607 protein-coding genes, 4 tRNA genes and 10 pseudogenes (1 of these 621 running past the window's edge) are annotated in these 922,746 nt (G+C 71.5%); 324 read left to right on the forward strand and 297 right to left on the reverse strand.

The genetic code is table 11. The features are described from left to right. Positions 1-762: 762 nt before the first annotated feature. From WMF29_RS21675 to WMF29_RS21685, 3 genes are all read left to right on the forward strand, one after another. Complete coding sequence (locus WMF29_RS21675) at positions 763-999, forward strand: hypothetical protein (RefSeq protein WP_437330647.1); 237 nt, start codon at positions 763-765, stop codon at positions 997-999. A gap of 235 nt (positions 1,000-1,234) precedes the next feature. Next, a complete protein-coding gene (locus WMF29_RS21680) occupies positions 1,235-2,695 on the forward strand; it encodes a hypothetical protein (protein ID WP_437330648.1) in 1,461 nt (486 codons plus the stop codon). A gap of 143 nt (positions 2,696-2,838) precedes the next feature. Continuing rightward, positions 2,839-7,437 carry a HEAT repeat domain-containing protein gene (locus WMF29_RS21685; protein ID WP_437330649.1) on the forward strand — a complete coding sequence of 1,533 codons (4,599 nt, stop codon included), beginning with the start codon at positions 2,839-2,841 and terminating at the stop codon, positions 7,435-7,437. Positions 7,438-7,456: 19 nt separating this feature from the next. On the opposite strand, the gene WMF29_RS21690 is transcribed toward WMF29_RS21685, so the two are convergent. Continuing rightward, positions 7,457-7,882 (reverse strand): hypothetical protein, encoded by a 426-nt coding sequence (locus tag WMF29_RS21690; RefSeq protein ID WP_437330650.1) that lies wholly within the window; start codon positions 7,880-7,882, stop codon positions 7,457-7,459. A gap of 151 nt (positions 7,883-8,033) precedes the next feature. On the opposite strand from WMF29_RS21690, the gene WMF29_RS21695 reads away from it, so the two are divergent. The 5 genes from WMF29_RS21695 (at position 8,034) to WMF29_RS21715 (ending at position 13,087) form a co-directional block, all read left to right on the forward strand. Continuing rightward, entirely contained in the window at positions 8,034-8,720 is a 687-nt protein-coding gene (locus WMF29_RS21695) for a DUF1349 domain-containing protein (RefSeq protein WP_437330651.1), read from the forward strand. 600 nt (positions 8,721-9,320) lie between these two features. Then, positions 9,321-9,674: a hypothetical protein gene (locus WMF29_RS21700; RefSeq protein ID WP_437330652.1), complete on the forward strand. Its 354-nt coding sequence runs from the start codon at positions 9,321-9,323 to the stop codon at positions 9,672-9,674. 130 nt (positions 9,675-9,804) lie between these two features. Further along, entirely contained in the window at positions 9,805-11,097 is a 1,293-nt protein-coding gene (locus WMF29_RS21705; RefSeq protein ID WP_437330653.1) for a cytochrome P450, read from the forward strand. A gap of 305 nt (positions 11,098-11,402) precedes the next feature. Beyond that, a complete protein-coding gene (locus WMF29_RS21710; protein ID WP_437330654.1) occupies positions 11,403-11,975 on the forward strand; it encodes a hypothetical protein in 573 nt (190 codons plus the stop codon). A gap of 290 nt (positions 11,976-12,265) precedes the next feature. Further along, positions 12,266-13,087 carry a GNAT family N-acetyltransferase gene (locus WMF29_RS21715; protein WP_437330655.1) on the forward strand — a complete coding sequence of 274 codons (822 nt, stop codon included), beginning with the start codon at positions 12,266-12,268 and terminating at the stop codon, positions 13,085-13,087. A 15-nt stretch (positions 13,088-13,102) separates the two neighbouring features. On the opposite strand, the gene WMF29_RS21720 is transcribed toward WMF29_RS21715, so the two are convergent. After that, entirely contained in the window at positions 13,103-14,941 is a 1,839-nt protein-coding gene (locus WMF29_RS21720) for a M2 family metallopeptidase (protein WP_437330656.1), read from the reverse strand. Positions 14,942-15,225: 284 nt separating this feature from the next. On the opposite strand from WMF29_RS21720, the gene WMF29_RS21725 reads away from it, so the two are divergent. Then, positions 15,226-15,612 carry a VOC family protein gene (locus tag WMF29_RS21725; protein WP_437330657.1) on the forward strand — a complete coding sequence of 129 codons (387 nt, stop codon included), beginning with the start codon at positions 15,226-15,228 and terminating at the stop codon, positions 15,610-15,612. Here WMF29_RS21725 and WMF29_RS21730 read toward each other — a convergent pair. Further along, positions 15,591-16,028: an HNH endonuclease gene (locus WMF29_RS21730; RefSeq protein WP_437330658.1), complete on the reverse strand. Its 438-nt coding sequence runs from the start codon at positions 16,026-16,028 to the stop codon at positions 15,591-15,593. The two genes, WMF29_RS21725 and WMF29_RS21730, sit on opposite strands and share 22 nt — an antisense overlap. 7 nt (positions 16,029-16,035) lie before the next feature. Then, entirely contained in the window at positions 16,036-16,323 is a 288-nt protein-coding gene (locus WMF29_RS21735) for a hypothetical protein (RefSeq protein WP_437330659.1), read from the reverse strand. Positions 16,324-16,464: 141 nt separating this feature from the next. Between WMF29_RS21735 and WMF29_RS21740 the strand changes: the two genes are divergently transcribed. From WMF29_RS21740 to WMF29_RS21755, 4 genes are all read left to right on the forward strand, one after another. After that, positions 16,465-16,863 carry a PEGA domain-containing protein gene (locus WMF29_RS21740; protein ID WP_437330660.1) on the forward strand — a complete coding sequence of 133 codons (399 nt, stop codon included), beginning with the start codon at positions 16,465-16,467 and terminating at the stop codon, positions 16,861-16,863. 63 nt (positions 16,864-16,926) lie between these two features. Further along, positions 16,927-18,009, forward strand: a complete 1,083-nt coding sequence (locus tag WMF29_RS21745) for an NADH:flavin oxidoreductase/NADH oxidase (RefSeq protein WP_437330661.1) — start codon at positions 16,927-16,929, stop codon at positions 18,007-18,009. Between the two features lie 119 nt (positions 18,010-18,128). Further along, a complete protein-coding gene (locus WMF29_RS21750) occupies positions 18,129-18,704 on the forward strand; it encodes a Uma2 family endonuclease (RefSeq protein ID WP_437330662.1) in 576 nt (191 codons plus the stop codon). 62 nt (positions 18,705-18,766) lie between these two features. Continuing rightward, the gene (locus WMF29_RS21755) at positions 18,767-20,314 is read left to right on the forward strand and encodes an Hsp70 family protein (RefSeq protein WP_437330663.1); all 1,548 of its coding nucleotides are present in this window, start codon (positions 18,767-18,769) and stop codon (positions 20,312-20,314) included. Positions 20,315-20,426: 112 nt separating this feature from the next. On the opposite strand, the gene WMF29_RS21760 is transcribed toward WMF29_RS21755, so the two are convergent. The 5 genes from WMF29_RS21760 to WMF29_RS21780 form a co-directional block, all read right to left on the reverse strand. Then, positions 20,427-21,722 (reverse strand): PAS domain-containing protein, encoded by a 1,296-nt coding sequence (locus tag WMF29_RS21760; RefSeq protein WP_437330664.1) that lies wholly within the window; start codon positions 21,720-21,722, stop codon positions 20,427-20,429. 534 nt (positions 21,723-22,256) lie between these two features. Beyond that, positions 22,257-23,195 (reverse strand): AEC family transporter, encoded by a 939-nt coding sequence (locus tag WMF29_RS21765; RefSeq protein ID WP_437330665.1) that lies wholly within the window; start codon positions 23,193-23,195, stop codon positions 22,257-22,259. Positions 23,196-23,275: 80 nt separating this feature from the next. Then, positions 23,276-23,473 carry a hypothetical protein gene (locus tag WMF29_RS21770; RefSeq protein ID WP_437330666.1) on the reverse strand — a complete coding sequence of 66 codons (198 nt, stop codon included), beginning with the start codon at positions 23,471-23,473 and terminating at the stop codon, positions 23,276-23,278. A 108-nt stretch (positions 23,474-23,581) separates the two neighbouring features. Beyond that, positions 23,582-25,570, reverse strand: a complete 1,989-nt coding sequence (tkt, locus tag WMF29_RS21775; RefSeq protein ID WP_437330667.1) for a transketolase — start codon at positions 25,568-25,570, stop codon at positions 23,582-23,584. A gap of 361 nt (positions 25,571-25,931) precedes the next feature. After that, positions 25,932-27,647: a hypothetical protein gene (locus tag WMF29_RS21780; RefSeq protein ID WP_437330668.1), complete on the reverse strand. Its 1,716-nt coding sequence runs from the start codon at positions 27,645-27,647 to the stop codon at positions 25,932-25,934. Between the two features lie 637 nt (positions 27,648-28,284). On the opposite strand from WMF29_RS21780, the gene WMF29_RS21785 reads away from it, so the two are divergent. Together WMF29_RS21785 and WMF29_RS21790 are read left to right on the forward strand one after the other, a co-directional pair. Then, positions 28,285-29,271: a response regulator gene (locus WMF29_RS21785; protein ID WP_437330669.1), complete on the forward strand. Its 987-nt coding sequence runs from the start codon at positions 28,285-28,287 to the stop codon at positions 29,269-29,271. 63 nt (positions 29,272-29,334) lie between these two features. Further along, positions 29,335-35,355: an AAA family ATPase gene (locus WMF29_RS21790; protein WP_437330670.1), complete on the forward strand. Its 6,021-nt coding sequence runs from the start codon at positions 29,335-29,337 to the stop codon at positions 35,353-35,355. Between the two features lie 63 nt (positions 35,356-35,418). On the opposite strand, the gene WMF29_RS21795 is transcribed toward WMF29_RS21790, so the two are convergent. Both WMF29_RS21795 and WMF29_RS21800 read right to left on the reverse strand, forming a co-directional pair. Beyond that, the gene (locus tag WMF29_RS21795; RefSeq protein ID WP_437330671.1) at positions 35,419-36,540 is read right to left on the reverse strand and encodes an acyl-CoA dehydrogenase family protein; all 1,122 of its coding nucleotides are present in this window, start codon (positions 36,538-36,540) and stop codon (positions 35,419-35,421) included. 177 nt (positions 36,541-36,717) lie between these two features. After that, the gene (locus WMF29_RS21800; protein ID WP_437330672.1) at positions 36,718-37,326 is read right to left on the reverse strand and encodes a LysE family translocator; all 609 of its coding nucleotides are present in this window, start codon (positions 37,324-37,326) and stop codon (positions 36,718-36,720) included. A gap of 500 nt (positions 37,327-37,826) precedes the next feature. On the opposite strand from WMF29_RS21800, the gene WMF29_RS21805 reads away from it, so the two are divergent. The 4 genes and pseudogenes from WMF29_RS21805 to WMF29_RS21820 all read left to right on the forward strand — a co-directional run. Continuing rightward, positions 37,827-38,582 carry a Uma2 family endonuclease gene (locus tag WMF29_RS21805; protein ID WP_437330673.1) on the forward strand — a complete coding sequence of 252 codons (756 nt, stop codon included), beginning with the start codon at positions 37,827-37,829 and terminating at the stop codon, positions 38,580-38,582. Between the two features lie 44 nt (positions 38,583-38,626). Further along, the gene (gene gstA, locus WMF29_RS21810) at positions 38,627-39,232 is read left to right on the forward strand and encodes a glutathione transferase GstA (RefSeq protein WP_437330674.1); all 606 of its coding nucleotides are present in this window, start codon (positions 38,627-38,629) and stop codon (positions 39,230-39,232) included. Between the two features lie 65 nt (positions 39,233-39,297). Beyond that, the gene (locus WMF29_RS21815; RefSeq protein ID WP_437330675.1) at positions 39,298-40,005 is read left to right on the forward strand and encodes a DUF4336 domain-containing protein; all 708 of its coding nucleotides are present in this window, start codon (positions 39,298-39,300) and stop codon (positions 40,003-40,005) included. Between the two features lie 102 nt (positions 40,006-40,107). Next, positions 40,108-40,248, forward strand: a pseudogene (locus WMF29_RS21820) (transcriptional regulator); the annotation flags it as partial. A gap of 68 nt (positions 40,249-40,316) precedes the next feature. Here WMF29_RS21820 and WMF29_RS21825 read toward each other — a convergent pair. Next, the gene (locus tag WMF29_RS21825) at positions 40,317-41,777 is read right to left on the reverse strand and encodes a serine/threonine-protein kinase (RefSeq protein WP_437330676.1); all 1,461 of its coding nucleotides are present in this window, start codon (positions 41,775-41,777) and stop codon (positions 40,317-40,319) included. Positions 41,778-42,778: 1,001 nt separating this feature from the next. Between WMF29_RS21825 and WMF29_RS21830 the strand changes: the two genes are divergently transcribed. Together WMF29_RS21830 and WMF29_RS21835 are read left to right on the forward strand one after the other, a co-directional pair. Continuing rightward, positions 42,779-45,103, forward strand: a complete 2,325-nt coding sequence (locus tag WMF29_RS21830) for a response regulator (protein ID WP_437330677.1) — start codon at positions 42,779-42,781, stop codon at positions 45,101-45,103. A 231-nt stretch (positions 45,104-45,334) separates the two neighbouring features. Then, positions 45,335-46,168, forward strand: coding sequence for an alpha/beta fold hydrolase (locus tag WMF29_RS21835; protein WP_437330678.1), 834 nt, complete (start codon positions 45,335-45,337; stop codon positions 46,166-46,168). A gap of 30 nt (positions 46,169-46,198) precedes the next feature. Here WMF29_RS21835 and WMF29_RS21840 read toward each other — a convergent pair whose 3' ends face one another. Then, positions 46,199-47,467 (reverse strand): sulfotransferase family protein, encoded by a 1,269-nt coding sequence (locus tag WMF29_RS21840; protein WP_437330679.1) that lies wholly within the window; start codon positions 47,465-47,467, stop codon positions 46,199-46,201. Between the two features lie 133 nt (positions 47,468-47,600). Between WMF29_RS21840 and WMF29_RS21845 the strand changes: the two genes are divergently transcribed. Further along, positions 47,601-48,230 (forward strand): class I SAM-dependent methyltransferase, encoded by a 630-nt coding sequence (locus tag WMF29_RS21845; protein ID WP_437330680.1) that lies wholly within the window; start codon positions 47,601-47,603, stop codon positions 48,228-48,230. A 66-nt stretch (positions 48,231-48,296) separates the two neighbouring features. Here WMF29_RS21845 and WMF29_RS21850 read toward each other — a convergent pair whose 3' ends face one another. Continuing rightward, positions 48,297-49,514: an MFS transporter gene (locus tag WMF29_RS21850; protein WP_437330681.1), complete on the reverse strand. Its 1,218-nt coding sequence runs from the start codon at positions 49,512-49,514 to the stop codon at positions 48,297-48,299. Positions 49,515-49,704: 190 nt separating this feature from the next. Here WMF29_RS21850 and WMF29_RS21855 point away from each other — a divergent pair, with 190 nt between their 5' ends. Continuing rightward, positions 49,705-50,505: a DeoR/GlpR family DNA-binding transcription regulator gene (locus tag WMF29_RS21855; protein WP_437330682.1), complete on the forward strand. Its 801-nt coding sequence runs from the start codon at positions 49,705-49,707 to the stop codon at positions 50,503-50,505. Positions 50,506-50,593: 88 nt separating this feature from the next. Here WMF29_RS21855 and WMF29_RS21860 read toward each other — a convergent pair whose 3' ends face one another. Then, positions 50,594-51,157, reverse strand: coding sequence for a glycoside hydrolase family 11 protein (locus WMF29_RS21860; RefSeq protein WP_437330683.1), 564 nt, complete (start codon positions 51,155-51,157; stop codon positions 50,594-50,596). A gap of 46 nt (positions 51,158-51,203) precedes the next feature. On the opposite strand from WMF29_RS21860, the gene WMF29_RS21865 reads away from it, so the two are divergent. Continuing rightward, the gene (locus WMF29_RS21865) at positions 51,204-51,455 is read left to right on the forward strand and encodes a hypothetical protein (protein ID WP_437330684.1); all 252 of its coding nucleotides are present in this window, start codon (positions 51,204-51,206) and stop codon (positions 51,453-51,455) included. A 431-nt stretch (positions 51,456-51,886) separates the two neighbouring features. Here the strand turns inward: WMF29_RS21865 and WMF29_RS21870 are convergent, their stop codons facing one another. Next, complete coding sequence (locus WMF29_RS21870; RefSeq protein ID WP_437330685.1) at positions 51,887-53,503, reverse strand: cellulose binding domain-containing protein; 1,617 nt, start codon at positions 53,501-53,503, stop codon at positions 51,887-51,889. A gap of 416 nt (positions 53,504-53,919) precedes the next feature. Between WMF29_RS21870 and WMF29_RS21875 the strand changes: the two genes are divergently transcribed. Both WMF29_RS21875 and WMF29_RS21880 read left to right on the forward strand, forming a co-directional pair. After that, positions 53,920-55,317: a sigma 54-interacting transcriptional regulator gene (locus tag WMF29_RS21875; protein ID WP_437330686.1), complete on the forward strand. Its 1,398-nt coding sequence runs from the start codon at positions 53,920-53,922 to the stop codon at positions 55,315-55,317. Between the two features lie 587 nt (positions 55,318-55,904). Next, positions 55,905-57,203: a glycosyl hydrolase family 18 protein gene (locus tag WMF29_RS21880; RefSeq protein WP_437330687.1), complete on the forward strand. Its 1,299-nt coding sequence runs from the start codon at positions 55,905-55,907 to the stop codon at positions 57,201-57,203. An 83-nt stretch (positions 57,204-57,286) separates the two neighbouring features. Here the strand turns inward: WMF29_RS21880 and WMF29_RS21885 are convergent, their stop codons facing one another. Continuing rightward, entirely contained in the window at positions 57,287-58,087 is an 801-nt protein-coding gene (locus WMF29_RS21885; protein WP_437330688.1) for a hypothetical protein, read from the reverse strand. A 270-nt stretch (positions 58,088-58,357) separates the two neighbouring features. Here WMF29_RS21885 and WMF29_RS21890 point away from each other — a divergent pair, with 270 nt between their 5' ends. After that, complete coding sequence (locus tag WMF29_RS21890; protein ID WP_437330689.1) at positions 58,358-59,776, forward strand: protein kinase domain-containing protein; 1,419 nt, start codon at positions 58,358-58,360, stop codon at positions 59,774-59,776. Between the two features lie 68 nt (positions 59,777-59,844). Continuing rightward, a complete protein-coding gene (locus WMF29_RS21895) occupies positions 59,845-60,870 on the forward strand; it encodes a hypothetical protein (RefSeq protein ID WP_437330690.1) in 1,026 nt (341 codons plus the stop codon). Between the two features lie 357 nt (positions 60,871-61,227). Here WMF29_RS21895 and WMF29_RS21900 read toward each other — a convergent pair whose 3' ends face one another. Next, entirely contained in the window at positions 61,228-61,872 is a 645-nt protein-coding gene (locus tag WMF29_RS21900; RefSeq protein WP_437330691.1) for a cadmium resistance transporter, read from the reverse strand. Between the two features lie 183 nt (positions 61,873-62,055). On the opposite strand from WMF29_RS21900, the gene WMF29_RS21905 reads away from it, so the two are divergent. Together WMF29_RS21905 and WMF29_RS21910 are read left to right on the forward strand one after the other, a co-directional pair. Further along, positions 62,056-64,518 (forward strand): heavy metal translocating P-type ATPase, encoded by a 2,463-nt coding sequence (locus WMF29_RS21905; protein ID WP_437330692.1) that lies wholly within the window; start codon positions 62,056-62,058, stop codon positions 64,516-64,518. A 228-nt stretch (positions 64,519-64,746) separates the two neighbouring features. Continuing rightward, a complete protein-coding gene (locus WMF29_RS21910; protein WP_437330693.1) occupies positions 64,747-66,690 on the forward strand; it encodes a hypothetical protein in 1,944 nt (647 codons plus the stop codon). A 117-nt stretch (positions 66,691-66,807) separates the two neighbouring features. On the opposite strand, the gene WMF29_RS21915 is transcribed toward WMF29_RS21910, so the two are convergent. From WMF29_RS21915 to WMF29_RS21935, 5 genes are all read right to left on the reverse strand, one after another. Further along, on the reverse strand, positions 66,808-68,517 hold the full coding sequence (locus WMF29_RS21915) for an RICIN domain-containing protein (RefSeq protein ID WP_437330694.1): 1,710 nt from the start codon (positions 68,515-68,517) through the stop codon (positions 66,808-66,810). 34 nt (positions 68,518-68,551) lie between these two features. After that, positions 68,552-69,676 (reverse strand): NAD-dependent epimerase/dehydratase family protein, encoded by a 1,125-nt coding sequence (locus WMF29_RS21920; protein ID WP_437330695.1) that lies wholly within the window; start codon positions 69,674-69,676, stop codon positions 68,552-68,554. 443 nt (positions 69,677-70,119) lie between these two features. Further along, positions 70,120-71,496, reverse strand: coding sequence for a DUF1552 domain-containing protein (locus WMF29_RS21925; RefSeq protein ID WP_437330696.1), 1,377 nt, complete (start codon positions 71,494-71,496; stop codon positions 70,120-70,122). 1 nt (position 71,497) lies between these two features. After that, positions 71,498-73,012 carry a DUF1592 domain-containing protein gene (locus tag WMF29_RS21930; RefSeq protein WP_437330697.1) on the reverse strand — a complete coding sequence of 505 codons (1,515 nt, stop codon included), beginning with the start codon at positions 73,010-73,012 and terminating at the stop codon, positions 71,498-71,500. 641 nt (positions 73,013-73,653) lie between these two features. Further along, positions 73,654-74,715, reverse strand: a complete 1,062-nt coding sequence (locus WMF29_RS21935) for an MBL fold metallo-hydrolase (RefSeq protein ID WP_437330698.1) — start codon at positions 74,713-74,715, stop codon at positions 73,654-73,656. Positions 74,716-74,797: 82 nt separating this feature from the next. Here WMF29_RS21935 and WMF29_RS21940 point away from each other — a divergent pair, with 82 nt between their 5' ends. From WMF29_RS21940 to WMF29_RS21955, 4 genes are all read left to right on the forward strand, one after another. Beyond that, the gene (locus WMF29_RS21940) at positions 74,798-75,721 is read left to right on the forward strand and encodes a LysR family transcriptional regulator (protein WP_437330699.1); all 924 of its coding nucleotides are present in this window, start codon (positions 74,798-74,800) and stop codon (positions 75,719-75,721) included. 275 nt (positions 75,722-75,996) lie between these two features. Beyond that, positions 75,997-76,968: a hypothetical protein gene (locus tag WMF29_RS21945; protein WP_437330700.1), complete on the forward strand. Its 972-nt coding sequence runs from the start codon at positions 75,997-75,999 to the stop codon at positions 76,966-76,968. Positions 76,969-77,297: 329 nt separating this feature from the next. Beyond that, a complete protein-coding gene (locus tag WMF29_RS21950; protein WP_437330701.1) occupies positions 77,298-78,335 on the forward strand; it encodes a hypothetical protein in 1,038 nt (345 codons plus the stop codon). Positions 78,336-78,372: 37 nt separating this feature from the next. Continuing rightward, complete coding sequence (locus tag WMF29_RS21955; protein ID WP_437330702.1) at positions 78,373-79,701, forward strand: hypothetical protein; 1,329 nt, start codon at positions 78,373-78,375, stop codon at positions 79,699-79,701. Between the two features lie 98 nt (positions 79,702-79,799). On the opposite strand, the gene WMF29_RS21960 is transcribed toward WMF29_RS21955, so the two are convergent. Together WMF29_RS21960 and pucL are read right to left on the reverse strand one after the other, a co-directional pair. Further along, positions 79,800-81,011 (reverse strand): PAS domain S-box protein, encoded by a 1,212-nt coding sequence (locus WMF29_RS21960; RefSeq protein WP_437330703.1) that lies wholly within the window; start codon positions 81,009-81,011, stop codon positions 79,800-79,802. A gap of 59 nt (positions 81,012-81,070) precedes the next feature. Beyond that, the gene (gene pucL, locus WMF29_RS21965; RefSeq protein WP_437330704.1) at positions 81,071-81,916 is read right to left on the reverse strand and encodes a factor-independent urate hydroxylase; all 846 of its coding nucleotides are present in this window, start codon (positions 81,914-81,916) and stop codon (positions 81,071-81,073) included. A gap of 211 nt (positions 81,917-82,127) precedes the next feature. On the opposite strand from pucL, the gene WMF29_RS21970 reads away from it, so the two are divergent. From WMF29_RS21970 to WMF29_RS21980, 3 genes are all read left to right on the forward strand, one after another. Then, complete coding sequence (locus WMF29_RS21970; RefSeq protein WP_437330705.1) at positions 82,128-83,636, forward strand: cobalamin B12-binding domain-containing protein; 1,509 nt, start codon at positions 82,128-82,130, stop codon at positions 83,634-83,636. 241 nt (positions 83,637-83,877) lie between these two features. Next, positions 83,878-85,101, forward strand: a complete 1,224-nt coding sequence (locus WMF29_RS21975; RefSeq protein WP_437330706.1) for a sensor histidine kinase — start codon at positions 83,878-83,880, stop codon at positions 85,099-85,101. Then, the gene (locus tag WMF29_RS21980; RefSeq protein WP_437330707.1) at positions 85,098-86,288 is read left to right on the forward strand and encodes an ATP-binding protein; all 1,191 of its coding nucleotides are present in this window, start codon (positions 85,098-85,100) and stop codon (positions 86,286-86,288) included. The genes WMF29_RS21975 and WMF29_RS21980 overlap by 4 nt, the downstream gene beginning before the upstream one ends. A gap of 25 nt (positions 86,289-86,313) precedes the next feature. Here WMF29_RS21980 and WMF29_RS21985 read toward each other — a convergent pair whose 3' ends face one another. The 11 genes from WMF29_RS21985 to WMF29_RS22035 form a co-directional block, all read right to left on the reverse strand. Then, positions 86,314-89,025: a glycoside hydrolase family 15 protein gene (locus tag WMF29_RS21985; protein ID WP_437330708.1), complete on the reverse strand. Its 2,712-nt coding sequence runs from the start codon at positions 89,023-89,025 to the stop codon at positions 86,314-86,316. A gap of 371 nt (positions 89,026-89,396) precedes the next feature. Next, on the reverse strand, positions 89,397-90,533 hold the full coding sequence (locus tag WMF29_RS21990) for an ABC transporter permease (protein ID WP_437330709.1): 1,137 nt from the start codon (positions 90,531-90,533) through the stop codon (positions 89,397-89,399). Between the two features lie 45 nt (positions 90,534-90,578). Continuing rightward, on the reverse strand, positions 90,579-92,105 hold the full coding sequence (locus WMF29_RS21995) for a sugar ABC transporter ATP-binding protein (protein WP_437330710.1): 1,527 nt from the start codon (positions 92,103-92,105) through the stop codon (positions 90,579-90,581). Between the two features lie 71 nt (positions 92,106-92,176). Beyond that, positions 92,177-93,214, reverse strand: coding sequence for a sugar-binding protein (locus WMF29_RS22000; protein WP_437330711.1), 1,038 nt, complete (start codon positions 93,212-93,214; stop codon positions 92,177-92,179). Between the two features lie 189 nt (positions 93,215-93,403). Continuing rightward, complete coding sequence (locus WMF29_RS22005; RefSeq protein ID WP_437330712.1) at positions 93,404-98,464, reverse strand: AAA family ATPase; 5,061 nt, start codon at positions 98,462-98,464, stop codon at positions 93,404-93,406. A gap of 360 nt (positions 98,465-98,824) precedes the next feature. After that, positions 98,825-100,051: a vWA domain-containing protein gene (locus tag WMF29_RS22010; protein WP_437330713.1), complete on the reverse strand. Its 1,227-nt coding sequence runs from the start codon at positions 100,049-100,051 to the stop codon at positions 98,825-98,827. 56 nt (positions 100,052-100,107) lie between these two features. Continuing rightward, complete coding sequence (locus tag WMF29_RS22015; protein WP_437330714.1) at positions 100,108-101,820, reverse strand: hypothetical protein; 1,713 nt, start codon at positions 101,818-101,820, stop codon at positions 100,108-100,110. A 404-nt stretch (positions 101,821-102,224) separates the two neighbouring features. Next, positions 102,225-103,106 carry an ABC transporter ATP-binding protein gene (locus tag WMF29_RS22020; RefSeq protein ID WP_437330715.1) on the reverse strand — a complete coding sequence of 294 codons (882 nt, stop codon included), beginning with the start codon at positions 103,104-103,106 and terminating at the stop codon, positions 102,225-102,227. Continuing rightward, complete coding sequence (locus WMF29_RS22025) at positions 103,103-103,933, reverse strand: ABC transporter ATP-binding protein (protein WP_272095890.1); 831 nt, start codon at positions 103,931-103,933, stop codon at positions 103,103-103,105. The genes WMF29_RS22020 and WMF29_RS22025 overlap by 4 nt, the downstream gene beginning before the upstream one ends. Before the next feature lie 5 nt (positions 103,934-103,938). Beyond that, complete coding sequence (gene ntrB / locus WMF29_RS22030; RefSeq protein ID WP_272092815.1) at positions 103,939-104,736, reverse strand: nitrate ABC transporter permease; 798 nt, start codon at positions 104,734-104,736, stop codon at positions 103,939-103,941. 69 nt (positions 104,737-104,805) lie between these two features. After that, positions 104,806-106,125 carry a CmpA/NrtA family ABC transporter substrate-binding protein gene (locus tag WMF29_RS22035; RefSeq protein ID WP_437330716.1) on the reverse strand — a complete coding sequence of 440 codons (1,320 nt, stop codon included), beginning with the start codon at positions 106,123-106,125 and terminating at the stop codon, positions 104,806-104,808. Positions 106,126-106,495: 370 nt separating this feature from the next. On the opposite strand from WMF29_RS22035, the gene WMF29_RS22040 reads away from it, so the two are divergent. The 7 genes from WMF29_RS22040 (at position 106,496) to WMF29_RS22070 (ending at position 114,900) form a co-directional block, all read left to right on the forward strand. Further along, positions 106,496-107,350, forward strand: a complete 855-nt coding sequence (locus WMF29_RS22040; protein ID WP_437330717.1) for a fibrinogen-like YCDxxxxGGGW domain-containing protein — start codon at positions 106,496-106,498, stop codon at positions 107,348-107,350. Positions 107,351-107,488: 138 nt separating this feature from the next. After that, positions 107,489-108,388, forward strand: a complete 900-nt coding sequence (locus WMF29_RS22045) for a hypothetical protein (protein WP_437330718.1) — start codon at positions 107,489-107,491, stop codon at positions 108,386-108,388. Next, positions 108,388-110,265, forward strand: coding sequence for a hypothetical protein (locus WMF29_RS22050; RefSeq protein ID WP_437330719.1), 1,878 nt, complete (start codon positions 108,388-108,390; stop codon positions 110,263-110,265). The genes WMF29_RS22045 and WMF29_RS22050 overlap by 1 nt, the downstream gene beginning before the upstream one ends. Before the next feature lie 140 nt (positions 110,266-110,405). Further along, positions 110,406-111,017, forward strand: coding sequence for a 50S ribosomal protein L11 methyltransferase (locus WMF29_RS22055; RefSeq protein WP_437330720.1), 612 nt, complete (start codon positions 110,406-110,408; stop codon positions 111,015-111,017). 149 nt (positions 111,018-111,166) lie between these two features. Then, positions 111,167-113,290: a hypothetical protein gene (locus tag WMF29_RS22060; RefSeq protein WP_437330721.1), complete on the forward strand. Its 2,124-nt coding sequence runs from the start codon at positions 111,167-111,169 to the stop codon at positions 113,288-113,290. Beyond that, positions 113,287-113,949 carry a hypothetical protein gene (locus WMF29_RS22065; RefSeq protein ID WP_437330722.1) on the forward strand — a complete coding sequence of 221 codons (663 nt, stop codon included), beginning with the start codon at positions 113,287-113,289 and terminating at the stop codon, positions 113,947-113,949. The genes WMF29_RS22060 and WMF29_RS22065 overlap by 4 nt, the downstream gene beginning before the upstream one ends. A 6-nt stretch (positions 113,950-113,955) precedes the next feature. After that, positions 113,956-114,900, forward strand: a complete 945-nt coding sequence (locus tag WMF29_RS22070) for a formylglycine-generating enzyme family protein (RefSeq protein WP_437330723.1) — start codon at positions 113,956-113,958, stop codon at positions 114,898-114,900. Between the two features lie 61 nt (positions 114,901-114,961). Here the strand turns inward: WMF29_RS22070 and WMF29_RS22075 are convergent, their stop codons facing one another. After that, complete coding sequence (locus WMF29_RS22075; RefSeq protein WP_437330724.1) at positions 114,962-115,981, reverse strand: hypothetical protein; 1,020 nt, start codon at positions 115,979-115,981, stop codon at positions 114,962-114,964. 336 nt (positions 115,982-116,317) lie between these two features. On the opposite strand from WMF29_RS22075, the gene WMF29_RS22080 reads away from it, so the two are divergent. From WMF29_RS22080 to WMF29_RS22100, 5 genes and pseudogenes are all read left to right on the forward strand, one after another. Then, the gene (locus tag WMF29_RS22080; protein ID WP_437330725.1) at positions 116,318-116,713 is read left to right on the forward strand and encodes a VOC family protein; all 396 of its coding nucleotides are present in this window, start codon (positions 116,318-116,320) and stop codon (positions 116,711-116,713) included. A gap of 136 nt (positions 116,714-116,849) precedes the next feature. Further along, entirely contained in the window at positions 116,850-118,571 is a 1,722-nt protein-coding gene (locus WMF29_RS22085) for a serine/threonine-protein kinase (protein ID WP_437330726.1), read from the forward strand. Between the two features lie 4 nt (positions 118,572-118,575). Then, positions 118,576-119,454 (forward strand): hypothetical protein, encoded by an 879-nt coding sequence (locus WMF29_RS22090; protein ID WP_437330727.1) that lies wholly within the window; start codon positions 118,576-118,578, stop codon positions 119,452-119,454. Further along, positions 119,454-120,314 (forward strand): formylglycine-generating enzyme family protein, encoded by an 861-nt coding sequence (locus WMF29_RS22095; RefSeq protein ID WP_437330728.1) that lies wholly within the window; start codon positions 119,454-119,456, stop codon positions 120,312-120,314. The genes WMF29_RS22090 and WMF29_RS22095 overlap by 1 nt, the downstream gene beginning before the upstream one ends. A gap of 308 nt (positions 120,315-120,622) precedes the next feature. After that, positions 120,623-120,772: pseudogene (locus WMF29_RS22100) on the forward strand (hydrolase); the annotation flags it as partial. A gap of 115 nt (positions 120,773-120,887) precedes the next feature. On the opposite strand, the gene WMF29_RS22105 reads toward WMF29_RS22100, so the two are convergent. Next, positions 120,888-122,366 carry a sigma 54-interacting transcriptional regulator gene (locus tag WMF29_RS22105; RefSeq protein ID WP_437330729.1) on the reverse strand — a complete coding sequence of 493 codons (1,479 nt, stop codon included), beginning with the start codon at positions 122,364-122,366 and terminating at the stop codon, positions 120,888-120,890. A gap of 280 nt (positions 122,367-122,646) precedes the next feature. Here WMF29_RS22105 and WMF29_RS22110 point away from each other — a divergent pair, with 280 nt between their 5' ends. Beyond that, the gene (locus WMF29_RS22110; RefSeq protein WP_437330730.1) at positions 122,647-124,281 is read left to right on the forward strand and encodes an endo alpha-1,4 polygalactosaminidase; all 1,635 of its coding nucleotides are present in this window, start codon (positions 122,647-122,649) and stop codon (positions 124,279-124,281) included. Positions 124,282-124,346: 65 nt separating this feature from the next. On the opposite strand, the gene WMF29_RS22115 is transcribed toward WMF29_RS22110, so the two are convergent. After that, positions 124,347-129,284: an MG2 domain-containing protein gene (locus tag WMF29_RS22115; RefSeq protein ID WP_437330731.1), complete on the reverse strand. Its 4,938-nt coding sequence runs from the start codon at positions 129,282-129,284 to the stop codon at positions 124,347-124,349. Positions 129,285-129,476: 192 nt separating this feature from the next. Beyond that, positions 129,477-130,358, reverse strand: coding sequence for a hypothetical protein (locus WMF29_RS22120; RefSeq protein ID WP_437330732.1), 882 nt, complete (start codon positions 130,356-130,358; stop codon positions 129,477-129,479). Between the two features lie 467 nt (positions 130,359-130,825). Here WMF29_RS22120 and WMF29_RS22125 point away from each other — a divergent pair, with 467 nt between their 5' ends. After that, positions 130,826-131,623 (forward strand): hypothetical protein, encoded by a 798-nt coding sequence (locus WMF29_RS22125; protein ID WP_437330733.1) that lies wholly within the window; start codon positions 130,826-130,828, stop codon positions 131,621-131,623. 356 nt (positions 131,624-131,979) lie between these two features. Beyond that, positions 131,980-132,924 carry a bifunctional methylenetetrahydrofolate dehydrogenase/methenyltetrahydrofolate cyclohydrolase gene (locus tag WMF29_RS22130; protein ID WP_437330734.1) on the forward strand — a complete coding sequence of 315 codons (945 nt, stop codon included), beginning with the start codon at positions 131,980-131,982 and terminating at the stop codon, positions 132,922-132,924. A 55-nt stretch (positions 132,925-132,979) separates the two neighbouring features. On the opposite strand, the gene WMF29_RS22135 is transcribed toward WMF29_RS22130, so the two are convergent. Together WMF29_RS22135 and WMF29_RS22140 are read right to left on the reverse strand one after the other, a co-directional pair. After that, positions 132,980-134,635: a protein kinase domain-containing protein gene (locus WMF29_RS22135; protein WP_437330735.1), complete on the reverse strand. Its 1,656-nt coding sequence runs from the start codon at positions 134,633-134,635 to the stop codon at positions 132,980-132,982. 162 nt (positions 134,636-134,797) lie between these two features. Beyond that, positions 134,798-135,613, reverse strand: coding sequence for a hypothetical protein (locus WMF29_RS22140; RefSeq protein WP_437330736.1), 816 nt, complete (start codon positions 135,611-135,613; stop codon positions 134,798-134,800). Positions 135,614-135,944: 331 nt separating this feature from the next. Between WMF29_RS22140 and WMF29_RS22145 the strand changes: the two genes are divergently transcribed. Then, entirely contained in the window at positions 135,945-139,610 is a 3,666-nt protein-coding gene (locus tag WMF29_RS22145; protein ID WP_437330737.1) for a hydantoinase B/oxoprolinase family protein, read from the forward strand. 52 nt (positions 139,611-139,662) lie between these two features. On the opposite strand, the gene uxuA is transcribed toward WMF29_RS22145, so the two are convergent. Next, on the reverse strand, positions 139,663-140,736 hold the full coding sequence (gene uxuA / locus WMF29_RS22150; RefSeq protein ID WP_437330738.1) for a mannonate dehydratase: 1,074 nt from the start codon (positions 140,734-140,736) through the stop codon (positions 139,663-139,665). A 70-nt stretch (positions 140,737-140,806) separates the two neighbouring features. Beyond that, positions 140,807-142,414, reverse strand: a complete 1,608-nt coding sequence (locus tag WMF29_RS22155) for a pectinesterase family protein (RefSeq protein ID WP_437330739.1) — start codon at positions 142,412-142,414, stop codon at positions 140,807-140,809. Between the two features lie 184 nt (positions 142,415-142,598). Here WMF29_RS22155 and WMF29_RS22160 point away from each other — a divergent pair, with 184 nt between their 5' ends. Next, on the forward strand, positions 142,599-145,343 hold the full coding sequence (locus WMF29_RS22160) for a bifunctional acetate--CoA ligase family protein/GNAT family N-acetyltransferase (protein ID WP_437330740.1): 2,745 nt from the start codon (positions 142,599-142,601) through the stop codon (positions 145,341-145,343). Between the two features lie 132 nt (positions 145,344-145,475). Here the strand turns inward: WMF29_RS22160 and WMF29_RS22165 are convergent. Then, a pseudogene (locus WMF29_RS22165) lies at positions 145,476-145,679 on the reverse strand (DUF2169 domain-containing protein); the annotation flags it as partial. Positions 145,680-146,100: 421 nt separating this feature from the next. Here WMF29_RS22165 and WMF29_RS22170 point away from each other — a divergent pair. From WMF29_RS22170 to WMF29_RS22180, 3 genes are all read left to right on the forward strand, one after another. Then, positions 146,101-146,433, forward strand: coding sequence for a hypothetical protein (locus tag WMF29_RS22170; RefSeq protein ID WP_437330741.1), 333 nt, complete (start codon positions 146,101-146,103; stop codon positions 146,431-146,433). Positions 146,434-146,758: 325 nt separating this feature from the next. Further along, positions 146,759-148,135, forward strand: coding sequence for a DUF5939 domain-containing protein (locus WMF29_RS22175; RefSeq protein ID WP_437330742.1), 1,377 nt, complete (start codon positions 146,759-146,761; stop codon positions 148,133-148,135). A 236-nt stretch (positions 148,136-148,371) separates the two neighbouring features. Continuing rightward, on the forward strand, positions 148,372-149,316 hold the full coding sequence (locus tag WMF29_RS22180; protein ID WP_437330743.1) for a protoglobin domain-containing protein: 945 nt from the start codon (positions 148,372-148,374) through the stop codon (positions 149,314-149,316). Here the strand turns inward: WMF29_RS22180 and WMF29_RS22185 are convergent. Continuing rightward, complete coding sequence (locus WMF29_RS22185) at positions 149,313-149,843, reverse strand: HD domain-containing protein (RefSeq protein WP_437330744.1); 531 nt, start codon at positions 149,841-149,843, stop codon at positions 149,313-149,315. The two genes, WMF29_RS22180 and WMF29_RS22185, sit on opposite strands and share 4 nt — an antisense overlap. Next, positions 149,821-150,075: an SLOG family protein gene (locus WMF29_RS22190; RefSeq protein WP_437330745.1), complete on the reverse strand. Its 255-nt coding sequence runs from the start codon at positions 150,073-150,075 to the stop codon at positions 149,821-149,823. Before WMF29_RS22190 ends, WMF29_RS22185 begins: the two co-directional genes overlap by 23 nt. A 163-nt stretch (positions 150,076-150,238) precedes the next feature. On the opposite strand from WMF29_RS22190, the gene WMF29_RS22195 reads away from it, so the two are divergent. Continuing rightward, complete coding sequence (locus WMF29_RS22195; RefSeq protein WP_437330746.1) at positions 150,239-151,210, forward strand: helix-turn-helix domain-containing protein; 972 nt, start codon at positions 150,239-150,241, stop codon at positions 151,208-151,210. Positions 151,211-151,264: 54 nt separating this feature from the next. On the opposite strand, the gene WMF29_RS22200 is transcribed toward WMF29_RS22195, so the two are convergent. From WMF29_RS22200 to WMF29_RS22220, 5 genes are all read right to left on the reverse strand, one after another. Continuing rightward, positions 151,265-152,248, reverse strand: coding sequence for an MBL fold metallo-hydrolase (locus tag WMF29_RS22200; RefSeq protein WP_437330747.1), 984 nt, complete (start codon positions 152,246-152,248; stop codon positions 151,265-151,267). Between the two features lie 368 nt (positions 152,249-152,616). After that, on the reverse strand, positions 152,617-154,392 hold the full coding sequence (locus WMF29_RS22205; RefSeq protein WP_437330748.1) for a CotH kinase family protein: 1,776 nt from the start codon (positions 154,390-154,392) through the stop codon (positions 152,617-152,619). 367 nt (positions 154,393-154,759) lie between these two features. Beyond that, positions 154,760-155,167 carry a Kazal-type serine protease inhibitor family protein gene (locus tag WMF29_RS22210; protein WP_437330749.1) on the reverse strand — a complete coding sequence of 136 codons (408 nt, stop codon included), beginning with the start codon at positions 155,165-155,167 and terminating at the stop codon, positions 154,760-154,762. A gap of 564 nt (positions 155,168-155,731) precedes the next feature. Beyond that, positions 155,732-156,487 (reverse strand): response regulator transcription factor, encoded by a 756-nt coding sequence (locus WMF29_RS22215; RefSeq protein WP_437330750.1) that lies wholly within the window; start codon positions 156,485-156,487, stop codon positions 155,732-155,734. A gap of 411 nt (positions 156,488-156,898) precedes the next feature. Then, entirely contained in the window at positions 156,899-158,068 is a 1,170-nt protein-coding gene (locus tag WMF29_RS22220) for an alpha/beta hydrolase family esterase (protein WP_437330751.1), read from the reverse strand. A gap of 320 nt (positions 158,069-158,388) precedes the next feature. Here WMF29_RS22220 and WMF29_RS22225 point away from each other — a divergent pair, with 320 nt between their 5' ends. Then, on the forward strand, positions 158,389-159,210 hold the full coding sequence (locus tag WMF29_RS22225) for a polysaccharide deacetylase family protein (RefSeq protein WP_437330752.1): 822 nt from the start codon (positions 158,389-158,391) through the stop codon (positions 159,208-159,210). Positions 159,211-159,247: 37 nt separating this feature from the next. On the opposite strand, the gene WMF29_RS22230 is transcribed toward WMF29_RS22225, so the two are convergent. Continuing rightward, positions 159,248-161,560 (reverse strand): glycoside hydrolase family 15 protein, encoded by a 2,313-nt coding sequence (locus WMF29_RS22230; protein ID WP_437330753.1) that lies wholly within the window; start codon positions 161,558-161,560, stop codon positions 159,248-159,250. Between the two features lie 542 nt (positions 161,561-162,102). Here WMF29_RS22230 and nudC (WMF29_RS22235) point away from each other — a divergent pair. Beyond that, complete coding sequence (nudC, locus tag WMF29_RS22235) at positions 162,103-162,912, forward strand: NAD(+) diphosphatase (protein WP_437330754.1); 810 nt, start codon at positions 162,103-162,105, stop codon at positions 162,910-162,912. Between the two features lie 43 nt (positions 162,913-162,955). On the opposite strand, the gene WMF29_RS22240 is transcribed toward nudC (WMF29_RS22235), so the two are convergent. Next, the gene (locus WMF29_RS22240) at positions 162,956-164,032 is read right to left on the reverse strand and encodes an ABC transporter substrate-binding protein (RefSeq protein ID WP_437330755.1); all 1,077 of its coding nucleotides are present in this window, start codon (positions 164,030-164,032) and stop codon (positions 162,956-162,958) included. Positions 164,033-164,268: 236 nt separating this feature from the next. Further along, entirely contained in the window at positions 164,269-164,820 is a 552-nt protein-coding gene (locus WMF29_RS22245; RefSeq protein WP_437330756.1) for a ferritin-like domain-containing protein, read from the reverse strand. Positions 164,821-164,884: 64 nt separating this feature from the next. On the opposite strand from WMF29_RS22245, the gene WMF29_RS22250 reads away from it, so the two are divergent. After that, a complete protein-coding gene (locus WMF29_RS22250; protein WP_437330757.1) occupies positions 164,885-165,781 on the forward strand; it encodes a LysR family transcriptional regulator in 897 nt (298 codons plus the stop codon). A gap of 24 nt (positions 165,782-165,805) precedes the next feature. Here WMF29_RS22250 and WMF29_RS22255 read toward each other — a convergent pair whose 3' ends face one another. The 3 genes from WMF29_RS22255 to WMF29_RS22265 form a co-directional block, all read right to left on the reverse strand. Further along, positions 165,806-166,297, reverse strand: a complete 492-nt coding sequence (locus WMF29_RS22255; RefSeq protein WP_437330758.1) for a nucleoside deaminase — start codon at positions 166,295-166,297, stop codon at positions 165,806-165,808. Then, the gene (locus WMF29_RS22260; RefSeq protein ID WP_437330759.1) at positions 166,294-167,802 is read right to left on the reverse strand and encodes a cytochrome P450; all 1,509 of its coding nucleotides are present in this window, start codon (positions 167,800-167,802) and stop codon (positions 166,294-166,296) included. The genes WMF29_RS22255 and WMF29_RS22260 overlap by 4 nt, the downstream gene beginning before the upstream one ends. Before the next feature lie 900 nt (positions 167,803-168,702). Further along, complete coding sequence (locus WMF29_RS22265; RefSeq protein WP_437331273.1) at positions 168,703-169,143, reverse strand: hypothetical protein; 441 nt, start codon at positions 169,141-169,143, stop codon at positions 168,703-168,705. Between WMF29_RS22265 and WMF29_RS22270 the strand changes: the two genes are divergently transcribed. Beyond that, complete coding sequence (locus tag WMF29_RS22270; RefSeq protein WP_437331153.1) at positions 169,049-169,351, forward strand: helix-turn-helix domain-containing protein; 303 nt, start codon at positions 169,049-169,051, stop codon at positions 169,349-169,351. The genes WMF29_RS22265 and WMF29_RS22270 overlap by 95 nt on opposite strands. Before the next feature lie 524 nt (positions 169,352-169,875). Here the strand turns inward: WMF29_RS22270 and WMF29_RS22275 are convergent. From WMF29_RS22275 to WMF29_RS22285, 3 genes and pseudogenes are all read right to left on the reverse strand, one after another. Continuing rightward, positions 169,876-170,721: an acyltransferase domain-containing protein gene (locus WMF29_RS22275; protein WP_437330760.1), complete on the reverse strand. Its 846-nt coding sequence runs from the start codon at positions 170,719-170,721 to the stop codon at positions 169,876-169,878. 125 nt (positions 170,722-170,846) lie between these two features. Next, a pseudogene (locus tag WMF29_RS22280) lies at positions 170,847-172,142 on the reverse strand (acyltransferase domain-containing protein); the annotation flags it as partial. Continuing rightward, on the reverse strand, positions 172,117-173,580 hold the full coding sequence (locus WMF29_RS22285) for a methyltransferase domain-containing protein (RefSeq protein ID WP_437330761.1): 1,464 nt from the start codon (positions 173,578-173,580) through the stop codon (positions 172,117-172,119). The pseudogene WMF29_RS22280 and the gene WMF29_RS22285, both read right to left, overlap by 26 nt. A 208-nt stretch (positions 173,581-173,788) precedes the next feature. On the opposite strand from WMF29_RS22285, the gene WMF29_RS22290 reads away from it, so the two are divergent. From WMF29_RS22290 to WMF29_RS22305, 4 genes are all read left to right on the forward strand, one after another. After that, positions 173,789-176,902, forward strand: coding sequence for a class I SAM-dependent methyltransferase (locus tag WMF29_RS22290; RefSeq protein ID WP_437330762.1), 3,114 nt, complete (start codon positions 173,789-173,791; stop codon positions 176,900-176,902). 654 nt (positions 176,903-177,556) lie between these two features. Then, entirely contained in the window at positions 177,557-178,462 is a 906-nt protein-coding gene (locus tag WMF29_RS22295; RefSeq protein WP_437330763.1) for a PLAT/LH2 domain-containing protein, read from the forward strand. Beyond that, positions 178,459-178,941, forward strand: a complete 483-nt coding sequence (locus WMF29_RS22300; RefSeq protein WP_437330764.1) for a hypothetical protein — start codon at positions 178,459-178,461, stop codon at positions 178,939-178,941. The genes WMF29_RS22295 and WMF29_RS22300 overlap by 4 nt, the downstream gene beginning before the upstream one ends. Before the next feature lie 84 nt (positions 178,942-179,025). After that, positions 179,026-179,481: a hypothetical protein gene (locus WMF29_RS22305; RefSeq protein WP_437330765.1), complete on the forward strand. Its 456-nt coding sequence runs from the start codon at positions 179,026-179,028 to the stop codon at positions 179,479-179,481. Between the two features lie 466 nt (positions 179,482-179,947). On the opposite strand, the gene WMF29_RS22310 is transcribed toward WMF29_RS22305, so the two are convergent. From WMF29_RS22310 to WMF29_RS22440, 27 genes are all read right to left on the reverse strand, one after another. Beyond that, a complete protein-coding gene (locus tag WMF29_RS22310) occupies positions 179,948-180,355 on the reverse strand; it encodes a hypothetical protein (RefSeq protein ID WP_437330766.1) in 408 nt (135 codons plus the stop codon). A 120-nt stretch (positions 180,356-180,475) separates the two neighbouring features. Next, positions 180,476-180,877: a hypothetical protein gene (locus tag WMF29_RS22315; RefSeq protein ID WP_272092897.1), complete on the reverse strand. Its 402-nt coding sequence runs from the start codon at positions 180,875-180,877 to the stop codon at positions 180,476-180,478. A 36-nt stretch (positions 180,878-180,913) separates the two neighbouring features. Continuing rightward, positions 180,914-181,297: a hypothetical protein gene (locus WMF29_RS22320; protein WP_437330767.1), complete on the reverse strand. Its 384-nt coding sequence runs from the start codon at positions 181,295-181,297 to the stop codon at positions 180,914-180,916. Between the two features lie 38 nt (positions 181,298-181,335). Further along, positions 181,336-182,424, reverse strand: a complete 1,089-nt coding sequence (locus tag WMF29_RS22325; protein ID WP_437330768.1) for a pentapeptide repeat-containing protein — start codon at positions 182,422-182,424, stop codon at positions 181,336-181,338. A 12-nt stretch (positions 182,425-182,436) separates the two neighbouring features. Beyond that, a complete protein-coding gene (locus WMF29_RS22330; RefSeq protein ID WP_437330769.1) occupies positions 182,437-184,110 on the reverse strand; it encodes a hypothetical protein in 1,674 nt (557 codons plus the stop codon). A gap of 17 nt (positions 184,111-184,127) precedes the next feature. Beyond that, positions 184,128-186,101: a hypothetical protein gene (locus tag WMF29_RS22335; RefSeq protein ID WP_437330770.1), complete on the reverse strand. Its 1,974-nt coding sequence runs from the start codon at positions 186,099-186,101 to the stop codon at positions 184,128-184,130. Positions 186,102-186,115: 14 nt separating this feature from the next. Beyond that, positions 186,116-187,927 carry a hypothetical protein gene (locus WMF29_RS22340; protein WP_437330771.1) on the reverse strand — a complete coding sequence of 604 codons (1,812 nt, stop codon included), beginning with the start codon at positions 187,925-187,927 and terminating at the stop codon, positions 186,116-186,118. Then, positions 187,924-188,817, reverse strand: coding sequence for a tail fiber domain-containing protein (locus tag WMF29_RS22345; protein ID WP_437330772.1), 894 nt, complete (start codon positions 188,815-188,817; stop codon positions 187,924-187,926). Before WMF29_RS22345 ends, WMF29_RS22340 begins: the two co-directional genes overlap by 4 nt. Before the next feature lie 76 nt (positions 188,818-188,893). After that, positions 188,894-189,817 (reverse strand): phage tail protein, encoded by a 924-nt coding sequence (locus WMF29_RS22350; RefSeq protein WP_437330773.1) that lies wholly within the window; start codon positions 189,815-189,817, stop codon positions 188,894-188,896. Next, positions 189,814-191,049, reverse strand: a complete 1,236-nt coding sequence (locus tag WMF29_RS22355; protein WP_437330774.1) for a hypothetical protein — start codon at positions 191,047-191,049, stop codon at positions 189,814-189,816. The genes WMF29_RS22350 and WMF29_RS22355 overlap by 4 nt, the downstream gene beginning before the upstream one ends. After that, the gene (locus tag WMF29_RS22360; protein ID WP_437330775.1) at positions 191,039-194,050 is read right to left on the reverse strand and encodes a putative baseplate assembly protein; all 3,012 of its coding nucleotides are present in this window, start codon (positions 194,048-194,050) and stop codon (positions 191,039-191,041) included. Before WMF29_RS22360 ends, WMF29_RS22355 begins: the two co-directional genes overlap by 11 nt. 10 nt (positions 194,051-194,060) lie before the next feature. Then, positions 194,061-194,294 carry a hypothetical protein gene (locus tag WMF29_RS22365; protein WP_437330776.1) on the reverse strand — a complete coding sequence of 78 codons (234 nt, stop codon included), beginning with the start codon at positions 194,292-194,294 and terminating at the stop codon, positions 194,061-194,063. A gap of 56 nt (positions 194,295-194,350) precedes the next feature. Further along, positions 194,351-194,746 carry a GPW/gp25 family protein gene (locus tag WMF29_RS22370; RefSeq protein WP_437330777.1) on the reverse strand — a complete coding sequence of 132 codons (396 nt, stop codon included), beginning with the start codon at positions 194,744-194,746 and terminating at the stop codon, positions 194,351-194,353. A 1-nt stretch (position 194,747) separates the two neighbouring features. Then, positions 194,748-195,143 carry a PAAR domain-containing protein gene (locus WMF29_RS22375; RefSeq protein ID WP_437330778.1) on the reverse strand — a complete coding sequence of 132 codons (396 nt, stop codon included), beginning with the start codon at positions 195,141-195,143 and terminating at the stop codon, positions 194,748-194,750. Positions 195,144-195,151: 8 nt separating this feature from the next. Beyond that, entirely contained in the window at positions 195,152-195,847 is a 696-nt protein-coding gene (locus tag WMF29_RS22380) for a phage baseplate assembly protein V (RefSeq protein ID WP_437330779.1), read from the reverse strand. Then, positions 195,844-196,872 (reverse strand): phage late control D family protein, encoded by a 1,029-nt coding sequence (locus WMF29_RS22385; protein WP_437330780.1) that lies wholly within the window; start codon positions 196,870-196,872, stop codon positions 195,844-195,846. Before WMF29_RS22385 ends, WMF29_RS22380 begins: the two co-directional genes overlap by 4 nt. Then, positions 196,872-197,546, reverse strand: coding sequence for a CIS tube protein (locus WMF29_RS22390; RefSeq protein WP_437330781.1), 675 nt, complete (start codon positions 197,544-197,546; stop codon positions 196,872-196,874). The genes WMF29_RS22385 and WMF29_RS22390 overlap by 1 nt, the downstream gene beginning before the upstream one ends. 2,026 nt (positions 197,547-199,572) lie before the next feature. Continuing rightward, the gene (locus WMF29_RS22395; protein ID WP_437330782.1) at positions 199,573-200,037 is read right to left on the reverse strand and encodes a phage tail protein; all 465 of its coding nucleotides are present in this window, start codon (positions 200,035-200,037) and stop codon (positions 199,573-199,575) included. Between the two features lie 59 nt (positions 200,038-200,096). Further along, positions 200,097-200,285 (reverse strand): DUF6760 family protein, encoded by a 189-nt coding sequence (locus WMF29_RS22400; RefSeq protein ID WP_437330783.1) that lies wholly within the window; start codon positions 200,283-200,285, stop codon positions 200,097-200,099. Then, on the reverse strand, positions 200,282-200,653 hold the full coding sequence (locus WMF29_RS22405; RefSeq protein ID WP_437330784.1) for a phage tail assembly protein: 372 nt from the start codon (positions 200,651-200,653) through the stop codon (positions 200,282-200,284). The genes WMF29_RS22400 and WMF29_RS22405 overlap by 4 nt, the downstream gene beginning before the upstream one ends. A 24-nt stretch (positions 200,654-200,677) precedes the next feature. Then, positions 200,678-201,118, reverse strand: a complete 441-nt coding sequence (locus WMF29_RS22410; protein WP_437330785.1) for a phage tail protein — start codon at positions 201,116-201,118, stop codon at positions 200,678-200,680. A gap of 55 nt (positions 201,119-201,173) precedes the next feature. Further along, the gene (locus WMF29_RS22415; protein WP_437330786.1) at positions 201,174-202,823 is read right to left on the reverse strand and encodes a phage tail sheath family protein; all 1,650 of its coding nucleotides are present in this window, start codon (positions 202,821-202,823) and stop codon (positions 201,174-201,176) included. 408 nt (positions 202,824-203,231) lie between these two features. Further along, positions 203,232-203,972 carry a DUF4255 domain-containing protein gene (locus WMF29_RS22420; protein ID WP_437330787.1) on the reverse strand — a complete coding sequence of 247 codons (741 nt, stop codon included), beginning with the start codon at positions 203,970-203,972 and terminating at the stop codon, positions 203,232-203,234. Between the two features lie 77 nt (positions 203,973-204,049). After that, on the reverse strand, positions 204,050-206,266 hold the full coding sequence (locus tag WMF29_RS22425) for an AAA family ATPase (protein ID WP_437330788.1): 2,217 nt from the start codon (positions 206,264-206,266) through the stop codon (positions 204,050-204,052). A gap of 306 nt (positions 206,267-206,572) precedes the next feature. After that, a complete protein-coding gene (locus WMF29_RS22430) occupies positions 206,573-207,868 on the reverse strand; it encodes a hypothetical protein (protein ID WP_437330789.1) in 1,296 nt (431 codons plus the stop codon). 98 nt (positions 207,869-207,966) lie between these two features. Further along, complete coding sequence (locus WMF29_RS22435; protein WP_437330790.1) at positions 207,967-209,430, reverse strand: eCIS core domain-containing protein; 1,464 nt, start codon at positions 209,428-209,430, stop codon at positions 207,967-207,969. Positions 209,431-209,841: 411 nt separating this feature from the next. Then, a complete protein-coding gene (locus tag WMF29_RS22440) occupies positions 209,842-210,324 on the reverse strand; it encodes a hypothetical protein (protein WP_437330791.1) in 483 nt (160 codons plus the stop codon). 544 nt (positions 210,325-210,868) lie between these two features. Between WMF29_RS22440 and WMF29_RS22445 the strand changes: the two are divergent. Continuing rightward, positions 210,869-211,090 (forward strand): annotated as a pseudogene (locus tag WMF29_RS22445) (JAB domain-containing protein); the annotation flags it as partial. A 282-nt stretch (positions 211,091-211,372) separates the two neighbouring features. On the opposite strand, the gene WMF29_RS22450 reads toward WMF29_RS22445, so the two are convergent. Together WMF29_RS22450 and WMF29_RS22455 are read right to left on the reverse strand one after the other, a co-directional pair. Next, the gene (locus WMF29_RS22450) at positions 211,373-211,729 is read right to left on the reverse strand and encodes a hypothetical protein (protein ID WP_437330792.1); all 357 of its coding nucleotides are present in this window, start codon (positions 211,727-211,729) and stop codon (positions 211,373-211,375) included. Positions 211,730-211,893: 164 nt separating this feature from the next. Then, complete coding sequence (locus WMF29_RS22455; protein WP_437330793.1) at positions 211,894-212,142, reverse strand: hypothetical protein; 249 nt, start codon at positions 212,140-212,142, stop codon at positions 211,894-211,896. 144 nt (positions 212,143-212,286) lie between these two features. On the opposite strand from WMF29_RS22455, the gene WMF29_RS22460 reads away from it, so the two are divergent. Beyond that, a complete protein-coding gene (locus WMF29_RS22460; RefSeq protein ID WP_437330794.1) occupies positions 212,287-213,225 on the forward strand; it encodes an SAM-dependent methyltransferase in 939 nt (312 codons plus the stop codon). 70 nt (positions 213,226-213,295) lie between these two features. On the opposite strand, the pseudogene WMF29_RS22465 reads toward WMF29_RS22460, so the two are convergent. The 6 genes and pseudogenes from WMF29_RS22465 to fabD all read right to left on the reverse strand — a co-directional run. Beyond that, positions 213,296-230,764 (reverse strand): annotated as a pseudogene (locus WMF29_RS22465) (SDR family NAD(P)-dependent oxidoreductase); the annotation flags it as partial. Between the two features lie 83 nt (positions 230,765-230,847). Next, the gene (locus WMF29_RS22470) at positions 230,848-245,409 is read right to left on the reverse strand and encodes an SDR family NAD(P)-dependent oxidoreductase (RefSeq protein ID WP_437330795.1); all 14,562 of its coding nucleotides are present in this window, start codon (positions 245,407-245,409) and stop codon (positions 230,848-230,850) included. A 27-nt stretch (positions 245,410-245,436) separates the two neighbouring features. Further along, positions 245,437-259,164, reverse strand: coding sequence for an amino acid adenylation domain-containing protein (locus tag WMF29_RS22475; protein ID WP_437330796.1), 13,728 nt, complete (start codon positions 259,162-259,164; stop codon positions 245,437-245,439). Positions 259,165-259,215: 51 nt separating this feature from the next. Then, positions 259,216-284,451, reverse strand: coding sequence for an SDR family NAD(P)-dependent oxidoreductase (locus tag WMF29_RS22480; protein WP_437330797.1), 25,236 nt, complete (start codon positions 284,449-284,451; stop codon positions 259,216-259,218). Next, positions 284,451-301,868, reverse strand: coding sequence for an SDR family NAD(P)-dependent oxidoreductase (locus WMF29_RS22485; protein WP_437330798.1), 17,418 nt, complete (start codon positions 301,866-301,868; stop codon positions 284,451-284,453). The genes WMF29_RS22480 and WMF29_RS22485 overlap by 1 nt, the downstream gene beginning before the upstream one ends. 79 nt (positions 301,869-301,947) lie before the next feature. Further along, complete coding sequence (gene fabD, locus WMF29_RS22490) at positions 301,948-304,368, reverse strand: ACP S-malonyltransferase (RefSeq protein ID WP_437330799.1); 2,421 nt, start codon at positions 304,366-304,368, stop codon at positions 301,948-301,950. A 645-nt stretch (positions 304,369-305,013) separates the two neighbouring features. On the opposite strand from fabD, the gene WMF29_RS22495 reads away from it, so the two are divergent. From WMF29_RS22495 to WMF29_RS22510, 4 genes and pseudogenes are all read left to right on the forward strand, one after another. Beyond that, a complete protein-coding gene (locus WMF29_RS22495) occupies positions 305,014-306,237 on the forward strand; it encodes an IS701 family transposase (protein WP_437330800.1) in 1,224 nt (407 codons plus the stop codon). 78 nt (positions 306,238-306,315) lie between these two features. Beyond that, a complete protein-coding gene (locus tag WMF29_RS22500; protein WP_437330801.1) occupies positions 306,316-306,846 on the forward strand; it encodes a group II intron maturase-specific domain-containing protein in 531 nt (176 codons plus the stop codon). 118 nt (positions 306,847-306,964) lie between these two features. Then, positions 306,965-307,234 (forward strand): annotated as a pseudogene (locus WMF29_RS22505) (ATP-binding protein); the annotation flags it as partial. 485 nt (positions 307,235-307,719) lie between these two features. Beyond that, on the forward strand, positions 307,720-308,355 hold the full coding sequence (locus tag WMF29_RS22510) for a Uma2 family endonuclease (RefSeq protein WP_437330802.1): 636 nt from the start codon (positions 307,720-307,722) through the stop codon (positions 308,353-308,355). 85 nt (positions 308,356-308,440) lie between these two features. Here WMF29_RS22510 and WMF29_RS22515 read toward each other — a convergent pair. Continuing rightward, positions 308,441-308,515, reverse strand: a tRNA-Glu gene (locus WMF29_RS22515). Positions 308,516-308,984: 469 nt separating this feature from the next. Between WMF29_RS22515 and WMF29_RS22520 the strand changes: the two genes are divergently transcribed. The 3 genes from WMF29_RS22520 to WMF29_RS22530 all read left to right on the forward strand — a co-directional run bounded on the left by WMF29_RS22520 (position 308,985) and on the right by WMF29_RS22530 (position 314,179). Then, positions 308,985-311,162 carry a TonB-dependent receptor plug domain-containing protein gene (locus WMF29_RS22520; RefSeq protein WP_437330803.1) on the forward strand — a complete coding sequence of 726 codons (2,178 nt, stop codon included), beginning with the start codon at positions 308,985-308,987 and terminating at the stop codon, positions 311,160-311,162. Then, a complete protein-coding gene (locus WMF29_RS22525) occupies positions 311,159-312,241 on the forward strand; it encodes an HmuY family protein (RefSeq protein WP_437330804.1) in 1,083 nt (360 codons plus the stop codon). The genes WMF29_RS22520 and WMF29_RS22525 overlap by 4 nt, the downstream gene beginning before the upstream one ends. Positions 312,242-312,415: 174 nt before the next feature. Beyond that, positions 312,416-314,179 (forward strand): hypothetical protein, encoded by a 1,764-nt coding sequence (locus WMF29_RS22530; RefSeq protein ID WP_437330805.1) that lies wholly within the window; start codon positions 312,416-312,418, stop codon positions 314,177-314,179. Between the two features lie 22 nt (positions 314,180-314,201). On the opposite strand, the gene WMF29_RS22535 is transcribed toward WMF29_RS22530, so the two are convergent. From WMF29_RS22535 to WMF29_RS22545, 3 genes are all read right to left on the reverse strand, one after another. Next, complete coding sequence (locus WMF29_RS22535) at positions 314,202-315,026, reverse strand: CBS domain-containing protein (RefSeq protein WP_437330806.1); 825 nt, start codon at positions 315,024-315,026, stop codon at positions 314,202-314,204. A gap of 459 nt (positions 315,027-315,485) precedes the next feature. Further along, on the reverse strand, positions 315,486-315,929 hold the full coding sequence (locus tag WMF29_RS22540; protein ID WP_437330807.1) for a hypothetical protein: 444 nt from the start codon (positions 315,927-315,929) through the stop codon (positions 315,486-315,488). A gap of 584 nt (positions 315,930-316,513) precedes the next feature. Then, positions 316,514-317,452, reverse strand: a complete 939-nt coding sequence (locus WMF29_RS22545) for an alpha/beta hydrolase (RefSeq protein WP_437330808.1) — start codon at positions 317,450-317,452, stop codon at positions 316,514-316,516. 167 nt (positions 317,453-317,619) lie between these two features. On the opposite strand from WMF29_RS22545, the gene WMF29_RS22550 reads away from it, so the two are divergent. From WMF29_RS22550 to WMF29_RS22560, 3 genes are all read left to right on the forward strand, one after another. After that, on the forward strand, positions 317,620-319,026 hold the full coding sequence (locus WMF29_RS22550) for an FAD-binding oxidoreductase (protein ID WP_437330809.1): 1,407 nt from the start codon (positions 317,620-317,622) through the stop codon (positions 319,024-319,026). 125 nt (positions 319,027-319,151) lie between these two features. Next, positions 319,152-320,024, forward strand: coding sequence for an alpha/beta fold hydrolase (locus tag WMF29_RS22555; RefSeq protein WP_437330810.1), 873 nt, complete (start codon positions 319,152-319,154; stop codon positions 320,022-320,024). A gap of 149 nt (positions 320,025-320,173) precedes the next feature. Next, positions 320,174-321,409 carry an MFS transporter gene (locus tag WMF29_RS22560; RefSeq protein ID WP_437330811.1) on the forward strand — a complete coding sequence of 412 codons (1,236 nt, stop codon included), beginning with the start codon at positions 320,174-320,176 and terminating at the stop codon, positions 321,407-321,409. A 36-nt stretch (positions 321,410-321,445) separates the two neighbouring features. On the opposite strand, the gene serA is transcribed toward WMF29_RS22560, so the two are convergent. Next, complete coding sequence (serA, locus tag WMF29_RS22565; RefSeq protein ID WP_437330812.1) at positions 321,446-322,705, reverse strand: phosphoglycerate dehydrogenase; 1,260 nt, start codon at positions 322,703-322,705, stop codon at positions 321,446-321,448. 192 nt (positions 322,706-322,897) lie between these two features. Between serA and WMF29_RS22570 the strand changes: the two genes are divergently transcribed. After that, entirely contained in the window at positions 322,898-324,064 is a 1,167-nt protein-coding gene (locus WMF29_RS22570) for a S1C family serine protease (protein ID WP_437330813.1), read from the forward strand. 83 nt (positions 324,065-324,147) lie between these two features. On the opposite strand, the gene WMF29_RS22575 is transcribed toward WMF29_RS22570, so the two are convergent. After that, on the reverse strand, positions 324,148-325,524 hold the full coding sequence (locus tag WMF29_RS22575) for a DUF1552 domain-containing protein (RefSeq protein WP_437330814.1): 1,377 nt from the start codon (positions 325,522-325,524) through the stop codon (positions 324,148-324,150). Further along, a complete protein-coding gene (locus WMF29_RS22580) occupies positions 325,521-327,221 on the reverse strand; it encodes a DUF1592 domain-containing protein (protein ID WP_437330815.1) in 1,701 nt (566 codons plus the stop codon). The genes WMF29_RS22575 and WMF29_RS22580 overlap by 4 nt, the downstream gene beginning before the upstream one ends. Before the next feature lie 536 nt (positions 327,222-327,757). Between WMF29_RS22580 and WMF29_RS22585 the strand changes: the two genes are divergently transcribed. From WMF29_RS22585 to WMF29_RS22600, 4 genes are all read left to right on the forward strand, one after another. Continuing rightward, positions 327,758-328,579 carry an alpha/beta hydrolase gene (locus WMF29_RS22585; protein ID WP_437330816.1) on the forward strand — a complete coding sequence of 274 codons (822 nt, stop codon included), beginning with the start codon at positions 327,758-327,760 and terminating at the stop codon, positions 328,577-328,579. Positions 328,580-329,109: 530 nt separating this feature from the next. Continuing rightward, positions 329,110-330,897, forward strand: a complete 1,788-nt coding sequence (locus WMF29_RS22590) for a hypothetical protein (protein WP_437330817.1) — start codon at positions 329,110-329,112, stop codon at positions 330,895-330,897. 112 nt (positions 330,898-331,009) lie between these two features. Further along, a complete protein-coding gene (locus WMF29_RS22595; RefSeq protein ID WP_437330818.1) occupies positions 331,010-332,380 on the forward strand; it encodes a sigma 54-interacting transcriptional regulator in 1,371 nt (456 codons plus the stop codon). A gap of 102 nt (positions 332,381-332,482) precedes the next feature. Next, entirely contained in the window at positions 332,483-333,706 is a 1,224-nt protein-coding gene (locus tag WMF29_RS22600) for a GNAT family N-acetyltransferase (protein WP_437330819.1), read from the forward strand. Positions 333,707-333,806: 100 nt separating this feature from the next. On the opposite strand, the gene WMF29_RS22605 is transcribed toward WMF29_RS22600, so the two are convergent. Next, positions 333,807-334,760, reverse strand: a complete 954-nt coding sequence (locus WMF29_RS22605) for a LysR family transcriptional regulator (protein WP_437330820.1) — start codon at positions 334,758-334,760, stop codon at positions 333,807-333,809. Positions 334,761-335,031: 271 nt separating this feature from the next. Here WMF29_RS22605 and WMF29_RS22610 point away from each other — a divergent pair, with 271 nt between their 5' ends. The 3 genes from WMF29_RS22610 (at position 335,032) to WMF29_RS22620 (ending at position 338,620) form a co-directional block, all read left to right on the forward strand. Next, on the forward strand, positions 335,032-336,285 hold the full coding sequence (locus WMF29_RS22610) for an acyl-CoA dehydrogenase family protein (RefSeq protein ID WP_437330821.1): 1,254 nt from the start codon (positions 335,032-335,034) through the stop codon (positions 336,283-336,285). A gap of 671 nt (positions 336,286-336,956) precedes the next feature. Continuing rightward, positions 336,957-337,535 carry a superoxide dismutase gene (locus WMF29_RS22615; RefSeq protein ID WP_437330822.1) on the forward strand — a complete coding sequence of 193 codons (579 nt, stop codon included), beginning with the start codon at positions 336,957-336,959 and terminating at the stop codon, positions 337,533-337,535. Positions 337,536-337,807: 272 nt separating this feature from the next. Continuing rightward, positions 337,808-338,620 (forward strand): phytanoyl-CoA dioxygenase family protein, encoded by an 813-nt coding sequence (locus tag WMF29_RS22620; protein WP_437330823.1) that lies wholly within the window; start codon positions 337,808-337,810, stop codon positions 338,618-338,620. Positions 338,621-338,654: 34 nt separating this feature from the next. Here WMF29_RS22620 and WMF29_RS22625 read toward each other — a convergent pair whose 3' ends face one another. Next, positions 338,655-339,152 (reverse strand): SRPBCC family protein, encoded by a 498-nt coding sequence (locus WMF29_RS22625; RefSeq protein ID WP_437330824.1) that lies wholly within the window; start codon positions 339,150-339,152, stop codon positions 338,655-338,657. Next, positions 339,149-339,514 carry an ArsR/SmtB family transcription factor gene (locus WMF29_RS22630; protein ID WP_437330825.1) on the reverse strand — a complete coding sequence of 122 codons (366 nt, stop codon included), beginning with the start codon at positions 339,512-339,514 and terminating at the stop codon, positions 339,149-339,151. Before WMF29_RS22630 ends, WMF29_RS22625 begins: the two co-directional genes overlap by 4 nt. Positions 339,515-339,831: 317 nt before the next feature. Between WMF29_RS22630 and WMF29_RS22635 the strand changes: the two genes are divergently transcribed. Then, positions 339,832-340,497 (forward strand): dihydrofolate reductase family protein, encoded by a 666-nt coding sequence (locus tag WMF29_RS22635; RefSeq protein ID WP_437330826.1) that lies wholly within the window; start codon positions 339,832-339,834, stop codon positions 340,495-340,497. A 195-nt stretch (positions 340,498-340,692) separates the two neighbouring features. Continuing rightward, the gene (locus WMF29_RS22640) at positions 340,693-341,478 is read left to right on the forward strand and encodes a hypothetical protein (RefSeq protein ID WP_272092956.1); all 786 of its coding nucleotides are present in this window, start codon (positions 340,693-340,695) and stop codon (positions 341,476-341,478) included. 62 nt (positions 341,479-341,540) lie between these two features. On the opposite strand, the gene WMF29_RS22645 is transcribed toward WMF29_RS22640, so the two are convergent. From WMF29_RS22645 to WMF29_RS22655, 3 genes are all read right to left on the reverse strand, one after another. Continuing rightward, on the reverse strand, positions 341,541-342,920 hold the full coding sequence (locus WMF29_RS22645) for a serine/threonine-protein kinase (protein WP_437330827.1): 1,380 nt from the start codon (positions 342,918-342,920) through the stop codon (positions 341,541-341,543). A 96-nt stretch (positions 342,921-343,016) separates the two neighbouring features. Beyond that, positions 343,017-344,291 (reverse strand): hypothetical protein, encoded by a 1,275-nt coding sequence (locus WMF29_RS22650; RefSeq protein ID WP_437330828.1) that lies wholly within the window; start codon positions 344,289-344,291, stop codon positions 343,017-343,019. 215 nt (positions 344,292-344,506) lie between these two features. After that, positions 344,507-348,541, reverse strand: a complete 4,035-nt coding sequence (locus tag WMF29_RS22655) for a protein kinase domain-containing protein (RefSeq protein ID WP_437330829.1) — start codon at positions 348,539-348,541, stop codon at positions 344,507-344,509. Positions 348,542-348,749: 208 nt separating this feature from the next. Between WMF29_RS22655 and rph the strand changes: the two genes are divergently transcribed. The 7 genes from rph to WMF29_RS22690 all read left to right on the forward strand — a co-directional run bounded on the left by rph (position 348,750) and on the right by WMF29_RS22690 (position 359,189). Further along, positions 348,750-351,362 (forward strand): rifamycin-inactivating phosphotransferase, encoded by a 2,613-nt coding sequence (gene rph / locus WMF29_RS22660; RefSeq protein ID WP_437330830.1) that lies wholly within the window; start codon positions 348,750-348,752, stop codon positions 351,360-351,362. Beyond that, positions 351,359-352,447: a hypothetical protein gene (locus tag WMF29_RS22665; protein WP_437330831.1), complete on the forward strand. Its 1,089-nt coding sequence runs from the start codon at positions 351,359-351,361 to the stop codon at positions 352,445-352,447. Before rph ends, WMF29_RS22665 begins: the two co-directional genes overlap by 4 nt. Before the next feature lie 57 nt (positions 352,448-352,504). Then, entirely contained in the window at positions 352,505-353,077 is a 573-nt protein-coding gene (locus WMF29_RS22670) for an RNA polymerase sigma factor (protein WP_437330832.1), read from the forward strand. Continuing rightward, positions 353,074-353,964, forward strand: a complete 891-nt coding sequence (locus WMF29_RS22675; RefSeq protein ID WP_437330833.1) for a hypothetical protein — start codon at positions 353,074-353,076, stop codon at positions 353,962-353,964. Before WMF29_RS22670 ends, WMF29_RS22675 begins: the two co-directional genes overlap by 4 nt. Positions 353,965-354,293: 329 nt before the next feature. Continuing rightward, complete coding sequence (locus WMF29_RS22680) at positions 354,294-355,760, forward strand: hypothetical protein (RefSeq protein WP_437330834.1); 1,467 nt, start codon at positions 354,294-354,296, stop codon at positions 355,758-355,760. Positions 355,761-355,936: 176 nt separating this feature from the next. Continuing rightward, positions 355,937-357,109 carry a peptide-N-glycosidase F-related protein gene (locus WMF29_RS22685; RefSeq protein WP_437330835.1) on the forward strand — a complete coding sequence of 391 codons (1,173 nt, stop codon included), beginning with the start codon at positions 355,937-355,939 and terminating at the stop codon, positions 357,107-357,109. Between the two features lie 289 nt (positions 357,110-357,398). Beyond that, positions 357,399-359,189, forward strand: a complete 1,791-nt coding sequence (locus tag WMF29_RS22690; protein WP_437330836.1) for a trypsin-like serine peptidase — start codon at positions 357,399-357,401, stop codon at positions 359,187-359,189. A gap of 146 nt (positions 359,190-359,335) precedes the next feature. Here the strand turns inward: WMF29_RS22690 and WMF29_RS22695 are convergent, their stop codons facing one another. From WMF29_RS22695 to WMF29_RS22705, 3 genes are read right to left on the reverse strand one after another with little or no spacing between them, the layout of a single operon-like run. Continuing rightward, entirely contained in the window at positions 359,336-360,157 is an 822-nt protein-coding gene (locus tag WMF29_RS22695; protein ID WP_437330837.1) for a hypothetical protein, read from the reverse strand. After that, positions 360,157-361,149 (reverse strand): hypothetical protein, encoded by a 993-nt coding sequence (locus WMF29_RS22700; protein WP_437330838.1) that lies wholly within the window; start codon positions 361,147-361,149, stop codon positions 360,157-360,159. Before WMF29_RS22700 ends, WMF29_RS22695 begins: the two co-directional genes overlap by 1 nt. Next, positions 361,139-362,653, reverse strand: a complete 1,515-nt coding sequence (locus tag WMF29_RS22705) for a serine/threonine-protein kinase (RefSeq protein ID WP_437330839.1) — start codon at positions 362,651-362,653, stop codon at positions 361,139-361,141. The genes WMF29_RS22700 and WMF29_RS22705 overlap by 11 nt, the downstream gene beginning before the upstream one ends. 475 nt (positions 362,654-363,128) lie before the next feature. On the opposite strand from WMF29_RS22705, the gene WMF29_RS22710 reads away from it, so the two are divergent. Together WMF29_RS22710 and WMF29_RS22715 are read left to right on the forward strand one after the other, a co-directional pair. Further along, on the forward strand, positions 363,129-364,430 hold the full coding sequence (locus WMF29_RS22710; protein ID WP_437330840.1) for an extracellular catalytic domain type 1 short-chain-length polyhydroxyalkanoate depolymerase: 1,302 nt from the start codon (positions 363,129-363,131) through the stop codon (positions 364,428-364,430). 536 nt (positions 364,431-364,966) lie between these two features. Then, on the forward strand, positions 364,967-365,731 hold the full coding sequence (locus WMF29_RS22715; protein WP_437330841.1) for a CAP domain-containing protein: 765 nt from the start codon (positions 364,967-364,969) through the stop codon (positions 365,729-365,731). A 188-nt stretch (positions 365,732-365,919) separates the two neighbouring features. Here WMF29_RS22715 and WMF29_RS22720 read toward each other — a convergent pair whose 3' ends face one another. Beyond that, positions 365,920-366,480: a hypothetical protein gene (locus tag WMF29_RS22720; protein WP_437330842.1), complete on the reverse strand. Its 561-nt coding sequence runs from the start codon at positions 366,478-366,480 to the stop codon at positions 365,920-365,922. Positions 366,481-366,677: 197 nt separating this feature from the next. Here WMF29_RS22720 and WMF29_RS22725 point away from each other — a divergent pair, with 197 nt between their 5' ends. The 4 genes from WMF29_RS22725 to WMF29_RS22740 all read left to right on the forward strand — a co-directional run bounded on the left by WMF29_RS22725 (position 366,678) and on the right by WMF29_RS22740 (position 370,272). Continuing rightward, the gene (locus tag WMF29_RS22725; protein ID WP_437330843.1) at positions 366,678-367,748 is read left to right on the forward strand and encodes a lactonase family protein; all 1,071 of its coding nucleotides are present in this window, start codon (positions 366,678-366,680) and stop codon (positions 367,746-367,748) included. Positions 367,749-368,000: 252 nt separating this feature from the next. Beyond that, the gene (locus WMF29_RS22730; protein ID WP_437330844.1) at positions 368,001-368,555 is read left to right on the forward strand and encodes a hypothetical protein; all 555 of its coding nucleotides are present in this window, start codon (positions 368,001-368,003) and stop codon (positions 368,553-368,555) included. A 279-nt stretch (positions 368,556-368,834) separates the two neighbouring features. Further along, positions 368,835-370,031, forward strand: coding sequence for a hypothetical protein (locus tag WMF29_RS22735; protein WP_437330845.1), 1,197 nt, complete (start codon positions 368,835-368,837; stop codon positions 370,029-370,031). Positions 370,032-370,047: 16 nt separating this feature from the next. Further along, positions 370,048-370,272, forward strand: coding sequence for a hypothetical protein (locus tag WMF29_RS22740; RefSeq protein ID WP_437330846.1), 225 nt, complete (start codon positions 370,048-370,050; stop codon positions 370,270-370,272). Positions 370,273-370,347: 75 nt separating this feature from the next. On the opposite strand, the gene WMF29_RS22745 is transcribed toward WMF29_RS22740, so the two are convergent. Beyond that, the gene (locus WMF29_RS22745; RefSeq protein WP_437330847.1) at positions 370,348-374,340 is read right to left on the reverse strand and encodes a chemotaxis protein CheB; all 3,993 of its coding nucleotides are present in this window, start codon (positions 374,338-374,340) and stop codon (positions 370,348-370,350) included. A gap of 350 nt (positions 374,341-374,690) precedes the next feature. Next, positions 374,691-375,869, reverse strand: a complete 1,179-nt coding sequence (locus WMF29_RS22750; protein WP_437330848.1) for a lysylphosphatidylglycerol synthase transmembrane domain-containing protein — start codon at positions 375,867-375,869, stop codon at positions 374,691-374,693. Positions 375,870-376,185: 316 nt separating this feature from the next. Here WMF29_RS22750 and WMF29_RS22755 point away from each other — a divergent pair, with 316 nt between their 5' ends. Continuing rightward, a complete protein-coding gene (locus WMF29_RS22755; protein ID WP_437330849.1) occupies positions 376,186-377,478 on the forward strand; it encodes a PAS domain S-box protein in 1,293 nt (430 codons plus the stop codon). 53 nt (positions 377,479-377,531) lie between these two features. Here the strand turns inward: WMF29_RS22755 and WMF29_RS22760 are convergent, their stop codons facing one another. The 4 genes from WMF29_RS22760 to WMF29_RS22775 form a co-directional block, all read right to left on the reverse strand. Beyond that, positions 377,532-378,452: a hypothetical protein gene (locus WMF29_RS22760; protein WP_437330850.1), complete on the reverse strand. Its 921-nt coding sequence runs from the start codon at positions 378,450-378,452 to the stop codon at positions 377,532-377,534. A gap of 156 nt (positions 378,453-378,608) precedes the next feature. Beyond that, the gene (locus WMF29_RS22765) at positions 378,609-379,427 is read right to left on the reverse strand and encodes a HugZ family protein (RefSeq protein ID WP_437330851.1); all 819 of its coding nucleotides are present in this window, start codon (positions 379,425-379,427) and stop codon (positions 378,609-378,611) included. A gap of 59 nt (positions 379,428-379,486) precedes the next feature. Next, positions 379,487-381,310, reverse strand: a complete 1,824-nt coding sequence (locus tag WMF29_RS22770; RefSeq protein ID WP_437330852.1) for a radical SAM protein — start codon at positions 381,308-381,310, stop codon at positions 379,487-379,489. 26 nt (positions 381,311-381,336) lie between these two features. Further along, entirely contained in the window at positions 381,337-382,620 is a 1,284-nt protein-coding gene (locus WMF29_RS22775) for a glycoside hydrolase family 1 protein (protein WP_437330853.1), read from the reverse strand. 58 nt (positions 382,621-382,678) lie between these two features. On the opposite strand from WMF29_RS22775, the gene WMF29_RS22780 reads away from it, so the two are divergent. Together WMF29_RS22780 and WMF29_RS22785 are read left to right on the forward strand one after the other, a co-directional pair. Then, the gene (locus WMF29_RS22780; RefSeq protein WP_437330854.1) at positions 382,679-383,443 is read left to right on the forward strand and encodes a tetratricopeptide repeat protein; all 765 of its coding nucleotides are present in this window, start codon (positions 382,679-382,681) and stop codon (positions 383,441-383,443) included. A gap of 433 nt (positions 383,444-383,876) precedes the next feature. Next, positions 383,877-385,127 (forward strand): zinc-dependent alcohol dehydrogenase, encoded by a 1,251-nt coding sequence (locus tag WMF29_RS22785; protein ID WP_437330855.1) that lies wholly within the window; start codon positions 383,877-383,879, stop codon positions 385,125-385,127. 41 nt (positions 385,128-385,168) lie between these two features. Here the strand turns inward: WMF29_RS22785 and WMF29_RS22790 are convergent, their stop codons facing one another. Together WMF29_RS22790 and WMF29_RS22795 are read right to left on the reverse strand one after the other, a co-directional pair. Continuing rightward, positions 385,169-386,068, reverse strand: coding sequence for an STAS domain-containing protein (locus WMF29_RS22790; RefSeq protein WP_437330856.1), 900 nt, complete (start codon positions 386,066-386,068; stop codon positions 385,169-385,171). Positions 386,069-386,096: 28 nt separating this feature from the next. Further along, positions 386,097-386,606, reverse strand: coding sequence for a hypothetical protein (locus WMF29_RS22795; RefSeq protein ID WP_272092988.1), 510 nt, complete (start codon positions 386,604-386,606; stop codon positions 386,097-386,099). Positions 386,607-386,977: 371 nt separating this feature from the next. Here WMF29_RS22795 and WMF29_RS22800 point away from each other — a divergent pair, with 371 nt between their 5' ends. Next, positions 386,978-387,997 carry a cation diffusion facilitator family transporter gene (locus WMF29_RS22800; RefSeq protein WP_437330857.1) on the forward strand — a complete coding sequence of 340 codons (1,020 nt, stop codon included), beginning with the start codon at positions 386,978-386,980 and terminating at the stop codon, positions 387,995-387,997. A gap of 28 nt (positions 387,998-388,025) precedes the next feature. Here the strand turns inward: WMF29_RS22800 and WMF29_RS22805 are convergent, their stop codons facing one another. Together WMF29_RS22805 and WMF29_RS22810 are read right to left on the reverse strand one after the other, a co-directional pair. Continuing rightward, positions 388,026-393,737, reverse strand: a complete 5,712-nt coding sequence (locus WMF29_RS22805; protein ID WP_437330858.1) for a sensor histidine kinase — start codon at positions 393,735-393,737, stop codon at positions 388,026-388,028. Positions 393,738-394,038: 301 nt separating this feature from the next. Next, entirely contained in the window at positions 394,039-395,931 is a 1,893-nt protein-coding gene (locus WMF29_RS22810) for a phosphoenolpyruvate carboxykinase (GTP) (protein ID WP_437331154.1), read from the reverse strand. A gap of 503 nt (positions 395,932-396,434) precedes the next feature. Between WMF29_RS22810 and WMF29_RS22815 the strand changes: the two genes are divergently transcribed. From WMF29_RS22815 to WMF29_RS22850, 8 genes are all read left to right on the forward strand, one after another. Then, positions 396,435-397,256: an SAM-dependent methyltransferase gene (locus tag WMF29_RS22815; RefSeq protein ID WP_437330859.1), complete on the forward strand. Its 822-nt coding sequence runs from the start codon at positions 396,435-396,437 to the stop codon at positions 397,254-397,256. Between the two features lie 12 nt (positions 397,257-397,268). After that, positions 397,269-398,375 carry a tetratricopeptide repeat protein gene (locus WMF29_RS22820; protein WP_437330860.1) on the forward strand — a complete coding sequence of 369 codons (1,107 nt, stop codon included), beginning with the start codon at positions 397,269-397,271 and terminating at the stop codon, positions 398,373-398,375. Positions 398,376-398,390: 15 nt separating this feature from the next. Further along, positions 398,391-398,657, forward strand: a complete 267-nt coding sequence (locus tag WMF29_RS22825; protein WP_437330861.1) for a hypothetical protein — start codon at positions 398,391-398,393, stop codon at positions 398,655-398,657. Between the two features lie 172 nt (positions 398,658-398,829). Then, positions 398,830-399,930, forward strand: a complete 1,101-nt coding sequence (locus tag WMF29_RS22830) for a tetratricopeptide repeat protein (RefSeq protein WP_437330862.1) — start codon at positions 398,830-398,832, stop codon at positions 399,928-399,930. Positions 399,931-399,947: 17 nt separating this feature from the next. Further along, complete coding sequence (locus WMF29_RS22835; RefSeq protein WP_437330863.1) at positions 399,948-400,238, forward strand: hypothetical protein; 291 nt, start codon at positions 399,948-399,950, stop codon at positions 400,236-400,238. Between the two features lie 42 nt (positions 400,239-400,280). After that, entirely contained in the window at positions 400,281-405,638 is a 5,358-nt protein-coding gene (locus WMF29_RS22840) for a trifunctional serine/threonine-protein kinase/ATP-binding protein/sensor histidine kinase (RefSeq protein ID WP_437330864.1), read from the forward strand. A 143-nt stretch (positions 405,639-405,781) separates the two neighbouring features. Further along, the gene (locus tag WMF29_RS22845; RefSeq protein ID WP_437330865.1) at positions 405,782-407,761 is read left to right on the forward strand and encodes a protein kinase domain-containing protein; all 1,980 of its coding nucleotides are present in this window, start codon (positions 405,782-405,784) and stop codon (positions 407,759-407,761) included. A 193-nt stretch (positions 407,762-407,954) separates the two neighbouring features. Beyond that, complete coding sequence (locus WMF29_RS22850) at positions 407,955-410,681, forward strand: protein kinase domain-containing protein (protein WP_437330866.1); 2,727 nt, start codon at positions 407,955-407,957, stop codon at positions 410,679-410,681. Between the two features lie 156 nt (positions 410,682-410,837). Here the strand turns inward: WMF29_RS22850 and WMF29_RS22855 are convergent, their stop codons facing one another. Then, positions 410,838-412,799, reverse strand: coding sequence for a DUF6345 domain-containing protein (locus tag WMF29_RS22855; RefSeq protein ID WP_437330867.1), 1,962 nt, complete (start codon positions 412,797-412,799; stop codon positions 410,838-410,840). Between the two features lie 229 nt (positions 412,800-413,028). Between WMF29_RS22855 and WMF29_RS22860 the strand changes: the two genes are divergently transcribed. From WMF29_RS22860 to WMF29_RS22905, 10 genes are all read left to right on the forward strand, one after another. Further along, entirely contained in the window at positions 413,029-414,141 is a 1,113-nt protein-coding gene (locus tag WMF29_RS22860; protein ID WP_437330868.1) for a polyprenyl synthetase family protein, read from the forward strand. Further along, complete coding sequence (gene mvk / locus WMF29_RS22865; protein ID WP_437330869.1) at positions 414,138-415,106, forward strand: mevalonate kinase; 969 nt, start codon at positions 414,138-414,140, stop codon at positions 415,104-415,106. Before WMF29_RS22860 ends, mvk begins: the two co-directional genes overlap by 4 nt. Continuing rightward, positions 415,103-416,110, forward strand: a complete 1,008-nt coding sequence (mvaD, locus tag WMF29_RS22870; protein WP_437330870.1) for a diphosphomevalonate decarboxylase — start codon at positions 415,103-415,105, stop codon at positions 416,108-416,110. The genes mvk and mvaD overlap by 4 nt, the downstream gene beginning before the upstream one ends. Next, positions 416,107-417,108, forward strand: a complete 1,002-nt coding sequence (locus WMF29_RS22875) for a hypothetical protein (RefSeq protein ID WP_437330871.1) — start codon at positions 416,107-416,109, stop codon at positions 417,106-417,108. The genes mvaD and WMF29_RS22875 overlap by 4 nt, the downstream gene beginning before the upstream one ends. A 497-nt stretch (positions 417,109-417,605) precedes the next feature. Further along, positions 417,606-418,526: a hypothetical protein gene (locus WMF29_RS22880; protein ID WP_437331155.1), complete on the forward strand. Its 921-nt coding sequence runs from the start codon at positions 417,606-417,608 to the stop codon at positions 418,524-418,526. 119 nt (positions 418,527-418,645) lie between these two features. Further along, positions 418,646-419,908: an AAA family ATPase gene (locus WMF29_RS22885; RefSeq protein WP_437330872.1), complete on the forward strand. Its 1,263-nt coding sequence runs from the start codon at positions 418,646-418,648 to the stop codon at positions 419,906-419,908. Next, positions 419,905-420,702 carry a hypothetical protein gene (locus WMF29_RS22890; RefSeq protein WP_437330873.1) on the forward strand — a complete coding sequence of 266 codons (798 nt, stop codon included), beginning with the start codon at positions 419,905-419,907 and terminating at the stop codon, positions 420,700-420,702. Before WMF29_RS22885 ends, WMF29_RS22890 begins: the two co-directional genes overlap by 4 nt. Before the next feature lie 312 nt (positions 420,703-421,014). Further along, positions 421,015-424,917: an RHS repeat-associated core domain-containing protein gene (locus tag WMF29_RS22895; protein WP_437330874.1), complete on the forward strand. Its 3,903-nt coding sequence runs from the start codon at positions 421,015-421,017 to the stop codon at positions 424,915-424,917. A 473-nt stretch (positions 424,918-425,390) separates the two neighbouring features. Beyond that, complete coding sequence (locus WMF29_RS22900; protein ID WP_437330875.1) at positions 425,391-426,953, forward strand: hypothetical protein; 1,563 nt, start codon at positions 425,391-425,393, stop codon at positions 426,951-426,953. Between the two features lie 307 nt (positions 426,954-427,260). Continuing rightward, positions 427,261-428,028, forward strand: coding sequence for a phosphoenolpyruvate--protein phosphotransferase (locus WMF29_RS22905; RefSeq protein ID WP_437330876.1), 768 nt, complete (start codon positions 427,261-427,263; stop codon positions 428,026-428,028). 88 nt (positions 428,029-428,116) lie between these two features. Here the strand turns inward: WMF29_RS22905 and WMF29_RS22910 are convergent, their stop codons facing one another. Then, complete coding sequence (locus WMF29_RS22910; RefSeq protein ID WP_437330877.1) at positions 428,117-429,205, reverse strand: hypothetical protein; 1,089 nt, start codon at positions 429,203-429,205, stop codon at positions 428,117-428,119. 236 nt (positions 429,206-429,441) lie between these two features. On the opposite strand from WMF29_RS22910, the gene WMF29_RS22915 reads away from it, so the two are divergent. Beyond that, positions 429,442-433,593 carry a PAAR-like domain-containing protein gene (locus tag WMF29_RS22915; protein WP_437330878.1) on the forward strand — a complete coding sequence of 1,384 codons (4,152 nt, stop codon included), beginning with the start codon at positions 429,442-429,444 and terminating at the stop codon, positions 433,591-433,593. A gap of 15 nt (positions 433,594-433,608) precedes the next feature. On the opposite strand, the gene WMF29_RS22920 is transcribed toward WMF29_RS22915, so the two are convergent. Continuing rightward, positions 433,609-434,547: a hypothetical protein gene (locus WMF29_RS22920; protein ID WP_437330879.1), complete on the reverse strand. Its 939-nt coding sequence runs from the start codon at positions 434,545-434,547 to the stop codon at positions 433,609-433,611. Between the two features lie 310 nt (positions 434,548-434,857). Between WMF29_RS22920 and hisC the strand changes: the two genes are divergently transcribed. Together hisC and WMF29_RS22930 are read left to right on the forward strand one after the other, a co-directional pair. After that, a complete protein-coding gene (gene hisC / locus WMF29_RS22925; protein WP_437330880.1) occupies positions 434,858-435,949 on the forward strand; it encodes a histidinol-phosphate transaminase in 1,092 nt (363 codons plus the stop codon). Further along, complete coding sequence (locus WMF29_RS22930; protein WP_437330881.1) at positions 435,940-437,112, forward strand: tetratricopeptide repeat protein; 1,173 nt, start codon at positions 435,940-435,942, stop codon at positions 437,110-437,112. The genes hisC and WMF29_RS22930 overlap by 10 nt, the downstream gene beginning before the upstream one ends. A gap of 35 nt (positions 437,113-437,147) precedes the next feature. Here the strand turns inward: WMF29_RS22930 and WMF29_RS22935 are convergent, their stop codons facing one another. From WMF29_RS22935 to nuoE, 8 genes are all read right to left on the reverse strand, one after another. Then, positions 437,148-438,101, reverse strand: a complete 954-nt coding sequence (locus tag WMF29_RS22935) for a hypothetical protein (protein ID WP_437330882.1) — start codon at positions 438,099-438,101, stop codon at positions 437,148-437,150. Between the two features lie 310 nt (positions 438,102-438,411). Further along, complete coding sequence (locus tag WMF29_RS22940) at positions 438,412-439,938, reverse strand: NADH-quinone oxidoreductase subunit N (RefSeq protein ID WP_437330883.1); 1,527 nt, start codon at positions 439,936-439,938, stop codon at positions 438,412-438,414. Further along, positions 439,935-441,950, reverse strand: a complete 2,016-nt coding sequence (locus tag WMF29_RS22945; RefSeq protein WP_437330884.1) for a complex I subunit 4 family protein — start codon at positions 441,948-441,950, stop codon at positions 439,935-439,937. The genes WMF29_RS22940 and WMF29_RS22945 overlap by 4 nt, the downstream gene beginning before the upstream one ends. Continuing rightward, positions 441,947-444,511 carry an NADH-quinone oxidoreductase subunit L gene (gene nuoL, locus WMF29_RS22950; protein ID WP_437330885.1) on the reverse strand — a complete coding sequence of 855 codons (2,565 nt, stop codon included), beginning with the start codon at positions 444,509-444,511 and terminating at the stop codon, positions 441,947-441,949. The genes WMF29_RS22945 and nuoL overlap by 4 nt, the downstream gene beginning before the upstream one ends. A 1-nt stretch (position 444,512) precedes the next feature. Next, entirely contained in the window at positions 444,513-444,824 is a 312-nt protein-coding gene (gene nuoK / locus WMF29_RS22955; protein ID WP_272093012.1) for an NADH-quinone oxidoreductase subunit NuoK, read from the reverse strand. Further along, positions 444,821-445,456, reverse strand: coding sequence for an NADH-quinone oxidoreductase subunit J family protein (locus WMF29_RS22960; RefSeq protein WP_437330886.1), 636 nt, complete (start codon positions 445,454-445,456; stop codon positions 444,821-444,823). Before WMF29_RS22960 ends, nuoK begins: the two co-directional genes overlap by 4 nt. Beyond that, positions 445,453-446,805, reverse strand: coding sequence for an NADH-quinone oxidoreductase subunit NuoF (nuoF, locus tag WMF29_RS22965; RefSeq protein WP_012236856.1), 1,353 nt, complete (start codon positions 446,803-446,805; stop codon positions 445,453-445,455). The genes WMF29_RS22960 and nuoF overlap by 4 nt, the downstream gene beginning before the upstream one ends. A 4-nt stretch (positions 446,806-446,809) precedes the next feature. Continuing rightward, positions 446,810-447,292 carry an NADH-quinone oxidoreductase subunit NuoE gene (gene nuoE, locus WMF29_RS22970; RefSeq protein ID WP_437330887.1) on the reverse strand — a complete coding sequence of 161 codons (483 nt, stop codon included), beginning with the start codon at positions 447,290-447,292 and terminating at the stop codon, positions 446,810-446,812. Positions 447,293-448,022: 730 nt separating this feature from the next. Between nuoE and WMF29_RS22975 the strand changes: the two genes are divergently transcribed. Next, positions 448,023-449,453 carry a zinc ribbon domain-containing protein gene (locus tag WMF29_RS22975; protein ID WP_437330888.1) on the forward strand — a complete coding sequence of 477 codons (1,431 nt, stop codon included), beginning with the start codon at positions 448,023-448,025 and terminating at the stop codon, positions 449,451-449,453. 21 nt (positions 449,454-449,474) lie between these two features. Then, entirely contained in the window at positions 449,475-449,930 is a 456-nt protein-coding gene (locus WMF29_RS22980; RefSeq protein ID WP_437330889.1) for a DUF2752 domain-containing protein, read from the forward strand. Between the two features lie 55 nt (positions 449,931-449,985). Here WMF29_RS22980 and WMF29_RS22985 read toward each other — a convergent pair whose 3' ends face one another. Then, entirely contained in the window at positions 449,986-450,552 is a 567-nt protein-coding gene (locus WMF29_RS22985) for a hemerythrin domain-containing protein (protein WP_437330890.1), read from the reverse strand. A gap of 159 nt (positions 450,553-450,711) precedes the next feature. Beyond that, positions 450,712-451,776, reverse strand: a complete 1,065-nt coding sequence (locus WMF29_RS22990) for a serine/threonine-protein kinase (RefSeq protein ID WP_437330891.1) — start codon at positions 451,774-451,776, stop codon at positions 450,712-450,714. 308 nt (positions 451,777-452,084) lie between these two features. Here WMF29_RS22990 and WMF29_RS22995 point away from each other — a divergent pair, with 308 nt between their 5' ends. Beyond that, the gene (locus WMF29_RS22995) at positions 452,085-452,639 is read left to right on the forward strand and encodes an exonuclease domain-containing protein (RefSeq protein ID WP_437330892.1); all 555 of its coding nucleotides are present in this window, start codon (positions 452,085-452,087) and stop codon (positions 452,637-452,639) included. Positions 452,640-452,667: 28 nt separating this feature from the next. On the opposite strand, the gene WMF29_RS23000 is transcribed toward WMF29_RS22995, so the two are convergent. Together WMF29_RS23000 and WMF29_RS23005 are read right to left on the reverse strand one after the other, a co-directional pair. Further along, positions 452,668-455,136, reverse strand: coding sequence for a hypothetical protein (locus tag WMF29_RS23000; RefSeq protein ID WP_437330893.1), 2,469 nt, complete (start codon positions 455,134-455,136; stop codon positions 452,668-452,670). 33 nt (positions 455,137-455,169) lie between these two features. Then, entirely contained in the window at positions 455,170-457,143 is a 1,974-nt protein-coding gene (locus WMF29_RS23005) for a hypothetical protein (protein WP_437330894.1), read from the reverse strand. On the opposite strand from WMF29_RS23005, the gene WMF29_RS23010 reads away from it, so the two are divergent. Next, on the forward strand, positions 457,142-457,834 hold the full coding sequence (locus tag WMF29_RS23010) for an HAD family hydrolase (protein WP_437330895.1): 693 nt from the start codon (positions 457,142-457,144) through the stop codon (positions 457,832-457,834). The two genes, WMF29_RS23005 and WMF29_RS23010, sit on opposite strands and share 2 nt — an antisense overlap. 16 nt (positions 457,835-457,850) lie before the next feature. On the opposite strand, the gene WMF29_RS23015 is transcribed toward WMF29_RS23010, so the two are convergent. Both WMF29_RS23015 and WMF29_RS23020 read right to left on the reverse strand, forming a co-directional pair. Further along, positions 457,851-459,104 (reverse strand): AAA family ATPase, encoded by a 1,254-nt coding sequence (locus WMF29_RS23015; protein ID WP_437330896.1) that lies wholly within the window; start codon positions 459,102-459,104, stop codon positions 457,851-457,853. A 681-nt stretch (positions 459,105-459,785) separates the two neighbouring features. Continuing rightward, the gene (locus tag WMF29_RS23020; RefSeq protein WP_437330897.1) at positions 459,786-460,625 is read right to left on the reverse strand and encodes a helix-turn-helix domain-containing protein; all 840 of its coding nucleotides are present in this window, start codon (positions 460,623-460,625) and stop codon (positions 459,786-459,788) included. A 140-nt stretch (positions 460,626-460,765) separates the two neighbouring features. Between WMF29_RS23020 and WMF29_RS23025 the strand changes: the two genes are divergently transcribed. Continuing rightward, positions 460,766-461,851 carry an aldo/keto reductase gene (locus WMF29_RS23025; RefSeq protein WP_437330898.1) on the forward strand — a complete coding sequence of 362 codons (1,086 nt, stop codon included), beginning with the start codon at positions 460,766-460,768 and terminating at the stop codon, positions 461,849-461,851. A gap of 87 nt (positions 461,852-461,938) precedes the next feature. Here the strand turns inward: WMF29_RS23025 and ileS are convergent, their stop codons facing one another. Next, on the reverse strand, positions 461,939-465,802 hold the full coding sequence (gene ileS, locus WMF29_RS23030; RefSeq protein WP_437330899.1) for an isoleucine--tRNA ligase: 3,864 nt from the start codon (positions 465,800-465,802) through the stop codon (positions 461,939-461,941). Between the two features lie 98 nt (positions 465,803-465,900). On the opposite strand from ileS, the gene WMF29_RS23035 reads away from it, so the two are divergent. Continuing rightward, entirely contained in the window at positions 465,901-466,494 is a 594-nt protein-coding gene (locus WMF29_RS23035; protein WP_437330900.1) for a Uma2 family endonuclease, read from the forward strand. 34 nt (positions 466,495-466,528) lie between these two features. Here WMF29_RS23035 and WMF29_RS23040 read toward each other — a convergent pair whose 3' ends face one another. From WMF29_RS23040 to WMF29_RS23060, 5 genes are all read right to left on the reverse strand, one after another. After that, on the reverse strand, positions 466,529-467,146 hold the full coding sequence (locus tag WMF29_RS23040; protein ID WP_437330901.1) for a thiamine phosphate synthase: 618 nt from the start codon (positions 467,144-467,146) through the stop codon (positions 466,529-466,531). Positions 467,147-467,177: 31 nt separating this feature from the next. After that, positions 467,178-467,495, reverse strand: coding sequence for a tetratricopeptide repeat protein (locus tag WMF29_RS23045; protein ID WP_437330902.1), 318 nt, complete (start codon positions 467,493-467,495; stop codon positions 467,178-467,180). Between the two features lie 106 nt (positions 467,496-467,601). Then, on the reverse strand, positions 467,602-468,873 hold the full coding sequence (locus WMF29_RS23050; protein WP_437330903.1) for a glycosyltransferase family 4 protein: 1,272 nt from the start codon (positions 468,871-468,873) through the stop codon (positions 467,602-467,604). A 290-nt stretch (positions 468,874-469,163) separates the two neighbouring features. After that, a complete protein-coding gene (locus WMF29_RS23055; RefSeq protein ID WP_437330904.1) occupies positions 469,164-470,429 on the reverse strand; it encodes a glycosyltransferase family 4 protein in 1,266 nt (421 codons plus the stop codon). Between the two features lie 298 nt (positions 470,430-470,727). Continuing rightward, the gene (locus WMF29_RS23060) at positions 470,728-471,510 is read right to left on the reverse strand and encodes a thiazole synthase (RefSeq protein WP_437330905.1); all 783 of its coding nucleotides are present in this window, start codon (positions 471,508-471,510) and stop codon (positions 470,728-470,730) included. Between the two features lie 123 nt (positions 471,511-471,633). Between WMF29_RS23060 and WMF29_RS23065 the strand changes: the two genes are divergently transcribed. From WMF29_RS23065 to WMF29_RS23080, 4 genes are all read left to right on the forward strand, one after another. Then, positions 471,634-472,332, forward strand: a complete 699-nt coding sequence (locus tag WMF29_RS23065; RefSeq protein WP_437330906.1) for a hypothetical protein — start codon at positions 471,634-471,636, stop codon at positions 472,330-472,332. Further along, complete coding sequence (locus WMF29_RS23070; protein ID WP_437330907.1) at positions 472,319-473,308, forward strand: matrixin family metalloprotease; 990 nt, start codon at positions 472,319-472,321, stop codon at positions 473,306-473,308. The genes WMF29_RS23065 and WMF29_RS23070 overlap by 14 nt, the downstream gene beginning before the upstream one ends. 17 nt (positions 473,309-473,325) lie before the next feature. Beyond that, positions 473,326-474,516 (forward strand): HRDC domain-containing protein, encoded by a 1,191-nt coding sequence (locus WMF29_RS23075; protein ID WP_437331156.1) that lies wholly within the window; start codon positions 473,326-473,328, stop codon positions 474,514-474,516. Positions 474,517-474,687: 171 nt separating this feature from the next. Continuing rightward, positions 474,688-476,448, forward strand: a complete 1,761-nt coding sequence (locus tag WMF29_RS23080) for a mechanosensitive ion channel family protein (RefSeq protein WP_437330908.1) — start codon at positions 474,688-474,690, stop codon at positions 476,446-476,448. On the opposite strand, the gene bioB is transcribed toward WMF29_RS23080, so the two are convergent. From bioB to WMF29_RS23120, 8 genes are all read right to left on the reverse strand, one after another. Then, entirely contained in the window at positions 476,390-477,439 is a 1,050-nt protein-coding gene (bioB, locus tag WMF29_RS23085) for a biotin synthase BioB (protein ID WP_437330909.1), read from the reverse strand. The genes WMF29_RS23080 and bioB overlap by 59 nt on opposite strands. Before the next feature lie 130 nt (positions 477,440-477,569). Beyond that, positions 477,570-478,622 (reverse strand): type IV pilus twitching motility protein PilT, encoded by a 1,053-nt coding sequence (locus tag WMF29_RS23090; RefSeq protein ID WP_272093052.1) that lies wholly within the window; start codon positions 478,620-478,622, stop codon positions 477,570-477,572. A 123-nt stretch (positions 478,623-478,745) separates the two neighbouring features. Then, positions 478,746-479,444, reverse strand: a complete 699-nt coding sequence (locus WMF29_RS23095) for a thiamine biosynthesis protein (RefSeq protein WP_437330910.1) — start codon at positions 479,442-479,444, stop codon at positions 478,746-478,748. Beyond that, positions 479,441-480,826, reverse strand: a complete 1,386-nt coding sequence (gene thiC, locus WMF29_RS23100) for a phosphomethylpyrimidine synthase ThiC (protein WP_437331157.1) — start codon at positions 480,824-480,826, stop codon at positions 479,441-479,443. The genes WMF29_RS23095 and thiC overlap by 4 nt, the downstream gene beginning before the upstream one ends. Before the next feature lie 159 nt (positions 480,827-480,985). Next, complete coding sequence (locus tag WMF29_RS23105; RefSeq protein ID WP_437330911.1) at positions 480,986-481,432, reverse strand: ExbD/TolR family protein; 447 nt, start codon at positions 481,430-481,432, stop codon at positions 480,986-480,988. 5 nt (positions 481,433-481,437) lie between these two features. Beyond that, positions 481,438-481,854: an ExbD/TolR family protein gene (locus WMF29_RS23110; protein ID WP_437330912.1), complete on the reverse strand. Its 417-nt coding sequence runs from the start codon at positions 481,852-481,854 to the stop codon at positions 481,438-481,440. Between the two features lie 111 nt (positions 481,855-481,965). Then, positions 481,966-482,682: a MotA/TolQ/ExbB proton channel family protein gene (locus tag WMF29_RS23115; RefSeq protein ID WP_437330913.1), complete on the reverse strand. Its 717-nt coding sequence runs from the start codon at positions 482,680-482,682 to the stop codon at positions 481,966-481,968. A gap of 251 nt (positions 482,683-482,933) precedes the next feature. Next, the gene (locus WMF29_RS23120; RefSeq protein WP_437330914.1) at positions 482,934-483,725 is read right to left on the reverse strand and encodes an energy transducer TonB; all 792 of its coding nucleotides are present in this window, start codon (positions 483,723-483,725) and stop codon (positions 482,934-482,936) included. 266 nt (positions 483,726-483,991) lie between these two features. On the opposite strand from WMF29_RS23120, the gene WMF29_RS23125 reads away from it, so the two are divergent. Together WMF29_RS23125 and WMF29_RS23130 are read left to right on the forward strand one after the other, a co-directional pair. Then, positions 483,992-487,174 (forward strand): TonB-dependent receptor, encoded by a 3,183-nt coding sequence (locus WMF29_RS23125; protein WP_437330915.1) that lies wholly within the window; start codon positions 483,992-483,994, stop codon positions 487,172-487,174. Positions 487,175-487,204: 30 nt separating this feature from the next. Beyond that, on the forward strand, positions 487,205-488,200 hold the full coding sequence (locus tag WMF29_RS23130; protein WP_437330916.1) for a hypothetical protein: 996 nt from the start codon (positions 487,205-487,207) through the stop codon (positions 488,198-488,200). A 128-nt stretch (positions 488,201-488,328) separates the two neighbouring features. Here the strand turns inward: WMF29_RS23130 and WMF29_RS23135 are convergent, their stop codons facing one another. The 3 genes from WMF29_RS23135 to WMF29_RS23145 all read right to left on the reverse strand — a co-directional run bounded on the left by WMF29_RS23135 (position 488,329) and on the right by WMF29_RS23145 (position 491,347). Continuing rightward, positions 488,329-489,630, reverse strand: a complete 1,302-nt coding sequence (locus WMF29_RS23135; RefSeq protein ID WP_437330917.1) for a hypothetical protein — start codon at positions 489,628-489,630, stop codon at positions 488,329-488,331. Positions 489,631-489,707: 77 nt separating this feature from the next. Beyond that, positions 489,708-490,373, reverse strand: coding sequence for a class I SAM-dependent methyltransferase (locus WMF29_RS23140; protein ID WP_272093065.1), 666 nt, complete (start codon positions 490,371-490,373; stop codon positions 489,708-489,710). A gap of 8 nt (positions 490,374-490,381) precedes the next feature. Further along, complete coding sequence (locus tag WMF29_RS23145; RefSeq protein WP_437331158.1) at positions 490,382-491,347, reverse strand: NAD-dependent epimerase/dehydratase family protein; 966 nt, start codon at positions 491,345-491,347, stop codon at positions 490,382-490,384. Positions 491,348-491,446: 99 nt separating this feature from the next. Between WMF29_RS23145 and WMF29_RS23150 the strand changes: the two genes are divergently transcribed. Beyond that, positions 491,447-492,373: a lysophospholipid acyltransferase family protein gene (locus WMF29_RS23150; RefSeq protein ID WP_437330918.1), complete on the forward strand. Its 927-nt coding sequence runs from the start codon at positions 491,447-491,449 to the stop codon at positions 492,371-492,373. Between the two features lie 54 nt (positions 492,374-492,427). On the opposite strand, the gene WMF29_RS23155 is transcribed toward WMF29_RS23150, so the two are convergent. The 9 genes from WMF29_RS23155 to WMF29_RS23195 form a co-directional block, all read right to left on the reverse strand. Next, complete coding sequence (locus WMF29_RS23155; RefSeq protein WP_437330919.1) at positions 492,428-493,414, reverse strand: S66 peptidase family protein; 987 nt, start codon at positions 493,412-493,414, stop codon at positions 492,428-492,430. Next, positions 493,404-498,764 (reverse strand): hypothetical protein, encoded by a 5,361-nt coding sequence (locus tag WMF29_RS23160; RefSeq protein ID WP_437330920.1) that lies wholly within the window; start codon positions 498,762-498,764, stop codon positions 493,404-493,406. Before WMF29_RS23160 ends, WMF29_RS23155 begins: the two co-directional genes overlap by 11 nt. A gap of 178 nt (positions 498,765-498,942) precedes the next feature. Continuing rightward, entirely contained in the window at positions 498,943-500,655 is a 1,713-nt protein-coding gene (locus tag WMF29_RS23165) for a serine/threonine-protein kinase (RefSeq protein ID WP_437330921.1), read from the reverse strand. A gap of 92 nt (positions 500,656-500,747) precedes the next feature. Beyond that, positions 500,748-501,764 (reverse strand): hypothetical protein, encoded by a 1,017-nt coding sequence (locus WMF29_RS23170; protein WP_437330922.1) that lies wholly within the window; start codon positions 501,762-501,764, stop codon positions 500,748-500,750. Beyond that, on the reverse strand, positions 501,764-502,825 hold the full coding sequence (locus WMF29_RS23175) for a tetratricopeptide repeat protein (protein WP_437330923.1): 1,062 nt from the start codon (positions 502,823-502,825) through the stop codon (positions 501,764-501,766). Before WMF29_RS23175 ends, WMF29_RS23170 begins: the two co-directional genes overlap by 1 nt. A 78-nt stretch (positions 502,826-502,903) precedes the next feature. Continuing rightward, on the reverse strand, positions 502,904-503,212 hold the full coding sequence (locus WMF29_RS23180) for a hypothetical protein (protein WP_437330924.1): 309 nt from the start codon (positions 503,210-503,212) through the stop codon (positions 502,904-502,906). Positions 503,213-503,268: 56 nt separating this feature from the next. Beyond that, the gene (locus WMF29_RS23185; RefSeq protein ID WP_437330925.1) at positions 503,269-504,339 is read right to left on the reverse strand and encodes a DUF4190 domain-containing protein; all 1,071 of its coding nucleotides are present in this window, start codon (positions 504,337-504,339) and stop codon (positions 503,269-503,271) included. 66 nt (positions 504,340-504,405) lie between these two features. Beyond that, positions 504,406-505,584, reverse strand: coding sequence for a hypothetical protein (locus WMF29_RS23190; protein WP_437330926.1), 1,179 nt, complete (start codon positions 505,582-505,584; stop codon positions 504,406-504,408). Positions 505,585-505,784: 200 nt separating this feature from the next. Continuing rightward, a tRNA-Leu gene (locus WMF29_RS23195) sits at positions 505,785-505,871 on the reverse strand. Between the two features lie 325 nt (positions 505,872-506,196). Here WMF29_RS23195 and WMF29_RS23200 point away from each other — a divergent pair. The 9 genes from WMF29_RS23200 to WMF29_RS23240 all read left to right on the forward strand — a co-directional run bounded on the left by WMF29_RS23200 (position 506,197) and on the right by WMF29_RS23240 (position 514,849). Continuing rightward, positions 506,197-507,528 (forward strand): dihydroorotase, encoded by a 1,332-nt coding sequence (locus WMF29_RS23200; RefSeq protein WP_437330927.1) that lies wholly within the window; start codon positions 506,197-506,199, stop codon positions 507,526-507,528. Further along, positions 507,525-508,991: a 30S ribosomal protein S12 methylthiotransferase RimO gene (gene rimO / locus WMF29_RS23205; RefSeq protein ID WP_437330928.1), complete on the forward strand. Its 1,467-nt coding sequence runs from the start codon at positions 507,525-507,527 to the stop codon at positions 508,989-508,991. The genes WMF29_RS23200 and rimO overlap by 4 nt, the downstream gene beginning before the upstream one ends. A 109-nt stretch (positions 508,992-509,100) precedes the next feature. Further along, positions 509,101-509,493 carry a hypothetical protein gene (locus WMF29_RS23210; RefSeq protein ID WP_437331159.1) on the forward strand — a complete coding sequence of 131 codons (393 nt, stop codon included), beginning with the start codon at positions 509,101-509,103 and terminating at the stop codon, positions 509,491-509,493. A gap of 142 nt (positions 509,494-509,635) precedes the next feature. Continuing rightward, positions 509,636-511,117 (forward strand): sigma-54-dependent transcriptional regulator, encoded by a 1,482-nt coding sequence (locus WMF29_RS23215; RefSeq protein ID WP_437331160.1) that lies wholly within the window; start codon positions 509,636-509,638, stop codon positions 511,115-511,117. A gap of 163 nt (positions 511,118-511,280) precedes the next feature. Then, positions 511,281-511,865, forward strand: coding sequence for a type IV pilin protein (locus WMF29_RS23220; RefSeq protein WP_437330929.1), 585 nt, complete (start codon positions 511,281-511,283; stop codon positions 511,863-511,865). A 156-nt stretch (positions 511,866-512,021) separates the two neighbouring features. Continuing rightward, positions 512,022-512,627 carry a type IV pilin protein gene (locus tag WMF29_RS23225; RefSeq protein WP_437330930.1) on the forward strand — a complete coding sequence of 202 codons (606 nt, stop codon included), beginning with the start codon at positions 512,022-512,024 and terminating at the stop codon, positions 512,625-512,627. A 78-nt stretch (positions 512,628-512,705) separates the two neighbouring features. After that, positions 512,706-513,308: a type IV pilin protein gene (locus tag WMF29_RS23230; RefSeq protein ID WP_437330931.1), complete on the forward strand. Its 603-nt coding sequence runs from the start codon at positions 512,706-512,708 to the stop codon at positions 513,306-513,308. A 60-nt stretch (positions 513,309-513,368) separates the two neighbouring features. Then, positions 513,369-513,866: a hypothetical protein gene (locus WMF29_RS23235; protein WP_272093088.1), complete on the forward strand. Its 498-nt coding sequence runs from the start codon at positions 513,369-513,371 to the stop codon at positions 513,864-513,866. Beyond that, on the forward strand, positions 513,863-514,849 hold the full coding sequence (locus WMF29_RS23240) for a hypothetical protein (protein ID WP_437330932.1): 987 nt from the start codon (positions 513,863-513,865) through the stop codon (positions 514,847-514,849). The genes WMF29_RS23235 and WMF29_RS23240 overlap by 4 nt, the downstream gene beginning before the upstream one ends. A 454-nt stretch (positions 514,850-515,303) precedes the next feature. Here WMF29_RS23240 and WMF29_RS23245 read toward each other — a convergent pair whose 3' ends face one another. After that, positions 515,304-517,718, reverse strand: a complete 2,415-nt coding sequence (locus WMF29_RS23245; protein ID WP_437330933.1) for a PEGA domain-containing protein — start codon at positions 517,716-517,718, stop codon at positions 515,304-515,306. A gap of 254 nt (positions 517,719-517,972) precedes the next feature. Further along, complete coding sequence (locus tag WMF29_RS23250; protein ID WP_437330934.1) at positions 517,973-520,777, reverse strand: hypothetical protein; 2,805 nt, start codon at positions 520,775-520,777, stop codon at positions 517,973-517,975. 160 nt (positions 520,778-520,937) lie between these two features. On the opposite strand from WMF29_RS23250, the gene gatC reads away from it, so the two are divergent. From gatC to WMF29_RS23285, 7 genes are all read left to right on the forward strand, one after another. Beyond that, entirely contained in the window at positions 520,938-521,249 is a 312-nt protein-coding gene (gene gatC / locus WMF29_RS23255; protein ID WP_012236913.1) for an Asp-tRNA(Asn)/Glu-tRNA(Gln) amidotransferase subunit GatC, read from the forward strand. 5 nt (positions 521,250-521,254) lie between these two features. Continuing rightward, positions 521,255-522,805 carry an Asp-tRNA(Asn)/Glu-tRNA(Gln) amidotransferase subunit GatA gene (gatA, locus tag WMF29_RS23260; protein ID WP_437330935.1) on the forward strand — a complete coding sequence of 517 codons (1,551 nt, stop codon included), beginning with the start codon at positions 521,255-521,257 and terminating at the stop codon, positions 522,803-522,805. A gap of 16 nt (positions 522,806-522,821) precedes the next feature. After that, entirely contained in the window at positions 522,822-523,418 is a 597-nt protein-coding gene (locus WMF29_RS23265; protein ID WP_437330936.1) for a GNAT family N-acetyltransferase, read from the forward strand. Positions 523,419-523,496: 78 nt separating this feature from the next. Next, entirely contained in the window at positions 523,497-524,669 is a 1,173-nt protein-coding gene (locus WMF29_RS23270; RefSeq protein ID WP_437330937.1) for an NAD-dependent epimerase/dehydratase family protein, read from the forward strand. Between the two features lie 20 nt (positions 524,670-524,689). Then, a complete protein-coding gene (locus tag WMF29_RS23275) occupies positions 524,690-525,946 on the forward strand; it encodes a lysophospholipid acyltransferase family protein (RefSeq protein ID WP_437330938.1) in 1,257 nt (418 codons plus the stop codon). 29 nt (positions 525,947-525,975) lie between these two features. Then, positions 525,976-527,166, forward strand: a complete 1,191-nt coding sequence (locus WMF29_RS23280; protein ID WP_437330939.1) for a tRNA pseudouridine synthase B — start codon at positions 525,976-525,978, stop codon at positions 527,164-527,166. Between the two features lie 236 nt (positions 527,167-527,402). Then, positions 527,403-528,674, forward strand: coding sequence for a hemolysin family protein (locus tag WMF29_RS23285; RefSeq protein ID WP_437331161.1), 1,272 nt, complete (start codon positions 527,403-527,405; stop codon positions 528,672-528,674). Positions 528,675-529,048: 374 nt separating this feature from the next. Here WMF29_RS23285 and WMF29_RS23290 read toward each other — a convergent pair whose 3' ends face one another. Then, the gene (locus WMF29_RS23290; RefSeq protein ID WP_437330940.1) at positions 529,049-530,119 is read right to left on the reverse strand and encodes a formin; all 1,071 of its coding nucleotides are present in this window, start codon (positions 530,117-530,119) and stop codon (positions 529,049-529,051) included. Between the two features lie 828 nt (positions 530,120-530,947). Between WMF29_RS23290 and WMF29_RS23295 the strand changes: the two genes are divergently transcribed. Continuing rightward, on the forward strand, positions 530,948-531,823 hold the full coding sequence (locus WMF29_RS23295) for an alpha/beta fold hydrolase (protein WP_437330941.1): 876 nt from the start codon (positions 530,948-530,950) through the stop codon (positions 531,821-531,823). Between the two features lie 40 nt (positions 531,824-531,863). On the opposite strand, the gene WMF29_RS23300 is transcribed toward WMF29_RS23295, so the two are convergent. The 5 genes from WMF29_RS23300 to WMF29_RS23320 all read right to left on the reverse strand — a co-directional run bounded on the left by WMF29_RS23300 (position 531,864) and on the right by WMF29_RS23320 (position 538,920). Beyond that, positions 531,864-534,236, reverse strand: a complete 2,373-nt coding sequence (locus WMF29_RS23300; RefSeq protein WP_437330942.1) for a Tex family protein — start codon at positions 534,234-534,236, stop codon at positions 531,864-531,866. A gap of 55 nt (positions 534,237-534,291) precedes the next feature. Further along, on the reverse strand, positions 534,292-535,575 hold the full coding sequence (hutI, locus tag WMF29_RS23305) for an imidazolonepropionase (RefSeq protein WP_437330943.1): 1,284 nt from the start codon (positions 535,573-535,575) through the stop codon (positions 534,292-534,294). Beyond that, positions 535,572-536,687 carry a beta-N-acetylhexosaminidase gene (nagZ, locus tag WMF29_RS23310; RefSeq protein WP_437330944.1) on the reverse strand — a complete coding sequence of 372 codons (1,116 nt, stop codon included), beginning with the start codon at positions 536,685-536,687 and terminating at the stop codon, positions 535,572-535,574. Before nagZ ends, hutI begins: the two co-directional genes overlap by 4 nt. 184 nt (positions 536,688-536,871) lie before the next feature. Beyond that, positions 536,872-537,885 (reverse strand): zinc-dependent alcohol dehydrogenase family protein, encoded by a 1,014-nt coding sequence (locus tag WMF29_RS23315; RefSeq protein ID WP_437330945.1) that lies wholly within the window; start codon positions 537,883-537,885, stop codon positions 536,872-536,874. Between the two features lie 51 nt (positions 537,886-537,936). Continuing rightward, positions 537,937-538,920 carry a DMT family transporter gene (locus WMF29_RS23320; RefSeq protein ID WP_437330946.1) on the reverse strand — a complete coding sequence of 328 codons (984 nt, stop codon included), beginning with the start codon at positions 538,918-538,920 and terminating at the stop codon, positions 537,937-537,939. Positions 538,921-539,066: 146 nt separating this feature from the next. Here WMF29_RS23320 and WMF29_RS23325 point away from each other — a divergent pair, with 146 nt between their 5' ends. Beyond that, positions 539,067-540,137, forward strand: a complete 1,071-nt coding sequence (locus tag WMF29_RS23325) for a CAP domain-containing protein (RefSeq protein WP_437330947.1) — start codon at positions 539,067-539,069, stop codon at positions 540,135-540,137. Beyond that, a complete protein-coding gene (locus WMF29_RS23330; protein WP_437330948.1) occupies positions 540,134-541,318 on the forward strand; it encodes a GspE/PulE family protein in 1,185 nt (394 codons plus the stop codon). Before WMF29_RS23325 ends, WMF29_RS23330 begins: the two co-directional genes overlap by 4 nt. A gap of 39 nt (positions 541,319-541,357) precedes the next feature. Here WMF29_RS23330 and WMF29_RS23335 read toward each other — a convergent pair whose 3' ends face one another. The 7 genes from WMF29_RS23335 to WMF29_RS23365 form a co-directional block, all read right to left on the reverse strand. Continuing rightward, positions 541,358-542,749: a GH1 family beta-glucosidase gene (locus WMF29_RS23335; protein ID WP_437330949.1), complete on the reverse strand. Its 1,392-nt coding sequence runs from the start codon at positions 542,747-542,749 to the stop codon at positions 541,358-541,360. A gap of 18 nt (positions 542,750-542,767) precedes the next feature. Then, positions 542,768-543,826 carry an ABC transporter ATP-binding protein gene (locus WMF29_RS23340; protein WP_437330950.1) on the reverse strand — a complete coding sequence of 353 codons (1,059 nt, stop codon included), beginning with the start codon at positions 543,824-543,826 and terminating at the stop codon, positions 542,768-542,770. A 2-nt stretch (positions 543,827-543,828) separates the two neighbouring features. After that, a complete protein-coding gene (locus WMF29_RS23345) occupies positions 543,829-544,788 on the reverse strand; it encodes an ABC transporter ATP-binding protein (protein WP_437330951.1) in 960 nt (319 codons plus the stop codon). After that, on the reverse strand, positions 544,778-545,734 hold the full coding sequence (locus WMF29_RS23350) for an ABC transporter permease (protein ID WP_437330952.1): 957 nt from the start codon (positions 545,732-545,734) through the stop codon (positions 544,778-544,780). The genes WMF29_RS23345 and WMF29_RS23350 overlap by 11 nt, the downstream gene beginning before the upstream one ends. A 21-nt stretch (positions 545,735-545,755) precedes the next feature. After that, positions 545,756-546,733: an ABC transporter permease gene (locus tag WMF29_RS23355; RefSeq protein WP_272093122.1), complete on the reverse strand. Its 978-nt coding sequence runs from the start codon at positions 546,731-546,733 to the stop codon at positions 545,756-545,758. 48 nt (positions 546,734-546,781) lie between these two features. Then, complete coding sequence (locus WMF29_RS23360; protein ID WP_437330953.1) at positions 546,782-548,497, reverse strand: ABC transporter substrate-binding protein; 1,716 nt, start codon at positions 548,495-548,497, stop codon at positions 546,782-546,784. A gap of 756 nt (positions 548,498-549,253) precedes the next feature. Continuing rightward, positions 549,254-551,650 carry a right-handed parallel beta-helix repeat-containing protein gene (locus tag WMF29_RS23365; RefSeq protein ID WP_437330954.1) on the reverse strand — a complete coding sequence of 799 codons (2,397 nt, stop codon included), beginning with the start codon at positions 551,648-551,650 and terminating at the stop codon, positions 549,254-549,256. A 1,095-nt stretch (positions 551,651-552,745) separates the two neighbouring features. On the opposite strand from WMF29_RS23365, the gene WMF29_RS23370 reads away from it, so the two are divergent. Further along, the gene (locus WMF29_RS23370) at positions 552,746-553,615 is read left to right on the forward strand and encodes a hypothetical protein (protein ID WP_437330955.1); all 870 of its coding nucleotides are present in this window, start codon (positions 552,746-552,748) and stop codon (positions 553,613-553,615) included. A gap of 174 nt (positions 553,616-553,789) precedes the next feature. Continuing rightward, positions 553,790-555,331, forward strand: a complete 1,542-nt coding sequence (locus WMF29_RS23375; protein WP_437330956.1) for a Glu/Leu/Phe/Val family dehydrogenase — start codon at positions 553,790-553,792, stop codon at positions 555,329-555,331. A gap of 101 nt (positions 555,332-555,432) precedes the next feature. Here WMF29_RS23375 and WMF29_RS23380 read toward each other — a convergent pair whose 3' ends face one another. Continuing rightward, positions 555,433-557,421, reverse strand: coding sequence for a sigma 54-interacting transcriptional regulator (locus WMF29_RS23380; protein ID WP_437330957.1), 1,989 nt, complete (start codon positions 557,419-557,421; stop codon positions 555,433-555,435). A 235-nt stretch (positions 557,422-557,656) separates the two neighbouring features. Here WMF29_RS23380 and WMF29_RS23385 point away from each other — a divergent pair, with 235 nt between their 5' ends. Both WMF29_RS23385 and WMF29_RS23390 read left to right on the forward strand, forming a co-directional pair. Continuing rightward, positions 557,657-557,971 carry an Mpo1-like protein gene (locus tag WMF29_RS23385; protein ID WP_437330958.1) on the forward strand — a complete coding sequence of 105 codons (315 nt, stop codon included), beginning with the start codon at positions 557,657-557,659 and terminating at the stop codon, positions 557,969-557,971. Positions 557,972-558,314: 343 nt separating this feature from the next. Continuing rightward, on the forward strand, positions 558,315-559,133 hold the full coding sequence (locus WMF29_RS23390; protein ID WP_437330959.1) for an SDR family NAD(P)-dependent oxidoreductase: 819 nt from the start codon (positions 558,315-558,317) through the stop codon (positions 559,131-559,133). Between the two features lie 18 nt (positions 559,134-559,151). Here the strand turns inward: WMF29_RS23390 and WMF29_RS23395 are convergent, their stop codons facing one another. Both WMF29_RS23395 and WMF29_RS23400 read right to left on the reverse strand, forming a co-directional pair. Beyond that, entirely contained in the window at positions 559,152-561,011 is a 1,860-nt protein-coding gene (locus tag WMF29_RS23395) for a response regulator (RefSeq protein WP_437330960.1), read from the reverse strand. A gap of 207 nt (positions 561,012-561,218) precedes the next feature. After that, positions 561,219-562,142: a ferritin-like domain-containing protein gene (locus WMF29_RS23400; protein WP_437330961.1), complete on the reverse strand. Its 924-nt coding sequence runs from the start codon at positions 562,140-562,142 to the stop codon at positions 561,219-561,221. A 477-nt stretch (positions 562,143-562,619) separates the two neighbouring features. Here WMF29_RS23400 and WMF29_RS23405 point away from each other — a divergent pair, with 477 nt between their 5' ends. Together WMF29_RS23405 and WMF29_RS23410 are read left to right on the forward strand one after the other, a co-directional pair. Next, complete coding sequence (locus WMF29_RS23405) at positions 562,620-564,179, forward strand: HAD-IG family 5'-nucleotidase (protein ID WP_437330962.1); 1,560 nt, start codon at positions 562,620-562,622, stop codon at positions 564,177-564,179. 49 nt (positions 564,180-564,228) lie between these two features. Further along, positions 564,229-564,555, forward strand: a complete 327-nt coding sequence (locus WMF29_RS23410; RefSeq protein WP_437330963.1) for a hypothetical protein — start codon at positions 564,229-564,231, stop codon at positions 564,553-564,555. 42 nt (positions 564,556-564,597) lie between these two features. On the opposite strand, the gene WMF29_RS23415 is transcribed toward WMF29_RS23410, so the two are convergent. Next, positions 564,598-565,533 carry a formylglycine-generating enzyme family protein gene (locus WMF29_RS23415; protein WP_437330964.1) on the reverse strand — a complete coding sequence of 312 codons (936 nt, stop codon included), beginning with the start codon at positions 565,531-565,533 and terminating at the stop codon, positions 564,598-564,600. Between the two features lie 12 nt (positions 565,534-565,545). Here WMF29_RS23415 and truD point away from each other — a divergent pair, with 12 nt between their 5' ends. The 8 genes from truD to WMF29_RS23455 all read left to right on the forward strand — a co-directional run bounded on the left by truD (position 565,546) and on the right by WMF29_RS23455 (position 573,237). Beyond that, positions 565,546-566,808, forward strand: coding sequence for a tRNA pseudouridine(13) synthase TruD (gene truD, locus WMF29_RS23420; protein ID WP_437330965.1), 1,263 nt, complete (start codon positions 565,546-565,548; stop codon positions 566,806-566,808). A gap of 57 nt (positions 566,809-566,865) precedes the next feature. Next, positions 566,866-567,633 carry a MotA/TolQ/ExbB proton channel family protein gene (locus WMF29_RS23425; RefSeq protein WP_437330966.1) on the forward strand — a complete coding sequence of 256 codons (768 nt, stop codon included), beginning with the start codon at positions 566,866-566,868 and terminating at the stop codon, positions 567,631-567,633. Then, positions 567,633-568,136, forward strand: a complete 504-nt coding sequence (locus tag WMF29_RS23430; RefSeq protein WP_272093147.1) for an ExbD/TolR family protein — start codon at positions 567,633-567,635, stop codon at positions 568,134-568,136. Before WMF29_RS23425 ends, WMF29_RS23430 begins: the two co-directional genes overlap by 1 nt. 19 nt (positions 568,137-568,155) lie before the next feature. Next, on the forward strand, positions 568,156-569,175 hold the full coding sequence (locus tag WMF29_RS23435) for an energy transducer TonB (RefSeq protein WP_437330967.1): 1,020 nt from the start codon (positions 568,156-568,158) through the stop codon (positions 569,173-569,175). 68 nt (positions 569,176-569,243) lie between these two features. Further along, positions 569,244-569,717 (forward strand): cyclic nucleotide-binding domain-containing protein, encoded by a 474-nt coding sequence (locus WMF29_RS23440; RefSeq protein WP_012236950.1) that lies wholly within the window; start codon positions 569,244-569,246, stop codon positions 569,715-569,717. A 106-nt stretch (positions 569,718-569,823) separates the two neighbouring features. Then, a complete protein-coding gene (locus WMF29_RS23445; protein WP_437330968.1) occupies positions 569,824-570,522 on the forward strand; it encodes a hypothetical protein in 699 nt (232 codons plus the stop codon). Between the two features lie 256 nt (positions 570,523-570,778). Then, complete coding sequence (purF, locus tag WMF29_RS23450; protein WP_437330969.1) at positions 570,779-572,218, forward strand: amidophosphoribosyltransferase; 1,440 nt, start codon at positions 570,779-570,781, stop codon at positions 572,216-572,218. Positions 572,219-572,250: 32 nt separating this feature from the next. Further along, the gene (locus tag WMF29_RS23455) at positions 572,251-573,237 is read left to right on the forward strand and encodes a hydroxymethylglutaryl-CoA lyase (RefSeq protein ID WP_272093153.1); all 987 of its coding nucleotides are present in this window, start codon (positions 572,251-572,253) and stop codon (positions 573,235-573,237) included. 55 nt (positions 573,238-573,292) lie between these two features. Here WMF29_RS23455 and WMF29_RS23460 read toward each other — a convergent pair whose 3' ends face one another. Together WMF29_RS23460 and WMF29_RS23465 are read right to left on the reverse strand one after the other, a co-directional pair. Beyond that, on the reverse strand, positions 573,293-574,939 hold the full coding sequence (locus WMF29_RS23460; protein WP_437330970.1) for a putative metal-binding motif-containing protein: 1,647 nt from the start codon (positions 574,937-574,939) through the stop codon (positions 573,293-573,295). Positions 574,940-574,950: 11 nt separating this feature from the next. Further along, positions 574,951-575,412 carry a hypothetical protein gene (locus WMF29_RS23465; protein ID WP_437330971.1) on the reverse strand — a complete coding sequence of 154 codons (462 nt, stop codon included), beginning with the start codon at positions 575,410-575,412 and terminating at the stop codon, positions 574,951-574,953. Positions 575,413-575,647: 235 nt separating this feature from the next. Here WMF29_RS23465 and WMF29_RS23470 point away from each other — a divergent pair, with 235 nt between their 5' ends. Further along, the gene (locus WMF29_RS23470; RefSeq protein WP_437330972.1) at positions 575,648-576,625 is read left to right on the forward strand and encodes a lamin tail domain-containing protein; all 978 of its coding nucleotides are present in this window, start codon (positions 575,648-575,650) and stop codon (positions 576,623-576,625) included. Positions 576,626-576,721: 96 nt separating this feature from the next. Here WMF29_RS23470 and WMF29_RS23475 read toward each other — a convergent pair whose 3' ends face one another. Next, the gene (locus tag WMF29_RS23475; protein WP_272093159.1) at positions 576,722-577,519 is read right to left on the reverse strand and encodes a peptidylprolyl isomerase; all 798 of its coding nucleotides are present in this window, start codon (positions 577,517-577,519) and stop codon (positions 576,722-576,724) included. A gap of 66 nt (positions 577,520-577,585) precedes the next feature. On the opposite strand from WMF29_RS23475, the gene WMF29_RS23480 reads away from it, so the two are divergent. Next, on the forward strand, positions 577,586-578,335 hold the full coding sequence (locus tag WMF29_RS23480; protein ID WP_437330973.1) for a DUF192 domain-containing protein: 750 nt from the start codon (positions 577,586-577,588) through the stop codon (positions 578,333-578,335). Between the two features lie 39 nt (positions 578,336-578,374). On the opposite strand, the gene WMF29_RS23485 is transcribed toward WMF29_RS23480, so the two are convergent. After that, positions 578,375-579,235: an MBL fold metallo-hydrolase gene (locus WMF29_RS23485; protein WP_437330974.1), complete on the reverse strand. Its 861-nt coding sequence runs from the start codon at positions 579,233-579,235 to the stop codon at positions 578,375-578,377. A gap of 131 nt (positions 579,236-579,366) precedes the next feature. Between WMF29_RS23485 and WMF29_RS23490 the strand changes: the two genes are divergently transcribed. The 6 genes from WMF29_RS23490 (at position 579,367) to WMF29_RS23515 (ending at position 586,932) form a co-directional block, all read left to right on the forward strand. After that, positions 579,367-580,866: a hypothetical protein gene (locus WMF29_RS23490; RefSeq protein ID WP_437330975.1), complete on the forward strand. Its 1,500-nt coding sequence runs from the start codon at positions 579,367-579,369 to the stop codon at positions 580,864-580,866. 386 nt (positions 580,867-581,252) lie between these two features. Continuing rightward, positions 581,253-582,119, forward strand: coding sequence for a formylglycine-generating enzyme family protein (locus tag WMF29_RS23495; protein WP_437330976.1), 867 nt, complete (start codon positions 581,253-581,255; stop codon positions 582,117-582,119). A 230-nt stretch (positions 582,120-582,349) separates the two neighbouring features. Continuing rightward, positions 582,350-583,207 (forward strand): 1-acyl-sn-glycerol-3-phosphate acyltransferase, encoded by an 858-nt coding sequence (locus WMF29_RS23500; protein WP_437330977.1) that lies wholly within the window; start codon positions 582,350-582,352, stop codon positions 583,205-583,207. Between the two features lie 223 nt (positions 583,208-583,430). Then, entirely contained in the window at positions 583,431-584,858 is a 1,428-nt protein-coding gene (locus tag WMF29_RS23505) for a serine/threonine-protein kinase (protein WP_437330978.1), read from the forward strand. Then, entirely contained in the window at positions 584,855-585,895 is a 1,041-nt protein-coding gene (locus WMF29_RS23510) for a hypothetical protein (RefSeq protein WP_437330979.1), read from the forward strand. Before WMF29_RS23505 ends, WMF29_RS23510 begins: the two co-directional genes overlap by 4 nt. A gap of 23 nt (positions 585,896-585,918) precedes the next feature. Further along, positions 585,919-586,932, forward strand: coding sequence for a hypothetical protein (locus WMF29_RS23515; protein WP_437330980.1), 1,014 nt, complete (start codon positions 585,919-585,921; stop codon positions 586,930-586,932). A gap of 55 nt (positions 586,933-586,987) precedes the next feature. On the opposite strand, the gene WMF29_RS23520 is transcribed toward WMF29_RS23515, so the two are convergent. The 5 genes from WMF29_RS23520 to WMF29_RS23540 form a co-directional block, all read right to left on the reverse strand. Beyond that, complete coding sequence (locus tag WMF29_RS23520) at positions 586,988-587,788, reverse strand: hypothetical protein (RefSeq protein WP_437331162.1); 801 nt, start codon at positions 587,786-587,788, stop codon at positions 586,988-586,990. Positions 587,789-587,806: 18 nt separating this feature from the next. Next, positions 587,807-588,505, reverse strand: a complete 699-nt coding sequence (locus WMF29_RS23525) for a DUF2914 domain-containing protein (protein ID WP_437330981.1) — start codon at positions 588,503-588,505, stop codon at positions 587,807-587,809. Between the two features lie 276 nt (positions 588,506-588,781). Continuing rightward, the gene (locus WMF29_RS23530; RefSeq protein WP_272093189.1) at positions 588,782-588,976 is read right to left on the reverse strand and encodes a hypothetical protein; all 195 of its coding nucleotides are present in this window, start codon (positions 588,974-588,976) and stop codon (positions 588,782-588,784) included. A 287-nt stretch (positions 588,977-589,263) separates the two neighbouring features. Beyond that, a complete protein-coding gene (locus WMF29_RS23535) occupies positions 589,264-589,497 on the reverse strand; it encodes a hypothetical protein (protein ID WP_012236968.1) in 234 nt (77 codons plus the stop codon). Between the two features lie 96 nt (positions 589,498-589,593). Beyond that, complete coding sequence (locus WMF29_RS23540; RefSeq protein WP_437330982.1) at positions 589,594-590,187, reverse strand: hypothetical protein; 594 nt, start codon at positions 590,185-590,187, stop codon at positions 589,594-589,596. 225 nt (positions 590,188-590,412) lie between these two features. Here WMF29_RS23540 and WMF29_RS23545 point away from each other — a divergent pair, with 225 nt between their 5' ends. Both WMF29_RS23545 and WMF29_RS23550 read left to right on the forward strand, forming a co-directional pair. Then, the gene (locus WMF29_RS23545; protein ID WP_437330983.1) at positions 590,413-591,681 is read left to right on the forward strand and encodes a serine/threonine protein kinase; all 1,269 of its coding nucleotides are present in this window, start codon (positions 590,413-590,415) and stop codon (positions 591,679-591,681) included. Continuing rightward, positions 591,678-594,917: a serine/threonine protein kinase gene (locus tag WMF29_RS23550; RefSeq protein ID WP_437330984.1), complete on the forward strand. Its 3,240-nt coding sequence runs from the start codon at positions 591,678-591,680 to the stop codon at positions 594,915-594,917. Before WMF29_RS23545 ends, WMF29_RS23550 begins: the two co-directional genes overlap by 4 nt. A gap of 195 nt (positions 594,918-595,112) precedes the next feature. Here the strand turns inward: WMF29_RS23550 and WMF29_RS23555 are convergent, their stop codons facing one another. Next, positions 595,113-595,928, reverse strand: a complete 816-nt coding sequence (locus WMF29_RS23555; RefSeq protein WP_437330985.1) for a hypothetical protein — start codon at positions 595,926-595,928, stop codon at positions 595,113-595,115. Between the two features lie 509 nt (positions 595,929-596,437). On the opposite strand from WMF29_RS23555, the gene WMF29_RS23560 reads away from it, so the two are divergent. The 7 genes from WMF29_RS23560 (at position 596,438) to WMF29_RS23590 (ending at position 610,542) form a co-directional block, all read left to right on the forward strand. Further along, entirely contained in the window at positions 596,438-598,795 is a 2,358-nt protein-coding gene (locus WMF29_RS23560) for a cyclic nucleotide-binding domain-containing protein (protein WP_437330986.1), read from the forward strand. A 289-nt stretch (positions 598,796-599,084) separates the two neighbouring features. After that, entirely contained in the window at positions 599,085-602,162 is a 3,078-nt protein-coding gene (locus WMF29_RS23565) for a vWA domain-containing protein (protein WP_437330987.1), read from the forward strand. Between the two features lie 11 nt (positions 602,163-602,173). Continuing rightward, positions 602,174-603,874 (forward strand): DUF4215 domain-containing protein, encoded by a 1,701-nt coding sequence (locus WMF29_RS23570; protein WP_437330988.1) that lies wholly within the window; start codon positions 602,174-602,176, stop codon positions 603,872-603,874. Then, entirely contained in the window at positions 603,858-606,440 is a 2,583-nt protein-coding gene (locus WMF29_RS23575; protein WP_437330989.1) for an NAD(P)-binding domain-containing protein, read from the forward strand. The genes WMF29_RS23570 and WMF29_RS23575 overlap by 17 nt, the downstream gene beginning before the upstream one ends. Positions 606,441-606,485: 45 nt before the next feature. Next, on the forward strand, positions 606,486-608,054 hold the full coding sequence (locus tag WMF29_RS23580) for a vWA domain-containing protein (RefSeq protein WP_437330990.1): 1,569 nt from the start codon (positions 606,486-606,488) through the stop codon (positions 608,052-608,054). Positions 608,055-608,160: 106 nt separating this feature from the next. Further along, on the forward strand, positions 608,161-609,429 hold the full coding sequence (mltG, locus tag WMF29_RS23585; RefSeq protein WP_437330991.1) for an endolytic transglycosylase MltG: 1,269 nt from the start codon (positions 608,161-608,163) through the stop codon (positions 609,427-609,429). A 441-nt stretch (positions 609,430-609,870) separates the two neighbouring features. After that, the gene (locus WMF29_RS23590; RefSeq protein ID WP_437330992.1) at positions 609,871-610,542 is read left to right on the forward strand and encodes a hypothetical protein; all 672 of its coding nucleotides are present in this window, start codon (positions 609,871-609,873) and stop codon (positions 610,540-610,542) included. A gap of 12 nt (positions 610,543-610,554) precedes the next feature. On the opposite strand, the gene WMF29_RS23595 is transcribed toward WMF29_RS23590, so the two are convergent. The 3 genes from WMF29_RS23595 to WMF29_RS23605 are packed head-to-tail and all read right to left on the reverse strand — an operon-like array spanning position 610,555 to position 615,406. After that, the gene (locus tag WMF29_RS23595) at positions 610,555-612,036 is read right to left on the reverse strand and encodes a cation:proton antiporter (RefSeq protein ID WP_437330993.1); all 1,482 of its coding nucleotides are present in this window, start codon (positions 612,034-612,036) and stop codon (positions 610,555-610,557) included. Next, positions 612,033-613,370, reverse strand: coding sequence for a cation:proton antiporter (locus tag WMF29_RS23600; protein WP_437330994.1), 1,338 nt, complete (start codon positions 613,368-613,370; stop codon positions 612,033-612,035). Before WMF29_RS23600 ends, WMF29_RS23595 begins: the two co-directional genes overlap by 4 nt. Then, positions 613,367-615,406, reverse strand: coding sequence for a mechanosensitive ion channel family protein (locus WMF29_RS23605; protein ID WP_437330995.1), 2,040 nt, complete (start codon positions 615,404-615,406; stop codon positions 613,367-613,369). Before WMF29_RS23605 ends, WMF29_RS23600 begins: the two co-directional genes overlap by 4 nt. A 156-nt stretch (positions 615,407-615,562) precedes the next feature. Here WMF29_RS23605 and WMF29_RS23610 point away from each other — a divergent pair, with 156 nt between their 5' ends. After that, a complete protein-coding gene (locus WMF29_RS23610) occupies positions 615,563-616,654 on the forward strand; it encodes a glucokinase (RefSeq protein WP_437330996.1) in 1,092 nt (363 codons plus the stop codon). Positions 616,655-617,042: 388 nt separating this feature from the next. After that, complete coding sequence (gene thrS, locus WMF29_RS23615) at positions 617,043-619,310, forward strand: threonine--tRNA ligase (protein WP_437330997.1); 2,268 nt, start codon at positions 617,043-617,045, stop codon at positions 619,308-619,310. A 129-nt stretch (positions 619,311-619,439) separates the two neighbouring features. Here thrS and pgl read toward each other — a convergent pair whose 3' ends face one another. From pgl to zwf, 3 genes are read right to left on the reverse strand one after another with little or no spacing between them, the layout of a single operon-like run. After that, positions 619,440-620,165, reverse strand: a complete 726-nt coding sequence (gene pgl / locus WMF29_RS23620) for a 6-phosphogluconolactonase (protein ID WP_437330998.1) — start codon at positions 620,163-620,165, stop codon at positions 619,440-619,442. Positions 620,166-620,188: 23 nt separating this feature from the next. Continuing rightward, entirely contained in the window at positions 620,189-621,262 is a 1,074-nt protein-coding gene (locus tag WMF29_RS23625; protein ID WP_437330999.1) for a glucose-6-phosphate dehydrogenase assembly protein OpcA, read from the reverse strand. Then, complete coding sequence (gene zwf, locus WMF29_RS23630) at positions 621,259-622,851, reverse strand: glucose-6-phosphate dehydrogenase (RefSeq protein ID WP_437331000.1); 1,593 nt, start codon at positions 622,849-622,851, stop codon at positions 621,259-621,261. Before zwf ends, WMF29_RS23625 begins: the two co-directional genes overlap by 4 nt. Positions 622,852-623,185: 334 nt before the next feature. Here zwf and WMF29_RS23635 point away from each other — a divergent pair, with 334 nt between their 5' ends. The 4 genes from WMF29_RS23635 (at position 623,186) to WMF29_RS23650 (ending at position 629,867) form a co-directional block, all read left to right on the forward strand. Further along, on the forward strand, positions 623,186-623,485 hold the full coding sequence (locus tag WMF29_RS23635) for a DUF433 domain-containing protein (RefSeq protein WP_437331001.1): 300 nt from the start codon (positions 623,186-623,188) through the stop codon (positions 623,483-623,485). A gap of 378 nt (positions 623,486-623,863) precedes the next feature. Continuing rightward, on the forward strand, positions 623,864-625,162 hold the full coding sequence (locus WMF29_RS23640; RefSeq protein ID WP_437331002.1) for a hypothetical protein: 1,299 nt from the start codon (positions 623,864-623,866) through the stop codon (positions 625,160-625,162). A 329-nt stretch (positions 625,163-625,491) separates the two neighbouring features. Further along, positions 625,492-629,301: a serine/threonine-protein kinase gene (locus WMF29_RS23645; RefSeq protein WP_437331003.1), complete on the forward strand. Its 3,810-nt coding sequence runs from the start codon at positions 625,492-625,494 to the stop codon at positions 629,299-629,301. 143 nt (positions 629,302-629,444) lie between these two features. Next, complete coding sequence (locus tag WMF29_RS23650) at positions 629,445-629,867, forward strand: hypothetical protein (protein WP_437331004.1); 423 nt, start codon at positions 629,445-629,447, stop codon at positions 629,865-629,867. A 120-nt stretch (positions 629,868-629,987) separates the two neighbouring features. On the opposite strand, the gene WMF29_RS23655 is transcribed toward WMF29_RS23650, so the two are convergent. Both WMF29_RS23655 and WMF29_RS23660 read right to left on the reverse strand, forming a co-directional pair. Continuing rightward, entirely contained in the window at positions 629,988-631,511 is a 1,524-nt protein-coding gene (locus tag WMF29_RS23655) for a hypothetical protein (protein ID WP_437331005.1), read from the reverse strand. Between the two features lie 442 nt (positions 631,512-631,953). Then, positions 631,954-632,631: a 2-hydroxychromene-2-carboxylate isomerase gene (locus tag WMF29_RS23660; protein ID WP_437331006.1), complete on the reverse strand. Its 678-nt coding sequence runs from the start codon at positions 632,629-632,631 to the stop codon at positions 631,954-631,956. Between the two features lie 91 nt (positions 632,632-632,722). Here WMF29_RS23660 and WMF29_RS23665 point away from each other — a divergent pair, with 91 nt between their 5' ends. Then, entirely contained in the window at positions 632,723-633,574 is an 852-nt protein-coding gene (locus WMF29_RS23665) for a lysophospholipid acyltransferase family protein (RefSeq protein ID WP_437331007.1), read from the forward strand. A gap of 84 nt (positions 633,575-633,658) precedes the next feature. On the opposite strand, the gene WMF29_RS23670 is transcribed toward WMF29_RS23665, so the two are convergent. Both WMF29_RS23670 and WMF29_RS23675 read right to left on the reverse strand, forming a co-directional pair. Continuing rightward, positions 633,659-634,252: a Uma2 family endonuclease gene (locus WMF29_RS23670; protein ID WP_437331008.1), complete on the reverse strand. Its 594-nt coding sequence runs from the start codon at positions 634,250-634,252 to the stop codon at positions 633,659-633,661. After that, on the reverse strand, positions 634,135-634,389 hold the full coding sequence (locus WMF29_RS23675; RefSeq protein WP_437331274.1) for a hypothetical protein: 255 nt from the start codon (positions 634,387-634,389) through the stop codon (positions 634,135-634,137). The genes WMF29_RS23670 and WMF29_RS23675 overlap by 118 nt, the downstream gene beginning before the upstream one ends. Before the next feature lie 413 nt (positions 634,390-634,802). Between WMF29_RS23675 and WMF29_RS23680 the strand changes: the two are divergent. Together WMF29_RS23680 and WMF29_RS23685 are read left to right on the forward strand one after the other, a co-directional pair. Then, a pseudogene (locus tag WMF29_RS23680) lies at positions 634,803-635,123 on the forward strand (sensor histidine kinase); the annotation flags it as partial. After that, positions 635,120-635,488, forward strand: coding sequence for a response regulator (locus WMF29_RS23685; protein WP_437331009.1), 369 nt, complete (start codon positions 635,120-635,122; stop codon positions 635,486-635,488). The pseudogene WMF29_RS23680 and the gene WMF29_RS23685, both read left to right, overlap by 4 nt. Before the next feature lie 84 nt (positions 635,489-635,572). Here the strand turns inward: WMF29_RS23685 and WMF29_RS23690 are convergent, their stop codons facing one another. Beyond that, positions 635,573-635,698, reverse strand: a complete 126-nt coding sequence (locus WMF29_RS23690; RefSeq protein WP_437331010.1) for a hypothetical protein — start codon at positions 635,696-635,698, stop codon at positions 635,573-635,575. Positions 635,699-635,732: 34 nt separating this feature from the next. On the opposite strand from WMF29_RS23690, the pseudogene WMF29_RS23695 reads away from it, so the two are divergent. Continuing rightward, a pseudogene (locus WMF29_RS23695) lies at positions 635,733-636,422 on the forward strand (DNA alkylation repair protein); the annotation flags it as partial. Between the two features lie 444 nt (positions 636,423-636,866). Here WMF29_RS23695 and WMF29_RS23700 read toward each other — a convergent pair. Both WMF29_RS23700 and WMF29_RS23705 read right to left on the reverse strand, forming a co-directional pair. Continuing rightward, the gene (locus tag WMF29_RS23700; RefSeq protein WP_437331011.1) at positions 636,867-637,415 is read right to left on the reverse strand and encodes a DUF892 family protein; all 549 of its coding nucleotides are present in this window, start codon (positions 637,413-637,415) and stop codon (positions 636,867-636,869) included. 95 nt (positions 637,416-637,510) lie between these two features. Further along, positions 637,511-639,838, reverse strand: coding sequence for an alpha/beta fold hydrolase (locus WMF29_RS23705; RefSeq protein ID WP_437331012.1), 2,328 nt, complete (start codon positions 639,836-639,838; stop codon positions 637,511-637,513). A gap of 291 nt (positions 639,839-640,129) precedes the next feature. Between WMF29_RS23705 and kdpF the strand changes: the two genes are divergently transcribed. Genes kdpF through WMF29_RS23735 form a run of 6 tightly spaced genes read left to right on the forward strand, consistent with a single transcriptional unit; the run spans position 640,130 to position 648,219 of the window. Beyond that, a complete protein-coding gene (gene kdpF, locus WMF29_RS23710; RefSeq protein WP_437331013.1) occupies positions 640,130-640,222 on the forward strand; it encodes a K(+)-transporting ATPase subunit F in 93 nt (30 codons plus the stop codon). Next, entirely contained in the window at positions 640,219-641,961 is a 1,743-nt protein-coding gene (gene kdpA, locus WMF29_RS23715) for a potassium-transporting ATPase subunit KdpA (RefSeq protein ID WP_437331014.1), read from the forward strand. The genes kdpF and kdpA overlap by 4 nt, the downstream gene beginning before the upstream one ends. Continuing rightward, entirely contained in the window at positions 641,958-644,153 is a 2,196-nt protein-coding gene (kdpB, locus tag WMF29_RS23720) for a potassium-transporting ATPase subunit KdpB (RefSeq protein WP_437331015.1), read from the forward strand. Before kdpA ends, kdpB begins: the two co-directional genes overlap by 4 nt. Before the next feature lie 20 nt (positions 644,154-644,173). Then, positions 644,174-644,746: a potassium-transporting ATPase subunit KdpC gene (gene kdpC, locus WMF29_RS23725; RefSeq protein WP_437331016.1), complete on the forward strand. Its 573-nt coding sequence runs from the start codon at positions 644,174-644,176 to the stop codon at positions 644,744-644,746. Between the two features lie 14 nt (positions 644,747-644,760). Further along, a complete protein-coding gene (locus tag WMF29_RS23730; RefSeq protein WP_437331017.1) occupies positions 644,761-647,487 on the forward strand; it encodes a DUF4118 domain-containing protein in 2,727 nt (908 codons plus the stop codon). A gap of 15 nt (positions 647,488-647,502) precedes the next feature. Then, positions 647,503-648,219, forward strand: coding sequence for a response regulator (locus WMF29_RS23735; RefSeq protein WP_437331018.1), 717 nt, complete (start codon positions 647,503-647,505; stop codon positions 648,217-648,219). Positions 648,220-648,397: 178 nt separating this feature from the next. Here WMF29_RS23735 and WMF29_RS23740 read toward each other — a convergent pair whose 3' ends face one another. Beyond that, entirely contained in the window at positions 648,398-650,977 is a 2,580-nt protein-coding gene (locus WMF29_RS23740) for a DEAD/DEAH box helicase (RefSeq protein ID WP_437331019.1), read from the reverse strand. Positions 650,978-651,300: 323 nt separating this feature from the next. On the opposite strand from WMF29_RS23740, the gene WMF29_RS23745 reads away from it, so the two are divergent. Continuing rightward, entirely contained in the window at positions 651,301-654,273 is a 2,973-nt protein-coding gene (locus tag WMF29_RS23745) for a PAS domain S-box protein (RefSeq protein WP_437331020.1), read from the forward strand. Positions 654,274-654,354: 81 nt separating this feature from the next. After that, positions 654,355-654,681: a rhodanese-like domain-containing protein gene (locus tag WMF29_RS23750; RefSeq protein ID WP_272093246.1), complete on the forward strand. Its 327-nt coding sequence runs from the start codon at positions 654,355-654,357 to the stop codon at positions 654,679-654,681. Between the two features lie 16 nt (positions 654,682-654,697). Here WMF29_RS23750 and WMF29_RS23755 read toward each other — a convergent pair whose 3' ends face one another. Together WMF29_RS23755 and WMF29_RS23760 are read right to left on the reverse strand one after the other, a co-directional pair. Then, positions 654,698-655,021 carry a hypothetical protein gene (locus tag WMF29_RS23755; protein ID WP_437331021.1) on the reverse strand — a complete coding sequence of 108 codons (324 nt, stop codon included), beginning with the start codon at positions 655,019-655,021 and terminating at the stop codon, positions 654,698-654,700. Between the two features lie 65 nt (positions 655,022-655,086). Then, entirely contained in the window at positions 655,087-657,519 is a 2,433-nt protein-coding gene (locus WMF29_RS23760; protein WP_437331022.1) for a protein kinase domain-containing protein, read from the reverse strand. 814 nt (positions 657,520-658,333) lie between these two features. On the opposite strand from WMF29_RS23760, the gene WMF29_RS23765 reads away from it, so the two are divergent. Both WMF29_RS23765 and WMF29_RS23770 read left to right on the forward strand, forming a co-directional pair. Beyond that, positions 658,334-659,545: an HD domain-containing protein gene (locus WMF29_RS23765; protein ID WP_437331023.1), complete on the forward strand. Its 1,212-nt coding sequence runs from the start codon at positions 658,334-658,336 to the stop codon at positions 659,543-659,545. 215 nt (positions 659,546-659,760) lie between these two features. Continuing rightward, entirely contained in the window at positions 659,761-661,839 is a 2,079-nt protein-coding gene (locus WMF29_RS23770) for a tetratricopeptide repeat protein (RefSeq protein ID WP_437331024.1), read from the forward strand. 597 nt (positions 661,840-662,436) lie between these two features. On the opposite strand, the pseudogene WMF29_RS23775 reads toward WMF29_RS23770, so the two are convergent. Further along, positions 662,437-663,065, reverse strand: a pseudogene (locus WMF29_RS23775) (ATP-binding protein). A gap of 82 nt (positions 663,066-663,147) precedes the next feature. On the opposite strand from WMF29_RS23775, the gene WMF29_RS23780 reads away from it, so the two are divergent. The 3 genes from WMF29_RS23780 (at position 663,148) to WMF29_RS23790 (ending at position 667,155) form a co-directional block, all read left to right on the forward strand. Further along, positions 663,148-665,889 carry an ATP-binding protein gene (locus tag WMF29_RS23780; RefSeq protein WP_437331025.1) on the forward strand — a complete coding sequence of 914 codons (2,742 nt, stop codon included), beginning with the start codon at positions 663,148-663,150 and terminating at the stop codon, positions 665,887-665,889. A 151-nt stretch (positions 665,890-666,040) separates the two neighbouring features. Then, the gene (gene nudC, locus WMF29_RS23785) at positions 666,041-666,877 is read left to right on the forward strand and encodes an NAD(+) diphosphatase (protein WP_437331026.1); all 837 of its coding nucleotides are present in this window, start codon (positions 666,041-666,043) and stop codon (positions 666,875-666,877) included. Positions 666,878-666,924: 47 nt separating this feature from the next. Next, positions 666,925-667,155, forward strand: coding sequence for a hypothetical protein (locus WMF29_RS23790; RefSeq protein ID WP_437331027.1), 231 nt, complete (start codon positions 666,925-666,927; stop codon positions 667,153-667,155). A gap of 207 nt (positions 667,156-667,362) precedes the next feature. On the opposite strand, the gene WMF29_RS23795 is transcribed toward WMF29_RS23790, so the two are convergent. Together WMF29_RS23795 and WMF29_RS23800 are read right to left on the reverse strand one after the other, a co-directional pair. Then, positions 667,363-668,832, reverse strand: coding sequence for an MATE family efflux transporter (locus WMF29_RS23795; protein ID WP_437331028.1), 1,470 nt, complete (start codon positions 668,830-668,832; stop codon positions 667,363-667,365). Positions 668,833-669,007: 175 nt separating this feature from the next. Beyond that, on the reverse strand, positions 669,008-670,105 hold the full coding sequence (locus WMF29_RS23800) for a Nif3-like dinuclear metal center hexameric protein (RefSeq protein WP_437331029.1): 1,098 nt from the start codon (positions 670,103-670,105) through the stop codon (positions 669,008-669,010). Between the two features lie 371 nt (positions 670,106-670,476). On the opposite strand from WMF29_RS23800, the gene WMF29_RS23805 reads away from it, so the two are divergent. From WMF29_RS23805 to WMF29_RS23815, 3 genes are all read left to right on the forward strand, one after another. Then, on the forward strand, positions 670,477-671,790 hold the full coding sequence (locus WMF29_RS23805; RefSeq protein ID WP_437331030.1) for a ferritin-like domain-containing protein: 1,314 nt from the start codon (positions 670,477-670,479) through the stop codon (positions 671,788-671,790). 19 nt (positions 671,791-671,809) lie between these two features. After that, a complete protein-coding gene (locus tag WMF29_RS23810) occupies positions 671,810-672,274 on the forward strand; it encodes a DUF3565 domain-containing protein (protein WP_437331031.1) in 465 nt (154 codons plus the stop codon). Between the two features lie 262 nt (positions 672,275-672,536). Continuing rightward, the gene (locus tag WMF29_RS23815) at positions 672,537-673,070 is read left to right on the forward strand and encodes a hypothetical protein (protein WP_437331032.1); all 534 of its coding nucleotides are present in this window, start codon (positions 672,537-672,539) and stop codon (positions 673,068-673,070) included. A 149-nt stretch (positions 673,071-673,219) separates the two neighbouring features. Here WMF29_RS23815 and lspA read toward each other — a convergent pair whose 3' ends face one another. From lspA to WMF29_RS23830, 3 genes are all read right to left on the reverse strand, one after another. After that, positions 673,220-673,711, reverse strand: coding sequence for a signal peptidase II (lspA, locus tag WMF29_RS23820; RefSeq protein WP_437331033.1), 492 nt, complete (start codon positions 673,709-673,711; stop codon positions 673,220-673,222). A 142-nt stretch (positions 673,712-673,853) separates the two neighbouring features. Continuing rightward, complete coding sequence (locus WMF29_RS23825; RefSeq protein ID WP_437331034.1) at positions 673,854-674,507, reverse strand: Vgb family protein; 654 nt, start codon at positions 674,505-674,507, stop codon at positions 673,854-673,856. Positions 674,508-674,545: 38 nt separating this feature from the next. Continuing rightward, entirely contained in the window at positions 674,546-675,859 is a 1,314-nt protein-coding gene (locus WMF29_RS23830; protein ID WP_437331035.1) for a helix-turn-helix domain-containing protein, read from the reverse strand. A gap of 97 nt (positions 675,860-675,956) precedes the next feature. Between WMF29_RS23830 and WMF29_RS23835 the strand changes: the two genes are divergently transcribed. From WMF29_RS23835 to WMF29_RS23845, 3 genes are all read left to right on the forward strand, one after another. Further along, positions 675,957-676,109 carry a hypothetical protein gene (locus WMF29_RS23835; RefSeq protein WP_437331036.1) on the forward strand — a complete coding sequence of 51 codons (153 nt, stop codon included), beginning with the start codon at positions 675,957-675,959 and terminating at the stop codon, positions 676,107-676,109. Then, positions 676,106-676,888, forward strand: coding sequence for a DUF899 domain-containing protein (locus WMF29_RS23840; RefSeq protein WP_437331037.1), 783 nt, complete (start codon positions 676,106-676,108; stop codon positions 676,886-676,888). The genes WMF29_RS23835 and WMF29_RS23840 overlap by 4 nt, the downstream gene beginning before the upstream one ends. A gap of 117 nt (positions 676,889-677,005) precedes the next feature. After that, the gene (locus WMF29_RS23845) at positions 677,006-677,317 is read left to right on the forward strand and encodes a hypothetical protein (protein ID WP_437331038.1); all 312 of its coding nucleotides are present in this window, start codon (positions 677,006-677,008) and stop codon (positions 677,315-677,317) included. Positions 677,318-677,456: 139 nt separating this feature from the next. Here the strand turns inward: WMF29_RS23845 and WMF29_RS23850 are convergent, their stop codons facing one another. Next, positions 677,457-677,642, reverse strand: coding sequence for a hypothetical protein (locus tag WMF29_RS23850; RefSeq protein ID WP_437331039.1), 186 nt, complete (start codon positions 677,640-677,642; stop codon positions 677,457-677,459). 608 nt (positions 677,643-678,250) lie between these two features. Between WMF29_RS23850 and WMF29_RS23855 the strand changes: the two genes are divergently transcribed. From WMF29_RS23855 to clpA, 4 genes are all read left to right on the forward strand, one after another. Continuing rightward, complete coding sequence (locus tag WMF29_RS23855) at positions 678,251-679,225, forward strand: hypothetical protein (protein ID WP_437331040.1); 975 nt, start codon at positions 678,251-678,253, stop codon at positions 679,223-679,225. 461 nt (positions 679,226-679,686) lie between these two features. Then, entirely contained in the window at positions 679,687-682,263 is a 2,577-nt protein-coding gene (locus WMF29_RS23860) for a glycogen/starch/alpha-glucan phosphorylase (RefSeq protein WP_437331041.1), read from the forward strand. A 272-nt stretch (positions 682,264-682,535) separates the two neighbouring features. Next, the gene (gene clpS, locus WMF29_RS23865) at positions 682,536-682,859 is read left to right on the forward strand and encodes an ATP-dependent Clp protease adapter ClpS (protein WP_272093285.1); all 324 of its coding nucleotides are present in this window, start codon (positions 682,536-682,538) and stop codon (positions 682,857-682,859) included. Continuing rightward, positions 682,856-685,177, forward strand: a complete 2,322-nt coding sequence (gene clpA, locus WMF29_RS23870) for an ATP-dependent Clp protease ATP-binding subunit ClpA (protein ID WP_437331042.1) — start codon at positions 682,856-682,858, stop codon at positions 685,175-685,177. Before clpS ends, clpA begins: the two co-directional genes overlap by 4 nt. 227 nt (positions 685,178-685,404) lie before the next feature. Here the strand turns inward: clpA and apaG are convergent, their stop codons facing one another. Then, the gene (gene apaG / locus WMF29_RS23875) at positions 685,405-685,788 is read right to left on the reverse strand and encodes a Co2+/Mg2+ efflux protein ApaG (RefSeq protein ID WP_044965505.1); all 384 of its coding nucleotides are present in this window, start codon (positions 685,786-685,788) and stop codon (positions 685,405-685,407) included. 193 nt (positions 685,789-685,981) lie between these two features. Between apaG and WMF29_RS23880 the strand changes: the two genes are divergently transcribed. Continuing rightward, the gene (locus WMF29_RS23880; RefSeq protein ID WP_437331043.1) at positions 685,982-687,034 is read left to right on the forward strand and encodes a rhomboid family intramembrane serine protease; all 1,053 of its coding nucleotides are present in this window, start codon (positions 685,982-685,984) and stop codon (positions 687,032-687,034) included. A gap of 59 nt (positions 687,035-687,093) precedes the next feature. Here WMF29_RS23880 and WMF29_RS23885 read toward each other — a convergent pair whose 3' ends face one another. Beyond that, positions 687,094-688,305 carry a hypothetical protein gene (locus WMF29_RS23885; RefSeq protein ID WP_437331044.1) on the reverse strand — a complete coding sequence of 404 codons (1,212 nt, stop codon included), beginning with the start codon at positions 688,303-688,305 and terminating at the stop codon, positions 687,094-687,096. Positions 688,306-688,464: 159 nt separating this feature from the next. Here WMF29_RS23885 and WMF29_RS23890 point away from each other — a divergent pair, with 159 nt between their 5' ends. Next, positions 688,465-689,094: a hypothetical protein gene (locus WMF29_RS23890; RefSeq protein WP_437331045.1), complete on the forward strand. Its 630-nt coding sequence runs from the start codon at positions 688,465-688,467 to the stop codon at positions 689,092-689,094. 34 nt (positions 689,095-689,128) lie between these two features. Here the strand turns inward: WMF29_RS23890 and WMF29_RS23895 are convergent, their stop codons facing one another. Continuing rightward, positions 689,129-690,295 (reverse strand): 1-aminocyclopropane-1-carboxylate deaminase/D-cysteine desulfhydrase, encoded by a 1,167-nt coding sequence (locus WMF29_RS23895; protein ID WP_437331046.1) that lies wholly within the window; start codon positions 690,293-690,295, stop codon positions 689,129-689,131. A 14-nt stretch (positions 690,296-690,309) separates the two neighbouring features. Continuing rightward, the gene (locus WMF29_RS23900) at positions 690,310-691,284 is read right to left on the reverse strand and encodes a ferritin-like domain-containing protein (protein ID WP_437331047.1); all 975 of its coding nucleotides are present in this window, start codon (positions 691,282-691,284) and stop codon (positions 690,310-690,312) included. Positions 691,285-691,478: 194 nt separating this feature from the next. Between WMF29_RS23900 and serC the strand changes: the two genes are divergently transcribed. Beyond that, positions 691,479-692,564 carry a 3-phosphoserine/phosphohydroxythreonine transaminase gene (gene serC / locus WMF29_RS23905; protein ID WP_437331048.1) on the forward strand — a complete coding sequence of 362 codons (1,086 nt, stop codon included), beginning with the start codon at positions 691,479-691,481 and terminating at the stop codon, positions 692,562-692,564. 582 nt (positions 692,565-693,146) lie between these two features. After that, positions 693,147-693,467, forward strand: coding sequence for a KGG domain-containing protein (locus WMF29_RS23910; protein ID WP_020737259.1), 321 nt, complete (start codon positions 693,147-693,149; stop codon positions 693,465-693,467). A 243-nt stretch (positions 693,468-693,710) separates the two neighbouring features. On the opposite strand, the gene WMF29_RS23915 is transcribed toward WMF29_RS23910, so the two are convergent. Next, complete coding sequence (locus WMF29_RS23915) at positions 693,711-694,655, reverse strand: fatty acid desaturase family protein (protein ID WP_437331049.1); 945 nt, start codon at positions 694,653-694,655, stop codon at positions 693,711-693,713. Positions 694,656-695,070: 415 nt separating this feature from the next. On the opposite strand from WMF29_RS23915, the gene WMF29_RS23920 reads away from it, so the two are divergent. Next, positions 695,071-696,123 carry an agmatinase family protein gene (locus WMF29_RS23920; RefSeq protein ID WP_272093295.1) on the forward strand — a complete coding sequence of 351 codons (1,053 nt, stop codon included), beginning with the start codon at positions 695,071-695,073 and terminating at the stop codon, positions 696,121-696,123. A gap of 169 nt (positions 696,124-696,292) precedes the next feature. Here WMF29_RS23920 and WMF29_RS23925 read toward each other — a convergent pair whose 3' ends face one another. Beyond that, positions 696,293-697,585 (reverse strand): M18 family aminopeptidase, encoded by a 1,293-nt coding sequence (locus tag WMF29_RS23925; protein ID WP_437331163.1) that lies wholly within the window; start codon positions 697,583-697,585, stop codon positions 696,293-696,295. A 296-nt stretch (positions 697,586-697,881) separates the two neighbouring features. On the opposite strand from WMF29_RS23925, the gene WMF29_RS23930 reads away from it, so the two are divergent. The 3 genes from WMF29_RS23930 to WMF29_RS23940 all read left to right on the forward strand — a co-directional run bounded on the left by WMF29_RS23930 (position 697,882) and on the right by WMF29_RS23940 (position 700,890). Continuing rightward, a complete protein-coding gene (locus tag WMF29_RS23930; RefSeq protein WP_437331050.1) occupies positions 697,882-699,018 on the forward strand; it encodes a quinone-dependent dihydroorotate dehydrogenase in 1,137 nt (378 codons plus the stop codon). Next, positions 699,008-700,156, forward strand: a complete 1,149-nt coding sequence (locus WMF29_RS23935) for a GNAT family N-acetyltransferase (RefSeq protein WP_437331051.1) — start codon at positions 699,008-699,010, stop codon at positions 700,154-700,156. The genes WMF29_RS23930 and WMF29_RS23935 overlap by 11 nt, the downstream gene beginning before the upstream one ends. A 68-nt stretch (positions 700,157-700,224) precedes the next feature. Continuing rightward, on the forward strand, positions 700,225-700,890 hold the full coding sequence (locus WMF29_RS23940; protein WP_437331052.1) for a hypothetical protein: 666 nt from the start codon (positions 700,225-700,227) through the stop codon (positions 700,888-700,890). Positions 700,891-700,938: 48 nt separating this feature from the next. On the opposite strand, the gene WMF29_RS23945 is transcribed toward WMF29_RS23940, so the two are convergent. After that, positions 700,939-702,240 carry a sigma 54-interacting transcriptional regulator gene (locus WMF29_RS23945; RefSeq protein WP_437331053.1) on the reverse strand — a complete coding sequence of 434 codons (1,302 nt, stop codon included), beginning with the start codon at positions 702,238-702,240 and terminating at the stop codon, positions 700,939-700,941. Positions 702,241-702,675: 435 nt separating this feature from the next. Here WMF29_RS23945 and WMF29_RS23950 point away from each other — a divergent pair, with 435 nt between their 5' ends. After that, positions 702,676-705,018, forward strand: a complete 2,343-nt coding sequence (locus WMF29_RS23950; protein WP_437331054.1) for a DUF1588 domain-containing protein — start codon at positions 702,676-702,678, stop codon at positions 705,016-705,018. Between the two features lie 8 nt (positions 705,019-705,026). Further along, complete coding sequence (locus WMF29_RS23955; RefSeq protein WP_437331055.1) at positions 705,027-706,301, forward strand: DUF1501 domain-containing protein; 1,275 nt, start codon at positions 705,027-705,029, stop codon at positions 706,299-706,301. 114 nt (positions 706,302-706,415) lie between these two features. On the opposite strand, the gene pbpC is transcribed toward WMF29_RS23955, so the two are convergent. The 5 genes from pbpC to WMF29_RS23980 all read right to left on the reverse strand — a co-directional run bounded on the left by pbpC (position 706,416) and on the right by WMF29_RS23980 (position 720,418). Further along, a complete protein-coding gene (pbpC, locus tag WMF29_RS23960) occupies positions 706,416-709,004 on the reverse strand; it encodes a penicillin-binding protein 1C (RefSeq protein WP_437331056.1) in 2,589 nt (862 codons plus the stop codon). Positions 709,005-709,007: 3 nt separating this feature from the next. Further along, positions 709,008-714,776: an MG2 domain-containing protein gene (locus tag WMF29_RS23965; protein ID WP_437331057.1), complete on the reverse strand. Its 5,769-nt coding sequence runs from the start codon at positions 714,774-714,776 to the stop codon at positions 709,008-709,010. 393 nt (positions 714,777-715,169) lie between these two features. Beyond that, on the reverse strand, positions 715,170-716,465 hold the full coding sequence (locus WMF29_RS23970; RefSeq protein WP_437331058.1) for a Kelch repeat-containing protein: 1,296 nt from the start codon (positions 716,463-716,465) through the stop codon (positions 715,170-715,172). Positions 716,466-716,763: 298 nt separating this feature from the next. Beyond that, a complete protein-coding gene (locus WMF29_RS23975; RefSeq protein WP_437331059.1) occupies positions 716,764-719,175 on the reverse strand; it encodes a GH116 family glycosyl hydrolase in 2,412 nt (803 codons plus the stop codon). A 259-nt stretch (positions 719,176-719,434) separates the two neighbouring features. Further along, positions 719,435-720,418 (reverse strand): hypothetical protein, encoded by a 984-nt coding sequence (locus WMF29_RS23980; protein ID WP_437331060.1) that lies wholly within the window; start codon positions 720,416-720,418, stop codon positions 719,435-719,437. Between the two features lie 518 nt (positions 720,419-720,936). Between WMF29_RS23980 and WMF29_RS23985 the strand changes: the two genes are divergently transcribed. The 5 genes from WMF29_RS23985 (at position 720,937) to WMF29_RS24005 (ending at position 726,061) form a co-directional block, all read left to right on the forward strand. Further along, positions 720,937-722,037 carry an ABC transporter permease gene (locus WMF29_RS23985; protein ID WP_437331061.1) on the forward strand — a complete coding sequence of 367 codons (1,101 nt, stop codon included), beginning with the start codon at positions 720,937-720,939 and terminating at the stop codon, positions 722,035-722,037. Next, positions 722,037-722,966 (forward strand): ABC transporter permease, encoded by a 930-nt coding sequence (locus tag WMF29_RS23990; RefSeq protein WP_373372181.1) that lies wholly within the window; start codon positions 722,037-722,039, stop codon positions 722,964-722,966. The genes WMF29_RS23985 and WMF29_RS23990 overlap by 1 nt, the downstream gene beginning before the upstream one ends. Before the next feature lie 136 nt (positions 722,967-723,102). Next, complete coding sequence (gene biuH / locus WMF29_RS23995) at positions 723,103-723,798, forward strand: biuret amidohydrolase (RefSeq protein ID WP_437331062.1); 696 nt, start codon at positions 723,103-723,105, stop codon at positions 723,796-723,798. A gap of 2 nt (positions 723,799-723,800) precedes the next feature. Further along, positions 723,801-725,390 (forward strand): ABC transporter ATP-binding protein, encoded by a 1,590-nt coding sequence (locus WMF29_RS24000; RefSeq protein ID WP_437331164.1) that lies wholly within the window; start codon positions 723,801-723,803, stop codon positions 725,388-725,390. After that, positions 725,387-726,061, forward strand: coding sequence for a cysteine hydrolase family protein (locus WMF29_RS24005; RefSeq protein WP_272093342.1), 675 nt, complete (start codon positions 725,387-725,389; stop codon positions 726,059-726,061). The genes WMF29_RS24000 and WMF29_RS24005 overlap by 4 nt, the downstream gene beginning before the upstream one ends. A 186-nt stretch (positions 726,062-726,247) precedes the next feature. On the opposite strand, the gene WMF29_RS24010 is transcribed toward WMF29_RS24005, so the two are convergent. Further along, positions 726,248-727,408 carry a BMP family ABC transporter substrate-binding protein gene (locus tag WMF29_RS24010; protein ID WP_437331063.1) on the reverse strand — a complete coding sequence of 387 codons (1,161 nt, stop codon included), beginning with the start codon at positions 727,406-727,408 and terminating at the stop codon, positions 726,248-726,250. A gap of 208 nt (positions 727,409-727,616) precedes the next feature. Here WMF29_RS24010 and WMF29_RS24015 point away from each other — a divergent pair, with 208 nt between their 5' ends. The 8 genes from WMF29_RS24015 (at position 727,617) to WMF29_RS24050 (ending at position 736,711) form a co-directional block, all read left to right on the forward strand. After that, the gene (locus WMF29_RS24015) at positions 727,617-727,928 is read left to right on the forward strand and encodes a cupin domain-containing protein (RefSeq protein WP_437331064.1); all 312 of its coding nucleotides are present in this window, start codon (positions 727,617-727,619) and stop codon (positions 727,926-727,928) included. Between the two features lie 249 nt (positions 727,929-728,177). Continuing rightward, on the forward strand, positions 728,178-729,068 hold the full coding sequence (locus WMF29_RS24020) for a hypothetical protein (protein ID WP_437331065.1): 891 nt from the start codon (positions 728,178-728,180) through the stop codon (positions 729,066-729,068). Between the two features lie 272 nt (positions 729,069-729,340). Continuing rightward, positions 729,341-730,423, forward strand: a complete 1,083-nt coding sequence (locus WMF29_RS24025; protein WP_437331066.1) for an ABC transporter ATP-binding protein — start codon at positions 729,341-729,343, stop codon at positions 730,421-730,423. Next, complete coding sequence (locus tag WMF29_RS24030; protein WP_272093347.1) at positions 730,420-731,145, forward strand: ABC transporter permease; 726 nt, start codon at positions 730,420-730,422, stop codon at positions 731,143-731,145. Before WMF29_RS24025 ends, WMF29_RS24030 begins: the two co-directional genes overlap by 4 nt. Beyond that, complete coding sequence (locus WMF29_RS24035; RefSeq protein ID WP_437331067.1) at positions 731,142-733,127, forward strand: Gldg family protein; 1,986 nt, start codon at positions 731,142-731,144, stop codon at positions 733,125-733,127. Before WMF29_RS24030 ends, WMF29_RS24035 begins: the two co-directional genes overlap by 4 nt. Beyond that, complete coding sequence (locus WMF29_RS24040) at positions 733,124-734,170, forward strand: DUF4340 domain-containing protein (protein WP_437331068.1); 1,047 nt, start codon at positions 733,124-733,126, stop codon at positions 734,168-734,170. The genes WMF29_RS24035 and WMF29_RS24040 overlap by 4 nt, the downstream gene beginning before the upstream one ends. A 170-nt stretch (positions 734,171-734,340) precedes the next feature. Continuing rightward, positions 734,341-734,970 carry a hypothetical protein gene (locus WMF29_RS24045; RefSeq protein ID WP_437331069.1) on the forward strand — a complete coding sequence of 210 codons (630 nt, stop codon included), beginning with the start codon at positions 734,341-734,343 and terminating at the stop codon, positions 734,968-734,970. Between the two features lie 4 nt (positions 734,971-734,974). Continuing rightward, a complete protein-coding gene (locus tag WMF29_RS24050; protein ID WP_437322485.1) occupies positions 734,975-736,711 on the forward strand; it encodes a serine/threonine protein kinase in 1,737 nt (578 codons plus the stop codon). 13 nt (positions 736,712-736,724) lie between these two features. Here WMF29_RS24050 and xerD read toward each other — a convergent pair whose 3' ends face one another. Continuing rightward, positions 736,725-737,615, reverse strand: coding sequence for a site-specific tyrosine recombinase XerD (xerD, locus tag WMF29_RS24055; RefSeq protein ID WP_437322486.1), 891 nt, complete (start codon positions 737,613-737,615; stop codon positions 736,725-736,727). A gap of 158 nt (positions 737,616-737,773) precedes the next feature. On the opposite strand from xerD, the gene WMF29_RS24060 reads away from it, so the two are divergent. From WMF29_RS24060 to rpmB, 3 genes are all read left to right on the forward strand, one after another. Further along, positions 737,774-738,637, forward strand: a complete 864-nt coding sequence (locus WMF29_RS24060) for an N-formylglutamate amidohydrolase (protein WP_437322487.1) — start codon at positions 737,774-737,776, stop codon at positions 738,635-738,637. A gap of 13 nt (positions 738,638-738,650) precedes the next feature. Next, positions 738,651-739,733, forward strand: coding sequence for a hypothetical protein (locus WMF29_RS24065; protein WP_437322488.1), 1,083 nt, complete (start codon positions 738,651-738,653; stop codon positions 739,731-739,733). A gap of 312 nt (positions 739,734-740,045) precedes the next feature. Continuing rightward, a complete protein-coding gene (rpmB, locus tag WMF29_RS24070; protein WP_061608570.1) occupies positions 740,046-740,270 on the forward strand; it encodes a 50S ribosomal protein L28 in 225 nt (74 codons plus the stop codon). Positions 740,271-740,593: 323 nt separating this feature from the next. On the opposite strand, the gene WMF29_RS24075 is transcribed toward rpmB, so the two are convergent. The 10 genes from WMF29_RS24075 to WMF29_RS24120 form a co-directional block, all read right to left on the reverse strand. Continuing rightward, the gene (locus WMF29_RS24075; RefSeq protein ID WP_437322489.1) at positions 740,594-741,643 is read right to left on the reverse strand and encodes a hypothetical protein; all 1,050 of its coding nucleotides are present in this window, start codon (positions 741,641-741,643) and stop codon (positions 740,594-740,596) included. Continuing rightward, positions 741,640-742,365, reverse strand: coding sequence for a DUF72 domain-containing protein (locus tag WMF29_RS24080; RefSeq protein ID WP_272093356.1), 726 nt, complete (start codon positions 742,363-742,365; stop codon positions 741,640-741,642). Before WMF29_RS24080 ends, WMF29_RS24075 begins: the two co-directional genes overlap by 4 nt. A gap of 89 nt (positions 742,366-742,454) precedes the next feature. Then, positions 742,455-743,402: a lysophospholipid acyltransferase family protein gene (locus tag WMF29_RS24085; RefSeq protein WP_437322490.1), complete on the reverse strand. Its 948-nt coding sequence runs from the start codon at positions 743,400-743,402 to the stop codon at positions 742,455-742,457. Positions 743,403-743,474: 72 nt separating this feature from the next. Beyond that, the gene (queG, locus tag WMF29_RS24090; protein ID WP_437322491.1) at positions 743,475-744,656 is read right to left on the reverse strand and encodes a tRNA epoxyqueuosine(34) reductase QueG; all 1,182 of its coding nucleotides are present in this window, start codon (positions 744,654-744,656) and stop codon (positions 743,475-743,477) included. A 71-nt stretch (positions 744,657-744,727) separates the two neighbouring features. Then, on the reverse strand, positions 744,728-745,303 hold the full coding sequence (locus WMF29_RS24095) for an RNA methyltransferase (protein ID WP_437322492.1): 576 nt from the start codon (positions 745,301-745,303) through the stop codon (positions 744,728-744,730). Then, positions 745,300-746,094: a tRNA (guanosine(37)-N1)-methyltransferase TrmD gene (gene trmD / locus WMF29_RS24100; protein WP_437322493.1), complete on the reverse strand. Its 795-nt coding sequence runs from the start codon at positions 746,092-746,094 to the stop codon at positions 745,300-745,302. Before trmD ends, WMF29_RS24095 begins: the two co-directional genes overlap by 4 nt. Before the next feature lie 40 nt (positions 746,095-746,134). Further along, positions 746,135-746,647, reverse strand: a complete 513-nt coding sequence (gene rimM, locus WMF29_RS24105; protein WP_272093361.1) for a ribosome maturation factor RimM — start codon at positions 746,645-746,647, stop codon at positions 746,135-746,137. 12 nt (positions 746,648-746,659) lie between these two features. After that, complete coding sequence (locus tag WMF29_RS24110; protein ID WP_012237070.1) at positions 746,660-746,911, reverse strand: KH domain-containing protein; 252 nt, start codon at positions 746,909-746,911, stop codon at positions 746,660-746,662. 1 nt (position 746,912) lies between these two features. Next, entirely contained in the window at positions 746,913-747,179 is a 267-nt protein-coding gene (gene rpsP / locus WMF29_RS24115) for a 30S ribosomal protein S16 (protein WP_012237071.1), read from the reverse strand. A gap of 401 nt (positions 747,180-747,580) precedes the next feature. Beyond that, the gene (locus tag WMF29_RS24120) at positions 747,581-747,763 is read right to left on the reverse strand and encodes a hypothetical protein (RefSeq protein WP_157906850.1); all 183 of its coding nucleotides are present in this window, start codon (positions 747,761-747,763) and stop codon (positions 747,581-747,583) included. A gap of 306 nt (positions 747,764-748,069) precedes the next feature. Between WMF29_RS24120 and WMF29_RS24125 the strand changes: the two genes are divergently transcribed. The 9 genes from WMF29_RS24125 (at position 748,070) to WMF29_RS24165 (ending at position 759,850) form a co-directional block, all read left to right on the forward strand. Then, on the forward strand, positions 748,070-749,506 hold the full coding sequence (locus WMF29_RS24125) for a DUF4350 domain-containing protein (protein ID WP_437322494.1): 1,437 nt from the start codon (positions 748,070-748,072) through the stop codon (positions 749,504-749,506). Next, positions 749,503-750,480, forward strand: coding sequence for an AAA family ATPase (locus tag WMF29_RS24130; RefSeq protein ID WP_437322495.1), 978 nt, complete (start codon positions 749,503-749,505; stop codon positions 750,478-750,480). The genes WMF29_RS24125 and WMF29_RS24130 overlap by 4 nt, the downstream gene beginning before the upstream one ends. A gap of 6 nt (positions 750,481-750,486) precedes the next feature. Next, positions 750,487-752,157 carry a DUF58 domain-containing protein gene (locus WMF29_RS24135; RefSeq protein ID WP_437322496.1) on the forward strand — a complete coding sequence of 557 codons (1,671 nt, stop codon included), beginning with the start codon at positions 750,487-750,489 and terminating at the stop codon, positions 752,155-752,157. 9 nt (positions 752,158-752,166) lie between these two features. Continuing rightward, positions 752,167-752,997 (forward strand): 16S rRNA (adenine(1518)-N(6)/adenine(1519)-N(6))-dimethyltransferase RsmA, encoded by an 831-nt coding sequence (gene rsmA, locus WMF29_RS24140; RefSeq protein WP_437322497.1) that lies wholly within the window; start codon positions 752,167-752,169, stop codon positions 752,995-752,997. A 241-nt stretch (positions 752,998-753,238) separates the two neighbouring features. After that, positions 753,239-754,663 (forward strand): F0F1 ATP synthase subunit beta, encoded by a 1,425-nt coding sequence (gene atpD / locus WMF29_RS24145; RefSeq protein WP_272093366.1) that lies wholly within the window; start codon positions 753,239-753,241, stop codon positions 754,661-754,663. A 7-nt stretch (positions 754,664-754,670) separates the two neighbouring features. Then, positions 754,671-755,228, forward strand: a complete 558-nt coding sequence (atpC, locus tag WMF29_RS24150) for an ATP synthase F1 subunit epsilon (RefSeq protein ID WP_437322498.1) — start codon at positions 754,671-754,673, stop codon at positions 755,226-755,228. Positions 755,229-755,427: 199 nt separating this feature from the next. Continuing rightward, positions 755,428-757,377 (forward strand): DNA primase, encoded by a 1,950-nt coding sequence (gene dnaG, locus WMF29_RS24155; protein ID WP_437322499.1) that lies wholly within the window; start codon positions 755,428-755,430, stop codon positions 757,375-757,377. A 118-nt stretch (positions 757,378-757,495) separates the two neighbouring features. Next, positions 757,496-759,415, forward strand: coding sequence for an RNA polymerase sigma factor RpoD (gene rpoD / locus WMF29_RS24160; RefSeq protein WP_437322500.1), 1,920 nt, complete (start codon positions 757,496-757,498; stop codon positions 759,413-759,415). Between the two features lie 87 nt (positions 759,416-759,502). Further along, the gene (locus WMF29_RS24165; RefSeq protein WP_437322501.1) at positions 759,503-759,850 is read left to right on the forward strand and encodes a hypothetical protein; all 348 of its coding nucleotides are present in this window, start codon (positions 759,503-759,505) and stop codon (positions 759,848-759,850) included. 42 nt (positions 759,851-759,892) lie between these two features. Here the strand turns inward: WMF29_RS24165 and WMF29_RS24170 are convergent, their stop codons facing one another. Both WMF29_RS24170 and bamA read right to left on the reverse strand, forming a co-directional pair. Further along, the gene (locus tag WMF29_RS24170; protein ID WP_437322502.1) at positions 759,893-760,675 is read right to left on the reverse strand and encodes a rhomboid family intramembrane serine protease; all 783 of its coding nucleotides are present in this window, start codon (positions 760,673-760,675) and stop codon (positions 759,893-759,895) included. Positions 760,676-760,888: 213 nt separating this feature from the next. Continuing rightward, positions 760,889-763,537 carry an outer membrane protein assembly factor BamA gene (gene bamA, locus WMF29_RS24175; protein ID WP_437322503.1) on the reverse strand — a complete coding sequence of 883 codons (2,649 nt, stop codon included), beginning with the start codon at positions 763,535-763,537 and terminating at the stop codon, positions 760,889-760,891. Between the two features lie 309 nt (positions 763,538-763,846). Here bamA and WMF29_RS24180 point away from each other — a divergent pair, with 309 nt between their 5' ends. The 3 genes from WMF29_RS24180 (at position 763,847) to WMF29_RS24190 (ending at position 769,158) form a co-directional block, all read left to right on the forward strand. Then, a complete protein-coding gene (locus WMF29_RS24180) occupies positions 763,847-766,249 on the forward strand; it encodes a DNA gyrase/topoisomerase IV subunit A (protein ID WP_437322504.1) in 2,403 nt (800 codons plus the stop codon). 2 nt (positions 766,250-766,251) lie between these two features. Further along, the gene (locus WMF29_RS24185; RefSeq protein ID WP_437322505.1) at positions 766,252-768,189 is read left to right on the forward strand and encodes a DNA gyrase/topoisomerase IV subunit B; all 1,938 of its coding nucleotides are present in this window, start codon (positions 766,252-766,254) and stop codon (positions 768,187-768,189) included. Between the two features lie 447 nt (positions 768,190-768,636). After that, positions 768,637-769,158, forward strand: a complete 522-nt coding sequence (locus tag WMF29_RS24190) for a helix-turn-helix domain-containing protein (protein WP_437322506.1) — start codon at positions 768,637-768,639, stop codon at positions 769,156-769,158. An 85-nt stretch (positions 769,159-769,243) separates the two neighbouring features. Here the strand turns inward: WMF29_RS24190 and WMF29_RS24195 are convergent, their stop codons facing one another. Together WMF29_RS24195 and WMF29_RS24200 are read right to left on the reverse strand one after the other, a co-directional pair. After that, positions 769,244-770,062 carry a carbon-nitrogen hydrolase family protein gene (locus WMF29_RS24195; protein WP_437322507.1) on the reverse strand — a complete coding sequence of 273 codons (819 nt, stop codon included), beginning with the start codon at positions 770,060-770,062 and terminating at the stop codon, positions 769,244-769,246. A gap of 63 nt (positions 770,063-770,125) precedes the next feature. Next, positions 770,126-770,818: a hypothetical protein gene (locus WMF29_RS24200; protein ID WP_437322508.1), complete on the reverse strand. Its 693-nt coding sequence runs from the start codon at positions 770,816-770,818 to the stop codon at positions 770,126-770,128. Between the two features lie 152 nt (positions 770,819-770,970). Between WMF29_RS24200 and WMF29_RS24205 the strand changes: the two genes are divergently transcribed. Together WMF29_RS24205 and ligA are read left to right on the forward strand one after the other, a co-directional pair. Continuing rightward, positions 770,971-771,456 carry an NUDIX hydrolase gene (locus WMF29_RS24205; protein WP_437322509.1) on the forward strand — a complete coding sequence of 162 codons (486 nt, stop codon included), beginning with the start codon at positions 770,971-770,973 and terminating at the stop codon, positions 771,454-771,456. A 13-nt stretch (positions 771,457-771,469) separates the two neighbouring features. Further along, positions 771,470-773,494 carry an NAD-dependent DNA ligase LigA gene (gene ligA, locus WMF29_RS24210; protein ID WP_437322510.1) on the forward strand — a complete coding sequence of 675 codons (2,025 nt, stop codon included), beginning with the start codon at positions 771,470-771,472 and terminating at the stop codon, positions 773,492-773,494. A gap of 33 nt (positions 773,495-773,527) precedes the next feature. On the opposite strand, the gene WMF29_RS24215 is transcribed toward ligA, so the two are convergent. Continuing rightward, a complete protein-coding gene (locus tag WMF29_RS24215; RefSeq protein ID WP_437322511.1) occupies positions 773,528-774,532 on the reverse strand; it encodes a DUF2804 domain-containing protein in 1,005 nt (334 codons plus the stop codon). 188 nt (positions 774,533-774,720) lie between these two features. On the opposite strand from WMF29_RS24215, the gene pruA reads away from it, so the two are divergent. Continuing rightward, entirely contained in the window at positions 774,721-776,361 is a 1,641-nt protein-coding gene (pruA, locus tag WMF29_RS24220) for an L-glutamate gamma-semialdehyde dehydrogenase (RefSeq protein WP_437322512.1), read from the forward strand. A gap of 40 nt (positions 776,362-776,401) precedes the next feature. Here pruA and WMF29_RS24225 read toward each other — a convergent pair whose 3' ends face one another. Next, complete coding sequence (locus tag WMF29_RS24225) at positions 776,402-776,677, reverse strand: hypothetical protein (RefSeq protein ID WP_437322513.1); 276 nt, start codon at positions 776,675-776,677, stop codon at positions 776,402-776,404. A 445-nt stretch (positions 776,678-777,122) separates the two neighbouring features. On the opposite strand from WMF29_RS24225, the gene WMF29_RS24230 reads away from it, so the two are divergent. Together WMF29_RS24230 and WMF29_RS24235 are read left to right on the forward strand one after the other, a co-directional pair. Further along, positions 777,123-778,637: a PPC domain-containing protein gene (locus WMF29_RS24230; RefSeq protein WP_437322514.1), complete on the forward strand. Its 1,515-nt coding sequence runs from the start codon at positions 777,123-777,125 to the stop codon at positions 778,635-778,637. 189 nt (positions 778,638-778,826) lie between these two features. Beyond that, positions 778,827-780,974, forward strand: coding sequence for a M3 family metallopeptidase (locus WMF29_RS24235; protein WP_437322515.1), 2,148 nt, complete (start codon positions 778,827-778,829; stop codon positions 780,972-780,974). Between the two features lie 117 nt (positions 780,975-781,091). On the opposite strand, the gene WMF29_RS24240 is transcribed toward WMF29_RS24235, so the two are convergent. After that, positions 781,092-783,893, reverse strand: coding sequence for a tetratricopeptide repeat protein (locus WMF29_RS24240; protein ID WP_437322516.1), 2,802 nt, complete (start codon positions 783,891-783,893; stop codon positions 781,092-781,094). 266 nt (positions 783,894-784,159) lie between these two features. Here WMF29_RS24240 and WMF29_RS24245 point away from each other — a divergent pair, with 266 nt between their 5' ends. Then, positions 784,160-784,348, forward strand: a complete 189-nt coding sequence (locus WMF29_RS24245) for a hypothetical protein (protein ID WP_437322517.1) — start codon at positions 784,160-784,162, stop codon at positions 784,346-784,348. A 14-nt stretch (positions 784,349-784,362) separates the two neighbouring features. Here WMF29_RS24245 and WMF29_RS24250 read toward each other — a convergent pair whose 3' ends face one another. Together WMF29_RS24250 and WMF29_RS24255 are read right to left on the reverse strand one after the other, a co-directional pair. Beyond that, positions 784,363-785,694 (reverse strand): serine/threonine-protein kinase, encoded by a 1,332-nt coding sequence (locus WMF29_RS24250; protein ID WP_437322518.1) that lies wholly within the window; start codon positions 785,692-785,694, stop codon positions 784,363-784,365. Further along, positions 785,691-786,914: an FHA domain-containing protein gene (locus tag WMF29_RS24255; protein WP_437322519.1), complete on the reverse strand. Its 1,224-nt coding sequence runs from the start codon at positions 786,912-786,914 to the stop codon at positions 785,691-785,693. The genes WMF29_RS24250 and WMF29_RS24255 overlap by 4 nt, the downstream gene beginning before the upstream one ends. 105 nt (positions 786,915-787,019) lie before the next feature. Here WMF29_RS24255 and pilB point away from each other — a divergent pair, with 105 nt between their 5' ends. The 6 genes from pilB (at position 787,020) to WMF29_RS24285 (ending at position 794,254) form a co-directional block, all read left to right on the forward strand. Next, positions 787,020-788,720 (forward strand): type IV-A pilus assembly ATPase PilB, encoded by a 1,701-nt coding sequence (pilB, locus tag WMF29_RS24260; RefSeq protein ID WP_437322520.1) that lies wholly within the window; start codon positions 787,020-787,022, stop codon positions 788,718-788,720. Positions 788,721-788,724: 4 nt separating this feature from the next. Then, positions 788,725-789,864 carry a type IV pilus twitching motility protein PilT gene (locus WMF29_RS24265; protein ID WP_437322521.1) on the forward strand — a complete coding sequence of 380 codons (1,140 nt, stop codon included), beginning with the start codon at positions 788,725-788,727 and terminating at the stop codon, positions 789,862-789,864. A gap of 206 nt (positions 789,865-790,070) precedes the next feature. Then, entirely contained in the window at positions 790,071-790,763 is a 693-nt protein-coding gene (lexA, locus tag WMF29_RS24270) for a transcriptional repressor LexA (protein ID WP_272093389.1), read from the forward strand. Positions 790,764-790,871: 108 nt separating this feature from the next. Then, a complete protein-coding gene (locus WMF29_RS24275; RefSeq protein ID WP_012237102.1) occupies positions 790,872-791,198 on the forward strand; it encodes a DUF4398 domain-containing protein in 327 nt (108 codons plus the stop codon). Between the two features lie 8 nt (positions 791,199-791,206). Then, the gene (locus tag WMF29_RS24280) at positions 791,207-792,355 is read left to right on the forward strand and encodes an OmpA family protein (protein ID WP_437322522.1); all 1,149 of its coding nucleotides are present in this window, start codon (positions 791,207-791,209) and stop codon (positions 792,353-792,355) included. 135 nt (positions 792,356-792,490) lie between these two features. Beyond that, a complete protein-coding gene (locus tag WMF29_RS24285; protein WP_437322523.1) occupies positions 792,491-794,254 on the forward strand; it encodes a hypothetical protein in 1,764 nt (587 codons plus the stop codon). A 279-nt stretch (positions 794,255-794,533) separates the two neighbouring features. Here WMF29_RS24285 and WMF29_RS24290 read toward each other — a convergent pair whose 3' ends face one another. Beyond that, on the reverse strand, positions 794,534-794,899 hold the full coding sequence (locus WMF29_RS24290) for a PilZ domain-containing protein (protein WP_437322524.1): 366 nt from the start codon (positions 794,897-794,899) through the stop codon (positions 794,534-794,536). A 268-nt stretch (positions 794,900-795,167) separates the two neighbouring features. Here WMF29_RS24290 and WMF29_RS24295 point away from each other — a divergent pair, with 268 nt between their 5' ends. Together WMF29_RS24295 and WMF29_RS24300 are read left to right on the forward strand one after the other, a co-directional pair. Beyond that, entirely contained in the window at positions 795,168-796,784 is a 1,617-nt protein-coding gene (locus WMF29_RS24295) for a TIGR02266 family protein (RefSeq protein WP_437322525.1), read from the forward strand. Between the two features lie 39 nt (positions 796,785-796,823). Continuing rightward, positions 796,824-797,786, forward strand: a complete 963-nt coding sequence (locus WMF29_RS24300) for a hypothetical protein (protein WP_437322526.1) — start codon at positions 796,824-796,826, stop codon at positions 797,784-797,786. Between the two features lie 257 nt (positions 797,787-798,043). Here the strand turns inward: WMF29_RS24300 and WMF29_RS24305 are convergent. The 9 genes from WMF29_RS24305 to WMF29_RS24345 all read right to left on the reverse strand — a co-directional run bounded on the left by WMF29_RS24305 (position 798,044) and on the right by WMF29_RS24345 (position 808,934). Then, positions 798,044-798,115: transfer RNA gene (locus WMF29_RS24305), tRNA-Val, on the reverse strand. 415 nt (positions 798,116-798,530) lie between these two features. After that, positions 798,531-799,730, reverse strand: a complete 1,200-nt coding sequence (locus WMF29_RS24310; RefSeq protein ID WP_437322527.1) for a pyridoxal phosphate-dependent aminotransferase — start codon at positions 799,728-799,730, stop codon at positions 798,531-798,533. A gap of 84 nt (positions 799,731-799,814) precedes the next feature. Beyond that, positions 799,815-800,924: an MlaD family protein gene (locus WMF29_RS24315; RefSeq protein ID WP_437322528.1), complete on the reverse strand. Its 1,110-nt coding sequence runs from the start codon at positions 800,922-800,924 to the stop codon at positions 799,815-799,817. Positions 800,925-800,959: 35 nt separating this feature from the next. After that, positions 800,960-801,739: an ABC transporter ATP-binding protein gene (locus tag WMF29_RS24320; protein ID WP_272093397.1), complete on the reverse strand. Its 780-nt coding sequence runs from the start codon at positions 801,737-801,739 to the stop codon at positions 800,960-800,962. A 36-nt stretch (positions 801,740-801,775) separates the two neighbouring features. After that, on the reverse strand, positions 801,776-803,536 hold the full coding sequence (gene recJ / locus WMF29_RS24325; RefSeq protein WP_437322529.1) for a single-stranded-DNA-specific exonuclease RecJ: 1,761 nt from the start codon (positions 803,534-803,536) through the stop codon (positions 801,776-801,778). A gap of 88 nt (positions 803,537-803,624) precedes the next feature. After that, entirely contained in the window at positions 803,625-804,869 is a 1,245-nt protein-coding gene (secF, locus tag WMF29_RS24330) for a protein translocase subunit SecF (RefSeq protein ID WP_437322530.1), read from the reverse strand. Positions 804,870-804,943: 74 nt separating this feature from the next. Then, positions 804,944-807,097, reverse strand: a complete 2,154-nt coding sequence (gene secD / locus WMF29_RS24335; protein ID WP_437322531.1) for a protein translocase subunit SecD — start codon at positions 807,095-807,097, stop codon at positions 804,944-804,946. A gap of 55 nt (positions 807,098-807,152) precedes the next feature. Beyond that, positions 807,153-807,587, reverse strand: a complete 435-nt coding sequence (yajC, locus tag WMF29_RS24340; RefSeq protein ID WP_437322532.1) for a preprotein translocase subunit YajC — start codon at positions 807,585-807,587, stop codon at positions 807,153-807,155. 204 nt (positions 807,588-807,791) lie between these two features. Next, positions 807,792-808,934 carry a transketolase gene (locus WMF29_RS24345; RefSeq protein WP_437322533.1) on the reverse strand — a complete coding sequence of 381 codons (1,143 nt, stop codon included), beginning with the start codon at positions 808,932-808,934 and terminating at the stop codon, positions 807,792-807,794. A 463-nt stretch (positions 808,935-809,397) separates the two neighbouring features. On the opposite strand from WMF29_RS24345, the gene WMF29_RS24350 reads away from it, so the two are divergent. From WMF29_RS24350 to infC, 3 genes are all read left to right on the forward strand, one after another. Then, positions 809,398-809,469 (forward strand) — tRNA-Val (locus WMF29_RS24350). Positions 809,470-809,502: 33 nt separating this feature from the next. Continuing rightward, the gene (locus WMF29_RS24355) at positions 809,503-809,856 is read left to right on the forward strand and encodes a hypothetical protein (RefSeq protein WP_437322534.1); all 354 of its coding nucleotides are present in this window, start codon (positions 809,503-809,505) and stop codon (positions 809,854-809,856) included. Positions 809,857-810,100: 244 nt separating this feature from the next. Further along, positions 810,101-810,820 carry a translation initiation factor IF-3 gene (gene infC / locus WMF29_RS24360; protein ID WP_437322535.1) on the forward strand — a complete coding sequence of 240 codons (720 nt, stop codon included), beginning with the start codon at positions 810,101-810,103 and terminating at the stop codon, positions 810,818-810,820. A 199-nt stretch (positions 810,821-811,019) separates the two neighbouring features. Here infC and WMF29_RS24365 read toward each other — a convergent pair whose 3' ends face one another. Both WMF29_RS24365 and WMF29_RS24370 read right to left on the reverse strand, forming a co-directional pair. Then, positions 811,020-812,558, reverse strand: coding sequence for a serine/threonine protein kinase (locus tag WMF29_RS24365; RefSeq protein WP_437322536.1), 1,539 nt, complete (start codon positions 812,556-812,558; stop codon positions 811,020-811,022). A gap of 183 nt (positions 812,559-812,741) precedes the next feature. Further along, on the reverse strand, positions 812,742-813,428 hold the full coding sequence (locus WMF29_RS24370; protein ID WP_437322537.1) for an SMI1/KNR4 family protein: 687 nt from the start codon (positions 813,426-813,428) through the stop codon (positions 812,742-812,744). 127 nt (positions 813,429-813,555) lie between these two features. Between WMF29_RS24370 and WMF29_RS24375 the strand changes: the two genes are divergently transcribed. The 6 genes from WMF29_RS24375 to WMF29_RS24400 all read left to right on the forward strand — a co-directional run bounded on the left by WMF29_RS24375 (position 813,556) and on the right by WMF29_RS24400 (position 819,610). Further along, positions 813,556-813,819, forward strand: a complete 264-nt coding sequence (locus WMF29_RS24375; RefSeq protein ID WP_162144007.1) for a hypothetical protein — start codon at positions 813,556-813,558, stop codon at positions 813,817-813,819. After that, positions 813,816-815,432 carry a hypothetical protein gene (locus WMF29_RS24380; protein ID WP_437322538.1) on the forward strand — a complete coding sequence of 539 codons (1,617 nt, stop codon included), beginning with the start codon at positions 813,816-813,818 and terminating at the stop codon, positions 815,430-815,432. Before WMF29_RS24375 ends, WMF29_RS24380 begins: the two co-directional genes overlap by 4 nt. A 67-nt stretch (positions 815,433-815,499) precedes the next feature. Next, complete coding sequence (locus WMF29_RS24385) at positions 815,500-816,945, forward strand: hypothetical protein (protein WP_437322539.1); 1,446 nt, start codon at positions 815,500-815,502, stop codon at positions 816,943-816,945. 28 nt (positions 816,946-816,973) lie between these two features. Continuing rightward, positions 816,974-818,347, forward strand: a complete 1,374-nt coding sequence (locus WMF29_RS24390; protein WP_437322540.1) for an FAD-dependent oxidoreductase — start codon at positions 816,974-816,976, stop codon at positions 818,345-818,347. A gap of 76 nt (positions 818,348-818,423) precedes the next feature. Next, complete coding sequence (locus tag WMF29_RS24395) at positions 818,424-818,990, forward strand: FMN-binding protein (protein WP_437322541.1); 567 nt, start codon at positions 818,424-818,426, stop codon at positions 818,988-818,990. Further along, positions 818,987-819,610 (forward strand): hypothetical protein, encoded by a 624-nt coding sequence (locus WMF29_RS24400; RefSeq protein ID WP_437322542.1) that lies wholly within the window; start codon positions 818,987-818,989, stop codon positions 819,608-819,610. The genes WMF29_RS24395 and WMF29_RS24400 overlap by 4 nt, the downstream gene beginning before the upstream one ends. A 221-nt stretch (positions 819,611-819,831) precedes the next feature. Here the strand turns inward: WMF29_RS24400 and glgB are convergent, their stop codons facing one another. After that, complete coding sequence (glgB, locus tag WMF29_RS24405) at positions 819,832-822,078, reverse strand: 1,4-alpha-glucan branching protein GlgB (RefSeq protein ID WP_437322543.1); 2,247 nt, start codon at positions 822,076-822,078, stop codon at positions 819,832-819,834. A 349-nt stretch (positions 822,079-822,427) separates the two neighbouring features. On the opposite strand from glgB, the gene WMF29_RS24410 reads away from it, so the two are divergent. The 3 genes from WMF29_RS24410 to WMF29_RS24420 all read left to right on the forward strand — a co-directional run bounded on the left by WMF29_RS24410 (position 822,428) and on the right by WMF29_RS24420 (position 824,734). Continuing rightward, positions 822,428-823,996 carry an aldehyde dehydrogenase family protein gene (locus WMF29_RS24410; protein ID WP_437322544.1) on the forward strand — a complete coding sequence of 523 codons (1,569 nt, stop codon included), beginning with the start codon at positions 822,428-822,430 and terminating at the stop codon, positions 823,994-823,996. 304 nt (positions 823,997-824,300) lie between these two features. Then, positions 824,301-824,504 carry a hypothetical protein gene (locus tag WMF29_RS24415; RefSeq protein WP_272093415.1) on the forward strand — a complete coding sequence of 68 codons (204 nt, stop codon included), beginning with the start codon at positions 824,301-824,303 and terminating at the stop codon, positions 824,502-824,504. Continuing rightward, on the forward strand, positions 824,501-824,734 hold the full coding sequence (locus WMF29_RS24420) for a hypothetical protein (RefSeq protein WP_437322545.1): 234 nt from the start codon (positions 824,501-824,503) through the stop codon (positions 824,732-824,734). The genes WMF29_RS24415 and WMF29_RS24420 overlap by 4 nt, the downstream gene beginning before the upstream one ends. Positions 824,735-824,807: 73 nt before the next feature. On the opposite strand, the gene mgtE is transcribed toward WMF29_RS24420, so the two are convergent. After that, on the reverse strand, positions 824,808-826,121 hold the full coding sequence (gene mgtE, locus WMF29_RS24425; protein ID WP_437322546.1) for a magnesium transporter: 1,314 nt from the start codon (positions 826,119-826,121) through the stop codon (positions 824,808-824,810). A gap of 261 nt (positions 826,122-826,382) precedes the next feature. After that, the gene (locus tag WMF29_RS24430) at positions 826,383-827,804 is read right to left on the reverse strand and encodes a chloride channel protein (RefSeq protein ID WP_437322547.1); all 1,422 of its coding nucleotides are present in this window, start codon (positions 827,802-827,804) and stop codon (positions 826,383-826,385) included. A gap of 229 nt (positions 827,805-828,033) precedes the next feature. Here WMF29_RS24430 and WMF29_RS24435 point away from each other — a divergent pair, with 229 nt between their 5' ends. Continuing rightward, the gene (locus WMF29_RS24435; RefSeq protein ID WP_437322548.1) at positions 828,034-829,002 is read left to right on the forward strand and encodes a sulfotransferase domain-containing protein; all 969 of its coding nucleotides are present in this window, start codon (positions 828,034-828,036) and stop codon (positions 829,000-829,002) included. On the opposite strand, the gene sat is transcribed toward WMF29_RS24435, so the two are convergent. Beyond that, positions 828,990-830,783 carry a sulfate adenylyltransferase gene (sat, locus tag WMF29_RS24440; protein ID WP_437322549.1) on the reverse strand — a complete coding sequence of 598 codons (1,794 nt, stop codon included), beginning with the start codon at positions 830,781-830,783 and terminating at the stop codon, positions 828,990-828,992. The genes WMF29_RS24435 and sat overlap by 13 nt on opposite strands. A gap of 129 nt (positions 830,784-830,912) precedes the next feature. Here sat and WMF29_RS24445 point away from each other — a divergent pair, with 129 nt between their 5' ends. Next, positions 830,913-831,767 carry a sulfite exporter TauE/SafE family protein gene (locus WMF29_RS24445; protein ID WP_437322550.1) on the forward strand — a complete coding sequence of 285 codons (855 nt, stop codon included), beginning with the start codon at positions 830,913-830,915 and terminating at the stop codon, positions 831,765-831,767. Between the two features lie 440 nt (positions 831,768-832,207). Here the strand turns inward: WMF29_RS24445 and WMF29_RS24450 are convergent, their stop codons facing one another. Next, positions 832,208-832,354, reverse strand: a complete 147-nt coding sequence (locus WMF29_RS24450; RefSeq protein WP_437322551.1) for a hypothetical protein — start codon at positions 832,352-832,354, stop codon at positions 832,208-832,210. A gap of 87 nt (positions 832,355-832,441) precedes the next feature. Here WMF29_RS24450 and WMF29_RS24455 point away from each other — a divergent pair, with 87 nt between their 5' ends. Further along, positions 832,442-834,328 (forward strand): chloride channel protein, encoded by a 1,887-nt coding sequence (locus WMF29_RS24455; protein WP_437322552.1) that lies wholly within the window; start codon positions 832,442-832,444, stop codon positions 834,326-834,328. Between the two features lie 38 nt (positions 834,329-834,366). Here WMF29_RS24455 and WMF29_RS24460 read toward each other — a convergent pair whose 3' ends face one another. From WMF29_RS24460 to WMF29_RS24470, 3 genes are all read right to left on the reverse strand, one after another. Further along, positions 834,367-835,557 carry a cation:dicarboxylate symporter family transporter gene (locus WMF29_RS24460; RefSeq protein ID WP_437322553.1) on the reverse strand — a complete coding sequence of 397 codons (1,191 nt, stop codon included), beginning with the start codon at positions 835,555-835,557 and terminating at the stop codon, positions 834,367-834,369. Between the two features lie 264 nt (positions 835,558-835,821). Beyond that, positions 835,822-836,238, reverse strand: coding sequence for a hypothetical protein (locus WMF29_RS24465; RefSeq protein WP_437322554.1), 417 nt, complete (start codon positions 836,236-836,238; stop codon positions 835,822-835,824). Positions 836,239-836,358: 120 nt separating this feature from the next. After that, complete coding sequence (locus WMF29_RS24470; protein WP_437322555.1) at positions 836,359-837,717, reverse strand: FAD-dependent monooxygenase; 1,359 nt, start codon at positions 837,715-837,717, stop codon at positions 836,359-836,361. A gap of 87 nt (positions 837,718-837,804) precedes the next feature. Here WMF29_RS24470 and WMF29_RS24475 point away from each other — a divergent pair, with 87 nt between their 5' ends. Beyond that, on the forward strand, positions 837,805-838,350 hold the full coding sequence (locus WMF29_RS24475; RefSeq protein ID WP_437322556.1) for a TetR/AcrR family transcriptional regulator: 546 nt from the start codon (positions 837,805-837,807) through the stop codon (positions 838,348-838,350). 101 nt (positions 838,351-838,451) lie between these two features. On the opposite strand, the gene lon is transcribed toward WMF29_RS24475, so the two are convergent. From lon to WMF29_RS24495, 4 genes are all read right to left on the reverse strand, one after another. Next, positions 838,452-840,851 (reverse strand): endopeptidase La, encoded by a 2,400-nt coding sequence (lon, locus tag WMF29_RS24480; protein ID WP_437322557.1) that lies wholly within the window; start codon positions 840,849-840,851, stop codon positions 838,452-838,454. Positions 840,852-841,086: 235 nt separating this feature from the next. Then, on the reverse strand, positions 841,087-842,904 hold the full coding sequence (locus WMF29_RS24485; RefSeq protein ID WP_437322558.1) for an LA_2272 family surface repeat-containing protein: 1,818 nt from the start codon (positions 842,902-842,904) through the stop codon (positions 841,087-841,089). Positions 842,905-842,953: 49 nt separating this feature from the next. Continuing rightward, complete coding sequence (locus WMF29_RS24490; protein WP_437322559.1) at positions 842,954-843,856, reverse strand: tetratricopeptide repeat protein; 903 nt, start codon at positions 843,854-843,856, stop codon at positions 842,954-842,956. Further along, positions 843,853-844,455, reverse strand: a complete 603-nt coding sequence (locus WMF29_RS24495; RefSeq protein ID WP_437322560.1) for an RNA polymerase sigma factor — start codon at positions 844,453-844,455, stop codon at positions 843,853-843,855. The genes WMF29_RS24490 and WMF29_RS24495 overlap by 4 nt, the downstream gene beginning before the upstream one ends. A 577-nt stretch (positions 844,456-845,032) precedes the next feature. On the opposite strand from WMF29_RS24495, the gene WMF29_RS24500 reads away from it, so the two are divergent. Further along, positions 845,033-845,464 (forward strand): hypothetical protein, encoded by a 432-nt coding sequence (locus WMF29_RS24500; RefSeq protein WP_437322561.1) that lies wholly within the window; start codon positions 845,033-845,035, stop codon positions 845,462-845,464. 56 nt (positions 845,465-845,520) lie between these two features. Here WMF29_RS24500 and WMF29_RS24505 read toward each other — a convergent pair whose 3' ends face one another. Next, positions 845,521-846,171, reverse strand: coding sequence for a glutathione S-transferase family protein (locus tag WMF29_RS24505; RefSeq protein ID WP_437322562.1), 651 nt, complete (start codon positions 846,169-846,171; stop codon positions 845,521-845,523). A gap of 69 nt (positions 846,172-846,240) precedes the next feature. On the opposite strand from WMF29_RS24505, the gene gcvA reads away from it, so the two are divergent. After that, positions 846,241-847,170, forward strand: a complete 930-nt coding sequence (gcvA, locus tag WMF29_RS24510; protein WP_437322563.1) for a transcriptional regulator GcvA — start codon at positions 846,241-846,243, stop codon at positions 847,168-847,170. 16 nt (positions 847,171-847,186) lie between these two features. On the opposite strand, the gene WMF29_RS24515 is transcribed toward gcvA, so the two are convergent. Then, a complete protein-coding gene (locus WMF29_RS24515) occupies positions 847,187-847,819 on the reverse strand; it encodes a TetR/AcrR family transcriptional regulator (protein WP_437322564.1) in 633 nt (210 codons plus the stop codon). Positions 847,820-848,163: 344 nt separating this feature from the next. Between WMF29_RS24515 and WMF29_RS24520 the strand changes: the two genes are divergently transcribed. Both WMF29_RS24520 and WMF29_RS24525 read left to right on the forward strand, forming a co-directional pair. Continuing rightward, complete coding sequence (locus WMF29_RS24520) at positions 848,164-849,645, forward strand: serine/threonine-protein kinase (protein ID WP_437322565.1); 1,482 nt, start codon at positions 848,164-848,166, stop codon at positions 849,643-849,645. A gap of 10 nt (positions 849,646-849,655) precedes the next feature. Then, a complete protein-coding gene (locus tag WMF29_RS24525) occupies positions 849,656-850,780 on the forward strand; it encodes a hypothetical protein (RefSeq protein WP_437322566.1) in 1,125 nt (374 codons plus the stop codon). Positions 850,781-850,883: 103 nt separating this feature from the next. On the opposite strand, the gene WMF29_RS24530 is transcribed toward WMF29_RS24525, so the two are convergent. Then, positions 850,884-852,332, reverse strand: a complete 1,449-nt coding sequence (locus tag WMF29_RS24530) for a PQQ-dependent sugar dehydrogenase (RefSeq protein WP_437322567.1) — start codon at positions 852,330-852,332, stop codon at positions 850,884-850,886. Positions 852,333-852,586: 254 nt separating this feature from the next. Here WMF29_RS24530 and WMF29_RS24535 point away from each other — a divergent pair, with 254 nt between their 5' ends. From WMF29_RS24535 to WMF29_RS24605, 15 genes are all read left to right on the forward strand, one after another. Beyond that, entirely contained in the window at positions 852,587-853,237 is a 651-nt protein-coding gene (locus WMF29_RS24535; protein WP_437322568.1) for a cytochrome c3 family protein, read from the forward strand. A 155-nt stretch (positions 853,238-853,392) separates the two neighbouring features. Continuing rightward, positions 853,393-856,428 carry a TAT-variant-translocated molybdopterin oxidoreductase gene (locus WMF29_RS24540; RefSeq protein ID WP_437322569.1) on the forward strand — a complete coding sequence of 1,012 codons (3,036 nt, stop codon included), beginning with the start codon at positions 853,393-853,395 and terminating at the stop codon, positions 856,426-856,428. After that, positions 856,425-857,768, forward strand: a complete 1,344-nt coding sequence (gene nrfD / locus WMF29_RS24545; RefSeq protein ID WP_437322570.1) for an NrfD/PsrC family molybdoenzyme membrane anchor subunit — start codon at positions 856,425-856,427, stop codon at positions 857,766-857,768. Before WMF29_RS24540 ends, nrfD begins: the two co-directional genes overlap by 4 nt. A 1-nt stretch (position 857,769) precedes the next feature. Then, a complete protein-coding gene (locus WMF29_RS24550; RefSeq protein ID WP_437322571.1) occupies positions 857,770-858,303 on the forward strand; it encodes a DUF3341 domain-containing protein in 534 nt (177 codons plus the stop codon). Further along, a complete protein-coding gene (locus tag WMF29_RS24555) occupies positions 858,300-858,932 on the forward strand; it encodes a c-type cytochrome (RefSeq protein ID WP_437322572.1) in 633 nt (210 codons plus the stop codon). The genes WMF29_RS24550 and WMF29_RS24555 overlap by 4 nt, the downstream gene beginning before the upstream one ends. Continuing rightward, positions 858,929-860,116, forward strand: coding sequence for a hypothetical protein (locus WMF29_RS24560; RefSeq protein WP_437322573.1), 1,188 nt, complete (start codon positions 858,929-858,931; stop codon positions 860,114-860,116). Before WMF29_RS24555 ends, WMF29_RS24560 begins: the two co-directional genes overlap by 4 nt. Further along, positions 860,113-860,505, forward strand: a complete 393-nt coding sequence (locus WMF29_RS24565) for a hypothetical protein (protein ID WP_437322574.1) — start codon at positions 860,113-860,115, stop codon at positions 860,503-860,505. The genes WMF29_RS24560 and WMF29_RS24565 overlap by 4 nt, the downstream gene beginning before the upstream one ends. After that, on the forward strand, positions 860,505-861,341 hold the full coding sequence (locus WMF29_RS24570) for an SCO family protein (protein WP_437322575.1): 837 nt from the start codon (positions 860,505-860,507) through the stop codon (positions 861,339-861,341). The genes WMF29_RS24565 and WMF29_RS24570 overlap by 1 nt, the downstream gene beginning before the upstream one ends. After that, the gene (gene coxB, locus WMF29_RS24575) at positions 861,338-862,426 is read left to right on the forward strand and encodes a cytochrome c oxidase subunit II (protein WP_437322576.1); all 1,089 of its coding nucleotides are present in this window, start codon (positions 861,338-861,340) and stop codon (positions 862,424-862,426) included. The genes WMF29_RS24570 and coxB overlap by 4 nt, the downstream gene beginning before the upstream one ends. After that, positions 862,423-864,081 carry a cytochrome c oxidase subunit I gene (locus tag WMF29_RS24580; RefSeq protein WP_437322577.1) on the forward strand — a complete coding sequence of 553 codons (1,659 nt, stop codon included), beginning with the start codon at positions 862,423-862,425 and terminating at the stop codon, positions 864,079-864,081. The genes coxB and WMF29_RS24580 overlap by 4 nt, the downstream gene beginning before the upstream one ends. Next, complete coding sequence (locus WMF29_RS24585; protein WP_437322578.1) at positions 864,056-864,718, forward strand: cytochrome c oxidase subunit 3; 663 nt, start codon at positions 864,056-864,058, stop codon at positions 864,716-864,718. Before WMF29_RS24580 ends, WMF29_RS24585 begins: the two co-directional genes overlap by 26 nt. Positions 864,719-864,744: 26 nt before the next feature. Then, positions 864,745-865,077, forward strand: coding sequence for a cytochrome C oxidase subunit IV family protein (locus WMF29_RS24590; protein WP_437322579.1), 333 nt, complete (start codon positions 864,745-864,747; stop codon positions 865,075-865,077). A gap of 315 nt (positions 865,078-865,392) precedes the next feature. Beyond that, on the forward strand, positions 865,393-866,100 hold the full coding sequence (locus WMF29_RS24595; RefSeq protein WP_437322580.1) for a hypothetical protein: 708 nt from the start codon (positions 865,393-865,395) through the stop codon (positions 866,098-866,100). A 216-nt stretch (positions 866,101-866,316) separates the two neighbouring features. Continuing rightward, the gene (locus WMF29_RS24600) at positions 866,317-867,384 is read left to right on the forward strand and encodes a hypothetical protein (RefSeq protein WP_437322581.1); all 1,068 of its coding nucleotides are present in this window, start codon (positions 866,317-866,319) and stop codon (positions 867,382-867,384) included. A 70-nt stretch (positions 867,385-867,454) separates the two neighbouring features. Then, positions 867,455-868,261: a ferritin-like domain-containing protein gene (locus tag WMF29_RS24605; protein WP_437322582.1), complete on the forward strand. Its 807-nt coding sequence runs from the start codon at positions 867,455-867,457 to the stop codon at positions 868,259-868,261. A 130-nt stretch (positions 868,262-868,391) separates the two neighbouring features. Here the strand turns inward: WMF29_RS24605 and WMF29_RS24610 are convergent, their stop codons facing one another. The 3 genes from WMF29_RS24610 to WMF29_RS24620 form a co-directional block, all read right to left on the reverse strand. Next, positions 868,392-869,399 (reverse strand): Rieske 2Fe-2S domain-containing protein, encoded by a 1,008-nt coding sequence (locus WMF29_RS24610; RefSeq protein ID WP_437322583.1) that lies wholly within the window; start codon positions 869,397-869,399, stop codon positions 868,392-868,394. 56 nt (positions 869,400-869,455) lie between these two features. After that, complete coding sequence (locus WMF29_RS24615; protein WP_437322584.1) at positions 869,456-870,064, reverse strand: TetR family transcriptional regulator; 609 nt, start codon at positions 870,062-870,064, stop codon at positions 869,456-869,458. Positions 870,065-870,221: 157 nt separating this feature from the next. Then, positions 870,222-870,734, reverse strand: a complete 513-nt coding sequence (locus WMF29_RS24620) for a GNAT family N-acetyltransferase (RefSeq protein ID WP_437322585.1) — start codon at positions 870,732-870,734, stop codon at positions 870,222-870,224. A gap of 524 nt (positions 870,735-871,258) precedes the next feature. On the opposite strand from WMF29_RS24620, the gene WMF29_RS24625 reads away from it, so the two are divergent. Beyond that, the gene (locus WMF29_RS24625; RefSeq protein WP_437322586.1) at positions 871,259-871,852 is read left to right on the forward strand and encodes a hypothetical protein; all 594 of its coding nucleotides are present in this window, start codon (positions 871,259-871,261) and stop codon (positions 871,850-871,852) included. Between the two features lie 436 nt (positions 871,853-872,288). Then, positions 872,289-873,581: a hypothetical protein gene (locus WMF29_RS24630; protein WP_437322587.1), complete on the forward strand. Its 1,293-nt coding sequence runs from the start codon at positions 872,289-872,291 to the stop codon at positions 873,579-873,581. 267 nt (positions 873,582-873,848) lie between these two features. Here the strand turns inward: WMF29_RS24630 and WMF29_RS24635 are convergent, their stop codons facing one another. Beyond that, positions 873,849-875,348: a phytoene desaturase family protein gene (locus WMF29_RS24635; RefSeq protein ID WP_437322588.1), complete on the reverse strand. Its 1,500-nt coding sequence runs from the start codon at positions 875,346-875,348 to the stop codon at positions 873,849-873,851. Positions 875,349-875,694: 346 nt separating this feature from the next. On the opposite strand from WMF29_RS24635, the gene WMF29_RS24640 reads away from it, so the two are divergent. Beyond that, positions 875,695-877,401, forward strand: a complete 1,707-nt coding sequence (locus WMF29_RS24640) for a protein kinase domain-containing protein (protein WP_437322589.1) — start codon at positions 875,695-875,697, stop codon at positions 877,399-877,401. A 210-nt stretch (positions 877,402-877,611) separates the two neighbouring features. After that, the gene (locus tag WMF29_RS24645) at positions 877,612-882,723 is read left to right on the forward strand and encodes a translocation/assembly module TamB domain-containing protein (RefSeq protein WP_437322590.1); all 5,112 of its coding nucleotides are present in this window, start codon (positions 877,612-877,614) and stop codon (positions 882,721-882,723) included. A gap of 64 nt (positions 882,724-882,787) precedes the next feature. Here the strand turns inward: WMF29_RS24645 and WMF29_RS24650 are convergent, their stop codons facing one another. Then, positions 882,788-883,285, reverse strand: coding sequence for a hypothetical protein (locus tag WMF29_RS24650; RefSeq protein WP_272093455.1), 498 nt, complete (start codon positions 883,283-883,285; stop codon positions 882,788-882,790). A gap of 97 nt (positions 883,286-883,382) precedes the next feature. Here WMF29_RS24650 and WMF29_RS24655 point away from each other — a divergent pair, with 97 nt between their 5' ends. Further along, positions 883,383-884,141, forward strand: coding sequence for a class I SAM-dependent methyltransferase (locus tag WMF29_RS24655; protein WP_437322591.1), 759 nt, complete (start codon positions 883,383-883,385; stop codon positions 884,139-884,141). Positions 884,142-884,159: 18 nt separating this feature from the next. On the opposite strand, the gene WMF29_RS24660 is transcribed toward WMF29_RS24655, so the two are convergent. The 5 genes from WMF29_RS24660 to rpsO form a co-directional block, all read right to left on the reverse strand. Further along, positions 884,160-885,221: a hypothetical protein gene (locus WMF29_RS24660; protein ID WP_437322592.1), complete on the reverse strand. Its 1,062-nt coding sequence runs from the start codon at positions 885,219-885,221 to the stop codon at positions 884,160-884,162. A gap of 85 nt (positions 885,222-885,306) precedes the next feature. Continuing rightward, entirely contained in the window at positions 885,307-887,223 is a 1,917-nt protein-coding gene (locus WMF29_RS24665) for a serine/threonine-protein kinase (protein ID WP_437322593.1), read from the reverse strand. Beyond that, positions 887,220-888,647, reverse strand: coding sequence for a pyruvate kinase (pyk, locus tag WMF29_RS24670; RefSeq protein WP_437322594.1), 1,428 nt, complete (start codon positions 888,645-888,647; stop codon positions 887,220-887,222). Before pyk ends, WMF29_RS24665 begins: the two co-directional genes overlap by 4 nt. A gap of 287 nt (positions 888,648-888,934) precedes the next feature. Further along, positions 888,935-891,208, reverse strand: coding sequence for a polyribonucleotide nucleotidyltransferase (pnp, locus tag WMF29_RS24675; protein ID WP_437322595.1), 2,274 nt, complete (start codon positions 891,206-891,208; stop codon positions 888,935-888,937). A gap of 557 nt (positions 891,209-891,765) precedes the next feature. Further along, positions 891,766-892,032, reverse strand: a complete 267-nt coding sequence (rpsO, locus tag WMF29_RS24680; RefSeq protein ID WP_012237174.1) for a 30S ribosomal protein S15 — start codon at positions 892,030-892,032, stop codon at positions 891,766-891,768. 356 nt (positions 892,033-892,388) lie between these two features. On the opposite strand from rpsO, the gene WMF29_RS24685 reads away from it, so the two are divergent. Continuing rightward, positions 892,389-893,951: a serine/threonine-protein kinase gene (locus WMF29_RS24685; protein ID WP_437322596.1), complete on the forward strand. Its 1,563-nt coding sequence runs from the start codon at positions 892,389-892,391 to the stop codon at positions 893,949-893,951. Between the two features lie 57 nt (positions 893,952-894,008). Here the strand turns inward: WMF29_RS24685 and ruvX are convergent, their stop codons facing one another. Further along, positions 894,009-894,434, reverse strand: a complete 426-nt coding sequence (gene ruvX / locus WMF29_RS24690) for a Holliday junction resolvase RuvX (protein ID WP_437322597.1) — start codon at positions 894,432-894,434, stop codon at positions 894,009-894,011. A gap of 138 nt (positions 894,435-894,572) precedes the next feature. On the opposite strand from ruvX, the gene hisS reads away from it, so the two are divergent. Genes hisS through WMF29_RS24705 form a run of 3 tightly spaced genes read left to right on the forward strand, consistent with a single transcriptional unit; the run spans position 894,573 to position 898,221 of the window. Then, positions 894,573-895,835, forward strand: coding sequence for a histidine--tRNA ligase (gene hisS, locus WMF29_RS24695; protein ID WP_437322598.1), 1,263 nt, complete (start codon positions 894,573-894,575; stop codon positions 895,833-895,835). 11 nt (positions 895,836-895,846) lie between these two features. Further along, on the forward strand, positions 895,847-897,613 hold the full coding sequence (locus tag WMF29_RS24700; RefSeq protein WP_437322599.1) for a hypothetical protein: 1,767 nt from the start codon (positions 895,847-895,849) through the stop codon (positions 897,611-897,613). Beyond that, the gene (locus WMF29_RS24705; protein ID WP_437322600.1) at positions 897,610-898,221 is read left to right on the forward strand and encodes a COMM domain-containing protein; all 612 of its coding nucleotides are present in this window, start codon (positions 897,610-897,612) and stop codon (positions 898,219-898,221) included. Before WMF29_RS24700 ends, WMF29_RS24705 begins: the two co-directional genes overlap by 4 nt. A 71-nt stretch (positions 898,222-898,292) precedes the next feature. Here WMF29_RS24705 and WMF29_RS24710 read toward each other — a convergent pair whose 3' ends face one another. Both WMF29_RS24710 and WMF29_RS24715 read right to left on the reverse strand, forming a co-directional pair. Further along, a complete protein-coding gene (locus tag WMF29_RS24710; protein ID WP_437322601.1) occupies positions 898,293-900,509 on the reverse strand; it encodes a hybrid sensor histidine kinase/response regulator in 2,217 nt (738 codons plus the stop codon). Positions 900,510-900,556: 47 nt separating this feature from the next. Continuing rightward, positions 900,557-902,959: a hypothetical protein gene (locus WMF29_RS24715; protein WP_437322602.1), complete on the reverse strand. Its 2,403-nt coding sequence runs from the start codon at positions 902,957-902,959 to the stop codon at positions 900,557-900,559. A gap of 212 nt (positions 902,960-903,171) precedes the next feature. On the opposite strand from WMF29_RS24715, the gene WMF29_RS24720 reads away from it, so the two are divergent. Next, positions 903,172-904,422, forward strand: coding sequence for an MFS transporter (locus WMF29_RS24720; protein WP_437322603.1), 1,251 nt, complete (start codon positions 903,172-903,174; stop codon positions 904,420-904,422). Positions 904,423-904,476: 54 nt separating this feature from the next. Here the strand turns inward: WMF29_RS24720 and WMF29_RS24725 are convergent, their stop codons facing one another. Further along, the gene (locus WMF29_RS24725; protein WP_437322604.1) at positions 904,477-909,663 is read right to left on the reverse strand and encodes an nSTAND1 domain-containing NTPase; all 5,187 of its coding nucleotides are present in this window, start codon (positions 909,661-909,663) and stop codon (positions 904,477-904,479) included. 810 nt (positions 909,664-910,473) lie between these two features. Then, complete coding sequence (locus tag WMF29_RS24730) at positions 910,474-911,370, reverse strand: hypothetical protein (protein WP_437322605.1); 897 nt, start codon at positions 911,368-911,370, stop codon at positions 910,474-910,476. A 179-nt stretch (positions 911,371-911,549) separates the two neighbouring features. Between WMF29_RS24730 and WMF29_RS24735 the strand changes: the two genes are divergently transcribed. The 3 genes from WMF29_RS24735 (at position 911,550) to WMF29_RS24745 (ending at position 914,540) form a co-directional block, all read left to right on the forward strand. After that, positions 911,550-912,980: an MATE family efflux transporter gene (locus WMF29_RS24735; RefSeq protein ID WP_437322606.1), complete on the forward strand. Its 1,431-nt coding sequence runs from the start codon at positions 911,550-911,552 to the stop codon at positions 912,978-912,980. A gap of 93 nt (positions 912,981-913,073) precedes the next feature. After that, positions 913,074-913,664 carry a Uma2 family endonuclease gene (locus WMF29_RS24740; protein WP_437322607.1) on the forward strand — a complete coding sequence of 197 codons (591 nt, stop codon included), beginning with the start codon at positions 913,074-913,076 and terminating at the stop codon, positions 913,662-913,664. A 273-nt stretch (positions 913,665-913,937) separates the two neighbouring features. Further along, entirely contained in the window at positions 913,938-914,540 is a 603-nt protein-coding gene (locus tag WMF29_RS24745) for a carbonic anhydrase (RefSeq protein WP_437322608.1), read from the forward strand. A 287-nt stretch (positions 914,541-914,827) separates the two neighbouring features. Here the strand turns inward: WMF29_RS24745 and WMF29_RS24750 are convergent, their stop codons facing one another. Continuing rightward, positions 914,828-918,412 carry an SNF2-related protein gene (locus tag WMF29_RS24750; RefSeq protein WP_437322609.1) on the reverse strand — a complete coding sequence of 1,195 codons (3,585 nt, stop codon included), beginning with the start codon at positions 918,410-918,412 and terminating at the stop codon, positions 914,828-914,830. Between the two features lie 37 nt (positions 918,413-918,449). Beyond that, positions 918,450-918,995 (reverse strand): DoxX family protein, encoded by a 546-nt coding sequence (locus WMF29_RS24755; protein WP_437322610.1) that lies wholly within the window; start codon positions 918,993-918,995, stop codon positions 918,450-918,452. Between the two features lie 76 nt (positions 918,996-919,071). On the opposite strand from WMF29_RS24755, the gene WMF29_RS24760 reads away from it, so the two are divergent. Together WMF29_RS24760 and WMF29_RS24765 are read left to right on the forward strand one after the other, a co-directional pair. Further along, positions 919,072-920,550 carry a PLP-dependent aminotransferase family protein gene (locus WMF29_RS24760; RefSeq protein ID WP_437322611.1) on the forward strand — a complete coding sequence of 493 codons (1,479 nt, stop codon included), beginning with the start codon at positions 919,072-919,074 and terminating at the stop codon, positions 920,548-920,550. A 166-nt stretch (positions 920,551-920,716) separates the two neighbouring features. Further along, the gene (locus WMF29_RS24765) at positions 920,717-921,943 is read left to right on the forward strand and encodes a serine/threonine-protein kinase (RefSeq protein WP_437322612.1); all 1,227 of its coding nucleotides are present in this window, start codon (positions 920,717-920,719) and stop codon (positions 921,941-921,943) included. A gap of 144 nt (positions 921,944-922,087) precedes the next feature. Here WMF29_RS24765 and WMF29_RS24770 read toward each other — a convergent pair whose 3' ends face one another. Further along, positions 922,088-922,462 carry a hypothetical protein gene (locus WMF29_RS24770; RefSeq protein ID WP_272093476.1) on the reverse strand — a complete coding sequence of 125 codons (375 nt, stop codon included), beginning with the start codon at positions 922,460-922,462 and terminating at the stop codon, positions 922,088-922,090. A 52-nt stretch (positions 922,463-922,514) separates the two neighbouring features. After that, positions 922,515-922,746, reverse strand: the 3' end of a protein-coding gene (locus WMF29_RS24775) for a hypothetical protein (protein WP_437322613.1). It continues 353 nt past the right edge of the window; only the last 232 of its 585 coding nucleotides appear in the window; the start codon falls outside the window, past its right edge — the gene reads right to left on this strand; it ends in the stop codon at positions 922,515-922,517.

Here is a 922,746-nt window from a genome sequence, read left to right on the forward strand (position 1 = left end):
GCCTCGATCGGCCCAGAGAGACACAAGCGCTTGCTTGCCGACTCTCCAGCTCCGTCGTTTCGGGGCCGGCTTTCTAACCGCCTGCCTCGAAGCTGTCAACCTTTTCTTTCGAGCAGGTCGACTTGTTACAACCACCAACAACCGAGCGGCCCAGGCCGGCAGCGCTTCCGCTGTTCGGCTCCCGCTCCGCCAGTTCGAGGGCGGGCTTTCTAACGACCCGCCTCGAACCTGTCAACCCTTTCTTTCGCGCTCTCTTTCGAGGAGTTTGAACGAGGAAGGTTGACTCGCTGATCGGGTTGCTCGCTCGTCGGACGCCGAACTCATCGTTCAGCATCGTCAGGCAAGCGGCCCAGAGCCGCAGCGCTTCCGCTGCTCAGCTGCTGGTCCGTCAGCTCGGGGCGGGCCTTTTAACGGCCTACCTCGAACCTGTCAACCCTTTGTTTCCACTGGATCGATCCGGTTCGCTTGCCGACCTGCCGTGGCCGGCCGGGCAAGCGATCCGAAGGCGCAGCGGTTTCGCTGCTCCAGATCTCGGCTTCCGCCTGCGTTTCCGCCGACGTGCGACGGTGAACTTATCTATGTTTCAGGAAGGTGTCAACGGGCCCGCGGCGCGGCCGGGCGGTCTCGTGCGCGCGGTATCGCCCGCGCCTCATGAGCCGGCCTCGTCACCTGGTGCGGCGCCGAAACGGTGCGGCGCCGAAACGTCCGAGGTACCGGCCGCCCGCCACGTCACGACAGGACCGCCCGGGGCGCGAGCACGTCGTGCCTGCTGTCGTGCCTGCTGGCGCGGCGCGCGGCGCGCCAGCCGCCGGACCCGGCGTGCGGGCCGAGCTGGCGCGCCACGACCTCGGCTCGCACGAGGACGTGACGCCGCAGGAGACCATCCCGGGCGAAAGCCCGCCGTGGGCGCTCACCGTGCGCGGGCCAGAGGCGCGTGAGCGCACCGTCGGCCGTCTGGAGCGCATACACCCGAGCGCAAAGGAGTACGCAAAGGACTAACGAGACCTTCAATGCAGCACGGCTGCGCGCACGTACCGCGCGCGTGCATCGTTTGCGCGACGCATCCTCCCCGACGCTGGCCTGACCTCTGCAGACACCGGCGACCCAGGTGGCACGGGGTAGGCGTCCGGGGGGAGCGGCCATGACAATGCGCATCGGTGCAATCGCGGTGGGCTCAGCGGTTCTCGCGCTGGGCTGTATGGACCTGGATCAACAAGAGCCGCCACGCGAAGGCGTGGCAGCTCTCCAGAGCGGCGCGCAGCCGGAGACGGCGCGCTTCATCGAGGGTGGAACGATACCGTACGTGCTCGGGTTCTCGCCGGAGACCGGGCAGATCCTCGGCGGCTCACACGAGCTCCTCATCCCGCTGACCGGGACGCGAGAGCCCATCGACGGCGCGAACCTGCCCACGAGCCTGCATCCGGAGCTCAGGGGGTCGTACGTGGCGCTGAACTCGAGCCTGCTGCAAGGCCAGTCCGGGGGCCCCTTCGCCTCGCAGTGGTGGCCGCAGAACAAGAACGGAATCGCCGACCGGTGGAACTCCGCGGTCAAGGACTACGGCGATCTGACGTCCGATCCAGACAACCTCTCGCCGGCCGAGAAGTACGATCTCCTGTTCTACGCGGGACAGGGCCGGTCCCTCGCTCCGCCCGCGGGCGCAATCGCGCTGGAGGGGGGCCGGGCCGAGGGGCTGCGCGCTCCCAGGGCGACGCAGGTGGCGGGGCCGACGACCTACTGGGAGCTCAAGAACCACGGCCTGTATCAAGGGGTGACCCCGGAGTACTGGTGGGGACACTGCAACGGCTGGGCGGCCTACGTCGTCGCCGAGGACGGCGGGCCGCCGCAGCACGACATCCGCGTGAAGCTCTCGGGCGGCAAGGTGACCACGTGCGCTTCGGTCGAGACGGGGTGCATCCTGTTCCGCACCGCCGACATCGAGGCGCTCATGACCGAGCTGTACCACAGCGACTCGGCCACGGTGTCCGGGCGGCGCTGCGAGACGCGGGAGGACCTCGTCCAGCGCGATCAGTACGGCAGGCCCGTCGATCCGGCGTGCCGCGACCTGAACCCCGGGACGATGCACATCGCCATGACGGGCCTGCTCGGGCTGGGCGCAAGCTCCATCAGCTCGCCGTCGAGCGCGCGGGCGCGGCGCGCGTTCGTCGTCGACTACACCTGGCACCGCGAGGTGTGGAGCTACCCGGTCACCTCGTTCGCCATCGACACGATGACGGAGGTGAGCGCGCAGGAGGCAGCGCGGCTCGTGTGTAACGGCGGGTTCCAGGGGGCGGATTGCTACAATTACCGGTTCAACCCGTACGCGAGGCGCTTCGTCCGCGTCAGCGGGCGCTACGGGATGGTCTCGGACGAGGTGAGCCCCGAGCAGCTCCTCCTGCCCCCCGCGCAGCGCAACATCCCGGTCCTGAACGTGGAGCTCCACTACGTGCTCGAGCTCGACGATCGGCTGGCGGTGCTCGGCGGCGAGTGGATCAAGAACCCCTCCCTGGTCAACGGCATCAACGGCAAGCAGCTGCACCCCGACTACCTCTGGCTCCCGGTGAGGGCGCAGGGCCCAGGGGAAGACGCCGACGATCTGGGCGGCTCCACGGACAACCCGTACATCGCGTACTCGCGCGCGAAGGCGCTGCTGAACCTGTCGCGCGCTGCCGTGACGGGGAGCAGGCCGTCGGAGTGACCCGGAGCGACCGCGCGCCGACGGCCTCGGTGACGAGGCGCTGGCCGTCGCGGTGACCGCGCGCCGACGGCCTCGGTGACGAGGCGCTGGCCGTCGCTTTGCCGGCGCCGCGCCGCCGCGCGCCGGTCTACGATGGCGCCGCCATGGTGCACCTGGACGAGACGTTCGCCGCGGCGCTCCGCCGCGCGGACGTGCGGTGGCTCGCCGAGCACGTCGAGCGCGTCGATGAAGCGCGCTGCAGCAAGGAGATGCTCCCCCGGCTCGTGAAGCACGAGGACGAGCGCGTGCGGTACCTCGGGCTCACGCGGATGGCCCAGGCCGCAGGGCGCGAGGGCAGCGCAGGGCGGCGAGAGCTCGCGGCGCTGCTCCCGCGCACGCTGGACAGGACGCCGGAGGTCGCGCTGCTCCTCGCCGGGCTTTACCGCGAGCTCTGGCCCTCCCTCCCGGATCAGCGCCTCCCGGCGTGGCGCGAGGCCTCGCTCCCAGCCGCCGTTCGCGTCGCGTGGCTCCGGACCGAGATCCTCACGCGGCCGGAGGCCGTCCGCGGCGAGCCCGCCGGCGAGCTCCTCTACCAGGCGCTCCACGCGCTCGATCCGGCCGAGATCCCCGCCCCCGAGACGCTCCTCCTCGAGCTCGCGGCGCGCCGCGAGCCGGTCCTCGCGGCCGCGGCGCTCGACCTCACGCGGCGCTGCCTGCACGCGGCGCTTCTCGCGCCGGAGCAGGCGCGCGCGGTGCTCGCCGCGCTGCTCGACGCGCCGGCGCCCGCGATCGTCGCCGCCGCCCTGCGCGAGCTCGCCGAGCCCTGGGCCGTCCTCGCCGGCGGGCCGCTCCAGGGCGCGCGCCTGAAGCAGCTCCTCGGCGGCGCCCCCGAGGTGGCCGCCGCCGCGCTGGAGACGGCGGCGCGCCACGGCGAGGGCGCCGCGCTCCGCGCGTTCGTCTCGCGCGAGGACGCGCCCCCGCGGCTCCGGCAGCGGGCGCTCACGCTCCTCGGCGAGCACGCGACCCGCGAGGACGTCGGCGCCATCCTGAACGTCGCGGCGGGCGATCCGCTGCTGCTCGGCCCGAGCGCGATCGCCTGCCTGCGCGCGCTGCACCGGCGCGGGCACTTCCCCGCCCCGGAGCACGCGGCGGCCCTGCTCGACCTCGCCCTCGCCGATCCCGCGATCGCCGCGGAGGACGTCGCGGCGATCGCCTTCACCTGCCGGCGCGCGCTCCTGTCGGCGCTCGCCGCGGCGCCGGGCAGCGACGCGAGCTGGCCGCGCCGCGCCGAGATCATCGTCGCCATGGCGCGGCAGGGCGCGGCGGATCTCCCGCTCGGCGACGCGCTCGCCGAGAAGCTCCGCGACGCGACCTCGCCCGCGCCCCTCCTGCGCGCGCTGGGCGCCCTGCGCCACGCGGCCGCCGAGGACGACGTGCTCGCCGCCCTGCCGCGCGCGCCCGCCGCGGCGCTGGAGGCGCTCGCCGCGATCGGCGGCCCGCGCACGGCGGACGCGCTCCGGGCCGCGCTCGGCCAGGGCGACGCGGCGATCGTCCCGCACCTCCGCGGCGAGCGCCATCGGGCCGTGGCGCTGCTCTGGCACCTGACGGAGGATCCGGCGGAGCGGCGCGCGCTCGTCGCCCGCCTGAACCCACGGGACCTGCCGGCAGAGATCGCCGCCGACCTCGGCGCGCCCGAGGCGGCGGAGCTCGCCGTCCTCCAGCGCGCGGTGAAGCGGTGCACGCCCGCGGACGCGCTCAGGGCGCTCGCGCGCGCGGGCGACGCGAGCGCCCTCCCGGCGATCGCCGATCTGCTGCTCCGGATCGCGGCGGACCTCGCCGCGGCGTGGATCCCCGGCGGGCCAGCCGAGCCGCCCGATCGCGACCTCGACACGGGCCCCGCGCGAGCCGCGGAGCCGGCGATCCCGGACGATGTCGCGGAGGCGATCCGCGGCCTCGGGCGGCGGCTCCACCAGCGCCGGAAGATCCGGCCTGTCTGCCTCCTCGGCGCCGCGAGCGAGCGCGCTGCCGGCGACGCGCTGCTCGCGAGCCTCGCCCTCGAGCTCCTCGACCGACCCGGCGTGTCCGCGGGCGAGCGCGCGCTCCTCGTCGACCTGCTGCGGTCGGCGCGCGGTCAGGCCGCGCGCTCGCGCGTCCCGCGCTTGCTCCGCCACCGCGATCCCCGCGTGCGCAAGCGCGTGATCGCGCTGCTCGCCGAGGACGGCGCCGAGGCGCTCTCGGCCAGCCTGACGCTCCTCACGGGCGCGGGCGACGTGCAGACGGCGCGGCAGGCGCTGCGCGCGCTCGGGGGCATGGGGGCGCGCTGGGCGTGCCCCGCCATCGCCGCGTGCCTGGATCACCCGAACATGAGCATCAAAAAGACGGCGGCCGAGGCGCTGGCGCGGGCGGGCGGGCCCGAGGCCGTGCCGAAGCTCGTCTTCTGGCTCGGCCGCCACGACAACCCGGGGCTGCGCGCGGCGCTCGAGGCCGCGCTGCGTTCGATCGTCGGGCCGGCCTGCGAGGCGACGATCCTCGCCGCCGCAGGGGCCGTGGAGGACGAGCGCGCCCGCGACCGGCTGCTCGACGCCCTGAGCGGCAAGCTGTCGGCGCAGGCGATCCGGGGCGGGCTCCGCCAGGGCTCGGCCGCGGCGGCGCGGCTGCTCGAGCGGGTGCTCGACGGCGAGATCGCCCTCGTCTCCGGGACCGCCGGCGAGCTCGCCGTGGAGCTCGAGGCGCACGGCCTCCCCGCCCGCGAGCGAGGGCGCCCGGGCGCGGCGCCTCCCCCGGACGACGCGGACACGCTCGCTGCCGCGCTCGCCCGCGATGGCTGGGACGACGCGACGGCGCGGCGCCTGCTCGAGCGGCAGGCGGCGCTGACGCAGCGGTGGCTCGCCGCCCTGCGGACGCTCACGCCGGAGTGGCTCCGCCTGGCAGCGGGCGAGCCGGCGCTGCGCGACGCGGCGCTCCGGCTGATCGCCCGCGTGTCCACCGCCCCGTGGTCGCCCGCCGAGGCGCGCCTGTACGCCCGGCACGCCGCGGTGCTGCTCGATGGGCTCGAGGCGGCGGCGGCCGATCTGCGCGACGGGCTGCTCCCGCTGCTCGAGGAGGCGGCGCCCGAGCTCCCGCGCGCCGAGGCGCTCGGCGTCGCGGCGCGCGTGCGCGGGCTCGCGCCGGCGCCGGGGGCGCGCCGTTCGCCGCTCGCGCTGCTGCGGCGGTGCGGGGCGATCCTCGGGCGCGCCGACGTCGATCAGGCGCTCGCGATGGCGCGCGCCGCCGCCGATCCGTGGACGGCCGAGCCGGCGATCCTGCGAGAGGCGTTCGGGGCGGCGGCCGAGGCGGGCGATGGCGAGGATCCCGAGGGCGCGGCCGCGTGGCGGGCTGCGCTCCGGGCCGCGGCGCTGGAGCCGGCGGCGCTCGCGGCGCTCCGGGCGGCGCCGCGCGGCGGCCTCGGCTCGCGCGCGCAGCTCGCCGCGCTCATCGAGGTGTTCCCGGCCGCGGCCCAGGCGGCGCGGCCGGCGCTGCTCGACTGGATGGAGGCGCTCCAGCCGATCGGCGCGCCGCCCTGGACCCTCGCCGAGCAGGCGGCCGCGCCGCGCGGCGACGCGCGGGTGCCCCGGCCGTCCGATCTCGACCAGCCGCGCTCGGCCGCGCTCCGCGAGCGCCTCCTGTCGATGCTGGCCGCGCCCGCGCCCGAGCTCCGGAGCAAGGCCGCCGTCGCGCTCCTCTCGTGGCCGGAGCCCGACGCCCGCGCCGCCGCGCTGCAGGCCTACCTGCGCGGCGACATGGATGGCGTGGACCGCCCGGGGCTGCCCTCCCTGGCGCCCTCGCTGCTCGATCTCTCCGAGGGAGAGCTCCGGGGCGACCCGGCCGACGAGGCGCGCCGGGAGCGCGCGGCGCGCCTCGCGGACCTGCTGATGCCGCCGGAAGCGGAGCGCCTGTTCCCGCAGCTGCTGTCGTGGTGGGAGTCGGGCGCGCCGGCGACGCGCGCGGCGGCGGCCCAGGCGATCCGCCGCGTCGCGCCCGACGCGCGGGCGGCGCGCCTGCTCGATCGCCTGCGGCAGGGCGCGTGGGGCTACCTCGATCTGATCGCGGGCGAGCGGCTGCTCCGGACGCCGGAGCTCGAGGCCGTGGCGGAGCGCCTCCGCGCCGAGGGGCGCGCCGATCTGGCCGGGCGGCTCTCCCTCGACGACGGCCCGCTCCGGCCGCCCGGAGGGGGACGCGCGGCCGAGGACGCGCGGGCGCTGGAGGCGCTGCGCGCGCGCCCCGAGCCGCACGCGTCCGAGGCGAGCGACCGGGGTCCGTCGCGGCACGAGCTCGTGCGGCTCGCGCGCGCAGGGGACGCGGAGCAGGCCCGCCGGGCGCTCTCGGCGCTGGCCGGGGCGCCCGACGCGGAGCTCGCGGCGCTGCTCGTGGAGCTGCTCGGCGATCGGCGCCCCCGGGTGCGGCTCCACGCGCACCGGCTGCTCCGCGACGCGGTGGATCGCGCCGCCTACCTGCGCGCGACGTGCGCGCTCCTCTCGGATCCGCTGCCGGACGTGGTCCGCTCGGCGATCCGGATCCTCTGTTTTGCGCCGTGGCCGCCCGCGCTCCCCGCGATCGTGGGCCTGCTCCTGCACCCGCACGCGGTCGTCCGCCGCGCGGCCGCGGAGGGACTCGGGCACGTGGGCGCCCCGGCGATCCCCGCGCTCAAGGACGCGCTGGGCCGCGCGCGGCCGGACCGGCGCGAGGTCTATGCAGAGGTGATGAGGCGGATCGAGGGGCGGTGATCGAGCCGGCCGCCGCTCCTCAGTTCACGCGCGGCCCCGGCGCATCCCCGGGCGTCCCTCCCGGCCCGAGCTCCCCTGCCCCGGGCGCGGCCGGCGGCGACACCACGCCGCGGTCGGGCTCACCGAGGACACACGCCTCCTTCCCCTCGACGACCCTGCAGCGGTAGTCGGCCGGACACTTCCCTCCGCACGGCTGGCGCACACACAGCCCCGTGGTTGCGTCGCACGCCGTCCCGGTTGGACACGCCGCGTAACACGTGTCGTACACCGCGCGGTTTGCGACGGTCGACCCGGCCGCACCGGCGAGGGCGACCGCGGCGTCCGCGTACCCGGTGCCGGTGACCCCGGCGCCAGAGGTCTCGTTTCGATGACCATCGCGACCGGGCGACGTCTGAACCGCCGTCGCACCGAGCAGGAACTCGGGCGGTCCGTGCCTCGGTTTCAAACATCCCGTCAGGATTCCAACCAAGCAGCAGGAGACCAGAAAGACGGTAATTCGCATGGAACCGAGATCCTCCATACACACCGAAACGATTCCACGACAATACAGGAGCACACTCCGGTACCATCGACGCGATGCAGGGGAGGGATACGAGGTGAGCGAACCTGTGCACCTAACGCCGTGGCCCACACCACTCCGCTGGGAGGTACCGCCCAGGAGCTGGAGCGCCGGGAAAGCGTCGAGCCTGACCGTCACAGCGGGCGGCAAGACCGACCTGTTCCTCGATCCGGAGCGCACCCGGGGCGCCCTGAACGCGCCGCGCCTGCTCGGGACGCCGCACGGGGATTTCCTTGCCAGCGCGCGGGTGACCGTGGGCTTCTCGGCGGTGCGCGACGCCGGCGTGCTGCTCCTCTGGGCGCACGAGCGCTCGTGGGCGAAGCTCTGCTTCGAGCTCTCGCCGGAGGGCACCCCGACGGTCGTCTCCGTGGTGACCCGCGGCCTGTCGGACGACCGCCGATCCTTCGAGGTCGACGCGGATCACGTCTGGCTGCGCGTCTCGCGGCTCGGGCGGGTGTGCGCGTTCCACGCCTCCACCGACGGGACGACATGGCACCTCGTCCGCAGCTTCTCGCTGGGCAGCACGGCGGAGCTCGCCGTCGGCTTCTCGGCCCAGTCGCCGGCAGGCGACGGCTGCACCGCGGCCTTCGACGACATCCGCTTCGCGCCGCGCCGGCTCGGCGACCTCCGCAGCGGAGACGCCGCGTACGGCGATGCGCTGGCGCGCGCGGGCCAGATGCCGCCGCTCACCGGGCTCGCCTTGCCGCTCCCGCACGTGCTGTGAAGCGCGGGCCGCGCGATGGCGCGCGGCCTCTTCCGGCGCGCTCCCCCGCGGCGCCCGTGCTCGCGCACGATCCGGCGTGACGGCCGGCGTCAGGGACAGGCGAAGGCGCTCCCGGGTGTCCCTGGCACGTCGCGTCTTGTCCCTGGCACGCCGGACCTCGTCCCTGGCCCGCCATACCTCGGCCCCGGGCCCGCCATGCCTCGGCCCTGACGGCGGTCTCCGTGTCGCCGGCGCCGACGCCGCAGGTCGCCAGGCCTCCGGTCGTTGTCCCTGGCCAAGATCTCCCTCTCCATATCGCTCGACTCCGTGTCCCTGGCGGCGTTCTCCAGGTCCTGTCGCCAGGCTCCGTGTCCCTGGCGACCTTATCCTTCGTCGATGTCGCTCGTTTCCCTGTCTCTCGGGATGTTCTCCGTGCCCCTGTCGCACGATTTTGCCCCGAGAGCGGAGATGTCTCGATATCTGAAGCGAGGCCAGTGACGCTGTAGCGTCGGGTGACAGACGCCCCGAGCATAGCTCTTGCTCGTGATCCCGACGAGGCTCGCGAACGGTGACCACCGGGGCGCCACCGCGACGAGTCTTCGTCGTAGAAAGAGGGGGAGTATGAGCAATCGTCGCAATCTCCAGAGCTGGCTCGGCATGGCGCTCGTGACAGGGCTCGTCTGCGTCACCGGCTCGGCGTGCATGGGTTCCGTGGATCCGCCGGGCGACAGCGAAGAAGCCGGCGAGACCGAGCAAGCGATCGTGAACGGCTTCATGGCAGGGACCAGGCTCGATTGCACGATGTCGGGCCCCACCCCGACGGGGAGGCGGTGGGCATATCTGATCGTCGGCAATGACCAGTCCACCTGTTACCGGACTCCGAACATCCATCGCTTCGACCTGGCGCCGGAGACCGCCATCCACTGTCACAACCTCGGCAGGAGCATCGGATGTGATTACATCCAGGACCTCTGATCCCGATCCCATCAGGCGGTCGCGCGCGGCGGGAGAGCCCGGCCGAGCGTGACCGCCGGGTCGAGATCGAGGCGGCGCCGTGCTCGCGGGCTGTTTCCCTCGCTCGCCGGACCCGGTACGCTCGGGATCGATGCTTGACGAGAACACCCCTCACGGGACGCCGGTCAGCGAGAGCGCGCGCCGGGTCGGCGCGCTGTTCCAGCCCTTCTCGCCGGGTTATGCAGACGACCCCGCGCGCGCGTTCTATCAGGCGGCCCACGGGGAGGCGCCGGTCGCTTACAGCGAGGCGTTCTCCGCCTACCTCGTCACGGGCCACGCCGAGCTCACGCAGGTGCTCCGCGAGCCGGTCCTGTTCTCTTCTGCGCACATCCTCGACCTGCCGCCGGATCTGCCGCCGGAGGTGGTCGCCGAGCTCAAGCAGGGCGTCTACGAGATGCCGCCGGCGCTCTTCAACAACGACCCTCCCGGGCACACGCGCGCGCGGGCCCTCTTCTCCAAGGGGTTCACGTCGGCGAGGGTCGCCTCCCTCGAGCCGGCGATCGCTCAGGCCGCAAACGAGCTGGTGCGCGCGATGGACCTCGGCGGCGGGCCGGTGGATCTGATGCAGGCGCTCGCCTTCCCGCTCCCCTTGCAGATGAGCGCCGCCCTCGTCGGGATACCGCTCGAGGACGCGCCCCTGCTCAGGGCCTGCCAGGACGAGCGGTTCACGCTCTACGATCCGGCGGCCGACACGGCGCGAAAGGTGGAGGCGGCGCGGCGGTTCGTCTCCTACGAGCGCTACCTGGCCGCTCTCATCGAGCGGCGCCGCGCCGAGCCCGCCGACGACCTCATCACGGCCCTGATCGGCGCCCGCGTCGACGGCGAGGCGCCGCTGTCGGTCGACGAGATGATCTCCCATATCATCGTCCTGTTCTTCGCCGGCTACGAGACCGTCGCGAGCCTGATCGGCTCGCTCGTGCTCCGCCTGCTCGAGGCGCCCGCGCTCTGGGACGCCATCGGCGGCGACGCGGCGCTGCTCCAGGCGGCGATCGAGGAGACGCTCCGGATCGACGCGCCCGTGCAGATGGAGCCGCGGCGCGCGACGGCGCCCGCGGTCGTCGGCGGCGTCGAGATCCCGGCGGGCGCCACGGCGTTCGCCTTCTTCGGGGCCGCCAACCACGACCCCGCGGTCTTCCCGAGCCCGGAGCGGTTCGACGTGACCCGCCCCGTCGCCACCCCGCGCGGGCGGCACCTCGGCTTCGGCTGGGGGGTCCACACGTGCATCGGCGCTCCCCTCGCGCGCATCGAGGTGAGGTGCGCCGTGCAGGCGCTGCGCGCGGCGTTCCCCGGCCTGCGCCTCGCCGCCGCGGCGCGGCCGAGCTACGCGCCCAGCCTGTTCTTCCGCAAGCCCACGGCCGTGCCGGTGACGCTCGGCGCGGCGTGACCGCGTCCCGGGGATCAGGAGAGCACCCTGCCCCTGCCCCGGTCCGCGCCGGTCGAGATCAGTCGATATCAGCCGGCGCCAGTGGACGTCAGCCGACGTCGGTCGACGTGGAGGCTCGCCGCCATGGCGCGCTCATGACCCAGCAGTTTCAAGCAGTTGGCGACAGATCGCGGCAGCAAAAAAACATGCTGAGCGTGTCGATCTCGGGTCCGCCCGTTCGTCGTGACGGTAGAACCAGGGCGCATCCGGTCAGTGCCGTCCGGACCACCCGCTTCGAACCAGCTCGACCCAGGAGGAGACACGACATGCGATCCATGATCACCGCGGACCCGGCCACCAACGACGCGAGGACGACGCAGGGGCAGCCGGATCACGCGCCGCCTTCCGATCGCCGGACGAGGACACGCAGCGCGGTCGTGAGGCGCGTCTCGATGGCAGCGTCCCTGTTCGTCGCCGCGTGCGGTGGCGGGGAGGACTCCGGCGATCCGGAGCCGACCGCGTGGAAGGACATGAGCTTCGAGCAGCGCGTCACGTACATGAACAGCGACGTCCTGCCGCGGATGAAGGAGGTGTTCGTGGCGTACGACCCGGCGTTCGAGACCATGGACTGCACGACGTGCCATGGCGCCGACGGGGCCACGCGCGCCTACGCCATGCCGAGCCCGGAGATCGCCGTGCTACCCGACACCGAGGAGGGGTTCCTCGAGTACGTGCAAGACCCGGAGCACCCCGAGCGCGCGGAGTGGAGCACCTTCATGTTCGAGAAGGTCGTGCCCGAGATGGCCAGCCTGCTCCAGCGCGTCCAGTACGACCCCACGACCGGCAATGGCGACTTCTCGTGCAACAACTGCCACACGCTGGGGTCGGTCAAGCCGTGAGGCCGTCCGAGGCAGGGACGAGCGGCGCGGACCTCGGCCCCCTCGCGCCCGTCGGCGCGACCCCGCTCTCCGGTCCGCGTCCTCTGGGATTGGCGCCTTCGCGCTGATTTCGTCGCATCCAGCGCCCTGATCCGTCAATCCAATCTCGATCGGGTCATCCTGCCCGGCCAGAGCGCCCTGCCGCTGCCGGGCCGAAAACCACAGCAGCGCCGCGGGCCCGCATGCTCGACGGCGAAAGCCCGACCGCCGGGCGCCCGGCCCTGTATATCTCGGTCCAGAGGAGGTCTCCCATGTCCGACCCGAACGACATCGCAGCGTGCAACGCGCAGTTCCTGGCCGCCTGGATCCACTTCAGCCGCTGCCTCCCCGGCCACCGGATCGAGCAGACGGACGGCGTCTCCGTCATCCTCTCGGGCACGGGCATGGCTCTGCTCAACATCGCCACGCTCTCCTCGCCGGCCGGCAATCGCACGGATCTGGAGCGCCGCGTGCGCATCGGCGCCGAGCTCGCCCGGACCGGCGGCGTTCCCTGGTTCTTCGCGCTGTCCGACAGCTGGGCGCCCGGCGGTGACGCGGACGCGAGCGCCGAGCTCCTGGCCGGGCTCGGCTTCCAGCCTGCGGTGTCGATCATGGGCATGGTGGCCGAGGCGCTCCCCACCCCGCGGCGGGAGATCGCCGGCCTGGAGCTCAGGCGCGTGGACGACGCCGAGACGCGCGCCGCCGTCGCCGATCTCAACTCCACCGCCTACAGCCTCCCGCTCCCCATCGGGCGCGCCGCCCTGGCCCACGAGGCGCTGTGGGACGACCGGGCGTTCGGGCGGGTCGGCTACGTGGGCGACCAGCCGGTCTGCTGCGCGGCGACGTTCATGGTGGAGGGGATCCGGTACGTGGGCTTCGTCGCCACCGCAGCCGAGCACCGGCGCAAAGGCTACGCCGAGGCGGTGATGCGCTGCTGTCTCGACGACGCGCTGAGCGCCACCGGCGCCCAGCGGACCGTCCTCCACGCGACGGACCTCGGGCGACCCGTGTACGAAGCGATGGGCTACCACGCGGTCACGCGCTTCGCCTTCTACACGCCGCCGCCGGACTACCTGCCGCCGCCGCAGGCCTGATCCCGCGCGCCCCGCCTACCACCCGCACGTCTTGCCGCGGTTCTGCTGGTCGAGCCAGTCCTTGAGCGGCCCGAAGTAGTCGAGCATCGCCCCCGCATCCATCCGCCGCGATCCCGTCACCACCTCGAGCGCGTCCGGCCACGGGCGGCTCCGCCCCATCTCCAGCATCCGCCGGAGGCGCTCGCCGGCCTTCTCGCTGCCGTAGATCGTGCAGCGGTGGAGCGGCCCCTTGTACCCCGCTGCCTCGCAGAGCGCGCGGTGGAACTGGAACTGGAGGATATGGGCGAAGAAGTACCGGATGTACGGGACGCTCGCCGCCACATGGTACTTCGCGCCAGGATCGAAGTCCGACTCGGAGCGGGGCACCGGCGGCGCGACCCCCTGGTACCTCTTCCGGAGCTCCCAATAGGCCTCGTTGTATCCCGCCGGCTGGATGTCCCCCGCGAACACCCCCCACCGCCACCGGTCGACCGCGACGGCGAACGGCAGGAAGGCGATCTTGCCGAGGGCCTCGCGGAGGAGGAGCGAGAGGTCGCTGGAGGCGGGGGGCAGCTGGTCCACGAGCCCGATCCGCTGGAGGTACTCCGGGCTGACCGAGAGCCCGATCGTGTCGCCGATGGCCTCGTGAAACGCGGGGTTCGGGCTGTCCCGGTACAGGAGCGGCAGGTGATTGTACGCCCGCTGGTAGAAGTTGTGGCCGAGCTCGTGGTGGATCGTCTGGAAGTCGCCGGCCGTGATCTCGATGCACATCTTGATGCGCAGATCCTCCTCGTCGTCGATGTTCCACGCGCTCGCGTGGCAGACGACGTCGCGATCCGCCGGCTTGACGAAGAGCGACCGCTCCCAGAAGGTGGCCGGGAGCGGCTCGAAGCCGAGCGAGACGAAGAAGCGCTCGCCCGTCTTCACCATCTCGATCGGCGTGTACCCCTTCGCCTGCAGCGCCGCGTCGAGATCGTAGATCGGCGCGGCGCCCTCGGGCTCCATGAGATCGTAGACGTTGCTCCAGTCCTGCGCCCACATGTTGCCGAGCAGATCCGCTCGTATCGGGCCCGCGCCGGGGACGACGTCCTCGCCGTACTTCGCGGCGAGCCGGCCCCGCGCGTAGCAGTGGAGCGCGTCGTAGAGCGGCTTGACCTGCCCCCAGAGGCGATCGACCTCCCGCGACAGCACGCCGGGCCGCATCTCGAATTTCGAGCGCCACGCGTCGCCTGTGTCCTTGAACCCGAGCTCGCGGGCGCCCTCGTTCGCCAGCTGGACGAGCCGCGTGAAATCGCCGCGCATGGGGACAGAGACCGTGTGCCAGCCGACCCACGCCCGCTTCAGCTCCTCGGGGTCGCGGCTCGTCGCGAGGATCCTGCTCAGCTGCTCGAGATCGAGGCACTGGCCGCTCGCGGGGCAGTACTTGCCCGCTCCGTACATCGCCTCCAGCCTCGACGCGATGGTCGCGACCTCCTTCGTCTTCGCGGGATCGGCGGGTGCGTAGAGCGTGAGGGACGTTCGCAGGAGCTCGAGCCGGCGGCGGACGTCATAGGGCAGATCGAGGGCGAGGTAGCGAGCGGCCCGCTTCGCGTAATCGGCCTGCACCCCGAGCAGCTTCGCGCTCGCCGCGGCCGACAGGATCTCGGTGTCGACGGTGATGTACGTCGCGGCCACCCACGCCGCGCGGTTGTTGTAGGTGCTGAGCTCGTGCAGCTCCGCCTCGGCCGCATCGATGAACCGCGCGGCCTCCTCCACCGCCGGGTCGGCGGGCTTCGGCGCCACGGGCTGCGTGGGCGGGGCGGGATCGGAGCAGGCCGCCGTGAGCGCGAGCATGCTGCAGGGCAAGGCGACGACGAACATCGGAATGCGCACCATTTCTCGCCGCTCCTCGATCGCGGACAGCTCCGGCGTAAAACCGTCCCTCCACCCCGGACGCGCAGAGGGCGCGGGGTGCGCTTCGGCGCCGCGATCCTGGTGGGGCTCCTAAGGCCGCTCGCCGGCTCCAGCAATCCTCTCGGGCGCGCCGCGGCGAGGGCCGAGAGTCGGCAAAGTCCGCTCGATCCGGCTCATCGCGCCAGGCCTGGAGGTGGCTCCTCGCCGCGAGATCGCTCAAGATCCACCGGAGATGGGCAACCGCCCACGGAAGGGAGGAAGCGAGCATGGCCGTCCAGCTCAATCACACCATCGTCCCGGCGCGGGACAAGACGACATCCGCCGCCTTTTTGGCCGAGATCCTGGGCCTCTCGGCGCCGGTGCCGTTCGGGCACTTCTTGACGGTGCGCCTCGACAACGACGTCACGCTCGACTTCATGGACACCCCTGGCGAGATCCGCTCCCAGCACCTCGCCTTCCTGGTCAGCGAGGCCGAGTTCGACGAGATCTTCGGTCGAATCCGCGAACGCCAGATCCCCTACTGGGCAGATCCCAGAGCGCAGCACCCCGGGGAGATCAACCACCATGACGGCGGGCGCGGGGTCTACTTCCCCGATCCAGCCGGGCACTTCCTCGAGATCATCACGCGCCCTTACGGCAGCGGCGGCGGATGACCGAGCGATCGCTCGGTCGGGGGAAAGAGCCCCTCCTCGATCAGGGAAGCTCGCAAGGTGACCGCGTCAGGGTGGTTGATGGCGAGCACGGCGAGGGTGGCGCGCCCGACCGGAGAGAGGCCCACGAGGAGCGGCCCATCCCAGCGGAAGTGCTTGTTCCACCTGTCCTTGCGCGGGTGATAAAGCCTGACGATCCGGCCCGACGCCGGATCGATCCCGGCGATGTTGGGGCCCTTGTGGCTGTTGCAGTAGAAGCACGCCAGCCCGAGGTTCTCCAGAACGGTCGGGCCGCCGTGCTTCTGCGCCACGATATGATCGATCTCGAACGGGATCGACGAGACCGATTGTGGGAGCTGGCAATATTCGCAGACGGCGTGTGCGCGTCGGGTGACGGACGCGACGAGCGCGGCGTCCATCCCGGGTCTACGCGGCGAGCCCGGCCCGCTTCAGCGATCGCCGCGCCTTCGAGTGCATGAGGTCGACGAGCCGCCCGATGCGGCAGTATCCATCGAGCTCGGCCTGCTCTTCCGCGGTGAGGTCGCCGAGCTGCGCCTTCTGGGCGAGCTCGTGCATCCGCGCGCGATCCTGCTCGTCGAAGGCGAGCTGCAGGATCGATCGGGCAGCTTCCGGGGAGAGATCATCTCGCTCGGGGCGGATGATGCGGCTGAGGATGGCGGTCTCCTTCCCGGCGCCGGCTCGCGGTGGCTGCATGGAGGGACGGTAGCACACCGCCGTCTCCGGGGGATCCCCCGGGTTGCGCGGCGCCTGGCCGCGGGCTGCCGCCGCGCGAGGTCGCGCGAGGCGTCGCCCTCACCATTTCCTCCCGCGCGTTTCCTGTCTAGCTTCGGGTCCATGCTTCGCACCTCCACCTTCCTCGTCACCCTCACCATCGCCGGCTGCGGCGGCGCCCCGAAGCCGCCGCAGGAGCCCCCGCAACCCGCGCCGATCGCGGCCGAGCCCGAGCCGGAGCCCGAGCCGCCGCTCGACGACGCGCCGATGCTCGACGTGATCGCCGCGCAGCCGACCGAGATCCTGCTGGACGGCAAGCCCATCGGGACGACGCCGATCTCGGGGCGCAAGGTCGCGCCCGGGTCGCACGAGGTGACGTTCGTGGACCCGGAGCGCGGCAACCGGACCATGATGGTGACGCTCGAGCCCGGCGACGCGAAGACGGTCCAGTCGGACCCGCCACCTTCCCTCGTGGAGGCGAGCGGCGGCGCGACGGGCGACAAGCAGGGCGAGAAAAAGTAGCGTCAGGCATCCCGCGGGGAGCGGAGGCGTGCAAAGCTGCGCCGGCTTGACAAGGAGGTCTCCGTGACGAGGTTATTTGAGCCCTTTCGCTTGAAGGACGTGACGCTGCGCAACCGCGTGGTCGTCTCTCCCATGTGCCAGTACTCCTCCAGGAACGGGTACGCGACCGACTGGCACCTCGTTCATCTGGGTTCGATGGCGAGGGGCGGAGTCGGCCTGGCGATCGCCGAGGCGACGGCGGTATCCCCGGAAGGCCGCATCAGCCCTAGAGACGCCGGTCTGTGGGAAGACGGGCAGATCGAGCCTCTCCAGCGGATCGTCGCGTTCGTCAAGGAGCAGGGCGCGGTCGCGGGGATCCAGCTCGCGCACGCGGGGAGGAAGGCGAGCGCCAACCGGCCCTGGGAGGGCGACGATCACCTCACGCAGGACGAGGGCGCCTGGGAGACGCTGGCGCCCTCGGCGAAGGCGTTCGGAGCGAACCTCCCCAAGGTGCCGAGGGAGATGTCGAAGGCCGACATCGAGCGCGTGAAGGGCGATTTCGTCGCCGCCGCGCGGCGGGCGCGCGAGGCGGGCTATCAGTGGCTCGAGCTGCACTTCGCCCACGGCTATCTGGCGCACAGCTTCTACTCGCCGCTCGCCAATGCGCGCACCGACGAGTACGGCGGGTCGTTCGACAACCGGATCCGCTTCCTGGTCGAGACGTTCGAGGCGGTGCGAAACGTCTGGCCGGAGCGCTTGCCGCTGACGATCCGCCTCTCGATCACGGACTGGGTGGACGGCGGCGTCACGGTCGAGGAGTCGATCGAGCTGACGAGGCGGCTCAAGGCCTCCGGCCTCGATCTTCTCGACGCGAGCCACGGGTTCGCCGTGCCCGATCTCTCGAAGATCCCCTGGGGCCCTGGCTTCTTGCTCCCGCACGCCGGGCGCATCCGGAAGGAAGCGGAGCTGCCGGTCGCCGCGGGGTGGTTCATCAACGAGCCCGAGCAGGCCGAAGCAGCCTTGAAGGAGGGCCAGGCGGACCTCATCGTGCTGGCGCACGCCCTCCTGGACGACCCGCACTGGACCTATCACGCGGCCAAGAAGCTCGGAGTGGAGCAGCCGAGCCGCGTCCTCCCGCCGCCCTACGGGCACTGGCTCAAGCGCTGAACAGGGGACGCTGGCCGTCCCCTCGTCCGCTCATGCGTCGGCCGGCGGCGGCGCGCGCGGCACGCCAGCGGTTCCCTCGCCTGTCGCCAGCCATCGGTCGCTGCGCTAAGGTGCGTGCCATGGGCGATGCCGCCGCCAGCCGACGCATGAGCGCCGCCGAGTACCTGGCGTGGGAGCGCGAGCAGCCCGCGAAGCACGAGTACCACCTCGGCGAGGTCTTCGCGATGGCCGGCGGCAGCCCGCGGCACAACTTCCTGTCGACCGCCGCGGGCGCAGAGCTCCGCGCGGCCGTGCACGGCAAGGGGTGTCACGTGCTCTCGTCCGATCAACGGATCTCGGCCAAGCAGGGAGAGCGCTACGTTTACGCGGACGCGGTCGTCGTGTGCGGCGTGCAGACCGAGCCAGGTGCCGGCGACGTCCTCTCGAACCCGACTGCCATCGTGGAGGTGCTCTCGCGCAGCACCGAGGCCTTCGATCGGGGCGAGAAGTGGGAGGGATACCAGCGTCTCCCCTGCCTGACGGACTACCTGCTCGTCTCACCGTGGCACGTGCGCATCGAGCACTATCGACGCGAGGGGGACGGCTCCTGGCGGTATCGCGTGCTCGAGCGTGGCGACACGATCTCCCTGGCGAACGGCGCGCAGGTCTCGGTCGATGCCATCTACGACGGAGCCTTCGCGCTGGAAGCCGACTGACCTCGCAGAGTTTCACCGCGGGCGGCCGGATGTGGCAGCATGGGGCCGGAGGAGACCCCACCTTGCGCCTCGGGATCGATTTCGGAACCACACGGACCGTGGTCGCGTGCTGCGATCGCGGGAACTACCCTGTCGTCAGCTTCCAGGACGCGGCGGGGGACACCGTGGATTTCTACCCCTCCGTGGCCGCCGAGCGGCGGGGGGAGCTCCGGTTCGGCTTCGACGCCCTGGCGGTCGCCTCGGACCCCGAGTGGACGGTGCTCCGGTCGTTCAAGCGCGTGCTCTCCGGCCCGCGCGCGTCGCCCGACGTCGAGGTCGAGATCGGCGGGACGAAGCTCCGGGTGCTCGATCTCTTGACCCTGTTCCTGCGGTCGCTCCGCGACGCCGTGCTGAACCGGTCGAACCGGCCCAAGAAAGACGACGACGGGCGCCTCATCTCGGTCGTGGCGACCCCGGCCAACGCGCACGGGTCGCAGCGGTTCGTGACGCTCGACGCGTTCCGCCGCGCCGGCTTCGAGGTCATCGCGCTCCTGAACGAGCCGTCGGCCGCCGGCTTCGAGTACACGCACCGCCACCGCAGCACCATCACGTCGAAGCGCGAGCACATCGTCGTCTACGACCTCGGCGGCGGGACGTTCGACGCGTCGCTCGTCCACATGACCGGGCGCAGCCACGACGCCGTGACGACCGCGGGCCTGAACCACCTCGGCGGCGACGACTTCGACGCCGCGCTGGCCTCGATGGCGCTCGACGCCGGCAAGATCGAGCGCGATGGCCTGCCGGCGCGCGCGCTCGCGGCGCTCGCGGACCAGTGCCGCGAGGCGAAGGAGCGGCTCAACCCGAACTCCCGGCGCATCGTGATCGACCTGGAGGCCTGCCTGGGCGACCTCTCGCCCGCCCGCGAGGTGACGATCGCGACCTCCGACTACTACGACCGGTGCGTGCCCCTCGTGGAGTCGACCATCGCGGCGATGCAGCCGGTGATCGCGCGCCTCGACGCCGGCGCGGGCGAGGCGCTCGCCGACATCGCGGGGATCTACGTGGTCGGCGGCGCGAGCTCGCTGCCCATCGTCGCGCGGACGCTGCGCGAGCGCTTCGGGCGCCGCGTCCATCGCTCCCCCTACCCCTCGGCGGCGATCGCGATCGGCCTGGCCATCGCCGTCGACGAGGACGCGGGCTTCGAGCTCTCCGACCGGCTCTCGCGCCACTTCGGGGTGTTCCGGGAGGGCAGCGGCGGGGACGAGGTGGTCTTCGACCCGATCTTCGACCGGGAGGCGCGCATCCCGTCGAGCCACGAGGCGCCGGTGGTCTCGCGGCGCGTGTACCGGGCGGCGCACAACGTCGGCCGCTACCGGTTCGTCGAGTGCGCGGCGCTCGACCGGCTCGGCGTGCCCCACGGCGACATCACGGCGTTCAACGAGGTCGTGTTCCCCTTCGACAGGCGGCTCCGCGATCGCGCGGCCGAGCTCGGCGGGGTGACCGTCGAGCGCATGGGCAACGAGGGGCCGCTGATCGAGGAGCAGTACGCGATCACCTCGCACGGGATCGTCGAGGTGACGATCACCGACGTGGAGGCAGGGTACCGGCGCGTCTACCAGGTCGGGGCGTGAGGGCGCGCTGGTACCGGGTTGCTCGCGATCGCCCATGGGGCGCTGGCAACGGGCACTCCTGATCGCACATCGAAGGGATCGCCTCCGCTCGACGACACGCGGGCCTGCCCGCTCACGCGCCCGGGGCGGCTTGCCCGCTCGCGCGACCGGGGCGAGGCGAGAGGGCATACGCGATGCCCGAATCGAGCGTGGACCGCACCAGGAGCCCGCCCAGATCCGCCCCGAGCTCGACGAGCGTCCGCGCGATCGCGGGCTGGATCCCCGTCAGGAGCACCTGCGCGCCCAGCAGGTTCACCGCGCGCGCCGTCCGCACAAGCGCGCTCGCGACCTGGGCGTCGATGGTCGGCACGCCCGTAACGTCGAGGATCACCATCGAGGCCTGGTGGGCGACGATGCCAGCCAGCAGGATCTCGAGCACCTGCTGAGCCCGCGGCGCATCGATGTTGCCGATGAGCGGCATCACCACCACGCCGCGCGCGATCGGCAGCAGCGGCGTGGAGAGGGCGCGCAGCCTGGCCTCCTGCAGGTGGATGATCTCGTCCTGAAGCCGCTGAGCCTCGGCCTCGGCCGCACGGCTTTCGGTGACCTCCACGGAGATGCCGCACACCGCATGCAGCCTGCCTCGTGAATCCAGCAGCGGGAACCTGTTCGTCACGAAGGAATGGACGCGGCCCTCGAGCAGGAGCTGCTCCTCTTTGACGAGCGGCGCCTCCGTCGCGATGACCTGCCGCTCCGACTGCGCAAAAGCCTCGGCGAGCTCCGAGGGCATGACGTCGCGATCGGCGCGCCCGAGCACCGCGTCGCGGGAGAGGCCCATGAGCCGCTCGAAGTGCCTGTTGACGAGCGCATAGCGGCCGTTCAGATCCTTGACGTACACGGCGCTGGGCGCGTGCTCCACGAGTGCGGTGACGAATGCCGTGCTGTCCTGGTACGCCTGTTGGGCGCGCATCCTGTCGGTCACGTCGAGGTTGATCCCGATCACGTAGCGCGCGTCGCCCACGTCGGCCGCCGACATCCTGGTCTCGGTCCAGACGGTGCGGTCCTCGGTGCGCTCGAGGCCGGCGTCGGCCGTGTTGTACGCGGTCGGCGCCATGATCACGCCTCCGCCGCTCCGGATCACCTGATCGAAGTGGGCAGTGTATCCGCCCGCCATGGCGACAGGGTCCTCGTACATATTATGCTTGCCGACCATGGCATCCTTCGACGGCACGGCCAGTATCTCGCGGTTCCGCCGGTTGATGTCCACAAGTACGCCGTCGGCGCCGTAGAGGGCCGACGGGACCGGCAGGTGCTCGAAGACGCCCTGATACAGCGCCGCCTGCGCCTCCGCGGCCTGGGCGCGCTGCTCCAGCGCCTTGACCTCGCAGCGGAGCCGCTCCAGCTCCGCCTGCAGTCCATCGATGTCCATGCCCCGCGGGATCATCGGATCTACCCTTTCAGCTCGCCAGTGGCCATCGCGCTCAGGTCGTGTACATTCACTATTACACGCCGGACACTTACATGTTCCGTCCAGCATTGCCAAGCCGATTTGCTGAGCTCGGCTTTCAGCGATTGGGCGCGTGGTGGCGCTCACACCTGCGCGGGACCTGCGCTCTGCGTCGAATTGGGTCGCGTCAGGTAGCTCGCTCGCGCCTGATGTAGGCACAGCGAAAACTCGCCTGCACCTGGCGGGGCCCCTCGCCTGGAGACCGGGCATCCCGGTCAAGCGGTTGCGCGCCGCACCGATGGCTGCGGATGAGACACCTGGGGAAATGCTCGAGTCGGGGAGATCCCACGGGCATTTCCACGGTTCGGGATCGCGTGGTCAAGGCCGCCGTGCGGATGATCATCGAGCCGATCTTCAAAGCTCATGGACGCGCGGTGGCGGTATGGAATTTCGTCTCGTTTGCGACAGGCATGCTCCAGAGATCGGTGCCTGATGAGCGGGGAAGCGGAGGGCGCGCTACGGGACGATCCGGCGCAGCGCCTCGACCAGGATCGGCAGGGTCGCCAGCGCGCCGAGCGTGGTCACGACCGCGGTGGCCGCGGCGAACTGGCCGTCGCAGCCGTACCGCGCGGCGACGATCACGGACACCATGGACGTCGGCATGGCGGACTGCAGCACCGCCACCTCGGAGGTGGGCCGCTTCAGGCCGAGCGCGACCGCGGCGCCGAGCGCGACCGCGGGCGACAGGAGCAGCTTCACCGCGGCGACGGCCGCGAGCGGCCGCACGCGGCCGCGGAGCGAGGCAAGGTCGAGGCTGAGGCCCAGCGCGAGGAACACGAGCGTCGGGGTCGCGCTCCCGAGCGCGCCGAGCGCGTGCTCCAACCACACCGGCAGCGGGATCGGCACAGCGTGGAGCGTGAGCCCGACGGCGATCGACAGCACGTTGGGGTGCAGGAGCACCGCGAGCAGGCCCCGCCCACCCCCGCCGCCGCCCCCGCCCATGCGCGCGGCGAGCGCTACGCCGAAGGTCCACAGGAGGAACGCCGTGACGATGCTGTCGACGAGGATCGCCGTCCCCGCCGCGCCGCCCGCGTCGCCGTAGAGGGCCAGCACGACGGGGACGCCGAGGAAGCCGGTGTTGGAGAAGCTGCCGACGAGGCCGGCGGCGCCCTGCGCGGCGCGCGGGAGCCCGAGCGCCCGCGCCACCGCGACCCCGGCGAGGGCGCACGCGAAGAGCGCGACCGTCGACGCGGCGACCGCGCCCCACGCGCCGTGACCGATGCCCGAGCGGCGGAGCACGGTGACGATCAGCGCGGGCGTGGTGACGTCGATGACCAGCCGCTGCAGCACGGCGGCGTCCGCCTGGCCGGCCCGGCCCAGCGCCCGCAGCAGCACGCCGACCCCGAGCACCGCGAAGAGGGCCAGGAGCTGCGAGATCAGGTCGCCCGACGGCACGGCCGGCTTTTAGCTCGGCGGGGAGCGGCGTCCAGCGCTCTCGTCCCTCACCCGGCCTTCGTGAACGACCAGCGCCCGCGTCATCGCGCGCCTCGCCCCGGTGTCCCGTAGGATGGCCGCGGCGCCGCGCCGCCGTCGGCCGCGGCAGGGCAGCTCTCCGCGGTCTCGCCGGTGCAGCACTCGGCCTGGTTGGCGCCGAACAGGGGGCAACGGCTGTTCACGCAGGCGGCGTGGCCATGGATGTAGGCGAGCGGCGAAGTGCAGAGCGGGCAGCGCACCGCGGCAAACTATAACGCCGGCCGGTCGGCAGCGGAACGGGAGATGGAAACCGCGCCGGGAACGCCGAGGAATATTGCTTCCCGGCGTTCCCTCGCTCCTTCAGGTGGTCAGGGCACGAGGTCCTGCACCGCCTGCACCACCGCCTGGGCGTTCATGCCCAGCCGATCCATCACGATGTCGCCGGGGGCGCTCGTACCGAAGCGGTCGATCCCGAGGGCGATCCCCTTGAAGCCGACCCACCGGTGCCAGCCGAAGGTGACGCCCGCCTCGATGGACACGCGCCGCGTGCACGCGGCGGGCAGCACGGCCTCACGGTAGGCGTGATCCTGGCGCGCGAACCGCTCCACGCAGGGCATCGAGACGACGCGGACGCCGGGCCCGATCCGCTTCGCGGCCTCGACCGCGTGCTGCACCTCGCTGCCCGTCGCGATCAGGATGGTCTCGAGCGCCGCCGTCTCCTTGACAAGGACATAGGCGCCGCGCCGGACGCCCTCGCGCTTCGCGGCGGCGTCGCCCGGAAGCAGCGGGACGGCCTGGCGCGTGAGCGCGAGGACCGTCGGGCCGTCGTTGCGCTCCAGCGCGGAGATCCAGGCGCCGGCCGTCTCCTCGGCGTCCGCCGGCCGGATGACGTCCAGATCGACGATGGCGCGCAGCCCGGCGACGGTCTCCACGGGCTGGTGCGTCGGCCCGTCCTCGCCCACGCCCACCGAGTCGTGCGTGAAGATGTAGATGACCGGCAGGTGCGACAGCGCTGCGAGGCGGACGCTCGGCCGCAGGTAGTCCGCGAACACGAGGAACGTCGCGCCGCTCGGCCGCAGGCCGCCGTGGTACGCGATGCCGTTCATGATCGCCCCCATGCCGTGCTCGCGGATGCCGGCGCGGATGTTCCGGCCGCCGGGGTGCTCCGGATCGAAGTCGGTGCTCGAGGCGATGTAGTTGAACGTCGAGCCGTAGAGGTCGGCGCTCGACCCGATGAGCGCGGGCACCGCCTCGGCGACCGCCTGCAGCACGGTCTCGCCGGCCTTGCGCGTGGCGACCTTGGTGCCGGCGGCGAAGGCGGGGACGCGCGCGTCGAGGTCCGCCGGGAGCTTCTTCGCGAGGCCGTCGTCGAGCTGGCGGGCGAGCTCCGGGTTCTTCGCGCGCCAGGCCTGGAAGGTCGCCTCCCACGCCCCGCGCACCTTGGCGAGCTCTTCCTTGCGCGTCGCGAAGAACTGCTTCACCTCCTCGCTGACGTAGAAGTGCTCCGCGGGCAGCCCCAGGTTCTTGCGGGCCTGATCCACGAACTTGGTGCCGCCCTCGCCGTGCGCCTTCTGCGTGCCGGCGACCTCCGGGATCCCCTTGCCGATGAGGGTGTGGGCGACGACGAACTTCGGCTTTCCGCTCTTCGACGCCCGCGCCTGGCCGAGCACCCGGTGGACGGCCTCCAGATCGTTGCCCTGCTCGATGTGGAGCACCTCGAAGCCGTAGGCCTCGAAGCGCTTCGCCGTGTCCTCGCTCTGGGTCTTGATGGCCATCGCGTCGAGGGTGACGTCGTTGGCGTCGTAGATGAGGATCAGGTTGTCGAGCTTGAAATGCCCCGCGAAGGAGGCCGCCTCGGCGGCCACGCCCTCCTGGAGGCAGCCGTCGCCGGCGAGGCAGTAGACCTGGAGATCGAAGATCGTGTGCTCCGGCGTGTTGTAACGCGCGGCGAGCATCTTGGCGGCCACCGCGTGCCCGACGGCGTTGCCCACGCCCTGGCCGAGCGGGCCCGTCGTCGCCTCGACACCCTCGGTGTAATGGTACTCCGGGTGGCCGGGCGTCTTCGACTCCCACTGCCGGAAGCGCCGGACGTCGTCGAGCGACACCGGATAGCCGGAGAGGTGCAGCCAGGCGTAGAGGAACATGCTGCCGTGGCCTGCGGACAGGACGAAACGATCGCGGTTCAACCAGTGCGGTTCGCTCGGATCGTGGCGGAGGATGTCGCCGTAGAGCGCGGCCCCGATCTCGGCGGCCCCTAGCGGTAGGCCGAGGTGACCGGATGAGCAGGCGTGGACGGCGTCCATGGCGAGGCCGCGGGCGATCGAGGCCGCGGCGGCGAGCTTGGCGAAATCAGGCATGGCGCGCACTCTAACCTACTTCGTCGCGAAGCGCGCCCCTTCGCGAGGCCCCTCACCCCGCCGCCCGGCGCCTGGAGCGGTCCGAGCGCGCCTCGGCGCTCGCGTGACTGTCCAGGCTTTCGTGGGATGCGCGGGAGCCGCGGGGCGGAAGGCGGAGATCTGGCCGGTCCGGTCATCGGCCGCCATGCGCAGACGCCCGCCGCGCGGCCCGCTGGGGCTCGCGGGCCCCGGCGGGTGCTCGCGTGGCGCCGCGCGGGGACGGACCCCGGGCGGTGTCACGCGAACAGCCGCCGCCCCGCGGCGCGGGACGCAATGGCGCCGGTGCGGTCGTCACCCCCTGGCGCAGGCGCGCTCGCGTGCGTCAGGGGGCCAAGACCGCGGCAAAGCCGTCCTTGCCCGCCGCGGTGAGCGGACCGGTGCCGAAGTCGGCTGTGCCCATGAAGTCGCCTACGAGCGCGATACGGCCGTCGCGATACGTCGTCATGCCTCGTACCGGGGCGCGCGTGTTCGTCGACTTGCGGCGCCAGAGCTCCGCGCCGGAAGCATCGAATTTGACGAGGGACTGCCCTCCCAGGGTGATGATGTTGCCGGCGGAGTCCGTCACCACGGCGTCGCTCGGCGCCTCTCGATGCCAGAGGTAGTCGCCGAGCGGGCTCAGCTTCGCCACGAAGTGCGTCCTGGCGGGGATTGGCCCACCGCCGAGATCCAGATTTCCCAGGCTGCGGCCCACGACAAGGACATTGTCCTCGGGGTCGACTGCGACATCCTTTGCCTCTCCTCCATCGTCCGAGAATGGCACCGGTCCGGACAGGAGCTTTCGCCAGAGCAGCGTGCCCGTAGGGGCTCGCTTCTCGACATGGAAATAGTAGGCGCAGGGACATAGCCCTTGGCCGTCCGCGTGCCCCATGGCCGCCAGGACGTTGCCGGCGCTGTCCATGGCGATCCCGCCTGGACTTTCGAAGCTCCGATGGGAGAACCCCCACATGTACTCGCCCGCCGCATCGAATGTCCTCACGGTCATGTCGGTGTCGACGGAGCTCGGGTAGACGAACAGCGCAGCGGAGGTGCCCGCGGCGCCCACCGCGATGCCTCGCAGGTTGATCGAGAGCGCGGAGCTACCGGTGATGTATCCGCGGCTGAAGATGTGGTTCCCGTCCGGATCGAGCTTGACGAAGAAGACGGCGGTCCGCGAGGAGTCACTGACCCAGGGGAGCGGGCCGCCTCCGAAGTCGACAGGCCGCGGCAGCCCGTCGAAGAGGGCGCCGCCATAGTTTCCGCCGAGGAAGATATTGCCGCTCGCGTCGAGCGCGATCTTGGTTCCTGCTTCCCCGTAGGGGATGCTGCCGAATCGTTTGCTCCATATCGCATGGCCTGCCGGGTCGAGCTTGAGCACGAACACATCCGTAGATCCTGCGCTCACGAGCGGCCCCGCCCCGAAATCGACCGTCCCCTCGAACGCGCCCGTCACATAGAGGTTGCCCGCGGCGTCCGTTGCGACGCCGTAGGCGGCGTCAGCTCCATCGCCGCCCAGAGCGGCGGACCACAGCGGAGGAGGCGAGCATTGCCCCGTGCCGTCGCAGTCCTCGTCGGCCTCCGTGATGCAGTCTTCGGCCGACGGCGTGACGTCGCCGGTGCACGGGCCATAGCCGGATCCGTCGGGCAGGCAGGTTTGAGCACCGGCGGTGCAGAGCCCTACGCCTTGCGTGCCCGGGGGCCCCGAATAGCAGCTCAGCTGCGACCCCGGCTCGCAAATAGCGGCGCTGCCGCCCCCGGTCGCTGGCCCTCCCCCCGCGCCTCCCTGACCTCCGCCCCCGGTCGCCGGCTCTCCCCCCGCGCCTCCCTGACCTCCGCCCCCGGTCGCCGGCTCTCCCCCCGCGCCTCCCTGGCCTCCGCCCCCAGTCGCCGGCTCTCCCCCCGCGCCTCCTTGCCCGCCACCACCGCCGGTCGCCGGCTCTCCCCCCGCGCCTCCTTGCCCGCCGCCACCGCCGGTCGCCGGCTCTCCCCCCGCGCCCCCCGCGCCCCCCTGGCCACCACCGCCTCCGGTCGTGCAGCCGACGGCCAGCGCCATCCCGAGCATCGCAGCCCCTCTTAGCCCCTGCCACACCCGAGCACCTCCGTGTCTCACGTGCTCCACCTTTCCGTTCCGGGTTGCTGACGACGGGTTCCCCGAGCGCTTCCCTCCCGGTTCTGGACGCGGGAGGAGCGCAGGCCACGATGCGCTAGGTGCGCCGACTCGCGCGCACATTCATCTCGCGAGAAGCCCAGGCGGGCAGGAGCACAGGCCAGCGGCCGGCAGCGCTCAGGGCGCCCGAGCGCGAGGAGCTCCAGCGGCTGGAGATGGGGATGGAGCGTGAGCGCCGAAAAAAGCGGAGGACTCCCCGCGAACGAAAGCAAGTGAGGCGAGCCGACACGGGACCTCGGAACGAGGCGGAAAGCGCCCATCTCATGCGTACTCATGCGTACGTAGATGAAAGGGAGGACCTGTGTGGCTCAGCCCACCCTCTCCGCCCACCCTACGACCCTCTCCGCTTCCGCCTACAAAAGGTATGTTAAGGCTGAACAGCCCGTGGTACGAACCGAAGAAGAGAAGGTGGAATGTTTCTTGTGACGGGGCCGCCAGCTCACCGTGTACGCATTTGCTCGCTCGCTATCCGCCGGGGCACGCCGACCGGGCGCACGAGGCTCGCTCGATCGTGCTGAGCCGGCAGAATCCCATGCAAGAGCAAGAAACTCCGCTCTCTGGGCTCGTCCTCATCGTGGACGATAGCGCCGACAACCTGGCCGTGCTGTCGAGCGCGCTCATTTCCGATGGCCTGGAGGTCGCCGTCGCGCGCGACGGTGAGGAGGCGATCGAGCTGGCCAGCCGGGCCCAGCCCGACCTCGTCTTGCTCGACGCTCTGATGCCCGGCCTCAGCGGGTTCGAGACGTGCCGGCGGATCAAGGCCGATCCGGCGACGCAGAGCATCCCCGTCATCTTCATGACGGCGCTCGCCGAGGCGAGGTTCAGGATCCAGGGCTTCCGCGTCGGCGCCGTCGACTATGTGACAAAGCCGTTCGAGAAGACCGAGCTCCTGGCGCGGGTGCACACCCAGATCTCGCTCCGGCGCGCAACGCGGGCTCTCGAGGAGCGGAATACGAGGCTCACGGAGGAGATCCGGGAGCGCGCCAAGGCGGAGGAGGCGCTGGCGCAGGCCGTGCAGCTGCTGCGCGACACGAACGAGCGGCTCTCGCAGCAGCTGGTGCAGAGCGAGAGCGCCGAGGCGGCCAGGGCGGCGCTGCAAGAGCAGATCATCGCGGCCCAGCGGGAGCGGCTCCTCGAGCTCTCCGCTCCGCTCATTCCGATGATCGATGGCGTCCTCGTGATGCCCCTCATCGGCACGGTGGACGTCGAGCGTGCCGGACAAGCGGTCGAGACAGCGCTGCGCGGAGCGAGCGAGCGCACGGCGGACACTCTCATCATTGACATCACCGGCATAAAAGCAGTAGATGAGACGGTTGCGCGCATGCTCGTGCAAGCGGCGATGGGGCTCTCGCTCCTCGGCACGCGGACGATCGTCACGGGCATCCGCGCAGAGGTGGCGCAAACGCTCGTGGCGCTCGACCTGCACCTCGATCAGCTCGTGACGAAGGCCACCCTGCAGTCGGGCGTGGAGCACGCGCTGCGGACACGCGGCCGCCGCCGGCACAAGCCCGAGCTCTGAAGTACCGGAGAATTCCGTCGTTCGCCGGGCGTCTCCGCCGACCCGAAGAGGAGCTGAACCGGGATGGATCTGAGAGACTACGTTGTGGGGGACGTGATGCACGAAGGGGCCGAGACCCGCGTGTGCCGCGCGGTCCATCGCCCCTCCGGCGACAGGGTGGTGCTCAAGCTCCCCGCGGCGGCCGCGCCGAGCTCGCGCGTGACGGGGCGCATCCTGCATGAGCATCACATCCTGACACAGCTCGGAGAGGTGTCGGGGGTAGCGCGGGCGCGGGAGCTCCTGCAGCGGGGCGGCACGGCCGCGCTGGTGATCGAGGACCCCGGCCTCCGGTCGCTGGATCTAGAGCTCGCCGAGCGCGGGCGCCTGCCGGTGGAAGCGGTGCTGAGGCTGGGAGCGCTCCTCGCTCGATCCCTCGAGGCCGTGCACGCGGCCGGCATAACGCACAAGGATATCAAACCACAGAACGTGCTGGTCGACGCGGGGTACGCGCAGGTCAAGCTGCTCGACTTCGGCATCGCCTCGTCGCTGCCGCTGGAGGCGACGGCGGCGAGCATCCCCGAAGGGCTCGAGGGGACACTGGCGTACATGTCGCCCGAGCAGACGGGCCGCACAGCGCGGGCGCTCGATCCCCGCACCGACCTGTACTCGCTCGGAGTGACGCTCTTCGAGGCGCTCTCAGGGCGGCTACCGTTCACCGAGCGCGACCCGCTCTCGCTGGTGCACGCGCACCTGGCCAAGGAGCCGCCGTCCCTCGACGAGGTCGTCCCCGATGCGCCTCCGGGCCTCGCGGCGATCGTGTCCAGGCTCCTCGCGAAGAACCCTGACCGGCGGTACCAGACGGCCAAGGGCGCAGCGGAAGACCTGGAGCGAGCGCTGCGCATGTGGCGCGAGCGCGGCGCGGTGGAGCGCTTCACGCTCGGGGACAAGGATTTCTCGCAGAAGCTGCGGCTGCCGGACGTCCTCGTCGGGCGAGAGCATGAGCGCGATCTGCTGGGCGCGGCCTTCGCCCGCGCCGCCGAGGGCGCGGCGGAGCTCGTGCTCATCGGCGGCCCGTCCGGCATCGGCAAGACGGCGCTCGTGCGCACCGTCTACCGGGACATCGCGCGCGCGGGGCGCGGGCTCCTGATCTCGGGCAAGCACGACCAGCTCGCGCGGTCGACGCCCTACGCGGCCATGGCGCAAGCGTTCGGGGCGCTGATGCAGCAGTGGCTGGCGAGCCCGAAGCCGACGCTGACGGCGTGGCAGGAGCGGATCAGGGCCGACGTGGGGGACAACGCCCGGCTCATCGCCGACGTGGTGCCGGAGCTCGACCTGATCATGGGCAAGCTCGCGCCGGTGCCGCCGGTGCACGGCGAGCAGGTGCTCGCCCGCCAGCGGCTGACCTGGCTGAACTTCGTGCGGGCGGTCACGACGCCGAACGCGCCGCTCGTGATGTTCCTCGACGACATGCAGTGGGCCGACAGCGCCACGCTGGAGATCCTGAGGACGCTGCTGACCGACGCAGAGCGAAGAGAGCTCCTCTTGATCGCGGCGTACCGCGACAACGAGGCGCCCCCCGAGCACCCGCTGTGGAGGCTCGTGGCGTCGGTCGAGGAGAGCGGGGCGAGGGTGTCGAGGATGTCGGTGCACCCCCTTTCGGCGGAGCACGTGCAGGCATGGACAGCGCGGGCGCTGAGCAGCGAGGCGGCGCGGGTGGAGCCGCTCTCGCGTATCCTGTGGCAAAAGACGCGAGGAAACCCGTTCTTCATGGAGCAGCTGCTGCTGTCCCTGCACCGGCAGAGCAAGGTGGCGCGGGACCCGGAGAGCGGCGCGTGGCGCTGGGGCCAGAAGGAGATCGAGCAGGCGCAGGTGACCGACAACGTCGTCGCCCTCCTGACGGACAAGCTGCTCGAGATGCCTGAAGCGACACAGCAGCTCCTGGGGCTCGCGGCGTGCGCGGGGCACGCTTTCCACCTCCACGACCTGGAGCGGCTCAGCGGATGGGAGCGCGCCCGGGTGACCGGCGCGCTGTGGCCCGCCCTGCGGGAGGAGCTGGTGGTGCCCGCCGATGGAGCCTACCGGACCGCGCAGGCGCTGGGAGAGGCCGGAGCCGGAACCGGAACCGGAACCGGAGAAGGAGCGCTCGACGCTGAATACCGCTTCTTGCACGACCGCGTGCAGCAGGCGAGCTACGAGCGGGCCCCGCCGGCGCAGCGCGTCCTGGCGCACCTGGAGATCGGCCGGCGGCTGTGGGCGCGGCATCGGGCGCAGGGGGGCACACCCCAGGAGCTCCTGGAGCTGGTGCGGCACCTCAACCTGGGCTCAGCGCGGATGGACTCCGCAGGCGAGCGCGAGGCGCTGGCACGGCTGAACCTCGAGGCCGCGCGCGCCGCGAAGGCGGCGAGCTCGTACCGGCTCCTCCTGAGCCTCGCCGAGGCCGCGCAGGGCTTGCTGGGCGATGACGCCTGGCGCAAGGACGCGGCGCTGTGCGCGGAGCTCGCGCTCGAGCAGATCGAGGCGGCCTTTCTGCTGCGGGAGTTCGACGACGTCGAGGCGCGGTGCGCGCGGCTGCTCGCCATGCCGCTGCCGGCGCTCACCAGGCTCTCGGCGCAGGAGCTCCGCGTCCGCAGCGCCCAGGCGGCGGGCCAGTTCGCGCGAGGGGTCGAGCTCGGGCTCGCCGCGCTCACGGAGCAGGACATCGCGTTTCCGGGCACGGACGAGGCGCGCAGCGCCGCGCTCCTCGAGGAGTCCGCCGAGCTGGATCGATGGTTCGAGCGCGACCCGGACGCGTTCGAGCGGATGCCCCTCGATCCCTCCCCGGAGCAGGTGCTCATCGATGCGCTGACGATGCACCTCATGGTGTGTGCGGCGATCGGCGGTCAACCGCTGCTGTCCGGGCTCGTGATCGCCCGCGCCGTGCTGAGGGTGCGAGAGCGGCGCGCGCTCACGCCCGTCTCTCCCTTCATCATCGTTTGCTTCGCGAACGTCTGGTCGCTCACCACGGGCATGTATCGTCGCGCTGCGTGCTGGGTCGGCCCTGGAGTGCGCGCGGCCGAGCGCGTCGCGTCGCCCTTTCTGGCAGAGTGTCTGTCTTTCCACGGGCAGTACACGGCCTACTCCCGCCCCGCGGATGAAATGGCGCCCATCTTCGAGCGGACCTGCGCGACCGGCCTGAAGGTCGGCTCGTTCCAGGGGGCGAGCTGGGGGCTGGAAGGCGACCTGTTCTATTACCGAGTGTGGCGTGGCCAGCCGCTCCGGCAGCTCGAGGCGCACCGGGCGGCGCGCTGGGGGTTGATGCAGCGCGCGGGGACCGCGCTCGGGACGCACTATTTCGAGGCGATCGCGTCGTGGTGCGACCTCTTGACGAACGCCGACGGCGCGGGGAGGCTCCTGTCGGGCGAGCCGCTCTCACGAGGATCGCGCTCCTTCCTGGCTGACGGAGACGGGATGGCAGCCGAGCTGGCTCGCATCCTCGAGGCGCACCTGTTCCTCGTCGCGGGCGCGTACCCGAAGGCGCTCGCGCGGGCACGGGAGGCCGAGCAGTTCCGCGTGTCCATCTTCGGCTTTCCCCCGGTCACGGACATACCGCTCTGGCTCGCGCTCGCGGCCGCGAGGTGCTGGCCGACAGCCGCGGACGCGGCGGAGCGGGCCGGGCTCCGCGAGGACATCGAGCGAGGCCTCGCGCGGCTGAGGTACTTCGCCGAGGGGAGCGCGGACAATTTCCTCCACAAGCTGCGCCTCCTCGAGGCCGAGCACGCCCGCGTGCAGGGCAAGACCGACGAAGCCATGGCCAGGTACGACGAGGCCATCGAGCTCGCGCGCGAGCAGCGATTCTTTCCTATCGAAGCCCTGGCCGCTCAGCTCTGCGCCGAGTTTCACCTCGAGGCGGGCAGGAGCCGTGTCGCCGCGCTGTACCTGCGCGAGGCCAGGGACGCCTATGCTCGCTGGGAGGCGCACGCCGTGGTGGCCCACCTGGAGGCGAGGTGGCCCGCCCTGCTCCGCGCGCCTGCCCGGCCCGCGACGGCGGAGCGCCGCCGCACGACGGGCGTCGCCACGCTGACCACCACGGGCGTCACCGGCGGCGCGCAGCTCGACGTGAACACCGCGGTGCGCGCGGCGCGGGCGCTGTCGAGCGAGCTCGACCCGGAGCGGGTCGTCGGGCGTCTGATGGAGCTCGTGCTGGAGAGCGCCGGGGCGCAGCGCGGCGTCCTGCTGCTCGGCGAAGGCGAAGAGCTCTCGGTCGTGGCGCGGCTCTCGGTGGAGGGAGGCCGCATCGAGACGGGCCTGTCCGAGCCGCTCTCGCAGAGCAGCGAGGTGGCGAGGACGGTGGTGCACTACGTGGCGCGCACGAACGAGCCGGTCGTGGTGGACGACGCCAGGTCGGACGCGCGCTTCGCGGCCGATCCGCACCTGGCCTCGCGCCCCGTGCTCTCGCTCCTCTCGCTTCCTTTGTCGCATCGAGGGCGCCTCCTCGGCGTGCTCTACCTCGAGCATCGAGAGGTGCCTGCGGCGTTCCCCGAGCGGCGGGTGGAGCTCCTGTCGGTGCTCGCCGCGCAGGCCGCCATCGCCGTCGAGAACGCCCTCCTGTACCGGGACCTGGAGGCCAAGATCAAGGAGCGCACCGTCGAGCTCCGCATCGCCAAGGAGGCCGCGGAGCGCGCCAGCCAGGCGAAGAGCGACTTTCTCTCCAGCATGAGCCACGAGCTGCGAACGCCGCTCAACGGGATCATGGGTTATGCCCAGATCCTGGAGCGAACCCCCGACGTCCCGCCGGCGTGGCGGGAGGGCCTGCGGGTCATCCAGAAGTCGAGCGAGCACCTGCTCTCGCTCATCAATGACCTGCTGCACCTGGCCAAGATCGAGGCGGGGAAGATGGACTCCGTCCTGACGGAGTTCCGGTTGCCTGCGCTCGTGCGGACCGTGGTCGACCTGTGCCGGGTGCGCGCCGAAGCGAAGGCGATCACATTCTCCCACGATCTTCGCGGCCCTGCGCTTCAGGCCGTCTGCGCCGACGAGAAGCGGCTGATGCAGGTGCTCTTGAACCTCCTCGGCAATGCCATCAAGTTCACCGAGCGGGGAGGCGTGGCCCTCCACGTCGAGGTGCTGGAGGAGACCGTCCCGGCAGGGCGGATGGTGCGGTTCCGGGTCGAGGATACGGGTCCTGGGATCGCCCCGGAGCACCTGTCGCGCATCTTCGAGCCCTTCGAGCAGGTGGGGGAGCAGAGCGCGAAGAGCGAGGGCACAGGGCTTGGCCTCGCCATCACGAAGAAGCTCGTGCAACAGATGGGTGGTGCGATCGAGGTGCAAAGCGAGGTCGGCGAGGGCAGCGTCTTTGCCGTGACGCTTCCGCTCGCCGAGGTGCAGCTCGCGACGAGCCCAGGCGAAGCCAGGGGGTGGGACACGATCGTCGGCTATCAGGGGGAGCGCCGCGCGGTGCTCATCGTGGACGACAATCCCGACAATCGCGCGGTGGTACGCGAGCTCCTCGGCCCGCTCGGCTTCGAGCTGCGCGAGGCGGACGGCGGTGAGGCGGCGCTGCGCATGGCGGCGCTGCGCGCGCCGGCGCTCATCCTGCTGGACGTGTACATGAAGGGCATGGACGGCTACGAGACCGCGCGTCGCCTCAGGCGCATGCCCGAGCTCCGGCAGGTCGTCATCCTGGCCTCGTCGGCGAGCGTATCCGAGGCCGAGCGGCAGCAGTGCGCCAGCGCCGGCTGCGATGACTTCTTGCCCAAACCGATCGTGGCGAGCGCGCTCCTCGACAAGATATCGCGGTTGCTTGGCATCGAGTGGCTTCGCCGCGATGAAGCCCCCGCTCGGGACGCGCCGGCGGAGGAGCCCGAAGGCGGCGGACACCTCGCGCCGCCTCCGGCCGACGAGCTGGCGATCCTGTCGGCGCTCGCGAAGAAGGGGCTCGTCCACAAGATCCTGGAGGAGGCGGAGCGGATAGCGCAGCACGACCCGCGTCTCAGACCTTGGATCGAGCAGCTCACGACGCTGGCACGCAGCTACCAGACCCGGAAGCTGCGGGACTTTGTCGGCGCGTACGGCCCAAACGGCGCGGGCGGCGCCGACGGCCGCGCGGATCCACAAGAATCGACGTAGCGAGCGGCCCAGGTCGGGCGATGGTGCCAAGGATGGCGGGCGAGAGCCGCCGGGTCGCCGTCGTTACCCCGACCTGGGGCGGGTCGCCCGCTCGAGCAGCCGCTGCACCGTCGCTGTCTGCAAGTCGCGCGTCTGGGCCGTGAGCGAATAGAGCATCGCCTCGCGGAAGAGGCGCTGCGCGGCGTGGTCGAGGAGGTTGGCGCTGCCTCCGGTCGCAGCGACCGCGGCGTGCGCGGCCCTGACGCCCAGATCGATGCACCAGGCGCGAACGCGGACCGCGTGCTCTGCCTGGCCCTCCGCCTCCGGCCGGTCCGCCCATGCATCGACCTCGGCGCGGGCGGACTCCCTCTCTTCCTCGAACGCCCGCGCGGCGTCCGCCAGGCGCGCGCTGCAGCGGCGCTCCGCCAGGTCCGCGAGCAGGGCCGCGGCGGCGCCGGCGGCGCCCAGGGAGAGCGCCGACGGCGTGAGCAGGCCCGCGGCGTCGCGGGCGGCCTGCTGCTCGCGCGTCAGGGTCGTGATCACCTGCTCGGGGCCGACGCGCAGATCGCGCAGCGTCAGCGACACCGTGGCCGAGGCGTTCATCGCGCTCAGGCGGAGCGGCGGCGATGCCTCGATGGAGTTCCCCGCCTCCAGCGGCGTCAGGACGTACATCAGGCGACCATCGGGGAGCGCTCCGGCGATGACCGCATCGTCGGCGATCCCATGGCCGGTCAACCAGGGCACGGTGCCGTCGAAGCGGAACCGGTCGCCGTCGGGCTCGACATTGACCATCGGCGGGCCCGGGCGGCGGACGTGCGAGAAGCCGACGGTGCAAAACCGCTCGCCGGCGGCGAAACGAGGCAGGGCGCGCGCCTTGAGCGCCTCGTTGTCGCCGCGCGCGATGAGCGGGCACGCGGCGGCGTGCTGCATGTGGACGAACGCCGTCACACCGCAGGCACCGGCGAGGATCTCCAGTACCTCGCGCGCGACCCGCGGCGGGGCGCCGTGGCCGCCGTAGCATGCGGGCGTCGCGGTCCCGAGGAGACCTGCGTCCGCGAGCGCGCGGATGTGCTCTCGGGGAACCGCCGCGGCCTGATCCGTGGCGTTCGCCGAAGGGGCGAGCACGAGCGTCGCGAGCCGGCGGGCGCGCTCGATCAGCGCGGCGGAGCCGGCCGTGGCAGGCGGCGTGGGCGATCCGGGGGACATGCGAAGGGAGTGTAGGCCGCGGCAGCGAGGCGACCCAGGAGATCGGCGCATCGCGGCCGAGGCACGTGCCCCCACCTGCTTGAAGGCTGCAGCCTCCTCGCAGCGGCGCCGAGGCGGCGCACCAGGGTCGAGGCGGACCGCGCGTCCCTGACGTGTTCATCCGGCGATTCGGGCGAATCAGGCGATCCGGGCGAAGAGCAGCGCGAGCGCGCACAGCATGATGCAGATGCCGAAGATCTTCCCGACGTGCCGCCCGTTCCCGAGGATCTCCACCATCACGCGGCCCGCCACGACATAGATCATGAAGCAGGCGAAGCCGATGGTGACGATCGGGACGCCCATCGCGATCACGCCGCCCGCCGCGCTCCGCCTCACGAACTGGGGAAAGAGGGCGGCGAAGAGCACGATCGCCTTGGGGTTGACGACGGCGAACATGAAGCCGTCGCGGACGTGCTGCCACGACGACCCGGACCGCGCCGCGACCTCACGGTCGCTCCCGGAATTGGCGATGCCCAGCAGCGTCCAGCCGATATAGAAGATGTACAGCGCCCCCACGAGCTTCATGCCGAGCAAGAGCGAGCTCGACAGGCCGCCGACCTCGAGGATCATGAGGTAGGAGGCGACCGCCTGCACGATCGTCGCCGCGATGTTTCCGGCCCCGGAGAGCGCCCCTGCCCCCCAGCCGTGGCTGGCGCCCTTGGCGAGCGCGAGCAGCATCGATGGGCTCGGGATGATGGACGCGACGAAGACGGCCATGCAGCAGGCCAGCAGCACCTCAGCGCTCACCCGCCGACAGGTGGATGCTATCGGGCTTCATCCAGTGGTCGATGGTGTTCCTGGCGACGTGGTCGAACCTGCTATGCAGCAGCATCGAGGCTCCTTCTGTGCTGGTGGGCGACGACTCCGCGGTTCCGGCGCCCGGCCGTCCGGGGCCGCAGCGACGCGCCGCGCGCTGTTCCGGGGCTGTTGAGCAAGCGTCGGACCAGCGGTGATCGTCGTCCGGTTTCGACGAGAAGGCCCGTCCCGGCGGCCAGAAACACACCTCGCCCAACCAGGGGTTCAGGGCGCACCGATAGGAGATAGGCAACACGTTGCCCGATCGAGCAACAGCCTGTCATGCGGCAGGAGCGAGCCGCCGCTCGGCCGTTGAGCTTCAGCTCTCCTGGGCAGCTCGCTCGCCCGACGGCCGAGGCTCGCGAGCGTCCTCCCTCACGAGCGGCTACGCGGACACGTCGAGGTACGCCGCGGACCTTGCTGCGGGGGGGATCCTCCGGCAGGCTTCCGGGATGACGTCCCTCGCCTTCGCGATGCCGGCGGAGATCGTCGACCCGAGCGTCGTCGCTCCGCCGGGCGATCTGTACAGCAACGAGCCGCCGATGGAGAGCTACCAGCACCTCGTCCAGATGATCCTGCTGCTCGAGAGCCTGGAGCTCTTCTGGAAGGACCGTGCCGACTTCTTCGCCGCGGGGAACCTGACCATCTACTTCAGCCCCAAACAGCTCAAGACCGAGCACTTCCGGGGCCCTGATTTCTTCGTCGTGCTCGGCACCGAGCGGAGGCCGCGCAAGAGCTGGGTCGTCTGGGAAGAAGACGGCCGGTATCCGAACGTGATCGTGGAGGTGCTCTCGGAGAGCACAGAGAGCACCGATCGCGGCCTCAAGAAGCAGATTTACCAGGACGTCTTCCGGACGCCGGACTACTTCTGGTTCCATCCGGAGACGCTCGAGCTCTCGGGCTTCCACCTCCTCGACGGTCAGTACGAGCCGCTCGCCCCCGATGCTTCCGGACGGCTCTGGAGCGCTCAGCTGGAGCTCTTCCTTGGCGTCGAGGAGGGGCAGCTTCGCTTCTTCACCCCCGAGGGAGAGCTCGTGCCCGCAGGCAAGGAGCTCGCGAAACGGGCCGAGTCCGCCGAGCAGCGCGCCGAGTCCGCCGAGCAGCGCGCCGAGTCCGCCGAGCAGCGCGCCGAGTCCGCCGAGCAGCAGGCAATGCGGCTGGCGGCGAGGCTCCGGGAGCTCGGCGTCGATCCCGACACGCTGAAGTAACGTTCGGATCCCGCGCTCCTCCGCCCCCTCCTGTGAAGAACGCGATGAAGCTCTATTTCAGCCCTGGCGCCTGCTCGCTCTCTCCGCACATCGCGCTGCGCGAGGCCGGCCTCCCGTTCGAGCTCGAGCAGGTCCACCTCGGCACGAAGAAGACAAGGTCGGGCGCCGACTTCACCTTGATCAACCCCAAGGGCTACGTGCCCGCGCTCGAGATCGAGGGCGGCGAGGTGCTCACCGAAGGACCGGTGATCGTCCAGTACATCGCCGATCGGAGGCCCGAGTCCGGGCTCGCCCCCCCGGCCGGCACCCTGGATCGCTACCGGCTGCAGGAGTGGCTGAGCTTCATCAGCACCGAGCTGCACAAGCAGTTCTCGCCGCTCTTCAAGCCGAGGGCGCCGGACGAGCAGAAGAACGCGGCGAGGGCGCTCCTCGGCCGGCGCTTCGCCTTCGCGGCGCGCCGCCTCGAGGACACGACGTACCTTCTCGGCGAGCGGTTCACTGTGGCGGACGCGTACCTCTATACCGTGATGACGTGGACGAGGTTCGCGGGCGTCGATCTCGGGGGATGGCCCGTCCTCGGCCGCTACAGGGAGCGCGTCGGCGCCCGCCCTGCAGTGCAGGCCGCCATCGAGGCCGAGCGGAGGCGGTAGGCATCCTTCGGTCCCTGGGGATACGCGCCTTGACGCAACGATCACGCGCGACTTTGCATGACGGCATGCTGCAGGCGATCGCCGAGGACGTGTGGGCGTACGAGAGGGACTTCCGGCTGCCGTTCGGCGATCTGCCAGCGCGCACGACGGTCGTGAGGCGCGCCGACGGCGGGCTCGTCATCCACTCGCCGCTGGCGTTCGATGACGACACCGCCCGGGAGATCGATGCGCTCGGCGAGGTGCGCGCCCTCGTCGCCCCGAGCTGCCTCCACCACGTCTTCTTGAGGGCCGCGACCGAGCGCTGGCCACGCGCCGGCGTGCTCGGGGCGCCTGGGCTCGAGAAGAAGCTCTCCGGCCTTCGCTTCACCCCGCTGCCCCGATCCGGCGTCGCGCCGGAGATCGGCGACGATCTCGACGTCCGCCTCATCGAGGGCGTGCCGTACATCGCGGAGCACGTGTTCCTGCACGCGCGGTCGCGGACGCTCATCGTGACGGATCTCCTCTTCAACGTGCATGAGGCCCGCAGCTTCGCCATGAAGGTCTTCCTCTGGGTCGGCGGCGTGTGGAGGAAGACCGCCCAAGACCACGTGTGGCGCGTGCTCATGAGGGACCGCGCCGCGGCGGCGCGCAGCGTCGCCGACGTCCTCGCGTGGGACTTCGAGCGCGTCGTCGTCGCCCACGGCGACGTCATCGAAGGCGAGGCGAAGGACCGGACGCGCAGCGCGCTCGCGTGGATCGGCGCCGGTGCTGGCCGGCTCCTGCCTGGGAGATGAGCGCTCTCAGGCGGCCGCCTGCGACGACGGCCCCCCGCGCCGGACGCTCGCGCATGCCGAGCCATGCGACGAGCGCCGCGAACGGGAGCAGGCTCGCGCCAGCCCAGCGACGTCACCCTGTCCGAGCTCGCGGTCGAGTCGTTCTTCCCCGCGGACCAGGCGACCGCGGAGGCGCTGCGCGCGACGTCGCGACGCCGAGGACAACGGCCCTCTGCAGAGGAATCGCATCGGACCCCGCTCTGAAGGCGCGCGCCGCGCGCGCATCGACCGGCCGCGCACTGCCCGCGCTCCCCTGGGCAGCGCTGAGAGCGCTACCGGTGCATCGCGATGTCGTTGCGGGGAAAGGGCTTGATGCGCCGGGTGTGCCGCCCGGTGGACGGGGCGGTCTTGATCCGCCCGGGGGATCGCGCGGGCCGCGCGGTGGGCTGCTTCTTCGTCGTCGACCGCGAGGCCTCGCTGGTGGGCGCGCGCTCGGGCTGCGCCGCCGCGGCCTGGACCGGCTCCTGGAGCTCCGGCGCGAGCAGCGGTCGGGGTGCCTCCACGACGCTGGCGAGGAGCGTCGCCTCGGTCGAGCTCGACAGCCCGGCGCCGCGGGGGGCGACGGCGGCGAGCGCGGCGTTGTCGGCTGCGGGCGCGGCGAACCGGACGCCGAAGAACAGGCTGGCGCCGGCCAGCACGGCGCCTAGCGCGGCTGCCGCTGCTATCCGCGCGGATGGCTTCTTGCGCTTCTTGCGGCTCGACGCCGTGCCCAGGACCGCCGTCGTGCCATCGCCGCCGTCGTCCTCGCAGAGATCCGCCTCCACGACCGGTATCGACGGGGACGTCATGACAGGGTTGCGCCGGGTGACCACGCCGTCCTGCGAGCTCACGGGCGGCGCCTCGACCACGCTCTCCGCGCCCGCCGGAGCCGGCGTCTCGGTGCCCCATTTGCGCGACGACAGCGCCCGCTCCAGCGCGTCGGCCATCTCCTTCGCCGACCCGAAGCGGGCGCTCGGATCCTGCTGAAGGGCCCTCGCCATCCATTCGTCGACGGCGGCCGGCACGTCGATCCGGTGCGCGCTGGGCGGCGTGAACCGCCCCCTGTGCACGGCGAGCGTGAGCGCCGCGAGCGTCTCTCCGGAGAACGGGGTCCGCCCCGTCATCGCATGATAGGCAACGACGCCGAGCGACCAGAGATCCGCACGGAAATCGAGATCCCGCGGGGTGACGAGCTGCTCCGGGCTCATGTAGAGCGGCGTCCCGACCACGTTCCCCGTCGAGGTGACCCGCAGGTCCCGGACCCGCTTGGCGATACCGAAGTCGAGCACCTTGACGAAGATCTCCCCGTCCACCTGGGTCAGGAACAGGTTGTCCGGCTTGATGTCGCGGTGGACGATGCCGAGCCGGTGCGCCTGCCCCAGCGCCTTGGCCGCTTGCGCCACGATACGCGCCACCTCGCCGAGCGGCAGCCGGCCCTGGCGGCTGATACGGACCCTCAGGTCCTCGCCGCGGAGGAGCTCCATCGCGATGTACGGCATGCCCTCCGCCGTCAAGCCGTGATCGAGGACCTGCGCGACGTGCGGGCTCGTGATCTGCGCCGCAGCGACCGCCTCTCGCCGGAACCGCTCGACGTAGCCCGGGTCGTCCACGTACTCGGGCGACATGAACTTCACGGCTACCTGAGCCTTCAGCGGAAGCCGATCGGCAACCCAGATGCTCCCCATCCCGCCGCGCCGGAGGATGCGCACGAGCCTCAGCGAAGGCGTCACCATCTGTCCGGTGTGCAGGGGCATACCTCTGCTACTCCTTCTCGCACTCGCACAGGCCCGAGCCGGTGGTTCCGTCAGCTCCAGCCGAAAACTCGCCCGAATGGCGTAAATAGATCACTACGACGCCTTCATTGCCTCTGCAAGAGAAACAAAGTGCTCTCCGCCACGTCCGTCACGTGTGTCAGCTCTAGTCAGCTCTAGTCAGTTCTAGTCAGTTCTAGGTGCGCGTCGCGCACCCGCGCACATTGAAGCCAACCCGTCTCTCACATCCCCCAGGAGCGCAGGGGCCGCGGAGCGCTCCTATGCGATACGGCCACGTGGACGGACATCCACCGTGCGCTGATGTCGGCGGATGAGCGCATGTCGAGCGCCAGGTTCGTCCAGCCGGTCGAGAGCGCCCGTCGCCGCGAGCGGCGGCGCCGAACAACGGAGTTGAAGGTAGGCCACCTGATCATCAGGTGGGGAGCGCGGGAACAAGCGTGCCTGTCGTGCGGCCATGGCCCGCGATCCGCTGCGGCTTCATCCATGGGCTCACCTCGCGGCGTCAGGTGAGCCCGCCGGCGGGGCGCGAGGGCTCATCGCCTCTTGACTTCGAAAAAAGTCTTTCATTTTGCCTCCACAACCACCGTCGGGGCAGCATGGAGGGTGGCGCTCGTGTCTTCGATCCAGCGCGGGAGTCACGAGGACGGGGCGAGACCCATTGGGGGTCGACATCGTCCGACATCGGAGGGCGGGCCTGTCCAGCTCCACGCGGGGCGCGCTCGCGCCTCCCTGGATCACGCGCCGCGACAGGCGGGTTGTCCCCTGGAGGAGGATTGAAGCCTCTCGTCTTCTGGGTGCCGGCTCACTGAAAGAGTTCACCCAGCCGAGGACGGCCTGGACGCCCACGGAGCTCGCGCGTACGCCGGCGGAGGAAATCCACCCGCGCCGAGACTGAAGCTGATGCGTAGGGGTGCGATAAAAAATGAAGCGCAGGTGTCATCCATGGTTGCGTCTACGCGCGCAGGCGTAGAATCGCCGGAACCATGAGCCGATCCCCCTCCGACAAGGACGCGCCCAAAAAGGCAACGGTCAGCCCCGTGCCGTCGCGAGGGACCCCGCCGGAGACGATCCCGTCGCGCGCCAGCGCCAGCAGCAGCAGCGCCCTGCCGTCGGCGCCGCCCCTGACACGGAACAGCGCCGGCAGCGGCAGCGCCCTGCCGCCGGCGCCCGCATCGAACCGCGGGGGCAGCACCCTCCCGCCTCCTCAGCAGCACGCGCCGCCCCCGGCGCGCGGCAGCCATTTCCCGGCCGACGCGCGCGTGCGGCGGGATCGACCGAGCGTCCCGCTCTCTCCGCACGGCGCGTATGCGTCGCAGGAGGCGCGCGGCTGGCGAGAGCGGCCGACCGCCGCGGCCGCCGCCGCGGCCCGCGCCGGCTATACCTTGCAGGATCCGTTCGATCGGTGGGACCCGTCCGAGGGCTCCCCCGCCGCGCCCGCGACCCAGCCGCCCGAACCGCCGAGCTCGCGGATCCCGGAGGCGTCCCGCCACGAAGACGCCGGCCGCGGCCACGCGCCGGCCTCGTCGCCGGGCAAGCGCACGGCGACCGGCGCGCTGCCCGCCGCGCACCAGCCGGCGGCGTCGGCCAGGCCGTCCGCGGGGCGCGAGCCGCAGCGGCTCCACGAGCCGCACGGCGGAGGCCACGATCCGTACACGCCCATCAACCAGATCCTCGGCTACACGCGCCTGCTCGTGGCGTCGCTGCAGGGCAAGGTCGCGCCGCAGCACATCGAGGACATCCGCAATATCGAGCTCGCGTCGCGCAAGCTGCTCACCATCGTGCAGGCGATGGAGAACGGCGACGAGGACGCGCCCTCGAGCGTGAAGGTCAGCATCCCCTCCCCGCACGAGGAGCCCGCTGTCCACGCCGAGATCGAGGGCAGCGGGCGCGGCACCATCCTCGTCGTCGACGACAGCCGAGGCAACCGCGACGTCCTCTGTCGGGTGCTGCAGAACAACGGCTACCGCACCGCGTCCGCCGAGGACGGACCCCGCGCGCTGGGGCTCGCCGCGCGCGAGCGCTTCGACGCCGTGCTGCTCGACGTGAACATGCCCGGCATCAGCGGCCTCGGCGTGCTCTCGGCCCTGCGCCAGAGCCGCTCGCAGGCCGAGCTCCCGGTGATCATGGTGACCACGCGCGGCGCGAGCGAGGACGTCGTCGAGTCGCTCAAGCTCGGCGCCAACGACCACGTGACGAAGCCGATCGACTTCGACATCCTTCTCGGGCGGCTCGACACGCAGCTCACGCTGAAGCGCTCGCGCGAGCAGCTCTCGCAGCTCGCGGCGGAGCTGTCGGTCAAGAGCGAGTTCATCCGCAAGACGTTCGGCCGCTACCTGAGCGACGACGTGGTGAACCGCCTGCTCTCCTCGCCCGAGGCCCAGCTCCTCGGCGGCGAGGAGCGCGAGGTGACCATCATGATGACGGACCTCCGCAGCTTCACGACGATGACCGAGAACATGCCGCCCGACGTCGTCATGCGGCTCCTGAACGGCTACCTCGGCGAGATGGCGCGCATCATCGTCGCGCGCGGCGGCACGATCATCGAGTTCATCGGCGACGCGATCCTCGCGCTCTTCGGCGCGCCGTTCCCGGCGGGCGACGACACCCGCCGCGCGGTCGCCTGCGCGCTGGAGATGCAGATGGCGATGGACGCGGTGAACGAGAAGAACAGCGCCGAGGGCCTGCCGACGCTGCAGATGGGCATCGCGCTCAACACCGGCCCGGTCGTCGTCGGCAACATCGGCTCCGAGGCGCGCACGAAATACGGCGTGGTCGGCGCCCAGGTGAACCTGACGTCCCGCATCGAGTCGTGCACGGTGGGCCGCCAGATCCTGATCGCGGACACCACGCGCCGCGCCGCCGGCGCGGGCCTCCTGCTCGGCCAGAGCCACGCGCTGGCCGTCAAGGGGTTCTCGAACCGTGTGCTGGTCCACGAGGTCCTGGGCCTCGATAACCCCGAGCGGCTCTACCTGCCCGAGCGGCGGGTCGAGATCCTCTCGCTCTCGTCGCCGCTGCCGGTCGTGTGCGCGCGCCTCGCGGGCAAGCGGGTGGAAGGCGAGCCGCAGTCCGCCTTCATCCTCGGGCTCTCGCCCTTCGGCGCCGTGCTGCGGCTGCATCCCCGGCCCGCGCCCTTCACGAACCTCCAGATCCACCCGTCCGGCCCGCTCGCCGAGCAGCTCGGCGGCGAGCTGCACGCGAAGGTGATCGAGCTCGACGCGCGCGCCGACGATGTCGTGCGCATCCACTTCACGTCGTCGCCGCCGGGGCTCGCGGCGTTCGTTCAGAAGCTGCACCGCGCCGAGGCATAGCGGCTCTCCCCACAGGCAGGCTCGTTCACATCGAACCCGTGCTCCTGAAGGGGCCGTATCGGCTCGGCGACCGGTTCTGCTCGGCTCCGAGGACATCGACCTGCTGTGACCCAGGGCGAAGCGCTCCTGGGAGAGCACCTTTGCTTCGAACAAGCGCCTCGCCTACGCTCGGCCCTCGCAGCGCAACACGGCCCCTTCACGCGGCTCCACACACCGAGGTAGCAGACCCCCATGCCTTCCCTGACCGTCGCGGGCCCTGCGGGCGCGCTCCACATCGTCGATCATCCGGCCGCCGTCCCTCGCCCCGACGCAGGCGCTGGTTCCTCGCGCGAGGCGCTGCCGGTCGTGCTCGTGCACGGGATGGTCGGCCACGCCGGCTTCTGGGAGGCGCCGCTGGCGCACACCTCCGGCCGGCGGCGCGCAGTGGCCATCGACCTCCGGGGGCACGGCGCGTCGGAGCCCCCGCCCGACGCGGACTACACGCCCTCCGCCTGCGCAGCCGACGTGCTCGCGGTCCTCGACGCCCTGGATCTCCCGCACGTCGCGCTCGTCGGCCACAGCTATGGCACGCTCGTGGCGCTCGCCACCGCGGCCGCCCGCCCGGAGCGGGTCGCGCGCCTCGTGCTCGCGGACCCGCCCCGCGATTTCACGCAGCTGCCAGCGGAGGTCCAGGCGCAGCAGTTCCCGCCCTACCTCGCCGCGCTCGCGGCGGACGGCTGGCGCGATATCGCCGTCGCGATGTTCAGCGAGGCGCTCGCGGGCAGCACGCCCGCGACGCGGGAGGTGGTGCTGGCGCGCCTCGCCGCCACGCCGCACGACCGGCTGCTCGGCATGACTCAGAGTTTGCTGCAGTTCGAGTCCGTGAGCGCGCTCGACCGCTACCTCGCCGCACCGGGCGCCCGCGCCCACGCCATCCTCGCCCCTTCGAACGCATGGCCGCAAAGCCTCCACGCGCTGAGGCCCGCGCTCACGGCGGTCGTGCTGCCGGAGACCAGCCACTGGCTGATGCTCGACGCGCCGGCAGCGTTCGCCGCCGAGCTCGAGGCCTGGCTCGACGCTGCCTGAGCCCCGATTGCGGCACTCCCGCTCTCCGGCTCAGCTCCGCCGCCCTCGCTTCCCCGCGGCGAGCTCGCCGAACCGCTCCAGGTAGCCGCCGAACCGGTCCAGCACCTCCCGCTCGGTGAGCCCGAACTCGTCGAGGGCGTAGCGATGGACGCCGCAGCGGTGCTGCGGGTGCTCGCGCATCCACGCCTCGATGCGCGCGGCGACAGCGCCGTCGAACCCGAGGCCGAAGCGCTCGTGGATGCGCCGCACCAGCCCGGCGGGATCCGCGGTCAGCTCCTCGTAGCTCGCGTCGAAGAAGCGCGCCGGATCGAGCCGCGCGCGGGCCTCGAGGAAGCGGTCCATCATGGCGCCGAGCAGATCGAGGGCCCTCGGGCCGACCGCGCGTGGCTCGACCCGCCGCTGGTGGATCGCGCGCGCGGCCGCGACGAGGCTGCAGAACGACGGGACGACCCGGAGCGGATCGCGGTGTGTCATCACGATGCACGCGTCCGGATACACCTGCAGGAGCGCGGCGATCGCCGGCAGGTGGAAGGGAGACTTGAGCACCCAGCGCCCCTCGGGGCGCCCCCATTGCAACACCTGCAGCTGGCGGCGGTGATGCCGGTAGTCCGGGACGAGGTCCTGCGCGAGCACCCACCTCCGGTACGACGGCGTCTCGGCGCGGACATAGGGGAGAAGGGTGTTCTGCATCAGGAACACGCACTCTTCCGGGCTGTCCGCGGAAAGCTCGTGGATGGTAGCAAAGATCGGACACATGGCGTGCGCGAGGCGGACGCGGCGCTTCGCCGCCGCGCGCCGGGGGTCGCGGGCCTCGTCCTCGGGACGGACCGGCGGCGACGGCGCGTGGAGCCGCCAGAAGCGCGGCGCGTGCGCGTCGGGGTGCAGCGTCATCAGGTTGTGCAGCAGCGTCGTGCCGGTGCGCGGATAGCCGACGATGAAGACCGGGCGCGGCGTGCGCTGCTCGGCGATCCGCGGCTCGCGCCGCACGTCCTCCCGCAGCAGCAGGCGATTCGCGATCTGGCGCTCGATCTCCTCGCCGAAGCCGAGCCTCCCGACCAGGGCCAGCTCGGCCTCGTCCTCGAGCGAGGCGGAGAGGACCCGCAGCCCCTCCCAGAACCAGCCCTCGCCGGGATCGGTCAGGCCCGTGCGCCGCCGGGCGCGCTCGGACAGGACGTCGACGTCCAGGGGGGCGAGCACGCGGAGCGCCGAGCGCCCCATCCGCGCCCCGACCACGTTGAGCGCGCGGAACGGCATCGACACGCGGTACGGATGAGGGGTCGATCTCGTGGGTCCGCGCATGCGCCTGCCTCAGGGTAGACGCGCGCCGCACGGAGGGATAGCGCCGACCGGGCGCACGCGGGCCGGGCGGCGGCCGCGCCGCGAGCGCCTCGCGGTCCTTTTCTGCGGGGCGCTCCCGGCCCACACTGCCGCCATGCACGACGACAGCGCCCCCCGGCTCTCCGCGCTCACCGAGAGGACCCTGGCTCACTACGACGATCACGCCCTGTCGTTCTGGGAGGGCACGCGCGATCACGACGTCTCGCAGAACCGCGCCGCGCTGCTCGCGGCCCTGGAGGGGGCAGGTCCGTTCACGATCCTCGATCTCGGCTGCGGCCCCGGGCGCGATCTCGCGGCGTTCCGCGCGGATGGGCACACTCCGGTCGGGCTCGACGGGTCCGCGCGGTTCGTCGAGATGGCGCGGCGACACGCGGGCTGCGAGGTGCTCCACCAGGACTTCCTGCGCCTCGACCTCGAGGCCGGGCGCTTCGACGGGATATTCGCCAACGCGTCGCTGTTCCACGTGCCGAGCAAGGAGCTGCCGCGCGTGCTCCGCGAGCTCCACGCCGCGCTCCGCCCGCGCGGCGTCCTCTTCAGCTCGAACCCGCGCGGCGACGATCGGGAGGGGTGGTCGGGCGACCGATACGGCTGTTATTGGTCGCTCGAGCGGTGGCGGGAGCACGTGACCGCCGCCGGGTTCGAGGAGATCGAGCACTACTATCGACCGGCGGGCCGGCCGCGCGAGCAACAGCCCTGGCTGGCGACTGTGTGGCGCAAGCGCTGATCCCTCGGCGCGAGCAGCTCGCGTTCAATCGCCCCGGATCGGGCGAAGACACGCTGGTGCCCGCGGTCAGTGCGCCCTGATCACCTGCGGGCGCGCGGGCGTGCGGGCGGCGGGGGCGCGGGACGCGGGCCCGCGGATGACCGCCGGGCCCAGCGCGACGATCACGAGGGCCAGCGCCACGACGAGGGCGAGGCCGCCGCGCAAGGTGAGGCGATCGGAGACCAGGCCGATGGCCGGAGGGCCGACGAGAAAGCCGCCGTACGACAGGGTGGCGAGCGTCGCCAGCGCCTTGCCGGGCGCGACGCCGGGGGCGCTCGCCCCGGCCCGGAAGACCAGCGGCACCACGACGGACAGGCCGGCGCCCACGCACCCGAACCCGAGCAGCATGGCGATGGGGGCGTTGGCGAGCAGCGCCGCGCCGAGCCCGCCCGCGACAACGACCCCGGCCGCGCGCACGACCCGATCGGCGCCGAACCGCTGCGTCAGCCCGTCCCCGGAGAACCGCCCGAGGAGCATCGCCAGCGAGAACGCGGCGTAGCCGGTCGCCGCGAAGGCCGCGGTGGTGTGGAGCTCGTCGCGGAGGTAGACGGCCGACCAGTTGGCCATCGCGCCCTCACCCACGGACGAGCAGAAGGCGACGAGGCCGAGCAGGAGGAGCCCTGTCGAGCGTGCGGCCCCGGGGGCGGCCGCGGTCGAGGGCTCGGGGCGCGCGTCGGCCGAGAGCGCCCTGCCCTCGCGCGCGACGGCCGCGGCGAGGACGGCGGCGACGGCGAGGAGGTGCGCCGCGGGCGACAGCGCCCGGTCGGCCGCGAGCGCGCCAAGCGCCGCCCCGATCAGCCCGCCGAGGCTGAACATGCCGTGGACCGAAGCGAGGATGGGCCGATCGGAGCGCCGCTCGACCTCGACGGCCTGCGCGTTCATCGCGACGTCCATGAGGCCGTTGCAGACGCCGAGCAGCAGGAGGGCCGCGACGAGCGCGGCGAAGGACGGCGCGAGCGCTGGCAGGGGCAACGCCGCGCACAGGAGCAAGGCCGAGACCCGGGTGATGCGCCGGCTCCCGAAGCGGGCGACGAGCGGCCCGGCGGCGCGGAAGGCGAGCATCGCGCCGCAGGCGAGGCCGAGGAGGGCGAGGCCGAGCAGGCCGTCGCGCAGCCCGAGCCGCTCGCGGACCGCAGGGACGCGCGCGGCCCAGGACGCGAAGGCGATGCCGTTCGCCACGAACATGACCGAGACGGCGCGCCGGGCGCGCGCGACGTCGTCAACGAGCGAGAGGGAGGCGCCCATCACGGCACCCCCCGCGCAGGACCAGGCGAGCCGCTGGCGCACAGCCGCGGCCCGGGGAAGGCCGTCCGGAGGACGGCGTTGAAAGTTGGAGGCTCCCCGGAAGGTTCGTGCATTTTCGTGAACATCAGGGAAAGATCATGGGGCCGGATCGGACCGGATCAAGCAACTTCGTGCACAAACAGGAACAACCGTGCAAAACAACGCAGACACCTCCGGCCTGATGGTGGCCGAGCGGCGCCAACATATTCTCGCGGTACTGGAACGTGACGGGAAGGTGGTGGCCGCCGAGCTGAGCCGTGCTTTCGGGGTCTCGGAGGACACGATCCGGCGCGATCTGCGCGAGATGGCGAACGAGGGGCTCCTGCAGCGGGTTCACGGCGGCGGCCTGCCGGTCTCGCGGGTGAACCCGAGCTTCCCTGCGCGCGAGCGGCAGCGGCCGAAGGCCAAGGAAGAGCTCGCGCGGGCCGCGGCGACCTTGATCAAGCGGGGTCAGGTGGTGTTCATCGACAGCGGGACGACCAACGTGGCTGTGGCGCGCCACCTCCCGCGCGATCTCGAGGCGACGGTCGTGACCAACAGCCCTCCTGTCGCCATCGCGCTCTCGGAGCACCCGCGGGTGGAGGTGGTCCTGCTGGGCGGGCGCATGCGCAAGGATCCGCTGGCCGCCGCCGACGGGGTGACCATCGCGGGGGTGCGCCAGATCCGGGCGGACCTCTGCTACCTGGGGGTGTGCACGCTCGATCCCACGTTCGGCGTCACCACGCTGGATCTGGACGAGTCGTACGTGAAGCGGGCGATGGTGGAGGCCTCGGCCGAGGTCGTCGCGCTGGTGACCGCGGACAAGCTAGGCACCGTGTCGCCGTACGTGGTCGCGCCGCTGAGCGAGCTCACATGGCTCTTCACCGAGCGCGGCGTGTCGAAGGAGGCGCTCGCCCCCTACCGGGCCGCGGGTGTCACCGTCACGCAGGACCTCGAGGCGGAGCAGGCCTAGTCCAGCGGGTCAGAGATCCTGCCACGATCTCTGGGAGGCGCAGGCTCGCTCTGGCCATGCCGAGCTCGAGGTCCCTGGACGCCTCTGCTCATTTTTTCACGACGAACTTCGCCGTCGTGAACTTGACTGTCCCGCTGTTGTTCTGGGCCTCGACCAGCAGCTTGATCTCGTGCAGATTCCCCAGGGAAAGGCCGAGCGCTTCCCACTTGGTGAAGTGTTCGGAGACGGAGATGGTGCCGCACGTGCGAGCCGTCCGCCGGATGCTGAAATATTGATCGAACGTCGCGCTCGCGCCCGTTATGGCCGGCTTGTTCACGCGGGTCTTCTTCCACACGTCGTAGGTCTCACCATCGGCAGTGAGCGTTCCTACCTCGTCCCGCGGCGTCCCGTCGGAAGAGAAACCTGCCGGCTTTTCGCTGCCCCAGTCGTCGAGGATGTAGAACTCGCGCAGCGGGTTGACGGTCCAGCCGTAGATGCCGATGTACGTCAAGCCGCCGTCCTCCTCCGTCTTGGTATGCGCGAACTCCGCCGATACGGTGCCGATCTGGGTGTGCTTCTGGGTCTGGTTGAAGTCGAGCCCGACGCGCGCCAGGAAATCCTCGACATTGTTCCATTCCGCGCTGAACGCGGCGTCGACGCCGTGCACGGTCATGCAGCCCTTCCCGCCTCCCTCCGCCCAGAGCTCATAACCGTAACCATTGCCCGCATTGCCTCGGCTGTTCGAGCAATACTCCCTGCCTCCGGTCAGGGGTGTCGCCGGCGGGCAGGTGTTCGCGCCGCTGCCCGTGGACCCGCCGCCGTCGCCGGTGGACCCGCCGTCGCCGGTGGAGCCACCTCCACCCGTCGCTCCGCCCGCACCAGGGGGCCCACCGCTGCTGCTGCTCGCGCCGCCGCTCCCCGTGACGCCGCCGCTAGCGGAGGCAGCGCCCGTGCCCCCGGCGCCCGGCTGACCCCCGCTTCCGCTCGCGCCGGTGGATCCTGCGATCGATCCGCCGCTCCCGCTTTCGTCCTTCCCTTCCCCGGAGCCGGAACAGCCGGTGAACGCCGCGGCAGCCAGGCAAGCGGCGAGTGTACCCAGCGACCAACGGGACGGAACGAGGATCTTCATGGTTGGAGCATGCCAGGGTATGCACATGTTGATCAAGCGAGGCGAACCGCTGGAAGGTTGGCTCGTCGTCGGGTCGCCGCTCTGGCAGAAGTTTCCAGAGCTATGGAAACATTCCCACCCGAGGTGCGCAGCCGTTCGGCGTAGGTGTCACCGGCGGTCGCGAACACCCGCGCGCCGCGCAGGAGCGCGACCTGCGCGGCGGCGAACCCCATCATCGCCCCGGCGCCGTGAACCAGGAGAGTCTGTCTCTATCCGAAGCGGGTGACCGTCGCTCTAAAGCACCGTGTCCCGACGGGGAATCGACGAAGAGCGGAAGCCAGCTATCTTCGCGTCGACCTCGGCGGACGACAGGATCGCGTCCTCGGCGAAGTAGACCCAGTCGACGTCCTCGTGGTATGTCCGCGAGCTGCCCTTCGCGGCGTCGAGCTCATCGTACCAGAGGTTGAAGAAGATGAATTGATCCACTTCTGGAGCGTACATGGAACCGTGCGTCGCGCGATGCACTCCATCGATGTAATAGCTGATGGACGTGCTGGTGACCTGGACAACGAGCGTGTGAAAGCCGTTGAAGTTCGCGGAGACCGAGTTCGAGACGTTCACGTCCGACGTCTCCCACGAGGTCAGCCACATCGTGCTCGTGTTGCCCTGGCCCCAACCGCCGTTGGGCATGTACTCGAAATCCTGCTCCGAGTAGTCCGGGTCGCCGGCGGCCCATTCGGTTAAGGTGAAGAAGGTCTCGACGGGCTTGTCGGCGTAAAAGCGCGTGCCGGACAGCGGGGTGTCGTTGAACTTGACCCTCGCAGCGTAGGTGCCGAAGCGGAACTTCTGGGCATTGGTGATCACCTCGGCCTGCGAGGTGGTCGCTCCGGTGCCGCTCGTGCTCGCCTTGAGACGCATCAGCTTGTTCGTGGAGCTCTGCGGGTCAGCGACCATCGACACGTTGGATTCCAGCCAGGCCGCGCCGCTCACGCCTGGCGCCCCCGACCAGCTCCGCACCGACCACCAGCTCGTGAAGTTGGCGTCGCTGGTCCCGTTGTAGCTGAAATCGTCGAAGAACTCGGCCGTGACCGCGCTGCCGGCCCGGGTCGTCGCGCTCGCCTGATTGGAGGCGGCAGACGCGCCGCCCGCGTTCAGGGCCGTGACCTTGTAATAGTAGGCGGTCGACGCAGCCAGGCCGGTGCTGTTGTAGCTGGTGGAGGTCACGCCGCTGGCGATGAGGTTCCCCGCGCCAGGCGTGAAACCCGACGTGGTCGATCGGTAGACGTCATAGCTCGTCGCACCGCTGCTCGCCGCCCAGCTCAGGGCGATCGCGCTTGCGCTCGACGCCGTGGCCGTCAGGGAGATCGGCGCCGGAGGCGGCGACACGCTGCCGCTCGGCGGCGTACCGCTGCGCAGGCCGCCCGTGGGCGCGGAGCCGGCGTCGTGCACGGTGATACGGCCAAAGTTGGAGAAGGTTGTCTGGCTTCCATACGAGTAATCGTCGGTCTCAACGACGTTCGTGTTGAACTCGATCCCGAGGTCGATCGGCTGGGTCGTCGCCCCCGCAGCCAGGCTTCCAGCGGCGCTGGTGAAGCCGATCTGCACGTAACGATCGGCGCCCGTGTAGGACACTGTCCCGGTCGTCAGCGTAATTCTGCTGCAGCCAGGGCTCCACCACCAGCACGCCGGGGTCACGGTCGTCGCGCTGTCTCTCGTGAACCAGTAGCGTATGACGATGCTGCTCAGCGGTATCGAGGCAGCGGTGTTGTTGCGAATTTTTATCCCGGCTTCGACGATGGAGTCGTTCGGCGCGGCGGCGTCATAGTTGCTGTATTGAACGGTAAAGTCGGCTGCTCCGGCGAGGCTGTCGCTCGAGTGACCGCAAGTCGAGAGCGCGACGAAGATGCTCAAGCACGCAAGGCGGAGGGCGCGAGCCCGCAAGGAGACGGCCATCCTTTCGAGGAACGTCGCACGTCGGCGCCGGCCAGTCCGTCTCGTCTGCTCGACGGCATGTAGATATATCGAGTTCATGATTGTCAATCGTGCTCCTTTCACGCCCGCATGGTCGAAAGATCGCGATGCGCTCGATCGCAACGATTCCTAACGATCGGACGATGTGCGTAGGACCGCCCCGAGCCTCGGTGCTTACGGGCCGATCCGCCGTCGCCTGGTCTGGGCGCGACGGCCGACTTCACCTTCAAGCACAGCGTGTGCCAGCAAATGCTGGATAACTTCACTATAGCTGCCCTCTGGATCTTCTTTGATCCATCGAGGCACGAACGTCACGCGGCCGTGACGTCGGCGCGGAGGCCTGCTGAGATGGAAGCATGCCTCCGTTGAGCGACGACGATGCCGCCTCCACCGAACTCCTGCCCGGGCCGGTGCGCCCCGCTGCGGCCGCGGCCGAGAGCTTCGCCCTCTCCGTCATGGCGGGCCCGGACGAGGGCCGGCGGTTCACGGTGGCGCCGGGGCTGCCCGCGCGCGTTCTCGCCGGCACGAGCCCCGCCTGCGACATCTCCCTCACCGATCGGCTCGTGTCGCGCCGCCACGCTGCCTTCGAGCTCGCCGGCGCCCGGCTCCGCGTCACCGACCTCGGATCGACGAACGGCACCTTCGTCCAGGGGATCCGCGTCGGCGACGCGTACCTCCAGGGCAGCGAGCTCGTCCGGATCGGCGAGACCGTGCTCCGCGTCGAGGCCCTCGGCGTCACGCAGGCGGCCGAGCTGTCGCCCGCCGTGCAGTTCGGCAGGCTCCTCGGCGCCAGCGAGGAGATGCGGCGGCTCTATCCGCTGTGCGAGCGCATCGCGGCCTCGAGCGTCCCCGTCGTCATCGAGGGCGAGACGGGGACCGGCAAAGAGGTGCTCGCGGAGGCGCTCCACGAGCAGGGGCCGCGGGCGGCCGGGCCGTTCGTGGTCTTCGACTGCACCGCGGTGCCGCCGACGCTCGTCGAGTCGGCGCTCTTCGGGCACGAGCGCGGCGCCTTCACCGGCGCGAACGAGGCCCGCCGCGGCGTCTTCGAGGAGGCGCACGGCGGCACGCTGCTGCTCGACGAGATCGGCGATCTCGATCTCGGGCTGCAGGCGAAGCTGCTCCGCGCGATCCAGCGCTCGGAGGTGCAGCGCGTCGGCTCGAACAGGTGGATCCGCGTCGACATCCGGGTGCTCGCGGCGACGCGGCGCGATCTGGAGCGCGAGATCCAGGCAGGGCGGTTCCGGGACGATCTGTTCTTCCGGCTCGCGGTGGCGCGGATCGAGCTGCCGCCGCTGCGCGAGCGGCGGGGGGACGTCACGGTGCTCGCGCACCACTTCTGGCGGCAGCTCGCGGGCCGCGGCGCGCCCTTCCCCCCGGGGTTCGGCGAGCGGCTCGAGGACTACGCCTGGCCGGGCAACGTGCGCGAGCTCTACAACGCCGTGGCGCGCCGGGTGGCGCTCGGCGAGGCCGCGCCGATCGAGACAACCCGGGCCGGGCTGGCCTCCCCGGGCGCGCCGGCTCCGCCCTCCACGCGCGGCGGCGCGGAGCCCGGGACATCCGGCGACATCATCGAGGAGATCCTCGCGCTGAACCTGCCCCTGCCGCGCGCGCGGGAGCGGATCGTCGATCACTTCGAGCGGCGCTACGTGCAGCGCGTCCTCGCGCAGCACGGGGGCAACGTCAGCAACGCGGCGGCCGCGTCGGGCATCGCGCGGCGGTACTTCCAGATCCTGCGCGCACGGCGCTCCACCTGACGCCCGCGGCGCCGGCGCGCGGGACGACAGGCGCGCGACAGGCCGCGGGTTAGCTCCAGGCGGCCCGAGAGCGCCGGATCGCCGGGGGCGATCCAGGAGTTCCCACGCTCGCGATCGAGGCGATCGCGGTGCGATCTCCCCGATCGCCCACGCGCGCCCCCCGCTTGCCGGACTCGATCGCCACGCGTCGGCTCCAGGAAGAGCTCAGCGACGGGCTGCCCCGACGCCGCGCGCCCATCGTCGGGGCCATGATCACGACTGGTACATCGCTTGCTCTTCCCTGAAGCAGCAGCGCAGTTGCATCGGGCCACGACGACCCGGCCGCGCTCGGTACCACGATGTCCCCATCAACGGGTGGTGATCGAGGGCGAGCCCAGCGGCGAGTCACGGCCCAGCGGCGCCGGATCGCAGCATGGCAATGCTGCGTTCGGCGAGACCACCATCGGCGATCGTTCATCTCTCGTCGAAGAAAGGCCACCATGTCTCTCCATCTTTCTAAGATTGCTCCCAAGCTTTCACTTCTCCTCGTCGCCTTCACCGCGAGCGGGCTCGGATGCCTTGCTTCCAGTCCGCCGGAGGAGCTCGAGGTGGATCAGAACGAGTCCGCCGCGTGCGCAGACTTTCCGGAGTGGCAGGAGGGTCAGCCGTATGCCGCGGGGGACATCGTGAATTACGAGGGGTCGGCCTACATCGCCAAGTACGACAATCCCGGCTACATCCCGACCGTCAGCACGTACTTCTGGGAGCCGTACTCCGGCTGCAGCGACAGCCCCGAGCCCACCGAGGGCTCCAGCCCCGAGCCCACCGAGGGCTCCAGCCCCGAGCCCACCGAGGGCTCCAGCCCCGAGCCCACCGAGGGCTCTAGCCCCGAGCCCACCGAGGGCTCGTGCAGCTATCCGCAATGGCAAGAGGGTCAGCCGTATGCCGCGGGGGACATCGTGAATTACGAGGGGTCGGCCTACATCGCCAAGTACGACAATCCCGGCTACATCCCGACCGTCAGCACGTACTTCTGGGAGCCGTACTCCGGCTGCAGCGACAGCCCCGGCGACGGCGACAGACCCCGCGCGGGCTTTGGGCTCCCCGAAAAGGTCGTCGCTGGCTACTACCCCAACTGGACGGAAGCGCCCGTCCGCATCCGGGACATCAACAGCAATTACAACGTGATCTATCTCTTTGCCGCGAAGCCCTTCGGAGGATCGCCCGGCACCACGGGCGCCGTCTACTGGGAGGCGCCGGGTGATGGCAAGGGAGCAGCGACGAACCTGAACGCCGACATCGAGTACGCACGGACGATCCAGGATCGCAGGATCATCCTCTCCGTCGGCGGCGCCCACAATGGTATGAGCTTCCCGACGCGCGCGAAGTCGCAGACGTTCGTCGATAGCGTGATCGGGATCTACGACAGCCTGGGTGGGTTCGACGGCCTCGACTGGAACACCTTCGAGGCCGATCAGGCCCCCGACACCTCCGAGATGATCTGGATCAGCCAGGAGCTGAAGCGGCGCATCCCCGGCTTCATCATCACCGCGCCTCCGGCCCCTTGGAACAGCCGCGACAAGACGTTTTGCCAGCAGATGGTGGACGCCGGCGCCTTGGACTACGCGGCCCCGCAGTACTACGATGGCCCCGATCTCGCCGAGCAGTCTTACATCGTGAACAGCGTGAACGAGTGGGTCTCGCTGCTCGGTCCGACGCACGTCGTCGTGGGGTTCGGGCTCTCGGACCGGCAATACTACATGTCGATCGACGAGGCGATCCCCACGTGGAATCAAGTCGAGAGCAACCACCCGGCGCTCCGCGGCGTGTTCGACTGGGAGATCCACATCGACGAGAGCAAGGGGTGGCAGTTCGCCAACGGCGTGGGACCTCTCGTCACGGACTGAAGCGGGATCGCGTGGAGCGCGCGGCGAATCCGCCCGCCGATCGCGGACAGCGCGCGCTCCCCTTGATTGAAGGAGATCTGCGCCTATCGGTAGAAGGCGACATCGTCGATCCAGAGTTCGAACGCCAGCTCCTTGTCGAAGAAGAACTCGATGGCCCAGAGCCGCTCCAGGGCGGGCGCGAGCAACTGCTTACCGTAGGGCTCCTGCTTGAGGCACTCCACCGGAATCTTGAAGTGCTTCCATTCGCTCTCCAGCATGACCGGCTTGTGGAAGTGATTGTTGCACTCCCCCTCTGCGTCGTTGCAGATGCCCCCCATGTGATAGGTCTGCTGATCGATGAAAAGCACTTTCATTTTCCTGGTGGAGCCCTCCTCGGCGCGGGCCCAGAACGTGAGGCCGCGGTACCCGGATGCGTCGTAGTAGGCCTCGTCGTCCAGATGGAAGCCGACGCCGGCTCCCCAGAGGATGAAGCCGTCATCGGCGCTCGTGTGCACGGCCTTGGTGCTGGCGCCGCGCGGAGGGTCAAGGGTGCTCACGAGGTCCGCCGGGTCCGCAGGATCCTGCCTTCCTTCCGGGGACTCGTCGTTGTCCTCGAACCAGAACCCTGCCCAAGGGTTCGCCCCGTTCCCCTCGGAGATCCGGGTGTCTCCGTCTTCCATGTCGTCGATCATCGACAGGTCGAGGGTCTCCCCGGGCAGCACCGCGAGGATCTCGCATGGATTCCCCGCGCCGCCGCCGCTCCCGGCCGCTGAGCCCGCTGCGCCGCCGCCTCCGGAGCTCTGGTCCTCGGGCTCGTAGATCTTGTCGAAGCCGAAGATCTGCGCACATCCGAGCCCGAGCAGCGCCATGGCACATCCGCCGGCGCACCGAACGAAAGCCAGCATCGTCTTCATTTTCATGGGGAATTTCGCGAGGTTTTGGTCGCGGAGGATATGAGGTTGGCCGCCGAAATGGAATGATGCCCCCATCAAGTCACACGGTTGTCACCGTTCAGTCAGCGAGCGACCACCGGCCATTCCGCTGCGCGATGGCGCAGACCGACGGGGCGCGTCCCAGATTTTTACTGGAACACTGTAAAAGGCGCTTCGATCCGTCAGTTCCCGAGTGCAGGCGTCGCGTACGCTGGTGTATAAGTTCGCCTGCTGGTGGAACCCATGTCGCTGAGTCTGGACGACGGGATGCTGTTTGCTGGCAGGTACCGCGTGGTGCGCGGAATCGCCAGCGGCGCGATGGGCGCGGTCTACGAGGTTCTGCACATCGAGACGGAGCGCCGGCGGGCGCTCAAAGTGATGCACTCGCACCTCGCCGACAACCCCGATTTCCAGGCCCGGTTCAAGCTGGAGGCGCGCGTCGCCGCGCGCATCCAGAGCGACCACATCGTGGAGGTGTTCGACGCCGGGATCGATGCTGAGACCGGCAAGCCGTTCCTCGTGATGGAGCTGCTCCGCGGCACGCTGCTCGACGCGCGCCTCCGCCACGCCGGGCGTCTGCCGCCGGAAGAGGCCGTCGCCTTCCTTCGCCAAACCGCCATCGCCCTCGACAAGACACACGCCGCCGGGGTCGTCCACCGCGACCTCAAGCCCGCCAACCTCTTCCTGGCCGAGACCGACGACGGGGCGCCCCGGATCAAGGTGCTCGACTTCGGCATTGCCAAGCTCGTCGTCGAAACGGCGACGGACTCGGCGGCGACCGCGGTCCTCGGCACGCCGCTCTACATGGCGCCCGAGCAATTCAGCGGCGAGTCGGTCTCGCGGGCTGCGGACATCTTCGCCCTCGGCATGATCGCGTACACGCTCCTCGTCGGCAAGGCGTACTGGCTGAACGACAGGCGGAAGTACGACAATGCGCTCGCTTTCGCGGCGCTCGCCGTGCACGGCCCGCAGGAGTCCGCGTCCGCGCGCGCGGACGCCGAGGGGGTGAAGCTGCCTCCGGCCTTCGACGCGTGGTTCACCAAGGTGACCGCCCGCGCCCCCGAGGCGCGCTTCGCCACCGCTTCGGCCGCAGTCGAGGCGCTCGCCGAGGTCTTCGACCTGCCCGCCGCGCCGGTGCGATCATCGCGCCTGCTCTCCGCGGAGACGCCGAGCGGACATGGCCCCCTGAGCTCCCGCTCATTGTCGCCGCCGAGCGACGTCCAGTTCCCGACCGAGGCCGTGATGACCGCGCTGCCCCCCACGAAGCAACGGAGCCGAGCCGCGATCACCGTCGCGGTGCTCGTCCTCCTCGGCGGCGGCGTTGGCGCCTTCGCCTCGCTGAGCCGCGGCGCGCTCCCTGCCGGCCGGAGCGCGGAGCTCGCGCAGACCGCGGGGGACGCGCGCTCGCCCGCCTCCGCGCCCCCTGAAGTCCATCCGACGCCGCCTCTCCCCGAGTCCTCGGCGACAGCCACAGCGCCGGACGTCGCGACGCCCGCCCCCGCGGCCTCCGTGCCGCTGGGCAAGGGCAGCCGCGCGCTCGCCCCCGCGACGGGGGCGGCGAGCGCGTCGCCGCCGCCGGCGCTCGGCGGCTCACGGCGCAGGCTCGCGCCAGCCCCGTCGGCCGCAGAGCCGAGCCCTGAGGTGCTGTACAAGCCGGACTGAGCACGATGGCAGGGCGGACACTTCTTTGCCAGGAGCGAGCGGGAACGATGGTATTTGGCGGCTCACTCATGCGCTTCTCTTGGTTCCGGTCCATCTGCCTTGGCGTGCTGGGCGTCGCCGTCGCGGCGCCGGCCAGCGCGCAGGCGCTCGCCGTCGCGGAATCGCACTTCGACCGCGGGCGCGCCGACATGCTGGCAGGCCGGTACGAGACCGGCTGCCCTGCCCTCGCCGAAAGCCAGCGTCTCGATCCTCGCCCAGGGCGGCTATTCACGCTCGCCGAGTGCGAGGCCAAATGGGGGCGTATCGCGACCGCGGTCGCGCGCTACAACGACTATCTCGCGATGGTCGATCGCATGAGTGAGGCCGAGCGGGTCAAGCAATCGGCGCGACAGAAGATCGCGCTCGGGCAGCGCAGCGCGCTCGCGCCGCTCGTGCCGCAGCTCACGCTGTCGCTGCCGCCGGGCGCGCCGGCGGGGACGCGCGTGCAGTGCGACGGCATGACGCTGGAGCAACCCTCGCTCGGCGTCGCGCTCCCCGTCGATCCCGGAGAGCACGTCGTGACGACGCAGGCGCCGGGGTGGCCCGCGACCGAGACGCGATTCACGATCGACCGGTCGGAGTCGAAGGCGATCGTGCTCGAGGTGAAGCCCCCGGCGGCCGCCAAGCCGCCGCCCACCAAGCCGCCGCCGGCCAAACCGCCGGCGCCAGCGCCGGCACCGGCGCCGGATCAGGGGCCCAGCGGCCTGCGGGTGGTCACCTATGTGGCGGGCGGGCTCGGTGTGGCCGGGCTGATCGTCGGATCGGTGACCGGGTGGATGGCGCTCGACGCGAGCCGCGTCGCGGCCGACAACTGCAGGGACGTGAGCCCCGACCGGGCGCGATGCCAACCCGACGGGCTCGAGGCTGGCAACCGCGCGAAGCAGCTTGGGTTGGTGAGCACGGTCGGCTTCGGCGCCGGTGTGGCGCTCGCCGGCGCGTCGGCGCTGGTCTTCCTGCTGGAGCCATCCCCGCGCCGCCAGCCGGCGCCCGAGGTGAGCTGGGAGCTGACGGCGGACCAGGCCGGCGGCGGCGTCGTGGTGCATGGCCGCTGGTGACGCGGCTCGCGCGCGCCGCCGCGGGCCCATGAGCCGGCCAGCACGCCACGCCCGGGATAGGTGATCGCTGCGTGGAGCTGTGTGCAAGGCTCGTTTGCGATTGTCATCATCGTCCCGACGAATCTCAACGGTTCAACCCCGCGGAGCAGTCCTCTCAGGGTTCTGTCTCGCGAGCGACGAGAGATTTCAACGCAAAGGCGCCAAGATCGCAAAGGCGCAAACCTGCACAAACGTTGTTTTTTGCGCCTTTGCGCCTTTGTGACTTTGCGTTCAAATCTCTCTCCGGATCCGTGGCCGGACTCCGCGTCGGTGGAACTGGCGCCTCTCACCAAGGTGAGCTCACGGCGCCCCCGGGCGCTATCCCGCACGGACAAGCACGAGGGCGTCGGACAGGATCCAGAGCCCGAGGCCGATCAAGACGAACGGCAGCGCCGCACGGCCGGAACGCCGGATGCGCGTGCCCAGGATCGGGTGGTTGACAAGGCGGTGTCCGAGCGCGCACCAGGCGCCGGTCATGACCGCGAACACGGCAGCATGAAGCGGGATGTGCGCTGGGGAGCTGGAGAACAGCGGGATATAAACGCCGAGGTTGTCCCCGCCGTTCGCGAGGGTCACGCTCGCCACGGCGATCACCTTGAAGCGCGACGCGCTGCCATGGGGCTCGCGCGCGCTGTCTGCTGCGTCTGCTTCGTCCGCTCCGTCCGCCACGCCTGCTTCCCTCGCCCTGGAGCCCCGCCGGAGCGCCCAGAGGCCGCGCAGGCCGAGCGCGAGGGGAGCCAGGCCGAGCAGGCCGATCCATCCGTCCGGCACGCGGACCGCGAGCAGCGCACACGCGACGCTCGCGATCACGAGCGCCGCATTGCCCAAGAACTGGCCGGCCACCACCTGAGCGGGGGTAAAGCCTGGATCCGCGAAGAAGGCCGAGAGAAGGAGGATGTCATCGATGTTCGTGGACACGAACACGACCACGCTCACCCCGAGGGTCGGAAGGATCTGCTCCATGGCGCGCCCGCGGTCGTACCACCTACCGCGGCGCGCGTCCGCTCGGCGGGGCGCTGGCGCCGCTCCGAACCGCCCGGCGCTGGAGCCCACCCGGGCCTGCGGAGGTAGACCGTAATCACCGGAGCGACGGCGCGTCTGCGCAGGCGACAGGAGACGAGCCACGAGCTCGTGTAAGGAGAAGCCATGGCGACGATTCCCCAGCCCGTGCAGCCGACCAGCGCGAAGGCCGCGCCCGCCGCGCAGGGCGCCCGGACGGAGCTTCCGGTGCAGGGCATGACCTGCGCGGCGTGCGTGCGCCGCGTCGAGAAGGCGCTGCGCGCCGCGCCCGGCGTCCAGGATGCGGCCGTCAACCTCGTGACCCGGCGCGCGACGATCACCTACGACGCACAGGCGACCACGCCGGCCGCGCTCGCCAGCGCCATCGTGGAGGCGGGATACGAGGTGCCCGAGGTCCCCCCCGCGGCCAGCGTCGCTGAAGCCGCGCCGATCACCGGCCTTGCCGCAGACCCGCAGACCAACGGCGCCCCCGCAACCCCGCCGATCGCCGGCGTCCGCGCGGCCTCCACGGCGCCCGAGCGCCTGGCAGCGACGGCGGACGCCCCACCGCCGCGCCAGCAATCGAGCGCGGCCGAGCGCGCCGCCGCCATGGACGCGGCCGAGGAGAAGGAGCAGCGGACGCTCCGGCGCGACGTCGCGATCGCCGCGCTGCTCACCGCGCCGCTGCTCGCCGTGGCCATGTCCCACGGCGCGATCCCGGCGCTCGACGGCGCCCCCGCGCGCTGGCTCTCGCTCGCGCTCGCGACGATCGTGGTCTTCGGGCCGGGGCGCCGGTTCTTTCGCCTGGCCTGGAGCGCGCTCCGGCACCGCGCCGCGGACATGAACACCCTCGTGAGCCTCGGGACCGGCGCCGCCTGGCTCTACTCGACCGCCGCGGTCGCGGCCCCCGGCCTCTTCCCGCACGCCGAGCACGGCCACGCGCCGCCCGTCTACTTCGAGGCCGCGGCCGCGATCGTCACCTTCGTGCTGCTCGGGAAGCTCCTCGAGACGCGCGCGCGGAAGCGGCTCGCCGACGCGGTGCGCGGGCTCGTGGCGCTCCAGCCGAAGACCGCCCGGCGCGTCCGCGGCGACGCCGAGGACGAGGTGCCCGCCTCCTCGCTCGGACCGGGCGACCTCGTGCGGGTGCGGCCCGGCGAGCGCATCGCGACCGACGGCGAGGTGGTCGACGGCGCGTCCGCGGTCGACGAGGCGCTGCTCACCGGCGAGAGCATGCCCGTCGACAAGACGGCGGGCTCGGCCGTGCTCGGCGGGACGCTCAACCAGAGCGGCGCCCTCACCTTCCGCGTCACGAAGACCGGCGCGGACACCGCGCTCGCGCGCATCGTCGAGGCCGTCGAGCAGGCGCAGGGGTCGCGCGCGCCGATCGCGCGCCTCGCCGACGTGGTGAGCGGCGTCTTCGTGCCCGTCGTGCTCGGCGTCGCGTCGATCGCCTTCGCCGCGTGGCTCGCGATCGACCCCACCGCCGCGGGGCTCGCCACGGCGGTCGAGCGGTTCGTCGCCGTGCTCGTGATCGCGTGCCCGTGCGCGCTCGGGCTGGCCACGCCGGCCGCCGTGGCCGTCGGGACAGGGCGCGGCGCGGAGCTCGGCGTCCTCGTCAAGGGCGGCGCGGCGCTCGAGGCGGCGAGCCGCGTCGACACGGTGCTGCTCGACAAGACCGGGACCCTGACGTCGGGCCGGCCCGAGCTCACGGACGTCGTGGACCTCGCGGGCCACGGCGAGGCGGCGCTCCTCGGCCTCGTGGCGGGCGCCGAGCGCGAGAGCGAGCACCCGGTGGCGCGGGCGATCGTCGACGGCGCCCGCGGCCGCGGGATCGGCGTGGCGCCCGCCTCGGCGTTCCGCGCGGAGATCGGCCACGGCATCGAGGCGCGTGTCTCGGGGCGCCCCGTGCGCGTCGGGACCGCGGCGTGGCTGCAGCGGGCGGGCATCGACACGGCCGCGCTGGAGGCCGAGGCAGATCGCCTGGCCGGGCTGGGCCGCACGCCGTCGTTCGTGGCCGTCGACGGGCGGCTCGCGGGGCTCGTCGCGGTCGCCGACCGGCCCACGGAGGAGGCGCGCCGCGCCGTCGTGGCCATGGCTGAGCTCGGCGTCGAGGTGGCGATGGTGACCGGCGATCGGGCGGGCGCCGCGCGCGCTGTCGCCGATGAGCTCGGCATCCGGGCCGTGTTCGCGGAGGTGCGACCCGAGGACAAGGCGAGGATCGTCCGCGAGCAGCGGGCCGCCGGACGCAGGGTGGCCATGGTCGGCGACGGAATCAACGACGCGCCCGCGCTCGCCGGCGCGGACGTGGGGATCGCCCTGGGCAGCGGCACGGACATCGCGGTGGCGTCAGCGGACGTGGCGCTGATCCGCGGCGGGATCGCGAGCCTGCCGGTGGCGCTCGGGCTCGCCCGCGCCACCCTGAGGACGATCCGGCAGAACCTGTTCTGGGCGTTCATCTACAACGTGATCGGCATCCCGATCGCCGCGGGGCTGCTGTACCCCCTGACCGGATGGCTCCTGTCGCCGGTCCTCGCCAGCGCGGCGATGTCGCTGTCGAGCGTGTCGGTGCTCGGCAACTCCCTCCGGCTCCGCGCGTTCGGTCGGCCGTAGACCGGCACGCGCGGGCTCGCGCTGGCGGACACAGCAGGAGCGGCGCGTTCCTGACACCTTTCAGTCCAACGCGGTAAAGCAAGAAGCCGACGAGCAGCGCGCTCATCGCGCTGTTATCCCGAGCAGCCAGCGCGTCGCTCCGCTTCACGCCCGCTCGCAGGGCGGCTACCCGGTGAGTGAATGTTCGGTGCCGCGGATGCACCGAAGCGTTAAAAATACGGAGGATCCATGAGAGCTTATCGCCAGCACATTGGCATAACCGTTGCTTTTGCCCTATCCCTCTCTGCCCAGGCCGCAGATGCCGCCGTCACCGTCGGGCTCATCGAGCCGACCAACGCGATCATCGAGGGCAGCACGATCCCGGTGCACGCGACGGCGTCGTCCCCCGAGGACATCTACTATGTCGAGGCGGAGCTCGAAGGACTCACCATCGAGCTCACGCCGACGGAAGGGGGGCATTTCCAGGGAGCGTTCGACCTCGGCGAGCTCGCGGGCGAGCTCGCCTACGGGCCTCACGTCGTGACGGTCCACGCGTACAACACGTTTGGCGAGGTGGCGAGCGCGCAGGGCACCGTGCACCGGTACGCGCCGCCGACGGTCGGATGGAACGCGCTCGCGCACGACACCCTCACAGAGGGCTGGCGCTTCGCCGCGAAGTGCGTCCCGACGCCGCCGTACACGTGCCAGAGCCTCCGGGCGACGTTCCACAGCGCCGAAGGACAGGTCACCCTTTCGGCGCACAACCCGCAGCCCGTGCCGGGGCACCTCTACCTCAAGGAAGAGCAGGCCTGGTATGGCTACCAGATCCCGTCGGGCAGAGCGTACACGCTCACCATCGAGGCCAGCGACGGCGTGGGCCCCACCATCACGAAGACCATCGGCCCCATCTACGTCGAGCGGAGCCCGAGGCTCACCGCCGTCCAGCGCGCGCCCGGCACCATCCTCGATTTCGACGCCGCGCGGATCCTCTTCCGCGATCAGTACCAGCGCCTCGGGATCTTCGAGCGCGCCACGCAGCAGGTGACGTGGGTCGCGACCATCCCGCAAGGAGATCTGCCGATCAGCGAGGTCTACGGGGCGCTCACGCCGTCCGGGTCCGTGCACCAGTCGACGACGGGCCACATCCTCGCCTGGGTCAACGGCGCCCGGCGCAACATCACGAGCGCGGCGCGCCTCGACGCGGTGAACGGCGACACCATCGTGTGGACGACGAACAGCGACGACTGGGCCGTCGCTACCTCGCTGTCGGCGGGGACGAACAGGACCCTCTGGCACATCGACGGGAGCAGGTCGCCGTTCCAGGCCGACATCACGCCTTCCGGCGGCATCTATTTCGGCACCTACGAGGATGCCTCCATCGTCGGGCCGAGCAGGCTGCGCCTCGGCGATCATGAGGGCAACCTGCAGCGGCCGATCACCGACGGGACGAACGTCGCCGGCCGCTGGTGGGACGGCATGACGAGCTCGAGCTACCTGTACACGGCGGATGGCGAGGAGGTGTTCCTTGGCGACTCGATCACCGGCACATCGGCCGGGCTGCTGGTTCACGCAGGCCACGCCGCCTTCCTGAAGAGCGACGGCGCCGTCAACCAGGTCTGGCTGCGGACCCCCGACGGCGAGCAGCATCAGATCAGCGACTTCACGGCGTCGAGCCAGTTCGATCAGGTGAAGCTCCGGGTCGGCCACGACGGCATCAGCGACACCGGCGAGGTCCTCTTCCTGAACGGCGGCAAGCGCTACCTCGGCCGGGCGGGGGGCGCGCCCGAGAGCATCGGCTCGGCGCTCGGACACGGTCGCTGGCTCGACGGGAGCTGGTATGTGACCATCGGCAACACGATCTTCCAGGTCTCGAGCGCGCAGGGCGCCGTCGCGCAGCTCGCCGCGCCGGGGAGCGCGGCGTTCGCGCCGGCAGAGGGCCTGGGCGGCGAGCGCGAGGTGCTGTCCACCTCGTTCGCCGTGGACGAGGTGCTCGATGAGCCGATGTGGGCTCGGGATCTGCACGAGCCGGACGCGCTGCCGGCGTCGGCCGACGCGGACACGGACGGCGGCTTCGCACCGGCCGCGGCCGGGTGCAGCGCCTCTGGATCGGCCGGCTCTGCGGGCAGCGCCGCCGCGCTCGCGGCGGCGGCCGCGGGCCTCGTGCTCGCCCGGCGTCGGCGCCTGCGGTCGTAGCGGCGCCGCGAGCCTCCCCCCGGCCCGATCGACCTCGATCGGGCCGGGCCGCCGCGCTCGTCGGCGCCGGCCTCGTCGCGGCCCCGGCAGGAAGCCGCGCCGCCGTTCATCCACCCATCACTCGGCAACCACAATCTGCCATCGCTGCTCCTCGCCGCTGCCGCCCGCCCGCTGCTCGATCGCGGCGGCGTCGGCGGTGGAGCCCTGGTAGACCCCGATCAGCTTGCCGCTCTTCTTGTTCCTGATCTGGAAATCACCGCCGCCCAGATCGATGAACAGCCATGCCTGGTTGTCGCCGTCATGGTTCTCCCACTGCACCAGCGCGACCCCGTCGCTCGTCGACTCGTCAGGCACATCCAGCACCTTGCCGCTCTTGACGTTGGTCAGCCGGAAGTAGCCCGATCCATTGTAGTTGAAGCTCCACTTCTGGCTGTCTCCTCCCCTGTCCGCGCTCTGGACGATGTCCGCCCCGTCCTCGCCGGACGCGCCGACGACATCCATCACCTTGCCGCTCTTCCTGTTGACGAGCTTGAAATTGTTCGTCGCCCCGGCGACGGTGCCGGCCGACGTGTCGATGGCCAGCGTGTTGTTCCAGCGCATGCTCATGGTGGTGTCCGACGGGAAGGAGATCGGCTGCCAGACATACGTCGAGTTGTTGACCGGCCCGCTCCAGGCCCCTGCCCACCGGTCTCCCATGTACAGGTAGGCCGTCCCGGAGCTGCCCTGGACCGGGAGCACGTAAGTCGACTGGGAATGGTAAGTCGTGCCGTCGCCGACGTTGGTCATCGCCGACCAGCCCCTGTCGAGGGAGCGGGAGGTCGCGTATTTCCCCTGGTTGGGCGACCAGCCCGTGGCGCCGGAGGTCAGCAGGAAATAGGTGCCGTTCCGCTTGAACAGCGCCGGAGCCTCCCGGTGCCCGCCGGGGAAGAGCGTTGCGAAGAGGCGGGCGACGGACAGGTAGTCGGGGGTCAGCTCGTAGAGGTTGAGATCGTAGTTCTCGTTCGTGGCGGAGATGAAATACGCCTTGCTGTCGTCATCGACGAAGAGCCCGCAGTCGCGGGACATGTACCCTGGCTTGCCGTGATCGGTCACCCCGCTTCCGGCGAGCGGCCGGAAGCTGCCGTGATACGTATAGTCGCCGTCCACGGTGCTCGAGCTCGCGACCGCGGCGCGGGCCTCGCCGTAGTTCACCCCGTTCTCCCAGTGCATCCACATCACGAACTTGTCCGTGGACGCGTTGTAGACGACCTTCGGGCGCTCGATGTTGGCCGGATCGAGGTCCTTGTCCGAGTCCATCGTCAAGACATGGTTCCTGAACTCCCAGCGCCGCAGATCGGTCGAGCGATAGCAGGAGACGGCATAGAACGTCCCGTCCGGGTTCCGGTTCTCCCCGAACCAGTAGTAATAGTCGCCCACCCGGATCACCCCTCCCCCGTGCGCCTGGATGGGTTTGCCCGAGGTGTCGGCCCACTGGATGCCGTTCACCAGGGGGCCGACCGCCGGCGGGAGCTCCGGTCCCCCACCCTCGCCAGGCGCCCCGCCGCCGCCGGACGACGAGCCGACGGAGGCGCCCGAGGTGCCGGGCGCCCCGCCACCCGAAGCGCTGGAGGTGCCGGGCGCCCCGCCGCCGCTGGACGCCGAGCCGACAGACGCGCCCGGCGCCCCGCCGCCGCCGGACACCGAGCCGACAGAAACGCCGACCCCCGGAGCCGCGCCGCCGCCCTCCGATGAGCCCCCAGGGAGCTCTTCCGAGCCGGAAGCGCAAGACGCGACGCCGAGCCCCACGACCAGCAGGCCCATCACCGGAGACAAGGAACCGAGACGCATGACGCCCTCCAGAAAGGGCGAGATCTCCGGGCCATCAACCGGACGAGTCAAGTCCTTCTCGCGCGCAGCGGCCTGGGTAATTTGATCCGCTCCCGTGCGATCTGCCAGTCTGCGCGCCGGCGAGATCTCGGCCGCGCGCTCGTGGCCCGATCAGGCCCGCGCGGCGGGGATCGCCGCCGCTCCGTGCGGGGGCGGCGATCTTGTACCTGTCGCGGGCCCAGGCGGCGATGTCGGCGACCTGCCGCTCGACGGGGGTCGCCGACCAGCCGAAGGTCTCGCGAAAGCGCGCGTCGTCGATGACATAGGGCACGTCCCACTGGTACGCCATCTCGGCCACCTCCCGCATGAAGGGCGAGAACAGGCCCACCGCGCGCAGCAGGATGCGCGGGAGTCGGGCCACCTCGACCTCGACGCCGAGAGCGCGCCCGAGGCGCTGCGCGAGCGCCCGCGTGCTCTCGGCCGGCGCCGTCGGCAGGTGCCAGACATGGCCCATGGCCTCTTCCCGCTCACCCAGCGTCACGAGGCCCCGCGCCACGTCCTCCACGTAGGTATACGAGTGAGGCATCTCGGGATCACCCATGCACTCCACGGCTTTTCCTGCGAGCGCGCGCGCGTAGAAGCGATCGCCCCAGGCCGACAGCGGCACGTTGGCGCCGAAGAAGTCGCTGGCGCGCCCGATGGCCACGCGCACGTCGCCGCGGCGCTGGGCCGCGAGGCGCGTCTCCTCGAGCTCGACGCGCAGCGCGCCTTTCCTGCTGCAAGGGCGGCGCGGCGAGTCCTCTCGCATGGCCCCGTCGGGCACGCCGTACATGTACAGGCAGTCGAGGGCCACGAGCTTCGCGCCCGCCCTGGTCGCGCCATGCACCGCGCCGCGCGCGATGGGCAGGAGCTGCGTGGCCCAGAGGTGGTAGGGCGGGTTCATGCAATCGTAGACCACGCTCGCGCCGCGCGTGGCCTCCTCGGCGAAGGCGAGGTCGGTGATGTCGCCGCACACCGACGTGAGCCCCGGCCGCTCCGGAGCGCGGCGGGTGCGCTGCACCAGGCGCACACGATGGCCCTGCGCCAGCAAGAGATCCGCGACCCGCGGGCCGATCTGGCCGGCGCCGAGCACGACGTGGAGGCGAGACGACGGGCTGGAGACGAGCGATGCGTTGTTCATGGGCGCCAGGATGAGTCTTGCAAACACGCAAGACAACGCCCAGGAACGCAACCCATCGCAGCAAAAATGCAAGACCTAGACGCAGGCCGCGCGTTCTGCGCGACCCGGGTCTCCCTGGGGCACAGGCGTTAACCAAGCTTCGCGCCGCGTTCTCCTACATCCGAACGTTTGCATGGTCGTGGTCGTGGTCGTGGTCGTGGTCGTGGTCGTGGTCGTGGTCGTGGTCGTGGTCGTCAACGGTAGGCCGTGAACGACCACGACCACGACCACGTAAACGTTCACGTAAACGTTTACGTGAACGTTCACGTAAACGTTTACGTTGGTGACCGGTGGTGGGGCGGAAGGCGGCGGGCTTCGTGCCCTGAGCGTGACCGAACGAGCCTCGTTAACGCCTGTGGGCTCCCAGGGCCTTGAAGGAGCCCGAGTGTGCCTCGGCGAGCTGGCTACGTCAGGCTGGGAAGCGCGCCGGTGCTGTAATTCGGGTCGCCGAAGGTCTTGTCGTCGGTCCCCATCGCGTTCGCTATCGTGACGAGCAGATCGTTGTGCTGGCGGGCAGAGCCGCCGTTCGCCAGATAGTCAACGAAGCGGCCCGTGCGGAAGACCCCGCCCCCGCTGCCGGCGAGCAAGAACGGGATGTTCGTGAGCGCGTGCTGCATCGACTCGCCGATCTCGGTGACCCACAGGACGACGGTATTGTCGAGGAGCGTGCGATCCCCTTCCGCGTACGAGTCGAGCTTCCCGAGCAGGTAGGCAAGCTGCTCCGCGAACCACGTGTGGATCTTCTCGTACTTCGCGTTCGTCGGCCACTGGTGGGAGATGGCATGGTGATTCTCGGTGAGACCGAGGAACGGGTAGAGGTGCTCGCTCTCGGCGTACGACCACTGGATCGTGGCGATCCGGGTGAGGTCGCACGCGAGCGCCGCGGCCATCATATCCATCTGGAGCTTGCCGATGACGGGCATGTTGTCGTCCTTCGAGAGGTCGATGCGGTCGCCCAGCGCCGGGGCCTGGCAGCTGCCCGTGGCCGGGGTGCCACCGCCGTTCGAAGAGCCGCCACCGCCCAGGCGCGCCTCGATGTCCTGGATCGACTGCATGTGCGCGTCGAGCTTGAGGCGATCTTCCTTGCCGATGCGAGGCCGCACGTCCGCGATGTCCTCGCGGAGGATATCGAACACGGTCCGCCGCTGCGCGCGGAGCCGATCCAGCGCGGTGGAGCCGCCCGGGTCCTGGCCCTGGCCAGGCACCGAGGCCCCGAAGAGCTGCTGGAACGTGTCGTAGGGGTCCTCGCGGGGGGGGACGGGCTGGTCCGGCCCGGCGTAGGAGAGCCGACCGCGCACCTCCGCGTCACGGACCTGGACGCCGAGCTCCAGGGACTTGAACAGCGTCGGGGGATTCAGCTTCTTCGCCAGGTGCTGATCGAGCGAGATCCCCGACGACCAGCCGGCGTTGGTGGACATGAAGCTCTTGAAGTTGCCCTTGAGCAGCGCCCGCCCCGTCAGCAGGCCCCCGATGCCCCGAGCGTGCTCGGAGCCGATGTTGGAGTTCACCACGACGTTCATGTTGATCCCGCGCAGCGGCATGATCTTCGCCTTGAACGGCGAGAGCGGCTGGAGCAGCGGGCTCAGCGTGTAGTTGGTCTCGGTGCCCGTGGGCATCCATTTCGACTCGCTGGTGCCGTTCGGCGTATAGAACACCACGAAGCGCTTGGGCGCGGTGGTCTCTTGCCCGCGGGCCAGCTCGGAGTTCAGCAGCGGGATCGTCGCGGTCGCCGCCAGCGCACCCTGGAGCATCCGCCGTCGAGAGATCATTCGCTGTCTCATGTCACTCCTCCTCTGCGATCGCGCTGCGGTACATGAACGCGTCGGTCTGCGTCGTCGCCACGATGAGCTCCACGAGGTCGCCCTCCGACCCGTGGAACCCTGCGCGCAGCCCGTCGAGCGAGCACTCGTCGTCGATGTTCTCGAAGCGCCCGGCCGTGTAGCGGAACCATTGCGTCGCGAGGCACTCGCGGACCTGCGCGCTCCCGGCGAGCTTCTCCGCCAGCTGGCGGACGCCGACGAACGGGCCGTCCATGTCGTCGGACGCGACCATCTCCCCGGAGACGTCGATGACCTGCCCGCCCTCCTCGGTGCGGTACGCGCCCACGGAATCGAAGTTCTCGAACGCGAAGCCGATCGGATCCATCAGCTTGTGGCAATTGGCGCACCTCTCGTTGGCGGCGTGCTGGTTGAACCGTTCACGCGCGGTGACGCCCTCGTCGCCCGTGGGCGGCGTGAGGTCGACATCGTTGGGAGGAGGCGGCGGGTCCTGGCACATGAACTTCGCGCGGATGGCCTTGCCGCGTAGCACCGGAGACGTCTGATCGGGGTGCGCGTGGACGGCCAGGAAGGCGGGCTGCGTGAGCACCCCTGCGCGCTGGTCCGGCGGGAGATCCACGAGCTGGGGTGTGGTCGAGCCGGGCGGGACCGTCACGCCATACAGCTCGGCGACGGGCTCGGTGGCAAAGCCGACGGGCAGCGTGAGCAGGCTCGACAGCTTGTGGTCGCCGGACCACAGCACGTGCTCGACGAACGCGGGAGTCTCCGCGCTCATCCCCGCGACGAGCTCGTCGTTGTACCCGGGGAACTTGCTCTCCTCCTTGACGATGGTCCCGAGCTTCCCGAGGTTGAGCCATTGCTTGTAGAACTCCGTGATGGCCCGGCGCGCCCGCGGGTGCTCCAGCATCTGGCGGGTTCGCTCGGCGAGCTGCTCGCGGGTATCGAGCAGGCCCGCCTCGGCGGCGTCGAGCAGCTCGTCGTCGGGGCCCGACGCCCAGATGAGGTACGAAAGGCGCGACGCCATCTCGTACGGGTCGAGGCGCACCCGCGACGAGGAGGCGTCCGAATCGTGACGCAGCTCCAGGCGGAACAGGAATTTCGGCGATTGCAGCGCGGCCCGGATGACGACCTCGATGCCCTCACGGAACGACCCGTCCGTGCGTCCCGCGGCGTAGGCGCGCATCAGTCGATCGACTTCCGACGTCTCGAGAGGTCGACGGTACGCGCGACGGCCGAAGTCCTGGACGAATTGCCGCGCGCACGCCTCCTCCTGGGCGACTTGCCCCTCGACCGCGGCCGGATCACACGGCACCAGCTTCGACAGATCGCCCGCGACGGCCTCGGCCGCGAGCGCCTCGGCGGCCAGGAGGTACTTCTCCGCGTGCAGCGCGGACACGGTCAGCACCGTCGCGTTGTTGTTGAAGCCTCCGGCGATCTCATCCGGGGGGAATTGATCCGCAGGGGTGAGGGACGTTCCGAGGAGATCTCGGACCGTGTTGTTGTATTCGAATCGCGTCAAGCGCCGCTGGGGTGCGAGGATCCGCTCGGCGCCGCACACCGGGGGATCTCCTCCTTGTCCGGACGTCGAACCGTCCCCCCCGGGGCCGGCCCCGGAGCTGGAGCTGGAGTCAGCCGCTCCGATCTGCCCGATACCGCACCCGGCCGCGGCCGCCAGCGCGAGCGTCGCTATGAGCGCATGACCGGCTCGCCAGCGACGATATCCTAAGTCAGCCATACCGTGACCTCCTACCGTCGGTCACAACCTACGGTGAAGCCTCGCCAGACGTCAAGCGTTGCTCCCACCAATCCACAGCGCGAGACGCCAGCGTTCAGCCGGCGTTCAATCGCCGGACAGCGGTCAACAACGGACCATCCGCCGGCGAAGTCTGATACTGCCCGAAGACTCCACTCCCGTCATATTATCGATGTCGATTGACAGCCACTTGACGCGGCACGCGCCGCGTCAGACCAGCAGGACCGGGCGCACTCCGGCCTTAAAAGCGAGGTGAGAGCGCGAATCCGTCGCATCTCTCCACGCCACCCACGCCGCGCGCACGAACAGTTATTGGAAGAATTCCCGCTCCGGCGCGGATTGATCACGAGCTGCCGAAGACCCTCCAATTGACCAGCGACTTCACACCCGCCGCGGGCGTCGTCGCGTCACGGGGTGGTGGAGATCTCGCAGATCACCTGGGGCGCTTCGTGCCCGTAGACGACACGCAGGCTCGGGTGGGCGCGGACGAGCTCGCGCAGGCGATCCAGGCTCTGCTGTCCCGCGGCTTCGTCGCTCGCCGAGGGCCCGCGCGGGCCGATGCCGCGCTCGAATGCCCAGGCGTAATGCGACGCATCGCCGACGAGCAGCACCGGGCCGGACTCGGCGTTGACCACGAACGAGAGGTGACCGCGCGAGTGGCCAGGCGTCGGGAGCGCCCAGAGCGCGCCGTCGCCCCACACGTCGATGGCCATGTCGAACGGCGGCATGGGGGCGCCGCGCGCGAACGAGAGCTCCGAGAGCGTCGCTCCTTCGGCGAAGTGCCCGTAGCCCAGGTGCCCCGCGAGATCGTCGGCCTCGCCCTCGCCGGTCACGATCTCCACGTCGCGCGGGAGCTCGCCGAGGCCGGCCGTGTGATCGCCGTGAACGTGCGTCAGGTAGACCTGACGCGGGCGCGAGCCGAGGCGCGCGAGCTGAGCGCCGAGCGAGCGCCCCGCAGGGAGCGTGAACCGCGTGCCCATCGCCCGGTGCAGCCAGCTCACCGGCGCGCGGACGTCGCCGAACGGATCCCGCTCGAACGGGGCGGAGAGGCCGGCGTCTATCAGCACGTCGCCGCGCGTGGGATGGCGGACGAGGTGCGCGTAGATCGGCAGCGGCTCGTGCTCTCGGGCGCGATCGAAGTCGACGTGGTCGCTGCGGAGCAACATCGAACGCGCTCCGCTGACCTCGCCCGTCTCGAAGGTACACAGGCGCACCCGCTGGCCGCGCGCGAACACGTCCTCCCACGCGGAGGCGCGCTGCGGGGGCACGGCGAGCTCCACGCGTGGGAGCTTCGACGGGCTGCCGAGGCCGGCCCAGATCACGAGCGCCGCCCCGATCGCGACGACGGCGCCGAGCCCCGCGCCGATCCGGCGAAGCCACGGGCGGAGGGACGTGGAGGGCCGGCGAGGCACGGTCGGCGGCTCGGGCGGCGTCATCGAAGGAGCTTCATCGAGCGGAACATCAGGCATGCCTCGGTTGTACGGCGCGCGGCCGCGCGCGGGTCATGCTCCGGCGTGATGCCTGATATGTCGTGCAGGATATGATCCGGCGATGCGGATCGAGGACGTCGATTTCAACGGGCTGCGCGCGCTCCACCACCTGCTCGAGACGCGGAGCGTGACCCAGGCGGCGCGGCGCCTCGGCACGACGCAGCCGAACATGAGCCGCTCGCTCGCGCGGCTCCGAGAGGTCTTCGGCGATCCCTTGTTCGTGTCCACCGGCCGCGCCCTCGAGCCGACGCCCATGGCGCTCGCGCTCCAGCCCGACGTGGAGCGCGCCCTGTCGGCGCTGCGCGCGGTCTTCGATCCCATGGTCCGCCAGAAGCGCGAGGACGAGCCGTTTCCGCTGCGCGTGGCGACGTCCGATTACGGCACCCTGGTCGTGCTGAGGCCGTGGCTCGCGCAGCAGGCCAAGGCGCCGCCGATGACGACGCTGCGCATCGTCCAGCCCTCGCTGGAGACGATCGGCGCTCTCGAGCGCGGGGAGGTCGACCTGGCGCTCGTCCCGAGGGTGGACATCGACGGGCTGGAGCAGTTCGTGTTCCGCCCCATCGTCGAGGACGAGCACGTGATCGTGACGCGGCGCGGGCACCCGCTCGCGCGGGGGCGCGCGACGTTCGAGCGATACCTCGCGTGCGGGCACGTCGTCGTGGGCAACTCGCTGCCGGGGCTCTCGCCGGTGCAGCGGGCGATCGCGCGGCTCGAACGATCGCGGGACGTGCGGGCGCGCGTGCCGTCGCTGCTGCTCGCGCTCTCGCTGGCAGCCGAGACCGATCTCGTCGCTACCCTGCCCGCGCGCATCGTCCGCGCCTCGGGGCTCCCGCTCACGACCCGACAGCTCCCTTTCGAGGTCGAGCCGTTCACACTTCACGTCGTGTTCCACCCGCGCTGGACGACTGACCCGCGCCATCGCACCATCCGGGAGAGCCTGATCTCCAGCTCCGCCGCGAGGGGCCGCTCCAGGGCGTCCGCATGAGCCCGCAACGTTCGTGCGGCTCGCTCCGCTGGCACGATTCGACCGGAGCAGGCGATAGCGCCACTCACGCGCTCCCCGGCCGCCGTGCAGGTCCGACTCCGATGCTGCTATGCTGGTGCATGGGTCAGCGTGTGGTCGCGGTGTTCGGCTGGCTTCTCGCGCTCCTGGTCGTTCCGTCCGGTTGCAATCTTTCGTCGGCACAGGCTCCTGCCGCGCTGCCCGCGCGCGCGACTCCGATCCATCGTGCGGCGCCGGCCCCTCGCGATCCGCCGGCCGTGATTGACCCGGACGATGATGCCGGTATCGCCGCGGCGCTCGCGGGCGGCGGGCTCGACGGATGGATGCACGGCGCGGCGCCCGAGGCCGGACTCTTCGTATTCACCTACCGGCTCCCGAACGACTTCTTTCGTTACGCTGACTTTCCGATGATCCCGGGGTCGGCCGAGGTCGCGCGGGAGCTCGCCGGGCTCCAGCGGCACGACCGGCTGCGCGTCTTCGGCAGCCTCGAGAAAAAGGGCGCTCAGCGCCATGTCCGCGCGCGCCGCATCGAGGTGATCACGCGGTTTTCCTCCGGCGTGGACGCCCCGCCCTATGCGCACGACCCGACCATCGACGCCGCGCTCCTCGGGGCGCGCGAGCTCGTGGGCCGTGTGCACGGCGTCGACGCCGACGGCCAGGTCCTCGTGGTCGAGCTCGCGGACAAGGTGGTGCCGGTCTTCGTGACCCGCCCGGAGCACGTCCGAGACCTGTGGCGCAATGACAAGATCCGGCTGCATTACGTGATCGCCGGGCGCCCCGATCGCCCGATCCACCTGCGGCTCGATCCGGGCGTCGACAAGCCCATCGAGGTGCTGGAGCGCATGCAAGCGGTCCATGGCCAGCCGATCGAGCTGGAGGGCGATCTCGTGCTTTTCCCGAGGAGCCCACAGATCAAATTCGATATCTGGGCGCTGCGCGTCGTCGACAGGGATCGGGTGGAGCGCGAGTATACGCTGGTCAATTTCGGCGATCCCGAGCTCTTCAAGGCGATCCGGGACAAGCTCGCGCGGCGCTGGGCGGCGTACCCCGGCGCGCCGGTGGACGCGCGCAACAAGTTCATCAAACCAGGCCTGCGCGTGCGCGCGAGGGGCGTGCTCAACGTGATCTCGCCGGCGCAGGCCAACCCGCAGATCTTGCTGTCGGCGGAAGGCGCGGTCGAGGTGCTCGGAGCTCCAGGAGGCGGCTCGCCCCCTCCTGTCGATCGATGATCGCTCGCGGGGCGAGCTGCCGAGGCGCTCCCCGGTCTCGCCAGTCCGTCCGGTGCGTCAGCTAGACCCGAGCACGGGACGCGATCGAGGGCGGTGGATGGAAGAAGGCAATCCCGCCTTCATTTTCCGCTTGCCCCCCGTTTCTCCAGACCACACTCTCTTCGGTGAAGGGGCGCCCGCGTGCGCCTTTTTCGGAGTGTGATCCTTCCCCATTTCGAGCGAGCGCTCCCTCCAGCTCGGGCCGCTCGCGACGTTCGTCCGTCGCGCTCCGAGCGCGCGCGTCCATGCCTCGTGTCCCGCCGGCCATGCTCTCGATCGGAGGTGTGCCCGTGAAGTCAGCGTTCGTCCTGCCGCTCGTCGTCGTGTCGTCGTGCCTCGCCTCCGCCGCTGCCGCCGCCGAGCAGGCGTGCGGGTACTCCAGCGCCGGCTGGAACGCGCCGAACGGCGCGGCCGTGTTCAGCGCAGGCTCGGGGCCGATCGGAGACGTCCTTAACGCCGTCGGCGAGTTCCGTACGCACTCCATGCTGTCGCATGGTCCCGGCCGGTGGGTGACGCATGCCACCATGAAGCAGCCGCGTGAAAACTCCTGGCCCGAGGTGTGCAGCACGCCCATCGTGACGAACGATCTGCTCGATGGGTATCCCGGGCTCGCGCAGGTCAACCAGGGCGGGATCTACCGCTTCCTCTACGGGAGCGGCGGGAGCGGCCCGGTCGCGCTGACCTATCAGGTCGGCGATCCCAAGCGGGCCGCGTCGATCGGCGAAACCATCTGGTGGGAGGTGCCCTACTACGCCGAGCGCTCGATCATCGACGAAGGGGTCGAGATCCCTCGGCTGAGCGTTCGCGGCGACCGGGTGCACTACTCGTTCTTCCAGTACCGCAGCACCGAGGGCACGCCCACCGGCGGGCCGGCGTGGAACAACGGTATGGTTTGCTCTTCATTTTTGGCCTACGCGCACTACCTCGACGGCCAGGGCGCCATCCCGCCGTACACGTACAGCCACGCCAAGCTCGCCAGCGCGGCCAACGCCCTTCACGACGGGGTGATGGACAGCTGCGAGAACAGCCTGGGGTTCTGGGGCTCGCTCGGCACCTCGCTCGCCTGCTTCACGGACGTCTGCGACAAGGCCGCCAATCAGGTCGCGAACTGCATGGCCTCGCACGCATGCGACACCGGCAGCGGCACCTTGTGGAGAGGAGTCCGAGACGATCCGAAGACCGTCGCCGTGTCCATCAGCCCCGACCGCATCGGCGGCTGGAGCGGGCACCCCTGGGGGACGCAGGCCGGCGCGACCGTCTGGTCCGCCGATACGAACCACAACGTCCAGTGGAACTCCGGAGGCAACGTCTACGGGTGCTGGTACTGACGGACGTTCGAGCACAATGACGTGAGGAGCTCCGGCCATGACGACCAGGATCGGCGAGCATCGGTCAAAGGCGCAATGGGTCGGTGGGGTGGTGCTCGCCGCCGCGCTCTGCTGGGTCCTGGTCTGGTCGGTCCACCCTTCCAGGGCGCCCGAGCCCGCGCCGGCAGCGCCGAAGGCGAGCGCGCAGGAGGCCCCGCCGAGCGCCAGACGCGCGGCGAGCGCCGCCGCGGCGAGCACGAGGGCGCCCGCGGAGGACCCGGCGCCCATCATCGACGAGATCGAGGTCGAGAAGCCGGAAGTGTGCGCCGGCGAGGAGAACCTCATCACCGTGCGATCGCATACCACGAACGGGACAGATGAATACCTCCACAGCGTCATTGGCACGCGCACCGGATCGCGGGTGCCGCTGCGCGTCTGGCCCGAGATGGACGGATCGTACGAGATGCCCACCATCTCCGTGTTCGGGCGGAACAACGCGGTGACTCGGATCGAGGTCCCGAGATACAGGGTCAACGCCTGCAAGCCGGAGCGGATCGTCGTCATCACCCACAGGCTCCTGCCGAGCACCCCCGGTGAATTCGAGCTCACGGCGCAGATCGTCGGCGTCGGGCTCAAGGACAAGCCCGAGGCGAGGCCGTTCAAGCCCGCGAGTTATGCCTGGGAGTTCGACGACGGCGGCTCGGAGAAGACGAAGGCGCCGTTCGTGACCCACAGCTATGAGCGCCGTCCGCAAACCGCGCTCGTCTCCGAGTTTCTCATCCGGGTGGAGGTCCAGAGCGAAGCGGGCGAGAAGCTCACCGGCCGTGCCCTGCTCCAGATCCCGAACATGATGTTTCAGGACCTCGCCGAGCGGGGGATCGTGACCATCGCGGCGACGCCGACGCCCCGCTTTCCCCGGCAGGACGGCCACGGCGTGGTCCGGCAGACCTTCCGCCTCTGGCATCACAGCGACGCGCCGGTCCGGATCAATACGGTCACGGCGGTGCGGCACTACGCGGGGGCGTCGAGCGCCTCACCGCTCGAGAAGACCTCGCTCGGCCTGGTCGAGATCCCCCCCGGGCAAGGGGTCGATGTGGACGTGAGGCTCGACACGGTGCGTGAACCGGATGTCTTCACCATCACGTACATCCTCGATGGGGAGACGGCGGAGGGGCACGCGGCGCGCGGGACGTTCTCGCTGATGAAGCCGCCGCCCGCGCCGACCAAGGAGTCGAGCACACCGGTCACGGAGCCCGTCCTCCTCGCCAAGATCAAGCGGGCGCGAGAGCTCCTGGCGCAGGAGTTCGTCACGGACGAGGACATCTGGCGGCTGGAGCGAGAGGGGAAGATGGCAGATCTCGACGGCTCGCCGCCGCCGGCGCCCTAGCCCGCTCCGAGCGCGCCGCCATGGCCGCGTCGACTCCTCTGCTACAGGGTTCGTGACCCGTCCGGCGCCGAGCGCGATCGTGAGCCCGAAGCCCCCGATCAGCGTGCCTCGGCCCGCCTCGATCCGCTGGCCGCGGCGGCGTCGGCGCCGTTCATCCGCTGGATGCAGAGCTTGAGGCCGGCGCGGAGGTTGCCCATCGTGATGATCCCCGAGAGATCGAGCCCCAGCGCGATCATCGTCTGCGCCACGTTCGAGCGGATACCCGTGATCACGCCCTCGGCGCCGAGGAGCCGTATCGCGCGGACCATCTCGATGAGGTAGCTCGCCGTCTTCGTGTCGACGGCGTCGACCCCGGTCAGATCGAGTATCGCGAAGCGCGCCCCCTTGCTCGAGATCGCGTCGAGGAGGCTATCCATCACCTCGGAGGTCCTCAAGCTGTCGACGACACCGACCATCGGGAGCGTCAGCACGCGATCCCAGACCTCGATGATGGGCGTCGACAGCGCGCGGATCACCTGCTGCTGGGCCTGGATCATGTCGAGCCTCGCCTGGAGCTCGACCTCCTTGCGCTTCGTGTCCGTGATGTCGAACGTCACGGAGACCGCGCCGTTCTGCGCGCCGCGCTCGTCGAAGATGGGGAGCAGCCAGGACCGCCAGGTGACGCCGTGGGCCTCGACCTGATTGTCCACGACCTCTCCCCCCATCACGCGCCGCATCCCGTCCACGGCCTCCTGGTTGGACCCGTAGAGGTCGAAGACGTTCTTGCCGATGAGCGCCCCAGCCTTCACGCCCGAGTTCTCGAGCCCCTTGCCGTCATGATGGGTGAACACCCCATCGCGATCGTACTTGCACGCGGCGATCGGGACGTGATCGAGGATGGCGCGCAGGATGATCGAGTCGTCCCGCGACGCTTCCGCCAGACGGCCGCGGTCGGTCACGTCCTGCCCGATGAAGAGCCTGCGCACCACCTGGCCGTCGGCGCCGCGCATCGGCTCGTGCACCCACGCGCACGCGACGACGCGCCCGTCCTTCCGCCGGTGCTCGGCGGAGAGCGGCGCGCCGCCCTGCCCGTCGCAGAGGCGTCCCCAGAGGTCGACGTCGGCGCCGCCCAGCGCCGTGTCCGCGAGGCGGCGGCCAATCACCTCTTCCCCGGTATAACCCAGCAGCCGCTCCGCCCCGGCGCTCCACGCGGCGATCTCGAGAGCATCGGCGTCGCCCGTGCACTCGACGGCGATGAACGGCCCGTTGAGGACCGCGTTCATGTAGCTCGTCGCGACATCGAGCTCGTCCGGGCCCGCCACCTGGTCCATGCGCCGCACTGTACCGGGCACGTCATCGGCATGTCGAGAAAAACGGCCACGCCCGACGGTCAGGTCCCTCGCTTCATCGTGGCCTCGATGAGCCCGTGCGGCTCGTCGACCGGGACGAATATCTCGTTGTCGTTGGCGAGCCCGAAGGGCGTGAGATCGACGAGCAGGCAGTGCTTGTTGGGGAGCGAGAGGCTCACCTCGTCGATGGCAGGACAGGCGGCGAGCACCGCCTCCCCCAGGTCATGAATGGTGTGCTGCACCGAGAGGCTATGTCGCTCCGCGAAGGTCTCGATCAGGGCGCGGCGGGCGCGCTCCCACGTCGCCGTGGGCGCCGGGTCGCGGCCGGCCGTGCGCCAGCGGGCCACCATGAGCGTCGAGAGGATGCGGTCCCCGGTCTCCTTGAGCGTCGTGTACTCGTCGCGCGGGAAGCCCGAGAACGCCGAGCCGGAGGTCTTGAGGACGAGGAGATCCGCGATGCCGGACGTGATCTCGACCCCGCCAGGAGCCGCGGAGATCTCCGCGGTCCGGCGCTCTCCTGCCGCGCGGAGGAACGCGTGAGGGTGCGGCGCGCCGCCCGCCTCGACGCGAGACCAGACGCTCTCTGCGATGACGACCGTCGCCCGCCGGGCGTGTGGCTTGCCGAGGAAGTGCTCGGCGAGCAGGGCGCCAAAGTCCTCGATCGGCTCGACCGGGTGGCCCTTGGCGAGCGCGTACACGGTGTTCTTCATCGTGTCCGTGGGCAGCACCTTGCTGTTGTCACCCTTCGTGTAAGCGTCGTCGAACTCGCCCTCCAGCTGTATATCGACCTGGACGTCGGTCAGCTCGTGCCGCGCGCCCGCGCGGCGGACCTTCACGAGCCGCACCCTCGATTTGCCGTAAGCGTTCCGCACCAACGAGATTGACATCGTTCTTCAGCTCCCGCGCCGGGCGACGACGCTCCCTTGCGACGCGGGAGAGACGGTAGCTTGAAGCACGACGCCGGCTCAAGCCTGGCGGGCCCTTCGGCCCGCGGCGCGCGACGACGCACCGGCGGCGGCCGCCCGCCGGTGCGCCGTCGGGCGAGCCCGTGCGATATCGCGCGTGCGGCGGCGATGGCGCGTCACCACATACGCCGGCATGGTGACCACAGAGCGTGACAGGGCGGCCGACGAGCTCGTCGCTCGCCGTGAATCGTTGAGGGACGCCGCGCTCGCCCGCCTCGAGGCCGCGTCCGTCGCGCCGCGCGCCTTCGGAGCGCGCGGCGAGCGCGAGGCGCTCTCGCGCTGCCACGTGGACCTGGCGGCGCACATCGACGCCCTCGCGGCGGCGCTCCGCGCGGCGGGCGCCCAGCAGCTCTGCGAGTATTGCGCGTTCACCGCGGTGTTCCTCGAGGCGATCGGGGTGCCCCGGCGCGCGCTCGGCGCCGCGCTCGACGCCCTGAGCGAGAGCATCGGCGAGCAGCTCGATCCGGCGCTCTCTTCGCTGGCGCAGGACGCGCTGGCCGCGGGCCGGGAGCGCCTCTGCGCCTCGCCCCTCGTGACGCCGGCCGCGCTGGCGGCCATCCCCGAGCCCCCGTGCGCCGCCGGCGAGGCCGGCTCGGCGGCGGAGGCCATCGAGCGCTCGGCGGCGCGCATCGCGCCGATGAGCGTCGCGCTCAGCTTCATGCGGCGCCCGGCGGACGCGCTCGCCGCCGGCGCGAAGCGCGCCCTCTGCCTCGACGACGCCAGGCGCCACGTCGCGCAGCTCGCCGCGGCGGTCGACCACGAGTCGCCGAAGCTCTTCAGCGCCTATGTGGAGTGGGCACAGGCGCTGCTGGTGCAGCACGGCCTCGACCCCGCCGAGCTCGTGGGCTACCTCCGCGCGCTCGACGACGTCCTCGCGCTCACGCTTCCGGAGCGCCTCGCCGAGGCGCCGCAGCGGTACCTGGCGGCGGCGCTCGAGCGGCTCACCTCGATGCACGCCGAGAATCCAAGCTTCGTCCGCCCGGAGGCGCCGCTCGGCGCCGTCGCGTGCAGCTACCTCGACGCGCTGCTCGAGCGGGACCGGAGGCGAGCGGTGCGGGTCATCCGCGAGGCGATCGACGCGGGCGCGCCGATCAAGGACATCTATGCTCACGTGCTGCAGCCGTGCCAGTACGAGCTGGGCCGGCGCTGGCAGCTCCGTCAGCTCAGCATCGCCGGAGAGCACTACTGCACGGCGGTCACGCAGATGATCCTGGGGCAGCTCTATCCGCTCGTCGTCAACACCGATCGCGCCGGCCGCCGCCTCGTGGCCACCGCCGTGGACGGGAACCTCCACGAGATCGGCGCGCGCTTCGTCGCCGATTACTTCGAAATGGCGGGGTGGGACACCTTCTATCTCGGGGCCAGCACGCCGGCCGAGCACGTGATCCAGGAGGTCGTCCAGCGGAAGGCCGACGTCCTCGCGGTCTCGGCCGCGCTCAGCGATCAGCTCTCGAGCGTCCGCCAGGTGATCGCCGCGGCGCGCGGCGACGACCGGTGCAGGGGCGTCGTCGTCCTGGTCGGCGGCCACCCGTTCCGCGTCGTCGACGACCTCTGGAGGCAGCTCGGGGCCGACGGCTCGGCGCCGAACGCGGAGCGGGCCGTCCGCACGGCGGAGCAGCTCCTCGCGGCGCGGAGCGCATGACCCCGCTCCGCGCGCTCGCGCGCCGGCCCCGCGGGGTGCGTTTCGCATAGCGAGCTCCGCGCCGGCCTGCCAATGACAGATCGCCTCCGCCGCGAGCGAGGGAGAGGCTCGGCCTCCGATGATTCCTATGGAACCGCGCAGGACGCAAAGCGCAGGAGAAAACGAAGGAGCGCCGCTCGCGGCCCCGCCGTCGGGACACGAGCTCAGCGGTCCGGTCGCAGAGCTCGCCGCCGCTTTCCTCATGGCCTCGACCGCGCTCGCGCTCGGCGTGTTCACGCCGGAAGGCGCGCCGAGGCTCACCAACCACGGCATGCGCCGGCTGCTCGGGGGGGCGGGCGAGCCGGGTCGCGCCGCGGCTCGCCTCGTCAGCCCGAGCTTCGCGCAGCTCGCCGCGGCCGGGCGCGGGGCCGAGGAGCCGATCTACAGCGGCATGCTGCACTTCGGGGATCTCCGGTCGATCGCGCACAGCCTCCGGGGCGAGGTCTGGCGGCTCGGCCACGACCTGCTGCTCCTCGCCGAGTTCGACGTCATCGAGCTCGAGCGCGTCGTCGCCGACGTGTCCGCGCTCAACTCGCGGATCACGAGCCTCCAGCGGCGGCTCGTCGCCGAGCAGAAGGAGCTCGAGCGGTCGCTCGAGCAGCTGCGCGCCACGCAGTCGATGCTCGTCCACTCGGAGAAGATGAACGCGCTCGGCAAGCTCGCCGCCGGCGTGGCCCACGAGATCAACAACCCGCTCGCCTTCGTCCGGAGCAACGTGCACACCCTGGGAGAGTCGCTCGATCGGCTGTTCGGCGCCTACGAGGCGCTCGAGCGGGCCGCCATCGGCGCGGGCTCGGACGACGTGAAGGGCCTGGCCGAGGCGCTCCGCGCGGAGCTCGAGCCCGATTTTCTGCGCGAGGATACGAGGGATCTCGTGAGAGGCACGCTGGGCGGCCTCGCGCGCGTGCAGAAGATCGTCGAGGACCTCAGGATCTTCACGCGGATCGACCGGGCAGAGGAGGAGCGCTGCGATCTGAAGGAGTGCCTGGAGAGCACCCTCGCGATCGCGGGCCCGGCGCTGAAGGACGGCGGCGTCCAGGTGACGGTCGAGTGGGCCGAGCTGCCGAAGCTGCGCTGCAAGCCGGCGGAGCTCAGCCAGGTGTTCCTGAACCTCCTCATCAACGCGGCCCAGGCGGTCGAGTGCCGAGGCCGGGGGAACGGTCGCATCGTGATCCGCGAGCGCGACGAAGAGCGCGGGATCGTCCTGGAGTTCGAGGACAACGGCGCCGGGATGACCCCTGACGTCCTCGGCCGGATCTTCGATCCGTTCTTCACGACCAAGCCTGTCGGGCTGGGCACGGGGCTGGGCCTCACCATCTCGCACAAGATCATCGTCGATCAGCACGGCGGCACGATCGCCGTCCGATCGACCCCCGGGGCGGGCAGCACCTTCACGATCACGCTGCCGAAGGAGCTCGACCGATGACGCGCGCCTCCGGCGAGCGGCGCGCGCTGCTCATCGTCGACGACGAGCGCGAGACCTTGAAGGCGCTCCGCCGCGAGCTCCGGCGCGACTACGATGTCCTCATCGCGGAGAGCGCCGAGCAGGGCCACGCGATCTTGCGCGAGCGGACAATCCCTGTCGTCCTCAGCGACCAGCGGATGCCGGGCACGACGGGCACGGAGTTCTACGCGCGGGTCAAGGCCGAATTCCCGGAGACCGTCCGCCTCCTCATGACCGCCTATGCGGACACGAGCGCCGCCATCCAGGCCATCAACGAGGGCGGCGTGTACCGGTTCATCTCCAAGCCATGGGATCCGCCGGCGCTCGCCGGCGTCGTGAGCGACGCGTTCGCCCAGCACGAGCGCATCAGCAGCTGCCAGCGGCTGCTCTCGAGCCTCAAGACGAGCGCCGACGCCCTCCACCTCGAGAACCAGCAGCTCGCCGAGGCGACCCAGAAGACCCATGAGCTCATGGGCATCGCCGCGCACGATCTGCGCAACCCGCTCGCGGCGATCCAGTGGTTCACGAAGATGCAGCTGGCGGGCGTCGGCGCGGGGCCCGAGGACACGCGGCGCTACGCCCTGAAGATCCAGGACAACGCCGAGTTCGCGCTGCAGCTGATCGAGAACCTGCTCGACATCACGACGCTGGAGCACGGGCACGGCGGGCTTCGCCTGCAGGAGGCCGACCTGAGAGGCATCGTCCTGACGGCGGTCTCCCTGAACGAGCACGGCGCCGGCCGGAAGGGGATCGCGGTGGACGTCGACGTGCCCGCGGATCTCCCGCTCGTCTGCTGCGACGTCGCGCGGATCGAGCAGGTCCTGAGCAACCTGCTCAGCAACGCGTTCAAGTTCTCTCACCCGGGCACGACGGTGACGGTGCGCGCGTGGAGGGTCGGCCAGGCGGTCGAGGTGATGATCGAGGATCAGGGGCTGGGCATCCGCCCGGACGAGATCAGCGGCCTGTTCGACAAGTTCCGGAGGACGAGCACACGATCGACAGGCGGCGAGAAGAGCACGGGGCTCGGTCTGTCGATCTGCAAGAACCTCGTCGAGCGCCACGGCGGCACGATCCGCGTGGAGAGCGAGCTCGGCCGGGGAACGCGGGTGTTCTTCACGCTGCCGATGAAGACGGGGCGCTCCTGCGAGCCGGAGCGCTCCGCGGCGTAGGCTCGCCGCGCGCGCCGCGCCTGAGTTACCAGCTCACGGTGTCGCTGAGCGTGAGCGTGCCGCCGGACGTGGGCGTGCTCATCGCGCGATTGCCGCCGCCCGGGAGGTTCTCCCAGGTCACGCTGCCGTCGGCGTTCTTGCGATAGTACTTGTACTGGAGCGCGCTGCTGGCCGGCAGGTTGACGCGGTTCGTCCACACGGGGTAACTGCGCGGATCGACCGGGACGCCGAGATCGGTGTTCCAGTTGCCGAGCGCCGCGGTGTTGCCAGTGACGTACATCTGCTGGCCGACCACCGTGGTCGCGGTGACGTTGACCGCGACGCCGGCCTCGCCGGACGCGGGCGGCACCACACACGCGTTGTAGCGGCCGCAGACCACCGACGGGATATCGACGATCCTGCCCGCCCGGATCGACGCCACCAGGCTGATGTACTCGCCCATGGCCCAGTTCAGGGGGCTCATGGACCGCGTCGAGGTGCCCGCCGAGACGTTGCCCGGCTTCTGGACGGACCAGCCGGTGACGTCCGTCGTCTCGCTCCACACCTGCTCCGGGATGAAGCCCTGAGGCGTCGAGAACGCCTTCACCGCGGTCAGGAAGGGGTTGCCGTCGGCGCCGACACCCGTGCTGGCGATCTTGAACATGCCGCGCTCGGCCGTGAAGATGGGCCACAGCCGGCCCCGGCCGCCGTTGCCGTCGAAGTTGCCGCCGTCGTTCTTCTCGCCATATCCATCGTAGTTGTAGCGGAACCAGGCGTCGCCCTTGCCGGCGATGGTCCGCTTCAGGATGGCGTCGTACTCGGGCAGCGTCGCGACGATCGAGGGATCGTCGGGCCGCTTCACCCCCATCCGCACGAGCTCGAGGAAACCGCCGTCGACGATGTAACGCTGGTCGTGCGTGCCGCCGCCGTTGCCGATCGTGAAGGTGGCCGCCGCGTCCGGCCCGGACACCGGGTTGTACACCTGCGGTCCGCTGCCGGTGTTGCCCCGCGCGGAGGGGTTGATGCGGATGTAATACCGGCCGTCACCGTGGTACCCCGTGGTCGTGAACGTCCAGCGGTCGACGCTCTGCTGCCAGTAGTCGGCGGCGGCCATGTAGCGCGCCGCGCTGGTGGTGTCGCCGTTCGCGCGGGCGATCGTGGCGGCGCAGACGAGGCCCGCGATCTCCGCCGCGATGGTCGACGGCGAGTACCCGGCGTTCTCCTCCCAGCGCTCCTGCTGCGTCCATGGGCCCGTGTTGACGATGTAGTCGGCGGTCCTCTTGATCTTCTTCCACAGCGGGTTGTAGACGGAAGGTCCGAGCCGCCAGGCGAGGATGATCGGCATCGCCTGCTCATCCATCTGCGTGCCTTGCCAGTACTGCCAGCCGCTGACCCAGGCGTTCTGCGGGAAGCGGCCGACGCGGCTGTAGCCCTGCGGGCAGCTCGGCGCGTCGTACTCGGCGACGCCGCAGTCGCTCGACTGCTGCAGGGTGTTGAACAGGTAGTTGACCACCGAGGCCCCGGTCGCGGTGTCGCCGGCCGTCACGAGCGCGCTGGCGAACTTGAACAGATCGCGCGCCCAGACCAGGTGGTAGCCGCCGTTGTTCCCATCGCCGTTGGTCTCGCCCCAGGGCGTGCCCATGCCCGCGATCATGGCGCCGTTCGACTTGTCCTGGATCGCCTTGAGCGACATCGCCGCGAGGTAATACTGGTCGTCGGCGGTGGCGCTCTGGCTGCTGAGCCCGGCGGCGTAGGTCTTCCACCCGTTGTCGTAGGTGGTTTGCAGGGTGCTCAGGGTGCTGCCGAGCGTCGCGTTCGCGGTGGAGGCCGCCTCGGTCTCGGTCGCGCCGAAGCCGAGCACGACGTCGAACGACACGCTGGTGACGGCGCTGGCGCCGAGGTCGATCCAGCCCATCTGCGCCACGTTGCCGCCGCTCGCCAGGTCGTTTCGCCAGGTCATGGTCCTGTCGACGTTCCCGCCGAGGAGGTCTGTCCAGCCGTCCGACTCGCCGACGAAGCCGCTCGACACCATCGGCGCGCCGCTCACCACCTTCCACGGGCGCGACGCGGCGAGCGCCGAGGCGCGGCTGCCCTCCGAGGCGACGAGCAGCGTGCGCCCCCCTGCCGCCACGGTCCTCGACGTGTCGCCGGCCCCGGAGTTGTCCATCGCCGGGTTGTGGAGCAGGTAGAGGTCGAACTGGGTGACGTTCCTGCCGCCCAGGGCGTCGAACTGGACGCGCTGGATCAGCGCGTTGCGCCCCGGATCGGTGAAGATCGTCTTGGTGATCCGCCAGTTGTGGGCGCTGTTCGTGGTCGTCGCCTGCCAGCGCATGGACCGCTTGTCCGGCTGGATCACGGTGAAGCTCTGCTGCTTCTCCTCGTCGACGAACGTCTTTGCCGTGTCCCCCACCAGGAACTGCAGATCGACGGTGTTCACGGTGTCGAGCACCGGATAGAACACCTCGGACACGATGCCGCGATGACCGGTGAAGTAGACCCTCGAGGCCGCGGTCGTCGAGGTGCCGAGGAACGACTTCTCAGCAGGTCCCCACACAGAGGGTACCCCGCCCCCCTTGGCGGCAATGCCAGCGCCGATGGCCTTCAGGGCCTCCCCCTTTGGCGGGGCCCTGCCGGCAGTGCCGAACGGAACAGCGGACTCCCCGGCCGTCGCCTCCTCTGCATCTGGTTCGAGCGCGCAGCCCGCGAGCCCGAGCGTCAGGTAAAGAATTGTAGTGCCACAAGAAATGCGCTTCAGCATCACGCCATTCCCTTTCCATCGGGTGGCCGTCGCGTGAAGACCGCTCCACGGCTACCGTAAGTCAGCGACTTGGTTGATGTTTTTACGTGATACTGGCGGATCGCGGCCCGGGCCCCCTGCGCTCACTTCGCTCCGGCTCCGCGTGGGACGCCAGCAATGCTGTAGCGTAGCACGCGATCTTCGCGCGCTTGCGCGCCGCTATGCCGAGCTCCTGGCGAGGACAGCGACGCTGCGCTTCACGCGCCGTGTCGGCGCGGATCCACGAGCACCGAGGCCATCATCCGCGGGTCGGCGATCGACGCAAACGACGCCGCGCCCATCGCGGGCTCGACGGAGCGCGGCGTCGACCTCGCCGCCGCGAGCTCACGACCTCACGAGCCAACCACCTTGCGCCGCGCCGCCGCGTAGCGCCTGACCAGCTCGTCCGCGATGACGCCGGTCAGGATGACGGCGCCGATGACAGCGAACTCGATCTGGGTCGGGACGCCCAGCATGTTGATGGCGTTGCGCAGCACCTGCATGAGCGCGGTGCCCAGGATGACGCCCAGCACCGCGCCCTCGCCGCCGCGCAGGCTGAAGCCGCCCAGCACGGCCGCAGCGATCGCGTAGAGCTCGTAGAAATTGCCGAAATCGACCGGCTGGGCCGAGTTGACCTCGAGAGCGAACAGCATGCCCCCGAAGCAGGCGAGCACCGAGCAGAGGACATACGCGAGGATCGTCATCCTGTCGGTATCGACCCCGCTGTAGCGGGCCGCCTGCTCGTTGCGGCCCAGCGCCATCAGATAGCGGCCATAGACGGTGCGGTTCAGGAAGATCGACGCCGCCACCGCGATCGCGAGGAACAAGAGGAACGGCATCGGGATGTCGAGCCACGTGATCAGCTCGAGCCGCGTCTTCACGCCGGTGAACGGGTGCACCGCGTAGGGGCTGAAGCGCCCCTCGGAGATCCACGACAGGAACGGCACGGGGATCGAGAGCGGGCTGCCGACCGACAGGTAGCGCAGCGACTCGAACCCGACGCCGAACCCCTGCGTCTGATCGCCGGAGATCCCGCGCGCGGTGCCCCGGTAGAGCAAGAGCCCGCAGAGCGTCACCACGAACGGCTGGAGCCGGAGCTTCGTGATGAGCAGCCCGTGCGCGAGCCCGATGCAGAGGGAGATGGCGAGCAGCACGGGCACCGCCAGCGAGGGCGGCCAGTGCTGCACCGAGAGGAGCCACGGCAGCATGCACCCGGCGAGCGCCACGACCGAGCCGATCGACAGGTCGATGCCGCCCGTGATGATCACGAAGCCCGCCCCGATGCTGAGGATGCCGAACAGCGCCGTCCTCCGGATCAGGTTCTCGAGGTTCTCCGCGAGGAGGAACCTCCCGTTCAGGAGCGCGGTGCCGAGCGACACCGCGAGGAGGAGCCAGAAGACGCCGAGCACCTTCCGCCGCGTGCCGTGCGCGAGCGGCGCGGCCGGCGCGGCGCCGCGCGCCCGGAGATCCTGTGTCGTCGTCACAGACATGCTCTCTGGCCTCGATGGTTCGTGGTCACGCCGCGTCACGCCGCGTCACGCCGCGGCGTCGCTGCCGGTCGCGAGCTGCATGATCGCCTCCTCGCTCAGCTCGGCGCGGCCGAGCTCGCCGGCGATGCGCCCCTCGTGCATCACCAGCGCACGATCGGACATGCCCATCACCTCTTCCATGTCGCTGGAGACGAACAGGGTGGCCATGCCGCTCGCTGCCAATCGCTCCATCAGCTGGTATATCTCGTGCTTGGCGCCGACGTCAATGCCGCGGGTCGGCTCGTCCAGGAGGAGCACGCGCGGCGACATCGACAGCCACTTTGCGATGACGACCTTCTGCTGATTGCCGCCCGACAGGTGCTGCACCGGCTGCACGTCGCTCGGCGTCCGCACGCCGAGCTCCCGGATCATCTGCGCCGACATCCGGCGCTCGCCCGCGCGGTCGAGGACGCCGTAGCGCTGCGCCCTGCCGAGGCTCGGCAGGCTCACGTTCGCCCGGATCGCCATCTCCAGGATGATGCCCTGTTGCTGGCGGTCCTCCGGGACCAGGCCAATCCCGGCGGCGATGGCGTCTCGCGGGGCGCGCGGCGTGATGGCCCGCCCGGCCACGCGGACGGCGCCCCCGGCCGCCGGCGTGACGCCGAACAGCGTCCGGAGCAGCGACGTGCGCCCCGCGCCGAGGAGCCCCGCCACGCCGACGATCTCCCCGGCGCGCACCGTGAAGGAGAGCGCGCGATCGGGGTGCCTCGGCGTCCGGAGGCCGGAGACCTCGAGCACCGGCTCGCCGGGCGGGTTCGGGACGTGCGGATAGAACTGCGAGAGATCGCGGCCCACCATCAATCTCACGATGCGATCGTGGCTCATCTCCTCGCCGCGCGAGAGCTCGCCCGCGTTCTCGCCGTCGCGCAGCACGAGCACGCGATCGCAGAGCGCCCTCACCTCGCCGAGGCGGTGAGAGATGTACACGACGCTGATCCCGCCCGCGCGGAGCTCCCTCACCACCTGGAAGAGCGCCTCCGCCTCGTGAGGGCAAAGGCACGACGTGGGCTCATCCATGATGAGCACCCGCGCGTTCGCGGAGAGCGCCTTCGCGATCTCGACGAGGTGCCGCTGCCCGAGCGACAGGCCGCCGACGAGCGCGCGCGGCGAGCACGCGAGGCCGACCCGCGCCATGATCGCCCGCGCCTCCCGCTCCATCCTGCCCTCGTCGATGAAGCCGCCCCGCCGCGGCTCCCGGCCGAGGTAGATGTTGGCCGCGACATCGAGGTTGTCCGCCAGGTTGAGCTCCTGGTGGATGAGCGCGATCCCGCGGGAGAGCGCCTCCCTGACGGAGCCGAGCGCGACAGGCCGCCCGTCAAAGACCATCTCGCCGGCGTCGGGCGCCTCGACGCCGGCGAGGATCTTCATGAGGGTGCTCTTGCCAGCGCCGTTCTCGCCGACGATCCCGAGCACCTCGCCGCGGCCGAGCGCGAGGTGCACGCCGCTGAGCGCGAGCACGCCGGGGAAGCGCTTGGTCAGGCCGCGCGCCTCGAGCAGCGGCGTCGTGTCCAGTTCGGGCGAGGAGGCTGTCATTCGCGTCGGCGCGTCGAGCGTCGCCGGCCCGGGGCGCGCGCCGCGCGGCGCCGCGCTGCCCGACGCCGGGTTCACTGTTGCTTGGCGGCCTTCTGCTTCAGATCAGCCCAGAACTCGTCCAGGTTGCTCTTGCGGATCTGACGGGCCGGCAGGGAGATGAACTTGTCCTGAGGCACGACGGAGTTATCCCCTCGCACGAGCGCCGCGAGCACGCGCACCGACTCCTTGCCATACATGTACGGATTCTGCACCACGGTGCCGACCACCTCGCCGTCCTGGATCGCGCGCAGCGTCGCGTCCTGCTCGTCGAAGCCGACGACCTTGATCGAGCTCATCTTCCCCGCCTGCTTGACCGCCTCGAGCAGGGCCGGCGTGTGGTACGCGTTCAGGCCGATCAGGCCCACGAGGTCCGGGTGCGCCGACATCATGTCTTCGGCGTTGCTCTTCGCCTTGGCGGCGTCGATCTGGTCGGTCAGGGTCGCGACGATGGTGTATTTCGCCCCCTTGATCTCCTGGTTGAGCGGGTCGCTCCCGGCGCTGCTGTCCGGGCGATCGAGCAGCTCGTCGAGCACGCCCTGGCGGCGCTTGCGGGCGTTGTCCCCCTCGAGCCGCCCGACCAGGATGGCCACCTTGCCGCCGCCGGGGATCGCCTCCTTCACGAGCTGCCCCGCCATCCGGCCAGCGACGTAATTGTCGATGCCGATGTAGACGATGCGCTCGCTCTTCGGAGCGTCCGAGTCCTGCGTGATGAGCTTTGTCTTCGCGGCCGCCTTGTTGAGCAGCGGGACCTGGTTCTCCGCGTCGATCGGGCTGATCGCGATGCCGTCGACGCCGCGGATCAGGAGATCCTCGACCCGATGCATCTGGTCGTTCACGTCGCTCGGCATCACGACGCTCACCTCGGCGTCGTACTCCTTCGCGCCGTCGATGACGCCCTTCTCGGCGATGGTCCAGAAGGGGGCGACGCCGTTCGTGATGTAGGCGAGCTTGGGCTTGCCCCCGGCCGCCGGCGCGCCCGCCGCCGGCGCGCCGCCGTTGTCGCAGCCCAGGGCCGTGAGCCCCGCCGCCACGCAGACCCCGACGATGAACCGACCGATGCTCTTCAACATGCGCTCTCCCCTCCACCCGACAAGAGCCGCCTCGCGCGGCGGATCTGGGCGCCTCGTGCCGACGCACGGCGCACGACGCAGCAGGCACCCCCAGCCAACTGGCCAGCTCATGATGCGCGATCCGCTCCAGACGTGTCTACACGATTCGACGCGGACATCCCTCCCGCGCCTCCATCCTCCCTAGCGCCCCTAGCGCCGCGTGCTCGGCGCGCTCATGCCGCCCGATCGGCCGACGGCGTAGGCGATCCCGCTCTGCAGCGTCCCGCGGATCACGATGCGCGACATGTCGATGTCGAGCCGGAGGAGCGCCTGCGCGACCTCGCCGCGGATGCCCGTCAACACCGCCTGGACCCCGAGCAGCCGGAGGGCGTTCGCGGCGTTGAGCAGGGCGTTCGCGACGCGTTGATCGACCCCCTTGATCCCCGTGACGTCGATGATGACGGTGCGGGTGCCGCTCCTCGTCGCGCCGTCGAGCAAGGTCGTGAGCACGTCGTGCGCGCGCTCCTCGTCCAGCGTGCCGATGAGCGGCATGACCATGACGTCGCTCGTGATCGGTACGAGCGGGGTCGACAGCTCGGAGATCTTCGCCCGCTGGAACCGGATCACCTCCTCTTGGAGCTCGGCCCGGGCCGCCTCGGCGCGCTCGCGCTCGCCGAGCTCGTGCAACAGGCGCAGGTTGGCGTCCCGGAGCTCGGCGCTCTGCGCGGAGAGGCGCACGTTGGCCAGAGAGAGCTCCTCCGTCCGCTCCTTCACCTCCTGCTCCAGCCGCTCGTTGGCCTCCCGGAGCTCGGCGCTCACGGCCGTGAGGTCCGCGTAGAGCAGCGCGTTCTCGACCGCCACGGCCGCCTGCGAGGACAGGAGCCGCAAGAGCTCGATGCGATCGGCGGTAAACGCGTGCTCCGCGAGGTGGTTCTCCAGGTACAGCACCCCGCTCAGCCGGCCCTGGTGCAGGAGCGGCAAGCCCAGGATCGATTTCGGCCGGCGCGCGCTCACGTGCGGATCGCCGGCGAGGCGCGGGTCGTCCTCCGCGCGGCCGATCACGAGCGCCTCGCGCGAGCGCGTCACGTAATGCACGACCGAGCGGGCCAGATCGAGGCGCGCCTCCAGGGGCATCGAGAGGCCCAGGCTCACCGTATCGGGGCCGACCGCGATCATCGCCTCGACCGTCAGCACCTCGCCGCGCGCGAGGATGAGGAACCCCCGGCTCGCCCCGGCGCTCTTGATCACACTGCGCAGGACCTGCTCGATCACCTTGTCGAGCACGATCGCGCTGGAGATGGCCTGCGCGGTGCTGAGGACCGTGGCGAGATCGAAGCTCTCCCCCGCGACGAGGCCCTGGAGCGCGGTGCCTGTCGGCGAGAGCGCCAGAGGCTGGCCCAGCGCCGAGGGGTCGGCCGGCGCGAGCTCCTCGCGCAGCGCCTTCGCCTTCTCGGTCGCCCCCCAGCGCTCGTACAGGTAAACCGCCCTTCTCAGGAAGATGTGCGCGAACTCGACCCTGCCCTGGGCGAGCCAGAACCTGCCGTAAAGCTCGTTGCCGAGCGCCTGGTTGTTGATGTAGTCGGCCTGCCGCGCGGCCTCGATGCCCCGCTCGTAGAGGTCCATCGCCTCGGCCCTCCGCCCCTCGACGCGGGCCTGCTCGGCGAGCAGCAGCAGGTGCTTGTGGAGCACGTTGTCCGGCCCGGCGTCGGCCCAGCGCTTCATCCGCCCGAGGAGCCGCAGCAGGCGCTCCTCGTGCTCCCGCCGCTCCGCGCCCTCGGCGCTCTCCCACGCGGCGATCCGCATGAGGCCCGCGTAGAACGTCGCCTCGGGCACCTTGGCGTGCGTCGGCAAGGCGCCCTCGATCACGGCGAGCTTCGGCATCAGATCGGCAAAGCTCGCCCTGTCGCCGAACAGGTAGGCATTCCGGATCTTGGCGTAATACAGCCACCCCATGTGGTAGGGCGAGCCGCCGTGCTTCGCCGCGTAGGCCGCCTCGTCGAACCCGTCGTCGTCGAAGCTGAGCCGGCCCCTCGTCAGCCCTTGCAGGCACCGGAGGGGCTGGATCACGCCCGCGAGGAGGATATCGATGATGTCATGGCTGCGGGCGCGCCGCAGGAACGCGAGGTGCGTCTCGGTGAGCTGCGAGAGCTCCGCGAGGTTCATCCCGTAGGTGAGCCGGTCCGAGCCGCTCTGGCTGATCATGTACCCCATGGCCGTCCAGTCGCCGGCCTGGAGCCCGAGGTCGTAGACCCGGTCGTAATAGGGATCTGCCCTCCGCAGCGGCTGCGTCCAGCTGTGCACGTCCGCGGAGAAGATGTGGTAGGTCTTCGCCCGGAGCACGAGGTTGTCGAGCTGGTCTGCGAGCTCGACGGCCATCTTGCCGAACCGATAGGCCGTCTCGTACTCGCCGAGCAGCGGGCCGACCACCATGCCGTACGCGACGTATCCGAACGCTGACATATCGCTGTTTCCGTGCTGCAGCGAGAGCGTCACCATCTTCACGATGGCGAGGTTCGCGAGCGTCTGGTCGCTCGAGTTGTAGGCCCCGAAGAACAGGTTCACGAGCAGCTCCAGCGTCACGGGGTGCTCGGGGTTCGTCGTCCTCGGGGCGTGGGCGAGCTCCTCGATGCTGCGCGCGCCGAGGAGGACGGGCACCGCCTCGAGCTCCCGCTCGAGGAGCGCGGCGACCTCCTCCCGGGCCTCGGGGATCGGACAGCCGAGGAGCCGGAGGCCGGCCTTCTGGACGAGGGTCGCCTCGTGATTGCGCCACTGGAGCAGGTACTGGTTCGCCTGCACGAGGAGGACGGAGACCTTGTCCATGGCCGTCCGGGCGCGCGCGAGCGCCGCGGCGCAGAGCCGCTCGGCCTCCTCGAAGGCGCCGCACAGCGACTCGACCTCGGCGCGCTCCCTGTGGAGCGCGAGGGCGAGCTCGTGATGGTCGTCGAAGCCGCCGTGGGGCAGAAACCCCATGCCCGCGCGGAGATAGCCGGCCGCCGCCTCGTAGGCGGTGGCGGCCTTGGCCCTCCTGCCGGCGGCGAGGTTGAGCTCGGCGGCCGTGGCCTGCTCCGCGGGCGAGGTCACGATGGGCGCCGCGATGTTGAAGTGGTTGACGATGTCGAAGAGCGCCTCGTCCCGAGCCGCGCCCTCGCAGCTGGCGAGCATGAGCCGCCCGATGCGGAGGTGGACCTCCCGCTTGTGATCCTCGCTGATGAGCGAGTACGCCGCCTGCTGGACGCGATCGTGCAGGAAGCGGTAGTTGACGCGCCAGTCGACGCCGGTCTGCGCCTCGTCGTCGGCCGCGTGCGCGAGGCGGTAGTCGGTGTCCACGGGCGCGATCAGGCCCTCTTGCAGGATCTTCCACAGCGCGGCCACGGTCTCGTGCGCGGGCCGCTCGCTGATGACCGCGAGCGTGCGCAGGTCGAACTCGTGCCCGATGCAGGCCGCGAGGCGGAGGACGCGCACGAGCTCGGGCTCGAGCTCCCCGATCTTGCGCGCCATGAAGTCGACGACGTTGTCGGTGACCGTGCGCCGCCGGATGCCGTCGAGATCCCATGTCCAGGCGCCCTTCTCGAAGCGGAGCAGGCCCTCCGTGTGGAGCGAGCCCAGGAACTGCCGCACGAAGAACGGGTTGCTCTGGGTCCGATCGAACACGACGCGGGCGAGCGGCTCGACGTCGGCGCGGGCCGCGGAGAGCGCGTCCGAGAGCAGCGCGATCACGTCGGCGAGGGCGAGCGGGCTCAGCTTGAGCTCGCGGAGCGGCGCGCCTGCCTTCTCGATCTCGCCGAGCGCGACGCGGAGCGGGTGAGCCGCGTAGACCTCGTTGTCGCGGAAGGCGCCGAGGAGGAGAAGGTGGCCGCGCTCCGGATCGGCGGCCAGGACCTGGAGCAGCTTGAGCGAGGCCGGATCGGCCCATTGCAGGTCGTCCAGGAAGAGGACGAGGGGGTGCTCGGCGGTCGCGAAGACGCGGACGAACGCCTTGAAGATCGCGTGAAAGCGGCCCTGCGCCTCCGCCGGCGGGAGCTGCTGGACCGGGGGCTGCTGGCCGACGATCCACTCGAGCTCCGGGATGAGGTCGACGAGGAGCTGGCCGCTGCTCCCGAGCGCGCGGGCGAGCGCCGCGCTCCAGCGCGCGAGCTGCTCCGGTCGCTCGGTGAGGATGTGCCGGAGGAGCTCCCGGAAGGCGCGCGCGAGCGAGGCGTACGGCGCCCCGCGGTTCAGCTGCTCGAACTTGCCCGCGGTGAAGTAGCCGCCTCGCTGGGCGATGGCCCTGTGCATCTCGTTCACCAGGGCCGACTTGCCCATGCCCGCGTACCCCGACACGAGCAGGAGCTCGCCCTCCCCGCCGGCGGCGCGCTCGAAGGCGGCGAGCAGCGCGCGCTCCTCCTCGGCGCGGCCGTAGAGCTTCTGCGGGATGCGCAGCGTATCCGGGATGTCGCGCAGGCCGAGCGCGAAGGGCGCCACGGCGCCGGACGTCGAGAGCTGGCGGAGGCACGCGTCGAGGTCGGCGAAGAGCCCGAAGGCGCTCTGGTACCGGTCCTCCGCGTTCTTCTCGAGGAGCTTCATCACGATCCGGGACACCGCGTCGGGCACGCCCGGGACCTGCTCGGGCGGCGGCACCGGCGTCCGCGCGATGTGGCCATGGATGAGATCCAGCGGGTCGCTGCCGGTGAACGGCAGGACGCCGGTGAGCATCTGATAGAGGGTCACGCCGAACGAGTAGAGGTCGGTGCGGCGGTCGATCACGCGGTTCATCCGGCCGGTCTGCTCCGGCGACATGTACGCGAGGGTCCCCTCGAGCGCCTCGGGGCTTATCGCCTGCTGCGTCTCGTGCGGGAGGAGCGTCGCGATGCCGAAGCCGACGAAGTGGACCTCGAGCGTGTCCGGGTCGACGAGGAGGTTCTGCGGCTTGATGTCCTTGTGAATCACCTTGCGGCGGTGGAACTCGTCGAGGACCCGGGCCGCAGAGCGGGCGATCGTCAACGCCGCCTTGAGCTCCAGCCGGCCGGCGCGCAGGAGGTCGTGGAGCGTCGTCCTGCTCGGCCTCTCGAGCACGAGCGCGAGGCCGTTCCTGTGCTTCTCGAGCCCGTAGGCCTTGACGACGCCCTCGACGTCGAGCGCGCAGAGCACGTTGTACTCGTGCCGGAGCGCCGCGAGCTCTCGCGCGCTCGGGAACTCGCTCTTCAGGACCTTGAAGACAGCAGGCTTGCGCTCGTCACCCCAGGTTCCTTCGAACACCTCGATGCTCGAGTCGACATAGATCGGCTGGCTCACGGAACAGGTCGCGGACAGCATCTCACCTCGCCGGGGCGCTGGGCGGGCCCGCCGGCGCTGCTGCTCGGGTCGAGCAGGCAGGACGGACGGTGTTCTCGCACAAGCGCACCATGGGCGGATTATGTCTAGATCGCTGCCTCCGAGTCACCACCGAAATCGGAACATTGATTCGTCCACGGTGATATTTTTCAGCATTTGTGCGCTAGACATCCAACTTGGACGGAGTCTGGCGTTCGCGCCCCGTCACCGAGCACGGCAGTGCGGCGCTGGCGCGGCGCTCCATGCGATGTGGGCTGGCTCTCGGAGGGCTGGAGGGGATCGATCACGCGGCGCGCCGGGAGGGTGCGTCACGGGCGCAGGTCACTGCGGCACCTCGACGGTGGGACAGCCGAACTCGACACGGACGCTCTCCGCTCCCATGGACTTCACGTGCTCGCACGTGGCGCCCTTGATCACGATGGTGGGCGGGGTGGTCGAATCGTCGTAATCCCAGCCGTCGTCGCCCGGCCTCGGCAGCACCTCGTCGTCGATGAAGACGTTCACCTTCGCGCGGTCCGGCGGCTCGGTCTCCAGCGAGAGCTCGCAGGTCCTCACCAGATCCCTCGTGATGCTGGTCAGCGTATCGCCGAGGCTCGCCGCGTCCACCACCTCGAAATAACGGGGCGAGGTCTCCGACGTGGCCGTGTCGCCCTCGACGGCGAGCTGGTCCAGCACGGCGGCATAGGCCGTCGCGCCGGGGATGCCGACGACGAAGGTCTTGATACCGGCCGCGCGCAGCTCCTTCACCCGCTGCACCGTGCGCGCGTCGTCCAGGCACACGTCCGTCAAGCCCGCGACGCAGCAGTTCGGCACGCCCGAAGGGCAGTCCCCATCCATGTTCGTGGTGCAGGTCGCGGCCTCGCAGGTCATGGCCGGATCCTGGTTGCAGTTGGGACCGCCGTCGGTCGCCAGGAGGACGTACTTGTCACCTTCGAGGGCGCCGCCGGCTCCCACGGTGAGGTACCCGAGGGCGCGCGCGAGGGCGTCCGCGGTCGGCGTCGCGCCGCCGGGGTCGGTGCCGTCCAGGAGGGTCTTGATGGCGGGGACCGATGTCCCGCCCGGCGCCACGGCCACGCTCAGGTCCTCCCCCGCCTCCATGCCGCAGTGATCGTCGGAGGGAAAGAGCTGAAGCCCGACGGACATCCTGTCCTGGATCACGTCGAGCGCGGTGCCGAGGGCGCCCTTCATCATCGTCCAGCGGTCGCTCGCTTCCCACGCTTTGGTCATGCTGTCGGAGCGATCGAGCACGATCACGAGGTGAGCCTGCCGCGGCTGAGCTTCGACCTGCTGGCCGCCGCAGTCGCCGCCGCCCTCCCCCCCGCCCGAGCCGGCGCCCGGCCCGGACGCGATGAAGCCGCCTCCGAGGGAGGGCTCCCCGCCCGTTCCACCGGAGTCCGTACCGCCGGAGCCGCCGTTTCCGGAGCCGCCGCCGCCCCTGCCCGTTCCGCCATCCGATACCGAACATCCCGACGCGAGCGCCCAGCCCAGGCACCAGAGCGATGTCAGGAACAAGGAGCGGGCGTAGATCCCGCGGTTCTTGCCGGTCATATCCATTCTCCTCGACACGAGTGAATCGACGCGAGTCAACGCGCCAGCACGCGGCGTCAGCCCGGAGGAATGCGGCAGATGCCGTTGTAACACTGCACGGTTCCGGCGTTGCAGCAGTCGGACGTCGCGCCGCAGAGCTGCCCGTACTCGGCGCATCGCGGCGGGGTGCCGCCCGCGCCGTCCGAGCCACCGCCGCCGCCGGCGCCGCCCGCTCCACCGGTCGCGCTCGAGCTCCCGGTCGCGCCCGAGCTCCCTGTCGCGCCTGACGGGGAGTCCGTCGTGCACGTGCCTGAAAGGGAGCCCGGCTCGTACTCGCACGTCGTTCCCACGCAGCAGTCGCCGTTGTTCGTGCAGGGTCCGCCCGCCGTGACACAGCGGGGCGTCGTCCCTCCGGGCGTGTCGTAACACTGGAGCTTGCCAGTCTCGCTATTCCGCACGCAGGGAGCGCCGTCGCAGCAGTCGTCGGCGGAGGCGCAGTCCTCGCCTGCCTGGCGGCAGGCCGTGAGCGCGTTGCACCGAGGCACGCCGAGGGCGTCGAGGCGGCAGTTGCTGGCGTGGCCCAGGTAGCTGCAGCAGTTGTTGGGAGCGCTGGTGGACGTATCCGAGCAATAGCTGTCCTTGAAGTGACAGACGCCGCCCTGGGGCGTGCAGCCGTTCGGGTTGCGGCAGCGGCCGATCTCCCCGTCCGGATCCCCCGACTTGTCGCAGACGACCCTGCCCGCGCCCGGTAGATCGGCGGTGGGATCGCCGCCGCAGCAGTCCTCGTTGCGCCGGCACAGGGCGCCGTTCACGCGACAGCCGCTCGGCGGCTGGCAGACGGCGATCCCGGTGGGGCCGTACGGCGCGCAGACGCGGCTGCAGCAGAAGCCGCAGCTGTCGCAGACCGCGCCGTCGATGCCGCCGCTGCTGCAGCGGCTCGCCGTCGACGGCTCCGCGCCGCAGTAGCCCGCGGGATCGGAGGTGTTCCGCTTGACGCACACGCCGGTACAGCAGTCGCTGTCGCCCTTGCAGACGTCGTTGCGCTGCACACAGAACGAGGAGTAGAGGACACAGCGGTTGTCTCGCCCGCAGAGCTTGGAGCAACACTGGCTGTCCTCGGTGCACGGGTTGCCGCCCGTCTGGCATGCGGTGGCGCCGTTGACGTCGCTGCACGTCCCGCCGACGCACATGCCGCTGCAGCACGCGGCGCCGCCTGCCGTGCAGTCGGATCCATCGGGGAGGCAGGCGGTCGCGCTGCACCTGCCCGAAGCGCAATTGAGGTTACAGCACTCCGAGGATTCCTCGCAAGCGGCGCCGGTCCCGAGGCAGACGCTGAGCGGAGAGGCGCAGGTGCTCGTCGCGCTGTCGCAGATCCCGGAACAGCAATCTCCGGAGCGCGCGCACGTGGCCCCGTAGGGCTCGCAGGTCGGCACCTCGACCCCCGTGTCAGGACCGCCCGCGCCGCCGACGCCGTCCGCGCCGCCGGCGCCCGCACCGCTGGCGAGCGCGCCGCCCGCGCCGCCCGCGCCCGCACCACCGACGCCTGTGCCCGCGCCGCCTTCTCCAGAGCCGCCCGCCGCGCCGGCGCCGCCCGTTCCGGTCATCCCGCCGCCGCCAGCGTTGGCCCCTCCGGAGCCGCTGGCCGAGGAGCTGCCCTCGGCTGCGCTGCTGGAGGGCCCTGACGTGGTGGCGACGCCACCTTCGCCTCCCGAGCCCGTGCCCTCGGACGAGCCGCAGGCGCCGGAGAGCCATACGATGCCGACAGCCGCGAAGAGTCGAGATACGCGCATACACTTTCCTCGCTTGATCGCTTGCCGCAACCGACGCAGTCGGAGGAAAGATACATTCGCGCAACTCCAGCTTGTCCGTATGGCTTTTGTTTCAGGGCGTGCGCCTCTCCCTCCATTTTTGTCGCAGGTGGTGAGCCTCGTGAGCCCTGCGCGCACAGGCGCGCGCAGGGCAGAGCTCGCGCTCGCCTGGCCGTGATGGGCTCTGCCCCGAACGGTCAGCTAGACAGCAATCCGCGCTTTGGTGAGGTTCGTCGCAAAGGGCCCTTCCACGAGGGAGCGACGCTGTGCAGGCCTCGAGAAGAGAGGGCATGCTCCGCGTCGTTCGGCTCGCTGCGGCTTACTTTCGTACTCCTCGCTCGCCTGCCTGGCGGCTGAGCCCGTATCCCACGAATCTGCACCCCGCTCTACGCCGATGTCCTCGTCCCCTTCCAGAGCGCGCTCCAGAACCGCCCCGTCTTCACGGCGCCTTCCGGGACGGACGCTCGGGCGCTCTCTGCGGCGGGCTTCTCCTTGTGGGCCTGGCCCTCGAGGAAGGTGATCAGCCGCTCTCGGAGGGGATAGTACATCGGGTCCTCCAGCACCTCCTGACGGTCCCGCGGGTGCGGGAACGGGACCTCCAGGATCTCGCCGACCCGCGCCCCCGGTCCGTTCGTCATCATCGCGATGCGGTCCGACAGGAACAGGGCCTCGTCGACGTCGTGCGTGACCATCAGCGCGGTCTTGTGGTCCTCCGCCCACAGGTTCATGAGCACCTCCTGGAGCTCGAACCGGGTGAGCGAGTCGAGCATGCCGAAGGGCTCGTCGAGGAGGAGCATCTTGGGCGACAGGGCGAAGGCACGCGCCAGCCCGACCCGCTGCTGCATCCCCGACGACAGCTCGCGCGGCTTCTTGTGCATGGACTCCTCGAGCCCCACGAGCTCGAGGTAGTGCGTCGCGATCTCGATGCAGTCCTTCTTGCTCTTCTGCCGGTGGACCTGCTCGACCCCGAGCAGGACGTTCTCGAGCGCCGTCATCCAGTGCAGGAGGCAGGGCGACTGGAACACGACCCCGCGGTCCGGGCCAGGACCCTGGATCTGCCTGCCCGCGAGGACGATACCGCCGCTCGTGATCTCGGAGAGGCCCGCGACCATCGACAGCACGGTGGACTTCCCGCACCCGGAGTGGCCGATGAGGGACAGGAACTCTCCCTTCCTCAGGTTCAGGTCGAAGTTCCGGAGGACGACCGAGGGGCCCTTCGGCGTGGGAAAGGTCTTCGTGATATTCCAGATCTCGAGGTACTTCTTCATGCGACCGCCTCCGCGCTCCGCGCTGCATCGGGCGCGCTCTCGCCCGCCCTGGGCCCGGCGCCCGGGCCGAGCAGGTAGCCGATCACCGCGCCGCGGATCTCCTTGAAGCGCGGGTCGTGGTTGAGGGCCTTGCGATCCCGAGGGCGCTCGAGATCGACGGTGATCCCGGGCCCCAGCGTGGCGCGAGGGCCCTTGCTGAGGGGCAGGATCCGGTCGGCGAGGAGGATGCCCTCGTCGACGTCGTTGGTGATGAGGAGCACGGTCTTCCGGGTGGCGCGCCAGATCCGCGCGAGCTCGTCCTGGAGCGTCGCGCGCGTGAGCGCGTCCAGCGCGCCGAATGGCTCGTCCATCAGGAGGACCTCCGGATCCATGGCGAGCGCCCGCGCCACCGAGACCCGCTGGCGCATGCCGCCGGAGAGCTGCGCCGGCTTCTTCTCGCGGGCCTCGGTGAGCTTCACCATGGCGATGTAGCGCTCGGTATGTTCCCGCTTCTTCTCTGTGGACCACGCGCCGAAGATCTGGTCGACGGCCAGGTAGACGTTCTCGTAGACGGTGAGCCAGGGCAGGAGTGAATAGTTCTGGAAGATGACGCCGCGGTCGGGGCCCGGCCCCTCGATCGCCTTCCCGTTCAGCTTGACCTCCCCGGTGTCCGGCCTGAGGAGCCCGGCGATGAGGGACATGAGCGTCGTCTTGCCGGCGCCCGAATAGCCGACCACGGCGACGAACTCGCCCTTCTCGATCTCCAGGTGGATGTCCCTGAGCACCTCGGTGCGGGTGTCCCCGCCGCCATAGCTCTTCCCGACGTTGCAGAGCTCGACCAGCGGCATGGACGTCACGCTCCCGCCAGCTTGAGCCGGCGCTCGACGAGGCTCATCAGGGCGTCCAGGAGGAAGCCGACGACCCCGATGGTGATGATGCACAGGATGATGTGCTCGTAGATGAGGCTGTTGTACTCCTGCCAGAGGAAGCCGCCGACCCCGGGCGAGCCGGTCAGCATCTCCACGGCGACGATGACCAGCCAGGCGATGCCGAGGCTGAGCCGGAAGCCCGTGAACATGTAGGGCAGCGCTGCGGGGAGCTGCACCTTGAACAGCGTCTTCATGCGCGACAGCCGGAGCACCCGGGCGACGTTCATGTAGTCCTGCGGGATCGATCGCACCCCGAGCGCGGTGTTCAGGACCGTCGGCCACATCGAGCACATCGCGATGGTGAAGACGCCGGCGGGGTCGGGCTTCTGGAAGAGCACGAGGCCGAGCGGGAGCCACGCGAGCGGCGAGACCGGGCGGAGGATCTGGATGATGGGATCGAAGCTCGACCTGAACAGCCTCGACGCGCCCAGGAAGAACCCGATCGGCGTCCCGAGGAGGATCGCCAGCGTGTAGCCCTTGGCGACCCGCTGGAGCGAGTACCAGGTGAAGCGGAGGATGCCCTGATCGAGCTCTCCCCGCTTCTCGAACGGCTCGAAGATATAAGGCCTGCTCACCTCCCATGTCTTGAGCGGAGAGGGCAGCGTCTGGGTCCACAGGCTGCTCGCGGCGGCCCATAGCCCGATCACGCAGGCCACCCCGAAGAGGGGCAGGATCATGTGGTCGACTCGAATCCTCGGAGAGATCGCCTTCGCCTCGCTCATGCAACACTCCTCTGCCGCTTCCGCTTCCGCCGCCGCGCCTCCCGCCGGCGCGGCGATGGCGATGCGGGTTCATCCCTTCAGGGCATGGACCGGGAACGACGTCGCGTACTTCTCCGGGTCCTTCGGATCGAACGTCACGCCGTCGAACAGCGTCTCCGGCGCGTCGCTCCGGCCGCCGTGGGCGACCCCGAGCTCCTTCATCGCCTCCTCGTAGAGATCGGGGCGCATGACCTGCTTGACGACGCCCTCGTAGTCCGGCTTCCCCTCGACCATGCCCCACCGGCGGAACTGGCTGAGCCACCAGAGAGCGTACTTGGGCTGCGGGTAGTTGCAGCCCCGCTCGCTGAAGATCATGTACTCCTTGTCCTCTTTCTTGCGCCCGTCGCCGTAGTCGTAGTGCCCCTGCAGCCGGCCGAGGATGAGCTCCGGCGGACAGTTGATGTACGTGGGCCTCGACACGATGTCCGCCTGCTCGGGGCGGTTATCGAGCTTGTCCAGCCAGACGCTCGCCTCGTGGAGCGCCTTGATCACCGCCTTCACCGTCTTCGGGTTCTTGTCGGCGAACTCCGCGGTGAACGCGCACACCTTCTCGGGGTGATCCCTCCAGAGCTCCTGCGTGGTGACGGCCGTGTAGCCGATCTGGTCGGAGATCGCCCTGGCGCCCCACGGCTCGCCGACGCAGAAGCCGTCCATCTTGCCCACCTTCATGTTGGCGACCATCTGGGCGGGCGGGATGGTCACGAGCGCGACGTCCTTGTCCGGGTGGACGCCGCCCGCGCCCAGGTAATAGCGGGTCCACATGGCGTGCGTTCCAGGCGGGAACGTCATCGCGAAGGTCATGGGCGCCCCCTTCTCCTTCGCCTCCTCGATGAACGGCTTGAGCGCCTTGGGATCCCCGGCCACCTTGCCCCGGAGATCGCTCTTCATCGTGATCGCCTGGCCGTTGCGGTTCAGCAGCCACGGGATGACCATGGGCTTCTTCGGCGATCCGAGGAGCCCCATCGTCGAGGCGAGCGGCATGCCGAAGAGCATGTGCGTCGCCTGGAGATCCCCGTTCGTGAGCGAGTCGCGGATCGCCGCCCAGCTCGCGCCCTTCACGATGGTCGCGTTGATGCCGTACTTCTTGAAGAACCCCTTCTCGTGGGCGATCACGAGAGGAGAGCAATCGGTCAGCGCGATGATGCCGAAGCGCAGCTCGGACACCTCCGGCCTGGCGGCGTCCGGTACCAGAGGCGCGGCGTTCGCCTCGGGCTTCGCCGACGCTTCGGACCGCGATTCGCAAGCGGGGAGGAGCGCGGCTCCCCCGAGCGCGAGCGCTCCGCCGAGGAAACGCCGGCGGCCCGGGGGCGCGGCGCTCGGGGCCTCACGCGAAGATTCTCGTCTCTTCATTCCAAAGATCCTTTGCCTGGATGGCCTCAGCCAACCACGGGCCCATGATTTGCCAAGGACGATGCATGGGCGCGTGTTTCTATGAAGTTTCTGTAGGATATTTTCTTCATTCACTTCGCGTTGTTGCGCTCGTCACGCTCGTCACGTTCTTCACGTTCGTCACGTTGGTTGCGTTCGTCACGTCGCCTTCATCTTCCGTTTCAATGCCTGCGGGACAGCGGCGCGCTCGTGCGCGCGGTCGGGGGGCGTCGCGAACGGACCGGTTGCTTGCCAGGCCCCGGGTGAGGCTGTAGCGTCCGCGCGGCGCAGGAGGAGCGCCACGCCGCTCCGGCGGGTGCGACGCGGCAGGCAGCAGGTCATGGGAGCGAGGATGACGAGCGGGTCCGCGACGTGGGTGGGAGCGGCGGCATGCCTTCTGGCGTGCGGGTGTACGGCCCTCGCCGGGCTCGATAGGCCCTACCACCTGGAGGCGGGCGGGGGCGCCGGTGGTGGAGGTGGGGGTGGCGAGGGCGCCGGCGGGCAAGACTGCGCCGAGGAGGCGAGCGCAGGGTGCGTCTACGACCGGTGCGGCGCCGTCCCCGAGAGCGCCCCGAGCGGCGTCTACGCGCTCGATCCCGACGGGCCCGGCCCACAGGAGCAGATCGAGGTCTACTGCGGTGAGCCGGTGGACGGCGATCGCTGGGCGCTCGTCTACAACAGCATCGGATCAGCGGACGGCGCGACGCTCCCGTTCTGGAAGATCCTGTACGCCGATCGGCTCGCCGCCAAGGGGACACCGTCGCTCGACGACAACCATTACCAGCCGTCGCTGTACATCGCCGGCCGGGAATACCGCGACGAGATCGAGGACATCGCAGGGACCGTCGCCGAGGTGATGCGCGCGACCGCCGAGGGCATCGACACCGGGGATATGCACCTCCTCACGCCGATACGCGTCGGCGGCGATGACCACCTCTTCTCGTGGCAATTCGCCACCGGGTGGTCGTCGCCGGATTTCGACGCGGACACCAAGGACGACGGCAATTGCGCGGGCGCCTATGCGGGCGTCACGCAGCACTACGGGGCCTGCTTCGTCTACAACCTCGGCGCGGACGACGATGATCCGATCGAGGACGAGGGCTGGGGCCCGCACGTCAGCACGCCGGACGCGACGTCGTACGGGCTCTCCGACGACGGGAGCGGTTATACGCGCGTGCAGCGGATCTCCCGCTGGACGCGCTGGTGATCGCGCCCCGCCGGCTCAGCGCACCGACGGCGCTCGCGAGCGACATCCGCGTTGAGCACGATTCATGACGCGGCTTCGCCCTTGACGTTCAATCATGGATTCGGCGACCTTTGCGTGACCTACGCTACAGGAGCCTTCATGCGCTACCGCTTTCCCATCATCGCGACGTTGACCGCTGTTTCCCTCCTGCTCGGCGGGAGCGCCCGCGCCGACGACGGAGAGGACGAGGTCACGCTCAAGAACGGCGGCACGATCCGGGGCACGGTCGTCTCCTCCGAGCCCGGGGAGAGCGTGAAGATCATCGAGCTGGGCGCGAAGGAGGTGCGCGTCATCCCGTGGGCCCAGGTGTCGGACGTGGAGCGCGGGAAGTTCGCGCCGAAGAGCGCCCCGCAGCCCGGGCCTGCGGGGCCGGGCTATGGCGCCGCACCACCTCCGAAGCCGATCCCGGCCCCCGAGCCGACGCTCGGCGCGCCCGGCGTGGTGAGGCTGCATGTCGAGAGCCCGCAGCCCGTGCGGGTGGTCACGGAAGGCGCCACGACCTACGGCGCTGTTCGAGGCTACGGCTTTGCCATCCAGGAGATCCGGCACGTCTGCGCCTCGCCGTGCGACAAGGTGATCGACGGCAGCGACGGGCGCCGGTTCTCGCTCTCGCCGGAGGATGTGCCGCCGCCGGATCCGTTCACGTTCGCGCAGATGACGGGCGACGTCACCCTCCGCGTGGAGCCCGGCAGCTACGGGCGCCGCACCGCGGGGGCCTGGCTGAACGTGCTGGGCGCCACCGCCGTGGTCACGGGCGGCACCCTGATGCTCTTGAGCGGCCTGAGCTCGGGGGCCGACGACTCGGAGTCCTCGAGCGACGTGGGCGGGAGCTTCATGACCGCGGGCCTCGTCTCGCTCATCGGCGGCGGCGCGGCGCTCGTCGGCGGCATCGTGCTGGTCGCGACGTCGGGCACGTCGGTCACGGTCGAGCAGCGCGGTGAGAAGCCGGCTGGCAAGGCGGCGCAGGTCAAGCCGCGCTACTGGCTGGGCGAGTTCTGATGCGCCGGCGCGGACGCCACGGGCTCCTCGCGCTCTGGCTCGCCGCGGGCTGCAGCCACGGCGCGACGCCCGCCGGCCCGCCGCGCAGCCCCGGAGAGCCCGCGGCGTCGGCGCCACGGAGGGCGTTCACGCTCGGCGATCGCGCCATCGAGGAGGTCGTGCGCGCCGTGAGCGCCGCGCGGCAGCTGTCGCCGCAGAGGCCGGTCGCCGTCGAGCGGCTCGACCACGCGCGGTTCGTGGAGCGCCTGCTGGACAGCCGAGACGAAGAGCCTTCCGCGGAGGGGTCGCTCAGCTCGGAGGCCGCGTTCCTGCTCGGCTTCAACTTCCTCCCGCAGCCCGGGCAGCGCGGCGGGCTCTCCACCGTCGACGAGGTGCTGAAGGAGCAGGTCGTCGGTTTCTACAGCCGCGCGGCCGACAAGGTCTTCATCCCCGACGTGGCGCTCGCGTCCGAAGACGACCTGATCGAGCAGCGCGCCGTGCTCGCGCACGAGGTGCAGCACGCGCTCCAGGCGCAGCATTTCCCCGACATGCCCGAGCCGAAGAGCTCGGACGAGGCCATCGCGCAGCTCGCGCTCATCGAGGGCGACGCCATGGTGGCGATGGGGGCGTGGCTCGGCGCCGAGGCGGGCGCGCCGGTGGGGCGCACGCTGCGGCGGATCGTCGAGGTGACGAGGCGCATCCCGCTCGCGAGCGTCACGCGCGGCGAGGCGAGCACCAAGCTCGACAAGGCGCTCGATCTGACGAAGAAGCGCCTCGAGTTCCCGTACCGCGACGGGATGCTGCTGGTCACCGACGTGTACCGCGCCGGCGGCTTCCCGCTCGTCGACAGGATGTACACGCGCCTCCCGCGCAGCACCGAGCAGGTGCTGCACCCCGAGAAGTACCTGGCAGGCGAGCCCCCGCGGCCGTTCGCCGATCCCCGGCCGCCGCCGGGCTACGCGCTGTCGGCCGCCGACACGCTCGGCGAGCTCGACACGCGCATCCTCCTCGAGCGCTGCGTCGCCGCGGAGCTCGCCGAGCGCGCGGCCGCCGGCTGGGCGGGCGATCGCTTCGGCGTGTTCGCCGGGCCGGATCGGCGCCTCGCGACGGCGTGGATCAGCGCGTGGGACACCGAGAAGGACGCGGAGGAGCTCGAGGCGGCGCTCGGCCAGAGCGCGGCCTGCTGGCACGAGAACGCGCTCGGGGTCGAGCGAGGCGACTACACGATCGGCGCCAACATCGCCGTCCGCCGTCAGGGCAAGCTCGTCGCGTTCGTGCGCGGCCTCCCCGAGGGCGTCGGAGCTGCGCTCGCGTCGCACCTCTTCACGCTCGCCGGGCCGGAGCCGAAGCCGACGCCGCTCACCGATCGCCCGATCCCGCCGCGCGTCCGCCTCCCCGAGCCGACGCCGGGCCGACTCGAAGGCGACGTGTACCGCAACGGCTGGCTCGACGTCGTCGGCCGCGTGCCGCAGGGGATGCTCGGCCACGTGGGCGGCGACGTCGAGCTCGTGGTCGAGCGGCCCGACGCGCTCGTGCGCGGCGGGATGTCGGTGTCCACGCGCATCACCAGCGACGCCGAGAACGAGAAGACCTTCGGCGAAGTGCAGGCGTCGTTCGTCCGCGATGTCGCCGAGCTCTCGATGCGGGTCGAGGCGCTCGGCGGCGGCCCGGTGACGACGGCGCTCGGCGCCGGCGTCGAGCGGGCGTGGCGGGTCGCCGGCACATCGATGGAGCTCCGGCTCGTGCTCGTCCCGATCTGCGCCGGTACGGGGTCGATCGTGTTCGTTCAGGCGTACGGCGATCCCTATGCGCGCAGCGTGCTCGACGGATGGATGGACAGCTTCCGCTGGACCAACGGGCGCAACCTCACCGCGTGCGATTTTCTCGATCCGAAGTAGCCGCCGGGTGACTGGAGCCGAAAGGAGACGGCGGCGGGCTCGACGACCTCACGCTGCCCGACGCCCGCCTGCCGCTCAGCCCCCTGCCCTCTCCGATCCGGGTGATGTTCGAGCCCCGCGGTGGCAGACTCCGGCGACGCATGAGCGACCGTCCGACCATCGTCGAAGTGCCGCCTCGCTTTCGCGTGATCACCGATTCGCGGGACGCGGAGGTCGACGAGCGCACCATCGTCCTCGGCCCGAGCCACGCGTTCGGCGACGGCCGGCACGAGAGCACGCGGATGTGCCTCCAGGCGCTCGCGTCGTTCGCGCCACGCAGCGGCTTCCGCCTCTTCGACGTGGGGAGCGGGACGGGGATCCTCTCGATCGGCGCCGCGAAGCTGGGCGGCGAGGCGATCGGGGTCGACATCGACGCCGCCGCGAACGCGATCGCGGCGGACAACGCACAGCGGAACGCGGTGGAAGCGCGCGTGAGCTTCTCGGCGACGTGGCCGGACGGGACGTTCGACATCGTCGTGGCCAACATCCTCCGCGACGTCCTCACGGCGCTCGCCCCTCGGATCGTGGCTCGCCTGGCTCCCCGCGGGACGTTGATCCTCTCGGGGCTCGTGTCCACCGACGTTCCGGAGATCGTGGCGCGTTATGCGCCGCTCCTCGCCGGGCGTCGACCGGAGATCTTCGAGCGGGGCGCGTGGCGCGCGCTCGTGTGGCGCGACGCCGAGCCGCGCGCCGATGCCGGAGCCACGGCATGATCTCGGCGCGGCGAGCGTCACCCGGATATCCGCGAACGACTCCATGACGGGAACCGGAGGAGAGGGATTGAGGAAGCAGCGCCGTCGCGCCCTCCCGCAGCGCGGCCGTTGACCCGGGGCGCGAGGGCGCGCGAACATCCGGCGATCCCTTGCCGCCCCTCCCTGCGACACGCCACCTCGCCGCGCTCCTCGCGCTCGCCGCGAGCGCCTGCTCTCGCGGGTCCACCCCCGGCACGGACGCCGGGCCTGGCCCGGCCGGCAGCGCGAGCGCCTCGGCCAGCGGCGCGGGCGCTCCGGCCGCTCCCCAGCCTCCGTCCACTGCCGCGCCGCTGCGCGCGCCGGTCCGCGAGGGCGGCGCCCTGTCCCGCGCCGCGCGCGAGGACGCGCTCTATGTGGCCGACGAGGACCACGGCGTGGTCCGCGTCGTGCCGCTGCCGCTCGACCCCGCCCGGCCCGGCGCAGGCGTCCCCACACCAGGCAGGCCCGCGCAGGTGCTCGCGCTCGGCGGGCGCGGCGAGCACGAAGCGCGCGTCCTCGCCACCGTCCGCGATCCGGGGCTACTGCTGATCTTCCAGGCGGATCCCGCAGCCGGCCTCGTGGAGGTGGGCCGCGTGCCGCTGCCCGCCGACGCGTGGGGCATCGCGGTCACGCCCGACGAGAAGACAGCGATCGTGACCTCGGCGTGGACCCACAAGGTCTCGGCCGTCGACCTCGAGACCAGGCAGACGCGGTGGACCGTCGACGTGGCGCGCGAGCCGCGGGGCGTGGCGGTGCTGCCCGACGGCAGCGCCGCGTACGTGAGCCACCTCGTCGGCGCCGATCTCACGAGGATCGACGATCTCGGTGGGGCGCCGAAGGTCCGGCGCGTCGCCCTGCCCGCCTCGCCGCTGCGCGCCCCGTCGGGCGAGCGCCTCGCCGCGTCGCTGGGGTATGCGCTCTCGCTCTCCGAGGACGGGCGGCGCCTGTTCGCGGCGCGGCACGCGCTCGGCGCCATGGGCCACGCCGCGTGGTTCGGCGCCGCGACGGTGGACGTGCTGATCACCGGCCGGGACGAGCCGCTCGCCCCGCCGCACCACGGCAACCTGCCGGTGCTCCGGTCGGCGTTCGCGGAGCAGGTGATCACCCCGGAGAGCGTGATCACCCTGCCGGGCGCGGGCGTCACGCCCGTCACGCAGCCGCGCGCCATGGCGTACCGCAAGCGCGCGCGCACGCTGCTCGTCGCGGGCGAGGGCGACGACCTCGTGCTCGAGGTGGACGCGACCGCGGTGGATCCGACGCTCGCGATCGTGAAGAGCTACCCGGTCGGTGGCGGCTACGATCCGCACCTCCGCGTGGCCGGCACGTGCGGCGCGCCGACCGGCCTCGCGCTCTCCGCGGACGAGGCGACGGCGTGGGTCTTCTGCCGCTCGACCGGCGACGTGGCGGCGCTCCGGCTGCACGACGCGGCGGCGGGCCCGGGTGTCACGGAAGCACTGTCGGCGCTCGTGCACCTCGCCGATGATCCGCTCGGCCCGGAGGTCGCGAAGGGCCGCCGGCTCTTCTACAACGCGCTCGACGCCACGGTGAGCGGCAACCTCGGCTGCGCGGGATGCCACCCCGACGGGCGCGACGACGGGTACGTCTGGCGCGAGGCCACCTTCAGCACGGCCGACGGCGAGCACGCGAACTTCGTCGGGCGGCCGGAGAACATCCCCGAGGTCGCCAAGAAGCGAGGGCTTCCGCGGCGCACCCCGATGCTCGCCGGCAACGTGGGCGCGGCCGGGCCGTACGGCTGGCACGGCGAGAGCGAGGACCTCGTGAGCAGGCTCCAGACGGGCATGGGGCTGCACCGCTGGGGCGGGCTGCCGATCGACCACACGCCGGCGGGGCTCGCGGCGCGGGCGACCTATCTCGCGATGTTCCTCCGCCGGGGCCTCGTGGCGCCGCCGCGCGCCGAGGGGGCACCGGACGAGCGCGTGAAGCGCGGCCGGGAGATCTTCCACAGCGAGGAGGCGAAGTGCTCCCGCTGCCACGTGCCCACGAGCGATTACACCGATCGCACGGCGTACCCGATGCCGAAGCGACCGCCGCCGCCGGGCTACGACGAGGATCCGGGCCCCGAGTACAAGACGCCGTCGCTGCGCTTCGTGGGAGGCCGGCCGCCCTACCTTCACGACGGGCGCGCCGGCACGCTGGCGGAGCTCATCGAGCAGAACGCCGACTGGATGGGCAAGACCAGCCACCTGTCGCCCGAGGACAGGGCGGCGCTCGTGGCGTTCCTGGAGACGTTATGAGGCCGCGCTCCGTGCTGCTCGCCCTGATGGGCGCTGGCGTGGCCTCCGTCATGGCCGCCGCGTCCGGGGCGCCCGGCGCGCAGCCCGGCGGCGCCGCAAAGGCCGCGGCAGGCGCCGCGACCGACGCCGGTGCGCCCAAGGCCGCGGAAGGCGCCGCGAAGGCCGCGGCGAGCGCCACGACCGACGCCGGCGCGAAGAACGCCACCGCGACCGATGCCGGTGCGACCGATACCAGCGATGAGCTGCCCCTCGACGCCGCGCCCTTCCCGCCCGAGCCGTCCAAGCAGCCCACGGCCGCCGAGTGGAAGGCGGCGCCTCGCGTCCGCCTCTCCCGCGCCGGCCCCGCGGCCGCGGGCTGCCGCGCGTACAGGGCGAGGGAGTGGCTGCGCATCCGCTGCCCGGAGCTCACCGTCTCGGCCATCTCGCTGCTCGGCGGGAAGTCCGATGGCGTGGCCTTCTGGATCGATCCGCCCCGCGCCGGCAGCGAGCTCCCGCGCGGGGGCGAGGTGATGTTCCCCATCCGCCGCGGCGATCGGCGGGTGATCCAGATCCTGACCTTCGGCCCGGGCTACGACGGGCCGTTCACCTTGTTGCCGGCGATCGTCATCCAGGAGCAATGGCTGGAAGACGAGCCGGCGCCGACCGTGACCGCCTCCTGAGAGACCATGCGATCCCACACCACGCTCCGCGCCATCTCCTCGCTGTTCCTCCTCGCCGCTGCGAGCGGCGTCCTCGTCGCCGCGTGCGGCGCCGCTCCCGCGGCTCCCGGCGGCCTGCCCTCCGGTCAGGCGCCCGCTGCACAGCCCACGACCACGAGCCCCGCCTCGACCGGGGCGGCGCTCGCCCCGGCGGCGCCGCCCCCGTCCGAGCCGGCGGTGGCCTCGGCGCCGGCGAGCGCCGGGCAGCCCGGCGCCGAGCCGACCGCCGCACCGGCCGAGGCGGCGAAGCCATCGGAGGGCTGCCCCGACGGCATGGCCCGGGTCCCGGGCGGCAGCTTCGTGATGGGCCCGCTCAAGGTGAAGGCCACCGTGGGCGACCTCTGCGTCGACAGGACCGAGGTCACCGCCGAGGCCTTCGCGGCGTGCGTCAAGGATGGCAAGTGCACGGATACATTGGCCAATTGCGCCAAGGAGGCGTCGACCTACGGCGTGGCCGGCAAGGAGAAGCAGCCGATGGTCTGCGTCGACTTCTCGCAGGCCCAGGCCTACTGCGCGGCGCGGGGCAAGCGGCTACCGCGCGACGACGAGTGGGAGTGGGCGGCCCGCGGCGGCGAGGAGGCTCGGCCGTATCCGTGGGGCGGGGAGGCCCCGAAGGATCAGCTCTGCTGGTCCGGCGGCGGCGCCGTGCGCAAGACCGCGTGCGACGTGGGGAGCTTCCCCGCCGGCGCCAGCCCGCAGGGCATCCAGGACCTGGCGGGCAACGTCTTCGAGTGGACCACCAGCGCCAACGACGGCAACGGCAAGATGCGCATCGCCCGCGGCGGCAGCTGGCGCGACGGCATCGCGCCGCTCGTCAGGACCGCGCGGCCGGGAGGCTTCGAGGCGACGTACCGCTGCGGGTTCCTCGGCATCCGCTGCGTCGTCGAGCCGGCGGCCCCGTCGACCAAGTAGGTCGCACCGCATCGAACGGCGCCCGGCTGGCTCGGAGGAGCAGCGGTCCGGCGCCGTCGCGCTACGTCGCGTTCGGCTCGGAGAGCCAGGCCGCCAGCGCTTCCGCCGAGAACGAGAGCACCACCTCCCCTACCCGGGTCTCTCGCAGCCGATCCAGCCGCTCGGCGAGCGCTGCAGTCTCCGCCTCGCTGAGCGGCCTGCCGAGCCGGAGCTCGCACATCCGGGCCGTCATCTGGAGCTGCCCGCGCTGCTCGCCATGCAGCAGTGCGCGTTTTTCCGCCTCTTTCGCCTCTTCCGCCTGCCTCTGCGCCTCTTTGAGCGCCGCCTCGCTCTCTTTGAGCGCCGCCTCGCTCTCTTTGGACACCGCCTCCCTCAGCGCCGCTTCCCTCCGCGCGGTGAACTGCTCATACCATTCGCGGGTTTCCATGATGAAATCCCTCTCCTCGGAAGGCAACCCCAGCAGGAGCTGCCCTGGCACCTCGAAGCTTAGCCGAACGAGCCACGGCAGCGCCACCCGGCGCTCCCACGCGTCATCGGGGAGCGCCGCGAGGTCGCGCAGCGCCGCTCGCCGTACGCGAGGCGAGCCGAGCAAGCGCAATAGCACCGTGCTCCTCACGCGCGGCAGCTCCGCGATCACCACCGCATGAATCCGCCACCCTGGCGCCGGGCCGACGTAGAGGCCCTCCGGACCAGCAGCGTCCCGCACGAACCCGAAGTCGCGCAACACCCCATCCGGACGCCCAGCGCACACGAGCCACGCCGATGGCAGCTCCAGCTCGCGCTCCATTCGCAGCTCGAGCGTATGATGCCACTGATAACGCTTGCGCATGCAGCCGTGGAGCTCGGCCGCGCCCGGCGCGCCGCTGAACACCTCCACCATCCCCGCCTCCGCCGCCATCGAGCGGAGCAGCCCGGGCTCGATCTCGGGGTGCGCTCGCAGCAGGTCCGGATCGGGCACGTGCCAGACATCGATTCGCTGGGCATCCCCGGCCGGCACCTCCACCTCGGTCTCGGCGGCCCCCACGAGCACGAAGAAGTCCCGAAGGATGTTCTTGCCGAGCTGATCGAGGCGGAAATACATGACGGCCGCCGATACCACACCAGAGCGCAAAAGGACATCTGTTGACACCCATGCCTCTCGTCGCTCCCGCGGAGTCCGGTGGCGTCGAATCCGCACGCAGAGAGCAGCGCTGTCGGTAATTACCAAGACCGGGTCAAGCCCATTTATCTATCGATCATGCCATCGAATTACCCATCGACAGATCAACCATTACCTGGCCACCCCAGAGCCCGTTCCGCTCTCTCGATCCCTCGCGCGAGCCCAACGGACCGCCGGGCTCGCGGGCGGCCGCTGCCCTGTCCGGCGCTCGCGCCTTGCCTTCCGGCCCGGCGCAGCGCACCTTCGCGCCCAGCGACCATGCCCAGCGACGATCCCTACGTGATGCCCTCCTACGTCAAGCTCCTCGTCGCCGACGCGGAGCGCTCCGCCTCGTTCTACGAGCTCCTCGGCTTCACCCGCGTCCACCAGGATCTGGTGTTCGTCCACCTGCGCTGGGCGCGCCACGCCGATCTCTTCCTCGTCGCGACGCCGCCGGGGGTCTCGCTCGCCGGGCAGCGCGGCCTCGGCGTCATCGTCTGCTTCAGCGCCGCCGGCGATCGCGGCATCGAGACCATCGCCGCGCGCGCCGCGGCGGCCGGCGCCGCCGTCGATGGGCCGCGCGACCAGCCGTGGCACACACGGGAGGTCGTCGTCACCGACCCCGACGGCTACCGCCTCTGCTTCGTCGAGCCGAGCACGCCCCTGCAGGGCTGACGGCCCGCGGCGAGAGACGAAGACGAAGACGAAGACGAAGACGAAGACGAACGACGTCAATCGACACGAGCCCGTCGCTCCATCTCCTTCACAGGGGTGGGCCCGGCGCCGGCGCCTCCCAGAGGCGGCGCCGGGCGTGCTCGTGTATCATCCCATCGGCATGTCGCCGGAGCCGTCGCAGCCCAGGCCCATCGGGCGATATCTGCTGTACAGCCCGATCGCGTCCGGCGGGATGGCGTCCGTGCACCTCGGCCGGCTCGTCGGCGACGCGGGCTTCTCGCGCACCGTGGCCATCAAGCGGCTGCACCCCGCGCTCGCCGAGGCGCCCGAGATCGCCGAGAGCCTGCGCGACGAGGCCCGCATCGTCGCGCGCATCCAGCACCCCAACGTCGTCGCCATGGTCGACCTCCTCCTCGCCGAGGACGAGGCGTTCCTGGTCATGGAGTACGTGCGGGGCGAGTCGCTCGCGCGGCTGCTCCGGGCGGCGCGCGCGCGCGGCGCGCCGGCGCCGGTCCCCATAGTCGCGAGCATCGCGTGCGGCGCGCTCCACGGCCTGCACGCGGCCCACGAGGCGTGCAGCGAGTCGGGCGATCCGCTGGGCATCGTGCATCGGGACGTCTCGCCCGAGAACGTGCTCGTCGGCGTCGACGGAACGGCGCGGCTGCTCGACTTCGGCATCGCCAAGGCGCGCGGGCGGCTCAGCACCACCCGCGGCGGGCAGATCAAGGGCAAGCTCGCGTACATGGCGCCCGAGCAGCTCCTCTGTGCCGATGTGACCCGGCGGACCGACGTGTTCGCGGCGGGCGCGGTCCTCTGGGAGGCGCTCGCAGGCTGCCGGCTCTTCGACGGCGGCGACGAGGGCGCCCTCATCCGGGCCGTGCTCGAGAAGCCGATCCTGCCCCCGAGCTCGCTCGCGGCGCACGTGCCGCCTGCGCTCGACGCCATCGTCCTCCGTGCGCTCGAGCGGAACGCGGAGGGCCGCTACCCGACCGCCCGCGAGCTCGCGGTCGCCATCGAGGACGCCGTGCCGCTCGCGTCGCCGCGCGCCGTGGGCGAGTGGGTGGAGGAGCTCGCCGGCGACGCGCTCGCGCGGCGGGCGGCCCGCGTCGCCGCGATCGAGAGCGCGTCGGCGGCGATCCCGAGCGCCCCCGCGACGCCGAGCGCGGGCGCGGCCGCGCTGGGCGGGCCGAGCGAGTCCAGCGGTGGGAGCGGACGTGAGTCCATCGCGAAGAGCCATCCGGGGCGTGGGCTGGCAGAGACCGCGCCCGCGATCCCGTCGAGGGCCCTCGATCAGGGGATGCTCGCAGCCGAGCACCCGCCCGGATCGGTGACATCCAGCGTGGTCTCGCTGGGACTCCCCGCGACGGACGGCACGCGGCGCGACGGTCCGCCCCCCATGGCGAGGAAGCGCGCGCGTCCGCGGCTCGCGCTGCTCGGCGCGCTGGTCCTCGGCGGCGCGGCCGTGCTCGCGGCGCAGTCGTGGAGCCGCGCCCCTCCCGGCCCGGAGGACGCCGCGCGCGCGGTCCACGCGCCCGCGGCGCAGCCGGCCAGCGCCTCGGCGGCGAGCGCGGCGAGCACCATCGCGGCAAGCCCGACGAGCGCCGCCGCGGCTGACCCGACGAGCGCCGCCGCGGCTGACCCGACGAGCGCCGCCGCGGCTGCCCCGGCGAGCGCCGCCGCGGCTGACCCGGCGAACGCGGTCACGCCGGCGCCCGCACAGCGCTCGGCGCGCCCTGCCGCCGGCACGCGCGCGCCCGCACCCGCGGCGCGCGCGACCCGCGCCGACGCCCAGCGCTGCTCCCCGCCCTATACCGTGGACAAGGCCGGCATACGCCGGCTCAAGCCTGAGTGCCTGTGAACCGATGATCCCTCCGTGTCCCACCCGCGCCCGGCTCGCGCTCTCCCTCGCCGCCGCGGCGGCGCTCTCGCTCACCGGCGCCCGCACCGACGCCGCGCCGGACAAGCAGGCGTGCGCCGCCGCTTACGAGCGCGCGCAGGGCCTCCGCCGCGACGGCCGGCTGATCGAGGCGCGCGACGCGCTCGTCGCCTGCTCGCAGCCGACGTGCCCGGCGGCCGCCGTGGCCGACTGCGGGCCGTGGCTCGCCGAGGTCGAGCAGAGCCTGCCCTCCGTGGTGGTCGCCGCGAGGGACGCGCACGGGCGAGAGCGCCTCGACGTGCGCGTGCTCGTTGACGGGCGCCCCCTCGCCGCGGCGCTCGACGGCAAGGCGCTGCCGGTGGACCCGGGCCCGCACACCTTCCGCTTCGAGCCCGCGACCGGCCCCGCCGTCGAGGAGCGCGTGCTGATCCGCGAGGGCGAGAAGAACCGCCCGCTCACCGTGATCCTGGGCGCGGCTTCGACCGGCGCGCCCCCCTCGCCTCGCCCGCTCGCCCCGGGCGCCGCGCCGCCCGCGGAGCCCTCGGTCCCGGGGCTCGTGTGGGCTTCCGGCGCCGTCGGCGTCGCGGGGCTCGCCGTGTTCGCCGTCGCCGGCGCCCTCTCGCTGAGCGCCGAGGCCGACCTGCGCGCCACGTGCGCCCCGCGCTGCACGGAGGCTGAGGTGCGCGCCATCCGGGTCCAGCACGCGGTCGCCGACATCGGCCTCGGCGTGGGCGTCGTCGCGCTGGGCGCCGCGGCGTGGCTCTACATGACCCGGCCGGCCGCGGCGCAGCCCTCGAAGGCCGGCGCGGCGGCGCTCTGGCCGTTCGTCGCCGGCAACGCCGCGGGCGTCGCGGGGTCCTTCTGATGCGCGCGTCGGCCCGCGCCCGCGGCGGCGCCGCCGCCCTGGCGGCGGCCCTCCTCTCGGCGTGCTCGCTCGTACGGCCGCTGCACGGCCTCACCTGCGAGCCCGGGGCCGGCAACGCCTCGTGCCTGTACGGCCAGCCCTGCGACGCCAGCGCCGACTGCACGACGGCCGCCTGCACCGAGGGCGTCTGCCAGTGCCCCGCCGGCATGGTGACGATCGAGAGCTCGTTCTGCATCGACCAGACCGAGGTGTCGAACGCCGCCTACCGCGCCTTCCTGGCCACGCAGCCGGACCTCGCGGCGCAGGAGCCGTTCTGCTCGTTCAACAGCACCTTCGATTTCGACGACACCGGGCCCGACGCGCCCCTCGTGTGCACGACGCGCCGCAAGGAGGACGAGCACCCTGCCACCTGCATCGACTGGTGCGACGCGCGCGCCTTCTGCAGGAGCCAGGGCAAGCGCCTCTGCGGCGAGCGCCACGGCGGCCCGCTGCCGTTCCGCGGCGACATGGCGCAGGGCGAGTGGTTCGACGCGTGCAGCAAGCACGGCGCGCTCGCATACTCCACCGGCGAGTTCGACGCTCTCCAGTGCAACGGCGACAGCACCGAGACGGTGCCTGTCGGCGACGACGCCAGCCTGGCGTGCGAGGGCGGCTATCTCGGCCTGCAGCACATGAGCGGAAACGTCCGCGAGTGGGAAGACGCGTGCTCCGACGACGTCGGCCCAGGCGACCTCTGCAGGACCCGGGGCGGGGCGTTCGACAGCGGGGGAGCGCTCGAAGAGCTCCGGTGCGACGCGCGCGACGAGCGCGAGCGCGCCGACACCGATCACACGATCGGGTTCCGCTGCTGCAGCGGGTAGCGCCGCGACGGCGCCGGCGGCCGCTCGCCCTCTTCCTTCGACGCCGAGAGGAGCGCGCGAGCTCGTCGAATAATACCCTCCGGAGGCGCCCGGCCGGCGGCGGTCCAGGACGAACCCGCGATCTTCGTCGCTCGACTTCGGGCCGCTCGAGGATCACAAGAGCCCCCGGCTCCCGGCAGTTTCGTCCAGGGACGTCCGATCGCGACCGCATAGGGTGACGACCGCGCCGGCCCGAGGGGGGGCGCGGACGCCGCTCATGATCGGCAAGGTCGTTCATTCGACCGTCAATGGCAGGAGCGATGAGAGATATGAACCAGTATCAAAAGCTGTATACACCCCAGGACACCGCCGTTGTCTTCATCGATCATCAGCCGCAGATGATGTTCGGCGTCGCCAACATCGATCGCGCGACGCTGATCAACAACGTGACGCTCCTCGCGAAGGTGGCGAAGGAGTACGCCTACACGATGGTCCACCACGCGCCCCAGTCCGCGGCGAAGCCGCAGATCGTGCCGAAGAAACCCGGCCACTGAATCCGGCCATCAGGCGGCCCGCAGGTGCGCTCCCCGAGGCTCACCGCCTGATGTCGTACTTGTCCAGCTTGTAGAGCAGCGCGCGCCGCGAGATGCCGAGCCGCTTCGCCGCGCGCGTCTGGTTGTTCCCCTCGGCGGCGAGGGCGTCCTCGATGCTCCTCTTCTCCAGCTCGGCGAGGCGCGCGGGCATCGTCCCGCCGTCGGCGGACGGCGGCGGCGCCCCCGTGCTCGCCGGGGGCGCGCTCGCGGGGGGCGCGGCGCCCTCGGCGCCCTCCACCACGGAGGCCGGCAGGTGCTCGACGTCGATGACGCCGCCCTCGGCCAGCACGACGGCGTGCTCCACCGCGTTGCGCAGCTCGCGCAGGTTGCCGGGCCACGCGTGCGCCTCGAGCGCCTGCATCGCCGCGGGCGCGAAGCGCGGCGCCCGCTCCCCCATGCGCCCGGCGACCTGCTGCGCGAAGCGGTGTACGAGCAGCGCGATCTCGGCGCGCCGCTCGCGCAGCGGCGGGACGCGGAGGACGAACGTGCTGATGCGGTAGTAGAGATCCTGCCGGAACCTCCCGGCCGCCACCTCGGCCTGGAGGTCCCGGTGCGTGGCGCACACGACGCGCACGTCGAGCTCGATCTCCTGCGTGCCGCCGATCCGGGCCACGCGCCGGCTCTCGAGCACGCGCAGCAGCTTGGCCTGCATGGCGAGGGGCATCTCGCCGATCTCGTCGAGCAGCAGCGTGCCGCCCTGCGCCGCCTCGAAGTAGCCGATCTTGCGGCGATCCGCCCCGGTGAAGGCGGCTTTCTCATGCCCGAAGAGCTCGCTCTCGAGCAGCGCCTCGGGCAGCGCCGCGCAGCTCAGCCGCACGAACGGGCCGCCTGCGCGCGGGCTGGCGCGGTGGAGCTGCTCGGAGACGACCTCTTTCCCCGCGCCCGTCTCGCCGAGCACGAGCACCGTCGTCTGCGCGCGCGCGAGGCGCTGCACCACCTGGAAGACCTTCACCATCGCCTCGTCCGCGACGACGAAGCCGGCGCCGGGGCCGGAGGGCGGGCCCTCCAGCGCCTCCGGCGCGGCCCCCGGCGGCGCCGCCTCGACGGGCGCCGGCGCCGCGATCGCGACGACGATCTCGGCCGGGCCGATGCGGATCACGTCGCCGCCGGCGAGGGCCCGCTCCGCCCCGCGCACGACGGCGCCGTTCACCGACGTGCCATTGCGGCTCCCGAGGTCGACGAGCGCGACGGTCTGGCCCCGCCGCGCGACGCGCGCGTGGTTGCGCGAGACGCGGGCGTCGTCGACCCAGACCGTGGACTCCGGCGCGCGGCCGACCGCGACCACATTGCCGTCGGTGAGATCGATCACCCGCGCCGCGCCATCACCGGCGCGGACGATCAGGGAGGCCTGACCCTGGGGCGTCCGCTCGCTGGGCGCGCTCTCCGCGGCGTCGAGCTCGGTCGCGACCTCGGCCGCGGCAGGCGGCGGCTCCGCGCTCGGCGGAGAAGCTGCCTGTCGACGAGGGTCTCGCTCCGCCATGCCGTTCGAAGGTTGCGCAAGTGTACGACGCTTGCGCAACCCGCGGCAACGGCAGCGCGCACCGCCGCGCGGAAGACGCGGAGCGCGCGCTGGTCCCCGCCTTGCAATGCTTCTGCGGCGCGCACGGACCAGCGCCGCTGCGGCGCGCGGAGATGCTGCGGGAGCCGCCATCGCCCGGGCCATCGCGGGGACCGGAGCGTCCGGAGACGCGTCGCGCCGACGACGCGTCGCGCCGACGTGCGCCTGGCTTCACCTACGACCAACACGACAGGAGACGAGCATGACTTATCCCATCCGACCGGCGTCCTCTCTCGCGATCTGCGGCGCCCTGCGCCATGCCCTCGTGAGCCTGGTCGCGACGCTCGCCGCCGCAGGGTGCGGCGCGGATTCGGGCTCCGACGCGGAGATCGCCTCGGCGGCGAGCGGCGACGCGGTCACCGGCGCGCTCACGATGACCTGCTCCAAGCTGACGGTGAGCCGGGGGAGCATCGGCGCCGGGCAGACGGCCGCCGCGCTCGCGACGGCGGATCTCACGGGCCAGCAGGACGTGTGGAGCAAGTACGTCGAGTTCGCGCCCGGCACGAGCGCGACGTGCGAGTACGCGCTCCCGTCGGGCACCTCGGCGGCGCAGCTCGCGTCCCTCGCGCTGGGCGTGAATTATCGCGGCCCCGCGAGGACGGCCATGCGCTGGACCTTCGAGGCGTGGGACGCGGCCGCCCGCGCCTGGGTCCCGGTCGGCGACAACGCGTTCGCGCGCGACTGGTCCTGGACGAGCGCGAGCCTGGCCCTGCCGGGGCCGCTCGGGCGGTTCGTGGCGGGCGGTACCCTCAAGATCCGGTACGCGACGAGCAGCTCCGCCGACAGCTCGATGCTCGACAAGCTCGTCCTCACGGGCACGACCAGCGGCGGCTCCACCGGCACCGGTGGCTCCGGCACCGGCGGCTCAGGCGCCGGCGGCTCCACCGGCACCGGCGGCTCAGGCTCCGGCGGCTCCACCGGCACCGGCGGCTCCGGCGCCGGCGGCTCTACTGGCACCGGCGGCTCTGGCGCTGGCGGCTCCGGTGCTGGCGGCTCAGGCGGCTCCACCGGCACCGGCGGCTCCGGCGCCGGCGGCTCCACCGGCACCGGCGGCTCAGGCTCAGGCGGCTCCACCGGCACCGGTGGCTCAGGCTCAGGCGGCTCCACCGGCACCGGTGGCTCCACCGGCGGCATCTGGGTCCCCGCGCCGGGGACGACGTGGCAATGGCAGCTCACGGGCACCATCGACACCAGCCTCGATGTCGCCATGTACGATATCGACCTCTTCGACGCCCCGCAGGCGAAGATCGACACGCTGCGCGCGGCCGGAAAGAAGGTGATCTGCTACTTCAGCGCGGGGAGCAGCGAGGACTGGCGCGACGACGCGTCGAGCTTCCCCGCCGCAGGGCTCGGCAATCCGCTCGACGGCTGGCCGGGCGAACGGTGGCTCGACACCCGCAACGCCGGCGTGCGCAACGTCATGAAGGCTAGGCTGGATCTGGCGGTGCAGAAGCGCTGCGACGGCGTGGAGCCCGACAACGTCGACGGCTACACCAACAGCCCCGGCTTCCCGCTGACGGCGGCGACGCAGCTCGATTACAACCGCTTCCTGGCCGCCGAGGCGCACGCGCGGGGGCTGTCCATCGGGCTGAAGAACGATCTCGATCAGGTGAAAGATCTGGTGGGGAGCTTCGACTGGGCCCTGAACGAGGAGTGCCACGAATACGGCGAGTGCGAGATGCTCACCCCGTTCATCCGCGCCGGCAAGGCGGTGTTCCACGCGGAGTACGTCGACGCCTCGAAGGCAAACGCCGTCTGCTCCGCCACGAAGCCGCTCGGGCTCTCGACCTTGATCAAGAAGCTCGACCTCGACGCCTGGCGCGTCGCCTGCCCCTGATCCACGCGCCGGCGCAGGGGCGCTGGCCGCGCACCCGCGGTCAGCGCCCTCGCCCGGTCAGCCCTTCACTCCCCCGCCACCTCGAGGAGCTGCGCTCCAGAGTAGCTCTGCTGTTCCGGCTGGTAGTACGGGTGCACCTCGGCGCCGCCGTCCTCCGCCCTGACAGGCATGGTCGCCTGCAATCGGTAAGCGAAGGCGACAGCGCGGCCCGCAGGGATCTCCTTCACATAGAGGATCAGCTGCTTGCCCGTGATCTCGAACTTCGAGAGCTGGCCCGCGGCGATGTACTCCTGGAGATCCTCGGTCAGGAGCTGGAAGCCGGGCGGCAGCCCGACGGTCACGAGGACCATGCTCTGCACCGAGTCCGTCTTGTTCTGGACGCTCAGCGACGCGGTCACGATGTCGTCCACGTACAGCTGGGTCTTGTCGTACGCCACGCTGACCGCGAGCGGGCCTCCCGCGTCGTTCGGGACCGCGGCCCACGGCAGGTTGTGGCGGCTCACCAGGTTGTAGCTGAGCTTCCCCTCCCCCGAGAACGAGAGCGCGACGTCGTGCGCGCCCGCGGTCGCGAGGTGCGTGAGGTCGACCGTCGTCATGACGTCGGCCTGGTCCTCGCGCAGGGAGACCGTGCCCGCCGCCGCGCCGTCGACCGCGACGGTCACCGTCCCCGTGGCGCCCTCCGTCCCCTTGCTCGCGGCGAGGAGCAGGGTGCGCAGGCTCCAGATCGTCGCCTGGGTGGAGCCGAAGTTGCCATTCGGGTCCTTCGACTGGGTCAGGAACTTCACGCCGCCGTCGGCGCTCGGCCGGTGGGCGCCCGCGGAGAGCAGCGCGTGGGTCGCGAGCGCGGTGGTCGTGACCTTGGCGTCGTTCCCGGACTCGTAGAACGAGGTCTGCGTGCCGCCGTCATCCCAGTAAAACGCATCTCCTTCCGCGGTCTTGCGCGCATCCAGGGCGTCGAGCACCTGGTCCGTCAGCGCCCCGGAGGGGTCGGCCACGGCGAGCGCGTTGGCCGCGATCGCCAGCGTGTACAGGTCGTCGGTCGCCGGCTTCAGCGAGCGGCCCAGGTAGGCGAGCCCCTTCCCGATCTCGGGCCCCGTGTACCCCGCGCTCGCGAGCGCCCAGAGCACGAAGGCGCTGTTGCGGAGCGTGCCCGTGTGGAAGCTGAAGAACTCGGTCTGGTCGCCTTCCCACGTGCCGTCCGCCTTCTGCTGCCCGGCGAGCCAGTTGACGGTCCGGGCGAGCATCGCCTCGTCCACGGTGTGGACCTTGATCATGTCGGCGAACTCCATGACGCCGAACGCGGTGACCGACAGGTACGGATGCCCGTCCTGCTCGCCGAACCACGAGAAGCCGCCGCCGGAGTGCTCGAACGTGAGCAATCGCTGGTACCCGGCCGAGATCAGCGACTCGGCCTTCATCTGGATCTCCGGGGTGATCTGGCCTGTCTGCTTCATGTACTGCGTGACGAGCACGTTGGGCCAGGTCGTCGAGGTGGTCTGCTCGAAGCAGCCATTCGGGACCTGGAGCATGCTGTCCATCCCGCTCACGACCTGCGACAGGAACGCGGGGTAGATCTCGAGATAGAGCTGGTTCGAGCCGGGGACCGCGTCCGCAGGGAACGACAGCGCGTGTTCGGCGCTGCCCGGCGCGAGCGTGCCAGACTGGCTCTCTGCGAACGGCTTCCCGTCCGGGACCACCCGCACGGTCCGGGCCACGGCGTCGGCGCCCGCGCTGCCCCGCGCGGTGACCGTGAGCGAGTTGACGCCCACCGTGTTCACCTTCACCGGGAACCGGACGCCGCGCACCTCGCCCGCCGCGAGGGACACCGTCGTCGACGTCGCGCCGAGCGGCGTGTACCAGCTCCCCGGCTCGAGGCTGAGATCGACCGTCTGCGGCGTCTCCAGGTAGTTGTAGACCGCGATCGGGAACTCGACCTCATCGCCGCGCGTGAGCGTCGCCGGGAAGCTCACGTCGACGAAGAAGTCCTGGAACACCTTGAAGCCGCTCTGGATGCCGCCGAGCTTGCCGTCCGTGGAGTTCGCCAGCGCCGAGAGCCGCCACTCGGTGATGCTGTCCGCGAGCGGGATGCTCAGGGTGGCCGTGCCGTCGGGGCTAGTGATCACGCTCGGGTTGACGTAGAGGGTCTCCGGGAACTCGCGCCGGACGCGCGGCCCGCCCCCGTTGTTGCCGCCGCCGGGATCCGGGGTCGGATTCCCGGCAGAGCCGCCGCCCGCTCCGGTTCCTCCGGTCGCGGCGCCATTGGCCCAGCCGCCGTCCGCGCCGCCGGGGATGCCCCCTTCTGCCCAGTCCTGCGTGGGCACCTGGACCCCGAGATCGCTGAACGCGAACGCGAACGTCGCGTCGTCCTGGCTCTGCTCCACCTCGTCGGGCCCCGACGATTGCAGCGTGAACCCGCTCCAGCTGGAGGCCACCCGGTACGCGTTGCCCCACACGTCGAAGGCGCGCAGGCGCTCGGCGACCCGGCTCCCCAGCAGCTCGACGTACGCGCCCCCGCTGCACTGGAACTGGGTGCCGTCGCAGCCGAGCGCCTTCAGCTCCTGCGCGGCGGCCGCGGTGGCCTCCGCGAGCCAGGGCTTCATCACGCCCTTCTGGCGCTCGTAGAACGGCGCGAGCTCCTCCGGCACCTTCGCCAGCACGGCGGGCCACGTGCGCTCCTGCAGGCCGGTGAGCGACGTGCCGGCGAGCGCGGCGAGCGAGGCCTGGGTCTTCACCTGCGCGGCCTCGGCCTTCTCGGGGTCCTCGCTCGCGGTCGCGTTGAACAACAGGTCCTGGAGGTTCGCGGCCGGGCCGTGGATCTCGTAGCTCGGCTTCGCGAACTCGTCCTCCAGCTCGAAGTAGGTGCGGAGCAGCCCGGGCTGGGCGTCGACGAGCGCGAAGACCGCCTGATCGACCACCTGGACGCCGAGCGCGGCGACCTTCGGGTTCCCCGCGTCGTCCTTGACCGACAGCCGCAGCGTCGCCGTCTCCCCCGGCGCATACAGGGGCTTGTCGGCCTCGACCTCGACGCTCAGCGCGGAGTCGCCGCGCGCAAACACGGTGCGGCCGGAGCGGACCAGGTTGCCATCGTCGTCGACCAGGTACGCCTCGACCCGGTTGCTGCCGAGCAGGCCGGCGTCGACAGGCATGCTGAAATGGGCGCGCCCGCCCTCGAGCTCGAGAGAGCGCATGTCGACGGCCTGGCCGTCGTTCAGCCAGTCGACGTAGACGCTGCCGGCCTCCTCGCTGGACTCGATGGTGACCTCGACCGTCTCGCCGGTCTCGTAGACGGCCCGGTCGGTGCGCACGAGGAGGTGCTCGCCGCCCGTCTGTGTGACGAACGAGAACTTCCGCGTGACCGCCCGCTCGCCCACCGTCGCCCGCACCTCGAACGCGCCGTCCGCCGTGGCGACCGGCGGCGTGAAGCTCACCACGGCCTGGCCGAAGGCGTCGGTGCGCGCGGTGAGCTGCGTGCCGTCGGGCGCCGTGATGACCGCCTCCGTGTCGGGGAGCGGCGCCCCGAGCGGGTCGGTGACGAAGAGAAGAAGGGTGTTGGGGATCCCCGGGACGAGCTCGCGCGCCTCGGGCACGAGCACGATCGAGGCCGCGTCGGCGGCGACCTTGACCGGGATCGCCTTCGTGACCTCCTGCCCCGCCGTGTCCGCGACGGTGACGGTGAGCGTCACGGCCGCGTCGCCCTGCTCCAGCGGCAGGCCCGCGAGGCTCCGCGGAAGCGTCAGGCTGAACCCGTAATGGCCCTCGGCGTCGAGCTCGCCCACGATGCGCTGGAACGTCGTCTGACCGACGTCCAGCGACGCCGCCTCGATGGTCACGCCGCCGCCGGCGACGTTCTTGCCGAAGAAATAGCGCGCGTCGATGGTGCCGGTCAGCGTGTCGCCCGCCGTGTACCACGGCCTGTCGGTCCTCACGGCGACCTCGAACTTGGGCAGCGCGTACTGCCCCACGGTCACGACCTTCTCCGTCGTGGTCTCCCCGCTCACGAGGCGCACCTTGAACTCGCCGGTGTTCACGATGGAGCCGATCCGGAACGTCGTCGCGGCGACGCCATAAGCGTCGGTCACGATGGGCTTCTTGAAGATCTTGTTGCCCTTGCCGTCCTCCACCTCGAACGTGATCGGCTCGCGGACGAGCGGCGCGTTGTTCCCCCGCTCGAGCGCGAGCGCGCGCAGGTGGATCGTCTGGCCGGGCTTGTAGAGCGGCTTGTCGGTGGTGAGGAGCAGCTTCGGGCCGGGGCCCTCGACGGTGACGCTCGCGGTGAGGGCCGCGTTGACGCCGAAGCCGAGCGCCTGCGCGGAGACGGGGTGCGCCCCGAGCGCGCCGGGCTCCACCTCGAACACCGCGGCGCCGAGCGCGTCCGTCGTCCCTCGGAGCGGCCGCGCCCCCTCGCCCACCGCGAGCTCGACATCCACCTTGGGCACCGGCTGGTGGGTGAAGGCGTCGGTCGCGCGCACGCGGTAGCTCGCGGTGCGGCCGCGAACCACGCGCGCCGGCCCCTCGAGCTGCACGTCGTAGGGCGGGATGACGCGGAGGAGGCTGCGCGTGACGAGCAGCCCCTCCTCCGACCCGTCGTCGACGCGGACGAGGTACCGCGCGAGGCCCGGCTGCGCGCTCACGGCCGGCGCCGGAAGGCGCGCCTCCGCGGTCGTCGCCGTCCCGCCCGCGATCTCCAGGTCGACATCGGTCGTGCCTTGTTCCTTGTCCGCGTCGAGATCGACGAGCGTGACGCGCAGGTGGCCGCTCGTCGCGCCGGCGGTCAGGTTGCGCACCGGGATCTGGAGGCGCAGATCGCTCCCGTCGATCACGCCCAGCAGCCTCGCTTCGTCGATCTCGAGCGTGCCGTTCCGGGGTTGATCGGGGCGACCGAGCGTCGTTGGCGGGGCCTCATCCGAGGAGCACCCCGCCGCGAACGCGCTCGCCAGCGCCAGCGCGGCGAGCAGGTGGGGAGAGCTCCAGCGTCGGCGGAGAGCATCGAAGCGTACGCGCATAAGTCCAAATCCTCCCGAGCGGCGCTGGCACATCCCCAGCGGCCGGCGCGTTGATTGCATACGACGTACCAAGATGTTTTACAGCCCACGAGCAGCAAATCCGCGGGAATAGACGCAGACCGCGCGCGGGAGATGCGCCACGCTGTGCCAAGGTTCTGGCTCACCGGCGCCTCCCGGCGCGCCGGTGTCCGTTCACATGGGGAACTCGGGCAGATAGCCGAGGTTCTTGTCGGGGTGCGCCGCGCGTGCGGCGTCGATGCTCTCGGCGCAGCAGGTCCCCTCGCCGGTGAGGGCGCCGTCGATGGCGAACTCGACCCGGAGCGGCCCCGCGTCTCCGGGGCGGGAAGGGACGATGTACCCGTCGACGCGCCGGAGCGCGGGCACCTCTCCGGCGGTCACCCGGGACTGACCCGGCAGCACGATCATGTTCTTGCCCGGGTACGCGCTCCGCGCCTCCGCGACGGTATCGGCGCAGCAAAAGCCGCCGGCGGTGGCCACGCCATCGTTGGCGAAGGTGACGTGGAATCGCCCTCCGAGCGAGCCCTCCTGCAGGATGTAGCCGTCGATGCCGATCAGCGACGGGTGCGCCGCGCAGCGGTTCACCTCGCCGCCGCCCCCGCAGCGCGCCGGGAGCGCGCACCCGCTGCAGACGACCTGCCTGGCCTTGCCGCACCGATCGACGGCCTCGAAGCCGCCGCACTCCTGGCCGCGCGCGGTGCAGAGCTCGCCGTCGGTCTCCGGCGTACACACCGGCCCACCCCCGCCTTCGCCGCCGCTGCCGCTGCCGCTGCCGCCTTCGCCGCTGCCGCCGCCCTGGCCGACGCTACTGCCTTCGCCGCTGCTACCGCCTTCGCCGCTGCTGCCGCCTTCGCCGCTGCTGCCGCCTTGGCCGACGCTACCGCTTTCGCCGTTGCTCCCGCCTTCACCGCCGCTCGCCCCGGCGCCATGACCGCTGCCGCTGCCGCTGCCGTCACCGCCGCTGCCGCCGTCGCCGCCGCTGCTGCCACCTCCGAAGTCTCGTACTGTCGTCGAACAGCCCTGCGCCGCAGCCAACCACAGAACGGCTGGCCCCATCAGCATTGCGTATCGAGCTCGCATCATCCCCATGATCTCGAGCGATAACACCACTTCAGTCACGGCTCAACGCAAAGCCTATGGCGCCTCGCCGGCGCGCGAGATCGCAAACGACCGCGCCCCGGCGATACATCCGCGCAGGATCGCGGCAACACGGTTTCTCACAGCGTCACGGCATTTCGAGGTCATGGTATCGCGCTGTCACGGAATCACGAGGGCACGGCAACACGGCGTCGCGCGGCCATCAGCGCTCTCGTGCGCGTCGACGACGCCGCTGCGACTCGACGACTCGATGAGCCGAGGATCGGCGACCACCTGCGTGCGATGGCGAGGCCGCGCGGCGCGCCCGGCCCATGGGATGGGGTCGACCGGTCACGAGGGTCCGCGCCGTGCTCCCCTGGACATCGGGATCCGACCGTCTCAGGTTCTCGCCCGAGCGCGAGGCGCTTCGCCGCCGAGGAGGGACCATGCAGTTCGACTTCGAGATGCCCGTGTTGGCCGACGGAGGCCTCGATGCGGGCGTGCTCGACCGCGTCCTGGTCGACCGGGAGCGGGGCGTGCTGACCCACGTGGTGCTCCGTTCTCCGCTGGCGAGCGAGGAGCTGCTGATCTCGATGGATCTCGTGCAGGGCACGACGGACGGGCACCTCCGCTTGCGGTCCGGCCGTGACGATCTGCTGGCGCTGCCTCGGTACTACGAAGGGCGGACGACCGCGCAGCCGCCGGGGCGCGTCGATACCTCGCTCGTGCCGCAGCCGCCCGAGCTGAGGCAGGAGCTGGAGGAGGCGCTCGGGGTCACGGACGATACGGTCGAGCTCGGCCCCGACACGCGGGTGATGACCGCCGACGAGGCCGAGGCGCAGCTCGTGGGCATCGGCGCGAACGATCCTGGCAACGACATCTCGCGGATCCGCGTGCGCGGCCCCGCGGGCGCCGAGGCCGACTTCCCCGCCTCCTGGATCGACGTGATGCGCGAGGACGTGGTGGCGCTGAAGGTGACCCGGGACGATGTCTTGCGCTCTCGTCCGGCGCCCAGACGCCGGGACGGAAACGTCGCGAGCCTCGAGGGGCTCTCGGGCATGGGCGGACGCGACGGCGACACGCCCGAGGAGGTGTTCGGAGCGAATTTCGTCGATGAGCTGCGCGGCAAGGGCGGTATGGTCCTCCGCGTGCCCGGCGCCGGCAGCCCCACCGAGGCGGAGGGCAACCGCGTGGCGGCGCCCGCGGTGGACACGGGCCCGGAGCAGCGGTCCTCCTCGCGATGAGCTCGTGAGCCGGGCGCGGCGGCGCTCCGGAGGGCTGGAGTCTCCGCCCCCGGCGCGCTCCCCTCCTCCGCCCCTGCAGGAGCCATGGCTGGGATGGGCACGTCGCGCGTCCAGCGCGGCGCGATACCGCCCTGCGGGGAACTCCATCCCACGAAGCGCCCGAGTCAACGATCGCGCATCGCGCCGGCGGGAATCGATGGGAATCGACGGGAATCAACGGAACCAGCGGGGGAATCGACGGAACCAGCGAAAAGGAACGTAAGAGTCGGCAGGGCTGGCAGCGCAGGCAGAGTCGAGAGTGTCGCCCCGCCGGAAACTTGACACCGATGCTCGCGCGTGCTCGTCTCCGCCCCAGGATGGACCCTCACCACATTCCGCCGAGCCCGGGCGCTCGCACGGCCAGCGTCCTCGATCCGACCGCGGTGGCGGAGACGTTCCGCAGCGGGATCCGGGCGGAGCTCGCGGCGCTGCCCGAGCCGCTGGTCCTGGTCGGTGTGCTCGCGGCGGATCACGGGCCGTCGTACACGTACGCGGAGTACACGCGCAAGGCGTGCGAGGACGTGGGGGTCCGCTTCGAGATCCGCCACGCGACGCGGCTCGACGCCGAGGAGGCCATCCGCGCGGCGAACGAGGACGCGCGCGTGCACGGGATGATGGTGTATTACCCGATCTTCGGCACGGAGCAGGACGTGTACTTGCGGGACAGCGTCGATCCCGCGAAGGACATCGAGGGGCTCCACACGTTCTGGGCGCGCTGCCTGTACCAGAACCAGCGCTTCCTGGACGAGGCGAAGACCAGGAAGGCGATCCTGCCGTGCACGCCGCTGGCGATCCTCAAGCTGGTCGAGGCGGCCGGCTTCTTCGGCGAGGGGGAGCGGCCGCTCGAGGGCCGGCGCGTGTGCATCTTCAACCGGAGCGAGGTCGTCGGGAGGCCGCTCGCGAGCATGATGGCGCACGACGGAGCCCACGTGACCTCGTTCGACATCGACGGTCCGTTGCTCTTCGTGCCCAGCGCCTCGGGCGACTCGCACGAGGTGCGCGAGACGACGGTGGACCGGGCGACCGCGCTGCGGCAGGCGGACATCGTGGTGACCGGCGTGCCCTCACGGAGCTTCCCGGTCGTGCAAGGCGCCGAGATCCGCGAGGGCGCCCTCTGCATCAACTTCTCCACCTTCAAGAACTTCAGCGACGATATCCACAGCAAGGCGAGCGTGTTCGTGCCCCGCGTCGGCCCCATGACGGTGACGATGGCGATCCGAAACAGCCTGCGGCTCTACAAGAACACCCACCCGGGCGGGTGAGCTCGCTCGCGGCGCCGGGCGCGAGCGCACGGGCTCCTCGCCGCGCAGCGGCCGGTCACATGTGGTCGGTGGGATCGTCCCGAGGGATCCGGGGCCTCGGGGGCAACGGCGCCCGTTTCCTGGCGGACGATGACGGCGCCGGCGGCGCGGGCGCGCTGGTCGGCGCCTCGGAGGCCGAAGGCGCGCCCGGCGCGGCCGTCGCGCTGTGGGAGGGCGGCGGCGCAGGCTCCGGTGATGCGGTTGACGGCGCGGCGGCGGGCAGCGCGGACGCGGAGGCAGGCGAGGCGGCCGGGTCGGGCGGCGACGTCGGTTCGCCGCCCGGCGCGGGTGCGCGAAGGACCGCATAGGTGACGAGCCCGAGGGCGAGCGCGCTCGCGCCCAGGGCCAGCGAGATCCAGGCGCGGCGGCTGTCGGCTCTCGTCGGGGCGAGGGTATTTCCAGCCGACGTCAACGTGCTGACGGCCCCCTGGAACGCCGGCGCAGCGCCCTCCGGGGCGCCGCCGCGTGGAGAGCCGTGGAAGGGGGGCCCTGCTTCGTTCGGCAGCGTGGGCACGGACGCGCTGGAGACGGCGCCCATCGTGCCGGGGCTCGGTCCCATCATTCCAGGGCTCGCCGCATCTGGACGCGGCCCTGTCGCATCTGGACGCGACCCTATCGCATCTGGACGCGCCCCTATCGCATCTGGACGCGACCCTGTCGCATCTGGACGCGACCCTGTCGCATCTGGACGCGACCCTGTCGCATCTGGACGCGACCCTATCGCATCTGGGCTCGCGGCCATCGTGCCGCCACGGACGGCGAGCAGCGGAGACGGGCCCTCCGCAGGAACCGACGGCTGGAGACGTCGGGTCTCCGACCGCGCCGCGGAGGCCGCCGCGCCGAACGCCTCGGCGAGCTCGCTTGCGCCCTGAAACCGATGCGCCGGGTCGCGCGCGAGCGCCCGCGAAAAGAACCCATCCACATCGGGCCCGAGCTCCGGCACGACGCTGGATGCGAGGGGGGCGTCCTCCGTGCAGATCGCCACGAACACCTCGCCGATCTCCTCGCCCGGGAATGGAAGACCGCCGGTGAGGCAGCGATAGGCGATCACGCCGACGGACCAGAGATCGCTGCGCCAGTCGAGGGTCTTGCTGCGGCGCACCTGCTCGGGGCTCATGTAGTAGGGCGAGCCGACGAGCGTGCCTGTCTTCGTCTCGTTGCCAGCCAGCAGCGTGCCCTGGGCCTTGGCGATCCCGAAGTCGAGGACCTTCACGAGCTCGTCCTCGTCCTGCCGCGAGAGAAAGAGGTTCGCCGGCTTGAGGTCGCGGTGGACGATCCCCATCTCGTGCGCGCGACGCAGGGCCTTGCACACCTGCGTGACGATGCCGAGCGTGGCCGCCATGGAGAGGCGCCCCTCCCGCGAGAGCCGCGTCTCGAGATCCTCGCCGTCGAGGAGCTCCATCACGAGGAAAGGCGTGTCGCCCTCGACCCCATAATCGTGCACGTGGACGACGTTCGGTATCTTGAGCTGCGCCGCGGCCCTCGCCTCGCGCTCGAAGCGCGCCCGCGCGGTGGACGAGGCAGCGTACTCGGGCGCCATGAGCTTGACCGCGACCGTGGCGTCGAGCTGGAGGTGCCGGGCCACCCAGATGGACCCCATCCCGCCCCGCGCGAGCGTGCGCTCGAGGCGGTATCTACCGGCGACGACGCTGCCTTCTGCGAGCGAATTCATGAGCCTCGGCCTCTCGCTGGGAACGCGCGCCCAGGGCTCAGGAGTCGAGCAGCCGGGGCGCCTCGCGCCCAACGAAGCAAACGAACGGGCCCACCGCAACAGGATCCGACCCGGACCGCGCGCCGCGTCCTTGCGCCTCGACCGGATCGCCGAGCTCGCGGCCTATTTGCGCCTCGGCCGTGTCGCCGAGCTCGCGGCGTCGCGCGGCGCCGTCGCGAGGGCGCCTCGCCCGGCGCCCTGCGGCGCGCGGAGATCGCTCGCGCGCGCCCGCCGCGCGGGAGGGCTGCCTTGCGACGTCAGCGCCTCCAGGGCGGCGCGCAGCTCGGCGCGCACGTGCGGGCCGAGGAGCTTCTCCGCCATGGCGCTCAGGCGTCCTGCGAACGCGGCCATGATGCAGCCCGCGCGCTGGTCGTCGCGCTCCGGCGCGCCCGAGCGCCGGTAGTGCCGCGCGTAGTCGCCCGTGATCGCCCCGAGATCGCCGCCGACGTGGACCGCCTGCCTCATGAAGAGCCGCGCGGCGCGCTCGTTGGTGATCGACGGCATCTGCGCCAGGGTCATGGCCACCTCGGTCCTGCCCACGGCGAGCAGCATGGAGACCACACGCTGGCGTGCGAGCTCGACGAGCCTCGGCGCGAGGGCGTGCTCGTCGAAGACGTGGACGCTCGCCGGCACGAGCGCTCCGCCTTCCGTGCCGAGCTCGCTCAGGAACGCGTTCAGCACCGGCGAGCGCGTCGGCGCGGCGCGCACGTACTCCCGGGCGCCGCCCGCGTTCGACGGGCCGCCCGGCGAGCTCGGGCCGGCGGCGGGCTTCGCGCGCGGCCCGGGCTGCGCCGACCGCCCGCGCCGTGCCCGCTCGAAGTGCCGGTCCGCCCTCCCCGCGCGCTCGTTCTCCGCGGCAGCGCCCGTCGCGCCGAGCAGCGCGGCCAGCCCCGCCGCGTGGGCGGCGGTGACGTGCGGAGGTGGTTGCTTGCTGGACATTCGAGCAGATCCTCTCGCCTGGAGAGCTCATCGAGCGCTTATCACGCCGCACGAACGGTTGTACAGCGCTGAACGTCGGTTCCCGGGCGGGCGCACGCGGCCATGGGGTCGTGGCGAGGCGGCACGCCGCGCGAGGTCACGGGGTCATGGCGCGGCGCCCCCCTTGCGCGCGGCGGGACGCTGCGAGCGTCCAGCGGCGTGGGCGGGCGCCCTCTCTCGACGGTCCCCGACGGTTGAAGATTGTTCAATGAAAACTTAGTCTTGCCGTCCTTCGGCTGGCAGAACGGCGCGGGAGCGCGGCGGAGGAGGCGTCCGGCAACGCGTGGGTTCCATGACCTCGACCTCGCACAAGTGGCAGTTCTGGATCGATCGCGGAGGCACGTTCACGGACGTCGTGGCCCGGCGGCCGGACGGCTCGCTCACCACGGCCAAGCTCCTGTCGGAGAACCCCGAGCAGTACGCCGACGCGGCGGTCGAGGGGATCCGCCGCCTGCTCGGCCTCGCGCCCGGTCAGGTCATCTCTCCCGCCGACGTCGAGTGCGTGAAGATGGGCACCACGGTCGCCACGAACGCGCTGCTCGAGCGCAAAGGGGACCGCACCGCGCTGGTCACGACGCGCGGCTTCCGCGACGCGCTGCGCATCGGCTACCAGAACCGCCCTCGCCTGTTCGATCGCCACATCGCGCTGCACGACCTGCTGTACGAGCGCGTGATCGAGGCCCGCGAGCGCGTCGGCGCGCGCGGCGAGGTGATCGAGCCGCTCGACGGCGAGGCGCTGCGCGGCCCGCTCTCGGAGGCGTTCGAGGCCGGCATCCGCGCCTGCGCGATCGTCTTCCTGCACGGCTACAGGTTCGCCGCGCACGAGCGGCGGGCGGCCGAGATCGCGCGCGAGGTCGGCTTCACCCAGGTCTCCGCGTCGCACGAGGTGAGCCCGCTGATGAAGCTCGTCTCGCGCGGCGACACAACGGTGGTCGACGCATACCTGTCGCCCATCCTGCGGCGCTACGTCGAGCAGGTGGCCAGCCAGATGCCCGGCGTGCCGCTCTACTTCATGCAGTCGAGCGGCGGTCTGACGCTGGCCGGCCGCTTCCAGGGCAAGGACGCGATCCTGAGCGGCCCGGCGGGCGGCATCGTGGGCATGGTGCGCACCGCGCTCTCTGGCGGGCACGAGAAGGTGATCGGCTTCGACATGGGCGGCACCTCGACCGACGTGTCGCACTACGCCGGCGAGCTCGAGCGCGCCTTCGAGACGCAGGTGGCCGGCGTCCGGATGCGCGCGCCGATGATGAGCATCCACACCGTGGCCGCGGGGGGCGGCTCGCTCCTCGGCTTCGACGGCGCGCGGCTGCGCGTGGGGCCGGAGTCGGCCGGCGCGAACCCGGGGCCGGCGTGCTACCGCCGCGGCGGGCGGCTGGCCGTCACCGACGCGAACGTGATGCTCGGCAAGATCCAGCCGGAGTTCTTCCCGCACGTGTTCGGCCCGGGCGCCGACGCGCCGCTCGACCGCGAGGTCGTCGAGCAGCGCTTCCGGGCCATGGCGGCCGACGTGCAGCGCGACACGTCGCGCCCGATCACGCCGGAGCAGCTGGCCGAGGGCTTCCTGCAGATCGCGGTCGCGAACATGGCCAACGCGGTGAAGAAGATCTCGGTGGCGCGCGGGCACGACGTCACCCAGTACACCCTGCAGTGCTTCGGCGGCGCAGGCGGCCAGCACGCGTGCGCGGTGGCCGACGCGCTCGGCATGCGCCGCGTCTTCGTCCACCCGCTCGCGGGGGTCCTGTCCGCCTACGGCATGGGCCTCTCGGACCAGAGCGCGATCCGCGAGGCGGCCGTGGAGCGGCGCCTCGACGAGGCGGGGCTCTCCGCGGCGCGCGAGGCGCTCGCGCGCATCGGCCGCGACGCGGAGGCCGAGCTCGTGGGGCAAGGGTTCTCGCCGGAGCGGGTGCGGCTCGTCCGGCGCGTCCACGTGCGCTACGAGGGCACCGACACCGCGATCGTCGTGCCCGACGGCAGCGCGGAGGCGATCCGCGCCGCCTTCGACGCGGCCTACCGCAGGCGGTTCGCGTTCCTGATGCCGGACAAGGCGCTCGTCCTGGAGAGCGTCTCCGTCGAGGCGATCGGGCCGGGCGAGGCCGCCGAGGAGCGGCCCGCGGAGGCGCGCCCGCACCGCCCCGAGGCCGACGCCCGGGCGCGGATGTACGCCGAGGGGGCGTTCCACGACGCGGCGCTGTACCGGCGCGAGCGGCTCGGGCGCGGCGCGGTGATCGACGGGCCGGCCATCGTCGCCGAGGCCAACGCGACGACCGTGGTGGAGCCGGGCTGGCGGGCGGAGATCACCGCGCTCGGCCACATGGTGCTCACCCGGGTGGCGCCGCGTCCCGAGCGGCGCGCGGTGGGCACCGAGGTCGACCCGGTGATGCTCGAGGTGTTCAACAACCTGTTCATGAACATCGCCGAGCAGATGGGCCTGCGCCTCCAGAACACCGCCCACTCGGTCAACATCAAGGAGCGGCTCGACTTCTCGTGCGCGCTGTTCGACGCGGAGGGCAGCCTGATCGCGAACGCGCCGCACATGCCGGTGCACCTCGGCTCGATGGGCGAGTCGATCAAGACCGTGATCGCGCGGAACCCGGGGATGAAGCCGGGGGACGTCTACGCGCTCAACGATCCGTACCGCGGCGGCACCCACCTGCCGGACGTGACGGTGGTCACGCCGGTGTGGGACGAGACGGGCGAGCGCGTGCTGTTCTACGTGGCGTCGCGCGGCCATCACGCGGACATCGGCGGCGTCACGCCGGGCTCGATGCCGCCGTTCTCCAGCACGATCGAGGAGGAGGGCGTGCTCCTCGACAACGTGAAGCTGGTCGAGGCCGGGCGGCTCCGCGAGGCGGAGATCCTGGCGCTGCTCGGCGGAGGGCCGTACCCCGCGCGCAACCCGCAGCAGAACCTGGCCGATCTGCGCGCGCAGATCGCGGCGAACGAGAAGGGCGCGCAGGAGCTCGCCGCGATGGTGGCGCAGTTCGGCCTCCCGACGGTGCAGGCGTACATGAAGCACGTGCAGGACAACGCCGAGGAGAGCGTGCGCCTCGCGATCGCGCGGCTCGACCCGGCGCTCCTCCACGACGGGCGCTTCTCGCTGCCGCTCGACAACGGCGCGACGATCGAGGTGGTCCTCCGGATCGACCGGGAGCGCCGCGCGGCGGTCGTGGATTTCACCGGCACGTCCGGGCAGATGGAGAACAACTTCAACGCGCCCCGCGCTGTGACGATGGCCGCGGTGCTCTACGTCTTCCGCACGCTCGTCGACGACGACATCCCGCTCAACGCGGGGTGCCTGAAGCCGATCGAGGTCGTCATCCCCGAGGGCTCGATGCTGAGCCCGCGCCCGCCGGCCGCGGTGGTGGCCGGCAACGTCGAGGTGTCGACCTGCGTCACGAACGCGCTGTACGGGGCCCTCGGCGTGCTCGCGAGCAGCCAGCCGACGATGAACAACTTCACGTTCGGCAACGAGCGGCTCCAGTACTACGAGACGATCTCGGGCGGCTCGGGGGCGGGCATCGAGATCGGCGGGAGCGGCGGCGGTGGCACGCGCGCCGAGCGCGGCTTCGCGGGGACGAGCGTCGTGCAGACGCACATGACGAACTCGCGCCTGACGGATCCGGAGGTGCTGGAGCACCGCTTCCCGGTGCGGCTGGATCGCTACGAGATCCGCGAGGGCTCCGGCGGGGCCGGGCGCTTTCCGGGCGGGAACGGCGGCACGCGCGCCGTGCGCTTCCTGGAGCCGATGACGGCGTCGATCCTGTCGAACGGGCGCTCGACGGCCGCGTTCGGCCTGGCCGGCGGGCGCGCGGGCGCGCCCGGGCGCAACCTGGTGGTGCGCGCGGACGGCTCGGTCGAGGTGCTGGGGCACATCGGATCGGTCCAGATGGGGAGCGGCGATGTGTTCGTGATCGAGACGCCGGGGGGCGGCGGGTACGGAGCGCCGGAGCCCGCGTGAGGGCGCGTTCGGCTGATGTCGCGGCGCCCTGCTCCCCTACCCGCTCATCCGCTCATCCAGCGGTGGACGGCTTGGCGGCGGGTCCGGGCGAGAGCTTGCACGTGGCCTCCCACAGCCCATTGAGGTACACGAGACCCAGCGCGCGGTCGTACAGCCCATATCCAGGCTTGCCGGTCTCGCCCCAGATCATGCGGCCGTGGTCCGGGCGCACATAGCCGTCGAAGCCGACGTCATGGTACGCCTTCACGATGGCGGCCATGTCGAGCGACCCTTCACAGGACAGGTGGGCAGATTCGAAGAAGGTGCCGTCCTCCTGGACCGCGACGTTGCGCAGGTGACCGAAGGGAATGCGGCCCATGCCGCCGAACTCGCGCACCAGCGATACGATGTTGTTGCACAGGTCGGCCCCGAGCGAGCCTGAGCAGAGCGTGATGCCGTTGGCCGGAGAGTCGACGGTCTTCACGAGGCGCATCAGGTCGTCCCGGTTCTTGACGATGCGCGGCAGGCCGAAGATCGGCCGGGGCGGGTCGTCCGGGTGCATGGCCATGCGGACGCCGACCTCCTCGGCGACCGGGATGATGCGCCGGAGGAAGTGTTCGAGGTGCGCCCACAGGGCCTCTTCGCCGACGTTCTTGTACTCGTCGAGGACGGCGCGGAGCTGCGCCGGCTTGTAGCTCGAGTCCCAGCCGGGCAGCGAGATGCCTTGTTCCGGGTCGATCTCGGCCACCGCCGAGGCGTCGAAGGCCAGGGTCAGCGAGCCGTCGGGCAGCTCTCTGGCCATCTCGGTGCGGGTCCAGTCGAAGACCGGCATGAAGTTGTAGCAGATCACCTTCACGCCGGCGGCCGCGCAGTTGCGGATGTTCTGGCAGAAATTGTCGATCAGCCGCTCGCGGGTCGGCTTGCCGAGCTTGATGTCCTCGTGCACCGGCACGCTCTCCACCACCTCGAACCGGAGGCCTGCGCCCTCGATGCGCGCCCTGAGCGCCTGCAGCCGCTCGACCGGCCACACCTCGCCCACCGGCACATCGTAAATAGCCGAGACGATGCCGTAGATGCCCGGGATCTGACGGATGTACTCGAGCTTCACGGGGTCGTTCTCGCCGTACCAGCGAAAGGTCATCTTCATCGTTTCGGTCCTTCCAGCGTCACGGGTCGTCCCGTGCAGATCTCGGGGTTCGAGGGGCCGCGCGGCCGGCTCAGCGAGGAGGGGCCCATCCGCCGAGCACGATCGCTGGATCGCGCATCATCGCCGCCTGCGCCGCGGAGATCTGGGTCGATCCGGCGATACGCCCGCTGGTGTCGATGAGGCGCCCGTCCGTGTCCCGGCTCTGGTACTCCCAGAAGCGGAGGGAGCGCGGAGGCGATCCGCCCGTGATCGTCCATCCTGCCCGCGAGATGTGGCTGCCGAGCGTGCAGTTGACGTATGCGACGTGGCTCGCCGGATACTGGCTCACGTCGATCCTCGCCAGCGTGCTCCCCGTGATGCCCGCGTCGCTGGTGATGCGCGAGTCGACGAAGACATAGCCGTAGCCAGCGTCGCCGTTGCGCGCCTGCACGACGTAGCCGGATCGACCGACGGTCTTGATCTCGCACCGGTTGAAATACGCCGCGCCCGTGCCCCACACGAAGTCGACGTTGCCGGCGATCGTGCAGTTGTCCGCGTAGATGCGCCCGGACCAGAGAAGCGTGTCCTGGAGGCTCAGGATGTCGGCGTCGCGCACGACGCACTTGTCGCAGTCCTGGATGCGCAGCGCCTCCGCCTGGGAGCCGCCCTGCGGCGTGAGGTTGTGGATGGTGAGGTTCTCGATGACGAGGCCGCTCACCTTGTCGGCGCCGACGAGCGCGCGCCCCCTGGTGCTCGGGTTCAGGTTGTTGTTGTTCGTGCCCGACAGGACCGTGCCTTTGCGGTCGGCCCCGCGCAGCGTGATGTTGTGTTTGTTCTCGAAGTAGACGACCCCGTGGTGGACGCCGCGCTGAACGGTGATGACCACGCTGTCCCGGTTGTTCGCCGGGATAGCGTCGAGCGCGCCTTGCACGGAGCAGAAGTCGCCGGAGCCGTCGAGCGCCACCTCGAGCGACGAGACGTTCGATGGGCCTGCGTCCGCCGTATCGAAGCGCCACGCCGTCGCGTCCGCGATCGCGAAGGAGCCGCCCCCCGGAGGGACGATGGCGCCGGGGTCGACCGTGACGTAATAGGTCTCGCCGTAGTCGAGCGCGCGCGCCGGCAAGGACACGACGGCATCGTTGCCGTCCACGTACACCGGGCGGGGTACGTTGAACGTCCGGCCGCCGATCGTGGCGCTCACGGTCATCGAGGACATGTCGACCGTCGCGACCGCCGCGCCTGGCCGGGCGGCGTTGAACACGCGAACGGCGCCCGCGCTGCCCAGCTTCGGAGCGCCGGGGAACGTGATGCGGAGCGGCGGATCCGGGCACAGCCCCCGGGCGCCTGGCGAGGGAAACAGCGCGCTCACGCCGGCCGGGAGGTCGACCGGGCCCGCGCCGCCGTCGCCTTGGCTCGCGCCGGTGCCCTCGCCGCCGCCGGCCGCGCCGGCACCGCCTGCTCCCGCGCCGGCGCCGCCCGCTCCCGCGCCACCCGATGCCGCGCTGCTGGTCGACCCGCCGCCGCCCGATGCCGCGCTGCTGGTCGAACTGCCTCCGGTCGATCCGCCGCTCGTCGAAGCGCCGGCGGTCGAGGCCCCGCTGGACGCCGCGGTGCTCGCGTCGTCCGCTGTCCCAGCGTCCTCGCAGGCGATGGCACACAGACCGAGGAGCCCGAAGAGAAAAAGTCGAGAGCGGATCATGGCGCCGGCGCAGGGTATCAAGGCGCCGCGCAGCCTGGCAATCTTCGCACAGGGCACGGAACGTGCTCCTGCTCTGTTCGCAGAGACTCCCCATGCACCCAGCCCGGCCGCGTGGCACGACGGCCATCGTCGTTCCGCGCAATGGTCCCTGTGGCGTTCGCCCCATCACCCCTCGAGGAGCTTCATGGCTGACTCCGTACCCATGACCGACCGTGCCCACGATGTCCTCCGTCAGGAGCCCCAGAGCCTCGACCCCATCTTCAGGCCGCGGAACGTCGCGGTCATCGGCGCGACCGAGAACAGCGGCGCCGTCGGCCGCACGCTCCTCTGGAACCTGATCAGCAACCCGTTCGGCGGCACCGTCTTTCCGGTGAACCCGAAGCGGCAGAGCGTCCTCGGCATCAAGGCCTATCCGAGCATCGCGGCCGTGCCGGCGAAGGTGGATCTCGCCGTCCTCGTCACGCCCGCCGCGAGCGTGCCGGGCCTCATCGGCGAGTGCGTGGACGCCGGCGTCCCCGGCGCGATCATCATCTCGGCCGGATTTAAGGAGATGGGGCCCCCGGGCATCCAGCTCGAGCAGCAGATCATGGAGCGCGCCCGCGGGAAGATGCGCATCATCGGCCCGAACTGCCTTGGCGTCATGAACCCGATCGGCGGGCTCAACGCGACGTTCGCGAAGGGGCAGGCGCGGCCGGGCAAGGTCGCGTTCATCAGCCAGTCCGGCGCGCTCTGCACGGCGGTGCTCGACTGGAGCCTCAAGGAACAGGTCGGCTTCAGCGCGTTCGTCAGCGTCGGCTCGATGCTCGACGTCGGCTGGGGCGACCTGATCGACCACCTCGGCAACGACCCCAAGACGAGCAGCATCCTCATCTACATGGAGTCGATCGGCGACCCGCGCGACGCGCGAGCGTTCCTGTCGGCCGCCCGGGAGGTGGCGCTCACCAAGCCGATCATCGTGATCAAGCCAGGCCGCAGCGAGGCGGCGGCGAAGGCGGCCGCCTCGCACACCGGCTCGCTCACCGGCTCGGACGAGGTGCTCGACGCGGCGTTCCGGCGCGTGGGCGTGCTGCGCGTGAACGACATCGCGGACCTGTTCTCCATGGCCGAGACGCTGGCCAAGCAGCCCCGGCCGCGCGGCAACCGGCTGTGCATCGTCACCAACGCCGGCGGCCCGGGCGTGCTGGCGACGGACGCGCTCGTCGCGAACGGCGGCGAGCTGGCGCCGCTCTCGCCGGAGATCCTGGGCGAGCTGAGCAGCTTCCTCCCCGCCGCGTGGAGCCGCAACAACCCGGTCGACGTGCTCGGCGACGCTGGCGCCGACCGCTACGCGAAGGCCCTGGAGATCTGCGCCAAGGGCCCGAACAACGACGGCGTGCTCGTCATCCTCACGCCGCAGGACATGACCGAGCCGACCCAGACCGCCGAGGCGCTGCGCAAGCACGCGCACGTCGAGGGCAAGCCGGTCCTCGCCAGCTGGATGGGCGGCGTGGAGGTGGAGGCGGGCAAAGCGATCTTGAACCGCGCCGGGGTCCCGACGTTCGAGTACCCCGACACCGCCGCTCGCGCGTTCTGCTCCATGTTCCGCTACGCGTACGCCCTCCGGGCGCTGTACGAGACCCCGAGCACGGACGAGCGGGCGCTGAACGTCGATCGCGAGGGGGCCAGGGAGCTCATCGCCGGCGTCCGCGCGTCGGGCCGGACGCTCCTGGATGAGGTGGAGTCGAAGCAGCTCATGGCGGCATACGGCCTCCCGACGGTGCCGACGGCCGTCGCGAGGAGCGCGGACGAGGCCGTCGCCACGGCCAGGGAGATGGGGTATCCGGCCGTCCTCAAGCTGTACAGCGCGACGATCACCCACAAGACGGACGTGGGCGGCGTGAAGCTCGATCTGCGCGACGACGACGCCGTGCGCAGGGCGTTCGAGGAGATCCACGAGAGCGTCTCGCGGCGGGCCGGCGCGGAGCACTTCCAGGGCGTGACGGTCCAGCCGATGATCTCGCTGAAGGACGCCTACGAGATCATCCTCGGCAGCTCGATCGATCCGCAGTTCGGCCCGGTGCTCCTGTTCGGGGCCGGCGGGCAGCTCGTCGAGATCTTCAAGGACCGCTCCCTCGGCCTGCCGCCGCTCAACGCGACGCTGGCCCGGCGCATGATGGAGCAGACAAGGATCTACCGCGCGCTGAAGGGCGTGCGCGGCCGCAAGCCGGTGGACCTCACGGCGCTCGAGCACCTGCTCGTGAGGTTCTCGCAGCTCGTGATCGAGCAGCGATGGATAAGCGAGATCGACATCAACCCGCTCTCCGTGAACTCGGAGGGCGCCATCGCCCTCGACGCCCGCGTCGTCCTGCACCCGCCGGGCACGCCGGAGTCCGCGCTCCCCAGGTCGGCGATCCGCGAGTATCCCACGCAGTATGTGACCGAGCTCAGGAGCAAGGACGGGCAGGCGTTCACGATCCGGCCCATCCGCCCCGAGGACGAGCCGCAGATGGTCGAGTTCCACAAGAAGCTGTCCGAGCGGACCGTGCGGCTCCGCTATTTCTACCCGATGCAGCTCGACCTGCGCACCGCGCACGAGCGGCTGACGCGCGTCTGCTTCGCGGACTACGACCGCGAGATGGCGCTCGTCGTCGAGAAGCCGCCCGCGGGCGGCGCGCAGCGGCAGATCATCGGCGTCGGCCGGCTGAGCAAGCTGCCAGGCACGCGCGACGCGGAGTTCGCCCTGCTGATCAGCGATGAGCACCAGAGGCAGGGGCTCGGTTCACGGCTGCTCGGCCTCCTCGTCCAGATCGGCCGCGACGAGGGGCTCTCCCGCATCAGCGCCGACATCCTGGCCGAGAACGTGGAGATGCAGCGCGTGGCGCAGAAGCTCGGCTTCCAGGTGACCCGCGAGATCGGGGACTCGACCGCGAGGGCGGAGCTGACGCTGTAGGCGCGCCCGCGAGGCGTCCTGCTCGAGGAAGCTGGAATCGCCGCCGAAGCGGTTCACGCGCACTACGCCGACATCTCCGGGGAACCCTACTTCTTCGAGGAGGCCAGCTACGCGTGGACGCGCGTGCTGCGCGGCCCATCGCCGCCTGGACACAAGCTCTTCACGCCCCCCGACCGCGAGCCGCGCGACGAGCGACGGTACGGGCCGCCCCTCCGGCGCATACGCATGTCCGGAGACGAGCACCTCGGGCCGCTGCTTGAATGACACAATCTCCGACGCGAGCGCGAGGGCACCGCCCTCGCCCGTGTACACGTCTGCCTCGACCACGGGCTCCTGCGTGGCGGCGAGCGGCGACTACTCGGGCCGCAGCTCGAACGTCGCCTTGCCCACCACGGTGAGCGCAAATCTGCGATGCCGCGGCTGCCACCCGATCTTCGACACAAGGAGGGCACAATCCGAGATCACATCCATGCCCGCACCTCACGTCCTGGCTCCACCTGGATGAGCGTCGGCGAGCAGCGCCGCCGATCACAAGCGCTTAGGTCGTCGCGCCGGCTGGCCCGCCGCGATCCCCCTGCCGATGTCCTGCATGTGCCTCCGGAGGGAGCAGAGGTCCCGTGGCGCGGAGGCCCCCCTGTGTCGCGCGCCGCAAGAACGCTCGCCGAACAGGTGACCTGCACAGGACCCCTCGCGCCCCGCGCCCGCGCTGGTGTAGCATCCGGCCGCCGCAATAGCGCGGTTGAGCTCAGGAGGAATCATGTCTTCTTGCATCCATCGGTATCTTGGTTTCGCCGCGATCACGGTTGGTCTGTTCGCGTCCTGGGGTCTCGGGTGCGTCGCAGCCGCCGAGCCCGATGAGACGACAGCGCGGAACGGAGAGCTGGAGGCCGTTCCGGAGGAGGAGCAGGTCGGCGAGGCGGAAGGGGCGGCGTCGGATTGCTCGGTGTGCCAGTATCGCTACTGCGATGTGACCGGCCCGGGCCGCTGCGCGAAGTACTCTTACTGGTACCACACCTGTCCCGGCCTCCCGAGCGGATGGGGTGGCCCGTGCAGCACCACATTCTACTCTTGCAACAATTCCTGTCCCTGAGAGGGCCCAGGCTCGGCGACTCGGCAGCTCGCCCGCCTGTCCCTCGAGCGATGAGCGACGCGCGGCCAGACAGCCGGTGACGTCGCGAGGACCGGGGGCGACGCCAGCGCTCTCAACGCGCGAGGAGGATATGCCGCTGGGTCCGATGCTGAACGCCAGCCGCGGACACCACCGCTCGGCGGGGGACGGGCTGGCAGCCACCACAGCCTGCCTTTGACCCCGGACCGACAGGGAGCGCCCGTGGGGACGTGGGGGGCGGCGCGTCCGGGCACGCACGTGGCGCTTCCCGCCGCCTGCGAGACATGCGCATGCTGGGGGAGCAGCCATGGACACCCACCGTCTGAAGAGCCTGTTCGAGCGGCTCAGGCAGCAGCACCCCGTGAACGCAGGCGAGATCGATGCGGTCGAGCGATGGCTCCACGACGCGCCGCTCGTCCGTCGCTACCGTATCAACCCCCACGTGGTCGCGGCGGACACCGCGCTGGACGCGCACGCGGTCATCCGCGTCCTGCTGCACGGCACCCAGACTGGCCTCTTCGACATGCACTGGGACGTCCACTGCAGCCATTGCAACATGCTGGCCCAGGCGATCGACGACCTCGCCACGGCGGCCGCCGTCTCGTTCTGCCCGATGTGCGAGTACTCCTTCGACGTCGACATGTCGGCGCGCGTCGAGGTGACGTTCTCGCTCGGCCGGTCCATCGAGGACCTCGGCTTCCCCCCCGTCTGCCCGCCGCCGTCGGCGCTCGATCCCCGCTATGGCATGACCGCCGCGCTCGGCGAGACCGCAGCGGCGACCGAGGTGCTCACCCCGGGCCGCTACCGCTACTTCTGCCCCTTGACCCGCGCCAAGGGCATCCTTCGCGTCGAGGGTGAGCCCACGGACGAGGTGCAAGCCGTCGCGATCTCGCAGCTCGCGGGGCCCCACTATGACGTGACGGAGCTCGCGGTGCGGCCCGGCCCGCTCAAGATCGCGCTCACCAACGTCGGCTGGCCGCAGTGCGGCTTCATCGTTCATCACGACGTCCTGAAGGACGAGCTCGATCCGGCCAGCCTGCCGCGGCGGCTCAGCGGGCTCGAGCTGCTCCACGTGCCGGAGTACCGGCGCTACTTCGGCGGCATGGTGCTGTCGGCGCGGGAGCGGCTGACGGTCCGCTCGGTCCTCGTCGTCTTCACCGATCTGTGCGGCTCCACGCGGCTGTACGAGCGGATCGGCGACGCCCCCGCGTACAACCTGGTGCGCGATCACTTCGACATCGTGATTGGCGCCGTCGAAGCTCAGGGCGGCGCGGTGGTCAAGACCATCGGCGACGCGGTCATGGCCACTTTCCTGGACGAGCGGTCCGCGGTGACGGCGCTGAGCGCAGCCATGCGCGGCATGCTCGGCCACAACGCCAGCCGGCCCGAGGGCGAGCGCCTCGTGCTCCGGGCGGGCATGAACCGCGGCCCGGCGTTGCTCGTCAACCTGAACCAGCGCCTCGACTACTTCGGCCGCACCGTGAACACGGCGGCGCGCCTTCTCGGCGTCTCTGCAGGCGGGGAGCTCACCGTCTCTGCGCCGCTCGCCGCCGACGCCGGGCTCGTCGGCCTGCTCACCGCCGAGGGCTGGACGCCGCCGCGCGCCTCGCACGTCGATCTGAAGGGGATCGAGGGGACCCGGACCGTGCATTCGGCGGGTTTTCCCGGCATGGCTGCGCGTTGACCCGCGCGCGTCTCCGACGCACCGGACCCGCTGGCTGTGCACGGACAGCGGCGCGCTCCGCGTCGTCCCGCCGATCGCGACATGGATCCACGCACGCCTTGCGCGGCGTCGCAGATCTTGCACGTGAGGAGGGGAACACCGCTGCCTCCACCACTCGCCGAGAACGAATACGACGGAGACATATCTACCTTGGCCCGCAGCGTGCTATCGCTCTGTCGCCGATTCAACGACCCATCATGGCCCAAGACAGCATATCGCCCCGTCCGCTCGAGCGCGAAGTCGAGTATCGCCGCACGCTCTTCCAGATCACCGACGAGGATCTCGCGCGCATGGCGGCGCTGCGGCCCCACGCCGAGAAGCGCACCGAGAGCATCGTCGACGCGTTTTACGAGTTGCTGCTCGCCTTCGGGCCGACGCGCGAGCTCTTCCGCGACGGCGACTCCCTGCGCCGCGCGAAGCGCATGCAACACGAGTATTTCCTGGGGCTCTTCACCGGCAAGCTGGACCGGGCCTATGTCGAGCACCGGCTGCACGTCGGCGCGGCGCACGCGCGCATCGGCGTCGAGCCCACGTGGTACCTCGGCGCGTATCGCCGGTACCTGCACCTCTTGCTCGAGGCGTTCTCCGAGGACATCGGAGATCCCGCCGAGGTCGTGCGCGCCTTCACGAGCGTCCAGAAGCTGGTCTATTTCGACGTCTCCCTGGCGCTCGACTCGTACTTCTCCACGACGTTCGAGATGTTGAGGCGCCATGAAGCGTCGATCCGCGCGATGTCCACGCCGATCATCCGCGTCCACGATGCCGTGCTGCTCTTGCCCCTGATCGGCGCCGTCGACGATCAGCGCTCGCAGCAGATCATCGAGACCGTGCTCCGGCGCGTGAGCGAGGAGCGAGCGCGGGTCCTCCTCCTCGACATCGCCGGCATCTCCACGGTGGACGCGCAGATCGCTCGACACCTGGTGAAGACCACGGCCGCCGTGCGGCTGCTCGGGGCGAGCGTGGTGCTCACAGGGGTCCGCGCCGGCCTGGCGAAGACCCTGGTCGAGATCGACGCGGACATGTCGGGAATGCACACGGTCGGAGAGCTGGCTGCAGGGATCGAGCTCGCGCTCGATATCGTGGGCATGGCGATCATGCCCAAACCGGAGCGACAGCGCACGGCGAATCCATCCGGGAGTTAGCGCGTGTGTCGGCTACGTTCCAGTCGCACGTGCCCTCGTTCAGCGATCCTCTCGAAGCAAGAGTCGAAGTGGATGAACAGGCTCCAGCGATCACGGCCGCCGCGCGCCGCGGCTTCCAGGAGCGCTCGTTCCTCCAGGTCCGGCGTGCGCACTCCCTTCCAGAGCTTGTCGGCCAGGGCGATGATGAGCTCCTCCAGCGTAGACGCCATCTGCTGCCAACGCGCGTGCGACAAGCACACTCTCGCGAGCGCCGGCGTGACCGAGGCCGCGAGGAGCATCCGCTCGCCTGCGGGTTCGTGCTCGCTGCCTGGCCCCGTGAGCTCTCGAGGGTGCTCGATCTTGCCGGCGTCATGGAGCACCACGCCAACCCGGACAAAGTCCTCGTCAATCGGAATGCCGTGCTCGCGGAAGAGGAGGATGAGCAGATCGGCTGCTTCCCCGACGAGCTCGACGTGTCGCAGCAAGTGAGGCGGAGCGCCCAGGGTAGCGAGCAGCGACCTGGCATCATCGCGTGAGGCGGGAAACATGAAATACCCTGCCCTTCACACGTCTGGATGACTTCTCGTCATAGTCTGCCTCGTTCTTCGCCATAGGCTCCACGGCGAGCCCTAGCTCGGCTGCGACGCGCCCGGCGAGGGCGTCCGCGCCCGGCGAGTCGCCGTGGATCACGGTCGCCCCCACCGGAAGCTTCGCCAGCTCGCGCCGGATCGCGCCCACGTCGGTCCACGCCACGGCGCCGGCGACGATCACACGCGTCATTCCGCCATCCTACCTTCGAAGCGCGTGGGGCGGGAACCTCAGGATGTACACCCCCGCCTGGCCCTCCCGGCGCAGCGCCTGCCCGCCGAAGCATCCCGCGCTGCGGGGCGACCGCCTCGCCGAGCGTCCTCGCGGCGAATTTCGCCCTATCCTCTCGACGAGCATGGGATCGAGAAGTGCAACCCGCCGTGCCCAGGGGCAGCCCGCGCGCAGGGTGAGCACGACGCCCCCTCCGGCCGGGAGCGTCTCGAAGGCATCCACCCCGCTCCTCGCCGGCTCGCCCGCGCCAGGGGCCGCGAGCTCCGCGCCGCGCGCGCCGGTCGACGTCGATGCGGTCGACCTGCCCGCGTTCGGCCTCGCCGACGATGTGCTGCCGTTCAGCGGCGACGTGCACGCACACCGCAAGCACCAGCTGCTCTACGCGAGCGCGGGCGTCCTGCACCTCGAGGTCGGCAGCGCCCACTGGATCCTGCCGCCGCAGCGCGCGGCGTTCATCGCGGCCCACGTCATGCACCGCGCGCACGCCGCGGGGCCCGTCGCGCTGCGGACGGTGTACCTGTCGCCGCGGCTCACCCAGGTGCCGCTGCCTTCCGGTGACCCGCAAGGCGAGGAGCGCGTCGACTGCCGCGTCTTCGCGGTGACGCCGCTCGCGCGAGAGATGGTCCTCCACGCGATGCGCTGGGGACCAGAGCACGGCGGGCGCGACGCGACCGCGTCGCTCTTCTTCAAGACGCTCGGGGCGCTGTGCCGGGAGTGGGTCGCCACGCCGCTCCCCTTCAAGCTGCCTGTCGCGCGCTCGCCCGAGCTCGCTCGCGCGATGCGGTTCGCGCGCGACCACCTCGGCGAGAGCCCGACCCTCGACGACGCCGCGCGTGCGGCGCGCACCTCGACGCGCACGCTGTCGCGGCGGTTCGTCGAGGAGGCGCGGACGACGTGGACCGAGTACCTGAGCACCGCCCGGATGCTGCGCGCGATGGAGCTGCTGGCCGGAGGCGGCGCCCGCGTCACCGACGCCGCGGTCGCTGTCGGGTTCGACAGCCTGGGGGCGTTCACCCGCGCGTTCGCCGCCTTCACGGGCGAGCGGCCGAAGGATTACCGGGCCCGCGCGCAGGCGAACGAGGCGAGCACGGGGTGAACCGGCGCGGCGCGCCCGGGCGAACAGCGCGCCCAGGCGGCCGCGCCGAGGCCTTCACTTGCTCGCGATCGCGTTCGCGAGCCCGTAGACGCCGTACTCGATCATGTAGGCGAGATCGTAGTCAGGGAACTCGGCGCTCGCGAGGGCCGCAATCTTCTTGTGGTGGCTCGGCGCCTCCGCCCCCGAGAGCTCGCTCTTCTTCTCGCCGAGCGAGGCGACGTAGCGCTCGATGATCGACTCCATCGCGGTGAGGTACGCCTTCTGCTCGTCCACCGCGGCGCGCACCGGGGCGCTCTGCCCCCGGCCGCCGTAAACGGTGAGCCCGTCGAACTCCAGCAGCTCGTCGAGCGCCGCGCGCCACGAGGCGAGGTCCGGCGACGGCTTGCCGTTGCGGATGCCGCCCTCGAGCCACGCGTGCGCCTTGTGGTGAACGAGATCGCCGACGACGAGCGCCCTCGCCGAGGGGACGATCGCGACGGTCTGCGTCGTCGAGACGCCGGCGTGCTCGAGCTCGCGCAGCTCGACCGCGCCGGCCTGCAGCGGGAGCGAGTACGCCCCCTCGAACGTCACGTCGACGACGGCCTTCGGTGGGTACGTCTCCTCGGTGAACATGCCCGCGCCGATCATGTACGCCTTCTTGTAGGCGTGGACCTCGTCGATCGCGCCCGCGGTGGCGCGGCTCGCGACGACCTTCGCGCCGATCTTCTGGAACTCGGACGCGCCGTTGAACTTGTCCGGATTCGGGTGCGTCACCACGACGTACGTGATCGGGCTCTGCGTCTCGCTGCGGATCTGCGCGATGGCGCTCCTGGCGTACGCTCCCGTGAACTGGGCATCGAACACGACGACCTCGCGCCCGGTGTCGTAGTAATACGAGCGCGTATCAAAGCCGGCGGCGTCCGACGTGAACGCGGCGAGCTTCGCGGCCGGCGCGCCGGCGGGGCCCTCTGCGGGCACGCTCGGGCCCGCGGCCTCCGAGGCGCAGGCGGCGAGGGCGGTGAACGAGGCGACGGCGGCGGCGCGGATGAGCTTCGACATGGGGGATTCCTCTCTCGATGGCATCGCGGGGCGTCCTGCCCCGGAGATGGGGAGAAGATGCGGAGATCCGCGCTGGCGCGCTTCCTCCCGCAAGCCAATGTTTTGCTCGTGCACGCCAGCGTCGATCGGGCCGTCATCGTCACCCGGACACCTGATCTGGGACGGGAACGACGCAGGGCACCGCGCTGCGACGCCGGTGTCACCGCTTCATGCCACGAACTCGCCTGTCTTCAGCGGTCGTGGCAGCGCTGCTCCTCATGGCGAAGGCCGCACGCCTTGGATGGTCGCCGACCCCGGCGCGAGGGCGACGAGGACGCCGAGCCCCGATCCCACAACGCGCCAGGAACTGCGAGGTGGCGGCTCGACCCTCACTGCTCGAGGTAGAGGGCCACCTCCGCTGTCCGTCCCTTGGCGTGGGCGATCAGCGTGGCGAGTCCGTTGTCGAAGTCCTCGGGCGTCATGAGGTGCGTGTGCCCCTCGATCTCGCCCTCCGGCCCGACGACGTACGGCGCGATCAGGTCGTGCGCCGCCTTGAACCACGCCTCTGAAGCGGCCGCCTCGTACTCCTCGGTGGCGGCCTGCGCCACGTAGCCGCGGTAGACCTCCAGATAGACCGGATCGTCGAGCAGGTAGCGGACGAGCGGCCATTGCTCGGTCACGTCGGCCATCGAGAGGGGCAGCGCCGTCAGCCCGATGGTCACGCCCGCGTCGGCGTCCGAGAACGCGAAGGTGTGATCCCAGGGGATCCACGTGAACTGCCCGCCCTTGTTCGGGTCCGCGTAGAGATAGTAGTTGTGCGGCAGGCGGCCGTACACGTCCCAGTCCTCGACCACCGCGTTCAGCGCGAACCAGTGCAGGAAACCGTCGACGTCGAGGCGCGCCTCGAGCCCCGCGCGCCAGGCGGCGGCGTCGGTCCGGTCGGCGTGCAGCGCGTCGAACAGCGCCCGCGCGTCCGAGAGATCGGTGTCGTCCTCGTTGTTCTCCTTGACGATGGTGTCGGGGTCCCACGTCTCCCACCGCGCGCCGGTGCCGTCGGGCTTGTAGAGGTTGCCCTTGTGGCCGCCGAAATGGGTGTCGAGGAACGACTCGTCCGACGGGAGCTCGATGCCGGTGTACAGCCCGAAATAGACGGGCCCTTCCCCGTGATCGATGAAGACCCGGTAGAACGCGGTCGCGGGCGCAGGGATACCCGCCTTGGCGAAGATGTCGGTGCCGATCTTCTCGCGCAGGAGCGAGGGATCCAGGTACCCGCTCGCGAACGACATCGAGTCGAACCCGTAGAAGCGCTGATTCTTGGTCTCGGGATACGCATCCTCGAATCGGTCGAAGTTGAGCCGCAGCGGCAGCTTCCAGTTGCCCGCGTTCCAGGGCAGGAGCAGGCTCGAGTTGCCCTTGAAGCGGATGCCGACGTGCTTCCACTGCCGATCCTCGGTGGCGACGTCGCACTCGACGTAGACAGGCGTGCGCGGGAGCAGCTCGACGCTGCTGTCGAGCCCCGGATCGCCGCCCAGCCCAGGGCCGGCCGGCATGCAGGCCAGCTCGCCCTCGACGTCGGTGCACGTCCCCTCGGTCTCGGTCCCGAAGATGTCGATCGTGCAGCCGGCGTCCGCCGCGAGCCCCTCGCAGGCGTCGATCCAGTCCTGCGGCGGCGTGAATTCGTCGGGGTCCTGCGGGTTCGGCTGGCAGGTCAGGCCGCCGGGGAGCTCCGTGCACGTCCCCGCCGTGTCGGATCCGAAGAGCGAGATCGTGCAGGCGTCGCCGGCCACGAGTCCATCGCAGGCCGTGACCCACTCCGGAGGCGGCGCGAATGGACCGCCCTGCGAGCCGAACTCGCCGGCCATGTCCGTCATGTCGTCGACCATCTGCTGCCACTGCTCGGGCGTGATGGTGATGTCGATACGGGGAACCCGGTCCTGCGGGAACGCGGCGGCGTAATCCGGCGGCTCCGTGGAGACGCCGCCCGCCTCGCCGCCTGCGCCGTCGCCGCCTGCGCCGTCGCCGCCCGCGCCCTGCCCTCCGGTGCTGCTGCTCGCGCCGGCGCCCGTCCCGGTCGCGCCGGGGTCGTCGGACGAGCCGCAGCCCACGAGAGGCGCGGCCGCCAGCGCGGCGAAAGGCAACAGGCAACGAAGAATTTTTAAGGTCATCGATCGCTCCTCAGCTCGCGTTTCGGCGCAATCTTATGTCAATCATGCATCGATTGCGTGACGAAACCTCACGCCAGAAGCGTGCGGCATGCCGTGATCAGCCAGATCGGCCCGGAGTGCAGGGCTGGGGTGCGGTGCAATTTTTCATATCAATTGCAACAAATTTTTCCATTGATGATGCAGTGGAGATTTCCACATGGAAGGAGGGCGGCGCAGGCGCGCCGCGCGCCCTCCCGCGGCGATCGTGCGGGCCCCTCCGCTCCCCGAGGAGAGCAAGGTAGGTCGACATCGACGCGGGAGGACGGCGAGAGCTATCGAGTCGACACCGCGGGGGGACGAGGCACATCAGGCCCCCCGCGGCGCGCGCTCACGGGAGCGCGCCGCACTTGCCGGGCGACGCGACCGAGACGCCTGCCGCGTTCGCGAAGCATGCATTGCTGTACGTCTTGCCGTCGCAGCCGCAAACGGGATTGTACTGCTGGGTGCACGCCTTCGGGATGGGCGCGCAGACGCCCGTCTGATCGCCCGCGCCGCACTGCGCCTTGATGTCGTAGTCACAGAAGAAGCCGCGCTCGCACGCGATCCCGGCGAGGCCGCCGCAGACGCCGCCCTGTGCCCCGCCGCCTCCCCTCACCTCACTGGACTCGGAGACGATCGATTCGGGCGCATCGTCGGCCACCTCCACCTGACAGCCCGCGGCGAGCGGGGCCATGGCGAGCGCGAGCCAGGCGACGGATGCAATACGACTGCCCTTGAACCAAGCCTGAACGTTCATGATGTTTCCTCCAATGTCGCCTCGCCGCTCCCGGCAAAGCGATGTTCGTGCGCGAGCCCCTCCTCTGGAGAGAAAGGGCGCCTTGCGCCGGGCGCGAGCGCGGCGCGTGATCCCTGTCATCCCCCCTGCCGATCGGTCGGCGAGCATGAGAGGCAACTCGACGCGACCTACGTGCGATGAGACATCGATCCGACGGTCGCATCGCTGCGGGGGCACAGCCTCCTTGGACAGTCTCCTTGGCAGGAGTCAGGCCACACGTCGGGCGGCGCGGTTTCCACCGCGTGCACGTCCGGCTGCGGCGTCAGGGGCCGCCCGGATCGGGCGAAAGCTGCGCAACATGAGCGACGGCTTGCGCAACCTGCCCTCGCAGCGTGGCCTGCGCGGCCCTCTCACGATCACCGACGGCGAGGTGAGCCACGAGCCAATCCAGTGCTGACGGAGAGCGCGTCCATCGCCGATGTGACCGTCGCGCCGCCGTATGCCAGGCGACCGTGAGGCTCGCGGTCTCCCGGCGAGCGCTCGTCGCTCTGCGGGCCGGCCAGCGGCGCGCGCTCGCGTCGCCCCTCAGCCCAGGAGCCCCCGCTCGCCCAGCCACAGCGTCGCGCCGGCGCGGCTGTAGATGCCGAGCTTGTCGTAGGCGTGGGCGATGTGATGCTGCACGGTCTTCTGGGAGATGTGAAGGACGACGGCGATCTCGCGGTTGGTCTTGCCGACCCCGACGAGCCGCAGCACCTCCAGCTCGCGCTCCGTGAGCGCCCTTCGTGACCGGGCGGGCCGAGCGCACTCGCCGCTCGGAGGAGCGCTCGGAACGGGATCGGTCGCGAGCAGATAGTTGTACGTCGTCCCGCGTCCCCCGGCGAGGCGATGGGTCCAGATCGGGTTGGCGCAATAGAGCTCCAGCATCTCCTTCGTGTACCCGATCACGAAATGCTCGAAATACGGGTGCCAGGCCGGGAGGTCGCGAACGCGAAATTCGACGCCGGCGTCCCGCAGCGCCGCTTCGGAGCGGCTGTCGGTCTCGGAAAAATAACGATGCCAGAGGGTCGGAATGGCCGTGACCAGCGAGGACATCTCCGGATCTCGGACGAAGCGCTTCAGCGGGCCATCGACGAGCGCCCAGCGCGCCGACTCGGCGCCGAGCTCGAAGAGGGCGTCCTTGCGGTCCGGATAGAATCTCCGAACGAGCTCGTCGTGGAACGTGAGGAACTCGGGCAGCGGAACCAGGCTGGTCGCCGTGATCGGCTGCCTGAACCACGGATGGCTCAGCGCCATGTCACGAAAGAGGCCGCGCCACGCTTCCGAGCCGAATCTCCGGCTCACCAAGGTTTTCCGCGTCAGGATTGTGGTTCCGCTGACCTTCATGGGAAGCTCGTTGGCGCCTCCCGCTGGACGACGAAGCCGCTCGGGAGGCAGGCTCCCAAAGTATCACTCGTCACGTCGAACGATCAAGGCGTCGGCCGCCAACGCGCGAGTTCGCGTGTCACGCCGCAGCTACGATCACGCGGTATTCGCACACCAGCAGCAGATTCTTGTGATGGCGCTGCAGGCCGACAGACCGCGCTGTGGATGCGCAGCGTCATGGCATCCCACAGTGGGTCATATCTCGATGTCAGCGGAGTCGCTCGAACGTGGAGGCGGGTGTGAGCAGGACGGCGACGATCGGGGGACGCCGTGCAGCGGAGTGGAGGGGACGCGCCGCGTCGAGCACGCAGAGCGCGCGTCAGAAAGCGGTTACGGCAGGGTGTGCCGCTTCAGGACCGGCCAGCCGACCGCGGCGTTGCCGTAGTCGTGACCCCCTCCCTGCTTCGTGCAGAGGGCCACTTCGACGCCGCCCTCGCAGTTCGAGAAGGTCGAGCAGCCCTTGCTGTCTTCGGCCGATGGCGAGCCCGTGCACTTGTTGATCTGGCCCCACTTCTCGAGGGTCGATTTCGCCCCGAGGAACGTGATGGGCATGCCGCTCACCACCGCGGAGTATCCACCGGCGTAAGGCACGATCGGATCCCCGGTGCTGCGGAACGAGATCACGGTGATGGGGCGCGACGGCTTGCAGTCGCCGATGTTCTCCTGCAGGAGATCGAAGGCGGCGGGCGCCACGGCGGCGAACGTGTCGGCCGCGTGGCAAGCGAGGTAGTGGGACATCCCGCCTCCCATCGAGAAGCCGACCGCATAGATGCGCTTGGGGTCGATGCAGGCGGTCTCCTGGATCTCGGCCACCATCGCCTTGACGAAGGCCACGTCGTCGGTGTTCTTCACGCAGCAGGGCCCCACGTTCCAGGCGCCGCCCGACGGGCCGGACAGCCCTGACGGGAAGGCCATGATCACCCCCTCTGGATCGGTCTGCGCCGGATACGGCGAGCCCGAGCGCTCCGACGGGCCAGAGCCGCCGAGGGGGTGGAGGTCCACCACGAGAGGCACCGGCTTGCTGCCGTCGTACGCGGCAGGGACATGCAGGACATAGCTGCGGTTCGAGGAGCCGATCGTGATCGTCTTGTTCGTGTCGCCGGCCCTCAGCGCGGGCGACGGGCAGGTGATGGCCTCGCCGCCACCCGCGCCGCTCGTGCTGGCGCCGCCACCCGCGCCGCTCGTGCTGGCGCCCCCACCTGCGCCGCTCGTGCTGGCGCCCCCACCTGCGCTGCTCGTGCTGGCGTCGCCGCCGGCGCCGCTCCCACCGGCGCCGTCGCTGCCGGTGCTGCTGCCGCTGGTCGAGCCCGTCGTGCTTCCCGACACGCTCCCGCTGCCGCTGCCCGAGGTGCTGCTCGTGCTGGCGCCCGCGGTGGGGCCGCCGCCGTCGCCGCCGGCGCTGGTGGTCCCGTCGCTATCGCCACCGCAGCCCCAGAGGGAGATGCCGAGCGCTCCCAGTACCAGAATCAGCTTCGGTAAACTCGTTCGTCCGTACGTCATTGGTCAGCACCTCTGTCCGGTGGGTTCAAGACCGCCATCCGGTGCTCGGGTCACGTCCTCGGAAGCGCCGGACAGCGCCGCCCTCGTCGTCCCGGCTCGCCGTCCGTCGTCACATGACCCGATGCACGTGGCAGTCATATCCGAGGCCGTTGGCTTGCGGCATGGGCATACCGGCCTATGCCTCGACGCCGTCGCAGCCGCTCGCCGTCCCGGGAGCATCTCCAGGCGTTCCTGGAAGGCGCAGAGCGCGCTGGTCTTCCCGGAAGGGCGCCGGAGGCCCGGGCACGGTCGATGATACGTCGACGTGTTCCGTGGAGATCATGCCCACGGACAGGGGCTGTGCGCGGCGCCCCGCGACGCGCCGACAGCAGGCGGTGCTGGCGTTCATCGTGGCGTGCCTCGCCGCCGTGCTCCTCTCCCCGGTCCACCTGACGCGGCGTCACCCGGGCGCCCTTGTCGTGTCCATCGAGTTCGACGACACGCTGGCGGATCAGCTCTCAGCGCGCTCCATCCTCGCCGAGCACAGGATGCATGCCACGTTCTTCGTGAACAGCGGCGCGCTCGATCGACCCGGCTACCTGACCGTCGCGCAGCTCCGCGCGCTCGCGTCCGACGGCCATGAGATCGGCGGCCACACCATCAATCACGTGCGGCTGCCCGGGCTCAAGGTCAGCGAGCAGCGCCGGCAGATCTGCGATGATCGCCGCGCCCTCCTCGCGCTGGGCTTCGCCGTGAGCGACTTCGCCTACCCCTGGGGCGCCCACGACAGCGTCAGCGTCGAGCTGGTGCGCTCCTGCGGTTACGACAGCGGAAGGCGCGCGGGCGGGCTCGCGTTCCCCTCGTGCATCGTGTGTCCACGGGCGGAGTCCATCCCTCCGCGCGACCCCACCGCCACCCGCGCGCCCGGCTCCCTCAGCCGCAGCCAGGGCGTCCCCACGATCCAGGCTATCATCCGCAGCGCGCAGCAGGACGGCGGATGGATACAGCTCATCTTCCACCATGTCTGTGACGCCTGCGGCAAGTACAGCATCTCCAGACAGGACTTCTCCACACTCCTGGACTGGCTCGCGGAGGAGCGCGACGCGGGCCGCCTCGTCGTCCTGACGGTGCGGCAGGTGATCCACGGCGAGGTGCCTCGCTAGGCTGCCTGTGGCGTGGACGAGGCGCCCCCGATGCGGATCAGTCGCGGAGCGGAGGAGCCGCGCTCGTCCCGCGAGGGGTCGCGTCCCCTCGGGCGGCGCCTCCGGCGCTGCTCATCGGCCGGCGGAAGAGCGCCGCGTCGTCGTGCGCGCGCAGGGCCAGGACGAGCTCGGCGTGCGCCCACCCGAGGGGCGCCGCAGAGCCGGTCGGCTGGCCGGCGCGGGGCCCGCGATCGAAGACCTGCTCCGGCAGCATCTGGGACGAGGTCGCGAAGCGCCCCATCGCGTCGAGGTAGGGGCGCATCCTCTTGCGCGCCGCCGCCGGCGAGCTGGGCTTCTCGAGCACCTTCGCGAGCTCGTACTCGGCCCTCTCGCCCGAGAGAATCGGCCATAACATGCCTCCTGTCCGCTCGCCGGAGAGCGGGTCGAAGCCATACCCGTCGCCGACATAGCGATAGAATCCCGGGCCGACCCCGGCGACCTCGACGCGCAGCGCGGCGTCGCAGGCCGTGAGCGAATCGGCGATGTTCGCCGCGAGCGCCGGGCGCACCCCGAGGACGACGAGCCTGAGGAAGCCGCAATCGACGATGTCGCGCTCCAGCCAGGAGCGCCCACGCAAGACGTAGCGTCGCTCGTCGTTCGGGTCCCTCGGGGCGTCCGGGCTGCCGGTCCCGTCGACGCGCACGAAATACCGCCCGTTCGCGGTGCCCCCCTGGGTGGTGAACGTCCAGCCGTCGATCTTCCGGGCCCAGCGCTCGGCCGTCTCTCTGTACCGGGCCTCGCGCTCGGGGTCACCCATCGCGCCCGCGATCTCCGCGGCATGGACGAGCGCTGTGCAGACGAAGGCCAGGGTCGACGGCGAGACGCCCGAGACCTCCTCCCATCGATCGAGCGGGGTCCAGGGGCCGAAGGCGACCAGGAAATCGGCGGCGCGGCGCGCGAGATCCCAGCACGCACCGGCCGCGACGAGCCGCTCCTCGACCACGTGATAACAGACGTCGATCGGCTGCGCGACCTGATCGAGCTCCAGGCCTCGCCAGTACGGCTCTCCGTCGGACCAGGTGTTCTGGTAGAATGAACCCTCCTTCGAGACATGGAGAGAGCCGAAATCCCAGGTGCCGTCCGACGCGGAGAGCTGGATACCTTTCATGAACCGCATCGCGGCCACGGGCGAGCGCGTGTCGCCTGCGGCGAGCAGCGCGAGCGCGATCTGGCTGAGATCACGCGGCCACACGAGGTGGTAACCGCCCGTGATCGTGCTCGAGGTCCTCGGCGAGATCGCGCTCGCCCGGTCGAGCCTGACGTCGCCCCAGGGCACGGACGGCGACGCGATGAAGGCCCCAGGGTGCGCCCTGTCCTCGAGGGACTTCATCACCGCCACGGAGCTCCGGTAGAGGCGCGCGAGGTCGGGCGAAGCGCTCCCGAGCGGGCGGAGGGACGCCTGATAGGCGCGCCACTGGGCGCGGTACCTGTCGAGGAGCGCGTCGGGGTCCTCGCCGAGCGACGCCTGGGCGGCGCGGTGGGCCTCGTCGATGTCGCGTCCGAAGCCGAGCGCCAGCGTGAGCTCGCAGACCCCGGGCGAGAGCGGCAGATCCAGCTCCCCGGTCAGCACGACGTCCCCGTCCCTCGCGTCGCGGTAGTGCGTGGTCAACGTGCGGTGGTTCTGCAGGTCCCGATAGCCGTCGCTCTCGGTCCCCGAGAAGCCGGCTGTGGCGTCGCGCCAGCGGATGGAGGTCACGAGGGCCTGGGCGAAGGGGCCTTGCCAGGCGAACAGCCCCGCTCCCGGCGCGCCTCCGGTGCTCGCCATCGCGCTGTCACCGAGCGGCGTGTTCCCCGCGCTGGGGTTGTGAAGGACGAAGAACCTGAGCCCTCGGACTTTCCTGGTGATCCTCAGGCGCTGCAGGACCACGTCCCTGTCGGGATCGGCGAAGATGATCTTCTCGATCCTGAACCTGCCGCCCGGATCTTCCGTGATCACCCGGAAAGCCGGCACGCCGCGCTCGATCCAGCGGACGCTCCGCCGCGCGTCTCGCCGCTCCTCGAAGAGGCCTCTGTCGGCCGCCGTGACGAGCAGCTGGCTGTCCCGCGTCTGCGGGGTATCGTTCGTCGGCCAGAACACCTCGGTCAGGATGCCGCTCGCTCCGGTGAACCATACATTGCTGATCGGGGCCGTGTCGGAGCGCGCCGAGTACTTCAGGTCCTCGTCGTAGCTCTCGTACGCGGCGCCGAAGAGATCCTTGGAGCCGTGAGACCAGCTTCCCGCGGACGAGGACCCGGGCGCCGCGCCCGAGGGCGTTGCGGCGCGCGCCACGCCAGCGAGCGGGAGCGAGGCGCCAAGGGCTGCGAACAGCAACGTTCTCCCGAGAATTCGCATGGACCGGCTCCGACCTGCGATGAACGCGCAGCGCGTCGGTCTCGAAGCGTGCAACGCCCGGTCCATTGACGCCCAGCCCACCGCCCTCAACGCATGGCCGACGCTCCTCCGCTGGGGTCATCGGCCTAGCGCGGGCGGTGTGCGTCTCCTGCGCGCGCCGGCGTGAGCACCGAGGTTCCCCTGGGGCAGCGCGTTCCGCCATCCCGCCCGCGCGCCGCCGCGAGGCAGGCCGGTCGCCGCTGTCGCGCGCGGTGAAGAAGGAAGGGCGCCATGACGCGGACAGCCGCGTGTCGGGCTCGACCTGGAGCGGCGTACCTGACGTGCTCGCGGGGCCAATAGGGAGGTTGTGACGGGAACTCCTGGATCGACAGGACGGGAGGCGGGTTGTCCGGGCATGGCAGTGAGAGCAATCCAGGTGCCGCGACGCGGAGCGCCTGTCTCCCGCCGTGGAGGGTGGTCCTGGGGCCGCTACACCGCGCGGCGCTGGCAGCGCTCGGCGAGCCTGGTACCCTGGCCCCGCGATGAGGGTCGACGAAGATGTCGTGGTGATCGTGCGCGGGCTGGAGGTGGTCGTGGAGCGCGCCGGCGGGCTGTTCCTCGGCCGGCGCGACACCATCGAGGCGTTCGCCGATCCACCCGTGTTCCTCGGCAGATTCGAGGGTCGCGGCTGGTACGCGGCGCTAGCCCGGCCCAGCGTCGAGCTTCCGGCCGAGCTCGCGTTCGCCTCGGCCCGCTCCCTCTTCTCCGAGCTGCCCGAGCCCACGTTGCACATCCTGGGGCGCGCGCTCGCTGGGGTCGAGTTCGACGAGACGCACCGCTACTGCGGGCGCTGCGGAACGGCCACCCGACAGGACGCCGCGGCTTCGGACGGGCGCGAACTCGGCGTCGGTGAGCAGACGCGGCGCTGCCCGAGCTGTGGGTTGAGCGTGCACCCGCGGATCGCGCCCGCCGTGATCGTGCTGGTGGAGCGCGACGATCGCGTGCTCCTGGCGCGCAGCGCGCGCTTTCCGCCCGGGCGCTTCAGCGCGGTGGCGGGCTTCGTGGAGATCGGCGAGTCGCTCGAGCAAGCGGCCGCGCGCGAAGTCGGCGAGGAGGTCGGCGTTCAGATCCGAGATCTGAAGTACTTCGACAGCCAGCCGTGGCCGTTCGGCCGCTCGCTGATGATCGGCTTCTCGGCCACGTATGCCGGCGGCGCGCTCACGCCGGATGGCCACGAGATCGTCGAAGCCGACTGGTTCTCGCGCGAGCAGCTGCCCGATCTCCCGCCCAAGGTCAGCATCGCGCGCCGGTTGATCGACGCCTTCGTCCAGCGCTCCGCGCCGCTGTCTTGAGCAACGGCGCACGCGAGGCCATCCCCTCGGCGACCGACGTCGCCTATTTCGCGGCCTGGTCGTTCGCGTAGGGGTTGAGCTCGTTCGTGTAGACGCGGCTCAGGGCGATCTCCCCCGGCTTGAGCTCGCCGCTCTTGACCATCCAGTCGATCCATACTTGAAAATCGCGCTCCGCGATCAAGCCGCCCTTGCCGGCGACGCCGTAGCTGCGCCAGAACTTGATGGCCGAGTCCTCCTCGTTCCGGCCGCGCTTTTTCATCAGCGCGATGCAGCGCGCCACCACCGTCTCGCGCGGGGTGTCCCGGGCCCACTCGATGGCCTTGGCCGTCGCCTCGACGAAGCGCCGCGCGGTCTTGGGGTTTTCCTTGATGAAGCTCGTCTTCATCACGTAGCTGCCCGCGGTGAACTTGCCGTAGAGCTCATAGTCCGAGAACAGCGAACGGATGCCGCCGCGCTCGAGCGCGCGATCGCGGTAGATGTCGCCGAGCGTCGCCACGTCGACCTGCTTCTCGCGGAGCAGCTGCTCGCCGTTCACCGGGGGAATGACGAGCAGCGTGACGCGCCGGGATTCCTCCGGCGTGAGCTGGCCTCGCGACAGAAACTCCTTGACCATGAACTCGCTGTGGGCGCCGAGCGTGTTCATCGAGATCGTCTTGTCCAGCAGATCGCGCGCGGTGCGCAGCGGGCTGTCGTTCAGCACGTAGAAGCCGCTCTGGCGTTGCTCGTCGACACCGTAGTAGCCCGCGACGGCGATGATGGGCGCCTTGGCCGCGATCAGCTTGATGATGGCGCCGTTGAAGGCGCCGCCGAAGTCGGTGTCGCCGGTGACCACGGCCTGCACGCTCTGGGGGCCGCTCACCGTGCTGCCGACGAACTGCAGGCGGATCGGCGCGAGGTAACCGAGATCTTCCGCGAGCTCGATCGGCGACACCGTGCCGTTGTTGCCCTGATAGCGGAGCTCGAGCGTCTCGAACTCGCTCTCCGATCCGGCGGCGGAGGCGCGCGAAGCGTCGTCGCGCGAGCAGCCCGCCGCGCCGCACGACACCAGCAGGGCGAAGAGGAGGACCGCACGCAACGCGGCGCGGAGCAGGCCGGCAGGGATGGGGCGCAGAGGAGCCATATCCGTTATATTAGATTAACATCCGTTATAGTACAAGCCCTCCTCTTGCCGGCGGACTCGCGCGTGCGTCAGAACGCATGGCCCTCGACGTGGCTTGCCCGGAGGGCTGCACGTAGGGAGGCGTGGAGTACATGCCGGGCGACAGCTTCCCCTCCCTCGACGGCTGCACGAGGACCCGTGTGCGCGGCGCGGCGACCGGGCTGGTGGGAGCCGCCGTGAACGAGCCGCGGCGCAGATCACGGCGCGAGGCCGAGCGCGCGGCGACCGAGATCGTGCGCGCCCTGCGTCGCCGCCAGCGCCTCCGCGCCCGCGAGCTCCGCGAAGGCGCGCGCGTGGAAGCGCTCCTCGGGCAGGATGCGCTCGAACACCGCGCGCACGTCGGGGGGCGCCTCCGGGTCGGCCGCGATGACCTCGATGCGCTCGAGGCGCATGCGCTCGGAGTGCGCGCCCACCGCGCACCCGGTCTCGAGATCGCGGACGATGTCGAGGGTCTCCTTCCAGTAACGCTCGCGCTTCGCGCCGATCTTCGGCTCGATCCCGCGGGCGGTGAGCAGGTCGCCCACCCAGACGGCGTGGCGGCGCTCCTGCCCGGCGATGACGCCGAGGATCCGGTGCGCGCGCGTTCCGGGCTCGGCGAACGCGTCGCGCAGCATCTCGATGCGGCCGGCCGCGGTGGCCTCGCCGCGGTATTGATCCAGCAGCCAGGCGACGAGCGCCTCCGGATCCTTCTTCACGGCCTCCCACCAGGCGTGGCTGTCTCGGAGAACGACGGGATTCGAAGCCTTCATGGCGGCCTCCTTCGACGCTCGATCTGGGGGACCGGACCATCGGCGTCGACTAGAATGATCGGATATGCCATCGGCTGGACCGATACTCGACGGCGACCTCCTCCGCGCCTTCGTGGCCTTCGCCGACACCCTCAATTTCACGCACGCCGCGCGGCGCGTGGGGCTCTCGCAGCCGGCGCTCTTCGAGCGGGTGCGCCGGCTCGGCGACGAGCTCGGGGCGCCGCTCTACGAGCGCACCGGCAAGCAGCTCCGCCTCACCGATCGCGGCCTGCGCGTGGCCGCGCACGCCCGCGACGCGGTCGCGCGGGCCGAGGCGTTCGCGCGCGATCTGCGCGGCGAGCCGCAGCGCGAGTCGGTCACGCTCGCCGCCGGCGAGGGCGCCTTCCTCTACCTGCTCGGCCCGGCCCTGGCGCGCTTCGCCGCCGAGGGGGCGAGCCTCCGCCTGCTCACGCTTGGCGCGCCCTCGGCCTGCGCGGCGGTGCGCGCGGGCGACGCGCACCTCGCGGTCGGCGTGCTCGATCTCGTGCCGCCCGAGCTCGTTGCGCGCGACGTGCTGCGCACGCCGCTCTGCGTGGCCATGCCGCGCCGCCACCGCCTCGCGCGCCGCCGCTCGCTGCGCCTCATGGACCTCGCGGGCGAGCGCCTCGTGCTGCCCCCCGCGGGCCGATCGCACCGCGATTTGATCGGCCGCGCCATCGCGCGCCTCGGCCACGAGGTCGATCCGCCCATCGAGGCCGACGGCTGGCCGCTCATGCTCCAGTTCGCGGCGCTCGGCCTCGGCGTCGCCGTCGTGAACGGCATCTGCGCGCCGCCGCGCGGGGTGATCCTGCGGCCCGTGCCCGAGCTGGGCACCGTGTGTTACCGGCTCGTCACCCGCCGCGGCGCCGAGCTGCCTCCGGCGGCCGAACGGCTGGCGGCGCGGATCGTGGAGATCGGCAAGGGCGCCGCGCGGGCAGGGTGATGGCCCGTCGGGGCGCGGAGCGGGCTACGACCGCTCCACGGCGCTTCGCAGGAGCGCCACGGCGGCCTCTCGCAGGACCGGCCCGTCCACGCGCACGGCGGGCGACGCGTTCGCCAGCACCTCGTGGCAGCGCACCGGCAGCGCCCGCCCGCCGAGCGCCGCGATGATGTCCTGCGTGCTGGCTGCGTAGACGATGCGGCTCACCCCCGCCCAGAACAACGCCCCCGAGCACATGGCGCAAGGTTCCCCGCTCGCGTACACGGTGCCGCCCTCGAGCGCTTCCGGGCCGTGCGCCCCCGTCGCTTCGCGGATCAACACCACCTCGGCGTGTGCGGTGCAGTCTCCCTGCCCTGCGTTGGCCGTGCGCCGCTGGTTGCTGCTCACCTGGAGCACCCGACCGCCTTGCACGAGCACCGCGCCGAACGGCATGTTGCCGGCGCGCAGGGTGTCGCTCGCGGCGTCCACGGCGAGCTGCATGAAGCCAACGTCCAGGGAGTCGCCTACGTGACGGGTCATGGTAAACCGACCTCACCGTTCACCGAGCTCGAGCGCTGGATCACGCCTGCGGGCGCGCGGCGCGCAGGCGTCAGACGGATACGGAGCTGACCGACCGGGCGTGCCATGCCGCCCATCATGAGGTCGAGCCATGCGCGCGGCCGGCGAAGCACCTCGATCCGGAAGTCGCGCAGGAGCACGGTGAGCGCGATCCCCAGCATCGTATAGGCGAGCGTCCGGCCAGGGCAGAGGTGATGGCCGAGCCCGAACGCGCCAAACCGCCGATCCTTGACCGCCGGGCTCTGGAAGGCGTCCGTCTTCATGTCGCCATACCGCTCGGGCTCGTAGCGAGCCGGATCGTGGTAGAAGGACGAGTCGCCGTTGACGAGCCCCATCGACATCCCGATGAGGCTGCCGGCCGGGATCACGTGGCCGCCCAGCTCCACCGGCCTCCGCGAGAGCCGCCAGAGGCCGCCGTTGCCATGGAGGCGCAGCGACTCGTTGATCGAGCGGAGCAACACCGGCATACGGCAGAGCGCGCCGAGATCGAGGGCTTGCCCATCCTGGAGGACGCGAGATTGCTCCTCGAGCACCGCCGCGAGCGCCCGCGGGTGCTCCAGCAGCTCCGACAGGCTCGCGGCGAGGCTCATGGCCGTGTTCGTGTGCGCGCCGAGCACCGCGCCCATCACGGCGAGCGCGGCATCGCGGAGCTGCTCGGGCGTCGCGGCCGTGGGCTCGTCCCCGAGGGAGCTCTTGATGACCGCGTGGAGGTAACCTTCCGGGTCGGCGCTGCCCTCGGCCGCCACGCGCCGCACCTCGCTCATGAAGATCGAGAGGATGCGCTCCCGCGCCTGCTTGCGGCGCTTCGCCGAGGGCGTCTCGATGGGCAGAAAGAAGCCCGTGAGGTTCAGCTCGCTCTCGAGGATGTGGAACTGGCGCGCGAGCTCGTCGCACAGCGCCTCGGAGATCGTGTCGCCGCACACGAACCGGCAAGCCATGTGCAGCACGAGATCGTTGGCGAGCGCGAGCGCGTCGATCTCGCCGCCGCCGGCGAGCCGCGCGCGCAGGAACCGCGCCGTGAAATCCGCGAGAGGGCCGCTCTGGCGACGCACGGACGCGCCGGAGAGCGCCCGGAGCACGTGGGGCTGGACCTCGACGAAGAGGTCTTCGCCGAGGATCCTGCCGGCGAGCCGCCGGTACGCGTCCACGAGGTTCAGCTCTTCACCCGCGTCGATGAAGCGCTCTGCGGCGTCCTTGCCACCGACGAACGTGAGCGGCAGCCCGAACAGCGATAGGGTGAATACATCGCCAAGCGCCTCGTGGCCTGCGCGCTGGAGCTCGGTCGGGTCGGCCAGCAGCGCGATCGCCGTGCCGATGCCCGGCACGATCGCCCCCAGCCGCGGCGGCCCCGCCCCGTTGGACCGGGACTCGGCGCGGACGAGCGCCCGCACGATCTTCCGCCGGGTACGGCCGGTGAGCGGCTGCGAAGCGCCGCTATCCACCTGCGATCGAGATGTATTTTGCATGCAATGGTGACTCCAACGCTCGCACAGGAGCGAGAGTTACGACCGCTGTGAAGGGAAGAGCCGAATGCCATGCTCGCCCATGGGCGTCATCTGTCCGCTGTCCCTTGGTGGTCCTCCCCCCACCCCCCATCGTGTCGCGCGCCCCTCACGGCACCACGTCTGTCTTCGTCCGATTTATCCGCCCTCAACGATTGAACAGGGCGAGACGACGAGGCAGCGACTGGGCTTGTGTGATGCCTTCACGGTCGCTGCGTCAGCTCATCCTCCCGCACCGCCCATGCGGTGTCAACGGCAGAGGCCGATCGCCTGCGGCGTCCTGCGGGGCGACCGGGCCCGACGCCGGTGTCGATCCGCGAACTCCCACGGCAAGGCTCAGGGCGCTGCCATTGCCCAGGCGGCCCGCGATCGGCGCCAGCGAGCCAGCCCCGGGTGAACGTCGCCGGCGAGAGATCCGGGGGCAAGCACCTCTACGTTCAACACCGCATTGCCGGACACGCGCTGCGCGGGCCCTGGGCTCGTGATCTTCGGGATGCCCGGAAGGCCCTCCCCGCTCCCTTCGCCCCCATGGCGTGAGCGGGGTGCCGGGAGGAGCGCGGCGGCGGCATTCGACCGGACGCTTGTTCCCGCACGCCTGGCGAGTCCGCTCGGCGGGGCTGACCCGAGAGCGCGCTCGACGTTGCCGAAGACGTGCAGGCGCGGCGCGCGCGGATGGCCTTCGGGATCCGGGTCCTCGCTCACATGGTCGACGCCACCGGTTGCCCAGACCGGCCCAGCCTGCTTGCAAGCTCTCGACTGTCGGAGCGTTCGTGCTACTACGGCGCCCCCGATGAACGCCTCGGACGCGATCAAGGAGCGGGTGGACCGCTTTGTAAAGGACATCCTGAGCTTGGTCGAACGAGTTCAGGAAGAGCACCGCGTCGCAGCGCACCGGACTGTGACGGCGATGCTGGCCGATCTGGGACGGCCAGCGACGAACGCCTCCTCGGAGCGCCGTCCGAAGCCCCGGAAGGTGCCCGCGCAGGCCAAAAGGAGCGTGGCGAGGCCTACGAGGAGCGGGAAGCAAGGCGCGCTCTCGAGAGCGTCGAGCTCCTCGACGACGGCACCGTCCGCGAGGAGGACCTCGGCACCGTCCGCGAGGACCTCGGCACCGTCCGCGAGGACCTCGGCACCGTCCGCGAGGACCTCGGCACCGTCCGCGAGGACCTCGGCACCGGCATCCGGCGCGGACCGAGCCACGGCTGGCACGATGACCGCGACGGGAGCCTCGACGAGCGATCGGGAGGCTGTGGTGCTCGAAACCGTTCGCTCCCTCGTGCGAGGGACGGCGACGGAGATCGCCACGCGCAGCGGGCTACCGAACGGGAGCGTGTACGTCGCGCTTCGCGCGCTCGTGGCTCGCGGCCGCGTGGCGAGAGCCGGGACAGCGAGGGGCGCCGAGTACAGCCTCGTCTCGTCGGGCGGGATCCGGCCCTTCAAGCGCGTGAAAGCTGCGGGGCCCACCAGCCCTGCGGAGATGGAACGGACCGCCGACGCCGAACTCGCGGAGTAGAAGATTCCACTCAGGTACGAGATCGTCGCGGCGCGTTGAAATCAGGTTGAGAGCCAGAGAGAATCAACAGGAAGGCGGGAAGGCAGGAAGAGAAGTCCACGAATTCTTCCTGACCTCCTCATGCCCTTTGGTTCGGAAGCACACCGCGTTTCCGCTCGGCGCCCGTCGCCCACACGGTTGACCGGGGCAGCGCGGTCCGGTTGCAAGCGGTGAAGGCGTCGGGCGCCTCCGTCACCGTACACGCGCGCTCGGCGGCCGACGCGATCGTCGGCAGTATTCCTGGCCTGGAGGGACTCTCGCTCGATCTCGACCCGCTCTGGAGCGAGGTGGAGCTGCTCGGCCCAGAATCCGGAGAAGGAGCGCTCGGAGACCCTAGGCCGGGGAGGTTCCAGTCCCCGGCCCCCCACAGATCCGGACGTGCGGGATTACCGCATCCGGCTCTTCGGTTCACGGGTTCGCTGCTCGCGGGAGGAGTGGGTGTGTGATGCGGGGCGGTGGGAGCGGGAAGCGCTCCAGCAGCTTCCTCATCCGTTCCCAGGACATGCGCGCACGCTGCGAGCGGCGAGATGCGCCGAGCGTCGCGGCCGGAAGCCGAAGGAGCAATCCAGGAAGTCTTGCTCGTAGACCGCTTCCAGCACCATGGCTACCGCGCGTTGTAGCACCTTGTCCTCGAAGGTTGGAATGCCGATCGGGCGCGTTTCCGTGCCGATCCCCTTCGGGATGTGGACCCGCCGCACAGGCGGCGCCCGGTATGTGCCGGACTTGGCTCGGTTCAGCAGCGACTGAAGGTTGTCCTCCAAGTTCGCGGCGTACACTTCTCCGACGCTGTGGCCGATGACCGCATCGGGCACGACCCTCCACGCGCGCCACTGGGCCGCGAGCGCGACCTGGAGGGCAAAGAACATGGGCTGCGCCACGTCCGACCGCGACAGGCGCGAGCGCGAGGCGTCCGCCTGCAGCTCGTCCCGCACCGACCAGCCGAGGGGCGGGCGGAGGGCGGCGTCGCAGCGCTCGATCGCCTCGCGGAACACCGGCTCGCTCGCGAGGAGCTCGCGCCCCATCCCGGCCCACGACGCCCCCTGCCCTGCGAAAACGAACACGATCTTGCGACGTGACCCCGGAGGGCATCGCCCGACGGTGAGCCCGGGGCGCACCTCGCCCGTGACGAAGGCGTCGAGCTCCTCGGCGAGCCCCGAGACGGAATCGGCGAGCACCGAGAGCCGGTGGTCCTGGTGCCCCCTCCGCGCCGCGGCCGTGTAGCAGAGATCGTGGAGCGCGAGCGGAGGGCGGCCCCGGAGCTGGGACGACACCGCTCGAGCGAGGGCCCGCAGCGCCTCCGGCGTGTGCGCCGAGAGCGGCAGGAGCGACACCTCCGCCCGGGCAACCGCGGCGGGCGCGGGGTCCTCGAGCGCGACGGGGCGGGCGTCGGCCGGGAACAGGCGGGGCCCAGCGCGGCGAGCAGCTCGGGGACGAGCGGATCCATCGCCGGACTGTGGGCCGCGAAGTCGACCTTGATCCGGTGGCCCGTGCGACCCTCGCGCTGGAGCGCGGCGAGCGCGTCGACGACCGCGGCCTCCTCGCCGGAGATCACGGTCGAGATCGGGCTGTTGTAGCCGGCGACACAGAGGCGCCCCGGGCGCGCGGCGCAGAGGCGCTCGGCCTCCTCGGCGTGCAGCTCCACGAGGGCCATCGCGCCGCTGCCGTTCAGTCGCTGCTGGAGCCTGCTCCTGTGGTGGGCGATGCGCAGCGCGTCCTCGAGATCGAGCGCGCCTGCCACGTGCGCCGCGGCGATCTCCCCGCCGCTGTGGCCGATCACCGCCGCGGGCTCGACGCCCCATGACCGCCACAGCGCGCCGAGCGCCGCCTGGACGGCGAAGAGCGAGAGCTGCTGCACGTTCACGTCGCGCAGCCGCGTGCGCGACGCCTCGGCGAGGAGCTCGTCGAGGAGCGAGAAGCCGGCGAGCCGGCGCAGCGCCCGATCGCAGCGCTCGATCACCGCGCGGAAGACCGGCTCCTGCAGCAGCAGTGTGCGCCCCATGCCCGGCCATTGCGAGCCGCTGCCGGCGAAGACGAACACCACCCGCCCGTGGTGCGCCGCCGCGTCGCCGGCCGAGAGCCCCTTCTGCGGGACCGCGGCGAGGTAGTTATCGAGCGCCGCCGCCGCCTCTGCGCGCGAGCTGGCCGTGACGGCCATCCGGTGCCGCCCCCGGCTCCGCGTCGCCCCGGCCCCCCGGACGTAGCCGTTCGCGCGCGCGTCGAACGCCTTCGAGCGCCCGTCGGGCGCCATGGCGCCGAACTTGGTCATCGCCACGGTGCTCTCGGGAATGAGGAGGTTGACGCCGCCCACGAGCGCCATCGTCGACTCGCCCGCCCGAAGGCTCTGACAAGCGAGGTGGATCGCGACGAGCGACGACGAGCAGGCGGTGTTCACCGTGAGCCTCGGGCCCTCCAGGCCGAGCCCGTAGGAGACCCGTGCGGAGATGATGCTGATGTCCTGCCCGGTCGCCGTGTGCTGCGTGATGTGCGAGGCCCTCCCGGCGGCGCACCGGGCGTAATCGCTCCACATCGCGCCCATGTAGACGCCGGTCTTGCTGCCGCGGAGCGCCTCCGCGGGCACGCCCGCGGCGACTGGCTGGATCGGTACGTCGCGGACCGGGATGTGGTGAGCGCGGCGGCGCGCCGAAGCCCTCAGCTCGGATACTCCTTGGCCCGCCAGGAGGCCGCGCCCAGCCGCGCGCTCCTGCGTGGTCTCACGTCCGCCTCGCTCACGCGTACCCCGCCGCCCCGGCACGCTGGAACCCTTCCTCGAGCTGCTCCTCCATGCGCCGGTAGAGCGCCAGCATCGCCGGCCGCCACGTCCACTTCACCGACTCGGGCCGCACCGCCGTCCGGTACGGCGTCTGCCGCGTGAACCCCGAGGGCAGCACCTCGCACGTGTGCCCGAGCTCCTGATACGCCGTAACGAAATCGTGCCCCCAGCAGCCGTTGTGGCACGCCGAGTACCCGGTCCAGGACGGCGTGTTCTCGAGGTGCAGCACGTGCCCCCGGCAGACGCGGAGCAGCTCGGCGAGGCGACCTTTCAGGTCCTCGGGGCGGGTGTGGAGCAGCGCCTCCGAGGTGAAGACGATATCGAAATGGCCATCCGGGTACGGCAGCGCCCCCGTCGGCGATCCGACCGTGACGTGCGCGGCCCGCCACTCGGGTGAGGCCCAGCCGAAGCCGGCCTCCACCATCGTCGGGCTCTGATCGAAGCCGTGCACGTCGACCCCCTCGATCTGGCTCAGGTTGAGCAGGTGCCGCCCCGGCCCGCAACCGAACTCGAGCACGCGACAGGGCGCGTGGTGCGCGACGTGGTCGGCGATCATCATCTCGGCGATGTGATAGAACGAGTGCCTCGTCTTGCGCCGGTCGTATTCCGACGCCCACTCGCCGCCGCTCTGATGCCAGTACGCGTAATTGGGAGGATGGCTCGACATGGCAGGGTCCCCTGAAAGGCTGGTGCGGAGCAGATGGCCAAGAAACATGGGTGAACACAGGACCTCGGACCGGCTGCTCCCCTTGAGCCACGCAGGCATCGAGTGGTTCGAGAGCATGTAGCAGTAGGCGTCCGGCTCGAAACGCGCGTGGAAGTCGACGAGGCCGTCCCGGGGCTCCGGCGCCACCTCGTCGAGGAAGCGGGCGGCCTGGCTCCAGCAGACCGGCATGATCCACGCGGTGGGCAGCATGTGCGTCGATCCCGGGTGCGCCTCGATGGCCGCCATCAGCGGCACGCTGCCGATCTCCAGCCAGTCGATCGGCCGGCGCGCGCGCAGGTGCGCGGCGACGCGCGCGTAGAAATCCGCGACGACGGGCGCGCCAGGCCGCGCCAGCAGGAAGTTGTTGGCGATGGTCCCGGCCGGCTCGCGGTACGTCACGAGATCATGCTGGTCGAGCAGCGCGGCGAGCGGCGTGACGGGCCGCAGGAGCACGCAGTCGGCGTCGATCCAGAAGCCGCCGTAGTGGCGGAGGAGATACGCGCGGATGTAATCGGCGCGGTGCGCGACATACAGCGCGTCGATGGGCAGATCGCGATCGCTCGTCCAGAGCCTGTCGAACGAGGCGCGATCGAGCACCCGCGCGCCCGCGTGGCGGCGGAGGCTGTCGAGGCAGAGCTCCACGTAGGGCGGACAGGGACCCTCCCAGTACGTCCACACGGGCGGCGCGTCGCGCCTCGACATGACCTCGCTCATCGGGGCGTCTCCTGCCTTACGGGCGCATCTCCGCCGCGGGGCTCTGGGCGGTGCACGGCACAATCTTGCTCGAGGAAGCGGCCGATCGCGTGCGCTACGAGCCGGCGGCGGTTCGCGGTCGGCATGATGCACGACACTAGCGGCGCACGCGCGTCGATGGCAAGGCTCGCCGGGCCCGCGGGCGAAGGGTCAGAGCTCGCACGGCCCCATGAGACTGAAGATTGTTCGTCCGGCGTGTCTCGGATCGGGTCTTGAATTATGTCGAAGGCATGTTATGGCAGTTTCCGTCAATCTGCCTGACGAGCGGATTCTCGCCGCGCCCCATAGTTCGTGTCTCGTTTCGAGTGAGCACATGCCCTTCCGGAACGTTTATGCCTGCCTCGTGCACGAGGACCGAGAGAGCGTCATCGACCTGATACGAAATCTCCACTACCTCGATCCTGCATCGGCAATCCTGCTCTACAACGGCGGCACGAACCGCAAGCTCCTCGGCGACGATTTCCCCTTCGAGCAGTACGGCGCCATGGTCCACCCGGCGCCGCGGCCGATGAAGTGGGGCTACCTGCATGGATTCGCCGTCGATTGCATGCGCTTTGCGCTGGAGTCGCTTCCGTTCGACGCGATGACGATCGTCGACTCGGACCAGCTCGCGACCAGGCCCGGCTACTCGGGCCACCTCGAGGCGTTCCTCGCTTCGCGACCGCGTGTGGGCCTGCTCGGCAACTCCCCCGCTCCTCAGGGTCCCGTCCCGACGACGCCGCCGGCGATCGCCGCCCGCCGCGAGATCGACCTCTGGCGGCGCTTTCTCCGGCGCTTCCCTGACGGGGAGGCGAAGTTCGTTCACTGGACGTTCTGGCCCTCGACGGTGATCACCGCCGCGGCCGCGCGCGACATCGTCTCGCTCTTCCATGACGTGGAGCTCCAGGCCATCTTGCAGCGCTCGCGCATGTGGGCCACGGAGGAGGTGCTCTTCCCGACGCTCACCGCGCTCCTCGGCTATGAGGTCGCCGAGAACCCGTGCAGCTACGAGTATGTCAAGTTTCGCGTCCAGTATTCGGTCGCGCAGCTCAACACGGCATTTGCCGATCCGCGCGTCTACTGGGTCCACCCCATCCCGAGGCGCTCGCAGGACCCGCTCCGGCGCCATATCCGGGCTCGCTTCGGCAACTACGGCGAGCCCGCCGCGGCGTTGCCTCCCGCGAACGCCGCGGCAGAGCGCGCTGGCAAGAACGGCCCCGCCCCACCCCCCGGGCCCGACGCTCTCTCGTGGGCGCAGAGCGCCCCCCGAGACAGACGCGATGTCCTCCTCGCCACGCGCGTCCTCGCCGAGATGCGGCCGATCGAAGGCTGGCTTTCGGACGACGAGGCAGATCTGCTCATCGCCGCCGCCGGCCGCGCCCTGTACGAATTCTCAGCCACCCACGCGTTGGTGGAGATCGGCAGCTATTGCGGCAAGGCCACGCTCGTGCTTGGCCGCACCGCACAGGCGATCCAGCCGGAGGCGCGGCTCTTCGCGATCGATCCTCACGACGGCAGAGTCGGCGCCCGCGACACCGGCCTGTCGGTCACGTCCCCGACGCGCGCGCGGTTCGATTTCACCGTCGCGGCCGCGGGCCTGGGCGAGCAGGTCGTGACGATCGAGAAGCGCGCACCCGAGGTGGCGTGGCAGGGGCCGGTGAGCCTGCTCCTCGTCGATGGCCTGCACGACTACGAGAGCGTACGCGAGGATTTCGAGCACTTCGAGCGATGGATTGCGCCGTTCGGGTACGTGGCCTTCCACGATCATGCCGGTTATTTTCCTGGCGTCATCCAGGTCGTCGACGAGCTCTGCGCATCCGGTTCCTATCGCCGGATCGGGGCCGTGGGGACCCTGGTCGTGCTCCAGAAGGCGCAGCCCGCGGGCGAGGCGCCGCGCCTGCTCCTACGCCGCCCGATCCTCGCCGAGATGAAGGCCATCGAGGGCTGGCTCTCGGAAGAGGAGGCCGATCTGGTCATCACCGCGGCCGCTCGCGCGCTCGAGGAGCTGCCAGCGTCGCACGCGATGGTGGAGATCGGCAGCTATTGCGGCAAGGCTACCGTCGTCCTCGGCCGCGTGGTCCAGGCCCTGCGGCCGGAGGCCCGCATCTATGCCATCGATCCGCATGACGGCCGCGTGGGCGCCCGCGACTGGCGGATCGTGAGCACACCGCCGACGCGGCTCAAATTCGACCGCACGATCGCCCACGCGGAGCTCGGCGCGTACGTCGTGCCCCTCCAGAGGCGCGCGCCCGAGGTGGCGTGGGCAGGCCCGGTCAGCTTGCTCCTGGTCGACGGGCTGCACGATGAGGCGAGCGTGCGCAGTGACTTCGCGCACTTCGATCCGTGGGTTGTCGAGGGCGGGTATGTCCTCTTCCACGATTACGGCGGTGGATATCCCGGGGTGACGCGGGTGGTGGACGCGATCCTCTGCGCAGGCGCGTACGTCCAGGTGCACGCCGAAGGCAGCATGATCCTGCTCAAGAAACGGGCTGCGCCGCTTGAAGCCGGGCCTCTGGCTGCGCGAGGTGTGGGATCGGAGGCACCCGCCGCAGCGCTGGATGCCCCGCCGCCGCCCGCTCCACCGCTGCGAATCGAGCTCTCGGACCAGCCGCTCGTCACCGCGATCATGCCCACGGCCGACCGCCGCCGCTTCATCCCTCACGCGATCCGCCACTTCCAGAAGCAGGATTACCCGAACCGCGAGCTCGTCATCGTCGATGACGGCGCGGATCCCGTGAACGACATCGTCCCCGACGATCCTTGCATTCGCTACCTGCGCTTGCCTTCCAGGCGGACGGTGGGGTGGAAGCGCAACTATGCCTGCCGCGAGGCGCGAGGCGAGGTGATCATCCACTGGGACGATGACGACTGGATGGCCGATAACCGGATCCGCTACCAGGTCGAGCGCCTGCTCGCCGAGCGCGCCACGCTCTCGGGCCTCTCGCGTATCCTCTATTACCAGCCCGCCTCCGGGAAAACGTGGCAATTCGTCTACGGCGGCGGGCCGTCACGGTGGTTCGGAGGCAATACGCTCTGCTACCGCAAGGCGCTCTGGGCGAAGAACCCGTTTCCGGACATCAACGTCGGCGAGGACGCGCGCTTTGTCTGGAGCGATCGGGCAAGTCCGATGACGGCGCTCGAGGACGACTCCTTCATCGTGGGCATCATCCACAGCGCCAATGTGAGCCCGAAGCGGGTGGGCAACAACGCCTTTCGGCCCCTCGCCCCCGAGCGAATTCGCACGGTGATGGGCGACGATTTCGAAGCGTACCGGGCGCTGCTCGCGAGCGAGCGCAGGCAATGAGGGTCCGGTGGACGTCAGGGTAGTCGCCGCACGGGCCTGCATTCCGGCAGCGAGCGCCCCTTGCCTGAAGCCTCTCTGAGCTCGCAGGGCTGATGCCGTCCGAGACGGACAGCGCTGACCGGTGTCCGGTGTGCGCCTCGCCCGACCAGCGCTCGGCATGGCGCCGCCAGGTTCGCACATAGACGCGCTCCCAGGCTCGCTCTCATCGATCCGGTCGTGTGCCACGTAGGAGGCCGGGCGCCAGCGGGTGAGAGCCAGGCGCACCCAGGCGCGCTGCGGAGATCTGAACGGTGATCCGGCACATCGCGGTCTCAGGTCCCGACGCCTCGAGGGCAAGGGCCATGACCAGGAGAGGCGGCTCAGGCCTTCCCTGTCGGCACCGCGCGACCGCCCACGTTGAACCCCAATGTCATGACGACGCAGAGTATGGAAGCAGCGCAACGTCATCCGGACCTGAAACTTCGCTTACCTTTCCAATTGACATGAGAAACCTGCCTGGAGTCTCATGGCCCGGGTCACCGGAGCCACGAAGGCCCCCAGGCGGCAATAGCCTCGCCTCATGGGAAGACGCAGGGGAGTCTACCCGGCCGGCGATGTGGCTGGACCCTCTTGCGAAAACGCTAGTACAACATTTGTACACAGGGCGAACACGCCATGACACAATACAAGATAACGACCGTAACCGGGACTATGCAGTATGCTCAGACATACTCGCATATCTTCGTTACCATCCACGGCAGGCAGGCGTCCTCCAAGGAGTACCCGCTCAAAGACCGCGAGGGGGGCGGCCCGCCCTTTCAACTCGGCCAGACCGACGTCTTCGACATTGACATCGACGAGGAGATCGGCGAGCCCATCTCCGTCACTGTCCGGACCGACAACGAAAATTCGAACGCAGGCTGGTGGCTGGTCAAGCTCACCGTTCAAGACGACATCCCGCGGACGCCGTGCGAGTTCCCGTGCAACGCCTGGATTGGGTCGGACGGTTCTCAACCCAATGATCCCAACACTCCATGGCAGAGGACGCTCGAGCGGAGCTACCCCATCCTCCTCGACTACTGTGAGCTCGGGGAGAGGCTCCCGAACGGCTGGAACGACGAGGGCGGCGCCTCCGCCACGTTCACGATCTATTCCAAGGACTACCGCGTGCGGCTACCGGTGTGCACGTGGCAGCTTGACGACCACAATCAAGTCATCAGTATGACAGTCGCTGCGACAGCGCAGCATCTCGATCGCAACGGCGTCGTCGATGAATGCACCTTGAACCTGGTGTTCACCGCGAACGGAGCCCTGCAGAGCGCTCAGGGCACCTTGACCGCCCGCGGCACCCCGCAATCGCTGAATCTCGACTGGAGCGCGCCGAAACCACCGCCCGCGATCCCTCTGGTCGTGCAGCTGTCCGGCAAGCTCTTCAACGACGCCGGTGGCTTCCTCGTTCAGCTCGGACCCAAGCCTGGCCAGCTCAACTTCCCCGCCATCATCAACCACGTGATCAACGAGATCGACGGGTGCATCTTCGTCCGAGGGCGAGACCAGGTGAATGGAGAGGCGAAGTCATGATCCACGTGAACATGGACAAACTGGGAGCCCTGCTCAACGCTGGCTACGGGTGGAATCAAGAAGACGGGAATGCCGCGAGCTACAACAACAATCGCTTCTACTACGTGGTGTGGAAGCCGGACACCTCGGTCTCCTATGGAGAAAAGGGTCTGTTCGTCTCGACGAGGATCGACCGGCCGGACACGCCGCCCACATCGGATTGTTGCGTACTGATGCTTTGGTTCGACGACCAGGGTACCCTTATCCAGGCGGGCACCCACATTAACCTGGACACCGGCAATCCAGCGACTAGCGTGAGCTGCTCGACCGTCACCGGCGCCAGCGCCGAGGATATCGCGGAAGACCTTCAGAAGGCCATAGCTGCTCAGATCCAGCAGTACTCGGGGGACCGGCCTGGCCGCGCGAACTACTCGAACGTGGTGAAACGCCACATTCTCGATGTCAACGCCTGCATATCGCTTGACAGCCCTCGGCTGTGAACTACACAGACCGAGACACACTGAGACCGAAGCACGACACACCTGAACCGAGACAGCAGAGCGAGAGAGAAGAAGGAGATCGACATGTTGGATCTGCGACCGATTGGTGACAAATCAGTTCCTGGTGCCAAGTGGCTGGTGGCGGCGGCTCAGGGCAAGCGCAGCCTTTCCGCCCAGATCATTAACAACCTCAACGAAGCCATCCAGGTGGTGAGCTATAGCCTGAACGGCGACGCTACGGACTGGATGGATGGCATGTCGCCTTATGACGGCGAGATCATCCCGCCTGACGGCAACAACGCCATCTGGGTCGGAAGCTACATCAACAGCGTCAGCTTCGATCATTTCGGCTTCACGATCAAGCTTTACTGCGCTGGCCAGACGGTCACGATCACGGGGAACAAGCCGAAGACTGGCGCCGCCACGATAACAGTTACACCGCAGAGTCCGCCAGGGCTTAATATTCCTACGCCCACGATCGCAAACGCGACTGGCAACTACCCCAATGGCACAGTGTCCATCAATCTTTCGACTACTTAGCAGCCTGAGCGATGAGCCGGCTCAAGGCCGGGAGGCTGGAAGCAGCTCGAATCTTCCCACCTGCTCTTGATCACCGATCATTTTCATCGGTAGCCTCCAGCATCTTCGACAGGGGCACTTCCCGCCGGCGCTCGTTGTGATGCGCAGGAGCCAGCCAGCCGGAGGCTGCGCTGGTGAGCGGAGCCGAGCGCCGCAGCTCGATGCGCTCGACCTGTAGGTGCTCCGGCTGGTTCTGCCGTCCGTGCGGGGTGATCCTTCGTCCGTCGTCTCCAGAGGAGCCGGGCAGCGCCGCCACCTTCAGGCGAGCTCGCCGTGCAGCGCCGGGCGGCTCCGCTGAGCCCGCGGGCAGCTGCACGGCGAGAGCGCCGGCCGGTAGAGCGCGAGCAGCTCAGGTGAGCTCAGGGAGCCGGAGGCGGCGCAGCCTCGGCGAGGCGGACCTCTCCATCGAGCGCGTCCCCTTGGCCTCTCATCCCGCTGGCGGCGATTCGGGCCGCGGCACCTCCTCCAGCGTTACCGAGACGACAACGGCGTCGGGCCGCCTGTCATCGACCTCGTAGGGGAGCACCCGGAGGACGTCCTTCAGGGTCTCCTCGGGTTGAGCGCTGAAATCGAACGCGCCGACCCACGGGAGGGACCACGACACCTTGACATACCCGTGCACCGACCCGACCCGCACGAAAGCGCTCGTGCCGGCCACGATCTCCTGGGATTCGCTGCCCCAGACCGCAACCGACTGCTTCTGGATGTCAGCGCCCTGCTTCCCCTCCACGTCTTTCGTCCAGATCCCCCGGAGGACGGCGCAGCCGTGCACCGTCAGAGTCTGATTTGTGTTGTTCTGAAAGATCACCTTCACGCTGCGATACGTGGTCGCCATTGCACCCTCCGGCGCGCTCGAGGCGCGCACTCCTTGTGTCCCACTCCTGCGAGCAGCGCGGGGCGCCGCTCGCCTCACCGAACCCTTGCTCCCCCGGGCCCCCCGTCGTCCCTCCGTCGCTCATTCGCCCCTGTCTGGCGGAGACCCCACCAGGCTCGGGACGAGCGTCACCAGGACAACAGGATAATCGGCCAGCTCCGTGTTGTAGCACGGAGCGAGGGACGCGAGCCTGTCCGGAACGGTGACATCGACCGCGAGGTTCTGCATGCCAGACAGCGGGACATGCCAGGTGATCTTGATGTACCCCTTCGTCGACCCGAGGTGCAGGTAGCCGTCCACGCCGGTGAACGCCTTCGACAGGCTCATCCACCTCTTCGAGCCCTGCTTCGGGATGACGTCCCCGCGGACGGGCGGCCCTGCCGGGCCCCACTCGCCGCGAATCAAGTTGAAAGATTCGATCGTCAAAAGCTCGTTGGTGCTGTTCTGCAGGATGAGATCGATGCTCTTCCGAATGGCAGCCATACGTACCTCCTCTGGAAGGTTCCCAGCCCGCGCGCCTCACCGCAGAGGGTCTCGGTGAGGAGGCAGCGTGATGAGCACGGCGACATCGGCCGGGTCGTCGTCGTTCGTGTAAACGGTGATGCGTCGCGCCACGTCGTCGTGTACGGGCTCGCAGCGAAGTTCGCCCACCCACGGCAGATGCCAATGAAGTTGAAAATATCCGGTCGTCGAAGCGAACCGAACGAATGCCTCGGTGCCGCGCCCTAGCGTGCTCGACTCGGTCCCAAAGGTGCGCGCGCTCTGCCGCGCGACGGTCTCACCATGGCTGATGGTCCGCCCGGCCGACCAGGCGCCGACGAGCACCTCGGCCCCCTCGACGGTGAGCGCCTCGTTGGTCGCGTTGAGCAGGATGACGCGAACACGGCGATAGATGAGCTGCACGTCGTTCCCCTGGAGCGGTTGAAGAGCGTTGTGGGTTCCTATCGAGATCGGGCGGCCGGCGCTGCCACGCCAAGCGCAGAGGCGAGGTGCGCGCCCTTGAAATCTGCGCCGTCGACCAGCGCGCCCGAGAGGTTCGCCCGGGTCAGGTTCGCGCGCGAGAGGCGCGCGCCCGAGAGGCGCGCACCCCTGAGGTCCGCGTCGCTGAGGAGAATGCCTTCGAGGAGACAACCCTCGATGTTTGCTCCCAGAGCAACGATCTGCGCCAGGCACGCGCCCTTCAGCGAGGCGCCACGGAGGTCGGCGCCCGAGAGATCGGCGCCCGAGAGATCGGCGAGGGACAGGTCGGCGCCCTGGAGATCGGCGCGAGAGAAGCGCGCCCGCACGAGCTCCGCCCTGTGGAAGACCGCGGAGCGAAGGTTGGCCTCGCGGAAATCGGCGCCGCGGAGGTGAGCCCGAGAGAGCTTTGCGCCCACGAGGCTCGCGCCGCGGAAGCTCGCCTCGCGGAGATCGCCCTCGCTGAGGTCGACCCGGTCGAGGCGGGCGCCGGCGAAGCTGAGCTCTCGAAAGTCCGCGCGCCGGAGGTCCGCGCCGCAAAGATCGACGCCGTCCATCGGCCATAGCGGGAAATAGCCCGCGCGGTGTGCGCTCACGAGGAAGCGGGCCCCGCCGCTCGCAAGCGCGCGCACCTGCTCCTCGACCGTCCAGTCGTTCTCCGAGAGCCCCTCGGGGTAGAGACGGCGAAGCCAGCTCGGGGTGTCGATGTCGCCGGACAAGCCAGCTTGCCCTCGGGACAGGGGCATCGGCTCGAGCGCGCGGACGCTCGTCACGGCGGCGTCGATGCTTGGAGCGTGCACCGCACCCGGGACCGCAGCGAGATCGGGCCCGGCGTCGAGCAGCACGAGCCTCTTGCCGAGGCCGAAGGCGGCGCCGACGGCGACGATCTCCGCGCCGCTCCGAGGGCGCACGACGACCACGGCGTCAGCCCCGGCGAACGCCGCGGCGAGCTCGCCCAGCGACGCGCGGCCGGCGTCGATGCGCTCGACGTCGTGAGCGAAGGCCGAGAGCCCCGCTTCGATCTCCGTCGCAAGAATCTCCGTCGCGCTCGCGACAAGGATCACGTTCGGCACGGCTTTCCCCTGTCACCAGATGCGTATGATCTTGAGGAGACGCATGCATCTGGGCAGCGAGCTTGCGCCCTCCGTCTCCTGCGTGAACTCGCCGTTGAAGGTGCCTGACTGGAGGGGGTAATACTCTGACGTGCTCGCCGTGACCTGATGCTCGTGGTCCGCTCCGGCGAGCTCCTCCGTTCCGTAGTAGGAGCTCTCGTTCGCTGTCCCCTCCGGCCCCGTGCGCTCGAGCTCGATGCTGACCGGATGCGTATGCTGGATGCCATGGCTGTGCATGGTCTGCCACTTGAATTGGTGTGTGTGCGCCGCTCCGCCGCCCACCTCCCCGGGCGCCTGATCGCCGGCGATCGGCAACACGAGCCTCTCGTTCAGATCGGGGACACGCAGGCCTGCGAGCTCGCTTCTCGCATCGACGACCTCCGAGCCATCGCAGAGCTGGAACCCCGCGGGGAGCCTGGGGCTGTTGCGCTCCTCCGGCCACAGGTACCAGTCGAGGATCGCGCCGATCGGGAGCTCCCGCTCGCCCTCTGTTTGCCTCTCTCCGTTCTGAAAGACGAGCCCGTCCTTCGCATAGATGACACCGTTGACGGTCAGCTCGCTCTCGGCGTCAGACGTGCCTATCCCGACGTGGCCGCGCTCTGCGGACACCACGAGCGTGGCGTCGGTCGTCTGAGCGTTCGCGCCCGAGATGAGCCGGATATCCCCCTTGGAGATCACCGCGAGCGAGCTCGCCTTGAAGGCGATCCCGTCGGAGAGATGATGGCTCTGCCCCGGACCGTCTTCCAAGATCCCAAGCTGCCCATCTTCCGGGAGCACCAGCGCGCAGCCGGCGTCGAGCGCGAGGGAGCCTTTGACGTGGAGCCTGGACCGTGGGTTCTCCGTGCCGATACCGACACACCCGTTGCTCGCCGCGGCGAGCAACGGCCGCCCGTCGCCGAACCTCACCACGGCGAGCAGCTTGTTACAAGGTTTGGCGACGACCTCCAGGCCCACGTTCGAAGGAGCCACGCCGCTGCCGACGCTCATCGAACCGTGGACGGCCACGGAGCCGAAGACGTCCATCTCGCTCGCCTGGAACTGGAGCTCACCAGGCTCTATCGCGGAGATATTCGTTCTATCGTCCCCCGTGCCAGCGGGGTTGAAGGTCACATGGTGGAGCCTCACGCCGCTGTATCGCCGTCCGGCTACGTCGATGGAGGCAACGTAACGTTCCTTCGACAAACCGATCGTCGCCAGCAGGATCTCGATCGATGGCTCCTCATGGCGATCGCGGCGGGTCGAGCGGGCGGAGACGCATCGGCAGGAGACGCGCGGCGCGACGACACACGCTCTGAACTCGAGCCCGCGCGCGTCGCGCGCCGGCGAAGCGGCGTCCTCGTGGTAGCAGATCGTGATGCGAAAATTCCACGGCGCGACAAAGGACTCCGGCCGCTGGACCGCACCAAAGTCGATCTTCACGGGCGCGGCGAGGGCGATCTCGCGGCCGAGCGAGTCCAGCGCGAAGCCTGGCTGCACCACGACGCCTTTCGGGTCCTCCGGGTCGAGGACGACGTCGAGCCCGCTCGCGATGCCCCATGTGTGGAGCGCCCGATTGGCCGCTCGGTAGCTGTCGATCTGATAGCGCTGCTCCTGCGAGAGATCGATCGCCCGGAGGAGCTTGTCCGCGGTGAAGCTAGGCCTCTCCATTCCCGACCCTCTCGTTCCTACTGGATCCGCATGAGCTTGAGCAGCTTGACATACGGCGGCGTGATGGCCGCTGGCCCGGTTCGATAGGGGCCCGTCGACCCGGGGGCGCGCGATCCGCCCTCGCTGCTGGCACCGGTCATCACGTTATCCGCTGGATCCACGAGAACGACCGGCGTGTGCTCGTGCGCGAGGATGCAGCTCGCCCCGGCCCCTGTCCCCTGGCCTGCGCCGTCGGCGCCGTGGTCGACCGTGGCCGAGCTGGTGTGCGAATGCCGAAAGATGTGCTGATGCGTGAGCTCGCCGAACGTGTGAACGTGCTGTGTACCGTCGTTGCCCTGGGTGCTGATCTGGCTCCCGTCCCACGCGCCGCGGACGAAGTAGCCCGTCAGGTCGGGGAGGGTCTTTCCGTCGAGCGATCTCCCCGGCGCGCTCACCTTGGACCCGTCGCAGACCGCATATCCCTCCGGGATCTGGCGCTTCGCATCCGGACGCCACCAGTCGATGATCCCTCCGATCGGCACCGCGATCACCGCCTCCTTCTGCTCCGTGCCATCGGGGAAGATGAACCCCTTCGACGCACGGATGGCGCCCTCCACGACGAGCTTCGGCTTCGAGCTCAGCTGGCCGTGCCCTCCGTTCACCTCGCTGAGCCTTACCGTGCCGTCCTCGGAGAGGTGAAGCGCCACCTGTCGCGCATCGGGCGGGCTCGCCGATGGCCGCGCCGTCAGCTCCATCGTCTTCTCGGTGCGCAGCTCGACACCGCCGCGCTCCTCGAAGCGGATCTCTGGCGCGATGGACGCTCTTGATTGGATTCCACCGCCGCCGGCAAAGACGACGTTGCCTCCTCCCGATTCACCGTCATCATACCGGTTCTGGTGCGTTTGCCCTGCCCTGGCTTCGGGGCGTGTCAGCCGAACGTCGCCGCCGGACACCGCGAGGCACTCCTCGGGGCTCTCCGTCCCGAGCCCGACGCGTGGCTCCCCATCACCCACATTGCACACGAGCAGGGCAGCCTCGCTGCCGCACGCGAATCGCGCGACGCGCGCCCGCTGGAACGTCCACGTCGCGTCCTCGGCATTCAGCTCTTCGCTCGTGGACACCGTCTCGCCCGGTCCGACGGCCTTGACGTCGGCCTGGACCGGATTTCCGGCGAGGTTCTGGGTGAAGATCCGGTCTCCGGGCGCGACGATCCGATCGATGGGGATGCGGATGGGAGCGCCGTTGCCGGGGACGGTGGCCGAGACGGCCTTGCCGCTGCTCCGTATCGTCCCAGGGCCGGCGAGCGGCGCGTTGGGGGCTCTCACCTCGAACACGGCCCTGTGGATCGTGGTGCCGATCGTGACCGGCCCTCTCACCGAGAGCTTGACGGCGGGGGCGCCTCCGCTCCGCGGCCGGAAGCGCACCTCGTCGGCGCTCGCGCGCAGCCCCGTCGTCGCGCAATCCTGGTCGCCCGCCGACCAGCCGACGATCCTCGGCTCCCTGTCGCTGGGGAGCAGCGCGTGCGCGAAGCGCAGCGCCCCGGCGCTCATGCTGACATAGCGCCGGCAGCGCGTCGTGAGGACCGGCGACGACGACGGATGGCTGAGCTCGGCGAGGACGATCTCTCTCTCTACGTCGATTTCGGCCTTTTTGTACCAGGAGAAACTCACTAGTTGGCGCGTCCACGGAACCCTGGTCTTGTTCGTGGCATAGACCGACTTCCTTGTGCTCCTGGCGACCAGGGTTGCGTCGTCCGGCGGAGCCGGGCCTGACCACGGATCGTCGACGACCAGGATGTGCTCGCTCCTATCGAACGCGATCCCCGGAGAAACGGTCACCATGCCGCTCTCGAGCGTCACGTCGAGCCCGACCGCGATGCCCCACGTGTGCAGCCCGAAGTCGTGCGCACAGCGGAGGGCGTCCACGTAGCCTTGCTCGGCGGTGTAATCGCCCACGGTGAGGATCTCCCCGGGGAAATAGTTGGGTCGGCGCAGCGACGTCTCATTCGCCATCAGGAGCACCTCGGTCACTTGATCCGTATGATCTTCAACAGGTCAAAGTGAGGCGGCAGAACCTCGTCGGAGCCACTACCCACCGGTGGAGAGCCTTCATCCTCTGCAGAGCCTGCTGCCACTGGAGGGCCCGTCTGCAGTTCGCCGGAGGGGATAGCGGATTCATCACACTCTAGCCCGCTCGTGGGATTGACCGTGACATCGATCATATGCGTATGCTTTCTTCCGCTGAGCCCGTTGGAGCCGCCGCCTCTGGATGGAGATGTGGTGCTCGCCTCGCCCGAGGCGAAGGCGAGCGGGCCGCCATGACCATGGTCAACCGAGTGCTTGTGCGGCGGGATGCCCAGCTTGTGCCGGTGAGCACCGTCCTCTGTCTTTCCGACCTTTCGGGCGTCCGTGGTGCCCAGGACGAAATAGCGCCGAAGGTCGGGGACCGCTCTCCCGTGGAGCGGGCTATCCTTATCGTAGACGGTCTCACCGTCGCAGAGCTGGAAGTTCTCGGGACATTGCTGCGTGGGGGAGCTCGGATCCGACCACCAATCGATCACAGTGCCGATGGGGAGCGTGGGGTGCGCGGTCGTTTGCGGGGTCTGCTGGGTTCCGATGAGGAAACCGCCGCGCAGCGACTGCACGGCTCCCTCGACGTTGAGCATCGCGTCGAGAGAAGCGCCAGCGTCGGGAGACGCGACCTGATCGCTCGGGTCGATATTCACCCTGTCAGGGAAGATCTCCAGAACCGAGCGTTTGCTCCCCGAGTCGCCTCCGGTCTGGAGCGTGATCGTCAGAGGCCAAGGGACGGCCACCTTCAGGCCGCTCTTGCGGAAGGTGACGGTCTCCCCCTTCGGGCCACGAAGCGAACCCTCTTCTCCAAAGAATATCGTCTTGTCGCCGTCGAGGAGGAGGTCCCCGTCAACCTCGAGCTTGGCCGTCGGCGCTTCGACGCCCACGCCGAGATTGCCCTCGCAGGTAAGAGCGAGCACCGGCTCGATCATCCCCGGCGAAGTGTTCGCTTCGGTCCCCACGAACAGGACCTTGTCCAGCGGACCGCCCGCGCCGGTGACGTCGAGCTGCGCCTTCGGCCAGTCGCGCGGCGCCGGACCGAGCAGGTTCTCCTCACCGGGCAGGCCGCCCAGAAGGGTGGGGCTGTCCAGGCCGAGCGCGTTCGACACGGTGAGCGTCCCCGTGATCTTCAGCGCGCCCGTGAACGAGACCTGGTCCGCGCTGACCTCCAGCGCCGAGGCGCGAGGCTCTTCCTTGTCGACGCTCGCGCAGAGGCTCGGGGGCTCGGGGTCCGTGCCGTCAAGCACGAAGGCAGCCTGGCCGACGCGCACGCCGCTCCACGCGCGCGTGTTGGGATCAATCTCCACCTTGCCGTCGTCGTCGATCGTCAACTTTCCGAGCACGATGCTCGCCTCGCGTTGAGCCTCGCCCTTCTCCACGAGCTTGATGCGCGGCTCGAGCAAGAACCGCTTGAACCCCTGCGCCTCGTACCGGGAGGAAGCTGAAGCAGGGTCCGGTCGCTCCGCCAGGGCGAGGAGCACGTAGAGCTCCGTCCCCCGTCGATGTCCGAGGTCGAGGCTCTTCGGCTTGTCGAGGAAGAGCGGACGCCCCTGGTCGTCGATCGCCATCCCGGGGTTCACGTTCACGGCGTTCTTCGGGCCCACCGTCAGCGAGAGCGTGAGCCCTCGAACGATGCCCGCGGAGTGAAGCGCAGCGTGGCGCTCCGCGATCAGCTGCTCGAAGTAGCGCTGGTCCGCGCGGAAGACCGCGGCGGTGAGCAGCTGGCCGTCGAAGAAGGCGATACGCTCGCACTCCGGCGATTTCACCCTCGCCCTCCGCCTCGCTGAGCGCCCTCGGCTTCGAGCTCCGCGACACGGGCGCTGAGCTCCTGGATCGACCGGATCAGCAGGGGCACGAGCTCCTGGTATGCGACCGTCTTCAAGCCCGCGGCGTTCTCCCCCACGATCTCGGGCACGACGCCCGCGACCTCCTGCGCGATGAGCCCCAGCCGGCGCCGGCGCGCGGGATCGGAGCGCCAGGCGAACGACACGGGATTCAGCTTGGCGACCCGAGCGAGGGCGCCATCGATAGTAGACACATCGACCTTCAGCGCGGCGTCACTGGGTGAAGATGTGGCCGATCCCGGGCCCCACGCGACGGATTCCCGTCCAGAAGTATCCGCGGTCGTGGGATTTGCATCTGGGTCGGTCGTGAATGAACCCAGAACAATCCCGATCGGCATTTCTATACCGTTCTCATCGGTCCACGCAGGATCCGTAGGCACCGGATCCCCGGATTTGACGTACGCCAGCAGAACACTCTCATTGATCAAGTGACCAGCTTGCAGGCTCTGCTCGTCGTCGGGGTCTTCGCCATACGCTATGTAAACAGTGTACTCCGCGCTAGCCTCTAGCTCGGGATCACCCAGATCCAAAGACTGAATCAGATCACCCACGGTCGCGTAGTCGAGGATCAGGGGTTTCCCCTGGTAATCGAAGGCCATGCCGAGAGACACATAGACACCACCATCCTGCACAGACAACTCAAGACCAGAGACGACACCCGGTCCGAACAAGAACAAGCTCTGCTGACGGACCAAATCACGAAGATACTTTTGCTCCCGATTGAAATCATCCTCGACGAGCAGCTCACCATCGTAATAATACGTACGCGTCAGCTGGTTGGTGGTTGCGAGGTAGTCAAATTTATCCGACATGATTCCTCTGAGCGGCGTCTGATCATGCTGGCGCTGAAGACCTGAGCGCTTCGGCCCGCGTGCACACCGGGATGGTTCAGCCGAGGCAGTCCGGCTTGCTCACATAGATGATAGAACAGTGCGCATGAACGGGCTTCTCCTCGTCCACAAACGAATTCATGGTACTTCTGAGCCGCGCCAGCTGCGCCTGGATCGGATACTTGTTTGCATTCAAATAGATCCCCACAACAAAACTATGTGGCCGCATCCCATCGAGCACGGGCAGGAGCACGGGCGGCATGACGATATTGTCGGGGTCTTCCGGCTTGGGCGAGGCGGTCTCTGCGAGCGTCGTGTTCGTGCCGAGCTCGACAGCCTGCGCCGGGGTCATATCGACCACATCGGTCTTGATCCATACTGTCTGTCTGCCATTTTGATCAACGACGACGTTGTCGAAAAATGCTTCCATGAGCCCCTTCAGCCCTTCCAGCGTCCCGCGCTTCCGGTAAAGAGGCATGATCCTTGAGAGCACATCTCGCCGCTTATCAACGCTCCAGTCGCGGATAGGCACGAGGGCGATCCACCCCGAGAGCCATTCCAGGAGCTGTGCCAGAGGTTCCAGGATGAGGCTCATTCGCTGCCGGCGCTTCGAGACGGAGAGGGTCTCCAGGGACTCCGGGGGGACGAAGGGGACGATGCCCAGGAGATGGTTCAGCACCTCCAGGACGTCCTCCGTCGGGGCCAGGGGAAACTGGGCTGTCTGCTCCGCGACCTCGATCGGAGGTAGAAGCTCCGTCGAATCAGGGAACAGGAACGACAGGCGTGGAGAGAGGATCGAGGGTAGCGCATCCAGGAGCGCCGCCATCCCTTGTTGCACGCCGGCCTCGCCCCCGTCCCTCCGCCCGAGCAGGCTCTCCACGATCATCAGGTAGCGCTCGACGAACGACGGTGAGCCGTCCTCGCCGCGGCTCGCGTGAACCGCGGGGAGCAAGCGCAGGTACTCGGATTCCTCATCGCTCACGTTCCACCTACCTTCGCAACCATCGTATTTTTGCCGATCTGACTGGCACCTACCATCATGCCATACGTGGAAGTCACGGCCTGGAGCGATAGCGACACGAGCCATGGAAAGCCCAGATCGCGAGCCGAGCGCAGCACGACCGTCGTCTGACCCACGCTCGCTTTCCCGACGCGCAGCCCGGTCATCCGCTCGATATATACACGGACCGGCTGGCTGGCATCGAGCCCGTCGACGCCCTGCAGGGCGGACGCGATGTCCTCGCTCGTGAGTGGGCGGCGGTACGGGTAGCCCTGCCCTGAAGGGCCTCCGATCAAGGGGTCGAGCAGCGCCGTGATGCGCTCCCACGCTCTGCGCAGCACGGAGGCCGGGTTCGTGTCGATGATGCTCGGGTCACTGTTGGTGGGCGTCTTCGTGACCAGGGCAGCGACCGTGGCGACCACCCGGGTCGGATCGAACTGCGGCCTCACGACGGACGCGCTCGTGCCGATGAGACAGCGTGGCGCAAGGTACCGGCCGATGACATCCGTCAGATCGCCGTACTTGTCATAATAATCAGAGTCAGATATCGGGTCGTAAAAGTCATAGATCGAAGCCAAACAATTGGACGAGTCAGACACGCTTGGCTCGCTCATGACGTAGGACAAATTGGCTCCGGAGACGATGGTCACCTCGACGCTCTCCCCGCGCTTTCGGACGATGGCGCGCTCCGCTCTGGACGCGGCCTCGGAGACGCCCGCGGTGCACTCCAGGGCAAGCGCCGCGAAGTCCTGCTCCGTGATCGCCCGGCACGGGGAGCGCCAGAACCCTGACAAGGCTGTATACAGATCGGCCGGATCGGGGTTCTTTCGGCCAGAGCTCGAGCGGAGGGCCCGCAAGAGCTCGGCGTACGAGGGATCGCGCAGCACCACGCTGCCAGCGAACTCCAGCGGATAGCCGTCCGCATCCGTCAGCACGTCCTGCTCCGCCTCTTGAAGCGTCTCGTCGAGGCCCTGCTCCGGCGTGCCGGCGGCGAGCAGCGCGAAATTGCGATAGGCCCCCGCCGGGACCCGATCGACACGGTAGGATGTCCCCTCCGCGATGAAGGCGAAGAGCTGAAGCAGCGTGATGCCTGGATCGGACGCGTTGTAGTCCGTCCAGTTCGAAGTCAGCGCGGGGATCGTCTCTCGAAGCCACCGGAAGATCTCCGCGTAGCGTTCGGGCGCGAGGTTCGGGAGCTTCCGATCAACCGCCACGGCGCACCTCGAGTCGGAGGGCGCCCGCCGCCGGTAGCTGGCGATCCGCCATCGTGAGGATGGCTCGCTGGATCGGGTCGCGCCTGGAGATCGCGATGTCGTGGATCCGGGCGACGCTGGGGATACCCTGCAAGCCCCGAGCGACCATGTCGCAGGTCACCGTCGCGCGGAAATCCCAGCCCGCTGGTTGCTTCTCGCCGCCGAGCGGCTTGAAGAAGTCGCTGAGGCGGCCGATCATCCTCGCGCGGACATCGGTCTCGTTCGCGCCCGGATCGAGCGACGCGCCGACCTCGACGTCGATGGCCACGTACTCGGGCTCCACCACCGTGATCGCATCGGCGACGGCGAAAAAGGCCCTCGCGCGCAGGTACGCTTCGACCTCCTCGATCAGAAACGACGCCGGCATGGGCTCTTCCGTGTCCTCGCGCGGCACGATCGCGACGATGAGCCGATCGCCCGTGGCGTACGCCGTGGCCCGCCCGACACTCGGCGACGACGCCAGCGCCAGGGTCGCGAAGTCCTCGGCGCTCATGGCCCTGTCCATCGCCTTGAGACGCTTCGGCCCGAGCCTCCGCAGGGTGTCGAGGTCGTCTGCGTCCATTCCGCCCTTGGCCGCGAGGACGTTGGTGACCGATTCGACGCCGGTGATCGCCTGCTCGAGCACGGTCAACTGTCCGGGGGGCAGGTTCCCGTAGGCGCCGCCGCCGCTCGAATAGCTCGCCGCGCGGATGTTGTTTTCGCCGAGCGGCGGGGCCATGCCGCGAATCCCATCCCCGAAAGAGAGCTCTCCGGTCGTGGGATCGAGCATGTAATGCCGGTCGTCCGCCTTCGAGAACGTGAAGGTGGTGACCTTTTCCCAGCGCCGCCAGGCATAGAGCTCCGCCGGCGCCGTGCCTGGCTGCCCTGTCACCTGCTCGCGTACCTCCACGACCTCGCCGTCGAGGATCGGCTTGCGCGGGAATTCGAGCACGAGCCCCGGCGCGGCCGTGCCCGAGCCGAGGACTTGGTTCGTCCACAAGAGGGCGTTTTCGGCCAGGACCGCGTTCGGCGCGACGCGCTTTATCCGCGGCAGCCACCTGGGCTCCCTCTGCGGCGCCGACAGCCGCAGCCATACCAGGGTCTTGTCGAACCGGGTGCTCTCGGTGATCCAGGTCGGGATCTGGATCTCGACCAACCCGCTGGTCGTGAAGCCGTCCGTGCGGTCCATGACCGTGAGCGGGCGGAAGGCGGTGCCGTCCCATCCCTCCCAGACAAGCTCGTCGTCGATCTGCTGCTCGACGCCCCGGCTCGGCGCGTCTTCTTCGAGCACGATGAAGAGCGACATCGTGCGGCCCAGCACATGACGGAGGAAGCTCGCCGGCGAAAACCCGAACGAGTACGACGACACCGGCTCGAGCTCGGGCCGATAAGGAGCGACGATCCCGAGCGGCATCTCCACGACGTCGAACGCGTTGTGAGCGATGGTCGTGTCCGGCCGGCCGATCAGCTCGTAGGAGAGCCATAGCGACGATATGTACGGCGGCGTGTAGGCCGGAGGGAGGTAGACGCCGAAGTTGATGTTCTTCGTCCGGAGATCGGTGAGCGCCGCGCTCTTGTCGGCGACATACTTGTCGAGCCACTCGTTGAGGGCATCCGCCTGCGGCGGGATCACCGAAACCTGCCCGGGCGATCCATAGCCGCCCGCCGCGATGCGCGCGCGCACCCAGCGGCTCTCGACGCCGTGGATCGATACGGGATCCATGGCCGGGCAGGTGAAGGTCACCGTCCCGCCCTGGGTGAGCGCGTTCGTCCCGTCATGCACCGTGAGGAGCGGTTGCCAGCCGGCATCGGTCCAGTACTCCCAGGCGAGCTGGACCGAGGGGCTCGGGGTGATGGTCTCCGCCTGGACCTCCAGGGTCACCGTGGCCCCGGCGCGCGAGAACACCTCCTCGGACGCGAGATAGAATGCGTCCTCGACCGCGGGGGTCTCGCCGAACGGGCGGCCGCCCATCATCAGGTCGACCGGTGTGTTGTTGGCGTACGCCGCCTCGGCCTTCTGCCGCTGCGAGCTCGCTGTCACCGAGATGCTGAAGATCTGCGGCAGGATCTCCGCATCGGCGGCGCGAACGCCGACGGTCTCGGCGGGCCTCACCGCGATCCAGAACGACGAGATACCCTTGACCTCCGCCGGAGACGCCTGGAAAAAGTCAACGAAGCTCGCCTCGATCACGGCATAACGCTCGGCATCCCCCTCGGTGTCGGAGCAATCCGGAGGCGAGTACGGTGAATCCGCCTGATCTGGTTCATCGGCCGCCACATCGGGCTCGACACCGAACCTCGGCCTGAGCTCGCGGCCTGCGCCGTCCGACCATCGGGCAAAGAAATACTGGAACAGATTGATGCCCTCGAGCCGGACACGCAGCTCCTTGAGGGCGATCCTGTGCTTGAAGAGCGCCTCGCTGCCCAGGTGAAGGGCGTGCTCGAACGGCTGGAGCTGGGGCTCCACGCGGTCCGCCTCCGAGAGGACGTCCTCGCGGAGGACGTCGCCGCGGTCGATCCATGCGTCCGCTGCCGGCAGGAGGGTGCACGCCGCCTCGAGCTCGGCCGGGAGCGCCAGGAGCTCGCCGGTCGTCTCGAACAAGAGCTCGGGGTCGGCGGCGGCGCCGACCTGCGTCCTCTCGGCGATGAGGACTGGCGCGTTCCCCTCGGCCAGCGTGAACGTCAAGACGACCTTGGCCGGGCGCGGCGCGCGCAGGTCCATGCCGAAGAAGCTCAGGAACGCGAGGAAGTGCTTGTCAGGGGCCCGGTTGAGCTGCGTGGCGAGCGAGGCGTGCAGCCGCGAGAGGAGCTTGAGGAGAACGAGCCCAGGATCGGTCGGGTCAAAGTAGCTCTGGCCTTCCGCCGTAGCTGGGTCCGGCCAGAGGAGGGACCACTCGGGAAGGTAGTAACGCGCGAGCCTGATGGCGTCGCGGTAGACGTCATCCGCGGAGCGGGCATCCAGCGTGTAAGGCTCACGGCGCATGGGCTGCGACTCAACTCTCCGGCAGGGCGGAGTGGAGCTGCGTGCCGTTGATCTTCTCCGCGGCGGCGCCCGGGGCGCGCGGCGGCTGCGACAGGACCTCCTCGAGCACCTGGATGGCGCCGCTGATGCGGAAGAGCGTGCTCTTGAGGTCATTCGTACGGACCTCCATGGCCGCGAGCTGCTTTTGCCCCGTCTCGAATTCTTCGCGAAGATCCCTGAGCCTCTGCTCCACATAGTCTCTCATGCCATCTCTCCGATTCTGGCTTGCGCCTGTCGTCACATCCGATCTAACGGTCGTGCTCACTTCTGGTTGAGGTAAAACGGGTAAACGAGATTTCCGCGCTGGTTCTTCGAACGCACGAGATAATCGATCGCGATGAGCATCACCCCCGGCCGCTTCGGGTCCATCGAGGCGCGGACGTCCTCGACCTCCACGCGCGGCTCCCACCGCTCCAGCGCCTGCTTCACGTGGAACGAGGCGAGGGAGAACGTCGCCGGGCTCTGCGGAGCAAAGACGAGCTCCCAGATCCTGCTGCCGAACTCCGGCTCCATCACCCGCTCCCCGGGCGAGGTGCCGAGGATCAGCTGGATCGATTGACGCACCTTGAGCTCGTCGGACGCGAGCTCCACCTTCCCGCCCGAGAGCGTCACGGGGAACGACCACCCTGCGCCGAGGAAGCTCTTCGACCCTTTCACGCTACCCTCCGACGAGGACGCTGCTCTGCGCAAGGACGGTCCCGGAAGGCAGCGGCGCAGGATCGTTGCAGGTCAGGGCGCGGTCGCCCGCTCGCGCGGCCGGGCGCTCTCCGAACATCACCGTCGCGCTGCCCTTGACGATCTGCGCCTGGTTCGTTGGCGGCACCGCGAACGTACCGCCGACCGGGATGTGAGGGGGGATGTTGGTCGCGGTCGATCCGAGGACGGCGGCCATCCGCCCCTCGATGAGGACGCTCGGGCAGAGGTCGCCGGTGATGATCCCATTGAACGGGAACGGCTGCGAGACAGGCACCGGGCCCGTGGGCGAAGGCACGAGGACGATATGCGTGTCGATCGCCTGCACGCGATCTCCTTGCTTGGCTGCCGGCAGTCCCATAGATCTCCTCAGTTGAGCCGGATGAGCGCGCCCTTCACGGCGACATCGCCCGTCGACGAGACTTCCACCTGAGCCTGCGCCGAGATCTTCACCGCCGCCGTCGCTGATAGCTCGATCTGCGTGGCCTTCAGCGTGATCTTCCCCGGCCCAGCGGACACGTCGATGTCCCCGCCCGCGGCGATGGTGACGCTCCTCTTCACGGCGTCGAGGACGACCTTGTCGCCGCTCTTGTCGATCACCTCGATCTTCTCGGCGCCAGGCTTGCAATCGAGGACGATCTTGCCACCGCTCTTGTCGGTCACCTCGATCCTCTCGGCGCCGGGCGTGTCGTCGATGCAGATCTGGCTGCCGCTCCGCGTCTTGATCATGCGCACGTCCTGCTGCTTCTGCTCGCCGGCGACGGGAGGGCGATCCTGCCCGTTCCACAGCGAGCCGATCACATAAGGCACGTTCAAGTTGCCCGCCTCGAAGATGACCAGCACCTCGTCGCCCTTCGCGGGAAGAAAATACGCACCGACGTCCTTGCCGGCGAAGAAGGATGCGACGCGACACCAGTTCGACGTGATCGTGGCGCCAAACAGCGGGTATTGCACCTTGATGCGCCCGAGCCTCTCCGGGTCGCCCGTCGTCTCCTCGACGATCCCGACGATCACGCCGGTCATGGATCGCTCATGGTGCGCATTGCTCCCCTGCCACGCGCTCATACGCCGGTCCTCCGCAGCGAGATGTTGGTCGTATAGCCATCCTGCTGCGTATAGATGTGCTTTGCCGCGGTCACGTAATAGAGGCCGCTGAAGCGGTCGCCGATGCCCTCGATCTCGACGTTCACCCCGGGCCGGAGCGCGGGGTTTCCGGTCGCGGACGCCTCGACCTCGATGAACCCCTCGATGTCGGCCTCGTACGTCGCCTCGGCGATGGCGCGCGCGCTCTTCTGGTCGAGGATCTCCGGGTCCATCGCCGACACGGGTGAGGCCGCGTAGGCGGCGGACAGCTCGTAGCCCGTCTTCTGGCCGCCCATGCGGAGCGACGCGGGGCCGGAGCTCACGGTCGCGACGATGGACTGCTTCTTCTTCGGATCCCAGCCCACGCGCGTCACGCGCGACCCTTGCTTGAGCGCCCGAGCTCGCACGGTCAGCGTCGTGAGATCCAGGCCGAGGCGCAGCTTCGTCGTCGGCGACTGGCCCGCGATGCTCCGGCGAAAGTAGAGCGTGCGCCCTGTCACAAAGAGCTCGAAATGGATCCGGGCCGCGCGCGCGGAGAGGAACGCGAAATCACTCTGATCGGCCTGGATCACGTACGGGTAGGTGACGCCGCTGTCGTCGGCGCGAATGTCGAGCCCGTTGTCGCGGGCGATGCGGGTCGCGATCTGGGTGTCGCTCGATCTCTCGAACGTGCGCGTCGTGGTCCCGAACTGGAGGCGGTAGAGCGCGTCATGGCCCTGGAGCTCGACGGCGCACTCGTCGCCGAAGACCATCTCCAGCGCGCCGAGGCGGCCTTCGAAGATGGGCTTCGTGCTCTCCATGCCGAAGCTCACCACGACAGGGTCGCCGATGCGGGCGGAGGTCAGATCGATCCCCTGAAAAACAGAGCGCTCGAAGTCGACGCTGCCGACCTCGACGGCGCACGTCGAGGGGAGGTTCAACTCCTGATCGACCTCGGCGCGGGCGAGCGCGGCGCTCATGCTGTCCGGGAGCGGCTTGCCCGCAACGGTGACCGAGACGACGCCCATTACCGATCCGCTCCGGCAGCGTTGCCGCCCTGAGAGAGTGCGTCGCTCTTCGGTAGATCGGCCGCGTCAGGGATCGCGAGGAGCGTCCCGATCTGCTCCGGCATCGGGAAGCGCAGCGGATCATCGATGTTGTTGGCCCTGGCGATCCAGAGCCATGCGCTGGCGTCCCCGAGCTCCCGGGCCGCGATGGCGTCGAGCCGCTCTCCCACCTTGACCAGGTGGAGCTTTGGGCAGTTATCGAGGCCGGCGTCCTTCTCCACCTCGCTCGGCAGGAGCTGCTCCTGAAATGTGACCGTGAGATCGGCGCGGACCGGGGTGCCGGTCGAGAGGAACATGGTGAAGTGCTGGTCGAGCTGGCTGACGATCCCCTGGTAAGAAAAACCTCCCCAGCTAAAGAGGCAGAGGGGCGGCCGGCGCTTTTCCCCCTCACCGACCGTCGGCCTCTGGAGCGCGGCGATGGGTTTGATCAACGCGCGCACGTCGGTGCCCTTTTCGTACGTATCAAAAAAGAGCTTCACGGTGAACGGCAGCCGCTCCAGGCGGTCGAACTGCAACGTTCCGGCCCTCCCCGAGTACAGGATCTGGGACGAGCTCGTGTATTGATCCGGGTTGTACATCACCTCGATCTGCTCGCCCGTATCGATATTCTTGATGATCGCTTTGCTCAGGGTCATCGCAGCCCCGTCCGCTCCTCGCGGTGGCGAATCCGCTTGTCCATCTCCGCCATCAGACGATCGACGAGCCTTCGCAGCTCCGCCTGCGAGGGCTGGTCGGCGAGCCGTGGCGCTCTCGAGGCAGCCGGTCGAGGCGCCCGCGCGCCTTCGAGCTCGGCCTGCATGTGCGGAAGAGAGAGCGCTGAGCGGGCGCGCGCAGCGGCGGGCGCGCTCTCGGTCGGGCGGGCAGCCGCGGGAGCCCCCCGGTGATCGAGCGAGGGCAAAGGACCAACCTGCAGGAGCTGCGAAGGATGGGTGAGTACGCGATCGGCAGGCGCGCGGAGCGCTGCCGTCGGTCGGTGCGACGCGTGGGCGTCGGCTGCCGGCGCGGCTACATGGGTGGTCGTCAAGGACAGAGGCCGGAAGGGTGCAGCCAACGTTCGCAGTGTTTGCCCCGTGCCGCCGAGACTGCCGTTCGAAGGGCCCGGGAGCGAGAGTGTGGTCGTGGAGGCAACGCGCACCGCCGCCGGCCGATGCCGAGAGACATGCTGGCTGAGGCGCCCGAGCGCCGCTCCAGCGCCGGCCGCGCTGCGCCCGAGCGCCGCTCCAGCGCCGGCCGCGCTGCGCCCGGGCGCCGCTCCAGCGCCGGCCGCGCTGCGCCCGGGCGCCGCTCCAGCGCCGGCCGCGCTGCGCCCGGGCGCCGCTCCAGCGGCCGCGAAGCGGATGCTGGGGTTCCCAGCTTCGCGCCAGGGAAACAAGGCTCGGCCCGCGCGCAACGCCGCCGCGAAGCCGCCGCCCGTCGTGCGCCCGAACGCTGGATGGGCGGCGCTCGTCCGGTATCCCCGAAGCGCCTCTCCGGTTCGAGATAGCCGGGAACCCCGCGCCCCTCGCTCCCCCTCCCTCGCGCGCCGGCGCACGGCAACAGCGTGAGGAGCTGCGCTCTTCGGCGCCGAGCGGACGGGGGCTGCGTCTGGGGCGCCAGGGAAGAGCATGAGAGACGCCGTGCTCTCGCGCCTGATGACGCCCTGTCTCGGGTAGGTCGCGGGCACGCTTCGAGCTCGGGGGAGCATCACGGAGGGAGGGCGAACGACGAGCTGAAACGGCAAGGCGAACAGCGCCGTCGCCAAGCGGCGTGGCGTGTCAGAAGGCGCTGTCCGCGTGGCTTGCTCCGTGACGATCGAGAGCAACAGCCGGAGAGGCGCTGCCAACGTTCGCCACGCCTGACGGGTGCCATACCGGCGCGGCGCCAGCGGGGAGACAGCGGGTACATGCCACGAACGCGCGCCGCGCATCTCCGGTCGCGCGTGCTCTGAAACGCGCCCCTCGTCGAGGGGCTTTCGCACGAGCAGCACGCCTGGGGGCGACGAGCCGAGGAGTGGCAAGCGCGTGAGCAGCAGGCGTGCGACGGTCCGGCGCAGAAGGGCCGCAGAGGCTCGCACGCGCCGGGGCTCCGGGGAGCGCCACGTTCGCGCCGCGAGGGTGGAGCGCAGCACGGTCGCCACGGCGCGCTGTAGGCTCACCGCGAGCGCAGCGCCCACGCTGCGGGCACCGTCGACCACGCTGCGGGCACCGTCGCTCACGCTGCGGGCACCGTCGCCCACGCTGCGGGCATCGTGGTGGGTCACCCCGGCTCGGCCACCCGTGGCGGCGACCCGAGGGCGCGCGTGCGAGGCACCGATCGCTGGCCGCAACCGCCGCCCGAGCCGCCCCACCTGCGGGCCGACCTCGTCCATCGTCCGCCGCCGCAGCGCGGCTCGCTCGTATCGCTCGGCCCGCGCTCCGGGCGAGCTCCGGCGGGCGCTCGCGCGGAGCGCGGCGCCGAGCGCCTGAAACACCGCAAGCTTGAGCGTGAGCCACACCGGCTGGATGACCGTGGATGCCCCGACGGCAACGTGGGTCAGGCCGAGCGGACGACGTCCGAGCGGCTCGCCTCGCCCGTACCGCTCGCGGATCTCGCGCGATGAGCGCATGGCGGCCCGAGCCGCGCTCGGCCACGCTGGACGATTGACCTGCTCGCGCTGAACCCGATGCAGCATCGATCAGGCCCCTATGCCTCGAAGATCCCGTCGTGCGCCAGCGTCAGCGACTGGAACAGCACCTGGTTCGAGGCTGTGTCGAACTCGGGACCTTCCCAAGCGATCGGGTAGGCGCTACGGAAGTGCCATTGCTTGAGGAATGCACCGGTCCGGTCCATGAGATGGACGGTCCCGTCGTAGCGGCTGAACTTCCCGGCGATGACCTGCTGGTACCAGCTCCATAGATTGTCCAACTCGGACATCCCGCGCCGAAGGACGAGATCCGTGTACGACGTGGGGCCGGGCAGCCGGTGCTCATGCGTGTTGACGCCGCCCTCGCGGCGCGACTCGACCGCCGTTTGGATCCGCAAGCCGCTGATGCTGCTGAACCCGCCCACGATCAGCGACCCGATCTCGACCTGAAAGTTGAAGCCCAGGTACGGATCCTTCCGAGCCGCGCGTCCGCCTGACGACGAGCCCCTGCCGCCGTTCGCCATACCGCCTCCCTCACGCCACGGTTACACCCAGGACCGAAGGCCGTCCGTTCGCCTCGCGATCAGAAGTCGAGCAGCGACCGCTCCTTCTTTTCGGAACCCATGATCTCCCGGTTGATCTTGCTCGCCTCTTCGCACCACCGCCTGCGCTCGCGGTGCTCGAGCCTGAGCAGCGAGTCATACTCCCAGTGAAAATAGTACGCGAGAAAGGCTATCTCCTCGTGCATCGCATCGAGGGGATAGCCCTTCATTGGTCCCGGGACGTGTCCACCTCGAGCTCGAACGCATGGTTGCATTTCGGACAGAGCACCTCGACTGCGTTTCGCCCCCGCTCGTTGATGCGGTTGTACATCTCCTGGAGAGCGGCGAAGTCCGCCGCGAACAGGCCCTCGATGACCTTGGGCGTGACGGTGGGCAGCGTGCCGAGCCGCGTCACGACGCGCGAGAGGAGGATGATGGAGAGGTAGCTCTGGTTCTGCTGAACGCGGCTGTCGCGCAGCGGCAGGATCTCATCGGCCGCGGTCGCGAGGCGCATGGTGCCTTCCTTGTGAAGATCGCCATTGTCGTCAGCGTAGCCGAGCTTCAAAATAAATGGGAATTCGGTGATTAGCGCGGTCATTTCGACCTCCTCTCTCTGGCGCTGTCATTGCGTGCGCTTGATGGTCTCCACCGCCACCTCGAGCGTCTCGATGAGGACGTCGCTCCCCTTGCCGTCGAGATCGCCCGCCTGGTACTTCGACGGCCAGGCCCCGACCAGGTCCCAGCGCGCGGCGTCGTTGCCGGCGTCATCGACGAGGATGATCGATATATTCCTCCGAGCGTTCGGCACGCCGGTGCCGGTCTGGCGGATGATCTGCCACCACTCGTAAAGCTCCATCGACGTCGTGATGCCGCGCTTGAGAGTGAGCGACCCCACCTTGGGATACCCGGAGAGCTTGCGCGTGAAGGGATCGGTGCCCTCGCGGTACTCGATCGGGTCCGACGACTCGTCCGGGATCGTCGCGCTTGCGAAGGCGGCGACCTGAATGCTCGCGATCTCGACGCGGAACCGATAGTTCCTGTAAGGGTCCGTTCTCTCCGCCATGATAACTATAGCCTCTCTTGATGCCCGGCCCCGGAGGGCTCCACATCAGGCTCGATCAAGCCGATGGTAGCGTCTGCTGTTGAATGCGGAGCACGACAAACTCCGCAGGTCGCACGGGGGCCACCTTGATGTCGATGTAGAGGAGCCCCTGGTTCCTCGTCGCCGGAGGGTTGTTCGACGCGTCCACCTTCACCTCGAACGCGTCCGAGTCCTTGGCGCCGAAGAGGCCTCCTGCCGTCCACACCTGGGTCAGAAACACGGTCACGTCGCGACGGACCGTGCCCCAGAGCTTCTGATCGTTCGGCTCGAACACGACCCATTGCAGGCCCCGGTAGAGCGACATCTCGATGTACGTCAGCAGCCTGCGTACGCTGATGTAGACGAGGCTCGGGTCCGTCGACAAGGTGCGCGCGCCGTACGTCACGATGCCGTAGGTCGGCAGGCTCCGTATGGCGTTGATGCCATCCGGGTTGAGGATACCTTGAGCCTTCTCCGTGACGAGCGCCGTGAGGCTCACCGCCGACGACAGCTTGCCGTCGCGGATACCCGCCGGAGCCTTGAACACGCCGACGCGGCTATCGGTCTCGGCATAGGTCCCTGCGATGGCCCCGGCGGGAGGGATCGTGATGCTGCGCGCCGTCGACGTATTGAAGAAATCGATCCATGGATAGTAGATCGCGCCGCGGTCCGAGTTGAGCGCGTTCTCCAGGTCGATGGCTGCGGTCGCTCCCGGGGGAGTTATCGGTTCGCCTCTCTTGAACGACCTGAGCGTCGGCGGGTCCAGCCAGAAAGGGGCGTCTGCGATCATGAACATGTCGCAAGGAGTCCGACCTTCGCAGTAGTTTATGCCCTGCTGAATCGTCGCTTGCTGCGTCTTGAGATCGTCCAACATGCCCGTGTCGGGCATCACGAGGAGGCTTGCGTCGGTGATCGGATCGAGCCTGGCGAGCGCGTCTTGGTAGTCGACCGGAGTGCCCGACGTGGAGTCAGCGCCCGTCACGAGCAACGCCGGGGCGAGGGCGGTCGGCGCCGGTGGCGTCTCGGCGTTGACCGTGACACGGATGAAGAGCGATTGGCCGTTGATCTTGGCCTCCAGCGAGCTAGGCTGCCCGTTCGCTCCCTTCTTGAGATCCTTGATGGTCAGCCCAGGGAACTCTTCAATGACGTAATAATCGACAGTGCGGGTGATCTTGGCAGAATCGAGGTTGTTGTTCTTGATGTAGCGAGTGATGAGACGCTCGAGGACAGTCTTCTTGCTGTCGTCTTGGTCCACCTTTGCGGCGGAGTAGAGGACGCGGACGCCGAAGGTGGGCGTGAGGGTCGTGCTGGGAGTGTCCTCCCAAGGGTAGTTTTCGATCGCGATGGCGAGATCGTTGCCCCACAGGCCCGGTGACGACGCCGTGAACTGGAGAGGCGCATGCACGACCGTCGCCGCGGCGAGGCCATCGCTCGCCTTCGCGCTCACGACGTACGCGTACGCGCCGCCCTCGGCGAAGAAATTGTACACCGCAAACGGGACGTTATAGCCCCACGTGAAGTTCCCGAATTTCGCCAGGAAAGCGTTCCAGCTATCGATCAGCGTGGGCTCGTCCGGCCCTTTTTCTGTCCATCCCACGAAGGCGGTGGTGCTGGTGCCGACGCCAGAGATCTGCTGTGGTCCCCGGATTTCTTCGATGTAGACGCCCGGATACAAGTAGTTGGACACGGGTTCAACCTTTCCAGAGACGATTCGGACGAAGGAGGTTGCCAGATCCTCTTCGACACACACCGCATCGCGACAGACATCGGCCTCTTCCCCATGGACTCTTCCCCACGGAGGGAACGGTGGAGGCCGCCTTCGAGGGCATCTCCCTCCACCTCTCTTTGAGGAGAGGGAGATGCTGGGAAGACAAGGTCGCGAGGGCGGAGTCCGCCAGCTGATCTCGGCTACCCCCCCCGAAGAGAGCCTGGACATTAGGTTTCCTTTGCCGGAGTTGTCAACGCGGTCTGAGGATGCCCGATCCGATCTTTCGTCACAATCATGGGGCCGGGTCTATCCGCCAGGCGATCGTTTTGTCACCCTCATGGGACCAGCAGTGCCTTGTGGAACGGTGATCTCGTCAACCTCATGGGATCACCCCGGCGATCGGGGATCTGTGTCGATCACCCACTCTTCCGGGGAGGGCGGGCTCCCCTCGGTGGGCGAGTTCACGTGGAAGGTGGACTGGACCTTGCGGACGAGGGCTCCCTGCTCCGTGGCGGCGCGCGGGATGCGCACGGGCGTCACCGTATAGAAGAGCGAAAGTCGGTAGGGTTTGTTCGGAAAACCCGCCCAGATTTGATGGATCTGCTCCATGCTCGGCCCGTCCGACAGGACGGGCAACCGTTCGTTGCCTGTAACGAACAGCACGCCGTTCGGGCTCTTGTCCTCGAGCACGGGGCAGTCGGAGAACAGCCGCTTGAGCTTGCTCACGAGCAGGAGCTCGTTCTCCGCGTTCTGGGCGTACGGGATCATCATGTAGGAGAGATCGACGGCGAGCGGCGCCGCGCGACGCACGAAGCCGGTCCCCGTTCTCACGATCGACGGGGGCTCGTTGATCAGGTAGGGATTGTTGGCTACCCGATACAGATAGACCAGGATAAGCGGAGAACGCCCCTGCCCTGAATCAGGCTCGTCCGAGGGAGAGTGATACTTGACCTCCACCCTGTCCACGTCCTCCAGGTCTCCAGGTCGGCGGCCGTGGTAGAGCGAATCGTGATCGTCATCAACCGGAGACGCCGGGCCCGGAGGATCGTTGAGAAATACGTTCTCGCGGATCAGCGTGCCCAGGCTCTCGCTCACCTGGCGGAGCACCCATCCTGCGGGATCACTCATGGTAAACCGCTCCCTCGTGCGCGCTCGACCGCGCTTCATGGCCGGCCGATCGATCTTCACCGGCTGTGGGCTGTGACCTAACCGAAAGTCTCGTCCTTCACCACCTTGCCCATCTTCTGGAATTCGAGCCGCGCCGCCCGGAAGAGGTGCCACATCCCCACCGCCGCTGCTTGCTCCGCCGCGAGCATCGCTGCGGCGAGCGCCACGTTCCGGATCGAGCCCCCGGCGAGCTCCAGCCGGGCGCCGAGACGCTCGAAGTCGACGTCGGGATCGAGCGGCGTCTCGGCAGGGAAAGCCCTCTTCCAGATGGCCGCGCGTTCTTTGGGGCTCGGGAACGGGAAGTCGACGATGAAGGACAGCCGCCGCATGAAGGCCTCATCCATGTTCTTCAAGAGGTTGGTCGCCAGGATCACCACCCCCTCGTGCGCGTCGATGCGCTGGAGCAGATAGCTCGTCTCGACGTTCGCATAGCGGTCGTGCGCGTCCCGCACCTCCGTCCGCTTGCCGAAGAGCGCGTCGGCTTCGTCGAAGAACAGGATCGCGCTCGTGGCCTCGGCCTCGTCGAACAGCTCGCCGAGGTGCTTCTCCGTCTCGCCGATGTACTTGCTCACCACCTGCGACAGATCGATCTGGTAGAGGTCGAGTTCGAGCTCGCTCGCGATCACCGCCGCGGCCATGGTCTTGCCCGTCCCCGGCGGGCCCGAGAAGAGGGCCGAGAGCCCCTTGCCCAGCGAGAGCTTGTCATCGAAGCCCCACGCGACAAAAACCTGGTTTCTCTGCTGCATGAACCGGCAGATGGCGCGGAGGAGCTCCCGCCGATCCTCGCGGAGGACAACGTCGTCCCACCGATGCACGAGCGGCACCTTGCGCGCGAGGAAGCTCTGCTTGCCGCCGTACCGGAGCCGGCACGCCTGGAGCACATCGGCCGTGCTCATGACAGCGCCCTGTCCACGCGTGAGACAGAGGGCGCGCGCCGCGGCGACAGCGCCGTGGATCTGCCCGCCGGTCAAGCGGAAGCGGCTCGTCAGCGCTGCGACGTCGATGGCCATCGCCGGCGCGTCGCCGGCGCGGAGCGCGGCGTTCCACAGCGCTGCCTGCTCGGCCATGCGAGGCCGGGGGATCTCCAGGCGAAGGAGCGGACGCCCGCCCAGCGCGCCCGCAGGCGCCCACGGCGCACGCTCCAGGAGGAACACGGGCCCATCGTGCTCGGCGATCGCCGCCGCCACGGCGAGCTCGAGCGCCTTCCGGTCCGCGGCGCCGAGCGCGCCGGATCCATCCCAGCAAAGCGCCGCGCTCCACAGCCTCGCCTCGCGCGCGACGAGCGGCAGCGCCGCGCGAAAGGGCGCGTCTCCCTCGGCGAGGAGCGCCTCGAGATCCACAACGAGCACGGGGACGCCGATCTCCCCGCAAAGAGCCTCGACGAGCGACGTCTTCCCCACGCTCTCCGGCCCCTTCAGCGTCACCACGGGCCACGTCTGCCCCCGATGCGACGCGGCGAGCCGGAGCAGGCTCTCTTTGGTCTCCTCGGGCAGGAGCAGCTCCTCGAGCCGCGCTTGAGGATGCACGAGCCGCACAGCGCGGCCGAGGCGCGGGTCGAGCTCCTCGCTGCCGAGCAGATACCAGATGATGCGCTCCTCCACCTCGAGCGGGGCGGCCAGGAGCGAGCCTTGCCGGGCGGCGGCATCGAGGCCGCGGAGCAGACCATGGCGCACGAGCGGGGCGCGCGGCGCGAAATGGCGTCGCGCGGCGAGGCGCTCCTCGAACGAAGCAGCGAGCAGGGAGAGCCCGATGTTCACCGTCGGGCGCTTGCGCGTGATATCATCGTTGAGATACGCAAAGAGGCGCTCGTAGCGAAGGTCTATCTCGGGCGCGAGCGCGAGCAGGAGCACATCCAGGTCGAAGCGCGTCAGCCCGAACCGCTCGGCGAGCGCCACGAGGCGAAGTTGGACGCCGCGCCTCCCGCTCTCCGCCGCGCGGCGCGAAAGCACGGCGGCCTGCCACTCGATCGCCTCTTTGACCGCGATCACCTCCGGCCCCTCGGGCCCGGTCGTCCAGTGGGGCTCGCCCGGCGCCCGCTCGAGCAGCGCGTCGATCTCGGCCTCGGAGATGGTAAGGCCGGGGAGCGAATCCTCCTCTGCCACGAGACGTGCCTGAGCGACGCCGAGGCGCACCATCCGATCGACGCGCTCGAGCTCGGCCATGAGGTGATCGAGCGACCGCGCGAAGGGCGCATCGCCCGCTGGGTCCGGGGCGCCTTCCGGCTCTTCTGCGATGTCGTGATGCGGCTCCAGCATAGAAGAGGCGGTCGTCGTTGGACGCGGGGCGGCTCGCTCCAAGCTTCTGGGCTCGCTCCGCGGCTCTCATCTTCACCCGGGTAGGGGGCGAGGCGCAATAGAGGGATCGGCAGAAGCGGCGCTGCCATGTCACTTTTCGGCTGGCCCATGATCCTGACGACCGGCTGGCCCCATGAGGCTGCATAAATGGGGCTCAAGTGGCCCCATGAGGCTCATGACAGACAGATTCCAAGATTGAGTGTCGAAGGCCCCTGCGTCATCATGGATCTTCGCCTGCAATCGCGGTCGAGGAGTACGGCTGTAGTACTAGTACCTCTCCCGCCGGACGAGCTCTATCGCTTTCTTCTTCGCTTCCTTGGGGGGGAGGACGAGGATCTCCTTGAAGAAACTCTCCTGCTGCTCACGCGGGAGCGAGTCGAGGAGCCTCTCAAGCATCTTGACGCTGGTCAGCAGCTCCTCGTCGACGACGGTCCGCTTGCCGCCATACTCTGCGGGCGCCTTCGCGCCGAACAGCTTCGACGCTTTCTGCCCGCCCGTGGCCGAGAGCTTCGTGGTTTGATCCTCGGCGCCGCTCGAGGCCGTATGCGCCGTGCCGTACATGTTCGCGGTCAGGGGGGCCGACCCTTCCAGGCCGACCATCAGGGCCATCGTGTCGCCCCTCACGTGCTTGTTCATGTAGATGTGGCCGTGCTGATTCTTCCTGGGGATGGCCACGAGCTGGCGCTTCCGGAGGTACTCTCCGGTCGCGGGGTCGATCGGGTGGCCGCCGGGGCCGATGATGTCCCCCTTCACATTGCGGTTCCCGATGCCCCCCAGCGGGACGTTCACGCCCCTGTGCCGGCGCAGACCCATCTGCGCGTGGAATGGGAGCTTCAGCTCCTCGACGCGCCTCGTCCCGTCCGCGCGCCTCTCGCCGACCTTCGTCGCGTGGGAGGCGAACCCGCGCCAGGCGCTCTTGTCCAGCACGTCGCGGCCATCCTGCGAAGGTCCGCGCCCCAGGTAGTCATAGAAGGCCTCGCCCAGGCCCTTCTTCTCCTGGATCTCGAAGAGTTGCCGCTGCCCGTGACCTAGGACGCTCGCCAGCGGCCACGGATATTCGGTCACCAGGCCCTCGGGCTTCGACAGATCGGGGTTGTTCCGCGTCGACATATCCACCCCGCCGAGCGCCATGGTCAGGTGAAGCCGTCGCATGAACTTCTGCTTCGCGAGCGTCATCTCCGCGGACGCCTCCAGCTTCTGCCTCGCACTGGCGCTCATGCTCTTGTCCGACCCCTTGGGATCGGCGAACATCGTCTGGAACATGACCGCGGGGTCAATCTCGTTGAGCTGGCGCGCCATGAAGTCCTCTTCGGACTCGGTGTACTCGCCGTCCGGCCCTTTTCTGCGCCCCTTCCAGGTCTCTTCATCCACCGCCCATCGGTCCTTGGCGGCCGCCGCTTGCCCGTCGGACAGCCGCTGGATCAGGTGCCGCGTCGCGCGGTTGCCGATCTTCGCCTGGAGCTGCAAGACCGGGTGAACCGGGGACGGGGCCGCCGGGGCGGCCGCTACCGCCGCCTTTCGAACGGTGGCTGCTCGGGCTGCTGCCGTCTGCTTCTGTGCCATCTAACGCACCTCGTCTCCAGGTTCGACGCTATTGAAGTGGTTCACGTTGATGCAGGAATCGTCCACGGTCCATCGACTTCGCCCTTGGTTGCATGCTGTCACACCGCGAGCTTGAATCCGCCTCGGCTGCGAGTGATACGCCGGTTCTTTATGGCCCGTTTCAACGCAACCTTGAGCGCTCCGGGCTTGAGCTGAGGAGTGCTGGTGCCTCGATTTTTGTTGATGTAGTTCAGGATGTCCTTGAAAGGGTGCGTCGGCCCGAGGGCTTTGATCGCGTCGATCACCTCTTTCTCCAGGGGGCTCACCTTCGTCACATTTGGCACGCTCGGATAGGGCGGCACGTTGTCTACGCGGTGCTTCGTCAGCTCGTTGGGGCCCCCCTGCTGCTCCGGCCAGGGGTGGTTGTTGCCCGCGATGTCCTTGCGGATGGGCTTGATGGTGATCTCCAACCCGGAAGCCAGCTTCTCCTCGCTCGGGTCGTACGGAACGCTCCCGCTCGGGCTGGGAGGCAGGACGGTGACCGTGTACTCTGCGCCGTGCTGGTAGCGGGAGTCGCCCAGCCGGCTTCCTGGCCTGATCTGATCCGCAATCTGCGCGAGGGCCTTGACTTTCCCTTCCACGCCACGGTGCCTCTTGTTGGCGTCCGAGCTCAGCACGGTCAGGTTCTGGTTCTCGCCCAGCCCGCCCATGTTGTCGTTGAGCAGGTGCCCCGCGATGTACCGAGGCTTCCCGCCCACGATCTTACCGACCTTCTTGATGATGGTCGGGGTGTTCGCGTTGGGCTTGGACCCATATTTCCATTCGCTTTCCGCGCCGACCTCCGCTTCCATCCTGGTGCCCCCGTAGTAGCGGCTTGGCTTTCCCCAGGTGGCTTTGACCGGGAACCGCTGGACGGCCGCGTCGGCTGGGGGGGTAACTCCCGGGGGCTGGTTGGGCTGCGCAGAGCGATCCCAAGAGTGTCCCTCTGTCCTCCCCACCACCGCAGACACCCACGGCCCGCCGGCCTCCCCCCGCGCCGCCCTGGCCCCCATCGCGTCGGCCTCGGCCTCCAGTGCCGGGTCATCATTGAGCGCCACCCCCTTCATCTGTGCCGTCGCCCGCACGCGCCCCGCCCGCTGCTGCACCACGTGCGCGAGCTCGTGCCCGAGCAGTTCCTGTCCCCGCGTCGTCTCCGGCGCCCAGTGCCCCGGCGCCACGTGGATGTCGCTCCCCTGGGTGTATGCCGCCGCCCCCAGCGCCGTCGCGCGCGGCGAGCCCGGGTGTACCCGCACGTCCGAGAAGCCGGCGCCGAAAGCACCCTCCATCTTCTGCTGCACCGCCTCCGGCAGCGGCCGGCCCGACGTCGACGCGGGCACGTCGCGCTCGGTCTCCGCAGGCGCTCGCCCGGCGGACAGCCGCTGGATCACGTGCCGCGTCGCGCGGTTGCCGATCCTCGCCTGGAGCTGCAGCACAGGGTAAGCCGCGAACGGGGCCGCCGGCGCCGCTTCTGGGACCGGCCTCCCAGTCGTCGGTGCGCGGTTCACGGCAGAAGCGCCTTCGCGACGGATGGCTTGCTTGCTCATGGGGTATCGGGAGCCTACCGGGGATAGGAAGGCAAACGGCTTGTCGAGTCAAGCGGCCTCGCCCGCAGCTACGATAGCGCTCGAGTCACGAGGTATCCAGCTCGCCCGTGCGCATATCCGCCGTGTCAACACAAATCCGTGCGCGCTCAGCACGCCAATATTCAGAGTGATGGGGCCGCCCCTCTCTCAGCGTCATGGGGCCAGCGAGACAGGCCAGGAAAGAAGAAGCGCATGTCTATTGGTTCTTCGCTCTCCTGGAGCTTCGAGGATTGCCCACCACCGCGCGCATCATCCAGCCTGCGCCGCCGTCTGAGAATCGACGGAGAGGTGCCCCGGGGGGCGGCTCCCCCGGGCCCCTCGCCGGAGGCGGACAGTGCGAGTTCCGCCTCCGGCTCTTCGGCGGATCCCCGGTCAGAGCTCGTCAGGATGTTCCTGTTCGTCACGACCGCCGACCGTGCTCTGGGCGAGCGCCTCGCTGGCCGGGGGCGCCTCCCTCGCGGACACGCCTGAAGGCCGCTCGCGCCAGCCGAGCTCCCTGTGCGCGAACCGCCGCAGCGTGCTGTATGTCACCTGCACGCCCTCGAGCGCCAATCGCTTCTGCACGCGGACCAGCTGTAACGGCTTTGGGCCCATGAGCCACCCTTCGATTTGAGCGCGGCGGCCTTCGAGCGTCTGCCACGCCGATGACGGCGGGGGGTGCGGGCGCGCCTGCACCTTCCGCGCGACCTCGGCGACGAGCTCGTCGCTTATATCGCTCTGCCGTTCGATCCCGCATCGGCGCGCTGTCTCGATGTACCGGAGCGCCGTTTTTCGATCGACCACGCCGGCGCGTGCGATCTGCCGGGCGCTCTGCCCTTCCTGCCAGCGATGGATTACGCCTCGTACATCCGTCATGCTCAGCTGTCTAAAGCTCATTTGTATCTCCCAAGAGCGGCGCGCGCGGACGGAGTCCCGTCTCAGAACCTCGACCGCCAGCGGTGCGCGTCAGTCCGCGTCAGCGCTGAATCACTTCTTGTGCCGCCCAGTTAGCAACGCGTTGAAGATCGCGCTTGCCGGGGTGAGATCAGCGATCGGCGTGGAGATTGCAAGCCGTCTAGAGTGTTGATCGCCACGCACATGGGACCAGCTTGCGGCGTTTTTTCACCCTTATGGGGCCAGTCGCGAGTTGGCCTGAAATGAGTTCGCCAGGGTCATGGGGCCGGCCGCTCGCCAGGATCATGGGGCCACCCTGGCGCGGATGACCCAGGGCTTGACGATCGAGAGCGAGGACATGGATCCGACCGGCGGCGCGGGTCGCCCTGTATGTTAGAGAAGATGCCGTCTACTCGGTCCGGCAGTCCGGCCTGTGGAGCTCAGGAGATCGTGATCAGGGCGAGCCCGGAGAGCTCGCTTTAGGCCGCCGTACGAGGAGGCGTTTCGAGAAAACAACCGCCCGGCTGGGGATCCGATGCCCAGTCCTGAGGACATCGAGCTCACGACGGCGACAAAGAGGGCTGCTGATCTAATGAGCATTCCCCTGGTCGACTGCATCATCATTGGAGATCGTGGCAGAGGCTTCAGATCCATGCTTGATCTCTGCACTCCGCCCCCCGACCCTGGCCGAGCGTCGTCTGCTCCTGTCCCCGACGAGGACGTGATCGTCCATGGCCGGGCGGCGTAGCGGTCTCGCAGGGCTCGAGCGCGTTCTTCGCGCGCTCCACAGCGGGGAACTTTCGCTGGATCGTACACCTCGCCCGGCAGGCTCGCAGCAGCGTCGCGCAGCGGGTCGAGGAGAGAGAGGGCGCCTAGTTCGCGAGGATTCGTCGCGCCGGCATCGAGCCAGAGCCACACGCAACAGGAGCCGGGCACACCGCGGCTCGCTCCCGGATACACCTGCACGACGAGCCCTCGAGCTCACCGAGATCTTTCGGCCTCCACTCGGCGATCGGCTCAACCAGTGAGTCTAGCTCCTTGTCCGCCCAGATCGGCGGAGCGAGGCCTCGTGGTACTCCTCGTACTGCCTGGAGCCCTCGCCGCTGGACACCTTGTTCTCGATCAAGAGGAGCGCCCGCTGGGAAAGGATGAGCAAGTCCGGCTCGCGCGACGATCCCGCGCCTTCCGGCCATCGCATCTCGCTGCGCACCGTGATCGGGCTCTTGAAGTCGGCCAGATCCGCTTCGAGCTCCTTACACCCCAGCCCGCGCGCGATCGCGAGCAGCACCGCCCTGCCTGCGCCGTGGTCAGCCGTCGGCGATCCGTAGACACGGATGTGGACCGCGGGGCCGTGCCTCGCCGAGAGGCGGCGCGGTGATAGCTCCACGCTTCGACGAAGGCCGGCGACGCCTCGCAGCGCGCCATGGCCCCGCAGGTCACGTCAACCACGAGGAGGCCACATGACCAAGCGTAGGTTTATGAATCTCTCGAACGTTGCTTCGATCTCCTTCAGCGCTTCTGTGCTCGCCGGCGCAGACGTGACCGACCCCCTCAGGAAGCTCGGCCGGCGATGAGGTCGAGGACCGCGAGCCCTTTGCGCCGCACATGGGCGCTCGCGGCGCGCCGCGTGGCCTCATCAACGACGACGCCGCGAGCGACGACGAATCGATGATCCGGGGCCACGGGCTCGTCGGATTCGGTGAGCACCGAAATTCCGAAATTCGCTTGCAGAGCCGCGAGCCGTCGAGCAAGAAGTCGGGCAAGAAGAGGACGGCGAGGAGCCCGAGGATCCACCATCATGGCTTCATCCACTCGCCCTCTAACGGCACACTACAAGCAACGCGCGTGCGCCGATCAATAATAAATCTTCATTCGATCGCAATCACAACATTGACGCACCATCCCAGTTGGCGTATCAGCAAGAGTCCCTATTAGGAGCGCACAATGACCGAATTCCTTCCGGGCCAAGGCACCCAATCTGACTGGCGGACGCAGATCCAGAATCAGTTTCGTCTGCTCTCGCTGCTGGTGCTTCCATCGAAGAACCGCGCCCATATCCTCTACGAGATCATGTCGACGGGCAACCTCCTCAACGAGAAGAGTCTATTTCTCAACTACGGCTACTGGAGAGATTCACCGGATACCCTGGACGCCGCGTGCGAGGCCATGGCCAAGCTCGTCGCGGAGACGGCGCGGGTCTCGCGCGGGGATCGCGTCCTCGATGTCGGGTTCGGGTTCGGCGACCAGGACATGTACTGGATGAAGCATTTCGAGCCGCGGCAGATCGTCGGGCTGAACGTGACCGAGATGCAGGTGGACATCGCGCGCCGCCGCGTCGCGGAGCGCGGCCTCTCGGATCGCATCGATTTGCGCGTCGGCTCCGCGACCGAGATGGGGTTCGAGCCCGCGTCGTTCGACAAGGTGCTCGCGGTCGAGTGCGCGTTCCACTTCCAGACACGGGAGCGCTTCCTCGAGGAGGCGTTCCGTGTCCTCCGCCCCGGAGGACGCATCGCGATGGCGGACATGACCGTATTCCCCTTCGAGGGCCCGTCCACGGTGGCCACGAAGCTCTCCCACTTCATGGTGCGGTCGCTGCAGCAGATCTGCAAGGAGAACATGTATAGTCGCCACGTCCTGCGGGACATGATGACCCGCATCGGATTCCAGGACGTGGAGATCACGGTCATCCACGACGATGTCGTCATGCCATTCTCGCGCTACATCGTGAAGCGCGTCCAGGATGACGAGATCAAGCGCCGGTTGCCCGCGTTCTCTCGTGCGCTGACCTTGAAGGGCGCGCAGGTGACGCTCGAGGGGAAGCACCCCGAGCGCGGGCTCGAATACGTGCTGATCTCCGCGACGAAGCCGCTCGCCGCTTCGTAGCAGCACGATGACGCGCGCTGCTACAGCGCGCAGGTTATGGGTGGCCGAGCGGAACGGCGCGGCCATCCAGCTACCCCCCCTCCTGCTCGATGATGGCCGGCAGATCCTGTTCCGATCGGGGGACGATCTGCGCTGGGCTCGACGGCCCGGGACGAGCGGCGCCTTCGAGGAGCCGGAGCGGCTCGAAAAGCCGCGCAAGATGCTCCTTGATGACGGCGAGCCCCGGACCCGAAAGCAGCGAGAAGTGATCCGCAGGGACCGAGACCACGTCGAGCCGGCTGGCGACGATGTCCCTCCAGGGCGCCACGTGGTCCGGCGCATCCGGACCAACACCCCTGGTCAGGCCGGAGCCGGCGCGGCCGGGATCGACGAAGCCCGCGGCCGCCTGGAAGTAAAGGACGTCCGATGCGTCGTAGCGAGAGGGCTTATATCCGTGCAGGGCCTGTCCTGTATATCGAGCCACGTTCACAGCGCCCTGCAGGAGAGTGTAGATCTCGTCCCTCGACCACCCTGCGCCCAGCCGCTCTGCGAGCAGGCTCGCCAGGTGGCCGAGCCGCACCTCCGGTGGCGTCCCTTGCAACTCCTCCACGGACACCAGGCCGTCGGCCCGGCCAGGGGCGAAGAGCATCGCGGCCACCGCGACATGGAGATAGTCATCGTCCATGAAGCCAGCGAACCACCGTTGCACCTCCGGGGTCGGCGGGTACGTGTCGAGCAGGATGACCCGGGCCACGCTCTCGCCTTGCCGGTGCAGCTCCCGGGCAAGCTCCAGAGCGAGGATGCCGCCAGAGGAATAGCCGCCGATGCAATAGGGGCCTCGAGGCTGCACCGACCTGATGCACGCGACGTAATGAGCGAGCATGTCCTCGAGCCGGTGGAAGGGCAGCCGCGTGCCGTCCACTCCCCGCGCCTGCAAAGCATAGACGGGGTAGTCCTCGCCCAGCGCCGCGGAGAGCGGCCGGAAGATCTGCCCGAAGCCCAGCGCGCCATGGCACCAGAACGACGCAGGTCGCGTTCCCGCCGGGTTCATCGGAATCAGCTCGGGTTCCAGCGGCATCACGTCGGAGAGAGAGCGCTTCCCTCCCCGCTGCCGTAGCTGCTCCGCCCACTGCCGCAACGTGGAGGCGCCCCCGTTCGCGGGCACCGGGACGTCCACGCCGAAGACCGATTTCACGCGGCCCGCGAGCATCGCGCCCGTGATCGAGTCCACACCGTAGAGCGAGAGCTCCCGATCCGGGCTCAGCGCGTAAGGAGGCAGCTTCAGACTCTGCGCCACGAGCGCCCCCAGATCCTCCACGAGGCGGTCGGCGTGAGCTCCGTTCGTCCCGTTGAGCCTCGGGGGAGGCCCCGCGTGCTCCTCCGCCTCGCCGTTGCCCCTCCTCGTCTGCTGCGATGGCTGCGACCAGAACGGCGCCTCGCCCTGGCCGATCCAGCAGACCCGCTGCTCGAAGGGATAGGCAGGCAGGTACATCAGCGGCGGCGTCCCTTCCGGATAGAGGAGCCGCCAGTCGACGTCGACGCCGCTCACCCAGAGCTGCGCGAGCTTGCGGAGCTTGCGCTCCTCGATCACGATCCGCAGGTAAGCCTCGCCCTCCCGGCCGTCGAGCAGGAGCCGCGAAGCCGCCGGGGTGGTCCCCACGTCGCCGCGGGCGAGATCGTCGATGCCCTCCTCGCCGCGCGCGAACGCGCGCAGCTTGGCCGCGGCGCTCGCCGCATCCGTCGCGATCAGCGCGAGGCGCGCGCCGAGCGGCTCCCTTCCGATCTGGAGGGTGTAGGCGACCGCATCGAGCGGTGTCTCCGGGCTCGCCTCGAGGAACGAGCCGATCCGCTCCGCATAGGCCTTCAGCCGGTCCTCGTCGCGACCGGACAGCACCAGGACGCAGGGTTGTCGAGGATCGGGCCGCGGCGCGACCTCGGCCCCGGCGAACGACTCCAGGATCAGGTACGCGTTGGCGCCGCCTGCACCGAACGAGGCCACCGCCGCGCGCAAGGGCTCTCCCTCGACAGCGGGCCGCCACGGCGCGCGCTCCCGCTGGACATAGAAGGGAGAGTCGTCCAGCCGGATGTTCGGATTCAACGGCTCGCTGTTCAGGGTGGGGACCAGCGTGCGATGGTGAAGCTGGTACGCGACCTTGGTGACCTGCGAGACCCCGGAGGCGGCCTCCAGGTGACCGATGCTGGATTTCACCGAGCCGAGCGCGCAGAAACCCCGCGCGACCGTGAAGCGCCGGAACGCCTGCTTGAGGCCCGCGATCTCGATCGAGTCTCCCAGCGAAGAGCCGTTGGCGGCCACCTCGATGTAGCTCACGGCGTCGGGGCGGACGCCCGCGCGCCGGAACGCCTCGACGATGAGGTCGGCCTGCGCGCTCGGGTTCGGGACCGTGGCGCCGTGGGTGCGCCCACCGTGGTTGACGAATCCCCCCTTGATGACGGCGTACACGCGATCGCCGTCCCGGAGGGCAAGCGCCAGGGGCTTGAGCAGCAGCGCCCCCACGCCCTCGCCGAGGGTGATGCCGTCCCCCTCGCCCAGGCTGCACGAGCGCTCCTTGCTGCCGAGCAACCCCATCTGGGAGAAGGTCACGTACTTCTGCGGGTGCAGGCTCAGGTTGACGCCCCCGGCCAGCGCCATGGCGCACTCTCCCCGCGCGAGGCTCTCACACGCCATGTAGATGGCCGTGAGCGACGACGAGCACGCCGTGTCGACGAGCATGCTGGGCCCCTTCAGGTCGAAGTAGTGCGACACGCGATTGGCGATGGCCGATCCCGGAAAGCACGAAAGCTGGGCCGCTGTCGCGCCGTCCGACGCGACGAAGGGATAATGCTGGTACATCGATCCCACGAAGACGCCGACGCCGGAGGTGGCCCCCTGCTGCACGAGGCGGAGCCGGCGGCGGGGATAACCGGCGTCCTCGAACGTCTCCCACGCCGTCTGCAGGAAGAGGCGGAGCTGCGGATCCAGCCGCTCGGCCTCCAGCGGCGAGATGTTGAACAGCAAGGGATCGAACCGATCGACGTCCTCGAGGAATCCGCCCCACTTGCTGCGGCTCGCGCCTCCGCCGTCGGGCCGGTAATAAGCGTCTCCGTCCCACCGGTGCGGCGGCACCTCGCCGATGCACGAGCGGCCCGCCTTGAGGTTCTCCCAGAGCGCGCGGGCATCGGCGCCCTCCGGGTACCGGCCGCCGATGCCGATGATGGCGATATCCCCGCCGCTCGCCGCGACCTGCCGGACGAGATCCGGCGCCGACTCGCGCCGGCGCTGCGAGGAGACCGGCGCGATGTCCTGGCCGCGCCCGGCCGCGACCTCTGCATCGACGTCGCCATCGACCTCCGCGACGGCCGCGGCGCTCGCGCGCGGCGCGAGGCCGAGCGTCCGGCGCAGCGCCTCCTCGTGGCTCTCCAGGAGATAGGTGGCCACCTCGGCCACGGTCCTCCGCTCGAACACCAGCGTGGAGGGCATGTCGCCGAGATCCTTCGCGAAGGCGTCGGCGAGCTCCATCGCCAGCAAGGAGTCCACGCCATAGGCGTCGAACCCGGCGTCGCGGTCGAGCTCGGATCTGGCGATCTTCAGGACCCGCGCGATCACCCCTTTCACGTACTCCTCGCAGCGCTCCCGGAGCTCGGGCGCGCTGCGCTCGGGCGCGGGAGCCGCCGCGGCCAGCGCGGCCAGCCGAGCAGGCGGCGGCGCGGCGTTCGCGGCGTTCGCGGCCGGCGTGATATCCCCGCGCGCCGCCGGAGCGCGCGCCGCGGCTCCGTTCGCCGCCGGCCGGTCGCCACGGGCCGCCGCGCCCTGATCGCCCGCCACGGGGACGAGCCCATCACTCTCGGCCACGAACACGCACTGGGCCATGTCCTCCACGGCGACCCCGGGCAGGCCGTGCCGCTGGATGCCCCGAAAGCCGCTCACCCCCAGCAGATCCGACCAGCGCGCGGTCGATAACAAGGGGGAGCTGGGCAAGCGCAGGGGCGCATCCTCGAACAGCCACCCCCCCTCGGTCAGGCCGAAGGTGAGCGTGGCGAAATCCTGGGGGCGCGTCGCCTCGTTGAGGACCAGGAGGCCATTCGCCCGGAGCAGCGCCCTGGCGCGGCCCAGCGTGTGCTCGATGCGCCGCGTGGCGTGGAGGACGTTCGTCGCAAGGACGATATCCACGCTGCCAGACTCGAACCCCTGGGGGCCCGGATCGGCCTCGATGTCCAGCACAGCGAAGCGCGCGAACGGGTACGCCGGAGCGAACGCCTTCTCCCCGTGGCGGACGAAATACGAAGAGCAGTCGGTATAAGTGTAGTGGACCCGGGCACCGAGCCGGGCGAGCGCGTCGAGCACGAACGCGCTCGTGCCGCCCGTCCCGGCGCCCACCTCGACGACGTGGATCGCCGTTCCGGGCTCCCGCGCGAGCCGCTCCTCGACATACGCGACGACGACCTCCGCGACGAGGCGGTTGTGAAAGTCCGTGACGGCGTTCCCTTGATAGATGCGCTTGACGCGATCCATGGATCCGCGCGGGAATAGCACCTCCGTCGCCTGCTTGCGCCCGGTGAGCACCGCCGGGTACTCAGCCAGGCAATCCCACACGAGCTCGATGAACGGGGCGACCTCGGGGTGGCGCGCCGCGAGGGCAGCACCGCCGCCGGAGATGGGCGCCATGGGCTCCGCGAGCGCGCGCACGACGTAGTCGTCGCCAGCGCGCTCCAGGTACCCGCCCTCGCAGAGCATGCGCAGGAGGGCGTGGAACAGGCGCTCATGCGCGGAGACGACGCCGAGCCGCGCCCGCAGGTCCGGCTCGGTCCAGCGCTCGCCGATCGCCAGGAAGACGCCCATCCACCGGAACATCTCGGCGAGCGCACGGCGCGCGCTCGCCCCGAGCGCCTCGAAGGCGGCGCGGAAGCGGTCGATCGCGCCCGCGTCGAGCGACGGCTGGAGCCCCCGGCGCGCGATCGCCTCGAGGACCGAGGGGACCGGCTCCGCCTGCTCGAGGAGCCTCCGGGTCGAATCCACGCCCACGTTGGCCAGCACCGCGGCGCTGGCCTTGATGGCCGCGACCTGGATCTGCTGCGAGGCCAGGATCGCCTCGATGGCCGCCATGCCCTCCTCGTCGCCGATCGGCTCGACGCCCGCTCTCTCCAGGCGCTGCACGAACTCCGGGTTGACCGCCCCGACGGAGCGCCAGTATCCCCAGTTGATGGTCTTGACCGGATAAGGCCGCTGCCGCGCGAGGTGGTGAGCGGCCGCGTCGGTGAACACGCTGCCGGCCGCGTAGCCGGCCTGCCTCGCGTTCACCTGGAAGGCGCTCGCCGACGAGAAGAACACCATGAAATCGAGCGGCTCGTCGGCGAACAGCGCGTCCACGATCAGGCTGCCGTCGATCTTGGGCGAGAGCTCGCGCGCGAACGTCGCCTCGTCCAGCTCCGCGAGCGAGCGCTGGTGGAGGACCAGGGCCGAGTGGACGACGCCGTGGATCGCGCCGAAGCGCGCCCGCACCTCCTCCACCGCGCGCCGCATGCTGTCGAGATCGGAGACGTCCGCCCTCAGGTACAGCGCCTCGCCGCCGAGCGCCTCGATCGCGGCGATCTCGCGGCGCCTGCCGTCGTCGAGCTCCCGGCGCCCGACGAGCGCCACGCGGGCGCGCACCCGGGCGGCCAGGTGACGGGCGAACGCGAGCCCGATCTGGCCCGCTCCGCCGAGGATCAGGTAGACCCCGCGCTCGCGGAAGGGCGGCTCGCTCGCGGGGAGATCCAGCGGGACGAGGCGCCGGGTGTAGCGAGCGCCGGCGCGGATCAGGACCTCCTGGGCTCGCGCCGAGCAGGGCTCGGCGAGGATTGCCTGTGCGACATCCCGGAGCTCGCCGGGCGAGGCGCCCTCACGGAGCGGCGCGCCGTCGATGTCCAGGCAGCACACCCGGACCGACGGGTGCTCCTTGGCGATCACCTTGGTCAGCCCGTACAGGGCGGCGCCGTGCGGGCTCACCGCGTCATCGCGGTGGAGCGGGATCGCCTGGACACCGACCGTCTTCAGCGAGAACGGCTCCCGGAAGGCGGGGTGGAGGCTGAGGGCCTTGTAGAAGCGGAACAGCGTCGAGACCCCGTGCGCCGCGCTCCGGCGGGACGCGGCGAGATCCGCGGCGACGCCGCCGCACGCCTCGCCCAGGAAGTACACGGTGTCCAGCTGGGAGACCGATCGCAGGCAGGCCTCGAACGAGGCGGTGTCCTCCACGTTCACCGTCCAGCGGCCGTCGCCGCGCGGCCGCGCCGCCATGCCCAGCTCGATCTCGATCACCCCCGCCCCGCCATGGGCCTGCACGAGGGCGTCTTTCAACGCCCCGGCGGAGGGGTGATGCACGATGATCGTCGCGGGCCCGGCGCTCGCGCCGCGCTCGATGTCCACGCGCCGGCCTCGCGGCGGCGGCGGCAAAGGCGCGGATTGCCACGCCGGCAGGAAGTAGAACGGCCCCGAGGGGCGCGGCTGCGTGGAGCGCGGCTGCGGCTGCGTGGGACGCGACAGCGGCCGTGAGGCCAGCCCGTGGACGCGGGCAGAGACGCGCCCGGACGCGTCCAGCAGCGTCATCCGGAAGGTCTGGCCGCCGTCGCCGCTGAGATGGGCGAACATGCGGGCGCGCGGCGGCCGGAGCAGCTCGACCCGCTCCACGGAGAACGGCATGACGGGGCTGCTCGGCTGCCCCTCCCTGGAGACCAGCGCGAGCGCGGCGTGAAGCGCGCTGTCCATGAGCACCGGATGGAGATGGTAGCGATCCAGCTCCGCCGCGGCGGAGGCCGGCAGCGCAAGCGCGGCCAGGGCCTCGCCGTCTCCGACCCAGACCTGCTCGACCGCACGGCAGTGAGGCCCGTAGTCCATGCCCATCTGCCGGTAGCGGGCGTACAGCGCCTCGCCCTCCACCCGATCGCGGCAGCGCGTCTGGATGGACTCGATGGCCTCGACCATCTCGCCCTCCTCGGCGTCCGAGGAGGCGCCGTCGAGGACGAGCTTCCCCTTCGCATGGAGGACGGGCGCCGCCGGATCACCTCCCAGGACCTCGAACATCGCTGCGCCGTCCTCCTCGCGGACGGCGAGGCGCAGATCCAGCCGGGCGCCCTCCAGCGCAGCGGGCCGCACCCAGTACACCTTGGCCAGCGCCACGCGCTGCGCTCCCCAGATGTGCCGCGCGGCGGCGAACGCCATCTCCAGGTGGGCGACGCCTGGGAGGATGGCGCGCGACGCCACCCGGTGGTCCGTGAGGAGCGGCGCGTCTGCGCCGAGCCCACCGCGGAACGTGAGCCCCTGTCCGAGGCTCGAAGCGCCGTCGAGGCGCGCGAGCAGCGGATGCTCGCGCGCGGGCTCCTTCTCCCTCGCCAGCTCGGCGGGGTCGAGATCGGCGAGCCAGTAGCGTTCCCGGGCAAAGGGATACGTCGGCAAGGGCATCCGCCGCGCCTTGCGCTCGGGAAAGAGGGCCTTCCAGTCGATGTCCGCCCCGGCGACCCAGAGCGCTGCGATCCGATCGAGGTGGCCCCCTTCGGCGAGCGCCGGGAGGCTCTCCTGCTCGACCCTGCTCCTGGCCGGGCCGTGGCGGCCCGCGGCCCGACCCCGGAAGGCGCCGGAGGCAGCGTCGGGATCGCGGCAGAACGCGGCGAGCTTCTCCTCGAGCTCGGCCGCGGTCGAGACGACCAGCGCGAGCCGCTCGGCCATGGGCTCGCGGCCCACCTGCAGGGTGTACGCGAGATCGATGAGGCGACCTCGGACGGCGCCACGGACGACCGCGCTCCCGCGCACAGCGGCGCCCTCCGAGCGCTCCGCCAGCGAGCGGGCGAGCCCGCGCACCGAGCTCCGGGAGAGCACGTCGGGGTCGAGATCGCGATGGAACCGCTCGCGGATCTGCTGGCCCACGCGGACGAGCGCGGGGGGATCGACGCCGAGCTCCTCGAGCTCGAGCTCGGGATCGACGTCGGCCGCGCTCACGCCGAGCGGCTCGGTCAGGATCTCGATCAGGGCGTCCTCGATCGCCCTCTCCGCCGCGGCGCCGCCCTGCGCCGCGCCGTTGCCGGCGGCGCTGTCTCCGGCCGGGCGCCGCACGAAGTCGAGGAGGCGCCCCGCGAGCTCCGCGAGCTGCGCTGGCTTGCGGGCCGACAGGATCACGAGCTGGGCCCGAGGGGCCGGCTCTCCCGGGCCTTCCGCCTCGGGCGCGTGCTCCTCGAGCAGGACATGCACGTTGTTGCCGCCCGCGCCGAAGGAGCTGATCCCGGCGCGGCGCGGGTAGCGGGCGCGCCCCTGCTGGCCGGGCACCTCCGGCGGCTGCCACGCGGCCAGCTCGCGCTGCACGTGGAAGGGCGACGCGTCGAAATCGATATTGGGGTTCGGCGGATCGGCGTGGAGCGAAGGGGCGAGCTGCCGGTGCTCGAGCTGGAGCAGCACCTTCGTCAGCGCGGCGATGCCCGCGGCCGCCTCCAGGTGGCCGATGTTCGATTTGACCGTCCCGAGGGCGCGAGAGCGGGCCGGAAGCCCTGGAAACGCCGCGACCAGGCCGGTCATCTCGATGGGATCGCCCAGGGACGTGCCGGTGCCGTGCGCCTCGACGTAGCTGACGCTCTCGGGCTCGAAGCCGGCCGCGCTCAGGGCATCCCGGATCAAGGCGCGGTGGGCCTCGGGGTTGGGCACCGTGTAGCCGCTGCTCCGGCCGCCGTGGTTGATGGCCGTCCCCTTGATCACGGCGTGGATGTGGTCGCCGTCTTCGAGGGCCCTGGACAGCGGCTTCAGCAGGACGGCGCCCACCCCTTCTCCGGGCACGTAGCCGTCCCCTCCCTGGCCGAAGCCCCGGCAGCGGCCGTCGGTCGACACCATGCGGCCCTGGGAGAGATACAGGTACTTCATCGGGTGGACGGTGACGTTCACGCCGCCGGCGAGCGCCATCTCGCACTCGCCGCGCCGGATGCTCTCGCACGCGAGGTGGATGGCGGTGAGCGAGGACGAGCACATGGTGTCCACGGCCAGGCTGGGCCCGCGCCAATCGAAGCAATACGAGACCCGGTTGGCGATGGAGGCGAAGATGGATGCCGGGAGGACGGTGCTGCGGCCGGCGCGCTCGGCGCCGAGGAGCTGGTACTGGCCCCACATCACGCCTGCGAACACGCCGACCCGCCGCTTCGCGAGCGCGCCTCGCGCGTACCCCGCGTTCTCCAGCGTGGCCCACGCGGTCTCCAGGAACAGCCGCTCCTGCGGGTCCATGAGCTCCGCCTCGCGCGGAGCGATGTTGAAGACCAGCGGATCGAACCTGTCGACGTCGCTGAGGAACCCGCCCCACCGCGTGTAGGTCTTCCCCAGCTTGCCCACCTCCGGATCGTAGTAGGCGTCCACGGGGAAGCGGTCCGCCGGCACCTCGGTGATGCAGTCCCTTCCGGCCGCGAGGTTCTCCCAGAAGGCGTCGAGATCGTCCGCCATCGGGTAGCGGCCGCTCACGCCGATCACCGCGATGTCGTCCGCCAGCGCCGCGACCGCGGCAGGGAGGCGCGCGCTCAGGCCGTTCGCGGGCCGGGCCGGCCCGGCGTCGCCCGCCTCCGTCCAGGTCTCGGGCGCGCCGCGGTGAGGCGCCGGCGGCTGCCCTGGCGCCAGGAACGCCCGAAGCCGCTCGGCGCTCCCCTCGGCGACCATCATCACGGCGGTCCGGGCGCGGAGGCCCCGCTCGAACGCCGCGATGCCGGCGGCCGTGCTCAGCGCCTTCATGCCCGTGGCCTGCCACAGCGCCTGCTCCGTCGCGGCGTCCACCCGCATCCCGCCCTCGGCCCACAGGGGCCACGCGAGGGAGAGGGAGCGCCCGTGCGCTCCGCTGGCCGCGCGGCCTTCGACGAGCTGATCGAGGAAGCGGTTGGCGAACGCATAGTCGCACTGGCCCGCGTTCCCGGTGATCCCCGCGGAGGAAGAGAAGGCGACGAAGAGGTCGAGCGGCTCGCTCCGGGTGAGCGCGTCGAGGTGCGCGCCTCCGTGAACCTTGGGCCCGAGGACCGCGTCCACGTGCTCGCGGGTCTTGCGCGGGATCAGGGCGTCACGGATGACCCCGGCCGCGTGAATGACGCCGTGGAGCTCGCCGAAGCGGGCCCTCGCGAGCTCGATCACGCGCGCCACGTCCTCTCTCCGGCTCACGTCCGCGACGACGTAGAGGACCTCGGCGCCCCGGGCGCGCAGCGCGTCGAGGCGCCGCTGCTTGTCCGCGTCGAGCGGCGAGCGGCCGCAGAGCACGAGCCTCGCGCGCGCCCGGTCGACGAGGTGCTCCGCGAAGCGCCAGCCGATGCCGCCCATGCCGCCGGTGATGAGGTGAACGCCGCCCTGCCGGAGCGGCAGACCTGCGGGGGCATCGCCGGGGAGCTCGATCTCCCGCAGGCGGCGGACCTGGCGCTTGCCCGCGTGGTAACGGACCTCGACGTCGTCAGGGGCCTCGATGAGCTCGGCGAGCAAGAGATCGGCCGCGCTGGCGAGGTCCTCGGGCAGGCCGATCGACTTGTAGACAGCGCGCGGGCTCTCGAGGCGCACGGAGCGCGCAAAGCCGCCGAACGCAGCGTCCCACGCCGCGGGGCAGCCGCCCCGGTCGAGGTGGGCGTGGAGCAGCGTGATCCTGCCCGCCGGAGCGCGAGCGAGCAGCGCCTGGGTCAGGGGAAGCACTGTGTGGAGACCGCGGGCGAGCCCGTCCTCCAGGGAGGCCGCCGGCCGGCATCCGTGGAGGATGTGGCCAGCAACGTCGCCCCGGGCAGCCAAGGCATCCAGGAGCAGCTGGCAGTCCTCGGCGCTGGCAGCGCGGATCTCGTAGCGATCGGCGCCGAGCGCGCGGAAGGCGGCGCCGAGGGAGACCTGGGTCACCGCCTGCCCCCGCGACGCGAGCGCCCGCGCGAGCGCCTCGTCGTCGGAGACGAGCAGGATCCGCGCGGGAGCGCCGGCGCGCGCGCCCGGCGACAGCGGCGCGTCTTCCCAGGTGGGCGCGAAGGCCAGGAGCTGAGCCGGCGCGTGCGCCGCCGGCTCCGGGCCCAGCGCCGGCTTCCCTGCCGTGTCCGAGGACAACGCGCTCGCCCACGCGCCGGCGTGGTGCTCCAGCAGGTGATCCGTGAGTTCCTTTACACTCTTGTACTCGAACAGGAGCGTCGGATAGAGCCGTTTCCCCAGCCTCCGCTCGAGATCGCGCACCATCTGCAGGAGGTTCGTGGACTCCAGGCCCTGATCGTAGAACCCGTCCTCCAGCGAGATCTCGTCGGCAGGCCGTCCCGAGGCGGACGCGACCATGTCGATGAGCTCTCGCTCCACGAGCGCCCGGGAGAGCGCAGGGCGCGCCGCCGGGGCGACCGCGCTCTCGCGCGGGGCGGCTGCGTCGGCCACGCGGCCTGCTGCGGGCGCAGGCGCGGGAGACGGCGCGACACGTGGCGCGACGGTGCCTGTCGCCGCGGCCGCCGCGCCGTCGGCCAGATCGAGCCGGGTCAGCGAGGCCTGGGACCGGATCCGCTTGATCGCGAGGTTCCTGAACCACGCGAGCGGATTGCCCGCCTCATCGAAGAGATCGATGTCGATGTGGAAGATGTCCTCCGAAGCCGGCCGCCGCGCGTCCTGGCCTCGGAAGAGGACATGGCACCGCTCGCCGGAGCCCCTGAAGGCGCGGAACGCCTCCAGGTAGATGGGGATGCAGGGCTTGGTGGCCGAGGGCGCGGAGGGATCGAGCTTGGCCGGGACCAGGGTCGAGCAGTCGAGGAAGGCGGGGTGGACGTGGAAGTCGCGGCGATGTCGGCTCGCCAGCTCACCCAGGTGGAGCTCCGCGAGGACGAAGCCGTCGCCCCGGTGGATCCTCCCGCGCCCCTTCATGAACTCGAAGTGCTGGATCTCCATGGCCCGGGCGACGGCGTAGGCGTCGTCCACGTCCAGGGACTGCGCGGCCTGCCGCCTGAGGCGGTCGATGTCGAGCGGCGGCGGCGCGTCGGCCTCGGCGTGGTGGATCTCGCACTCGAAGTTGTCTTCCCACTCGTCCGCGAGCGCGCGCCCGTCCCTGGCCTTGCGGCTCGCGGCCGTCGCGCGCCAGAAGCCCCCCCGCCGCTCCAGGTCGACGCGGATCTGCCGGTCGAAGGCGGCGCCGGTGGCCAGCGCGTTCTTGAAGAGGATGTGGCGCAGCTCCAGGCCGTCGCGCTGCAGACCGGCGCTCTCCGCGGCGCGGTAGATGAGGTCCAGGAAGGTCACGCCGGGCATGATGCGGACGCCGTGGACGCGATGATCCCGCACGATGTAATCGTCGTTGTTCATCGACGTCTCGAAGCGGATCCTGTCGTCTCCGCCGAGGTCGACGCGCCGGAGCGCGAGGAGGGGGAGCTCCCTGGCGGCGCGGTCGTCCGCGCCTCCATCGGGCCAGAAGCGGCGCCGGTCAAAGGCGGGCGCCGCCAGCGGCTGCCGTCGCTCCCGGGTCGCGGTCCCGGCCGGGAGCTCGCCGACGATCACATGGGCGTTGGTGCCGCCAAAGCCGAAGGAGCTGATGCCGGCCCGGCGCACTCCGCTCCTGGGGAGCCAGTCCTGGAGCGCCGTGTTCGGGTAGAAGGGCGAGCTCGCGAACTCGAAGCGTGGGTTGGGGGCGGAGCAATGGAGCGTGGGCGGGATCCGCCGGTGCCAGAGGGAGAGGACCACCTTGATGAAGCTGGCGATCCCGGCGGCGCTGAGGAGGTGGCCCATGTTGGACTTGACGCTGCCCACCGCGCAGAAGCCGCGATCCTGGGACGACTTGCGGAAGACCCGGGTGAGCGCCCGCAGCTCGATGGGGTCGCCGATCATGGTGCCGGTGCCGTGGGCCTCGACGTAGCTCACTGTGTCGGCGCCGGCGCCTGCCCGAGCCAGGGCCTGCTCGATCACCTGTCCCTGCGCATCCGGGTTGGGCGTGGTGACACCCATGGTCCGACCGTCGTTGTTCACCGCCGATCCCTCGATGACGGCGTAGATGCGGTCGCCATCGGCGAGCGCCCGATCCAGGGTCTTGAGCAGGACCGCGCCGCACCCCTCGCCGGGGACGAAGCCGTTGGCCCTCTCGTCGAACACATGGCACCTGCCGTCCGGCGACAGGGCCCCTGCCTCGCTCAGGCTGACGAAGGGCTTCTCATCGAGGAGGATGTCCACGCCGCCGGCCAGGGCCATGGTCGACTCGCCGCAGAGGAGGCTCTGGCAGGCCAGGTGAATACCGACCAGCGAGGACGAGCAGGCCGTGTCCACGACCAGGTTGGGCCCCTTCAGGTCGAGGAAATGGGCGAGGAGGGCGGCCACGAAGTTCTGCGCGACCCCGGGGATGCCGTTCTTGGCCGGCATCGTGATCTTGTCGGTGAAGTTCGCGGTGCGGGCGCCCATGAATACGCCCACCTGCTGGCCGGCCAGCTCTCTCTGCTCGTAGCCCGCGTCGCGGAGGCAGGTGACGCCGACCTCGAGGGCCTTCCGGATCAGCGGATCGACGAACGGCGCCGATTCCGGGGTCATGCGGAAATACTCGGGATCGAACAGCTCGATGCCGTCGATGAACCCGCCCCACTTGCTGATCGTCCTGCCCGGGCTGCGGGTAGCGTCGTAGTACCGCTCCGAGTCCCAGCGAGACGGCGGGACCTCGGAGATCAGATCGGCGCCGCTCTCCAGGTTGCGCCAGAAGGTCTCCTTGTCGGGAGATTGCGGGAAGTGGCACGCCACCCCGATGACGGCGATGGCCGGGCGAGGCACCGCCGTTCCCGACGTGGAGGAGCGATGCGCGCTCTCGACGAACGGGACGACGTCACGCGCGGAAGGCGCGGATACGGGCTGGGACGCGGGTTCGGCCGCAGGCGCGGATACGGCCGCAGGCGCGGATACGGCCGCAGGCGCGGATACGGCCGCAGGCGCGGGCTGCGCCGCTCCCGGGTAGCGCTCACCGAGGTACGCGCTCAGGCGCGCCAGCGTCGGATGCTCCAGGAACACCGAGGGATCGAGCGATGCGCCGATGTGCCGCTCCGCCTTCTTGACGAGATCCAAGAGCAGGATCGAGTCGATCCCGAAATCGGTGAACGACGTCTCCGGATCGAGCCGCACCTCGGCGATCCCGGTCGCCTGGGACACGATCCCCCGCAGGAAGGCCAGCAGCGCGGCGTCGACCCGCTCCGGCCGCTGCGCGCCGCCCGCCGCCGCCGGCTGCTCGGCGGCAGCGGGCACCGGCTGCTCGGCGGCAGCGTCGACGCGGAGCCAGCGCTCCATCGGGATCGTCCCCTCGACAAGCACGCAGGGCATCCCGGTGGGCTCGGCCTCGCGGGCCAGCGCGGCGTCCAGCAGCGCCAGGCCCTCGGCGGTGGTCAGCGGGGCGAGCCCGAGCCTGCTGAGGCGCGGGCTCCTGGGATCTCCCATGCCCGTCTCACCCCAGGCCGGCCACGCGAGGGACCGGTACACGTGCCGCCCCAGCGCGTGCTGGTGGGCCGCGAAGCCATCCATGAAGGCATTGGCTGCCGCGTAGTCGGCCGCCCCGACGGCCAGCGCGGGGACCAGGGCAGAGACCGAGGAGAAGAGCACGAAGCGCTCGAGCCCATCCCGCTCGAAGATCTGGTGAAGGACGGCGAGCCCCGCGACCTTGGGCTCGAGCACCCGCGCGATCGACGCCGCGCTCTTGTCGATGAACGCCGGACGCTCGTGGTCGGCCAGCCCGGCGCAATGGATCACGCCGCCGATCGGCCCCCACTCCGCCCTGACCTGCTCGAAGAAGCGCTCCAGCCGGGACCTGTCCGTCAGCGGCCCTGTATAGGTCCTGACCGAGGCGCCCCGCTGCTCCAGCGCCTGGATCCGCCGTTCCGCGTCGCTCCCGGCAGAGGGCCCTGTCGCGCGGCCGCCGTCGGACAGGGGGCGCAACCCCATCACCACGAGCCGCTTCACGCCCCGCTCCACGAGGTGGCGCGCCACCTCGGCGCCGATGCCCCGCGTGCCGCCGGTCACCACCCAGACCTTGTCGGGGCTCCACGCCCCGGCCGGCGACGGCGCCGCCGCGGCGCCGCTGTCCGCGCCCCGCTCGCTCAGGTAGGGCTGATGGCGCACGCCGCCGCGATAGCAGGCTTCGCCCTCCTCGGGCGGGAGCGACCACTCGCTCTCCACGAGCGACGGCAGGACGTCCGCGCGAGCAGCCGCCCGGTCCACGTCCACGGTGCGCGCCACGACGCCGCGGTACTCGGCGCCCAGCGCGCGCACGAGGCCAGCGAAGCTCGCGCCCGAAAGGCTGCCCCGGTCGGCTCGGAACGCCACGAGGCCCGAGGTGAAGTGCAGCACCCGGAACGCCGTGCGCTTCGCGACGAGGAGGCGCTGGAGGAAGGCCATCTTGCCGGCGGAGGCACCGCCATCGAGGTCCAGCGCGGGGTCGAGGTCCGATAGATCGATGAGCCCCGCCAGATCGGGGTGCGCGCCGAGGAGGCGCTCGGCGGCCTCGGCCCCCTGCCCCGCCGAATCAGGCCGGAACCACGCGCCGGCGCCCGATCCGGGGGTGTCCGTTCGCAGAACGATCTTCTGGAGGGAGCGATCTCCCCGGAACAGCCTCTCCGCGACGGGGTGCGTGGCCGCATCGGCCAGCACGACCACGCTGCCCGCGACCTCCGGCAAGCTGGAGGACGGGCGCGCCTGCTCGCGCCACCGCTTGTACAGGAAGGTCGCTCTCCGTCCGGCGGCGGTGTCGATGACCGGACCTCGACCGTCGGCGGGAGCGATCTCGGCGACCGGATGGGCCGGCGCCGGCGCCAGAGCAGGCTTGAGGAGCTCGCCCGCCACCCCGGGGCCGCCGGGGAGCCAGTAGCTCTCGCGCGCGAAGGGATAACTCGGCAGCGAGATCAGGCGGCCTGCCGGGCTCACGGCGAGCTGCCTCCACGGGACGTCCCCGCCCTCGGCCCAGCGCCGGGCGATCTCCTCCAGGCGCCCCGCTCCAGCGCCCCCGGAGCCCGCGCCGTCTGGCAGCGCGCGCGCCGGGGCCTTGCCAGCGCGACCCTGAAAGAGGCCGTCGGTGCCCCTTCGCGCGAACCGATCCAGCTTGTCGACGAGCTCGCGCCGGCTCGCGGCGACGAAGGCCAGGCGCTCCTCCATCGGCTCTCGCCCCACCTGCAGCGTGTGGGCGACGTCGCTCAGGGCCGGCGCCTCGCCCGCCTCGTCCCCGCGCCGCTCAAGGAACGCCTTCAGGTTTCCGGCGTGTGCTTCGAGCCGGTCCCGGCTCCGGGCGGAGAGGACGACGACAACGGGCGCGCCGTCGCGGCGCTCGTCCCGTGGCCTCGGATCCACGAACTCCTCGACGAGGACATGGGCGTTGGCCCCGCCGGCTCCGAACGAGCTCACGCCCGCGCGGCGCAGCGGCGGGTCGCCCGCCCCGAGCGACGTCCCCTCGGGCCAGGGCGACAGCTCCCGCTGCACGTAAAAGGGCGAGTCGGCGAAGCCGATCTTCTCGTTCAGCCGCTCGGAGTGCAGCGAGGGCACGAGCTGCTTGTTCTGGAGCTGCAGGAGCACCTTGGTGAGGCCGGCGATGCCCGCCGCGGCCTCGAGGTGGCCGATGTTCGACTTGACCGATCCGATCGCGCAGTACCCCTTGCCGTCCGTGTAGCGCCGGTACGCGCTGGTCAGGCCGGCGATCTCGATCGGATCACCGAGCGAGGTCCCCGTACCGTGCGCCTCGACGTAGCCGATCGTCCGCGGATCGATCCCGGTCGACCCCAGCGCGGCGAGGATCAGGTCCGCCTGGGCGTTCGGGTTGGGGACGGTATAACCGTTGGTCCTGCCGCCGGCGTTGATCGAGGAGCCCTTGATGACGCCGTAGATCCGGTCCCCGTCGGCGAGCGCCCTGACGAGGGGCTTGAGCAGCACGGCGCCCACGCCCTCGCCGTCCACGAAGCCGTTGGCCCCGGCCCCGAAGCTCTTGCACTTCTCGTCGGGCGAGAGCATGCGCATGTGCGTGAGGCGCAGGTAATGCATCGGATGCAGGATGAGGTTCACGCCCCCCGCGACCGCCGCCTCGCACTCGCCGCGTCGCAGGCTCTCGCAGGCCAGGTGGATCGCGGTCATGGAGGCGGAGCAGGCGGTGTCGACCGCCAGGCTGGGCCCCTGGAGGTTGAGGAAAAACGACACCCGGTTCGCGATGGACCAGTACGCCGACTGGGCGCCGGTCATGCGCCCGCGGGCGCAGGACGCGGCGCTGAGCCACTCGTAATTGCAGTTCATCACCCCCACGAAGACACCCACCTTGAACGCGTGCCGCGCGAGGGACTCGGTCGTATATCCGCCGTCCTCGAGGCAGGCCCACGAGGTCTCCAGGAACAGCCGCTCCTGCGGATCCATGTTCTCGGCGTCTTTCGCGGTCACCCTGAAGAACAGGGGATCGAACTTGTCGACGTCCTCGATGAAGCCGCCCCAGCGGGTATAGTGCTTTCCACCCACGCCGGGATCCGGATCGTAATGGTCCTCCCAGCGCCAGCGGTCCCGCGGGATCTCGTCGATGCAGCTCCTGCCGTGGCGCAGGTTGTCCCAGAACACCTCCAGCGTCGGCGACCGAGGATAACGGCCGCTCAGGCCGATCACGGCGATATCCCTGTTGGCCTTCTTCTGATGCAGAAGTCGGACGAGGCTCTCTCTCTTCGCGTCCATCATCAAATCCTGTGATCGAAGGGTCATCGCCATTCGCCTGAGGGGCCCCGGTCCAGCCGGCGGCGCTCCGCCTCGCGTTCCTGGCCGTCATCGAGGCTCGCCCGGACGGCCGAGGAGCCGTTCGTCGCACCCGCGCCACCCGCGCCGCCCGCGCCCCCGCCCTGCAGCCACCCCAGCAGGCGCTCGACCTCCGCGTCGGACATCCGCGCGACCTCGCCCGCGAGGTCCTCGGGCACAGCGCCGTCGAACCGCTCGACGGCCGCAGCCGGGGGGCTCGGGGCGCGCCGCCCGGGGGCTACGCCGGCGCGCTCCGGGGCGTCGGCGCGCTCCGGGCGCTCCGGGTTGGCGCGCGGCCGCACGGGCTCCGCGCCGCCCCCGCCGGCCCCGGGCGGCTCCGACGCGCGCAGGGCCGCTTCATGGTGGTCGACGAAGAACACCGCCAGATCCTCCACCGTCAGCTTCTCGAAGAGGAGCGTGGAGGGCAGCGCGCCGACCCGCTGCTCGAACCGCCTGGTCACGTTCAGCACCACCAGCGAGTCGACGCCGTACGCATCGAAGTTCCGATGATCCTGGATGGATTCCGGTTCGATCTTCAGGACATCGGAGAAGATGCCTTTCACGTACGTGCGGGTGCTCTCCAGGAGCGCGGCGCGATCCTGCCGGGCCTCGGCAGGCGGCTGAGCCGCGACCGCTGCTCGCTGCCGCGCCGGCCGCTCTTCCGCCCCATGGCCGTTGCCCTGCTCGCGCGCATGCCCGTTCACTGGCTCGCTCGCGCGCACCTCGTGACCACGCGCCGCTCCGTTGATCTCGCGCACCTCGCGCGCCCTCTCCGGCCTCTCCGGGGGGACCGCGGCGTGGGCCGCTCGGGCCGTCGGAGCCGGCGAGCCCGCGTCGAGCTCGACGACGCCGTCGCTCTCGACGACGAGGACGGCCTGGTCCTGCGCCTCCAGCGCGACGCCCGGCAAACCGAGCGCGCGGAGACCGCGGAAGCCGAGGCGCCCGAGGACCTCCCGCCAGCCGGCGATGCTGAGCAGCGGCGACCCCTTCATGCGCAGGGGCTCGTCCTCGAAATGCCACCAGCCCGGGGTGAGGCCGAAGGTCAACGTCGGATACTCCTGGACCCGGGTGACCTCGTTCAGGATCAAGAGGCCTCCGGGCCGCAACAGGCGCTTGCTCCACCCGGCCGTTCTCTCGATCTGCCGCGTGGCGTGGAACACGTTGGTCCCGAAGACGACATCGACATCGTTGCTCCGGAAGCCCTGGGCCTCTGGATCCTTCTCGAGGTCGAGCACCTTGAACTCCGCCGCCGGATGGCGGTCGCCGAAGGTCCGCTCGCCCTGGCGGACGAAGGCCGCGGAGATGTCGGTGAAGACGAGCTGCACCCGATCGCCGAACGACGCCAGCGCCTCGAGCACGAAGGCGGTGGTCCCGCCGGTCCCGGCGCCGACCTCGAGCACGCGGACGACCGCCGTGGGATCCTCCGCGAGGCGGAGCCGGCAATAGCGGGCGACAACGAGGGCGACCCATCGGTTGTAGTGATCGACGACCGGGCTGCCCTTGTAGATGTTCTCCACGAGCGACGTGGTCCCGCCCGGGAATAGGACATCCATGTGCCCTCGCCGCCCGGTCAGCACCTCTCCGTAGGCCGAGAGGCAGGCGGAGAGGAAGCGCAGCATGTCCTCGAGCCCCGGGTGCTCTTGAAGAAGCCGTCGAGTCGCCTGCTCCTGGTCCCATGCGTGGAGGGCATCGGGGAGGTCGGCCGCCGCGGTCACCGTCTCGCCGTCCACCCGCGCCCAGCCGGCCCGCTCGACGATGCCCAGCAGGGCGTCGAACAGGCGATGGTAGTGCGGCGCGATCTGGAGCCCTTCCCGCAGCGCGGAGACCTGGCGCCGCTCGCCCGCGCGGCGGAGCGCGCCCATCCCCTGAAGGGCCCGCAGCAGCGCCCGGGCCCCGAACGCCTGCAGCGCGCGGCTTGCCTCGCCGGAGAGCTCGAGGGCGCGCGCGTCGATGGATGGGGGCTCCAGGCGATCGAGCGCGGCCTCGATCAGCGAGGGCGCGGCCGGGGCAAAGGCCTGGTATCGCCGCTCCCACCTCACCCCCATCGCCTGCAGGAACCCGGGCTCGGCCTTGAAGGCCAGCACCTGCTCCAGCGGGCTCGCGGCCACCCTGACCACCGCCTCCAAACCCTCGTGGGTGTGGATGGGGTGGACGCCGAGGGCCGAGAGCCGCTGCCGGACCTCCTCGTTGGCCACCGCGCCCACGCTCCCCCAGAATCCCCAGTTGATGATCCTGACCGGAACGCCGGTTTGCTGGTGGAGGGCCAGGGCGAACGCGTCCTTGAAGACGCAGCCCGCTGCGTAGTTGCTCTGGCCGGCGTTGCACAGGAACGACTGCCCGGCAGAGAAGAACATCAGGAGATCGAGCGGCTCGTCCCGCAGCGCGCGGCAGAGAACGACGCTGCCGCGCACCTTGGGCCGGAGGACCGAGCGGAGGGTCTCCGCGTCCATGGTCATCAGCGTGCGGTCCGCGAGCACCATGGCCGCGTGGATCGCGCCGTCGATGCGGCCGAACCGCTCCCGGGCGCTGGCGACGGCCGCGCGCATGGACTGCTCGTCGGCGATGTCGGCCTGGAGCTGGAGCACCTCGCCGCCGAGGGCCCTTATCTCCTCGATCTGCTGCGCCGCGACGGCGCTCGGCGGCTTGCGGCCGAGCAGCACGAGGCGCGCGGCGAAATGCTCGGCCAGGTAACGGGCCAGCTCGATCCCGATGCCGCCGGTGCCGCCCGCGATGAGGTAGACGCCCGACCGCTTGAACGGCGCGTGCGGCGCCGGCGGCAGCGCCACCGGCTCCAGGATGGGCACGCTGCGCACGCCGTCGCGGTAGGCGACCACGCCGCCCGGAGCGCCGGGGTCACGCGCGATCGCCCGCCACAGCGCGCCGGCCCGGAGCGCCTCGCCGTCGCGCCGCAGCTCGGCGGCGTCAACGTCGACGACGTCGACGACGCCGATGCGCACGCCGGACAGCTCCTTGGCCGCCGAGCGGCAGAAGCCCACGAGATCGCCGCCGTGCGGCGCGACGCGCTCTCCTGCCCTGACCGGGTGGACGCGATCGACAACGACCTTGAAGAACATCCCCTCCGGCGCTGGCCGCAGGGCGAGGATCGCCCTGAGCAGGTGGAAGGCGGCGAAGACGCCGCTCTCCTGGCTCCGCTCCAGGGCCTCGAGATCGTCGAGCGCCGCGGGCCCGGCCTGCAGCCCACCCAGGAAGTAGATGCCCGCGATCGGCGCGTTCGCCCGCAGGCACGCCGCGAACGCCTCAGGGTCGCGCCGGTCCACCTCGAGGCGATCGGCGCCGGACAGCCTCGTCTCCCGGCTCAGCGTGACCAGAACGACGCGGCGATCGGGATGGACAGCGGCGATCGGCTGCGCCGCGTCGCCCCACGAGGGCGGCGCGAACACAAGGACGGCGCCCGGACCGGCGGCGTCGCGCGCCTCCTCGGCCGGCTCCGAGACCCAGCGTGGCCGGAAGAAGAGCCGCCCCAGCGGGTCCCTGGGAGCGCGCACGACGAGGCCCTGGAGCTCGACGCAGACGGCCCCGGAGACGTCGAGCAAGGACACCTTGTAACGGTCCTTCTCCGCCTGCCTGACGTGGGCATAGAGCCGCGCGCCCAGGGGACGGAGCACATCCACCCGCTCGACCGTGTACGGCAGCGCGATCGCCTGGCCCTCCCTGCCGTGAGACGCCGACAGGGCCATCGCGGTCTGCAGGGCGCCATCCATCAGCGCGGGATGGAGGCCGTAGCGGTCCAGCTCGCCGCGGAACGCGCCGTCGAGCTCCAGCAGCGCCAGGGCTTCCTCCCGGCTGGCCCAGACGCGCTTGATCACGCGGAAATACGGTCCGTAACGCAGGATCGACCCTTCGAGCCCGCGGTAGAACTGCTCTCCGTCGGCGAGCTCCGCGCAGCGCGCCTGGATGTCCTGGAGGGCGAGGCGCTCGCCCGAGGCCTCCGGCGCAGGCGCGGCCGGGTGCAGCTCGCCTTCGGCGAAGACGGTCGGCTCGTCGTCGCCCGACGCGATCTGGAACCGGTGGTGCTCGCGCTCGGGGTAGACGTGGAGCCGGACATCGACGGGCCCGGTGACCTCGAGCCGGTTGAGCCAGAACACCCGGCGCAGGCTGGCGCGCCCGCCGGGGAGCAGCCGGCTGGCCGCCGCGCTCGCCATCTCCAGGAACCCGACGCCCGGAAGGACCGCAGCGTCGTGGACGCGGTGATCCCTGACCACACGATCTCCCGGGTAGAACGTCTTCCGGAAGGTCAGCCCTGCGCCGAGGCTCTCCGCGAGGTCGACGCCGTCGACGAGGGGGTGCAGGCGCGCCGGCGCCTCGCGTTCGACCGGCTCGGGAGACAGCCAGTAGCGCGCCCGGGCAAAGGGATACACGGGCATGACGAGCCGGCGCCATGTGTCCTCCGGGAACAGCGCTCGCCAGTCGGGGTCGTGACCGCGGGTGTAGAGATCGGCCAGCGCGAGGAGCTTGCTCCGGTACGCGCCGCCCGCACCACCGGCGTCGCCCGAGGGAGCGCGGCGCAGCTCGCCCAGGAGGACGCTGGCGAGCTCCCGCAAGGCGGGCTCCGGTCTGGCCGGCTTCGCGCCGAGCTCTCCGAACACGACGCCGCCGTCGGCCTCGCCCCGGATCACCGCGCGCAGGCGCGCGGTCAGCTCTTCGCGGCTCGCGGCCGCGAACGCGGCGCGGACGTCGAAGTGGGCTCGCCCGACGAGCAGGGTATAGGCGATGTCGCCGAGCGCCTCGGCGGCGCCGGCGCCCTCCAGCCAGCGCAGGAGCTCGCGGACGCGCTGCTCGAGCGCGGCGCGGGTGCGCCCGGAGAGGGCGATCAGGAACGCGGGCGGGGCCGCGGACGGGGCCGCGCGCGGGCGGGCGGGCGGCTCCTCGAGCACCACGTGCGCGTTCGTCCCGCTCATCCCGAAGGAGCTGATCGCCGCCCGGCGGGGCCCCGAGGGGCGCCACGGCCTGAGCTCGGTGTTCACGAAGAAGGGGCTGTTCGCGAAGTCGATGTGCTCGTTGGCCCCGCGGAAGTGGAGGCTCGGGGGGATCTGCCCGCGCTCCATCGCGAGCACGGCCTTGATGAAGCCCGCCACGCCCGACGCGAGCGCCGTGTGGCCGATGTTGGTCTTCACCGAGCCGATCGCGCAGTAGCCCGTCTTTGACGTGAGCGTCCGGAACGCGTCGGTCAGCGCGTTCACCTCGATGGGGTCGCCGAGCCTGGTGCCGGTGCCGTGGGCCTCGACGAGGGTGATGGACTCCGGATGCACGTCGAAGTCGCGGTAGATCCGGGCCTCCAGCTCGGCCTGCGAGAGCGCGCTCGGCGCGGTGATGCCATTGGTGCGACCGTCCTGGTTGACCCCGGAGCCGGCGATCACCGCGCGGATGGGATCCCCGTCGCGGAGCGCGTCGTCGAGCCGCTTGAGGAGCACAACGCCGACGCCCTCGCCGGGGACGAAGCCGTCGGCGCCGTCATCGAAGGTCCTGCACCGGCCGCTCGGCGAGAGCATGCCTGCCTTGCCCGCGACCTCATGGAAGTGATGGGAGGTCATCAGGCAGACGCCGCCCGCGAGCATGAGGTCGACCTCGCCGCTCCAGAGGGCCTGGCAGGCCATGTGGATGGCGATGAGCGACGAGGAGCAGGCGCCGTTGATGGTGATGGCCGGCCCCTTGAGGTTGAGGAAATAGGCGATCCGGGCGGCGATGACCGAGGTGTCGTTGGCCCAGAGGGTCTGCGGCTCGTCGAGATCCTTCGGGGACATGAAGGCCTGGTAGTTGCCGTCGAGCGCGCCCGCGTAGACGCCGCAGCGCGCGCGATCGAGCGCCTCGGGCGTGTAGCCGGCGCCCTCCAGGGCCTTCCATGCCTCCTCCAGGAACAGCCGCTGCTGCGGGTCGGACAGCTCCGCTTCGCGGCCCGAGATCTTGAAGAAGAGGGGATCGAACTTGTCGATGTCGTCGAGGAAGCCGCCCCAGCGGAACTGCGCGGCCGATCCGCCGATGCGATCGGGATCCCACCGATCCTTCGGTACCTCGGTGATGCAATCCCGACCCGCCGCCAGATTGTCCCAGAACGCGTCCAGGTCGGGCGAGCCGGGGAATCGACCCGACAGGCCGATCACGGCGATGCGGCGCGATCTCGCAGCCGCCGGGGCCTGGTCTCGCGGTGCGGCTGCGCTGGAGAGCGCGGGCGGCGGCGGCGCGGCTTCACGCGGCGGCGCGGCCTCGCGCGGCGGCGCGGCCTCGCGCGGCGGCGCGGCCGGGCGCAGGGCGTCGCCGTGGGTCTCGACGAGGAACCGAGCCAGCGCGCGCACGCTCGTCCAGTCGAAGATCACGGTGGTGCGGAGCTTGACGCCGAACGCTTCGTTGAGGAGCCGGACGAGATCCACGCCGAGGATCGAATCCACGCCGTACTCGGCAAAGGGAGCCGAGGGATCGATCGACGCGACCGGCAGGTCCAGCGTGGCGGCGACGCACGCCGTGACACGCGCCTCCACCTCGTGGCCATCGACCGGGCGCCGGGGCGCCGGCGCGTCCTTCCGCGCTGGCACATCGCCTGGATCGGCCGCGGCCACGCTCTCCCGACGCGCGCTCGCGGCCTCCTCGGCGCTCGCGGGGCGCACGGCCGCCGCAGCGCCGTGCGACGGCCCCCTCGCGACGATCCCGTCGCTCTCGGCCACGAGCACCTGCTGCGGGATCACGTCGCCCCCGGGCCCCACGTAGCCGAGGGGCAGCACCGGCGAGAAGCCCGCCTGCTCGAGCAGCCGCCTCCAGGCGCTCCCATCGAGCAGCGGCGCGTGCGGAAGGCGCTCGGCTTCGTCCTCGAACGCCCACCACCCCTCGAGCAGGCCGAAGGTCATGGTGAGGAAGCCCTGGACCCCGGTGCCCTCGTTGGCGACGAGCCACCCGCGCGCCTTGAGCAGGGTCTTCGCGCGCCCCAGCGTCTTGGCGATGTCGCGGGTCGCGTGGAGCACGTTGGCGGCGAGGACCAGATCGAACTGCCCCGCGGGAAAGCCCTGCTCCTCCACGTCCTTCTCGATGTCGAGGACGCGGAACTCCACGAAGGGATAACGCTCTCCATACGCCCGCTTCCCGTGGAGGCAGAACGCCTTGGAGACGTCGGTGTACACGTAGCGCACGCGCGAGCCGAAAGGCTGCAGCTCGGCCAGGACGCCGGCGCTCGTGCCCCCGGTGCCGGCCCCGATCTCGAGGATGCTCACGCGCTCCCCCGGCGCCTCGCCGAGACGCTCGCGCACGAACGCCGCCGCGCTCTTCGCCACCATCCGGTTGAAGAGGTCGGCCGCGCCGTTGCCCCGGTAGATGCCCTCGACCAGCGCCATCGACCCGCCGGGGAAGAGCACGTCGGTCGCCGCGACCCGGCCGGTCAGGATCGCGGGGTAATGGCGCAGGCATTCCCACAGGAGCTGGACGTGGGCGCGCGCCTCGGGGTGAGCCTCCATCAGGCGATCTCGCTCGCCCTCGAGGGCAGCCAGGCTGCCGGCGGGGCGAGCCAGCGGAGCCGCCGGCCCGGCGTCGCTCCGCGCCTGTTCGGCCTCGTCGAGGAGGGCGAGCAGGGCCGAGAACAGCCGGTGGTGCGGCGGCGCGATGCCGAGCCGGTCCCGCGCCTCGACGGCGCTCGCGCGCGCGCCGGGCCCCCGGGAGAGGCCCATGTCCCGGAGCACGGCGGCCAGCGCGCGCTCGCCGAAGGCGTCGAGCGCGGAGAACGCCGGGCCGAGATCCGGGAGCTCGGCGCGCCGGCCCTCGTCCTCCAGCGCCGGGGCGAGGCGCGCGAGCAGCGGGGGCGAGCTCTCTGGCAGCAGCTCCAGGGAGCGGTCATCGGCGACGCCGAGCGCGCGGAGGACGTGCTCGTCCGCCGGTACGACAGCGAGCTGGGCGGCGCGCTCCGCGAGGAGCCGCTCCAGCGCGGCAAGGCCCTGGCCCGGCGCGATGGCGCCGTACCCCAGGGCGGCGAGGCGCTGGTGGCCGAGCGCGTCGCCGTCGTCCCAGTAGCCCCAGTTGACCACCTTGACGGGGTACGCGGCGGACCGGGCCAGGCTCGCCCCGAGCGCGTCCTGGAACACGCTGCCGGCCGCGTAGGCGGCCTGCCCCTTGTCCCGGGAGGAGGACTGGATCGAGGAGAAGAAGACAAGGAAACCCGGCGTGTGCTCGGCGAGCGCCGCCGCGAGCGCGCGGCTCCCCCAGAGCTTGGCCCCGAGCAGCTCGAGGAACCGCTCAGGCGACATGGCCGCGAGCGGCTCGCTCGCGAACAGGAAGGCGGCGTGGAACACCCCGTCGATCCGGCCCCAGCGGGCGCGGACCTCGCCCAGCGCCGCCGCGAGCTGCCGCTGGGAGCGGGCGTCCGCCTGGAGGTAGAGGACCTCTCCGCCGGCGGCCGACACGCGTTCCATCCGGCCGCGCAGGGCGGCGTCGAGCGGGCGTCGGCCGATCCAGACGAGGCGCGCGCCGGCCGAGGCGGCGAGGAACAGGCTGAGATCCATGCCGATCCTGCCCGCGCCGCCGACGATGCAGTAGACGCCGCTGCGCCGGAACGGCGAGCTCGCCGCGGGGGGCAAGGCGATCGGGCGGAGCACGCGGCGGTAGCACCGCCCGCCGCGGAAGGCGCGATCGTGCGCGTCGGTCGCCGCGCCGCCCAGGGCCTGCTGGATCGCGAGGGCGTCGGCCTCGGGCGTCTCGCCGTGCACGTCCACGCCCTGGACGAGCAGCCGGGGGAGCTCCTTGGCCACCACGCCGGCCAGGCCGTGGAGCGCGGCGCTCGGCGGATGAGCGAGCTCGCCGGGCAGCACGGCGTGCGCCCGCTCCGTCACAAGCGCGAGCCGCGGCGCCGGGCCGCTCTGCTCGCCCAGCGCCTTGATCGTGCGGAAGAATGCCAGTAGCCCCCGCGCGACGCTGCGATCGAGCGCCTCTTCCTCGAGGTCGTCGCCCGCCCGCCCCGGCCTGCCAGCCAGGAAGTAGGCGCGCTCCGCCGGCAGCAGGTCCTGGAGGGCGCGCTCGAGGGCGCCGGCGTCGCCGACGGAGACCGAGCGCCCCGCGGCGGGCACGCCTCGCCCGTCGCCGTCGCCGGTCAACCACAGCGCGCGGATCTCGTCGCGCGGATGGGCGCGCCGGATCGCCTCGGCCAGCCGCTCGCCCCCTTCCGACACGACGATCAGCACGCGCTCGGCGCCCGGGCGCGGCGCGCCGGACACCGCGGTCACGGGCTCCCAGCGCGCCTGGAAGAGGGTGTTCGGCGCGGCGGCCGCCTCCGCGGCGAACGCCGGCGCGGCGCCCCCCACCGCGGCGAGCTGCGGCGCCTCCACCGCGGCGAGCTGCGGCGCCGGCAGCGCGGCGACCTGCGGCGCCGGCAACGCGGCGACCTGCGGCGCCGGCATGTGCGGCGCGGGTCGAGCTTGCTGCACGGCCGCGACCTCTCGGCTCGGCGCCCAGTACCGCCTGGGGGCAAACGGATAGACGGGCAGCGGGACGCGCCTCGGCCGGACGGGCTCGCGCTCGTAGAGCAGGCGCCAGTCGACATCGATGCCCGCCGTCCAGAGCCAGGCCAGCTTGTCGTACTCGCGATCCTCGACGATGCACTGGAGGAACGTCCGGCCGGAGCGCCCTTCGATCAGGGGCGCGGCGAGGGCGTGTGGCCTCTTCGCGGCGCCCCGGTGGAGCCCTTCGCGCGCCTTGCCGTCGCGGGTGTCCTTCAGCGCCTCCAGGAGCTCGTCGAGCGACCGCACCACAAGGGCGAGGCGGGCCGGCATCGCCGCGCGGCCCACCTGCAGCGTGTAGGTGAGGTCCGCGAGGCTGAGCCGCGGCGGCCCCTCCGCCTCGCCCGCGCCGCCTTGCGGCAGCGCGCCTCGCGACGCGGAGAACCTCTCCGGATGGGTGGCCGCGAGGTGGCTGGACAGCGCCTTGACGTCCGTGAGCCCGACCACGAGGTCGGGCTGGATCTCGATCCGGTGCCGCTCGCGCAGGCGCTCGGCGAGGCGGACGGCGTGGACGGGCTCGAATCCATAGGAGCTCAAGGCCACGTCGAGCTCGATCTCCTCGGCCCGCACCGACAGGAGCTCGGCCACCACGTCCCGCAGGGCCGCCTGCGCCGCGGCGAGGACGCCGTCACCATTTGCGGCACCGTTTGCCGCGCCGTTTGCGGCGCCGGCCGGCAGGGCGCCGCTCCCGCGCCGCTCCAGGAGGTCGATGAACCGGCGCACGTAGTCGTCGAGGCGCTCCTCGTCTCTGGCCGAGAGCGCGAAGACGCGCGGGCGGCCGTCATCGGGGGTGACCCGGTTGTCGTGCTCCTCGAGGATGACGTGTGCGTTCGAGCCACCGGCGCCGAAGGAGCTGACGCCCGCGCGCCGCGGCACGGTCCGCCGCGCGCCGCCCTCCTCGAGCACCGGCCGTTGCCAGGGCGCGAGCCGCGCCTGGACGCGGAAGGGGGAGCCCTCGAAATCGATGTTCGGGTTCGGGGGGTCGGCGTGGAGCGACGGCGCGAGCTGCCGGTAATGCATCTGCAGCAGCACCTTGGTCACCCCCGCGATGGCCGCCGCGGCCTCGAGGTGACCCAGGTTGGACTTGGCGGAGCCGATCGCGCAGTACTGGCGATCTGCGGTTCCCTTCCGGTAGGCCCTGGACAGGCCGGCGATCTCGATGGGATCCCCGAGGGCCGTCCCCGTGCCGTGGGCCTCGATGTAGCTGATGCTCCGTGCGGCGACGCCGGCCTTGCGGAGCGCCTCCTCGATGCAGTCGCCCTGCGCCTTCGGGCTCGGGACCGTGAAGCCGCTCGCGCGGCCGCCGTGGTTGACGGCCGTCCCCTTGATGACCGCATAGATCCAGTCCTCGTCGGCCACGGCCCTGGCGAGCGGCTTGAGCACGACCGCGCCGACGCCCTCGCCGGGCACATAGCCCGTCCCTCCTTCTCCGAAGGTGCGGCAGCGCCCCTCGTCCGAGAGCAGGTTCCCCTGGCTGAGGAAGGTGTATTTGTTCGGGTGCAGCGACAGGTTGACCCCGCCGGCGATCGCCGCGGTGCAATCGCCCGCGCGGATCGCCTGGCAGGCCAGGTGGATCGCCGTGAGCGAGGAGGAGCACATCGTGTCCAGCGACACGCTGGGCCCGGCGAAGTTGAAGAAGTACGAGACCCGGTTGGCCACGGACGCGTAGAGCGAGCCCAGGGTGGGACCGGGCTGCCCGGGCCCCACGCCGGCGGAGAAGAGCTGGTATTGCCCCCACATCACGCCGGCGAAGACAGCGACCCTCTCGGCGGCGAGGCGATCTCCGCCGTACCCGGCGTCCTCGATCGCATGGTAGGCCGCCTGCAGGAACAGCCGCTCCTGAGGATCGAGGATCTCGGCCTCTCGCGGGGAGATATTGAAGAAGAGCGGATCGAACTGGTCGAAGCGCTCGAGGAACGAGCCCCACTTGCAGGGAGACGTCCCCTGCCGCCGCTCCTCGGGGTCAAAGTGAGATCGGTAGTCCCAGCGCTCGCCGGGTATCTCGATCACGAGATCGTGCGCCTCCGCGAGGTGGCGCCAGAACGCATGCAGATCCTCGCTCTGGGGGTAGAAGCCCGCGAGCCCGACGATGGCGATGTCGCCGGTGGCCCCGGGCGGCACCTCGACGCCGGACGCGGCCGGCGGAAGGCCCGGCGCGCCAGTCGGCTGGGCGCCCGGTGCCCGGCCCGAGGCGGCGCTCGCCGCCGCCGCGGGCGGCTCGTCCTCGGCGGGGTCCAGCGACAGGATCCGCTGGAGGCGCTCGGCCTCTCCTGCCACGACGAGGAGCCGGGTGAGGCCGGCGCCCAGCGCGACATGGAAGGCGCGCAGGCCGGAGGGGGTGTCCAGGGGAACGATGCCCGTCTGCTCGGCGAGCGCGGCCTCCGCATCCGCGTCCACCTGCATGCCGCCGTCGCGCCAGAGCGGCCAGTTGATCGAGAGGCTCCTGCCCGAGCGCTGGCCTCTCTGCCGCAGCAGCTCGCGGTGGGCGGCGTGGTGGTCGAGGAAGGCGTTGGCGTACGCGTAATCGCTCTGGCCGGCGTTGCCCCACGCCGCCGAGGTCGACGAGAACGAGACGAAGAAATCGAGCGGCTCGTCCCGGGTGGCCCAGTCCAGCGCGAGCGTGCCGAGCACCTTGGGGCCAAGGACCGCCTGCACCGCCTCCTTCGTCTTCGAGGGGATCAGCGCGTCCCGGATCAGCCCCGCGGCGTGGATGACCCCATCGAGGCGCCCGAACCGGGCCTTGATCGCGGCGACCAGATCGACCACCTCGCGGCGTCGGGAGAGGTCGGCCTGCAGGTAGACGGCCTCCGCGCCCTGCGCTGCCAGCGCGCGCAGCGCGGCCGCCTGGGCCTCGCCGAGCGGCGACCGGCCGACGAGCGCGAGCTTCACGCCCGGCTCACCGGCCAGGAGCCGGGCGAAGAGCAGGCCGAGCTTCCCCGTCCCGCCCGTGATCAGGTACACGCCGCCTGGCCTGGCGGGCCCGCCCGCCGCGGCAGGCGGGGTCCACGTGCGCCACCGCCGCGCCCAGTGGCGGCCGCCTTCGTAGCGCAGCTCGAGGGCGTCGTCGCCGCGCCCGAACGACGGCAGGACCGCGTCCAGCAGGCGCGCTGCCCCGCCGCCGCACGCAGGGTCGATGGCCAGGGTCCTGAACCTCAACCGAGGGTTCTCGCGGGAGAGCGTCCGGGCGAAGCCGCCCAGCGCGGCGAGGTGGGCGTGGTCTCCGTCGTCGCGCTCGACGTAGGCCAGGACCGCCTCGACCGGCTCCGCTGGCGAGCACGCGCAGAGCGCCTGGGCCAGCCAGAGGGCGGCGTGGATGCCGCGCTCCAGGCCGCGCGCGATCGCCTCGTCGTCGCCGGCGAACGGATCCTGCCCCCAGAGGAACAGGATCCGCGACGGCAGCCCCGAGCGCGCCTCGAGGCCGTGCACGAGGGCGTGGAAATCGTCGGGGGACCGCGGATCCACCTCGAACGTGTCGGGCGAGATCTCACGGAACCGCGCGCCGGGCCGGACGAGGACCACGGGCCCGGCGGGGTGCCCGTCGCGTTCCCGCCGCGCGATCAGGGCGTCCCGCGTCTCGGTGCCGGTGTCGAAGATCCAGAACGCGCCGGGCCGGAGATCGGCGGCGGCGGCGGGAGCTGGTCCCCACGCCGGCCGGGCGAAAACGACCTCGGCCGGCCGGGGCGGCGGCGGAGCGCGATCCGGCGGCGGGGCGCGATCCGGCGGCATCGCTGGCCGGGCGAACCGGTCGGCGTGGTGGCTCGCCAGGTACGCGGCGAGATCGGCGACGGTCGTGTGCTCGAACAGGAGCGTGGGATAGAGCTGCGTCTGCAGGCGCTTCTCCAGCATCCGCACGAGCCGCAGCAGGTCTGCGGAGTCGAGCCCCTGCTCGTAGAAGCCGACGTCGAGCGGGACCTCCTCGGCGCCCTCGCCATGGAGCCCGCCCAGCATGGCGCGCAGCTCCGCGACGATGGCCCCGCGCACGCCCGGCGCCGCGTCCGGGCCGCCCTGCGCAGGCGCCTGCGCCGCAGCCGAGCGCGTGGCCTCGTGGCCCACAGGCGCGGCGGGCTTGCCTCCCGCGGAGGCCTCGCCTCCTCCTGCGGGCGGCGCCGCGTCGAAGCCCGCCGCCGCGCCGGCCGCGGCGGTGGTTGGCGACGAGGCGCCCGGCCCGTCCTTCGCGGGCGCCGCCTCGACGGACGGCGCGAGCTGCTGGATGAGCTGCTTGAACCGGACACGCTTGGCAGAGAACCGGCCGTACGCGGCGACCTGCCTGCCGCTAGGATCGTAGAGCTCGATGTCTCCGTAACTCACGTGCTGCGAGGAGCTCCTGAGCTCCTGCTTCTTCATGTGGACGAAGCACGAGCCCCCCAGCCGATCCACCGCGCGGAAGACGTCGACATGGAAGGGAATGAACGGGACCTCGGTCGTCTGGCCCGGCGGCACGATGAAATACGGCGGGAACACCAGTGCGGAGTCGAGGAACGCCGGGTGGAGGTGGTACTCGTCGAGGTACTCCTTGCCGAGAGAGCCGAGCTCGAAGAAGGCCAGGAGGTAATCCTCTCCCTCGTCGACGTGGCCGCGGACCTTCATGAAGTCGTCGTGGACGATCTCCATGCGCCGCGTGGCGCTGTAGATCTCCTCGAGATCGACCCGGCGCCTCGCCCCTCGCTGCAGCGCCGCGATGTCAATTGTCTTTCCGAAGGGGGATGTGTCCTCCACGAGGTGGCATGACAGGTTGTCCGTCCATGCTCCGGAGGTGTCCTCTGCGCCGGCGTCCCGGCTCTGCACGACGACGAGCCAGCCGCCATCCGCTCGGTCCACGGTGACGAGGACCCGCTTCGGCGCGTCCGCGCCGGGCGCGACAGGGGTGCGGAAGAGCAGATCCCGGAAAGCCATCCGGTAAATGGGGAATCCGCGCTCCCGCAGGACCTTTGACAGGACCTCTATCCATGCGGCGCCGGGCAGGAGCCGCGTCCCGTGGACGCGGTGATCCCGGAGCATCAGGTTGTCGTGATGAACGGTGAGGTGGCACCGAAAGGGATTCATCGACTCGGATCTCCTCAGCAAAGCCGTTTATCGCCTTCCAGGCTGCCGCGCGTCGGGCTCGGCGCCTTCCACGGGCTCGAACTCGAGCTGGAAACGCGTGGGATCGCGCCGCGCCGGCGCGGCGGTCGCTTGCGGGGACGAGGGCGCGGCCGGGCTCTCTGGCCAGAAGCGGCGCCTGTTGAAGGCGGGAGCAGGCAGGCGCCGCCGCCCCTGCTGGTCCGAAGGGGCGAGCGCCGGATCCAGCTCGGCGACGATGGCGTGGGCGTTGGTGCCACCGAACCCGAACGAGCTGATCCCGGCCCTGCGGACGCCGCGACGAGGGCGCCACGGCGCGAGGCGCGTCGCGGGATAGAAGGGCGAGTCGGCGAACGCGAAGCGCGGATTCGGGGTCTCGCAGTGGAGCGTGGGTGGGATCTGGCGGTGGCGCAGGGCGAGCACGACCTTGATGAAGCTGGCGATGCCCGCCGCGCTCAGGAGGTGGCCGATGTTGGTCTTGACGCTGCCGACCGCGCAGAAGCCCCGCTCCTCGGTGGAGCGGCGGAAGACCTGGGTCAGCCCGCGGAGCTCGATGGGGTCGCCGATCAGGGTGCCGGTCCCATGGGCCTCGACGTAGCCGAGCGTCTCCGCGGCGGCGCCCGCGCGCGAGAGGGCCTCCTCGATGACCGCCGACTGCGCCTCGGGGTTGGGGGTGCTGATGCCCATGGTGCGCCCGTCGTTGTTGACCGCGATCCCCTCAATCACGGCCTCGATGCGATCGCCGTCGGCGAGCGCCCGGTCGAGGCGCTTCAGGATCACGGCGCCCGCGCCCTCCCCGGGGACGAAGCCGTTCGCCTTCTCGTCGAAGACATGGCACTTGCCGTCGGGCGACAGGGCGCGCCCTGCGCTGAGGACCAGATAGGGCTTCTCGTCGAGGAGCACGTCGACGCCGCCCGCGACCGCCATCTCGCACGCGTCCGAGGCCAGGCTCTGGCACGCGAGGGAGATGCCCACGAGCGCGGACGAGCAGGCGGTGTCCACGACCAGGCTCGGCCCCTTGAGGTTGAGCGCGTGGGACAGGTGCGCGGCGATGAAATTCTGCCCGCCGCTGACGATGCTGGCCTTGGACGCGTGCCTGGACCGCTCGGCGAAATTCGCGGAGCGCGCGCCCACGAAGACACCCACCTTGCGGCCGCCGAGCGCCTTGCGATCGTAGCCGGCGTCGAGGAAGGCCGTGACCCCCGCCTCCAGAAAGAGGCGGACCAGCGGATCCAGCATCACGGCGTCCGACTCGGGGAGGTTGAAGTACCCGGGATCGAACCCCTCGATGTCGTCCACGAACCCGCCCCACCTGCTGATGCTCTTGCCCTCCTGCAGGTCGGGGCTGTACAGGCGGCGCCAGTCCCACCGGGACAGCGGGACCTCGCGGATGCTGCACACGCCCGCGGCGAGGTTCTCCCAGAACGCCGCCGGGCTGGGCGCGCCGGGAAAGCGGCAGGCGAGGCCGATCACCGCGATCCGGGGCTGCCCGGAGGACGACGCCCCGAGGGAGGCGCGCGCTCCGGCGTCCGGAGCGGGCGCGATCGTGGCGGCGGGCTCCGCCGGCGCGGGCGCGGGCGCGGCGACGGGCTCTGCCGGAGCGTGCGCGCTCTGCGCTGTCGCATCCCGGGGAGGAGCGTCGGACGCCGCGACGGCCTGCGCCTGCGCCTGCGCAGGGACGTTGTCCGCAGGAGCCGGGCGCGGCGAGAGCCGGGCGCGGATCTCGGCCTCGAAGTGTTTGCGGAGGTGGCGAGCGAGATCGTCGAGGGTGCGGTGCTGCAGAAGCACGGTGGGCTCGAGCGCCACGCCGCCCAGCCATGTCTCGATCCGCTGGACGAGGCCGGCCAGGATGACCGAGTCCACGCCGAAATCCTCGAACGGCGTGTCCGAGCCCAGCTTGGCCACGGGGATCCGGAGCTCCGCGCTGAACACGCCCCTCAGCCCGTCGAGGACACGGCTCGCGCCGTTCTCGCCCGCGCGCGGCGCGATGTGGCTCGCGCCGTTTTCTCCCGCGCGCGCGGCGGGCGCGGCAGGCGCTGCGCCGAGCGTGGGTTGCTTCGCCTGCACCGGCTCCGGGCGCTCCACCTGCAGCCAGCGCTCCGCCGCCGCCTCCTCGGGGAGCTTCCTGCCGGCGAAGACGCAGGGCGTGCCGTGCAGCCGCACGGCCTGGTCAAGGAGCGAAAGCCCCTCGGCCGTGGAGTACGTCGGGAGGTCCCATTCCTCGAAACGCCGGGTCCCCTCGCCGACCATGCCGCCCCCCTGCCAGCGGGACCATTGAATCGATCGGACGTGTCGCTCGCCCGCGGCCGCGCGCTGCGCGGCGAAGACATCCATGAAGGCATTGGCCGCCGCGTAATCGAGGATCCCGGCCGAAAGCCGCGGTATCAGGGCGGCCACGGACGAGAACGTGACGAAGAAGTCGAGAGGGCTCGTGCTCGTCAGCTCGTGGACGAGCTGAAGGCCATCGACCTTCGGTGAAAGGACAGCGGCGATGTCGGCGATGTCCTTGTGAATGAAGGCGGGCGTGGAGGTCCGCATCTCGCCCGCGCAATGGACGACGCCTCCCAGCGGTCCAAGGTCGCGCTCGAGGCCGCCGAGGAAGCCCTGCAGCGCCTCGCGGTCGGTCAGCGATCCGACGTAGATCCGGACCTCGGCGCCGCTCGCCTCGAGGTCGAGCACGAGGGCCACCCTGGCCGCGGTGAGCGGATCGCGCGCCGGATCCGCGACGAGCGCCCGCCAGCGCTCGCGCGGCGGCAGCGGCTTGCGCCCCAGGAGCGCGAGCCGGCGCGCGCCGCGCCGGACCAGGTGGCGGGCCACCTCGGCGCCGAGGCCCTGCATCCCGCCAGAGACGAGGATCGGCCGCCCCGCCGCGATGGCCGAGGCGATGGGATCGCCGCCGCGAGGACCGCCGGACGAGGACACGGGCGAAATCCGGGGGACGAAGCGCTCGCCGTCCCGATAGCAGGCCTCGCCCTCGGGGGCGTTGGCCATGAGCTCGTGCCACAGGAGCTCGCCCAGGGACGCTCCGGAGAGCGCGCGCTCGTCGAGGTCGACGGTCCGGGCCCGGACGCTCCTGTACTCGGCGCCCAGCGCGCCGATCAGGCCCGCGAGCGCAGCGCCGGCGAGGGACGGCGCCTCGTTGCGGAAGGGCAGTCGACCGCGGGTCGCGTGCAAGAGCCGGAACGGCCCCGGGACGGCGAGCCGAACGAGCCGCTGCACGAACGCGAGCTTCCCGAGCTGGAGCGGGCAGCGCGCGACCGGCTCGCGATGGATGTCCGACAGGTCGATCAGCGCGGCGATCCCCCCGTGCTCGTTCCAGAGCGCCTGCGCGAGCGCGTCGGCCTGCGCGGGCGCGCCGGTGTCGAGCTCCATCTCCCCGCCGGGCTCCCCGCCGTGGAGCCCGGCCGCCGCCTCACGCGTGAGGACGACGCGAACGTCGCCGTGCCCCGCGCGCAGGGCCTCCGCCAGCGCGAGCGTCTGCTGGCTGGCGACCACGAGGACCGCGCCGTCCGGGCGCTCCGCGCCGCCGGCGACGCGCTCCGAGGGGCGCCAGACCTTCTCGAGGAACACGCCGGCGTGCGCCGGAGCGGCCTCCAGAGCGGCAGCTCCTCGCTCCCCGCCCCGGACCGCCGAGGGGGATGGCGCCGCCGCAACGCTCACCGCGCCCGCGGGCTCGTCCTGCAAGGGAAGCCAGTACCGCTCGCGGGCGAACGGGTACGTGGGCAGCGAGATCCTGCGGCAGGCTGACGGCCGTGGCAGCTCTTCCCAGGCGATGTCCGCGCCGGAGACCCACAGCCGGGCCACCTGCTGCAGCCGGCCCTTGCCGATCCATTGCGCGATCAGCGACCGGACGCCCTCGTCGTCCCCGGGGAGCAACGCGCGGTCGTCCGAGCGGGCGCGTCCCCGCAGCACCGCTGCGTCGTCGCCGGCCGCGAAGGCCTCGAGGCCGCGCGCGAGCGCCTCCCGGTCGCCGGCGATCAGCGCCAGGCGCTCTTCCATGGGCTCTCTGCCGACCTGGAGGGTGTACGCCAGGTCGGCGAGGTCGACGTCGTCGCCGCCGCGGAGGAACGCCGCGATGCGCGCGGCAACCGCGCGCAGCCGCCCTTCTTCGCGGGCGGAGAGCACGAAGATCTGCGGCCCTTCGTGCGGGGGGCGCGGCGCGACCTCCGGGGCCTCCTCCACGATGACGTGGGCATTCGCCCCGCCGGCCCCGAAGGAGCTGATCCCGGCCCGCCGGGGCAGGACCTGCGAGCGCCCGTCGACCTCGACGGTGGCACGCTCCCAGGGCGCCGGCCGCCGCTGGACGAAGAACGGCGTCGCCGTCCAGTCGATGTTCGGGTTCAGCGCCTCGGCGTGGAGCGACGGCGCGAGCTCGCCGTGTTTCATCTGGAGCAGGACCTTGGTCAAGCCAGCGACCCCGGCGGCCGCCTCCAGGTGCCCGATGTTCGACTTGAGCGACCCGATCGGGCACGAGAAGCCAGGCTCCGCTGCGCCCTGGAACGCCTGGTTCAAGCCCTCGAGCTCGATGGGATCCCCGAGAGGGGTCCCGGTCCCGTGGGCCTCGATGTAGCCGATGGACCGGGCCGGGATCCCCGCCCGCGCGACGGCGGCCTTGACCAGCGCGGCCTGCGCCTTGGCGCTCGGGACCGTATAGCCGCTCGACCTGCCGCCGTGATTGACGGCGACCCCCCGGATGACGCCGTGAATCGGATCTCCGTCGCGCAGCGCGTGCGAAAGGGGCTTGAGCAGCACGCACCCGACCCCCTCCCCCGGCGTGAACCCATCGCCGCCTTCACCGAAGCTGCGGCAGCGGCCGTCAGGAGCGGTCATCTTGAACAGCGAGTGCTGAAGGTACTTGTTGGGGTGGAGGGACAGGTTCACCCCGCCGGCGAGGGCCATGGCGCACTCGCCACGCCGCAAGCTCTCCACGGCCAGGTGGAGGCACGTCAGGGAGGAGGAGCAGAGGGTATCGACGCTGAGGCTCGGGCCGTTCAGGTCCATGACAAAGGAGACCCGGTTGGCGATGGACCCGTACCCCAGCCCCACCGCGACCGGCCGGCCCCTGAGCGTCGCCTCCACCCCGTAGAAGGGATACTCGCTGTACATGACGCCGGCGAACACACCCACGCGGCCGCCGTGCCTGCGCTGGAGGAGCTCGCGGGTATAGCCGGCGTCCTCGAACGTCGACCAGGCGACCTCCAGGAACAGGCGCTCCTGGGGATCCATAAACTCGGCCTCTCGCGGCGAGATCCTGAAGAACATGGGATCGAAGAGGTCGACCCCGCGGAGGAACCCTCCCCATTTGTTGTGGATCCGGCCGAGCTTGCTCCGGTCGGGATCGTACCAGGCGGCGTGATCCCAGCGATCCGCGGGGATCTCGGCGATGCAATCCTTGCCCTCGCGCAGGTTCTGCCAGAACTCGCGCAGATCGTCGGCGCCGGGATAGCGGCCAGCGACACCGATGATGGCAACGGCGGTGTCGTCGCCGGGTGCGACAGGGAGCGGCCCTGACGCGACCATCGCCACGCCGGCGACCGGCGCCGGCGCGGCAGCCGCGCCGGACGGCTCGACGCCGGTCAGGCCGAAGCGCTGGCGCAGCGCCTGGCCGTGCGAGGTGACGAGATGCCGGGCCACCTCCCGCATGTCGCGGTGCTGGAAGAACAGGGTCTTCGGCAGGCCGGCGAGGCCCTCCGCCGAGAGGAGCCGATACAGCCCCATGGCCATGAGGGAGTTCAGGCCGTAGTCCGAGAGCGGGGTCTTCGCCCGCACGTCGCGCGCAGGGATCTGGACCACCGAGGCGAAGAGCTGCGCGAGCCAGCGCTCCACCGCGTCGAGCAACCCGTCTTCCGCCTCCGAGCTCGCGCGCGTCACGGGCGCCGAAGCAGGGGCTGCTGCCACGGCGGGGGCCGCTGCCGCAGCAGGGGCCGCGCCGGCCGCGCGGGAGATCTCCCGCACGCGGAGCCGCTGGCCCCCGAACGGGTACGTGGGCAGCGGCACGCGTCGCGGCGGTCGCCGGTAGCAGCGCGACCAGTCCACCACGTCCCCGGCGACCCACCGGCGCGCGAGCGCCACGGGATCGTCCGACGCCGCGGCGGGCAGGGGCGCCGGCGTCCCGTCGACGCTGGCGGTGAACACCCCTTCCGGCAAAGGCGCCTGGCCGGCGGCAAACGCTGCCAGCTTGGCGCCCAGCTCGTCGAGGTCACGGGCGATGATGGCCAGCCGCTCGGCCATGTCGCGGCGCCCCACCTGGAGGGTATAGGCCACCCCGGCGAGCGAGAGCGCCGCGCCAGGTCCGGCGAGAAAGCCCTGGAGACGTCGCGCGTACTCGCGGAGCTGATCGCCTGTCGCGGCCGAGAGGATCACCCCATAAGGGCCAATCGACGCTTCGGCGGGTCGCTCTGCAGCGCAGTACTCCTCGATCACGGCGTGGCCCAGCGAGCCCGTGGCGCCGAACGCGTTGACGAGCGCGCGGCGCGGCCCGCTGCGGGGCTGCCATGCGGCCGGCTGCTCGGGCACCCAGAACGGCGCCCTGTCCCAGGGGATCATGGGGTTCAGCGCGCCGCTCAGCACGTGCGGCGCCAGCGTCTTGTGCTGGATCTGGAGCAGCACCTTGGCGAGCTGCGACATGGCCGAGGCCGACTCCAGGTGTCCGATGTTCGGCTTGATCGAGCCGAGGGCGACCCGGGGCGCGCTGCCTTGCCGCTCCCCGAAGACCTCGATCAGCGCGGCGATCTCCGAGGCGTCGGCGATGGCGGCGCCTGTCGCCGCGGCCTCGACGTAACTTACCGCCTCGGGCCCGAGGCCCGCGCGGCGCAGCACGTCGCGGATCGACGCGGCCTGCGCCTCGGCCGAGGGCATGCCGTAACGCGGGGTCGCGCCTGTGTGGTTGATCGCGGTGGCCTTGATCAGCGCGTGGATGTGGTCGCCGCTGCGCTCGGCGTCGTCCGCCGGCCGGATCAACACGGCGCCCACGCCTTCTCCCGGGATCCATCCGGTCGCGTCCTCTCCGAGCGCGTTGCCGAAGCCGCTCTCGGACACCATCCCCAGGCTGCAGAGCAGCCCCTGATGGTACGGGTGGGTCATCAGGTTGACGCCGCCCACGATCGCGGCCCTGCACTCGCCGCGCTGGATGCTCTCGCACGCGAGGTGCAGCGCTGTCATCGCCGACGAACACGACGTGTCGACAGCGACGCTGGGCCCCTTGAAATCGAAGGTGTGCGAGACCCGGTTGGCGATGGAGGAGTGGAGCGCCACGGCCCTGGCCACGTGGTCTTCCCGAAAGCCCTCCACGCCCTCGTTCTGGAAGTCGTTCCACATCACCCCGACGAACACACCCACCTTGCCGGCCTGGGCGTTCAGGCGCTCGGCCGTCGTGCCGGCCGCCTCGAGGCACGCCCACGCGGCCTCGAGAAACAGCCGCTCCTGGGGATCGATCGAGCGCGCCTCCGCGGGGGACATGCGGAACAGCAAGCAGTCGAAGCGATCGACATCGTCGAGGAAGCCGCCCGAGGAGCAGTAGATCCCGCCCTTGTCAGGCCCCGTGGCCTGGAGCGGCGCAGGGTCCCAGCGATCGGCGGGGGCCGGCCGGATGCTCCGCTCGCCGCGGCGGAGACGTTCCCACAGCGCGGCGGCGTCGGGCGCGCCGGGGTACCTCCCGCTCTGGCCGACGATGGCGATGTCCGTGCCCCAGGCGGCGCTGGCCGCGCCCCGGCTGCCGGCTCCGGGCGAGGCGCTGACAGGGAGCGCGCCCGCCGGAGCGCCGCGCACAGTCAACGCCTCGACCCCCTCGCGCGCCGGCGTCCCCTGCCCCGGCTGCCGCGCCCGAGGCAACGCGCCCTCGCGCTCGACGCGGCCGCCCAGCACGTTCAGGAGGAATACGTGCCTCGGGCCCAGCCCGAAATGAGGCCGGATCCGGTCGAAATCGACGGCGCCGACGGGCAGGAGCCCGATGCCGAACTCCGATTGCCGGAGCGTGAGCAGCTCGATCAAGCACCCTGTCTCGATGAGAACGAAGGGATCCGCGCTCGCTCCATAGACGGGCTCGATGGCGTCGAGCTGGGCGATGAAGAACAGCGAGAACCCGGATCGGTCGAAGTGCGGCCGGTTGTAATAGAAATGGGCGGTCCGCTCGATGGATGGATTCCCGTCGATCAGCCAGAGCTCGTGCCGCTCGGGGTGATGATAGTAGATCCCGGGGCCGAGCCCCTCGACGGCGCCCTCTTTGACGTGCAGGTATGTCTGTACGGCGTAGGTCGCGCCGGCCGAGGGATAGAGATACTTCGACTTTCCGTCGATCGTGGCCTGGCGGAGGAGCCCCAGCAGCCCGCTGAAGTCCGCGAGGGGGATGGGCTGGTCCTGGAAGTCGGTCCGGCACGAGCGCAGGCGGTAGTCGGCCTCGGGGACGCTGTCGCCAGGAAGCGCGATGACGCCGCGGTGCTCGCCCTGCCGGCGCAGGTGCGGCTTCTGCTGCTTGAAGGCCTCCCGCTGCTCCCTGGAGAAGAAGTCGGTCTTTTGCGGAGCGGGCGCGCTCGGCTCGGCCTCGACCGGCGCCGCCGGGGGCTCTGGTGCCGCGGCCGCCTCGACAGGCGCCGCGGGCGCGCCGCGCTCCTCCAGGAAGGCGGCGATGCCAGCCACGGTGGGCCGCTTCAGGAGGACATCGACGCTGAGCGACAGATCGAGCTGCTCGCGAAGGCGCTGCGCGATCCGCACCAGGGTGAAGGAGGTGGCGCCCAGGTCGAACAGGTCCTGGTGCGGGTCGACGTGCGCCACGTTCATCGCCTCCCTGAAGAAGCCGACGAGCTGGTCGACGAGGCGCTGCCCAGCGAACACGCGAGGACTCCCATTCTTCGCCGACGCCGCCGGCGCAGACTGCGCCGGTCGCGCCGACTGCACCGGTCGCGCCGGCAGCACCGGCTCGGGCGCAGGCTTTACCGGGGATGCGGCGCTCCGCGGCGAGGCCGCGGGCTGCGGCGAGGCCGCGGGCTGCGGCGCCGCGGCCCCGGCGACCTGCTCGGCCACGCTGGCGGCGATGCCCGCCATGGTGGGATGCTTCAGGATCGTCTCGACGGACAGGCTGACCCCGAAGGCCTCCCGGACCTTCTGGGAGACCCGCACCAGCGTCAGCGAGGTGGCTCCCAGGTCGAAGACGTCCGCCTCGGGAGCAAGGCCCTTTCGCCCGAGGGCCAGCTCGAAGAGGGCGACGATGTCGCGGAGGATCTTCTCCTTCACGGCGCCGGCGTCCGGCGGCGCCGCGGCCGCGTCGTCCTGCACCGGCCAGGGCAGCGCCGCCCGGTCCATCTTCCCGTGGGCCGTCACCGGGATCCCGGCGACCTGCACGAACTGATTCGGCACCATGTAGCGCGGCAGCGAGGATTCGAGGAAGCGCCGCATCACCTGGGGCGAGAACGACGCCCCGTCCCGGAGAACGACGTAGGCGACCAGCCGCGGATCACCCGAGTCGGCGTCCCGTACCGCGACGGCGGCCTCCCTCACCGCCTCGTGCCCGAGGAGCGCGGCCTCGATCTCCCCGAGCTCGATCCGGAGGCCGCGCAGCTTGATCTGCCCGTCCATGCGCCCGAGGAAATCGATATTCCCATCGGGGAGCCACGCGGCGCGATCCCCGGTCTTGTACATCCTGGCGCCCGGGCTCGGATCGAACGGGTCACGGACGAAGCGCTCCGCGGTCAGCTCGGGCCGGTTCAAGTAGCCGCGCGCGAGGCCCGCGCCGGCGATGTAAAGCTCGCCTGTCTGATCGGGGCGCACCGGCCGCTGCTGCTCGTCGAGGATGTAAAGGCGGATGTTGGCGATGGGACGGCCGATAGGGACCTTCCTGTCGTCCCTCAGGTTGCACTTCCAGAAGCTGACATCGACGGCCGCCTCGGTGGGGCCATACAGGTTGTGGAGCTGAGCGGAGAAGGTGGAGAGCGCCCTCTCCATTAAGGGATACGGCAGCGCCTCGCCGCTGAAGAAGACGTGCCGCAGTGACGCGCAGCCCGCCGCCCTGGGCTCGTCCAGGAAGAGGCGCAGCATCGACGGGACGAAGTGGCAGGCGGTCACCCCGTGCTCCTGGATGAGCCCGGCCAGGGCCGCCGGATCCCGCTCCGCGCCGGGCGCCGCGAGGACGATGCGGGCCCCGGTGATCAGCGGCCAGAAGAACTCCCAGACGGACACATCGAACGTGAACGGGGTCTTCTGCAGGACGCGATCAAGCGGCGTGAGGGCATAGGCTTCCTGCATCCAGTGGAGCCGGTTGCAGATCGCCCGGTGGGAGAGCGTGCACCCCTTGGGCATTCCCGTGGATCCCGAGGTGTAGATGACATAGGCGAGGTGCTCCGGCCGGACCTCGACGCGCGGGCTGTCGGCGGAGTACGAGGAGAGCCGGCTCGCCTCGGTGTCCAGGCACAGGCGCGTCCCGGTGAATCCGGCCAGCACGCCGGAGAAGCTCGACTGGGTGAGCAGGACAGCCACGCCGGCGTCCCGCGCCATGAACTCCAGGCGCTGCTCCGGATACGTGGGCTCGAGAGGCAGGTAGGCGCCACCTGCCTTGAGGATCGCCACGAGCGCCACGACGAGCTCGAGCGATCGCTGCATGAGCACGCCCACGATCTGGTCGGGGACCACGCCGTGCGCGCACAGGAAGCGAGCGCACCGATTGGCTTGCTCGTCGAGCTCACGGTAGCTGAGCGAGCGCCCGTCGATCTGCACGGCCGGCAGATCGGGTGTCCGGAGGACCTGCTCCTCGATCAGGCGGTGGAGGGCCCGATCCTCGGGATACGCGGCGCGGGTGTCGTTCCAGCGCGCGAGGCGCTCTCGCCACGCCTCGTCCGTGAGGCCGGCGAGGGCGGAGGGAGCGCTCTCGGGGGCGCGCTCTCGGAGGACGGCCGCGAGGTCCGCCCGATCCCAGACCTCGGGCGAGGTGGCGAGCTGCTCGAGCAGCCGGCCGTAAGCGGCGAACATCTCGGCCACCATGCGAGGAGGGAAGTGATCCTGGACGGCGTCCCAGTGGTACGCGAGCCTGCCGTCGGCCTCCACCTGCGCTGTATCGAGGACGACCTGCGGCGTCTGGGAGAGGCCGCACGCGTCGCAGAAGCCGACCGGCAGCCGGAAGTCGGCGTGCGGCATGAAGCCGGTGAACACGACCGGCAGCACGCGCGCGCCCTGTTCCGGGCGCCGCAGCGCGAGATCGCGCAGGACCCCGAAGCCGCCGAGGAGCTGATGGGCCCGGTCCTCCTCGATGCCGCGCTGATGGCGGCGGACCTTCTCCGCGAACGAGCGGCCCGACCGAGGCTCGTGGACGAGCCAGCGCAGGAAGGTGAAATCGCCGACGATCTCGTCGATTTCCGGGTGGATCGGGGGGCGCTCGTAATCGACCACGACCACGGTGAACGGCCCGGGCTCGGCCCAGGCCGACAGCACCTCGACATACGCCGACACGAGGACGGTCTCTGGCGACACGCCGAGCGCCCTCGCCCTGTCCGCGAAGGCCGGCCACGCGGCGAGCGTCGCCTGGAGCCGCGCGCGCTCCGACCGGACCGAGGCCGGGGGCCGCGCCCCGGGGAAGACGGGGCCGTTCGGGATGTGCGCGAGCTTGTGACGCCAGTATTCCCGGGACACCGCCCCTTCCGGGGACCGCTGGAGCCGCGCGACGGCCGCCACGTAATCCTGAAAGGTGATGGCCGGCCGCCGCAAGGGAGCCTCGGGCCGCTCGTAGAGGCGGAACCATTGCTTGAGGACGAGGAGGACGCTGTTGCCGTCGGCGATGAGCAGGTCGATCGCGACGTGCAGGCGCCAGCGCGTCGCGTCGAGCCGCGAGGCGGCGACCTCGAACAGGGGCCATCGGCCGAGGGGAAAGACCTGCTCGCTCGCGCGCCGTCGCGTCGTGGCGAGGGCGCTCTCCGGCGACGCGTCGCCGCGCAGGTCGACGGAGCGGATCTCGTAGGGCGGCACGTCCTCGAGCACGCGGCAGCGCCCGTCGGCGTCGATGACCGCCCGCAGCATGTCGTGGGTCGCCACGACCGCGCGGAGCGCGCGCTCGAGGCGCGGCACGTCGAGGCCCTCGCATTCGTACTCCAGGTAGAGCTGGCAGCTCACGCCGCCGTGCTCCAGGAAGGCCGTGCGGCCGACGAAGTACGCCTGTTGCAGGTCGGTGAGCCCGAAGGACTGGTGTCGCAGGGCGGGGTCGTGCGCCAGAGGCGGCGGCGCGGCGCGCGCGGGTACGGCGTCGGAGCGGGAGGGCGCCGCGGGACGATCCGCCGCCGGGCGCTCGGCGTGCCAGCGCTCGGGGTGCTCGGCGAGCTCACCGACGGCGCGGCCGTAGCGGTCGAACATCGCCTCCATCACGCCTGGCTCGAAGGACTCCGCGTCGTAATCCCAGCTCAGATAGAGCGCCCCGTCCCGCTCGAGGATCTGGTGATCCAGCGCGACCTGGGGTGTCTGCGTGACCGCGTACGAGACGCGCTGGAACCAGTCCTCGGCGTCGGCCGGCTTCGCCGCGTTGTCGAGCATCGAAGTGAACACCACCGGCAGCGTCGAGGCGCGATCGGCCTTGCTCCGCAGCCGGAGCTCCCGCAGGGTCCGCACCCCGCTGACCGTGTAGTGATCCATGTCGTCCCAGAGCTGGCGCTGGTGGAGTCGGGCCTGCTCGATGAGGCTGCGGCCCGCGGGCGGCTCGACCTTGAACAGGCTCGTCGAGATGAACGGCCCCACGATCTCGTCGATGCGCGGGTGGAGAGGCGGGCGGTTGAAGAAGGTCAGGACGAGGGCATAGGCCTCATCCCCGGACCAGCCGCTCAGGGTCTCTGCGAAGAGCGTGAGGAGCAGCGTCGTCGGCGAGACACCGGAGCTCCGCGCCGAGCTCTTGATCGCTCCCCACGCAGCGGGGGGCAACGACAGGTGCAGCCGGACTCGCGCCGAGGCCGCCGTCGCCGACGGGGAGCCCGCCCGGACCCGCATGGGCAGCTTCGGTCCAGACGGCATGTCCGCGAACTTGCCGAGCCAGTACGCGAGATCCTCCCGGAATCGAGGCGTTTTTTCGAACTCCTTGATCGCCAGCACGACGTCGCGAAAGGACACATCGAGTCCGGCGAGCTCTAGCCCGGGCTCGCGGTAGAGCTGGAACCACTGCCGCTGGAGCAGGTGCAGCCCCGCGCCGTCGGTGACCCACGTATCCAGGCTGAAGTGGATGATGGATCGGTCGCCCGGCAGCCGGGTGATCTCGATATCGAAGAGCGGCCACGACCCCGGCTCGTAGAGCTTGTGGGACAGCCGGAGCCGGACGTCGGCGCGGTGGCGCTCGATCTCGGCCGCCGCGGACCACCTGAGGTCGTGGACCGGGAAAGAGACAGGGGGGGCCGGCGGCATGATCTGCTGGCGCCCCTCGGGGAGGATCTTCGCGCGCAGCATCTCGTGGTGGGCGACGAGGCGCTGCCAGGCCCGCTCGAGCCGCGCGGCGTCGAGGTACTGCTCCTCGATCTCCATGTAGAAGTGGCCGCCCACGTGGCCGAGCGCGTCCCCGAGCTGCTTGCCCACCAGATAGGCTTCCTGGATATCCATCAGGGGAAAGGGCCGATGGCGGTTCTGCGGATCCGGCGCGAGGACGGGCGCGCGGGGCCCGGCGCCGTCGGCCGCTCCGCCGTGCTGCGGCGGGGTGCGCCGCAGCCTGTCGCGGAGGGCGCGGAAGACGCTCAGCTTCTCTTCTCTCGAGCGTTCGTCAAACATGGCGTCCGTCACAGCCTTCTCCATGCGGTAGAGTCGCCGCCCGCGGTCCGGGCGCTGCACACAAGCGCGATCACGTCAGACCATGCCTTCGAGCTCGGGGCGCGAGCGCAACACATTGAACAGCGCGTCGAGCTCCGCATCCCCGAGCGAGTCGAGCTCCGCGTCCCCGAGCGCTCCGAGGAGCCGCCAGAGCTCGTCATGACCCACGGCCAGCTCCGGCGCGCCGGGGCCGGGAGCGCCCTGGGCGCGGAGCACTTGGGCCTTGATCTCTGCGAGCGCGGGATCGCGCTCGATCATTCCCGCCAGCGAATCGATCGTCCCTGCCTGCGCCAGGACTGCATTGGGGAACGGCCGGCGCAGCCTCTGCTCCAGGTGGTAGCAGAGCTTGGCCATGGCAATGGACCCCACGCCGAAATCGACGAGGGCTTGATCCGCGGGCAGCGACCCGGCGAGGCCCAGGAAGTCACCGATGGTGCCCTGGAGGTAGGTCGTAATGGCGTCGAGGCTCGTCCCGCCCTGCGGCGCGCGCGGCGCGCTCGGGCTGGCCGCCGTGCCATTCACGCCCGTCACGGCGGGCGGGGCCTCCGGCGCGGGCGCGGAGACCGGCCCCTGCGTTATCCAGCAACGAGCCCCGCCGAAAGGATACGTGGGCAGGGTGAGGCGCTGGGGCGCTGAGCCTCCCTCGTACAACGCGGTCCAATCGACCGGCGCGCCGGCCACCCAAGCGTGTGCCAGCGCCGCGGCCGAAGACGCGGAGAGAGGCGCGCTCGCGGGCGAGGGGCTCGTGGCGAGGACCGCTCCGGCGGGGCTGATGCGGCCCCACCGGACTCGCTCCGTCTGCCGCCGCTCCCGGACGAACTGCTGGAGATCGGCGCGCAGGTGATCGAGATCGGGCGCGGCGACGGCGAGCCGCCACGGCATGGCCTCCCGGGCCGTTTGCAGGGTGAAGGCCAGATCCCGCAGGGAGATGTCCCCCGCGCCGTCGCGAGAGGTGATGGCATCCAGGAGCCGCTGCGCGTAGGCGACGAGGCGATCTCCATCCATGGCAGAGAGGACGAACAGTTGCTCACCTTGCGGCGCGGACATGGGCACGGGAGCGGACCGCGCCGCCGGATCGTCGAGCTCCTCGACGATCAGGTAGACCCCGGAGCCTCCCGCGCCGAACGACGAGATGCAGGCTCGCCGCGTGGAGGGCTCGGCGTGCCCGTCGACGACCGGCATGGGCCAGGGCTCGAGCGCGCCGGGGATCCTGAACAGCGACGCATCGAAGCCCACCTCCGGATTGACCGGATCGGCGTGGAGGGACGGCGCGATCTGCCGGCTCCGGAGCTGATGGACGACCTTGGTGAGCTGCGATATGCCGGCGGCCCCCTCGAGGTGGCCGATATTGGGCTTGATCGAGCCGAGGAGGCAGGGCCCCTGGCGCCGGCCTCGGCGGAGCACCCGGGTGAACGCGGCCAGCTCGGCGGCGTCGACGAGCGTCGAGCCCATGCCCTGCGCCTCGATGTAGCTCACCGAGCCGGGATCCACGTTCGCCCGCGCGAGGGCCCGCTCGAGCAGGTCGGCCTGCGCGGCGGGGCTCGGGGCCATGAACCCGCTTGTCTTGCCCGCATGGTTGAGCGCGCTGCCCTTGATGACGGCCAGGATCGGATCCCGGTCGAGCAGGGCCTGGCGCAGCGGCTTGAGCAGCACGGCGCCCACGCCCTCCCCGGGGACGAAGCCGTCGCCGCCCGCGCCGAAGCTGCGGGTCTGGCCGGTCGACGACAGCGCCTTGACCTGGCAGAGGTTCACGTAACGAGAAGGATGGGGATAGAGGTTGACCCCACCCGCGAGCGCCATCTCGCACTCCCCGCGCAGCAGGCTCTCGCACGCCAGGTGAATGGCTGTCAGCGACGAGGAGCATTGGGTGTCGATCGCCAGGCTCGGCCCCTGGAGGTCGAAGAAGTACGACACCCGGTTGGCGATCGCAGAGAACGAGGGATTGGAGAACACCCAGCGTCCCCGCGCCTGCTCCTCCAGGGCGAGCAGGTGGTAATCCCCCACGTTGACGCCGACGAAGACACCGACCGATCGCGACTGCGACCTCCGCCGCGCGTACCCGGCGCGCTCCAGGGTGGACCACGCGATCTCCAGGAAGAGCCGCTCGGACGGGTCGAGGCTCGCCGCCTCCGTGGGCGAGATCTGGAAGAACAGGGCGTCGAAGCGGCCGATATCGTCCAGGAAGCCGCCCCATTTGCAGTACATCCTGCCCGCGGCGGCCCTCCGGGGGTCAGCGTCGTAGTAGGCGCTCACGTCCCATCGATCGGCGGGGACCTCCCTCGTGCACTCCCTCCCGGCGCGGAGGTTCTCCCAGAGCTCCTCCGGCGAGCGCGCCTGGGGATAACGCCCGTCAAGGGCGAGGATGGCGATGTCGTCCGCGGCGCTCTCCGGAGCGAGCCGAGCGCCGCGCTCCTCGATCACGGGCGCCGCGGCGGCCGGCGCGCGCTCGGAGGCCGCCGGCGCGACGCCCTCCGCGTCCCGGCAGCGCTGGTCCACGACCGAGCGCTGGTGCTCCAGGAAGTAGCCGGTGAGCTCGGCGAGCGTCGTGTGCTCCAGGAAGAGCGTCGCCGGCAGATCCGGGTAGTCTCTGCTCAGCTCTCGCTTCAGCGTCATCATGACGAGCGAATCCACGCCAAGGGCGTCGAGCGGCGCCTCGTCCTCGATGCTCGCGGGATCCAGCTTGAGGGTCCGCGCCAGGACCCCGCGCAGCTCATCGCGGATCCACCGGGCGGCCGCCTCGTCGGAGCCGGCGCTGCGCCCGGGCGAGCGGTCGGCCCGCTGCGCGACCTCGCCCTGGCGTCCGACCCGCTGCGCCTCCGCGTGCGCGCTATCTGGCGCGAGCGGCGCGAGCGGCGCGACCACGACGCCGTCGCTCTCGGCCATCACCACGCATTGCGGGCCCTCAAGGGGCTCGATCCCGGCCTGGCCAAAGAGGTGGACGCGACGGAAGCCGGCCGTCTGCAATGCGGCGCGCCACCCCGCCGGGCTGAGCAGCGGAGAGCCAGGGAGGCGCCGGTCTCCGTCCTCGAAATGCCACCACCCCGCGGTCAGGCCAAAGGTCAGCGACAGGAACGTCTCCGCCCGGGTCACCTCGTTGAACAGCAGGACCCCATGGGCCTTGAGCAGGCGCTTGAGCCGCTCCAGCGTGCGATGAACGTTCCGCGTGGCGTGCAGCACGTTGCTCGCCAGGATCAGATCGAACGAGCCCGGGGTGAGGCCTTGCGCCTCCACGTCCCGCTCGAGGTCGACGACCTGGAACTCGAGGAACGGGTACGCCGCCCCGAACCGCCGCTCTCCTGCGCGAAGGAACTCGCGGGATACGTCCGAGTAGACGTAGCGAACCCGCACCCCCTCCGCCGCGAAGGCGTCGAGGGCGCGCGCGCTCAGGCTCCCCGTGCCCGCGCCCACCTCGAGGACCCGGAGCTCGGCGAGCGGCTCCGCGCCTGAGCGCCGGCGGACGTACGCACGCGCCGCCCACGCCGCCAGACGGTTGAAATGATCCGCGGCCGCGTTGCCCTGGTAGACGCCGCTCACCAGCTCGGACGAGCCGCCCGGGAACAGGACCTCGGCCCCGCTCTTGTGACCGGCCATCACGAGGAACAGATCGCGCACACACGCCGAGAGCAGGGCCGCATGCGCGCCGACGGGCGGCGTCCGGCAGAGCCGCTCGCGCTCGTCGGTGAGGCGACGCAGCCGCTCCCGGGCCTCGGCGCTGTCCACCCGGGCGGTCGCGATCACCTCGCCGCCGCGGAGCTCGACGAACCCCGCGCGCGCGAGGATCTGCAAGAGGACGTCGAGGAGCCGATCGTACGGCGCCACCACGCCGAGCCGCCGGAGCAGCGCGCCTCGACCGCAGCCCGCGCCGCGCCGCTCGAAGCAGCCTTCGCGCTGGAAGGCGGCCAGGAGGTCCCAGCGGGCGAGCTCGTCCACCTGCTGGAGGGCCTCGTCGAACGCCCGTGACGGCTCCGCGGCCATGGACTCGGACGCGGGCAGGACGAGCGGCTCCTCGAGCACGGAAGCGGCGCTGGCGGGGTAGACCTCGCGGCGCCGGAGGATGCCGGCGCGCCGCAAGGCGGCGCTCTCAGCCCGGAAGACCAGGATTTGCCGCGCCGGTGAGGCCACGATCCGGCCGAAGGCCTCCACGGCCGCGGGCACGGTGAGCGGATGAACGCCCTGCGCGGCGTAGCGCCGCTCGACCTCGGGCAGGTTGGCGGCCCCGACGAGCCCCCAGAACCCCCAGTCGATCACCTGGACCGGGTACGCGACGCGCGCGGCGAGCCCGAGGGCGAACGCGTCCTCGAACCAGCTCGCGGCCACGTAGTTGCCCTGGCCGGCGTTGCCGAACAGCGCCGCCGCTGCGGAGAAGAACGTCATGAAGTCGAGGTGCTCGCCGGCGAACACCTCGCCGAGCACAAGGCTCCCCTCGACCTTGGGGGCCAGGCAATCGGTGAACCGCTCCTCGGTCATCCCGGCGAGGAGGCCGTCCGCAAGCGTGATCGCGCCGTGCATGACGCCGTCGATGCGACCGAAGGCGGCCTTCGCCCGGGCCACGGCCGCCTTCATCGCGGCGAGGTCGGTGACGTCGGCCTGCAGGTAGAGGACCTTGCCTCCCCTGCCCTCCACCGCCGCGATCTGGCGCTCGATTTCGCGATCGAGCGGCCTGCGGCCGACCCAGACGAGGCGAGCGCCGACGGCCTGGGCCAGGTGGAGGCTCAGCGCGTGGCCCACGCCGCCTGTGCCGCCGACCAGGAAGTACACGCCGCCTCGCCGGAACGGCGGCGCCCGCGGTGGCACGGCGACGGCCACGAGCTCCTGCTCGTAGAGCACGCCGTCGCGGAGCAGCGCCAGGGTGCCCTGCCGGCTCCAGGGGAAGGCGCGGACTCGGTCAACGCTGCTGGCCACGCTGCTGGTCATGCTGCCGGCCACGCTGCCTGCGGTCGGCCTGGCGCTCTCCTCGCCGAGCGCGAGGTCCAGGCAGGCGATCTCCCAGTGCTCGCACTCCCTGGCCAGCACCTTCGCCAGCCCGTAGAACGCGGCGGCGAGGGGCGAACGGACGGGCCCTGCCTCGAGGTGGAAGGTCTCGTTCCCGACGACCTTGAGCTTCAGGGGGTTCACGTCGAAGCCGCGCCGGAAGAGCGCCTTGATCAGCCGGAAGAACGCGGTGATCGCGCGCGTCGGGGCGGCTCCGGCGGCGCCTTCCGCGCCCGCGAACGGCAGGACATAGACCAGCGCGCCCGGGCGGAGCCCCGCGAGCACGGCCTCGAGCGGCGCGTCCGAGCCGTCGCCCGAGCCGAGGCCGAGCGAGCGCACCTCGTCCCCGGCGTGCGCCGCGGCGAGGGCCCGCCGGAGCGGCTCAGCGGCCGGCGTGGAGACGATGAGCACGTCCTGCCGCGCTGGCGCCGGTGAGGCGCCGGTCGGGCCGTCGAACGACGCGGCGAGCGGGGCGCGCAGCGGTGTCCACACCGGCTCGTAGAACAGGTCCTGGCAGAGGTCGGGCCCGGGAGCGGCCTTCTCGACCGGCGGCCACGGGGCGCTGCCGGCCCAGTACCGCTCGCGGGCGAAGGGATAGGTCGGCAAGGCGACGCGCCTGGGCCGGCTCCCCGCGAACAGCACGTCGGCCGGCAGGGGCGCCCCCATCACCCAGGCCGCGGCGAGGTCGACAAGGTTCACCCCATTTCCGCCCGCTCGCGCCAGCGGGGCGTCGCGCCTCACCTGGGACGGCGCGGACCTGCCGCTCGGGTCGACCCGACCGTGGAACACCTGCCCCGACGGCGTGTACCCCCGGCAGAACCGGCGGAACACGGACGCCGCCTCGCCGAGCGAGCCGGCGATCACGGCCAGCCGGGAGGACATCACCTCGCGGCCCACGAGCAGCGTGTAGGCGACGTCGGAGAGGTCGCACGAGGGCGCCGCGTCGCGGCTCAGCGCCTCGAGGCGGTCGGCGAGCTGCTGCGCGTACTCGCGCAGGCGCGCCTCGTCCCGCGCGGAGAGCACGAGCAACCGCGGCCCGCTCCGGGGCGGCGGCGGGGGCGGCTCGGGGTACTCCTCCAGCACGACGTGCGCGTTGGTGCCGCCGAACCCGAACGAGCTCACGCCCGCGCGCCTGGGAACGGGGTCGCCGTGCTCGTCGAGGAGCGGCGACCACGGCCGCGTCTCCGTCGGCAGGTAGAACGGCGAGCCCTCGAGGTGAAGGTACGGGTTGGGCTCGCGCAGGTGGAGGTTCCCCGGCAGGGTCCGGTGCTGCATGGACAGCACGAGCTTGAGGAGGCCGGCGATGCCGGCCGCCGGCTCGAGGTGGCCGATCTGCGTCTTCACGGCGCCCAGGGCGCAGTACGGCCGCGCCGGCAGCGCCAGGCCCTGGCGCTCGGCGAGGCGGCGGAAGGCGAGCTTGAGGCCGTCGACCTCGACGGGGTCGCCCAGCTCGGTGCCGGTGCCGTGGGTCTCGATGAGGGTGACGGTCTCCGGGGACACGCCGGCCCGCGCGTAGGCGTCCACCAGCAGATCGGCCTGGGCCTGCGCGTTGGGGGCGGTCAGCGACGCGGCCCGCCCGCCGTGGTTGACCGCCGTGGCGCGGATGACCGCGAGGATCCGATCGCCGTCGAGGACGGCCCGCTCGAGGGGCTTGAGGAGCACCACGCCCACGCCCTCGCCTTTCACGAAGCCGTCGGCGCGCCGGTCGAACGTCTTGCAGCGGCCGTCCGGGGAGAGGATGCCGAGCTGGTCGGCGCCGATCACGCCCTCGGGCGAGCACATCAGGGTCACCCCGCCCGCGAGCGCGAGCGTGGACTCGCCGAGGCGCAGCGAGTGGACGGCGCGGTGGACGGCCACGAGGCTGCTGGAGCAGGCGGTGGTCACGACCTCGCTCGGCCCGTGGAGGTTGAGCAGGAAGGAGACCCGGTTGGCCAGCATGGCCAGGTTGTTCCCCGTGGCCGCCTGGGCCCCCCACGCGCCGCTCTCCTGGAGGATCCGGCTGTAATCGTCGTACTGGATCCCCGCGAACACACCCACGGGCTGGCCGCCGAGGTCCGAGGCCCGGTAACCGGCATCCTCGATGGCGTGCCAGGCGGCCTGCAGGAGCAGGCGGTGCTGGGGATCCATGAGCTCGGCCTCGGCGGGCGAGAGGTTGAAGAACCGCGGATCGAAGGCGTCGTGATCGGGGATGAACCCCCCCCACCGGGAGCGGGTCTTCCCGGGCTCGGTGGGGTCACCGTCGTAGGCGCGAAAGTCCCAGCGCTCGGGCGGCACCTCGGTGATGAGGTCCACGCCATCGCGGAGGTTCTCCCAGAAGGCGCGCAGATCGCGCGATCGCGGGAAGATGCCGCTCGCGCCGATGATGGCGATCGCATCGCCCTGGGCGCCGCCCCCCGGCGCGCGCGTGGCGGATGCGCTGCCCGCGATCGGGGCGGCCGGCTCGCCGCGAGGAGCCGAGGACCGGCCTCCCGTCGCTGCGTCGCGGGTGGTGTCGGGGGCCTTGCTCAGCGCCGGGAAGGTCGCGAGCAGGTGGTCCACCAGCCCGCGCACATCGGGGTGAGAGAAGAACACGGTCGGGCTCACGGTGACGCCGAGCCGATCGTCGATGCGCGCGGAGAAGGTCTTGAGGTCGATGGAGCCGAACCCGAAGTCTCCCAGGTTGACGTCGACACCCAGCCGCTCGGGCTCTAGCCCGATGATCTCCGCGGCCATCCGGCGCAGGACCTCCGTGAGCCTCTCCGCCGCGGCCGCCCCGGCCCGCGCGTCCTGCGCTGCCGGCGCGGGGGCCACGGCGGCCGGCGCGGGGGCCACGGCGGCCGGCGCGGGGGCCACGGCGACGGCGGCCGGCGGCGTCAGGCCGAGGAGGCGCTCGATCTTCGCGCGCTCGCCGGCCAGGACCATCACCTGCGCGGCTCCGGAGGCGAGGAGCCTGTCGAAGGCCGCGAGGCCCTCGTCGGCCTCGAGGTACCTCATGCCCGTCGAGCGCAGGTAGAGCTGCTCGCCGCGCGCGTCGAAGTGCATGCCGCCTTCCCGCCACAGGGGCCAGTTCACGGAGAGCGTCCGGCCACGGCGCCGGCCCGACTGGCAGAGCCGGGTCCGGTACTGCGCATAGGCGTCCAGGAAGCGATTGCCCACCGCGTAGTCGCACTGGCCGAAATCGCCGAGGACCGCGGAGGTCGACGAGAACAGGGCGAAGAAGTCCAGATCCTCGTCCTGCGTGACCTCGTCGAGCACGACGGTCCCCTGGATCTTGCTCCGCAGGGCGGCCGCAAAGTCGCGGTGCGGTTTGTCGCCGATCCGCGTCGCGTCGGTCCCGCCCGCGGCGTGGATCACCCCGTCGAGGCGGCCGGAGCGGCGCCGGATCTCGTCGATCACCCGTGCCATGCCGGCCCGGTCGGCGACGTCGACGCTCCGGTAGCTCACCGTGGCGCCCAGGCCCTCCAGCTCGGCCATGAGCGCCGGCCGGACGTCGGGCGAGCGTCCGGTGAGGACCAGATGCGGGCGTCCGGCGCGGGCGAGGTGCCGGGCGACCAGGGACGCCAGCGCGCCGGCGCCGCCGGTCAGCAGGTACACCCCGTCGCGCCGCCGCGCGGCGCCGTCCGGCGGCGGCGGGACCCGGAGCGGCGCGATCGCGCGCACGAGGCGCAGGTCGCCGCGGTACAGCACCTCGGCCGCAGCGGCCCGGCACTCGTCGGCCAGGGCGCCGTGCGCCGCCCGCGCGGCCGTCCCCTCCAGCCTCACGACGGTGAAGACGAGCTCCGGAAAGACGTGGCGCAGCGAGGGACCGTAGCCGGCCACGGCTTCCAGGAACGGGTTGGGACCGTCGAGCTCCGGGTACGCGAAGAGCACGCGCGAGAGGCCCCTGTGACCGGCCCGCGCCAGGGCGCCGAGCAGGTGGAACAACGAATGCACCCCGAGATCGAGGAGCGCCTCGCCGCGGGTGAGGATCTCCTCCGCCGCGGCCGGCGCGCCGCCGGCGAGGCTCCACTGGTGGACAATCCGCTCGGGCAACCGCCTCGAGGCCGCGAGGGCGGCCACCATGCGGTCGTAATCGCCCGCCGCGTCGATGCGGATCTCGAAGCCCCCGCCGTCCACCTCGCGGTACGCGGGACCCGGGCGCACGCGCACCACGGCGCCCGGCAGATCGCGGCCGCCCTGTCCGTCGCCGGCCTCGAGGCTCAGCGTGACCCCCCGCAGCGGCGCCCCGCGCTCGGCAGCGATCGGCGAGGGCTCCCAGTCGAACCCGTAATAGAAGCAGGGATCGCCGGGGGAAGCCTCCTCGCGGCTCGCCGCCGCGGGCGGCGCGGCGCCGACCGGCAAGAGGAGCGGGCCCGCGTCCGGGATCCAGCGAGGCTCGCGCGCGAAGGGGTACGTCGGAAGGGACACCTTGCGGGGCTCGCGGGAGCGCGGCAGGCGGTGCCAGTCCACCTCGCCGCCGGCCACCCAGACCCGGGCGAGCGCCGGAAGATCTCGGGCGCGAAGCATGGCCTGGACGTCGAGGGCCCCCGCCGTCTCGCCCTCGCCCTCCTTGGCGCCGGCGCGGCCGCGGAGCAGCGAGGCCGGAGCGCGACCCGCGAGGTAGGCGCCGAGCGCTGCGTGCAGCTCGCCGAAGTCGGAGACGACGAGCGCCAGGCGCTCGGCCATGGGCGTCCGGCCGGTCTGCAGCACGAACGCCGCGTCGTCGAGAGCAAGGCGCGGCGGCGCCGGCTCGTCCTGGCTCACGCGGGCGCCGGCATCACCTCCGGTGAGCGCCGCGACGAACGCGTTCACGCTCGAGCACCAGGACGCTGCGTGGAGCGTGAGGTCGGTGCCCAGGGCGGCGTTGAGGTGGTCGACGACGCGCCCCACGCCGGCCTGATCGAGGCCGTACTCCGAGAGGTCGTCGTCCGGATCGAGATCGGCCGGGGACACCGAGAGCGCGCCGGCGATCAGCGCGAGGGCCTGCGGGCGGATCGCGGCCGGCGAGCCCTTCGCCGCGCGGCGCGCAGGAGCGACGAGCTCCTCGACCTCGTCGACCTCCTCTTCCAGGAACGCCTGCCACCGCGCGACGTAGGCGCGGAGCCGCTCCTCGGTCTTGGCCGAGAGCAGGAACAGCTGGGGCTCCGAGGACGCCTCGGACGCGCGCTCGTCGCGGTGCTCCTCGACGATGACGTGGGCGTTGGCCCCGCCCGCGCCGAAGGAGCTCACGCTCGCGCGCCTGGGCCACGCCGTCCCCTCCCCGTCCCGCGCGATCGGCGTCCAGGGCTCACGCCGGGTCTGCAGGGAGAACGGCGAGATCGCCCAGTCGATCCGCGGGTTGGGAGGCTCCGCGTGGAGCGAGGGCGCGAGGGTGCGGTGCTCGAGCTGCAGCAGCACCTTGGTCAATCCGGCGATGCCGGCCGCGGACTCCAGGTGTCCGATGTTGGGTTTCACCGAGCCGACGGCGCAGCGGCCGTGGGCCCCGGTCCCGGACTGGAAGGCCCGCGAGAGCCCGGCGATCTCGATGGGATCCCCGAGGACGGTGCCCGTCCCGTGCGCCTCCACGTACCCGATGGTGGCCGGATCGATCTGGGCCTCCTCGAGGGCGCGGGTGATGAGCTCCGCCTGCGCGTTCGGGTTGGGGACGGTATAACCGCCTGTCTTGCCGCCCGCGTTGACGGCGGAGCCCTTGAGGACGGCGAGGATGCGGTCGCCGTCGGCCAGCGCCAGGGACAGGGGCTTGAGCAGGACTGCACCCACGCCCTCGCCGACCACGAAGCCGTCGGCGTCCGCGCCGAAGCTCTTGCAGCGATCGTCCCGCGACAACATGTCCACGAGGGTCAGCCGCGCGTAGTGGATCGGGCTGAGGAGGAGGTTGACCCCGCCGACAACGGCGGAGGTGCAGGAGCCCGCGCGCAGGCTCTCGCACGCGAGGTGGAGGGCGGTCAGCGACGAGGAGCAGGCGGTGTCCACCGCCATGCTGGGCCCCCTCAAGTTGAAGAAATACGAGACCCGGTTGGCGATCGACCAGAAGGACGAGTGCGCGTAGGTCAGCTTTCCCCGGGCGCAGGCGTAGCCGCCGAGCCACTCGTAATCGCGGTTCATGACGCCGACGAACACGCCTGTCTTCGGGGCCGCCCGGAGCAGCGCATCGTGGGCATAACCGGCGTCCTCGAAGAGGCTCCACACGACCTCGAGGAAGAGGCGCTCCTGGGGATCCATGCCCTCGGCCTCCTTGGGCGAGATGTTGAACAGGAGCCCGTCGAAGCAGCGCACCTCGTCCAGGAAGCCGCCCCACCTGGAGTAGCTCCGGCCCCCCTTGCCCTCCGCTGGATCGAAATGGGGGCGAAAGTCCCAGCGATCCGGCGGGATCTCCCGGATGCTCGAGATCCCCTTCTCGAGGTTGCTCCACAGCCGGCGAAGATCCGGCGCGCCGGGGTAACGGCCGCTGGCGCCGATGACGGCGATGTCTTCCCGCGCCGCCGGGAGGGCGCCGGCCCTCGCGGGCGCGGGTGCTTCGCGCGGGCTCTCTCCGGCAGCGGCGCCGCGCGGGCGCGCCGTATCCGCCGCGCTCTGCCGCTCGTCCGTGGCCTCGGCCCCGGACGGCGTGGCCGGTGCTGCGGCCCCGGACGGCGCGACAGGCGCTCGCTCGGGGACGGCACCCCTGCTCCGGAACAGGTCGCTCCGGGTGATCGTCTCGCCCGACGAGGGGCGCCCGAGCTGATCGAGGGCTCCGGCGTGGCGCTCGGCGAAGTACGCGGCGAGCGCGTCCACGGTGAGGTGCTCGAAGAGCAGCGTGGGGGCGAGGTGCCCGAGATCCACCTCGAAGCGGCGGAGCAGGTCGAGGTTGGCGATCGAGTCGACGCCGTAGGTCTCGAACGTGGCCGCGGGGTCGATCTTCCCGGGCGGGATCTGGAGGACCTCGGCGAAGATCGCCTTCGCATATGCGACGAAGCGCTCGCGAGGGGTCGCGGCCGCGGCCTGCTCGCCTGCCGCGGCGAGCGCGCGGCGCTGGACCTTCGCCTCGCGGGCCGCCGTGGGCTCGGCCGGAGCGGGCGCGGCCTTTCGCGCTTCCTCGCCCTGGCCCACGACCCCGAGCTGGCGCAGCACCTCGGGGGCGGCCCTCATCACCGCGACCTGCGGTGAGGAAGAGGCCATGATGCGCACCAGCGCCTCCATGCCGGCCTCGGGCTCGATCGACTGGACGCCCATCCGGGCAAGGCGCTCCCGGTAGGCCGGCGTCGCCGCGACGCCGACGCTGCCCCAGTACCCCCAGTTCACGACCTTCACGGGGACGCCGAGGTGCGTGCCCAGGTGGTGGGCGAAGCCGTCCTCGAACGTGGACGCCGCGGCGTAGTTGCTCTGGCCCGCGCCGCCGCCGAACGACTGGACCGAGGAGAAGAACAGGAAGAAGTCCAGGGGCTCGTTCCGGACGGCCTCGAAGAGGACCGCGCTGCCGCGGACCTTGGGCTCCAGCGCGGCCCTGAAGGTCTCCTCGTCCATGTTCACCAGCGACCGGTCGCGCATCACGATCGCCGAGTGGACGACGCCGTGGATGCGACCGAAGCGGTCCTTGGCCGCGGCCACCGCGCGCCCCATGCTGCCCGGATCGGCGGCGTCGGCCTGGAGGTAGACGGCCTCGCCGCCCAGCGCGTGGAGCTCGTCGAGGGCCCGCTGGATCTCCGGCGTCAGCGGGCGCCGGCCGAGGAGCACCAGCCGGGCCGAGGCCGCCCTCGCGAGCGTGCGGCTCAAGGTCAGCCCGATCCCACCCGCGCCCCCCAGCACGAGGTAGGTGCCGCGCTCCCGGAAGGGAGGAGCCTCCGGCGCGGGCAGCGCGACGGGCGACAGCGCGCGCACGTACCGCCTGCCCTCGCGGATCGCCACCTCCGCGACCTCGGCCTCGCCGGTCTCGGCGACGATGGCCGGGACCAGGGCGCCGAACCGCGCCCCGAGGTCCTCGCCGCGCCCGCCCAGCAGCGGGACGTCGAGGACGGCGAACTGCCACCGGGAGAGCTCCCTCGCCGCGGATTTGCACAGCCCGACGAGGCTCGCCGCACCGGGGTTGAGCACGGCCTCGCGACCGACCCGGAGCGCGTCGTTGGTTACCACCTTGATCTGCAAGGCGCGGTGCACGTGCGTCGCGTGGAGGGCGTGGAGGCGGCGGAGCAGCCGGAAGAGCGTGAGCACGCCGTGCTCCTGGCTCCGGTCCAGCGCGCTCAGGTCGGCAGCGGCGAACGGCGCAGGCGAGAGCCCACCCAGGAAGTAGATCGTGTCCACCGCGTCCAGGGCGTCGCCGGCGGCGCCGTCCAGGAGACGGGACAGCGCCTCCGGATCGTCGGCTCGGATGGACCAGGCCCCGGGCCCGAGCGGGCGATCCTCGGCGCCGAGCTGGATGCGGCGCACGGTTCCCGGCGGGAACGCGCTGCTCAGGGCGGGGATCCAGCCGGAGACGGCGGCGGGGTGGACGAGCAGCACCCCGCGCGGGGCCGCGGCCCTGGGCGGCTCCGGGAGCGGGCGCTCCTGGAATGCCGGCACGAACAGCGACGGCGTGCGGGCGTCGCGGTACTCGCGCACGGTCACGTCGTGGAGCAGCGCGCGCGTCACGCCGGCGTCGTCGAGGATCGCAACGTGGAACCGGAGCTCCCCGGCCCTCTGGACGTAGACGTGGCCCGGGGAGACGAGCGCGTCGAGCACCTCCACCCGACCGACCGAGAAGGGCACCAGCGTCCGGCCGGCGCCCTCCCCGCCCTCGTCCAGGAGGCCGGTCAGCGCCTGGAACGCCGCATCCACCAGGCAGGGATGCAGCACGACCCGGCGGTCCTCCCGGAACGCGGGCCCGGCGGCGGGCTCGAGCGCCAGCGCGCCGAGGACCTCGTCGCCCTTGATCCTGACGCTCTTCAGGCAGTGCAGGGTGGGCCCGTGGTGGAGCCCCGCGGCGCGGGCGCGCGCGCGCAGCGCCTCGCCGCTGGAGAGCCGGGCTCCGTCCTCGACATGGGCCACGGACAGCCGCGCCGGCGCCGGCCCCACGGCAGCCGGAAGCAGCGCGCCCCGCGCGTGGACGATCTGCCGGCCGCCGGCCTCGCTCCGGATCTCGAAGGAGCGCCTCCCGCTCGCCTCCGTGAGCACGACGCGGACGTCCACGGGCTGGTCGACCCAGAGCGGCTGGAGGAACACGACGTCCGCAGGCCACGTGGGCGCCGTGCTCGCGGCCGCCGGCGCGGCGCCGGGCGCCTCGACCAGCGCGGCCGCCGCTCGAGCCATCTCCAGGTAGGCCGCGGCCGGGAGGGCCGGCCGGCCGTGGAGCAGGTGATCCCGGACGATGGGCTCCTCGGGCCACAGGGTCCTCTGGAACACGACCTCCCCGGCCCCGAGGCGCGGGACGACGCGATCGATGAGCGGGTGCAAGGGCGCGACCAGGCCGGGCTCCCGCGGAACCGGGACGGGCACCCAGTAGCGCTCCCCGGCGAACGGGTAGACGGGCAGCGAGATCCTGCGCCGCCCCCGCGACCCGGGCAGCCGGTGGAAGTCCACGGCCACGCCCGTCACCCAGAGCCTGGCCAGCTTGTCGAGGGCGCCCTGGTGCAGCCAGCGCTCGATGAGCACCTCGGCGTCCTCGCCGCTGATCGCCGCCATCCACGGCGACGTGTTGCCCGCGGCGCTCCCGGCGACGAAGCCGCCGCCCTCGCCGGCCAGGAAGCGGTCCAGCGCGTCCACGAGCTCGCGCCGCGAGGACACGACCAGGGCGAGGCGCGCGGGCATCACCTCGCGGCCGGTCTGCAGGGTGTAGGCGGCGTCGGCGAGGAACCGGCGCTCCTCAGAGGGCGAGGGCCCGGCCTCCTCGCGCCTGGTCATGGCGTCGCGCAGGCGGCGGGCGACAGCGGCGAGGCGCTCCTCGTCCTGCGCGGAGAGCGGGATGAGCACCTGGCCCCCGGCCGGGTCGCTCCCCGGCGAGGGCGCGGCGCTCGCCGGGTCCTCGTGGGACTCCAGCAGGACGTGGATGTTGGCCCCGCCGGCGCCGAACGAGCTGACGCCGGCGCGGAGCGGCAACGCCCGCCCCTCGGCGTCCGTGGCCGGGCGCCAGGGGGCGAGCTCCTGCGCGACGCGGAACGGGGAGCCATCGAGGTGCGCGCGGGGGTTCAGCCGCGCGGCATGCAGCGAGGGCGCCACCTGCCGGCGCTTCATCTGCAGGAGCACCTTGGTGAGGCCGGCGATGCCCGCGGCCGACTCCAGGTGACCGATGTTGGATTTGACCGAACCGATCGCGCATCGCCCGGCTTCGCCCGCGGCGGGGCCGAAGGCCCGGGAGAGCCCGACGATCTCGATGGGATCCCCCAGCGCGGTCCCGGTGCCATGCGCCTCGACGTACGTCACCGTGCCCGGAGGCCACCCCGCCTGTCGCAGCGCGTCCTCGATGAGCGCGCCCTGGGCGGCGGGGCTCGGCACCGTGTAGCCGCTGGTCCGGCCGCCGTGGTTGATCGCGATCGCCTTGATGACGGCGTGGATGCGATCGCCGTCCGCGATCGCTCGGCCGAGCGGCTTGAGGAGGACGGCGCCCACGCCCTCTCCGGGGACGTAGCCGTTCGCGTGCTCCCCGAAGGCGCGGCAACGCCCGTCGGGCGAGGCCAGGTGACCCTGGCTCAGGAACAGGTGCTTGTTGGGGTGGAGCGTGAGGTTGACGCCGCCGGCCAGGGCGAGCTCGCTCTCCCCGCTGACCAGGCTCTGGCAGGCCAGGTGGATCGCGGTCAGCGAGGACGAGCACATCGTGTCCACGGCCATGCTCGGACCGCTGAGGTCGAAGAAGTACGAGACGCGGTTCGCGATGGAGGAGAACGACGAGCTCAGCGCGATCGGATGGCCGAGATCGGAAGGCGGAACGCCGTGGAGCTGGTACTGTCCCCACATCACGCCGGCGAAGACCCCGACGCGCTTCCCGCCGAGCTGAGCCCGGGTGTAGCCGGCGTCCTCCAGCGCTTGCCAGGCGATCTCCAGGAACAGCCGCTCCTGCGGGTCCAGCGTCGCCGCGTCGCGCGGGTTGATGTGGAAGAACATCGGATCGAAGCGATCCACGTCGTCGAGGAAGCCGCCCCACCGCGTGTACGCCTTGCCCGGCGAACCCTCCGCGAAGAAGGCGCTGTGGTTCCAGCGCTCGGCGGGGATCTCGGTGATGCAGTCCCTGCCGGCCTCGAGGTTCTCCCAGAAGCGATCGAGATCGGGCGCCATCGGGTAGCGGCCGCTCACGCCGACGATGGCCACGTCGAGCGGCGCCGGGCCCCGCTCCCGCGGCGGAGAGGCCGCGCGCGACGACGGCGCGCGCGTCGCCGTCGCGCGCGCCGCCGTCGCACGCACGGGATCGCGATCGGTCGCCGCGGCGGGCGGGCGGACCACCGCGGGCGGGCTCGCGGGCGTCTCTTCCCGGGGCGTGAGCGCGCTTCCCAGGGCGGCGCGGAGCTTGTCGGCCTGCCCCCGCAGGACGGCGAAGCTCGTGCCGCTGGAGGAGAGCCCCGCGAGGAAGGCCTGGATGCCGGCCTCCGCGGACAGCGGCTGCACCCCCTTGGTCCTGGCCAGGTGGGCCTCGACGCGCGGATCCACGCGCATGCCGCCGTCTCTCCAGAGCGGCCAGTCGATGGACAGGCTCTTCCCGGAGCGCTCTCCGCGCGCGCGCAGGCGGTCGCGCGCCTCGGCGAACCGGTCGAGGAAGGTGTTGGCAAAGGCGTACGCGCTCTGGCCGGGGTTCGCGGCGATCGCGGCGGTCGACGAGAACAGGACCAGGAAATCGAGAGCATCGCCCCGGGTCGCCTCGTCCAGGAAGACGGCGCCGAGGACCTTCGGGGCGACGACGGCCTCGAAATCCTGGCGGCTCCGGGTGACAGCGAGGCCGTCACGGAGGACGCCGGCGGCATGGAGCACGCCGTGGATCCGGCCGAAGCGCGCCCTGGCCGCGGCGACGAGCGCGGCGACCTGCGCGCGGTCGGCGATGTCGGCGCTGACGTAAATCGCCTGCCCGCCCAGCGCGGCGAGCTGCTCGAGCCGGGCGTCGATGTCCGCGCTCCGCTCGGAGCGGCCCGCCAGCACCAGGCGCGCCCGATGATGGCGCGCGAGGTAGGTCGCGAAGAGGAAGCCGAGCCCGCCGGCGCCGCCCGTGATCACATAGACGCCCTGGTCGACGGGGCGCGGGCCCTCCCCGGCGAGCGGGAGCGGGATCTCCCGCCACTGCCGCGCAGCGCGACGCCCGCCGGCGAGGCGGATCTCTGCGGCCGTGTCCGGATAAACGATCTCCAGCCAGAGGAGCTCGGCGAGCTCGGACGGCGAGAGCCTCGCCGGGGCGGCCACGCAGAGGGTCCGGCACGAGACGGAGCTCGGCAGCTCCGCGGTGACGGTCCTCGCGAAGCCGGCCACGGCGGCGTGCAGCGGCCGGGACAGGCCATCGATCTCGCCGTGGACATGGAGGACGCGGACCGCGTGCCCGAGGCGCCGCGCGACGAGCGCCTTGACCAGGGATAGCAGCGTGAAGAGGCTCGATCGCGAGAGCGCCTCGAGCGCGCTCGGCTCCTCGCCTGGCGGGGCGCTCGGCTCCACCACCACGACGGTCCGCGGAGCGAGCCCGCGCTCGACCAGCGCGCCGAGGAGCGCGAGGGCGTCGTCCTCGCGACCGAAGTCGAGGCGGTAGGTGGCCGGATCCACGGCCTCGAAGCGCTGGCCTGGCTCGATCAGGAGGACCGGGCTCGGCTCGCCGGCGCCGCCGGTCGCCTCCCGGAGCTTCCGCTCGAGGTGCGCCCGCAGCGCGGGATCATCGGCGAAGAGGAGGACCGGCGCGAACGGCTCCTTCGACGCGGTCCGCCGCGGCGCATCGCGCCACTCCGGCCGCAGGAAGAGCGTCTGTTCCTCAGCCTCCGACGCGGCGGACCGGGGCGTCTCGGGCGCGCCGAGCGAGCGGCCGGGGAACTCCCGCCGCAGGTGGGCGACGAGCGCGTCGATCGTCGGGTGCTCGAACAGCACGGTCGGGTAGAGCTGCTCGCCGAGGAGCGCCTCCAGCTCCCGCGCGAGGCTCAGCAGATCGGTGGACTCGAGGCCCAGCTCGTAGAAGCCGCTGTCGGACCGGACCTGCGCGGGCGGGACCCCGAGCAGCCCGGCGATCTTGCGCCGCAGCGCGTCCTCCAGGGGCGCCGTCGCGAAGGTGGAACCGGGCGTGTCGAGCGCAACGAGCGTGTCGGGCGTGTCGGGCGCGCCGGCCGCGCCCGCGGGGCCGGCGGCGTCCGGCGGCGGCGTCGCAGCGCTCGCCGTGGTCGGCGCCGCGGCGAGCCGGTCCGGGTGCGCGCGGCGGAGGTACGCGGCGAGCTCATCGATCGTCGCGTGCTCGAACAGGAGCGTGGGATAGAGCTGCTCACCGAGGAGCGCCTCCAGCTCGCGGACCAGATCGAGCAGATCGGTGGACTCGAGGCCCAGCTCATAGAAGCCGCGCTCCGTCGGGACGCTCTCTGGATCTCGCCCCAGCCGGCCGGCGACGAGCTGCCGCAGGCGCGCCTTGAGCGCCGCCGCGGCGTCCGGCGCGTGTTCGCGAGGGCGGGCCTCGGGCGGCGGGGCCTCGCCAGCGAGCAGCGCGGGCGCGCCTGCGTGGCCGGCCCCCTGGAGCCGGGTGATCAGCGCGCTCGACCGGATCCGCTTCGTCCCGAACCTGCTCAGCCGGGCGACCAGCTGGCCCTGCTCGTCGTGGAGGTCCAGGTCCACGTACATCAGATCGCCGAGGAGGTTCTCCGCGGTGCGGCGGAGCACGCGCACGTAGCAGGCGCGCCCGGGCGCCTTCGCGGCGCGGAAGGACCGGATGTAGATGGGCACCGCGGGCTTGTCCGCGGCCTGCTGCGCCTCCTTGACGAAGAGCGCCGGGACGAGCGTGGCCCCGTCCAGGAAGACGGGGTGGAACGCGAAATGCGGCAGGTACGCCTGGGCCGACTCGCTCAGCACCAGCCGGGCCAGCACGCCGTCCGGCTCGAAGAACACCTCGCCCAGGTTCTTCATGAAGACGCCGTGGCGGATATCGACGCTGCGAGCGAACGCGTATGCCTCGTCGAGATCGGCGACCCGGGAGGCGCGGCGCTCGATGGTGCCCGGATCGAGCGCCCCGGCGAGGGGCTCGCGCGTGATGTGCGCCTCGCACTGGCAGTGCTCTTCCCAGGCGTCCTCGACGATCCGGCCGCCCTTCACCTTGCGCGAGCGCGCTGCCACCTTCCAGAAGGCCCCCGCGCGTTCGAAGCGGATCTCGAGGTCGCGGTCGTACGCGTCCGCTGTCACGAGGGGCTTCGAGAACAGGACGTTGCGCAGCTCCACCCGCTCCAGCGCGTGTCCGCACGACTGCAGCGCCCGGCAGATCAGGTCGAGGAACGTGACCCCCGGCATGATCCGCACGCCGTGGACGCGGTGATCGCGGACGATGGGATCCTCGTTGGTGATGACCACGCGGAAGGGCGGCAGTTGCCCCTCCGACGCCGGCGCGCCGCGCGCCTCGACGCGGAGAAGCGGCGGTAGCGGCTCGCGCGTCTCGCGCTCGGCGACACGCGCTGCGCTCTCCGTCCCGCGCGCGGCGAGCGCGGGGCCCGCGCCGGCCGCGACCTTGTCGAGCCAGAAGCGCCGGAGGTTGAGCTGGACAGGAGGGAGCGGCTGCCGGAGCGCCCGGCCCGCCTCGGCAAGCCCTGGCGCGAGCTCCCCGACGATGACATGCGCGTTGGTGCCGCCGAAGCCGAAGGCGCTGATTCCCGCGTGGCGTCCGAGGTCGCCGCCTTGTTCCCATTCGCGCAGGCGGAGGTTGGGGAAGAAGGGCGAATCGGCGAAGCGAAAGCGCGGGTTCGGCGTCTCGCAGTTCAGGGTGGGCGGGATCTGCCGGTTCTGGAGGGAGAGCACCACCTTGATGAAGCCGGCCATGCCCGCGGCGCTCAGCAGGTGACCGATGTTCGTCTTGATGCTCCCCACCGCGCAGTAGCCGCGCGCGTCCGTGTCCTCGCGGAACACGCGCGTGAGGGCCTTGAGCTCGATGGGGTCGCCGATCATCGTGCCTGTGCCGTGGGTCTCCACGTACGTGACCGCCCGCGCGCTGATCCCTGCCCGCCGCAGCGCCGCGCTGACGACCCTGGCCTGGGCGTCGGGGTTCGGCGTGGTGATCCCCATGGTCCGACCGTCGTTGTTCACGGCCGTGGCCTCGATGACGGCGAGGATCCGGTCGCCGTCGGCCAGGGCCTGCGCGAGGGGCTTGAGGAGCACGGCGCCCGCGCCCTCCCCTGGCACCAGCCCGCTCGCCTTTTCATCGAACGCGCGGCACACCCCGTCCGGCGAAAGCGCCTGACTCTCGCTCAGCCGGAGATAAGGCTTCTCGTCGAGGAGCAGGTCCACGCCGCCGGCCAGGGCCATCTCCACCTCGCCCGACAGGAGGCTCTGGCAGGCCAGGTGAATCGCCACGAGCGATGACGAGCAGGCCGTGTCCACGAGCAGGCTCGGGCCGGCGAGGTCGAAGACGTGCGAGATGTGGGCGGCGATGAAGTTCTGGCCCGTGCTGGCCATGACGCTCTTCGTGCCCGTGTGGATGCGCTCGCCGTAGTCGCCGACCCGCCCGCCCACGAACACCCCGATCGCACGGCCGCCGAGCTCGCGCCTCTCGTACCCGGCGTGGCGGAACGCCTGCGTCGCGACCTGGAGGGCCTGACGGATCAGCGGGTCGACCGACGGCGCGTCTTCCGGCTTGAAGCCGAAGTGCTCCGGGTCGAAGAGCTCGATCCCCTCGATGAAGCCACCCCACTTGCCGGTGCTCTTCCCCGGCTCGAGCGTGGCGCTGTAAAAGCGCTCGACCGGCCAGCGCGACGGCGGGACCTCCGCGATACCGCTCTTCCCGGCCGCGAGGTTGCGCCAGTAGGTGTCCAGATCGGCGGCTCCGGGGAAGTTGCAGGCCATCCCGATGACGGCGATCCGATCCGGCCGCGGCGCTGCGGCGGCGCCCGCTGCGCCGGGGGCAGCGCTCTCCAACCGCGCCTGAAGCACGGGCGCGCTGTCGTTCGCGCCCCGGGGCGCCGCGCCTGCGTGGCCACCGCCCTCGGCGCCGCCCGAGCTACCCGCGGAGATCGCGCGGGTGATGGCAGGGCAGGCCTCGTCCAGCCAGCCGCACAGCCGCTCCAGCGTCCGGTGCTCGAAGAGCTGCGCCGGATCGAGGGCGACCTCGAACGACGCCTCGATGTGGTGCCGCAGCGACGTCAGGACGGTGGGATCGATGCCGAGCTCCTCGATGGGCGTGCTGGCGTCGAGCTCTGCCTCGGGGACCTTGACGAGGCCGGCGAGCTGGCCGCGCACCCACTGCAGCGTGGCGGAGCCCTGGCGCGCTGGCGCCGCCGCTGCATGCCCCGCAGACGCGGACGCGGCCGGCGGCCGGGCGGCGAGAGCGGCGGCCGAGGGCGCCGGGGCCGGCTCTTTCCAGGAGGATCCGAGCTGCGCGGCGAGGCGGGCGAGCGTGGGGTACTCGAAGAAGAGCGTGGGATCGATCTTGGAGCCCACCCGCTTCTCGACCTTGGCGATGAGCCCGATCAGCAGGACGGAGTCGACGCCGAGCTCTTCGAAGCGGGTGTTGTCGTGCAGCTCGTGCTCGGCCAGCTTGAGCTCGCGGGCGAAGAGCTCGCGGAGGCCGGCCAGCGCGCGCGACACGCCGTCCGTGGATGCGCCCTCGCACACCGGCGGGCTCGCCGGCCGCGCCGGATCGCCTTGCTGCGCGTGATTGCCTTGCTGCGCGTGATTGCCTTGCTGCGCGTGACTCCCTTGCCTCGCGTGCAGCAGAACGGTCGTATCGAAGCGCTCGGGATCGACCAGGCACGGGACGAGATGGGCGCTCCCCTCGTGTGCCATGGCCTGCTCCAGGAGCTCGAGCCCCTGCGCCTCGGCGTGGGGCAGGAACCCGAGCTGCCGGTAGATGGGGCTCGTGTGCTCGCCCAGGCCCACGCCCTCCCAGACAGGCCAGCTCAGGGCCAGGTAGGGGGCGCCATGGAGCGCGGCGAAGTGGTCCATGAACGCGTTGGCGGTGGCGTAATCGCTCAGGCCGGCGCCCAGCGCGGGGAGCACCCCGGCGACCGAGGAGAACAGCACGAAGAAGTCGAGCGCGTCCCGGGAGAACAGGCGGTGAAGGACCTCGAGCCCCTGGACCTTGGGCTCGAGGATACGGAGGAAGTCCGGGAGCGGCTTCTGGATGAAGGCGACGTTGCTCGACGGCGCCAGCCCGGCCGCGTGGAGTACACCGCCGATGGGGCCGAGATCGCGCCGCACGCCCGCGAAGAGCTCCTCCAGGCGGCGCTCGTCGACGAGGGAGCCCGACCAGGAGATCACGCGGGCGCCCCGCGCCTCGAGATCGAGTACGTGCTGCAGGGCGCGGCGAACCCTCGGATCGGCGCCGGGATCGCCGGCCACTCGCTCCCACTGGTCGCGCGGCGGCAGCGGGCGATAGCCCATCAGCACGAGCCGCCGCGCCCCCCGGTCGACGAGGAAGCCGGCGAGGAGCTGGCCAATCCCTCCGGTGGCGCCGGTGATCACGTAGACCTTGCGAGGATCGCAGGCGAGCGGAGCGCGCGCGCGCCCGCCGCCGGCGATCGGCTCGAGCCGGGGCGCGAGGCGCTGGCCGTCCCGATAAGCGATCTCGACCTCCGGACCGGGCTCACCCGCTTCCCGGAGCGCGCGCTCCGCGATCACCTCGGGCGCCGCGTCCGGCTCCACGTCCACGGTCCGCGCCCGGAACCGGCGGTGCTCCGCCGCGAGGGCGCGGACCAGCCCGGAGAACAGCGCGCCCGCCTTGCGGCTGGGCCGCCCGGAGACGCCGGCGAGGCCCCGGGTCAGGTGCACGTAGAAGAGGTCGCGGTGAACGCGCTCGGCGAGGATCTCGCCGGCGAAGGCGAGCTTCGGCGCGACCTCCGCGACGTCGCCCACCTCCGCCGCGCCAGCGTCGGTGAGGTCCACGATCCCCTCGATTGAGGGGCTCTGCCGGAGCGCCTCTCGCGCCGCGGATACGGCGGAGTCCACGTCCCACACGTCCTGCCCCGGGCGGCCGAAGCGCACCGGAAGGAGGTCCGGGAAGCGCGCGGGGAGGGGCTCGACCAGGGACGCCGTCTCCGGCGTCGAGAGCACGATCACCCGCCCGCCGGCCGCGGGACCGGAAGGACGGGTGCCCGCGCCGGGCACCGCGCCGATCCCATGGACGCCGTTGATCACATTGACGGCATTGATCCAGTTGATCCCGTCGCTCGCAGGCATCGTGGGTGGACTGGGGCGCCAGTTCTTCTCGAGGATCATGGCCCTGGACCCGGCGCGGGCTCCGCCCGCGGCGCCGGGGCTTGCCGGGACAGGAGGCCAGTAGTGTTTCTTCGCGAACGGCGTGAGCGGGAGCGGCACGACGCGGTGAGGCTCGCCGGCGTAGAGCTGCCCGAAGTCCAGCGGGAAGTCCTGGAGGTAGAGCGCCGCCACCTCGGCCAGGGCCTCTGCGTAGTGTTCCGGGTCCACGGAGGTCCCCGACAGCGACGCCAGCAGGACGCGGCCGCGCTGGAGCCGCTCCGGCTCCGGCTCGCACGGGTCTTCCTTCAGATCGCAGACCTCGTATCCGGGCCACGGCTCACCGGCTGCCACGGCTTGCAGGCCGCGGACCAGCTCGTCCCTGCCGGAGAACAGGAACGCGGCGCGGAGCGGGAAATGGGCGCGCCCGAGGAGCGCCGTCGCGCACAGGTCTCCGAGATCGACGCGCGACAGGCCCTCCCACCGGGCGAGATCGCGGATCTTCGCCGCCAGCGCGGCCTGGTTCTTGGCCGACACGGGGAGGAAATAGCGAGGGCGGCTCCGCGCCCTGCGCGGCGGCGCGCTCGGCCCTTCGGCGATGACCGCATGGACGTTGGTGCCGCTGAAGCCGAAGGACGACAGCGCCGCCATGCGGGGCCGGCCTGGAGGAGCATCCCAGTCCCTGTGCTCCGTGCTGATGTAGAATGGACTCTCGTCGAGCGCGATATGCGGGTTGATCGCCTCGACGTGGAGAGAGGGTACGAGCTGCTTTCGATCGAGGCAGCGCAGGACCTTGATGAGCGAGGCGATCCCGGCCGCGGCCAGCGTGTGGCCGATGTTCGTCTTCACCGAGCCGAGCGCGCAGTAGCTGCGCTTCGCGGTGAAGCTCCGGAACGCGTCGGTGAGCGCGTCGCACTCGATGGGATCGCCGAGCTTGGTCCCGGTGCCGTGAGCCTCCACGTAGCCTATCGCCTCGGGATCGATCCGGAACTCGGTGTAGACGCGGCGGATCAGCTCGGCCTGGGACGCTGCGCTGGGCGCGGTGATGCCGTTGGTCTTCCCGTCCTGATTGACGCCGATCCCCTTGATCACCCCGTAGACGGGGTTGCCGTCCGCGAGGGCGGCCTCGAGGGGCTTGAGCACGACGACGCCGACGCCCTCGCCGGGGACGAAGCCGTCGGCCCTCCTGTCGAAGGCCTTGCACTGCCGGTCGGGCGAGAGCATCCCCGCCTTGCCCAGGAGATCGTAAATGACCGCCGTCGAGAACGCGGCCACCCCGCCCACGACGGCGAGCTCGCTCTCCCCCTCGCGGATGCTGCGAAACGCCATGTGAAGGGCCGTCAGCGAGGACGAGCAGGCGGTGTCGACGGCCACGGCCGGCCCCTTCCAGTCGAGGAAGTAGGCCAGCCGCGAGGCCAGGATCGACGTCGCGATGCCCATGAGCTGGTAAGCGTTCGCGCTGCTCTGCTCGACGAGATGCAGATAGCCGCTGTCGGCGGAGCACCCCACGAAGACGCCGCAGCGCCGGCCCCGCAGCCGCTCCGGAGAGCAGCCCGCGTCCTCCAGCGCGTGCCACGCGGCCTGGAGGAAGAGGCGCTGCTGGGGCTCCATGAACTCGGCCTCCAGGGGCGAGATGTTGAAGAAGAGCGGGTCGAAGCCGCCGACGTCGTCGATGAACCCCGCGCGCCGCCTCCGGCCCGAGGCGTCGAACGGGTCGGGATCACGGAAGCCGGCGTGGCTCCGGCGCGGCTCGGGGATCTCGCGGATGGAGCTTCGCCCCTCGACGAGGTTGCGCCAGAAGGCGTCCACGTCCGCCGCCCCGGCAAACGTGGCGGCCATGCCCACCACGGCGACCTCGACGCCGGCATCGGAATCGGAAGAAGCAGGCTGCGGAGGCGGCGCGGACGGGGCGCGCGCCTCGGCGGCCGCGCCCTCCTCGGCGCCGGGGCCCGTGGCCTCCTGCTCCCGGCCGTCGGAGCGCGCCTTGAGCAGGCGATGCGCCTCGGCCCTCGAGATCTGCCCGTTCTTCAGCTGCTCGAAGATCACCCTGGGGTCGCGTTTCATCACGGGAGCTCCAAGAGGCGGCAGGCCTCGTTCACATCGAGCGCGCCGCTCTCCACGCCGCGGAGCAGGCGCCACAGGGGCTCGTCCCCCTCCGGCTCGCCGCCTCGCGGCTCGTCGACCGGCGTCGGCGCCGGCGCCGCGCCGTCGCCGAAGAGCGCCGCCGTATCGATCTTCGCGGCTCCGGGCAGGCGGACGTCGGCGGCGAAGCTCGAGAGGACATGGCCGGCCAGCTCGCGAACCGACGGATAGCTGTACGCGTCCGTCGTGCGGAGCGTGATCCCGAGCTGCTTGTTGATGCGGTCCACGATGCGGATGGACAGCAGCGAGTCGACGCCGAGCTCCGTGAACGGAGCGTCGCGGTCGATGCGCTGCCTGTCGGTCTGCAGGACCTCCCCGAGGCAAACGACGATGGCGCGCTCCACGTCCCGCCCGATCTGCGCGGCGCGCTCCTCGGGCTTGCCGGCCTCCGGCGGGCCCTGCCAGCGAGGCGGCGCGGCGCCGTCGCCGTTCGCGTGGCGGCCATGCGGCGCGTCCGGCTCGGCCCCTCCGGGGGCCTGCTCGACCCTTCCGGGGGCCCGGGCGTTCGCCGTCTGCTCCGCCTCCGCCCCCTCCGCTGCTCGGCGCGGCAGGCTCACCACGCCGTCGCTCTGCGCCACGATGACGTGCTGGGAGAAGCCGAGGACCATGCCGCCGGGCGGCCCGAGGCTCACGGGCGTCGTGAAGCCCTCCTCGCGCAGGAGCTGCTCCCACATCGGGGCGCTCAGCAGCGGAGACGCCGGCAGCCGCCGCGTGGCGTCGTCGAACAGCCACCAGCCCTTCAGCAGGCCGAAGGTGAGCATGTTGAACGGGTGGTTCTCGGTCACCTCGTTCAGCACCAGCCAGCCGCCGGCCTTGAGGAGCGCCTTGGCGTTCGTCAGCGCGACACGCAGCGCTGCTGTCGCGTGCAGCACGTTGCTGGCCAGCACCAGGTCGAAGCTCGCCGGCGAGAAGCCCTGCTGCTCGACGGGCCGCTCCACGTCGAGCAGCGCGAACGTCGCGAAGGGGTACGCGGGGCCGTAGGCGTCGGCGCCATGCCGCGTGAACGCCCGGGAGACGTCGGTGTAGACGTAGCGGACCTTGCTCGCGTACGGCGCGAGCGCCTCGAGGACAGGCTCGCTCGTGCCCCCGGTGCCGGCCCCGATCTCCAGTACCTGGATCCTCTCGTCCCCGCCGAGCAGCGGCGAGCGCTCGCGGACATAGGCGAGCACCACGTCGACGACACGCCGGTTGACGTAGTCCGTCAGGACGTTTCCCTTGTGGACCCCCTCGACCTTCTCCATCGACGCGCCGGGGAACATCACGTCGGTCGCGGCGACGGCCCCCGTCAGCACGTCGGGATACCGCTCCAGGCATAACCACAAGAGCTCGGCGTGGCGCCGGATCTCCGGGCGTCTCGCGAGCAGGCGCTCCTTCTCGTGCTCCAGCGAGGCGCGCTCGACGCGGGGGGCGCTGCGGACCGTGATCCGGCTCCCGCCGCCGTCAAGCTCGAGCCAGCCCGCCTCGGCCAGGTGGGCGAGCAGGACCGGGAACAGCCGTTCGTGGGCCGGCGCGATGCGGAGCGCTGCCTTCAGCGCCGCGAGCTCGTACCGCTCGCCAGACGCCCGGAACACGCCGAGCCGCTGGAAGGCTGCGAGCAAGCATCGCTGCCCGAGGCGGACGAGCTCGCCGAAGCCGTCGTGGAACGCGAGCAGCGCGCCCGCGGGAGCGGGGGGCGCTCCGATGCTGCGCCTGGCGTGCTGGAGCACGGGCAGCCCGCTCTCGGGGTAGTGCTGGCACTGCCGGCCCAGATCGCACCCGAGCTCCACCAACGCGTGCGGCTCTGCCTTGATGGGCATGACGCGCTCCACCCGGACGGTCAGGGCCTGCTCGACCGCGGCCATACCCTCGTCGGGCTCGATGGATCCGATCCCCATCGCGGCGAATCGCTCGCGGTGGCGGTCATCGGCGACCACGCCGACGCTGCCCCAGTAGCCCCAGTTGAGGACCTTGACCGCGGTGTCCAGCCGGCGCGCGAGGCCCAGGGCGAAGGCATCCTGGAACGTGCTGGCCGCAGCGTAGTTGCTCTGACCCGGGCGGCTCGCCTGCGACTGGGCCGAGGAGAAGAAGAGGATGAAATCGAGCGGCTCTCCGCGCGTGACCGCGCAGAGGACCTGGCTGCCCTGCACCTTGGGCGCGAGGGCCGCCCGCAAGGTCGCCTCGTCCATGCGCTCGATGGTCCTGTCCTCGAGCCGGAGGGCCGAGTGAACGACGCCATGGAGGGCTCCGAAGCGGGCCTTGCCCGCGTCGACGGCAGCGCGCAGGGCGACCGGATCGGCCACGTCGGCGCGGAGGTAGAGGGCCGCGCCGCCGAGGGCCTCGATCCGCCTCACCTTGCCGCGGATCTCCTCATCCTCCGGCCGGCGGCCGATCAGGATGAGCCTGGCCTTGTACCGCCGGGCCAGGTGCAACCCCAGGGTGTGGCCGATGCCGCCGGCCCCACCCACGATGAGGTACACGCCGCCGGGCCTGAAGGCGGATCGCTCGTTCGCGGGCACGCTCAGCGGCTCGATGGTCGGCACGAACCGCTGCCCGCCGCGCCAGGCGGCGACCTCCGCGCTCCCGTCCATCAGGGCGCCGAGGACGGCCTCGCGTGCCGCGCCCGTGAGCGGCTCGCCGGCCTCGCCGAGGTCGAGGTCGACGTACTCGACGCGGACCCCCGGGTACTCTCCGGCCAGCGACCGGCTCCATCCCAGCAAGGCCCCGCCGTAGAGCGCGTTGACCTCGCCCGGGAGCACGGGGAAGGCGCGGCTCGTGACCACCTGGAAGCGCAGCGGAGCGAGCATGAGCCCTGCCCGGCTCATCGCCTTGACGAGGCGGAACAGGGCGAAGAGCCCCTGGTTCAGGCAGCGATCCAGCGCTTCGCCGTCGTGGAGGTTCGCCTCATCCCGGGAGATCCCGCCCAGGAAATGAAGCGTGGAGACGAGCGAGGCGTCGCGCAGGGGTTGCTCCCAGGCGCCGGGGTCGGCCGTGTCGACCTCCCAGCTCCGCGCGTCGAGGCGGCGTGTCCGTGACCCGAGGCGCACGGCGAGCACGCGCTCCCCGCCGTAGACCTCGGTCAGCGCCGAGGCGAGGGCCTGCTCTGCCGGTGGGTAGACAACGACGACGGTCCTGCCCGCGTCACGGCCGCCGGCATCCGGCCGAGAGCCCTCGCCGGCGCGGCTCGGAGCAGCCACCCAGCGCGGCAGGAAGAGCGCGCAGCGCGCGCCTCGCCGGAGGGGCCGGGTGCGCAGCTCCTGCAGCTTCGCGCAGACCTGGCCCTCCTCGTCCAGGATCGCGAGGTGGTAGCGCCCCTCGGCGATCTTCCTCGCATAGAGGAAGCCGCTGCCCCGCGGCGCCCGGCTCACCTCCACACCGGCGAGCGACGCAGGCACGCTCGCCTCGATCCGGTCCTCTTCCAGAGAGGCGGCCACGTGAAGGGCGCCGGTCAGCAGGGCCGGATGCAGCCAGATCCTGGCCGGCTCCCGGGCGGCCGAGCGAGGCAGCTCGTAGCGGGCCAGCGCCTCGCCGTCGCCGACGTGCACGACCTGGATCACGCGCCGCTCGGCCTGCTCGTACAGCCCGCGGGGCTCGAGCGACGCATGGAAGGCCTCTCCATCGAGGCGCCTCGGGCAGCGGGCGATGACCGACGCGATCGCGATCTCGCCGCCGGTGCCCTCGCCGGGGGCGTCCACGGCGCCCTGGCCGGAGAGCAGGTCGCCTTCCTTCCCGTCCGCCTGGATGCGGAACGCGAGGCCCCCGTCCTGGCGGTGCAGCGCCACGCGGAGCCGGTGCACGCCGCCGTGGAGCGGCGGCAGGTCCCCCCAGCTCACGGCGCGCAGGCCGCTGCCGCTGCCGGGGCGCGCGTGCTCCAGCGCCACCCGCGCCATCTCCAGGAGCGCGAAGGGGCAGAGGAGCGTCTGGCCGGCGAGGCGAAGGTCCACGCCGGCGGCGCCCGAGATGTCTTTGACATAGGAAAGCCCCTCGCCGAGGCTCTCGGACAGCTCGAGCGCGTCGAGGAGCGGGTGCAGCGGACCGGAGCGGGGGGACAGGCCGGCGCCTCTCGCCGTGAACCAGTGGCGTTCCTGGGCGAACGGATAGGTCGGCAGCGAGAGCCGCTGGTAGCTCCCCTCGCCGAGGAGCGCCTTCCAGTCCACCGCGCCGCCGCCGACCCAGAGCTCGGCGAGGGCGAGGAGCTTCTCGCGGACGCTCTGCGGAGGCAGCGCCCGCGCCTCCCGCAGCTCGCCGACGAGCCGGCCGCCGCTCTCCTGCGGCGCAGCGGGCTGCGCCGTGCTCCGCGGGGACACGAAGCCCTCCGCGGCGCCCTCGCGCAGCGCGGCCCGGGTGGACTCGAGCAGGCCGCGGCCGTCGGAAGCGACGAAGACCGCGCGGTGCTTGAACTGCGGCTTCCCCGCGACCAGCGTGTACGCGACGTCTCCCAGATCGCTGTCCGCGCCGCCCTGCTCGAGCCAGCGGTCGAGATCGGCGATCTTGCGATGCAACGCGTCCTCGGTTCTCGCCGACAGGACGACGGGGTACCAGGGCCATGCCGCCCGGATCGGCGCTCGATCGCGCGCGGGCGGCTCTTCCAGGACCAGGTGGGCGTTGGTGCCGCCGATGCCGAAGGCGCTGATCGCCGCCCGGCGCGGGGCGCCGCCGATCGGCCGCCACGCTGTGCGCGCGGCGCTCACGAAGAACGGGCTGCTCGCGAAATCGATGTGCTCGTTCGCCTCGCGGAAGTGCAGCGACGGGGGGATCTCCCCGTGCTGCATCGCGAGCAGGATCTTGAGGAGCCCGGCCATGCCTGCGGCCGTGGCCGCGTGCCCGATGTTGGTCTTCACCGAGCCGATCGCGCAGTACTGCCGCTCGTCGGTGAACCGGCGGAACGCCCGGGTGAGCGCCTCCACCTCGATCGGGTCTCCCAGCTTCGTGCCGGTCCCGTGGGCCTCCACGTAGCCGACGGTCGCGGGGCTCACGCCGGAGCGCTCGTAGACAGAGACCTCGAGCTCGGTCTGGGACAGCGTGCTCGGCGCGCTGATGCCGTTGGTGCGGCCGTCCTGGTTGACGCCCGATCCCTTGATGATCCCCAGGATGCGATCGCCGTCGCGCAGCGCGGCGTGGAGCGGCTTCATGACCACCACGCCGACCCCTTCCCCGGGCACGAAGCCGTCGGCGCGGTTGTCGAAGGCGCGGCACTCGCCCGCGGGCGACAGCATGCTGCCGCTGCTCCAGAGGATGAACCAGTCGGCCGTGAGGTTGACGAAGATCCCGCCGGCGAGGGCCATGTCGCAGTCGCCGTCCATCAGGGCGCGGCAGGCCAGATGCACGGCCACCAGGGAGGACGAGCACGCGGTGTGCACGGCCAGCGCTGGCCCCTTGAGATCGAGGAAGTACGAGATCCGCGAGGCCAGGACCGAGACGTCGTTGCCCCAGACGCACTGCCCCTCTCGCCGGGCCCCCTCGTCGCGCAGCAGGCTGAGGTACTCGCCGCGGTCCGCGCCCACGAAGACCCCGCAGCGGGTCTCGGACACCGAGGCGTCGACATACCCCGCGTCCTCGAGGGCGTGAAACGCCTCCTGCAAGAACAGACGCTGCTGCGGATCGGAGAGATCGGCCTCCTTGCCAGAGATGTTGAAGAACGAGGCGTCGAAGCTGTCGATGTCCTCGAGGAAGCCTCCCCATTTCGAGTAGGTCTTGTCGACGTCGCGGGGATCGGGGTCGTAGAAGACGGCCGGATCCCAGCGGTCCCTGGGGACCTCGGTCACGGAGCAGACGCCGGCAGCGAGGTTCTGCCAGTAGGCATCCAGGCCGTTCGCGCCGGGGAACCGCCCCGACATGCCGATGATGGCGATGTCCGTGCTGACGACCCGGGGCGCGGGGCCGACCGCCGCGCCGTCATCGGCCTGCGTGAACATGGCCGGCGCAGCGAGGGAGCGCGCTGCGGACGTGGACGTGGACGCGGACGCAGGCGCGGGCGCCGGCACATCGCGCCGTGAGGGCCCGTGCCGGAACAGATCGTCCGCCGAGCGGCGTGGCGCCTGCTCCTCGGGGAGGCGCGCCGGCGGTTCGCCGTCGAGGCGAGCGACCTCGGTCCATCGCGCGGCGATCGCCCCTCCGTGCTCCTGCCACAGGAGCTCGGACAGGGCGTTCACGTCGGGGTAGTCGTAGAGCACCGTGGTCCGCAGCGCGGTCCCGAACGCCCCGTTGAGGCGGTTGACGAGATCCACGCCGATGATGGAGTCCACGCCGTACTCCACGAAGGGAGCGCTCGTGGGCACCTCGGCGACGGTGGATCCCAGGGCGAGCGCGACCTCGGCGGCGACGCGATGGGCGATGCGCTCCTTGACCGCCTCGCCGCTCCGCGCGCCCGCGAGGCGCCCCGTCGGCGCGGCGCTCGTGGCCTCGACGGGCCGAGCGCCTCGCTCGGAGGCGGCCGGCTCCGAGCGCTCGCGCGCGCCGAGCTGCCCGCTCGCCGGGCGGCGCGCCTCGCCGAGCACCCAGCCGTCGCTCTCGGCGGTGATGACGTGCTGGGTGGGGCGCAGCCCCTCGATCGACGTCGACTCGATCCCGATCCGCTCGAAGCCCAGGCCAGCGAGCAGCCCGCGCCACCCCTCGGCGTCCAGCAGCGGCGATCCGGGCACGCGCAGCTCGCTGTCCTCGGACAGCCACCAGCCGTCCAGCAGGCCGAAGGTGAGCGTGTTGTAGTCCTGGACTGCGGTCTGCTCGTTGACGATCAGCCAGCCGTGCGCGCGCAGGAGCCGCTTCACGCGGGTGATCGTCGCCCGCATGCTCCGCGTCGCGTGGAGCACGTTGGTCGCGAGGATCACGTCGAAGGAGCCGGGCGAGAACCCCTGCTCCCCGGGGTCTCGCTCGATGTCGAGGCGCTCGAACGCCACGAAGGAGTGCGCCTGCCCGAAGGTCTGCTCTCCATGGCGGAGGAAAGCGCGCGAGACGTCGGTGTACACGTAGCGGATCCTGCTCGCGAACGGCGCCAGCGCCTCCAGCACGACCGCGCTCGTGCCGCCGGTGCCCGCGCCGATCTCGAGCAGATCGAGGGTCTCGCCCTCGCCGAGGTGCGCGAGCCGAGCCCGGACGATCTCGACCACCCGGCGGGCGACGAGGCGGTTGAAGTGATCGGCGACCGGGTTGTTCCGGTAGATCCCCTCGACGCGCGCCATCGAGCCGCCCGAGAACAGGAGCTCGGTGGCGAGCGCCTCGCCGGCGAGGATCGCGGGCAGATGCTGGAGGCAGGTCGAGAGCAGCGCGACGTGCGCGCCGATCCCGGAGAAGGCCGGTCCGCTCGGCGCGCCCGGGGCCTCCACGGCGAAGGCAGGCGCGGCGCCGACCGTCACGCGATCGCCCTCGACCCGGACCACACCTTCGCGCGCGAGCAGGCCGAGCGCGGCCTCGAAGAAGCGGCCGTGCCTGGGCAGGATGCCGAGGTGCTCCCGCAGCGCCTCGCGGTCGATGGAGCGTCCCTCGGCGCGGAAGAGCCCCATGGCGCCGAGCTGCCGCGCCAGCGCGCGGCGCCCCCAGCGCTCGAGCTCGTCGAGCGCCTTCAGGGCGCGGCCTACCTCCTCCGCCGCGGGCGCCGCGCCCATCGCGGGCGTGGTCGAGAGGAGCGCCGGGTAGCGGCGAGGCAGGAGGATCACCTCGTGCCCCAGATCGACGCCCATGGCGGCGAGCACGTCGTCGTCGGCCTTCACGGCGAGCGCCTGATGGACCGGGCTGGAGAGGACCCGCAGGAGGGCCTCCATCCCCGCCTCGGGCGGCATGGCCTGGTATCCCAGGGTCACGAGCCGCCTGTCGTACTCCTCGTCGCCGGACTGCCAGTATCCCCAGTTGATGGTCTTCACGGGGAAGGGCGCGCGCGCGCGGAGGTGATCGGCGAAGGCGTCCTTGAAGGCGCACCCGGCCGCGTAGTTGCTCTGCGATTTGTCGCCGGTGAACGACTGGATCGACGAGAAGAAGACAAGGAAGTCCAGCGGCTCGTCCGCGAGGGCCCGGTAGAGCGCGACGCTGCCCTGCACCTTGGGAGAGAGGACGCGGGCGAAGGTGTCCGCATCCATCGAGGCGAGCGGCGCGCCCTGGTAGGAAAGGGCCGAATGGAAGGCCCCGTTCACGGCGCCGAAGCGGGCCCTGGCGTGGGCGACGGCGGCGCGCAGCGCGGCCGGATCGGCGGCGTCGGCCTGGGCGTACAGCACCTCGCCGCCCTCGGCTTCTACCGCGGCGATCTTCGCCTGGATGCCCGCGTCGAGCGGCGAGCGGCCCACCCACACAAGGCGGGCCTGGAGCTTCCTGGCCAGGAAGCGGCTGACATCGACCCCGAGGCGCCCTGCGCCGCCCAGGATCAGGTACGTCCCCCGGGGCCTCAGCGTCGGCGCGTCCGCGGCCGGCTCCGACAGCAGCGCCGGCGCGATGACGCGGCAGTAACGCTGCCCGCGGCGGATCGCCGTGACCGCCCCGTCCGGGTGCGGCGGCTCGTCGAGCACGGCGCGCGCGAGGCCGAGGAGCGCGCGGCTCTCCGCCGCGCCGCCCTGATCGTCGAGACCGAGATCGAGGCAGCTCACCATGAGCTCGGGAAGCTCGTGCGCGAGCACCCGGCAGAGCCCGTAGAGCGTCGCCCCGGCCGGGTTGGTGTGAGCCCCGGGCAGCACCGGGTAAACGTCGCTGGCCACGACGCACAACCGGCGCGGCCGGTCGACTGCGCGCCGGGCCGCAAGCTCGCGGACCAGGTGCAGCAGGGCGAAGGCGCCGTGCTCGAGGCCCTCCTCGAGCGCCTGGGCGTCCTCGACATCCCACGGCCGAGCGCGAACGCCGCCCAGGAAGATCACCGCGCTGAACGCCTCGCCGGGCATCGCGAGCTCGAGAGGCCCCTCGCCCGTCCGGCCGCGGCCGCCCTCGATCCTCCGCGCCACCACCCGATCGCGCCCGAGCAGCTCGACGAGCGCCTCCTTCAGAGGCGCGCCGTCCTGTGTATAGAGCACCAGGGTCCGCTCTGCCCACGGCGCGGGTGAGCCGGCCGCCGGCGCCGGAAGGGCGCGGGGGACCCAGCGGGGGACGAAGAGCATGCTATCGCCCCGCGCCGTGCCCGCGGCGCGCTCGCTCTCCGTGACGGAGATGCCGTCGAGCCGGGCGTCCCCCCGCCTGCTGTCGTCGAGGATCGTGGCCCGGTCGTCGCGCGCCCGCGCGGCGGGCGCCTCGGGCGGCGAGAACCAGTGTCGGTCCCGCGCGAACGCGTAGCCAGGCAGGGAGATGCGCCGCGGCGCCTCGCCTGGCGAATACAGCATCTCCCAGTCCACCTCGGCGCCGAGGACCCAGAGCCGGGCGAGCTTGGCCAGGTTCTGGCTCGCGAGGATCGCGTCGAGGAAAGCGCGGCCCTCCGTGCCGGAGACGAGGTGCAGCAGGTCGTCGTCTCTCCCCCGGACGCTCCCGTGGAAGAGCCCCTCGATGCGATCGCGGCCCGAGACGAACAGGCCCAGCTTGTCCGAGAGCTCCGCAATGTCCGAGGCGACCACCGCGAGGCGCGCGTTCATGGGCTCGCGGCCCACCTGGAGCGTGTAGGCCAGATCGGCGAGCGCGATCGGGCCCGCGGCGGGCGAAGGCAGCGAGGGCGCGCGCGCGGCCTGATAGCAGTCGCGCAGCGGCGCCTCGAAGCTCTGGCAGAGGTGCTGCGCCAGGGCGCGGAGCGAGTGGTGCGCGCCGAGCCCGTGGGGGGTGAGGTGCAGGTGGTATCGCTCGTTGATGCGGGAGGTGAAGACCGAGAGGCCCACGTGATCGAAGCCGATTTCCAGCAGGTCGCCCTCGGGCTCGATGTCGTCCGGCTCGTGGCGCAGGACCCCGGCGGCCATCAGCAGGAGATCCCGGCCCACGAGATCGGCGAGATCGGCGAGATCGCGGGACACCTCGGGCTCCGCGCCGAAGGGGACCCGGCGCAGGTGCTCGCAGAGCTGGGCGGCTTGCGCCCTGAGCCTCTCCTCGGATCTGGCGGAGAGCACCACGACGCGAGGAGCGCGCGCGTCCACCGCCGCGGCGCCGGGCCGCGCCTCGCTGGCCTCGAAGTCCTCGACCACGACGTGGGCGTTGACGCCGCCGAAGCCGAAGGAGCTGATGCCCGCGCGTCGCGGCGCGCCCTCGATCGGGTCCCACGGCACGGTCCGATCCAGGACGAAGAAGGGCGATCCTTCCAGGCGGATGTAGGGGTTCAGCTCCCGGAAGTGCAGGTTTCCCGGGAGCTTTTTGTGCTTCATCGCCAGCAGGATCTTGATGAGCCCGGCGATGCCCGCCGCGGTCTCCAGGTGGCCGATGTTCGTCTTGATCGAGCCGAGCGCGCAGAACGGCGCGTCGGGCGCGGCGGCGCCCTGCTGGGCGAACAGCGCCTCGAACGCCTTCTTGAGCGCTTCGATCTCGATGGGATCGCCCAGCTTGGTCCCGGTGCCGTGTGTCTCGATGTAGCTCACGGTGGCGGGGTCCACGCCCGCTCGCCGCCAGGCCTCGGCCACGAGCGCCGCCTGCGCGCTCGGGTTCGGAGTCGTCAGGGTGTTGACCCTGCCCCCGTGGTTGACCGCATGCCCCCGGAGGATGCCGTGGATGGGATCGCCGTCCTCGAGGGCCCTGGACAGGCGCTTGAGCAGGAGCATCCCGGCGCCCTCGCTGCGGACGTAGCCGTCTGCGTCCTTGTCGAAGGTCTTGCAGCGCCCGTCCGGGGAGAGCATGCCGGCCTTGCTCAGCGAGATGTAGAGCGTGGGACTGACGATGACGTTCACCCCGCCGGCCAGGGCGGTGTCGCACTCGCCGGCCAGGAGCGCATCGACGGCGCGGCAGACCGCCACGAGGGAGCTGGAGCACGCGCTGTCCACGACCTCGCTGGGCCCGTGGAGGTTCAGCAGGTACGAGATGCGGTTCGGCGCGATCGCGTGGCTGAGCGCCCCGGTAGCGAGGTGCGCCTCGGCCGGCACGAGGCATCTCGCCATCACCTCGCGGTAATCGGCGTTCCCGATCCCCACGTAAACGCCCGTCCGGCTGCCGGACAGCGACGACGGCCGGTACCCGGCGTGCTCGATGGCCTTCCAGGTGATCTCCAGCAGGATGCGCTGCTGTGGATCCATGAGGGCGGCCTCCCGCGGGGAGATCCCGAAGAACGCGGCATCGAACCGATCCACGTGCTTCATGAAGCCGCCCCAGCGGACAGCGGTCTTGTCGAGCTCCTCGGAAGAGGCCCAGTGCTCCTCCCAGCTCCAGCGGTCCCTGGGGATCACCTCGATGACATCGCGCCCCGCTTCGAGGTGCGACCAGAGCTCGTCCACGCTGTCGGAGGCAGGGAACACCCCGCTCATCCCGATGACGGCGATAGGCTCACGCTCCAGGGGGCCGGCGGCCATAGCCGGCTGGAAACGCCGTGGCGCGGCCTTGGCCGGCGGTGCGCCGCCGGCGACCCGGGGGCCCCCCTGGGCCGTCCCTTCGTTGCGCGGCTCGCCGCTGGCGCCGTCTCCGGCGCGCGCTGCCGGACCCGACCAGCGGGCCCGGATCGCGTCACCGTGGCTTCCGCACAACGTGCGGACGACGGAGCCGATGGTCCGGTGCTCGAAGAAGACAGACGGAGTGAGGTCCACCCCGTACGACGTGTTGAGCTGATTCGTCAGCTCCACGAACGTCGTCGAGTCGAATCCATAAGCGCTCATCTCCTCCTGCGGATCGATGTCTCTCGGCGCGATGCTCAGGATCGCGCCGATGATCTCCAGCAGCTCCGCCTGGAACCGCGCGTTCAGCGCGGCCTCCTCCGCCGCGGTCGCGCTCCGCCGCGGCGCCGATCGCGGCGTCGCGGCCGGGACGGTGGTGCCGACGCCGAGCGCCCTGTCGAGCCGCTCGGGCACGCCCTCCAGGACCAGGAAGGTCTCGTGGGGCAGGCGCAGGCCGCGGTCGAACGCGTCGAGGCCCGTCGCTGTCGTCAGCGGGCTCATCCCCAGCGTAAGCTCGAGCCGCTGTGCGGTCGACCGGTCCATCTGCATGCCGCCCTCCCGCCAGAGGGGCCAACCGATGGAGAGCGTCTTTCCGGTGCGCGCTCCCCGCGCCCGCTGCGCCTCCCGCCACACGGCGAACTCATCCATGAAGCGATTGGCGTACGCGTAATCGCTCTGCCCCACGTTCCCGAGCGCCCCCACGAACGACGAGAACATCACGAAGAAATCGAGCGGCTCGTCCCGGGTCGCCTCGTCGAGCGCCAGCGTCCCGAGGACCTTCGGCGCCAGCACCTCGGCCATGTCCTTGCGGGTCTTGGAGAGGCAGAGGCCGTCGCGGAGGACGCCGGCGGCGTGGATCACGCCGTCGACGCGAGAGAACCGGCGCTTGACCGCCTGGATCAGGGCCGCAGCCTGCCCGCTGTCGCTGATGTCCGCCTGGAAGTACGCGGCCTGTCCGCCGAGGGCATCGATCTCCTGCACCACGGCCTGCGTGCGCGGGTCCGGCGCCGAGCGCCCGCAGAGCGCGATGCGCGCGCGCGAGGTGCGCGCGAGGTGCCGAGCAAACAGCGCGCCCAGCCCACCTGCTCCGCCCGTGATCACGTGGACTCCCTCGTCCTTGAATGCACGCAGGGCGCCGGATCCTTCAGAGCTCAGGGCGGGATCGAGCGCGGCGAACCTCCGGACGAGGCGCCTGCTGCCCTCGAAGCGCACCTCGACCTCGTCTCCTCCATCCCACGCGCCGACGATCCGCCCGAGCCAGGCGTCCAGGTGGAAGGCCTCATGCGCCCCGACCGACAGGCCGACGATCTCGAGGCGGAGCCTGTCGCTCTCCTGGCGAACCGACCGCGCGAAGCCGGCGACGGCAGCGTGCACGTGGCCGGGATCGCGATCGCTCGAGGGGTAGACATAACGGACGCTCAGGGGCGCTCCGCCCTCGCGCGGGCGCATCTCCTGGAGGAGGGGCAAGAGCGAGTGGATGCCGCGGTCGAGCTTCTCGGCCAGGCTCTCCCGGGCGGCCTCCGCGCCCAGGGACCAGAGGTGGAGCACGTGGCGCGGCGCTGCCCCTCGCTCCCGGAGCTTCTCCGCGAGGAGACGGTAATGGTCTGCGCGCCGGGGCTCGATCGCGAAGGTGGTGTCATCCTCCTGGAGGAACGCTTCCCCCGGCTTCACCACCACGACGGGTTGTCCCCGCAGGTGCCGGGCGAGCGCGCGTCCCGCGCTCGGATCGCGGGCCAGAACGAGCACAGGCCCTTCGGGCGGCGCCCCTGCCGCGCTGCCGGCCTCCCGCCATGTCGCGTGATAGAAGCGGACGGCGTGGCTCGCTTCGGCGGCCGGCGGCGCTGCTGCGGCCGGCGGCGCTGCGGCCGGCGGCGCTGCTGCGGCCGGCGGCGCTGTGGTCGTGGCGCTCGCTCCGGACGCGGTCGCGGCGCTCGCTCCGGGCGCGCTCCGAGGCGCGGGCGCGTCGGGCAGCCAGTAGCGCTGCCGCTGCCACGCATAACGCGGCAGCGGGACGCGATGGTCACCCCCTGGGTAAAGGCCCGACCAGTCCAGATCGAGCCCGCGGCAGTAGAGCTCGCCCGCAGCGCGCAGCATCATCTCCCGTTCGTCTCTCCCCGCCTGCAGGAGAGGCAGCGCGACGCCCTGCGCCTTGACGCGCTGGAGGCTCCGCTGGATCACCTCCGCTAGCGCCGGTTCCGGGCCGATCTCGAGGAACAGCGCGTCCCGGCCGAGGGCGATGCCCTGGATCGCCTCGTCGAGGCGGCTCGGCTCGCGGAGGTTGCGCGTCGACGAGCGCGAGGCGTCGAGCGCCGCGCCTCCCACGACGCGAGCGGCCTCGTCGAGGCTCAGGGCACCCGAAAGATGCGCGGCGGCGATCTCCCCGAGCCCCTCGCCCACGACCGCCTCGGGCACGACGCCCCAGGAGCGCAGCAGTGCGACGAGGGCGATCTGCACGGCGAAGATGGCGGGGTGCGCGACCTCGGGGCGAGCGAGCCGCGACGCGTCCCCCTCGGCGAGGAGCTCCGCCACCACGCCGCAGCCATGGGCGGCGAGCGCCCGGTCGCAGGCCAGGAGCGCCTCGCGGAACACCGGGCTCCACCTGGAGAGGACACGCGCCGCGCTGGACGCGCCGGCCCCCGCGGCCTCGTACGACGGGAGCACGAAGACCACGCGCGGCGGCCCTTCCGCCGAGCTCCGACCCCGCGCGACCCCCTCGATCACGCGGCTGCCGTCGCGCAGGACCTCACCGAGCTTGCGGTCCGCCTCCGCCCCGCTCGCGGCCACCACGGCCAGGCGGCGGCGGTGATGGGCGCGCCGCCGCGCCGCCGAGGCGCACAGCGCGGGCCACGCGGCCCTCGCGAGGTGATCCCGGTAGCGCCCGACCAGGTCCGCAAGCGCCACCTCGGCGTGCGCCGAGATCGGCAGCAGCCGCGGCTCCTGCGGCTGCGGCTCCTGCCGACGCTCGCCCCCATCATCCAGGAGCTCTCGCTCCAGGACGCGACGATCGCCCGCGGACTCGAGCCCCTCCCAGCGCAGCGCCGCACCCTGCTCGAAGAGCCGGGCGGCCGCGCTCCGGATCGTCCGGTGCTCGTCCTCGTCGCGGCGCATCGATTCGAGGACCAGCGGGGGTTCCCCTGCGCCGTCGAAATGAGGCGGGATGTACCGGAGCAGCGCGGGATGGGGGCTCAGCTCCAGGTAGATCCGGTGATGGAGCGCGAGCGCGCGCATCGCCTCGTCGAAGCGCACCGGCGAGCAGATGTTGTCGCGCCAGTAGTGCCAGCCGAGCTCGCCCCCCTCGACCGGACCGGCGCGCACCGTGGAGATCATCGGCACCACGGCCTGCCCCGGCGACAGCCGCGCCGACAGCCTGTCCACCGCCTCGGCGAACGGCTCCACCAGCGGGCAGTGGGAGCTCATCGCGTTGAGCCGGTGGCAGTAGACGCCCCGGCTCTCCAGCGTGCCGAGGAGCTGCTGCAGCGCCGCGCGCCCCCCGCAGATCAGGCAGGAGCCCGGCGCGTTGCGCGCCGCCAGGTGGAGGGCGCCGCCGATCCCCTGCTCCGCGGCGATGCGCTCGACCTCCTCGAAGTTCGCCCCCACCACCGCGAGCGCGCCGTCCCCCGAGGCGACGGTGCGCTGGTAGATCGCGCCGAGCTCACGGGCGACCCGCATCGCGTCGTCCACGCTCAGGATCCCCGCGGCGTAGGCCGCCGCCACCTCACCCGAGCTGTGCCCCACCACCGCCGCGGGCTCGACGCCGAAGGAGCGCCACAGGTCGACGAGCGCGATCTGCACCGCGGTCAGCGCGGGAAAGGCGGCCTCGAGCGCGTCCGGGTCGGCCAGCGGGGACCGGGCGGCGTCCGCCCAGAGGACCTCGGTCAGCGACCAGCCCGCGGCCTCGCGCAGCGCGGCGTCGCAACGCGCCAGCGCCTGCTGGAACACGGGTTCTGCCATCCACAGCCGCTGCGCCATGCCCGCCCACTGCGGCCCGATCCCGGGAAAGACGAAGACCGGCCGGGCAGCGCCCTCCGGCGCGGCCCCCGGCGGTGCCTTCAGGGACGCGACGGACGCGAGGCGGGCGCTCAGGTCGGCGCGCAGCGCGTCGCGCGAGGCGCCTTCGGCCACGAGCCGGCACGGGGCGGCCCGCACGCGCGAGGCCGCGGCCCCGCAGAGCTCGCCGAGGGGGACATCGCGCGCGCCGCCGTCGAGCACGCGCAGCCACGCCCGGGCCTCCTCGGCCAGCTCGTCGGGCGTCGCCGCGGCGAGGGGCAGCAGGTGGGTTGGCCGCTCGGGCAGGCCTTCCAGGACCATGTGCGCGTTGGTGCCGCCGTAGCCGAAGGAGCTGACGCCGGCGCGCGGCGGTCCCTCCCCGCTCTCCGGCCACGGCGCGAGCCCGGTCACCACGCCCAGGCGGAGCGCGCCGAAGTCGATGTGCGGGTTCGGCGTCTCGTAGTTGCAGCTCGGCACGAGCGTGCGGCGGTGGAGGCACAGCACGGTCTTGATGAGCCCGGCCACCCCGGCCGCCGCTTCCAGGTGGCCGATGTTCGTCTTCACGGAGCCGATCCGGAGGCCGTCCTCCGCCGGGCGCCCGGCGCCGTAGACGGCGCCCAGCGCCGCCGCCTCCACGGGATCGCCCAGCTCCGTCCCGGTCCCGTGGGCCTCCACGTACTGGACCGAGCGCGGCGCCACGCCCGCCCGCGCGCAGGCCTCGCGCAGGACCGCCTCCTGCGCGCGCGGGTTCGGCGCCGTGAGCCCGTTGCTCGGACCGTCGTTGTTCACCGCGCTGCCCCGGATGACGCCGTAGATCCGATCCCCGTCGCGCTGCGCCCGCGACAGCGGCTTGAGCAGGAGAACGCCCCCGCCCTCGCCCCGCACGTACCCGTCCGCCCTCGCGTCGAAGGTCCAGCACCGGCCGGTGGGCGACATGACGCCGAGCTTGTGCATGCCGATCGCGGCGTCGGGCGCCAGCATCAGATTCACGCCGCCGATCAGGGCGAGATCGCACTCCCCGGCGCGGATGGCCTGGCACGCCAGGTGTGCGGCCACCAGGCTCGACGAGCACGCAGTCTCCACGGTCATGCTCGGGCCGTTCAGCTCGAGGAAGTACGAGACGCGGTTCGCCACGATGCAGTGGGAGGTCCCTGTGCTCGAGTAGGCCGTCACAGCCTCGATCCCGCGCCGGCTCTGGAGCGCGGCGTAATCGCCGAACAGGACCCCGAAATAGACCCCTGTGCGGCTCTCCTTGAGTGTCGCCGGGACGACCCCCGCGTCCTCGATGGCCTCCCAGCACAGCTCCAGGGCGAGGCGCTGCTGCGGGTCCATGTCCGCCGCCTCTCGCGGAGAGATCCCAAAGAACAGGGGATCGAAGCCGTCCACCCGATCCAGGAACCCGCCCCACCGCGAGGCGCTCGTCCGGTCAGGGGCGGCGCCCTCCTCGCCGCCTCCCGGCGCGGTCTCCCAGCGGTCGGGAGGCACGCTCCGGATCGCGCTCTCGCCGCGGCAGAGCGCGCTCCAGAAGGCGTCGATATCGTCCGCGCCGGGGAAACGGCAGCTCATGCCGATGATGGCAATGGGCTCGTCCTGCCGCTCTGGCGTCCCCTCGGCCGCGGCGCGCTCCTTCGCCGGCCCTCGGGCCAGGTGCGTGGCCAGGCTCTCGAGCGTGGGATACGACCACAGCAGCGTGAGCGGCAGAGCGCGATCGATCTCGGCGGACAGCCTTCTCAGGAGCGCGACAGCGCCGACCGAGTCGAGCCCCAGGGTGCGAAACGGCACGCGGGGGTCGATATCCTCTTTCGTCCGCCCGAGCAGCTCGGCGGCAGCTCGGCGGAGCGCGCCGACGAGCGCTGCTTTCTTGTCACTGGAGCGATCTTCTCTGTCACTTTCACGATCAAAGGATCCGCCGTCCATCACGACCTTTCCCTCGTCGGCGCCCGGGCGCGCGCCACCGCGCCCGCGGCGCCGCTAGCATCCCTGGCAATGGCCCCGCTCACGCAGCGTTCATGGCTGCGTACGGGCGCGCGGGCGCATAGCGCTGGGCCACGTGAGCGAGCAGCGCGGCCGTGGATTCCATCAGCCGGAGGGCGATGACGTCGGCGTGCCGGTTCCGCCAACTCTCGAGCTCCGTCCCTTTGACCCACTGGTTGAACGCGCCCAGCGCCGGGCTGCAATAGACCTGGAAGTCGACCTTGTTGCCCTCGTCGCCGCGCAGCGCGAGCTTGAAGGCGTGGTCGAGGTACCATTTGAAGACGAGGGCCATCCTGTGCTTGGGGTCGCGCTCGGCCCGCTCGATCTCTCGCGGGCTCTTCTCCCGCAGGAGCGCCCTCGTCTCTTCCCATACCTGCTGGAAGGAGCGCTTGAAGTACTTCTGCTGGACGTGGGTGCTCGTCTTCTCGTCGATCTCTTCGAGCGCGCCGTGGTGGCGATAGAGCTCGTACAGCTTGTTCGCCCTCGCCGCGAAGAACACGCCCTTCTTGAGGACCTGGACCTTCGCGCCGAGCTCGAACATGTCGCTGGCCGGCGCGTAATCCGTATCCTGTACGTGGACGCCCTGGAGCATGTCCTTGACGGCATCGCTCGTGCCGGCCTCCACCGTGCATTGATTGATCGAGCCCGTGACGATGTAATCGGCGCCGAGCACGAACGCCGCGAGCGCGGCCTCGGGCGTGCCGATCCCCCCGGCGGCGCCGATCCGGATCGTCTGCGCATAGCCATGCTGCTTCACGGCCTCGTCCCGCAGCCGGATCATCGTGGGGAGCAGGACGGCGGCGGCGCCGTGGTCCGAGCTCCCGGCGCAGTCCGCGGTCACGGTCAGGTCATCCGCCATCGGCAAGCGCCTGGCCATCTCGGCCTGAGCGGCGCTGATCTTGCCGGCGGCGAGCAGCCTCTCCACGATGCGCGCGGGGGCCGGGCTGCAGAACGCCTGGGCGATCTCGGGGCGCGACACCTTCGCGAGGACGCGGTTCTTGCGGAGGATCGCGCCGTTCGCGCCGAGCTCGAGCCCCTTGAGCCGGAAGCGCACCAGCGCCGGAGTGAGCTGGATGTACCCCGACGCCTCCACGTTCCTGATGCCGAGTCGGAGGTACAGGTCGACCATCTCCTCCTCGACCTCGGGGAGGGCGGGGTTCGACGGGAGGTCCACGCCGTAGCTCGCCTCTGCGCCGAGCTCACGCTCGATAAAGCCGACGGCGCTCTCGATCGCGGGCAGCGTCATCCCGGCGGTGCCGAGGAAGCCCATGAAGCCGGCCTTGCCCATGCGGACGCAGAGCTCCTTCGAGGAGATGCCGTCGCGCATGGAGCCCGCGATGCAGGCATAGCGGAGGCGGTAATCCGATCGGAACGACGCCGCGCCCAGGGACCCGGCCGTGACGCCCGAGCCCTCAGCGACGTCCGCCGCCGGCGCGATCGCGCGCGGCGCCGCGTGCGACGGGCGCTCGGCCGCCGGCGACGGGCGCTCGGCCGCCGGCGACGGGCGCTCGGCCGCCGGCGATGGGCGCTCGGCCACCGGCGATGGGCGCTCGGCCGCCGGCCCCGCCCCTGCGGGCCGCGGTGCCGAGAGCGGCGTGGCCTCCTGCTTGATCTGCTGGACGAGCTTCGTCAGGACGTTACCGGGCCCGATCTCCTTGAAGTCGGTCTCGCCGAGCCCCATGAGGTACCTGATGCTGTCGGTCCACTGAACAGAGCTCGTGATCTGCTCGGTGAGGAGCTGGGACGCTCGCCCGTCGACGTAGGGGCGCGCGGTGACGTTCGAGACGACCGGGATGCCCGGGTTCCGCAGATCGAAGCGCGCGATGTAGGCGGCGAACTCTTCCCTCGCCTCCTCCATCAGCGGGGAGTGGAACGCGCCGCTCACGTTGAGCGGCACATACCGCGCCCCCGCAATGCCGTCGAACACGGGCTTGGCCCGCTGGATCTCCTCTGCCGCGCCGGAGATGACGATCTGCGAGGGGGTGTTGTGGTTCGCGATGTGGAGCCGGCGGAGCCCGTGCCTCTGCAGCGCTTCGAGGATGTCGTCCTCGCGCAGGCCGAACACCGCGGCCATGCCGCCTTTGTCGGCCTTGCTCATCAGCTCTCCCCTCTTCTTGACGAGGAGGAGGCCGGTCTCGAAGTCGAACGCGCCCGCGGCGAGCAGGGCGCTGTACTCTCCCAGGCTATGGCCCGCCAGGTACGCTGGCCGCACCCCCTGGTCCTCGATCCGCTGGTAGTACGAGAGGGCGTTGATCGTGAACAACGCGGGCTGTGTGTACTGCGTCTGATTCAGCCGCTGATCGGGGTTTTCGAGGCACAGCTCCTTGATCGAGTAGCCGAGGATCTCGTCGGCGGCGCCGATGACGCGGCGGAACCGATCGAAGAGATCCGCTCCCATTCCCTTGCGTTGCGCTCCCTGTCCGGGAAAAACGAATACCGCCATCACCCCTCACAGCTGTGCAAAGCACTGGATGCATCATGACTGGCGCCTCGCACCAACGAGATCAGGCCTCGTGGCGCACCACCGCATAGTCTCCGGCGGCACCTCGCGGGCGCTACCGGGCGCGGCCGGGCGCGCGGCACCATCGACGCTGGACAGCGCCATGGGCCACAGCAATGTCTACTCCTTGGCCTGCAGACAAACCATCAAGCGAGCGTCGGAGCCGACACGCGCTGCCCACAGACGCTGCACGTCATGGTCGAGCCCTCAGGGCCGTTTCCCAGCTTACAACCACATGGCGCCTAACCTACAGCGGAAATCTCTCTATGCAAGGAACATATTCGCCAAACAGTTCGTCCTACAACGTGGGACACACTGCGACATTCAGCTCGGTCAGGTCTCGCGCATCTGTCGAGCGGCTGAGCTGCGTGGTGCGCAGCTTGCATCGATCCTGCGCCGCCACATTTCGCATCTTGGTCATAAATGCAACACAACTAACATAGTAGCGCAACCATATTTCGGCGCGATTTCCTCTCCTGATTTCTTCTGTATCCACGCGCGCCGAGGCCGTCGTCCGCATCGGGACCGTCGATAGCACTACTGCCGTGAATTTGGCCCCCGGGATCGTGGTCGTGCGATTGGGGGGGCATGAGCTACGAGATGGATGCGGCGGCCGAGGCACGGCTCGAAGCCTACTTCGCCCAGGTTGGGACGTGCCTGCGCGACAAGCGCAAGCGCGAGTCGTTCGCGATGTACGCGCTCGGCCTGCTCGGTGAAGGTGAGCGCAAGAGCGCGGAGCCGATAGCGGCGCGGACCTGTGGGGATCCTACGAGGGCGCGCGGCGCGCACGACAAGGTGCTCCACTTCTTGGGGCGGGCCGCGTGGGACGACCGTGCTGTGCGGCGCGTAGCTGCACGCTACGCGCTCGCGGCGATGAGCGAACGAGAGCCGGTAACGACCTGGATCATTGACGACACGGGCTTCCTCAAGCAGGGCAGCCACTCGGTCGGCGTGCAGCGGCAGTACACGGGCTCGGCCGGCAAGATCGCCAACTGCCAGGTGGGCGTCAGCTTGAGCGTGACGACCCGAACCGAGCATCTGCCGATCGATTTCGAGCTGTACCTGCCCACCAGTTGGACCGACGACCCGGAGCGACGAACAAAGGCAAAGATCCCTGAGAGTCTGCAGTTCCAAACCAAGATCGACCTCGCGCTGGGCATGATGGAGCGGGCCGTACGCGATGGGATTGCCGGAGACATCCTCCTGGCCGACAGCGGCTACGGTGAATCGCATGCGTTCCGTGACGCAGTGCGCCTGCTCGGCTTCGACTATGCCGTCGGGATCCACGGGCCCACCCAGGTGTGGCTTCTGGACGCGCAGGAACGCCGGCGCGGAGTCGCTATCGGCGTTCAGGAGCTCGGTGTTCAGCTCGGCCCGCGAGCGTTTCGACGCGTGACGTGGCGGGAGGGCACCGGCGGCAAACTCTCCTCGCGTTTCTGCTTTCGGCGCGTGAAGCCAGCGCAGGACGATGGGCTGACGCCTGCAGCCAAGGAACCTGTATGGCTCATGATGGAGTGGCTCGACGGAGAATCGAAGCCTACGAAATTTATCCTGACGACGCTGCCGCGAAGAATGAGCAAGAAGCAAATAGTTCGCATCGCCAAGGAGCGTTGGCGAACGGAACGTGTCTACGAAGAGCTCAAGGGGGAGCTGGGCCTCGACCACTTCGAAGGCCGGTCCTTCGTGGGTTGGCACCATCACGTCTCCGTTGTCCTCTGCTGCTACGCGTTCGTCGTCGCCGAACGTGTGCGGCATTTTCCCCCCTCGCAAGGACGGCAAGCTGCAGCCCACGCGATCGACATCGCGGCCTGAGCGGCACCTCGCCGATTCATTCATTACGATCCGCCTCGCTATAGCGCGCATTCTTGTTCGATAGCTACCCCGCTGCCCTTGCTGTTATCGGCCCAATCGACACCGTCGTCACCGGAGCAGCTCAAGCTCTGGCGTCTCGGAGACAAATCTGCGGCAGTAGTGCTAGAGGCGATCAAACACAAGGTGAGAAGCCTCACGACCCGCTCGACCACCTACCTGGCCCTGAAGGAGGTCCTGTACGCCCTCAACCCTGTGTTAAGGGGCTGGGCCACGTACTTCCGCTACGACGCGAGCAAGCGCACGCTGGCCTACGTCGATTACTTCGCCTGGTGGCGCGTCTTCCGGTGGCTGCGGAAGAAGCACCCCAAGCGAACGTGGAAGTATCTCAAGGGCCGGTATTGTGGTGGGGGGTGGACGCTTCAGGAGGGAGGGCTCGAGCTCTTTCGGCCGTCGCGCGTCAGGGTGGAGCGATACCGCTATCGCGGCACGCGTATTCTCCTGCCGTGGATGGATCCGGATGAGCTGGGCAACGTCGGCCGCTTCGCGAACAGCGCGTACGACGATCCTTCCTCCCTCGGGGCGCTCCAGGAGGATCTCGCCGTGACCTGACCTGGCATCGGGTGCTTGTGGAAAGCCGGATGCGCGGAGACGTGCACGTCCGGTTTGGCGGGCGGGAGGGGGAAACGGAGCCGGGGAAACCCGGCCACCGCGCCCCCTCCCGACCCGACATCTCTCCTACGATGGCCGCTACGCCGACCTGCTGTTCGAGGTCGTCACTCGTCGCTACGACGCGCAGAAGCCGATCCTGCTCAGCACGAACAAGGCGTTCTCCGACTGGGGCCAGGTCTTCCCACACGCCGCCTGCGTCGTCACGCTCGTCGACCGGCTCGTGCACCGGGCCGAGGTGATCGAGATCGAGGCCGAGAGCTACCGGCTCAAGGAAGCCAAGGAGCTGAACGCCTCCCGCATCAAGCAGCGCCGCGCCAAGAAGCACTGAACCGCCTCTTCACCGGTGAACTTCACCGGCGTCGGATGCGGGTCTCACCGGCACCGGGCGCGGATTTCACCGGTGAACTTCACCGAACCCCCGCGGATTGCCGCGATCATCAACAGTCAAAAACACGGACGCCACGTTTCGAGCGTGACCGAGCCTGGGTATCGATTGCCGTTCTCGTGCTGACCTCGTAAACTCGCCGGACAAGCAATGTGTCCCCCGCGGTTGCTGGTAGCACCCGGCGCGCCGTGGACGAACCCAGCCGCAACAAGGTCCTTCACGTCCGTTGTCTACTTGAGCCCCTTGGCGGGCCAAGGAACCGCTCGGCCCAGGACAAGTCGTCGCCCATCCGCTTCCCTTCAGCAGACAGGCCCGACGGGGTGCCAGCGCTGGGGACTGGGGCGCCGAGCTCCCCCGAGCTCGACCTCGGGGCGCCCTGCTCCGACGCCGACACGACGGCACGCGGAACGCTGTGCTACCGTGGCGAGGTGATCAGCCAGAGCGCACTCACCGGGATCGCGGTCGAGCGGAGGGTCACGTTCGCCGAGTGGACCAGTCTGCCTGAAGATGAACCGGGCGAGCTCGTCGACGGGCGGCTCGTGGAGGAAGAGGTGCCTGACGCCGTTCACGAAGTGATCGTGGCCTGGGTGATCAGGGTGCTCGGGGGCTGGCTCATCCCGCAGGGCGGGCTCGTGCTGGGCTCCGAAGCGAAGTACGCGGTGAGCGCTGTCTCTGGCCGTAAGCCCGACGCCTCTGCGTACATGCCTCGGAGCCGCAAGCCACCTCGGCGCGGAACGCTCCACGCTCCGCCCGACATCATGGTCGAGGTGGTCTCTCCTACCCCGCGGGACGCGCGACGCGACCGTGTCGAGAAGCTCCACGAGTACGCATCTTTCGGGGTGCGCTGGTATTGGATCATCGACCCGCAGGAAAGGACGCTCGAGCTCCTCGAGCTAGGAACCGATCGCCGCTACGTGCACGCGCGCTCGGCGGCCGACGGGATCGTCGGCAGTATTCCCGGCCTGGAGGGACTCTCGCTCGATCTCGACGCGCTCTGGAGCGAGGTAGAGCTGCTCGGTCCTGAATCCGGAGAAGGAGCTCTCGGAGACACGGAGGCCCGGTAGCGTTGCCGCGCTTCGTGCGGCATCTACCTGAACCTCCAGCCGACGCTCAGCGCGTCGCCAAGCTCTTGAAATTATTAATGAATTGCGTCCCCAGCGGGATTCGAACCCGCGTAGCAGCCTTGAAAGGGCTGAGTCCTGGGCCGGGCTAGACGATGGGGACCGGCGATTCGGCGCGGGACCCTACCGTCCGTCGTCGAGCAATGCAAGCCCAACTCGCGTCGCCCGTTGGGGTTTCCGTCGTCGGGCCCGCTCCCGCCCCGCGACCCCCGCAGCCGCGCGCGACCCCCGCAGCCGCGGCGCGCGCCAACCGCGCGGCCTCTCGTGGCGCACCGCAGGCCACCCGCCAACGCGTCGGTCGCTCGGCATCGCCGCTCGCCGCTCGCCCGCCACGAGCCTCCGTCCCGACGCGAGCTCCTCCCTTGCTCACGCTTCGCAGCAGCTTCGCAGCACGCCGTCTACCCCGCCCACGGCGCCCGCACGCCCCCCGAACCGCTGGACGACCGCCCTGAATCGGGCGACCATCCCCCACCCCACCTCACCCCATCGACCGAACGCCGCACAGGCCGAGCTCTCCCCATGCTGCCGTCCCCGCGCCTCGAGCCTGCCGTTCCGCTGTCCCAGGGAGGACCGTGCCCCGGCGTCGGCGCCTGACGCGCGCCGCGCTGCTCGCCTTCTGCCCGCTCCCGGCGCTCGTCCCAGCCGCGTTCTCGTGCCCTGCGCTCGCGCAGCTCCCTTCCGAGCAGCCCGCGGCCACGCCCCGTTCCTCTTTGCCTCTTCCCGCTCCTCCGCCTCCCTCTCCCGCTGCTCCTCCTTCCTCTCCACCGCCTCCCCCCTCGCCCGCCGCGCCGCCCCCCCTCGAGGTCGTCGTCACCGGCACCCGCACCCCCGAGAGCAGCCAGCGCGCCACGGTGCGCACGCGCGTCGTCACCCGCGACGAGGCCGAGCGCCGCGGCGCCACCAACGTCGGTGAGGCGCTCGACGGCGAGCTCGGCGTCCAGGTCAACCCGAGCGCCTACGGCGCGCTCGGCAACCCGAGCGCCATCCAGATCCAGGGCTTCGACCTCGACCGCGTCCTCGTCCTCGAGGACGGTGAGCGCGTCATCGGCGACGCCGGCGGCGCCATCGACCTCTCCTCCCTCCCGCTCGGCGACGTCTCCCGCATCGAGCTCGTCACCGGGCCGACAAGCTCGCTCTACGGAACGAGCGCCATCGGCGGCGTCGTCAACGTCCTCTCCGCGCCCCCCGAGCACCCGGGCTTCAGCGGCCGCGCCCGCCTCGAAGGCCGGAGCCGCGCCGGGCTCGTCCTCCATGGCTCGGGCGCCTACCGCGGCGAGCGCGCCTGGGTCAGCGCCGACGCCTCGTTCCAGCGGGAGGACAGCCTCTCCCTCGTCGAGCCCAGCGACAACCTCGCCGATCCCGGCGCGGGCGCCGACGCCCCCACCGTCCTGCCCGAGCGCTCGCAGCGCCTCCTCGGCCTGCGCGCCGGCGCCACGCTCGGCAAGGGCATCGACGTGCGGCTCCGCGCGCGATGGATCCACGACGAGCAGAACGGCGTCGAGCAGAAGGTGTGGCCCGTCCTGGGGGCCTACCTCTACGACCTCCCCGAGGTGACCGACCGCGTCACCCTGCACCTCGCCGAGACGATCGACCTCGGCGGCGGCTCGAACCTGCGCCTCGCCGCGGGCCGGCAATGGGCCCTCCGGACGAGCGGCCGCGATCTGCGCGGCTCGCCCGACGAGGAGCTGCGCGAGCGCTCGGGCGCCCTCCACAGCTACGAGGCGATCGCCACCATCGCCGACGGGCCGCGCACCTGGGTCGCCGGGGCGCGCGCCGAGGTGGAGACGCTCGACCAGGTGCTCGAGATCACCAAGGTAACCCCCTCGGGCACCGAGGAGACCCCGCCGATCGAGGAGGTGCCCGACACCCGGCTCGGCAGCGCCGCGCTCTACGGCCAGCTCGCGTGGAAGCTCACCGACGAGCTCACCCTCATGCCCGGCGTCCGCGGCGAGCTCCGCCTCCGCTACGGCGGCGTCATCGCCCCACGCCTCGCCCTCGCCTACCGGCCCGCCCCGTCCCTCACCCTGCGCGTCTCCGGCGGGCGGGGATTCCGCGCCCCCAGCGCGAAGGAGCTCGGCTTCTCGTTCGACCACTCGAGCCTCGGCTACATCCTCGAGGGCAACCCGGCGCTCGCCCCCGAGACGTCCTGGGGCGTGAACGGCGATGTCACGTGGATCCCCCGAGAGGGCCTCACGGCGCGCGCCGGCGCCTTCGCGAACTGGGTCGACAACCTGATCGACGTCAACCCGAAGCCCCTCGGCTCCTCCGCCGGCGTCGACACGTACACCTACATGAACATCGCCGAGGCGCGCACCGCGGGCCTCGATCTCTCGGCCACGCTCCAGGCCACACCGTGGCTCCGCATCGAGGCCGGCTACGCCTACCTCTGGACGCGCGACGACACGGCCGATCCCAGACAGCCGCTCTCCGGCAAACCGCCGCACACGGCGCAGGCGGCGCTCCGCGCCGATCTGCCGTTCCAGTTCGAGCTCGTCGCCCGCCTACGGACCATCAGCAGCGCGTTCGTCGAGAGAGACCCGAGCGAGGCGAGAGACGTGCGCGCCCCCGGGTTCACCACGCTCGACGCGCGGCTCGCGCGGCCGCTCTGGCCCTCGTCGCAGGCATATATCGGCGTCAGGAACCTGCTTGGCGCGCAAAAGGACCCTGATCGCCGCGGCGACCACCGGCCCCTCGAGGGGCGCACGTTTTACGTCGGCGTCCGCGCCGACTTACCGTGGGAGGACTCATGACGAGAGGATCGGTTGCGGCGGCGCTTCTCCTTCTCACCCCGGCGTGCGGCGACGGCGGGAGCTCCAGCGGAGATCCCGAGCCCCCGAACGACGGCGCGCTCCTCGAGGTCGACGTGCCGGCCGCCGGCCGCGTCTTCCTCCACCTCGCCACCCCGGAGATCGTGGTCCCGGAAGGCGACGGCGCGGCGTCCACCGAATGGGATCTCGCGCTCTCGGGCTACGACGTCTTCACCAACAGCGGCCTCAGCGGCCCCGGCGACGGCGGGGCCCTGCCTATCGGCCTCGACGACTACAGAGCGGGCGACCTGCCGAACACCCCCTTCCTGCTCACGGACGACTCCGGCGGCGCCTTCTCGCGCTGGTACGCCTACGACGGCGAGGAGCACGTCGCCTTCAGCCGCTACCACGTCCACGCGATCGAGCACGAGGGCCGGTACTGGAAGCTCCAGATCTCCTCCTTTTACGGGGAGGTGAACGGGACGCCGGTCACGGCGCTCTATCAGCTCCGCTACGCCGAGGTGCTCCCCGACGGCTCCGGCCCGACCGTCGAGATTCAGGACCTCGACGCGACAGCGGGCGGCATCGACGCGGTCGAGACCGAGCCGAGCGCTTGCCTCGACCTCGCGGGCAACCGGCAGCTGATGCTCACGCCGGAAGAGGCGCGCGCGTCGACCGATTGGAACGTCTGCTTCCGAAGATCGCTCGTCAGCGTCAACGGCGAGCTCGGCGGCCCCGGGACCACGCGCGCCGCCGACCTCCAGGCAGAGGCGTCGGCCTCCGAGGAGCTCGCCGACGTCAAGGCGCGCACCGCCGCGTCGGAGCAGGCGCGGTTCGACGCGGCCGACCACGCGGCCCTCACCGATCCCGCCGTCCCGTACCGCGGCGACCACATCGCGACCGCCTTCACGGGGCGGTGGCTCGAGCCCGGCGCGACGCCCCCCGCGCCGGCCAGGGACGCCGCGTGGCTCGTCCAGAGCGCGGACGGCGTATCGCGCTTCGTGATCGTCATCGAGCGCTTCGAGGGCGCAACGGAAGCATCGCCAGGTCGAGTGAGAATGCGCGTCAAGCAAGTGGAATGAGCGCGGCATGCGCCATCGCACACCCCGCCGAGGTCACGAGCGTGCGCAGCGCGTGACACCGCGCGAGGGCCCGCGCATACTGCGCGCGCGGTGAGGGAGGGCCCTTACCGACGCAGGAGCATGCTTATGTCAACGTCGCTTGCACCGGCATCGAGTGCCATCGATCCGTCTCGTGTGGACGGGAAGCCGGGCGGCGAGCGCCGGGCAACGCAGATGCGCGGTGGCGGTCTCCTCGCCGCGGGCGCGCTCGCCGCCCTCGTCACGGGCGCCTGCGGCGGCAGGGTGGTGGTCGACGGGTTCGAGCCGCCGCCCGACGGCTCCGACGGCACCGGCGGCTCCTGGAGCTCGGGAGACACCACGAGCGCCGCGCCGCAAGGCTCCTCCGGGGCCGGTCAAGGCGGGAGCGTCGGCGAGGGGGGGGCGCCACCGATTCCGCCCCTCGTCAAGGAAGAGCACAACAACGTCGGCGTCGACGGGTCCATCCCGGTCATCGTCCAGCCGGGCACCCTGGGCTTCACGGCCGTCGCCGAGATCATGGCGTCATCGCCGAGCTTCGATCCGATCGGGATCGAGAGCATCCGCGACCCCGACGGCAGGCTGCTGGCGGCCGACTACACCATCCCAGGCACGATGGCCGCGTTCTTCAATCAGGGCATCGGCACGGCGGCCGTCCCCCAGACTGGCGCGGACGCATCCTCGCCGCTCGCGCCGGGCGTCTACTGGGTCAAGCTCGGCAACGGCGGAGCCGGCCCCCTGGCAGAGCCGGCGCGCCTCACGGTGTGGCACCGCCAGACGCTCGACGGGCGCTTTCACGGCGGGAAGATCGACATCAACGGCTTCATCGCCGGCGACGCGGTCTCCGAGCAGTACATGCGGCGCGTGCTGACCTCTGCATACGAGGGGTACGTGGGCCTCGGCGTGGGCAGCATCAACGTCCACCACATCGGCTCGGAGTGGGAGTTCGTCGACGAAGAGGTCCTCCCCGGCGTGCTCGAGCAGACGGCCGGCGCCCCCGGCAGGCCGGCCCTCAACGTGATCGCGGTGACGGCGTTCGGGGGGAGCCTTGCGCAGGCGTCCGGCGTGACGCCCGCCGTGCCCGCGGTCGCGGTCGAGCACGGCACCCACCTGAGCGGCATCGTGGTCACGCTCTACGAGGAGCCATCTGTTGACACCGTGATCCTGCGCCATGAGCTCGGCCACCTCGCCGGGCTGTTCCACACCACCGAGTTCGACGCCGACTTCGGCGACCCGCTGGACGACACCTCGCAGTGCAGCGACGTGAATGCGCTGATGGAGCGCTGCCCGGATTTCGGGAATCTCATGTTCCCGACAGGGGGCGACTTCTCGGGTGCGTTGACGCCGCAACAGACGACGATCGTGCGGGCGAGCGCGCTCTACCGCGGGATCGTCGAGCAGGGCGGCGGGGCGGCCATCCCGCTCCCGGCCGACGCGGACACGCCGGCGAGCGGAGCGCCCATCGCGCCGCCGGCTCCGGGCGAGCGTGCTCGCTCGTTTGCGCCTGACCGCCTCGCCTCCACCGCCGCGCTCCCGCCGCACGCCGCGGCGCTGCTCGCGGGGCACTTCTGCGGCCAGAGCGCGGCCCGAGGCGCGGATTTCGACGAGCTGCTCCGCGCGGCCGGCGGCGCCGACCCCGATCGGCTGCTCGCTGTCGGCCGCGATCCCGGCGCGCCGGCGTACATGAGGGCGCGCGCCCTCACCGCGGCGGGCCGCGCCGCCGCGCGCTCCTCCGCCTCGGCGCGCGTGGTCGCCGAGCTCCAGGCCCTCGCCGCGGATCCGCGCCTCCCGCGCCGCGCGCGGCTCGGCGCTGTCCAGGGGGTCGCGTCCGCCTCGCCCGCCGCCGCCCGCGCGCTCGCCGCGCGCCTGACCGGCGACGCCGACAGGGTCGTCGAGCGCACGGCGACCCGCGCCGCACGGTGACGCCGCGCTCCCGCGGCGGGCGTCATCCCGCCCTGGATCTCGCGGCCATGGAGATGATGCCCGTCCCTGCGACGGCGCGCGCGAAGTCCAGCCCCGTCAGCACGCCGCGGAGCCGCCGCCCCTGCACCACCAGCACGCGCCGCGCCTGCGCCGCGTGCGCGGCGGCCGCGGCGCGATGGAGCGGCGTCCGGACGTCGAGGCAGACCATGGCCGGGCTCATCACGTCCTCGACCGGTGAATCGGAGAGCACGCCGTGCGCGAGCAGCGCCTCGGTCTGGGTGAACATCCCCACCGGCCACCCGCCGGGATCCACGACCACGAGCCCGCTCACCTGCGCCGTCGTCAGCCGGTCTGCGGCGAGCGCGAGCGGCGCGTCGAGCGGGATCGTGTACGCGGGCGCCGACATGAGCCCGGCGATCGGCGTCGGGTCCCGCGCCTCGACCAGGGAGAGCAGGAGATCCTTGGTGCTGAACACGCCGGTCAAGGCTTCGTCCTCGCGGACGAACACGCGATGGATACGGTGCTTCAGCAGCACGCTCGCCGCCTGGATGACGAGCGTCGCGCGCCCGACGGTGATGATGCCCGGGCGCAGCACGGCCCGCGCCGGGACGTCGGGCAAGGTGAGCAGCATTCCTCGGCTGTTCGTCTTCGTCTCGAACCTGCCGAGCCGGAGCAGGTCGGTGCGGGACAGCACGCCGATCGCGTGCGACGCCGCGTCCAGGATCGGAACGCAGGAAATCGCGCGCTCGCCCAGCGTGCGGTGCACCTCGGGCAGCGGCGTCGTGTCGGACGCCGCGATGACTTCGCAGGTCATGTAACGCGAGACGGGTGTCGCAAAAGACATCATGGCGAACATTCCTCGAGGACGCCGGCGAACCGGCGCGCTTCGAGGGAGCAAGAAGCGATCCGCCATGCGACGAGGGCTGCCGGGCCTGGCACACGCGCAGGCACCGCGCGTTGGCGCGCGATCTGCGCCGAGGTGTGCAACGGGCTGGGCAGCGGCTGGGCCGCCAGACCCAGGTGGGCGTGCCAGGCGGCGATGTCCTAAAATGCGACAGGTGGGGGCCCCGGAACGTGGCCATCAGCCGCATGGCCCCCCGGGGCGCCTGGCCTCCAGGAGCTGCGCGTTTGCAGCGAGCTCCCGGAGGCCAGGGTCCCGGTGACTTCCCCGGGGCGACCCGTCAGACGACCCGCTGCTCAGGCATCGGGGCGCGCAGGGGCTCCCTCGCCTTCCGAGGGCCCGTCACGCGCCGAGCCAGGGCCCGCGCTCGCCTTCGTCGCCGCGGATGGACTCCGGGCCCGTGGGCTAGAACCTGTTGCAGCCGCCGCCCCAGCCGGGGGCGAAGCCGCCGATGCCGGAGCCGCCGCACCCCGGCCTCCAGCTGTTGCCCCAGGGGCTCCAGCCGCAAGGCTTGAAGTTCCCGAAGTTGCCCCAGTTGTTCCAGCCCGGGTTGCCCCAGTTGTTCCAGCCCAGGTTGCCCCAGTTGTTGCCGCAGCCCGGGACGCCGCCCCATGTCCCGTTGGCCCAGCCCGGGTTGTTCCAGCCCCAGTTCGGGTCGGTGAAGCCGCCGGGGGCCCCGCAGCTCCGCGAGCCGCCGCACAGCGCCTGGGAGGTCTCCTCCACCGTCACGGCCTCGTCCGCGCCACTCTCGTCGACGCCCTCGTCGCCCACGCCCACCGCGCACCCGGTGGTCAGCGCCGCCATCGCCATCGCGACGCACATCAACCTGGTATTCAACAGCTCGATCATTTCTCCTCCTTGCCCTGCCCGCGACGTCTGCAAGACCGTCGCGCCAGTCGGGTTGCGGAGAGAGCAGCGCTCATGCCCGAGAGCTGGTGTGCAGAGCCTGCCGCCCAAGGGCGCGCGCGGCGGGCGCGAGGCAACGACAAACCGACATTCCTAAACAGCGCACGACCCCGCGGTGATCCGGCGCGTCCCCTCGCGCCGGATCACTGCGCAGAGAAGGCGCTTCCAGGCGCGCTCGGCGCCCGCCGGGAGCGCCGCGCGCGACGCGGCGGCTCCGGCAATAACACGCCTTTCGCGCGCTGCGGATTATTCGGCGCGGCGCGCCTCGACGAGGCGTCTCCGACGATGTCGATCCTCCGCGCCGACAACATGAGACAAGGAGCGATAGCGTCGCAGATGCATTGGCCGTCCTCAGGCGATCAGCGCCGCGCCGCTCGGCGCGCTCAGCCCATCTCCTCTGCGCTCGTGTACGCAGGAGTGCTCAAAAAAGACGCTCCGGGCATCCCGCGTTGCGAGCGTCAGGGGTCCTATCGAATCGGCCCATCCTCCGCCGACGGCGGGCGAGCGCGGCGGCGGCGCGGGGCCGCTCAGGGCGCGGCGATCCAGGTCTCCCAGGCTCGAGAGAAGTCGTCGGCGTGGATCTCGTGGCCGCGCTCCGGGTGCACCACGAGCTCGTGCTCCCAACCGTGCTGGGTCAGCACGTCGGCGAGGTTCTCGGCGCTCGCGATGGTGGAGGCGAGCTCGAGCGCGCCGACAGCGATGTAGATCGGCGGCCTCTCCTCGGAGAACAGATGCTCCTCGATGACCATGCGCCCCGCGCCGACGAGCGCCGCGCCGTCGACGGCGACGAGGCCTTCGAGCGCCACGTAGCTCGCGAAATAGCCGCCGTTGGAGAAGCCCATGACATAACGCCCGCCGAACGTCCCGCCGAGGATCCGCTCCATCAGCGCCTCTGCGCGCATCCACTCTTCGAGCAGGGCGGGCGCCGCGGCGTCGACGGTCTCGCGGCGCGTTGGCCAGCAGGAGTAGGTCTCCACGGACGGATCCCAGGTGCAGAGCCCTGGTCTCCCGCGCGGGAACACGGCGACGGCGCCGAGCGCCTCGGCGGCCTCCGCGGCGGTCGCCTGGAGGTCCACGGGCAGCGAGTCGGGCGCCATGGCCCCGTGCAGCACATAAAGGATCGGCGCGCCGCGGAGCGCGGTCTCCGGCACATGGAAGCAGGTGTGGTCGTCCAGGCCGATCCACCCTGCCGAGCACCAGTCCGTCTCGACCGGCTCCCAGCTCAGCGCCCCGCCCGCGCCGCCCCCACCGCTCCCGCCACCCTGGCCGCCCGCGTTCCCTTGCTCGCTCGCGCCCGACCCGCCGCTGTTCGCCTCGATCGGGTCCGCGGCGGCGCCGCCCCCGCCGCCCTCGGCGGCGCCCGCGGTGCTGGATCCACGCGGCGCCTCGCTGGCAGCGCGCTCGCACGCGGCCAGCGCGAGCACCGCCATGCTCGCCACGATTGCCGCGCGGTCCGCCCTGTCCATGCGCGCGTCCAAGATGCCCTGTCGGTCGTGGCGCCGCAACGCTCGCACGGCGCTGCGCCGCGAGGACTCCCGCCGGCGAAGCGGCCCGCTCGGCGCGCCGGCGCCGGGGTGAGGGCGAAGACCGCCTGCCCTTGCCCTCCCGGCGATGCCGCACTACCGACCCAGCCATGACCCCGCTTCCCGGCCTCCCCGGCCCCTTCCTCGCGGCCGTCCAGCGCGAGTTCCCCGCGGATTTCCTCTCGACGGACGCCGCCGATCTCGCGACGTTCGGCCGCGACTGGACCAAGGTCCACGAGCCCAGGCCCTCGGCCCTCGCGCTCCCGCGCTCCACCGACGAGGTCTCGCGGCTGCTCCGCCTCTGCTCCGAGCACCGCGTCCCGGTCGTGCCCTCCGGCGGCCGCACGGGGCTCGCCGCCGGCGCCGTGGCGGCGAAGGGCGAGCTCGTCGTGTCGCTCGAGCGGATGCGCAAGATGGGCCCGGTCGACGTCCTCGGCGCGACCGTGCGCGTCGAGGCCGGCGCGGTCACCGAGGCGGTGCACCAGCACGTCGCGCCGCACGGCCTCACCTGGCCTGTCGACTTCGCCTCGAAGGGGTCGAGCCAGGTCGGCGGCAACATCGCCACGAACGCCGGCGGCGTGAAGGTCATCCGTTATGGCCTCACGCGCCAGTGGGTCCTCGGCCTCACCGTCGTCACCGCGAGCGGCGCCGTGATCGAGCTGAACGGCGCGCTCGAGAAGAACAACACGGGGATCGACCTGCGCCAGCTGTTCATCGGCAGCGAGGGCACGCTCGGCATCATCACCGAGGCGACGCTCAAGCTCACGCGGGTGCCCGAGGCGCTCAACGTGTTCCTGTTCGCGGTGCCCGACCTCGCCGGCGTGCTCGCGCTGTTCCGCGAGGCCCGGACGGGGCCGTTCGTGGTGATGGCCTACGAGTTCTTCACCGAGAAGTGCCAGGCGCGCCTGCGCCGCCACCGGAACGTGCGCGTGCCGCTCTCCGCGCCGTCGGACTACTACGTGCTCATCGAGGTCGAGCGCGGCGAGCCCGAGGCGCTCGAGGCGTGGATCACCTCGCTGTTCGAGCGCGGGCTGGTCACCGACGGCACGCTCGCGCAGCACGGCGCGCAGGCCGCAGAGCTCTGGGCGCTCCGCGAGGGGATCAGCGAGAGCCTGTCGGCGACCGGGCTGCCGCACAAGAACGACGTGTCCCTCCCCATCCAGGAGCTCGAGGGCTTCTGCTCCGAGCTCGAGAGCCTCTTCGAGGCCCGCTATCCAGGGTGGGAGATCGCGCTCTTCGGCCACATCGGCGACGGCAACCTCCACATCAACGTGATGAAGCCCGACGACCTCACGCGCGAGGAGTTCCTGAAGCGCACCCACGAGGCGGATCACGCCATCTTCTCGCTCGTGAAGAAGTACCACGGCAGCATCTCCGCCGAGCACGGCATCGGCCTGCTCAAGAAGGATTACCTGCCCTACTCTCGCTCGGCCGAGGAGCTCTCGATCATGAGGTCGATCAAGCGGGCGCTGGATCCGCTGAACCTCATGAACCCGGGCAAGATCATCGACGTCTGAGCGCCCTCCGGCTCGCCCCCTCGCTCGCCACGCCCGCGGACCCCCATGGTGCAACAGCGATTCAACCCGTGACCGCACGGCAGCGCGCCGGCGGCCGTTCGATGGAATCAGCGCAAGGAGAGACGATGACCCTCGACGAATCCAAGCTCTCGCACCGGTTCACCGAGCACGGCGGCGTGCGCCTCCACTACGTCGAGGCGGGCGACGGGCCGCTCGTGGTGCTCCTCCATGGCTTTCCCGAGATCTGGTACTCGTGGCGCCATCAGATACCCGCGCTGGTGGAGGCGGGTTACCGCGTGATCGCGCCCGACATGCGCGGCTACAACCTCTCGGACAAGCCCGAGGGCGCCTCGGCCTACGGGATTAACGAGCTCACCGCGGACGTGGCCGCGCTCATCCAGGCTTCGGGCGCGGAGCGCGCCGCCGCGGTGGTCGGCCACGACTGGGGCGGCGGCGTCGCCTGGGAGTTCGCGGCGCGGTATCCGGCGCTCCTCGATCGGCTGGTGGTCCTCAACTGCCCTCACCCCGCGCGGCTGCTCGCCGGGTTCCGCACGGCGCAGCAGCTCCGCAAGAGCTGGTACATGTTCTTCTTCCAGCTCCCGAAGCTCCCGGAGCTCGCGGCCCGGAGGGACGGCTTCGCGTGGCTACGCGCGGCGGTGAAGGACGACCCGCGGCGTCCGGGCGCGGTGAGCGACGAGGATCTCGCCCATTACGTCGAGGCGTGGTCGCAGCCCGGCGCGCTCACGGCGATGATCAACTACTACCGCGCCCTCTTCCGTCCGACCAGCCTCCGCGGGCTTGGCAGGCCGCCCCGCATCGACGCCCCGACGCTGGTGATCTGGGGCGAGCACGATCGCTACCTCGGCTCCGAGCTCGCCGAGCCGGATCCGGCGCTGGTCCCGAACGCCCGAGTCGCGCGCGTCCCCGACGCGAGCCACTTCGTGCACTACGACAGGCCCGAGAAGGTCAATCAGCTCCTCCTCGAGTTCCTGCGCTGACGCGCTCGCTGCAGCGCGGTCGCGCCCCGCTGACGCGCTCGCTGCGGCGCGAGCGCGCGCGGCGCGACGCGACCGCCCGAGAGGCGCGTTTTCTGCCGCACGTACCCGTTTGACACGGCGGAGCGACCGATCGAACCTGGCGGGCGCTCATGCTCCGCCGCATCCCCGATCGCAACATCTGGCTCGTCTTCGGCGCGATTTTCCTCCTCGGTCTGGCGTACGGCATCGCCATCTCGCTCACGGCGGTCTTCCTCGATGCGCGCGGGTTCACCAAGACCGACATCGGCCTGCTCGCGTCGTGCTTCGCGCTCGGCATCGTCCTGCTCTCGCTGCCGATGGACACGCTCATCCGCCGGTTCTCGGCGAAGACCACGCTGATGCTCGCGCTGGCCGGGTACGCGGCCGCGGTCGGCGCCTTCCCCTTCCTGCCGAGCTTCGCCGCCATCGCCGCGGTGCGTTTCCTCGACGGGGCCTGCTCGGTCGGTATCTGGGTGAGCTGCGAGACGATCCTGCTCGCCCGGTCGGACAAGGACAACAAGGCGTTCGTCACGAGCCTCTACGCCGTCTCGATGGCGCTGGGCTACGTCCTCGGGCCGCTCTGCGCGCCGCACATCGTCGCGCTCTCCTCGATGCCCGCGGCGTTCCTCCTCTCGTGCGTGATCTCGCTGCTCTCGGCCGTCCTCGTGCTCGCGCGCCTCGACCGCGACCTGCCGGGCATGTCCGAGGCCCACGGGAAGGCCGGCGCGGCGAGCGCGGAGGATCCCTCGTCGTCCTCCGCCTCGATCCTCTGGCGCATCAAGACCGCGTGCTTCGCGACCTTCGCCTACGGGTATTTCCAGGCGTCGGTCGTGCTGTTCCTCCCGCTCTACCTGATGGCGTCCAAGGGGGTCACGCGCGATCAGACGATCCAGATCCCCGCCTACTTCGCGGTGGGCATGCTCCTCTTCACCAACGTCTTTGGCCGGATCGGCGACCGCCGCGGCCACCTCCTGCTCATGCGCGTGCTCGGCACGATCGGCACGCTGATGATCCTCGGCTTCGTGTACCTCGATCGTTACGACGCGATGTGCGTGGCCGTGTTCGTCGCGGGGGCGACGCTCGCGTCGATATCGCCGCTCAGCCTGGCGCTCCAGGGCGTCGTCACCGCGCCGCGCGACTACAGCCGCGCGAACTCGATCTACAACGTCTTCTACGCCGCCGGGATGCTCCTCGGCCCTCCCGCGTCGAGCGCCATTTACCAGGCCGCGGGCGGCATCGCGATGATCTACCACCTCGCGGTGCTGTGGGCCGCGTTCGTCGTGTTCACCGTCGTCTTCGCGGGCGACGACCCGGCCTCGCGGCGCAGCGCCGGAGAGCGCGTCAGCGTCCCGGTCTGGAATGAATAGCGCCGGGGCGCGGCGGCGCCCCGGCTCGACGCGGCTTCAGTAGAGCACGCGGGTGCGGATGCTGGTCTCCAGCGCCCCGATGCGCCGGCTCACCTCGGCGGACACGTCCTGCGACAGGTCCATGATCAGGTAACCGATGTTGGCGTCGGTCGACAGGACCTGGCTGTCGATGTTGGCGTTCACGTCCGACACGATGCGGTTCACGTCGCGGAGCACGCCAGGCACGTTGCGGTGGACGTTGAGGATGCGGTGCGTGCCCTTGAGCGGCGGGAGCTCGACGTTCGGGAAGTTCACCGCGCCCGTCGTCGCCCCGGTCGTCCCGAGCTGCGTCAGCGCGCGCGACACCTCGCGCCCGATGGCCTCCTGCGCCTCCTCGGTCGAGCCGCCGATGTGCGGCGTCAGGATCACGTTCGGGAGCTTCTGCAGCTCGGTCAGGAAGCCGTCGGAGTTCGACTCCGGCTCCTCCGGGTAGACGTCGATCGCCGCGCCCGCGAGGTGGCCGCTCTTCAGCGCCTCGGCCAGCGCCGGGATCACCACGACCGAGCCGCGGCTCGCGTTGAGCAGGTACGCGCCCTTGCGCATGTGCGCGAGCTCGGCGGCGCCGATCATCTCCCGCGTCTCCGGCGTGGCCGGCACGTGGAGCGAGACGAAATCCGACTCCGCGAGCAGCGCCTGCAGCGTCGGCAGCGCGCGGTTGTTGCCCATCGGGAGCTTCTGGGCGATGTCGTAGTAGACGACGCGCATGCCCATCGCCTCGGCGAGCACGCCGAGCTGCTGGCCGATGTGGCCGTAGCCGATGAGGCCGATCGTCTTGCCGCGGATCTCGTAGCAGGCCTTCGAGACCTTCTTCCAGGTGCCCGCGTGCACCTCGCGCGACCTGTCCCCGAGCTGCCGGGCCAGCATGATGGACTCGCCGATGATCATCTCGGCGACGCTGCGCGTGTTGCTGAACGGCGCGTTGAACACAGGCACCCCGCGCCGGTTCGCCGCGTCGAGGTCGACCTGGTTCGTGCCGATGCAGAAGCACCCGATGGCGATCAGTCTGTCCGCCTTCTCCAGCACGCGCGCGGTGACGTGCGTCTTGCTCCGGATGCCGAGCATGTCCACGCCCGCGAGCGCGGCGATGAGCTCGTCTTCCTTCAGCGCGGAGCTCCGCGTCTCGATCTCGAACGATCGCGACCGGAACAGCTCGTGCGCGCTCTGGTGGATGTTCTCGAGCAGGAGCACCTTGACGGGCTCCTTCGCGACAGGGGGGGTCGTCTGGAATTTCGTTGCTGAGGGCGTCATGGGCTTCATCCGTCAAGGCCACCTCTACCGCAACTTCGCCCTTTTGCATCCCAGGATCCGACCCGACGGCGACACGTTCAATGCGCGCCGATGCCAGGGCGCGACCGTCCCGCGCATTCGTTGCGCGCGGCAGACTGCCGCGCCGCCCCGCCGCGCGCCGCAGGGGAGACGCCCTGCCAATAGCAAGCTAGATTGCGCCGCATGCGCCACCGCAGACACGCTCGACTCCCTGCCGTCCTCGTCGTCGCCGCGCTCGCCGCCTCCCCTGGATGCAAGGGCAAGCCCGGCCCCAGCGGACCGTCCCCCAACGCGACGAAGGTCCCCGACGCGCCGACGGCGTCGGCGACGATCGACACGACGCCGCCGCCCGTCCCGCCCTCGAAGGGCGCGCTCATCGAGGACGAGCGCAACTCGATCGCCGTGTTCCGCGACGTCGCGCCCTCGACGGTCTTCGTGACCCAGCAGCGGCTCGTGGTGGACCGCTTCTGGGGTACCGCCGTCGAGGTGCCCGCGGGCTCTGGCTCGGGCTTCGTCTGGGACGCCGACGGGCACATCGTCACGAACTACCACGTCGTGGCCGGCGCGCAGTCGCTCGTCGTCCGGCTCCAGGGGGAGAAGACGTTCCCGGCGAAGCTCGTCGGCGTCGAGCCGCGCAAGGACATCGCGGTCATCAAGATCGACGCCCCGAAGGACATGCTGAAGCCGATCCAGGTCGCGCCCCTGCGCGAGCCGCTGGAGGTCGGGCAGAAGGCGATCGCGATCGGCAACCCGTTCGGCCTCGATCACACGCTGACGACCGGCATCATCAGCGCGCTCGGGCGCCAGGTCCAGGGCGTCGGCGAGGTGACCATCCGCGACATGATCCAGACGGACGCCGCCATCAACCCCGGCAACTCCGGCGGCCCGCTGCTCGACTCGAACGGGCACCTCATCGGGATGAACACGATGATCTTCTCGAAGAGCGGCAGCTCCGCCGGCATCGGCTTCGCCGTGCCGTCGACGACGATCGCGCGGATCGTCCCGCAGATCATCCGGACCGGGAAGGCCGAGCAGGTCGGCCTCGGCATCCAGCTCGATCAGTCCCGCCGCCTCGAGCGGCGCAACGGCATCCGCGGCCTCATCATCATGAGCGTCGTCCCGGGCGGCCCCGCCGACAAGGCGGGCCTGCACGGCCTCTCCGAGGGCGACCGCGGGCTCGTCCTTGGCGACGTGATCGTCGGGATCGACGGCACGCCCGTCGCGGACTACGACGGGCTGTACCAGGTGCTCGACGGCAAGAAGCCGGGCGACAAGGTGAAGGTCGACGTGCTCCGCGGCCCCAACGGCGAGAAGGCCACCATCGAGGTCGCCGTCGAGCTACTCGGCTGAGCCGCCCCCCTCCGGCTGCCCCCCTCCCGATATACCCGAGCGCTGGCGGAGCTCGCCCGCTGCGGGCGGGCTCCTCTCTTAGGCTAGGCAATGATCGTGTCGACTAGCCCGCCTTCTAGGCTCTCGTCGCCGAAGTCGTCGAGCGGGCCGCCCTGGCCGTTGGTGCAGCCGACGGCCGCGCCGATCGTGTTGAGCAGCTTGTTGACGGTGATCCGCTCGTCGATGAACTGGCCGGTCTTCAGGTAACCCGCGGCGCCGCCGGCGAGGATGTACGGGACCCTGGAGTAGGCGTGGTACTTGTCCGCGAGGTCGTTGAGCCACACGGCCACGCCGCGGTCGAGGAGCGTCCCCGAGCCGAGATCGTACGACGAGAGCCTGTCGAGCAGGTGCTTGAACATCCGCGCGTGGATCCGGTCGATCTGGTGGTGCAGCTCCTGCGCGCCCTCGATCGGCGGGCCGACCTCGCCGTCGCCGTCGATGCGGTGCGAGATCTTGTGGAAGCTCTTCTGCCGCACGCCGTGGATCGTGTACTCGGTCGAGTCGTTGCCGTCGCCGACCTGCAGGGTCGCCGCGCGCGTCGCGCCGCACGCCATCGCCAGCGCGATGATGTCCATCTGCATGCGGGTGACGGTCTCCACGTTGTCGTAGCTGCCGACGTTCGGGGAGATCGCCTCCATCTCCGCGACCCGCTCCGGCGGGAGCGCGCAGGCGAGCCCGACCTCGAGGTCGCGGATGCTGTCGAAGTGGAGCTGTAGCCGCTCGCGGTCGCCCTTGCTGAGGTCCTTCCGGCCCATGAGCGCCTGCATCTGCTCCCGGACCAGGTCGTTCACGCTGGCGCGGCGCGCGGCCAGCGCCTCCGCGGCCGCGGCGTCCACCTCGGCGAGCCCGAAGAGCTTCTGGTACGCCTTGTACGGGTCGCGCTCGGCGGCGCGCAGCTGCTTCGGCCCGCGGTACGAGAGCACCTCGTTGATGTAGCCGGCCATCCTGCCCGCGTAGAGCGTCAGCGGCTCGACGCCCGCCGGGTTGAGCTCGGTCGCGATGCGGTTGTCGATCGACTCGCCCATCGCCAGCGACTCGTTGCCCGCCGGATCCTCCGACACCTGCGCGGCCGTCAGGCACTGGTTGCCGCCGCCGGAGTGGCCGCAGCCGTTGCCCTGGAACGCGAAGCGGACGCCGCGCACCATGATCAGCCGGCTCGCGTAGTCCTTGAGCTCGCTCACCGCCCGGTCGGCGTCCGCGGCCATCGACTCGGCGGTCAGCGGGCCTGTCGCGCTGGGCCAGAACATCTCCGGCTCGTCGCCGACCTGCTGCGCCACGCCGTTCGCCTGGCGCATGAAGATCGCGAAGGGCGGCACGTCGCCCGTACCGGCCGCCGCGCGGCGCGGCGCGAAGGTCTCCAGGAACGGGAGCGCCACCGTGACGCCGAACAGGCCTCGAAGCACACGTCGTCGGGTGATCATGGCGCCTCCGCGGGAACGCGAGCGAGGAAAGGGGTGGAGGAGACGATCCGGACGATGAGCTCCTTGGTCGAGGCGCCGCCGCGCGACGCCTCGCCGAGCTCCTCGACGAGCGCCCGGTCCTCCGCGCGCACGCCGCGGCCGTGGGAGAACTCGATCCAGCGCTGCGCGTAGCACGCGTGCGCCTCGCTGCTCTCGGCGAGGAGCCGGCTGAACTCGACCGCATCCGCGTAGCTCCTCGGCTGGCCGCCGAGCGTGTAGACGTCCGCGGAGTCGACGGGCGCGCCATTGTCGGTCGTGCGGTACTTGCCGATCGCGTCGTAATGCTCGAAGGCGAACCCGGCGGGGTTGATGAGCACCCCGTGGCACGACGCGCCGCACGTCCCCTTGCCCGTGTGCGCCTCGACGCGCTCGCGGTTGGTCGCGAGCTCGCCCGGCGGCAGCGAGGTCGCGTTGTCGGGCGGCGGCGGCAGCGCCGCGCAGAGGATCCTGAGGTTCACGAACACGCCGCGGTGGATCGAGTCCGGCTGCCGCGCCGTCGCCTTGGCCGCGAGGAAGCCGAGGCGCGTGAGCAGCCCCGAGCGCTCCGCCTCGTCGAGCTCCACCCGCTTGAACTCGTCCGAGAAGTCGCCCTCGACGCCGTAGACCGCGGCGAGGTGATCGTTCACGAACGCCGTGCGCTCGGTGAGCAGGTCGGTGAGCCCGCCCTCCTCGTCGAAGACGACGTGATCCACGAAGAGCTCCGCCTCGCGCTGCATGTCGTCGCCCATCTCGGGGACGAACTCGGGGTAGAGCGCCTGGTCCTTGTTGAGGTCGTGGTACTGCTCGTAGTCGTAGAGCTGCCGGTGGAACGCGCCGACGACCTCGCGGGCGCGCTGGTCCTCGAGCATCCCCCCGGCGTAGGCGCGGACGGCCTCGCGGGTCGAGAGCTCGCCCGCCTTCGCCGCCTCGAGGAGCTCGTCGGAGGGCATCGTGTTCCACAGGGTGTAGGCGAGCTTGGTCGCGATCTCGTATCCGCCGAGCGGGATGAGCCCGCCCTCCGCCGGACCGGCGCCGATCTCGACGCGGTAGACGAAATGGGGGGACTGCAGAAACGCCTCGATCGCCGCGCGGACGCCCGCGGCGAACGGCTCCTCGCCCTCGAAGAGCTCCTCGCCGCGCTGGAACAGCGCGACGTACGCATCCCGCTCCTCGGCCGTGAGCGGGCGCCGGAACGCCCGCTCGCCGAACCGCTCGACGAACGCCTGCGCCCGCGCCTCCGGCGCGTCCGGCAGGTCCGCGGGCGCGATCCGATCGAGCTTGCCCTGGTCGGCGGTCACCATCGCCGCGAGCTCCTCGGCGGCGCGCTGGTAATCGCCCCAGAGGCCCGGCGCCACCAGCAGCGCAGCCTCGTTGTTGTCGAACACGCCGCCGAGCGGGTCGCTCGTGAACGACGCCGAGAGCCCGGGCGTGTCGTCGAGGCGCAGGAGGTCGCGCACCGTGTTCTCCCACTGCGCGTGGGTCAGCCGCGGGAACATGCTGCGCTCGGCGACCTCGGGCCCTGTCGGCCCGCCCGGAATGACGCCATCCCCTTCGCCTTCCCGCGGATCACCCACGGCGCCCGTACACCCCGAGATCAGGAGCGCAGCGACGCTCAGCTGCGCGCCGAGCAGCCGCCGCCACCGCGGGAAGGCGGTCAATCGACAAGCCAGTGAGATCATCGAGCTCTCCTGATGAGCAGATCGATTGTGTACGCAGGAGACACACCTCGGCCGCCATCGCGACGAGATGGTCAATCGATAAGCCGGTGAGGTCGCCGACCTCTCCTGAAGAAAGGCTCCGAACAAATCCGGACTGCACCAGGCAGCCGACGGTGGGCGCAGCGCCGGGTGCGACGAGGCGCCCTGCTGAAGCAGGGCGTCGCGGAGCAACGACGCGACGCGCCGACCATCGGCTGCCTGGCGACAAGAGGTTTCGTTCGCTCTAAGCCAAGCAGCTAGATCCAGTTATGTAGGAAATACACTTTACTAACAACCCAAAAAAAATCTTGGTCGATGGCAGATGCGCGGCGATCGCCCTGGAGCAGACAAATCCAACGGCACCCAAAACTCTTCTTACTCGTGTGTGTGATCTCCCATGCATGCCGGCCATGGCAGGAGATCTCGATGGCTGGCCAGGCCCGCCGAGGCGGGTGCGGTGTTGCCGCCGGGAAGTTCGCTGTTGCTGCCGCGCAGCGGGTTCAGCAAGCATCTCCGCGATGCGCCCCTCTCGCCTCCGCCGCTGCCACGCCTGGTCTGCGCTGGCGCTCGCGTCGCTCGCGTCGCTCGTCTCGCTCGCCGCGTGCGAGCGACGGGCAGCCCCGCCCGGGGGCGGCGCGGCGGTCACCGAGCAGCAGGCGCCTCCCGCCGCGCCTGCCGCGAGCGCGACGGCCCCCGCCGCCGCGGTCGAGTACCTCGAAGAGGTCACGGGCGGCGCGGACCGGAACGAGGCGCTCCCCCTCGTCATCGCGATTCACGGGCTCGGCGACCGGCCCGAGTCGTTCGCGGGTCTGCTGTCGGGCGCCGACTTCAAGGTGCGCCTCGTCGTGCCGCGCGGGCTCGCGCCGTACGGCGGCGGCTACTCGTGGTTTCCGCTCCAGCAGGCGCTCGCGAGCGATGACGTCGGACAGGGCATCTTGCGCGCGGCTGCCGCGCTCGCGGCGACGATCGAGCGGGTCGCCGCCGAGCGGCCGACGCGGGGAATGGCCATCGTGACCGGCTTCTCCCAGGGCGGCGCGCTCACGTTCGCGCTCGCCCTGCACCACCCGCGCGTCGTCGGCGCCGCCTTCCCCATGGGCGGCTGGGTCCCCCCCGCGGTGCTCGCGGGCGCAGGCGCAGCGGCTCCGGCGCTCGTCGCGCTCCACGGCGAGGACGATCGGCGCGTCCCGATCGGCCCGACCCGCGACGCGATCGCGGCGCTCGACGCGCGCGGCGTCAAGGCGAGGCTGGCGAGCTACCCCGGCGTCGGCCACACGGTGAGCGGCGAGATGCGGCGCGACCTCCTCCAGCTCATCCGCGACGCCGCCGCCGAGGTGCGCTGACGGCCGTCCGGGCACAGCTGCGGCGGGCCAACGATCATCTACCGGACGACGTTGACCCTGCCCTGACGCCGCGTTCGCCTCGACCTCGACACCGAGAGCGCGGGCGAGCACCGGACGTTGCCGTCGTGTGAATTCTCAAGCAGAGGAGTCAGGCAGGGGCCGAGACAGGCTCAGGAGTGATGACGTGCCTCATTCGCTCGCTCTGTCCGAGTCCAGCCGGAACATCGGCGACGATGCGCGCCGTCGCGCTCGCCGCGAACACAGCGTGTATGTCACGGAGCTGCGCGTCCTGACCGCCTTGTGCGCCGAACGGATGGATTACGTGTCCGGGTCACGCCGCGCTCCTCGGCGACAGGGCTCGATCAGCGCAGCCCCTCAGGAGACCTCGCTATTGCAAAAATGTAATACATCTCACATTTTTCCACGGCCCGTGCCCATGGATGGAGTGAGCCGCAGGTACAGCGGCGCCGCGCGTAGCGCCCCGGTCCATCTACACGGCGCGCGCGCCATACCCTACGTTGCGGGCCCGAATGAAACCGGATCCTTCCGATCGCTTCGCGCGGTGGCTCAGCCACCCTCGCTTCTTCACGGCTGTCTTGCTCGCCGCGCTCGCCCTGGCGCTGCCCACGGTGGCGATCGCCTTCTATGCCGATGACTACATCCTGTTCTGCTACCTCGCGAAGCTGATCCCTGGCTCGCCGCCCTGGTACGATCTCTACAACTTCTTCCCGGGCGCCCCGGAGGAGACACGGGCTGCCGTCTCCATCTCCGGGCTGCCGTGGTGGACCGATCCGGAGCTCAGGATCCACCTTGTCCGCCCCCTGGCGAGCGCGCTGTTCACGCTGGAGCGCGCGGTCTTCGGCGACACCCCGCTCGGATACCACCTCGTCTCGATCGCGCTCTATGTCGCCCTGGTCGCGGCCGCAGGCAGGCTGTTCCTGCGCGTGCTCCCGGGCGCGACCGCGGCGCTCGCGCTGCTGATCTTCGCGATCAGCGGGAACCACGTTCACCCGGCCGGCTGGATCGCGTGCCAGCACCTGCTGCTCGCGGCGCTCCCGGTGGTGCTCGGGCTGCTTGCGGTTCTCCGCTACCGCGAGGAAGGGTGGCGGCCCGGGCTGTACCTCGGCCCGCTCGGGCTCGGGATCGGGCTCCTCGGCGGCGAGGCGGCGCTCGGGGGGGCGGCGTACTGGATCGCCTATCAGGTCGCCGGTCCCGTGCCGCCGGGCCGCGCGGACGGCTGGCGCGCCCGGGCGGCCGGCGTGCTCCCGGCGCTCGGCCTCCTCGGGTACTTCGCCGCGTACAAGGCGTTCGGCGGCGGCGCCGCGCACACCGGCGGGTATATCGACCCGCTCACAAGCCCCCTCGCCTTCGTGGCCGCCGCGGCGGAGCGGCTGCCCATCCTGATCGGCGGCGCCCTCGTGGCCGTACCTGCGGATCTCTCCGTCCCGCTCCCCAAGCTCCCCTTCATCGCCGTCGGGCTCGCGGCGGCCGCCGGCGTCGCCCTCCTCTACCGCGCTTGCCTCCCGGCGGTCCCCGAGCGCGAGCGCGCCGCCCTGCGCTGGCTCGTCCCCGGGGCGCTCCTCGCGTTCTTCACGAGCCTCGGGGGCTTCCCCGGGTCGCGCCTGCTCCTGATGCCGGGCCTCGGGATCGCGCCGCTCCTCGCCGTCGTCGTCCTGCGCGGGCTGCGCCGCGCCGCCTCGCCCGGGGTCGCGTCATGGCCCCGCCGCGCCGGCGCCTGGTTCCTCGCCGCCGTGCACCTCGGGATCGCGCCGCTCCTGTTCCTCGCCGCCACCTCATCGAGCATCGATATCGCGCGCAAGGTCGAGGACATCGCCCGCAGCGCGGAGATCGAGGCGCCGCCACGCAAGCGGGTCTTCATCGCGGCCGCCTCGGATCCCATGGCAGCCATGTACCCTCAGGCGATCCGCGCCCTGGAGTCGCCCGAGTCGTTCTCCTGCTGGTCGATCCTCTCCATGAACAAGGGCACGCACCGCCTCACGCGCACGGGCCCGTCCTCGTTCTCCCTCGGGCCCATCGGCGGGACGATGCTGACCGGGGCGTTCGAGACCCTCTACCGCGCGCCGTCCTCGCCGATCGCCGCGGGCTACGAGGTCGGCCAGTGCGGCGCCACGATCCGGGTCGCCGAGGTCGCGGACGGGAGGCCCACGCGGCTCGAGGTCGATCTGGGCGCGCCGCTCGAGGATCCGGGGCTCGTCATCCTGGCGTGGCGCGACGGGAGGCTCCGCCGCGTCGCACCGCCCGCGGTCGGCGAGGCGGTGGAGTTCCCGTGGTCGCCGGGGCCGATCGGGTTCTTCTGAGCGCGGCGCTGGCCCCACGGACGCCGGGCGCGCGCTCGAGCCGCCCGGCGCGCGTTCGAGCCGCCCGAGCGCTGCGCGATGGCCCCCGCGCCCGCTGTGATACCGTGGCCGCGTGCCCAGCAGACCTCCGAGCAAGGCGGCCGAAGGCGGCCCCGAGACGCTGACGCACACCGGCTCGCCCGCGGATGACGGCGCGGGCGCGGTGCGCCGCTTCCGTCTGGAGCTCGTCGAGGGGCCGGCCCGGGGCGTCGTGTGGGATTCCTCCGCCGATCGGTGCTCGCTCGGATCGGACGAAGGCAACGACCTCGTCGTCGCGGACCCCACCGTCTCGCGGTTCCACTGCGAGATCCGCATCGACGAGGCCGGCGCGCGCGTCCGCGACCTGAAGAGCCGCAACGGCACGGCCGTCGACGGCGTCTCCGTCGTCGAGGCGTTCCTGCGTACCGGCAGCCTCATCCGCGTCGGCAAGACCGTGGCGCGCTTCGAGTTCGGCACGGAGCACAACCGCCTCCCGCTGTGGGACGAGGCGCGGTTCGGCGCGCTCTCGGGCGCGTCGGCCGCCATGCGCGGGGTGTTCGCGCTCCTGGCCCGGGCGGCGGAGCGCGACGTCACCGTGCTGCTCGAGGGCGAGACCGGCACCGGCAAGAGCCAGGCGGCCCGCTCGATCCACGAGCGGGGCGCGCGGCGGGAGAAGCCGTTCGTCGTCGTCGACTGCGGGGCCATCCACGGCAACCTGATCGAGAGCGAGCTCTTCGGGCACGCGAAGGGCGCGTTCACGGGCGCGGCGGAGCAGCGCGTCGGCGCCTTCGAGGAGGCGTCGGGCGGGACCATCTTCCTCGACGAGATCGGCGAGCTGCCGCTCGACCTGCAGCCGAAGCTCCTGCGGGCGCTCGAGGCGCGCGAGATCCGCCGCGTCGGGACGAACACGGCGCGGACCGTCGACGTGCGCGTCATCGCGGCCACGCACCGGGACCTGCGCTCCGAGGTGAACGCGGGCCGCTTCCGGGCCGATCTCTACTTCCGGATCGCGGTCGTGCGGATCCCGATGCCGCCCCTCCGGCAGCGGCCGGAGGACATCCCGGCGCTGCTCGACGATCTCCTCGCCGCGCTCCACGCGACGCCGGAGGAGGCCGCGGCGCTGCGGGAGCCGAAGGTCATCGCCCGCCTGAAGCGCGCGGCGTGGCCGGGCAACGTGCGCGAGCTCAGGAACTACGTGGAGCAGTACCTCGTGTTCCGCGCGCCGCCGCCCGTGAGCGAGCTCGCGCCGGTGAACGCCCCGCCGCCGGTCGACGCGAGCGTGCCGTACGCCGAGGCGCGCGACAGGGTCCTCTCGGACTTCGAGCGCCGCTACTTCGAGGCGCTGCTCCGCGCCCATGACGGCAAGGTCTCGCGGGCCGCGGCCGCCGCGGGGCTCGATCGGCGGTACCTGTACCGCCTTCTCCACCGGCACGGGCTGGGGCCGGAGCGCGATCCCGAGGGGTAGCGCCGCGGCGTCGGAAACTTGGACAGGGTTGGCGGGGGCCGGATAGGAGGGAACCATGCTCGATCCCGCGCCGTGGACGAACCGCTCCTACCGAGGGCGGGTATGCCTCTGAAGACGCCGCCCCTCGCCGTCCGCTCCCCCGCTCCGGTCGCCGACGCGGCGGCGGTGATCGAGATCGCGGCGCGCACCTTTGGCAATTACGCGAGCTTCCGCGCCGATTGCGCCGCCTGGTACGTGAACCACAGCCACTACGACTGGGACGCCTCGGCCGTCGGATTCCTCGGTGATGCGCTGGTCACCCACTGGGGCGTGTGGGGTTACCGGATGCGGATCGGTCGGGCGGAGGTGCGCTGCGGCGGCATCGGCGCGGTGGCCACCGAGGCGGCCCACCGCGGGAAGGGGCTCATGGCCCGCACGGCTCCGCACAGCCTCGACCGCATGCGCGCCCGCGGCTATCACCTCTCGATCCTGTTCGGGATCGACGACTTCTACCACCGGTTCGGCTACGTGCCGGCCTGGCCCGAGTCGCGGTGGCGCGTGAAGCTCGCCGACCTCCCGGCCACGCTGCCTCCGCCGCGGGGGCTCCGCCGGATCCCCGCGGCGCCCACGCAGGCGCTGGTGCGGCTGCACAACCGGTGGAACGCCGGCCTCACAGGCACGGCGGTGCGGCCGACCTTTCTGCGCTCGTGGAGCGGCATGCGCAAGGACGTCGAGGCCTGGTGTTGGGGCGCTGATCGAGAGCGCCCCGAAGGGCATGTCGTCGTCCAGGCGGGCAGGAACCGGCTCGTCTGCGCCGAGGCGACCGGCGCACCGGACGCTGTGCTCTCGGCGCTCGGGGCCCTCTGCCGGCGGAAGGCGCTCCCCGAGCTCCGCTTCGACACGCTCCCCTACCGCTCGGCGCTCGCCGCGCGGCTCCGGACCCTGAACAGCCGCTACGAGCAGCGGTATGCCGAAAGCGGCGCCGCGATGGTCCGGGTCGTCGACCTCCCGGGGTGCCTCGCGGCGATGGCGCCGGAGCTCGCGGCCCGGCTCGCCGCGTCCGAGCTCGCGGGCTACCGCGGCGCGCTCACCCTCGCCAGCCCGGAGGAGACGGCGACGCTCCGCCTCGACCGCGGCCGCGTCGAGGTCGTCCACGGGCGGAGCGCCGCTGGGGCGCGCAGCGCGGTCCGCGGCGGCTGGGCGGTGGCGCGGCTCCTCCTCGGGTCGGACGCGCCGGTGGAGGTGTGCGACGCGGGGAAGCTCCGGCTCACCGGAGACGCCGCCCGGCTCGTCCCGGTGCTCTTCCCGGCGCAGCACCCGCAGCTCACGCTGGCAGACAGGTTTTGAAGGGCGCCGGCTCGTTCCCCCTCACCCCACCTGATAAAAAGCCGGTGTAACCACATCGCATGTCGCAGCAGAGGGGGGTTACACCCGCGCCCGGGCAGGGTCACGGCGGCGCGGCATCGGCCTCGATGGGCCGGCTGGCCAGGAGGTCGTCCAGCAAGGCGCGCAGCGCCACCGATTGGCTGGCGGCCCGCGTATACAGGGCGGTCGCTTGGATCATCGGCAGATCGAGGTCCGGGAGCAGGCGTACCAGCGACCCTCGTTCCAGGTCGGGCAGCGCGAGGAACTCGGGTACGAAAGCGATGCCCAGCCCCGCCCTCGCGGCATCCCGCGTGACGATCATGTTGCCAGTGCTCATGCGCCAGGGGACACGCACGGTCTCCCCGCCGACTTTCCAGTGAACGAGCTCGGGCCGCGTGACGATGGCCGCATGCCGGGCGAGGTCGGCGGGCCTCTGGGGCACGTCGTGCTGCTCCAGCCAGGTCGGCGAGGCGACGATGACCATGGTGATATCGGCGAGCTTGTGGCTGATCAGCTCGCTGTCCTCGATCGCCCCCATGCGGACGGCCATGTCGTAGCCGCCATTGACCAGGTTGACGCGCCCGTCATGGAGATGCAGGTCGATGCGGACCGCCGGATAACGCCTCATGAACGAGAGCAGGCGGGGCGCGATCGCCGCCTGACCGTAGGCGACGGGCGCGGTGATGCGCAGCAGCCCCGAGGGAGCCGCGTGGAGGATCTTGACCTCGGCGGTCGCCTGCTGCGCCTCTCGAACGATGGGCTGGACCTTGTCGAAGAAGCGCCTGCCCGTATCCGTCAGGCTGAGCGCGCGCGTGGAGCGGATCAGCAGCGGAGCGCCGAGCCGCTTCTCCAGGAGCGCGAGGTTGCGGCTGAGGGTCGCCTTGGGCAGGCCGAGCGCCCGGCCGGCCGCGCTGAGCGAGCCTTCCTCGACGATGCGCACGAACATCGACAGACCGGACAGATCATCGGGCTCCCTCAACGTTCCACTCCTCGAACGCGGCCGTTCCAGGGCGCCCTCTAGCGCCGTCCCGGGCATCTTCGCATACTCCGGACGTGATCCCTAAGCGTGGCGGCGCCGGCGCGACGTCCCGCCTCGCGGCGATCCGCGCGGATGCACGGGCCGCGATCGGGGATCGCCTGTCTCCCCGAGGCCCCTGAAGACGCAGCGCGCACCTCGACGCGTTCAGAGAGGTCGCCGTGAACCAGGATCTCTCCGCGACCCCTCCGGCGGTGGATGCGATCCGGAAGATGGTGTCCAGCGAGCAGCAGCGCGCGCCAGGGAGAAGCATGCAGCCGATGGACAGCTTATGAATCTCGAACAGTCCTCGATCAGAGTTGCGGTCATGAAGGCCCCCGGCCGGATCAGCCCCGCCGCCAACGCGCCATCCCTCGAGGCTCTGGTCTCCGCTGCGCGCGAGCTCGTCCCGTGTCTCCGCGAGCGAGCCCAGCAAACGGAGATCGAGCGCCGCGTCTCGGAAGAGACGAACCAGCTCTTCCATCGCGCTGGCTTCTATCGGCTGATGCAGCCGGCTCGCTACGGCGGCTACGAGTACGGCTTCACCGCGCTCCTCGACGTGATCAGCGAAATCGGGCGAGGCTGCACCTCGTCCGCCTGGGCGTGCTCGCTGGGGGCGATCCATCAATGGCTGCTTGGGTTGTTCCCGGGGCAGGCGCAGAACGACGTCTGGAGGGAAAGTCCCCGGGCCATCCTGTGCGGCTCCTACTCGCCCGTCGCCGCGGCGCAGGCGGTGGATGGCGGATACCTGATCCAGGGCAAGTGGCGCTTCGCGTCCAACGTCGACAACTCACAGTGGGCCGTGCTGGGCGTCCAGTTTCCGAGGGAGAACGACGCCACCCCCAACGCTGGCTTCTTGCTCGTGCCCCGCTCCGACTGGTCAATCGAGGACGACTGGCACGTCGCGGGTCAAGCGGGCACCGGGTCCAAGACCGTGGTGCTCGACAAGCCGACCTTCGTCCCGGGTCACCGGAAGCTCACCTTTGCCGAGGCCGCGTCCGGCGCGCCGCCAGGGGCCGCTGTGAACCCCAACCGTATCTACAGCATCTCGTTCCTCTCGGCGATCCCCGTCTGCCTCGTGGCCCCGCTCCTGGGAACCGCCCAGGGCGCCATCGACGCCTTCATCGATCTCTGTGAGGACCGCGTCACGCGCGGCGGCATCGGCGGCGCGGGAGCGCGCCTGAGCCAGTTCGCCCACGTCCAGTCGCGCCTGGCCGACGCGGCGGCCGCCGTGGACGCGGCGAGGCTCGTCCTCGACCGCGACATCACCGAGGTGGAGCTGACAGCAGCCCAGGGGAGGTCCGTGAGCGTCGAGAAGCGCATCCGCAATCGGCGGGGCCACGCCTACGCGGCGAAGCTGTCGCACTCCGCCATCGATGCGTTGTTCTCGTGCGTCGGCGGCAGCAGCTTGGCGCTCGCTCAACCCATCCAGCGCATGTGGCGAGACGGCAACGCGATCGCCCAGCACATCACCCTCAACTGGGACGCCGTGTCCACGATGGTAGGCCAGCACATGCTGGGCCTCGAGCCGAAGGGGGCCTACTGAGAGTGACGTCGCCCGCGCCCTCGAGCTCGGGTCGCTCGCGCTGGTGCTCTCGGAGGCGCGCCACGGCGAAGGCGCGGCGCCGCTCGTTCGCGCCGGAGGAGCCCGCCTCTGCCATGCGGCTGCCAGCGTCATCGAGGTCGAGCAAGCGTTCTCAGCAATCGGATTGACGGCCCCTGTGATCGCGCTATGCCTGACCCGGCGACGGTGTCTCCGAGCAGGCCCATCGGGCACACCGGGTCGACCGCGGTGGGGGGACCACCGGTGCGGGAGGGCCGGAGGCGGGCATACGAGACCCGCCCGCGGCCGCTCAAGGATCACGTCCAGAGTATGCGGCGTTACCCGGAGCGACGCCAGACGGCGATCTGGAACGGCCGCGTTCGAGGCATGGAACAGGGCGCCATCTGTCGGGTCTGGCAGGCGAGCGGAACCGCGGGCCGGGAGGCCGCCTCTCCAAATGGATGGAAAACTGCCAACTCATTGGCAAGGCGCCACGCGCATCCACCGGGGCTGCTACGTTGCCGCCGGTTCGGCGACGTGGAGCGGCTGTCTGGCCGCGATGCGCGGACGTTCGATCCGTGGCCGGAGCGCCACCCGAAGGTCTTCACCGAGCTACTCACAACAGGCTGCGACGAGCGCGCAGCCGTCGACAAGCAACCCGAGGAACAGAGACCATGGCCTTCACTCTTCCCGAGCTCCCCTACTCCAGAGACGCGCTGGTTCCCCACATTTCGGCGGAGACGCTCGACTTCCACCACGGCAAGCACCACAACGCCTATGTCACGAAGCTAAACGAGCTCGTGGCAGCGGACCCGGCGCTCGCGGGCAAGAGCCTCGAGGATCTCGTCCGCACGACGTCCGGCGGGGTCTTCAACCAGGCAGCTCAGGTGTGGAATCACACGTTCTACTGGCACAGCATGAAGCCGCAGGGCGGCGGTGAGCCTTCCGCCGCGCTCCGTGCGGCGATCGAGGAGGCGTTCGGAAGCGTGTCGTCGTTCAAGGAGAAGTTCAGCGCCGCGGCCATCGGTCAGTTCGGCTCGGGCTGGGCCTGGCTGGTGAAGAACAGCTCCGGCAAGCTGGAGATCGTGCAGACGGGCAACGCCGGGTGCCCGCTCACGGAGGGCAAGACGCCGCTGCTCACGTGCGACGTGTGGGAGCACGCGTATTACATCGATTACCGCAATGCCCGGGCGAAGTACGTCGAGGCATGGTGGAACCTGGTGAACTGGGACCACGCCGCCTCGAAGCTGTGACCCACGCGCTCCGCGAAGGCGGCGTAGAGGCCGCCATGCTTCCAGGCGTCAGAGCGATCGGCCTGAGCTGACGCAGAGCGGGGCCGCGCGGGCGTCGGCCTCGTCAGGCGGAGATCGTTTGCCCGTCCCGCGCGCGTGGGCCGGGCGCCTGGAGCGCCGCATTCTCCTCCGAAGACGATGATTCCGGCAAAGGCGGGATGGGGATAAACCCGCCGGGAGCGAGCGCTGGGCTTGACGATTCCGCTCGAGCCATTCCAAGCTCGGCGCGAGTCATGAGCCACGCCCGCCGCACGAGCGCCGAGATGGATGAGCTTGCCCACGCGGCGCAGCGCGATGGGTTCTGCCTCATAAAGAACCTCATTCCGAAGCGCCTGCTGCTCTCGTGGCGTGAGGCCTTCGCGCCGCTCCTCGACGCCCACATCGCGCGTGAGGGGCACCTCAAGAACCGGGGGCCGGGTCGCTATTATGTGACGCTCCCGTTCAGGGCCCCCTTCGCGGAGCCGCGCATCTACGAAGACGAGACGATCCTGGGCGTGGTGGAGCGCCTCGTCGGCGCCGACATGACCATGGTCCAGCTCGCGACCGACACCCCGCTCCTCGGGTCCGACTACCAGGACGTCCACCGCGACGCGCCGCCGCTCTTCCCCGAGACGGGGAAAGAGACGCCCGCGTTCCAGCTCGCCGTCAACTTCCCCCTGGTCGACGTCACCGCCGAGAACGGCCCGATCGAGATCGCCCGCGGCACGCACATGCTCTCCAAGGCCGAGGGGATGCGGCGCCTCGAGCAGGGCGAGGTCGCGCTCGATCCGATCCCCATGGAGCTCGGTGACGTCATGGTCCGCGACGTTCGCGGCCTCCACCGCGGGACCCCGAACCGCTCGCGCGAGCCGCGGCCCATGGTCGTCATCGGCTACAGCCGCCGCTGGCTCTTCCGCCCGGAGGTCTCGATCCGGGTGCCCCGCGAGAGCCTTTCCCACCTGTCGAAGCGGGCGAAGCGCATGCTCGGCTTCAATCCCGTCGTCGAGTCGCTCGACGTGCGCGAGGAGACGGAGGAGACCGAGGTCTACCAGGCCTTCGCCTACTGACGCGCGACGCCGCTCGCCCCGTGGGGGATGACGCTCACGCCGCCCCGAACTTCTCGTCCAGCTTGCTGAGCTGGCTGGTGAAGCCTTCCTTCTGCATCTCGGTGAACTCGGGGCTGTGCATGGTGTCGAGCAGCACCACCATCTTCACGCGGTCGCCGAGCTCCGTGAGCTCGACCTCGATGTCGGCCTCGTAGGGCGGTACGCCGGGCAAGAAGTCGATCACGTTGCGGAGCACGAGCCGTGTCATGGGCCTGAGCTCGGCGAAGGTGGAGGCGACGGCGTGCGAGGGTGGCTGGCCGATCTCCGCCATGGCGCGGACCATCTCGGGCGTGGCGGCGATCATCTCGTAGCGCAGGGCGCCGCCCGGCCTCGCGTCGAGCTCCGCCACGGCGGCCCGAAAGTTTCGCGGCCCCCACCAGGACTCGAAGCCCTCGCGCGTGGTCCAGAGGTCCCAGACCTCCTGCAACGTAGCGCGATAGGTGCGCTCGACTCTGACTTTGGATCGGGCCTGGGCTTTGACTGCGCTGTTCATGGTCGCTTCCTCTTGGTTGGGCCGTCTTGAATGGCCGGGTTCTTCTGAGCTGACGCGCGCTTCTTCTCGAGCGCGGCACCGAAACGATCGAGGCGCTCCTCCCAGAGCTGCCGGTAGCGGCCGAGCCAGTCCTCGAGCTCGCGGAAAGGCTCGGGACGAAGGGAGTAGAGGCGCCGCTGCCCGTCGGGGCGCATCGACACGAAACCTGACTCCGAGAGGATGCGCAGGTGCCGCGACACGCCCGACTGGTGGATGCCGGCCTTCTCCACGACCTCGGCCACCTGCTGCTCGCCAGAGAGGAGAGCCTCGACGATGCGGCGGCGCGTGGGATCGGCCAGCGCCTGGAAGACGTCCAGTTGCATGCAGGTACATATACACCACAGTGCATACGTCGGTCAAGCGGAACCGTGCGAGGGGTTGCGCGCGCGGCCGGACCTCGGAGCGCAAGGCGAAGCTCGTCGAGGCCATCGAGCGCCACGAGAAGCGGCTCCAGCGGCGGTCCGCTCGCCCGGAACCTCCTAAATATTTGAATTAACAGCGCTTTCGTGTGACAACCGGCCAGCGAGAGAAAAAAAATTCGTCGGCGTGTCGATCCGGGCCCGGCTCGTTCGTCGCTACTTCAGAAGAACGGTCGTCAGGACGGTCGCAGGCGATGCCTGTGCCGGAAGGAGTTGCGTTCATGTCGAGGCTTCGTGTAAACGCGTTTTCGATCTCGATCGACGGTCATGGCGCCGGTCCCGGCCAGAATCTGGCCAATCCGATGGGTGTCGGAGGGATGGCGCTGCATCAGTGGGTCCTCGGCACGAGGACGTTCCAGAAGATGTCCGCCGACTACGCTGGCTCGCTGATCGGCGACACGGTCGGCCGGGCGGGCGTCGACGACGACTTCGCCGCGCGCGGCTTCGAGAACCTCGGCGCCTGGATCATGGGCCGCAACATGTTCGGGCCGCAGCGGGGCCCCTGGCCCGACGACGGTTGGCAGGGATGGTGGGGCAAGAACCCGCCCTACCACGTGCCCGTCTTCGTGCTCACGCACCACGCTCGTGAGTCCTTCACCATGGAGGGCGGAACGACATTCCACTTCGTGACCGATGGCATCCACGCCGCGCTGGAGCGCGCGAAGGAGGCGGCCCAGGGCAAGGATATCCGGCTCGGCGGTGGTGTCGCCACCGTTCGGCAGTACCTCACCGCGGGGCTGATCGACGAGCTCCACCTCGTGATCTCCCCCGTGCTCCTCGGCCGGGGCGAGCACCTCCTCGCCGGCATCGATACGGTGAGCCTCGGCTACCGATGCACGGAGCACGCCTCCACGGACCACGCCACCCACGTCGTCCTGACGAAGTAGCTTGATACCAGGGAGAAGAGCTCCTTCGTGAATCCACCCGGCGCGGGTGGGCGAAGATACGGCGCCGTCGCACAGGAAGGCAGCGCGCGACATGCGGAGACACGCGCCGGCTCGCGGTACGGGGCGCATCCACGTTGACGCCATATCCGTACAACGCTATCGCACCGCACCATGAATGGATACAGGTCAAAGGCATTGACGGCGATTCTGCTCCTCTCGTGCGCGGCGCCGCTCGGCTGCGGCGCGTTCATCGCGTCGCTCGGCCCCGAGGAGAAGGCTCAGCTCGACGAGTTCGCGAGGAGGTACAACGAGACGTCCGCCGCGTCGAAGAAGAGCCTCGACACGAACGAGGCGTATTTCAACGCGATCATCGTGGCCGCGAGCTGTGCGGACAAGACCAAGCTGGCGGTGGGCAACGAGTGGATGACCGAGACCGTCGATGGGAAGATGTACGTGGAGCAGGCGCGTGACAAATGCGCCGAGATGCTGACGGCGCTCCGCAAGAAGGACTCGGGAGAGCAGGGCTGCGGCTATGCCTCGCTCCGCGTGGAAGGCGGACAGCAGCGCCCCGGCATGGACTGGACAACCACCGTGAGCGGCGCCCTGAACTTCGGTACGAACGAGCGGACGAACCTCCGCGCCCAGGACGACGGCTCGCGCGAGCTCACGGCGTGCGACAAGGTGCCGGAGAAGGGCACGGCGCCCGCTCCCATCTGGAGGCCGGACCTCGTCAAGGAGGCCGAGAGGATGTGCGGGGAAGGCGCGATCATCCTCTACACGGGCACGGATTGGAAGACGAACGAGGCGTCGTCGACCGACGGGGACCACTACCTGACACGCTACCTCGACGCGGAGTGCTGGTACCCGAAGGGGACGGTCGGCAAGGACTACAAGGTGCCGGTGGACTGCGAATCTGGCGACACGCCGCCCGAGCCCAACAAGTCGTGCGTCACGTCGGCCGGGAAGCTCGTGGTGAGGTGAAATCGCCCTCGGCCGCCGCCGGCCTGAATTGAAATCTCAAACAGGCGCCCTCACGCAGCCGGCTAGCCCTCGTCGACCCCCGCGCGCACGGCTCTCGTGATGACGAGGCCGCGCCCGGGATGCCCTGCCGTCCATTCATTGAGGCGCAAGAGCTCTCCCCCCGCGACCCGCTCCCGCCCGTCCGGGCCCGTGACCGTCGCCGGCGCGGCGTGCAGCACCAGCGCGACCTGGACCGCAGGGCTCGGCCGCGGCCGCGACGCGAGGGTCGCATCGAGCGCGCGCACCGCCCCGACCAGCCGGGCCCGGGCGGCGCGGCTGCCCTCCGGATCGCCGGGGAGCGTCGTCGCGCCGACCAGCACCCCGCCGCCGTCGACCAGCGTGACCAGGCCCGCCCCGGCCACGGCGCGCCGCGCCGCCGCGAGCACCGCCTCAGCGTCGTCGAAGGCCGCCTCGTCGAGCTCTTCCTCTCCCTCGATCTGCACCGCGACGTGCAGCGCCGCCGCCGGGCAGACGCGGGCCTCGTCCCTCGCGGCGAGCAGCGCCGCGCGGAGATCCGCGAGGAGCTCGGCGACGCCCGGGTAGCGCGCGTCCGGCGACTTCTCGAGGCAGCGCGCGATCGCGGCGTCGAAGGCCCGCGGCACGGTCACGAGATCGCCCGCCCGGGGCGGCGGCGCGAAGAGCTGGAGCTCCTCGAGCTCGACGATGTTGTCGGCGTGGAACGCGGGCTGCCCGGTGAGCAGCTCGTAGAGCAAGAGGCCGAGCGCGTAGACGTCAGTCCGCGCGTCGACGGGGCGGCCGGCGATCTGCTCGGGGGCCATGCTGCCTGGCGTCCCGAGCACGCTGCTCTGCGTGAAGATCGGCCCGCGGCCGAGCCGCTCGGGCTCCAGCAGCTTGGCGATCCCGAAGTCGACGAGCCGCGTCGTGAACCACCCGTCCCTCGGGATCGCCATGACGTTCTGCGCCTTGACGTCGCGGTGGACGATGCCCACCGCGTGCGCGGCGGAGAGCGCGCCGCCGACCTCCTCGAGCACGGCGAGCGCCTCCGCGGCCGAGAACGCGCCGCGCGCGCGGAGCTCCTGCTTCAGCGTGCGGCCCTCGATCCATTCCATCGCGATGTAGGGCCTGCCGTCCGGCAGGTCGCCCACGCCGACGCTCGCCACGATGTGCGGGTGCGCGAGGCCCCGGAGGGCCGCGGCCTCTTGCTGAAATCGCTCAAGGATACGCGTACTTGCGGCGAGCCGGCGCCGGAGGACCTTGAGCGCGACGGGCCGGCCCGTCCCGATCTGCGTGGCCAGGTAGACCACGGCGAAGCCCCCGTGGCTCCGCGCCGCCTCCACAAGGAATTCCCCGGCGAGGGTGCCGGGAGCGAGGTCATCGGGCGCGCCCGGCTCCTCGTCGAGGAGGGTGGAGGCGGGATCGAGGGATCGGGTCGGTGCGGTCACTGCATCGCCGAGATCGCAGCAGCTGGCCCGAGAGCGCAAGCCCCACGGTGGCGCTTCCGAGCGCGGCTCCGGCCGGGCGACCGCCGGACGGCAATCTCACGGCTTCGTCGGCCCGCTGAGCTGCGTCGGAACGGCCTTGCGCTGGGCGGGAAGACCATCCGTGGGAGGAGGGTCCCCCTTGGGGACGCGAATGATGGGATCCGGCGGCTGCCTGGCGATGATGGGCGGCCTGCGAACGGCGACCGGGCCCGAGCCGTTCTCGTTGAGCTCCTGGCACCCCTTGGGGCCGAAGACGTCACACGGCTCGCGCAGGTACACGGTCACGGGGTTCATCCACCGCTTGGCGTCGCCGGCTTCGCCGGTGCAGGGGCCCGTGTACGTCCCGTCGACCGGCGCTCCCTCGCAGACGTTTGCGCGCCCCATCTCTGCAGCCCCGGGCACGCTAGCCGCGTAGCTCTGGCACGCGCCGACATGCTTCGCGAGGCACCCCGGCTGACCTCCCCCCGTGGATCTGGCGCACACGCGCCGCTGCATGTAAATGGTGTCGTCGTACTGCGGGCCCGCGGCGTGCTCTTGCGGATGACAGACGAACGCCTCCTTGTAGATCATATCGTCGAGGTGCGCTGTGGTCAGGCTCGGTCGGACGATCTTGCCCGCGACCAGCGTGACCTCGAAATCGGTGTTGAGCGCGCTCGCATTGAAGAGGTTGCCGAAGAACGCGCCCTCCCGCCAGGGATAATTCGTCTTCTCCGCCGCATCCACCTGGAGCATCCTGGTCGTCCCTGGCTTGTCCGAGGGCACACGTCCGCGAGCCGAGATATTGACCCGCACGCCGAAGGCGTTGTTCTTGGCGAGCAGGCAGGCCGAGACCAGCTCCTGGCAGCTCGCCCTCATGGCGTTATGCGCCTTGTCCCGCTCGGGCCACAGCGGATCAGCCCACGCAGGGCAGAGCCCCATGGATCCGGAATAAGAGAGAGGGCTGTCGGGCTGCGCGCGCGCAGCGCGCTCCTCCGCCGTCGGGGCCCATGCTCCCTCGTACGCCGGCGGGGTCCACTCGACGCGCTGTTTCGTGGCGAGGGCACACTCGACGAGATCCTTCATCACATCGCGCGCCCAGGGGTCGAGCAGGGCGTCATGGAGGGGGCCGGCGGCGAACGACGCGGTCGTCAGCGGATTGCGGTCGAGCGCCAGAAGGCTCTGCCGGTTGGTCGTCAGCAGGTTGTGGCCCAGGTGGTCGAGCGTCAGGTGGTTGGCGATCACCATGAGCGGCACGGGGACCGCGCTGTTCGCGCTCGTGGCGCCGGCCGCGAGCACGATGCCCGCGGTCAGCGACAGGGTGGCCACTCCGAGACAAGCCGTTCGTCGATTCATCGTTGCCCCTTTCCGGTCATCGAGTCGGAAGCACGTCTAAAGCAGGTCTTGGACACGTCAGCTGCACGTCCACGTCAAAGCACGCCTCGCGCCACGCCGATCGGCCCCGGAAACGCGCGCTCTCCTCTGCGTGGGCCGGGCGCGATGTGGCGCGCGCCGCGACAGCCGGCGGGGGCCTGTCGCCTGGGCGGCGACAGAGGGTGTCGGGAGGCCGCTCACGGGAGCTCGTGCCCGTCGAGCTGCGCCGAGAGGCGCGAGAGCCGCCCCTTCCAGAACCGTGTTCCCCAGGTCTTCTGCGTCGCCTCTCCGAGGAAGCCGCGGGCGTCCTCGCGCCTGCCGCTCTCCAGCGCGGCGGCCGCGGCGAAGCAGAGGACCTCGATGTGCTCGCTGAGGAGCGCGGCCTCCCGCACCTCGGCGACGAGCGCCGCCCACGCCTCCGCCGGCGCGCCCGCGCCCTCCACGACCTGCGCGCACAGGCGGACCAGGACCCGCGTGACCGGCGGGGCGGCGCCGAGATCGCAGCGGGTCCGCACCCAGTCGAGGTGGCGCCTCGCGTCGGCGAGCTCGCCGCGCGCGCACTGGATCCGCGCGACGAGCAGCGCGTAGTCCGGCATGGCGCTCGCCTCGAAGAACCGCTGCTGGAGCTCGAGGGCGCGGAGCGCGAGGGGCAGCGCCTCGGCGAGCTCGCCGCCCCAGTAGAGCAGCTCGGCGAGGTTATGGGCCGGGCCGCGCTCGAGGTACGCGTTGCCGAGCTCGCGCGCCAGCGCGACCGCGGTCCTGAGGTCGTTCACGGCGCCCTCCGGGTCCTCGCGCATCAACCGGATCGTCAGCCGGTTCTGGTAGGCGCCGCCGAGGTGCAGGCGGTCGCCCACGCGCTCGCAGCGCGCGATGATCTCGTCGAACCGGGCCTCGGCCTCCTCGAGCCGGCCGGCGTAGACCAGCGCGGGCGCGAGCAGCAGCAGGGCGATCACCTGGCTCTCGTGGTCGCCGAGCGCCTCGGCGCGCCTCGCCGCGGGCGCGAGGCGCGCGATGGCGTCCTCGAGCTCTTGCCGGCGGAAGTGCCCGCGCCCGAGGGCCACGTCGCAGCGCACGTCGAGGCCGGGATCCGCGCGCCGCTCCAGGAGGGGCACCGCGCGGTCCACGAGGGCCTGCGAGCCGGCGAAGTCGTCGCACCAGTCCAGGATGGTCGCCTCTTCGAGGAGCAGATCGGCGACCGCGGCGGCGTCCCCGGAAGCCTCGGCGATGGCCCGCGCGCCGCGGAGGTCGTCCGCGGCGTCGTCGAAGCGCTGGATGCGATAACGAACCTTGCCCCGGCCCGCGAGGGCCGCGCCCCGGCTCACGCGGCCTCGGAGCGCCGCCGTGGCCTCCGCAGGCGCCGCGCCCGCGCGCTCGGTCTCCTCGAGCGCCGCGAGGGCCGCTGTGTAGTGCCGCTCGGCGTCGACGTAGAGGTGCCGCCGCCGCGCCTCCTCGGCGAGCTCGAAGCAAGCCGCCGCCGCCTCGGCGTGCGCGCCCGCCGCCGCCGCGTGGCGCGCGATCCTGGCGAGCGCCGCGCCGCCCTCCCTGGGCGCCGCGAGCAGCCCCTGGAGCGCGATCCCGTGCAGCCGCCGCCGCTTCGCCGCGGGCACCTCCGCCTCGATCGCCCGGCGGAGCAGCGGGTGCGCGAACGCGAGCCGCCCCCCGTCGGCGGCGCGCAGCAATCCGCGGCGCAGGAGCCGCGACAGGCCGACGCCGGGGTCGAGATCCGCGCACGCGTCGACCGCGCGCTCGCGCGCCGCTTCGTCAAGGAGCTTTCCGATCTCGTCGATCGCGAGCTCGTCACCCGCGAGGGCGCAGACCTCCGCGAGCTCGGCGAGCGGCGGCGGCAAGCCGGCGAGCGCGCGCCGCGCGAGGCCGCTCATGACCGGCGCGGCCTCGCCCCGCGAGATCTCGTCGCCGGCGAGGTACCACCCCGGGCCGCCGCGCGCCTTTCTGATGGCGCCCGCCTGCCGGAGCGCGGCGGCCAGGTCGACGACGAAGAGCGGGACCCCCTGCGCGGCGCCGAGCAGGCTCGCGACGACCGGCTCCGGCGCGAACTCGACCGGGTGCAGCCGGTCGAGGAGCAACGCGCGCGCGGCGTCGGCGTCCAGCGGAGGGAGCGTCCGTTGCCGGGCGCGCGCCGCCCGCTCGCCGAGGAGCGGGCGCGCGGCGGCCAGCGCGGGGTGCGCCGCCACGATGACGGCGAGCGGCGCGCGCGCGCCCGCGAGGGTCGCGATCTCGATCGCGTCGAGGCCGCCCTGGTCGCCCCACTGCGCGTCGTCGACGACCAGCGCGAGCGGGCGCTCCCGCGCGAGCCGCTGGAGCGCCTCGCCGGCGGCCCGGGCGAGCGTCTGGCGGAGCGCGCCGGGCGCGGCGAGCATGGCCGCGACGGCGGGATCGGTCTCGGGCAGGGCGTCGAGCGCGAACGCGACGGCGGACCACGAGGCGAGGCCGAGCTCGGGGCCGAGCCGCGCGACGCAGGCGTCGCGGAGGGAGTCCGCCGCCGCGCCGGGGTCGACGCCGAGGCAGGCGCGGAGCAGCGCGCGGGCGAGCCCGGCCGGCTCGGCGAGGTCGGGCGGCCTCGCCGCGACCGCGATCGCGCGCGCGCCCGGCTCGGCGGAGAGCGCCGCGGTCACCGCCTCGCAGAGGCGCGTCTTGCCGTGGCCGACCTCGCCGAGCAGCGTGAAGAGGAGCGGCACGCCGTCGCGAAACGCCCCGCGCGCGTGCGCGACGACCTCGGCGACGAGATCGTCCCGCCCGCGGAGCGGCAGCGCGAGCGCCGGGGTGTCCAGCGCGGCGGAGCTCGCGCTCGGGGTGGCCTCGGCGCCCTCCTTGGCGGCCTCGGCACCCTCGTCGAGGAGGGCGGCGGCCTCGGGGGTGACCACCACCGGATCCGGCGCGCCGGGAGGCCAGAAGTCGGCGGGCCGCGCGAGCGCGGCCCCGGCGAACACCATCCCGCCCGCGCCCTCGCGCGCGTGGAGCTCGGCGACGTGCACCGCCGCCGAGGTCACGTCGTCCAGCGACGCGACGAGCCGCTGGGCCGCCTGGAAAGCGGCGCGCGCGCGCAGGCGGGCCGGCCCGGGAAAGGCGATGACGTAGAGGCCGTCCTGCACCCTGGCGAGCCGCCCGCCGAAGGGGGATGCGACGCCGACGACGCGGTCCATCGGCGCGTTGCCGCGCACCGCGACGAGCGCGACGGGGCTCCGCCGCGGCGGGGCGCGCCCGCTCGCCGCGGCCCCCTGGAGGGGCGAGGCGGCTGTCTGGAGCCCCGGATCGACCGCGTGGCGCGGCGAGGGGGCCGTGACGGCCGCGAGCGCCGCCCGCAGCGCCTCGCAGAAGGCGCGCGCCGACCCGAAGCGCTCCTCCCGCGCCTTGGCCAGCGCGCGCAGCAGCACCTCGTCGGCGCCCCGGGGCACGGGCGCGATCTCCGACGGCCGGGGCGGGCGCTGGGAGACGTGCGCGTGCACGACAGCCGACGCGTCCCCGGCGAAGGGCGGCCGCCCTGTGAGCAGCTCGAAGGCGACGATCCCGAGCGCGTACAGGTCCGCGCGGCCGTCGACGTCGCGCGCGTCGAGGCACTGCTCCGGGGCCATGTACAGCACGCTGCCGAGCCGGAGCCCCGTGTGCGTGACCTCGCTCCCCTCCTCCACCGCGCCGTTCGCCCCCGGCCGCGCGAGCCCGAGATCGAGGAGAGCGACCTCCGGCCCCCCCATCCGCCGCAGCATCACGTTCTCCGGCTTCAGATCCCGGTGGACGACGCCGGCCGCGTGCACCGTGTCGACCGCGGCGCCGATCGCGTCGACGAGCCGCATGGCCTCCGCCGGCGCGGCGGCGCCCGCCCCGGGGAGCGCCTCCATCCATCGCGCCAGCGTCTCGCCGTCGAGGAGCTCGAGGACGAGATAAGGAAAGCCTCCTTCCATCTCGCCCTCCCCGAGCAGCCGCGGCACCGCGGGCGGACCGACCCGGCGGAGCGCCGCCGCCTCGCGCGAGAACCGCGGATCGCCTCGATGGCGCGCGATCTTGAGCGCCACCGCGAGGCCGTCCTCGCGCCGCGAGGCCGCGAACACGCGGGCGAAGCCGCCCTCGTCGAGGAGGCGGAGCCCATCGAACCCCGGGACCCGGGGCACGACCTCCCCCGCCCCGGGCTCTTCCTTCGCGGCGCTCGCGGCCGTGCCGCCGTGCAGGGGGCACCCCGCGACGACACCGATCCTGCGGTGACAGAGGGTGCAGCGCATCCGAGGGGTTTCCTCCGGGGCGATGCTACTGCGCGCGTCGAGCCGCCGGAAGCATGGATGCCTCCCGCCGACCCGAAGAGGTCGCCATCCAGGGGTTTCGTCCGGTAGAGCCCATCCTGGTTCGCGTTATAGTGGCGCGCTTCGGCGGAGGGGGCGTGACGATCCGTCGAGGCGAACGAGCTGCTGACGCTCAGATGGAGGTGAACGGATGCGGACCTTTGTGCTTGGTCTCCAGGAGGTCGATCGAACGAAGGCCAAGTTGGTCGGGGGCAAGGGCGCGAACCTGGGGGAGCTCACCAGGATCGAGGGGATCCGCGTGCCCCCTGGCTTTTGCGTCACGACCGAGGCCTTCCAGCGGATCATGGGAGGAGCGCCGTCGATCGGCGGGTTGCTCGATCGGTTGTCGTCGCTCGCGGCGGAGGACCGGGACGGGATCCGGGAGCTCAGCGGCGAGCTGCGCCGGATCATCGAAGGGACGGCCATCCCCGAGGACCTGCAAGAGGCGCTCACCCAGGTTCTTTCGGGGCTTGGCGCGGGCGACGCCTACGCCGTACGGTCCAGCGCGACGGCGGAGGATCTGCCGGGGGCTTCCTTCGCGGGCCAGCAGGATACGTACCTGAACGTCATCGGGACGCAGGCGATCTTGCAGCACGTCCGCCGGTGCTGGGCATCGCTCTTCACCGAGCGGGCGGTGATTTACCGGATCCAGCATGGCTTCGATCACCGCAAGGTCCACATGGCGGTGGTGGTGCAGAAGATGGTCTTCCCGCAGGCAGCCGGGATCGTCTTCACGGCCGATCCCGTCACCTCGAACCGGAAGGTGTCGTCGATCGAGGCTGGCTTCGGCCTGGGGGAGGCCCTCGTCGCCGGCCTGGCCAGCGCCGATCGCTACAAGGTGCGGAACGGCCAGGTCATCGAGAAGGCGATCGCCAGAAAGACGCTGGCCACGCGTGCCCTGGAGGAGGGCGGCACCGAAGAGCGGGCGATCGAGCCCGAGCGGCAGGACGGGCAGGTGCTGACGGACGCGCAGATCCTTCGGATCGAGCGCCTGGGCCGGCAGATCGAAGGGCATTTCGGCCACCCCCAGGACATCGAGTGGTGCCTGGTCGAGGAGGAGCTCCACATCGTCCAGAGCCGGCCGATCACGACCCTGTACCCCATCCCCGAAGCCGGTGATCGAGGCAACCACGTCTACATCTCCGTCGGCCATCAACAGATGATGACCGACGCGATGAAGCCCCTGGGGCTGTCCTTGTTCCAGCTGACCTCGGGTGGCCGCATGCTCGCGGCGGGCGGCAGGTTGTTCGTCGATCCCACGAAGCAGCTGGCCTCACCGGCCAGCCGGGACGCCCTGCTGGATCTCCTGGGGCGCTCCCATCCGCCCCTCAGGGACGCCCTCTCGGCGCTCATCGAGCGGGGAGACTTCATCGAGCCCTTGCCCGACGAGCCGACGGCCTCGCGCCCCGGACAGGGCAAGCAGGCGCCGGGGCACTTCGACGCGCAGATCGATGACGACCCGGCGATCGTCGCGGAGCTGATCGAGCGCACCCAGGCCGCGCTGGCGGAGCTGAAGCGCGACATCCGGACCAAGACCGGAACGGCGTTGTTCGACTTCATCCAGGAGGACATCCAGCGACGGAGCGTGGCCATGTTCGGTCCGCAGAGCATGGGCGTGATCATGGCGGGCATGAACGCTTCATCGTGGATCAACGAGAAGATGATGGCGTGGCTCGGCGAGAAGAGCGTCGCCGATACGCTCTCCCAGTCCGTGTCGAACAACATCACGTCGGAGATGGGCCTGGCGCTGCTGGATGTCGCCGACGTGATCCGTCCTTATCCGGACGTCGTCGCTCATCTGCAGAACGTGAAGCACGATGGCTTCCTGGATGAGCTGGTCGAGCTCGACGGCGGCAAGGAGGCCCGGGACGCCATCCAGGCTTACCTCGACAGATACGGTATGCGATGTGCGGGGGAAATCGACATCACGAGGGCCCGCTGGAGCGAGGAGCCAGCGACCCTGGTCCCCTTGATCCTGAGCAACATCAAGAACTTCGAGCCTCATGCCGGCAAGCGGAAGTTCGAGCAGGGGCGGCGGGAGGCCTTGGAGCGAGCGCGAGCGCTGCTCGACCGGTTGAGGCAGCTGCCGGACGGGGAGCAGAAGGCCAGCGAGGCCCAGCGGATGATCGACCGGCTCCGGAGCTTCATCGGCTATCGCGAGTATCCGAAGTACGGCCTCGTCAATCGCTACTTCGTTTACAAGCAGGCCTTGCTGCGAGAAGCCGAGCGGCTCGTGCAGGCCGGCGTGATCCACGACGCCGAAGACATCTACTACCTCACGTTCGACGAGCTCCGCGAGGTCGTGCGCACCCATCGGCTGGACGACCGGCTCGTCGGCAAACGGAGAGCGGAACACGAGCTCCACAAGAAGCTGTCGCCGCCGCTCGTCATCACGTCCGACGGGGAAGTCGTGGCAGCTGCGCACAAACGAGCCGATCTCCCCGCCGGAGCGATCGTCGGCCTGGCGGTCTCGTCGGGCGTCGTCGAGGGACGAGCCCGCGTCCTCCTGGACATGGCCGATGCGGAGCTGGAGGCGGGGGACATCCTGGTCACCCCCTTCACCGACCCCAGCTGGACGCCCTTGTTCGTGTCCATCAAGGGCCTCGTGACCGAGGTGGGGGGCCTGATGACCCATGGCGCGGTGATCGCCCGGGAATACGGCTTGCCGGCCGTCGTCGGCGTGGAGAATGCGACCAGGTTGATCCGGGATGGACAGCGCATCCGCGTGCATGGAACGGACGGGTATGTCGAGATCCTGACATGAGATCCGCGGCGCTCGCGCTCCTCGTCGGGGCCGCGCTGGGCACCTTCGATCGTCCTGCCGATGCGGGACCGCGCACCTCATCGCTCGCGTGGGTGCGGATGCCCGGGGCCGAGGCGTGCATCGACGCGCGGACGCTCGCGCTCGCCGTGGAGCGGCGGCTCGGGCGGGTCGCGTTCGTGCCGCCCACCCTCGGCGAGGTGACGATCGAGGGGCGGATCGAGCGCTCGCAGGGGGCCGGCGGCTGGCGGGCGACGATCCGGGTGTTCGACGCGGGTGGGACGGCGATCGGGTCGCGGGAGATCGAGGCCGATCAGGTCGATTGTCGGGCGATCGACGATCAGCTCGAGCTCGTGATCGCGTTGCTCGTCGACCCCGACGCCTCGCTCGTGCTCCCCCGCGCCGCCGGCAGCCCGGCCGCGAGCGCCGGCGGGGGAGCGCCGGGCGCGGCGGAGCGGCCCGCCCCGCTGCCCCCGGCGGAGCGGCCCGCCCCGCTGCCCCCTACCGCAAAGGCGGCTGCCCCGCTTCCGGCGTGTCCGCCTGCTCCAGCGGCGCCGAGCGCCGCCTGGCGGGTGGGAGGCGCGGTGGAGGCCGTGGGCGGGCTCGGGCTCGTGCCCGGGCCCGCGGGCGTCGGGGTCGGGGTGCGCGCGCACGCAACGCCGCCGCGCGGGCCGGGCTTCGAGCTGGGCGGCGCGCTGTGGGCGAGCCCGGACGTCCGCGAGGCGCCCGGATCGCCGGCGTTCTCGCTCGCCTACGGGAGGCTGTCCGTGTGCCCCATCGAGATCGCGCGCGGCGGGACGGCGCTCTCGGGCTGCGCTGGCGCGATGCTCGGATCGCTGCGCGTCGAGGGGCTCGCGGTGCCGAGCAGGTTCCGCCACGAGCGGCTCGTGCTCGATCTGAGCCTCGACACGCGCGTGCGGCGGCGCTTCGTGGGGCCGCTGTTCGGGGCCGTCGGGCTCGGGATCGCGGTGCCGATCGTGCAGGACGTCTATTTTTACACCGATGCGGCGGGGGCGCGGCGCGAGATCTTCCAGGTGTCGCCGGTATCGGCGCTCCTGGACCTCGGCCTCGGCCTCGAGCTGCCTTGACCGGGCCGCGTCGATTCTTTCAAAACGCGTCCGCCGCGCGTCCACTCACCCCAGCGCATGTCCCTGCTCGCCACCGCGCGCGAACGCCGGCCGCGCGCGATCTCCGCGCCGGGAGGCCCGGTCCCGTCCTTCGAGCAGCTCTTCTTCGAACACGCCCCGTTCGTCTGGCGCGCGCTGCGGCGGCTCGGCGTCCATGAGGCCGACGCGGAGGACGTCTGCCAGGAGGTCTTCATGATCGTCCACCGGCGCCTCGCGAGCTTCGAGGGGCGATCGTCGGTCCAGACCTGGATCTACGGCATCTGCATCCGGGTCGCGGCCGACTACCGCAAGCGCGCCCACCGGCGCCGCGAGTCCGCGCGCGCCGAGCTGCCCGACCAGGAAGCGCTCGAGGATCAGCACGGGGCGCTCGAGGACCGTGAGGCGCGCGCGCTCCTCGACGCGTGCGTCCAGACGCTGGACGACGACAAACGCGCGGTGTTCGTGCTGTTCGAGCTGGAGGAGCTGCCGATGACGGAGGTCGCGGAGGCGGTGGGCTGCCCGCTCCAGACGGCGTACGCGCGGCTCTACGCGGCGCGCCGCGTGGTCGAGGCTGCCCTGCGGCGCACCACGGCCGGGAGGAGGATGCCTTGAGCAAATTGAAGGATCCGCCGCGGCTCGTCGATGCGTCCTCGGACACGACCGACGCCGTGCGCGCCGTCCTGCGCGCGGGTCGGCGCGAGCTCCCCGGGCCTTCCGACCTGGCCCGCCTCGCCGCGCGCCTCCCGCTCGGGCCGCTCCCGCCGCCGGGCGCCTCGCCGCCCCCGCCGCCTCCACCCGCGCCCGGGCACCTCACCGCGGCCGCCGCGGGGCCTTCCGTGGCCTCCAGCGCGCTCCTCGGCGCGCTCCTCGGGCTCGGCGTCGTGGGGGGCGTGTGGTGGCGCGACGCTGCCACGGCGCCGCGCGACGCCGCGCCCAGCGCCATCGCGACCGCCTCCGGGCCGAGCGCCGCCGCGCCCACGCCGACTCCCCCGCGGCTCGCGGAGCCCGGCTTCGACGGCGCCGGGCACGACGGCGCCGGACACGCCGGATCGGAGGCGGGCCGCGGCGCGGCGCATGCGCCCTCGAGCGCGGCCGCGCCGCGCGACGAGCTCCTCCCGCGCGCGAGCACCGCCGCGCCACGCGCCGGCGGGGCGGCGATCCCCTCGCCGGGCGCGCCGAGCGGCGACGCTCCCGCGAGCGCGGGCCCGCCTTCCGCCGGCTCCGCCGAGACCGAGGTCCAGCTGCTCCATCGCGCGCAGGACGCGCTCGCCACCGACGCTGGTTCGTCCCTCGCGCTCACGGTCGAGCACGCGCGGCGCTTCCCCACCGGCGCGCTCGCTCAAGAGCGCGAGATCATCGCCATCCGCGCCCTGCTCGCCCTCGGCCGCGCGGCCGAGGCGCGCGCCCGCGCCGCGAGCCTGCTCGAGCGGTTCCCCGGCTCCGCGTACCGCGGCAGGCTCGAATCGCTCGGCCTCGATGGATCCTCTCCAAAAGATTGAGCCGATCTCTCCACGTACCAGGTGACCGCACGATGCGGTCCTTTCGACGGAGAACCCCCATGTCGAGTCGCTTTTCCTCGCGCGCCTCGTTCCCGCGGCGCGCCGCGAACCTCTTCCTTCTCGCCTCGCTCGCGGCGACTTCGCCGCTCCTCGGCGGCTGCGGGATCGAGCTCCAGATTGGCGAAGAGCCCAGAGAGGGTGATGGTCCCGGCGCCGCGACGGGCACGGGCGGCTCCCCGCCGGGCGCCAGCACCGCGACGGGCACGGGCGGCGGGGGCGCCGCCTCGACGGGTACGAGCGGAGCTGGCGCCGCGGGCGGAGGCGGCGGTATGCTGCCCACCGGCGGCGGTGGCACGGGAGGCGGCGAAGGCGGAGGAGGGAGCCTCCCAGGCAAGCCGACCGTTCCGGAATGCGCGGACTCCGTCGCCTATCTCGCTCCAATCGAGGTGAAAACCCAGGCGCAGCTCGACGCGCTGCCGCTCATTCACAGCGCGGGTAACGTCGCGATCGCCGGCACCGTCGAGGACCTCCAGCACCTCAAGTGCCTGACCGGGGCGGACATCGTCGAGATCACGAGCGACTCGCTCGAGGATCTGACGGGGCTCGAACGGCTGCAGGTGGTCACGAAAGACCTCACCGTCAAAAACGCCCAAGCCTTGCGCTCCCTTTCAGGCCTCCAAGGACTTCGGCACGTGGGCCGCTACTTCAGCATCGCCGAGAACGCCGCCCTGCTCGATCTCCACGGCCTCGAGCTCTACGTCGAGGAATCGAACTACCTCGACATCGTCGGGAATCAACGGCTCGAGAGCCTGGACGGCCTTGGCATCACGGACGCGCGACAGCTCGCCATCATGGACAACCCGGCGCTCGAGAGCCTCGACGGTCTCCGAGTGGAGCGAGCCGCCAGCTTCTCGATCGTCAGAAATAACTCCCTCACGAACCTCGACGCCCTGTCGTCACTGACCGAGGTCCGCGATCAGCTTTACGTCAGCGAGAATCGCGAGCTGCTGAGCATCGCCGGCCTCCACGGTCTCACGCGCGGAGTCGAGGTAGTCATCGACATCAACGACAAACTCCGCGATCTCTCCGGCCTGCACAACATGAGCAAGATAAGCCTGCTTCGCGTGAGCAAGAACGATTCTCTCGAAAACATCGACGCGCTCGCGGGCGTCGAGTTAGACGAGCTCTATTTGCACCGCAACGCCTCGCTCACGAACATCGATGGCTTGCAGGAACTCACGAGCATCGGAGCCATTCTGATCCTCAACCAGCCGAGCATCACGTCCCTCCGAACCCTGAGCAACTTGACGCGAGCAGGCATCGTTACGATCCATGAAACGGGCGTAACGAACCTCGAGGGCCTCGAGAACGCCAAGATCGACGTGGAGCTCTCCGTCACCGACAACGCAAATCTCCAGAGCCTCACCGGTCTCAACCCCGACAATCACGTCCTCGAGACCGTGGGGGTCATGAGAAATCCGAACCTGAGCGACCTCACCGGACTCGAAATGATCGAGGCCGCGACCAGAACCATCTACATCATCGACAACGGTCGACTGGTCTCCCTCTCGGGCCTCGACAATCTGACCTCGGTCCCCTCGCTCCTGGTCACGCAAAATCCGGCGCTCACGAACATCGCGGCGCTCGGCTCGCTCGAGACCGTGGTCCAAAGGCTCTCGATCACGGACAATACGTCGCTTCCGAGCTGCCAGGCCTGGGCCGTCGCCGGTCAAATCGAACCCGGCACGGCCACCCTCGAGGTGAGGGGCAACTACCCGGGCGACACCTGCGACTGAGCCAAAAGACCAACAGATCCAACGCGTTCACTCGGCTGCGCAGGTTTGTCTACACCACGCTGGCGCGGCGGCGTAACCTGCGGCGCATGACCTTCGGCCGCACCCTGCGTCGCGCGATCCTATGCCTCTGTCCGTTGGCCCTGCTCGCCGCGTGCACGGAGGAACAGCCCTCTGACGTGGGCGCTGGCGGAGGCACCGGGACCTCCGAGAGCACCGGGAGCACGAGCGGAGCGACCGGGACCAGCGCAGGCGCTGGCGGCGCCGGCGCCGCTGGCGGCAGCGATGGCAGCGGCGGCAGTGGAGGAAGCGGTGGCGTGCCGCCGCGGGACCCCGAGGAGGTCCCGGTGCTTGAGAACGTCGTGTTCTACGACGGCTACGCCGAGAAGGTCGACGAGCCGATCCCGGACGGCGTGATCCGCCACAACAACTCGCTGGTTGCGACCAGGTTGACCGACGAGCTGCTCGCCAAGGTCCAAACCACCCTGAAGGTCCGCGTGGTCGTGGGAGCGCTGTGCGACAACTACGACCGACTCGGCTCGGTCAACCTGGCGCTGGTCCCCAAGGGCGCCCAGACCTACGTTCCCGGCGAGGTCGACCGGATCGAGGTCGCGCGGTTCGTCACGCCGTTCATGGACATGAACAAGCAGCCGACGACGGTCCCCTACGAATGGGAGGCCAGCAACCTCGTACCGATCTTGAAAGACGCCGACATCCTGGCCGATCACGATGTCTGGCTCGAGCTGGGCATCTTCGGCGTGCCTTACGCCGCGAACGACGAGATCCCCGGCTGCGCCGGTCGCAATGACACGCAGCTCGGATCGCTGCTGTTGTACACCGACAGCACGAAGGAGGCCCAGGACTTCAGCGTCCTGCTGCCGCTGGCGATCAGCGAAGATTTCAACAATTACGCGACGGGCGCCAGCGACAAGGTCGGCACGACCCGCAAGACCGTCCGCTTCGAGCTGCCGGCAGACACACAGAACGCGCAGCTCGTGCTGATCACGTCGAACCACGGCGCCAACGAGGGCGGCGAGGAGTATATTCGCCGCGAGCACTACGTGTACGTCGACGGCGAGCTGGCCTTGCAGTACAAGCCCGGGCGCACGTCGTGCGAGCCGTTTCGCAAGTACAACACCCAGGGCAACGGCATCTACGGGCGGTCCCCGCGGTCGGACGCAGCGTGGCAGTCGTTCAGCAACTGGTGCCCCGGCGACGCGATCGACACCCGGATCGTCCCGTGGGGGGCCGCGAGCGCCGGCATGCACGAATTCGTGATCGACGTCCCCGACGCGACCTTCGTCGGCGGGGAGGGCAATTTCCCGTTCTCGCTCTACGTGCAGGCTCAGTGAACTCGTCTCTTTGACTCTCTCGACGGCCCGCGTCGCGGCGCCGTCGTCGTGCTCGATGTCTCGGGCCGGGGCTGCAGATCGAGCTGTGGCCACGCAGGCCACACCCGCGCTGCGCGGTGCGACGGCCGCGCGACAAACTCGCCAAAGGCAGCGCGAATTCCGCGGCTCGCGGGCGGTACGTCGATTGCTTGGCCGGGCCTCGAACGCACAGCGACCCAGGCGCGTCGCTGCGTGTCAGCCCACCAGCGCCGCGGCGCCGCGCGAGAGCGCAGGAGCCATGGAGACGATCATGTCGAAGCACCTCTTCCGCACCGCACCGTTCCTCGGCATCCTGATCACCACCGGCTGCGCCGCGACAGCCGGCGTCGATGAGCTCGACGATGAGCCGGTCGGAGAGGCCGAGAGCGCGCTCGCCGCCGAGATGACGCTCAGCCCGAACCAGCGGATCGTCAACGCCGCAAGCCTCTACACCGTGAACCCGGACATCGCGGTGAGCCAGTTCGCCGAGGCGTCGCTGGGCGGCTACTGCAACGGCGTGATGATCGGCCCGAACGTCTTCTTCAGCGCGGCCCACTGCGGGGGCGGGCCGACGACCATCACCTTCCGGACGTACCGGAACGGCAGCACGGCCACGTCGGACACGGAGGCCTTCACGTGCGACGCGATGGAGCAGACGTTCAACGACACGGACGGCGTGCTCTTCTTCTGCTGGCCGAACGCCGCCGGCGAGAACCCGGGCGACAAGTATGGCTACGTCGATTTCGACGTGTCGCCGCCCGTCGTCGGACAGCAGATCTACAGCATCTCGGCGAACAACCAGCAGAACGGCAGCCTCCCCTTCGACACGCGCATGTACGCGAACGGCCAGGTCACGAGCGTCACAGGCGCGGGGCACTGGTTCACCCCGTCCTCGGCGCCGAACACCGGCGTCGAGATGAACGTCTGGGGAGAAGGGGGCATGAGCGGCTCGCCCCATTTCAACGCGGCGAACGGCAAGATGCTCATCGCCCCGCTCTCCACGGCGTGCTCCGCCGGGTGCTGGGGCCGCAACGCGCTCTCGATGCGCGATCTGCTCTACTGGGGGTACATCAACCCGAGCTTCGACCCGGCGGCCCAGGGCCCCACGGTCAACGTCTCGCTCGTCACGAGCCTCGGCCTCACCCCGGCCAACTACTACGGCTGGGCGGACAAGGAGCTCGACTGGGAGTTCGACATCCAGCGCGACCTCGAGCGGCTGCGCGGCGAGGCCCGGCGCGACTGGTACAACCTCGGCTTCGACAGCCAGCGCCGCAACGCGCTCTGGGACCTCACCGCGCTCGCGAGCCTCGACGTGGCGAACCGGTGGGCGCGCATCAACCGCACGACCGGCGCGGGCTACGTCGACGCGCTCTCGCACGGCAAGCTGAACCTGGCCGCGGGCAGCTACCGGATCACGCTCATGACCTACACGCAGGCGAGCCAGTACTCGAGCTCGCTGTGGGTGGGGCTGAAGAGCGGCGCGACGTGGGTCGGGGGCGAGTACGTGGCGAACACCGTGGGTTCGGGCTGGCAGATGCACACGTTCGAGGTGAACGCCCCGTCCGACGGGCTCACGCTCGGGCTCGGCGTGTACGGGACCGCGGACATCCTCGTGTCCGCGCCGAGCGTGGTGAAGAGCACCGCGGTCATGAACTTCGACACCTTCGACAAGCGCACGAACTGGCGCAACGACATCGACGGGAGCCGGGCGCAGGTGGTCCCTGACGGGCGGGTGACGGGCGCGCCCAACTGGGCGGTCCGCGTGACGCAGAGCGCGACGGGCTATCCGGTGCGCAACCGCCAGCTCGCGCTGGCGGCGGGGCGGCCGTACCAGATCTGCTTCGACGCGCGCAGGACCGCCTCGAGCGGGTCTTCCCAGGCCGAGCTCCGCGTCGTGAGCGGCGGCGCCCAGGTGATGTGGACGAGCTTCTCGCCCTCGAGCGCCTGGAGCACCACCTGCTCGGCGTCGTTCACCCCGCCGTCGGACGACAACAACCTGCAGATCCGCGTCACGACCGGAGATCCGGTCCTCGTCGACAACATCGCGATCACCGCGATGTGACGCGACGCCGGCACGACCACGACCACGACGACGACGGTGAGCGACGGTGGGGGGCGGGCTTCGTGCCCCGAGCCCTCGACCGCCTGGTGACGGGAGGCTTTGTCAGGCGCGATAACCTACCTGGGAACGGCCGAGTCGAATCACAGTCACGGGACGAACGCGATGTCGTCCACGAGCATGTCGAACACGGTCGACTTCGCCGTGTGGAACTCGATCGAGTAAGCGTGCGCAGCGTCGAAGGCCGGGGGCGCAGGCACACCCCAGCCGTCCGTGCTGAGGATATCGAACATGACCGTGTACTGCGCCCATTCGGTCGTGATGTCGATCCCCTCACCGAAGTGGTCGCCGCAGCCTGTGCCTTCACACACGCCGCCCTCGCGATCGGTGTTGCGGTCGGGGAAATTCACGTAGATGTGCGTCGGCGCTGCCGCCTTGGCCCAGAAGGTCAGGCCCGAGTAGGCAGAAGCGTCGTAGGTGAGCTTCGCGCCCCCTGGGGCGAGGTTCAGATCGAACCCCATGCCGGCCCCCCTCGAGACGAAGCCGCTCCCCGCGACGTGAGCGGCGTACTCGCTCGGGCCGTGCCCGGGCGAGACCGGTACGAACGGGCGGCCGGGCAGAGGGGTCTGCGTGCCGCCCCGGGTGCCGTCGTTGTACGTGTACCAGCTGCCGACACGGTCCTTGCACCGGACGATCGCGCCGTCGCCGTCCTCCAGGTCGTCGAGGAGCGCGGTGCAGGCAGGGAGCTCGGGCTCCGCGTCCGAGCCGCCCGATCCGCCGGCGCCGCCCCTACCCTCGTCCGAGCCGCCGGCGCCGCCCCTACCCTCGTCCGAGCCGCCGGCTCCCCCGGCCCCCCCAGCGAGGCCAAACGGATCGGGGTCGTACTCGCCGGGCGAGATGCCAAGGACGAGGCCGCACCCGTTCAGCACCACCGACGCGCAGAGAGCGACCGTGAGCACCTGGAAGCGCATCAGAAGCTGCCTTGTACGAGCGCTCCGCCCACCGCGGGCGAAAGCCCGAGCGACACGCCCTGGGTCGAGCTCTTCGCCGTGAGCCACAGCACGCCGCCGCCGGCGATGGCCGCGAGGCCGACGCCGAAGACCACGGTCGCGACGTTCGCGCGCGCCACGGCGCTGCCGCGGATGTCCATGCCGCGCCGATCGCAGCGGTCGCCGTTGCAGAACGGGCGCGACTCGTCGAACCTCGACTTTGCCGCGAAGCCGAGCGCCGCCCCGACGCCCACACCCACGACCCCTGCGCCTGCCGTGACGAGCGCGATCGTGCGGCGCCCATCCCCCGCGCCGCCCGCGTCCGTCGATGCAGGGTCGTCCTCCAGAGGGCGCACGACGAGGGTCGAGGTCACGCCGCCCGGCTTCACCTCGACCTGCGCCGTCCAGACCCGCTTGCCCGGCGCGCTCGCCTGGATGACGTGGGTCCCTGCGTCGACCGGCATGGGCACGCCCCACTGGCCGGGGCCGACCGGCGTGCCGTCGCGCTTCACCTCGAGGCCCGGCGTGCTCGCGGCCTCGACGACCACCGAGAGGCGAGAGACCTTCGGCTGGACGGCCGCCGCGCGCTCGCGCGCCTTCGCCTCCTTCGCGCGGTCGCCGCTCGCGTGCACCCGCGCGGCGACCTCGAGGAACTGCGCCCACGCGGAGGCCATCTTGCCGATGCGCTCGTAGCAATCGGCGAGGAAATAGCGGGTGTTGACGCTGTCGTAGAGGCGCAGGCTCTCCTCGTACTTGGGGCAGGCGCGCGACGCCTGGCCAGCGTCGACGAGCGCTCCCGCCTCGCGGAACAGCGCCACGGCGCCCGCCTTGTCCTCGGCCCTCGCCGCGCGCCCTCCCGCGATCGCCGCCGCCAGGCCGATGCCGATCGCGCAGAGGCGCGCGGCGCGCCCGCGCTTCGGTCGGCTCTTCGTCTGCGGCGGCGCCATCGTGTCGGCGAAGGTATCAGAAGACATCGCGCGAGAACGGGTCGGTGCTGGAGGGCCGCTTCACCTGCGGCGCGCCGCGCTTCGCCGGCTGCGCCGAGCCGCCCGGCCTCGCGGGCCTCTGCGCGGCGGGGGCGGGGGCGCGCGCCTCGGGCGGCGGCCTTTCGGCCGACGCGCCGGGCGCGGCGCTGGACGGCGCGGCACCGGCGGCCGCGTCCGGCGCGGCGCTGGCGGCCGCGGCGACGGCCGTGTCCGGCGCGGCGCTGGCGGCAGGCTCGACGGCAGCGTCCGGCGCGGCGCCCGGCTGCGCGGGACGCGGCTCCGGAACCGCGCCCTGCGGGCCGGCCGCCGACGCGGCCTCGCGCTCGATGTCGCGCGGGGCCCGGTCCGGCAGGCGCCAGAGGAGCAGGCCGCCGCTCACGACCGCAAGCCCGATCCCGATCGCGATCGAAGCGGCGCGCCTATCGCGCGACGCTGGCTTGCGGTTCGTCGTACCGAGCGGCGCGATCGTGAGCGCTCCCCCGTCGAGGGGCACGGTCGCCGCGGGCAGGGTCGCCCCGGCCGCCGTGACCGCCGGCGCCACGCGAGGAGCCCCGGGCGTCAGGGTCCCGGCCGGGAGCGCGCCGCGCAGCGCGCCGAAGAGGCGCTCGGCCGCCGCGCGCGCGTGCGGCGGGGCGAACGGCACGAGCGCGAGCGCGAGATCCGCGACCGTCGGGAACCGGCGATCGCGATCGCGCGCGATCGCCGCGAGGATCACCTGCTCCAGCGGCTCCGGGAGGTCCGGGCGGAGGGCGCGCGGCCTCTGCGGCTCCCCCTGCGTGACCAGGTAGACAAGCTGCGCGAGCTCCTGCGCGAAGAACGGCGTCCGCCCCGTGAGCAGCTCGAAGAGGACGACGCCCAGCGAATAGATGTCCGCGCGGCCGTCGACGTCGCTCGAGGAGCGGAGCTGCTCGGGGGACATGTAGAGGGGCGAGCCGAGCACTCCCCCCACCCGCGTCAACGCGTGGTCCTCCGCGTGCGTCATCTTGGAGATCCCGAAGTCGAGCACCTTGACGCACGGCGAACCGTCCGCGTTCCGCGTGACGAACAGGTTGCTCGGCTTCACGTCCCGGTGGACGATGCCTTGCGCGTGCGCCTCCGCGAGCGCCTCGCAGGCCTGGAGCACGAGCTCGACGGCAACGGGCACCGCGAGGCGGCCGCTCTCCGCGAGCACGGCGGCGAGGTCCCTCCCCTCGAGGTGATCCATCACCATGTACGGCGCGCCGCTCTCGAGCGTGCCGACGTCGGCGACGCGCACGACGTGCTGGCTGCGAACGCGCACGGCGGCGCGCCCCTCCCTCAGAAAGCGCTGGAGGATCTCCGGATCCCGCACGTACTTCGGCAACAGCACCTTGATCGCGACGCGCTCGTCGAGGGCGAGGTGGCGCGCGGCAACGACGAGCCCCATGGCGCCCCGTCCGAGGACGCTCTCCACGAGATACTTGCCGAGGAGGACATCCCCGGGGGCAATCGTGGTCTCGTCGGGGCTCGACATGGCAGGCCAGGGCAGCAGAAGGGCATCCACTATGCCACGCCATGGTCAGAGGCTCATGCAATTTTCCACTGCACCGGCCTCGGCCGGGCAGCGCTGCCATGGTTTGGCCCATGCTGCCCTGTCGCGGTCGCTCAACCCTGACTCGTCGCGACCCGCCGGGAGCAGAGCGACGACGACCCGATCTTCAGCGATGGCCGCGGCGCTGAAGGGCCCTTCCATTCCTTCCACCGATTGTTACGAAACGACACACCCCCACGGATTGTTACGAAACGACACGCCTCCTCGCCCAGCAATCGGGGCTTACCTCGACTACGCGCCTCGGCTTGCCTCAAAACATGATACAAATGCTCTCACACATGGAAGCCGCACCGCGGCAATTCACATCAGGATCGGAAGCGACAGTTCGGAGTTCGGTCCGTCGTGATTTCCGCTCTACTCGTCGACTGTTATTGACATAGCGATAGCGAGATAGCCAATGACCACCACCCTTCGATTCGTCGCGCCCGCCGCCGCTTCCCTCGCAACTGTATTGCTCGCGATTTCGCCGTCACTGGCGGCTTCGTGGCAGACCCGGGTCAACTACGGCGGGAACACGCCCATGGACCTCTACGTCCCGGACAAGGTCGACGCTTCGCCGGGGATCGTGGTCTCGCTGCACTACTGCAGCGGGAACGCAGGAAACGCTCATGGCTGGTTCCAGGGTCTGGCGGATCAGCACGGCTTCCTCATCATCACTCCGCAAGCAGGCGGCAACTGCTTTGACGCAACGCCCGCGCGCAGCGGTGAGCGAGAGGCCATCACCAAGATGGTCCAGTACGCCATCACACAGCACCACGCCGATCCGACCCGGGTCTTCGCTGCGGGGGCGTCCTCCGGCGCTTGCATGACGAACGCGCTCCTCGCTGCCTACCCCGACGTGTTCGCCGGGGGTTCGGTGCTGGCTGGTGTTCCCGCTGGCGCCTGGACGGGAGGCAACGCCTATGGCTGGACGACCCCTGCCAACAGGACCGCTGCCCAGTGGGGTGACATCGTGCGCAAGGCGAGCCCGAACTTCACGGGCGCACGGCCTCGGATTCAGCTCTGGCACGGAACGGCTGACACCACCCTCACCTACGACCCGAATTTTCCTGCCGAGATCGCGCAGTGGACGAACGTCCTGGGTCTGAGTCAGTCCGACAGCAAGACGAGCAGCTTCAAGGGCTCCTCGGACACCTGGAGTCGGGCCTCTTACACGAATGCTGCGGGGACGCTCGTCCTGGAGACGAACTCCGCGCAAGGCGCCCCGCACGATCTCTCGGGGCGAGGCTTGTGGGCCGACGCCGTGCGCTTCTTCGGGCTGGATATGGACCCTCCGTCCACCGGAGAAGGCGCGGGCGGCGGTGATGGCACCGGAGGCAGCGACGCGTCGGGCGGAGGCAGCAGCGCCTCCGGCGCAGGTGGCGAAGGTGGCAGCGCAAACGGCGCCACTTCAGGCGCAGGTGGCAACGCGAGCGGCAGCGCTGCTAGCAGCGGAGCGACTAGTAGCGGAGCGACCACCGGAGGCGCGGCGCAAGGCACCAGCGGAGCCACCACGGGCGGCTCGACGAGCAACGCGGGTGGAAGCACCGCTTCCGGAGACAGCGATCCGACCACGACAGGCGGCGACAGCGCGTCGGACGACGGTGGGTGCAGCTTCAACGTGGCCTCCAGGGGTCAGCTGCCCGGCGGCGCGCTCGTCGGATTGCTCGTGGCAGGGCTTGGCGCTCTGGCCCGCCGTCGTCGCCGATCTGCGGCGTAAGACGGACTCACCGTTCAGCTCCAGGGTCGACCGATGGATCCGGGAGCTCCCCGCCTCCTTTCAGGAAGGAAGCGGATCGCGTCGAAAGACGTCCTGTCAACCCGGCGCAGGTCCCGCAATCGGGGCTTGACGTTTCCGGGGCGTTTGGATTTCCTTCTCTCATCATGAAGACGGCTTTCACTCGCTTTCGACTCGTCGCATCGACGGCGCTCCTCGTCGCGGCCGCCGCGTCCTGCAGCAGCGAAGATGCCGGTCCTGGCACGCCAGGTTCATCGGGCGGCTCACCGCCAGCCGGCGGTTCGGGCGGGACGGGTGGAGCGGCCGCGAGCAGCGGCAGCGTGGGTTCAAGCTCGGGCGCCTCGAGCGCCCAAGGAACTGGCGGCAGCTCTACGGGAGGTTCGTCAGCGGTCAGCACAGGCGCAGGGGAAGGCGGCTCGGCAGGCACGGCATCGGGGGGTTCGGGAGGGTCGACGCCCGAGACGGGCGATCGCTCGCCGGAGGGCACCTGCGCGCGCTTCAACGCCGACACGGCCGACATGAGCGAAGGCACGTGGAGCGGCTCGCTCGATCCCGAGTGCGACCCGGGAGACATCTCTGCCGAGGGTCGAGCGAACGCGCTCCGGCTCTTCAACCTGTACCGCTGGCTGGCGGATTTGCCCCCGGTCGTGACCGAGCCCACCCGCGACGCTCAGGCCCAGGCCTGCGCGCTCATGATGGACGCGAACAACTCGCTCTCGCACGAGCCGCCGGAGAGCTGGAAGTGCTACTCGAAGACAGGCGCGGACGGCGCGAGGACGAGCAACATCTCGAGCGGCCCCGGCGTTGCGAGCGTTCAGGGCTATCTGATCGACCCCGGGAACGAGACGACCTTCGGCCACCGGCGCATCATCCTTGCGAACGATCTCGGTCCGATCGGCCTCGGCTCCACCGGCAAGAACGGCGCCTCCTGCATGCAGAACATCGGAGGGACGGGGCGCGCAGGCAAGGAGTGGACGGCCTGGCCTCCGCCCGGGGTGTTCCCGATGCAGGCGTATGCCGACCGCTGGAGCTCCCTCAGCGACACCGGCTGGTCGATTCAAAGCGAGGACATCGAGCTCGAGGACGCCGAGGTCACGATCACGAGCGGCGGAGCCCCTCTGGCCGTCGACGTCGAGCCGCTCCAGGGGCGCTACGGCTCCACGAACGCGATCCGCATCGTGCCGAACGGTTGGGACCCTGAAGCCGGCAACACCTACTCCGTGAGCGTCTCCGGAATCTCGGCGACCATCGCCTACGATGTCGTGTTCGTCGACTGCGAGTAGAGGCTCCTCGTCGACGCGGGGCAGTGGACCAGCGCCCGAACCCTGGTCGATTCCCTGGTCGCCACCCATCCCTCCACGGCGTCGCTGCTCGACGCGATCGAGGCCCAGGGGTCTTCATGGGGTGTATCCGACGGCAATTGACGGCGCGGCCGGTCAGCGCACGACAGGGAGGTCGAGAAGCAAGAGCATCATTTCGGGATCTTGACGTCGAGCTTGCCGAGCCGCGAGAGCAGCGGGCCCCGATCCTCGATGGCTACGCCGACGAGCCTCCGCGCCGACGCATCGTCGAGCTTCTGGACGGATTGCGCTGCGAATCGTGCCTCGTCCGCGGAGGAGACCTGAAAGATCAGGTGGTAGACGCCGCTGTTCGAGACCGCGAGCACGCGCTGCATCTCCCCCAGGCCGAGCAATCGGCAGATCGCGGCGGCAAGGAACCCCGCGGCAGCACGAGCGAGCGCGCCGCCGCGAAACGAGAGCGAGACGTGGTGCTCGCGTCCGTCCTTGCCGGCCTCCGCGACGGTATACACCACGGCGATGTCGGCGGACGTGATGAACGCATTGCCCTCGGCGAACGGGTCCGCGGGCGGGCCCTCCCCGGTGCGCCTGAGCGCGGTGTCCTTGGCGCGGCCGAGCCCGCGCGAGAGCTCGATCAGGTGGTCCGGCGAGAACATCCGACCGTAACGCGGCCGCTTCATCGCGAACCGGTAGATCAGGAACACCACGAGCCCGACGAGCAGCCATTTCAGCATCGGACCTTGCACCTCCGCGCCCAACCACCGAGACAGACCATCGTGCCGGTCCTAGCACGATTCGTCCACGGGGTTTTCACCTCTGCCGTCACCTCTCGCGCATCCGCGCCTCACGCCCTTGCGGCTCGTCGAGCTGCCGGATCCTGGACTGCCCCGGCTCGCGGAGGCGCGCCGCCCGGCGCGGGATCGGTGGCGCGATGCCGGCCCGATGGTGGATACTGGCGCTCGCCTCCAGCCTCTTCACCGCGATGACCCGAGCCGCCACCTACGTCTACGTCTCCAACGCCGAGAGCTGCGAGATCTCGGTGCTGCGCCTGGACCCCGCCGACGGGTCGCTGGCGCCGGTGCAGGCCGTCGGCATCGAAGGCCAGGCCGGCCCGCTGGCGGTCTCACCGGACCGGCGCTTCCTCTACGTCGCGCTGCGCACCGAGCCCCACGCGGTGCAGGGCTTCGCGCTCGATGCGGCGAGCGGGCGGCTCACGCCGCTCTCGACCGCTCCGCTGCCCGACAGGATGTCCCACCTCATCACCGATCGCAGCGGGCGCCATCTCTTCGGCGCCTCCTATGGCGGTCACATGACCAGCATCAGCCCGCTCGGCAGCGACGGCGCGGTGGGCGAGCCAGCTGCGGTGTCGCTCACCGGCCGCCACGCGCATGCCACGCTGGTGGACCCGTCGAACCGCTACGTCTTCGTCAGCGCCCTCGGCTCGGATGTGGTGGTGCAGTGGCGCTTCGACGCGGCCACTGGCCGGCTCACGCCCAACGATCCACAGGCGCTGCCGGTGCGTCCGCAGGCCGGCCCGCGCCACCTCGTGTTCTCTCCCGACGGGCGCTTCGTCTACCTGCTCAACGAGCTGGACGCGAGCGTCGACATCCTGGCCTTCGACGCCGAGCGCGGGACGCTGGCGCCGGTGCAGAGCCTCTCCACGCTGCCCGAGGGGTTCTCTGGCAAGCCCTGGGCGGCCGACCTGCACCTCACGCCCGACGGCCGCTTCCTCTACACGTCGGAGCGCACCTCCAGCACGCTGGCCGGCTTCAGCGTCGATGCGCAGACCGGCCGCCTGAGCCTGGTCTCGCACGCGTCCACGGAACAGCAGCCGCGCGGCTTCGGGATCGACCCCGGCGGCCGCTGGCTCGTCGCCGCCGGGCAGGTCTCGCATGCCGTGCGCGTGCACGCGATCGACCGCGAGAGCGGCCGGCTCACCTCCTCGACGTCGTACGCGGTGGGCCGCGGTCCTCACTGGGTGGAGATCCTGAGCTTCCCTTGATCTGAACGCCGCGCGCGATGGCCCCGAGCTGGCGGAACTGGCGCCGCGCGTGGCGGCCGCCAGGTCCCGGAGCGCGGAGAGGGCCAGAAGATCCGGCAAAAAGGCCGCGGCACACCGCTCGCACTACGTGCCCACCAGAACGCCGCGAGGTCCGACCTCGCGCTGGTCCCGCCGTTGCGGGACAGCGCGAGGCCCGGAAGCGGCGTGTTGGCCCGAGCCGGCGTCACGCGCCGCGCTCGGATGGAGGCACCCATGTCGGTTCATCATGCCATGTCCATGCTTCTCCCTGTCCTCGCGCTCGCCTGCTCCGCCGCGCAAGGCGGCGCCCCGGAGCCGCCGGAGAGCGCCACTCCGCAGCACGACGACGCAGCGGCGCCGGCCAGCTCGACAGGCGCGAAGAGCTTCGTCGACGCCGAGTCGTACTTCACGAGCTCGGCCGAGATCGACGCCTGGTACGGGCTGCTTCGCGAGCTGAACGACGACTTCGATGTCGTGTGCGGCGACACGTTCTGCGAAGGCGATTTCACGAACTACATGCCGCTTCGACTCCGTTGCTCCGTCGAGGAGCGCGCCGGGACGATAGGCAGCTGCGTGTGGGTCCTCGCCGCGAGCAACGAGGAGATCGTGCCTTCCACGGGCGATGTGGAGGTGGACGCGAGGATCTTCCTCTGCGAGATGCCCGTCGCCCCGGACACCGCCGTGACCGACCTCGTCGAGGCGCTCTCGGCGCCGTCAGGTCGGGCGATCAACGCGGCGCTCCCTGGAACGGACAGATCGCTCTACGACGGCCTCGTCGAGTGCCTCTGACCCGCCGTGCGCTTCGTAGGAGCTCCACGCTCACGCGAGGGCTCATGTCGCCTCGCCGACGGCGCGCCCGCGCCGCGGCGCGACCGGCGCCGGTGTCACGAAAACGACACGGATGAGCGCTATGACATGAAGGACGGATGAGCCGGGTGCATTCATGAGCCGGAGGCGCGCATCCACCGCTGCGCATCTGCCGGCCGTCCGTCGATCGCCGGATGTCCGGGGCCATCGCGGCCCGCCCCGTCCGGCGCGCTTCGGTCCGACTTGATCGAAAGGCTCGTCATGGCAAGCTCGCTCTCCACAGGCCGGCGCATGGGCGCCCGGCGCCGACATCTCACGTCCATCACCGCGCTCGGGCTCTCCCTGGCGCTCGGCGCCGCGGCCGCGTCGTGCGTCGCTCCAGAGGTCGTGTCGCCGGCCCAGGTCCCGGGCGCGGGCGGCGCCGGAGGCGGAGCCAACGAGGGCGGCGCCGGAGGCGGAGCCAACGAGGGCGGCGCCGGAGGCGGAGCCAACGAGGGCGGCACCGGAGCCGGCGAGGGCGGCGAGGGCGGCGCCGCTGGAGCGGGGGAGCAGGGTGGCGGAGGCGGCGGCGCCGCGCCGGGCAGCACGCGCGTCCTCACGTTCCACAACGACAACGAGCGCACGGGAGCGAACCTCGCCGAGACCACGCTCACCACCGAGAACGTGAACGCGCGCCAGTTCGGGCTCCTGTTCCGGCGCGCCGTCGACGACCAGATCTACGCGCAGCCGCTCTACGTGCCCGGCGTGGCCATCCCCGGCCAGGGCACGCGCGACGTCGTCTACGTCGCCACGATGAACAACTCGGTCTACGCGTTCGACGCCCGCGACCCGCAGGCCGGCGAGCCGCTCTGGCACGTCAACTTCAACGATCCGGCGAACGGCGTGACGCCGGTCGACCACCTCGACGTCGGCCAGGCGTGCGGGGTTTACCGGGACATCAGCGGCAACATCGGCATCCTGAGCACGCCCGTGATCGACGACGCGACGGGCACGATCTACGCGGTCGCCAAGACCAAGGAGAACGGCGGCGAGCAGGTCTATCGGCTGCGCGCGCTCGACCTCGCCACCGGCGCGGAACGGCCGAACAGCCCGGTCGTCCTCGAGGCCAGCGCGCCGGGCACCGGTGACGGCAGCGTGGACGGCACCCTCGTGTTCGACCCGGCGATCGAGAACCAGAGGCCGGCGCTCACGCTCGCGAACGGCATGATCTACATCGCCTTCGCCGGCTACTGCGACACCGGGCCTTACCACGGCTGGGTCCTCGCCCACGACGCGGCGACGCTGGAGCAGCGCGCGGTCTGGAACGACACGCCCGGCGGCTGGGCGGGCGGCATCTGGATGGCTGGACAGGGGGTGAGCGTCGACGCTGACGGCAGCGTTTACCTCCTGACCGGCAACGGCGCCTTCGACGGCGCCGAGAACTTCGGCAGCAGCGTCGTCCGGCTGTCTCGGCGGTGAGCACGCGATCGCGAGCGTGGGTATCTCGGTCGGCTGCAACGACGGCGAGACCGCCGACTTCGTGGTGACCTTCGACGGGCCGACTCCCCTCGAGGTCACCGCCGCTTGCGATACGAGCTTCGCGGTGAGCGGCGTCGTGTCCAGCCAGGCCACGCTCCGCATGGTCGGCGGCGGCGGTGACGACGGGCAGATCTCCTTCGAGTGCTGCGGCTCGAACGGCTGGTCGATCGCCTTCGAATGACCGTCTCCAGGGCGGCGCCCGGCCCTACCCCGCGGAGCAGCCCGGGCGCCGCGACATGGGCCCGGGTCGAGCGCATCAGGCGCCGCTCTCGCCCGTCACCGGCTCGCCTTCGGCGAGCAGCCGCTTGAGCGTGCCGAGATCGACGGGCTTCACGAGGTGCTCGTCAAACCCGGCTCCACGCGCCCTCTCGCGGTCGCCCTGCTGCCCGTAGCCGGTGAGCGCGATCAGATAGACGTTCTTGTGCTGGGGCTTCTCTCGAACGCGGCGCGCGAACTCGAGGCCGTCGATCCCCGGAAGCCCGATGTCCACGATGGCCACGTGCGGGAGCACCTCGTCCATGAGCTCGATCCCCGAGATCCCGTGATTCGCCGAATGGCACTCGAACCCGGCGCGCGTCAGGAGCGCGCAGAGCGCCTCGCGGCCGTCGTCGTTGTCCTCCACGACGACGATCCGCGATCTCCTGGGGAGCTTCCCGAGGAGCGAGCCGCGCGCCGCCTCCTGCTCGGATGGCGGCTCGGAGATCGGCAGCCGCACCTCGAACTCGCACCCTTTGCCCTCTCCCTCGCTCCGCGCGCTCACGGTGCCGCCGTGCTTTTCGACGAGGCCTCGGACGAGGGTGAGCCCCACGCCGAGCCCCCCCGCCGATCGGTCCAGGGTGCGGCTCGATTGCACGAAGAGCTCGAACACCGTGTCGAGCATCTCCTTCGGGATCCCGACGCCGTCGTCCTTCACGCGGACCACCGCGTGTCCGTCCATTCGCTTGGCCTCCAGGGTGACATGACCCCCTCGCGAGGTGTACTTCGCAGCGTTGTTGAGCAGGTTCACGTGAACCTGCTGGAGCCGCGCAGGGTCGCCCTCGACCCAGATCGGCTCGGGATCGACCACGACCGAGAAATCGACGCCGCGCGTGTCCATGAGGTTCTTGACCGCGTCGGCGGCGTCCTTCACCACCGTGCCGAGGTCGAGCACGCGCTTTCGAAGCTCGATCTTGTTCTGCGTGACGCGGCTCGCCTCCAGCAGATCGTCGAGCAGGCGCGCCATCTGCGCGGACTGACGCTCGAGGATCTGGACGACCTTCTCGTCGATCCCGGACGCGCCGGAAGGCGCGGAGCAGTCTTCCTTGAGCAGCGCCGTGGCGTGGACGATCGCGCCAAGAGGGTTCCGCAGCTCGTGCGACAGCATGGCGAGGAACTCGTCGCGCCTGCGCACGGCGTCCTTGATCTGCTCCTCCGATCGCTTTTGCGCGGTGACGCTCCTGAAGATCCCGATGATACCCACGATGTGGCGCGCCGCGTCGATGAGCGGGAGCCGCGTGACGAGGTCCCACTCCACGACGCCATCCTGCCGCACGCGCTTCTCCAGCTTGTAATGCTGCGCCTCGCCGGTCCGCAGCACCACCTCGTCCTGCTGGTGAACGGCGAGCGCCGCCTCGTACCCAGGCAGCTCGAAGCCTGTCTTGCCCGCCGCTTCGCCTGGATCGGAGAGGCCGAGGCGCTCCGCCATGGCGTTGTTCGTGCGAATGAACCGGCCGCGCGCGTCCTTGAAGTAGATCGCGTCGGGCACGCTGCGGAGCAGGCTGTTCAGGAGATAGCGCTCGTGGAAGAGCGCGTCCTCCGCCGCCTTCAGGCCGCTCACGTCGATGAGCGTGAGCACGACCCCCGCGATGGTGCCCTTGGCACGGTAGGGGAGGATGCGAAGAAAGAACGAGCGACCGTGCCGGTCGCGCAGCTCGCGCTCCACACGCTCCCCCGTCGCGAGCACGCGCTTGAGATCCGCGGTGAGCTCCGGGTGGTCGACCGCATACGTGAACGTCTCGATCGGCCTGCCGACGTCCTGCAAGAGCAGGTTGAAGCTCTCCGCGATCTGCGGCGTGAATTTCCTGATCTTGAGCTCCCTGTCGAGGAAGATGGTGCCGATGTCCGTGCTCGACAGGAGGTTCTCCATGTCGTTTCCGAGCTCGGTGAGATCGGCGATCTTCCGCTGGTACTCCGCGTTCACCGAGTAGAGCTCCTCGTTGACGCTCTGGAGCTCCTCGTTCGTGCTCTGCAGCTCCTCGTTGGAAGCGAGGAGCTCCTCGTTCGCGGCCTGCAGCTCTTCGTTGCTCGCCTCGAGCTGCTCGGTCATCGCCTGCAAGGTCTGCTTCGTGTAACCGAGCTCCGCCTCGAGCGCGCCGAGCTGCTCGCGCGACACGTCGTCCAGGTCGATCTCCTTCACCGGCATCGCCGCCCTGCGCGGCGCCCCGTCGATCGCGTCGAAGGTGATGAGGACGTGGGGCAAGGTGCCTCGTCGGCTCTCGACCCGGCGCATCGTGACCTGGTAGGTGCCTCCCTCCGCTTGCACCCCCTTGAACACGATCGCCGTGCGCTCCTTGATGACGCGCCGGAGGCCCCCCGTCAGCACCATCTTGAGGTCGCAGTCCAGCATCTCGAAGGCGTCGAGCCCCTGTCTGCCATCCTTGACCTTCAGGAACCGGCTCGCGCCGCCGAACGCGTGGACGAGCTCCCCTGTGTCATTGACGAGGAGGCTCGGAGGCATGAACTCGTCGAGCAGCGCGTCGTAGGTCCCGAGCAGGTACGACGCCGGGTGGCGCGCGACGGGCGCGGCGATCCCCGAGCGCGGGGCGCTCCGGACCTTCGGCGATACCGGCTGAAAGCGGGGCTCGACCTGCATCCGCCGGTCGCTGTACTTCCGGTAGATCCGCCATTGCTTGTCGACGATCTCGAAGTCGTGCCCGAGGTGCCCCGGCGTCTCGCTGGGCCCGAGGAAGACCACGCCCCCGCGGTTGAGCGCGAAGTGAAAGAGGCTCAGGACCTTCTGCTGCACCGCCGGCTGAAGGTAGATGAGCACGTTGCGGCAGCTGATGAAGTCGACGCGCGTGAACGGCGCGTCCTTGATCACGTTGTGGTGGGCGAAGACCACCGACTGGCGGAGATCGGGGACAACCTGGTAGCTGCGTCCGCGCCGGATGAAATACCGCTCGAGGCGCTCGGGCGAGACGTTCACCACCGCCTCTTCCTCGTAGAGCCCGCGCGTCGCGATCTCGAGCGATCCATGGTGCACGTCGGTCGCGAAGACCTTGAACGGGCGGTGGCCACCCCCTGACGTGAGCTCGTGGAGGAGGATGGCGAGCGAATAGACCTCTTCGCCCGTCGCGCAGCCGGCGACCCACACGCGGAACGGGGCGTCCTGCGGTCCCGCGCGCAGGAGCTCGGGGAGCACCGAGCGCTCGAGGATGCCGAACGCTTCCTCGTTCCGGAAGAAGCGCGTCACGCCGATGAGGAGATCACGGTAGAGCACGTCGAGCTCGCTCGACTTGCTCTTCAAGCGCTTGACGTACTGTTCAATGTCGTCCGTATGCGCGAGCTGGATCCGCCGCTCGATGCGCCGGGTGACCGTGCTCGGTTTGTAGTGCGTGAAGTCGATGCCGAACTGCTCCTCGAGCATCCTGTAGACAGCGCTCATCCCCTGATCGACCCTGACCGCGTCCCGCTCCGGGCTACGCCCCTTGGACCTCACGTGATCGAGGAGGACGCGCGGCATGTCCTGGGGAGGCAGGACGCAGTCGGCCACACCGGCGTCTCGCGCGGTCTTCGGCATCCCGTCGAACTGCGCGCTGTCGACGTCCTGCACGACGACCAGCCCGCCCGCGTCGTGGACCGCGCGGATCCCCCGTGAGCCGTCGCTGCCACCCCCGGAGAGGACCACGGCGATCGCCCGCGGGCCGCAGTCCTGCGCGAGGGATCGAAAGAACACGTCGATGGGCAGCGCGAGCTCCTGGTCGCGATCCCTCTCGCTCAGGAGGAGGCGGTCGCCGGAGATGATCATCTCCTTCTTCGGCGGGATCAGATAGACGTGATCGGGCTCGACCATCATGCCGTTCTCGACGAGGTGAATGGGCAGCTCGGTGCGGCGCCCGAGGATCTCGTCCATCAGGCTCTTGAAGTCCGGCGACAGGTGCTGGACCACGACGAAGGCCATCCCGCTCTCCTTCGGGATGTTCTCGAAGAAGTGCTCGAGCGCCTCGAGCCCCCCCGCCGAAGCGCCGATTCCTACTACGTAAGGCGCCACCTCTGGCCGGACTGTGCGGGTTCTTGTCTTTGTGGCATCGCGCACCTCGCGCTCGGTCGACATGACCGACCTCGACGGCAGCAAGCGTGCCCAGGCTGGGGCCGCTGGCGAGCGCCTTCACCTGGGCCAAAATCCGCCGAATTCAGCCGGCGGGCGGGCGTCGGATGTGTGGCAAATTGCCTCGCTGCGCGCCCCGTGTGAGTCTTGCGGCCTCGCAACGGCTCAGGGACGGCGGTGCTCGCGCGCAGGGAGCGAGGCTCCCTCTCAGGCGGGGTTCGTCAGAAGGTCGGTATCCCGGTGACGACGACCTTCTCCGGCCGGACGCCGCGGCGGACGAAGAAGTCGTCTCATCATCTCGTCGCCTCGCTTCCCGCCATGGGGGCGGGCGCGGGGCGGAACGCCGCCCGGCCGCCGAAGAACACGAGCAGGCCGAGCGCTATCCACACGAGCTCCTTGGCTCTCTTGATGAGGACGAAGGCGGCGCCCACCGTGGCGGCGGCGGGTACGCCGAGCGCGGTCAGGAAGGCGACATAGCCGGCGTCCTGCACGCCGAGCCCGGCAGGCACCATGAAGGCGGCGGCGCGGAGGAGCGCGAGGACGACCTCGAACGAGAGGACCTCGGGGAGCGAGACGTCGACCCCGAGGAGCCGGAGGAAGAAGTACGTCTCGGCGCCCTCGGCGAGCCACATCCCGAGCAGCAGCAGCGCCGCCGCCGCGAGCGCGGAGCGGCGCTCCCCGAGCGCGGCCGCATGCCGGTCGGCCGCGGAGAAGGCCGCGGCCCTCGCGTCGATATAGGCCTTCACGCGCTGGCCGGGCAGGCGCTTGAGCCACGCGAAGACCCGAGACGCGACCGTGCCCGAGAGGAGCGCGCCCGCGAGCGCGAGCGCCACGGCGAGCAGGCCGAGCCCCGAGAGGACCACGAGCCACGGGAGCCCCGGCCCGCCGATCAGGGGGCGCGAGGCGCGCTCCAGGTGGCCGAAGCCGAGCGCGATGGCGATCGCCACGTAGGCGGCGTTCGCGAGGACGATCAGCGCCCTGCGCGCCGCGATGCCGGCGACGGCCTGCGGCCCCGGGATCCCGCACCACCGGTGCAGCAGATAGAACGTGACCGACTCGGAGAGGGCAGCGCCGGCGGGGACGCTCATGTTGAGCGCCTCGGTCGACAGCGTGAGCGCGAGGTACCGGGAGAACGGCGCCGGCCGCCCGGACGCGGGGTTGCCCGTGTCGAAGACGCGCCGGCTCGCCTCGGCCTGGAAGAGCCGCGCGACGAGGTTAGGGACCAGGGCGAGCGCCATCATCGGCGCCCCCACCGAGGCGATGAGCGCCGCGACGCTCGGGAGATCCGCGCCGCGCAGCGTGCTCCAGAGCGCCGCCGCCGCGATGGCGACCCCGAGCCACCTCAGCGCGACGGCGCCCGCGCCCGGGCGGGCTCGCGCCCCGGGGACAGGCTCATCGTGGGCGTCACGGGCAGCGTCAGGGGCAGCGTCAGGGGCAGCGTCAGGGGCAGCGTCAGGGGCAAAGAGAGTCATCGCACGTTCGCGCTCCGGCGCCGGCCGAGGGCCTGAGGCCGAGGGCGCATGCTCGTATCGCGCAGGCGCGTCGCGCGCTGATGTCGTGGGCGCAACGCCGCGGCGACACGCCGCGGCACGCCGCGACACGCGCGGCCGTGCGTCGAGCTCGTCCGCTCCGGTCGACCGCGTCCGACGCGCTCGAGCAGCCGACGAACGCGCGGCGTGACGCGGGGATCGGCTATCTTCCTGGTTCGCTGGAGACGCGCTGGAGCGGAGAGCGGCTCCTCGGCGGGGTGGGAGGGGGGCGGCCGGAAGGATGGAAGGAAGAGCGAACGTGGCGACGGATCAGGACAGCATCGAGCGGCTCCGGGTGGAGAACGCCGGATTGCGAAAGGAGATCGACAGGCTCCATGAGCAGCTGGGGCGCCGGGAGGAGCGGACGCGGCTCATCCTGCAAGCGGCCGTCGAGGGGTTCCACGTCGTCGGGTTGAACGGCGAGATCCTCGACTGCAATCCATCCTTCGCCGGCATCGTGGGTTACGACCGGAGCGAGCTCCTGACGATGAACATCGGCGAGATCGACCCGCGGCCGCCGCACGAGGTCACCATGGTCATCGAGGAGATCAAGGCCAAGGGGTCGCTCCGCTTCCTCGCGAGGCACCGCCACAAGGACGGCCACATGATCGACGTCGAGGTCAGCTCTCACCTCGTCCAGAGCGGTGATGAGCAGTTCTTCTCTGCCTTCTCGCGGCCCCTCACGGAGCAGCTGAGGCGCGAGCAGGCGCTGCGCGAGAGCGAGCAGAAGTTCCGGGCGATCTTCGACGAGACCTCGATGTTCATCGGCCTGCTCACGCCGCACGGGGACCTGATCGAGTGCAACCGGACGATGGCCGATTTCACCGGGGCGCGGCCGGGCGAAGCGCGCGGCGGGCCGCTCTGGCAGGCGCCGTTCTGGGTCGGCGGAGCGAGCGCAGGGGAGCGGATCAAGGAGTGCGTCCGCCGGGCAGCGGCGGGCGCGCCGTCGTCGTGCGAGGTCCAGATCCACGGGCCCGGCGGGCGCGTGGCGACGCTCGACCTCAAGATGAAGCCGATCCTCGACACGCTGGGCCAGAGCGTCCTCCTGATCGCCGAGGGGTACGACGTGACCGAGCTCCGGCGGGCCGAGGCGGAGCGCGCGGCGCTTCAAGCGCAGATGATCGACGCGCAGGAGGCGACCATCCGGGAGCTCTCGACGCCGCTCATCCCGCTCGACGCGGGGATCCTGGTGATGCCCCTCGTCGGGCGGCTCGACCGGGTGCGCATCGAGCAGCTGCTGGAGCGCTTGCTCCAGGGGGTGGTGGCGCAGCGCGCGGTCACGGTGATCCTCGACGTCACCGGCGTGCCGGTGGTGGACGCCGAGATCGCGGACTCGCTGATCAGGGCGGCCCAGGCGGTCAAGCTGCTCGGCGCGGAGGTCATCCTCACCGGCGTCGGCCCCGAGGTGGCGCAGACGATGGTGAGCATCGGCATCGACCTCCGGGAGATCGTCACGCTGAGCTCGCTCCAGAGCGGGCTCCACCACGCGCTGGGGCGCTCTCGCCGCGGCGTCGGGAGGAGGTCGGGCGGCCCGCGGCGCCGCGACGGGTGACGGGCTGCAGAGCGCCTCCCCAGCGAGGTGTCGCCGTCAGGATCGCGCTCGGGTCAGCGGCGGATCGGCTCGGCGAGCCAGCGCACCAGCGCATCGCCGTCGAGATCGAGCAGGGCATCGTCGAAATCGCCCAGCCCGATGGCCTGTGCGCGCTCGACGATCGAGCGCTCCTCCTCGGCTGTGGGCCGGCGCCCGACCCGCCGCGCGAAGAGGCGGCCGAGCAGCTGGGCGATGGCCTGCTGCTCGGCCTCCCGCACGCGCTCGTCGAGCGCCTCTCTCATCCACGGTACGCTCCAGAGCAGGTCCTTCTCCGTTTCCCTGTCGTCCATCAGCATGACGATCTCCTTCCGCAGATTGTGCCCCCAGGGGTCGATGGCCGCCATGACGAGGAGCGCTGTATATAACTCGACCCGCTCCTCGCCGGTCGCCACCCGCGCGTGGATCTCCGCGACGACCTCCCGCATCGCGGCGGCGGAGGCGTCCCGGGCAAGCGGGGCGAACACGAGCCAGAACACGCTGCCGCGCGCCCTGAGCTCGGCGACCGTGCGCTGGTAGACCGCGTCGATGCGGAAGCGCGCGCCGCTGAACTGCCGCTCGCGCCAGGCGGTGCGGCGCGTCCCTGTCGCGGGCAGGCGCTGCCTGCGGCCCGAGAGGACCACGGCGACGCTCTCGATGGGCGGCACCGGCTCTCCGGGGGCCTCGCGCCGAAGCGCGGCGAAGAGGAAGCCGAGGTACTCGAACATCTGGTCGGGCACTTCGTCGCGCCACGCGAAGCAGAACTCGACGTGCAGCACGCGCGGCTCGTCGCCGACGCGCATGCGCAGCGCCTTGTCGAGGCGCCGCTCGAGCTTCGTGACCTGCGTGTCGATCCAGCCGAGGACCTCGACCGGCCTGCCCTCGGGGACAAAGACGCGCGTCAGGTCCCCGGGGCACCTCCGGGCGATGTGGCGCAACGTGATGTCGGCGTCTCCCATGCAGCGCGACCTCGGCAGATCGCGTACCAGGGAGCGAGTCGCCGAAATCAGCCGGGTGCCGGGGGGGCGCGGCGCGCTTCGGGGCTGGCGCCGCCATGGCGGACGGCGGCCTCCCCCGCGCCAGCGGCGGCAGGGCAACGCCCGCGCGGCGCGCCGCTAGGCGGTGCGGCCGCGCGCCTCGCGCACCAGCGACACCATCGCCTTCCGCACCTCGTCCGTCGTCGAGACCGGCGCGCCGAACGGGAGGCGCGCCGCCTTCGGCCCCGCCGGCGTAATGACATCCAGCTCGAAGCCGTAACGATCGACCGAGGTCATCGTCGCGCCGGTGGCGTCCTTGATGCCGGCGAGGACCTTCGCGTACGCGAGGACCGCGTCGGCGTGATCGGTGTTCATGTGCTCGAGGATGCCCGCGGCGTCGGCGGCGAGCGGATCGGGCTCGGCGGCCGCGTATGCGTCGGCCTCGACCCAGGACATGCGGCCGAAGCCGCCGACGTAGCGGATCGACACCGGGTCGAGCCGGTAGAAAGAAAAGTCAGTGAAATCGACGTAGTACGACGCGCGCGGGTGCGCCGCGAGGAAGCTCGTCCGGGCGGCGGCCGCCTCGGCGCCTTCGAGCGGGCGGCACGGGCCCATCAGGGTCACGCGGCCGAGCGCCAGCGGGTCGGCCAGGCCCTCGGCGGGCTCGGCGAGGAGCAGCGACGCCTCGGCGCGGACCTTGAGGTTGCCTGTGTGCTCGGCGAGCGCCGACAGCAGCAGCAGCGGGCGCCCGTGACCGTCCACGGTGACGGCGACGAGCGAGCCGTACGGATAGCCGGCGGGATCCCGCGCGAGCGTGCACAGCGTGGCGGCGCGGGCCCGCTGCGCCAGCGTGCGGCAGCGCTCGGCGTGGCTCGGCGCCTTCGCGCCCTGGAGCGGTGGATCCGCCGCCGGCTCCGGGCCGGCGCCGGGGCGGCCGTGGTCTGTGCTCGTCGACATGGAAGGGCGGGTAGCACGCCGGGAGGGCCGGAGGAACCGGGGCGCCGCGCCGCCCGGCGCTACGACGGCAGCACCCGGAGCCGCCCTCGCTGCGCTGCCACGTCGCGTCCGCCCGCCTCGGCCGCGCGCGGCGGCGCGGGCAGCGCCTGCGGCCACGCCGCGAAGTCCTCCGGGAGCGGCCCCGGGAGCGCCGGCTGCGCCGTCCGCTCCAGGAGCTGGAAGTCGCAGCGCGCGACGAGATCGAGCGGGAGCCCCTTGCCCGGCCCGCCCTTCGCGAACCACGCGCGCGCCGCCTGCACGTTGCGGATGAGCACGGCGTGCTGCGGGTCGCGCTTCGCCGCCGCCGTGAAGTGGTCCTGCATCGCCTGCCAGTCGCGCCGGCCCGCCGCGACGCACGCGAGCGCGTTGAGCGCGAGCCCCGGCAGCGGATGGCCGAGCTCCAGCGCGCGCGCGGCGTGCCGCTCCGCGAGGTCGAGCTGCCCCGCGTCGAGGTAGGCGACGCCGAGCTCCAGGTGCGCCGCGTGGTGGTCGCCGAGCCGCTCGAGGATCGCCGCGCGCTCCTCCACCCCCTCGCGGTAGAGCTCGCGCAGCCCCTTGTTCTTCTCGAACCAGGCGCTCATCAGCGCCGTGTCCTCCTCCGAGGCGTCGAACGGCGTCTTGAGCTCCTGGAAGTCGCCGCGGAAGTAGACGTCGCGCTCCAGCCAGCCGGCCGCCTCGGCGTCGTCGAAGTCGCGCGTGCCGGGGTAGATGGACAGGCACGAGAAGATGTACTGGTGCGGCCTCGCCGCCTCCAGGAACGCGAGCGTCTCGCGGAACGTCTCCGCCGTCTCGCCGCGGTTGCCCAGCATCATGTAGTAGCGGACCTGGATCCCGTACTTCTTCGCGAGCTCTGTCGACTCGATGATCTTCTTGACCGTGATCTTCTTGTCGATGTTCTTCAGGATGGACGGCGAGCCCGACTCGACGCCGAGGCTCAGGCGCTGGCAGCCGGCGAGGCGCATCTCGCGGAGCAGCTCCTCGCCGAGCACGTCGACGCGCGTGTCGCAGCTCCACAGGAAAGAGATCTTCCGATCGCGGATGCCGCGGCAGATCTCGATGACGCGCTTGCGGTTGGTCGTGAAGGTGTCGTCCTTGATCTGGACCATCTTCACCGGCAGCTTCGCCACGGCGGCCTCGATGGAGTCGAGCACGTAGGGCACCGACTGGCCCCGGAAGCCGCGGCCCCAGGTCGCCTCGGCCCCGCAGAACGTGCACGCCCAGGCGCAGCCGCGCGAGGTCATCACGATGTGCGTGGCGAAGTGGTCGTGCGGCGACGCGAGCGCGTCGAGCTCCTCGATCGCGGGCCGGGGCGGGCCGAGCTCGACCCGGCCGTCGACGCGGTAAGCCGTGCCGGCGACGCCGAGCGCGGGCCGGCCGGCCTCGAGGCGCTCGAGGAGCTCGAGGAACGAGTGCTCGCTCTCGCCGAGCGTCACCGTGTCGATCTCGGGGTGGTGCCGCAGCATCTCGGCCGCGAGCGGGGTCGCGTGCGGCCCGCCGACGACGATGTGCGCCCCGGGGTGGAGCCGCCGGATGCACCGGGCGGTGAGCGCCACGCCGCGCCGGTTGGCGGTCCAGCACGACAGGCCGAACACGTCCGCGCCGAGCTCGCGCACGACCCGCTCGACCTGCGAGAACGGGTACGACGAGAGGTTCAGCACCTTCACCTGGTGGCCCGCGCGGATGGCCTGCGCGCCCAGCGAGAAGAGCCCGTACGGGGTCTGGTGGAAGTCCGGGTCGAGGTCGCCCTCGCGGTACTCGGCCGGCGGGCCGTCGCCGCTCGCGTCGAGCGCCTCCCCGGGCGCGGGGATCTTCCAGGGCGGTGGGTAGAGCAGCGCGATGCGCATCGTTCCTGCCTTTCCGGTGCCGTCGATCACGCGGGCGCGGCGCCGCGCTCGCTCCGCGCGCCGCCGGGGCCGTCGGCGTCGATGCGGCGCGCGCGCGCGATCCGGGCGTAGAGCTCGGCGCTCGGCCGCGGGCTGCGCTCCTGGGTCACGCGGTCGACCTCGACGAGCCCGAAGCGCGGGGCGTACCCCTCGGCCCACTCGAAGCCGTCGAGCAGCGACCAGTGCATGTACCCGCGCACGTCGACGCCGCGCTCGATGGCCCGCGCGACCTCCGCGAGGTGCCGCACGAGGAACCGCGGGCGCTGGTCGTCGTCGGCGTCGGCGATGCCGTTCTCCGTGATGTAGATCGGGACCCGGGCGCGGGGCCACCAGGCGTCGAGCACGTGGCCGAGCCCCTCGGGGTAGATCTCCCACCCGAGATCGCTGACCTCCGCCCCCTCGGGGACGAGCCGCCGGAGGAACCCCGCGCGCGCGTGCGCCGGCGAGAAGCGGACGAGGTCGCGGCTGTAGTAGTTCACGCCGAAGAAGTCGTGCAGGCCGCTGTCGCAGACGGCGCGCGCGAAGGCGTCGTTGAACAGCCGCTCGAAGAGGGCCGCCCACATGCGGTCGGCGAGCCGCCCGAACCGCTCCGGCTCGATGACGCGCAGGTGGTGCGCCACGCCGACCGAGATGGAATGCCCGCGCCGGCCCGCGGCCTCGTGCATGGCGCGGTACATGGCGGCGTGGGCGCGGAAGAGGTTCTGGTGGGCGCGCACCGCCTCGACGGGCGAGCTCCGCGCAGGCGGCCAGACGCCGAGCAGGTGGGCCTGCAGGGCGAGCATGTTGGGCTCGTTGATGCTGATCCAGAGCTGGCACAGGTCGCCGAGCGCCTCGACGGCGCGCTCGGCGAAGCGCGAGAGGAGCGCCGGCAGATCCTGCGAGAGCAGGCCGCCCCGCTGCGCGACCCAGCGCGGCAGGGTGACGTGGTGGACGGTGACCATCGGGGTGATCCCGGCCTCCCGGTGCGCGCCGAGCACGTCCCGGTAGTGGTCCCACGTGGCCGGATCGAACTCGCCCGGCTCCCGCTCGACGCGGGCCCACTCGATGGAGAGCCGGTGCGCCCCCATACAGAGCCGCGCCTGGAGCGCGACGTCCTCGCGGAAGCGGTGCAGCTGGTCGCACGCGTCGTCCGGCGTATCGCCGCCGCGGACGCGCCCCGGCTCGCGCGCGAACGCGGCCCAGTCGCTCTGCGCGCAGTGCCCCTCGACCTGTGTGGCGGAGGCGGCAGTGCCGAACAGGAACCCGTCCGGGAAGCGCAGATCCTCACCCATGAGCGCGCATCCTACGCGAACTCGCGCCGGGCGGCTGCCTTCCGGAGCAGCCGTCCGTTTGCTCGACGCGCCGGGCGCCGGTACGCTCGGCCCGGTGTGCGCGGCGCGGTGCGTAGATGCGGGGGGCGCGCGCCGCCGAGCGTGGGCCCTCGCCGCCGCCTCGCTCGCCGCGGCGCTGCTCCACGGGGCCGCGCCGGCCCGGGCGGACGGGGTCGGCTGGGCGACGGCCCAGGCCGCCGAGCTGACGCGCCAGGCCGAGGCCCGCGCCGCGGCCGGCGAGGCCGACGTGGCGCTGCAGCGGTACCTGGAGGCGATCCGCTTCGACGCGACCTACGGCCCGGCGTACCTCGGGCTGGGCGCGCAGTACGAGCGGGCGGGCGATCCGCGCGAGGCGGAGCGCGCGTATACCGTGGGGCTGGACCACGTGAGCGGCTTCGTCGAGGGCCACCGCGCCAGGGCGGCGCTGCGGTCGCGCGAGGGGCGGCGCGAGGAGGCGATCGCCGACCTGGAAGCGGCGGCGGCGCTCCGCGGCGACGACGGCGAGCTGCTCCAGGAGCTCGCGGCCGCGTACGTGGCGGCGGGCGCGCTGCCGGCGGCGCTCGGCGTCGCGCGGCGGCTCTCGGCGCTCGCCGCGCGGAACGGCGATCGCGCCCTCGCGGCCACGGCGGCGACGCAGGCGCGCGCGCTGTCGGTGCTGGTCGGCGAGGCCGATCCCGTGCGCGCCGGCGGCGCCGATCGCGGCCCGGTCCGGCGCGCGCTCGCGCGGTACGCCGCGGGCCCTGCGCGGGGGAACGCCGCGGATCGGCGGCGCGAAGGGCGGTGATGCCACGACGCCGGCCCGGCGGCCGTATCGGGCGCGGGGAGCGGCCAGCGGCGCGGCTCGCTTGATCTCCTGTCGGACGGGCCGCCTGCGGCTGAGCCCCTCTCTCCAGGCCGGGGAGCCCGGATAACCGAGCTCGCCCGCGGCGAGCGGCCCCGGACGAGGCAGATTGTCACGTTCGCCCCGCCGCCCGAGGAGCAGCGCGCCGCGGATGCGACCAGCGCACCGGAGCCGGATCTCCCGGCGATGTCCCGCTGGCACCTCGGTTGCTGCAGCTCCTGTTGGAGCTCCGCGCCGCGGTTGCACGCGCAGGCTGGCACGGGATCGGCACGGATACCCCTCGTCCAGAACCTCGGCGCATCTCTGCAGAGCGCGGCGGCCTGCGCCTCTCGGCCGGCCGGCGCGCCGCCCCCCTGAAGGGAGAAAGCGAGAACCCATGAAGGCGGTAGTGTTTCACGGCATCGGCGACATCCGGATGGACGACGTCAAGGAGCCGAAGATCAAGGAGCCGACCGACGCGATCGTCCGGATCACGGCGAGCGCCATCTGCGGGACCGATCTCCACTTCGTCCGCGGCACGATGCCAGGGATGGTGCCGGGCACGGTCCTCGGCCACGAGGCGGTCGGCGTCGTCGAGGAGCTCGGCGCCGACGTGCGGAACCTGAAGAAGGGCGAGCGCGTCGTCGTGCCCTCGACGATCGCGTGCGGCTATTGCTCGTACTGTCGCGCCGCGTACTACGCGCAGTGCGACAACGCGAACCCGAACGGCAAGCACGCGGGCACGGCGTTCTTCGGCGGCCCCGCCATGTCGGGCCCGTTCGACGGGCTGCAAGCCGAGCTCGCGCGCATCCCGTTCGCCGGCGTCGGCCTCGTCAAGCTGCCGAACGGCGTCAGCGACGACCAGGCCATCCTGCTCTCCGACATCTTCCCGACGGCGTACTTCGGCGCCGAGCTCGCCGAGATCAAGCCCGGCGACACGGTCGCGATCTTCGGCTGCGGCCCTGTTGGCCTGTTCACGATCGCGAGCGCCAAGCTCATGGGCGCGGGGCGCATCATCGCGGTCGATCGCGTCCGCGACCGCCTCGAGATGGCGCGCGAGCAGGGCGCCGAGACCGTCGACTTCTCCGCCGAGGACCCGATCGAGGCCATCCTGCGCCTCACCGGCGGCATCGGCGTGGACCGGGCGATCGACGCCGTGGGCGTCGACGCCGAGCGCCCCCACGAAGGCCCCGCCCACAAGGAGGCGAAGCAGCAGGCCAAGGCGTTCGACCTCGAGGTCAAGCAGATCGCCCCCAACGCGCGGACCACGGGCGACGCCTTCCGCGCCGGCGACGGGCCGTCGCAGGTGCTGCAGTGGGCCGTCCGGTGCGTGGCCAAGGCGGGGACCATCGCCGTCATCGGCGTCTATCCGCAGACGTCGCGCACGTTCCCCATCGGAGAGGCCATGAACAAGAACCTCACCCTCCAGATGGGCAACTGCAATCACAGGAAGTACATCCCGAAGCTGGTGGACCTCGTGCAGACGGGGCAGGTGGAGCCCACCGCGATCCTCACCAAGAAAGCGCCCCTGGAATCGGCGATCGACGCCTACAAGGCCTTCGATCGGCGAGACGCCGGGTGGGTGAAGGTCGAGCTCCGCCCGTCGCGGGCGGGGGCGCCCGCCCACCTGGACCGCGCCGTCGCGTAGCCCGGCGCCGCCTCCGCGACGCTGAGCCTCGGCCGATGCGATCAGGCGGGCTTCGCTGCGCGTCGCGCTGCGGACGGGGCACGCTGCCGGACGGCGATCGCGGCCTTCAGGCCCGCCCGCAGGTCCCGGAAGGTCTCCACGCCCGACCAGTCGAGCCCGAGCCGCGTGAGCGCCTGCGCCATGGCCGGCGAGATGCCGACGAACGAGCACGCCGCGCCGAGCAGCCGCGCCGCCCGGACGGCCTTGAGCAGGTAGCCCGAGACGACCTCGTCCGTGACCGACACGCCCGTCACGTCGAGGATCACGCGGTCCGACGAGGTCTCCACGACGCTGTCGAGCAGGCTCTCCAGGATGAGCGACGATCGCCGGTGGTCGATGGTGCCGACGAGCGGCAGGACGAGCACGCCTTCCCAGACCTGGATCACCGGCGTGGAGAGCTCGAGCAGCGCCCGCTCCTGCTCCTCGACGAGGCGCAGCTTCCTCTGCAGCTCCTCGGTGCGCATGAGGGCCGCGCTCTCCGCCTGCCGCTTGCTCTCGAGGAGCGCCCGCTCGGCCTGCTTCTCTCGCGTCACGTCGCGCAGCTCGACGAGGATCAGCTCCTCGCCCGCGGCGCTCACCTTGCGCGCGAGCACCTCGAGGTCGACCGCGCGGCCGCCCTCGCGCGCGGCGCGGCAGGTGAACCGCTTGCGCGCGCCGCCGAGCACGTCCGGCCACGCCCGCCCGAGCGGCTCGAGCGGGTGCCCGCTCGCCAGCGCCCCCCCGCGAATCGCCAGCGCCTCCGGCCCGGCGAGGCCGTCCCCGAGCAGCTCCCGGATCCGCGCGTTCGCGAACGCGACATCGCCGGTTCCGGTGTAGACGAGGACGCCGTCGCGGATCGCGTCGAGCACGCCCCGCAACGCCTCGAGCGCCGCGCCCTCCCCCGGCGTGTCGCGCTCCGTCACGCCGGTGCCTCGCTCGCGGGCTCCGCGCTCACGCCGCCCCCGGCGGGTGGGCCCTGCGCAGCCAGGCCAGCGCCTCCTCCTCGGAGAAGAACGCGGCGATGTGCGCATCGTCCTCCGCGAACCGGCTGGCGGCGAACTCGTGGTTCTCGACGACCTGCTCCGCGCCTGGCGCGGCCTCCCTGGGCAGGAGCGTCGCGACCCGCTTCAGCCCGGCCGCGTAGGCCTTCGGCATGATCTCGTCTCGCTGCCAGTCGTTGATGCCGTCCCAGCTCGACTTGCAGTCGCGTATGTCGATGAGGCACAGCGGGCCCCCGCACTCCAGGAAGACATCGTAGAAATGACCGCCGATGATCTCCTTCATCTCCTCGTCGAGCGGCGTGCCATACCAGCGCGCCACGAAGACCCCGGGGATGCGGCCAGGCTTCTCGATACGGTGGATGCGCTCGCCAACGACGTTGAAGGTCTCCACGACGTCGCCGTCGTGCACGACGCGGATGCCGGTCCGGGTCTCGATGGGTCTCTTGAGTGTCTTCGTCATCGGAGCTCCCCCGCCCCCCTGCCACCCAGGTCCCCCGGAGCGCCGCAGGGGGCGTCTGGGTATACCTATCGAGCGCGACCTCTCCGTCGCAAGCGTCTTCGGGCCCCGGGCGCGCGAGCTGCCGGTGTCCTTGTGAGACAGCCCATGAACGAGGCAGCTCATATGAGCGAGGCAGCCCATGAGGTCGTTCAGCAGCTTGTGCTCCGCCATCGCGGCCAGGGCCGTCCCGTCGTCGATCGGAGACCTGCGGTTCAGGGATCAGGCCTCCGCGTTGGCGAACTAGAGCCCGAGGTCGAGACCGACAGGAGGTTGAGCAGGACCTGCTCCAGGCGGCATGACGGGCAAGGGCGTCGCGAGGTAGCCTCCCGGCCATGAGCGGACCACGTCCTGCCGCCCGCGCCGCCCGCCCTGACCCCGCCACCCGCCCCGACCCCGGCGTTGCGCCCGCCGGCCGCGCCGTCGTCGACCCCGGCGCCCCTGTCTCCGCCGACCGCCGCCTCGACCCTGCCGACCGCGCCCGCGCCGCGCTGCGGGCCGGGCGCATCGCGGCGCTGACCGCCGGCGGCCTCGCCCTCGGCAAGCTGCTCGCCGGCCAGCTCGGACAGTCGATGGCCGTGACCGCGAGCGCCGTCGACTCGCTCACGGATCTCTTCGCCTCCTCTGCGAACGCCCTCGCCATCCAGCTGGCGCACGCCGCGCCCGACCGCTCGCACCCGTTCGGCCACGCGAAGATCGAGACGCTCGCGACCGCCGGCCAGGGCCTGCTCATCGGCGGCTCGGGGGTCTACCTGCTCATCGAGGGCATCCGGCGGCTGCTGTCGCCCGAGCCGCTCCGCCTCGCCGCCGTCACGCTCGGCGCGATGGCCGCCGCCGCGCTCGTCACCGCGGCGCTCGTGGCCTACCTCGGCCGCGTCGCCGCGCGCACCGGCTCGAGCGCCATCCAGGCCGACGCCGTCCACTACCGCACCGACATCGCCGCGAACCTCGCGGTCTTCGCCGGCGTCGCCGTCACGTACGCGACGGGCTTCTCCCGCATCGACGGCGTCCTCTCGGTCGCGGTCGCCGTCTACATCCTCACGTCCGCGGGGACCCTCCTCCGGCTCGGCGTGCGCGACCTCATCGACACGAGCGCCCCGGAGGAGCGCGTCGGCGCCATCGCGGCCGCGCTCGACGCCATGCGCGAGCGCGGCGAGCTCCTCGGCCACCACGCGCTCCGCACGCGGATCGCCGGGCGCACGCTGTTCGTCGAGGTGCACATCGAGCTCTCGGGCGACCTCCCCCTCGCGCGCGCGCACGCGACCGGCGACCGCGCGCGCGACGCCATCCTCGCCATCGAGCCCGACGCGCAGGTGCTCGTGCACATCGACCCGGAGCGCGACGAGCCGGCGTGAGCGCCGTGAGCGCGCCTGGCAGCGCCGCTCAGCCCGGCAGGGAGCCCGGCTCGGCCCCGCGCGGCGGTCCGGCCCGCGGCAGCTCGACGAGGAACGTCGCCCCGGCGCCGAGCGCGCTCTCGACGCAGATCGAGCCGCCGTGCGCCTCCGCGATCCTGCGGCTGATGTACAGCCCGAGCCCCAGCCCGCCGTAGTGCCTGTCGGACACCGCGCGCTCGAACCGCTCGAATATCTGCTGCTGGCGCGCCGGGTCGATCCCGATCCCGTGATCCCTGATCGCGAGCCGCGCCGTCTCGGCCTCCTCCCCGACGGAGATCTCGACGGGATTTCCCGCGCCGAACTTGATCGCATTGGCGAGGAGGTTCGAGACGATCTGGTCGACCCGCGAGCGATCCCAGAGCCCCACGACGCGCCGGCCGCCGCCCCGCAGCGAGACCGAGCACCCTGCGCGCGCCAGATCCAGCTTGAACCGCGCGATCACCTCGCGCACGACCGCCACCAGGTCGACCTCCGCGACCTCGAGCGACAGCCGAGCCGCGTTGATCCGCGAGACGTCGAGGAGCTCGCTGTTCAGGCGCGTCAGGCGCGCCACCTGCCGCAGCGCGCGGTCGACCTGCCTGCGCATGGCCTGCGGATCCCAGGTGCGACCCGGCTGGAGGGCCCGATCCACGGCCTCGAGCGTGAGCGTGAGCGACGTCATCGGCGTGTTGAGCTCGTGCGTCGCCACCGTCAGGAACTCGTCCCGCACGCAGATGGCGTCCTGGGCAGCGCGGTAGAGCCGCGAATTGTCGATCGCGATCGCCGCCCGGCGCGCCACCTCCTGCACGAGCGCGAGATCGGCGTCCCCGTAGCGATGCTCCGGCACGCACGAGACGATGTTCAGCACGCCGATCCTCTGTCCCCGCGCCACCAGCGGCACGATGATCGAGCTCACCGCCCCGAGCTCGCGGATGAGCCTCGCGTGCCCGTCGTCCTCCGCGTATTCCCGGAGGACTTCGTCGGAGACGTCGGCGAACAGGAGCGGCTCACCGCCCCGCAGGGCCTTGAGCGCCGGGTGAGGCGAATCCCAGCCAGGCGGATACCGCCGCTGTAGCTCCGCGAGCAACGACTCCTTGGCAGGATCTCGGTGCGCCCAGGAGAGCCGGCGGATCACCCCGCCTTCCACGAGGTCGATGATGCACCAGTCGCAGAACGTCCGGACCGACAGCCGCGCGATGCACGACAGCGTCTCTCTGTCATCGAGCGACCCGGAGAGGATGTCCCCGGCCTCCGCCAGGAAGGCGGCGCGCCGCTCCGCCGCCTCGGCCGCGTTCCGCGCGGACTGCTCCCCGGAGAGCAGCCGCGCGTTCTCCAGCGAGATCGCCGCCTGTGTGGCGAGGAGCGAGAGGGCGGTGAGCCTGTCCTGCGTGAACGCGCCCGCGAGGAGATCGTTCTCGAGGTAGAGTATGCCCGCCACCTCGGCCCGCCTCAGGATGGGCACGCAGAGGAGCGATCGGGTCCTGCGCCGCGCGAAGTACTCGTCTCCGGAGAACTTGCCCGCATCGGCCGCCGCGTCGTGCAGGATGACGCGCTCCTTCGTGCGGTGTACGTAGCGGACGAGCGACGCGGGGACGCGCCGCGACACCTCCTCCGTCGAACGCGGGAGGACGGTCGTCGCCGCCGCGCGTTCTTCGAGGGCAGCCTCGGCCTCTATCGAGAGGCGCTCGCCCTGAACCAGGACGAGGCAAGCTCTCTGCGCGCCGCCCTGCTCGAGGACGACCGTGAGCAGCGTGCACAGCAGCTTGTCGAGGACGATGTCGCTCGAGATGGCCTGAGACGCCTTGATCACCGAGAGCAGGTCGATCTCCTCGGAGCGCGCCGCGAAGGTGGCGGCCTGGGCGAGCGTCCTCGCCTCCCAGAGGCGAGGATTCCGCTGCTCGATCCGCTGGACCTTGCCGTCCGCCCCCCAGCGCGCGTAGCAGGCGTGGGCCTCGCGGAGGTACGTCGCGGCGAATGCGTCGAGCCCCCGCGCCCGGTAGAACCTCGACGCGACCTCGTACGCGAGCGCCTCGCCGTGGACGAAGCCGCTCTCGCGCGCAGCGCGGATCGCCGCTTCGTAGAGGAGCTCGGCGTCGAGAGCCCGGCCCTCGAGGCGCGCGATCTCGGCGCCGACGAGCGCGGCCCGGCTGCCGAAGTTCTCTGGGCAGCTCGAAGCCCAGACCTCGATTTGCTCGCGGTGGGCTGCGAGCGCCGCGAGGTGCCGGCGCCGCTCGTCGTTCGACGCGGGCGACGCGGGCGCCCCCTCGCAGCACGCCGCCCGCGCGAGCGCGCCATAGAAATGGTAGTCGCTCACGTAGAAGAACGACTGCACCGCCCAGAGGAGCCGCTCCACCTTCGTCGCCACGGCGAGGGCAGAAGCGTAATCGCCGGCGTGGAAGTGCGCCTGGAGCTTGCAGATCCAGTACCAGCAGGCGGCGACCGAGAGGCGCGGATCGCTCTCCAGGTGCTGCTCGAACCTGGCCTCGTCAAAGGTCGCGTCGTTGAAGGAGGAGAAGCTGGGCGTCAAACCGCGGAGGCACCGGATGAGCTGCAGCTGCGCGATGACGCAATCGATGATGAGACCGAACCTCGCCTTCCGTACGAAAGCGAGCGCGCTCTCGGCTTCGTGCTGCACGTCCCCGAGCGGCTCCGCCTTGGCGAGCAGCATCACGATAGAGGCATTGCGGGCAAAGGCTGCGAAGGTGAGGTCACCGGTCTCGCTCGCCATGTCGAAGACGCGCCGCAGGAGCTCGATGCAGGTGCGCACGTGCCTCGTCCAGGGATTGACCAGGACTCCGAAGTCCAAGTAGACGCGGGCCTTGAAGCGGTCGAGCCCATGCTTGTCCACCAGATCGAGGCCGAGCTTGCCGAAGCGGTACCCCGCGCGGTAGTCGCCGAAGCGCGAGCCGAGGACCGCGCCGACTTGCACATAGCCGAAGCACGATCCGTCGCTGTTCCCATGCTCGAGGCTCAGGTTCACCATGCGACCGACGAGGAGGCTGTGCAGCTTCTGGTCGGTGAACAAGGCCGGCGCCTGGCCCCAGTTGAGGATGTCCATGATCGCGCGGATCGCCGGATCGGTCATCGGGGGCAAGTCCACGAGCGCCTCGATCGGCCTGCTCCCGAGCTGATCCCACATCCGCTCGTACTCCTTGCGGACTTCCTCCTCTGTCGGGTGCGGCGACCAGTCGACGCCGACGCGCCGCAGGACCTCGAGGCAGACCTCGACGGCGAGCTCGCTCCGATCCAGCGTCGTGTAGAGGTCCGCGCGCACACACGCGACCGCCGCCGCGTCGGCGAGGCTCCCTGCGCGGCGCGAGAGCATCGAGAGCCGCTCCTCCGCCGCCCCGAGCTCCCCGGTCAGGTACTCGCACTCTGCCCGGCGCAGCTCGAGCGCGAAGGCGAGCTCGTGCTGCCGCTCCCAGGGGTCGTTCTCCAGGAACGCGGCGCCGGCGACGAGGTAGGTGAGCGCCGAGGCGAAGGCCGCCGACGCCATGGCGCGCTTGCCGGCAACGAGGTTGAGCCTGGCGCATCGCTCTCGCTCTTCCCGTGACGTGATCAGCGGGGCGCCGCGGTCGAGCTGATTGACGATCTCGAAGATCTTCTCCTCGAGCTCCTCCGGCGCCGTGCGCGCGGCGAGCAGCCTGCCTATCCCGAGGTGCGCCTCCGCCCGCTCGCCTTCGGGGATGAGCGAATAGGCCGCCTCCTGCACCCGATCATGGATGAATCTGTACGAGCTGGGGAGGCGCTGGACGAGCCCCGCGGAGACGGCCTCCCACAGGTCCGCGTGCGCGTCCTGCTCCGAGCGCCCGTGGACCACCGCGAGGAGGGCGACCTCCGCGGTGTTTCCCAGGCAGGCGAGCTGCTGCAGCGCCCTCTGGGTGCTCGGAGAGAGCCGCACGAGCTTGCCGACCATCAGGTCGACCACGTTGTCGGTGAGGCCCTTTCCGCGGATCCTCGCCACGTCCCACCGAAACCTCTCGGCGCACTCGTCGAACGCGATCAGCCGCTCTTCGTGCAGCGCGGTGAGGAACTGGATCGCGAAGAAGGGGTTGCCGCCCGTCTTCTCGTGGACGAGATCCGAGAGCGGCGCGGCGTCCTCGCGACTGCAGTGGAGCGCGTCGCTGACGAGCGCGGCGAGGTGCTCGCGGGAGAGCGGGCCGAGCGCGATGTCCGAGATACGCGCGCCCTCCTTCCGCACCTGGTCGAGCGCCAGCACGAGCGGGTGCGAGGGGCTCACCTCGTTGTCGCGGTACGCGCCGATGACGAGGAGATGATGCGTCTCGGGGTGCGTCAACAGATCACGGAGGAGCCCGAGGCTCGCCAGATCGGCCCACTGGAGATCGTCGAGGAAGAGCGCGAGGGGGTGCTCCTGCCGGGCGAACACCCCGATGAAGTTCCGGAACACGACCCGGAACCGGCTCTGCGCCTCGGCCGGCGGGAGCTCGGCGACCGGAGGCTGCCGGTCGATGACGAGCTCGATCTGGGGGATCACCTCCACGATGAGCTGTGCGTTGCTCCCGAGCGCGCCGAGCAGGCGCTGCCGGAAGGCCGCGATACGGTCCTCGCTCTCGGCGAGGATCTCGAGCACGAGCTCCCGGAACGCCTGGACGAGCGTGGAATAGGGGATATCGCGCTTGTACTGGTCGAACTTCCCCGAGAGAAACAGGGCTCGTTCACGGACGATCGGCCTGTAGAGCTCGTGGACCAGCGTCGACTTGCCGATGCCCGAATAGCCGACGACCACGACGAGCTCCGGGGAGCCCGTGGCCACCACCCGCTCGAGCGCGCAGAGCAGCGCGGCCACATCGTCCTCGCGGCCGTAGAGCTTCTGAGGGACCTGGAACCGGCGGGAGACATCGCGCTCGGCCAGGGGAAACCGCTCGATCCTGCCGGTCGCTCGGCGCTGCGTCGCGCACCGATCGAGGTCGTGCTCGAGGCCGCGGGCGGTCTGGTAGCGATCCTCGGGCGTCTTGGCCAGGAGCTTCAGGACGAGCGCCGAGAGCACCTCGGGCAGCTCCGGCACCAGCGCCGAGGGCGCCGGCGGGGCGCGGGCGACGTGGCAGTGCACCCACTCGAGCGGGTCCCGCGCCTCGAACGGCAGGCGCCCGGTGAGCATTTCATAGAACGTCACGCCGATCGCGTAGAGGTCGGCGCGGCTGTCGATCGCCCGGTTCATTCGCCCTGTCTGCTCGGGAGACAGGTACGGCAACGACCCCTCGATGAGCCGTGGAGGCCCCGCCGGCGCCTGCTCGCGCGAAAAGCGGGACGCGAGGCCGAAGTCGGCGAGCTTGACCTGGCCGGTGGCTGGGTTGACGAGGATGTTCTGCGGCTTGAGATCCTTGTGGAGGACGTCCCGCTCGTGGATCGCCGCCACGCAGGCCGCGATGCGGACCGCGACGTCGAGGAACCGCTCGGCGTCCATGGGCGCGCCGATGAGGTGATCGAGCGGCTCGCCGCCGAAGTCCTCCAGGACGAGCGCCGGCAGCCCCTCGTGCGTCTCGAGGGCGAGCGGCGCCACGACCGCCTCGTGGTCGAGCAGCTTGCCGATCGCGTATTCCTGCTTCATCCGCTCGATGTCCTGCGGGCGGCTGCGCCTCGGGTCGAGGACCTTCAAGACCACCGGCAGGCCATCCGCGCTCCGGACCGCGCGCAGCAGGCTGACCCGCGGGCCCTCGTGAAGGGTCTCGGTGACCAGGTAAGAGGGAGCGCTCACGTCCATGGCGAGCCCCCTGCGGAAGATGCGCCACGAAGCGCTGGAGCCTGGCGGTCTGGCAGGACATGGCGGAAGCCGTCGACCCGGGCGCGGTCGAGCCCGCGCGCCTCGCCGAGACGACCCGACCCCGCCGGCGGCGTGAGCGCGTGGCGCCCGCCGGGCGCCGCGTTCCGGGTCACCGCCTCCGACGGTCGTGCCACCCAACGCCCCCTCTATCGATAGACTACCACGGGGGGAGGCACGTCCATTCCGAGGCGCGCCTCTCGGTGGGTGCTTGCCGCGCGGGCGCGCTCACCCGAGGAGGCCTCTACGCGCCGGGCTCGTCGATGTCGTCGTGGTCTTCGTGCTCCTCGAGGTAGCGCTCGGGCGCGAGCTCCCACCGCTCGGGCGAGCGCCAGAGCTGCGACAGGAGCAGCTCGCGCATCAGCAGGATCTCCTTGGGCAGCCGGTCGTAGAGCCGCTCGAAGAGCTCCCCGTGCGAGCCGAACTCGACCTTCCACGCCTCGCGGTCGACCGCCATCAGCTGGTAGAACTGCTCCTTCGAGAAGCGGTCCATGCCCCGCCACTCGATGTCTTCGTAGCGCGGCATCCAGCCGAGCGGGCTCTCCTCCGCGAAGCCGCGGCCGTGCACGCGGTCGACGATCCACTTGAGGACGCGCATGTTCTCCCCGAAGCCCGGCCAGAGGAAGTTGCCCTGGTCGTCCTTGCGGAACCAGTTCACCGCGAAGATGCGGGGCGGATTGACGATCTGGCGCCCCATCTGCAGCCAGTGGTTGAAGTAATCGCCCATGTGGTAGCCGCAGAAGGGCAGCATCGCCATCGGGTCGCGGCGCACCTGGCCGATGGTGCCGGCGGCCGCGGCCGTCATCTCCGAGCCGATCGTCGCGGCCGTGTAGACGCCGAAGCTCCAGTTGAACGACTGGACGACGAGCGGCACCGTCGTCGCCCGCCGCCCGCCGAAGACGATCGCGCTGATGGGCACCCCGTTCGGATCGTCCCAGCGCGCGTCGATCGACGGACACTGCGACGCAGGTGTCGTGAAGCGCGCGTTCGGGTGCGCCGCCTTGCGGCCGCAGTCCGGGGTCCAGTGCTTCCCCTGCCAGTCGATGAGCTCCGGCGGCGGCTCGTCGGTCATCCCTTCCCACCAGACGTCGCCGTCGGGCGTGAGCCCCACGTTGGTGAAGATCGTCCCCTTCCGGATGGTCGCCATCGCGTTCGCGTTCGACTTCTCCGACGTCCCGGGGGCCACGCCGAAATAGCCCGCCTCGGGGTTGATCGCATAGAGCTGCCCGTCACGCCCCGGCTTCATCCAGGCGATGTCGTCGCCCACCGTCGTGACCTTCCAGCCCGCGAACGCCTTCGGCGGGATGAGCATGGCGAAGTTCGTCTTGCCGCACGCGCTCGGGAAGGCCGCGGCCACATACGTCTTCTCGCCCTTCGGCGACTCGACCCCCAGGATCAGCATGTGCTCCGCGAGCCACCCCTGCTCCCGGCCGAGGACCGAGGCGATGCGCAGCGCGAAGCACTTCTTGCCGAGCAGCGCATTGCCGCCATAGCCGCTCCCGTAGGACCAGATCAGCCGCTCTCCCGGGAAGTGGACGATGTACTTGTGCTCCGCGTTGCACGGCCACGGCACGTCGGCCTGTCCCGGCGCGAGGGGCATGCCGACCGAGTGCAGGCAGGGGACGAAATCGCCGTCGCCGAGCGCCTCGAGCACCTTGCGCCCCATGCGCGTCATGATGCGCATGCTCGCGGCGACGTACGGCGAGTCGCTGAGCTCCACGCCGATGTGCGAGTAAGGCGAGCCGATCGGGCCCATGCTGAAGGGGATGACGTAGAGCGTGCGGCCCCGCATCGACCCGGCGAAGAGCCGGCGCAGCGTGGCCTTCATCTCCTGCGGCTCGGCCCAGTTGTTCGTGGGGCCGGCGTCCTGCTTTCGCCGGCTACAGATGAAGGTGCGGTCTTCGACCCGCGCGACGTCGCTCGGGTCCGAGCGCGCGAGGTAGCTGTCCGGGCGCTTCTCCGGGCTCAAACGGATGAGCGTTCCCGCCTTGACCATCTGGTCGCACAGCGCGTCGTACTCCTCCTTCGAGCCGTCGCACACGTGCACGTTGTCCGGCTGGCACAGCGCGACGACCTCGGCGATCCATTGCCTGAGCTTCTCGTTCGCGATCTTCGCCCGCAGGCCGGGGATCGACACCGGCGGCGGCGGCTCCGAGTGGAACGAGCTCTGGCTGTTTTGGCTGGCTGCTACGGACACTTGCGTACCCTCCTGGCTCTCTGGGTCGAACGCGCTCTGCAAAGCGCAGGCCCTGCCCGCCCTCGACGTCAATTCTGGCCGAAATGCGGCCGCAATGCTGCACTGATTCTTCCTGAGCACGGCCGCCCCAGCGCGGCCGCGCGCAGCCGGCGCGCCCCGGTGCATAGGGTGCGCCGGCCGCCCCGGTGATGCGCCTGCGTGACGCCGACCGCCGTCGCGGCTGTACCGCATGGACGATGCTGATCGCGGAGCGGGCAAGCTCGGCGCGAGCGCGCCCGAGGCGCCAGCGCCGCGCGCAGGGCCGGGCCGCGAGCGCCCGCGCACGTTCGATTGATCCCGGCTCGACGTCACGTTAAGGAACGAAACAAGCCATCGGGTCCGGGGGAAACGACGATGGATCGCCCCTGCGGCCGACGCGTGGACGCCGGCACAGGGCAGAGCGCATGTCAACCAATGGATCTCTCGTCGTCGTCGGAATCGGCATCCAGTGGGGCGGCCAGACGACCCTCGCAGCCCAGCGCGCCATCCAGCGCGCGGATCGGGTGCTCTTCGCGGTGGCCGACGCGTGGGCCGCGCGCTGGGTGCGCAGCCTGAATCCGGCGGCCGAGTCGCTGCCCTACGGGCAGGGCAAGACGCCGCGGCGGTCGATCTACGCGGAGATGGTCGAGCGCATCCTGGGAGAGCTGCGCCAAGGGCTCAAGGTGTGCGCGGTGTTCTACGGGCACCCGGGCGTGCTCGCGAGCGCGGCGCACGAGGCGGTCCGGCAGGCACGCGACGAGGGGTTCCCGGCCCGGATGCTGCCCGGCATCTCATCCATCGACTGTCTCTTCGCCGATCTCGGGCTGGATCCTGGCCGGGACGGGCTCCAGCTCTTCGAGGCGACCGATTTCCTCATCCGGGGGCGGGAGATCGACGCCCGGACGCCGCTCGTGCTGTGCCAGATCGGCGGGGTCGGCTGCGCGGGCGTCTTCGACCCGTCGGACGCCGCGCGCATCCGCCGCGGGCTCGAGAGCCTCTGCGAGCGCCTGTGCCAGACCTATCCGGCCGCCCATGAGGTGGTGATCTACGAGGCGGCCGCGCACCCGCTGGCCTCGCCTCGCCTCGACCGGGTGGCGCTCTCGGCGCTCTCGGCGGCTCCGGTGGACGACATCTCGACGCTGTACGTGCCGCCGATCGCGCGGGCGCCCGTCGACCCGGAGGCGCTGGAGCGCATCGGCTGGGACGGCGACGCCGGAGCCGGGGTGGATCCACCACTTGTGCACTGACGAGGTGACCTCATGACAGCGAATGAACGCACGAAGATCAAGAGCCTCGCCCAGAAGGCCGAGGGGCGGCGCAAGGAGGGCCAGTACACCGAGGCGATCCAGCTCTTCACCGAAGCGCTCGAGCTCGACAGCGGGTACGCGTGGGCCTACGCTCACCGGGGCGCCGCCCACGCGGCGCTCGACAACTGGAAGGCCTGCTGCGACGATTTCGAGACGGCGTTGAAGCTGAAGCCCGATTACGGATGGGCGTACGCGCGCTGGGGGGAAGCTCATCGGATGCATGCGAGCTACAGGCTGGGCAGGGCCGACACGCCCCCGGACTGGCGCGAGCAGCACGCGGCCATCGACCGCGGGATCGAGCTCCTCGAACGAGCTGCCGAGCTGTCGCCGGGGAGCGCCTGGACCTTCGCCCACCGGGGCGCGGCGTACACGTACAAGTACTGGCTCGAGGTGATGCCCAGGCTGGTGCCGGCCCTGGAGCTGGACAACCGCCCCGCGCCGGCGCCGGAGGCGCAGCGCTCCAGGGGCAGCGACGCCGCGTCACGAGCGCTGCAGGACCTCGACAAAGCGCGCGAGCTCGATCCGCGGTACGCGTGGGTCTTCGCGTTCAAGGCATGCGTTCTGGCCCTCCTCGCGCGCGAGCAGATCGAGATGAAGCCCGGGCTTCTCGAGGCGCGCGACTGCCTGCTCAACTCGCTCGCGCTCGACGTCGACAAGCGGCTGCCAGTCGACCGCGCCGCCGCAAAGCTCCTGAGCTGCGCGGGGACTTTCCGTGAGTCCGTCGCCGCAGGGCTCAACGGCGTGGCGAAGGATCCGTCGGATGTCTTCTCGCGCTACTTCGTCGCCGTCGGGCTAAAACACCTCAATGACCCCCTCGCGCCGGTGGTCATCGAGCACACCCGGAAGGTGCTCGAGTCGACCAAGAGCGAAATCGACACGATGCTTCACGGCCTGGACGTGCTCGAAGGCCGGGTGGACGGCAGGTCCATCGTGAGCAAGCGAAACAACCTGTCCGTCGAGGCAATCGCGCTCGTGGCCTTCGATCCCACGTGGAGCGAACTCCACATGAAGCCGCTCTCGCCGCTCGAAATTCGAGAGCTCCAAGCCAAGGACGACTGAATCATAGGAGAATTCATGGATCATCTCTTCGACCTGCTCACGGAGCTGAGCATCGACCCCTTCAAGCAGAATGAGCTGCTCACCGACGAGGAGCGGGCCGCGCTGGAGCAGCGGGGTTCGCCCGAGGTGCAGGCCGCGATCGCGGACGGCGCATGGACCCGATGCGCCGGTCTCTTCGATCCCGGCCCCGACCCGAACGAGGACGAGGATCCCGACCCCGCCGACCTCCGGGACCGGAGCCCCCACGCCTTCCAGAACGACCGGCACCACGCGGCGCGGTGATCCGGCCGCCAAGAGCGCGAGCTCAGCCCACGCGCGCGGAGGTGAGCCAGGCGAGATGGGCTGCTCCGCGTGCCCGTGCCGCGCGCTGGGTGCGCAGCCTGAACCCGGCGGCCGAGTCGCTGCCTTACGGGCGGAGCAGGGCCGCGGCGGCAGATCTATGAAGAGGGAGCTCATGACCAACAAGAGACGCACGAAGCTCATTAGCCTGGCCCAGCAAGGCGAGGTTCACCGCACGAACGGCAACTACACCACGGCGGTCCAGTGCTTCACCGACGCGCTCGCGATCGACGGCAAGTACGCGTGGGCCTACGCTCACCGGGGCGCGGCCCGCGCAGCCATCGACGACTGGGCGAACTGCTGCAAGGATTTCGAGACCGCGCTGAATTTGCAACCAGGATACGGTTGGGCCGTCGGACACTGGGCGGAGGCCTTCAGGACCCACGCGATCTACAACATGTCCGGGCAGAGCTGGGAAGAGCTGCACAGCCTCGTGGACAGGTCGATCGAGCTCTTCGATACGGCGATCACGCTCTCGCCGGGGAGCGCCTGGACCTTCGCCCACCGCGGCGCAGCGTACACATTCAAGTACTGGCTCGACATGATGCCGAAGCTCGCGCCGAAGCTCGGCCTGGACGCCACGCACGCGGCGCGGCGCACGGCGAGCCCCGGCGAGAGCGCCGCGGAGCGGGCGAGGGAGAGCTTTGATAAGGCGTGCCAGCTCAACCGGCGTTACGCCTGGGCGCACGCCTTCAAGGCGATCCTCCTCGGCCTCGTCGCCGGCGAGAAGCAGGGGACGGCGGAGGATCTCGACGAGGCGCGCCAAACCTTGCTCGAGGCGCTCCTGTTCGACGTCAACCAGCGGCTCGTGCTCGATCGCCCGCTCGCGACGCTCCTGCATCGCGCAGGAGATTTCGCGGGCTCGGTCGCTGTCGGGACGTCCGGTCTTCAGAAGGATCCGGAGGATATCGTCTCGCGCTACCTCGTCACCGTCGGACTCAAGCGGCTGGGCGACCCGCTCGCGCCGGCGGTCATCCAGCAGACTCGAAGGCTGCTCGAGTTTGCCAGGTCCGAGATCCAGGTGATGCTCCTCGGGCTGGATCTGCTCGACCAGCCCGGCAGCGAAGTCAGGGCGGTCGAGACGCTATCGCACGAGCGCCTGTCCGTCGAGGCCATCGGGCTCGTCGCCTTCGACCCCACGTGGAGCGCTGTCCGCGCGCTGTCCGCGCAGGCCAGCGGCAGCACGACAGACCCCGTCAAGCCCACCAAAGAGTGAGAGAGAGAGGAAGACTCATGGATCGTCTTTTCAAGCTGCTCACCGAGCTGAGCGTCGACCCCTTCGAGCACGCCGCGTTCACGACCGGCGGGCAGGACGCTGGGCTCACGGACGAGGAGCGCACCGCGCTCGTGCGATCGCGCTCGCCCGAAGCGCAGGCCGAGATCGCGGGCGGTGCGTGGAGCCGATGCGCCTGGATCGCCGACCCGGGCCCCGACCCCGACGAGGATCCCGACCCGCCGGGCCGAGAGGCGCAGGAGCCGCGGGCCGGATCTCGCCTCCCCGGCGGCGGTCGCGCGTGGATCTGAGCAGGACGAGGGTCACCTAACCCGTCGTGGTGGAGAAGGACGATGGACATCTGCGGCTGTGAGATCATCGAGCGGCTCCGGGAGGGTGCCCGCTCCACCGCCTACCGTGCGAGGCGGCGTTCGGACGGTCTCCCTCTGGTGCTCAAGGCCCTGAAGGAGCAGCATCCGTCGCAGGCGCAGATCGCGTCGCTCCGCCACGAGCACGCGATCCTGAGCGAGCTCAAGGACGTGGACGGCGTCGTGCGCAGCCACGGCGTCGAGGAGGACGGCGGGCGATATGCTCTCTTGATCGAGGACTTCGGCGGCACCTCGCTCAAGGCCATGAACGCCGCCGGGGCGCTCTCGCTCGAGCGGACCCTCGCGCTGGCCATCGACGTGGTGAGTGTCCTCGAGGCGATCCACCAGCGCCGCGTCGTCCACCGCGATCTCAACCTCTCCAACATCGTGATGAACCCGGCCGACGGGCGGGTGAAGGTGATCGATTTCGGCCTCGCCTCGGTGCTCCCGCAGGAGTCGACCTCGTTCACGAGCCCCGGCGGCCTCAAAGGCACGCTGGCGTACATGTCCCCGGAGCAGACCGGCCGGATGAACCGGTCGGTCGACTACCGGACAGACTACTACTCGCTCGGGGTGAGCCTTTACGAGCTGCTCACCGGGCGTCTCCCCTTCACGGCGGACGACGTGCTCGAGCTGGTGCACGCGCACATCGCGCGGCAGCCTCCCTCGCCGCGGGCGTCGAACCCGGCGATCCCCGAGGTCCTCGCGCAGATCGTGCTCAAGCTGATGGCGAAGAGCGCCGACGATCGCTACCAGTCCGCGCGCGGCATCCGCGCCGACCTCGCGGGCTGCCTCGAGAAGCTCCGCCAGCACGGCGCCGTCGATCCGTTCCCGCTGGGGCGACACGACCGCTCCGAGCGGTTCCACCTGCCGCGGAAGCTGTACGGCCGTGACGCCGAGGTCCAGGCTCTCATGGCGGCGTTCGAGCGGGTCGATCAGGGCGCGGTGCTCATGCTCGTGTCCGGGTACTCCGGCGTCGGAAAATCAGCGCTCATCCACGAGGTGTATCGCCCGCTCACCGCGCGGCGCGGCATCTTCATCGCGGGCAAGTTCGACCAGTACCGCGACGACGCCCCGCACGCCGCGCTGGCGCAGGCCCTCCACGCGCTGGTCGAGCAGCTCCTCACCGAGAGCGAGGAGCGCCTCGCGGCGTTCCGCGCGCGGGTGCGCGAGGCGCTGGGAGCAAGAGCGCGTGTCCTCCTCGACGCGTGCCCGAGCCTCGAGCTCGTGCTCGGGCCGCAGCCCGACGTGCCGGTGCTGCCGCCCACCGAGGCGCGCCAGCGCTTCAACCAGACCGTGCGCGACCTGGTCGCGGCCATCGCCACGCCGGAGCACCCGCTCTGCATCTTCTTCGACGACCTCCAGTGGGCCAACCTCGATGCCTTGAAGCTGCTGGGGGAGCTGTTCAACGCCGCGCAGGATGTGCCGCTCTTTTTGATCGGCTCCTACAGGGACAACGAGGTCACCGACGTCCATCCCCTGTCGCTGACGGTCCGGGAGATCGCGGCGCGCGGCGCGCGCGTCGAGCGGCTCTCGCTCGCACCGCTCGGGCTCGAGCACATGAAAGAAATGGCCGGCGACGCGCTCGGCACCTCGCCCGAGGAAGCCGCTCCGCTCGCCGATCTCCTGCTCTCGCGCACCGCGGGCAATCCGTTCTTCGTGTGCGCATTCCTGACCTCGCTGTATGCCGATGGGCTGATCGAGCGCAGCGCCGACGGCTTCCGGTGGGACCTGGACCGCATCCGGCAGCGCGGGATCACCGACAACGTCGTCGAGCTGATGGTGGCCCGGGTGCGGAAGCTCTCGCCGGCTGCGCAGGACCTGCTCAAGGTGGCGGGCTGCCTCGGCGGCATGTTCGACCTCGGCACGCTCGCGATCGCGGCGGATCGGCCGGTGGAGGAGGTCGGAGGCGACCTGTGGAGCGCGGCCACAGAGGGGCTCTTGATCCCGATGGATCGGGTCAGCTCCGCCGTGCAGATGGCGGCGGCGGGGCCCGGCCTCCGCTGTAGATTCGCGCACGATCGCATCCAGCAGGCCGTCGTCTCGATGCTGGACGAGAAGGAGGAGCCGCGCCTTCGCCGGGATGTCGGCAGGAGGCTCCTCGGGCGCTCGAGCGCGGAGGAGTCGGCCGGCCGGCTGTTCGACATCGTGGGGCTGCTCAACCAGGGGCGGGCGGCGATCGAGCAGCGCGAGGAGATCATCGATCTCGCCCGTCTCAATCTACAGGCGGCGCGGAGGGCGCTCCAAGCCGGCGCGGGGCAGCAGGCGCAGGTCTACGGTCAGGCGGGCATCGCGCTCCTCGGCGCCGAGGACTGGAGCGCGCACTACGAGCTCGCCCGCGACATCCACCTCGCCGCGGCCGAGGCCGCGTTCTCCCAGGGCGACTTCGAGGCGACGCAGACCCTGTGCGAGGTCGTCCGGCCGAGGGCCACCAGCGCGCTCGATGAGGTGAAGCTCCTCGACTTGGAGGGGCACGCCCTCTATTCGCAGCAGCGGCTCGCCGATGCGATGCGGGTATACCTTGAGGCGCTCCGGCGGCTCGGCGTCGAGATGCCGGAGAGCGCGGCTGCCGAGGACGTCGAGCGGGAGATCGCGCTCACGGCGGAGGCGCTCGGCGACCGGCCGGTCGAGGAGCTCGCCGACCTGCCGGAGTGCGGCGATCCGGCGGACCGGGCGAGGATGGCCCTCCTGAGCCACGTGATCAACATCGCCGTGATCACAGGGGCGAGGCTGTTCTCGATCGCGGTCTGCCGGCTCGTCCAGATGTCGCTGCGCTGCGGGGGCGCGCCGCAATCCCCCTTCGGGTATGCCTACTATGGCTTCCTCCTCCTCTCCCGGGACGAGCTCGATCGGGCCTACCGCTTCGGCCGGCTGGCGCTGCGGCTCGCAGATCGGTTGAGCGACAAGGGGTCGCGCGCGCACACCTATCTCTACAGCGGCTTCATGGTCATTCACGTGAAGACGCCGCTCCACGAGCTCTCGCCGCTGTTCTCGGACGCCTATCGCTTCGCGCTGGAGGCCGGCACGCCGTTCCAGGCCGCCAACGCGGGGGTGACGGTCTGCATGACCCGGCTGCTCGCCGGCGTCGACCTCGGGACGCTCGCCGCCGACATGGAGCAGTACGCGCACGGGATCGCGAAGCTCCACCAAACCATGGTCCTCGGCTGGATGCAGATCTACCAGCAGACCGTGCACAACCTGCGCGGCAAGACCTCCGATCAGGTCGTGCTCGCCGGCCCCGCGTACGTCGAGGCCGAGCGGGTCCCGCAGCAGCGCGCGGCCGGCGACATGGGGGCGATGTTCAACTACCATTTCTGCAAGACGCTCCTCTGCTACGTGTTCGGCGAGCACGAGCAGGCTGCGGCGATCGCGGAGGCCGCCGCGCCCTACGCCGCCATCGTCGAGCGGTCGACGTCGGCCGCGCCGTGGATGCTGGTCGAGTCGCTCGCGCACCTCGCGGTGTACGACCACGCCGACGCGGCCGCGCGCGAGCGGATCGGCGCGCTCGTGGAGCGCAACCTCGCCAAGCTCGAGAAGTGGCGCGAGCACTGCCCGGCCACCTACGAGCACAAGCTGCTCCTCATCCGCGCCGAGCGCGCGCGCGTGCTCGACCAGGACGACGTGGCCCGCGACGCCTTCGAGCGCGGCGTGGAGCTCGCGGGGAAGAGCGGCTACCAGCACGAGGCCGCCATCGCCCACGAGCTCGCCGGGCGCTTCTACCTCGCGCGGGGCGACCAGAAGCTCGCGCGGCAGCACCTGCGCGACGCGCACGAGGGCTACCTGCGCTGGGGCGCGGTCGCCAAGGCCAAGGCGCTGGAGAAGCAGCACCCGGGGCTCGTGCCGCACGTCGCCTCCGGCATCCTCGCGACGTCGAAGTTCTCGGAGACGGCCGGCCGCGAGCTCGACTTCAGCATCCTCGACCTGATCAGCGTCCTCAACGCCTCGCAGGACCTCTCGCGCGAGATCGAGCTCGACCGCCTCCTCTCCCGGCTGATGCAGATCCTGCTGGAGACGAGCGGCGCCGAGGTCGGGTACCTCCTCCTCGAGCAAGGCGGCCAGTGGGAGATCGAGGGCGAGAAGTCCGTCGATGAGGACGCCAAGGTCCTCCAGTCGATCCCGATAGCCGATCTCGCGCCCCGGGGGCGCCGGGGGCTGCCCACCTCGATCGTCTATTACGTCGCGCGCACGCAGGAGAGCGTCGTGCTCGACGACGCCGCCGCGAACCCTCGCTTCGGGCGCGACCCCCACATCACCGGGAACGCGGTCGGCTCGGTGCTCTGCTTCCCGCTCGGCCGCCCGGGAGGCCGGCGCGGCATCGTCTACCTCGAGAACAGCCTGGTCAAAGGCGCCTTCACGCCGGCTCGCATGCGCATCCTGCAGATGCTCTCGACCCAGGCGGTCATCTCGCTCGAGAACGCCGCGCTCTACAACACCCTGGAGCAGCGGGTCCAGGCGCGCACCCGGGAACTGCAGGCAAAGAACGAGGAGCTCGCGGCCACCTTGAAGCGCCTGCGCGAGGCCCAGGACCGCATGATCGTGCAAGACCGGCTCGCCTCGCTCGGCTCGCTCACGGCCGGCATCGCCCACGAGCTCCGGAATCCGCTCAACTTCGTCAACAACTTCGCCGAGCTCTCGGTCCGCCTCATCGACGACATCGGCGGTGACATCTCGACCCTCGCCCGGGGGCTCGACGACGGCCGCGAAGAGTACCTCATCGAGGCGCTCGGCGACCTGACGACCAACGTCAAAAAGATCGGCGAGCACGGCCGGCGCATGGAAGGCATCATCCGCTCGATGCTCGACCACTCTCGGGGCGAGCGCGGAGAGCGCCAGGCGGTCGACTTCAACACGCTCGTGACGACCTACGTCAACATCGGTTATCACGGCGCCCGCGCGCGCGCCTCATCGGCCGAGATCGCGATCGAGCTCGACCTCTCCCCTTCCATCGGCCAGATGAGCCTCGTCCCGCAGGAGATCAGCCGCGTCGTCATCAACCTCGTCGACAACGCCTGCTACGCCGTGCGGCGGAGAGACCCGGCGCGCGGACAGGGGCCCTCCCCTCGACTCCGGGTCACGACACGCGATCTCGGCGATCGTGTCGAGCTCCGTGTCCATGACAACGGCCCTGGCATCCCGGCGGGGATCCGGGACAAGATCATGAACCCCTTCTTCACGACCAAGCCGCCTGGCGAGGGCACGGGGCTCGGGCTCTCGATCTGTCATAACATCGTCGTCGAGGGCAACGGGGGCTCCCTGACCTTCGAGACGGAAGAAGGGGAGTTTACCGAGTTCATCGTGACGCTCCCGAAGCACGTGCCCGGCCCGGAGCTCGGCGCCGCATAGGCGCCCTGGTCAGGCCGCCGCGAGGCCCCTACATCCATCCTGCAGCGCGCGGACGACAGATGTAACGGATGTAGACGGAGCGCGCGGAGCAGCGCACGCTGTCATTGACTCCCCTACTCCACCGCTGTAACATGCGGCTCGCCATGGCAGAACCCATCATCGCCGAGAAGTACATGCTGATACGGCATATCGGCGGTGGCGGCATGGGGCAGATCTGGGAGTCGGAGGATTTGCGCCTTCAACGCCGTGTCGCGCTCAAGCTGATGAGCGCCGAACACGTGGAGTCACCGGAGTCGTGCGCCCGTTTCGATCGCGAGGCCAAGTCGATAGCGCAGCTCCGCAATCCGCACGTCGTGCACATCTACGATTACGGGGTCGACCGCGGGGTCGACGAGGAGCGGCCCTACATCGCGATGGAGCTGCTCGAGGGCGAGGATCTCCAGCGCCACCTCGATCGCGTGAGGCGGCTCCCGCTCCCGGCGGTCGCGTCGATCGTGACGCAGGCGGCGCGGGGCCTCGCGGCCGCGCACGCCGCGGGCATCGTGCACCGCGATCTGAAGCCCGGGAACGTCTTCCTCGCCCGGACCGAGGCCGCCGAGGTCGTGAAGCTCCTCGACTTCGGCGTGGTCACCATGCGGTCGAAGAGCGACGATCTGCGCCTCACCGGCGGCGGCGGCCTCATCGGCACGCCGACGTACATGAGCCCGGAGCAGATGCGCGGCGCCGTCGTGGACCACCGGAGCGACCTCTGGTCGCTGGGCGTCCTCGCCTACTGCGCGCTCACCGGCGAGCTGCCGTTCACCGCGCAGACGCTCGGCGGGCTGGTCGTGGGCATCTGCACGGAGCCCTTCCGTCCGGCGTCGAGCCTCGTCCCGGGGCTGTCGGCCGAGCTGGATCGGTTCTTCGAGCGCGCGCTGGCCAAGGATCCGACCCAGCGCTTCCGGTCGGCGCGCGAGATGGCCGCTGCGTTCGCCGCGCTGGCCGCCGGCAACGAGCGGCGCCCGGCCAAGATCCTGATCGCCGACGACGAGCCTGACGTCTCCGCCCTCATCAAGCAGTGCTTTCGTCGCCAGATCCGCGAGGGCATCTACAACTTCGTCTTCGCCGAGGACGGCGAGAGCGCGCTCGCCGAGCTCCGCAACCACCCCGACACGGATGTCGTCCTCACCGACATCAACATGCCCCGCATGGATGGCCTCACGCTGCTCCCCCACATCGGCGATGTGACCCCGCACGCGCGAGCGGTGGTCATGTCCGCCTATGGCGACATGCAGAACATCCGCGCCGCGATGAACCGGGGCGCGTTCGATTTCCTGGTGAAGCCGATCGATTTCAAGGACCTCGAGCTCACGATAGAGAAGACGCTGAAGCAGGTGTGCGAGCTGCGCGACAACAGCCGATCGAGCCGGGAGAACGACCTCCTGCGCACGTTCGCGAGCCCGCTCGCCGTCGAGCGGCTCCGCTGCCCCGACGGATTCGGGGCGTGCGAAGTCGCGGAGGGCACCGTCGCCTTCCTCGATCTGGCCGGCTTCCACGACGCGGCCCGGGGCAAGCGCGCGGAGGAGACGGTGCGAATGCTGAACGCGAACCTCGACGTCATCGCGCTCGAGCTCTCGATGCGGGGTGGGACGATCGACAGGTTCCTGGGCGACTGCGTCATGGCCCTCTTCCGCGGCCCCAATCACGTCGCGCGCGCGCTCGATGCGTGCTTGGTCGTGCGCGCGCAGCTCGAGACGCTCGCGCGCCGCGCCGGGGAGGCATCGGCCTTCGTCCCCGGCATCTCCATCGGTGTGGCGACAGGCGAGCTCATCATCGCCGAGGTCGGCTCGCGGGCCTGCCGGCGGCTCGACTGCACGGCGCTCGGCGAGGTCGTGAGCGTCGCCGCCCAGCTGGAGACCGCGGCCGAGCGGAATCAGATCCTCGTGAGCGGAGAGGTCCACGCGAAGGCCGCCGGCTTTCAGTGCGCGCCGCGCGGGCAGCGCGCCTTCGTGGGCGCCAAGGGGCCCGTGCAGGTCTTCGAGATCGTCGGCCGCGCGACCGCCGCGCAGGGGACCGTCGCGGGAGCTCAGAGCGACGTCCCCACGCTCGAGATTCGCTCCAGCCGAGCGACGTCGCCCTCCTGAGCGCTGGGTCCAAGGACCCGCTGCACGACCGGCTCGTGCAGCGCGACGAGGAAATGGAGGTGGAGACGAGGACGACGCCGACGTCGACGCCCTGCCGTGATCCAGCCCACGGAGGCGTTGACAAGGATAACCGGCTTTGCTCACATACCCAGTCCGCTCGGCGCATCGCGCGTCCCTGGGGACGGCCGGTAACATGGTGGGCACGGGTCAAGACACCTCGGACGCGGAGCCGACCCAGGCGGCGATCCTGGGCAAGTACCGGCTGATCGCGAAGCTCGGCCGGGGCGGGATGGGGGACGTGTTCCTGGCGATCGCGCGGGGGCCGGGGTCCTTCAACAAGCTCGTCGTTGTCAAGCGCCATCGCGGCGTGAGCGGGGACGGCGAGAAGGTCGTCGCCATGTTCCTGGACGAGGCGAAGCTGTCCGCCCGCCTCAACCATCCCAACATCGTCCAGACCTACGAGGTCGATCACGACGACGACGGCTACTTCACCGTGATGGAGTACCTGGAGGGCCAGCCGCTCAGCGCGCTCATGAGGGCGGTGGCCGAGGGGGAGCCGGGCGCCGCGGGCTTCACGCGCGGCGTCTGGGTCAGGATCGTGGCCGACCTCTTGAGCGGCCTCCACTACGCACACGAGCTCCGCGATTACGACGGTGCGCCGCTCGGCATCGTCCACCGCGACGTCTCCCCGCACAACATCTTCGTCACGTACGACGGCGCGGTGAAGCTGCTCGATTTCGGCATCGCCAAGGCGTCGATCAACACCGACCTCACCGAGACCGGGAAGCTGAAGGGCAAGGCCTCGTACATGGCGCCGGAGCAGGCCGTCGGCAGCGGGTCGACCGATCGGCGGGCCGACATCTTCGTCGCGGGGATCGTGCTCTGGGAGCTCCTCACGCGGGAGCGGCTCTTCGGGGGCGACGCCGTGAGCGCGCTCTGGAAGCTGGCGGCCGTGGACGAGATCCCGCGGCCCTCGCTCCTCCGGCCGGACATCCCGCCGGCCCTCGACGCCATCGTGGCGCGGGCGCTCGACCGCGATCCGGCGAAGCGGTTCGCGACCGCGCAGGAGATGCGCGCGGCGCTCGAGGACTACCTGCGCGCGGCGGGCGAGGACGTCGGGTCCGACGAGATCGGCGCGAGCATGCTGGCGGTGTTCGCGGAGCGCCGGGCGAGCATGCAGCGGCAGGTCAAGGCGTACCTCGAGCAGAGCGCGCAGGGCGTGGACCGCCCGAGCGTGCCCGCCGAGCCCCGCCCCTCTCGCGTGAGCCACTTCGAGGGCGCAGAAGGAAGGCGCATTCAGCCCGTGATCGCCCTCGACGAGGAGCGCGGGCAGCGGACCTCGGGGACGCCGGGCCCCGGGCGCCCCGCCTCGGACTCGACGAGCCTGAGGTCGAACCCCCGCACGGCCGCCGGGCCTCAGCAGCGCAGCTACTGGATCGGGGCGCTCGGCGCGGCCGCGCTCGTCGCGGCGGCGGCGTTCTCGACGCGCCGCCCTGGTGGGCAGGCGCCATCCGCCGGCTCCGCCGCGGCCGTGCTCGTCGAGCCGGACGCCGGCGCTCGCTGCACCGGGGTGCTCCGCGTCCGGATCACGACGGGCGACACAGGGACGGCCACCGACATCTCGCCGCCGTACAACTACGGGGTCTACGACTACCTGCGTCACCTCAACGACAGTCAGGGAGGGCTCCGGGGCTGTCCCATCGACGTCGACATGAAGGACGCGCAGTACGACCCCGCCAAGACGGAGGAGGTCATCGAGGCGTGGCGGCAGCAGCCCGGGTGGAGCGAGGTCTCCACGCTGTTCGTGTTCGGCACCGGGCCGACCACCCGTGTCGCCCCGAGGCTCACGGAGGAGAAGAAGCTCATCATTCCCGGCTCGTACGCAGGCTCGCTCGCCACGCCGGTGCCGATCTCGGCGGACGTGTCGCATGCCGAGTTCAACGCCCTGGGCCAGAGCGCCGCCGCGACAGAGCACAAGACGAGCCCCGGATACCCCTACATCTTCTTTCCGGCGACGGACTACTCGACCGCCATCCGCATCGGCATCAAGGCCGCCTGGAAGATCGCGCCCGGGCGCATCGCGATGGTGCACGACACGATAGACAAGTGTCTTTACTGCGTCGATCCGCTCGCCGCGGGCAAAGCCTACGTCGAGGAGCTGCCCGGGATGCTGCTCGGCGAGGATCTGATCGTCCCGCAGACGTCGTCCCTCGAGGATGAGGGGCGAATCGTCGACGCGGTGATCGGCTACGTGAAGCGCGAGATCGAGAAGAAGCGGGCGGACCCGTCGTATGTGCCGACGAGCTGGTTCTGGGCCGGCAACAGCGTCCTCCCCTCGTCCTTCGTCGGGAAGGGCGCGGCCGCGGCGCAGAAGCTCATCCAGCAGGCGTTCCCGGGGCCGGAGAAGCACCGCTGGCAGCTGCGCGTGATGGCGAACAACTGGGGTATCGGCGAGAGGACCCTGGCGGTCTGCGGGGCCGACTGCGCGGGGATCTTTTATGGGCTGTTCCCGGTGCCCGTCTACGGCGACACCCAGCACTCGAGCGGGATGGCGGAGATGCTGCGCATCCACAGGGCCTACCGGGAGAAGGACGGCCACCCGCTGGAGCTGTACCAGGACCAGCCCTACGTCCAGGGCCACGCCGCGGCGCTCATGTGGCGGGAGGCCGTCGAGCGGGCCATCGACGCCGGCCGCACGCACCCGACCGGAGAGGACCTGAAGGCGGCCCTCGAGGGCTTCCGGAACGTGGTGCTCGACGGGATGACGGCGGGGCCGATCTCGTTCAGCGCGAAAGACCATCGGCCGCAGGCAAACGAGTCGGTGTACACGATCGGCGGGGGCGCGGACGGGGGTGGAGTCGGGTTTCGGTTCGTCGATCACTGCTCGATCGAGCTCGACGCGAAGTGGCTCGGGTACTGAGCTGAGCCCGCGCCGCGCTGCCGGGAGTGGCAGAGAGGCCCGAGAGAATGGAACCGCCATGACGCCACGAGACGCCAAGATGTTTCTGTGTTTCTTGGCGTCTCGTGGCGTCCTTGGCGGTTCCTCTCTTTCCGCGACGAACCTCCCGCAACAGGGCTATGTCGGCCCAGAGATCCGCCAGAACCCGATCCTCGCTGCCCCCGTCAGATCCGGCCCGACCGGCCCCTTGCCCCAGAAATGGTCATCGTAGTTGGGCACCGTCCACCCCTGCCCGTACGCCCCCATCACCGCGTAGATCACCTCGTCGTCCGGCTGGACCTCGATCGCCGTCGTCACCCACGCCTGCCGCACCGGCGCCGGGCTCTCGTCGTCGAGCAGGTAGCGCGCGAACTTCGATCCTTCGGTCGTGTCGTCGAACGACTCCGTCGCATAGCCGAGCAGGAGGTGCAGCCCGTCGAACGCGCCCGCCCACCGGTAGCGCCACGCGCCGCCGTCGTCCTGGAGCGGGCCGCAGGCGGCCACCACCATCCACTCCAGGTTGGCGTTGCCCCAGCGGGCGTCGCTGAAATGGAGGACCCGGTCGTTCATCGCGCTGCAGAACATGAACCCGACGCCGTTCGCGTGCCCCGTGTAGAACGTGAGATCCACCGAATCCGCGAACGACGCGTCCTGGCCGCCCAGCGCCGGATCCTTGAAATCGACCTCCCACGCGCGCTGATCGCCCCAGTTGAAGCGGGACTCGATTCCTCCCTCCCGGAAGCCCTTCAACAGCCCATCGACGTTCGCCGCCGAGTGATCGAGGCCGCCGCAGAGCCCGACCCACTCGGCGCCCACCACCGCGCGGCCGTCGTCGACTGGCGGCGGGAGCGGCGGGCGCGCCGCGTCGAGCCCCGCCGCCGCGCGGCCGAACGAGAGGCCCCGCGATGCTGTCGCGACAAGACCGTCGGCGTCCGTGACATAGAGCGAGAGCGTGTCCGTCTCCCCGCGAAGGCCAGAGACGCCAGACACCTTCACCTGCGAGACGCCTTCTCCCCCTTCACCGACCGAGTCGAGCCCGTCGAGCGAGCGCGCCGACGATACCCACCTGTACGTGTACGGAGCAGTACCTCCGGTGACGCTCGCCTCCGCGAGCGCGGTCGCGCCGTCCACACGCACCGAGATCTCGGCCCTCGGAGCGTCTATGACGGCCGGCACGATCCGCTTGCGGACGTCCACCACCTCCCCGCCGACCGTCCGCCGTGCGCTGCACACATAATGGGGCAGGATCCGCCGTACCTCGCGGGACAGCGGCGGCGCGTAATAGACGAGCTCCGGCTCGGCCGCGATCACCGCGCCGCTGCCCAGCGCGTCGGCGCACAGCGCGGGGGCCTCGGAGGCCGGGACGATCGCGACGTCCTCCCCTCGCTCGAGCTCGCGCCGCGCGTAGATCAGGTGGGTCACGGCGCCCTCGCCGTCGAACGTCACGCGGACCTTGGCCCCGGGGCCGATCAGCCGGATCCCCTCGAGCTCGTCGCGAAAGCTCACCTGCGTGTCGAGCTCGGCCCGCGCCACATCACGCCCCTCCGCGTCGACCGCCTCGAGCAGCGAGTGGCCGACGGCGAGATCGCTCCCGACCGGCAGGCCCGCGGCGTCCAGCGCGGCCCACGCCCGCGCCGCCGCGTCCGGCTCCGGCAGGACCTGCAGCGCCGCGAGCGCCTCGAAATCGAGGGCGTCATCGCCCGCCGACGTGGCGAAGCCGCGCTCGTCGCGGAACCCGGGCGCGGGCGGCGCGTCGGCCTTCCTCGTGGGCAAGCGCTGGAATCGCGCGCCGTCGAGGTAGCGAATCGCGCCGTCGGCCACGAGCGCGGCGGCGCCTCCCCGCGCGGGATCCTCCGCGAGCCCGAGCGCGCCGGCGAGCGCCGACGCCCGCGCGACGTCGGCGCCGCCGCCGATCACGCGGTATGCAGGCAGGGATCGCGCCTCCCTGCCAGGCGACCCCGCAGCGGGCGACGCCGCGCGGAACACGCCGCGATCGGCGCTCTCCGGGAGATCCTCGCGGGCGTCGCGGCCGCTGCACCCGGCGACGCCGAGGGTCACGAGGAGAAAGACGCCCAACACCCCATCCGGTGATCTCTTCATCAAAGTCTCCCTTTCCCTGCGGCGACGGCGAGGCTCGGCGCGCAACTCCGCACGAGCGATCTCGCAGGGAGCCTCCGCGCGGCGCTCGCGGCCCGCGACGCGAGCACCACGCATTGCACGACCCAAGCCACCTCGGCCGCGCCGCTCCGCGGCGCGACTCTCCGCGCTCCGCGCGCTCTCGGCCGAGATTGACCGCCTCGCGTCCGCCTCCTAGGCTGCCGCGCATTCCATGACAGCGCACACGAAGGACGGAGAGAGCGCGCCCGGCGCCGGCGATCGGACGCTCGAAGGGACGGCGGATCCCGGCGCGCGCCTGTTCCTCGACTTCCTCTCCTCCATCCGCCCCCGCGTCGAGGCCGCGCTCGATCAGCGCTGGCGCGACAAGGCGGCCTCCGTGCAGCGCTACGGCCGCGAGGTCGCGGCCATGGTCTCCGAGGCGCGGAGCCTCACGCTGCGCGGCGGCAAGCGGTTCCGCGCGGGGCTGCTCATCGCCGCGTACCAGGGCGTCGCGCCGGACGCGCCGCTCGGCCCCGCGATCGACGCCGGCGTCGCGCTCGAGCTGCTCCAGACGTACCTGCTCATCCAGGACGACTGGATCGACTGCGACACCGTCCGGCGCGGAGATCGCACCGTCCACGTCGCGCTGACCGAGACGCTCGGCGATCCGCACCTCGGGGCCTCGTCCGCGATCCTCGCGGGCGACCTCACCTGGAGCTTCGCGCTGAGCACGCTCGCGGGCGCGGACGCGCCGCCGGAGACGACGCTCGCGGCCGTCCGGCTCTTCTGCAAGATGCACGAGGACGTCGTGATCGGGCAGCACCTCGACGTGGTCGGCCGGGCCGAGGACGTCGAGCAGATGCACGCGCTCAAGACCGGCAGCTACACGGTGCGGGGCCCGCTCGCGCTCGGCGCCACGCTGGCCGGCGCGCCGGCCGAGACCGTGGCGGCGCTCGAGCGGTTCGCGGCGCCCGTGGGCATCGCCTTCCAGCTGCGCGACGACCTCCTCGGCACCTTCGGGAGCGCCGCCGCGACCGGCAAGCCGGTCGGCAACGACCTGCGCGCCGGCAAGCGCACCGCCGTGCTCGCCTCGGCCGAGGGGCGCCTCGACGCCGCGGGCCGGAGCGCCGTCGAGCGCGCGCTCGGCCGCAAGGACGCGAGCGACGACGCCGTGGCGGCCGCGACGCTCGCGCTCGAGGCGTGCGGCGCGCGGCGCGCCGTCGAGGAGCGGCTCTCCGCCCTGTGCGGCGAGGCCGAGGTCCTCGCGCGCTCGCTGCCGGTGAGCGCGTCGGCCCGGCAGATCCTGTGCGGAGCCGCGAGCGCGCTCCGGTGGACCGGCGCATGACCGAGGCGCTCGGCGAGGCGTCCGGCAAGGTCATCCTGCTCGGCGAGCACGCCGTCGTGTACGGGGCGCCCGCGCTCGCCGCCGGCATCGAGCGCGGCGCCCGCGCGCGGGCGACCCGCTGCTCCGGCGCGAGCGCGCTCCGGCTGGGCGGGCGCGAGCTCCGCGCGGCGCCGGCCGAGGAGGACGTGGCGCGGGCGTTCGCGGCGCTCCTCGGGGCGCTGCCCGACGTCGGCCCGGTGCGCGTCGAGGCGGAGAGCGATCTGCCGCCCGGCGGCGGCCTGGGCAGCTCGGCGGCGCTCGGGGTCGCGATCGCCCGGTCGGTTGCCGGGCTAGCGCGCGCGCCCGTGGCCGCGGCCGCCGCCGTCACCGACGCCGCGGCCGCCTGGGAGCGCGTGTTCCACGGCAACCCGTCGGGCATCGACACGACGGCCGCGGCCCGCGGCGGCTGCTTCCGCTTCACCCGGGCGCACGGAGCGACCTCCATCGTCCCGCGCGACGACCTGTGGCTCTGCGTGGGCTCGACCGGCGTGTCGTCGTCCACGCGCAGCATGGTCGAGCTCGTGGCGAGGCTCTTCGAGCGCAAGCCCACGCTGGCCACGACGTCCATCGCCGGCATCACCGCGCTCGTCGAGAACGCGGCCCTCGCGATCGAGGCGGGCGACGCGGTCGGCCTCGGCCGCCTCATGGATCTGAACCAGATGCTCCTCGCCGGCATGTTCGTCTCGACCGAGGCGATCGAGGCCCTGTGCAAGCTCGCGCGCGAGGCCGGCGCGCTCGGCGCCAAGATCACCGGCGCCGGCGGCGGCGGCTCGGTCATCGCGCTGCTCCCGCCGCCAGGCGAAGGCGCGACGTCGAACGTCGCCGCGGACCGCGTGCTCGCCGCCTGGCGCGACGCGGGGTACAGCGGCTTCGTCACCCGCGTGAAGGCGGGCGTGACGAGGACGGAGCCACAGGAGCAAGCATGACCGTCGTGAGCCGGGCGACCGCGATCGCCCATCCGAACATCGCCCTCGCGAAGTACTGGGGCAAGCGGGCCGATGGCCACAACCTGCCCGCCGTGCCGAGCCTCTCGGTGACGCTCGCCGGGATGGCGACGACGACCGAGGTCGCCTTCGACGCGGCGCTCGATCGCGACGAGCTCCACCTCGGCGGCGCGGCCTTGCCGGCGGACGCGGAGGCGACGCGCCGGGTCGCAGGGCTGCTCGACCGGGTCCGCGCGGCCTCGGGGCGGCGCGAGCGCGCCCGCGTCGTCAGCCGGAACGACTTCCCCACCGCGGCGGGCCTCGCCTCGAGCGCGTCGGCGTTCGCCGCGCTCGCGCTCGCCGCGAGCGCCGCCGCAGGCCTGCCCACGGCGCCTGCGCTGGTGAGCGATCTCGCGAGGAAGACCTCGGTATCGGCCGCGCGCTCCGCGTTCGGCGGCTTCGTCGAGCTCCGCGCCGGCCGCCCCGGGGACGAGGCGCTCGCCGCGACGCCGCTCGCGCCCGAGGACCACTGGCCGCTCGCGGTCGTGATCGCGGTGACGCGCGAGGGCCCGAAGGACGTGGGCTCCAGCGACGGCATGCGGCACACCGCGATGACGAGCCCGTACTTCCCCGCGTGGGTGGACGCCGCGCCGTCGCTCTTCGACGCGGTCCGCGCCGCGGTCCTCGCCCGCGACCTCGCCGCGCTCGGCGCCGCGGCCGAGGCGAGCGCCCTGTGCATGCACGCCTCGAGCATCGCCGCCTCGCCGGGCCTGCTCTACTGGACCGGCGCCACCGTCGAGGTGATCGCGGCGGTGCGGAGGCTCCGCGCCCAGGGAACGCCGGCGTTCTTCACCATCGACGCCGGCCCGCACGTGAAGGTCTTCACGACGCCCGAGGCGCAGGCCGCCGTGGGCGCGGCGCTGCTCGCCGTCCCCGGCGTCCTCCGCACCATCACGGCCGTCCCCGGCGGCGGAGCCCGCCTCGCGCCCTCGTCCGGGGGCGCGTGATCGTCCGCGCGCCTGGCAAGCTGGTCCTCTCGGGCGCGTACGCCGTGCTCGAGGGCGCGCCCGCGCTGGTGGCCGCCGTCGATCGGTACGTCCTCGCCGACCCGGCGCGGCCCGCCGCGCTCGTCACCGAGGAGGTCCAGGCAGCGATCGACGCCGGCGCGCTCGACGCGGCGGCGTGGTTCGATGCGTCCGCGCTCCGCTCGGCGGCGCCTGAGCCGCCTCCGGCCTCCGCGGGCGCGCCGCCCCGCGAGGCGAGCCGCAAGCTGGGCCTCGGCTCGAGCGCCGCCATCCTCGTCGCGACGCTCGCCGCGCGCGCCGCGGCGGCCTCGGAAGCGCGGGCGGCGCGCGCGTTCAGCGAGGACCAGCGCGCGCCCGCGTGGGACCCCCGCGCGCTCTTCCTGGACGCGCTCGCCGCGCACCGGCGCGCGCAGGGCGGAGGCAGCGGCGTCGACGTCGCGGCGAGCGTCTACGGCGGCGTGCTCTGCTGCCGGCTCGGGCCGGGCGGCGAGCTCGACGTGGCGCCGCACGCCCTGCCGGGCGGGCTCGTGATCGAGGTCTTCGCCAGCGACGCGTCGGCGCGCACGAGCGCCATGCTCGAGCGCGTGCGCGCGCTCGCCGCCCGCGAGCCGGAGGCGCACCGCGCGCTGCTCGGCGCGGCCGCCGAGGGGGCGCGCGCCGCGATCGCGGCCGCGGACGCCCGCGCGCTCGTGGCCGCGCTGGATCGCCAGGTCGACGCGCTCGGCGAGCTCGGCGACCGCTCGGGCGCGCCGATCGTCACCCCCGCGCTCAGGCGCCTCCGCCCTGCCGCGGCCGCCGAGGGGGCAGCGCTCGCGCCGAGCGGCGCGGGCGGAGGCGACGTCTCCCTCTTCGTCGGCGGCGCGCCGCCCTCGACGGCATGGCTCGCCGCGGCGCGCGAAGCGGGCCTCGAGCGTGTGCCGATGTCGCTCGGCGCCCCCGGCGTCCACGTGCTGGACGCAGCCCGCCCGCTCCGCGCCTGAGCGCGCCCCCTCGCCGATCGTGCGCCGCGCGGTGCCGGAGCGCTTGGCACGGAGCCCGCTCTGCTCGCTCCCGGATCGACCGCGGCGCTGCGCTCGGGCGACGCACCGCGGTCCCCCATGAGGCCTTCGGGACGCGAACAGCAGGGAAAGCATGGACTTCGTGGAGCTGGCGATGCTGCAGCGCCGCCGTGAAAGCTTGAGTTTTCATGGTGATACCGCCTGGACGGCCGATGAGCGCGGTGAGCGCCGGGTCCTCCAAGGCGGGCTCCGCGGGCAGGTGGCTGCCAGCGCGGGCTCGGCGGGCGTGACCTGCGTTCACAGCGCGCTGAGACGCATCGGCGCGGGGGCGCGCGCAGGCGCGCCGGACCGCCGACCGTCGGTCGCGGTTCGGCCGCGGGGGGTGGTGAACGGGGTGAGGTGGCACGAGGACCACAGGACCAGGTGAGGAGGGGGGCTCCATGACGACGTGCGATCGAGAGCTTTGCCGATTGGAGGATGTGCTTGGCGCCAGCATGGCCGAGTCGAGGGCGATGCTGGCCGCGTTCGGCGTCCAGGTCGCACCGCTGCGGAGGCGCACCGCGAGCACGTACCTGGGGCGGGTGCTGGTCCATCCGTACAACCTGCTCGTCGTGGGGAGCGCGCTCCTCCTGAGCTTCATCGGCTGGAGCCCGCTGCTCCTGCTGCTCGGGCTCGGGGCGGAGCTCGTGATCCTGTGCGTCGTCCCCTGGCGCGGGTTCTTCCGGCGCAGCATCGACGCGCAGCTCGACGAGGTGGATCGGGCGGCCTGGTCGAGGGCGCGCGAGTCGCTCATCCGGCAGATGGACATCCGGCACCAGCAGGAGCTCGCGCGGCTCGATCGGCTGATCGATCGCACCCGCGAGAACATCCGGCGCCGCGGCGGCGCGATCCCGCCCCTGCTCGACGAGGGCTTCGGCCTGAGCCGCCTCATCATGAGCTACATCCGCCTCGCGATCGCGCACAAGGCCGGCCAGGAGTCGCTCGCGATGACCAACCACGGCGAGCTCATGGACACGATCCGCTCGCTCGAGGCGGTCCGGAGCACGTCCGCGGGGCGGACCCGCGGGCTGTCCGAGCGGCGCCTCTCGATCGCCTACCGCCGCGCCGAGTGCTGGAGCCAGACCCGCGACGGGCTCGAGGTCGTCTCGCAGAAGCTCGCCACCATCCTGGAGCTCATCCAGCTCATGCACGAGCAGTCGATGACGCCCGTCGATTCGCCGGCGACGTGCGCGGAGATCGACCGGTTCATGCGCGAGCTCGACGATCTCGACAACGGCGAGAGCACGCAGCGCGAGCTCGCGGAGCTCGACATGGACATGGACAGGGCGTTCGAGCTCGAGGAGCTCGAGGCCGAGCACATCCAGCACAGCCGCCCCCCGATGCGCCTCGTGGTGCGTTGAGCGGCGCGGATCGACGGCGCAGGCGGGCGCGATCGCTCGGCGACGCGGGGAAGCGCGCGGCGCTGCGCTCGGACCGCTGCGGTTGACGGCGCAGTGCGGCAGGCTAACGTCGGCGCGCGATGCTGAAGCTCAGGCGACTGCGGATCGAGAAGTTCCGGGGCGTGGCGCCGGGCACGGAGCTCCGGTTCTCGGACGGGCTCAACGTGCTGCTCGGCCAGAACGGGACCGGAAAGACGACGCTGCTCGAGCTGATCTCGATGGTGGTGAGGTCGGATTTCAGCAGCCTGGCTAGAGAAGAGTTCGCGGTGGAGTACGAGCTCGCGGTGCCGGGCAAAGCGACGGCGCTCGTTGCTGTCAGCAACAAAGAAGATACGAGCCTCCCAGAGACGAAGCCTCGCACCGCGTTCGGACTGACGGAGCACTGGCGCTCTGCTGCAGACATCACGATAGAGGAATCGTTATCGGGCCCCCGTCACCACGTTCGGTACGATAGCGATCTTGGACTCATCATCGGAGACGGACCCCCGACCGGGCGCGCTCGCGAGCTATCATGCCTGCAAGCGGGTTTCCTCTGGCTCTACATGCTGGAGGTAGCTGAACCCGTCGCGATATCCATACACCACGAGGTTCGGCGCGCGCGCACCGCGCGGCGATTCGACGAGTCACTGGAGCTATTCACGTGGCTCGTTGGTTCGGGCGATGCGCGCGGGATACTGCTCGTTCATCGAAACAAAACACTATTCGCCGAAGCCGAAGCCCGCGTCATTGGCGTGCCGCAAGCGCTCTCTAGGCGACTGGCGGAGAGGTACGAGCGGCCGAGGTCTGACTACACCTTCCAACACGCTGATCTCGCCTTCCTGACTACCATCAAGGAAACTATGAGGTTCGACGCCGCCGAGCTAAGGGTGGACGTGACCGAGCGGCAACAGTGGGGCGAAGATCACGAGATGGTGACGTTCGGGAATTTCGTGTTCCGGTTCTGGTGGGAGGGCGGCGAGTTCATCACCCACGCGCGCCTGAGCTACGGGCAGAAGCGCCTGCTCACCTTCTTCTACTATCTCGCCTGCAACGACGACATCGTCATCGCCGACGAGCTGGTGAACGGCTTGCACCACCAATGGATCACGGCGTGCGTCGATGCGATCGGAGAGCGCCAGGCGTTCTTGACGAGCCAGAACCCGCTCCTTCTCGACTACGTCCCCATCACCTCGCCCGAGCAGGTCCGCCATAGCTTCGTGCTCTGTCGCGGCGAGGGGCGCGGCGGCAGACCGGCCTGGACCTGGACGAACATGAGCGACGAGGACGCCGCGGAGTTCTTCGCCGCATACGAGGTCGGCGTCGAGCACGTGAGCGAGATCCTGCAGTCGCGAGGGCTGTGGTGAGCGACGAGGGGGCCCGCCTCGCGATCGTGATCCTCACGGAGGACAGCGGCGAGGACGGTCGCGCGACCGTCGAGGCGCTCGTCGGCCGGATGCTCGAGCTCGTCGTTCCCGGTTACGGGCGCCATCGGATCGACTTCCTTCCGAGCGAGCCGAAGGAGGAGGAGGCGATGCGCGGCAACGTCTGGAAGACCGACGGGAAGAACCCGCGCGAGCACGAGCGGCGCGTCCGGCTGCTCAGGTACATCGCGCGTAAGCTGTTATCGCCGAACACCTTCGTCGTTTTCCATCTCGACGGCGATCGGCCCTGGGCCGAGCGGAACACCAGCGAGAACCTCGACAAGTTCGATCGACGGGTCCTCACGCAGCTGCCGCAGGTCGCCGAGCGGGGTCGCGCGAACGCTCCTCGGACCAGGCTGCGAGCCAAGGACGACGCCGAGCCGCCTGCGCCCGTGCTGCAGATCGAGCGTCTCCTTCTCCTCTGCCCGTTCCGGAGCATCGAGGCATGGCTCTACCAGAACGTTCGGCGCGCGAGCGAGATCTGCCGCCGCGAGCACGGGGGCCGCCACGTCGGGGACATCGAGTCATGGGAGGGAAGGCGTGCGGAGCTCGACGAGCTGCCCGCGCCCGACCAAGCGCTGTGCCTGAAGAAGGCATACAACAGGGAGCTCGCATCCAACGGATTTCCCACACAGCTCGCCTACGACGTGAGGAAATCGTTCGCCGAGAGCGTGGATCGCATGGGCCGGTGCGGCGCGTTGCGCGCTGCGCTCGAGCGCACACGCGGCTGGGAATGATGCGGCCGCTGCACCAGCGGCGCTGATGAGGGCGAGGAGGACCTCGGGCGCACCGCGTCGCCGGCGCCACGGCCGCCAAGCTGCCACGCGCTTCCGCGAGCGCACGGCCGTGATACCCAGCCATCATGGGACAAGCCACGTTTCTCGCCCGGCGGCTCACGCCAAGCGGGTGCATCGTCGGAAGAAGAGCGAGCCCGACGTTCCCGTCTGATCCACCCCCTCCCCCACGTCAGCCGCCCCCGGAGAAGCCGTCCGAGCCATGCGGTCGCAAACGCCGTTGCCGTTTCGCGTCGCGCCGTCGAGCATGGCCGCATGCGAACAGCGCCTGCGCCGAACATCCCCGCGATCCCCGGCATGAACCCGGGTGTCTTCGTGATGGGCGGCGGAGGCGGAGGCGGCGGGTCCGGGGGGAAAGGCGGCGGAGGCTCGACGGGCGCGCGGGGAGCCGACGGGAGGGGCGGCGGCAGTGACGCGAACGGCGGCGGGAAGAGCGCGGGGTCGTGCGGCACCGGCTCGACCGACGGCGGCGGCTGCCCCAACCACCACGGGCCCGGTACGAGCGGCACGATGTCGCGCGGCGATCCGGTCGACGTCGTGACCGGCCGCGTGTTCACGCTGCCCGCAGTCGACCTCTTTCTTCCGAGCCCGCTGCCGCTCCGGATCGAGCGCACGTATTCCAGCACGTCGCGCGACCGTGACGTCGGCCTCGGACCGGGGTGGACCTTCTCGCTCGCGTGGCAGGTGATCGAGCGCCGGCGGTCGGTCCGCGTCATCACGTCCGACGGCGTGGAGCACGATTTCGGCAAGCTCGAACCGGCCGCCGGCGTGCTCGGCCCCCATGGCTGGCTCCTGCACCGAGAGGGCCTCGGGTTCCGGCTCGATCTACCGGACGGTCCGCGCCTCATTTTCGAGGTTCAGGTGCCGTCGGACGACGGCATGACCTACCGCCTCTCGGCGATCGCCGATCGCTGGGGCAACCGCATCGTCTTGGACCACGAGCAAGGCCATCTCGTTCAGGTGACCGACGCCACCGGACGGGTCGTACGCGTCGTCCGCGGGCGCGATGGCCATATTGCTGCTCTGGAGGCGAAGAACGCGCTCGAACAGGGGCGGTGGGTCCCGTTCGTCCGGTACTCGTACGACGCACACGGGCGGCTGACCGGCGCAGAAGACGCCGATGGCGAGCTCACGACGTACGCGTACGACGAGCGAAACCTGCTGACGTCCACCACGGGCCCGACGGGCCTCACCTTCTTCTTCCGCTACGACGCGGCGAGCCGATGCGTGGAGACCTGGGGAGAGGCTCCAGGCGCCACGGACATCAGCCTCGCGGAGGATGTCCCCGCGGTCCTTGCGGATCATGAGACGAAAGCGCGAGGGGTCCTCCACACGAAGTTCGAGTACGGGGATGACGGTTACTCCGAGGCCGTGGATTCGGTCGGACTGCACCGCTATTTCGGCAACGCGCACGGCCTCGTCGCCAAGGCGGTGACGCCGCTCGGCGTCTTCCTGCGCAGCTACGACGACCGCGGCTTCCTCACCTCGTTCACGGACGCGCTCGGGGCGACCACCACCTGGGAGCGCGACCTGTTCGGGCGTGAGACGAGGGTGGTCGATCCGCTCGGGCGCGTGACGACGATCCGCCGCGATCCGGCGGGCGAGATCCTCGAGGTCATCGGGCCTGACGGCGCCTCGACGCGCGTGCACCGCGCGGGCGACGAGCTGAGCTGGACCGACCCGCTCGGCGCAACGTGCATCGTGCGCTTCGACGCGCGAGGGCAGCCTGTCCGGGCGGAGTGGCCCGACGGCAGGACCATCGTCTTCGCGCGGGACGCGCACGGCAATGTGATCGAGCGCGTCGACGAGCTCGGGGCACGCACGCAGGCCGGGTACGACGCGTGGGGCCGGTGCGTCGAGATCCTCGACGCGCGCGGGGGGAGGACGGCGTTCACGTACTCGAACGCCGGCCGCCTGCTCTCCGTGCGTTCGCCTGACGGGGCCATCGAGCGGTATGCCCACGACGGCGCCGGCAACACCATTGCAATCACCGACGCCGAGGGTCGCACCACGCGCCTGTCCTATGGCGGCTTCCACAAGCTCTCGCGCATCGAGAAGCCGAACGGCGAGGTCGTGGAGCTCCGCTACAACCGCGAAGGGTGGCTCTCCTACGTCAAGAACGCCCGCGGCGAGATCTACCGCTTCACGCGGAATCCGGCGGGGCCCGTCGTGGAGGAGCACGCGTTCGACGGGCGCGTCACGCGCTACGGTCACGACGCGATGGGCCGCGTCGTGTGGTCGAGGAACGGCCTGGGCGAGCGCACGGAGTACGAGCGCGACGCCGCCGGGCGGCTCGTGCGGCGGGTGTTCGCCGACGGGACGGAGGAGTCGTTCGAGCACGACGAGAACGGAGACATCGTGGCTGCGGCGTGCCCTGCCGGGCTGTTCGTGTTCCAGCGCAATCCGAACGGCTGGATCGTGCGTGAAGAGCAGCACGTCGCGGGCGAGCGCGCCGACGTGCGGATCGACTACCGCCTCACGGGCGAGGTCGCCGGGCGCCGCACGTCGCTCGGGCACGCGGCGCAATGGACCCACGACTTCGCGCGCGGACAGGTGCAGCTCGCGCTCGACGGCGAGGTCGCCTCGGCGTCCCAGAACGACGTCCTCGGCCGCGAGGTCGCGCGCGTGCTCCCGGGCGGGACGAGGATCGAGGCCGCGTACGACGCGCTGGGGCGGCTTTCGGAGCGCAGGGTGATCGCGCGCGCGGCGGCGCCCGCGGTCGGACCAGGACAGCCCGCATGGGTCGGCCCGGTGCCGCCGGCCACCGTCCGCGCCGAGGCGTTCCGTTACACGAGCGACGGGCTCCTCGCGATGCGCTTGGACCAGCGCCGGGGCACCACGCAGTTCTCTTACGATCCGATCGGCCAGCTCGCGCGTGTCTTGCGGGAGGGCCGAGAGGAGGCCTCGTTCAGGTACGACGAGACAGGCAACGTGCACGACGTCACGCCCGGCGCGCCGGGGCGCCTGTACGGGCCGGGAGACCGGATCGAGCGCTGCGGCGCCGAGCGCTACGTCTGGGACGCCGAAGGGCGCCTCGTCGCGCGACGCGAGCGCCGCTCCTCAGGGGAAGAGGCGGTGACGCGCTACCGCTGGTCCGCCGCCGGCCGGCTCGACGCCGTGGAGCGGCCGGATGGGACGGTGGTCTCGTTCGAGTACGACCCCTTCGCTCGCCGGGTGGCGAAGCGGCTCTGGCGGCGCGAGGTGAACGGCAGGCGCACGCTCCTCGAGGCGACGCGCTTCGTGTGGGACGGCGGCGCGCTGGTCCACGAGATCAAGCACAGCGCAGCGGCCGGCGGCGCGCCCGTCGTCGAGGAGCGCACCTACGTCTTCGAGCAAGGCTCGACGATCCCGTTCGCGCACCGCGACGCGCGCACGGAGGGCGGCGTGCGCACGGTGTCGCCGTGGTGGCACTACGTGAACGACGACTCCGGCGCCCCGGAGGCGCTCATGGGCCCGGACGGCCGGCTCGGCTGCGAGCTCCTGCGCGCCCCGTGGGGCGCGGTCGCCGTGGCCGACGGCGCCTCGACGAGCACGCCCATCCGCTTCCGCGGCCAGTATGCCGACGAGGAGACCGGGCTGTTCTACAACCGCCATCGCTACTACGACCCGAAGCTGGGCCGGTACATCAGCCCCGACCCCATCGGCATCGAGGGCGGGCTCAACGCCTTCGCCTACGCCGCCAACTGCCCCACGTCCGCCGTCGACCCCGACGGGCTGATGTACTCCGTCATCAAGGACGCGAGGGGCAACGTCGTCGCCGAGGGGCACAACCTCAAACAAGGCGGAGGCGTCGGTGAACAGCATCCGGCGGTGCCGCTGCCCGATCGCACCTCCTGCGCAGAGATGACGGCGCTCACGAGCCTCGCTCGCAAGATGGGACCGAACACGAAGAAAGAGGACATCGCCAAGCTGTTCAACGAGGAGGGATACACCATCGAGACCTACGAAGGGACGAGAGATACCTACAAGCAGGGCGTCCGCTACGGTGCCAATCCCTGCCCAGCGTGCAAGAAGATGTTCAACGACATGGGCATCACAAAGGGCATCCTAGGACATGCGCCGAGAAAACCCGAGAAAATCAGGCCTTGGGACGGAGAAACGACCTACACACCCCTCTCCGAGCAGGTACTGCAGCAGGCGCAAAAGAGGAGACGATGAGAGATTCAATGCCTGACGGCCGAGAGCCTCCGGTGCATACGGCGGATCGACTGCGCGGGCCGGAGGGTGGGTACGCGCGGTCGCACGCTGGCCTGGCCGAGTTCTGGCGATGGCTTCAAGAGGACACCCTCGCCCGGTCCGCTTCCGAGCAAGACGCCGCTCTCCTCACGGCGCTCGACGGGTGGTTCGCGGACGGGCCGAGCTGTGCGCTCGTCGTCGGCGCAGATCAAACGAGGCGCACCGCGGCCCTCGCGCGATGGGCCCTCTCCATGGCGACGCGCAACAGCGCAGAGGTGATCTTTCTTCCGGTGAGCTCGTGCTTCGGAACCGCGGTGGAACGCGAAGCGCTCAAGGTGCTGTTCAGTCTGTTTCGAAGCTCGTGGTCAGCAGCATTCTCTCGACCACGCAGCCCCAATGAGCTCCGGTGGTCGATCGCCGGCGCATTGCGGTGGGACCTGGAGACGGAAGATCCTGTGTTGCTCGTGATCGTCGACGGCCTCGAGCGCGCGGCCGACTGGGAGCCTGAGAAGGGGGTACCGTTTCTGGACGAAGCCGGGTTCAGGGTGCGGTTCCTCGTGTCTGTGGGCGTGGAAGGTCCTCCCGCCCGGAGCTCAGACTGGCGTCAGCACCTCGAGTGGACCGAGGAGAGCTCCGCGGTGCTGCACGTGCCAGGGGACGCCACCGCCGCAGAAGCGGCGGTGCAGCAGGCGCGAGACACCCTGACCGGGAGCGGAGATGACGGGCGCGCGGCGGAGCGATGCCTCGACGCCCTGGCGACGGCGCTCGCGCCGGTATCGAAGGACGACCTGATCGCGGCGTTCGAGCTGTCCAGCGCGTCGATCGAGGCGCTCCACCGCGCGCCGCGTCCGGCGCGTGATCTCGTCGTCCACGCGGACGACGGGACCTATCGCTTCCGCGACGACGGGACGCGCACGCGCTGGGCTGCATCGGCAGACATCGCGTCGCTCGAAGACGGCATCGTCGCTCGGGGTCTGGCCAGCCTGCGCGCGGCCAGGGCCCTCGACAGCGGTGCGCTCACCTGGCCTGCTTACCTCGTCGAGTACCTGGGGGCCCACATGACGCGGCGAGCGCCCGCGCTGTCCGCCTTCATGGAGCTGGTCTCACCGGCGTGGCTCGCCACATGGATGGAAAGACCGGGAGGGCTCGTGGGGTTCGTCACGGACGCCCGCCGCGCGCGCACGGCTGCGGAAGATGCGCTGTTCAATGCGTCCACCGAACCGGAGCGTGCCGCGGCGTTGAACATCATCACGCGGTGCGCCGTCGTCGAGGGGGCGCTGTTCGCCAAGGAGGGAAGTCGACACGGACCGCGAGACTATCGCGCCCACCCCTATAAGGAGCCGAGCGTGGATCTCGCGAAGCCGACCGGCGCGGCGCGCGCGCGGGCGGTGGCGCTGGTCACGCTGGCAGGCACCCTCACCGGGGCCGAACGGGAGGCGGTGCAGGCGTGGGCGGACGAGGCGCGGGCCGCGCTCGATGAGGTCGGCGAGCTGGTGCCATGTCTGATCCCCTCCTTCGCCGGTATCCCGACAGAGGCCGATCCGGAGCTCACGCGCCAGCTGTGCGATGCCTCGCCCAACAAGGTCGGGTCTCTTCTCTCCGGTCCTTATCACGAGGCTGCCGCCGCATGTGCGGGGCTGGATCCGGAAGAAGCATTGCGCCTGGCGGACAGGACGGAGGGCGTCCTCCGGGTGACCGCGTTCGCGGCGATCGTGCCGCACCTGCCCGAAGCGCTCCGGGAACGCGCCGTGGCCGAGGTCATGGACGCCTACTGGAAGCACGGCGACAGCGACACGCTGCGCTCGGTGCTCGCCTGTGCGCCGTGGATGGCGCTGGACGACGCCGCGTGCGTGCTCTGCGCCGTGCTGGGGAATTGCTGGGAAGACGACTTCGAAAACCTCTTGATCGGCTGGGGCGGGCTCACGGATTTCGCGCCGCTGCTGCGCAGGCTGGGCGGCTCTGCGGCGATCGTCGGCGCTGCCTCTGCGATCGCGGAGGTGGGCCGCTGGCTGCCGTAGCGGCGCCTCGGGCCCAGGCCGTGTCGAGGCCGGCGCCGCGTCGCCGACGCCCGCCGGGTCACCGCCTCCGCGTCGCCGACGCCCCCCGGAAGCCCGTGCCGCGTCGCCGACGCCCGCCGGGTCACCGCGTCCGCGTCGCCGACGCCCGCCGGGTCACCGCCCCCGCGTCGCCGACGCCCGCCGGGTCGCCGCCGCGCTCCCGATCGCCGCCCCCGCATCGCCGCCGCCCACGTCGCAAAGCTGCCTCCCATGGCCGGAATCCTGCCCGCCTCTTTCGCGCCCGCGCGGCCGTGATACCCCCGCCATCATGGGAAAAGCCGCGTTTCTCGCCCGACGGCTGACGCCGAGCGGGTGCATCGTCGCAGGTACAAGGCTCGCCTCTCACCGAGAGGCGCTGAAATCGAAGAAGATCAAGCTCGCCCCCAAGGTCGACGCAGCGGTCCAGTCCGTCATCGCGCGCACCGAGGCCGTCGAGGCGCTCGGGAGCACCGACGCCACCATGACGGAGATCGATCGCGGCGCCGACCGGTGCATCTCCGCCTTCGGCGCCCAGCTCGACGGCGTCGAGCGCTCGTTCGACCACGACGACATCCTGCCGCTGAGCGATGACGAGGCCGCGCGCCGGGCCGACGCCGCGCTTGTGCGGTCGGAGGTGCTGTCGTCGGGTACGGGCTTCGTCAAGCTCGTGTACTCCCAGCAGTGGGTGCGCATGAGCGCGATGATCAAGGCGCTCGACGGCAAGGACGTGAAGGCCGCGGTGGAGCGCCTCGGACTCGCGGCCGAGGTCGATCGCCTCCGGCGCTGGACGGCGCTCTACGGCCAGAAGCTCGGCGTCACCGAGGCGAAGAGCGCGGACCCGGCGATCAAGGCGGTGGAGGCGTGGCACGAGGCCTACGGCACGCTCCTGGTCCAGGTCCACGCCGAGTACGACGACGACAAGGACGAGGCGCACGCGCTCCTCCGCGACCGCCTCCTGTCGCCTTACGAGGACGCGGCGGAAGAGGAGCGGCGCGCCGAGCGAGCCCGCGCCGCGAGCGCCAGCAGGAAGAAGAACGAGCCCTCCGTTCCCGCCTGATCGAGGCTCGTGAAACGATCCCACGGCGCCGACCGGGCGCGGGTCGCACGGCGGCGGCTTCCCCGGCGCGCCGCCGCACCAGGACTGATCACCGGGACGCTGGCGCCTTCGCGAGGACCTCGGCGTTCTCGACCCACGCCGCGAAGATGGGCAGCTTGCTGCGCCGGGCGAGGACGAGGACCAGGAACCGCATGGCGCAGCTGAAGCGTCGCGGGGGTGACATCAGGCCGAAGGAACGCGACGGCGAGGGTGCCTTTGCGCCCCCGTCGTCGAGGCGAAAGCGGATGACCTGCTCGAGAGGGCCCAGGCGAACGCGCCCGAGGGACGGACTCTCGAGCGCGCGGTCGGCGAGCTCGCTCGAGCGAGCGGCGCACGCGATGTCGATCACCGGCATGAACAGGCCCTCGTCGGCGGAGAAGCGCGCGCGCGGGTGCGCGTCGTCTTCCTGAAGAAGGGAGAGCGCGCGGTTGATCGTGCGCCCTAGCGTCGATCCGGCGGGCAACGTGGCCACGATGATCCTGACCTCGGGCTCGGCCGCGCGGAGCTCGACGACGAACTGGTTGTATGCGGCGTCGATCTCCTCGTCCGAGAGGCCCACGAGCTCGGCGTCCGTGGTGCGAGGGAAATGCACGAGCGCCTGCGTTGCCCGCGACTGCCAGACGGATTCGGGCTCGTCCGGGCTCGACCACACGCCGAAGCAGGGGACCTGAACGCCGTGATGAGATCGAGGGAACGGAGCGCGGGCCAGCGGAGGATCGAAGCGCGGGTGCATCGCGAAACCGCTCCACAGGGCGATCCTGTCCGGGTCCGCGCCGGACGGCGCGCCCAGGGGCCAGTCCACGCCGAAGAGGCGGCAGCTCTCCCGCTGGAGCGCCTCGGCCGAGCTCTCGGCGAGCGGCCCGGCCCAGGCGGCCCAGTACGCCGGGTCCAGGGTGGTCTCGTCGATCAAGCTCTCGCGCATGGCCTGCGCGAGGGGCGCCGCCGGCTCGCCGGTCCCAGCAGGCGCGATCTCGAGGGGAGCCCCTGCCAGCGAGGCGAGCCGCTGCCACGCGATCGCGCTCACGCCGGTCCACACGAGGCTCACGCCCGGCCGGTGCTCGACGTCGAGGCGAGGGCAGACGCGCACAGGCACGTGCGGCGCGTCGTGGTGGCAGACGGCGAAGGCGGTGGGCGGCATGGCGACAAGGGGAGTTTAATCGCGAACGCCTGCCTCGCGCCGAGCGAGCCCACGCCGCCGGCGCCAGGAAGAAGCACGAGCCCGACGTTCCTGCCCGGTCATCTCCCTCTCCCGCACGTCAGCCGCGCCCCCGGCGAGGCCGTCCGAGCCATGTAGCTTTCCCGGGCTACCGGACGGTGGGCTCGCGATTGCCGCGATTGCACACATTCGCGGGACCATGGGACCATCCTGTCACCATGGGAAAGGTCACCGCCCTCCACATGGACACCATCACCGAGAAGTCCGGTCACCAGATGACCGGGTTGGCGGTGAGCGTGTGTCTGACCCCGGCCGCGCCCAGCCCGTTGCCCATCCCCTACCCCACCATGGGCACGGTCTCGGAGGGGATCATCGACCCGTGCATGCGCACGAAGATCGAGGGCGCGAAGATCCTCACGGTCGGCGGCTGCATGAAGGCGTGTCACGGCAACGAGCCCGGCACGCTGAAGGAGGTGGTCAGCCTCAACACCGGCGGGCCTTGCTTCCCGTGGCTCGGCGCGCCGAACGTCATCATCGAGCTCGGCATGGCCGGCATCACCGGCAGCATGGGCCAGATGAACAAGAGCATCACCGTCGGCGCCGGCGCCAACGCGAGCGGCGCAGGCGGGGGCGGCGGCGGTGGCGGGGGCGGCGGCGGCGGCGCCGGGGGCCCGGGCGGCGGCAGCCCGCAAGGCGGCGGCAACGGCGGCGGGGGCGGCGGCGGGGGCAACGGCGGCGCCGGGCCGCCGAGCCCGCCTGCGCCGCCGGGCGCGGAGGGCCAGGCGGCCGCGGGCCACCCCATCGATGTCGTGACCGGGACGCTGTTCACGATCCCGTCAGCCGACTTCACGCTCACCGGGTTCCTCTGGGTCCAGTGGATCCGCACCTACAGCACCTCGGCCGTGCGCCACCGCTGCGGCCTCGGGTGGGGCTGGTCGCACGGCCTCGCCTGGCGCGCCGAGCGCAACGGCGATCGCCTCGTCCTCGTCGACGACCAGCAGCGCCGCACCGAGATGCGGCTGCCCGCGGCCGGTGAAACGCTGCTGCTCCCCCACGGCCGGAAGGTGCACCTCGACGGGGACGCGATCGTCGTCGATCTGGACGACGATCTCGCGCGGGTCCTCCGGCCCACCGCCGATCCGCGGGCGTACGCGCTCTCGGAGCTGCGCGACGCCTTCGGCAACAGGGCCACGATCGACTGGGATCAGGACGAGGTCGTGGCCATCACGGACTCGGTCGGCCGCCGCGCGGAGGTCTCCCGCGACGGGAACCTGCGCATCTGGTCCGTCGCGGTCGCCGACGAAGGCGGCAACGAGCATCGCCGGCGCCTCGTGACCTACGAGCTCGACGGGCGGGGCGACCTCGTCCGGGTCATCGACGTGGGCGGCGCGGAGACCCGGTTCAGCTACGACGACGAGCACTACCTGCGCTCGGAGACGCGCCCCGACGGCGTCGTCTTCCATTTCGTGTACCAGGACGTGGGCGGCGAGCGGCGCTGCGTCGAGACCTGGGGCGAGCTGCCCGGCGGCGACCTCCTCGCCGCGCTCGGCGCCCCCGAAGCGCACGTGGCCGGCGGCCCCCGCGGCATCTTCCACACGCGCGTCGCGTACGGGCCCGAGCCTCACCAGACGACGGTGACGGACGCGCTCGGCCACGTCCATCGCTACCAGGGCAACGCGCTGGGCCTCGTCGAGCGCTACGTCGACCCGCGCGGCTACGCCATGCTGTTCACGTACGACGGGGTCGGGCGCCTCATCGCCGTCACCGACGGCGCCGGGACCACGCAGCGGCGCCGCCACGATCTCGCCGGGCAGCTGATCTCCATCAGCGACGGCGGCGGCACGGTCCGGTACCAGACGGACGAAGAGCAACAGGGCGTCACCACCATCGCCCCGAACGGCCACCGCTCCACCGTGCGGCGCAGCCGGGGGCGCGTCGTCGAGATCGAGGACGCGCGCGGCAAGACGACGGCCGAGTACGACGCGCGCGGCAAGAACACGAAGATCACGTACCCGAGCGGCCTCGTCGACACGCTCGAGTACGACGCGCACGGCAACCTCGTCCGGTACGCGCAGGGGGAGCGCGTGTGGACCTACGTCTACGATCTCCTCGGCATGCCCGTGCGCATCCAGTCGCCCGGCGGCGCGGTGACGTCGCTCGAGGTCGACTCCTCGGGCAACATCGTCAGCGCCGTGGGGCCGAGCGGGCAGCGCACCGAGCGCGCCTTCGACGGGCTCGGGCTGTGCACGGCGACCTCGTACCCCGGCGGCGGCCGCGCGCAGTACCGCTACGTGGCCAGCGCGCTCGTCGAGCAGGTGCTGCCGGACGGCTCGCGCTGGACCATGGGCTACGACGCGCTCCTCCGGCTGAGCTGGATGCAGAACGCCGCGGGCGAGCGGCGCTCGTTCGAGTACGACGCCGCCGGCAACCTCGTCCGCGAGACGACGTTCACGGGGCTCCAGTACCGCTACGAGTACGACGGCGCGGACCGGCTCGTGTCGATCCTCCGCCCCGACGAGTCGATCGTGCGGCTCTCGCGCGACGGCGCGGGCAACGTCGTCGCGCGGGAGTACTCGTCGGGCCTCGTGGAGCGCTTCGAGTACGACGCCCTGGGGCGCGTCGCGCGCGCGACGAACGGCGCCTGCACGACGGAGCTCGCGTACGACGAGCGCGGCGCGATCCTGCGGGACACGCAGACGTGCGGCGGCTTCAAGTTCGTCACGAGCTACGACTACGACGAGGGCGGCCAGCTCGTGGCGCGCCGGTACTCGACCGGCTGGCGCGTGACGCTGGAGCACGACACGTACGGGCGGGTCGCTGCGATGGGCGTCGGCCATCCGGACGCCGCCGAGCGCTTCGTCTTCGAGCGCGACGAGCAGGACGGCGAGCGCGCCCGCCGGCGCGACGGCGGCGCCGGCGCCATCCTGACCCGGCGCAACGCCGAGGGCTTCCCCCTGGAGATCCAGGTGGAGGGCGCGCCGGGCGAGGTCGTCCGGTCCCGCGCCTACCGCTGGCACCCGACCGGGGCGCTGGCCTCCGTGATCGACAGCGAGCGCGGCGAGCGCCGCTACGAGCTCGACGCGCACGGGCGGCCCGTGGACGTGCGCGGGCTCGGCGCGACCGAGGCGTTCTCCTACTCGCCGCACGGCACGGCGATCGCGCGCGGCGAAGGATCGGTCGGCGCCGGCGGACGGCCGCGCGCGGCGGGCGACCAGGTCCTGACCTGGGATCGCCTTGGCCGGCTCTCGGGCCGGGACGCGCCCGATCCGCAGCGCACGTGGCGGTACGCCTTCGACGAGAACGATCGCCTGACCGAGGCCGTGCGCGGCGACGGGCTGAAGGTCCAGTACATCTACGACGCGCTCGGCCGCCGCGTGGCCGAGATCGTCGGCCAGGGGAGCACGTGGTTCGGCTGGGACGGCGACAGCATCGTCGAGGAGCGCGCCTCGGGCGGGCAGGTCACGCGCCGTGTCTTCGACGCGTCAGGTCACACGCCGCTGCTCGAGTCGCAGGGCGGCGCGGGCTTCCGCCTCGTGGCGACCGACGCCGCGGGGACGCCGTGGCTCACCCTCGACGCGGCCGGCGAGATCACCGAGATCGACCTGACCACCTGGGGCGAGGTCGCCCACGAGCGCGGCGAGCCGGGCGCGCTCCGCTTCGCCGGGCAGCGCGCCGACGAGCTCACCGGCCTGCACTACAACCGGTACCGCTACTACGCGCCCGACCTGCGCGTGTTCATCTCGCCGGATCCCATCGGCGTCTCGGGCTCGCTGCAGGAGATCGGCTTCGTCCCGAACCCGACGCTCTTCATCGACCCGCTCGGGCTGCTCACGATCATCACGGCCTCGAACGATCCCAAGCTCCACAACGCCTACTACTCGCAGTACGCGGCGAAGTACCCGGGCGCGACGATCCTCAAGCCGAACCAGGTCGTGCCTGGCAGCCTCAAGGGGGAGACCGATGTCGTCGTCGACACCCACGGCTGGCCGGGCAGCGTCGAGTGGGCGGGGAAGAAGATCTCGGGGGCGCAGCTCGCGGACAAGCTGAACGCCGCCGGGTTCAACGGGAAGATGCCCGGAGCGCGCGTCGAGGTCGTCACGTGCAACGGCGGGACGAAGCCGAACTTCATGGGCCGCAGCGTCGCCCAGGCGGTCGCGGACCGGACCGGAGCGACCACGTCCGGCGCGACAGCGAAGGGCGTCCCCGGCGTGGCCTCCGCCGGGGCGATGGGCAACGCGGGCGCCTCCGGCCTTGTCAGCGGAATGCCGACGGGACTCGGGTCCGGCAACGCCCCGGGTGGCCTGCACGTCAGCGGCGGCGGGCACCTGATCAAGGACATCAAGCCGCGCTGGTACACGTTCGGGCAGTGACGGGCGCCCTGCCGCTCAAGGTGCGTCGGGGGTTGCGCCCTCCAGCGCCTCCGGCGCCTCGATCCAGGCTGCGAGCCGCACCTCGTCCTGCGGCGACGCGCCCAGGACGACGACGAGGAACGGGCCGTTGCAGACGAAGGGGCGCTCGTACATATCGCCGCGCCCGAGGGTGATCGGCCCGGGCTCGCTCGGCGGGAGCGCGTCCCAGCCGAGGCGAAAGCGGACGGCATGGCGGGCGTCGCCGATCGAGGAACCATCCCCGCCAGCGAGCGGCTTGCCGATGAGCTCCTCCTGGACACGGATCGCGCACAGGTCGAGGGGGGGAATCCTTAGCGCGCAGTTCCGGTCGAACGGCTTCGCGCCGAACCATCGGCCGCGCCAGCTCCGCGACCTCCGCGCTGACGCGACGACCTCCGCGACAGCCGCCCCGAGCGTCTCAGGGCGCGGGCATCGCGCGATCACGACACGCTCATCGCCCTTGGCCTCGATCTCGATCATGAAATCATCCAGGTCCCGGTAGTGATGTATCCGGAGCTGCGCCGCGGCCCTGGACCACGTCACGTCGTCGACGTCCTTCCAGAGCCCGAAGACCGGCACGACACGCTCGCCGAAGAAGACCCCCTCACGCTGGCTGGCGAAGGGCGACACGAACGACGGGCGCACGAACGAGAACGCGTACGCTCCGAGGGCGTCGCCGGGCGCGCTCTCCGGCAGCGCGCCGTCCGAGATCGGGCCGAACCGGCGCGCGATCTCCTGCGCCACGTCCCGGAGCGCTTCATCTGCCCTGCCGACGCGCGTGACCAACCACGGCGCATCGACGGCGTTCGGCACGGCGACCGCCTTGCCCCCTCGCTCCTCCAGAGGGAAATCCGGGGAGAAGATCAGGTTCAGGCCTTCAGGGAGAGGAGAGGACAGCGACGGCACGAGTACGGTCGCAGGGCTCACCACGGGCATGGGGTCACCTCGTCCTGAGAACGCGTCATATCCATCGGCGATGCTCCCCGCTTTCGTGCACATCTCCGGAGCGCGCTGAGATGGACGCTCTATACCTGCGGCGCCACCGACGGCAAAGCTGACCTCGTGCCCGCCGCCGCGCGGCCGGAGCGCTCGGCGAACCGCGACCGCAGCGCCGGAGCGCTCGGCGAACCACGGCCGCACCGCCGCCCCGAAAACGCGCACGGCGAGGTGTTCCCGGTCCGGCGCGGGTAGTATACCGCTCTCCTCCTCTCTCATCGCCGCGCCCGCGACGATCGTGGACCAAGCCATGCCGCTGCCCGACTTCCTCCCTGCGCTGCTTCGTCCGGAGCTCGCCGAGCTCCACGCCTACACCCCGGTCGCAGGGCACTTCCCCGTGCGCCTCGACGCGAACGAGAGCCCGCCGTTGCTCTCGGCCGAGGCGCGGGCGGCCCTCGCGCGGGCTGCGGCGCCCGAGGACTGGGGCCGCTACCCCGACGCGCGCGCCCTCGATCTCCGCGAGGCCATCGCCGCCCACTGCGGCGCCGATCCCGACGAGATCGTGGCCGGCGTCGGCTCCGACGAGGTGATCTCGATCGTGCTCACCGCGCTCAGCCGCCCGCGGCAGGGCGCGGACGCGCCGAGCGTCGTCACGGTCAGCCCCACCTTCGTCATGTACAAGCTGAGCGCGCGCGCGCGCGGGATGCGCGTCGTCGAGGTCCCGCTCGACGCCGGCTGGGATCTCGACGTGGCGGGCCTCGCGCGCGCCGTCGATTTCGCGCGCCCCAACGTCGTCTTCATCGCCTCGCCGAACAACCCGACGGGCGCGCTCATGTCGGAGGACCGGCTCGAGGCGGTCGTCGCCGCGGCGAGGGACGCCCTCGTGATCGTCGACGAGGCGTACATCGACTTCGCCCCGCGCGACCAGCTCGCCCTCCTGCGCAAGCACCCGAACGTCGCCGTGCTGCGGACGCTCTCGAAGATCGGCCTCGCGTCGCTGCGGATCGGCTGGCTCATCGGCGCCCGGGAGCTCGTGGCCGAGCTCGACAAGGTCCGCCAGCCCTACAACCTGCCCACCCCGTCGCAGCGCGCGGCCGCCTTCGCCCTGCGAGAGCTCGGCGGCGAGCTCCGCCGCGCCGCCGCCGCCGTGAAGGCCGAGCGCGAGCGCCTCGCGGCCGGGCTCGCCGAGCTCGGCCTCGCGGTCGCGCCGAGCCACGCCAACTTCCTCTGGATCGGCACGCGCCGCCCTGCCGGCGAGGTCTTCGACGCGCTCGCCGCGCGCGGCGTCCTCGTGCGCAGCTTCCACGCGGCGGGCGGACGCCTCGCGCACCGGCTCCGCATCACCGTCGGCCTCCCGGAGGAGAACGATCGCCTCCTCGCCGAGATAGCCGCGTGCGCGTAGCCGTGCCGCCCTCCGCCGCGCGGCGCGCGCCGCGTGTGTTCCTCGCAGCGATCGCGTCGCTCGCGGCGCTCACGTCCATCGCCGGCTGCGGCGCGCCCCGGGTTGCGCGCTCGATCGACGGCCAGATCATCGAGGGTCGTTCCATCGCGGCGCAAGCCTATGCGCTGTACGCGATCGGCGCCGAGGCCGAGGCGCGCGGCGATCTCACGACGGCGCTGGAGGCGTACGAGCTGGCGGAGGACGGAGACCCCGACAGCGCGGACATCTGGACCCGTATCGGGTCCGTGCGCTGCCGGCTCGGGCGCGGGGAGGCGGCGGGCGCCGCCTTCGAGCGCGCCCGCGCGATCGAGCCCGACTACGAGCCGGCCTACCGCGAGCAGGCGCGCTGCGATCTCTCCGCGGGGCGGCTCGAGGCGGCGCTCGGGCGGATCGATCGGGCGATCTTGCTCGATCCGGATCGTGACGACGGCGCCCTGCTCCGGGCCGAGATCCTGCGGCGCCTGGGCCGAACGGGCGACGCGCGCCTCGCCTTGCGGGCGCTCGTGGTGCGGCGCCCGTGGTCGACGGAGGCGTGGCGCGCGCTGCACGCGGCGGCCGTCGAGGCGGGCGATCGCGCGGTGGCCGAGCAGGCTGTGCGTCGCCTGAGGGAGCTGGTTGCGCCGGGGGCAGCCGTCCCGGGGCGGCGGGTGTCGTCGGACGGGCAGCTGGCCGAGGTCGACGAGGCGCTCGTCCTGGGCCAGCTGCGCCGCGCCCGCCGCCTGGCGCGCGACGCGGATCTGACGCCCGCCGAGGTCGCGGTGCGCGCGGCCGCGCTGGGCCGCCTCGGCGAGGCCCGCGAGCAGGCCGAGCTCGTCTCGGCGGCCGATCCGGCGAGCGCCTCGGCGCTCGTGGCGCTCGCTGTGGCGGCCGATCTGAGCGGCGATCTCGACGCGCTGACCCGGGCCTGCGACGCCCTCGACCTGTCCACGGCGGCGGGCGGCCCCACGGTGGCCCCCTCGCGGCTCGCCCGTCTCCTCTTCGCCGAGCTGCTCTTCCGCCGCGTGGGCCGCGACGCCGCGCTCACCTGGCTCGGCCCGCCGCCCCCCGCGCTCGGCGCCCCGGACACGCTGTCGCAGGAGGTCGAGCGGCGCGTCCACCGAGAGCTCGCGAGCAGCGCGCCTTGATCGTGGCGGCGGGGGCGCGTGCCCCCGCCGTGTAACTAAGGCGAGGGCTTGGTGTGCGGCTTCTCGTTGTACTTCTTGAGGTCGAAGTTGAGCTCGAAATCGAGCGTGTTATCGCCCTCCTTGATCTCGATCTCCCTCTTCACGTCCTGATCGATGGCCGGCAGCAGGGCGGCGGTGAGCACCTTGCCCACGGGGATGTCCTTGATCTCGAACTTGCCGTCGAGCCCGGTCACGTCGTGTGTCGCGAACTTGAGCACGAAGACCTCGGCCTTGAGGAACGGCTTCGGCAGCTTGTCCACGAGGTGGTAGTAGCCTGGCTGCGGCGGGTAGAACTTCACCGGATCGCCCTGGGGCACGGCGACGAGGACCGCCATGAAGGGGGCTCCCTCGAGGTTCGGCATGTACGGCTCCAGGGGATCGAGGTTCGCGACCTCGAGCCGCTGTCCATAGGACATGACCACGGTCCGCTTCGAGAACGCGCACCCGTGGATGGTCACCTTCTCCGCCTCTTCGCGCTCCGGCACGTAGCCGCTGTAGTTGACGACGGTGACGAGCGCGTCGGCGACCCCGTTCTGCTGTCCCACGCGGAACAGCCGCCCGTAGGTCGCGGCGGCCTCGCCGCACTTGCCGATCGGAAAGCTGAGCCCTGTATCGGGCGGCGGGTCGCCCTTGATGGTGACGCGTCCTTTCAGCGTCCCCGTGGGCCCGCTGTACGGCGCCTGTCGCTTCGGGTTCATCACCTTCGCGACGTCCTCGGAGGTCAGCGAGATCTCGTGCGCCGCGCCCGCCCCGGCCTGCGCGCTCCCCGCAGCGCCGGCGCTCGCGCTCCCCGCCGCCGCCGCGGCCCCCGCGGCCGCCGGCGCTGCGCTCCCCGCGGCCACCGGCGCCGCGCTCCCCGCCGGTGTCGCGCTCCCTGCGGTCGCGCCGCCGCTCGCGTTCCCTCCCTGACACCCGAGCGCCCCGAGCAGCGCGACGCACGCCGCTCGCATTCTCTCATCGCCCGCTCTTCTCTGCAGCTTCTCGCCGGTTCGCATCGGCGCCGACTCTAGCAACTCGCGCGCCCCGCGCAGCACCGCGGTTTCACCGCCGAACGAACTGCGAGCGCCACGAGCGCCGGCGCCCCGTTGCCATACGAGTTGGCAGCGCTCTTCTCAGGCCAGCACCCGCGTTGCCGAGCGGGGGTTCACCCGCACAGGAGACGGGCCCAGATCGGCGTTTTCGGCGCGCAGGCGTACTCCCGTACGCCGAGCACCGAAAACGTCGAGGTGGGCCCGTATCCGAAGCGGGTGGACCCCTGCTCTAGCGGGAGGCGAGGACCGCGCGTACTGCGATCCCGAGCGAGGTCGTCGGCCAGATGCCGAGGACCATCACGAGCACCGCGGACACCACCAGGGCCGCGTTGACGTAGCCCGAGCGCATCGGCCGCGCGATCGGAGCGCCCGGCGCCGGCTCGCGCATGTACATGTAAACGAGCACCCGCAGGTAGTAGTACGCCGACAGCACGCTGTTGAGCAGCAGCGCCACGGACAGCGTGTACAGCTCCGCGCCCATCGCCGCCTTGACGATGTAGAGCTTGCCGAAGAAGCCCGCCGTCGGCGGCACCCCGGCCAGCGACAGCAGGAAGAGCGAGAACGCGAGCGCCGCCACCGGGTGCCGCTTGCCGATCCCGGAGAGGTCCTCGTAGCTCACCGCCTCGGCCCCGCGGCTGCCGCAGAGGATGAGCGTCCCGAAGGCGCCGACCGTCGAGACCGTGTAGGCGAGCAGGTAGAACATCACGCTCGCCTGCGCGTCCTCGCTCGCCCGCACCGTCGCCGCCACGCCCACGAGCAGGTACCCGGCGTGCGCGATGCTCGAGTACGCGAGCATCCGCTTCACCGACTCCTGCCGGCCCGCGATCAGGTTCGCGACCGTCATCGTGAGCAGCGCCATCACCGCCACGGCCGGCGGCCAGCCCGCGGCCCACGACGAGAGCGCCGGGCTGCCGAACGCCCCGAGCAGCACCCGCAGGAGCGTCGCGAACGCCGCGCCCTTCACGGCGACCGCCATGAACGTCGTGGCCGGCGTCGGGGCGCCCTCGTACGCGTCCGGCGTCCACATGTGGAACGGCACCGCGCTCACCTTGAACGCGAGCCCGACGAGCATCAGCGCCGCCCCGATGAGCAGCAGCGCCGGGTTCGGCGCCGCGGCCCCCTTCGCGCCCGCGATGGCCTCGCCGATCCCCGCGAGGTCGGTGTGCCCCGTCGCCCCGTAGATCAGCGCGCCGCCGTACAGCAGCAGCGCGGCCGCGAACGAGCCGAGCAGGAAGTACTTGATCGCCGCCTCGGTGCTCCGCGGCGACGTCCTGCGGAACCCGGTCAGCGCGTACGCGCCGAGCGACATCGTCTCCAGGCCGAGGAAGAGCGTCAGCAGATCCCCCGCGCCGGCGAGGATGATCGCCCCGATCGTCGAGAAGGTCAGCAGCGGGTAGAACTCCCCGCGGTCGAGCCGGTGCTCCGGGAGGTACCCCCCGGCGAGCAGCGCCGCGAGCGCGCCGCCCAGGCAGAGCACGAAGGAGAAGAACAGCGTGAACCGGTCCATGACCAGGTACGGGGCGAGCGAGTCGAACCCCTCCAGCGTCTCGGGGCCGACGAACCCGACAGCGCCCGAGAACACCGCCCCGGCGAGGAGCGTGATCGCGGTCCCGAGCGCCATGTCGGACGAGGGGCCGGAGCGGCGATCGTGCGACTCCTCGCGGCGGTGCGAGAACGCCTCCGCGAGCATCAGCAGCGCGCCGCCGAGCGAGACGACGATGAGCGGCGATACCGCGATGTACGGTCCGAGGATCATCGCGCCGCCTCCTCCGCGCGCGCCGCGAGCGCGCCGTCTCCTCGGCGCGCGCCCCGATCGCGCCGAGCCTGCTCGTCTTCATCCGCCCCCGCCGCGCCCTGACCGGATCCCACCGAGGGCGCCCCCTTCAGGAAGGCGGGGGAGAACGTGTCCTCGGGCAGGAGCTTCGCGTTCCGTTCGTCCGCGAAGAGGATCGCCTGCCCGGAGACGACCTTGAACTGGTTGTAAGTAGACAGGACCGACTCCTTCATCCGATCGAGGAAGATCGCAGGGAACAGGCCGATCACGAAGATCATGAGGATCAGGGGCGCGAGCGCGAGCCCCTCGCGGGGCGTCACGTCGGGCAGGTGCTTGTTCTTCGGGTTCGTGAGCGGCCCGAAGAACATCTTCTGCACCACGCTCAGCATGTAGACGGCGGCGAGGATGACGCCCGCCGCGGCGCCGATCGTGTGGATCCCGCTGAACGTCCCGAGGCGCTCGGACGCGTAGGTCCCCATGATGATCATGAACTCGCCGATGAACCCGTTCGTGCCGGGCACGCCGACCGAGGCGAACGTCACGATCAGGAAGAGCGTCGCGTAGGCGGGCATCACCTTGGCGAGGCCGCCGAACTCCGCGACCTCCCGGGTGTGGCGGCGGTCGTAGATCACGCCGACGAGGAGGAAGAGCGCGCCGGTGGAGACGCCGTGGTTCACCATCTGGAGCACCGCGCCCTGGATCCCGCTCGGCGTGACGCCGAAGAGCCCGAGCATCACGTAGCCCAGGTGGGCGACCGACGAGTACGCCACGAGGCGCTTCACGTCGGACTGCTTCCAGGCGACCAGCGCGCCGTAGATCACCCCGCCGAGGATCGCGATGCCGGCCAGGTTGGCCGCGAGGCTGGAGGCCGGGCCCGGGAAGAGGCCCATCGAGAAGCGCAGGTACGCGTACGTCCCGATCTTCAGCATCACCGCGGCCAGGATCACCGAGCCGCCGGTCGGCGCCTGCACGTGGGCGTCCGGCAGCCACGTGTGCACCGGCCACATCGGCACCTTGATGAAGAACGCGATCGAGAACGCCCAGAAGCAGAGCATCTGCGCGCCCCGGGGCAGCACCACGCGCGACAGCGCGAGGTAGTCGAACGTGTAGGCGCCCGTGAGCTTCTGGTTCGCCCACACGAGGTACACGATGCCCGCGAGCATCAGCATCGAGCCCGCCATCGTGTAGACGAAGAGCTTGATCGCCGCCTTGATCTTCTCGACGCCGCCCCAGATGCCGATCATCACGAACATCGGCACCAGCATCAGCTCCCAGAAGAGGAAGAACAGGAACAGGTCGAGCGCGACGAACGCGCCGAGCATCGCCCCCTGCAGGAACAGGAGGCAGAAGCAGAGCTCCTTGATCCGGTTCTTGATCGAGCCGAACGACGCGTACGCCGCGATGGGCGCGATGAACGTCGTCAGCAGGACGAGCCAGAGGCTGATGCCGTCGATGGCGACGTGCCACCGGATGCCCAGCGCCGGGATCCACTCCTTGATCGACTGGAAGTGCCAGCCCACGGTCATCGGCACGGTGAGCAGCCACAGCGACGCGAGGAAGCCCGCGCCGAGCACGGCCAGCGTGAAGCCCCGGAGCAGCGAGAGCAGCTGCCGCGGCACGAACAGCACCGCGGCGGCGCCAACGAAGGGCAGCCCGATGAGCACGTTGAGCAGCGACGGCCACTCGTCGGTCGTACCCGTCGCTTCCGCCGCGGCGCCTGACGGCCAGAGCCACTGCACGAAGAGCACCGTGAGCGCCGCGATGAGCCCGAGGCCGACCCGCTGCCACGGGGTGTACCCCGCGGCGGCGTGGGCCTCGCCGTGCTCGTCGCCGTGGTGGTCGTCGCCATGGTGGTCGTCACCGTGGCCGTCGTGGTGATCATCGCCGGCGTGGGCGTCTGCGGCGCCCTGCCCGCCGCCCGGCGGGAGGATCGCCCCCACGACGCCGGCAGCGAGCGCCGGCCAGTACTGCGTTACGAGGTCGAGCGCGCTCATTGCAGGCCTCTCGGCTTGATCAGGTCATGGATCTGCTCCGCCGGGGTCGCCCCCGGGGGCAGCGCGGGCACGTCCGGGCCCAGCAGGGTGGTCGGACCCGCGGGGGTCTTGCGGCTCGCCGGCCTGGAGAACGAGAAGGTCTCGGTCGCCTCGCGGTCGAACGCGTTCCGCACGCGGAGGACGACGTCCTTCGTCTCGCCGGGCTCGAGCTTCACCGTGACGTCGGTCGCCTCGGAGAACTCGCGCGCCGGCAGGCCGGGCGCCTCCCAGCGGTACCGGTAGCCGAGCCCCGGCGCCGCCGAGAGCCTCACCTCGCCGGACCGGCGCAGCTCCGCGTCGTCGACGTTCGCGTCCGCGTGCGGCTTGACGAGGAACCAGCCAACGCCGGCGAGGCCGACGACCATCGACGCGGCGTAGACCTGCACGCGGCCCGTCTGGAGCGCGCGCAGCACCGTGCCGAAGAACCCGACCAGCGCCGCCGAGAGCTTCGCGATGATGCCGTCGATGATCCACTTGTCGGCCATCGTGAAGATGTCGGCGATCGCGTCGACCATGCCCACCACCGTGGCGTTGTAGAGCTCGTCGATCCGCCACTTGTCGTAGATGAGCCGGTAGAGCCCAGGGAAGCCCTCGGCGAAGCGCCGCTCGGGCTCGCCGCGCTTGTTCCAGTACACGAGCATCGCCAGGCCGATGCCGGTGAAGCACGCCGCGACGCCGGGCAGCATCATCGGGAAGAGCAGCCCCTCCACCCCCTCGCGCACCGTCACCGCCCGCTCCGTCAGCGAGAAGACCGGCTCGAGCAGGTGCGCGAGCGGCGCGAACGCGTGGTTGTGGGTGAGGTGCACGAGCGGCTCCGCCATGAGGAAGCCGGCGAAGACCGACAGCGCCCCGAGCACGATCAGCGGGATCGTCATCGGCAGCGGCGACTCGTGCGGCTCCGGGCCCTCGAGCTTCTCGCCGTGCGCGTGCCCGTGGTGATCGTCGTGGTGGCCGTGCGGGTGCGGGTCCTTCCAGCCGCGCACGATCGTCCAGCCGCGGAACTCGCCGTGGAACGTCTGGAAGTACGCGCGGAACATGTAGAAGGCGGTCATCGTCGCGGCCAGGATGCCGACCCAGTAGATCGCCGGGCCGAGCCACTCGGGCCACTGCCACACCGGCTGCCCGCGCGTCGAGACCGACTCGATCCGGCCGGAGAAGGCGCGCCACAGGATCTCGTCCTTCGACCAGAACCCGGCGAACCCGGGGAAGCCCGCGATCGAGAGGCACGCGAGGAGGAAGGTCCAGCGCGTCAGCGGCATGTGGTTCTTCAGGCCGCCCATGTTGCGCATGTCCTGGGACTGGTCGGTGTCGTGGATGCGGGCGTGCATCGCGTGGATCACCGAGCCGGCGCCGAGGAAGAGGCAGGCCTTGAAGAAGGCGTGCGTGAGGACGTGGAAGAAGCCGGCGGCGAACGCGCCGACGCCCACGCCGATGAACATGAACCCGAGCTGGCTCACCGTGGAGTAGGCGAGCACCTTCTTCAGGTCGTTCTGGAAGAGCCCGATCGAGGCCGCGAACAGCGCCGTGGCCACGCCGGTCACCGCGACGACCGCCATCGCGAACGGCGACAGCACGAACACCGCCGAGAGCCGCGCCACGAGGTAGACGCCCGCGGTCACCATCGTCGCGGCGTGGATCAGGGCGGAGACCGGCGTCGGGCCGGCCATCGCGTCGGGCAGCCAGATGTAGAGGGGGATCTGCGCGCTCTTGCCGGCGCAGCCGAGGAACAGCGCGAGCGCGGCCAGCGTCCCCGCGTAGACGAGCACCGGCTGCGACGGGACGAGGAAGCTCAGGAAGCCGGGCACGGTGTCGACCGACATGTTGCCGATCGGCCAGATCTTCACCGCGGAGAGCAGGTTGCCCGCGTTCGCCGCGATGCCGTCGAAGTTCAGCGTGCCCGTGTAGTAGGCGAGCATCGCCATCGCCACGAGGAGGCCGAAGTCGCCGATGCGGTTCACGACGAACGCCTTCTTGCCCGCGCTCGCGTTCTTGTCGTCCTTGAACCAGAACCCGATGAGCAGGTAGCTGCACATGCCGACGCCCTCCCATCCCACGAAGAGGACGGCGAGGTTGTCGCCCATGATCAGGACGAGCATCGAGAAGATGAACAGGTTCAGGTACGCGAAGAACCGGTAGTACCCCGGGTCCTCGCGCATGTACGCGGACGAGTAGAGGTGGATGAGGAAGCCGACGCCGGTGACGACGAGGATCATCGTCCCGCTCAGGCCGTCGACGCTGAAGGCTGCGTCGATCGGGATCGACTGGCCCATCCGGCCGGTGATCGAGAACCAGCGCCAGGCGGTCCAGGTGAGCTTGCCGCCCTCGTGCGGCAGCATCAGGAACGTCGTGACGGCCGCCAGGAAGGCGCCGCCGAGCGCGGCGAGCGCCATCAGCCGGACCGCGTCCTTGCCGAGGCGCTTGCCGAAGAGGCCGTTCACGAACGCGCCGAGCGCCGGCAGGCCGAGAATGACCGCGAGCAGCGCGAACTCGGACGCGGGGAATAAGACTCTCAGGGCTTCCACGCTAACTCCTCAGGAGATCGGCGTCGTCCGAGCGCATCGTCTTCCGGATGCGGTAGAACGCGAGCACGATCGCGAGACCGACTGCGGCTTCCGCCGCCGCGATGGCGATGACGAAGAAGGTGAAGATCTGCCCGGCGTGATCGTGCGGGTGCACGCGGTTGTACGCGACGAGCGTGAGGTTCACGGCGTTGAGCATCAGCTCGATGCTCATCAGGAGGACCAGGAGGTTCCTGCGCAGCAGGAAGCCGATCGACCCGATCACGAACAGCACCGCCGCGACGACGAGGTAGTACTCGATGGGGACGGAGATCATGAGTGCGGCTCCTTCGCCGACAGGGTTCCCGCGAGGGCGCCCGGCTGCGCGGCCCCCTGATCGCCCGGCTCCGGCGACGCGGTGTCCGAGCCTTCGCCGGCGGGCAGCAGCGTCGGGTCGACCTGCTTGCCGCGGGCGACGGCGACGGCGCCGATCACGGCGACGAGGAGCAGCGCGCCCGAGAGCTCGAACGGCACGATCCCCTTCGTGAAGAGCTCGTGCCCGAGCGCCTCGATGGTCCCGAGCGACTCGGGGGCGGCCGGGATGGCCGCGACCCCGGGCTTCGACGCGCTCGCGACCAGGGCGAGCGCGCCGATGCTGCTCGCCCCGAGGACGCCGGCGCCGACGTAGCGCGGCACCGCGGTGCGGGCGTCGCGCGGCGACGTCGCCGACGGGCCGAGGAGCATGATCACGAAGAGGAAGAGGATGACGATCGCGCCCGCGTACACGAGGATCTGGATCGCGGCGAGGAACTCCGCCGAGAGCATCAGGTAGAGCCCCGCGATGCCGACGATCGACGTGAGCAGGCCCATCGCGCCGCGGATCGGGTTCCTGGCCGCGACCGTGGCCAGGCCGCCGAGCAGGACGAGCAGCGACGCCAGCCCGAAGAAGGCGAACTCGAAGATTTTCACGGCGTGAGCACCCCTGTCGACGAGCGGCCCTTGGTCTGGATGTACGCCTCGAACTCCTTGCGGAACTTCCGGAGGAAGCCGAGCGCGGGCATCGCCGTGCCCTCGCCGAAGGCGCAGATGGTGTTGCCCATGATGTTGTCGGCGATCTCGTGCAGCCGATCGAGCTCCTCGATCGTCCCCTCGCCGTGCACGATGCGATCGAGGATCCGGTGGATCCACGCGCTGCCCTCGCGGCACGGCGTGCACTGGCCGCACGACTCGTGGCGGTAGAAGCGCATCAGGTTGTGCATCGCGAGGACGGGGCACGCCTTGTCGCTGAGCACGATGGCGCAGCAGGTCCCGAGCATCGTCCCGAGCGCGCGGAACGTGTCCACGCCGAGCGGCACGTCGAGCACGCTCTGGCCGTGCCACGGGTGCAGCGGCGACTTGTCGCTCGGCGCGTTGACGACCTCGTCGGCGCGCAGGATCGGGCACGACGAGCCGCCCGGGATGACCCCGAGGAGCTTCCCGTGCTTCACGCCGCCGCCGTACTCGTAGATGAGGTCGCGGAGCGTGACCCCGACGGCCGCCTCGAAGATCCCGGGGTTGTTCACGTGGCCGCTCACGCCGAAGAGCCGGCAGCCGCCGTCCTTCAGGTGGTGCAGCGAGGAGAGCTTCGAGAAGTTCTCCCCCCCGAGCTCGAGCGCCGTGGGCACGGCCGCGATCGTCTCCAGGTTGTTCACGGTCGTCGGCATCCCGAACGCGCCGAACTGGGCGGGGAACGGCGGCTTGAGCCGCGGCTCGCCGCGCTTGCCCTCGAGCGAGTTGAGCAGCGACGTCTCCTCGCCGCAGATGTAGGCGCCGGCGCCGGTGTGGACGTAGACCTCGACGGGGTAGTCGATCCCGAACGGGCGCTTGCCGAGGTAGCCCTTCGCGCGCGCCTCCTCGATGGCGCCCCAGAGCCGCGCCTTCGAGAGGTGCAGCTCGTCGCGCACGTAGATGTACGCGGCGTGGGCGCCGATCCCGAAGCACCCGATGATGCACCCCTCGACGACGGCGTGGGGGTTCTTCTCCATCAGGGTGCGGTCCTTGAAGGTGCCGGGCTCGCCCTCGTCCGCGTTGATGACGAGGTAGTGCGGCCGCTCGGGCTTCGGGGGCCACGGCATGAAGCTCCACTTCACGCCCATCGCGAAGCCCGCGCCGCCGCGGCCGCGGATGTTCGCCGCCTTCATCTCCTCGACGAGCGCCTCGCGCGTCATCCCGAGGGCGCGCTTCGCCTGCTGGTAGCCGCCGCCCTTCTCGTAGACGGCGAGCTTGTGGCCGTCGGGCGTGTCGTAGTTCTTGGTCAGATAGCGCGTCAGCCGGAGCATCTCGTCACCTCGTCAACCGATCGAGGATCGCGTCCACCTTCTCGAGCGTGAGGCCCTCGTGGTAGTCGCGATCGACCTGCATCATCGGGGCGGTGCCGCACGAGGCGAGGCACTCTGCGGTGCGCAGCGTGATCCTCCCGTCCTTCGTGGTCTCGCCGGCGTGGATCCCGAGCCGCTTCTCGCAGTGGTGGAGCACCTGGTCCGCGCCGTTCAGCGCGCAGCTCAGCGTCCGGCAGACCCAGACCTGGTGCTTGCCGACGGGCTCCTTGTTGAAGAGCGTGTAGAAGGTCGCGACCCCCTGGACGTGCGCCGCCGAGAGGCCGAGCTGCTCGGCGACCCAGCGGAGCACGCGCTCGGAGACCCACCCCTCCTGTTCCTGGCAGAGGTGGAGCACGGGGATGCACGCGGCCTGGCGGTTCGGGTAGCGCGCGAGGATCTTCTCGAACTCGGTTCGCCGCTCGGCGGTCAGAGCAAATTGTTCGGTCATGTCGGCTGTTGGCACGGTCCGCTGGCTCCCTGGGCGCGCCGCGCTCGCGGCGTGCCCGCTTCCACATGCAGTCGGGACCCCGCAACGCGGGTCCCTTTCAACGAGGGTCCGCCCGGCAGACCGGGCGCACCCTCGTGCGCCTCCGATCTGGAGGCGCCTGCCGGAGGCGGACAGCCCCGCGCACCGGCGGCCGGGCATTCGGTTGTCCGTCGTACGGAGCCGTCCCGAGGCGCGGGCACGCTAGTGAGCGACGGTGGTCACTGTCAAGGCGCGCCGGGGGGAAACATAAAGCGGACCACACAAAGCCTTCCGCTGCCCAGAAACCGGACGGCTCCCCCCCGAGGTGCTCGTGCCCTCAGTCGTGGCCGTGGCCGTGCCCGCAGCCGTGGCCGCGGTCGTGCCCGCAGCCGTGGCCGCGGTCGTGGTCGTGGTCGTGGTCGTGGTCGTGGTCGTGGTCGTGGACGTAGACGCGGCCACCCGCCCCGCCCCGCCAGCCCCCGCCCCGCCAGCCCCCGCCCCGCCAGCCCCCGCCCCGCCCCCCTCCTGGAGCACGTGGCCACGCGGTACTCCCTGGGTTTTCTGACGAAGACCGCGTAGCCTGCGGAGAAGTCCGCAGCGTTCTTCGTCTTTCACTTGAGAACCGGAACGCGCTTCAACTACCCTCGGCGCCCATTACGACGCGCAGGGGCGCGGACATCCGTAGCAGCGAACCCCCCGCCGGAGGTGGTGCGTGTTCTGTCCGAATTGTGGGACGCAAAACTCGGAAACGGCGTCCACGTGCACGAAGTGCGGCTACAACCTGAAGAGCGCGGCCGCGCCGAAGTTCAAGGGCACCATGCTGATGAGTCAGCCGTCCTCCGGGGCGGGCGCGGCGGGTCCGCGCGGGCCGGGGGCGCCTCCGCCTCCCGCGCCTCCGGCCGGAGCGCCGCCGGGCATGGCCGCGATCCCGAGCCCGCCGCAGGGCCTCGCGGGCACGGTGGTCGGTGTCCCGCCGGCGGGGCTCGGCGCTTCGGCGGGGCCTCCTCCTGCCCCGCCGCCTCCCGGGATGGGCTACGGCTCGCCGCCCCCCGGCGGGCAGCAGCCGTCTGGCCCGGCCTTCGGCGGCGCGGCCGCGAGCCCGTCCGGCGGTTATGCGCCGTTCGGCCAGCAGCCCCAGGGCGTCAACCCGCTCGGCGGCACCATGGCGATCGACCAGCTGCCCGGATACGGCGCCCCGGGCCAGCCGCCCGGGGGCGCAGGCGCGCCGGCCGGCGCGTTTCCTCCGCCCGGCGGCTACGGGCAGCCCCCGCAGGGCGGCCCGGCCGGGAATCCTTTTGGACCGCCCCCGGGCCAGGACCCGATGGGCGGCCTCGGCGGCGCGCCTCCCGGCTACGGGCAGCCGCCCGGCTACGGGCAGCCGCCCGGCTACGGGCAGCCGCCCGGTTACGGGCAGCCGCCCGGCGGCTACGGGCAACCGCCTGGCGGCGCTCCTCCCGGCTACGGGCAGCCGCCCGGCGGCGCGCCTCCCGGCTACGGGCAGCCTCCGCAGCACGGCGCCAGCGGGTACGGTCCGCCTCCGGGCCAGGACCCGATGGGCGGCGGCTACGGCAGCCCTCCGGGCGGCAGCTACGGCGGCCCTCCGGGCGGCGGCTACGGCGGCCCGCCGGCTGGCGGCTACGGCAGCCCTCCGGGCGGCGGCTACGGCGGCTCGCCCGGCGGCAGCTACGGCAGCCCTCCGGGCGTGAGCGATCCCGGCTATGGCGGGTCGCCCGGCGGCGCTCAGATGTCGGCGCCCGGCCAGTTCGGCCAGGCGGCCAGCAACCTGGGCGTGTACGGCGGCGGCGGCTCGATGGCCCCGGGCGCGAAGGGTGAGACCCGCAACCCGGTCACCGTGTGTGTGATCGGGATGGTCTGCTTCCTCTACGCCATCTGGCAGATGTGGGCGATGCTCAACGAGCTCCAGCAGGCGACGAAGGACCCCGAGTTCAAGCCCTGGTACCTCTTCATCCCGTTCCTCAACTACTACTTCCTCTGGGTGAAGGTGCCGGAGCAGGTAACCCGGGCCAAGCAGATGGCCGGCTCGCGCAACCAGCAGGCCGAGGGCATCGTGCTCTACGTCTTCCTCCCGCTCTACGCGCTCGCGAAGGACCTCAACGAGGTCTGGGACCCGAACGCCGCCTGACCCGCGCCGCGGTCCTCCGCCGTGTCGCCGTCCAGCTCGACCGAAGCCAGTCCGCCCGCTCCGTCGGCCCTGTCCCGATGGAGCGCGGCGCACGCGCGCGGCCGCGCCGCACGACTGGGCACGGCGGCGGCGGTGCTCGGGCTCCTCGTCGCGTGCGGCGCCCCGCTCTGCCCGTTCGCGATCGTCACCCGTCACCCCTGCCCCGGCTGCGGGCTCACGCGCGCGACGCTCGCCCTCGCGCACGGCCACCTCGCGGACGCGCTGCGGCTCCACCCCCTCTCCCCGGTCATGGCGCCGCTCGTGATCGCCGCGCTCGCGTACAACGCGGCGATCTACGTGAAGGACGGCCGCATCGCGGCCGCCGAGGGGATGCAGGGCGCGTGGGTCACGCGGCTCGGCATCGCGCTCGCGATCCTGATGCTCACCGTCTGGATCGCGCGCTTCTTCGGCGCGTTCGGCGGCCCCGTCCCGGTCTAGCGCCGAACGCGACCGCGTCGCCCGCATGCCGCGCAGAGCGGCGGTCACCCGCTCTCTAACAACCGCGGACGCGGAGCGCTTCGCCCCTCCGCCGCGAGACCGGGCGCAGGGCGCGCACGGCGTGGGCGCCGCGCCGGGGCCAGCCGCGCTGCGAGCGCGCGAGCGGGGTGCCCGCGGGCACGCCGACGCGCAGCAGCACCTCGTAAGCGCGCTCCAGATCGCTGCCGATCACGTCGAGCTGCTCGTCCGTCAGGCCCCGCTTCGCCTTGGGGAACAGGACGTCCTCCTCCTCGTCGGCGTGGTGCGCGAAAATGTCCCGCAGGAGCCGGAGCCGCGCCTCGAAGCGCACATCGGTCACGCGCGTGCGCAGCAGGTTGTCGGCCGCGAAGCGCGCGAGGCCGTGCTTCTCGTAGGCGTCGTGGAGCGGCTTCCTGTCGCCGGCCATCCGCTCGGCACACACCGGGTAGAGGTACGTCTCCTCGATGCGTACGTGCGCGTCGATCATCCGGGAGAGCTGCGCGACCATCGATGTCCGGAGGCCCGGGCTGGGCTCGGCGGCGATGCGCGCCATCAGGGCGCTGACTTCGAGATGCTGCTGCTCCAAGAGATCGAGTGCGTCCATGGGGTTCCCCTCGCGTGAAGCTCACCGCCTCGCGCCGCCGCGCTTGAGCAGCGCGTGCACAGCCCCGGATCGCGGTGCCGGGCGGCGCGGTGCAGGCGGCACCGTCGTGGCAAGGAGCGGGCCGGCGCCGGGGCGCGCGGAGCGCGGGCGCTGCCTTGGCTACACCGGCACGCCGGCGAGGGCGTCGCGCATCGCCGAGGCGCTGGGGAAGCGGTGGTCGGGGTGCTTGGACAGGGCCCGCGAGAGCACCTCGTCGAGCACGCGCGGGACATCACGGCGCTCCCGCCGGAGGGGCACGGGCGCGGACCGCACGATCGCGACGAGCACGTCGAGATCGCCCCGGCCCCGGAAGGGGAGCTTGCCCGAGAGCGCGTAGTAGACGAGCAGCGCGGCCGCGAACAGGTCGCTCCGCTCGGTGATCGCGCGGCTCCGCATCGCCTGCTCCGGCGACATGAAGAGCAGCGTGCCGACGAGCGACCCGGGGCTGTCCGGCGTCACGCCGTCGCCCGTGTCGACGCCGGGCTCGTGCGCGAAGCCGAGATCGATGAGCTTGACCGTCGTCGCGCCCTCCCCTGCCCCTGCGCCCCGCGCCCCGGGCACGAGCAGGACGTTGCCGGGCTGGAGGTCGCGGTGGACGACCTTCGCCGCGTGCATCGCCGCGAGGCCGGCGAGGATCTGATCCGCGAGGGCGAGCGCGCGGCCGATCGGCAAGGGGCCGCGCTGCCGGACCTCCTCGCTCAGCGTGACGCCTTCGAAGAGCGGCATCACGAAGAACGGCCGCCCGTCCTCGAGGCGCCCCTCGCCGAGCACGGGGCAGACGTTCGGGTGGTCTATGCGGCGGGCGAGCCGCACCTCGCGGGCGAACCGGCCCTCGATCCCGGAGTCCCCCGCGTGCACGCGCCGGAGCGCCTTGAGGGCGACCGGCTCCCCCGTCGCGGCGCGGCGGGCCGCGTACACAGCGCCCATCCCCCCCTCGGCGATGAGCCGCTCGATGTGCAGTCCGTGCTCTGTACGACCGACGAGCGGGTCGACGGCCAGCCGCCCACACGCCGGGGCCCCCGTGGTGATCCCGCCTACCGCCCCGGCGCCACGCCCCGCCGGGAGCCCCTTCGGCGCCCCCCGCTCGCGGCCGGCGTGGCGGACGATCCCGGAACGAGGCAGCTGTCGCTCCTCGGCCGGATCGCGGCCCGCGTCGGCAGGGTCAGGCAGCGCCTCAGCGATCATGGACCTCTCCCTGGCCGAACCGGAGGAGCAACGCAGTTGGGAGCCAGGATCCACGTAGAGAACCTCGTCAGAAATTACCTGACGAGTGTCCATGGACCAGGCCCGCCAAGCAAGCGGATTGGGTGCCTAAACGACCAACGACGTGTGGGTGCACCTCCGGCTTATGTCCCGTTTCTACTCAGTTTTTGCCCGGACGAAGCGAACCGCCCAAGGCGTTTCCGGACGGTCGGGAAAATCCTGAAGGAAATTGCGTCCCGATCCCCGTTACCTTCGCAGCGCACTCATCACTACATGCCGAGGACGACGACGTGGCGAAGCGTCTTGATCTCATTCTCGTGATCGACGTGGAATCGACCTGCTGGGACGGCGACCCGCCGCCGGGCGAGGAGAACGAGATCATCGAGATCGGCGTGTGCCCGCTGGAGGTCGCCTCGTGCCGGCGCCGGGAGCGGCGCTCGATCCTCGTGCGCCCGGAGCGCTCGCGCGTGAGCCCGTTCTGTACGGCGCTCACGACGCTGACGCAGGCGGACGTCGACGCGGGCGTGTCGTTCAGGGACGCGTGCGCGACGCTCCGGAGCGAGCTCAAGGCGCAGGATCGCCTCTGGGCGAGCTACGGCGACTACGACCGGCGCATGTTCGAGCGGCAGTGCCAGTCGCGCGGCGTGCCGCTCCCGTTCGGGCCGAGCCACCTCAACGTGAAGAGCCTGTTCGCGGTGACGCACGCGCTGTCGCGCGAGGTGGGGATGGCCGAGGCCCTGGAGCGCGCCGGCCTGCCGCTCGCGGGCACGCACCACCGGGGCGTCGACGACGCCCACAACATCGCGGGCCTGCTCGCGCACCTCCTGCTGGCCGCGCGGCGGTGACGCCGGCGGCGCCGGCGACGCCGGGCGCTCAGGCGATCGGCGCCGCCTCGAGGGCCTCGGGCTGCGCCCCAGCGGCGTCCCGCGGCGGCGGCTCGCTCGCGGCTGCGCCTCCGGACGGCGCCGCTCGCTCGTCGTCGCCCGCGGCGGCCGCCCCGGCCGCGGCGGGCGGCACGGTCGCCGCGGCGAGGAGGTAAGCGAGGCCCGCGCCGAGCAGCAGGGCGCTGTAGCCGAGGTTCAGCGCGCACAGCGCCCCGAGGGCCATCCCGGTCGCGCCCGCGAGGGCGCAGAGCGCCCAGCACCACGGCAGCAACGCCGGCGAGACCGAGTCCACGATCTTGACCCCGAGCGGCGCGAGCGAGCCCGCGAGCACGCCGAACGGAACGAGGATCGCGATGGCGAGGATCGCGCGCGGGAAGGCCCCGAGCCCGAGGCCCCACCGCGCGAGCGGCACGAGCCCCACCGCCGAGAGCGCCGCGGCCACGGCGAGCGCCTCCGCCACCCTCCCGGAGACCGCCGTCGCGGCGCCCGGGGGCACCCGGGCGGTGAGGAAGCCGCCCACGCCGGCCGAGACAAGGAGGATCACGAGGACGGCGGGGAGCTCGTGCGCGGGCAGGTCGAGGAGGAGGAGACCATGCCGGAGCACGGCGAGCTCGACGAGCGCGAACCCCGCGCCGATCGCGGCGAAGAACGCGAGCGCTCTGGCGGGCGGCGCCGCCGACGACGCGAGCGCCGCGGCGTCGTGCGGCGCGAGGCGCGCGCGCAGGCGGCGCGCCGCGAGCGCCGGGAGCAGCACGCCGAGCGCGAAGAGCGCCGCGCCGACGGCGAGCAGCAGCGCGAGCGCGAAGAGCGCCGTTTGCCCGGCGCGGAGGGCCCCGACGTCGCCGAGCACCGCGGGCAGGCGGCGCGCCGGGACGGTGTACGCGAAGAACGGCCTGTCGTCGGTGGGCGGCGTCAGATCAGCCTCCGCGGCCGCGCCCTCGGCGCCGCGCGCGGCCACCGCGGAGGCCGAGGGCGCGTCCGCCGCGACGAGCAGGCTGCGGACAGGGGTCGCCGGGCGGTCGGGGGCGAGGACCTCCGAGAACTTGTGCTTGCGGCAGTGGCGGCGGAGGGCGTCGACGTCCTCGCGCGCGAGCGGCGTGCGCCGGGCGAGGAGCGCGGTCTTCTGCGCGGCGCTGCACGCGAAGAGGTGGTCCTTCGGCGCGGCGACGCCCGCGCCGCGCAGCGACGCGGCCACGAGGGAGAGCAGCCGATCGAAGTCCGCGTCCGCGCGGACCAGGACGAGCGTGCCCTCGGGCAGGAGGCGCGAGAAGAGGTCCCCGACGCCCTCGAGCGTGAGGAGCCGGCTCTCCGAGAGCGCGAGCGCGCCGGTCGTCGACGCCTCGACCGTGTCGGTCGACGGGATCACGATGTTCCTGAAGAGCAGCGGCGTGCGCCTGGCGAAGCTCCGCCCGTCGCTCACCACGAGGTGGACCTCGGGCTTGTCGAACAGGTTGCCGCTGAACGCGGCGTACTTCCCGCGCATCACCTCGAGGACGCCGCGGTCGCCCTCGACGGCGACCACGTCCTTCTGCCCAGCCTTGAGCGCGACGCGCACGTCGCGCCCGCCCCCGGCGCCGACGACGAGCGCGGGGCCCTGGTCCTTGTGCAGCGCGTACGCCATGTCCTCGGGCTGCGGCGGGGGCGTCGTCTTCGCGTCGAGGATCGGGCTCGCCGCGGCGCCGCCGAGCCGCATCAGCGCCGCGCCGGCCTTCGGTCGATCGACGGTGATCAGCGAGCGCTCGGTCCAGGCCTCGAGCTCGGTCCGGTCGGGCGACGCCCGGCGGATGCCTGCGAGCCGGAGCCACGGGGCGCCGACGTCGCCTGCGAGCAGCACGAAGGAGCCGAGCACGAACGTGGCGACGAGGCCGCCGGGCGCCCGCTCCTCGCCATCGCAGCAGCGCGACCCCAGGTAGAAGAAGATGCCCGCCACGGCGAAGAAGATCGCCGCCGCGAGCGCGGCGCGGGGCGCGCCTGCGCGGAGCGCGCCGGCCGCGGCCAGCCCGCCGAGCGCGCCGCCGGCGAGATCGAGCAGGTAGAGCCGGGGCATCTCGCGCGCCGCGTGCCGGATCGCGGCCGCGAGCGCGAGGCCCGCGAGCGCGAACGGGACCGTGGAGACCGCGTAGCACAGCGCGAGCCACGGGAGCGACCCCGGCGCGGGGACGGACAGGGGCTCGCGGTGCGCGAGCAGGATGACCGCGGCGAGGGTCGCGCCCGACGCGAGCGAGGCGAGGATCGCCATGCGGGCGAAGAGCGCCGGCGGGCGGGCGAGCGACGGGACGACGTAGAGCAGCGCGCCGCCCACGCCCGCGCCGACGAGCGACAGCGAGAGCGCGAGGAACGCGTGGGCCTCGCCGAACAGCGCCGCATAGATCCGCGCGAGCGAGATCTCGAGCAGGACCGAGGCGCACGCGAGGGCTGCGACGCCGCTGAAGAGGCCGCTCCGCTGGGGGACCCGCATGGGCCCGCTCCTACCACAGCGCGAAGCGGCCTTTCACCTCTCTCGACCGAGCGGGGCGAGCGGCCACGGCGCGAGCAGCGGCACAGGGCCGCTCCGCCGGCCCAAACGCGGCTCCGCCGCGCCGCTTTGCCTGAGCGCGCGCGCGCACTCGTCGACGGTGAGGCGGCGCGGCCCGTACGCCGAGGCGTTGGCCGCGTCGGCGTCCATCAGCCGGGTCGGCGTGTCGATCCCGAAATCGTCCGGGTGCCCCGGCTCGTCGAGCAGCACGTGGCCGAGCTCGTGCGCCAGCGCGAACGACGCGCGATCCGCGCGCAGGCCGGCGCGATCCTCGATGATCGTGTTCCGGATCGCCCCGCCATCGGCAAAGATGAACGACTCGCCGATCCGCCCGCCGCCCGCGAAGCTCGGGACCATCACGACGTCCACGGTCGCGGGGTCGCCGTCGTCGAACGCCTTGAGCAGCGCCCGCTCCTCGACCGTGCCGGCGATGGCGTCCGTGTCGCTGAAGTGCTGGAGGCCGTCGTTGAGGTCCACGGCGCCGATGCACGCCGTGAGCGTCGCGTCGGTGCTCAGCGCGCCCGCCGCCGGCGGCTCGATGGTCGCGAGCGCGCCGCCCGGCCGCCGCACGAGCACGTCGGTGGTCCCGTAGGCGCCCGCGCCGATCGCCGGGTTGTCGGAGAGCCGCACCGAGAACCCCGCCGCGCCGATCGCCTCGGCGACGGCCCGGGCCGCCGCGTCGGGGCGCGCGCGGGGCGCGATCGACGCGGTCACCTCGTGGCCGTCGACGCGCACCCGGATCGCGCCGCCGCTGGCCGGCAGGCCGTGGTCGCAGCCGATCGCGAGCAGGTGCGGGCGCGGCGGATCGACGAAGGTGACGTCGAGCGCCTCGGGCGGGCCGAAGCTCACGCCGCACGCACCCCAGAGGGCGTTCGCCCGCTCGACCTCCGCACGCGCGATGGCGAGCGCGCCCGCGTCGTCCCCGCCCATCGGCGGCGGGCCGCCGGCGCGGGGGCGCACCATGACGATCCGGAGGCGCGCGCGCGTGCGCCCGAGCGGCCCGAGCGGCGAGGTGCGCGGGCCGGCGATGCGGATCATCTGGACCTTCGGCCCGCCGGGCAGGGCGACGACGAGCGCCCCGCCGACCTCGCCCTTCACGGAGCGATCGACGATCATCGGGTGGTTGCGATCGATGTCGTCCGCGACGGCCCGCAGGGGGCGCGTCGATCCGCACACGAGGCCCGGCGGCACGTCGTCCGGGCACCGCACGTGGCCGAGCGGCACGTCGGGCAGGCGATCGATCACCCCGCCGGACGGCGCGGCGGAGTGGACGTCGAGGGTGAGCGGCAGATCCTCGGGCGCGCCGATGACGAGCAGCCGGATCGCGTCGGGATCGTCGAGGTTCGCGAACGGATCGTCGCCGAGCCGGTCCGGGGGCGTCCGCTGCAGCGAGGCGTGGGAGCGCGCCATGTCGATGCGCCGCCCGGCGCCGTCGATCGCGCGCACCTCGAACGCGCTGATCGTCCGCGCCTCGCCGAAGAGCGCGATCTCGCTGCGCCCGGCGCGGACCGCCTGGATCTCGACCCGGCGGGCGCCCGCGGGGATCGCCGCGCCGGGCTTGACCGGGCTGCCGTCGACGAGGAGCCGCAGGCCCGCCGGGATCGCCGCGGGCGCCTGGCTCGCCCCGCGCGGCGCGCGCAGCGCGAGGAGCTCCGGGGCGGGCGGCACTCGAGGCTGCTCGCCGTCCGGCACGCCGTCGGCGTCGTCGTCGTCCAGATCGACGGCGACGAGCGCGGGCTCGGCCGCTCGGGCGCTGGCCGGGCCGAGGAGCCCGCCGAGGAGGATCGCGAGTGCAGACAGCCGCCCATTCATGTCGTCATCGCCCTGCCCGCTCGCCCTCCCCGGCCAGTCTATCGCGACTCCGGCCGAGCGCAGCCGGCGCGGCGCGATGGGGCCGTCGGGAGCCTTCCGATGGCGGTGCGTCCCGCCCTGCGCCACGTGTCGCGTCATGGTCAGCGTCAGCGCCGTCATTTTCGGTGTCGACGGCACGATCCTCGACACCGTCGATCTGCACGCGGCCGCCTGGCAGCAGGCCTTCCGGCGGTTCGGCCGCGAGGTCCCGCGGGAGAAGCTGCGCAGCCAGGTCGGCAAGGGCGCGGACCAGCTGCTGCAGACGTTCCTCTCGCCCGAGGAGCTCGGCTGGATCGGCGCCGGCATCTCGTCGCTGCGCGACCAGATCTACGGGCGCGAGCTCCTCCCGGGCGCCCGGGCGTTCCCGTGTGTGCGCGAGCTGCTCCAGCGCGTCGCGCGCGACGGGCGCCGGATCGTGCTCGCCTCGCCGACGCCGCGCGGCGAGCTCGACGCGAGCGTCGAGCTCGCCCGGGTGGGCGATCTGGTCTCGTGGACGGTATCGGCCGACGACGCGGACAGATCGAAGCCGCGCCCCGACGTCCTCGAGGCCGCGCTCGATCGGCTCGGCAGCGTCGATCCTCGCGAGGTCGTGCTCGTCGGCGACACGCCGTCGGACGCCGAGGCCGCGGCGAAGCTCGGCCTCCTCTCGGTGGGGCTCCTCTGCGGAGGCTTCCCCGAGATGGAGCTCCTCGAGGCCGGGTGCGCGGCGATCTACCTCGATCCGGAGGATCTCCTCGCGCGCTACGACGCGTCGCCGCTCGCGCCGCCGGGGGAGCGGCTCGCGTCGTGACGGCGCTCGAGCGGGCTCAGGAGACACCGGGCGGGCGCCCGGCGCGCGCCTCCGGGGAGCGCTCGCTCTCCGGGCCGCCGAGCCGCTCCCGGAGCGCCCTCCGCCGCGGCTCGTCGATGGACGACGCGGCGGTCGAGCCGTCGCGGCGCTCCACCGAGTAGACGGCGTCGGGCGGCAGGAGGTCGAGGAGCGCGGGGCTCTCGGTCGTGAGCAGGAGCTGGCGCTGGGCGGACGCGCCGCGCAGGTACTCGAGGAGCGCAGGGAGCGCGGCGCGATCGACGCCCGCGTCCGGGTGCTCGAAGCCCGCGAACACGAGCGGGGGCTCCTGCGAGAGCGCCGTGACCATGGCGGCCAGCCGCAGCGTGGCGTCCGGCTCGTCCGCGGCGGCCCGCCAGCGCTCGCGCCCGTCGCCGTCGACGCCGTGGCGCAGCTCCGGGACCAGGTACCCGCCGGACGAGGACGCGCGGGCGCCGTCGACGTCGCCGATCACCTGGGACAGCCCCGCGAGGAACTGCTCCTGCCATCGCTCCTTCGCGAGCGCGCGGAGGACCGAGCCCCAGTTGTCGCCGCTCGCCTTGAGGCGCCGGGAAGCGCTGAGCTTCTGGGGCGAGCGCAGCGTGCGCGGCGCGAGGGAGTAGAGGACCGCCCGGCGCAGCTCGTCGAGCATCGGCGTGAGCGGTCCATCGGAGAGCAGCGGCAGGACGAGCTTCGTGCCGCTCACGGCGATGGGGGCGACGCCGCGGTACGCGAGCGTGCCGCTGCGCCCCTTGTCCTTGCGCGAGAACCCCTTCGGGCTGCCCTTCAGCCGATCGAAGGAGACCTCGGGCGCGTCGCTGCCGGCGTCGAAGACCTCGCGCAGCCCCGGCTTGACGAGCCGCGTGAGCGCGCTGCGCTGCCACCACGCGGCCGTCTCGCTCTTGACGCGCGCCTCGCCGTCCCGCTCGCCCGGCGCGAGCTGCACGAGCCAGAACCCGTGGCCCTCGGTCCTGGAGACCGCGACCCCGAGCGTGGTGAGCGCGCCGTCGCCGCGAGCGCCCGCCAGCGCGCCGCCGCCGCGCCGATTCGCCGCCGCCAGATCGAACGCCCCGTTGGCGCACTCGGCGAGGAACCGCACCGCGTCGAGCAGGCAGCCCTTCCCCGAGCCGGGCGGACCGACGAGCGCGGTCAGCGACCCGAGCGTGAGCTCGAGCCCGGGCCCGACGCTGCCGTAGTTGCTGACGTAGACGTGGGTGATCATCGCGGCGCGGAGCCTCGGTTCGAGGACGTCCACCCCCCTGCCGGCGCTGGGAGACCGCTGGCCAGGCGCGCCGGGGAGACCTTCCGGGACGCGGGAGAGACCTTCCGGGACGCGGGAGAGACCTTCCGGAACGATGGAGGGACATCCCGGAGCGTTAGAGAGACCCTCCGGGACGCGAGAGAAACGTTCTGGGTGGCTAGAGAGACCCTCCGGGACGCTCGAACGACCTCCGGGGACCCCAGAACGACCTCCAGGGACACGCCGCCGCGCTCCCGGGGTGCGTCGCGCCGCGCTTCCGGGACATGGCTCCCAGCTTTCGGGACATGGCGCCGAGCTCCAGGGACGTCACGTCGAGCTCCAGGGACGTCACGTCGGGCTCCCGGGACACCCGGACGGCGTGGGAGAGGTCCCTGGAACGCTACGTCCTTCGCGTCACGGGGAGAGCCTCCCGTCCGGGCAGGCCATCGCCCGTCAAGGGCCGGCGATACGCGGCCGTCGGTCTCGGTACCGTCCTGAAATTCTCCGATGCGCCCCACCCGACGAGGATCATCGAACGCCTCGCCAGCGATGTCCGCAACAAGATCCTTGCGGAAGGAGCACCGGCCCGCGATGCGAGGCGATCGCCCCCGCAGGATCGTAAGGCCCGGCACGTAATCGCGCCGGCGCCCCGCGATCCGCGCGCTCTCACCGAGCGCCCTGGAGCCCTTGGAGCGTTCACCCGCGGCTTCCGCCCGAGCCGCTGATCTCGCCGGTCGAGCGTCGCTTCATGAACGCCACCGGCGAGAGCCCCGCGAGCTCACGGAACTCCCTGACCAGGTGCGGCTGATCGCAGTACCCGCTCGCAAGGGCGATCTCCGACCACGACCCGCGGGCGACCTGCGCGTTCGAGACGACGCGCTGGAAGCGGGCGATGCGCGCGTACTGCTTCGGCGAGACGCCGACGGTCGCAACGAAGGCGCGCCGCAGGTTCCGCGGGCTGACGTGGAGCGCGCTCGCCGTCTCTTCCACGGTGACCCCTCCGAGCGAGAGCTTCCGGAGCGCGGCGCGCGCGACGGCCGCCGACGCGGGCTCGAACACGTCGGGACCGAGCATGCGGCCTTCGAGGGCGCGCTCGATCGCCTCCAGGCGAGCTCGCGCGGGGTCCAGCGTGACGCCGGTCCCGACCGCCACCAGCTGCTCGAGCAGGGCGTCGGCGCCTCGGCCCCAGAGATCGCGCGCAGGGACGATGCGATCGGCGAGCTCGTCCATCGGCACACCGAAGAAGGGGTACGCGCCGCCGGGTCGAAAGATCACCTGCACCGCGAGCAGGAAGCGCGGCACGCGCTTGTACACGGCGCGCGTCTTGGGCCCGAGGACGACGAGGTCGGCGCGGTCCGCGTCGAGCAGGCGAAAGACCAGCGACGTCGTGCCATCGGGCAGCAGGTCGAGGTTCGTGATCGGCGGCGCGCTGGCGCGGACGGCGACGACGAAATTGCGGAGCACGCGCGACGCCGGCGCGCCGACCTCCGGGCGCGGGGCGCGCCGCGCGATGCTCTGTTCGATCGATCCCAGCACGACGCGATCGTGCGCTCGCCCCGGGCCGCCATCAACCCACCCGGCCCCGTCCCGGCCGTTTCCTCCAAGATTGCACGCCGGCACGGGCGCACGGTGCGGTCCAGCGAGGGCTCTTCAGACGGGGCCCCAGGAGGACCACGATGAACCTGGATCACTACGTCACCCTCGGCCGCTCCGGCCTGCGCGTCAGCCCCCTGTGCCTCGGCGCCATGACCTTCGGCGAAGACCACGGCTTCGGATCCAGCGTCGAGGAGTCCGAGGCGATCCTCGATCGCTTCCTCTCGCGCGGCGGCAACTTCATCGACACCGCCAACGCCTACACCAGGGGCCACTCCGAGAAGATCATCGGCGACCACCTCGGCCGCCACCCGAGCAAGCGCGACCGGGCGGTGATCGCCACCAAGTTCACAGCCAACCTCTACCTCGGCGACCCCAACGGCGGCGGGGCCGGGAGGAAGGCCATCTTCGCGCAGTGCGAGCAGTCGCTGCGCCGCCTGCAGACCGACTACATCGATCTCTACTGGATGCACGTCTGGGACAAGCACACGCCCATCGAGGAGACGCTGCGAGCCCTCGACGATCTGGTGGCGGCCGGCAAGGTCCGCTACGTCGGCGTCTCCGACACGCCGGCGTGGAAGGTGGCGCAGGCGCACGTCCTGGCGGGCTCCCGCGGGTGGGCGCAGTTCATCGCGCTGCAGATCGAGCACTCGCTCCTCGAGCGCACGGTGGAGGGCGAGCTCATCCCCATGGCGCGCGAGCTGGGCCTCAGCGTCACGCCCTGGTCGCCCCTCAAGAGCGGCGTGCTCACCGGGAAGTACACCCGGGAAAATGCCGGCAAGCACAAGACCGATCGCGGCCCGTTCGTGCTCTCCGCGCTCACCGACGAGGCGTACGCGATCGTCGACAAGCTCGTCGAGATCGCCAGGGATCTCGACACCACGCCGGCGCGCGTGGCGCTCGCCTGGGTGGTGGCCCGGCCGGGCGTCACGTCCACCATCATCGGCGCGCGCACGCTGGCGCAGCTCGACGACAACCTCGCCTCCCTGGAGGTCAAGCTCGCGCCCGATCAGGTGGCCGCGCTCGACGCGGTCTCGGCGCCGGCGCTCGACTTCCCCGCCGGCTTCCTGCGCCTCGCCGGCGCGTTCATGAACGGCGGCACGACGATCAACGGCGAGAGCGCGCCGGCGTGGCCGATGGCGCCGAAGAACGACGGCGAGCGGTACTGACCGCGCACCGAGCGCCCGGGTGGGGGCGCTCGTACGAGCCTCCCCACCCTTCTCGGTGTTCCTCGCGGCAGAGCCCCCCCGGCGCCCTCACGCCGTCCGCGCGAGCGTTATCGCGAGCGCCTCGCCGTCGACGTTGACCTCGCGCCGCTCGGCCTGCCCCCACGCCGCGGGCGCCGCGCCCAGCACGAGCTCGGCGGCGAGCGCCTCCTGCATGAGCATCTCGCGCGCCGCCTCGGCGACCTTGCGGGCCCGCTCGCCGCCGTCGAGCGCGAGCCGGATCCGCTCGGTGAAGCCGAGGTCGAGCTCCTTCCGCATCCCCTGCACCCGCGAGAGGATCTCCCGGCCGAGCCCCTCGTCGCGGAGCGCGTCCGTGAGCGCCGTGTGCAGCACGACGACCCCCGCGCGGCCGCCGGCCGCCGCGAACCCCTCGCCCGCCTCGACCGCGACGTCGATCTCCTCGGGGCCGAGCTCGACCTGCTCGCCGTCGAGCGCGATCGCGATCTTGCCCTCGGTCGCGAGCGCCGCGCGGAGCGCCGCCGCGTCGGCCTTCGCCAGGACCTGCTTCGCGAGCTGCACCTTCTTGCCGAGCTTCGGCCCGAGCGCGCGGAAGTTCGGCTTGAGCACGTAGCGGACCGCGCTCCCCTCCTCGCCGGGCTTCAGGAATCGCACCTCGTGGACGTTGAGCTCCTCGGCGATGAGCGGCACGTGCTCGGCGAGCGCCGCCGCGAGCCCCTGCTGCGACAGCACGACGTCGGCCCGCGAGAGCGGCTGCCGCACCTTGAGCTTGTTCGCCGTGCGCACCTGCAGGCCCAGCGAGACGAGCTCGCGCACGGCGCGCATCTCGATCGCGAGCGGCTCGTCCACCGCGGCGGCGTCCGCCTCGGGGAACGCCACGAGGTGCACGCTCTCCGGCTGCGACGCGGGCCACGGCCGCCGCACCAGGTTCTGGTACATCGCCTCGGCGAGGAACGGCGTGAACGGCGCGCTCAGCTTGGCGATCGCGACGAGCACCTCGTACAGCGTGAAGTACGCGTCGCGCTTGTCCTGGGCCGCCCGCACGGTCCCCGGCGCGACCTCCAAAGTATCGACGATCGAAGGGGCCCAGAAGCGCGCGCGGCTCCGGCGGACGTACCAGTTCGAGAGCGCGTCCACGAGATCGACCAGGCGCTGCGCCGCCTCGTACAGCCGGTACTCGTCGAGGTGCGCCGTCACCTCCCGCGTCGAGAGCGCGAGCTCCGACAGGATCCACCGGTCGAGGAGCGACCGCTCCCGCGCCGGCCGGTAGCCGGCGCTCGCCGCGAGCGCCGCGGGCGACGTGTCCGCCGCGCCCGGGTTCCCCTCCGCGGGCGAGAAGCCGTCGATGTTCGCGTAGATGGTGAAGAACGAGTAGACGTTCCGGAGCTTGACCGCGAACTCCTTCTGGTACGCGCGGACGTTCGTGAGCGAGTGGCGCGTGTTCGTCCACGGCGGGGAGGACGCGTAGAAGAACCAGCGGAACGCGTCGGCCCCGGGCGCGGGCGTCGCCGGGTCCTCGATGAAGACGCGCTGGTCCTGCGGCAGCCTGGGCACGTCGTTGGGCATCACCGAGAGCGCCTTGTCGGCCGGCGAGAGGCCCAGGCGATCGAGGTCCCCGCGGGAGAGCGCGACGATGCGGCGCGGGAGGCGCTTGTTGCCCGTCGCCGGCCTGAGCTCCAGCGTCAGCGCCGCGCCCTCGCGATCGGCGCGGTAGACCCGCACCTTCGCCGAGTCGCCCGTGAGATCGAGCCCCTCGTAGTCCTCGCGCGCGATGACGGCGACGCCGTCCTTCGCCGCGCCGAGCCCGGCGCCTCCGCCGTCGGCCGCCGCGAACTCCATCCGGACGCGCTCGAGGATGACCTCGGGCGGCGTGTAGTTGCCCTTCGACTTGCTCTCCTTCTTGCCCTCGCGGTCGCAGACGTGCCCGAGCACGACGCACGTCTGGTACGGGTGCGGGTAGCTCCGGATCCGCGACAGGCCGAGCTTCTCCTGCGTGGCCTCGTCGAAGACCAGCGTCGAGACCATCAGCAGCGAGTAGAACCAGCCCCGCGTCTGATCGATCGCCTCGCTGATGAAGTCCGCCGGGAACGCGCGATCGAACAGCTCCTTCGAGCCCTCCGCGTGCGGGTAGCCCCACTGCGCGAACGGCATGCTCCCGCTGTCGAACCAGGCGTCGATCACCTCGGTCACGCGGCGCATCTCGCCGCCGCATGTCGGACAGGGGAACGTCACCTTGTCGATCCACGGCTTGTGGACGATGAGGTGATCGTTCAGGCCGGGGTCGGCCTTCTTGGCCTCGCGGAAGTGGTCGAAGGCGCGCGGGTTCAGCGCCTCGATCTCGGCGACCGAGGCCGGGGCGAGCTGGTGCTCCTCGTCGTTCGCGCAGACCCAGACGTTGAGCGGCGTCCCCCAGTACCGCTCGCGCGAGAGCGCCCAGTCCACGTTGTTGGCGAGGAAGTCGCCGAAGCGGCCCTCCTGGATGTGGGACGGGTGCCAGTGGACCGCGCGGTTGTTGGCGATCGCCTTGTCGATGTTGTCCCGGGTCCGGATGTACCAGGCCGGCCGCGCGAGCTGGATCAGCGGGTCGTCGTCCGCGCGCCAGCAGAACGGGTAGTCGTGGCGGTACTTCTCCTCGTGGACGAGCAGCCCTCGGGCCGCGAGATCCTTGATGATCAGCGGATCGGCGTCCTTCACCCAGAGGCCCGAGAACGGCGTGAGCCCCGGCTCGAACGTGCCGTCCGGCCGCACCGCGCAGAGCATCGGGACGTCGGCGCCCGGCTCGGCGAGCTCCGCGATCCGGCGCCTGTGCGCGTTGAAGTCGTCCTCGCCGAACGCGGGCGCGACGTGGACGATGCCGGTGCCGGAGTCGAGCGTGACGAAATCCGCGCCGAGGACGACCCAGTAGAGCGGCTCTGCCTTGCCGTCCTTCCTGCGCAGGGGGGCGTCGAACAGCGACCTCGCGAAGGCGTCGAACGGCGGGCGGTAGCGCTTGCCGACGAGCTCGCTCCCCTTGAGCTCGCGGAGGACGGGCAGGTCCCGCTTGAACTTCTTGGCGAGCTCCTCGCGCAGCGCCGCCGCCACGATGAGCTTGCCGGCCACGGGCGCCGCGCCGCCCGCGGGCGCGCCCGCGTCCACGACGACGTAGTCGAACTCGGGCCGGACCGCGGCGTAGCCGTTCGAGGGCAAGGTCCAGGGGGTCGTCGTCCAGGCGCAGAGCGCTGTGTCCGGCTCGTCGACGAGCGGGAACGCGACGAACACGCTGGGGTCGTCGACCGTCTTGTAGTTCGAGCCGACCTCGGCCGCGCTGAGCGCCGTCCCGCCCTGGGGCCACCACCAGCAGACGCGGTGGCCGCGGTAGAGGAGCCCCTTCCGGTGCAGCTGGGAGAGCGCCCACCAGACGCTCTCGACGTAGCTCCGGTGGTAGGTGACGTAGGCGCTGTCGAGATCGACCCAGAAGCCGATCTTGTCGGTCAGGTTCTCCCACGCCTCGGTGTACCGGAAGACCGAGTCGACGCAGCGCGAGATGAACGGCTCGACGCCGTACCGCTCGATGTCGGCCTTGCCGTGGATGCGCAGCTCCTTCTCGACCTCGACCTCGACCGGCAGCCCGTGCGTGTCCCAGCCGGCCTTCCGCGGCACGTCGTAGCCGCGCATGGTCTTGTACCGGGGGAAGACGTCCTTCACGGCGCGCGTGAGCACGTGGCCGTTGTGCGGCATGCCGTTGGCGGTCGGCGGGCCCTCGTAGAAGACGAACGTGCCCCGCGAGGGGCCGGTGGCGCGGGTCTCGGCGCGGAGCGTCTTCTCGAAGATGCGGCGCTGCTTCCAGAAGGCGAGGATCTTCGCCTCGTCGGCGGGGAAGTTCAGCTCGGTCGCCACCCTGTCGAACAGGGGCTCGTGCGGGCCGTCGGTCGGTTTCTTCGAGGACGCTTCGGACATGGCCCGGCCTAGTAGCAAGGCCCATTGCCAGCGTCGAGGGAAGCGCTGGGCCGGCGCGGAGCGCGCGCGACGAACGGCAGGGGTGCTAAGATCTGACGATGAGCGCGCAGCACCCGCTATTTCCAGGCAATGCGCCCGAGGTCGAGGCCGCGTTCCAGGCCGTGCCTGACGAGATGGTCGCCGAGATCCTCGACGGGGAGCTGCACACGTTTCCGAGGCCGGCGCGGCCACACACGCGTGCAGCGTCGCTCCTAGGCTCAAGTCTCACAGGCCCCTTCGATCGCGGTAGAGGCGGACCTGGCGGCTGGGTCATCCTCCACGAGCCCGAGCTCCACCTCGGACCGCGGCCCGACAAGGTCGCCCCCGATCTCGCCGGCTGGCGCCGCGAGCGCATGCCCGACGCGGTCGGGCCCGAGGACGCCCCCGCGCACTACGACATCGCGCCCGACTGGGTCTGCGAGGTGATCTCCCCGCGCACCGAGCGCGTCGACCGGGCCAAGAAGATGCGGATCTACCGCCGCGAAAGGGTCCGCCACGCCTGGCTGATCAACCCGGTCGCGCAGACGCTCGAGGTCTACAGGCTCGACGACGGCCGGTGGTCCTTGCTCGACACGTACGAAGGCGACGAGATCGTGCGGCCCGAGCCGTTCGACGCGATCGAGCTGCCGCTCGCCGACCTCTGGGCGCGGTAACCGCCGTCCGGCCCGGACGGCGCAGAGCCGCAGCTCACCCCGTGAGCGGCGCCGGCAGCGCGCCGCCGAAGTCGGCGCGGATGGCAGCCACCCCGTCCGCGCCCGCCGCGAGGCAGGCCGGCGCCGAGGCCGCGTCGATGCCGCCCAGGGCGAGGAGCGCGACGTCGCGCGAGGCCGCGGCCAGGCGGGCCCGCGCCTCGCGCAGCGCCGCGAGGCCGAGCGGCGGGCCCTTGCCGGGCGTCGCGAAGATCGGCGAGAGCACCGCGGCGTCCGCGCCGGCCTCGGCCGCCCGGAGCACCGCGTCGACGCTGTGGCACGCGACGGAGACGAACGCGCCGGCCCCGAGCAGGGCGCGCGCGTCGGCCACCGCGACCGAGCGGCGGCCCAGGTGAACGCCGTCCGCGCCGAGGAGGAGCGCCAGATCCACGCGATCGTTGACGAGGAACGAGGCGCCGAGCGCGGCGGTGGCATCGCGCAGCCGCCTGCCGAGCGCGTGGAGCGCCGCGCCGGAGAGCTCGGGATCGCGGAGCTGCACCGCCACGCGGGCGCGGGCCTCGGGGGGCAGGGCGCCGAAGGCCGAGAGCCGCGCGAGCAGGACCGGCTCCGGGACGTCCGCCGCCTGGGAGATCAGGGTCAACCTCGGGGTGAGCATGGCCGTCCTCCAGCGCGCCGGCGGCGGCGCCTCATCGCGCTCCGTCGCCCGGAGGGCGCTCTGCCGGGGCGACCGCCTCGCCGAGCGCCTCGAGATCCTGCCGGGCCATCCGGGCGAACCGGCTCGCAGGATACCGATCGACGAGGAAACGCAGCGTGTCGACCCGGGCACGGCGATCGCCGCTCGCCTCGAAGCGCTCGGCCAGCGCGTACAGGGCCTCGCTCGGGTCCTCGTACACGCGGCGATCCGGGTCGACCTCGCTCGCGCACTGGTAAGGAGCCTGCGCGACGGCGGCGAAGATCGCGATGGAGCCGAACGCCGCGCGGAAGCCGGTGAACACGAGCGGCATTCGCCGATGAACGAGCGCGAGCGTCAAGAGGACGCCGCGGGCGCGGCGACGCCGCTCCTCCGGCCGAGCCGCGCGGGCCCGCTCGCCCGGGCGGTCGGGAAGGAGGCTAGTTCAGGGAGACGCCCGTCCGGGCGGCGCCGTTCTCGAACCCGCCCTTCGAGGCCGGGGCGCCGAACGGCGCGTCGCCCGTGTCCTGACCGCCGGTGCTCGACAGGGGCTCGCCGCGGGCGCGCAGGAGCGACTCGTGGAGGGCGCGCGCGCTGTCATCCCAGTCGCGCCTGCCGGCGAGCTCCGCGATCCGCGCCGGGTCGTAGTCGGCCCGGGCGGCGCGGAGCAGCGCATCCATCAGCACGCCCCGGTTCCCCGGCGGGATGAGCTCGCCGAGCTCGGGGCTGCACAGGACGTCGGGGATGCCTCCCACGCTCGTCGCGACCACGCGGCGCCCCGAGGCGAGCGCCTCGAGCAGGACGTTGGGCGTCCCCTCGTGCTTGCTCGGGAGCGCCAGAGCGTCGCACGCGCCGAGCCACAGCGACACCTGGTCGTGCGGCAAGTAGCCGGTCACCGTCAGCCGCCCGCCCAGCCGGGCGGCGGCGGCCCTGCACGCCTGCTCCTCGGCGCCGCTGCCGACGAGCGCCAGCTCGATGTCCGGGTGGACCGGCGCGAGCCGCTCGAACGCCTCGATCAGATCGAGCACGCCCTTGTCGCGGCTCAGGTGGCCGACGAAGACGATCAGCCGCGAGCTCGGCGACTTGCCGAGCGCGGCGCGCGCCTCCGCGCGGTTGCGAGGCTGGAACGTCTTCACGTCGACGCCGTTCATGACGATGTCGATGCGATCGCGCGGCACGCCGAGCGCCGCGACCCCGTCAGCGAGCTTGCGGCTGACCGTGACCACCCGGGCGGCGCGCGTGAGCCCCCAGGCGAGCGGCCGTCGCATCCGCCGGTCGCGCGGGATCACGTCGATGTCCGAGCCGTGCGTCTTGATCACGGCCGGCACCCCGAGCAATCGCCCGAGACAGACCGCGGCAAAGCCGTCCGGATAGGCGAAGGCCCCGACGATGACGTCGGGCAACGGACCGCGCCCGATGAGCTCCGGGAGCATCGACGCCGCATACAGCGGGCCGTTCAGGGCGGGCGCGACCCTCGGCACATAGAGGTACCGCGGGTGCCGGACCGGCAGCCCGTCGATGACCTCCTCGCGCGGCGCGCTGGCGCCGACAGGCCACTTCGAGAGGCGCTCCATGCCGGGGAACCACGGGATCGTAGCGAGCACCCGGACGTCGCAGTAGCGCGACAGCGCGGCGAACTGCCGCCGATTGTACGGCGCCTCGTCCGGGTGAACCGCGTTCGGGAAGATCTTCGTGATCAGCAAAACGCGCATCCGCCGCAAGAGCTCCTCCTCTCCGAGCGAGCCGAGTCGGCGGGCACCTCTAAAAAGGACGTCGTTCGCGCTCGGTGTCGCATTCGGTCTAACCAGTCTCGCTCAGTCTCGCTCAGTCTCGTCAATCCCGCCAGTCACACTCAGTCTCGCCCATCTCGCCCATCTCGCTCAGCCACGTTCAGCGTCCCATTTTGCCTCGCTCAGCATCGCCAGGTGTCCCATTTTGCCTCGCTCAGCATCGTATTCGGCCGGGTCACCACCGATTCGGACTCACCTGGTACCGTATGTCGTTACACGTCCAGACCGGCTCGATGACCGACCCGCAGGTTGCCGTCGTCCCGTCCAGCGGCCAGCCCGGAGGACCCCGCGGGCGTCGACCACGCGCGCGCCCGGGACGGGGCGTCGCCCCCGCGCCGCCTGGCGATGAGCTCGTCGAACAGGCGGACGTGCGCGTCGACCATCGCTTCCAGGCTGAACTGCTCGGTGAACTTCGCGGGGCCGCGCGCGCGCGCGCGCTCGCGGAGCTCCCCGTCGCGGGCGACGCGCGAGAGGTGCTCGGCCAGCGCGCCAGGGTCCTTCGACGGGACGAGGAACCCGTCGACGCCGTGCTCGACGATCTCGGGGACGCCGCCGACGCGGCTCGCCACGATCGGCTTGCCGAGCGCGAGCGCCTCGAGCAGCGCGAGCGGCAGCCCCTCCCAGAGCGACGGGAGCACGTAGGCGTCGAACGCGGAGACCAGCTCCGGCACGTCCGAGCGATATCCGGGGAAGATCACCCGGTCGCCGAGCCCCGCGTCCCTGGCGCGCTGCTCCAGCTCCGCCCGGAGCGGGCCGTCGCCGGCGATGACGAAGCGCGCCTCCGGCGCGCGCCGCAGCACCTCGGGCGCCGCCTCGAGGAGGTAGCGGAGCCCCTTCTGCTCGATGTGCACGACGGCGCACCCGAACACGAACTCCCGCTCGCCGATGCCGAGCTCCGCGCGGATGCGCGCGCCCGCGCCGCTCTCGCGGGCGCGGGCGAAGCGCGCCCCGTCGATGCCGTTGTGGATGACCCGGACGGGCGCGCGGACCTTCACGTCATCGACAAGGATGCGCCTGAGGTCGTGCGACACAGCGACCATCTCGTCGGCGAGGTAGGCGTAGTAGCCGAACTTGCGCCGATCGAAGCCCTTCGCCCGGTTGATCTGGTTGTGCTCCGAGTAAAGGACCGCCGGCCGATTCCGGAGCAGGCGCGCGGCGAAGCCAGCGAAGATGAGCGGAGCACGGTTGTGGACGTGGACGATATCGACCGAGCGCTGGTGAAAGAAGCGCCGGATCCAGAGCAGCGCCTCCGGATCGCTCTTGAGGCCCGGCAGCACCGGCCGGAGATCCTTCGTGATCACGAGGCACTTCGAGCGCGGGAGCTTGACCTCCGAGAAGAGCCGCCCCTCGCCGTCGAGGCAGATCAGCGAGAGATCGAAGCCGTGATCGCCGAGGCGATCGAGGAGGCTCAGCACCACCTTCTCGAGCCCGCCGACCTCGAGGTTGTTCACGACCATGCAGACGTTGGGCTTGCTCATAGTCTCCTGAGCGGACCGTCAGGTCGCCGCGGTCGTCGTCGGAGCGCCGTGACGCGCCACGACAGCGTGTCGACCGTGCGATGAGCGTTCCGTGTCAATTTGGCTCAGGTAGGTGAGCGTATCATGACATGCGGATGCTGTTCGCTTGACTTGGCGTCGCAGCAGCGCCGTGCTGGACGTCGGAGTTGCTCGTTCATCATCCCTCATCGCGCCCGCGAGGGCTCCCGCATCTGTGGAATACGCCGGGAACGCGAGCGCGCGGGGCTCTGAGGTGCGGGGCCACACCCGCAGCGCCGCGCTACAGCGCGGCGATCTTGCCCTGCTCCGGCGACGAGGCCGTCGCATAGAGCTTCTTCGGCATCCGCCCCGCGAGATACGCCATCCGACCGGCCCTCACCGCGTCCTTCATCGCCTGCGCCATCAGGATCGGGTCCCGCGCGCCCGCGATGGCCGTGTTCATCAATACCCCATCACACCCGAGCTCCATCGCCACCGCGGCGTCGCTCGCTGTCCCGACTCCCGCGTCCACGATCACCGGCACCTTCGCTGTCTCTCGGATGATCATCAGGTTGTACGGGTTGCGGATGCCGAGCCCGCTGCCGATCGGCGCCGCCAGGGGCATCACGGCCGCGCACCCGATGTCTTCCAGCTTACGACAGACGATCGGGTCATCCATGCAGTAGGGCAGCACGGTGAACCCCTCCTTCACCAGGATCCGCGCCGCCTCGAGCGTCGCCTCGTTGTCGGGGAACAGCGTCCGTTCGTCGCCGATGACTTCGAGCTTCACGAGATCGGACAGACCGAGCTCGCGCGCGAGCCGGCAGGTGCGGACCGCGTCCTCGACGGTGTAGCAACCGGCCGTGTTCGGCAGGATCGTGACGCGCCCCTGCTGGAGCAGCGACATCATCGACCCCTCGCCCCGCTCCTTCAAATTGACGCGGCGGAGGGCCACCGTGACCACCTCCGCGCCGGACGCTTCGAGCGCGCGACGGGTCTCATCCAGGTCCTTGTACTTGCCCGTCCCCACGAAGAGGCGGGAAGTGAACGTGTGTCTGCCGATCGTCAACGCGTCGCTCGTCATCGCAGGCTCCTCGGGTCTCGACCCAGACGATCTGCTAGTCGGACCGGGACACAGGGTCCAGCGCGTCGACGAAAACCGGCGCTTCCGGCGCGCCTCGCTCGGCAGCATGGTATCTTTGCGCCCATGTCTCCCAGAGCTTTTGGCATAGCCCTCCTCGTCGCGTTGCCTCCAGCGCTCACGCTCACGCCCCTCCCGACAGCGGACAGCCGCGCGCAGGCCGACCAGGGAGGCGCCGGGGTGAGCCGCGGCGCGCTGCTGTCCGGTCCGCGCGCGGCGCAGGCGGCCGTGGCCGTTCAGCTCTCGCTGGACGAGCTCGTCGCCGCGGCCTCGTACGTCGTGGTCGCGACCGCGGTCGAGCAGCGCAGCCAGTGGGAAGAGCTCGGCGGGGGCAGGAGGATCGTCACCTATACCCGCCTGTCGATCGACCGGACGGTGGCCGGACAGCCCGACGGCGAGGTCTGGGTCAGGACGCTCGGGGGCGTGGTCGGGGACGTCGGACAGCACGTGTCGGGCGACGCGCAGATCGCGATCGGCGCGCAGGCGATGGTCTTCGTCTCCAGGGTGGGATCTGCCCTGGTCGTCTCCGGGATGGCCCAGGGCCACTACCCCGTCGTCAACGGCGAGGAGAAGCCGAGCGTCGCCGGCGGCTCCGGCGCGCGGCGCGTCGCCGTGCGGCGGCTCGCCGCGAGCCCCGACAGCGGGACCGTCCTGCCCCGGCCGGGCCCCGCGATCTCGGCCAGCGAGCGGCTCGTCGGGGCGACGCTCGACACGGCGATCGACGCGGTGAACCAGGCATGGAAGGCGAAGCATGCGCAGAAGTGACCTCGCGCCCCGCCCCGCGGGCGCGCGCCACCCCGCGCGGGCCAACGCCATCGCCGCAGCCTGCGGCGCGCTCGTCGCCGCGGCGCTCGCCTACCCCGGGGACGCCCTGGCCTACTGCCGCACGAGCGTCTGTCCGCCGGAGAAGACGCCGTCGGGCAAGGCGGAGACCGCGGCGGTCTGCACGCCGCCGCAGGGCTCCGACTGCGGCACCCCGCTCGCCTGGCCTGCGCCGTGCGTGAGCTACTCCCTCCAGGAGGACGCCTCCGCCCAGGTGTCGCTCCAGGAGGCGGAGGCGATCTTCGAGCAGGCGTTCGCGGCGTGGACGGAGGCCGACTGCGGCGACGGGGAGACCCCGCGCATGGAGGTCACCTACCTGGGCCCGGTCGCGTGCGCCGCGCACGAGTACAACAAGGTCAAGGCGAACGCGAACATCATCATGTTCCGGGACGACGGGTGGCCGTACGCCGACAGCGGGAACACCCTCGCGCTCACGACCGTCACCTACCACCTCAAGACCGGCGAGATCTACGACGCGGACATGGAGATCAACTCGTTGGCGCTCTCCCAGGGAGCCGACGGCCTCGCGTTCGACCTCCTGAGCATCGCCACCCACGAGGCCGGCCATTTCCTCGGGCTCTCGCACTCGATCGAGCACGACGCGACCATGTTCGCCAACTACCGCTCTTCGCTCCGCGACCTCTCCCAGGACGACCGCGACGGGATCTGCGCGGTGTACCCGCCCGGGGAGCCGATCGAGGGCTGCGACCCCACGCCGCGCCACGGCTTCTCTTCGCTGTGCGCCGCGGATCAGCCCGCGGTGAAGGAGCCGGGCGGCTGCGCCGCGGCACCGCGCGGCAACGCTGGCCAGGGCGGGCGCGGCGGAGGGCTCGTCCTCGCCGCGCTCGCGCTGGTCGGCGCGGCCGTACGGGCGCGGCGCGGCGCGGCCCCGCGGGCGGGCCGCGAGGAGGCCTGCTGAGCCAGAGCCCTTCCATCCTGGTCGAGCGCGAAGGCGAGCTCGCCCGGCTGGTCGAGCGCGCCGCCCGCGCCGACGCGCTCGCGGTCGACGTGGAGGCCAACGGGCTGTTCGCGTACCGGGCGCGGCTCTGCACGGTCCAGCTCGCCTTTCGCGAGGGGGACGAGATCGCGATCGGGGTGGTCGACGCGCTCCGGGTGCCTGTCGCGCCGCTCGCGCCGCTCCTCGGGGCCGCCGGCCCGCCCAAGGTGCTGCACGACCTCACCTTCGACGCGCGCATGCTCGCCGAGGCGGGCGCGCCGCTCGCGGCCGCGCACGACACCTCGGTCGCCGCGCGCATGCTGGGGTGCGCGGCGACGGGGCTCGCCGCGCTGCTCCTGTCGGAGCTCGACGTGAAGGTCGACAAGCAGCTCCAGCAGCACGACTGGGGGCGCAGGCCGATCGAGGACGCCGAGCTGCGCTACCTGGCCGACGACGTGCGCCACCTGCTCTCGCTCCGCGCGCGGCTCGCCGAGCGCAGCCGCGCCCTCGGGATCGACGAGGAGATCGAGGAGGAGTGCGCCTACAAGCTCGCGAGCGCCCTCGGGCCGCCGCGCGATCCGCGGCCCGCTTACGCGCGCATCAAGGGGGCCCAGGCGCTCGATCCGCAGGGCCGGGCGATCCTGCGGCGGCTCGTGGCGGCGCGCGAGGCGGCCGCCGAGGGGGCCGACGTGCCCTCCTTCAAGATCGTCGCCAGCGAGGTGCTGCTCGAGCTCGCGCAGCGGAGGCCCGCCAGCGCAGACGACGTGCGCGCGATCCGCGGGGCCGCGGCGGGCCGGGCGGCCGCGTGCGTCGCGGCGTGGCTCCGCGCGATCGAGCAAGGGTGCAGCGACGGCGACGTGCCCGAGGACGAGCGCGCCCTCTTCCAGCAAACCCGCCCGCCCCGGAAGGAGCTCGCCGCGCGGCGCGCGGTGGAGACCCGGATCGCGGCGTGGCGCAGGGCGGAGGCGAAGGCGCGGAAGGTGGACGAGCAGGTCGTGCTGCCCGGTCACTGCGCGCAGGATCTCGCGGAGATCGCGCTGGCGACGGCCCACGCCGGGGACGAGGCGATCGCCGCCGCGATCGCACGCATCCCGGGGCTCGGCGCGGGACGGCTCGCGCGCTACGGCCGCGCGCTCGCGGCGCTCGTGGCCGCGGCGCAGCCGGGCGAGCCGCCTGCAGCCGCGACGTAGCTCCGCGCGTCGGTTCCGGCTGTCGGTTCCGCGTGTCGGTCCGCATGTCGGTTCCGCGCGTCCGCGATCCTCGGCGGGATCTCAGACACATGGAGCCCGGTGCGAGCGAGCGCACGTGGCGCGCGCGCCGCCCGGTCGACAGAGCCGCCGGGCGATGGAATAGCAGGGCCCATGCCGTCGACCGATCATCCCGAGGGGCCGAGGCGGCTCCGCCTCTGGCCGCCGGCGAGGTGGCTCCGCGCTGCGTTCGCCTTCGCGCTCGTGTTCGGGTGCGCCCTTCTGGGAGCGAGCGCCGGAGAGCTGTCCCCTCCGCCGCCCCCGCCGTCGCCGCCGCCGCCCGCGGCGGGCGTCGAGGCCGGCCCTGAGCCGGAGGCGACCCCTGTCGCGCCCGACTCGCCTCGAGCCTCCATGCGCAGCTTCGTCGAGCTGTGCCGCGCGGGCGATTACGCCGAGGCCGCGCGCTACCTGGACGTGCCGCCGAGGGCGAGCGGCGCGGAGCTCGCGCAGAAGCTCAAGGCGGTGCTCGATCGGCACCTCTGGCTGGAGGTGGAGACGCTCTCGCCGAACCCGCAGGGGGACACGCAGGACAACCTCGGGGCCGGCGTGGAGCAGCTCGGCAAGATCCCGACGCGGACGGGGTCCCAGCCGGTGCGCCTCGTGCGGCGCACGACGCCCGACGGCGTGCGCTGGATCTTCTCGCGCGCCACGGTGGAGCGCGTCGACGAGTGGTACGCGCGGCTCGAAGATCGCTGGCTCCGCGATCACCTGCCGCCGGCGCTCCTGCGCCCCGGCCCGCGCGAGCTGCTCTGGTGGCAGTGGCTCGCGCTGCCGGTCCTCGCGCTGGCCGGCTGGCTCGTCGGCGCGGTGGTGAGCTACCTCGTCCGCGCCGCGCTCCGCCGCGTCATCGCCCGGACGGAGTCCACGCTCGACGACGTGCTCCTCGGGGGGGCGCGCGGTCCGTTCACGTTCGCGGCGGCGCTCCTGGTGATCACGGCCGCGCTCCCGTGGCTCGGGCTGTACCTGCCGGCCGAGGAGTTCCTCGGCCAGGTGCTGCGCGCCGGCGTCTTCGTCGCGGTCTTCTGGTTCGCCCTGCGCGCGATCGACGCCTTCGGCGGCCGCCTGCTCGCCGCCCCGGCGACGCGCGACAACCCGGCGGCGCGCTCGCTCGTGCCGCTCATGGGGCGGATCGCGAAGGTCTCGATCGTGATCATCGGCGTGATCGCCGTGCTCTCGGAGCTCGGCTACCCCGTGGCGAGCCTCATCGCCGGCCTCGGCATCGGCGGCGTCGCGCTGGCCCTCGCCGCGCAGAAGACGGTGGAGAACCTCTTCGGCTCGGTCGCGATCGGGATCGACCGGCCGTTCCAGGTCGGCGACTTCGTGAAGGTCGACGCGCTCCTCGGCACGGTCGAGAGCATCGGGCTCCGGTCGACCCGGATCCGCACGCTCGACCGGACCATCGTCACGATCCCGAACGGCAAGCTGGCCGATCTCCACATCGAGTCGTTCACGGCGCGCGACCGCATACGCCTCGCCTGCCTGCTGGGGATCGAGCGCGACACGTCGCCCGAGCAGCTCCGCGCCATCGTGGAAGAGTGCGAGCGGGCGCTGCGGGAGCACCCGAAGATCTGGCCCGAGGACGTCGTTGTGCGCTTCATCGGCGTCGGCCCGTCCTCGCTCGACGTCGAGGTGGTGGCCTGGTTCCAGACGACCGACTTCGCGGAGTTCCGGGACATCCGGCAGGCGATGCTGATCACCTTCCTGCAGACCATCGACATGGCCGGATCGAAGCTCGCCTACCCGACGCAGACGCTGCACGTCGGGCCGCGCGGAGAGGAGCGCCCGCAGCCGGAGGGGGCCGCGGCGGGGGGCTCGGCTAACGGGCGGCGCGCGCCGCGGCGGGCGCCATCGGCTGAAGCCCCGCCTTCTCGATGAGCGCGCGGTCCTCGTCCTCGCCGGGGTTCGGCGTGGTGAGCAGCCTGTCTCCGTAGAAGATCGAGTTCGCCCCCGCGTACATGCAGAGCAGCTGCGTCTCGCGCGAGAGCTCCGTCCGCCCGGCGGACAGGCGCACCATCGCGCGCGGCATCATGACCCGCGCGACCGCGATCATCCGGACGAACTCGATCGGATCGACCGGGGGGAGGCTCTCGAGGGGCGTCCCCGGCGAGCGCACGAGGGCGTTGATCGGCACGCTCTCCGGGTGGGGATCGAGGCGCGCGAGCTCGACGAGCATCTCGCAGCGGTCGGCGATCGACTCGCCCATGCCGATGATGCCGCCCGAGCAGACGGTGATGCCCGCCCGCCGGACGTTGCGCAGGGTGACGAGCCGCTCGTCGTACGTGCGCGTCGAGATGATCGATTTGTAGGCCTTCCGCGAGGTGTCGAGGTTGTGGTTGTAGGCGTCGAGGCCGGCCTCCTTGAGGCGGCGCGCCTGGTCGTCGGTGAGCATGCCGAGCGTGCAGCACGCCTCGAGGCCGAGGGCTTTCACGCCGCGCACCATGTCGAGGACGCGCTCGAAGGCGGGGCCGTCCTTCACCTCGCGCCACGCGGCGCCCATGCAGAACCGCGTCGAGCCGCCGTCGCGGGCGCGCCCCGCGGCGGCGAGGACCGCGCCGACGTCGAGCATGCGCTCCGGCCCGACCTCGGTCTCGTAGTGGCTCGACTGCGGGCAGTAGGCGCAGTCCTCGGGGCAGCCGCCCGTCTTGACGCTGAGCAGGGTGCAGAGCTGGACCTCGTGCTCGCCGTGGAACGCGCGGTGGACCGCGCGGGCGCGGTCGATCAGCTCGAAGAGCGGGAGGTCGTGCAGGGCGACCGCCTGCTCGACGGTCCAGTCGTGGCGGGGCGCGCCCGCCGGCGGGGCGTGCCCGGCCGGGCCGCCGCATCCATTCCTGTGCTCCGCCCCTTCTCGTTCGATCCCTTCGAGCATGGGCTCGCTCATAGCCGGGCTTGAGGCGCCGCCGCAAGCGAGGCGCGAAAGGGAGGGATTTCCTGGCCTCCTTGACGGCTTGGCGGCCCGAGACTCTGCTCTTTCGTGGCGGCTTGGTCCGCTCGTCGCTCTAGAGCGCGGTCACCGCCTTCGCCGTCTCCTTGGCGATCGTCCCCTGGGCGACGAGCTGCCTGAGGTGCGCGTCGAAGGTCTGCATGCCGTACGGCGTGACCCCCTTCTCCATCAGCTCGCGCAGCGAGGGGCTCCCCTCCGGCCGGCGGATCGCCTCGCGCACCGCGGCCGTGCCGACGAGCACCTCGGCGGCGAGGACCTCGCCCGCGCCGTCGCGGCGAGGGAGCAGGCGCTGCGCGACGACGCCGTGGAGACAGTCGGCCAGCCGCTCGCGCGCCTCGCTCGGGCTCTTGCCGAGCGCGATCAGCCGCCCGAGCGTGCGCGTGACGTCCGCCGCGCTGACCGCCGCGAGCACGAGGTGCCCGGTCTCCGCGGCGTGGAGCGCGAGATCGAGCGACTCGCCGTCGCGGAGCGCGCTGATCAGCACGACGTCCGGGTCCTGCCGCAGCGCGGAGCGCAGCGCGGTCGGGAAATCCGCGGTGTCGACGCCGATCTCGCGCTGGCTCACGCTGGAGCGGTTGTCCTCGTGCACGTGCTCGACGGGATCCTCCAGGGTGATGATGTGGCGCGGCACGGTCGCGTTGATGTGCCCGACGAACGCGGCGAGGGTCGTGCTCTTGCCGCTGCCGGCCGTGCCAGCGACGAGGATGAGGCCGTGATCGTGCTCCACCATCGCCCGGACCGCCGAGGGCACGCCCAGCTCCTCGAACGTCGGGATCTTGAGCGGGATGCTCCGCAGGATGATCGCGAGCGAGCCGCGCTGGCGATAGATGTTCACCCGGAACCGGCCGAGGCCCGGGACGACGTACGAGGTGTCGAGCTCCTGGAGCGTGGCGAGCAGCTCGCGCGACGGGCGCCCTGCGAGCAGCACCCGCGCGGCGGCCTCGCTGTCCTCGGGCCGGATCCTGTCGACGCGGAAGTAGACCATGTCGCCGCGCACCCGCGCGCCCGGCGGCTGACCGACCTTGAGGTGGATGTCGCTGGCGTGGGCGGCAAGCGCCTTGCCGAGGAGCTGATGGAGGAAGGCCTCGGAGGTGTACGGCGTCGTCACGGGGGGCAAGGTACCAAATTGGAACCCGACCGGCCCAAAGGGCGGCTGCACGAAACGAAAGCGCAGAGGGCGCCGCGCCGCCGCGCGGGACGGCCGCGGGAGCCGGGACCGCCGCGCGGGACGTCAGGGCCGCGGCGCCGCCGGGCCTCCCGCGGCGCCCGCGACGGAGCCCTCGGGATCCAGATCTGCAGGAATACGGAGAAGATCGACGAGCCCCCGCTCGGCGAGCGCGCGCGCCGCCGAGATGGCGAGCGCGCGCTGGTCCGAAGGGAGGTCGCGCCGGCCCGACAGCTCGACCAGGGCCGCGGCCGCGGCGCGCGCCCCGTCCGGGTCGAGCGGCTCGCGCGGGCGCGCTGGCCGCCCGGCGATCCCGAGGAGCGATTCGAGCAGGAGCGGGAGCGTCGGCCCGGACGCCGCGCGGGCGCGCTCGGCGAGCGGCCCGAGCGCCAGATCGGCGTCATCGGCGTACGGCAGCGCGCGCAGGGCCGTGAGCGCGATGTCGCCGCCGTCGTCGAGCGCGGCGAGGAGGCCGGCGGCGCCCTCGGCCTCGGCCAGCCGGGCGCACTCCAGCGGGTCGTCCCCCGCGGCGAGGCGCCAGCGCGGATCGGTGAGGCGAGGGCTCGGCGGGCGCGGCGCCTGGGAGGGCGACGCGGCGGCCGAGGCGGGCGCCTCAGCGGCGCGAGGGGCGCTCCCCTGCTCGCGGCGACAGCCGAGGGGCGCGAGCAGGAAGAGCGCGAAGGGTACGACGAAGGCGAGGCGCGCCGCGACAGGCGCCCTCCGCCGCGCGCGGCGGATGCCGTCGCGGCCCCTCCCCTGCCTCACGGCTGATCGAGGATCGAGAGCGACCGCTTCGTGGGCGCGTTCTCGGGCTCCTGCCGCGCGTTGTACTCGTCGACCACCCGGTTGATGTGCATCGAGCAGAACTTCGGCCCGCACATCGAGCAGAACTCCGAGGTCTTGAAGTACTCCTGAGGGAGCGTCTCGTCGTGCATCGCCTGGGCCGTCTCCGGGTCGAGCGAGAGCGCGAACTGCTGCTTCCAGTCGAAGGCGTAGCGGGCGCGGCTCAGCGCGTCGTCGCGATCCCGCGCGCCCGGGCGCTTCCGCGCCACGTCCGCGGCGTGGGCCGCGATCTTGTAGGCGATGAGGCCCTGCTTGACGTCCTCGGGGTCCGGGAGGCCGAGGTGCTCCTTCGGGGTCACGTAGCAGAGCATCGCGGCGCCCGCGAAGCCGGCCATCGTGGCGCCGATGCAGCTCGTGATGTGGTCATAGCCAGGCGCGAAGTCGGTGACGAGCGGGCCGAGCACGTAGAACGGCGCCTCGTGGCAGAGCTCCATCTCCTTCTGCACGTTCATCGCGATCTGATCGAACGGCACGTGCCCGGGGCCCTCGATCATCACCTGCACGTCCTTCTCCCAGGCGCGCTTCGTGAGCTCGCCGAGCGTCTTCAGCTCGGCGAACTGGGCCGCGTCGCTGGCGTCGTGGAGGCAGCCGGGGCGGAGGCCGTCGCCCGCCGAGATCGTGACGTCGTACTTGGCGCAGACCTCGAGCACCTTGTCCCAGTGGGTGTAGAACGGGTTCTGCTGGTGGTGCTCGATCATCCACTGCGCCATGATCGAGCCGCCGCGCGAGACGATGCCGGTGAGCCGGCCCTTCACGAGCGGCAGGTGCTCGAGCAGCACGCCCGCGTGGATGGTGAAGTAATCGACCCCCTGCTTCGCCTGGTGCTCGAGCATGTCGATGAGGTCCGCGGCCGTCATCTTGGCGGTCCCCTTGCACGCCTCGAGCGCCTGATAGATCGGCACCGTCCCGATCGGCACCGGGGAGTCGGCGATGATCGCGCGGCGGATGCCGTCGATGTCGCCCCCGGTCGACAGGTCCATCACGGTGTCCGCGCCGTACTTGATGGCGTAGCGCAGCTTCTCGAGCTCGCCGCTCACGTCGCTCGTCGTCTGGCTGTTGCCGATGTTCGCGTTCACCTTGCAGAGCGACGCGATGCCGATGCACATCGGCTCGAGGTTCAGGTGGTTCTTGTTCGCGGGGATGATCATCCGGCCGCGCGCGACCTCGCTGCGGATGAGCTCGGGCGCGAGCTTCTCACGGCGGGCGACGTACTCCATCTCCTCCGTGATGATGCCCTTCCTCGCGAAGTGCATCTGGCTCTGGTTCGGGCTCCCGGCGCGCTTGCTCACCCATTCGGACCGCAACATCGACGACCTCGCTTTCGAGGTGGCCGGTTTAGGTCGCGACGGCGCGCGACGCAAGCGCCGCGTCGCGCCTGGCCGCCCGGCCACGAGCCCGCGAGAATGCGCGCCTCTGCCGGCGCTCGCCCAGCGCTCGCAGCGCTCGCCGCGAGCGCGCGGCGGTCAGGGAGGCGGCGGTTCGGGGAGCTCGGTCATCATGCCGAGCGTCTGGGCGCCGGCGGCCTTCGCGCCGTCGAGCACCTCCACGACCGTGCCATAGACGGCGCCGTCGTCGGCGACGACGAAGACGATCCTGTCCTGCGGCCTGCTCTGGCGCTCGAGCAGCGGCCTGAGCTTGCCCACGAGCTCGGCGCGCTCGACCGGCTCGTCGTTCACCCGCAGCTCGCCTTGCGCGCTCACCCGGACGACGAGCTGGTCGGGCGGCGGCGGGGTGTCCTGCTTGACCTGCTCGGTGTCCGGCACGCGCACGCCGATGTCCTTCTCGAGGAGCGGCGTCACGACCATGAAGATGATGAGCAGCACCAGCACGACGTCGACGAGCGGCGTCACGTTGATGTCGGAGTTCAGGGGCACCACCGGCTTGATGACGAACTTCCTCTTCGCGCTCATCGCCGCTATCTCCCCTTCAGCTCCTCGACCGCCAGCGAGACGCTCTTCGCGCCCGACTTGCGCGCCGTCTCCATCACCCTGCGGACGTCGCCGAACGAGAGGCGCTGGTCCCCCTTGACCAGCACCTTGCGCCCCGGCTGCGCCGCGAACTCGCGCGCGAGCCGCTCGGCGAGCCCGGCGTCATCGTACCTGTCGTTCTCGACCCACACCGTCTTCTCCAGCGTCACGGAGAGGATCAGCGGGTCCACCTCCTTCTTCTCCTCGTCCACCTTCGCGGCCTGCGGCAGCTTCACGTCCTTGCCGCGCTGGAGCATCGGCGTGACGACCATGAAGATGATGAGCAGGACGAGGACGACGTCGACGAGCGGCGTGACGTTGATCTCGCTCTTGGGGCCCCTCTGCGGGCCGACACCCATCCCCATTGGAACGCTCGCTTCCCTTCTGGGCGCGTCACCGCGCGCCGCGCCGCAGGCGCGAGGCGCCGGGCGCCGCGCTCCGCGGAGAGGCGCGCGGGGTGTCGCGCGGGTCCCCTGTCAAGCAGCCTCTTCGGCGGCCGGCGCGAGGCGCCCGTCGAGCCGCTTCGCCACGACGTCGAGGAGCTCGTTCGACGACTCCGAGATGTCGATCGACCGGGCTTCGACCCAGCCCTGGAGATAGTTGTAGCCCATGACGGCCGGGATCGCGACGATCAGCCCGAAGGCGGTCGTGATGAGCGCCTCCGCGATGCCCGCCGAGACGGTGCCGAGGCCGCCGGAGCCGGAGGCCGCCATCTGCTGGAACGCCGTCACGATGCCCATGACCGTCCCGAGGAGGCCGACGAACGGCGCCGTGGATCCGACCGTGGCGAGCAGTCCATAACCTCGCTTCAGGCTGAGCACCTCGCGCTGCGCCTGCCGCTCGAGCGCCCGCGAGACCGACTCGAACACTCCCTCGCGCTCGTGCCCCTGCGCCGGCAGCCGCGAGGGCGCGTTCGAGGCATAAGCGCCGAGCCCGGCGCCGATGACGCGCCCGAGATAGCCGAGCTCGCCGCCCGGCCTGGCGGCGGTCCAGGCCCCCTCGAGCTCGCCCCGGGCGAGCATCGGCCCGACCCGCGCCGCGAACGCGCGGGAGGCTGCGCGCGACAGGAACGACACGACGAGGCGCTCGCCCAAGACGATCAGCGACGCAACGGACATGATGGCCAGCGCGAAGACAATCAGCTTCGCGAAGACCCCCATGTGGCCCCACAGCTCGATCAACGTGAATTGCATCGTCTCGCGCCTCCTGGCGCCCCATGTCGCGTGATGGTTTTGGTGATGCTGGAGCAGCAACTCTGGTGGTGCTGGAGCAGCAGCTCCGGTGATGCTGGAGCAGCAACTCCGGTGATGCTGGAGCAGCAGCTCGGGTGATGCTGGAGCAGCAGCTCTGTGGATACGGAGCGGACTCGGCAGCACCGCAGCGCGGACCCACCCGTACCCTCACATGCTCCAGCGGTTCAATAACACTCCTGCGCGTCCGGACGTCAAGGGAGCTTGAGCCGGATGGGGAACACGTAGTCCACCGAGACCGGGCGCCCCTGGTACATGACGGGGGTGTAGCGATGCGTCGCGAGCGCATCGAGGATCGCCCGGTCCATGTGAGGAAGCGACTTGGCCATCCGGCAGCCGGTCAGCGAGCCGTCCAGCTTGATAATGCACTTGACAATCGCGAGCCCCTCGACGCGCGCGGCGAGCGCCTCGCGCGTGTACTGCGGGTCCCGCCCCGCGATCTTCGAAGGGCGGGTCATTCCGGCGCCGAACGCCAGCACCACGTTCTGCGGAGGCGCCGTGCTGCCCAGCTGGCCGCCGACCTTGCCGCCCAGCTGGCCGCCCATCTGCCCGCCGACCTCGCCGCCGACGGTGCCCCCCTGAACGCCGCCCTGGACTCCCCCCTCGACGCCGCCCGGCTGCTCCGGCGCGTCCTCCTTGACCGGCTCCGGCTTCGGCTCTGGCTCAGGCGCCTTGGCCTTGGGCTTCTCCGGCATGTCGTAGATGGTGTCAGGCGTCTTGACGGGCTTCGGCTGCTCGATGCGCTCCACCTTCGGCGGGCGCTTCGCGCCGCCGCCCGGAGGAGGCGGCGGTGGCGGCGGCGGAGGTGGCGGCGGCGCCGGGGCGAAAAATGTGACCTCGACGTCCTTCGGCTTCTCGGTTCGAGGGCGTGTGGCCTGCCAGAGGATCGCTCCCGCGATCGCCACGTGGGCGATGATGGAGAGCGCCGTCCCCGTCCCTAGCCGCCCCTGGGTGGCGGTAGCGCGACCTAGTACCGAGTCGAACATGAGGGGTCGTAACTCCTAGGACTCGAGCCGATCGAGGTAGAGAAGCCGCGACGTATGGAAGCGTGCGGCGCCTACCCGGAGTGTACAAGCGCGCGAGTCCTACAAAAAAGTCTATTGTCTGGCGCGATTCCTGTCTAGGGTAAGGAAGGACTCGAGGGGCATACACTTCTGGAGGGAATTCCGTGAAGTTTCTCGAAAAGAGGCTGGAACACGGAGGGCGCTCACGTGCGCCGTTGGGGCCGTGGGCGGCGTTGCTGCTGCTCGCGATGACTTTGTTGACCGCGTACCCTGCGTTCGCGCAGACGGGCAGCGGCGTGCTCCTCGGGCGGGTCGTCGACGCGTCGAACAGGGCGCCGGCCGCCGATGTGGTCGTGACGGCGACATCGCCAGCGCTGCAAGGGGAGCAGCTGGTCGTCACGGACGGCACTGGCCAGTACCGTATCCCGAACCTGCCGCCGGGCGACTACACACTGCGCTTCGAAAAGGACGCGTTCAAGCCGTACGCGCGCGGCGGGATCGCGGTCCGCGCCGCGACGACCATCCGCGTCAACGTCGAGCTGCTCCCGGAGGCGCTGAAGGCGGACGAGATCGTCGTTGTCGGCCGCGCGCCGACGGTCGACGTCGGCTCGAGCGGCGTGAGCCAGAGCATCACCCAGGACTTCACCCGGCGCATCGCCATCTCGCCCCCCACGGGGAAGGGCGCCACGACGCGCTCCTTCGAGTCGGTCGCCGCGACCACGCCCGGAGCGCAGGCCGACGAGTTCGGCACGTCCATCGCCGGCACCTCCTCCCCCGAGAACCAGTACGTGATCGACGGCCTGTCGGTGAACGACCCGGCCTACGGGATCGTCGGCACGCCGCTCACGATGGAGTTCATCAAGGAGGTCAACGTGGTGGCCGGCGGGTACATGCCCGAGTACGGCCGCGCGACCGGGGGCGTCCTCGATGTCGTCACGAAGAGCGGCGGCAACGCCTTCCATGGCTCGGTCTTCTTCAACATCACGCCAGGCGTCCTCGAGGGCGCGCCCAAGGCGGTCCGTCGCCAGGGCGAGACCATCCAGACGGACGAGACCCTCTCGTCCATCCGCGACTACGGGTTCGAGGTCGGCGGCCCCATCCTGAAGGACAAGCTCTGGTTCTACGCGGGCGCCGATCTCGCGTTCAAGAGCAACTCGATGGAGCGCAACCTGTTCGCCACGCGCTACGACCCCACCACGTTCGAGCCGGTGACGGATCCCAGGACCGGGCTCAACGTCGTCGATCGGCTGCCGGGGACGCAGCGCTTCTACCGCGCCGAGGAGCAGACGCTGCAGTACCTCGGGAAGCTGACCTACCAGATCGATCCGGACCACAGCGTCGCGCTCTCGGTCTACGGCTCGCCCTCCACCTCGGGCGGCAACGGCACGTTCGGGTTCGACCCGCAGCAGGGCCTGACCGAGCTCTCGAACATCATCGGCGAGTACGGCGCGATGGCGCACGAGTACGTGGCGTCGTCCACGGACGTCGCGCTGAAGTGGTCGTCTGCGTTCAAGAACAAGACCCTGCTCCTCGACGCGACGCTCGGCTGGCACGGCCAGCGGAGCGCGCGGCTGCCTCCGGACGGCTCGGAGCTCGGGACGCGCAATGGCCTGGCGGGCGTGCCCCTCATGGTCTGGCAGCGGTACTCCCCGAACCGGTATTCGATCGACGATTTCGAGGAGCTCTCGCCCGAGGCCCGGGCCATGTGCAAGCCGCTGCGGGCGGAGAACGGCGAGATCGCCGCGCTGCCCTGCGCGGTGCGCCAGTACTGGCAAGGCGGGCCCGACTACATCGACGACGCCTCGCTCAACCGCTTCCAGCTGAACGCGAAGGTGACGAGCATCTTCCAGGGGCTCGGGCACCACGTGGTCAAGGCCGGCATCGACGGCGAGATCACGACGTACAAGCACATCAAGGCGTACGCGGGCGGCACCACCTACGTGGAGGAGGGAGACTGGAATGCCTCCCATGACGAGCGAGCGTTCGGCTTCCTGACGGGGCCGGACGGCCTGGCGACCAGCCCTGACGAGAACGGCTTGATCAAGGACTACGTGATCCAGGACAAGATCACGGTGTCGTCGCTCGGAGCGACGATCGGCGCGTTCGCGCAGGACAGCTGGAGCATCCTCGACCGGGTGACGTTGAACATCGGCGTTCGCTACGACGCCCAGTACCTGTATGCCAACGACGGCAAGCTCGGGCTGGCGCTCGCGAACCAGTGGTCTCCGCGCGTGGGCGTCGTCTACGACATCACGCAGCAGGGCCGGTCGAAGGTGTTCGCGAACTACGCGCGGTATTACGAGAGCGTCCCCCTCGACATGCTGGATCGCGCGTTCGGCGACGAGCGGTACATCCGCTCTTACCACGTGGGGGGCGCCGGCGGCTGTAACCCTGGGGATGCCGAGGACGCGACGGGTTATGGCGAAGGGCAGTGCCGGAACGACGACACCCGGGTCCCGGTCGGCGGGTCGCACGATCCGAACAAGAACTGGCTCACGCTCGGCGGCGGCAAGTCCCCGGTGGATCCGGATCTCGTCCCGCAGTCGTCGGACGAGATCGTGCTCGGCGGCGAGTACGAGGTGCTCCCGAACGCGCGGGTCGGCGCGACGTACACGAAGCGCTGGATGAACAACGTCATCGAGGACATGAGCCGGGACGAGGCGAACACCTACTTCGTCGGCAACCCCGGGAAGGGGATCGCCAAGGACTTCCCCGAGGCCACGCGCGATTACGACGCGCTGACCCTCTATTTCAACAAGACATTCTCCGACCTGTGGCTCGCCCAGGTCAGCTATACGCTGTCGTACCTGCGAGGCAACTACCCGGGGCTCTTCAAGCCCGAGACCGACCAGCTCGATCCGAACATCAACACGGAGTTCGATCTGGCGTCGCTCCTCGTCAACCGCGAGGGGGCCCTGCCCGGCGACAACACGCACGAGATCAAGGTCTACGGCGCGAAGGACATCGAGCTCCCGAAGGGCATGGACCTCGTCGTCGGCCTCACGTACAGGTCCCGCTCCGGCGCCCCCATCGACTACTGGGGAGCGCACTACCTGTACGGCCCTGACGAGTCGTTCATCCTGCCCCGAGGCGCCGGCGGCCGCCTCCCCTGGATCCACAACGTCGACGGCCACATCGGCTATTCGGTCAAGCTCGCGAAGGACAGCGAGCTCACCGTCAGCATGGATGTCTTCAACATCTTCAACTTCCAGCAGGTCGTCCAGGTGGACCAGCGTTACACGACAGCGTTCGTCGACCCCTGCGTCGGTGGGACGAAGGAAGATCTGAATCCGAGCAGCGGTCCGACGTGCGTGAAAGACCACAACACCGGCGAGCCGCTCGAGGCCAAGGCCGTGAACCCGAACTTCGGCAAGCCGACGCAGTTCCAGACGCCGCGGCAGTTCCGGTTCGGCGCGCGGGTGACGTTCTAGACGCGGCGCGCGCGGGAAAGGATGCAAGCGATGAAGAAGCGATGGCTTGTTTGGATGGCAGCGCTCGGGGCAGTCTCACCGCTCACGGCGATGTCTCCGGGCTGCTCGCAGCCCAAACCCGAGTGCACCGTGGCCACGGCCACCTTTTATCCGTACGCGACGAAGTTCACCCGGATCGGCGGGGATGCGGAGGGCCCCTGTGCTCGGAAGGATGGGACCGTCGAGCTGGTCGGGATGCAGACGTACAGCCCGGACGAGAACGGCGACCAGCTCCCCGACGTGGGCAGGAAGCGCGTCGCGATCCAGACGGCGGAGTTCGGCGACTGGTATCGCGGCGGCGCCACGATCGACCCGAACCCGGATCTGAACGCGTTCGCGCTCGGTGTCTTCGCCTCGCGCGAGCCGGATGACAGCGACATCTGCACGGTGCCGACGTTCGACCCCGCCGAGGTGGTGTTGCTGCCCGGCGGCGAGGGCGGCGCCGGTGGCGCTGGCGGAGCCGGCGGGGATGGTGACGGCGGCGCCGGCGGAGCAGGCGACGGTGGCGCTGGCGGAGCAGGCGGAGCCGGTGGTGCCGGCGACGGTGGCGCTGGCGGAGCAGGCGGAGCCGGTGGTGCCGGCGACGGCGGAGCCGGTGGTGCCGGCGACGGCGGAGCCGGTGGTGCCGGCGGCGCTGGCGACGGCGGCGCACCGCCGTTGGCGCTGGGATCGCACAAGCTCGAGTGGCGCAACCTGCGCGTGTACGTGACGCCCGCCAACCTCGCGAATCAATTCGAGGCAGAAGTCACGTACTCCGAAGAGAGCTGCTCGGCGACGTACAAGGTCGTTGGGCTCTGGCCGACGGTCGACTGTCAGATCTACACCCCGAACCCCGACCCCGAGGGCGATCCGATCCCCACGGGCAAGTTCGACAATGCCAAGTGCACGAATCCTAAGTCTGGGATCTCCCCGGATCTCAAGGTGAAGTGCGACACCAGCGTGGGCCTGTGCGTGCTCGACGCGGATAGCATTCCCGCCTTCAAATAGGCAGCCCGGCGGGCGGGGCGCCATCGCCCCGCCTGCGCTCCTCCGGCTCCCCTCCCCTCACCTTCCCCAGAACATCATCGCCCAGGGCATCCCTGGCCGTGCGCAGACGGCAGGCCAGGATCGCCGGCTCACGGCGCGGGTTTGACGGCCAGCCTCGCCAGCGCCGCGCAGCCGGCCCCGCTCGCGATCTCGAGCTTCGTCGTGAGCGCGCACAGGCGCGACGCCCGCCCGAGCGCCGCCGGATCGCCCGAGACGATGGCCCGCTTGGACTCGTATCCGGTCCGGACCGCGAGCATCGTCTGCGCGCGCGGGGGCAGCTCCGCGCGCCGCGCCACGATCAGATCGCCGAGCTTCGGGCCGGGATCGGCGGCCGGCGCCCACGTCCAGACCGACGCGATCAGCGCGTCCGCGAAGGCCGCGCGCAGCTCGTCGCCGCCGCGCGCGCCGTCGCACGGCAGCGCGGGACCGGTCGGCCCGACGTCGGTGGCGAGGAGCCTCCGCCCCGCGATCCGCCGGAGCAGATCGTTCTCCACGCCGGCGATCTTGCCGTCGTCGTCCGAGAACGCCCCCGCCTTGAACCGCACGGCGAGCGCGGCGCACTTCTCGTCGCGCTCCGCGCGCAGCCGCTGCTCCTCGCGGGCCCTCTCCTCGGCGCGCAGCCGCTCCTCGCGCTCGCGCGCCTCGCGGGCCTCCACCGCGGCGCACTGCTCGAGCCGCGCGGCGACGCGCCGCTGCTGCTCGCTCGCCGCGCGGCCGAGATCGTCCTCCGCGATGTCGCGGACCGCGCACACCTCCGGGCGCTCCAGGACCGCATCGACGCGCGCGCGGGCGGCGCGGAACCGCACGATCACCGAGAGCGCCGCGACGATCACGAGGGCCGACACCACGATCGACGCGATCCTCCGGTTCCGCCGCCGGCGATACGCCTTGGCGAGCGCGCCGCCGCCGCTCTCGTCGAGCAGCTTGCGGCAGCGGCCGATCATCGCCTGCCATTGCGCGATGTCCTCGGCGAGCACCTGGAGCGGCTCCGCGAACGGGCGATCGCGCCGGACCTTGTTCGCCAGCCGCTCGAGCCACATGCCGGCGTCGGGGGCCCGACCGTGGTCGGTCACCTCGGCGACGCCCTCGAGCAGCCCGCCGATGCGCCCGGCGTAGACGTCCCACGCGACGATGGCCTCGGACTGGCTGTCGCCGAGCCGCTCGATGGCCTCGCGCACGTCGGCCATCGGGAGGAGGCGCTCGACGTCCTCCCGGCGCACGCCCGCGAGCTTCGCGGCCTGATCGACGCCGCGCTGGAAGCCGCCGAGGAGCCCCTCCGGCGCCAGCTCGCGGAGCCCCTCCGGCACCCGGCTCGCCTGCATGCACGCGCCGGCGTGGTGCAGCGGCCCCATGGCGCAGGTCAGGAAGGTGCCGCCGAGCTTCACTTCCATCGAACCGTGGCTCTCCTCTCCACGAGATACCCTGGACAGCGCGGCGCGGAAAGGCTCGCCGCGCTGTCCACCGTGCATCACCGGCCGCTGCGCGAGACCTCGAGGTCCCAGAGCGCGTAGAGCACGTCGACGTCGTACTCGGTGTGTCGCCAGCCGGGGTGGAGCCGGTAGCTGCGCGGGAGCAGGCCAGAGCCCAGGATGGCGTCCGTCTGCTCGGCGAAGGTGTAAAGATACATCTTCACGCCGGTCAGCTCGGCGTCGGAGAGCGGGCGCGCGTGGCGCTCGTGGAGCCGGACGTTCGGCCTCCGCTCGACGATGCTCACCAGCAGGCGGCCGCCGGGGCGCATCGCGCCGGCGAGGTTCTTGAGCACGAGCGAGAGATCGTCGCAGAACTCGAGGGTGCCGAGCGCGAGGGCGACGTCGAACCGCCCCCAGGAGCGGGGGATCGGGAGGTGGTAGTCGTGCCGGTGATAGGCGCCGTGGGGCCGCTTCTTGCGCGCGATCTCGAGCATCCCCTCGGCGATGTCGAAGCCCACGACCTCGACGGACTGCGGGAGATCGCGCGTGAGGTGGCCCGGACCGCAGCCCGCGTCGAGCACGCGGGCGCCGTCTGTGACCACCTCGCGCAGGAACGCGCGCACGGGCTTCTCGTAGTGCTGGATGTCTTTCCAGGTGGAGACGTAGTCGGGCGCGAAGTCCTCGTAGTAGTCGACGAGCCGCTCGATCCGGGTCGCTCGCTTCATGACGCCTTTCAGGTGATGTCGTCGACCGCCTGGACGGTCTCCTGGATGTCGTGCTCGTGCGTGTAGCCGAGGATGTCGCGCGCCCGCCGGTCGTCGACCATGCACACGTAGCGGATGTGATCGAGCTCGGGGGCCGGGAACGAGGTCGCCCTGAACCGCCAGAGCCGCGGGATGATCGTCTGCATGACGAAGTGGGGAATCGCCGCGCGGGTCCGGCCGGTCATCTCGATGACGCGCGAGAGCGGCAGCGGCGCGGGCCCCGCGAGGTTGAAGATCCCGCGCACGCCGGGGCGCAGCGCCGCGAGGATCGCGGAGACCACGTCGTCCTGGTGGATGACCTGCACCATCGGGTCGAAGCCGAGGAGGGTCGGGATCACGTTGAGCCGGAGGTAGTTCGAGGGCGCGTTCCGCACGGAGCCGAGGATGTGGACCGGCCTGAGGATGACCGTCTCGGTCTGGGGGTGCTTCCAGAAGAACGACTGCGCCAGCATGTCGACCTCGATGAGGTCGCGGATCTCGCTGAACGACGCGCCGCCGAGCAGCGGGGCGTCCTCGGTGATGAACTGCGGGTTGTCGGGGCGCGGCCCGTAGGCGTTCGCGCTCGACAGCACGATGAGCTTGGGCACGTCGTACTGCGCGACGAACTCGAGCAGCCGCTGGAACCCAGCGAGGTTCCAGCTGTGGTGCTCCATCTGGCTCACCCGCGGATCGTGCATGACCCCGAGGTGGACCACCGCGGCGAGCTGCTCCTGGCGGAAGATGTCCTGCGTCTTCTTGCGGCGGATGTCGATCTGGTGATGCTCGATGTCCTTGGGGCGCCCCTCGAAGCTGCGCCGGTCGACGCCGATCACGTGCCGCTCGCGGTGGAGGCGCCGCGCCAGGCGCCGGCCGAGGCGACCACAAATGCCGGTGATGAGGATGGACCGGAGGGACGGATCGGTGTCCGCGGCGGGACGGCGGCCTCGACCGAGCATTCGTTCGCTCATCGGAGCGACGGTCGCTTCGAGGAGGCCGATGGTCAAGCCCTTCGTGCCGGTGCAGGCCCACGCGAGTTTTGCTATCGTCCGCCGCCCATGGCCAGCAGAACGACGCTCGCCAGGCTGAGCCACTTCGTCACCCACAGCGCGCTGCCGCTCGCGCGCGTCGGGGTCGACAGCCTGCGCGGCACGATCGACGACGCGACCATCCGGCTGCTCGGTCAGGACTTCGAGGACCGGCTCCGCCGGGTCACGCTGCCGCACGCGGCGGACGGGGTCGACCCGTTCGGGCTCGACCGGGAGTGGGCGAAGTACGCGGTCGGGGTCGCCGCGTTCTTTCATCGCTTCTACTTCCGGACCGAGGTGTTCGGCATCGAGCGCGTCCCGGCCGGCCGTGTGCTCCTCATCGCGAACCACTCGGGCCAGCTCCCGTTCGACGGCATGCTCATCGCGGCCTCGATGTTCCTGGACGCGGAGCCGCCGCGCGTGATGCGGAGCATGGTCGAGAAGTGGACGCAGACGCTGCCGTTCGTGGCGACCTTCTTCTCGCGCGTGGGCCAGGTGGTCGGCGTCCCCGAGAACGCGCGCCGGCTGCTCGACATGGGCGCGGCGATCCTGGTGTTCCCGGAGGGGACGAAGGGGATCTCGAAGGGGTTCTCCAGCCGCTATCAGCTGCTCGATTTCGGGCTCGGGTTCATGCGGCTCGCGCTCGAGACCGACACGCCGATCGTGCCCATCGCGGTCATCGGGGGCGAGGAACAGTACATCTCGCTCGGCAACCTCGAGTCGGTCTCGAAGGCGCTCGGCATGCCGACGTTCCCGATCATCCCACAGCTCCTGCTCCCCGGCGGCCAGCTGCCGCTGCCGACCCGATACCGGATCCACTTCGGCGAGCCGATGACGTTCCACGGCGACCCCGACGACGACGACGCGGTGATCCAGGAGAAGGTGGCGCTGGTGAAGGGTCGGATCCAGTCGATGCTGAACCGCGGCCTGAAGGAGCGGAAGAGCATTTTCTGGTGACGTCGCGATCGCGTGACGTCGCGATCGCGCGACGTCGCGATCGCGTGCGCGCGTTCAGGCGCCCGCTAGCGTGACCGCGGCGTCGGGGCCGTGAGCGAGGACGCGCGCGTGGCCGCCGAGGATGGCGGGCTCGTTGCGATGGCCGTGGCCGATCGGCAGCCCGGCGACGACGGGGATGCCCAGCGGGAGCAGCCTGTCGCGGAGGACCTCGTCCACCGTGATGCCGTCGGTGCCTGGCGCGCATTGCTCGAAGTCGCCGAGGACCACCGCCGCGGCGGGGGCGAGGTGGCCGCCGACCTCCAGCGTCGCCAGCATGCGATCGATGCGGTAGGGCCGCTCGGTGACGTCCTCGAGCAGGAGGATGCACCCCTCCGGGACCCGGAGCCGTCCCGCGGCGGCGCAGGCGTGGAGCAGGGCCAGGTTGCCGCCGAAGAGCGGCCCCTCGGCCACGCCGGCGCGCAGCGTGGTGAGGCCGTCGAAGCGGCGCTCCCCCAGCGGATCTTCGAGGGCGCGGATCAGCGCGGCGCGGGCGCGGGCGTCGCCGCGCCCGAGCGCGGTGACGTGGACGCCGTGGAGCGACGCCACGCCCGCGCGCGCAGCCTCGACGTGGAGGGCCGTGACGTCGGAGAAGCCGACGATCCAGCGAGGGTGCGCTGCGAGGACGCTCCAGTCGAGCCGGTGGACGAACCGGTTCGCGCCGTAGCCGCCGCGGGCCGCGAAGATGGCCCTGACGTCGGGGTGCGAGAGAGCGCGGGCGAGCTCGTCGCTGCGTCGGGCGTCGCTGCCGGCCAGGTAACCGGCCCGCGCGAACAGCCCGTGATGGGAGGGCGCCGACAGCGATGGCGGCCCGCCCCGCCGGCCGTCGTCGTCGAACGGAGGCCCCTCGCCCGCGTCGAAGAGGACGCGGTAGCGCTGGGCGAGCCAGCCGATGCCGACCCGCGCGAGGACGTGCTCGAACGGGCTGGAAGGGGCGATCACCGCGACGGTATCGCCCGGCCGGAGCGCCGGCGGCAGGGTCGGCGGGGGAGCGCTAGCGAGCACCAGGGTCGTCGTCGAGCAACTCCACGTCTTCCGCATCCGTGTCCACGTCGATCGCGTCGGAGCCAGGCAGGGGCGGCACGACGGGCGCCACGGGAGCAGCGGGCGCGACGGGGAGCGCGGGGGCCGAGAGGGATACCTCCTCGTGCGCTCGATGGGCCTCGCCGTTGTCGATGTCGCCGAGCGCCGGCGGCGCTGCATGAGCGTCGAACTCCGACCATTGCGCGGGAGCGGCTGGCGCATCGCCATACGCAGCCGGAGCAACGTGGATGACCTGGGTGGCGCTATCCAGAGGGAGCCTCTGGCCCTCGCGCAGGGCCACATCGACATGGGCAGCGCCGCCGCTCGCGTCGGCCGCGTCGGCGTGCGAAGCGACGCCGTGGGTCCAGACCTGCTGCTCCGGCTCGACAGGCAGCGCTTGCGGGGCGGCATCCGCCGGGTACGCCTCGGGAGCCGACAGCGCCTCCGCAGCCGGGTACGCTTCCGCGACCGGGTACGCCTCGGCGACCGGGTACGCCTCCGCGACCGGGTACGCTTCCGCAGCCGGGTACGCTTCCGCAGCCGGGTACGGTTCCGCAGCCGGCTGTGCCTCGGGAGCCGACAGCGCCTCCGCGACCGGCTGTGCCTCCGCAACCGACAGCGCCTCGGGAGCCGACAGCGCCTCCGCGACCGGCTGCGCCTCGGCGCCCTCGTGCGCCTCGGAGCCCGCGTAGCCGTTGCTCACCGCCGCCACCGCGCCGGCCTCGAGGCCGAGCGTCTCGAGCGCCGGCGCCCGGGGCGCGAGCGGCGGCTCGGTCAGCGGCGGGCCCGGCGCCCGGGTCGGGAGCGAAGGAGGCGGCGGGGTGCGCTTGAGCTTGCCGGTCTTGGCCCGCTCGAGGCCCGCTGTCGCGTCCGGATCGCCCGCCTTCATGCGGAGGACGCGGCGCCAGGCGTCCGCCGCCTCGCGCGCCTCGCCGAGCTCCTCCTCCCAGAGGCGCGCCACCTTGCGCGCGAGCTCCGCTCGCTGCGCCGGATCGCGGCCGCGGAGGATCTGGTCCTCGTACAGCTGGATCATGCCGCGGTGATCGCCGAGCTCCAGCAGGAGCCCCGACAGGTCGTTCATCACGTCCTGATCCGAGGGCGACAGGTCATGAAGCTTCTTCAGGTCCGCCGCGGCGCCCTGCCTGTCGCCGAGCACGTCGCGCCGCAGCCTGGCGCGACGCTGCAGGAGCTTGCGCACGAGCGGGCCGTCGAACACCTCGTCGAGCGCGCGGTCCAGCGTCGCGCTGACGCGGGGCAGATCGCCCACCTCGCGCCCGAGGGCCTCGAGCGCGTCGAGCGAAGCGTCGTCGACCTGCGCGAGCACGGCGTCGCGCAGCCAGCCGAAGGCGCGGTCGACGTCGCGGAGGTCCTGGTGCGCGATCGTGGCCGCGCGCCGCAGGAGCGCCGCCCGGGTGCGGCCGCCGTCGCGCGAGCCCTGGCCGCCGGCCGCGAGCGCCTCGACGAGGATCGTGCGCAGCGCCGTCGACCCCGACCGCTCGTCGTCGTCCCGCGCCACCTGCTCGAGCATGGCGATCGTCTCCTCCTGGACGCCGCCGCCGAGGGCCAGCTCGAAGAAGCTCCTCGCCCGGTCGATGGCGCCGCGCTCGCAGGCGATCTGGGCGGCGCGGACGAGCGCCGCGAGGCGATCGGCCGGCGTGCGGCACCGGCTCACCTGGCGCTCGAAGAGGTCGATGATGAGGCCAGGGGCCTCGGCCAGCGCCGCGAGCCGCTGGAGCAGCGGCTCGACCTCGGCGGTCGGCACGCTCGCGAGCGCGCCCTCGCCGTGGTGGATCGACTCCAGCGGATCGGCGCCCACGGAGACCCGGACCTCGGCCTGCCGCACGAGCTCGACCGCCCGGGTCGTGCCCGAGAGATCCCTGGCGAGGAGCTCGTGCGCGACGGTGAGGGCCTCGCGATCCTGGAGCTCCACCGCGATCGCCTCGAGCTTCTCCGCGAGGCCGGCGTCGGCGGTGCGCGAGCGCGCGAGCTCCATCGCCACGCGCGCGGCGTCCTTCTGGCGACCGACCTCCACGAAGCGCTCGAAGGCCCCGCGCAGGGCGAGCTCGCGCCCCGCGCGCGCGATCGACTCGTTCCAGGCGACCAGCTTGGTCGCGACGATCCCCTTCCACCCGACCCGATCGCCGAGCGCGACGTACGCCTCTCGGCACGGCTCGTCGCCCTGATCCGCGAGCCGCTCCAGGAGCGCCAGCGCCTCGTCGCTCCTGCCCAGCTGCTGGTCCAGGATGTCGGCGAGGCGCCGGGTCATCTGCGACGCCTCGTCGTCGTCGCCCTCCACCTCGATCAGGATCGCCATCAGGCGCGCGACCTTCGGCCAATCGTTCAGGCGCTCGGCGAGCCGCAGGAGCCGGGCGACCGCGTCGAGGTCGTCCGGCTCGACGGCGTGGACGATCTCGAGCGCCCGGACGGCGCCGCGCGGATCGTCGAGCGGGCCCTCGTAAAGCGCCGCGAGCCGCTGCGCGATGTCGACCTGGTCGTGGCCGTACACGAGCGCGAGCTCACGCTCGAGCGCGCCCGCGACCCCCCTCGGGTTGCCGCGCTGCTCCTCCAGATCGGCGATCCCCCGCAGCGCGATCCGGTTCTGCGGATCCAGCGTCGCCACGACCGCCTCGTAGCGCGCGATCGCGGCCTCGAGGTCGCCGGGGCCCTCCGCCAGCATGCGCGCCTCGCGCAGGGCGAGCGAGATCTTGCCGGGCTCGCTGTCCGTCAGATCGCCGAGCTTGCGGAGGAGCTCCGCGCCCTGCTGGTGATCGCCGCGCTCGCCGGCGTCCTGGGCCAGCCGCTCGATGGCCTCGGCGTCGTCGCCGTCGGCGAGCAGGAGCGTGAGCGTCGCGCGCTCCCCGTCGCGGTCACCGAGCTCGCGCTGCAGGGCCGCCGCGGCCCGTCGCGCCGCGACGCGCTCCGCCCTGTCGCCGAGCACCTCGGCCCGGCTCAGGAGGAACCGCACGAGCTCGGGCCGCCGGTGGGCGCGCCGGTAGAGGTCCTCGATCGCGGGGCCGGCGTCCGTCGCCGGATCGATCTCGATGGCGCGCTCGACGCGGTCGAGCGCGCCGTCGACGTCTCCGGCGCTGAGGAGCAGCTCGGCGGCCTCGACGAGGAGCGCCGGACGCGCCTTGCGGTCCGCGAGCAGCGCGCGCTCGCAGAGCGCCCTCGCCGCCTCGGCGAGCCGCCCCGCCGCGACGTAGGCCTTCTGCGCGAGCTCCCACAGCCTCGGTTGGCGCAGGAGCTCCGCGGCCTGGCCGTAGGCGTCGCCCGCGGCGCCCGGCTCGTCGAGCCGCATCCGGAGCTCGCCGAGCTTCTGAAGGAGCGGCCCGTGGGTCAGCTTCCCCTGGAACCAGGTCGTCGCGTCGGCGAGGACCCGCGCCGCGAGATCGAAGCGCTCGCCGCGCTCGAAGAGCTTGACGGCGGACAGGAGCGCCGCGCCGTCGTCAGGCGTGAGGCCCGCGATGCGCACCCACGCCTCCGCGGCCGCGATGGGGTCGCGGCGCTTCTGCTCGTGGAGCGCGACGAGCGCCCTCTCGAGCTCGACCCGCTGCGCGACGTCGGGCGTCGCGGCGGCGTCGTGCTCGAGCAGCGCGGCGAGGTCGTCCCACCGCGAGCTCCGCTCGAGCAGCCGCCTCAGCTCCGCCTGCGCCTGCGCGTCGCCTGGATCGAGCTCGGAGAGCAGCTTCCAGGCCTGGACCGCCGTGTCGACGTCGCGCAGCTGCGCCTCGCACAGCCCGGCGACGTCGCGCAGCTGCGCCTTCCTGCGCTCGATGGGCGCCTCGGGGACGCGCGCCGCCGCGAGCAGGACGTCCCGCAGCTCGACGAACATCCGCTTCTGGCGCAGCTGCTCCTCGACCTGCGCGAGCACGTCCGGGTTGGCCGGCTCGCCCTTGAGCACCTCGCGGAGCCTGGCGAGCGTCATCGGCTTGCGAACCTCGGCCGGCTCCTCTCTCGGAGGCTGCAGCGCATCCGAGGGAGCCGAGCCGCCCAAGGCGCCGGGCGCCGGCGCGGCGCCGGCCAGGCCGTACGCCTCCGCGGGGGCCGGCGCCGCGGCGTCCGCAGGCGAAGCCAGCGTGTCCGGCGCCGTCGACCCCGGCGCGGGAGCGAACGAAGACGCCGGCGCGAACGCGGCCACCGCCGGATCGACCAGCCCAGCGACGGCCGGCGACGAGAGGAGGCCCGAGGGGGGCACGGACGCGTGCGCATGGGCGGCTCCCGCGCTGGGCGGCACCGACGACCGGTGCGCAGGCGCGGCAGCCACGCCCATGGGCGGCGGGGGCGCCGACGGCAGCCGCGGGGGGGGCGCCACGGACGCCCGCTTGCGCGCCTCGGGGGCCATGAACCCGTTCGGGTTGACCTGGAGGTAGGCGAGGTAGCGCGGGCGGAGCTCCGCGATGCGGCCCAGCTGCTTCCCGTAGTGGTCGGCGAGCTGCATGGCGCGATCGTGCCCCGGCGCCGCGCGGAGGGCGTAGACCGAGTACGAGTAGCCGTACTCCCCGTCGTACGTCTCCGCGAGCGCCACGAAGAGCTCCGCGGCCTCGTCGCGCTCTGGCTGCGGCACCGGCTCGCCCGCCTCGATGCGGTCGACGATGGCGACGCCGAGCGCCTGGATGAGCCCCACGTCGTGCGGCACGAACGCGCGCGCGTTCCGCAGCGCCACCGTGGAGCCCGCGAGGTCGCCGGCGCGGCGCCGGATGTCGGCCTCGTCGCGCAGCAGGGCGAGCCGCCGCTCCGGGTCGTCGACGAGCGCCTGCTCCATCGCGAAGTACGGGATCGCCTCGGCGTACTGCTGCTGGGCCTTCAGCATCTCGCGGGCGGCGTAGATGGCGTAGACGTTGTGCGGATCGAGCTCCGCCAGGCGGCGCCAGTTCTCGAGGGCGCGCTCCGGCCGCGAGAGCGGCGGCTCGCTCCACAGCCGGCCGAGCTCCTCGTGCAGGGTCGAGACCTGCGCGCGCACCTCGGGCCGCTCGAAGAGCAGCGGCGTGAGCGCCTTGACGAGCCGCTCCAGGAGCGCGACGAGCGCCTTCTGATCGCCCTTGTCACGGTAGAGCTGCGCCAGCCGCTCCGCCGCGGTCCGCTGCGTCGGATCCTTGTCGATGGCGATCATGAGCGTCCGCGCGGCGTGGTGCGCGTCGCCGATGGTGGTCGACCACACGTTCGCGGCCTCGCTCAGCCAGTGCGCCGCGTACGATGGATCTGCGGTGGAGCTGCCGACGCGCTCGAGCAGCATGGCGTACGAGCGTGGGTCCTGCTCCCCGGCTCGGTGAGCATACGCCAGGGCTTCCCCGTCATGCGGATTCGTGACGAGCCGCTGGACGAGCGTTTCCATCTCCCGGGGATCCATCGGTGCGCGGCGAAGTTACACGTTAGCCTCCGGCTCGTACAGCGACTCTCGGCGTCCTTCGCGATCGGACGCCGCTGTCTCTCGCGCGACGGGACTCCATGGAAGAGCGGGCCTCCGGGGGCCGACGTCGGCCTCGCGCAGCGGTGCCGCGCGCGTGCCGTCATCAGTCGAATTTCACATACGGCTTGCGCGGCTGCGCTGTCTTTCGCTTCGGTATCGAAGCCGAGGGGACGCCCGTCGGCGCGGGCGCCGCGCTGGCGACACCCGCGGGCGACGGCGGCGGCACCGGCGCGGTCGCGGCGGCGGGCGGCGGCGCCAGAGCGGTCGTCGTGGCGGCGGGTGACGGCGCCGGCGCGGTCGTCGCGGCGGGCATCGGCGGCGGCGCCGGCGCGGTCGTCGTGCCGGGCGGCGACGGCGCCGGCGGCGGGGTCGTCGTGGCGGCGGGCGGCGCGTTGGCGCGCGCTATCGCGTCCGCGAGTACCCTCGCCTCCAGCGCTACCCCTTTCTGAAGACTGCGCGCGCCGCCGTCCGCGGGCCGGCGGAGCTCGCGCACGGCGAGCGCCATCACGATCAGGGACAGCGCGCCGGCGCCGACGGCCACGCGCGAGGTGCGCCTCCGTGGCGCGGAACGCAGCGTGCTCGGCGCCTGCGCCGCGTCGTCGCCCACGACCGCGAGCAGCTCGCTCGTGGCGCCGACCTCGGCGGGCTGAGCCGGGCCGAGGCGCTCGCGGTCGAGGCTCGGCCTGGCCTCGTCCATCGCGCGATCGAGCTCGGCGATGAACTCCTGGGCGCTCCGCGGCCGATCCTCGGGCCGCTTGGCCAGGGCGCGCTGCAGGAGCTGCGAGAGCGACGGCGGTATCCTGGCGTCCGGCGCGGCCTCGCTCGCCGGCACGGGCGACGACTTGATGTGCCTCGCCATCACGACGACCGCATCGTCGTCGATGAACGGCGGCCTCCCGACCAGCATCTGATAGAGCAGGACACCGAGCGAATACAGGTCGCTCCGCGCATCGAGCGGCCTGCCCTGCGCCTGCTCCGGCGACATGTACCGCGGCGTCCCGAAGACGGTGCCCGCCTGGGTCTCGAGGGCGTCGACCGGCCGCTCTGTCCCGGTCATCACCTTCGCGATGCCGAAGTCGAGCACCTTGCAGATCTCCTCGTGCTCGCCCGCGGGGGGCCTCGCCAGGAACAGGTTGTCCGGCTTGAGGTCCCTGTGGATGATCCCCTTGTCGTGCGCCTCGGCCAGCGACAGGAGCGCGTGCCGCGCGAAGCGGGCGGCGTCGCCCATGCGCAGCCGCCGCAGGCGCTTGAGCCGCTGACCGAGCGACTCGCCCTCGAGCAGCTCCATCGCGAGGTAGAGCGAGCCGCTGCTCGACGTCGTCCCCTCCATGGGCGAGCTCTGCTCCGCGGAGCGACCGCGGCCGAAGGCCGCGTCCGTCGCGTCGTCCACGACCTCGCCGAAATCGAACACGGTGACCGTGTGCGGCGACCGGAGGAGGCTCATCGCGCGCGCCTCGCGGGTGAAGCGCGCCTTCGCCTGCGCGTCGAAGGCCCTGTCCGACCGCAGGATCTTGATGGCCACGTCGCGGCCCATCGCCTCCTGGCGCGCGCGGTACACCGTGCCCATCGAGCCGGCGCCGAGCTTGCCCACGATCACGAACCGATCCGCGATCGTGATCCCCAGGAGCGGATCTCCGTCGGTCTCGGCGAGCACCTCGCGGCTCACGAGGGCCAGCCCGTCGTGGGGGCAACGAGGTAGCCTCGCGCTCTGGCCGCCCTGGGAACCGCGCTCGCCGGCGGGGGACGGGAGCTGGCTGGACGAGGTCCTCCCAGCGACGGCCGCGAGGTGGTGACAGCGCGGGCAAATCAGCGCCATGGCCCTGCTGGGCTCGTCGGGCGACCCGGGGGCGCTGGCTGGGAACTGGCCGTCAGCTGCACGAACTACCACCGCGATGGGGGGATCGTCCGTTACTTGGGCTCGCATCGCAAGGCCCACGACTCGCCTGTCGCTCGTGGGCGACAGCCGAAGAACGCGGCGTCGCCGCAGGACGCATCGCTGCAGCAGACGTCGCTACAGAATCGCTGCGTTTGTTCAGGATCCTTGATGCACATACCACTCCGACAGTCCTCGGGCGTGGCGCACGGAGCGCCGATGGCCGCAAGGCTGTCCCCGGACAGCAGCCTGATGCACGCGCGGACGGTCGAGCGTCCGTCGATCGCGAGCTCGGCGCAGCCGACGCGCTGCCTCACCTCGCCGGGCGTGTCCGGGCACATCTCCGAGCCACAGCACGGGATAGTGCAGCGGCCGCTCCCTTCGACCTCGACGCAGAGCCCGGACGCGCAGTCATCGTCCCGAGCGCACGGCTCGAAGTAGCCTCCGTCGCCCAGGGCGGCGGCCCGGCACGCCAGGGCCGGGCCGGCCGAGACGAGATCCGTCGTGAGCCGGCACGCCGCCCCGTTCGCGGCGCAGCTGGTGTCGGAGCAGCAGGCGTCGACGCAGGCGCCGCCGCTGCAGATGCCAGATCGGCAGTCGCCGGACGCGGCGCAGGGCGCGCCGGAGAGCTGCGTGCCCACGTCGGGCCGGCCGACCTCCCGGCCGATGCGACAGAGGCCGCTCCCTCCGCCGTCGGGGATCCAGCAGACCGCATCCCGGACAGGATCGCAGTCGCTCGAGCTGCAGCAGGCGCGCGAGCATACGCGCGGCCCTTCGCCGTCGAACAGCGCTGGATCGAGGCAGAAATCGAGCGCGCCGCAGTCCTCGTGCCGCGCGCAGCGCGCGCCCAGCGCGCGCTCCAGCTGCTCCTCGACGCAGGCGCCGTCCCTGCAGACGGCGCCCTCGGGGCACGCCGGCGGCCCGATCGCGCCCTCGTCCGCGCAGCGCACCTGGCCCAGCGTCCCGTCGACGAGGACCTCGCACCCGGCGCCGAGCGACACGAGCGCGGCGAGCCCGCGGAGCAGCCTCCGCAGCGCGGCGCCGTGGCGCATCAGAACTGCACCCGGAGCCGGGCTCCATCGGCGCCCAGCGACAGGCGGATCGCCTGCGCCCCTGCGCCGGCGCCGCGCGGCAAAGGCCGGTGGTCCTGATCCGAGAGCAGCGCGCGCGAGCCGACGGCCGAGGCCGCGCGAGAGGCTGGGCTCGCCGCGGGCGCCCCCGGAGACAGGTACAGGTAGAGCGCCGCTGCCCCGGAGAGGCCGGCGACCAGCAAGGCGACGTCCGCGGCGACGGCGCACCGGTGAGCGGCGCTCGCGTCGGCCTGCAGATCGGCGATGGAGACGCCGGCCCCGGTGCGCTCGTCGGCGCCGGGATCCCGCGCCACGGCGAGCGCGGCGAAGACGCCGCCGACCACGACCGACCCCGCGGCGATGCCCCCGCTGACGGCGAGCCAGGTCGCGCGCGGCCTCGCGCCGCCGACCGCCGCGGGATGGCGCGGCAGGCGCGGCAAATACGGCAGCGCCGTGGAGACCGAGGCGGCTTTCGCGGGCGCGGGCGGCGGCTTCGCGCCGGCGAGCTCCCGCTTCGCGCCCTTGAGCCGCTTGAGGACCGCGTGGACCTCCTCACGCGCCTTCGGGAGCGCCTCCATTCCGAGGTAGCGGCGGTAGTAGCGCTCGGCCTCGTCGATCTCGCCCAGCCGCTCGTGGATCATCGCCAGGTTGTAGATGAGCTCTTTGCCCTCGGGATCGAGCGCCACCGCGGCCTCCAGCTTCGCGATGGCCGCGCGGTACTCGCCGTGCTGGTAGCGCCGCTGCGCCTCGTCGTGCAGCGCGGTCGCTCGCTCGATGCGGAGCCGCTTCTCCTCCTCGTCGCGGGAGAGCGGCGGCGGGGCGGGAGGGCTCGGCCCGCCGCCCTGCGGCGGCTGCGCGGGCGGGGCGGCGGGCGCGACCACAGGCGCGCCGAGCGGCGCCGGCGAGGGCACCTGCGCGGCCAGCGCCGGCGGCGCGCCGTGGGCGACCGCCGCGGCCGCTGCGAGCGCGGAGGCGAAGCACACGACGATGCGCGCGGCCTCGGAGCCGATCGAGCGAGGAAGGCGCGCTGTGTGGCTCGTCACGGCCGCCCACCATAGCGTAACTTCCGCGCGGATAACGGCCTCTTGCGGCGGGCGGGGTGAAGGCCGCCGCCGCGGCGATCACCTGAGCTTGCAGCTGTACTCGCCGGCGAACACGAGCGCCCGCTCGCACCTGACGTCCACGGTGCGCTTCGCCGTGGTGAACTCGAAGGTCTGGCCGAACGGCGTCCGTTCCAGCCGCGTCATCTGCGCTCTGCAACCGTCGCTGGGGCGGCGCGGCTCCGGCGCGCTCGCGGCGCCGTCCTCGCCGCACGCGACGAGCGCCGCCCTCCGCTCGACGTCGGCGTTGTCGGAGACGACGTTGTAGACCGCCGAGACGCTGAACGCGACGCAGAGAGCGAAGAGGGCGAGCTGGCCGAAGCGCTTCACAGCCCGAGCTTACCCTGTCCGGCGCGCGAGGGGCTCGTCGCCGCGCGCGACCCGGCTCAGAGCCGCATGCCCGAGCCGGGCAGCGGGTTCCACGGCTGCCGGCGGGTCGTGTACTGGCCCCGCACGAACGCCCCCAGCACGGGCGCGATGTTGCGCGCGATGTCGTCGTCCCACTCGCCGCCGTTGATCCCGTCCTGCGGGGAGAGATCCGGCGAGAGCAGGAAGAAGCCCGGATAGAGCCGCCGCGGCATCTTGATCTGGTCGAGGTCCTCCTTGAAGAGATCGATGTCCACGCGCACGAGCCGCACGCTCCGGAGGGCCGTCTGCATCAGCGGATCGGCGAGCGCGCGGTCGACCCCGCGGCACGGCTCGCAGGGATCGCTCGTCGTCATCACGAGGACCTTCTCGCCCTGGGCGTATGCCTCCGCGCGCTGCTTGGCGAGCTCCTCGCTGAGCACGGAGACGTCGACGCCGATATCGACGATGGAGACCCCACCGACGCGCCGGTGGGTCGTGTGCTGAGGGACGCTGCCGCTCGGCTGCGCCGCCGGAGGAGGCGCCTCCGGCAGCGGCATCGACGGCGACGCGGTGCTCGCCGGCTCCGGCGAGGCCTCCCTCTCCGGGACGGCGGCGGCCGTCTCTCCGGTGCGATGGGTGCTCCACATCCACACGCCGAAGCCGATCGCCGAGCTCCAGCAGAGGGTGAGCAGGACGCCGAGCGCGAGCCCGACGCTGGCGAGCGCGTACCCCCTGCGCACGGTCGGGGCCTGCTCGATCTCGCGGCGCGCCGCCCAGCCGAAGGCGATCGCGGCGATCGCCCCGAGCGGCCCGAACAGCGCCGCGACGAGCGAGCTCACGGCCAGCGTGGAGAGCTGCCGTCGCTCCGGCGGGGGCGGCGGCGTGAGGTAGGGATCCTGGATGATCAGCCGCGCCGCCTGCGCGCGGCTCAGCTGGGCTGCAGCCGGCACGAGCGCGACGCGCGCCGCGACTGGGTCGCTGGGCGGCGCGCCGGCAGGCGGCTCGTTTTCGAAGGGCAGGGCGACCGTCTGCACGTCCTTGAGCGCTGCAGGCGGCTCGTTCGCATCGCGGTTCGGCGGTGGCTGAGTCGGGCCGAATGCGTGGCTCACGCTCTTCATCCTAGCGCCGGAGGCCGCGCTACGCCCGCCGCACGGGGCCTCTCGTCGCGTGAGCGCTCAGGGGATGCAGGTGCGCTCGATGACCCGCAAGACTGCGCGCTTCGTGCTCACACCGGTGCTCATGGGCTCCGTCCATGCGACGCCCACCCGCTCACCGGCGAGCGCGACGCTGGGAGAATCCTTTACGGGAAACACCCCATCCGACACCCGGATCCCTCGAGCAGAGGGCGCTCCGTCGGCGGCCAGCTTCACGAGCAGGGTTTGCCCCTCCACCTTGCCATCGTGGCCGACCCACGCCGCGAGGGCCCCGTCGCCGCTCGGCGCGAGCGCGCGCCACTTGCCCTTACCGACGACCCAGGGCGCCCCGCGCGGCTGCGCCTCGGCGTCCAGAGCGCGGGCGATCAAGGTGGCTCCCTCGCTCCAGAGCAGCAGCGCGCCGGCGCTGCCTGTCGCCACGAGCCCGAGCCGCTGATCCCTGTCCGGGGTCTCCTGAGCCGCGCCAGCCGGTCGGTCGCCGCCCTGTCGCTTCGCGACGAGGTGGGCATTCCCTTCCCTGCCCGCGGCGTCGAACCGCGAGGCCCGGATGCTCCCGTCCTCCTCGTCCTGCCAGGCGACGAGGTAGCCGCCGGACGCATCGGCAGCGACCGCAGGCCAGCGCGGCTTCTTGGCGCTTCGCGTGACCCCGACCGCCTTGAGCTGCGGCTGCGCAGGATCCACCGGCGCGAACTGGAACACCCCCAGGCGATGGCGGTCCGGCCCGAAGGGCGCCGCTGCGACAAGGGCGCCACCTGGAGCGGGCGCGAGGGCGACATGGTCGCTGACCTCCCTCCCGATCGCGCCGACGCGCTGGATCCCCACCGGCGGGTTCGTCTCCCAGCGGGGCCTCGCGTACGCGAGCCCCTCCGCGTCGAACCACGTGACCGCCCACTCGTCGCCCGAGGAGAAGATCCGGAGCCCTGCGTCTCGCGTGCTCGAGATCGCCCTCGCACGAGCGACCTGCCGGGCATCGCTATCGAAGCCGGCGAACGCGATCTGCGCGTCCCCTCCCTTGAGGTCCACGAGCCACACGGCCCCGAACGAACCGTCGGCGCGCCCGGCGATCCCCATCCCCTCGCGCAGGATGTAGGTCGCGATATCACCCGTCTTCGTCTTGCACCCCTCGAGGGAGCCGATGGGCACGAACTCCTGCACGCCGGTCCCGCGCGGCACCTCGGGCTCGGCCGGCGCAGTGGCCACCGCGGGCTCGGTCGGGGCGCTCGACGCAGCGGCGGCTGCGAGGACCGCCCCCGAGGCGCTCGGACCAGGGGCTGCACTCGCGGCTCCTCCCGCCGAGGGGGAGGAGCGGCGATCACAGGAACTGCCGAAGACGGCAAGCAGGGACAGAGCCACGACCTTGGCAAGAGTCATGGCTAAAGAAGCAGGACAAGAAGAGCGCTTGGTGCGAAGCAGAGGACTTGAACCTCCACGGGAGTTACCCCACTGGAACCTGAATCCAGCGCGTCTGCCAATTCCGCCAGCTTCGCGAGCGGGGACGGCATCACTACCTCACCCCCTCGCGATTCGTCAAGCGCTGTATCACGCCCCGAGCGTTTTTCTTCGCCGACCGTTCCGTCCGTTGTGCCTGTTGCGTTCGCCACGTCCGCCACGTCCGTTACGTCCATTACGTCCATCACGTTCGTCGCATCCGTCGCATCCGTCGCGTTCCCGTCCTTCGCCTTGCTCAGCCCTCCCTGGCTTCCTCCGGCTGCCAGCTGACCCTGGCGCGCGGTCTCCTTGCCGGATTGGTTCCCCCGCTGACGCCGCACCGGTGCACGACGAGGAGCGCCTGTGCTAGGGGAGCGCGCTCCCATGGCGGCCATCGGCTCACCTCCTCCTCTCCTTCTCTTCGTCGGCGTGCGCGCCGTCGACCCGGCCCAACAGCTCGACGACGTGATCGACGTCGTCGTGGAAGACGGCGTCATCACCCGGGCGGGACGCGGCGCAGCGACCGACGAGCTGCGCCGCGCCGACCGGGCCGAGATCATCCAGGGCGATGGGCTCCTGCTCCTCCCCGCGTTCGTCGACCTCCACGCCCACCTCCGCGAGCCCGGGCAGGAGTACAAGGAAGACATCGCCTCCGGGCTGGCCGCCGCGGCGGCCGGCGGCTTCGCCCACGTGTGCGCGATGCCGAACACGCGGCCCGTCAACGACACCCGCTCCATCACCGAGGCCATGATCGCGCGAGCCCGCGCGATCGGGGGGCCCGCGCTCCACCCCATCGGCGCGATCACGATGGGCCAGAAGGGCGCCGAGCTCACCGAGATGGCCGATCTCAAGGACGCCGGCGCCGTGGCGGTCTCCGACGACGGCCGCTGCGTGACGTCGAGCTCCGTCATGCGCCGCGCGCTCGAGTACGCGAAGACCTTCGATCTCACGATCATCCAGCACGCCGAGGACCACGCGCTCACCGACGGGGCGCAGATGCACGAGGGGGCGATCTCGACGCGGCTCGGCCTCCGGGGCTGGCCGCGCGTGGCGGAGGACATCATCGTCGCGCGCGACGTGCTGCTCGCCGAGGCCACCGGCGCGCGCTACCACGTCGCGCACATCTCGTCGCTCGGGGCGGTCCGCATCCTCCGCGAGGCGAAGGCCCGCGGCATCGCCGTGACCGCCGAGGTGACGCCCCACCACCTGACGCTCACCGACGCCGCCGTGCTCGGCTACGACACGGCGTGCAAGGTCAACCCGCCCCTGCGTGAGCAGGCGGACGTCGACGCGCTCCGCGAGGCGCTCGCGGACGGCACCATCGACGCGGTCGCCACCGACCACGCGCCCCACTCCACGCTCGAGAAGGACTGCGAGTTCGCCGAGGCGTCGCCCGGCCTCATCGGCCTCGAGCTCGTCGTCCCGGTCCTGCTCGACCTCGTCCGGCAGGGCGCCCTCCCCCTCGGCCGGCTCGTCGACGCCCTCACCCGCGCCCCCGCCCGCATCGCGCGGCTCGATGCGCCCACGATCAAGGCCGGCGCCCGCGCCGAGCTCTGCCTCGTGGATCCGAACCTGAGCTTCGTGCTCGACCCGGCGCGCCTGCGCTCGAAGAGCAAGAACACGCCGTTCCTGGGCCGGCAGCTCACGGGCCGCGTCAAGATGACGCTCGCCTCGGGGCGGGTCGTCTTCGTCGACGGCGAAGGAGCGGCGACATGAGCTCGCGCAAGGTCCATTTCGTCAGCCTCGGCTGCCCCAAGAACCGCGTCGACTCCGAGGTGATGCTCGGCGTCGCCCGCGCGGCCGGCTACGCGCACGTCGACGACGCCGCCGAGGCCGAGGTGATCGTCGTCAACACCTGCGGCTTCATCGGCGACGCGAAGAAGGAGTCGATCGACGCCATCTTCGAGATGGCGCAGCACAAGGAGCACGGCAGCTGCAAGCGCCTGGTCGTGGCCGGCTGCCTGTCGCAGCGCCACCCCGAGGAGCTCGCCCGCGAGATGCCCGAGGTCGATCACTTCCTCGGGTCGAGCGACATGCTCAAGCTCGGCCGGGTGCTCGCGGGCGACGCCGAGCGGATGCTCGTCGGCAACCCCGCGGAGTGGCTGATCCACGCCGGCGATCCGCGCACCCTCTCGACCCCCGGCGGCAGCGCGTACGTCAAGATCGCCGAGGGCTGCAACCGCACCTGCTCGTTCTGCGTGATCCCGGACCTGCGCGGCGCGCAGCGCTCCCGGCCCATCCCGGACGTGGTGCGCGAGGTGGAGCAGCTCGCGGCGGCGGGCGTCCGCGAGATCAACCTCATCTCGCAGGACACGATCGCCTACGGCCGCGACGCGGCCGGCCGCGCCGAGGACGGCGCGCGCGCGACGCTCGCGCAGCTCGTCGAGCGGGTCGCCGACGTGCCCGGCGTGCGCTGGGTGCGGCTCTTCTACCTGTACCCCGAGAAGATGACCGACGACCTCGTCGAGCTGCTCGCCGGCCACCCGCGGGTCGTGCCCTACGTCGACATGCCGCTCCAGCACGCCGCCGACGCGATGCTGAAGCGGATGCGGCGCGGCCACGGCGGCGATCGCCTCCGCCGGGTCGTCTCCACGCTGCGCGAGCGCGTCCCCGACCTCACGTTCCGCACCGCGTTCATCGTCGGCCACCCCGGCGAGACGGACGCCGAGTTCGAGGAGCTCTGCGACTTCGTGCGCTGGGCCGAGTTCGAGCGCGTCGGCGTGTTCCGCTACTCCGACGAGGAGGCGAGCCGCAGCCACGAGCTCGAGGGCAAGGTCCCCGCGCGCACGGCCGCGAGCCGCTACCGCCGCCTCATGACGCTGCAGCGCCGCATCTCGCACAAGAAGAGCGCCGCCATGATCGGCCGCGAGCTCGAGGTGCTCGTCGAGGGGACGAGCGACGAGCACGAGTACGTGCTCATGGGCCGCCACGCCGGTCAGGCGCCCGAGATCGACGGACAGGTCTACCTCTCCGGCGGCGAGGTCCGCCCCGGCGAGATGTGCCGGGTCCGGATCACGCAGGCGAGCGACTACGATCTCGTCGGCGAGCTGCTCGACGACGAGGAGAGCGGGCGCGGCGCCGGGCTCCCCCCGGCCGCGGATCTCGGCGCGGCCACGGCGAAGCGGCGCGTCGCCCTGCGCGTGCTGCAAACCGATGGGCGCGAGCGCCAACAGAATTGACGGTCCGGCGATCGGGTCGCGGCGCGATCGCTGAAAATCCGGCTGCATCAGGGCGCTCCGCGGCGGAGGGGGCGCGGCACATGGTGTGCTATGACGCCGTGCCGTGCCGATGCTCCGCCGCGCTGCGCTTCACCTCGCCGTCGCCCTCGCGATCTCGCTGCTCGCCGGTGCGGCGTGCCTGAGCCCGACGCTGCCGCTCCCCCCGCCCGAGCCGGCCGACACGATGCGGCCTGTCGCAGACCGAGATGGGGTGTGGCAGATCTCGGGCAACTGCAGCCCTGGCGCGCGCGTCAGCCTCTTCAACGAGCGGACGCAGCGGGGCGTGATCGAGGACGACACCGACAGGAACGGCCGTTACCTCCTCGAGATCGAGGCCGAGCTCTGCGACACCCTGCTCGTATGGCAGGAGCTGGAGGGCAACGGAGGCGACGAGAGCGAGGCGCAATCGTTTGTCGTCGAGGAGCGCACACCGCTCGGCGTCGTGAGCGACGCCTGCCCCTGAGGGCGCGACGAAGCCCCATGCACCGAAGTGGGATGGTGACGACGCGGCAACGTGACGACACGGTGACGTGACGACGCGGCGCGCCGCGCCCGATGGCCGCCATCGACGCGTGAGCGGAGCATCGTGATACGGTGTTGGCGTGATGGCGTCGATCCCGCCGAGCATCCCGCAGAACGCCACCCGGGTGCTGGTCGTCGATGACGAGCCGGGCCTCCGCCAGGTGCTTCACATTGCCTTCCACCGTCAGGGCTACGAGGTCGTCGTCGCGCCCGGAGCGCGCGCCGCCATCGAGGCCATCCGCCAGAACCCGCAGCCGTTCCCGCTCGTCCTCACCGACCTCGTGATGCCCGACGGCTCGGGGATCGAGGTGCTCACGGCCGCCAAGGCGCGGAGCAGCGCGACCGAGGTGATCGTGATGACCGCGCACTCCACGGTGGAGAGCGCGCTCGACGCGATGCGCCACGGCGCATACGACTTCGTGACCAAGCCGTTCTCGCCGGCGGAGCTCACGGCGCTCGCCGCGAAGGCGCTCGAGAAGAGCTCGATCGTCGCGGAGAACCAGCGGCTGCGCGCGCAGCTCGAGCGGCTCGATCTCCCGTCGCGCGAGCCGCTCGGCACGAGCGCCGCGATGCAGCGGATCGCCGAGCTGATCGCCAAGATCGCGCCGACGCGCACCACCGTGCTGCTCACGGGCGAGAGCGGGACCGGCAAGGAGCGGGTCGCCCGCGCGATCCACGACCAGAGCGATCGCGCGGCCAAGCCGTTCCTTGTGGTCAACTGCGGGGCGCTCCCCGAGGCGCTCATGGAGAGCGAGCTGTTCGGCCACGAGAAGGGCTCGTTCACGGGCGCCGGCGCGCGCTCGATGGGGCTGTTCCGGGAGGCCGATGGCGGGACGCTGCTCCTCGACGAGATCGGGGAGCTGCCGGCCGCGCTCCAGGTGAAGCTCCTCCGCGTGCTCCAGGAGCGGAAGGTCCGCCCTGTCGGCGCCGCCGCGGAGATCTCGGTGGACGTCCGTGTCCTGGCCGCGACCAACCGGGACGTGGAGGCCGAGGTCCGCCAGGGCCGTTTCCGGCAGGATCTCTACTATCGGCTGAACGTCATCCGCATCGAGCTGCCGCCGCTGCGCGAGCGCCCCGGGGACGTCTCGCGGCTCGCCGAGCGCTTCCTCCGCCGCTTCGCCGCCGAGCTCGGCAAGGACGTCCGCGGCCTCACGACGGACGCGGTGCGCGCGCTCGACGCCTACGGCTTCCCGGGCAACGTGCGCGAGCTCGAGAACATGATGGAGCGCGCGGTGGCGCTCGCCGGAGGGCCCACGATCGGCCTCGGCGACCTCCCGGGCGCCGTCGCCGGCCTCAGCGCGAGCCCGGCGCCGCTGCTCGCCCAGCTCCCGCCCGAGGGGTGCGCGCTCGACGAGGTGCTCGGCGAGGTCGAGCGCCGGCTCATCCTCCAGGCGCTCGAGCGCACCGGCGGCGTCCGCAAGGCGGCCGCCAAGCTGCTAGGCGTCTCGTTCCGGTCGCTGCGCTACCGCCTCGCCAAGCACGCCCTTGCCGCCGATGGGGAGGGAGACGACGACCCGGAGGGAGGATCCCGACGAGAATCGTCACCGCCGGGCGCCCTGCAGTGACGGTTTTCGTCACCGCCGCAAAAGAACACAACCCCACACCTCCGGCACCCTGCCCTCCTCACCTCAAGGAAAACCGAGGCAACTCATGAGCTTCTCGCGCAACTCGAAGACGGCGCCGCGCCGCGCTCTCCTTGGCACGTCACCTGCTGAAGGCTCAGGGCGCATGCGGAGCACGCGGCGACAGCGAAGTGCAGCGAGCCGAGCGTTCACGCTCGTCGAGCTCCTCATCGTCGTCGCGATGGTGGGTGTCCTCGCGGCGATCGCCATGGTCGGATACCGCAGGTACATGGACGCGGCGGGCATCGCCGAGCCGAAGGCGGTCATGCAGGGCATCCGCGGTGCACAGGAGGCCTACAAGGCCGAGATGCTCGTGTACCTGAATGTGTCTCAGGGATCGCTCGATGCCTGGTACCCTGCGGGGACGCTCAGCGATCGCAAGCGCGCGTGGGGCGGCGCTCACCCCCACGCGACGAACTGGCAGCTGCTCAACGTGACGACGGACGGCGCGGTCCGCTTCGGATACGCGAGCGTGGCCGGCGACGCCCCCCCCTTCAGCGTGACGCCACACTCAGGCTTCACATGGTCGGGGCTGCCCGCTGGCAACCCGCTGGCAGATCCGCAGTTCGCGCCGAACGGCCCGTGGTACGTCGTCCAGGCGGCCGGTGATCGCGACTCGGATGGGACGCTGGCCTTGCTCCTGACGACATCCACGATGTCAGGGATCTACTGGGAGAACGAGACGGAGTGACGGAGTAGAGGAGTTTTGCTCCGGTGAGGCGCAGAGAGCGCCTGTCCGTGGGAGAGGTTTTCGCGCTGCGGGCCGGCCGAGCCCGCACCAGGCGACATCATGGTCAGTCTCGGCAAAGCATCCAATTAAAGAAAGCATCACGGAGGATCGACACTCATGCGTGCAATCAAGCGATATGACAGGAGAGGCTTCACGCTCGTCGAGCTCATGATCGTCGTCGCCATCATCGGCGTCCTCGCCGCACTGGCGATCTACGGCGTGCGCCGGTACCTCGCGACCGCGAAGACCTCGGAGGCCAAGAACACGATCGGCGCGATCGCCCGCGGTGCCGCCGCCGCGTACGAGCGCGAGACAGCCGCCTCGGAGATCCTGACCCCCGGCGGCACGTCGACGGCCGCGAGCCACCAGCTCTGCGACTCGGCGACCGCGCCGGTTCCGGGCACCATCGCCTCCGTGCGGGGTACGAAGTACCAGCCGAGCGCCGCCGACTTCGCAGCGGGCTCGGCGACCGCAAGTTGGCCATGCCTGAAGTTCTCGATGTCGCAGCCGATTTACTACCAGTACCACTATCTCCGGGGTGCGAACAACACCGCCGTCACGGGCGCGCCTGTCGTGGGCGCCGGGCTGCTCGGCTTCGAGGCGAGCGCCGTGGGCGACCTCGACGGCGACGGCACGACCAGCGGCTTCGCGCGCGGCGGGACGATCACCAACGGGGAGCTGGCGCTGGCCACGCAGATCTACATCGATCAAGAGTTCGAATGAGCCATCGCGGCTGCCCGGCTCGCATGAGCCGGGCAGCCCTGGTTCACCGGCGTCGTCTACGAGCGGAAGGGGCGTGTTATGTGGGGCACGACATCGGTCCGTGGACGAGCCTTCACCCTCATCGAGGTCATGATCGTCGTCGCGATCGCCGGCGTGCTCGCCGCGCTGGCGATCTTCGGCGTGCGCAGCTACCTCGTCACGGCGAAGACGGCTGAAGCGAAGCAGACGGTCGGCGCCATCACCCGCACCGCGATCGCCCAGTACGAGCGCGAGCGCGACGTCTCGCAGATCCTGGCGGCCACGGGCGTCGCCTCGGCGAACACTCACCTCCTCTGCACCTCGGCGACGCCGGTCCCGCTCCTCTTCGCGTCCGTCGAGGGGAAGAAGTATCAGCCGGACGATGCGCCGGGCGCCGACTTCAACTCCGGCTCGACCCTCTCGGGCTGGCAGTGCCTCGGCTTCTCGATCAGCCAGCCCATCTACTTCCAGTACTCGTACCAGGTCGGCGGAAGCTACGTCAGCCAGGGCCTGCTTGGCGCTCCCATTCCCGGACCGGACGGCTTCGAGGTGGGCGCGGTCGGCGACCTGAAGGGCGACGGGCAGAGGTACACGATCGTCCGCACCGGGGAGGTGCGCGACGGCGAGATCGTGACCAGCACCATGATCTTCGACTCCGAGTGATGCGAACCGTGCCTCCCTCGCGCTTGTTCGATCGTGGAGGGGTGAGGTAGAGAGGAGCGCATGACCTGGCGCTCCTGGAGCGCGCTGGAGCTCAGCGCGGCCTTCGCGGTCGGCGGCAGCGTCCTCGCCGTCGCCGTCCCCGCGTTCTTCCGAAACCTCAGCGCGTCCAAGCTGAGCGAGCCCATCGAGGGGCTCGATCGGCTGGTGACGAGCGCGGTCGCCTACGCCGAGTCGCGGCCGCAGGAGATCAGCTTCCCCCCGTCCGCTCCGCTGACCCCGGCCCAGGTGCCGCGCGGCGTGCGCGCGGTCGATCCGCCGGAGTCGTGGGAGCACCTCACGTGGCGGTCGCTCGATTTCCGCTTCGAGGGGCCCCACGCGTTCTCGTTCCAGTTCACGAGCGAGCTCGACGCGTCGAAGGCCATGCGCTTCACAGCGACAGCGCACGGCGACCTCGACGGCGACGGCGTGCTGTCCACGTTCGAGGTGCGCGGCGAGCGGATCCCCGGGGAGCCGGCTCGCGTGCTGCCGGGCATGTTCGTGGACCGCGAGGTGGAATGATGGGGGACCTTCCCGCGCCCGGGGCGGGGCCTCCTCCGGCAGCCCGCTCGCTCCTCGCCCGCCTCGCAGGCGCGCGCGAGGCGCTCGTCGCTGTCGCGCTCTCCGCCGCCGCCGTCGCCATCGGGAGCGTGCGCGCGCCGGCCGCGGACCTGGAGCGGCGGGTCGCCGAGACCTCTGACGTGTACGTCCTGCCGCCGACGGACGAGGTGGTCGCCCTGTCGCTCGGCTACCGCTCCGCGCTGGCCGATCTGCTCTGGTCGCACGTGCTCGTTTCGCAGGGCATGCACACCATGGAGCGGCGCCGGTACGAGAACCTCACCCTGCTGCTCGACGCCATCAACGCGCTCGACCCGACCTTCCGCGACCCCTACCTGTTCGCGGACGCGCTCATCACGTTCCAGACGAGCGAGACGCCGCACCGCGAGGTCGTCAAGGCGCGTGAGATCATGGAGCGCGGGGTCCAGAACCGCCCCCTCGACGGCGAGATCTGGCTCGCGCTCGGCCAGTTCGTCGGCTTCATCGCGCCGGCCGCGTACCTGACCGATCCCGAGGAGAAGGCGCAGTGGCGCCTCGATGGAGCCCGGATGCTCGCGCGCGCCGCGGAGCTCGGCGGCGGCGACGCGAACATCAGCTGGCAGGCGCTCGGCGGCGCGGGCATCCTGGGGCGCGCCGGCGAGCGAGAGGCGCAGATCCGGTTCCTCCAGCGCACGCTCGCCGTCACCGACGACGAGGAGCTCAAGCAGAAGATCCGCGCGCAGCTCGACAAGCTCCTCGACGCGCGTGACGCAGAGAAGTACCGCCGGCGCCTCGACGGGTTCCGCGATCTCTGGCGGCGCGATCTGCCGTTCGTCAGCAACACCGCGATCCTCGTGCTGGGCCCCCCGCGCGACCCGGCGTACTGCGCCGGCGGCGCGCACGCGGACGAGCCGCGCTGCGCGACCACCTGGCGCGCCTGGGCGGAGCGGGTCGAGGGCGAGCGGTGAGCTGCCACGGGCGCTGAAGCGGCGCGCCGGACGCCGGCACGGCGCCCGGGAGTCCGCGGAGCAGGCGGAATGAACCGCCGGAGGCAGCGACGGCCAGCGCCCTGCTGCGCCTGGACTCGCTGAGAGCTCGTCCGGGTGTCCCTGGCGGCTCTCCTGACGTCCCTGGTGGCTCTCCCGGCGCCCCGGGCAGCTGGCCTTGGCGTTCCAGACGGCTTTCCTGGTGTCCCTGGCGCCTGGTCTTGACGCCCGGTGCGGCCTTCCTGGGTGTCCCTGGCGGCCTTCCTGGGCGCTCCAGGCGGTCTTCCGGAGCGTCCCGCCAGCTCTCCGGGCGTCCTTGGCGACCCTCCAGCGGTACTTGGCGGCTCTCCAGGCGTCCCTGCTGGCTCTCCCGGCGTCCCTGGCGGCTCTCCCGGCGTCCCTGGCGGCTCCCCAGGCGTCCCTGGTGGCTGGATGTTCATTCGAACTTGACGGCCGCGGTCTTCGTCTCGCCTGCCTTCAGCGTGACGGTGACCGACTTCTTCCCGAGATCCGGATGGATGAACATCACCGTGTGCGAGCCCGCAGGGACGCTGACGCCCACCTTGGGCGTGCTCCCCAGCGGCCGCCCGTCGAGGACCACCTTCGAGACCGGGATCGAGTTGATGTTCAGCGTCGCACCGCCGGCAGCAGCCGCGGGCTCCGGCGCTTCCGCCGGCGCTTCCGCCTTCGGCGCGGCGGCCACGGCCTCCGACTTCGGCGCGGCCGGCTCCGGTGCAGGCGCCGGCGCGGGCGCAGGCGAGGCGGCGGCCGGCTCGGACTTGCGCGCCTCGTCGAGCGCGATCCGGATCGTCTTCTCCGCCTGCCCGTCCTCGAACGAGATCGGCTGAGAGAAGTCGTTGTATCCCTTCTTCGTCGCCACGATCTTCCAGCGCTCGGACGCGGCGACATCCACCTTGACCGGCGGCTTCTTCCAGGCCGAATCGGGCAGCTTCTTCTCCGTGCCCTTGGCGCTCACCAGCTTGACCGAGGCGCCCGACGTGGCGAGCTCCAGCGTCACCTGCCCCTTCAGCACCTTGAGCGCGACCGCGCCGAGGTCCTTCATCTGACCCTGGCCGACGTCCACCGTCTGCTCCAGGGGCTCGAAGCGCTCGCCGCCGTCGAAGCGGATCTTGTGCTCCCCCGGCGGCACGCTGACCTCGACGGGCAGCGCGCCCTTCTCCTCGCCGTCGATGAAGACCTTCACGCCGGGCGCGCCCGACGCCTTCACGCCGGTCGTGGTCGACGCGCTGGACGACCGCTCCGCGCTGGCCGCGTCGAGCGTGATCACGACGACCTTCTCCTTGCCGCCCTCGACGATCTCGACGGCGTCGCGCGGCGGGAAGTCGGGGGCGAGGATCTTGACCACCTTCGAGCCGGGCTCGAGATCGCGCACGACGCACGGCACGGTGTCGCAGCGCTTCTGGCCGTCGAGGAAGATCTCGGCCCGGTCGACGGAGCTGCCGCCCGGGGTCTTCAGGTCGATCGTGAGCGCGCCCTTCTTCGGCACCAGCATGACCACCGCCAGGATGAGCACGGCGACCAGCGCGAGCCCGCCGAGGAGCACGCCCGCCTTGCCGGCGCCCTGCTGCACCACGTGGCGGGGGCGGATCTCCGTCGGCTCGTCCTTGCGCGACAGCGCGCGGAGCCCGAGGTCCGGCGGCATCGCCGGCGCGGGCGGGGCGCTCGGGATCGGCGGCGGCGCCGGGACGGGGGTGCGCACCCGCGAGGCCGACGCCGCGCCGCCTGAGCTCGCGACCAGCGCCGCGGCCGCCTTCGGGATCGACGGTGTGCCCGCCGCCGGCAGCGCGCTCGAGCGCCCATGATTGTAGTCGTTCCCCTGCTTGTCGTAGACGTGGGTCGACTCCTCGTCGTCGTCCCAGTTCATGTCGACCGCGGTGCCCTTGGCCGAGCGCGGCTTCGCGTCGTCACCCGCCTTCTGCGGCGGCTTCACCGACGGCAGACGCACGGGCGGAGGGACCACCGGAGGCAGCGAGGCCGGGGCCCCGCTGACGGGCGCCGGCGGCAGCGGGCTCTTCGACGGCAGGGCCGGGGCGCTGATCGCGGGCAGGGACGGCTGGCGCGACCGAGGCGCCACCACGGGCGGCAGGGAGCCCGTCTTGACCGACGGAGGCATCGGCGGCGGAAGCGACCCCGGGCTCGTCCCCTTCGTCGTCACGGGCGGCGGAAGCGACGCCGGACCGGCCCCCTTCTGCGTCACGGCCGGCGGCGGGAGCGACGGCGGCGGGAGCGACGCCGGACCGGCCCCCTTCGCCGACAAGGGCGGCGGGAGCGACGCCGGACCGGTCCCCTTCGGCGGCACGGGCGGCGGGAGCGACCCCGGGCTCGTCCCCTTCGACGGCACGGGCGGCGGGAGCGACGACGGGCCGGCCCCCTTCTGCGTCACGGGCGGAGGAAGCGGAGACGGCACGCCGCTCGGGAGCGTGGCCGCATGGTTCGGAGGCGGCGGCACCGCCGCGCCGACGAGGGTGCGCGACCGCGCAGGCGGCGAGGGAGGCACGAGGGCGGGGCTCGTGGCGGGCGACTTCTTCTTCGCGAGCCCCTCGAATACGTCCAGATCGCTGCCGCCCTTGTTGTCCGCCATGTTCGAGAACTCCTCAGGATATGCGGCGCCGTTCGCCACGGCGTCCCGGAAACGATCGCGCCTGCTCCGCGCGACGAGCGTGAACCCGATGTACAAGCGCTCGTCGCGGGCGAGCTCGGAGCGCGCTGCAATCGCCTGATCCGCTGCAGCGTACCGCCGGTCCGGTGACTTCGCGAGCGCCATCGGGAGGAGCTCGGCGGCGGCGAGGCGCCGCGCGCGCCGCGATCTCGCGCGGATCCAGCGCTCCACCGCCGGCGATGCGGCGCGCGACGTCCGCGGCGCGCGCGACGTCCGCGGCGCGCCGTAATGCGACGCTGCGCGCGATCCACCACCCGCGAATCGCGCGCGCGCCCCCGCCCGGCGAGCCCACGCAGATCCGCGCCGAGATGTCGCAAGCTCCGAAGGATCGCAATCGATGCACCGACCGCCGTGTATTAGTCCGTCGGGCCGTCAGCGCACAAGCGCCTACTGCACGTCAGGGAAGGGCCGGGGCGCCGCCACGCTCAGTGATCGCCGTCTGGCGTTTCCTCTTTCTTCGGCTTTTTGAAGTACCGCACGCGCTTCTGCTGCAGCGGGTACCAGACGCTGTGCGGAACGATCGGTGTGGATTCGAACATCCGGCCAGCGCCAGGCGCCTCGGCGCGCGTGAGCCGGACGGCGCGCGGACCTGACGGCGGGTGGACGGCGGCGCCGGAGAGATCGGTATCGCCGCCGAGGGCCACCGAGAGCGGCCGGGGAAGGTAGATGCGCGAGGAGCAGCCGAGCCCCGCCAGGAAATCCTGGAGCAGCTTGGCGTCGCGTGGGTCGACGAGCGCCGGGGGCGGCGCCGATGCGTCCGGCGCCAGCGCGGCGTCCGGCGCGCTGGACGGCCCGGCCGCGGCCCGCTCGACGTAGATCAGCATCCCGTCCTCGTCGTTGACGCCCAGCGCGGCCACGGCCTTCGCGCTGCCGAGCGCCCCCGTCGCGACCCGGACCGCGCCGCGCACCGGGGCTGTCGGCGAGGCGGAGAAGGACCCGGCCGAGTGCCAGATGCTCGATCCCTCGCCCTGCCCCGCGCCGTGCGTCGCGGCGCCGTCGCTGAAGACCGCCACGGTCGCGCCCGCCCCGGCCGGCGCGGGCGCCCCGGGCTCGCCCACCGGCGCGGCCGTGACGGTCCGCGGATCCACCTTGAGCACCCGCAACCGGACGTCGGGCCGCGCGGGATCGGGGCGGATCTCGGTGAGCGCGAGCGCGTAGGGGAAGCCGTGCTGCGGGAGCCCCTGGGTGCGCCAGGCGCCCTCCCCCGCCACGGCCGGCGCAGCGCGGGGTGCCAAGGGCGGCCCCGGCAACAGGTGGCGCAGGGTCATGTAGAAGAAGTCGCGCGCTTCCCGCCGGATATAGCGGGGGAAGTTCATCAGGCCCATGCCGCGGATGAGCCGGCGGCCGCGGAACCGGTAGCCCGAGAGCCCCGAGACGTCGCCCTCGGTCTCCCACTCCCCCTGGAGCGGGCGCCCCAGCGGCGGCAGCTCGCCGTTCGGCGCCACGCGATAGAACTCGAGCCCGCTGTGGCCAGCGTTCATGTCGAGCGCGATCCCGTAGGAGCAACGGGCCTGGATCATCGCCTGGGCCAGGGCCTCGGGGCTGACGTCGGCGCCGTAGAAATAGGCGACGAAGCGCTCGCGGGTCAGGCAGATGCCGGTCCTGACCGTGTGCGTCTTGTCGGCCCACCCGGGCGGCGTGCCGCCCCACCACGTCCGGCCGAAGGGATTGAATTTCTCGTCCTCGACCATGACCGTCATGTTCTGGCGGAACGACAGCATCCATTCGGGGACGGTCTCGTCCTCCGACCAGCTCCCGAAGACGGTGCTGCCGTCGCGCCGGACGGCCACCGTCGCGGCGTAGGGCTTCGGCGGCAGGTACATCACCCCGTCGGCCATCATGCCGAACTCGCCGTGCATCGCCTGGAAGCCGGCGTTCGACGCGGCGACCACGCGCTTCATGACCTCGGGCGTGCGCGGGATGAGCCCCGGCCCGGCCTCACCCGTCGCGCCCTTGGGCTCCACCGTGCCCGCCATCATGTGGAGCTCCACCTGGCGCGGGTCCCAGAGCGCGATGTAGACGCGCGTCGCCTTGCGCGAGCGATCCGTCCGGAGGAACGTGGTCATGAACGCCGGCGGGAGCCCGTCGAGCTGGCGCACGAAGGCGTCGCCGCCCTGCGGGTTCCACTGCCCCTCGCCCGGCAGCGGCGGCGTCACCCAGGGCTCGAGCGGCGCCGGCGGCCAGCCGATCTCGGGATCGATCGGGATCTGGCGGACAGGCGGATCCAGCTCGCTCTGGCCGAGGTCCGAGGCGATGTCCTCCGCGCCGGTGTCGCCCGTCACCGCCTCCTTGTTGCGGAGGACGAAATCGAGCGCCGTGAACGCCACGGCCTTGACCGTCTGCATCGCGGCGTCGCCGATCACGAGGCGCACCCGGTCGACCGCCCAGGTGACGAGGTTCCCCGGCCGCGCGACCTCGGACGCCTCGGCGCGGATCCACGCGGGCAGCGCCGCGTCGTCCGCGCCGCGCACCGGCAGGCGCGCCTCGCGGCCGCCCGCGCGGACGACGACCGCGCTGTCGTCCTCCAGGGCGACCGCGACGTCCCCCGCGTCCGGGCCGCGGTGGCTCCGCGGCTCCTCCGCGCGCGGCTCCTCGGCGCGCGGCTCTTCGGCGCCCGGCTCCTCGGGGTGCGGCTCCTCGGCGACGTCGATCGCGAAGGTCCGCCGGCCGATCCCGCGCAGCCGGCCTGTCGCCTGCCAGCTCGTGACGGCGTGCTGGAGCCGCTCGACGAGGGACCAGTCCGCGCCGCCCGAGAGCTCTTGCCCGTCCAGATCGAGCACGTGCACCGTGGGCGACGCGGCCTCGATCAGCGGGCGCGAGACGTAGGCGAGGGCCTCGCCGCGGAGCACGGGCTTCGACTCGTCCGCGCCGCTCGTCTCGGTGAGGTTGTGGATCGCCGAGACGTCGAGCAGGACGCCCTCCGGCGAGAGCCTCGCGTCGACGAGGTACAGGTCGGTGGGCTCCCCGCGCTCGCCGCCGGCGCGCACGCCGCGCGCGACCGCGCGCGCGTCGACGCCGAACGGGTGGAGGCCGCCGCGCGGCGGATCCACCCACACCACGTCGCCCGCCGCCGCGGCGACGCCCCGCTCCGCGAGCTCCGCGGCGAGCGCGGTCGAGCGGTCGCGGGCGCCTCGGCCGACGGCGGGCGACATCGCCACGGCCGCGCACGCGCAGAGGACGAGGATGCCGATGCGCTCGCGGGGCAGGAAGGGCGTTTTCGGGGACTGCATTCGCGAACAACGCGCGGAGGGGCGGGGCTCTTGCCCGGGCGGTCGAGAACGACCGGAGGCGCGCGCGGCAGCCGTTATCACCGTTTTTGTACCGCGGCCAGGTTCGGGGGCGCGCGGCGCTGGCGTCCGCCGAACCGGCGGTGCTACATCGGGCGCGCCCATGTCGAACGCTGACTCGCCCCCTCTCCGCCGCGACGAGGCGCTGACGATAGCGCGCCTCGCCCACCTCGACCTCTCCGCCGAGGAGATCGAGCGCCTCACAGGTGATCTCGGCAACATCCTCAGCTATGTCCGGCAGCTCGAGGAGCTCGACGTCTCGGCGGTGCCACCGACGGCGCACGTGCAGATCGAGCGGCTGCCGCTCCGCGCCGACGAGGAGGCGCCGAGCCTGCCGCGCGAGGTGGCCCTGCGGGAGGCGCCGCGGGTCGAGGACGACGGGTTCGCCGTTCCGGCGTTCGTGGACGAGGGGTGACGCCGATGGACACAGCGATCCTCGATCGATCCATCCCGGAGCTCGCGGCGCTCGTGCAGCGCGGCGAGGTGAGCGCCGAGGAGGTGGCCAGGGCCGCGCTCTCGCGCATCGAGCAGCGCGACGGCGCGCTGGGCGCCTTCCTCACCGTGCAGGGGGAGCAGGCCGTCGCGGCGGCGCGCGCGCTCGACGCGCGGCGCGCGCGCGGAGAGGCGCTCGGCCCGCTCGCCGGCGTGCCGATCGGGCTCAAGGACGCGCTCTGCACCGAGGGCGCGCCGACGACCGCCGGCTCGAAGATCCTCACGCGGGCAGCGGGCGGGGACGGCGCGTCCAAGGCGCCCGACCCGGCGCGCGGGTTCCGCCCGCAGTTCGACGCGACGGTCGTCGCCCGCCTGCGCGAGGCCGGCGCGATCCTGCCGGGCAAGTGCAACATGGACGAGTTCGCGATGGGCTCGTCGAACGAGAACAGCGCCTTCGGGCCGGTGAAGAACCCGTGGGACCCGTCGCGCATCCCCGGCGGCTCGTCCGGCGGCAGCGCGGTCGCGGTGGCGGCGGGGATGACGCCCGGCTCGCTCGGGTCCGACACGGGGGGCTCCATCCGCCAGCCGGCGAGCCTCACGGGCGTCGTCGGCATCAAGCCGACGTACGGCCGCGTCTCCCGTTACGGCCTCATCGCGTTCGCCTCGAGCCTCGACCAGATCGGGCCGTTCGCGCAGGACGTGAAGGGCGCGGCGCGCCTGCTCGAGGTGATCTCGGGCCGCGATCCGCGCGACGCGACGAGCCTCGACGCCCCGGTGGGGGCCTACGAGGCCGCGTGCGGCCGCGACGTCGCGGGGCTGCGCGTCGGGGTGCCCGAGGAGTACTTCGCGAAGGGCATCGACGCGCGGGTCGAGGCGAAGGTGCGGGAGGCCATCGAGGGCCTGCGCGGGCTCGGCTGCGAGATCAAGCCCGTGCACCTGCCGCACACGCGGTACGCCGTGGCGGCCTACTACATCGTCGCGACGGCCGAGGCGTCGTCCAACCTGGCGCGCTTCGACGGCGTGCGCTTCGGGCTGCGCGTGGAGGGCGACCGCGGGGGGAAGGCGGACCTCCAGGGCCTCTACGGCCGGACGCGCGGCGAGGGGTTCGGCCGGGAGGTGAAGCGCCGGATCCTGCTCGGCACGTACGTGCTGTCCGCGGGCTACTACGACGCGTATTACCTGCGCGCGCAGAAGGTCAGGACGCTGATCCGGCGCGATTTCGACGAGGCCTTCCGCGAGGTCGATCTCATCGCGGCGCCGGTCTCGCCGACGGTCGCGTTCCGGCTGGGGGAGCGGGTGGACGATCCGCTGTCGATGTACCTGGCCGACGTCTACACGCTGCCCGCCAGCATGGCGGGGCTGCCTGCGATCAGCGTCCCGTGCGCGACCGCGCAGGCGCCGGACGGCGGGCCTCCGCTGCCCGTCGGCCTGCAGCTCATCGGCCCCGCGCTGGAGGAGGCGCGGCTCTGCCAGGCGGCCTACGCGTGGGAGCAGATCTCCCCGGTGCGCGGGCTGCGCGCGTGCGTGTCGAACGCGTGACGAGCGGGGCGCGCCGATGAGCTCCGCGATCACCGTGGCGGCGGCCGGCCCCGAGCACCTCCCGGGGCTCGAGGCGCTCTTCGAGGCCGCCGGCACGCCCTGCTACTGCCGGTACTACCACTTCGGCGGCACCAACAACGAGTGGCTCGCGCGGTGCTCGGACGGCCAGGGCGAGAACCGCCGGGAGTTCGCCGAGGCGCTCGCCTCGGGCAGCGACGAGGCGCGCGGCGTCGTGGCGCTCGCGCCGGAGGCGCCGCGCGTCGTCGGGTGGCTCAAGGTCGCGCCCGCGGCGGCCGTGGCGAAGGCGTACGAGCGCCGCCTGTACCGCGGGCTTCCGTGCTTCGCGGGCGATCGCGCCGGCGTCTTCCTGATCGGCTGCGCCGTCGTGCACCCGGGCCACCGTCGGCGAGGCGTCGCGACCGCGCTCGTCGCTGGCGCGGTGGAGCTCGCGCCCGCCTGGGGCGCGCGCGCCCTCGAGGCCCTGCCCCGCCGCCCGAAGGAGCCGGTGAGCGACGAGGAGCTGTGGACCGGCCCGGTCTCCGCGTTCACGCGGAACGGATTCGCCGAGGTGCACACGTTCGAGCCGTATCCGGTCCTGCGCCGGGTGTTGTGACAGCGCCGCGGCGGGCCCCGGCCGGGGTCGCGCTTCGCTTGCGCGCGCCGGCCGACCAGGTAGTGTCGCGCCCCGCGCATGGCTCCCACGTCCGAGCACCCTGAAGCCGCGGCCCACGACGCCGCCGAGCGGAGCTCCGCCGCCGGCGCGGATCACGCGGAGCCTGCCTCCTCCGCAGGCGCGGCCACGACCGGCGGGAGCGAGCCCCCGGCGTCCGCGGCGGCGGAGTCCTCACCGACCAGCCGGCGCGCGCCGTCCAGCCCGAGGGGCCGGGTCATCGCGCTCACCGGCGCCGCGTCCTTCCTCGGGCGCAACCTGATCGGGATCCTCGAGGAGGACCCGCGCATCGCGCGCGTGGTGGCCATCGACATCAAGCGGCCGGACACGGGCGGCTCCAAGCTGCGCATGCACACGGTCGACCTGACGGAGCCCGCGTCGGAGGAGCGCGTCGCCGAGGTGCTCGCGGCCGAGCAGGTGGACACGCTCGTCCACCTCTGCTTCCTGTCGTCGCCCACGCCGGCGACCGCCTGGGCCCACGAGCTCGAGTCGGTCGGCACGATGCACCTGCTCCACGGGGCGCGCCAGGCGAGCCTGCGCAAGCTGATCCTCTGGAGCCAGACGATCCTTTACGGCGCGCACCCGACCAACCCCAATTTCCTCACGGAGAAGCACCCGCTCCGGGCGGACCCGGACGAGCGCTTCTTCGCGGACAAGATGGCCGCCGAGCGGGAGCTCAACGCCTTCGGCGCGAAGGCCAAGGGCACGACCGTCACCATCCTGCGGACCGCGCCGATCCTCGGCCCGACGGTCCAGAACTACGTCACCCGGTTCCTGGCGCGGCGCCTGGTCATGACGATGCTCGGCTTCGATCCGCTGTGGCAGTTCATCCACGAGGTCGACGCCATCGCCGCCTTCAAGCTGGCCATCGACAGCGATTTTCCCGGGACCTTCAACATCGTGGGCGACGGCGTGCTGCCGCTGTCCACGATCGTGCGCCTCGCGGGCCGGACGGCGGTCCCCGTGCTGCACAGCGCCGCCGGGCCGCTCGTCTCTGCGCTCTGGGCGGCGCACGCGGCGATCGCCCCGCCCGGCTTCCTGCGGTACCTGCGCTATCTATGCGTGGCGGACGGCGAGAAGGCGGCGCAGGTCATGGGGTTCCGGCCGGTCTACACGACGCGCGAGGCGTTGCTCGATTACACAAGCGCGCAGCGGCTGCGGGACGTGCGCCTCCTGCAAGAGACGCCTGCGTGACGCGGTTGGGGGGGTGAGCGATGGGCACGGAGCACGATCGAGAGCTCGAGGAAGCAGGGAACGGATCGCCGTCGACGCGCGGGCGCCCCGACAGGACGGGGCCCAGGCAGGTCGTGCCGAGCGCCGACATCGAGGACGACGAGGCCCGGTACCTGGCGCCGATCGGCCCGACGGAGCCCTCGGACGGGCGGAAGACGCAGTCGTCCGAGGGGCACGCCCCGGTCGTGCCGGTGACGACCGAGGAGCTCCAGCGCCAGATCAGGGAGCTCGAGGCGCGGCTCAAGCGGATGCTCGCCGGGGGCCCGTCGCCCGACGCGAGCTGCGCGGCGGGAGGTGAGCCCGAGACCGAGCGGAGCCCGCGCCAGGGCGGGGCGCCCGCGGCGTCGGCCGGCTTCGCCAGCGAGCCGCCGCTCTCCGAGCCCGGGACGGCGCGCGACGTCCTGTCGACCGATTTCTACCTGCGGCAGTGGGGCCGCGCCGGCCTGCGCCGCCGCTCGGAGGAGGTCGACGAGTTCGGCTTCGATCCCAAGTACGAGGCCCGGTACAGGTCGCTCTTCGACTTCCTGCACAGGTACTACTTCAGGATCGAACTCGAGGGCATCGAGCGCATCCCCGCCGAGGGGCGGTGCCTCGTCGTGTCCAACCATTCGGGCGGGCCCATCCCCTATGACGGGCTCATGCTGCGGGCCGCGGTGCGGCGGGAGCACCCGGCGCGGCGGGAGCTCCGCTGGCTGGCCGACGATTTCGTGTACTACCTGCCGTTCGCCGGCACGATGATGAACCGGCTCGGGGCCGTGCGGGCCTGCCAGGAGAACGCCGAGCGGCTGCTCGCGGGCGAGCGGCTCATCGCGGTCTTCCCGGAGGGCGTCAAGGGCAGCGGGAAGCTCTACAAGGAGCGGTACCAGCTCCAGCGGTTCGGTCGCGGCGGCTTCATCCGGCTCTGCCTGCGCACGCGCACGCCGCTCGTCCCGTGCGCCATCGTGGGGGCCGAGGAGACGAACCCGCTGTTCTATCGGGTCGAGCACCTCACGCGCGCGCTCGGCATCCCGTACCTGCCCATCACCCCGACGTTCCCCGCGCTCGGGCCGCTGGGCCTCGTGCCGGCGCCCACCAAGTGGAAGATCCGCCTGGCCGATCCCGTGCGGTTCGACGCGTACGGCCCGGAGGCGGCGGACGATCAGATCCTTGTGCGGCGCCTCGCGGAGCGCGTGCGCGCCACGATCCAGGGGCTCATCGACGAGACCCTGGCCACCCGGAAGTCGATCTGGTTCGGATGAAGCGAGCTGCCGAGGCGAATCCTCCCCCCATGCCCGAGAACACGACCGAAGGGGATCCGCCCGCCGACCCCGAGCGAGCGACGAGCAGGGGCGCGCGGCCGGAGGGGGTGCTGGTGATCGACAAGCCGCGCGGGCCGACGAGCCACGACGTCGTGGCCCGCCTGCGCCGCGCCCTCGGCGTGAAGCGCATCGGGCACGCGGGGACGCTCGATCCGATGGCGTCCGGCGTCCTCGTGGTGCTCGTCGGCGAGGCCACCAAGCTCGCCCCGTACCTGACCGCGCAGGACAAGCGCTACACGGCGCGCGTCGTCCTCGGCGTGGGGACGGACACCCTCGACGCGGTGGGGGAGATCACCGCGGCGCAGCCCCTGCCGCCGTGGCTCGACGCGGAGCTCGGCGCCCTTGCCGGGGCTGACGGGCCTCCCCGCGGTGAGGCGCTCGCGCGCGCGGCGCCGCGCATCGCCGCCGCGGTCGACGCGGAGCGGGCGCGGCGGGAGCAGGCGCCGCCGGCCTACTCGGCCATCAAGGTCGCCGGGCAGCGCAGCTACGCCCTGGCGCGCGCGGGCCAGGCGGTGGACCTGGCGGAGCGGGCCGTCGAGGTCCGGTCGCTCGAGGTGACCGGCGCCTCGCGCGGCGGGCCCGGCGTGCCGGCCGCGGATGCTGCGCCGGCCGAGGGCGCCGCGCCGGCCGAGGGCGCCGCGCCGGCCGCGGGTGCCGCGCCGGCCGCGGGTGCTGCGTCCGCCACCCTCGATCTCGAGCTCGGGGTGAGCAAGGGCTATTACGTCCGCTCGCTGGCGCGCGATCTGGGCGCGCACCTCGACGTCCCCGCGCACCTGTCCGCGCTCCGCCGCACGGCGAGCGGCAGCTTCACCGTGGAGCAGGCCGTGTCCCTCGATGCCGGCGCCGAGGTGCTGCGCGCGTCGCTGCGCCCGCTCGCCGACGCAGCCGCCGCGAGCCTCCCGGTCGCCCGCCTGACCGAGAACGGCGCCCGGCGCGCGCGCATGGGACAAGCGCTCACGGAATCCGACTTCTCGCTAGCTCCTGCGTACCCTGGCGCCTCCGTATGGCTCGATCCGGACGGAGTTGTCGTGGCGCTCGGCGCTGCCGAGGTCGCCGATGAGAACGCCGCTGATGGCCTTCCAGCACCATCACCGACTCGATTTTCCGTCCTGCGCGGCTTTTCTGGAGCGCCCGACATGCGTGGGAATGCTGCTAGATAAGAGAAACCCACAGCACACGGCAATTCCCTGGACTTCGGCAGATCTACGGCGCATGTCACTGGCAGCGCTCGGCAGGATCGGTCGAGCTGGGGAGTCCGCCTTCGGGCGAGAGCGGCAAGAACGCGTGGTTCCGTCATCTCCTGAGATTTCGCGTCCCGGTCCGGTTGCGCTCCCCTCGCCTGTTCCGTTACGATTCGTCCGTTAGGAGCCTCTGTTTGAGTCCCGATTTCGTTCCATTGCCAGCGCTCGGCGCTGCAGTTCTCTCCGCTGTACTTGGCTCGCTGTTCGTCGGTGCCGACACCGCACTGACGACGTTGAGCGCGACGAGGCTCGGCGCCCTGATTGAGCAGGCGACGGGCCCCACGAAGTCCGCCTACGAGCGGATTCGTCGAGAAGACGCCAAGCTCCGTTCCCGCTACCTGCTCGGCTGGGTCGTATCGACCAGCCTGACGGCCGCCTGCTTCGACCTCTTCTTCCGGCGGGTTGTCCCTGGTGCGGCGCTCTATCTCGGGCTGGCGACCACCATCGTCGTCAGCGGAGCCCTTTACGAGGTCAGCTCCACGCTGGGCCGCAAGCACGCCGATCGGGCCGCATCGATGGCGGTCCGCTTCTTGCGCCCTCTCGAAATCGCCATGCTGCCGCTCGCCGTACCGCTCGGCTGGATCGGCTCCAAGCTGGGGCCGCGGGATGGTGAGCAGCCGTCGGACCCGAGGGTTGCCGAGGCGGAGGTCGAGATCCTCGTCGATGAGGTCGAGCGCTCTGGTCTGTTCGGGCGGGAGCCGGCGGAGATGATCCGGAATGTGCTCGAGTTCGCCGATCTCACGGCGCGGGACGTGATGGTGCCGCGATCCAAGGTCGAGGCCATCGAGATCTCCACTCCGCTGGAGAAGGTGCTGGAGATCGTCACCGAGAGCGGGCACTCGCGGTATCCGGTCTACAAGGATCAGACCGACAACATCGCAGGTCTCCTCTACGCGAAGGACCTGTTCAAGGTCCTCGAGGAGCGCCGGCTCAAGAACACGACGCTCCGGGAGATCACGCGGAGCCCTGCCAATTTCGTCGCCGAGTCGCAGCCTCTCTCCTCTCTGCTCCGGGAGATGAAGAGCCGGAGACAGCACCTCGCCATCGTGGTCGACGAGTTTGGCGGGATGTCGGGGATTGTCACCCTGGAGGACGTGCTCGAGGAGATCGTCGGAGACATCCGGGACGAGCACGACGAGACGGACGACGGTGCCGCCATCCAGGATCTGGGCGACGGCCGCCTGGTCGCCGACGCGGCCGTGTCGATGAGCGATCTCTCGGCCTACCTGGGCGCCGAGCTCGACCGGGAGGGAAAGTACGATTCCCTTGGCGGGATGATCACGCAGCACGTCGGCAAGGTGCCCGAGGTGGGCACGGCCGTGAGCAAGTTCGGCCTGCGCTTCATCGTGCGAGACAGCGACGAGCGCCACATCGGCAAGGTCGAGATCGTCCGCCCCCGCGCCATGGGCGCCGGCGGCGCTGCCTGAAGCGGCGGGCCGCGCGGGAGGCATTGCCGAGCTGCCCGGCCCGGAGCGAGGGGGGGCGTCGCGCGGGACGGCGCGGGGCCCCGCCGAACTCGCCCAAATGACCAAGCTCCTCCGGCTTCGCCGGAGGAGCTTGGTCATTTGGGCTCAGACATCGGCCCATCCCCGCGCCGTCCCGCGCGACGCCCCCCCTCGCTCCGGGCCTACCGTCCGACCTCACGCGCCGCGGGCGGTGCTCCAGATCTGCCGCGGCCGAGCGGCGCGCGCCCGCACAGGAGACGGGCCCAGATCGGCGTTTTCGGCGCACAGGCGCACTCCGGTGCGCCGAGCACCGAAAACGTCGAGATGGGCCCGTATCCGCAGCGGGCGCGTGCCGCTCAGCGGGCGAGGGAGATTTTGTGGAGCTCGTTCGCGAGATCGTCGCCCTCCTTGATGAGGCCGGGCGTCTCTTCGACGGGGTTGTCCTTGTTGCCGTCGAGCGTCTTGCGGATGTCCGCCATCGCGCTGGCGAGCCTGAAGACCATCTGCTCGCTCGTGAGGCCTGCAACGGACTGAGGATCGACCGGGAGGGCCTGCAGATCGCCGCCGGCGATGTCGCCCTTCGTCCAGCGGGTGGCCTCCTTCTCGGCGGGCTTCAAGCCCTGCTGCGTGCGCTCGAGGCGGCTCACCGTGTACTTCGCCGGCCAGTCCTTGCCGAACGGGAACGGCGCCTTGTTGGGAACGAGCTCGGCCACCGTCTTGTCGCCGTCCCGGCGGAAGACCACCGAGAAGTTCACGACCGGCTCCTCCTGCTCCTTCCACGATTTCTCGACGGGAGCCTGCGCGGCGGAGAGGACGTTCTTGAGGCTGTCCTTGGTCTTGTTCAGATCCTGGACCGCCGTGGTGTAGGCGAGGAGCTGGCGCATCACCCGCCCCGGGAGGCTGCCGATCTGCTTGCCCTCCAGGTTGGTGGCATCGAACGGGACGTTGATGCCGCCCAGCTCGTTCACGAGCTCCGCGGGGAACTTCTTCCCCTCGAGCGCCGTCCGGCCGGCATCGAGCTTCTCCTTGAGCTCCGCCATCTTCTCGTTCGCGGCCTTCACGTCCTTCTCGAGCGCCGCGGCGCCGTCGACCGCGAGCTTGCCGCGATCGCCGCGCTCCTTCGCGCCGCCGATGGCGAAGCCCACGGCGATGCCGACGACCGCCGCGAGGCCGGCGTAGAGCGCCGTCTTCTTCGAGGCCTTCCGGCGCTCCTGCTCGACCTCCTCGCCGACCTCGACCTTGATGGTCTGCGCGGCCGCCGTCGGCTTGGGCGGGGGCGTCTGGATCACAGGACGCGGCGCCGGCGCGAACGGAGGCAACGGGATGCCTGGCGAGATCCCGGGCGGAGGCGCGATGCCCCCCACGGAGGGCATCGGCGGCCGCGCGCTCGGATGCGGCGAGGGCACGCCGATCGGGCCCGCGTTCATGTCGGGAGGCGGCCCCGATCCGGGCTGCGAGCCAGGCACGGGAAGGGGGACGGCCGCTCCCGGCGCCCCGCCTATCGCCGTTTTGCCAAGCCGAGCCTTCAGATCGATTTTGCTCTTCTTCTTTTCTTCAGCCATCGGCTCCTCGAGGACGGGATCGCTGCACCACTTCGCGCTGAAAACTCCAGCCCGCCCGAGGGAATCGACCCACCACGGCCCGAACCGGAGCTGCCGCTGTGCGAGCGGCAGCAGAAGACGACGCGGGCCGGCCTCCAGCAGACCGACATGGGAGCGGGGAGGGAAAGATCAGCAACACGACGGGAGCGCCGGGCGAGCGGACAACCCGCCGGGCACGTTAGCGGCGCGCTGCCTGGAATGTCAACGCGATGGCGATCGCAGCGCAGGATGTGTTTCGACAGGCGATCGCCAGGCCACACGGGCCACCCGGCCCCACGGCAGCCCCCGGCGGCCCGCAGCTGCGCCCTCGCCGGGCCTGTACCGTCGCTCCCGGCCCCCATCCTGCCCCATCACGCAGGCGACCGCCGGCAACCTGGCCCTCCGCGAAGGGACCGGGTAGGAAGCAGGGGGCTCATGGTCTCGTTCAAGTTCGGCGGGGGTCGGCCGCCGCGGCTCCGCTCTCCTTCCGGCAGCGGACCGCAGGCGCCGCCAGCTTCATCCACCGGCAACAGACCGCAGGCGCCGCCCGCGGCATCCTTTGGCGACGGGCGGCAGGCGGCACCCCCGCCTTCCAGCGGCGGGTGGCAGACGCCGCCCCCTCCCGCCTCCAGCGGGGGCCGGCGGGGGCCGCCCTCGCGCCGGCCGTCGCTCCGGATGGAGACCCGGCGGGTCACGAGCTTCGATGGAACCGACATCACCTACCGCGTGACGCCGCCGCCGTTCGAGGGGGCGAAGACGGTGGTCCTGGTCAACGGGCTGGGCGGGCCGTACCTCGCCTGGCGGGCGCAGGTCGAGTACCTCTCCGACCAGTACCGGTTCATCACGTGGGACTACCGCGGGATGTACGCGTCGAAGCGCCCTTCGCCGGACGTTCCGGAGGCCTATGCGGTCGCGAACCACGTCCGCGACCTGGAGGCGATCCTCGCCGTCGAAGGGATCCGGCACGGCTCGCTGATGGGATGGAGCGTGGGCGTCCAGGTGGCGCTGGAGGCGTTCCACAGGCTCCCGGGGTTCGCCGCGAACCTGGTGCTGCTGAACGGCACCTACCGCCGGCCGCTGGGGACGATGGGGCCGCTGCCTGGGCTCGGGCGGCTGTTCCCGCCGTTCGTGGCGCTCGCGGCGCGCGCTCACACGCTGGCGGCCCGGGTGACGGGCAGCGCCATGGCCCCGCCGGACGCGGTGCACTGGCTGAAGCGAATGGGGCTGCTCGGCAAGACGCTCGACAGCGAGGCGTTCGCCGAGCTCGTGCAGCCGTTCGGCCGGCTCGACACGGACGCGCTCTTCAGCAACCTGCGCGCGCTGGACGCCCACGACGCCGAGCACGTGCTCGAGCAGATCGACGTCCCGACGCTGCTCATCACCGGCGACCGCGACGCGTTCACCCCGCGGGCGCTGGCGCAGTCGATGGCACGCCGCATCCCGATGGCGGAGATCCTCGTGGTCCGCGGCGGCACCCACACCACCGCGGTCGAGTTCCCCGAGCTCGTCTCGCTCCGGATCGAGCGCTTCTTCGCCGATCACGGGTTCTAGCGCAGCCCGCCTGGCCCGGAGCCAGGCGGGCGCGCGCCGCTCACTTCCTCAAGAGGTCCGCGAACGGGTTGTTGCGGAAGCCGCCCGACGAGCTCCCCTGCCCCTTCGCTTGCTGCCCCTGCCCCTGGGCCGGCCGGCGGCCGTCGCCGCGATCGTTGCGGCCGCGCGCGTCGCCGCCGGCGGACGGGCCGCCCGCCTGGGGACGCGCGCCGGCGGGAGCGCCGCCCTTCTTCGCGGTGAGCGAGATGCGCTTGCGCACGAGGTCGACCTCGAGCACGCGCACCTTGATCTTGTCGCCCACCTTCGCGACCTCGTTCGGGTCCTTCACGAACCTGTCCGCCAGCTGCGAGACGTGCACGAGGCCGTCCTGGTGGACGCCGATGTCGACGAAGGCGCCGAACGCCGTGACGTTGGTCACCACGCCCTCGAGCTCCATGCCCGGCTTGAGATCCTCCATGGTCCGCACGTCGTCGCGGAACTTCGGCGGCTCGAACGTCGCGCGCGGGTCGCGGCCCGGCTTCTTCAGCTCGCTCAGGATGTCGTTCAGCGTGAACGAGCCGACGTCGCCGGCCTCGTACTTCTTCGGATCGATCCGCGCGATCGCCGCCGTGTCGCCGATGAGCGACCCGACCGGCACGCCGAGGTCCGCCGCGATGCGCTCGACGAGGCCGTAGCGCTCCGGGTGCACGGCGCTCGCGTCGAGCGGGTGCTCCCCGCCCCGGACCCGCACGAAGCCCGCCGCCTGCTCGAACGTCCGCGGGCCGACGCCGGGCACGTCGAGCAGCGCCTTGCGGCTCTTGAACGCGCCGTTCAGGTCGCGGTGCGCGACGATCTTCTTCGCGAGGCTCGGGCCGATGCCGGCGACGCGGGCGAGCAGCGGGGCGCTCGCGGTGTTGAGCTCCACGCCGACCCGGTTCACGCAGCTCTCGACCACCTCGTCGAGCTTCCGCGCGAGCAGCCCCTGGTAGACGTCGTGCTGGTACTGGCCGACGCCGATGCTCTTCGGGTCGACCTTCACGAGCTCCGCGAGCGGGTCCTGCAGCCTGCGGGCGATGCTGATCGCGCCGCGCACGGTGAGATCGAGATCCGGGAACTCCTCGCGCGCGACGTCGCTCGCCGAGTAGACGCTCGCGCCAGCCTCGCTCACCGGGACGCAGAACAGCTCGTTCAGGCCCTCCGAGGCGAGCACGTCCTTCACGAACGCCTCCGTCTCGCGGCCGTGCGTGCCGTTGCCCACGGCGACCGCGCGGAGCGGGTACTTGCGGCAGATGCGGCGCAGGTCCTGGCGCGCGCGCTCGAGCGAGTCGCCGCTCCCGACCAGGTAGATCGTCGTGTGCTCGAGGAGCTTGCCCGTCTCGTCGACGACGGCGCACTTGCAGCCGGTGCGCTGGCCGGGGTCGATGCCGAGCACCGCCTTCGTGCCGAAGGGCGCGGCGAGGAGGAGCTCGCGGAGGTTCTGGGCGAAGACCTCGACCGCGGCGCGATCGGCCTGCATCTTGAGGTCGACGCGCACGTCGCTCTGGACCGCCGGGAGCAGGAGCCGCTTCACGGCGTCGTCCGCGGCCTTCGTGAGCTCGCCGGCCCACGGCGATTTCGGCTTCAGCCCCACCGCGGCGTGGATCGGCGGGACGAGCGGCTCGGGCGCGAGCTCGATCGAGGCGCGGAGCACGCCCTCGGCCTCGCCGCGGCGGATCGCGAGGTAGCGGTGCGACGGGATGTTCGCGACGGGCTCCTCGAAGCTCCCGTACATGTCGAACTTCGTCTGCTTGGCCGCGTGCTCCTCGTTCTTCTGGACCTTGATGACGCCTTCCTTCGCGTAGGCCTCGCGGACGAGCTTGCGCACGTCGGCGTGCTCGGCGATGCGCTCGGCGCAGATGTCGCGCGCGCCGGCGAGGGCGGCCGCCGCGTCGGGGACCTCCTTCTCGGCGCTGACGAACGCGCGGGCCTCCTCCTCGGGGCTGCCGTCCCCCGGCTGCGACCACATGCGATCCGCGAGCGGCTCGAGGCCCCGCTCCTTCGCGATGATGGCCCGCGTGCGGCGCTTCGGCTTGAAGGGGAGGTAGAGGTCCTCGAGCTCGGCCTTCGTGTGGCAGGCGCGGATCTTCGAGGCGAGCGCGTCGGTGAGCTTGCCCTGCTTCTGGATCTCCGTGAGCACCGTGGCGCGGCGCTCCTCGAGCTCGATGAGGTAGGCGCGGCGCTCCTCGATGGCGCGGATCTGCACCTCGTCGAGCCCGCCGGTCGCTTCCTTGCGGTAGCGGGCGATGAACGGGACCGTCGCCCCCTCGGCGAGCAGCTTGGCCACCGCCGAGACCCCCTGGCGCGGGAGGCTCAGCTCCTCGGCCAGGAGCGGGACCGGATCGAACGAGCTGTCCGCGCGGCTCGGGACAGCGACAGGGCTCTGCGTCTCAGTCATGGGCGCGGCATACGCGCAGGGTGCACGCGCGTCCAGGCTTGACTTGCTGTCTGCCTCAGCGCCCCGCCGCGATGATGTCGCCGTCGCGCAGCACGGCCCGCGCGCGCGGCGCGCCCCAGGGCTGCACGATCGCGTTCTCGTGGGGCAGGTCCCACACGGCGAGATCCGCGCGCAGCCCCGGACGGACGGCGCCGCACACGCCGCCGAGGCCGAGCGCGGCCGCCGCCTCGCGCGTCGCGCCCAGGATCGCCTCGGCGACCGTGAGCCCGTAGAGCCGCACCGCGAGCGCGAGCGCGAGCGGCAGGCTCTCGGTCGGCGCCGTGCCGGGGTTCGCGTCGCTGCCCACGATCAGCGGGACGCCGGCGGCCCGGAGCGCGGCGACGGGCGGCGGCTCCTGCCGCAGCGTGAAGCTCGCGACGGGCAGCAGCGCGGCGGCGACGCCCGCCTGGGCGAGCGCCGCGATGCCGGCCGGCGCGACGTGCTCCAGGTGGTCGGCCGACGCGGCGCCGAGCGCGGCGGCGAGCTCGGCGCCGCCCACGTCCGCGAACTGCCCGACGTGCAGGCGCACGCCGAGCCCCAGCGCGCGCGCCCGCTCGAGGACCGGCCGCGCCTCGTCCACCGAGAACGCGCTCCGGTCGATGTAGGCGTCGACGTAGCGCGCGAGGCCGGCCGCGGCGATCGCGGGGAGCCAGGAGCGCGCGACGGTCGCCGCGTAGGCCGCGCGGTCGCCGCCGGCCTCCGGGGGCAACGCGTGCAGCGCGAGGTACGTCGGAACGACGCGGGGCAGCCGCGCGTCCCTCCCCGCCTCGGCGACCGCCTCGAGCTGCTTGCGCTCCGTCGCCTCGTCGAGGCCGTAGCCGCTCTTGGCCTCGACGGCGGTCACGCCGAGCGCGGCCATCCGGCGGAGGCGGGCCCGGAGCGTGTCCGCGAGCTCGCCGGCGGTCGCGGCGCGCGCCGCGCGCATGCTGGCGACGATGCCGCCGCCGGCCGCGGCGATCGCCTCGTAGTCGCCGCCGGCCATGCGGATCGCGTACTCGGCGTCCCGCGAGCCGATCCAGGGCGCGTGCGTGTGGCAGTCGACGAGCCCGGGCGTGACGACCCCCTCGGCCTCGATCGCGATCGGCACGCCGGCCTCGGGCCGCAGGATCTCCTGCCGCGGTCCGACGGCGTCGATCGCGCCGCCTCGCACCACGATCGCGGCGTCCTCGATCACGCCGAGGGGATCGCCGGCCGAGGCGCGGGACGGGTCGCAGGTGACAAGCCGGCGCGCCGTGATGGCGAACGGGCGCTCGGGGTGCTGCGCGGCCTCCGCGGGCGCGGCCCCCGGCGGCGCCGTCACGTCGCCGCCTCGGTGACGCGCGCGCGGCGCGCCCGCTCGACGTCCTCGAGCACCGCCCGGGACGCGGGCCCGCCGACGAGCTCGGCGAACGCCGCGGGCGAGGAGACCGGCCGCGGCGGGCACCGCCGGCGCAGGCCCAGGCAGCGCGCGGCCGCCTCGGCGCAGCGCTCGCGGAAGCGCGGCTCGCGCTCGGCCTTGCGCACGAGCGCCTCGTGCACGCGATCCTGCAGGTCCTCGCTGTGGCAGACGAGCAGCGCATCGCAGCCCGCCCAGACGGCCGCGGCGGCGGCCTCCTCGACAGCGTGGTGCGCGGCGATCGCGGCCATCTCGAGATCGTCCGAGAAGAGCACCCCCTCGAAGCCGATCTCGCCGCGCAGGAGGTCGGTGCAGATGGCGCGCGACAGCGTCGCCGGGACGCCCGGATCGAGCGCCTCGACGACGATGTGCGCCGTCATGAGCGACGCGACCCCGGCGCCGCAGGCGGCGCGGAACGGCGGCAGCTCGATCTCGTCGAGGCGGCCGCGCCCGTGGGCGATGGTCGGGAGCGCGAGGTGGCTGTCGAGCGCCGTGTCGCCGTGCCCGGGGAAGTGCTTGCCGCAGGCGAGCACCCCCTCCTCCTGGAGCCCCTCCAGGAACGCGACGGCGCTCCGCGCGACCGCGCCAGGATCGCGGCCGAATGCGCGATCGCCGATGATCGGGTTCGCCGGGTTCGAGTCGACGTCGAGCACCGGGGCGAAGTTCAGGTTGATGCCGACGGCCCGCAGCTCGGACGCGACGGCGCGCGCCGCGCGGCGCAGCAGCGGGAGGTCCGCGAGCTCGCCGAGGGAGCGCATCGACGGCAGCGTCAGGAACGGCGCGGGCAAGCGGGTGACGCGGCCACCCTCCTGATCGATGCCGATGAAGGGAGGCCGATCAGGGCCGCCCGCCGCGGCGAGCGCCTGGCAGAGCCGCGCCGTGGCGGCCGCGTCAGGGACGTTGCGCCGGAACAGGATCGCGCCGCCCCGCCGCCCCTCGGCGAGGGCCTTCAGGTACCGGGCCGGCGGCTCCACGCCGTCGAAGCCGCCCACGATGAGCTGACCACACAGGACCTCGAGCTCCAGATCGAGCCGCATCGTCCACCACCTCTCGCGCGGCGCAGGCGAGCGGCCGGCCGCGGAATCCGTTCGTAGACGACTCGTAAACGACTTGGGCCGACGAGGCTACTTCCGGGGGATGCCGGCGCACCGGAGGGGAGGCCGCGGCGCCGGAGGGATCGCCGCGGCGCCGGAGGGGCGCAGCCCGTCGCGGTCGGCTCCGTCAGAACCGGATCGCGATCTTCCCGAAGTGTGAGCCGCTCGCCATGGACTCGATCGCCTGGCGCACCTCGGCGAAGGGGACCACGCGGTCGACGACAGGCCGGAGCCCGCTCGCCGCGATCGCGCGGTTCATGTCCTCGAACATCGCGCGCGACCCGACGAAGATGCCCTGCGCGGTGATCTGCTTCATCAGGATGGGGAACAGGCCGACATCCCCCAGCGCGCCGCCCGTGAGCACGCCGATGAGGCTCACGCGGCCGCCGAACCGGACCGCGCGGAGCGAGCGGGCGAGCGTGCCCGCGCCGCCCACCTCGATCACGTGATCCACGCCTGCGCCGCCGGTGAACGAGCGCGCGGGCGCGTCCCAGTCGGGGTTCGTGCGGTAGTTGATGGTCTCCGACGCCCCGAGCGACCTGGCGCGCTCGAGCTTCTCGTCGCTGCTCGAGGTGACGATGACGCGGGCGCCCGCGAGCCGGGCGAACTGCAGCGCGAAGATCGAGACGCCGCCCGTGCCCTGGACGAGGACCGTGTCGCCCGCCTTGAGGTGGCTCGCCGCGAAGAGCGCGTTCCATGCGGTCACCGCGGCGCACGGCAGCGACGCGGCCTCCTCGTCCGTGAGGTGCTGCGGGACCTTGACGACCCCCTCCGCATCGAGCAGCACCCGCTCCGCGGCCACGCCCGGCAGCTCCCCGCCGAGCGCCGCCCGCGCCTTGTCCGCGGAGAGCTCCCCGTCGATCCAGCGCTGGTGGAAGGTCGGGCTCACGCGATCGCCGACCTTCACCCGCGTCACCCCGTCCCCCACGGCGACGACCTCGCCGACCCCATCGGAGAGCGGGATCAGCGGCAGCGAGAACTTCGGGTTGTAGAGCCCCTTCGCCACGAGCAGGTCGCGGAAGTTGAGCGACGCCGCCCTCATCTGGAGGACGACCTGCCCAGGCCCCGGCTCAGGATCCGGAAGATCGATCGGGCGGAGCGCGTCGAGACCGAACGAACCCTGGAGAGCGAACGCTTTCATGCAGATCCTCCTTGAGCGGAGCTCCGCTATCCCACGCGGGGTAGAGGCCGGTCAACGCGCCGGCCGCCGCGCGTCGCGCAGCGCCTGGGAAGCGAGCCACAGGCCGGCCGCCATCACGAGCGCCGTCCCGAGCAGCTGGTCCGCCGACGGGCTCTCGCCGAGCCAGGCGGCGGCGAGCACGTGCGACAGGACGACCCCGAGGTAACCGATCGCGCCGATGCGCGCCGCGCTGTCGAGCGCGTAGGCGCGCGTCATCGCGAGCTGCGCGAGGCCGCCGGCGAGCCCCGTCCCGATCAGCAGGAGGGCGCCGAGCGCGTCGGGCGTCCGCCAGACCGGGATCGACAGCGCGATCATCGCGGCGCTCGCCACGAGCGAGAAGTGCAGCGCGATCGCCTCGGGGCTCGCGCGCTCGCCGCCTGCGCCGATCCTGCGCAGCCAGATCATCGCGAACGCGGAGAAGACGGCGCCGAGCGTGGCGATGAGCGCGATCTGGCCCGCGATCGCGAGCCTCGGCGCGGCGACCAGCCCGACGCCCGCGAAGGCGAGCAGGGTCGCGAGCCAGAGGCGCGGGCTCGTCCGCTCGCCGAGCAGCCGCGGCGCGAGGATCGCGACGAAGATCGGGCTCGTCGCGCCGAGCGTGACCGCGTCGCCGAGCGCGATCTGCGGCGTGCCGAGCGTGTAGAAGCCGCAGAGCATCGCCCCGGTGCCGCAGAGCGAGCGCGCCCACGCGAGCCGCCGGTCGCCCCGACCCATGGTGAGCGGCGCCCGGCGGACGAGCGCGACGCCGAGCGCGGTGGCCGCGCCCACCATCGTGCGCGACGCCGCCACCTCGGGCCACGGCGCGTGCTCCGAAGAGAGCCGCGCGAGGACGTTCATCGCGGCGAAGAGCGACTGGGCCAGGAGCATCCACAGGACGCCCGCAGTCGGGTGCGCCGCGCGCCCCTCGCGCTCCGCGGCGAGGACGATCGCGGAGGCCCCGGGCGGGTGCGCGGCGACGGCGCCCTGCGACGATGACGACGTGCTCACGTAGCGCATCGCTTACCACCTCGACCTCGCCGCCGTACACGCCGCCGTGCGCCCGGAGGCGTCGGCGCTCCCGGGTGCGTGCGCGGCATCGAGGCGCTACGGTCGCAACGATGCGCGCGATCATCGGAGTCACAGGGAGAAGCAGGACAGGAGCGATGGATGGTCAGCGAAGACGCCGGTCCGGGGCGCTCTGGCTCGGGCTCGTCGCCGCGAGCGCCCACGCGCTCGGGTGCGGCGCGAGCGCCGCGAAGGAGCCGGCGGAGGGGCCCTCCGGGGGCAATGCCAGAGAAGGCGCGACGGAGGAGAGCGCGCGCCCCTCGGAGGGCAAGGCCGCCGGCGTGGAGGCCAGCCGTGAGGCCCAGGGCGCCCAGGCCCCGCCCGCGCCGGGCCAGCAGATGACCCGCGCGGAGGCAGGGCGGTACGTGCTCGGCCTCGTGAACCGCGATCGCTCGGCGCACAAGCTGCCGCCCGTCCGGTGGGACGAGACAGCGGCGCGCGCGGGGCGGCGGCACGCCGAGGACATGGTCCGGATCGGCTTCACCGGCCACTGGGGCAGCGACGGCTCGGTCCCGGAGGAGCGCTACACGGCCGCGGGCGGCGACGGGTTCCCGATGGAGAACGCCGGCTGCTTCGCCGACGCGATCCCCCGCGAGCTCGATCCGGATCCGCGCTTCTCCGCGGAGAGCCTCGAGCGCGTGCACCAGGCCTTCATGAACGAGAGGCCCCCGGCCGACGGGCACAGGCGCAACGTGCTCACAGCGTCGCACACGTCGCTCGGGGTCGGGCTGGCCAAGGCGAAGGGGTTCGACATCGCCTGCGTGGCGCAGGAGTTCGTCGACGACTACGGGACGTACCAGCCGCTGCCCAGGCGGGCGAAGATCGGCGAGCGGATCCGGGTGGGCGGCGAGCTCGCCGCGCCGGCGAAGATCGCGGGCGTCGGGATCTCGCGGGTCGAGGCGGGGAAGCCGATCAAGCCGGAGAAGCTGCTCAAGATGGGCGGGTACCCGATCCCGCCGCCCTACGCGACGTTCTTCCCGAAGGGCTTCAAGACGCCTATTCCTCTCCAGGTGACCGGCAATCGATTCGACATCCAGGTCCCGCTGGACGACCGCGGGCGGCCCGGGCTCTACGGCGTCAGCGTCTGGGCGACGTTCCCCCCCTCGGACGAGCTCAAGATGGTCTCGCTCCGCACGATCGACGTCGTCGGCAAGGGGGGCGCGCGATGAGCCAGAGCCGCCCCCCCACGGCGTCCGAGGAGCTCGACGCGGTCAAGGTGCTCGATCACCTGGTCCGCCGCGCGGTCTCGATGGGCGCGAGCGACATCCACGTCGAGCCGAAGCGCGACGGCATCCGCGTGCGCTACCGCGTCGACGGCGTGATGGTGGCGCAGGGGCAGATCCCGATCGAGATCGCGCCGTCGCTCACCTCGCGCGTGAAGGTGCTCGCGCGGATGGACATGACCGAGCGGCGCCTGCCGCAGGACGGCCAGTTCAGCCTGGAGCTCCACGGCCACCCGCTCATCCACCTGCGCGCCTCGACGTTCCCCGCGATCCACGGCGAGACGCTCGTGCTGCGCGTGCTGCTGAGCCACCAGCTCATCGCGCTCGACAAGCTCGGGCTCTCCGAGGGGGACCTGCCGCGGCTCGAGCGCCTCGCCGACCGGCCCTCGGGGCTGATCGTCGTGTGCGGGCCGACCGGATCCGGCAAGACCTCGACGCTCTACTCGCTGATCAAGGTCATGAAGACGAGCGAGCTGAGCATCGTCACGCTGGAAGATCCGATCGAGGTCGAGTTCGCCGACATCACGCAGGGGCAGACCAACCCGAGGCAGGGCTTCACGTTCGCGACGGGCCTGCGCGCGATCCTGCGGCAGGACCCGGACGTGATCATGGTGGGCGAGATGCGCGATCCCGAGACGGCGCAGATCGCGCTGCAGGCGAGCCTCACCGGGCACCTCGTGCTGTCGACGCTGCACACCTCCGACGCTGTCGACACGGTCGCGCGCCTCGTGGACCTCGGCGCGGAGTCGTGGATCGTGGCGAACGCCCTGCTCGCCGTGATCGCGCAGCGGCTCGTGCGCCGGCTCTGCGAGGAGTGCGCGGAGACGTACGAGCTCGAGACCGCCGTGACGGGCGAGGAGGACAAGGTCCTCATCGAGGAGGGCGCCGAGCTGAAGCGCGCCGTCGGGTGCCAGACGTGCCACATGACGGGCTACCGAGGGCGCATGGGGCTCTTCGAGATGCTGGAGCTCGACGACGACCTGCGGGATCTCGTGAAGGCGCGGGCGGGAAAGCGCGCGTACCGGGACGCCGCGCGGAAGGTAGGGCTCGTGCCGCTCCGCGAGGCCGGGCTCGCCAAGGTGAAGGAGGGGAGCACCTCCCTGGACGAGGTGCTCCGCGTGACGTGACTATAGCGGTGCGCCGCGCGAGCCGCGGCGCGCCGCCGGTCAGGTCGCCTGCGAGGAGCCGTCGTCGACCGCGTTGGCGGCGATGACGCCCTTGTACCAGAGCGCGCTGTCCTTCGGGATGCGCCGCTGCGTCTCGTAGTCCACCCAGACGATGCCGAACCGCTGCGAATAGCCGCGATCCCACTCGTAGTTGTCCATCAGCGACCACACGAAGTACCCCGCGAGCGGCGCCCCCGCGTCCATCGCGCGCCGCGCGGCGACGAAGTGATCGCGCAGGAACTCCAGCCGCCGCGTGTCCGGGATGCGGCCGTCCTTGTCGGGCTCGGTCGAGTAGGCCGCGCCGTTCTCGGTCACGTAGAGCTTCGGCACGCCGTACTCCACGTGCAGCCGGAGGAGCAGCCGCCGCAGCCCTTCCGGGTAGACCTCCCACTGCATCTCCGTCTGCTCGGAGAGGGGCGCGACGTGCACCGTCCTCGGCAGGTTCTGCTCCTCGGGCACCTTGCTGCTCCGCAGGACCGCCCGCGAGTAGTAGTTGAGGCCGAGGAAGTCGCACTGCGTGGCGATGATGTCGAGATCGCCCGGCTTGCACACGGTCAGCCCCTCCGGCGGGAGGTAGCCCAGCGCGATGTAGTCCTCGATCATGTCCGCCGGGTAACGCCGGCCGTACAGCGGATCGAGGAACCAGCGGTTGAAATACCCGTCGTAGTGGCGGCACGCGTCGTAGTCGGCGGCGCTCGGTGACGCCGGCATCGCGTAGTTCATGTTCAGCGTGATGCCCACCTCGGCGCCGGGGCAGTTCTGGCGCAGCACGGGCACAGCGAGGCCGTGGGAGAGCAAGAGGTGATGGCTCACCGTCAGGGCCTTCTTGAAATCGCGCCCGCCCGGCGCGTGGATCCCCTTCTCGTAGCTGAGGAACGCCGTGCACCACGGCTCGTTGTGCGTGATCCACTTCTTCACGCGATCGCCGAGCTTCCGCGAGATGACGTCGGTGAACTCCACGAACGCCTCCGCCGTCGAGCGGTGCTGCCAGCCCCCGACCTGGTCCTGGAGCACCTGCGGCAGGTCCCAGTGGAAGAGCGTCGCGTACGGCTCGATCCCGGCCGCGAGGAGGCCGTCCACGAGCCGGCTGTAGAAGTCGAGCCCCTTCTGGTTCACCGCGCCCCGGCCGTTCGGGAGGATGCGCGGCCACGCGATCGAGAACCTGTAGGCCATCATGCCCAGGCTCTTCATCAGCGCGATGTCCTCAGGCCACCGGTGGTAGTGGTCGCACGCGATGTCGCCGTTGGTCCCGTCGACGATCTGACCGGGCGTCTTCGCGAAGCGATCCCAGATGGACTCGCTGCGGCCGTCCTCGTTCGTAGCCCCCTCGATCTGATAGGAGGACGTCGCGGTCCCCCAGACGAAATTGTCGGGAAATCTCAGAGACGGCATGTCGATTTGTGGTTCTCCTTAGAGAGAGCCGGCCTCGACGGAGGCGGGCACCTTGCGATCGTAGAGCGCGGAGGGCGCGATGACGGAGCCGGGCGCGTAGAGGTGGCAGCGGACCCAGTGCCCCGACCCGACGTCGACGGCCCCCGGCATCTGCTCCCGGCACGTGTTCATCACGCTCGGGCAGCGGTCTGCGAAGGGGCAGCCCGGCGGCGGGTTGATGAGCTTCGGCGCCCCGGAGCGGGCCGGGAGCTCGCCGCGGATCGAGCCGTTCGGATCCGGAACGGCCGAGAGCAGGAGCTTCGTGTACGGGTGCGCCGGCTGCTGCATCAGCTCCTCGCTCGGCGCGCCCTCCACGATGTGGCCCGCGTACATCACCATCGTGCGATCCGCGACGTAGCGCGCGCTCGCGATGTCGTGCGTGATGTAGAGGTACGAGATGCCGCGCTCCTCCTTGAGCTTCTCCATCAGGTTCAGGACGCCCATGCGGATCGAGACGTCGAGCATCGAGATCGGCTCGTCCGCGAGGATCACGCTGGGATCCACCGCGAGGGCACGGGCGATCGCCACGCGCTGCCGCTGACCGCCCGACAGCTGGTACGGGTACTTGAGCGCGACCTCCGCGGGGGGGTTCAGATCGACCGTCTTGAGCAGCTCGTGCACCTTCTCCCGGAGGATCGCCGGGGTGGGCGCCTTGTTGTGGAGCAGGAGCGGCCGCTCGAGGTGGTAGCCGATGGTGTGCACCGGGTTGAGCGAGCCGAACGGGTCCTGGAAGATCATCTGCACCTGCCCGCGGTAAGCGAGCGAGGCGCGGGTCGGCTCCTCCTTCAGAACGTCGCGACCCTTGAACATGATCTGCCCGCTGCTCGGGGGCATCAGGCGCGCGAGGAGCCGTGCGATCGTGCTCTTGCCGCTGCCCGACTCGCCGACCAGCGCGATGACCTCACGCACTGCCAGCGAGAACGATGCGTCGTGAAGCGCCCGGAGCTGCTGCGCTCGCAGCCCGCCGCCGACAGGGAAGTACTTCCCCAGGCGCACCACGTCGAGGACAGGCGAGACAGAAGGTTGCGTCATCGTCATCGTCAGTAGAGGTGGCAGGCGCCGCGGTGCTCGGGCGCGATTTCACGAAGGACGGGCAGCTCGTTCTGGCAGGTCGCGAAGGCCTGCGGACACCGGGGGTGGAAGCGGCAACCGGGCGGCGGGTTGCGCATGTCGGGCGGCGACCCCGGGATGCCCTGCAGCTTGCGGCGCGGCCCCCGGACGGAGGGGAACGACCCGAGCAGCCCCTGCGTGTACGGGTGCTTCGGATCGCTGAAGAGGTCCTTGGCGCGGGCGGTCTCCGCGAGCTTGCCCGCGTAGAGGATGGCGATGCGCGTGGAGAACTCGGCGATGAGCGAGAGATCGTGCGTGATGAAGAGGATCGAGAAGCCGAGGCGCTCCTTGAGCTCGGCGATCTGCTGCAGGATCTCCTTCTGCACGACCACGTCGAGCGCCGTCGTGGGCTCATCCATGATGAGGAACGGCGGCTTGAGCGCCATCGCGATCGCGATCACCACGCGCTGGCGCATGCCGCCCGACAGCTGGTGCGGGTAGCTGTTCAGGCGCGACGAGTCGATGTTCACGAGCTTGAGCAGCGCGGCCGCGCGCTCCATCGCCTGAGCGGGGGTCACGCCGTCGTGCGCGATGATCGGATCCGCGATCTGCTCGCCGATCGTCAGCACCGGGTTGAGCGCGGTCATCGCGCTCTGGAACACCAGCGCCATCTTCCGCCAGCGGAAGGCGCGGAGCTGCTCCTCGTTCATCGCCAGGACGTCCTGCCCGGCGAAGTACACGTGCCCGCCCGTGATGACCGCCGGCGGACGGAGCAGCCGCATGATGGCCATCGCCACCGTCGACTTGCCGCTCCCCGACTCGCCCGCGAGGCCGAGCACCTCGCCGGGGGCGATGTCGAAGGAGACGTTGTCGACCGCGCACACCGGACCCGTCGGGGTGATGAACTCGACCCGGAGATCCTGAACCGAGAGAAGCGGACTAGGCGCCATGAGTCCTCACCACCGGCGTAGACGGACCCGCCGTGACCTTGCGGCTCCTGAGGAGACGCGACCAGGCTCCCTCCGCGCGGAGCCGCGGATTCGAGATCTCGTCGATCGCGTAATTGATGAGCGTGAGCGCGAACCCGACGAGCGCGACGCACACGCCGGTGGGCACGATGGTCCACCAGGCGCCCGTGAGGAGCGCGGCGTTGTTGCTCGCCCAGTAGAGGTTCGTCCCCCAGGTGACGGCGCTCAGGTCGCCGAGACCGAGGAACTCGAGGCCGACCTGGGCGCCGATGGCGTAGACCGTCGCGCCGATGAAGCCGGACATGAGGAGCGACGTCATGTTCGGCAGGATCTCCACGAAGATGATGCGCGCGCTGCTCTCGCCGCTCACGAGGGCCGCGGACACGAAGTCCTTGTCGCGCAGCGCGAGCACCTGCGAGCGGAGCACACGCGCGTTCCACGCCCAGCCCGTGAGGACGAGGACGAACAGGATCGTCAGCGGCCCGGCCGGCAGGTAGGCCGCGATGACCACGGCCATCGGCAGGCCAGGGATGATCAGGAACACGTTCGTGAGCAGCGAGAGCACGCTGTCGATCCAGCCGCCGAAGTAGCCCCCGGCCATGCCGATCGCCGCGCCGATCGCGATCACGGCGAAGCCCGTGGCGAAGCCGACGGCCAGCGAGGTCCGCGCGCCGACGATCGTCTGCGCGAGCACGTCCTGCCCCTGGCCGTTCGTGCCGAACAGGTGCTCGGCGGAGGGAGCCTCGTGCGGCATGCCCACGAACGCGTGCGGATCTTGGCCCACGATCGAGGGACCGAGCAGCGAGAGGAGCAGGAAGAAGAGCACAATGAGCGTGCCCGCCATCGCCTTGCGATTCGAGAGGAGCAGGCGGAGCCATCCCGCCGCACGGGAGCCGCCGCCCCCGCTGTTGCCTTGTTGCGCAGCCATCGCTTCTCCTGGACCCAGCCGTCAGCGCCCGCGGGCGCGGGGATCAAGAAACACGTAGATCACGTCGACCAGGAAGTTCGCCCCCAGCACGGCGAACGTGATGGTGAGGAATATCCCCTGCATGAGCGGATAGTCCTGGTTTCGAACCGCCTGGATGAGCAGATAACCTTGCCCCGGATACGAGAAGACGATCTCGGTCAGCAGCGAGCCGGCGAGGACGAAGCCGAGCGCCATGCCGAAGCCGGTGACGTTGGGCAGGAGCGCGTTCCTCGCGGCGTAGGTGAACATGACCCGCCACTGCGAGAGCCCCTTGGCCTGCGCCATCGTGATGTACTCCTCGGACAGCACGGTGACCATCGCGCTGCGCATACCGAGCATCCAGCCGCCGATGGTGGCGATGACGATCGACAGGGCGGGCAGGATCATGTGCGAGATCACGCTCCCGATGAACTCCAGGCTCCAGTCGGGCGAGAGCGTGTCGCTGTAGGCGTGGCGCAGCGGGAAGGCCCCGAGCACGAACCCGAGGATGTAGAGCGACACCATCGCGAGCCAGAAGTAGGGGAACGCGCCGAGGAACATCAGGACCGGCGGCATGACCGAGTCGAGCCAGCCGCCCCGCTTCCACGTCGCGATGATCCCGAGCAGCGTCCCCAGGCCGAAGCTGACGATCACGGCGGCGCCCGACAGGAGCAGCGTCCAGCCGAGGCCCGTCGCGATCACCTCCGTCACCTTCGCGGGGAAGTGCGCGACCGACGTGCCGAAATCGCCGACCAGGATGTGGCTCAGGTAGGTGAAGTACTGCTTGTAGAGCGGCTCACCCGTGAACCCGAACGCCTTCCGCAGCGCATCGATCGCCTCCGGCTGCAGCTGCCCCCGGAAGCGCACGAACATGGCCGAGGCTGGATCGCCCGGCATGGCGCGCGGAATAAGGAAGTTCAGGGTGAGCGAGGCCCACGCCGCGATGAAGTACAAGCCCAGCTGTCGCAGAAGGTAACGCACAGAAGCTCTCTCTTTTAACCTGCGCTCCGGATCAGGTCACGCCCAACTTCACTTCGGCTTGAGCTCGGTGAGGACCAGCAGGTACTCGGGCGGGTTGTTGGGCGACAGCTTCGCGTACGGGTTCTCCTTGCTGGGGAACCCCGTGAAGCGGCGTGTGTTGTACTCGCCCCAGGACGGCCCGGGGAACAGCGGGATCGAGGGCGCCGTCTCGGAGAAGATCTCCTGGAGCTGCTCGATGATCTTCTTCTGCTCCGCCGGATCGGTCGCGGCCTCGAACGCCTCGAAGAGGCTGTCGGCCTGCTTGGCGCCGAAGCGGTGCCAGTTGCGCGCCGACGTCTCGCCGACCGGCTTCGCGGTCGCGGTGCCGAGGAGGTCTCGGTAGAAGTTGTAGGGGGTCGGCTCCTCGTTCGACCAGCCCATCGACAGGTCGAACGTGCCCTTCTGGAGCGCCTCGAAGAACGCGCTGAAGTCGTACGTCTTCAGCGTCGCCTCGACGCCGATCTGCTTCACCTGCTGCGTGACGATCTGCGCCGCGCGCACCCAGTCGGACCAGCCCGTGACGACGTTGAGATCGAAGCGCAGCGGCTTCCCGTCCTTCACGCGGATGCCGTCCGCTCCCTTGGCATAACCCGCCTCGTCGAGGATCTGGTTCGCCTTGGCCACGTTGAACTTGACCCAGTCGCCCGCCTCGACCGTCTTCTGGCTGCGCCAGCGCTCGTGCGCGTCGCTCAGCGCCGTCGCGTCCGCCGGCCGCGTGTAGTTGTTCATCGCGACCTTGACGATCTGCTCGCGGTCGAGCGACATGCTGATCGCCTTGCGCACCCGCGCGTCGTCGAGGGGCTTCTTCGTCGTGTTCGTGTAGACGAACACGGTGCTGCCGACGAGCGGGAACCAGTAGTGGTGATTCGTCGGGTCCTTGCCGACGTAGACCTTCTCGATCTCCGGGACGAAGTTGCCGGCCCAGTCGACCTCGCCGTTCAAGAGCGCCAGGTTCGCCTGGTCGTTGCCCGGGTACGCCGGGAAGCGGAGCCCCTTGATCGCCGGCTTGCCCTGCTGCCAGTAGTTCGGGTTCCGGCCGAGCTCGTAGATCTGGTTCTGGAAGGTCTTCACCTCGGTGAAGGGCCCCGTCGCGACCGGGTTCTCGTTCGTGTACGTGACCGGATCCGCCACGTCCTTCCACTTGTGCTCCGGCACGATCGGCTGGTGGCCGAGGAAGACGAGCCCGGGGACGTACGGCCGCGTGAGCGTGAACTCGACCGTGGAGTCGCTCTTCGCCTCAACCGAGGTCAGCCACTTCCAGACGCCTTGCAGGTCGAGGGCGACGTGCTTCTTCAGGAGCCCGAAGGTGAAGGCCACGTCCTTCGCGGTGAACGGCTGGCCATCGGACCACTTGACGCCGGGCCGCGTCGTGACGGTGAGCGTCTTGTTCCCGTTGCCCCACTCGTACTTCGATGCGAGCCAGGGGGTGAACTCGCCCTTCATCGTGTTGTAAACGAGGAGCGGCTCGTAGATGCCAGCGACGGTTGGCCAGCGAACGTTGCCTGGTGCGAGCAGGGGATTGAAGTTCCGCACCCATGACGCTTGCTGCTCGATCGAGACGGTCAGGAAGGTGTCGGCGGCCGGCGAGGGCTTGCCCGGCGCCGTGCTGGCGCCGCCCGTGGACTCCTTGGTCGGTTCGGTCTTCCCGCACCCCGCTGTGACACCGACCGAAAGCAGCAACGTCGACAACACGAAGGTCCGACGCGGCAACAACCAGTTCCTCATGAGAATGCTCCTCGCGGGGCCCTCGTGGTTACGCCCGAGCGCCCACCGTCCCTCTCCCACTCCTCGATCTCCCTGGAAGCCACCACGCGGCAGAGCGGCTCGCCGGAATTCGACACCGCGACGCAGTGCGCCATACCAGCATCCAGACGTCGGCACTGTAGCCGTTTTCGCACAGCAGTGTCAACGGGGATTCGAGGTCGCTGTCAAGTTCTCGCGCCGCTTACTCAGGCGCGTTTTCAAGGGAGATGTCGTGGCGCGTCATGTCTCGCAGCAGCAACTCCGTCTCATGCTCATGCTCATGCTGTCATCACGCTTCATGAGGAATGATGGCCTAAGCACTGACACTGTTATTTTCTTTGGACGCAGCAAGAAAGTAAGCAGTCACGAACTGCGTCGCTTCACGCACATCAGGTGCGCCGCGGTCCACGCGCGTCCGGGGCAGGTCTATACAGACGTCCGCGGGCGATTACAAGACCAGAAATTTCCAACTTCGCGCCGGTGACGGGTGAGCACGCTTCCAGGGCGAGCGCGGACGCCCCCTGGGCGAACGGAGCGGGAAGGCCGCCTCAGGGAGGCGGGCGCGGGCGGAGCGTCGGGTGCGCTCAGCGCCGTAGTGCGGGCCGCGATTCGACGCCTGATGGGCTGGTCCTCTCCGCCGTGAGCCGCGAGTAGCACGTATCAGGAAAGGCTCCCTTCGATGTCATCCATGTTTCGCGCGCAGGCGCGGGGGGGCAGGCGGGCGGCCGCGAGCGCGCCTCAAGGGAGCGGGGGAGCGGACGCTGGCACGCGGAGCTCCCTGCCGAAGAGCTCTTCTGCGGTGCAGTCGTCGAGGAACGCGCTCTCCTTATCATCATCCCGCTTCAGCTCAGGTTCGGGCGAGCCTTGCACGACCAGCCCGAAGCGGTTGTCCAGGGCGCGAACCCGGGAGAGGCGACCCGAGCTCCGGTCGTACAGGATGCCGGCGCGCGCACAGCCTTCCACCCGCACGTCGTCGAGCGCGACGGTGGAGCCGGCGAGCGCGAGGACGCCATCGGCGACGAGCTCGTCGCGCCGCCTGCCCCGGGCGGAGCGGGGATCACCGGTCACCCCGTCGACGACGATCTGCGAGATCTCCGCCTCGGAGGCGAACAGCACGACGCCGGCCGTGCGGCTCCCGCGGACGATGGACGAGGCGAGGCGGATCTCGTACCCCGCGGCGGCGACGCCGATGCCCGTGCTGTCGTTGTGTGCTTCGTCGTCGTCCTCGCCGGATTCGCCGCCCGCGGTGCCGTCGATCAGGTTCCCGATGATCTCGACCCTGCTGCCGAGCACCTCCGTGCCGGCGAAGACGCCGACGGAGCGGTTGCCGCTCACGACATTGCCCTCGAGCACGGCGGTGGCGCCCCGGTGGATGACGATCCCCTGCCCCACCGGCGCGCGGCGGTCCGGCGCGACATGCCCCTCGACGAGGTTGCCTGTCACCGTCGCCTCGGACCCGTCATATCCCACGAGCAGACCGGTGCCCTCGTTGCTGCGAATGGCGTTCGACGCGAGCGTCACTCGGCCCTCCGCCACGGTCAGCCCGGCGCCGTCCCCCCAGCCGCCGTCGGCGACGGTGCCTTCGATGAGGTTGCCGCCGGCGATCAGCTCGGCGGACGAGTCGCCGACGTGGACCCCGGTTCCGCGGTTCCGGACGACCGCGCTGTCGTGGAGGCGCATCGCCGCGCCGCGGGCGACGGCGACGCCGAATCCGCCGAGCAGCGACCCGGTCGGGGCCGCCACCGTGCCCTGCACCAGGCTCCGCGTCATCGTCGCCGCGGTGCCCTCGCCGATGACGGCGACGCCGATCTCCGTGTTGCCGAGGACCACGCTGGAGTCGATCGCGACGCGCGCTCGCCTCGCCGCATACACGCCGACGCCGTAAGGCGGGTCGGAGCTCCCGGGGCCGGTCCCCTCGACGAGGACGCCGGAGAGGGTCGCGGACGCGCTGGCCGCCACGAGGATCCCGGACAGCTGGTTACCGACGACAGCCGTGCTCTCGATCGACGCCTCGGCGCCGTCCTGCACGACGATCCCCTGGCCGTCCGCCGGGTAGCGCCCCGTCGACACGGTCCCCTCGACGAGGCTGCCCACCACGGACGCCGTGGCGCCCGCCTGGAGCGCCGCCACGCCGGCCGCGCGGTTGCCCGTCAAGGCGCTCTCCTTCACGAGGAGCGCGCCGCCGGCGTCCGCAAAGGCGCCGATGCCGGCCCCCGCGCCGCCGTCGCGCGTCCCCTCGATCCAGCTCTGCGCCACCGAGACGCGGGCGCCATCGCCCGACAGGACGCCGGCGTGCGTGGCGTCCTTGATGTGAACGCGCTCGAGCGTCACGGCGCTCGCGCCGGTCGCCACGACGCCGGCGCCGTCTCCGCCGATCTCGATCCCCCGGAGCGTCACCTCCCCTGCGTCGAGCACGGCCACGATCGCGGGAGGACGCGTGGTCGAGCTCACCCCGCGGATCCGCACGCGCGAGGCGCACCGGCCGGCGATCTCGACCGGCTTCGTGACGACGACCGGCTCGTCGTAGGTCCCCTCCGCGAGCGCGATCGTCCCGCCGTCGGCGACGAGCCCGAGCGCCGCCTCGATCGTCGTGACCGGCCTCGCCTCGGATCCGTCGCCGTCCGCGCCGGAGTAGCTCGGATCCACATAGACGTTCCCGGACACGCGCGCGACGCTCCCCCACGGCCCGCGCCCGCAGCCGGCGGGGCCGTCGACCGGCACACACCCCGCTTCCGGCGTCGCGAACGTGCCTGTCGGGCACCTCGCCATGGCCGGCCTGCAGAGCCCGTCGTCGCCCGCGAGCTCCGGAGCGCAGCGCGGGATGCCTGCGGGAATACAGCCCTCATCGAACTTCGGGATCGTCCCCGCAGGGCATTTCGCCATCGATGGATGGCAGAGCCCGTCGTCCTCCACGAACAGCTCGGCGCACCCCTGGATGCCCACCGGCATGCACGCGTCCGCGGGGCCGAGGACGTGCCCGGGCGCGCAGCTCGGCGCCCGCGGCGCGACGCCCTCGCATGCGAGCGGGGCGACGGAGCTCTGCGAAGGGTCGCTGCACGCCGAGACGACCGATAGAAGGGCCGCGATGCTGGCGGCCAGGCAAGATGAACCCGCGCGCGTCGCGCAGAAGCGCATGCAATCCCCTCCTTGGAAAGCGCTGCCTCGCGGGCTCCGCTCCTCGGGCGAACAGCTCTCCAGAGCTCCCGCAGCAGCGCGGATACCGCGCGTAGCCTCCATGAACAGGCGCTCCGAGCGCCCGAGATCGTCGGTGAGCCCACGCCAGGATGACGAGGACGCCGCCTGTGCGCCTGTGCGCCCGAGCGGCGCCGCGCGAGCTCCTTTAGCGTAATGAATCCTACAACGGGAGATGCGCCCCTGCCAGGCAAAGGGCTCGTGATCGCGCCGACTTTCCCTTCCCTGCAGCGCCGCGGACGGCCACGCCGCGCCGGGTCTCCCGGCGTGGGCGCGCGCGCCTCGCTGACACCGAGGCTCGCGCGCGCGGCCGAGCGTGTGGGTCAGACGTCTTCTGTCGACCACGTCGAGCCGGCCGAGCGCGGCGCAGGGATGCCTCGCCACGGCGGCCGCTCCCGCTGCACCGCAGGCTCGCCGTCCGCGGCTGAAGGCGGCGGCCGCGCCGTCGTTCCGGACGACGTGGCCACGCGCGGCGCAGCGCAGAGCGCGGCACAGGCGCGCGACGACGACGAGGTTGCCGCAGGAGGAGCGCCGCACAGGGCCCTTGTCGGCCGAAGTGGGCTGAGCAGGGCGTGACCAGATGGCCGCAAGCGATGAGAACATCGCCGCCGACGAGCGCAGATGTCGAGTCTCCGCAGCCCTTGATTGCAGGGATCGACCAGGTCTTCGGAAATGCGGCTTGCCGAGCGCGATAAAGCCGCAAGTCGGGTCGTCCTCCCCCCGTCTCATGCCGTCCCGCCGCGCGCGAAGCGCGGGGGGCGCCCCGCGATGGGCGTCGACATTTGCCTTTCTCCAGCGCTCGAAAGGCTCCCACATCGGCGCTGCGAGGCGGCGTCGGCGCGCGCGGGGCGCGGCGGCTCCCCGGCGCGACGAAACGGGGCAGAACGCTCACCGGGCGCGGATTCAGACAATGCACTTTCGCCGTCGCCGACGCGGCAGGCTCTGCACACGCGCGGTCAGGCACGCAGCCTGCTCTCCACGCCGTTCAACATGCCGGCGCGGGCCCGAGGGCCGTAGCAGGGCATGGAAGGAGGACGGATGGTTCGCTCAATCGATATGAAGATGGCGCACGCGGCGATGCTCTTTTCTGTGTTGATGACCGGGTGCGCAGTCGACGCGGTGGCTCCGCAAGAGGCGGACTCGGACCAGGCTGACGTCGACGTGGCGTCGAGTGAGCAGGCGTTGGAGGCAGACGAAGCGACGGACGAGGAGACGCGGGGCGGCGGCCTGATCGGCGCGCCCGGGGTGCCGGGCAAGACCGATATCGGCCAGGGCCCCATCAAGGGCGGCCCGCTCCAGGGCCCCGGCGGCGTCGGACAGGGCCCCATCAAGGGCGGCCTCGGCGGCCCGCTCCAGGGCCCCGGCGACATCGGCCAGGGCCCCATCAAGGGTGGCCTCGGCGGCCCGCTCCAGGGCCCCGGCGACATCGGCCAGGGCCCCATCAAGGGTGGCCTCGGCGGCCCGCTCCAGGGCCCCGGCGACATCGGCCAGGGCCCCATCAAGGGCGGCCCGCTCCAGGGCCCCGGCGGCGTCGGACAGGGCCCCATCAAGGGCGGCCTCGGCGGCCCGCTCCAGGGCCCCGGCGACATCGGCCAGGGCCCCATCAAGGGCGGCCTCGGCGGCCCGCTCCAGGGCCCCGGCGGCCCGCTCCAGGGCCCCGGCGGCCCCGTTGGTCAGGTCGGGCAGATGGGCGGCCCGGTCGGGCAGATGGGCGGGATCCCCGGCCTCGGCGGCTACCCGGGAGGCCTGGGCGGCTACCCGGGGGGCATGGGCGGATTCGGGTGGCCGCTCGGCATGGGCGGCTATCCGTACGGCGGCTTCGGCTTCCCCGGCGGCTTCGGCGCGCCGCTCGGTGGCTTCGGCGGCGGTGGGTGCTGCGGCGGCGGTGGTCTCCCTGGCTTTCCCTGACGTCGTTCCCTGGGCGCGACGGCCACGCTGCCGCCGCGAGCCGTGGTGAATCGATACGAGGATCCGCCCGAACCTGCGGGGAGAGTCACATCAGCTCCCCGCGAGGCGGGCGGCCCGTCCGTCGACCCCGCGAAACGTTGGACCCCCGCCGCGCGGTCGAGGCAGCATACGGGGATGGAAGACGTCCCCCTCCTAGAGCGCGAACCGGAGACCAACATCTTCGGCGAATCCATGGCGGTGTTTCACACCGCCGCGGACCTCATCGGCCTGGCTCCCCGCATCCGGCTGGAGCTCGAGCAGCCCGACTACGAGCACATCTTCTACATCACCACGCAGCTCCAGGACCGCCTCGTCCCCTTCCGCGGAGAGGCGGCCGCCGCCTACGAGCGGCTCCCTGCGTCGGTGATCCCGAACCGGGCCGCGATCACCCCGCTCTTCAACGGCAAGCTCATCCTCCGCCCCGAGGCGCTCCGGAGCGGCTCGATCCACGTGCAGGACGGAGCGATCCGCCTCGGCGACCAGGGACTTTACCGCATCCAGCCCGGCGCGTTCGTGCGCTTCAAGGCCTATCGCGTCCAGCACAACCAGGCGCGAGGGCCTTACAAGGGCGGGCTGCGCTTCCACAAGGCCGTGTCGCTCGACCTGTTCAACGCGCTCGCCGCCGAGATGACGTGGAAGACGGCCATCGCCGATGTCCCGTTCGGCGGCGCCAAGGGGGGTATTCGCATGGATCCGCGCGAGCACAGCAAGGAGGAGCTCGAGGCGATCTCGCTCCGGTACATGTACCGGCTGAAGCAGCTCGTCGGGCCCAACGTGGACATCCCCGCGCCGGACGTGGGAACGAACGCCGAGGTGATGGCGTGGCTCCTGCGCCAGTACAGCGACGGCGAGCGCGAGCGGGTCAATCACCGCGGCGTCGTCACGGGCAAGGACGTGCGCATCGGCGGCTCCGAGGGGCGCGTCAAGGCGACCGGGCAGGGGCTCGCGTACTGCATCGAGGAGTGGTACGCGCAGCGCGGCGCTTCCCTCGCGGGGGCGCGCTTCATCGTGCAGGGCTTCGGCAACGTCGGCTCCGCCGCCGCCGAGATCCTGTGCCGGATGGGCGCGCGGTGCGTGGCGGTGCAGGACGCCGACGGCGCGATCTACGACCCGAACGGCATCGACGTCGGCGCGCTGATGACCCACGTCAACGAGAACCCGCAGAACCTCCGGCGGTCGGTCGCCGGCTACAGCGGCGCCCAGGCGATCGCGCGGGACGATTTCTGGAGCGTGGACGCGGACATCTGCATCCCGGCCGCGCTCGGCGACGCCATCACCGGCGAGGTGGCCGAGCGGCTCAAGGCGAAGCTCGTGGCCGAGGGCGCCAACCGGCCGACCACGACCGAGGGCGACAAGGTGCTCGCGGAGCGCGGCATCAGCGTCATCCCCGACATCATCGGCAACGCGGGGGGCGTGACCGTCTCCTATTACGAGTGGGTCCAGAACAAGCGCATGGAGCACTGGACCGAGGGCGAGGTGAACGCGCGGCTGGAGCGCGCCATCAAGAGCAACTACCGCCTGATCTGCGACATCGCGGAGGACCGGCCGCGCCGCTCGGAAGATCACGACTCGACCAGGCTCGTCCTGGGCAAGCGCCTGCCGATGCGGCTCGCCGCGATGGTGCTCGCGCTCAAGCGGATCGAGGCGCACTACATGCTCGAAGGGTTCTCCCAATGAGCTCGGCGAAATGACGAGAGCGGCGCGCGTCCGGCGCGCGTCCGGCGCGCGTCCGGCGCTCGATCGGTCGGTTGGGCGGCCGGACGCCCGCCCGGCGAGGGCTAACGAGCGACGCCGTACCCGAGCTTCTTGATGCCGTAGACCTTGATCTTGTGCTGGAGCGTCCGCAGCGGCAGCTCGAGGCGACGCGCCGCCTCCGTCTGGTTCCAGTCGGACGCGCGCAGCGCCTCGAGCAGGAGCTCGGCCTCGATCTGCTCCAGGCGCGTCTTGAGGCCGACCGTGGGGGCCGCCGCCTGCCCCGGATCGGACGCGCGCGAGGGCAGCGGCTCGGACGCGCGCTGGGAGAGGGCCGGCGCGACGCCGGGCTCGGACGAGCGCGAGACGTCGACGGCGCGGGAGGGCGTGGGCGGCGAGCTGGGAGAGGTCACCGCCAGGCGGATGCGCTCGGGGAGATCGCGCGCCATGATCGCCTCGCCCTCCGCGATCACCACCGCCCGCTCGATCGCGTTCCGGAGCTCACGCACGTTGCCGGGCCACGAGTAGCACTTCAGGAGGGCCAGCGCCTCGGGCGCGAGCGACTGGACCCTGCTGATGTTCGCCGAGTTCGCCTGCGCCAGGAAGCCCGCCGCGAGCGTCGCGATGTCGTCGCGGCGCGCGCGGAGCGGCGGGATGCTCAGCGTCATCGCGTTCAGCCGGTAGAGCAGATCGAGCCGGAACGTGCCCGCGTCGCACATCGCGTCGAGATCGCGGTGCGTCGCCGCGATCACGCGGACATCGACCTCCAGCTCCTTGGTCGCGCCGACGCGCGTCACCCGCTTGGTCTCGAGCACGCGCAGGAGCGCGGCCTGCGCGGCCGCGGGCAGCTCGCCGATCTCGTCGAGCAGGACCGTGCCGCCGGTGGCCGCCTCGAAGACGCCCTTGTGCTGCTGGCTCGCCCCGGTGAAGGCGCCGCGCTCGTGGCCGAAGAGGGTGCTCTCGACGAGCAGCGCCGGGATCGCCCCGCAATTCACGCAGATGAGCGGCTCGCCGCGGCGCGGGCTGCGGTCGTGGATGAACCTCGCGAGCACCTCCTTGCCCGTCCCGGTCTCGCCGCGAAGGAGCACCGGGATCGAGGAGCGCGCGGCCCGCAGCGCCACCTCGACGAGCGATCGCATGAGCGGGCTCTTGGTCGCGAGGAGGTGGCCGTCGGCCTCCCACTGGCTCTCCGGCGGCGCGCCCGGCGGGCCCGCCTCGTCGGGCGGCCGGGTGCTGTCGACCTTCGGCGCGACGTAGAACAGCGCGCCCTCCGGGGGCGCGTGGCGCACGGGCTCGGCGGGCGTGGCGCTCCGCGACGCCTCGTGGCTGACCTCGATGAGCTTGTCGATGGACGTCGCGGCGTCCGGGGACACGGCGACCCCCGAGACCAGCACGGGCTCGCCCTCGCGGCGCGCGACGATCGCCTTCGCGAGCTCCTCGGCGAGCTCGGGGGTGACCTCGGGGAGCAGGATCTCGAGGGTGTCGGCGCTGTAGAACGCGACGCGATCGACGGGCCTCAGCGCCTCGCGCACGCGGAGCCCCCAGTGGCGGAGGTGGCTCGCCTGCGCGCCGAGCGAGCGGACCACGACGAGCGCGAACTTGCGGCCGAAGAACCTGGACCGCACGATCTCGGCCTGGAGCGCGAAGCGGAGCGCGTCGGAGCCCTCCAGGCCGAACGGGGGCATCTCGCCCCCGGAGAGCACGTGGACCGACGCGACGATGCCGCCGAGCAGCACCTCGTCCCCGGCCTTGACCACACCGCTCTCGACCCGCTGCCCTGAAATGCGCGTCCCGTTGCGCGAGCCGAGGTCCTCGACCACGACCTCGCCGCCCACGAGCGTGAAGCGCGCGTGCCGCCGCGAGATGCTCCTGTCCCGGATCACCACGTCGGCCGGGGGCTCCCTGCCGACGACGACGCCGACGCCGGGGTTCATCGGAGCCATCTCGACGCCGTCATGATGATAGATGAGCAGGAGCACACGCCGCTTCTCCGAGCGCGCGCCCTGGAGGAGCTCACCTGTCTTGATGGACAGCGGCGCGGTCGTCGCCATGGGGCCGGTCCTGTAACCGCTCACACTGCCCAACTACGCCTCATTCCTTCCAACGGCAACCGGGAAGCGGCGGCGCCCCCGGCCTTCGACGAAGGCGCGCGGGGGCGAGCAGTCCGTCTGGCGCTCGCGGCGCTCGCGGCGCTCGCGGCGCTCGCCTCGCCGCGTGTCCGCGCCGCCGACGGGCGTTTTCGCTGCCCGCGCGCGCCTTCGTCGAAGGCCGGGGGCGCCGCGCGGGGCGTCCGCATGGTAAGGAGGTCGTATGCTCCACCTCAACGCCGAATGGACACAGGTGCTCCGCCGGTACAAAGAAGACCACCAGGATCCACGCAACCAGGCGTGTCACCAGGTCGGCATACCGCTGATCGTCGCGAGCTTCCCGGTGGGCGCGACGCTCATCGGCCTCCCGCTCGCGGCCGCGATGTTCACGACGGGCTGGGGCTTCCAGCTCGTGGGCCACTACTTCGAGGGAAAGAAGCCGTCGTTCGTGGACGACAAGCGGAGCTTGGTCATCGGCGTGCTCTGGTGTCTCGAGAAGTACGGCCTGCGCGTCTTCGAGGAGACGCCAGCCCCCTGACGCTCCTCGCCAGGTGCTTCCCAAGCGCGGTCCACGTGCACGGCTGTGACGTGGACAGATCGGCCTCCTGCCTCGGAAAACCATGGAACATGGTTTTCTCTGCCACTGTGCTGCATCGCGCAAAGCTTTCTTGACGTGATGAACGCACGGTCGTACCTGTGTCGCGGGCGGGCGACGACTCTTCCTCTCTCGGGTTCTCGGCAGGCACCGCGCCCGCCGGCGCATCGACGTCCGTCCAGCGCGTGCGCCTGTCCCGGCGAGCTCCCGGAGCGTCGTGAGCGGCCCACCGCAGGCGATGAGATGGACGAGGACGAGGAGACGGGGGATGGGGGCTGCGGGGAGCATGAGGGGGAAAGTCGCCGTGATCACGGGGGGCACCTCGGGGATCGGGCTCGCGACGGCATCCGCGCTGGCGCGGCAGGGGGCCCGGGTGACCGTGCTCTGCCGCCGGACCGGCTCCGACGGCGCGAGGAAGCTCGCCGCGCTGAAGGCGCTGGGCGAGGTCAGCCTCGTCGAGTGTGACCTCGGCCGGCTCGCCTCCGTACGCGCGGCGGCCCGCCAGGTGGCCGACCGGTGTCGGGTCGTTCACCTGCTCGTGAACAACGCGGGCGTGTTCCTGCGTGAACGAGCGGAGTCGGCCGACGGCCTCGAGATGACGTTCCAGGTGAACTACCTGTCGCATTTCCTGCTGTCGAACCTGCTGCTCGACCGGCTCAAGGCCGCGCGCGGCGCGCGCGTCGTCAACATGGTCGCGCCGGTGGACAGCATCCGGCTCGACTTCGACGATCTCATGTCGAAGCGCTCCTATTCGTTCCTCTCCGCCTCGGCGCGGTCGAAGCTCGCGCTCGTGCTCGCGGCGCGCCGCCTCTCGGAGAGGCTCTCGAGCACCGGAGCCCAGGTGCTCTGCTACTACCCTGGCCTCGTGCGCTCAGGGCTGTTCGAGGGGACATCGCGCGTCCTCAAGGCGCTGATCGACGTCGTGGGCGCGACCCCGGCGCAGGCCGCCGCGAACCTCCTCGCGATCCTGGCCGACACGGCGCCCACCGGGAGCCCCGCCTTCTTCGAGCGGACCAGGGCGAGGCCGCTCAAGGGAATGGCGACCGACGCCGAGGCGGCCTCGCGGCTCTGGGAGATGAGCTCGAGGCTCGTCGGCTTCACCTGAACGGACGCCCCACCCGGCTCATCGAGGTCCGCGCTTCTTGAGCTCCGCAGCGAGCGACGACTGCACGCGCTCGACCTCCCGGCCGATGGCCCGCACCGCCTCCGTCGCGCTCTCGAGCGTCCCCGCGCGCGCCTCCCGATCGAGCCGCGCGCAGAGCTCCTTCAGGCTGAAGGCCGCGAGCGCGTCGGCGCTCTCGTAGAGCGCCCAGGCGAGCCGCTCGAGCTCGCCGAGCGCGCCCTGCGCCGCGGCCTCGCGCATCGAGGCCACCCGGGTCGGGGCCTCCGTGAGGAAGAGCTCGATCACCTCGGTGACGACGTCGGGCTCGACGGCGCGCAGCCCGCCCCGCGTCCGCGAGGAGGCGGGCTGGCCGCGCTTCGACGTCGACGGAGGCGAGGGCGTGACCAGGGTCGGCGGAGCGAGCTCCACGCTCGGCGGCGCGCCGTCGAGGTGGGCGGCCTCGTAGGCGCCGGACCGCGACGCCGCGCCGGGAGGCCGCCGCGCGCGGTCGCCCTCGTCCTGCCTCGGCGGCTTCGATGAGGCCGCCGCTCGCGGCGACCTCGGCGGGTGCGCGCGCGCCCCGGCGGACATGTGCTCCGGCGGCAGCCCTGCGAGCAGCCGCAGGCTCGAATGCAGCTGCGCGCGCCGGATCGGCTTGATGAGCACGGCGTCGACCTCGGCGCGGCTGGGCGCCTCCCTGCCGGGGTAGGTCATGAGGCCGACGCGAACGGGCGCGATCGCGGGGTCCGCCTTGATGTGCTGGAGCAGCCTCAGCCCGTCGAGATCGGCCAGCTCGAGGTCGATCAGCACCATGTCGTAGTCGACGCCGGCGTCCGCCGCCTCGCGCAGCGCGGCCAGCGCGGCGGCGCCGCTCCCCGAGGTGCGGCAAGCGAGCCCGAGCTCCTCGATCAGCTTTCGCACCACCTGGCGCACCGAGCCGCTGTCGTCGACCACGAGCACCCGCTTCCCGGGCAGGTCGATGCGCGGGATGAGCGCGCGCTCCGCGCCGCGCGCGCGCCGCTCGAACGGCAGCGCGAACGAGATCCCATGCCGGCGCGCGTCGATGTCCGCGGGCTCGCAGAGCTCGCCGCCCATCGCGACGACCAGGCGCTTCGCGATGGCCAACCCGGACGCGATGCCGAGATCCCGCCCGGGCGCAGGCCGCGCTCCCCCGGCCGGCGCGCCCGATGCGCCCGGCGCCGCCGCGCCGTCCGCGCGCCCTGCTCCGCCCGTGAGGCGCACATCGAAGCGCACCCGCGCGCGCGATCGCTCGGGCGCGGCGTCGAGCCTGCCCTTCGCCTCGTCGTCGCGGGCCGCGTCCAGCGCGGCGCGCACCAGCACCTCGCCTCGGGGCGCCGCGCCGATCGCGGTCGCCACGACGTTCTGCAGGATCTGCCGCAGCCGCGCGGCGTCTCCGCGCACCGCCGCCGGCACGTCCGGGTCGACGTCGAGCACGAGCTCGGTCCCGCCGTCATGCGCGCGATCGCCGAGCAGCTCCGCCGCGTCCTCGATCGCCCGGCGCAGATCGAAGTCGGCGAGATCGACGTGCGGCCCGCGGCCGTCCGCCTGGCCGAGCGAGATGAGATCGTCGACCATCGAGAGCACCGCGTCGCCGCTGCTCCGGATGCGCCGCGCCCAGGAGCGCTGCTCCGGGTCGAGCTCGCTGTCGAGCAAGAGGCTGCTGGACCCGACGATCCCGCTGAGCAGCGCCCGGATCTCGTGCCGCATCTGCGCGACCGCGCTCGCCTCACCCTCTTCATGGGCGAGCGCCCACGGCCGCGCGGCCGGCTCCTGCGGCGTGAGCGCGCGCTCCGCGGACTCGCTGCTCCTCGTGCCGGGGCTGCTCTCTGGACCGCTCCGGCGCTGCTCTTTGCCTGCCATCGACGCCCCGCCACGCCTCGGCCGCCCGCCCCACGCGGACCCCACGACGCCGGAGCTTCAAGTGTACTGCTTACAATGCCCCGGAGAGAAGCTCGCCGTGCGCGCCGCGATGAGCGCTCCGCGCCATCTCCATGTCATCCACGCCATCCACGCCATCCACGCCATCCACGCCATTTGCGCAATGTCAGCGCGCGATGTCAGCGTCCGTCAGCTCCGGCGCCCCGCGTCCCGCGCCACGGCGGGGGCGCTCGGCGGCGTCTCCCGCGGCTCGCGAGGCGCGTGGGGGCGGCGCGCGTCCCCGAGCGCCGTCACGACGACGCGCTCGCGATCGACCGCCGCTTCCGCCGAGAGCACGCTGACGGCCGACGGGTCCTCGGACGACGCGAGCGCGCGCCGGCTGTGCCCGAACAGGCGCAGGAGCAGCTCCGGCGGGGCGAAGTCGAGGTCGCTCTCGTGGACGAAGAGCCGCCCGAGGTGCTCGGCGTAGGCGCTGGCGAGCACTTGGAAAGGGATCCTGTCGAAGGCGAGCGCGCGCCGGCGGCTCGCGGCCGCGGACCCGAGCAGCGCCGCGAAGAGGGTCGTGTAGATGGCGCGCAGCCTGATCCGCATCGAGGGCGGGCTGCGCTTCAGGGCCTCGCGCAGGAAGTGGACGTTGAGCGGGACGTGGAACGACTCGTCGCGCGTCAGGATCGTCAGCATCTGGCGCACCGCCGGGTACCGGGCTTCCCGCAGCACGAGGCGGTAGGTCGTCGAGCCGATGGTCTCGAACATGAGGTTCGTGAGCACGATCGTCTCCACCCGCCTCGCGCGGCCGTACAGGCGATAAAAGGTGCCGGTGACGCGGCCCATCGGCCGGACCTCGCCGCCGATGTGCGCGAGGAACTTCGTGAGCAGCTCGCGGTGCCACCCCTCCTCGTTGCCGTAGAGCCGCAGGCACTCGCCGAGCTCGGGGTCCCAGCCGCTCACCTCGTCGGCCAGGGCGTGCGCCTGCATGAGGCCGGACTCCTCGGCGCGGAACGCGGCGTTGAAGAAGGCGATCGCGGCCTGGCGCTCTCCCTCGCTCTCCCACGGGATCGGCCGGGAGAGGTCGAGCTCTTCCTCGTACATCCGCTCCGCGCGGCGGCGCAGCATGGTGAGCCACCACGAGGTGGGACGCTGGACGGGAGGCTTGCGGGAGATCGTCTGGGGCGCTGCAAAAAGCATCGGGCAAGGAGCCCGTCGGTGGCGGATGAGGAGCCGTCTCCTCGATCGCACAGGACGGGACGGGACGGGGCGGGCGGCACCATAGCGCAGTTGTTCGGCGCGGCGCACCCGGGTGCGCCGCGCGCGCGTCGCGAAGACGCGCGCCGAGGGCGGAAGGCAGCTTCGGGGTCGACGGCTCCCTGCGCGCTCGCGCGATCGCCCCGACGGGCGGCGCCGGGCGGACGACCCGGGGGGCATGTCGCTCGGGGGCACACGCCGTGCAAGTGCAACCGTGCGTGGCCCGACTCGACGCCGCGCGGCGCCGCGCCAGACCAAGCGACGCCCCCCGCGCAGAGCGAGACGCGCGTTCGTCGCCGTGGCGCCCTTTGTACGCCCCCCCGGGTGGGATACCATAGTCGACCCACTGTGTTCTTCGAGCAGCTCGAGCTCCCCCTCGGAGGGCTCTATCCCCAGACCGAGCCCACGCGCATCCCACGGACCCGGCGCGTCTTCGTCAACCGCAACCTCAAGCTGGCGGGGATCGACTGGGTCGGCTTCGACATGGACTACACCCTGGCGATCTACAACCAGACCGAGATGGACAACCTCTCGATCCAGGGGACCGTCACGAAGCTCGCCGCGCGAGGCTACCCCGAGGAGCTCCTGCGGCGCCTCCGCTATCCGATCCACTTCCCGATCCGCGGCCTGCTGATCGACAAGCGCTTCGGCCACGTGCTCAAGATGGACCGGTTCAAGGTGGTCCAGCGCGGGTACCACGGCCTCCGTGAGCTCACGAAGGACGAGCTCCGGTCGCTCTACCAGCACCGCAAGATCCGGCCGAACACGGCCCGCTACCACTGGATCGACACGCTCTACGCGCTGAGCGAGGCCACGCTCTACGCCGGCATCGTCGACGCCCTCGAGGAGCGCGGCGTCGCGCTCGACTACGCGCGGCTGTTCACCGACATCCGCGAGTGCATCGACGAGGCGCACCGGGACGGCACCATCCTCGACGTCGTCCTGTCCGACCTGCCGCGCTTCGTCGAGCGGGACCCGAACCTGGCGCAGACGCTCCACAAGTTCCGCTCGGCGGGCAAGAAGCTCTTCTTGCTCACGAACTCGCGCTGGCCGTTCACCGAGAAGATGATGACGTATCTGCTCGGGGACGCGATGCCCGAGTACCCGAGCTTCCGGCATTACTTCGACGTCATCGTCGTCGCCGCGCAGAAGCCGGCGTTCTTCCAGGAGCGCCGCCCGCTGCTCATCCGCGACGGCGCCGAGCCCCGCCCCGCCACGGCGCCGCTCGAGCGCGGCGCCATCTACGAGGGCGGCAACCTCAACGACTTCGAGAAGTTCCTGAACATCTCCGGCGATCGGGTCCTCTACGTCGGCGATCACATCTACGGCGACATCCTCCGCTCCAAGAAGGAGAGCGCGTGGCGCACGGCGATGATCATCCAGGAGATGGAAGCGGAGGTCGCCGCCCACGAGTCCTGCCGCCGCGAGCACATGGAGAGCGCCCTGCTCGAGGGGCGCCGCGAGGAGCTCGAGGACCAGCTGCGCTTCTACCAGCAGCGCTACAAGGACCTCACCCGCAAGATCGAAGAGGAGCAGCAGAAGAGGAACGGCGCGACCAACGGGGGCGGAGCGCCGCTGCTCGCGGAGGCGAACGGCGAGCACGTCCAGATCGACTACGCGACGTCGTTCTACGAGGCCGAGCGGGGCCGCACCAAGCGCGCGGTCGAGCGCATCCGCGGCCAGCTCCGGGCCGTCGACGCGGAGGTCGGCAAGCTGGAGCGCGAGATCGCCCGCCGCTTCCACCCCTACTGGGGCTCGCTGCTCAAGGAGGCGAACGAGACGTCCAGCTTCGGCGATCAGGTCGAGGAGTACGCCTGCATCTACACGTCCCGCGTCTCGAACCTGCTCGCCTACTCGCCGCTGCAGTACTTCAGGAGCCCGCGCGACCTGATGCCGCACGAGCTCTGATCGCCGAGGCCTCCGCGCCGGTGCGCGGGCGCCGCATGAGGAGATCGCCATGAGCACCGCCCGCCCCCGCCCGCTGTTCGTCGCGCTCGTCGCCCCCGCCCTCCTCGTCGCCGGCTCCGCCGGCTGCGGCAAGCGGGCCTGCTTTCACTGGACGGAGCTCGAAGGGGCGTGCCCGTCGAGCGACGAGGCGCGCGTGTTCTTCGAGAACCCAGGCTGCGTGAGCTCCATCGAGTCCATCGACAGCGAGGCGGATTTCGACGGCGAGCTCTGCTGCTACGACGTCACCACGATCGACATCGGCGACGAGGAGTGCACGACGGTGCAGGGGCCCATGTCCGGCGGCGCCGGCGGCGGACGCCCCCCCATACCCAAGTAGCCCGGGGCGCAGCGCGCGGCCTGCGGGCGCGCCTGCGCCGCGTCACTTGCAGCAGCGGAAGCCGGTCGAGTAGTCGTGGTACCCGGGCGAGTGCGCGGTGGTCTTGTACTCGCAGCCGTCGCCGTGCTTGGCGCTGTCGAGGTAGTAGCCGCCGCGGAAGGTGCCGCGCGGCGCGCTCGTCCACTCGTGCAGGTTGCCCACCATGTCGTTGACGCCGAAGCTGCTCCTGCAGCGGCGGAACGCGCCCGCGGGCGCCAGCGTGCCCGGGAGCTGGTTCAGGCGGTCGTCGTTCATGTTGGCCCACGTGAACGCCGACTGCGGGGCCTCGCCCCCCTGGCCGAAGTAGCGGTTGAACGACGAGACGCCGCTGTCGTTGCAGGCGCCGCGCTCCCGCTCGCGTCCGTAAGGGAACACCGTCGCGCGCTTGCCCTTGCACGCGGTGACCCACTCGTCGTCCGTGCAGAGCCGCTTGCCGGCGTTCTGGCAGGCGGCCTCGGCCTGATCCCGGCTGATGTACGCCTGCGGCTTCACGCCGCGCCGGCTCACCGCCTTCACCTTCAGCTTGCCGACCGGCTCGAATGGCGAGTGCCGGCGCTTTCCGCCGCCGGAGAGCAGCTCGACGGTGCTCGCCTCGAAGCGATCGATGCAGAACGTCCCGCGCACCGAGGCCATTCCCGCGGGGCACGCGGCGCGCGCGGCGGCGGCCGGCCGGGGGCTCGGCAGCCCGAGGACCGCGAGGCCGAGCGCCGCGACGCCCGCGGCGAAGAGCGGCGAGCGCGCGAGCGACAGGACGGGCCGGCGCGCGAGGGGGTGAGGCGGGAGAGGCGGTCGCATCGCGGAGAGGCCCAGACCCGGGGCGAGCTTCCGGCCATAGCCGATCCCCGGCGCGGCGGGCAAATTGCCGCAGCTCGCGGAGGCGGGCCCGGAGGCGCGCGTGTGCGCGCTGCTGGCGCTGGACGAGCGGGCGATTTCGGTCACGCTGCCGCTCCCATGACAGCCACCGCCCCGCCCGACGCGGGCGCCACGGCCGCGGGCTCGCGCGGCGACCTCCCCGCGCCCGCGGGCTCGCCCGGCGATCTTCCCGCGGCCCTGCTCCGGAGCTCCCCCGCCGACTTCGTCGTCGAGGAGCTCCCCGCCTACGCGCCGAGCGGCCGCGGCGAGCACGTGTTCGTGACCTTCCGCAAGACGGGGCGCACCACGCCCGACGCGGTCCGGGCCATCGCGCTCGCGCTCGGGGCCGACCCGGGCAGCGCCGGCTTCGCCGGCATGAAGGACCGGCACGCGATCACCACGCAGACCGCATCGTTCCAGCTCCCCCTCGCGCAGGATCCGGCGCCCCTGCTCGAGAAGGCCGAGCTGCCCGGGATCGAGGTCCTCGCGGTCGCCCGCCACGACAACAAGCTCAAGCCGGGGCACCTCCTCGGCAACCGGTTCCGGATCGCGCTCCGGGGCATCGCCCCCGCGGCGCTCCCGCTCGCCGAGCGCCGCCTCGCCGAGATCGGCCGCGCCGGCGTGCCGAACGCGTTCGGGCCCCAGCGGTTCGGAAGGAACGGCGACAACCCCGAGCGCGCGCTCGCGTGGATCTCGGGCCGGGAGCGCGGGCCCCGCGACAAGCGCGAGCAGCGGCTGCTCTTCTCGGCGCTCCAGTCGCTCTGGTTCAACGAGGTGCTCGCGCGCCGCGAGGCGGACGGCACCTGGAGCGCCGTGCTCCCCGGCGATCTCGCCAAGAAGCGCGACAGCGGCGGGCTGTTCCTCGTGCCGCTCGAGGGCCCGGAGCTCGCGGACGCCGAGGCGCGCGCCGCGGCGCTCGCGATCTCGGCGACGGGCCCGATGTTCGGCCGGAAGATGCGCTGGCCCGAGGGCGCCCCGGGCGCGCTGGAGCGCGAGGTGCTCACGGCGGCGATCGGCGACCCTCGCAAGCTCGACGCGTTCGCCCACGCCGGAGAAGGCACGCGGCGCCCGCTGCGCCTGGAGGTGGACGGCCTCGAGGTGTCCGCCATGGAGGCGACCGCCGGGGGCGCGGCGGAGAGAGCCACCACGCCAGAAGCCGCGGACGATCCCGATGTACGGCACGGAATCGTCGTCTCGTTTGTGCTACCGAAGGGCGGCTACGCGACGACCGTCCTTGGGCGAGTCTTCCGGCTCGTCGACGCCTCCGCCCCCCGGCCCCCCATCGGCAGGCCGGGGGCGGCGAGCGCCCCTCCTCCGGAGGAGGACGAAGTCGAGGAAGGGCAGCCCGCCGTCGATCCGTAACTGGTCTTCGAAGCGCGGCTCCCACCCACCCCCATCGGAAAGGCACCAAGGAACAAGATGAACCTCGTCGAGTGGCTGCAGCGCATCATGGTCGGATTCGGGGCCGCCTGGGTCATGTGGTTGATGATCGCCCTCAGCGTCGTCTCGGTCGCCATCATCCTGGAGCGCGCCTGGTTCTTCTGGTCGCTCCGCGACGACCTCACCGTCCTCGCGCGGGATCTCAAGACGTCCCTCGACGATTCTATCGAGGCGGCGCGGCGGCGGATGGACGCCTCGCCCTCGGCCGAGGCGGCGGTCGTCGCGGCCGGCCTCGCGGTGGCGCACCAGGGGCCCGAGGCGGCCGAGGAGGCCATGGCAGGCGCCGCGGCGCTCCAGCGCATGAAGCTGGAGCGGCGCCTCGCCTACCTGGGCACGCTCGGCAACAACGCGCCGTTCATCGGGCTGTTCGGCACCGTCATCGGCGTCGTCGGCGCCTTCGACGCGCTCGGCCAGGCGGCGAAGACGCCCGTGGCGCAGGCCACGTCGCAGGCCATGGCGCCGCAGGCGGTCATGTCGAGCATCGCCGAGGCGCTCGTCGCGACCGCGGTCGGCCTCGCGGTCGCCATCCCGGCGGTCGCCGCGAACAACTTCTTCCAGCGCATGATCAAGTCGACGCTCGCCAACACCGAGGCGCTGACGCGCGTCCTGCTCGCGCACCTCAAGATCGATCCGGCGTTCGCCGGGGCCGCGCCCGCCGCCGCCGTCGAGCAGCCGCGGGGCAAGGCCGCGAGGGCGTCGCGGCAGGAAGAGCACAAGAAGGGCGGCGCGGGCGAGGAGGAGCGCTGATGGCCGGCATGAGCCGCAACGACGATGACGAGATGATCAGCGGCATCAACGTCACGCCGCTCGTCGACATCACCCTCGTCCTCCTCATCATCTTCATGGTGACGGCCAAGATCATCGTCTCGCAGTCGCTCCCCCTCGATCTGCCGAAGGCGGCGCAGGGGCAGGAGGTGCAGCTCATCTTCGGTCTCGAGCTGCACGCGAACGGCGACACGCTCGCCGACGGCAAGAAGCTCGCGAGCGAGGACGCGATCCTGCCGATCGCGCGCGAGGCCCAGGCGAAGAACCCGGAGCTCCGCGCCGTGATCCGCGCCGACACGACGGTCCCGCACGGCCGGGTGATCCGCGCGCTCGATCTGCTGAAGCAGGCCGGCGTCTCCAAGATCGCGTTCGGCGTGACGCCGATCGCGCCCGAGCCCGGCGCGGCCCCGGGTACGGCGCCGGGCGCCCCTGCCGCGCCTGCCCCGGCGGCCCCCGCGCCCGCAACCCCGAGCCCCGCGCCGTGAGCGCGCCGAGCGAGACCTTATGAGCCAGGTCACGAGCGATCGCGCCGCGGGGGCGGTCCACGACGGCCGCCGCCGAGACGAGCGCGGCGGCGCCGAGCCCGGGGGAGCCAAAGATCCCTCGCCCGCCCTCGCCTCGCGCGCGCCGGGCCGCGCCGGCGATCGGCGGCGCGGCGCGGATCCGCTCGCCGCGGTGCTCGCCCTCGGCGACCGCGCGTCGCGCGTGGGCGCCTTTCTCGGGGTCACGCTGGCGGTCACGAGCCACGGCGCGGCCTCGGCCCGGGCCATCGTCTCGGGGTCGCTGCGCGACATGCGGCACGTGGTCGGGGAGATGCGCGCCGGCATCCACGACTACCTCTGGGCGATCTACGAGGTCGACGTCCCGCCGCCGAAGGTCGAGCAGCCCAAGCCGCCGGAGCCCGAGCCGCCGCCGCCGGCGCCCGAGCCCGAGCCCGTCCCCAAGGTCGCGCCGCCTCCCCAGGCGAACACCCCGCCGCCCAAGGACGACCCGTACGATCCGCCCCCCGCCGCCGCCGCGGCCGCGAAGGTCCTGACGAAAGAGCCGGATCCGGACGAGGTCCTCGACATGACCGATCGCGGGATCGCGAGCGGCGACGGGCAGGGCGTCGGCTACGGCCAGGTGGCCGGCGCGGGCACGGCGAAGACCCCCACGTTCAACCCGAACGCGAAGGTCGGAGGCGTCGTGGGCGGCAAGGGCACGGGCGACCCCGTCCCGCCCCCTCCCCCCGCGGGGCCGGACCGCTCCGCGCCGCCCGGGCTGATCGGCAGCAGCAACTGGAACTGTCCTTTCCCTCCGGAGGCCGACGTCGACCAGATCGACCAGGCGAAGGTCGTCCTCATGGTCACGGTGCGCCCCGACGGCAGCCCGCTCTCGGTCAAGGTCGTCAGTGATCCTGGCCACGGCTTCGGTCGCTCCGCGCGCATGTGCGCGCTCGGCCGCCGCTACAACCCGGGCAAAGATCGCTCGGGCGCCTCGATCGCCGCCACGACGCCGCCCATCACGGTGACGTTCACGCGCTAGCGGCTCGCCGCGAGCTCCCTTAAAATTCGCTCCGCGCCCTTCGCCTCGGTTATCCTCGTCGGCGGCTTGTGATCGTCCCCGAACGGATCGAGCAGCTCTCGAAGGTCCCTCTCTTCAAGGGCCTCACCCCGGCCGCGCTGGAGCTCATCTCGCGCGTCGCGAGCGAAGAGACGCACGCCCTCGGCACCAAGATCTTTCAGCACGGGGATCCGGGCGACAAGCTCTACATCCTGCTCGAAGGCAAGGTCCGGATCAGCCGCGAGATCGCCGGGATCGGCGAGGAGGCGCTCGCGGTGCTCGGCCCGGGCGCCGTGTTCGGCGAGATGGCGCTGCTCGACGAGGCCCCCCGCTCCGCCGACGCGCGCGTCCACGAGCGCTGCCGGTTGCTCACCGTGTCGAAGGACGCGTTCGAGGACCTGCTCTTCCTGCACAAGGAGCTCGCGTACGAGGTCCTCTGGAACGTCGTCCGGATGCTCGTCCAGCGGCTCCGCGAGACGAACAACAAGCTCACGTTCCTCTCCGTCTCAGGCAAATTCGAGTAGAGTGCCGGCCAGATCGCCCGGCGACCGTGGGCGCGCGCGCCAGCGCGGCGCGGCCTGCCGCACGGGGGGCGGCGTTCGGCTCGAACTCAACGTTCCTTGGAGGACCATGGCAGCCAGAATGAAGCACGCAGCGCTCGCCCTCGCGCTCTGGATGGGCGCCTTCGCAGGAGCCTGCGGCTCCAGCACGCCGCCGCCCGAGACGGCGGCGGACAAGAACGACTTCGACGGCGAGTCGAGCCCGGACGAGGGCAAGGCGACCGCCGACGCCGAGGGCGCGAAGCCCGCGAAGCCGGAGAAGGACGCGGAGGCGCAGGAGCACCAGGAGGAGCACGCGGCTCCCGCCAAGTCGACGCCGCTCCAGGCGACCAAGTTCGAGGCGGATCTGAAGAAGATCGGGATCAACCTCAAGAAGATCCCCGAGCTCGAGAAGCTCCCGGCGGGGCAGAAGAAGAAGGTGATGCCGCTGCTCCAGAAGGCGCTCGGCTACGACACCTGCGAGGGCTGCCACGTCGAGGGCGACTTCAAGAAAGAGACGCGGAACATGAAGGTCGCCCGCGAGATGTGGCGCCACTTCGTCGCGCCGCTCCGCAGCGAGAGCGGCGGAACCCTCTTCTGCGACAGCTGCCACGCCGGGAACGAGCACGTCCTGAACCGCAAGGACAAGAAGGCCCTCCAGGCGTTCATGGAGGAGGAGTACCAAAACAAGGTTTCTCGGGCGAACAAGGAGGACATGGAGTGCGGCACGTGTCACGGCGACGCCATGGAGACCAAGATCATCGAGAAACTCTGGAACATCCCGAAATGACGGGAGCCGCCTGGACGCCGCGCGAGGCGCTTGTCCAGCAGCGGGCCTGACGGAATCCGGCGAAGCCTCGTCGCCTTGACCGTCTGACGTTCGTTAGTTGACTTACATTTCAGCAGGAGCGGCCTCGAGGCCTGCCTGCGCTCCGATCTCGCACCAGCGTCCACCCCCCGCCTGCGCCGGCGCTCGGCCGCCTCATCATTGACGAGAGATCGCCATGACGGTGGGTCATGCACCGTTTTCGTACTAGATAGGCGGCATGTGCGGTGTGTTCGGAATCTTTGGCCACCCCGAGGCGGCCAACATGACCTACCTCGGGTTGCACGCGCTCCAGCATCGAGGGCAGGAGTCAGCGGGGATCGTCAGCAGCGACGGGGAGCGCCTCTTCGGTCACCGCGCCATGGGGCGGGTGCAGTCCGGCTTCGCTCCGTCCGATCTCGCGACGCTGCCCGGCGAGCGCGCCATCGGCCACGTCCGCTACTCCACCGCGGGCGGCTCGCACCTGAAGAACGCGCAGCCGCTGGGCGTCGACTACGCGCGCGGCTCGCTGGCGGTCGCGCACAACGGCAACCTCACGAACCATGAGGCCCTGCGCGATCGGCTCGAGGCGCGCGGCTCGATCTACCAGACCGCGAGCGACACCGAGTCGATCGTCCACCTCATCGCGATGAGCAAGAAGGAAGCGCTGCGCGATCGCATCGCGGAGGCGCTCATGGAGGTGGAGGGCGCCTACTCGCTGCTCTTCTTGACCGAGCGCGAGCTCATCGCCGTGCGCGATCCGCGCGCGATCCGGCCGCTCTGCCTGGGCGAGATGGCGAGCGCGAGCGGCGTCGCCCACGTGGTCGCGAGCGAGTCGACGGCGTTCGACCTCATCGGCGCGCGCAAGGTGCGCGACGTCGCGCCGGGCGAGATGCTGATCATCAGCGCCGACGGCGTGCGCTCCGAGTTCCCCTTCGCGCAGGAGCAGCGCAAGCTCTGCATCTTCGAGCACGTCTACTTCGCCCGGCCCGACTCGACCCTCCAGGGCGTCAGCGTCTACGAGGTCCGCAAGGCGTTCGGCCGGCGCCTCGCCGCCGAGCAGCCGGTCGAGCCCGGCGACGATCTCGTCGTGATCCCGGTGCCCGACTCGGGCGTGCCGGCGGCGATCGGCTTCGCCGACCGCGCGCGCGCCCCCTTCGAGATGGGGCTCATCCGCAGCCACTACGTCGGCCGCACGTTCATCGAGCCGCAGCAGTCGATCCGGCACTTCGGCGTCCGGCTCAAGCTCAACCCGAACCGGGCGGTGATCGAGGGCAAGCGGGTCGTCGTCATCGACGACTCGATCGTCCGCGGGACGACGAGCCGGAAGATCGTCAAGATGATCCGCGACGCCGGCGCGCGCGAGGTGCACGTCCGCATCTCGAGCCCGCCCACGCGCTGGCCCTGCTACTACGGGATCGACACGCCGACGCGGTCGGAGCTCATCGCGTCGAGCCACTCGGTGGACGAGATCTCCAGCTACCTGACGGCCGACAGCGTCGGGTACCTCTCGCTGGAGGGCCTCGTCGAGAGCGTGCGGTCCCTCGAGGCGCGGGCCGGGGACGCCGCGGGCGCGCGGCCGTCGGCGGACAGCTACTGCCACGCGTGCTTCTCCGGGAGCTACCCGATCTCCTTCACGCCGGCCGCGCCGAACCGGCAGCTACGGATGGTGAGCGGTTGACGCTGCCCCGCTCCGGCGCCGAGGGTCCTCCGATGGCCGAGGGCACCGCCGCTCACGAGAGCGCGGATCGCGCCGCCGCCTCGGCGCCGCTCTTCGCCCGCGTCGCGGACGAGGTCTCGATCTTCGAGGTGAGCCCGCGGGACGGGCTCCAGAACGAGGCGGCGATGATCCCGATCGACGGCAAGCGGCGGCTCATCGCGGCGCTCGTCGCCGCCGGTCTCCGCAAGATCGAGATCACGAGCTTCGTCTCGCCGAAGTGGGTCCCGCAGCTCGCCGACGCCGAGGAGCTCGCGCGGACGCTCCCGGCCGAGCGGGGCGTGACCTTCAGCGCCCTGTGCCCGAACGCGCGCGGCCTCGAGCGCGCGCTCGCTGTGGGCCTGCGCGAGATCGCCGTCTTCCTGAGCTCGAGCGAGGCGCACAACCGCGCCAACATCAACAAGTCGATCGACGACACGCTCTCGGTGTTCTCGGAGATCGTCCCTCCGGCGCGCGAGGCGGGCCTCGCCGTGCGCGCCTACGTCTCGACCGTGTGGGGCTGCCCGTACGAGGGCGACGTCGACCCTGCCCGGGTCGTTCGCATCGCGGAGCGGCTCATCGACCTCGGCTGCTACCAGGTCTCCCTCGGCGACACGATCGGCGTCGGCACCCCGCGGCAGACGCACGACATCGTCCGCCGCTTCCTCGACGCGATGCCGCCCGAGCGGTTCGCGCTGCACCTGCACGACACGCGCGGCACGGCGCTCGCGAACATCCTGGTCGGCCTGGAGCTCGGGGTGCGCGACTTCGACGCGTCGGTGGCGGGCGTCGGCGGCTGCCCCTACGCGCCGGGCGCGGCGGGCAACATGGCGACGGAGGACCTCGTGTTCATGCTGCACGGGATGGGCGTCCGGACCGGCGTCGATCTCGACAAGCTGATCGAGGCGGGGAACGTCGCGGAGCAGGTCATCGGCCGCCCGCTCCCGGGCAAGGTCCACCGCGCCGGCCCGTTCCGGCTGCGCCGCCAGCCGACCCGGGACTGAGCGCGGCCCAGCGGGGCGCCGAGCCGGCGCGCCGCGCTCGGCCGCGAGGCCGCCGTCAGTCGCCCGCGATGCACCCGAGGCGCGTGAAGAAGACGTGGTGCTCGCCGCCCTCGCGATCGTCGCGGAAGAGGATGCCCACGTCGCCCTCCGGCCCGAACGTCGCGACCGGGCCGATGCTGTCGCGGGGCGCGAAGGTGAGCCGCTGCTCCGCGCTGATCGGCACGAGATCCGCGTTGACCGTGACCGCGTAGAGCTCGTAGCCGTCGTTCTGGTCGCGGTCGTCCGAGTAGATCGCGAGCAGCCGATCGCCGAGCGGACGCAGGAACGGGTACCTGGAGCGGAAGGGCCCAGGGTCGGAGATGGGCGTGGGCGGCGTGAGGATCTGGCCGTCCTCCGAGACCGCCGCCGCATAGATGGCCTTGAGGCTCGCCGATTTGTCGTACCACGCGATGACGTAGCGATCGCGGTTCCAGACCACCGTCGGATAGACCGCGTCAGTCTCGCCGGTCGTCAGCGTGACGACCTCCGAGCGCGGATCGAGCTCGGCGGTGAACGTCCGGAACTGGATGAAGTGCGTGGCCGCGTCGCCCGTGGACCACGCGACCCCGATGCCGCCCTGGCCGGCCGCCGCGGACGGCGCCTCGTTGCCGAGGCCGTTCGACGCCTCCGTGAGCTGGACGTTGTCGCCGATCAGGTTGCCGTCGATGTCGATGCGCTGCGCGAACAGATCGAAGAGGCCGTTGCGCTCGTCCTGCCAGACGGGGATGAACTCCGCGTCGTTCCACGTGAGCGTCACGTTGACGGAGAAGCCGGGCGCCTTCGAGAGCCGCCGATCGCCGCCCTCCACCTTCTGGCCGTCCTCGTCGAGCAGGGAGAAGTACACCTCGTAGTCGCCGTCGCGCCGGTCCTGCCACGCGGCGCCGTACCGATCGCCGACCCACACGATCGGCCCGCCGGAGGCGTCGCCGTTCTTCGGCGTGATGACCTCCTCGCCCGGCGCGAGCGGCTGCCCGTCGACGCTGATCATCGAGCGGTACACGTTGAAGCCCTGCGTGGTCCCGGTGTAGAGCGACGCGTACGACGTCCCGCTCCAGGCGAGCCCGCCGGAGCCGGCCGGCGCGATGTCGCCAGAGATGCGGGTCGCGTCGGTGTCGAGCGGCACGAAGCGGGCCCCGTTGTCGACCGTGCCGTCGCAGTCGTTGTCGACGCCGTCGCAGATCTCGATGCCCCCAGGGAAGGCCGCGGCGCTCGCGTCGTCGCAGTCGTCGCCGCACGAGAGCGGCTCGCCGGGGATCGTGCCGGGCAGCGCCGCGCGGAAGCCATCGCCGTCGATGTCGAGCGTCGACGGCCCGTAGATGCACGCCCCGGTCGCGCTCTCGCACGTGTCCTTGGTGCAGGGGTCGCCGTCGTCGCAATCCACCGGCTCCAGCGCGACGCACTCCCCGCCGCGCCGCGGGGCCGCGCCCTCGGGCGAGGGCGCCGCGCCGCCGTCGGGCTGCCCCGCCTCGAAGAGCTGGCAGAACACGGGCTTGCAGAGATCCTCGATGCCGGGGCAGTCGGCGTCCACCTCGCACTCCGGCGCGGGCGGCGGGATGTTCAGCCCGGTCCGCGCCCCGCACCCCCCCGAGAGCGAGCCGCCGGCAAGGACCGTCCCGAGCAGGGCCGCCGCCAGCGCCGCCTTCCGGCGCGCGCGCCGACCCATGGCGTACCTCGTCACAGACATCCGCCCATCCCCGCGACGTCGATCGGCTCGCACACGAACCCGGGATCGCAGTTGACGTCGCCGCTGAGCGCGCAGAGCTCGACGCACTGGGTGCCCGAGCCGGTCACCACGCAGGCGAACCCGGCGCCGCACTGGCTGCCGCCGCTGCACGGATCGCCCTGCCGGCCCGGACCGGCCGGCGCGCAGTACGCGCCGTAGATCTCCTGCCCGCACGGCTCATCCGGATACTGCACGTAGATGAAGCACCCCTCTCCCGGGGCGCAAAAGCCGCTCGACTGATCGTACGGATCGCACGCGAAATCGGTGACCGGCGGCTCGGTGTCAGGACAGCCGGGGTCTTCGTACTCTTCGAGCGGATCCCTCCCGGCGTCGGAGCCGCCCCCCCCGCCGGTCGGGACCGGCGGAGCGCCGGCCTCGCCGCCGCCCCCGCCGTCTGCGGACGGATCGTCCACGATGACTGTCTGGCCGCAACCGACAGCGAGAGCGAGCCCAGGGAGCGGTACGCAGAGGAGTGTCAGGAGGAGCGAGGAGCGCCGTCGCATGTCGCCATGCTATCGATTCCTCGCGCGCCCGCCATGCATTTGACAGCGATGGCAGTGTCCTGACGCCACGACGAGCGGTGGATCGTTTCCCCCAGGCTGCAATCCCACTTGCCTGTTGGCCGGCACTCTGATGTATCTCTCAACAATGCACACGCGCAACCTGCTCACCATCGCACTCCTCGCAGCCCCCCCTCTGGCGCTCGCCCCCCTCATGGCGTGCGGCGGTGACGACGAGACGGGAGGAGGTGGAGCGAGCTCCTCCAGCACCACCTCGAGCAGCTCCGGCGAAGGCGGCGGCGGCGGTGAGGCCGGCGCCGGCGGGGAAGGCGGCGCTGGCGGCGCCGGCGGCGCTGGCGGCGGAGACGGCGGCGGCGGCGCGGTCCCCGGTGAGCCGGCCGGCCACCTGCTGATCTCGGAGATCGTCGTCAGACCCGGAGCGGCCGAGTTCATCGAGGTCTGGAACCCGACCGAGGCCGAGATCGACCTCACCAACTACTACCTTTCGGACAACAGCGTTTATTATGCCATCACCACGGGTACCGCCTGGGCGCCGACCGGCAGCGCAGGGACGGACTTCCTCGTCCAGTTCCCCCCCGGGACCATGATTCCTGCGGGCGGACGCCTCGTGCTGGCGAGCGATGACGGCTTCGAGCTCGAGTACCAGCGGTGCGCCGACTTCGCCCTGGACGAGACGCCCATCCCCTGCGGGGGGGAGGACGTGCCGCCCATGATCGCGCCGACGAACGGCGCCCTCGGGGCGCAATCGGGCGCGCTGCTCACCGACGGCGGAGAGATGGTGATCCTCTTCGAGTGGGACGGCACGGAGCGCAGCCCGCTCAAGGACATCGATTACGTCATCTGGGGCGAGGAGCTGGGGAACTCGGCGATGGCGTACAAGACCGGCAAGGCCGGCTATGCCGATGACACCGCGCGCGGCAGCCAGCGGCCGGCCGCTGCCGCCGGCAGCGGAGCGAGCCTGGTCCGCTGTAGCGATATCGAGTTCGGCGAGCTCTTGACCGAAGGCAACGGCATCAGCGGGCACGACGAGACGAGCGAGTGGCTCGACATCAGCTTCACCGTGGCGTCCACGCCGACGCCCGGCGAAGAGAACGACTGCCCGTGAGCGCGCGCCCTCCGAGCTCGGCTCCTCGCCGCGGGGCGGCGGGAGCCCGGGCTCGGCGCGGGGCGCCTCGACGCGATCACTGGCGCCTCGACGCGATCACTGCCGGGTGATCGTCACCTTCTTGATGACCGGCGGGGTGACCGGGCGTTCGCCCTTGACCTCGACGCCGGCCAGCTTGTGGACGAGCTCCTCGGGCCCGCACTCACCGAAGATGGTGTAGCCGTTGTCGAGGTGGAACGCCGCCGCGTCGGTGATGAAGAACTGCGCGGAGTTCGTGTTCTTGCCGCGGTTCGCCATGCACAGGAGCCCCGCGCGATCGTGGCTGCCGTCCTCCCAGACCTCGTCGGGGATGACGTAACCGGCCTCGCCGGTGCCGTTCTTCTTCGCGTCACCGCCCTGGATCATGAATCCCTTGATGATGCGGTGGAAGATCGTCCCGTCGTAAGCCGGCTTCTTCTCCCAGGTCCCCTCCGGCGTCTTCCAGGGCCTGATCCCTCGCGCCAGGCCGACGAAATTGGCGACGGTGATCGGCGCCTTGTCGTCCAGCAGCTTGCAGGACAGCGTGCCGAGGTCGGTCTCGATCGACGCGGTCAACGTCTTGCCCGGCGGGAGCCCCTTGGTGGCGTCGTCGAGCGTCCACTTGCCCTTGACCGGGTCGTCCTCGCTGGGCTTGACCTCGGCGACCGGCTTCGCGGTGACCTTGCGCTTCTGCGGCTGAGGGCGCTCCTTCTCTGCCGTCTCCGCCTTGCCTCCGGCCAGCCCCGTCGACGCAGGCGTGGTCTTCGGCTTCGGCGCTTCTTCGGCCGTGGGCTCCGGGGTCTTCGAACATCCCGCGAGGGCCGAGAGCGTGGCGAGGGCGGCGATGGACTGAATGGCGAGGGTTCGAGCGTTCATCGTGCGACGATTTCCCGCGTCGCGGTCCAGCGGTCAAGGACGAGCGTCGCCGTGGTAGGAAGCGGCATGAGCTCGCGCTGCGCCCTCGCGACCCGTCCGTTCACCTCCGCGACGTCCGCCACGTCCGCCTCGCTCGCCATTCCCGCCGTGCTCGCCTCGCTCGTTCCCGCCCTGGGCACGCTGCTGCTCGGGCTCGCCCTTGGCGCATGCGAGCGCCGCGTCGACGAGCCGCTCCCGCTCACGCCCAGCAGCAACGTGGGCGACGTCGCGCCTCCCGCGTCGACCGGGACGCCTCCCGCCTCGACCGGGACGCCTCCCGCCTCGACCGGGGGGCGGGAAGCCGCCCGCTGCATCCAGCCGACGCCGTCGACGCCGGAGCGACCGTCCCCGAGGCTCACGGGCCCGGATCCGGCGTGCCCCGACGACCCGACCGGCCCGTTCCAGCTCGCGACCGGCAAGGTGACCTTCCTCGAGGCCAAGGCCCCCGACGTCACCGTCGAGATCGCCAGGAGAGAGCAAGAGCGCATGCGCGGCCTCATGTACAGGACGAGCATGGGGGAGAACCGCGGGATGATCTTCGTCTTCCAGCAGCGGACCAATCACTCGTTCTGGATGCACAACACATGCATCCCGCTCGACATGCTGTTCATCGACAGCGACGGTACGATCGTGGGTATCGAGGAGAACACCCCGACGCTCAACGACTCGACCTTCGACGTCGGCTGTCCGTCGACGTATGTCCTCGAGCTGAACGCCGGCTGGGCGCGGCGCCACGGCGTCGTCGCGGGCCAGAAGGTGCGGCTCGACGGGATCTGACGCTCGCCAGGGCGGCGGCACCTCGGCCGGCGCGTCGAGCTACATCCCCGTGAACAGACCGAGCTGGCGCGGGGGAGCCGGCGGCCCGAGCGACGAGCGCGCCGCGCCGGGCGGAGGGGCCGGCGGCGCCGCCGCGTCGAGGACGAGCGGCCCCCGAGGCGGCGCGGCGAAGAGGCGCGCGCGCCGGCCGGCGAGCGCGTCACGGGCGGCGTCGAGCGCGAGGTCCGGGCGGTTGTTGACCTCCGAAAGGTGCATCAGCGCGACCGTGTGGGTGCCGCCGGGCAGGGCCGCCAGCAGCTCGCACGCCTGCGCGTTCGACAGGTGGCCCCGCGCCGAGCGGATCCTGCGCTTGAGGTGCTGCGGGTACGGGCCGGCCTCGAGCAACCCGGGGTCGTAGTTCGACTCGAGCATCACCACATCGCAGCCGGCGACGTGCTCCAGGAGCCCCGGAGGGACCTCGCCGAGATCCGTCACGAGCGCGGCCCGCCGCGCGCCGTCGTCGACGACGAGCGCGACCTGCGCCGCGTCGTGCGGCAGCGGCTTCGGCGAGAAGGTGAGCGCGCCGACAGCGAACGGCTCGCGCGACGAGAAGGCCCGGACGCGCTCTGGATCGCCGAGCTCCGCCGCGCGCGCGGTCGCCTCCGAGGCGTAGATCGGGATCTTGTGCTTCTTGTTGTACCTGGCGGCCACGCCCACATGGTCGGCGTGCGCGTGTGTGATGACGATCGCGTCGGGCAGCAGCCTGCCGTCCGCGCCGTCCGCGCCGCCCGCGGCCGCCGCCGAGAGGCACTGCTCGAGCACCCGCGGCCCGACGCCCGCGTCCACGAGGACCCGCGTGCCACGGGAAGCGAACAGCGTGGCGTTGCCTCCGCTCCCGCTCGCGATGATGGTGATCTTCATACCGGGCTCCGGGGACCGGACTACAGGCGGCTCTGTGACCCGTAGCGCAGGCGAGGGCTCGGCTGCAAGCGCGCCGAGCGGCGCGAAGCGCTCGCGACGGCGCTCGAACGACGCTACAGGGATTCCACTTCGTGGCGCCCTCCCCCCGCCCCTCCTCTGCCTCTTCCCCCGACACCGCCGCGGAGGTGCCGCTCGCCGCGCCGCGTGCCTCTGGCGAGAGCGGTGGCGCGCCGCACATCCCTGGCGAGAACGGTGCGCCGCGCGCCCCTGGCGAGAACGGTGCGCCGCGCGCCCCTGGCGAGAACGATGCGCCGCGCGCCCCTGGCGAGAGCGGCGGCGCGCCACACGGCGCGCGCGGCAAGCGGCGCCGCCGCGCCCTGATCGCGGCGCTCGTGGTCGTCGCCCTCATCGGGGCCGCCGTCGCCGCGCTCCTCGTGCTCGGTCCGCCCGCGCTCCGCCGGCGCATCATCGCCGAGGCCCGCGCGCGCGGCGTCGCGCTCGATCCTGGCGTGATCGACGTCGATCTCCGCTCGATCCGCCTGCGCGACGGCCGCTTCTCGCTCCTCGGGGTGCGCGGGGTCTCGGGCACGGTCGCGCGCGCCACCATCGAGCTGCGCGGGCTCTCGCCTGCGCGGATCGCGACGGAAGGCGTCGAGCTCACTCTCGTGGGGACCGACGCCCTGGAGGATCTGCCGGCGTGGGTCGCGCAGTACGGCCCGCGCGCGGCGGCGCTGCCGCTCACCACGGGCCGCCTCCGCCTCGGTCTCCGGGATCGCGACGGCGGACCGGAGGTGCTCGTGCTGGCCGACGGCGCCCTCGAGCGGCGCGCGGCCGCCCCGGTCGAGGGCGCCGCCGCGCCGCCCGGCGCGCCGCGGCCGGAGATCGGCGTCCTGAAGCAGGCCCGCGTGCTCGTCGCCGGCAAGGAGATCGCGCGCACCGACATCGCCTGGTCCATCGGCGCAGCCTCGATCTCCCTCGGCTTCGGCGGCGAGGACCTCGTCTCCGCGCCGCTCAGGGCCGAGCTCCGCCCACGCCCCTCGCCGAGCGCCTCGATCGAGCTCGCGCCGACGCCGCTCTCCGCCGTGGGCGCGCTCCTCGGCGTCGACGTCGGCGCCTCGACGATGGTCGTCGCCGGAACGCTCGAGCTGCGGCTCGCGGATGGGGCGGACCGGACCGCCCTGTCCGAGGCGCCGCTCGAAGGGCCGATCGCGCTCACGGTGAAGGGCTTCACCCTGCCCCACCCCAGGGAGCTCGACGGGCTCCTCTTCGGCAACACCACGACCGTCAAGGCGGACGCGAGCATCTCGGCGGACCGCCGGCGCGTCGCGCTGAGCGGCGTGGAGGTCGCGGCCGGCGCGCTGAAGCTCAAAGGAACGGGCACCGTCGAGCGCAGCGGCGCGGACGCCGCGATCGCGATGGATCTATCTGGATCCATCCCATGCTCGCTCCTGGCCGGCTCGGCTGCGATGTCGCACCTGACCGGCGCCGTGGGGCTGCTCACGCGCGACCTGGTGAGCCGCGCGCTCGCAGGCTCGGTGGCGGTCCAGGTCCACGTCGACGCGCGCGCGAGCCGGCTGACCGCCGCGCGTGTCACGCCGAGCGCGATCCTCCGTTGTAAGCTCCGCTTCTAGCGGGTCGCTCCACCGCGCCGGGTCCCGCGACCCGGAACCCAGAACCCGAATCCCGGGAGGAATGCACGGTAGGGCGCCAACGAAGCGGATAGCCCTGGAATTTTCTCTTCCTGGCATTCAAGGTCCCCCCGTCGCGGCTCGACGGTCGAACTGCTTTATGCTTTTCCCGGCGCTTTCGCTTCCGAGCACCGCTGTCGCGCCTTGCCGTCCCCTGCGGGAGCACTCCGTCCGAGAGCGGCGAGGATCGATGAGGGAGGAAGGCGGAGGGCGAATGTCTGTGTCGAGGACGATCCGACGCGATGAGCCAGGGCGCGGAGCACGGGAGGCGCGGCGCGCGCTCGACGCGCGACCGCCGTTCTGACACGTTGTTCGATGAGGAGCCCGCAATGCGCTCTGGAGCTCTCTTCCTCGCCGCTCGGCTCACCTCGCTGCTAGGGCTCGTGGCGCTCTTCAGCGCTGCCTGCAACGGCGGTCTCGGCGCCGGCATGGACGACGCCCCGGGCGGCGGGGGCGCGGCGGCGGCGTCGTCCTCGTCGGCCTCCGTGGCATCCTCGTCACCCTCCGTGACATCGGGCGGAGGCAGCGGCGCAGGCGACGGCGGGGGCCCCGGAGAAGGCGGCGGCGAGGGAGGCAGCGGCGGAACCGACGAGCAGGACTTCCCCCTCGACACGACGCCACCGGCGCCCTGCCCGCCCGACATGGCGGAGGTCGAGGGATACTGCATCGATCGCTTCGAGGCGCCGAACGTGGAAGGCGCCCTGCCGCTCGTCATGGAGAGCGCCGTCTCGGCGCACGCCTGGTGCGAGGAGCGCGGAAAGCGCCTCTGCACCGAGGACGAGTGGGACACGGCGTGCCAGGGCCCCGAGGCGTTCGTCTATCCGTACGGGAACACCCACGAAGCGGAGCGCTGCAACGACAACAAGACGTGGAGAGCGCCCGACGAGGGCGCGCTCAGCTCCTGGCCTTCGGATGGAGCGCTGGCCGAGGTCCAGGCGCTGTACCAGGCCGAGCCGAGCGGCTCGCGACCCGGCTGCGCGAGCGCGTTCGGCGTCCACGACATGACGGGGAGCGTCGAGGAGTGGGTGGTGCGCACCCAATACCACGTCAACGAGTATCCTCACGTCCTCAAGGGCTGTTACTGGTCCGGCTGCTTCGGCGGCGCGAAGCCGCGGTGCGGCTCCACGAACCCGGCGCACGGGGACGGGTTTCGCTTCTACGAGACCGGCTTCCGGTGCTGCCGCGACGTCGAGTGAGCGACCCGGCGGCGACGCTCCGGCCCGCACAGAAGCGGCCCGACGGCGCGGCGCGCAGCGGACGTCCGGCGCGAGCGCAGGCGCAGCGCCGCCGGTGACCGACGCGATCCCGCGCCGTGGCCTCGCGACAGGCAACCTGAACGAACCGCTTCCCCTCGGTCCGGCCGCACGCTAGGGCACCCTGAACGGTGCTGACCTTACCGAGAGAGCCTCGCCCCAGCCTTGACCTCGTGAAGGACGCGATCGCGGCGTTCGCGCTCAAGGGCCGCGGGCGCGCCCGTCCGGACGATCTCGACGCGCGCGATCCGGCGTTCATCGCCCGGGTGCTGCCGCTGCTCGGCTTCCTCTACGACGACTACTTCCGCTGCGAGACCGAGCTCGAAGAGCAGCTGCCCGACGGCCCCTTCCTCGCCGTGAGCAACCACAACGCGATGACGGGAATGCCCGATATGTACTGCCATATGACGGCGTTCTGGCGCCTTTATGGGCCATCGCGGCCGTCCTACGGGCTGATGCACGATCTCCCGTTCAACGTCCCGAAGGCCGGCGCCTGGCTCAACGCCTGCGGCGCCATCGCGGCGAGCCCGGAGAACGGGCGGCGAGCGCTCGCCCGGGGCGCGGCGGTGCTGGTCTTCCCCGGCGGCGATCTCGACGCGTGCAAGCCGACCTCGGCGCAGTACACGATCCGCTTCGGCCGGCGCCGCGGCTTCGTCCGGCTCGCCATCCGCGAGGGCGTGCCGATCGTGCCGATCGTGAGCGTGGGCGCGCACCAATCCCTCTACATCGCCACGGATGGGAGCAGACTGGCCAGGTGGCTCCGCCTCCCCGAGCTCGCGCGCTCGAACGTCGCGCCGCTCGGCCTCGCCCTGCCGTGGGGGCTCATTGTCGGCATCCCGATCCCCCATGTGCCCCTGCCGGTGAAGATCCACACGCGGGTGCTCCGCCCGCTGCACCTCGGGCTCCCGAGAGAGGCCGCGAGCGACCCGGACGAGGTCGAGCGCGCATTCGCGCGGATCGTCGCGCGCATGGAGGCCGGGCTGGACGAGCTCCGGACGGCGGGCAGGCACGGTCTGTTCCCGCGTGGTTGATGGGCCGCGCGGTTGATGGGCTGCGTGGTTGATGGGCCGCGCGGTTGACGGGCGAACCGCAGGAGAGTGGCGGCGCGGTGGCGCGCGTGGCGTCCGGAGCGCGCCCGGGGCCCGAGCGGGCAGCGCGCGACGCTCCAAAACCAGCGGGCGCGCGACAAAGGGCGCTGGGCCTCGCGCAGCGCTCGGAAAACCGAGTCCGTTCATGTAGGCTTGAGCGCCAGCCGTGACCCCCGACCGCACCGCGCAGCTCCTCGCACCGCTGGCCCAGCCGGGAGAGCTCATCGCAGCCAAGTACCGCGTCGAGCGGGTCGTGGCCATCGGCGGTATGGGCGTCGTACTGGCGGCGCGCAACGAAGATCTCGACCAGAAGGTCGCCATCAAGATCCTGCGCCAGGACGCCCTCGCGAACCAGGAGGCCGTCACGCGCTTCCTGCGGGAGGCGAGGACGGCGGCGCGCCTGTCGGGCGAGCACGTCGCGCGCGTGTTCGACGTCGGCACCACCGAGACCGGCGTGCCCTTCATGGTGATGGAGTTCCTGACCGGGCTCGATCTCCAGCAGGTCATCGATACCCACGGTCCGCTGCCCATCCAGGACGCTGTCGACTACGTACTGCAGGCCCTCGAGGCCGTGGCCGAGGCGCACGCGGCCGGCGTCGTCCACCGGGACATCAAGCCTTCGAATCTGTTCCTCGCCGAGCACACGGACGGCACACGGCACATCAAGGTCCTCGATTTCGGCATCTCGAAGGGGCAAGGCCTCGACTCGCCGGCGGAGCCGGGGCTCACGTCGACGAAGCAGGTGATGGGCTCGCCCGGATACATGTCGCCCGAGCAGATGATGGCGCCGAGGACGGTCGACGGGCGCGCCGACGTCTGGTCGTTCGGTGTGCTGCTCTACACGCTGGTGACGGGCGAGCCGCCATTCCAGGGCGAGACGGTCGCCGCGGTGATGGCGAACATCCTGCACCAGCCGGTGCCGCGGCTGCGCGACAAGCGCAGCGACGCGCCCGCCACGCTGGAGCGCATCGTCTCGCGCTGCCTGGAGCGCGACGTGAGCGAGCGGTACGCCAACGTCGGCAAGCTCGCGCAGGCCCTCGAGCCGCTCGGGTCGAGCTTCGCGAAGCTCTCGACCTCGCGCATCCAGAGCGCGATCGGCGCGGCGTCGCCGGCCGGACAGACGTTGCTCAACTCGCGGGCGGCCGAGGACAGCGACAGGCTGTCCGGCGCGTCATGGTCGCACACGAGCAACCGGCGCCGCTCGCGGCGCAGGCTGCTCGTCGCCGCCGGCGTGGCCGCGCTGGTGGCCAGCGCGGCCGGGGCGGGCATGTGGCTCGTCGCGAGCGTGCATGTGGCGTCGCAGGCGCCGAGCGGCGCCGTGTCACGCCAGCCCGAGCGCGCCGCGGCCGACGCGCTCGGGCCCGAGTCGCCCGCCGCAGCGCCGAGCGCTCCAGCGGCGACCGCCAGCGCCGCGACCGAGGCGTCGAGCCCGGCGGCGCCGCCGGCGTCTGCGCCGAGCGCGGCTCCCACGGGCAGCGCTGCGGCCGACGCGCGCCCGAAGGCGACCGCCTCCGGAGCGCCGCTCAAGCCGGGCCACGCGCCGAGACAGCCGAGGTCGATCAGCGAGGACGAGATGCTGAGGAGCCGCCATTGAGATCGTTACGAGCGCGACACGCGGGCGCATGGCTCGCGCTGCTCTGTGGGACCAGCCTGACCTCACCGCTCCTGGCGCAGCCGACCGCGGCGGACAAGGCGCTCGCCGAGGGGCTGTTCCAGGACGGCAAGAGGCTCATGGACGAGGGCAAGCTCCAGGAGGCCTGTCCGAAGCTCGCGGAGAGCCAGCGCGTGGATCCAACGGTCGGGACGCTGCTCAACCTGGCGGTCTGCCACGAGAAAGAGGGCAAGACGGCCAGCGCGTGGGCCGAGTTCACGGAGGCGTCCTCGCTCGCGGCGAGCGCCGGGCAGCAGGATCGCGCCCAGTTCGCGGCCAAGCGCGCGTCCGAGCTGGAGGCCAGGCTGACGCGCCTCGTCCTCGACGCGGCGCAGGCGACGCAGACGGCTCCCGCGATGACGATCACGCTGAACGGCAAGGAGCTGAGCGCCGCCGCGGCCGCGGGCTCGGGCATCCCCGTGGATCCGGGCACGGCGACGATCGAGGCAAAAGCGCCGGGCAAGCAGCCCTGGTCGCAGCGGGTGACGCTCGACCCCGGGCCCAGCACGACGCGGGTGACCATCCCGCCGCTCGCGGACGTCGCCGTTCAGGCGGCGAAGGCGGCTCCCCCTGCCCCGCCGCGCCCGCCGCCTGCCCGTCCGGAGGCCGCGAGGCCCGAGGCGACCGGCAACCCGATGCGCGCGCTCGGCTTCGTCGCTGGCGGCGTCGGCATCGCCGGGCTCGGCGTGGGGGCGGTGTTCGGGGTGCTGACGATACAGAAAGCGGGAGATGTCGAGGAGGGGTGCAGCGGCAGCTTCCGCTGCAGCCGCGCGGACGTCGAGGCGAACGAGAGCGCCCGGACGAAGGCGATGGTCTCGAACATCGCGATCGGCGCGGGGCTGGCGTGCCTCGGGGCCGGCGTCGCGATGGTGCTGATGTCCCCTCGTTCGCCGGAGCAGGCTGCCGCGGTAGAGCGCGTGTGGGTCGCGCCCAGCGTCGCGTCGGACGGGGGGCGCGTGGTGCTCGGAGGCCATTGGTGATGCGAAGCTCGACGTGCTCTGCCGTGACGCTGGCGCTCGCCGCGCTCGCGCCGGGCCTCAACGGCTGCGCGGAGATCGCGGGGCTCGAGGATCGCCGGGTGATCCAGCTGATGACGCTCGCCGAGAACCAGGCGGAGCCTCGCGCCATCGCGCTCGACGAGGAGGCGATCTACTGGACCAACGGGCGGAGCGACGGGAGCCAGGGGAGCTCCAAGGGCGGCGCGCTCCGGAGGCAGATCAAGGATGACTGGGAGGTCGTCGATCTGCTCAGGCCTTCCGACGAGGTGCCCGACGCGATCGCGCTGGACGCGACTCACATCTACTGGTCGAGCACCGACGCCGCCTTCGAAGGCGACTGCAACCCCGACGACGGGGATACCCGAGACAAGCTGTTGAAGCTACCGAAAGCAGCGCCGATTCCCGCTGCTGGCGGGGAGATGCTGTGGGGAAGCTGCGGCGCCGCGAGCGCGATCGCGCTGAGCGCCGACAACGTCTACAGCGCTCGGCCGAACGCCAACCGCATCACCTCGGTGTCCAAGCAAGGCGGTAGTCGAACGAACCTGACGGCGGGCGGCGAGCCGCTCTACGTCGCGATCGACGGCTCCCTCGTCTACTGGACCGATCCCAAGAACAAGACGCTCTCGGTCATCGACATCAGCGGGGATGCCCCCGAGAAGGAGCTCTTCTCGGAGCTCGAGCCGCCGGGGCTGCTCGTGCTGGATGAGGCCAACCTCTACTGGCTCCACGGAAACAACGTCATGCGGTATTCGCGGAGCGGAGCGGACGGAGACGTCGCAGGGCTCCTCCTCGACAAAGAGCTGCCGAGCCCTCCTACCGGCATCGCGGCGTATGGGGACTACCTTTACATCACCGTCAAGGAGGCAAAGAGCGTCTACCGGCTCCGCAAGGACGGCGCCGGCGGTCCGCAGGAGATCGCGGCGAACCAAGAGGGCCCGACCGGCATCGCCGCGGACCGGACTGGCGTCTACTGGACGAACTCCGTCTCGGGACAGATCGTCCGCTTCAACGACGAGTGACCCGCAGCCGCCAGCCAGGCGGCGTCCTCGCTCGGGCCGCTGGGCCCTCCAGGGCTCAATCGATCTGCAGGTGGTAGTGCGGCGGCCGCGACTCCTCGAGCGCGAACACGCCCCCGACCTCGTCGACCCCCTCGAGGAAGGCGCGCTTCTCCGCGGGCGTCATGTCCCGGTTCCGGATGTCGACGGCGCCCTCCCGGAGGTGCGCCGAGATGAACACGCCGCGATCGATCTGGGCGCGGATCACCCGCTCGAGGGCGGCGATCATGGCCTCCGGTGGGTGCTCGGCCGAGCGCTCCTCGTCGTAGGCGCTCTTGATCTCGCGCACCGCCGTCTTGTCCTTGTAGAGGCCGAGGACGTCGGCGCCGTGCCGGAAGAGCTCGTGCATCGCCTCGGCCTGTCGCGCGGGATCCCGCGTGCCGCTCGTGACCACGAGCTCCTTTCCGGTTCGCCGGAAGTAGGCGGACGCGATCTTCTCGACCTTCTGCTCCACTGCGGGCGCGAGCTCGACGCCGGGCAGGAGCACGTAGCGGCGCTCCTCGTCGGCCTCCGCCGGCGCCGCGCCGGGCGCCGGAGCCCGCGCGGGCGGCTCGGCGTCGGAGGGCTCGGCGTCGGGGGGCTCGACCTCGTCGTTCTCCTGGACGTGCAGCGAGAGCACCCTGGCGGCGGGGCCGTCGGGCACCCAGAAGCCGAACCCCGCCTGCGCACCGGGGGCGGTGACGGTCGCAGGCGGGCGTGGCGTCCCGACAAGCTCGGGCGCCGGCGCGGCCAGGGAGACGCAGCCGCCCGCTGCGAGCGCGAGGGCGATGACGACGGCGCGGCGAGCGCCCCGGAGAGCAGAAGAGCGCGAGCACAACATGCGAGCCACGGGCGCCTCCTACTTCGTGATCGTGAACGAGGCGCGCGCGAGCTCCTTGCCCGCCGCGTCGCTGACCGTCACCGCCCAGAGCCCCGCCGAGCGAGCCTTCCGCGTGGCAGCCCACGTACGGAAGCGCGGTTGCGCGCCGACCGCGAGGGGGATGCGCAGGGGCGCGCTGCCATCGGGCGGCGTGAAGGTGACGCTGATCTCCGAGGTGGCCTGGTCCTTGTTCGAGAGCTCGACGAAGGCGTAGAGGCGATCGATCTCCGCGCTCGCGAACGAGGTCGCCGGCTCGATCGGCTCGCGGCCGGCGATGCCCTTCGAGACGACGAGCCGCATCACCTGGAGCTCGGGCGCCCGAGCGGCGCCCTCCCCCACGCCGCCCTGCGCCGCGCCCGCGGCGGTGCGCCCCTCCTGAGCCGACCCCGACCTGCGGCGACGCTCCCGTGCCGGGCCACGGGCGGGCGACGCGTTCGCCGCGTCGCTGCGGCCCTCCTCCGCGGCAGCGCCGCTCGCGGCGGCCCGGGCCGCGTCCGGTCGCGCCTCGCCCGCCGCGGCTGCGCTCGCCTGCCCTTCGGCCCCGCCGCCCGGCCTTCCCTCTGCCAGGCGGTTCAGCGCGGGAAGCTCTTCCCGGGAGATCCGCGCGATCGCCTCGCTCGGATCGCTGCAACCGAGCCCCGCCCCGCCGAGAGCGGCGGCGGCGAGCGCCAGGACCATGGTTTTCCGTGTCGTTCCCCGGGTGTCCACACCGACGAGGTGCCACGATTCAGCGGAGGGGGCGAAAAAACGACAACCCGACGGCCAGCGGCCCCGCGGCTCGCGCCGGACTCACGAGGGATCGTCGCTGCACGCTGGACGCGGGGTCCGGGGCGCAGCCACCTCGAGGTTCCGAGATCTCATCAGGGAATTCCTGACATGTAGCAGCACCGCGTCGCGGCGTGCCGGCGCTCCGGTGGGAGCCCACGTCTGCGAGGCGCCTCGCGGCGCTCCGGGTCAGTGCTTCGGACGGGACCGGCGCGGACCGTTGGTCGACTCGCCCTCTGGCGTCGTACCGAAGCTGGTGATCGCGCTGTCTTCGATCATCAGGATGAGCAGGCCCCCGCTCGCGCCTCGTGCCGTCTTCGCCCGGGATCCCTGGCTTGTCTCCCGCGACGAGTGGTCCGAGCTCTCCGCTGCGATCCGCTTCATCTCCAACTCCTTCAAGACTTCAGTCCTGCTGTTCACGCCCCGGCCGGCTGACGTGCGTGGACTTCCGTGCACCGCGTCTGGGGCGAAAACCGAACCGGGCGCGAGAACGCCAATATTCGCAGAATAGTCACGGATTCGACTGAAAATCACCTGGAAAGCGCCACGCCCGGGAATTCGTTCCGGCAGAGGCTCAAGCGTTGGTTTCCACTTCTACTTCTACTTCCACCTGGATCTATCGAGATTTCATCGATATTTCAGCGGAGGTCGCGAGGTGGCGCGACAGGGATTCAGCGGCGGCCGAAGCCCGGCAGCTGGCGGGTCGCGGCCACCACCTCGTCGCAATCGATACAGCGCATGAGCCCGTCGACCAGCTCCATGCTACCGAGGCTGCCGCACTCCGGGCAGCGGTTGGCGAGCTGGTGCTTGCTCTCCTCGCAGAGCCGGCTCTGCTCCGCCTCGGCCTCCGCCTCGACACGGAAGATCTCGGCCGGCGTGCGCGCCTCTCGCTTTCGGTCGTCCATGGCGCGCAACGTATCATGTGCTCGGCGCGCGCTGCGAGCGCAGCGCGCCGCCCTCGCAGCGCGCACGGCCGCGCGGGCTCTCGGCCCCTCGATCGCTCACCGTGCGGACTCGATCATGCTCCGGAACGCCGACCGCGCCGACTGCACGGTCTCGTCGGGGCCGACGATCCTGAAGAACCAGTTTCCGCGATCCGGCGCCCTCACCGCCGCGCCGATGAGCCGGTAGTGGTCCTTCACCATCTCGACGGGCGATCGTTTGCGGGCGCCGGACTGCGGCCCGAGCGCGATCTTGTAGGTGCCGGCCACCTCGACCAGCTCGACAGGCATGCCGCGCACCTCGAACGACGCGCGTTCGGCCTTCGCCCCGACGTCGCCGTCGAACTGCGCGAACCACTCGTCGAAGCGCGCGTCGACGTCTCCTTTGCTCCCCAGACCGAACGAGAGGACCTGCACCTCGGCGTCCTCCTTGTCGTTCGCCGCCCTCGGCACCTTGTAGAGGGCCTTGCGCGAGCCGTCGCGCGGCACGTCGAGCGCGGCCCAGCTCCCCGGAACGTCCCACGCGAGCCGCGCGGCGGCGGGCGCGCTGGAGACGGCCGGCGGCGGCTCCGGCTCCGCCGGGGTCCTCGAGCAGGCCGAGACCGCGAGCGCCATCATCGCCGCTCGAGCGAACGACACCCGGCGTCGGAGCATGGAGGCGGTTCTACCACCGTGCCCTCCGTCGAGGCGCAGGATTTCGATATCCCGCGCGGCGGGGAACCGCGATCCTCTCCTCGGGCGACGAGCCGCCCGAACGGGGGACGTTGCGCTCGCTGGAGGACCCGGCGCGATCCGAGCCCAGGCTCAGGTGTAAGCCCTCGGCCTTGCTCGCACGTAGAAGAGACGCCCGGCCAGGGAGAGGGAGAGGAGACGGCGCGCATGGATCAGATCGGCGAGTACCTCGTTCGACGCCTCGTCGGCGAGGGCGGGATGGGCAAGGTCTACGAGGGCGAGGAGCGCCTGTCGCGCCGGCGCGTCGCGCTGAAGGTGCTCCGCCCCGAGCTCGCCCGGAGCGAGCAGGGGCGCCGGCTCTTCCTGAACGAGATGCAGATCCTCGCCCACCTCGAGCACCCGAACATCGTCCGGAGCCTCGCCAGCATCGAGGCCTCCGGCGAGCTCGTGATGGTGCTCGAGTACCTGGACGGCCAGACGCTGCGGTCCGTCCTTGGCGCCGCCGGCCGCCTCCCCTGGCCGGAAGCGGTGCGGATCACGGCCAGCGTGGCGAGCGCCCTCGCGGCGGCCCACGGGCAGCAGCCGCCCGTGATCCACCGCGATCTCAAGCCCGAGAACATCATGGTGCAGCGGGACGGCGGCGTGAAGGTGATGGACTTCGGCATCGCCAAGGTCGTGGAGGCGATGAACCAGACCAACACGCAGAGCGTCGGCACCCTCCAGTACATGAGCCCGGAGCAGATCGACGCGCGATCCATCGATCACCGCTCGGATCTCTACTGCCTTGGGCTCATCCTGTACGAGGCGCTCTCCGGCAGCCCGCCGTTCCAGTCGGCCTCGCCGCGGGAGCTGCTCAACCTGCAGTGCACGGCAGAGCCGCCGCCGCTCAGCGACGAGGTGCGGAGCGGGCTGCCCCGCGGCGTCGAGCAGCTGCTCTTCCAGCTGCTCGAGAAGGCGCCCGAGGATCGGCCGTACCTCGCTCAGGACATCGTGGATCGGCTGGAGCCGTTCCAGACCGCGGTGAGCGCGCCGCTCCGCGCCGGAGATCGCGTCCGCACGAGCGCGCCGCACCACGCCGGCGACCATGACCGCGAGATCGCCCCGCACCGCACTGGCGACCGCGACCGCGCGAGCTCGACGCATCGCGCTGGCGACCGCGACCGCGCGAGCTCGACGCATCGCGCTGGCGACCGCGACCGCGCGAGCTCGCCGCACCGCGCCGAGGACCACGACCGCGCGAGCTCGCCGATCGCCGCGCGCGTCACCGGCGGAGCGGACGCGCCTCGCGCCGATACGATCGCGCTCGTCGAGCAGATCGACAGGCCGCGCGACGTCCCGATCAGGCTCGCGATCGCGATCATCGTGACGCTGTCGGCGCTAGCGGGCCTCGGGACCTGCGCGCTGCGCTCGACGAACGGCGCGCCGGAGACGCCCGCCAGCACCGCGACGCCGACCTCCCCGGAGGGGGCGCGGTGAGGCGAGCATCGCCGGAGCAAGCGGGCTACACGGAAGGCGCGCCCCTCCCGGCCGTGGGCTGCGCCGCGCGATGGCGCTGCGGCGCAGGCGCAGTCGAAGAGCTGTGGCGGCTCGGCGGGGCGGACCAGGACGCTCCCGCTCCGGCAGGGCCCGAGCCCCAGGCCGTCGCGGCGCGCCTCCTGTCGCTCGGGAGCGCCGGCGTCGGGGGCTTCATCGACGGCGGCGTCGCCTCGCCGGCCGAGGGCGAGCGCGCCGCCGCGGCGAGCTCGGACGGCGCGCACATCTGGCTCGTGCGGCGGCTCGCGGGCGCGCCCCTCTCGGATTGGATGCGCGCGCGGCGCGGGCCCGTTCCCTTCCAGGAGGTGCTCGGGCTCGCCATCCAGGTCGCCCGCGCGCTCGCGGCGTGCGAGCGGGCCAGCCTGTTCCCCGGTCCGCTCTCGCCCGACGCGGTCCTCGTAGACGACAGAGGCCGCGTCACGCTGCCCGCGAGCGCGCTCGTCGCCGCCCTCGTCGGCGGGTCGCCGAGCCGCGGCGCCGCCACGGCGTCCCGCGGCGAGGGCGCGCGGGTGTCCTCGGAGATCCCGCCGCTCTGGACGCCGCCCGCGCAGGCCGACGGCGCGATCTGGGACAACGCCGCGAACCGGTACGCGCTCGGGCTCGTGCTCTACCGCCTGCTCGCGGGAGAGCACCCGTTCGCTGGCGCTGGCCTGCGGCACGCGCTCGGCGAGGCCGCTCGCGCGGAGCCGCCGCCGTTCATCGAGGGCGTCGCGACCTCGCTCCCCGCGGGCCTGCAGGGCTACGTGCTGCGGCTGCTCCATCCGGACCCGTCGGAGCGGCCGCCGCGCGCCGAGGAGATCGCCGATGCGCTGAGCGGGTTCCTCGACGAGCGCGCGCCGGCGCTTCCCGTGCACGCCGGCCGGACCTCCCGCCGCGCTGGCGCGGCCACCTCGGCGAGGACCGGCCCCGCGCCGCGCGAGCGCGCGCGCCCGGGCGACGCGGGCGACGCGGGCGACGCGGGCGACCACCGCCCGCCGCGCGGCTCAGCCGGCGCAGCGGCTCGGCTGTGGCGGATCGCGCCCCTCGGCGCCGGCGCGCTGATCGCGTCGGCCGCGCTCGCGCTCTCGCAGGGCGAGCCCGGTCCAGCGGCGCACCGCGCGGTCGCCGTCGCGCCGGTCGTGCCGCTCGCGCAGGCGCGGACGGCGGCGGAGGACTGCGCGGCGTGCCACGGCCGCCAGGCCGCGGAATGGCGCCGCTCGGTGATGGCGCACTCGGTGAAGAGCCCGCTCTTCAACGCCCTGGAGAGCCTCATCGAGGAGCAGGTCGGCCGCACCGTCGACTGCCCGAACGGCGCGGGCATCCTGCGCAAGGCCGATCCCGCGCGCGCCTGCCGCGACGGGCGGAGCGGCGTCGCGGTGACCGGCTCGGGCGGCGAGCACTGGTGCGTGAACTGCCACAGCCCGGCGGAGAACCTCGACGCCGCGATGCCCGCGTGGGACGGCCGCGCCGGCGGCGATCCCCGCGCGCGCCTCCCCGTGCGTGACCTGCTCACCCGGCGTGGCCTGGAGGGGATCTCTTGCAGCTTCTGCCATCAGGTGCACGGCCCGGTCGGCCCGCGCGGGCGCGCCGGGTACCAGGGCAACCCGACGTGGACGTCCTTCGTGACGGGCGCCGTCTTCGCTGCGCGCCCCGAGGACGGCCGCGGCCTGTTCGGGATCGCCAACAGCGGCTACGACCTCCGCCCCGAGGAGCTGCTGCTCCCCTCGGGTCAGGGCCCGGCCCCGCGCGCCGGGCTCCAGCCGACGAGATCGGCGGGCGCGATCGAGCCCGTGGTGCACGGTCGACCGTCGGCGAGCGCGAGGGCGTACCTGCGCTCCAGCGAGTTCTGCGGGGCGTGCCACGACGTGCGCCTCTTCGGCAGCGACAGCCTCGCCGCGGCGCGGGGCGAGCACTTCAAGCGGCTGCGCAACGCCTACACCGAGTGGTCGGACTGGGCGAGGTCCGAGGAGCGCGCGGGCCGCCCGGCAGCGACCTGCCAGGACTGCCACATGAGCACCTACCCGGGCGTCTGCGAGGCGGCCCCGGCGGCGGGCGCCGCGCAGGCGTCGCCGGGAGATCCCGAGTGCCCGCCCAGCACGCGCTTCGCCCCGCGAAGGCCTGGCGCGCGCCCGCGAGGCCGGATCGCGGATCACTCGACCGCTCCGGCGGACGTCGCGACCCATTACTTCTCCGGCGTGGATGTGCCGCTGTCGGACGAGTTCCCCGACGCGCTGATCGATGAGCCGTCGCTCGACGTGCACGGCATTCCGGCGGGCGCGCGCCGCCGCCGCGACCTCTTGCTCCGCCACACGTTCCGCTTCGAGCTCGGCGCCCCGCGCCGCGCCGGCGCGGCCGGGGATCGCGTCGAGATCCCGGTCGAGATCGAGAACACCGGCGCCGGGCACAAGGTGCCGGCCGGCTTCAGCCAGGAGCGCGAGTTCTGGGTTCACCTCGTGGTGAGGGATCGAGAGGGGCGCGTGGTCTACGAGGTCGGCCGGATCGACCGCGCCGACGAGGATCTGAAAGACAAGGTGTTCGCCCGGGTGACCACCGATCCAGACGCGAACAGCCCCTTCGCGCCGGCGGGCGCTCCAGGCGGGTTGTTCGGCGCGGACGTGCGCGACGGGTCTGATGTCCCCCTCTGGACCCCACCCCCACGGCTCGGCGGCACCTCGTTCCGGGGGCGGGGGCTCATCAACTTTCAGAACGGTTTTTTGCGCTGTGTCCGATGCATCGGCGTCGTGGCCGCAGACGGCACCTGCCAGGCCGGGCCCGGCCAGGGGCTGCACCACGCCGATCGGTTCGCGGACGGCGATTACGACCTGGACACGGGGGCTTGCGGCTCGAACCTGTCGGGGCAGAACGCCTTTCTCGAGACGTATTTTCCGGTCGGCGCGCTGGACGCGAGCCGAGGCGTCGTGAAAGGGCCGGACGCGATCATCGATACGCGCTCCGTGCCGCCCGGCGTGCCGATCCGGTACACCTACGATCTCCGCACCGGCCAGCGGCGCGGCCCGCTCCGGGCCGAGGCGAGGCTGCTCTTCCGGGCGTTTCCCCCGTTCCTGATCCGCGCCTTCGCCGCGTACGAGCGGGAGCAGGCGCGGCGCGGCCTGCGGCCGACCGGCCCGCTGGTCACCGACGCGATGCTCGAACGCCTCGAGATCGTCGAACTCGCGCGGGCCGAGGTCGAGATCCCCTGAGCCGAGGTCGCCGCGATGGAGCAACGGACGCAACAGACGCAACGGACGCAAACGATGCGACGGACGAGGCCGACACCTCGACGCGCCGGCCGACAAAAAGGGGCAAGCCCCTACCCCGGCCTGCGGGGTAAGGGCTTCGCTGGTCAGGCGCTGACGAGCTCAGCGCGCCGTGGTCATGAAAAGCGTCGCCGTCGATCAGGGAGGGGGCGGGGGCGGATCGGTCGAGATCGGATCCGGCAGCTTGGACAGCCTACCGATCCGGTAGGGGCGCGTGGAGGGGGAGTAGTAGCTCGTCGTCGACGACGTGACGCTCCACGTGTAGCCGAGCAGGACGTCCGTGAGCGAGTCGGTGTACACACGCACGTAGCCCGTCCCGGCGCCCGGCGCCATGTAGCCGCCGGTGCACTGCCCGCTCCACCGGCTGTCCCTGTACTTGCCCTCGGCGCACCCGTGCGACGAGCTGGTCGAGTCCGCGATCGGCACGGCGTACTGCCTCGTCCTCGAGTAGCGGGGGTTGATCTGCGGGAGGATCTCCTCCGCCGCGCCGGTGATGATCATCGTGTGGCCGGCGTAGGTGATGCCCGTTTCGCCGCGCACCTCGCCGATGGTGAAGACATCACCCTTCTGGATGTCGACCGCCCGTTCGACACGGCGGAAGTACGTCTCGAACCCGGCAGAGGTCGCGCCGACCTTCGGGCTCGCGGTGACGAGATCGAAATAGTAATCGGACGTCGGGCTGTTCTTGCCCCACATCGCATAGATGTCCTGCGGGGTGTACCCCATCGCCTTCTGCAGCGACAACGTGAAGAAGCACGCGGCCTTGGTCGAGCCGGTCCACGCCTTCGACTGGTCAGGGTCGTCCCAGTTCACGAAGCAATCGGGGTCATTGCCCCACTCGTTGACGACAGCGTTGTCGATGAACTCGACCGCCCAGTCCTCGGGGCCCTTCGCGCTCGCGGAAGCCGAAGCGAGCGAGATGAAAGACGCGGCAGCCAGGGAAGCAACAGCCAAACTCGTCGTGCGCCTACTCATACTTCTACCTCGTTGATTTTGAATGACATTGCATGTGCACACAAGAACAGATGCTAGTCATTTCATGCCGAACCCTCAAACGAACCCTGGCGCCGAAGATGCCGAGTCTAGCAGGATGGATATTCACTGTAATCGGCTTGGGTGTCAAGGCATTTTCGGGACGCTCATCCTTTTTCTGCACCTTCTCGAACGTGAAGTAAGACCATGTCGTCCCTTAAGACAGCGGATGCGCGACGGTGTGGAGCGACGGTATCCGACGCCATGACACGCCGGCCTCGTCTGCTCCTCCGCGTCGGCACCCGCGCCCGCGTTCTTCGCGCGGGTTGTGTTCCTTGCGCGCCTTGCGCGCCTTGCGCCGCTTGCACACCTTGCGCCGCTTGCTGGGTTCCCGTCGACCTCGCTCCGCGGGGCGGCTCGGGCCGTGATCGCACGGCGAGGGCGGGTCGGGAGGAGCGGCGGCCTGCGTGCTTCGACCAGGAGACCTGCTGATGCCCTCATCGGACCACACCCACGGCGGCGCGCGCGACGCCGGGTCTGACCGCCCCCAGCCGTGGCCGCCGGCGGTGTTCGACGCCCCCTTGCTGCGAGGGCTCGACGAGCGCGCCCGGCGCGAGATCTCCGGGGCGGGGCGGCTCCGCTCCCTGTCGCCGGACGAGGTCGCCTATCGCGCGGGCGACGCCGGCGACGCCTTCTTCGTGGTCGCGTCCGGGCGCGTCGCCCTGCGCGCGACACGCCGCGGAGACGATCACGATACCGAGGTGCGCACCGCCGCCGCGGGCGACGTCGTCGGCGAGGAGGCGGTCGTGGGGATGTCGCGCAGGACCACCGCAGTCGCGCTCGCCACCAGCGTGCTCGCCGAGATCCCGGTCCACCTGTTCCGCCGCGCCGCCGGCCGCTCCGGCAAGGCCGAGATCGCCGAGAGGCTCGAGCGCGCGCTGCGGAGGAGCGCGACACGCGACCTCCTCAGCACCCTCGCCTTCACGCGTGACCTGGACTCGGAGGACGTCGAAATTCTACTTGACGCAGTGAGTCATCGGCGCTTCGAGCGGGGTCAGGCCATCTATCGCACAGGCGATCCGGCCGCCGAGCTGTGGCTCATCGCCGAGGGGATGGTGCAAATTCAGACCGAGGACGGAGATCGGATTCATGTGCGCGCGTACCTCACCCGAGGTGATTTCTTTGGTGACGTCGAGCTCGACGAGAACCGCTGCCGGGCGGCGAGCGCCGTGGCCAGCGGCGCCACGGCGCTCCTGTCCGTACCGTCGAAGACGTTCGCCGCGCTCGCGCGGAAGCACCCTGATCTGATCCCTCGCCTCCGGCGCATCACCGGCGAGCACCACGAAAGGCAGGAGGCGGTCATCGCCGGCCATGCGCGCAATCACACGGCGCACATCTTCAGGGACCTCTATCGCCTTCAGGTCGCGCGGTCGCTCCTGGTCATCGATCTCGAGACGTGCGCCCGCTGCGGACACTGCGCGTGGTCGTGCGCCGACGTGCACGGGGTCTCTCGGCTCGTGCGCCGCGGAGACAAGGTGCGCGCGCGGGTGGACGACGCGGAGCCGGCCGCGCGGAAGGAGGCGCCGCGCAGCCTCCTCCTGCCGAACTCCTGCCAGCACTGTGAGAGCCCCGCGTGCATGATCGAGTGCCCCACCGGCGCGATCGGCAAGGACACCGGGGGAGAGGTGTTCATCCGGGACGCGCTCTGCACCGGCTGCGGCGCCTGCGCAAAGGCGTGCCCGTGGGAGAACATCGCGATGGCGGCGCGCCCCGCGGCCGCGCCGCGCCCGGGAGGCGCAGACTTCGCGGACATCGCCGTGAAGTGCGATCTCTGCCGCGACTACGACGGCCCCGCGTGCGTGAAGGCCTGTCCCACGGGCTCGATCTTCCGCGTCAACCCGGCGGAGGAGATCGCCGACGTGCGCGATCTGCTCGGCGGGGCGCGGCGCGAGCAGGAGCGCTCCGCCGCGCCACGGAGCGGCGCGGCGGTCGTCGCAGGCAGCGCGCTCGCGGCGGCCGGGCTCGGCGCGGCGGGGCTGTCGGCGCACGCGCGCGGCGGCGCGCGCCCGGGCGAGGGCGCCGCCTTCTCGGCGGGCGTCGCCGCCGCGGTGGGCATGGCGCTGCTCCTGCTCTACGCGGTCCCCAAGCGCGCCGGGCGATGGGCGTGGATGCGGCCCAGGCGGCACGGCGGCGCGGCCGAGGAGGGCGGCGATGCCGCGCCGGTGAAGAGCCGGCTCCGCCCGCAGCTGACCGGGCACCTCGCGATCGGCCTCGTCACGGCCGGCCTCGCGCTCGCGCACGCGCCGTGGCCCCGGTCCGGCCGCCCGACTCTGGGCGCGGCGCTGCACCTCGTGTTCTGGGCCACCGCGGCGGCCGGCGCCTTCACGGCGATCGCGTACCGGCTCGCGCCGCGGCGCCTCGCCCGGATCGAGCGCACCGCCGCGCTCCCCGAGGATTTCAGCGCCGCCCGGCGCGAGCTGCTCGACCGCTTCTACCGCGAGGTGAGCGGGCGCAGCGACCTGGTCAAGAAGATCGTCGAGAAGATCCTCGTGCCTTACCTGCAGAGCGCGCTCGGCCCGCTCGCGCTGCTCGCCTCGGGGCGCGGCCTGCGCGAGGAGGAGCGCGCGCTGCGCGCCCGCATCGACGCGGTCCTCGAAGGGCGCGGCGCGGAGCGGCTCGCCGGCCTGGCGGAGCTCATCCGCCTCGCCGTGGAGCTGCGCGCGCTCCCGGCCCAGCGCGCGCTCCTCGCCGCGCTCCGCGGAGGGCTGCCGGCGCACATCATCACCTTCGGCGTCGCCGCGGCGCTGCTCGTGCTCCACGCGATCACGGCGCTGAGCGTGCCTCGATGAGCGCGCACCGGACCGGGAGGTCGCGCACGCCGCCCCACACCGCCGCCGCGGCGTGCGACGGAGCGCCGAGATACCCCGGACTCGCTATGAAATGGTTGCGAGGCATGGCATTTCTTTGTGCGCCGCGCGCGCCTTCGCCGGTGCGGCGACGCGGGCGGCGACGCGCGCGGGTGTGCGCCGCGACCGCTTTTCGCGCATCACGCAACGCGCAGGCGAGAGGCCTGGACTTTGCCTTCTGCGCCCAGGTACAATTTTCCCGACAGCACCCTAGTGGAAGGTAGAGAAGCCGATGGCTGGTCCTTCGACCAAGTGGATGGGAGCGCTCTCCCGATCAGGCTCCGCCAGCGCGTGGGCGCCGAGAGCGCTGCTGCTCGTGACGCTGCTTACCGCGTCGGCCCTCATCGCCGGATCGTGCCATGGAGGCAACAACGCCGGTGAGCCGCCGCAAGGGGGGACGGACTGGCCCGACGGTGGGCCGGGAACGGGCGACCCGTGCGTCGACGGCGAAGAGATCGAGTGTCACGTCACCGTCGGCGAGCACGAAGGCGTGCTGACGTGCCTCGACGGGATCCGGCGCTGCGAGAACGGGCGTTACGGCAGCTGCGACGGGACGATGACGATGCGGAGATCGCCGTCCGGCTCGGCGCCGCAAGGGGGCGGTGAGAGCGGGTATCCCCACCCGCTCGCCAACTCCGACGCCTCCGACGGCGGCCTGTGCGCGACCAACCCGTGCGACCCGACGTGCCAGTCGTTCGAGGAGACGCCGGACGGGGGACCCATCAGCCTCGGGGGGACCGGCCCGACGTACACGTGGTCGGTCGGCGACATCAACGAGCTGCCCGATAACGTGGCGCGGCAGGGCACGCGCCAGCCGTGCACGACCAGCGAAGACTGCCAGTTCGACCAGTACTGCGACGACCCCGCGCGGGGCGCGTGCGTTCACGATCCGTGCGGGACCGGCGTGTCGCTGCTGGAGAATTGCAGCGGGTGCGCCAAGAAGGTCTGCGCCGCGAACCCGAACTGCTGCACCTATACGACCATACCGGCCGACTGCGGACACGACGCCTGCGTGGACACCCCCGGCGTCGCGAGCAACATGACCACGACCTGCGGCGACGCGTGCGTCCAGACCATCTGCGCGAACCATCCGCGCTGCTGCGATATCACGTGCCCACCATTGGATTGCGCTACCGTCATCGGGGCGGGTAGCTCCTGCGTCTACCCAGGCCGCTGCACCACACCCAGCACCGGCGCCTGTCCCCCGGGAACCACGCTGCTCGGCACCGGCCGCTGCACCGGGACGTGGAACTCGACCTGCGCGGGCTATGTCGCCACGGAGTGCGGTGGCAAGACGTGCAGCGCGACCGTGCCGAAATGGGACGCGAGCTGCGTTGCCCTGGCCGGGTCGCTGTGCGGCTCCACCTGCGACACCGATCCCGGCTGCGCGCACGACAAGTGTTACACCGGCGAACGGCTCGTTGCGTCGTGCAATCCGTGCGTGCAGAGCATCTGCGCGACGGTGCAGGGCGCGAGTTGCTGCTCGCCGACGGGCGAGTGGACACAGAGCTGCGTCGACCTCGTGGAGAGCGTCTGCGGCGAGACCTGCCCTCAAAAAGGCCTCTGCAAGTCGTACATGCCGAACGAGACGGACCCCACGTGCGCCCTCCCGGACCTCACGATCGGCGTGCCCTGCGGCGGGACGGTCCCGGTCTGCAACCGCGGCACCACGGCGGCCCCCGCAGGCATCAACATCCACCGTTATCCTGCGGGCGCAAACCAGATTCCGTCCTCCGCCCCGAACCGGGTCCTGAACGCGTGCAGCCCGAGCGGCGGCACCCTCGCCTGCACGACGACGCAGCCGATCGCCCCTGGCGAGTGCATCAGCGTGGCCGGCTGCACCGGCCTCACCGCGGGGATGGAGCTCGTCGTCAATCCCCCTGGCGCTGGGCATATCGCCGAGTGCCGGTGCGGCAACAACGGGAGCATCTATCAATCGGCCATGTGCGAGTCCCCCGCTTGCATTGCCACGGCCAGCGTGTCGCTGGTCAGGCCGGTCACCCTGTTCGTGGCGCTCGATCGCTCCAACTCGATGCGGCAAACGCTGTCGGGGACGGACGTCAGCGCGCTGCGGTGGGACCCGGCGAGGAACGCGCTCAGGGCCTTCTTCCAGGATCCGGCGTCGGCCGGGCTCGGCGTCGCATTCCGGTTCTGGCCGCACAACAATCCGGGCAACTGCGACACCTCCTCCTGCGGCGTCGCCCTCGGAGACGGCTGCAGGAATGCGCTCATCCCGTTCGACGGCACAGCGGCCCGGCGGCTGACCGAGGACCCCGCGCCGTGGGATCAGCAAGAGAACGCGCTCGTCAACGCGCTCTTCCCCGGCCCCAGCACCAGCGGCGATACGCCCATGTACCCGGCGCTGCAAGGCGCCACGACCTGGGCGATCAACTACAAGAACGCCCATCCCGAGGAGGAGGTCGCGGTCGTGCTCGTGACCGACGGCATCCCGTCGGACTGCGACACCGTCCCCAACCACATCGCGGCCCTGGCGCGAAACGCGTTCGCGAATTACGGCGTCCGCGTGCACGCGGTGGGCTTCGGCAACTCGAACACGGAGATCATCAACGCCATCGCGGATCAAGGCGGTGGACAGGCGTTCAACCTCAACGCCGGCGCGGGCTTGCAGACCACCCTCCTCAATGCGCTCGTCTCGATCCGCGGTGAGGCGCTGCCCTGCGACGTCACCGTCCCCACCGCGGGCGTCTCGGATCCCGCGTCGGTGTCCGTCGTCTACGAGACCGCCGCCGGCGTGGAGACGACGCTCACGCCCCGGGCCGGGATCGGCAGCTGCGGTACGGGCTGGTACTTCGAGTCCGGGAACACGAACGTGAAGCTCTGCCCGCAGACCTGCACCAACATCCGCGCGAACCCGGGCGGGAAGGTCCGGGCCATCGTGCCGTGCACGACGACGAGCGTCACGGCCATCACCACGAACTGGGAGCAGTACCACGGCGTCTGTCCGCCGGGGACCAAGACCCAGTGGGGATACCTCAGGTACAGGACGACGACCCCTGGCGACTCGAGCGTCGAGTTCTTCGTGAGAGCGGCGGATGACCCCGCCGACCTCGCCTCGGCGACCGTCAGGCTCGCCGCGACCGCCCACGCTGCGCCGACCGACACCCGGATCTGCGATGAGACCTCGGCGCCGCCGTGCGCGGTCGATCTCTTCGACGTGCTGCAAGAGTTGCCGGACGCTCGAACGGAGTACCTCGATGTCCGGATGAGGCTCAATCCGACGAGCAGCGGAGGGGGCGGCGTTCAGGTGCAGGACTGGGAGATCACCTATTCATGTCCGGATACAGAATGAGCCGAAGCACCATGGCAGCCGCGCTCTTGTGCGCGGCAGGGGTGGTCGCGGCGTGCGGCGGCGATGACGAGGCCGGGCGGCCGAGGCCCCCGGGGCTCTCGAGCGGGGCCGGCACGGCTGGAGGCGGCGACGGCGGCGGGGGCAGCGGGGGCGCCCCGCCGGGGGACTGCGGGAACGGCGTCGCCGAGCAGGGCGAGGCGTGCGACGGACCCGACCTCGGGGGCACGACCTGCCAGAGCCTCGGCTTCGATGCTGGCGAGGTCCGGTGCAGCCCCGAGTGCATCCCCGACGCCTCGGGCTGCACGGGCGTCGAGGTGTGCCAGGACGGGCGGGACAACGACGGCGACGGCGCCGTCGACTGCGACGATCCGGAGTGCGACGAGGCCTGCGCAGACATGTGCGCCGCGCCTGTGGCGCTCGCGGATCCCGGGGCCGCGACCGGCGACACCAGCGGCCACGCGGCCGTCCAGAGCAGCTGCTCGCTGGAAAGCCCGGGCGTCGCCTACACGTTCACCGCGACGACAACCGGGTTCCTCGACGTGGTGCTGACCCCGCACACGGACGCGCCGCTCGTCGCCGAGCTGCGCAACGCCTGCGACGATCCCGCGACCCGGGTCGAATGCGGCAGGCCCAGCGTCGGCGCGGGCATCGACAACCGGCTGACCGTGCCCGTCCGCGAGGGCGAGGCATTCTATGTGGTCGTCACCGGAGCGAACGCGGACCAGGCAGGGGCGTTCGAGCTCGGCGTGCGAAGCCGACAGACCGCCTGCGGGGACAGCATCCAGGATCCGACCGAGGAGTGCGACAACGCCCTCGGCCAACCGGACGACGGCTGCAACGATAGCTGCCAGCTCGAGGCGACCGAGGTGGAGCCCAACGACAACATCGCCACCGCCAACACCTACACCGTTCCGTTCTTCGCCGCGATTCATGCCCCGACCGATGACGATGTGGACGTCGATGTCGTGCGCGTCACCGTGCCGAGAGGGCCGACGGACCTGATCGCGGAGACCGCGGCCGTCACGAGCTCCGACTGCCTGACCGGCCGGATCGACAGCGTCATCGAGATCCTCGATGAGAACGGCGGGCTGATCGTGCGGCGCGACCGCGGGGACAACGGCCTTTGCGCCCGCGCCGTCGCGCCGTCGCTCGCCGCGGGCGATTACTATGTTCGCGTCTCATCCGTGCTCGGCTCCGGGGCGGCGACGTTCCCGTACCGCCTCGACGTGACGCTCGTCCACGAGGTGTGCGGGGATGGCACGATCAGCGCCGGGGAGCAGTGCGATGACGGCAACACGGACGCTCTCGACGGGTGCAGCGCCGGCTGCCGCTTCGAGCTCGACGAGACGGAGCCCAACGGCACCCCCGCGCAGGCCGACGCGTACGCCGACTCGTGGCTCGCGGAGATCTCGCCGGCAGGCGACGTCGACGTGATCGCCGTGAGCGTGCCGGGGCCTCGCTCGACGCTGTACGTGAACGTCGGCGATAACAATACCGAGGCTTGCCTGAGGGGGCAGATCGACAGCTACATCGAGGTTCTCGGCAATGACAGGACCACCGTGCTCGCGTCCGACGACGATTCGGGGGTCGGCTATTGCTCCTACGCCTCGCTCACCGACCTCGCCGCGGGCACTTACTATGTGAGGCTCCGCGCCGCGCCGCTCGTCCCCGATGCGACCTTCTTCTATCGATTGAATGTCACGCTCCTCTAGCCCGACCGGCGGAGGCCGCCGGTCGGCGGCGCCGCCATCCGGCGGCGCGGACGACGCGGCGCGCCCTCACGATCCCACGAGGACGCTCTACCGCGCCGATCTCTCCGATCCGCGCCAGCGCGCCGCCCAGCCACGGGAGGTCGTGCGGGGGCGCGCCGCGCGCCGCGCCGAGGCGACCTCCGACGTCACCCGCTTCCGGGGCGTGCTGCCGGCCACGCTCGCGGGCGCCGTCGCGACCGGCGCGGCGGCGCTGCTCTTCCCGCCGCCGGGGGGGCACGCGGCTCCGGGGCCGCTCTCGCTGCCCCACGCGCGCGCGCAGCTCGCGTGCGCGTCCTGCCACGCCGAGCAGGCGCCCTCCGCGCCGCAGGAGGCCGCCGCGGCGCGGGAAGCCGCGGCCTCGCGCGGAGCCGCTGCAGGCGCCCGCGTCGATCAGGCCTGCGTGGGGTGCCACGGCGCCCACGGGTCCACCCGCAGGAGCCACGGGCAGCTGCTCGCGAGCGGCGCGCTGGGCTGCGCCACCTGCCACCCCATCCACCGCGGCGATCAGGGCGTCGTGTTCGATCCAGCGAGGCCGCCGGTGCGCTTCGCGCCGGGCGCCGAGGTCGAGCTCCCGAGGTCGGCCTTCCGCCCGGGCCAGCCGGCCACCGTCGCGATCGTCACGGCCGGGAGCTGCGCGCCGTGCCACGACCTCGCCGCGCCGCGGGATCCCATCGCGCGCTGCCTCGTCGCGGCGCAGGCGCCGCTCGGCGACGCGCGTCCGATCACCTGCTTCGACGAGCACCGCCCTGCCCTCCCCGAGGACGCCGCGACCGGTCGCGCAGGCGGCGACACCAGCCCCGGCGGCCGCAACGCCGGTCGCGCAGGCGGCGACACCAGCCCCGGCGGCCGCAACGCCGGTCGCGCAGGCGGCGACACCAGCCCCGCCGGCGTCTGCAGCGGCCAGCACACAGAGGACCGCGCCCTCGCCTGGGACGCGGCGCGCGACGCCGCCACGGCCTTGCCCGTCGTGAAGGCCGGCGCCACGCCCGGCGCGCCCGCCCTGCTCTGGATGGGCGCAGGCCTCGCCGCCGCCGCCCTCGCGTTCACGGGCGCCCGCGGCGGCCACGCGCTGCGCGCTCGCCGCGCGCGGCGAGCGGCGCGCGACGCCGGGGGCGAGGACGCGATGCTCCGCCCCGCGGCGCGCGTGCGCCTGCCCCGGATCGACACGACCACCTGCCTCGGCTGCTACGCGTGCGTCGACGCGTGCCCGTACGACGTGCTCGCCGTCGAGAAGTACGTCGCGGTCGTGGCCCGCCCCGAGGCGTGCTGCGGCCTCACCCTGTGCGAGCAGCGCTGCCCGAACGGCTCGCTCACCATCGAGGGCGGCGCGCCGATCGCCGATCGCCCGCGCCTCGGCGACGACCTCGGCAGCCTCGACGTGCCAGGCCTGCACCTCGCCGGCGACGTCACCGGGCTCCCGCTCATCAAGAACGCCATCCACCAGGGCGCGCACGCCGCGACGCGCATCGCGGAGGACCTGCGGCAGGCCGGCCCGCGCGGCGCGAGCGGTCAGGAGCTCGATCTGATCATCGTGGGCGCAGGGCCCGCCGGGATCAGCGCCGCGCTCCGCGCCAAGGAGCTCGGCCTCTCGTTCGAGGTGATCGAGCAGGGCAGCGTGGCGCAGAGCATCCAGAGCTTCCCGCGCGGCAAGCTGGTCTTCGATCAGCCGCTCGACCTGCCGATGACCGGGAAGCTGTGGCTGAAGGAGTCGACCAAGGAGGAGCTGCTCTCCCACTGGCTCCGCATCGTGCGCAAGGAGCGGCTCCCAATCCTGCAGGACACCCGCATGGTGTCGGTCGCCCGCGCGGCCGGCGCCGGCGCGCCCGCCGTCGACGCGACGGCCGGCAGAGGCGCACCCGCCGAAGCGACGGCCGGCAGAGGCGCACCCGCCGAAGCGACGGCCGGCAGAGGCGCGCCCGCCGAAGCGAAGGCCACGGCCGGCTTCGTCGTCGTCACCGAGCCGCGCGAGGGCGGACCGCGCACCGAGCGCCACGCGCGGCGCGTGCTGCTCGCCATCGGCCAGCGCGGCTCGCCACGCCGGCTTCCGTTCGAGCTCTCCGCCGAGGTGGAAGGTCGGGTGTACTACCACCTCGCCGACGCCCGGAGCCTCGCCGGCAGCCGCGTGCTGCTCGTCGGCCTCGGCGATGTCGCCATGGAAGCCGCGATCGCGCTGTCGCGCCAGCCGGCCACCGACGTCACCGTCATCTACCGTGGCGCCGGGTTCCGCCGCGGGAAGACGCGAAACATCGAGGAGTTGCGACGGCTTGCAGCGGCGTCCCGCCTCTCGCTCCTGTTCGAGACCGACGTCTCCGCCCTCGCCCTAGATCCGGGCGGCGCGCTCGTGGCGACCCTCGCTTCGCCCTCGGGGGCCCGGGCGCATCCCTGCGACGCCGTGCTGGTCCTGATCGGGAGCATCCCGCCATGGAGCGCCCTCCGCGCCGCCGGCGTCCGGCCGACCGCGGAGCCGTCAGATCGTTCCGCGCTCGGCGACGTACAAGGGACCACGCCCGCGGTCCCCGCGCCGTGAGTCCGTCGTAAGCTCGAGGGGCCCAGGCCGTTCTCTGGAGGAGCCATGAAGCCGACCCACGTCGCCCTGTTCTCCGCCCTCGGCATGATGTTCACGAGCCTCTCCGTCTACTCCCTGGCGCCGTCCGGGGGCGGGAGCTCCGTCACGGCGGTCCGCGAGGTGATCACCGAGCCGCCCCGCCAGATCCCCGAGGTGACGGGCGGCGCCGTGGCGGCGGTCGATCCAAGCCGCTTCACCACAGGATCGAGGCTGATGCTGGAGGGGCGCGTCGGTCACGCCCGCCTGCCTCGCTCGGCGCAGGAGACGTTCCTGATGTTCGAGATCCGCGGCGACGGGGCGCCCGCGAGGTCGCAGGCGCAGGCGAACCTCTCGCTCGTCATCGATCGCTCCGGATCGATGAAGGGCACCCGCCTCACCAACGCCGTGCAGGCGGCGACGACGGCCGTGAGCCGCCTGAACGACGGCGACGTCGTGTCGGTGGTCACCTTCGACACGAGGACCAGCGTGGTCGTGCCGCCCACCACCGTCGGACCCGACACGCGCGGCCGCATCCTCGCGAGCGTGCGCGGCATCTCGCTCGGCGGCGACACGTGCATCTCGTGCGGCATCGAGGAGGGCCTCTCGCTGCTCGGTCAGACGAGCGGCGGCGTGAGCCGGATGCTCGTCCTCAGCGACGGCGACGCCAACCACGGGGTCCGCGACGTCCCCGGCTTCCGCGCGATGGCGCAGCGGGCGCGCGATCGCGGCGTCGCCATCACGACCATCGGGGTCGACGTCGATTACAACGAGAAGATCCTGTCGGCGATCGCGCTCGACTCGAACGGCCGGCACTACTTCGTCGAGAACGACGCCGCGCTCGCGCGCATCTTCGAGGCGGAGGCCGAGCAGCTCACGGCGTCCGTCGCGAGCGGCGCGGAGCTCGCGATCGACCTCGCGCCCGGCGTGGAGCTCGACCGGGTCTTCGATCGCTCGTTCCGGCGGGCCGGCGATCAGGTCATCGTGCCGCTCGGCGCGTTCGCGGCGGGGGAGGTGAAGACGGTCCTGCTCAAGGTGCGCCTCGGCGGCCTCGGCGGCGACGCGCGCGGCGACTCCCCCGTCGCCGACGTGGGCCTCACCTACCGGGACCTCGTCGCCAGGACCGACGCCCGGTGCGTGGGCAGGCTCGGCGTCGCGATCGCGGACCGCGACGCCGACGCGAGCGAGCTCGACGCGCTCGTCGCGGGTCGCGTGCAGCGCAGCGAGACGGCGGCGGCGCTGAAGCAGGCCAACTTCCTGTTCGAGCAGGGGCGGCTCGACGAGGCGCGCAGCAAGCTCGGCGCGCAGCAGGAGTCGCTCAAGAAGGCGGCCGACAAGGCGAAGGCCAGCGCCCCGGCGAACCGCGCGAAGGACGTGGCGTCCGATTTCGAGGGCCAGCTCGCCGCGCTGGAGCGGGCGGGCACGGACTTCGCCACGCCGCCGACGTTCGCCACGCCGCCGCCGGCCGCCGCCGCGGAGCCGGGCGGCTTCGCGCAGGCCCCGGCGGCAGCGGCGCCGCGACCCGCCCCGGCGCAGTCCCGCCAGGGCAAGAGCGCCGTCCGCCGCAACGAGGCGGAGGCCTTCGATCTGGCGCGCTGACGCGCGGCGCTCGGCGAGGACGGCGCGGATGGCGCGCTCCGGCCCCTGCCCCGCGGCGACGCGGGGCGTTGACACGCGTCGGGCTTTCGGGTTTTGACTGCCGGCGGTGGGCGTTCGACCTAGGGCGAGTCGGCCGGGAAACCGCCGGACGGGTGGCGACGGCGCGCAAGGCTCGCCGCCGCGCGACCCGTCGTCCACGCGCAAGGCGACCCCCGCGCGGCGCGCGCGGGGCGCGGGGCAGCGCTCGCCGGCGTCGCGGCGCCCTGCCCAGCCCCGGGCCGGGCGCGGGCGCGCGCTGCTCCTCGGGCTCGCGGGCGTGGTCGCGGCGGCGTGCGCCGCGCTCCTCGCGCTGGTGTTCGGCTTCGGGCGCGCGAGGGCGCCGGACCGAGGGCGCGTCGTGGAGATCAACTGGCCGGACGGGCTCGACGCGGGCGAGGCGGCCGCGCTCCTCGCGGCCGAGGGGCTCGTCGAGAGCGAGCGCGCCATGGCGCTCTACCTCGGCGCGACGGGCGGCACCGAGGCGTTCGTGCCGGGCCCTCACCTGCTCTTCGAGGGCGCGACGCCGCGGGAGCTCCGGCAGCTGCTCGCGCGCGCGGAGGGGCGCCCCACGGCGAAGCTCACGATCCCCGAGGGCTTCAGCCGCTTCGACATCGCCGCCCGGCTGGAGAAGCTGCGCATCGCCGGCAGGAAGACGTTCCTCGCGGCCACCGCCGACGGCGCGCTCCTCGACGCGCTCGGCATCGAGCGCGGCGGCGCCGTGGGCGCGGAGAGCGCGGAGGGGTACCTCTTCCCGGCGACGTACGAGCTCGCGCTGGACTCCGACGCGCGCGACGTGGCGCGGCGCCTCGTCGCCGAGTCCGACCGGCGGTGGAGCGCGCTCGCGGCGCAGGGGAAGGACGGGCTGGCGGCGCTCCAGGCGACGCTCGGCTGGGGTCGCCGCGAGGTGCTCACGCTGGCCTCCATCATCGAGAAGGAGGCGGTCGTCGAGGAGGAGCGGCCGCTCATCGCGAGCGTGTTCCTGAACCGGCTCCTCGATCCGAGCTTCCGCTCTCGGAAGCTGCAGTCCGACGCGACGGCGCTCTACGGCTGCGTCGCCTGGCCCGAGGAGGCGCCGTCGTGCGCAGAGTGGAGCGGCAAGCCCACGCCCGCCGTGGTGCGGGATCCGAAGAACCGCTACAGCACCTACGCGCACCCGGGGCTGCCGCCCGGGCCGATCGCCAACCCTGGGGCGCCGTCGATCGCCGCCGTGCTGGCGCCCGCGGCGACGAAGTACCTCTATTTCGTGGCCGCGGGCGGCGGCCGCCATCGGTTCAGCGAGAGCCTGGACGACCACAACGACGCCGTGCAGAAGCGCAGGGACGCGACGGCGCCGTAGGCGCGGCACACGGACGCAATCCAGCACACAAACTACGGCTTCCGGCGCGCGTCGGAGACCTTCCGACGCGCTCTGGAACCTTCCGTCGCGGTAACGAAGCCTTCCCGCGCGTTCCGGAGCACGAGATTTCGCGGACTTAGCGGCGCCCGCCGCACCGTCGGCGCCATCCGGCGCCCGCCGGGGGACGAATTTCCCGGCAAATTCCGCATCCCGCCCCGCGTCGGAAGCTTTCGGAGCGCGTCGGAAGCTTTCGGAGCGCGCCGGAAGCCTTCGGGCCGGCTCCGGACCCCTTCCCTCAAGCAACGGAGTCCCTCGCGCGCATCACGGCGGCTCTCCGCGCGCAGCGATCGGATCGTCGTTCCTCGCGTTGCCTCGGCCGCGCTCGCGCCGCGCCCCGCTTCCTGGATCTGCGCGCGCCGCGGTGTAGATTCGCGCGCCATCATGCGCCGTCCCGCTCCGTTCCTCCTCGCGCTCTGCGCTCCCCTCGCCTTCTCTGCCGCTGTCGCCGGCTGCTCGCCCCGCACCGCGCCCCCGGCCGAAGTGACGCAGGCCGCCTCCGCGACCGCCGCTCCGTCAACTCCCCCCGACCCCGCCGCTTCGGCCTCGAGCGCTGCTCCCACCGCCAGCGCTGCGCCCGCCGCCAGCGCTGCCCCCGCCGATGGCAGCGCCACGCCCGCCGCCAGCGCCACGCCCGCCGCCAGCGCCACGCCTGCCGCCAGCGCCACGCCTGCCGCCGGCGCCGCGCCCGATCCGGCGGCGCCGGCCGACGCCGGGCCGCTCCCGAAGGTCAAGGTCGCCAACATCGGCATGCACATCGGCGGCGGCCCGCACGACGACTTCACCAAGGAGCCGATCAAGCGCTCGGTCGCGCCCCACTTCGACGAGTTCCGCCGCTGCTTCGCGCTCGCCGAGGACCCGACCAAGGGAGGCGACTTCGGCATCGATCTCCGGATCGAGAGGGACGGCGGCAAGGCCGAGGTGCGCAAGCCCCGGACGGCGCTCAAGGGCAAGGCGTTCACGCAATGCGTGGTCGACGTCTTCGAGCGGATCGACTTCCTCAAGCCGAGGAAAGGCCCCACCGTGGTGAGCTACTCGCTCCGGTTCACCCCGTGACAGGGCCGCGGCTCACCCGTGGCGCCCGAGGTTCGGCAGCGACCCGCGCGAGGCCTCGACCGCCGTCTCGCCGGCGCGGTCGAGCGCGTACTTGAAGAGGATCGGGCCGAACACCTCGTTCAGCGCCACGCACCCGACGACGAGCGCGCGGAAGCCGGCGCCGAGGCTCGGGAACGCGCGCTCGATGGTCAGGCTGATCCCGAGCGTCAGCCCGGCCTGCGAGACCAGCCCGCACCACGACCACTTCCTCAAGAGCGGCGGATCGTCCGCCAGCCGGTTGCCGATGCGGTTCGCGACCCACGTCACCAGGGCGCGCGACGCGCCGAAGAGCAGCGCGACGGGCCACATCTGCCGCAGGAGCGGCAGGTCGAGGTGCGCGCCGGCCGTCGCGAAGAACAGCACGAACACCACGCTCGCCGCGTCCTCGACCGCGTGCACCAGCTTCTCGCCCTGCTTCGACAGGTTCGCCACGACGAAGCCGGCCACCACGAAGACGAGCAGCGCGTCGAAGCGGAGGTACCGCAGCACCTCCGTCGCGCCGAAGCCGAGCGCCACGAACACCAGGATGAGCTGGCGGCCGATCAGCCGCATGTAGGCCGCGAGCGCGAGGCCGAGCGTCGTGCCGATCGAGATGCTCCCCAGGATCTCGCGGCCGAGCAGCTCCATCTCGTGCATCGACATCGTCGTGCCCGGCTCGAGGAGCGGCCGCACCGTGGAGAGCGCGACCGCCGTCACGACGATGACGATGATGTCCGACGTCATCACGAACGCGAGCGTGTGCATCGCGACGGGGCCGGTCGCGCGCGTCTGGGAGAGGATCCCGAGCACGGCCGAGGGGCTGCGGGTCACCGCGATGACGCCCCACAGGACGGCCACGCCGAACGCCGCCGTGGTCGAGAGCTCGGCCGCGAACGGCACCAGCGAGCGCGCCGCGTAGAAGACGCCCGTCATCGCCACGAAGACGAGCGCCGTCTGGACGACGTTGTGCAAGAGGATGCTCTTCAGGCTCTTCTTGACGACGTCGATCCGCAGCTCGGCGCCGCCCGCGAGCGCGATGAGCGCCAGCGCCAGCGCGTTGACCCGCGAGATCTCCTCCACCGCGTGGTGGTCGACGAGCCCCAGGACGTGCGGGCCGGCGACGATGCCCGCGAGGATGTAGCCCGAGATGTGCGGCAGGCGGAGCGGCTCGACGAGCTCGCTCGCGAGCGTGCCCGCGAGCAGGAGGAAGCCGATCGAAGCGACGGCCCCTGCAGGCCCGTGTTCGTGAGGGACCGCGCGCGTCGTGGCGTAGAGCAGCCCGAACAGGATCACGAGCGCGACCGCGTGCGTGAGGTGGTTCAGCGGCCCCTTGGGGGCCGACCCGTGGTGGCGCGCGGAGGGCGCGCCGTGCTGCTCGGCGGGCGCGGCCGGATCGGCCGGCGCAGCCGGGCCGGCGGGCGTGACCGGGCCGGCCGGCGCGGCTGGCTCGACCTCAGGGAGTGCTGCGGCGCTCACGGTGACACCTCTTCATTCCTCATCCCTCCCCCACGCTGCGCCGCGGGCGACGGCGGGGCGCCCCTCTCGCCTCCCTCGCCCGGCGCGGCGTCGCGCCCGGCGCGGCCCAGGCCGCGGCCGAAGAAGAGCGACTCCCGCTCGGGCGCGGCGAGCTCGCCGGCCTTGCGGAGCGTGGCGCGCAGCGCCTGCGGCCCGACGAGCTCGCCGAACACGGCCGCGGCCGCCGCGGCGAAGAGGACGGTGTGCCCGACCGGGCCCGGGAAGCGCAGCGCGAAGGCGAGCCCGACGCTCATCGCCACCGCGCCGGACGAGAGCAGCCCGAGGCCGAGCCACGGCGACGTCTCGCGCGCGTCGGGCGACACGACGCGGAAGACGAGCCCCGTCGCGAGCTTGCCCACGAGCCTCGCCCCGAGCGCGATCGCCACGATCCAGGGCAGGAACGGCGCCGCCTTCGGGTTCACGTGCGCGCCCGCGAGCAGGAGCGCCGGCAGGATGACCGGCCGCTCGGTCGGCGCGACCATGGCGACGATCTCGTCGCGGTGCCGCGAGATGGCGGCGATCGTCACGCCCATCGCGAACGCCGCGAAGAGCGGCGACAGGCCGACCCGGGCGCTCGTGCCCATCGTCAGCAGCGAGGTGCCGAGCAGCACGCCCCAGCTCTGGATCAGGCGGAAATCGCTCCCGAGGAGCACCACCGCGATGAGCCCGAGCACCACGCCGATGAGCGCCGTCACGACCGTCCACCCCCAGAACGGGATCGGCCACTGGGCCGTCGCCTGCGGGACGAGCGCGAACGCGCCGCCCATCATGAGCAGCGGGCCGAGATCGTCGCAGTCGGCGATGTCGGCGATGAGATCCGAGAGCTTGCCGCTCGCGCTGTAGCGCTGCGCGACCCACAGCACCGCGTGCCGCGTCGTCTCGGCGGAGACGGCGCCCACGCCCGCCGCGAGCAGCGCGCGGTCGCCGCGCTCGAGCGAGGGAGCGCCGTACGCCGCCGCGAACCAGACCGCGGCGGCCACCGCGCCGCCGGTCAGGAGGCTCATGAGCACGCAGAGCGCCATGCGGGACGGCCGCACGCGGCGGCTGCCGACGAAGCCGAAGTCGAGGCCGACGACCAGCGCGAGCCAGCCGAGCGCGACGCCCGCCACGGGCTCGAACGCGGCGAGCGACGAGGGCTCGAGCAGCCCGAGCGCCGAGGGTCCCAGCACGAAGCCGAGCACGACGTACTCGGCGCCGGAAGGGAGGCCGATGCCCCGGAGCACGCGGCCGCTGACGAGCGAGCTGCCGAGGTACGACAGCACGAGGAGCCCCATCAGGAGCCAGACGGCGTTCACGAGGCGGCGCCCCGGTCGACCGGCGCGGGCGCGGCGCGCCGCGCGCCGCCGGAGGACGCCGGCGCGCGCCCGAGCTGGATCTCCGCGGCGACGAGGGCCTGCGCCACCGCGATGAGCCAGCGGCTGCGCACGTCGTCGCCGTCGCAGGCCATCGTGGCCCGGAAATGAGCGCCCCCCTCGTCGATCGCGACGAGCGCGGCGCGGGCCCGGCTGCCGAGGCCCGAGCCCGTCTTCAGGAGCAGCTCGCGCACCCGCTCGAGATCGGCGGCGGGGTCGACGCTGATCTCGACGGCCACGACCGGAGGGCGGCCGCGGATGCGCGTCGGGTGGAACAGGCTGAGCAGGTGCGGCACGCGAACGACGCAGCCGTCCTCGTCCTCGAGGCGCGCCTCGATCAGCGTCAGCTCGCGGACCCGCCCGGCGCGGCCGCCCACGTCGGCGATGTCGCCGACGCGCAGGCGCCGCCCGTAGATGACCGAAAGGCCCACGGCCGCCGACGCGATGAGCGGGGCGCTGGCGAGCCCGGCCGCCGCGAGCACGACGAAGCCGATCCGCGTGAGCGCCCCCTCGTCGGTGCCGGTGATGAGCGGGGCCGCGAGGAGCAGCGCGGCGACGAGGATGCCGAAGCGGACAAGGACGCCGGTGGCGACCGCGAGATCGGACGGAAGCCACCCGAGCGACGTCTCGCCCCGGCTCACGCTCCCGAAGAACAGCCCCACGAAGCGGATGAGGACGACGACCGCGAGCGTCGCGAGGATCGCGAGCACGAGCACCGGGACGCTCCGCGCGATGCGCCCCATGAGCTCCGACATGGGCGCGAGCACGAGGCCTGTCAGCTTCTCGCTGGTGCCGCGCGTGGAGGCGAACAGGGAGAGGGCGAAGAGGATCCAGATGTAGGCGATGCCCAGCCGGACGAGCACGCCGGCGGCGCCGAGCGCGACCGAGAGCGCGCCCTGCGACGCGGCGGGCCGGAGCATCTCGATGCCGCGGACGTGGAGCGCCGGGAGCCGCTCCGGGTGCTCGGCGACCCAGGCGTGCCCTCGCTCGACGAGCTCGCCGACCTTGCGGAGCAGGAGCAGCGCGATCAGCCCGGAGAAGACGAGCAGCGAGAACGAGAAGACGCTCGTCGCGAGGCGGCTCCGGCTCTGCTCCTTGGCGAGGACGTCGCGCACCGTGCCGGCGACCGCGGCGGCGTGGGCCGCGACCGTGGTGTGGCCCGCCGCCGCCGCGTCCTCGGGGCCGAGGTGGACGAGCGGGCGGTCGCCGACGTAGACGACCGCCACGCCGTCCTGCTCGTCGACGCGGACCTCGGGGACCGCCTTCTCCTGGGCGGCGCGCTCCAGCACGCGCGCCGCCTCGCGGGCGCGCTCCGGGGGAGAGAGGCTGCCCCGGTGCACGCGGAGGGCGAAGACCGTCCTGCCGAGCAGCTCGACGCGCGCCTCGGGCTGCTCGACCACGGGAGGCGAAGGCTGGGGCTCGGGAGCCACCGGCTCGCCCTGGTCAGCGGCCGGGGCCGGCGGCCCGACCGACGCGGACGCCGGCGCGACCGGCGCAGGCGGCGGCGCGGGAGGCCGCGCGACCGGGGCGGGCGCCAGCACGACCTCCGCGGACGCGGGCGTGGCCGGCTCGGGCGATGGCACGACCTGGACGAGCGGCGGCTGCACGGAAGCCGGCGCGGGCGCGAGCTGCGTGGGCTCGAACGCGGCCTGCGGGGGCGCGTGCTGCGAGGGCGCGGGGGCCACCTGCGACGGCGCGGACCAAGCCTGCGAGGGCGCGGGCCTGGCCTGCGAGGGCGCGGGGGCCACCTGCGACGGCGCGGACGCGGCTTGCGACGGCGCGGGCGCGGCCTGCGACGCCGCGGGCGCGGCTTGCGACGCCGCGGGCGCGGCTTGCGACGCCGCGGGCGCGGCTTGCGACGCTGCGGGCGCGACCCGCGAGGGCGCGGACGCGGCCTGCGCCGGCCCGGCGAACGCAGCGCCGGCGGGAGCGATGAGGCCGGCAAGCGCGACCAGGAGCGCGGGGAACAACCGCTGCACGCTGGCACTCTCGGCCGGAGACAGGCCGCCGGTCAAGCGGCGCAGGACGCGAGACGGCCTCGGCCGCCAGCCCGCGACAGGCGACGCGCGATCGCCTCGCGGTGGTCACGCGCGCTCGAGCCCGCCCGGAAACCTCGATCCCTCCGCGCTGGCTCGATGATGGATCGCCTTGCCGCCGAGGCAGGGCGCTGGCAGGGCGCCGGCGTGGCAACGACCAAGAGATCGGTGGCCCCGTCGCTGCTCGTCGGCGACATCGGAGGCACCAACACCCGGCTCGCGCTCTACAGCGCCTCCGGCGGCCGGCCCCTCTCCGAGGCCGTCTTCCGCAGCCGCGAGCACGCGAGCTTCGAGGAGATCGCCCTCCCGTTCCTCGTGCGCAGCGACGCTCCCCACCCCGCCGTCGCCGTGCTCGGCATCGCGGGCCCCATCAAGGACCAGGTCGCCACCGTCACGAACCTGCCCTGGCGCCTCGCGGAGCGCGAGCTGTCGCGCCGGCTCAAGATCGCGCGCGTGCTCCTGGCGAACGACCTCGTCGTCGGCGCCACGGGCTGCCTGCACGTCGCCCGCGCGTCCATCGAGCCGCTCACGGAGCGCAGGCCGCGGCCGAAGGGGAACAACGTGGCCGTCATCGCCGCCGGCACGGGGCTCGGCGAGGCCCGGCTCCTCTGGGACGGCGCCCGGCACGTCACGCTCCCGACCGAGGGAGGTCACGCCGACTTTGCCCCGCGCTCCGCGGTCGAGGCCGAGCTGTGGCGCTTCCTCGCCGAGCGCCACCCGGACCACGTGAGCTACGAGCGGGTCCTCTCCGGCGACGGGCTCGGCGCCCTCTTCGACTTCTTCGCCCGCGCCGCCCGCGTGCCGCGCGCGATCGAGCGCCGCCTCGCCGAGGGCGACCGCAACGCGGCGATCGCCGAGCTCGGTCTCGCCCGCGCGTTCCGGCCCGCCGCGCGCGCGGTCGACCTGTTCGTCGAGATCTACGGCGCCGAGGCCGGCAACCTCGCCCTGCGCGAGCTCGCGCTCGGCGGGGTCTTCGTCCTCGGGAACATCGCGAGGAGCCTCGTCACCCAGAGGCGCGAGCTCTTCATGAAGTCCTTCCTGAAGAAGGGGCGCCTCACGCCGCTCCTCGAGGGGGTGCCCGTCGCGGTGGTCACCGATCCCCTGGTCGGCGTGCGGGGCGCGCTCGCCTTCGCCAGAGGGCTCTCGGCCGCGGAGCGGCCCCGGGCCCGCGCGGCGTCCCGGCGGTCCTGACGCCCCGTGTCCTCGCGCCCATGACGGAGGCATGGAGTCGCGCGCGCGACTCCATGCCTCCTGTCGAATCGGCGCCGTCGGTCCAAGGCGGATGAGCGCGAGTTCGCCCCGAGGCACCGAGAGGCCATATCGCCCGGCGCCGCCTCGCGCCGGGCGCGCTCCGAACAGGAGCGGACGAGCTCCTCGCGCTCGGCCTCACGCGTAGCCTCACGGGTAGCCTCACGCGTAACCTCACGCGTAGCCTCACGGGTAGCCTCACGCGTAGCCTCACGCGTAGATCGAGCGGCCGCGCGCGGCCTCGCGGCGTTGACACGTTGGAGCCACGGTGCTTTAAGACCGCTCCACCTGACGCTCGTACAGTCGGGGAAAAGGAAAGAAAGGTCACGTCATGGCAACTTCGGTCATTCTACCTGATGGGAAGGCCCTCGCGCTCCAGGATGGCAACACGGCGTTCGACGCCGCCCGGGCCATCTCGCCGAGGCTCGCCGAGGCCGTCGTCGTCGCGCGCGTCGACGGGGTGATCCAGGACCTCCGCGTGCCCCTCCGGGACGGCGCGAAGCTGGAGTTGCTGAAGGCCGATACGCCCGAGGGCAGGGACACGATCAACCACTCGGCCGAGCACCTCCTGGCGACGGCCGTGCTGCGGCTGTTCCCGGGCGCCAAGGTCACGATGGGTCCGAAGAACCATGGTGACGAGTTCTATTACGACTTCGATGTTGCCGGTCGGACCTTCACTCCTTCCGACCTCGAGCAGATCGAGGCCGAGGTGAAGAAGCTCATCGAGCAGAAGATCAAGTTCGAGTGGCAAGTCGTCCCCAAGAAGGACGCGCTGGGCGTCTTCGAGGGGCTCGGGCAGAAGAACGAATACAAGACGGAGATCCTGTCCTGGATCCCCGAGGACAGCGTGTCGATCTACCGCTGCGGCGAGTTCGTGGATTTCTGCCGCGGCCCGCACCTGCCCCACGCGGGGTTCATCAAGGGGCTCAAGATCACGTCGTCCTCGGCGGCCTACTGGCGCGCCGACGCCACGAAGCAGTCGCTCCAGCGCGTGCGCGGCGTGGCCTTCCCCAACAAGGACGACCTCGACAAGTATGTGCGCCGCCTGGAGGAGGCGAAGAAGCGCGACCACAGGACGCTCGGGCGCGATCTCGAACTCTACCTCGTCTCCGAGCGCTACGACACCCACGCGTACTCCGAGAAGGACGAGATCGACCTCTACGTCGGCGTGGACGCGGAGGCGCCCCTCGACCGCGCGCTCGTGGAGCACGCCCTCGGCGCGGCGGCCTCGGCGTTCCCCGGGCGGACCATCCGGCGAACGGTGAAGTTCGGCGAGGCGCCGAAGGCGTCGGCGGACGGCGCGGGCGGCAGCAACGAAGAGGCGCGCCCGCGCCTGCACGTCCGGCTCCGCGGCGCGGCGGCGTCGGAGTCGAAGAGCACCTTCAGGGCCGCGGTGAGCGCCCGGAAGGACGCCGACGTCGAGGTGCACTTCGAGCCGCACTTCGTCGAGGAGATCGGGGCCGGCCTCGTCATGTGGCTCCCGAAGGGCGGGCTCCTGCGCACCATCATCGAGGACCAGTGGCGCAAGATGCACCTCGAGGAGGGCTACGACATCGTCTACTCGCCGCACATCGCCAAGGCGGACCTGTGGAAGACGTCGGGCCACTGGGACTTCTACCGAGAGGGGATGTTCTCCCCCATGTCGGTCGACGGGCACGACTACTGCTGCAAGCCGATGAATTGCCCGTTTCACATCCTCATGGTCAAGAGCCGGACGCGGAGCTACCGCGAGTTCCCGATGCGCCTCGCGGAGCTCGGGACCGTGTACCGGTACGAGGCCGCGGGCGTCATGCACGGCCTGATGCGCGTGCGGGGGTTCACCCAGGACGACGCGCACCTGTTCTGCCGCGCGGACCAGGTCGAGCAGGAGATCCACCGCGTGCTCCGCTTCATCCTGAAGATGCTCCGCACGTTCGGGTTCGAGCAGTTCGACATCAACCTCTCGACACGGCCGGAGAAGTACGTCGGCGGCCTGGAGGACTGGGCCAAGGCCGAGAGCACCCTCGCGGGGGCCCTAAAGGCCCTCGGCCTCGAGTACACGGTGGACCCGGGCGGCGGCGCGTTCTACGGGCCGAAGATCGACATCAAGCTGGTCGATGCGCTCGACCGCAGGTGGCAGTGCTCCACGCTCCAGTACGACTTCAACAACCCCGAGCGCTTCACGCTCGGGTTCGTGAACGCCAAGGGAGAGCTCGAGCAGCCGATCATGCTCCACCGGGCGCTCCTCGGCTCGATCGAGCGGTTCATCGGCGTGCTCCTGGAGCACCACGCGGGCGCCCTGCCGGCGTGGCTCTCACCGGAGCAGGCGCGCGTCGTCACGGTGTCGGACAAGCACAACGACCACGCCGAGCAGGTCACCCAGGCGCTGCGCGCTCACGGCATCCGGGCGAGCTTCGTCCGGAGCTCGGAGAAGCTCGGCGCGAAGATCCGCGAAGCGCAGGTCGAGAAGATCCCCCATATGCTGGTCATCGGCGACAAGGAGGTGGAGGCGAAGGGCGCCACGGTCCGGCTCCGTGACGGGAGCGACCGCGGCTTCATGAAGACCGAGGCGCTCGCGGAGTTCTTGCGCGAGCAGTGCGCGATCCCCGTCGTGACGTGACGTTCCCCCGCGGCGCCGTGGGGCCCCTCTCCAGGGCCCCCGGCGGCGGCGGCCTCGGTTGCCCGCCCGAACCGGCGGCGCGGCGCGCTGGACGCGCCGCGCTGCGCCAGCTCGGTCGCTCGCTGCTCGCTACCCGGCTTGCGCCGCGGCGGCGTCGAGCAGCCAGACGAGCCGCCCGGGCCCGCCGCGCACGACCCGCGCCGGCACCTCGTCGGCCGGACCGGGCCGCTTCGCCTGCGCCACGACCCCGCGCTTTCCCGTCCCGCGGGCCAGGAGCAGCTTCAGCCGCGCCTCCTGGATCACCGGCGCCGTCAGCGTGAGCCGCGGCTCCAGCCCCTTGTCCGGCTGCGCCGGGATCGCGGCGACCAGGCGGTCCTCGATGCCCGCCGCCCCCGTCCCAGGGAACAGCGAGGCCGTGTGCGCGTCGTCGCCTATCCCGAGCGTCATCACGTCGAAGGAGACAGCCGACGCGACCCCGAACCGCGCCCGCAGGAGCCGCTCGTACCGCGCCGCCGCCCCGGCGAGGTCCGGCGACTCGCCCTCCATGCGGAAGAAGCGCTCCTCCGGGATGGGGGCCGCCGCCAGATCCCGGCGCGCGGCGCCGTAGTTCGAGCGGGGGTGATCGGGCGCGACCGCGCGCTCGTCCACCCAGAACCACTCGGTCTGGGCCCACGGGAGCGAGAGCGCCGCGAGCCGCTGGTACGCCTCCGACGGCGTGCTCCCGCCCGACAGCGCGACGCGCGCGACGCCGCGCGCCTCGACCGCCGCCGCGATGGCGCGCGCGATGAGCTCCGCCCCGAGCCGCGCCAGCTCCGCAGCGTCCGCCGCGACGAGGGTCTCCTCACCACCGTTCATCTCGGTCCTCCTGTCGGCCCTCGTCAAAGGGCGCTCCACTTCGCCGCGGCGAGCACCGCCTCGCGCAGCAGCCGATCGCCCTCCAGCGAGTCGATCGTCTTCGCCAGCACCCACGTCTCGTCCCGGTAGCCGAGCGGGTGCAGGTGCTCCGCCGACCGCGCCCCCTCCATCGTCCACCGCACCGTGCCGGGCGCCTTGTCGAGCCGCACGCAGCCGAGCGTCAGCGGCTCGCCGCGCAGCGACGTCCACAGGCGCACGCCGTCGAGCCGCCGCCACGCCTGCGCGTCCGCCGGCGGCCCGTCGACGAGCGCGATCTCGATCGGCGCCCCGTCCGCGCCGCGGGCGCGGCCGACCACGCCGCCGCCGGGCTGCGCGGGCCCCCGCGACTCGAACGTCCAGCCGAGCCGCGAGCCCATCCAGCCGAGGAACAGCGCCGCCGGATCCGGCTTCGCCCCCGCGCTGCGCGCGATCTCCACCCGCCGGATCGCCCGGCACGCCTCCGGCATGTCGTCGAAGAACCGGGCCACGAGCTCGCGGAACGAGAACGTCCGCACGAACGCCCGGTCCGCGAGCGGCGCCCTCGTCCCGCGCGCGACCTCCGCGATGCGCTCGATGCACGTCTCGGCCGAGTCGAACACCAGCCGATTGCAGATCGGCGCGAGCGCGTCGCCGAGCACGTTCGGCGCGCCGGGCGCGAGCTCGACGATCACCGCCACGTCGGAGATCGTGAGCGCGCTCACGACCGAAGCGACGCGCTCGGCCGCGGCCACCCCGAACGTGATCTCCACGCGGTCGTAGCAGATCGGCACCTCGCCCGCGCGGCGGCACGTGGCCGACCAGTCGGCCTGGACGCTCGCCGGGTCGAGCCGGTCGTCGAGCGTGATGAGCAGGGTGCGGCCCGCGTGCGTCTCGGCGAGGTCCTCGGCTTGCTCCTTCAGGCGCTCGACCTCGGCGCGGCTCCCCACCGCCACGAAATTGAGGGTCGACGCGCGCGTCTTCGGCGCCGGCTCCGCCCACGACTCGTCGGGCGCCGACCAGAACTCGGCGAGCTCGGACTCGACCCGCTTGATGACCTCGGCGACGCGGCCCGCGCTCACGGCCGCCTCCACGCCCGCTCCGGGGCCTTCCCCCCGTCGCCCGCACCGCACACCGCGCGCGCATCGCCAGAAGACGACGGCTCGACGAGGGCATCGGCCTCCGTCGGGCCCCAGCTGCCCGCGGCGTAGCGCGCGATCGGCGCGCTCTGGGTCCGCCACCCCTCGAAGATCGGATCGACGAAGCCCCACTGCGCCTCGACCTCGTCGGCGCGCGTGAACAGCGTGGCGTCGCCGCGCAGCGCGTCGAGCAGGAGCCGCTCGTACGCCTCGGGCGTGCTGGAGCCGAACGCGGCGCCGTACCGGAAATCCATCGTGACGCCGCGGATCGCGATGCCGCCGCCCGGGATCTTCGCCGCGAACCGGAGCGAGATGCCCTCGTCGGGCTGGAGGCGCATCACGAGCGAGTTCGGCTCCTCGGTCGCGCCGGGGGCGCCCTTGAACAGGCCGTGCGGGAGCGGCTTGAAGTGCAGCACCACCTCGGCCACCCGCTTCGCCAGCCGCTTGCCGGCGCGCAGGTAGAACGGCACCCCGCCCCAGCGCCAGCTGTCCAGGTGGAGCTTCATCGCGACGTAGGTCTCCGTCGTCGAGTCCTTCGCGACGTCGGGCTCCTCCGTGTAGCCGGGCACCTTCTCGCCGCGCACCATGCCGGGCCCGTACTGCCCGCGCACCGTCGACGACAGCGCGTCCGGGCCCGCGATCGGCCGGAGCGTGCGGAGCACCTTCACCTTCTCGTCGCGCACCGCGTCCGCGTCCCACGACGACGGCGGCTCCATCGCGACCAGCGTGAGCAGCTGGAGCGCGTGGTTCTGCACGATGTCCCGCGTGATGCCGACCTTCTCGTAGAACTTGCCGCGGCCCTCGACGCCGATCTCCTCGGCCACGGTGATCTGCACGTGATCGACGTGCTGGCGCGACCAGAGCGGCTCGAAGATCGTGTTGCCGAACCGCAGGACGAGGAGGTTCTGGACGGTCTCCTTCCCGAGGTAGTGGTCGATCCGGTAGATCTGCGACTCCGCGAGGTGGGCGAGCAGGTCGCGGTTGAGGGCGCGGGCGCTCTCCAGGTCCTCGCCGAACGGCTTCTCGACGACGACGTGCTGGAACGGCGCGTCCTTCTCGTGCGACGGCGGCGCGACGAGGTTCGCCGCGCGCAGGCCGCGCACGATGGGCGCGAACTGGTCGGGCGCGACGGCCAGGTAGAAGACCCGGTTCTTGCGGGTGCCGCGCTCGGCGTCGAGCCGCTCGAGCTCCGCGGCGAGCCGGGTGTACGTCTCGGCCTCGTCGAACGACCCCTGGACGTAGCTGATGCCCTTCTCGAGCTCGCTCCAGGTGGCCTCCTCGAGCGGGCGCCGCGAGTGCTTCCCGACGGCCTCGCGCATCTCCTTCGCGAAATCCGGCTTCGGGCGCCGCGCCACGCCGACGACGGCGAAGCCGCCCGTGAGGAGCCGGCTGAGCGTCAGGTTGTAGACCGCGGGCAGCAGCTTGCGCCGGGTCAGGTCGCCCGAGGCGCCAAAGATCACGAGCGCGGCCGGCGAGGCGGTGCGCTCCTCGGGCATCCCTTCGCGAAGCGGGTTCTTCTCGGCTTGGGTCATGGTGGGTGAGCTCCGGTCGGTGACGGCGACGGGCACGATGCTCGCGCGCCTCCGCGGCGTAGGGTAGTCCGGATCGCGCCCGCGGGCGCGGGCGGAACGATGCGATGAAGATGCGAGGACGATGCGATGAAGATGCCGGAGGTCGCGCCACGCGGGGACGACCGCGCGCGGGCGTGCGGGCGGAGCGCCGCGCCCGCGCGCCCGCGCAGCCCGGCGCCGCGCCGAGCGTGCCCGCCGGCTCGCGGCGCCCTTCCATCCGATCGCGACCGGTACTAGGCTCCTCCGCGCGATGGCCGCGCCGGTGCTCCCGCGAATCCGCGTCCCCCACCCTCACGTGCGATGCGATAGCCAGGTGCTCGCCGGGAGCCCCCACGTCCTCGGGTCGCGCGTCCCGGTCCGGCGGCTCTGGGCGTGGCACCGCGGCGGCGCGTCGGTGGAGACGCTGCTCAAGCGCTACCCGAACCTCGGGCCCGCGCGCGTGCTCGACGCGCTCGCGTTCGCGTACGACAACCAGGACCTCATCGAGGCCGACATCGCGCGCGAGCAGCTGCTCTTCAAGAAGCAGGGCGGGCCCACGGTCGGCGCACGCCCCCTCGCCCAGCTGAACCTCCCCTTCGACGAGGACGAGGAGTAAGCGACGCCCGAGAGGGCGCGGCGGGCGAGGGACGGCGCGGCGGGCGAGGGACGGCGCGCGCGCCGCGCGTGAGGCGTCACGGGCGAAATGCCGTGCGCTCCATGTGAAACGCCTCGCGATATATATATGTGGAACGCCTCGCGCCACCTGCGGTGTAGACCGCCATCCCCGCGCGATGAGCTCAGCTTGATTCTTTACAGCCATCCTGACTTGGGGCAATGAGGGCCGTCAGTTGCTGGAGCCCGCGGTGCGGGGCTGCTCTGCATTGCGAGTGACCGTCGCGCAGGATCGCGGCTGTCCCAGCTTTCAAGGTCGCGGCTGCTGGTGTAGGGTCCGCGCTCCATGGGGTACCGATCGAGGTGCCGGAGGGATTCTGAGATGAGCGTCAATCGATGGAAGTTGTTCGCGATGCCCGTGGCCCTTCTCGGCCTGGCCTCGCCTCTCCTCGTGAACTGCGGCGGCAAGGGGTTCCCCGGCGCGGACAGCCTGCCCGGCCCGGCCGGTGACCTGGCGTCGGCCGCGAGCGGCTGCGACGAGCTGAAGAACGGCGGCATCGCGAACCTGAAGTTCGACGGCGGCGCCGAGGTCGAGGGCAAGATCAAGGGCTTCCTCGACGCGGCTGCGTCGCTCGACAAGCTCACCGCCAGCATGGAGGCGGATCTCATCGCCTCCTGCGGCAAGCTCGGCAAGGACCTCGGCATGAGCGACGCGGAGCTCAAGGCCGACCCGAGCGGCGGCAAGGGCGCCGAGAAGGTCTGCGGCGCGGTCTCCGCGAAGGTCAGCGCCGCCGTGAAGGCGAACGCCGACGCGAAGATCACCGTCCAGATCGACCCCCCGAAGTGCTACGCCGACATCACCGCCATGCAGAAGTGCCTCGGCGAGTGCGGCTCGCCGGTGCAGCCCGGCAAGCTCGAGGCGAGCTGTGAGGGCGGCGAGATCAGCGGCAAGTGCGACGCCGAGTGCAAGGGCAAGTGCAGCGTCGAGGCCGGCGCGGCGTGCACCGGCACCTGCAGCGCGAGCTGCTCGGGCAAGTGCGAGGTCGGCTTCAAGGGCACCTGCGGCGGCAAGTGCGACGGCAAGTGCGACGGCAAGGACTCGAAGGGCGCGGCGTGCGCCGGCACCTGCGAGGGCAAGTGCGACGCCAAGGCCGAGGGGTCTTGCTCGGGCACCTGCGAGGGCACCTGCTCCGGCTCCTGCGAGGTCAAGGCCGCGGCGAAGTGCTCCGGCTCGTGCTCCGGCGGCTGCAGCGCCGAGATCAAGGAGCCGAAGTGCTCGGGCGAGTTCAAGCCCCCGAGCGTCGACCCGAGCTGCCAGGTGCAGTGCACGGCGAAGACCGCCGGCGAGGCGAAGTGCGATGCGCCGAACGTCCGCATCGTGGCGAACGGCAAGGTGAACGCCGACGCGCAGAAGCTCGTCGCCGCGCTCCGGACGTCGCTCCCGGCGATCGCCAAGGTGCAGCTCGGCTCCGGCAAGAAGCTGGCGGCGGCGGTGTCCGGCGTCGGCAAGGCCGGCGTCGAGGTGAAGGACGTGGCGCTCAAGGCCGGCGGCAAGGCGGTCGCCTGCGTCGCGGCCGCGGTCGACGCGTCGGCCAGCGCGTCGGCCTCGATCGACATCAACATCAAGGCGAGCGCGAGCGTCAGCGGCTCGGCGAGCGGTTCGGCCAGCGGCGGGACCTGATCCCCGGCGCGGCCTGAGCGCGGACGCGGCGGCGGTCCCCTCCTGGGGGTCGCCGCCGTCGTCATTTCAGGCGCCGAATCCAGGCCCGCGGCGCAGGTTTGGGTGCGGGCTCACTTTTTCGGGCGCGGCGCGCGATGGTCGAGCTCAGCGCCAGGTTCGCCCCCCAACGTTGCAGGCAGGTTTCTTGGCCAGACAGCCGCGATGCGGCAAGCCGTCGAGGCGGCGTGCCTCCGGCAGGCGGCCGGGCCATTGCGCGCTGTCGCGGCGCTCGTCCGGAGTATCATGGTGCGTCGGCGAACGATGACGGGGTACTCGGAAGGGCAGGAGCGATGGTCGGCGATCCCTTGATCGAGCGCGGCGCCAGGATCGGCGAGTACACGATCGCCGATCGCCTCGGCGAAGGCGGCTTCGGCGCCGTGTTCCGCGGCCGTGACGGGGCCGGCAACGACGCCGCCATCAAGATCTTCAAGGATGTGAGCGCCCAGAACGCCGGGCAGCTCTTCGCCCAGCAGAACGAGATCGAGGCGCTGCTCCGCCTGCGCCACCCCTCGCTCGTCAAGCTCTCCTCGTACGGCGTCCTGGACGGCGTGGGCCTCTACCTCGCGATGGAGCTCGTGCAGGGCGAGACGCTCGACAGGTACCTCGCACGGATGGGCTCGCTCGACACGATCGAGGCGCTGCGCATCGCGCGCCGCGTGGCCGAGGCGCTCGCGCACTGCCACGCGCTCAACGTGCTCCACCTCGACCTCAAGCCGAGCAACATCGTCCTCACCGATCCGTACGAGCCCCGGCTCAAGATCCTCGATTTCGGCCTGGCGACGCTCACCGTGAGCTTCCAGCCCGAGCACGCCCGCGTCAACGCGGGCACCATCGCGTACCTGGCGCCCGAGTGCCTGAAGCGCGGCGCGCTCGGGCGCCCGAGCCCCCGGATGGACCTCTACGCGGTCGGCGTCATGCTCTACGAGCTGCTCGCCGGCCGGCTCCCGTTCTCGGACGGCACCGTCAACAGCGTCATCAACCAGAAGGTCTACGGCACGCTCGTGCCGCTCGCCCACGCGGCGCCCGAGACGCCGGCGCCCGTCGTCGCGCTGGTCGAGGAGCTCCTGGAGCGCGACCCGGCGCGGCGCTTCTCCAGCGCGGCCCGGCTCTGCGCGCGGCTCAAGGAGCTCTATTACGTCACGCTCCACGGCACCTCGCCGCCGCCGGCCGGGGCGGAGGCGGGAGCGCCCGAGCGCGACGCCGCCGCGCCGGAGACCTTCGACGACGCGCACGACGCGCCGTTCGTCGGCCGCGAGCAGGAGCTCGGGCGGCTCATCGAGCTCGTCCAGGGCGCGGTGCGCGGCGAGCCGCGGCCGGCCGTGGTGGTCGGCGACACGGGCGTCGGCAAGAGCCGCCTCGTCGCCGAGCTGCTCCGGAGCGCCGAGCAGGCGGGCACGGCGATCGTCGCGTACGGCCGGTGCAGGGAGCTCTCCGGGCTCGTGCCCTACTCCGCGATCCGCGAGGCGCTGACGCAGATCGCGCTCTGGCTCGAGCGGCACGGCGACAGCCGGGCGGCGCGCATCCGCCGGCTGGTGAGCCTCGTGATCGCCGACGACGCCGCCCTCCTCCAGGGGCTCGTGCCGGAGCTGACGCGCGCGGTCGGGCTCGCGGAGGAGGGCGGCGCCATCGGCCCGGGCGGCACGCGCTGGATCGCCGATCTGATCCTGCGGCTGCTCGGCGCGATCTCCGAGGAGATCCCGGTCGTCCTCGCGATCGAGGACGTGCACTGGGCCGACGAGGCGACGCAGGAGGTGCTGCTGCGCCTCTCGGATCAGCTCGGCGAGATGCCGGTGCTGCTGCTCGGCACGGCGCGGCCGCCGTTCGCTCGCGGCTCATCGATGCCTCCGCCCGGCTCGTCGCTGCCCCCGCCGGGCTCGTCCGCGCTGCGCGGCCCGCCGGGCTCGTCGCCGATGACGCCGCGCTCGGCGGGCTGGCTCGCTTGGAAGGACGTCGAGCGCATCGACCTCGGCCCGCTCCGGCCCGACGCGAACCGGGCGCTCCTCTCCGCGCTCGGCCGCGGCGCGGGGGACGACCTCGTGCAGGAGCTCGTGCGCCGCGTCCCGCTGCTCGCCGCGGGCAACCCGCTCTTCAACATCCAGGTCGTCCGCAACATGGAGACCGAGGGCTTCCTGCAGCGCAGCCGGAGCGGCGCGCTCGAGATCTCCCGCGCCGACGCGAGCTACCTCGCGCCCGCGTCGGTCTCGGACGTCCTCTCGCGCAGCATCGACGCGCTCGATCCCACGACGGTCCAGGTCCTCGGCGTCGCCGCGCTCATCGGCCGCCAGTTCCTGCGCGACGATCTGGTCGAGCTCGGGCTCTTCGACCCGGCGGAGGTCGACAGCGCCCTGCGCGACGCCGCGGCGCACTACGTCTGCCTCAGCGAGGACGGGGGCCTCACGTCGTTCTCGCACGACGCGGCGCGCGAGCAGCTCGCCGCCCGCGTGCCCGCCGAGGAGCGCCCCGACTACCACGGGCGCATCGCGCGGCGCATCGAGCTGCGCGGCGGCGATCCGGGGACGCTCGCGCACCACGTCGAGCGCGCCGGCGAGCTCGACCGCGCCGCGTCGGCGTACCTGCTCGCGGCGGGCGAGGCCGATCGGCTCCAGGATCCGCACGGCGCCAGCCGGCGGCTGAAGCAGGCGCTCGCGCTGCTCGAGCGGCTGCCGCTCGACCCGGCGCGGATCGAGCTCAGGGCCCGCTGCGCGCACGAGCTCGCGCGCGTGGCGTGCCTGCTCGGCAGCACGGCGGAGCCGCTCGATCTGCTGCGCCGCACGCAGGGGGCGCTGCCGGAGACGCCGCTCGTCACGGCGGCCCTCTCCAGCGCGCTGTCGCGCGTCCACTACGTGCGGGGCGAGTTCGCCGACGCGGTGGCGCACAGCCGCAAGGCGCTCGAGGCGATCGGCGCGAGCCCGGAGCTGCGCCCGTACCAGTGCCTGCCGGCGAACATCCTCGGGCGCGCGCTGTGCGCGGCCGGCAAGGTGGGCCCGGCGACCGAGCCGCTCCGCCGCGGCTGCGAGCTCGCGGAGGCGGCGGGCGAGTACGTCGAGCTCTGCCACTCGCGCGGCATCCTCTGCGTCGCGCTGAGCCAGTCCGGCCTCTACGCCGAGGCCGAGCAGAGCGCCGCGGACGCCGCGCGCCTCGCCGAGCGCCTGCGCGACCCGGTGCGGCTGCTCGGCACGTGGTTCTACCACGCGGTGCTCGCGGAGGGCCGGTTCGACTGGGATCTCGGGGTCCGGTCGACCGCGCAGCTGCTCTCGTACGCCGAGGAGCACGGCCTGAGCGGGCTCTACCTGTACATGGGGACGATGTACGCGGGCCGGCACCAGTTCCACATGGGCCAGCTCACGCGGGCCCGCGTGTTGATCGCGAACGCGGTCAACCTGAGCGGCGTCCTGGGCATCGGCATGGGGCGCGGCTGGGCGGAGGGGTACCTGGGCGACGTGTACTTCGTGCAGGGCCTGCTGCGGGAGGCGCTCGCCGCCTACGACCGGGCGATCGAGATCGGCTCGGCGGGGACGGGCGACGCGTACGCCGTGAGCCTCGGCCGGGTCGGCCGGATGCACGCGCGGGCGCTGCTCGCCAGCGACGCGAGCGACGCCGGCCAGGCCGGCGAGCTCGCCGCGTACGGCCGGGAGACGCTCGATCTCATCCGCGCGTCGGGCAACCGGACGCTGCTGGTGACGGCGCTCGAGCGGTACGCCGAGGCGCTCGACGCGCTGGGCGACGGGGGGGCTGCGCGCGGCGTCCGCGCCGAGCGCGCGGCGCTCGTCGAGGAGCTCGGCGTCACGGATCCGACGTTCTGGCCGCGCGTCCCGGCCGAGGCGGCGTTCCAGGGCCCCCCGCGGGCGTACTGGGCCGATCTGCCGCGCGAGGTCCGGAGCACGAACCCGAGCAGCGTCGGCACGACGCAGGTCGTGGGCGCGACGGTGGCGGAGCTCGCGGCGGCGGCGACGATCGCGGTCCCGGAGGAGGACCTCGGCGGGCCGACGATCGTGGCGATCCCGCGCCTCCGCCACGTCACGCTGCTGGAGACGCTGGCCTCGGTGGAGGGCTTCGTCCCGCGTTTCGACGGGCCGGAGGCCCCGCCGGTCGCCAAGTGACGGAGAGCGGGTGAGACGGCAGAGCGTCACACATTCAGCTGCTCGCCAGCGACGCGAGCGACGCCGGCCAGGCCGGCGAGCTCGCCGCGTACGGCCGGGAGACGCTCGATCTCATCCGCGCGTCGGGCAACCGGACGCTGCTGGTGACGGCGCTCGAGCGGTACGCCGAGGCGCTCGACGCGCTGGGCGACGGGGGGGCTGCGCGCGGCGTCCGCGCCGAGCGCGCGGCGCTCGTCGAGGAGCTCGGCGTCACGGATCCGACGTTCTGGCCGCGCGTCCCGGCCGAGGCGGCGTTCCAGGGCCCCCCGCGGGCGTACTGGGCCGATCTGCCGCGCGAGGTCCGGAGCACGAACCCGAGCAGCGTCGGCACGACGCAGGTCGTGGGCGCGACGGTGGCGGAGCTCGCGGCGGCGGCGACGATCGCGGTCCCGGAGGAGGACCTCGGCGGGCCGACGATCGTGGCGATCCCGCGCCTCCGCCACGTCACGCTGCTGGAGACGCTGGCCTCGGTGGAGGGCTTCGTCCCGCGTTTCGACGGGCCGGAGGCCCCGCCGGTCGCCAAGTGACGGAGAGCGGGTGAGACGGCAGAGCGTCACACATTCAAACCGCCTGGACGCATGCCTCGCGGACGTGGAACGCCGCCGCCGTCGCGACGGTCAACTGCAGGCCGCCACCCCGCGAGGGCGTCAGGGTTCGAACTGCGCGAGCACGACGTCGGGATATCCCCCCACGGCGCTCGTCAGCGTCGCGCCGCCGAAATTGACGCTACCGATCAACGATCCTGCGATCGTCGCGTTCCCGAAGCTGTCCAGCGCGATGGCGTCCGCGACCTGGTAGTCCGTGTCGCCGTAGTTGTCGCTCCAGACATGGGCGCCGGCGTCGTCGAACTGCGCGACGAAGATATCCATGTTTCCTGCGCTGGTCAGCGTTGAGCCACCGAAGTTGACGGCTCCGGAGGAAGCCACCACGACGCTCACGTTCCCGGCGCTGTCCACCGCGACCCCGCGGCCCTCGTCCCAACCCGTGCCTCCGTAGCCGTCGCTCCATTGGTCGACGCCGGCGGCGCTGAATTGCACCAGGAACACGTTCATATCGCTGCTCCACGGGTCGGTGAGCGTGGCCGTGTTGCTGCCGAAGTCGACGCTGCCGCCGAAATCGCCGATCACGACGATGTTCCCGGCGCCGTCGATCGCGACCTCATTGGCGCCCGCGTCGTCGTCGTCGCCGAAGCTCTTGCTCCACAGGTGATCGCCGTCGCTCTCGAACTTCGCCAGGAACGCGTCTCCCTTGTTCAGGTCGATGACCCAAGGTCCCCCGCTGTTCGCGGTGAACGAGCTGCCGCCGAAATTCACGGTGCCGGAGTACTTGCCCGAGACGACGACGCTGTCGTCGTCGGGGTCCACCGCGACGCCGTAAGACACCGCGATGGCCCCTTCGCTCATCACCCCGAAGAACTTGCCGAAGACCGGGCTGCCGTCAGCGCCGTCGAGCTTCGCCAGGAAGGCGTCCAGCTCGCCCCCCCAGCCGGTGTCAAGGCCAAGCGTGAGGAAGTACGAATAATAGCCGGCGATGAGCACGTCGCCTGCGGAGTCGACCGCGATGCTGTTGACGCCGGCAGTGTCGTAGTAATCGACCCCGCCGTAGACCTTGCTCCAGACGTGATCGCCGTCGCTGTCGAGCTTCACGACGAAGAGCGCGGTGCCGTCGCCGACGGAGAGCGTTCCTCCTCCGAAGTCGACGTCCTGGCTGGTGAAGCCGGCGATGTAAACGTTGTCTTCGCCATCCGCGGCCACGGAGACGACGTGCACTTCATCGAAGCTCTTGCTCCAGAGGTGGCTGCCGCCCTGATCGAACTTCGCCACGAAGCCAGCGGTGGTGGACGTGCTCAGCACGCCGCCGCCGGGGCCGTCGAAGTCCAGCAGACCCCAGTGGCTCATTCCGATGGCGAGGTGGTTCATCTGTCCGACAGTGATGACATTGTCCGAGCCATCCACCGCAACATCCCAGGCAGACTGGGCGGCGGGATCGCCGAAGGACGCGCTCCAGCCATACGACAGGGGCTGCGCCACGGTCGCGATTGCTTCCGAGGAGTCACTCGCCTCGCCGCCGGACGGCACGCTGCTGCACGCCGTGGTCGCAGCGGCTGAAGACACCAGAAGAGCCATGGAAAGCCACGTTAGTTCTCGCATGCGATAGTTCCTTCTCCCCATCTCCGCCGCGGGGTCCGGCAAGCACCAAAATTGTGCCCCCCATCACATATCAACCGAAAAATGTGACTGTCAATACATTCTGTCCCCACTTTCGACACGGGTATTCGGGCCGCCACTTGGGGGTCCGGAAAGGTGCCGTAGCGTAGGGGGGTGTCGTCACTGACACGATCGCGGCAAGAGAAGGGCATGACGCCAGCTCGCTGGCGTCTGGCCTGTGCGCCGAGGCCGAGCAGGGCGCCGCCGGCGCCGTACGGCCGGGAGACGCTCGATGCTCATCCGCGCGTCGGGCCACCGGATGCTGCTGGTGACGGCGCTCGAGCGCCACGCCGAGGCGCTCGACGCGCTGGGCGACGAGGGAGCGTACAGCGCCGCGCGGGCCGTGCGCGTCGCGGCGGGTCAGCGGGGGGCTCTGCGCGTGGCCAGGGCGCAGCGCGGCCGGCGCTCAGCCGTCGCCGGTGGCGCGCACCTTGCGCCGGTCGGCCCCCCTGGGGCGGGCGAGGGCCTCGCGCACGCGGGCGTGGTCGAGCGGGTCGCGGCCGTCGAGGGCGAGTTCGACGTGGTCCATGCGGTCGCTCCCCCAGAACAGCTCGTCGCCCACGAAGGTCGTCGGCACCCCGAACACGCCCCGGCCGACCGCGCGCTCGGTGCCCTGCCGGAGCGCCTCCTTGGCGGCGGGCGCCGAGGCCCGCTCGATGAGCGCGGCGGCGTCGAGCCCCTCGCTATCGAGCGCGCCCGCGAGCTCGTCGGGCGAGCCGAGGTCGATGCCCTGCCCCCAGCCGGCCCGGAAGATGGCATCGACGACCCTGCGCTGCTCCGCGCCGGCGACCTCGCGCAGCGACAGGCGCAGGGCGAGCAGCGGGTTGAAGGGGTGGTACCTGGGACAGGAGAGCTCGATGCCGTGCAGCCGGGCGTGGCGGAAGGCGTCCTTGTAGGCCCACTCCCGCTTCGGCGGGATCTCGGCGGGCCCGAGCTGGCCCCAGTGCTCGAGCAGGCCGGCGAAGAGCACCGGGTGGATGTCGAGCACGACACCGCGGCGGTCGCAGATCTCCTGGATCCGCAGCCATGCGAAGTAGGCGTAGCCCGAGATGTAATCGAAGTAGAAGTCGACGCGTCCGGCCATCGCGGGCCTCCGAGCGCTCGTGGACTGCGCGCTGCGCCCGAGGTCCTGGAGGAGCCCTGGCGCGGCGCCCTGGATGGTACCATGGCGGCCAGTGCGATCCCCCGTTCAGCCCGACGCGCGTAATGAACGTGACGCGCGCGGCGCGAGCGCAGCTGCGGCGCCGGCCGGCCCCGTCGAGGTCGTCCGCACGGCGCTCGCCCACGCCTGGGCGATGCTGTTCCTTGTCGTGCTGCTCCCCGTCGGGCTGCTCTGCTTCCCCTTCGATCCGCGGCAGCGGATGCACGATCGGCTCTCGGTCGTGTGGGCGCGCGGGGCGCTCTGGCTGGTCGGCGTGCGCGTCGAGGCCGAGGGCGTCGAGCACGCCCGGCCGGGCGAGCGGTACGTGATCGCGGCGAACCACCAGAGCACGCTCGACATCCTCGCGTTGCTCGTGGTGCTCCAGGGGCGCACGCCGCTCCGGTTCCTGGCGAAGCGCGCGCTGTTCCGCGTGCCGGTGCTGGGCTGGGGCATGCGCCTGTATGGCCACACCCCCGTCGACCGGCGGCGCGCCCGCGGCGCGCTCGCGGATCTCGGCGAGGCGCGGCGCAACGTGATGCAGCGGTGGTCGACGGTGTTCTTCCCCGAGGGCACGCGGAGCTCGACGGGCCGGCTCCTGCCCTTCCGGCTGGGCGCGTTCCGGACCGCCTCGGCCGCGGGCGCGCGCGTCCTGCCGGTGACCATCGACGGCGCGGGTGCGCTGCAGCCGAAGGGACGTTATGCCGCCGCGCCCGGCGTCGTGCGGGTCGTTGTGCACCCGCCGCTCGACGCGCCGGGGGCGTCGGCCGAGGCGCTTCACGCCTCGATGCAGGCGTGCAGGTCCGCCGTGGCGTCGGCGCTGCCGGAGGCGCTCCGGGAGGGGGCCGAGGCGGCCGCTCTCCCGGAACACTCCGAGCAGCGTCGCTGAGGCGAGCATCACGGCGGTCCAGGGCCTCCGGGTCGAGCTTCAGCTCTCCCGGGAAGCTCCCGGCAGCCTCCGACAAGAGCTAGCCTAGCCGCCGCCGGGCAGCTTGCCGAACCGCTGCTCGTACTCGGCCAGCCGCGCTGCGAGGAGCGTCGCCTCGTGCTGCGCCGCGCGTGCCCGCTCCTCGGCGGCCCGCGCCTGCTCCTCGCCCGTGGGCACCACGCGCCCTTCTGGGTCGAGCCAGCGCAGCCAGTCGGCCTCGAGGCCGTGGTAGGTGCCGCGGCGGACGCCGAGCCCGAGGTGCAGCCGCGGGCTCACCACGTCGCCGCCCGCGCCGGGCGCGACGGGCGCGTACGCCATCGTGGCGAGATCGAGCCCGTAGGCCTCGAGGACGCCCGTGAACGGATCGAACAGGTAGTACTCGGGCACGCGCAGGAGCTTCGCGTAGATCCGCATCTTGTCGGTGCGATCGACCTTCTCGGTGCTCTCGGAGAGCAGCTCGATCACCACGTCGGGCGTCCTTCCGTCCTCCTGCCAGACGACCCAGGACTTGCGCTCGCGCCTCACCGTGTCGAGCACCACGAAGACGTCCGGCCCGCGAAAGTCGTTCTTCTTCGCCTGGAGCTCGCTGAATAGACGGCCATGTTGCCGCCGACGTACACGTCGTCGCGCTCCTTCCACAGCAGATCCAGCGCCTCGATGAGGAGGTCCATCTGCTTGCGATGCCGCTCGGACTGAATCACTCCGTCGTCGTGCGGTAGCTCGTCCTCGCTGGGCGGCGGGATCGGGACGAACGAGGTGTCGCTCTGAAAGGCCATGCGTCGCTCCTCTTGGAGAGAGTACCGCTCGTCGCCCTCGCGGTCGAACGCATCGCGGAGCGCCCCCGTAGCACGGCTCCCCACCGGTCGCGACAGCGCTCCGCGACGATGACGATGCCAAGGCCACCAACGGCCCGCCGCCCCCGGCGCGGTCTGCGCCTTTCACCCCCCGCGCCGCGCCGACAGGCGCCCCCCGGAAGAACTCTGCATGACAAAATTCGGGACGAGCGCGCAATGGCCCACGAGGGCGCCCCGCGAGTCGCGAGCTCTTGGAGCGAATCGCGAGCTCTTCCAGCGAATCACCAGCTCTTTGGGCGAATCACCAGCTCTTCACTCCATCCTCTTGCAGCTGTCAGTGAAGCCCGTCCGCAGCGTCGCCACGGTCTCCCCGACCGCCTCGCGGGGGCGCCGAGCTCGACGTGGAGGACTGCGGCCCGGGGATCCCCGCGGCCAACCTGCCTCATCTGTTCTCGAGCTTTTACCAGGTGGAGAGAGCTGGCCAATCCGCCGGCGGAGGCACGGGCCTCGGGCTCTTCATTTGCAGGGAGATCGTCAGGGCGCACGGCGGCCAGATCTTCGTGCGCAGCACGGAAGGCAAGGAGGCGACCTTCACGGTCAGGTTGCCTCTGATCGAGGACGGACAAGCACACGACGGATGCGCTGAATCGACCCCGCTCTCCTGCGCTCACGCGCGGCCGGTCGAGCGGCGCTGCGGGGAGGGACCAGGCCCATGAAGGGGACGATCTTGGTGGTCGAAGACGACCTGGATTCGAGCAACATGCTCCGGGAGCTGCTGGGGATGGCCGACTATGCCGTCGAGTCGGCCGAGACCGCCGACGAGGCGATCGCCGCGATGACGGAGCGGCGCTACGACGCCGCGTTGGTCGATCTGACCGTGTCCGGCGCGACGACGGAGGAGCTGATCGAGCGGCTCAGGGGCGTGTCGGATCGACCGCCCATCGTGCTCTTCTCGGCGCGGACGCCCGATGATCTCCGGGCAGCGGCCGAGCAGCTCTCGGCGGCGGCCGTGATCCAGAAGCCGGCGAGCATGGGCGTGCTCCTCTCCACCGTGGCGCTGGTGATCCGCCCGCCTTCGTAGGCGGCGCCTGCGCGCGGGGCCGCGTCGCTCCTCCCTCCTTTTCTCCTCCTCGGCGGCGAGGCGCACTTGTGCCGGAACACGGCATCATCGCGGGTCAACGTCGCGCCGGTGGACAACCACCTCCTGCTCGAGGACGGCGTGGTGCACAGCGCGCGCGAAGCGGACCGAGATCGCGGCGCCGTCGAGCGGCGCGGCGGGCGAGCGCGCCATGGCGCACGATGGACAGAAGGGCTAGGTGTAGCCCATGGATGTCACCGAGGTGATGGGCGAGCTGGAGCGGCTCGGCACCGAGCAGAACCGCAAGGTGTACCGGCGCCACGGGATGACCGATCCGCTCTTCGGCGTGAGCTTCGCCCACATGAACGCGCTGGAGAAGCGGATCAAGCGCGACCACGAGCTCGCCGAGGCGCTCTGGGCGACGGGCAACGCCGACGCGAGGACGCTGGCGGTGACGATCGCCGATCCGGAGCGCTTCACCTGGGACAAGCTCGAGGCGTGGCTCGACGGCCTGCGCTCTCCGGTGCTCATCGACCTGCTCATGAAGCGGGTCGCGCTGAAGACGCCGTTCGCCCGGGACGCGATGGCGCGCTGGACCGCGTCGAACGACGAGTGGATCGGCCGCGCGGGCTGGACGCTCCTCGGCCTGCTCGCGACCGAGGACCCATCGCTGCCCGACAGCGTGTTCGAGGAGCGGCTCTCGGTGATCGAGGCGTCGATCCACCGGGCCAGGAACCGCGTCCGCGAGGGGATGAACAGCGCGCTCATCAGCATCGGCGCGCGGAACGAGCCGCTGCGCGGCAAGGCGCTCACGGCCGCGCGGCGCATCGGCAAGGTCGAGATCGACCACGGCGAGACGAACTGCAAGACGCCCGACGCGACCGCCTACATCGAGAAGATCTGGGCCAGAAAGCCGGCCGCCGCGCCTGCCGCGAAGCCGGCCAGGGGCGCCGCTGCGAAGCCCGCCAAGGCCGCTGCGAAGCCGGCCAGGGGCGCCGCTGCGAAGCCCGCCAAGGCTGCCACGAAGCCCGCCAAGGCCGCTGCGAAGCCCGCCAAGGCCGCCGCCGCGAAGCGAGCCCGCTAGTTCCACCCGCCAGGGGATCGGGGGAGAGATTTCAACGCAAAGACGCAAAGACGCAAAGTCGCAAAAAAGAGCAGATTCATTGTAGGGAGAGATTTCAACGCAAAGTCGCAGATGACAGATTCTTATGCATTTTTGCGACTTTGCGACTTTGCGTCTTTGCGTTAAAAATTCTCTTCACTCGCGAGACAGATCCCTGGCGGCATGTGTGACACGCGGAACCAGGGCGCGCGCTCGCAGCGGGAGGCCGCCCCCGCCACGCGATGCCCCGCGACGACACACGCGCCGTCCGGCGCCGGATCACGCCGGGTGCGCCGTCGTGAACAGCTCGCCTGGCGACCCGAGCAGCTCCTTGCGGGTGAGCCGCTCGACGACCTTGCGCGTGAAGATCAGGTGATCTTCTTCCTCGTGCAGGCGGCGCCGGAACGCCTGCCTCGCCTCGCTGTCGTCCGCCTCGTCGGCGAGCTCGAGCAGCAGCTGCCAGCCGGAGTTGTCGACGAGCTCCGCGGTGAGCAGCGCGTGGAAGAGGTGGGTCGGGTTCATGTCCCCGTCGAGCACGATCTGCTCGATGCCCCGCGACTCGACCGTGATGAGCCGCGACATGTCCGTCTCGGCGTGCGCGTCCCCGCCCAGCGCGCGGATCTGCGCCTCGAGCCACTCCTCGTGCTCCTTCTCCTGGTCCCGGTGCTCCTTGAGCTCGCCGAGCCGGGCCATCAGGAAGGGATCGGCCGCGCGCCCGATCTTCTCCACGATGGAGTCGTACAGCTTGACGCCTGCGCGCTCGAAGGTCAGCCGCTCGCTGAGCAGGTCGATGGCCTTGTCTCTGTTCGTCTGTGCAAGCTTCTTCATGCATCCCTCCGACCGGGGGCGCATGCGATTCGCAGGCCGCCGCGCGCCGCGCCCGCGAGGCGGGCAGCGCGCCGGCCGGGCGCGGCGCGCGGCGATCAGAGGTGCTCTGTCAGGTACTCGACGATGGCGCGGTTCGCGTAATGGCTCGCGGCCGGCGACCGGTAACCGTGCCGCTCGCCCGGGAACACCAGGGTGTCGAACCGCTTGTCCGCGGCCATCAGCGCCTCGATCATCTTCGCCGTGTGCGCAAAGTGCACGTTCTCATCCATGAGCCCGTGCATGAGGAGCAGCTTGCCGCGGAGGTTGCCCGCGCGCTTCGTGAGATCGGTCGCCTCGTACCGCGCGGCGTCCTTGTCGAGGAGGCCCATGTAGCGCTCCGTGTAGCCCGTGTCGTACAGCCGATCGTCGGTCACCGGTGATCCCGCGACGCCCACGTGGAAGCGGTCCGGCGCCATGAGGAGCGCGTCCAGCGCCATCCTGCCGCCGTAGCTGTGGCCGTAGATCCCGACGCGGCCCGCGTCGACGTAAGGCAGCGTCTTCAGGAAATCGAGGCCCGCGATCTGATCGGCGAGCTCGACCTCGCCGAGCCGCCCGTAGATGGCCGACTCGAACGCGCGCCCGCGGTTCGCCGAGCCGCGGTTGTCGAGCTGAAAGACCACCACCCCGCGATCCGCGAGGTGATTCCACAGCAGCCACGGAGACCACGAGTTGAAGACCGTCTGGACGCCGGGCCCCCCGTACACGCTCACCACGACCGGATAGCGGCGGCCGGGCTCGATCCTCCGCGGCGCGAGCAGCGCGCCGTAGAGCGTGTCGCCGCTCGCGGCGCGCACCTCGACGATCTCGGGGGCGCGCAGCTCGAGCTCCGCGAGCTCGCGATCCACGGGCGCCGGCAGCACGCCGACCTCGGCGTTGTCCGCGCCCCTCACCGCCCCTTTCCACGGGCGATCCAGGGCCGCGTGGAGCTCGACGTACCCCGGCCCCCTCGGATCCACGGTGATCTGGTGCATCCCCGGGTCGGACGTGAGCCGCTTCACCTCGCCGCCCGCGAGCTGCACGGTGTAGAGATGGCGCTCCGTCGGGCGCTCCTTGGTCGCCACGAAGCGCGCGAGGCCGCGCTCCTCGTCCGGCGGAAGGAGCGAGGTGACGTCCCAGTCGCCCTGGGTGAGCCTGGCGATCTCGGCGCCCGAGTCGGCGTCCCGCAGCGCGAGGTGGCGATGGCCGCCCTCGGCGGTCGACCAGACGAACCTCGGCGAGCGCTCGAGGAGCCGCATGTCGGCGAAGTCCACCCAGGTCGGCGAGGTCTCGACGACGACCTCGGCGGCCTCGCCCGAGCGCGGCCTCGCGCGGAGGAGCGAGAGGCGCTTCTGGTCGCGCGAGAGGGTCTGGAACCAGAGCGCCTTGCCGTCTTCCGCCCAGGCGAACCGGCCGAGGTAGCGCTCGTCTTCGCCGTCGCCCCCCTTCCACGTGAGCCATGTCGTCTTCTTGGTGGCGAGATCGAGGATGCCCGCCCTGACGCGGGGGTTCTTGCCGCCGACGCGCGGGTAACGCGCCATCATGAGATCTTCCTTGCCGCCGCGGAAGCCGAGGACTGGCACCTTCTCGACCTGTCGCTCGTCGACCTCCAGATACGCCACGCGGTCGCAGCCGGGGGAGATCCAGAAGCCGCTCGGCTCATCGAACTCCTCCTGACCGTTGAAGTCGCTCAGGCCGCGCGAGACCCCCTCGGGCGCCCCCCGGGTCAGCGCCGTCTCGCGGCGCGAGGCGACGTCGATCATGAAGAGCTCGCGCCCGCGGACGAACACGACGCGCTCGCCGCCGTCGCACACCTTCGGATCGATCTCCGGCTCGGGCGTGTCGGTGAGCCGCGCGATCGCGCCTTTCGGGTCGCGCGCGTCGCGCAAGAAGACGTCGCCGCCGAAGGGGATGAGGGCGACCTCCGCCCGCTTCGCCCACGAATAGGCCGTGATCCCCTTGGAGAACATGCGCTGTCGCTCGCGGCGGAGCTCCTCCTCGCGCGACAGCGGCTTCGCGTCCTTCAGCAGATCGCCCGAGGCGAGGAGCTGCCGAATCTCGCGCGATGTGGTGTCGAAGGCGAAGAGCGCCTGCTCCGGCCCGTCCGCCTGCCGCTGGAGGTAGGTGATCAGCTTGCCGCCGGGCGCGTACTGGATCGCCCTGGGCAGCCGCGCTCCGAGCGGCGGTTGCCGGCCGAGGTGGGCATACGTGATCCGGCTCGCCTCCGGGCCGGCGATGCGCGTCTTCTCCGGCAGGGCGGCCTGCTTCGCCGCCGCGGCGGCCCCGGCCGGGGCGGCCTTGGCGGGCGGGGCGGCCTTCGGCGGGGACGAGCCGGTGGGCGGGGCGCACGCGGCGACCGAGAGGACGGAGAGCAACCCAAAGCGCGCGGGGAGCAGCGGACGTCGCATGGCCGCTATCTCTCCCGTCGCCACGGAGATGTCAAACAGCGCTGCGCGCCGCGAGGCCAGGGCGCGCGGGCTCACCTTCGTCTTGATACTTTCTTGACGGCGCCCCTCCCCCATCTTGACGGCCCTTTGACCCGCGGAGCACTACGTTCAGTCCCGCTCGGCCGGCACGGACGAAAGCACGCTCGGTGCGGCCGATGAGGTCGCCATGGATATGGTTTACATGGGGCTGACGCTCCTCCTGTTCTCGCTGTTCGCAGGGCTCATCAAGCTCTGTGAGAGGGTTTGAGCGCCATGACCGCGTTCACCTGGATCTCGGGCATCCTCGCCCTGGGCCTGCTGTTCTATCTGCTCTTCGCCCTCCTCAAGCCGGAGAGCCTGTCATGACCGCCAGCGCGGCGCTGCAAGCCGCGATCTACCTGGCCGGCCTCATCGGCCTCTCCGTCCCGCTCGGCCTCTACATGGCGCGGGTCTACCAGGGAAAACGCGGCCTCATGGTCCGCGTGCTCGGGCCGGTCGAGCGGCTCATCTACCGCGCGGCGGGCGTGCGCGCGGATCAGGAGATGCGCTGGCAGGACTACGCCTTCGCTGTGCTCGCGTTCAACCTGGCCGGGCTCGTCGCCGTCTATGCCCTCCTGCGGCTCCAGGGCGCCTTGCCCCTGAACCCGGAGGGGATGGCCGCCGTCCCGCCCGATCTCGCGTTCAACACCGCATCGAGCTTCGCCTCCAACACGAACTGGCAGGCGTACGGCGGCGAGTCGACGCTCAGCTACCTGACGCAGATGGCCGGGCTCGGCGTGCAGAACTTCGTCTCGGCCGCGACCGGGATGGCCGTGCTCGTCGCGCTGATCCGCGGGATCACGCGGAAGACGGCGGACACCGTCGGCAGCTTCTGGGTCGATCTCGTCCGGAGCACCCTTTACATCCTCCTGCCGCTCTCGCTCCTGCTCACCGTCCTCCTCGTGTCCGAGGGGGTCGTGCAGGGCTTCGGGGGCTACCAGAGCGCGTCGCTGCTCCAGGCCGTCAAGGACCAGGGCGGCAGCGCGGTCGTTCATCAGGTGATCCCGATGGGGCCCGCGGCGTCGCAGATCGCGATCAAGCAGCTCGGGACGAACGGCGGCGGCTTCTTCAACGTGAACTCGGCCCATCCGTTCGAGAACCCCACGGCCCTCTCGAACTTCCTCGAGATGCTCGCGCTGCTCCTCATCCCCGCCGCGCTCTGCCACACGTTCGGCCGGATGGTGGGCGACAGGCGCCAGGGCTGGATGGTGCTCGCCGCGATGACGGCCATCTTCGCGGTCCTCCTCGTCGCCTGCATCGCCTCGGAGCAGGCGGGCAACCCCGCCCTCTCCGGCCTGGGCGTCGATCAGGCGGCGAGCGCGCTCCAGGCCGGCGGCAACATGGAGGGGAAGGAGGCGCGCTTCGGCGTCGCGAGCTCCGCCATCTGGGCGACCGCCACCACGGCGGCCTCGAACGGCTCGGTCAACGCGATGCACGACTCCTTCACGCCCCTCGGCGGGCTCGTGCCCCTCTGGCTCATGCAGCTCGGCGAGGTGGTCTTCGGCGGGGTCGGCTCCGGCCTCTACGGCATGCTCATGTTCGTCGTCATCGCCGTCTTCGTGGCCGGCCTGATGGTCGGCCGCACGCCGGAATACCTCGGCAAGAAGATCGAGGCGTTCGAGATGAAGATGGCGTCCCTCGTCGTGCTCTTCCCCGCGATCACGGTCCTCCTCGGCACCGCCATCGCGGTGATGACCGAGGAGGGGCGGAAGGGCGTCTTCAACCCCGGGCCGCACGGGTTCAGCGAGGTGCTCTATGCGTTCTCGTCCGGCGCGAACAACAACGGCAGCGCCTTCGGCGGCCTCGGCGCGAACAGCCCGTTCTACAACACCGCCCTCGGCGTCGCGATGCTCGTCGGCCGCTATGCGCTGATCGTCCCCGTGCTCGCGCTCGCGGGCTCGCTCGCGCGGAAGAAGCTCGTCCCGGCCGGACCGGGCACGCTGCCCACGCACACACCGCTGTTCGTCGCGCTCCTGACAGGCACCGTCGTGCTCGTCGGGGCGCTCACGTACGTCCCCGCGCTCGCGCTCGGGCCGATCGTCGAGCACCTGGAGATGACCCGATGACCATGGACCTTCATCGCACCGGCGATGCGAGCCCCCGGCGCGGCGCGCCTGCTCCCGTGCTCCCCGAGCTGTCGCCGCCTCCGAGGTCACGCCACCCGTCCCGCGACGTGGAGGGGAAGAAGACCGCGGCGAGGCCCCTCCTCGACCCCGCGATCCTGAGGCCGGCGATCGTCGCCGCGTTCCGCAAGCTCGACCCGCGCCACCAGGTCCGCAACCCGGTGATGTTCGTGGTGCTGGCCGGGAGCGCGCTCACCACGGCCCTGTTCGTGCACGCGCTCTTTCAGCGCGAGCGCGAGGGCGACGCGCCGGCCGGCTTCGTCCTCGCCATCTCCCTGTGGCTCTGGTTCACCGTGCTCTTCGCGAACTTCGCGGAGGCCATGGCGGAGGGGCGCGGAAAGGCGCAGGCGGACACGCTCCGCAAGGCGCGGCGCGACGTAGAGGCCGTGAAGCTCTCCGCCCCGGAGCGCGACGCGGCGCAGACCACCGTGCGGGCGTCGAGCCTCCGGCGAGGAGACCTCGTGCTCGTGGAGGCAGGCGCGATCATCCCCGGCGACGGCGACATCGTGGTCGGCGTCGCGTCCGTCGACGAGAGCGCCGTCACGGGCGAGAGCGCCCCCGTGGTGCGGGAGAGCGGCGGCGACAGGAGCGCGGTCACCGGCGGGACGCGCGTCCTGTCCGACTGGCTCATCCTCCGCATCTCCAGAAACCCCGGCGAGGCGTTCCTCGACCGCATGATCTCGATGGTCGAAGGGGCGAAGCGCAAGAAGACGCCGAACGAGATCGCGCTCGACATCCTGCTCGCCGCGCTCACCATCGTCTTCCTCCTGGCGACCGTGACGCTGCTGCCGTACTCGATCTACGGCGTCCGGGCGGCAGGACAGGGAGCGCCGATCAGCATCACCGTGCTCGTGGCGCTGCTGGTCTGCCTGATCCCCACCACCATCGGCGGGCTGCTCTCGGCCATCGGCATCGCCGGGATGGACCGCATGATCCAGGCGAACGTCATCGCCATGTCGGGCCGCGCGGTCGAGGCCGCGGGCGACGTGGACGTGCTGCTGCTCGACAAGACCGGCACGATCACGCTCGGCAACCGGCAGGCCACGGAGCTCATCCCGGCCGACGGGATCGGGGCGCAGGCGCTCGCCGACGCCGCGCAGCTCGCCTCGCTCGCCGACGAGACCCCCGAGGGGCGCAGCGTCGTCGTGCTCGCCAAGGAGAGGTACGGCCTGCGCGAGCGCGATCTCTCGACCCTCGGCGCCCGCTTCGTCCCCTTCACCGCGCAGACCCGGATGAGCGGCGTCGACAGCGGCGCGCGCGAGATCCGGAAGGGCGCCGTCGACGCGATCGAGGCCTACGTCAAGGAGAAGGGCGGCGCGGTCCCGCCCGCGGTGCGGGCGGCGACGGAGGCCATCGCCCGGAAGGGCGGCACGCCGCTCGTGGTCGCCGAGAACAGCGCCGTGCTCGGCGTCATCCACCTCAAGGACATCGTGAAGGGCGGCATCAAGGAGCGCTTCGGCGACCTCCGGCGCATGGGCATCAAGACGGTGATGATCACGGGCGACAACCCGCTCACCGCCGCCGCCATCGCCGCCGAGGCCGGCGTCGACGACTTCCTGGCGCAGGCCACGCCCGAGGCCAAGCTCTCGCTCATCCGCGATTACCAGACGGGCGGAAGGCTCGTCGCCATGACCGGCGACGGGACGAACGACGCCCCCGCGCTGGCGCAGGCGGACGTCGCGGTCGCCATGAACACGGGCACCCAGGCCGCGAAGGAGGCCGGGAACATGGTCGATCTCGACTCGAACCCGACCAAGCTCATCGAGATCGTCGAGATCGGCAAGCAGCTCCTGATGACGCGGGGCGCGCTCACGACGTTCAGCCTGGCGAACGACGTCGCGAAGTACTTCGCCATCATCCCGGCGGCCTTCGTCTCGACGTATCCTGCGCTCGGACGGCTCGACGTGATGGGGCTCGCCACGCCGCGGAGCGCCGTGCTCTCCGCTGTGATCTTCAACGCGCTCGTCATCGTCGCGCTCATCCCGCTCGCGCTCCGGGGCATCCGCTACCGGTCCGTCGGCGCGGAGCGGATGCTCCGCAGGAACCTGCTCGTCTACGGCCTCGGCGGGCTCATCGCGCCGTTCGTGGGCATCAAAGGGATCGATCTCCTCCTCTCCGCCCTCGGCCTCGCCTGAGGTCCCAAGGAAAGAACACCATGCTCGCGCACCTGCGACCCGCCCTCGTCCTCCTCCTCGCCCTCACCGGCCTCACGGGGTTCGCCTACCCGCTGCTCTCGACCGCCGTCGCGCAGGCCGCGTTCCCCCACCAGGCGAACGGCAGCCTCGTGCTCCAGGGCGGCCGCGTGGTCGGATCAAGCCTGCTCGGCCAGCCGTTCCACGATCCGCGTTACTTCTGGGGCCGCCCCTCGGCGACGAGCCCTGTCCCCTACGCGGGGCAGGCCTCTTCCGGGAGCAACCTCGGGCCCACGAACCCTGCCCTGGCCGAGGCGGTCAAGGCCAGGATCGAGGCGCTGCGCGCCGCGGATCCGGAGGCCGCCGCGCCGGTGCCGGTCGACCTGGTGACCGCCTCCGGCAGCGGCCTCGATCCGCACATCAGCCCCGCGGCGGCGGAGGTCCAGGTGCGGCGCGTGGCGCGCGCGCGGAACCTGGGAGACGACGAGGTTCGCCGGCTCGTCGCGCGGCACACCGAGGGGCGCTGGCTCGGGCTCCTGGGCGAGCCCCACGTGAACGTGCTGCTCCTGAACCTCGCCCTCGACGGCGCCCGCTGAGGAGAGCGCGAGCGGTGGCGGACGCACGCGACGACCGGCCGGATCCCGAGGCGCTGCTCGCCGCCGCCCGCGCGGAGGAGGAGGAGCGCGAGGGGAAGGGCAAGCTCAAGATCTTCTTCGGCGCCGCGCCCGGCGTCGGCAAGACGTACGCGATGCTGGAGGCGGCGCGGTCGCTCCACGCGGAGGAGGTCGACGTCGTCGTCGGGTGGGTCGAGACGCACGGGCGCGCCGAGACCGAGGCGCTCCTCGACGGGCCTCCGCCGCTGCCGCGCCTGCCGGCGATCGAGGTCGAGCACCGCGGCAGGACGCTGCGCGACTTCGACCTCGAGGCCGCGCTGGAGCGCCTTCCGAAGCTCCTCCTCGTCGACGAGCTCGCGCACACGAACGCGCCGGGGCTCAGGCACCCGAAGCGCTGGCAGGACGTCCTGGACCTCCTCGACGCGGGGATCGACGTCTACACCACCGTCAACGTCCAGCACATCGAGAGCCTGAACGACGTGGTGGCCCAGGTAACCGGCGTCGTGGTCCGGGAGACGGTGCCCGACTCGATGATCGAGCGCGCCGACGAGATCGAGCTCATCGACCTCCCGCCGGACGATCTCCTCGAGCGGCTGCGCGAGGGCAAGGTCTACCTCTCGGAGCAGATCGAGCGCGCGGCGAGCAACTTCTTCCGCAAGGGCAACCTGATCGCCCTGCGCGAGCTCGCCCTGCGGCGCACCGCCGAGCGCGTCGACGATCAGATGCGCGGCTACATGCGCGCCCACGGGATCCAGAAGACGTGGGCCGTCGCCGAGCGGATCGTCGTCTGCGTCGGGCCGAGCCCCATGTCAGCGCGGCTCATCCGGGCGACGCGGCGGATGGCCGGCAGCCTGAAGGCGGAGTGGCACGCGGTCTATGTGCAGACGCCGGCGCAGGCGCGGCTCTCCCAGGCCGACCGCGAGCGGGTCGACCGGAACCTCGCGCTCGCCGAGCGCCTCGGCGCCAGCACGGTCCAGCTCCACGGCGCGGAGGTGGCCGGGGAGGTCCTGCGGTACGCCAGGCAGCACAACGTCAGCAAGATCGTCGTCGGCAAGCCGACCCACCCTCGCTGGAAGGACTTCGTCTACGGCTCGCTCCTCGACGATCTCGTGCGCCAGAGCGGCGACATCGACGTCTATGTCATCCAGGGGACCGCGGTGGCGCAGCGGTCCGAGGTCGGGTCGCCGGAGCGGCGCCGCGTCGCACCGCTGGCGTACGCCCTCAGCGCGGGCGTGGTGGCGCTCTGCACGCTGCTCTCGTGGGTCATGCACCCGTTCTCCGATCTGGCGAACCTCATCATGGTGTACCTGCTCGGGGTCGTCTTCGTCGCGAGCCGCTTCGGGCGAGGCCCCTCGGTGCTCGCGTCGGTGCTCGGCGTCGCGGCCTTCGACTTCTTCTTCGTCAAGCCGTACCTGACCTTCGTGGTCAGCGATCTCCGGTACCTCGTCACGTTCGCGATCATGCTGCTCGTGGCGCTGATCATCGCCGGCCTCACCGTGCGCATCCGCCGCGGCGCCGAGAGCGCCGGCCAGCGCGAGCAGCGCACCGCGGCGCTCTACGCGATGAGCAGGGAGCTGACCGCCCTGCGCGACATCGACAAGCTCAGCCTCGCGGCGGCGCGCCACGTGCGCGACGTCTTCGAGGCGGATGCGGTCGTCCTCCTGCCCGGCCCGGGCGGCCGCCTCGCCGTCTGCGCGGGGACGGCGGAGGGCGTGGTCGCCGGCGAGCAGGAGCGGGCGGTCGCGGAGTGGGCGTATGCGCGCGGCAAGGTCGCGGGGGCCGGGACCGACACGCTCCCGAGCGCGGGCGCGATGCACCTGCCGCTCCAGGGGTCCTCCGGGCCGATCGGCGTCCTCAGCGTCCGGCCGCGCGGGTCGTGGCAGTCCCTCGACCTGGGCCGGCGCGAGCTGCTCGGCGCCTTCGCCACGCAGACTGCGCTCGCGCTGGAGCGCGCCCTGCTCGCGCGGCAGGCCCAGCGCGCGCAGCTCCACGCACAGGCGGAGGAGCTCCGCAACGCCCTCCTGAGCTCGGTCTCGCACGACCTGCGCACGCCGCTCGCCACGATCACCGGCGTCGCGGGCGCGCTGCTCGACGAGGGGGCCGCGCTCGACCCGGCGGCCCGGCGCGACCTGACGCAGACCGTGCTGGAGGAGGCGCAGCGGCTCGAGCGCCTCGTACGCAACCTGCTCGACATGACGCGCCTGGAGTCCGGCGCGCTCGCGGTGAAGAAGGAGTGGCTGCCGCTCGAGGAGATCGTGGGGGCAGCGCTGAACCGGGTCGAGGAGCGCCTCGAAGGCCGGGAGGTCTCGATCGAGCTCGACCGGGCGACGGAGCTCGTCCCGATGGATGGCGTGCTGATGGAGCAGGTGCTCATCAACCTGCTCGAGAACGCGCTCAAGTACTCGCCGGCCGGCAGCCCGATCGGGATCCGGGGGTTCACCGAGCGGAGCACGGCGATGCTCGAGATCATGGATCGCGGTCCAGGCCTGCCGCCCGGCGAGGAGGAGACCATCTTCGAGAAATTCCACCGAGGCCGCGGCCAGACGCAGCGCGGCCTCGGCCTCGGCCTCACCATCTGCCGCGGCATCGTGGCCGCGCACGGCGGACAGATCACGGCCGAGAATCGGCCTCATGGGGGCGCGGTCTTCCGCGTGACGTTGCCCATCGAGGGCCGCCCGCCGAACCTCGCCGCCCCGGAGCTGCCGGCGGCCGCCGGCGCTTGATATCGTGGGTGCGCGATGGCGGAAGCGTCTCCTCTCGTGCTGCTGATCGAGGACGAGCCGCAGATGCGCCGGTTCTTGCGCGCGATGCTGGCGGCCCGCGGCTACCGGCTCGTGGAGACGGAGACGGGCGCCGAGGGGATCGCCCAGGCGACGACGCGCAATCCGGATCTCGTGCTCCTCGATCTCGGGCTCCCGGACATGGATGGCCTGGAGGTGACCCGGCGGCTCCGGGAGTGGACAGCTGTCCCCATCATCGTGCTGTCGGCCCGCGGCCAGGAGCAGGACAAGATCGACGCCCTGGACGGCGGCGCCGACGATTACCTGACCAAGCCGTTCAGCGCGGGCGAGCTCCTGGCGCGGCTGCGTGTGGCGCTGCGCCATGCCGCCCACGCGGCACACGGGGCGAAGGCGGAGAGCTCGACCTTCAAGGTGCAGGACGTCGATGTCGATCTCGCGCGCCGGGTCGTGCAGCGGGGCGGCGAGGAGATCCACCTGACACCGATCGAGTACAAGCTGCTCACGACGCTGATCCGACACGCCGGGAAGGTGCTGACTCATCGCCAGCTCCTCGGTGAGGTGTGGGGCCCTGCCTACGCGGGGCAGACACACTATCTGCGCGTCTACATGGCGCAGCTCCGTCACAAGCTGGAGCGCGACCCGGCGCGACCGCAGATCCTGATCACCGAGCCCGGCGTGGGCTATCGGCTCAAGGGGACTCGAGTCGAGCCGTAGAGCGATAAACGGGTTGAAACCACGAGAAAAAGCAGGAGTTCACAGGGAGACGGGGAGGCGGGGAGCGAGAGACGGCAAGAGGAAGAAATTCATTTTTTCTTCCTCCCCGCCTCCCCGCCTCCCTGTGAAAATTCTCCGGGTTTCAACGCGATCGGTGCTCTGGCGAGGGAGCGCGCCCTCAGCTCGCGATGCGCCGGAGCACGATGACCGGCCGCCCCGCTTCGCGCGAGCGATCGATATCCACCTTGCAGTCGAGCATCCAGTCGTTGTGGTCCTCCGGATCGGCGATGATCTGCTGGACCACCCAGGAGCCGCCGTCCTCGGCGGGGTGGATGATCGTGTTGCTCGGGCTCCGGGCCGCCGGATCGGTGCGGATCGCGGCGTGCTCCGCGTAATAGCCACGGAGCGCCTCGTCCAGCCGCTCCGCCGTCCAGGGCGCCTCCTCCCCCTCCACCATCTCGGCGGCGACCTCGTAGTCGCGGCGGGCCAGCGCGCGCAGGAAGAAGAAGAGCTCGTTCCTCACGAGCACCGTGAACTCCTTGACGTTCCGCGTGACGTCGAACGCGGCCGGCTCCCCGGCGCCGCCCGGGGCCGCCGAGCGCGGCTGGAACGACGGGTCGCGCAGCCGCTCCCACTCGTCGAGCAGGCTCGAGTCCACGCCACGGATGAGCGCCCGGAAATAGGCGATCATGTCGATGGTGTCGCTGTCCTTCGCGTACTCGGGCACGGTCTGGACGAGCGCCTTGTACACCTCGGAGACGTACCTGAGGAGCAGCCCCTCCGCCCGCTCCAGGTTGTACTCCCGGATATACTCGCTGAACGACAGGTATTGCTCGTACATCTCGCGCGCCACGCCCTTCGGACGGATGTTCTCCTGCCCTACCCAGGGGTGCCGCCGCGCGAAGTCGTTGAAGGTCCCGTAGATGAACTCGCGGTTCGGCCTCGGATAATCGAGCTTCTCGAGCTCCTCCATCCGCTGCTCGTACTCCACGCCCGCCGCCTTCAGCTCCGCGAGCTTCTCTGTCTTCAGCCGATCGAGCTGCTTTTGCAGGATGAGATCGGGGTTCTCGAGGATCGACTCGACGAGCGTCAAGAGATCGAGCGGGTAGGTGCCGCTGTCTGGATCCAGCTTGCCCACCGTCTCGAGCACGTAGAGCGAGAGCGCGTGGTTCAGGGAGAAGTCTTCCTGGAGATCCGCGTTGATGCGGATGCGCTTGCCCGGCCCGTCTTCCCTGGGGACGAACTCGATGATGCGCGCCTCCACGAGCGAGCGGAAGAGGAGCATCGCCGTCCTCCCGTGCTGGCGCCGGACCGCCGGCCGATCATGGGTGCTGCGGATGAGCCGCTTCAGCGCCTGACAGCCGCCCTCCTCGCGCCCGAGCACGTTGACGAGCATGCCGTGCGTGACCTGGAACCGGGACACGAGCGGCTCGGGCGGCGACTGGATCAGCTTCTCGAACGTCTGCCGGTCCCAGTGCACATAGCCCTTCTCCGGCGGCTTCTTCCTGACGATCTTCCGCCGCTTGGCCGGGTCGTTCCCCGCCTTCGCCTCGAGCCTCATGTTCTCGATGACGTGCTCCGGCGCCTGGGCGACGACGCTCCCCTGCGTGTCGAACCCTTTCCGGCCGGCCCGGCCGCTGATCTGCTGGAAGTCACGCACGCTCAGGATGGCCGTCTTCTCGCCGTCGAACTTGCAGAGCTTCGTGAACAGCACCGTTCGGATCGGGATGTTGACCCCGACGCCGAGCGTGTCCGTGCCGCAGATGATCTTGAGGTGCCCCTGCTGGGCCAGCTTCTCGACGAGCAGCCTGTATTTCGGCAAGAGCCCCGCGTGGTGGAGCCCGATCCCGTGCCTGACGAAGCGCTGCACCTCGCGGCCGTAGGGGCTCGAGAACTTGAAGGGGCCCCCGAACGCGGACCCCGGCCCTGCGCCCGCGAGGGCGGCGGTGATCGCCCGCTTCTCCTCCTTGGTGCAGTAGTCCTGGCTCATCAGGTTCTGCGCCTCCTCGGCGCAGCCCCGCTGCGTGAAGCTCACGATGTAGATCGGCGCCTTGCCGCTCTTCACGAGGGTCGCGACGGTCTCGTGGAGCGGCGTCTCGCGGTACTCGAAGTCGAGCGGCACCGGGCGCACGGTCGACTTGACCACGGCCGTCTGCTCGCCCGTCAGGCGCGTGATCTCCTCCTGGAAGAACTCGGTGCCTCCGAGCGTGGCGCTCATGAGCAGGAACCTCGCCTGCGGCAGCGTGAGCAGCGGGATCTGCCAGGCCGCGCCGCGATCGCGATCCGAGTAGTAGTGGAACTCGTCCATGATCACGTAGTCGCAGAGCGCCTTCTCGCCCTCGCGGAGCGCGATGTTCGCGAGGATCTCCGCCGTGCAGCAGATGATGGGCGCGTCGCGGTTCACGGCCGCGTCGCCCGTCAACATGCCCACGTTCTCGGGGCCGAAGTCGTTGCAGAGCGAGAAGAACTTCTCGCTGACGAGCGCCTTGATCGGGCACGTGTAGTACGACTTCATCCCCTCGGCGATCGCCTTGAAGTGCATGGCGGCCGCGACGAGCGACTTGCCCGAGCCGGTCGGCGTGTTGAGGATCACGTTCTTGCCGCCGAAGATCTCGAGGATGGCCTCCTCCTGCGCCGGGTAGAGCTCGAGCCCCCGCTCGGCGACGTAGTCGAGGAAGCCGTTCAGCAGGTCGTCGGCCGTGAAGTCGTGAGGTGACGGCGGGAGGCGAGCGAGGAGCGGAGCGGTGGCTTGATCCATGGCGGCTGTCGGGCGCGCGCCCGCGGGCGCGCGCGCATCCATGCAGAAGCCTGGTTTCAGCGCGAATGCAAGCAAACTCCTCCATGTCCAGGTCGGATCGCCGACGACGCGCCGTCGGCACGGGAGCGACGCAGCGGGCGGAACCGACACCGCTGACGCGCTGGCGCGACAGACACGGCAGACGGAAGAGACGGAGCAGGCGCAGCAGGCTCCGTCCAGGCGATCCGGACGAGCAGAGGACGGAGGCGATCGGGTCGCCATGCCGCCCGCAGCGTCACGCGATCGTGATAGCGTGGCCGGACGAAACAGCAGGAGGGAACACCATGCACACACGGCCGATCGGGCCGGTGCATGGAGGATCGGGACGGGCGGGGATGGGGGAGACGGCCGGACAGCCAGTCTGGGCGACGCGATCGCCCAGCAGGGGAACCGCGCAGATCGACGCGTCGAGCGGGCGGATCCTGCGCGTCAGCAGCTCGCTTTGCCTGCTGCTTGGGTACTCGGAGGACGAGCTTCGCCAGAAGAAGCTGTCGGATCTCGCCCTGCCGGAAGACCGCACGGGCTCGCTCGCGGCGTGGCGCTCGCTCCTCGAAGCGGACGAGGAGGACCTCACGTTCGAGATGCGCTGCCGCTGCAAGGACGGCGGCGTCCGCTGGCTCCACGTGACCGGCGTCTTCGTCCGTGACGTCCGGCAGAGGCCGTATCGCGCGGTGGTGCTCGTCGAGGACATCACCGAGCCGAGGAACGCGGAGGAGCGGGCGCTCGCCGCGGAGCAGGCGCTGGCGGAGAGCGAGGCCAGGCTGCGGAACATCTTCTACAGCGACATGGCGCCGATGGCCTTCTGGACGCATGACGGACGCATCATCGAGGCGAACGACGCCTATCTGAAGCTCGTGGGCCACACGCGGGAAGAGGTCGCGGCCGGCCTCGTCCGCTGGGATGCCGACATGTCGCCGGAGGATCGCGCCGCCGGCGACCGCGCCCTGGCGGAGCTGCGGTCGAGCAGGTGGGCGTTCACGCCCTTCGAGAGGACCTATGTGCTGCGCGACGGCACGCGCCTCAAGATGCTGGTGAGCGGCTGTCTGCTGCCCGGGGAGCGGTACGAGGAGGCCGGCTTCGCGATCGTGCTCGACATGACGGAGCTCCGGCAATCGGAGGCGGCGGTCCGGAGGTGCGAACAGATCTTCCGCGCCATCGGTGAATCCATCGATTATGGCGTCTGGGTCAGCGACGCCGAGGGGCGAAACGTCTACGCCAGCAACGCATTCCTCAGGATGGCCGGGATGATGCAAGAGCAGTGCTCGAAGCACGGGTGGATCGAGACGCTCCACCCCGAGGATCGGCACAAGGTGGCGATCTTCGAGCGGTGCGTGCAGACGGGTGAGCCGTTCGAGGAGGAGCTCCGGTACCTCGGCCCTGACGGCGCCGTCCACCCCGTCCTCAATCGAGGCGTCCCGGTCCGCGACGAGCAAGGCAAGATCACCGCCTGGATCGGCATCTGTCTGGACGTCAGCCGGCTCAAGCGCACGGAGGAGGCGCTGCGCGAGAGCGAGGGCCGGCTCCTCGCGGCGCTCGACGAGGCGCAGCGGGTCCTCGCCGAGCGCGAGCGCCTGGAGGACGAGCTCCGCGCTCGCGAGCGGGAGCTCGCGTCGCTGATGGCGAACTCGCCCGACGTGATCTACCGCCTGGATCGCGGCCTGCGCTGCACCTTCATGTCGCCCACCTCGGCGACGGTGATGGGGTTCCCGCCGGAGCACTACCTCGGCAAGACGCCCCGCGAGAACGGGCTCCCGCCCGACGTTGTCGAGATGAGCGAGGCCGCGTGCCGCGAGGTGCTCGCGACGATCAGACCGCAGCGGATGGAGTTCAGCATCGGCGAGCGGAGATTCCGCGCCCGGGTCATCCCCGAGCTCGGGCCGAGCGGCGCCGTGGACTCGTTCATGGGGATCACCGAGGACGTCACCGCGGAGTGGCTGGCGGAGGAAGAGCGCCAGAAGCTCCTCGACAGCGAGCGCGCCGCGCGCGACGAGGCGGAGCGCGTCAGCCGGGTCAAGGACGACTTCGTCGCGACGCTCTCGCACGAGCTGCGCTCGCCCATCAACGCCATCCTGGGCTGGGCGCGCATCCTGCGGGGCCGGGTGCCCGAGCCGCCGACGCTCGCGCGGGGGCTCGAGGTCATCGAGCGCAACGCGCGGCTCCAGGCCGACATGGTGTCGGAGCTGCTCGACATGAGCCGGATCGTCTCGGGGAAGCTGCGGCTCGACGTGCAGCCTGTCGACCTGCCGTCGGTCATCCGGAGCGCGCTCGAGGCGATCCAGCTCGCGGCCGAGACGAAGGGGATCGCTGTCGCCTCGAGCATCGACCCCGAGGCGAGCTCGCTGAGGGGGGACCCCGCGCGGATCCACCAGGTCGTCTGGAACCTCCTGTCGAACGCCGTGAAGTTCACGCCCCCCGGCGGGCGGATCGACGTCGCGCTGCGGCGCGCGGGCGCGCACGCCGCGCTGTCGGTGACCGACACCGGGATGGGCATCGCCCCGCAGTTCCTCCCCCACCTGTTCGAGCGCTTCCGGCAGGCGGACGCGTCCTCGACGAGGAAGCACGGCGGGCTCGGCATCGGGCTCTCGATCGTCAAGCACCTGGTCGAGCTGCACGGCGGCACCGTGGACGTCGCGAGCCGCGGCGAGCATCTGGGCGCGACCTTCACCGTGAGGCTGCCGCTCGCCGGCGTCTCGCAGGAGGCGCCGGACGCGGCGGCGCGCCCCAGCGAGGCGTGCGTCGAGGCGCTGGCCGACTACCCGGGCGCGTCGCTCGCCGGCCTGCGGGTGCTGGTGGTCGACGACCAGCCCGACGCGCGCGAGGTCGCCCAGCGCGTGCTGGAGGAGTGCGAGGCGACGGTCACGACCGCCGGATCGGCCGCCGAGGCGCTGGCCATCCTCTCGCAGGAGCGGCCCGACGTCCTCGTCAGCGACCTCGGGATGCCGGGCGAGGACGGCTTCCAGCTCATCCGCAGGGTGCGGGGCCTCGGCGAGGCGCGCGGCGGGGCGACGCCGGCCGTCGCGCTCAGCGCGCTGGCGCGGGCCGAGGACAAGGCGCGGGCGCTCGGCGCCGGGTACCAGGCGCACGTCGCCAAGCCCCTGGATCCGGCGGAGCTCGTCGGGGTGATCGCGGCGCTCACCAAGGATCGAACGAATCGGACGAATCCGACGGAACAGACGGAACAGACGGAACAGACGGAACAGACGGATTCGGCGAATCGGACGGAGCCGACGAATCCGACGGATCGGACGAGCCGATGAGCGGCGGTTGCTCCGGGGGAGCTCCTTCGATTAGGTAGAAGCCTTTACGGCGCCGCCCCTGGCGGGATGGCGAGCAGGGCCATGGTCCAACAGATTTCCGTGAAAGAGCTCTTTCTGAAGCTGAAGGCGGGCGAGCCCGTGTACCTCCTCGACGTGCGCACGCCCGGCGAGCACGACATCGCTGCGCTGCCGGGCAGCACGCTGATCCCGCTGAACGAGCTCGTCGAGCGGGCCGACGAGGTGGCGCCCGGCGAGGGCGCGCTGGTCGTCGCCTACTGCCACCACGGCGTCCGGAGCCTCTCGGCCGCCGCCCTCCTGGAGAAGCTCGGCCACGAGCGCGTCGCCTCGCTCCAGGGCGGCATCGATGCGTGGTCGATCCACATCGACGAGAGCGTCCCGCGGTACTGATCCCCCATCGACGAGCTCAGTTGAGCGAGGCGGCGCCGAGCCGGAAGTAGAGCGATCGGCCTGCGCCGCACGCGCTGCAGGCGACCTTCGCGACGCGGAGGCGGACGCCGTCGAGCGTCTCGGCCGTGTGGTCTTCCACGCGGAAGGCGCCGCGGCAGCGCGGGCACGGGATCGACCGGGCGGCCACCTCGACCTGCGAGGCCGCGTCGAGGGCGATGGCGCGGCCGGGGGTGTGGCCCGGCTCGAGCAGCGCGAGCCGCTCGATATCGCGGATGAGCTTCGCCGACGTGCGATCGCTTTCGCGCCGGGCGGCGCGGGCCGAGAGCTTCTTCTTCGCCATGATGCCTGTCCCTGCGGTCCGCCCGGTCCGGCGAGGCCGACCCGCGCGGGGAGCGCGTGGCCGGTCTACCGCTTGTCGCGGATCGGCTCCAGGCCCTCGTACACGTCCTCGGCCCCGCCGCCGTACGCGCCGCGCTCTGGCGAGACGGGCCCCGGGCGCGGGGGCGCGAGGGTGCCGGGCCGCCGCGCCTTGGGAGGCCGGACCCCCTGCGAGCGGTGCTCGGGGACCGCTGCGGGCTCGGGCGTCGTGGCGGCGGTGTCGCCGGCCCACGTGGAGGGCGCGTCGGCCCCGGCCGGATCCGCAGGTTGCGAGGGCGCTTCCGGGGCCGGCGCGCGCGCGACGCCGGAGGGCGCTGGCAGGGGCGCGCTGAACGGAGCGGGGCCGGCCGTGCTCGCGAGGGCCATCGGCGCGTCCTGGCCCGCCGGCGCGCTGCCGGCCACCGGCGGGTTCGAGCTCGCTGTCCACCGCGCCGCGCCGAGCGCCACGGCGGCGAGGAGCGCTGCGGCGGCCGCGATCCACGCGCCCGCATTGCGGCGCCAGCGGAACGCGCGGGAGCTCCACCGATCGCGGCGGCGCTCGGTCCCTTCGCGCGGGCTCCCGGCGATCTCCTTCCCGTCCGGCTGGGTCAGCGGCACCGCCCGCTTGCCCACACCGAGCTGCCGCGGCGTCGCCCCGCGCTTGCGCGCCATGGTCAGCGTGGGGGAGTCGTCGCGCGCCATGGTCAGCGTGGGGCCTTCCTCACGCGCCATGGTCAGCGTGGGACCTTCCTCGCGCGCCATCGTCAGCGTGGGGCCTTCCTCGCGCGCCATCGTCAGCGTGGGGCCTTCCTCGCGCGCCATCTTCGGCGTCGGCGTCGGACCGTCCTCGCGCGCCATCGTCGGCGTGGGGCCTTCTTCGCGCGCCGTCGTCGGCGTGGGGCCTTCCTCGCGCGCCATCGTCAGCGTGGGACCTTCTTCGGGAGCCGACTTCAGCGCGATGCCGCTGTCCTGCGCCGTCTTCAGCGTGGCACCGCTGTCCTGCGCTGTCGCCGGCGCGGGGCCGATGTCCTGCGCCATCTTCAGCGCGGCACCGCTGCCCTGCGGCGTCGCCAGCACGGGACCGCTGCCTTGCGCCATCGTCAGCGCGAGGATGTCGCTTCGGGGCATCGTCAGCGTGGGGCCGTCCTCGGAGCTCCCCCCGGGAGAGGACCGGTCGTTCCGCGCCATCTTCAGCGTGGGCCTGCTGTCCTGCGCCGGGGTCGTGGGGCCGGAGCTCCGAGCCAGCGCGAGCGTGGGTCGCTCGCCGGCGGCCACGAGGGGGAGCGTGCGACGCTCGCCGCTGGACGAGGCGTCGGCGCTGGACGAGGTCGCCGCCGCGGCGCCCTGGCTGGGCAGGGTGGTCACGTGGTCGCCGCCGGGCGCGAGCGCCGTCGAGCAGGGACCTGCCCCGGCTCCCGCCCCCTTGTCGGCGTCCGGCAGGGTCGACGACGCGCCCGGGCCGTCGTTGGCCGCGGCGGGGAGCGTGCTCGCGACGCCGTCGCCCGAGGGCCCGAGGGGCCGGGACGACGGAAAGGCCTTGCCCCGGGCGATCGCCTCGATCTGCGCCAGGGCGCGGGCGGAGTGCTCCGTGCCGAACGGCGCGAGCTCTCGCGCCAGATCCGCCACGGTCTGGACGCGCACCTCCGGCTCTTTCTCGAGGCAGCGCAGGATGAGGTCCTCGAGCCGGGCCGGCAGCTCCATCCGGTGCACCCGCGGCGGCGTGGGCGCCTGCATGGCGATGGCGACGAAGAGCGCCGAGATCCTGGACACCTCGAAGGGAAACCGCGCCGTCAGGAGCTGGTAGAGGATGACGCCGAGCGACCAGATGTCGGTGCGCTCGTCGACGTCCTTCGAGCACCGCACCTGCTCGGGCGACATGTAGCAGGGGGAGCCGAGCATCATCTCCGACGCCGTGAGCTTGCCGTCGTCCTCGGCGCCGGCCGACTTGGAGAGGCCGAAATCGAGCACCTTGACGATGGGCGCGCCGGTCGCGCCGGTCGTGAGGAAGAGGTTCCCCGGCTTGAGGTCCCGGTGGACGATGCCGCGCGCGTGCGCCTCCGCGATGGCCTCGCAGCCCTGGATCACGTAATCGACCGCCTCGGACACGGGCAATGGGCCGCGCGCCTCGATCTCCCGCTGGAGATCGCGGCCGCGCAGGTACTCCATGACGAGGTAGGGGACGCCGCGGTCGGCCGTGCCGACGTCGATGACGCGGGCGACGTGCTCGCTGCGGATCGCCGCCGCGGCGCGCGCCTCGCGCAGGAAGCGGGCGCTCGCGCCGGGCAGCGTCATCGCGCGGGGGAGGAGGAACTTGACGGCCACGCGCTGGCGCAGCGAGACGTGCTCGGCGGCGAAGATGACGCCCATGGCGCCCCGGCCGAGGCTGCGCTCCAGGCGGTATTTCTGCGCGAAGACCTCGCCTATCGCTGGGATGCCCGCCGTTGACGCGGGGGCATCCGGTTCCGATGGCCCGACCTCCATGGGCACACTATAGCCGCGCTCCCGCCTTTTTTGACGCGAAGATGCGGGGCGTCGGGGGTGGGGCGACAGAATGCGGGGACAGCGGAACACGGTCGCCGCGGCCGCGTGGGCGAGCGACGCTCCTCCTACGCCACACCGCCGCCGCCTTTCCGAGGGAGCGCCGAGTTCGGAGCGCCAGGAGCTGGGGGAGCCGCCTCGGGCACGAGCTCGCGCGTTCGGGGGGCGATTCGGCAGTAGGTCTCGCACGCGCGGCGAAAGCGTGCGCGCCGCTTAGGCTTCGCCGTGTGATCGTTCTGGTACGTGGCCGTGTTTGCTGCGAGCGGCTCCTTGTCGATGCCCGGCTCAATCTGCCAGATGACACTGAGGTCGAGCTCATGGCGCTCATGCACTAGCAGCACAGTCGGAGAGCTACCGATGCGATACCGCAGCTTACACCTAAGCAGGCCGCCTTCAGACCGGGCGGCCGGCGGCGGCGCGAGCGGAGGTACGCCCAGCGCAAGCGGGATGCAGGGCACGAGGACACGCCTCGATGGTGAGACGCCGGCCGAAGGGGGTCCAGGTGGACCCGCAGATGGGCGGGGGCGGCAAAAATCGGTCCTTCCTCTCCCGCACCCCCTAGCCGCCCTTGCGCACCTTGGCCCAATTGTCAAGAAATTTTACGCGCAGTTGGTACCGAGGAGAACAGCGGCAAAACGCGCTCGCCCACAGAGACCTAACCTCTTGCCGACTATGCTGCGCACAGGTACAGTCGCGCCGGCGCTGCACTTCTCGTCACGGCTCCGCCGCCCCCGCCTCCGCAAACATCTACCGCATCATGGTCCGTCTCAACATCGAAGAAATCCTTCATCGGTACAAGGTTGACGGGGGTCGCAACTTTATCGACACGTACTCCGTGCTGAAGGAGCGGCTACTGAAGGTCGAGTATACGCAGACCGTCGCCGAATTTCCTGGAGCGAACAGCCACGGCCCTGATCACATCATTCGCGTGCTGAAGAAGCTCGACGAGATCCTCGGTCGCAATCCGCTCACCTATGTGAACGAATTCGAGCTGTGGACCGCGATGATGGCGGTGCTCTACCACGATGTAGGGTTGCTTCAGGCCCGCGATCATCATGCCGAGATCGGCGCCGACCTCATGCTCGGCGAGCGGAACTCGTACATCTTCGACCGTCTGGAGCGAGAGCTCATCCAGACCGCGATCTTCTCGCACAGTTCGCACGCCGACATCAGGCAAAAGTGCAAGCGTTACCCGCCGAAACACAAGATCGGTGACTTCCCGGCGAACGCGATGGTGATCTGTGCCCTCGTGCGCCTAGCGGACGAATTGGACGAAGACTACCGCAGAGGCGACGAGGATCTCTTTCAGAAGCGCGAGATCGCCACGAAGTATCCCGATTCGGTGAAATATTGGCGCTTCAACCAGCGTATTCGCGCTATCTACCTCGATCCCCCGAGCACAACGAACCGTCGAGAAGTGCAATTTCAGGTCGAGTTCCGGCCCGACGACTTGGCCTTCCTCGTCGAAGACAATGGGACGTCGATTCCATTCACGCTCTTCGCGATCAAGAAGCTTCTCAAGATCAATTCCGAGCGCCTGACCTGCAACGCCTTCTTCCCCGAGGGGCTGCGCTTCTCGCACATGACGCTGTGGCTGGTTCCGCCGGAGGGGTCGTCGTGGGATCCACGAGAGATCCCCCTCGCGGATCAGGACGAAGCACAGGACGTTCTCGCTCGGTTTCCTGACGATCTGAGGCAGATGGCTTCCGGTGTGCGAGATGGTAAAACTCCGCCTCCGCATTCCGTCGCGATCAACAATGGGCACGTCGCGCTCTTCGCACCGGAACCTGCGATGCCTCGACGTCCCAAGCCGACGGATCGCGCGCAGTCCCTCCCTCAGGTCAGTAGCGACACGCCCGTATTCTCGGTTCCGGTGGTAGTCCCATCACCTCCGGAGACGGCAGATAGCAAAGAGCAGAAGCCTCCCGCGGCGGAGAGCGAAAAAAAAAAGAGTGTGATGAGCCGGTAGCGCCGGAACCCATTGCTCCCCTCGATGAGGGAGCCGCGACGAGCGAATCGCGGCCGGTCTCCGGTTTGCCTGCCATTGTCTCGCAACGAGAACTGCTCGTACATCCTCATCATCTCACTATCCGAAGCGACGAGAGAGAGTCGGTTCAGACGGCGCTGTCCACGCATCGGGTCACTTGGCTCGTTGCCGAGTGGGGGCTGGGCAGGGACGGGTTCGTGGCGTCCTGCTTCACCATTCGAGGCGTCGATGATCGATCCGTCAAGGTGATACGAATCAAGACGGACACTCTGCTCCAAGCCCTTGTTGAGGCCAGAGACAGCGATGTTCTGGACAGGGTCCGAGGGCAGATCGACGCCCATGGCCAGTCGAGGCCGACCATTCTGCTCGATCGAATTCCACAGGAGCTGACGCCGTCGCCCGACGCCGTCTCGCCGACCGTCATCGAGTGTGAGCGAATCGCTAACGTGCTATTGCGGGCGATGCCCACAGCCAGCATTATTTTGGCTTCTCGCTTTGTTCCTGGTGCCGGGTCGAGGTTTCCCGTGGTCGAACTGGCGGCTCTGGGGGAGGTGGAATGCAAGCGTTATGTCATGTCCCATCCCGGCGGGGACATACTCCTCGCCGAACCCGATCTATTCGACCGGCTTTACTCGCGATCGGAAGGGATTCCCGTCTACATCGATCGCATGCTCGAAGCGCTCCATGCCGCATCGTTCGAGGAGGTCGTGAGCCCCAGCGTGGAGCACGATTTCTCCTCTGACGGTGAATACGAGTTTTTTTGCGCCTCGATCCGTCAACTCATCCGGCAGATGGATGGGTCCGACAACCAATATATGCGCCGCAACGTGAAGATGCTCAAGTTGCTCGCGATGCTCACGTATGGCGAAACATTCGGCACCATCCAAAGATTCGACTTTTCATCCATTCGCCATTTTCACCAACGCGAGCCGTTCTATCCTGCCAATGTGACCCAGTTGCAGCATCTTCATCTGATTCAGTCGGCTCCCATCGTCGACATCGAGACTTCGTTTCGAGATCCGTCACGGGATGCGACTGCCACATCTCGAAAACTCCTGATTGTGCCGAAACAGGTCCGGGACTTCGTCACGCACGAGCTGATCTCTCAGGACGAACGAAGAGAAATCGCGCACAGAGCCGCTGACGTGTTCCTTGGGCAGAGATGGGGAGAAGGCGAACTTTCCCTCGAATGGATCAAGGCACCTGATTACAATCCATCTCGGAAGCCAAGGATGGCGCTCAGGAGCCCGTTCCCCGTCCTTCTCTGGATGCTTCAGGACGAGATCGAACGGGGCGACAAAACGCGCCTAGATCGCGTGCTCGTAGCTGCCAACGTGTTCCTCGAGGCGATTTCCGATGTTGCACGCTACCGTGATCTACGTCTCATGTCCACGGAACTCATCCGACTCCTGGACGCGGCCGGATATCATAAGGAGGCTGCCAAGAGCTCGTACTATCTTGGCGGTGCCCTGCGGATGCTTGACCGCTTCGATGACGCTATTGATGCGCATCGGCGCGTACTTGAGGAGGCCGAGGGGGTACCCAACGCGCGACGCTCATGGACGCATATTGAGCTTGCATTGTGTTATGAGGGCCTTAAAAATTTCGAAATGGCCTCGCGCCATGCCGAAACTGCCCGTGAGCTAGCCGAATCGGATAGTTCCGTTGACTTTTTCGCGCGCTACATTCTTATTCTGACAAATACAGCTGGGGGAGACATTGATACCAAGGAAAAGCTTCGCAAGCTCGAGGCGAAGGCGCGAAGCAAGAGGTGTCGCATGGTGGCGGACAACATCGCCTTGACGCTCGCGCAGAAGACCACGGATCCGGCGATCAGGATCCAGATTCGCAACCGCGTCCTTGCCAACACCGCGAAGAATCCCAACGAGGTTCATGAAACCTACAACACCACCCGAGCAGCTGTGGCCAATGCGGCTGACATGGTCAATGTCGGGCGCGCGAGGGAAGTGTCGGAGTTCGATCGCCGGCGTCTGGGTGCGGCGTACTCTTATCTCTACGAGCAGCGGATGCGCTCGCTGTTCGACACCTGTCACGAAGCCCTTTGGCAAGTCGAAAAATCGCGGCACAGCGTTCCGGGGCTCGTGAAGCTCGTGCAATTCGGTTCCTCCTTGTGGAGCGTTCTGGGGAGCGAGCGCCCAGAGGCGAAGTACATCGACGAACTCGAAGCGATCGCACCGCAGGAATCGTCGGCTATCAAGACTGCAAAGACCAGCGTCATCGCTCACTTTTTCGGAGGCGTCTTGAGGCGCGCCTGACGGATCCCCTCAATTTCATTGAGAAACGGCGGGAGAAAGAATCCAAACGGTTCGAATGCAGGCAGGCGTGCGCCGCGTGCATCGCGAAGACGCGGAAGCCGGCGGCGAGCGCGCGAAGCGCGGTGGCCTCGAAGGCGACTTCGATCGCCTAGTTGTCCGCGGGATTGAGGGGCTCGGGGCTGGGCTCGCCGTAGGCGAAGGGGATGGGCCTGGGCGCGACGACGTAGCTGCCCCTCCGTCAGCCCGAGCCGCGCGCCGTCGTTTCACGGCACGCCGCGGCTCGCATTGCGCCCCGCATGCGCGAGTTCGCGCAGGCTGTGGAGTGAAGGCTGCCTCATCGTCGATGCATGGATACGGGGCGCGGTAGGGACGGCCCTTCGCCCCGTCGAGGCCGGGCCGCCCCCCAGCACAGCGCCCAGCGAGCAGAGCGACCGTGCGGAGACCGCCCATCGTGCGTCACGCAGATCACGCGATCACCGGTATCGCGCATCGTGCTCGCCCTCGGAGCGAGAGCAACGCTGGTCCGTCGGGGTCTGGGGTTCAGGTCTCGGTGGTCTCAATGTCCTTGCGGCGCGAGGTGCCCTTCAGCGCGACGCGTTACGCGTCGTGGACGATGCGGTCCATGACGGCGTCGGCGATTGTCCGGTCCTCGAGGTGATCGTGCCACTTTCCGACAGGAATTTGACTGGTGATAACCATCGATCGCAGGCCGTGGCGGTCCTCGAAGATCTCGAGCATGTCGCGGCGCTCCTGGTCCTTGAGCGGGGCGAGCCCGCAGTGGTCGAGCACCAACACGTCGATCTTCGCCAGCCGCTCCAACAGGCGCGTGTACCGTCCCATCGGCGCGCGCGAGGGTGATTCCTCGAGCAGGCGCGGCACGCGCCGGTAGAGCGCGCCGAGCCAGCGCGACACGCCTGGTGCGCCAAGGCGCAGTCCAGGTCGCGTTTGCCCATGCCGATCATCGCGTTGATGAGCCCGTTGGCGTGGTCGACGATCCAGCGATCCGACGAGAGCTGGCGAATCTGGGCCCGGTCGAGCTTCAGCTTGGGAGCGTAGTCGATGTCCTCCAGGCACGCGGTCGGGATCAGTAGGTTCGTCTCCCGCAGCAGCCGACCGGTCCGCTTGTTGTCACGGGCGATGTACTCGCCGTCGACGTGCAGCGCAAAGCGGTCATCGAAGTCGATCTCAGCGATCGTGTTCTGCCTCTCCCGGAACTTAACGGCCAGCCCGCCGAGCTACTGGGGGACGCCTTCTCCGCCCCCCTCCGGCATTGCGACAGCCCGCTCGCCATGGCACGAGCCCGCCCTCATGCCGACCCGCCCCTTCACCCTGGGCCGCTCCCGCCCGCTCTCGGGCGATCCCGGCGCCGCCGGCGCGCGCCCGTTCGAGCTCCCGGCGCACCACCTCGTGACCCACGGCGTGGTCGTCGGCATGACCGGCAGCGGCAAGACGGGGCTCGTCATGGTCCTCGTCGAGGAGGCGCTGCGCTCGGGCGTCCCGGTGCTCATGGTCGACGTGAAGGGCGACCTGCCCAACCTGCTCTTCACGTTCCCGGAGCTCTCCGCGGCCGAGTTCGAGCCGTGGATCGACCCGTCCGCCGCCGCGCGCGACGGCCGCTCGACGGCCGACGTCGCCGAGGGGCTCGCGGCGCGCTGGCGCGACGGGCTCGCCTCCTCGGGGCTCGGGGCGGCCGACGTCGCCGCGCTCCGCGCCCGCATGGCCCCGCGCCTGCTGACGCCGGGCACCACGGCCGGCGAGCCGGTCCACGTGCTGTCGGCGCTCGAGACCCCCTCGCCGCTCTGGGACGAGGACGAGGAGGCCGCCCGCGAGGCGCTCTCGGCCTCGCTGTCGCTCCTGCTCCGGCTCGTCGGCCGCGACCCGGATCCGGCGCGGAGCCGCGAGCACGTGCTGCTCGCGCACCTCGCCGAGCGGCGGCTGCGCGCGCGGCGGGCCGCGGGGCTCGAGGAGCTGCTCGCGGACCTGGCCGATCCGCCGATCGCCGCCGTGGGCGCCCTCGGCGTCGACGAGTTCTTCGCCCCCAAGGAGCGCCAGGCGCTCGCCCGCGAGCTCAACACCCTGCTCGCCTCGCCCACGTTCGCCACCTGGCGCAAGGGCGCGCCGCTCGACGTCGCGGGGTGGCTCGCGCCGCAGGCTGGAAGCGGCGACGGCGGCGGCAAGACCCCGGCGGTGATCGTCAGCGTCGCGCACCTCGACGACGACGAGCGGCTCCTCGTCCTCGGGCTGCTGTTCGATCAGCTCCTCTCGTGGGTGCGCGGCCTCTCCGGCACGAGCGACCTGCGCGCCCTCGTTGTCTTCGACGAGGTCTTCGGCTTCCTGCCCCCGCACCCGGCGAACCCGTCCACGAAGCGGCCGCTGCTCGCGCTCCTGAAGCAGGCGCGCGCCTTCGGGGTCGGCGTCGTCCTCGCCACGCAGAACCCGATGGACCTCGACTACAAGGCGCTCTCGAACGCCGGCGCGTGGTTCGTCGGCCGGCTCCAGACGGACGCCGACCGCGAGCGCGTTGTCGAGGGGCTCTCGGGGGCCGACGGGGGCGCCGGCGGCGTCGGGGCCGCGGCCCTCTCGGCCACGCTGAAGGCGCTCCCCCCGCGCACGTTCTTCGTGCGCGACGTCCACATGCAGCCGCCGTCGTTCCTCGCCGAGACGCGCTTCAGCCTGTCGTGGCTGCGCGGCCCGGTCACCCGGCGCGAGGTGGGCCGCCTCGTCCGGAGCATCTCCCCTCCCCCGCCTGCTCCTGCGCCCGCAGCGCCCAAGCCGGCGCCCGCAGCGCCCAAGCCGACACGCGATTCTCTCGATCCGAAGTCGGCACATCCAGATCCCAGAGTCGATTCTCTGGATTCGAGGTCCGTACATCCAGATTCCAGAGTCGATTCTCTGGATTCGAGGTCCGTACATCCAGACTCCAGAGTCGATTCTCTGGATTCGAGGTCCATACATCCAGATTCCAGAGTCGACTCTCTCGATCCAAGGCTCGCACATCCAGATCCGAGACGCGCGTCGCCCGGCCCGTCGAGCCCCGCCCATCGCGCGCCGGTGGGCCCGGGCGGGACGGTCCTCCTCGACCCGCGCCACTCGCCCTCCGCACTGCAGCCCGCGCTGCGCAGAGGTGCCGCTCGTGCAGACGCCGCTCCGCCCGCGCCGGCACCGCCGCCCCCGGCAGCGACGGCACCCCCGCCGCCGCCCGATGGATGGCGGAGCCTCTACGCGCACGCCCCTGCCGCCGCGCCGGAGGGCTTCCGTTACATCCCCTGGGTGGCCGCCTCGGTGATCGCCCACCTGCGCGACACGAAGCTCGGCGTCGCCCTCAACCGGAGCCAGCTCCTCGCCGCCCCGCTCCTGCCCGATGGCAAGCCGGATCTCTCGCGCGTCACCCGGCTCGACGCGTCGCTGCTCGCCACGGCGCCCGCCGCGGGCGCCCGCTTCGCCGAGCTGCCCGCCCCGCTCGCGAAGCGCGCCGCCGCGCAGGCCGCGGCGCGCGCGCTCCGCGAGCACGCCTACCGCACGACCGAGGCCGCCGTGGCCGTCCACAAGGAGCTCGGGCTCGCGCAGGACGACGGCGAGCCCCTCGAGGCGTTCGCCGCCCGTTGCCGCGCCGCCGCGGCCCGGCTCGCCGCCGCCGAGCAGCAGCAGGTCGTCGGCCGGTTCGCGCCCAGGATCGCGCGCCTCGGCGAGCGCATCGCCGCCGCGAAGGCGCGGTACGACCAGGCCGAGGCCGAGGTGGCCGCGCTCCCCGGCGCGGTGGGCGCCGCGCTGCTCGGGCTCGTCGCCGGCCGGGACACCGCCCGGCGCGCCGGGACCCAGCGCGACAAGGCCGCCGCGAAGCTCGAGCGCGCGCGGCAGGAATGGACCGAGGCGGACGCCGCGCTCCGGGATCTCCACGCCGCGCAAGCCGCCGAGCTCGCGGCGCTGGAGCAGCTCCCCCTCCGCGCGAGCGAGGGCATCGAGACGAAGCGCCTCGTCCCCAAGAAGAACGACGTCGAGGTCGCGTTCGTGGCGCTCGCCTGGGCCGCGACGCTCGCCGGCCCCGCGTGAGCCCGCGGCGCGACGTCCACGCCTCCCCCCACCGCGACGTCGCGGTATCGCTCCCTGCATCGAGGCGCTAGGCTCCCGCGCATGCAGCCGACGGGCTCACCCGAGCGACGCCTCGACGGGGAGCCCACGCGGCTCTGCCCCAGGTAACGCCATGCCGTCCTCCCGCTTCCGCGCCGGGCTCGGCCGTCCGAGCTCGGCGCCCGCCGAGATCGCGTGGTTCGCGTTCCACGGCGACGACCTCCTCGTCCGGGCGCCGGGCGACGGCGGCGATCGCTTCGACATCCCGATCGCGGCCGATCTCGCCGACCTCGGCGTCGTCGTCACGCGCGCGCAGACGCTCGGCGAGCTCGACGGGCGCGCCTGCCGGTCCGCGGAGCTCGCGCAGGGCGCGCCGGCGCCGGCGGGATACGCCTACGTCTCGCTGCGGCGCCTCCACGGGCGCATCGATCCGGAGCTGTTCGAGATCGCGGGCACGGCGTACCAGGTGCAGCACTGGGACAAGGCGCACCAGTACTGCGCCGCGTGCGGCGCCGCGCTCGAGAGCGGACTGGACGAGCGCGTGAAGCGCTGCGTCCGCTGCGCGAGCAACTACTTCCCCCGGATCACGCCGGCGACGATCGTGCTCGTCGAGGACGGCCCGCGCGTCCTGATGACGCGCCAGGCGCGGTTCCCTGCGGGCATGTACGGCCTCGTCGCCGGGTTCGTCGAGCCGGGCGAGACGCTGGAGGCGTGCGTCGCGCGCGAGGTCCACGAGGAGACGGGCGTCGACGCCGCCGATATCGTCTATTTCGGCAGCCAGCCCTGGCCCTTCCCCCACCAGATCATGGTCGGCTTCACCGCGCGTTACGCCGGCGGCGACCTCCGCGTCGACACGCGCGAGCTGGAGGACGCGCGCTGGTTCCACCGCGACGCGCTGCCGCTCCTGCCGCCGCCGCTCAGCATCGCCAGGAAGCTCATCGAGGCCTGGCTCGCGCGGCCGGCGCGGTAGCGGCGCCGCGGATCGGCGCTCCCGTGCGACCGTGCTAGCGTCCATACATGCAGGCTCACCGAGCGCTGCTCGAGACCGACGAGCAAGGCAAGCTGAAGGAAATGCCGGTCCTCCCTCCTCGCGCACGGGTCGAGGCGATCTTTCTGGTGCTCGAAGAACCGCCCCCGCTGTCGACTCCGGTGCGTCGACCCCCTCCGGAGCTGTCTGGGCTCCAGATCCTGGGCGACGTGGTCACCCCGGCCATCGATGAGCCTGACTGGGGCGTGAGCGACGCGTGATCGTCCTCGACACGCATACCTGGCTCTGGTGGATCCAAGGCACCACAGCGGATCTTCCTTCGAAGACGAAGGCGCCCGGCGTCCGGGTTCGCTGGGATTCGTGATCCAGGCCGTCCGGACGGCTCGCATGCGTCACCGCGACGTCTTCGAGGAGGGCAGCATCGGCACGGCGTAGCGCCGCCCCGCTTGGCGCGGCATCCGCGCGCCTCAGACGCGGCGCAGCTTCCACGCGCCGCGGCGGAACACGAGCCCGCCCGCGACGGCAAACGTCGAGAACGCCACCGCGATCGCGACGAACACGCCCGCCGGGCCGAGCCCCGCGGCTTCCGAGAGGCCCCAGGCGAGCGGGATCTCCCATAGCCAGAAGCAGGCGAAGTTCAGCAGCGTGGGCGTCCAGGTGTCGCCGGCGCCGTTGAACGCCTGCGTGAACACCATGCCGAAGCCGTAGAACAGGAACCCGCACGAGACGATCCGCAGCGCCTGCGCGCCGAACCGGAGCACCTCGGCCTCGTCCGTGAACGCGCCGACGATGGCGCGCGCGCCCACCGCGAAGACGACGCCCACCGCGCCGAGCATGACGGTGGTCCAGATGCCCGCGCGGTACACGGCGGCCTCGGCCCGGTCGGGGCGCCCCGCGCCAAGGTTCTGCCCGACCATGGTCGCGGCGGCGTTCGAGAGCCCGAACGCCGGCAGGATCGCGAACACGATGACGCGCATCCCGATCGTGTAGCCGGCGAGCGCCGCGCTCCCGAAGGGCGCGAGGATGCGCGCCATGCCGATCCAGCTCGCCGTGCCGATGACGTTCTGCAACGCGCCGTTCGCGAAGAGCCGGAGCAGCGCCGCGAGCGCCCCCGGGTCGGGGACGAGGTGCCGCGCTCGCACCCTCACCCGGCCGCTGCCGCGCGTGAGGAAGAAGACCTGCAGCGCGACGCCGGCCCCGCGGCCAAGGGTCGTCCCGACCGCCGCGCCGGCCACGCCGAGCTCCGGGAACGGACCGAGGCCGAAGATGAAGCACGGGCCGAGCGCCATGTTCAGCGCGTTCGAGAACCAGAGCACCCGCATCGACAGCGCCGCGTCGCCCGCCCCGCGGAAGATCGCGTTGATGACGAACAGCATCAGGATCGACGCGTTGCCGAGCAGCATGATCGAGGCGAACGGCGCGCCGGTCGCGATCACCCCGGGCGTCGCCCCCATCACCGCGAGCAGCCGCGACGCGAGCAGCGCGCCGACCGCCGAGATCGGCAGCGAGATGAGCAGGCCGAGCGCGATCGCCTGCCCCGCCATCGCGGCGGCCTCCTCGGGGCGCCCCTCGCCGACCCGCCGCGCGACCGTGGCGGACGCGGCGACCGCGAGGCCCATCGCCATGGCGTAGACGATCGCGAGGAGCGACTCCGTGAGCCCGACGGCGGCGACGGCATCTGCCCCGAGCCGCGAGACCCAGAAGACGTCGACAACGACGAAGAGCGACTCCATGAGCATCTCCATGACCATGGGGATCGCGAGCAGGGCGATCGCGCGGTCGATGGAGCCGGAGGTGAAGTCGTGCTCGCCGCCGCGGACCGCGTCGCGGAGCGTGGACCAGACGCCCGCGCCGCGGCCCGAGCCGGGCGAGGGCGGCGAGGGTGCAACAGCGTCCGCGCGCAGATCGGGGACGGGTGGCGTGCCGTGGTCGCGCATGAGGGCCGGCAAGCTGATCGCGGCGGGCCGTTTCGTCCAGCGGCTTTGCACACCTTTGCCAACACTGCCGCATCGGTGGGTCCCGTCCGAGCCAGGGACCTCGGTGAGCCGGGCGTGCCGCCGCGCCCTGACGCGCGCCCCCGCCCCGCCCCCCTCCCGGCGCAGCGCCGCTCCGTCAGCGGATCGAGAACGGATCCCGGTCGCGCGCGCTGAGCTCGACGCGCAGCGACGGCACCGCGGCGCGCAGGCGCTCGGCGAGGCGCGTCAGCGCGGCGCGCTCGCTGTTCGAGTGCAGCGCGCACACCACGGTGACGCCGGCGCTCGCCGCGCGGAGGGCGTCGTGGTGGCGCAGCTCGCCGGTCAGGTAGAGCTCCGCGCCCTGCGCGATGGCTTCGTCGAGGAGCGCGCCGCCCGCGCCGGCGCACGTGGCCGCGCGGGAGACGGCGCGCTGCTCGGGGCCGGCCACGAGCAAGGCGTCGACCCCCAGGCCCTCCTTGATGCGGCCGAGCAGCTCGGAGACCGGCGCTGCGCCGGTGAGCGGCCCGATCCGGCCGATGCCGGCCCGGAGCGGCTCCGCGGCGAGCTCGACGAGGTCGAACGCCACCTCCTCGTACGGGTGCGCGGCGCGCATCGCCTGCACGACCGCTGCGGTCCGGTCGCGGGGGAAGACCATCTCCAGCCGCACCTCGGCGACGCGCTCGAGCCGGCCCTTCTCGCCGACCGTGGGGCTCGCGCCCTCCTCCCCGAAGAACGTGCCGGTCCCCAGCGTGCGGAAGCTGCATCGCGAATACCGGCCGATCCGGCCCGCGCCCGCCTCGGCGAGGGCGTCGGCCACCGCGTCGGCGCGATCCTCCGGGACGAAGACGACCAGCTTGTGCTGCCACGCCTTGGAGGGCGCCCTCCTGAGCGGCGCGCGGTCCGCCGAGATTCCGAGCGCGTCGGCGAGGACGTCGTTGGTGCCCCCCTCGGCGACGTCGAGCGCCGTGTGGGGCGAGTACAGCGCGATGCCGTCGCGGATGGCCGCGAAGATGGGGCTCGGCGCGACCACGCGCTTCACGGCCTCGAAGAGGGGCGGATGGTAGGCGACGACGAGATCGCAGCCGAGATGGCGCGCCTCCAGGGCGACCTCGGGCGTGTAGTCGATGGCGAGGAGCGCCGCCGACGAGGGCCGCGCCGGGTCGCCCGCGAGCAGGCCGACGTTGTCCCAGGACTCCGCGAACCGGAGCGGCGCGATCGACTCGAGCGCTGAAAGGACGTCTCGGAGGAGGGTCATGAGCGCCTCTATACCAGCGACGACCGCGGTTCGGTGCGCAGCGGCGACCGCGGGGCCGAGCGCAGCGGCGACCGCAGAGCCGAGCGCAGCGGCGACCGCGGAGCCGAGCGCAGCGCGAGGGCGGTGCCGAGCGCAGCCGGAGACGCTGCGTCGCGCCGGGATCTGGACGGCCGGCTCGATGCCAGGCGCGCGCGGCGCAGCGCAGCGCGACGTCGACGCGCGCGCGGGCAACGCCGCCCGCGAGGGCTCGCCGCGGCAGCGGCGCAATCGATGCAGACCGGGCCTGTGCCATGCTGTGCCGGCCATTCCCGCGCTGAAAGGCTGCGCCCGCGGATCCTGCGCTGGTACGGATGCTGCTGTTCTCTGGCACCATGGCCAGTATCTCCTCTTCTCCGGCTCAATTTCGGATCGCGCTCGCTCACCAGCTGACACGCGCGATCCTCGCCACGGCGACGCTCAACGTGGCTGTTGGAGGCGTCGCCTGCGGCGGCGACGTCACCCTGGAGCGCGCGCCGGGCGGAGGCGGTGGCCCCGCGTCCGACGACGAGAGCTCGGGGACGCGTGGAGGGATGGGCGGGAATGGCGGGCCAAGCAGCGATGCCGTCACGTCAATCCAGGCAGGCGGCGTCGAATGGACCGAGGAAGGAACGGTCTGTGTCGCCCTGGGGCCCTCGGGCCAGGGAGGACAGGGCGGTGTCGGAGGCGCCGCCGGCGAAGGGGGGACTGCCGGCGAGGGGGGGATTGCCGGCCAGGGAGGCATCGGCGGCTCACCCGCGGGCACGTGCCCGACCTTGGACCCCTACAGCTCCTCCGCCCCGCAACCGCTGCCCGGCGCGCCCGCGGGGTGCTGGTACACCACCCTCGGTGAAGGCGTCCTCCGGGGCGGCGAGTGCTGCTACGAGTTCACCGCGACCTGCGGCGGCTCAGGCCGTCCGTTCCTCGTGGGCGAGCGCGCGCGCACGGCGCGGGCAGAGCGGCGCGCGGCGAGCGCGTGGGGCGCCGCGGCGCGCCCGGACGTGGCGGCGTTGGCGCAGGCGACCCGCGCCGCGCTGGCCGAGGCGTGGCTCCGCGACGCCTTGCTCGAGCACGCGTCGGTCGCCTCCTTCGCGCGGTTCTCGCTGGAGCTGATGGCGGTCGGGGCCCCCCCGGACATGCTCGCGGACGCGCACGAGGCCGCGGGCGACGAGGTGCGCCACGCGGCGCTCTGCTTCGGCCTGGCGAGCGCGTACGCCGGCACGGCGCTCGCGCCGGCGCCGTTCGCGTTCGGCGGGCGGGTCGAGGTCGCATCGGACCTGCCCGAGCTCGCGGCGCGCGCCGTCCGCGAGGGCTGCGTCGGCGAGACGCTCGCCGCCCTGCAAGCCAGCGAGCAGCTCTCGCGCGCCGCCGACGCCGCGGTCCGGAGCGCCCTTGCCACGATCGCCGAGGACGAGGCGCGGCACGCCGAGCTCGCATGGCGCTTCGTGGCCTGGGCGCTCCAGACGGGCGGAGAGCCGGTGCGCCGGGCGGTCTCCGACGCCTTCGGGGCGGCCCTCGCCTCGCCTCCTCCGGCCGCCACGGCGCCGGACGCCGAGGCCGACGCCCTCGCCGCGCACGGGCGCCCTGACGGCGCGGCGCTTGCCGCCTCCCACCGCCGCGCGGTCGCCGAGGTCATCGCGCCTGCGATGGCCGCGCTGCTGGGCGCGTAGTACGTCATCGGGCACGACGATGCGCCGATCGATCACGGGCTATCATCAGGACGATGCGAACGACTGGGTGGCCGAGCTGAGCTGTGGACATGGCCAGCACGTCCGGCACAAGCCACCGTTCCTCTCGCGCCCCTGGGTCGCCACGCCCGAGGGCCGCGCCTCGATGCTCGGCACCGAGCTCGACTGCGTGCGCTGCGATCGGCTCGAGATGCCCGACGGGCTGGTCGCGTACAAGCGGACGGCCGATTTCGACGAGGCCACGATCCCTGCCGGCCTGCGAAAGAACCATTCCACGAAGCCCGGCGTATGGGGGATGATCCACGTGATCTCGGGGCGGCTCCGCTACCGGATCGATGGGCTCGGCGGTCGAGAGCTCTCTCTCGATCCAGAGACCCCGGGCATCGTCGCGCCCGAGGTGCTGCACCACGTCGACCCCGACGGCCCGGTGCGGTTCTTCGTGGAGTTTCGACGCAAGGGCGGGTGACCCGACCCGCCGAATGTGACGGTTGCACCAAGCGTTCTGGGTCCTCATGAACCGATCCTCCATCGCCCTGCTGGTCGCCGTCGGCATCGGGTGTAGCTCGCCATCTGCCACCTCGCCGGCGAGAGTCTCCGCGGCCCCTGCAGGTACGGGCCGAGCTCCGGCGCCCGGCGCGACCACGCCCCCGGCCGGCACCTCCGCAGTGGAAAGCCCGACGACCGCGGCAGCGCCTCGGGCAGCTGCGGACAGCGCCGAGGGCACCGAGGTGAGCCTCGACGATCCGCGGATCCAGAAGATCAGGGCCCGGTATCAGGACATCCAGGCCCGCAACGACCTGAAGCGAAGCGAGCTCCGCTTCGAGTGCGCCGGCGGCGAGGGGCGCGGCGAGCTCCGGTTGTACCAGGCGGACGGCGCGGTCCAGAAAGCGGAGATCGCAGCCGCCGACGCGGGGCACGGCGAGTCGACGTACCAGTTCTACTACGACCAGGGCCAGCTGGTCTTCGCGCTGCACGACGATGGATCCTGGGCCTTCGACGGGACGAGGGGTACGCCGGACAAGCCGGCGACGACGAGCAGCGTCACGCAGCGCCGGTACTATCTTCAGGAGGGCGAGCCCGTGCTCTGCATCAAGAAGCAGGCGAAAGGTCCCACGGAGGAGCTCGGCCCCTTGCTGGAGCAGGCGCCCAACCGGCCAGACGATTGCTCCAGGGCCAAGCAGATACAGCAGCTCGCCGTCACCGCCCTGGCCGGCGCGAAGGCCAAGACCAAGGATGAGCTGAAGAAGCTGCTCTGTACCTGAGCCCAGCGGCCCTGCCGCACGGCCAGTCCTCTTGGGCTGAATCAGAGATCGGACCGGAAGAGATGCGGCGCGACCGCCCTGTCGTCCGGGTAGGAGAAACCCTGATCGACGGCGGCGTGCTCGGGCGAGACGATCTCACGAGGCGATGCTCAGGACACCTCGCGCGGCTCCTGGCGCGCACGCCGGAACATCACGATCGCGAGCAAGATCCCGCCCGCCACGATGGCCATGTCAGCGACGTTGAACACCGGCCAGCTGTGAAGGTGGATGAAGTCGACGACATAGCCGCGGAAGGCGCGATCGATCGCGTTCCCGATCGCGCCGGCGACGATGAGCGCGTACCCGGCCTGCTCGGTGGCCGAGGCGCGGCGGCTGCTCCACCAGCCCGCGATGATCACGCCCAGGACGAGGATCGAGCACACGAAGAGGATCGCCACCTTCGCCGGCGACTCGATGCCGCGGAGCAGGCTGAAGGCCATGTCGCGGTTCTCGGCGTAGCGGAGATCGAGCACGCCCGGCACGATCGACAGGGGACCTCGCCGCTCCAGCGCGGCCTGCGCAGCCGCCTTGGTCGCATGATCGCACCCCACCAGGGCCAGCGTGAACAGAATCAGGACCCAGCCCATCACACGTCGCGCCATGGCCGATGGAACACGGGGCCCTGGCGGTTTGTTCCCAGTCTCTCACCGAGAGAGGACGGTTGGGAGGCCAGCGCCGCCCTGCCACGAGCAGGCGTCAGGCGAGGAAGCCCGGCAGCGGTCGGCGGGTCGAACCCAGGGTGAATCAGACTGCCTTTCGCGGCTTCTTCACCGCGCGGAGCCTTCCTGTCGCGGGGTCGCCGCACCACATGCGGCCGCTCGCGTCCGCCTCGACGCCGGAGAGGCGCACGCTCTCCGGCAGCGCGAGCCGGTCCAGGACCTCGCCGCTCCGGGGATCGACGCGGCGGAGCTCCGACGGCGCGCCCTCCTCCTCGCACATCACGCCGTGCCAGAGATCGCCGTCGGTCCACGTGACGCCGGTGACGAGGCGATCGGAGACGAGCGTGCGGAGGACGGCGCCGCGCTCGGGATCGATCTTGAGGATCTTCCGCTCGCGGTAGATGCCCGCATAGAGCGCGCCGTCGGCCCACGCGAGCCCGCTCACGGGCGTCGCGTCGAAGCCCGGCACCTCGCCGACCGCGGCTCCGCTCGCGGGATCGATCTTCCGGATCCTGCCGCCGCCGACGACCCACAGGTGGTGCCCGTCGAACGCCACCCCGGCGCTCGCGGGCGCCTTCAGTCGACGCAGCACGCGGCCGCTCTCGGGCTCGGCGGACACGAGGTCTCCGCGATCGCCGTGCGCGAACCACACCGCCTGTCCGTCGAACGCGACCCCGTGAATCGACTCCACCCCCTCGAACGTGCGCTCCGCGATGATCTCGGCCTGCCGGGCTTTCATGGTCCACTCCTCCCTCGCCCCGCGCACCCAACGCGCACTCAACCAGGAAGCGCGAGCCCGAGGAGCAACATCTGTGACGCGATCGACAGCGCCGCTCTTGGCCTCGCGTAGCGCCGCGAGGGGCCGCTGCCGGTGACCTCGACCGCGCGCGCGAGCGAGAGCTCCGCCAGCGCGCGCTGCACCGTGCGCGCGCTCTTGCCGAGCGCGGCGCCGATGGCCACGGCGCTCCACGCGGCGCCGTCCGAGAGGAGCGCGCGGATGGCGGCCGCGTCGCCCGGCTCGAGCGGCGCGAGGACGACCACCTCCACGCCCGCGCCGAGCTCCCAGCGGTACGCGTTCCCGAGCGCCCGCACGACCCCGACGCCGTGGATCGCGGCGCGCAGGCGCCCCACCTCGACGCGCAGCCGCCGCCCGTGGGACTCGTTGACCGCGCGAACGCCGAACGCGGCGCGCGCGAGGTCGTCGCTCGCGATCGCCGCCGGGTGGGCGCGCGCGAGCGCCTCGATCAGGGCGAACAGGACCGGTCGGCGCGCGAGGTCGGCCCGCACCTCGCCGCCGTCGAGGACGCGGCGGCGGAGCGCGTCCACGACGACCCGCCCCGCAGGCGCGGCGACCAGGGCCTCGACATCGGCGAGGCGCACGGGCTCGTCGCGGCCACCCTGGACGCGGCGCGCCACGGGCTCGTCGTGCGCGCGGAGGAAGCGCTCGGCCTCGGTGATGAGCAGCGGGTGTCCGCTCGCCCGCGCCCACGCCGCGGCCTGCTCGGCGGCGCGCCGCGCCGAGGACGCGCGCACGAGCCGCGCATGCGCCTCGGCGCGCACGAGCGCCAGCGCGGCCCTGGTGAACACCGGTGCGTCGGTCGTGACCGTGGCCTCGGCGGCCGCGAGCGCGCGCTCCGCCTCGGCGACGCGGCCTTCGAGGAGCGCGGCCCGCGCCGCGCCCAGGCGAGCCCACGCCGCGTTCGTGAGATCGCCGGCGCGCTCGAGGGCGTCACCCGCCTCGACGAGCCCCTGGCGCGCCTCGCCGAGCTCCCGCTGCGCGAGCGCGATCTCCGCGAGGGCGGCGCTCGCGCGCGCCCGGGCGCGCTCGGCGCCCGCCGCCGCGAACGCCCGCGCGGCGCGGCCGAGCGCTGCCTTCGCCTCCGGATAGGCGCCCATCTGCGCGAGCGCGATCCCGCGGAGCGCGAGCGCGTGGGGCCCTCCGAAGGGGCCGACCACATTGAGCGCGTCGAGCGCGTCGCCCGCCGCGAGCGAGCGGGCCGCCAGCGCGCCGAGCTCGGCGGGGACCTCGGCCGTCGCATCCATCGCGGCAGCGTCGCACGCCCGGCGGCGCGCGCCAACGGATCGCGACATCGATGTTGCTGTCGCGGCCGCAGGCGCCGTGGTCATTTCGACAGGTCAGCGGCTGGCGCGGCGAGACGCCGCGCGCCGCCCACAGGAGGAGATCCCCATGTGCCCTGCGTGCCTAGCGTCCATCGGATGGGTCCTCGCCCAGGCGGCCTCCGCCGGGGCCGTGACCGCGATCGCCGTCAAGAAGCTCCGCAACCGGAACCAGAGCAGGAGCGCCGCCGGCGCCCCCGCGTCGAAGGGAGAGCGCCGATGAGCCGCGCCAAGGTCGTTTCGAGGGAAGAGTGGCTGGCGGCGCGCCTCGCGCTGCTGGAGAGGGAGAAGGAGCACGACCGGCGGCGCGACGCGCTGAGCGCCGCGCGCCGCGAGCTGCCGTGGGTGAGGGTCGAGAAGCCGTATGTGTTCGACGCGCCTTCAGGCAAGCTGACGCTGCGCGAGCTCTTCGGCGAGCGCCGGCAGCTCCTCGTCTACCATTTCATGTTCGCGCCGAGCTGGGACGAGGGCTGCAAGAGCTGCTCGTACGTGGCCGACAACATCCAGGGCGGCCACGTCCACCTCGCCGCCCGCGACACGGCGTATTGCGCCGTCTCCCGCGCGCCGCTCGCCAAGATCGAGCCGTTCAAGGCGCGGATGGGCTGGACCTTCCCGTGGGTCTCCTCGGGCGAGACGGACTTCAACTATGACTATCACGTCTCGTTCCGTGAGGAGGAGCGCGCTCGAGGCGATATGGAGTACAATTTCAGGAAGGCGAGCTCCCCCTTCCCGGAGGCTCCTGGGCTGAGCGTCTTCGCCCGCGAAGGCGATGAGGTCTTCCACACCTATTCGACCTACGCGCGCGGGCTCGATGTCCTGATCGGCACCTACAACTACCTGGATCTCACGCCCCTGGGCCGAGACGAGGCCGCGCTGCCTCACACGATGTCGTGGGTCCGCCATCACGACAAATACCCCACGACGTCAGGCACCTCGCGAAGCGAAGCGGCTGGGGAGGGCGCCTCGTGTGGGTGCGCCGCTTCGGGGCGCGGGCCCGGGTGACCCGGGCTCCTCACGGATTCCGGGCAGATCACGCGCGCCGCCCGCAGTTCGAGGAGCCCAGCCCCCGGTTTGTTGGCCGAGCGGACCGCGTCGACGGACACTGGCGAGACGGTCGCGATGAAGAAGTGGAGCTTCCTGGCCCTGGGGCGCAGCTACGAGATCATGGACTATGGCCCCAAGTTCGGGATCGAGGTCACCCGGGACGGCTACACGGTGTGGACCGGCTACCGTGACGGAGCGCGGCTCGTGACGGACACGAGCACCCTGCCGGCGCGCGAGCTCGTGGCGCTCCGCGAGGAGCTCGTCCGGCGGGCGACCTCCTGGAGCGCCGCCCCGGGGGCGGGCGCGGGTGTGCGCCGCCGGCCGCAGCGCGCGGCCGAGCAGCTCGATCTGCTCGGGGCGCCGCTGTTCGGAGGCTGCCAGCGCTGAGGCGACACGAGCGCGCCCGGCGTCGCTCTCGGAGCGGGTCGAAGCACTTCTGTAGGACAGAAGCACCGTCTCAGCAGCCACTTCGCCGATAGTGTCAGTCAGCGCGGAGGACGGTCGCCCTTCACCGTGGCGGCTTAGCTCATTGGCGCAGCACGTCCTCGATGACCTCGCTGGCGGGCAGTGACGCCGCCCGCCGCGCCTGCCGCTCGTCGGCCGGGGGCAGCGATGACCGCTGGCGCCTCTCCATGGGTTGCTCCGGCGCCCTCTCCTGCGGCGGGGCGAACGGTTGCCCCGCCGAGGGCGACAGGTGCCGCGCCTGGACCACGTGGCTCTTCTAGTCGAGCACCGTCACCCCCGGTGACGTCGATGTTGACGACCTGCGCCCGTAGGGCCGCCTGTGTTCTCCCCTTCCCGCGACCCTGTTCGTCACGGCGGGGGAACCCCGCCGGACTCACCTGCCCCCTCGACTCGACCATCGGTCCTGTCCGCACCGCGCGACGAACCGAATCTCCTCGGGTTGGGCGGCTCGACAAGAGCTCCTGCAAGCGCCCGTGTGCCAGCGTGCCTGCCGCCTCGCGTGCCAGCGTGCCAGCGTGCCAGCGTGCCAGGAGGCCCCCCGCGGTCCGGCCCGGTGCTTCGAAGCTCGGTGATCGCCGCAGTCGCTCGCCGGCGCGAGGACGGCACACCCTTTGCTAACATTGACTTCGATCCTGTCAGCCGACGACCGAGCCAACTCCCCGCGCCGTACCGCGATGGCCGGCGCGGGAGCCTAGCACTACTGCAGCAGAATGGATGAGCGGTGCCGGTCCTGAGCTCGGGGGCTCGGCGATGGCGTCGATGTTGTCACGCGCCCGCATCGATGACCGGCGCAAGGGCGCATCTTCCACTGGCTCCCTGCACGGGCGTCGTTCCTAACGCGCACATTGGAGAATCATGAAGACCCGATACACATCAATTGATTCCATGCTCCGTCGCATCGCCCGAATTGCTTCACCCTTGCTCTTGTGCGCTCTTCCTCTCGCGTGCGTCGCCGGCGACGAGAGCGAGCTGTTGGAGGACGAGTTGCTGGGCGAGGCGACACAGGCGCTAGGCGGCTGGTATACCTGGGCGAGGGGGACCACGACGGACCTGACTGGGGCCTCCATCGGCGGGTTCATCCCGAGCGCTTGCTTCCTCAGCGGTGTTGCAGGGAACCTCGGCGAGGGCGTCCTCGTAGCGCCTGGCGTGCTGTCGACCGCCCGCGTGGACGAGGTCGGGTTCAATACCTGGAACATCTGGGCACATGGGGGCGCCACGGTGAACAGCTCCGGCGTGAGGGTCTTTAAGAACAACCCGGTCCTCGCCGCCACAACTTGCTTTTCCGGCACAGTTGTTGCAGGCGGGGTCTGGGAGAGCAAGAGATTCCTCCCGCTCGCCACGCCCAGCGCTCCCGTCAAGATCGCCGACATCGACCCGAATCATCTGCGACAATGTTTCCTCTCGGGTGTAAGCGGCAGCGAGCAGACGTGGGCGAACCCCGACGGCTTTGCGCGCGTCCATGAGGTGACGGCGACCAACAGCTCGCATCCGACAGCTGGCTGGTACGTCGAGTCGAACCTCTTTCATTTCGGTAGCCACTTCGTCCAGGAGGGGAGCGTGAAGGTCGAAGCCGGATGCATTGACTTCCCGGCAAACACGGGTTTCGTACAGGACGAGGATGAATCTTTCGAAGGGTTCACGACCCATCGCGACACCGACTTCTTGCGGACGGGAATCAGGGCGTGCGCGCTCACCGAGATCGGAGGAATGTTCCACTCGAACGACTGGGATGACGGCGTGATGCTCGAACCGCCCACAACATCGCTCAGTGGGACCTGGAAGGTGAAGCTCACCAACGGCAAGCGGGCCAAGTGGGTCTGCGTGAAGTGAGCTCCTGGCAGCAGGCATAAGGCGGTTCGATCAGGGCACCCCGCCGTCAGGCCACACCGGAGGATCCCCCTCCACCCGGCCCGGACCGGGTGCCCACGCCGGCGCGACGTCGCCGCGCCCCACGCATCACCGCCCCGCGCCCGTTGATCTGCCAGAGCCACCTTCCCTCCCTCCCGCCCCAGGGCCTTGCTCCTCGCGCCGGGCGCCGCCGCGCCCGGCTCCCCCTCCCCGGAGGGGCACCCCTCCGCCCTACGCTGCCCGAGCTCCCCTGGCATGCCTTCAGGTGCCGCCGACCTCACCGACGGCGGCCGCCCGCCGCGCGCACCCGCTCGCCGGCTGGATTCCGCTACTACTACACCCGGCGACCGGGGACCGTCGGCAATCCCCGCCCACACGGAACCTCATCCGAGCACGTCGCGCAGCCAACCAGGGCGGGCCGGATCCGTCTAAAGTGCGCCGCCATGGCCAACCCGATCGACGCCGACCCCAACCGTCAGAGAGAAACCCCCGCCCAGCGAGACAACGTCACCCAGCAACGCGACACCCCCGCCGCATTTTTCCGCGGCAACTCGGCGCCGGACGCCCGTACCGGCATGCACCCCGTCGCGCTGCGCCGCGCCTTCGCCGATCACCTGCACTACTCGCGCGCCCGGGAGTCCATGACCGCCACGCCGTTCGACCGGTACGTGGCCCTCGCCCTGTCGGCGCGCGATCGACTCGTCGACCGGTGGACGAAGACGCAGCACACCTACTACGAGCAGGACGTCAAGCGCGGCTACTACCTCTCCGCAGAGTTCCTCCTCGGCCGGGCGCTCGTCGCCAACCTGCAGGCGCTCGACATCTACGACAGCTACAAGACCGTGCTCGGCGAGCTCGGCCTCGACCTCGATGAGCTCGTCGAGCAAGAGCCCGACGCCGGGCTCGGCAATGGCGGCCTCGGCCGGCTCGCGGCGTGCTTCCTCGACTCCATGGCCACGATCGGCCTGCCCACCTACGGGTACGGCATCCGGTACGAGTTCGGCATCTTCGAGCAGGTCATCCGCGACGGCTACCAGGTCGAGCGCGCCGACGAGTGGCTCCGCTTCGGCAACCCCTGGGAGATCGAGCGCCCCGAGCACGCCGTCCCCGTCTCGTTCGGCGGCTACACCGAGCGCGTCCCCGACAAGCGCGGCGGCTTCCGCGTGGTCTGGCGCCACTCCGAGCAGGTCATCGGCGTCCCGTTCGACACGCCCATCGCGGGCTACCAGTCGAACACCGTCAACACGCTCCGCCTCTGGTCGGCCCGCGCGGGCGAGGAGTTCGACTTCGAGCTCTTCAACGCGGGCGACTACGTGCACGCCGTCCACGAGAAGAACCAGTCGGAGGTCATCTCCAAGGTCCTCTACCCGAACGACAACTTCGACAAGGGCAAGGAGCTGCGCCTCCGGCAGGAGTACTTCTTCGTCGCCTGCTCGATCGCCGACATCGTGAACCGCTACAACCGCGTCCACCCGGACTTCTCGCGCTTCGCCGAGAAGAACGCGATCCAGCTGAACGACACCCACCCCGCCATCGCGATCGCCGAGCTGATGCGCGTCCTCATCGACGACCACCTGCTCCCCTGGGAGGACGCGTGGAAGCAGACGGTCGGGGCCTTCGGGTACACGAACCACACCCTGCTGCCCGAGGCGCTCGAGCGCTGGCCCGTCGCGCTCTTCGAGCGGCTCCTGCCGCGGCACCTCGAGATCATCTACGAGATCAACCGGCGGTTCTTGCGCGAGGTGATGGACGCCCACCCGCAGGACCAGGACCGCGTCGCGAGGATGTCCCTCATCGAGGAAGGCCACGAGCGCCACGTGCGCATGGCCCACCTCGCGGTCGTCGGCTCGCACTCGGTGAACGGCGTGGCCAAGCTCCACTCCGAGCTCGTCAAGCGCGACCTGCTCCGCGACTTCTACGACCTCTGGCCCGAGCGGTTCAACAACAAGACGAACGGCGTCACGTTCAGGCGGTGGCTGCTCGCCTGCAACCCCGCGCTCGCCGCGCTCGTCACCGAGAAGGTCGGCCCGAAGTGGGTGACGGAGTTCGAGCGGCTGCGCGAGCTCGAGCGCCACCTCGAGGACCCGGAGTTCATCGAGCGGATCGCCGCGGTGAAGCGCGCGAACAAGACGGCGCTCGCGAAGGTCATCGCGCAGGAGCTCGACATCCACGTCGACCCCTCCTCGATCTTCGACGTCCAGATCAAGCGCCTCCACGAGTACAAGCGCCAGCTGCTCAACGCGCTCCACATCGTCGCGCTCTACCTGCGCCAGAAGCGCGGCGAGCAGATCACGCCGCGGACCTTCATCTTCGGCGCCAAGGCGGCGCCCGGCTACCGGCAGGCGAAGCTCATCATCAAGTTCATCCACGCCGTCGCCTACGTCGTGAACGGCGACCGGCGCCACACCGGGCTCCGGGTCGCGTTCATGCCGAACTACCGCGTCTCGCTGGCCGAGCGCATCATCCCCGCCGCCGACGTCTCCGAGCAGATCTCGACCGCGGGCATGGAGGCGTCGGGCACCGGCAACATGAAGCTCGCGCTGAACGGCGCGCTCACCGTCGGCACGCTCGACGGCGCGAACATCGAGATCCGCGACGCGGTGGGCCCGGAGAACTTCTTCCTGTTCGGCCTGACCGCCGACGAGGTCATCGCCCGCCGCAACGAGCACTTCGAGGGGCGCTCCGCGGTCGCGGCCGACCCGGAGCTGCGCGAGGTGATCGAGCTCATCTCGTCGGGCTTCTTCTCCCCGGAGTACCGCGAGCTCTTCCAGCCCCTGCTCGACCGGCTCCTCGGCCGGGACGAGTACATGATGCTGGCCGACTTCAAGGCCTACTCCGCCTGTCAGCGCGAGGTGGAGGCGGCCTACGCCGACCGGCAGAGCTGGCTGCGCAAGTCCGCGCTCAACATCGCGCGCGTGGGCGAGTTCTCCTCGGACCGCACGGTGCGCGAGTACGCGCGCGACATCTGGGGCCTCACGCCCGTCGAGATCGACCTCGGCGCGGCCATGTCGCTCGTTTGACGACGCCGGCGCGCCCTCCGCCGCAGGCCGCTCGCGCGCCCGCGGCGGGGCGGCGGCGCCCCGCCGGCCGGAGCCAGCCAGGCCAGGCCGGCGCCCGCGAACGAACCCAGCAGCACCTCGGCCCGGTTCCCTGAGCCGGGCGCCACAGCGGACGGAAAATCCAGGCCCACGCGTGGCGAACGGCGCCGCGGCGGAGCATGCTTCCGGGGCACGAGCCAGCTTCGTCGGCCGCTCGCCGGGGCGGGGCTCTTGCTATCCTTCCCGACGGATTTATGCCGAACGATCCTGAGGAAAGAGAAGACAAGCAGGGCGACCTCGCGACCGAGCGGGAACGGAAGGTCGAGAAGGCCCGCCGCTACAAGGTCGTGTTTCACAACGACGACTACACGACGATGGAGTTCGTCGTGCTCGTCCTCATGAAGTTCTTCCACCGCACCGAGACGGAGGCCACGCACATCATGCTGAGCGTGCACCACCGCGGCCACGGGGTCGCCGGCGTGTACACGAAGGATGTCGCCGAGACCAAGGTCGCCCAAGTACAGGACTTCGCCAAGGAGCACGCGATGCCCCTTCGGTTGACCGCCGAGCCGGAATGACCATGCGCATCAGCCCCGAAGTTGAGATCGCCTTTTCGCTCGCCACCCGGGAGGCCTCGCGCCGCCGGCACGAGTTCGTGACCATCGAGCACCTGCTCTACGCGCTGCTCTTCGACGAGGAGACGGCCGAGGTCCTCCGGCACGCGGGGGGCGACACCCCGCTGCTCAAGAAGAAGCTCGAGCGCTTCCTCGACGAGGAGATCGAGGTGCTGCCGGAGGACACGGACACGAGCCCGACGCTCTCGCTCGGGTTCCAGCGCGTGGTCGGCCGCGCCGCGATGCACGTGCAGTCCTCGGGCAAGAAGGAGCTCAAGGGGGCGAACGTGCTGGTGGCGATGTTCGCCGAGCGCGACTGCCCGGCGGTGACGCTCCTCGGCGAGCAGGGCATCAGCCGCTTCGACGTCGTGAACTACATCTCGCACGGCATCTCGAAGACGGGCCAGGACGACGGCCTCCGCGAGGAGCCGCCGGAGGAGGGCGGCGAGCCCGGCGCCGCGCAGCCGATCAAGGATCCGCTCGCGGCGTTCACGATGAACCTCAACAAGGAGGCGGCCGAGGGCCGCATCGACCCGCTGGTCGGCCGAGAGAACGAGGTCGCCCGCACGATCCAGGTGCTCGCGCGGCGGCGCAAGAACAACCCCCTGCTCATCGGCGACGCCGGGGTCGGCAAGACGGCGATCGTGGAGGGGCTCGCGCAGCGGATCGAGAAGAAGGACGTGCCCGCGCCGCTCAAGGACGCGACCGTCTACGCGCTCGACATGGGCGCGCTGCTCGCAGGCACGAAGTACCGCGGCGACTTCGAGAACCGCCTCAAGGCGGTGCTGCGCGCGCTCGAGAAGCAGCCGGGCTCGGTCCTCTTCATCGACGAGATCCACACGATCATCGGCGCCGGCGCCGCGAGCGGCGGGACGATGGACGCGTCGAACCTGCTCAAGCCCGCGCTGGCCTCGGGCCGCCTGCGCTGCATCGGGGCGACGACGTTCCAGGAGTACCGCGGCCACCTCGAGCGCGACAGCGCGCTCGCGCGGCGCTTCCAGCGCATCGAGGTGTCGGAGCCCTCGGTCGACGAAACGGCGCAGATCCTGAAGGGCCTGCAGAAGCGCTACGAGGAGTTCCACAAGATCACGTACACGGCCGAGGCGATCGAGGCCGCGGCCAAGCTGTCGGCGCGGTACCTGCAAGATCGCCGGCTGCCCGACAAGGCGATCGATCTGCTCGACGAGGCGGGCGCGGCGGCGCGCCTCCGCCACGGCGACGGGTACACGGTCGAGGCGGCGGACATCGAGCTCGTCATCGCGAAGATGGCGCAGATCCCGCCGCGCCAGGTGTCGACGTCGGACAAGGCGCAGCTCAAGGATCTCGAGGGATCGCTGCGCTCGGTGATCTTCGGGCAGGACGAGGCGGTGAAGCAGCTCGCGTCGGCGATCAAGCTGTCGCGCGCGGGGCTGCGCGCGCCGGAGAAGCCGATCGGCTCGTTCCTCTTCTCGGGGCCGACCGGCGTCGGCAAGACGGAGCTCGCGAAGCAGCTCGCCAAGGCGCTCGGCATCGGGTTCCTGCGGTTCGACATGAGCGAGTACCAGGAGCGCCACACCGTCTCCCGGCTCATCGGCGCGCCGCCCGGCTACGTCGGCTTCGACCGCGGCGGCCTGCTCACGGAGGCGGCGGCGAAGACGCCGCACGCGGTGCTCTTGCTCGACGAGATCGAGAAGGCACACCCGGACGTGTTCCAGGTCCTGCTCCAGGTGATGGACCACGGCACGCTGACCGACAACAACGGCAAGAAGAGCGACTTCCGCCACATGGTGCTGATCATGACGAGCAACGTGGGCGCGCGGGAGCTCGCGCAGACGCGCGTCGGCTTCGGCGAGCGAGGGACGGCGGGCGACGACGACAAGGCCTACAAGAACACGTTCAGCCCGGAGTTCAGGAACCGGCTGGACGCGCGCATCATGTTCCGGCCGCTGGATCCGTCGGTGATGGGCAGCATCGTGGACAAGTTCGTCGGCGAGCTCGCGGCGATGCTGGCGGATCGGTCGGTGACGGTCGAGGTGACGGACCGGGCGCGGGCGGAGCTCGCGACGCGAGGGTACGATCCGGCGAACGGGGCGCGGCCGCTCGGGCGCGTCATCGAGAACGACATCAAGCGGCGGCTCGGGGACGAGCTGCTCTTCGGGGCCCTCGAGAACGGGGGGAACGTCGCCGTCGACTTCGAAGACGGGGAGTTCACGTTCAAGTTCTCGGCGGCGAACGGGGGGGGTGCGGAGGCCGAGAAGGCCAAGGCGAAGGGGGGGGCGGTCGAGCCGGAGGCGGTCGGCTAGGACGGGTGCGACGGAGCCAGCGGGGAGGGTGTGCCCGTGCGCGCGGGCGGCGGGGGCCCCTCCCACGAACTCGCGCCTTTTAAGAGGCGATTGCCGTGGGTACGGGGAGGGGTGGGTCGGGAGGGAGGGGCTGCGATGCGGGCCGGCGCTCGGGTTCGTGGGGCCCTACCCCGCCGCCCGCGCGCACGGGCACACCCTCCCCGCTGGCTCTTCCTAGGGGGGCGGGGTCAGTTCAGGGAGTGGGGCATCGCTAGGGTGAACGACGCGATTTCGGCGTCGAAGACGCGGCCGTCGGGGCGGTGCATCTGGTAGGTGCCGCGCATCGTGCCGCGCGGGGTCTCGAGCACACAGCCGCTCGTGTACTCGAAGTGCTCGCCAGGCTTGAGCGAGGGCTGCTGGCCGACGACGCCAGGGCCGCGCACCTCCTCCACCTTTCCGCTGCCGTGCGTGATGATCCAGTGCCGCGTCCTCAGCTGGGCGGGCTCGGTGCCTTCGTTGGCGATCCGCACCGTGTAAGCAAAGACGTAGCGGTGCTCCGTCGGGGATGACTGCGTGGGGACGTAGACCGTCGAGACGGTGACCCGGATGCCCTGCGTGATGGCCGTCGACACAACCACGCACTGCCACCGCTGCGGCGCGCGCACAAGGGCTCGGCCGCGCAGCGCGCGCACAGAGCCGGCGGCGAGAGCCGCGCTGGGCGTGACGACGAGACGACCAGGCTCCCGGAGGCCCGGCGTTGACAGCTTCCGGGCTCATCCGCACGTTTCGATGAACCTGGGGTCGACGAACCGTGGAGGACCCGCCGTGGGCGAACAGAACCGTGTCTGTGTTCGAGATGCAGTTGGCGAACCGTTCGTCCCGATCGCGATCCTGCCGCCGGCGCGCTGGGAGAGGACGGCGATGATCCAGAACGGCGATGCCTCCTCCGGAGAGGCGGAAAATCACGGCCTCGGGCTCACGGCCATCGGGCCCGTCATGCCGGAGCGCAAGGTCCGCGAGTGGGCCCTCGTCCTCCAGTCGAGCGAGCTTTGGCACGCCGTGCGGTACACGCCGGCGGGCTGGGTGATCCTCGTGCGCGACGAGGACTACGCCCTCGCCGCAGGCTCGATCGATCGGTACGAAGCGGAGAACCGCGACTGGCCCCCACGCCGCCCGCGCGAGCGCCTGCGCCACCCCCCGTCCATGGTCGCGGGCGTCGCGTTCGCCGCGCTCGCCCTCTTCTTCTTCCTCGTCACCGGGCCCGTGAGCAGCGGCGGACGCTGGTTCCAGCGCGGCACCTCCGTCGCCGACCTCGTCGTGGGACCGGAGCCGTGGCGCGCCATCACCGCGCTCACGCTGCACGCCGACTCGGCCCACGTGCTCGGCAACGTCATCTCCGGGACGGTCTTCGCGTCCGCGGTGCAGCGCCGCCTCGGGCCGGGCGGCGCCGCGCTCGCCGTGGTCGCCTCGGGCGCGATCGGGAACTTCGCGAACGCGCTCTGGCACCAGAGCATGGGACAGCACCACGCCTCGATCGGCGCCTCCACCGCGGTGTTCGGCGCGATCGGGCTGCTCGCCGCGACGCAGCTCATGCTCGACCGCGCGCACGACAGGGAGAGCGGCGAGAAGCGCCACCTCCTCCACCTCGTCGCGCCGCTCGTGGGAGGCCTCGCCCTCCTCGGCGCCCTCGGCGCGAGCCCACGCTCCGACCTCGGCGCGCACGCCTTCGGGCTGCTCAGCGGCGCCGCGATCGGGGTCGTCGCCGGCCTCTCGCTGCGCAACCGGCCCGCGCCGCGGCGCCCCGTCGTCCAGGTGGCGCTGGGCGCGACCGCGGCGGCGCTCGTCCTCGGCGCGTGGCAGATCGCGCTCATCGCCTGAGCGCGCGCCGGCGCTCGTCCTCGGCGCGCGGCGCGCGTGAGACGCCCTCGCGCGCGGCCTCAGTCGACAGGCCAGATCCCCACGGTGCCGCCGACCCAGGTCAGGTCGCGGTTCTGATCGACGCCGAGCATCTTCCCGCGCGAGAGCCGCACCAGGTTGAGCACGAGCGAGAGATCGGGCTCGTCCGGCGCGCGCAGGAACATCATCCGGACCTCGGCCTTCACCCCGTTCCCATCAGGCATCGCGAGCGCCGGCTCGTACGCGACCTTCTCCTGGAGCAGCCAGCGCGATCGCTCCCCCTCCGGGATCGCGGCGATGTCCTCGGGCGTGACGTCGACCTTCACCCCGGAGCCCGCGAAGGAGAACAGCGGCTTGAGCACGTAGCGCTCGAGATCCAGAGGCGCGCCGTCCTGCGCGCTCAGCGTCCGCGACCGCGGGAGCGCGGGATGATCGATGTAGGGCAGCGTGTACTTCGACCAGGTCCAGTACCAGTTCGGGTGCGAGCACCACGTGACGTCGAGCGGATCGCCGTACCGGAACGGGAGCTCGACCCGCTTCGACTCGAGCTCGTCGAACACGACGCGGTTGTACAGGCGGCGGACCTGGACGAGCCGCCCGCCCACCCGGCGGAACAGCCGGTTGCCCTCCCGGACGAGCGCCGTCGGGCAGACGGCATCGACGCCGACGAGGAGCTTCGTCGCCACGAAGTCGGGGTACGTCTTCTGCTTCTCCGGCGTGAGGTCGAGCAGGATCACCGACTCTTCGGGCTCTCCCGCGAGGATCGCGCGGCGCAGCTGCGCGAGGACGTCCGCGGTGCTCCGGCCCCCGAAGCAGCACGACCAGCGCCGGTCGAGCCCCGGCATCCCGGCGAGCACCTCGGCCATGATCTCGACCTGGACGAGCATCAGCGCGTAGAGCGACGGGAACGCCTGCAGCTCGACCACCTTGCCCGTGAGCTCGCCGTCCGGGCCGCGCACGATCGCGAAGTCCACCTGCGCGCAGTTGGGGAGCGGATCCATGCCCGGGACGTCGAGGTGCGCAGGGATGGCGCGCTTCATCTGCTCGATGAGCTCAGGGCTCGATATCTGCCGAACGATCTCCGTCGCGGAGCGCTCGAGGTCCTCGCGCAGCCTGTCGGGCAGGAACAGCGGCGTCTCGGCGACACGGAACGGGATCGCGCACCCGAGCCGCCGCTCGAGCCGGCCGAGGTAGTCCGCGTAGGTCGACGGCCCGAAGGCAGCGTTGAACGCGCGCCGGAAGGTGGGGTCCATGAATTTGTATTTTGGTGGTATCACGGCAACGCGCGCGGCTGAACGACCCGCCGGGCGCCTCTGGCAAGAGCGCGCCGGGACTTCCCCGCGGTCCGATCCGGCTTGAGGCTGCGGGCACGGCGACTACAGTCGCCGCGAACCCCGCCGAGGCCTCCCACGATGATCAAGCTCCGCTCCGCCATGGTTTTGCCGCTCGTCGCCGCGCTCGCCGCGGCGTGCTCGAAGACCCCCGAGCCGACAGCCACATCAGCGCCCGAGCCGCCGGCGACCAGCACGCCCGCCGCGCCTGCCGAGGCGACGCCCGCTCCGAAGCCGGCGCCGGCCGGCGGCCAGCAGGCGGGCGGCGAGCTCGCTTGGGACGCCCCCGCGAGCTTCGAGAGCGCGCCGAACCCCAACTCGATGCGCAAGGCCACGTACAAGATCAAGCGCGCCGCCGGGGACACCGAGGACGCCGAGCTCAGCGTGAGCCAGGCGGGCGGCAGCGTGGACGCGAACATCACGCGCTGGGCCGGCCAGTTCTCCCAGAAGAGCGACGACTCCCCCAAGCGCACCGACCTCAAGGCCGGCGACCTCAAGGTCACGGTCGTCGAGGTGAAGGGGACGTTCGCCGGCTCCGGGATGCCCGGCATGCCCGCCTCGGATCCGAAGCCGAACTATGCCCTCCTGGGCGCGATCGCCGAGACGCCGTCCGGCGGGCTCTGGTTCTTCAAGATGACCGGCCCCGAGAAGACGGTCACCGGGGCGCGCGCCGACTTCGACAAGCTCGTGAACAGCCTGCGCCTGAAGTGACGCCACGGCGCGGCGCGTCGACCACGCCGCGCCGTCAGTACGCGATCTCCCCCTCGAAGAACCGCGCGAACGCCGGCGGGAGCGCCGTCGCGCCGCCCTCCGCGAGCGGCGGTCGCGCGCTCGAGAGCGTCTGCCAGAGGAGGATCGTCTCCCGCGGGCGCTCCTGCGCGATCCCGCGCAGCGCGGCGAGCGCCTTGGCGCTGTACGTGACCTCCCCCGGCACGCCGATCAGCCGCTCCACCTCGGGGATCGCGGCGATGGACGCGGGGGTCGGCATGCCGTACCCGGGGCCGATCGCGCGGTGATCGATCTCGAAGCGGACCGGCGGGAGCCGACGCCGCGTGAAGCGCGGCGCGCGCCGGGCGAGCAGGCGCTTCATGCTGCCGATCTCGTACCGGACGACGGCGCGGTTCGACGCGATGCGCTCGGTGATGCGAACGCCGACGATCGTGGTCGGCCAGCCGAGCACCGCGGCGCCCAGCGCGAGCCCAGCCAGTGTGCCGCCCGTCCCCGAGGGGACGACGATGCGATCGGGCCGGGGGGCGTCGCCGCGCTGGACCTGCTCCGCGAGCTCGAGCATCGCGTCGACGTAGCCGAGGCACGGGAGGGCGGACGAGGCGCCTGGCAGGATGAAATACGGCCGGTCGGCACGTCGCAGCGCCCGGATCGCCCGGACCGCGGTGGTCGCGTAGCCGCCGCCATGGACGAGCTCGGCGCCGCTGGCCGCGTCGGCGAGGAGCGCGCCGCGGCCGAACCGGGTGATCGGCTGATCGAACAGGACCGCGGTGACGGCGAAGCCGAGCGCGCGGCCGAAGAGGGCCGTGGCGGTGACCTGCGTCGACGCCAGCCCGCCGACGGTGACGAGCGTCCTCGCCCCGCGCCGCTCCGCGTCCGCGAGCAGGAACTCGAAGCGACGCACCTTGTTGCCGCCGTAGAGCGGCGAGATCAGATCGTCGCGCTTCACCCAGACGCCGCCGCGCCCGAGGTACCCCTCGATCGCGGCGCACGGGACGACCGGCGTCGGCGCGTGCGCGAGGGGGCGCCACGGGACCTGCCCCGAGAGCTCGGGCAGCTCGGCGAAGAGCGGCAGCTCCCGCGACGCGGGCAACGCGGGCAAGACGGCGGGGCGCGCTCCGGGAGGCCCCGCCGCGAAGGCCGCCCCGGCGGAGGTGGCTCGCTCCTCGTCCTCGCCGTCACGCACGCTCCACCTCGCGTTCAGGCGCGCGCCGCCGCGCCGTGCCCCGCCTGCGTGCCGCCCGGGCCCGCCTGCTCACCGGCGTCGCCGGGGTCGTCGTCCGTGCCAGCGTCCGGGCCAGCGCCGAGGCGGCCGCCGCGCGCGACCAGGGGATCGCTCAGGTAGGTGTCCGTCAGCCGCTTCGGCCCCGCGAGGCCGAGCAGCCGGAGCGGGAAGAGCAGCACCGAGAGCACCCACGACGCGAGGCCGAGCGCGAGCTTGCCGGCGTACGCCTCCGCCACCAGCGCGAGCTTGCGGCCGGCCGACATCGACGAGATCGGCGCCTCGGTCAGGCCGATCCGCATGAGCCGGAGCTCCGCGATCCGCACCGTATGGCGCACCAGATCGGGCAGGCGCTTGAGCGCCGGGTGGTCCATCGGCAGGCGCTTCTTCATGAACGCCTCGAGGCGCGACACGCCCCAGAGCGACACCAGCGCGAGGCCGAGCAGCCGCCTCCGGAGCGCCGGCCTGCCCGCGATGGCCTTCCTCGTCTGCTGCTCGCCGAAGTCGACGTGCCGCTCTTCCTGCCGCACGCCGCGCTTCAGGATGGCGACGATCTCCGGCTCATCCACGGTCTCGATCATCGCGTAGAAGGCCTGGAGGACGAGCCCCTCGCCGAGGGCCATCTCGAGGGCGACATGCTCGGCCCAGTCCCCGCCCATCAGCCCGGTCGCGAGGAAGCGCACGCTCCAGGCGGCCTTGTCCGGCGGCGCGCCCAGGATCTCGAGGATGCGGAGGAAGTTGCCGACGTGCTGGAACTCCTCGACGGCCTGGCGCGCGAGGAAGCGCGCGGACTCCAGGTCGGGGGCGTTGTAGAGCCAGTGCCCTATCTGGACGCCCGTGATCTCCCCGTAGAGGAACTGCTGCACGGCCCAGACGATCACGTCCTTGTCCTTGACGGGATCGAGCCTGGCGCCCTGGAAATCGAACGCCATCTCTTCGCGGGTCACCAGCATCACTCGCCCTCCGGAGCGGTGAATTTAGCCCAGATCGCGGCCGCGGGCAGGTCCGAGGCGCCGGACCCGGCGCGGCTCCATCCGCGGCGGCTGCGCTCCTGCTCGGCCCGTCCGGCGGAGGCGGTGCCCCCCGTGGTATACGGCCGGATACGGCGGCATCAGGAATCGCCGACTTGAACCTCAGGAGAAGCACCATGGCGCGTGTCCACAACTTCAACGCCGGCCCTGCCGGGCTCCCCCTCCCCGCCCTCGAGCGCGCGCAGCGCGAGCTCCTCGATTTCGAGGGGACGGGCATGTCGATCATGGAGCACAGCCACCGCGGCAAAGCGTTCGAGGCGGTGCACAACGAGGCGATCTCGCTGCTCCGGCAGCTGCTCGGCCTGACCGACGACTACCACGTGCTGTTCATGCAGGGCGGCGCGGCCATGCAGTTCGCGGTCGTGCCGATGAACCTCCTGCCGCCCGGCAGGAGCGCCGATTACATCCTGACCGGCGGCTGGTCGGAGAAGGCGCTGGAGGAGGCGAAGCGCGTCGGGACGGTGCGCGTGGCCGGGAGCACGGCCGTCGACAAGCGGTACACCCGCATCCCCCACCAGGGAGAGCTCTCGCTCGATCCGAACGCCGCCTACGTCCACATGACGACGAACAACACGCTGTTCGGCACCCAGTGGCACTGGCTGCCCGATACGGGCGACGTGCCGCTCGTCGCGGATATGTCGTCCGACATCCTGTGGCGCAAGATGGATATCTCCAGGTTTGCCCTGGTTTACGCCGGTGCCCAGAAGAACATCGGGCCGAGCGGGATCACGGTCGTGATCGCCCGCAAGGATCTCGTTGACAGCGCGCGAAAAGACATTCCCGTCATTTTCCGTTATGCCACTTACGCTGCCAACAACTCGCTCTACAACACACCTCCGACATTCGCAATCTACCTCATGCGCAACGTGCTCGCGTATACGCTTGAGATCGGTGGGCTCGAGGAGGTCGAGCGACGGAATCGCAAGAAGGGTGAGCTGCTGTACGAAACCATCGACGCGCACCCGGACGTCTTCCGGGCGCCGGTCGAGAAGGAGAGCCGCTCGTTCATGAACGTGGTGTTCCGGCTGGCCAGCGAGGAGATGGAAAAACGCTTCGTCGCCGAGGCCGCAAAGGAGGGTATGGTGGGGCTCGCCGGACACAGGTCGACCGGGGGTATCCGGGTTTCGATCTACAACGCAGTACCCGTTGCATCGGTGGAGCGCCTCACGGCGTTCATGCGGGATTTCGCCAAGAGGGCTTGACTCGCTGCGGGAGCACGACGTTCTCGGTATTTCCAGGTTCGCCGCTGTTTCCAAAACACGCTCGGTGAACCTCCCCCTAATTCGTCGCGTCCCAACCTTCAGCCCGCTTGACGTTGTTCCGCCCGGCACAACAGGCCTTCGCGGAAAGGGTCTGTCGGCCTTTCCGCAGCTGGGAAGGAGGCGGTGAACGCCGCTCCCCGACCAGCACCGGGAGGGGACGGCGAACGCCGCTCCCGACCAGCGCCGGGAGGGGACGGCGAACGCCGCTCCCCGACCAGCGCCGGAAGGGGACGGCGAACGCCGCTCCCCGACCAGCACCGGAAGAGAGCGGCCATCGCCGGTCTCGACCGGCCCGGGAGGGGACGGGGGGAACGCCGTCCTTTACCGGCTCGCAGGCCCCGTTCGGAGACCTGAATCGAGCGAGCCAACCGTAAGGAGAGGATGATGGCGAGCATGGATGATCGTATGATTTCCAGGAGTGAGGAGGGGCAGGAGGAGAGAGGGGCCTCGCCGAGCGAACCCCCGCCTTCGTCAGCGTCGCAGCGAGCTGCCAACGAGCGGCAGCAGCGCGGCTTCGCTGCCATGGACGAGGAGCGTCAGCGCAAGATCGCCAGCAAGGGCGGGAAGGCAGCCCACGAGAAGGGCACGGCGCACGAGTTCACGCGCGACGAGGCCCGCGCCGCCGGCAAGAAGGGCGGCGAGGTCGTCAGCCAGAACCGCAAGCACATGGCCGAGATCGGTCGCCGGGGCGGCGAGCGCGTGAGCCAGGACCGGGCCCACATGGCCGAGATCGGCCGCAAAGGCGGCGAGGCCGTGAGCGGCGATCGCCAGCACATGGCCGAGATCGGCCGCCGGGGCGGCGAGTCGCGGGGAGACCAGCCGCGGGAGAATCAGCCGCGCTGACCGGGGGACGCGAAGGGCCCGGCGCCCCCCGGCGCCGGGCCAGCCCCCTGCCCCCTCGCGACGGCCACGACCCTGGCCTCCCGATCGTCGCCGCGAGGTGCCTCTCGGGAGGCGTCCAGGCGCCGCAGGACCGCGCGCGCCACGCCGGTGTGGCCCCCACCCCCGCAGAGCTCAGTCAGGCGCCCGGCGCGCCGCCCCAGGAGGGCGGCGCCGAGCCTCCAGCGCGGGGCAGGAGCCGGCGGTTCAGCCGGGCGCGATCGCGCCCAGCGAGACGTCGCTGGGCGTCTCCTTCGGGCCAGGGATCCATTCCTCGTCGGGCTCCTCCGGCGGGAGCACGACCGGGGCGCCGTCGTAGCGCATGCGCTTGCCAGGCCAGACGAAGCTGCGGAAGAGGTAGGCGAGGAGCGACGGCTGGTCGAGGCCCGGGTGGATGAAGGGCGCCACGCGCCTCGCGTGCTCGGCGGGAAGAAGGCTCCAGTGGAGGCCCGGCTCCATGTGATGGATGGAGTGGAAGCCGTTGTTGTACGTCCACCAGTTGACCAGGCGGCCGACGAAGTTGCGCGAGTGGTTGTACTCGCTGCTCTCGTCGCAGCCGTCGTGCTGGAGGTAGTTCATGGTCACGATCCCCCACGCGGCATACTGGTGCGGGATCAGGACGTAGAGGAGGAACTTCTGCCAGTCGAGCGCGAGCAGGGCCCCCATCGCGCCGAGGAAGACCGCCGACTCGAGGAGCATCTGACGGAACCACGGCGGGTTCCGCCGGTACATCGCCTTGAAGTAGCGCATGTCGGCGGGCAGGATGTCCCGGACCACGCGGCTCATGAAAAAGAGGCCGTTCAGCAGGTTCCACCGATAGCGCACCTTCGTCGTCCGCATCACGTCGCGCGACGACTGCGTGTACTTGTGGTGGCTGAGGTTGTGGCCCGGGACGTAGGCGCTGACGGGGTGCCCGTAGGTGAGCGTGAGCGCGATCTGGAACGCGCGGTTCATCCATCGCCGCCGGAACACCGGGCAATGGACCGCGTTGTGGGTCGCGACCGCTCCGAGGAACGACAACACGCACGTCGCGGCGAGGAGCGGAATCGCGAGCCATAGCGCGCGCGGCGCGTAGACCCATTGCACCGTCACGAGCACGAAATACGTCGCGACGAAGAGGAGCGTCTTGATATCGGCGCGGTACCGGAGCATGGCTGTTCTTCGCGGCTACTACCAGGACCGCGCGCCGGACCGACCGGCAGCGCCGAGCAGCGCTGGCCGGCCCGGACGGGCGCAGCGGCCCATCTTCTCGGCGCTCTTCCTAGCGCATTTCGTCGCAGCTGGAAGCCAGAAGTTGCATTTCCGACGCGCGCGTCGCGCCATCCTCAACCCGACATCCGTGTTTCACGCCGATGTCTCGCGCTCGGTGCGATCGTCTCTACGCACCTCGCATCGGTGTGCAGGCGTGGGAGCCGCTCCGCCGGTGTGCCGGTGAGGAAGCCGCTCCGCCGGTGCTCGGCGGCGCGTGCGGTGGAGCGCTCCGGCGCGCTCCGGCGCGCTCCGGCGTGCGCTGGGCCGGAGGCGGCTCGCGCTTGACGACCTGGTCGCGAACCGCCAACGTGGCCGCGTGAGCTCATCCCCTCTCGGTTTCGATCCCAACGGTCCCGCCATCGGAAACGGGATTTACGGGCTGCCACACACTGCCGAGGACGCCCGGGTGGTCCTCGTCCCGGTGCCGTGGGAGCCGACGGTGTCCTACCGCCGCGGCGCCGCCAAGGGCCCGGGGGCGATCCTGCGGGCCAGCCGGCAGGTCGACCTCTTCGACCTGCACACGGGCAGACCGTACGAGCAGGGCATCGCGATGCTCGACGTCGATCCGGACATCGTGCGCTGGAACGCGGAGGCGTCCGCGGCGGCCGAGCCGGTGATCGCGGCGCACGGCGAGGTCGCCGGCGACCGGGACCTGGAGGCGCGCCTCGCGGCGGTCAACGCGCTGTCTCGCCGGCTGAACGAGCGCGTCACGGAGATCGCCATGAGATGGATGGAGCGGGGCAAGCTCGTCGGCGTCATCGGCGGCGACCACTCCTCCCCCTACGGCGCGATCGCGGCGCACGCCGCGCGTTACCCGGGAATGGGGATCCTGCACATCGACGCGCACGCCGATCTCCGCAACGCGTACGAGGGATTCACCGACTCCCACGCTTCGATCATGCACAACGTCGCGACGAACCACCCGAAGATCCCGCGGATCGTCCAGGTCGGGCTGCGCGACATGAGCGAAGACGAGCTCCGGTTCATCCGCGAGTCGAACGGGCGCATCGTGGCCCACATCGACGCATCGATCGCCGATCGGCTCTTCGAGGGGGAGCCGTTCCACCTGATCGCCGACTCGATCGTGGAGGATCTCCCCGACGACGTCTATGTGACCTTCGATATCGACGGCCTCGATCCGACGCTGTGCCCGAGCACCGGCACGCCCGTCCCCGGCGGCCTGACGTTCCAGCAAGCCGTCGCCCTGATCGGCCGCATCCAGAAGAGCGGCCGGCGCATCGTGGGCTTCGACCTGAACGAGGTCGCGCCGAAGGACGACAACGACGACTGGGACGGCAACGTCGGCGCCCGCCTCCTCTACAAGCTCATCGGCTTCACGCTTCTCTCCCACGACACCCGCGGCCGCTAGGCGCAGCGGTCACCCGCTGCGGATACGGGCCCATCTCGACGTTTTCGGTGCTCGGCGTGCTGGAGCACGCCTGCGCGCCGAAAACGCCGATCTGGACCCGTCTCCTGTGCGGGTGACCGCCGCGCCGCGTTGTGCTGGAGTTTCAGCGAAGCGCGGATCTGGAAGACGCTCATGAAAGCGCGCGGCGGTAGGTTTCGAGCGCGAGGTGGACGTCGAGCGTGCCGGCCATCTCGCGGCAGGAGTGCATGCTGAGCATCGGCGCGCCGACGTCGACCGTGGCGATGCCGAGCGAGGCCGCGGTGATCGGGCCGATCGTGCTGCCGCAGGGGAGATCGCTGCGAACGACGAAGCGCTGGGGGGCGTAGCCCACGTCGTGACAGAGCGCCTCGAGCGCGGCGGCCGTCGCGCCGTCGGTCGCGTAGGACTGGTTCACGTTCGACTTGATCACGAGCCCGCGGTTGATCTGCGGGGCGTGGCGCGGCTCGTGCTGATCGGCGTAGTTCGGGTGCACCGCGTGCGCCATGTCCGCCGAGACGAGCAGCGACCCGGCCATCGCGCGGGCGAACGCCTGCGGCTCGCGCGCCGGGTAGACGTCGACGATCCGCGCGAGCACGTCGCGGAGCACGCTCCCCGCCGCCCCCACGGCGCTCCGGCTGCCGCACTCCTCGTGGTCGTAGAGCGCGATGACGCGCGTCGCGGCGGAAGGAGCGGCGCCGATCAGCGCGGCCGTCGCGGCGTGGCAGCTCGCGAGGTTGTCCAGGCGGGACGCGAAGACGAACTCGTCGGAGAGGCCGCCGAGCGACGCCTTGAGCGTGTCGTACAGGCAGAGATCGAAGCCGAGGATGGCGTCGCGCGGCGCGTCGACCGCGCGCGCGAGCAGGGCGTTGAGATCGGCCTCCCTGCCGAGGCCGATCACGGGGACGAGGTGCTTCTGCGCGTTCAGCACGAGCCCCTCGGAGTTGACCCCGCGGTTCAGGTGGATCGCGAGGTTCGGGACGCGGGCGACCGGCCGGCCCAGGTCGACGAGGAGGCGCTCGATCCGCCCGTCCCTGCGCACGTGGACGCGGCCGGCCACGCTGAGATCGCGGTCGAGCCAGGTCGAGTACAGGACGCCGCCGTAGACCTCGACCCCGAGCTGCTGGTAGCCGCTCCGCGAGAGCTCGGCGCTCGGCTTCACCCGGAGGTTCGGCGAGTCGGTGTGCGCGCCGATCACGCGAAAGCCGCCGAGCGCCGGGTGCTCGGCCCCGACCACGAACGCGACGATCGTCGACCCGCCCCGGACGACGAAGCGGCGATCGCCCGGAGCGACCGCCCACGCGTCGCGCTCCCCGAGCTCCGAGAAGCCGGCCGCCACGAGCCGCGAGGCGACCTCGCGCACGGCGTGGTACGGCGTCGGCGAGCGATCGACGAACGCGCAGAGGTCGCGGGCGGCCGCGACGCCGCGCTCGCGCAGCGCCGCCATCTCGTCCGCGCTCCTCGCGAAGCGCTCGCCAAGGTCGGTCAGTGGCCTGGGATCGCCTGCGCGATCGAGGATCTCGGGGGACGTCATGGAGGGCGCGGAGTCTAGCAGAGCAGCCGAGCCCCGCCCGGCGCGCCGGCACGCGCCTCCGTGCGCGGACGCGCTCGCTCACGCCGCACGCCGAGATGGCGGCCCACGCGGCCGGTGCGCCATGGTATCCGCCACCACCGCGCCGCTCGCAGGACCTCCCTCCGACGCCGCGCGCCGCACGCCGCAACCCGCAACGGAGACGCGCCCCGATGTACCGCCTCGTCCGACCGCTCCTCTTCGCGCTGCCGCCCAGCCTTGCGCACGAGCTCGGCATGCTCGCGCTCGCCCCGCTCGAGCACGCAGCGCCGCTCCGCGCCCTCGTGCACGCCCGCCTCGCGCCCCGGGACGGGCGCATCGCGGTGCGCGCCATGGGGCTCGACTTCCCGTCCCCGCTCGGCGTGGCGGGCGGCTTCGACAAGGATGCGCGCCGGGCCCGCGCGCTCGCCGCCCTCGGGTTCGGCTTCGTCGAGCTCGGCACCGTCACGGCGCAGCCGCAGGCCGCGAACCCGCCGCCGAACCTCTTCCGGCTGCCGGCCGACCGGGCGCTCATCAACCGGCTCGGGTTCCCGAACCAGGGCGCGGCCCGCGTCACGGAGCGGCTCCTCGGCCGCGGCGGCGCGGCGGCCGTGGGCGTGCCGGTGGGCATCTCGATCGGCAAGTCCAGGGTCGCGCCGCTCGATCCCATCGAGCCCGCGATCGACGACTACCTCGCGAGCTTCCGGGAGGCGCGGCGCGCGGCCGACTTCGTCGTGATCAACGTGTCGTCGCCGAACACGAAGGACCTCCGCGCGATGCAGGGGCCGGCGATCGCGCGGGCGCTGCTCTCCGCGATCGCGCGGGAGAACCGCGCCGCCGGGGCGCCGCTGCCGCTGCTCATCAAGGTCGCCCCGGACCTCGGCGACGAGGAGCTCGAGGCGCTGCTCGCCGTGGTCGAGGAGGTGGGCCTCGCCGGCGTCATCGCGACCAACACGACCGTGCGGCGCGACGGGCTCGCGACGAGCCCGGAGGCCGTCGAGGCGATGGGCGCCGGCGGGCTGAGCGGCCCGCCCCTCCGGCAGCGCTCGCTCGCGATGGTGCGGCGCATCCGCGCGCGCCTCGGGAGCGGCGTCACGGTGATCGGCGCCGGGGGCATCGAGTCGGCGGAGCACGCGATGGACCAGCTCCAGGCAGGCGCCGACCTCGTGCAGATCTACACGGGCTTCATCTACGGCGGCCCCCTCCTCCCCGCCGCGATCGCGCGCGGGCTGTCGGACCTCGTGGCCCGCTCCGGCGCGCGGTCGATCCAGGATCTCGTGAGCCGGCCAGGCGGCGCGACGCGCGCTGCTATGATCGGCCATGGAGCTTGAAGCGCACGTCCACGACACGATCCGCGACATCCCGGAGAGCGAGTGGAACGCGCTCCACGGGGTGAGCGAGGCGCCGTTCCTGACCTGGGCGTGGTTCGACGCGCTCGAGCGGACGGGGTGCGTGGGCGAGGAGGCGGGCTGGCTGCCCCACCACATCACGCTCCGGGCCGAGGGGGCGCTGCTCGCCGCGGCGCCCGCCTACCTCAAGGACAACAGCGAGGGAGAGTTCGTCTTCGACCACGGCTGGGCCTCTGCGTCCCACCAGATCGGCGCGCCGTACTACCCGAAGCTCGTCGTCACGGTGCCGTTCACGCCCGCGACGACGCCGCGGCTGCTCGTGCGGCGGCCGGAGGACCGCCCGGCGCTCCTCCCCGTCCTCGCGGAGACGCTCCGCAAGCTGGTCGCGCGGAGCCGCATCTCGAGCGCCCATGTCCTGTTCCCGACCGAGGACGAGGCCGCCGCCCTCTCCGATGCCGCCATGGCGCACCGCTGCGGCGTCCAGTTCCAGTTCGAGAACGAGGGGTATCAGACGCTCGACGACTTCCTCGCGCGCTTCAACGCGAAGCGGCGGCACCAGATCCGGCGCGAAATGCGCGAGTCCACGAGGCAGGGGCTGTCGATCGATACGCTGCGCGGCGCGGAGATCACGCCGGAGATCGTCGATGCCATGTTCGGCTTCTACGTCTCCACCGTGGAGAAGTTCGCCTGGGGCCGGCAGTACCTGAACCGCGCCTTCTTCGAGGAGATCACGGCCCGGCTGCGCGGCGGCGGGGCCCAGGGAGGCGTCGAGATCGTCCTCGCGCGGGAAGGCAAACGCCCCATCGCGGGCGCGCTCAACCTCGCCGGGCCCACGACGCTCTATGGCCGTTACTGGGGCGCATCGGAGGAGCGCCCGTTCCTGCATTTCAACGTCTGCTATTATCACCCGGTCGAGGACTGCATCGCCCGGGGACTGCGCCGCTTCGAGCCGGGCGCAGGGGGGTCGCACAAGCTCGTTCGCGGCTTCGCACCGAGCGTCACCCACAGCGCGCACCACATCGCGCATCCGCGCCTGGACGCCGCGGTGCGCGAGTTCCTCGCGCGCGAGCGCGCGGCCGTCCGCGCGAAGACGGCGGACCGGAGCGTGGCATTCCGCTGAGCGCCCTCCTGGCGCAGCGCGACGTGCGGTGTTGACGTGACGCGCGCTGGAGAGGGATGCTGCCGGACATGCGCGCCTTTCTTGCACTCCTCGCCTCCTCCATCGTCTTCGGGCTCGCCGCGAGCGGCGGCTGCTCGAGCAATGAAGCGACCGACACGACCTCGACGACGGTGGCGGCCACGGTCGCCGGCGCCGGCGGCTCGCTCGGCTTCGGCTGCTTCGGCGGCAGCCCGGATGGGCGGTGTACGATCCTCGCCCAGGTCCCCGAGAGCTGCAGCTGCCCGGACTGCTCCGACACGGCGAGCTGCCTCGGCCGCTGCAACGACGACGGCGCCTGCGACATGCGGCCGGACGCCACCGACGGCGAGGATTGCACCTGCCAGGACTGCGCGGGCACCGTCGCGGCCTGCAGCCCGAGGCGCGGGTGCAACGACGCCGAGGGGTGCAACGTCAACGAGGATTGCACCTGCCCCGACTGCACGGGCACCCCGCGGTGCACGGATCACTGCACGGACAACGGCTCGTGCGCGGAGTACTTCGAGGGTTGCTCCTGCGCGGATTGCCGCGGCGTGGAGCGCTGCGGCGGGGGCCCGGCCACGACCACGGCCGCGGCCACGACGGGCAGCGGCGCGGGCGGCGACCCGGCCGGCAGCGGCGGCGCGGGCGGCGACCCGACCGGCAGCGGCGGCGCGGGCGGCGACCCGACCGGCAGCGGCGGCGCGGGCGGCGCCTAGGACACGCTCGGCGCCCTCGCTGCTCGGCGCCCTCGCCGCGCCGAGCCCTCACTGCTTCGCGGTGAGCCCGTGCTTCCTCAAGAACATCCGCACGTGGTGGCGCTCCATGCCCGCGCGGCGCGCCATCTCGCTGACGTTGCCGCCCGTCGCGCGGATCAGCTCGCTGAAGTAACGCTGCTCGAACGCCGCGACGGCGCTCCGCTTCGCCTCGCCGAACGCCGACGTCGGCACGACCACGTCGCCGCCGCCCTCGAGCGGCAGGATCGAGGCGATCGCCTCGGCCCCGGGCGGCAGGCTCGCGGCCACGCTGGTGACGTTCATGAGCTCGCGGACGTTGCCGGGGAAATCGTGCTGGCCGAGCGTCGTGGTGATGAGATTGACCATCTCCACGGCGCGCTCGGGGCACCCCAGGCGCTCGCAGACGCGCTCGACGAGCAGCGGGATGTCCTCCCGCCGCTCGCGGAGCGGCGGCAGCTCGATGCGCATCTGGGCGATCCGGAAGAAGAGATCGCTCCGGAAGCGCCCGGTGTTCATGCTGCGGCCGAGGTCGCGGCGCGTCGCCCCGATGATCCGCACGTCGACGGGCTCGTAGATCCGCGACCCGACGCGCTTCACCTTCTGCTCGGTGAGCGCGCGCAGCAGCTTCGGCTGGAGATCGGGCGGCAGCTCGCCCAGCTCGTCGAGGAAGATCGTCCCGCCGTTCGCCTCGTGGAAGGCGCCGCTCCTCCGATCGTTCGCCCCGGGGAAGGCGCCGCGCTCGTGCCCGAAGAGGAAGCTCTCGGCGAGCGCGCCCGGCAGCGAGGCGCAGTCGACGACGACGAACGGGCCGCCGCGCCGGCTCGAGACGTCATGGATGGCCTGCGCCGCGAGCTCCTTGCCCGTGCCCGTCTCCCCGGTGATGAGCAGCGAGAGCTCCGTCGAGGCCACCTCGCGCAGCAGGCGGAACAGGTGGCGCATCCGCGGCGAGGCGCCGATCAGCGGGCCGAAGCTCTCGTCGAAGCCGACGTCGACGCGCTCCTTCTCGAGCGGCTCGAAGCTCAGCACCGAGCCGCCGATCTGGATGGCGCACGCGGCCGTCAAGATCGCCTCGCGGATGCGGACCGTCGACACGAACGTCCCATTCTTGCTGCCGAGATCGCGGACGAGCACGCCCGGCCCCTCCGCGCGAAGATCGCAATGCGTCGAGCTGACCTCCGGATCGTCGACGACCACACCGCAGCTCGGATCGCGCCCCACCACGATCGGCGCGATGCCGATCTTGACGGGATCCCGGCCCGTCGACCGCAGCGTGCCGCCGCGAACAAACCACTGAACCGCGCGAGCGCGGGTCGCATCCCTCGTCGAGCTCATATCCAACGGTTATTCGATTTCCCTGGTCTTGACCACATCCACGCACGCTCCGCCCGCCCACGGCAGCGAGCGCCCACCTGGGCGCACCGGGTACGTGCCTTCCGGAGGAGCCGCAGCCTCTCGTCGCAAAACTTCACAACTACTAGAGGAATTCACGTGATCGACGAGAAATTCTGATCAAGCGATGTGCTGAGCGCATAGCGGGAGAGGCCCTCGAGAGGTTAGAGTACGTGGTCTACGCGAGCGATGAAGCGGGCGTTCGTGCAGCTCGCCTCATCGGTGTCGATGGTCGATGAACGAGGACCCGACCATCGCGGGGCGGAGGCGCCCTGCGATAGGGCTGTCGGTGTGTGGTTCTTTCAACGCGGTTCGGGGCTCCGCTCTCCCGGTCCCCTCAACGTGGGAGTCGCGCGAGCGCTCCCGGCGAGGATGCTTATGCCGAGAATAGGATGGTCACTCCGGAAGCGCGCCGCGACGGCCCTGGGGCTCCTGGGGCTCTCCGCGGGCGCGAGCGCGCTCGCGTCCGTGTCCACCGGTTGCAGCAGCGAGGCCGAAGGCCCGTGCATCTCCGACGAGCAATTCTTCGCCGAGAAGGTGTGGGTCCCCATCCTCTCGACGAAATGCATCGGCTGCCATAACCCGCAGGGGCAGGCGGCGGAATCCAAGCTGATCCTCGCCGGGAGCAGCGAGGCGGGGTTCCTCGACAAGAACCTCGCGACGTTCAAGTCGCTCGCCGGGCTCGAGCTCGGCGGCGAGTCGTACGTCCTCCTCAAGCCGACGAAGGCCATCGAGCACGGCGGCGGCCAGGTCCTCGCCTCGGACAGCCCCGAGGTCGAGGCGCTCCGGGCCATGGTGGAGCGCACGAAGGCGCCGTCGTCCTGCGAGACGGACGTCAACGCGTCCTTCGCCGGCGTGGTGATGAGCGGGCCCGTGGAGACGCTCCGCACGGCGAGCCTCGAGCTCGCCGGGCGCCTGCCGACCGAGGCCGAGGAGGAGGCCGTCGCGCAGAGCGGCATGGCCGCGCTGGATCCGATCCTGGACCAGATGCTCACCGAGGAGACGTTCTATGTGCGGCTGAAGGAGATCTACAACGATCTCTTCCTCACCGATCGTTATCTGAACGGCGAGGAGGCCGTCGATCTGCTGCGGAGCGACGCGTACGATCCGAAGTGGTACAACAGCCTCCCTCAGGATCCGGCGCTGGTCGCGAGGTACGGCGCGCGGGACCTGGAGGACGTCGCCAACAAGCTGAAGAGCTGGACGAACCGGGCCGTCGGGAGGGAGCCGCTCGAGCTCATCGCCTACATCGTGCGGAACGACAGGTCCTTCAAGGAGGTCCTCACCGCGGACTACACGGTCGTGAGCCCCTTCTCCGCCAGGGCGTACGGCGTGACGGCCGAGTTCAAGAACGACGCGGATCCGGACGAGTTCGTCCCGGCGAAGCGCGATCCGATCCCGCTCGCCGGCGTGCTCACCTCCCCCGTCTTCCTGTCCAGGCACCCGACGACGAACACCAACAGGAACCGCCACCGCGCGAGGATGGTCTATCAGTTCTTCCTCGGCACCGACATCCTGAAGACGGCCGAGCAGCCGCTCGATCAGACGAAGATCACCGATTTCAACCCGACGATGAACAACGCGGCGTGCACCGTCTGCCACGCCGCCCTGGACCCGCTGTCGGGCGGGTTCCACAGCTTCGACTCCGCGGGCCGGTACAAGGAGGACGACACCTGGTACGAGGACATGCGTCCGCCGGGCTTCGGCGCCGAATCGGTGCCGTTCAGCGAGTTCCCGAGCGCGCTCTCGTGGGTGGCGAAGCGGGTCGCCGACGACCCCCGCTTCGCGCTCTCGGCGGTCTACACGATGTACAGCGGCCTCACCGGGCAACAGCCGCTCGTCGCGCCGACCAACGAAGATCCGGAGTTCAACGCCAAGTTCCGGGCCTACCTCGCCCAGTACCACGCGTTCAACACGATGGCGCACGACTTCGCCGACGGCGGCTACAACCTGAAGACGGTCGTCAAGGCCATCGTCAAGAGCCCCTATTTCCGGGCGCGCAACGTGGCGCAGGCATCCCGGGGCGAGGCGCTCACGCAGCTCGGCGGCACGCGGTTCCTCGGGCCCGAGCAGCTGCACCGGAAGATCTGGGCGGTGACGGGGTATCCGTGGCGTCCGCGGGCGTTCGAGGACGACGGCGTCCGCTACGACTTCCTGCTCCGGCGCGACGCCTACCGCATGCTGTACGGCGGCATCGACTCGCAGGACGTGATCCAGCGGATCACGGAGCCGAACGGGATCATGGCCAACATCGCCGACCGGATGGCGAACGAGATGGCGTGCGTCGCGGTGCCGCGCGATCTCTACCTGCCGCAGGAGGAGCGGCTCCTCTTCCCGTACGTCGAGACGACGTTCGAGCCGCGGGACACGAACGACTTCGACGTGCTGCCGGCCGTCGAGGGGATCAAGCAGAACATCCAGTACCTGCACAAGCGGGTGCTGGGCGAGTCGCTGGAGCTCGGTGATCCCGAGATCGAGCGGACGTACAAGGTCTTCCTCGAGACGTGGGAGGAGGGCAAGGCGGGCATGGCGAAGCCGGAGGGCGAGGAGGGCCGGCTCTCGAAATCGCTGCCCGGCCCCTGCCAGGTGCACAACGACTACTGGACTCGAGAGGGGCTCCCCGACGATCAGAAGCTCACGCGCGACGAGAACTACACGATCCGCGCGTGGATGAGCGTCATGACCTATCTCCTTTCGGACTTCAGGTTTCTTTACCAGTAGGAGCAGCCATGGAACGTCGAGATTTCCTCAAACTGGCATCTATGGCGGGCCTCGGAGTCGTCGCAGGGGGCGTCCTGTCGAGGGACGCCGCCGCGGCCGGCCCCTACGAGGGCCCCCTCTGGGTCCACATCCACGCGAGCGGCGGCTGGGACCCGACGAGCCTCTGCGATCCCAAGGGCGCGATGGACGAAGAGGAGCAGAAGACGCGGCAAGCGATGAACCGCAGCTACCTTCACGAGGCGATCGGGACCGCCGGCAATCTCAAGTACGCGCCGGTCGGCGGCAACGACGCGTTCTTCAAGAAGCATTACAGCAAGCTGCTCGTCATCAACGGCATCGACACCGGGACGAACAGCCACGACGCCGGCGTCCGCAACACGTGGTGCGGCACGCTCCGCGAGGGCAAACCGGGCTTCGCGGCGCTCGTGGCCGGCGTCCACGGCGGCGCGCTGCCGATGGGGTTCATCAGCAACGGCGGCTACGACACGACGGCGAACGTCGTGGCCGTCACCCGCATACCCGACACCGGCCTGCTGCAGCGGCTCGCCTATCCGAACAGGATCGATCCGGGGAACGAAGAGAACCGCGAGCAGTACCACACCGACGCCACGATGACGCGGATCCTGGAGGCGCGGCAGGCGCGGCACGCGGCGAAGCTCGAGCAGCAGCGGCTGCCCCACGTCAAGGAGGCGATGAGCACGCTCTTCACCTCGCGCGTCGGGCAGAACGAGCTCAAGCAGCTCATCCAGTACCTGCCCGCGGAGTTCGAGCAGGCCTCGCTGCGGCGGCAAGCGCAGGTCGCGCTCGCTGCCTACCGCGCCGGCATCTGCGTGAGCGCCAACCTGTCGGTGGGCGGGTTCGACACGCACGGGAACCACGACGACAACCACATCCCGCGGCTCGACCAGATCTGCGATGGGATCGACTTCATCCTGACCGCCGCGGAGGAGCAGGGCATCGCGGACCGGATCGTCCTCGTCGTGGGCTCGGACTTCGGGCGGACGCCGGGCTACAACGAGGGCAACGGCAAGGACCACTGGAACATCACCAGCATGATCCTGGCCGGCGCAGGCATCGCGGGGAACCGGGTGATTGGCGCGACGGACGACCGGCACAACCCGCTCGACGTCGATCCGGTCACGCTCGCGCCCAAGGAGGGCGGCGTCCGGCTCAAGCCGGGGCACATCCACAAGGCGCTGCGCAAGCTGGCGGGGATCGCGGACGATCCGCTCGTGGAGCGATTCCCGCTCTCCGAGGAAGAAGACCTGCCCATCTTCGGGTGACGTGGCCCGCGGGCGGCGCGCCGCGCCGCACCGCCGTCGACGCCATCGACTGAAGCGCGGGTGACTTCATCGGAGCCGGCGGGTGAGGAGACGGGATGTCGCTTCGCCCGCCGCTCACTCCACCGAGAACGCGATCTCCTCGCTGGCTGCGGCTCCGTCCGCGTCGATGCGGAGCCGGTGCGCGCCGGCGACGAGCGGCCAGTCGAGCGCGAACGGCGAGCCGACCTCGATGGGGCGCCCGTCGAGCACGAAGCGCACGCGGGGCACGCCCGGAGGGACGTCGGCGCGCAGCCGGATCGCCTGCAGCGAGTTGATCGAGGGGTCGAGGACGAACCGGGCGCCGTCGGGCGGGTACGCGACGCGGACGCGCGCGCCGGCGCCGGTCGGAGGAGCGCCGGGCGCGCCGTCGAGCCCGGCGAGCGCGCCGCAGAGGGGCGACGCCGCCTCGGGCGCGAGGGGGCGGCCGGCGGCGCGCGCCCAGGCGGTGAGCTCCGCGTCGTAGCGCTCGAAGACGCGCTCCTCGACCGCCGCGTCGGGGCAGGCCCCGGCGCGCAGGCTGTTGCGGCGATCGATGCGCACGGTCTCGTGCATGTCGCACGGCGAGAGCGCCGCGGCGCCGCCGCGCGGCAGGAGCTCGTGGCGGCGGTGCGGGCACGCGGCGGTCGGCCTCATGCCGGACAGCGCGCAGACCTCGACCTCGGCGAGCTGCTCGGGATCGGGCGGATCGAACGGGCGCGGCGGCCGGACGCGCGCGGCGGCGAGCATGGCGTCGCGGAACAGCGGGCCCGCGCCGGTGATGCCGCTGACGCCGCCCATGGGCGAGCCGTCGAAGTTGCCGACCCAGACGGCGACCGTGACGTCGGGCGTGAAGCCGACCGCAACGTTGTCGCGGAAGCCCTTGGACGTGCCCGTCTTCGCGGCCACGGGGAACGGGAGATCGAGCGCGTTGCCCTCGCCGAACGACGCGAGCCGCGCCCGGTCGTCGGCGAGGATGTCGATGATCACCCGGGCGCGCGCGGCGTCGAGGACACGCACGCCGCGCTCGGGAGGCGCCGCGGGCGGCTCGGCGGGCGCGTCGCTCTCGCCGCGCGCAGACACGGAAGAGGCCGCTTGCGAGGAGGGCGACGGAGGCGACGAGGGGGCGAACGAGCGCACCGCGCGCACCGGGAGGTAAAGGCCTCCCCGCGCGAGCGTGGCGTAGGCGTTCGCGAGGTCGATCAGGCGGACCTCGCCGTCGCCGAGCGCGACGGCGACGCCGTAACGCGACGGTTCGCGATCGAGCGAGCGGAGGCCGAGCTCCCGGAGCCGCGCGATGACGCGCTCGGGGCCGAGCGCGGCCGCCGCCCAGACCGCAGGGACGTTGTAGGAATTGGCGAGCGCATCCCGCAGGCGGACGGGGCCGTGGAAGCGGCCGTCGTAGTTCCGCGGCGCGTAGTTGCCGTCCGCCGTCGGGAACGAGAGCTCGACGTCGGGCAGGACGGTCGCGGCGGTGAACCCGAGCTGCTCCATGGCGAGCTCGTAGACGAACGGCTTCAGCGCGGAGCCGGGCTGGCGCAGCGCGAGGACGCCGTCGTTGTGGCCGAGCCCGGCGGCGTCGTCGATGTCGTGCGAGCCGACGTACGCGAGGATCTCGCCGGTCGCGTTCTCGATCACCACCACCGCCGCCGCGCCGACGTCGCGCTCCGAGAGGCCGCGGACTGTCTGCTGCGCGAGGACCTCGATCTCGCGCTGGAGGCCGCGGTCGATCGTCAGGGTGATCGAGGTCGCCCGGACGAGGGGTGACGCGGCGCCGGGGCCCTCGGCGTGAACGCCCGCGCCCGGACCCAGGGCGCCGCCGAGCACGGCGCGGACGAGGTGCGGCGCGCCGAGGCCGCCCCCCTTCGGGGCGAGCGCGATGGGCTCCGCGCGGGCGCGGGCCACCTCGGCCTCGCCGGCGAGGCCAGCCGCGAGCATGCGATCGAGGACGCGGTTCCTGCGGCGCTCGAGCGGCCCGGTGCCGCGGCGCGGATCGTACAGCGCCGGGCCGCGCGGCATGCTGGCGAGCGCGGCGGCCTCGGCGAGCGACAGGTCGCGCGTGGGCTTGTCGAAGTAGAAGCGGCTCGCCGCCTCGACCCCGCGCAGGCCCGGGCCGAACGCGACGCGGTTCAGGTACTGCTCGAGGATCTCGCGCTTCGAGAGCGACGCCTCGATGCGCAGCGCGAGCGCCGCCTCGCCGAGCTTGCCGCGCGCGGTGCGCGGGCGCGGCACGAGCGTGCGCGCGAGCTGCTGCGTGATCGTGGACCCGCCCGAGACGACGCGCCGCTCGACCGCGAGCTGGCCGATGGCGCGCGCGATCGCGATCGGATCGACGCCGGGGTGGCGCGCGAACCGCTTGTCCTCCGCGGCCAGGAGCGCGCGCTGGATGCGATCGCCGGCCTCGGAGAGCGGAAGCCAGCGCGCCCGCGCGCCGTCTCCGGCGCGGAGCTCGCGGAGCACCGTGCCGTGGCGGTCGAGGAGGACCGTGGACACGGCGTGGTCCTCGGTCGCCTCGAGCTCCGGGGGCAGCGGCGTGAGCGCCGCGAGGGCGGCGAGCAGGAGCCACGGCGCGACGGCGAGGGCGAGCGCGATCTGCGCCGCGCGGCGCAGGATCCGCCGCGCGCGCGGGCCGAGCCGCGCAAGCCACCGCCCTGCGCGACCGGGCCCCGGCGGGGAGGGCGCGTTCACGGCTCAGCGCGGACGCGGCGCCGCGTCCGGCCCTCGGCTGGAGACCTGGACCGTGACGGCGCCTGTCCGGCCGAAGACCTCGGGGCTGTACATCTCCTCCGCGCGCGCGGGCGGGACCACGAACGAGCCGAGCGTGGTGGCGCGCGCGAGGTACCGGTACCGGTACATCCCGGCGGCCATGTGATCGACGAAGAACAGGACGCGATCGTCGCGGATCTCGCGGACGAAGCGGCTCGGGTCGTAGACGCGGCCAGTCGCGCGCAGGTCGTCCCGATCGACGTCGGCGTCATCCGCCTCGGCCTGGGCCTCCGCCGCGTCGACGTCGAGCGAGCGCGCGGACGTGGCGAGCCGCGCGTCGACCGCCTCGAGGCCGGCCGGCAGCGGATCGTCGATGACAACGAAGTCGCGCGGAGAGGGCGTCACCACGACGATCTCGCCGAGCACGAGATCGCCGCCGGCGAACGCGACCGACGCGGGGGCCGCGCGCTCGCTCGACGTCGACGCGCCGCCGACCACGGCGGCGAGGTCCTCGGGAGCGAGGGCGCGGAGCGACTTCTCGACGAAGAAGCCGCGGTCGAGCGCCGCCGTCGGGAGCTGCTTGCGCGCGTAGCGGAGCCGCGCCTCGTAGAAGAGGCGGCCGCGCCCGTCGACCGAGAACGCGAGCGGCGCGCCCGCGGCGCTCGCGAGCCTCGCCGCGGGGATCGACGTCTTGACCTGCTCCGTCGTGGGGCCGTGGAACGGCGCGGAGAACAGCTCCGCCTGCCCCAGGAACACCCGCGCGTCGAAGTCCGGGGCCGTCTTCTCCTGCGCCTTGCGGTACTGATCGAGCGCGAGCAGCGCCCAGGCCGTCTCCTGCGTGCTGCGCCACGTGCCGCCGCGGCGATCCGCGAGCAGCCCCGCCGCGAGCCGCGGCGCGAGCGGGTGCGCCGGCCGCGCCGCGAGCAGCGCGCGCAGCACGAGCGCCGAGGTGCGGGCCTCGGAGTCCATGAGGACCGCGTACGCGTCGCCGTGGTTGTCGACGGCCCGCGCGACCGGACCGTCGAGGCGCAGCGCGCCCTCGAGCTCGCGGACGAGCTGATCCACGGACCCCCTGTCGCTCTTGCCGATCACCATCGCGTGCGCGAGGAGCGCCTTCGAGAAGAGCGGCAGCTTGTCGCGCTCGTCGAACAGCTGGCTCGCGCGCCCGGGGTCGGGGGCGCCGCTCGACGCGAGGACGTCGACGAGGAACGGCGCCGTCGCCCGGAGGAGCGGGTCGGCGCCGATCCGGTTGAGCTCCTGGCGCAGGTACGACGTCGCGCGCTCCACCGCGTCGGGCGGCACCGCGACCCCGTAGCGCCTGGCCTCGGTGAGGCCCCACAGCGCGTACGCCGTGGTCCACAGGTCCGCGCCGTCCGACTCGGCGAAGAAGCCGAAGCCCCCGTCCCCGCGCTGGTGCGAGACGATCTCCCGGACCGTCTTGCCGATGACGGCCGTGAGATCCTTCGGCAGCGCGATCCCGTAGGCCTTCGCGAGATCGCGCAGCGACAGGAGCGGCACCATCCGGCTCGTCAGCTGCTCGGTGCAGCCGTACGGGTACTCGAGGAGCTGCTCCACGCCGCCGCCGAGGCCCACGAGCGCTGTCGGCGCGAGGCTCACCGTGAGCCCGCCCGTGTCGTCGCGGATCGCCGACAGGTCCCCGAGCCGCTCCGCGCTCGCGGTCGTCGTGTCGCCGTAGAGCGCCACGGCCTCCGGCGCCATGGGCGCCTTGATCTCGCGGTTCACCTCGACAGCGTCCGACGCGCCGCCGCCGGTCGCGCGGAAGCGCAGCGTCGCGGGGCCGGCCCGCGGCGCCGAGAGCGCGAAGCGGACCTCGGCCGACCCGCCCGGGGCGAGCTCGACCGTGCGCTTGGCGCTGCCCGCGAGCGTCAGCCCCGACGCGGTGACCTCCACCTCGACCGTCGCCGGCTTCCCGAGCCCCTTCGAGGTCACGACCACCCCCGCGTCGATCGCGTCGCCCGCGCGGAGGAAGCGGGGCAGCGCGGGCCGGGCCATGAGCGGGCGGCTCGCGGTCACCCTGGACTCGCCGTAGCCGAAGCGATCGTCCTCGGCGGCCACGACCGCCATGACCCGGTACGTCGTGAGCGAGTCCGGCAGCTTGAAGCTCGCGTGCACCTGCCCGGAGGCGTCGGTGACGAGCGCGGGGTTGTAGTAGGCGCTCTGCCGAAAATCGCGGCGCACGCCCGTGCCGCCCTCGGCGCCGCCGCCGCCCGCGCGCCCCTTGTCGGCGCCGAGGTCCGCGAACGGGTTGCGCACGCGGGCGAGCGCCTCACGCGTCTCGATCGTCGCCACCTTCAAGGGGCGCGGCGCGCCGAACACGGGGATCGGATCCGGCGTCGTGTACCCCGTCAGCGACAGCACGCCCTCGTCCACGGCGTAGAGGGTGACCTCCGCGCGGGCGGGCTGGCCGGCGCGATCGCGGACGTCGACGTCCACGCGGATCGGATCGCCGGGGCGCGCGTCCGCCTTGTCGGCGCGGACGCGCACCGCGAGCCGCTGCGCCTCCGGGTTCACGCGGAGCGGCGCGTAGCCGAGGCGGAACGCCGGCGCGCCGACGTCGGGCCCAGGCACCCCGCCCTTCCCCGGCGCGGGCTGCGGCTTCGTCCGCCCGCGCAGGAGCAGCACCGAGACGAAGGCGTTCGGCCGGAGGTCCTCCGTGATCGGGACGTCGATCACGGGCATGGCGCCCGACAGCGTCACCTTCCGGTGCGTGGAGATGCCGGCGCGCTCGACCGTGACCAGCGCGTCGGCGGACGCGAACGGCGACTTCACGATGAGGCGCGCCGTTTGCCCGATCTCGTAGCTGTCGCGGTCGGGCACGAGATCGACCTTGAGCTCGTCGCTGTCGCCGAAGCCCCCGCCGCCCTCGCCGAGCGCGTAGACCCCGGCGGCGGCGCCGACGGGGTTGCCGCGGCGGTCCCTGGCCGTCGCGTGCAGGAGGTAATAGCCCCCCGACGGGACCGTGAGCTCGCAGCTCCGCGGCGCCGCCGCCGTCGTGACGCCGCACCGCGCGACGACCTTGTCGACAGGCGCGCTCACGCTGCGGTACGCGCTGCCGCTCTCCTCTCGCGCGAGCGTCCACGTGCGGTGCACGAGCTCGACCCGGACCGCGACCTGCGCCACGCGCGCCCCCTTCGGATCGACCGCGAGGATCTCCGGCCGCAGCACGTCGCCCGCCTTCGCGAAGCGCTCGGGCTCCTTGAGGGCGACGTAGAACTCGGCCGGGTGCACGAGCGCCGTCGAGCTCCCGGCGATCGCCTGCCGCGACACGTCGGTCACCGACGCCTCGCACGTGACGAGCTCGGTGCCGCGCTGCCCCGGCATGGAGAGCGCCGCGCCGATCGCCGCCTGCCCGGCCGCGTCGAGCTTCTCGCGCGCGCTCTGCACCTCGAACTCGCGCGGCGCCTGGTCCCGCAGCGCGCCGGTGAGCTCGTCCTCGCGGACCGTGAACCCCTCGATCCCCGGCGGCGAGAACGACGCCGGCGCGCGCGTCACGGAGAGCGATGCCTCCGCGTTCGTCATCGGCGCCCCGAACAGGTAATCGCCGCGCGCGGTCCAGCGCGCCTTGTCGCCGCGCACGTAGCTCGGCCTGTCGCTCTCGACGCCGACCTTGAACTCGGCGGGGCGGTACTCGGCGACCTCGACGCTGCCCCACACGTCCACCCACCCCGCCTCGCCGCCCTGGACCGTGGCGGCGAGGCTGTACGTGCCGAGCCGCGCGCTCTCGGGGATCTTCACGTCGGCCGAGAATGTGCCGAAGGCGCCGAGCGTCGGGGAGAGCGAGACCAGCGCCTCGCCGTCGGGCCCCTCGACCTTGAACGCGACGCTCTTGCCGGCCGGCGTCCTCGCCCCGCGCGCGCCCTCCTCGCGGAAGATCCCCTTCACGCGCACCGTGTCGCCTGGCCGGTAGATGCCGCGATCGGAGAACATCATCCCGAACGGGCGCGGCTCGCTGAAGTCGGACGGCGCGCCGAAGCGCCACCCGTTGAGCGAGTCGGCGACGCTCCGGTACGTCCAGTCGTCGCCCGCGCGCGCGAAGACCACGCTGCGCCCGAGCGTCGTCGTCGCCTCCGGACCGTGCGCCGTCGCGGGGACCATCGCGAACCCCTCTGCGTCAGTCGCCACCGCCGCGGGCGCGGGCGCGCCCGGTGCCCGGATCCACACGCGCGCCCCGGGCACCGGCGCGCCCGTCGACAGGCGCGTCACCCACACGAGCGAGCCGCTCGGCGAGACCTTCGCGCTGATCCCGAGGTCGGTCACCTGCGCGATGACCGCCTCGGAGGTGGCGCGCGCGTGCCGCGTCCCGGGCCGGCTGGTGTAGCTGATCCCGATCGCGAGCGGCCCGCGCTTGCCCTCGCCGCCCAGCACCTCGGCGGCGCGCACGAGGTGCGTCGCCGGCGTGTTGGTCGCGGCGGCCGGGCGCAGGACCGTCTGCTTGCCGGAGGGCAGCGCCGCGATCTCGCTCATCTTCGGGCTGCGCCCCGGGCTGTGCGGATCGCCCTGGAGCGCGAGGATCATCTCCTCGGTCATCGCGCCGACGGCGAGCGAGAGCTCGCGCACGTTCACGGACACGACCGGGATCTCGCGCCGCTGGGCCGGCTCGAACACGCTCCCGACGAGGCCGATCTGCGCCTCGGGCCAGCGATCGTCGAAGGCGATCTCCTCGGTGACGACGCCGGCGAGCGCCTGCCCGTGCACGTCGCGCAGCCCGGCGGCCACGCGCACCCGGTAGCTGCGACCCGGGGCGAAGGCGCCGCCGAGGGGGATGTGGCTCGTGGGCTCGTCGTCCTCGATCCACGACGGCCACAGCAGCTTGACGGCGGGCTCCACCGAGATCGCCCGCTTCGCGTCCGCGAACTTGACGGGGTTCGAGAAGGCGAGCGTGAACCCGCCGTCGGCCGCGCAGCGCCCCTGCGGCGTGTCGCGATCGCACTGGGGGCGCAGCGCTCGGAGCGGCCCGTAGGTGCGGTACGTGAACCGCTGCTCCTCGCCCGCCGGCAGCGGCCCCTCACGGCCGCGGAGGCCCTCGGCCACGGCGATCTCGATCTCGCTGTCGCGCGGCAGCGGCGCGCGGGGGACGAGCTCGGCGAGCATCTCGTTCTTCGCGTCGGGGCGCCGCACCTCGAACGCCACCTTGTCTTTTCTATCGCCCACCGTGAGGGACGCGCGCCGCGCGATCTCGGCGGTGTCGACCGGCTGGTTGAACCGCAGCTCGAACCGCGCGTCCGGCTTGAGGTCGTCCTTGCCCGACCAGGGTTCGACGCGCGCGACCGCTGGCAGCTCGGTGCGGAAGGTGAACGAGTACGGCTCGGCGAGCGCGCTGCCGTCGAGCGCGCGGGTGCCCGCAGGGACCTCGACGGTGAACTCGGTGCCGCGCGGCAGGCGCCCTTCGGGGACGAACGTGAGGCCGCTCGTGCCGACCCAGCGCCAGCTTCCAGGCGCGGACGGCTTGAGCACCGCGGGCGCCGCGGCCTCGCTGCCCGCGAGATCGAGCGACCGCATCGGCCGGTTGAAGACGAGGCTGATCTCGGCGGGGCTCGTGGTCTGACCGCGGGGCGCGCCGAACACCACCGCGAGCGGCCCTGCCGCGGCCTTTCCGCCCACATCGAGCGCTCCGGGAGCGAGCGTCCCTCGGGGCGGGACGTTGGGGGCGCGCGCGCCCTGAACGCACGCCAGGCTGAGGGCGATGGCCGCGAGAACGACGGGCGCAGATCGGAGGCGCGGAGCGACGGACATGGCCGCGACTCAGCAATGGGGATGCCGCGGGCGCAAGGGGCGATTCCGCGGCGGGATCAGGGCGCGCGATGTGGCAGGCGAGACACACCCGATGACCGCCGGTGACGCGCGGGCCCCGCCCCGGCGTCCTCGACCGTGCCCTTCATCCGGGCTGCGCGGCCAGGCGGCGGCGGACGTCGAGGCGCGCGTTGGTCACCTCGGCGCATGTCGTCTGCGCGCCTCGGTGACCCCTTTGGACATGATGAGAACGCCGATCATTCACACTGTCGCATCGTCGTCCAAGTCGCTCGTTGAGCGCACAGCCAGGCCGTTGACGCTCACCGCCGTCCCATGCTCTGGGGGAGACCTCCCCTGCCCTCGGTGTTCGACGACATGACGCAGCGAAGCGATGTGTCACTCGTCGCCGGCGAGGGGGATCGTCAATCTCCACATGTCGTTGAGCAGCACCGGCGCGAACTCCGCGGTCGCTCCCCCGAAGATGTAGAGCTCGTAGGCCGTGGCGGTCCTGCGGGAGAAGGAGAACTGGCCGAACCTCGGCGCCGGCGCCGGCCCCGCCATCGCGGTGTCCACGCGCGTCCAACCCCCGGTGTCGAGATCGAAGTACCAGACATCGGACAGGGTGGTACCGTCGAACTGGCTGCCCCCGAAGAGCCAGATTCGATTGCCGAGCTCGTCGGCGAGCAGCTTCGCGTTGTCGCGGTGGCCCGGTCCGCTGTCCTCGTCGAAGGCGATCTGCTCCCAGGTCTCCGTGTCGACGTCGAGCCTCCAGAGATCGCCGAGGTAGTTCTCCGGCGTGAACAGGCCGGTCCCGTTCACCGCGTCGTTCGTGTATCCGCCATAGATCAACAGGGCGTTCCAGCCCTCGGAGTAAACGAGCGGATGATGGGCTCGAGCGCGCGGGACAGGCGAACCGGTCGCGACCTGCTTCCAGCCGTTCTTGTAGCGAACCAGGTCGTGCTGGAGGCCGTCCGGGCGGTTGATGAAGGCCGACAACGTCGACGACGAGCCCGAGAAGGCGTACGCGACGGTCTTGTGTTTCCCCTTCCCTCGCACGGCGACCGCCTCCGTGGAGCGATTCGCGAGCCCGACTCCGGCCGGTTTCTGCGCGATCTGCGTCCACCCGTGCCCCCGATCGAACCGGAACGTGTCCTGGTGCGTGAGATCGAGCCCGCGCCGGAAAGGGCCTCTCCCGCCGGAGACGATCAGGGCATCGTCCTCGGCGACGCTCCACATCATCGCCTCGGCCCGGGCGGAGGGCCCGCCCGCGTACTGGCCGAGATCGTGCCATGTCCGGGTGTCGACGTCGAAGACGCTGAAATCGGCCACGGGCTCGTCGTTCGGGTAGGTCCCGTTCAACCCACCGAAGATGTAGAAGCGGCCGTCCTGATACACGCTCGAACCGTCCCACAGGGCGTCGGGTATGGCTCCGTTCTGCGCGATCGCGGTCCAGTAGGGTAAGCTCGGCTGGGCGGCGCTCGGGCGGTCCCCGCACGTCGTGGAGTGAACTCGGCCCCCCTCTCGATGTCTGGGTAGGCGCTGCGCGTCGGTCAGCGCGGCCTCGTCCTCGCCGAGGGGCTCTTGGATCTCCGCCGGCGCTTGCGAGCAGCCGCCCGCGAGGAGCGCGAAGCTGATCGGGACGACGATGCGGAGGAGGGAGGCGATCGAAACGAGCGAACCTTTACGGGTCATGGGTGTTCTCCGGCTCCAGTTCGGGCGCCCTCAGCAGGGTCGAGCCGCGCCTGGATGTGCGTGTGGATGTGCGTGTGATGAATGCGACGGGTACGCTACGACGGGGCCCACGCCGGCGACAGGTGCCCGTTCGTCGTATTGCTGAGCGAGAGCGAGGTACGGTAAAGTGCGCCGTTTTGCGCGCGTGCCGTCAGGCCCCCTCGAGCAGGGCCGGCCCCGTTCACGGCGTCGTTCGTGGTTCCGGCCCCATGAGGAAGAGGGCGCTCCAGCCCTCGGAGCGTCGGCAGCGGGAACTGGCCTACGGCGCGATATCGTACGCGTGCTTCGCCGCCCATAGCGTGGTGGCGCGCATGTAGTAGGGCGCGCGGATGCTGCCGTTGCCCTCCCATGCCTCCGGCGTGCGGAACCACAGGCCGTCGGTCTTCCAGATCGTGTCGACCAGGCTCGCGCCGATCTCGCCGGCCTGCGCGGCGAGCCCCTCCTGGATCATGCCGGACACAACGCCCCAGGACGTGCCCACCCAGCACTCCCGCGTCTGGTTGCTCGTCCCGTCGACCGAGCCATTGGCGGTCATGACATTGACGACGCCTCGGGTCCCGCCGTCGAACCGCTTGAAGTTGTTCTCGTAGATCTTCGTGAACGCCGACACCGCGTGGCTCGGGTCGACGATCGGCGGCAGCCCGAGGGCGCGCGCGTACCACTGGCCTGCGAGCTGGTCCGACATGATCCGGCTCGTGTCCCGGCTCCCCGTGTCGATCTTGTAATACGCCCCCGTCCAGAGCTTCGACTCGAAGCCGCCCTTGGCCTGATCGAACCACGTCTGGTAGGTGCCCGCGAGCGAGGCGTCACCGACCGCGGTCGCCAGCTCCTTCGCGGCCTCGCTGGCGGCGAGGAAGAGGCCCCCGCAGTACGCGGTGTTGCCGTGCAGATCCATGTCGTCGTACGTCTGATCGATGCCGTTGCTCTCCGGCAGCCCGTCCCCGTCGCCGTCCTGGCCCTTCACCTTCTGCATCGCCATCTTCACGGCGGGCCAGCAGTAATCGAGGAACTCCTTGTCAGTCTTCCCGGTGAGCGCCCAGTCGCGATAGACCATCAGGACCAGCTTGGAGTTGAGATCCTTCCAGTTGGTCGAGTCGCGGTACGTGTACGCGTTCCACTTGCGGAAGACGGTGTCGGTGTCTCCGAAGTCGTGCGCGGTCGTCCCGATCGCGCGCGGCCTGTCGGAGCGCGTGGTCGTCACGCTGTCACAGAACTGCCGCACCTCCTGCTTGTCGATGTCCGGCCAGAGCGAGAACAGGGCCCATGAGCCGTAAAAGCGCACGTCCGACGTCCCGTAGAACGGGTAGATGTACGACTCGAGGCTGGTGAACATGTCCTCGTCCGGGTCGTCCGGCTGGCCGGACGCAGCGCCGGCCTCCCAGTACGTGCCCGCAACGGCATAGTAATAGAGCTCGTTGAACAGAGCGCCCTTGAGCCACTCCGGGTACTTCGGGTCGTCGAGTACGCTCGTCTGCCAGTCCTGGATCGCCCAGAGCCACGGCTCGTGCTCGGCGAGCGCCTCCGCCGCGATCGTCCACGAGGCGTTCCCCGTCCGCCCGAAGTGGCGCGTGTACGCGCGGTACCACCTGTCCCCCGAGCCCGCCTGCGTGACCGGGATATCCCACGCGAGCACGATCGGCACAATGACGCTCTTCCCCGGCTCCACGGTGGCCTTGAACGCGATCGCCCCGAGCGAGTGCCCTCCCGTCGTGTTGGCGAGCGCGCCGTCGTTGGCGAGCTCGCTCTGCAGGGCGGCGACGCTGTCGGCGGACTGGTACGAGACGACAACGCCCGGCGCCTTCCGGCTGGCGAGCGTGAACTCCCCCTGCCCCTCGGCGTTCGGCGCCCCGCCGCCCCGCGTGAGGACAAGGCCGACGTCATCGCCGGAGGTCTGCACCATGGCGCCGTTGCCGCCGTGATCGTTCTTCCAGGTCAGCATCACGGCGACGTCGCAGGGCGCTCCGGTCGGATTCGTGATCTCCCACCGATAGACGCCGACCGGATAGCTGGTCTTCTTGTAGTCGCCCGGGATGATGGGGCTGTATTGTTCGACCTTCGCTTTGCAAGGGAATGCCGCGCCGTGGTAATCGACCCACGAGCGCGGAAAGAGCGATGAGTACGTCGCCTGCCCCTGGCCCAGGCCGTCCTTGTCGAGGCGCTTCGTCTGCGCGTCTCCCCCTTCGGCCTTCTGGTACATGAAGAAGCCCGCGTTGTTGTCGACGCTCTGGTCGCTGCTCCCGATATCGAGGCGACCCTTGTAGAACCTGCCGTCGAACCGCCAGGTGATCGTCCCGGCGCCGAAGCCGCCGATGGGGGCGCCGTCCTCGTAGACGCCGTCCGTGATACCCCTGCTCCACGCCTGAGCCGGGATGGAGATCGGCTCGCCCGGCACGTGCGCCGGCGGGCCGCCGCCTTCGCTGCCGCCGGAGCCGACCGCGGGCGGAGCGCCGCCGGTGCCCGCCGCTGACGACGAGCTGCTCGCAGGGCCCTGGCTTGTTCCAGCTCCGGCTCCTGTTCCTGTTCCGGCTCCGGCGCCGCCAGGCCCCGAGCCGCCATCCGACGAGGACGAGCTCGAGCTACCTCCACCGCACGACGCGGCTGTCGCGGCGACGAGGACGACACCGGCAGCGACGACACCCAGAGAGCGTAGTGGGATAAGGGGCAATGTCATGACGGCGAGCATATGCGGTTCGCGACCACACGTCACCGTACCAATGGCAATGCATTAACTTCGTTGCCGCTGGAAGATTCCGTCGTTTCCGGGGAAACCCCTCTTCGCGCGTCACCGCTCATCCAGGCAATGTTAACGCGACGCGAAATGTCCCGGGCATCTTGCGCGATGCGCACGACTCGAGCGCGCGAGCGAGGCCAATGCGTTCCTCATGTTCATCACCAGGCTTGCTCCGCAGCTCACGGCCGAGGAGCGGCGCTCAGGGCCAGGTGGCCTTGACAGCATTGATCCAGTAGTCGGCGAGGCGGAAGGCCGGATCTTGCTCGATGTGCACGAAGCGTCCGCTATAGCTCGCGGCGGAGCGACCACAGACCTGGCTCGACGAGACGAGGTTGAGGAGCCTGCCTTGAACGTTGGTCGTCGCGTTCAGAGAACAATCGCTGCTGCCGGGAACACCGACCCGCCAGGTAGGCTTGTCGGCCAGCAAGTTGCGCCTGAGCTCCAGTATCTTGTCACCCGAGACGGGGGCGACATCCATGCCGTGCGAGGCGAACACGTCCTCCGCGCAGGTGTCTCTCGCCATGCCATGCCACTGAATCGCCCACCAGGGCTTGGATCCGTAAAAGGCCGCGAGCTCCAGATAGGTCGCGTGAAACGCGTTCGTCACGTTGTGGGCCACGTCCGAGATCATGGTCGAGCTCTGGCAAACGCTGTCGGTGAAGCTCGCATCGCGGTGAGCGCCGGCCATCAGGAAGCTGCGGGATCTCGTCGCCTTGAAGATGCCGACGGCCTGGATCTCCGTCTCCAGGTCCGCTGTCGCGTGCGGCGCCGAATGAGCGAGCTCTCGCTCCGCAGCCGAGTCCACGATGAACGTGCCCAGCCCGAGATCGACGACTCCGTCGCTGTCCCGATCGCCGACCTCCATGAGCACACAGTACCTTCGTCCATTGTCGACGTCGCGGAGGAGCCGGATCCGCGCTGACGACGATAGGCTGGACGGAAGCACGAACTTGCAGCTGCCGCCCATCATGGTGCGAACGACGCTCCGCCACGCGCTCAGCTGCGTCGAGCTCGGGGTGACGAAGATACCTGAGTCCCTGCCGGGCATCTGATCGCGAATGCACATCACGAGCGCCTCCAGGGTCGCGCTCGACGAGCAGGTCAGGTCCGCCGACACCGCCGGGCGAGACGCCATGAGGACGCCAGCGCCGAGCAGGAACAAAATCGATCGTTCGAACCGCATGACAGCATTACCTCCAAATCAGGGGTTTGCGGGTGGGATCGATCGGCGGTCCTCTGCGCGGCGCGCTGTGCACGTGAGCACACGAACGAGGCTCGCCGGGACCGCACGACGCGGACCTCGGCGTTCCCGGATCTTTCAGGCCCGCGAGCGCTCGCCGCTTTCTTCGCCGTCTACGCGATGATCGCCGAGCAAACTCACCGGCAGGCGACGGCGACTGCAAGGCGGAGACCGCCGCGCTGTGCGAACCGTTCGCGGTCGCCGCGGCCACCACATCGCAGCGCGGCCACCACGTCGCAGCCACCCCATCGCAGCGCGACCGCCACATTGCAGCGCGGTCACCACATCACAGCATCACTCGACCAGGTGAGCCACCGGGGTGTCGCACGTCATGACAAGGGCGCGCCGCTCGCCGGCCGGGCGGGTTGTCCGGGCGCGAGGCGCCCCTCCTGTCCGTCCTGTCACGACCAGCAAGCTCCCCGAAAACGTGTGGAAATAATGGAGGCCTTATCCTCGGCAGCGTGAAAGTCATCTCGCACGGGCCGCTCGGGCGTGAGACGACCGAAGCGATCGCCATCCCCCTCGGGGCCCTCGCGGCCTCGCTCCTCGTGTTCGGCGCGTTCGTGGCCGCCCAGGGGGCCAATCCCTTGAGCGTCTATCACGACATGTACCGCGGCGCCTTCGGCACGTGGTTCTCGTTCCAGAACACCCTCCTTCGGGCCGCGCCGCTCATGCTGACCGCGCTCTGCACGGCGCTGCCGGCGCGCCTCGGCCTGATCGTCATCGGCGGCGAGGGCGCGCTCGTCATGGGCGGGCTCTCGGCCGCGTCGGCGGCGCTGGCCTCACGGGCGTGGGGCGCGCCGCCCGCCGCCGTGCTCGCCGCGATGCTCGTGTCCGGGCTCGCCGCCGGGGCGCTCTGGATCGGCCTCGCCGGCGCGCTGCGCGTCTACCGCGGCGTGAGCGAGACGATCAGCAGCCTGCTCCTCAACTACATCGGGATCGCGATCCTGAACCACCTCGTCGAGGGCGCGCTGCGTGACCCGGCGAGCCTCAACAAGCCCTCGACCGCGTCCATCGGCGCCGAGAACGCGCTGGGGAGCCTGCCCGGCCTCGAGGTCCACTGGGGCCTCGCCTACGGGGTGCTCGCCTGCGCGCTCTGTTATGTGCTGATGCACCGGACGACGTTCGGCTTCGGCGCGGCGATGAGCGGCGGCAACGTCCGCGCGGCGCTCCTCGCCGGACTGCCGGTCAAGCGCCTCGTCGTGCTCACCTGCACGCTCGCCGGAGCGTGCGCTGGGCTCGCCGGCATGGTGGAGGTCGCGGCGGTCCACGGCCGGGCCAACGCGTCGCTGATCAGCGGTTATGGCTACACCGGCATCCTCGTCGCGTTCATCGCGCGCCACAACCCGCTCGCGATCATGCCGGTCTCCCTCCTGCTCGGCGGCATCGGCGCGAGCGGCGGACTGCTGCAGCGGACGGCGCGGCTCCCCGACGCGACGGTGAGCGTGCTCCAGGGGATCCTGTTCATCGCGATCCTCGCGAGCGAGACGCTTTACGGCCGTTCTCTCGCTGCCCGCGAGCCCAAGGTCCCTCAGGCGGCTCCGGCGCCTTCGGTGGCATGATGAGCGACGCAGCTGCGCTCGGTCTCTGGGGCATCCCCCTCGCGGTCGCCGCCGGGGCCATCCGCATCAGCACGCCATTCCTCTTCGTGAGCCTCGGCGAGTGCCTCACCGAGAAGAGCGGCCGCGTGAACCTCGGCCTGGAGGGCACGCTCGTCATGGGCGCGATGGGAGGTTATGGCGTCTCTTACCTCACGGGCTCTGCCTGGCTCGGCGTGCTCGCCGCCGGCGCCATCGGCGCCGCGCTCGGCGCGCTGCACGCGTGGCTGTGCTCGAAGCCGCGCGTCAACGACATCGCCGTCGGCATCGCGCTCATGCTCTTCGGCGTCGGCCTCGCCTTCTTCCTCGGCAAACCGCTCATCCAGCCGACGGCGCCCCGCCTGCCCGCGATATCGCTCGGCTTCTTCAGCGATCTCCCTCAGGTCCGCTCCGCGCTCCAGGTGAACGCGCTCTTCCTCATCGGGGCCGCGCTCGCCCCGCTCCTGCTCTGGGCGCTGAACCGCACCCGCTTCGGGCTCGTGCTCCGCACCGTGGGCGAGAGCGCCGACAGCGCTCGAGCGATGGGGGTCGACGTGAACCTGGTCCGGCGGCGCGCGACCATGGCCGGCGGCTTCCTCGCCGGCGTCGGCGGCTCGTTCCTCTCGCTCTTCTACCCCGGCAGCTGGAACGAGGGCCTCTCGAGCGGACAGGGGCTCATGGCCGTCGCCCTCGTCATCTTCGCGCGCTGGAACCCGGTGCGCTGCCTCTTCGCTTCGCTGCTCTTCGGCGGCGCGAGCGCCCTCGGGCCGGCGCTCCAGTCCGTGGGGATCACCTGGGGATACCACCTCTTCAACGCCGCGCCGTACATCGTGACGCTGGCCATCATGGTCGCCGCGAGCTCCGCGACCCAGACCCTGCGCGATCAGCCCGCCGAGCTCACGCTCGCGCGTTGATCGCGCGAGGCTGCGCGCGCTGAACGAACCGTGTGAACCGGACGAACCGTACGAGACGAACGAAAGGAGCGAGCCCCGCGAGACGAGCGAAACGCACGAGACGAGCGAAACGCTGAATGACAGGAGGACTCGACCGATGCCCTACGTGGCCGCTGATCCCTATGCCTGGCCTTACAACGGCGCGCTCCGCCCCGAGACGACGGCCCTGATCGTCATCGACATGCAGACCGACTTCTGCGGGAAGGGCGGGTACATCGACCTGCTCGGCTACGACATCTCCCTGACGCGGGCGTGCATCGCGCCGATCCAGCGCACGCTCGCGGAGCTGCGCCGCCGCGGCTATCACGTCCTGCACACGCGCGAAGGGCACCGGCCGGACCTCTCCGATCTGCCGGCGAACAAGCGGTGGCGCTCCCGCCGGACCGACGGCGGTCGCGGAACGGGCGTGGGCATCGGCGATCCCGGGCCGTGCGGGCGGGTGCTCGTCCGCGGAGAGCCCGGGTGGGAGATCATCCCGGAGCTCGCGCCCCTGCCCGGCGAGCCGATCATCGACAAACCGGGCAAGGGCTCGTTCTGCGCGACGGATCTCGATCTCATCCTCCGCCAGCGCCGCATCGAGAACCTGATCCTCACGGGGATCACGACGGACGTCTGCGTACACACCACCATGCGCGAGGCGAACGACCGCGGGTACGAGTGCCTGCTGCTCTCCGACTGTTGCGCGGCCACGGATCCCGGCAACCACGCCGCCGCGCTGAAGATGATCAAGATGCAGAACGGCGTGTTCGGCGCGGTCTCGACCTCCGCCGCGCTGCTGGAGGCGCTCTCGTGACCATGGACCCACGCGTCTTCTCGAGCTCCGCGGCGAGGCCGCCCCGCGCCGCCGCCCGGGAATCCAGCCCCGCCACGCCGCCGCCGGCACTCTCCGCCGCGGGGATCACGAAGCGGTTCGGGCCGCTGCTCGCGCTCGACGACGTCTCGCTGCGCCTGGCGCCCGGGAGCTTCCACGCGCTCCTCGGCGAGAACGGCGCCGGCAAGAGCACGCTGGTCAAGTGCATCATGGGCTATCACCAGGCCGACGCCGGCGAGGTGAGGGTCGGCGACGCGGCCCTGTCCATCAGGAGCCCGCGCGACGCGCAGGCGCTGGGGATCGGCATGGTCTACCAGCACTTCACCCTCGTCATGAACATGACGGTCGCCGAGAACCTCGTGCTCGCGCGGGCCTCGCTCCCCCTCGTGATCGACTGGCGCAAGGAGCGCGAGGCGATCCGCGCGTTCATGGCGCGCATGCCCTTCCGGCTCGATCCGGAGCGGACCGTCCGCGCGCTCGCCGCGGGCGAGAAGCAGAAGCTCGAGATCCTGAAGCAGCTCTACCTCGGCAGCAGGATCGTCATCCTCGACGAGCCCACCTCGGTGCTCACGCCCGGGGAGGCCGACGAGGTGCTCGGGATGCTCCGGTGCATGGCCGACGAGCAGCGGATCAGCGTGCTCATGATCTCGCACAAGTTCCGCGAGGTGACGGCGTTCGCCGACGAGGTCACGGTGCTGCGGCGCGGCCGGGTCGCCGGCCGAGGGAAGGTCAAGGACCTCACGCCGGCGGCCATGGCCGAGATGATGGTCGGCGCGCAGCCAGCGCAGGTCTCCGCGGCGCGCGGCGACGCGCCGGCCGGGGAGCCGATCCTGCGCGTCGAGGGGCTCGCCGCGAGCGACGATCGCGGGCGGCCGGCGCTCGACGGCGTGACGCTCACGGTCCATCGCGGCGAGATCGTCGGGATCGCCGGCGTCTCCGGCAACGGGCAGGAGGAGCTCGTCGAGGTCCTCGCCGGGCAGCGGCCCGCGCGGGCAGGCAAAGTGCTTGTCCATGGCGAGCCGTACGGCGCCGGGCGCGCGCAGATCCGGGAGCACCGGGTGCGGTGCCTGCCCGAGGAACCGCTGCGCAACGCCTGCGTCCCCGCGATGTCCGTCGCGGAGAACATCGGGTTCCGCGTCTTCGACAGGCCGCCCTTCACGCGGCTCCGCTGGGGCGTGAGCCGCGCGGCGCTGAGGCGCTCGGCCGAGCGCCTCGCCGCGGAGTATTCGATCAAGGCCCCCTCGGTCGACGCCCCGATAGGCAAGCTCTCCGGCGGCAACGTGCAGCGCGCGGTCCTGGCGCGCGAGCTCGGCATGGACGAGGACATCGAGCTCCTCGTCGCCGCAAACCCCTGCTTCGGGCTCGATTTCGCGGCCGTGGCCGAGATCCGCTCCCGCATCCTGAAGGCGCGCAACCGCGGGACCGCCGTCCTCCTCGTGAGCGCGGATCTCGACGAGATCTTCGCCATGGCTGACCGTGTCCTCGTGATGAGCGAAGGCCGCATCGTCCACGAGTCGCCGATCGCTTCGGCCGACGTCGCGGAGATCGGCCGCGCGATGGCGGGGCACCGATGACGGCGCGGCCCCTCGAGATCGCGGCGAAGCCGTACCCCTTCCGCGTCGCCGATCGGGACGCGGTGGCGCTGCTCGTCATCGACATGCAGCGCGACTTCCTCGAGCCCGGCGGCTTCGGCGCGGCGCTCGGCAACGACGTCAAGCGGCTCCAGCGCATCGTGCCGACGGTCCGGCGCGTCCTCGACGCGTTCCGCGACCACGGCCTACCCATCATCCACACGAAGGAGGGTCACAGGCTGGATCTCTCGGATTGCCCGCCAGCGAAGCGAAGCCGGGGTGCTCCTGGCATGCGGATCGGCGATGTCGGGCCGATGGGGCGCATCCTGGTCCTGGGCGAGCCGGGCAACGACTTCGTGCCCGAGCTCGCGCCGGCGCCCGGGGAGCTCGTCGTACCGAAGCCCGGGAAGGGCGCGTTCTACCGGACGGGGCTCGACGCCAGGCTGGCGGCGCTCGGCGTCTCCCACCTGATCATCGCGGGCGTGACGACCGAGGTCTGCGTCCAGACCACGATGCGCGAGGCGAACGATCGCGGCTACGAGTGCCTGTTGATCGAGGACGCCACCGAGAGCTATTTCCCCGAGTTCAAGGCGGCGACCCTGGAGATGGTCCGCGCCCAGGGCGCGATCATCGGCTGGACCGCCCCCGCCGCCGCCGTCCTCGAAGCGCTCTGATCGCGGCCCGTTCCAGAGCGGTGGTCACCCGCACAGGAGACGGCTGTTCGATGCCCGTTCCAGAGCGGTGGTCACCCGCACAGGAGACGGGCCCAGATCGGCGTTTTCGGCGCGGAAGCGCACTCCAGTGCGCTGAGCACCGAAAACGCCGAGATGGGCCCGTATCCGAAGCGGGTGGCCACCGCTCTAGTGGGTGGAGCCGAGGGCGCCGGCGACGAGGTAGTCCATGCTCTCTAGCGCGATGTCGGTCTGCTGCTGCGCGACCGAATCGGCGATCACCACCTTGCCTTCATTGTTCATGATGGGTCCTTTGAAGATGGTGAGCGTGCCGTCCGTGAGCTTCGCCTTCGCCTCCTCGGCCTTCTTCTTCGCCTCCTCGGAGACGGCGGGGCCGTAGGGTGAGATCTTGATGTACCCCTCCTTGAAACCGCCGCGCAGGAGGTGCGGATACGGCTTCCCCTCACGGATGAACGTCAGGTAGTCGGTGTAGACCTTGGACCAGTTCCACTCGGCGCCGGTCAGGTACCCCCTTGGGGCGAGCGTCGCCTGGTTGGTGTGGTAGCCGGTGCTGAACGCGCCGCGCCGCTCCGCGAGCTCGATGATCACCTTGGGTGAGTCGACGTGAGCGGTCAGGACGTCGACGCCCTGATCGATGAGGCTGTTGGCGGCCTCCGCCTCCTTGACGGGCATCGACCAGTCACCGGTGAAGATCACGGCCGTCGTCGCGCTCGGGTTCACGCTCCGAGCGCCCAGCGTGAAGGCGTTGATGTTGCGGAGCACCTGCGGGATCGGCTTCGCCGCGATGAACCCGAGCTTGCCGCTCTTCGTGGTCATCCCCGCGACGACGCCGGACACGTACTCGGCTTCGTCGATGTAACCGAAATAGCTGCCGACATTGCTCGGGTGCTTCGACGCGTCGTAGAGGCCGCCGCAATGGAGGAAGATCTTGTCCGGAAACCTCTCCGCCACCTTGAGGATGTGGGGATCGAAGTAGCCAAACGACGTCGGGAAGATCACCGTCGCGCCATCGAGGTTGATCATGCTCTCGAGCGTCTTCTGCACGGCGACCGTCTCGGGGACGTTTTCCTCCTCACGGGTCTTCACGCCGGCCAGCTTGGCGAGCGCGGCGGCGCCCTCGGCGTGCGCCTGGTTGTAGCCGTAGTCGTCCCTGGGGCCGACGTAGATGAAGCCCACCGTGAGCGGCTGATCGCTCGACCCCTCCTTGCTGCAGCCGGCCGCCGGCAGGAGCGAGAGCGAGAGGAGCAGTGGACGGAGGATGGCGAGGAAGCGCTGCCCCCGTGCCACGACGGCCGCGGGCAACAGAGGAGTTCTCGGTGTGCTCTTCACTCCATGGATGTGTACGCGACTCCTCATTTCTGGAACTTTTCCCACGCGTGAATTTTGCGCGCTTCGCGTGATTACCGTTGAGTGGGCGCCGCGCGCTGTGGCATGGTTCCATCAACACGGGAGATTCGCGATGACAGCTACATTTTCAGCAGCGACGCGGGATTTTGTGCCTGTGCAGTTGCCATTCATCATTGCGAATGTCGCAACGATGGCCGCTCATCCGGAGTCAGTCCCCTGGCGGCGCTTCCGGGAGGGCGTCGATATTCATCGCCTTTATGGTAGCAGCGACACCGGCGCCTCGGCCGCGCTCCTGCGCTATGCGCCGGGCGCGTCCGTGCCGCAGCACGTCCATCGCGGCCACGAGCACATCCTCGTGCTCGCGGGCTCGCAGTCGGACGAGCGCGGACACCACCGCGCCGGCACGCTCGTGATGAACGCCCCGGGCAGCCGGCATAGCGTCTCGAGCGCCGAGGGCTGCATCGTCCTCGCGATCTGGGAGCAGCCCGTCGTCTTCATTTGATTCATCTGATTCATCTGATGTAAGCGCACCGCCCGCGTCTGGAGATCTCCTCTCCACCCCCTCGCGCCCTGCGGGGCTTCGCGGCTTCCAGACACGAAGGCCAGCCAGGCCATGCCGGCCTGACCTGGGTGCGGGGTACGACATCTCCGCAGGCACGTCCTCACCGGACCGCGGGCGCGCCCCCCGGCGCTCGCTTTCTCGGGGCACAGAGGTTCAGGACCGCTGCGCTTTGCCGTAGGCTGGAGGCGCATGGATTCACGCGGGAAATCGCTCCCTCCGGGGCCGCTCGTCACGGACGAGGACATCCGGGAAGAGCTCCGGCGGCTGTTCGACGCCGGCCCCGACTCGGGGCTCGTCATCCGGGTCTACGGCGAGCCGGGCGAGGGGGCGGCCGCGGCGGACGCGTTTCGCGAGATGTTCGCGTCGCTGCGCATGTACGAGGGGAAGCCGCTGGACCAGCCGCTGGAGATCCTCGTCGACGCGCCGAGCAAGGCGCACATCACACGCGCGCTGTCCGTGCTCGGCCACAAGCAGCACCAGAAGCGGATCCTCGATCACATCCTCACCACCTTCGGGCGCCGGCTGATCGACCCGCTCGCCGAGATCCTCGACACGACCCCGACCGGCTCGGTGACGGCGCGGCTGACCATGCTGCGGGACATCTTCCTCGCGCACGTCGCGGATCTGCGGATGACGCCGGAGTCGCAGCAGATCCTCTCGAGCGACCTGCGCAAGCTCCTGAGCGACGAGTACCTGGCGATGGTGGCGGAGAACGAGGAGCGCGTGCAGCGCCCGCGCGTGGCGATGCTCGCGCAGCAGATCCTGCGGCTGGTCGGCTCCACGTTCCATGACGCGCTCAAGCGGTGGCCGGCGCACGCCGAGCAGATCGCCTCGTCGATCGCGCGGCGGAGCCCGAAGAAGGTCCGGCTGAGCGAGGTGCCGAAGCTCATCCGCGGCCAGATCACCGACGGCATCGAAGAGTTCCTGTGGATCGAGACGAGCGCGGACATCGAGGGCGCGCTGCGCCCGATGCTCGCGGAGCACCAGGACGTGATGCCGGTGACGCAGGCGACGCTCGACCGATCGACGTACCGCGAGTTCGCGGACGCCTGCTGGGCGATCATCGCCGAGCACTGCTGACGGCAGGGCGAGCGCTGCCGGATCGCCGACCCCGCCGCGCAGCAGGCTGACATCCATCACGTCCTGGTCGCTACGCTCACCGCTTCACCGAGTGTCCCGTTCGACGCGTCAGAGGGGAAGACCGCCCTCCGGCGCGCACCCCCGCGCGCCGCGTCGGGAATGATTTCCGCCACCCGCTGTTGTAAGGGGCCGCTGGCGCCTGGACCGCCGCGCTCTGCGGCATCCGAATCGCCGGCGCGGAGAGTCTTCCCTTCGCGGAGGGGTGCACGGCCGTGATCGAAATCAGCGACCTATACAAGTACTACGGCGACCGGAAGGCCATCGGGCCCCTGTCGTTCTCGATCGAGGCGGGAGAGATCGTCGGTCTGCTCGGCCTGAACGGCGCGGGCAAGACGACGACGCTCAGGATCCTCGCCTGCGATCTGCTCCCGTCCGCGGGCCGTGTGCTCGTGGACGGACTGGATGTCGTCGACCACCCCCACGAGGTGCGGTCCCGCATCGGATACCTCCCCGACAGGCCGCCGCTCTACGACGAGATGAGCGTGCGCGCCTTCCTCCACTTCGCGGCGCGCCTGCGGGGCGTCGACGCCGGCGCGGCCGACGCGCGGGTGGCCGAGGCGCTCGCGGTGACGCAGCTCGACGACGTGGCCGCGGATCCCATCAGCTCGCTGTCCCACGGCTTCAAGCAGCGCGTCGGCATCGCGCAGGCGATCGTGCACAAGCCGCGGCTGCTCGTCCTCGACGAGCCGATCAGCGGCCTGGATCCCGTGCAGATCGTCGAGATGCGCGCGCTGCTCCGGAGCCTGCGCGGCAAGCACACGATCCTGCTCTCCAGCCACATCCTCTCCGAGATCAGCGAGACGTGCGATCGCATCCTCGTGATCCGGGACGGCGAGATCGGCGCGCAGGGGACCGAGCAGGAGCTCTCGGCCAAGCTGCTCCACGGCGTCCGGGTCGAGCTCACGGTGCGCGGCCCCGCGGCCGAGGGCGCGGGCTACCGCGTGGCGCGCGGCGAGGCGGCGAAGGCGCTCGACATCACGCGCGCGGTCGAGGGCGTCACGTCCGTCGAGCAGCTCACCACGACCGAGCCGGGGAGCGACGTCGTGAGCTTCGCGGTCGAGGCCGACCGCGACGTGCGCGCGGCGCTGTGCGCCGAGCTCGTGAAGGCGGGGATCGGCATCCTCGAGGTGAAGCGGAGCGAGCGGGAGCTCGAGTCGGTGTTCCTGCGGCTCGCCACGCGCGCGACGCCCGGGGCGAAGGACAGGTCCGCCGCGGCCGACAGGGCGAGGGCCGGCGGCGATGCAACGAAGGCCCCTGCGGAGGAGCAGGCGGAGGAAGGCGAGGGCGAGACATGAGAGGGACATTGCTCGTCGCGCGGCGGGAGCTGTCCGCGTACCTGAGATCACCGCTCGGGTACGTCGTCGCCGCCGCTGCGCTGCTCATCGACGGCATCTACTTCCAGGTCGCGGCGCTCGGGTCGGGCGCGCGGCTGTCGGCGGAGGTGCTGCTCAAGTTCTTCGACGGCACGGCGTTCATCACGATGGTCGCGGCGCTCATCCTCTCGATGCGGCTCATCGCCGGCGAGCGCGAGAGCGGGACGCTCATCCTGCTCAAGACCGCGCCCGTGCGCGACGGCGAGATCATCGCCGGCAAGTTCCTCGCCGCGCTCGCGCTGGTGTCGCTGATGACGGCGATCACCATCTACATGCCGCTGCTCATCTTCGTGAACGGCAAGGTGTCCGTCGGGCACATCCTGGTCGGCTACTCCGGGGTGCTGCTGCTCGGCGCCGCGTCGCTCGCGATCGGGCTCTTCGCCTCGACGCTCGCGGCGAGCCAGGTCATCGCGGTCATCCTCGGGGCGGCGATCATCGGGACGCTCGGCTTCCTGTTCCTCGTCGCCCGCGTGACGGAGCCGCCGCTCAACGACTTCGTGAGCGCGCTGAACCTCTACCCGCTCAACCAGAAGCCGTTCCTGAACGGCGTGCTCCGGCTGGAGAACGTCCTGTACTACGTCGCGGTCGCGTACTTCTTCCTGCTCGCGGCGACCCACACCCTGAAGGCGCGGAGGTGGCGGTGAAGGACAAGCAAGCTCAGGCCGACGAGGCCGAGATCCGCGGCGAGGGAGCGGGCTCCGCGCCCCCGCCGGACGCCGGGCGGGAGGCCCCGCCGGCCGGCGAGCCGGCGCCTGCCGCGCCGCGCACAGCGCCAGCGATCCGCGCCGGGGGCTGGATGGTCCCGGCGTACGCGGGCGCGCTCCTCGCCGTCTTCCTCGGCGAGCGCGTGGTGCCCACGATCGAGTGGCTCCGCTACGCCCTGTCGGGGCTCGGGTTCCTGACCCTGGTCCTCGTCACCGCGCTGCGCTTCGCGACCGCGGTGCGCGAGGCGGGCGAGCGCCGCGCGGTCGAGCGCGCGCTCGCGATCCTGTCGGCGCTCGGCGTCGTCGCGGTGGCGGCCTACTTCACGACGACCGACGCGGGGCAGGCCGCGCTCGGCGCCTCGCGCGCCGCGCCCGAGCTGCGCGCGCGCATCCACGCGGCCACGACGGTCGCCTGGATCGCGCTCCTCGTCATGGCGACGGTGCCGCTGTTCTTCGGCGAGGCGGCGCTCGCGCCGATGCGGCGCGCCGAGCGCATCGAGGGCCGGCGGGTGCGCGCCGCAACGCTCTCGGGCGTGACGCTCGGGTTCGCCGCGGTCTACTCGGCGCTCTTCGTGTTCGCCGCGAGCCAGCTCGATCTCAAGGCGGACTTCTCGTACTACCGCACGGCCCGCCCGGGCGAGTCCACGAAGCGCGTCGCCGAGAGCCTGACCGCGCCGCTCAAGATCACGGCCTTCTTCCCGCAGCAGAACGAGGTCGGCGCCGAGGTGGAGGGCTACCTGCGCGAGGTGAAGTCCGCGTCGCCGCAGATCACGGTGGAGATGCAGGATCGCCTGCTCGTCCCCGCGCTCGCCAAGGAGGCGAAGGTCACGCAAGACGGCGTCATCGTGCTCTCGCGTGACAGCTCGCGCGAGACGCTCTCCGTCGGCTCCGACATCAAGAGCGCGGGCGCCAAGCTGAAGAGCCTCGACGCCGACTTCCAGAAGGTGCTGCTCAAGGTGATCCGGCCGCAGCGCACCGCCTACCTGACGGTCGGCCACGGCGAGCTGAACGAGTCGGCCAGCTCCCCCGAGGGGCGGACGACCAAGAACCTCCGCAAGCTGCTCGAGTCCCAGAACTACGTCGTCAAGGACCTCGGGCTCGCCCAGGGGCTCGGCAGCGAGATCCCGAAGGACGCGAGCGTCGTCATCGTGCTCGGCCCGCAGAAGGCGTTCCTCCCGGAGGAGGTCGCGGCGCTCAAGCGGCACGCCGACGAGGGCGGGCACCTCCTGCTCGCGCTCGATCCGGACGCCAAGGTCGATCTGGATCCGCTCGCCGGCGCCGTGGGGCTCACGTGGAAGCCCGAGGTCCTGGCGAACGATCGGGTCTACGTGCGGCGGCGCTACAACGACTCGGACCAGGCGATGCTGGTCACGACGCGGTACTCCTCGCACGCCTCGGTGTCGACGCTGAGCCGCCACGCGCAGCAGGCGCCGACGATCTTCCCGGGCGCGTCGTCGCTCGACAAGCGCGACGGCGGCGACCTGAAGATCGACTTCGTCGTCCGCTCGCTGGGCGAGACGTTCGCCGACGCGAACGGCAACTTCAAATTCGACGCCGACAGCGAGAAGCGCAGCGCCTACAACCTCGCCGCGGCGGTCTCGAAGGAGCTCGCGCCCGGCGGGGACGACAAGGAGAAGAAGGAGCTGCGCGCGTTCGTGGTCGCCGACGCCGACGTGTTCAGCGACGCGGCGTTCAGGAACGAACCCAACATCGTGCTCGCGCTCGACGCGCTCCGGTGGCTCGGCGGCGAGGAGAGCTACGCCGGGGAGATCACGACGAGCGAGGACGTCCGGATCGAGCACACGAAGGAGAAGGACCAGGTCTGGTTCTGGGCCACGATCCTCGTGGCGCCGGCCATGGTGCTGGGTCTCGGGCTCTTCATCACGCGCCGCGGGCGGCGCGCGAGCGGGAGGCGCGCATGAGGTTGGAACGCAGCTTTTTCGTGCACCTCGGCCTTGTTGTGGTCGCGGCCTTGTTCGCGGTCCTCGCCTGGACGCGCGACGAGAAGGCGGCCGCCCTCTCGGTCGCGGACGTGACCGTCTGGGCCGGCCGCGCCGACGACGTCGAGCGCGTCGCCTTCGAGGGGAAATCGAAGACGGTCGTCCTCGAGGCGAAGAAGGACAAGGAGGGCCGCTACTTCGTCGGCACGACGGAGCGCAAGACGACGCCCCCGGCCGAGAAGCCGAAGGACCCGCACCAGAACCCCGACGACGCGGAGCAGGACGACGAGCCGCCCGCGCAGGCTGAGCCGACGGTCAAGACGACGACGTTCGTCTCGGTGGCCGCCGGCAACAAGCTCGCCGAGGCGATCGCGCCGCTGAAGGCGCTGCGCTCGATCGGCCGCATCGGCGACGACCGCGCGGCCGAGTTCGGCCTGGCCGAGCCCGAGGGCACGCTCACCGTCAAGCTGCGCGGCGCCGAGCGAAAGCTGGTCCTCGGCGGCGCGACGCCCGGCGGCGCGGATCGGTACGCGCGCGACGAGGCCACGGGCGAGGTGTACGCCATCAAGGGCGACATCTACCGCGATCTCGACACCGCGGAGTCACGGCTCCTGGAGCGGGATCTGCACGAGTGGAAGGACGTCGATCTCGCCAGGGCGCGCGTCATCGCCGGGGACAGGCGCCGCGAGGTCGTGCGCAGCGGCGACGAGGGCAAGAAGTTCTGGGCCGATCCGGCGAGCCCCGAGCAGAACGACGAGACGGTCGGCAACTGGATGACCAAGCTCGACCGCCTCCGCCCCACCGAGTACGTGGCCGCTGCCCCGGAGCAGAAGGAGGTCGTGGTGCGGATCGAGTACACAGGCCGCTCTGGCGACATCGGCTTCGCCGAGCTCGTGAAGGGGCCCCCCGGCGCGAGCGGCAAGCCCGACTATTTCCTGGTCACGGAGCGCACCCGCCTCTACGGCAAGGTGCCGGTCGGCGTCGCCGAGCAGGTCGAACAGGACGTCGGCGCCGTCGTCAAGTAGCCCTTGCGCCTCGCGACCGCGCCGGCGGCTGCTCCGGCGCGGTCGGCGCGGTCAGCCTTCCGCGCGGCGCCGGCCGCGCCCTTCGGCGCAAGCTGTCTCCCCCCAGTCGCTCTTTACTTGCCGTACCGGGTCTGGTCCTGCAACGCTCGGGCGCAATGTTCTTCCGACGATTGCCTACCCTAGCGCTGGGCGCTGCGGCGGCGCTCGCCGCGGCGTGCAGCTCGCCGCCTCCGCCGCAACCCGTGGCGCCGCCGCCGACCGTGACCGCGGCGCCTCCGCCTCCGCCTCCCCCTGCTCCGAAGCCCTGCAAGGCGCTCGATGAGCAGTGCCAGGCAGAGGCGTCGACCCGGGCGAAGATCGCCCAGAGCTCGCTCGTGTTCACGCCCGCGAAGGGCTGGACCTACGCCCAGGCCGAGAGCGCCACGATCGCGCAGGCCGCGGACGAGGGCCCGGCCTTCGCGACGGCGCAGATCGACGCGGGCGAGGGCAAGCAGGCGATCGAGAAGCGCGACGCCGCGCTCGAGGCGCTGGCGCATCAGATCAACGTGACCTTGCCGAAGAAGAAGGTGAACTGGAAGAAGCCCGACGACATCAAGGACGTCGCCGGGCGGAAGATCGGCCTTTGGCAGAAGGAAGGCGCGACCCGCGGGGCCAGGAAGGGCCCGCTGCTGATCTTCGGCGACACCGGGAAGGACGGGGAGATCGTGCTGGGGCTCGGCTTCGTCCCCGAGGACGACAACTCCGGCGCCGACGAGACCATCCTGCAATCGATCGAGTCGATCTCGGTCGCGGCGGAGTGATCGCGTGACGGCACCGAACGTCGCGCCGGGCAGCGTCATCGCGGGGAGGTTCTCGGTCCGCTCGCTCCTCGGCTACGGGGGCGCGACGGCCACCTTCCGCGCGGTGACGGCGCAAGCGCGCGACGTCGCCCTCAAGCTGTACTCGCCGGTCGTCGGCCAGCGCGCGGACGCGATGCAGCACCTCCAGCGGTACGTGGCCGAGACGAACAGGCTGCCGCCGGAGCTCGCCGCGCACATCCTCGAGGCCGGCTACGACCCGGCGACGGCCGCGCCCTTCACGGTGACGGACATGATCCCGTTCCCGTCGCTCGGCGAGCTCGTGCGACGCCGGCCGATGGGCTTCGAGGAGGTCGGCTCGATGCTCCGCTCTCTCGCGGCGGTGCTCGACGCGGCCCACGCCCGCGAGGTCCCCCACCACGGCCTCAAGCCGACGAACCTGTTCATCGACCCGAGCGCTCCGGGCAGCGTGAAGCTGACCGACTTCGGGCCGCCCCTCGCGCGGAGCATGCTGCCGACGCAGGAGGGGTACGTCCTCTCGGCCCCGTGGCTGGCGCCCGAGCAGCTTCAGCCGGGCGGCCAGGCGGGACCGGCCGCCGACATCTTCTCCGCGGCGCTGGTCTCTTTCTTCGCGCTCACGGGCCGCTCCTACTGGCGTTCCTGCCAGGGTCAGGTGGACGTCCAGGCCTGGCAGCGCGAGCTCATGGCGCCGCGCCTCGCCGCGTCCGTGCGGGCCGCGGAGCTCGGCATCCCGCTGAGCCCCGTGCTCGACGGCGCCTTCGCGCGCGCGCTGGCGCACGATCCACGCGAGCGTTTCCGCTCGGCGAGCGAGCTCGCGGCCATGCTCAGCGGCTTCTCGGCGGCCGCGATCGAGGTCGGCTCGACGCTCGCCCTGTCCCCTTCGGTGAACGAGGCGGTCGCGCCCGCGCCGCCGCCCGTTGCCGTCACCGCGGCGAGCGCGCCCGCGCCCTTGCCGCCCGGCGACGCCACGCAGCTGGTGCCCTCGCCGTTTTCTCCCTCGCCGCAGCCGTCGCCCTCGCCGTTTTCTCCCTCGCCGCCGCTCGCGCCCTCGCCGCATCCTTCTGCCGACGCGCCCTCCGGACAGGCGCCGTCGCCTTCGGCCCAGGGCCCGACCCCGTCCCGTGGAAGCGGCGTCCCCGCGCTGACGGCGGTCGGCACCGCGCCCCGGTCGCCGTGGGGCAAGGCGGCCTCCCTGATGGTGGGCATCGTTGGGGTGCTGCTCGTCGGGGGCACGGCCGCCGCGTGGTACGTCCTGGACCGCAAGGACAAGGCGCAGCCGAGCCCCAGCGCCTCGACCAGCGCTTCCGCGGCGGCTCCCCCTGCGCTGTCGGCCGAGCCCGCTCCGCCTGAGCCAGCCCCCAGCGCGCCGGCCGCCGACGCCGGCACCCCGAGCGCCGAGCCTCCGATCGATGCCGGCGCCTCGACCGACGCCGGCGTGGCGACCGACGCGACGGTGAAGATCTCCTGCAAGCCCGTCGCCTGCGAGGAGATCACCATCGACGGCAAGGTGACTCAGGCCCCGGAGGTCGAGCTCGGGCTCACCCCTGGGGTGCACAAGGTGAGCGTCAAGCGAACCGGCTACTTCCCGCGGAGCATGAGCGTGGTCGTCAAGGCCGGAACGCCGCTCGTGCAAGAGTTCCAGCTCACCGAGATCCCCCCGGCTCAGCCGGCGGGGCAGGCGGCGAGCAAGCCTTGCGGCAAATTCCTCAAACGCTGCAAATAGCCGTGTTGCGCGCTCACGCGCGAGGGTGCGCCCGCCGGTACGCGGCGCGCACGTGGTCGTCGGCGAGGTGCGTGTAGATCTCGGTCGTCACGACGTTCGCGTGACCGAGGAGCGCCTGGACGCTCCGGAGATCCGCGCCCCCCTCGAGCAGGTGGGTCGCGAAGGAGTGGCGGAGCTTGTGCGGCGAGCTCGGCTTGGCGATGCCCACGGCGCGCGCATATCCGCCGAGGAGCTTCCACACCGCCTGCCTGGTGAGCGGCCCGCCGCGCGGCGAGAGGAACAGCACCTGGGTCGCCGCGCTGCGCGGGTGCGTGGCGCGCAGCTCCAGGTAGGCGTCGATGGCGGCGAGCGCCGGCTCGCCGAGCGGCACGAGCCGCCGCTTGCTCCCCTTGCCGAGCGCCATCACGATCCCCTTGCGCCGGTCGATGTCCGCGAGCTTGAGGCGCACCACCTCGCTGACGCGCAGGCCGGCCGCGTACATCACATGGAGCATCGCGCGGTCGCGCAGCCCCTTGAACGTCCCTTGCTCGGGCGCCTCGATGAGGAGCGCGATCTCGTCGAACGAGAGCACCTTGGGCAGCCGCCGTCCGACCTTGGGTCGCTCGACCAGCGCGCACGGATCCCGCTCGATGCGGCGCTCGCGGAGCAGGAAGCGGATGAACCCGCGGACCGCGGAGAGGTGGCGCGCCGCCGAGCTGGCGCTGATCCCGGCCTGGCCGAGCGCGACCAGGTAGGTGCCGATCAGCGCCTGGTCGAGCCCGTCGACGGTCGTGATCCCGCTCGCCTCTGCGTGAGCGACGAGCTTGGCGAGATCATGGCCGTACGCCTCGAGCGTCAGGGGCGCCAGAGCCCGCTCGACGCGAAGGTGATCCAGGTAGGCGTCCACCCAGGTCGCGAGGTCCACGGCCAACGGTACTTCGAAAGCGGCGAAGCGCGCCAGAAAGCCGGGCCGGAGCGGAGCGGCCCAGAACGCCCCGAACGGCAGTACGTCTTTCTCTCTTCCGGCGTTTCACCTCCCCGTCCTGGTTCCAGCCGGACGCGGAATGCGTCACAGTGGGCCTCGTGGTGTCAGCCTTCGAGGTCATCGAGCCCCGCGGAGCGGAAAGCCCGGTCCTCGTCGAGGTACCGCACGCGGGCGTCCACGTGGATCCCGAGTCGCTGTCCTGGACCATCGCGCCGGCGCGCAGCATCGGGCGCGACGCGGACCTATACGTCGACGCGCTCTTCCAGGACGCTCCGGCCGAGGGGGCGACGCTCCTGTTCTCCCGGATGAGCCGGCTGGTCGTCGATCTCAACCGGAGCGAGGCCGACTGCGACGGCGACGCGGTCGAGGGCGGCGGCCGGGTGCCCTTCCCGCGGGGGCTCATCTGGCGCATGACCACGGACGGCGAGCCCATCCTCGCCGCCCGGCTGCCGCGGCAGGAGGTGGAGCGCCGGCTCGACCGCTTCTATCGCCCCTATCATGGGGCCCTCAGCGCGCTCCTCGCCCGCAAGCGCGAGCGCTTCGGCTTCGCGATCCTCCTCTGCGCGCACTCGATGCCGAGCCAGAGCCGCCGCGGCCACGCGGAGGGGGCGATCGGTCGGGCCGACATCGTCCCCGGCACGCGCGGGCGGACGACCGCCGCGAGCGCGGTGATCGACGCGGTCGATCAGCACGCGCGCGCCTGCGGCTTCTCCGTGCGCCATGATGACCCCTATAAAGGGGGCTTCAGCACCGCGCACTACGGCCAACCGCACCGTGCCGTCCACGCCGTGCAAATCGAGATTGCACGCCGGCTGTACATGGACGAGCAATCCCTTGCCATGGATGGGCAAGGATTCCCTGCCGTGCGAGACTTCGGGCGCACCCTGGTCGCGCGGCTCACCTCAGCCGAGCTGCTCGGTCAGCTCCGCAGCAGCACTCCCTTCGACGCCCGTGAGATCTGATCCAGCTCCATCAATGGAAAAGCCTTTCGGAGAGGCGAGCCGCGACCGCCCGCCAGCGAGCCGTCGCGCGATCGCCGAACGGGAAAAGGCAGCACCAGCCCAGCCGGAGGGCGCCGCAGCCGGCGACAGCCCGGCCGACCGCGCCCAGGAAGAACCCGCTGCGGCGTCGATCAGCGTCGCTCCGGTCGATCGGCGCCTCGAGTCGAACCCGGCCATCCAGGTCGAGGCGGCGCCCCCGAGCACGCGTGAGCACGTCACCAAGCCGCTGCTCGCGTCCGAAGCGCTCATGGAGGACCTGGCGCCGATGCGTCCAGCGCAGGACGCGGCGCGGATCTGGTGTGCCGCGGTGGGCGCCGGCTTCCTTCTGCTCGGCGGCCTGTCGATCGCTGGGCTCCGCCCGGACGGCGTTGTCGCGGGGCCGCCTGCGTTCGTCCTGGGCATCGTCGCGCTGTTCACCGCGCTCACGTCGGTGAGCTACCGGCAGCGCGCCGTCGCCATGGTGGTGCTCGGGGCGATCGCGACCGTCATCGGCCTCCAGAGCTCGGGGACCGCGGTGGGCTGGGGGACCGCCCGGGCCGTCGCGGCGATAGCGCTCCCGGCGGCGCTCGTCTTCCGGTCTCGCTACAGGGCCTACAGCGGCGCGCGGTGGCTGCTCGTCGCCGCCTTCCTCGTCACGCTCCCATCGTTCGGGCATGCGGTCGTACAGCTGGCTCTGCACGATCCACACCTGGGCCATCTCGGCTCCCTGCTGGTGATCCTGGCGGTCCTGTCCAGTCTTACCGGGTTCATGGGCGCGGAGACGACGGGCGCCGGGTCGTTCCTTGCGGTCGCTGTGGTGCTCGCCTTCACGGCCGACCTCGTCGTTGGTCGGCTCGCGCATGTCGACGCCTTCTCGCCCCGGGACATCGTCATTGTGCTCTCCGCGGGCCTTGCGTTCGCGGCGACGTCCGCGATCACGAGCCTCGGCCTGTTCCAGATCCTGGCCTGGCGCCTGGCAGCCGACGCCCGGCGTATCGATCTGCACTCACGCCGTCCCGAGAACGAGAAGGACGGGCGCGATCGGCGTCCGCCCTCGGGCGGCGAGTGGCTGACCTAGGCCGCGCGTCGGGAGACGCGTAAGGCGTCGGGACACCGAGGGGAGAGGCTCGTCCGGGCCGGGTTGCGACCCGAGCCCTCCCCCATCCCCTCCTGCGTCCGGCCGGCAACAGCGCGCGCTCGACCTCGCCGATGGAGATTTCCACTCCGCTGCGGCAATGCCCCCCGGAGGACGCTTGACATGTCCCCCGGCTTCCTTCACTTTCCCGCGCTCCCGAGCCCCCCTGCTCCCCCGCGCAGGGCGTGCGCCCGGCCAGCTAGTTCGATTTACGGTCGGGGCACCGAGGCAGGGCCCCTTCCAACCGAGGACGTCATGGCGAAGAGCGACATCACTGGGAAGCGGAAGCTTCTGGCGCAGAACGTCTCCCACTCCAACATCAAGACCAAGCGCTGGCAGCTCGTGAACATCCAGACCCGGCGCGTCTGGGTCCCCGAGCTCAACCGCTTCGTGAAGCTCAACCTCACGACGCGCGACATCCGTACGATCGACAAGATCGGCGTTGTCGCCTACGCAAAGCGCCACGGCGTCGCGCTCTAGGCCCAGCGTCGGCGCGCCGGCCGACCCGAATGTCGGCCGCCGCTTCGCGGCTGGATGCGCGCCGCGCTCTGTTCTCCCCCTCTCGGGGTTCGCCTCCATCCATCTCCAGCCCTAGAAGCGCCGCGTGCATGACGGCACGCGGCGTCTGCAGCCGGCGCGAGCTGGCAGGCGTCGGACGCAGCGCACGTTGCGCAGCGGCTCGATGCGCCTCGCTGCAGCCTCAGCGCTCCTCCACGGCGCCCTGGATGGCCCGCGCCGCGTCGGCTTACGGCAGCCACGTGGCCGGCCGATCTCCGCTTCGGCCGACCGACGCCCGCTGCGCCTCACCCCTCTGCCGGCTGCGTCCCTGCCCCCGCCATGAAGCCGGCTGCGAGGTTGGCCGTGCGCGCGTCGCGCTCGTCGCGCAGGACGGCGATGGCGGCGCTGGCCCCCTGCTGCGTGCGGACGTCATGAAGGGCAGCCTCGAGCGCGGTGCCGCCGAGGAGCGCGGTGAGGGCGTTCACCTCGATCGTGGGCTTGCCTGCGAGCGCGATCGCAGCCGCGAAGGCGCCGCGCTGCAGGATCCCGATCGGCGCGGCCGCGGGCAGGGGCGTACCGGGAGCGAGGCGCGTGATCCCGCGGCGCACCGGGACGGCGTCGCGGCCGAGCACGATCTCGAGCTCGGGCACGGCGATGCCATCGTCGGTGCGCGTGTAGGCGAGCGCTGCGACCGTGCCCCAGCCGTCGCAGGCGACGATGGCGTCCGTGGGTCGCGCCACGTCCCCGACCGGCCAGGGCGCCTGGAGCGCGGTCGCGCCCTCCGCGATCGTGGTCGACACGGCCTCCACCTCGGCGGGTATCGCTTCAGCGATGTCTTCGGCGGTCAGCGTTCCCCCTGCGACCGACCCTCCGACGGCCAGCAGCGCCCGCTCCACATCGCGCGCCCGGAGCGCCACCGCGCCCAGCGAGCCGACCTCGCGGAGCAGCGCAGCGCGCCCGCTCGCGCCCGCGCGCTCGGCCGCGGCCACACCGGAGCGAACCAGCTCACGGAGCCGCGCGCGTCCGAGGTAGCCGTGCAGCAGGACCAGCATGCCGAGCGAGCGCGGAACAGCGACGTGCGCGGCCTCCGGGACGCTCTGCCCGTCGACGAACCCGCGCGGCCGCGGCGCGCCGCGCCCAGGCTGGATCGCCCGTCCATCGAACGCCCTCGCGCCCACGCCGACACCGGCCGCCAGCGCGACGGCGGGCGCCAGCAGCACGTCGGGCTGCGCTCCAGCCGCTGCGAAGAAGCCGGCGACGATCGCGTCGATCGCGCTGCCGGAGGACTCGAGCGCGGCCCGAGCGGCCGAAGCCGCAAAGGCGTCGCTCGCGGTGGCTGCCGCGCCGCGGATCACTGCTCCTCGTCCTCGGCGACGAGGGTGCTGGGCATGGGCATGGTCGGCCTTACCACAGCCGAAGCCGTCGAGCGATCGGGCGTGCGCGCGAGCGCCGCCGCGAGCAGCGACTTGATCTGCGGCGCGCGGTCGCCCTCGACGACCAGGAACACCTCACGCCGTCCGCGTAGACGCTCGGCGACCCGCTCGAGCGCGGCCGCTCCCATCGACGAGGACCGCCCGAGCGCGCGCAGCCGCGTATAGACGATCGGCCCGGGCGGCGGCGCGTCGCGGGCGACGTCGAGCACAGGGATGACCTTCGCGGCGCGCGCGGTCGCGACGATGTCGTCGCGCTCCCAGATCCCGGAGGGCTCCCAACAGCGCACGACCCCTTCGGCGGGCAGGCGCTCGAAGAGCGCCGCGAGCTTCTTGCGGTTGCTCGCCGTCGGCCGGAGCGACGCCGGCGTCTGGAGCAGGACGCACCGCGCCTCGAGCACGGCCGCCACCTCGAGCGAGGCCGAGAGCGCCTCGTCGAGTTCGCGCCCGCCGGCGAGCTCGCCGACCACGCGCGGCAGCACCACGCTGAAGACGAAGCCCGGCGGCACCGCCTTGCGCCATTTGCGCAGGGTCGTCGCGCGAGGCAACGACGTATCGAGCGGGCGGAGCTCGACCAGATCGAAGCGATCTTTGTACTTCTGGATATCGCCCTTGAGCGAGGGCAGTCCGACGAGGAGGCGGGCCATCAGCGCGGACTCTTAACCCAGCTTGCGCGCCGATGCAGCGCGTGCCCGACGGCGGCGCGATTTCTCATTTGGGGAGCAAAATCCTTGATTTATTCGAAGTGGAACCACTGCGTCGGGTTGTCCCGGAGGAAACGCTCCATCTCCGCCGTGATCTGCCGCGCTGCCACGTCGAGCTCGGACGATCCTGGCTTGCGGGGGAGCGAGATGGGCCGCGCGATACAGATCTCGTACTCCATGAAGCCGGTCCGCCGCGTGAACACGGGGACGATCGGCGCGCCGCTGGCCGCCGCGAGCTGAAGCGGGCCCTCCGGGACGCGCCAGGGCCGCCCGAAGAGCTCGACGTCGCGCCCGCGCATCCCGGACGGAAGCCGATCGATCTGGATGGCCACGACGCCCTGCCGCCTGAGGTGCGCGAGCAGCGGGAGCACCGCGAGCGGATCGTCGGCCACGTGCTGCATCCGTACGCCGACCCGATCTCGCGTGCCGTCCTGGATGGCCTGCGCTCGCTGGTCGCGCTCGCGCTGCATCACGATGAGCACGTCGGCGGCGTGCACCGATCGCAGCAGCGGCGCGGCGGCCTGCCAGCCGCCGGTGTGCGCCGTGACGACGATCACGCCGAGGCCCCGCCGGAACGCGTTCGTGAAGTGCTCGTCGTTCACGCACAGGCCGGTGAGACGATCGGGCCGGCTGCTGCCCGCGATGAACGCATCCGTGAGGCAGCTGGCGAAGTTGATGAACACCCGGGCGACGTCGCGGTACTCGTCGAGCGTCCCCCGCTCGCCCAGCGCCAGCCGCAGGTTTCTGCGCACGGCCCGCCGCTGCTCGGGCAACACCGCCCCGACGACGAGCCCGAACAACGCAGGGCTGTGCCGGACGAGGAGGTCCGGGCCGTAGGTCACCCCGGCGTCGACTGCCCGCCGCCAGAGGACGGAATCGTGCCGGCGTAGATCGTCGAGGAGCGCTCGGAGCCTGGAGGGGAGATCCACGTGGGTGCTCGTGCGCGCGGCGCCTTGCCGGCGGACACCGTAGCGGATCATCGCGCGCCCGCGAAGAGCGCCCGAGCAGCGCCGCGCTTCCGCGCCGCGCTCGATCGCGGCGGGCGGTGCGCCTCAACCTGCACCGGGATCCTCGATCGGCCCATCAGGCCTCGGCATGCCCGGGCTCGCCGGCTCGCCGCCCCCTGCGTGGCTCATCGCCCACGCGGCGACGGCGCGCACCGAGGCGTCGTCATGGGCGAGCGCCGCGACGAGCGCGCGCTTCGCGCTCGCTGCGGCCGCGCCCTCCGCGCCGCTCGCCAGCCGGTTCGCAGCGACGATCGTCGCGTTTCGGGCGAGCCCGCCGCGTCGCGCGCGCCGGACCGGCGTCCCGACGGTCAGCGCGTCGAACGCTTGCTCGTCGAGCGACACGAGGTCGTCGACGTCCCGCGCTTCCCATCGGGCCAGAGGATGGAACGGCGCGGTGCGCTCGAGCGGCGGGGGCGCGGTCCTGTTGAAGGGGCAGACCTCCTGGCAGACGTCGCAGCCGAAGAGGTGCTCACCCATGCCGGACCGCAGCGCCTCGGCCGGCGCGCTCCTCTGTTCGATCGTCAGGTACGCGACGCAGCGCCGCGGATCGAGCACGAAGGGCGCGTCGAACGCCTGTGTCGGGCACGCGTCGAGGCAGCGCGTGCACGATCCGCAGCGCTCCGCGATGGGCACGTCGGGGACGAGCTCCAGCGTTGTGACCACCTCGCCGAGCAGCTGGTAGCTCCCCTGCCCCGGCGTGATGATCAGCCCGTTCTTGCCGACGAAGCCGATGCCGGAGCGCGCCGCCCAGACGCGCTCCATCACCGGCTCGACGTCGCAGAGCGGCCGCGCGAGCACGGATGGCGCGAGCGATCGGATGAACGCTGCGAGCCGCCGGAGCCGCCGCTTCAGGTGGTTGTGGTAGTCCTGCCCGCGCGCGTACCGCGCGACGCTCTGCGCGAGCGACGGGTCGCGCCGCTCGCTCTCCTTGGGCCGGGCATACCTGCGGCCGACGCACACGACCGAGCGTGCTCCTTCGAGGATCGCGCCGGTGTCCAGGCGGCGCCGCTGCTCCGCGTAGTCCGCGAGGTAACCCATCTCCCCGTGCATGCCGCGCGCGACGAACTCCAGGTACCGCGCGTGCTCGACCCCGAGCGGCTCGTCGGCGCGCGCGACGCCCACGACATCGAAGCCGAGCGCGAACGCCTGCTCGCGCACCAGCCGGTCGGGCGTCGTTCGCGCCGCGCTCGCCTCCCCGGCGGCGCGATGGGAATCGCGCTCGCTCATCGCAGGAGGATGGACCGGAAGGGCGCGCGGCGGTGCTGGATCCACGCTCGACGACCGCGCGCCACGCGGGATCACCCGGCGTTCCGGTCGCCGAGCAGCCGATCGAGCGTGATCGCGCACGCGGCGCGCACGCTCAGGTGGTTGTAGCCGGTGCTCGCCTCCGCCCTGATCGGCTCGATGCGGACGTCGGCATCGGCGATGACCTCGGGCGCGAGGCCCCAGCCTGTGCCGAACAGGATCACCACCGGATCGCTCGCCTCCGCGAGGCGCGCGCGGGTCGCTGCGTAGCTCGTCACCGGGAGCCCTCGCGAGGCCGCCGCGGTCGTCCAGACCTCGACGCCGCCCCGACCCGAGCTGCTCAGCGCGGAGTACACATCGTCCAGGCTGGAGACCACGCTCAGCACATCGAGCGCGACCGCTCGATCCGGGATCCGGCGCTTGCCGGAGCCGATCACCCAGTGTTCCCTGATCCGCTCTGCCAGCGCGCGCTGAGCGGCGACCGGATGAACGACGAAGAGCCGCTCGGCCCCGTACGTGCGCGCGCTCCGCGCCATGTCGTGCAGGTCGAGGTTCGTGATCGCCGTGGTCACCGTCTCTCCGGACCGGTCGAGCACGGGGTAGTGAACGAGCGCCAGCGCGAGCCTCATCGCCGCACCTCGCCGCTCTCATCCGGGGGCGGCTCTCCCCCCCGCGCCTTGCGCCAGAGGTCGGGCCTGCGCTGGGCGGTGCGCAGCTCGGCCTCCGCTCGTCGCCAGCGCGCGATGGCCGCGTGGTTTCCTTGCTGCAGCACGTCGGGCACCTTGTGCCCACGGAACTCCACGGGACGGGTGTACTGCGGGTACTCTAGGAGCCCTGAAAGCGCGGGGCTGTGCGACTCGTGCTCCGCCGACACAGCGTTTCCGAGCACCCCTGGGAGCAACCGCACGCACGCATCGATCACCGCCATCGCCGCAACCTCGCCGCCGGTCATCACGAAGTCGCCGAGCGAGATCTCCTCGTCGACGAACGCGCGGACCCGCTCGTCGAACCCCTCGTAGCGACCGCAAACGAGCGCGACGGCAGGGCGCGCCGCGAGCTCGATGGCCTTCTCCTGACGGAAAGGCTGCCCCTGCGGCGTGAGCAGCACCCGGTGCGCGCGCGGCAGAGGCACCGAGGCCCCTCCCGCCTCGGCCCCGGGAGGCGGGTTCGACGCGTCGCCTTCGGCGGCGGCCTCGTCGAGCGCCTCCATGCAGCGGACGATGCAGTCGACGCGCATCACCATGCCGGAGCCGCCGCCGTAAGGCGTGTCATCCACGCTCCGGTGCCGGCCGAGGCCAAACTCACGCGGGCTGCGCGTCCGCACGGCAAGCGCGCCCGACGCGAGCGCGCGCCCGACCATGCCGATCGCCAGGAACCCCTCGAACAGCTCCGGAAACAGGGTGACTACGTCGATGCGCATCAAACTTGCCGAGGCGGGCTCCCTTGCGCGGAATGGCGGCTCAGACGAGGCCTTCCAGCGTCGCAAGCTGGACGACCTGCCGCTCCGCGTCCACGCTGCTGACGAAGCTCTCGGTCAGCGGGATCTCGATGGAATCTGCGCCCTGCCTCTCCACGACGAGCACGTCGCAGGTCGGGTACGACTGGAGCGACTTGACGTGCCCGAGCAGGCCGCCATCGGGCGTCATCACGCGCGCCCCCTCGACGTCGCAGGCGTAGAACTCGCCCTCGGAGAGCGGCGCGAACGCATCCCGCGGCACGCACACCGTCGCTCCGCGCAGGGCCTCGGCCGCGTCCCGATCGTCGATCCCGGCGATCCGCACGAGCAGCGCCTTGTCGACGGGCCGCGTCGCGACGATCTTCGCGTCCCGCGCAGAGCCGTCGGGAAGGCGCAGCCTGATCGGAGGGCGCGTGAGGAGCAGGTCGGACGCCTCGTTGTAGAGGCGCAGTCGCAGCTCCCCCTGGACGCCGTGCGGACGGGCGACATCCGCGACGGGAACGTAGCGTCGCTCCACGTCGGGCTCGCCTCAGTCGAGGATGTCGAGGTGCGCGCGGCGCCCCGACTTGCTCGCGGCGGCGCTCAGCAACGTCCTGATCGACTGCGCAGTGCGCCCGTCCTTGCCGATCACCTTGCCGATATCCTCGCGCGCGACCGTCAGCTCGATCCGGGGGAAGCGATCTCCCGCGACCTCGCGCACGACGACCCGGTCCGGCTGATCGACGAGCGCGCGTGCAACGAGCGCGACGAGATCGACCAGCGGAGACGTCGACGAGGCCATGCTACTTCGCGGCGTCCGCGGGGGCGGCCGCCTGGGCCAGCCCAGGGTGCTTCAGGAGCAGCGCCACCGTGTGCGTCGGCTGGGCGCCGTTCGAGATCCAGTGCCTCACGCGGGGAACATCGAGGCGGATCTCGGTCCTGCGCGGGTCGTACGTGCCCAGCCGCTCGATGAACCTGCCGCCGCGCGGGCTGCGCTGGTCGGCGACGACGATGCGGTAGAAGGGCGTCTTCTTGGTGCCCGCGCGGGCGAGGCGAATATGAACGGCCATCTGTAGAACCTCGATCGATATGGAAGAGCCCGTGCGCACGTTGTGCACGGCCTGCTCTGGAGGCGCCCGAGCGTAGCTCGTTCAGTGCTAGGCGCCAGAAGTGGGGGCGCAACCTAGGCGAAGATCCTGGTGGGGGTCAACCCCGCACGCGCAGGACACGTCCGTGAAGGACAACTTTGGGGCCACCGCAGCCAGCGCAAGGCCGCTCTTGCCCGTCGCCGAGCGTCCTCGCCGGACGAGCCCGGTGCGAGCGCGGAGCCGAGATCCGCGTACATGCACGGTCATCAACTTCGTGGAATTCGCGAAAAACGATGAGTGTCGGGGAAGTACGTCGTCCAGGACGCGTTCGCTGGAGCAGCGTCTCCGGGAGGTTCACGCGGGAGCGCGTGCTACCCGTGGCGTCAGCCCAGATCGAGGATGATGACGCCCCGGTTGGGATCGTCCTCTTCCGAGTCCGGAAGACGACGAGGTGCAGGGTAGCGTTCGATCGGCAGCTCGAGGCGCGGTCGAATTTCTTCTCTTCTGGACCGATCCTTCTCTTCTTCGCGCTGCCGTATTTGCTCGATGATGAACGGAGGAAGCATCGACTAACCCCTCCACCTCGTAGAGTGCTCGGCTGAATTGGTGGAACGAGGTCTGCGAGAAAGCACCCCGCTCTTAGAAGCGAATCTAGCAATGTGGGATGGCGGGTCAAGGTTATCGGTCGGGCCGACAGTGGTATGTTCGCGGCGCTCATGACGCGGCACGGCGCGTGGTTTGCGCACGCATGCTCCCCAGGCTCAGGGTCGGGTTCTGCTTCTGGTCCTGGAGCCAGTTCCGGTTCCAGTTCCAGTTCCAGTTCCAGTTCCGGCTCCGTTCCCGAACTTGTTCGGGAAGATCGGCGTCGCCCGGTGCGCTCGCAGGTCACATCCTGCTCCTTCCTGGCGGCGCTCGTCGCACTGATGGCGCTGCTCGCGCCCGCCCGAGCAGCAGGCGCCGCCTTCGACGTGAACGACCCGAGCTGGGAGGGTTGTTCGGAGCTTCTCGAGATCGCGCGCGCGGAGCTGGGGGCCGCGAGGGTCCACCCCGTCGCTGTGCTCGACTGGAGCCAGGTCGGCCCCGAGGACGGCATCCTGGTCCTCCACCCGCTGCAAACGCTCGACGCTGACGAGACGACCGCCTTCATGAAGGCCGGGGGGCGGCTCGCCATCATCGACGATTTCGGCCGCGGCGACGACACGCTCAGGCGGTTCCAGATCGAGCGCATCCCCACGCCGGCCCGGCCGCTCGCCGCGCTCCGGAACCGACCCTCCCTCGCGATCGCGGAGCCGGTCGCCGACACCGTCGGGGGCCACTCCGTCGGCAGGCACCCCGTCGTCGGCCACGTGGAGCGGCTCGTCACGAACCATGCGACCGGCCTCCGGCATCCGAACCTCTCGCCCGTGCTGCGGATCCGCGCCGTCAGCGAGCCGGACGTGATCCTCGCCGTCGCCGGGCAGGTCGGCAAGGGACGGCTCTTCGCGATGGGCGACCCGTCCGCGCTGATGAACATGATGCTCAGGTACCCCGGCAACCGCGCCTTCGCCTCGGGCCTGACCCGCTACCTGGTCGACGAGGATGGGGCGGAGCCGCGCCGAGGGCGGCTCCACATCGTCGCGAACCGGTTCGATGAAGAGAGCTCGTTCGGCGGCGAGACGTCGCTCCGCAAGGACTTCGACGCGCAGGTCAAGGCGCTCGCGAGCGCCGTCGAGGACGCCCGCCGCGACGGGCTTCCAGGCGGCGCCCTCCTCGCGCTCTCGGCGCTCGCCGGCCTCGGCCTCGCGATCTGGACCGCGCGCGCCTCCGCGCGGCCCTACCGGAGCCCGCTCCCCCGATACGCCCGCCCGACGCCGCTCGTCGCGCAGGGAGGCGCAGCCGGGCGCGTCGCCGTCCTCGCCGCCCCCTCTTCCCCGCGAGGGCTCGCGTTCCTCGAGCTGAAGAGCGCCCTGTTCGAGGCGCTGTCCTTGCGGTTCGGCCTGGATGCGAATCCGGCGCAGGAGACGGTCGCGCGGCTGGTCGCGCGAGAGGGATCTCTTGACGAGCGAGCCCTCTCGGCCTTCAAGGATGTTCTGGGCACCATGTACCGAGTCGAAGCGTCCGTCGTCGCCGGCAAACCGGCGAACGTGTCCAGGCCCACGCTCATGCACGCCGCCGACGTCGTGCGGAACGTCCTCGCCGCCTGCGGCGCCGACGGCCGGAAACCGTCGCGCGGACGTCACGCCGGCGCGCCCCCTGATCCTGCGACGGCGCCCCCGTCGCCGACAGACGCGAAGCTCGCCACCCCCCACTCAGACAAAGGCGCTCGATGAACCAGGTGCAGGCCGTCGCCGTCGACGAAATCTCCGCGGCCAAGGAGCGGATCGAGGCGGTCCGGCGAGAGATCACGCGCGTTTACATCGGATCGTCGCGCGCGATCGATCTGATGCTCACCGCCCTGCTCGCGCAGGGGCACGTGCTGCTGGAGGGCGTCCCCGGCGTCGCGAAGACCACGCTGGTCAAGGCGTTCGCGGCCGCGCTTGGCGCGTCGGTCCGGCGGATCCAGTTCACGCCCGACCTCCTGCCCGCCGACATCACGGGAACCTATGTCCTGTCGCCCAAGGAAGGGACCTTCACGCTGCGCCCCGGTCCGATCTTCGCGAACCTCGTGCTCGCCGACGAGATCAACCGCGCCCCGGCGAAGACCCAGTCGGCCCTCCTCGAGGCGATGCAGGAGCGACAGGTGACGATCGAAGGCGATCGCTTCGAGTTGCCGTCGCCCTTCATGGTGCTCGCGACACAGAACCCGATCGATCTGGAGGGGACTTACCCGCTGCCCGAGGCGCAGATCGACAGGTTCCTCATCCGCGTGAGCCTCGGCTACCCGCAGCACAAGGACGAGGTGGCGATGCTCCGCGCGCACAACGTCGAGGCGCCGCGGGCGCGGGCGACGCTCTCCGTCCAGGACCTCCTCATGCTGCAGGGTGTCGCGCGAAGGATCCACGTCGAGGAGGATCTGTACGAGTACGCGGTGAACCTCACCGCGTTCACGCGCACGCACCCTCGCGTGCTGCTCGGCGCATCGCCGCGGGCCACGCTCGCGCTGGTCCAGGCCGCCAAGGCGGCGGCGGTGATCGGCGGGCGCCCGTTCGTCACGCCGGACGACGTGCGCGGCATGGCGCAAGCGACGCTGGCCCATCGCCTCGTGCTGGTACCCGAGGCCGACGTGGACCCCAAGGCGCGCGACACGGTCATCGACGAGGCGGTTCAGCGCGTGGGGTACAGGCGCGCGGCGCGGCCGGCGTAGATCCGCATGCAGCTCTACCCCACGCGCACCGCCGCCCACCTGGCCATCGCCGGCGTCGCGGTCATGGGCGCCGGGCTCATCGCGCGCGAGCCAGCGATCGTCGGCTGGGGCGGGGCGATCCTTGTCGCGATCGCGCTCGCCCGCGGCGTGACGCTGGTGTCGGTGGCGCGCATCCGCGCGGCTGGGTTCGAGATGCTCTGGGGCGGCTCGCGGCGAATCCTCCGCTCTGCGCGGGGAGGCACCGTGGAGATCGAGGCCGAGGTTAGGAACCGCGACACCCTCGCGGCTCGCTACGTCAAGCTGCGCACCATCGCGTCGTCGCAGCTCGACGTGCGCATCGAGCCGAACCGCGGCGAAGTCTCCGCCTCGGGTCGGCTCAAGGTGAAGGTCATCGTGCGAACGCCGCGCGTCGGGCAGCACGGGCTCCACGGGCTCGCGCTCGAGGTGCACGGCGCCCCGGGGCTCTTCGAGGTACCCCTGACCTTCGCGAACCCGTACGGCATCGAGGTGCTCCCGCGGCCCTTCATGCCCTACCTGACGCAGCCGCGTGGAGGACGCAGTCACCTCCTCGCTGCCTCAGGCAAGCCCGGGCGCGTACGCGGCGAAGGAGACGACCTGCGCGAGCTGCGAGAGCACCAGCCGGGGGACCCGTTCCGGAAGATCGCGTGGAAGGCGAGCGCGCGCCGGGGCACACTGCTCGTGCGGGAGTTCGAGCGCGAGGAGCGGGATGTGGTCTGGATCCTCGTCGACGCGGCCGTGGAGCTCTGGGCGGGCCCGCTCGGCCGGGCTCCGCTCGATCTCATGATCGACGAGGCCGCGGCCATCGCGACGAGGCACCTCGGGCGCGGCGACCGCGTCGGGCTCATCATCCTGGCGCCAGGCCCGCGCGTGACGATCGCGCCCGATCACGGCCCTGGGCATGGCCAGAAGATCGCGCAAGCGCTCACCGTCGGGTGCGGCACCTACGACGCGGAGCGGAGCGAGCTCGACGAGCCGGACGTCGCGGCGCGCGTCATCGAGCACCTCAGGCCGCTCGACGCGCGCGGCCTCGACGATCTGCGCCGCGGCGACATCGATCGGCTGGCGGCCCGCGCGGAGTCGATGCGGGCGCGTGCGCCTTTCTCGGCTCCGGCGCCGCTCGGGCGCTCGCAGCGCGAACGGACGCTGCGCCGCTACCTCGCGAGCTACGGCATCGAGTCGCCCGCGCGCGCCGAGCCGGATCGGCGCGATCCCGCCGTGGCGGTCGCCGAGTCGCTCACGCACATCGCGCGCGTCAAGCCGCGCGCGAGCATGGTCTACGTCCTCGCGTCGCCTCCCGCCGACGCACAGCTGAGCCAGCTCTCGGAGGCCGTGCGTCGGCTCTCGCGGAAGGCTGTGCACGTGGTGTGGACGCTCCCGGATCTCGAGCCAGGGCTCGGCCCTCCCTGGGAGGCGCCGCGACCGCAGGAGAGCGACGGCGACGAGGGGCAGAGCGGCCCCACGCCCGCCAACAAGGCCTTCCAGGAGCTCGCGCCGATCGCGGCCGAGGCGGTGCTCATCCGCGCGCGGGTAGCTCAGACGCGCCGCGAAGCCGTTCTCCGCAGGGTCGGCGTGCGCGTGGTGCGGCTGCGCGCGGCGGCCGCGCCGAGCAGAGCCGCAGAAGCAGCCCACGACGGGGCGCACCCGCCGCAGATCTGAGGACGAGAGATGGCCATCGCAGAGCTCTTGCGCACACGCGGTCTCTCCCCGAAGAAGGGGTTCGGGCAGAACTTCCTCGTCGACGTCGATGCGGCGCGCCGGATCGCCGAGGCGGCCACGACGACGGAGGGCGGCGCGGTGATCGAGATCGGAGCAGGGCTCGGCGCGCTCACGCGGCCGCTCCTCGATCGCGCCACGCACGTCGTCGCCATCGAGCGCGATCGCGACCTCGTCCCGATCTTGCGCGAGCAGCTCGCTGGGCCGATCGAGGAAGGCCGCTTGACGCTGCTCGAGGCCGACGCAGCGCAGGTCGACTGGGTCGGCGCGCTCTCCGGCCACGCGCGGCCGCACGCGGTGGCGGGCAACCTCCCGTACCACATCACGGGCCGGCTCCTCGAGCAGGCGACCACCGTCGCGCATCAGATCGATCGCGCGGTGTTCATGGTGCAGCTCGAGGTCGCGGAGCGCCTCGTCGCCGCCCCGGGCAGCGCCGACTACGGCGCGCTCTCGGTCTTCGTGCAGGCCGCGTTCGACGTGCGCCGCCTCCTGATCGCGCGCGCCGGCGCGTTCTACCCGAGGCCCGAGGTCGACTCGGCGGTCGTCGTGCTGACGCCGTGGCGCCCGCGGCGCGCCGAGGAGACGGACGCCTTCCGCGCGGCCGTGCGCGCCGCGTTCTCGGCGCGCCGCAAGACGCTCCGGAACGCCTGGAAGAACCTCTACGGCTGGTCCGCCCAGGAGCTCGAGCGGCACGCGAAGGACGCCGGCATCTCGCTCGACGCGCGCGGCGAGACGCTCAGCGTCGAGGCGTTCGCGCGGATCGCCGCTTCCACAGGACGCTGAGCGCCCACCGCGCGCCGGCTCCCTCTCGCTGGAGCCGGAGAACGACCGCGAATGGACGTTGCACCCGGACGTCCCGTGTGGAGCCCAGCCTCCGGAAAACACGCCCGATGCCGCGCGTCCGCAACGAAGCGCTGTCAAAAATCCCGCAGAATTTCTGGCAGACGGCACTAGTCGGACGCGCAGGTCCGTGCTAGTGGGCCCCGCGACTCGTCAAAGCACGTACGAGGAGGACTCCCGCTCCATGGTTGTTGGAAAGATCACCCAGGTCATCGGACCGGTCGTCGATGTCGATTTCCCGGCTGGCCAGCTGCCCAAGATTCTGAACGCGCTCAAGCTGAGCAACCCGAGCATCTCGGCTGAGCCGGACAACCTCGTGCTCGAGGTCGCCCAGCACCTCGGCGAGTCGTCGGTGCGCACGATCGCGATGGACTCCACCGACGGCCTCGTGCGCGGGATGGAAGTCCGCGACACGGGCAAGCCCATCATGGTGCCGGTCGGCAACGAGTGCCTCGGCCGGATCCTGAACGTCGTCGGTGTGCCGATCGACGAAGCCGGCCCCGTTCATGCGAAGAAGCTGGCGCCGATCCACCGGGAGCCGCCCCCGTTCATCGAGCAGTCGACCAAGGTCGAGGTCTTCGAGACGGGCATCAAGGTCATCGACCTGATCGCCCCCTACCGCAAGGGCGGCAAGATCGGCCTCTTCGGCGGCGCTGGCGTCGGCAAGACGGTGCTCATCCTGGAGCTCATCAACAACGTCGCGAAGGCGCACGGCGGCGTGTCGGTCTTCGCCGGCGTCGGCGAGCGGACGCGCGAGGGCAACGACCTCTTCCTCGAGATGAGCGAGTCGAAGCTCGCGGATGGCAGCCCCGTCATCTCGAAGGCCGCGCTGATCTACGGCCAGATGAACGAGCCCCCGGGCGCCCGCGCTCGCGTCGCGCTCTCGGCGCTCGCGGTGGCCGAGCACTTCCGCGACGAGGAGGGGCAGGACGTCCTCCTGTTCGTGGACAACATCTTCCGGTTCACCCAGGCGGGCTCCGAGGTGAGCGCGCTCCTCGGGCGCATCCCGAGCGCCGTCGGTTACCAGCCGACCCTCTCGACGGAGATGGGCGCCTTCCAGGAGCGCATCACCTCGACGACCAAGGGCTCCGTCACCAGCGTCCAGGCGATCTACGTCCCTGCCGACGACCTGACCGACCCCGCGCCGGCCACGGCCTTCGCCCACCTCGACGCCACCACCGTCCTCTCGCGCGCGATCTCGGAGCTCGGCATCTACCCGGCCGTCGATCCGCTCGACTCGAACTCGACGATGCTCGATCCCCAGATCGTCGGCGAGAAGCACTACTCCGTCGCGCGGCGCGTCCAGCAGACGCTGCAGCGCTACAAGGACCTCCAGGACATCATCGCCATCCTCGGCATGGACGAGCTCAGCGAGGACGACAAGCTCGTCGTGGCGCGCGCCCGCAAGATCCAGAAGTTCCTGTCGCAGCCGTTCTTCGTCGCCGCCCAGTTCACCGGCCTCGAGGGCAAGCTCGTGCCGCTGAAGGACACGATCGCGGGCTTCGAGGAGATCCTCGACGGCAAGCTCGACCATGTCGCGGAGCAGGACTTCTACCTGGTGGGCGGCATCGAGGACGTGAAGGCTCGCGCTTCGCAGAGGGCGTCCTGACGCAGCCATGGCCGACACAATCCTCCTCGAGATCGTGACGCCGACCGGCGTCGCGCTGCGCGAGCAGGTCACGGACGTGACCGCGCCGAGCGTCGCCGGCGAGTTCGGTGTGCTCCCGGGTCACCTCCCGCTGCTCGCCGCCCTCCGGACCGGCCTCGTGACCTACCACCAGAACGGCCAGGAGCACCGCCTGGCCGTCCATCACGGCTTCGTCGAGGTCGCCAACGACACCGCGCTGCTCCTCACCGAGCGCTTCGCGGTGAAGGATGACGTCGACGTCGTGAGGGTACGCCTCCGGCTCAAGGAGGTCGACGCCGAGCTCGACCACTGGCAAGGCGACCTGACTGATCCGCGCCGCCGGGCGCTCATCGAAGAGGAGCAGTGGCTCGCCACCGAGCTCGAGCTCATCGGCGATCCGCCCCCTCCGATGGTACGCGAAGACACGCGCTTCCTGGCCGAGCACGCCGAGGCGCCGCCTGTTGACGAGATGGTCGAGGCTTCCCAGCCCGACGAGAGCCTCACGGACCACAAGAAGCCCGGCTCTCCGTTCCCCGATCCGAAGTGACGTCTCTGGCGGCTACCGCCTTGCACGTGCGGCCGCCGCACAGGACACTTGTCTCCACACAGGCCGCGAGGGACTGGGGGGTCTCCCGCTTCGCGAGCTGCCCGTACCGCCGAGGCGCTGGCGCGGACGCCGCCACGCCGTCTGAGTCCACCCGTGATGATCTGCGGGCCCCGCACGCACGGAGCCCCCAAGGCAGCCCATGATCTCTCCGGAGACGATCGCGCTCGTGAAAGAGCGCACGGATCTCGTAGCGCTCATCGGCGAAAGCGTGCGCCTCGCCCGCCGAGGGCACTCCTTCACCGGGCTCTGTCCCTTTCACAAGGAGAAGACGCCCAGCTTCCACGTGAGCCCGAACCGCGGGTTCTATCACTGCTTCGGCTGCAAGGAGACCGGCAGCGCCATCGACTTCGTGATGAAGCTCGAAGGCCGGACGTTCTCCGAGGCGGTCCGCGCGCTCGCCGAGCGCGCCGGCATCGAGGTGGCGGAGTCGCTGACCGAGGCCGAGCGGCGCGAGGCGCAGGCGGCGCGCAGGTCGAAGGACGACCTCTACGCCGTCAACCACCTCGCCGCGACGTTCTTCGAGCACAGCCTCCGCGGGGGGCCGGGCAGCGCTCCTCACCCGCTCGCGCGCTACGCTCACGAGGAGCTCCAGCGGCGCGGCCTGCCCCTCCGCGACGGCGATGGAGCCGTTGATCCGATCGCCGACGCCCTCCAGGCGTTCCGGATCGGCTACGCCCCGTTCGGCTGGGACGGGCTCTCCACGTACCTGCGACAGCAAGGCGTCTCCCCGGTCCTCGCGGAGCGCGTCGGGCTCCTCGTGCCGCGCTCGTCGGGGAGCGGCCACTACGACCGCTTCCGCCACCGGCTCATGTTCGCCGTCACCGACGTGATGGGCCGGGTGATCGCGTTCAGCGGACGCGCGCTGCCCGATCCCAGCCCTTCCGAGCTCTCGTCGCTCGGCCTCACCGGCCCTGCGCCGCAGGCCGACGGCGCGCCGGCGAAGTACATCAACAGCCCCGAGTCGCCCATCTACACGAAGGGCGAGCATCTCTTCGGGCTGCACCAGGCGCGCCAGTCGATCCGCCAGCGCGGCGAGGCGATCCTCGTGGAGGGCAACTTCGACGTCGTCGCGCTCCACGCCCGCGGCATCGGCCAGGCGATCGCTCCGCTCGGCACCGCCTTCACGCCCGGACAGGCGAAGCTCATCAAGCGCTTCGCGCCCGCGGTCATCCTGCTGTTCGACGGCGACGCGGCCGGCAAGAAGGCCACGCGCGCGGCGCGCTCCCCGTGCCGCGAGGCCGGGCTGAGCGCGCGCGTCGCCGTGCTGCCTTCCGGCGTCGATCCGGACGACCTCGCGCGCAAGCACGGCCCGGAGGCGATCGCGCGCATCGTCAAGGCGGCGCGCGGCCTGCTCGAGCACCTCATCGACGAGGCGCTCGACGGCGACACCTTCGGAGGCTCGTCGCTGCCCGAGCAGCTCGCCCGCGTGCGCGCCGTGACCGCGCTGCTCTCTGAAGAAGACGACCCGAACCTCAGGATGATGGCGAAGCTCTACGCCGATCGCCTCTCCTCGAAGCTCGTGATCGGCGGCCGCTCACCGGACGACCTCCGGCAGCTGGAGCGCGTCGTCGAGGAATCCCTCTCCCGCCCACGGAACCAGCCAACCCGCGAGGTGATCCCGTCCGGACAGACGACCGAGACGTGGGAGCGCGCGCGTTCACGCGCTCAAATCCAGGAGGTAAGCCTGGAGATCCTGGGCGCGATCCTCGATTTCCCTGAGCTTCTGGCCGACGACGATCTCCAGACAGCGCTGGAGTGCCTCGAAGGCGATGTCGCCCTAGCGATTGTTGCGGCGCGTCAAAATTTCACTTTTGAAATGGGTCTTGCCGCCAGCGAATTTCTTGCGCAAGTCCCGGCTCCGATCCATTCATTCGCGGCTGGACGGCTGGTCTCGCCTGTCTTCGAAGCGGCCTCAACGGCCAAGGCGACGCTCTTGGAGAATTCACAAAAGTTGAGCAGACAAGCCCTGGCGCGCCAAAAAGCAGCCGTCGTGAGCCAGCTCCAGAAGAGCGCGGTCGACGCTGATGCTGAAAACGCTTTGCTGCGTGAGCTATTCCAGCGAAGAGCGGGGGGTCTCGGTCTTCCTTGATGCGTTCCGGGTCGCCTCGCCGTGGCGGCCCGACGTGCGTGATCCCTAGAGTTTATCGGAGTCATTGGGTGTCTTGTCGGTCGCGGCGAGCTGGTCGCCGTAAGTGGAGCATGAGGTAATGGCGAGCAAGGCCAAGCAATCTTCCGGTCGGGCAGGCGGGGTCGCGAGGGCGGCGGGGGGCGGCGCGCTGAACGGCGCGCGGCACGCATCGACACGCGGGCACGCCGAGGGGGGGGCGCGCCCTAGCAACAAAGGAGACGCGGGCATCCGGGCCGAGCGGTCGGAGAAGGACCGGAAGACGCTCGAAAAGCTCGTCGAAACCGGCAAGAGCAAAGGCTTTCTCACCTATGACGAGGTGAACGACGCGCTCCCCGCGGACGTCGCGCCCGATCAGCTCGACGACGTGGTGGGCGCCCTCGGCGACGAGGACATCGAGATCGTCGACGGCGCGACCCAGGTGAAGATCGCGCCGAAGCGCATCGCGGACGAGGAGGCGGGCGAGAAGAAGCTCGTCGTCACGCCCGACCGCGAGGAAGAGGACGTCGACTACTACTCGAAGTCGAACGACCCCGTCCGGATGTATCTCCGGAAGATGGGCAGCGTCTCGCTGCTCACCCGCGAGGGCGAGGTCGAGATCGCGAAGCGGATCGAGATCGGCGAGCAGAAGGTCAACGCCGCCATCCTCGACTCCCCCATCGCCGTCCGCGAGATCATCGATCTCGGAGAGAAGCTCCGGAAGCACAAGATCCGGGTGAAGGAGCTCATCAAGGACGCCGAGAACGACGACCAGGAGTTCGACGAGGAGGAGGCCGACCGGCGCATCATCCGCCTCATCGACAAGGTGAAGCGCGTCGACAAGAAGAAGGCGGAGCTCCTGGAGGAGCGCAAAGAGGTGAAGACGGAGGTCCGCCGCAAGCAGATCGACGTCGAGGTGACGCAGTCGACAGCCGAGCTCGTGACGACGCTCGAGGAGATGCGCCTCAACAAGCGGACGATCGACAAGATCGTCCAGAAGCTGAAGAGCCTCATCTCGAAGGTCGAGAAGGCGGAGGCGGGGGCGACGGAGCTGGAGCGGCGCACCGGGCTCTCGAAGGGCGAGCTCAAGCGCGAGCTCATCAAGGTGAAGGGCAACCGCGCCCTCGAGGGGCGGCTCGCCAAGAAGCTCAACGTCAACCGCGAGGAGCTCAACGACTTCGAGTCGACCATCAAGAACGCCCAGAAGGGCCTGAAGAAGGTCGAGGAAGAGCTCAACATCGACGTCGCGGCGATCCGCGATACCTACGAGAACATCCGCGAGGGGGAGCGGATGGCGGAGCGCGCCAAGGCGGAGCTGGTCGAGGCCAACCTCCGCCTCGTGGTCTCCATCGCGAAGAAGTACACGAACCGCGGCCTCCAGTTCCTGGACCTCATCCAGGAAGGGAACATCGGCCTCATGAAGGCCGTCGACAAGTTCGAGTACAAGCGCGGCTACAAGTTCTCGACGTACGCGACGTGGTGGATCCGGCAGGCGATCACCCGCGCGATCGCGGACCAGGCGCGGACGATCCGCATCCCGGTCCACATGATCGAGACGATCAACAAGCTGATCCGCACCTCGCGCTACCTCGTGCAGGAGTACGGCCGCGAGCCGACCCCCGAGGAGATCGCCGAGAAGATGGAGCTCCCGCTCGACAAGGTGCGCAAGGTCCTGAAGATCGCGAAGGAGCCGATCTCGCTCGAGACCCCCATCGGCGAGGAAGAGGACTCGCACCTTGGCGATTTCATCGAGGACAAGAGCGTGATCTCGCCCGCGGAGGCGGTGATCAACATGAACCTCGCGGAGCAGACCCGTAAGGTCCTGAAGACGCTGACGCCGCGCGAGGAGAAGGTGCTCCGGATGCGCTTCGGCATCGGCGAGAAGAGCGATCATACGCTCGAAGAGGTCGGTCAGGACTTCGAGGTCACCCGCGAGCGCATCCGGCAGATCGAGGCGAAGGCGCTCCGCAAGCTCCGGCACCCCAGCCGCTCGAAGCAGCTCAAGAGCTTCATCGACAGCTAGTCCGTGGGCTGGCCTGCTCGCCAACCGAAGACAGCTCTCCCGCGCAGGCCGCGCTGCTGGCCTCGCGCTGGCCAATCACTCGCTCGCGTGGGCAGGCGTTCGCCTGGCGAGCAGCGCACCGCCGTGGCCCTCCTCGTGCTCGCGAGCGCGGTCCTCGGCGGCTGCAGCAAGACGATGTCCGAAGAAGACTGCCGCACGATCGGCGAGGGCATGCGCACCGCATGGGCAGCGGAGGCAAAGCGGGTGGGGTCCACCGCTCCAGGGGGCCCGGGGAAAGCCTCCGTGGTGATCGACAGCGAGGGCGAGAGGCTCTCGTCAGAGTGGACATCCGATTGCAAGCGGGAGCTCGCCGGGAGCAAGATCGACCCCGGCGAGCTCGGCTGCCTTACCCGCGCGAAGACGCTCGAAGAGCTCCGCCGGTGCGCCACGCCCTGAACACCTGGGAGCGCGGCCGGGGCGGGGCGCCCCGCGATCCTTTCAGTTGAGATAGCGCTTGTCCTTCGGGGGGTCCTTCTGGCCGCCGGGGATGACCCGCAGCGGGACGCCCCCGGAGCGGCCGCGCGCCGCGGGGACACGGCGGAGCGCGGCGGACTGCGCCTGCAGCTGACGGAAGCGCATCCGTAGATAGAAGCGGCGCAGCGGGGAGAAGTCGCCGAAGAGGTAACCCGCGAGCATGCCGCCGAACGGCGTGATCAGCCCCTCGGGGGGCGCGCGCATGGCGATGACGTTGAGCACCGAGATCCCGAAGATGAAGACGAGCAGCATGGTGCCCGTCACGGGGAGGACGAAGAAGAGGCGGACCGTGGCATGTCGGTGCGCGAGCGCCCACGCGACGGCGACCGCCTCGATCATCCCGAGCCCGCCGTAGAACACGGGCCGCGCCATCTTCGGGAGGAGCGCGCCCACCGCCACCTGGAGCGCGAACGCGAAGGCGGCGGAGCCGAACAGGAACGCCAGCGTGCGCCTGGCTCCCCAGCGCTCTTCGAGCGAGGTACCGAGGAAATACAGGCCGAGCAGCGTCGTGACGAAGTGCCAGGGATCGCTCGGGTCGTGGACGAGCGGCGCGGTGAGCAGCCGCCACACCTGACCGTGGAGCACCTTCTCGCTGATGCCGAGGAACGGCTCGAGCACGCCTTCGCCGGCGCCCCCCCAGTTCAGGCCCAGGGTGAACATCACCCAGATACAGCCGATCGCGATCATCATCCCCAGCAGGGCCTTGCCTGGCTTGGGGAACCCCATCGAGCTGTGCTCCGGGCGCATGGATCTCCACCTAACAGCGGCGCCCCCGACGAGCAACCGCTGCCCCCCGGACTCCACGGCGATCCGCCCCGCGCCGACCGCCCTCCAGCGGCCGCGACGCCGCTGCGCGCCATCCAGGACGCTCTGGGGTAGCGTCCGCCCGACCGCACGCCAGCCCCCCGGGTAGCCTCCCGGGGAGCGGGCACGTCCCTGCTGTGCCCGCTGGCCAGCCGCTCAGAAGAAGTTGCCGATGTTGAACTCGAACTTGTACGTCTCTTCGTAGGGCAGCCGCTTGAACGGGAAGCCCCACTCGAAGCGCAGCGGTCCGAGCGGGGAGAACCACCGGAGCCCGAATCCCCACGAGGTGCGGACGTCGAGGAGGCGCTCGGCCGAGAAGCACGGGTTCGTGACGTCGTGCGGCGATGCGGGGGCGGCGTTGCAGTAGAGCTTCTCGAGATTCCAGGCGTTGCCCAGATCCGTGAAGACGACGCCCTTGATCTGCACGGCCTCGAGGATCGGGAACTCCAGCTCGAGGTTCTGGTAGTACATCAGGTTGCCGCCGATGTTCGCGCCGTTCGCGACAGGCAGCGAGTTCGGATCGAGCGACTCGCGGAGCGGAAGGCGCGGGCCGATGTCCCGGATCTCGAAGCCGCGCACATCGAGGATGCCGCCCAGGAAGAAGCGGGCGAAGATCGGCACGCCCTGCGGGTTGGGGCTCGTCACCATGCCGGCCTCGGTGTTCAGCTTGAGGACCAGGCTGTCGGTGATCGGGTAGTAGAACCGCCCCGTGGCGCGGTACCGCAGGAACTCGTTCTCGCTGCCGAACGCGCTGTGGGCGAGCTCCACCGAGCCCTGCAGGTAAATGCCCGAGGTCGGGAAGAGCTGGTTGTTGCGCGTGTCGAAGGTGAGCGCAGGGCGGATGCTCGACGTGAGCCCGGCGTTGAAGAGGTTGTAGAGCGGGAGCCGCTGGAACGAGGCTCGCTCCTCCGCCGTGCCGAGGCCGGTATTCGTGGCCGACGAGATCACGTCGTTCTCCAGCGTGTAGGTCAGCTGCGCGCGCAGCTCCGGCTCGATGAGCGGATAGCCGAGCGTCAGCGAGCCGCCGGTGGAGGTCTGCGAGAACTCCGTGTAGGTCCGCAGCTGGTTGTAGACGCTCACCGCCGCGGAGAACGGGCTGTCGAACAGGTACGGCTCGAAGAAGCGGACGTCGATGAGGCGCCGCGATCCGGAGATCTGCGCCTGGAGCGACAGCGACTGGCCGCTCCCGAGCAGGTTCGCCTGCTGGACCTGCGCCGTCGCGATGAAATTCTCGACGCTCGAGAAGCCCGCGCCGATCTGGAAGGTGCCCGTCGGCTTCTCGCCGATGTCGACGTTGACGTTGATGTGCTGGGGGTCGTCGCCCTGCTCGGTGGAGATGTCGACCCGCTCGAAGTAGCCGAGCGCCGTGATGCGCTGCTTCGAGCGCTCCAGCTTCGTCTCGCTGAACAGCTGCTGCTCCTCCACCTCCATCTCGCGGCGGATCACCTTGTCCCGCGTCTTCGTGTTGCCGCGGATCTCGATGCGCCCGAAGTGGACGAGCTGGTTTCTGCGGATGCCGACGGTGATGTCCACCTCGCGCCTGTCCGGGTCGAGCTGGGTGTCGGGCGCCGCCTCGACGTTGGCGTAGCCGGCGTCCCGGTAGAGCGTCTGGATCGCGCCGATATCCTTCGCCAGCTCGGCGCGGTTGAACCAGTCGCCCGGCTTGGCCCGCACCATCTCGCGCAGCGCGCGGCGCCCGCCGAGCGGCTCGATCTCGCGGCCGTCGGCGTCACGCTCGTAGACGCGGAGCGAGCGGATGCGGAAGCGCGGCCCCTCGTTGATCGTGATCGTGACCTCGATGCCCGTGCGGTCGGGCGTGAGCATCACCCTGGGCGTCGCGACCTGCACCGCGAGGAAGCCACGATCGTAGTAGAGCGCGTTGATCACGAGGACGTCGCGCTCGAACGCGTCCTGGCGGAACGGACCGCCGGTGCCGAAGGCGAAGAAGCCCCCCTGCCCCGTGATCATGACCTCCCGGAGCTCCTCGTCCGAGATGTTGTGGTTGCCGATGAACGTGATGCGCCGGACGGTAACCGGCGAGTGCTCCTTGATCGTGAACTTGAGGGTGACCTGGTTCTCTCGCTCCGGTTTGACCTCGTAGCTGACCTCGGCGAGGAAGAAGCCCTCCTCGGCGTACTTGTCGCGGAGCTTCTGCACGCCGCGCCGGATCGCCGCGTAGCTCAGGATCGTGCCGGTCTTGATCTCGACCGAGAGCGCCTCGGTGAGATCCTCGCTGTCGATCTCCTTGTTGCCGGAGAACTCGATCGCCTTGATGCTCGGGCGCTCGCGGACCAGCACCCTCAGGCTCACGCCGTCGTCGCGGCGGGTGAGGTCGACCTCGACGTCGTCGAACAGGCCGGAGTCCCAGAGTTCGCGCACGTCGCGCGCCAGCCCCTCGGGGGTGAACGGCCTGCCGACCCGCGTCTGCCCCAGGTAGACGAGCACGTCCTCGGTCGAGACACGCCGGTTGCCAGCGATGGCGACCTGGACGACCGGCTGCCCCCGAGCGAGCTCGGCCTCCGTGGGCGCCAGGTGGATCGTCGGCTCGACGGCGTCGGCGGCGACCTGCGCAGGTGTACCGGCGCCAGGCTGGGCTCCCGCGGCCGCGTCGGTCGGCGCGGACGGCTGCGCAGCGCTGGCCGGGGCGGGGGGCGGCGCGGCGCCGCCCCGAGGCGGCTGCGCGCCAGGAGCACCTCCTGGCACCTGGGCTGCCGCGAGCCGGGGCCGTATCGCCGCCACTGCAACGAACACCAGGAAGAGGCCGAGCCAGACGAGCCGCAGCCTGCGGCCGAGAAGGCGAAGCATGGGACGGGTGCCTGTCGCGTACAAGGCGCCACCCCGTAGCCCAGCGCGCCGTGAGTCTCAAGGGCGGACGCCGAAATCAAGGCGCGGCCGTCAGGTCGCGCTCCGCTGCTCTGTGTTCGGGTCGATCTCGCAGCCGTCTGACGCTATGCCAGGGTCCGCACGAGCGCAGGCGAGCACTCGCCGCCAGAAATTCCCGCGAGGCAGCCTTGACCGAGCGCGAGCCCCTGGGTAATTGCCGAGGCTCGCTAGCGTTCACCTGAACATCGGAGCACCTGTTCGTCGGTGCCCGCGCACTCCCTGGAGCATCGCGTGTCTCGAACCCCCTCCCTTCCGTCCGACGGTGACGCGTCCCGCAAGGGCCGCCGTGGCGGCCGGCCCGGTGACAGCGAGCCGCCGCCGCCCCCGGCGCCCGACACCTCGCTCGCCGAAGAGGCGCAGCGCCGGTACCTGAACTATGCGCTCAGCGTCATCACGTCGCGCGCGCTGCCCGATGTCCGCGACGGGTTGAAGCCGGTACAGCGCCGCATCCTCTACGCGATGCTGCACGACCTGCACCTCGGTCCGGACGCGAAGTACCGGAAGAGCGCCGCGGTCGTCGGTGACGTGATGGGCAAGTACCACCCGCACGGCGACGTCGCGATCTACGACGCGATGGTCCGGCTCGCGCAGGACTTCGTGATGCGGGCGCCGCTCATCGCCGGCCACGGGAACTTCGGCTCCGTGGACGGCGATGCGCCCGCCGCGATGCGTTACACCGAGGCGAAGCTCCGGCCCCTCGCGCTGGAGCTTCTCAGCGAGCTCGGCCAGCGCACGGTGGACTTTCGTCCCAACTACGACGGGACCCGCTTCGAGCCGATCGTCCTCCCGTCGCGCTTCCCCAACCTCCTCGTGAACGGCTCGCAGGGGATCGCGGTCGGGATGGCGACGAGCATCCCGCCGCACAACCTGGGCGAGGTGATCGACGCGTGCGTCGCGCTGATCGAGAACCGCGAGCTCACCACGCACCGGCTGCTGTCGTACGTGAAGGGGCCGGATTTCCCGACCGGAGGTCAGCTGCACGCGACGAAGAAGGAGCTCGAGGCCGTCTACACGGCCGGCCAGGGCTCGCTGAAGCTCCGCGGCGAGTGGCAGCTGGAAGAGGGCGACGGCAAGCGCGGCGCCGCTCCGCAGATCGTGATCACCTCCATCCCGTACGGCGTCGAGCGGAAGGCCATCGTCGAGAAGATCGCCGAGGTGATCCTCTCCAAGAAGCTGCCGACGCTCGTGGACGTGCGCGACGAGTCGACCGGCGAGGTGCGCATCGTGATGGAGCTCAAGCGCGGCGCCGACGCGCAGCTCGTGATGGCGTACCTCTACAAACAGACGCCGCTCGCGATCAACGTGCAGGTGAACCTCACCTGCCTCGTGCCCACCGACAACGCGGAGATCGCCGCGCCGCGGCGGCTCGGCCTGCACGAGATCCTGACGAAGTTCCTCGACTTCCGCTACGCGACGGTGACGCGGCGGCTCGAGTTCGAGCTCGGCGAGCTGAGGCGGCGGATCACGATCCTCGAGGGGTTCGAGAAGATCTTCGACGCGCTCGACGAGGTGATCCGGATCATCCGCAAGAGCGAGGGCAAGGCCGACGCGGCCGAGAAGCTGATGAAGCGCTTCACCCTCAACGAGGAGCAGACGGACGCGATCCTCGAGCTCAAGCTCTACAGGCTGGCGCGGCTCGAGATCCTGCTCGTGCAGAAGGATCTCGGCGAGAAGCGCGCCGAGGCCAAGCGGATCGAAGGGCTGCTCCGGAGCGACGCGAAGCGCTGGGGGATCGTCCGCGACGAGCTCGTCGAGATCAAGGGATCCTACGGCGAGAAGCGCCGCACGAAGGTGGTCGGCTCGATCGACGAGCCCGAGTACCAGGCCGAGGACTTCATCGTGGCCGAGGACGCGAACGTGATCCTCTCGGCGCAGGGCTGGGTGAAGCGGGTCCGCGAGGTGAAGGATCTCGCCTCGACGCGCATCCGCGAGGGAGACAGCGTCCTCGCGGTCGTCGCCGGCTCGACGCGGTCGACGGTCGCGTTCTTCTCGAACCTCGGCGCGTGCTACGTGTGCCGCATCCACGACGTGCCGCAGTCGACCGGCTACGGCGATCCCGTGCAGAAGCTGTTCAAGCTGGCCGACGGCGAGCGGCTGATCGCGCTGATGTCCTTCGATCCGAGGGCGCTCGACGTCCCGGCGCAGACCCCGGACTCCGCCGAGCCGGAGCCGCCCTTCGCGCTGGCGATCACCCGAGGAGGCCTCGGCTTCAGGTTCTCGCTGCGGCCGCACCGCGATCCGTCGACGCGCTCCGGGCGCCGCTTCGCCAAGCTGAACGAGGGCGACGAGGTGCTCTTCGTCCACGCGGTGGACGGCGCCGATCGGGTGCTCTGCGCGTCGAGCGACGCCTGGGCGCTCAGCGTGGCCGTGGAGGAGCTCGCGCTGCTCTCGGGCCCGGGCAAGGGCTCGGTCGTGATGCGGGTCGCCGAGGGGGAGCGCCTGGTCGGCGCCGCGCTCGCCCTCGGGCCGAGCGACGCGATCACGGTCGAGACGGAGAAGGGCAAGACGCTCGAGGTCGCCGCGAGCAAAATCGCCGGCCAGCGCGGCACGCAGGGCGAGCCGGTCGCACGACGCGACCGCTTCGTCCGCGTGGTGCCGCCGGCCGTCGTCGTACCGACGCTGGAGGTGAGCTGAACATGGCCGCCACGAATCCCCCGGTCCGCGCCGCTTCGGGCGCACGTTACACGGCCGCTGACATCGAGGTGCTCGAGGGGCTGGAGCCCGTCCGCAAGCGCCCCGCCATGTACATCGGCGGCACCGACGTCAGGGGCTACCACCACCTGCTCTGGGAGATCGTCGACAACGCCGTCGACGAGGCCATCAACGGGCACGCGAAGCGGATCGAGGTGACGCTCGACGCCGACCTCCAGGGCGCCACCGTGACCGACGACGGGCGCGGCTTCCCCGTGGACGTCCATCCCAGGTACAAGCGCCCCGCGCTCGAGCTCATCCTCTGCACGCTGCACGCGGGCGGGAAGTTCGGGAGCGACAACTACAAGGTCTCAGGCGGGCTCCACGGCGTCGGCTCGAGCGTCGTCAACGCGCTCTCCGAGCTCGTCGAGGTCCGGGTGCTGCGCGACGGCTTCGAGCACCAGCAGACGTTCTCGCGCGGCGCGCCGACCAGCAAGCTCAAGAAGGGCGCGCCCACCCGCAAGCACGGCACGAGCGTCCATTTCCGGCCCGATCCGGAGATCTTCGGGCAGGGCCGGCGCTTCGATCCCGAGACCATCCGCGAGCGCCTGGAGGCCAAGGCGTACCTCCATGGAGGGCTCGAGATCGCGTTCCGCGATCTCTCGTCCGGAGAGTCGATCGAGCTCCTCCACCCGAACGGCATCGCGGACTTCTTGCCGAAGCTGATCGCCCAGCGCGGCAAGGCGGTGACGCACCCGACCATCTTCTACGTCGCGCGCGAGGGCGAGATCCGCCTGGAGGCCGCGCTCCAGTGGACCGAGTCGACCGACGAGTACGTGAAGTCGTACGTCAACGGCATCCCCACGCACGCGGGCGGGGCGCACGAGTCCGGCTTCGGCGCCGCGATCGTGAAGGCGGTCCGCGCGTTCATGGACGCGAAGAAGGTCCAGCCGAAGGGGGTGACGCTGACGGCCGACGACATCCGCGAGGGGATCGTGGGTGTCCTGTCCATCTACATCCAGGACCCGCAGTTCCAGGGACAGACGAAGGATCGACTCAACAACGCGGAGGCTGGACCGGCGGTCGAGGGCATGGTCCGGCCGGCGCTCGAGCAGTGGATGCTCCACAACGGCACGGCCGGGGAGTCGATCGTGGCCCGCGCGATCCTGGCGGCGCGCGCCAGGGAGGCGCGACGCGAGGCGACCCAGCAGGTCCTGCGCAAGACGCCGGTGTCGCACCGGCTCAACCTGCCGGGGAAGCTCGCCGATTGCGCCTCGACCGATCCGAGCGAGAGCGAGCTCTTCATCGTCGAGGGCGACAGCGCCGGTGGCTCGGCCAAGCAGGGCCGCGATCGCCGGACCCAGGCGATCCTCCCGCTCCGCGGCAAGGTGCTCAACGCGGAGCAGGCCTCGACATCGAAGGTGCTCGGCAACAAGGAGCTCCAGGACATCGTGAGCGCGCTGGGCTGCGGCTTTGGAAAGGACTTCGATGCCTCCAAGTTGCGCTACGGAAGGATTTTTCTACTCATGGATGCCGACAGCGACGGCCAGCACATCGCGACGCTGCTGCTGACGTTCTTCTACCGGCACCTGCCCGGCCTGCTCCGCGGCGGGCACGTGTTCCTCGCGCAGCCGCCGCTCTACAGGATCGATGTCGCCAAGGAGACGCACTGGGCGCTCGACGATGCGGAGCGCGACCGGGTCCTCGCGAAGCTCCCCAAGACGGCCAAGGCGGATATCTCGCGGTTCAAGGGGCTCGGCGAGATGCCCGCGGAGGACCTCAAGGCGACCACGCTCGACATCCGGCGCCGGCGCGCGCTGCGCGTCGTGATCGAGGGAGAGATCGAGACCGATCGCATCCTGAACGAGCTGATGGGCAAGGACGCCCAGGCGCGCTTCCGCTTCATCATGGAGCGCGCGCCGAACGCCGAGATCGACGTCTGACATCGATCCTTCGTTCGAGAGGTCGCGGAGACTCCGCGCCTCGCGCGGACGTCGTTGGATGCGGGAGCGCGCTCCCGCATTCATTTCCAATGACCGTCATGAGCTCGCCGCGAGGATGTCGCGCTGCAGGCGACCGCCACGGCGCGCACGTCGTGAAGACACAATGTGCCAACCGCGGGTGATCTCTGGCGCCTGTGCCACGTGAACGGCAGGCCACACCCCGTCGGACATCGCGAGCAGGTTGCCGGGCAATCGCGGCATTTTGTGCTGCTGAATGCCGAACCGCGTGAGCCAAGAGCGCTGCGTCAGCTTGCGGCCTGCTGGTTGCAATACGTCGCGCCGGTGGCCGCGATGACCGCGAGACACCGCCCTTACACCGCTGGAGAGGTACTCGTGACGACTGCGCTTCCTATCTCGACTCCGATCGCACCCTCCTCGTCCCACAGCATGCCGGCCGCATGTTCCCTGTCGGTTCCGAGCGGCGCGCCTGCCGCCCGGCCGGCGTCGCTCCCCACGCCTGGCGTCGCTGCGCCGAGCCTCAGCGCGCAGCCGCCGCGCGAGCGCGCTGCAGCGACCGGCGCCTCGCGATCCTCGCCACCACTGCGCTCCGCAGCCCCGCTCCCGCGCAGTACCTCGGAGCGGATCCTGCTCGGCCGCGACCGCATCCGCAGCGCCGCGGAAGCAGGCCAGAGGATCCGTTCCTACGAGGTCGCGCTGGACCTCGATCTGTCCGAGTTTCACTTCGCACGGCTCTTCCGCGCCGCCTTCGGGTCATCGCCCCACGTCTATTACGATGAGGTGCGTGCGGAGCGCGCGCGAGCGCTCCTGCATGAGGGGCTAACCGAGGGAGAGGTCGCCCGCCGCATCGGCTTCCGCAGGCCTGCAGAGCTCCGCGCCCTCCTGTCCAAGCGCGGCAGCACGCCGCCCTCGGCCGGAGAGACGGAGCCGAGCGACGCCTCTGCCGAGTGAGCAGACGGCAGAGATCGGCCATAGGAAGCGCCGGCACCGCGACCTCCTGTGCGAGGACAAAGTGCTTACCCCCATGACATGACGATCAGAGCCTCCGGTGCGTGAGCGAAGGTAGGTTCGCCCTGACGCGATCGAGGTAGGAGGGGTCGAGCATCGCCATCGCGATCCCCTCCCCTTCCGAGGCCTGCGCGATCACCTCACCCCACGGATCGATGACGCACGATTTCCCGAATGTCGCCCGCCCGCCTGGATGCTTGCCCCACTGCGCCGCGGCCACCACGTACGCCTGAGCCTCGATGGCCCGGGCGCGGAGCAAGACCAGCCAGTGGTCCTTGCCGGTGAGCAGGGTGAACGCCGCAGGGACGGCGATCGCCTCTGCGCCCGCGGACGAGAGCGCGCGGTAGAGCTCCGGAAACCGGACGTCGTAGCAGATCGACAGCCCGAGCTTCACGCCGTCGATCTCGGTGACGACGGGGCGCTCCCCGGCGGTCGTCGACGCCGACTCGCGGTACTTCGTTCCGTCGGCGATCTCGACGTCGAAGAGGTGAATCTTCCGGTAGCGCGCGGTGAGCCGGCCGTCGGGCCCGAAGACCGCGCAGGTGTTGTACGGCCGCGCCGGATCGTGCGCGCGCTCAGGGAAGCCGCCGGCCACGATGGTCACCCGGGCGGAGCGTGCCGCGTCGGCGAGACGACGCGCGATCGGACCGCCACCGGCGTCGAGGTCCTCCGCGATGTTACGCTTCCCCTCCTCGTTGCCCATGTACGCGAAGTTCTCGGGCAGCACGACCGTCGTCGCCCCACGGCGCGCCGCCTCCACGACGAGCACCTCGACCCGCGCCAGGTTCTCGCTCACGTTCTCCTGGCTGGAGAGCTGAAGGGCCGCCCAGATCACCGGTTTCTCCATGCGGCAAGCCTACCGCACGGGGAACCGGAGCGGACCACGCGCCGGAGGGGAGCGGAGGGCGCATCAGATTCCTGGATCTCCGGACGCTCCCGCAGCCCCGCCGGTGCCAGCGCCATCTGCCCCGCCGGCACCAGCGCCACCTCCCCCGCCGACACCCGCGGCCCCGCCGGCGCCAGCGCCATCTGCGCCGCCGGCGCCCGCGGCTCCACCGCTGCCGTCCACCTCGTCGGGCGCCGCGCACTCGAGCGGCGCGCCGGAGTAGGCGCACCTGGCGCCGCACGCGGCGCACACACAGGCGAGCACCCGCTGGAACATCCGGTGAGCGGCGCCCGCATCGTCCGGGAACACGCACGCCGTCTGGCAGGCTTTGTTGTGGCCGCACCCCTTGAGGCACAGGCTGATCGGCCTGCACTCGGGCTCCCCGTCGCACGCCGCGAGCTCCGCCTCGCAGCGCCCACCGGGGGACGCATGCTCGTTGAAGCAATCGCCGCAGCGCCCGGCCTCGCCGCCATAGGCCGCGAGGCACTCGCAGACATTCGCGGGCCCTTCGTCGGCGCCCACATCGGGCGGCGCTCCCCCCGAGGCGCCTGCGCTGGTGGAGCTGCCCGCCTGAGGGCGCGGCGGCGGGGGCCGCTCGTCGGAGCAGCTCGGGAGCGACGCGAGCGCGAGCGCCGCCCCGAAGGCCATCACGCCGTAGCGGACAGCGCAGCCGTACAACCCGACAGGAGCGCGCATCGCCCTCCGCACGATCGCCATGATGGGGACGAGCGTAGCCTGCCTCTCTCCCGCGACCGAGCCTGAGCCGCACGGCTCATGGACGTCCGCGGGATCCGCCGAGGCCGCACGGAACCCTCTCCCGGCGGCGCCCGATCGCTCCTATGCTTTGCCCGCACGTCACAAAAATTCTCATGGAAATCGCTCCCCTGTCGCTGTTGCCGCGCTCCGTGCTCGCCCTCGCCAAGGAGGTCGCGCGCGCGCTGCTCCGGCGACCTGTCGTCGGGATCGCCGCCGCCGCTCAGACCGCCGACGGCCGGTGGCTGCTCATCCGCCGCAGCGACACCGGAACCTGGGCGCTCCCGGGAGGGACCCTGGAATGGGGAGAGACGCTCCGCGACAGCATCGTGCGGGAGCTCGCCGAGGAGGCCGGCGTCACCGAGGTCGAGCTCGGGCGGGTCGTGGGCGTGTACTCGCGGCCTGATCGCGACATCCGCTTCCACGCCGTGACGGTCGTCGTCACCGCCCGGATCGCCGCGCCGACGCGCCCCCCGCAAAACCCGCTCGAGATCCGCGAGGCAAGGCTGTTCCGCGAAGACGAGCTCCCGTCCGAGCTCGCGATGGACATGGGGGATCTCTTCGCCGCCGCCCGGCGCGCCGGCGACACGGAGCTCGAGTGAGCCGAGGCAAGCGATGACGCAGGCACACCACGACGACGCCGGAGCGCGCGACGCGCTGCAGGGCGGGCTCGCGACGGATCCGAAGCACAAGGCGAGGATCGAGGAGCTCGCCGAGCGCATCGAGAAATATAGGGCGAGCTACTACGCGGGGCGCCCCGAGATCTCGGACGCGGCGTTCGACGCCCTCGAGGACGAGCTCCGCGCCCTCGATCCGGCGCACCCGGTGCTCGCCCGGGTCGGCTCGGCCTCGCTGATCACCGAGTGGGAGAAGGCGCGGCACGAGATCCCGATGGGCTCGCTCAACAAGGTCGTCTCCGAGGACGAGCTCCTGGGCTGGGTCGCCCGGTGCGACGAGATCCTCGTGAAGGACGGGCACGGCGGCGCAGGCGCCGCGCCGCCGGCGCCGGGATCCACCTCGAGCGTCGCGGGTGACCTCTTCGTGGCGGAGAAGCTCGACGGCATCTCCATCGAGGTCATCTACAAGGGCGGCAAGCTCGTCGACGCCATCACCCGCGGCGACGGTGAGTGGGGCGAGCGGATCACCGCGAACGTCGCGCGGATGAAGGGGATCCCCTCGCGGATCCGGGAGAAGGGCCGGCTGTCCGTGCGCGGAGAGATCATCCTTCGCCTCTCGGACATGAAGCGCCACTTCCCCGGCGTCACCAGCCCGCGCAACATGGCCGCGGGCGCGGCCAAGCGGTTCGACGGCCAGGGGGCGGAGCACTGCACGGTGCTCTTCTACGATGTCGCCGATCACCTCGAGATCCCGACGTGCCGGGCGCGCTTCGCCTGGCTGCGCGAGCTCGGCTTCGCGACGCCGCAGACCGCGTACGGCAGCGTCGATGACGTCGTGAAGCTCTACCGGCGCTACTCGAGCGAGCTCCGCGCGGGCCTCGACTACGAGATCGACGGGCTCGTCGTCTACGTGGACTCGCTCCACGTCCAGGGCCTGCTCGGCGACGTCAACCGCCGGCCGCGCGGCGCGGTCGCCTTCAAATTCGCGTCGCCCGCCAAGGTGACGACGGTCGTGGCGATCCAGTGGGACACCGGGCCGAGCGGCCGGGTCACCCCGGTGGCGATCGTCGAGCCGGTGGAGCTCGCCGGCGCGAACGTCCGGCGCGCTTCCCTGCACAACTCGGCCAACGTGCGGAGCCTCGGCATCGGGGTGGGCGACGAGGTGCTGGTCTCGCGCCGCAACGACGTCATCCCGTACGTCGAGGAGGTCGTCGAGAAGCGCGGCCCCGTCGCCGTCCCTCCATCGGTCTGCCCTGTCTGCAGCGCGCCGCTCGTCGTCGAGGGAGAGTACCTCCTCTGCCGGAACGCCGCGTGCCGAGCCCTCATCGAGGGGCGCATCCACAACTGGATCGACGCCGTCGGCGCGCTGGAGTGGGGCGACAAGCTGATCGAGCAGGTGGTGGCCGCGGGCCTCGTGCGAGAGCCGCTCGACCTCTACAAGCTCACGGTCAAGAGCATCGCCGACCTCGATCGGCGCGGCGAGAAGAGCGCAACGAAGTGCCTGGAGCAGCTGAAGAGCCGCCTCCCGCTCGCGCTGCCGGTGTTCCTCGCGGCGCTCGGCATCGAGGGCTTCGCGATCCAGACCGCGCGGCTGCTCGTGTCGGCGGGGTACACGACGATCGAGAAGCTGCTCGCCGCCGGCGAGGACGAGCTCGCCAGCATCCCGGGCCTCGGCGCGATCAAGGCCGCGAGCATCATTCGAGGGCTGCGCGCCCGCAGCGACGAGATCTCGCGGCTGCTCGCCGCCGGCATCGTGCCGGTCGCGCCCGAGGCCGAAGGCCCGCTCGCCGGACTGACGTTCTGCTTCACCGGCGCGGGCGCGCGTCCCCGCGGCGAGCTCACCCACCTCGTCGAGTCGAACGGCGGCCGGGTGCTGAACAGCGTCACGAAGGAGCTCAACTACCTCGTCATCGCCGACGTGGCGTCCACGTCGAGCAAGGCGGTGAAGGCGCGCAAGTACGGCACGAAGCTCATCACCGAGGACGATCTGGACAGGCTCATCGCCGAGCGCCGCGGCGGCTGACCGAGGTGAACGCCCGGCTCGATCCGTCGGCCCCTACCAGGTGATGTCCTGGTCCTCCGTGACGCCAAGGACGTCCCGGAGCTCGAGGCGCCGCCCGTCCGGGAGGCGGATCGTGCCCGAATAGAGGCCGATCGGCTGCATGAACTCCGACGCGAGCAAGCCGAGGTTCGTGTGGTTCGAGTGCGCCGCGCCGGGGGCGAAGCGTAGATCCACGGCGCCGTCCGCGGTCCGGACGCGCCACGGGTCGAGCGGCCGCGCCGCGTCGAAGGTGAACCGGCCTTCGGCGAGCGGGATGAGCTCGCCGTCGATCCAGATCGCGCACTCGGCGTCGCCGACGAAGCCTTCGCCCAGGTTCAGGCCGACGCGCTCGCCGCTCTCCGCGCGCCCCAGCGCGAGGGCCCAGCGCCAGGTCGTGCGGCGCCGCAGGAGGCCGCCCGTGTAGTCGTAGCAGGCGATCGCTCCGTCGAGGGAGATGCGGCGACCGAGCACCGACGCATCGCCTTCGACGCCGAGGAGCAGGCGCTTCTCGCTGGTGATCAGGACGCCATCCGAGGGCTGCGCGATCGCCGAGAGCGCCGGCGGGGCCCCGCGACCGTCGAGCCGCGCCTCGAGCTCGATGCCGGGCAGCGCGGCGGTCACCGCGGTCGTCGCGTCCCTGCGCGGCCGCTCGATCCGCACGCGCGCGCGGGGGAGCCACACGCGCGCGGAGCAGCCCTCGCCGCTCGCCTCGCCCACGCTCGCCGCGAAGGGCGGCCCGAACGCCGCGCGATCCACGAGCAGCCGCCGGCCTGCCTTGTCGAAGACGACGCTGAACGCGATCGACAGGTAGCCGAGGTGCACGACCGCGACGGCGACGAAGACCTCGTCGGACGCGATCGCCACGTAGACCCATCGCTTGTGCTTGAGCAGCCGATCGAGCCTGCGCGGCGCGAGGAGCGCCGGGTCGACCCGGGGGAGATCGCCCCGGTACGACCCGACGCGCGCCGCTCCCGTGATCGGGTCGAGGATCGCATCGGGCGGCGTGATGAGCTCGCGCATCGGACGAGAGTAGCGGCGACGTCGTCGTTGCCCAAGGCGAGGGACGCCGGAAACCTGACATCGTTAGAATCGCGCGAATCGCGTGATTGCGCCGAGCGCTCTCCACCGCGGCCATCTGGCTCACGCCGCGGCGGAGAGCAGCGGCGCCGGAGCCTGCGCGCCCTCGGCTCCCCCGCTAGACTCGCGTCATGATCGACGCCATCGCCACGCCCCCGAGCCCTCTGAACGAGCCCGTCCTCACGTACGCGCCTGGCAGCCCGGAGCGCGCGGCCCTCAAGGCGGAGCTCGACCGCCGGGCGCGGGAGACGATCGAGATCCCGATGGTGATCGACGGCGAGGCGATCCGGACCGGAGCGCTCGACGAGGTCCGCGCGCCGCACCGGCGCGACCTCCTCCTCGCCCGGGCTCACCAAGGTGGCGCCGAGCACGTCGCGCGCGCGATCGAGGCCGCCCGGCGGGCGCACCCGGCCTGGTCGAGGACGCCGTGGACCGAGCGCGCCGCCGTGTTCCTCAAGGCGGCCGAGCTGCTCGCGACCCGGTACCGCCCCACGCTCAACGCGGCGACGATGCTCGGGCAGAGCAAGACGGCGTACCAGGCCGAGATCGACTCGGCCTGCGAGCTCATCGACTTCTTTCGCTACAACGTCCACTTCGCCCACAGGATCGCGGCGGAGCAGCCGGGGAGCGCGCCCGGCGTCTGGAACCTCGCGGAGCCTCGCCCGCTGGAGGGCTTCGTCTTCGCGGCGACGCCGTTCAACTTCACCGCGATCGCGGGCAACCTGTGCGCGGCCCCGGCGCTGATGGGCAACACCGTGGTCTGGAAGCCGTCCGCGAACGCGCTGTACTCCGCGCACTTCGTGATGGAGCTGCTGATCGAGGCGGGCCTCCCGCGCGGCGTCATCAACCTCGTCATGGGCGCGCCCGAGCTGGTCTCGAACGCGTGCCTCGATCATCCGGACTTCGCCGGCATCCACTTCACCGGCTCGACCGCGGTCTTCCAGTCGATCTGGCGTCGCATCGGGGAGAACATCGGGCGCTACCGCAGCTACCCGCGGATCGTGGGCGAGACCGGCGGGAAGGACTTCGTCTTCGCGCACGCGAGCGCCGACGTCGACGCGCTCGCCGTGGCGCTCGTCCGGGGCGCCTACGAATTCCAGGGGCAGAAGTGCTCGGCCGCGTCGCGCGCGTACATCCCCCGCTCGCTCTGGCCGGCCCTCAAGGACCGGCTCGTGGGCCACATCCGGGCGATCCGCGTGGGGGACGTCGCCGACTTCCGCAACTTCATGGGCGCGGTGATCGACGAGCGAGCGCACGCGCGGCTCACGGGGCGGATCGCCGCGGCGAAGGCGGACGCGGCGTGCTCGATCGTGTGCGGCGGCGGCGCGCGCGCGCACGACGGGAGCGACGGCTGGTTCGTCGAGCCGACGCTGATCGAGACCACGGATCCGCGCCACCCGCTGATGGCGGAGGAGCTGTTCGGGCCGGTCCTCACGGTCTGGGTCTACCCCGACGGCGAGGAGCACAGGGCGCTCGCGCTCTGCGACGAGACGTCGCCGTATGGCCTGACCGGCGCCGTGTTCGCGCGGGATCGGGCGTTCATCGAGGCGGCGAGCGACGCGCTCCGCTTCGCCGCGGGCAATTTCTACATCAACGACAAGCCGACCGGCGCCGTCGTCGGACAGCAGCCGTTCGGCGGCGCGCGCGCCTCCGGCACGAACGACAAGGCGGGCAGCCTGTTCAACCTGCTCCGCTGGGTCTCCCCCCGGGTCGTGAAGGAGACGTTCTCCCCGCCGCGCGCGGTCGCCTATCCGTTCATGGCGGCCGAGTAGGAAGCGCGCCGCGCGCCGACGAGGCGGCGGGCCTCGTCGATCAATCCTCCGGCGAATAGTCGCAGACGCCACCCGCGAGGTCGGCGCAGGACCGGTCCTCCTCCTCGTAACACTCGGCCGTGCGCTCGATGGCCGTGGCATAGGACGCGCGGTCGGACAGCTCGAGGCACAGCGCGACGCACGTGTCCTTTCCAGGGCTGTCGGTCTGGCACTCGGCGTTCTTGGTGCAGACGACGTCGCACGCGTCGATGTCCGGCGAGCAGCCAGGGATGGGAGCGAAGAGCAGCAGGGCCAAGACGAGCGCGGGACGGGGCATAACGAGAGCTCCGACGGCCATCGGAGCACGCGGCCGAGCCGGCGGCGAGAGGCGAGCAGAGGGCGGCCGCGGGGCGCCGGCTCCCCCCTGCCCCGGCTCCCTCCTGGAAGCGCGCGCCGCCGGAGGCGAATCGAGCCGGTGAGGCCACCGGCAAACTTCGTGTTCCGCCCGAGTCGTTAAGCGCACCAGCGAAGATGGGGGTCTCTTCTCAGGGAGTCATGCCCGGAGTCATTGCCATCCGACTCGCCAGCCACCGAGCTCTACAGGCCGATCCGACCTCGACCATTCGGTTGTGGAGCAGCACCCGACCATTACGTATGCTCCAGATCTCCGCCCGTCAAAAGCGTGCGCCCCCATGGCGCGCAGGACGAGCAGAAGCGTAGGTGTATATTTCCCACGCCGCTACACCAGGGGTCGCTGTGGGATAGCAAACGTTGGAGGTGCCATGAAGTCGATGCATTTTCTGGGTTTCTTCGTGCTCGGCACGATCGCGGCGACCGCCGCAGGCTGCGGCGGAGGCAACGAGGGCGACGGCGGCGGAGGCGAGGGAGGAGCCGGGAGCACCACGACGTCCTCCACGACCACCGGCGCCGTCGCCGGCAGCACCTCCACGGGCGCGGGCGAGGTGGACGACGGCAACGATAGCCCCGAAGAAGCGGAGCCGATCCGACCCGAAGACAATTGGCTTTCGGGGACGCTCGAGCCGCTGGACACGGACGCTGACTACTACAGCTTCACCGGAGCCAAGGGTCAGCCCGTGTATATCCTGAGCGACGCGAGGCCTTCGGATGACGAGCGGGATCCGACATACCCCGATACCGTCATCACATTGCTTGACGCCGACGGGAACCAGCTCGCGCAAAACGACGACCCGGCCCGGGGCTTCACCAACGACAGCGAGCTCCTCACCGTCCTGCCAGCGGATGGCGAGTACTTCATCGTCGTCCAGGATTGCAACGCGGCCTTCCCGCAGTTCGCCTTCCCGGACGGTTGCTTCAACCCGGCGGACGTCCTCAGCTTCGACTATGGGCTGCGGCTCATCCCGCTCGATGTGGCGGAGAGCGATACCGATAGCCTCGTCGGCGACACCGAGCCCAACAATGACGCCGAGCAGGCCGTGCAGCTGCACTATGAGCTGAACGACGACGAGTCGGGCCACTTCACCACCTTCGCGTTCGGCAATTTCGAGAGCGCGACCGACGTCGATGTGTATTCGTTCACCCCGCCGGAGACCCCCGCGGTCGACAACGCCATCCTCGCCCAGCTGATCGTCGACCAGCCGACAGGGATCGAGGGCAACGGCTCGACGGTGGACGTCAGCGAGATCGCCGTGTTCGCTTCGACCGATCTGACCAACGCCTACGCGAAGGTGGACCCGTCGACGGGTGGCGATATCGCCCTCCCGGTGGAAGCCGGGCAAGAGTACTTCGTCTTCGTCAAGCGCCCTGCGGGAGAGGCAGGAAAGAACGACTTCTACATCCTGCTGCACAACCGCGTGAACTCCGATCCCCTCGAGGCCGAGGAGGAGACCAACGGCGTCATCGAGACGCCGGAAGCGGGCCTTGTCTCCTTCCCCAACGGGGGAGGCGGCGTCAGCTACGCGATCGAGGGCAAGATCGCCGACGGAGAGACCGCAGACGTCGACATCTATGCGGTCCCCCTCGATGACGTGGAGGCGGACTGGACGTTCTCGGTCGTCTGCGAAGCGCAGCGCAACGGGTCCGGGGTCCGCGAGCTCAGCGCCGAGGTGCTGAACGGAGACGGCACGCCGATCGACACCGCCACCTACTCGGCCACGGAGACCGAAGACGAAAACCTGTACGTCGAGCGGGTCGCGATCCCGGAGGGCGCAGCGAACGACCGGTTGCTCGTCAAGGTATCGGCCGGAACGCCCGCCGCCGACGTGACGAGCCGAGGGTACAACTGCCTCTTCGCCTACCTGCCGCCGGAGACCAACTGAGGGTCTGAAGCACCTCGCGGCGTGAGCGCCCGTCCACCGGGTGCGCGCCGCCGGGTGCTCTGGAGCACGCGGCGCAAGACCGCGCTCGAAGGCCGGCACCGCGCGCTCCGTCGTCGGCACACCCGCGAGAGCAGATCGCCGGCGGCTCCCCCCGGGCCTCCCCGCTCCCCGTGGTATAGCCCGACCGACATGAAGGTCGGCACCACACCCGCGCGCTCAGGGCTCCTCTCCCTTCTCCTGCTCGTCGCCTGCAACGCTGGCACCCAGACCGGTGAGGTGTCCTCGCCGGCCAGGACCGGCGGCGCCGCGCCGCAGGGGGCGACGTCGACGCCGGCGACGACCGCGCCGCCCGAGCCGACGCCGCGCGCCGAGTTCGATCCCGTGGCGCAGGGGCTCACCGTGGAGGGAGTGAAGCAGCTCTGCGACGAGCACCTGCGCGCCGCAGAGGGGCACCTCGCCGCGATCCGGGCGCTCCGAGGCGCGCCGCCGGAGAAGCTCACCTACGCCGCGACGCTCGGGCGGTTCGACGACGCCGCGCTCGAGGTGAACAGCGCGGGCGAGTTCCCGTACTTGATGGGGGTCGCGCACCCGGACGCGGCGGTGCGAGAGGCCGCGAGGCTCTGCGAGCCGAAGGTCGACAGGTTCACGACCGCGATGTGGCTGGACGCCGATCTCGCCGCCGTCATCGAGGCGTACGCCGAGAGAGGCGACGCGCGCGAAGCGTTGAACGGTGAGCGCGCCCGGCTGCTCGCCGACGTCCTCCGCGACTTCCGCCGCAACGGGCTGTCGCTGCCGGTCGACCGACAGCAGCGCCTCCGCGACGTGAACGAGCAGATCACCCGCATCGGACAGGAGTTCATGTCGAACCTGTCCGCGTCGACCGCATCGATCGAGATCGCGCCCGCGTCCCTCCAGGGGCTGCCCAAGGAGTACGTGGCGAAGCACGCGCCCAAGGCGAACGGCAAGGTCGAGATCACCACCGACTACCCCGACTTCTTCCCGTTCGTCACCTACGCCAAGGACCGCAAGGCCGCGCTCGATCTCTACGTCCTGTTCACCAACCGCGGCGGCGAGAAGAACGTGAAGCTGATCGATCGCCTCCTCGCGCTCCGCTCGGAGAAGGCGAAGATGCTCGGCTACAAGAGCTGGGCCGACTACGCCATCGAGCCGCGAATGGCCAAGACGAGCGGCGCCGTGCGCGGCTTCCTCGACCAGGTCAGGGCCGCGCTGAAAGAGCCCGCCAAGGCCGAGTTCGCCGCGCTGATGAAGGAGCACGTGCGGCTCGGGGGAAAGCCGACCGACAAGCTCCCCCCCTCGGATCGCTACTTCCTCGAGGACCGTGTCCGCGCGTCCACGTACCAGTTCGACTCGCAGGCGCTCTCGGACTACCTCGAGCTCGGCGCGGTGAAGCAGGGGCTCATGGACATCACCGCGAGGATGTACGCCCTCGAGTACAAGGAGGTCCCTGCGAAGGCGTGGCACCCCGACGTGACCGCGTACGAGGTGCGCTCCGAGGGCAAGCTGATCGGCAAGTTCTACCTCGACCTCTACAGCAGGCCCGACAAGTACAAACACGCGGCGATGTTCGCCGTGCGGACGGCGAAGCTGCTCGACGACGGGTCGTGGCAGACCCCCGTCGCGGCGCTCGAGTGCAACTTCCCGAAGCCGGGGGCGCAGCCGGCGCTGATGTCCCACGAGGACGTGGTGACGTTCTTCCACGAGTTCGGGCACGTGCTGCACCACCTCCTGACGCGCTCGGAGCTGGCCTCCTATTCAGGGACCGCGACGGTGCGCGACTTCGTCGAGGCGCCGAGCCAGATGTTCGAGGAGTGGGCCTGGTCGCGCGAGGTGCTCGATCTGTTCGCGAAGCACCACGCGACCGGCGAGAAGATCCCGGACGCCCTCTTCCAGGCGATGACCCGCGCGCGAGGCTTCGGTCGAGCGCTCGCGACGCAGCGGCAGCTCACGCTCGCGTCGATCGATCTGGAGCTCCACACCCGCGATCCTGGCTTCGACGCGACCCTGGTCGTGGAGCAGGCGCAGCGCGCGAACGAGTCCTTCGCCTTCGTGAAGGGGACGCACCTCCAGTCGAGCTTCGGACACCTCATCACCTACGACGCGGGCTACTACGGCTACCAGTGGGCGCTGTCGCTCTCGCGCGACGTGCTCACCCGCTTCAAGAAGGAAGGCCTGCTGAACCCCGCCGTCGCGCGCGCCTTCCGCGACGAGGTGCTCGCGAAGGGCGGCGGTGTCGAGGCGGGAGCGCTCGTCGCCCGCTTCCTCGGTCGACCGCCGAGCCACGACGCGTACCTCGCTTACCTCCAGGGCAAGGAGTGAACGGGCCAGCCGCGGGGCGGACGCAGCGCTCGGCGACACCAAGGCCTGCGCTGAGCGCTCGGCCGCGGAGCGGCGCAGGGGTCCGGCCGTCCGTGACCGGAGGCCTGACGGGAAAGCTCAGGGCTCGATCGCGACGCCGAGCTCCTCGCGCAAGGCGTGGTAGGCGTCCGAGACCGTGAACGAGAGGAGATCGCCGATCTTCTCCTCGGCCGTCAGCACGCCCGGCGCGTCTCCCCGCGAGAGCGACGACGCCGCCACGGAGAGATCGCCGGTCAGCAGATAGCCGACCCGGGCAGCGCACCGCTCGACCGAGCCGACCCAGTGCGCGAGATCGAGCGGCGCGCGGATCTCGTAGAGCTCGAACACAGCGGCCTCGAGGGCGTCACGCTCGCTCTCCGTCAGGCGCTCGTCGAGGAGGGGCACCAGCGCGAGCACCGCGCCCTCGAGATCGGCGGGGACGAGCTCCGACGGCCGCGCCACCTTGACGGCCGCCGCCAGGCAGACGCCGAGCTCCTCTAGCGACGGGAAATGGAGCAGCAGCCGGTGCGGGCCGACGTGGTACGCGACGTGGCTGCCCACCAGGAACGCGAGCTCGGCCGCCGTCCTCCCGCGGAGCGCCTCGCCGCCGACGAGGACGCTCGGCTCTTCGACCGCCACCGCGGCGACCGCGATCGGCGCGTCCTTGCGGAGGTAGACCGCCGGCGAGGTGATCCCGAGACACCGGCTCGCCCACGAGAACAGGCGAACCACGCCCGCCGCGTTCCGCTCCGCGTCGGCGCGCGCGGCCGGATCGAGCTGGGGGACCCGCTTCTCCCGCACGCGCTGGGCGAACCGCGCGCGGATCGCCGCGCCGGCGACCGACGCGAGGACCTCCTCGAGGGCGCGATCGCGATCGCCCGCTCGCAGGAGGTCCCACGTCCCGACGCTCAGCCCGCGCGCAGGCTGGACGAGGCCCGCCGGGCGGTGCTCCTCGAAGATGAAGCGCTCCCGCGCCTCGGCCGCGCCGAGGTAAACGGCCACGCTCGCCGCGGACCAGGCCTGGTCGACCCGCCTCAGCTTCTGGAACGTGTCGAACAGGTCGTGAAACACCTGGACGTTGCCGGGATCGAGCACCGCCGCGGCCTGGAGGTGCGCTGCGGCGCGCTCGAGCCGGCCGGCCGTCCGCGCGAGCGACGCCGCGCTGAGCCGCCCCGGCACGTCGTCGGGTCGCTCGTCCACCGCGCCCTCGAACGCCTCCAGCGCGGAGGTGGGATCCTCGAGGTGATCGCGGAAGAGCATGCCGAGGCGGCGGCAGAGCTCCCAGGTGACGTCGCTCCGGACGCGCAGGTCGGGGATGCGCTGCGCTCGATCGAGCATGCGCCGGTACGCGAGCTCGAGCTCGCCCCACTCCTGCCGCGCCGAGAGGAGGATCGCGATGAGCGAGAGCGGATCGAGGAACGTGGGATCTGCGTCCAGCGCGCGCTCGAGCAGCTCGATCCCGTCCCGCTCCCGCGTGACCTCGGTCAAGGTCGCGCGGGCCTCGCCTTGCATCGCGGCGCGCGCGAGCTCCAGGAGCGCGACCGCCCGCTGCCTCGGCTCCTCTATCCTCTCGATGAGGCAGCGGCGCGCCTCGATCGACGCATCGACGTCGCCCGCGGCCTGGTAGAGCCGGCCCAGGCTGCGCAAGACAGCGGCGTCGTCGGGGCGGAGCTCCCGCGCCCGCTCGAGGAGCTCCAGCGCGCGCGCCGGCTCTCCGGCGATGCTCTCCCAGCGCTCTGCGAACTGGACGAGGAACCCGAAGCGATCGCCGTCCCCCTCGACGCGCGTGAGCAGCCGCTCCTCCGCGATGCGCAGCCGGACGAAGTCGCGCCCGGTGAGGTGGAGCTCGACCAGGGCCTCGAGCGCGGGCCGGTGCTCCGGCGCGAGCGCGAGCGCCTTGTCGAAGCTCTCGATCGCCTCGCGGTGCCGCTCCTGGCGCCACCTGGTCTGGGCGATGCGCAGATGCACCTCCGCGCGCGCGTCCCGGTGCGCTACGCCGACGAGCGCGAGCGCCTTCCTGTACGCCGTGAGCGCGCCCTCCAGGTCCCCGGCGGCGGCGAGCATGTCGCCGGCCGCGAGGTACTGCGCGACCGGATCGTCCGGCGCCGGCGCCGGCGTGGTGGCGGCGTCCCGCTCGTCCGCGATGTCCAGCGGCGCGGCCTCGGTCCCCTCCGCCGGGGGCGCGCCCGGGGCGCCGCCGCGAGGGACGAGCACCGAGAAGGAGCCCTGCCCGCCCGTCCGCGCGAAGCACGGGATGGCGCCGGCGAGCTCGGTGTTCCCCTCCACGCGGCGGAAGATCGCCTCCGCGGTGAGGCCGCGCTCCGGCTCGGCCTCGTCGAGGTGCTCGACGAAGGCGCGGGTGAGCACCGACGGCAGATCCGCGTCGAGCGAGCCGATCGGGTGCGCCGCCACGAGGAGCTCGACCCCCGTCACGGAAGACGCCACCGCCTGCTCCGCGGCGGCGACGACGGCGCGCGAGGTCGCCCCGGGGCCGTGGTGGCACTCGAGGACGAACAGCACCTCGCCGCGCGCGCGATCGCGGAACACCGCGGCGATGTCGCCCAGCGCGTCGCCCAGGCCGGGGTTCTCGGGATCGAGGCAGAGGAAGAGCTCCCCGTCCGGCGACAGCGCGACCGCGCTGGAGGCGTAGAAGAGGAACAGGGTGGATGCATCGTCGCGCGCGGCGTCCTCCGCGTCGACCAGGGTCCTCCGCGTCGCGACCACCTCGTCGAACAGCGCGTCGAGCTGCTCCGCGAGATCCCGGGCGGGATCGACGTCGATCACCCGGAAGCCCGCGTCGTCCAGCGAGAGGCGGGCCCGGATGAGATCTCCGTCCAGCGAGCCGGGCGCCGGCCGCTGATCGCGGTGCAGGCTGGGCGTGGCGACGATGGCCAAGCGCATCAGGGCGCCCTCTTCTCGTTGCGTACGCGCATGCAGGCGAGCAATCTACCCAGGGCCGCGCCCGAAGCGAAGCGGGTTGCCACCCTGCGCCGCACCACGCCGCGGCGTGAGGTCCCCCGAACGAGAGATCGGCCCGGCAGAGAGCAGGCATGAGCGAAGGCAGGCGTCGTTGGTGGACGGAAGCACCCGGCAGCGCACGAGCAGCTCGCGCCGCGTCAGCCGCGTCAATTGCGCTCGCGGTCGCCCTCGCGACCGCCTGCGGGAGCGTGTGCGACGAGGCGACGGAGCACACCGAGGAGTGCGGCTTCCACGGCAGCGGCCTCTCCGCCGAGGCGTCGTGCGACGGCCGCGTCCGGTGCGCGTCGGCGTGCGCGGCGGAGGCTCCCTGCGGCGCGTTCGATGGAACCGACGCGACCGCGTTCGATCGGTACCAGCGCTGCCTCGAAGATTGCTGAGCCCGCCGCTTCGCTCAGCGGGCGGCCCGGACGAGCGCGGCGCCGTCCGGCGGCCGGTCGTCGTCCGGGCCGAGGCACCGCAGCGACAGCTCCTTCCACGGGGCGAGCCCCTCGCCGCCGAGGGGCTCGAGGTGGAGGAGGACGTCCTCGAGCACGCGGCCGAAGCCGTAGACGTCATCGCGCGGATCGCTCGCCCGCCCGGCGAGCCGCTCGGGCGAGACGTACCCTGGGCTGCCGCCGGCCGACGGCGCGCCACGGGGCCTGGCCAGCCCGAAATCGGTGAGCACCGGCTCGCCGAGGTTGCGCAGGAGCACGTTGGCCGGCTTCACGTCCGCGTGGACGTAGCCGCGCTCATGGATGCGGGCGAGCGCGCGCGCGAGCGGACGCGCCCACCGCGCGATCGGCGCGAGCGCCGCCGCGTCGCCCGCGCGGAGCACGTCTTTCACCGACCCCCGCGCGATCCACTCGAGCGCGATCCAGCCCTCCTCGGGGTCCGCGTCGAACACCCGCACGACGCCGGGGCCCGCGAGCGCCGCGGCGAGCCGCACCTCGCGGGTGAGGTGCGCCCGGTCCCCGCCCCGCCCGTGGTAGACCTTGAACCCGATGCGCCGGCCGAGCGCCTCGTCCTCGGCCTCGTACACCGCGCCAGCGCCGCCGCGCGCCACCTCGCGGAGCAGGCGGAACGGGCTCTTGCCCGCCGAGGGCGCGACCACGGTCGCGTCGTCCACGCGGGCGACCGCGGCGGGCCGATCCGCGCCGAGCGCCGCCCGCCAGCGCTGGTGGCGCTCGCGCGCGCCCGGCGCGCCGATCTCCCGGACGAGCACCCGCTCGATCGCGCCGACCGCGCGCGGGAGCTGCCCCAGCGAGGCGTAGAGATCGGCCGCGAGGACGAGGCCTTCGGTCGAGGACACCGGCTGCGCGCGCGACGCGCCCCCGCGCTCGCGCGACGCGGCGCCCTCCAGCACGGCGAGCGCGCCCTGCTCGTCGCCCCGGGCCGCGAGCAGATCCGCGCAGGCCACGCGGATCGGATCGGGCAGCACCCGCTCCTCCATCGCCGCGACGAGGTGCGCCACGGCCTCGGCCTCCCGGAGCGTCCCGCGCGCCCGCCGGAGCACCGCGATCACCTCGTCCGTCGAGGGCCCCTCGCGCGTGCCGGAGCTCCGCAGGCGCGCGATGTCGTCGCCTTCGCGCGACGCGCGCGCCTGCGGCCGCTCCGCTCGCGCCGGATGCGCGCCGCCCCCGACGTCCGCCCCGCCCGGCGCGGCGCCGCCGCTCGCGTCCGCCGGCGCACCGCCGTCCGCCGCGGCGCCGCCGAGGCGCTCCTTGAGCCGGCGCCACAGGCTCACGCCGGGCCGCCCTCGGCGCCGCCGCGCCGGATCGACGTTGCCTCGCCGGCGGGGGGTAGCCGGAAGACCGCCGTCCCCCCGCGCGCCGAGGCGATCGCGTCGCCCGCGCAGAGCTCGACCGACGGCGCGAGCTGGTAGTCGCCGAGGAACGGCGGCGGCGCCCCCGGCGGCGTCTTCAGCGCGACGAAGGACGATGCCCCCGCCCGATCGAGGCGGATCCGCCAGGGGCCGACCGGCAGATCGCCGAGCGGCGCCGTGAAGCGATCGCCCGCGATCTCCACCACGCACCCCTCCCCGGTCCCCTGCGCGATCGCGCACGGCACCTCCCCGCCGAGCAGGAGCTGCACGCCGCGGCCGACGGGCAGCGGCCCCGTGAGCCGCGCGCCCGCCAGCGTCGTGCCGTTGCGCGTCCCGAGATCCTCGACCTCGACGCCGGACGGGCCGCGCCGGATCCGCACGTGCGTCCTGCTGACGGCGCGGGACGCGATGACGATGGTCGCCTCGCCGCGGCCGATCGTGACCTCGTCGCCGAGCGCGCACCGCAGGAGGGCGCCGCCGAGCTCGAGCGAGAGGATCGGCCCCGAGAGGAGCCGCGCGCGGATCGCGCGCAGGGCGTCGGCCACCTGCTCGCCGCCGCGGTTCCCCGCGATCCAGGCCTCGGCCACCCCGATCGCCTCGCGGCGCTCCGCCATCCGGTCGAGATCCGCGATCGACCGCAGGACCGCGGCGAGCTCTCGCTGGTCCCTCTCGACGGTCATCGCGGAGCGGAGCCGCTCCTCGAGCCGCTCGATCGCGCCCGCCGCGGCCAGCACCCGCGTCTCCGACTCGGTGTCGCCCACCAGGGCGTACGCGTCGGCCGCGCGCTCGAGCTCGCCCGCCTCCTCGAGCTCGCGCGCGACGGCCAGCGCCTCGCTCCGCATCACGCTCGCGCCCCGCGCGCGCACCAGATCGAACGCGAGCAGCGCCTTGCGCCCGAGCGCCGCGCGCTTGAGCTCGGGGCTCTCCGCCATGCGGGACGCCGACGCGCAGAAGGCGATCCGCTTCTCGACGCTCCGCTCGGCGTCCGCCCGGAGGAGGAGGACCCGGGCCGCGTCGTCCGGCATCCCGGCGTCGAGGTACAGCTCGACCGCCCCCGCGAGATCGCCGGCGAGCTCCTTGGCCTCGGCCGCCCTGCGTCGGCTGTCCCCCCGCCTGAGCCCGAACCACTCAAAGAGACTCACGCAGCGCCATCCTCGCCACCATCCGACATCCTACCCTTGATGCGCGCCGGCCCCAACCGCCAGCGTTGACTCCCTTCCTCGTCACCCGCAGGATTTGCCGCCTCGATGTCGACAACGAACCGCCTCGGCGAACTGCTCGTCCGCGAAAAGCTCATCAGCCTCCAGCAGCTCAGGCAAGCCCAAGAGGAGCAGCGCAAGACAGGTCAGAACCTCGGGTACGCGCTCGCCAAGCTCGGGTACATCTCCGACGGAGAGATCACGAGCTTCCTCTCGACGCAGTACCGCGTCCCGGCCGTCGCCCTCGACGAGTACGAGATCGACGCGGAGGTCTCGCGCCTCGTCTCGCGGGACGTCTGCGAGAAGCACAAGATCATCCCCATCTCCAGGTCGGGGACGGCGCTCGTCGTGGCGATGGCCGATCCGACGAACCTCCACGCGATCGACGACATCAAGTTCCTCACGGGCTTCAACGTCGAGCCCGTCGTCGCGTCCGAGACCGGCATCACGGAGGCGATCGAGCGCGCCTACAACGTCGGGCCCTCCTACGACGAGGTGCTGAGCGAGTTCGGGGAGGAGGAGGTCGGCTTCCAGGTCGAGGCCGACGACGTGAACGTCCTCGAGCTGGAGAAGGCCGCCGAGGGCGCGCCCGTGGTCCGGCTCGTCAACGCGATCCTCCTGAACGCCATCAAGAAGGGCGCGAGCGACATCCACGTCGAGCCGTACGAGAAGAAGCTCCGCGTGCGCTACCGCATCGACGGCGTGCTGATGGAGGAGATGCAGCCGCCGATCAAGCTGAAGAATGCGATCTCGAGCCGCCTCAAGATCATGAGCTCGCTCGACATCGCCGAGCGGCGGCTCCCGCAGGACGGCCGCATCAAGCTGAAGATGGGCAGGGGCCGGGAGATGGACTTCCGCGTCTCGGTGCTCCCGACGCTCTGGGGCGAGAAGATCGTCCTCCGCCTCCTCGACAAGTCGAACCTGCAGCTCGACATGGCGAAGCTCGGCTTCGATGCGAAGCCGCTCGCGGACTTCAAGTGGGCGATCGGGCAGCCTTGGGGCATGGTCCTCGTCACCGGCCCGACCGGCTCCGGCAAGACGACGACCCTCTACTCGGCGCTCTCGGAGCTCAACCAGATCGGCTCGAACATCAGCACCGCCGAGGACCCTGTCGAGTACAACCTGCACGGCATCAACCAGGTGCAGATGCACGACGACATCGGGCTGAACTTCGCGATGTCGCTGCGGTCGTTCCTCCGGCAGGACCCGGACATCATCATGGTCGGCGAGATCCGCGACTTCGAGACGGCCGAGATCGCGGTCAAGGCCGCGCTCACCGGCCACCTCGTGCTCTCGACGCTGCACACGAACGACGCGCCGTCGACGATCTCGCGCCTCCTCAACATGGGCGTGGAGCCGTTCCTCATCACCGCCAGCGTGAACCTCGTGCTGGCCCAGCGGCTCGCGCGCAAGATCTGCCCCGACTGCCGCGTCCCGCTGAAGGTCGACGCGAGGGTGCTCCTCGACTTCGGCTTCACCGAGCAGCAGGTTGCGCGCGCGGAGCTCGTCCGCGGCGCGGGCTGCAAGACCTGCAACGGCTCGGGCTACAAGGGCCGCGTCGCGCTCTACGAGGTCATGCGCTTCACCGACGCGCTGAAGGAGATGGTCCTCCAGGGCGCGTCCACGGCCGAGCTCAAGGCCGCCGCGGTCAAGGGCGGGATGCTGACCCTCCGGATGAGCGGGATCGAGAAGGTGCTCGCGGGCGTCACCACGACCGAGGAGGTCGGCCGCGTGACGATGGGGGACTGAGCGCATGACCACCGAGCTCGTCGGACAGCAGGAAGGCCTCCGGTACACGCTCCAGCAGCTCCTCCGCGCGATGGTGGAGAAGGGCGCGAGCGACATGCACATCACGAGCGGCACGCCGCCGCTCCTGCGCATCGACGGCACGGTGGTGCCGCTGAAGCTCCCGCCGCTCATGCCGAGCGACACGAAGCAGCTCTGCTACTCGGTGCTGAGCGAGGAGCAGGTGGCGGCGTTCGAGCAGCGCAACGAGCTCGATCTCTCGTTCGGCATGAAGGGGCTCGCCCGCTTCCGCGCCAACATCTACATGCAGCGCGGCGCCGTCGCGGCCGCCTTCCGGCAGATCCCCTTCCGGATCATGAACTTCGACGAGCTGGGCCTGCCGCCGGTCGTGCTCGACATCACGGCCAAGCCGCGCGGCCTCGTGCTCGTGACGGGCCCGACGGGCTCGGGCAAGACGACCACGCTCGCGAGCATCATCGACAAGATCAACTCGGAGCAGCGGCTGCACATCCTCACGATCGAGGATCCGATCGAGTACCTGCACCCGCACAAGCTGTCGCTCGTGAACCAGCGCGAGATCGGCTCCGACACCGCGTCGTTCAAGGACGCCCTGCGGTACGCCCTGCGCCAGGATCCGGACGTCGTGCTCGTCGGTGAGATGCGCGACCTGGAGACCGTCGAGTCGGCGCTGACGATCGCCGAGACCGGCCACCTCGTCTTCGCGACGCTCCACACGAACTCGGCGATCTCGACGATCAACCGCATCATCGACGTCTTCCCGCCGCACCAGCAGTCGCAGGTGCGCCAGCAGCTCTCGTTCACGCTCGTCGCCGTGATGACGCAGCTCCTCCTGCCGCGCGCGAACGGCCCGGGGCGCGTCATGGCGATGGAGGTGATGATCCCGAACGCCGCGATCCGGAATCTCATCCGCGAGGACAAGCTCCACCAGATCTACTCGCAGATGCAGGTGGGCCAGGCCGGCAGCGGCATGCAGACGATGGCCCAGTCGCTCGTGTCCCTCTACCAGCGCCGGATGATCACGATGGAGGAAGCGTTCGCCGCCGCCGCCGACGCCGACGAGATCCGGGCGATGCTCGAGCCCCGTCAGGCGATGAGCTCACGGAACAACGCCCCGAAGCAGCCTTGACCACAGCGGGCCCCTGCCCTTCGGTTCACCCTGCACGCTCGACGCGCCTCGGGGCTCACGGCGCGGCGCGGCGGGAGGCGGAGCGGACAGGCGAACAAGCGGACGAGCGCCGCTGGCATCCAGAAATTCGCAGCAAAATCGAGCCCCTGGCGAGAGGGCTCCACACTTTTTTGACATCTACCCAACCGTTCAGTAGGTTCCGCCCGATGCAGGGGCTCACCGAGCGACAACAGCAGGTGCTTCACTATATCCGGCAGTCGATCAGCGAGCGCGGGTACCCGCCGACGCTGCGCGAGATCGGCGCGCATATGGGGATTCGCTCGACGAACGGGGTGAACGATCACCTCCGGGCGCTCGAGCGCAAGGGCTACCTCACGCGCGAGGACATGAAGTCGCGCGCGCTCCGCCCGCGGGATCTCGACGGCGCGGGCTCCGGCGGCGGCGCCGATCTCCGCGGCGCGCTCGTGAACGGTGGGAACGACGCCCCCGCGAACGACCAGGAGGACGACCTCGTCGAGATCGCGGTCGTCGGCCGGATCGCCGCGGGCCTGCCCATCCTCGCCGAGGAGCACGTCCTCGATACGGTCCGGATCGAGCGCACGCTCGTGCGCGGCGGGCGCGAGGTGTTCGGCCTGCGCGTCACCGGCGACTCGATGATCGAGGCGGGAATCTTCAGCGGCGACTACATCTTCGTGCGCCGGCAGCTCACCGCGCAGCGCGGCGACATCGTGGTGGCGCTGATCGGCGACGAGGCGACCGTGAAGTACTTCTTCCCCGAGAAGGACTACGTGCGCTTCCAGCCGGCGAACGCGGCGATGGCCCCGATCCTGGTCCGGGCGAGCGACTTCAAGCCCGCGATGCTCCTGGGCGTGGTCGTCGGCGTCTACCGGAAGCTCTGACCTCACACTTCCCTTCCCCGAGCCGGTTGACGTGCGCCGAGCGGCCTTGATAGCGTCGCGACGGCCGGGCAGACGGTCTTAGGTGCCCGCTCCAGAAAGAACGCGATCGTGACGACGCACGGGCGGCGATTCGGGACTTGGATTTCAGGCGCGGGCATGGTGCTCGCGGCGGCCCTCACGGGCGGCTGCGGCGGTACCCTCTACGCGTTCACCGCGAACTCGGCCTCGAGCAAGCTCGAGACGGCCGAGGCGCTCGGCGCAGAGAAGTATGCGCCGTACGAGTACTACACCGCGCGCGAGCACCTCTGGAAGGCTCGGGAAGAGGCCGCGGCCGCCGACTACGGCGACGCGATCGACTTCGCCGACGTCGCAGAGGAGTACGCGGACAAGGCGATCACCCTAGCGAAACAGGCGCACGAGGGCGCGGGTCGATGAGCATTGGAATGACGCGCCGCAGTTCCCGCCGCGCCCGTCGCGCAGGCGCCCTCGCTGTCGTGGCGATCGCCGGGGCCGCCTTCTCGTGCACGCAGGTGCCGGTCATGCGCGGCGACATCGAGGCGCTGACCACCATCGCGAAGCAGGCGGAGCGCAACGGCGCGCTCCGGTGCGCGCCGCGCGAGCTGGCGATGGCGAAGTCGCACCTGTCGTTCGCCTCGGTCGAGCTCGATCAGGGCTTCTTCGCCCGGGCCAAGGAGCACCTCGACATCGCGAAGGCGAACACGCACGCCGCGTACGACCTCTCGCCGCCGCAGAAGTGCGCCGAGCGCGGGTTCGTCGAGGAGGCGCCGCCGCCCAAGCCCGGTGACTGCGACGGCGACGGGCTGCTCGATCCGGACGACAAGAAGTGCCCGTGCGACGCCGAGACCTGGAACGGCTTCCAGGACGATGACGGCTGCCCGGACGATCCGGACACGGACGGCGACGGCCTGACGGACAGCAAGGACAGCTGCGTGCTCCTGCCCGAGGACAAGGACGGCTACCTCGACGAGGACGGCTGCCCCGAGGTCGACAACGACCTCGACACGATCCTCGACGCGAACGACAAGGACAGCACGGGCAAGAACTGCGCGAACGACCCGGAGGATCCGGACGGCTACGAGGACGCCGACGGCTGCCCCGAGCCGGACAACGACCAGGACACCGTGGTCGATCTCGAGGACCAGTGCCCGAACGAGCCGGGCGTGGTCGGCGGCGACAAGCCGGGCTGCCCGAAGAAGCCGAGCCTTGTCATCGTCACCGAGAAGGAGATCAAGATCACGCAGCAGATCCACTTCGAGTTCGACAAGGACAAGATCCGGCCCGAGAGCTTCCCGATCCTCGACGCCGTGGTGGAGGTCCTCCAGCAGAACCCGAAGATCAAGATCGAGATCCAAGGGCACACGGACAACAAGGGCGCCGCGGCCTACAACAAGAAGCTGTCGGATCGGCGTGCGGCCTCGGTGAAGAAGTACCTGGTGGCCAAGGGCATCGACGAGGCCCGGCTGACATCGAAGGGGTACGGCATGGAGCAGCCGATCGTGCCGAACACGTCCGACCAGAACCGCGCCCTGAACCGGCGCGTGCAGTTCGTCCGCACGGAGGGCGCGCAGTAGTCCAGCCGTCACGGGGGCACCGCCTGGCGTGTCGGGGTACGGTCGCTCTCGACCGCGCAGTCCAGGGGGCCGGACCCGGCCCCCTCATCCTGAAAGCAAGAGCCCCTCCCCAGCACACCCTGGAGGTCAGAACCCGTGTTTTTCCGTCGTTCACGCCGCGCTCGCCTCGCGTCTGCACTGACTTCGCTGTGGATCCTCGGCGCGCCGGCGGTCGCCGGCGCCGCCGGCGAAAAGGACGCGGAGGCGATGAAGCTGCACAACCAGGCGATGGACGATGACTACCTCTCTGTCGAGTTCGACAAGGCGGAGAAGAAGCTCAAAGACGCGCTGAAGAAGTGCGACAAGAACGCCTGCTCGAAGTCGGTGGTCGGCAAGCTGCACATCGCGCTCGGCACGGTGTACGGCGGCGGCAACAAGCTCGATCAGGCCAAGGCCGAGTTCGTGCTTGCGCTCCAGGCCGATCCGAAGGCGGCGCTCATCGACGCGCTGACGACGACCGAGCTGGCCCAGGCGTTCAAGGAGGCGCAGAAGGAGGCGCAGGCCGCCGGGAAGGCCGGGAAGGCTTCGGGCGACGGCGGCGGCAAGGCCACGAAGGCTGCCGCGGGCGACGTTCCCCACACGCCGGTGGCGGAGCAGGCGGTGAACACGCCGGTGCCCGTGTATGTCGAGATCCCGGACGAGATCGACGCGTCCAAGGCGACGGTCCGCTACAAGCCGTTCGGCTCGCCCAAGTGGAAGTCGCTCGAGATGAGGCGCCTCGAGAGCGGCTTCGGCGTGGAGATCCCCTGCGAGGATGTCACGACGACCGGCGATATCCGGTATTTCGTCATCCTGAGGGACGAGGCGGGCGATCCGGTGGGCACCGCCGGCTCGATGCAGGCCCCTCACCGGGTGCCGATCAAGAACGAGATCGAGCACGAGCCGTCGCTGCCTGGCCAGGAGCCGCCGAAGCGGTGCGCCGCGAAGGAGGATTGCCCGCCAGGCCTGCCTGGCTGCCCCGAGGCCGGCGGCAAGCGCGGGGACAAGACCTGGGGCGCGGCCTGCGAGGCGACCGAGGAGTGCCAGTCGGGGCTCGCCTGTGTGAACGGGACCTGCGAGCAGGGGAGCGACGAGGGGGCCGGGGCGTCGAAGGGCAAGAGCAAGGGCAACCGCAACGTGGTCGGCGTCTCCGGCCAGCTCGACCTGCTCCTGGTGCGCGGCACGGATTACGTCTGCTCGGGCAGCGACGCCGCCTACGCCTGCTTCTATCCGGGCGGCGACGGCCGGCAGTTCTACGGCGAGCCCGCGGATCTCGAGGGGACGAACGGGGTCAAGGGCGGCCTGAGCCTCGCTGGATGGCGGGTGATGCTGTCGTACGATCGGCAGCTGTTCTCGGATCTGTCGCTGCTCCTCGGCGTACGGGTCGGATTCGCGTTCGGCGGCTCGCCGTCTTCCAAGAACGGGCCGAACCCGTGGACGGACGGGGCGGGCAATGAGCTGCAGAACCCGCATCTCCAGGCGCTCAGCTTCCTGCCGCTCCATGCGGAGCTCCGCGCCACGTATTTCCTTCTGGGGGATCGGATTGTCGAGAAGGGCGGGTTCCGCCCCTACGCCTTCGCCTCGCCCATCGGGCTGGCCCAGGTGAACGCCTCGGTGCCTGTGGATGTGTGCGATCGCCGCACCGAGGATGGGGATCCTCTGAGCACCAGCAGCAGCAACAGGTGTCCGGCGAACACCCGCTACGTCGAGAATCTCGATGCCTACCAGATCACCGGGCGGAACTTCTCGGCGCTAGGCGCCGGTGTGGTCTACGGCATCACCCAGAACTTCGGTGTGTCCGCCGAGGTGAAGGTGATGCTGATGTGGCCAACGCTCGGCCTCGTCCTGGCCCCCACCGTCAGCCCCGTGTTCGCCTTCTAGCTCCGTCTCCCGCACACCCGAGCCCCTCCCCCTTCCGGCCGCCGCAGCGCGGGGGCCGCCCGCACAGGAGACGGGCCCATCTCGGCATTTCGGCGCGCAGACGTATTCACGCAGGCCGAGCCCCTCCGCCCCCGTTCCCCCGTTCCAGCCGCTGCGCGGGGGGTCGCCCGCACAGGAGACGGGCCCAGATCGGCGTTTTCGGCGCGCAGGCGTACTCACGTACGCCGAGCACCGAAAGCGTCGAGATGGGCCCGTATCCGAAGCGGGCGCCCCCCCGCGCTAGAGGTCGAAGTGTTCGGTGCCGAGCAACTGGTAGAGGCCGTAGAGCGACCCGGCGTCGTGGTGCTCGAAGCGAACGCCCGCACGCGCCGGCCGGCCCGCCGCGCCGCGGCGGATCCAGGCGATACGACCGCGGAGGCTCAGCGGATCCCACAGGTTCGGGGCGGTGACCTCGAGCGTCACCGACGCCTCGGGATCCAGGAGCTCCGACGCGAGCTGGGCCTCGGACAGCTCGATGCCGGCGCCGCCCAGCCCCAGATCGCGGATGCGAACGCCGTGCTCCTCGACCGACTGCCGATCGCGCAGCGTCGCCCCAAGATCGACGCGTCGCCTCGCGTGAACGCGAAAGTGGTCCCGGACAGCCATCCTGGCGCATTCTCCAGTCGACGCGAACATATCACGAGAGACGCGCGCACACGCTCGGTTCGCCATGCCCTGCGGCGCAGGGGCGCGGGCTCGGGCGCGGTGACGCTCGCCGCGCGCCGCGCGAACAGCATGCTCGCCCGGTGGCCCATGGCTGCGTTCGGTAAAGCGACCGTCACGTGTTAGCCTTTGGGCTTCGCGGCGAACCTTGGGTAACATGCGGACCACATCCGCTGGAGCGAGTCGCGAAGTAGACGGGAGTTCTACCCTGATGGCCCAGGACACACGCAAAGATCCGCGAGCGAGAGTGCTGCAGATGACCGTCCGCTACAAGAGCGCCACGGTCGACGAGTTCATCGAGCACCACTCGCATGACGTGAGCCGTGGCGGCATCTTCATCAAGACGCCGTCGCCCTTCCCCGCTGGCACGCTGCTCAAGTTCGAGATCCGTCTGCAGGACGAGCAAGCCGTGATCGCCGGCGTCGGCCGCGTCGTGTGGAAGCGCGAGCCCGCGCAGGCGAGCGACGCGCACCCGGCGGGCATGGGCGTGAAGTTCATCAAGATCGACGAGAAATCCAAGGCTGTGATCACCCGGCTCGTCGACGCGCAGGCAGGCGCCGGGTCGGCGTTCGAGGCCGGCATCACCGACCGCGCGGATCTGGGCGACGACGTGCAGGAGATCACGGCCCCGTCGGCGACCGCGAGCGCACCGCAGGCCGAGCCCGCGCCCTCCAAGGCAGCGCAGGCGCAGGTGAAGCGGGCGTCGACGATGCTGGGGCTCGGCTCGATCGGGGCGAAGGGCGACGCGGGCAAGGGCGAGGCGAAGAAGGCCGACGCCGCGGAGGGCGGCAGCTTCTTCCCGCAGACGAACCCCGAGAAGGAGATGCCGCCGCCCGACGAGCGGACGATGATGAAGCAGGCGGCCGAGCTGCTGAAGCAAGCGCTCGCCGACGCCGGCGGCTCGCTGGACGAGATCGGCCCGTCCAAGGAGCCGCTCATGGCCGCCCCGCCGAAGAAGGCCGAGCCCGCTCCGGCGCCGAAAGAGGAGCATGTCAGGCCGCTGGCCGAGCCGGCGGCCATACCGGTCCCTGCGGTCGCTCAGCTGGTGAACGAGCGAGAAGCGCGGGAGGACGCGCCCGCGGCCGAGGCGAGACCAGCGAAGGCGGCCGCGGCCAGGAGGCCGGCCGAGGTCGCGGACAGGGCGCCGGCAGACGATCTGCACGGCAAGGCTGCGCGCCAGGAAGCAAAGGCGCCGGACGATCAGGCAAAGGTGAAGCCGGCGTCCACCAGGCCGAAGGAAGACAAGGCGGCCACGGCCAAGCCCGCGCCCGCGGCCCAGGCTCCGCTCGCACAGGAAGAGGAGAGCAGCGGCACCGGGCGGCTGCTCACGATCCTGCTGGTCGCGGCGGCGCTCTGCGGCGCGCTCTGGCTCGTCTTCGGGCAGAGCGACAAGCCCCCTGCGACCCCGCCGGCCGCGCCGGAGCAGCCCGCGGCGAAGCCTGCGGCTCCGGCGGAGAAGCCTGCGGCTCCGGCGGAGAAGCCTCAGCCGACGGAGGCCGTGCCCGCAGCGACGGACAAGGCTCCGCCCACCGGGACGGCGGCGCCCACGACGACCGCCGAACCGCCGGCGGCGCCGGCGGCGAACGCCACCGCGCCCGCCGGGGCGACCGCGGAGCCTGCGGCGCCCAAGGCGACGGCGGAGCCTGCGGCCCCGGCGACGGCGGAGCCCGCGGCGCCCAAGGCGACGGCGGAGCCTGCGGCGCCCGCCCCGACGCCAGAGCCCGCGGCCCCCACGGCGACGGCGGCGCCCGCGGCGCCCAAGCCGGCGGCCCCCAGGCCCAGGCCGGCCGCGCCGAAGCCGCCGAAGAACGACGATCCCTACGGTTGATGACCAGGCCGCGGGTCCTCCGCGGGAGAGGCAGCTGCGATGAGCGGCTCGGTGAGTCACGTCGGTGAATCAGGGCTGGGCCGCCCGAAGACGGCTGCCACGCTGGCCGCGCTGGGCCTGCTGGCCGCGACCGGGCTCGTCTGCGGCGCGGTAGCGCTGCGCGACCCGACGGTCGTGACGGCGCTCGAGCGGGACGCCGGTGCCTCGCCGGCCCCTTCGCCGGCCGCTGCACCCAGCAGCAGCGTCCGCGAGAGCAGCAGCGCGCCGGCCCCCGAGCCGGCGCCGGCGCTCGCGCCCGCGGAGCCCGAGGCCCCGGCGAAGGCGCCGCCTGCCCGCGCCCAGGCCGCGGAGCTCGAGAGCGCCCAGGCCGCGGGGAGCGCGGCGCTCGGCTCGCTCGCGCAGCGGTATCCGGAAGATCCCGCGGTCCTCCGGGCGCTCGCGGTCGCGCAGGCGCGCGAGAAGGCGATGGCGGCCGCGTTGCTCACGGCGCAGCGGCTGTTCGAGTTCGCTCCCGAGGAGGCCGGGAACGACGAGCTCAAGCAGATCATCCTGAGGGCAGCGAACGGCACCCCGGACCTCGCCCTCACGGCGTTCGATCTGATGGCCAAGCACATGGGAAGCCGCGGTCCCGACCTGCTCTATGAGGTGGTGACCGCGCCGAAATTCGGCGATTGGCCCAGGGACCACGCGAGCACACGGCTGATCGAGAGCAGCGTGCGGCAGCTCGCGTCGCCGGCGCTGCTCGTGGCCGACGATCTGCGCCGCCTCACGGACTGCCCCACCAAGGCGATGCTCGCCAGGGTGCGCGAGGAGGGCGATATCCGCGCGCTCCATTACATCAAGGCGCTGGGCACCCCCCAGCCATGCCGGGGCCATCGGACGCGCAAGTGCCTCAGGTGCGGCCCCCTCCAGAAGGAGCTTCGCGCGACGGCCAGCGCCATCGAGAAGCGCAGGAACGACAAAGCGGCCGCTGCGCCGCCCGCAGCGAGCGCCGCTCGCTGACGCCTTCACCCCGCCAACCCCGGAGCGGCCTGCGCTCCTTGTGCCCCTCGCTTCGCCGGCTTCACGCGTCAAGGTGACGGCGCCGAGCGGCCTCTCGCCCGCCACCCCCACAAAGCTGCCGGCACGAAGGGAATGCCTCGTCACGGCCGCGTGGGCGGCTCGATGCTCCGCAGGAGCCGCTCAACACCTGATGGGAGCGGCACGGCCACGCAGAAAGAGCGACGCGTGGAACCAGCTCACCAGGGAGCGAATCGGGGTGGGCGCAGCAGGACTTGAACCTGCGACTTCGTCCGTGTGAAGGACGCACTCTACCGCTGAGTTATGCGCCCGATGCCAGCCGGTTGTCACCCGGCCGTTTCGGAAAGACGTGGCGCTTTTAACCCAACCATCGGCGTTCGACAAGAAGAACTCGCTGGCGATGTCGAAGTTCTTCGCGGCGCTCGGGCAGCCCCGGAGCCGGCGGCCCGTGGGGCAGCCCCGGAGCCGGCGGCCCGTGGGGTAGGCCCGGAGCCGGCGGGTCGCCGCTGAAGGCGCGTTGGCGACCGCGGCCAGCGAGCCGGCCGCGGGGCCCGCGCGCGCCGGTTGCGCGCCAGCCATCAGCGACCGGGGCGTGGAGCCAGGCGGGCTGCCGCGTCCGCGCGGCGTCGCGGTCGAGCGAGCGGGGACGGGCGCCGCTGCCCCTCGAGCGCGCGTGGGCACCGGCGCAGACCGGCGCAGAGCGACTCGCGCGTCGGACGCGCGCGGTCAGTCGAGCGTCGCGACGGCGCGCCGGAGCGCGGCGAGGCCTGCTTCGATGTGGTCCTCATCGCAGGCGTACGAGAAGCGAAGGTACCCGGGCGCGCCGAAAGGGGTGCCGGCGACCGCGGCCACGTGCGCCTGCTCGAGCATCCACGTCGCCACGTCCTCGTCGCTCGCGAGCGTCGTCCCCTGGAAAGCGCGCCCGCAGAGCCCGCGCACGTCGGCGAACGCGTAGAACGCGCCCTCCGGCATCCTGCAGCGCACCCCGGGTACGGCGTTGAGCCCCTCGACCATCAGCGCGCGCCGCCGGGCGAACGCCGCACGCATCGCGAACACCGCGTCGCGAGGCCCGTTCAGGGCGGCGACAGCGGCCGCCTGGGAGACGGCCGCCGCGTTCGTGGTGCTCTGACCCTGGACCACGTCGAGGGCCCTCGCGACCTCGGTCGGCGCGATGCTCCAGCCGATCCGCCAGCCCGTCATGGCGAAGGTCTTGCTGACCCCGTCGACGACGATCACCCGCGGCGCGAGGTCCTCCGCGAGCGCGGGGAGCGACGCGTGCCGGAACCCGTCGTAGGTGAGATCGGCATAGATCTCGTCGACGATGATCCAGCAGTCGTGGCGCCGCAGCACGCCCAGCAGCGGGAGCAGGTGCTCCTCCGCATACGCCGAGCCGGTCGGGTTGGAGGGCGTGCACAGGATGATCGCCTTCACCCGCGGAGAGAGCGCGGCCTGGAGCGCGTCCGCCGTGAGGCGGAAGCCCATCTCCTCGGTCGTGCTGGCGATGACCGGCGTGGCGCCGACGAGGCGCACCTGCTCCGGGTAGCTCACCCAGTAAGGCGCCGGGATGACGACCTCGTCTCCCGGCTCGAAGAGCGCGGTCGCGAGGTTGAACAGCGCGTGCTTCGCGCCGCAGCTCACGGTGACCTGGCTCGGCAGCGGCCGCCAGCCGCGGTGCTGCTCGGTCGCGGCGCAGATCGCCGACTTCAGCTCGGAGGTGCCGGACACGGCCGTGTAGTGGGTGGCGCCGGCGTCCAGCGCCGCCTTCGCCGCGATGCGAATGTGCTCGGGCGTGTCGAAGTCAGGCTCGCCCACGCCGAAGGAGTAGACCCTGTGCCCGTCGGCGCGGAGGCGCGCCGCCCTCGCCGCCATGGCGAGCGTTGCACTGGGCGCGACGGCCGACAGACGGTCAGCGAGCTTCGTGGGCATCGAGACACTGAGAAATAAAGGGCGGACCGAGATAACGCAAGGCGCTGCCGCTCCGACGCTTGCGCGGACGGCTCGGATGTGCCGCTAGGGCGACGGCGTCGCGCCGCCGACCTGGACCGCGGGCTTCTGCTCGTCCTGCTTGATCGAGTAGCGCACGAGCGCGCGGAGCACGTCGTTGCGCTGCACGTTGCCGAGGAGGCTCTTCATGTCCTCGTAGATCGACGGATCGACCAGCAGGGCGCCGAGGGTCCCCTTGCCCGCCCTCATGTCGTGCACGATCGCCCGCAGATCGCCGGTCATCGCCGTCACGTTGGCGAGCGCCTCGGCGCCGTCGCCCTTGCCGCCGTAGAGCGCGTCGTGCGCGAGGCTGTCGCTCTCGCGGATGCCCCGCAGCGTCATGGCGACCTCGTCCGCCGCGTTCCCGAACTGCTGAACCTGCTTCTGCGGGCCGTCGCCGTAGATGACGTCGTGCGCGAACCCCGGCCCCTCCTTGACCCGGGAGACGACCCCCCGCACCTCGCGCACCGCGCCCGCGAGCTCCGTGCTGAGGCGGTCGAGGCTCTGCACAGTGCGCGAGATGCGCTCGGCCTCCTCGGGATCGGTCAGGAAGCGGTGCGGGTAGCCTTCCCCCTCGGTCACCTGCTTCATCAGCGTGTTCGCCGAGGCGACCGTCTCGCGGAGATCCCTGTGCAGCTTCTCGTCGGCGATGCTCTCCGAGACCTTCTGGATGTTGTCGAGCGTCGCCTCGGCCTTCTCGGCCATGCCGGTGACCTTGCCCATCACGTCGGTCGGAACCTCGCCGGGGATGTGCCCGCCAGGCGGCACCGAATCCGGGCTCTGCCCCTTCGTGAGCTCCAGCATCTTGTCGCCGAGCAGGCCCTTGTTCGCGATCTGGGCGACGCTGTCCGTCTTGATCCGGCTCGCCTCGCTCTCGACGATCTCGAGCTTCACATAGATCTTGGTGTCCTTCGGATCAGGGCCGTAACCGACCTCGGCGACGTGACCGATGTCGATGCCTCCCATGCGGATGGGCGCGCCCGGCTTCAGCCCCTGCACATCGGCGAAGTTCGTCGTGAAGCTGACGGAGGAGTCGAAGAGCCGCCGCTCGTCACCTATCAGGAAAATGACTACGGCGGAGAGTACGAGGCCCGCCAGCACAAAGAGTCCGACCTTCAGATCGCGCGCTCTGCCCATGCAGAAGGGCATCTTGCGCGATCTCGAGGGGATCGTCACGCGCCGAGAAGCGTCTGGACGTCCTCGTTCACCGGAGCGGTCCCGGTGATGAAATCGGCGACATGCGGATCGGTGGACGCCCGGAACTCGTCCGGGGTGCCGGTAGCGATGACCTCGCCACGGAAGATCATCGCCATCCGATCCGAGATCGAGAAGGCGCTCTTCATGTCGTGTGTCACCACGATGCTCGTCACGTTGAGCGCCTGCTTCAGCCCCTTGATGAGGTGGTTGATGCGCTCGGTGTTGATCGGATCGAGGCCGGTCGTCGGCTCGTCGTAGAGCAGCACCTCCGGCTGCACGGCGATCGCGCGCGCGAGGCCGACGCGCTTCTTCATGCCGCCGGACAGGTCCCCCGGGCGCATCTGCTCGATGCCCGGCAGGCCGACGAGCGACAGCGCCCAGTTGACCCGATCCGCGATCTGCGCCTCGGTCATCTCCTTGCGGTAGTGCTCGTGCAGGCCGTAAGCGACGTTCTCACCGACCGAGACCGAGTCGAACAGGGCGCCGCCCTGGAAGAGCATCGCGATGCGCTGACGCACCCCGGCGATGCGCGACTCGCTCAGGCGCGTGATCTCTTCACCGTGAAACTGGATAGATCCATCGTCAGCGTCGAGCAGACGGATGAGCAGCTTGAGCATGACGCTCTTGCCGACGCCGGAGCCGCCCATGATGGTGATCGTCTCGCCCGGGTACACGTCGAGGTTCAGGTCGCGGTAGATGACCTTCGGACCGAAGGCCTTGCGCACACGCGAGAACCGGATCAGCGGCTCAGCCACGCGCTCACGCTAGCACGCCGCGGACGCCCGCCGCGCTCAGTCGGACGCGGCGACGTGCTCGATCCTGATCTCGACGGCGTCCCCGCCGCGCCAGGCGTCGCGCCGGAGGCGGCCCACCACGTCGACGCGCTTGCCGGTGAACCGCGGCGCGAGCTCGCCCAGCTCGAACCCGAAGCACGAGATCTCGCGGCGGGCGAACGTGAGCTCCAGCTTGAGGTGGCCCTTCAGGTTCCTCGCGGAGCGCACGGCCGCGCCCGGCACGAGGACGTACGACGGGCGGTTGCCCTCGCCGCACGGCTCGAGCCGCTCGAGATCGCGCGCCACGGCCGCCGGATCGTCGCGATCGTCGAGCCGGACGTGGGCGGCCGCGGACGCCGCGGCGGCCGGGAGGTCCTGCTCGCGAAAGGCGTCGCACCACGCCGCCCGGAGCGCCTCGACGCGATCGGCGCGCACCTCGACGCCGGCCGCGGCCTGGTGGCCTCCGAAGCCGACGAGCTCGGCGCGGCACCGGGTGAGCGCGTCGTGGAGCCGCGCGCCCGCCGGACCGCGCACCGAGCCGCGCCCCTTCACGCCCTCGAGCGCGATCACGATCGTCGGCTTGCCGTAGCGCCCCGTGATCCTGCCAGCGACGATGCCGACCACGCCGGGGTGGAACCCCTGCCGCGCGATGACGATCGCAGGATCCCGATCGAAGCCAGCGCGCTCGATCTCGGCGAGCGCGGAGGTCAGCATCTCGTCCTGGATCGCGCGCCGCTTCATCTGCGCCTGCTCCACCGTGGCGGCGAGCGCGGAGGCGGTCACGCCGTCGTGCGCGAGCAGGAGCTCCAGGGAGATGTCGGGATCGCCGAGCCGACCGGGCGCGTTGAGGCGAGGCGCGATCCGGAAGGCGACGTCCTCGGCCGACGCGCCGCGCCCGAGATCGAGGTTGGCGAGCGCCGCGAGCGCGCGGAGCCCTGGACGCGGCCCGGTCTGGAGCACGCCAAGGCCGGCCCGCACGAGCGCGCGGTTGTCGCCGGTCAGCGGAGCGACGTCGGCGACCGTGCCGATCGCCACGAGGTCGAGGTAGGGGCGGAGATCGAGCGACGAGCCGAGCTTCTTGCGCACGGCGGCCAGGAGCGAGAGCGCGAGTCCGCACGAGGCGAGCCCCTTGTACGGGAAGCCGCAATCGGCGCGGTGCGGGTTCAGGAACGCGATCGCGGGGAGCGGCTCGGCCGGCACGAGGTGGTGATCGATGACGACGCAGTCGATGCCGGCCGCGCGGGCCGCGGCCAGCCGCTCGTGATCGCTGGAGCCGCAGTCGCACGTGATGAGCAGCGTGGGACCGGCGCGCATCACGCGCTCGAGCGCGGGCGCCGAGAGCCCGTAGCTGCCCTCGGCCCGCGTCGCGAGGAGCGGCACCACCTGGCCCGAGAGGGCGCGCAGCCCGCCGGTCATGATGGCGGTCGCGGTGATCCCGTCGCAGTCGTAGTCGCCGAAGACGGCGATCCGCTCGCCGGCGCGCACGGCGCGCGCGATCCGCTCCGCGCTCGCCTCGCGATCGGCCATCGCGTCCGGCGACGTGAGGTGCGAGAGCCGCGGGTCGAGGAAGCGCCGGGTCGCCTCGTCAGGCGCCCAGCCGGCCCGGTGCAGGATGTCCGCTACCGTGATCGACAGCCCGAGCTGGCGCGCCATCACGAGCGCCTCGGCCGACGCCTCGCCCGGATCCACGACGGGCGCGGCGCCCGGCGCGCCGGACAAAGCCGCAGCCGGCGCCTCGCGCTCGGGGAGCTCCCTCCACGCCTCGGTGGCCGTGCTCATCACAGAAGCGGGTACACCGGCGGGATGGATGCGTCCATGGCCTGGGGCGGCTCAGGCCGCGCGTCCACGCGCGGCCACGGCGAGGCGCTCAGACGACCGCGTCGGCGCGCTTCTGCGTACGGACGCGGCTGACCTTCTTGCTGCGCTTGCCCGCGTTCGAGCCGAAGAACCGGCGGTCGATCCACTCGGTGAGCGGCGCCGCGACGTAGATGGACGAGTAGGTCCCGACGGCGATCCCGACCACGAGCGTGAACGCGAAGTCCTTGATGACGCCCGTGCCGTAGAAGAGGAACATGACGAGCGACAGCAGCGTCGTCATCGACACGAGGATCGTTCGCCCGAGCATCTCGGAGAGCGAGAAGTTGATGACGGCGGCGAAGCTCATGTCGCGGTGCTTCCCCAGGTTCTCGCGGATCCGGTCGTAGACGACGACCGTGTCCGTGATCGAGTAGCCGACGATCGTGAGCAGCGCGGCGACCGTGGAGAGGGTGATCTCCCGCTGCGTGATCACCATCGCGCCGAGCGCGATGCCCACGTCGTGCACGAGCGCGACGATGCCGCCGGGCGCGAACCGGATGTCGAACCGGAACGCGATGTACGCCATGATGAAGAAGATCGTGATGGCGACGCTCTTGATGGCCGCGTCGCGCAGCTGCGCGCCGGCCTTCGGGCCGATCCACTCGACCCGGAGCGCCTGCTCGGGCACCTTGTCCGCGCCGAGGTGCTCCCGGAGGCCATCCATCAGCTGGTCGCCCTTCGACTTCAGGTGGAGCTCGACCTTGTGGTCGCGCTCGCTCACGACGAGCGGGTTGTTCGCGCCGGCCCTGAGCTCGACCCCCTCGATGCCCTCGAGCTGCTTCCTGATCCCCTCCAGGTCGGGCGCGACGTCGTAGCGCGTGGAGATCTTGTCGCCGCCGGGGCTGAACTTGACCTCGGTGGCGCGCACGGCGGGCGGGCAGCGGTCCTCGGGGACGGAGCCGTTCTCCGGCGGCAGGCACATCCGGTCGCGCACCGCGGCCTTCTGCTGCTCCGACAGGGTCGAGACCTCGTGGACCCGGATGAGGTAGCGGTTCGGGTTGGCCTGATCCGCGACGGACACGATGTCCGGGGAGTCGAAGCCCGACTTGGTGACGGCCTCGCGGACCTCGGCGCTCGAGACCGGAGCCCGGAAGGCGACCTCGATCTCGGTACCTCCCTTGAAATCGGTCCCGAGCTTAGGCCCCGGCACGAAGAACGAGATGATCGACAGGATGAGCAGCACCGCGCTGAGCCCGATGAAGAGCCAGCGCTTGCTCATGAAGTCGAACTGACGGCCAGGTTTGATGAGTTCCATCGTCGTGTCTCAATCGGAGAGCCGCTCGCGCGTTCTCCCTCAAAGGTCGGAGATCGGCTCGCGCGCCCTCGTTCTCAGCCGAGCGAGAGCGTCTTGATCTTTCGGCCGCGGACCGCCCAGTCGAACATCAGGCGGGTGCAGACGACCCCGGTGAACAGGCTGATCGCGATGCCGACGATCAGCGTGATCGCGAAGCCCTTGATGGGGCCGGTGCCGTACTGCGCGAGGATGAGCCCCGAGAGCAGCGTGGTCACGTGGCCGTCGAGGATGGCGCTGAACGCCTTGTCGTAGCCGACGTCGACCGCGGCGCGCGGGCTCTTGCCGGCCCTGAGCTCCTCCCGGATGCGCTCGTTGATCAGCACGTTGGCGTCGACCGCGATGCCCATCGTGAGCACCAGGCCGGCGATGCCGGGCAGCGTCATCGACGCCCCGAACATCGCGAGGACGGCGACCTGCAGGATGAGGTTGAAGATGACGGCGATGTCCGCGATGAGCCCGGCGCGGCTGTAGATCACCACCATGAACACGACGACGAGCACGCCGCTCGCGATGGCCCCCTTCATGCTCTGCTGGATCGCGTCCTTGCCCAGCGACGGGCCGATGCGCTGCTCGTTCGAGGGCGAGATCGGGGCCGGCAGCGCGCCCGACCGGAGCACCAGCTCGAGCTTGCGCGCGTCCTGGAGCTGCTGATCCGGGTTCTGCGAGCCCATCGTGATCTGCGCGCGGCCGCCGCCGATCTTCGTCTGGATGACCGGCGCGCTCTCGACCTTCTCGTCGAGGATGATGGCGAAGCGCCGCTTGACGTTCCTGCCGGTGATGTCCTCGAACCGGTCGGCGCCGGTCGGGGTGAAATCCATCGACACGTACCAGCCGCCGAGGCCGCCGTCGCGCTGATCCGGGAGCGCCTGCGCGTCGCGCACCATGTCGCCGGTGATCTCGGCCTTGCTGAAGAGGAAGTACGTCCGCCAGCCGATCTCCTCGATGGCGTCCTTCTCCTCGTTGAACTCGTACAGCTTGCCGTAGCCGACCTCGTTGTCCGCCGGGACCTGGAGCGTCCCGACCCACTCGCGCAGCCGCTTCAGCGTGTCGCGCATCTCCTCGTGCTCCGCGCGCACCATCCGCGCGAAGTGGACCGGCTTCGTCTTCCCGGGGCCGACCGGCGCGTTCTCGATCGAGAACGTCAGCCCCTTCGGGAGGTCCTCTTCCTTGGCGCTCCTCGCGATCGGCTCGAAGAAGTCGTGGTCGTCGTCGACCATCTTGAACTCGAGCCGCGCGGTCTGGCTGATGATCTCCCGGATCGTGGCGAACGCGCTCTCGTCGTCGCCGGGGACCTCGATGATGACGTCCTCGTCGCGCGTGGAGACGCTCGCCTCCTTGAGGCCGAGCCCGTCGACGCGGCGGAGCACCGTCTCCTTGGCCTGCGACACCGCCCGGTCGCGGATGGTGCTCGAGACCTCGTCGCGGATCCGGAACTTCGCCACGCGGCGATCCGCCGAGCGCACGAGCTGCAGCTCGTGCAGGAACTTCGCCAGGAACTCGTCGTTGATCTTCGAGGAGTCCGCCGGGTCGTTGAACGTGATCGCGATGGTGTCCGCCTGCTCGCGCGACTTCTCGATGCGGAGCTTCGTCTGGAGCTTCTGCATCTCCTCGATCGTCGGCGGCTTGTCGCCCTCGTGGAACCCGAACGACCTCGCGAGCGCCGCGCGCAGGTCGTCGTAGTACCGATCCCGCTTGTCGCTGATCGCCTCGTCGACGTCGACCGTGTAGACGAGGCGGAGGCCGCCCTTCAGATCGAGCCCGCGCACCAGGCGGAACGGGATGTTCGACGTCAGGAAGCGGCTGAACCCGAGCTCGCCCGCCCTCGCCTGGGTCTCCTGCTCCGCCACCTCCTCCGAGGAGAGGCCGGTGTGGACGGGGCGGCCGTACCGCTCGTCGTGGTAGGTCGGGTAGATGGCGAGCGCCGAGCCGAGCGCCAGGAACAGCACGAAGCCCGTCTTTACCCGCCACGAGAAATCGATCCACGGCCCGACGCAGAACAGCGCCCACGGCACCATCAGGCCGAAGGTCGCGAGGGCCCAGAACACGTGGTAGTGGGCCGCGATCGCGGCGGCGCCGGCGGAGAGCGCCGCCCAGGCGAAGACGCTGCGCTTCGATCGGCTGAGCCACGCGCCGAGGACGCACAGGCCGGCGACGCCGGCGAACCCGTACTGAAAGATGTTTAGGAGCATGGAGTGGGGCGCCGCGGGGGCGGTAAAAAAGCTTCCTGTTGGGCCGAGCGCCGGCCTACGACTTCTTTTCCTTCGCCGCGTCGGCGACCTTGGCGTCCGCCGCCGCGACCTCGCCCGGGTCGGGGCCCTGGATCGCGCTCTTCAGGATCTGCACGTTCACGCCAGGGGCGATCTCCAGCTTCACCCTGGGCGAGTTCGGGCTGATGTCGACGATCCTGCCGAGGAGCCCGGACTGCGTGACGACCCGGTCGCCCGCCTTGAGGTTCGACTCGAGCTGCTTCTGCTTCTTGTTCTGGCTCCGCGTCATCACGAAGATGAGCAGCAGCGGCAGCGCCAGGATGAGGAACTGGAAGGCCCCTCCGCCGAACGGCGAAGAAGGCGGCGCCTCCTGCCCTCCGGACGGCGGCGATTGACCTTCGACCGGCGTCGCGGGCGCGTTGCCCGCTCGCCCGGGGGCGGCGTTCGGCTGGAACCAGTTTGAGCTTGCCAAGGTGACGCGTGTCTCCGGGCCCCGACGGGCTCGCCCGCAAATTGCGGCCTCTCCCAACCCCCCGGGGCCCGCCTCCATACCCAGGATCCAAGGGTCGCGCAAGGAGCTAGGCGGGCAGGCTCACCCGGGCGTCCGGGGAATGCAGCCTGGCGGCCTTTTCCGTACCCATTCCGCGGCTGTGTTCCCTTCCGCTGCCGCGCGGCGTCAGCCGTCGCTGCCGAACACGATGTGCCGGCGAGCGCGCTCCCCGCTCGCGATCTCCGCGAGCGAGAGGCGCACGTCGCGCTCGGTGATGGTGCCGTCGATCGTCGCGAACGTCGCGGAGAGGATCGGCGGGATGCGCCCGACGCCGGGGAAGCCCGGGGCCCAGGTGATCGCGTCCGCGAACGCCGCCTTCACCCCGGCGGCGACCGGCCCGTACGGCGCGAGCGGCACGTCGAGCGGCTCCAGGACCACGACGGCCTTGGCCCGCCCGAGCGTCTTCACCACGTCGGCGCCGAAGAACGGGCGGAGCGCGCGCACGCCCACGAGGCCGACGCGGCGGCCCTGCGCGCGCAGGCTGCGCACGACCTCGCGGGCCGCCGGGAACGCGCAGCCGACGACGACCAGGATCTCCTCCGCGTCCGCGGTCTCGACGCGCTCGATCGCGCCGAGCGGCCTGCCGGTCAGCTCGCAGAGCTCCCGCATCGCGCTGGCGAGCGCGAACGGGACGCGCGCGCAGAAGCCCCGCTCGGCCCGCTTCCGGACGACGCCGCGGCCCTGCGGCCGAGGCCCGCCGTCGCCGTCGCTCTCGCCCGGCGCCGCGTCGGTGAAGGTCGGCGCGCTCCGCTCGGAGCCGAGGAAGCGCGCAGCGAGCTCGCGCGCCCCGCCGAGGGCCGAGACGTCCGACGGCAGCGCGTCGACGAGGTGCAGGAACGGCGTCTCGCTGTCCTCCGCGGCGCGCCGCGCCACGAGCGTCATGTCGGCCGCCTCCTGGCTGCTCCAGGTCACGAGCACCCCCGCGCCGACGTCGAGCGCAGGCGCGAGCTCGTCGCGCCCGACCGCGAGCCCGCCGCGCCGCTCGATGACGTGAACGGTGACCGGCGTCCGCACCGCCGCCGCCTCGCCGAGCGCGGCGAGCGCCCCGACGAGCTCGTGGGCGCCCAGCACGACGCTCGCGCGCTGCCCGGCGCGCGTGCGCGCGGCGGCGCCGCGGATCGCCTCGCTGGCGCACGCGGCGCGCTCGATCGGCAGATTGCCGGGCACCGCCGCGTGCGCGGCGAACAGCGCGCTCCCCGCGGCCACCTCGACATGTGCGATCACCGCCGCCGGATCCGGCGGCGAGCCTAGACCGTCAGGCCCTGCCATCCCATCGTTCGTCGCCCGAGCCGCACGCGAGGTCAAGCGCGAGCGCGATCGGCCTCCGCGCAGCGGCCGGCCTGAAGTAGCGCGGCGATCGCGATCCTCGGTGTCCGGACGTAACTCCGGGAATTCATGCTCCCACCGCGCAATGCGCTTCCGCCGCGCGCGGCTGCCGAGGGGTTGCTCGCGCGGCACGTCGAGCGCGAGCGCCCCCTGGAGCCCGCCGCGATAGGCCTGAGGCTGCCCGCCGGCTCGTCGATCCGTCGACGGGACGGTTCGACGTCGGCTGCTCGACCAAGGCGGCGGGGGCCGGCGAGTACGGCCGCCGCCCGAGCCCTTGCACCACGAATCCGTCACCACGCCGCCACGACAAAAGCGACCCCACGAAACATATCGCTTGACGGACTTCACCCCCCTTGATAGGAGGCGCTCTCCGTTTCGTCGGCACCGGGCCGAGCGGGCGGGACATAGGCGCGTAGCTCAGTGGTAGAGCACTACCTTGACACGGTAGGGGTCGCCGGTTCGAAACCGGCCGCGCCTACAAATCAGCAGGTGACCTAGCCTGCGAGGTTTCATGGCCCTCGATCAGACAGCCCTGGCCGCCTCGGCGGCCCGCACCACGGTGCGCAAGGCTCTCGTGGACGACATCGCCAGGAACCGCCCCATCCCCGGCGCCCACGTCAACGGGCGCCTCATCGATCTTCACACACACTTCCTCTGCGACGACGTGGCCCGGATCGGGCTGGTCCGGACGAGCGATCCGGATGGCCCTTGCGTCGTGCGGCGCTCGACGGAGCACGTCGTGACCGCCCGCGGGTCGCGCGACCTCGAGAAGGATCTCGGGGCGATGCCGTTCGAGGAGCTCGCCGACCGGCGAGCCGCAGCGTGGAAGCTCCCCCGGCGCGCCGTGAGCGCATCGGGTTCGTGACCTCCCGCTCCGGCCGGCCCCTCTCGCCCGGCAGGCCCTTCCCCACCCCCGTCGAGCCGGGCACGCCACGGCCCGGAGCGCCCATGCGCCGCGGCGCTCGTCCTGCTTGCCGCCGTTGCCTGCGGCGCAGAGTCGGGCGACATTGTCGTGGTGATGGACGCCACGACCGGGCTCGGTCGCGGAGCGGCGGCCCGTCGCTTTCAAGAGCACAGAACACAAGGAGGCAGCGAAATATCACATGGCGATGAGACGCTTCGACCCTCGGCAGGCCCAGCGGGGGCCGCAGATCCGCATCAACCAGCGCATCCGCGTCCCGGAGATCCGCGTCATCGGCGATGATGGCGAGATGCTCGGCATCATGCAGACCCACGAGGCGCTGCGCCGAGCACAGGAGAAGGGGCTCGACCTCGTCGAGGTCAACCCGAAGGCGGATCCCCCGGTCTGCAAGATCCTCGACTTCGGCAAGTACAAGTACGACGAGAAGAAGAAGGCCCGCGAGGCGAAGCGCAAGCAGAGTGTGGTGGAGATCAAGGAGATCAAGCTCCGTCCCAAGACGGACGACCACGATCTCGAGTTCAAGACCCGGGCTGCGCATCGGTTCCTCGGCGCAGGCCACAAGGTGAAGTTCACGGTGCGCTTCCGCGGCCGCGAGATCACCCACCCGGAGAAGGCGCAGGAGCAGCTCGACTGGATCGTCCAGCACTGCGAGGAGATCGCGAACGTCGAGGTGCGCCCCATGATGGAGCAGCGCACGATGACGCTGATGATGGCGCCCAAGCCGGCGATCCTGCAGAAGGTGGCCCAGGCCCGCGCCGCCGCGGAGAAGGCTCGCCAGAAGGCGATCCAGGAAGGGCGCGCCGCTCCTGCCCAGGACGACACGGAGGACGAGGAGATCGAGAAGCTCGAGAGGGAGCTCGAGGAGCAGGACGACGAGGACGACGACGAGGCGGAGGGGACCGAGTAACGCATCCGGCGAGAGAGCGCGCCACGACGCCGATCACGGTGCGGCGCGCCTCGCAGGGGCGGCGTGTAGCCGTGGGTTGAGGCGTGTTGAGGCGTGTTGACGCGCGCTGAGATGCGCCGGGCACCTCGCCGCCGCGCGGCGCGCAGCGCGCCCATGGCTCGGCCGTGGGCGCCGCAGGGAGCACGCTCCCTTCGCCGGGTCAGTGCGGGATCAGGCCGCCGAACCACGCGCCTGCGGCGAGGGCGGCGAGCGTGGCGACGAGCAGCACGGCCTTCACCGCGCCGCCCCCCGTCCTGGCTGGAGGGGCCGGATCCGGCTCCAGGTCGCGCGGCGTGGCCGGTACGAGCGGCGCGAGCGGCGGCGGCAAGGGCGGCGCAGGGCGCTGCATCTCGGGTACGGGCTGCGGGGAGGCCAGGGTCGGCACGGCTCGCCTCTCGAGCGGCGGATGCGCCAGCGCAGGCGGCGCGAGCAGCGGCCCCGCGGGCCTGGACGAGGGACCTCCGGATGGAGGGGCAAGCGGAAGGCCGAACCCCGTCTCCTCGAGCGCGGCGAGGTTGCCCTCCTCGACCGACACGGTGGCGAGGGACCGCCGCATGACGTCCTCCCCCGGCGCCGAGAGCTTGTCCCCCGGCGCCGAGAGCTTGATCTCGTCGGCCCACTTGCCGATGTCCTCGAAGGCCGAGATCTTGAGCGGCTCGTTCAGGCGCGTGGTGCTCGGCGCCGCCTTGTCGTCCGGGAGCGACGTGAACTCGAGCAGCGTCTCCTCGATGAGCCTGTCGATGAACGACGCCTTGTCCGACGTGGGGGCCCGCTTCCGGAGCGCCATGGCGCTGCGGACGTGCTCGGCGATGTCGTAGGCGCTGACGGGCCTGCCGAACCTGTACAAGAAGGTCGTGAGATCCCGTCCGAGCTCGCGCGCCGAGGCGTAACGTTCCCCGGGATCGCGGGCCAGCGCGCGGGCGATGATGCGATCGAGCTCGGGGGGAACCGCCCTGTTGCTCTCGGAGAGCGTCGGGATCTGGGCCTGCTGCACGAGCTTGACCGTCTGGTAGTCGGTGTCGCCGAGGAAGAGCCGCTTCCCGGAGAGCATCTCCCAGAGGATCGCGCCGAGCGCGAAGATGTCGGTGCGGTGATCGACCTCCTGGCCCTGCGCGGCCTCGGGCGAGAGGTAGCTGAACTTGCCCTTGATGATCCCGGCCTCGCTCTTCTCGAGCTGGCTCGTCGCCTTCGCGAGGCCGAAGTCGACGATCTTCACCTCGCCGTACTTCGTGATGAGCACGTTCGGAGGCGACATGTCCCGGTGGACGATCTGGAGCGGATGCCCGTCGGCCCCCTTGAGCTCGTGGGCGTACGTGAGCCCCTCGCAGAGCTTCGCCGTGATGAACACGGCGGACTCGACCGGGAGGGTGCGGCCGGCCTTGCGCATCGACTCGAGGACCGCCTTGAGGTCGGCGCCGTCGACGTACTCCATCACGATGAAGTACGCGTTGTCGCCGACGCCGATGTCGAACACCTGCGCGACGTTGGAGTGAGAGAGGTGCGCAGACAGCCGCGCTTCGTCGAGGAACATCGCGATGAAGCGCTTCTTCTCGCTGAGGTGCGGGAGCACGCGCTTGATCGCGACCTGCTTCTTGAACCCCTCGATCCCGGCGCTCTCCGCCAGGAAGACCTCGGCCATGCCGCCCGAAGCTAGCCGCTCGATGACCCGGTAGCGCTGCTGCTGGTGGGCATCCGTCATGGTCCACCTAGTACACCACGTCCCACGCTTCGCGCGGAAACAACCGGCTCGTCTTCATCGGAGCCCGCGGTCGAAGCGCGCAAAGAGTGCGGTCTGCGACGGTCGCGCACGAGCGCGCCCTGTACGCGGGACGCAGCCTTTACGCGGGCGTCGCAGCGGCCGGGCTCGGGGGGCGAGGCTCGCTCAGCCGGTGAGCGCGCTCCGCAGGAGCGGGCGAGGTGCAGGTGTGAGCGGCACCGCCACCGCGCGCACGCGGCTCCGCGACGCGACCGCGCCGCGCGCGAGCGCCGCGGGCTCGATCTGCGCGACGGCGCGCCTGCGGCGATCGTCCAGCTCCGCGGCGAGCATGTCCTTCACCATGTCGAGGAGCTCCGGGAAGCCCGACAGGCGCAGCCCGACGTCGTTCGTCCAGAGGATGATCTCGAGCTCTCCGTCAGGCGTCCTCGCCTCGGGATCCCACGCGAAGACCGTCTCGGCCGCCGCGTCGATGCCGAACGGGACGAGCGCGCTCCGCGCACCATAGCGGCCGCGCACGGTCGCCGACCCGCCGTCGCGCTCGCCCGCGCCGCGCACCTCTTCGCCCTCGCAGTGCTCGAGCACCATCCGCCCGACGTCCATGTACGAGCCGCGCGCGAGCGCGCGCACCCCGAGCAGGCTGGCGCCGGCGAACAGCTGCGGCCAGCCGTCGTGCCGCGAGAGCAGCTCCCGATAGCTCGGCGGCAGCGCCATCCCGAGGCGCCGCTCGACGCCGGCGATCGCCTCCTCGGAGGCCCCGGCCGGCGGCGCGATCGGCATCCCCCGCCGTGGATCCATCCGCGCGAGCTCCAGCTTGAGCGCGCGGATGCGGTGCATCGACTCGAGCCACTCCATGCGCGCGACCCTACGCGCGCGGCGCTGGAAGGAGCAAAAAACGAGCGACGCTCCGCCCCGCCGCGCAGGCGCAACCCGGGAGACACACGCGCTTGACAGTCATTGGGGTCAGCGGCACGGTGCTTGCGTGGCTGGCTTGGGCTCCTGGGCATCGCTTCGCACCGCGTTCGTCGTGGCGGGCGCCACGTTCGTCGTCGCCTCGCTCGCGACCGCGTGCCTCGACTACGCGGGCGAGGAGCTGTTCGATCAGTGCGACACGCCGGCGGCGCCGCTGCCCGGCTCGGGGTCCGGCTCGGGCGCCACCACGAGCGCCGGGGCGGCCAGCGTGGATCAGCCGGACTGCGGCGCGCCGACGCACGCGCCCGGCTCGGGATCCGGCTCGGGCTCGTGAGGGAGGAGCGGCGCGAGCTGCTCGAGCTCGCCGCGCTCACCGCCGCCGCGCTCGCCTCGCGCCTGCTCTTCCGCATCGATCACGACGAGGACATCGACGCGCTCCGGTTCGCGCTCGGCGTGGAGCGGTTCGACGTGGGCGAGCTCCGCCCGCACGCGCCGTATTACCCCGTGTTCGTCGCGGCGGCGAAGGGGCTGGCGCTGCTCGGCGCGACGCCGCGCGCGGCGCTCGCCCTCGTCAGCGCCGCGTCGGGCGCCGCCACCGTCGCCTTCACCGCCCTGCTCGCGCGCGACGTCGCCGGGCCGCGCGCCGCGGTGTTCGCCGGGGTCCTCGCGCTCGCGTCGCCGTTCCTCTGGCTGTCGTCCGAGAAGCTCCTCAGCGACATGGCCGGCACCGCGACGGTGACCGCGGCGCTCTGGCTGTGCGCCCGCGCGAGGCGCCTCCGCGGCGCGCAGATCGCCGCTCCGGCCGCGCCGCTGGACACCGCCGCGGAGGCGCGCGCGGCGCGCACGCGCACCTGGGCGCTCGTGCTGCTCGGCGTCGGGCTCGGCGTGCGGCTCTCGTACTTCCCGTTCGCGCTCGCTTGCCTCGCCGTCATCGCCCGCGGCGAGGGCGGCCGCCTCGCGTGGCTCGCGCGCGGCCGCGACCTCGCGGCCGGCGCGCTCGCGTGGCTCGTGCCGCTCGTGCTGATCGCGACGCCGCGCGACCTCGTCGCGACGACGTGGGTCCAGGGGCTCGGGCACTTCACCCGCTGGGGAGGGACGGCGATCACCGTCTCGTCGCCGCTCGATCGCCTCCGCGGCGTGATCTGGGGGATCTGGGCCAACGGGCTCGGCGGAGCGTGGCCTGACGCGCCGGCGGCGCGCTGGCTCGGCGCGCCCCTCCTGATCGCGCTCCTCGCCGCCGGCGCGCTCCGCGTCGCTTCGCTCCGGCGGGCCGCGCGCGCGCTGCGTGAGCAGCCCGAGCTCTGGGCCTCCGCGTTCGCTTATTTCCTCTGGGCGCTCCTCGGGCAAAACATCGCCTACAAGCCGCGGCACTGGCTCCCGCTCGTCCCGCTCCTCCTCGTCGCCATGGCCGCCGGCGCAGCGGCCCTCTCGGCGGCGCGCCCCGCGGCGGAGGGCGCTCCGGGCCGGCGCGCGCTCCGCGGCGCCGCGCCCTTCGCCGTCGTCGCCGCCCTCGCGGCGCAATGGCTCGCCGACGCGATCTCGCTCGCTCGCCAGCACCAGGCGCCCTCGCCGGCGGCCGCGATCGTGCGCTTCCTCCGCGACGCCGGCGCGCCGCCGCGCCCGGTGCTCACGCGCGACCTGGACCGGATGATCCACGAGGGCGCGCCGGGCCGGCCGCCGGTGCGCGTCCGCGACGACGCCGCGCTCGTCCGCGGCGTCGAGCAGGCCGGGCCGGGCGGCGCGCTCATCACCAGCGAGGCGCTGTCGCAGGAGGCGCGCGACGCGCTCGCAGGCCGCGGCTACACGATCGCGATCCGCTTCGCGCTCCCGCGCTCGCGCTACGTCGACGCGCTCTGGAGCGACCTCGCCCTGCTCGAAGCGCTGCCCGCCGGACCTCCGGCAGGCGGCGCGCTCTCACGCGCGCCGCGCGGCGCGCCCCCTCGCTGAAAACGAGGTTGACCTCCGTTTTCAAGGGCGCGAAGACTCCGGCCCCTCCGGGCTCCCGGTCCTCGTCATGAAAGCGATCTCGTCCTTGTGGCCTCGCTCCGCGGGCGTCGTCCTCGGCGCGCTGCTGCCCTTCGCCGCCGCGGCGCAGCCCGCGCCTGCCGCGCAGCCGGCGCTTGCCGCGCAGCCGGCGCCCGCCACGCCGCCCGCGCTTACCGCGCAGCCGGCGCCCACCGCCCAACCCGCGCCCACCGCCCAGCCCGCGCCGGACGGCCCGGTCCTCGACCTGCCGCCCGAGCACGCCGCGCCGCCGCCAGAACCCCGGAAGCCCGCCGTCGGTCTCGGCGCCGGAGAGGCGCCCGAGCACGAGCTCGTCCGCGGCCTGACCGAACAGCGGTTCCGAAGCGCCGGGGCGAGCGCCAGCAGCACCTCCGTCGGCGGCTACGGCGAGGTGCATGTCCGCGGCACGACGACCGGCCGCGAGGGCGAGCGCGCGTGGGTCGCCGATATCCCCCGCCTCGTGCTCTTCGTGGCGCACGAGTTCACCGCCGACATCCGGTCCTATGTCGAGCTCGAGGTGGAGCACTCGATCTCCTGCGCGAGCTGCCCGGGCGCCGCGGAGCTGGAGCAGGCCTACATCGAGTGGAACGCTGTAGGCCGCGCCCTCGGGCTGCGCGCGGGCCTCGTGCTCGTCCCGATGGGGATCATCAACCAGTGGCACGAGCCGCCGGTGTTCCACGGCGTGGTCAGGCCCAAGGTCGATACCCTCGTCATCCCCTCGACGTGGCGCGAGATCGGGATCGGCGCGTTCGGGCAGCCGCTCGACTGGCTGCGCTTCGAGGCCTACGCCATGACCGGCCTCGATCCGCTCGGCTTCCGCGCGGGCGGCATCGCCGGCGGGCGGCAGAACGGCGGGCTCGCCCGCGCCAACGCGTGGGCGGCCGTCGCGCGCGTCGAGGCCGAGCCGCTGCTCGGGGTCGTCGCAGGCGCGTCGGTGTACGCGAGCGACGCTGGCCCGAACGGCGAGGGCAAGTTCTTCCTTCGCGATGGCACCCCGGTGGATCTCTCGGTCCCGGTCCTCGGCTGGTCGCTCGACGCGCGCTGGCGCAGGAGCGGCCTGGAGACGCGGGTCCTGTTCGCCGAGTGGCACCTCCCCGAGGCGCGCGCCCTGATGGTCTCGTTCAACGGGAGCGGCGCGCCGAACTTCATCGATCCCACGAGCCCCGTGGCTACCCGGATCCGCGGCGGCTATGTCGAGGCCGCATACGACGTGCTCCGCCCGCTCGGCGTGAGCCACGAGCTCCTGCCGTTCGCGCGCGTCGAGGCGTACGACACGCAGTCGGCGGTGCCCGAGGGCTACAAGGCCAACGCCTCGTACGGCGTCCGCGAGCTCACGCTCGGCGCGTCGTACCGACCGACCCAGGGGGTCGTCGTGAAGGCCGACTACCAGCTGCGCGACCGCACGCTCGGGTTCGATCAGACGCAGCTCAACCTCGGCCTCGGGTTCATGTACTGAGCGCGCCGGATACGGACACGGGCACACCATGTCACTCCGCCCAGACGACGCCGGGCCCGAGCGCCTCGTGGTCGGCGCCGGCATCTCCGGCCTCTACGCCGCGCTGCTGCTCGCGCGGGCCGGCCGGCGCGTGCGCCTCCTCGAGCGCGCGGCGCGGGCCGGCGGGCTCGCCGGCGCCGAGACGTTCCGCGGCCTGCCGTGCGATCTCGGCTCGCACCGGCTCCACCCGGCAGCCCTCGATCAGCCGCTCTTCCGCGAGGTGCACGCGCGCTCCCCGTTCCTCTCGCGCCCGCGCCGCGGGGTGCTCGTGCTCGGCGAGCGCCACGTCCCCTACCCGCCGAGCGCGCCCTCGATGCTCCGCGCGCTCGGCCTCCGCGCCGGCGCCGCCATGGGCCTCGGGTTCGTGGCGCAGCGCGGTCGCCGCGCGGCCTTCGCCCGCTGGGAGCACGACCGCGCCCGCGCCGGCGACGACGTCGGCTTCGAGCGGTTCGTGCGCGACCGCGTCGGAGCGGCGGCCTACGCGTCGTTCTACCGGCCGTACGCCGAGAAGGTCTGGGGCATCCCGCCGTCGGAGCTCTCCCAGACCGTCGCGAAGAAGCGGATCAGCACGACGAGCCCGCTCGCGCTGTTCAAGGAGCTCGCCCGCGGTCGCGGCGGCGCCGCGGCGGATCTCGCGCGGTTCATCTACCCGCCGGCGGGCATCTCGTCCCTCGTCACGTACCTCGAGGCGCGCCTCGCCGAGGCCGGCGTCCGGGCCGAGTGCGGGACCGCCCTCGGCCTGGCCGGGGCGGGCGCGCGCGCCGGCGCGGCGCCGATCCTGTTCGCCGGTGATCTCGCGGATCTCGTGCCCGACGCGCCCCTCGAGCACCGCGGGCTCTACCTGGTCTACCTGGCGTACCCGCGCGCGCGGCTCGGCGCCCCGGAGACGTACTACTGCCCCGACCCGCGCTTCTGGTTCGGCCGCGTCTCCGAGCTGCAGAACTACGCGCCCGATCTCCGCCGCCCGGGAGAGACGGTGCTGTGCGTCGAGATCCCCGAGGGGGCCTGGGGCAGCGGGCGCGACTTCGCCTCGGGCCCGCCGCTCGAGGCGCTGCTCGACCAGCTCGTGCGCGCCGGCATCGCCCCGCGCGGGGTGGCGCCGCTCGAGGCCCGGCAGCGCTTCGTGCCCCGCGTGTACCCGCTCTACCGACGCGGCTGGCTGCGGGACTGGCGAGCCGCGATGCGCCGCGCCGCCGCGCTCGGCGTGGTCCCCTTCGGACGGCAGGCGCTCTTCCTGCACTGCAACCTCGATCACTGCGCCGCGATCGCGGCCGACGCGGTGGCGCACGTCGAGGCCGGCCGCAGCCCGGAAGCGTGGGCGCTGAACGCCGAGCGCTACCTGGATGTGCAGGTGCGCGACTGACGCCCGCGCCGCCGGATCCGCGGCCCAAACGCCGTTGACTTTGACTTTCACGAATGACAGCTTCGTCGGAGCCTTGATGCGTCCTTCTCGTGACCTTCGCACCGCCCACTTCGCCGCAGCGGCGGCGCTCACGTTCATCCTGGCGGCGCTGCCCGCCCACGGCGCGACGTACTGGACGGTCCCCGCTGTCCTGAAGACCTTCTTCGCGAGCTCGAAGAAGGTCGGTTATCGCAAGGTCGTGCTCGGCAACGCGGAGGCGCAGGAGCTCGGCAAGAAGCTGGGTGCGCCGGTCAAGCGCGAGTGGGTGGTGTACGTCGCGGAGTCCGACGGCAAGATCGACGGCTACGCGATCAAGGACGAAGAGAAGGGGATGCACGAGCCGATCGACTTCGCCGTGCAGTTCTCGACGGCCGGCGCGGTCGAGCGCATCGAGATCCTCGAGTACCGCGAGGCGTACGGCGACGAGGTCCGCGGCGATCGCTTCCGCGCCCAGTTCCGCGGCAAGACGGCGGGCGACCCGATCACCGCGGGCAAGGACATCGACATCGTGTCGGGCGCATCCATCTCGTCCCGCTCCGTGGCGCTCGGCGTCAAGCGCGACGCGCTCGTCCTCCAGCTCGCGCTGAAGCGCGGCGGTCTGTGAGAGATTTCACAGCTTCAGCCGGTCGGCTGAGGTCGCTCTCGCTCGGCGCGAAGCTCCTCTACTCGGCGTTCGCGCTCGCGTCGGTCATCGGGCTGCTCGTGTCGTGGCGCCTCTACGGGGCGATGGTGCAGGACGCGGGGGCGGCCGCCTACTACGCGGGCGCGGCGGTCGCCGCGCCGCCGCCTGCCCCGACCCAGGCGCCTGCCGCGGCCGGGGGGCCCGCGCTCGATCTGGGCCCGGAGCTCGAGCTCCCCGGAACGCCGGAGGCGCCGCGCGTCCTGGTCGAGCAGATCTCCGAGCGGAAGCTGCTCGAGGTGACCCATTTCCACCTCTTCTCCGTGCCGGTGTACGTGCTGATCCTCGCGCACCTCTGGCTGCTCGCGCGCCTGCCGTCGTGGCTCCACACCGCGGGCGTCGCGGCGGCCGTCGTCGCGAGCGGGCTTCACATCGCGGCGCCCTGGCTCATCCGGAGCGCGCCCGGCGCCGCGGCGCTGATGCCCATCTCCGGCGTGGCGATGCTGCTGTCGCTCGGCGCCATGGCGGTCGTCTCGACCGTGGACATGTGGCTGCCAAGGCGCTCGCGGCGAGGCGAGGCTGCGCCGGCGGACGAGACCCAGTAAACAGGCGCGCCGCGCGCGGGCGTCCGCACGCAGCGCGCTCGCCCTGGTCGTTGGGTACTTTGGCTGAAGGTGGGTCGCTAGAACCGCCAAGACGCCAAAAGACGCCAAGATTTCTGTGGTTTTCTTGGCGTTTTTTGGCGTCTTGGCAGTTTCATCATTCCGCCACCACCTTCGCTCCGACGAGCGAAGGCGCCCCGGGTGCCAGGGCGCCGGATGAGGCCTCAGCCCGGCGCGTCCCGCTCGGGGACGAGCCAGAGCACCCCGAGCGGCGGGAGCGACAGCACGATGGATTGCGGGAACCCGTGGCTGGGGACGTCCTCGACCTGGACGCGACCCAGGTTGCCCACGCCGCTGCCGCCGTACTGGACCGCATCGGTGTTGAGCACCTCCAGGTAGGCGCCGCGCCGCGGGACGCCGATCCGGTACGAATGGCGCGGGACCGGCGTGAAATTGCCGATGAACACGACGTGCGTGCCCGAGGGCGACATCTGATCTCCCGCGCCGTCGCCGTAGCGGATGAACGAGATCACGGTCTGCATGTGGTCAGTGCAGTCGATCCACCGGAAGCCGTGGTGCTCGTCGTCGAGCTCGTACATCGCCGGATACTTCTTGTAGAGCGCGTTGATCTCCGTCACGAGCCGCTTGAGCCCCGCGTGCTCGGGCACCGAGAGCAAGCCCCAGTCGAGCTCCGTCTTCTCGCTCCACTCGGCGAACTGACCGATCTCGCCGCCCATGAAGAGCAGCTTCTTGCCCGGGTGCGCCCACATGTAGCCGTAGAGCGCGCGCAGGTTCGCCAGCATCTGCCAGTAGTCGCCGGGCATCTTCGAGAGCAGCGCCCGCTTGAGGTGCACGACCTCGTCGTGGCTCAGCGGCAGGAGGAACTTCTCGGAGAAGGCATAGATGAGCCCGAACGTGAGCTGGTGGTAGTGGAAGGCGCGGTGGATGGGCTCGTGCTTGAAGAAGTCGAGCGTGTCGTGCATCCACCCCATGTTCCACTTGAAGTCGAAGCCGAGCCCGCCGACGTACGTCGCGTGGGTCACCGACGGCCAGGCGGTGGACTCCTCCGCGCAGAGGATCGCGCCCGGACAGCGCTCGTGCACCCGGTTCGACAGCTCCCGGATGAAGTCGATGGCCTCGATGTTCTCGCGGCCGCCATACCGGTTCGGCACCCAGTCGCCGCCCTGCGCGGCGTAGTCGAGGTAGAGCATCGAGGCGACCGCGTCGACCCGCAGGCCGTCGATGTGGAACTCGTCGAGCCAGTAAAGCGCGTTGGCCACAAGGAAGTTCCGCACCTCGTGGCGGCCGTAGTTGAAGATGTACGTGTTCCACTCGCGGTGCTCGCCGAGGCGCGGATCGAGGTGCTCGTAGAGCGCCGTGCCGTCGAACCGCCCGAGCGCCCACGCGTCCTTCGGGAAGTGCGCGGGGGTCCAGTCGAGGATCACGCCGATCCCCCGCTGGTGGCAGCGGTCGATGAAGTAGCGGAGGTCGTCCGGATCGCCGTAGCGGCTGGTCGGGGCGAAGTAGCCCGCCACCTGGTAACCCCACGATCCGTCGAAGGGGTGCTCCATGACCGGCATGAGCTCGATGTGCGTGAAGCCGAGCTCGGCCACGTACTCGACGAGGTGGTCGGCGAGCTCGCGGTACGTCATCCAGCGCATCCCGCCCTCGTACGGCGGGCCCTCGCCAGGAACGCGCCGCCAGGAGCCGGCGTGGACCTCGTAGATCGTGATCGGCTTCTTGCGGGAGTCGAGCTTGCCGCGCTCCTGCATCCAGTCGCCGTCCTGGAACGAGTAGCGGCTCGTGTAGACCCGCGAGGCGGTGGCCGGCCGGAGCTCCATCGCCTGGGCGACGGGATCGGTCTTCACCGTGATGTGCCCCTCCGGCGTCTTGATCTCGTACTTGTAGAGCGCGCCCTCGCCGAGGCCCGGGATGAAGATCTCCCAGAAGCCCTCGCCCATCCGGCGCATCGCGTGGCGGCGGCCGTCCCAGTGGTTGAAGTCGCCGATGACGCTCACCCGCCGCGCGTTCGGGGCCCAGACGGCGAACGACGTCCCGGAGACCTCGTCCACCTCGCGCACGTGCGCGCCCAGGACGCGGTAGAGCTCCCAGTGCCGCCCCTCGGCCAGGAGGTGGCGATCGATGTCCCCGAGCGTCGGCGGCATGGCGTACGGGTCGAGCTCCACCGAGGAGTTGCCGTCCGCGAAGCGCAGCTCGAGCTGGTACCGGAAGCGTCCGTCCGCGGGGTAGGACACGCCGGGGAAGCGCGCCTCGAAGAGGCCCGCGGGGTGGACGCGCTCCATCGGCTGCTTCCGGAGCCTGGGGTCGCCCGGGACCACCGCGATCTCGGTGGCGTCCGGTCGAAAGACGCGGACCACCAGGTCGTCCTCGTCTTCGTGCGCGCCGAGCACGTGGTGCGGATCCGGATGCTCGACTGCCGCGATGAGATCGAGTTCTCGTTGTTCCAACATGTCGGGGTCCGGCTATAGCGGCTCCTCTCGCCGACGTCATGCCGAGAGTCCGCCCGAGACGCCGACCCGGCTCACCCGGGCACACCGGCGCGGCCCGCGGCGCCGGTCCCCCCTGGCGCAACCACGGTGTGCTCACCATTTGTCCGCAACGCAACAGCGGACGTCGCGGGGCTGGATCGACGGTGCGCATGCCGGAGAATCGCCGGGATTCATCGGGAAACAGCGCAAATGCTCATTTGCTGTACCTTCTCGGGAAGGGTAGGGTCCCGGCGTCGAGCAGCGAGCCACGGAGGCCATCTGGCAAGCGACGCGGGCTCGACAGGCGGAGGGATCGAACATGGGTCAGGTGGTGAGCGAACGCCCGATCGGGGGCAACGGCAGCGGTCCTGGCATGAACGGGCACGGGGGCGGGGCGATCCGCAGCTACGCGCCCGCGACCGGGGAGCTCCTTGGAGAGGCCCCGAACACGAGCGCCGAGGAGGTGCGGGCCGCGGTCGCCCGGGCGCGGCGCGCGCAGGAGGCGTGGGGCGCGCTGCCCGTGGAGGAGCGCTGCCAGCGCGTCCTGCGCTTCCGCGACGCCGTCGTCGATCGGACGGACGAGATCGTCGATCTGCTCTCGCGCGAGTGCGGCAAGCCGCGCCACGAGGCGCTCTTGCACGAGGTCCTTGTCGCGGCCGACATGGCGACGTACTTCGCGCAGGTCGCCCCGAAGGCGCTCGAGCCGCACGAGATCAAGCTCCACCTCTTCAAGCACCGGCGCAGCTGGGTCCACTACGTCCCCCGCGGCGTGGTCGGCGTGATCTCGCCGTGGAACTTCCCGTTCCAGCTCGCGCTGCGCGACGTGCTCGCGGCGATCGTCGCCGGCAACGCCGCCGTGCTCAAGCCGAGCGAGGTGACGCCGCTCATCGCGCTCAAGCAGAAGGAGATCTGGGACGGCGCGGGCATGCCCGAGGATCTCTTCCAGGTCGTCACCGGCTACGGGCCGACCGGCGCGGCGCTCATCGACAGCGGCATCCAGATGCTCCTGTTCACCGGCAGCGTCGGCACCGGCAGGAAGGTCGCCGCCGCCTGCGGCGAGCGCCTGATCCCGTGCGTGATGGAGCTCGGCGGCAAGGCGCCGCTCATCGCCTGCGCGGACGCGGACATCGAGCGCACGGCGCAGGCGATCGTCTTCGGCGGCTTCGCGAACGCGGGGCAGGTGTGCGTCGCGGTGGAGCGGGTCTACGCGCACCGCGAGATCCACGACCGCCTGCTCGAGCGGACCGTCGAGATCACGAAGGGGCTGAACCAGGGCGATCCGGGCAAGGAGTTCGTCGACGTGGGGGCGATCATCTTCCCGCCGCAGATCGACGTCGCCGAGCGGCACATCAAGGACGCTGTCGACAAGGGGGCGACCTTGAAGGCCGGCGGCAAGCGCGCGCCGGGGCAGGGCCAGTTCTTCGAGCCGACGATCCTCGCCGGCTGCGATCACGCGATGACGGTGATGACCGAGGAGATCTTCGGGCCGGTCGTACCGTTCATGCAGGTCGCGACCGAGGAGGAGGCGATCCGCCTCGCGAACGAGTCGCACCTCGGCCTCAACGCCTATGTCTTCTCGGAGGACACCGATCACGCCCGCCGGCTCGCCGAGCGCCTGCAGGCCGGCAGCGTGCTGGTGAACGACGTGCTCATGAACGGCGCCCTCCCCGACGCGCCGTTCGGCGGCGTCAAGCAGAGCGGCTTTGGCCGGGTGATGGGCGAGGACGGGCTCCGGCAGATGTGCGACGTCAAGCACATCAACGCGGACCGCATCGCGCTGGGGTCGAAGGACCCGACCTGGTTCCCCTACACCGCGTCGTCGTACAGCTGGTTCAAGCGAGGCATGCGCGCGCTGTTCTCGAGCGGCAGCTTCCTCCGGCGCATCGGGGAGCTCTTCTAGAGCGACGGTCACCCGCTTCGGATACGGGCCCACCTCGACGTTTTCGGTGCTCAGCGCACCGGAGTGCGCTTGCGCGCCGAAAACGTCGAGGTGGGCCCGTCTCCTGTGCGGGAGACCGCCGCTCGCAGAGGTGGGCGGAAACCGCGGTAGAGCGGCGCGCTGTCGGCGGCGTGGCGGGGAAACCTCGAGGCCGTCAGCTCGCCAGACGCCAGCTGGACGGCCGCCAGGCGGGCACAGATCCTGCGCTTCGCGCCGGGCGCGCACGCTCTTGCGTCCCTGTCCCTTTGTGATCCAGGCTGAACCCATGTCTACCCGGCCCGGTTCCTTGCCGAGCGACCCCATCCTCGCGGCCATCGATCGCGCGCCGCGTGTGCAGAGGCTCACGCCGGAGCAGCGCGCCGAGCTCGATCAGGATGTCGCCGACATTGCGGCGGGCCGTGCGCGCCTCGTCGCTCACGAGGATCTGCCGCAGGCCCTGGAGGAGCTGGCCCGCGAGCAAGGCGGATGAGCTTCCACGTCGTCTGGAACTTCCCTGCGCTCGTCACATTTTACAGGCTGCCGATGCACTCGGCCTTCATGATCGACCGAGCGGTCGTTCGCTTCGCGGAGACAGGCGAAGGCGAGCTCGTGTGGGAGGCGCCCTATCACCTCCTCAGCGCGGGATTCCACGATGTGGCGCTCGCGATCGAGCGTGAGACGCGGACGATCACCGTGCTCCGCATCTACCGCGCTCGCTGAGCGCCTCGGCACCGCAGGGAGCGCCGCCCGAGTGAGCGGGCCCCTCGATCACGACCGGCCCTGCGCTGCGGCGTCACAGCAGGCTCCCCTGGAGGATGACCTGCGCGACGTTGAAGTAGATGACGAGCCCGGAGACGTCGACGAGGGTCGCGACGAACGGCGCGGACGCGCTGGCCGGGTCGAATCCCAGCCGGCGGATCACGAAGGGCAGCATCGCGCCGGCGAGCGTCCCCCAGGCGACGATGCCGACCAGGCTCGCGGCGACGGTGGCGGCCACCTGCAGGTAGTGCTCGCCGTACGTGTGGAAGATCGCCTGCCACACGAGGATGCGGACCAGGCCGATCGTGGCGAGGATGAGGCCCAGCGACAGGCCGGCGGTGAGCTCCCGGCGGACGATGCTCCACCAGTCCTTGATGGTGACCTCGCCGAGCGCCATCGCGCGGATGATCAGCGTCGTCGCCTGGGAACCGGAGTTGCCGCCGCTCGAGATGATGAGCGGAACGAAGAGCGCGAGCACGACCGCCCTCGCGATCTCGTCCTCGTAATGCCCCATCGCGCTCGCGGTGAGCATCTCGCCGAGGAAGAGCGCCGAGAGCCAGCCGGCGCGCTTCTTCACCAGGGCGACCATGCCGGTCTGCATGTAGGGCGTGTCGAGCGCCTCCATGCCGCCGAGCTTCTGGATGTCCTCGGTCGCCGCGCTCTGGACGACGTCGACGATGTCGTCGACGGTGACGATGCCTTTGATCCGGCCCTCGGCGTCGACGACCGGGATCGCGTTGAGGTCATGCTGCGCGATGACGCGCGCGACCGCCTCCTGGTCCAGCGTATCGGGCACCGAGATGACGTCCCGCCGCATGACCTCGGACAGGGCCTTGTCGCTGCGCGCGGTGATGAGGTCCCGGAAGGACACCACGCCGAGGAGCCGCTGCTCCTGGTCGAGCACGTACGCGTAGTAGATGGTCTCGAGCTTCGCCTGGGCCTGCCGCTGGAGGTACCGGATCGCCTCTCCGACCCTCATGTCGGGCCGCAGCCGCGCGAACCGTGGGCTCATGAGCCCGCCGGCCTCGTCCTCGGCGTACGCCATGAGCGCCGCGACCTCGCGCCGCGTCGGCTCGTCCAGCATCTCCAGGAGCGAGGCGCGGAGCTCCTGGGGAACGAGCTGGATCACGTCCGCGGCGTCGTCGGGCGCGAGGAGCCGCATCCAGAGCCTGCGCTCGCCGGCCTTCATCGCGAGGAGGACGGCGGCCTGCTCCTGCTCGGCGAGACCGAGGAAGAAGCTGTGCGCCTCGCCCCGCTCGAGGTGCTCGACGCCGTCGGCGCGCTCTTCGGGGGACAGCACCGCCCAGATCTCGCCGAGCTCTGCGGCGGTAAGACGGTCGTCGGACATGGGTCACCTCCACGACGAGGTAGCGGGCGAGGAATGCTGGATCGAGGATGCCGAGGCGCGCGACCTGAGGTCCCGCGGCAACGAAAGGTCCCGGCGCGCCGAGCATCTATCGCCGAGCCCGGCACGTGCAACGGGGATTTTTCGGCTCAGATCAAACCGACGCGGGCTCGGTGGGCTTGACCTGGACGGGCGCGGGCGCAGGCGGCCCCGGCTCGCCCGGTGTGGCGGCGCTCCCCACAACCTCTCAACATGCTCACCGTCCTAGCGACCGGATCCCCGGCGCGCGCTGTCGCGCGGGGCCGCGGCCGGCTCCACCATGCGCCGCCCTTCCATCGTCATCTTCCAGCCGATCCCTCGCTGCCGGAGCTCCGCAGTGTAGATGGAATCGCGGCGGAGCCGCCGGGACACGAGCGTCGCGATCGCGGTGGCGAGCACGAGCGGCAGGACGATGGCGTAGTCGCCGGACAGCTCGAAGACCATCACCGCGGCCATGAGCGGGGCGTGCGTTGTCGCGGCCGTCGCGGCCGCCATCCCGACCAGCGCGTAGCCCCCGGCCTCGCCGAGGGGCACGCCGGCGTGGGAGAGCGCCCAGGCGTAGAGGACGCCGGCTCCTCCGCCGAGCAGGAGGGTCGGCGTGAAGACGCCGCCCGGGCTCCCGGACGACACAGACGCTGTCGTGGCGAAGCACTTGCCGAGCAGCAGCAGCGCCAGGAAGCCGACCGGGAACCTCCCGTCGAGCACCGCGTTGAGCGGCTCGTAGCCGTTGCCGGCGACCTCCGGGAGGAACGCGACGACCGCGCCTGCCAGCGCGCCCCCGGCGGCCGGGCGCCAGGGCAGCCCGAGCCAGGGCCGCCGGAACTGGCGCTCGCCGAACGACAGCAGCCGCATGAACCCCTGGGCGCCCAGCGCCGCGGAGATCCCGAGCCCGGCGAAGGCGAGTAGCTCGGCCGGCGACCGGAGGTGGAACGTGCGCTGGCCATAGATGGGGGCCTCGCCGAGGACCGCGCGCGTGATCGCTGCAGCAATCACCGTCGAGATGAGCGCGGGCACGATCGCGTCGAGCACGACGATGCCCGTGACGACCTCCAGCACGAACAGCACCGCGGCGAACGGGGTGTTGTAGGCCGCCGCGAACCCTGCGGCGGTCCCGGCGGCAATGAGCAGCCGCGCCCGGTCGATCGGCAGGCCCAGGCGGTCGCTGACGAGCTTGCCGGCCGCTCCTCCGAACTGGATGAGCGGCCCCTCGCGGCCGATGGATCCGCCGGTCGCGATCGCCAGCCACGATGCGGCGGACTTGAGCAGGGTGACGCGCATGGACAGGCGGACGCGCCCGAGGACCACGGCCTCCATGACGTCGCCGACGCCGTGCCCCGCGGGCGCCCGCGCCACGAGCATCCCCAGGAGGCCGGCGAGGAGGCCGCCCGTGGCCGGCAAGGCGAGCCGCGCCCAGCGCGGCGCCGCGAGCATCGCCGCCACGACGTCAGACGTGCCCGCGGCGCGGTGGAGCGCTAGCGCCAGCGCCGAGCGGAACGCGATCGCGAAGGCCGCCGCGGCCATGGCGACGAGCAGGACGCCGAGCCCGAAGCGAACGCTCGCCGCCCACGGCGCGGGCGCTGCAGGCGGGGCGGCGGCCTCGCCGTGGGCCGCGGACTCCGGGGCGTCGCGCGAGGCTGGAGGTACCACCCGGGGACTCTATCACCCGGCGCGTCTGCTCTCCTTGCCGCGCGGGCGGCGTCCCGCAGGCGGCTCGCGGAATGCATCCGGGGTTGGTCCGGTTCTTGAAAAGAAACTTGAAAAGAAAAGCGATTCCAGCCGTGAAATCGAAGCGGAGCGCCTGGCTGACGGCCACTCGGCGGGGGCGGGCCCGTCGTCCGAACATCCTGCTCGCAACAGCGACAAAGGAGGGTGAGCAATGGTCACGAACGACAGATTGATCAACCCGACGCGAGTCGTCAGGGACTACCTTAACAGCTCCCTTGTCTGGAACGACTTCCTGGCGCAGGGCGGCTTCATCTCAGGCGACATCGTCGTGGCGGACCCGTTCAAGGCGGGGACCACGTGGACCCAGCGCATTATCCAGCAGATCCTCGACAACGGAGAAGAGCGGAAAGACGCTCTCTCGGACACGTCCCCCTGGCTGGACTCCAGCTTCGGCGACCACGCCGCGATGCTGGCGATGCTGAAGGCGCAGCGTGAGGCCGGCGAGCGTCGTGTGCTGAAGTCGCATCTGCCCGCGGACGCCGTGCCCATCGCCGCGCAGGCCCGCTACATCTTCGTCGGCCGGAACGGCAAGGATCTCGGGATCAGCTTCCACAACTACTTGAGTCAGTTCTCCGCCAAGACCATGGACGAGATCAACCGCATCCACGCGGAGTGGTCGAGCGATCCAACGCGGCTCGTTATTCCGGAGAGCGCGCAGGAGTTCTTCGACAAGTGGCTGGACACCGACGGGTACGGCTGCTGTGACCTGTTCGACGTCGTGCGATCGTGGTGGAAGCTCCGGGACGAGCCGAACGTGCTCCTCGTGCATTACCGGCGGCTCAAGGAGGACCTGCGCGGTCAGATCGTGCGCATCGCCGAGTTCATCGACGTCGATCCGACGAGGCTGCGGTTGGATGTGATCCTGGAGCACTGCTCCTTCGGCTACATGCGCGAGCGGGCCGAGCAGATGGCCCCGTTCGCCGGTACACACATGCGGGACCCCAAGGCGTTCTTCCACAAGGGGCCGGCCCGCGACTACCGCGCCGAGATCACCCCCGAGCAGGGCGCGCGCTTCGATCGGCTGGCGCTCGAGAAGCTGGGAACCGACTGCGCCCACTGGCTGGAGACCGGCGAGGAGCGCCCCGGAGCGTCGGCCGGCGGGCGCCGTCAGGCGGCCTGATCGTGCCCTCGCCCCTGCATCGCTGAAAGAAGGATCTGCGCGACCTCCGGGCGGCTGAACTCGGGAGGAGGCAGCTTCCCGGCGCGCAGGAGCTCGCGCACCTGGGTCCCCGAGAGCGTGATGCGCGTCTCCGGCCCTCCAGGCGCGGTCTTGTCGGTCGCCATCCCGCCGACGACGGTGGACCAGAAGGCCTCCTCGAATTTGAGCGGCTCGATGCCGAGCTCGCTCGGGAGGAAGTCGTCGAACGCACGCTGCGCGTCGTACGTTCCATAGAAGCGCCCGACTCCAGCGTGGTCGCGCCCGACGATGAAGTGCGAGCAGCCGTAATTCTTGCGCACGAGCGCGTGGAAGATGGCCTCGCGCGGCCCGGCGTAGCGCATGGCGGCCGGATACAGCCCGAGGACGACCCGGTCTGCGGGGTAATACTTCTCCAGCAAGAGCTCGTAGCAACGCATCCGCACGTCCGCCGGGATGTCGCCGGCCTTGGTCGCGCCCACGAGCGGGTGGAGCAGGAGCCCGTCCGTGATCTCGAGCGCACACTTGGTGATGTGCTCGTGCGCGCGATGGATCGGATTGCGCGTCTGGAACCCCACGACGCGCCGCCAGCCGCGCGCCTCGAAGGCCGCCCGCGTCGCCGCCGGATCCCGGGGATACTCCGGGAACTGCGGTGAGAGCGGCCGCTCGATCAACCAGACCTCGCCGCCGAGGTACACGTCGCCCGACGACCGCAGGTAGGCGACGCCCGGGTGGCTTCCGTCCGTTGCGCCATACACGTTGCGCGCCTCGACCTCCTTGTCCGGTGTCCAGCGGTCGACGAGCTCGAGCACGCCGACGACGCGCCCGTCCGGCGACTCCAGCGCCACCTCGCTGCCGAGGGAGAGACTAGCGGCGTCCTCGTCGGGGACAGCGAGCGTGATCGGGACCGACCAGACGAGGCCGCTCTGCAGGCGCCGCTCGCGGACCACGCGGAGGTAATCCCGCGACGTCATGAACCCCTTGAGCGGGGAATAGGCGCCATTGCCGATGAGCTCCAGATCGCTCGCCCCGCGCTCATCGAGCCTCACCCTGGGTAAGCGAGCCGCGCGCTCGAGCAGCCGCTGTCCGGCGTCGCCGCGAACGAACCTATCGACGAGCTCCCCGCCGTGCGGGGGCACGAGGCCCGCCCTCGCCGGCTCGGCCGGCTGCGCCATGGGACGGATATAGCCGAGCTCCTCGAGCTTGGCGATGATCCTGGCGAGGCCCTCGTGGGGCGACTCGCGATCGGTGTGAACGACCACCTCGGGCGAGCGCGGCGGCTCATACGGATCATCGACGCCGGTGAAGCCCTTGATTTCGCCCGCGCGGGCGCGCGCGTAGAGCCCCTTGATATCCCGGCGTTCGAGCACCTCGATCGGGCACTCGCAATAGACCTCGCAGAAACGCCCGATCGCGCGCCGCTGCTCGTCGCGGATCTCCCGGTAGGGGCTGATCGCCGCGGTGATCGCGCATGCGCCGGAGCGCGCCACGAGCCTGGCGACGAAGCCGATCCGGCGGATGTTGGTGTCGCGATCCTCTCGCGAGAACCCGAGCCCCTTCGAGAGGTGCGTGCGGACGACGTCTCCATCGAGCGACTCGACGTGCACGCCTCGCCTCGGCAGCTCGGCGGCCAGCATGGCGGCCAGGGTTGATTTGCCGGACCCCGACAGCCCAGTGAACCACACGACGAAGCCCTCGATCGAAGCCATTGTGCGCCTCCTTTCGACGTATCCGTACGCCACCGCTTTGGGCACGCAGTATGCCACTCCGCATGGGCGCGCTGGCGCACCCGCACACGACCGTCGTCTGCGGTACGCGGGTGCGGGCGACCTCCGCGGCGCGAGCGGGCACCGCTCGCCCCCCTGGAGCGCGGCGATACGGCGCGACGCAGCGGTATGACGATGTACCTGATAGCCGCGCTCGGTCTGGTCATCGGGATCGTATCGGCCATCCTCGGGGCTGGCCCGTCGATCCTCACCGTCCTGCTCTTGACCACCGTCGCCGGGCTCGAGCTCCACCACGCGGTCGCCACCTCGCTCGTGGCCGTCATGCTGATGAGCCTCGTCGCCGTCGTCCCGTATGCCATGGAGAACGCCGTCGTCTGGCGGTACGCCTTCGCCTTCGGCCTCGCCTCGATGACTGGAGCGTACCTCTCCGGACACATCGCGGGTGTGATCCCGGACCACGTCCTCCGGGTGATCTTCTTCATGGCCACCGTGGTCGCGTCCGGCGCGATGCTCTGGGATCGCCGCCAGCTTCCGCAGGATCAAGGCAGAACACGATCGAGCTGGCGGCCTATAGCCGTGCTCGCGGCAGGGGGGATCCTGGTCGGTTGCTTGACCGGCCTGGTCGGTCTCGGCGGCGGGTTTGCCATCGTCCCCCTGCTCGTCGTGTTCACGGGGACCCCGGTGCACTCCGCGATCGGCACCTCCATCCTCGTCATCGCGATGAACACGATGGCTGGTCTCGCCGGCCATCTCCCCCACCCTCCGATCGATTGGCAGCTCGCCGTCTCCCTGAGCGTCGCCGAGTGCGCAGGCAGCCTGGCCGGCGCCAGGCTCTCCAGGCACATCAGCGTGACCGTGCGGCGTCGGGCGTTCGCCGGCCTCATGCTCGCGGCGTCGGGCTTGACGCTCGGGCAAGCCATGCATGGATATCATCCCTCGCACGTGATGAACGGGCGAGGCCGCGGCTGCGCAAGTCCCCACCGTGACACCAATCCCACGGCGGCCGACTGTGCGCCATTGTGACACGCGGGTGCCCCCCTAGAACGGCGCGCTGCACGAGGCGGCGCTCTCCGTGGTGGTGGCGAGCAAGGTGCGCCCGGCCGCGGGTCGAAGCGACGACAGGGACGTGACCAAGGGTCCCTGAGGCACAGGGATTGGCGGGAGCCGACGAGAGGTGCACATTCCGGGAGGGAATGGCGCGTGACATCCTGATCGCCGTCATGAACCCCGCAGCCATCCAGCCCGATCGAGTCCCTGATACGCTACGAGCGCACCTGCCTCGTCACGATGGGAGTCGTCCACGGCCTTACGAACCTGGGCGGCTCGCTCCTCACCGCCCTGGTGCACGCCAAGAAGTACGACAAGGACGCGACTCAGCGGGCGAGCGCCGGCGTCCGCCCCCGCGCTGGCGTCCGCCGGAGCCACGGCTCCGGACGGCCGAGCGACCGGCCCCGACGTCCTCGTCAGCGGCGCGGCCGCCTCTCGGCGCCGTACCGGCCGCCGAGCCCGTCAATCTCTCGGATGTACTGGACGCCGGCGGGGGCGCGCGCCTTCTGGGCGCGGACAGGACGATGGGACGCGTCCGTCAGGGCGGTGTGCTCGGCGTGCACCGGACTGTCTCAGCCTCGTTGCGCCCGCGCCCGGGCGCGACCATGACCATCGCCATGCCGGAACCAGTCCCAGCAAATCGCACCGGCGTGAGGCGACGGTTGCGCCCGTTCTCCGCGCTCATCTCAGAAATCGCGCCGCTCGATCTCCGGCTCGTCGGGCGCACGATCCTGCATGCCGTGCTCGTCGGGGCCATCGCGGGCCTGGTCGCGGTGCTCTTCTTCGGCGCCCTCGAGCTCGTCGAGGAGCTGCTCCTCGGCCATCTCGCCGGCTACGCGCGGCTTCGAGCCCACGGCGAGGCGATCTTCAGCGGCGGCGGCTCCGAGCACCGGAACGTCCGGCTCTGGTTGCTGCTGGTGATCCCGGCGCTCGGAGCGTTGGCCGGGGGCATCCTCACCTGGCGCCTCGCCCCCGAGGCCGCGGGCGGCGGCGGAGACGCGATGATCCAGGCCTTCCACCACCACGGTGGCCGGATGCGCAAGCGGGTCGCGTGGGTCAAGGCGATCGCGTCGATCCTCACACTCGGCTCCGGCGGCTCCGGCGGTCGCGAGGGGCCGACGATGCAGATCGGAGGAGCGCTCGGCTCGCTCGTGGGGCGTGGGCTCGCGGTCGGCCGGCGCGAGCATCGGATCCTGATGCTCACAGGGGTCGCGGCCGGGATGTCCGCCATCTTCCGCACGCCGCTCGGCGCCGCCCTGCTCGCCGTCGAGGTGCTCTACCGCGACGATTTCGAGGCGGAGGCGCTGATCCCGGCGCTGCTGGCCAGCGTCGTCTCCTACTCGGTCTTCATCTCGTTCTTCGGCGAATCGACGCTCTTCGCGCACGCGCCCAAGTATGCGTTCATCCCGTCGCACCTCCCTCTCTATGCGCTGCTCGCGCTGGTCTTGGCCTTCGTCGCGATCGGCTTCTTGAAGTGCCTCGGCGGCGTGAAGGCGCTCGCGGCGCGCTTGCCGATCCCGCCCTGGGCACGTCCAGGGCTCGGCGGGCTCGCGCTGGGCCTCTTCTGCGTGCCCGTCCTCTGGTTCGTCGGCCGCAGGATCGACAGCCCCGGGCAAGGGCTCGGGCTGCTCGGCGGCGGCTACGGCGCCGTCCAGGTCGCGATCACCGGCGCGCCGTGGCTCCACCCGGGCTGGCGCGGCGTGGAGCTCCTGCTCCTGCTCTGCGCCGCCAAGATCGTCGCCTCGTCGCTCACGCTCGGCAGCGGCGGGTGCGCCGGCGACTTCGCGCCGTCGCTCGTCATCGGCGGCCTCTTCGGCGGCGCGTTCGGGCGCGCGGCGGCGCTCCTTCTCAACGACCCGCGCATCGATCCGGGCGCCTTCGCGCTCGTGGGCATGGGCACCTTCTACGGCGGCGTCGCGCACGTGCCGGTGAGCTCCCTCGTGATGGTGTGCGAGCTCGCCGGCAGCTACGACCTCCTGGTCCCGCTGATGCTCGCCGAGGGTGTCGCCTTCGTCGCGCTGCGGAAGCACTCGCTCTACCACGCGCAGCTCCCGACCCAGCGCGAGTCTCCCGCGCACCCGGTGCCGACGCTCGACGTGCTCAAGACCATCCGCGTGCGGCAGATCATGATCGAGGAGCGCACGCTGGTGACGTTCGCGCCGGGGACGCCTGCCCGCGAGATGCTCCTGCGAGCCGCGGACGCGAGCTGGCAGGAGGTCTTCCCGGTGCTCGATACGTCGCGCCAGATGGTCGGCATCATCACCGGGGAATCGCTCCGGATCGTCGCGGTGGAGCACGACCTCGCGCGGATGACCGTGGCCGCCGACGCCATGCAACCGCCGGTGGCCGTGTCGGTCGCCGACGATCTGCGGACGGCGACCGAGGCGATGGTGGCGCACGGCGTCCGCGAGCTCCCGGTCGTCGACGGCGAGGGCGCGATCGTCGGGTTCGTGGACGAGGCCGACATTGGAAAGGCCTATCTGGAGGCGACAACGAGGCCCGCGCGCGCAGACGAAACACCGATCCTGCTCGGCTGAGCTTCGCGCGCTCCGGGGTCAGCGCCCCGCGGCTGCGTTCACGGTGAAGCCGGGCGGGCGGCGCCGCTCGCTCCTGCGCCCCGCGCGCGGCGGCGCGTCAACCTGCCGAGCAGCTGGAGGGCGCTCACGCAGCTGTCGGTCGAGTTCTGGCCCGACCGGAAGGAGTCCGGGAGGCCGAAATTGAACCCGATGTAGAGCGCGATGAAGGAGGGGCGCAGGTGCGCGGGGATGTGCAGCGCCTCGCCGAGCGGGGCCGCGAACAGGGCGAGCTCGCCCGGCACGCCGGGCACGACATACCCGAGCAGGAACACGATCGGCACCACGAGCGTGAGCTCGAGCAGCGAGATCTGATGACCGACCACGCGGGCGGCGGCGCCCGCCATGACGAACGCGCAGATCAACGTGCCATTGACGTTGAGCCAGCCGCCGAGGCCCACCACGAAGAGCCTGAGCTCCTGCGGCACCGCGGGGTAACATTTGCGGACGAGGTGCAGGTTGAGCGGCGTCGCCAGCGCCTCGCTGCACGAGGCCCACAGCAGCGGATAGACCTTGAGCCAGTAGTTGACGAAATAGTCGCGCAGCGAGAACTCCGGGAGGGCGGCCTTCATCCTCAGCAGGCTCGCCGCATGGAAGCCGAGGCAGGCGGCGCCGACGATCCCGGACACGAGCAGGTAGGAGACCATGAGGCTACCGGCGCTGCCGGCGCCGAGCGAGAGCGACCCCATCGAGGCGCGCGCGAGGGGGCCTCCGTGCGTCTGCGTGGCGAGCTGCGCAGGCAGACTCCGGAGGTAGGCGCCGAGCCCGAACATGAAGAGCGGGACCAGGCACTGCACGGCGCCTCCCGCGCGCTCCAGGGCATCCGCGGCGCGCTCCAGCGAGCGGGCGACCCGCGGCGCACGTAATGCCGCGAACGACGTCACGATGCCGGCGTAGAGGGCGACGAAGCACGGACTCGAGAGGACCAGGCCCGAGGAGCTGTAGAGGGTGCGCGCGGCCTCGAACGGCGCGCCCGTGCTGTGGCTGGGGAGCAGCGGGAGCCCGAACGCGAGCCAGGTGACGACGACCCCGAACAGGCACGCGGCCAGACGCTTGAGGGCGAGCCAGCCCATGACGTACGCGAGCAGCCGCCCCGGGCGCCCTTGCCGGTGCAGGCTCACGAACGTCGGCACGAGGACGATGAAGATCACGGCCGGCGCCAGGGTGGTGTACCAGCGCATGAGGCCGTCCATGGCGCGGGTCGACCACCGGGCCACGCTGGTGTCTCGGCCGGACACGAGCAGACCGAGCGCGAGAGCGAGGAGCGTCGCGACGGGCAGCAAGCTCCTGAGTCGCTCCCGCAATCGACCTGAGCGGGGCGGGTCAGCCACCGGAGCGAGGAGCGCCATGTCTCCCCCCCAGGAAATGCCGCGCGCGCGCCGCTGTTCGTGACGGAGCCCCGGAGATCCATGGACACCCGGACAACGCCGCAGACGAACACGCCGATCGATCGGTTGTCACGTCCGCGCTCGCGTGGTGAAGAGGGACGTGATGGAGTCCAGGATATCCTGGATCGACAGGGCAGGAGGCGGCTTGTCCGGGTTGTCGAGGGCCCTATCCACGTAATGCCCGAGGTACTCCGTCGTGACGAACGCCGTGAACGCGTTCGTCACCGCGCCGGCCAGCGGGATCAGCCCCAGCGTCATGGTGAGCATGAGCCGAAGGGCGCCGCCGCCCCAGATGATCTGGTGGACCTGGGACCACGCCGCCTTCGAGAGGGACGCGCCTCGCTCCTTCGCGAGCGACGCCGTGAGCAGGTACTGGATGGGAATGACGAACAGCTGGTCCGAACCCGGGATCGGCTGGACGATGAAGCTGATGCCGGCAGCGCCAGCCGAGAATGCGTGCGTAGCGAGCCGTGCCCCTAGATCCATGGAGGAAGCTTAATGCCCGCTCGGCCGTCGAGGAGTGGCTCGCGCCGCTCGTCCGGGCGCGGGTCGAGGGAGCGATGTCCCGCGTCTCCCGCTTTCCATGGAACGCCGCGCGATCCATCCTCACATCTTCTCGTTGATGCCTTTCCGGAGGAGCACCAGTTCACCGGGTAGCTGGTCGCGAAGCCGAGGAGAAGACGTCAGCGGTGGCTGCTCGGCTCCCGTAGCGCCGGTATGCCCGCCAGCGGGCGCCTGATGGCGTGTCGCTGCGAGGCAGCGCGCGTACTCCTCGAGCGCGATCGAGTCGTGCAGCCGGACCCCATGGCTGCTCAGCTTGGCGAGCGCGCGCGACACCCCGCGCGGCGCCACGCTGACCAGACGGCCGATCTGCGCCAGCGCCCACAGCTCGAGCCGGCTGCCCGGGACCAGGCGCCTGGCGGCGTTCAGCGCGAACCCCCGGCTGCGGCGCACGTAGTCGGCCAGCTTGCGCTCGCAGGCCTGGAACGCGCGCGCGTGGTCGCCGCCGGCCGCTGCCAGCTCACCGGCGAGGATATAGGCGCCCACCACCGCGAGGCTGGTGCTGCCGCCGACAGCCGGCCCCGGCGAATAGCCGGCGTCGCCGGTCAGGGTGACGCGCCCGCGTGACCACGAGTCCATGCGCAGCTGCGTGATCGAGTCGAAGTAGAACGCCGGGGTCCGATCGAGCTCGGCCATCAGCCGCGGCACCTCCCACCCGGCCCCGGCGAACGCCTCGCGCAGCAATTGCTTCTGCCGCGCGACGTCCCGGTGGTGGACATCGAGCTCGCGCGGGCTGCGGAACAGGAACACCGCGCGCGCGTCGTCGATCGTGTGCGAGCCATAGATCGCCGCCATCCGCCCGACCCCGCCGAGCACGACCGCGTGGTCGTGCAGCTGCAAGTAGTTGGGGATCGAGATCACCGCGAGGTAGGCGCCGATGAAACGCGCGAACTGCCGCTCCTCGCCGAACACCAGCCGCCGCACGTTCGAGTGCAGCCCGTCGGCGCCGATCACCAGATCGAAGCGCCGCGGCGCGCCGCGCTCGAACGTCACGTCGACACCGGCCTCGTCCTCGGCGAGCGAGGCGATCGAGTCGCCGAACACGTACTCGACGTCGCCCCGGGTCGCGTCGTGGAAGATCTCGCTGAGATCGTCGCGCATGATCTCGACGTGGCGGTCGGACACCGCGTGCATCAACCGGCCGACGTCGATGTCGACCTGCCCTTGCACCCCCTCGCGCAGCATCGTCATGCGCTCGGTGCCGGTCTTCTTGGCCTCGACCCGCGCCAGCACGCCCATGCGCTCGACGATGTCCATCGCCGGCCGAAACAGATCGACCGCGTGGCCGCCCGTCTTGCGCAGCGTCGGCGCCCGCTCCACCACCGTGGGCCGAAACCCGTGCCGCTTGAGCCAGTAGGCCAGCACCGGACCGGCGATGCTGGCCCCCGAAATGAGGATCTCCATGGCCCCTCCTTACTTACCGATAGGTAAGCACGCGGCCCCGCCTCGCACAAGGCTTACCGATCGGTAAGTAAGCGCTACACTGCGCGGGTGACCCGAGCCCGGCCTTCCGACACCAAGGCGCGAATCCAGGCGGTGGCGCGCGAGCTGTTCGCGCGCCAGGGGGTTCAGCGGACCAGCCTGCGCGAGATCGCCGATCACCTCGGCATCACCAAGCCCGCGCTCTACTACCACTTCGACTCGCGCGAATCGCTCGTCGCCAGCATCGTCGAGCCGCTGCTCGCGGACGTGGACGCGTTCATCGCCGAGCGCGAGGGCGGCCCGCAGCCTGACCCCCGAGCCCTTCTCGCCGACTACTTCGATCTCCTGCACCGCCACCGCGACACCCTCACGATGGTGGTCCGCGACCTCGCCACGCTCGCCTACCTCGACCTCGGCATACGCATGATCGAGTGGCGCCGCCGCCTGATGCGTCTTCTCATCGGCCCTCGCCCCTCGCTCGCCGCCCGCGCCCGCGCCGTGGTCGCCATCGGCGGCCTCTCCGACTGCGTCATCGAGTTCACCGACGTACCGATGGAGAAGGTCAAGTCGCTCGCCGTCGAGGCCGCCCTAGCCGCGCTCGCGCCCACGTCATGAGTCCCCTCGCCGTGCAGCCCCGCGCCCCCCGCCCGGCGCCCACAACACAACGTGAGCGCCGGCGGGGGGCCGTGCGCGGCGGCTCGGCTCACCCCTCTCCGCTACGCAGCAGCCGCCGGCTCTCCCGCCGCCGCCCCCGCAGCTCCGCCCGTGCCCGCGGCCTCGATCGGCGCCTCCTCCAGCGCCGCCGCGATCACCTGGCTCATGTCCTCCACGAAGATGAGCTCCAGCTCGGCCCGCACCTCCTTCGGGATCTCCTCAGCGTCGCGCGCGTTCTTCTGCGGCAGGATGACCCGCGTGATCCCGGCGCGGTGCGCCGCGAGCACCTTGGACTTGATCCCGCCGACCGGCAGCACCCGCCCGCGCAGCGTGCACTCGCCCGTCATCGCCGTGTCCGAGCGCACCCGCCGCCCGGAGAGGAGCGACGTCAGCGCCGTGAACATCGTCACGCCCGCGGACGGCCCGTCCTTGGGCACGCCGCCCGCAGGGACGTGGATGTGCAGGTCCTCCGCCTCGAGCTTCGCCGTGTCGACGCCGAGCTCGACCGCGTGGCTGCGCACGTAGGTGAGCGCCGCCTTCGCCGACTCCTTCATCACGTCGCCGAGCTGGCCCGTGATCTCGACCCTCCCCTTCCCCGGCATCCGCGACGTCTCGATGAACAGGATGTCCCCGCCCACCGGCGTCCAGGCGAGCCCTGTCGCAACACCAGCGACGCTCGTCCGCTCCGCCACGTCGCTGAAGAACCGGATCTTGCCGAGGTACGTCCCGAGATCGCTCGCCTCGACCACCACGCGCGGCGCCTTGCCGTCCGCCGCGCGCGCGATCTCCAGCGCGACCGCCCGGCAGAGCTTCTTGATCTCCCGGCCGAGCTGCCGCACCCCGGCCTCTCGCGTGTAGTCACGCACGATCGCCGCGAGCGCCTCGTCCGTGATCGACAGCGACGCCGGGTCGATCGCGTGCTCCTTGAGCTGCTTCGGGACGAGGTGCGACCGCGCGATCGCGATCTTCTCGTCCGGCGTGTAGCCGGACAGCTCGATGACCTCGAGCCGGTCCCGGAGCGGCGCCGAGAGCGCGCCGAGATCGTTCACCGTGCAGAGGAAGACGACCTCCGACAGATCGAACGGGAGCTCCAGGTAGTGGTCGACGAACGTCCGGTTCTGCTCCGGATCGAGCACCTCCAGGAGCGCCGCCTCGGGCGAGCCCCGCCACCCGGCGCCCAGCTTGTCGACCTCGTCGAGGAGCACGATCGGGTTCCTCACCTTGGCCTTCTTCAGCGCGTGCACGATCCGGCCGGGCAGCGCGCCGACGTACGTCCGCCGGTGGCCGCGCAGCTCCGCCTCGTCGTGCACCCCGCCGAGCGAGATGCGCACGAACGGGCGGCCCGTGGCGTCGGCGATCGACTGGCCGAGCGAGGTCTTGCCCACGCCGGGCGGGCCCGCGAAGCACAGGATCGTCGCGCGCGCCTTCCCGGTCAGCTTGAGAACCGCCATGTGCTCCAGGATGCGGCGCTTCACGTCGTCGAGGCCGCGGTGATCCTCGTCGAGCTTCGCCTTCACCGCGTCGAGGTCGTCCTTCACCTCCGCCCTCGCGCTCCACGGCAGGTCCGCGATCCACTCGAGGTACGTGCGGATCACGTTGTGCTCCGCGCTCTGCGGGCCGACCGAGTCGAGCCGGCGGAGCTCCCGATCGGCGACCGCGCGCGCCTCCTCGGGGAGCCCGGCCTCGTCGAGGCGCCGCCGGAGGGCCGACAGCTCGTCCTCGCCCTCCTCGCCGCCCGCGAGCTCCTTCTGGATGGCCCGGAGCTGCTCGCGGAGGATCGCCTCGCGCTGGCCCTTGCCGAGCTCGCGCCGCACGTCGCCGTCGATCTTCTTCTTCAGGTCCGCCAGCGCGGACGCCTCGGCGAGCAGGCCGGCGACCCGCTGGAGCCGCGGCACCACGCGGAGCTCGGAGAGCACCTCCATCTCCTTCTCGGTGGGCAGGCCGAGCGCGCCGGCGACCTGATCCGCGAAGACGCCCGGCTCCGCCCGGCTCGTCGCGGCGATCTCGGCGAGGTTGGTCCCCGTCTTCGGGCCGACCTCCCGGGCGCGCTCGCGCAGCGACGCCGCGAGCAGGCGCGCCTCCTCGGCGTCGCCGAGGAACTCGGGCGCGAGCGTGCCCTCGGCCCGCCACGTCGGCTCGGTCTCGACCAGGGCCGAGAGCGCGAAGCGATCGAGCCCCTCGATCACCAGCCGGTAGCCGTTCGAGACGCGCGAGATGTCGACGACCCGGGCGAACGTGCCGATGTCGTGGAGGTCCTCGCGCCGCGGATCCTCGCGCTTCGGATCGCGCTGCGCGATGACGCCGATCACGTCCCCGGCGTGGACGGCGTTGAGCAGCGCCACCGAGCGGGGGCGACCCACCGGGAGCGTGAGCACGGTGCCGGGAAAGAGGACGCCGGTGCGGAGCGGGAGCAGGGGAAAAGGGGAACGAGGCGCGCTGGCGCCGCTGCGAAGCTGGCTCATGCGAACTCCTGTGGCAGCGGTCGGCTCGCGCCATCCGTGCCGGATCGGTGGAAGGTTCGGTGGACTGCGTGGACAGCGCGCCGCACCTCCGCCCGTGAGGGCGGCGCAGCGCGCGGATGGGCTCACGTAGACCGCCGCGAGCAACCGCTCGGGCGAGCTCCATGAATCGATGAACGAAAAGTAAATTCGTTCACGCGCCAGTCAACCCGCCCCGCCAGCGAGCGCGACGGCTGGATCAGAACGCCTGGACGCCGAGCACGACGCCGGGCCAGGCGCGCTCGGTGCTGCTGGCGTCGGAGCCGAGGGGGGCGCTGCCGTAGGGGCTGAGCTGGGCGTCCTTCGGGGTGCCGCTGAACGCGACGTTGACGCTGGGGCCTCCGAAGATCGCGAGCTCCGGGAAGAGGCGGAAGCCGAGGAGCGCGCGCGCCTGCGCGATCGTGGCCGCGGGCTTGAGCGTCGAGGGCTCGTGGAGCGTGTACCCGAGCACGTCGAGGTCGATATAGGCGCGCTGGTGGATGGAGATGCGGCCGCCCAGGCCGAGCGCGGAGACCAGGAGAGGGCGGTTGCCGATCGTGCGAAGGCCGACGCCGTAGATGTTGTGGATGTGGTCGCTCCCGTTCTTGAGGCCGGCCACCACGATGCCGGACTCGAGCCCCCAGACGTCGACGTGCAGGCGGCCCTTGCGGATGAAGTTGAACAGCCCGAGCGAGAACGGCGATTCGTCGGCGTAGTTGACGAGGCCGATCTGCGCGCCCCCCACCTTGCCGGTGGCGACGTTCAGGAGCCCGATCTGCAGGCCTGTCGACTCGCCCGCGGCCACGTTGGCCACGCTGATCTGCGTGCCGGTCGACTTGCCCGCGGCCACGTTGACGACGCCGGCCTGCACGTCGGTCGCTGCGCCCGCGGCGAAGTTGGCCACGCCGACCTGCACGTCGGTCGCGTCGCTCACCGCGACGTTGGCCACGCCGACCTGCAGGTCGATCGAGGCGCCCGCCGCGACGTTGGCCACGCCGAGCTGCGCCCCGTCCACGGCGCCGATGGCGACGTTGATCATGCCGCCCTGCGCGCCCGCGACCGGGCCGGCGGCGACGTTGAACGAGCCGACCTGCGCGCCCTGGAGCGAGCCGGCGACGTTGAGCCCCGTCGTGATCTGCGCGCCGCGCGCCGGACCGAGCACGAGGTTGGCGACGGACGAGAGCTGCGCGCCGCACAGGAACGACGACGCGATGTTGACCCCGAGGCCGAGCTCGAGGCCCGCGACGCCCGCCGTGTACCCGGCGATGAGGTTCAGCGAGTAGCGGCGGACGACGTTCGTGCCGTCGAAGGTCGAGGTGCCGACGAACGGGAGGACGTCGGCGCCGAGGAGGACGGCCTTCGCGCCGGGGAGCGCGCAACGAAGAGGCTCCGGAGTCGCGGCGCGCGCGGCCTGCGCGCCGCGTCCGGCCTGCGCGGGGCGCGCGCCGCGGGGAGGCGCGGACTTCCCGCCTGCGGCGGGCGGCGCCGGGCGCGCTGCGGTCTCCGGCTGCGCGGCGGGCGGCGCCTCGGGCGGGCGCTTGCCGAACGCCGCCGCGAGCTCCGCCGCCTCGTCCCGGACGAGGTTGCCCGCGAGCAGGGCGATCGCCTCGGCGGCGCGATCGGGCTCCGCGGGGACATCGATGGTGCGCTCGATGCGGCGGCCGTCCGCGGCGCTGTAGCTCAGCGTGACGCGGCCGTCGGGCTCGCCGCGAAGGACGAGCGTGGGGCGCCCGGCGGTCGCCGCGGGGGCCAGCGTCACGCCGGCGCCGAGCTCGCTCCCGATGGCGGCGCGCACCGCGTCGGGATCGAGCGTCCACGGCGCGCCGTCGACGACGAGATCGACGCCCGAGGCGCTCGGCTCCTCGGCGAGCGCAGGCGCGGGAGGCGCGGTGACCGCGGCGAGCGCGCCCGCCGCCGCGAGCGCATGCAGAAGGAGGACGCCCGCGCGGAGGCCTGCGCCGCGCGCGGACGTCTTCCGGTCACCGCGCGGCGAGCCCCGCGGCGGCGCGGGGAGAGGTGCGAGGGCGGGTGTGTTCATCGACCGTGCTGTGCCCGCTCGCGTCGCGTTCGTTCACGCGCCGCGACGTTCACTCGTCCGCGCCGCGCATCGCCTCGAGCAGCGAGCGCGACTCGGTCTGGCGGTAGCCGCCGAAGGCGCCCTGCGCGAACGGCTCGAGCGCCCGCCGCGCCTCGTCCGCGCGGCCGAGGCGCACCAGGCAGAGGGCGCGGTTGTACTGGGCCTCCACGGCGAAGCGGCCGTGCGGGGCGGCGGCCAGGTACGCGTTCCACGCATCGAGCGCGGCCGCCGGGCTGCGCTCGACGAAGTGCGCGCGGTGCGCCGCCTGATAGAGCGCGTCTGCGTCGGGGCCGGCCGGCGGGCGCTCGATGGCCTGCGGATCGCCCGCGGCCGGCCGCGGCGCGGCTGGCAGGCGCGCGGCGCTCGGCGCGACGGCCGCGACCGGGCGCGAGGCCGACCGGACCGGCGCGACCGCCAGCACCGGCGCGCGCGGCGGCGCGGGGGCGATCGGGGGCTCCGCGATCGGCGCAGGCAGCGGCGGCTGCTCCGGCGCGACCGCCTCCGCGCTCGCCTCGGCCGCCGGCGGCGCGGGCGCCTCGGCCTCCGGCGGCGCGGGCGCCTCGGCCTCCGGCGGCGCGGGCGCCTCGGCCGCGTGCCGCGGTCCGGACAGCGCGCGCTGCGGCGGCGGCGCGGGCGGCATGCTGGGCGCCTCGGAGACGCGCAGCCCGAGCCGCGACGCGACGTCGTCCCAGCCGCCTGGAAACCAGCGCGCGGCCGAGGCCCACGCGACCGATCCGACGAGCACGGCGGCCAGCGGGACCACCACGCGGACCATCGCGAGGCGACGGGCGCGCTGGGCCTTCAGGCTCCTCATCACGCGGGCGCGCGTCTCGTCGCGGCGGCCGCGCGACGCGTCTGCCTCTGCGCGCAGCGCGCGCGCGGCCTCGCGGAGCACGTCGTCCTTCTCCTTCACGGCGCCCTCTCTTCCAGCAGCGTCCGGAGCTTCTGCTTGGCGTGGAACAGCCGCGTGCGCACGGTGGCCTCGGGCACGCCCATGATCTCGGATGCCTCTCGCGCGCTGCGCTCCTCGACCTCGCAGAGCACGAACGCCACGCGCTGCGCCGTCGGCAGCGCGTCGAGGGCGCGGTTCAGGGCCTGGGCGAGCGCGGCGCGGCCGGCCTCCCGCTCGGGGCTCGACGCGTGCTCCTCGTCCGGCTCCAGGGCGAGCCGCTCCATGGCCGCGCGGCGCCGCGCCGCCGAGCGGAGGTGGTGGCGGGCGTGGTTGACCGCGATCGCGATGAGGAACGTCTTGAGCGACGAGCCGCCGCGGAACCGCTGCGCGGCCTGCGGCAGGCTGAGGAAGACGTCGTGGGCCAGGTCCTCGGCGGACGCGTCGTCGCCGGTGAGGCGGCGGGCGAACCCGCGCACCGCGCCGTAGTGCTTGTCGTACGCCTCGCCGACCGCCGCGGCGTCCCCGCGCCGCAGCCGCTCGACGAGGTCCTCCTCCGCGTCCTGCGCGCGCTCGGCGCCGCGGGCGAAGAAGAACGGCATGAGGAGCGCCATGGTCTTCATCGGTCGCCACCTCTCCCCGGCGCGCGGGGGCTCGACGTCGCCGGACGGCTCTGCCCCCGGAAAACCCGCTGCTCGCTCCGTCCCATCTCGGTCCATCCCTGCGCCATCATCGTTACACCCGAACGCGCCCGGCGGCGTTGCCCGTTTGCCATCAACAAGCGTCGGAGAGCCCGGGGCGACATGAGGCACACCCCGTCGTGCCCGGCGTGGAGGAGAGCGTTCATGGTCGGCGCGTCGGTTTCGTGCCCGGAGGGGTCCGGAACGTTCAACGCCGGTCGGCAAAATCGACCGCCAGGGGTCCGGACGGCTGAAATCGACGGCCAGGGGGCGCGATCGACCGCCGGGGTCCATCCCGCCGCCCGGGAGCTCCGGACCGGCGGCCGTCGAGATCGTGCGCAGGGGCGCGGCCCGTTGAACGGAGCGCGTAGCAGCGGGCACGCAGCTCCGAGTGGGCAGAGGGCGCCGCGCCGACGAGCCGCGCCGCTGCCCTGGATCCATCGCTGATCAGGAGTGATGACACATGAACATGCGCACGGCCTTCGAATGGGGTCTCGGTCTCTCTTTGTCCTTTATCTCGATGACGACGGTCGGTTGCTACATCGAGACTGGCGACGACTGCGACTGGAGCGATGACTGTATCGACCAGCCCGGCGCCCCCGACGCTCCCGACTTCGAGCGCCCGGATCCGGACGAGGACACCGACGGTGAGGACGGCGCGAGCAGCAGCGGTGGTGAGAGCAGCGCGAGCGGCGGCGAGAGCAGCGCGAGCGGCGGCGGCGAGAGCTCACCAGGGACCCCGGGCGCCTGCCAGGCGTCGTGCGACTGCCCGAGCGGCGACGTGTGCGTCGAAGGGACCTGCAAGACACCGTGCGCGGCCTCGTGCGAGTGCCCCGAGGGCGACTCGTGCGAGGGTGGCTATTGCGCGCCCCCGCCGGAGCCGGCCATCTCCTGCGAGGCGAACTGCGATTGCCCGAGCGGCAGCGAGTGCGTCGAGGGCGTCTGCAGCTGAGCCGAACTGGTGAATCCTGCGAAGCGGGGCGATGAGCGCAGCGGGGGAGCCCAGGCTCACCGCGGCGGGATGAGCCGCTCGAGCCGGGATATGTACCCCGGCAGCTCCGCCGCCAGCGCTCCGGGCAGCGCCCGGTCCGCCTCGAACAACATCGCCAGGTTGCCGTAAAGCGCCGCGTCCGCGAGGCTCGGGGCCTCGCCGAACAGGAACGGCGCTCGCTTCAGCGTCCTGACGGTCGGCGCGAGCAGGGTCCGCGCGCGATCGAGCAGCGCCGGCGTGTCGCGCTCCCACTGCTCGATACAGCCGGCGCCGAACTTGCGCTCCTTGATCAGCGTGTACAGGGCGCGCTGACCCGGCCGCTCCCAGGCGTCGCGGATGCGCGGCGACGCGATCCGAAACAGCACGTCCTCGAGCGGTCCGTCGCAGAAGTCCGCGTACGCCCAGACCGGCCCCTCGAGGGCGTCCAGCGTCAAGCGCCTGGCGGCAGGGTCCTCGAGCAGGAGCTCGCAGATCCGCCGCGACTCGACCGTCACCTGGCCGTCGTCGCCGACCAGCACGGGCACGTAGATATAGCCGCCGGTCACGCGGGCCAGCTCGTCGCGATCGTCGTACGGCACCTCGACCAGCTCGTACGGGCGAGCCAGGAGGTCGAGAAGCATCTGAACTTTGCGGGCGAAGGGGCTATATCGGAGTCGGTAGAGCTTCATGGCTCCCGGGATACCCCGGCGCATCAGGACGAGCGAACGAATGTTTTCCATGAACCATGAGAAATTCTCATGACCGGCCCCGCCCCGGGGGATCGCCCTCCGCCGCTGCCGTCGCTCACCGCCCTGCAGGCGTTCGAGGCCGCGGCGCGCCATGCGAGCGTCACCCACGCGGCGCGCGAGCTGGGCGTGACCCAGACGGCCGTCAGCCACCAGATCCGCGCCCTCGAGGACACGCTGGAGACGGCGCTGTTCCGGCGCTCGCCGCACGGCATCAGCCTGACGGAGGACGGCGAGCGCTGGGCTGCGGAGCTGGGCGTCGTGTTCGCCCGGCTGCGCGAGGCGAACGCCCGCTTGCGGCGGCCCGCCGCGGACGCGCGGCCCGCCGTATCGGTCAGCGTCACGCCGTCGTTCGGGGCGCGCTGGCTCGTGCCGCGGCTCGGGCAGTTCCTTGTGAGCCACCCGGAGGTGGACGTGCGCATCTCCGCCACCGAGCGCCTCATCGATCTCGCGAGAGAGCCGGTGGACATCGGCATCCGTTATGGCCTCGGCGGCTACCCGGGCCTGGTCACCGTCAAGCTGGCGGACGACGCCCTCATCGTGGCCGCCGCGCCGAGCGTCGCGAGCAAGCGCGCTCGCTGGCGCGTCGAGGACCTGAGCCACGAGGTGTTGCTCGGCGACGACCACCCCGACGCCTGGGGCCGCTGGTTTCGCGAGCGCTCGCGCCGCCTCCCGGCCCGGGTGCGCCAGAGCCAGCTCACCGACTCGTCGATGCTCGTGGATGCGGCGGTGCGCGGTCAGGGCGTGGCGCTCGCGCGCTGGTCGCTCGCGGCTTCAGAGCTCGATCTCGGCCGCCTGGTGCTGCTCTTTCCCAGGCTCCCGGCGCTGCCGACGGGCCTCGCCTACTACCTCGTGAGCACGCGCGCGAGCCTGCGGCGAAAGCCGGTGGCCGCCTTCAGGGACTGGGTCGTATCCGAGTCCGCGAGCCTGCGCAGGCCCTGAGGCTGACGGCGCGGACTCAGCGCTCGGGCTTGCGGGCGGCGCGGGCAGGCTCGCGGCCGACGAGGCCGTAAAGGACGATCCGGTGGACCGCGGACAGCATCGCCTCCACCTCTTCACGGGAGCTCTGGAACAGCCACGGAGGCGCGAAGCTCGCATAGGCGCGCAGGAGGGCGCGCGCGGTGAGCTCGGGATCGGCGGCGTCGAGCTCGCCGGCGCCGGCGCCGCGCGCGACGAGATCGCGGAGGAGCGCGCGCTCCTCGTCGAGGAAGCGGGCGTGGGCTGCCTTCACGGCGCGGCTCTGGCAATGCACGAGATCGCACGCGTGCGCGCCCGAGCCGGCGAGCTCGAGGAAAGCCCGCGCGCGGGCGTCGAACACCGCCCGCAGCCGGTCGCAGAAGGGCACGCCGTCCCCGGCCGCGGCGGCGCGCATCGCGGCCATGACGGCGCGGTGCTCGCCCTGGGAGAGCTCCTCGACGATCGCGTCCTTCGAGGCGAACTCCAGGTACACGGCGCCGACCGCGATCTCGGCCTCGCGCGCGATATCGGCGACGGTGGTCTTGGCAGGCCCGTACCGGCGGAGGAGCCGCTCTGTCGCCTCGAGGATCCGCTGGCGCCGCTCACTGGCGCCGCCGGGGTAACCGTGCTCCATGAGGTGAGCGATGTTCTCCCGGATTCACGGCCGGGGGAAGCGTCCTGGCGGGAGGACGGGAGGGCCCCTGGGGACGCCACGGCGCGCGGGCACGGGGACGCGGCGCGCCGGCACGGGGATGCGGCGCGCCGGCACGGGCGGCGGCGCGCCGGCACGGGCGCGGCGGCGCGCTTGGTGATGGCACGAACCCGACGGCGCGCAGGCCACGCCGGCGCGGCGGAGCCAAGCCCCGAGATTGATTGCCGTCCGTCCGGCGGCTATCGTTGGCTGGCTTTGCACCGGATTTTCCGCGAAGATCGCGCTGTTCACGGGGTCCGCGGTCCGGCGCGCGAAGGGACCGAGCCATGACGACCACCGCGCCGACACACGACGAAGCCGAGGGGCTGGTGCGACCGGGGCAGGTCATCGCCGAGAAGTACCGCGTCGAGCGGGTGATCGGCGCCGGCGGGATGGGCGTCGTCGTCGCCGCCACCCACCTCCAGCTGGAGGAGCGGGTCGCGATCAAGCTGCTCCTGCCGGAGGCGGCGAAGTCGCGCACGCTCGCCGAGCGCTTCGTGCGCGAGGCGCGCGCCGCGGTGAAGGTCAAGAGCGAGCACGTGGCGCGCGTGACGGACGTCGGGACGCTCGAGTCCGGCACGCCGTACATGGTGATGGAGTACCTGTCGGGCAGCGACCTCGCCGACGCGCTCCGCGCGGGCGGGCCGATGACCCCGCAGGCGGCCGTCGAGTACGTCCTCCAGGCCTGCGAGGCGCTCGCCGAGGCGCACGCCGCGGGCATCATCCACCGCGACCTCAAGCCCGCGAACCTGTTCCTCACGCGGCGGGCGGACAGCTCCCCGTGCGTGAAGGTGCTCGACTTCGGCATCTCGAAGGTGGCGACCGGCGGCTCCGACCCGCGGATCACCGACACGAAGGCCATCATGGGGTCGCCGCTCTACATGTCGCCCGAGCAGCTCAAGTCCTCGCGCGACGTCGACGCGCGCACCGACATCTGGTCGCTCGGCGTCATCCTGTTCGAGCTGCTCACCGGCGCGCCGCCGTTCGACGGCGCGACGATGCCGCAGCTCTGCGTGGCGATCATGCAGGGGATCCCGAGCCCCCTCGCCGCGTTCCGCTCCGACGTGCCCCGGGCGCTCGAGGCGGTGATCCGCAAGTGCCTGGAGAAGCTGCCGGAGCAGCGGTTCCGCCACGTCGGGGAGCTGGCCGAGGCGCTCGCGCCGTTCGCGACCGGGCGGGCCCGGCTCTCCGTCGACCGGATCAGCGGGATCTCGCGGAGCTCGGGGCCCCCGCGGCCGGAGCTCCCTTCGGCGAGCGGGGTGACCTCGCCGACCGTTGTGAACACGTCGCTGAACACCTCGCCGACGTGGAGCGGGACGGTCGTGACGCGAAAGCGACCGGTGGGGCTCGCCGTCGCGGCCGGCGCCTTCGTGTCGCTGATCGCCGCGATCGCGGTCTTCGCGTTCCTGACGTCCCGCGCGCGCGGCGACGGCGCAGCGACCGAGCCGACCGCCAGCGCCTCGGCCGCGCCGTCGCTGGCGGACGCCGCGGCACAGCCGCCGACCGCGCCCGCGTCGCTCTCGCCGACCGTCACGCCCGGCGGCGCCGAGGCCCCCGCGCCGACGGACGACCGCCCGGCGGCGCCGGCCCCGGCCGAGATCCCCCCCGCGGCGACGGCCAGCGGCAAGCCCACCGCGCCGCGGCGGCCGAGCGCCGCGCCGCGACCCCCGGCCGCCGCGAGCGCCACGCAGCAGGCTCCGGCCACCCGGCCGCCCGCCGCCCCGGCCGCTGCGCCGCCCGGCGGCAACCTGTTCGATGATCGCAAGTGAGGACACCACGATGACGAGCCTGCCCGTGCAGCACCTCGGGCGCCTGCTGGCGCTCGCGATGTTCCTTGCCGCCCTGCTGGGCGGCCGTGACGCGAGGGCCGACACGGCGGCCGCGCAGGCCCTGTTCGACGCGGCCAAGCAGCTGATGGCCCAGGGCAAATACGCCGACGCGTGCCCCAAGCTCGAGGAGAGCCAGCGGCTCGACCCTGGCATCGGCACGCAGTTCAACCTCGCGGCCTGTTACGAGCAGCTCGGCCGGACGGCGAGCGCCTGGTCGATGTTCCTCGAGGTGGCCGGCGCGTCGAAGGCCGCCGGCCAGCTGGAGCGCGAGAAGGTCGCCCGACAGCGCGCCGCCGCGCTCGAGCCGCGGCTCATCCGGCTGACGATCACGGCGCCGGCCGACTCCCCGGCCGACCTCCAGGTGAAGCGCGACGGCGCCCTCGTGGGGCGCGCGCAGTGGGGCACGCCGGTGCCCGTGGATCCCGGGAAGCACACGGTGGAGGCCTCCGCCGCCGGCCGAGCGCCGTTCGCGAGGTCCGTGGAGCTCAGCCGGGCGGGCGCCTCGGAGACGCTGGCCATCCCGCCGCTGCCCCCGGGCGCGCCGGCGCGCAACGCCGCCCTCCCGCCGAGCGGCCCCCCCGCGCCCGCCGGCGCCGCCGCGCCCCCGCCGAGCGGCGCCACGGCACCCGCGGGCGCCGCCGCGCTGCGAGCGAGCGGCGCGCCTTTCGCGCCGGTCGCCGCGCATGCGCCGGCGCCCCCGGCTGCGCCGCTGACCAAGCGCCGCAGCAAGGGGATGATGGTCACGGGCATCGTCCTGACGAGCCTCGGCACCGTCGCCCTCCTGGGCGGGGGCCTGGTGCTCGCCTCCTCCTCCTCGTGCGCCGGCGACAGCTGCGGGTACGACTCCAGCGACCCGTTCGCCGACGACGAGGTCTACGAGGAAGACGACACGGAAGGCGCCGGGGTCGGGCTCGTCGTCGGCGGGCTCGTCCTCGCCGGCGTCGGCATCCCGCTGGCCATCATCGGCGGCCGCAAGGTGCCGGTGCAGCCCGAGAAGCAGGCCGCCTCCGCGCCGGCGCCGCCGCCCGAGCTCGTCATCGGCCCGCGCTACGCCGGGCTCCGCTGGTCCATGTGAAGGCCGGCGCCAGCGCCGGCGCGGCGCTGCGCCAGCGCGGCGCGCACGGCCGTGCGCCGGCGCGGCGAAAGGGGCCTGAGCGCTCACTCCGGACCGTGAGCGCTCATTCCGGATCGATGCGGTACACGGTGCCGCCGAGGTCGACCACGTAGACCTCGCCGGCCCCGTCCTGCCCGAAGCTGGCGATGCGGAAGCCGAACGACCCGAGATCGTCCGTCCGGTCGACGGGCGCCGAGGCCACCCCGCCCTCATACGTGAGCGTCCAGACCCTGCCGCTGCAGTAATCGCCGTAGAAGTAGCTCCCCCGGAGCCACGGGATCCTGCTGCCCCGGTAGACGTAGCCGCCGGTGACCGAGCAATCCTCGATGACCTGCCCGGCATGGCCGTACTCGGCGGTGGGGAGCGTGATGGTCCCGTCGAGATCGCAGCTCTCCGCGGGAATGAAGCAGTGCGCGCCCTCCATCCGGCGCCAGCCGTAGTTCTTCCGTCCCTGCCCGGCCGGCTCGATGTCGATCTCTTCCCAGAGGCGCTGACCGACGTCCGCGATGTAGAGATCGCCCGTGCATGCGTCGAAGCTGAAGCGGTACGGGTTCCGCAAGCCATAGTCCCAGATCTCGGGCAGGACGCCTTCGCCCGTCATGTTCCCTTCCGGGATGCCGTACGGGTGTGTCGAGACGTCGAGGCGAAGGATCTTCCCGAGCAGCGTCGTGAGCGCCTGACCGTTGCCGATGTCCGCATGGTTGGGGCCCGCGTCGTTGTTGTCCCCGCCGTCGCCGAGCCCGAGATAGAGAAAGCCGTCGATCGGGCTGAACTCGAGCGAACCGCCGTTGTGGTTCCGGTGCAGATCCACGACCTCGAGGTACGTGGCCACCGGATCTGGACTGGCCACGTCCGGTCGCTCTCCCCGCGCGAACTCGACCACGCGCGCGTTGCCGCCCGTCGCCTTGTCCGTGTAGTGGACGAAGAAGCGACCGCCGTCCTCGTAATCCGGGTGGAAGGCGAGCCCGAGGAGACCGCGCTCGCCGTTGTCATTGAACAGGACGCGGTCCCGGATATCGAGGAACACCTTGGGCTCCGCCGCTCCGTCGTCGAGGACGAGGATCTGGCCAGGCTGCGTCAGGATGAAGAGCCGCGTGGGGTCGCCCGGCGCGGATTTCACGAGGAGCGGGTGATCGAGGCCGGAGACGACCGTCGTGAGCTTCAGCACGCCCTCGTCCTCGCTCGGCGGCGCACAGCTGAATCCCTCTGCGGGCTCGCCGCCGCCGCTGCCGCCAGCGCCGCTGCCGCCGCCAGCCCCGCTGCCGCCAGCCCCGCTGCCGCCAGCCCCGCTCGCGCCCGTCCCGCTGCCGCCAGCGCCGCTGCCGCCAGCCCCGCTGCTGCCACCCCCACTCGCGTCCGCCCCGCCGGCTGCGGCCGATGAGGCCCCGCCGGTCGTGCCGGGCGGCAGCGGAGAGATCGACTCCTCGCGCGAGCAGGCGATGAACGCGAGCTCGGCCGCCAGAATGAGCGCGAGGCTCGGAAGGGACGACAGGGCTGAGCTCGACGGCCTCATCGCCGGACGATATCGTAGATCGAAGCCCAGGGCGGCGAAGATCCGGTGTTGGAGGCGCTCTCACGCCCCGCGCGCGTTCGAGGACGCCCGCCGCGCGCGCACGCCGGACGGCGCCGCTGCGGCCTCCCCCTGACGCGCCTACGCCGGCGTTCGGGGCGCGGCGAGATCGCGAAACGAGCCCTGCGATCCACGCATCGATATCGATGGAGCTGGCCCCATCGCCGCACTTCGAGCGAGGCCAACCACACGAGAGCATGGCATCCGTTTTTCCGCGCTGGAGCAACACCGCTTTCCGACTCGCCATCGCCGCCGTCATCCTCGGCGGCGCGGCGGCCGTGGCAGCGCCGATGATCTACGTGCGCACGGACTGGAACACCGGGCGGCACCTGCCCGTGCAGCAGCCCGTGCAGTTCGACCACAGGCACCACGTGCAGGACGACGCCATCGAGTGCCGGTTCTGCCATTACACGGTCGGGCGGACGGCCACGGCGGGCATGCCATCGACAGCGGTCTGCATGGGCTGTCACAGCCAGATCTGGAATCAGAGCCCCAAGCTCGAGCTCGTCCGGAACAGCTATTTCTCGGGCACGCCGATCGTCTGGAACCGCGTCAACGACGTGCCCGACTTCGTCTATTTCAACCACGCGATCCACGTGAACAAGGGCGTCGGGTGCGTGACGTGCCACGGCCGCGTGGATCAGATGCCCGAGGTCCGGCAGGCGACGCCGATGACGATGGGCTGGTGCCTCGAGTGCCACAGGGCGCCGGAGCGCCACCTCCGCCCGCTCTCGGCGATCACGGACATGGACTGGGACCCGGGCCCCGACGCGGAGCGGATCGGCCGGCAGATCGCGCAGCAGCTCGGCGTGCGGCACCTCGTCCACTGCTCGGCCTGCCACAGGTGAGCGCGCGCGGGCGCGAACGGAGCGACACACAGGGGATCATCGAGGAGCGACCAGGACACCTACGAGAGCGCGAGAGGACGAGGGGCCATGGGCGGCCAGCAGCGGAGCGCCGTCAGGGCGGCGGCGCGGATCCAACGATGACCTGAAGAGGGACGATGGCTGATCAGAAACAGATCCCGTGGAGCGCCGCGCTCGACGGCAAGACGGGTAAAGCGTACTGGCGCAGCCTCGCGGAGCTCCTCGAGTCACCAGAGCTCCTCGAGGCCGCGGCGCGGGAGCTCCCGGCGAGCGCGGGCAATCCGGCCGCGATGAGCCGGCGGCGCTGGCTCGAGCTCCTCGGCGCGGGCATGGCGCTCGCCGGCGTGTCCGGGTGCAGATCGAGGGCCGGGGACAACATCGTCCCTTACGTGACGACGCCGCCCGAGGTGACGCCGGGCGTGCTCCGGTATTACGCCACCAGCCTGGATCTCGACGGGTTCGCGACGGGCGTCCTCGTCGAGAGCCACGAGGGGCGGCCGACGAAGGTCGAAGGCAATCCGCAGCACCCGGCGAGCCTCGGCTCGACCGGCGTCTACGAGCAGGCGTCGGTGCTCGGCCTCTACGATCAGCACCGCGCGCGCGCGGCGCGCCGCGGCGCGGCCCCGGCGACGTGGCGCGCGTTCGTCCAGCAGTTCGAGGGCGCCCGGAGCGATCGCGGCGCCGGGCTCCGGTTCGTCCTTCGGCCCACCGGCTCTCCGCTCCTCCTCGACCTCATCGGCCGCGTCCAGGCGCGCTATCCGGCGGCCCGGTTCACGTTCTACGCGCCCGCTCGATCGGCGCACCCGGCGCGAGGGGCCGAGCTCGCCTTCGGCGCTCCGCTCCAGGCGCAGTACGACTTCCGGACAGCCGACGTCATCCTCGCGCTCGACGCCGACTTCCTCGCGTCGATGCCGTTCAGCGTGCGGTATTCGCGCCAATTCGCGGAGCGCAGGCGCATCGGCTCGCCGACAGGCACCATGAACCGGCTCTATGTGATCGAGCCCGGGCTGACCCCGACGGGGAGCATGGCCGATCACCGCCTGCGCAAGCGGCCGAGCGACGTGCCGGCGATCGCCGCGGCGATCGCGGCCGAGCTGCTCCTGACCGAGGGCGCTCGCCCGGGGCTCATCCCTCCCCAGGCGCTCGGCGCGCTCGATCCCCTCCGGGCGCGGGTCAGCGAGGCGGAGAGGCGCTTCGCCCGGGCGGTGGCGCGCGACCTCGCGCGCGGGGGCGCGGCGAGCGTCGTCGTCGCGGGGGAGCGGCAGCCTCCCGGGGTGCACGCGCTCGCGCACCTCATGAACGCGGCGCTCCGCAACGACCGCGCGGCGTGGACCACCGCGGGGACCTTGATCACGGCAGGCGCCGCCGAGCAGGACCTCACGGCGCTCGCCGAGGAGCTCCGCCGCGGCGCCGTCGATACCCTCGTGCTCCTCGAGAACAACGTGGTTTACACGGCGCCCGCGGATCTCGAGCTCCCGGCGCTGCTCCGCTCCGTCCCGAGCCGGGTCTACCTCGGGCTCTACGAGGACGAGACCGCCGCGGGCTGCGACTGGTTCGTGCCCGCCGCGCACGATCTCGAGGCCTGGGGAGACGCGCGCGCGTACGACGGCACGAGCTCGCTGATCCAGCCGCTCATCGAGCCGCTCTTCCAGGGCAGGACCGCCGCCGAGGTGCTCGCGGTGTTCGCGGGCGAGACGCAGAAGAGCGCGCGCGACCTCCTGCGCGACACCTGGGCCGCGCGCCGGGGCGGCGCGGACTTCGATGCGTTCTGGGAGGACGCGCTCCGGCGCGGGCTCGTCGAGGGCACCGCAGCCCCGCGCGAGGACGCCAAGCTGCGGCTCGACGGGGTGACCGCGGCGCTCGCGCACCTCGCGGCGGCGGCCCCGCCGAAGGCGGACGCCATCGAGGTCGCCTTCTCGACCGACGCGAGCGTCTATGACGGCCGGTTCGCCAACAACCCGTGGCTCCTCGAGCTGCCCGATCCCATGACCAAGCTCACCTGGGACAACGCCGCGCTGCTCAGCCCGGCGACGGCGAAGGCGCTCGGCGTCGAGAGCGAGGATGTGGTCGATCTCGAGCTCGGGGGGCGAACGATCTCGATACCGGTCCTCGTCGCGCCGGGGCACGCCGACGGCACGGTGTCGCTCGCGCTCGGTTACGGGCGCAGCGGCGCCGAGTCGATCGCCGCGGGGGTGGGGTCCGACGCGTACCGGCTCCGCACCGCGGCCGCGCCCTTCTTCGCGGCAGGCGCCTCGGTGACGAAGCGGCCGGACCAGAAGCACAAGCTCGCCCTGACGCAGCGGCACTGGAGCCTGGAGGGGCGCCCCATAGCGCTCTCGATCCCCCTCGCCGTCTACCGCGAGCGCCCCGACTTCACGGAGGCGCTCAAGGGGCCATTGCCGTCCCTCATGCCCCCGACGCCTCCCCCCGGGGCGCCGAAGGACCAATGGGCCATGACGATCGATCTCTCGATCTGCACCGGCTGCAGCGCGTGCGTCACGGCGTGCCAGGCCGAGAACAACGTCGTCGTGGTGGGCAAGGAGGAGGTCCTGAACAGCCGCGAGATGCACTGGCTCCGCATCGACACGTACGTGTCCGACGACCCGCGAGACCCGAGCAACCCGGCCGTCGTCCACCAGCCCATGCTGTGCCAGCACTGCGAGAAGGCGCCGTGCGAGTACGTGTGTCCGGTGAACGCGACGACGCACAGCCCCGACGGGCTCAACGAGATGACCTACAACCGCTGCGTCGGGACGCGGTTCTGCTCGAACAACTGCCCGTACAAGGTCCGCCGCTTCAACTGGTTCGATTACGGCGAGCTCCGCGCGTACAACACGGGGCTCACGAAGCTCCAGCGCAACCCCGACGTGACGGTGCGGGAGCGCGGCGTCATGGAGAAGTGCACGTACTGCGTCCAGCGGATCCGCCGGGCGGAGATCGCCGCGCGGGTGGAAGACCGCGCGATCCGCCCCGGAGAGGTCGTCACCGCGTGCCAGCAGGCCTGTCCGACGCAGGCGATCCAGTTCGGCTCTCTCGCGCACGAGGGGACGGAGGTGGTGGCGTGGCGGGGCGAGCCGCGGAGCTACGCGGTGCTCCACGACCTGGGCACCCGGCCGAGGACCATGTACCTCGCGCGCGTCGACAACAAGAACCCGGAGCTCGACGAGCCGTGACGGAGCCCCTCATCCTCGGCCGGCCAACCGACGAGGAGCTCTCCGAAGAGCTCCTGTCGGTCGTCTGGAAGCCGCGATCCAGGCTCTGGTGGGCGGCGTTCGCCATCACCGGCGCCGGGACGGCCGTGCTCCTGCTCGCCATCACCTACACGATCACCACGGGCATCGGGGTCTGGGGAAACAACATCCCGGTGGGCTGGGCGTTCGGGATCATCAACTTCGTGTGGTGGATCGGAATCGGCCACGCGGGGACGTTCATCTCCGCGATCCTGCTCCTCCTGGAGCAGCGCTGGCGCACGAGCATCAACCGCTTCTCCGAGGCGATGACCCTCTTCGCCGTCATCCAGGCAGGCATCTATCCGCTCATGCACCTCGGCCGGCCATGGTTCGCCTACTGGCTCGTCCCCTACCCCGCGACGCTGAGGCTATGGCCCCAGTTCAAGAGCGCGCTGCCGTGGGACGCCGCGGCCGTGTTCACGTACTTCACGGTCTCCCTCGTCTTCTGGTACGTCGGGCTCATCCCCGACTTCGCGGCCCTCCGCGACCGGGCGCCGGGCCGCCTCCGCCGGATCGTCTACGGCGTCCTGTCGCTCGGCTGGCGCGGCTCCGCGGTCACCTACCGACACTACCGCCTCCTCTACGGGTTGCTCGCAGGGCTCGCGACGCCGCTCGTGCTCTCGGTGCACTCGATCGTGAGCACCGATTTCGCGATGGCGCTCGTCCCGGGCTGGCACTCGACCATCTTCCCCCCGTTCTTCGTCGCCGGAGCCATCTTCTCCGGCTTCGCGATGGTGCTGACGCTGCTCATCCCGGCGCGCCGGATCTTCCACCTGGAGAACGTCGTCACCCAGCGCCACATCGACAACCTGAGCAAGATGGCGCTCGTGACCGGCTGGATCGTCATCTACTCGTACGTCATCGAGCTCTTCGTCGCCTGGTACAGCGGAGAGGCGACCGAGATCTACCAGTTCTTCGTCGCGCGCCCCGTCGGGCCGAACGCAGCGGTCTTCTGGGTGCAGATGATCTGCAACGTGCTCGTCACCCAGCTGCTCTGGTTCCCGCGGGTCCGGAAGAACATGATCCTGCTCTGGATCATCTCGATCCTCCTGAACGTCGGGATGTGGTCCGAGCGGTTCGTGATCATCGTCATGGGGCTGCAGCGCGATTTCATGCCGTCGGCGTGGCACGCCTACCACCCGACGTACGTCGATATCTCGATGTTCATCGGGACGATCTGCTTCTTCCTGCTGCTCATCCTGATTTTCCTCCGCCTCTTCCCGTTCATTCCCGTGACCGAGGTCAAGGAGCTGAACCACGAGCTCGGCAAGGAGGAGCACTGAGATGAGGAGAGGACTGCTCGCCGAGTTCGAGACGCCCGAGGCGATGCTCCGGGCGATCGCGGAGCTCAGGAGCCGGGGATACCGGCGGCTCGACGCGTTCACGCCGTACCCCATCCGCGGCGTCGATGAGGCGCTCGGACTCCGCCGCTCGCCGCTCAACTGGATCATCCTGCCCTTCGCGATCGTGGGAACCGCGGCAGGCTACATCATCCAGTGGTTTTGCAACGCGTACGACTACCCGCTCATCGTGGGCGGGCGGCCGCCGCACGCCGCCCCGGCCTTCATACCGATCACCTTCGAGACGATGGTGCTCACGTCCTCCCTCACCGGGTTCGTCGTGCTGCTCGTCCTCGCCCGGCTGCCCGAGCTCTGGCACCCGGTGTTCGACGTCCCCGGGTTCGAGCGCGCCTCCATCGATCGGTTCTGGGTCGGCATCGACGCCCGCGATCCAGCGCTCATCAGCCCCATCGCCGAGCGCGATCTCACCGATCTCGGCGCCATCACCGTGGCCTGGGCCGGAAAGGAGCGCTCATGACGCGCGGACGGCTCCTCTCGCTCTCCTGCCTGGCCGCGGCGCTCTGCCTCTCGTGCACGCCGGTGACCACGGCCGACGCCGAGCCCGGCGACGTTGACCTGCTGGATCTCGAGCGCATGCTCAGGCAGCGGCGCTTCGCGCCCTACCAGCCGACAGACCTCTTCGACGACGGCTCGGTCATGCGCCACCCGCCGGCGGGCGCCGTGCCGAACGACCGCGTGACCGGCGATCCCGGGCTCACCCACGGGTTCACGGGCGGAACGTACGTGGCGCGCATCCCGGCCCCGGTGACCATCGAGCTGCTCCGGTACGGGCAGGAGCGCTTCGAGATCCACTGCGCCGCCTGCCACGGGGTCGCCGGAGATGGAGATTCGGTGGTCGCGCGCAACATGACGCTGCGGCGCCCGCCGTCCCTCGTCGACGCGCGCGTGCAGGCGTTCCCTCCCGGCCGCATCTACCGGGTCATCGTCGAGGGCTACGGGCTCATGCGCTCGTACGAGACGCAGATCCCGCTGATGGAGCGCTGGGCGATCGTGGCCTATGTGAAAGCACTCGGGAAGAGCCGCGCCACCGCGCTCGACGCGCTCCCCCCACCCCTCCGCGAGCGCGCCCGGAAGGAGCTCCAGTGAACCGGCGATTCCCCATCTTCCGGGGCGGCCGCGCGATCGTGTCGAGGTCCCTCGGCCTCGCGCTCCTCGGCGCCCTGCTGCTCGTCATCGGCGCGTTCGTGGACCGGGAGCGGCTCTTCTACGCGTACCTTGCGGCCTACGCCTTCGCCGTGACCACGGCGGTCGGGGCGCTCCTCTTTCTCATGACCTGCCACGCCATGAACGCGACATGGCCGGTGGCGGTCCGCCGCCTCACGGAGGCGATCGTCGGGGCGCTGCCGCTCCTCTGCGCGCTGTTCATCCCGCTCCTGTTCGGCCTCGGCGCGCTCTACGGCGAGTGGCTCCACCCCGAGTCGATCCATGAGGAGCACGTCCGAGCCATCGTGCTCCACAAGACGCCCTACCTGAACCTCCCGTTCTTCCTCGTGAGGACGGGGTTCTACTTCGCTGTCTGGCTCGTCTTCGGCGTCCTGCTCCGGCGCGGCTCGATGACGGGCGACGCGAACCCGGCGCTCGCGGACAGCCGGCGTCTCCGCGTGATCAGCGTCGCCGGCCTGCCGCCCGTCGCGCTCACGCTCTCGTTCGCGGCCTTCGACTGGCTCATGTCCCTCGCGCCGACGTGGGTGTCCACGATGTTCCCCGTCTACGTGTTCGCCGGCGGCTTCGTCGCGGCGATCGCGCTGCTCACGGTGCTCGCGTTCGCCGCCGAGCGCGCCGGGCTCCTGCCCGGGCTGAACGAGTCGCACTACTACGCGCTCGGCCGGCTCCTCCTCGCGTTCACCATCTTCTGGGCCTACGCCGCGTTCTTCCAGCTCCTGCTGATATGGATCGGGAACAAGCCAGCAGAGGTGGAGTTCTACGTCCTCCGCTCCCACGGCCCGTGGGCGGTCATGTCCGTCGTCCTCGTGCTCACGCGGTTCGTGATCCCCTTCGTGATCCTGCTCAACTACAGGATCAAGCGGCGCCCGGCGTGGCTGTCGGCCGTCGCCGCCTGGATCTTCGTCGCGCACTACCTCGACATGCACTGGCTCGTCGCGCCCGAGGCCCCCGGCGCTCGCGCGCCGTTCCACTGGCTCGACGCGGCGGCGCTCCTCGCCGTGGTCGGCTCGTGCGTCGCGTTCACCGTGCTGCGGGCGCGCGGCAAGCCGCTCGTCCCCGTCAACGACCCGGCGCTGCCGGCCGCCTTCCGCTACGAGAGCGTATGACGTCCAACTATCGCCGTCCCGACGTGCACCAGGAAGAGGATGTCGTCCAGTGGAAGACGATCCTCGCCGTCGCGTTCGCCGTCGTCGTGATCTTCATCGTCCTGGGCCTCTGGGCCTGGATGCTCATGCGCGGGCGCGAGGCGGAGCTCCGCCCCGCGGGGAAGGGAGCCGAGCGTGCCAGTGAGATCTCCCTGCCGCGCGGCGAGGTGGCCGGGGTGGATCAGCGCATCTTCCGGCGCGAGGAGATGGGCGAAGAGGGCGTCGGCACGGCGCTGAACCGCCGGAAGCGCGAGGAGCTCGGCCGCTTCGGCTGGGTCGACCAGAGCCGCGGGCTCGCGCAGATCCCGATCGAGGACGCGATGAATCTCGTCGTGGAGGAGAGCCGCTGATGAGGATGCAACACCTGTCCACCACGGCGTTTCTCGCGCTCGTGCTCGCGCGCGCGCCGGTCGCGGCCGCCGCCGATCCGCCGTCGCTCCCGCCCGCCGCGCGCGAGGCCGACATCGAGGAGCGCCTCGGGAGCGCCATCGACACGGCGCTCCCCTTCACCGACATGGACGGGCGGCGCGCCCCGCTCGCCGAGCACTTCGACGGGCGGCGGCCCGTCCTCCTGGTCCTCGCCTATTACCGCTGCCCGACGCTCTGCGGCCTCGTGCTGCGCGGCCTGGTCGCCGGCATGGCGAAGCTCGATTACCGGCTGGGCGAGGACTACCGCGCGCTCACGGTGAGCTTCGATCCGCGGGACACCCCGGCCACGGCGGCGCGGAAGAGGACAGCCGCGCTGTCGGCCCTCGGCCTTGCCGGCGCGCCGACGCCGGAGACCTGGCCCTTCCTGACCGGCGCGCTGCCCGAGATCCGCGCGCTCGCCGGCGATCTCGGCTTCCGGTTCGCGTACGACCCCCAGACGGAGCAGTACGCGCACCCCGCCGCCGTCTTCGTCCTCACGCCGCAGGGCCGCATCTCACGGATCCTCTATGGCATCGAGTTCTCCCCCCTCGATCTCCGCCTCTCGCTCCTCGAGGCGAGCCGGGGGCAGATAGGCACCCCGCTCGAGCGCGTGCTCATGACGTGTTATCGCTACGACCCCGCGAGCCGCCGGTACGGCCCTTATGTGGCCGGCTTCCTGAGGCTCGGCGGGGCCGCCATCCTGGCCTGGGTCGCCGCGGTGGTCGCCTTCTTCGGCTGGCAAGGGCGGCGGCGCAGGAGACTGGAGCGCGCGCGATGAACGAGCTGCTGCGCCAGCTGCTCTTCTTGCCCGAGCAGCGCTCCTCGCTGGCCCGCGAGATCGACGGGCTGCACTACTTCGTCATCCTGGTGACGATGGGCGGCGCCGCCCTCATCACGCTCATCGGCGGGTATTTCCTGATCCGCTATCGCCGGCGGCCCCAGGACACGCCGCGGCCGCACCCCGGGGCGTTCGCCCGGCCGGCGCTCTTCCTCGAGACGGTGTCGCTCTTCGCGCTGGGCTTCCTCTTCCTCACCTTCTGGACCATCGGCACGCGCCAGTTCGCCGACCTGCGCACGGCGCCGGACGACGCGCTCGACGTCTATGTCACGGGCAAGCAGTGGATGTGGAAGTTCGGTTATCCGGGGGGAGACCGCGAGATCTCGGTGCTCTACGTCCCAGCGCACAGGCCGGTCCGGCTCATCATGACGTCGCGCGACGTCATCCACAGCTTCTACGTGCCCGCGTTCCGCATCAAGCAGGACGTCATCCCTGGTCGGTACACCACGGCCTGGTTCGAGGCGAACGAGCCCGGCGCTTACCCCATCCTGTGCGCGGAGTTCTGCGGCACGAGCCACTCCGAGATGCGCGGCCAGGTGATCGCGCTCTCCCCGGTCGACTACGAGCGCTGGCTCGCGGGCGGCCTGGCGAGCGCCCCGGCGTTCGCGCAGAAGGCCGCCGCCGAGGCGGAGAACGAGCTCGCCGAGGCGGAGCCGACGATGCCGAGCCGCGGCGAGCTCGCCGCCGCGAAGCACGGCTGCCTCCGCTGCCACACCCTCGACGGAACACCGCACGTCGGCCCGAGCTGGGCCGGGCTCTACCGCGCCGTCGTACCGCTCGAGTCCGGCGGCGAGCGCGTCGCCGACGAGGCCTACATCACGGAGTCGATCATGGATCCGCTCGCCGCGCTGCACCGCGGGTTCCCGCCGGTCATGCCGTCCTATCTCGGACAGATCGCGCCGCCCGACGTCGCCGCGATCATCGAGCTCATGAAATCGCTTCGCGACGTCCCTCACGGCCCCGACGTGCCGTGGGACGGCGGGGTCCCCGGGAGCAGCGTCACGCCGGAGGGGGTAGCGCCATGATGGCCCACGAGGTCGAGGGGACAGCGCCCGTCCACGGCGCGCACGAGGTCGATTATCTCCGCGCCGGCGCGGGCGTGCGATCGTGGCTGCTCACGACCGATCACAAGCGCATCGGCGTCATGTTCTACGTGCTCGTGGTGCTGATGCTCCTGCTCGGCGGCGCCTTCGCGCTGGTCCTCCGGACCGAGCTCCTGACCCCCGGGCCCACCGTGATCAGCGCGGCGATCTACAACCGCATGTTCACGCTCCACGGCGTGGTCATGGTCTGGCTCTTCATGATCCCGTCGATCCCGAACATCTTCGGGAACTTCGTCCTCCCGCTCATGATCGGCGCCAAGGATCTCGCCTTCCCGCGCCTCAACCTGGCGAGCCTCTACGTCTACGCGATCGGCGCCGTCGTCACGCTGGCGGCGACGATCGCCGGGGGCGCCGACACCGGCTGGACGTTCTACCCGCCGTACAGCACGACCACGCCCGCGGGCGTCCTTCCGGTCGTGATCGGCATCTTCATCCTCGGCGTCTCGTCGATCATGACGGCGGTGAACTTCATCGCCACGACCCACACGATGCGGGCCCGCGGGATCAGCTGGGGGCGAGTGCCGCTCTTCGTGTGGGCCATCTACAGCACGAGCATCATCATGCTGCTCGCGACGCCCGTCCTCGGCCTGACGATCCTGCTCGTCGGGCTGGACCACGTCTACCATTTCGGCGTCTTCGATCCGACGCTCGGCGGCGATCCCGTGCTGTTCCAGCACCTGTTCTGGTTCTACTCCCATCCTGCCGTCTACATCATGGTGCTCCCGGCGCTCGGGGTCATCAGCGAGGTGGTCTGCACCTTCGCGCAGCGGCAGCCGGCGTCCTACTGGGCGATCGCCCTCTCGTCGTTCGGCATCGCGCTGATCGGGTTCGCGGGGTGGGGGCACCACATGTTCGTGGCCGGGATGAGCGAGCTCGACGCCGGGATCTTCGGCGCGTTCTCGATGTTCATCGCCATCTTCTCCGCCATCAAGGTCTTCACCTGGGTGGCGACGCTGCACAGGGGTGCCATCCAGTTCAACACCCCGATGCTCTATTTCTTCTGGTTCCTGTTCCTCTTCGTCTTCGGCGGCATGACGGGCGTCGCCGTGGCCACGCAGTCGCTCGACGTCCACTGGCACGACACCTATTTCGTCGTCGCCCACTTCCATTTCATCATGGTGGGCGGCACGCTCACAGCGTTCCTCGCGGCGGCGCACTACTGGTTCCCCAAGATGTTCGGCCGCGCCTACTCGGAGTCGATGGGGCTGCTCACCTCGTTCGGGGTGTTCCTTGGGTTCATCCTGACGTTCCTCCCCCAGTTCCTGGCGGGCAACGCCGGGATGCCGCGCCGCTATTACAGCTATCCGGCGCAGTACCAGTGGCTGAACGTGCTCTCGACGGGCGGGGCCTACCTGCTCGCGGGCGCGCTCGTGCTCGCGCTGCTCAACCTCCTCATCGCCCTGCGCTGGGGGCCGCGCGCCAGCGCCAATCCATGGAGGTCCCGGAGCTACGAGTGGATGACGCCGCGCATCCCGCCGGAGCACAACTTCCCTGTGACGCCGGTCATCGATCGCGGCCCGTACGATTACCACCTGACCGAAGAGGAAGCCCATGCCCGAGTCTCAACCGCCCGCTGAGCAGCTCGCGCCGGCGCGGCTGGCCATGCAGTTCGAGGATCTCGAGAAGCAGACCCACGCCGCGCATTTCGGCATGTGGATCTTCCTCGCCAGCGAGATCCTGCTCTTCGCCGGGCTCTTCGCCCTCTACGCCTCCTACCGCGCGGTCTTCGGCCACGAGTTCAGCGCCGGCGTCGCGCACAACAACGCCGTCATCGGGACCTCGAACACCGCGATCCTCCTGACGAGCAGCCTGCTCGTCGCGCTGAGCGTCTATGCCGTGCGCCTCGACCGGCCCACGATGGCCGGCCGCCTCCTGCTCGGCGCCATCGCGCTCGGCCTCGCCTTCCTCGTGCTGAAGGGCGTCGAGTACACCCAGCACTTCCACGAGGGGATCTTCCCCGGCTCGGCCTACCGCTTCGAGGAGCTCCCGCAGGCCGGCGCGAAGATGTTCTTCACCCTCTATTTCCTGACGACAGGGCTCCACGCCATCCACGTCACGGCGGGGCTCGTGGTCCTCGGCTGGCTCACGTGGGGGTGCTTCCGGCGCCGGTACGGCGCGGGCAACGACACGCACATCGAGCTCGGCGGCCTCTACTGGCACCTGGTCGACGTGATCTGGATATTCCTCTGGCCGATGCTCTACCTGATGCACTGATGCACCGCTAACGGCACGTTGCGCCCATGACCGTCAAGCACCTCTCCTCGCGGACCTACGTGATCGTCTGGCTCCTCCTCATGGGGCTGACGCTGGCGTCGTACCTCCTCTCGCTGGCCCACCTCGGCGAGGCCGACGTCGTCGCGGCGCTGCTCATCGCCACGGCGAAGACGCTGCTCGTGCTGCTCTTCTTCATGCACCTCATCGAGCAGCGCTTCACGAACGCCCTCCCCATGATCGTGGCGGCGCTCCTCGTCGGCCTGATGCTCACGCTGATGCTCAGCGACGTGACGAGCCGTCAGGCGATCTTGCAGCGGCCGATCCCGCTGTCCCCGCCGCCCGCGGCCACGCCCCGATGACGGCCGCGCCCCGGTGATCCGTCCGTCGCGCGAGCGCGCCCGCCGGCGCGGGGCGTAGCGCGCCGTCGTCGCGCGGCGATGGCCGCGCGGCGCCGTCGCGCGTCGCGATGGACGCGCGATCGAGCTCGTCCGTGCGACGCAGGAGCTCGGCTGTCGTCGGAGGGCGCGCGACGCCGATCTCACCGCATCGGGCGCCGCTCACATGGCCTATCCGCCGCCCTGTTTCAGGCCTACAAACACGTGCTCTCGGTGCCGCGCGACGGCCCTGCGGAAGGGTGTCTGCGCCTCCGGCATTGAACGTTCGTAGGAGCGATCATGAAGAGGTGGATTGGGCGGGCCGCGGTCCTGTGCGGCCTCGCCGCGGCCGCGTGCACCGCCGGCCCGGCGGACGCGCCATGGCTCGCGGACGGGGACGGGTCTCTTTCGCTGGACTGGGCGGCGGCCTCTCCGACGGCGTTCCGCGGCGCCCCCGGGAACGTCGACCCGAGCGCCCCGTGCTCCGCGCGGGTCCTCTTCACGGAGGCCTTCGCGGACAACGCGACCCGGTGGAGCCTCGCGGCGGGGTGGGAGATCGGGCCGGCGAGGGCGTCGAGCGACCAGCGCGCGGGGTTCCCCGATCCGGCGAGCGATCACACCGAGGCCGGCGACAACGGCGTGGCGGGCGTGGTGCTCGGCGGCAGCCCGAGCGTCACCGCACCGCACCCGCAGCGCTACCTGACGAGCCCCGCCGTCGACGCGCTCGTGAGCGGGCGAGTCACGCTGTCGTTCTGGCGATGGCTGAACACGACCTACCGCAACAAGGCCCGCGTCGAGGTCTTCGACGGATCGCGCTGGCGGATCGTCTACGAGTCTCCGCACGACGATGTCACCGAGTCCGGATGGAAGCGCGTCACCTACGACCTCACGCCCTACAAGAGCTCGACCTTGAGGGTGCGGTTCGGCTACAGCGCCGTCATCGCCTTCGGCGGCGCGCCCATGTCGGGCTGGAACATCGACGACGTGCAGATCGGCGCGTGCCGCTGAGTCGGCTCATGACCCGAGCGGGAGGGCGCCCGCGCGCTCCCCTGTGCACCGCGACGAGACGCACCACGACTGCCATTTTCCTTTCCTGCTGGCATCCATCACGACCCCGAGCTCGGCCATCGATGGCCCTGGCACCTTGCTTGCTCGACCCGGCCTCGGAGCGCGCGAGGACGCAACCTTGCGCCAACCTGTGCCAGAGAAAGGACGGATCGAACCATGGCCATGCAGAAGAAGCGAAAGGTGCTGAAGGCGCCGTTCATCGTGACCGTCGCCGCGGCGGCCTCGCTCACGGGCGCGATGGCCTTACCGGGGTGCACTCCCACGGTGAGCGACGGCAGCTGTCCGGAGTCGGCGCCCGCGGTCGGATCGAGCTGCGAGGTGGACGATCTCTCGTGCGGCTATGGCGACGACGGGTGCGGCCGCCCCATCGACTACACGTGTTCGGACGGTGTGTGGGAGCAGGCGCCCACGGCGACGTGCAACCCGCCTCCGCCGCCGGAGTGCCCGCCGGCGCTGCCGGCGGCCGGCAGCGCGTGCGCGCAGCCCGGGATGAACTGCAACTATGACGAGCCGCTGCCCACCGGTTGCCCGTCGACGGTGACGTGCGGTGACGACGGCACGTGGTCCGAGCCGATCGCGCCGGCCTGCAACCCGCCGCCGCTCGAGTGCCCCCCGGAGAAGCCGGCGGCCGGCAGCGCCTGCGTGCAGCCCGGGATGAGGTGCCCCTACGAGGACGCCGCGCCCGCCTTGAGTTGCCCCTCGACGGTGACGTGCGGTGACGACGGCACGTGGACCGAGACGGTCGTGCCGACGTGCAACCCGCCGGCGCCTGTGTGTCCCGAGAAGATGCCGTCCGACGGGGACCTCTGCGAGGGAGGGACCGGGCCTTGCCCCTACGAGATGATGACCGGCTGCGGCCCGATGCCGACCCAGGCCGAGTGCGTTCAGCAAAAGGACACCTGGAGCTGGCAGGTAGCCGAGATCTTCTGCAACCCGCCGCCCCCTGAGGTCTGCCTCACGGCCGCCACCGAGGACGCGTGCGCCAACCTCGGGCCGGCGTGTCGCTGGCTCACGCCAGGCTGCGGCGACGCCTCGGAGACACCCGTGCTGGCCCAGGCGGGCTGCTTCCCGAGCCAGGGTTGCGAGGTCGACGAGGCGTGTCCGGGGGGGACGCGCTGCCAGGAACTCGTCATCAACCCCTGTTACAAGCAGGCCTGTGACGCGTGCGGCTCGACGGTGAAGGTGTGCGCGCCGCCCGGCGGGCGCCCGAGCGCGTCGCCGTGAGCGCCTCCAGGGGCGGCGAGCGCCCGTCTCCCGCCTTGCCGCCCCCGGACTCCCCGCCTAGCGTGATCCCATGAAGGACGCCCCCGACGCAGAGCAGGACAGCGCCGCTGACGCAGAGGCGCCGCGCGGGCAGCGCGCCCCCCTCCCGCCCGCGAGCGACGCGGTGCGCGCCGAGTGGGGGCGGCGCGTCGAGGCCGAGTACCGCTCGGCGGCGATCACACAGCACCTCACGCTCTGGCTGATCCAGATGGGCGCATCGCCGGATCTCATCGACGACGGCCTCCGCATCGTCAAGGACGAGCTCGCGCACGCGCGCCTCAGCCATCGCGTCCACGCCCGCGCGGGCGGCGGCGCCTTGCCGGCGCTCCGCCGCGAGACGCTCGGGCTCAGGAGCAACGGAGACGAGGCGCTCGAGGTGGCCGTCGCCCGGGCGGGCGTGGAGGTGTTCTGCCTGGGAGAGACGGTCGCGGTCCCGCTCTTCAAGGTGCTCCGCGAGGGGTGCACCGTGCCGGTCGCGCGCCGGGCGCTCGACCGCATCCTGCGCGACGAGGTGCGGCACCGCGACTTCGGCTGGACGCTGCTCCGTTACCTGCTCGAGCAGCCGTGCGCGCCGGCCGTGAGGCAGCTGGTGGAGCGCGAGCTCCACGCCATGTTCACGCGGCTGCGCAGGAGCTACATGCCCCCTGGCGGCGCGAGGCGCGCGGCGATCTCCGACGACGACCGCGCCTGGGGCCTGATGCCGCCCGCTCGGTACGGCGAGATCCTCGAGCGCGCCGTGGAGCGGGACTACGTCCCTCGCTTCGGCGAGCACGGTCTGGATGCGACCGCCGCATGGCGCGCGGCGACAGCGCCCGATCGGTCCGCCGCGTCCCCCTGAGCCGGACGCCTCCCGTCCGCCGCGCGGCGCCGCAAGACTGCCGCGCCTCGTGCGCCGGACCCCGCCCGCCCTCCCACACAGCGCCGCTAGAGCTCGGTCTTCCAGGCCTGGAGCCTGCGCGGACGGGCCATCATGCCATCACGCGGATCACCCGCCGCTCCGGCAGGCTCGCTCGCCTCTGCTCCCATTCGCCGCGCGCCGCCGACTCGAGGATGCGGCGCAGGAGCAGCGCTGGCGCGTCCGCCTCGACGTGGTGCTCGCGGAGGGCCCCCGGTTCCGCGCAGGCGAGCTCCGCGCTCTCCAGGAGGAGCCGGTCCTGCCGGAGGATCGCCGGCTCTTCCTGGCGAAAGCGCACGCGCGCCCCGAAGGGCAACGCCCTCGCGATCATCCACTCCAGGCGGCACCGATCGGGCGCGGTCGGGACGAAGTGCAGGACGATCCGGCGCGAGGGGCCTCCCAGCGAGCGCACCTCGACGCGGTCGGGGAGCTTGAACGAGAGCAGCGTCTGCAGCGACCGCTGCCCGGGCGCGCCGCCGTCCTCGGGGACCGGCCCGCGCAGCGTCATCCCGTCGGGCGTCGGCCGCAGCTCGAGGAGCTCCTCGCGCAGGCCACGAAAGAGCGCGGTGTAGAACTGCCAGTGAGTCCACGGGTGCGCAAACGCTGGATGACACCAGTCGAGGTTGTTCTCCAGGCCTTTGATGGCGGAGCACCCGAGCTCCACCGAGCCCTGATCCCAGCGGTGCGCCGCGAAGCCGTCGATGCTCGGCGCGGGCGGCGGCGCTCCGCCGTGGCCCTCGCCGAGCCAGACCCACACATACCCGTCCTGCTCCGCGCACGGGAACGCGGGGACACCGCACCTCTCGGGGATGCGCCTGCCCCCCGCGAGCGACGGGATGTGCACGCATTCGCCGCCGCCGCTGTATCTCCAGCCGTGGTATCCGCACGCCAGCGCTCCCTGGGTCACGCGCCCGAGAGACAGCTTGACGCCGCGGTGGCAGCAGCGATCCGCGAGCGCGCGGGGACGGCGGCCGCCTCCGCGAAATACGACGATGTCCCGATCGAGGACCCGGACCGCTCGAGGGGCATCCCCGAGCTGCGAGGACGCACAGGCAACATACCAGTACTCCCTGAGGAACATGACCTCACCTCCAGCAAACATTCACGGATGTATGTAAATCGACACAAAAAACGCCCTCAGCGCCGGAGCCCGCGCAGGAACGTCGCGACCATGCGGCGCACGACGGCCCTCGACTCCAGCACCTTCGGGTCCATGAGGTGCAGCGCGGTCGCTCCGTGCACGAGGCTGACGGCCGCGAGGGCGGCGGCCCTCGGGTCCGTGGCGCGGTCGATCTGGCCGGCCGCGATGCCCTTGCGCACGAGGTCGGCGACCATGTCGACCAGGCGGCGCGCGCTCGCGATCTTCTGCTGGAATCCTGGCTCGAGCTCGGGCGTGAGCTCGGTCTTGAACAGCGTGATCGAGAGGACCGCGCGGTACTCCGGATCTTCCTCCAGGTACTCGAGCGATCGCGTGAGCAGGCGCTCGATCGATTCGAGCGGCGAGTACCGGGGCGACAGCGCCTCGGCGAAGACCTCGTTCGCCTTGGCGCAGCGCTCGCCGATCAGCGCCGAGTAGAGCTCCACCTTGCCCTTGAAGTGCCAGTAGACCGCGCCCCGCGTCAGCCCGGCTTCCGCCGCGACGTCCTGCAGCGTCGCCGCCGAGTATCCCCTGCGGCTGAAGACGCGCAGCGCCGCGTCGAGGATCTGCTCGCGGGTCGCCGCTGCTTCCTCCTTCGTCCGTCGCACCCACGTCATATACATTCACAAATGTATGTTAGCAAGCCCGATCGTCACCTGGTCGGCGGCGGATCGCGGAGCGCGCGGGTGGAGCCGCCGTCGTGACGGGCAAGGCGATCTGGCGGAGAGGACGCGAGATCGGGTCGTGAAGACGCCGGACCCGGGCTCAGGTCGCGAAGACGGCGAACTCGGGGCTGTAGATGACCACGCCTCGGGCGCGCTCCAGCGCCCCGTGCGCGAGCTCGATCGCCATGAACGCCTCGTCCGCCGCGTACTCGTTGCCGAGGCCGTACAGGCTTGCCTTCTTGAACCCGAACCGCGCGTAGTACTCGGGCGATCCGAGGACGACGGCGAACGCGAAGCCGGCGTCCCTGCACGCCGCGATCCCCCGTCGCGCCAGCGAAGAGCCGATGCCGCGGCCCTCCAGCCCAGGCGAGACCGCGAGCGGCGCGAGGCCGACGCCTTTGCCGGGGACGCCGTCGCCGGCGATCGTCACGGGGCTGAACAGGACATGTCCGACGATGCCCGCGTCCGTCTCCGCGACGAGCGACACGGCCGCGCGCCCCGCGTCCCGCAGCCTGTCCACGAGATCCGCCTCGAGCGCCGAGGGAAACGCCGCGAGGTGAACGGCGCGTATCCCCGCTTCATCCCCCGCGCGCTCGGGCCTGACGTCGCTCATCGACGCCCCCTCCAGACCGAGGCCCCTCGGCCGATCCGCCTGCGCGAGGGGGAGCGTCCGGCGCCGTCCCCCGCCCGCGAGCGGCGTCAAGCGCCGAAGAGGGCGTGGTTATGACAGACCATGTCCGACCGGGTCGACACCTCGATAACGCCCCCGCCTCTCCAGTTTTCCACAGGAGTTCTCCACAGGACATCCCCTGGACAACAGCTGGATTCTGTCGATTACCATCGCCGCGCAAGCCTCTTCTCGTCATGGCCATTCGGGCAGCCTAGCGGAACCCCGCGCCGCAGGGTGAACCGGCGCCTACCAGACAATGCAACCAACCGTAATTACTATAGTTTTTCCGGCCACAGCCCCCGCCGTCCGCCCCTGACAGGTTGGGACAATGTCCGTCCGATCGATCCCTTTCCCGACGGGTCGAAGATGACTATCCATGGTAGACATCAAGGACGCGGCGCGACGGCGTGTCTCTCGCATGAGCGTGTAAATGGCGCGCCGGAATGCTTCGTTTTGGAGGAGACTTCATGGAAAAGATCTCGCTCACGTACTTTGTCGACTTCGTTCTCAAGGCCGGGACGCCCAAGCTGACGGGCGTCAGGGAGTTCAAGGAGCGGAAGGACGAGCTCCACACGGACTTTTACAGGCAGGTGCGAGAGGCGATCGTCGACATGCACAGGAGCGGAAAGCCCACCAGCGTGCTCGACGGCTTCCTCGCCGCGCAGCACGACGAGCGGCGCCGCCGCATCTACCCGTCGGTGGTGAACGGATATCGCAAGTTCCTCGCCTCGACGAAGATGACGTGGTTCGAGCCGCCGGCGTCGACGTATCGCCTCGGCGATCTCGAGATCAACGTCAACCCGGAGCTCGGGCTCGTCATCGATGGGACGCCGCATGTCATCAAGATGTATTTCCGCGGGGAGCCCCTGTCGTCCAAGCGTGTCTCGGTCGTGCTGAACCTGCTCATGAACGGGCTCGCAGAGAGCACGCCGGGCGGCGCCTTCGCGGTGCTCGACGTGCGGAACGCCAAGATTCACACCTTCAAGGTGCCGAACCCGCGGCTCAGCCTGCTCCTCCGCGGCGAGGCGGCCTCCTTCGCCACCATCTACACCGGGCTGTGATCGCGGCGCCGCGGAGCGAGGCGGCGCCGCGCAGGCATCGCACCACGTCATCTCCCGGCGTCCACCGAGCCCACGGCGCCCACCGCGACACCGGCGTTGCCGCGCCGCGCGCCCTCCGCCGCTCATCCCGGCGGGGGTCGCGCGGCGCTCGCGCCCGCCCGGTGCAGGACGCGCGCTGGGTGGACGGGGTGGACGCGGGAGCCGAAAGGTCGATGTCACGACGACGACGCCGTGACGCCATGACGCGACGACGCGACGACGCGACGACGCGACGACGTGATGACGCGACGCCGCAACGAATGGCGCACACGCAATAGAGCTGTAGGAGATCGACGCCTCTGGCCTCATCGCAGAACGTACAAGCAGAGTAAAAATGACCGATTCAGAGAAAGAGAACTACGATCGCTCCGGCAGTTTCGTTTATCCTCGGGCTGCCATGGACCGTCGCGCGCAGATCACCGCAACCCCGCTTCATGTGCCCAGCATTCTTGTGGTCCTTGATCCCGCGTGGCCGGCGCTTTTCAGCCTGTGCCTCGCGGTGGCGCCGGGCTGCGGGGTGCTCCTGCACCGTTGCGATGCGGCCACCGCCGCGACGATCGCCGCCGAGCGGCGGCCGCTCGCGATCCTCCTGTCCAACAGCGTCTACGCAAGGGATCCGGCCGATTTCGAGGCGCTCGCCCGGGACGTCCACTCGACGTTGCTTCGGCTCGACGAGGAGGTCAGCGAGCGAGAGCTCGAAGCGATGCTGAACGGCGCGCTGCGCGAGACGCGCGAGATGAACGCGCAGCGCGACACGGGGCGGCGCGACGAGGGCGGCGGGCGCTACACGATGATCGGGGCGCAGCGCAGCGAGACCTTCGGCTCCAAGGGGTCCTCGGGCGGGGACTCGCGCGCACAGCAGAGGGCAGGCGCGAGCGCCGATCCCCGCCTCGCGCCGCGGGTCCGCGAGACGTCAACGAGCCACAGCACGCTGCCGCCGCCCTCGGCGCGCTCCGCAGCCCCGCCGTCGGCCCGGGCGCCCCTCGCGAGCCACGCGCTCACCCCGGTGCCCCCGTCGAGCGCGCCGCCGTCGTTCCGCTCCCCGCCGTCGGTGCCCTCGGCGCCGCCGCTGGCGCGCACGCAGCCCAGCGCTTACGCGCCGGGCGGGTCGCAATCGACACCGCCGCCCTCCGCCCGCCCGTTCTCGAGCCCTGCGCATGCGCACGCGGAGACCGCCGCGAGCGGCCGCCTGTCGAGCCTGCCCCCGTCGTCGCGCCCCGAGCCCTTGTCGAGCCCGCCCCCGTCGATGCGCTCACAGCTCCTGTCGGGTGCACCTCCGTCGACGCGCGCGCAGCCGAGCGCGCCGCCGGTCCCCTCGTCGCGCCCTCTGCCGGGGGGCCCTGCGGCGCGCCGGCCCACGCCGATGCCGTCGAGCGGGCAAGCTGGGCCGCCCTCCTCCAGGCGCAGCCTGCCGAGCCCGCCGTCCCTGCGCGCGATGGCGAATTCGCCTCCCTCCGTCCGCTCCGTCCCGCCCGGCATGCTCCCGAGCGCCGAGCCCCCGCCGTCGATCAAGACGATGGCCCCCCTGTCGGCGCGGATGGCCCCGGCGTCCTCGGTGCGCCCCGAGCTGTCGCCGCGCTCAGGCGTGCGAGAGCGGGGCAGCGAGGAGCTCGACGCCGTGTTCGAGGATCAGAAGCTGCCGCTCGACGCGCTCGCGCGGGGCAATCGCGGCAGCACGACCACGCGCTGAAGCGCGGGCCAGAGCGTTTTCCGCCCACCTCTGCCCCCTACAGCTCAGAGCGACGCTCTCCCCCACACAGGAAACAGCAGAGCGACGCTCTCCCCCGCACAGGAAACAGCAGAGCGACGCTCTCCCCCACACAGGAAACAGCAGAGCGACGGTCACCCGCACAGGAGACGGGCCCAGATCGGCGTTTTCGGCGCGCAAGCGCACTCCAGTGCGCTGAGCACCGAAAACGTCGAGATGGGCCCGTATCCGAAGCGGGTGACCGTCGCTCTAGCGGGGGCGGGTGAGCCACGATACGGAGGAGCCCGCGGCGCGCCCGAGCAGATCGCCGGCGATGTCGATCAGCGCGGGCGGCGCGGGCGCGCCGGGATCGCGGCCGAGATCGACGAGGATGCGGTCGACGCACTCCATCGCGCTCGAGGCGGCGAGATCCATCCCCGCGCCGCGCCCTCCGGCGGCGCGCCCTGCGAGGTACAGCCCCCGCACGGGCGTGTACACCGCCGGCCGCGCGCGGCCGACCTGGCCCGGCGTCTGCGCTGTCCCCGCCGCGCTCTCGCCGCCAGGAGCGCACGCCTCTCGACCTCCGTCCGCTGGGGATCCGTCGATGAAGATCGCCTGGGAGAGCAGGCCGGGCACCGCCGCCGACAGCGCGCGCAGGAGCTCGTCGACCGTCGCGCCGGGTCCACCGCGCGAGGCGCCGCCGCTCCCACCAGGTACGGCGCACGCGCAGAGGAGCTCATACCCGGGCGGCGCGAGCGACGGGTCGAAGCGCGTCGGCGCGAGGCAGTAGAACGGGAGCGCCGGCGCGCCGGCGCCGCCGGCGAGACCGGCGAGCGCGCCCGCCCCGACGAGCCGCCTGCGCAGCCCGATCTTGACCTCGACCAGCCTCGGCCGCGGCGTGATCGCACGGACGCGCGCCACGTAGGCGTCGGGGAAGTGCGGCTCGCCGACGAGGCCCGAGACCGTGCGCTGGAGCCCGGCCGCGCTCACCACGATCCGCGCGGGGAGCACCGTTCCATCCTCGAGCTCGACGCCGCGCACGCGACGATCGCGCACCAGCACGCGGCGCACGGTCGTGCCCGTCCACACGGCGGCGCCGAGCTCCCGGGCCAGGCGGCAGAAGACCTCGGGGATCCGCGACGCGCCGCCCTCGGGATAACGCTGCCGGCCGGCGCGGGCGAGCCGGCGCAAGGAGAACAGCGCCTCGCCCGCCGATGCCTCGGTCCCTGGCAGCAGCAGCGGCAGGCCAAGCAGCCCGCCGAGCCGAGCGGCGGCCGCGGCGCGCGGGATGAAGCGGGCCACGTACGCCTCGGCCGTCACGTCGTCGCACGCCGCCAGATCGACGTCGCGCATCGCCGCCGCGTGCGCGAAGAGACGCGCGGCGCCCGCAGCCTCCAGCGGCGTGAGGTCGAGGCCGCGCGCGAGATTCAGGGCGGCCCCGGGGAGCCGGAGGAGCTCCGCTTGCAGGACGACGCGGCGAGCGCGCGCTGCCCCGGCGCGGGCGCCCGCGAAGCAGAGCGCCGCCGGCTCGTCGTCCTGCCGGAAGGTGATCGCGTCGCCCTGGTCCACGCGGCGGAGCACGTCGCCGAGCGGGCCCTGCTCGCCACAGCCGAGCATGTGCGTGGCTGTGTCGACACGGAACCCGTCCCTCTCGTAAGCAGCAGAGGAGCCACCCGGGCGGCGCTCCCTCTCGACGAGCAGGGTCGGGATGCCGGCGTGCGCAAGGAGGAGCGCCGCGGCAGCACCGCCGACGCCAGACCCGATCACCACGGCGCGCAAGGGAGCCTCGTCCATGAAGTCACGAGAACATACCGCGGAGCGCCCCCGCGCGGCGCGCGCCGCGCCGCCGGCAATCACGCGGAAACCGCGCTGGAATCACGTGAGCCGACACGAGGACACGCGAGGAGGCGCGAGGGGAGGCCGCAGGATGCGAGGAGACGCGTGAGCCACGTAAGAGGACACTGGGCCACGCGAGGAGACACCGGGCTACGCGGAATCACGCAGGGCAAGGCAGCGCAGCACACCGCGACTCGACAAAGCGCCGAGGCGCGCGCCGAGCGTTGACCCTCGAGAGCGGCCCCTCGTAGAGTGTAGCCTTGCAGCCGACGTGCCCGCTATGAAGACCTGCCCGCAGTGCCATCAGCGTTACCCGGCCGACAGCGCCTTCTGCTTCATCGACGGCTCGTCGCTCGTCTCCGAGAAGGATCCCCGCATCGGGACGTCGATCGCGGGCCGCTACGTCATCGAGCAGGGCCTCGGGATCGGCGGGATGGCCACGGTCTACAGGGCGTACAACAAGCTGATCGGCACCCCGTGCGCCATCAAGATCCTGAACCGCGAGTTCGCGCAGGACACGACGACGCGGGAGCGCTTCCGGCGCGAGGCGCGGCACGCCCAGCGGCTCGCGCACCCGAACATCATCGAGATCTTCGATCAGGGCGACACCGACGACGGGCTGCCCTTCCTCGTGATGGAGCTGCTCCAGGGGACGAGCCTCGCCGACGTGGTGGAGCGCAGCCGGGTGCCGCTCGCGCGGGCGCTGCCCATCTGGGTGCAGATGGCGCGCGCCCTCGGCCGAGCGCACGACTTCGACGTCGTTCACCGCGATCTCAAGCCGGAGAACGTGTTCCTGCTGAAGGGCGACTGGGTGAAGCTCCTCGACTTCGGCATCGCCCGCTGCGCGCAGGACGCGCGGCTCACCAACCTCGGCGAGATCTTCGGCACACCTCAGTACATGGCGCCCGAGCGCAGCACGACGATCGACGCGGGCCCCCCGGCGGACCTCTACTCGCTCGGGGTCATCATGTTCGAGATGATCACGCAGCGGCTGCCGTTCGACGCGCCGGATCCGGCGAGCTGGATCCTGAAGCACATGAACGAGCAGCCGCCGCACCTCAAGGAGCTGGCCCCGGAGATGCCGGACGCGCTCGACCGCCTCGTCAGCGCCCTGATGGCGAAGGATCCCTCCGAGCGCCCCGTCGACGCGTACCGCGTGCTCGCGGAGCTCGAGGAGATCGCGGCCGCGAGCCGGATCGCGCTCCCCCCGCCGCCGGAGGCGATGCCGCGCGACTCGGCCGTGCGCTCGAGGGGCGCCGGGCGCGATCCCTGGGTCAGCCGGCTCGAGCTGTTCGAGCGGATGACGGCCCGCGCGTTCGGCGCGTCGGCGCCGGCGGACATCCAGCGGCAGCTCGACGCGCTGCGCGGCGTCGTGCGGGAGCACGCCGACCTCCGCTCGAGGGCCCTCGACGAGCAGCGGCGCCTCGAGGGCGTCGCCGAGGAGTGGCGGGACGGCCGGATGCAGATCGGACGGGCGATGGATGCGCTCACGGTCGACGCCTCGCTCACGCGCGACGAGGCCCGATCCTTCCGCGCCAGGGTGGCGCCGCTCAACGCGGCGACGCAGGCGTTCGTCCCCGAGGTGCTGATCGCGCACAAGGAGGCCGTGCGCTGGGAGGGCCGGTGCGGGTTCGCCGAGCCCTACCTCGAGCTCGCCGCCAGCTACCGCAGGCTGGCCGAGCTCGTCGAGGGCTGGTACGCGTCGCGCAAGGCGGACTACGAGGCGGAGAGCGAGGCGATCGCCCGCGAGCACGAGGTGGCCGAGGTGGACGCGCAGATCAAGAAGCTGCGCGAGCGCCTCGAAGAGCTCGACAGGCAGCTCGAGGCGCGGCGCCGGGAGTCCCAGGAGCGCATCGCCGAGATCGGGCGGAGGGTCGATCAGCTCGACGCCGAGCTGCTCCACCTGGCCAGCCGCTTCTGCGCGCCGCTCCGATCGAAGCCGGAGCTCGGCTCGCTCTTCGTGGAGCTCGAGCGGCTCGCCGGCTGACCGCTCCGCTCCGGCGCGCCTCGGGCGCACACCGTGGCGGCGTGTCGCAGGTCGCGGCGCTCCGGCGAGGGCTTCCCTGCGGCGCGCGTGGAGCCGGCTCGGACGCGCCCCCGCGGGGCTCGACCCGGCGGCGCGGTATTCCTCCGCCGCCCGCCGTCGCGCCGCGCGTCAGCACGGTCGCCACGCCCCGTGCGTACTAAGCTACCCGCCGTGACGCCCGACCCCGCACCCGAGGCGCGGCGCTCCTCGCCGCCGCGCGCGCCGGGACGCGTGCGCCGCGCCGCCTCCGCCGTCGCGGCGGCGCTCGGGCTCACGCTGACGTTCGCGGGCGCCGCGGCCGTCGGCGTCGCGCTCCACCTCGACACGCCCGCCGCGCGCCGCGTGGCCCGCGACGCCACGAACCGGCTCCTCGGCTCCCTGTTCCAGGGGCGGATCGTCGCCGACGAGATCGACGCGCTCAGCCTGAGCGGCGTGCGGATCCGATCCGCGGTCGCGCTCGATCCGCGGGGGAACAAGGTGATCCGCGCGAGCGGCCTCGAGGCGCGGGCCGACGTGCTCCCGATGCTCCGCGGCGCGCTCTTCGGCGCGGGCCCGCTCCGCATCGAGGTCCCGTACATCCGGGTCGAGCAGGCCGACGTGCTGGTCCAGGACAACGGCGCGGGGGGCGTCACCCTCGGCGACACGTTCACGCCGCTGCCGCCGCGAAGCCCGCCCTCGTCCGCGCCCGGGGGGCCTCCGCGCGACGTCGTCGTCGCCCTCTCGCACGTCGAGATCGGGCGCGGGTGGGTCCACGGGCAGGCCGCTCCGCCGCGCGCGCTGGACGCCGACGTCAGCCGGCTCTTCGGGTCGGTGCACGTCGGCCCGGAGGGCGTCGCCGTCGACGTCGATCAGACGGGCCTCGTGGATCGCGCGTTCCTGCCGGCCAGGACCGCGGGCACGGCGAACTACCACCTCCGCGCCGGGGACAAGGTCCGGATGTGGAGCAGCTTCGCCGGTCGGCTCGCCGACGTCGAGGTCACCGCGCGGGCCGTGCTCGACGAGGAGCACCTCGAGGCGCAGGCGAGCGTCCCGCGCGCCACGCCGGAGCAGCTGCGGAGCCTCCTCCCGGATCACCCCCTCACCGAGCCGATCTCCGCGCGCGTGGCCGTGACCGGCCAGCTCCCTCAGCTCGACGTGGTGGCGTCGGCCTCGGCAGATGCTGCCGGCCCGGCGGGCGGCGGCCTCGCCCTCACAGGGCGGCTCGACGTGGCGGGGCCCGTGCGGCTCGACGCGGAGGTGCAAGCGCGCGACGTGGATCTGCGGCTCTTCGGCGTGCGCCTCTCGCCCGATGCGGCGAGCGGCGCGGCGCCGACACAGACGGGCGCGGCGCCCGTCCCGGCCGGCGCGGCGCCGATGCAGAAGGGCACGGCGCCTGTCCCGGCCGCGCCCACCCTGCCCCGCGGCGTACGCGCCCTGACCCACGCCGCGCCCGCCCTCCCCCGCGTTGCGCCCGCCCGCGCTGCCGCGGCGAAGCCCGCGCCGGAGCGCGGCTCCGGGCCGGCAGACGCGGCGCCCTTGCTCACCGCGGACGGCCGGGTGCGCGTCGAGCTCGGGGACCTGCTCCGGCTCTCCGTCGAGGCGCGGACCGAGCCCACCACGCTGCTCGGGCAGCGCGTGCCGGCGGCGGACGTCCACCTCGTCCTCGACCGCGGCGAGCTCGACGCGCGCGTGCACCTCCACGAGCCGGGCGCTCCGATCGACGCCGCCGTCTCGCTCCTGCCGGGCGGCCAGGGCCTCCGCTTCGCGGCGACGGCCGACATCCCGACGATCGCCGCGGCGCCACGCCTCGCCGGGCCCGTCGACGGCGCCGGCCGCGTGCGCGTCGAGGGGAGCCTCCGCGCGGGAGCGCTCGACGCGCGCGTCGAGGGCGCGTTCGCCGGGCTCCGGGCCGGCCCGGACGTCGCGCTCGCCAGCGCGCGCGTCGCGGGGCGGGTCTCCGGGCCGATCGACGCGCTCTCGATCGACGCCTCGCTCTCCGGGAAGGAGGCGCTCGCCGGCGGCCACACGCTCGACGAGGTCACCGCGCAGATCTCCGGCCCGCTCGCCTCGCCCAAGCTCCGCGCGACGATCACCGACGGCGACGACGCCCTGAGCGCCTCCGCTCGGCTGAGCTCCACTCCCCTCGCCCTCCGCGACGTCGAGCTCCAGCTGAAGCGCGACGGCGCCGCGGTCGCGGGGAAGATCACGGCGATCAGCCCCTCGCCCGGCGGGCTCGCCGTCGAGGGGCTCGATCTCTCCTCGGCCGAGCTCGGCTCGCTGAAGGGCCGGCTCGCGGTGCGGGGCGATGACGTGACCGGGCGCCTCCGGGGCGACGGCATCGACGTCGGCCGCGTGGCCCGGATGCTCGGGATCCCGCTCCGCGTGCGCGGGCGCGCGGAGGTCGACGTCGCACTCGATCGGGACCGCGAGAGCGGGCGCTCGGGCCACGTGCGGCTCGGCCTCACGGGGGGCGAGATCGCGTTCCTGTCCGGCATCTCGGCGGAGCTCACGGCGACCTTCGAGCGCGACCAGGTCAAGGCCGACGGGTCCGTGCGCATCGACGCGAAATCGCCGCAACCGAACGGGAACGGCGGGCAGCCGCCGAACGGCGCGTGGAACGGCGCCCTGCCGCGGTGCGCAGGCACCCTCGCGAGCGTGCGCGTGTCCGGCGCCGAGGGCACGCTGGACGGGCCCCTCCTGCGCGCGGAGACCTGGACCACCCTGGTCGGGAAGGCCGAGGTCGCCGCGGACGACTGGGACCTCGGGTGCCTCGCGCAGCTCATGCCGATCGGCCACATCGTGAGCGAGGTGCGCGGCAAGCTCACGACCCGCTTCCGGGTGTCGCGCGCGGCCGGCGAGCCGTTGCCTTCGCTGAACGACGTGTTCGTGCGGACGCACGGCCTCGCGCTCGCGGGGCCGCATCGGCTGGACGCCGAGCGCCCGGCCTGGGAGTCGCGCTTCGTCGACGCGCAGCTCAAGGGCTCGTTCAGCGGCGCGACCGGCAGGGCGGACGCCGCCCTGACCCTGTACGACGGCGGGCTGCTCGCCGACGTCTCCGGCACGATCGAGCTCGATCTCGAGGCGCTCACGGGGCCACTCGCTGACCGGTGGTCGTCGCTCCTGCGCTCGCCCATCGCCGCGCACGCCTCCATCCCGCGGCGCGCGATGGACCAGCTCGCCACGCTGCCCTCGTTCGTGCGCGAGGCGCTCCCGCCGCTCGCCGGCGAGGTGCGGATCGACGCGTACGCCAGCGGCACGATCGAGCGTCCGTTCCTGACGGCGCGCACCCTCTGGTGGGGCTTCACCTATGCGCCGCCGGGCGCCTCGGGCGCGACGGATCTCCTGTTCCCCACCGACCTCGACGCGTGGCTCACCTACGACAGCGAGAGGGCCACGCTGGACGCGCACGTCACGCGCGGCGCGGCCGAGATCGCGACCGTGAGCGCCGAGGTGCTCGCGCCGCTCGAGCGCCTGCTCGGGGGCGTCCCGGCGCGCGCGCGCAAAGGCGCGCCTCCGCCCCCCGCGTGGACCGGCTCCTTCCGAGCGACGCTGCGCGAGGTCCCGCTCGGCGAGATCCCCCTGCTCGCCGACAGCGGCATCGCCGGGCGCGTGAGCGGCGAGATCGAGATGCGCGGCCTCAACATCGCGCCGTCGCTCAAGGCGCGCCTCACGGTGCCGGGCGTCACGCTCGGGAACGACCTCGCCTTCGAGCGCGGCGTGCTCGCGCTGCGGATCGACCCGATGCGCGAGGCCGGGCGCGGGAACCTCCGCGTCACCGAGCTCGCCCTCGAGGGCCGGCGCGGCGGCAAGATCCGCGCGAACGCCTTCGCCAGCGTCCGCTTCCGCGACGGGTTCATCCCGGTCCTCGACGGCGAGCGCACGGACCTCGCCCTCTCCGCGGAGCGCTTCCGGCTCGCGGCGCTCCAGCCGCTGGTCGGCGGGTTGCTGAGCAAGGTCGACGGGACGCTGGACGGCAACCTCCGCATCGAGCTCGGCGGCCCGTCCGACGCCGACGGGAACCTCCGCGCCCAGCTGCAGGTCACGGACGGCGTCGTGCACATCCCGGAGCTCGGGCAGGAGCTGCGCGACGTGGCCGCCCGCGTCACGGCCGAGGGCGGCGTCCTCCGGATCGAGGGCTTCCGCGCGGCGGGCACGACCGGGATGGCGCAGGGCTGGGCCCTGTTCCGGCTCGCCGGGCTCGCGCTGCGCGACGGCGCCGGGGCGCTGACCATCGCCGAGGACCAGGCCCTCCCGCTCACGCTCGAGGGGGTGCCGCTCGGGACCGCCTCCGGGGCGCTGTCGTTCATCGCGGAGAAGAAGCCGGGCGAGCTCGCGCTGTACGTGACGGTCCCGGAGGTCCCCACGCTCCGCGTGTCGCTGCCGGCGACGAGCAGCCGCGACGTCCAGCCGCTCGACGACAACCCCGACATCTCCGTCTCGCACCCGCTCGGGCCGGAGAAGCAGCGGCGCGCGGCGGACGCGCTCCGCTACACCGTGACGTTCGACGTGCGCGACGCGTTCGTCAGCGGCGCGGGGCTACGGCTGCGCCTGCGGGGCGCCGAGGACGCGCCGCCGCGCGTCGTGATCGGCGAGGACACGCGGGTGTCGGGCGGCATCGAGGTCACGCGGGGCGAGCTCGAGATCTACGGCAAGGCGTTCGAGATCGAGGGCGGGCGCGTGCGCCTGCGCGAGGAGGAGGCGTCGAACCCGCACCTGAACGTCACGGCGCACTGGGACGCCCCCGACGGCACGCGCATCCACGTCGACTTCAACGGCAACCTCCGGCCCATCACCGACAGGTCGCTGCGCTTCACCTCGAGCCCGCCGAGCTCGCAGCAGGACATCCTCGCGCGGCTCCTGTTCGGCGCCGATTTCTCGGAGGGCGCGCAGGCCGCGGGCGCCGAGACCCCCGCGGGCCTCGCGGCCGGCGGCGTCGCGGCGTCGGTCGGCAGCGAGATCGCGGCGGCGCAGTTCAACGCGCTGCTGAGCGGCATCGCGCCGCTGCGCGGGCTGACGACGCGGTTCGGGACGACGTCGGAGGGCACGCTGCGGACGAGCGTGGTCTACCGGCTGAGCGACAACCTGACGGCGCAGGCGACCTTCCAGGAAGGCGCGCAGCAGAGCGCCTCGGCGGCATCGAGCGGGCCGACCCCCGGCGGGACGGCGAGCGAGCGCGGAACGCGGACCGAGGTCACCATCGACTGGCGCTTCAACGAGCACTGGACGCTCCGCGGCACGGTGGGCGTCGACGAGCGCCAGACGACCTCGGGCATGCTCGACCTGCTCTGGCAGTATCGATACTGAGCCGAGCGCGGCCGCCTCGGCCCCGCGGGACAGCGATCCCTCTCTGGATCTCCGGCGCGCGGGGCTAGCGCGCGGCCCGCGGGGGCAGCGTGACCTCGCGACCGCCGACGCGCAGCGTGGGCGGCTCGGCCTCGACGAGCAGCGGGGCGAGCTGCGTCTGCGCATGGCGTGAGAAGCGCGCCTCGAGCGCGCCGCTCCGGGCGCGCGCGTACACGACGCCGTCCTCGCCGAGGGAGAGCGTCGCCGGATCGAGCGGCTCCTCCGTGCCGTCGAACAGGAGCAGCGAGACCGCGCCGCCCTCGCCGATCCGGAGCGCGTCGACGAAGAGCGGCGCGTCGTCGGCCTGGAAGTAACACCAGTCGTAGCCGTTCGTGAGGATCGGCCGGCCGTCGTCCGGGTGCCGCCCGATCCAGGACCGGAGCCCGCGCTCGATCGCCGGATGGTCGACCCGGGCGCCGTCGTGCCAGAAACGGCCCTCGCGATCGAGCCGGATCGAGCTCTCGCGGGAGGTCCCTGGGGGCGGCGCGAAGCGGAAGAAATCGGGATGGTCGCCGGGTTTCATGGGGTCACCTCGCAGGAGAGATGCGGCCCGGCGCGGTGAATCGCAAGGAGCGCAAGGAGCACGGGCAGCCCGCTGCGCGGAGTACTATAGCGGGCCCATGGGAGCCCAGACGGCAGAGGTCGGCACGGACGAGCGCCTGCGCGCGACGCGGGCGTACTACGACGAGTTCTCGGCGCGCTACGAAGCCCGGCGCGGAGGGCGCGATCCCGGGGGCTACCACGACCTCGTCGATGCGCTCGAGGTCGACTTCGTGCGCCGCTTCGGCGAGGGCCGCGACGTGCTCGAGGTGGGGTGTGGGACCGGGCTCCTGCTCGCGCGGATCCGCGCGTTCGCGCGCGCCGCGCGCGGGGTCGATCTCTCGCCCGGCATGCTCGAGCGCGCCCGGGAGCGCGGGCTCGACGTCGTGGAGGGGAGCGCGACCGACCTGCCGTTCGCCGACGAGAGCTTCGACGTCGCGTGCTCGTTCAAGGTGCTCGCCCACGTGGAGGACGTCCGCCGCGCGCTGTCGGAGATGGCGCGGGTGGTGCGGCCCGGCGGGCACGTGATCGCCGAGTTCTACAACCCCTACAGCCTGCGCGGGCTCGTGAAGCGGCTCGGCCCGGCGGGCGCCATCAGCGACGCGACCCGGGAGAGCGCCGTGTTCACGCGCTTCGACGCGCCCAGCGCCGCCGCCGCCCTGATGCCGGACGGCGTGCGCGTCGTCGCCTCGCGCGGGGTGCGCATCGTGACGCCGTTCGCGGCCGCGATGCGCGTGCCCGGCCTCGGGCGCCTCCTGCGCGGGGCGGAGTGGGCGCTGTGCGACACGCCGCTCGCGCAGCTCGGCGGGTTCTGGATCGCCGCCGCGCGGAAGGCGTGAGCCGCGCGGCTCCCCCGGTCAGAACCGGCCGGTGAGCCCCGCGAACATGCCGCCAGGGAGCACGGAGATCGTCGGCGCGGCGGTGAAGCTCGGCGGCGGCGGCGGCACGGGGCGCGTCCGGAAGGAGACCCGCTCGGGGACGAACGTGATCTGCGCGTGGGCGATCCCGGCCGCGGCGAGCGTCGCGAACGCCCCGAAGGCCACGCGGTTGACGGCGGCCGCGGTCCCGATACGGCTGTTCAGCGCGTCGATGTCGACGCTCTGCACCGGGCCGCCGCCCTGCCCCGAGGACCTCGGCGAGACGTCGACGTTCTCGTAGCTGGCCAGCGCTATCGCCGAGACGATCGAGGTCCCGCCGGCGACGGCCTGGCTCACCAGGAAGAACCAGCCGAGCCCGTCGTCGCCGTTCTGGAACTGCCCCACGCCGAAGGGCAGCATCGCTGTCCAGCGGGAGTTCTGCGCCACGACCCGCTCGCGCCCCGCGAGGCGATGGAGCTCGGCGACCCAGCGGCGCTCGTCCTCGCGGCTCCGCTCGATCCGCAGCCGCGCCGCGCGCTGCGCCTCGGCCCTCTGCCGCGTCACCTCCTCGATGCGCGCCCGGATGCGCGCCCGGACCGCGGTGAACCGATCGATGACCTCGGGCTGGAACACCGCAGGGTTCGGCGAGTACACCGGGTTGTCGAGGAGGATCTGCTCGATGTACGCGTCGGCCTCGCCCGTGCGCCGAAGCGCCACGAGCGCCGCGGCGGCGAGGCCGCGCGCCCGCTCGATCAGGCCGGGCTCGGAGATCCTGCACGGCTTGCCCTCCGCCTCGATCGGCCCGCGCTCGCAGGGCGCGTTCGCGGGATCGAGCATCGCCGCGAAGCGGCTCACGGCCTCCTCGTAGTGCCCGGCGTCGAAGCGCGTCTTGGCGAGCTCGAACTGCTGCACGTCGTCGGCGCGCGCCGGCGCCGCGAAGCAGAGCGCGAGGGCGGCTGCGGCCGCCGCCGCGAGGCGCCGCGGCGCGCGCAGGGCGCGGCGACCCCCGACCGATGGGGAGCGAGCGCCGGGAGATCTCCTGCCTGGAGTTCGCGCAGCCATGCGGAAGGGGTGCGCCGTGATGTAGCGGAGTTTGGGCGGGGATGCTGAGAATTCCGGAGCGGACGCCCCAATGACGGCGATGCCGTCAGCCGGACGGCCAGGAAACGGTGTTCGGCTCGCCGGCCACCAGCGTCACGTTGCCGACGCGCGCCGCCGCCTCCGGCGTCGCAGGCGTGAAGAGGCAGCTCCCGCTCCAGGACACGTCGTTCAAGGTCACGGCCTGCGGGGTGCCTGCGTAGCCGATCAGGCCGATCTGCGGGCACGCGACCTGCGCGCTCGGCGGCGCGCCGCTCAGCACGACCGTGCTGGGCAGGATCTCCAGCTTGTGGATGATCCGCTGCGGCGCGGAGACGCCGGGCTTCGGCGCCACGACCGAGATGACGCCCGAGTACGGCTTGCAGCACCGCGAGCCGGGCACGCTGATGTGAACGGTGTGTGTGCCGATCTTCAGGGGCGTGATCTTGTTCGCGCCGAACCAGCTGAACTCGACTCCATCGAGCACCAGCTTGGCGCCGCTCGGGACGATCTGGAAGACGACGTCGCGCACCACCGCGACGTCCTCCGTCGGCGCGGTGGAGGGCGGGCTCTGCGGCAGCGGGGGCCGCGCGCGGGGCCGCGGCGCGCTCGCGAGCTCCGTGGCGCTCGGCGCGACCGCGCGCACGTTCGGCGACGGGATGAGGGCGTCGATGGGCGTCGGCGGCGTTGACGGCGTCGGCGGCTCGACCGCCGCGAGCGCGCCCGCGTCCACCGCCGGGTCGCGGAGCGCGCGGGCGATCGTGAACGCGGCGAGGCCGAGCGCCACCGACCCGAGCGCGACGAGCAGCGCGCGCAGCGCGAGCTTCTTCCGGTTGCGGCTCGCGTTCAGCTTCGAGAGCCGCTTGAGGATGGTGAGGTCGTTCGGCGCGAGGGCCAGCGCCCGGTTGTAGTCGGCGGCCGCGCCGGGCACGTCGCCGCGCTTGCGGCCGGCCTCCGCACGCGCCACGAGGCGCGGGACGAGCCGCGCGGCGTGCCGCTCGGCGTAGCCTGCCGGGTCGGCGAAGTAGGCCGCGAGCTCGGCGCGCGGCTCCGCGATGCCGAGCGCCGTGAGCTCGGCCCGGATCTGATCCGCGAGCGCGCGAGGGCTCGCCGCGCGGGCGGCGATGTCGTGCGCGAGGGCGCCCGCGACGATGCGGCTCCAGCGCGCGCCCACGGTGGGTCGCTCGCGCTCGGCCTCCGGGTAGATCCCCTCGAGCACCTTGCGGAGCACCTGCGCCGGGTTCTTGCCCTCGAACGGCAGGTGCCCGACGAGGCACTCGTAGAAGAGCACCCCGAGCGCGAACACGTCGGTGCGCGCGTCGACCTCGCCGCCCTCGATCTGCTCCGGCGCCATGTGCGCCGGAGAGCCGAGCACCTGCCCCGTCGAGGTGACGCCCTGGGCGTCGAGGATCTTGGCGATGCCGAAGTCGGTGAGCTTGATCACCACGCCCGGGCCGTCCCGGCGGCTTTCACCGTCGCGGTCGGAGGGCAGCTCGACGAGCACGTTCTCCGGCTTCACGTCGCGGTGGATGATCCCCGACGCGTGCGCGTGCTCCAGCGCGTCGCAGAGCTCGAGCACCACCGCGGCGCCGATCTCGGCCGGCATCTCGCGGTGAGCGCCCAGGATCTTGCGCAGCGTGGCGCCGCGGAGCAGCTCGACGACGAGGTAGCGCTCGCGGTCCTGCTCGCTGGAGACGTCGTACACCTCGACGATGCCGGGGTGGCGCAGCTTCGCCGCCGCGCGCGCCTCGGCGACGAAGCGGGTGCCGACCTCCGCGTTCTCCCGGAGGTGCTTGTGGATGATCTTGACGGCGACCTCGCGGCGGAGCCGCGGGTCGCGGGCGCGGTAGACCGTGGCCATCCCGCCGTGGCCTAGCTCCTCGATCAGCTCGTATTTCTCGAGCTTCGGGAGGACTTCTGCGCCCGCGTTCCTGGAGAGAGGTTCCTGCTCGCCCGACGAGCCCCTATCGCGGGCGGGCAGGCTCATTCAACGACCTTCACCCGAATCGTGTTGGTCGACCCTGAGACACCGACAGGAGCGCCGAAGATGGTGACGAGCTTGTCGCCCGGCGAGACGAGGCCGTTCGCAAGCAGGTACCCGGTGGCGCGCTCGATCATCTCGTCCGAGTTCCGGAGCGCGTCGACGGGGAACGGCACCACGCCCCAGAGCAGCGCGAGGCGCCGGCGCGTCGTATCGTTCGGCGAGAAGGCGACGATCGGCACGACGGGGCGCGCCTTCGACGCGTACCGCGCGGTGAGGCCGCTCTCGGTGAACGCGACGATCAGCTTCGCGCCGATGTCCTTCGCGATGTCGCAGGCGGCGCGCGCGGTCGCCTCGGGGACGTTGGCGCGCTGCCCGGGCTGCTCGCTCGAGAGGTAACGATAGAACGAGCTCTGCTCGGCCTCTGTCACGATGCGGGCCATCATCCGCACGACGAGCGGCGGGTGCGCGCCGGTCGCGGTCTCCTGCGAGAGCATGACCGCGTCGGTGCCGTCGAAGACGGCCGTCGCCACGTCGCTCGCCTCGGCGCGCGTCGGGCGCGTCGCGGTCACCATCGACTGGAGCATCTCGGTCGCGACGATCACCGGCTTCTGGTGCACGCGGGCGAGGCCGAGGATCTCGCGCTGGATGATCGGCACCCGCTCCGGGTTGAACTCCACGCCGAGATCGCCGCGCGCGACCATCACCCCGTCCGAGGCGAGGATGATCGCCTCGAGGTTGTCGATGGCGCCTGGCGTCTCGATCTTGGAGACGATGGGCGTCGGGCGACCCCAGGCCTCGCAGATGTCGCGGACGTGCCGGACCTCGTCCGCGTTGCGGACGAACGAGAGGGCGACGTAGTCGACCCCCTGCGCAAGGCCGAAGCTGAGGTCGGCCTTGTCCTTCTCGGTCAGCGCGGAGATGCGCACACGCCTGGCGGGCAGGTGGACGCCGACGCGATCGCGCAGACGTCCGCCCTGCGTCACGCCGGCCTGGACGCGGTCGCCTTCGACCTTGGTCACGGTGACGACGACGCGGCCGTCGTCGATCAGGACGACGTCGCCCGGCTGCAGATCGGACGCGAGCCCCTCGTAGAGGATCGGGATCTCGCCGGGCGTCGCGACAGGGCTGTCCCTGTTCGCCTCGGTCAGCCACACGGTAGCCCCGTCAGTCACCTCGAAGGTGTTGCCGGGGAAGCGACCGGCTCGAATTTTCGGGCCGCAGAGGTCTTGCAGGATAGCCACAGGCTTCCCGCAGGCCTCCGCAGCCGCACGGACCGTGGCGATTGCTTTGCCATGATCCTCATGCGAGCCGTGAGAGAAGTTGAGTCGAGCGACATCCATACCGGCGCGGATGAGCTGCTCCAGCGTCGTTTGAGAGTCACACGAAGGGCCAATGGTACAGACGATTTTCGCTCTGCGTACGAGCACGGGCGGAGCATGCCACGAGCAGGGGTCGCGACACTACCCTGATTGTGAACGGGCCACGCGGACTTCACCGGATTCCAACAAAGCAGCTCGGAGATGAGCCGCTGCGCGGCGCGGCGCACGCGCGCGTCAACGCAGCAGCGGAGCGCGCTTGCCCGCATGCGGGCGGCGATCCGCGCGCATGGCCGCGGATCGCTGCGAATCGGAGATCTCTCTGAGGGGGAGTCAGCGGCGGGAGGGCTCGGGTGCGCGCCGCAGCGCGGCATGAGGTCCCGCCTGGGGCCTTGTGACTAGGAGCGGCGCTCTCGGCGCTCGCGCGGCGGTCCGCCGCGATCGCGCTCCATGCCGGGCCGCGATCCGCGATCGCCGCCGCGATCGCCGCCTCGCCCGCCCGGTCCATCGCGCCGCGGCGGCGGGCCGGCGTCGCGCGCCTGCGCCATGCGCTCGCGCGCCCGATCGCCCTCTTCGCCCTCGGGGAGCGGGAGCAACTCGCGCCGGCTCAGCCGGATCTTCCCCTCGCGATCGACGCTCAGCACCTTCACGTCGAGCGAATCTCCCTCCTTGACGACGTCCTCGACGCGCTCGACGCGCGTGTGGGCCATCTCCGAGATGTGCAGCAGGCCGTCGGTGTTCGGGAGGATCTCGACGAAGGCGCCGAAGTCGGTGATGCGCTTGACCGTCCCCTTGTAGGTCGCGCCGACCTCGGGCTCGGCCGTCAGGCCCTTGATGATGTCGAGCGCCCTCTTCACCGCGTCGGAGTCGGCCGACGCGACGTTCACCGTGCCGTCGTCCTCCACGTCGATCGCGACCCCGGTCTGGTCGACGATGCCCTTGATGGTCTTGCCGCCGGGGCCGATGATGAGCCGGATCTGGTCGGGCTTCACGCGCACCGTGGTGATCCGCGGCGCGTACTGGCTGAGCTCGGGCCGCGTGGTCGGCAGCGTCTCGAGCATCTTGCCCAGGATGTGGAGCCGCCCCTCGCGCGCCTGATCCAGCGCCTGCGCCAGGATCTGCCGGCTCAGGCCCGCGATCTTGATGTCCATCTGGATCGCGGTCACGCCGCGCGCCGTGCCGCAGACCTTGAAGTCCATGTCGCCGAGGTGATCCTCGTCGCCGAGGATGTCCGAGAGCACCGCGTAGCGCTGGCCCTCCATGATGAGCCCCATCGCGATGCCCGCGACGGGCGACTTGATCGGCACGCCCGCGTCCATGAGCGAGAGGCACCCGCCGCAGACGGCCGCCATCGACGACGAGCCGTTCGACTCGAGCGTCTCCGACACGATGCGGATCGTGTACGGGAACTGATCCGGCGCCGGGATCATCCGGGAGAGCGCGCGCTCGGCGAGCGCGCCGTGGCCGATCTCGCGCCTGCCGGGGCCGCGGAGCGGCTTCGTCTCGCCGGTCGAGAAGGGGGGGAAGTTGTAGTGGAGGTAGAAGCGCTTCCACGTCTCCCCCATCAGGCCGTCGATCTTCTGCTCGTCGGTCGAGGTGCCGAGCGTCGTCGTGACGATCGCCTGCGTCTCGCCGCGCTGGAACAGGGCGCTGCCGTGCACGCGCGGGAGCAGGCCGACCTCGCACATGATGGGCCGGATGCTCCTGCCGTCGCGGCCGTCGATGCGCTTGCCCTCCTCGATCACATAGGTGCGGACGACGTGCGCCTTGCGCTCCTCGAACTCCGCCTTCACGAGCCCCTGGAGGGGCAGGAGCTTCTCGGCGCCGAGCTCGGCGTTCAGCGTCTCGGTCAGCTTCTTCTTGAGCGAGCTGTAGCCGTCGTAGCGCGCCTTCTTGTCGGTCACCTTCGTCGCGGCCTTCAGGTCCTCGTCGACGATCTGGGCGACGCGCCGCTTGATCTCGTCCGGCAGCGCCGGCGCGACGAACTCGCGCTTCTGCTTGCCCACCGCGGCGCGCATCTTCTCGATCAGATCGATGACCGGCTGCGCGGTCTCGTGCGCGAACATCAGCGCGTCGATGATCTCCGTCTCGGTCGCCTCCGCCGCGCCGCCCTCGACCATCACGATCGCGTCGCGCGAGCAGGCGACGACGAGGTCGATGTCGCAGCGCTCGATGTCGGCGACCGTGGGGTACGCGACGAACTCGCCGTCGAGCCGGCCCACGCGCACGCCGACGACCGGCCCGTGCCACGGGATGTCCGAGATGTGCAGCGCGGCGCTCGCCCCCGTCAGGGCGAGGACGTCCGCCTTGTTCTGCTTGTCGCTGGAGAGGACGGTCGCGATGATCTGCGTGTCCCGCTTGAAGCCCTCCGGGAAGAGGGGGCGGAGCGGGCGATCCATGAGGCGGCTCGAGAGGATCTCCTCCTCGCGCTGGCGCGCCTCGCGTTTGAAGAAGCCGCCGGGGATCTTGCCGGCGGCGTAGGTCTTCTCGACGAACTCACAGGTGAGGGGGAAGAAGTCGAGGCCCGGCCGCTCGTCCTGGGAGACGGCGGTCACGAGCACCATGGTATCGCCGTAGGTGACGAGCACGGCCCCGTGGGCCTGCTTGGCGAGGCGGCCGGTCTCGAGGGTGAGGGCACGGCCGCCCACCATGACGGATTCACGAACGAACATTGGGATTTCAGCTCTCTCTCGCACGATCGCGAGGGCCGCTGCGTGCGGCGCTACGCCGAGCGCGAGGGGCTGCTCTTCTTCCTCGGTTCCTGCGCAGGAGCCGAGCTGCTGCGCACGAAGCGAAGACGAAGACGCGCGAAGCCCGCGCTCGGGAACGGCGAGGCGCGATCGCCCCGCCGGTCCGTGGTCAATGAATGACCTCCTTAGAGCGTCCGCTCCGCTCTCGCCAGCGCAAAACGCAGGCGTTCAGGGGCGCGTGCCGCAAAACCTCCCGAACGGAAGAGGCCGGAACGGCCGCGCGTGCATGGGTGCTGGAGCGGAAAGGCGCGCGCGGAGCCGCAGATGAGCCAGGCCGCGCGCGGGCGAGGCCGCAGGCAGCACCGATCGCACGTGGGCGCGCTGCTGGGGTGAATCGCCGGTGGTGGGATGGAGCAGCAGGTAGGACAGACAGGCCCAGCGCGCAGAGGGCAGGCGAGGTCACCTGCTCTCGCGCAGCGCCGGCGCGCGAGGCGCGCCTCGCCCGGGGGCGGCAGGCCTGATGGCCCGGAAATCCGCTACTACTTGCGGAGATTGAGGCGGTTGATGAGGCTGCGGTAGCGCTCGATGTCGACGCGCTTCAGGTAATCGAGCTGCCGGCGGCGCTGGCTCACCAGCTTCAGCAGGCCGCGGCGGGAGTGGTGGTCCTTCTGGTGCGTGCGGAAGTGCTCCTGCAGCTGGTTGATCCGCTCGCTGAGGAGGGCGATCTGGACCTCCGGCGACCCGGTGTCGCCGTCGTGGATCGCGTACTTCTGGATGATGTCCGTCTTCTGAACAGAGTGCAGCATGGCTGGCTCTCCATGGCCCTGCCGGTGCGCTACCGAGCGTCCGGGCCGGCTCGTCTCCTCCGAAAACGGAAGAACGGAACCGGCGGCTGGCCAAGTGACGCCTGAATGTGAGCCCCGCGCCCGTAGTGGCGGGAGCCCGCGAAGTTCAGGCCAGTGAGCTGAGGAGCGCGCGAGTATACGCAGGTGCCTCGGTCCGTCAACGCGGTCGACGCGGACCGCGCGATTTGTCACCCCCAGAACGGCCGATTGGTTACCCTCGGTCGGCGATGCCCGGCACCATCCGGCCCCCCGACGAAGCCTCCCGACCGCAGTCGGACGCGCGCGGCTCGCAGTCGGACCTTCATATCGCGAACGCGATGACGAGCCTCTCCTCCTCCGCCACCGCGCTCTCGACCACCGCGAGCGACAACTCGACCCCCAAGGTCTGCCCCACCTGCGGGGTCCGGTACCCGGCCGAGTTCAGGGTTTGCCCGCGCGACGCCGCGACGCTCGACGAGTCGGAGGACGACGCGCTCCGCGACGACCTCGTCGGCAAGACGCTCAACGAGACGTACACGGTCGTGCGCGTCGTCGGCGAGGGCGGCATGGGGCGCGTCTACGAGGCGCGCCACACGCGGATCTCCAGCAAGCGGTTCGCCATCAAGATGCTGCACCCGGAGTTCGCGCGGCAGCCCCAGGTGATCTCGCGCTTCCAGCGCGAGGCCGAGGCCGCGGCCGCGGTGCAGAGCCCGTACGTCGTCACCGTCTTCGACGTCCACCGCACCGCGGAGGGCCGGCCGTTCCTCGTGAACGAGTTCCTCGAAGGCAAGGAGCTCGCCGACTACCTCAACGAGGCCGGCAAGATGAAGACCGGCCCCGCCGTGCGCATCGTCCGGCAGATCTGCAAGGCGCTCGCAGCGGCCCACGCGAAGGGCGTGGTGCACCGCGACATGAAGCCGGAGAACGTGTTCCTCACCGGCGACCTCGCGATGCCGACGGCCAAGGTCATCGACTTCGGCATCTCCAAGGTCGACGACGCGCCGGGCGCCGCGCTCACGCAGACCGGCATGATCATGGGCACGCCCTCGTACATGGCGCCGGAGCAGGCCCGCGGCGAGCGCGTCGATCACCGGGCGGACATCTACGCCGTCGGCGCGATCCTCTACTGCGCCCTCACCGGCAGCCGCCCGTTCGACCGCAACGATCCGACCGCGACGCTCACCGCGGTGCTCACCGAGGACCCGCCCCGCCCGCGCTCGCTCGAGCCGAGCATCCCCGAGCCGCTCGAGATGATCATCCAGCGGGCCATGGCGAAGGAGCCCGGCCATCGGTACCAGACGATGGAGGAGCTCGACGCGGAGCTCGCGCTCTACGACACGAGCGAGGCCGAGCCCAAGGAGCTCGACGCCCCCGGCGTGCCCGGGCCGCGCGTGTCGATGCCGTCGGCGCCGCGCGTGGCGCCGACGATGCAGCTCCGCCAGGCGCAGCAGGTGAGCATGGCGAGGCCGCTCATCCTGCTGCTCTTCGCGCTCGGCCTCTTCTGGGTCGCCGGCAGCCTGATCACGCTCGTCACCGCGATCATCCGCCTGTCGCGCGGCGGCCAGGTGACCGACAACCTGACGGGCCTCGAGGCCGTCCTGCTCGCGTCCGGGATCGGCTTCGCGCTGATCACCCCCGCGCTGATCAGCGCGAGCCACGTGCGCAAGACCGTCTGGAACAACAGCATGAAGGCGGTCGATCTGGCCGACAACCTGCGCCGGCCGATCGTGGTCGGCCTGTGCGCCTACGGCTTCGCGTCGCTGCTCGTGCGGGTGGTGGAGGCCGTCGTCCTCCGGCGCGCGGCCGGCGTCGCTTGGCCCATGTGGGACGTCGTGCTGTTCGCGGTCGGCGCGGTCGGCGCCGCCGGCGCGTACCTCTTGCTCCGCAGCGAGAGCCGGTAGCCCCGGCGATCCCTGGCCGCGCGCCTCCCGGTCGAGGCCAGAGCGGGGCGCAGCGGTCTAGCCCCGGCGGTCCAGCCACGCCTGGAGCAGCAGCGCCGCCGCCGCGCCGTCGACGCGCTCCTTGCTCTTCCGCCCCGAGACGCCCCCGTCCCGCAGCCGCCGGGCCGCCTCGACCGTCGTCAGCCGCTCGTCGACGAGCTCCACCTCGACGCCGGCCGCGTCGGCCAGCGCCTGCGCGAAGGCCACCGCCCGCCGCGCGGCGGGCCCCTCGTCCCCGTTCATCTCGAGCGGCAGCCCCACGAGGAACCGGGTGATGCCTTCGTCCCGGGCGAGCGCCGCAAGGGCCTCCAGGAGCGCCTTCCGGTTCCGCCCGTCGAGCAGCGGCCGCGGGTGCGCGTAGAGCCCGAGCTCGTCGGTCACGGCCACGCCGACGCGGGCCTTGCCAAGATCGATCGCCGCAGCGCGTGCCTTCGCCTTCGCCATGCCTCTGGAAAGACCCCATAGCCTTCGGGCGACGCGCCGGCGAGACCCGAGCGTCACCCGGAAGCATCCGACCGGCTTGACCCGCTCGCCAGCACCGACCATAAGCGCCGCGCGATGGAACTGCGCGCGGTACGGGGGATGAACGACATCCTCCCCGAAGAGGTGGAGCGCTGGCACAAGCTCGAGGGGGCCTTCCGCCTCCACGCGGAGCTCCACGGCTATGCCGAGGTGCGCACGCCGCTGCTCGAGCCGACGGAGCTCTTCCGGCACCAGATGGGGGAGACGACGGACGTGGTCGAGAAGGAGATGTACTCCTTCGAACGCCACGGCGATCACCTCACCGTCCGCCCCGAGGGCACCGCGGGCGCCGCGCGCGCCTACGTCGAGCACGCGGTCCACGCGAAGGAGCCGGTCACCCGCTGGTACTACCTCGGCCCGATGTTCCGCGGCGAGCGGCCGGCGAAGGGGCGCTACCGCCAGTTCTACCAGGCCGGCTGCGAGCTCTTCGGCGATCCCGGGCCGCTCTGCGACGCCGAGACGATCGACCTCGTCGCCGGCTTCCTGCAGCGCATCGGCATCGGCGAGTTCGTCGTCCACGTGAACTCGCTCGGCGGCGCGGGCACGCGCGACCGCTACCGCGAGGCGCTGCTCGCCCACTACACGCCGCGCAAGGACGAGCTCAGCGAGGACTCGCAGCGCCGCCTCGCGAAGAACCCCCTGCGCATCCTCGACTCGAAGGACCAGCGCGATCACGAGGTGTCGCGCGACGCGCCGTCGATCCTCGACCTGCTCGACGACGCGGACCGGGCGCACTGGGACGGCGTGCGCCGCTGCCTCGACGTGCTCGGCGTGAACTACGTCGTCGATCGGTCGCTCGTGCGGGGGCTCGACTACTACACGCGCACGCTCTTCGAGGTGAAGGCGACCGCGGGCGATCTCGGCGCCCAGAGCACGCTCGCGGGCGGCGGCCGCTACGACGCCATGGTCGCGGGGCTCGGCGGGCCGAGCGTGCCCGCGATCGGCTTCGCGATGGGGATGGAGCGGCTGCTCACGATGATGCCCGGCGCCTCGCCCCGCCGGAGGCCCGGCTGCTTCCTCGCCCCGCTCGGCCAGAGCGGCGCGGATCAGGCGCTCGTGCTGGCGAAGCAGCTGCGCGCGCTCGGCGTCCCGGTCGAGCTCGACGGGCGCGGCGGGCGGCTCAAGGCGATGCTCCGGCGCGCGGACTCCCTCGGCGCGCGGCTCTGCGTGATCCTGGGCGACGCGGAGATCGAGCGCGGCGTGCTTCAGATCAAGGATCTCGTGGCGCACGTGCAGGAGGAGATCCCGCTGGAGGGTGCGGCGCGCGTGCTCGCGGATCGGGCCCTCGAGGCGTCGCCCGGCGGCCAGCGGGGAGCGCGTTGACCTCCGAAGCGATGGGAGCGCAGGGCTGCTCGCGAGGGGCGCGCGGCGCGCCGGCGGGCGAGGGGCGGAGCCGCGCTCGGCGCGCGCGCTCGGCGCTGTCGCTCGCCGCGGCGCTGGCCGCGCTCGCGGCGCCGTCCGTCGCGGCGGCGCAGCTCGGGTTCGGCCAGCCCGGCATGTCGCAGCCGCCGCCCGCGAGCGCGCCGAAGCCGCCGCCCGGCACGCCGGAGACGCACGCGGCGCCGACGTCCGAGGAGAGCCCGATCCAGACCCAGGAGCCGACCCTGCCGGAGGACCCGCTGGCGGTGCCGCCCGCGGTCAAGAAGCAGATCGGCACGAACGACGTCGGTGAGTGGGAGGTCGGGCGCGCCGCGGAGATCCAGCGCGACTGGTACGGCCCCTATTACAGCGAGCGGAGCGGCAGCTACCAGTTCAGGACGGTCTTCCCCCTGTGGGCGGAGCGCCGGATGCCCGGCGACCGCGCCACGATGGTGACGCCGCTCTACTACAACCGCCGGAGCAAGGACGTCGACGCCGACGTGCTCTTCCCCTTCTTCTGGAAGCTCCGGGACGAGAACACGTACACGACGATCGTCGGCCCGTTCATGCACCGCGAGTCCGAGGGTCGCCCCGCGAGCCCCGGGCGGGCGGCGGAGCCGGGCCGGCACGACAACTGGCTCGCGCCGCTCTTCTTCGAGGGAAAGCGCGACGACGGGAGCGGCTACTTCCACATCCCTCCCCTGCTGACCTTCACGCATCACACGGCGCAGAGCGGCTTCAACCTGGTCGGCCCCCTCTACTGCAGCTGGAAGGGCGGCCCCGCGTGCGACGTGCGCTCCGCCGACAAGATCCACCTCGGCCTGGCCCCCCTCTACTTCTACGGCCGCGACGAGAGCAGCGAGTACGAGGTCATCCCGCCGCTCTTGCACTACTACCACTACAGCGACGTCGGAGAGCGCTCCACGAACGTGTGGGGCCCGCTGATGTGGCAGCACTCCCGCAAGGGCGACGTGTTCAACATCATGCCCTTCTACTGGCACAGCTGGGGCAAGAACTACGACCGCACGACGCTGTTCCCGTTCTTCCACTACGGGTACGAGGGCAACAAGAGCCTGCTCATCACGCCGCTCTTCCTGAAGGCGCGCGGCGAGGAGGGGGAGAGCACCTTCGCGACCTGGGGCTACGCTCGCTACCGAGGGCGGACGGAGCTCGACATGATCACGCCGCTCTTCTGGCAATACCGGGATCCGGCCATCGATCTCGAGCGGACATTCCTGCTCCCGTTCTATTACCGGGGCACCTCGCCGCGCAGCGATGATCTCGTGCTCTTCCCCTTCTATGGCCGCTTCAAGCGCTACGGGTTGAGCGACACCACGTGGCTCACGCCGCTCGTGCGGCACACGCGGGATCTCACCGGCTGGGAGACGGACATCTATCCGTTCTTCTACTCGGGGAGGAACCGCGACTCGACGCACCTCGTCGCCGCGCCGTTCCTCTGGGACTTCGCGTCGCCGACGTCGCGCACCACGGTGGCCTTGCCGTTCTTCTTCCGGTTCGCGGACCCGACGTCGGTGACGCAGGTCGCGCTCAACACCGTGTACCGGGAGCACCGGGTGCGGAACGGCAAGGAGTGGGAGTTCCACCTCGTCCCCCTGTTCTCGTACGGCGAGACCCCGGACGGTCACTGGTGGAACGTCCTGTTCGGCCTCGCCGGGTACACGCGCGCGGGCACGGCGGCGACGATGCGGGCGCTCTACGTCCCGATCAAGCTGAGCCAATGAGCCCGCGCGGCGCCGAGCTCCGCTGCCTCGGCGGATCGCCGCCGCCCCCGGAGCTCGCCGTCGACCTGCGGCGGCTCCTGGAGCTGCCCGAGGGCGCGCGGCAGCGCCTCTGGGAGGCGCTCGGGCCGAGCCTCGGCGAGCCGGTGCCCGTCGCCGTGGAGCGGCTCCTCGACGCGTTTTGCCGCCGGCACGAGGTCGCGTCCGACGCGCTCGCGCGGGTGCTCAAGGCGTGCCGCTTCCTCATCCGCGAGGCGAGCAAGTCCGACCTCGATCGCGCCGCGCTCGCGGCCGACATCGCCGCGCTCGCGCCCGGCCAGGACGCCGAGGAGATCCAGGCCGTCCTGCTCGCCGGCTACGACCAGGCCAGGGCGCTCGTGCGGCGGGAGATCGTCCGCGGCGCGCTGCTCGACCACGGCAAGCTGCTCACCGGCGTCGAGTGGCGCATCGACACGATCGCGACCGCGAGCCGCGGGGCGAAGATCGCCGCCCCCGTCGTCATTCTCACGCTGAGCTACCAGGAGGGCGACCTCCGCTCCCGCATCACGCTCCAGGCGACCCCGGAGACGCTGAGCGAGCTCCAGCGGCTCTGCGCGCAGATCCTCGGCTGATCGCGCGCGCGGTGTGGACGGACGCGCGGCGGCGTCCCGCCGGTGAGAGCGCGAGCGCTTCTACCTGCTGCTTACCTGCTGCTGTCGCGCGCCTCCGCGCGGGGCGCAGAGTTCGCGGAGACGACCTCGGCGATCGCGGAGAGCGCGTCCTCGGCGGAGAACGGCTTCTCCAGGAGCGGGCGGCCCGACGAGGCGAGGAACCGCTCGACGTCCGCGCCGAAGCCCACGCCGGTCATGAAGATGAACCCCTGCGCGAGCACAGGATCGCTCTCGCGGATCCGCGTGTAGAAGACGTCGCCCGACATGCCGGGCATGCGCAGATCGCAGAGCACGACGTCGAAGCGCTGCCCGCCCGCGAGCATCCCCATCGCGGCGTCGGCGCTCGGCGCGAGCGCCACCTCGTGCACGCGGCCCAGCTGATCGGACAGCGCGCGGGCGAGCGATGCCTCGTCCTCCACCACGAGCACGCGCACCCGCTTCGAGACGAGCCGCGGCACCGGCGAGACGCTCGGCGTCGCCTCGTCCGTCCGCCCCGCCGCGGGCAGCGAGATGATGAAGCGCGCGCCGCCCGGCGGGACGCGCCCAGGGACCGGGCTCTCCGCGGTGATCTGCCCGCCCGCGCGCTCGATGATCTCGCGGCTGATCGACAGCCCGAGCCCCGTGCCGACCTCCGGGCCCTTCGTCGTGAAGAAGGGCGCCCAGATGCGCGGCAGGTTCTCCTCCGCGATGCCGGCGCCCGTGTCGCTCACCACGATCTCGACCGTCTCCCCGTCGCTCCGCGTCTCGACCGTCACCGTCTGATCGCGGGCCTCGTGCTTCGAGCTCGGCTTCGGGATCGCCTGGGCCGCGTTGACGAGGAGGTTCACGATGACCTGGCCGAGCCGGCCGTCATCCATGAGGATCGGCGGCACTTCGGAGAGGTTCTTCACGATCTGCGCCCGCTCGATGATCTGGCCGCGCGTGAGGCTCAGCGCGGACTCGACCGTGCGGTTCGCGTCCGTCAGCGTGCGCCGCGAGCCCTCCGGCTGCGGCGGGCTCGCGAACAGCTTGAGATCGCGGACGATGTCGACGATGCGCTTGATCGAGTCGCGCAGCTCCTTCACGAGCTCCGACGCGCTGGAGGCGGCGCTGCCCTCCATGCGCACGTTCGGGCCGCGCAGGAGGCGGTCGAGCATGTCCAGGCCGAGCAGGATGAACGCCGCGGGGTTGTTGATCTCGTGCGCCACGCCGGCCGCGAGCGTGCCGAGCGTCGAGAGGCGATCGACCTGGATGAGCCGCGTGCGCGCCGCGTGCTCGGTGCTCACGTCCGCGAGGACGCCCTCGATCGCCACCACCCGGCCGCGATCCGAGACGAGCGGGTACACCGTGCCGCGCGCGGTGATCGCGTCGCCGCCCCGCCGCCGCAGGCGCGCCTCGTAGGAGGCCGACGGGGCCCCGAGCTTGGCCCGCGCGACGGCGTCCTCGAAGCACATCACGCCCTCGGGATCGGCGTGCGCCTCCCCGAGGAAGCCCGGCGTCTTGAGCGCCTCGGCCACCGGCACGCCCAGGAGCCGCTCGGCGTGCCGGTTCAGGAACGAGAGCTCGCCGGACTCCGGGTCGAGCCGGAAGATGATGAGCGGCGCGTTGTCGAGGAGGTTCCTGTGCTGCTCCTCGAGCTCGCGGATCCTGAGCAGCCGCTCGGCGGCCTCGCGCTCCCCGGCGACGACGCGCAGCGAGCGATCCAGGCCGGCGCCGAGCGCGTCGGCGATCTCCTCGAGGAGCGGGATCGGCGCCGAGGCCGCCGCGCCGGCGTCTCCGTAGCCGACGACGAGCGCCGCGATGATCGGGCAGCCGAAGCCGCCGGCCCCGGCGCCGGCCGGCCCGGAGCGCGCGGGGTGGCCGGGCTCGGCGCCCGGAGGCGCGGCCCGCACCGGGAGCGCGACGTACGAGAGACACCCCTCGCCGGCCCCCATCTGGGCGAGCGCGTTCCCCGCGCGGTTGTCGTCGCAGGAGAACGGCTCGCCCTCGGCGAACACCCGCCGGAAGAGCGCCGCGGGCGCCGGCAGGCGCGCGCCGAACGGGGCGGCGGCGAGCGCGTCGCCGCGGAAGACCGCGTACGCGCGGAGCCCGCCCTCCGGCTCCGGGAACACCACCGCGAGCAGCTGGAACGCGGCGAACCGGCCGACGGCCGCGGCGAGCTCCTCGAACGGCCTCGGCAGGAGCAGGTTCGAGTGGCGGGCCACGACGGTGAGGACGGCGTTCAGCGCGACGAGGCGGCCAACCCTCTCGCTCGCAGGCTCAGCGTGCATTTCCACGACATCTCACCACGTCAGCGCGCAGGGACGAGAGGCATTCTTCACTTTTGTCCGGCCGGCGGGTCGCCCGCGGTCGCCGGGGACGTAGGCAAGGCCGCCTCGCCCGCGCAGCGCTCGAGCAGGCGGAGGGCGGCGTCCCGGCGCTCCTCGCTCACGGCCGGCCCCGTGCCAGCGGCCCCGTCGTGCGCTGCGTACTGGGCGAACATCCTGCGGGCGGTCTCGACGTCCTCGACGCCGCACGCGACCACGAGCCGGAGCCGCTCGGCCTCGATCCAGACCCGCTGGACGGGCAGGTGGGCCGCGAGCGCCCGGTCCAGGCGATCGGCGGCCTCGTCGAAGCGGCCGTCGCTCAGGTAATGGCGGCCGAGCAGGTAGTTGGGCAGGCCATCGCCGGGGGATTGCGCGGCCCACGCGCCGAGCAGCTCCGCCGCCCGGAGCCTGTCGGGCGCGCCGCCGCGCGTGCCGATCAGCAGCTCGACGATGGCCGCGCGGGCGCGCTCGTCGTTCGCGGCGGCGATCTTCACGTCGAGCGTCCGGAGCCGGTCCTCGTCGACGAGCCGGCCGGCGACCTCGCGGTACCACGCCGCCGCGCGCTCCCTGTCGCCCGCCGCGAGCGCGACGTCGCCGAGCCGCTCCGCCGCGCGGTCGCGCAGGTGGCGCGGGATCGACGCGTCCCCGGCGACGCCCTCGAGCTCGCGGATCCCCTCGCTCCGCTCGCCGGGCGCGTCGCTGGCGAGCCGCGTCTCCGCGATGGCGATGCGCGGCGCGGGGCTCCGGTCGAGCGACAGCACGCGCCGGTACGCATCGATGGCGCCCTCGTGGTCGCCGCGCGCGCGCAGCTCCTCCGCCTCGTGGGTGCACGCGTCGACCACGTGCGGGCAGCGCCGCTCGAAGAGCGCCGGCCGATCGAAGCGGGCCTTCGCCTGCGCCTTCGCCGCGTCGGGGAGCGTGAGCGCGTCGAGATCGGCGTGCCACGCGCGCTCCATCACCGCCCACGAGGCGCCGGTGATTTCCGGCAGCGCCTTGCCGCCGTACCAGGCGCGCACCGCGTCCGCGCCGTACGTCGCGCGCACGTGGCCGACGAACGCGCCGCTCACGGTGTAGGCGGTCGACGAGTTCTCGGCGAGGAAGCCGAGCGCGAACAGGCGCGCGAGCGGCGGCAGGATCCCGAGATCTTTCATCGCCTTGGCCCACGCGCGCGGGCTCAGGTCCTCGCCCTCCCTCGGCGAGCCGGCGACGGCGATCCCCTCGATGAGCCCCGGGTCGGGGAGCCACCCGCCGAGCCGCCCGGCGATCTTGAACGGGCCGCGGGCGAAGGCGCCGGCGAGCACGTGCATGATCTCGTGCCCGAGCGTCGGGTGCGGGTAGCCGGCGGCCTGCAGGTACACCTCGCGGCGCCAAGGCTTCGCGACGTACGTGCGCGACGCGCCCATGAGCGCGCCCTTCTGCGCCGCGCTCTCGAACAGGTAGGCGCGGACCCGGAGCGGCGCGCCGTCGACCACCGCGGGCGCCCCGAGCCAGCGCTCGCCGGCCTCGATGTGGGCGTCGCACTCGCGCACGAAGCGCTGGACGTCGGCCTCGCGCATCCCGCGCGGGTAGACGACCTCGCAGCGATGGCCCTTCGAGAGCGCGCCGAGCTCGGCCGCGATGCTCTCGGAGGTCTGGAAGTGGCCGAGGCGCTCGCCCTCCAGGACGGTCGCGGCGCTCAGCGCGGCGCTCGCGACGCCGAGCAGGAGCAGCCCGGGCCGGCCCTGCAGCTGGAACGACACCCGCCCGCTCGCGTCGTGCACGAGGTGCTGCGCGAGCGCCGACGCGGCGAACAGCGTGGCCAGCGTCCCCGCGCGGTACGTCAGCAGCCCGGACGCGTCGACGACCGTGTCGTAGAGGGTGCCGCTGAAGAAGCCGGCGAAGGGGTCGTAGGCGAAGACGATCGGGCTCGTGTAGAAGCGGACGGCGCTCACGCCGATCGAGCCGAGGGGGGCGGCGAGCGCCGCGAGGACGGCGACGAGCCGGCGCCGCCACGCCGGGCGTGGAGGCGCGGCTTCGTCGCGCCGGATGCCGGCGGCGAGCTCGCCCGCGACGGCGCCCCAGGCGCCGCCAAGCGCCGCGCCGAGCCCGGGCCCGAGGGCGAAGTGCGCCGAGCCGCCGAGCACGTCGCAGAAGCCGGCGCGCAGGCCGTGCGCCAGCGTGGTGGCGTACGCGACGACCGCGAGCAGGGCGCCGCTCGCGACGCCGCGGCGGAACGCCTCGACGGGCGGCGGCCGATGCGCGGCGACGTCGAGGGCGGTCACGATCGCCGCGGCGGCCGGGACGATGAGGCCGGCGGCGAGCGCGCTCTCGTAGCCGGGGCCGTCGAAGAGGGGCAGGAAGCCGACGAGCGCCATCGCGATCGCGACGAGCGCGGCGCCGAGCCTCATGGCCGGTGAACGCAGCAGCGTGGGCATGGTCGCGTGGGACTCCAGAGCTGCCTTCGTAGCCGCGCCTGCCCGGAGAGGCGAGCGGGATGCGGGCGCCCCGGCGCGATCAGCGAGCTGCGTCCTCGATGGACGGTATCGACGTGGCGACGGCATATGAAGAGCCGTTTGGGCGGCCATGTTCGTTCGATAGTGCGCGCTTCTCCTTCCCTCCTCTTTCTGCTCTGCTCGCGCCCCGGTCCATGTCCTCCCCGCCCGCCGGCCTGTCGCGCCACCCCGATTTCCTGCGCCTCTGGGCGGCGCAGGCCGTGAGCGCGGTGGGCAGCCGCGTCAGCCGGACGGCGCTGCCCGTGATCGCCATCGTGAGCCTCGGGGCCGATGCGTCGGGCGTGGCGGTCCTCTCCGCCGTGTCCACTGCGCCGGGCGTCCTCGTGGGGCTCTTCGCGGGCGGGCTCGTCGATCGCTCGCGCAAGCGGCCGCTGCTCGTCGGCGCGGATCTCGTGCGCGCGGCGCTGATCCTCTCGGTCCCGATCGCGGCCTGGACCGGCACACTGACCCTGCTCCAGCTCTCCGCGGTGGCCGCGCTGGTGGGCATGGCCACTTCCCTGTTTCAGATAGCCGACAACGCCTACTTGCCGGCGCTGGTGGGGCAGGACCACCTGGTCAAGGCGAACGCCAGGCTGGAGGGGACCGAGGCCGCCGCGGAGATCGCGGGCCCCGGCGCCGCGGGCATCCTGATCCAGGCGCTGACGGCGCCGGTGACGATGGTGGTGGACGCGCTGTCGTATCTCGTGTCGGCGGCGCTCCTCGGACGCATCCGGGCGGCGGAGACGCCTGCCGTCCCCGCGGGCGGCGGAGGCGATGGAGGCGCCTCGCTGGTCGAGGATCTCCGGGTGGGGCTGCGCCACGGCCTGGGCCACCCCGTGGTCGGGGCGACTTTCCTGGCGATGGGCGCCCACGCGCTCCTGCTCGGCGGGGTCTTCTCCGCGCTGTACATGCTCTATCTCCTGGAGCATCTGCTGCTGGACACGACCACGGTCGGGCTGATCATCAGCGCGGGCGGCATCGGCGCGCTGGGCGGCAGTTTCCTCGCGGGGTGGCTGGGCCGACGCCTCGGCGCCGGGCCGGCGATGATCCTCAGCCTGTTCATGAGTCAGGCCGGCTGCGCGCTCATCCCGCTGGCCGCGCAGCTCGGGCGGCTCGCGGTCCCTGCCCTCGTTGTGCACCAGCTCGTCGGGGACGCGTTCCTCATGGCCTTCATGATCCACGCGGTGAGCGCCCGGCAATCCATGCTGCCGTTGCACGTGCTCGGCCGGGTCGACGCCACGCTCCACGTGCTCACCGGGGCGCTCTTGCCGGCGGGAACGCTGGCAGCCGGCTGGCTCGCGGGGCGGATCGGCGTGGAGGCGACGGTCTGGGCGTTCGTCATCGCGGGGTTCGCAGCGCCGCTCCTGCTGGTGCGGCCCGCGGTCTGGCGGCTGCGGGCGGCGTGAGGGCGCGCGGATTCGCGGGCGTGAGCCTGCGTGCGCTCGATGGAAGGGTGATCGTCATCGGCCGGCCGTGCTGCCCAGCCGGCCTCCCGGATCCGCCTGACCTCCCGGCGCGTCCGCGCGGACCGCGGCGACCTGCCGCAGACAGGCCTCCTGGCTCGCCCGGGCGGCGGATTCGGGCACACGAAGGAGCTCGATCCTCCGCTCGACGGGCATGCAGTAGGTCGTCGCCGTCCAGAGCTTCGGGTCATCGACGCCGCGGAGCGGCTCGAGATCGGTCCACACCCGCGCGACCTTGTCGTCGGACCCGGTGACGATGCGCTTGCCATCGGGGCTGTACGCCACGGCGTTGACGGGCGCGTCGGACCCGCGCAGCACGAGAGGCTCGCCCGTGCCGTCGGCATTCCATATCCGCGTCGTCCTGTCGTCGGACGCGGTGACGACATACTTGCCGTCGGGGCTGAACGCCGCAGCATTGACCCAGTGCTCGTGACCGCGCAGGACCACGGGCATTCCTGTGCCGTCGGCGTTCCACACCCGCGCCGTCTTGTCCCACGACGCCGTGACGACGCGCTTGCCATCATGGCTGAACGCCGCCGATACGACCCAACGATCGTGCCCTCGCAGGACCACCGGCTCGCCCGTGCCATCGGCGTTCCACACACGCGCCGTGTTGTCATACGAGGCGGTGACGACGCGCTTGCCGTCGGGGCTGAACGCCGCCGAACGCACCCGGTCCGCGTGACCACGGAGCGTCACGGGCTCTCCAGACCCGTCGGCGTTCCACACGCGCGCCGTCTTGTCCCATGACGCCGTGACGATGCGCTTGCCGTCAGGGCTGAACGCGGCAGCTCGAACCCTGTTGTCGTGACCGCGGAGCACCAGCACCTCTCCCGAGCCGTCGGCGTTCCACACCCGCGCTGTCTTGTCGTCGGACGCGGTGACGACGCGCCTGCCATCGGGGCTGAACGCCGCAGAGAACACCGCATCCTCGTGCCCACGGAGGATCACGGGCTCTCCCGAGCCGTCGGCATTCCACACGCGCGCCGTCTTGTCCCATGACCCCGTGACGACGCGCTCGCCATCCGGGCTGAAGGCCGCGGAGTAGATCGCATCCTCGTGCCCACGGAAGCTGAGGGGCTCACCCGTGCTCTCGGCGTTCCACACCCGCGCCGTCTTGTCATAGGACGCCGTGACGATGCGCCTGCCGTCGGCGCTGAACGCCGCCGAGTAGACCCGATCCTGATGGCCACGCAGGATCCGCGGCTCGCCCGTACCATCGGCGTTCCACACCCGCGCCGTCTTGTCCCACGACGCGGTGACGATCCGCTCGCCATCCGGGCTGAACGCCGCAGAGTAGACGACGTCCTCGTGACCGCGCAGGATCCGGGGCTCGCCCGTACCATCGGCGTTCCACACCCGCGCCGTCTTGTCCCACGACGCCGTGACGACGCGCTTGCCATCCGGGCTGAACGCCGCCGAGTAGACGGCATCCTCGTGACCGGGCAGGACCACCGGCTGGCCCGTGCCATCGGCGTTCCACACCCGCGCTGTCCTGTCGAACGACGACGTCACGATGCGACCGCCGTCGCGGCTGAACGCCGCGAAATAGACCGGCTCCGCGTGACCGCGGAGGACGAGGAGCTCGCCCGTGCCATCCGCCTTCCACACCCGCGCTGTCCTGTCGAACGACGACGTCACGATGCGATCGCCATCGGGGCTGAACGCCGCCGAATAGAGCCCCTCCTCGTGACCGCGGAGGACGAGCGGCTCGCCGGTGCCCTCGGTGCTCCACACCCGCGCTGTCCTGTCGTCCGACGCCGTCACGATGCGCGCGCCGTCGGGGCTGAACGCCACCGAGTTGATCGGCCCCTCGTGGCCGCGAAAGACCAGCGGCTCGCCCGTGCCATCGGCGTTCCACACCCGCACGGCCCTGTCCGCGCAGATCGTCGCGACGTGCTTGCCGTCGGGGCTGAACGCCGCGCGGATGACGAAATCCGGATGGGTGAGCACCACGCGCGCGACCCAGCTGTGCAGCGCCCAGCGCGCGAGGGTGGCCCACCCGCGCGGCACCTCGGGCGGCTCGACCTCCCGCAAGAGCGCCAGCACCGTCGTCGGATCGGACTGCAGCTCGCGCGCCGCGGCCATGCGGGTGGCGTTGCGCGCCAGCTGCGCGTCCGCCTGCGCGCGGATCGCCAGGTACGACACCATGACCGCGAACGCGCTGAGCGTCGCGATCACGCCCATCGCGAGCTGCCGCCGCAAGCGCCGCGCGCGCTCGGCGAGCTCCACCACGGCCAGGAGATAGCGCTCCTCGCGCTTGCCCAGCCCCGCTCGCCCGTCGGCGCCCTGCGCGGCGCGCCGGCGCTCGTACCACGCCCTCGCGTCCTGGGCCGCGCGGTCGCGCCAGAGCAGCCCCTCGGCCCGGCCGCTCGCCTCCCACTGCTGCGCCGAGGCGCGCAGCCGGGCCAGGAACTGCGCGTCTTGCTCGCCCTCGGCGAGCCACTGCCGGAGCTTGGGCCACCGCTCGATCAGCGACTCGTGCACGAGCTCCACCGTCGTGCCCTCGCGCTCGCCCCCGGTCTCGATCAGCAGCAGCCGCGCGCCGGCCAGGTGCTGGACCACCTGATCGATCGCCTCGCCCGCAGGCCCCTCGCCGTTCTGCGCCACCCCGTGGAGCTCCTCCAGGCTGACCACAGCGCGCGTGCGCTCGGGCGTGACGAGGCGCACCAGCACCGCCCGGGCCAGCCGATGCTCGCGCGCCGGCAGCGCCAAGAGCACCGCGTCCGCGTGCGCGGACAGGGCGCCGGCCACGCCGCCCAGCCTCTCGTAGCTGTCTCGCGTCAGCAGCCGGCGCTCGCGATCCCGCGCCTCCCACAGCTTCGCGGCCGTGAACTGCAAGAGCGGCAGCGGGCTGCGCGTACTCTCGAGCGTCCCCAGCATCTCCCCGACCATCTCGGCCGTCTCGAAGTGGTGACCGGCCGCCTCCAGCGGCCTCGTCAGCGCGTCGCGCAGGCCGTCGCGCCCCATCGGCGGCAGCAGCGACAGGCCGCGCGTCACGTCGACCACGAAGTCGTGATCATCGGCCATGCGATCGAGGAAGTCGGAGCGGACGGCGAGCAGCACGCGGAGGGGCGATGACGCGTCGTCGGCCACGCCTTCCAGGCAGGCCACGAACGCGGCCCGCTCCTCGCGGCTGGCGCCGAGCGTGTACAGCTCCTCGAACTGATCGACGAAGAGCAGCGCGTGGTGCCTCGTCCCCTCACGGCGGCAGCGCGCGCGCAGCCGAGCGCCCAGGTGCCCCGGCTGCGCGCGCAGCGTGGCGACGATCCCGTCGTGGTCGGCGAGCTCGGCCGATCCGGACCCCGAGCTGGCCGCCTCGGCCTCGGCCACCTGCGCGAGCACATCGACGAGCGCCGACAGCGGCCGGCGCCCCGGCCGCACGATGAACGTCTCCCACCGCTCGCTGGAGCGCTTCAACGCCGGGATCACCCCCGCGCGCACGAACGACGACTTGCCCGCCCCCGACGGGCCGACGACCGTGAGGAGCGGCTGGTAGCGCAGCCGCGTCGTCGTGGCGGCGATCTGGCGATCGCGGCCGAAGAAGCGCGCCGCGTCCGACTCCTGGAACGCGGAAAGCCCTGCGAAAGGGCTCTCGTCGTCGCCCAGCTCGAGCGCCTTTCGACCGGGCAGCAGCGCCTCCAGCTCCGCGAGCAGCTCCTTGGCCGAGCCGATGCGCTCGTGCTTGCGCTTCTTCAAGCAGCGATCGACCAGGTCGCCGAGCGCGCCCACGTCCGGGCGCCGCGCGGCCACGCGCGGCATCGGGAGATCGAGCTTCACGATGTCGGCGAGCCGCGCGACCGAGAACGGATCGAGCGGGTGCACCCCCACGAGCAGCGTGTACAGGAGGATGCCCACGGCCCAGAGGTCGCAGCGAGGATCGACGTCCCCGCCCAGCAATTGCTCCGGCGACATGTAGGCCGGCGTGCCGATGAGCCCGCTCCGGTGGCCATCGCCGTGGCCTCGCGCGAGCGTCGCCTGCGCGCCCGTGAGCGTCGACATCACCCTGAGGTCGAGCTGCTTCGCGATCCCGAAGTCGAGCACCTTGATGCTCCCTGTGTCGTCGATGAGGATGTTCTCGGGCTTGAGATCGCGGTGCACGATCCCGAGCTCGTGCGCGCAGACCAGCGCGCGGATCACCGGGATCATCAGCTCGACCACCTGGCCAGGCGACATCGGGCCAGACGGCCCTATCGCGGCGAGCGGCCCTGGCGCGCTCGGGTGCTCGCGCTGGGCCAGCCATTCGCTCAGCGTGCGGCCCTTGATGTACTCGAGCACCAGGTACGGGTGTCCTTTGATCTCGTCCACCTCGTGGATCACCACGATGTTCTCGTGACGGCAGCGCGCCGTGGCCCGCGCCTCGTCCAGGAAGCGCTCGTTCCCCTGCCCGCTGAACTCGAGCAGCAGCTTGATCGCGACGAGGCGCCCGAGCTTCGTGTCCCTGGCCAGGTACACGATCCCCATGCCTCCCCGGCCCAGCTTGCGGATGATCTCGTAGTGCTTGATCATGCCGCCGACGTCCGGCAGCGCGGAGCCCGGCTCGCTCCCCGCCGGCGTCGCGCCCCCCACCGTGGTTGCGGCATGTTCGTCGTGCGCGACGTGCACCGATGGAGCTGCGGCCTCGCGCGCTCGCTCCTCGGGCGTCACGCCGGCCGACGCCTCCGTGGGTGCCAGGCTGGCGAGCGCGAGCGTCGTCTCGGTCGACTCGCCACGCATTCCGCTCGATCCGGGTCGGTCCGGCTGTCTCTGCTCTTGGGCCTCGGCGTCGCGGTGCGGCGCCTCCTCGAGATCGAGCGTCGCCTGCGGCAGGGTCGCGCCGAGCGCGGGCTGCCGCGGGTCATCCTGCGCGGGCATCACCTCCCGCAGGGTGTGTCCCGGCATGAGCTCGAAGACGGTATAGAGCTGCCCCCCGCCGGCGTGCCCCCAGTCGACGGGCCGGATGATCGGGGAGTTCTGGAGCCGTGTGCCAGAGCGCATCTCCCGCAGGAACCGCGAGACGGAGCGCCGCGAATGGTGCCCGCCGTCTCCATCCCGAGGCAGGCGGAGAATCTGGAGGACGATCGGCCGACCGCCCCGGATGCGCCGGCCCCTGTAAACGACCGTTCGGCCGCTCGCTCGGCAGCACGACAGGATCTCATAGCGACCCTGGAACACCGTCCCTGGCGCGAGGGTCTCGCGGCTCATCCTGGCCCCTCCGATCGCTGCCACGCCCGCGCGGCGGCTCCGGACGAAACGTCCCCACCCCCTGTCGACACGCAACGCTCCTGAATGTCGAATTCGTCGCGCCGCTCTGGCGAGAGAACCCGACGGCCTACCCGGACCGATGCTCAAGCAGCCGACCGTCGCTGCCTGTCGAAGCTTCTATAGCATACCTCCCCACATCGTCCGGTGTCGGCGCCTCCGATGCGTCAGCCCCTCTCCTTACACACCGGTTGACACCAGCGCTCCCGTCGCTCTCCTCCTTTTCTTCCCCCATTTCAGGCCGCTCGGTATTGCGGCAATTCCCAGGCGCCGAGTCGTGGCACAGGCGAGGAGCCGGGCTGTGGCTCAGGCGACGTGTCCAGTCATGGCTCGGTGACGTGTCCAGTCATGGCTCGGGGTCAGGCGAGGAGCCGGGCTGTGGCTCAGGCGACGTGCCCAGTCATGGCTCAGGCGACGATCTCGAACCGCGGCTCAGGCGACGACCCCGGTCGTGGCTCGGACGACGAGCCCAGTGGACGGGGCGAGGAGTCCCGCCCGCAGCGCGGCCACCTGCGCGCAGCCGTGCTCGTACCGTACGGGACGTCCCGCCGGGGCCCTCGGAGCGCGACCTGTTGCCGGATGCCGCAAACCATTGCGGAAGAGAGCAAGCGGTTGCGTACCGCCTCCGCGGCCTGGCGCCGCCCGGGCTCCCGTCGTCCGCCCCCTGTGTGGCCTGTGCGCGTGCGCGCGGGATCTGCGCTGGCGGCGTGGGCGCCGCGGGCGCCGGTCCGGCACCGCGGCGGCCGAAGAGCGTCAGCCGAGCAGCGGCTCCGCGCCGGCGGCCTCGCCCTCGGCGCCCTCGTCCTCGTCGAGGGGCACGTCCTCCTCGATCACCTCTCCGGCGGCGGCCGCCGTGCGCTTCACGGCCGTGAGGCCGAGCTGGATCTGCGCCTTCACCGGGAAGACCTGCCGGAGCGTCGTCGCCCAGTCGTTGAACCAGTCCCGCAGGCCCTCGAGCCCCTCCCGTTGCTCCCGCCAGGCCCTCGCCAGCTCGGCCGCCGGCACCCGAGGCGGCTGCGCCTGCGCGCCGGCGCCAGCCTCGAGCCTCGCGAGCAGATCGCGCACCTGCTGCACCTTCGCCTCGGTCAGCCCGCGCGCCGCGAGGGTCCTGTGGACCTTCTTCGCGTCACCATCGCTGTTCCTGGCGAGCCCCTCGAGGCGGCGGAGGTACGTCCCGACCGACGTGGTCACCGTCGACCCGAGCGGCTGCGGCTCCAGGTGCTTGAAGAACGCGGCCTCGAAGCCCTCGCGCCGCTCGCGCGCCACGACGCGGCGGATGATCGCGCGCGTGCGCGGGAACCACGTGTTCTCGAAGACGTCGATCTCCCGGAGCAGCTGCATCCGCTCGGCCCCCTCGACGCCCCCGCCGCTCGCGGCCTCCGCGAAGAGGTGCTCGAGCGGGCGCTGCTCGCCCGCGGCGAGCTTGAACAACCGCCACCCCTCGCGGTGCTCGTTCGCCGCGTAGCCCTCGCGACGCGCCCGCGCGATGAACGGCGCCGCCTGGACGTTGACGAGGAACCGGAGAGCGCGACCCAGGAGGTCCTGCTCGGCCGCGGTGAGCGCCAGCGGCAGGGACGCCTCGGAAGGCCCGGACGACGCGGGCCGCGCTCCCGGATTCCGGGAAGCGCTCGCGGACTTCGCTTTCGACATGTCGTTTCTCCTCGCTGGCGCGCCTGGACTGGGCTCGAGCGCTCAGCGGCGTCGGCCGATTGCAAGCTGCGCGCCAGCGGGGTGGACGGTGGACGGTCGCCGCGCGTTCGCTACGTTACGCCGCGACTGAACAGGCCACCACGAGGCCGCTCTCCACCCGCTCCCAGGCGAGGAACCTGATGCAATCGAAGTTTGGAACCGACCTGACGACAGGCAGCATCCCGAGACATATCGTGACGTTCTCCCTCCCGATGCTGATCGGGGGCTTCCTTCAGACGACCTACAGCTTCATCAACGCCATCTGGGTCGGTCAGTTCCTGGGCACGGCGGCCCTGGCGGCCGTCACCGTCAGCTTCCCGATCATCTTCACCATCTTCGGCGTCGGGATGGGGATGACCCTGGCAACGAACATCCTCGTCTCGCAGAGCTTCGGCGCCAGGCGGTTCGATGAGCTGCGGCGCGTGGTCGACGGCTCCACCGTGCTGATCTACGGCCTGGGCCTCCTGCTCACCGCGCTAGGAGAGCTCTTCGCGCCCCAGATCCTCCGCGCGATGGACACGCCGGCTGACGTCTTCGCGCCGTCGGTCAGCTATCTCCGCATCTACCTGCTCTCGCTGCCGTTCAGCTTCGGCATGTTCGCGCTCCGGAGCATGCTGCAAGGCACCGGCGACTCCAAGACGCCGCTCTATTTCCTGCTCGGCTCCGTCGCGCTGACGACCGTCCTCGACCCGCTCCTCATCTTCGGGCGGCTGGGGCTGCCGGAGCTCGGCCTGAACGGGACGGCCTGGGCCACGCTCGTCTCTCAGGCCATCGCGCTCGTGGCGCTCAACCTGTACCTCCACGCCCGCAGGTCGCCGATCGCGCCGAGCTGGCCGCGCTTCGGCCAGCTCGGACCGACGATCCGAAAGACGCTCCGCATCGGCGTGCCGGCGGCCGTCCAGCAGTCGGTGGTGGCGCTGGGCATGGTCGTCGTGACGGGGCTCGTGAACGGGTTCGGGGAGATCGCGACCGCAGCGTTCGGCGCGGCCTCGCGCATCGACCAGATCGCCTTCCTGCCGGCGATCAACATGGGGATGGCGATATCGACGCTCGCCGGGCAGAACCTGGGGGCGGGGCACCACGGCCGCGTGCGCGAGATCTTCGCGTGGGGTTGCCTGTTCAGCGGCGGGATGACGCTCCTCATCTCGGCGGTGGCGGTCGCGTTCCCCGAGGCGCTCCTCAGGGTGTTCATCGCCGATCCGGCCGTCATCGAGCTCGGCGTGTCGTACCTGCACACGGTCGGCGCGTGCTACGTGTTCTTCGGCCTGACCTTCGTGAGCAACGGCATCATCAACGGCGCCGGCGCGACGATGGTCACGACCGCGACGACGCTGCTCAGCCTCTGGGTCGTCCGCGCCCCGCTCGCGTACTGGCTCTCGCGCGAGATGCGCAACGTGAAGGGCGTCTGGTACGCCATCGCGGCGAGCTTCGTCGTGTCGATGATCACCGGCACCGCCTACTACGCCTCGGGGCGATGGAAGCGGACCCTCGTCCAGAAGGCGCCTCCGGGCGGCGCGGCGAGGCAGGCCGACCCCGCGCAGGCGTTTGCGAGCGAGGTGGGAGAGGCGTGAGGGCGGCGAAGCGCCCGCGCGGGCCGGCCGCCCTGCGCGGAGGCCTGGGGCTTGCAACTTGCTTCGCCGCCCCCCCCAGGGCACGCTGGACCCATGGGCCATCCCGCCGAAAAGCGTCGACGCGCGACATACGCCGACCTCGAGGCGGCGCCGCCGAACAAGGTGGCAGAGCTCCTCGGCGGCGAGCTTCACCTCTTCCCCCGACCAGCGCCGCGTCACGCGCGCGCCGCGTCGAGCCTGGGCATCGAGCTCGGCGGTCCCTTCGATCACGGCAAGAACGGCCCGGGCGGCTGGTGGATCCTGGACGAGCCCGAGATCCACTTCCCCGATCCGGCCTCGCCAGGCGACGTGGATGTCGTCGTGCCGGACCTCGCGGGGTGGCGCCGGGAGCGCATGCCCGAGCTCCCCGACACGCCCTACTTCTCGCTCGCTCCGGACTGGATCTGCGAGGTCCTGAGCCCCTCGACCGAGCAGCACGATCGGAAGGAGAAGATGCCCGTCTACGCGCGCGAGGGCGTACGGCACGTCTGGCTGATCGCGCCCCTCCAGCGGACCCTGGAGATCTTCACGCTCGCCGCGGACCGCAGCTGGGCACCGATCGCCACCCACCGCGACACCGCGAGCGTCCGCGCCACGCCCTTCCAGGCCATCGAGCTCGATCTCGCCGTGCTCTGGGCGACGTAGCGCTCACGTTCGGTCCACGGCGAGCGCGAGGCGCCCCTGCCCCCACGGAGCCGTGAACGCCGCCGCTAGGCCGGCTCGCGCCGTGTGCTCGCGCGCGCTCCGGCCGGCGCCTGCTCCGGCCTCTCTCGCGCCGCGCGCCCGGTTTCCCTCGTCCTGTTCGCCCGCTCCGCCCCGCGCCGCTTCCCCTCGCCTGACGACGCGCAGAGCTCGGGAACCGGACGCGCCCCCGTTCCGACTCATGCGGGGACCGCGCCTGGTCCGCGAGGAGAACCGATGCAGCTCTCGAACAGCAGGTCACCCGAGGCCCCCGCCTCGACACGGCGGCGGCGCGCAACCGCAGCGCTGGATCCCCGCCATACGCTGCTGATCTCATGCTTCGACGCCGCGCTCCCCCTCGGACGGATGGGGCTCGCTGCCGACGGGGTGCCCTGCGCGCAGGTCCGATCGCCGGCGCACCTCGTGGCGCCCTGGAAGGACAACGCCGAGAGCGAGAATGCTTCGCTCCTGCTGTCGCTCTCGATGCGGGAGACACACGACGTCGTGATCTGCGGCCACGTCCGGTGCGCGGCGCTCGAGGTGCTCCTCGACGGGGAACGCGATCGGCAGGCCTTCGGGCTCCTGTCGCAGGTGCCCGCGGCGCGCGCGACGATCGACCTCGTGCGCCACAACTACGGCGGCCTCCACCGCGACGCCCTCCGCGAGGTGACGGCCCAGGAGAACGTGCTGACCCAGCTCGATCACCTGCTCACCTACCCGCTCCTGGCGCAGGGAGGCGGGCCGCGCGTCCACGCCTGGCTCTACGACGAGCGCGACACCTCGCTCTGGGCCTACTCCTTCGAGGAGTCGCAGTTCGCGCACCAGATCTCGCTCCGGTGAGGAAGAGCGCGAGTCAGAGAGCGCGACTCGGGGTAATGGGGGAATCCCCATAGGCGTTAACCAAGCTTCGCGCCGCGTTCTCCTAAATCCGAACGTTTACGTAGTCGTAGTCGTGGTCGTGGTCGTGGTCGTCAACGATAGGCCGTGAACGACCACGACCACGACCACGACTACGTAAACGTTCACGTTGGTGGCCGATGGGGGGAATCTCCCCATCCCGCCAAGATTTTGTGTTTTCTTGGCGGCTTGGCGGTTCAAACGACCCCACCTTCAGCCAAAGCACCCCGTCACCGACTCGGAGGGCTTGAGTCCGAGAGCTCGCCGTCCCCGCCCTCGCCGCCGTCCGGCCCCCGGAGCTGCGCCGAGAGCAGACCGACGAGCTCCTGCGTCGAGAGCTTGCCAGCGGCGTCCTTGCCGCCGAGCACCTGGGCCACGAGCGAGCGCTTCTCCGCGTGCAGCGACAGCATCTTCTCCTCGATCGTCCCGAGCGCCACCAGGCGATAGATGGTGACCGGCCGCCGCTGGCCCAGGCGGTGCGCCCGATCCGAGGCCTGATCCTCGACCGCGGGGTTCCACCACGGGTCGAGGTGGATCACGTTGGTGGCCGCCGTGAGGTTGATGCCGAAGCCCCCCGCCTTGAGCGAGATCAGAAAGAGCGGCGCCGACCCCTCCTGGAACTCGCGCACCCGCTCGGCCCGGGCCTTCCGGGGCGTCTCGCCGTCGAGGTAGACGTACGCGACGCCGCGCGCCTCGAGCGCCTCGCGCACCAGCGCGAGGTGCGACGTGAACTGGCTGAACACGAGCGCGCGCTGCCCCTCCGCGCACAGCTCGTCGACGAGCCCGAGGAAGCGCGCGAGCTTGGACGAGTCGAGCGCCGAGCGCGCGTCGTAGAGGCGCGGGTGCGAGGCGAGCAGCCTGAGGCGCGTGAGCGCCGCCAGCACCTCGACGCGCCGCTCCTGCTCGCGCCGGACCGCCCGGCTCGTCTCGAGGTCGGACAGCGCCGCGAGGCGCGCGTCCTCGTACAGCTGCCACTCGGCGCCCGAGAGCACGACCGGCACGCGCACCTCGGTGCGCGCCGGCAGCTCGGCCTCCACCTGCGCCTTGGTCCGCCGGAGGAGGAACGGGGCGAGCACGCGCGCGAGCGCGGGCCCGGCGGCGGGGTCGATCTGCCGCTCGATCGGCATGGCGTAGCGGTCGCGGAACGCGTCCCAGCCGCCGAGGAGGCCGGGGAAGACGAGCGCGAAGAGGCTCCAGAGCTCGCCGAGGTGGTTCTCGATCGGCGTGCCCGAGAGCGCGAACCTGAAGTCCGCCTGGAGCGCCCTCGCGGCGCGGAAGCGCTGGGTTGTCGCGTTCTTCAGGCTCTGCGCCTCGTCGAAGACGACCGTGGCGAAGCGCCGCGCCGCGAGGCGCGCGGCGTCGCGCACGAGCAGGCCGTAGCTGAGCACCATCACGTCGCCCGGGCCGAGCCGCGCGAGCGCGCCGTCGCGATCGGCCTCGTCCGCGTAGACCGTGAGGCGGAGGGAGGGCGCGAAGCGCCGCGCCTCGTCCTGCCAGTTGAAGGCGACCGAGGTGGGCGCGACGACGAGCGCCGGCCCGCGCTCGCCGCGCTCGAGCAGGACGGCGAGCGCCTGCACCGTCTTGCCGAGGCCCATGTCGTCGGCGAGCACGCCCCCCGCGCCCCAGGCCGCGAGCCGCACGAGCCAGCGGTACCCATCGAGCTGGTAAGGGCGGAGCTCGGCCACGAGCGCCGCCGGCGCGGCGGGGCAGAGCTCGCCGGCGGCCACGACCCGCTCGACGAGCCCCCGGAACGCGCCGTCCGCCTCGAGCGCTGCGCCGGCCCGCTCGAGCTCCCACAGCACCATGGCGGCCGAGGGGCCCACCGAGAGGCCGTGCCGGGCGTCGTGAACGTGATCGGCCAGGCGCTCCAGGTGGGCGCGCAGGGCCTCGCCCAGCTCCACGTAGGTGGTGGCCTCGACCTGCACGTAGCGCTCGTGTCGGCGCGCCGAATCGAGCAGCCGGGCCAGCTCCACGCGCTCTCCCGCGACGCTCAGCCCGCCGAGGACGCCGAACCACTCGCGCCGCTTCTCGAGGACGACCTTGAGCGCGCGGGGGCCGCCGTCGCCCACGACCCGCAGGGGCTCGCTGACCCACTCGAGCTCCGGGGGCGGCTCGCGCCGCGCGCAGGCCGCGAGCAGATCGAGCGCGCCCTGCGCGCTGGCGAAGCGGTAGTGGAACGGGCGGTCCTCGAACGGCTCGGCCCCGGCGAGCGGGAGCGCGGCGGCGAGCGCGGCGGCGAAGTCCTCTTCCCGGCGCAGGTCGCGCACCGCGTGCAGGGCCCGGTCGCCGCGCCGCACGTGGACGTCGCGCGCGCCCGCGCCCGGCACCAGCGGCGGGGCGTCGGCGAGCGGCCGCACGCGCAGCTCGACCTCCACCGCGCCGCGGGGCTGGGCCGTGAGCCGCAGCACCGGGAGCAGCTCCGGCGGGACCGACTCGCCCATCACGCTGCGCGGCATGGCCACGGGCACGCGCAGCGCCCACCGCGAGAGCGCGGCGAGCAGCGCGCCGTGGCTCTCGGGCGGGAAGACGTCGCCCTCGCGCGCGAGCACGTCGAGCAGCGCCCGGATCTCGGCCTTGACGTCGAGCAGCGTGAGCCGCCGCGCGCCCTTGTCCCAGTCCCAGAGGAACAGCACCTCCTCGGGCCGGGCGCGGCGCGCGCGATCGAGCAGCGCGGGGGGCAGCGCCGTACCCTCGACGCCGGCGCTCACCCGCACGGCGCCGTGGCGCTCCTCGGCCACGACGCCCACCGGCGCGCGCTCGATCCTCACGGCCACGTCGGGCGCCTCGTCGAGGAAGAGGCGCGGGTGGCCGATGAGCGCGTCGAGCAGCGCCCGCGAGGCGAAGGCGTTGCCCTCGGGCAGGAGCGACGCGATGCGGGCGTCCTCGGGGGAGAGCTTGCCGCCGTGCTCCAGGAGCAGGCGCTTCTTGCCGAGCCGCGCCCCGGCGCCGCGCTGCCCCTTCTTGCCCAGCCGGTGGATCCAGGGCGCGACCACGACGCCGGCCGCCTCGACGACGTCGAGCCGGAAGGCGAGCTCGACGCCGCCGCGCGCCCCGGGGCCCTCGTCGAGGGCCCTGTCGAGCGCCTGCAAGGCCCGCTCCCAGGCGGGGCGGCCGAGCTCGTCGAGCGCCTGGAAGAAGGCCTCGCTCGGGGGCTGGCGGAGCCAGAGCAGCGCGGCGTCGATGGCCGCGAGCACGTGGACGCAGCCGCCCGCGCCGCAGTCGCACTCGGCGCGGAGGGCCCCGGGCGCGAGGATCAGCCGCGCCTCCGGCCTGACGAAGCCGGCGCCCGCGCGGTGCGCCTCGAAGGGCCGCGGATCGTCGAGGCGAAAGCCGGGGAGCGCGGCGTCGAAGCGCAGCGCGGCGGCCCGGAGCGCCCGCTCGGGGCGCGGGGCCGCCGCGTCCGGCACGCGCGCGCGCAGCTCGCAGAGCCGCTCGTGCGCCGACAGGGCCCGCGGCTCCTCGGGCGCCCGCAGCAGCGACGGCGCCGCGGCGCGCGCGAGCGCGGCGTCGTCGCGCTCGTCCTCCAGGAAGCGCGCCACGAGGGGCGGCAGGACATGGCCGAGGCGCGAGGGCGCGAGCCACACGAGCGCGCTCGCGAGCTCCTCGGCGCTCGCGAGGTCGATGAGGCGCCGCCGCGCGCCGAGGAGCTGCAGCTCGGGCCAGAGCGTGGGGTCGACGCGCGGCGCGACCGCCTCGAGGCTCAGCCGGGCCAGGTGCGCGACGCCGTGCTGCGCGAGCCACGCGAAGAGGGCCGCGCGGGTCTCGAAGGGCGCCGCCGGCGCTGCGGGAGGGACGGCCTGGGTGTCGCCTGGCATGACAGGCGGCGTAACGTCGTCGGTGCGAGGGCGCGGTTCAAGGGGTTCTGGCGCGCTGACCGCGGGCGAGCGCGCCGTAGCGCACGGCGGGCGCGGCCGCGAGCAGCAGCGCCCCGCCCGCGGCCGTGTAAACCGAGTAGGAGAGCACCGCCTCGACGCCGCGCCCCGAGAAGGTCATCGCCAGCGCGAACGCGAGCAGCAGCATCCCGCTCGCGAACGCGAGCGCCCGCGTCCACACGCCCGCGAGCAGGCCGACGCCGAGCGCCGTCTCCAGCGCGGTCGCCGACCAGGCCAGCGCCGGGACCATCCAGGCTGGCGCCCACGGGTTGATCGCGCCGGTGTACGCGACGAAGCGGCCCCACTCGCCCCAGGCCACGTTGCCGGTGCCCGGCGGGCCCCACAGGCCGAAGCGGTCGGCGACCGCCGACAGGAACGCGGCGGCGAGGCCCAGCCGGAGCAGCAGCGCGCTCGCCCAGGCGAAGCGTGGCGAAACCCACGGCGGGGCGAGGCCTAGCCGGTGGGCGGCGGCGAGAGCGTCGGCTGCAGGATCGGCGGGGCGCGGGGCGGAATGCGAGATCGTCATGGCTCCTCTTTCGCCCCGGAAGCTGGCTCCGAGGTGGTCCAGCGAGGAGGTCCATTTCTGGCATGATGGCTGGACCATGCGCCCGTGGACCTTCCCCGTCTCGCTCGACCCGGGCTCGGCGGAACCGCTGTTCCTGCAGATCGCCCGGCGGATCGCCGCGGACATCGGCCGCGGGAGGCTCCGGCCCGGCGCGGTGCTGCCCGGGTCGCGCACGCTGGCGAAGACGCTCGGGGTGCACCGCAACACCGTGCTGGCCGCGTACGACGAGCTCGAGGCCGAGGGCTGGCTCAGCTCCGCCGAGCGCAGCACGCGCGTCTCCGCGGCGCTGCCGCCGCGCCCGCGCGGGGTGGCAGCGCCCCGGGGCGAGCTCGGCTACGACCTCCCTGCCCGCCCGGCGTGGCGCACCTTCGCGCCGGATCCGGCGCGCCGGGGCGTGCTCCACTTCGGGGCGGGGCTGCCCGACCTCCGCCTGGCGCCCGCCGACGAGCTGGCCAGGGCGTACCGGGCGGCCGCGCGGGCAGGCGGCCGGACCGCGCTCGGGTACAGCGATCCCCGGGGCGACGTGCACCTCCGGCGCGCGCTCGCTGCGCTGCTGCGGGAGACGCGCGGGCTCGCGTGCGACGAGGACCACCTCCTCGTCACGGCGGGCAGCCAGGGCGCGATCGACCTCGTCGCGCGCCGCCTCCTCGGGCCGGGCGACGCGGTCGCCGTCGAGGACCCTGGCTACCCGCCGGCCTGGGACGCGCTGGCGTCGACAGGCGCCGAGCTCCTGCCCGTCGGCGTCGACGGCGATGGATTGCGCGTCGACGCGCTGGAGGCGCTCGCCGCGCGGCGGCGGGTGCGGCTCCTGTACCTGACGCCCCACCACCAGTTCCCGACCACGGTCACGCTGTCGACGGCGCGGCGGCTCCAGCTGCTCGACGTCGCGCGCGCGCGGCGGATCGCCGTCCTCGAGGACGACTACGATTTCGAGTTCCACTACGACGGCCGCCCGGTCCTGCCGCTCGCGGCCACGGACATGGGCGCGGTGATCTACGTCGGCACGCTGTCGAAGATCCTCGCGCCCGGGCTGCGCCTCGGGTGGGTGGCCGGGCCGCGGCCGCTCGTCGAGGCGCTCGCGGCGCAGCGCATGCGCGCCGATCGGCACGGCAGCCCGGCGCTCGAGCGGGCCGTCGCCGCGCTGATCGAGGACGGGCTCCTCTCGCGCCACGCGCGCAAGATGCGGCGCGTGTACGAGGCGCGGCGGAACGCGCTCGCGGAGGCGCTCCGGGCCGAGCTGGGCGGCGCCGCGGAGCTCGCCGTCCCGGCCGGCGGGATGAGCCTCTGGGTCTCGTTCCCCGAGGGCGTGGACGCCGAGGTCGCGGCGCGCGCCGCCCCCCGGCACGGGGTGGGGTTCTACCCCGGCGCGCGCTTCGGCTTCCGCGGGGGCGAAGCGCGCGCCGCGCGGCTCGGGTTCGCGTCGCTCGATGAAGGCGAGCTGCGCGAGGCGACGCGTCGGCTCTGCGCCGCCCTGCGCGCCCGGCCCGACATCCAGCGCGGCCGTACGACCTTGTGAGCGCATATCGGCGACTGGCACTCTGCTGGAGGTGCGCTGTCCGGGATTCCCAGGGTCCCATGTTCGCGATACGCTCTGGGGATGCCCCGGTCCCTGGCCCCAGCGCGTCGCCCGAGAGGGACACCGACGTGGCTGGGACGCAGAGGCGGCACGGAGGTGCTCGATCGTGTTCCATCCTTCCTCGTTCGATTCACAACCTGACTCCCAGAGGAGAGACAGCGCGCGCGCGAAAGGAGCGCTCGCTGATCGACCGGCAGACTCCCGCCCCGCCTCGTCGCGCCGCTCCGTACGGCTGCGAGGCCGCCTCATCGACGGGCGTTACCAGGTCGATCAGCTGCTCGGGCGCGGCGCGATGGGCGAGGTCTGGCGCGCGCACGACGGCGTCCGGCGCGCCGATGTCGCGCTGAAGTTCCTCACGGTGGCGCGCGGCGGGCGCAACGTCGACGCGATCGAGCGGTTCCGCCTGGAGGCGCGGGTCGCGGCGCAGCTCGGACAGAAGACCCGCGGCGTCGTCGCCGTGCTCGACGCCGGCGAGGACCCCGCGGCGGGCCCGTACATCGTGATGGAGCACGTGCGCGGCAGGTCGCTGCGTCAGCTGCTGGAGGAGCGAGGCACGATCCCCGCCGTCGAGCTCGCGTCGTTGCTCCGTCAGCTCGGAGAGGCGCTGTCGACGGCGCACGGCCTCGGCGTCGTGCACCGGGACATCAAGCCGTCGAACCTCCTGCTCGTCGAGGGGAGCGACGGCCATCTATGCGCCAAGATCACCGACTTCGGGATCGCCAAGTGGGTCGGCCAGGATCGACCGGCCGATTTCCGCCGCCGCACCGCGGACGGCGTTGTGCTGGGCACGCCGGCCTACCTGAGCCCCGAGCACACGTGTGATGGTCTTGGCGGCCCGCAGCTCGACATGTGGTCGCTCGCTGTCGTCGCGCACGAGGCGCTGACCGGGCGGCAGCCGTTCCCGGGCCGCAACCTGGCCGCGGTGCTCGCGGCCATCCTTGTCAGCGGGCGCCCCCCGCTGGCCACGTTGTGCCCGGGAGCGCCGCCCGCCCTGGAGGCGTGGTTCGCGCGCGCCTTCGCCATCAGCCCATCGGAGCGGTTCCCCAGCGTCCAGGCCATGATCGCCGCCTTCGAGGCCGCGGCAGGGGTAGCGGTGGCGCCGCCGCCGCCGGCCGCAGCGCGGGGGCGGCGCTGGCGCGTCGCTGTGGCCGGGGTCGCGGTGGCGCTCGGTCTCGCGGTGCCCGCGGCGCTGCTCTGGGAGCGGTCCGGGAGCGACGGCGCGCGCCGCGCGGACGAGGCGGTCCGCGACGCGGCGCGCGCGGCCGCCCGCGTCGCCGACGCCGCGCAGGCAATGACAGCGCGCCTCCTGGAACGCCAGCGCACAGCGCCCTGATCGCGGATTTCGCGCCGCGTCCGCCTCGTCAGGACGCGGGCGGGGCCGTCCAGGAACTAAGTCAAGCCCAGGCTCGATGGGGGCCCGCGATGAACAGGCCGACCCAGACGTCGCGCGGTGGTGGTGATCGGGCGGCCGAGCAGCTCAGCGCTCGCTCGCGTGCGCGATGGTCTCGATCATGCGCGGGATGGCCACGGAGATGAGGATCCCCAGGTTCGCCCGCTTGTTGTCCACCAGCATGCCTTGGAGCAGATTCCCGTGGTTGAGCACCACCACGGTGTGGTTGCCCGCCATGTCGAGCAGGTAATACCGCCCTAACGGAGGGAAGTTCGAGTCGCGCAGCGAGCTGTCCAGCTCCTCGGTGATGCGGGTGAAGAGGGCCACCGCCACCGGTTGCTGGTTGAAGCCGGCGAGCGACAGGCCCGCCGAACGTTCCCAGATATCGGTGGCCAGCAGCCCGTCGCGGAGGATGTTGCGGAGATCATGGACTGCGGCCTCGAGGACTTTGGTATCGATCATCGTGCTTCCGTCGCTCCTGGGCGCGCGCGCCCGCATTGAAAACCCGGATGTACTACAGCCCGCGCAAGGTCGTCGCGAGCGCCTCCTTCAGCTGCTCGAACGACCGCGTGGAGAGAGCCTCGTCGCCCACGGTGCCGAGGCAGAAGCCGCCGCGCGCCGTGCGCGCCTCGACCCAGGACATCATCTGCGCGCCCAGCCAGAGCGCGCCCGCCGTGGCGTCGACGCCGGGGATGCTGCGGACGCCGACCAGCGCCGAGAGCAGCGGCCCCACGAGGGACACGTGC

Source organism: Sorangium sp. So ce381 (assembly GCF_051473845.1).
GTDB lineage: Bacteria > Myxococcota_A > Polyangia > Polyangiales > Polyangiaceae > Sorangium > Sorangium atrum.

Coding starts and splice junctions, on each gene's coding strand:
- WMF29_RS23130 (WP_437330916.1), top strand. CDS start 487,205: ATGAAGAAGCGATGGCTTGTTTGGATGGCAGCGCTCGGGGCAGTCTCA.
- WMF29_RS23570 (WP_437330988.1), top strand. CDS start 602,174: ATGGCAGCCGCGCTCTTGTGCGCGGCAGGGGTGGTCGCGGCGTGCGGC.
- WMF29_RS24755 (WP_437322610.1), bottom strand. CDS start 918,995: ATGACGATCTCGCATTCCGCCCCGCGCCCCGCCGATCCTGCAGCCGAC.
- WMF29_RS21900 (WP_437330691.1), bottom strand. CDS start 61,872: ATGGAGCAGATCCTTCCGACCCTCGGGGTGAGCGTGGTCGTGTTCGTG.
- WMF29_RS22365 (WP_437330776.1), bottom strand. CDS start 194,294: ATGAGAGACTATGTGGAGCAGAGGCTCAGGGATCTTCGCGAAGAATTC.
- WMF29_RS23790 (WP_437331027.1), top strand. CDS start 666,925: ATGCAGGCTCACCGAGCGCTGCTCGAGACCGACGAGCAAGGCAAGCTG.
- WMF29_RS21785 (WP_437330669.1), top strand. CDS start 28,285: ATGCAAGAGCAAGAAACTCCGCTCTCTGGGCTCGTCCTCATCGTGGAC.
- WMF29_RS24610 (WP_437322583.1), bottom strand. CDS start 869,399: ATGTTCCTCAGGGAGTACTGGTATGTTGCCTGTGCGTCCTCGCAGCTC.
- serA (WP_437330812.1), bottom strand. CDS start 322,705: ATGAAGCCCATGACGCCCTCAGCAACGAAATTCCAGACGACCCCCCCT.
- WMF29_RS21860 (WP_437330683.1), bottom strand. CDS start 51,157: ATGACCGTGCACGGCGTCGACGCCGCGTTCAGCGCGGAATGGAACAAT.
- WMF29_RS24295 (WP_437322525.1), top strand. CDS start 795,168: ATGGCCCAGGACACACGCAAAGATCCGCGAGCGAGAGTGCTGCAGATG.
- WMF29_RS23225 (WP_437330930.1), top strand. CDS start 512,022: ATGCGTGCAATCAAGCGATATGACAGGAGAGGCTTCACGCTCGTCGAG.
- WMF29_RS22430 (WP_437330789.1), bottom strand. CDS start 207,868: ATGGCACAGAAGCAGACGGCAGCAGCCCGAGCAGCCACCGTTCGAAAG.
- WMF29_RS21795 (WP_437330671.1), bottom strand. CDS start 36,540: ATGTCCCCCGGATCGCCCACGCCGCCTGCCACGGCCGGCTCCGCCGCG.
- WMF29_RS24315 (WP_437322528.1), bottom strand. CDS start 800,924: ATGGGCAGAGCGCGCGATCTGAAGGTCGGACTCTTTGTGCTGGCGGGC.
- rpsO (WP_012237174.1), bottom strand. CDS start 892,032: ATGCTGCACTCTGTTCAGAAGACGGACATCATCCAGAAGTACGCGATC.
- nudC (WP_437330754.1), top strand. CDS start 162,103: ATGAGGGTCGACGAAGATGTCGTGGTGATCGTGCGCGGGCTGGAGGTG.
- nuoF (WP_012236856.1), bottom strand. CDS start 446,805: ATGCTCCGGCTGACGCGCTATCTGACCAAGAACTACGACACGCCCGAC.
- WMF29_RS21740 (WP_437330660.1), top strand. CDS start 16,465: ATGCTTCGCACCTCCACCTTCCTCGTCACCCTCACCATCGCCGGCTGC.
- WMF29_RS24535 (WP_437322568.1), top strand. CDS start 852,587: ATGGCATCCGTTTTTCCGCGCTGGAGCAACACCGCTTTCCGACTCGCC.
- WMF29_RS23120 (WP_437330914.1), bottom strand. CDS start 483,725: ATGTTCGACTCGGTACTAGGTCGCGCTACCGCCACCCAGGGGCGGCTA.
- secF (WP_437322530.1), bottom strand. CDS start 804,869: ATGGAACTCATCAAACCTGGCCGTCAGTTCGACTTCATGAGCAAGCGC.
- WMF29_RS22630 (WP_437330825.1), bottom strand. CDS start 339,514: ATGCAACTGGACGTCTTCCAGGCGCTGGCCGATCCCACGCGCCGCCGC.
- WMF29_RS21885 (WP_437330688.1), bottom strand. CDS start 58,087: ATGCTGGCTTTCGTTCGGTGCGCCGGCGGATGTGCCATGGCGCTGCTC.
- WMF29_RS22200 (WP_437330747.1), bottom strand. CDS start 152,248: ATGTCGAAGCTCATCCGCGCCGCCGCCGTCGCCTCGTTCACCGCCCTC.
- WMF29_RS21725 (WP_437330657.1), top strand. CDS start 15,226: ATGGCCGTCCAGCTCAATCACACCATCGTCCCGGCGCGGGACAAGACG.
- WMF29_RS23265 (WP_437330936.1), top strand. CDS start 522,822: ATGAGCTCCGCGATCACCGTGGCGGCGGCCGGCCCCGAGCACCTCCCG.
- WMF29_RS24655 (WP_437322591.1), top strand. CDS start 883,383: ATGGGAGCCCAGACGGCAGAGGTCGGCACGGACGAGCGCCTGCGCGCG.
- hisS (WP_437322598.1), top strand. CDS start 894,573: ATGAACGACATCCTCCCCGAAGAGGTGGAGCGCTGGCACAAGCTCGAG.
- WMF29_RS24385 (WP_437322539.1), top strand. CDS start 815,500: ATGAAAGCGATCTCGTCCTTGTGGCCTCGCTCCGCGGGCGTCGTCCTC.
- WMF29_RS22175 (WP_437330742.1), top strand. CDS start 146,759: ATGGACACCCACCGTCTGAAGAGCCTGTTCGAGCGGCTCAGGCAGCAG.
- WMF29_RS24625 (WP_437322586.1), top strand. CDS start 871,259: ATGGAAAAGATCTCGCTCACGTACTTTGTCGACTTCGTTCTCAAGGCC.
- WMF29_RS22315 (WP_272092897.1), bottom strand. CDS start 180,877: ATGGCTGCCATTCGGAAGAGCATCGATCTCATCCTGCAGAACAGCACC.
- WMF29_RS23070 (WP_437330907.1), top strand. CDS start 472,319: ATGCGCAGAAGTGACCTCGCGCCCCGCCCCGCGGGCGCGCGCCACCCC.
- WMF29_RS23350 (WP_437330952.1), bottom strand. CDS start 545,734: ATGGCTGCGCAACAAGGCAACAGCGGGGGCGGCGGCTCCCGTGCGGCG.
- WMF29_RS22420 (WP_437330787.1), bottom strand. CDS start 203,972: ATGAGTGATCCCGCAGGATGGGTGCTCCGCCAGGTGAGCGAGAGCCTG.
- nuoE (WP_437330887.1), bottom strand. CDS start 447,292: ATGACCGAACAATTTGCTCTGACCGCCGAGCGGCGAACCGAGTTCGAG.
- WMF29_RS23915 (WP_437331049.1), bottom strand. CDS start 694,655: ATGCTCCGGTACCGCGCCGATATCAAGACGCTCCTCTTCGTCGCGACG.
- WMF29_RS22935 (WP_437330882.1), bottom strand. CDS start 438,101: ATGCGAGCGGCGTGCGTCGCGCTGCTCGGGGCGCTCGGGTGTCAGGGA.
- WMF29_RS21895 (WP_437330690.1), top strand. CDS start 59,845: ATGCGCTTCTCTTGGTTCCGGTCCATCTGCCTTGGCGTGCTGGGCGTC.
- ligA (WP_437322510.1), top strand. CDS start 771,470: ATGACGCAGGCACACCACGACGACGCCGGAGCGCGCGACGCGCTGCAG.
- WMF29_RS22775 (WP_437330853.1), bottom strand. CDS start 382,620: ATGGGTGAGGATCTGCGCTTCCCGGACGGGTTCCTGTTCGGCACTGCC.
- WMF29_RS23060 (WP_437330905.1), bottom strand. CDS start 471,510: ATGACGAGCGACGCGTTGACGATCGGCAGACACACGTTCACTTCCCGC.
- WMF29_RS24520 (WP_437322565.1), top strand. CDS start 848,164: ATGACGACCACCGCGCCGACACACGACGAAGCCGAGGGGCTGGTGCGA.
- WMF29_RS22025 (WP_272095890.1), bottom strand. CDS start 103,933: ATGCCGCTGGTCGAGCTCTGCAACGTCGGGAAGAGCTATGGCGGCGGG.
- WMF29_RS22380 (WP_437330779.1), bottom strand. CDS start 195,847: ATGAGCGCGTGGCAGGGGAGCAATGCGCACCATGAGCGATCCATGACC.
- WMF29_RS23530 (WP_272093189.1), bottom strand. CDS start 588,976: ATGAAGCGGATCGCAGCGGAGAGCTCGGACCACTCGTCGCGGGAGACA.
- WMF29_RS23295 (WP_437330941.1), top strand. CDS start 530,948: ATGGAGACCCGGCGGGTCACGAGCTTCGATGGAACCGACATCACCTAC.
- WMF29_RS23575 (WP_437330989.1), top strand. CDS start 603,858: ATGTCACGCTCCTCTAGCCCGACCGGCGGAGGCCGCCGGTCGGCGGCG.
- WMF29_RS24620 (WP_437322585.1), bottom strand. CDS start 870,734: ATGAGCGACGTCAGGCCCGAGCGCGCGGGGGATGAAGCGGGGATACGC.
- atpC (WP_437322498.1), top strand. CDS start 754,671: ATGGCCGACACAATCCTCCTCGAGATCGTGACGCCGACCGGCGTCGCG.
- gcvA (WP_437322563.1), top strand. CDS start 846,241: ATGACCGGCCCCGCCCCGGGGGATCGCCCTCCGCCGCTGCCGTCGCTC.
- WMF29_RS24240 (WP_437322516.1), bottom strand. CDS start 783,893: ATGCGCTTGGCCATCGTCGCCACGCCCAGCCTGCACCGCGATCAGCGG.
- WMF29_RS22390 (WP_437330781.1), bottom strand. CDS start 197,546: ATGACCCTGAGCAAAGCGATCATCAAGAATATCGATACGGGCGAGCAG.
- WMF29_RS21780 (WP_437330668.1), bottom strand. CDS start 27,647: ATGCTCGGGATGGCGCTGGCCGTCGGCTGCACGACCGGAGGCGGTGGT.
- WMF29_RS22815 (WP_437330859.1), top strand. CDS start 396,435: ATGTCAACCAATGGATCTCTCGTCGTCGTCGGAATCGGCATCCAGTGG.
- WMF29_RS22135 (WP_437330735.1), bottom strand. CDS start 134,635: ATGAATTCGCTCGCAGAAGGCAGCGTCGTCGCCGGTAGATACCGCCTC.
- WMF29_RS21720 (WP_437330656.1), bottom strand. CDS start 14,941: ATGGTGCGCATTCCGATGTTCGTCGTCGCCTTGCCCTGCAGCATGCTC.
- ileS (WP_437330899.1), bottom strand. CDS start 465,802: ATGTCCGAAGCGTCCTCGAAGAAACCGACCGACGGCCCGCACGAGCCC.
- WMF29_RS22650 (WP_437330828.1), bottom strand. CDS start 344,291: ATGAATCGACGAACGGCTTGTCTCGGAGTGGCCACCCTGTCGCTGACC.
- WMF29_RS24005 (WP_272093342.1), top strand. CDS start 725,387: ATGACGGCGCGGCCCCTCGAGATCGCGGCGAAGCCGTACCCCTTCCGC.
- WMF29_RS22625 (WP_437330824.1), bottom strand. CDS start 339,152: ATGAACAGCGCAGTCAAAGCCCAGGCCCGATCCAAAGTCAGAGTCGAG.
- WMF29_RS23780 (WP_437331025.1), top strand. CDS start 663,148: ATGCCGACCCGCCCCTTCACCCTGGGCCGCTCCCGCCCGCTCTCGGGC.
- recJ (WP_437322529.1), bottom strand. CDS start 803,536: ATGAGCACGGCCACCGAGGCGTGGAGGGAGCTCCCCGAGCGCGAGGCG.
- WMF29_RS22010 (WP_437330713.1), bottom strand. CDS start 100,051: ATGACCGGCAAGAACCGCGGGATCTACGCCCGCTCCTTGTTCCTGACA.
- WMF29_RS23430 (WP_272093147.1), top strand. CDS start 567,633: ATGGCCGGCATGAGCCGCAACGACGATGACGAGATGATCAGCGGCATC.
- WMF29_RS22470 (WP_437330795.1), bottom strand. CDS start 245,409: ATGAATCCCTTTCGGTGCCACCTCACCGTTCATCACGACAACCTGATG.
- WMF29_RS22105 (WP_437330729.1), bottom strand. CDS start 122,366: ATGGCGGAGCGAGACCCTCGTCGACAGGCAGCTTCTCCGCCGAGCGCG.
- WMF29_RS24650 (WP_272093455.1), bottom strand. CDS start 883,285: ATGAAACCCGGCGACCATCCCGATTTCTTCCGCTTCGCGCCGCCCCCA.
- WMF29_RS23055 (WP_437330904.1), bottom strand. CDS start 470,429: ATGAGCAAGCCCAACGTCTGCATGGTCGTGAACAACCTCGAGGTCGGC.
- WMF29_RS23675 (WP_437331274.1), bottom strand. CDS start 634,389: ATGGCCTTTCAGAGCGACACCTCGTTCGTCCCGATCCCGCCGCCCAGC.
- serC (WP_437331048.1), top strand. CDS start 691,479: ATGGCGCGTGTCCACAACTTCAACGCCGGCCCTGCCGGGCTCCCCCTC.
- ruvX (WP_437322597.1), bottom strand. CDS start 894,434: ATGGCGAAGGCGAAGGCACGCGCTGCGGCGATCGATCTTGGCAAGGCC.
- WMF29_RS23065 (WP_437330906.1), top strand. CDS start 471,634: ATGTCTCCCAGAGCTTTTGGCATAGCCCTCCTCGTCGCGTTGCCTCCA.
- WMF29_RS24205 (WP_437322509.1), top strand. CDS start 770,971: ATGGAAATCGCTCCCCTGTCGCTGTTGCCGCGCTCCGTGCTCGCCCTC.
- WMF29_RS23560 (WP_437330986.1), top strand. CDS start 596,438: ATGCCCTCATCGGACCACACCCACGGCGGCGCGCGCGACGCCGGGTCT.
- WMF29_RS22905 (WP_437330876.1), top strand. CDS start 427,261: ATGGGAAAAGCCGCGTTTCTCGCCCGACGGCTGACGCCGAGCGGGTGC.
- pilB (WP_437322520.1), top strand. CDS start 787,020: ATGTCGACAACGAACCGCCTCGGCGAACTGCTCGTCCGCGAAAAGCTC.
- WMF29_RS22945 (WP_437330884.1), bottom strand. CDS start 441,950: ATGAGCGCGCTCGACCTCGTAACGCAGTACTGGCCGGCGCTCGCTGCC.
- rph (WP_437330830.1), top strand. CDS start 348,750: ATGCGGACCTTTGTGCTTGGTCTCCAGGAGGTCGATCGAACGAAGGCC.
- WMF29_RS21710 (WP_437330654.1), top strand. CDS start 11,403: ATGCGATCCATGATCACCGCGGACCCGGCCACCAACGACGCGAGGACG.
- WMF29_RS22210 (WP_437330749.1), bottom strand. CDS start 155,167: ATGAACGTTCAGGCTTGGTTCAAGGGCAGTCGTATTGCATCCGTCGCC.
- WMF29_RS23170 (WP_437330922.1), bottom strand. CDS start 501,764: ATGCGCCACGGCGCCGCGCTGCGGAGGCTGCTCCGCGGGCTCGCCGCG.
- WMF29_RS21700 (WP_437330652.1), top strand. CDS start 9,321: ATGAGCAATCGTCGCAATCTCCAGAGCTGGCTCGGCATGGCGCTCGTG.
- WMF29_RS23395 (WP_437330960.1), bottom strand. CDS start 561,011: ATGGCAGGCAAAGAGCAGCGCCGGAGCGGTCCAGAGAGCAGCCCCGGC.
- WMF29_RS23455 (WP_272093153.1), top strand. CDS start 572,251: ATGGCCGAGGGCACCGCCGCTCACGAGAGCGCGGATCGCGCCGCCGCC.
- WMF29_RS21920 (WP_437330695.1), bottom strand. CDS start 69,676: ATGAACAACGCATCGCTCGTCTCCAGCCCGTCGTCTCGCCTCCACGTC.
- WMF29_RS23135 (WP_437330917.1), bottom strand. CDS start 489,630: ATGGAAGTGAAGCTCGGCGGCACCTTCCTGACCTGCGCCATGGGGCCG.
- pucL (WP_437330704.1), bottom strand. CDS start 81,916: ATGTCAATCTCGTTGGTGCGGAACGCTTACGGCAAATCGAGGGTGCGG.
- WMF29_RS22705 (WP_437330839.1), bottom strand. CDS start 362,653: ATGTCGAGCCCCGACGAGACCACGATTGCCCCCGGGGATGTCCTCCTC.
- WMF29_RS22285 (WP_437330761.1), bottom strand. CDS start 173,580: ATGAGCGAGGTCATGTCGAGGCGCGACGCGCCGCCCGTGTGGACGTAC.
- WMF29_RS21830 (WP_437330677.1), top strand. CDS start 42,779: ATGAGCCGATCCCCCTCCGACAAGGACGCGCCCAAAAAGGCAACGGTC.
- WMF29_RS21735 (WP_437330659.1), bottom strand. CDS start 16,323: ATGCAGCCACCGCGAGCCGGCGCCGGGAAGGAGACCGCCATCCTCAGC.
- WMF29_RS23945 (WP_437331053.1), bottom strand. CDS start 702,240: ATGAGCTCGACGAGGGATGCGACCCGCGCTCGCGCGGTTCAGTGGTTT.
- WMF29_RS22860 (WP_437330868.1), top strand. CDS start 413,029: ATGACAGCGCACACGAAGGACGGAGAGAGCGCGCCCGGCGCCGGCGAT.
- WMF29_RS22240 (WP_437330755.1), bottom strand. CDS start 164,032: ATGGCTCCTCTGCGCCCCATCCCTGCCGGCCTGCTCCGCGCCGCGTTG.
- WMF29_RS24280 (WP_437322522.1), top strand. CDS start 791,207: ATGACGCGCCGCAGTTCCCGCCGCGCCCGTCGCGCAGGCGCCCTCGCT.
- WMF29_RS23240 (WP_437330932.1), top strand. CDS start 513,863: ATGATGGGGGACCTTCCCGCGCCCGGGGCGGGGCCTCCTCCGGCAGCC.
- WMF29_RS24085 (WP_437322490.1), bottom strand. CDS start 743,402: ATGATCCGCTACGGTGTCCGCCGGCAAGGCGCCGCGCGCACGAGCACC.
- WMF29_RS23955 (WP_437331055.1), top strand. CDS start 705,027: ATGGAACGTCGAGATTTCCTCAAACTGGCATCTATGGCGGGCCTCGGA.
- WMF29_RS22690 (WP_437330836.1), top strand. CDS start 357,399: ATGTCGAAGCACCTCTTCCGCACCGCACCGTTCCTCGGCATCCTGATC.
- WMF29_RS24195 (WP_437322507.1), bottom strand. CDS start 770,062: ATGGAGAAACCGGTGATCTGGGCGGCCCTTCAGCTCTCCAGCCAGGAG.
- WMF29_RS24565 (WP_437322574.1), top strand. CDS start 860,113: ATGACGTCCAACTATCGCCGTCCCGACGTGCACCAGGAAGAGGATGTC.
- WMF29_RS23365 (WP_437330954.1), bottom strand. CDS start 551,650: ATGCGCTTCTGCGCGACGCGCGCGGGTTCATCTTGCCTGGCCGCCAGC.
- WMF29_RS24390 (WP_437322540.1), top strand. CDS start 816,974: ATGTCACTCCGCCCAGACGACGCCGGGCCCGAGCGCCTCGTGGTCGGC.
- WMF29_RS22665 (WP_437330831.1), top strand. CDS start 351,359: ATGAGATCCGCGGCGCTCGCGCTCCTCGTCGGGGCCGCGCTGGGCACC.
- WMF29_RS21815 (WP_437330675.1), top strand. CDS start 39,298: ATGCTGCAGGCGATCGCCGAGGACGTGTGGGCGTACGAGAGGGACTTC.
- WMF29_RS22160 (WP_437330740.1), top strand. CDS start 142,599: ATGGCTGACTCCGTACCCATGACCGACCGTGCCCACGATGTCCTCCGT.
- WMF29_RS22345 (WP_437330772.1), bottom strand. CDS start 188,817: ATGTCGGATAAATTTGACTACCTCGCAACCACCAACCAGCTGACGCGT.
- WMF29_RS23935 (WP_437331051.1), top strand. CDS start 699,008: ATGGAGCTTGAAGCGCACGTCCACGACACGATCCGCGACATCCCGGAG.
- WMF29_RS23010 (WP_437330895.1), top strand. CDS start 457,142: ATGGTCAGCGTCAGCGCCGTCATTTTCGGTGTCGACGGCACGATCCTC.
- WMF29_RS23150 (WP_437330918.1), top strand. CDS start 491,447: ATGGCCAGCAGAACGACGCTCGCCAGGCTGAGCCACTTCGTCACCCAC.
- WMF29_RS22720 (WP_437330842.1), bottom strand. CDS start 366,480: ATGCTGAAATGGCTGCTCGTCGGGCTCGTGGTGTTCCTGATCTACCGG.
- WMF29_RS23765 (WP_437331023.1), top strand. CDS start 658,334: ATGGTCCGTCTCAACATCGAAGAAATCCTTCATCGGTACAAGGTTGAC.
- WMF29_RS22910 (WP_437330877.1), bottom strand. CDS start 429,205: ATGCCGCCCACCGCCTTCGCCGTCTGCCACCACGACGCGCCGCACGTG.
- tkt (WP_437330667.1), bottom strand. CDS start 25,570: ATGCCTGATTTCGCCAAGCTCGCCGCCGCGGCCTCGATCGCCCGCGGC.
- WMF29_RS23885 (WP_437331044.1), bottom strand. CDS start 688,305: ATGGACCCCACCTTCCGGCGCGCGTTCAACGCTGCCTTCGGGCCGTCG.
- WMF29_RS21835 (WP_437330678.1), top strand. CDS start 45,335: ATGCCTTCCCTGACCGTCGCGGGCCCTGCGGGCGCGCTCCACATCGTC.
- WMF29_RS21890 (WP_437330689.1), top strand. CDS start 58,358: ATGTCGCTGAGTCTGGACGACGGGATGCTGTTTGCTGGCAGGTACCGC.
- kdpC (WP_437331016.1), top strand. CDS start 644,174: ATGCTCGCGCACCTGCGACCCGCCCTCGTCCTCCTCCTCGCCCTCACC.
- WMF29_RS23610 (WP_437330996.1), top strand. CDS start 615,563: ATGATGGATCGCCTTGCCGCCGAGGCAGGGCGCTGGCAGGGCGCCGGC.
- WMF29_RS22185 (WP_437330744.1), bottom strand. CDS start 149,843: ATGTTTCCCGCCTCACGCGATGATGCCAGGTCGCTGCTCGCTACCCTG.
- WMF29_RS23275 (WP_437330938.1), top strand. CDS start 524,690: ATGGGCACGGAGCACGATCGAGAGCTCGAGGAAGCAGGGAACGGATCG.
- WMF29_RS22735 (WP_437330845.1), top strand. CDS start 368,835: ATGGCAAGCTCGCTCTCCACAGGCCGGCGCATGGGCGCCCGGCGCCGA.
- WMF29_RS24310 (WP_437322527.1), bottom strand. CDS start 799,730: ATGCCCACGAAGCTCGCTGACCGTCTGTCGGCCGTCGCGCCCAGTGCA.
- WMF29_RS22015 (WP_437330714.1), bottom strand. CDS start 101,820: ATGCGCGTATCTCGACTCTTCGCGGCTGTCGGCATCGTATGGCTCTCC.
- WMF29_RS22635 (WP_437330826.1), top strand. CDS start 339,832: ATGTCGAGGCTTCGTGTAAACGCGTTTTCGATCTCGATCGACGGTCAT.
- WMF29_RS22205 (WP_437330748.1), bottom strand. CDS start 154,392: ATGACCTTAAAAATTCTTCGTTGCCTGTTGCCTTTCGCCGCGCTGGCG.
- WMF29_RS24265 (WP_437322521.1), top strand. CDS start 788,725: ATGACCACCGAGCTCGTCGGACAGCAGGAAGGCCTCCGGTACACGCTC.
- WMF29_RS21685 (WP_437330649.1), top strand. CDS start 2,839: ATGGTGCACCTGGACGAGACGTTCGCCGCGGCGCTCCGCCGCGCGGAC.
- WMF29_RS23025 (WP_437330898.1), top strand. CDS start 460,766: ATGAACCTGGATCACTACGTCACCCTCGGCCGCTCCGGCCTGCGCGTC.
- WMF29_RS24120 (WP_157906850.1), bottom strand. CDS start 747,763: ATGCTTCCTCCGTTCATCATCGAGCAAATACGGCAGCGCGAAGAAGAG.
- WMF29_RS24020 (WP_437331065.1), top strand. CDS start 728,178: ATGGATTCACGCGGGAAATCGCTCCCTCCGGGGCCGCTCGTCACGGAC.
- WMF29_RS23755 (WP_437331021.1), bottom strand. CDS start 655,021: ATGGCGAAGAAGAAGCTCTCGGCCCGCGCCGCCCGGCGCGAAAGCGAT.
- WMF29_RS23750 (WP_272093246.1), top strand. CDS start 654,355: ATGGTCCAACAGATTTCCGTGAAAGAGCTCTTTCTGAAGCTGAAGGCG.
- WMF29_RS22545 (WP_437330808.1), bottom strand. CDS start 317,452: ATGGACAGGGCGGACCGCGCGGCAATCGTGGCGAGCATGGCGGTGCTC.
- WMF29_RS22840 (WP_437330864.1), top strand. CDS start 400,281: ATGGACATCTGCGGCTGTGAGATCATCGAGCGGCTCCGGGAGGGTGCC.
- WMF29_RS23080 (WP_437330908.1), top strand. CDS start 474,688: ATGCCGTCGACCGATCATCCCGAGGGGCCGAGGCGGCTCCGCCTCTGG.
- dnaG (WP_437322499.1), top strand. CDS start 755,428: ATGATCTCTCCGGAGACGATCGCGCTCGTGAAAGAGCGCACGGATCTC.
- purF (WP_437330969.1), top strand. CDS start 570,779: ATGTGCGGTGTGTTCGGAATCTTTGGCCACCCCGAGGCGGCCAACATG.
- WMF29_RS23470 (WP_437330972.1), top strand. CDS start 575,648: ATGCACACGCGCAACCTGCTCACCATCGCACTCCTCGCAGCCCCCCCT.
- gatC (WP_012236913.1), top strand. CDS start 520,938: ATGTCGAACGCTGACTCGCCCCCTCTCCGCCGCGACGAGGCGCTGACG.
- WMF29_RS22825 (WP_437330861.1), top strand. CDS start 398,391: ATGGATCATCTCTTCGACCTGCTCACGGAGCTGAGCATCGACCCCTTC.
- WMF29_RS22615 (WP_437330822.1), top strand. CDS start 336,957: ATGGCCTTCACTCTTCCCGAGCTCCCCTACTCCAGAGACGCGCTGGTT.
- WMF29_RS24740 (WP_437322607.1), top strand. CDS start 913,074: ATGGGCCATCCCGCCGAAAAGCGTCGACGCGCGACATACGCCGACCTC.
- WMF29_RS23565 (WP_437330987.1), top strand. CDS start 599,085: ATGGCTGGTCCTTCGACCAAGTGGATGGGAGCGCTCTCCCGATCAGGC.
- WMF29_RS23330 (WP_437330948.1), top strand. CDS start 540,134: ATGAGCCAGAGCCGCCCCCCCACGGCGTCCGAGGAGCTCGACGCGGTC.
- lon (WP_437322557.1), bottom strand. CDS start 840,851: ATGAGCCAGCTTCGCAGCGGCGCCAGCGCGCCTCGTTCCCCTTTTCCC.
- trmD (WP_437322493.1), bottom strand. CDS start 746,094: ATGCGCATCGACGTAGTCACCCTGTTTCCGGAGCTGTTCGAGGGGTTC.
- WMF29_RS24435 (WP_437322548.1), top strand. CDS start 828,034: ATGGTCACGAACGACAGATTGATCAACCCGACGCGAGTCGTCAGGGAC.
- WMF29_RS22550 (WP_437330809.1), top strand. CDS start 317,620: ATGACCCCGCTTCCCGGCCTCCCCGGCCCCTTCCTCGCGGCCGTCCAG.
- rsmA (WP_437322497.1), top strand. CDS start 752,167: ATGGCCATCGCAGAGCTCTTGCGCACACGCGGTCTCTCCCCGAAGAAG.
- WMF29_RS24345 (WP_437322533.1), bottom strand. CDS start 808,934: ATGGCAGGGCCTGACGGTCTAGGCTCGCCGCCGGATCCGGCGGCGGTG.
- gstA (WP_437330674.1), top strand. CDS start 38,627: ATGAAGCTCTATTTCAGCCCTGGCGCCTGCTCGCTCTCTCCGCACATC.
- WMF29_RS22360 (WP_437330775.1), bottom strand. CDS start 194,050: ATGCGCCGTGAGCCTTACACGCTGGATGCCCGCTCCGCGGATGACGTC.
- WMF29_RS22570 (WP_437330813.1), top strand. CDS start 322,898: ATGCGCCACCGCAGACACGCTCGACTCCCTGCCGTCCTCGTCGTCGCC.
- WMF29_RS22585 (WP_437330816.1), top strand. CDS start 327,758: ATGCGCCCCTCTCGCCTCCGCCGCTGCCACGCCTGGTCTGCGCTGGCG.
- pgl (WP_437330998.1), bottom strand. CDS start 620,165: ATGAACGGTGGTGAGGAGACCCTCGTCGCGGCGGACGCTGCGGAGCTG.
- WMF29_RS21955 (WP_437330702.1), top strand. CDS start 78,373: ATGACGACCAGGATCGGCGAGCATCGGTCAAAGGCGCAATGGGTCGGT.
- WMF29_RS22065 (WP_437330722.1), top strand. CDS start 113,287: ATGAGGCCGCGCTCCGTGCTGCTCGCCCTGATGGGCGCTGGCGTGGCC.
- uxuA (WP_437330738.1), bottom strand. CDS start 140,736: ATGAAGATGACCTTTCGCTGGTACGGCGAGAACGACCCCGTGAAGCTC.
- WMF29_RS22140 (WP_437330736.1), bottom strand. CDS start 135,613: ATGTCCAGCAAGCAACCACCTCCGCACGTCACCGCCGCCCACGCGGCG.
- WMF29_RS24030 (WP_272093347.1), top strand. CDS start 730,420: ATGAGAGGGACATTGCTCGTCGCGCGGCGGGAGCTGTCCGCGTACCTG.
- WMF29_RS22990 (WP_437330891.1), bottom strand. CDS start 451,776: ATGATCGCTGAGGCGCTGCCTGACCCTGCCGACGCGGGCCGCGATCCG.
- WMF29_RS23525 (WP_437330981.1), bottom strand. CDS start 588,505: ATGGTCCTGGCGCTCGCCGCCGCCGCTCTCGGCGGGGCGGGGCTCGGT.
- WMF29_RS22425 (WP_437330788.1), bottom strand. CDS start 206,266: ATGCTGGAGCCGCATCACGACATCGCAGAAGAGCCGGAAGGCGCCCCG.
- WMF29_RS24095 (WP_437322492.1), bottom strand. CDS start 745,303: ATGAGGCTCGCGCTGGCGCTCGTTCACTACCCCGTGCTCGACCGGTCC.
- WMF29_RS23400 (WP_437330961.1), bottom strand. CDS start 562,142: ATGCTGCGCCGCCGCGCGGAGCGGATGTACGAGGAAGAGCTCGACCTC.
- WMF29_RS22305 (WP_437330765.1), top strand. CDS start 179,026: ATGTTGGATCTGCGACCGATTGGTGACAAATCAGTTCCTGGTGCCAAG.
- WMF29_RS22195 (WP_437330746.1), top strand. CDS start 150,239: ATGGGATCGAGAAGTGCAACCCGCCGTGCCCAGGGGCAGCCCGCGCGC.
- WMF29_RS23230 (WP_437330931.1), top strand. CDS start 512,706: ATGTGGGGCACGACATCGGTCCGTGGACGAGCCTTCACCCTCATCGAG.
- WMF29_RS24215 (WP_437322511.1), bottom strand. CDS start 774,532: ATGCGCGAGCTCATCACGCCGCCCGATGCGATCCTCGACCCGATCACG.
- nudC (WP_437331026.1), top strand. CDS start 666,041: ATGCCGTCCTCCCGCTTCCGCGCCGGGCTCGGCCGTCCGAGCTCGGCG.
- WMF29_RS23540 (WP_437330982.1), bottom strand. CDS start 590,187: ATGCTCCGACGCCGGGTGTCGTTCGCTCGAGCGGCGATGATGGCGCTC.
- WMF29_RS22400 (WP_437330783.1), bottom strand. CDS start 200,285: ATGAAGGGCTATCCCCTCGATGCGATGCACGAGGAGATAGCCTTTCTC.
- WMF29_RS23475 (WP_272093159.1), bottom strand. CDS start 577,519: ATGAACGCTCGAACCCTCGCCATTCAGTCCATCGCCGCCCTCGCCACG.
- coxB (WP_437322576.1), top strand. CDS start 861,338: ATGAACGAGCTGCTGCGCCAGCTGCTCTTCTTGCCCGAGCAGCGCTCC.
- WMF29_RS24550 (WP_437322571.1), top strand. CDS start 857,770: ATGAGGAGAGGACTGCTCGCCGAGTTCGAGACGCCCGAGGCGATGCTC.
- WMF29_RS22385 (WP_437330780.1), bottom strand. CDS start 196,872: ATGGGCGTCGTCTCGGTCACCGTTGCGGGCAAGCCGCTCCCGGACAGC.
- WMF29_RS22580 (WP_437330815.1), bottom strand. CDS start 327,221: ATGATCTCACTGGCTTGTCGATTGACCGCCTTCCCGCGGTGGCGGCGG.
- WMF29_RS22610 (WP_437330821.1), top strand. CDS start 335,032: ATGAATCTCGAACAGTCCTCGATCAGAGTTGCGGTCATGAAGGCCCCC.
- WMF29_RS22750 (WP_437330848.1), bottom strand. CDS start 375,869: ATGACTCTCTTTGCCCCTGACGCTGCCCCTGACGCTGCCCCTGACGCT.
- WMF29_RS24110 (WP_012237070.1), bottom strand. CDS start 746,911: ATGGCCTCGTCGACGTCTCCGCTGGTCGATCTCGTCGCGCTCGTTGCA.
- WMF29_RS23795 (WP_437331028.1), bottom strand. CDS start 668,832: ATGCGCGACCACGGCACGCCACCCGTCCCCGATCTGCGCGCGGACGCT.
- WMF29_RS22760 (WP_437330850.1), bottom strand. CDS start 378,452: ATGGGAGACGCCGACATCACGTTGCGCCACATCGCCCGGAGGTGCCCC.
- WMF29_RS23315 (WP_437330945.1), bottom strand. CDS start 537,885: ATGAAAGCGTTCGCTCTCCAGGGTTCGTTCGGTCTCGACGCGCTCCGC.
- WMF29_RS24515 (WP_437322564.1), bottom strand. CDS start 847,819: ATGGAGCACGGTTACCCCGGCGGCGCCAGTGAGCGGCGCCAGCGGATC.
- WMF29_RS21975 (WP_437330706.1), top strand. CDS start 83,878: ATGGCCTCGACCGCGCTCGCGCTCGGCGTGTTCACGCCGGAAGGCGCG.
- WMF29_RS23980 (WP_437331060.1), bottom strand. CDS start 720,418: ATGCGGTTCGAACGATCGATTTTGTTCCTGCTCGGCGCTGGCGTCCTC.
- WMF29_RS23140 (WP_272093065.1), bottom strand. CDS start 490,373: ATGAAGCGAGCGACCCGGATCGAGCGGCTCGTCGACTACTACGAGGAC.
- WMF29_RS23950 (WP_437331054.1), top strand. CDS start 702,676: ATGCCGAGAATAGGATGGTCACTCCGGAAGCGCGCCGCGACGGCCCTG.
- WMF29_RS24735 (WP_437322606.1), top strand. CDS start 911,550: ATGCAATCGAAGTTTGGAACCGACCTGACGACAGGCAGCATCCCGAGA.
- WMF29_RS24665 (WP_437322593.1), bottom strand. CDS start 887,223: ATGAGCCTGCCCGCCCGCGATAGGGGCTCGTCGGGCGAGCAGGAACCT.
- WMF29_RS23050 (WP_437330903.1), bottom strand. CDS start 468,873: ATGCGCGTTTTGCTGATCACGAAGATCTTCCCGAACGCGGTTCACCCG.
- WMF29_RS23810 (WP_437331031.1), top strand. CDS start 671,810: ATGCGCCGATCGATCACGGGCTATCATCAGGACGATGCGAACGACTGG.
- hisC (WP_437330880.1), top strand. CDS start 434,858: ATGCCGCTGCCCGACTTCCTCCCTGCGCTGCTTCGTCCGGAGCTCGCC.
- WMF29_RS23340 (WP_437330950.1), bottom strand. CDS start 543,826: ATGACGATGACGCAACCTTCTGTCTCGCCTGTCCTCGACGTGGTGCGC.
- WMF29_RS22460 (WP_437330794.1), top strand. CDS start 212,287: ATGACCGAATTCCTTCCGGGCCAAGGCACCCAATCTGACTGGCGGACG.
- mvk (WP_437330869.1), top strand. CDS start 414,138: ATGACCGAGGCGCTCGGCGAGGCGTCCGGCAAGGTCATCCTGCTCGGC.
- WMF29_RS22670 (WP_437330832.1), top strand. CDS start 352,505: ATGTCCCTGCTCGCCACCGCGCGCGAACGCCGGCCGCGCGCGATCTCC.
- WMF29_RS24580 (WP_437322577.1), top strand. CDS start 862,423: ATGATGGCCCACGAGGTCGAGGGGACAGCGCCCGTCCACGGCGCGCAC.
- WMF29_RS24290 (WP_437322524.1), bottom strand. CDS start 794,899: ATGGCTGTCCGGGACCACTTTCGCGTTCACGCGAGGCGACGCGTCGAT.
- rimO (WP_437330928.1), top strand. CDS start 507,525: ATGAGCTCGCGCAAGGTCCATTTCGTCAGCCTCGGCTGCCCCAAGAAC.
- WMF29_RS22335 (WP_437330770.1), bottom strand. CDS start 186,101: ATGGCGAATGAGACGTCGCTGCGCCGACCCAACTATTTCCCCGGGGAG.
- WMF29_RS22155 (WP_437330739.1), bottom strand. CDS start 142,414: ATGATCCGCTCTCGACTTTTTCTCTTCGGGCTCCTCGGTCTGTGTGCC.
- WMF29_RS22480 (WP_437330797.1), bottom strand. CDS start 284,451: ATGAAACGCGACCCCAGGGTGATCTTCGAGCAGCTGAAGAACGGGCAG.
- WMF29_RS22055 (WP_437330720.1), top strand. CDS start 110,406: ATGAGCGACCGTCCGACCATCGTCGAAGTGCCGCCTCGCTTTCGCGTG.
- WMF29_RS23645 (WP_437331003.1), top strand. CDS start 625,492: ATGGTCGGCGATCCCTTGATCGAGCGCGGCGCCAGGATCGGCGAGTAC.
- WMF29_RS22680 (WP_437330834.1), top strand. CDS start 354,294: ATGCTGCCCACCGGCGGCGGTGGCACGGGAGGCGGCGAAGGCGGAGGA.
- WMF29_RS23425 (WP_437330966.1), top strand. CDS start 566,866: ATGAACCTCGTCGAGTGGCTGCAGCGCATCATGGTCGGATTCGGGGCC.
- WMF29_RS23000 (WP_437330893.1), bottom strand. CDS start 455,136: ATGCGGGTCCCCCAGCGGAGCGGCCTCTTCAGCGGCGTCGCAGCCCTC.
- mgtE (WP_437322546.1), bottom strand. CDS start 826,121: ATGTCCGACGACCGTCTTACCGCCGCAGAGCTCGGCGAGATCTGGGCG.
- zwf (WP_437331000.1), bottom strand. CDS start 622,851: ATGACCCAAGCCGAGAAGAACCCGCTTCGCGAAGGGATGCCCGAGGAG.
- WMF29_RS21990 (WP_437330709.1), bottom strand. CDS start 90,533: ATGTCTGTGACGACGACACAGGATCTCCGGGCGCGCGGCGCCGCGCCG.
- WMF29_RS21925 (WP_437330696.1), bottom strand. CDS start 71,496: ATGAGACAGCGAATGATCTCTCGACGGCGGATGCTCCAGGGTGCGCTG.
- WMF29_RS24040 (WP_437331068.1), top strand. CDS start 733,124: ATGAGGTTGGAACGCAGCTTTTTCGTGCACCTCGGCCTTGTTGTGGTC.
- WMF29_RS22440 (WP_437330791.1), bottom strand. CDS start 210,324: ATGACGGATGTACGAGGCGTAATCCATCGCTGGCAGGAAGGGCAGAGC.
- WMF29_RS24395 (WP_437322541.1), top strand. CDS start 818,424: ATGCGTCCTTCTCGTGACCTTCGCACCGCCCACTTCGCCGCAGCGGCG.
- WMF29_RS22260 (WP_437330759.1), bottom strand. CDS start 167,802: ATGCAAAATACATCTCGATCGCAGGTGGATAGCGGCGCTTCGCAGCCG.
- WMF29_RS22270 (WP_437331153.1), top strand. CDS start 169,049: ATGACCGCGACGGGAGCCTCGACGAGCGATCGGGAGGCTGTGGTGCTC.
- WMF29_RS23215 (WP_437331160.1), top strand. CDS start 509,636: ATGGCGTCGATCCCGCCGAGCATCCCGCAGAACGCCACCCGGGTGCTG.
- WMF29_RS22485 (WP_437330798.1), bottom strand. CDS start 301,868: ATGGACGGCGGATCCTTTGATCGTGAAAGTGACAGAGAAGATCGCTCC.
- WMF29_RS22435 (WP_437330790.1), bottom strand. CDS start 209,430: ATGAGCAAGCAAGCCATCCGTCGCGAAGGCGCTTCTGCCGTGAACCGC.
- WMF29_RS22820 (WP_437330860.1), top strand. CDS start 397,269: ATGACAGCGAATGAACGCACGAAGATCAAGAGCCTCGCCCAGAAGGCC.
- WMF29_RS24460 (WP_437322553.1), bottom strand. CDS start 835,557: ATGGACGGCCTCATGCGCTGGTACACCACCCTGGCGCCGGCCGTGATC.
- WMF29_RS22560 (WP_437330811.1), top strand. CDS start 320,174: ATGCTCCGCCGCATCCCCGATCGCAACATCTGGCTCGTCTTCGGCGCG.
- mvaD (WP_437330870.1), top strand. CDS start 415,103: ATGACCGTCGTGAGCCGGGCGACCGCGATCGCCCATCCGAACATCGCC.
- WMF29_RS22770 (WP_437330852.1), bottom strand. CDS start 381,310: ATGCGCATCGCGCTGCTCTACCCACCGCCCTGGAAGATCCCCGCGCCC.
- WMF29_RS23590 (WP_437330992.1), top strand. CDS start 609,871: ATGCGCCGTCCCGCTCCGTTCCTCCTCGCGCTCTGCGCTCCCCTCGCC.
- WMF29_RS23045 (WP_437330902.1), bottom strand. CDS start 467,495: ATGCCGCTCGTGTTCACCGGCTTCCGCGCGGCGTTCGGCTCCATCGCG.
- WMF29_RS22130 (WP_437330734.1), top strand. CDS start 131,980: ATGGACCCTCACCACATTCCGCCGAGCCCGGGCGCTCGCACGGCCAGC.
- WMF29_RS22255 (WP_437330758.1), bottom strand. CDS start 166,297: ATGACCCGTCACGTAGGCGACTCCCTGGACGTTGGCTTCATGCAGCTC.
- WMF29_RS24590 (WP_437322579.1), top strand. CDS start 864,745: ATGACCGTCAAGCACCTCTCCTCGCGGACCTACGTGATCGTCTGGCTC.
- WMF29_RS22920 (WP_437330879.1), bottom strand. CDS start 434,547: ATGCCCGTGGTGAGCCCTGCGACCGTACTCGTGCCGTCGCTGTCCTCT.
- WMF29_RS23235 (WP_272093088.1), top strand. CDS start 513,369: ATGACCTGGCGCTCCTGGAGCGCGCTGGAGCTCAGCGCGGCCTTCGCG.
- WMF29_RS23660 (WP_437331006.1), bottom strand. CDS start 632,631: ATGGCCGGACGCGTCGACTTCTACTTCGATTACATCTCGGGCTACGCC.
- WMF29_RS23495 (WP_437330976.1), top strand. CDS start 581,253: ATGCGCTCTGGAGCTCTCTTCCTCGCCGCTCGGCTCACCTCGCTGCTA.
- WMF29_RS24720 (WP_437322603.1), top strand. CDS start 903,172: ATGTCCTCCCCGCCCGCCGGCCTGTCGCGCCACCCCGATTTCCTGCGC.
- WMF29_RS24365 (WP_437322536.1), bottom strand. CDS start 812,558: ATGACGGATGCCCACCAGCAGCAGCGCTACCGGGTCATCGAGCGGCTA.
- WMF29_RS21750 (WP_437330662.1), top strand. CDS start 18,129: ATGGGCGATGCCGCCGCCAGCCGACGCATGAGCGCCGCCGAGTACCTG.
- WMF29_RS21825 (WP_437330676.1), bottom strand. CDS start 41,777: ATGCCCCTGCACACCGGACAGATGGTGACGCCTTCGCTGAGGCTCGTG.
- thrS (WP_437330997.1), top strand. CDS start 617,043: ATGGCAACTTCGGTCATTCTACCTGATGGGAAGGCCCTCGCGCTCCAG.
- WMF29_RS23640 (WP_437331002.1), top strand. CDS start 623,864: ATGAGCGTCAATCGATGGAAGTTGTTCGCGATGCCCGTGGCCCTTCTC.
- WMF29_RS22225 (WP_437330752.1), top strand. CDS start 158,389: ATGCCCACGGACAGGGGCTGTGCGCGGCGCCCCGCGACGCGCCGACAG.
- WMF29_RS23825 (WP_437331034.1), bottom strand. CDS start 674,507: ATGAAAGCCCGGCAGGCCGAGATCATCGCGGAGCGCACGTTCGAGGGG.
- WMF29_RS23410 (WP_437330963.1), top strand. CDS start 564,229: ATGAGCACCGCCCGCCCCCGCCCGCTGTTCGTCGCGCTCGTCGCCCCC.
- WMF29_RS22145 (WP_437330737.1), top strand. CDS start 135,945: ATGACCTCGACCTCGCACAAGTGGCAGTTCTGGATCGATCGCGGAGGC.
- WMF29_RS22095 (WP_437330728.1), top strand. CDS start 119,454: ATGCGCGCGTCGGCCCGCGCCCGCGGCGGCGCCGCCGCCCTGGCGGCG.
- WMF29_RS24135 (WP_437322496.1), top strand. CDS start 750,487: ATGCAGCTCTACCCCACGCGCACCGCCGCCCACCTGGCCATCGCCGGC.
- WMF29_RS24760 (WP_437322611.1), top strand. CDS start 919,072: ATGCGCCCGTGGACCTTCCCCGTCTCGCTCGACCCGGGCTCGGCGGAA.
- WMF29_RS24595 (WP_437322580.1), top strand. CDS start 865,393: ATGAAGAGGTGGATTGGGCGGGCCGCGGTCCTGTGCGGCCTCGCCGCG.
- WMF29_RS24505 (WP_437322562.1), bottom strand. CDS start 846,171: ATGAAGCTCTACCGACTCCGATATAGCCCCTTCGCCCGCAAAGTTCAG.
- clpA (WP_437331042.1), top strand. CDS start 682,856: ATGACCATGCGCATCAGCCCCGAAGTTGAGATCGCCTTTTCGCTCGCC.
- WMF29_RS22830 (WP_437330862.1), top strand. CDS start 398,830: ATGACCAACAAGAGACGCACGAAGCTCATTAGCCTGGCCCAGCAAGGC.
- WMF29_RS23535 (WP_012236968.1), bottom strand. CDS start 589,497: ATGGACGACCGAAAGCGAGAGGCGCGCACGCCGGCCGAGATCTTCCGT.
- bamA (WP_437322503.1), bottom strand. CDS start 763,537: ATGCTTCGCCTTCTCGGCCGCAGGCTGCGGCTCGTCTGGCTCGGCCTC.
- WMF29_RS22940 (WP_437330883.1), bottom strand. CDS start 439,938: ATGATCCTCGGACCGTACATCGCGGTATCGCCGCTCATCGTCGTCTCG.
- WMF29_RS21805 (WP_437330673.1), top strand. CDS start 37,827: ATGACGTCCCTCGCCTTCGCGATGCCGGCGGAGATCGTCGACCCGAGC.
- WMF29_RS21790 (WP_437330670.1), top strand. CDS start 29,335: ATGGATCTGAGAGACTACGTTGTGGGGGACGTGATGCACGAAGGGGCC.
- WMF29_RS22075 (WP_437330724.1), bottom strand. CDS start 115,981: ATGTATTTCCGCCTCGATCAGCTCGGCAAGAACATCCTTCGGGACTTC.
- WMF29_RS21850 (WP_437330681.1), bottom strand. CDS start 49,514: ATGGGCGCCTCCCTCTCGCTCGTTGACGACGTCGCGCGCGCCCGGCGC.
- pnp (WP_437322595.1), bottom strand. CDS start 891,208: ATGTTCGTTCGTGAATCCGTCATGGTGGGCGGCCGTGCCCTCACCCTC.
- WMF29_RS23375 (WP_437330956.1), top strand. CDS start 553,790: ATGGAAGACGTCCCCCTCCTAGAGCGCGAACCGGAGACCAACATCTTC.
- bioB (WP_437330909.1), bottom strand. CDS start 477,439: ATGCTCGAAGGGATCGAACGAGAAGGGGCGGAGCACAGGAATGGATGC.
- WMF29_RS24540 (WP_437322569.1), top strand. CDS start 853,393: ATGGCTGATCAGAAACAGATCCCGTGGAGCGCCGCGCTCGACGGCAAG.
- WMF29_RS23690 (WP_437331010.1), bottom strand. CDS start 635,698: ATGGCGCGCTCGCCCGCCGCGCCGCTCGACGGCGCCGCGATCTCGGTC.
- WMF29_RS23990 (WP_373372181.1), top strand. CDS start 722,037: ATGAGCGACGCAGCTGCGCTCGGTCTCTGGGGCATCCCCCTCGCGGTC.
- WMF29_RS24770 (WP_272093476.1), bottom strand. CDS start 922,462: ATGATCGATACCAAAGTCCTCGAGGCCGCAGTCCATGATCTCCGCAAC.
- WMF29_RS23200 (WP_437330927.1), top strand. CDS start 506,197: ATGGCGGCCATCGGCTCACCTCCTCCTCTCCTTCTCTTCGTCGGCGTG.
- WMF29_RS22885 (WP_437330872.1), top strand. CDS start 418,646: ATGCTGAAGCTCAGGCGACTGCGGATCGAGAAGTTCCGGGGCGTGGCG.
- WMF29_RS23125 (WP_437330915.1), top strand. CDS start 483,992: ATGACTTTGTTGACCGCGTACCCTGCGTTCGCGCAGACGGGCAGCGGC.
- kdpF (WP_437331013.1), top strand. CDS start 640,130: ATGACCGCGTTCACCTGGATCTCGGGCATCCTCGCCCTGGGCCTGCTG.
- rpsP (WP_012237071.1), bottom strand. CDS start 747,179: ATGGCCGTTCATATTCGCCTCGCCCGCGCGGGCACCAAGAAGACGCCC.
- WMF29_RS24750 (WP_437322609.1), bottom strand. CDS start 918,412: ATGCCAGGCGACACCCAGGCCGTCCCTCCCGCAGCGCCGGCGGCGCCC.
- WMF29_RS22020 (WP_437330715.1), bottom strand. CDS start 103,106: ATGAAGAAGTACCTCGAGATCTGGAATATCACGAAGACCTTTCCCACG.
- WMF29_RS22895 (WP_437330874.1), top strand. CDS start 421,015: ATGCGAACAGCGCCTGCGCCGAACATCCCCGCGATCCCCGGCATGAAC.
- WMF29_RS23705 (WP_437331012.1), bottom strand. CDS start 639,838: ATGCGACGTCCGCTGCTCCCCGCGCGCTTTGGGTTGCTCTCCGTCCTC.
- WMF29_RS21845 (WP_437330680.1), top strand. CDS start 47,601: ATGCACGACGACAGCGCCCCCCGGCTCTCCGCGCTCACCGAGAGGACC.
- WMF29_RS21940 (WP_437330699.1), top strand. CDS start 74,798: ATGCGGATCGAGGACGTCGATTTCAACGGGCTGCGCGCGCTCCACCAC.
- WMF29_RS21840 (WP_437330679.1), bottom strand. CDS start 47,467: ATGCGCGGACCCACGAGATCGACCCCTCATCCGTACCGCGTGTCGATG.
- WMF29_RS22475 (WP_437330796.1), bottom strand. CDS start 259,164: ATGGAGAAGGCTGTGACGGACGCCATGTTTGACGAACGCTCGAGAGAA.
- WMF29_RS22375 (WP_437330778.1), bottom strand. CDS start 195,143: ATGGGACTGCCGGCAGCCAAGCAAGGAGATCGCGTGCAGGCGATCGAC.
- WMF29_RS23145 (WP_437331158.1), bottom strand. CDS start 491,347: ATGCTCGGTCGAGGCCGCCGTCCCGCCGCGGACACCGATCCGTCCCTC.
- WMF29_RS24745 (WP_437322608.1), top strand. CDS start 913,938: ATGCAGCTCTCGAACAGCAGGTCACCCGAGGCCCCCGCCTCGACACGG.
- rpoD (WP_437322500.1), top strand. CDS start 757,496: ATGGCGAGCAAGGCCAAGCAATCTTCCGGTCGGGCAGGCGGGGTCGCG.
- WMF29_RS23335 (WP_437330949.1), bottom strand. CDS start 542,749: ATGCCGTCTCTGAGATTTCCCGACAATTTCGTCTGGGGGACCGCGACG.
- WMF29_RS23485 (WP_437330974.1), bottom strand. CDS start 579,235: ATGAAGATCACCATCATCGCGAGCGGGAGCGGAGGCAACGCCACGCTG.
- WMF29_RS21715 (WP_437330655.1), top strand. CDS start 12,266: ATGTCCGACCCGAACGACATCGCAGCGTGCAACGCGCAGTTCCTGGCC.
- glgB (WP_437322543.1), bottom strand. CDS start 822,078: ATGTTGGAACAACGAGAACTCGATCTCATCGCGGCAGTCGAGCATCCG.
- WMF29_RS23740 (WP_437331019.1), bottom strand. CDS start 650,977: ATGGATCAAGCCACCGCTCCGCTCCTCGCTCGCCTCCCGCCGTCACCT.
- WMF29_RS23115 (WP_437330913.1), bottom strand. CDS start 482,682: ATGCAATTCACGTTGATCGAGCTGTGGGGCCACATGGGGGTCTTCGCG.
- WMF29_RS22190 (WP_437330745.1), bottom strand. CDS start 150,075: ATGACGCGTGTGATCGTCGCCGGCGCCGTGGCGTGGACCGACGTGGGC.
- WMF29_RS23910 (WP_020737259.1), top strand. CDS start 693,147: ATGGACGAGGAGCGTCAGCGCAAGATCGCCAGCAAGGGCGGGAAGGCA.
- WMF29_RS22110 (WP_437330730.1), top strand. CDS start 122,647: ATGACTTATCCCATCCGACCGGCGTCCTCTCTCGCGATCTGCGGCGCC.
- WMF29_RS24660 (WP_437322592.1), bottom strand. CDS start 885,221: ATGGCTGCGCGAACTCCAGGCAGGAGATCTCCCGGCGCTCGCTCCCCA.
- WMF29_RS22120 (WP_437330732.1), bottom strand. CDS start 130,358: ATGGGGCCAGCCGTTCTGTGGTTGGCTGCGGCGCAGGGCTGTTCGACG.
- WMF29_RS24470 (WP_437322555.1), bottom strand. CDS start 837,717: ATGGAGATCCTCATTTCGGGGGCCAGCATCGCCGGTCCGGTGCTGGCC.
- WMF29_RS23745 (WP_437331020.1), top strand. CDS start 651,301: ATGCACACACGGCCGATCGGGCCGGTGCATGGAGGATCGGGACGGGCG.
- WMF29_RS22220 (WP_437330751.1), bottom strand. CDS start 158,068: ATGACGTACGGACGAACGAGTTTACCGAAGCTGATTCTGGTACTGGGA.
- WMF29_RS23580 (WP_437330990.1), top strand. CDS start 606,486: ATGAAGCCGACCCACGTCGCCCTGTTCTCCGCCCTCGGCATGATGTTC.
- WMF29_RS22655 (WP_437330829.1), bottom strand. CDS start 348,541: ATGCGCTGCACCCTCTGTCACCGCAGGATCGGTGTCGTCGCGGGGTGC.
- WMF29_RS22090 (WP_437330727.1), top strand. CDS start 118,576: ATGATCCCTCCGTGTCCCACCCGCGCCCGGCTCGCGCTCTCCCTCGCC.
- WMF29_RS23830 (WP_437331035.1), bottom strand. CDS start 675,859: ATGTCGCGATCCGTTGGCGCGCGCCGCCGGGCGTGCGACGCTGCCGCG.
- WMF29_RS24600 (WP_437322581.1), top strand. CDS start 866,317: ATGGCCATGCAGAAGAAGCGAAAGGTGCTGAAGGCGCCGTTCATCGTG.
- WMF29_RS22845 (WP_437330865.1), top strand. CDS start 405,782: ATGGCAGAACCCATCATCGCCGAGAAGTACATGCTGATACGGCATATC.
- WMF29_RS24685 (WP_437322596.1), top strand. CDS start 892,389: ATGACGAGCCTCTCCTCCTCCGCCACCGCGCTCTCGACCACCGCGAGC.
- WMF29_RS24415 (WP_272093415.1), top strand. CDS start 824,301: ATGTCTACCCGGCCCGGTTCCTTGCCGAGCGACCCCATCCTCGCGGCC.
- WMF29_RS22785 (WP_437330855.1), top strand. CDS start 383,877: ATGAAGGCGGTAGTGTTTCACGGCATCGGCGACATCCGGATGGACGAC.
- WMF29_RS23370 (WP_437330955.1), top strand. CDS start 552,746: ATGGTTCGCTCAATCGATATGAAGATGGCGCACGCGGCGATGCTCTTT.
- WMF29_RS23900 (WP_437331047.1), bottom strand. CDS start 691,284: ATGCTGGTGACCCGCGAAGAGATGGCGTTCGATTTCCAGGGCGCCAGG.
- WMF29_RS22730 (WP_437330844.1), top strand. CDS start 368,001: ATGTCGGTTCATCATGCCATGTCCATGCTTCTCCCTGTCCTCGCGCTC.
- WMF29_RS24630 (WP_437322587.1), top strand. CDS start 872,289: ATGGACCGTCGCGCGCAGATCACCGCAACCCCGCTTCATGTGCCCAGC.
- kdpB (WP_437331015.1), top strand. CDS start 641,958: ATGACCATGGACCTTCATCGCACCGGCGATGCGAGCCCCCGGCGCGGC.
- WMF29_RS22410 (WP_437330785.1), bottom strand. CDS start 201,118: ATGGCGGAGAGAACGGACCCTTACAGGAACTATCGGTTCCGCGTCGAG.
- WMF29_RS24080 (WP_272093356.1), bottom strand. CDS start 742,365: ATGGCCCGCCTCCTCGTCGGACTGCCCTCGCTCAAGGGCGATATCCAG.
- WMF29_RS22600 (WP_437330819.1), top strand. CDS start 332,483: ATGCCTCTGAAGACGCCGCCCCTCGCCGTCCGCTCCCCCGCTCCGGTC.
- WMF29_RS24525 (WP_437322566.1), top strand. CDS start 849,656: ATGACGAGCCTGCCCGTGCAGCACCTCGGGCGCCTGCTGGCGCTCGCG.
- WMF29_RS23735 (WP_437331018.1), top strand. CDS start 647,503: ATGGCGGAAGCGTCTCCTCTCGTGCTGCTGATCGAGGACGAGCCGCAG.
- WMF29_RS22455 (WP_437330793.1), bottom strand. CDS start 212,142: ATGATGGTGGATCCTCGGGCTCCTCGCCGTCCTCTTCTTGCCCGACTT.
- WMF29_RS21995 (WP_437330710.1), bottom strand. CDS start 92,105: ATGACAGCCTCCTCGCCCGAACTGGACACGACGCCGCTGCTCGAGGCG.
- WMF29_RS24170 (WP_437322502.1), bottom strand. CDS start 760,675: ATGCGCCCGGAGCACAGCTCGATGGGGTTCCCCAAGCCAGGCAAGGCC.
- WMF29_RS23965 (WP_437331057.1), bottom strand. CDS start 714,776: ATGTCCGTCGCTCCGCGCCTCCGATCTGCGCCCGTCGTTCTCGCGGCC.
- WMF29_RS22575 (WP_437330814.1), bottom strand. CDS start 325,524: ATGATCACCCGACGACGTGTGCTTCGAGGCCTGTTCGGCGTCACGGTG.
- WMF29_RS22330 (WP_437330769.1), bottom strand. CDS start 184,110: ATGGAGAGGCCTAGCTTCACCGCGGACAAGCTCCTCCGGGCGATCGAT.
- WMF29_RS23210 (WP_437331159.1), top strand. CDS start 509,101: ATGCTCCGCCGCGCTGCGCTTCACCTCGCCGTCGCCCTCGCGATCTCG.
- WMF29_RS24065 (WP_437322488.1), top strand. CDS start 738,651: ATGGAAAAGCCTTTCGGAGAGGCGAGCCGCGACCGCCCGCCAGCGAGC.
- WMF29_RS22695 (WP_437330837.1), bottom strand. CDS start 360,157: ATGCGCTTCCAGGTGCTCACGGTCGCTCTCTGCGCGTCGGTGGTGCTG.
- WMF29_RS22715 (WP_437330841.1), top strand. CDS start 364,967: ATGAGCGAAGGCACGTGGAGCGGCTCGCTCGATCCCGAGTGCGACCCG.
- WMF29_RS22300 (WP_437330764.1), top strand. CDS start 178,459: ATGATCCACGTGAACATGGACAAACTGGGAGCCCTGCTCAACGCTGGC.
- WMF29_RS23700 (WP_437331011.1), bottom strand. CDS start 637,415: ATGAAGAAGCTTGCACAGACGAACAGAGACAAGGCCATCGACCTGCTC.
- WMF29_RS24640 (WP_437322589.1), top strand. CDS start 875,695: ATGAAGACCTGCCCGCAGTGCCATCAGCGTTACCCGGCCGACAGCGCC.
- lexA (WP_272093389.1), top strand. CDS start 790,071: ATGCAGGGGCTCACCGAGCGACAACAGCAGGTGCTTCACTATATCCGG.
- WMF29_RS23845 (WP_437331038.1), top strand. CDS start 677,006: ATGAAGAAGTGGAGCTTCCTGGCCCTGGGGCGCAGCTACGAGATCATG.
- WMF29_RS22310 (WP_437330766.1), bottom strand. CDS start 180,355: ATGGCGACCACGTATCGCAGCGTGAAGGTGATCTTTCAGAACAACACA.
- WMF29_RS24015 (WP_437331064.1), top strand. CDS start 727,617: ATGGCCGCTCATCCGGAGTCAGTCCCCTGGCGGCGCTTCCGGGAGGGC.
- WMF29_RS23320 (WP_437330946.1), bottom strand. CDS start 538,920: ATGCGCTACGTGAGCACGTCGTCATCGTCGCAGGGCGCCGTCGCCGCG.
- WMF29_RS21985 (WP_437330708.1), bottom strand. CDS start 89,025: ATGCTGAAGCGCATTTCTTGTGGCACTACAATTCTTTACCTGACGCTC.
- lspA (WP_437331033.1), bottom strand. CDS start 673,711: ATGGCGCGACGTGTGATGGGCTGGGTCCTGATTCTGTTCACGCTGGCC.
- rpmB (WP_061608570.1), top strand. CDS start 740,046: ATGGCGAAGAGCGACATCACTGGGAAGCGGAAGCTTCTGGCGCAGAAC.
- WMF29_RS23970 (WP_437331058.1), bottom strand. CDS start 716,465: ATGACCCGTAAAGGTTCGCTCGTTTCGATCGCCTCCCTCCTCCGCATC.
- WMF29_RS21760 (WP_437330664.1), bottom strand. CDS start 21,722: ATGGACATCGATGGACTGCAGGCGGAGCTGGAGCGGCTCCGCTGCGAG.
- WMF29_RS23835 (WP_437331036.1), top strand. CDS start 675,957: ATGTGCCCTGCGTGCCTAGCGTCCATCGGATGGGTCCTCGCCCAGGCG.
- WMF29_RS22835 (WP_437330863.1), top strand. CDS start 399,948: ATGGATCGTCTTTTCAAGCTGCTCACCGAGCTGAGCGTCGACCCCTTC.
- WMF29_RS22915 (WP_437330878.1), top strand. CDS start 429,442: ATGGGAAAGGTCACCGCCCTCCACATGGACACCATCACCGAGAAGTCC.
- WMF29_RS23435 (WP_437330967.1), top strand. CDS start 568,156: ATGAGCCAGGTCACGAGCGATCGCGCCGCGGGGGCGGTCCACGACGGC.
- WMF29_RS22170 (WP_437330741.1), top strand. CDS start 146,101: ATGTCTTCTTGCATCCATCGGTATCTTGGTTTCGCCGCGATCACGGTT.
- WMF29_RS21905 (WP_437330692.1), top strand. CDS start 62,056: ATGGCGACGATTCCCCAGCCCGTGCAGCCGACCAGCGCGAAGGCCGCG.
- WMF29_RS24000 (WP_437331164.1), top strand. CDS start 723,801: ATGGACCCACGCGTCTTCTCGAGCTCCGCGGCGAGGCCGCCCCGCGCC.
- WMF29_RS24445 (WP_437322550.1), top strand. CDS start 830,913: ATGACGATGTACCTGATAGCCGCGCTCGGTCTGGTCATCGGGATCGTA.
- WMF29_RS24730 (WP_437322605.1), bottom strand. CDS start 911,370: ATGTCGAAAGCGAAGTCCGCGAGCGCTTCCCGGAATCCGGGAGCGCGG.
- WMF29_RS23250 (WP_437330934.1), bottom strand. CDS start 520,777: ATGCAGTCCCCGAAAACGCCCTTCCTGCCCCGCGAGCGCATCGGCATC.
- WMF29_RS24185 (WP_437322505.1), top strand. CDS start 766,252: ATGGCCGCCACGAATCCCCCGGTCCGCGCCGCTTCGGGCGCACGTTAC.
- WMF29_RS21980 (WP_437330707.1), top strand. CDS start 85,098: ATGACGCGCGCCTCCGGCGAGCGGCGCGCGCTGCTCATCGTCGACGAC.
- WMF29_RS23930 (WP_437331050.1), top strand. CDS start 697,882: ATGTACCGCCTCGTCCGACCGCTCCTCTTCGCGCTGCCGCCCAGCCTT.
- WMF29_RS22555 (WP_437330810.1), top strand. CDS start 319,152: ATGACCCTCGACGAATCCAAGCTCTCGCACCGGTTCACCGAGCACGGC.
- WMF29_RS24485 (WP_437322558.1), bottom strand. CDS start 842,904: ATGAACACACCCGCCCTCGCACCTCTCCCCGCGCCGCCGCGGGGCTCG.
- WMF29_RS22525 (WP_437330804.1), top strand. CDS start 311,159: ATGACGAGAGGATCGGTTGCGGCGGCGCTTCTCCTTCTCACCCCGGCG.
- WMF29_RS23925 (WP_437331163.1), bottom strand. CDS start 697,585: ATGGCGGCGCTGCGCGAGCGCGGCGTCGCGGCCGCCCGCGACCTCTGC.
- WMF29_RS24230 (WP_437322514.1), top strand. CDS start 777,123: ATGAAGTCGATGCATTTTCTGGGTTTCTTCGTGCTCGGCACGATCGCG.
- WMF29_RS23005 (WP_437330894.1), bottom strand. CDS start 457,143: ATGACGCGACACGTGGCGCAGGGCGGGACGCACCGCCATCGGAAGGCT.
- ntrB (WP_272092815.1), bottom strand. CDS start 104,736: ATGAGCGAGGCGAAGGCGATCTCTCCGAGGATTCGAGTCGACCACATG.
- WMF29_RS24585 (WP_437322578.1), top strand. CDS start 864,056: ATGCCCGAGTCTCAACCGCCCGCTGAGCAGCTCGCGCCGGCGCGGCTG.
- WMF29_RS22855 (WP_437330867.1), bottom strand. CDS start 412,799: ATGAAGAGATCACCGGATGGGGTGTTGGGCGTCTTTCTCCTCGTGACC.
- WMF29_RS24355 (WP_437322534.1), top strand. CDS start 809,503: ATGGCCCTCGATCAGACAGCCCTGGCCGCCTCGGCGGCCCGCACCACG.
- WMF29_RS23280 (WP_437330939.1), top strand. CDS start 525,976: ATGCCCGAGAACACGACCGAAGGGGATCCGCCCGCCGACCCCGAGCGA.
- WMF29_RS23800 (WP_437331029.1), bottom strand. CDS start 670,105: ATGACCCTCCTCCGAGACGTCCTTTCAGCGCTCGAGTCGATCGCGCCG.
- WMF29_RS24530 (WP_437322567.1), bottom strand. CDS start 852,332: ATGAGGCCGTCGAGCTCAGCCCTGTCGTCCCTTCCGAGCCTCGCGCTC.
- WMF29_RS21910 (WP_437330693.1), top strand. CDS start 64,747: ATGAGAGCTTATCGCCAGCACATTGGCATAACCGTTGCTTTTGCCCTA.
- WMF29_RS22245 (WP_437330756.1), bottom strand. CDS start 164,820: ATGAAGGCTTCGAATCCCGTCGTTCTCCGAGACAGCCACGCCTGGTGG.
- WMF29_RS24300 (WP_437322526.1), top strand. CDS start 796,824: ATGAGCGGCTCGGTGAGTCACGTCGGTGAATCAGGGCTGGGCCGCCCG.
- WMF29_RS23975 (WP_437331059.1), bottom strand. CDS start 719,175: ATGACATTGCCCCTTATCCCACTACGCTCTCTGGGTGTCGTCGCTGCC.
- WMF29_RS24605 (WP_437322582.1), top strand. CDS start 867,455: ATGAAGGACGCCCCCGACGCAGAGCAGGACAGCGCCGCTGACGCAGAG.
- WMF29_RS22620 (WP_437330823.1), top strand. CDS start 337,808: ATGAGCCACGCCCGCCGCACGAGCGCCGAGATGGATGAGCTTGCCCAC.
- WMF29_RS22115 (WP_437330731.1), bottom strand. CDS start 129,284: ATGCGCGTACGCTTCGATGCTCTCCGCCGACGCTGGAGCTCTCCCCAC.
- queG (WP_437322491.1), bottom strand. CDS start 744,656: ATGAGCGAGCGCGATTCCCATCGCGCCGCCGGGGAGGCGAGCGCGGCG.
- WMF29_RS24200 (WP_437322508.1), bottom strand. CDS start 770,818: ATGGCGATCGTGCGGAGGGCGATGCGCGCTCCTGTCGGGTTGTACGGC.
- WMF29_RS23160 (WP_437330920.1), bottom strand. CDS start 498,764: ATGGAAACGCTCGTCCAGCGGCTCGTCACGAATCCGCATGACGGGGAA.
- WMF29_RS23035 (WP_437330900.1), top strand. CDS start 465,901: ATGAGCGCGCAGCACCCGCTATTTCCAGGCAATGCGCCCGAGGTCGAG.
- WMF29_RS24710 (WP_437322601.1), bottom strand. CDS start 900,509: ATGCACGCTGAGCCTGCGAGCGAGAGGGTTGGCCGCCTCGTCGCGCTG.
- WMF29_RS23445 (WP_437330968.1), top strand. CDS start 569,824: ATGGCAGCCAGAATGAAGCACGCAGCGCTCGCCCTCGCGCTCTGGATG.
- WMF29_RS24235 (WP_437322515.1), top strand. CDS start 778,827: ATGAAGGTCGGCACCACACCCGCGCGCTCAGGGCTCCTCTCCCTTCTC.
- fabD (WP_437330799.1), bottom strand. CDS start 304,368: ATGGCGGTATTCGTTTTTCCCGGACAGGGAGCGCAACGCAAGGGAATG.
- infC (WP_437322535.1), top strand. CDS start 810,101: ATGAGACGCTTCGACCCTCGGCAGGCCCAGCGGGGGCCGCAGATCCGC.
- WMF29_RS23890 (WP_437331045.1), top strand. CDS start 688,465: ATGATCAAGCTCCGCTCCGCCATGGTTTTGCCGCTCGTCGCCGCGCTC.
- WMF29_RS21935 (WP_437330698.1), bottom strand. CDS start 74,715: ATGCCTGATGTTCCGCTCGATGAAGCTCCTTCGATGACGCCGCCCGAG.
- WMF29_RS22805 (WP_437330858.1), bottom strand. CDS start 393,737: ATGGACGTGAGCGCTCCCTCTTACCTGGTCACCGAGACCCTTCACGAG.
- WMF29_RS23460 (WP_437330970.1), bottom strand. CDS start 574,939: ATGGGTCGGCGCGCGCGCCGGAAGGCGGCGCTGGCGGCGGCCCTGCTC.
- WMF29_RS23040 (WP_437330901.1), bottom strand. CDS start 467,146: ATGCTCACCCCGAGGTTGACCCTGATCTCCCAGGCGGCGGACGTCCCG.
- truD (WP_437330965.1), top strand. CDS start 565,546: ATGACAGCCACCGCCCCGCCCGACGCGGGCGCCACGGCCGCGGGCTCG.
- WMF29_RS22290 (WP_437330762.1), top strand. CDS start 173,789: ATGAGACTGAAGATTGTTCGTCCGGCGTGTCTCGGATCGGGTCTTGAA.
- biuH (WP_437331062.1), top strand. CDS start 723,103: ATGCCCTACGTGGCCGCTGATCCCTATGCCTGGCCTTACAACGGCGCG.
- WMF29_RS22710 (WP_437330840.1), top strand. CDS start 363,129: ATGACCACCACCCTTCGATTCGTCGCGCCCGCCGCCGCTTCCCTCGCA.
- WMF29_RS23655 (WP_437331005.1), bottom strand. CDS start 631,511: ATGGGGAGAAGGAACTATCGCATGCGAGAACTAACGTGGCTTTCCATG.
- secD (WP_437322531.1), bottom strand. CDS start 807,097: ATGCTCCTAAACATCTTTCAGTACGGGTTCGCCGGCGTCGCCGGCCTG.
- WMF29_RS23110 (WP_437330912.1), bottom strand. CDS start 481,854: ATGGGGATGGGTGTCGGCCCGCAGAGGGGCCCCAAGAGCGAGATCAAC.
- WMF29_RS22035 (WP_437330716.1), bottom strand. CDS start 106,125: ATGAAGAGACGAGAATCTTCGCGTGAGGCCCCGAGCGCCGCGCCCCCG.
- WMF29_RS23855 (WP_437331040.1), top strand. CDS start 678,251: ATGAAGACCCGATACACATCAATTGATTCCATGCTCCGTCGCATCGCC.
- WMF29_RS21705 (WP_437330653.1), top strand. CDS start 9,805: ATGCTTGACGAGAACACCCCTCACGGGACGCCGGTCAGCGAGAGCGCG.
- WMF29_RS22495 (WP_437330800.1), top strand. CDS start 305,014: ATGAGCTACGAGATGGATGCGGCGGCCGAGGCACGGCTCGAAGCCTAC.
- WMF29_RS23220 (WP_437330929.1), top strand. CDS start 511,281: ATGCGGAGCACGCGGCGACAGCGAAGTGCAGCGAGCCGAGCGTTCACG.
- WMF29_RS23105 (WP_437330911.1), bottom strand. CDS start 481,432: ATGAGCGCGAAGAGGAAGTTCGTCATCAAGCCGGTGGTGCCCCTGAAC.
- WMF29_RS23805 (WP_437331030.1), top strand. CDS start 670,477: ATGGCCAGTATCTCCTCTTCTCCGGCTCAATTTCGGATCGCGCTCGCT.
- WMF29_RS23520 (WP_437331162.1), bottom strand. CDS start 587,788: ATGTTGTGCTCGCGCTCTTCTGCTCTCCGGGGCGCTCGCCGCGCCGTC.
- WMF29_RS24465 (WP_437322554.1), bottom strand. CDS start 836,238: ATGGATCTAGGGGCACGGCTCGCTACGCACGCATTCTCGGCTGGCGCT.
- WMF29_RS22725 (WP_437330843.1), top strand. CDS start 366,678: ATGCCGGCCCGATGGTGGATACTGGCGCTCGCCTCCAGCCTCTTCACC.
- WMF29_RS23165 (WP_437330921.1), bottom strand. CDS start 500,655: ATGGCGCTGATTTGCCCGCGCTGTCACCACCTCGCGGCCGTCGCTGGG.
- WMF29_RS21960 (WP_437330703.1), bottom strand. CDS start 81,011: ATGGACCAGGTGGCGGGCCCGGACGAGCTCGATGTCGCGACGAGCTAC.
- WMF29_RS24225 (WP_437322513.1), bottom strand. CDS start 776,677: ATGCCCCGTCCCGCGCTCGTCTTGGCCCTGCTGCTCTTCGCTCCCATC.
- WMF29_RS24500 (WP_437322561.1), top strand. CDS start 845,033: ATGACGACGGTCGGTTGCTACATCGAGACTGGCGACGACTGCGACTGG.
- WMF29_RS22590 (WP_437330817.1), top strand. CDS start 329,110: ATGAAACCGGATCCTTCCGATCGCTTCGCGCGGTGGCTCAGCCACCCT.
- WMF29_RS22125 (WP_437330733.1), top strand. CDS start 130,826: ATGCAGTTCGACTTCGAGATGCCCGTGTTGGCCGACGGAGGCCTCGAT.
- WMF29_RS22795 (WP_272092988.1), bottom strand. CDS start 386,606: ATGACGAAGACACTCAAGAGACCCATCGAGACCCGGACCGGCATCCGC.
- WMF29_RS24495 (WP_437322560.1), bottom strand. CDS start 844,455: ATGAAGACCATGGCGCTCCTCATGCCGTTCTTCTTCGCCCGCGGCGCC.
- kdpA (WP_437331014.1), top strand. CDS start 640,219: ATGACCGCCAGCGCGGCGCTGCAAGCCGCGATCTACCTGGCCGGCCTC.
- WMF29_RS22700 (WP_437330838.1), bottom strand. CDS start 361,149: ATGTCTTCTGATACCTTCGCCGACACGATGGCGCCGCCGCAGACGAAG.
- WMF29_RS22040 (WP_437330717.1), top strand. CDS start 106,496: ATGACGAGCGGGTCCGCGACGTGGGTGGGAGCGGCGGCATGCCTTCTG.
- atpD (WP_272093366.1), top strand. CDS start 753,239: ATGGTTGTTGGAAAGATCACCCAGGTCATCGGACCGGTCGTCGATGTC.
- WMF29_RS22985 (WP_437330890.1), bottom strand. CDS start 450,552: ATGGACGCACTCGATCTCTTGGAGCAGCAGCATCTCGAAGTCAGCGCC.
- WMF29_RS23385 (WP_437330958.1), top strand. CDS start 557,657: ATGCTCCACCTCAACGCCGAATGGACACAGGTGCTCCGCCGGTACAAA.
- WMF29_RS22080 (WP_437330725.1), top strand. CDS start 116,318: ATGCCCAGCGACGATCCCTACGTGATGCCCTCCTACGTCAAGCTCCTC.
- WMF29_RS22180 (WP_437330743.1), top strand. CDS start 148,372: ATGGCCCAAGACAGCATATCGCCCCGTCCGCTCGAGCGCGAAGTCGAG.
- WMF29_RS22070 (WP_437330723.1), top strand. CDS start 113,956: ATGCGATCCCACACCACGCTCCGCGCCATCTCCTCGCTGTTCCTCCTC.
- WMF29_RS24715 (WP_437322602.1), bottom strand. CDS start 902,959: ATGCCCACGCTGCTGCGTTCACCGGCCATGAGGCTCGGCGCCGCGCTC.
- pruA (WP_437322512.1), top strand. CDS start 774,721: ATGATCGACGCCATCGCCACGCCCCCGAGCCCTCTGAACGAGCCCGTC.
- WMF29_RS23940 (WP_437331052.1), top strand. CDS start 700,225: ATGCGCGCCTTTCTTGCACTCCTCGCCTCCTCCATCGTCTTCGGGCTC.
- WMF29_RS23360 (WP_437330953.1), bottom strand. CDS start 548,497: ATGAGGAACTGGTTGTTGCCGCGTCGGACCTTCGTGTTGTCGACGTTG.
- WMF29_RS23685 (WP_437331009.1), top strand. CDS start 635,120: ATGAAGGGGACGATCTTGGTGGTCGAAGACGACCTGGATTCGAGCAAC.
- WMF29_RS24555 (WP_437322572.1), top strand. CDS start 858,300: ATGACGCGCGGACGGCTCCTCTCGCTCTCCTGCCTGGCCGCGGCGCTC.
- clpS (WP_272093285.1), top strand. CDS start 682,536: ATGCCGAACGATCCTGAGGAAAGAGAAGACAAGCAGGGCGACCTCGCG.
- nagZ (WP_437330944.1), bottom strand. CDS start 536,687: ATGCGGCTCGATCTGGAGCTCGAGGTCCTGTGTGGTCAGCTCATCGTG.
- WMF29_RS23840 (WP_437331037.1), top strand. CDS start 676,106: ATGAGCCGCGCCAAGGTCGTTTCGAGGGAAGAGTGGCTGGCGGCGCGC.
- nuoK (WP_272093012.1), bottom strand. CDS start 444,824: ATGATCTCCGTCCCCATCGAGTACTACCTCGTCGTCGCGGCGGTGCTG.
- WMF29_RS24420 (WP_437322545.1), top strand. CDS start 824,501: ATGAGCTTCCACGTCGTCTGGAACTTCCCTGCGCTCGTCACATTTTAC.
- WMF29_RS24190 (WP_437322506.1), top strand. CDS start 768,637: ATGCCGGCCGCATGTTCCCTGTCGGTTCCGAGCGGCGCGCCTGCCGCC.
- WMF29_RS24725 (WP_437322604.1), bottom strand. CDS start 909,663: ATGAGCCGCGAGACCCTCGCGCCAGGGACGGTGTTCCAGGGTCGCTAT.
- WMF29_RS23760 (WP_437331022.1), bottom strand. CDS start 657,519: ATGGAGGTCGGGCCATCGGAACCGGATGCCCCCGCGTCAACGGCGGGC.
- WMF29_RS22765 (WP_437330851.1), bottom strand. CDS start 379,427: ATGTCGACGAGCACAGACCACGGCCGCCCCGGCGCCGGCCCGGAGCCG.
- WMF29_RS22405 (WP_437330784.1), bottom strand. CDS start 200,653: ATGACCGCGCTAATCACCGAATTCCCATTTATTTTGAAGCTCGGCTAC.
- WMF29_RS24130 (WP_437322495.1), top strand. CDS start 749,503: ATGAACCAGGTGCAGGCCGTCGCCGTCGACGAAATCTCCGCGGCCAAG.
- WMF29_RS23345 (WP_437330951.1), bottom strand. CDS start 544,788: ATGGCGCCTAGTCCGCTTCTCTCGGTTCAGGATCTCCGGGTCGAGTTC.
- WMF29_RS22295 (WP_437330763.1), top strand. CDS start 177,557: ATGACACAATACAAGATAACGACCGTAACCGGGACTATGCAGTATGCT.
- WMF29_RS22850 (WP_437330866.1), top strand. CDS start 407,955: ATGGTGGGCACGGGTCAAGACACCTCGGACGCGGAGCCGACCCAGGCG.
- WMF29_RS22540 (WP_437330807.1), bottom strand. CDS start 315,929: ATGATCGAGCTGTTGAATACCAGGTTGATGTGCGTCGCGATGGCGATG.
- WMF29_RS21730 (WP_437330658.1), bottom strand. CDS start 16,028: ATGGACGCCGCGCTCGTCGCGTCCGTCACCCGACGCGCACACGCCGTC.
- WMF29_RS21875 (WP_437330686.1), top strand. CDS start 53,920: ATGCCTCCGTTGAGCGACGACGATGCCGCCTCCACCGAACTCCTGCCC.
- WMF29_RS22395 (WP_437330782.1), bottom strand. CDS start 200,037: ATGGCGAACGGCGGCAGGGGCTCGTCGTCAGGCGGACGCGCGGCTCGG.
- gatA (WP_437330935.1), top strand. CDS start 521,255: ATGGACACAGCGATCCTCGATCGATCCATCCCGGAGCTCGCGGCGCTC.
- WMF29_RS24700 (WP_437322599.1), top strand. CDS start 895,847: ATGGGAGCGCAGGGCTGCTCGCGAGGGGCGCGCGGCGCGCCGGCGGGC.
- WMF29_RS23325 (WP_437330947.1), top strand. CDS start 539,067: ATGGATGGTCAGCGAAGACGCCGGTCCGGGGCGCTCTGGCTCGGGCTC.
- WMF29_RS23545 (WP_437330983.1), top strand. CDS start 590,413: ATGGATCAGATCGGCGAGTACCTCGTTCGACGCCTCGTCGGCGAGGGC.
- WMF29_RS22800 (WP_437330857.1), top strand. CDS start 386,978: ATGAGCGGACCACGTCCTGCCGCCCGCGCCGCCCGCCCTGACCCCGCC.
- WMF29_RS23290 (WP_437330940.1), bottom strand. CDS start 530,119: ATGAACGCGGGCCCGATCGGCGTGCCCTCGCCGCATCCGAGCGCGCGG.
- WMF29_RS22050 (WP_437330719.1), top strand. CDS start 108,388: ATGCGCCGGCGCGGACGCCACGGGCTCCTCGCGCTCTGGCTCGCCGCG.
- WMF29_RS21970 (WP_437330705.1), top strand. CDS start 82,128: ATGGTGACCACAGAGCGTGACAGGGCGGCCGACGAGCTCGTCGCTCGC.
- WMF29_RS23390 (WP_437330959.1), top strand. CDS start 558,315: ATGAGGGGGAAAGTCGCCGTGATCACGGGGGGCACCTCGGGGATCGGG.
- WMF29_RS22535 (WP_437330806.1), bottom strand. CDS start 315,026: ATGATGTCTTTTGCGACACCCGTCTCGCGTTACATGACCTGCGAAGTC.
- WMF29_RS23860 (WP_437331041.1), top strand. CDS start 679,687: ATGGCCAACCCGATCGACGCCGACCCCAACCGTCAGAGAGAAACCCCC.
- WMF29_RS22605 (WP_437330820.1), bottom strand. CDS start 334,760: ATGCCCGGGACGGCGCTAGAGGGCGCCCTGGAACGGCCGCGTTCGAGG.
- WMF29_RS24570 (WP_437322575.1), top strand. CDS start 860,505: ATGAGGATGCAACACCTGTCCACCACGGCGTTTCTCGCGCTCGTGCTC.
- WMF29_RS22000 (WP_437330711.1), bottom strand. CDS start 93,214: ATGTTGAAGAGCATCGGTCGGTTCATCGTCGGGGTCTGCGTGGCGGCG.
- WMF29_RS22045 (WP_437330718.1), top strand. CDS start 107,489: ATGCGCTACCGCTTTCCCATCATCGCGACGTTGACCGCTGTTTCCCTC.
- WMF29_RS23300 (WP_437330942.1), bottom strand. CDS start 534,236: ATGACTGAGACGCAGAGCCCTGTCGCTGTCCCGAGCCGCGCGGACAGC.
- WMF29_RS22250 (WP_437330757.1), top strand. CDS start 164,885: ATGCCATCGGCTGGACCGATACTCGACGGCGACCTCCTCCGCGCCTTC.
- WMF29_RS23480 (WP_437330973.1), top strand. CDS start 577,586: ATGAGCTCGCGCTGCGCCCTCGCGACCCGTCCGTTCACCTCCGCGACG.
- WMF29_RS23270 (WP_437330937.1), top strand. CDS start 523,497: ATGGCTCCCACGTCCGAGCACCCTGAAGCCGCGGCCCACGACGCCGCC.
- WMF29_RS24370 (WP_437322537.1), bottom strand. CDS start 813,428: ATGGAGTGGCTCGAGTCGATGCACCGCATCCGCGCGCTCAAGCTGGAG.
- WMF29_RS24705 (WP_437322600.1), top strand. CDS start 897,610: ATGAGCCCGCGCGGCGCCGAGCTCCGCTGCCTCGGCGGATCGCCGCCG.
- WMF29_RS21915 (WP_437330694.1), bottom strand. CDS start 68,517: ATGCGTCTCGGTTCCTTGTCTCCGGTGATGGGCCTGCTGGTCGTGGGG.